The following is an 875,026-nucleotide window of genomic DNA, read 5'->3' as shown; positions in this document are numbered from 1 at the left end:
GACCGGGAGAAGGGCGAGCTGGTGAGCGAGGCGGCCGGCCTCGCCTATCCCGTGCGCGACGGCATCCCCATCATGCTGCCCGACCAGGCCCGCAAGCTGGATTGATGGCGACCTCCGTCACCGAGCTGCGCTACCGCTCGGCGGACAAGACCCTCGACGTCGCTTTCGACGACGGCAGCCGCTTCGCGCTGCCGGCGGAGTACCTGCGTGTGGAAAGCCCCTCGGCCGAGGTGCAGGGGCATGGGCCGGGGCAGAAGAAGCTCGTCACGGGGCGGCGGCACGTGGGCATCATGAAGATCGAGGCTGTCGGGAACTACGCCGTGCGGATCTTCTTCGACGACCTGCACGACACCGGCCTCTACACCTGGGAGACGCTCCACCAGCTGGGCCGCGAGCAGGCCGAACGCTGGGCGGAATACGAGCGGGCGCTCGCCGAGAAGGGACTGACGCGATAGAGGGACGCGGCGTCTGTCGCGTTCGTCACGCCGCCGGATCGAACGGCGAATTTCACGTTTCCCGGCCCCTGATCTTGTGGGAAGCCTCCGCCATCCATGGCACGGCATCATGTCGGCCGTGGCAAGGAAGCGCCTCCATGTCCCAGATCACCCGCCGCACCGTCGCGCTGGCCGCCCTTGCGGCCGGCTGGCTCGGCACCGCCACCGCCCAGACCCCGGCGGTGAAGCTGTTCAAGGTCGTCGGCCCGCGCGACGAGGTCACGATCGGCCTGACCGAGGCCGAGATGGCCGCCCTCGGCTCCGGGCCGGAGGTCGAGCGCATCGCCCGCGCCCTGGTCGCCAACGGCCAGCTCACCGCCTGGCAGTACGTCGTTGGCCGCGCGCCGGACGGCTCCACCCGCTTCGCCACCACGCGGCGGATCGCGGTGATGCGCAACGAGAGCCTGCGGATCGAGCCCTACACGGCCGCGCTGCCGGTGGCGCCGCCGCCGGCGAATTAGGCGAGCGCCTGGACTCCGAGGCGGCCCGTCACGTAGCGGAGCTGCAGCTCCGTCTCGGTCTCGGCGCAGATCATCAGCCCGGTCAGCTGCAGGGTCAGGACCCGCTCCTCGCCCGGCGGCCGCATCGCGCCCGAGGTGTCGATCTCGACGAGCAGGTCGCCCGGCTCGCAGGGCGGGATGACCAGCCGCAGGTGCCGCGCCTCGCCGGCGCCGAGCTCGGCGGCCATCCAGGGATCCGGCCCGGCGCCCGGGCGGATCGAGCGCAGCCGGACCCGGCTGGCGAGGCCGGGCACGCCCGTCACCTCCAGCGTCAGGACCAGCGTGCCGTGCGGCGGCGCGTGCATGGGCAGGCGCAGCCGCGCCGGGCCCGAGGTCGCCCAGATGCCCCAGCGCTCCTGCTCGCCCCAGCCCTCGCCCTCGCAGAGGAGCTGGTGCAGCAGGGCGAAGGGGGCCGGCAGGTCGGGCAGGTCGGGGATCTCCGGCCGCTCGAAGCCGATGCGCTCGCCGATCGGGAAGTAGAGGCGGCCCGACGGGTCGGGCAGCGGATCGGCCGGCGCCAGCAGGGTGGCGACCAGCCCCTCCGCCACCGCACGCCAGCTGCGGAGGGACACCCGGCCGGGAATGGCCTCCTCCAGCGCGCGGCGGCGTGCGGGATCGCGGATGAGGGACCAGGCGGCCTCGACCAGCTCCGGCTCGCTCTGGGGGGTGAAGTAGAGGGCGGCGCTGCCGCCGGCCTCGCGCAGGCTGGTGTGGTCGGGGGCCAGGGCGAGCTTGCCATGTGCCAGCGCCTCGGTGACGGGCAGGCCCCAGCCCTCGTAGAAGCTGTTGAAGACCGTGAAGAGGCAGCGCTCGTAGAGCCGGCCCAGCAGCGCGTCGCCGACGTGGCGCAGATGCGTCACCCGGCGCCGCAGCTCGGGCGCGGCCTCGATGAGGCGCAGGATCGGCGCGGCCTCGAAGCCGGGGCGGCCGACGAGGATCAGGTCCGGGATCACCGCGTCGCCGTGGCGGCGCAGCAGGGTCAGCCAGGCGTGCAGCAGCAGCAGATGGTTCTTTCGCGATTCCAGCGTCGCCACGCAGAGCACGAAGGGGCGGCCCTCACGCAGGACGGCGGGCAGTTCGTCCTCGGCGAGGGCTACGGAATCGGCCAGCGGCGGGAAGCGCGCGTCGAGCGGCATGACGCCGCAGGGGATGTCGAGCTGCGGCAGCAGGCGGCGCTGCCACTCCTGGAAATCATGGGCGGAGCGGGCGCTGATGGCCACCGCGCGGTCGATCTGCAGGCAGGTGGCCAGCAGGTGCTCGGCGAAGCTGCGCGAGAGCAGCGCCTCGCAATGCTCCGGCGCGGCGAGGGGAATGGCGTCGTAGAAGAGGGTGCAGATCACCGCGCCATGGGCGTGGCGCAGCTCGCGGAGGCGTCGGAGCTGCTGCGGGAAGGCGCCGGTGAGGCCCAGCGCGACCACACGGTCGCCGGACTGGAAGGCGAAGGGCGCGGCGGCGATGCGGGCGTCGCGCATCTCCTGGCGCAGGGCGATCCAGTCCTCGGCGTCCGGCGAGCCGCCCTGGCGCCCGCCGCGGATGAGGGCAGCCAGCACCGGCTGCGGGAAGGCGACGAAGGCGCCCTGCTCCATCGAAAAGGTCGCGAGATCGAAGAGCGGCGGGGCGCCGGTCTCGAAGCCCGCCTCCAGCAGCGCCATCTGCACCCGCGCGACGCCCATGGGCGCGCGGTTGCCCTCGAAGAATTCGAGCAGGTCCGTCAGGTCCACCACGATGCGCGGGGATGGCGTCCCGCCCTCAGGCACCGGGGGCGATCTCCCCAGCCACGGTGTCCGGTGATGTCAGGGAACGCGCAACACGAATCCGGCCGCACAGCGGCCGGCGCCGCCCAACCGACCTTCCGGCCCGGCGCTCCAGCCGCGCGGCGAAGCCAAGCCGCCGGAGGCGGCGCCCGGCGTCTGAGGGCATAAAATTAGCTTCTTCCATAGGTATCTTCGATGCGCACGATGTCGTCCTCGCCGAGATAGGAGCCCACCTGAACCTCGATGAGCGCCAGCGGGATCATGCCAGGATTCTCGAGCCGGTGCGTGCAGCCGAGCGGCAGGTAGACGCTTTGGTTCTCGGTCAGCAGGATGCTCTCGGCGTCGCGCCGCACCCGGGCCGTGCCGCTCACCACCACCCAGTGCTCGGCGCGATGGTGGTGCTTCTGCAGCGAGAGCTTGCCGCCGGGCCGCACGACGATCTGCTTCACCTGGAAGCGGTCGCCCAGGATCAGCCCCTCGTAATGGCCCCAAGGGCGGTACATGCGGCGATGCTCGGTGGCGCGCTTGTCGCCCTTGGCGCGCAGCCGCTCGACGATCTTCTTCACGTCCTGCGCCCGGTCGCGCGGCATCGCCAGCACGGCGTCGTCGTTGACGACGAGCACCACGTCCTTCAGGCCCAGCACGGCGGTCAGGATGCCCTCGGAGCGGACCAGGCAGCCCTCGGAATCCAGCGCCTCCACCGGGCCGTGCAGCACGTTGCCGTGGGAATCCTTGGGCGAAGCCTCCCACAGCGCGTCCCAGCTGCCCACGTCGCTCCAGCCGAGGTCGGCCGGGACCACGGCGGCATGGCGCGTGTGCTCCATCACCGCATAGTCGATCGAGACGGAAGGGGCCTTGCGGAACTCCTCCACGCCCAGGCGGATGAAGTCGAGGTCGCGGCCGGAGGCCGCCAGCGCCGCCCGCGCCGCCGTCAGCACCTCCGGCGCATGCTGCGCCAGCTCCTGCAGCAGGGTGGCCGCCGACGCCACGAACATGCCGCTGTTCCAGACGTGCTTTCCGTCGGTGGAGAGGCGCTGCGCGGTCTCGAGGTCCGGCTTCTCCTTGAAGCTGGCCACGATATGGACGCCGGGCACCTCCTCCAGCGTCGGGCCCATCTCGATATAGCCGAAGCCGGTGTGCGGCTGGTTCGGCCGGACGCCGAAGGTCACGATACGGCCGGTCCGCGCCGCCGCGGCGGCCAGCGCCATGGCGGCATGCAGGGCCGGCACGTCCTGGATCGCGGCGTCGGCCGCCATGATCCACATCACCGCATCGGCGTTGGCCTCGGCCACCAGCAGCGCGGCGACGGCGATGGCCGGGGCGGAGTTGCGGCCCTCCGGCTCCAGGACGATCTGGGGGTCGGCGATGCCGGCGTCGCGCAGCTGCTCGGCCACCAGGAAGCGGTGCGCCTCGCCCACCACGGCGATCGGCGGCGCGAAGCCGGGGCCGGAGGCACGGAGCGCCGTCTCCTGCACCATGGTCCGCCCGGTCAGCAGCGGCCAGAACTGCTTGGGATTCGACTCCCGCGACAGCGGCCAGAGCCGGCTGCCCGTTCCGCCCGAAAGGATGACGGGAACGATGTCGGTTGCACTCATGTGACGGAGCATTCCTGTATCTCAGTGCGGGAGGATGTGCCGGCAGATGCGGGTGATTTCATGGCAGCCTTGTCGCCTTGTCGCCGTGAAGGCAAGGTGGGTCCATGCCCGGTGACGCTCCTCGTATCTGGATGGACGGCTTCTCGCTGACCCATTCCCATGGCACCGGCATCTCCACCTATTCGCGGGGGCATGCGGCCACGCTGCGCGGGCTCGGCGCCAACCTCGGCATCCTCTACGGGCGCCCCATGCCGCGGCTCAAGGACGCGACGGAGCGGGAGGTCCGCTTCTTCGACGCGCGCGCCAAGCCCAACCGCTCGCTGCGCCAGCGGCTGATCGACATGGCGAGGGAGCCGCGCGGGCCGCTGGCCCAGCCGGTGCAGATCTCGCGCATGGTGGACAGCAGCGCCACCTCCGCCATCACCTACAAGAGCTTCACCACGGCCAGCCTACCGCCGGTGGACGAGCTGTGGAACGCCAACGACGCCTTCGGCCGCGCCCTGGTGAACTTCACGGTGACCGGCCGGCTGCTGCCCGTCCGGGTGCAGGGCACGCCGCCGGACCTCATGCACTGGACCTACAGCCACGCCATGCGGCTGGTCGGCACGCGCAACATCTACACCATCCACGACCTGATCCCGCTGCGGCTGCCCTGGGCGACGCTCGACATCAAGTCGCGCTGGCTGAACACGCTGCGCATCCTGGTGCGCGACGCCGAGCACATCGTGACGGTGTCGGAGCACGCGCGGCAGGACATCATCGAGCAGTTCGGCATCGCCGAGGACCGGATCACCAACACCTACCAGCCCGTCTTCCCGCCGGCCGAGCCGATGGACGAGACGATGTCCGTCGCGCGCCTGCGGGCGGCGCACGGGCTGGAGCCGCGCGGCTACTTCCTCTTCGTCTCCACCATCGAGCCGCGAAAGAATCTGGCGCGGCTGCTGGACGCCTATCTCGCCTCCGGCATCACGACGCCCTTCGTCATCGTCGGCAACGTGGCCGAGCACGGCAAGGACGAGATGCGCCTGCTGACCGAGGCCAGCGGCACCCGCACGGCCGATGGCCGTATCCGCCATCTCGGCTACGTGCCGCGGCTCGACGTGGACATCCTGCTGCGCCACGCCAAGGCGCTGTGCTTCCCGTCGCTCTACGAGGGCTTCGGCCTGCCGGCGATCGAGGCCATGCAGCTCGGCACGGCGGTGATGACCTCCAACACCTCCAGCCTGCCCGAGGTGGTGGGCGACGCTGCCGTGACCGTGACGCCGACCGACACGCGCGAAATGGCCGAGGCGCTGCGCGCGCTGGACGGTGACGCCGGTCTGCGCGGAAGGCTGGAGGAGGCCGGCCCCCGCCGCGCGGCCGAATTCAGCCCGGAGCGCTATGCCGAGCGGCTGGACGCCCTGTACCGGCGGCTCCGGATCACGCTGCCGAACGGAAAGGCCGCGGGATGATCACCGCGGGCGAGCTGCTGCACGGGTCCGACGCCGATTTCGTGGTGAATGCCTATCTGGCCGCGCTGGGGCGCTGGCCGGACGAGGCGGGGTTCGAGCATCACCTGGCCCTGATCGCCGGCCAGCTGGGGCGCCGGCTGGAAGCGCTGCAGCGCATCTACGGCTCCGAGGAGGGGCGGCTGAAGGCGCTGCCGCTCTCCCTGGACGCGACGCCCGTGCCGCCGGAGCAGGCCCTGGCCGCCCAGCTCCGCCTGCGCACGGATGCGCTGCGGGCCGAGATGGCGGCGTTGCGCGAGACGGCAGCGACCGGCTCCGTCGCCCCGGCCCTGGCGAGCGAGGTCTCGGCCCTGGGCGCGGACCTTGCCGCGCTGCGGACCGAGATGCGCGAGCGGCTGGCGGCCCTGGAGGCGCTGATCGCCGGGAAGCTGCCGGCGGCGCCCAGCCTCTCGCCGGCGATCTCGGTGGACTACGTGAACGACCTGATCGAGGCGGCACAGGCGCAGCTCGGGCACCGTCTGCGGGCGATCGAGAAGAAGCTGCTGGGTTAGGCCCGCTTCCAGGTCAGGACCAGCACGTCCCGGCTGGAGGGCAGCGCGTCGTCGGCCGGCTCCACCGGCGTCACGCCATGCATCACGCGGCGGTCGTCCACGATGACGAGGTCGAGCAGCCCGTCCAGCGTGAAGCGCGCCAGCTCATGGCCCTCATCGTCCGTCACCCGCGTCTCGCCGCCCTTCAGGTTGGTGCGCGCCAGCATGGCGATGAGCACCACGTCCACGCCGTCGTGATGCACGCCCTCGGGCGTCGGATGGCCCGGCGAGTTGGGCTGCGCCTGGACGCGGAACTGGTGCATCTCGACGAACCAGCGCGTGCCGGGGTGCAGCCGGTCCGCCACGTCGCGGCCGAGCTCCAGCAGGCCCTGGCAGAAGGGGTTCGCCACCGTCTCGTCCTCGACGGGCGCGAACCAGCGGTCCACGCCGCCGTTCAGCGTGTTGTGGACGGTGGCCTGGAAATGCGCGCGGTGCAGGCCGCGGCGGTGGCCGGACTCACCCGGGATCGCGGCAAAATTCGCCAGCCGGCGCAGGCGGTAGCGGCCGCCGTCGCGCATGAAGCCGTCCGTCTCCAGCCGCCGCCAGCTCTCGGCGAAATCGCGCAGCTCGGCGTCGGAGCCGCGGACCAGCTCGCGCACCTCGCCGGGCCCGCGGCGGGCAAAGCCGCGATCGGCGACCTCGTCGGCGATGCTGTCGAGGGTCAGGCTCATGGCGCCTCTCCGATCGGCGGGGCCTCGCGCGTCATGTCCGCCAGCACCTCGGCGACGTGTCGCACATGGATGGGGCTGCCCTCGCGGCGCAGGCGGCCGGCCATGTTGAGCAGGCAGCCCATGTCGCCGGCGAGCAGCGTGTCGGCGCCCGTGCCCTCGATGTCCTTCACCTTGTCGGTGACCATGCGGGTGGAGATCTCGGGGTACTTCACGCAGAAGGTGCCGCCGAAGCCGCAGCAGATCTCGGGCTCGGAGAGCTCCGCGACCTCCAGCCCCTCGACCGTATCGAGCAGCCGGCGCGGCTGCGCCTTCACGCCGAGCTCGCGCAGGCCGGCGCAGCTGTCGTGATAGGTGATGGTGCCGTCGTACTGCGCCTTCACCCGGTCCATCTCCATCACGTCGGTGAGGAAGGAGACGAGCTCGTGCGTCCTGGCCGCCATGGCCTCGGCCTTGCCGCGGTAGTGCGGGTCGATGTCGCCGAAGAGGCTGGGGTAGTGGTGCGCCATCATCCCGGCGCAGGAGCCAGAGGGCGCCACCACGTAGTCGTAGGCCGAAAAATTATCGATCACCTGGCGGGCGATCTCCTGGGCCGAGCGCCGGTCGCCGCCGTTGAAGGCGGGCTGGCCGCAGCAGGTCTGCGCCTCGGGGACGATGACCTCGCAGCCGGCCTCCTCGAGGAGCCGGATGGCCGCGAAACCCACCGTGGGCCGGTAGAGGTCCACGAGACAGGTGACGAAGAGGGCGACGCGGGGCTTGGCCATGGGGTGCAAGGCTATCGCCCTTTTGCCGTTCTTAGAAAGGGATATGGCCTTGCATGGTGCGGTCCGCAGGGGTGCAAACCGTGCAGGGGACCGGACCAATTTGGCCGGGGGCAGCAGCCGGATTGGTCCGCGTCCGCACGATGGAGCGCCGTGCGCCGCGCCGCGCCACGAGCTACCATGCCGTCATGCAACCGATCCGTGCGGCACAACAGCCCAGCCGAGCCGCCACGCGCGCGGCCGGTGCCGTGGCGCATGTCCGGCGCGTCGCCCCGCCGTCGGACAGCCGCATCGCGTCTCTCTTCGCGGGAGCCGACCTGCTAGACGCCTATGCGGTCGCGGTGCCGCCCGAGGCCGGTGCCGACGTCGAAGCGCTGGCTCGCGTCGTCCTGGGGCGCCCGACTCCCTGGCTGCGCGCGCTCCTGCGGCTGCGCGACGCCGGCGTGGGGCGCGTCGGCCTGAAGACCTCGCGGGACTTGCGGGCCGAAGTTGCCGCCTCGGAGGGCGAGCACATCGATTTCTTCCGCATCCGCTCGCGCTCGGAGCGGGAGCTGGTTCTGGGCGAGGACGACAGGCACCTCGACTTCCGCATCTCCGTCCTGCTCCAACCCGGCCCGCCGGGGACCGCGCGGGAGCTCGTCGCAACGACGGTGGTGAACTGCCACAACCTCCTGGGCCGGCTTTACCTCGCCGCCATCCGGCCCTTCCATCACGTGGTCGTCCGGTCGAGCCTGCGCCGTGCGGCGCGGGACGGGTGGCCGGCCCCCTAGAGCGTGACGAGTTCGCATCCGCTCACTCATCATGATCTCGTCGTCTGTCTTATCGCGGGGCTCAGACCTCCGGCGCCTCCCGCCTTCGGTCCCGCCGCTCAGCTGTCGTTGCCGTGGAGGCCCGCTCGCGCCCTTGTCGCGGCGAGGTGGCCGCGCATGGCCGCCTCCGCCACGGCACCGTTGCCCTCGGCGAGGGCCCGCAGCACCGCGCGGTGCTCCGCCAGCGCCGACTTGCGATGGCCCGGCCGGCTGGCCACGCGCCGCAGGGCCAGCGCCATCCGGCCCTCCAGCGAGCCCAGCAGCCGCGGCAGCTCGGAATTGCCGGAGGCCTGGGCGACCAGGGCGTGGAACTGCGCGTTGGTCCGGAAGAAGCCGGCCTCGTCGCCGGCCGCGACATGGCGCGCCTGCTCGGCCAGGACAGCCTTCAACGCATCCAGGCCAGACGCATCGATGCGCCCGGCGGCGAGGCGCGCGGCCAGGCCCTCCAGCGGCTCGCGCACCTCATGGATCGCATCGGCATCGCCAGGGCCGAACTCGACGGCAACCACCCCACGGCGGGGCCGCTCCACCGCCAGCCCCTCGGCCGCCAGCGCCAGCACCGCCTCGCGCACCGGCGAGCGCGAGACGCCCAGGCGCGCCGAGAGCGCGGGCACCGAAAGCTGCTCGCCCGGCGCGATCTCGCCCGAAAGAATGGCCTCGCGCAGCGCCGTCGTGGCCTCGTCCACCACCCGGCCGGCGCCCAAGGGGCGCAGCGCAGTCACTGAGGCTGGATGCCGGCGGCGCGCAGCACCTCGCCCCAGCGCGTCTGCTCGGCGGCCAGGAAATCCTGCACCGCGCCGGGGTCCGCGTCGTCCATCGCGGTGTTGCCCATGGCGATGAGCGCGGCCGCGAAAGCCGGATCGGCCTTGGCCTGCCGCACGGCAGCGTTGAGCTGCGCGACGATCGGACCCGGCGTGCCCGAGGGGGCGAGCAGCACGTTCCAGGACGTCATGGCGTAGTTGTCGAGGCCGGGGATGCCGCATTCCCGTACCGTCGGAAGCTCCGGCGCCTGCGGCATGCGCGTGCGCGAGGTGACCGCGAGCGCCTTCAGCCGCCCGCCGCGCGCCTGGGCGAGCCCGGTCGTCGCCGTGTCGCCGACCAGGGAAATGGTGCCCGCCAGCAGGTCGGCGATGGCCGGCGCCACGCCGCGATAGGGCACATGCGTCATGAAGAGCTGCGCCTCGCTCAGGAGCCGCGCCACGGCGAGATGCGCCGCGCTGCCATTGCCGGCACTGCCGTAGTCGAAACGGCCGGGATGGTCGCGCACCTGCACCATGAAGCCCGCGAGGTCGTTGGCCGGCAGATTCGGCGCGCCGAGCAGCACCACCGGGCTCTCGGCCAGGAGCGCCACTGGCGCGAAATCCAGCAGCGGGTCGAAGGCGAGGTGGCGGAAGAAGAAAGGGTTGGTCGCCTGGCTCACATTGTTGAAGAGCAGCGTGTAGCCGTCCTTCGCCGCCTTCGCGACGACGTCCGACCCCACCGTGCTGCCGGCGCCGGAACGGTTCTCAACCACCAGCGTCTGGCCGAGGATCGCCGTCAGCTTGTCGGCGAAAGCCCGCGCCAGCGTGTCCGACGGCCCGCCGGGCGCGAAGGGCACGACGAGCCGGATGGGTCGGCCCGGATAGGCGCCTTGCGCCAGGGCCGGCGTGGCCAGGAACGGCGTGGCGAGCAGCGTGCGTCGGAACATCCCGGATCTCCTCAGACGAAACCATCCAGCGCGGCGTCGAGCCTGCGGGCCTCGCGCAGGGGCGTGGCGCCGGGCTTGGGCGGCAGGCCTACGCGGTTGTGCCAGACGACGCGCATCCCGACGCCGGAAGCCCCCGGCACATCGGCCGCCGAGCCAGCCACGAAGAGCGCCTCCTCCGGCATCACGCCCAGCGCGGCCAGGACGCTGCGGTAGGGCTCGGGCCGCGGCTTGTAGAAACCGGCCTCCTCGCTCGTCACCACCGCGTCGAAGGGCACGCCGCAGCGGCCGGCCGCCTGGCGGCCCAGCGGGATGGAGCAGTTGGTCGCGACACCCAGCTTCAGGCCCTTCGCGCGCAGGCCGGCGAGCACGGCGGGAACCTCCGGCCAGGGCTCCAGCGTGGCCCAGGCCGCGTGCAGACGGCCCGGCGCCTCGGGCGGGAGGCCGGCCTGCTCGGCGGCCTCGGCGACCAGCTCCTCGTAAGAGCGGTAGGCGCCGCAGCCATAGGTCAGCTCCAGGTAGCGGGCGCGCCAGCGGCGGCCGGGCTCCTCGCCATCAGCGGCCTTGTTCCAGACGGTCCAGGAATCGAGGAGGGCGGTGAGGAGATCGAAGACGACGGCTTTCGGCATGGGCAGAAGGAAAGCACGTTACATGTAAATCGCGATAGAGGCCTTTCGGCGTCTCAGCCCTCGATCTCCTCGCGCAGCATTTCCAGTCGCAGCCACTCCTCCTCGGCCGCCTCCAGCGCCGCCTGGCGCTCGGCCAGGGCGGCCGTGCGCTGCTGGAACCCCTTCGGGTCGCGCGAATACAACCCCGGATCGGCCAGCCAGTTCTGCAGCACGCCGATCTCCTTCTGTAGCTTCTCCATCGTCGCCGGCAGGGTCGTCAGCGCATGCTGATCTTTGAAGCTCAGCCGCTTCGCCGCCGAAGGCTGCGCCCGCGGCGCCGCGGCCTCGCGCGCCGGAGCGGCCGGCTTCGCCACAGCCCGCGCCTGCACGCCCTCCCCGCGCTGGGCCAGCATGTCGGAGTAGCCGCCGGCATAATCCTGCCAGCGCCCATTCCCCTCCGACATGATGATCCCGGTGCAGACCCGGTCCAGAAAGTCGCGATCGTGGCTGACCAGCAGCACCGTGCCCGCGTAATCGGCCAGCATCTCCTCCAGCAGGTCGAGCGTCTCCAGGTCGAGGTCGTTGGTCGGCTCGTCCAACACCAGAAGGTTCGAGGGCGCCGCCAGCGCCCTGGCCAGCAGCAGCCGCCCCCGCTCGCCGCCCGAAAGCTTTCCGACCGGCGTCCGCGCCTGCTCCGGAACAAACAAAAAGTCCTGCATGTAGCCGATGACGTGGCGCGGCTTGCCCGCCACCCAGACCTGGTCGCCATTCCCGTCCGTCAGCGTGTCGGCCAGCGTGCGGTTCGGGTCGAGCGTGGCCCGCAGCTGGTCCAGCGCCGCCATGGCGATGTTGGTGCCCAGCTTCACCGTCCCCGCATCCGGCGCCAGCTTGCCGATGAGGATGTTGAGCAGCGTCGTCTTGCCCGCGCCATTGGCGCCGACGATGCCGATCCGGTCGCCCTTGATGATGCGCGTGGAGAAGTTGCGCAGGATGGGCGTCTCGCCCCAGGCCTTCTCCACGCCCTCGGCCGTGATGACCAGCTGGCCCGAGGAGGATGCCTCCGCCGCCTGCATGTTCACCGTGCCGGTCGGCTTGATCCTCTCGCGCCGCGCCGCCCGCAGCGCCTGGAGCTCGCCCACGCGGCGCATGTTGCGCTTCCGCCGGCCGGAGACGCCGTGCCGCAGCCAGTGCTCCTCGCGGACGATCTGCCGGCCGAGCTTGTGGGCCGCCTGCTCCTCCTGCTCGAGCTGCTCCTCCCGCCAGGCCTCGAACTCGGAAAAACCGCGGTCCAGCCGCCGCGTGATCCCCCGATCCAGCCAGAGCGTCGCCCGCGAGAGGCGCGACAGGAAACGCCGGTCATGGCTGATGAGCACCAGCGCCCCGCGCAGCGAGGCCAGCTCGCCCTCCAGCCATTCGATGGCCGGGAGGTCGAGATGGTTGGTCGGCTCGTCCAGCAGCAGGATGTCGGGCTGCGGCGCCAGGGCGCGGGCCAGCGCCGCCCGCCGCGCCTCGCCGCCCGAGAGTCGGGACGGATCCTCCTCGCCGGTCAGGCCCAGGCCTTCGAACAGGGCGCGCGCCCGGTGGGGATCGTCGGAGGGGCCGAGGCCCGCCATCACATAATCCTCGACCGTCTTGTGGCCGGAGAGGTCCGGCTCCTGCGGCAGGTAGCGCAGCGTGGCGCCGGGCTGGAGGAAGCGCGTGCCGCCCTCCGGCTCCAGCTCGCCGGCGGCGATGCGCAGCAGGGTCGACTTGCCGCTGCCATTGCGCCCCACCAGCGCCAGCCTTTCGCCGGGCGAGACGGAGATACCGGCCCCCTGAAGGAGCGGCGTGTTGCCAAGGGTGAAGCGGATGCCGTCGAGCAGCAAAAGGGGAGGCGCGGCCATGCCCGGGGCGATGGCCCGGCCGTCACCGCCCGTCAAGCTCTGGACAATCCGCACCGCGCCGACTTCCATGGCGGGAACGGAGGGGAGGCAAGCGTGTCCGACAGCGACGGCAGTGGTCCCGGCAGCCCGTGGACCAATCCCGGCGGCGACCCGGCCGGCGATTCCGGTGGAACCGACACCTTCACCTCCACCAGCTCTCAATCCTGGTTCTCCCGCATCGGCTCCGCGCTGGTCGGGCTGCTGATCGGGCTGGTCCTGATTCCCGGCTCCGGCTTTCTCCTGTTCTGGAACGAGGGCCGGGCCGTGCAGACCGCGCGCTCGCTCACCGAGGGCGCCGGCGTGGTGCGCGACGTCTCCGCGGACCGGCCGGATGCCGCGAATGAAGGCCGGCTGGTCCATGTCTCCGGCCCGGTCCGCGTCACCCAGGTGCCGCTGGACGCGGAGCTCGACGCCAAGCCGCCCAACGGCACGCTGCGGCTGGTCCGCAACGTCGAGATGTTCCAGTGGCTGGAGGAGAACCGCAGCGAGACGCGCACGCGCCTCGGCGGCGGGACCGAGACGGTCACGACCAGCACCTATCGCCGCGGCTGGCACGAGGGGCGCGTGGATTCCAGCCGCTTCCACCAGCCCGACGGCCACCAGAACCCGCCGCTCCGCTACGCCTCGCGCAGCTTTCTGGCCCAGGGGGTGACACTGGGGGGCTTCCGGCTCTCCGACCAGCAGCTCGGCGGACTGCCGACGGACCAGACCCTCACGCTGCCCGGCTCCGGCGACGGCACGCGCTACATCGGCAGCGACCCGAACAATCCGCGCCTCGGCGACCTGCGCGTGAGCTGGCGCTACGCCCAGCCGGACTCCGTCTCGGTGATCGGCGCGCAGGTCGGCGACGGCTTCGGCCCCTACGCCACCAATGCCGGTGACCGGCTGCTGCTCATCCGCGCCGGCGCGGTTCCCGCCGCGGCGATGTTCCAGCAGGCGCAGGACGACAACAAGGTGCTGACCTGGATCCTGCGCCTCGTGGGCGTGGTGCTGATGTTCATCGGCTGGGCGCTGCTCTTCAATCCGCTGAAGGTGCTGGCCGACGTGATCCCGCCGCTCGGCGCCGTCGTCGGCTTCGGGACGGGCGCGCTCGCCGCGGTGCTGACGGTGCTGGTCGCGCCGGTCATCATCGCCGTCGCCTGGCTCTTCTACCGGCCGCTGGTGGGCATCGCGATCCTCGCCGTCGGCCTCGGCCTCGCCTATGGAATCACGCGGCTGCGAAGGCGCAGGCCGCAAACGGAGAAATTGGCATGAGCTTCGACTTCACCGGCAAGCGCGTCATCGTCTGCGGCGGCAGCAAGGGCATCGGCCGCAGCGTGGCGATCGGCTTCGCCAAGGCCGGCGCTTCCGTCTCGATCTGCGCCCGCGGCGCCGAGGCGCTGGCGGCCACCAAGGCCGAGATGGGCGCCAAGGCCCATGCCGCGAGCTGCGACCTCGCCGACAAGGATTCGGTGAACGGCTATGTCGCCGAGGCGATCGGCGCGCTGGGCGGGCTCGACATCCTCGTCAACAACGCCAGCGGCTTCGGCATGGTCGACACCGAGGAAGGCTGGAACTCCGCGCTGAACGTGGATGTGCTCGCCACCTTCCGCGCCAGCCGCGCGGGGCTGGACGCGCTGAAGGCCAGCAAGGGCAACATCGTCAACGTGTCGTCGATCTCGGGCTTTCGCGCCTCGACGCGCAGCCCCGTCTACAACGCGGTGAAGGCGCTGCTCGTCAACTACACGATGAGCCAGGCCGCGCTCTTCGCGGGCGACGGCATTCGCGTGAACGCCGTGGCGCCCGGCTCCATCGAGTTCCCCGGCGGCAGTTGGGAGAAGCGGCGGACCGAGGCGCCGGACCTCTACAACCGCACCCTGGCCTCGATCCCCTTCGGCCGCATGGGCACGCCGGAGGAGGTGGCCAACGTGGTGCTGTTCCTGGCCTCGCCGCTGGCGAGCTGGGTCACCGGCCACACGGTGGTGGTGGACGGCGGCCAGCTTCTTTAGGGGCTACCGCCGGAGCTCCGGCAGCGGCGGTGCGACCCCTGCGGGCAGGCCGACGCGACCGGCGTTCAGCGTCATCGAGACGGCGACGTAGTAGCCGCTGACGGCGATCAGGTCGACGACGCCCTGCTCGCCGAAGCGCGCCTTCACCGCGTCGAAGTGGGTGTCCGAGACGAAGCGGGTGCGGTGCAGCTCGATGCAGAAGTCATAGATGATGCGCTGGTCGTCGCTCATGCCCTCGGGCCGGCGGCCCTGGGCGAGATCCTCGGCGACAGAAGCCGGAAGCCCGGCCGCGAGCGCCAGCCGGTGATGTGCGAACCATTCGTATTGCGACGACCACTCGCGGGCCACGATGAGGATCGCGAACTCGTTGAGCGCCTGCGGGAGGGAGGTCCGGAAGCGCAGCTCCGACCCCAGCTGCTGCAGCCGGTCGCCCACGCCTGGGCTGCGCAGCCAGACGTTGAAGGGCCCGCCGATGGAGTTGTCGCGGCCCGGCACGGCAGCGCGCGGCCCGCCCTGGATGGCCGCGGCGAGCGCCTGTTGCGCCGGCGTGCGCTGATCGGGCGGGATGAGCGGGAAGCGCGGTTCCTGGGCCAAAGCGGGCATCACGACGGCGGTGCCGAAGACGACCGCCAGCAACAGCTTGCGCATGGGATTTCCTCCTGGGACGTATCGTTGCGGCGCAGACTGCGCTGCGCGGCTCCCTCGGGCAAGCGCGCTCAGATGGCCGCGGCGACCACGAAATACCTGGGCTGCGGCGGCGGCCAGGTGACCTTCATCGCGTTGGGCGTGAGGTCCGGCCGCTCCGTGATCCGCACGAAGCCGGCCTCCCGCAGCATCTCCGCCGCCTCGCCTTTCGTGTGGAAGTGGAACTTCGTCGGGTCCCAGAGGCTGCGCACCGCGGCGTAGATGGTCTTCGCCGCCACCTCGGCCTTGCCGACCGCGCCCTCCGGATCCGGCTCGGCGATCAGCAGCGTGCCGGCACCGCGCAGCCGCTGACGCACGTCGCGCATCAGGCCGACCAGCGGCGCGCGCTCGATGTACATCATCACGCCGAAGAGCATGGCGAGGTCGAAGCCCTCCACGTTCGGGCCGATGCTGGAGACGTAGTCGTACTCCGCGCCCACGCCGCGCTCGGGATTGGCGATGACGACCTGCGTGCCGGGCGGCAGCCCGCCGCGGCTGCGGAAGCCGCGATCCGTCCCGCCGATGTCCAGGACCCGTGCCGGCGGGCGCCGGATGTCGGAGAGGTAGTCGGTGGCGATGCGCGCGACGCAGGTCTCGTAGCTCGACGGCGATGCCCGGTTGAACACAGCGTTCCCACCGAAGCCCACGCCCATTCGCCCACTCCATATACGCGATGGAGAGGCTAGGAAGGACGCGAATCGCACGCAACCCCAAGTTGTATGAAAATCAATCGTTGATCGGGCCGGAGCGCAGCTTCTTGGTGAGCCCGTGCTTCGTCTTGCTGTCCATTCGCCGTGTCTGCGAGCCCTTGGTGGGCTTGGTCTTGCGCCGGACCGGCGGCGGCGGTTTCGCGGCCTCGTCAACCAGCTCCTGGAGCCGCTCCATCGCGTCCTCGCGGTTGCGCTCGCGCGTGCGGTGCTGCTGGGCGGTGAGGACGACCACGCCGTCCTTCGTCATGCGGCGGCCGGCGAGGGTCTTCAGCCGCGCATAGACGCGCTCGCTCAGCCCCGCGCGATAGGCGTGGAAGCGAAGCTGGACGGCGGTCTCCAGCTTGTTGACGTTCTGGCCACCGGGGCCGGAGGAGCGAAGAAAATCCTCCTCCAGGTCGGCGGGATCGATGGTGATGCGCGGCACGCGCGGCTTTTGGCGCAGAACGCCGCGCCGTGGCCAGCGCTAAGATGGATCGCCGAGGCTATTGCCGGCTGATTCCGAGCTCCTGCAGCAGCGCGCGATTGGCCACGCTCTCGGCCACGAAGCGCTCGCGGAAGGTGGCGCCGGGCTGGAAGCTGGGCACGGCGTTCAGCCGCTCGGCGATGGTCTTGAAGCCGTCGCTCGTCACCGCCGTCTGGCAGGCGCGCTCGATGGTCGCGGCGATGGCGTCCGGCAGGTCGGCCGGGGCGAGGAGGCCGCCATAGGTGGTGCCGGCCATGGGATAGCCGAGCTCGGCGGTGCTCGGCACGTTCGGCAGCGCCGCCATCCGCTGCGAGCCGAGGACGGCCAGCACGCCGAGGCCCGTCGAGGCGGGGATCGAGGCGGCCTCGACGAACATCATCACATGGCCGGCGAGCGCGGCCTGCGAGAGCGGTCCAGCGCCGGTGAAGGGCACGTAGAGCCCGTCGACGCCTGCCGCGCGCAGCAGCTGCACGGTGAGGATGTGCTGCGTGCTGCCCACGCCCGGCGCGCCGTAGACCAGCGCCTCACGCCCGCTGCGCGCATGCGCGATCATGCCGGCGAAGTCGGAGAAGGGCGCGTTGCGGCCGAGGATCATGACCTGCGGGTTGTCGTAGACCAGGCAGAGGTAGCGAAAGCCCTCGGCCGTGTAGTTCACGTTCTGCAGGTAGGGCTGCGTGGTGATGGCGTTGTTCGGCGAGATGCCGATGGTGTAGCCGTCGCCGCGCGACCGGAAGAGCTCGGCATTGCCGATGGCGCCCGCCGCGCCGCCGCGGTTCACGCCGACCACCGGCTGGCCCAGCGCCTTGGAGAGCTCGGCCTGCAGCGCGCGGGCCATGAGGTCCGTGTTGCCGCCGGGCGGGAAGGGGATGATGAGCTGGACGGCACGGTTCGGATAGGCCTCCTGGGCGGTGGCGGGCAGGGCCAGCAGAAGGGCGGCCAGCGTCAGGATCCAGCGCATTTTCTTGAGTCTCCTCTTTGTCCGGCCACGCTAGGCAAAGCGTCAGGGAAGCGCCAGCCCGTCCGTCATGTCGTCCTTGAGCGCGACGCCGGTGGCACCGAGCGCCTTCGCGCCGCGCAGCAGCCAGTGGATTTTCTTCGCGGCCTCGCCAGGACTCAAGCCGCCCGGGCGGATGTTGCTGATGCAGTTGCGCTCGGCGTCGGTGCGGCCGCGGCGAGGCTGCCAGGTGAGGTAGACGCCGAGGCTGTCCTGCGCCGAGAGGCCCGGCCGCTCGCCGATGAGGACGACCACGGCCTCGGCGCCCATCGCCTCGCCGACGTCGTCGCCGATGGCGACGCGCGCCTGCTCGACGATGACGATCTGCCAGCGCGCCTCCGGCGCGACCGGCCATTCGGCGCCCAGCGCGCGGATGAGCGGCACGGCCTGGCGCTGCACGCCGCTGGCGCAGAGCCCGTCGGCGATGACGATCACCGTGCCTCCCGTGCGCGGCAGGCTCTCGCGGTCGGCGGCGCGCAGGCGGCGGCCGAGGTCGGGGCGCAGCAGGTAGGACCGGCGGTCCTCGACCTCGCTATGCAGCACGGGGACGGGGCCGAGCTCCGCGCGCAACGCTTCCACGTCGAGCGCGGACCAGACGGCGTCGCGCGCGGCCGCATGCGCCTCCTGGAAGTCGAGATGCGCGGCCGTCGGCACGGCATTGCCGGCGCGACCGATGCCGACGCGGGCCTCGGTGAAGCGGCGCAGGTCGCGCCAGAGTGTGGGTGCGCTCATTCCAGCCCGATCAGCGCGGGCGACATGGCCGCCGGAATCGCCTCGCTCTCGCCGATCCCCATCCGCTCCAGCCATTCGGCGAATTCCGGCGCCGGCGTCTTGCCCAGCGCCGCGCGTGCATAGAGCCCATCGTGGAAGGAGGTGGACTGGTAGGCCAGCATCACGTCATCGGCGCCCGGCACGCCCATGATGTAGGTGACGCCGGCGACCGCGAGGCAGGTCAGCAGCGTGTCCATGTCGTCCTGGTCCGCCTCGGCGTGGTTCGTGTAGCAGATGTCCACGCCCATCGGGATGCCGAGCAGCTTGCCGCAGAAATGATCCTCGAGGCCGGCGCGGATGATCTGCTTGCCGTCGAAGAGGTATTCCGGCCCGATGAAGCCCACCACGGAATTCACCAGCAAGGGCGAGTAAGCCCGCGCCACGCCATAGGCCCGGGCCTCGATGGTCTGCTGGTCCACGCCGCTATGCGCCTCGGCCGACAGCGCGCTGCCCTGGCCGGTCTCGAAATACATCACGTCGTTGCCCACCGTGCCGCGGTCGAGCACCAGCGCCGCCTCTTCCGCCTCGCGCAGCAAGCTCAGCGTGACCCCAAAACTTTCGTTCACGCCCTGCGTGCCGCCGATGGACTGGAAGACCAGGTCCACCGGAGCCCCCCGCTCCATGGCCAGCATCGCCGTGGTGACATGGCAGAGGACGCAGCTCTGCGTCGGGATGTCGAAGCGGGTGCGGACGTTGTCGAGCATGTCGAGCAGGCGCAGCACGGCCTCGATATTGTCCGTCGCCGGATTTATGCCGATCACCGCGTCGCCGGCGCCGAGCAGCAGCCCGTCCAGCACCGAGGCCGCGACGCCGCGCGCATCGTCCGTGGGGTGGTTGGGCTGGAGGCGGATCGAGAGCGTGCCCGGCAGCCCGATCGTGTTGCGGAAGCGCGTCACCACCCGGCATTTTTGGCCCACCGCGATGAGGTCGGAGATGCGCATGATCTTCGACGCCGCCGCGACCATCTCCGGCGTCAGGCCGCGCTTCAGCGGCGCGATCTCTTCCGGCGCGGCGGCCAGCAACCAGTCGCGGAAGCCACCCACGGTGAGGTGCGAGACATCAGCGAAAGCCGCGCGGTCGTGGCTGTCCACGATCAGCCGGGTGACGTCGTCCTCCTCGTAGGGAATCACCGCTTCATCGAGAAAATGCTTCAGCGGCAGGTCGGCCAGCGCCTTCTGGGCGGCCACGCGCTCGGCCGCTGATGTCGCCGCCACGCCCGCCAGCGCGTCGCCCGACCGGAAGGGCGTCGCGCGCGCCAGCAGCGTGCGCAGATCCTCGAACACGTAGGAGGTGCCGCCGATCACATGCCGAAACGCCATCCGTTCCCGATCCCTCCGGAGGCCCGCAGGATCGTCCGCGGCGCCGGAAATCGCAATCAAGTCTTGGGCTGGCCGGCTTGTCAGATCGGCCCCCCGGGCGGAAACTCCTTGGCAACGGAGGGATATCCATGGATCGCAACGTGATCGAGAGCGCGCCGAGTGCGGCGGCCGACTGGCCGGATCGCATCTACGACCTGCTCAAGCAGTATAACGTCCGCCAGGTGGCCCTGGTGCCGGATGCCGGCCATTCGCGCCTCATCAAGCGCTGCCTCGCCGACAACACGCTCCGCGTCGTGACGCTGACCACCGAGGAGGAGGGCGTCGCCCTCATGCAGGGCGCCTGGCTGGGCGGCGACCGCTCGGTGCTGCTCATGCAGTCCTCCGGCGTGGGCAACTGCATCAACATGCTCTCGCTCTCGAGCATCCATCGCACGCCGATGCCGATGATCATTACGATGCGCGGCGATTTCGGCGAGTTCAACCCGGCGCAGATCGCCATGGGCCAGGCGACGCAGACGGTGCTGGAGGCCATGGGCACCCTCGTCCACCGCGCCGACCATGCGTCGGACGTGGCCGAGACCGTCGAGGCCACGCTCAAGCTCGCCTACAACACCTTCCGCCCCACCGCGACGCTGATCGGCCAGCGGGTGCTCGGCGCCAAGACCTTCGGGAAGGACTGACCGCCATGGTGAAGCTCGGAGCCTCCGGCAAGCTGGACCGGCGCGACCTGACGCGCGCCCTCGTCGAGGATCGCGGCGACCTGCTGGTGATCGCCGGCCTCGGCGCGCCCGCCTGGGACATCACGGCCGTCGGCGACAGCCCCCAGAACCTGCCGCTCTGGGGCGGCATGGGCGGGGCGGCGATGATGGGCCTCGGCCTCGCGCTCGCGCAGCCGGACAAGGACGTGCTGGTGCTGACCGGCGACGGCGAGATGCTGATGGGCATCGGCAGCCTCGCCACCATCGCGCACCAGGCGCCGAAGAACCTCTCGATCGTGGTGCAGGACAACGAGCACTACGGCGAGACCGGCATGCAGGAGACGGCGACGCGCCACGGCACGGACCTCGTGAAGATGGCGGAGGGCGCGGGGATCAAGACCACGATGCTCGTCACCGAGCCCGGGCAGGTGCCGGCGCTGAAGGCGGCGATCCACGCGAAGAAGGGGCCGTTCTTCGCGGTGGCGAAGATCGATCCGGCGTCGCTGCCGCTGGTGCTGCCGCCGCGCGAGGGGGCGATCCTGCAGGCCAGGATGCGGGAGCATCTGATGGGGCCGGCGGCGCATCTGGCGTAGTTGCCAGGGGCTCTGCCCCTGGACCCTAAAACTGATCGGAGATGCAAGAACCTGAGGTTCTTGCTGGGGTGTTTGAGGGGCAAAGCCCCTCAACTTCAAAGGAACAACAATGCCTCACGTCGTCCTGCTGCGCTCGCTTCACCCCGATGCCACCGCCGCCCTCGAAGCCGAGCCCGGCTTCACCGTCGAGACCGTCCACGACACCACGCGCGAAAACATGGCGCGCGCCATGGAGAAGGGCGAGGCCATCATCGTCCGCGGCACGCCGATCGACGCCGACTTCATCTCCTATTCGCCGAAGCTGCAGATCGTCGCGCGGCACGGCGTCGGCTACGACGCGGTGAACGTCCCGGAGCTGACGAAGCGCGGCATTCCGCTCACCGTCACGGCCGATGCCAATGCCCTCAGCGTCGCCGAGCACGCGCTGATGCTCATGCTCAACATCGCCCGCGGCACCAAGACCTACGACGCCAACACCCGCGCCCTCAAATGGAGCGCGACCGAGGCGCCGGTGACCTGGGATCTCTCAGGGATGACGGTGCTGGTGGTGGGCTTCGGCCGCATCGGCGGGCGCGTCTCCCGGCTCTGCGCGGCCTTCGGCATGGACGTGCTGGTCTGCGATCCGAACGTGCCGATGAACACGGTGAAGGGCGCCGGCTTCCGCTACGCCAAGACCTTGCAGGAAGGCCTCGCCCAGGCCGACTGGGTGACGGTGCACTGCCCCTCCAACGCCGAGAACCGCGGCATGGTGAATGCGGAATTCCTCGCCGCCATGAAGCCCGGCGCGCGCTTCATCAACACCGCCCGCGGCACGCTGGTGCAGGAGGAGGCGCTGGCCGGCGCGCTGAAGAGCGGCCATGTCGCCGCCGCCGGGGTGGACGTCTTCTGGGACGAGCCCGTGAAGAAGGACAACCCGCTGCTGTCAGCGCCCAACGTGATCATGACGCCGCACTCGGCCGCCGCGACGGAGCAGGGGATGCGCCGCATGGGCCTGTCCTGCGTCGATTCCATCATCCGGCATTTCCGCGGTGACATCGACATGGACATGGTGATCAACAAGGAAGTGATCCGGAGCAACCGATGAACCCTCTCCTCGTCCTGGCGGAGCACGCCGCCTCCTGGCGCCACGCCCCGCTCACGGAGGAGGTGGAGCATCACGCACGCCGGGCGCTGATCGACTGGTTCGCCTCGCTGCTGCCCGGCTGCCACCTGCCGCCGGCGACGCTGATGGCGAAGGCGCTGGTCGATGCGCGCGGTATCGGCCACGCCGTCTCCTATGTGGACGGCGCGCGCACGGCGCTGCGGCACGCGGCGCTGATCAACGGCACGGCGAGCCACACGGTCGAGTTCGACGACATCTGGCGCTGGGGCGTCTATCACCCCGGCTGCCCGACCATCGCGGCGGGGCTGGCCGCCGCGCAGGCGAAGCAGCTCGACATGCAGGCGCTGCTGCGCTCGATGGTCGCAGGCTACGAGGTGTCGTGCCGCATCGCGCAGGCGGTGCAGCCCTCGCATTACGACTTCTGGCACACGACCGGCACGGTCGGTACCTTCGGCGCAGCTGCCGCCGTCGCTGTCATCTACGATTGCGACGCGATGCAGACCGCCCATGCCATCGCGACCTCGGCCACCATGGCCGGCGGCCTCCAGCAGGCCTTCCGGGGCGACGGCATGAGCAAGCCCCTGCATCCGGGCCACGCCGCCGAGGCCGGCGCGCTCGCGGCCATGTCGGCGAAGGAGGGCATGACCGGCGCGCTCGACGTGCTGCACGGCCCGGCCGGCTTCGCCGCCGCGACCAGCGAGGACACCGGCAAGTGGGAGAAGGCCATCGCCGCCATCGGCAAGCCGCTCACCATCACGCAGATGACCGTGAAGAACCACGGCTGCTGCGGCCACATCTTCGCCGCGCTCGACGCCACGCGCGACCTGCAGCGCGAATACGCCTTCGCCGCCGAGGACGTGGCCTCGCTGCATGTCGGAGGCTATGCGGCGACGAAGAACGTCTGCGACCGCCCTTCCATCACGACCGAGCAGGAGGCGCGCTTCTCCACGCAGTTCACCATCGCCTCGCTGATGGAATATGGCGGCGTCCGCCTCGACGCCTTCGCGCCGGAGCGGCTGACCGACCCGAAGATCCGCGCCGTCATGCCGCGCATCAGCGTGAGCCTGGACGAGGATTGCGAGGCCGCCTTCCCCGGCGCCCGCAGCGCCAAGGTCTCCATCACGCTGAACGACGGCCGCGAGCTCTTCCGCTACCAGCCCACGCGCAAGGGCGACCCCGACGCGCCGCTCACCGACACCGACCTCGACGAGAAGTTTCTGGAACTCGTCGGCCCCGTGCTGGGCGTCCAGCCCGCGAAGGATTTCCTCCGGGCCCTCTGGACCGGCAGCGCCCTTCCCGGCGAACTGGACCTGCTCACCCGGCGGTGACGCCCGCTACCTCGTCACCGCGCGGTTGAAGACCAGCGCGCCCAGCTCGGCCGCGTGCTCTTCCGTGCAATCCGCGCGCCCGGCGATCGCCATGATGGCCAGCGCCACCTCCGCCTGCGGATCGCTCGTCTCCCGCGGATGCGCCAGGCACACCGCGCCTTCCGTCGTCCACCCCGCCTCGAAGGCCACGCCCGGGGCCGCCGCGCGGTGCTGGATGCCGATGCGGTCATAGACCTCGACGCGGGCCTCGGCCTCCGTCGAGCGCATCACGTTCACGCAGGCGCGGTGGTAGGGCGCGAGCGCCACGCCGCCGGCCGTCTGCGCCCAGGGCCGGTAGCCGTAGCGGATGCAGGTCCCGATCGCGCCGGCCGAGCAGGTCAGCCGCACCGCGCCGTTCGGGCCGGGGTAGACCATGCCATACGTGGCCCCTTGCGCGCCGGCGTCGCAGGATTCGCTCCATTGCCCATCTGGGCCGCGGACCGAGAGGCGGAAGAGCCAGACGTCGTCGAAGGACACGCCGGGCTTCGCCTCGGGCAGGCCCTCGTCCCGCAGGGCGGCGTCGACCCGGATCTCGGCGCCCTGGAAGGGCAGGACGGAGCCGACCAGCTCGGCGCCACGCAGGACACGGCCGTCGGAGAGCTCGGCGCGGAGGTTGCCGCCCTCGGCCGTGACGCCCAGCAGGCGCGAATGGCTGGCGGGGCCCGCCGCCGAGAGCAGCAGGAGAAACAGGACGGGCAGGACGCGAAGGGAGTTCCGGATCATGACGCCTCGACAGGTCGGAATGCCGCGGGCCGGCCGCGGCGGTGTTCCATTGTCTGGCGTCCCCGATCGCGCGGTTCGGAGCGATCGGGGGTATCCTAGCGGCGCGTCATTCCGTTGAAACACGCCGGGTTGCATCGCCCGGCGAATTGTCCGGAACTGTTGCGGGAATTCCTCGCATTGTCCTGTGTAGGAAAGTTCAAACGGGCTCCAGGCCCTTTTCGGTGTAGAGCTCCGCGACCGAAGGTCCGGAGACCGCGGCCACGAAGTCCCGCGCTTCCTGCGCCCTGGCCGTTCCCGTGAAGAGCGCCGCGGAGAAGATCGTATCCGGCTGAATCTCCGCCGGAATCTTTCCGAGGAGGTCGATGCCCGGCACGGCCATCAACTCGCTCACCTGCTGCACCGCCAGCTCCACCTTGCCGTCCAGCAGCAGCTGGCCCGTGAAGCCGCTCGGGATGATGGTGGCCTTGGCGTTCACCTCGGCGGCGAGCCCCATCCGCTCCAGCAGGCCGGCGAAGAAGATGCCGCTGGCCCCGGCGCGCGAGTAGCCGATGGTCCTGGCCGCCACGAGCGTCCGCCGGAAGGCCTCGACGGTGGAGATGTCCGGTCGCGCCGCGCCCGGCGCCACGGCCATGCCGACATAAGAGCGCGCCAGATCCACCCGGCTGCCGGCGGCCAGCACGCCGGAGGCCATGAGCTCGTCGATCGCGTCCGAGGTCAGGATGGCCAGGTCCGCCCGCTCGCCGGCCTGGATGCGGTCCACCAGCCGCTTCGTCGGCTCGTAGACGGGATCCGCCTTCAGGCCGAGACGGGGCAGCAGCTCGTCCAGCACGCCCACCACGCCGAGGGTCGAGAAGAGTTTGAGATCAGCCACCTGCGCCTCCTGATATGGCGGGGATGTTCCTCCCGCGTCGCCGGCCCGGCAAGGCGTCCCGCCACGCGACACACGCGACAGTTCCGGGATCGTGGCGACACGGATTATAAGGAATGTATCGCCCTAGGTTCGGGGGAACGGCGTGTGATGTGGGACTTTTCCGTGAGCGGGGCGCTCGGCCTCATGGCCCGGACCGCGCCCTTCCTCGTCTTCCGCATGATGGTCTACGCCGGCATCGTCGCGGCCTATATCCTGGCGACGGGCCTGGGCGCAGGGCTCGGCTGGCTGATCGGCGCAGCAGGCGACATGGAGTTCCGCGCCACGGCCACCGGAATCGGTGCCTTCGCCGGCTTCGGGCTGACGGCCGCCGTGCTCTTCCTGATCCGCGAATACATCCTCTACGTCGTGAAGGCCGGCCACATCGCCGTGCTGGTCGAGCTGATGGAGGGCCGCCCCATCCCCATGGGCCGCGCCCAGATCGACCATGCCAGCACCGTGGTGCGCCGCCGCTTCGCCGACGCCAATCTGCTCTTCGCCGTGGACCTGCTCATCAAGGGCGTGCTGCGGGTGACGATGGGGCTGCTGCAGGGGATCGCGGTCTTCCTGCCCATCCCGGGGCTGCAGACCATCCTCGGCCTGATCCGGGCGGTGCTGCGTGTCTCGGTCGGCTTCATGGACGAGGTGATCCTGGCGCACATCTTCCGCACCAACCCGGCGAACAGCTGGGAGGGCGGCCGCCAGGGCCTGGTGCTCTACGCGCAGAACGGCGCGGCGATGCTGCGCAACGCGGCCTTCCTGACCTTCATCATCTACGGGCTGAGCTTCCTGATCTTCCTGGTCATGCTCGCCCCGGCCGCCGCGATCGCCTATGCCATGCCCGGCGGCTGGTCGGCCGGCGGCATCGTCTTCGCGCTGCTCTTCGCCTGGGCGGTGAAGGCGGCGCTGATCGAGCCCTTCGCCATCGCCTGCATGATGCAGGCCTACTTCCGCGTCACCGCGAACCAGACGCCGGACCCCGGCTGGGACGCGCGGCTGGCCTCGGCCTCGGGAAAATTCCAGGAGCTGCGGACCAAGGCGATGGGCTGGGCGCCCCGCCCCGCCGTCTGACGGAGTTGTCGGCGGGCGGCCTCGCCCCTTATCTATCGCAATGGCCGCTCCCGCCCCCGCCGTCTTCGACAGCGCCGACCCCTCCTTCGGCGACCTGCTCGCCGCCCGCCCCGCCCTGGCGATGGACCCCTTCGCCGGGCTGATGGTGGAGGAGGTGCCGCTGGCGCGCATCGCCGCCGCCGTCGGCACGCCCACCTGGGTCTATTCCGCCGGCACGCTGCGCCGCCGCGCCCGGATGCTGAAGGACGCCCTGGCCGAGGCCGGGCTGGACGCCTCGATCCACTACGCAACCAAGGCCAACCCGGCGCTCGCCGTGGTGAACCTGCTGGCCAGCGAGGGCCTGGGCGCCGACGTGGTCAGCGAGGGCGAGCTGCGCGGGGCCCGGGCCGCCGGGGTGCCCCCCTCGGCCATCGTCTTCTCCGGCGTCGGCAAGACCGAGCGCGAGATGCGGCTGGCCATCGCGGAGGACATCCTCCAGCTCAACATCGAATCCGCCGAGGAGGCGGAGATGCTGAGCGGCGTCGCCGCCTCGCTCGGCCGCCGCGCCCGGGTGGCGCTGCGCGTGAACCCGGACGTGGACGCCAAGACCCACGCCAAGATCACCACCGGCCTGACCGAGAACAAGTTCGGCGTGCCCCTCGCCACGGCGCCGGAGCTCTATGCCCGCATGTGCGCGCTGCCGGGCCTCGATCCGGTGGGGCTCACCGTGCATATCGGCAGCCAGATCGCCCAGGGCGTGGGCTCCTACCGCGCGGCCTACCAGCGGTTGGGCCAGCTCGTCCGCGAGCTGCGGGCAGCGGGGCACCCGGTCCAGCGCGTGGATTGCGGCGGCGGCCTCGGCATCCCTTATCGGGACGAGGTCCCGGGCTCGCCCTCCGCCCTGGCCGGCGCCATCAAGGCCGGGCTCGGCGACCTCGGCGTGAAGATCATGCTGGAGCCCGGCCGCTGGATCGTCGGCCCCGCCGGTGTGCTGCTGGCCCGTGTCATCGTCGAGAAGCACGCCACCACCCGCCGCTTCGTGATCGTGGACGCCGCCATGAACGACCTGCTGCGCCCGGCCATGTACGAGGCCTGGCACGGCATCCTCCCGGTCTCGCCGGCGGCCTTCCATGCGCCGCTTTCTCCGGCAGATGTGGTCGGACCTGTCTGCGAAAGCAGCGATACCTTCACCAAGGGGCGCGACCTGCCGGCCCTGCCCCCGGATTCCCTCGTGGCATTCCTGGACGCCGGGGCTTACGGTGCCTCCATGAGCAGCACCTACAATGCCCGGCCACTCGCGGCCGAGGTCATGGTGGAGGGCGCCCGCTTCTCCGTGATCCGGGATCGCCAGTCCTATGATGCCCTGCTGGTGGGCCAGCGCCTGCCGGCCTGGGCCGAGGGACCCGCCGCGGGATGACGGAGCCGAGCCTTCGCCGCAAGCGCGCGCTCGCCCGGGCCGCCCTGTGGTGGGAGGCCGCCTGGCCGTCCGCCTGGCCCGCGCTGGGCGTCCTGGGCCTCTTCGCCGTCTTCGCGCTGCTCGGACTTCCCGCGCTGCTGCCGGCCTGGCTCCACCTCGCGGTGCTGCTGGCCCTGCTCGGGGCGCTCGGCTGGGCCGGCTGGCGCGGCTGGATGCGGTTCCGCCTCCCCGACGCCGCCGCGACCGACCGGCGGCTGGAGCGCGCGACGGGCCTGTCCCACCGGCCCCTGGCGACCCTGCAGGACACGCCCGCCACCACCGATCCAGCGGGCCTCGCCCTCTGGACCGCCCATCAGGCCCGGATGCGGCGGATGATCCGCCGGCTGCGCGTGGGGCGCCCGCGCCCCGGCCTCGCCGCCCTCGATCCCCGGGCGCTGCGCGGCGGGCTTCTCGTCGCGCTCACGGCCGCGCTGGTGATCGCCGGGGCCGATGCGCCGGCCCTGCTGGCCCGTGGCCTGATGCCGAGTTTCGCGGCCTCGATCCCGCCCGCGCCGCTGCGCTACGAGGCCTGGGTCACGCCGCCGAACTACACGGGCGCCCCGCCGATCTTCCTGCCCGCCGGCGGGGGCACCGCCACCGTGCCGACCGGCAGCCGCCTCCAGGTCGCCGTCTCCGGCGGCGGCGGCTCGGCCGTACCGGAGATCTCGGGCGCCCCCGGCCTGGCCTTCGAGGCGCTGGGCGGCGGCAGCCACACGGCCCAGACCACGCTCTCCGCGGGGGCGCGCGTCGCCATCCAGCGCGAGGGCCGCGAGCTGGTGGCCTGGAACCTCGCCGTCCAGGCCGACGCGCCGCCGATCGCCGCCTTCACCGAGGCGCCCGCCCGCTCGCCCCGCGGCCTCGCGCTGCGCGTGCCCTGGCGCACCGAGGACGACTGGGGCGTGGTCGCCCTGCGCGCCGAGTTCCGCCTCGCCGCCCGGCCGGATGCGACGCCCATCACCCTCGACATGACGCTGCCCTCCGCCGCGCCGAAGCAGGCGCGCGGCCTCGCGCAGCCGGACCTCTCCGCGCATCCCTGGGCGGGCCTTCCCGTGCTGCTCCAGCTCGTCGCGCGCGACGGCGCCGGGCAGGAAGGGACCTCGGAAGAGGCGGCGATCACCCTGCCGGAGCGCAGCTTCAACCATCCGGTCGCACGCGCCATGATCGACGTGCGCAAGGGGCTCTCGCTGAACCCCACCGCCCGCAGCCCCGCCATGCGCGAGCTGGAGCGGCTGACCAACGAGCCCGAGGCCTTCGAGCATGATTCCGGCACGCTGCTCGCCCTGCGCACCACGCGCGGCCAGCTCCAGCGTGACCGGCGGCCCGAGGCCATCGCGGAGGTGCAGGAGCTCCTCTGGGAAGCGGCCCTCGCCCTCGAGGAAGGCCGCGACACCCGCACCGCCCGGGCGCTGGCCGAGGCGCAGCGCCAGCTCCGCGAGGCGTTGAACGAAGCCGAGCGCAATCCGCAGGACGAGCAGCAGCGCAGCGAGGTGGAGCGCCGCATCGAGCAGCTCCGCGAGGCCATCCGCCGGCACCTGGAAGCCATGGCCGAGCGCCTCCAGCGCGAGAACGCCGAGGCCCTGCCCTACGACCCGCAGCAGCGCATGCTCGACCAGCGCGACATGGACCGCCGCACCCGCCGGATGGAAGAAGCCGCGCGCCAGAACCGCATGGAGGACGCCCGCCGCGAGCTGGCCGAGCTGGAGGAGATGCTCCGCGCCCTCCAGGAGGGCCGGGTCGCCCGCGGCGAGAGCCCCGAGCGCCAGCGCCAGCGGGAGCGCGGGCAGCAGCAGATGGGCGCCGTGCAGGACATGGTGCGCCGCCAGGGTGAGATGGTGGACCAGGGCCAGCGCCGCGCCGAGCAGTCGGAGCAGCGCGCGCAGCAGCAGCGCCGCCAGCAGCAGCAGACCCCCTGGAACCGCCCGCAGCCCAGCCCCGAGCAGCAGCAGGCCGAGCGCGAGGCCCAGCAGGGCGCGCAATCCGACGCCCGCCGCCAGCGCGCGCTCCGCCGGGCGCTGGGCGAGCTCATGCAGCAGCAGGGCGACCTGACCGGGGAGGTTCCGGAAGCCCTCGGCCGCGCCGACCAGGCAATGCGCGAGGCGCAGGAAGCCCTCGGCAACGGCACCGACGCCCGGCCGCACCAGCAGGAGGCCATGCGCCGCCTCCAGGAGGGGGGCCGCCAGATGGCGCAGCAGATGCAGCGCCAGTTCGGCCAGGGTCAGGGCGAGGGGGAAGGCGAGGGCGACGAGGACGGCCCCGGCGACATGGAGATGGGCGGCGAGGGCCCGGACGGGCAGCAGCAGCTCGGCGAGGGCCGCGATCCGCTCGGCCGCCGCGGCCGCGAGAACACCGGCAATGCGGACAACGGCAGCGACACCCGCGTGCCCGAGGAAGCCGAGCTCCTGCGCACCCGCCGCCTCCAGGAGGAGCTGCGGCGCCGCGGCGCCGAGCGCGAACGGCCGCCGGAGGAGCTGGAATACATCGACCGGCTGCTGCGCCGGTTCTGATGGGCACTTCCCCGTAGCTTCGGAACAAAGCTAGCATCGGCCGCGGCGGATCACCGCCCGGAGGCCTGCATGAGCAACGGACCGATGCTTCCTCCCAGGGGCCGGCGCGCCGCGCTGGCCCTCGGCGCCGCCGCCCTGGCGCGCCCGGCCCTGGCCCAGGGCCTGCCCGATCGCCCGATCCGCCTCGTCGTGCCCTACACGCCCGGCGGCTCCACGGACACGGTCGCGCGGCTGGTGGCGCAGCGCATGTCGGAGGTCCTGCAGCAGCAGGTGGTGGTGGAGAACCGCTCCGGCGCGGGCGGCATCGTCGGCACGAACGAGGTCGTGCGCGCAGCGCCGGACGGCACCACCCTCGCCTACGGCAATTCGAGCACGCTGGTCCTCAACAAGTTCCTCTATCGGCGCATGCCCTATGACCCCGTGCGCGACCTTGCGCCGCTGGCCCATATCTGCCTGGTGCCGAACATGCTCGTCGTGAACCGGGACGTGCCGGTCACGAACCTCCGGGAGCTGATCGCCCACATCAAGGCGAGCCCCGGCCAGTACGGCTTCGGCAGTGCCGGCAACGGCACCTCGATGCATCTCTCCGGCGTGCTGTTCCAGAAGCTCTCCGGCACCGAGATGATCCACGTGCCCTATCGCGGTTCCATCCCGGCCATGCAGGACATCATGGCGGGGCGCCTGCTGATGATGATCGACAACGTGCCGGGGCCGCTGGCGCTGGTGCAGGGCGGCTCGCTGCGGCCGATCGGCGTCAGCTCGCGCGATCGGGTGCCCGTCCTGCCGGAGGTGCCGACGCTGGCCGAGGGCGGGTTGACGGAGTTCGTGAACCAGAGCTGGGCCGGGCTTTGCGTGCATCCCGCGACGCCGGCGCCGATCCGCGCGCGGCTGGAGGCGGCGACGTTGGCGGCCGTGAACCATCCGGAGACGCAGCGCCGCCTGCGCGAGCTGGGCACCATCCCGGCCGCGATGGACGGCGCGGAGTTCGGCCGCTTCTGGCAGAGCGAACTGGCCTATTGGGCGCCGATCGTGGAGTCCACCGGTCTCGTGCTGGACTGACCGCCGCGGCGATCAGGCCAGCGCCGCCCCGTGCCGGTGCTGCCGCGTCAGCAGAAACACCATGATCGCGAGCTGGACCAGGTTGAAGCCGATCCCCACCCACCAGGCCGCCGCGTAGAAGCCTACGCCGTCGTAGATCGCGCCGGCCAGCCAGGCGCCGAAGGCCATGCCGCCGAGGCTCGCGAAGAACATCATGGGCACGCGCCAGCTGGCCTCGGCGGCGGGGAACAGTCCGCGCACCGCCATCACATAGGCCGGCACGATGCCGCCGAAGCCCAGGCCATAGGCCGCCGAGACGAAGAACAGCCCCGCCTCGTCCTGCGTCGCGAGAAAGCCCAGCATTCCCACGACCTGCGCGATCGAGCCGAGGAACACCGTCCACAACCCGCCGATCCGGTCCGACAGCCAGCCCCAGAACTGCCGGGCGAGAAAGGCGCTCAGCAGCAGCACCGACAGCATCGACGCCCCGCGCGCCGCCGAGATCCCGAGGTCGCCGCAGAAGGCCACCAGATGCGCGGCCGGCATCGCCATGGGCACGCAGCAGAGGAAGGAGCAGGCCGCGATCAGGAACATCGCCATGTTGGGGGCCATGCCCAGCACGCGCCCGCCGGCGACGGTGCGGATCGTGCCCGGCCCGACTTGGGGCATGGGCGCCGGCCGCAGCACCAGCGCGGCGACGGTCAGCACGACGCAGGCCGCGAGGATGCCATAGGCCTGCATGGTCCGCTGCCAGCCGAAGGCGGCGATGGCGCGCTCGAAGAGGAAGGGCCAGAGGAAGCCGGCGATGTACTGGCCCGAGGAGACCAGCGCGAGCGCGGTGCCGCGCCGCCGGTCGAACCAGAGCGAGACGTAGGCGAACATCGGCGGAAACAGCGCGCCGTTGCCGAAGATTCCGACGCCGAGCCCGATCCCCGCCAGCAGCGACCAGGAATGCCCCAGCGAGGCCAGGAACAGCCCCGCGCAGATCGCGATTCCGCCCATCATGGCGACGCGACGCTGCCCGATCCGCGCCGCCAGCAGCCCGCAGACCACGCCGCCGATGCCGCTGCCCATATAGGCCACCGAGCTCGCCAGCGACGGCAGAGAGCGGCCGCCGCCCAAGGTCTCGGCGATCGGTACCAGCCCGACCACGACGATGAGCGGTGCGCCCGCGGCCATGGCGAGCATGGTCAGGGCCGCGATGGCGATGATCCAGGATTGGCGCGTCTCGACGCTGGTCGCGGCGGCGACGTCCGGCATGTGATGGTTTCCCCCGTCCCCAGTCTCGGGGGAACGGGCTCAGCCGTCCAGGCCCGCCAGCCAGGCGGCCAGCTGCCCCATGCCCTCGATATGCGGCACGCCGATGCCCGGCACGATGCCGAGCACCCGGCAGCCCGCGGCCATGCCGGCGGCGGCGCCGGTCGCGCTGTCCTCCACCACGAGGCAGTCCTCCGGCGACATGCCGCAGGCCCTCGCCGCGGCCAGGTAGAGGTCGGGCGCGGGCTTCGGCAGCTCCACATCCTCGAAGCTGAAGATCCGGCCGGCGAAATAATGTCCGAAGCCCAGCACGCGCATCTTCACCGCCAGCTCGCCACGCGAGGAGTTGGAGCAGAGCGCCATGGGCAGGCCGGCGGCATGCACCGTGCGCAGCGCCTCCTCGGCGCCGGGAATGGGGAGCAGGCCGGTGGCCAGATCCTCCTGGATGCGGATCGCCAGCCTTTTCGACCAGCCCTCGGGCAGCCGGCCGAGGCGGGCCTCGATCCTCGGCTCCATGTCGGGCAGGGCCATGCCGAGGAACTCGCGCTGGGCCTCATGGGCGTCCATCCGCCAGCCGAGCGCCGTCAGCTCCTCGGCGACGACGCCATTGGCCACGCCCTCGCTGTCGGCCAGCACGCCGTCGCAGTCGAACAGCACGGCCCCGATGGAGGAGATCCTCATGCGGCCTTCGCGAGCAGCGTCTGGACCTTGGCATGCGGGCAGTCCGTGTGCTGCCGCGGGCACTGGCGCGCCCCGGCGAAGCTGCAGAGCGTGCGCGCCGAATGCCGGGTGCGCCGGGTCAGGTCAGCCAGGGCCGCGATGAACCCCGCATCGGCGTTCTGCGCCGGGACCCGGAAATAGCCGGGAATCCCGTGCTTTTCGGCGACATGCCGATATTCCACATCCAGCTCCACCAGCGTCTCGGAATGCTCGGAGACAAAGGCGATGGGGCAGATCAGCACGGCCACCTTCTCCTCCGCCGCCCTGATGATCTCGGCTTCGGTCGGCGGGCCGATCCACTTCTGTGGCGTCGCGCGGGACTGGTAGCAGACGATGTGGTCGAGCCCTGGCATGTCCATGGCCGCGACCACCGCCTCCATGGTCCGCTCCACTTGCCACTGATAGGGATCGCCGGCCTTCACGATGGGCTCCGGCAGCCCGTGCGCGGAGAAGAGCACGCGCAGTCTCACATCCTCGGGCAGCGCCGCCCGCGCCTTGGCATGCGCCTCCTCCACCAGCCGCGCCGTCGCCTGCGCGAAGCCGGCATCCGAATGGAAGCAGCAGAGGGTGGTGGTCGGCAGCGACAGCCCGATCTCCGCGCAGGCTCCGTTCCAGGCCGTGACGGAGCTTCCCGTCGTGGTCGAGGAGAACTGCGGATACAGCGGAATCAGCAGGATTTCATCCGCGCCCCACTGCTTCACCGCACGCGCGGCTTCGTCGGAGAAGGGGTGCCAGTAGCGCATGGCGACGAAGCAGCGGTACTCGGTGCCCGGCTCCTTCGTGTTCAGCACGGCCTCGAGCGCACGTGCCTGTTCGTTCGTCAGCTCAAGCAGCGGGGATTTCCCGCCGAGGATGGCGTAGTTCTCCCGCGCCGCCTTGACCCGTTTCCAGGCGATCAGCCGGCCGAGCCAGGGCCGGACGAAATCCGGCACCCGCAGGATCGCCGGATCGGTGAAGAGGTTGACCAGGAAGGGCCGCACGGACTCGGGGGCGTCGGGCCCGCCGAGGTTGAACAGCACCACCGCCACGCGCCGCGTCATCTGGGATTCCTGACCATGCGGGGGACATACCCGCTCTCGGCGCGCTTTCAAGCCGCCCGCAGAAGCTTCATCAGGGCCGTAACGTGCTCCGGCGGCGTCGGCTGCTCCACGCCATGGCCGAGGTTGAAGATGAAGGGCCGCCCCTTCACGGCCGCCAGGATGCCCTCAGCCTCGCGCCGGAGGGCCTCGCCGCCCGCCAGCAGGGCCTCCGGGTCCAGGTTGCCCTGGAGGGCCGTGGAGGCCGGGATATGGGCCGCCGCCCAGGCCGGGTCCATCGCCGTGTCCATCCCCACCGCCTGCACCCCCGTGGCGGCGGCGTATTCGGCCAGCATGGGGCCGGCCAGCCGGGGGAAGCCGATCACCGGGATGTCCGGCCGCGCCGCCTTCAGCGCCTGGCGCAGCCGCGCCGTGGGCTCGATCACCCATTTGCGGAAGGCGCTCGGCGGGAGCTGGCCGGCCCAGCTGTCGAAGATCATCAGCACCTCGGCGCCCGCCTCGGCCTGGGCCAGCAGATAGGCCAGCGTCGCCGCCTCGAGCTTCGCGATCAGCTCGCCGAAGAAGCCCGGATCCTCGTGGATCAGCCGGCGGGCCTGCTTGAACTCGCCGCCGCCCTTGCCCTCGACCATGTAGCAGGCGACCGTCCACAGCCCGCCGGCGAAGCCGATCAGCGTGGTTCCCGGATGCTCCGCCTCCAGCGCCGCCCGCACCCGCCGCACCGTCCCCATGATCGGCGCCGCCCTGGCCGCGGCCCCCGCGACGTCCAGCGCCTCCAGCCCGGCCCGGTCGCGGATCGGCGGCAGACGCGGGCCTTCCCCTTCCGCGAAGGTCAGGCCCTGACCCATCGCCCAGGGCACGATCAGGATGTCCGAGAACAGGATCGCGGCATCCACGCCGTAGCGCCGCACCGGCTGCAGCGTGACCTCCGCCGCCAGCTCGGGGTTCAGGCTGAGGTCCATGAAGCTGCCGGCCTGGGCCCTGATAGCCCGGTATTCCGGCAGGTGCCGCCCCGCCTGCCGCATGAGCCAGGCCGGTGGTGGCCAGACGCTCTCGCCTGAGAGCACCTGGAGAATGGGCTTGCCTGTCATGGCCGGGACCAAACCAGAGAAAAAGAAAAAGAAGAAGTCTTGTGGTGGTGGTAGGTAGGGCCTGTGGATAACGGGGAGGCAATCCAGCCCGGAATCATCCACAGCCTTTTCCCTGGGATTGACTCGCTCGGCAACCGGCCTGCCGCCTTCCTGTCATCGATCTGTCCCGGAAGCCGGCCACCCCGCCGCGGACTCATACAGGCGGGTGAAACATGTTTCGGTTGTCCCCGCTGACCCCGCGACCATTGCGATGCCGCCCGATCCATCCCCATCATCCCCACAACACCGGCAAAGTGATCCACAGGCTATGGCCACCCGGCACACCAACCTCCACCTCGTCTCCGACAGCACAGGCGAGACGCTGAACAGCATCTCCCGCGCCGTCATCGCCCGCTTCGACAATCCCGGCATCGTGCAGCACCGATGGTTCCTGGTGCGGTCGCGCATGAACCTCGACCGCGTGATCGAGGGCATCGAGCAGGAGCCGGGCCCCGTCATCTTCACCCTGGTGGATCGCAGCCTGCGCCACACGCTGGAGGAGACCTGCTCGCGCCTCGGCATCTCCTGCCTCTCGGTGCTGGACAGCGTCACCGAGCTGCTCCAGGCCGAGGTCGGCACGCGAGCCATGGAGAAGCGCGCCGCCCAGCACGTCATGGACGCCGATTACTTCCGGCGCATCGACGCCATGCACTACGTGCTGAGCCACGACGACGGTCAGGGCACGGCGGGCATCGCCAATGCCGACGTCGTGCTCGTCGGCGTCTCGCGCAGCAGCAAGACGCCGACCTGCTTCTACCTGGCCAACCGCGGCGTGAAGGCGGCGAACATCCCGCTCGTCCCCGGCGCGGCCCTGCCGCCCGAGCTCGAGAACCCGCCCTGCCCCGTCGTGGGCCTGACCATCGATCCGATCGCGCTGCTCGACATTCGCCGCCACCGCCTCCGCATCATCGGCGCCGAGGGCATGCGCATGGGCGAGAGCGAGTATGTGGACCCCGAGGCGGTGAAGAAGGAGATCCTCGCCGCCCGCCGCCTCTGCGCCGCCCGTGGCTGGCCGGTGATCGACGTCACGCGCCGCTCGATCGAGGAGACGGCCGCCACCGTGATGCAGCAGGTCGACCTCTGGCACGCCAAGCACGCGAAGCCGGCCGCCGCGCCGGAGGACCCCGCGGCCACCATCCTGGGGACCAGGGCTTGAAGCTGATCCTCGCCTCCCAGAGTCTGTCCCGCCGCGCCCTGCTCGAAGGCGCCGGGCTGGAATTCGATGCCGTGCCCGCCTCGGTGGACGAGGCCACCATCAAGGAGAGCGCGAAGGCCGAGGGCGTCTCAGCCGCCGATGCCGCGACCCTGCTGGCCGATGCCAAGGCCTCGCGGATCGCCCGGCGCCATCCCGACGCCGTCGTCATCGGCGCCGACCAGCTCCTGGTCTGCGAGGACGAGTGGTTTGACAAGCCGGTCGACGTCGAGGCCGCCCGCGCGCATCTGCACCGGCTGCGCAACCGCCCGCATGAGCTGGTCACGGCGACCGTCGTCTGGCGCAACGGCGAGCGTGCCTGGCATCACGTCGCCACGCCGCGGCTGGCCATGCGGGATTTCTCCGAGGCCTTCCTCGACGAATACCTGGCCAGGGAAGGCGCCTACGTGACCTCCAGCGTCGGCGCCTACCGGCTGGAAGGAATGGGAATCCAACTCATGCGGGAGATCCGGGGGGATCACTCCGCCATCCTCGGGCTGCCGCTGCTGCCACTGTTGGCCTATCTCCGGGACTCGGGCGTCATCCACAAGTAAGCCCGGATCGAGAGTTTCCGCCGATCCTGCGGCATGTGGCGTCCGGCGCCGCCCCTGCGGGCGGCGCCAGCGCTGATCCTCAGGCGCTCTCGTACAGCCGCGTCAGCGAGAATTCCCGGTGGCCCAGCAGTTCCGCCGCCGTCAGTTCGCCATCCGCCGTGCGCAGCATGCAGTCGAGCAGCGCCTCGCCGGCATCGTCCATGTTCATCTTCTTCTGCAGCAGCCCCGTCACGTCCACGTCGATGTGCTCGGACATGGTGCGCTGCGTGCGCGGGTTCGCGGTCAGCTTGATCACTGGCAGGATCGGGTTGCCGATGACGTTGCCCTGCCCCGTCGGGAAGAAGTGCACCGCGTAGCCCGAGGCCGCGCAGAGCGTGACCATCTCTGCCGCCGCCGAGGAGCTGTCCATGAACCACAGGCCCGGATGCGTGGGCGCCTCCGCCTTGTCCAGCACCCCGTCGACCAGGCACTTCTTCCCGATCTTCTGGATGTTGCCGAGCGCCTTCTCCTCGATGGTCGTCAGCCCGCCCTCGATGTTTCCTTTCGTGGGCTGGCTGTCGGAGAGGTCGCTCGTCTTATGGGTCTCGATCACGTCCTGGTAGCGGTCGAACATCGCCTGGAACTGCTGGCGGATCTCCGGCGTCCGGCAGCGCGCGGCCACCAGGTGCTCGCCGCCGGTCAGCTCCGTGGTTTCCCCGAAGACCAGCGTGTGCCCGGCCTCCCAGAGCTTGTCGAAGGCATTGCCCACCGTCGGGCAGGAGGCGAGACCCGAGGTCGTGTCGCTCTCGCCGCACTTGGTGGATACCCAGAGCTCCGCCAGCGGCGCCTTCACCTTCTTCAGCCGCGAGGCGTGCTTCACCATGCGATAGGCCGCGCGCGAGGCCGACGCGATGGTGTTGATGTCGCCGTTCTGCTCGATGGCGAAGCCCTCGACCGGCTTGCCGCTCACCGCGATGCCCTCGACGATCTTGCCCGTCCAGCCCGGCTCGATGCCGATCACGATCACGGCGGCGACGTTGGGGTTGGTCCCCGTGCCGATCAGCGTGCGGAAGTGCAGGTCCAGGTCCGCGCCGAATTGCAGGCGGCCATAGGCGTGCGGGATTGCCATCGCGCCCTTGATGTTGTTCGCCACCGCCTCGGCGGCCGCGTTCGAGAGGTCGTCCACCGGCAGGATGATGACGTGGTTGCGCACGCCCATCCGCCCGTTCTCGCGCCGCCAGCCCTCGAAGGAGCCGGCCTTCAGGTTCATGCCCATGATGCCGTTTCCCCTACCAGCGCTTCGTCTTGACGTTGTGGACATGCAGGTGCTCGCCGGCCGCGATGTCCGCGATCGCCTTCCCGATATCCACGCCGTACTTGATGATGGTGTCGCCGGCCTTGATCGGCTTGATCGCCAGCTTGTGGCCGATCGGGATGTCCGACTTGGCGTCGAACTCGATCATCTTGTCCTGGTCCATGACCCAGCCGTTGATGCGGTTGCTCGCGCTGAGCCCCTCGACCACCACGACACCCACGGAATCCCCCTCGTCGTGCACGACGAAATGGATGGTCATCTCGGGTTCCTCCCCCTGTTATGCGCGGAAGGCTAGTCCGAGCCCGGAGGGCTCACAACAGGCCGCAAGCCGGCCCCCCGCACCAGGCGTTACAAACCGTTACGAGTAGTGTTCCTTCAAGGCGACGGGCTCACATCCTGGCCATGCTTGGAATGCATCGACAGGTGGCTTGCGGAGCGTGGCCTCCTTGGGCGTAACATAATGTCCTGGAAAGTTGGGAGAAACAGAGGTGCTGCACAGGATGCTGCGCCGCTTCGTCCAACGGGGCGCGCTCGTCGTACGTTTTCCTGATGGCCAGGAGGCCACCTTCGGTCCGGGGGGAGATCCCGCCGGCGGACTTCACCTGAAGACCAGCCGCGCGGTGCGCCGCATGGCGATGAACCCGTCCCTCGCGCTCGGCGAACTCTACATGGACGGCGAGATCGAGCCGATTGCCGGCACGCTCCACGACATGTTGGACGTGCTGAGCCTCAACCAGACGCTCAGCGGCGATCCGGGCTTCGCCTGGATGCTGGACTGGGGCCGATGGGCCATCCGCCGCTTCCGGCAGCTCAACCCCGCGGGCCTCGCCCGGCGGCGCATCTCCCACCACTACGACATCGACGAGGCGGTCTACGGACTCTTCCTCGACGAGGACCGGCAATACTCCTGCGCGTATTTCCCCACCGGGAACGAGACGCTGGAGCAGGCCCAGCTCGCCAAGAAGCGGCACATCGCGGCCAAGCTGCGGCTGGACCGGCCGGGGCTCGAGGTGCTGGACATCGGCTGCGGCTGGGGCGGCATGGCGCTGACGCTCGCGCGCGAATACGGCGCGCGGGTGACCGGCATCACCCTCTCGCAGGAGCAGCTGACCATCGCCCGGGCCCGGGCGGAGGCCGCCGGCCTGGCCGGCCAGGTGCGCTTCGAGCTGATGGACTATCGCGCCTGGGACCGGCCGATGGACCGCATCGTCTCGGTCGGCATGGTCGAGCATGTGGGCATCAACCACTACGGCGCCTATTTCGGCGCCATCGCGCGGACGCTGCGCGAGGACGGCGTGGCGCTGGTCCACGGCATCGGCCGATCCACGGGGCCGGGGGCTACCAACCCCTGGATCAACAAGTACATCTTCCCGGGCGGCTACTCGCCGGCTGTTTCGGAAGTTGTGCCGGCGGTGGAGAAGGCCGGGCTCTGGATCACCGACATGGAGATCCTGCGGCTGCACTACGCGCTCACCCTCCGCGAATGGAGCCAACGCTTCGCCGCCCATCGCGAGGAGATCCGCGCCCGCCACACCGAGCGCTTCTGCCGGATGTTCGAGTTCTACCTGGCGGGCTCGGAAAGCGCCTTCCGCCACGGCGGGCACATGAACTGGCAGATCCAGCTCACGCGGACCGTCGACGCCCTGCCTCTCACCCGCGACTACATGCTGCGGGAGGAGCAGGCGCCCCAAGGGAGGGACGAGGGTTCCGCGCCGGTCCCCGCCATGGCAAACACGGCGGCCTGATCCGCGGAGAAAGCCCATGGCTGGCGTGTATTACTACAACGGCGTCTGGTCGGCCGAAGAGCCGAAGCTGCTCGGCCCCATGGACAATGCCTTCTGGCAGGGCTCTGTGATCTTCGACGGCGCGCGGGCCATCACCGGCTGGGCGCCGGACCTCGACCAGCACTGCGCCCGCGCGGTCCGCTCGGCCCTGGTCATGGGCATGAAGCCGCCGAAGACCGCCGGGGAGATCGAGGCCCTGGCGCGCGAGGGCATCCGGCGCATGGGGCCCGAGGCCACGGTCTATGTCCGGCCGATGTTCTTCGTGCGCAACTCCATCGGCTCGTCGCAGCCCGATCCGGACAGCACGGAATTCCTGCTGGCGATCTACGACGCGCCGCTGCCGGGCATTTCCGGCTTCTCGGCGATGATGGCGCCCTATCGCCGGCCCGCGCCGGACATGGCGCCGACCGACGCCAAGGCCTCGTGCCTCTACCCGAACAGCCAGCGCGCCGCCGCCTGGGCGCGGGCGCATGGCGCCGACAATGCCGTGCTCTGCGACATCGCGGGGAACGTGGCGGAATTCGCCACCTCCAACATCTGGTTCGCGAAGGACGGCGTGGTGGTGACGCCGGCGCCGAACCACACCTTCCTCGCCGGGATCACCCGCCGCCGAATCATGGGCTTGCTCCGCGAGGCTGGCGTGACGGTCGAGGAGCGCGCGGTGCGGCCGGACGAGCTCGAGACGGCGGACGAGATTTTTTCCACCGGCAACTACGCCAAGGTGCAGCCGGTGAACCGCTACAACGGCCGCGACCTGCAGCCCGGGCCCTTCGCGAAGAAGGCGCGCGAGCTGTACTTCGCCTGGATGGAAGCCCAGCCGAAGGTGGTCGAAGCCACACCGGCCGCCGCCGAGTGAGATGACGCGCGCCGTCGGTGATCTGCTGCGAGAGTGGCGGCAGAGGCGGCGCATTAGCCAGCTCGACCTCGCGCTGGATGCCGGCGTCTCGGCCCGTCACCTGAGTTTTCTGGAGACGGGCCGCTCCCAGCCCAGCCGCGAGATGGTGGTGCTGCTCGCGGAGCAGCTCGACATTCCGCTGCGCGAGCGCAATGCGCTGCTGCTCGCCGCCGGCTACGCGCCGTTCTATCGCGAGCGTGGGCTGGACGATCCGGATTTTTCCGCGATCCGCGCGGCCGTGCAGCGCATCCTGGCCGGACACGAGCCTTTCCCGGCGATTGCGGTGGACCGTCACTGGAACCTCGTTGCGATGAATGCCGGCGTGGCGCCGCTGCTGGCCGAAGTGGACCCGTCCCTGCTCGCGCCGCCCGTGAACGTGCTGCGGCTCTCGCTGCATCCGACCGGGCTCGCGCCACGCATCGCCAACCTGGCGCAATGGCGCGAGCACTTGCTGTCGCGGCTCGGCCGGCAGATCGCGGAGAGCGGCGATCCCGTGCTCGCTTCCCTGCGCCAGGAGCTCGAGTCCTATCCGCATGAGGGCGACGAAGCGGTTGACGACGGCCTCGCTTCCCTGGCCGTGCCACTTCAACTGAAGACTCAGCAGGGCGTCCTAAGCTTCATCAGCACATCGATGGTCTTCGGCGCGCCGCGCGACATCGGCTTGGCGGAACTGGCCATCGAGGCCTTTCTCCCGGCCGACGACGCGACGGCGGCGGCGCTCAGGTCATGAGCTGGACCACGAGATCCTTGGCTTGGTAGCCCTCCTTCGTGCCCTCGATGAGGAAGGCGGTGGAGTTCGAGTTCCTCGCCCGCAGCGGCAGGATCGCCTGATACGCCGCTGACTCGTACCAGCCCTTGGCCGATTCCATGTCCGGAAACGCGATGACCACGATGTGGCCGGTCCAGCCGGGCTCCACGACCTCCGGCTCGGCGCCATGGATCAGGAAGCGGCCGCCGAAGGGCGACAGCGTCTCGTCGATGCGCAGCAGGTAGTCGGCGATCTCCGGGCCGAGCTGGACGTCGTTCAGCTGCGCGATGGCATAGGCGGGCATGGCGGGCTCCTGTCGTTGGCCAGCCGCTTATGGCGAGGCCCGCCCCGCTTGCGCGATTACCTGCCACGTAATCGCGTACCCGCTTCGACCTCCGCATCTTCCGTGTCGTCCGGAATGGCCGGGCGATCGAGTGAGGAGGTTTTAGTGACCAACGCCAAGGACATCGCTGAAAGCTACATCGCGCTGTGGAACGAGACGGATGCAGGGCGCCGTCAGGCGATGCTGGAACAATCCTGGACGGAGGGCGCGACCTATATCGACCCTGTCATGAAGGGGCAGGGCCATGCCGAGATCGACGCGCTGGTCGGCGCGGTCCAGGCGCGCTTCCCGGGCTTCCGCTTCGACCTGCTGAAGCCCGCCGACGGTTACGGCGACTTCGTGCGCTTCTCCTGGGGCCTCGGGCCAGACCACCCGATCAAGGGCTCGGACGTGCTGGTCGTGGAGGGCGGGAGGATCCGCTCGGTGATCGGCTTCCTCGACCAGACCCCATCCGCCTGACCCCCGGGCTCCCGCTCGGGGGCCGGGGCGTGTAGGACGTCCCTGGACGATCGAGCGGCGGGGAGGCCGCGGCATGATGCCAATCACGACAGCCCGCCGCGCCCTGCTGGCCACCGCGCTCGCCGCGCCTGGCTTGGCGCGGGCCCAGCCCGCCTATCCGGACCGGCCGATCCGGCTGGTCGTCCCCTTCCCGCCCGGCGGCGGCACGGATGCGATCAGCCGCGAGGTGGCCGCGCGCATGCTGGCCGTGGCCGGCTGGACGGTGGTGCCGGAGAACCGGCCCGGCGCCGGCGGCAATATCGGCCTCGATGCCACCGCGAAGGCACCGGCCGACGGCTACACCATCGGCATGGGGCAATGCTCCAACCTCGCCGTGAACCCCTCGCTCTATCGCAACATGCCCTACGACGTGATGCGGGACTTCGCCTTTGTCTCGCAGCTGGCGCTGCAGCCGCTGGTGCTCGTGGTGGCGCGGACCGCGCCCTGGCAGACCATGCAGGAGCTGGCCACGGCGATCCGCACCGCGCGCGAGCCGCTGAAGGCCGGCCACCCCGGCAACGGCACGCTGGCGCACCTGTCCAGCGAGCTCCTGGGACAGCGAATCGGCGCCGACGTGCTGGTGGTGCCCTATCGCGGCGCCGGCGGCGTGACGGCCGACCTGCTGGCGGGGCGGGTGGATTTCTACTTCTCCAGCCCGCCGCCGGTGCGCGGGCTGATCGAATCCGGTGATCTGCGGGCGCTGGCCGTCACCACCGCCGAGCGCTCGCCGGCGCTGCCCCAGGTGCCGACCATGATCGAGGCCGGCTTCGCGGACTTCCTCGTGGTGAACTGGACTGGGCTGGTCATGCCCGCGCGGACGCCGCCGGAGATCGTGGCTCGCTGGAACACGGAGATCCGGCGCGGACTGGAGACGCCGGAGATGCGCGAGCGGCTGGCGCAGGATTTCAGCGTGCCGCAGGGCTCGACGAGCGAGGAGTTTCGCCGATTTGTCGCGGCGGAGATGGCGAAATGGGGCGAGGTCGTGCGCTCGGCGCGTATCGAGCTGGGGTAGCTCAGGCCACGGTGATCCCCAGCTCCAGGATCAGCGCCGTCCAGCGCGCGACGTCGCGCGCCACATATTCCGCGAATTCTGCCGGACTCCTGCTCGGCGTCACCATCAGGGCCTGACGCTCCAGCGAGGAGCGGAGGCCCGGTTCCCGCAGGACCTCGGTCACACGCGCATGCAGCGTCGAGATGATCTCCGGCGCAGTGCCGGCGGGCGCGAACAGGCCGTTCCACAGCGTCGTCACCAGCTCCGGAAAGCCGGCCTCCGCGGTGGTGGGCGTATCGGGCACCTGCGGCAGCCTCGCCGCCGTGACGGAGGCGAGCGGCCGAAGCCGGCCGGCCTGGATCTGCGGCAGGGTGGTGTTGAGAGCGAGCTCCGTGATCTGCGCGTCGCCCCGCAGCATGGTGGGCATGACCTCCCCCGCGCCGCGCAGCGGCAGGTGGACCAGGGTGATGCCGGCGCGCCGGGCCAGCGCCTCCAGGTCGATGTGCTGATACGACCCGATGCCGGCCGAGGCGAAGACCAGCGGAGCGCCCGCTTCCCTCGCGCGCGCGACGAATTCGCCGAGCGTCGCCGCGGGGAAATCCGCGGGCGCCACGAAGACCTGCGGCGCCTCGATCAGGTTGGTGATCGGCGCCAGGTTGCGCGACGGCACCAGCGGCCGATCGCCCGCCAGGGCCGAGTTGATGCCGCCGGTGGAGACGTTGTTCGCGATCAGCGTGTGGCCGTCCGGCCGCTCCCGCATCACGTATTCGTTGGCGATCCAGCCATTGGCGCCGGGACGGTTCTCGACCACCACCGGCTGGCCCAGCAACCGGCCCAGAGGCTCGGAGATGGCCCGGGCGATCACGTCGGTCGTGCCGCCGGGAACCAGCGGGACGATGATGCGCACGGGCCGGTTCGGCCAGGGCTGCGCCGAGGCGGGCCCGACGGCGGGGGCAGCTGCCGCGGCGGCGAGCAGGAGGCGGCGATGAAGGGCCGTCATGATCGTTCTCTCCCTTGGACGGTGACCAGCGCGCAGCCGCGATGCGGAGGTGCCGCCACGCGGCAGGCGATCCTCGAGAGCCCTGCGCGACAGTGGCTCCGCGCGCCGGCCGGACAGGGAGGGGCGCCCCCTTGCCGTCGAAGTCCTCAGTCCACCCGCGCCCCCGAGGCCCGGATCAGCGGCGCGAAGGCCGCCTCGTTCTGCACCCGGAAGGCCGCGAGGTCCTCGGGCGAGGTCCACCAGGTCGTCGCCCCGTTCTCCTCGAAGAGCCGGACCAGGTCCGGCGCCTCCAGCGCCCGCTTCGCCAGCTGGGAGATCCGCTCCACCATCGGCGCCGGCATCCCCGCCGGCCCGATCACCGAGCCCCAGGAGGTGATCTCGAAGCCCGGGATGAACTCCGCCATGGCCGGGATCTCCGGCGCCTGCGGGCTGCGCTGCGCGCCGGTCACCGCCAGCGCGCGCACCTTGCCCTCGCGCGCGGAGGCCAGCGACTGCGGGATGTTGTCGAAGATCATGTGGACCCGCCCCGCCAGCAGGTCGATATGCGCCGGCGCGCCGCCGCGATAGGGCACGTGCAGCATGTCCAGCCCGGCCATGGTCTTGAACATCTCGCCGGAGAGATGGACCGTCGTGCCCGAGCCGGAGGAGGCGAAGGTGTAGCGCCCGGGATTGGCGCGCAGCAGGGCGATCAGCTCCGGGATGGAGTGCGCCGGCACGTCGTTGTTGACCACCAGCAGGTTGGGCAGCTGCCAGAGCCCGGCGATGTAGGTGAAGTCCTTCATCACATCGAAGGGCAGCCGCGGATAGATCGACGGCGCGATCGCCAGCGGCGCGACGCTGCCGAGGCCGATGGTCCGCCCGTCCGGCACCGCGCGGGCGATGGCCTCGGTGCCGACATTGCCGGCGGAGCCCGCGCGGTTCTCGACGACGAACTGCTGCTGCGTCAGCTCCGTCATCTTCTGGCACCAGATGCGCGAGAGGATGTCGGTGCCGCCGCCGGGCGGGAAGACGCCGATGAAGCGCGTCGAGCCCAGCGGCCATGCCGCATTCTGGGCCTGGGCGCCGCCGGCCGCGCAGAGCGCCGCCGCGCCCAGCGCCAACCCCTGGCCGAACGCACGCCGCGACAGCCGGCCATCCGGCCGGTCCTGCTCATCCATCGTGAAGCCTCCCTGTAGCCCGGCTTTGCGCCGGTTTGCCTCGGCATCGCACGGCATCGGGAGGGCGAAAGTCAAGCTCCGCGTGACGCGCCCATCACTTCGGCGGCGTGCGGGCGCCCGGCAGCAGCTCGTAGGCTGGGCGGTAGCCGGGCATGGCCCGGAACCGCCCGATCCAGGCCGAGATGTTCGGGTAGTCAGCCATTTCCAGCGGCCATTCCGACTGCGGATAGTGCAGGTAGCCCTGCAGGGAGATATCCGCGATGCAGGGCGTGTCGCCGGTGAGGAAGTCGCGGCCCTGGAGCTGCGCCTCCACGACCTTGAAGGCGTTCTCCACGCGCGTGCGGAAGAAGGCGACGACCGCTGGGTCCGGCTCCGCCACCCAGCCCAGCAGGAAGCGCCAGGTGGCGAGGTAGGAGGTGAACTTGTGGTTGTCGAAGAGGATCCAGCGCAGCTCCTCCTCGCGGTCATCGGCGGCGAAGCGGCCGGTCTTCTGCGAGAGCCAGGTCAGGATCACGCCGGACTGCGTGCGGCTGCGGCCCTCGTGCTCCAGGACGGGCACCTCGCCCATGACGCTGATCTTTTCGCGCCATTCGGGCGTGCGGGTCTCGCCGACGCCGCGAAAGTAGTCCACCCAGATGCCCTCCCATTCCACGCCGGAAAGGGCGAGCATCAGGGCGACTTTGTAGCAGCCGCCGGACTCGGGGAAGCAGTGCAGACGAAACTCCGCCACGCGGATCCTCCATCACCTGAACGGAATGTCATGCTGCCCGATTGGATGGCGGCCCGCATCCTGCATCAGGACAATGAGGTCCTCATTCTCGACAAGCCAGCCGGGCTCGCGGTGCATCCCGGCCCGCGCGGCGGCGCGAGCCTGTCGGACTGGCTGCCGGCCCTGCAGCAGGGAAAGCGGCACCTGCCGCAGCCGGCGCATCGGCTCGACATGGACACGGCGGGCTGCCTGGCGCTGGGCCGCACCAAGCCGGCGATCGCGGCGCTGAACCGGCTCTTCGCCGAAGGGCGTACCTCGAAGACCTATTGGGCCGTGCTGACCGCGCCGCCGCCCGCCGAGGAGGGGGTGTGCGAGGCACCCCTGCTCAAGCGCAGCTCGAAGGCCGAGGGCTGGCGGATGTTCGTCGACCCCACCGGTCTGCCCGCGCGCACCGAGTGGCGGGTAATGGGCCGCGACGGCGCCCTCTCCGCCGTCGAGCTCACGCCGCGCACCGGGCGGACGCACCAGCTGCGCCTCCACATGTCGCATCTCGGCTGCCCGATCCTGGGCGACGGCTTCTACGGCGGCGGCGCCGGCCGGCTGCAGCTCCTGGCGCGGGCGCTGGTCCTGCCGCTCGACCCCGAGCGCCGCGCCACCGCCCCCATTCCGGACCACATGCGGGAGGCCCTGGCGCGATGCGGCGTGCGTTGATCCTGGTGGCCCTTGCGCCGCTGCTCATGGCCCAGACGCTTCGCCCCGGCGTCGGGGTGGAGGAGGGCGTCCCACGGCAGAGCTGCGGATTCGGCGAGGGGCTCGGCCTGCTCCGCGCCGTCGAGCGCGCGGCCGCCCAGCGCGTGCTGAGCGTCGGCGAAGGCCGCGCCCGGGGCGAGCGCGCCGTCTCCGGGCTGAACTCCGCCGCCTCCACCTTCCGCGGCTGCGGCTGCGTCCGCCTCGCCCAGCTCACCGCGGAGGCCGCGACGGTGGCCGCCAGCGCGCCCTCGGAATCGAGCGTGGCGCGGCTGACGGCGGTCTTCGCGCAGGTGAAGTTCCGGGCGCAGCTCGCCCGCGAGTTCAGCGACGAGCGGGCTTGCCGCTGAGGCAACCCTTGGCCCTCCGCGGATGTTGCCAATCCAACAGTCTTCCGAAGGGGCCGCGGCTTCGCGGTGTTTCAAGTGACTTTCTTATCTGCCGACGCGGCGATCCCGTCGCTCCATGCCGCTGAGCCGCCACGGGCGATGACCGTCGGGTCCGTACCGGTTTCGACCCGCGCCGCCCTGCGCGAAGCCATCGGGCCGCTGCATGCGGCGGTCGAGAGGCAATTCGCCGGCCTGGACCTCGGGAAGGTCGCCGATTACGGCCGCTTCCTGACCATCCATGCCGAGGCGATCCCCGCGATGGAGGCCGCGCTGGACCGGGCCGGCATCGAGATCGCCCTGCCCGACTGGACGCGCCGCCGTCGCACGGAAAGCCTGGCCGCCGACCTGGCCGCCCTAGGCCTTCCGTTCCCGAAGACCCGCGCCGTCGCGATCGCGCCGGGCGACGAGGTCATGGGCGCGGCCTATGTGCTGGAGGGCTCCCGCCTCGGCACCGCCATGCTGCTGAAGGCGATCCCGGCGAAGCTGCCCGTCGCCTTCCTGTCGCACGGCCGGGGGGAGCACCTCTTCCGCAGCTTCCTCCCGCGGCTCGACGCGGTGGAGGACATTCGGGCGGCCATCGCCGGCGCCCGCCGCGCCTTCGGCCTCTTCCTGGCGGAACGCGCCGCATGAGCCTCAATTACGGCGAGGCGATCGACCTCACCAATTGCGATCGCGAGCCCATCCACCGCCTCGGCCATATCCAGCCCTTCGGCTTCCTGCTGGCGGCCGATGCGGATGGGGTGGTGCGCAACGTCTCCAGGAACATCGAGGCCTTCGTGGGCGTGCCCACGCAGGTCTCGCTGGGCCGCAACCTGCGCGACCTCATCGCGCCGGAGACTTTCGCCGCCATCCACGAGCGCACGGACGACCTGACGGAGCTGCCCGTCGCCGAGCGCTTCTTCGGCGTGCCGCTGCAGGAGGGCGGGCCGCTCTTCGACCTGGCCGTCCACATGGCCGACAGCTGGCTGATCGTGGAGGCTGAGCGCAGCATTCCCGCCGGCAATTTCGATCCCACGGCGGATGTGCGCTTCCTCATGGCGCATTTCGACCAGGCGGTGGGGTTCCTGCCCTTCTGCCAGCTCGCTGCGGAACGGCTGCAGGCGCTGCTGGGCTACGATCGCGTGATGGTCTACCGCTTCGACGAGGATGCCTCGGGCGAGGTGATCGCCGAGGCGGCGCGGGAGGGCATCGGCCGCTTCCTCGGGCAGCGCTATCCGGCGGCCGACATCCCGCAGCAGGCGCGCATCCTCTACCTGAAGAACTGGCTGCGCATCATCGCCGACGTGGACGCGAAGCCCGTGCCCATCCAGGGCGACGGCAACGACGCGCAGTCCATCGGGCTCGACCTGTCGCTGAGCACGCTGCGCGCCGTCTCCCCCGTGCATCTCGAATACCTGCGCAACATGGGCGTCAGCGCCTCGCTCTCCATCTCGATCGTCGTGCAGGGGCGGCTCTGGGGCCTCTTCGCCTGCCATCACTATGCGCCGCGCATCGTGGACTTCCGGCGCCGTTCGGCGGCGGAGCTCTTCGGCCGGATGTTTTCCCTGTTGCTCGACAGCCGGGAGCGCCGCGAGGAGGCCGAGCACGAGGCCCATGCGCGCACGGTGCATGACCGCGTCATGGCCCGCATCGCCGGGCGGGAGGACGCGGCCCAGGGCATCCAGGATCTGCTGCCCGAGATCGCCGACACCATCCCCTCCGACGGCGTGGCGCTGGTCATCGCCGGCGAGGTGACGCTCCGCGGCCACACGCCCACGCGCGACGAGCTGGAAGATCTCCTGACGGTGCTGCGGCGGAGCACCGGAACGGCCATGCAGGCCGTGGAGTCCATCGCCGCCTTTCATCCGCCCGCCGTGGCATGGTCGGAGCGCGCGACGGGCATGCTGGTGGTGCCGCTCTCACAGGCGCCGCGCGACTATCTGATCTACTTCCGCCGCGAATATGCCCGCACGGTGATCTGGGGCGGCGAGCCGCAGAAGATCGAGAAGGTGGGCCCGCTGGGTGCGCGCCTCACGCCGCGCGCCAGCTTCGAGGCCTGGAAGGAGGTCGTGCGCGGCCGTTGCGCGCCCTGGACGCCGCTGGAGCGCCGCATCGCCGAGGGCCTCCAGGTCGGCCTGCTCGACGTGATCCTGCGCCTCGCCGAGGCCGCGAACGAGCAGCGGCGCGCGGCCGCCGAGCGCCAGAAGCTGCTGATCGCCGAGCTGAACCACCGTGTCCGCAACATCCTCGCCCTCATCTCGGGGCTGGTGAAGCAGACCGACGGCGCGGCGGGACACCTGACCGCGCAGCTCGAGGGCCGCATCGAATCCCTGGCGCGCGCGCATGACCAGATCACGCGCGACAACTGGGGCCCGGCGCCGCTGCGCGGGCTGCTCCTGGCGGAGACGGAGACCTATGCGCGGCAGCGGCCCGACCGCGTGCGGCTGAGCGGCCCGGAGGCGCTGATCACCCCGCTCGCCTTCTCGACGCTCGCGCTGGTGGTGCACGAGCTCGTGACGAACTCGGCCAAATATGGGGCCTTCAGCGCCGAGAACGGCCGGGTGGAGATCGCCTGGCACCTCGGCCCGTCCGGCGAGCTGGTGATGAACTGGAGCGAGCATGGCGGGCCAGCCGTGCAGGCGCCGCAGCGGCGCGGCTTCGGCAGCAGCTTCATAGAGCAGTCGGTGCCCTTCGACCTGAACGGCGAGGCGAGGATCACCTATGCCGTGGGCGGCCTGCGCGCGCATTTCTCGATTCCCGCGCTTCATGTCCATGCGGGGAGCTCGGTGCCGGAGCCGGCGGTGCCGGCCCCGGCGCCGGAGGAGGAGGCGCCCCGCGAGGTGCACAGCGCGCTGGTGGTGGAGGACAACCTCATCATCGCCATGGACGTCCAGAACATGCTCACGCAGCTCGGCGTGCCCAAGGTCGATATCGCGGGCCGTGCCTCGGATGCGCTGCAGGCGATCGCGGCCGCCCCGCCGGATTTCGCCGTGCTCGACCTCAATCTGGGCCGCGAGAGCAGCATTCCCGTCGCGGAGGAGCTGGAGCGCCGCGGCATCCGCTTCGTCTTCGCCACGGGCTACGGCGAGGATGCCGACATGCTCGGCCGCTTCGCGGGCCGGCCGGTGATGCAGAAGCCCTATACGCGCGAGAGCCTGCGGCCCTTCCTCCTGGGCTCAGCGGACCCGTAGCTCCGTTCCCGCCGCCGCGCCTTCCGCGTCCAGCACCGTGATCCGGTAGAATCCCGGCCCCGGCGGAAGCCAGGCGACCTCGCGCCGCGCCGGATCGGTCGGTAGCGGCGCGCCGTCGACCAGGAAGGTCAGGGGGCGCTGGCCGCCGGCGGCCCGCAGCACCACGCGCCCGGCCTCGGGCAGCACGGCGCGCGGCGGCGGGAAGAGCAGGCGCAGCGCGTCCGTCGTCGGCGCGGAGGCCGCGACAGGGAGCGCGCGCTGCGGTGCCGGCGGGCGGGGCGCCGCGGGCAGCCGCTCGAAGACCTGGGCCAGCAGCGGCAGCGCGAGCCTTGCGCCGGTCGCGCCTGGCATGGGCGTGCCGTCGGGCCGGCCGATCCAGACGCCCACGACATGCTGCCGGTCCATCCCGAAGGACCAGGCGTCGCGGCCGGCCCAGCTCGTCCCGGTCTTCCAGGCGATGCCGGCGGGGCCACCGCCGGGGAAGGGCTGCACGAGGATCGACGCGGCCAGCGCCGCCGCGCGCGGCTCCACCACGGATTGCCCCGCGCCCGCTGCGCGCCCGCCGTCGCCAAGCATGGCATAGAGCCCGACCATCTCGCGCAGCGTCACGCCGACGCCGCCCAGCGCCAGGGGCAGCGAGGGCTCGGCGCCCGTCGGCAGCCGCGGCAGCACGCCGGCGGCCTTCATCGCGCTGGCCAGCCGCAGCGGCCCGAGCTCGTTGAGCAGCGCGACGGCGGGCTGGTTGAGGCTCTGGCGCAGCGCGTCGGCGATGCGCAGACGGCCCTGGAAGGCGCGGTCGAAATTCTCCGGCGCGTAATCGCCGAAGCGGCGCGGCAGGTCCTCCAGCACCGTGTCGGGCGTGACGGTGCCGGCCTCGAAGGCGAGCGCGTAGATCAGCGGCTTCAGCGTCGAGCCCGGCGAGCGGATGGCGCGCGAAAGATCCAGCGCACCGGCCCGTGCGGGGTTCATCCAGTCGCCGCCGACCAGGGCGCGCATCTCGCGCGAGCGCAGGTCGCTGACCTCGATGGCGAGCGAGACGCGCTCCGGCAGCCGTTGCAGCGCCTCGCGCGCCACGGTCTCGACGGCGCGCTGGAGGTCGAGATCGATGGTGGTCGGACCCTCCCGCACCTGCCGGGCCAGATGCGGCGCGAGGCGCGGCAGGTTCCGACGTTGCACCGGCACCTCGCCGGCCAGCGCGATCTCGGCGCTGCTTGCGACATCGGGCGCGCGGGCGTGCAGCACGGCGTCGCGCGCCTGTCGCGCGGCCTCGGGATGGCGGTCGGGCCGCAGCGCCTCGGGCCGTCGCGCCAGTGCTACGAGCAGTGCGCTTTCAGCCGCATCCAGTGCGTTGGGCGCGCGGCCGAACCAGGCGAGCGAGCCCGCGCGCAGCCCCTCCAGGTTGCCGCCCTGCGGCGCGAGGGTCAGCCAGATCTCCAACACGCCGCGCTTGCCGTATCGCCATTCGAGCTGCAGCGCGCGCGTGATCTCGATGGCCTTGCTGCGGAGGTTGCGCGGCCGCGGTTCCAGCAGGCGGGCGGCCTGCATGGAAAGCGTCGATCCGCCGGAGACCACGCGGCCCGCGCGGACCCACTGCACGGCGGCACGGGCCAGCGCGATGGGGTCGACGCCGGGATGGTCGTGGAAGCGCCGGTCCTCGGCGGCGATCAGCAGTGCCAGGAGATGCGGCGGCACGTCCTCGGGCCGGGTGCGGAGGCGCCAGATGCCGCCGGCGGCGGGCAGGACGGAGAGGGTGCGGCCGTCGCGTGCGGTCACCTCGCGGGCGAGGTTCTCGAAGCGGGCCATGGGAGGCGGCAGGGCGCGGTCGAGCGCCCAGGCGCCGCCCAGCAGCGCGAGCACCGCCGAAACCAGGATCGCAGCCCACCGCATGCGGCGCATTCTGGACCTCTTTGGGCGGCTTTGTCGCTACAAGGGGAGCGCATGGAACCGACGTCCGAACCGGAGAAGATCGACGCGACCTTCCGCAACGGCTCGCTCACGGCCGTCGGGATCATCCTCGGCTTTTCCCTGAGCTTCCTGAGCCATTGGGCTTCCAACCCGATGGGCTGGAGCGCCATCGACATCCTGCCGGTGACGCCGCTCGCCACGGGCATCGGCCTGCAGGTGAAGGCCCTGGCCGACCTGCTCCGCCGGGACTCGCTCCTCGCCACGCGCTACGAGCGCGCGATGCGGTTCTTCCTGTTTGGATTGCTGCTGGTGGCGCTGGGCATCGCCCTGGCCCTGGCGAACGACATCCTGGGGTTCAGCCGCCAGAAGATGTTCAGCTGAAGAGGCCGGCCCGCGGGTTCTTCGCGGGCCGGCCATCCCGATCAGGCCTTGGCGATCTTCACGGCTTCCGTCGCCGCCTTCACCATCAGCCCGACCTCGTTGGCGATGGTCACGAGCTTGAAGCCCTTCTTGATCATCTTGTTCGCGTATTCGGGCGTGCCGTTGTGCAGGCCCGCCGCGATGCCGCGCTTCGAGGTCTCGGCCAGCAGCTTGTCGTAGATGCCGAGGATGAACGGGTCCTCCACGTCCAGCTTCGGCTCGAGGCCGTAGGAGAAGGACAGATCCGATGGGCCGACATAGATGCCGTCGATGCCGGGAACGTCGAGGATCGCCTCGATGTTCTCGATCGCCTGCTTCGTCTCGATCATCGGGATCACGAGGATCTCGTCGTTCGCCGTCTTCTGGTAGCCGCCCGAGGAGCCGTAGGCGCCGGCGCGGATCGGGCCGTTCGAGCGCGTGCCCGCCGGCGGATACTTGCTGTACTGCACGAGCGCGCGGGCTTCCTCGACGGTGTTCACCATCGGGCAGATCACGCCATAGGCGCCGGCGTCGAGCACCTTGCCGATGATGCCGGGCTCGTTCCACGGCACGCGCACCATGGGCGTCACGCCGGAGGGCTGCATGCCCTGGAAGCAGGCCACGCAGGAAATGTAGTCCTGCACGCCATGCTGCATGTCGACCGTCACGCTGTCCCAGCCGGCCTTGCTGTACATCTCCGCAGAGAAGGCATTGGGGATGGCGAGCCACCCGTTCACCACGGCCTTGCCGGCCTTCCACGCTTCCTTGACCTTGTTCGCCACCGCATGTTCCTCCTTCGCGATAGGGGGAACGCTAGGAGCGGGGCAGGAAGGCGTCAACGCGCTCCGTCGCGAAATACTGGGCGCTTAGCTTCGCTTAGCGGCTCTCGCTTTGATCCGCGTGGCACGCGTGTTACGCCTCCGCGCGTAAGGACAAGCCATGAACGACATTTCGCCCAATCCGGCCGCTGCCGTCATCGCCGCTGCGCGCGCCCTCCTAGGCGACCGGCTGACGACCAATGATGCGATCCGCCAGCAGCACAGCCGCGGCGAGGACACCACGACGCCGACCATGCCCGATGCGGTGGCCTTCGTGGAGACGACGGCCGAAGTGGTCGAGATCGTGAAGCTCTGCCACCAGCACGGCGTGGCGATCACGCCCTTCGGCGCCGGCACCTCGCTGGAGGGTCATGTGAATCCGGTGCGCGCCGGAATCTCGCTCGACCTCAGCCGCATGACCGCGGTGCTGGAGGTGAATTCCGAGGACATGGACTGCCTGATCGAGCCGGGCGTGACGCGCCAGCAGCTCAATGAATACCTGCGCGACCAGGGGCTGTTCTTCCCCGTCGATCCCGGCTCGGTCTGCACCATCGGCGGCATGTGCGCGACGCGCGCGAGCGGCACCAACGCCGTGCGCTACGGCACCATCCGGGAAAACGTGCTGGGCCTCGAGGTCGTGCTGGCCGACGGCCGCGTGATCCAGACCGGCGGGCGCACGCGCAAGGCGGCGAACGGCTACGACCTCACGCGGCTCTTCATCGGCAGCGAGGGCACGCTCGGCATCATCACCAAGATCCGGCTGCGGCTGCACGGGATTCCCGAGGCGATGACCTCGGCGGTCTGCCAGTTCCCGACGCTGGAGGCCGCGGTGAACAGTGTCATCACCACCATGCAGGCCGGCGTGCCCGTCGCGCGCATCGAGCTGCTGGACGAGGTGCAGATGGCCGCCTGCATCAGCTACTCCAAGCTGGAGGGCTACAAGCCGGTTCCGACGCTCTTCCTGGAGTTCCACGGCACCGAGGCCGGCGTGGTGGAGCAGGCGGAGATGGTCGAGGGCATCACTTCCGAATACGGCGCCGAGGGCTTTGCCTGGGCGCGCGACGCGGAGAGCCGCAACAAGCTCTGGAAGGCCCGGCACGACGCCTACTGGGCCTGCATCGCGGCGCAGCCGGGCTCGCGCGGGATCGCGACCGATGTCTGCGTGCCGATCTCGCGGCTGGCGGACGCACTGCTCGGCTGCAAGCGCGACATCGAGGAATCCGGGCTGATGGCGCCGATCGTCGGCCATGTCGGCGACGGGAATTTCCACACCGTGATCCTCGTCGAGGACGGCAATCCACAGGCGCTGGAGCGCGCCTGGGAGCTGGACAAGAAGATCGTGAAGCGCGCGCTGGACCTCGGCGGGACATGCAGCGGCGAGCACGGCATCGGCCTCGGCAAGCGCGAGTTCCTGGAGGCCGAGCATGGCGCGGAAGCCATGGCCGTCATGCGCTCGCTGAAGGTTGCGATGGACCCCAAGGGCATCCTCAATCCGGGCAAGATCTTCCGGAACTGAATCCGGAGTTCACGCGGCCAGGATTGAATGAACCCAGTGGCGCTGCCGCTGCTCGCGCTCACGCTCGGGCACATGTTCTCCAATGCCGTCCGCACCCTGCCGGCCGTCGCGGGAGATGTGCTGGCGCGGGACCTCGCCATCACGCCCGAGGCGCTGGCCGGCATCACCGGCGCCTTCCCGGCCGCCTTCGCCGCGGCGATGATCCCCGTGGGCGTCGCGCTGGACCGCTGGGGCGTGAAGCCGGTGGCGCTGGCGCTGCTTGCGATCGCGGCGGTGGGCACGGTGATCGCGGCCATGGCGCCCTCGGCGCCGACCATGCTGCTCGCGCAGATCGTCCTCGGGATCGGCTGCTCGGGGATGATGATGTGTCCGATGACCTATGCCGCCCGTGCCGTCCCGCAGGAGCGCTTCTCCGTCTGGGCCGGGCTGGTCCAGAGCGTGGGCAATTCGGGAATGATCCTGTCCGCCTCGCCGCTGGCCTGGCTGGTCGAGGTCTCGGGCTGGCGCGCGGGCTTCCTCGCGTGTCTCGGCATCGTGGCGATCGGCGTGGTCGCGGTCTCGCTGACGGTGAGGCATGACCGGCCGGTGCCGGAGCCCGGCCGCACCGCCTGGGGCGATGCGAAGGAGGTGATGCGCGTCGCCGTCTCGCCGCGCCTGCGCGGGCTGATGGCGCTGGCCTTCGTCTCCTTCGGGGCGGTGCTGGGCGTGCGCGGGCTGTGGGGCGGACCCTGGCTCATGGAGATCAAGGGCATGGGGCGCGTGCCGGCGGGCAACCTGCTGCTGGGCGTGACCTTCGCGCTGGTGGTCGGCCCGGCCTTCGCGGGCTGGGTGGTGAGCCGCGTGGGGCACCTGCGGCTGCTGCTGGTCGGAGGGCACCTGCTGGCGGCGGCGCTGATCGTGGTGCTGGTGGCGGGCGGGCCGCTCGGCTTCCCCGCCTGGGCGGACGGGCTGATCCTGACCGGCTTCGGCCTCGCCATCGCCTTCCAGATCCTGTGCTTCGCCCTGCTGCGCAGCCTGGTGAAGCCGGAGGAGGCGGGGCGGGCGCTCTCGGCCCAGAACATCTTCTTCTTCGGCGGCGCCGCAGTGCTGCAGGGCATCAGCGGCATCTCCGCGGGCTTTGGCGGCGTCGCGGCCGCGCTGCTGACCTTCGCGGCGGCGCTGGTGATCGCCTGCGGGCTGTTCCTGCGCTGGCAGCGCGCCTGATCGCGCGTCAGCGCGCGCAGGTCACCTGGGTATAGTGCGGCACGCCTTCGTCGAGATCGGTCGGGCTCAGGGGATCGCGGCCGCCGGGATCGTCGAGCGTCTGCTGGCCCAGACGGAGGGTCACGGGCTGCCAGGGCGGCAGGAGGGCCACCGTGCCGCCGTTCTGCAGGCTCTGGGCGTCCAGATGGTAGAAGCGGACCCTGTAGAGGATGCCCTCGTTCGTGCGGTTCTGCAGCCGGACATAGAACACCATCGTGATGCGCGACCCGTAGCCGCTTTGCGGCGTGCCGTAATAGGCGCTGGCGACGATGCGGTCGTCGCAATACGTGGCGAGCTGGGCCTGCGCGCCGGTGGCGGCCGTCATCGCGGCGCCGACCAGCGCCCATCGCGTGAAGTTGGACATGCTGGCCTTCCGATCGGGATCTCTGGCGCGGAGATGCCGGAGGATAGCGGGAAGCCCCGCCCTTGCAGAACGGCAAACACCGCTCAGGCGGCGTCGTGCAGGATGATGCCGAGGGTGTGGCGCCGGCCTTCGCGCAGCCGGCTCACGCCGTGGCGCATGTTCACCCGATAGGTGCCGCGCGAGCCCCGCACCGGCCGGTGGTGCACGGCGAAGATCACCGCCTCGCCCTGTCGCAGCGGGACCACGTTCGCGCGCGACTGCATGCGCGGCCGCTGCTCGGTCAGCACGAACTCGCCGCCGGAGAAGTCGCTGATGGGATCGGAGAGGAGGAAGGCGGCCTGGAGCGGGAAGACGTGCTCGCCGTAGAGGTCCTGGTGCAGGCAGTTGTAGTCGCCGGCGACGTAGCGCAGCAGCAGCGGCGTGGGCCGCGCCTGGCCGGCCGCGTGGCAGCGCGCGAGGAATTCGGCGTGCTCTGCCGGGAAGCGCGTGGCGATGCCCATCGTCTCGTTCCAGCGGTTGGCGATGGGCGCCAGCGCGGCATAGAGCGCGCCGCGCAGCCCGGTGACGACAGGCGGCAGCGGGTTGCGGAAATACTGGTACTCGCCGCTGCCGTAGCCGTGCCGGGCCATGATCACCCTGCTGCGGAATAGGCCTTCCTCGTCGTAGAGCGCGGTCAGCCCCGCGCATTCCGCGGCGGAGAGCAGCGGGCCGGTGGTCGCCGCGCCCTCCGCATCCAGCTCCTTTGCGATGCGCGCCCAGTCGAGCGCGGCAACCCTGGTCTCGATCACGCCACGCCCTCGCGGGCCAGCAGTGCCTGCTTCCGCTCGATGCCCCAGCGGTAGCCGGCCAGCGCTCCACCCTTGCGGATGACGCGGTGGCAGGGGATCGCCACCGCGATCTCGTTGCTGGCGCAGGCTGTCGCCACCGCGCGCACGGCGGCAGGGCTGCCGATGCGCTCGGCGAGCTCGCCATAGGTGAGCGTCGTCCCGGCGGGGATGTCGCGCAGCGCCTTCCAGACGCGCTGCTGGAACGCTGTGCCGCTGATGTCGAGCGGCAGGGAGATCGCCTCCGACGGCCGCTCGACGAGACCCACCACGCGCGCCACCAGCTTCTCGAACTCCGCGTCGCCGCCGATGAGCCGGGCCTTGGGGAAACGGTCCTGCAGCGCATCGAGCAGCATCTGGGGGTCGTCGCCGAACTGGATGGCGCAGATGCCCTTCTCGGTTGCCGCCACCAGCACCGCCCCCAGCGAGCATTGCCCGAGGGCGAAGCGGATCTCCGCGTCGCGGCCACCCTGCTTCCAATCGCCCGGCTTCATGCCGAGCAGTGCGCCGGCCTGTTCGTAGAAGCGGCCGTTGGAGCCGAAGCCGGCGCCATGGAAGGCCTCGGTGACGCTCTCGCCGCCGTCCAGCCGCTCCTTCAGCCGTTCGGCGCGGCGGGCGGCGGCGTAGTCGCGCGGCGTCACGCCGGTCGCCTCCTTGAAGACGCGGTGGAAGTGGTAGCGGCTCATGCCCACGGCCTCGGCGAGAGTGTCCAGCGAGGGCATCTCCTCGGCCGCCTCGATGCGCCGGCAGGCCTCGGCGACGGCCGCCGCCTTGCTCTCCGCGCGGCTGGGGCCGTTGGGGCGGCAGCGCTTGCAGGCCCGGTAGCCGGCACGCTCCGCCGCCTCGCAGGTGAGGTGGAAGGAGACGTTCTCCCGCCGCGCCGGACGCGCCGCGCAGGAGGGGCGGCAATACACGCCGGTGGTCAGCACCGAATAGAAAAAGTGGCCGTCCGCGCCGGCGTCGCGGGCCTGCACGGCCTGCCAGCGCTGGGCTTCGGTCTCGTAGGGTGTTCCCGTGTCGAGGGGCATGGCGATGATCCTTCAGCTGTGCGGCCGATGGAGGCCGCGTCCTGGGGCATCAGATGCCACCGGGGGACGCCGGCCACGCTCCGCCGCTTGCTGCGCAATTCGAAATGGGGCTTTCGCCGCCCGCGGTCCAGCATCATCGATTCCGGAGCAACATCCGGAGCGCGGCACGGCCGGGAGCGACGCCACAGACGGGGCATCGCTCCCGGAGAACCCGATATGCCCTCCCCCTTCCCCTCTTTGCTCGGCGGCGCCGCCGGCACCCACGCCGCGGATCAGGTCGCCATGGCCGCCCTGCCGCTGACCGTGGTCATCGGCCTGGGCGCCGGCGCCGAGATGGTCGGCCTGCTGCTGGCCGTGCAGGCCGCCGCCTGGCTGCTCTGCTCCATGCCGGCCGGCGTGCTGGTGGATCGCGCGCCGCGCCGCACGGCGCTGCTGCTGGCGGCCGGGCTGAACGTGGCCGGACTGGGCCTCGCCTTCGCCGGAGCACGGGCGGAGCTGCTGCCGCTGCTCGGCCTGGGCGTCTTCACGGCATCGGCGGGCGTCGTGCTCTATGTGCTGGCGGCCGGCTCGGCCGTGCCGGACCTGGTGGCGCGCGAGGCCATGCCGCGGGCCAATGCCCGGCTCGAGCTCTGCCGCGCCGTGGTGACGCTGCTCGCCGCGCCCGTGGTGGGCGGGCTGGCCGCGATCGGCTGGCTCGACGCCGCCTATGGGCTGGCGACGGTCCTCGCCGCGCTGGGCCTCGCCGCCCTGGCCCGGCTGCCGCGCCAGGCCGCCGCGCCGCGGGCCGACCGGCCGGCCCTCATCGCACAGCTGCGCGAGGGCGCGGGCTTCGTGCTGGCCCAGCCGCTGCTGCGCGGCATCGGCCTCTGCGCGCTCTTCTGGAACATGGGTTTCTTCGCGCTGATGGCGGGTTTCGTGCCCTTCGCGCTGGGCGTCCTGGCGCTGGACCCGGGCCGCGTCGGGCTGGTGCAGGGCGGCTACGGTGCCGGGCTGCTGGCGGGCGCGGCGCTGGCGCCCTGGGCCATGCGGCGGCTCGGGCCGAACGCGGTGCTGGTGATCGGGCCGGGCGTCTCGATGCTGGCACCGGTGCTGCTGGCCCTGGCGCCGGCGCACGGCCTCGCGCTGCCGATGGCGGCGCAGTTCCTGGTCGGCTTCGGGCCGATGATGTGGCTGGTCTGCCAGGTCAGCATCCGCCAGGCAGTCACGCCGCGCGCCATGCTGGGCCGCGTGGGCGCGACCCTGCAGGTGGCGATCTACGGCGTGCGGCCGGTGGGCGCGCTGCTGGGCGGCTGGCTGGCCGGGATGAGCCCGGCCTGGGGCATCGCGCTGGCCGGCGCGCTCTTCCTGGCCTCCACGGCGGCGGTGCTGATGTCGAAGCTGGTGGGCCTCCGGGCGATCCCGGCGGCGTGAGGCCCGAGCCTTTGCTTGTCGCGGGATTCAGACCTCCTGGCGCCTGCGCGCCTTCAGTCATCCTGCTTTCAGTCCGCGTCGGTCTCGCGCGTGATGGCGCCGTAGAGGTCGGGCCGGCGGTCGCGCCGGTTCGGATAGGCGGTGCGCGCCTCCCGGACCGCCGCGCGATCGATCTCCGCGACCAGAAGCGTCTCGTTCTCCGTGTCGGCCGAGGCCAGCAGCCGGCCGTCCGGGCCGGCGATCAGGCTGCCGCCCGGAAACACCCACTCATGCTCGGGCCCGACCTTGTTGGCCGCGATCAGGAAGCAGCCGTTCTCGAAGGCGCGCGTGCGCAGCACCTCCTGGAACATGTTCTGCCGGCTGGTCGCATAGGGCGCGATCAGCAGCTCCGCGCCGTTGGAGGCGAGGCAGCGGGCAGTCTCGGGAAAGCCCATGTCGTAGCAGATGCCGATTCCCAGCCTCCACGCGCCGAAGCGGTAGGTGTCGAAGCGGCTGCCGTGGCGGAAGTAGATCTTCTCCAGGCTCTTCACCGCGGAGGGATGCACCTTGCGGTACTTGTGGTGGATCTCGCCGTCGGCGCCGACATGCATCGCCGTATCGTAGTAGAGCCCTAGCTCGGCTTCCTCGTAGATGGTGGCGACGACCGCGATCCCGTGGCGGACCGCGCTCTCGCGGATCGCCGACATGGTGGGTCCGGAATCGCTCTCGGCGAGGGCGTGGTGGGCGGAATCCCAATGCTGCGCGAAGTAGAAGTTGTTGAAGAACTCGGGCAGGACGACGAGCTCGGCACCGTCAGCGGCCGCCTGGGCCACATAGTCGCAGGCCTTCCTCACATTGGCGGCGACGTCGTCGCCGCTGTTCATCTGGACGGAAGCTACGCGCATCATGGCCTGCCTTGCCTTGGATTTCGTCAATTCAACCGGTTGCGCAGGGCTTCCACGAGGCTGCGGATCCGCGCGGCCTCGTCGCCCCGCGGCTCGATCTCCAGCGCCTTGTCGAGGCTCTGCAAGGCCGCCCCGATCCGTTCCAGCTTGTGCTCGATCATGCCGGCCTCGCGCCACAGGCCGGCATGAACAGGCGCCAGCCGCAGCATGTCGCGCGTGCAGTCCAGCGCGCCCTCCAGGTCCTTCGCCTGGAGCCGCCGCAGCTTGATGTTGTTCTGCAGCCGCAACAGCACGTCGCGCTTAGTCATCGGCGCCAGCGAGCCCGGCCGCAGCTCCGCATGGTCCCCCTCGCTGAGCTTCAGCAGCCGCCGCAGGTCCGGCGCCTGGAGATGCGTGCCGCCGTCGAAGACGTCCAGGATGAGCTGGCCCCGCCCATGCTCCAGCGCCAGCAGGAAATGCCCCGGCGCGTTCACGCCATGCGCGCCCCAGCCGGCCGCCTCCGCCGCGTGCAGCCACAGCACGCCCAGCGCCACCGGCAGCCCGCGCCGCCGCTCCAGCACGTGGATCAGGTTGGCGTTGGCCATGTCGTCATAGGTCTCGGAATCGCCGAGCAGGCCGCATTCCTCGTGCAGCAGCCGCACCAGTACCAGCCGCCGCCGCTCCGGATCGCCGCGGTCCGCCGCCTCGTCGGCCGAGGCCAGGTCCACCGCTCGCCGCGCGATGGCGGTGAGCTGCGCGGCCGTGGCGCGCCAGTCGGCCTCGGGCGCGTCGATGCGCGCGAACTGCAGGGCGACCGCACCGATGTCGAGCTCGTCGTCCGGAAGCTGCCCGGCGGCGTCGAGCGCGGCGCGTGCCTCATCCTGTGGGGTGGAGGTCATGGGATGAGACACTAGCCCGGCGGCACCATCCGGCCCAGCCGCCTTCCGCCGAAGATGTGGACGTGGAAGTGCGGCACCTCCTGCCCCCCGTCGACGCCCATGTTGCTGAGCAGCCGATGGCCGGTGGCGTCGAGCCCGAGATCGCGCGCCACCTTTCCCACGGCCCGCCAGAAGCCGGCGATTCCGGCGTCGGAGGCCGTCGCGTGGAAATCGGCGGCGCTGACGTACTCGCCCTTGGGGATCACCAGCACATGCACGGGCGTGAGCGGGTTGATGTCGTGGAAGGCAAGCGCGAACTCGTCCTCATGGACCCGCTTGCAGGGAATCTCCCCGCGCAGGATGCGCGCGAAGACGTTTTGCGGATCGTAGGGCGGCAGGCCGTTGGTGGACATGGTGTCGTGATCCCCGAAGCTTTCGCCGCAGGATGCCACGCGCCGCGGCGAAGGTCAGCCGGCGCGCCGTTCAGGAACTCGCGAGCTTACCGGGAATCCGGCCGCGACTGCGGCCGGCGCCGCCCAACCGAGCTGCCAACCTGGCGCTCCAGCGGCGCGGCGAAGCCAAGGCCGCGGGCGCCCAGCGCCTGAGAGTGGGAAAAATCCACCAATCAGGGCAGCTTGCTGGTCTGGGCGATGGCCATCAGCGCCTTGGGCCGCGGCCGCGACGCCTTCTCCACGATGCCGGAGATGCCCTCGCGCCGGCGCAGCTCGGCCCAGACCTCGCCGGGCTGGATGCCGGCATCCACCAGCAGCACCATCAGGTGGTAGAGCACGTCGGCGGACTCGGCGATCGTGGCGACGCGGTTGCGGGCCACGGCCTCGATCACCAGCTCGACCGCCTCCTCGCCCAGCTTCTGCGCGACCTTGGGCGTGCCGCGCGCGATCAGCCGGGCGGAATGCGAGTTCTGGGCGTTCGAGGCCCGGCGGGATTCGATCGTGTCCCACAGCCGGTCGAGCACCGCGGCGTCACCGGAATCGGGGAGCTCCAGCGGCTTCAGATGGGCGGTCTCGGCGCGCAGGACGGCCTTGCGGATGCGGGCGTCGGCCACCGGGATATTCGCCGGCACCGGCAGCTTCGTCGCCTTCACCGGCTTGATCGTCTTCGTGGAAACCTTCTTCTTCGTCGCCTTGGCCATTCACGCCATCTCCCGCACGCGGCGGACCGGTAGTCCCGCCGCGGCCAATGCGTCCTTCGCCTGCTGGATGCGAAAGACCCCGTCATGAAACACGCTTGCCGCGAGGAGCCCGGTCGCGCCGGCCTGCGCTCCCTCGACGAAATGCTGCAGCGTGCCGACGCCGCCCGAGGCGACCACCGGCACGCGGACTGCCGATACGACGCGCCGGAGCAGCTCGAGGTCGAATCCCTGCTTGGTGCCGTCGCGGTCCATGGAGGTGAGCAGGATCTCGCCGGCGCCGAGCTCCGCCATGCGGCGCGCCCAGTCCACGGCGTCGATCCCGGTCCCATGGCGGCCGCCATGGGTGAAGACCTCCCACTGCCCCTCGGCGACGCGCTTGGCGTCCACCGCCACCACGATGCACTGGCTGCCGAAGGCCTCGGCGGCGCGGGCGACGAGCTCCGGCTCGGCGACGGCGGCGCTGTTGATGCTGGCCTTGTCGGCGCCAGCGAGGAGCAGCCGGCGGATGTCCTCCACGCTGCGGACCCCGCCGCCGACCGTCAGCGGGATGAAGACCTCGGCCGCGGTGCGGGACACCACGTCATACATGGTGTCGCGGTTCTCGTGCGTCGCGCCGATGTCGAGGAAGGTGACCTCGTCGGCGCCCTGGGCGTCATAGGCGCGGGCCTGCTCGACGGGATCGCCGGCATCGCGGAGGGCGACGAAATTCACGCCCTTGACGACACGGCCATCCTTCACGTCCAGGCAGGGAATGATGCGCAGCGCCAGCATCAGTGGATGAATTCCGAAGAACATCCAGGCGCGCCCATGCGCCTGGGGACCGGCGAATGGGGATTTTTTGTGACGAGGTCAAGGGAAGCTTTCGAGTCGCTTTCGCGAAGATCGAATTGAGACGTTTCCGTGTCAGGTCAGGGTCGGCGAATCTGGAAGAAGGTCTTGCCGCCGCGCTCGAATCCCGCGCCTTCGTAGAAGCGAAGCGTGCCTTCCTGCTTCGAGCCCGTCGCCAGCATCACCTTGTAGCAGCCGGTCGCCCAGGCGTGGTCCAGCGCGGCGGCGAGGACGGCGTGGCCCAGCCCCTTCCGGCGATGGTCGGCATGGGTCACGACATTCTCGATCAGCGCATAGGGCCGGGCGCCGCGCGAGATGTTCGGCACGACCACCAGCGTGCAGGAGGCGGCGAGCTGGCCATCGATCTCGGCCACCAGCACCGTGGTCAGCCCCGAGTTGAGCAGGCTGTCCCAGGCAGGCTCGGCCTTGTCCGGGTCGGCCGGCGGATCCTCGGCGTTGAGGTGGCGGTAGAGCTCCTGGATTCCGGCCAGGTCGTCTGCGCGCGCCGGACGGAGGACCGCCTCGCTCACTCGGCGGCCGCCAGCGCCAGCGCCTCGGCGGGGTCGATCCGCCCGTCATAAAGGGCGCGGCCGAGGATGGAGCCCTCGATGCCATCCTCCCGCGCTGCCTTCAGCGCCACCAGGTCGTCCAGCGAGGCGACGCCGCCCGAGGCGATGACCGGCGTCATCAGCGCCTGCGCCAGCTCGCGCGTCGCCTCGACGTTTACGCCGCCGAGCATGCCGTCGCGGTCGATGTCGGTGTAGATGATGGCGGCCGCGCCGGCATCCTCGAAGCGCAGCGCGAGATCGCGCGCGGGCAGGGTGCTGGTCTCGGCCCAGCCCTCAGTCGCGACCATGCCGCCGCGGGCGTCGATGCCGACGACGATGCGCCCCGGATGCGCGCGGCAGGCCTCGCGCACGAAGACGGGGTCCTTCACGGCGGCGGAGCCGAGGATGACGCGGGTGATGCCGCCCTCCAGCCAGGCCTCGACCGTCGCCATGTTGCGGATGCCGCCGCCGAGCTGCACCGGCAGCGAGGCGGCGGCGAGGATGCGCGCCACGGCCTCGGCATTGGCGGGATGGCCGGCGAAGGCGCCGTCCAGGTCCACCACGTGGAGCCAGCGGAATCCCTGGGCGGCGAAGGCGCGGGCCTGCTCGCCGGGGTCCTCTGCATAGACGGTGGCCTGCGCCATGTCGCCGCGCTTCAGGCGCACGACCTGGCCCTGCTTCAGGTCGATGGCGGGGTAGAGGGTGAAGCCGGCCAAGTCAGTTGCCCCCAAGTCAATTGCCCTTGATCTCGCCGAGCGCCTCGGCGCTGCTGCGGCCGTGCGGGATCTCGATGACGCGGTAATAGTAGTACCCCGCGACCGTCTCGCCGTTCACCCGGGCGTAGACGGGGTGGGTGCCCCAGCGCACGTAGCCCAGCCCCTCGAAGAGCGCGATGGCGGTGGTTTGCGAGGCGCGGACGTCGAGGTTCAGCACGCGGATGCCCAGGCCGGCCGCGCGCTCCTCGATCTTGCGGATGAGCAGCCGCGCCAGGCCGAAGCCGCGCGCATAGGGCGCGATGAAGGCGTGGGTCAGGGTCGCGGAGAAACCCTGCGCCTCGTTGTTGCGCGGCGGGCGGACCATCTGGGCGCTGCCCACCACCTCGCCGTCCAGGCGGGCGATGAAGAGCTCGCGCTCGGGCACCAGCAGGACGCCGCGGAAATGGCGCTCCAGCGCCGTGCGGCTCTGCGCCTCGATCCAGCCGAAGCCGCCGCCCTCCACGATGGCGGCATTGGTCGCCTCGCAGAGGTCCGCGAGGTCGTGCGGGTCGAGCTGGTCCGCCACGCGCTCGATGGCGAGCTGGTGCACCACGGAGGGATCGGTGGTCATGCCGCGTCCACCCCGGGCGTCCAGTACAGGAAGTTACGGACGATCCGCAGACCGACATCGGCGCTCTTCTCGACATGGAACTGCGTGCCGACCACGTTGCCGCGGCCGAGGATGGCCGGGACCGGGCCGCCGTAATCCGTGGTGGCGAGCAGGTCGGACGGCTCGCCGCCGCGCCAGGCGTAGGAATGGACGAAATAGGCGCTGTCGCCGGGGACGAGGCCGTCCAGGATCGGATGCGAGCCCGGGACGAAGTCGAGCGTGTTCCAGCCCATCTGCGGCAGCGGCAGGGCGTGGCCCTCGGCGTCATGCGGGTCCATCTCGGCGACCTCGCCGGGCAGCCAGGCGAGGCCGGGGGTGACGCCGTGCTCCAGCCCGCGCTCGGCCAGCAGCTGCAGGCCCACGCAGATTCCGAGGAAGGGCTTCTTCCGCACCTGCACCTGCTCGTAGAGCGCGGCGACCATGCCCTCCAGCGCGTCGAGGCCGGCGCGGCAGGCGGCGAAGGCGCCCTGGCCGGGGAGGACGATGCGGTCCGCCTCGATCAGCGCCTGGGGCTCGCGGACGATCTCCACGGCGATGGGTCCGTCCGAGGCGCGCTCCAGCGCGCGGCGCACGGAGGCGAGATTGCCCGAGCCGGGGTCAATGAGCGCCACCCGCATCAGCGGCCACTCACCCGCGCGGCGAAGATGCGCAGCAGCACGTGATCGGCCGAGGTGGCGCGGAGCAGGGCGCCGTCCTCGTCGCGGCCGAGCACGATATGGCTCGTCGGCATGTCGCGGCGCTCCAGCGTCCAGCGGCGCAGGTCATGGCCGTGGAAACCGAGGAGCAGCGCCAGCGCGACGGGCAGGGCCACGTCGAAGGGCGCCGGCGCCTGGCTCGCCAGCGCGAAGGCGACGAGCGCGAGCACCCCGGCCAGCCAGCAGCGGTGCCGGAACAGCCAGAGCGGCCCGAAGAGGAAGGCCCAGAAGCTGAAGCCCTCGGGGATCAGCACCGCCGGCTGGCGCTGGATGCCCGGCGGCGGCAGGTGGATGGTCCAGCTCCGCATCAGCCCTCCAGGACGCCCTTGGTCGAGGGAATGGCGCCGGCAGTGCGCGGGTCCATCTCGACCGCCATGCGCAGCGCGCGGGCGAAGCCCTTGAAGCAGGCCTCGGCGATGTGGTGCGCGTTGGTGCCGGCCTTCATGGTGATGTGGCAGGTCAGGCCCGCATTCATCACGAGGGCCCGGAAGAATTCCTCGAAGAGCTCGGTGTCCATCTCGCCGACCTTGTCGCGCGGGAAGGTGACGCTCCAGGCGAGGAAGGGGCGGCCGGAGATGTCGATGGCGCATTCGGCCAGCGCCTCGTCCATGGGCATCAGACACTGGCCGAAGCGGGCGATGCCGCGCTTCTCGCCCAGCGCGGATTTCAGCGCCTGGCCGAGCACGATGCCGCAATCCTCGGCCGTGTGATGGAAGTCGATGTGGAGGTCGCCCTTCGCGCTCAGCTCCAGGTCCAGCAGCGCGTGGCGCGTGAGCGCATGCAGCATGTGGTCGAGGAAGCCGATGCCCGTCGTGATGGCGGCCTTCCCCGTGCCGTCCAGGAGGAGGCGCGCATGGATGTCGGTCTCGGCGGTCCGGCGGGCGATCTCGGCGCGGCGGGGGGGGGCGGCGGTCTCCATGGGCGCTCCTCTAATCCCCCCCGGGGCGGAAGGCCAGCGCTGCCCGTGTCGCGTGCGTGGCGCGGGCGGACATCGCCAATCGGCATGGCAAAAGCTAGGGTCGGCCCGGATGAACGAGACACGGACATGACGGCCCTCCCCTCTCCTTCGGGGCGCCCCTGCGCCTTCCTGGATCGGGACGGCGTGCTGATCGAGGATACGGGCTATCCGCACCGCATCGAGGAGGTGCGCTGGATTCCCGGGATCATGCCGGCGATCCGGCGCCTGAACGCGGCGGGGATGGCGGTGTGCATCGTCACCAACCAGGCCGGCGTGGCGCGTGGAAAATACGACGAGGCGACGGTGGCGCGCATGCATGTCTGGATGGCCGAGCAGGCCCGGACCACCGGCGCCGTCATCGACGGCTTCGCCTATTGCCCCTTCCACGAGAGGGCCGAGGACGAGCGCTACCGCCGGGCCAGTCCCCGCAGGAAGCCGGGACCGGGCATGATCGAGGACTGGCTGGCCAACTTCCCGCTGCGGCGCGAAGGCAGTTTCCTCATCGGTGACCGGGACACGGACATGGCCGCCGCGGCGGCCGCCGGCATCCCGGGCCACCTCTTCCCGGGGGGCGACATGGACGCATTCGTCTCGCGCATCCTGGTGGCCGCATGACGCTGGATTTTCTCGCGCCCGCCTATCTCTGGGTGAAGGCGCTGCACCTGATCGCGGTGATCTCCTGGATGGCCGGGATGCTCTACCTGCCGCGCCTCTTCGTCTACCATTCGGAGATCCCGCAGGGCGGTGGGCTGGAGCATGCGCGCTTCGTCACCATGGAGCGGCGGCTGCTCAAGGCCATCATCAACCCGGCCATGATCGCCACCTGGCTGCTGGGGATCACCCTGGTGCTGACGCCCGGCGTGATCGACTGGACGGCCGGCTGGTGGCACACCAAGCTGCTCTGCGTGATCCTGATGAGCGGCTTCCATGGCTACCTCTCCGCGAACCGCCGGAAATTCGCGGCGGACGAGCGGCCGAGGACCCAGCGCCACTGGCGCATCGCCAACGAGGTGCCGACGCTGCTGATGATCGTCATCGTCGTCATGGTCATCGTGAAGCCCTTCTGATGGCCGCCTGGCGACCGGCGCTGGCGGGCGGCGCGGCCTTCCTCACCTCCATGGTGGTCGAGATCGGCGTCCTGGCCGCGCTGGGGGCCGCGATCGGCGGCGAGGGGCGCTGGCCGGTGATGCCGGTGGTCGTGGCGCCGGTGGCCGAGGAGCTGGCGAAGCGCCTCTTCCTCGGGCCGCTCTCGGCCGGCTGGGCGGCGACCGGGCTGGCCTTCGGCGTGATCGAGGCCCTGCTCAAGACGGCGGAGTGGCATGTCGCCGGCCTCTGGGGCGGGCTGGCCTCGGTGCTGCAGCACTGGGCCTATGGGCGCTGGGCGGTGCGCGGCGGGCTCTGGCTCGCCATGGCGCTGCACATGGGCTTCAACGCGATCGCGCTGGCGGTGGACTACGCCACCGATGCCGGCGCCGGATGGGCTGCCCCGCTGCTCGCCGCCGTACTGCTGGCGGCCTCCTTCCGCCGATTTCGAGAAGGGGGCGTTGACGGGGGGACGCCCGCTCCCTAGGTTCTATGGCGTCGGCTCCCTCGCGGGCCCGATCCCTCCCCTGACCAACGCCGATCCGCCATGGCTCCTCGAGCATGACGCGACATCGGGGCCTCACCACAGTCGCCCCCCTGCGTTTTCCCAAGCTACGCGTTTCCACTTTCTAGTCTCGGATGCTGCATGCACCTCTCAGAACTCAAGGCCAAGACGCCGCCTGACCTCCTCGCCTTCGCGGAGGAGCTCGGCGTCGAGAACGCCTCGATCCTGCGCAAACAGGACATCATGTTCGCCATCCTCAAGACGCTGGCCGACAACGACCAGGCGATCTACGGCGAAGGCACCCTGGAGATCCTCTCCGACGGCTTCGGCTACCTGCGCAGCCCGCAGGCCAACTTCCTCCCCGGCCCCGACGACATCTATGTCAGCCCCGCCCAGGTGCGGCGCTTCGGCCTGCGGACGGGCGACACGGTCGAGGGCCAGATCCGGGCCCCCAAGGACGGCGAGCGCTACTTCGCCATGCTCAAGGTCAACGCGGTCAACTTCGAGCCGCCCGAGGCGCTCCGCCACCGCATCAACTTCGACAACCTCACGCCGCTCTACCCGACGCGCCGCCTCCAGATGGAGAACCCGGACATCGAGAGCGTCGGCAAGGGGCCGACCAAGGACAACACGCACCGGGTCATCGACCTGATCGCGCCGATCGGCATGGGGCAGCGCGCCCTGATCGTGGCGCCGCCGCGCACCGGCAAGACGGTGATGCTGCAGAACATCGCCAAGTCCATCAGCGCGAACCACCCCGAGGTCTTCCTCATGGTGTTGCTCATCGACGAGCGGCCCGAGGAGGTCACCGACATGGCTCGCACCGTGAAGGGCGAGGTCGTGGCCTCCACCTTCGACGAGCCGGCGACGCGCCACGTGCAGGTCACGGAGATGGTGCTCGAGAAGGCCAAGCGCCTGGTCGAGCACAAGCGCGACGTGGTGATCCTGTTGGACTCCATCACCCGCCTCGGCCGCGCCTACAACAGCGTGGTTCCGTCCTCGGGCAAGGTTCTGACGGGCGGCGTGGATGCCAATGCGCTGCAGCGGCCGAAGCGCTTCTTCGGTGCGGCGCGCAACATCGAGGAAGGCGGCTCGCTGACCATCATCGCCACTGCGCTGATCGACACCGGCAGCCGCATGGACGAGGTGATCTTCGAGGAGTTCAAGGGCACGGGTAACTCCGAGATCATCCTGGACCGGAAGCTCTCGGACAAGCGCGTCTTCCCGGCGATCGACATCACCAAGAGCGGCACCCGCAAGGAAGAGCTGCTGGTGGACCGCGGTACGCTCAGCAAGATGTGGGTGCTGCGCCGTATCCTGAACCCGATGGGGACGCAGGACGCGATGGAATTCCTGACGGACAAGCTGAAGTACAGCAAGACGAACCAGGACTTCTTCGACGCGATGAATACTTAGTTTCCTGTCCTTTTTGGCGATCTGTCAGAGGACTCGCTGATCGCTTGCCGCGAGACGTCCCAGGAGGCGTTTCGCGGTCTTGGCGATTCGCGCATTCGGATGGGTCCTCAGGCGATCGAGCGTCGTGCGCGCCCCGTTCGCCAGGCCGGCTTCGATCTGCAGCTCCGCGAGATGGAAGCCATACTCCGCCTTTGCCGGCTCGGCGCGCACTGCCTCCTGCGCGGCCTCTAGGGCGTTCGCGATACGGCCCTCGGCCTTGTCGAGTTGACTGAGGAGGAGGTGCGCGGCCGCGGTGGTCGGTCCCGTCAGCAGGTCCTGGGTCAGGAGGTTGCGGGCCTCCGCGACCTGTCCGCAGCGGCGCAGGATGTCGATCACCCTCAGCTGACCGGCGGGCTTGGTGTCGAGCTCGAGCGCGGCGCGCGCCTGTGTCGCGGCTTCCTCGAACTCGCCCGCATCGGCCAGAAGCTCCGCCAGCCGCAGGATGACCTCGGTCCCGCCCGGGGCGAGGGCAACGGCGCGCCGGAAAGCCGCGATGGCCTCCGGGATCTGCCTCCCCTGTTCCGCGCTGTGACCGAGCTCGATCTGTAAGGCGGCGTCCTGAGGCTGTAATGCGGCTGCGATGCGGGCATGATTCAATGCTGCCGCGCCGTTCCGCGCCTGCTTTTGCAGCCGCGCCAGATGGAGATGCATCCGGACCGAGGAGGGGTCGGTCTCGAGGATGGCTTCGGCGGCTGCGATGGCCCGTGCATGGTCGCCGCTGAACTCCGCGCAGATCACATCGGCTTCCCGACGGTGCGCCGGGTCGATGGTGGAAGACGCCACCGCGACAGCGCGCGCATCCTTGAGGCGCGCAGCCTTGCGCAACGTCGCGAGACCTTCGGGCATCAGCGGCAGTTGCAGCAGGGCCTGATCGGCCGGCTGCAGGGCCACGATGTCGTAGATTTCCGGCGCGGACCCGGTCAGCTCGTGTGTGGCGGTGGTACCGTCTGGCATGAGCAGGTAGAGGGCGGAGCGTCCCGCTTCGGCCACGCGACCGTCGAGGCCCAGAGGCAGCAACCGGCGCAAGCCGAAGGAGGCCGAGACAATGCGAAAGCTGGATCGGCCGACGATGATGGCCTCGGCATCCAGGTGCAGACCTCGCACATATCCCATGAAGGCCGCCTGCGCGCCGAGATAACGACCACCCGACCAGCGCAACAGAAGGCCGGTGATCGATTCCAGGACATAAAGGTCGCTGCCGGTGGAAAAGACGCTGTGCGGGGCTCGCAGGCCGTCGATCATGACCTCGCCTGACAGCAGGTCGCGTACATGGCCCAGACGCGGACCATCCGGCCCCGGCAAGCCCATCATGCAGATGACGGGGCGTCCCCGATGCAGCGTGATCCCGTTGACATGCAGCGTATTGGCTGCCTTGCCGCTGAGGCAGATGTAGACCTCTTCGCGGTCGGTGTCGGGATCGAAGGAGATCACGCGGTCACCGCCGGTGGAGACGACGAGCAACCGCCCGTCCGGCAGGCCGACTATGGAATGAATTTGTTGGACCAGGCGCAGCCGGAAGACACGCGGCGGCCGGCCCGGCTGCAGGATCAGGAGGCAGGGGGGCCGCCCCTGAAGGCCGATGAACAGCGCGTCGCGGAACCGGCAGAGGCCGGTGATCCCGGTGAAGAGCCCATGGGGGTCAATCAGCGGTGCCAGGTCGAAAGTGCCGCGCGCGACGATCTTGCCGCCGTCGAAATGGAAATGCCCTAGCGCGAACCGGCTTTCAAGGTGACCGATGTTACAGAAGCTCACTAGAAAGTCGAAGGGCACGAAGTTCGGCTCCGGTTCGGGACGTTGGCCCAGGCTAGCACCGGAAGATGGCGACGCCCTCCATCTTCCTGCCACGATCCCCTGGAAAATAGCCTGACGGTGAGGGAACGTTCGGCAATGGTCAGGCTTTGCACGCTGGTCATCGGGCTCGTCGGCCTGATGGGGCTGGCGGGATGCAACGAACACTATCGCGGGTATGGCAGCGGCTACCGCCCGACCTATGGCGGGGGCTACAACCGGGGCTACGATCGCAGCTACGACAACCGGAATCGTGACAACCGCAGCCGCGATAACCGCAGCGCCCCGAGCAATTCGGGCAATCGCGGCGGTGGCTGGAATGTCCAGGGCGGTGGTGGTGGCAGCGGTTCGAACCGGGGCAATCCGGTGACCGTCCCGGGCCTGAATCCCGGGGATCCGCCCGCGAACCACCAGGGCAACTGAACTCAAGGAGGTCTTCTTATGCGCAAGCTTCTTCTCCCTCTCGGCCTCGTCGCCGTCCTCGGCACCGCCGGCTGCACCAACCCCTACAGCGAGGGCCAGCGCGCCGCCGGCGGCGCACTGATCGGCGCGGGCTCGGGCGCGGCGCTGGGCGCCATCTTCGGCGGCGGCCAGGGCGCGGCCATCGGCGCCATCACGGGCGGCGCGGTCGGTGCCGCAACCGGCGTGATCACGACGCCGCAGCGCCCCCGCGGCTATTGATCGCGAATGTTCTGGCGGCCGCGAGCTTCGCGGCCGCCGTCCACGCCACGCACCGCCGCAAGGGCGCCTCGCAGGAGCCCTATATCAACCACCCGCTCGAGGTGGCGCAGATCCTGGCCGAGCACGGTGCGCCGGAACCGGCGATCCTCGCCGCCCTGCTGCACGACACGGTCGAAGACAGTTCCGACGACCCCGAGCCCGTGACGCTGGAGGCGCTGTCTGCCCGCTTCGGCGCGGAGGTGGCGTCCATCGTCGCCGAAGTTTCCGACGACAAGAGCCTGCCCAAGGAGATGCGCAAGTCGCTCCAGGTGAAGATGGCGCCGAAGAAGTCGGACGGCGCCAAGCTGGTGAAGCTGGCCGACAAGATCTCCAACCTGCGCGCCATCATGCTGGCGCCGCCGGCCTCCTGGGACCATGCGCGGCGCGTCGAGTATGTCGGCTGGGCCGGGCGCGTGGCCGCTGGCCTGCGTGGGGTGAACCCCTCGCTGGAGGCGCTGTTCGACACGACCTATCGCGAGGCCATGGCGGCCCTGGCGCGCGAGGCCGCGTGATATCGCTGGAACTGGTGCACGCGCTGGAGCGCGCGACCTTCAACGCCGTCCCTGCCCGCCGTGTGGCCTTCGAAGGGCCTTTCGTCGTGCGGGCCTTCCTGGGTGGCACGGGACGCGCCAATGCGGCCTGTTCGCTCGACCCCTCCGAAGATCCGGAGATGGCCGCGCGCGTGGAGCGGATCGCGGCGCGGTACAGACGGCTGGGGCTGAAGCCGCGGATCCGGTCCTCGCCGCTCGATCCGGCGGGATTGGCGGCGCATCTCCGCGTCACCGGCTGGCGCGAGGATGACGAGAGCCTGGTGACCTGCGGGAAGCTGACGGCGCTCGCCGTCCCCGATCCCGATGTGGTGGTCCTGGACGCGCCGGACGCCGCCTGGTTCGAGGTGCTTGGCACCGTCGAATATCAGTCGCCGGCCCGTCGCGCGGAGAAGCAGGAGGCCGTGCCGCTCTTCGCCGTGCCGGCCGCCTGGCTCGTGCTGCGGCTCGACGGTGTGCCGGCGGCCGTGCTTTCCACGACCAGCGACGGAAAATATTGCGGCCTCTTCGACCTCGCCGTCCGGCCGGAATTCCGTAGGCGCGGCCTGATCCGGCGGGCCATCGGCGCCGCGGCGCATTGGGCGGCGGCGCAAGGCGCGGAACACGTCTTCGCCCAGGTCTCCGCCACGAATACGGCGTCGATCGCGCTCCAGGCCGGAATCGGCATGGTGGAACGCTATCGGTACAGTTATTTCACCCGGGAATAGCGCCGATCGCGACAGTTTCGCGGTGCCGGAAGGATTACGGCAGGAAGACGGTGCTGCCGGTGGTCTTCCGGGATTCCAGATCGATATGGGCCTGAGCCGCGTCCTTCAGCGCATAGTGCTGGTTGATCTGCAGCTTCACCTTGCCGGACTTCACCACGTCGAAGAGGTCGGCTGCCACCGCCTCCAGGTCCGAGCGCTTCGTCGTGTAGGAGGCGAGCGTCGGACGCGTCAGGTAGAGCGAGCCCTTGGCGGCGAGGATGCCGATGTCGATCGGCCCGACGGGGCCTGAGGCATTGCCGTAGCTCACCATCATGCCGAGCGGAGCCAGGCAGTCCAGCGAGGGGATGAAGGTGTCGCGGCCCACGCTGTCATAGACCACGGGCAGCATGGCGCCGCCGGTGATCTTCTTTACGGCGGCCGGAAGGTCCTCGCCGGAGAGCACGACGTGGTCGGCCCCGAAGCTCTTCGCGAGCTCGGCCTTGGCCGGAGTGCTGACGGTGCCGATGACGGTGCAGCCGAGCGCCTTGGCCCATTGCACCATGATGAGGCCGACGCCGCCGGCGGCCGCGTGGATGAGGACCGTCTCGCCCGCCTTCACAGGGTAGGTGCGGCGCAGCAGGTATTGCGCCGTCATGCCCTGGAGCATCATCGCGGCGGCCTGCTCGAAATCCACGCCCTCGGGGATTTTGACCAGGCGGTCCGCCTTCATGGCCCGGGCCTCGGCATAGGCGCCGATGGGGCCGGAGGCATAGGCGACGCGGTCGCCCACCGCGACCTCGGTGACGCCCTCGCCGACCGCCTCGACGATGCCGGCCCCCTCCATGCCGATGGAGGTCGGCAGCGCGGGCGCCTTGTAGAGGCCGTTGCGGAAATAGACGTCGATGTAGTTCAGGCCGACGGCCTTGTGGCGCACCAGGGCCTCGCCGGGTTTGGGGTGCGGAAGGGGCACCTCCTCCCACACCATCTTCTCGGGGCCGCCGTACTCGTGGATGCGGATGGCATGGTTCATAGGAGGAATCCTTGGGCCAAGGGCCGGTTGAGAGCGCGTGCTTCGTGCTCGAGCAGGTAGCGCTTGGTGGAGGGGCCATCGCCGCCCGAGAAGCCGCCGAGGGCGCCGTTGGCGGCGATCACCCGGTGGCACGGGATCAGGATGGGGATGGGGTTGGCGCCGTTGGCCTGGCCGACGGCGCGCGGGACGGAGGCGATCTCGCGGGCGATGTCGAGGTAGCTGCGGGTCTCGCCGGCGGGAATCCGTGTCAGCGCGGCCCAGACGCGTTTCTGATAGGGCGTGCCGTGAGGGGCGAGCGGGAGCTGGAAGGTCACCCGCTTGCCGTCGAAATAGTCGTGCAACTGACCCCGCGCCTCGCGCAGCAGGGGCGTGGACTCCTGGTCGGAGCCGCGTCCCCAGTCGAGCGAGACGATCGCGCCGTCCTCCTCGGAGACCGTGATCTCGCCGAGAGGCGTGTGGAGCGAGAGTTGCGGCATGTTTCCCTATGTTGCACGCGCGAGAGGATGCAGCACCCGCCAGCGGCCGGCGTCAAGCGCCCCCCTTTTGGGCGGTAAGCCGGGCGGCTAGAGGGTTATTCTGTAACAGGAGGCTCCATGGCGGATCCGATCTTCGCGCTGGCCAGTGGGGCGGGCCGCGCCGCCGTGGCGGTGATGCGGGTTTCCGGTGCCGGGACGGCTGGGGCGGTCGAGGCGCTGTGTGGGGCCTTGCCGGAGCCGCGGCGGGCGAGCCTGCGGCGATTGAGGCATGAAGGCGCGGTGCTGGACCGGGCGCTGGTGCTCTGGCTGCCGGGGCCGGGCAGCTATACGGGCGAGGACAGCGCGGAGCTGCAGCTGCATGGCGGGCCGGCGGTGGTGGCGGCCGTGGCGGCGGCGCTGGTCTCGCTCGGCGCGCGGCCGGCCGAACCTGGGGAGTTCACCCGGCGGGCCTTTCTGAACGGCAGGCTGGACCTGACGGCGGCCGAGGGCATCGCCGACCTCATCGCGGCCGAGACCGAGGCGCAGCGGCGCCAGGCCCTGCGCCAGGCCGAGGGCGGGCTGGCGGCGCGGCACGCGGAATGGGCGGCACGGCTGATGCGGCTGCTGGCGCGGCAGGAGGCCTTCATCGAGTTCGAGGAGGAGGATCTGCCAACTGATTTGGACGCGCAGGTGGCGTCGGATGCGAGCGATCTGCGGGACGAGATGGTGGCGTTGTTGGCGGATGGCGCGCGGGGCGAGAAGCTGCGGGAGGGGCTCGCCATCGCGATCCTGGGGGCGCCGAATGCTGGAAAATCCTCACTTCTCAACGCTCTGGCTGGGCGCGATGCCGCCATTGTCTCGGTACAGGCGGGAACGACGCGGGATGTGGTGGAGGTCCGGATGGTCCTGGCCGGCGTACCGGTGACGCTGGCCGATACGGCCGGGCTGCGCGAGGCGGCCGACGAGATTGAGGCCGAGGGCGTGCGGCGGGCGCTGGCGCGGGCCGAGGCGGCGGACCTGCGGCTGCTGGTCTTCGCAGCGGATGCGGAACCGGACGCCGCGACACTGGCGCTGCAGGGGCCGGACGCGGTGATCGTTGCGAACAAGGCCGACCTCGGGACTTTGCCTCTGGAGGGCGCGGTCGCCGTGTCGGCACAGACGGGGCAGGGGTTGGAGGCGCTGCGGCGGCGGCTGGAAGCAGCTGCGTCGGCTCGTGCCGGGCTCAGCGAGGATGCTGCGCTCACGCGCCCGCGCCATCGGGCCGCCCTACGCGAGGCGGTGGAATGGCTGGAGCGGCTGCCTGAGGCCGGCCTGCCGGAGCTGCGCGCCGAGGCGCTGCGCAACGCCCTGCGCGCGCTGTCGCGGCTGACAGGGCGCGTGGATGTCGAGCAGGTGCTCGACCTCGTCTTCGGCGAGTTCTGCATCGGCAAATAGCTGCTATACGGCCGCCCATGTGGGATGCGACCTACGATGTGGTGGTGATCGGCGGTGGCCATGCCGGCTGCGAGGCGGCGGCGGCCGCCGCGCGCTGTGGCGCGCGCACGCTGCTGCTGACGCATGATCCCGCGAAGCTCGGAGAGATGTCCTGCAATCCGGCGATCGGCGGGATCGGCAAGGGCCATCTCGTCCGCGAGGTGGATGCGCTGGACGGGCTGATGGGCCGGGCGGCCGACGCGGCGGGCATCCATTTCAAGCTGTTGAACCGCAGCAAGGGGCCGGCCGTGCGGGGGCCGAGGGCGCAGGCCGACCGGAAGATGTACCGGGCGGCGGTGCAGGAGCTGCTGGCGGAGACCGCTGATCTCGCCGTGATGGGCGAGGCGGCGGAGGACCTGGTCATCGAGGGTGGCCGGCTCCAGGGCATCGTCACGGCCTCGGGGCGGCGCATCGCCTGCGGGGCCGCGGTCATCACGACCGGCACCTTCCTCCGCGGCGTCATCCATATGGGCGAGACGCGCATCCCGGCCGGTCGTGTGGGTGAGGCGCCGTCGGTGGGCCTGGCGCTGGCGCTGGAGCGGCTGGGCCTTCCGTTGGCCCGGCTCAAGACGGGCACGCCGCCGCGGCTCGATGGTCGCACGATCGACTGGGCCAGCCTGGAGATGCAGCCGGGCGACGCCGAGCCGGAACCGCTCTCCTGGATGACCGAGCGGATCACCAACCGTCAGGTGGAGTGCGGCGTCACTCACACCACGCCGCGCACCCACGACATCATCCGGGCGAGCCTGCATCTCTCGGCGGTCTATGGCGGGCGGATCGAGGGGGTGGGGCCGCGCTACTGCCCCTCCGTCGAGGACAAGGTGGTCCGCTTCGCCGACCGGCAGCGGCACCAGATCTTCCTCGAGCCCGAGGGGCTGGACGACCCGACCATCTATCCGAATGGCATCTCCACCAGCCTGCCGGAGGAGGTGCAGCGGGCGATGGTGGCGAGCATCCCGGGGCTGGAGCGAGCGGCGATCCTGCGGCCGGGCTACGCCATCGAGTACGACCATGTCGACCCGCGGGCGCTGTGGCCCTCGCTGGAATGCCGTGCCCTCGGCGGCCTGTTCCTCGCCGGGCAGATCAACGGCACCACGGGCTACGAGGAAGCCGCGGCGCAGGGGCTGCTGGCCGGGGTGAATGCGGCGCATGTGGCGGGGGGCGGGATCGCTTCGGCGCTGCTGAACCGGTCCGAGGCCTATCTCGGTGTGCTCGTGGATGACCTGACCCTGCAGGGCGTGACGGAGCCTTACCGCATGCTGACCGCCCGCTCGGAGTTTCGGCTGAGCCTCCGTGCCGACAACGCCGGAATGCGGCTGACAGAGAAGGGCATCGCCTGGGGCTGCGTGGGGGCCGCGAGGGCCGCCGCACATCGCGGCTTCAGCGAGGCGGTCGGCGAGGCGATGGCCCTCGCCCGGACGGATGGCGCGACCCCCGCGGCCTATGCCACTGCCGGGGTTCCGATCAACCAGGACGGCCGCTGGCGCAGCGTGCTGGACGCGCTGGCGCTGCCGGCCATGTCGGCCGAGGCCGCCGAAACCCTCTTCCCCTGGCTGCGCGATCTCGCCCCGCGCGTCCGGGCGCATGTCGAGGCGGAGGCCCTTTACGGCCCCTATCTCGTCCGCCAGCAGGCCGAACGCGCCATCCTGGAGCGCGAGGAGGCGCTGGCCATCCCGGCCGAGGTCGACTTCGCCGAGATCGCCGGCCTCTCCAACGAGATGCGGGACAGGCTGCGCCGCGCTCGGCCGGCAACCCTGGGTGGCGCGGGTCGCCTCCCCGGCATCACCCCCGCTGCCATCGCGGCCCTGGCCGTTCACCTCCGGCGCGGTGTTTCACGTGAAACAGCCTGAGGCCGGGCCGCTCGATGTTCCACGTGAAACAGAGGTGCGGCTTCGGGACTACCTGGCCCTCCTCCGGACCTGGAACGCGCGGATCAACCTCGTCGCCGACGCGCCGGAAGAGCAGCTCTGGCGGCGGCATATCCTGGACTCCTGGCAGCTCCTCCCCCTGCTGCCGGACGGTCCATTGGCCGATCTCGGTTCTGGCGGCGGACTGCCTGGCCTCGTGATCGCGATCGGCCGCGAGCAGGAGACGCATCTCGTGGAGGCCGATCGCCGCAAGTCGGCCTTCCTGATCGAGGCGAGCCGCGCGCTGGATCTCCGCCACGTCTCGGTTCATCCGTCGCGAATCGAGGCGGCAAAGCTTCCGCCGATCCGTGTCGTCACCGCCCGTGCCCTCGCGCCGCTGAAAGTTCTCCTCCCACAAACCGCGCGAATCCTTGGACCTGAAGGTGTCGCGGTCTTTCCGAAGGGCCGCACGGTGGATGCGGAGTTGACGGAGGCCGCGCCGCATTGGTTTATGCAGGTCGAGCGGTTCCAGAGCCGAACCGACGCCCAAGCGACCATCCTCCGCCTCAGCGAGATCCGCCCTGCCGGTGCCTGAACCCGCCACCTATCAAGTCCTTGCCCTCGCCAACCAGAAGGGCGGCGTCGGCAAGACGACGACGGCCGTGAACCTGGCCGCCGCCTTGGCCGCGAAGCATCGCGTGGTGTTGATCGACCTGGACCCGCAGGGCAACGCCTCCACCGGCCTCGGCGTCGCGCGCGCCGCGCGGGGTGCGGGCAGCTACGCCATGCTGGTGGAGGGCCGTCCCCTCGCCGAGGTGCTGCGGCCGACCGTCATTCCTAATCTCTCCCTCGTGCCGGCCGATCCGAACCTCGCCGGCGGCGAGTTGGAGATGGTGGACCTCACCCGCCGCGAGACCCGCCTGCGCGACGCCCTCGCCAACGGCGCGGCAGCCCTCAAGGGCGTCGACTGGATCCTGCTCGACTGCCCGCCCTCGCTCGGCCTCCTCACGCTGAACGGTCTGGTGGCCGCTGATTCCGTGATGATCCCGCTCCAGGCCGAGTTCTATGCGCTGGAGGGCGTCTCGCAGATCATCCAGACGCTCGACCGCGTTCGTGCCGGCTACAACACCGCGCTGCGTCTCGACGGCATCGTGCTGACCATGTTCGACCGCCGCAACAACCTCTCCGAGGCGGTGGAGAACGACGTCCGTGCCTACTTCAAGGCGCAGGTCTACGACACGGTGATCCCTCGCAACGTCCGCGTCTCCGAGGCGCCGTCGCACGGCCTCCCCGTGACCTACTACGACCCGCGCTCCCCCGGCGCCGAGGCTTATGCCCGCCTCGCCGCTGAGTTCCTCCGCCGCCACCGCGCGCGCCTGCGCGAGCTCGCCAAGTCCGAAGGCCGCGACGCATGAGCAAGCCCCCCGCCCTCGGCCGCGGCCTCTCCGCCCTGCTGGGCGACGCAGCCGCTGTCAGCCCCTCGGCGCCGGGCCTGCGCACGCTGTCCGTCGGAGCGCTGGAGCCCGGCCCCTTCCAGCCGCGCGAGGCCATGGACGAGGCGGCGCTGGCCGAGCTTGCCGCCTCCATCCGCGAGCATGGCGTGCTGCAGCCCATCCTGGTCCGCCCGATGAAGGGCCGGCCCGACCGCTTCCAGATCATCGGCGGCGAGCGCCGCTGGCGCGCAGCCCAGACGGCCGGCCTGCACGACGTGCCCGCCCTGGTGCGCGAGTTCTCCGACCGCGAGGCCATGGCCGCAGGCCTGGTGGAGAACCTCCAGCGCCAGGATCTCAACGCGCTGGAAGAGGCGGAGGGCTACGGCCGCCTCACCGAGCAGTTCGGCCTCACCCAGGAGGCACTGGCCCGCGCCATCGGCAAGAGCCGCCCGCACATCGCCAATACGCTGCGCCTGCTGCAGCTTCCCGAGCGCGTGCGCGAGCTGCTACGCGAGGGCGCGCTGACGGCCGGCCATGCCCGTGCGCTGCTCACCGCGAAAGACCCGGTGGCCCTCGCCCTGATGGTGGTGGATCGCGGGCTGAACGTCCGCCAGGCCGAGGCACTGGCCGCCTCGAAGAAGGACGGTCCCGCGCCGCGCCAGCCGAAGACCGACGCCGAGACGCGGGCCCTGGAGCGCCAGATCACAGGCCATCTCGGCCTCAAGGTCACCATCCGCCACGGCGCCCGCGGCGGACAGGTGGTGTTGGCTTACAAGGATCTCGACCAGCTCGACGGGATCGTCAGGCTCCTCACAAAATAAGCCTGACGCCGCTTTGTGTCAGAGAGTTGATCGCCAGAAGATCTACGTGATGGCGGTGTGGGCCAGCGTGGAGATCACATCCATGCGCGGCCCGTGGAACTCGTCGGTCTGCCGCGTGTTGGACAGGAAGGCGAAGGACACGCCGGACTCCGGATCGCCCCAGCAATAGGACGAGCCCACGCCGCCATGGCCGAAGGTCTTCGGATGCGCGATGGCGCCGAGGCCGCGGGCCAGCGCCGTCTCACCCCGCAGATGCGGCCCAAGCCCGCGATGCATCGGGACGCCGTTGTATTCGTCCGGCCGGTCGCCCGTGTAGTTGCGGATCGCATAGGCGACCATGCGCGGGGACAGGATGCGCTGCCCGTTCAGCGCGCCGCCGTTCACCAGCGCCTGGTAAAAGGCGGCCATCGCCCGCGCCGTGCCGTAGCCGCCGCCGCCCGGGATGCCCGCCGCCCGTCCGGCCGGGCTGCCCTCCGGCATGCGCACGGTCCCGTCCACGTCGTGCATGTCGGTCGCCCGGATCTGCTCGTCCGCCGGCAGGCCCACGAACAGCTCCGCGCCGATGCCGAGCGGTGCGATGATCCGCCGGCGGATATAGGCGCGATGATCCTCGCCGGTGACGGCCTTGATAACTGCCGCCGCCACCCAATGCGCCGCTGCGGGATGGTAGCGGACCTTGCTGCCGGTCTCCCACTCCAGCTCGAAACCGCTCACCACCTCGCGCAACTTTGCCGCATCCTCCCAGGCCGCGGCTGGGACCTCGGCGGTCGGGAAGCCGGCCTGGTGCGTCAGCAGCTCGATGAAGGTGATGCCGCCCTTGCCGTTGGCCTCGAAGCCGGGGAGGTGCTGCGCGATCGTGTCGGTCAGGCGGATCAGCCCGTCCTCCGCCATGGCCCAGACCGCCGCGGCCGTGATCACCTTGGTGTTGGAATAGAGCAGCCACAGCGAGTCCGGCCGTGCCGCCACGCCCTTGCGCCCCTCGCCGAAGGTGCGGAACAGCGCGATCCGCCCGTTGCGCGCGACGGCCACCTGCGCGCCGGGATGGTGGCCCGCCGCGATATCGGCCTCGATACGGTCGCACATGCGCTCGAGGCGCGAGGGGTCGAGCCCGAGCTCGGCGGGCGAGGCGTCCTGCATGGGGAAGGGTGCGGTCATTCTGGCGTCTCCTGTGGTCGCGCGCATCACGCCAGAGCCGCCGCGTCTTGCCAACCGGGCCAGCGCAGGGGTTATGCTGATGTCACAATGACAAGGCACGCCGCGCGCAGACGCGGCGGCCAGGGAGATTCCGTCCATGAGCCTGAGTCGCCGCGCGGCGCTGAGCCTGCCGCTTGCCGTCCTTCCCGCTCTGGCGCGGGCACAGGGCGCGGCCTATCCGGATCGCGCCGTCCGCTACATCGTGCCCTTCACCCCCGCCGGCCTCACCGACATCATGGCGCGGCTGGTGGCGCAGCGGCTGGGCGAGATCTGGAACAGGCCGGTGGTCGTCGAGAACCGCGCCGGCGGCAATGCCATGATCGGCGCCGACGCTGCGGCCAAGTCGCCGCCGGATGGCCACACGCTGCTCGCCATCACGCTGGCGCATGCGGTGAATGTCAGCCTCTTTCCCAACGCGCCCTACGACCTGATGCGGGATTTCGCCCCCATCTCCGTGCTCGGCTCCCTGCCGCTCGTCGTCTGCGTGAACCCGTCGAATCCCGCACGGAATCTGCAGGAGTTGATGGCCCAGGCGCGCGGCCGCGTGATGAATGGCGGCTCCTCCGGCAACGGCACGCCGCCGCATCTGGGGCTCGAGCTGTTCCGGCGCGCTTCCGGCGCCGGAGCCAACATCACCCACGTTCCCTATCGCGGCGGCGCGCCCTCGGTGACGGACCTGATGGCCGGCAACCTCCAGCTCCTCGTCTCGAACCTGCCGGAGTGCCTGCCGCAGCTCCAGGCCGGGTCGCTGCGCGGCCTTGCCGTCACGGGCGCCGGGCGCCATCGCCTGGTCCCCGAGATCCCGACCGTCGCCGAGGCCGGCGCGCCCGGGATGCAGATCACGAGCTGGACCGCCATGGTCACCAACGCCGCCGCCCCGACGTCGATCCTCACCGAGATCGGCCGCGCCACCCAGATCGCGCTGCGGGAGGGCGAGGCGCGCCGCCGGGCCGAGGAGGGCGGTTTCGACGTCCTCGCCTGGGACGCCGACCGTTCCAGGACCTTCATCGGCGAGGAGGTCGCCCGCTGGGGCCGCCTGGTGCGCGAGGCCGGCATCCGCGCCGACGCCTGAACTTGCCCCGCCCCCCGATCCGGGCTTGAAGCGCCGCATGAGCGACCTGCCCCTACTGAGCCTCGCCGAGGCGGAAGCCCTCGCCGCGGCCGCCCTCCGCGCCGCCGGCGCCAATCCGGAAATGGCCGCCCTCACCGCCGAGGCCCTGGTCGCCGCCGAGGCCGAGGGCCAGGGCGGCCACGGCCTCTCGCGCGTCGCCATGTATGCCGGCTTCCTGAAGGAGGGCCGCGCCGACGGCACGGCCCTCCCGCGCGTCACGGCCGGGCGCGGCGGCGCGGCCCTGGTCGATGCCGGCAATGGCCTGGCCTACCCCGCGCTGCGTCTCGCCGAGATGGAGGCTGTCAGCCGGGCCAGGGAGCACGGCGTCGCCTTTGTCGCCGTCACCAACAGCCATCACGCCGGCGCCATGGCGCTGCCGGTCCGGCGTCTCGCGCGGCAGGGCCTGGTCGCGCTGGCCTTCACCAACTCGCCCTATGCGATGCCCGTGCCCGGTGGCCGCCGCCCGCTGCTCGGCACCAATCCCGTCGCCGCCGCCTTCCCGCGCCGGGGCGCCGCGCCGATGGTGATCGACCTCGCCCTCTCCGAAGTCGCGCGGGGGAAGATTATGGTCGCCGCCAAGGAGGGACGCCCCATCCCCGAGGGCTGGGCGCTCGATGCCGAAGGCCGCCCGACCACCGACCCCAAGGCCGCGCTGGACGGCGCGATGCTCGCCATGGGCGGGATCAAGGGCGCGGCGCTGGCGCTCGTGGTGGAGGTGCTCTGCGTGGCGCTCGGCGGCGCGGCCTTCGGTTTCGAGGCCGACAGCTTCTTCGCGCCCTCGCCCAATGCCCCGAGGCTGGGCCATGCGATCCTCGCCATCGACCCGGGCGCGCTGGCCGGCACCGACGCTTTCCTGGATCGGATGGACGCCCTGGTCGCCGCCATGCTCGGCGACGAAGGCGTCCGCCTCCCCGGCACGCGCCGCGACAATCTGACCGATATCGCAACGATCCAGGGTATTTCGATATCGAAACAAATACAGGACCAGCTCCGGGCCCTCGCCCATGTCTGACTACGCCCCGTCTGACTTCTCTCCACCCCCGCGCCGGCCGGAGCCGCAGCGCATCTGCGGGGCGAATGCCGTCCGCGCCCTCTTCCTTCGCCGTCCCGAGGCTGTGCAGCGTCTGCATTACCTCGCCGAGCGCCGCCCCGTCGCCGGCCCGCTCTGCCGCTACCTGGCGCGCCACCACAAGGCGTACCGCGAGGTTCTCGCCGACGAGCTCGCCCGCATCGCCGGCACCGAGCATCATGGCGGCATCGTCGCCATCGCCGATCCGCGCCGCGCCCAGCCGATCGGCAGCCCGCCGCAGCCCATCCTCTTCGCGGCACCCGTGCTTCCCGTGCTGGACGGCATCGGCAACCCGCACAACCTCGGCGCCATCGCACGCGGCGCGGCCTTCTTCGGCGCCAAGGCGATGCTGATCTCGGGCGACGCCCGCCAGGCCGACCTCTCCGACGCCGCCTTCCGCACCTCCGAGGGCGCGCTGGAGCATCTCGCCGTCTTCCGCGCCGACGACCTGGCCCAGAACCTCCGCCGCCTCTCCGGCCAGCTCCTCACCGTGGGCGCCGCCGCAGCCGGCGGCCTGCCGCCCGAGGCCCTGCCGCGCAACAAGCCCATCGCCCTGGTCCTTGGCCATGAGGAGGCCGGCCTTTCGCCCGAGGTCCTCGCCGCCTGCGAGCTCCGCGTGACCCTGCCTGGCTCCGGACTGGTCGAAAGCCTCAACGTCGCGGCGGCCGCAGCGGTCCTGTTCCACACTTTGTCACCGTTAGCTCGCCGCCAAGGCCCTTGAACGCCCATACCCCCGGCGTGCATGGTCCGGCTCACATGCCGACCGATACGTTCAGCGCCGAGACCAGGGACGGCCGGCTCCACCTGCACTTCGCGGGCTCGCTGGACCGCGCCGCCGCCGCGGCCCGCTGGGACGAGGCCCACCGCGCCGCCAAGGGCGCCCATGCGGTCACGCTCGACGCCGGCGAGGTCACGACGCTGGACTCCGGCGGCGCCGCCCTCCTGGTCTCGCTCGCGACGCACGAGGCCGAATGGGTCGAGCCCAGGGACGCGGCCGCGCGCGGCGCGCTGGAGCGCTTCCGCAAGGGCCTCGGCACCGCCAAGGCGCCGGCGCCGCGCCATCACAAATTCCGCCCCGTCGCGGCCCTCGGCGCCTACACGCTCGGCCGCTATCAGAGCTTCCTCGAGCGCGCCGCCTTCATGGGCGACACGATCCTCACGGCCGTGGGCCTCCTGCCGCGCCCCTGGCGGCTGCGCTGGGCCGAGGTGCTGCGCCACCTGGACGAGGCCGGCACCCAGGCCTTCCCGCTCTGCATCCTGCTGGGCACGCTGATCGGCGTGATCCTCGCCTTCCAGTCCTCCGTGCCCATGCGGCAGTTCGGCGCCGAGATCTTCATCCCCCAGCTCGTCGGCATCTCGCTGACGCGCGAGCTCGGCCCGCTGCTCGCCGGGGTGATCCTCGCGGGACGCACCGGCTCGGCCTATGCGGCCGAGCTCGGCACCATGCGGGTGAACGAGGAGGTGGACGCGCTGAAGATCATGGGCCTCGATCCCACGGCCTGGCTGGTCGTCCCGCGCATCCTCGCCTCCACTTTGGTCATGCCGGCGTTGAGCATGGTCATGAACGTCACCGGCCTCATCGGCATGGCCATCGTCATGGCGACCCTGGGCTTCCCGCCCGTCGCCGTGCTGAACCAGCTGGAGCAATGGCTCTCGATCGGCGACCTCGCGGGCGGGCTGGGCAAGGGCGCGGTCTTCGGCCTGGCGATCGGCTATGTGGGCTGCCGCTCGGGCCTCTCGGCCGGCCGCGGGCCGCGCGCCGTGGGCGACGCGGCGACCGGCGCCGTGGTGGGCGGCATCGTGGCGCTGGTGCTGCTCGACGGGCTCTTCGCCGTGCTCTTCTTCCGGCTGGGCTGGTGATGGCGGAACCCCCCAAGACGGAAGCCGCGCCGGAGGCCGTCATCAAGGCCCGCAACGTGGCGATGCGCTTCGGCCGCCGCACCGTCTTCAAGGACGTCACCTTCGACGTCCGCCGCGGCGAGATCTTCGTCATCCTGGGCGGCTCCGGCTGCGGCAAGTCCACCCTGCTGAAGCTGCTCATCGGGCTGATGCCGCCCAGCCATGGCGAGATCGAGGTGCTCGACGGGGAATGGTCGAAGCTGGAGGGCGAGGCGCGGCGGGACCTGCTGCGGCGCATCGGCGTCATGTGGCAGTCGGGCGCGCTGCTCGGCTCGCTGACCCTGGCCGAGAACGTGGAGCTGCCGATCGAGGCGCACAGCAAGCTCCCCGAGGCCGCGCGCGCCCTGGTGGCCAGCGCCAAGCTGGGCCTGGTCGGCCTCGGCGACGCCACCGACCGCCTGCCGGCCGAGATCTCCGGCGGCATGCTGAAGCGCGCCGGCATCGCCCGCGCCATGGCGCTGGATCCCGAGATTCTCTTCCTGGACGAGCCCTCGGCCGGTCTCGATCCCATCACCTCGGCCGGGCTCGACCAGCTCATCCTCTCCCTGGCGCGGGAGACCGGCACCACCTTCGTGGTCGTGACCCACGAGCTGCAATCCATCCTCGCCATTGGCGACCGGTGCATCATGCTGGACAAGGACGCCCAGGGCATGATCGCCGAGGGCGATCCGAAGAAACTCCGCGACGAGAGCGAGCATCCCACGGTGCGCGCCTTTTTCCGGCGGGAGGCGATGTAGGTGGCGAGCATACGCAGGATTCAGGTCTCGGTCGGCATCATGGTGCTCGTGGGCATCGGCCTGCTGCTGGGCTTCGTGCTCTTCCTCACCCAGAACCGGCTGGGCGGCAGCGATTCCGTCATGGAGACCTATATCCGCGAGAGCGTGCAGGGGCTCGAGGTGGGCTCGCCGGTGCGGTACCGCGGCGTCTCGGTCGGGCGCGTCACGCAGATCGGGCTGGCCTCGGCCGAGTACCGGAGGCCCGAGGGTGAGCCCTTCGCGGCCTCCTTCCAGCTCGTGGTGGTGCGCTTCGCGGTGAATCTGGGCCGGGTGGGCGACATCCCTTCGCTGGACGATGCGGTGAAGCTCGGCCTGCGGGCCCGGCTGTCGAGCCAGGGCATCACGGGCGTCTCCTACATCGAGCTGGATTTTCTCGACTCGGCCCGCAACGAGCCGCTCCGTACCCTCCCCTGGGAGCCCAAGTACCCCTGGGTTCCGTCGGTGCCCTCCACGGTGGCACAGGTGCAGTCGGCGGCGGAGATGGTCATGCGGCAGCTGCAGGACATCGATTTCGCCACGCTCTTCGGGAACATCAACGGCCTCGCGGCGGAGCTGCGCGACCAGGTGAAGGCGGCGGAGGTCGCCCGCGCGGTGCACGAGGCGACCGAGCTGCTGGCCGACTTCCGCCGCACCCTCGACCACGCGGACATCCCCGGCGTGCTGGGCGAGATCCGCACCACCACCACGACGCTGCGGGAGACGGTGAACTCCCCGGACGTGCGCAGCGCGCTGACCTCGCTGGCCGCCGCCGCGCAGGACCTGCGCCGCACCGCCGCCCGGCTGCCGGGGACGATCACCCAGCTCGACGCCGGCGTCCGCGGCGTGCGCAGCACCACCGGCGACCTGCAGGCCGATCTCGCCCCCGTGCTGCGCGACCTGCGCGCCACCACGTCCAACCTGCGCGAAACGACCGAGGCATTGCGACGCTCGCCGTCGCAGGCCCTCCTGGGCGCCCCACCCCCGACCCCAAGCGGAGCCGGCCGATGAAACGGCGCCTTCTTCTCACGCTGCCGCTGCTGGCGGGGGGCTGCTCCCTCCTGCCGAGCCGGCCCTACCTGGAGACCCGGCGCTATGCGCTGGAGCCGCGGCGGCCGGCCTCGGCGCCGCGGGCGGGCGCGCCGCGCGGCGCGATCCTGCTGCGGACGCTGCGCAGCGGGCCGGGCATGGAGGTGCGCGGGCTGCGGCGCGTGAATCCGGACGGCACGCTGGGCGTCGCCTTCTACGACGAATGGCTGGCGCCGCCGGCCGAGCTGGTGGAATCCGCGCTGCGGGAATGGCTCATCGCCTCGGGTGCCTTCTCCGCCGTGGCGGCGCCGGGCTCGCGGCTCTCCACGCCCTTCATCCTGGAGGCCGAGCTGATCGCGCTGCAGGCCGAGCCGAGCCAGGCCCGCGCCGGCATGACCGCACTGCTGCTGGCCGATGGCGAGGGGCTCAACGACCCGCGCGTCCTCGCCCAGCGGCGGCTGGAGGCGGTGGTGCCCCTGCCGGCAGATGCCACGCCCGGCGCCCAGGCCGCAGGGATGCAGGCGGCCGTGGGGCGGCTCTTCGCGGATCTGGAATCCTGGCTTGTCTCCAGCGTCCCGGAAATGAGACGACGTTAACCCTTCGCTCATAGACCCACCCGGATAATCCCAAAACCGAGACGCGATCTCGGCTGGCGGATTTTTCCCTGTCCTGCGGGGCAGAGGGGGCGAGATGAGCGGGACGACGGCATCCAACTCCTGGGACGAGATCTGGGCGGAATTCGACGCGCGGCAGCCGGCCCGTGTCGTCGCGCCGGCCCGGCCCTCTCGTCCGGCGGCCAAGGTCCGGACGCGCCCCACCCTCGGCTTCGGGCGGCTGCTTGCGCTGATCGGCCTCGGGCTGGTCGCGCTCTACGTCGCCTCGCCCGTGGCCTCGGCCCTGCAGGTGGCGGCCGCGATCCAGCGCGGGGATGCGGAGGCGCTGGCCGGCCAGGTCGATTGGAACGCGCTGCGTCCGGGCCTCACCGCCGCGCTCTCCGCCCGGGCCCGCGACCAGGAACCGCGACCCATGCCCGCCTTCATCGCCGGCATGGCGCGCGACATGGCGGCGCGGCTCTCGGAGCCCGACGCGCTGGCGGGCCTGCTGAGCGCACATCTGGCCCAGGGCGGGCCGGCGCGGGAGATGCTGGGCCGCGTGCGGATCCTCGAGGCCAGGGTCTGGGATATCGAGCTCTCGCCGCCCCGGGCGCCGCAGCGCGCGGTGCGGCTGACGCTGGGGCTCGCCGATCCGTGGCGGCTGCGCTGGGAGGTGCGGGCGATCGCGCTGCCGTCCCAGGCCGGCAGCGGCTTCTAACCCCGCAGCGGCAGTCCCATGGCCTGCCGCGCGAAGCTGCGCTTCAGCAGGGGGATCCGGTTCACGGCCGCGATCCCCAGGCGTCGCGCCAGCCGCACCGGCCCGATATCGTTGCCGAACAGCTTTTCCAGCACATGGGTGGCGCCGATCATCATCAGCGCGTCCGGCCGGCGCCGGGCCTGGTAGCGCGCCAGCAGCGCCGCACTGCCGGCATCCGCGCCCGCCGCATGGGCCTCGGCCACTAGCTCGACCAGCGCCGTCACGTCCCGGAAGCCGATGTTCAGCCCCTGCCCGGCGATCGGGTGCATGCCATGCGCGGCGTCGCCGACCAGCGCCAGCCGCTCGGCCACGTAGCGCGTGGCGTGCATGGCGCTCAGCGGATAGTGCCAGCGCCGGCCGATCGGCTCGATGGCGCCGAGATGCCCGCCGATGCGTCGGCGCAACTCGCGGGCGAAGGCCTCGTCCGGCAGCGCCAGCATCCGCTCGGCCGTGGCGCGCCGCTCGGACCAGACGAAGGACGAGGCGTGCGGGAGCGTGCTGGTCCCGAAGCTGCCGAGGTCGGAGAGCGGCAGCTGCGCGAAGGGGCCGGCGGGGAGAAAAAGCTCCAGCGCGCGGTTGTGGTGCGGCAGCTCGTGGGCGAAGGCGCCGACCATGCCGATCTGCCCGTAATCGTGCCGCGCCGTGCCGATGCCCGCCGCCTGCCGCAGCGGGCTGTTGCGCCCCTCGGCGCCGACCACGAGCTGCGCGTGGATGATGCGCCCGTCGGCCAGGGTCACCGTGACGCCCTCGGCGCCGCGCGTCACCTTGGCGGTCATCGGCGCGAAGGCGTGCAGGTTGGCCATGCCGGGCAGCCGGGCGTTCAGCGCCACGCGCAGCGCACGGGCCTCGACCATCCAGCCGAAGGGCTCGCCGCCGACCTCGGCCGAGTCGAAATCCAGGTCGAGCCGGGAGGGCGCCTCGCCCGCGCGCCCGTCGGCGACCTTGATCCCCTCGATGGGGCAGGGCGTGGTCGGCAGCCGTTCCCAAATGCCGGCCTCGTCCAGCAGCCGGCGCGAGGCCAGGGCGATCGCATAGGCGCGGCCGTCGAAGCCGGCGAGCTCCATGGGCGGCAGCGGCGCAGCGTCGACGACGGCCGTCGGCACGCCGCGCGCCGCGAGGGCCGCGGCCAGCGTCGCGCCCACGGGGCCGGCCCCGATGACGGCGACGGAAACCTCGAGATCGGGGGGGGCGGAAGTGGATGACATGGGCACAGACTATGCCATTTCCGGCGTTGCGCGGAGCACCCTGCATGCTGCATCGCAACCTGACTCAGGGGTAATCTCGCCGAGGGCCGATCTGGCGTCTTCGCGCCTCGGAACCTGCCTCAAATTCGGGCAGGTCCGTGCGCAAGCCACGCTGCATCCTCGATTCTTGGCTGGCACAACTCTTGAATGAAAGCTGAACTGATTGGCGGTTTCCCGTTGGCGGGAAAATTTGGGAGAGAGGCAGGCGGATGAAGCTCGTGATGGCGATCATCAAGCCCTTCAAGCTCGACGAGGTGCGCGACGCGCTCACCCCGCTCGGCGTGCAGGGGCTCACGGTGACGGAGGTGAAGGGATTCGGTCGCCAGAAAGGCCAGACCGAAATCTACCGGGGGGCCGAATACCAGGTGAGCTTCCTGCCCAAGCTCAAGATCGAGGTCGCGGTCGCCTCCGAACTGGCGGACGCGGTGGTCGAGGCCATCGCGGCCTCCGCCCGGACCGGCAAGATCGGCGACGGCAAGATCTTCGTCCTCGACCTGGAGCGCGCGCTGCGCATCCGCACGGGCGAGACCGACGGGGCTGCGCTGTGATGCGGATCAGCCCTCAACAACATGACCGCGCCATCGCGCGCACGAGCCTTGGGAGAATTGTCGACATGAAATCCTGGATGCGCGGCGCCCTCGCGGCCGCCCCGCTGCTGGCCCTTTCGGCGCCGGCCTTCGCGCAGGACGCGAAGGTGGACACGGGCGACACGGCCTGGATGATGGTGTCCACGGCCATCGTGCTGATGATGACCATCCCCGGCCTCGCGCTGTTCTACGGCGGCATGGTCCGCAAGAAGAACGTGCTCTCCACGCTGGCGCAGTCCTTCGCCATCACGGCGCTGGTCTCGGTCGCCTGGATCGTGCTCGGCTACAGCCTCGCCTTCGGCGAGGGCGGCGCCTATATCGGCGACATGTCCAAGTTCCTGCTCGGCGGCATTGCCGAGAACTGGGACAAGCCCTTCACCCTGGGCTCGGGCGACGCCGCGGTGGCCTTCACCATCCCGGAGACCGTCTTCGTCGTCTTCCAGATGACCTTCGCGATCATCACCGCCGCGCTGATCACCGGCGCGCTGGCCGACCGCATCAAGTTCTCGGGGCTCCTGGTCTTCGTGCTGCTGTGGACGCTGCTGGTCTACTCGCCGATCTGCCATTGGGTCTGGCACCCGAACGGCTGGATCTTCGCCCTGGGCGCGCTCGACTTCGCCGGCGGCACGGTGGTGCACATCAATGCCGGTGTCGCCGGCCTGGTGGGCGCGCTGATCCTCGGCAAGCGCACGGGCTACGGGACCGAGAACATGTCCCCCTACAACCTGGCCTTCGCCGTGATCGGCGCCTCGCTGCTGTGGGTGGGCTGGTTCGGCTTCAATGCGGGCTCCGCCGGCGCGGCCGGCGGCCGTGCGGGCATGGCCTTCCTGGTGACCAACACGGCCGCGGCCGCCGCGGCGCTGACCTGGATGATCGCGGAGTGGGCGATCAAGGGTAAGCCTTCGGTGCTCGGCGTGATCTCGGGCGCGGTGGCGGGCCTTGTCGCCATCACCCCGGCGGCGGGCTTCGTGCTGCCGGGCGCGTCGATCATCATCGGTGTGGTGGCGGGCCTGGCCGGCTTCTGGGGCGCGACCGCGCTGAAGCATTGGCTCGGCTACGATGACAGCCTGGACGCCTTCGGCGTGCACGGCATCTGCGGCATCGCCGGCGCGCTGCTGACGGGCATCCTCTCCTACGGCCCGCTCTCGGCCACGACGGCGGCGCCGGAGGGCGTGTCGGGCTCCACCGCGCAGCTGCTCATCCAGCTGGAGGCGGTGGCGGCGGTCTTCGTCTTCACGGCGGTGGCCACGGCCATCCTGCTGAAGATCGTGGACGCGATCGTCGGCCTGCGGGTCAGCGAGGAGGAGGAGCGCGAGGGCCTCGACGTCACGCAGCACGGCGAGCGTCTGGGGTAAGCCCTTCCCTCGTCGGGACTTGGATCGGGCGCCGGGGGGAGACCTCCGGCGCCCTTTTCGTTGGACTTGACCCGGCACGGGCGAACGCCCTTCACTAGGCCCATGCGGGACATCGCGGCCCTCCCGAGGGGCGACGAAGACACGTTGTGGGCCGTGGTGGCGACCGTGGGGCGCGCCAACCGCGTGGCGGAGATTTTTCGAAGTCGGACCGCTGCGTTGGAGGACCGGGCGTGGCGCGCGCAGCAGGTCAAGGCCTATGCAGACTTTTTGGTTCGGTCGGAGCAGCCGGTGCCGCATTACTCGGTGGCGCCGATCCGGCGGTCGGACCTGCCGAGGAAGTGGACGCCGTTGCCGGCGCTGGGGTTCCTGAGGGGGAAGTTCATCTGAAAGGGGGCTCCGCCCTGTTGTCTCCGCTTCGCGGCCAACCCCCCTTCAGGGCTTTATGCCCTGGACCCTTTCACTGATCGAAGATCCAAGAAACTGAGTTTCCTGGTGAGGAGCTCGAGGGGCAAAGCCCCTCGAAACCCTCAATACATATGCTGCCCGCCGTTGATCGACAGCGTCGACCCCGTCACGAAATCCGCATCATCGGCCGTGAGAAACACCACGCCCCGCGCGATATCCTGCGCCGTCCCCAGCCGCCCGCGCGGAATGCGCGCGATGATCTTCTCCAGCACCTCCGGCGGCACCGCGCGCACCATCTCCGTATCCACATAGCCCGGCGCGATCGCGTTCACTGTGATCTGCGCGCGCGCGCCTTCCTGCGCCAGCGCCTTGGTGAAGCCGTGGATGCCGGATTTCGCGGCGGCGTAGTTCACCTGGCCGTACTGCCCTGCCTGCCCGTTGATCGAGCCGATGTTCACGATGCGCCCGAACTTCCGCGCGCTCATCCCGTCCCACACCGCTTTGCAGAGGTTGTAGCAGGAGCCGAGGTTGGTATCGATCACGTCGTCCCACATCTTGCGGTCGAGACGCTTCATCACGCCGTCGCGCGTGATGCCGGCATTGTTGACCAGGATCTCGATGGGCCCGTGCTCGGCCTCGATCTTGCTCACGGCCTCGACGCATTGCTCGTAGTTCGAGACGTCGAACTTGACGCAGGGAATGCCCGTGCGCTCGGTGAAGGCCTTCGCCGCCGCGTCATTGCCGGCGTAGTTGGCGACGACCTTGCGCCCCGCGGCCAGGAGCCCCTCGCTGATCGCCGCGCCGATCCCGCGCTGCCCCCCCGTCACCAATGCCAGACGCGCCATTTCGGGCCTCCCCAAAAGCTGTTTTGCCCAACCACTTCGCCCGCGGCCGCGCTACCGGAAATCGGTGACAAAACCTAGCGAACGCCGAGGTTTGAAACCAGCCACTGGCAGTGCGGTGCAGCGAAACACGGGACGTTGTGTATAGCTTCCGATCCCAGCCGCGCGCTGCGATGGATCAGCCTCGCCGAAGCTGGAACAGCGCCTGCTGCCCGAAGAGATTCGCGAGCCGCACGGAGCGGCGCCACGGCGCCTTCAGCCCCTTCTCGTCCACCGCGAGCCACTGCTCGATGACGTAGCCCTCCATCTCCGCCAGCGCGAAGAAGTCGAGGATGGTGCAGGGGTGGATGTTGGGCGTCTCGTACCAGGGGCGCGTCCAGGTCTCGGTGTCCGGCATGCGGCCGCCGAAGAGCAGCTTCAGCCGCATCTCCCAATGGCCGAAATTGGGAAAGCTCACGATGGCGTGGCGGCCGATGCGCAGCATCTGGCGCAGCACCTCGCGCGGCTTTTCCACCGCCTGCAGCGTGCGGCTCAGCACCACGTAGTCGAAGGCCTGGTCGGGGTAGAAGGCGAGGTCGTTGTCGGCGTCGCCGTGGATGACGGCGAGGCCCTGCGACACGGCCTCGGTGGCGGCCTGCATGTCGATCTCGATGCCGCGCGCGTCCACGCCCTTGGTGGCCAGCTCCGCCATCAGCGCGCCGTCGCCGCAGCCGATGTCGAGCACGCGCACGTTGGGTGGGATCATCCCGGCGATGAGGCTGAGGTCGAGCCGCATGTTCTTGGCGACGTACTGGACGGAGCCGTCGGCGGCGCGGGTGCGGAGGGGCGGCGGATCCGGGGCCCTGGGCGTGGTCGGCGGGACGACAGGCTGCGCAGGTGCCGGCGCGGGGCGTGCCGATGGTGCCGCGGGCGGCGCAGCGGTGGGTTGGGCAGCGGCCGGCGCAGGCACGGTGGCGACGGGCGGGAGTGCTGCCGGGCCGGGTGGAGGCTCCGGCATCGGGTCCGCAGCGGGAAGAGCCGGGACGGCTGCGGCCGTCGGCACGATGTCCGAGGCTTCCGGCGCCAGGGCCACGACATCAGCGGCGGGAACGGGCTCCGGTGCCGGCGGACTCGCCGGCGCTTCCGGCTCGGCCAGCGAAAGCCCGTCCAGCCCTGCCTGATTCCGCAGCGCGCCGATGGGATCGGCCGTGCCGGCCCAGCGCAGGATCAGCGCGCGCTGCGAGTCCACCAGGATCAGGCACAGGCCCGGCCGCAGCCCTGCCGCCTCGCGGTCGAAGATCTCCAGGACCTTCTCCGCGCCGGAAAAGTCGCGGCGCCGGCGGATGACGCGCCAGGAGGAATCCCCCTCCGGCAGCTCGGAATAGCCGCCGAGGGTGAAGAGGAGGCGGCTCACGCCTGGTCCGGCCAGATGTCGCGCTCCGTCCAGCCGAGCTCGGCGAATTCGCCGGCGCGCAGCGGCGCCTCGCCGACGGAGAAGAACTCGTCGAGCTGCGGCGGTTTCACGCCGGTTCCGGAGAGCATGGCGTGGACCTGTCCGCGATGGTGGATGTCGTGCTCGAAGAGGTGCAGCAGCAGCCGGTCGGCGCGCTCGCGCTGGATGCGCGGGCCGCGATGGACCTCGACGATATGGCCGAGATCGTCCAGCGCCTCGCACCAGGCGATGAGGCGGTTGTCCACGGCGGCCTGCTCGCGCCGCAGTTCGGCGACGGTGGCGCAGGGGAGCTTGTTCGCGAAGGCGGCGTGACCGAGCGTGCCGCCTTCCATCGCGTCCACATAGAACCAGTCGATGATGAGGATGTGGTTCAGCGTGGCCTTGATCGAGGGGAAGAAGCTCGTGCGCGTGGCCTCGAACTCCTCCTGCGACAGCCCTTCGCAGGCCTTCAGCAGGCGATGGTTTGCCCAGGCGTTGTTGCGCGCCTGCGCCGCGAGGTAGAGGGCGGCCGGATAGGCGCTCATGCGCCGAGCGTCCGCGCCGCGCCGGCGAGGAATCCGCCGAGGGCGCGGTGGAATTCCGGCTCGTCAAGCAGGAACGCGTCGTGACCCTTGTCGGTGGGCACCTCGATGAAGCTGACCGGCGCCGCCGCCGCGTTCAGCGCGCGGACGAGGGCGCGGCTCTCGCTGGTCGGAAAGAGCCAGTCCGACGAGAAGCTCGCCACGAAGAAGCGCGTCGGCGTCCCCGCGAAGGCCGCGGCCACGCTGCCGTGCTCGTTGGCGAGGTCGAAATAGTCCATCGCGCGGGTGATGGTGAGGTAGGAGTTCGCGTCGAAGCGGCGCACGAAGGTGCTGCCCTGGTGGCGCAGGTAGCTCTCCACCTGGAAGACGTCCTCCAGGAAGGTGACCGCAGAGGCGCCCTGCAGCCGCCGCCCGAACTTTCGGGTGAGCGCGGCCTCCGACAGGTAGGTGATGTGCGCGACCATCCGCGCGACCGAGAGGCCCTGGGCCGGGATGCGCCCGTCCTCCCAGTAGCGGCCGCCGCGCCAGTCGGGGTCGGAATGGATCGCGGCGCGTCCCACCTCGTGGAAGGCGATGTTCTGCGCGGAATGGTGTGAGGCGGTGGCAATCGGCGCCGCGGCGAAGACCGCATCCGGATAGGTGGCGGCCCATTCCAGCACCTGCATCCCGCCCATGGAGCCGCCGATCACCGCCAGCAGCCGCTCGATGCCCAGGTGCTCGACCAGCTTCTTCTGCGCCCGCACCATGTCGCGGATGGTGACGGATGGAAAATCCGTGCCCCAGGGGCGGCCCTGGGGGACGCCGTTCTCGTCCGTCATCTCCTCGCGCGGGCCGGTCGAGCCCATGCAGCCGCCGAGGACATTGGCGCAGATGACGAAGAAGCGGTTCGTGTCGACGGCCTTGCCGGGGCCGATGATCGCGTCCCACCAGCCGCCCTTGCCGGTCAGGGGCTGGCGCTCGGCGACATACTGGTCGCCGGTCAGCGCGTGGCAGACCAGGACGGCGTTGCTGCGTGCGGCGTTCAGCGCGCCGTAGGTGCGGTAGGCCACGGCGAGCGGGCGGATCACGGCGCCGCAGTCGAGCACGAGCCCCTCGGGAAGCACGGCCCGCTGATGCTCGATCACCGGAAAGGGCGCGGTCTGATCCATGCCATCCCAGAGATAAGGCCTGCCCCGACGGCCCGCAACTTGGCGGCGGTTCCGCGCATGCCTTCGCCGCGCATGGCTTTGCTGCGATGGGGCGCCTTGGCGCGGGGCGGCGGCGCGGCTATGCGTCATCCACCCATGCCCGATGCCCCGACCGCCAGCGAGACCGACAGCGCAACCCTGGGCGCCCTGCGCGCCGAGATCGACACGCTCGACGACGCCCTGCAGGACCTGCTGGTCCGCCGCGCCCAGGTGGTGCAGCGGCTGGCCGCCGGCGGCTCCAAGCCGGCCGGCACGGTGCTCCGCCCGGGGCGCGAGGCCGCGATCCTGCGCCGCCTGCTGGGACGCCACGCCGGCCCCCTGCCGCGTGTCGCCCTGGTGCGTCTTTGGCGTGAGCTCTTCGCCACCTCCGTCGCCCAGCAGGGCAATTTCTCCATCGCCCTGCCGCCCGACCCGGCCCTGGCGCGGCTGGCGGCCGAGCATTTCGGCGCGAGCACGGCGCAGCGCCAGCACCCCTCGCTGCACGCGGCCCTGGCCGCGCTCGGCGGGCGGGACGCCAGCATCGCCATCCTCCCCTGGCCGCGGGAAAGCGACGAGGGCGCGGAGGAGTGGTGGGCGCATTTCGACCCGCACCACCTCTCCGTGATCGCACGGCTGCCCTTCTACAGCGACCGCGAGCCGCCGCTGGAGGCCGCCGTCATCGGGCTGCACCCGGCCGATCCCTCGGGCCATGACGCGACGCTGCTGCGGCTCGAGGTCTCGGGCGAGCCGAGCCGCGCCTCGCTGGCGGCCCTCTCCGGCACCGGCCGCGTCGTCGCCATGCGGCGCGAGGAGGGGTTCACCCGCGCGCTGATCGAGACCATGGGCGCTCCGCCGCCCGACGCCGTCATCCTCGGCCGCTACGCCGTGCCGGAGCGTGGAGCGAAGCCATGAATGCCCTGATCCCCCGCCCCTCCATCCTCTCGATCGAGCCCTATGTGGGCGGCGAGTCGAAGATCCCGGGCGTGAACCGGATCGTGAAGCTTTCGAGCAACGAGGGCGCCTTCGGCCCGCCGCCAGCCGCGATGGAGGCCTATGCTTCCATCGCCAAGGAGCTGCACCGCTATCCCGATCCCGGCTCGACGGCGCTGCGCGAGGCCATCGGCGCGCGCTTCGGGCTGGATCCAGCGCGTATCCTCTGCGGCAACGGCTCGGACGAGCTGCTGGCCTATCTGATCCTCGCCTATGGCGGCGAGGGCACGGACCTCGTCATGTCGGCGCACGGCTTCGTGATGTACGACCTGACCGGCCGCTACGCCGGCAGCCAGGTCATCAAGGTGCCGGAGAAGAACCTCACGGCCGATGTGGACGGCATCCTGGCCGCCGTCGGCCCGCGCACGCGCATCGTCTGCCTGGCGAACCCGAACAACCCGACCGGCACGCTGCTGCCGAGCTCGGAGGTGCGGCGCCTGCGCGCGGGGCTGCGCGGCGACATCCTGCTGGTGATCGACGCGGCCTATGCGGAATACGTCACCGACCCGGATTTCGATCCCGGGAACGCGCTGGTGGATGCCAGCGACAACACGGTGATGACGCGCACTTTCAGCAAGATCTTCGGGCTCGGCGGCGTGCGGCTGGGCTGGGCTTATATGCCGGCTCATGTGATGGACATCCTGGGCCGCATCCGCGGGCCCTTCAACGTGAACGCGGCGGCGCAGGCCGCGGGCGCGGCCGCGCTGGCCGAGAAGGGCTGGATCGAGAAGTCCATCGCGCACAACACGGAGTGGCGCGGCAAGCTGGCGGCCGCTCTCGAGGCCATCGGCATCAAGGTCTGGCCGAGCCATGGCAATTTCATCCTCGCGGACTTCGCGACGCCGGAGAAGGCGAAGGCCGCCGACGCGTATCTGCGCGCGCGCGGCCTGATCGTGCGCGCCATGGGCGCCTACGGCCTCGGCCAGTGCCTGCGCATCACCATCGGCACGTCAGAGGAATGCGGCATGGTCGCGGAGGCGCTGACCGCCTTCATGCGCGATGGCGGCTGAGCCCCTTTTCGACCGGCTCTGCCTGATCGGCGCGGGGCTGATCGGCGGCTCCATCGCCCGCCGCGCCCGTGAGACCGGAGAGATCGCCGGTGAGGTCGTGGTCAGCGCCCGCACCGGCAAGACGCTGGACCGCGTGCGCGAGCTCGGCTTCGCCGACCGCGTCGAGGAGGACCCCGCCAGGGCCGTCGAGGGCGCCGACTGCGTCATCCTCTGCGTGCCGGTGGGCGCCTATGCCGAGGTGATGGCGCGGATCGCGCCGCACCTGAAGCCCGGCGCCATCCTCAGCGACGTCGGCTCCACCAAGGGCTCCGTGCTGCGCGACCTGCAGCCGCTGCTGCCGGAAGGCGTGCACCTGGTCCCCGCGCACCCCATGGCCGGCACCGAGTTCTCCGGCCCGGATTCCGGTTTTTCGGCCCTCTTCGAGGGCCGGTACACCATCCTCACGCCAACCGAGGGCACCGATCCGGACGCCGTCGCGACGCTGCGCGGGATGTGGCAGCGGTGCGGCGCGATGATCGAGTGCATGGACGCCGCCACCCACGACAAGGTCGTGGCCATCGTCTCGCACCTGCCGCACCTCATCGCCTTCACGATCTGCGGCACGGCGGACGACCTCTCGGAAGAGACGCGGGAGAGCGTGCTGAAGTTCGCCGCCTCCGGCTTCCGCGACTTCACCCGCATCGCCGGCAGCGACGTGGCCATGTGGCGCGACGTCTTCCTGAACAACCGCCCGGCGGTGCTGGAGATGCTGGCCCGCTTCACCGAGGACGCCCAGGCCTTCGGCCGCGCCATCCGCTGGGGCGACGAGAGCTTCATCGTCGACCGCATCCAGCGCGGCCGGAAGATCCGGAAAGAGCTGATCGAGCACAAGCAGGCCTGAGTCCCTAGGGGATTTTCCCGGGCGATCTCAGGCATCTGCATGACCTGTCCCTCCCCGCGATGCTGGCAATATGCCGGCCGAGCCGGGGGACGAAGAGGATGGCCAAGGACAAGCCGGAGCCGGACCGGAACTATTTCGGTCTCACCTCGCCGGATGCGGCCCAGCCGCTCCTGCGCAGCGTGGCCGCCGAGCGGCCCTCCCGCGCCGAGCGGCTGGCCATGGGCCGGGAGCTGCGGAAGGCCGTGCCGCGCGCCGGCCACGCCGCCTGGTCGGCCCCGCCCGGCCGGGCCGACCCGATCGAGATCATCGAGCGGCAGAACGTCTCGCGCCTCCAGCGGCTCGTCCCCGTCCGCCATGCCCGGATGCTGGCCTCGCCCTTCGCCTTCCTGCGCGGATCGGCGGCGGTCATGGCGGCGGACCTCGCGGCGAGCCCCATCACCGGCGCGAACGTCGCGGCCTGCGGCGACATGCATGTCGCCAATTTCGGCCTCTTCGCCTCGGCCGAGCGCAACCTGATCTTCGCGATCAACGACTTCGACGAGATGCACCCGGGCCCCTGGGAATGGGACCTGAAGCGCCTCGCCGCCAGCGCCGCCGTCGCCACGCGCTTCATGGGGGGCGATCGCCGCGCCGCCGAAGGCGCGGCGCGGGCCGCCGTGCGCAGCTATCGAAAGCGCATCCGCGCCTATGCGACGATGCCGTTTCTGGCCGTCTGGTACGAGCGCATCGACGAGCGGCGCGTCCTTGACGCCGTCTCGGTCCGGCTGCGGCGCAAGGCCGAGCAGCTGGTGGCGAAGGCGCGCGCCAAGGGCCATCTCCGGGCGCTCGACCGCATGACGGAGGAGGTCGGCGGCGAGCACCGCCTGGTCGAGGACGTGCCGCTCATCGTGCGCGAGACGCAGGCCGCCGACGGCACGCCCATCGCCGAGGCCATGGAGATCATGCTCCGGGACTACCTCGCCTCGCTCCCGGACGACCGGAAGCGGTTGCTCTCGCGCTACCGGCTCATCGACGTCGCGCGCAAGACGGTGGGCGTGGGCAGCGTGGGCACGAGCTGCTGGGTGGCCTTCCTACAGGGCCAGGGCGCTGACGACCCGCTCTTCCTCCAGGTGAAGGAGGCCGGGCCCTCGGTCCTCGCGCCGCATGTTACGGCGAAGCTGCAGATCGCCCACCAGGGGCAGCGCGTCGTGGTGGGCCAGCGGCTCACCCAGGGCTCGCCGGACATCTTCCTTGGCTGGGGCCAGGTGAAGGAGCGGCATTTCTACGTGCGCCAGCTCGCCGACATGAAGGGTGGGGCGCGCTTTGACGGTGGCGAGGAGAGCCTCGACGGCTTCGAGACCTATTGTGCCCTCTGCGGCTGGGCGCTGGCCCTGGCCCATGCGAAGTCGGGCGACCCGGCGGTCATCGCCGGCTATTGCGGCAAGAGCGAGGAGCTGGACGAGGCGATCGGCCGCTTCGCCCTCGCCTATATGAAGCAGACCGAGGCGGATCACGACGCGATGGCCCGGGCGGCGAAGGCGGGCCGCATTCCCGTCGCGACAGGCACGTTCTAGTCGCCCGCGGCGGCGCGGACGTATCTTGGCGCGGAACGTTCCGGACACGCCGCATGCCCTACACCCACCTCACCGCCGAGGAGAAGGCGCAGCTCCTCAAGCTGCGCGCGGAGAAGCCGGCCCGCAGCCAGAGGCCGCCCAGCACCGATACCGGCCAGCGGGTGGCGGACATCGTGGCGGCGACCGTCGGCTCCTGGCGCTTCATCATCATCCAGAGCGCCCTGCTCGCGGTCTGGATCGTGCTGAACGTCACGGGCTACGTCCTGCAATGGGACCCGTACCCGTTCATCCTGCTGAACCTCGCGCTGTCCTTCCAGGCGGCCTACACGGCGCCCATCATCATGATGAGCCAGAACCGCCAGTCGGAGATCGACCGGGAGCACGCGGAGTTCGACTATCGCGTGAACGTGAAGGCGGAGCTGGAGATCGAGGCGCTGCACGCCAAGATCGACTCCCTGCGCGAGCAGGAGATCCTGAAGATGATCAACATCATCGAGCGGCTGTCCGACCATCTGGCAGAGCACCGGATGGTCGGGAAGGAAGGCGAGGCGCCGAGTTAGGCGCTGCGCGTCGCCGTCAGCTTCCAGGTCGGGTCCTTCTGGGACACGTCGCGCTGGAAGGTCCAGATGTCGACCACCTCGGTCACCGCATCGGCGCCGGCGACGATCTCCTGGTTCTTCGTCGTGATGTTCACCTGGTCGGAGACGAAGCGGACCGTCACCTCGGCCGTGTTGCCGTTCAGGGCGGCGCCGTCGACGGCGAGCTCCTGCATGGCGCGGATCTCGGTGCGCTGGGTCTCGCCGGCATTCTCGCGCGCCGTCACCGCCTGCTCGAAGCCGGCATAGGTGTCGTCGGAGAGCAGGCTGCGCAGCGTCTGCCGGTCGCCCTGGGCGAAGGCGGCGACGATCATGCGGAAGGCGCCCTCGGCGCCGTCGAGGAAGGCGTTGGGCTCGAAGCTGGGGTCCGCCGCGGCGATGCGCGAGAGGTTCTGGCCGGCCGCGCTGGAGGAGGGCGGCAGGATGCGGCGGGCGCCATCGGCGCGCGGCGGCGCGATGTCCTCCGTCACGGCCTCGATGCGGGCGGAGCGCGCCTCGGGCACGCCCGGCGTCGCCGGCGGCCGCTCATAGCCCTGGCGCTTGCCCAGCACGCTGCGCAGGCGCAGCACCAGGAAGGCCGCGACCATCGCGAACAGGATCAGATCGATGGGAAAACCGCCCGACATTGGGACCTCCAAGGCTCCTCTACTTAGGCAAGGCATGGCCCCGCCGCAATGTCTTGTTCCCGAATCACCCGCTTGCCGCCCTGGAGGCCTCCGGCTACGCCTCGGGACATGATCTTCCTCCGGCACGGACAGAGCGAGTTCAACCTCCACTTCTCGGCGACCCGGGTCGATCCCGGGATCGTCGATCCGAAGCTGACCCCGCTCGGCCACGAGCAGGCGGCGAAGGCGGCCGAGGCGCTGGCGCGGCGGGACATCCGCCGGATCATCGTCTCGCCCTACACCCGCGCGCTCGAGACCGCGACGCCCGTGGCCCGGACGCTCGGCCTGCCGCTGACGGTAACGCCGACGGTGCGGGAACGTTACGCCTTTGTCTGCGACGTCGGCTCGCCGGTCAGCCACCTGCGCGCCAGCTTTCCCGAGGTGGGCTTCCACGCGATGGAGGAGGTCTGGTGGCCCGCCATCGAGGAGCCGCATGACCAGGTGATGGACCGCGCGGCCCTGTTCCGCGCCGAGATGGCGGCGCTGGACGACTGGGCGCACACGGTCGTGGTCTCGCACTGGGGCTTCATCCTGGCCTTCACCGGGAAGTCGGTGACGAATGGCGAGATGATCGAGGCGGACCCGACCGCCGGCCCGCCCCAGGAGTTCGCCTGGCGGCACGGATGAGCGAGCTGCTCGTCACCGGGGGGACCGTCATCACCCTCGATGAGGAGCGCCGCGTCATCCCGGACGGCGCCGTGGCGATGCGGGGCGGCCGGATCCTGGCCGTCGGGACCAGCGCGGAGGTGGCCAAGGCCTTCCCATCGCCGGAGCGCGTGCTGGACGCGCGCGGCAAGGCCGTGCTGCCGGGGCTGGTGGATGCCCACGCCCATGCCGGGCATGGGCTCGTGAAGACCCTGGGCAACGGCGATTTTGCCCGATGGGGCGAGGCTTGCCGGGTCATCTACTCCTCCGCCTCTCCGGCGGCGTTCTGGTACGCCGAGGCCCGGCTGGCGGCGCTGGAGCGGCTGAAGGCGGGCGTCACCACCGGCGTGTCCGTGCTGGGCGGCGGCGACTGCATCATGCGGGTGGACACGCCCGCGGCCGGCGAGGCGCGCGCCCGGGCCATCGACGAGGTCGGCATCCGCGAGGTCATGGCCGTGGGGCCGCGCCGGCCGCCCTTCCCGCACGACTATGTGATGGAGGACGGCAGCGTCAGAGCCGTCTCCTTCGAGGACCAGCTGGAGACCATGGGCCTGCTCTTCGAGCGGCTGCACGGCAAGGGGCGGATGCGCCTCTGCACGATGATGCCGGTCTATCGCGAGAGCACGCACAACGCCGCGCTGGTGGCGGAGATCAAGGCGCAGGGGCGAAAAGTCCGGGAGCTGGGCGCCAGCTTCACGGCGATCTTCCACCAGGACGGGCACCGCACTGGCAGCATCGCCATGGCGGCCGAGATGTTCGGCCTGTTGGGGCCGGACGCCTTCCTCTCCCACTGCACCGACCTGACAGAGGCCGACATCGCGGCACTGGTGAAGTCGGGCGCGCATGTGGTGCACAACCCGACCGCCATCGCGGCCGTCACCGGCTTCTGCCCGGTGGTGAAGCTGCTCGATGCCGGGGTGAACGTCGCCGTCGGCAGCGACGGCACCGCGCCCGACCGCAGCGGCGACCTCTTCCGCCACGCCTTCGAGGCCATGCGCTACGCCCAGCGCGCCGGGCGCGACGCCTCGCTGATCCCGCCCGGCCGGGCGCTGGAGATGATCACCATCGACGCCGCTGATGCCATCGGCATGGGACGCGAGATCGGCAGCCTGGAGGCGGGCAAGCGCGCCGACCTCATCACCGTGGACCTCACCGCGCCGCACATGGTGCCGGCCAACATGCCGGTCTGGCGCGTCGTCTGCTTCGCGACCGGCGCCGATGTCCGCGACGTGGTCATCGGTGGCGAGCTGCTGATGGAGGGGCGGAAGCTCCCCCACCTCGACGAGGCGGAGATCGTGGCCGCCGCCGAGGCCGAGGCGGCCACCATGCTGCGCCGGTCCGGACTCGCATGGCTGGCCGTCGAGGATCCCGGCTGGCGCCGCACACGGCGATAAGTAAGCTCCCTTGATCTAAGGGGTTTTCCGAGTGCCGCTCTGGGTCGCCATCACCCTCTCCGCCGCGCTGTTCCAGTGCTGGCGCACCGCCCTCCAGCAGCGGCTCCGGGGGCAGCTTTCCCTCAACGCGGCGGCGGTGGTCCGCTACCTCTATGGCGTGCCCTTCGGGGCGATGATCCTCACGGTCTACTGGCTGATCTTCGGCGGCAGCTTCGGGCCGGTGAGCTGGTGGTTCATCGCGCTCTGCGCGATGGCCGGCCTCGGGCAGATCTTTGGCACCAACCTGCTCATCTCCTCCTTCGGGCCGCGCGGCTTTGCCGTGGGCACGGCCTATTCCAAGACCGAGGCGGTGCAGGCCTCCTTCCTGTCGATCTTCCTGCTGGGCGACGTCCTGCCCGTCCTCTCCTGGCTCGGGATCGGCGTCAGCGTCTTCGGCGTGATGTACCTGACGCTGGCCGGGCGCGGGCTGGGCGGGCGGGACATCCTGCGCGCAACCTTCCAGCCGGCGGCGCTGTGCGGCATCGGCGCGGGCGCCTTCTTCGCCTTCACCTCGATCTTCGTGCGCAAGGCCAATCTCGAGCTGCCGGGCGAGGACGCCATCCTGAAGGCGCTCTTCTCGGTCGTCGTCACCAACATGATCCAGACGGTGATGCAGGGCGGCTGGCTCGTGCTGCGCGAGCCGAAGCAGTTCGTCGCGGTGTTCCGGACCTGGCGGAGCTCCATGCAGGTGGGCGCGCTCTCGGCCTTCGGGTCGAGCTGCTGGTTCGTGGGCTTCTCGCTGGCGCCGGTCGCGCTGGTGCGCGCGGTGGGGCAGGTGGAGATCATCTTCACCCTGCTCTTCAGCCGCTTCTTCCTGGGCGAAAGGCTGAAGACCAAGGATGTGGTGGGGGCGCTGACGCTGGTGTCCGGGGTCGTCCTGGTGCTGATCGGCGCGCTGCGCTGATGGACTGAGTTTCAGCGAAATACCTGCCACCGAATAGGTCTCTCGCGCGTTCTCCTGGGCGACATCCCCCGCGCCGTCCGGAGACCCAGATGAAGATCGCCCAGATCGCCCCGCTCGCCGAAGCCTGCCCCCCGAAGCTCTATGGCGGCACCGAGCGCATCGTCGCCTATCTCACCGATGATCTGGTCCGGCAGGGACATGAGGTGACGCTCTTCGCCAGCGGCGATTCCCGGACTTCCGCGACCCTGGTGCCCTGCACGGAGATGGCGCTGCGGCTCAACCCGGCGGTCAGGGACTTCATCCCCTACCACGTGCTGATGCTGGAGGAGGTCCGCCGCCGCTTCGACGACTTCGATGTGATCCACTTCCACACCGACATCTTCCACTACCCGCTGATCCGCGACTTCGCCGACCGCACCGTGACCACGCTGCATGGCCGCCTCGATCTGCCGGACCTGCAGCCTTTCTTCCGCACCTTTTCCGAGGTGCCGCTGGTCTCCATCTCCGACGACCAGCGGTCGCCCATGCCGCCGGTGAACTGGGTGGGGACGGTCTACCACGGCCTTCCTGCCGATCTGCTGCCCTACAAGGCGAAGCCCTCGGGCGGCTACCTGGCCTTCCTCGGCCGCATCTCGCCGGAGAAGCGGCCGGACCGCGCCATCGAGATCGCCGCGCGCACGGGCCAGGAACTGCGCATCGCTGCCAAAGTGGACCGTGTGGACCAGGCCTATTGGGACGAGAAGATCGCGCCTCTCGTCGCGGCGCACGACAACGTCCGCTATATCGGCGAGATCAACGAGCAGCAGAAGGCCGAGTTCCTCGGCAATGCCAAGGCCATGCTCTTCCCGATCGACTGGCCGGAGCCCTTCGGCCTGGTGATGATCGAGGCGATGTCCTGCGGCACGCCTGTCATCGCCTTCAACTGCGGCTCGGTGCCGGAGGTGATCGATCACGGCATGTCCGGCTTCATCGTGAACGGCATGGACGAGGCGGTGGAGGCGGTCGGGCAGCTCGGCCACATCAGCCGCAGCCAGGTGCGTGCCTGCTTCGACGAACGCTTTTCCGCGGCGCGCATGGCCTCCGACTACGTGACCATCTACCGCGACCTCTCCGGCGCGCGGCGCGATGCGGCGCGGCTCCGGCGGCAGCGGGGCGACGATGTCGGCCTGCAGGTGGTCGCCTGACCGGGGCCGCCGGCATGGACACGGGCAGCGGCGAGGCCGTCGCGCAAGGCGGCCCGCCGGCCAACTCCACCCCGGTCGCGCAGTTCTTCATCCCGGCCGCCGCCTCCCTCCAGGAGCGGCGGCCGCGGACGTTGAAGCACGGCGACACCTTCGCCCTCTTCGACCACAATGGCGACGCGCATTCCGGACCGGGCAGCCCGGAGGGAGTGTTCCATCGCGACACGCGGCACCTCTCGCACCTCTACCTCACCGTGGACGGCACGCGGCCCATGCTGCTGAGCTCCACGATCCGCGAGGACAACGCCACGCTCACCTGCGACCTCACCAATCCCGATCTTTTCGACAAGGACGGGAAGATGGTGCTGGGGCACGACCTGATGCATCTGCGGCGCTCGCGCTTCCTGTGGAAGGCGACGAGCTTCGAGCGGCTGGTGCTGCGCAACTACGATGAGCAGCCGCGCAAGGTCTCGGTCGAACTGGCCTTCGAGGCCGATTTCGCCGATCTCTTCGAGGTGCGCGGCTCGGTGCGCGAGAAGCGCGGCGTGACGCACAAGCCGGAGGTCAGTGGCAGCCATGTCACGCTGAGCTACACGGGGCTCGACGAGCTGAAGCGAACGACCACGCTCGCCTTCGATCCCGCGCCGACGCGGCTCACCGGACGCAACGCCGTCTTCGAGCTGGAGCTGGCGCCGCGCGCGACGTATTCGCTCTTCCTCGAGGTGAATTGCGGCGCGGAGGGGCTGAAGAACCAGCTCCCTCGGCGCGCCTTCTTCACGGCGCTGCGCGACGCACGGCGGGCGCTGCGCAACTCTTCCTCGCGCGCGGCTTCCATCGCGACCTCCAACGAGATCTTCAACGAGGCGGCGCGGCGCTCGGTCGCCGACCTCTACATGCTCATCACCGACACGGAGGAGGGGCCCTACCCTTATGCCGGCATCCCCTGGTTCAGCACGGTCTTCGGGCGCGACGCGCTGATCACGGCGCTGGAGACCCTGTGGATGGACCCCGCCATCGCGCGCGGCGTGCTCGGCCATCTCGCAGCCAACCAGGCGACGGAGGTGAACGCGCTGGCGGATGCCGAGCCGGGCAAGATCCTGCACGAGGTCCGGCACGGCGAGATGGCGGAGCTCGGCGAGGTGCCCTTCCGCCGCTACTACGGCAGCGTCGATTCCACGCCGCTCTTCGTGATGCTGGCGGGCGCGTACCTACGGCGCACGGCCGATCTCGTCACGATCCGGCGGCTCTGGCCGAACATCCAGGCCGCGCTGTCCTGGATGACCACCTATGGCGACCGCGACGGCGACGGCTTCGTGGAATACGGGCGCCAGACCGAGGACGGGCTCATCAACCAGGGTTGGAAGGACAGCCATGATTCCGTCTTCCACGAGGATGGGACGCTGGCGAAGGGCCCGATCGCGCTGGCGGAGGTGCAGGCCTATGCTTACGGCGCGTGGCAATCGGCCGCGGAGATCGCGCGGAAGCTGGGCTTCGAGGATCTCGCGACGGAGTACGAGGGGCGCGCGAAGGCCCTCCGGAAGACCTTCGACGAACGCTTCTTCGACGAGGCGCTGGGCACCTATGTCCTCGCGCTGGACGGGCGGAAGAAGCCCTGCCGTGTCCGCAGCTCCAATGCCGGGCACGTGCTGCTGACGGGCCTCGCCTTCACCGAGCGCGCGGCGTCGGTGGCGCGAACGCTGATGAGCCCGCCCTCCTTCTGCGGCTGGGGCGTGCGGACTGTGGCGGCGACGGAAGCGCGCTACAACCCGATGAGCTACCACAACGGCTCCATCTGGCCGCACGACAACGCGCTGATCGCGGCCGGGCTGTCGCGCTATGGCTTCAAGCGCGAGGCGGCACGGATCTTCGAGGGGCTCTTCGGCGCCTCGACCTACATCGACCTGCGGCGCCTGCCGGAGCTGTTCTGCGGCTTCCCGCGGCAGCGGACCCAGGGGCCGACCTTCTACCCCGTGGCCTGCGCGCCGCAGGCCTGGGCGGCAGCGGCGCCGCTCTTCATGATCCAGGCCTGCCTGGGGCTGGGCTTCGACCCGGAGCAGTCGCGCATCACCTTCGAGGAGCCTGTCATGCCGGACTTCCTGCACCAGGTGACGCTGCGCAACCTCCAGATGGACGGCCGCTCGGCGGATGTGACGCTCCGCCGCTCCGGCTCGCAGGTCGTGGTGGACGTGCTGGAGCGGCGCGGCGGCGTCCGGGTGCTGGCGACGAGTTAGCTGAACAGCGCCAGGATCTTTTCCGGCAAGACCTCTTCCAAGGTCCTCGGCGTCCAGTTGGGCGCTCCGTCTTTGTCGACGAGCACGCTGCGCACGCCCTCGCGGAAGTCGGGATGGTCGTGCACGACGCTTCGGGTCAGCTTCAGCTCCTCGTCGAGGCAGCGGCGCAGGTCCAGCTTCGCGCCGCGGCGCAGCAGCTCCAGCGAGACGGAAAGGCTGGTGGGCGACATGCGGCGCAGCGTCTTGATCTGGGCGGCGGACCATTCGGTGTCCTCGGCCTCCAGCGCGTCGAGGATGCCGAGCATGCTGTCCATGGAGAAGCAGCGGCCGATGGCTTCCATGTGCGGGGCGAAGCTGGGCTCGGGCGGCGTCTCCGCGAACTGCTCCACGGCCTTGGCGTCGCCCGTCTCGACGAGGGCGGCGCGCAGCGCGGGAAATTTCTCCCGCGGGACGAAATGGGTGGCGAGGCCGGCATGCACCGCATCCGCGCCGTTCAGCCGCGCGCCGGTCAGCGCGAGCCAGGTGCCGATCGAATTGGGCAGCCGCGGCAGCACGTAGCTGGTCCCGACATCGGGGAAGAGCGCGATGGCCGTCTCCGGCATTGCCAGCAGCGCATGCTCGCTCACCACGCGCGGGCCGTTGTGGACGGCCAGCCCGATGCCGCCGCCCATGCAGACGCCGTCGATCAGCGAGACCCAGGGCTTGCCGAAGAGCGCGATGCCCTCGTTCACCCCGTATTCCTCGGTGAAAAAGGCCTCGACGGGCGCGCGGTCGCCGGCGATGGCGGCCTCGCGGACGGCGCGCACGTCGCCGCCGGCGCAGAAGGCGCGGCCGCCGGCGCCCTCGAGGATGACCAGCTGGACGGAAGCGTCGTCCTTCCATTTGGAGATGGCGGCGGCGAAATCCCGGATCATGCCGATATCCAGCGCGTTCAGCGCCTTCGGCCGGTTCATCAGGAGAGTGCCGGCGGGGCCTTCGCGGTTCAGGATCAGGCTGGCTTCGCTCATCTCGGGTCCTCGGACTGTGCAGGGATCGGCGGTAGCGCGGGGGGAGGGGGCTGGCAAGAAGCCCCGGCCCTCGGAGAAATTCACCGTGAATCCATGCGGGATGCGGCTATAGACGTCCCGGGGTGGGACCCAACTCACTGACGTCTCCTGAGGAGGAATGACACATGGCCTTCATTCACCGCCGCGGCCTCATGCTCGGCGCGGCCGGACTTGGGCTCGCGAGCCTGGTGCGCCCCGCCTTCGCGCAGGCTCCGGCCGCGCCCGCGGCCCCGACCGGCCCCTTCATCCTGCCGCCGCTCGGCTACGGCTTCGACAAGAACGAGGCCGCGATCGACGCCCGGACGATGGAGCTCCACTGGCGCTTCCACCACCAGGCCTATGTGACCGGCCTCAACGCCGCCGTCGCCGGGCAGGACGCGCTGGCGCGCATGCCGCTGGACGAGCTGGTGATGCATGTGAACCAGGCGCCGGAAGCCCTGCGCACCCGTCTCCGCAACTTCGGCGGCGGGCATGCGAACCACAGCATGTTCTGGGAGATCATGGGCGGTGCCGGCGGCGAGGCCGCGGGCCCGGTGAAGGCGGCGATCGACCGCGACCTCGGCGGCTTCGGCGAATTCAAGAACCGCTTCAACGCCGCTGCCATGAGCGTCTTCGGCTCGGGCTGGGCCTTCGTGACGGTGACGCGCGAGGGCCGGCTGGCGATCGTGACGAAGCCCAACCAGGACAGCCCGCTGATGGACGGCCACCGCGTCCTGATGGGCAACGACGTCTGGGAGCACGCCTATTATCTGCGCTACCAGAACCGGCGCGCGGAGTATGTCGGCAAGTGGTGGGACGTGCTGGACTGGGCGAAGCTCGGCACGCGCTACCAGGCGGCGACGGCCGGCACGCTGAAGATCTGACCTCGGCCCCAGGCGGCGGAGGCCGGTCTTCCACCTTCGCCGCCCGGATCGGAGCCGGAGCATGGCCAGCACCCGCATCGACCCGGCGACCGACATGCTCGGCATCGTCGATGTGCAGCCCACCTTCATGCCGGGCGGGGAGCTGGCGGTCGCCGATGGTGACGCGGTGGTGCCGGCGATCAACCGGCTGCTGGCCGTTCGCTTCGCCCATGCCTTCGCCACGCAGGACTGGCACCCGGCCGGACACAGCAGCTTCGCGAGCAGCCATCCGGGCCGGCAGCCCTTCGACACGATCGAAATGCCCTACGGCCCGCAGACCCTCTGGCCGGACCACGCCCTCCAGGGCAGCGCGAATGCCGAGCTGCACCCGGATCTCCACCAGGCGCGGATCGAGCTGATCGTCCGCAAGGGCTTTCACCCCACCGTCGACAGCTACTCCACCTTCTTCGAGAACGATCGGGCCACCACCACCGGCCTGCACGGCTGGCTGCAGGCGCGCGGTGTGAAGCGGGTCTTCCTGGCCGGCCTCGCCACCGATTACTGCGTCGCCTATTCGGCCGAGGATGCGGTGCGGCTGGGCTACGACGTCTTCGTCATCGAGGACGCCTGCCGCGGGATCGGCCTGCCGACGGAGGGCGGCACGACGATCGACGCGGCGAAGCGCCGGTTGGCCGCGATGGGCGTGACCTTCCTCGACAGCGGCGATCTGGCCTGACGCCCGGCCGGGACGAACCGGCCGAGCGTTAACCGGTCAGCCCTTCGCCTTCCACTTCGTGAAGTGCGGCGCTTCCTTGGTGATGCGGTTCTCCATCTTCACCAGCATCCCCGCTTTGCCCACGGCGGCCAGGAACTCGCCCCAGGCGGGATCGGCCGCCATGGCCGTGCGGCGCTGCTCGCGGTCGCCCTGGTCCTTGTAGGCCCAGAGATGGACCACGGTGTTCAGCTCGCCCTCCACGGTGGTGTACCAGCCGAGGCAGTTCTCCAGGTACTTGAGCTGCAGCGGCCAGGCCTTCTCCTCGTAGACGTTGACGAACTCCATCATGCGGTTGGGCCAGCAGGTGTAGATGCGGACGTCGACGATCATGGGGCATTTCCTTCCAAGGGACGCCCCATCATCGCCGAGCCGCGCGTCGTGTAAATTCCCCGCCGCTACTGCAGATCGATCGGCACCAGATCCACGAACCACGACTGCGGGCTGACGAAGTTGCGCACACGCCGGGTCATCGCGCGCGGGTTCAGGTCGTGCACGATGTAGAGCCAGGGCGGGTTGTCCACGAGCCGCGCATGCGCCGCCGCATAGGCCGCACTGAACTCCGCCTCGTTCGTCGCGCGCTCGAGCCGCGAGAAGGCAGCCTCGAACTCCGGGTCGTTCCATTGCGGCCAGTTGAAGCCGTTGGGCGGAACGAAGGCCTGGAGGAAGTAGCGCGCCGCCACCGCCGGGTCGCTCGAGGGCGAGGAGACGTTGAGGCCCACCGAGCCCTGCAGGATCGGCGCGCCCGGCGCCGTGCGCGTGGCGTTGAGCAGCGTGTTCCACTCCGTCACCTCGAAGGAGAGGTTCACGCCGCAGGCCTCGCGCAGGTTCTGCTGGAGGAACTCGTTCATCGGCAGCGGCAGCATCTGGCCCGAGCCGGAGGTGGAGATCATCACCTTGAAGGCGAGCGGCCGCTGCGCGTTGTAGCCGGCTTCCGCCAGCAGGCGCCGGCCGCGCGCGGCGTCGAAGGTGTAGCGGTTCTGCGGCGTGCCGAAGTTCGGGTCGGTGGCCTTGAGCCAGCCGACGCTGGGCTCCGCGGTTCCGTTCAGCAGCTCCACCATGCCGGCGCGGTCGACGCAGTAGTTCAGCGCCTGGCGCACGCGCACGTCCCGCAGCGGGCTGTCGCCGCCGGTCTGCAGCAGGTAGGGCCAGACATGCGGATAGGAGCCGGTGGTGATGGTGAAGCCGGCGCTGCGCAGCGAGGCGATGGCATCCGGCGGCGGCACCTCGATCCAGTCCACCTGGCCCGAGCGCAGCGCCGCGAGGCGCGTCGTCGCCTCGGGCATGGGCAGCAGCAGGATGCGGTCCAGCCGCGGCACGCGCGGGCGGTCCCAGTAGTCGGCGTTCTTGCTGAGCTCGACCGAGGTGCGGGGCACGAAGCGCGTGATGCGGAAGGGCCCGGTGCCGGCGGCCGGCAGGGTCGCGACGCGGGCCCAGTCGCGGCCCGCCGCCTCGAAGCTCTGCGGCGAGGTGAAGAGGAGGTAGACCGCCATGTAGGGGAAGTAGCTGGCGACGCGGGTGGTGCGGATGGCGATCGTCCGCTCGTCCACCTTGCGGTAGCTCTCCATGACCGGCACGCGGCCGCGGCTGATGGCGCCTCCGGCGCTGTCGAATTGCGGGCTGGCATTGTTGAAGTAGCGGTCGAGGTTCCAGATCACCGCATCGGCGTTGAAATCCGTGCCGTCATGGAACTTCACGCCCTGGCGCAGGGTGAAGAGCCAGGTCTGAGGATCGGCGGGATCCTGCCGCCAGGATTCGGCGAGGCCGGGGCGCAGCGTCGCCATGCGTTCGGCGGTGGAGAGGTCCCAGAGCACCAGCCCCTCGAAGATCGGGAAGCCGAGGAAGCGCATCCCCTCGAAGCCGTTGTTCGGCATGCCGGTGGTGGTCGGCACGTCGGCGGCGGTCATGGCGATGCGCAAGGTCCGCGGCTGCTGCGCCTGCGCCGCCACCAGCGGCGCGGCCAGCAGCGCGGCGGCGAGGCCGAGCTTGCGGAGGATGGATTTCATGGATGGGCCTCTCCCTGACGAGACAGGGAGATGGAAGGCTCCGGCCAGGGCGCGCACAAGCGAGGAAATCAGGCAGGACCGAGCGATTCCGACCGGCCTGCCCAATCCACGCGCAAGCGCCGCCCGTCAGGCGGGCAGCGAGTAGTCCTTGAACTGCCGCTTCAGCTCCGCCTTCCACAGCTTGCCCGTGGCGGTGAGCGGGAGGGTCTCCACGAACTCCACCCGATCAGGCATCCACCACTTCGCGACCTTGCCCTCCAGCACCGCGAGGATGCTCTCCGGCGTCGGCTCGGTGCCCTGCTTCCGCACGACCAGCAGCAGCGGCCTCTCATCCCATTTCGGGTGACTTACCGGGATCGCCGCGGCCATCGCCACGTCCGGATGCGCCATGGCCAGGTTCTCCAGCGTGATGGAGCTGATCCACTCGCCGCCGGACTTGATGACGTCCTTCGCGCGATCGACGATCTCGATCTGGCCCATCTCGTCCAGCGTCACGACGTCGCCGGTGCGGAACCAGCCGTCCTCCGTGACGGCCGGATCGCTCTCGCGGCGAAAATAGCCGCCGGCGACCCAGGGGCCCTGGACCTCCAGCTCTCCGAAGGCGACGCCGTCCTCGGCGATGGGCTTGCCGTCCCCGTCGAGCACGCGGAAGTCCACGCCGAAGAGCGCGCGGCCCTGCTTGCGGCCGTAGTCGAGGAGGCGATCCTGGTCCCAATCGGCGTTCTCGGGCTTCAGCGCGTTGAGGCTGCCCAGCGGGCTCATCTCCGACATGCCCCAGGCGTGCAGGATCGGCACGCCGTACTCCTTCAGGAAGCCGGAGGTGATGGCGACGGGCAGCGCCGTTCCGCCCACCACCAGCCGCGGCGGCCTGGTGAACTTGCGCGCGGGATCCTCGCGCAGCCATTGCAGCATCAGGGTCCAGATCGTCGGCACGCCGGCGGAGAAGGTGACGCCCTCGGTCTCGAACAGCTTGAACAGGCTCGCCGGATCCAGCTTCGGTCCCGGCAGCACCAGCGAGGCGCCCGCCATCGGCGCGGCATAGGGGATGCCCCAGGCGTTCACGTGGAACATCGGCACGACCGGCATCGCGACGTCCACCGCCGCCAGCGCGAAGGCGTCGGGCTGGATGGCGGCCATGGCGTGCAGCACCGTCGAGCGGTGCGAATAGAGCACGCCCTTCGGCATGCCCGTCGTGCCCGAGGTGTAGCAGAGCGAGGAGGCGGAGCGCTCGTCGAAGACGGGCCAGGCGTAGTCGCCGGTCTCCGCGGCGCAGAGCGCACCCTGCTCCAGCACCTCGACATCGAGGTCCGGCTTCGGCGCGGGGCGCATCAGCACGACGGCGCGCAGGGATTTCGGCAGGCGGTCGGCGACGGCGGCCAGCGCCGGCAGCACCACGGGATCGACGAAGACCAGGACGTCCTGCGCATCCTCGAGGATATAGGCGATCTGGTCGGCGAAGAGGCGCGGGTTCACCGTGTGCAGCACCGCGCCCATGCCCGAGACGGCGTAGTAGAGCTCCAGGTGCTGGCGGGAGTTCCAGCCCAGCGTCGCGACGCGGTCGCCGGGCTGCACGCCGAGCCGGACCAGCGCCTGCGCCAGCTTCGCGGCCCCCTCGGCGATCCCCGGCCAGCTCGTGTGCGTGGCGACGCTTTCAGGGTCGACAGAGACGATCTTCGCGCCGCGGTGGTGCTTCGCCGCGTGGCACAGGATCGAAGAGACGAGGAGCTGGTGCTCCTGCATCAGGCCGCGCATGGGAATCTCCCTGGAAAATCCTTTGTTGGGAGCATCATGGCGGCCTGAAGTTCCGAAAGCTAGCGCCGCGGCGGAAGTTCCCGGTCCAGGATCACCGTGCCGCCAGTGGACATCTGGCCGCGCACGAAGTCCGGCCGGCCGATGGGGATGTCGGGCACGCCGGAGGAGCCGGGCGAGGTGTCGAGCGAGTCGCAGGCGCTGAGCGCCAGGACCAGCATCAGAGGCAGGATTCGCATCATCGCAGTCTACTCCGCACGGATATTGGCGCCGCGGATCAGCTCGCCCCACATCGCCGTCTCGCGGGCGAGCAGGTCGCGCAGATAGGCGGCATCGCCGGTCACGAGGTCTACACCCTGCTCCGCCATCCGGGAACGCAGGGCGGCGTCCTCCGTTGCGGTGTTGATCGCCGTGGTGAGCCTGCGGGCCACGGGCTCGGGCGTGCCGGCGGGCGCGAAGAGGCCCTGCCAGAACACCGCCTCGAAGCCCGGCACCGTGTCGGCGACGGGTGGCAGGTCCGGCACCAGCGCGTTGCGCGCGGCGGAGGAGATGGCGAGGCCGCGCGTGCTGCCCTCGCGCAAGGTCGGGATCGCCTCCAGCAGGGCCTGGAACATGGCGTGGATGCGGCCGGCGCGCAGCTCGATCAGCGCGGGCGTGCCGCCGCGGAAGGGGACATGCACCACGTCGAGCCCGGCGCGCGACGCCAGCAGCGCCTGGGCGAGGTGGTTCACCGCGCCCGTGCCGCTGCTGCCGAAATTCACCTTGCCGGGATTGGCCTTGCAGTAGGCGATGAACTCGGCCGTGTTGCGCACCGGCAGGCCCGGATGGACGTGCAGCGCGAAGGCGGACCGGAACATCATCCCCACCGGCATCAGCTCGCGCATCGGCTCGCGCGGCGTGAGGTTGGGCTGCAGCGCCGGGTTGATGGCGAGCGTCGAGGTGCCGGCCAGCACGGTGTAGCCGTCGGGCCGCGCCTGGGCGACGTAGGTGTTGGCGACGGCGGTGGCCGCGCCGACGCGGTTCTCGACCACCACCGGCTGGCCGAGCTCCCGCGCCATGCGCTCGGCGACGGCGCGGGCGGTCACGTCCGTCACGCCGCCGGGCGCATAGCCCGAGGCCATGGCGACGGCGCGCGTCGGGTAGGCCTCCTGGGCGGAAGCGGGCCGAGGGGAAGCCAGGGGGGCGAGCAGCGCGGGCGCGGCCAGCAGGGCGCGACGTGAATTCATGGCCATCCTCCAAAGTCTTTCTTGGGGAGAAGCGTGTCTGTCATCAGGCCTCCGCGCAACTGTCATCTGGATGAAACACGAGGCGCCTAAGCCGCCGCCCCATGCGACGGGGTTGTCTATGCTCGAAATCGAAGGACTGACGCGGCGCTTCGGCGCCGTGAAGGCCGTGGATGGTGTCAGCCTCCAGGTGCCGGCGGGACAGATGGTCGGCGTCATCGGCCGCTCCGGCGCCGGCAAGTCCACCCTGCTGCGCCTCATCAACCGGCTCGCCGAGCCCAGCGAGGGCCGTATCGTCTTCGAAGGCCGCGACGTCACGCGCCTCAAGGGCCGCGGCCTGCGCGACTGGCGCACCGAATGCGCGATGATCTTCCAGCAGTTCAACCTGGTGCAGCGCCTCGACGTGCTGACCAACGTGCTGATCGGCCGGCTGAACCATCGACAGGGCTTCCTGGCGAAGATCGGCTCGCTGCTCTGCCAGTTCTCGCCGGAGGAGCGCGCCATGGCGCTCGCCGCGCTCGATCGCTTCGACCTGCTGAGCACGGCGCTGCAGCGATCCGACACGCTCTCGGGCGGGCAGCAGCAGCGCGTCGCCATCTGCCGCGCGCTCCTGCAGCAGCCGCGCATCATCCTGGCCGACGAGCCGATCGCGAGCCTCGATCCGCGCAACGCGCGCACGGTGATGGACGCGCTGGCGCAGGTGAACCGCGACGGAATCACGGTGCTGGTGAACCTGCATCACCTCGACACCGCGCGCGAGTACTGCAGCCGCGTCGTCGCCATGCAGCAGGGCCGCATCGTCTTCGACGGCGCGCCCTCCGAGCTCAACTCGGCGCGCATCACGCAGATCTACGGCATCACCGAGGCCGAGTTCCAGGTCGAGGCCGCCGCGGCCGTGAAGGCCTCGCCCGATTTCGACTTGCCGCGCCAGACGGCGATGGCCTGAACCCCGGTCACGGAGAATGAACATGATCAACCGCCGCAGCCTCGGCGCGCTGGCCCCCACGCTGCTCATGGGGGCCTCCGCGCTGGCCCCGTCGCTCGTGCGTGCTCAAACGGCCCCGACCATGCGCCGCTCGGCCGATGCCGGGATCGCCATGCCGGCCGCGGGCAAGAAGGCCTGGGCCGCGCAGGTCCCCACGCTGCGCATCGGCCTGCTCGGCGGCGAGAACGAGGCGGACCGGCTGGGCCGCTTCGGCCCCTATCAGAACCTGCTGCAGGAGACCTTCCAGGTCCCCGTGCGCCTCTTCCCCGCCAGCGACTATGCCGGCGTGCTGCAGGCCTTCTCGGCCAAGCAGATCGAGATGTCCTCGCTCGGCGCCTCGGGCTATGCCGGCGCCTGGCTCGACACCAATGGCGGCATCGAGCCGCTGGTGGTGCCGGAGGAGAATGACGGCTCCATCGCCTACAAGTCCGTGCTGATCGTCCGCACCGACAGCGGCATCATGAACCTCGAGCAGATGCGCGGCAAAAGCCTCGCCTGGGCCGATCCGAACTCCACCAGCGGCTACCTGATCCCGCGCTTCGCGCTGCGCCGCCAGGGCATCGGCGTCGAGAACGGCCAGTACTTCTCCCGCACCGGCTTCGGCGGCGGGCATGAGCAGGCGGTCGTGGCCGTGCTGCAGCGCCAGTACGACGGCGCCGTGACCTGGGTGTCGGGCCAGGGCGACCCGGCGCAGGGCTACAGCCGCGGCAACCTCCGCGCGATGGTCGAGAAGGGCATGCTGAACATGGCCGACATCCGCATCCTGTGGATGTCCGACCCGATCCCGAACGGCCCGCTCGCCGCGCGCACGGACCTGCCGGCCTCCTTCAAGGAGGACATGAAGATGTTCCACCTGGCGCTGCCGAAGACGCATCCGCAGATCTACGAGCAGGTCGAGCGCGGCGGCGGCCTCGGCTACCGCGAGGCGACGCATGATCTCTTCCAGATCATCGTCGACCTGCGCCGCGAAGAGGCCTCCGAGCGCCGTCGCCGGAGCTGAGGGGATTGGTGGGCCTGCCGCAGCCGATGATCGTTCCTTGCTGATGCAGGCCCCCGTCTCGCCCGCCATCCAGGCGCAGGAAGCGGCCTTCCGCGACCTGCGCCGGCAGCGCCGCACGACCACGCTGATCGGCGTGGCCGTGCTCGCCGTGCTGCTCGCCGCCGCCGCCTGGATGAGCGAGTTCTATCCGTCCTCGCTGATCGCCGGTGCCCCACGCATCGGCGAGTACTTCTCCCGAATTCTCCCCTCGCTGGAATGGGCGCATCTGTTCTCCGGCCCACAGACCGAGGGCAGCATCGCCTTCTGGTTCTACCGGCTCGACGCCTGGCTGCTGCTGCTTTTCGAGACGGCGCAGATGGCGGCACTCGCCACGATCATGGGCGCCGCGGTCGCGGTGCTGCTGGCCTTTCCGGCAGCGAAGACCCTGGGCGCGCCGCCCTGGGTCTTCCAGCTCACGCGCCGGCTGCTCGAGGCCACGCGCACGGTCCCTGAGATCGTCTTCGCGCTCATCTTCGTCTGGGCCTTCGGCGTGGGCGCACTGGCCGGCATCCTCGCCATTGCCCTGCACACCACGGGCGCGCTGGGAAAGCTCTTCGCGGATGCGATGGAGAACGTCGAGCTGCGGCCCTGGGACGGCGTACGCGCCTCGGGCGGCACCTGGTTCGAGGCCTGCCGCTTCGCCGTGCTGCCGGCCGCGCTGCCGGATCTGCTGAGCTACGCAATGCTGCGCTTCGAGATCAACCTGCGCTCGGCCAGCGTCATCGGCTTCGTGGGCGCGGGCGGCATCGGCGAGGAGCTCTACAAGGTGATCTCCTTCAACTACTACGAGGAGATCAGCGCCATCATCCTGCTCATCATCTTCGCGGTGATGATCATCGATCTCACCTCCGAGCGGCTGCGCCGGCGTGTCATCGAGGCGGTCGCATGAGCCTCGATGGTCGGAGCGGCGAAGGTCGCGGAAAGCTGAATGCGGGGCTCCGGCCATGAGCGCCTTCCACATGGCTCCGGCCGAGATCGACGCCTGGCGTGAGCGCATGCCGCGCGCCTTCGGGCCGACGGCGCGCGGCCGCGTCCTGCGCGTGCTGGGCGGCGTCGCCTTCCTCGCCTGGCTCGTCGGCACCCTCTGGATGTTCGAGGTCACGCCGCAACGGCTGTGGAACGGGCTTTCCGGGCTGATGGTGATCATCCGCCTGATGATCCCGCCCTCGCCCGGCGAGCTCTGGATGGACATCCTGCGGGGCATCGGCGAGAGCCTCGCGATGGCCTTCCTCGGCACCTGCATCTCCGCGATCATCGCGCTGCCGCTGGGCTTCCTCGGCGCGCGCAACGTGGTGACGAACACGCTGCTCCGCTTCTCGCTGCGCCGCTTCTTCGACGGCATGCGCGGCGTGGATTCCCTCATCTGGGCGCTGGCCTATGTGCGCGCCGTGGGACTCGGCCCGCTGGCCGGCGTGCTTGCGATTGCGACCGCCGACATCGCGGTATTGGCAAAGCTCTTCGCCGAGGCGATCGAGAATGCCGAGAAGAAGCAGGCCGAGGGCATCGCGGCCTCAGGCGGCTCCTCGCTGATGGTGATGCGCTTCGGCCTGCTGCCGCAGGTGGCGCCGATCATGCTCGGCCACGTGCTCTACTTCTTCGAGAGCAACACGCGCAGCGCGACCATCCTGGGCGTCGTCGGCGCGGGCGGCATCGGGTTGCAGATCGCCGAGCGCATCCGCGTCCGCTACTGGGATGAGGTGGCCTTCATCATCATCCTGATGGTGATTACGGTGGCGGCGATCGACTGGATCTCGGGCCGGGTGCGACGAAAGCTGATCGGCGCGCGTTAGGGCTGGCGATCGCCAACGCCGGCATGGTTCATGCGGGCTGACCGGACGCCGCATGCATTCGCCCATCGCCGCGCTGAACGCGCTCAATTTCTTCCTGGCCGACGTGCGGGATGGGCTTGGCCCCTTCCTGGGGATCTTCCTCCAGGGCCAGGGCTGGTCCCCTGGCGAGATCGGGCTGGTCATGACGATCGGCGGCCTCGCCGGCATGGCGGCCGCGACGCCGCTGGGCATGCTGGTGGACCGCTCCCGCCGGCTTCGCCTGCTGCTGGGGCTTGCGGCCATAGCCATCATCCTCTCCTGCGGGGCGAATTTCGTGATGCCGGTGCTGGGCGTCGTGGTGCCGGCGCAGATCGTCTCGAGCATTGCCGCCGCGGTGGTGGCGCCGGCCGTGGCGGGCCTGACCCTCGGTCTGGTCGGCCAGAAGGGCTATCCGCATCAGCTCGGCCGCAACGAAGCCTGGAACCATGCGGGCAATGCCGCGGCGGCCGTCCTGTCGGGCGCGCTGGGCTGGATGTTCGGACTACCGGCCGTCTTCGCGCTGATGGCGGCCATGGCCGGCGGCTCCATCTTCGCGCTTCTTCGCATCCCCGCCGATGCCATCGACCATGCGGCGGCCAGGGGTGCAGGCAATACGGAAGAAGCATCGACCGCCTCCCTGCGCGACGTGCTGGGCAACCGCCCGCTGGGCGTCCTGGCCGCCGCGATGATGCTCTTCCACCTCGCCAATGCCGCGATGCTGCCGCTGCTGGGCCAGTCGATGGTGGCGCGCGGCACGGCGGGCGACGCCAGCGCCTATACGGCCGCGACGGTCCTCGTCGCGCAGGGCACGATGATCCCGATGGCGCTGCTAGCCGCCTGGCTGGCGGAACGGCACGGCTACTGGATCGTCTTCGTGCTGGCGCTGGTCGCGCTGCCGCTGAGGGGGGCGCTGGCGGGCTCCGTCCAGGATCCGATGGTTCTGATCCCCGTCCAGATGCTGGACGGCGTGGGTGCCGGACTGCTGGGCGTGGCCATGCCTGGGCTCATCGCCCGGCTGCTGAACGGGACGGGGCGCGTGAACACCGGTCTTGCCCTGGTGATGACGGCCCAGGGGATCGGCGCGGCGTGCAGCCCGTTGCTGGCGGGGCTGGTGGCGGAATGGCTCGGCTACGGGGCGGCCTTCCTGGTGCTCGGCGTCATCGCCGCAGCCGCGCTGGCGCTCTGGATCGTGGCGGGAGACAGGCCGCGGTGATGACGCGCGGGTTTGGCCCCCCGGCCAAGGCGCCTATATGCGGGCCGTGACCGAGCCCCTCGCCCTCTACATCCACTGGCCCTTCTGCGCCTCCAAATGCCCATACTGCGACTTCAACTCGCACGTGCGCGAGGGCGGCGTGGAGCATGCGCGGCACCGCGAGGCGCTGCGGCGCGAGCTGGCCTTCGAGGCGGAACGGATCGCGGCGGCGGAGCCGGGGCGGAACTCCAAGCGCCCGCTGGCCAGCATCTTCTTCGGCGGCGGCACGCCGAGCCTGATGGAGCCGGAGACTGTCGCCGCGCTCATCGCCGATGCCCGAACATTCTTCGACGCGGCCGACGACATCGAGATCACGCTGGAGGCCAACCCCACCAGCGTCGAGACCGGCAGGCTGCGGGAGTTCGCCGCGGCGGGCGTGAACCGCGCCTCGCTCGGCGTGCAGTCGCTGGATGCGAAGGCGCTGCGCTTCCTGGGCCGGCGCCACGACGCGCCCCAGGCCATCGCCGCGCTGGAGGCCGCCCGCGGCATTTTTCCGCGACTGTCCTTCGACCTGATCTACGCCCGGCCCGGACAGTCGGAAGAATCCTGGCGGGCCGAGCTGCGCCAGGCGTTGGCCCTCGCGGCGGACCATCTCAGCCTCTACCAACTCACCATCGAGCCCGGCACGCGCTTCTTCACCGAGCACGCGCGCGGCGCCTTCGCGCTCCCCCAGGAGGACGACGCCGCCCGCATGTACGAGGCGACGGCCGAGGAGGCCGCGCGCTTCGGCCTCGCGCCCTACGAGGTCAGCAACTACGCCAAGCCCGGAGCCGAAAGCCGCCACAACCTCGCCTACTGGCGCTACGGCGACTACCTCGGCATCGGCGCCGGGGCGCATCAGCGGCTGCTGCTGGATGGCGCGATGATCGCCACGCGCCGGCATCGCGCGCCGGAGGAATGGCTGTCGCGCGTCGAGGCGTCCGGCCATGCGATCGTGGAGGAGGAGACCCTCTCGCCGCGGGACCGCGGGCGCGAGGCCCTGCTCATGGGCCTGCGCCTGGCCGAGGGCGTCGATCCCCGCCGTATCGCGGTGCGCAGCGGATTGAATTTCCGGGAAACCATCGACCCCGCGATGCTGACCGCCTGTCTCGACGAGGGCTATCTCGAATGGCAGGGCCCGCGCCTCGTCGCGACCCCCGAGGGCCGGGTGCGGCTCGACGCGCTGCTGCCGGCCTTGCTTCGCTGAGCGCGAATGCCTAGTATCCGAAGCATGTTCCTGACGAGCACCACGCTGCGAATTACGCGCCCGGCCGGTTGAACCGCGCCGCGATGTCGTGGCGCGTCACCGCGCCGGGCCTCGCCCTCGCAACCGTGTCCCAGGAATTTTCCGACCATGTCCGATACCGTTTCCGTGCTCTTCACGGTCGAGGCCGAGGCTTCGCCGTGCCTGCTCCCCCGATTGCTTCAGCCCTTTGCCAAGCGCGACCTGACGCCCGACCACATGGTCTCGCAGCATCATCGCGGCCGCATGCGCGTCGAGCTCGGCATGGAGCACATGCCGGCAGGGATGGTGCATCTCGTCGCCGGCAATCTCGGCCAAGTGGTGGGCGTGCATCGCATCACCGAGCATCGCGAGACCGGGCTTCGCGCAGCGGCGTAGCGGCCAGCCGGCCGCACGCAGGAAGCGCGTCGGCCCGTCGGGCGCGTGCGTGATTTGGCCGCCCGGCAGGTCCCCCCTCGCCGGCGGCTGGGAATCTTCAGCGATCTGGCCGGTCCATGCCCTCTCGAAGCCCGGCCAGGCGAACATGCGGGTTCACCGGCTTCCGGGATCCCCGGTGAGTTGCCCGCCATCCGGGGCCGCGCTACCCAAAACCAAACCCAGGAACGTCCCAGATGAAGATCACGCGCCGTGCTGCCCTCGGCACCCTCCTCGCCACGCCCGCCCTCGCCCAGGCTTGGCAGCCCACGCGGCCCTTCCGCCTGATCGTCACCTATCCGCCCGGCGGCGTGAACGACATCGTGGCGCGCATCATCGCCGACCCCCTGGGCCGCGAACTCGGCCAGCCTGTCGTCATCGAGAACCGCGCCGGCGCCGGCGGCAATATCGGCACCGTCGCCGCGGCCCAGGCCGAGCCGGACGGCTACACGATCCTCTTCGGCACCACCGCCATGTTCGGCGTGAACCCCATCCTCTACGCCAATTCCGGCGTGGACGCGGTGCGCGACTTCACCAGCCTCGGCACCATCGGCGAGGTCGCCAACATCCTCTCCGTCGTGCCGGACCGTGTGCAGGCCACCAACCTTCAGGACTTCATCAAGGACGCGAAGAGCCGGCCGCTGATCTACGGCTCGGTCGGCAACGGCTCCTCCTCGCACCTCTCCGCCACCGTCTTCCTGCGCATGGCCGGCATTGAGGCGACCCATGTCCCCTATCGCGGCTCCTCGCCGCTGGTGGCCGCCATGCTGGCGAAGGAGGTCGATTTCGGCTTCGACACCACCGCGACCTCCACGGCGCAGATCCGCGCCGGCTCGCTGCGCCCGCTCGCCGTCACCACCACGCGCCGCGCCAGCGCCCTGCCCGACGTGCCGACCATGATCGAGGGCGGCCTGGCGGGCTACGACCTTGGCATCTGGTTCAACCTCGGCGTGGTGAAGCGCACGCCGGAGCCGATAGTCGCCCGGCTCACCGAGGCGCTGGTGAAGTCGCGCGACGAGCAGACCGCGCAGCGCCTGCGCACCGCCTTCGTCGAGCCCTTCATCGTGCCGGCCGCGGAGAACCAGAGCTTCGTCGCGCAGAGCGCGGCGCGCTGGCAGGACATCGCGCGCCAGGCCCGGATCGCAATCGACTGAACCTGCCGAATTTGTCATGATCCCGCCCGCGCGGGCGTGCCGGAATGGTAGACGGAAGGGACTTAAAATCCCTCGGCCGCAAGGCCGTGCGGGTTCGAGCCCCGCCGCCCGTACCAGCGCCCCATCACGTCTTGCATGAAGTCGGCGAATTCCCGTGCCTTCGCGCTCGCGCGGCGCCCGGTCGGGAAGATCGCCCAGGCCTCGAGCTCCGGCAGGGTCCAGTCGCTCAGGGCGGCGCGCACCTCGCCCCGGTCCATCTCGTCCCAGAACATCCATTCCGAGCCGATGGTCAAGCCCAGCCCGGCCAGGACGCCCGCCCGGATGCCTTCGCCAGCCGTGACGCGCAGGCGTCCGCGGACCGGGACCGTCACGGCCTCGTCGCCGCGCCGGAAGGTCACCGTCGGGCCGATGCTCGGCTGCATCATCTGGATGGTCTGGTGCGCCAGCAGCGCTTCCGGCGTCCTGGGCTCGCCGTAGCGGGCGAAATAGCCGGGCGTGCCGAGCACGAGCCGCCGGCACCCGCCGATCCGCCGCGCCGTCAGCCCGGAATCCGGCAGGGTCCCCAGCCGCAGCGCGACGTCGATGCCCTCCTCGATGAGGTCCGTGCTGCGGTCCTCCATCACCAGGTCCATCTCCAGCGCGGGGTGGCGGGCCAGGAATTCCGGAAGATGCGGGATCACCGCCACGCGCCCGAAGGCCACCGGCAGCCCGACGCGCAGCCGGCCCGTCAGGGCAGAGCCCGCGCCGCGCGCGGCGAGGTCGGCCTCGTCCGCCTCCTCGATGGCCCGCTTCGCGCGCTCGTAGAAGTTCTGCCCGGCCTCGGTGGGCGCGAGGCCGCGCGTGGAGCGCAGCACCAGCCGCACGCCCAGCCGGTCCTCCAGCTGGGCGATCAGCTTCGACACCGCGGGCTGCCCGACATGCAGCTGCCGCGCGGCGGCCGAGAAGGAGCCGGTGTCGATGACCCGGACGAAGGCTTCCATCGCGGCCAGGCGGTCCATGCTTATTCCTGTCAGGCATGAATCATATGGGTCTGGCGTTTCTACCGCATTTCCCTGGGAATGGCTTCATGGGCGCCACGGGCAAGCCGCCCGCTTCGACAGGAGTTACCCATGTCCCTCCAAGACAAGCTCGACGCCTTCCGCGCCAACTTCGAGGCGGGAGGCCCGCCCTTCAACGCCCCCGCCTGGATCCACGAGCCCATGCACCGCGCCACCGATGAGCTCATCGCTTCCGACGCAGCCGGTCATGCGCTCAAGGTCGGTGACAAGGCGCCGGCCTTCACGCTCAACGACGCCGACGGCAAGCCGGTCTCGTCGGCCGATCTGCTGGCGCAGGGCCCACTGATCGTGACCTTCTACCGCGGCGTCTGGTGCCCCTATTGCAACATGGACCTCCAGGCGATCCAGGCGGCGCTGCCCGAGCTGGAGCTGCGCGGCGCGAAGCTGGTCGCGGTCTCGCCGCAGACGGCGCCCAATAGCCGTCGCTCGCAGCGCGAGAACAAGCTCTCCTTCCCGATCCTCTCGGATCCGCGCAACGAGGTGGCGGCCGCCTTCGGCCTTCGCTTCGCCCTGCCGGACTACCTGGTCGACCTCTACCGAAACGTCTTCAAGAACGATCTGGCGGTGGTGAACGGCGACGGGAGCTGGACCCTCCCCATGCCGGCGCGTTTCGTCGTCGCGCAGGACGGGACGATCCTCTACGCCGAGGTGAACCCCGACTACACGCGCCGCCCGGATCCCGAGGAGATGATCCCCGTGCTCGACCAGGCGCGGGTCGCGGCCTGATCGGCGTATAAGGCGGGGATGGACCTTTCCTTCTCCGACGAGGCGCAGGCCGGCTGGCAGGCCGGCCTGCTCTCCACCCGGCCGGCGCCGCCGATCGCGCCGCCATTGCCGGCAGGGCTGCAGCATCCGCTCGGCGAGGGCGAAGGCCGCCCGATCCTGGAGGTGCCGGAAGACCTTCCCGACGCCGACATCCCGCTGATCGTGATGTTCCACGGCGCGACGTCCAATCCCGCCCGCGCCCTGGAGCGCCTGGGAGGGGAGCCTGGGCGGCGGAAATGCCTCGTCCTCGCGACCAAGTCGCGCGGCTCCACCTGGGACATCCTGCAGGGCGGCTACGGCTTCGACGTCGCCGTGCTGGACTACGCGCTGACATCCGTCTTCCGCCGCTTCCCGGTCGATGTCAGCCGCATCGCCATCGCCGGCTTCTCCGACGGCGCCTCCTACGCGCTGTCGCTCGGCGTGGCCAATGGCGACCTGTTCACCCATGCGATGGGCTTCTCGCCCGGCTTCGTCGTGCCCGGCCCGCGCCGTGGCCGGCCCGCCATCTTCGTCTCGCATGGCCGCGAGGACGCCATCCTGCCCATCGACCGCTGCGGCCGCGTCGTGGTCGCGCGGCTGCGCGAGGAGGGCTGTGCGGTGCGCTATCTCGAATTCGAGGGCGGCCACATCATGCCGCCGGAGATGGTCGCCGCCGCGCTGGACAATTTCGGGGCAAACGCCCGCGAGACCGGCGCCACCTGACGCCACCCCTGTGATTTGCCGGGATTTGCGGTGGCATTTCGCTTGCGCCCGGAAGTCCCCGGCGGACAGGCTCTCGCGGACCGGGATAAGGACCTCCGCATGCGCCTCGCCGCCATGGCCGCCTTGGCTGCCGCCCTCGCCCTCCCTGCCCCCCTGGCCGCCCAGGCCGCCGACCTCAACCTCGCCGTCGGCGGCGCCTTCACGGCGATGGACCCGCACTACCACGACCTCTCGCCCAACCACGCGCTGACGCAGCACATCTTCGAGCCGCTGGTGCAGACCGACGCGCAGATGCGGCCCTCGCCGGGCCTCGCCGTCTCCTGGGAAGCGCTGAACGACAACCTCTGGGAGGTGAAGCTGCGCCGCGGCGTCACCTGGCACGACGGCACGCCCTTCACGGCCGACGACGTGGTCTTCACCTACTCGCGCATCCCCAATGTCATCAACAGCCCGACCTCGATGGCGCGCTACACCCAGGTCGTCAGCCGCATCGAGGTGATCGACGACCACACGATCCGCCTCCACACGCCGACGCCCGTGCCCCTGATGCCGATGATGATGGGCGCCTTCACCATCATCTCGCGCAAGCACGGCACCGGCGCGCTGACCAGCGACTACAATTCCGGCCGCGCCGCCATCGGCACCGGGCCCTACCGCTTCGTCAGCTACGCCCCCGGCGACCGCGCCGTCTTCGCGCGCAGCCCGGACTGGTGGGGCCCAACCCAGGCCTGGGACCGCGTGAACTACCGCATGATCCCGAACGACAGCGCCCGCGTGGCCGCGCTGCGCGCCGGCGATGTGGACGCGATCGACGCCGTGCCCACGCGCGACGTCGCCTCGCTGCGCCGGGCCGGCAACCTGCGCATCATCGAGAAGCCGGGCCTGCGCCTCATCTACCTCTACGTGGATTCCAACCGGCCGGTGACGCCTTTCGTCACGGACAACAACGGGCGCCCGCTGACGGTGAACCCGCTCGCCGACGTGCGGGTGCGCCGGGCGCTCTCCATGGCGATCAACCGGCCGGGCATGGCGCGCCAGCTCATGGAGGGCTTCGCGGTGCCCACAGGCCAGCTCATGCCTGAGGGCGCGCTGGGCTACGACCCCACCATCCCCGTGCCCGCCTACGACGTCGAGGGCGCGCGCCGGCTGCTGGCCGAGGCCGGTTATCCGCAGGGCTTTCGCATCACCCTGAACGGCCCGAACGACCGCTACGTGAACGACGCCGAGATCGTGCAGGCCATCGCGCAGTTCTGGTCGCGCATCGGCGTGCGCACCGAGGTCGCGACCATGCCGGCCAGCATGTTCTTCAGCCGCGGCCTGCGCGACGAGTATTCGGTGAGCCTGACCGGCTGGTCCTCCTCCACCGGCGAGGCGGACACCTCGCTGACGGTGATGTCCGCGACCCCCGATCCGCCGCGCGGCCGCGGCTCGGCGCTGCGGCCCTCGCACTATACGAACCCGGCGGTGGATGCGCTGATCGACCGGGCACTGGCCACGATCGACACGCAGCAGCGCGAGGCGCTCTACCAGGAAGCGATCCGGGATTCGATCCAGCGCGATCTTGCGGTGATCCCGCTGCACCACCAGGTGAACATCTGGGCGACCAAGCCTGCTCTGACCTATTCGCCGCGGCTGCAGGAGAACACGCGCGCGATGGAGTTCTCGCCGGTCACGGGCAGCGTCGCCGCCGGCAGTCAGGTGCGCAACTGACACGGAACTGACACACCGGAGGATTGCCTCCGCATGCTATGACAGAACCATGAAAAAGGATTTTCGTCCGGGTAGCTCCCGGGCATGTGCCTGACGACGTCCGGCTGGCCTGAGGGCCAGATGCCCCCCAGGGGGCTGCCCCTAGGGGCTTCGGACATCAACCATTTCGTCAGGGTATCATGTTATCGCTCCGGGGCGGCTCGCCCCTCATCTACCGTCGGATCAGCCGGGCTGATCTGGCGGCTGTCGAGCTGCTGGATCTCGATCCAGACCAGGTCGCCCGATATCTCGGCCCGCTGTCGGACATCCTCGATGCCGTGCGCAGGGGCCCCGTCCATTCCCTCATCGGCGTCGAGCTGTCGGGGGAGCTGATCGGCTTCTACGTCGTCCATCCGGACCAACGGGATGCGTCCTGCTGGTGGCTGGGCTGGCTCGCCATCGCGCGGCCGCATCAGGGCTTCGGCTATGGCCGCGCCATCCTGGCCGCCGTGCTGGCCCGGCTGAGCCATATCCCCGGCTGCCGCCGGATCCGCCTGCTCGTGGCCGAGGACAACCACGGCGCCCGCCGCCTCTATGCCCGCCAGTCCTTCCAGGCCGTCGGCATGCTCGCCAGCACCGGCGAGCTCGTCCTGGAATACGGGCTGGAGGATGGACAGCCCTACGAGGTGGTGACGCCGCGCACCCTGGGCCGCGGCTTCCGGCGCGACGATCTCGGGCATCTGCGGCTGAGGCCGCATGTCGGGCCGCATGCGGCGTGGGTCATCGGCGTGGAGCGCGGGCCTCCGGCCTAAAGCATTGTTTTAGAGCGTGATTCAGACCTGCGGCGCCTTCGCGCCTTCGCGCCTTCGGTCATCACGCTTGGCGCGCGGCGAGCATCCTCGCGCGGTAGTCCTTCACGCGCTGCACCAGCCCCGGCCGCGCCAGCGACCGGGCCAGCGCGGCGAGGTCGCCGTCGTCATCGGCGTGCCGCGTGCGCGCATGCAGCATCGCGACCGTCGCCGGATCGAGCCGTTCGGCATCGCGCGCGGCGGCGGCGATGGCCTCCTCCGGCACGCCGATCGCGGTGGCGAGACCGAGCGCCAGCGCGGCCGGCGCATCCACCGGCTCGCCCTTGAGCAGCAGCGCCCGCGCCCGGGAATCCCCGACCAGCGCCGCCAGCCGCGCCGTTCCCAGCACCAGCCCGAAGGCCGGTCCCGGGAAGCTGAACCGCGCCTCCTCCAGCGCCACGCGGTGGTCGCAGGCGGCGAAGAGGTCCGCGCCGGCGCCGAAGATGCGGCCGTTGCCGATGGCCATCGTCGTCACCGCTGCGCCGTGCACCTTCTGCAGCAGCAGCTCGATCCGCAGGATGCGCAGCGCGAGGTCGCCGTCGCTGATGGCATCCAGGTCGCCGAGATCGAGCCCGGTGCAGAAGTGCTTCCCGGAGCCACGCAGCACGATCAGCCGAGCCCCGGTCTCCACGGCCTCGTCGAAGGCCGGGGACAGCGCGTCCACGATCTCCGCGCCCAGCGCATTGCCGCGATCGGCGCGGTCGAGCCACAGGGTCGCGACGGCGCCGTCGCGCTCCACCTTCACGGACATGACGCTACTCCGCGACCCAGCCGGGCTTGAGCTCGATGTCCGGGCGCGCGCAGATGTCGATGTTGCGCGCCTCCTCGGCATTGCCGTTGTCGAAGACGATGCGCAGGTCGGCGCGGCAGCCGCCATCGGTGCCGACCTCGCGGCGCTGGCCGTTCGGCAGCGGCTCGGTCAGCAGGTTGGCGCCCCAGTCGTTGTCGGTGACGTCGGAGAGATAGGCCTCGCGCACCGGCCGCGCGTGGTTCTGCACCAGCGTCACGCGCCGCGCCGTGGAGAAGGTGACGGTCTGCCCGTTGCAGATGTCCACCTCCGGCTGCTCGAGCGCGCGGTTGTCGGCGAAGACGGCGCGCATCCGCACGCGGCATTCCTGGCTGCGCGTGCGAAGCAGAAAGCTCTGCGCCGGGGCGAGCACGGTGGAGCCCAGCCGGTCGGGGCCCCAGGCCCCTGTGCCGGCCACCACATAAAGCTCGCGCATCACGCGGCGGCTGCGGTTCGCGACCGTGACCTCGCGCAGCGGCACCGCGGGATCGCCGAAGGCGATGCTCGGCGTGGTGCAGACGTTCACCGGCTGGCGCATGGCCTCGCGGCTGCCGCGGAAGACGGCGCGCGCCTCGAACTCGCAGCCCGTCTCGCCGCGCAGGCGGATGCGCAGGCTGTCATTGCCCGGCACCGTGGCCGCGCCGAGCCGGTCCGGCCCCGCGGCGTCCGGCCGCGCAAGGTAGAGCTGCATCAGCTCCGCATCGGTGTTGTTGGTGATGTCGACGGGCCGGGTGTTGCTGTCGTCCAGCACCAGCTCGCGCGCCTGGCAGACGTCAACCGGCCGTGCCTCGGCGCTGCCGTCCTCGAAGACCGCGCGCAGCTGCATCTGGCAGCCCACGCGGCCGAGGTTGAGCCGGTAGGTGCGGCCGGCCGCCACCATGTCGGCGCCCAGCCGGTCGGGGCCCTGGGTGCGGGCGCCCGCGGCGCCCTCCCAGAGATAGACCTCGCGCAGCGCGCTCTGCGAGTTGTTGCGCAGCAGGATCTCGCGATTCGCCTGGCTGGGCCGCCCAGGCGTGGGGGCAGGAGCGGAAGGCCCGGGCTTGCCGCCCGGCGGCGGAGGCGCGGGCGCCGGTCCGGTCTTCTGGGCAAGGGCCGGCCCCGCCAGGAGGGTCAGGGCGAGAAGCAGGCGCAGCATGGGCATCCTCACGGAACAGGGAGCAGCACGATCCGCGCGCCCGGCCGGCGGTCCGCCCCGGCGCTGGCGGTGGCGAAGCCGCGGGTGCGCGCCTCGGCGCGGATCCGGTCGCGCTCCACGCCCATCTTGGAGAGTTCCAGCCCCACGGCGCGGGCGCGGCGGGCGGCGAGGCGCGCTGCGGTCTGCGCGCCGCCCTCGCCGGCAGAGGCGTAGCCAAGCACGCAGAAATTGCGCTCCGGCGTGGCGCGGGCGAGCTCGGCCAGCGGCTGCAACACCCCGGCGGCATCGGGTCCCACGCGGTCGGCATTGCGGGCGAAGGTGATGACGGCGACGTCCTCCTGCAGGCGCTCGACGCCGACGCAGGAGAATTCGCGCACCTGTGCCTCGGCGGGAACCCCGGCCAGGACCAGGGGAAGAGCCAGGGCCAGCCGCCTCACGTGGCCACCAGAAGGGCGGCGTCGCGCAGCTTGCCCAGCAGCGCCGGGGCGTCGGCCTGGGGGTGCGCCTTGAGCAGCTCGGCCTCGGTCACGTCCGGCCGGGCCAGCACCCATTGGGCGGCCTCGGCCTCGCCGGGGGTGAGCGCGATGGCGCCGGAGGCGGTCTTGAGCACCCAGTCGGCGCCGCGGCGCACGGGCTTGGCGCCGCCGGCCACCACGCGGAAGGCCCCGGCCTCGCCGGGATCCTCGGCGTCGCCGGCCGAGGGCGGGGCCATGCCGCGCCAAGCCAGCAGGTCGTTGCCGCCCCGGTGGAAGCGGTAGTCGGCCACGAAACGCTCCAGCACTTCCATCACCTTGGGATCCTTGCACAGCTCGGCGAGGCGCGCGCCGAGCTGGCCCGCGCGCTGCGTCAACGCGAAGCGGGCAGCGGCGGTTCCATCCTGCCGCGGCAAAGGCTGGCGGAAGGCGACGTCGTACAGCACCCGCTCGCCCAGGATGGTCATGAGGTCGATGCCGATGGGCGCATGCGCGCCATAGGCCACGTGCACGCTGGCCGGCGCCTCGGCCAGGGCGTCATGGTACCAGCCGCGCGGGAGATAGAGCAGGTCGCCGGCCTTCAGCAGGATCTTGGCCCGCAGCTTGCCCTTGGCCTGCTCGTGATGCTCCTGGGTCTGCGAGCGGAAGACGGGGTGGCTGATCGGCCATTCGGCCCGGCCCTCCCAGATGTTCCAGGTCTTCTCGCCCTCGACCTGCACGGCCCAGACGTCATGCGTGTCGTAATGGGCGTGGAAGGCCTTGTGGCTCTGCCAGGAGATGTAGACGTTCGCCTGCGCCTTCCCGAGCCCCGCATCCTCGATCGCCGAGGAGACCGAGGCCAGCCCTGGCGTCAGGCTGTCCACGTCGTTCAGCACGAGGCTGGCGCCCTTGGCGACCCATTCGCGGACCCGCTCGACCACCGGCTGCATGAGCTGGGCGTTGGTGTCGCGGCCGGGGGCGCGGGTGCAGTACTGCTCGGCCGGGATGGGCTTGCCGTCCAGCACGACCATCATGGACTGGCTGGTCCAGGCATGGGTCATGTCCATCAGGCGGTTGATCTGCCGCCAGGACAGCACGGACGCGAACTTGGCCGCATCGCCCTTCAGGTGAAGGGGCTGCTTGTCGTGATACTCGGCAAAGAACTGCTCCACGCTCATGGGAGCCAGGAGCTGGGCGAGCGTCATCGTCATGGAACCATGGTAGCGCAGGACCTTGGCCCACGCCACGCTTGCACCAACTACCCTGTGAGGCGGAGAGTGCCGCCCAAAGACTAGGAGGACGCCATGCCCGAAGCTCCGCTGCCCACCGACCCGGTGCGGGAGGAGGTGCTCCGCGCCGCCTCCGCGGGCCTGCCGCCTCCGGCCGCCGCCCTGCTGCCCCCCCTCTTCGCCGGCATTCCCGTGGCCGAGCTGGCCGCCCGCTCGCCCGAGGCGCTGGGCGAGGCCGCCGCCTCCCTCGCCGACCTGGCCGCCCAGCGCGCCCCGGGGGAGGTGAAGCTCCGCCTGCTGCCGCCCGCGGCCGGTCGCGGCGCCCATGCCGTCGTCGAGATCGTCACCGACGACATGCCCTTCCTGGTGGACAGCGTGCTGGGCGCTCTGACCCGGCAGGGCCGCGTGGTGAAGGAGTACCTGCATCCCATCCTGGCGATGACCCGCGACGATTCCGGCGCGCTCGTGAAGCTCGGCGAGGGTCCGCTGCACGAGAGCCTGATGCGCGTGACCATCGGTGCCAGCGCCGGCCATCTCCTGCCCGGCATGCATCCGGGAAGCTGGGCGGATGTCGAGGCCGCGCTGCGCAAGGCGCTGGACGACACCCGCGCCGCCACGGGCGATTTCGACGCCATGATCGCGCTGCTCGACCAGGCCGGCAGCGAGATCGCCGACGAGGGCGAATCCCGGGAGTTCCTCGGCTGGATGCGCGGCGAGAACTTCGTGCTGCTCGGCCATCGCCACTTCGTGCTGGAAGGCGAGGGCGCGCGCATCGTCACCGAGGAGAATCTGGGCCTGCTGCGCGACCCCAGGGTCCCGGTCTTCGACGCGCTGGCGAACCTGCCCGCGCTCAACCCGCGCATCCGCGCCGCCCTGGTCGACCAGGCGCCGATCACCGTCGCCAAGGCCAACATGCGCAGCACGGTGCACCGGCCGCAGCATGCCGACGTGATCGCCACGCGCATCATGGGCGCGGACGGCAAGGTGGCGGGCGTGCGGCTCTTCCTCGGCCTCTTCGCGGCCGGCGCCTACAACCGCAACCCCCGCTCCATCCCGCTGCTGCGGGGCAAGGTGGAGCGCATCCTGGCGGAGGCCGGCGTCGCCTCGGATAGCCATGACGGGCGCGCGCTGCGCAACATCATGGACACCTGGCCGCGCGACGAGCTCTTCCAGGCGACCGAGGCGGAAATCCTCGCCGGCGCGCGGCAGGCGCTGGACCTCACCATCCGGCCGCGCCCGGCGCTCTACATCCGCCCCGACCCCTTCGGGCGCTTCGTCTCCGTCATCGCCTGGCTGCCGCGCGAGGCCTTCGACTCCCAGCTTCGCGGGCGCGTCGGCGAGATGCTGGCGCGCGCGCATGGCGCGCGGCTCTCGGCCTTCTACATCGCGCTGGGCGACAGTCCGCTCGCGCGCATCCACTACATCCTCGGCACCGACCCCGCCCGGCCCGTGACGCCGGATCGCGCCGCGCTCGAGGCCGCGGTGACGCAGCTCGCCCGCGGCTTCGGCGAGCGGCTCGGCGAGGTGCTGGCCGAGGAGCGCGGCGAGACCGCTGCCGCGGCCGCGATGGAACAGTGGCTCGACGCCTTCCCCGCCACCTATCGCGAGAGCGAGAGCGTCGCCCAGGCCGCGGGCGATCTCGCGCTGGCCGAGACGGCGCTGGCCAGCGGCCGCACCGAGGCCGCGGTGATCACCCCGCCCGGCGAGGGCCCGCGCCGGCTGGTGCTGCGCCTCGCCGTGCCGGGCGCCGCGCTGGCGCTGGCCGACGCGCTGCCGCTCTTCGACAGCCTGGACCTGCGGGCCATCGAGGAGGTGCCCTACAAGCTGACCCCGCGCGGCGCGGCCGAGGTCTCGCTGCACGCCTTCGCGCTCGACGCCGGCTGCGACATCCTGCCGGAGCGCGAGCCCCGGCTGCTGGACGCGCTGGAGACGCTCATCGCCGGGGACATCGAGGCGGACGGCTTCAACCGCCTCGTGCTGCGGGCGGGGCTCGACTGGCGCGAGTGCTGGCTGATCCGGTCGATGTACCGCTGGCTGAAGCAGGTGGGCTTTCCGTTCTCGCAGGAGAGCGTGGCGGCGGCGCTGGCCGCGACGCCGGAGGCCGCGCGCATCCTGGCGGACCTCTTCCACAGGCGCTTCGATCCGTCCGTCGCCGACCGCAACGAGGCGGCGCTGGACAAGGCCTGGACGGCGATGCTGGACCAGGTGGCCGACCCTGACACCGATCGCATCCTGCAGCGCCTGCGCCGGCTGCTCGATGCGATGCTGCGGACGAACTACTACCAGAAGAAGGCCTACATCGCCTTCAAGCTGGACAGCGCCATCGCCGGCGACATGCCGATGCCGCGCCCCTGGCGCGAGATCTTCGTGCACAACGCGACCATGGAGGGCTGCCATCTGCGCGCCGGCCCGGTCGCGCGTGGCGGCATCCGCTGGTCCGACCGGCGCGAGGATTTCCGGACCGAGATCCTCGGCCTGATGAAGGCGCAGCGGCTGAAGAACGTCGTCATCGTGCCGACGGGCGCGAAGGGCGGCTTCGTGCTCAAGGGCAGCATCCCGACGGAGCGCGAGGCCTTCCAGGCCACCGGCATCGCGGCCTACCGCACGCTGGTGCGCGGCATGCTCGACCTCGCCGACAACCTTGTTGGCACCGAGGTGATCACGGCGCCCGACATCATCCGCCGCGACGGCGACGACCCCTATATCGTCGCGGCCGCCGACAAGGGCACGGCCACCTTCAGCGACATCGCCAACGCCCTCTCGGCCGACTACCACTTCTGGCTGGACGATGCCTTCGCCTCGGGCGGCTCGGCCGGCTACGACCATAAGGCCATGGGCATCACCGCGCGCGGCGCCTGGGTGATGATCGAGCGGCATTTCGTGGAGACGCTGGGCCGCTCCATCCACGACGCGCCCTTCACGGTGGCGGGCGTGGGCGACATGTCCGGCGACGTCTTCGGCAACGGGCTGCTGATCTCGAAGCAGACGAAGCTGCGCGCGGCCTTCGACCACCGCCACATCTTCCTGGACCCCGATCCGGACCCGGCGGCGAGCTACGCCGAGCGTGCCCGGCTCTTCGCCCTGCCTCGCTCCTCCTGGGCGGACTACGACGCGAAGCTGATCAGCAAGGGCGGCGGCGTGTTTGCCCGGAATCTCAAGACGATTCCGCTGAGCCCGGAGGCGAAGGCCATGCTGGGCCTCGCCGCCGATCGCGCCGAGCCCGCCGCCATCCTCCAGGCCATCCTGCGCATGGAGGCCGACCTGCTCTATTTCGGCGGCATCGGCACCTATGTGAAGGCCAGCACGGAAAGCCAGGCCGAGGCCGGCGACCGCGCCAACGACGCCATCCGCATCGACGGTCGCGAGATCCGCGCGAAGGTGGTGGGCGAGGGCGCCAATCTCGGCGTGACCCAGGCGGGCCGCATCGAGGCCGCGCGCAACAGCGTCCGGATCAACACCGACGCGCTGGACAATTCCGCCGGCGTCAGCACCTCGGACCATGAGGTGAACATCAAGATCCTGCTGGCCGACGCCGAGGCCGAAGGAATGATGACCCGCAAGCAGCGCGACGAACTGCTGGTCAGCATGACCGACGAGGTCGCCGCCCTGGTCCTGCGCGACAACGAGCTGCAATCGGTGGTCGTCTCGCTGGAGGTCCGCGCGGGCGCCGCGGCGCTCACCGCGCAGGGCGCGCTGATGGCGCGGCTGGAGCAGGAGGGCCTGCTCGACCGCGCGCTGGCCGGCCTGCCTGACGCGGCGGCGCTCTCGGCGCGCATCGCGCGCAGCGACGGGCTGACCCGGCCCGAGGTCGCGGCCCTGCTGCCCTTCGCCAAGCTCTGGCTGGGCGAGGCGGTGATCGACAGCACCCTGCCTGACGACCCCGCCTTCGCGCCGCTGCTGCTGGACTATTTCCCCACCGCGCTTCGCGAGGAGCGCTTTGCGGCATATGTCGCCCGCCACCGGCTGCGGCGCGACCTGATCGCGACCGCGCTGGCCAACATGGTCGCGAACCGGCTGGGCTGCGCCGGCCTCGCGCGGCTCGTCGCCGAGGCCGAGCCGGCCGAGGTGGTGGGCGCCGTCTGGCTGGCCTCGGAGCTCTTCGGCCTCGAGGCTCGCTTCGAGCAGGCGGAGCAGGCTCCGGCCGAGCCCCGCCTCGCCGCGCAGTCCACGCTGCGCGGGCTGCTGGAGGCCGCGGCGGTGGAGCTGATGGCGCCGGCCAGGGCCGGGCTGCAATCGGCCATCGCCACCCTCGGCGAGGGCATCGCGACCCTCGCCGCCGGCGAGATGGCGGACCAGGCGGATGATGCCTCCGGCCTGCCCGGCGATCTCGGCGGCTTCGTGGCAGCCGCGGGCCGGCTGGCGGCGGCGCCTTCCATCGTGCAGCTCGCGCGCGACAGCGGCGCGGCGCCGCCGGAGGCCGCGCAGGCCTGGATCGAGGTCGGCGCCGCCTTCCACATCGACGCCCTGGCCGAGGCGGCGCGGCGCATGCCGGTCCCGGGTGCGTACGGGGACCGCGCGCGGGCCGCGCTGCTGGCCGACCTGCGCCACACGCAGTCGCGCCTCGCCGCGGCGCGTCTCGCCGGCAGGTTCGAGGACGGGCCGGCGGTGGAGGCCATTCGCAGGCTGGTGCGCGAGGCGGCGGCGGCGGGCGACTTCGCCGCGGTGACGGTGGCGGCGCGCGCCCTGGCGACGGTGGCGCCGGGCTGACGCCTTCGTCAGACCCTCCGGACGCGGGGGTCGAGCCGGGCGAACCGCAGGACCTGCGCGTCGAGCCAGGTCAGCCGCAGCAGCCGCGCGTTGATCTCCGGCGTGACGGGCTCGTCCTCGATGAGCTCCATCATGCCGTTCACCATGTCGCGGCTGTTGAGGTGGGGGACCGGCGTCGCCGGAAGGCCGAAGACCTCGGTGATGCGGTCGTGCACGGCGCCCAGGTTCTCGGTGAAGCCCACGCAGTCGAAGTGGAGGAGCGCGTCGCACGCCCCGGCGACGATTCCGGCCGGCTGGAGCGGGTGGCCGTCCTCGCGGGTGGCGAAGCGCCCGTGGCCCAGCGGCCGGGCGTCCCCCACCAGCTGGCAGGCCAGGGCGTTGTCGATCGATTCGACGACGACGGGCTCCTCGGAGTGGAGGAAGTCCATCAGGCCGCGGGCGCGGGCGATGCGCGGGCCTATGAGGTCATGGATCTCCACGTCCTCCGCGCGGTGCCGGCGCCAGAAGCGGTAGAGCGACAGGATCCGGGCCCGGGGGTCGCGCAGGACCGTGACCAGGAACCGCGGCGGCGGGACATGCGCCAGGTGATCGAACCGGTAGTGGCCCGAGTAGAAGCGGTACTGCGCGAGGCGGGCCGGCGGGATCCGGTCCAGGGTCGAGAAGCGGTCGGGGCAGCGCTGCTCCGGCGGGAACCGGCTCTCGAAGGCCTCGTGCAGGCTGGTGCCGCCGACGCGCGGGACGTGCAGGAAGACAAGGCGCGGCGTCTCGGCGACGGGGTGTGGATGCCCACCCATGAATGGTCCTGTTCCTTCGTTCGGCGGGGCGCTTTCCGCGGCTCCGGAACTCAGTCTAGGGTCGGGCCCATCCAGGGTCGACAGGCCGGAGGGGGAACGGCATGACGCGACGCGAATGGGCCTGGGCCAGCTACGACTGGGCGAATTCCGCCTTTCCGACGGTCGTCTCCACCTTCGTCATCGCGGCCTATTTCACCAAGGGCATCGCGCCGGACCCGGTGACGGGACAGGTGATGTGGGGCTGGATGCAGGCGCTGGTCGGCCTGTCCATCGGGCTGCTCTCGCCGCTGCTCGGCGCCATCGCCGATGCGGGCGGGCGGCGGCGGGCCATGCTGCTGGCCGCCACCCTGCTGACGGCCTTCTTCACCGCCGGCATCTGGTTCGCCGAGCCGCAGCCGGCCTATGCGCTCTGGGCGCTGCTCTGCGTGGCGCTGGGCACTCTGTTCTTCGAGCTCGGCACCGTCTTCTACAACGCTATGCTGCCGGAGGTGACCACGCGCGAGCGCCTGGGCCGGATCTCGGGCATCGGCTGGGCGCTGGGCTATGCCGGCGGCCTGGCCTGCCTGGTGCTGTGCCTCGCGCTGCTGGTGCAGCCCGACCCTGCGCTCTTCGGCCTCGACCGCGCCCGGGCCGAGCACGTGCGCGCGACGGCGCTGGTGGTGGCCGGCTGGCTGCTGCTCTTCGGCTGGCCGGTGCTGGTCTTCGTGAAGGAAGGAATGACGGAACGGCGGCCCTGGGGCCTGGCCGCGATGCACGGCTTCTCCGAGCTGCTGCGGCTGCTGCGCGGCCTGCCGCGGCATCCGGCGATCCTGCGCTTCATGCTCGCGCGGCTCTTCTACACGGACGGGCTGAACGTGCTCTTCGCCTTCGGCGCGGTCTTCGCGGCGGGCGTCTACCACATGGGCTTCGAGGAGATCCTGCTCTTCGGCATCGCGCTCAACGTGAGCGGCGGCATCGGCGCCTTCGCCGGCGGCTGGGTGGAGGAGCGGCTGGGCGCGAAGCGCACCGTGCTCGTGGCGCTCGTCGCGCTGATGGCGCTGGGTGGCGGGATGCTGCTGGTGGAGAGCAAGACCGTCTTCTGGATCCTGGGCGTGCTGCTGGGCCTGTTCTTCGGCCCCTCCCAGGCGGCGAGCCGCAGCCTGATGGCGCATCTGGCGCCGCCGGCGGAGGTGACGGCCTATTTCGGCCTCTTCGCCTTCTCCGGCCGCGCGACGGGCTTCCTGGGGCCGGCGCTGCTGGCGCTGGTCACGGACGCGACCAGCAGCCAGCGCGCGGGGATGACGGTGGTGCTGGTGATGCTGGCGCTGGGCGCGGCGATCCTGGCGAGCGTGCCGCCGCCCTCAGCCACGCGAGAGGAGTAGCATCCAGTCCTCGACGGTCTCGCGCGCCAGGATGGTGGCGCGGTCGACGGGCAGGATGCCGTGCTTCGTGTGAATCCAGGCCAGGGTGAAGCCGTGCCGCTCGATGCTGTCGAGCAGGGCATCCGGATCGGCCAGCCGGTGCTTGTTGAACTCGAGGAACACGATCATCGGCCGGCCCCGTGCGAGCACCTTCTCCATGCCCTGCCAGACGTCCCACTCGGCGCCCTCGACGTCGATCTTGATGGCGTCGAGCGGCCTGTCGCCGACGATCTCGTCCACGGTGCGGACCGGCATGGCCATTGGGCCGGAACCGGAGACGACATGCCCGTTCATCGGCCGCCCATCGGGAACCTGCAGGATTACCTCCGTGCCGGACGCCGCCCCCAGGGGGCTCTGATGGACCGTCACGCGGTCGTCGAAGACGTTCAGTGTCACCGACTGCCGGAGGAGGGTGGCCAGGCGCGGATTGGGTTCCGCCGCGTGCACCAAGCCGGAAGGCCCCACCAGCTGCGCCATCAGCAGGGTAAAGTAGCCGAGATTCGCCCCTGCATCGAAGACCGTCATGCCCGGCCGGAGCTTCGCGACCAGGGCCTCGGTGACGTAGGATTCCCAGGCGCCGTCAAGGATCAGGTAGGGCGAGAGCACGCGGTCCCGCGCATCCGCGAACATCTTGAACCGGCCCAGCACGCGGCAGAGCACCGTGTCGTCGGCATAGGGCACGGCCAGGCAGAGCGCGCGGATTTCGTCGGCGGTGGCGTTGCGGCGATGGGGAACGAGCCGGCTCAGGCGGAAATGCGGGGCGCGGGGCCGCTCCGGCAGGCGGATCAGCCGGCCGTACCAGTCGAGGATCGCTGCGCCCGCGGCGCGGGCGAAGAGCCGGGGCGGCAGGGGAAGTTTCAGGCGGCTCATGCGCACCCCTTGGGACGGGGTCATCCTAAGCATGAGCCGCCCTGGGGCGGAATGGCTGCTCAGAACAGCGCGGCGGGCGCCACCGTGCTGCCGGTGAAGCCCTGCATGCGCAGCGGCTGCATCACGAAGCAGAACTCGCTGCGGCCCGCGGCGACCAGCTCGTCCAGCTTCATGTTCTCCAGCAGGTGCACGCCGTTCACCACCAGCGCGATCTGGTGCACCGGCAGCGAGGCGGCGGGCATGGTCTTGGACGGCGCGCATTCCACCGGCCAGTTGTCGGCGCCCAGCAGCAGCGGGTTGCGCTGGATGAGCCACTCGGCTGCCGCCACGCCGATGCCCGGGCAGCCCGCGACGTAGCGCGCGTTCTCGCGGCCCCAGAGATGGCCCCAGCCGGTGTTGATGATCATCGCATCGCCCTCGCGCAGCTCCACGCGCTGGCGGGCCAGGGCCTGCTGCAGGTCCTCGGGCGTGATCTCGTAGGTGTCGGGCAGGGTCTGCACGCCCTTGAGGCCGGCGACGTCGATCAGCACGCCGCGCGTCATGATGGTGCCGACGGTGTCGACGCCCATCTCGGTGAAGCCGCCCCGCGTCATGATCGAGGGGACGTTCACGCAGTTGTAGGTCTCGTCGCCGATCGTCTGGTGCGGGAAGCAGTCGAACTGCGTGCCGATCTGCGCCATCTCGCCGACCACCAGCTCCTCGTTGGAGCCGCGGCGGTTGGCCTGCGGGTTCATGAAGGTTTGTTTGAGATGAACGTCGAAGCGGCGCGTGCCGAAGAAGGGCATGCTCTGCGCAAGCACGTGGCCGATCTCGATCTTCCGGCCCTCGCGGATCATGGCGGCGGCGTCGCGCATGCGGGCCGGCGTCATCAGGTTCATGCTGCCGCGCCGGTCGTTGGGGCCCCAGCGGCTGGGGCAGCGGGCCGAGGCGGGCGGCGGCGACCAGCTTCCCGGTGCCTGCGCCTGGGCGGGCGTGGCCTGTAATCCGAGATGCGCGGAGCCGCAGGCGACACAGGCGCCGAACAGCGCCCGCCGTGACATTCCCCTCATGGGCGTTCTCCCTTGTCCTTGTTTGGCGGCCCGAAGCCGCCCCGAAAGATTACCGAACGGAAGGAAATCGGCAAGACAAGAGCCCGGATGATCCGGTAGCCCCTTGACCTGGGTTGTCGATTGCGGTCATCCCGAATGCGAGAAAACTCGCATCCGGAGAAACGCTTAATGAACCAGATCACCCGCCGCGGCGCTCTCGGTGCCGGTCTCGGCCTCCTCGCCGGACATGCGGCTTTCGCCCAGACCTCCCAGCAGATCGCCATCGCCACCGGCACGACCGGCGGCGTCTACTACCCGCTCGGCGGCGCGCTCGCGAACTACCTGACCCGCGGCATCCCGGGCGTCTCCGCGACCGCCGAGGTGACGGCCGGCTCCACCGCGAACTTCCAGCTCCTCGGCGCCAGCCGCGCGCAGCTGGTCTTCGGCCAGGTCGACGCCGCCGTGGACAGCATCCGCGGCGCCGGCCCCTTCCGCGGCCGCGTGGTGCCGACGCGCGCCATCGCCGTGCTCTACACCAACCGCATGCAGGTGGTGACGACGGCCGACCGCAACATCCACTCGCTCGCGGACATGAAGGGCAAGCGCATCTCGACCGGCGCGCCGGCCTCGGCCACCGAGCTCTTCGCGCGCCGCCTGATCGCCGCCGCGGGCCTCGACATCGCCAAGGACTTCCGCGGCGTGGAGCGGCTCTCGCCGGCCGAGAGCACCAACGCCATCCGCGACGGCAAGATCGATGCCTACTTCTTCGTCTCCGGCGTGCCGACCAGCGCGATCACCGACCTCGGCGCCACGCCGGGCACGACGCTCGTCATGATCGACCATGCCGACGCGCTGGCGAACATCGTGCGCGAGCATGGGCCGGTCTACTTCGCCGAGACGATCCCGGCCGGCACCTATCCTGGCCAGGACAAGCCGAACCACCAGCTCTCGGTCGCCAACATCCTGGGCATGCGCGAGGATGCCTCGCCGCAGCTGGTGACGCAGATCCTCAACATCCTGTGGGACAACCGCGAGGACTGGGCGCGCGTCCACTCCGCCGCGCGCGACTTCACGCTCGAGCAGCAGAAGACCGCTGCAGCGGGCGTGCCCTGGCACCCGGCTGCCGAGACCTTCTGGAAGGCCAAGGGCGCGACGATGGGCTGAGCGCGTTGCGCTTCGAATTGCTGAGAGGACGATTCACCGCTTCGGCGAAGCCGCCTCAGCGGATCGTGCTCTAGATCACGACTGCCGGCCGGGCCTGTCGCCCGGCCGCTTGCGTTTGGAAGAGACAAGCCGATGTCCAGCACGCTCCCGCCCGATATCGATCCCAGCACGATGGACGCCGAGACCACGAAGCGGGTCTCCGAGCTGATCGAGGCCGAGGAGGGCGCGATGAACCGCCTCCCCGGCCTGCTCGGCCAGGCGGCGGTCGGCATCGCGCTGGTCATGTCGCTGTTCCACCTCTGGGCGGCCTGGAGCATCGTGCCGACGACCACGCTGCGCTTCGCGCATGTCGGCTTCACCCTGGTGCTGGGCTTCATGCTCTTCCCGGGCGCGAAGCGCTTCCGTGACCGTGTCCCGCCCTGGGACTGGGCGCTGGTCGCGGCGGGCATCTACGTCACCTGGTACCTGATCTCCGGTGGCGACGACCTGCAGGACCGCATCATCTTCCCCGAGCCGATGGACATCGTCGTCGGCTGGCTGCTGATCGCGCTGGTGCTGGAGGTGACACGGCGCTGCACGGGCTGGATCATGCCCGTCATCGCGATCTGCTTCCTGCTCTACGCCTATTTCGGCAACCATTTCCCCGAGCCCTGGACCCATCGCGGCTACGATGCCGAGCGGCTGGTGCCGCATATCGCCATCACGCTGGAGGGCATCTACGGCACGGCGGTGGATGTGAGCGCGACGCTCATCATCCTCTTCACCATCTACGGCGCGATCCTTTCGTCCACGGGCGCGGGAAAATACTTCGTCGACTTCTCCTTCGCGGCCACCGGCGCCAAGGCGTCGAGCGCGGGCCGCACGGTGGTGCTGTCGGCCTTCCTGCTGGGCGGCCCCTCGGGCTCGGGCGTGGCGACGACGGTCACCATCGGCACCGTCGCCTGGCCGATGATGAAGCGGGTCGGCTACTCCGCGCATGACGCGGGCGGGCTGCTCGCGGCCGGCGGGCTGGGGGCGATCATCTCGCCGCCCATCATGGGCGCGGCGGCCTTCCTCATCGCCGAATACCTGAAGATCAGCTACCTCGACGTGCTGCTGATGGCCGTCATCCCGACCTGCCTCTTCTACGCCTCGCTGCTCTTCATGGTGGAACTGGACCAGCGCCGCATCCGCCACGCGCGCGGCGGCATCGAGGAGAGCACCATCGACGTCGAGCCGGTGGGCGTGCTGTTCCGCAAGGGCTGGTACCATTTCAGCAGCCTGATCGCGATCGTGTTCTTCATGGCGCTGGGCTACTCGGCGACGCTGTCGGTGCTCTACGCCATGCTGCTGGCGGTGGCCCTCTCCTTCCTCTCGAAGGAGCATGCGCTCTGGCCGATGAAGCTGATCCGCACCCTGGCCGCCGGCTCCGAGCAGGCGCTGAGCATCGCCGCCACCTGCGCCAGCGCCGGTATCATCGTGGGCTGCATCACGCTGACCGGGCTCGGGCTGAAGTTCTCCGACATCGCCATCCAGGCGGCGGGCGGCAGCCTTGTCATCACGGCGATCTACACGGCGCTGATCGTCTGGGTCGTCGGCCTCGCGGTGCCGGTGACGGCCAGCTACATCATCTGCGCGGTCGTGGCCGCGCCGGCGCTGATGAAGCTCGGCGTGCCCGACTACGCGGCGCACATGTTCGTCTTCTACTACGCGGTGCTGTCAGAGGTCTCGCCGCCGACGGCGCTGAGCCCCTTCGCGGCGGCCGCCATCACCCGCGCCGGCCCCTACAAGACGACGCTGATGGCCTGGAAGTACACGCTGCCGGCCTTCCTGCTGCCCTTCGTCTTCGTGACCGACCCCAACGGCGTCGGCCTGCTGCTGAGCCTCAAGCCCGGCATGACCTGGGTGACGGTGGTGTGGCAGACGGTGCTGGCGACGCTCGGCCTCGCCGCGCTCTCCGCCGCCACGCAGGGCTTCGGGATCACGCGGATGAGCCAGCCGGAGCGCTGGGGGATGGCGCTGGCCGGGCTGCTGATGGTCTTCCCGGCCGTCTTCGAGGCGGCCTTCGGCGACGCGATCCCCGTGCCGCATCTCATCGGCATGGCGCTGGGCGTCGCGTTGCTCGTGGTGCAGGTGATGCGCAACAAGAGCAAGCCGGCGCTGGCGTGATGCGGACCGACCCTGCCTTCGCGGCGCCGGGGCGCTTCTGGAAGGGGAATGTCCACACCCATTCCACCCGCTCGGACGGGAAGCGTGGACCCGAGGAGGTCTGCGCCACCTATCGCGAGGCGGGCTACGACTTCCTCGCGCTGACCGACCACTTTCAGGCGAAGTACGGCTTCCCGGTCGTGGACACGCGCGGCTACCGGACCAACGCCTTCACCACGATCCTCGGCGCGGAGGTGCATGCGCCGAAGACCGCGCTGGGCGAGACCTGGCATATCCTCGCCGTCGGCCTGCCGCTCGACTTCGCGCCTACGCCGGAGACGGAGAGCGGCCCGCAGCTCGCGCAACGCTGCCTGGAGGCCGGCGCCTTCGTCGCCATTCCGCATCCCGGCTGGTACGCGCTGACCACGGAGGACGCCGCGACCATCCCAGGTGCGCATGCGGTGGAGATCTACAACCACACCAGCGCCGTCCGCACCGACCGCGGCGACGGCGCCTATCTGATCGACCAGCTCCTCGCCCAGGGCCGCCGGATCAACGTCATCGCCACCGACGACGCGCATTTCGAGAGCCCGGACTGGTTCGGCGGATGGCTGATGGTGAAGGCCGAGGCGAACGAGCCCGACGCGCTGCTGGCGGCGCTGAAGGCCGGGCATTTCTACGCGACGCAGGGGCCCACGATCGAGGGCATCGCCTGGGGCGAGGAGAGCGTGGAGATCGCGTGCTCGCCGGCCTCCAGCATCATGGTGCTGGGCCGCGGCTCCTGCGCGAAGCAGTCGGTGGCGCCGGGCCAGACGCGCGTGACCCTGCCGCTGGAGCCGAAGCTGCGCGCCGGCGGCTTCGGGCGCGTCGTGGTGGTGGATGCGGCGGGCAAGAAGGCTTGGGCGAACCCCTACTGGCTCTGAGCGTCGTCGAGGCCGAGACGCCGGAGCAAGGGCGGCAGCAGCAGCGGCGAGAGGTAGATCGGGAACTGGCACAGGGCGAAGTAGGTCCAGGCCGTTGCCGGCAGCATGCCGGCGGTGGCCGCGAACATCAGCCCCATGTTCCGCTGCGAGGCCATGACGGCGAGTGACAGCGACGGGATGCGTCCGGTGCTGCGGAAGACGAAGGCCGTTGCGGCCAGCAGGATCGCGAAGACCAGGAAGCCCAGCGCCAGCAGGCCGATGAAACCCCAGGGGTCTGCCCAGGCAATGGAGGTCACGTCGCCCAGCACGGCTGAGACGAAGATCAGCAGGATCAATGTGTTGATGCCGTTGATCGCGTCGCCGTGCCGCGCGACGGCGGCCGTTCCCAGGATCCGGCGCAGGACCAGCGCCACCAGGAACGAGCCCGCCAGCATGATGGCCAGCTTCGCGCCCAGCGCGACGGGCGAGATCGCCAGGACATCGGCCAGGAAGAGCTGTGCGAAGCCCGCCGCCACGAAGGGCACTGCGAAGGTGCCGGTGACCAGCGTGATCAGCACGAGCGTGGCGTCGAGCCCCATCAGCGCGGCCAGCGACGGCGCCGCCATCATCGGCGAGGCCAGCCCCTGCAGCATGAGGCCGAGGAATAGGCCCGGCGCCGTCTCGCGGATACCGGCGAGGCTCGCCACGCCCAGGAAGAGGAGCGGCACGGCCAGCGCGGTCCAGGCCGTCGCCGCCAGGATCAGCCCTGGCCGCCGCAGGTGTCCGCGCAGCCGCGCCATGTCCACGCGCAGGAAGGCCAGGACGAGGAGCAAAAAGACCGCCTCGGCGAGGTAGGGCCGCAGCACGCGCCCGAGCGGCGGGAGCGCCACGCCGATCAGCACGATCGCGCCGATGGCGCGCGGCCCCTGGCGGCCGAGCCACGCCAGAAGGCGCATGCACCGCCTACTCCACCCGGATCTCGCGCACCTGGAACTGGTTGTCCGCGCGGTGGCGCACCGTCACGCCCTGCCGGTGCGCCCAGGGGATCATCATGTGGTAGAGCGGCAGGTGGCCGAGCTCGGCATTGTGCAGCCGGTGCGCCTGCACGATCAGCGCCCGCCGAGCGGCCGGGTCTCCCTCGGCGTCGATGCGCGGAATCAGCGCGTCGAACTCCGCGTTGGACCAGCCGCCGAAGTTCCAGGAGGCCGCGCCGCCGATCGAGGGCGAGGCCATGATCGCGCGGATCGTGTAGCTCGCATCGAAGGTCGGCACGCCCCAGGAGAGCGCGTAGAAGGCCGATTCCCGCCGCCGGATCTTCTGGCTGAACAACGCGCTCGGCATCTGGTTGAGCTGCACCCGGATGCCGATCTGGCTCAGCATGGCCGCCACCGCCTGGCAGGCCTCGTCATAGGTGCCGACGGGGCAATCGAGCGGGACGGAAAATCCCTGCGGATAGCCGGCCTCGGCCAGCAGGCGCCGGGCGCGCTCGCGGTCGAAGGGCAGCCGCGCGTCGGTCGACTGGTCCCAGCCGTTCACGAACTGCGTCCACATGCTGCCCGTCGGCACGGCCTGGCCGCGCAGGGTCGTGCGCCGCAGCGTCTCGACATCGATGGCGTGCGCCACGGCCTGCCGCACCCGGAGGTCGCGGAAGGGGTTGCGGCCGCGGAGGTCGCTGCCCGGCAGCTCATCCACGTCCTGGCGGAAGGCGAGCCATACGGTACGGTTCTCCTGTCCTTCCAGCACCCGCAGGCGCGGGTTGGAGCGGATGCGCGCCACGTCCTGCACCGGCAGCACATGCACGAAGTCCACCTCGCCCGAGAGCAGCGCGGCCACGCGGGTCGCGTCGCTGCCGAGCGTGATGTGGTGGTACTCGGTGACGTTGCCCTGCGGCGAGGCGCCGGCCTCGGTGCCCCACCAGGCGGGGTTGCGCACCATGATCGTGCGCTGGTCCACCTCGCGCGAGCGGATCATGAAGGGGCCGGTGCCGTTGGCCATGCGGACGGCGGGCGTCTCCTCGCGCTGGGCGAAGTTCTGCGGCACGGCGCTGCGGTTCGCCTCGCTCCAGCCGCGGTCCATGATGAGGATGCGCGTCATCTTGTCCGGGATGACCGGATCCGGGACGCGGGTGACGATGTCCACGACCAGCCGATCCACCGCCACCACGCTCGCCACCGTGTCCACGTAGATGCCGTAGTTGCTGGTGGGAGCGAGGGCGCGCTGGATGCTGAACACCACGTCATCAGCCTCGAAGCTCTCGCCGCCGGCGAAGCGCACGCCGTCGCGGAGCTGGAAGCGCCAGCGGGTGGGCTCGACCTGCTCCCAGGCGGTGGCGAGGCCCGGATAGACCCGCAGGTCGTCTGCCCGGTAGGTCAGCGGCTCGTAGACCTGGCTGACGACCAGGTAGGTGAAGAGGGCGTTGGTGGCGTGGGGGTCCAGCGTCGCGGCGTCCACGCTGGTCGCCATGCGGAAGATTCGCTGGGGCGCCTGGGCCAAAGCGGGTCCGGAGAGGCCCGCGGCCACCGCCATTGCAGCCAGAACATTACGACACCACATCCGGGCCTCCCGCTGGAAAACCCCGCGAGAGTGACGCCTGAGACAGGGTGTCGCAATCCGTTCACCCTTCCACTATATTGCATCCAAGACAGAATTGCCTCTGGGAGATGCCGATACCATGCGCCGTAGTGCCCGCTTCCTGACCCTCCTGGCCGCCGCCGCCCTGGCGCTGGCGCCGGCCCTCGCCGATGCACGCCCCGGCGGCGGGATTTCCTCTGGCAGCCGGGGCTCGCGCAGCTATTCCGCGCCGCCCTCCACGACGACGGCGCCGAGCGCGCCGCGCCAGTTCGACCGCACGATGCAGCAGCCGACGGCACCGCGGCCTGGCGCACCGGGCGTCGGCGCGCCGAGCCCGGTGCGCCAGGGCGGCTTCTTCTCGCGCAACCCCTTCATGGGCGGCCTGATGGCCGGCCTGCTGGGCGCGGGAATCTTCGGCCTTCTGGCGGGCGGGGGCTTCTTCGGCGGGCTCGGCAGCATGGCCGGCCTCCTCGGCTTCCTGCTGCAGGTGGCGATCATCGCCGGCCTCGTGGCGCTGGTGGTCGGCTTCCTGCGCCGGCGCCAGCAGCAGCCTGCGCCGGCCGGTGTGCCGAACTCCATGATGCGCGAGGGCGCCCCGCCGCAGCCGGCCATGATGGGCGGCGGCGCCGGCCGCGGCCGGCCGGTGGACGAGCTCGGCCTCGGCCCGGCGGACTTCCAGGCCTTCGAGCGGACGCTGGTCGAGGTGAACAATGCCTGGTCGCGCGGGGACGTGAATGCCCTCTCGCGCCTCGCGACGCCGGAGATGGTGCAGTACTTCCGCGACGACTTCGATGCGCTGAGCCAGCGCGGCTGGAAGAACGAGACCCGCGACGTGAAGCTGGAGCAGGGCGACCTGTCGGAGTCCTGGAGCGAGGGGCCGCGCGACTACGCGACCGTGGCGATGCGCTTCAGCCTCGTGGACGTGACGCGCGATATCAAGACGGGCGCCGTGACCGAGGGCGACCCGAACGTGCGGACCATGGCGACGGAGCTGTGGACCTTCGTGCGGGTTCAGGGCGGCCCCTGGACGCTGAGCGCCATCCAGCAGGCCCAGTAAACCGGACCTGGATCGATTTGTCCCGGATCGTGTATAGGCCCCTGATCTAAGTATCAGGGGCCTGCATGGAAGTCGAAGTTGCGGTCAATCCCGGAGACTGGACCCAGAAGGACCGGGAGGAAGGGACCGAGGTCTGGCATCGCGCGCAACTTCACCTGATGCGTCGGGCGGCCAGCGGCTCGCCGGCGGAGGCCCGGCGGATCGCGGAGACGCACTACGCGACCATCGTCCAGCGCGCCGCCTTCTACAACTGGTTCGACCAGGTCAGGCTCCTGCAGGGCCACGAGATCGTCTGGCCGGGAACGGCTTGGCTGGTCGCCTCGCAATTCGCGCGCTTCGACAGGATCGGCAACGCCACCGCCGTCATGAGCTTCACGCTGCCCGCGAAGGTGACGGTCCTCGGCCGGTCGATCACCGTCAGCGACGGCGGGCAATGGACCTTGTACCGCCGCGGCCTCGGCGAGGCCCTGGCGGTGGCCGGAAGCTTCGCCCGCGAGGGCATCGAGGGCTCGCTGGACGAGCCGGGCTGGGATCGCGTCCTGGCGGCCGGCACGACGCTGGATGACCTGGTGGCCTTCGCCAATGCCGGCAACAAGAGGATCTTCGAGGACGTCTACTCGACACATCTGCCCCCGGTCTTCCTGAAGGGGCTGAGCGGCCAGCGGATCATCGGCCAGGCCGCGGAAGCCTGGGACAACGCGATGGTCGAGATGGAGCAGCGCGTGATCGTGGAGCCGGTCTACATGAAGCATGTGGCGCTCGGGAATCCGCGGCTGGGCACCGTTCTCAACGAGCTCATGGCCTGCGAGGAATTCGTGAGCGCGGTCCCCTTCCTCAATCCGGTCAAGTGGGATCGCCAGCTGCATGGCCAGGTCGCCATGTGCCGTTCCGGGCTCGATGTCACGAAGGCCGAGGATCGGGTCACCTACGGCAAGGAAGTGGTCGTGAAATTCTATCGCGAGGCGGCGCGCGACGGCCGGATCACGAAGATGCGGCCGCCGCAGAAATACGCCCTGCAGAAGCCTGTCCCGTAAGGCCGGATCTCGATCGGTCGCGGCCCGAGCTGGACGCCGGGACCGGCATCCCGCAGGCTCGGGCCATGTTCACCCTCCCCGACCTCGAAGCCGCCGAGCAGCTCGTCCGCCGGCATTTCCCGGTCACGCCGCAATTCGCCTGGCCGCTCCTCTCCGCGCGAGCCGGCTGCGAGGTCTGGGTCAAGCACGAGAACCACACGCCCACCGGCGCCTTCAAGGTGCGCGGCGGGCTGACCTTCTTCGACACGCTGCAATCCAAGGGCGTCATCAGCGCCACGCGCGGCAATCACGGCCAGTCGCTGGCCTATGCCGGCTCGCGCGCCGGCATTCCCGTCACCATCGTCATTCCCGAGGGCAACAGCGTCGAAAAGAACGCCTCGATGCGGGCGCTGGGCGCCGAGCTCATCGAGCGCGGCCGCGACTTCGACGTGGCGCGGCAATACGCCATGCAGCTCGCCGCCGAGCGCGGGCTGGACTTCGCGCCCTCCTTCGCGCCCGCGCTGGTGAAGGGCGTCGCGACCTACGCGCTGGAGCTGTTCCGCGGAGCGCCGCCGCTGGATGCGCTCTATGTGCCGGTCGGGCTGGGCTCGGGCATCTGTGGCTGCATCATGGCGCGCGACCTGCTGGGCCTCTCCACCGAGATCGTGGGCGTTCAGAGCACGGGGGCCGATGCCTATGCGCAAAGCTTCGCCGCCGGCCGCGTGATCGAGACGGAAGCCGCCAATACGCTCGCCGACGGCATGGCCACGCGCGTTCCCGACCCGAAGGCGCTGGAGATGATCCTCCAGGGCGCGGCGCGCATCGTCACCGTCACGGATGACGAGGTGCGTGAGGCCATGCGCGCCTATTGGACCGACACGCACAACCTCGCCGAGGGCGCCGGCGCGGCCGGCTTCGCGGCGCTGATGCAGGAACGCGAGAAGATGCGCGGCAAGCGGGCGGCGGTGATCCTCTCCGGCGGCAATATCGACCTGCCGCTCTTCCGCGACTGGGTGATGGCGTGATCCTCGAGCACATCCGCCCCATGGGCGGGGCGCCCATGGACGTGCATGTCGAGGACGGCCGCATCGCGAAGCTCGTGCCCAGCACGCGCGAGGGTGTGGGGCCGATCCTGCTGCCCGGACTGGTCGAAGGCCATTGCCATCTCGACAAGACGCTCTGGGGCCGCCCCTGGTGGCGCAACGAGGTCGGCCCGCTGCTGCGTCACCGCATCGAGAACGAGAAGGCCATCCGGAAATCCCTCGGCATGGACGCGGTGCGCGAGGGGCGGGCGCTGTGCCTCGCGCATCTCGCCGCCGGCACGACGCGGCTGCGCAGCCATGTGGACATCGACGAGGAAAGCCGCCTCGGCCATGTGGAGAAGCTGCTGGAGCTGCGGGAATCCCTGGATGGCGTGATGGAGATCCAGCTCGTCGCCTTCCCGCAATCCGGCCTGCTGCGCACGCCCGGTGCCGAGGAGTGGGCGGACGAGGCGCTGCGCCTGGGCTGCGACGTGGTGGGCGGCCTCGATCCCTCGGTGATCGACCGCGATCCGGTGAAGCACCTCGATATCGTGTTCAAGCTGGCCGAGCGCCACGGAAAGCCCGTCGACATCCACCTGCACGAGCCGCACGAGCTCGGCGCCTTCAGCATGGAGCTGATCGCCGAGCGCACCCGAGCCATCGGCGCGCAGGGGCGCGTCACAATCAGCCACGGCTTCGCATTGGGCGACGTGCCCGCGCCACGGGCCGATGCGCTGCTCGCGATGCTGGCCGAGGCGGGCGTGGCGGTTTGCACCTCCGCGCCGCCCTCGCGCGCCACGCCGCCGCTGCGCCGGGCGCGCGAGTTGGGCGTCACGCTCTTCGCCGGCAACGACAATATCCGCGACACCTGGAACCCGTACAACGCGCCGGACATGCTCGCCCGCGCGGCGATGGTCGGGCTGAAATACGAGCTGCGGCGCGACGAGGAGGTGGAATGGGCGCTCGCCACCGTCACCACCGAGGCGGCCAAGGGCTGCGGCTTTGCGGGCTATGGGCTGGAGATCGGCGCGCAGGCCGATCTCGTCCTGGTGGAAGCGGACAGCGTGGCCGAGGCCGTGGTCACGCGGAAGCCGCCGAAGCTGGTCGTGTCGAGGGGCCGCGAGGTGGCGCGGGATGGCGTGGCGCTGATCTAGCCGCGCCATCGCTTCGGCCATAAGCTTGGCCGCAAAGGGAGGACGCCGCATCAGGAGACGCCCATGTCCCCGTCTTTCAAGAAGTTGTCCCGCAAGCAGTTCCTTCTCGCCCTGCCCGCCCTCGCCGCGGCCCGAGCGGCTAGCGCGCAGTCGCCCTTCATCCGCCCCGTGCGCTTCGTCCTCAGCACCTCGCCCGGCGGTGGCGCGGATGTGACGATGCGGCTCATCTCGCCGCATCTCACCGAGCGCCTCGGCCAGTCCGTCGTGATCGACAGCAAGCCCGGCGGCTCTGGCCTGATCGCCGGCGGGATCGTCGCGCGGGAGGCGCCGGACGGCCACACCTTCCTCGTCGACATCGCGACGCACTCCGTGAACCCGGCCCTGGGCCGCGCCATGCCCTACAAGGTGCTGGAGGACCTGGTTCCCGTCACGCAGATCATCCGCGGCGCCAATGCGCTGGCGCTGCATCCTTCCGTGCCGGCGAACAACCTCGCCGAGTTCATTGCCTATGCGAGGCAGAAGAAGGGTGAGCTCTCCTATGCCTCCTCCGGCAACGGCTCCGCGCAGCACCTGGCCATGGAGATCTTCAAGGAGCGCGCCGGTCTGGAGATGACGCACGTCCCTTATCGCGGCGGCGGCCCTGCCCTGGTGGACCTCATGGCCGGCCATGTGCAGTGCTATTTCGCCTTCATCCCCTCGGCGAGCCAGCACATCCGCGAGGGCCGGCTGAAGGCCGTCGCCACCACCGGCGAGACCCGCGCCCCCGCCTTCCCCGACCTGCCGACCCTCGCGGAATCCGGCTTTCCCGGCTTCTCCAGCTACGACTGGAACGGCATCTTCGCCCCCGCCCGCACGCCGGAACCGATGACCTCGGCCCTCCAGGCGGCGGTCGCGGACACGCTGAAGGTGCCGGAGGTCCGCGCGCGCATCCTCGACATCGGCATCGAGCCCGTGGGCAGCACGGCAGAGGAGTTCCGGGCCTTCGTGCAGCGCGAGATCGACACCTGGTCGGCTGTGGTACAAAGGCTCGGCATCACGGCGGATTGAGACATGAGCGGCGGCTTCACCATCTTCCACAATCCCGGCTGCACCACCTCGCGCAACGTCCTCGCGATGCTGCGCGAGGCCGGCCATGAGCCGGAGGTGGTGCAGTACCTCAAGACGGGCTGGACCAGGCCGCAGCTCAAGTCGCTGCTGAAGGCCATGGGCAAGACGCCGCGCGACATCCTGCGCACCAAGGAGAAGCTGGCCGTGGAGCTCGGCCTGCTCGACGCGCCGGCGGAGAAGATCCTCGATGCGATGGTGGCGCACCCGGTGCTGGTGGAACGCCCGATCGTGGTCGCGCCCAGGGGCACGATCCTGGCGCGCCCGAAGGAAACGGTCGCCGCGATCCTGTAGCGGATCATCGCCTCTTCCTTGGCGCCGACCCCCTCGGCAGAATGGGGCCGGTCAGACTTCGCCGGGGAACGGCGAGCAAGAGAGGAAGTCCCATCGGCATGTCCGCCTCAGCCCCCCCTACCGACCGCCTCGGCACGACCGACAGCTTCGACGCCATCGTCATCGGCGCCGGCATGTCCGGCCTCTACCAGCTGATCCGCCTGCGCGAGCTGGGCCTTCGGACGCGCGTCCTGGAGGCCGGCACGGGCGTGGGCGGCACTTGGTACTGGAACCGCTATCCCGGCTGCCGCTTCGATTCCGAGAGCTATTCCTACGGCTACTCCTTCGACAAGGAGCTGCTGCAGGACTGGAGCTGGACCGAGCACTTCGCGCCCCAGCCCGAGACCGAGCGCTACCTCAACCTCGTCGCTGACAAGTACGACCTGCGCCGGGACATCCAGTTCTCCGCGCGGGTGAAGGCGGCCCGCTGGGACGAGGCGAGCCGGAGCTGGGATGTCGAGCTGGAGGATGGCGGCCGCCACCGCGCGCGCTTCGTGATCACGGCCATCGGCGCGCTCTCCTCGCCCACCATGCCCAGCTTCCCTGGCATGGAGGAGTTTCGCGGCCCCTCCTTCCACACGGGGCTCTGGCCGAAGGAGCCGGTGGACTTCGCCGGCAAGCGCGTGGCCGTCATCGGCACCGGCGCCTCGGGCGTGCAGACGATCCAGGAGGTCGCCAAGACGGCGGCGCAGCTGACGGTCTTCCAGCGCACGCCCAATTGGTGCGCGCCGCTGCACAACGGGAAGATTCCGCCCGAGGAGATGGCGGAGATCCGCACCCGCTACGACGACATCTTCCAGCGCTGCCGCGAGACCTGGGCCTGCTTCCTGCACACGGCGCATCCCAAGAACACCTTCGACGACTCCGCCGAGGAGCGCCGGGCTTTTCTGGAAAAGCTCTATTCCGAGCGCGGCTTCGGCATCTGGGTCGGCAACTACCAGGACCTGCTGACCAACCGGGCCGCGAACGAGGAGATCTCGCGCTTCATCGCCGACAAGATCCGTCAGCGGGTGAAGGATCCTGCGGTCGCGGAGCTGCTGATCCCGAAGAACCACGGCTTCGGCACCCGCCGCGTGCCGCTCGAGACCCACTACTACGAATGCTACAACCAGCCGAACGTGACGCTGGTGGACAGCAAGGCCACGCCGATCGAGCGGATCACGCCGACCGGTATCAAGACGAGCGTGGCCGAGTACGAGTTCGACATCATCGTCTACGCCACGGGCTTCGACGCGCTGCGCGGCGCCTTCGACCGCATCGACTTCCGCGGCGTCGATGGCGTGGCGCTGAAGGACAAGTGGCAGGACGGCGCGACCTCGCTCGTCGGCATGCTGGTGGACGAGTTCCCGAACATGCTCATGCTGCTCGGCCCGCACAACGCGCTCGGCAATATCCCGCGCACCATCGAGTTCAACGTGGAGTGGGTCACCGACTTCCTGCGCCACATGGTCAAGCACGGGTTCACGCGCTTCGAGGCACGGCCCGAAGCGGTGGCGCAGTGGATGGACCACGTGATGGAGATCGCCCAGGGCCTGCTGAGCATGGAGGTGGATTCCTGGATGACCGGCGTGAACATGAACGTCGCCGGCCGCCAGGTCCGCCGCGTCGCGCGCTACACCGGCAGCGCCCCGGCCTACCGCGCCCGGGCGAATGGCATCGCCGAGGGCGGCTATGCCGAGGTGGAGATGCGGTGAGGCGCTACCACCCCACCGCGTAGCTGGGACGGCGCGGATCGGCGCCGCCGGTCAGGATGCCGCTCTCCAGGTCCGCATGGATCGTGCAGACCGCGCCCGCGCGCCAGATCCGGTCCGGCCACCACGACACCTGGTGCCCACGCTTCGCCAGCTCCTCGCCCGTCTCCGGGGCAATGCGCGATTCCAGGCAGAGCCGGCCCGGGTAGTAGTGGTGCGGCTCGAAGCTGTCCGGGTAGCTGTAGGTCGCGACGCGCGGATGCTCGACGGCGTCCTGCGGGTCCATGTCGAAGAGCATGATGTTCATCAGCACCTGCAGCATGGCCTGCGACTGCACGTCGCCGCCCGGCGTGCCGAAGGGCAGCACATACTTGCCCGGTGACACCGCCATCGCCGGATTGGGCGTGAGGCGCGGCCGCTTGCCCGGCGCGACACGGCTCGGATGCCCCTCCGCCATGAAGTTCTGCGAGCCGCGCGAGGAGGGGCAGAGGCCGGTTCCGGGGATTACCGGCGTGTCGAACGAGACGTCGCTCGGCGTGGCGGAGACGGTATTGCCCCAGCGGTCCACGGTGCAGATGTAGGAGGTGTCGCGCGGCGGGCCGGAGGGCACGCCGTCCAGCATGCGCAGGCCTTCCGCTGCACGGGGCGTGGCGTAGGGCTCGCCATGCGGCGGCATCTCCGGCCAGGCGCTGGCAGGGTCGATCATCTTGCGGCGGGCGAGCCCGTATTCGAGGCTCAGCAGCGTGTCGAGCGGCACGTCCACATGATCAGGATCGCCATAGAAGGCCTCGCGGTCGGAGAAGGCGAGCTTGATCGCCTCGACGAGGGTGTGGAGGTAGTCCGGGCTGTTGTGCCCCATCGCCTTGAGCGAGGCGGGATCGAGCAGGTTCAGCGCCTGGCCGAGCACCGGCCCCTGGCACCAGACGCCGCAGGTGTAGACGTCCACGCCGTTGAAGTTGACGGAGACCGGCCGCTCGACCGGCGAGTGGTAGTTGGCGAGGTCGGCCGCCGTCATCCAGCCGCCCTCCTGCTCGTGGTACTTCACGATCGCGCGGGCGATGTCACCCGTGTAGAAGGCCGCGCGCGCGGCCTCGAGCCCGCCTTCGCGATCGGCGCCGCGGCCCAGCGCGGCGGCCTCCTCGTCGGCCATGTAGAGCAGCGAGCGCGCGAGGTCGGACTGGATGAAGAGCTCGCCCACCTTCGGCGCACGGCCCTGGCGCAGGTAGATGGCCGCGCTGGAAGGCCAGCGCGCGTATCTCTCCTCCTTCGCCGCGATCATGTCGGCGAGCAGCGGATAGGTTGGGAAGCCCTCGGCCATGCGGATGGCGTGCTGCGCCACCTCGCCGAACTTCATGGTGCCGAAGCGCTTCAGCGCGGTGATCCAGGCGTCGGGCGCGGCCGGGATCACGCTGCGCAGGATGCCCTCCGGGATGGCGCCGTTGTACTTCCGCACGAAATGCTCGGGGTCCGCTGCGGCCGGCCAGTTGCCGAGGCCGGCGATGGTCCACATCTCGCCGTCGGCCATGCGGATCATGATGGGCGCAACGCCGGCGACGTTCACGATGTCCGGCTGCACGACGCCGAGCGTGATGCCGCCCGCCACCGCCGCATCCACCGCATTGCCGCCGGCCTCCAGGATCGCGAAGGCCGCATGCGCGGCCGCGTAGTGGCCCGCCGAGGCCATGTGGCGCGTGCCGCGCAGGGCGGGCCGCTGGGCGTAGGTTTCGCCTTCACTCATCGTCGCGTTCCTTCCTCATCTCGGCCCCTTCACCTTGGGCGGTAGTTGATCCGGTCCATCATGGCGTTTCCCGAGGTCACAGCCTCGGTCATGACCTTGCGCATGTCGTCGCGCGAGCCGGATTGCGCGTCCACGCCCACGTCGAGCAGCCGCGCCTGCATGGCGGGCTCGGCGAGGATGGCCTGCAACTCCGTGTTCAGCCGCTCCGCGACCGGCGCCGGCAGGCCGGCGGGCGCGACCACGCCGTACCAGGCGGAGGCGTCGTAGCCCGGCAGCGTTTCCGCGATCGAGGGGATGTCGGGTGCCGCGGCGCTGCGCCGCCCGCTGGTGATGCCCAGGGCCCGGAAGCGGTTGGAGCGGATATGCGGCATGGCACCGGCGAGGCTCGGGCAATGCAGGTCCACCTGGCCGCTCATCGCGTCGGTCGTGGCCTGGGCGGTGGAGCTGTAGGGGATCTCTTCCAGTTGGATGCCGGCATGTGCCTTCAGCTCCTCCATCCCCACCCAGGAGCCCGAGCCGGGGCCGGAGGAGGCATAGCTCAGGCGGCCCGGTGCCGCCCGCGCGGCGGCGATGAGGTCCGCGATGGAGGCGATGGGCGATTGCGGCCGCACCACCAGCACATTGGGCGCGAAGCCGATCAGGCAGACCGGCTCGAAATCCTCCAGCGGCTTGAAGGTGACGTCGCGGAAGAGGCGGGGCGCCATGGTCAGCGCGGTGGCGCCCAGCAGCAGCGTGTAGCCGTCGGCCGGCGTGCGGAGCGCCATGCCGGCCGCGATGGTGCCGCCGCCGCCCTCGCGGTTCTCGACGACGACGGAGGTGCCGAGCCGCTCGCTCAGCTTCTGGCCGACGAGGCGGGCGAGGAGGTCGCTGGTGGTGGCGACGCTGTAGCCGACCAGGATGCGGATGGGCCGGTTGGGCTGCCAGGTCTCGGCCGTGGCGGCGCGCGCCGCGAGCAAGGCGGGGAGGGCGAACGTGAAGGCGCGGCGCTGCATGTCCGACTCCTTATAACGTCGCTGGCAATCTTCCCTGTCGCCGGTCGTTTCGCCGGTGGCGCAGCGTCACGCCGGACGGCGCGGCTGGCAAGACCTTGTTGGTGGACCTATGCGGGAAGCTCATACCCCGCCGTGAGCGCCTCTTCCTCCATGGCGAGCATGGCGTCGTAGGAGGCGTCCTCCGGGATCGCGAAGCCGTCCAGCGCCAGCTCCGGCACCGGTCCGACCGCCAGCAGCGCCGCGCGCAGGCGCTGGACGTCCTCGTCCGGGAAGCCGGCGGCGGCGACCAGCAGCGGGATGGGCATGGGCGGCGTGCTGTCCACGGTGCGGATCAGCGCGGCCTGCTCCGGCGCGTGGATCTTCATCAGCTCGTGCACATAGGCGTCGAGCGGACCGATCTCGGCCGCGCCCTCGATCACGGCCTTCACCACCGCCGCCGCGCTGATCAGCGGACCGACGTTCTCTCGGTAGAGGCGCTTGCCCCCGCCGACCTTGAGCAGGTGGTGCCGCGGCGCGTTGCAGCCGGACTGGCTGTGCTGGACGGTCCAGGCCATGCGTTGGCCGAAGCTGTCCTCCAGCGTGCGGATGTCGCTGTCGGCGCGCACGATGAAGTCGGTGCAATAGACCGGGCGGCCCCAGCGCGTCGGCACCGGCGCGGCGATCGGGATGGTCTGGGGAAAATACTTCTTGCGTGGAAAGCCGCACATGAAGACGAGGCCGAGGTCGGGCCGCTCCCACATTTCCTCCAGCGGCTTGGGAGCGGGGTAGTCGAAGGGCTCCAGCGGCACCGCGGCCGCCTTCGCCACGCGGGCCAGCAGCGCAACCCAGGCCGCGCCGGCGGCCGGATTCTGCGAGTACATGCGCGCATTGGAGAGCCAGGCCATCAGAAGAAGCGCAGCCGCTGGCCGATGCCCATGGCCTGCGCCTTCTTCAGCATGGCATGGCCCAGCGCGATGTCGCTCAGCGACAGCCCGCGGTGCCAGAGCAGGATGGTCTCGTCGTCGCGCTCGCGCCCCGGCTTGAGGCCGGCCACGACCTGCCCCAGCTCGCCGTAGAGGGTCGCCTCGGAGAGCTTGCCGGCATCCACATGGGCGCGCAGCGCGCCGAGCTTTCCCGAATGCGCCTGGCCCCAGTCGTCCATCAGCATCTTGTCCATGATATCGGTGAGGCTGAACTCCACCGCGCTCATGGTGCCGTAGGGCATGACCAGCGCGCCCTTCTTGATCCATTCGGTCTTCAGCAGCGGCGTGGGCTCGCTGAGGCGCGAGGCCTCGACCACGATGTCAGCGCCGCGCACCACGCTCTCCCAGTCGGTGCAGCGCGTGATCTTCTTGCCGAGGTCCTGTTCCAGCTTCCGGGCAAAGGCCTCCTGGCTCTCGGGACGGCGCGAATGCACGCGGATCTCGTCGAAGTCGAAGAGCCGGTCCATCAGCCGCACGTTCCAATAGGCCGTGCCGCGCGCGCCGATATGGCCGAGCACCTTGGAGCCCTTCCGCGCCAGGTACTTCGCGCCGATCGCGCTCACCGCGCCCGTGCGCATGTCGGTAATATGCGAGGCGTCCAGGATCGCGACGGGCTTGCCGTTGGTCGGGTTCAGCAGCAGCAGCGTGGCCAGCTCGCTCGGCAGGTTTTGCTGGTAGTTGTCCACGAAGTCGCCGACGACCTTCACGCCGGACAGCCCGATCTCCTCGCCCACATAGCCGCGCAGCACGTTGAAATGGCCATTGGCGATGCCGGGCATGTGGTGCAGCCGCGGATCGACCACCGTGTGCCCGCGGCCCTGCGCCGCGAGGCTCGTCTCGATCGCCGCCAGGATCTCGTCGTCGGTCAGCGCGAGCTTCGCGATGTCGGGCCCGTTCAGGAACTCGACGTAGACTTCCTCATGGGACAAGGCGGCTTACTCCACGCGGATGTTGGCGGCACGCACCACGGCACCGTAGCGCTGCCGCTCCTGCGCGACGAGGGCGGTGAGCTCAGCCGGGCCATAGACATCCGGCGTCAGGCCGAGATTGTCGAGGGCGGTCTTCATCGCCGGATCCCGCTGTCCCGCCGCCACGTCGGCGGCGATCCTCGCGCAGATTTCGGCCGGCGTGCCCTTCGGCGCGAAGAGTGCGAACCAGGGCACGGCCAGCACGTTGGGCAGCCCGGCCTCGGCGGTCGTCGGCACGTCCGGCAGCGCCGTGCTGCGCGTCGCGGAGGTCACCGCCAGCGCGCGCAGCCGCCCGTCGCGGATCAGCGGCAGCGCGCCGGGCTGGTTCTCGAACATCACGTCGATGCGGCCGGCAACGAGATCGGTCAGCGCCGGGGCGCTGCCGCGATAGGGCACGTGCGTCCCCTGCAGCCCGGCCTCACGCATGAAGAGCTCGCCGGAGATGTGGATCAGCGAGCCCGCGCCGGCCGAGCCGAACAGCACCGGCCGCCCCGCCGCCTGCATGGCTGCACGGAACTCCGCAACATTGTGCCAGGGGGAGCTGGCGGGCACGACCATCACGTTGGGCAGCGTGCCGAGCATCGCCACGGCGATCAGGTCGTTCTCGATGGAGAAGCCGAGGTTCGGATAGAGCGAGGGGTTCACGGTGATCAGCCCGGTTGGCGCCACCAGCAGCGTCAGCCCGTCCGGCGCCGCGCGGGCCACCGCCTCGGCGCCGATATTGCCCGCCGCGCCCGTGCGGTTCTCGATGACCACCGGCTGTCCCCAGCGCGGCTCCAGGAAGCGCCCGAAGAGCCGCGCCGTGGCGTCGAGGCTGGCGCCGGCAGCGAAGGGCGCGACGAAGCGCACCGGTCGTTGTGGCCAGCCCTGCGCCAGCACAGGGCTGGCCGCCGCAAAGAGCGGCAAACCCAGGGCGGATCGGCGTGTGATGCGCTGCATTGCACAAGTCTGACGCAACTCGGGGACGATGCAAGCCGGGATGTCCCGGGGCAGGCAGCGAGGCGCGGCCGTGGGATGATGCGGCCGGCCTGGAAAGGAGAATCGATTTGGACCAGGACAGGACATCGCAGCCGAGCTACCGGCTGCCGGCCCTCGACCAGGATTTCCTTCTGGGCGATTCGATGCGGGGCGTGCGCTTCCTGCTCGAATACGCCAAGGCCGAGGAGGCGCTGCGGAACTGGCATGTCGGCTCGACCATCGTGGTGTTCGGATCGGCGCGCGTCAGGGAGAAGGGCCCGGGCCGCCAGCCCTTCTGGTACGGGCAGGCGCGAGCCTTCGGGCGTATCGCCTCCGAGCGCGGCGGCGCGCGCATCGTCGGCGAGGACGGAATCCGCAACAACGTGATCGCGACCGGCGGTGGGCCCGGCCTCATGGAGGCCGCCAATCGCGGCGCCGCCGACGCCGGCGCGCCGAGCATCGGCTTCAACATCAGCCTGCCGCACGAGCAGGAGCCCAACGCCTATTCGACGCCCGAGCTGACCTTCCGCTTCCACTACTTCGCCATGCGGAAGATGCACCTGGCGATGCGGGCGAATGCGCTGGTGGTCTTCCCCGGCGGCTTCGGGACGCTCGACGAGCTGTTCGAGATCCTCAACCTGCGGGTAACGGACAAGGCCCCCCCGGTCAGCATCGTCCTCTTCGACGAGGCCTATTGGCGCTCGGTCATCAACTTTGGCGCGCTGGTCGAGAACGGCATGATCGACACCCGGGACTGCGACCTCTTCCGCTTCGCCGATACCGCGGAGGAGGTCTGGTCCAGGCTCGTGGAATGCGGGCTGCAGGCACATTCCTGAAGGCTGCCTGCGCGCCGCGAGATACATGCGACAGAAATTGTTTTGCCGGCCTTTCCGGTGCGTGCTCGCTTCCACCTGTCGAAGCACAGGAGACGGGCATGGGCTGGTGGGAACGGAATTCCTCGCGATGGGAGGTCTGCGTGGTCGCGCAGATGGGCGGGGCGGCCGTCCTGGGCGGCGGCGCCTTCTTCCTGCAGTTCCGCTCGCCGGACCTGGACAGCGTGAAGCCGGTCTTCCTGGCGCTCGCCGGCGGCGTGGGCGCGGGCGGCAGCATCGGCAGCGCCGTCTCGATTCCCTGGTCCGATCTCGTGCGCTCGCTCATCAACCCGCAGTTCCGGCCGCCCACGGACAGCTATGGGTGGAGCGCGCTGGACGGCACCTTCTCCTGCGCGGACATGCAGCGGGAGAAGTTCGAGATCGCGCAGGCCGGGGCCTCGGCGGTGATCGTCGGCGCGCAGGTGGCCTATCTCACGCTGACCGAGGTGCATCTTTTCTCGCCGAACCGGCAGCTGGCCCACACGCGGATCACCTTCCCGACGAATCTGCCGCAGGTGGGCTCGGCGCTGCTCGACCTCCCGCAGATCCAGGGCGGGCTGGGAGCCGGCGCCTTTGCCTTCGCGGGGACGCTGTTCTACCTGGGCTGAGTCTCGATCCCCAGAAGCTCGCGCGTGCCCGCCACGGCCTGCGCCAGCGTCACGCGCTGCGGCGTCACGCCATCGGGCAGGCCGGCCAGGATGCGCGAGGGGCAGGCGCGGTCGAGCAAAACGAAGACGCCCTTGTCGTCCGCGCGGCGGATCAGGCGGCCGAAGGCCTGGCGCAGCTTGTGGCGGGCGTGGGTGTCATCATAGCCCTGCGGGTCGCCCTCGGAGAGGTGCAGGCGGCGCTCGCGCTGAAGGATGGTGCGGCGCGGCCAGGGCACGCGGTCGAAGACCAGCAGGCGCAGCGCGCGGCCGGGGACGTCCACGCCGTCGCGCATCGCGTCGGTGCCGAGCAGGCAGGAGTTTTCTTCCGCGCGAAAGATGTCGACGAGGGTGGCGTTGTCCATCGCATCCACGTGCTGCGCGTAGAGCGGGATGCCGCGCGCCTCCAGCGCCTGGCCGATGCGCGACTGCACCTCGCGCAGCCGCCGGATCGCGGTGAAGAGCCCGAGACCGCCGCCGCCGGAGGCCAGGAAGAGCTGCTGCATGGCGCTGGCGACGGGACCGGCCTGTCGCGCGTCGACATCCGTCACGACGAAGGTGCGGGTGTTGGCGGCGTAGTCGAAGGGCGAGGGCAGTGCGGCGCGGATGGCGGGCAGCGGCAGGTGGAGCGCGCCGCTGCGCGCCTCGGCCTCGTGCCAGGCGGCTTCGGGATCGTCGCGCTTGGCGGCGTCGGTGAGAGTGGCGGAGGTGATGAGCAGCCCATGCGCGGGAGCGGCCACCGTCTGCGCGAAGGGGATGGTCGGGTCGAGCCAATGGCGGTGCAGGCCGGCATCCACGTCGCGGCCGTCGCGGCGGTCGAGCTGGAGCCAGTCCACCATGGTGGGCCGCGTGCCGGCCTCGCGTGCGGGGACGTCGAGCTGGCCCAGCATGCCGCGCCAGGCCGCGAGGGGCATCAGCGCGCGCCGCTCGATGCCGCGCATGGCGGTCTCGAGCCGGATGCGCTCGCCGACCTCCGGCTCCTCCTCGCCCTCGGGGGTCTCGAGCTTCGCGGCCAGACGGTCGCGCAGGAGGGTCAGCGGCTGTTCCAGCGCGCGCAGGGCGCGGGCGAGTTCGGCGCCCGTCTCGGCGACGGCCTCGGTCACGGGGTGCAGATCGACTTCGAGCGTGTAGATGCCGTCGTCGTCGGGCGCGCGGGCCAGGATCTGCTGGCGGGCGGCGCGGAGGAAGGCTTCGGTGGTCGCGCCCTCGGGTGGCGGGGTGCCCTCCGTCAGTCTGCCATACCAGCCGCCGCCGGGCAGGCAGCGCGCGGCGTGCAGCGCGGCCTCCATGGGCTGGAGCAGCTCCGGGATGTCGCCGGCGAGCTCGCTGATGCGGGCGCGCAGCCCCTTGGCGCGGGAGCGCCCGCCTTCGGCGCCCAGCAGCCAGCGGCGCAGCTCGGCCGCCTCGACGCCGGTGAGGGCCGCGGAGAAGGCGCCGTCCGCCGCGTCGAAGAGATGGTGGCCCTCGTCGAAGACGTAGCGCGTGGGCTTGCCGTCCTCGCCGCCGCCGAGCGCGGCCTGCACCATCACCAGCGCGTGGTTCGCGACCACCAGCCGCGCCGTCCGCGCGCGGCGAATGGAGTGCTCCACGAAGCACTTCTTGTAGTGCTGGCAGGCGGAGCGGATGCATTCGCCGCGGCGGTCGCCTAGTCCATATAAGGTTCCGGGCGGGAACAGCTCGCCGATCCAGCCCGGAAAATCGCCGCCGGTGATGTCGCCGTCGCGCGTGGCGCCGGCCCAGCGCGCGACCAGCGCCAGCGGCAGCGCCATCTGGCGCAGCCCGTATTGGCCCAGCGCCTCGTCCAGGTTCAGCAGGCAGAGGTAGTTTTCCCGACCTTTCCGGACGGCCACGCGCGCGCGGCGCTCCTCCGGGTCGGGGAAGAGCTGCATCAGCTCCTGATCGATCTGCCGTTGCAGGTTGCGCGTGTAGGTGCTGAGCCAGACGGGCGCGCCGTTGCGCTCGGCCCAGAGCGAGGCGGGGGCGATGTAGCCCAGCGTCTTGCCTGTGCCGGTGCCGGCCTCGGCGAGGACCATATGTGGCGCGCCCTCGACGTCGCGCGGTGAAAAGGCGCCGGCGGCGGCGGAGGCGAAATCGGCCTGCTGGGGGCGCTGCTCGGAGCCGGCGCCGAGCATCTCGGCCAGGCGTCGGCGGGCGTCGGCGCCGGTGACGTCGAAGCTTGCGGGCGGCGGCGGGGGCGCGGTCTCCTCCCATTCGGGCAGGCGGCGCCAGGGCTTGAAGGCATCGCGCGAGGGCTTCGCGTCGGGCTGGCCGAGGGCAGCGAGGACGCTCGGCACCCAGGGCCAGTCGGCGGCCTGGGCGAGCTGCGCGGCCATGCCGGCGGCCTCGCGGCCCGAGGGGGAGTTGGCCTCGTCGGCCAGGGCGCGGAGCAGACGCGAGGCGATCTCAGGCAGGAGGGCGGCGGCGGCCTCGTCATCCTCGGGCGGCGGGAGGTCGAGCACCAGGGCCAGGCCGCGCGGCGTGGGCGGGGCGTGGCGGGCGGGGAGCGCGAAGGCGAAGAGCTCCAGCAGGTCCAGCGCATCGAGGAAGCGCGGCAGGTCGAGCCGGCGGGCGGTGGCGGGGGCGTGGACGAGGAGCGGCGGCGGGTGCTCGCCCAGCGCCTCGGCGATGTGCGAGCCGGAGAGGGTCAGGACCTCGCCGTCGGGGGTGAGGAGGGTGGCGCGGCCGTGCGATGCGACCAGCGCGGGCGCCTCGGGCAACAGCAGGCGCGGGCGAATCGGGGCCATCGCCGCCTATTTGGGGGCAAACCGCGAACAAGGCCAGACTTCGCCTGGGCCGGGCGGGTGTGCTATGGGCGAAACCGGTCGTCTCCGTAGCTCAGCCGGATAGAGCACCAGATTCCTAATCTGGGGGCCGTGGGTTCGAATCCCGCCGGGGACACCATGTTTCCACAAGTCCTGAACCGCCCGGGCGGCCACATGAATGCGGCCTGCACCCGGGCTCGACGCTCAGCCGCCCACAGCCGCCAGCGCACTCCCCCGGATTTCCGGCGCGATCTCCTTCATGAACAGCTTCAGCGCGCGCGCCGAAAACTCCGCCGGCATCGGCCCGGTCCGGAACCGGATGCTGACCCCGCCGATGCCGGTTTTCGCGAGACTCGTAAAGTCCTCCATCACGGTGTCGGGCGAGCCGCAGAGAACCGGGGTCGGCTGCGCGTTGATCCTGGCGGCGAGCGCCTCGAAGGCGGAGCTCTGGGCCGCGCGATAGGTCTGCATCTGCCGGAAGTACGGCAGGCCGACCTCCTGCGCCTCCTGGTCGGTCGGTGCGAGGACGACGGTGCGGGACACCCAGCTCTCGGAGATGGCCCAGTCGATCCGGTCGGTGCTGACGCCGGCCTCCTGCGCGGCCTTGCGGTAGACCTCGATGTTGCGCGCCGCGCCCGCGGCGGTCGCCGCCGCCATGATCACGGGGCGGCCCTGGCGCGCCTGGCCCGCGAGCGAGGCCTCGGAGGCGACGGCGCGCAGGATCTGCGGGTAGGGCTTGGTATAGGGCCGCGGCCGCAGCATCGGGATCTCGAAGTTCCAGTACTTGCCCTCGTGCCTGACCTTCTCCTGGGTCCAGCATTGCAGCAGGATCTTCTCGATCTCCTCGAAACGCTCCTGCGCGCTGTCGGGGTCGATCTGGTAGCCGCTGTATTCGTGCAGGTTGACCATGCTGCCGCGCCCGAGGCCCACGATCAGCCGGCCCTTGCTCAGATTGTCGATCAGCGAGATCTGCTCGGCCATACGGATCGGGTGGTAGAGCGAGGACTGCAGGACGGCGAAGCCGATCTTGATGCGGCTGGTCGCCATGGCCAGCGCGGCGGCGAAGGTCGGTGGATCGACATAGACGCAGTTGCCGTCGAAGTGATGCTCGGCGAGGAACACGGCATCCATGCCCTCGTCCTCGGCGAGCTGGGCCTCGCGGACCGCCTCGTCGATGACCCGGGCGTCCGCCGAGGGATCGCGTGATTCGTGAAACAGGAAGACGCCGACTTTCATGCTTTTCTCCTGCGGCCGCTGGCCTGCTTGCAGCAGGTGGCCCGGTTGAACATCCATACGCGGCGGGCTTGCCGGTGACGGCCGGTCGGGAGCGGGATGGGAGACAAGTCTACCTCCGCGGGGGAGGCCGGATCGGCCCCCCTCAATTCCCGCCCTCCTTCAACAGCTCCGCCATCAGCGGCCGCAGCGTCTCCTCCTCCTGCTGCCAGTAGCGCGCGAAGGCGTCCGGCCCCTGGAAGGTGATGGGAATGGCGAGCTGCTGCATCTTCTCGGCATGTTCCGGCGACAGGATCGCCCGCTCAAGCCCCGCCGCCAGCGCCTGCCGGATCGCGGGCGGCAGCCCGGCCGGCGCCACGAAGGCCCGCGTCGAGCCCGCCACGATGTCGTAGCCCTGCGCCGCGGCCGTCGGCACGCCCGGCAGGAAGGGGCTCTCTGCCGGTGAGAGAACGGCCAGCGCCCGCATCTGCCCCTGCCGCACGTTGGAGCTGGCGGTGCCCACGGCGAAGATCCCGGCCTCCGTCTGCCCGCTGAGCAGCGAGATGATGGCCGGTCCGGCCCCCTGGAAATGCACCTGGTTGAACCGCACCCCTGCCAGCCGCTGGAGCTGCACCGAGGCCAGGTGCTCATGCCCGAAGGTGCCGTTGTCCGTCATGCGGAAATCGTCCGGCCGGGCCCGCGCGGCGGCGACCATGTCGGCCAGGCTGCGCAGCGGGCTGTCGGCCCTCACCATGATCGCGCCCGGGTCGGTCACATGGATGCAGAGGGGCGTGAAGCTGGCGCGCGTGAAGGGCGTCTGCCGGCTGGGGTCGAGGTAGAGCGTCGTCGTCTGCGGCCAGAGCCCGTAGCCGATGGTCAGCCCGTCCGGCGCGGCCCGAGCCACCTGCGCCATGCCGAGCTGGCTCGCCGCGCCCGCCCGGTTGAGCACGACGATGGAGGTCCCGAGCTCCCGCTCCAGCAGCGGCGCCAGCGCCCGCGCACCGATGTCGTTCCCCCCGCCCGGCGGGTAGGGCACGATGAGCTGCAGCGTCCGCCCGGACAGGGATTGCGCCTGGGATTGTGCCCCTGGGCGCGACGCGACCAGCAGCGCGGGCGCCGCCAGGATTCTACGGCGATGCATCACTCGACCTCCTTGGAGGGGGGAGCTCCTTCTGCGTGATGCGGCTGGCGTGCCTTGGCGCCGAGCATGAAGCGACGGCGCCACGGGAACAAGGGGAGGTGGACCCCAGGCGCCGAAGCATGAAAGCTATGGTATCCCGAAACCGAGCCCGGATCGTTCCGGGGAGAGGGAGAAGACCCATGAGGATTTCGATCGGTCTGGTCCTGGCCGCGGCCCTGGCCGCCTGCGCCCCCATGTATCCGGAGCCGCCGCCCGGCTTCGAGCCGGGCCTGCCCGCCGCCTGGAAGGACTTCACCGGCACGCGGCGCAGCGACGAGCAGATGGTCCAGGCGCGCGAGGGCTGCATCCTGGAGGGCGACCGCTGGGCGAACGACCGCGCCGCGCGGACGATGACCCCCGCGGCCCAGATGTCCGGCTACGCGCCGGCCATGATGGCCGCCATCGACGAAGGCCGCCGCACCCACATCGTCAACTGCATGCGGACGGCGGGCTGGGAGCCCGCCTGAGTCCCGTCACTGCCGCAGGTTCCCCCGCCGCGCGACCTCGTTCCACATCTCCAGGTCCTCGCGCATCATCGCGCCGAAGGCTTCTGGATCCGGGCTCGGCTCCACGTCCAGCCCGCCGGCCAACAGCCGCGCGGCCGTCTCGGGCTCGGCCAGGGTCGCGTTGAGCGTGGCGTGCAGCAGCGCGATCCGGTCGCGCGGCGTTCCCGCCCGCGCCACCAGCCCGAACCAGCTCGACATGACGATCTGCGGGAAGCCCTCCTCCGCCGTCGTCGGCAGCTCCGGCATGACGGCGCTGCGCTGGCGCCGCGCGATGGCGAGCGCCCGCAGCGCGCCCGACTGGACATGAGGCAGGATGCCCGCCAGCGCTATGGTATAGGCCTGCACCCGCCCCGCCAGCACGTCGGTCATCGCCTGGGAGGTGCCGCGGTAGCGCACCTCCTCGATCTCGATCCCCAGACCCTGCGCGAAGAGATGCGAGGTCAGCCCCACGCTGGGCGAGCCGAAGCGCAGCGGCGTGAGCGAGGCGCGCGCCAGCGCCTGGAACTCGCGAAGGTTGTGCGCGGGGACCGAGGGATGCACGACCAACGCGTTCGCTCCGCTCGCGGCGAGGCCGATCGGCGCCCAGGCCGTCACCGGATCGAAGGGCATGCGCGTGCCGAGCGCGGCGGCCTGGTTGGGGCCGAGCGTGTGCAGCATCAGCGTGTGACCGTCGGCCTCCTGCTGCAGCACGATCCCGGCCGCCGGCACGCCGCCGGCGCCGCCGCGGTTCTCCACGAGAATGGACTGGCCGAGCCGCGCGCCCATCTGCTCCGCCAGCAGCCTGGCGACGATGTCGGTGGAGCCGCCGGGCGCGTAGCCGACGACGAGGCGGATCGGGCGGTCGGGATACTCCGCCCGCGCGGGCAGCGCGAAGGCGAGCAGCAGCAAGGGCCAAAGCCGCAGAGACATGGCACGTTCCCCGCGCCGTGTTTTCTTGTCGTCCGGCGATGGGCCGGCGCCGCCCGGGATCGCTTCGGCATCAGCATGATCCCGAAACGGGGCGGCGCCAAGCGAGGTCCGCTACCCGTCGATGGGCAGGCCCAGCGCCAGCCGGCCCGTCATCTCCAGCTGCGGCACCTCCTGCAGCGGATGGAAGCGCGCGCCCTGCACATCCCGGAAGGCCCGCTCCAGCCCGAGGTCGCGGTAGAAGGACGCGCCGCCCACCAGCTCCATCGCACGCTCCACCGTCTCGATGGCCGCCTGGCCGGTGAGCGAGCGCGCCGTCGCGGCGCGGCCGGTCCGCACCGGCCCGGGCGCCTCCGTCTCCGCGATCGTGATCATCCGATCGAGCGCCATCTCCGCCTTGGCGAAGGCATTTTCCAGCTGGCCCGCCGCAACGCTCAGCCTGGCCGGGTCTCCCTTCAGCCGCGCGATCGTCAGCGCCTTCGCCCGCGCGCCCTCGGCCACGCCGACATAGGCCGAATAGACCATCGGAAAGGCCATCGCGAAGATGTGGTGGAACAGCATGTGCCACTTGCCCGGCTCGCGCCGTGCCGCGATCGCCGCATCGGGCACGAAGACGCCGTCGAGCTCGACATCCTGCGAGCCCGTGCCGCGCATGCCCATCACGTGCCACGTGTCGAGCCGCCGCACGCCCTCCGCCTTGAAGGAGACGGGGAAGTGCAGCACCTCCGGCCCCTTCTCCGGATCCATGTGGATCGCGCTGGTCATCAGCAAGTCGCCCATCGGGCAGCCGCTGGCGAAGATCTTCCGGCCGTGGATGCGATAGCCGCCTTCGACCTTCACCGCCTGGCCCGAGCCCGGCAGCCAGTCGGAGCCGCCGCTGGAGATGAGGATCAGGTCCTCCTGCACCACGCGCTTCAGCAGGCCCTCGACCGGCGCCTTCTCGTTCCGCCAGCGCCAGGCCGGCACGGCGACGAGATGGCAGTGCATGGAGAAAGCGAGCGCCGTCGCGCCGCAATGCCTCGCCAGCTGCCGGATCGCGCCGCACATCTCGCGGTAGTCCGCGCCGGCGCCGCCGAGCTCCACGGGCACCAGCGCCCGGAAGAAGCCGGCGGCGCGCAGCGCGTCGAATCCTTCGCGGACAAAGCTCTCCTCGCGGTCGTGGCGCGAGGCCGCCTCCGCGATGTCCTGGCCGATGCGGTCGGCGAGGCTGATCCAGTCGGCCGTCGGTGTGTTCGTAACGTTCGTATCGGGCATTCTTCTTCCCCATCCCAGTATTTCTGACGGGGCGGACCCTGGATCGCCGGGGCACTTTGCTTCAAGGACAGAAAATGGACTTGATTTCATGTCCTCGCCTGGACGATCTAGCGTCATGCCTGGCTATGGACAGTTCTGCCCCGTGGCGAAGACCTGCGAGCTCTTCGCCGAGCGATGGACGCCGCTCGTCCTGCGCGAGCTCTGCTGCGGGCCCGCGCAGTTCAACGACCTGCGGCGCCGGCTGCCGCTCATGTCGAAGACGCTGCTGGCCCAGCGCCTGCGCGACCTCGAGCAGCACGGCGTGGTCTCGATCACGGAAAAGCCCACGGGGCCCGGCAACATCTATGCGCTGACGGCGGCCGGCGAGGATTTCCGGCCAATCATCCAGGCCCTCAGCCTCTGGGGGCAGCGCTACACGAAGAACATCCTGCAGCCCGAGGATTTCGATCCCGCCTTCCTGCTGATGTCGGTCCGCGGACAGATTCCGCGCTCCGCCCATCCGGCCGGGCGCTTCGTCATCTGCTTCGAGTTCCGCGGCATCCCCGGCGCCAGGGTGGCGTCCCGGCGCTGGTGGTTCGTGATCGCCCATCCCGAGATCGAGCTCTGCATGAAGAACCCGGGCTACGAGGTCGACGTGACGATATCGGCCGCCCTCGAGACCTTCACGCGCGCCTGGATGGGCTATGTCGGCTTGGCGGACGAGGCGGCGCGGCAGATCGCCTTCGAGGGGGCCCCGCAGGCGGTGGAGCGGGCGAAGGCGCTGCTCGGCCTTTACGAGCGGCCGCGCGAGCGACGGCTGGTCTACGGGACCGCTGAGATGGTCGACGCGCAGCTCGCGTGACCTTTGGGCCATAGGCGGGCACCTATTCCCGCGATAGGCGAAACAACATGGCCGACTTCACGCTTTCGACGCAACATCCTCTCGCTGAGCCCATCCCGGGCACAAAACAAAACAGAGAGGAGAGATTTCTATGACCCGCTTCACCCAGATCGCTTCCGCCGTCGTTGCCGCCGCGACCATCGGCTCCTTCGCCAGCTCCGCCTCCGCGCAGACCTTCAACCGCAACTGCGAAGGCAAGGTGACGATCAACTCCGTCTACCGCAACATCGTGAATTCTCCCGCGCCCGGGGAGGCCGTGTATTACGGCCAGTTCCAGAACCAGGACCAGGCGCGCCGGACCGTCACGGTGACGGTGGCGCGGATCGCGCGCATCGGCAATCGCAACGTCATCCGCTTCCGGGAGACGATCGTGCTGGCGCCCTACGAGCAGCAGACGGTCGAGCTCCTGTCGCTGCCCCTGCATGAGCCGAGCGGCAGCAGCACGCCGGATGCGTCCGTGATCCGGGGCCAGCTGGTTCTCTCCTGCCGCTGGGCGACCTCGTAACCCGTCGAAGAGAGGCGCGGCCAGGGATGGCCGCGCTTTCCCTTGGCCGGGAGATGCGGACCCGGCCCTGGCAATTCCGTCCCGGCCGTTCGCGCTCTACTCGCCCAGCGAGAAGGCGTCGCGCGGCGAGGGTGCCTGCCGCGAATACTCGATCGCCGTGTAGCCGCCGCCCTGATAGCGCTCCGTGACAGGGTCGGCGGTGATGTGCTCCACCTCGGAACGGAAGGGCTCGGCGCTGTCCTGCGGCGCCCAGCCGATGCGCGCGCGATGGTCCTCGCCCCAATAGGAGGCGGGGTTGTTCGAGCAGGCCCAGATCACCGAATGACCCGTGCGCTCCGCGCCCACGCAGCGCTCGATGAGCCGCGTCAGATCCGCGTAGGACAGCCAGGTGGAGAGCATCCGCCGGTCGATCGGCTTGGGGAAGCAGGAGCCGATGCGCAGGTTCACGTTCTCGACGCCGTGCTTGTCCCAGTACATGCGGCCCATCAGCTCGGTATAGGCCTTGGACAGCCCGTAATAGCCGTCGGGACGGAAGTCGTCGTCGAAGTCCAGCTTGGCCTGATTTCCCCGAGGTCGCTCGTGGAAGCCGATGGAGTGGTTGGAGCTGGCGAAGACCACCCGCGCGCCCTCGCGCCGCGCCGCCTCGTAGATGTGGTAGGCGCCGCGCAGGTTGGGGCCGAGGATCTCCTCGAAGGGCCGCTCCACCGAGACGCCGCCGAAATGCAGGATGGCGCCGCAGCCCTCCGCCTGGCGCACGATGGCAAGGCTCTCGTTGAGGTCCGCCTTCACGAAGACGGAGCCCGCCGGCAGCGGGTCGGGGAAGGGCGTGATGTCGGTCAGGCGCAGCTTCCAGCCCTGCGCGCCGAGGCTCTTCGCGAGGTGGCGGCCGAGATTGCCGGAGGCGCCCGTCAGCAGGACGGGCTTTTGCGGTGCGGTCATGTCAGCTCCCATAGCCGAGGAAGAGGCGCGGCAAGGTCAGGGACATCGCCGGCCAGTAGGTGGTGAGGGCCAGCGCGATGAGAATGGCGCCCCAGAAGGGCCAGATGGTGCGCATGACCTCCTCGATGCGGATGTTGCCGATGGCGCAGCCGACGAAGAGCACCGCGCCCACCGGCGGCGTGGTGAGGCCGAGGCCCAGATTCATCATCATCACCATGCCGAACTGCACCGGATCCATCCCGATCGCGACGACCACCGGCAGGAAGATGGGCGTGGTGATGAGGATGAGCGCCGCCATGTCCATCACGCAGCCGAGCAGCAGCAGGCAGACGTTGATCATGAGCAGGACGACGACGGGATTGCCGCTGATGGCGAGCATGCCCTCGGTCAGGATCTCCGGCAGGCGGTACATGGCGAGCAGCCAGGCGAAGGCCGTCGCCGTGCCGACCAGCAGGAAGACCACGGCCGTCGTGCGCACGCTGGTCTTCACCGCGACCACGAAGTCCGACCAGGGCAGGGCGCGGTAGATCAGGAAGGTCACCAGCAGCGCCCAGATCGTCCCGAAGGCCGCGGATTCCGTCACGGTGAAGATGCCGGTGAGCACGCCGCCCAGGATGATCACTGCCGTCAGCAGGCCGGGCAGCGCGTCGATGAAGGCCCAGGCGAGATGCCGGAAGCCCTTCCAGCCATCGGCGGGATAGCCGCGCCGGACGGCCATCCAATAGGCGGCGACGGCGAGCGAGAGGCACATCACGATGCCCGGCACGATGCCCGCGATGAACAGCGCGGACACGGAAATGCCGCCGCCCGCCGCCAGCGAGTAGAGGATCATGTTGTGGCTCGGCGGTATCAGGATGCCGGCGATGCTGCTCGTCACGGTCAGCGAGACGGCATAGTCCACGCCGTAGCCCTTGGCCTTCATGGCCGGGATCAGGATGGTGCCGGTCGCCGAGGTGTCCGCCACCGCGCTGCCGGAGATGCCGCCGAAGAGCATGGAGGTGGAGACGTCGACCATGCCGAGCCCGCCGCGCATCCAGCCCACGCTGGCCGAGGCGAGGTTGATCAGCCGCCGCGCGATGCCGCCGTGCAGCATGATCTCGCCGGCGAAGATGAAGAAGGGGATGGCCAGCAGCGAGAAGATGCTCATGCCGCTCGCCATCTGCTGGAAGACGACGGCGGGGTTCAACCCCTCGTAGAGGAAGCCCACCAGGGCGGCGATGCCCAGCGTGAAGGCCACGGGCACGCCGGCCACGATGCCGAGGGCGAAGACGGCGAAGATCAGCAGGAGTCCGATTTCCAAGGCCCGCTACTCCAGGAAGGCGGCGGCGATGCCGCGCTTCTCCGGCGCCTCGGCCGAGAAGATGTCCATCAGCACCTGCTCGACGGCGTAGAGCACCATCAGCGCGCCGCCCACGACCATGGGCGCGTAGGTCCAGCCCTGGCTGATGCCGAGCAGCGGAATCTTGAAGGCGCGCACCGTGTCCACGAGCTCCCAGGACCACCAGGCCATGCCGGCGCCGAAGAAGCCCATCAGCGCGTCGCAGCCCAGCGCCACCCAGCGCTGGCCGGTCTCGGGCAGGGATTCGCGGATGCCGAGCACGGAGAGGTGAAAGCGCTCGCGCACGCCGACGGCCGCGACGGGCATGGCGATGGCGAGGATCATCAGCGTCGCCACGCGCTCGATCCAGGTCGGCGTGTCGTTCAGCACATAGCGGGCGAAGACCAGCCAGCCCATCATCGCGACCAGGGCCACCAGCGCCACGCCCGCCACCGCGATGGTGGCGGCGGAGAGCCAGCCGAGCGCGCGCGTGAAGGCGCGCAGCGCCGGCGGCAGGCCGGCCTCCACGGTATCGGGCGCGCTCACCGCAGCTCGCGGATGCGGCGGACGAGGTCGGCGAGCGCCGGGGTGGAGGCGTATTTCGCGTAGACCGGCTCCATCAGCGAGGACCAGGGCGTGCGGTCGGTGATGTCGATCACCGTCACGCCAGCGGCCACCACGCGCTCGCGGCTCGTGCGCTCGCGCTCGGCCCAGAGGCGGCGCTGGATCCGGGCGGATTCCTGGGCGGCGGCGCGCATGATGGCGCGGTCCGCCTCGGAGAGCCGGCGCCAGCGCTGCAGCGAGACCGCCAGGATCTCCGGCACGTTGGAATGCTCGGTGGTGGTGTAGTAGCGCGCGACCTCGAAGTGGCGGGTCGATTCATAGGAGGGCCAGTTGTTCTCGGCTCCGTCGATCACGCCGGACTGCAGGCTGGTGAAGACCTCGCCGAAGGGCAGCGGCGTCGGGTTGGCGCCAAGCGCGCGCATCAGGTCGATCCAGAGGTCGGAGGTCTGCACGCGGATCTTCATGCCCCGCAGGTCGGCCGGCGTTCGCACGGGGCGCGTGGTGTAGAGGCTGCGCGCGCCGGCGTCGTACCAGGCCAGCGCGACGATGCCGATCGCCTCCAGCTCGCGCGCGATCACCTCGCCCGCCGGGCCGTCGATGGCCGCCTGCATGTGCGCCACGTCGCGGAACAGGAAGGGCAGCGTCACCACGTTGGTCGAGGCGGCGAGGTTGTTGAAGGGCGAGAGGTTGAAGTTCGCGAAGTCGATGGTGCCGAGGCGCATCTGCTGGATGGCCTCGTCCTGCTGTCCCAGCTGCGCCGAATGAAAGGTGCGCATGCGGATGCGGTTGTTCGTCCGCTCGCCGACCATGCGGGTGAAGGCGTCGAGGCCCTGGCCGTTCGGATAGTCGGCGGCATGGATGTTCCAGCCGCGCCATTCCTGCGCGGCGGCGGGCGCCGCCAGCCCGAGGGCGCCAAGCGCGAGGGTGCCGAGCGCCACGGTGGCAAGGGCAGCGAGCAGCCGGCGGCCGCGCCGCATCGGGGTGGCTTTCATGAAGATCTCCTCGAGGCCGGGGGCGGTTGGCTACCCCTCGTTGAACTGCAATAGCAGTTTCGGCAGTCTGACGCGCCGGACGGCCGCGCGTCAATCTCTCCGTCATCCCCGCCGCGGCAGCACGCCGTTGGTGACCAGCGAGCGCAGGACATGGTGCCGCATCCGCTCCTCCGCGAGCGCGGGGTCGCGCCGCTTCAGGGCGGCGACGATGCCCTTGTGCTCGGCCAGGGCCTTAGGAAAGTCGCGCGGCGTGCTGCCCACGGCGCGGTGGCGACCCAGGCTGTCATAGGCGCGCAGCGAGGAGAGCGAGCGCGTCAGGAAGAGGTTGCCCGTGGCGCGGTGGATCAGCGCGTGGAACTCCTCGTTCGCCTGGTCCAGCTCCTCGATGTCGGCGGCGGCCGTGCCGGCCTTCATGCGCGCGAGGATCGCGTCCAGCGCCGCCATCGCCCCGTCGTCCAGCCGCTCCGCCGCCAGCGCAGCGGCGACCCCCTCCAGCGCGGCGCGGATGCGGCCGAGCTCGCCGAGCTGCCCCGGCCCGACTTCGGCGACGACGGTCCCGCTGCGCGGCAGGGTGACGACCATCCCCTCGCGCTCCAGCCGGCGCAGCGCCTCGCGCACGGGCTGCGCCGAGATGCCGAGCTCGGTGGCCAGGCTGCGCTCGGAGACCTTCCGGCCCGCCGGCAGCAGCCCCTGCACGATGGAGGTGCGCAGCTGGCGATAGGCGCGCTCGCCGAGCGAGAGCGTGTCCTCCTCGGGCAGTCGCAGAAGCCTCGATCGGGCGGTCTGTCCGGCGGCCATGACATCTGCCATAGCAGTCCGGACGCTTCGACGGAAGCGAGCCGTGATCGAAGCGAGCCGTGATCCCTGGCGATGGCCGGCCTGCGATCGTTGCGTGCCGGCAATACCAGCCTGCCGACTATAGGAAGCCGCCGACCCGCCTGACCCGGTCCGATCCCGACAGGAACGTCATGACGCCCGAGATCATAACCACCCACGGCCTGCCGGCCGCGCAGCAGCTCGACGCGTGGCGGGGCTGGTTCTCCTCGGTCTTCGAGGTGGAGCAGCCGGAAGAGGCCCAGCAGGGCTTCCTCGCCGAGAGCCGGTACTGGGCGCTGGACGGCTTCGGCATCGGCCAGGTCTCGGCCCCCACCCTCCGCGCCACGCGGACGAGGGCGCTCGTGCGGCGCAACCCGGTGGACCACTGGTGCCTGACCCTCGGCCAGCACGACACCGGCATCAGCACGCCGGACGATTCCGTCGCCGTGCCGGCGCAGACGCCCTTCCTCGTCTCGCTCGGCGTGGACGTGTCGAGCGAGCGCGTCGCCGACGAGCGGCTGCACATCTACCTCCCGCGCGACAGCTTCGCCGAGATCGCCAGCCAGCTCGACGCCGCCAGGGGCATCGTCCTGGAGACGGGCCTCGGCCGGCTGCTCGGCGATTTCCTGCGCAACCTGGCGCGCAGCCTGCCGCGGCTGGCGCAGTCCGACCTGCCGCATGTCACCGCCGCGGTGCGGGCCATGGTCGGCGCCTGCGTCGTCCCCACGCCGGAGCGGATCGTGCTCGCCGCGGGCCAGATCGACGCGACGCGGCTCGACAAGGTCCGCCGGATCGTCCGGCGGAACATCGAATCGCCCGAGCTGGATGCGGGGATGCTCTGCGGCGCGCTCGGCGTCTCTCGCACGCAGCTCTACCGCCTGCTGCAGGGCGAGGGCGGGGTGGCGCACTACATCCGGCGGCTGCGGCTGGAGGCCTGTCACGCCCGGCTGAGCGATCCTTCCGGTACGGGCACGATCGCCGAGATCGCCGCGCGCCTCGGCTTCGACGACGCCTCGCAGTTCAGCCGGGCCTTCCGGCGCGAGTTCGGCGCCACCCCGCGCGAGGTCCGCGTCGCCGCCCTGGCGGGCATGCGGGCCGCCGTGCCGCGGATGGAGGACGCGCTGGGCATCCGGCCGCTGAGCGACCTGCTGCAGGCGCTCTGAGGCTCAGTCCTTGCGCCGCTTGCCGTCGGCGTCCGGCCCGGTGGCGAAGCCCTCCGCGGCGAGCGCCTCCAGCCGCGCCGGCAGGGAATCCCGGATGGCCGCGCGATAGCCCGCCACACGCTTCCAGCTCTTCTTCTCGCGCAGGCTCATCCCGCAGCCGAAGCACCAGCCGCTCTCGTCGTCGTAGCGGCAGACCTTGATGCAGGGGCGATCGTGTTTGGACATCGGGCCAAGGTGGGGAGCCCGGCCCCGTTTGTCACGGAGACGACACGCGCCGCACGATCCAGCCCGAGAAGGTGCCGGCATTGTCGAGGTAGCTGATCGGGTTGGGCGAGAGCGCCGTCACCACCACCTCGCCGTCCGCGGGATCGTTCACGCAGGCGAAGGCGGTGCCGAAGGGGCTGTAGACGTCGTCGATGCAGACGAAATGCGCGCCGCCGGCCTTCCACTTCACATGCACGATGCAGGGCACGCCGGCCTTGGCCTGCGCCTGGATCGCCGCGGCGACGCCCTCCGAGCCGGCCCAGAAGCACTCCCAGTTGCCGAGGCCGAGGCGTTTCAGCACCTCGGGATGCTTCTTCGCGTCCGTATAGGAGGTGCCGTCATACACCGTGCCCACCACGTCGCTGTAGATCTTGTAGACCTGCGGCTCGGTCTTCACGGCCATCTGGATCGCGGCCTGGGAAAGCGTGGCGCCGACATAGCTGGCGCCCGGCACCGGCACGGCCGAGACGGCGCTGCCGGCCGAGAGCCCGGCGAACATCAGGCCCTTCTTGATCTTGAAGTTGACCATGAGGATGCAGGCGATGCCGCAGGAGTTCGCCGCGTCCTGCTTCTTCACGATATGGGCGCTCGCGAAGCGCGTGAGGCTGATGTGCCAGGACATGGGCGTCTCCATGCCGGTCGGCCGCCGGCTGCGCAAGGAAGCCCGAGCCCGGGCCGCGGTCAATATTCCATTGCATGAGTATCGGCGGAACCTGCGCGGGCGGCCATGCTGGAGGAGGGGGCTGGGCTGCGCCGGGGCTTTCCGCCTAGCTTCGCCCCGATGGCCGGCAGCAGGGAGACGACGCGTGTGAGCCAAACCACCCACCCCTCGCTTGTCGGCAAGTATCTGTATTTCGGCAACCTCACCACCGGCGAGCGGCAATACGCCTCCGGCCGCTTCGTGGGCCTCGCCCTGGCCCCGCAGCACAGCCAGGAGATCCGGCACGATGCCCGGCAGCCGCTGCCCGTCGCTGACAATTCCGTGGAGAAGATCCAGTCGCAGGACGTGTTCGAGCATGTGGCCTATGACGACCTGCCGGCGATCTTCGACGACATCCACCGCGCGCTGAAGCCGGGCGGGATCTTCCGCCTGAGCCTGCCGGACTATGGCTCGCCCTTCCTGCTCAAGCGCTGCGTCTTCGACGAACAGGGCAACGTCCTCGCCGACCTGCGGATGGGCGGCCGCGTCTCCTGGGACCGAAAGGGCCGGCAGCGGAAGGTGGAATTCCTGCCCGACGGCAATGCACATCTCTGGTTCCCGACCTGGGAGCTGGTCTGGGGGCTCATCCGCCGGTCGAAGCTGGAACATTGCGCGGCGATCCGGTTCCACCACTATTTCGTGAACCGGGCCGAATACGTGATGGTGGACTATCCCGAGGACGAGATGTTCGTGATGCGGGCGCCGCCGCACGACAAGCGGGCCGGCGGCCTGCCCATCTCGCTGATCGTCGACTTCGTGAAGTGAGGCGGGGGGTGGCCCTCCTGGCGCTGCTGGCCCTCGCCGCCTGCGAGGCGAAGGCGCCCAGCGCCCTGGCCACGCCCGACCGCGCCGCCGCCGTGATCAACCCCCGGCTGGCGCCGGGCCCCTGCCAGGTGCAGCAGGGGCCGGACGGCTCGCGGCTGACCACCTGCCGGATGAATCTGGTCCCGGGCCGGACGCAGCAGATCCAGTCCTTCGCCGGCATGCTCATCCTCGGCTACGACCGCGCGCAGCTCGATGACCCGGCCTTCGCCTCGGCGCTGGTGGATCTGCTGGCCGCGCTCGGCGTCTCGCCGGCCGAGAGCGTGCTGACCATCGCCCGTCAGGCCGACGATCCGCGCGAGCCCGACCCGCGCCTCAACATCCTGGCGGCGGCCGAGTGCATCCACGACCGCAACCTGCCGGAGAACCGCGGCCAGACGGGGCGGCAGCTGCGCCGGCCCGGCGGCGGCCTCTGCAAGCTGCGCCTGTCGCACACGGGCGGGGCCGCCGGGACGCTGGAGCTCGGGCGCTAGGCCAACCAAACGCGCCGCGCGGGCTTAGGCCTGTGTGACGCTCTTCGAGACCCTGGTCGGCCTGCTCCTGGTGGCGGCCCTGCTGCTGCAGGTCTCGCGCTGGCTCTGCCTGCCCTACCCGACCCTGCTGGCCCTGGCCGGCGCCTGCGTCGCCTTCTTCCCCTGGTCGCCGGAGCTGCGGCTGGATCCGCATCTGGCGCTGGTGCTCTTCGTGGCGCCCGCCATCCTGGACGCCGGCTACGACACCTCGCCGCACGAGCTGAAGCGAGACTGGTTTCCGCTCATCGCCCTTGCCCTCTTCGCCGTGCTGCTGACCGCGGCGGCCGTGGCACTGGCCGGATGGGCCTTCGCGGGCCTGCCCGTCGCGGCGGCCATCGCCCTCGGCGCCATCGTGGCCCCGCCGGACGCCGCCGCGGCCAGCGCGACGCTGAGCAACCGCGGCCTGCCGCGCCGGACCCTCTCGCTGCTCCAGGGCGAGAGCCTGCTCAACGATGCCGTGGCGCTGCTGATCTTCACCACCGCGGTCTCCATCGCTTCGGCCGAGACGCTGGAGCCCCTGGCCTTCGCCTCCATGAAGCTGCTCGCCGTGCCGGGCGGGCTGCTGCTGGGCTTCCTCACGGGGCTGCTCTTCGTGCGGATGTGGGCGATCTGGGCGGGCACGCTGAGCTCCACCATCCTGGAGTTCATCGCCACCTTCGCGCTCTGGCTGCTGGCCGAGCGGCTGCACCTCTCGCCGATTCTTGCGATCGTGGCCTATGCGATGGTGCTGGCCCGCCATGCGCCGCTGCGCCAGTCGGCGCGGGACCGCGTGCATTCCTATTCGGTCTGGGCCGCCTCCGTCTTCATCCTCAACGTCTTCGCCTTCCTGCTGATGGGCCTGCAGGCGCGGCAGATCATCCAATCCCTCGCGCGGCGCGAGCTGTGGGACGCGATGAGCTTCGCGGGTCTCGTCTTCCTTATCGTCGTGGCGGTCCGGATCGTCTGGGTGATGAGCTACCGCCATGTCCTGGCGCCCTTCGTGCGCCGCGCCGGCGAGGCGGAGACCGGATCGCGCGCGCTGCGGGTGCTCATCGCCTGGTGCGGCATGCGCGGGATCCTGACGCTGGCGACGGCCTTCTCGCTGCCGTACAATTTTCCGGGCCGCGACGTGATCGTGCTGAGCGCCTTCGCCGTCGTGCTCGGCACGCTGGTCATCCAGGGATCGACGGTGTCGCTTCTGCTGCGCTGGCTCGGGATTCCGAAGGACGGCACGATGGACGACGACATCCGCGCCGGTCGCGCGGTGCTGGCGGAGGCCGGGCTGACGGCGCTCGGCGACCGCGACGGTAAGCCGGTGGCGGCGATGCGCGCGCGGCTGCAATCGGTGATCGCGACGGGTGGGCGCGCGGCGATCGAGCGCAATGTGGAGGACAGCCGGCTGCAGCTGGAGATCATCGCAGCGACGCGCCGCGCGTTGGACGGGCTGCACCGTCGCGGCGAGATCGCGGAGGACGCATTCCTGGCCCTCCAGGAGGAGCTGGACTGGGCGGAGCTTGCGGCGGCGCCAAGGGACGATCGGGAGATTGCGGAGACGTAGCGCCTCCTTACAGATTGCCGCTCTTGAACAGCTTCGGCCGCTTCACCGCCTCGCCGGCCACCATGAATTCCGCGTCGCCGCGGTAATGCACCGTCTTGGGATTCTTCGGCGATTTCGCGACATGCGCCTTCACCACCTCCCAGACGAAGATGCCGTACTTGCGGATGAGCTTCGCGTCGTGAAGGCGGCACTCGAAATTCGCATAGCACTCGCGGATCAGCGGCGCTCCGACCTTCTCCGCGGGATCGGCGGTCAGGCCGAACTCCTCGAACTTGTCGAGGTCGCCACCGGTGCTGTTACCGATGCGGATCACCGTGTCCAGCAGATGGACCTCCGGCACGTTGATCACGCACTCCTTCGAGCGGCGGACCAGCTCGTAGCTGTGGTTGGCGTCCCAGATGTAGCAGCCGAAGAGCGCGGGCGAGAAACCCAGCATCATGTGCCAGCCCATGGTCATGATGTTGGTCTCGCCCTTCCAGGCGGAGCTGACCAGCACGATCGGCCCCGGCTCCAGATGGCGCCGGGTGTTCTCGACGGGGAAGTCCTGCTTGGTGTAGCGCTTCATGACCCAAAAACCTTCCCGTCGCGGATGGGTTTCCTCAGCCGCGCAGCGATTGCAGCATCGCCAGCGCCGCCTCCGGCAGCGGCCCCTTGTTCACCGACGCCACCGCGTGGTCGAGCTCGTCCAGGCCCGAGGTGCCGACCAGCACGGTGCTGATCTCGCGCGGCCCGATGGCGTAGCGCAGCGCCAGCTCCACGAGATCGGCGGCATGGCCGGCCTCCACCAGCGGCTTCAGCTTCAGCGCGGCCTGCACGTCGGCCGCGTAGCTGTCGCCGGAGGCGATAGGCTCCACCTTCGGCGCGCCATAGGCGTGCCGTGCCTCCGTGCCACTGAGCGCGCCGCCGGCCAGGATGCGGATGGCGATCACGCCCACATCCTTCGACGCCGCATGCGCGATCACGCCCCCGAGATCGGGCGTCGCGGAGCCCGCGACCACGCCGCTCGGCTGGAGCAGGTTGTAGGGCATCTGCGCCGTGGCGAAGCCGCCCTCGTCCAACACCTGCCGCAGCGCCGGTGCGTCGCCGAGGCCGGTGATGCCGTAGAAGCGGAATTTTCCTTCCTTTTGGAGCTTTTGCAGCATCGGCACCGCCTCGCCGAGGATCTGCTCCGGCGTGAAGGCCGGCTTCTCGCCGGCTGCGGTGATCGGGTTGTGCAACTGGAAGAGGTCCACGCTTTCCATCCCGAGCCGCTGCAGGCTGCCCTCCAGCGAGGAGGCGATGGTACCGGCGATGTCGCCGCGCTGCGGGTCGTAGATGCGGACCTTCGTGCCCACCACCGGCTTCGCGCCCAGCTTCTTCAGCGCGCGCCCGAGGTTCCGCTCGGACACGCCGTCGCCATAGGCATAGGCCGTGTCGAAATAGGTGATGCCGTGGTCGAGCGCGCGGCCGATGGCGCGGTCCTGCTCGGCCTCGCTGCCCTTGACCATCAACCCGCCGATGGCGCCGCATCCGTAGCCGAGCACCGAGACGGAAATCCCCGTCCGACCCAATCGCCGCTGTTCCATCATCGTCTCTCCCCATCGAGCCCGATCGCTTCAGGCGCTTGCCTGAAGCGTGAAATCGGCCTCGCAGCACTTCGCCCGGATGCTGGTCCAGGTCCTGCATCGCGGCAAGCCGGCTTGTGCGCGCCGCGATCCGGGCGTCATCATACGGAGATGCACCGGCCGGAGACGCCGGGCAGGGAGACATCCGATGAGATCACGCCGACTGCTGCTGCAGGCCACCCTCGCTGCGCCCGCCCTGGCGCTGCTGCCGCGCGCCGCACGGGCCGCCTATCCCGACAAGCCGATCCGCGTGATCGTGCCCTTCGCCGCCGGCGGGAACACCGACATCCTCGGCCGCATCCTCACGCAGCGCATGGGAGAGCGGCTGGGCCAGCCCATGGTCGTCGAGAACCGCACCGGCGCCGGCGGCAGCGTGGGGGCGGAGTTCGTCGCGCGCTCGGCACCGGACGGCTACACGCTGCTCTTCGGCGCGGGCGGGCCGCTGACCGCGAATCCCGTGTTGATGGCGCGCATCCCCTACGACGTCGAGCGCGATTTTCTCCCCGTCGGCATGGTGGGCATCCTGCCGATGGTCTGCCAGGTCAGCACCAAGGTGCCGGTGCGCAACATGACGGAGTTCGTGGCGCTCATGCGCGCGCGTCCCGGCGAGATCACGGTGGCGACGCCGGGCCAGGGCAGCGCGGGGCACCTCGCGCTGGAGCTGATCCTCGCGGCGGCGAACGTCCGCGCGCAGCACGTGCCCTATCGGGGCGGCAGCGCGATGATCCCCGACCTCATCAGCGGCACGGTGGACGCGGCCTTCGTCGAGCTGCCCTCGGCCCTGCCGCTGCACCGTGACCGGCAGGCGCCCATCATCGCCATCGCGACACCCGAACCTTTCCCGCTGCTCCAGGGCGTGCAGACCTTCGACCAGGCCGGCTTCCCAGGTTTCACCGCCGGCAGCTACGGCGGCCTGCTGGCGCCCACGGGCACGCCGGCTGATGTCTTCTCGGCCCTGCAAAGGGGATTCGCCGCAACGATGGCCGAGCCCGCGGTGATCTCGCGCGTCTCGGAGGTCGGCGCCATTCCGGGCAGCGCCACGCAGCAGACGCCCGAAGGCTTCGCCACCTTCCTGCGCGAGGAGCTGGTGAAGGCGCGGCGCGCGGCCCAGCTCGCGGGACTGCAGCCCTCCTGATGCGCCTCGCCATCATCAACGACTATCACGGCCTCGCACGCGAGGCGGCCGACTGGTCGCGCCTGCCGGCCGGCGTGACGCTCAGCCTGCACGGCCGCGTGAGCGATGCCGAGGCGCCCGCCTTGCTCGCCGATTGCGACATGGTCGTGACCTCGCGCGAGGAGACTCGCTTCGATGCCGCGCTGCTGGCCCGGCTTCCGAAACTGAAGCTGCTGGTGACGCATGGCTCCAGCAACGCCGCGCTCGACCTGCCGGCGCTGGCCGCGCGGGGCGTGACGGTCTGCGGGACGACGCTGGGCCTCGAGATGGCGACGGTGGAGCTGGCCTGGGGCCTCATCCTCGGCCTCGTGAAGCACATTCCCGCCGAGGACCGGACGATCCGGAGCGGCGGCTGGGGCGCGGGGCTCGGGCGTGGCCTGACCGGGCGGACGCTCGGCGTGCTCGGGCTGGGCAAGCTTGGCGAAGGTCTCGCGCGGGTGGGGCTGGCCTTCGGCATGGAGGTGATCGCCTGGAGCGAGAACCTGACCGCCGCGCGCTGCGCGGAGGTCGGCGTGCGGCTGGCCACGAAGGGCGAGCTCTTCGCGCGGTCCGACGTGGTCAGCATCCACATGCGGCTGAGCGCGCGCACGCGTGGGCTGGTGGGACGCGACGAGATCGGTGCGATGAAACCCGACGCGCTCCTCATCAACACCTCGCGCGGCCCCATCGTGGACGAGGAGGCGCTGATCCAGGCGCTCCGGCGCGGCATGATCGCTGGCGCGGGCCTCGACGTCTTCGACCGTGAGCCGCTGCCGGCCGACCATGCGCTGCGCAAGCTGCCCAATACGCTTCTGACGGCGCATATCGGCGGCCGCACGCGCGAGAATTTTCTGGCGCGCTACCGCGACGCGCTGGAGGACGTGCTGGCCTTCCTGGCGGGCCAGCCAATCCGAACTCTTTAAGTGCGAGGGTCCAGGGACCTGAGTCCCTGGCGGGAGAGCGCGAGAGGGCGGAGCCCTCTCGCTACGCCTGCACCAGCACGCCGTACCAGCCCAGCCCCTGATAGGTCTCGTATCCCGGCGTCCGGTGAAAGGCGGTGGTGCGCCCCTTCTCGTCCCGATCACAGCCGGAATCGCGCCCGCGCAGCGCCACCGGCAGCACCTCCTCCAGCGCCCCGGCTCCGTCCGAGGCGGCCAGCACGCGTCCTGCGCCGTCCACCAGCAGCACGCGCGTGCGCGCCGCTTCGCCCGGGGTGAGGCGAACGCCCCTGACCACGGCCTGCGCCTGCGGCTCCCAGTCGAAATGGATGCCGAGCACGCCGATCGGCCGGCCCTTGGCCTCGCCGCCCTCGCGCACCGCGGCTGCGTAGGTGGCGACGGGCGCGTTGGACAGGCCGGCGCAGCGCGCGACATCCGCGACGGAAAAATCGTCGCCGCTTGCCGAGGCCAGCGCGTCGCGGAACCAGATCTCGCGCGAGACGTCCACGCCCACCACGCCGGGATAGCGGTCCGGTCGCCCATGCGCGATCACGCGGCCGTCGAGGTCGCAGAGCCAGAGGTCGAGATAGACCGTATAGGCGCCGAGGATGATGCCGAGCCGCCGCGTCGCATGCGCCAGCCGCTCCGGCGCGGGCTCGGCCGCGGCCTCGACCACGGCGGCATCGGTGGCCCACCAGCGCACGTCGCAGGTGCGCTCGTAGAGGTTGCGGTCGATGATCTCGATGGCGTTGAGCGCGAGGTCGACCAGCCGCTGGCCGCGCACCTCCTCGCCCATGCGCAGGCCGACGGCGCGCAGGGCGGCGAAGGCGTCGCGCAACTCGCTCTCCATCTCGGCGGAGAGCCGCGCGACCTCGGCGGCCACGGACTTCACCTCGCCGGCGACGACCGCGAAGCCGCGCCCCGCCTCGCCGGCGCGGGCGGCCTCGATGGTGGCGTTGAGGGCCAGGATGCGCGTCTGCTTGGTGATGTCGTGGATGCCGCGGACCTTGGCGGCCGCGACCGCCGCCGCGCGGTCGGCCAGCGCCAGGACGCGCTCGGGCGTCGCCTCGCTCTCCTGCGGCGCGTCGCCGCGATGTTGGAAGCCGTCCATGTCGATCCCGCCTCTGACCGAGGGAGAATGGCGGGTGATGGGTTGACGGAAGCTTTACGTCTAACGCGCCGCCCGCCAGAGCCGCACGAATTCGTCCAATTCGGCCTGATTCACGTCCGACACCGCCCAGAAGGCCATGTCGCCCTCGCTCCATCGCACGATGTTGTAGCCATTCACCACGCGCGAGGAGGGCTCGCGTCCGCGATGGCTCGCCGCCGGCCAGACGAAAAGGTTGATGGCGTGCCGCGCGCGCCGGTAGACCAGCGCCGAGACCGGCCGCCCATCCACATAGTCGAGCCGTCCGCCCTCCAGCGGGAAGCCCTGCGCGGCGAGGTCGCGCAGCGGCGGCGCGTAGTCGAGCTTGCCGTCGAACCAGGGCTTCACCGTGTGCTGGTCGGAGGAGGCGACGTCCACCAGGTGCGAGGCCTGGAGCGCGCGGATGTGGCTGGCCACCACCTGGTCGCCGATGTCGGGGCCGCGCATCGGCAGCAGCACCAGCGCGAGGCCCGCCGCCATGGCGAAGCCGAGCGCCACGCCCGTCGCGTGCCGTCGCACCGGGTTGATCCGTGCCACCGGCGCCGGCTTCCGGCCGAGCTGTGTCTCGACCAGCGCGCGCAATGCGGGCGGCGCCGTGTGGTAAGGCACCTCCGCCCGTAGCCGGCGAGAGAGCGCGGAAAGCTCCGCGCGGGCGGCGGCACAGTTCGGGCATTCCGCCAGATGCCGCTCGAGCTCGGCCACATGCGCGGCGTCCAGCTCGCCGTCGTGCTCGGCCTGGAGCATCAGGCGATGGCGTTCGCAATCCTCGGTCATGCCTTGATCCTTTCGGCGCGCGCCGACATCAGCGCCCGTCGCGCACGCCACAGCCGCGACATCACCGTGCCGACGGGCACGCCCGTGACACGGGCGATGTCGCGGTAGGAGAGCTCCTCGAATTCCCGCAGGACGAGGCATTCGCGCAGCTCCGTGGGCAGCACGGCCACCATGGCGGCGAGCCCGTCCTGCTCCTGGCGGCCGGCCAGCATGGCCTCCGGGTCGGGCGCGGGGTCGGCCAGCACGTCGAGCGAAGCCGGGTCGGTCTCCTGCCGGTCGCGACGGGCGGCGAGCCAGTCGTGCGCGGTATTGCGCACGATCTGCAGCAGCCAGGCGCGGCCGTCGCCGCCGCGCCAGCTCTCCGCGTAGCGGATGGCGCGCAGCACGGAATCCTGCACCACGTCCTCGGCCGCTGCGGGGTCGCGCAGCAGCCACCGCGCGAGGTTGTGCGCGGCATCGAGATTGGCGAGAAGCGCCTGCTCGAAGCCCGGCGGTGTCATGCGCGCAACGCCTCCCTCACGAATCGCGGCGCAGGCCAGGCCACATGGAGGCGAGCACGCCGTCCCGCCTGACATGGTGATGGTAGAGTGCCGCCGCGATATGCAGGCCGATCAGGACCAGCAGCAGAATCGCCGTTCTTTCGTGCCACTCGATGGCCGCGCGCGCCAGGGACCGGTTGCGGTCGACGAGGGCGGGGAGGTCGAAGAGGCCGAGGAAGCTCACGCGATCACCCTCGGCCTGGCTGTGGATCAGGCCGAGAATGGGCTGAGCGATCAGCACCGCATAAATCGCGGCGACATTGGCCCGCGCGGCGAGGCGCTGGAGCGGATGCAGCCCGGCCGGCAGCGGCGGCGCGCGCAGCAGGAACCGCGCCCCCAGCCGCAGGATCGTCAGTGCGAGCAGCAGCAGTCCCGCCGAGCGATGGACCAGGATGCGCCAGGCATAGGCCGTCTCCGACCCCTCGTCCTCCGGCCACCAGACCGCCAGCAGGATCACCACCAGCAGGACCAGGCTGATCCAGTGCAGCGCCCGCGTGCGCGGATCATGGGTCTCGGCGCTCATTCCACGATCACCACGCCCTGCATATGCGGATGCAGGCCGCAGAAGTAGTTGCGCGTGCCGGGCGTCGCGAAGGTGAGCTCGAAGCGCTCGCCCGTGGCGAGCGCCGGAGAGCGGATGGTCCGGGGCGTCTCCCGGCTCAGGATATTGTGCGGCGAGCTGTCGCGGTTCTCCCAGACCACCGTCGTGCCGGCCGGAACGCGCAGCACGGACGGCGTGAAGGCGAAGTCGTCGATCACGACCGTCGCCGTCGCGGCCCCCGCGCGCTGCGCGAGCGTCGCCATGCCCCCCACCAGGAGCGCCCTCCGATTCCAGACCATGGGTTCAGGCGCCCAGCGGGGTGTCGATGATGGCGAGCGGCGCGGTGCCTTGCACCCGCGTGACCCGCGTCACGCCGAGCACGCCCCGCAGCCGCCCCGCCGGCAGGTCGCGCACCGGCCCTGGCGAGGGCGCGCTGCCCGGCGCCGGTTGCGGGAAGGCGGTGGAGCGCGCCGTGTGAAAGGCGACGTGCCCCTCCACCTTCTGGAGGATCTGGTGGATGTGCCCGTTCAGCACCGTCACCGAGCCGAAGCGCGCCAGCAGCCGCAACGCCTGCTCCGCATCCTCCGTGCCCCAGCCCCAGGGCTGGTAGACCGTCCAGAGCGGGATATGCGCGAAGACGACGATCGGCGTGCTGGAGCTCCTGTCGGCGAGGTCGCGCTCCAGGAAGCGGAGCTGCTCGGCGCCGAGCTGGCCGAGGCCGCCGGCCTGCAGGTTCACGACGTTGTTCAGCCCGATGAAATGGATCCCGCCGGCGTCGAAGCTGGTCCAGCCGTTGGGCCCGGCGCCGCGGCCGAAGCGCTCGTAGAAGGCCTTGCCGTCATCGTCGAGGACGTCGTGCTCGCCGGGGACGTAGCGCGTCTCGAGGCCGGTGCTGCCGAAGATCTGCTGGGCGGCGTCGAACTCGGCGCGGCGGGAGAGATGCGTCAGGTCGCCGGTGTGCAGCAGCAGCGAGGGCGCCGGACCCTCCGACTTCAGCCTGGCGACGGCCTCGGCGGTGGTGGAGGCGACGTCGCTGTAGAGCGGATTGGCGAAGCCGAGATGGCTGTCGCTCACCTGGGCGAAGGTGAAGCCGGTGGCAGTCTGCGCCTCGGCGCTGCCGATCAGGACGGAGCGCGGCACGCCGCCGGCCACGGTCCAGAGCAGGCCGCTGCCGGCCCAGAGCATGCATTCCAGGGCGTGGCGGCGGGATTCGGGGGCGTCGGTCATGGGAGACTCCATGGGTTGCATGGAGGAGACCGGCCCCGAGGCGGATTTATTCCCGGCTCCCGGTCTGGCGGCGCATTTCCGTCCGGCCCTACCATCCATCCCGACCATGGGTGGAAACGACCAGATGAGCTCGACGGGCGCCGCCGTGAGCGCTGGGGCGCGGCCGGTCGCCGGCCAGCCTCGAAGCGCCATCCTGCGGCTGCTGCGCACGCCGGACTACCGGCGCCTCTGGCTGCTCGGCAGCATCGCCAATGCCATGCGCTGGCTGGAGATGCTGGCCGCCTCGCTCTGGACCTTCGAGGCCACCCATTCCGCCCTGGCCGTCGCCGCCGTCGCCATGATGCGCGCCTTGCCCATGCTGCTGTTGGGTGCGCTGGCCGGCGTGCTGGCCGAGCGCTTCGACCGCCGGCGCCTGCTGGTCTTCCTGCAGTCGAGCTCGGCCTTCGGCGCGGGCACCGTGGCCGTCCTGGCCGCCTTCGGCTGGCTCGCGCCCTGGCACCTGATGGGGCAGGGGCTGCTGGCCGGGCTGGCCTGGGCCGGTGAGATGGCGACGCGCCGCCGGATGGTGGCCGATGCCGCGCCGCCGGAGGACCTCGTCCCCGCCGTCGCGCTCGACACCATGACCGGCAGCACCACCCGCGCCATCGGTCCGCTCCTGGGCGGCGCGCTGTTCCAATGGGTGGGCCTGCCCGTTGCGGCCGGCATCGCCTGCGCCTTCCATCTCGTGGCGCTGGTCCTTGTCCTCCGGGTGACGCCGCCGCCGAAGCCGGCGCGCACGGCCGGGCGTGGCACGCTGGCCGGCATCGCCGAGGCCGCGCGGCTCGTGGCGGTGACGCCGCCACTGCGCATGGTGATCCTGGTGACGCTGGTGATGAACGTCTTCGCCTTCTGCTACGGCGCCATCCTGCCGGCCTTCGGCGCCGTCGCCTTCGCCGCCTCGGGCGCGGCGATCGGGCTGCTCGCCGCCGCCGAGCCCTTCGGCGCGCTGGTCGGCGGGCTGTGGATCGCGCTCGGCCGGCGCTCGCCGCCCGGTACGGCGCCGCTGGTGGTGGGGTCGCTGCTCTTCCTGGTGCTGGTCATGGGGGCGGCCTTCAGCCACGCCTACCTCCTGGCCTGGGGGCTGCTGGCGCTGGGTGGGCTCGGCACCGCGCGCTTCGCCGCCATGCAGACCTCGGTGGTGATGACGACCGCGCCGATCGAGATCCGCTCGCGCGTGCTGGGGCTGGTCACCACCTGCATCGGTATGAGCCCCGCCGGCGTGCTGACCATCGGCGCGCTGTCCGACGCCTTCGGTCCGCGCGTGGCCATCCTCGCCATGGCGGGGACGGGCCTCGCCTTGATGCTGCTGATCCTGCTCGCGGAGCGCCGGGCGGCAATGCGGGCTTGACATCGCAGCGCAGCAAACGGGACCATTTCGGAAATTCTCCTTGGGAGGAGAAACGGAATGAAGCGTCTCGCGCTGTCGCTGCTGGCGACGGTCCTCTCGGCTGCGCCCGCCTTCGCGCAATTCCCCGAACGATCGCCCCGCATCGTCGTCGGCCAGGCGGCGGGCGGCTCCTCCGACACGATCGCGCGGATGATCGCCGATGCCATCTCGACCGACCTCGGCCAGCGCGTCGTCATCGAGAACCGGCCGGGGGTGAACGGCGCGATCGGCGCTGAGTTCGTCGCCCGCAGCGCGCCCGACGGCTACACCGCCTTCCAGTGCCCCATGAGCACAATGTCCATCACGGCGCAGCTGCCGGGCCTGGGCCTGGTCGATGCGGGGGTGGAGCTGGTGCCCATCTCCAATGCCGTGCTCTCCTCCTACGGGCTGGTGGTGGCGCCCGGCAGCCCCTACCGCAGCATCGCCGACATCCTCGCCGCCGCCCGCGCGCGACCCGGCGGCGTCAGCTTCGGCAGCCCGGGCGTCGGCTCGGCCCAGCACCTTTCGGGCGAGCTGATGAACCGCATGGCGAACGTGACCATGCAGCACGTGCCCTATCGCGGCGCCGCCCCGGCCCTGGTCGACCTGATCGCGGGGCGCATCGACTTCATGATGACGAACCTGGGCGACATGACCCGCCAGGTGCAGTCCGGCGCCGTGCGGCTGCTGGCCCAGGGCGATCCCTCGCGCTTCCCGGTCTTCCCCGACCTGCCGCGCATCGCCGACACGCTGCCCGGCTTCGAGGTGACGGGCTGGTTCGGCTTCTGCGTCCCGCGCGCCACGCCGGCGGCCGTCATCGCCCGCTGGGACGACGCCATCCGCAAGGCCATGCTGGATGAGGGTTTTCGCCAGCGCCTGACGGAGGTCGGCTTCACGCCCCAGTACGAGGGGCCCGATGTTCTCGCCACGCGCCTCGCCGCCGACCGTGCCAAGTGGCTCGAGGTGATCCGCGCCGCCGACGTGCGGGCGCAATGACATTCGAAGGAGGACCAAGATGTTCACGTACACGCCCCTGACCCCCGTCTTCGGCGCCCGCGTCGAGGGGGCCGACCTGCGCCGCCCGCTCACGCCGGAGCAGGCCCGCGAGGTCGAGGACGCGATGGACAGGTACGCCGTGCTGCTCTTCCCGGCGCAGGACATCAGCGACGAGCAGCAGGCCGCCTTCGGCGAGAATTTCGGGCCCATCGAGGGCACGCGCGCCACGGTCGACGTCCACAAGCAGCGCCTCGCCAACACGGCGATCAACGACATCTCCAACCTGGACGAGAAGGGCGAGATTCTCGCCGCCGACGACCGGCGCCGCTTCTTCTCGCTGGGCAACCGGCTCTGGCACTCGGATTCCAGCTTCAAGGCGACGCCGGCCAAGTACTCCATGCTGCATGCCCGCAGCATCCCGCCCGAGGGAGGCGAGACCGAGTTCGCCGACATGCGCGCCGCCTGGGACGCGCTGCCGGACAGGACGAAGGCCGAGATCCGCAATTATGTCTGCGACCACTCGCTGCTCTACTCGCGCGAGCAGCTCGGCTTCGACAACTACACGGGCGAGGAGCGGAAGATGTGGGCACCGGTGCCGCAGCGGCTGGTGCGGCGCCATGCGGGCTCGGGCCGCGTCAGCGTCTTCCTCTCGGCGCATATCGGACGCATCCACGGGCTGCCGCGGCCCGAGGCGCTGATGCTGATCCGCGATCTCACGGAGTTCGCGACGCAGCCGCGCTTCGTCTACCCGCACAAATGGGCGGTCGGCGACCTGGTGGTCTGGGACAACCGCTGCACCATGCATCGCGGCCGCGCCTATGACGACAAGACCTACAAGCGCGACATGAGGCGGGTGACGCTCTCCGACGTGGCGCCGACCCTGGAGCAGGCGGCGGCCTGATTGCTGATCCAGGCTCATTATTGAGCCGAGGATAAGTGCGATTATCCCGTAGATCGGCCGGCAGTACCTCTCTCGCCATCGCTTCGGGGCATCCCGCCCCGGAGCCGGACGAGAGGGACACTTCCCATGAAGACCTGGTTCATCACCGGCGCCTCCCGCGGCTTCGGCGCGCTGATCGCCGCCCGCGCCCTGGCCGAGGGAGACAACGTCGTCGCCACCGCCCGTGACCCGAAGACCGTCACGGCGCGCCTCGGTGAGCATGAACGCCTGCTGGCCGTGCGGCTCGACGTGACGCGCGAGGACGAGGCGACATCCGCCGTGGAGGCGGCCGTCGCCCGCTTCGGCCGCATCGACGTGCTGGTGAACAATGCCGGCTACGGGCTGCTCGCCGCCGTCGAGGAGGCGACCGGGCCGGAGGTCGAGCGTCTCTTCGCCACCAACGTCTTCGGCCTGCTCGCGGTGACGCGTGCCGTGCTGCCGGTAATGCGCCGCCAGCGCTCGGGCCATGTGATCAGCATGTCCTCGATCGGCGGCTACGCGGCCTATCACGGCTGGGGCGTCTACGGCGCGACCAAGTTCGCCGTGGAGGGGATCAGCGAGGCGCTGAGCCAGGAACTGGCCCCGCTGGGCATCAAGGCGACGGTGGTGGAGCCGGGCTTCTTCCGCACCGACTTCCTCGACGCGCAGTCGCTGGAGGTGTCCCAGCCCATCGCGGACTATGCTGAGACCGTCGGCGACAGGCGCGGCCGCATGGCGGCGGCGAACCACGCCCAGCCCGGCGATCCCGCGAAGCTGGCTGACGCCATGATCGTGCTGGCGAACAGCATGGAGCCGCCGGTCCGGCTGCCGCTCGGCACCGACACGCTGGCGCGCATCGCCGCCAAGAGCCGCTCGGTGGAGGAGGAGGTCGCGCGTTGGCACGATCTCGCCGCCTCGACGAATTTCCCGGCCTGAAAGCGTGGTGATCCACGGCGCGAAGGCGCCGTGGATCTGAATCACGCGCCAGGAGTTCTCATACGGACCGCCTCGCCCTAGGCTCCAGGGCGAGGAGAACGTCCATGCTCGAAAACACGCTCGACATCCCCACGCGCGACGGCGCGATGGAAACCTTCATCGTGAGGCCGGAACGCGATGGGCCTTACCCCGCAGTGCTCATGCTGATGGACGCGCCCGGCATCCGCGAGGAGCTGCACGACATGGCGCGGCGGCTGGCGAGCGTCGGCTACTATGTCCTCCTGCCAAACCTCTATTACCGCGCCGGGCGCGATTCCAAGTTCGGCCCGGGTGTGCTGGTGAAGGGCGACCCGGAGCGCGACCGCATGCGCGCCGTCCGCACCAAGATGACCATCCCGCCTGTCATGCGCGACGTGGCCGACATGCTCGCTTTCCTCGACACCCAGGCCGAAGTGGAGCCCGGCCCCGTCGGCGTGCACGGCTATTGCATGAGCGGGCCCTACGCGCTGGCGGCCGCGGCGCGCTATCCGGGCCGGATCGCGGCGGCCGCCTCCTTCTACGGCACCTGGCTGATCAGCGATGCCGAGGAGAGCCCGCATCTGACGCTGGGCCAGGGCCGGGCCGAGCTCTACATCTCCTGCGCCGAGCATGACGAGCTCGCGCCGCTGCCCATGGTGGCGGAGCTGCAGAAGCTGCTCGAGGACTCCGATGCGGAGGGCGAGCTGGAGATCAGCCCCGAGGTGCATCACGGCTTCGCCTTCCCGCAGCGCTGGTGCTACGACAAGCCCGCCGCCGAGCGGCACTGGGAGCGGCTGATCGCGCTGTATCGGAGACGGTTGGGATGAACGATCTCCAGCGCTTCGTCGACGCGCAGGAGGGGATCTACGCGACGGCGCTGGCCGAGCTGAAGGCCGGCGCCAAGCGCACGCATTGGATGTGGTTCGTCTTCCCGCAGATATCAGGGTTGGGATTTTCCGCGAACGCTCAGTTCTACGGCATCGCCTCGCTGGAGGAGGTGCGCGCCTATCTCGCGCATCCGCTGCTCGGGCCACGGCTGCGCGAATGCACGCAGGCGGTGCTGGAGGTGAAGGGCAAGCCGCTCGACGCCATCCTCGGCGCCGTGGATGCCCAGAAGTTCCGGTCGAGCATGACGCTCTTCCTGCACACCTCGGGCGAGGCCATCTTCCGCGAAGCGCTGGACCGCCATTGCGGCGGCGTCGAGGACGAGAAGACGCTCGCCCTTCTCTAGGCGGTCCAGAAGTACCTGACGATGTGGAAGAAGAGCGGCGCCGCGAAGGTCAGCGAGTCGATGCGGTCCAGCACGCCGCCATGCCCCTCGATCACATAGCCCCAGTCCTTCGCGCCGAGATCGCGCTTGATCGCCGAGAGCACGAAGCCGCCGAAGAAGCCGGCCGTGACGATCACCGCCGAGACGCCGGCCGCCTCCAGCGGCGAAAAGGGCGTGAGCCCGTGCAGCAGCACGCCGATCCCGATCGCCGTCAGCCCGCCGCCGATCAGGCCTTCCAGTGTCTTGGACGGGCTGATGTTCGGCGCGAAGCGGCGCTTGCCGATCAGCTTGCCCCAGACGTACTGGAACACGTCGCTGAGCTGCACCACCACGACCAGATAGACCAGCAGCAGCGCCGAGGGCACGCCCGTGTCGAGCAGCAGCAGCGCCGGCGCGTGGCTCACCGCGTAGACGCAGAGCATCAGCCCCCACTGCACCTTCGCGCTGCGGGCCAGAAAATCCTTCGCGTCGCCGGCCAGCGTGCTGAGCGCGGGCAGGATGAGGAAGGCGTAGACCGGGATGAAGATGGCCATCAGCCCGTACCAGCGATCCAGCAGCAGCGCGTAGTGGATCGGCAGAACGACGAAGAAGGAGAGGAACAGCGCCAGTTGGTCGCCGCGCCGCGCGGGGGTCAGCGTCCAGAACTCGCGCAGCGCCGTGAAGGAGAGCAGCGCGAAGAGCAGGATGGTCGTCGTCGCGCCCGCCCAGATGGCGCCGCCCAGCACCGCCACCATCACCCACCAGGAGCGCGTGCGGGCGTTGAGGTTGCGCACGGTGGCGACGGCTTTCTCGTCCTTCGCGCGGCGCTCCAGCACGAAGCCGGCGATGGAGGCGACGACGAGGATCGTGAGGATCGTCGCCACGACATGCAGCAGCGGGCCGTTCATGCGACGAGGTCCAGGACGCTCTGCCGCGCGCGCCGCAGGAAGGCGCCCTTCTCCTCGCCCACCTCCAGCCGGATCGGCGCGCCGAAGCGCGCGGTGCAGGTGATCGGCACGATCAGCAGGCTCCCCTTGGGCAGGATGCGCTGGAGGTTGTCCAGATGCACCGGGATCAATTCCACCTCGGGGAAGCGTGCGGCGATGCGATGCAGCCCGCCGCGGAAGGGGCCCATCTCCTCGCCGGTGCCGCGCGTGCCCTCGGGGAAGATGAGGATGGAGCGGCCGCGCTCCAGCACCGCGGCGGCGGGGCCGAGCGGGTCCTCGCCGCGCACCGGCTTGCGGTCGATGAGCACGGCCCGCAGCCCGGTCTCCGCGATCCAGCGCAGCACGGCGTTGCGGCCCCAGTAGTCGCGCGCGGCGACGGGATGGGTGAGGCGCCTGACGGGCCAGGGCAGCGCGGCCATGACGGCGACCGTGTCGAGATGGCTGCCGTGGTTGGCGAAGTAGATGCGCTGGGTCGTCGCGGGCGCGCAGCCGCGCCAGTCCGCGCGCGCGCCGACGAGGAAGCGCACCAGCACGATCAGCGCCCGGCGGATCAGTGAGGTCATGCGCGCTCCAGCGCCCGCGCGATGCCCTGGCTGCGGGTGACGCAGGTGACGAGGCTGCCCAGCGCGATCACCCAGCCGCAGAGCAGCAGCGCCCAGCGCGTGCCGAAGAGGGGGAGTTCGATCGCGGCGATCACCAGCGCGGCGGTGAGCGCGGCCATGCGGCGCTGCTTGGCCATGATCCCCGAAAAATCCTGCGGCAGCCCGACCGATCCGCCGAAGACGCGGACATAGGCGGTCAGCGCGGCGAGCAGCGCGCAGGCCCAGCCGAGCCAGGGTGCGCCGGCCGCATAGCCCAGCGGCACGAGGAAGAGCGTGTCGGCGATCCGGTCGGGGAATTCGTTGTAGAGCGCGCCGGTCGGGGTCTTCATGCCGCCCTCGATGGCGACCATGCCGTCCAGCAGGTTGCACACCAGCCGCGCCTGCACGCAGAGCGCCGCGCCGATCCAGGCCAGCGGATGCGGCATCAGCATCAGCGCGCCGCCGATCGCGGCAAAGCCCACCGAGGCCACGGAGATGCTGTTCGGCGTGACGCCCGCCCGCGCCAGCCGGGCGGCGAGCGCGATGGCCCAGCCGGAGGATCGGCTCGCGATCGGCCTTCGCGCTGATTCCGTCAAACTCGTGCCTCCCCAATCGATGCGGAGGCAAGCGTAGCAGCGTCTATCGCCGCACCGCGACTCGGAGCGAATCGAGCACCCCGTCCATCGCCGCCTGGAAGCCCGGGCCGTCCAGGTAGCCGTCCATCGCCCCGGTGCGCTCGAGGAAGGTGTTCCAGGCCGGCGCCTGCATGCCGCGGCGGAAGCGGTCGTGCAGGGAGACATAGATCTCGTCCGGCAGGCCGGCCGGCGCGATCAGGCCCTTCATGTTCTCGACGAGCACGTTCCAGCCGCACTCCTTCAGGGTGGGGACATTGGGGAAGGGCGGCAGGCGCGCCTCGGAGGCGACGGCCAGAGGCACGACCTCGCCGGCACTGGACAGGCCGGCCATCTCCTCCGGCGCCAGCACGGCGAGCTCCACCGTGTTGGACATCAGCGCCGCCAGCGAGGGCGCGCCGCCGGTGAAGGGGATGTGCAGGAACTCCACGCCCGCCGCCTGCTGCAGCAGCACGAAGACGGCGTGGTAGATGGAGCCGATGCCCGAGGAGGCGTGCGGGATCGCGCCCGGATTGGCCTTCGCGGCCTCGACGGCCTGGCGGATGTCGGTGAAGCGGCCGCCGCGCTTGGCCACGATCAGCAGCGGCTGGCGCGTCAGGCGAATCACTGCCCGGAAGGAGCGCTTGGGGTCGTAGGGCACGTCGCGGAAGGCGGGCAGGGACGTGCTCTCGCTGCCACCGCCGACCAGGAGGTTCAGCCCGTCGGGTACCATGCCCGCCACGGCCTGCGCGGCGATCGCGCCGCCGGCGCCGGGCCGGTTCACCACCACGAGCGCGGTCGGGAAGAAGGGCGTCGAGGCCTCGCCGGCTGCACGGGCCGCGAGGTCGGCACCGCCGCCGGGCGCGAAGCCCACGATGATCTGGATCGGCCGCGCCGGCTCCCAGGCAGCCTGCGCCGCGCCAATGGTCGCGAGGCTTGCGCCGCCTGCCAGCAGGCTCCTGCGTCCGAACATCGTTCCCTCCATGGTTAATTGCGCGGGAAGATGGACCGCGCCGCGCGGATGGACAACGGGTTTGCTCCGCGCTTCGCTCCGCGCCCGAGGAGATTCCATGCCGACCACGCCCCGCCTCCCCGTGCCCGCCGGTGCCACGGACTGCCACATGCATATCTACGGGCCCGCGGAGCGCTATCCCGTCGCGCCCAGCAACCCCTCGCCGGTGCCCTTCCAATACGACCTGGAGGCTTACCGGAAGGTGAAGGCGGCGCTCGGCCTCTCGCGCACCGTGATCGTGCAGCCGACAGCCTATGGCGACGACAATGCCTGCACGATGGATGCGGTTGCCGGGCTCGGCCTCGACGCCGCGCGCGCCGTGGTGGTCGTGACGCTCGACACGCCGGAGGCCGAGCTCGCGCGGCTGCACGCGGCCGGCGCCCGCGGCGCGCGCTGCTTCATGCTCAAGGGCGGCATTATCCCCTGGGAGAGGCTGCACGAGATGGGCCGAAAGGTCGGCCCGCTCGGCTGGCACCTGCAGCTCCAGTTCGACGGCGGCGAGATGCCGGAGCGCGAGGCATTGATCCGCGACCTGCCCTGCCCGGTCGTCATCGACCATGTCGGCCGCTTCCACGACCCCGTGCCGCCCGAGGCGCCCCAGGTCCGGGCGCTGAAGCGCCTGCTGGAAGCGGGGCATGTCTGGATGAAGGCGTCCTCGCCCTATGGCGTCTCGCGCTCCGGCCCGCCGGGCTATGCGGATGTCTCGGCCATCGCGCGTGCGCTCATCGCGGCCGCGCCGGAGCGGGTGGTCTGGGGCTCCAACTGGCCACACCCCAACGTCTTCGAGAACAAGCCGGACGAGGCGCCGCTGCTGGACCTCCTCGGCGACTGGGCGCCGGACGAGGCCACGCGCCACGCCATCCTCGTGGAGAACCCGGCCCGGCTCTACGACTTCTGAGGAGGTGGGAGGCTAGCCGTACATCGCGGCCATCCGCGGATCGTCCATGCGGCGGAGGAAATCCAGGAACCACCCGTAGCGCTCGGTGAGGATCCGGATCGTCTCCGGCTGGAGCTCCTGCCGGTGGCGGCCGGGGGCGGTGTCGGCGCCCGGCCAGACCTGCCCGGTCCAGGACTGGTTGTCCGCCAGGTTCTCCACGCGCTCCAGCTCGATCCTGGCGCGCAGATGGGCCGGCAGATCATCGATCCGGACATCGAGGAAGCGGGCCATCCGGTCGACCATCTCGTCGAAGTGCAGGCAGTACATCGCATAGCCGACGAAGATCCGGTCCGGCGGGGCGATCCGCCGGGCCACCTGCAGGAAGCCCCGGAGATAGGGGCCGTTGTCCTGCTGCAGCGCGAAATGGTCGATCCCGGCAGCGGCCACGCGCTCGCGGCGGGCCGCGGTCTGCTCGGGGGATTCGCTGTGCACGGGATGCACGAACTGCCAGTGGTACTGGTTGCAGATGAGGTCGCGCGGATCGCGCGTGTTCAGGATGAAGCGATAGTCCCCGAGCTGCGTCCCGGGATTGAACATGTGCGGAGAGTTGTGCAGGACGATGTGGTCCTCCGTCGGAGGCGAGCTCGTCCGGACCTCCGCAGTGCGGCCTTCCCGGAACAGCTGCGGCACCCATTGCAGGCTCGTGTAGCGACGGCCGGCGATGGCGCTCGCGCAGCGGAACAACGAGCCGGTGGCGCTCGTCGGCGTGGAGTAGACGATCACGGTCCGGGACATCGCGCTCCTGGTCTTATGCCTTGGCAGGAATCCTCTACCGGCGGGCCTGGGCGCGGGCAATGCGACCGATGGACCAAACGTAACAATCCCCGATATTGCGCTGCAGCAACCAAACCGCAGAGTGGCTCCAATGGCCCGTTCGCCGCATGCCGCCCTGATCCTCACCTTCGCGCTGGGCGGCTTCGCCTCGGCCTTCGCGATGCGTCTCACGGACCCGCTGGTGCAGGTCCTCTCCGATCATTTCGGCGAGGACCCGTCGCGCGTGGCGTTGCTCGCCACGGCCTTCGCCCTGCCCTTCGCCCTGGTGCAGCCCATCCTCGGCCCGGTCGCCGACGCGGTGGGCAAACGACGCGTCATCGCCTGCGCGCTGGCGGTCCAGGCGCTGTGCCTGATGGGCTCGGCCTTCGCGCCGACGCTGCTGATCCTGCTGGTGCTCCGCGCCATGACCGGCGCGGCGGGCGGCGGTGTGTTCCCCAGCACCCTGGCCCTCTTCGGCGACCGCGTGCCGATCGCCGAGCGGCAGCTCGCCATCAGCCGCTTCCTGGTCTGTGCAGTCGCGGGGCAGATGATGGGCGGGACGGCGGCCGGGCTGCTGGAGCCCTATCTCGGTTGGCGCGGGCTGATGGCGCTCTGCGCCGTGCTCTCCGGCCTCGGCGCCGTGATCGTGATGCGCGACCGGACGCCGGAGCCCTGGCACCGGCTCGACCTCGGCCAGGCGGTCACGCGCTACCGCTTCCTGCTGACGCACCGGCCGGCGCTGACGCTGTTCTGGGCGGTGGCGACGGAGGGCGTGCTGCTCTTCGCCGGCTTTCCCTATTTCGCGACCTACCTGCATGCCAACGGGATGGGCGGCACGCGCGAGGCAGGGCTGACGGTCGGCGCCTTCGGCGGCGGCGGCTTTCTCTACGCCATGCTCGCGCCCTACCTGCTGAAGCATCTCGGCCAGCGCCGGATGATGCGGCTGGGGGCGAGCCTGGCCGCGCTGGGCCTCTCGACCATCGCGCTGGCGCCATGGGCGGGGCTCTTCATCGCCGCCGGCGGCTGCATGGGGCTGGGCTTCTTCATGCTGCACAACTCGCTGCAGACCCGCGTCACCGAGATCGCGCCGCAGTTCCGTGCCTCGGCGGTCTCGCTACATGCCTTCCACTTCTTTCTGGGCCAGTCGATCGGCCCGGTCCTGCTGGCATTGACCCGCAGCCAGCTCGGTTTTTCCGGAGCGCTTCTGCTCAATGCGGCAGGACTTGTAGTCCTGGGAATGTATATGGGAAGAGCGAAGAACGCTTCGTGAATCAGACGCAAGAATCGGCGATCTGGAATCTTATCGAATCAAGATGATGATCCGATTCGCGCGAACGAATCGCTGACGCTCCTCAGATTCCACTTTAACACAACCCCTTGTGGTCATTGGCTTGTTGCATCGCAACGCCGTTCCCGCTTCGTGCAGGTGCGTGGCTCCGAGTCGCGCCGGGCCGCGAATCGGCGATGGGTCACCGCCCGTCCTGTTCTCCTTCCTGCCGTGAGGTTGTAGGGAAGGGCGCATGACGATCGGGATCGAGATGGGCCAGACGCGCCAGGGCGCGGCAGCGACGCTCGACCTGGAAGAGCTGATCTCCACCCGGTTGCTCGTGCAGGGCAATTCCGGCTCCGGGAAGTCGCACCTGCTGCGCCGGCTGCTGGAGCAGAGCGCGCCCTGGGTGCAGCAGGTGGTGATCGACCCGGAGGGCGACTTCGTCACCCTGGCCGACCGCTTCGGCCACCTGGTCATCGACGCCGCCGACCATTCCGAGGCCACCCTGGTCCGCGCGGCCGACCGGGCCCGGCGGCACCGCGTCTCGGTGGTGCTGAACCTGGACAGCGTGGAGGTGGAGCAGCAGCTGCGCTGCGCGGCCGCCTTCCTGGGCGGGCTCTTCGACGTCGAGCGTGACGCCTGGAGCCCTGTCATGGTGGTGGTGGACGAGGCGCAGCTCTTCGCCCCCGCCATGGCTGGCGAGGCCTCGGACGAGGCCCGGCGGGCCTCGCTCGCCGCCATGACCAACCTGATGTGCCGCGGCCGCAAGCGCGGGCTGGCGGGGGTGATCGCCACCCAGCGGCTGGCCAAGCTGGCGAAGAACGTGGCCGCCGAGGCCTCCAACTTCATGATGGGCCGCACCTTCCTCGACATCGACATGGCCCGCGCGGCCGATCTGCTGGGCATGGAGCGGCGGCAGGCGGAATCCTTCCGCGACCTGGAGCGCGGGCACTTCGTCGCGCTGGGCCCGGCCTTGTCGCGTCGGCCCGTGGCGATCAAGGTCGGCGAGGTGGAGACGGAATCGCGCAGCGCCGGGCCGAAGCTGATGGCGCCGCCCTCGCCATCCTCTGCCGAGGAGGCGCGGGAGCTGATCCTGGAAGGGCCGGAGCCCGAGGCCCGCCCCGCCGCGCCGCGCCGCGCCCCGCGTCCGCCGGCACCGGACATCCTGATGCAGCTGGCCCAGTTCCGTCCGCCGCCAGTGCACCAGGCCGAGGCGCCCGAGCCGCTGACCGCAGAGCAGGTGGAGCTGCGGAAGGCGCGGATCGAGGCGACTCTCCGGCAGGTGCTGGCGGACGAGGAGGCCTCCTTCCGCCCGGCCGGGGTGCTCTACCAGGATTTCCTGGTCCGGCTGCGGATCCAGGAGATCGACGGGCCGCCCGACCTGGCGGCGTTCCGCCGGATGCTGGCGACGGCGCGGGCCGGGATCGCGCCCGAGGCGGCCGAGAGCGAGGACTGGCAGTCGGCCGTGGCCCGGGCCGAGGCGCTGCCGGAGGACGCGCAGGGGGTCTATCTCCTGCTGGCGCGGGCGGCGCTGGAGGGGCTGCCCTGCCCTTCGGACGCGACCATCGCGCGCGCCTACGGCACCCGCTCGGTGGGCCGGGCGCGCCGGCTGCTGGCGTGGATGGAGGAGCGGAAAGCGGTGGTCCTGCGGAGCGAGCGTGGTGGCCGGCGGTCGATCGCGCTGGTCGGACTCGGTTGGGAAACGGCGGCCGGGAATCCGGAGGGAGCGGAGGCCTAGACCTGCGTCGCCAGCACCGCCGCCGCCAGGTCCTCCCCGGCCCATCCCACCGACTTGAACAGCGTGATCTGCTCCGCGCTGGTCCGTCCGGGATGCCGCCCCTTGCACAGCTCGGACAGCTCCGCCGCGATGTCCGCCTCGGTGATGTGTCCCTCCGCGATGGCCTGCACCACGTCGCCCGCCTCCGCGAGCCCGCCTGCCCGCGTATCCACCACGACCAATGCCCGCGCCAGCGCCGCCCCGTCCGTCTCGCGCATGTCGGCCCGGAAGGCGCCCACCAGGTCCACATGCGTCCCGGGCGAGAGCGCGGCACCATGGATCAGCGGCTCGCGCGAGAGGGTCGCCACGCTCACGATGTCGAAGCCGGTCGGATCCGGATCGGCCGTGGCCCGCGCCGGCACGCCATGGGCCGCGAGCCGCGCCGCCAGCGCCTCGGCCTTCTCCATCCGGCGCGACCAGATGGCGACCTCCTCCAGCGGGAAGCTGGCGGCATAGGCCTCCGCCAGCGCCGCCGCGACCTTGCCCGAGCCGAGCACCAGCAGGCGCCTCGCCTCCGGCCGCGCCAGGTAGCGCGCCGCCAGGATCGAGGCCGCCGCCGTCCGCCGGTCGGTGAGCTCGCCGCCGTCCAGCAGCGCGATCAGCACCCCCGTCGCCGCGTCCGAGAGCAGGTAGACCGCGTTCACCGAGGCCTGCCCCCGCGCCGTGTTGCCTGGCGCCACATGGACGATCTTCACCCCCGAATGGGTCGCGCTGACCGCCGGCATCAGCAGCAGGGTGCCGTCGGCCGGGAGCGGATGGCGGTGGCGGAGCGGCGCATGGCACCCCGCCACGAACATGGCCCGCAATGCCTCGACGAGGGCGGGCCAGGGCAGGCGGGCCGCGATTTCTGCCTTATCGAGTTGCAGCATGGGATTCCGGGCGTGAGTCGACGGATCATTGTGCGATTGATCGGCGGCGCTTCCTAGCGCAGCATCGGCAGATCGGCGACATGGGCCACCTTCAGGCCTGATGAGACTTCGGGAGACTTCAAAGACATGAAATCCATGAAAAAAACCCTTCTGGGGGCCCTCACGGCTTTCCTGACCGCGGCGGCCCTGCCTGCCCTGGCCCAGGCGCCCGCCGCACCCGCGCCGGCCGTGACCGGAAGCACCCTCGACGCCATCCGCGCCCGCGGCAGCCTGCTCTGCGGCGTCAGCACCGGCCTCGCCGGCTTCTCCCAGCCGGACAGCCAGGGCGCCTGGCGCGGCTTCGACGTCGACTTCTGCCGCGCCGTGGCCGCCGCCATCTTCGGCGACCCGAGCAAGGTCCGCTTCGTGCCCACCACGGCGCAGGTCCGCTTCACGGCGCTGCAGTCCGGCGAGGTCGACATCCTGAGCCGCAACACGACCTGGACGCTCTCGCGCGACACCTCGCTCGGCCTCGATTTCCCGGCGGTCAACTTCTATGACGGCCAGGGCTTCATGGTGAAGCGCAGCCTGAACGTGACGAGTGCCGCCCAGCTCGACGGCGCGACAGTCTGCGTGCAGCCCGGCACCACCACGGAGCAGAACCTCTCCGATTGGGCCCGCGCCGCCCGCGTGTCGATCCGCCCCGTGGTGATCGAGCGCGTCGAGGACAACGTCTCCGCCTATATCGCCGGCCGCTGCGACGCCTACACCACCGACGTTTCCGGCCTGGCCGCCACGCGCTCGGCGCAGCAGGTCCCGAACGACCACGTCATCCTGCCCGACGTGATCAGCAAGGAGCCGCTCGGCCCGGCGGTGCGCCACGGCGATCAGCGCTTCGCCGATATCGTCCGCTGGACGCATTACGGCATGCTCGTCGCCGAGGAGCTCGGCCTGAACTCGGGCAACGTCCAGGCGGCCGTCGGCACCGAGACCCGCCCCGAGGCGCAGCGCCTGCTGGGCAAGACGGGCGATCTCGGCCGGATGCTCGGGCTGGACAATGCGTGGATGGTCAACGTCATCCGCACCGTCGGCAATTACGGCGAGGTCTTCGAGCGGAACCTGACGCCGATCGGCCTGCAACGGGGCCGAAATGGTTTGTGGACGTCGCCCGGCGGTCTGCAATACGCTCCGCCCTTCCGGTGAGACGCTCAGCCCAGGGCTGTTAAGTGACTTCGGGACCGGGGCGCCAGCCGCGCCGGTCCCTCCCCCAGAAGGCGGAACACCGCCCTGGGCGCAACTGAGACAGGGACACATTCATGTCAGGGGCCTCCACCGACCCGCGCCTGCTGCGCAAGGCGCCGCCGCGACCACTCCGCTTCTCCTGGTCGGACGAGCGGTTCCGCAACATCGTCTACCAGATCCTGGTGGTCGCCGCCGTGGTGACGCTGTTCGGCTGGCTCTGGTCGAACACGCGCTACAACCTCGAGGTCCGGCGCATCGCCACGGGCTGGGGCTTCCTCTCGCGCGAGGCCGGCCTGCCGATCGGCGAGCACCTGATCGACTACGACCCCTCCAACACCTATTTCCGGGCGCTGCTGGTCGGCGTGCTGAACACGCTGAAGGTGGCGATCAGCGGCATCGTGCTGGCGACCATCCTGGGCACCCTGCTCGGCGTGGCGCGGCTTTCCAAGAACTGGATGCTGGCGAAGTTCGCCGGCGCCTATGTGGAGATCGTGCGCGACCTGCCGCTGCTGCTGCAGCTGCTCTTCTGGTACTCGCTGCTCCAGGGCCTGCCCGGACCGCGGCAGGCCTTCAACCCCGTGACGGGCGTCTTCCTCTCGAACCGGGGCCTGAAGATTCCGTATTTCCATTGGGAAGCCGCCCATAGCTGGGCGCTGCTGGCCTTCGTCGCCGGCTTGGTCTTCACCTATTTCTATCGCAAGGCCATTCGCGCGAAGCAGATGCAGGACGGCCAGATCCGGCCCCTGTGGCCCGTCGCGCTCGCGGCGATCATCGGGCTTCCGATCCTGGTCTGGGCCGTGCTGGGCGCGCCCTTCCAGCCGGACGTGCCGGAGCTGCGCGGCTTCAACTTCCGCGGCGGCCTCGACGTCAGCCCCGAATTCTTCGCCCTGCTGCTCGGCCTCACCCTCTACACGGCAGGCTTCATCGCCGAGATCGTGCGCGCCGGCATCCTGGCGGTGAGCCAGGGCCAGTGGGAGGCCGCGCAGGCGCTGGGCCTGCCGCGCGGCCGGGTGATGAACCTCATCGTGCTGCCCCAGGCCATGCGCGTGATCATCCCGCCGATGACCAGCCAGTTCCTCAACATCACCAAGAACTCGTCGCTCGCGGTGGCCATCGGCTACCAGGACATCGTGTCGATCGCGAACACGACGCTGAACCAGACGGGACAGGCGATCGAGGGCATCGCCATCATCATGCTGGTCTACTTGACGATCAGCCTGTCCATCAGCCTCTTCATGAACTGGTACAACAAGCGCATTGCGCTGGTAGAGCGATGAGGGGAGGCCGCACCATGCGCTTGTTGTCACATGCTGGCTTCGCCGGCTCGAGAGCCGGCTATCGCGCGAAGCGTGTTGCGTTGGTAGAGTGGTGAGGAGGCATCCATGAGCGACATCGCCGCTGACGGCACGCCCATTGCCGCCCCGCCCGAGCCCCGCCGCGCGCCGATCACCCTGATCGGCCCTGTGGCCTGGGCGAAGGAGAACCTCTTCGCCAACTGGTGGTCCACCGCGATCACCCTGGCGATGATCTACCTGATCGCGAAATTCGCCATCAGCTTCGTGAGCTGGGCCTTCCTCAACGCCGTCTGGGTGGTGCCGGTGAGCCCGGCGGGCATCGCCAACACCGAGGCCTGCCGCGCCGTGAAGGGCATCGGCGCCTGCTGGGCGGTGATCACCGAGAAGCACCGATTCATCCTCTTCGGCACCTATCCCTATGACGAGCACTGGCGGCCGGCGATCGTCTGCCTGCTCTTCATTGGCCTCTACGTGGTCTCCGCCATGCGGCGCTTCTGGCGCTGGGAGCTGGCGCTGGTCTGGATCGGCGTGCTGACGCTGATCGGCATCCTGATGTGGGGCGGCATCCTCGGCATGCCCTATGTCCCGCAGGAGCGGTGGGGCGGCCTGCCGATCACCCTGATCCTGGCCACCTTCGGCCTCGCCTTCGCCTTCCCGCTGGCCATCCTGGTGGCGCTGGGCCGGCGGTCGAGCCTGCCGGCGATCAAGGCGCTCTGCGTCCTCTATGTCGAGCTGATCCGCGGCGTGCCGCTGATCTCGCTGCTCTTCATGGCGAGCGTGATGTTCCCGCTCTTCCTCCCCGAGGGGCTGAACATCGACAAGCTGCTGCGCGCCCAGGTGGCGATCATCCTCTTCGCCGGCGCCTACTTGGCCGAGGTGGTGCGCGCCGGCCTGCAGACGCTGCCGCGCGGCCAGTACGAGGCGGCCGAGGCGCTCGGCCTCAGCTACTGGCAGAAGACGGGCTTCATCATCCTGCCGCAGGCGCTGCGCCTCGTGATCCCGCCGCTGGTGAACACCTTCATCGGCTTCTTCAAGGACACCTCGCTGGTGCTGATCATCGGCATCTTCGACCTGCTGACCGCGGGCAAGACGGCGATCATCGAGCCCGCCTGGCAGGGCTTCGGCGTCGAGGTCTACATCACCCTCGGCCTCATCTACTTCTGTTTCTGCTTTGCGATGTCGAAGTACAGCGCAGGGCTGGAGGCGGAGTTCAACCGCCACCGCCGCCGATGATCGTGTTTTTTCAACGTATGGGCCGGAAGGCCGGAATGCCTGCCTCGCCGCTTCTTCGGAGACCCGCCATCCATGTCGGCTGCTGAAACCCTCGCCTCCTCCGTCCGCAAGGGCGTGCCCGCCATCGAGCTGAACGGCGTGAACAAATGGTATGGCGCGCTCCATGTGTTGCGCGACGTGAACCTGAACGTCGCCATGGGCGAGCGTGTGGTGGTCTGCGGCCCCTCGGGCTCCGGCAAGTCCACGCTGATCCGCTGCATCAACCGGTTGGAGGAGCACCAGGAAGGCCAGATCATCGTGGACGGCATCGAGCTGTCGAACGACCTGCGCAGCCTGGACGCCATCCGCCGCGAAGTCGGCATGGTGTTCCAGAGCTTCAACCTCTTCCCGCACCTCACCATCCTCGAGAACTGCACCCTCGCCCCCATCTGGGTCCGCAAGATGCCCAAGAAGGAGGCCGAGGAGCTGGCGATGGACTACCTGACCCGGGTGCGCATCCCGGAGCAGGCGAGCAAGTATCCGGGCCAGCTCTCTGGCGGGCAGCAGCAGCGCGTGGCCATTGCCCGGGCGCTCTGCATGAAGCCCAAGATCATGCTCTTCGACGAGCCGACCTCGGCGCTCGACCCCGAGATGATCAAGGAGGTGCTGGACACCATGGTCATGCTCGCCGAGACCGGCATGACCATGATCTGCGTGACCCACGAGATGGGCTTCGCCCGCACCGTGGCCGACCGGGTGGTCTTCATGGACCGCGGCGAGATCGTCGAGCAGGGCGTGCCGGAGGAGCTCTTCGCCAATCCCAAGACGGACCGGCTGAAAATGTTCCTCAGCCAGATCCTCCGGGGGCATTGAGCCCGGCAAAGGGGGGCCGGCTGCCATGCCGGCGCCAAGTCTGGTAAGGAGGGCGTGGACAGACACCGCGCCCCTTCCTCCCAAGGCCCGTCATTGACCTCCCCTTCGCAGACCTCCGACAAGCTCACGGCCGCCTCGCTGCTCGGCGTCCTGGGCGTCGTCTACGGCGATATCGGCACCTCGCCCCTCTATGCGCTCAAGGCCGCGCTGCTGCATTTCGACGATGGCGGCGTCGAGCCCTGGGAGATCCTGGGCATCCTGTCCCTGATCTTCTGGTCGCTGATGCTGACGGTCACGCTGAAATACGTGACCTTCATCATGCGGGCCGACAACAAGGGCGAGGGCGGCATCATGGCCCTGATGGCCCTGGCCCAGCGCTCCGCCACCACCGACCGCGGAAAGTTCATCATCTCCCTGATCGGCATCAGCGGCGCCGCCCTCTTCCTCGGCGACGGGATGATCACCCCGGCGATCTCGGTGCTCTCGGCGGTCGAGGGCCTCAAGGTCATCGAGCCGGTCTTCGAGGATCTCGTGATCCCGCTGACGCTGGGCGTGCTGCTGGCCCTCTTCCTGGTCCAGTACCGGGGCACGGGCAGCATGGGGAAGGTCTTCGGGCCGGTCTGCGCCCTGTGGTTCGGCACGATCGGGCTGCTCGGCCTGATCGAGAGCATCCAGAACCCGTCGGTCTTCGCGGCGCTCTCGCCTTGGCCGGCCATCGAGTTCTGCATCCACTACCATACGGCCGCCTTCATCGCGATGGGTGCCGTCGTGCTGGCCGTGACCGGCGCCGAGGCGCTCTACGCCGACATGGGGCATTTCGGCCGCAAGCCGATCCAGGTCGCGTGGCTCTTCTTCGTGCTGCCGGCGCTGGTGCTGAACTACTTCGGCCAGGGCGCGCTGCTGCTGCAGCAGCCCGAGGCGATCTCCAACCCCTTCTACCTGCTCGCGCCCGACTGGTTCCGCCCCTTCCTGGTCGTGCTGGCCACGGCGGCGACCATCATCGCCAGCCAGGCCATGATCTCGGGTGCCTACTCCATCGCGCGGCAATGCGTGCAGCTCGGCTTCGCGCCGCGCCTCGAGGTGATCCACACCAGTGCGACCGAAGAGGGGCAGATCTACATGCCCCAGGTGAACTTCGCGCTGCTCGTGGGCGTGATGGTCCTGGTGCTGGAGTTCAAGAGCAGCGACAGCCTGGCGGCCGCCTACGGCCTCGCGGTCACCGGCACCTTCCTGTGCACGACCATTCTCGCCCTGCTGGTCTTCCGGCGGCAGTTCGGCTGGAACCTGCTGCTGGTGCTGGTCGTCTTCGTGCCGCTGCTGCTGCTCGACGTCTCCTATTTCATCGCGACCGCGCTGAAGATCCCCGAGGGCGGCTACGTGCCCGTCATCATCGGCATCGTGACCTTCACCATGATGCTGACCTGGTACCGCGGCCGGCAGCTGCTCTTCGCCCGCTTCCGGCAGGACAGCCTGCCGCTGAAGTCTTTCCTGGCCCGCCTGCCGCAGTCGCGCACCACGCGCGTCCCGGGCATCGCCGTCTTCATGACCGGCCAGGCCGACTACCTGCCCGGCGCCCTGCTGCACAACCTCAAGCACAACAAGGTGCTGCATGAGCGCGTGCTCTTCGTGACCGTGCGCAACGAGGACATCCCGATGGTCGGTCCCGACCGCCGGGCCGAGGTGACGGATCTCGGCGGCGACATCCACCGCGTCATCCTCTGCTACGGCTTCCAGGAGAGCCCCAATATCCCGCGCGAGCTGGAGCGGCTGGCGGGCGAGGGCCTCATCACCTTCGAGACGATGCAGGCCAGCTACTTCCTGGGACGCGAGACCATCGTGTCGGCGACCGTGCCGAAGATGGCGCGCTGGCAGCAATGGCTCTTCACGCTGCTGAGCCGCAATTCCGTGCCGGCCACGGAGTTCTTCAAGATCCCCTCCGATCGCGTGGTCGAGCTGGGCGTCCGCGTCGCGATCTGATCCGATGCTTGTCCTGCGATCCCTGTTGTTCAACCTGATCTTCTTCGGCTTCGGAGCAGGCTATCTGATCCTGGGCGTGCCGCTGCTGCTCGGGCCGCGGCGGTTTCAGCGCCGGGCGATGCGGTGGATGGCCCAGGGCCTGGTCTGGCTCATGGGCAAGACGGTCGGCGTCTCCGTCCGCGTCACCGGGCGCGAGCACCTGCCGGTCGAGGGGGCGGCGCTGATCGCCGCCAAGCACCAGTCCGCCTTCGACACGGTGATCTGGTTCACCCTCGTGCCGGACGTCGCCTATGTGATGAAGAAGGAGCTCTTCTCCATCCCCTTCTACGGCTGGTTCGCGCGCCGGGCGCCGATGATCGGCGTGGACCGCGCCGGTGGCGGCAAGGCCATGCGGCAGATGATGCGCGAAGCGCAGGAGGTGGCCCGTCAGGGCCGGCAGATCGTGATCTTCCCGGAAGGCACGCGGACCTCGCCCGGGCAGCGCGTGCCCTACCAGCCCGGCATCGTGGCGCTGGCCTCGACGCTGAAGCTCCCGGTGATCCCGGTGGCCACCAATTCGGGGGAGTTCTGGGGACGCCGGAACTTCCTCAAGCGCCCCGGCGTGCTGGAGGTGCGCGTGCTGCCGCCGCTCCTGCTGCCGCGGGAGGAGCTGTTGGAACGGCTGGAGCAGGTGATCGAGACGGAGCAACTCAAGCTGGGGCGGAACTCTGCCGGCTAAACCATGATGCATTCGCATTCGCTCAGGCATAATGGTTCAGCTTTTTGTTTTGACGCGTGATTCAGATCCTCCGGTGCCTTCGCACCTTCGGTCATCACGCTTAAGGTCCAGGAATTCCTGCGGAAAACGGACACTCCGGCCGCCCGGCGTCCGAGAGCAAAGGATTATGCGTGGGCGCCGGCCGCTTCCCAGCCCGCCTTGCGCTCGTAGTGCTTGTAGTACTTGTCGGTGACCTGGTCGGTCATCACCACGATGGCGACGTCGATGGTGTTGAACTGCGGGTCGAGCACCGCGCCGTCGCCGACGAAGCCGCCGAGGCGCAGGTAGCCCTTGATGAGCGGGGGCAGCGCCAGCAGCGCCGCCTTGGCGTCGTAGCTGCCGCGCGGCAGCCGGTCCATTGCGATGTAGCGGGATTCCAGCGCGCGCGGGCAGAGGTGCGGCGGCGCCTGGTGGTGGTGCGCGAGGTAGGAGAGCTGCTCGGCATTGGCGTCGAGATCGAGACCCTGCAGGCTGGCGCAGCCGAACATCAGCGCGATCTTGTGGTTGAACACATAGGCCGCGATGCCCTGCCACAGCAGCTGCAGCGTGCCGCGCGTGCGGTAGGCGACGTCGGTGCAGGAGCGGCCGAGCTCCAGGATGCCGCCGGGATAGTTGAGGATGTTGGTGATGTCGTACTCGTCGGCCGAGTAGAAATGGCCAATGCGCTCGGCGGCCGGCCGGCGGATGAGCCGGTAGGTGCCGACCACGCTCTCCGGCCCCTCGCCGCGGTCGTGGTCGACGACGAGGAGGTGGTCCGCGACCGCGTCGTAGGCGTCGGCGTCGAGGCGGCTGGCCAGCGTCTCGGCGTCGGGATGGGCGCCCATCTCCTCGTAGAAGACCCGGTAGCGGAGAGCCTGGGCGGCGGTGACCTCCCAGTCCTGGTCCGCCACGCGGACGCCGAGATTGCCGGAGCGAAGCTCCGCGAAGGGCTGCGGCCCGATCATCGTAGCCCCGTCATTTGCGCCGGGCGGCCCGGGCGCTGGCCGGCTCCGCCGGTGGAGGCGCGGCCTTGCGCCCGAAGATCTCGAGGCGCAGCTGCACCAGGTCGAAGCCCAGGCGCGCCGCGATCTTCTGCGCGAGCGCATCGTGCTCCGCATCCTGGAATTCGATCACGCTGCCGGTGTCCACATCGATCAGATGGTGATGGATCCCGCGGTCGGCAGGGTCGAAACGGGCGCGGCCGCCGCCGAAGTCGCGGCGCTCCAGGATGCCCTTCTCCTCCAGGAGGCGGACGGTGCGGTACACCGTCGCCACCGAGACCCGGCTGTCGAGGGCCACGGCCCGACGGTAGAGCTCCTCCACGTCGGGGTGGTCCTCGCTCTCTGACAGGACGCGCGCGATGAGCCGCCGCTGGCCTGTCATCTTCAGGCCGCGCTCGATGCACATGCGCTCGATGCGGGACGCCGCTTCGAGAATGGTCCGGCTCCCTCTGCCTACCGCTTCCGTCACATTGCCGTGACGGAGTTAGCTCTTAGCAGGCTGATCGCTCTTGCGCGACTGGGTACCGAGGCCGATCTGCTTCGCGAGCGAGGAGCGGTGCTTCGCGTAGTTCGGCGCCACCATCGGGTAGTCGGGCGGCAGGGCCCACTTGTCGCGGTACTGGTCGGGCGTCATGCCGTAGGAGGTCTGCAAGTGACGCTTGAGCATCTTCAGCTTCTTGCCGTCCTCGAGACAGATCAGGTAGTCCGGCGTGACCGACTTCTTGACCGGAACGGCAGGGGCCTTCTTCTCGATCTCGATGCGGGCCGGCACCGAGCCGAGCGACGAAAGGGTGCGATGGACCTCGACGATCAGGCCCGAAAGGTCGTTCACGGAAACCGGGTTGTTCGACACATGAGCCGAGACGATTTCCGCGGTCAGCCCCAACAGATCGCCGACGGAAGAAGATTCTGACATAGCGTTTGTTCCTGTCCACTAGAAGATCGGGAAGGTCTACAGGGTTCCGCGACGATTCCGCAAGACAGATCGACATGTATGCCCCGGTAACAAACCATTACGAGAGCGAAAGCGAGAATGATGACGGCAATGCAACTGGTGGATGTCTCTGCTGACACTTGCCCGATGACCTTCGTGCGCGCGCGACTCCGGCTCGACCGCATGCTTGCGGGCGAGATCCTGGAGATCCGTTTCAGGGGCGACGAGCCTCGTCAGAACCTGCATCGGAGCCTGGCCGAGCAGGGACATTCAATCCTGCTCATGGAATTTCAGGAGGATGGGAACGGCAGGCTGCTGGTCAAGAAGGCCGGCTGAAAATTTATTCCAAAACAGCTCGTTTCGATTCGTTTCTATTTACTCAAGCCATGAGCGAGCGACGCATCGCAAGTGCATGTGAACCGGGCGCATAATAGTCGCGGCGCAATCCGATCTTCGTAAAACCTGCCGTGGCATACAGACGAATGGCCGCCTCGTTCGCCTCCGCGACTTCGAGGAACATCGCCTTCGCGCCGGCGGCGCCCACGGCGGCGAGCGCGGTCTTTACCAGCGCCGCGCCGATGCCGGCCCGCCGCGCCGCGGGACGCACCGCGAGCGTCAGGATCTCCGCCTCGTCGAGCGTCTGGCGCGCGAGGATGAAGCCCTCCTCGCCGGCGCGCAGCGCGAAGGTGCCGTCGAGGCCCAGCAGCGTCGCGAGGGTGTCGGCATCCCAGGCCGCGCCGGCCGGGAAGGCGGTGGCATGGATCGCCGCCAGGACCGCGGCATCCTCGGGCCCGGCGGCGACCAGCTTCATGTCGTTGCGGGCGGCTCGATATAGACGGGCTCGACCGGAAGCGGGGCCAGCTCGCCGGAGAGCCGGCGCCGCGCGACCGCGGCGAGGGCGAGCGGCCCGATATGCCTGATGTCGCCCAACGCCACGGGCCAGCCGCGCGCGGCCATGCGCGCCGCCGCGCGGGGCGCGCCGTCGCCGACGATGCGGGTGAGGGCATCGGGCCGGGGCAGCGCCGCTTCCGCCAGGACCTCGGGCGCGCCCAGCGCCGCGCCGTCGGCGCCGAAGCGCTCCAGGAAGAGCTGGCCGCGGCGGTTCTCCGTCGTGGCCCAGACGGGCGTCCTAGGCTCGGCGGTGGCGGCCAGGGCCTCGCCCGTCGTCACCGCGACGAGGGGGATGCCGCGTGCCGCGGCGATGCCCTGAGCCAGGGCGATGGCGCTGCGCAGGCCGGTGAAGCTGCCGGGCCCCACGCCCACGGCGACGGCGTCCAGAGGACCTGCCTCCGCGAAGCCGGCCAGCACGGCCTCGGCCAGCGGCGGCAGGGCGGCCGCCTGGCCATGCGCGCCCTCGGCGATCTGTTCGGCGCGGAGCGCGTCATCCTCCACCAGGGCGGCCAGGCAGCGGGACAGGGCGGCATCGAGGACAAGCAGGCGCATCCTTCCCGCTTCGCACCGAACGCGGAGTCCGGGCAAGGGCAGCCGGCAACGGAGCCTTCGGCGAGGAGGTAAGCCCGACGGGCATCCGGCCACACGGCCGCCGCCGCCCGCCGCTTGAGTGTGCAAAAACTACAATCTCCTCAGCCAGGCGCGGAGCGTGGTCCAGGCCGTGATCCAGCCGATCGCGGCCGCCACGACGGGCAGCGCCGCCAGCGCGGCCCAGGGGAGGTCGGCCGCCGTCGCCTCGCGCGCCAGCACCACCGGGATGGCCTGATCCGCCAGCGCCCAGAGCGCCGGCACCGCCAGCACCGCGCCGCCGGCCGCGCCCAGCGCGCAGAGCCGGGCCAGTCGCCGCGCGAAGCGGCCGGCGATGTCGCCGTCCCGCGCGCCGAGCTCGTGCAGGATGAGGATGGTCTCGCGCCGCGCCGCGATGCCCGCGCGCGTCGCCACCGCCACCAGCGCGGCGCCGACGAGGCCGATCACCGCCAGCATCGCCACCGAGAGGGCCCGCAGCCCCTCGGCCAGGCGCAGCGCCTGCCGCACGGCGGCGCCCTGGGTCTCGAGCTGCGCGCCGGGGATGGCCTCCACGGCTTCCACGAAGGGCGTCTGGTCGGCATCGGGTCGCAGCGTGATCGCGATCATCCGCGGCAGCGGCAGGCCGGGCACCTCGCCGAGCCAGGGCGCCATGAGCTGGCGCAGCCGCTCCTCGGGCACCAGGGCGGCCTCGGCGGTGCCGGGCAGGGCGGACAGCCGCTCGACGATCGTCCCGGCCTCGGCGTCGGCCGGGAGCTGCAGCAGGAGCTGGCCGGCCGCGCCGGCGTGCCAGCGCTCGGCGAGGCGGCCAGCGCCCTGCGCGCCTGCCAGGCCGAGCGCGGCGAGCAGCGCCATGGCGCCGACCAGCGCGGGCAGCAGGCGGTCGGCGAGGGCCCGGCGCAGGCCGAGCGGGTCGCGGCCCTTGAGATGGCGCAGGCGCGGGATCTCGGGGCTCATCCGGGGCGTCCCGCGGCCGAGGTCCCGGCCGGGACCTTCCATGCCCGGCGCGCCCCGGTGCGGAAAAGGCCGCCGGGACCGACCCGCGAGATACCGGACGAGACCTCAGCCATGGCCCACCAGCCGTCCGGCCTCCAGCTGCAGCGCGGGGGCGGGGTACTCCACTGGCAGGACCTCGCTGTGGGTGGCGACGATCACCGTGGTGCCGAGCCGGTGCATCTCGCGCAGCAGGGTGATGACGCGCCGCGCCTGGGCCTCGTCGAGATTGCCGGTGGGCTCGTCGGCCACCAGCAAAGCCGGGCGCGACACCACCGCCCGGGCCAGGGCGAGGCGCTGCTGCTCGCCGCCCGAGAGCGCGGCGGGCGCGGCGTCCGCGCGGTCGAGCAGGCCGACCCAGCGCAGGATCTCGCGGACGTCGGCCGTGAGGCGCGCCTCCGCGACGCCCTGGATGCGCAGCGGCAGCGCGGCGTTCTCGAAGGCGGAGAGGTGCGGCAGCAGGCGGTAGTCCTGGAAGACGACGCCGATTCGCCGGCGCAGCGCCGGGAAGGCCCGACGCGGCAGGCGCGCGATGTCGGCGCCGAGCACCTCGACATCGCCTTCGGTGGCGCGCAGAGAGAGATGCATCAGGCGCAGCAGGCTGGACTTGCCGGCGCCCGAGGGGCCGAGCAGCCAGGTGAAGCTTCCAGGCTCCAGCATGAAGTCGAGTCCGCTGAGCGCCCAGGCGCCGCGACCCTCCGGATAACGCAGCCCGACTCGGGAAAAACGCACCATGGAAGAAGTTTCGCCGCGGCGTTCATCATAAAGCAAACAGGTGGTTGCAGGATGTGCGCCGCCTTGGCACATGCGAAGCCGGAATGGACATAGCCTGCCCCAACTGCGCCGCGACGTATCGGGTGCCGGACGCGCTGATCGACGGCGTGAACGCGGTGCGCTGCGTGGCCTGCGGGCATACCTGGGTGCCGGATCCGCCCGGCCCGGCCCAGGTGCCGGCCGAGGCCGAGGCCCCGCCGCCTGTCCCGGAGCCGCCTCCCCCACCACCGCCGCCGCCACTTCCTCTCCCGGCGCCGCCCGACCCCGTGCCGCCCGCCGCCGAGCCGCCGCCGGCCCCGCCGACGCTATCGGAGACGACCGTCACCCTGACGCCCACCCGGGCGGGCCCGCCCAACCTCGCGCGGCGCCGGCTGCCGGAGGGAAGCCGCCGCCGGAACCCGTCGCGCCGGGCGCTCTCCGCGGCCTGGGCCGTCAGCATCGCCCTGGTGATCGCCTTCGTGCTGGGCCTCGCGATCTACCATGCGCAGATCTCGGAGGCCTGGCCGCCCTTCGCCCGGCTCGCCGGCTGAAAGCTGGCCGCCCGAACCCCCGCCTTGAAACCTCGGCCTTGAAACCCCTGGCCTTGAAACCCCGGGAGCCCGTAATCTGCGGAAGCGTGATGTGAACGGTGCCATGCGCCGAGTCGCGTCAGAGAATCCGCCGCTCCGGGCTTGCCACACGCCGCGCGCCGGCCTAGGTGCGCCCGGACGACACATGCTAATCCGCTCCGGCCGGCGCCGGGGCACCGAGCCGGCCCGCCGGCAGCAGGAGACAGGTAATGAGCGAGACCGCCGACAAGGTGAAGAAGATCGTCGTGGAGCATCTGGGCGTCGAAGAGTCCAAGGTGACGCCCGAGGCCTCGTTCATCGACGACCTCGGCGCGGACAGCCTCGACACGGTCGAGCTGGTCATGGCCTTCGAGGAGGCCTTCGGCGTCGAGATTCCCGATGACGCGGCGGAGAAGATCCAGACCGTGAAGGACGCCATCGAGTTCATCGAGAAGCAGCAGGCCGCGGCCTGAGCCTTCGCCTGGGATAGGGAACGTCACGTGTTCGCGCAGGGCTTCGCGCCGCGCCGAGTCGTGGTCACCGGCATGGGGATCGCGAGCCCGCTCGGGCTCGGGATCGAGAATGTCTGGAACCGGCTGACGAATGGCGAAAGCGGCATCACCTCCATCCAGTCCTTCGACACCAAGGATCTTCCGGCGCGCATAGCCGGCCAGGTGCCCGCCGGCGTGAAGGCCGACGGCAAGCTCGACCTGGCCGAGTGGATCCCCGTCAAGGACCAGAAGAAGATGGACCGCTTCATCCAGCTCGCGCTGGTGGCGGCCGTCGAGGCGGTCGAGGATTCCGGCTGGATGCCGGAGGGCGAGGAAGACCGCTGTGCGACCGGCGTGATGATCGGCTCGGGCATCGGCGGGCTCCAGACCATCCAGGAGACCTCGGTCCTCGTCGTCCAGAACCGGACGCGGCGCATCTCGCCCTTCTTCATCCCCGCCTCGCTGATCAACCTGGCCTCGGGCCACGTCTCGATCCGCTACGGCTTCAAGGGCCCGAACCACTCGGCCGTGACCGCCTGCGCGACCGGCGTGCACGCCATCGGCGACGCGTCGCGGCTCATCGCGCTCGGCGACGCCGACGTGATGGTGGCCGGCGGCGCCGAGGCGGCGGTCTGCGAGCTGGGCATCGGCGGCTTCTGCGCCTCCCGCGCGCTCTCCACCGCCTTCAACGACACGCCGGCCGAGGCCTCGCGCCCCTGGAGCAAGGACCGCGACGGCTTCGTGATGGGCGAGGGCGCGGGCGTCCTGGTCCTCGAGGAGCTGGAGCACGCCAGGGCCCGCGGCGCCAAGATCTACGGCGAGGTGATCGGCTACGGCATGTCCGGCGACGCCTATCACATCACCGCCCCGCCCGAGGACGGCGACGGCGCCTTCCGCGCCATGAAGGCCGCCCTGCGCGACGCCGGCGTGACGCCGGCCGAGATCCAGTACGTGAACGCCCACGGCACCTCGACCTTCGCGGACGATGTCGAGCTCGCCGCCGTGGAGCGCATGTTCGGCGACGCGGCCAAGGGCGTGGCCATGTCCTCCACCAAGTCGGCGATCGGGCACCTGCTCGGCGCGGCGGGCGCGGTGGAGGCGATCTTCTCCATCCTCGCCATCCGCGACGACGTGGCCCCGCCCACGCTGAACCTGGAAGAGCCCTCGCGCGCGAGCCCGATCGACCGGGTGGCCAAGGTGGCGCAGGAGCGGAAGATCGACGTGGCGCTGTCCAACAGCTTCGGCTTCGGCGGCACCAATGCTTCCGTGGTGTTCCGGGGCGCGCCGTAGCGCCTCCGATGATCGCGCCGGTCCCCTCCGCAACTCTCCGGGCCGGCGCGGCTTTAACCTGACATGCTGCGTGTGCTGGGTGTCCTCGGCGCCCTTTTCCTGTTGCTGGCGGCTGGCGCCGGCGTCTGGGGATGGGGCGCCTATTCGCGGCCGGGTCCGCTCGCTTCGACCGTCCAGGTGGTGATCCCGCGTGGCGGAACCGAGGTGATCGCCGCCACGCTGCGGGAGAAGGGGGTCATCGCCGATCCCCGCGTCTTCGCCGCCGCCGCTTGGCTCACGCGCGACGAGGGCCCGCTGCGCGCCGGCGAGTTCGCCTTCGAGCCCCGCATGCCGATGCGCGACGTGCTGGTCATCCTGCGCGAGGGCCGGATGGTGCAGCACCGCCTCACCATCCCCGAGGGGCTGACGGCCCGGCAGATTACGGTCCTGCTGGAGCGCGCGGAGGCGCTGACCGGCGAGGTGCCGCCGCTGCAGGAGGGCACATTGCTGCCCGAGACCTACACCTACACCCGCGGGGAGACGCGCGGCTCGGTCGTGCGTCGCGCGACGGCCGCGATGGACCAGGCGCTGGCCGAGGCCTGGGCGGCCCGCGCGCCGGATCTGCCGCTGGCCAGCCCGCGCGAGGCGCTGGTGCTGGCCTCCATCGTGGAGGAGGAGACGGGTGTGGCCGCCGAGCGGGCCAAGGTGGCCGGCGTCTTCGTGAACCGGCTGAAGCGCGGGATGATGCTGCAGTCCGACCCCACGGTGGCTTATGGCGTGGCGCAGGGCGCGCCGCTGGACCGCGCGCTGACCCGGGCCGACCTCGACTCGGCGCATCCCTACAACACCTACCGCATTCGCGGCCTGCCGCCGGGGCCGATCACCTCGCCGGGCCGGGAGGCGCTGCGCGCGGCGACGCGGCCGGAGGCGACGGAGGACCTGTATTTCGTGGCGGACGGCTCGGGCGGCCACGCCTTCGCGCGCACGCTGGAGGAGCACAACCGCAACGTGGCGCGCTGGCGCGAGATGGGGCGGCCGGCTCGGGCGCCGTAGGATGCTTCCGCCGGCCATTTGTCCGGCGGACGTGACATTGCCGAGGCTTCATGCTGCGCTCTGCCCAATCCGCGGTCAGGGCGGGTCTCGCGCATCCTGATTCCGGTCCGTCCGGCGGTTGTCCGCCCACTGAAAACACGCAGGAATCCGCGTCATGCCGAAGAAGATCGCCCTCGCCACCCTGGTCCAGCCCAATGGCAACCACCTCGCCGCCTGGCTCGCACCCGAGGCGCAGCCGGATGCCGGCACCGACATCGCCTGGTGGCAGCGCATGGCGCAGATCGCCGAGGCCGGGAAATTCGACCTCTTCTTCATCGCGGACACGCCGACCGTCCGCACCGACAACATGAACATCTGGAGCCACGCGCCCACCTTCATGAACCAGCTCGAGCCGCTGACCATGCTGTCCGCCATTGCAGGCGCGACGAGCCGGATCGGGTTGGGCGCCACGGCCTCGACCAGCTTCAACGAGCCCTACAACATCGCGCGGTATTTTTCGTCCCTCGACCACATCTCGCATGGGCGTGCGGCCTGGAACGTCGTGACCTCGGCCAACGACTACGCGGCGAAGAACTACGGCCATGCGAAGCTGGCGCCGCATGCGCAGCGCTACGAGCGCGCGCACGAGTTCGTCGAGGTCGTGAAGAAGCTCTGGGACTGCTGGGAGCCGGACGCCTTCATCTACGACCGCGAGCAGAAGCTCACCTTCGACCCGAAGAAATTCCACCTCGTCGCGCATGAGGGGAAGCACTTTCGCGTCGAGGGCGGCCTCAACATCGCGCCCGCGCCGCAGGGCCATCCGGTGATCATCCAGGCCGGCGCCTCGGACACCGGGCGCGAGCTCGCGGCGGAGACGGCGGAGGTGGTCTTCGGCACCTCGGCGACCATCAAGGGCGCGGTGGAGTTCTACAAGGACCTCAAGGGCCGGATGGCGAAGTTCGGCCGCCATCCGGACGAGCTGAAGATCCTGGGCGGCATCACCGTCATCGTCGGCGACACGCAGGAGGAGGCGGAGGCCCGCAACCTCCAGTACCAGGAGCTGCTGCACCCCGCCGTCGGCGTGATGCGCGTCGGCCAGGACCTGGAGACGGACCTTTCCGACCTGCCGCTGGACGAGCCGGTGCCGGAGCACCGCATCCCCGCCACCAGCAACCACCACCAAGCCTATTTCGCCGAGATCGTGGGCCTGATCCGCGAGGGGCTGACGCTGCGGCAGGTGGCCATGCGCTACAACCGCAGCAAGGCGACCTTCTGCGGCTCGCCGGCGCAGGTGGCGGATGTGATGCAGGAATGGGTCGAGGCCGGCGCCTGCGACGGCTTCATGGTGACCTTCCCCGTCATGCCGACCTGCCTGCAGGACTTCGTGGACAAGGTCGTGCCCGAGCTGCAGCGCCGCGGGATGTTCCGCGAGGATTATTCCGGCCCGACGCTGCGCGAGCACCTCGGCCTGTCCCGTCCCGTCAACCAGCACCTTGCCGCCCGCGCGGCGAAGGCCGAAGCCGCCGAGTAGCGCGGGATGGCTTGGGGCCACCCGGCCGAAAAGCCCGAATCCCGCGAACCATTGCTTGAGGAGACCGCATGACGACGCTCACCCGCCGGGCCGCCCTCGCGGCCACAACCCTTGCGCTGCCCGCGGTCGCCCGTGCGCAGGGCGCCTGGCCCAACCGTCCCGTGCGCATCGTCATCGCCTTCGCGGCTGGTGGATCGCTGGATGCCATCGGCCGCTCCATGGGCCGGTACATGGAGCGCGAGTTCGGCCAGTCCTTCATCGTGGACAACCGCAGCGGTGCGGGCGGGCGCATCGGCACCACCTTCGTCGCCCGCGCGCCGGGCGACGGCTACACGGTCATCATCACCAGCTCCGCGGCGCATGGCGTGGCCCCGAGCCTCTATTCCGACCTGCAGTACCACCCGATGAACGATTTTTCCCACATTGGGCTGGTGTGCAGCGGGCCGATGGTCTTTCTCGCCAACGTCAATGCGCCCTATCGCGACCTCGCGGGCCTCGTCGCCACGGTGAAGGCGCGCGGCACGCCGGCGAGCTTCGGCTCCGGCGGCATCGGCAGCCTCGGGCACCTGACGGGCGAGCTGGCGGGGCGCACGCTGGGCATCCCGGTGCAGCACATCTCCTACCGCGGCTCGGCGCCGGCGCAGACGGACCTGATCGCGGGGCAGCTGGAGCTGATCTCGGACAACATGTCGTCGCACGGCGCGCAGGTCTCGGCGGGCCGGGTGCGCTGCCTGGCCATCGCCTCGCGCGAGCGGCTCGCGGAATTCCCGGACGTGCCGACCTGGGCGGAGCAGGGCTATCCGCAGATGGTGGCGAATGCCTGGTACGGACTCTCGGGCAGCGCGGGCATCCCGGCCGACATCACGGCGAAGCTCAATGCGGGCCTTGCCGGCTGGCTGGCGACGACCGAGGCGAAGGACCTGCTGCGCGGCATGGCGATGACCCCCGAGGGAAAGATGTCGCCCGCCGAGTACACCGCCTTTGTGGACAGCGAGGTCAAGCGCTGGGGCGAGGTGGTGCGCAGCGCCAATATCCGCGTGGAGTCGTAGCGAGGGGAGGCCGGCGCGCCTCCTGCCCGCCAGATTTTTATCGCGATATGAATTTTCGTGGTAGGAAGAAAGCCGCGCAGGAAGATCTCGACATGGCCGGACCCCCACCCCTCTCGCTGGACGACCAGCTCTGCTTCTCGCTCTACGCGACCTCGATCGCCATCAATCGCACCTACAAGCCGATGCTGGACGAGCTCGGGATCACCTATCCGCAATATCTCGTCCTGAGCACGCTGTGGGAGCGCGACGGCCGCGGCATCTCGGAGATCGCGCACCGGCTCTCGCTGGAGCCCAGCACGATCACGCCGCTGGTGAAGCGGCTCGAGCAGGCCGGCTTCGTGGCCCGGCAGCGCGATTCGCAGGACGAGCGGCAGGTGCAGGTCCATCTCACGGAGAAGGGCGTGGGTCTGCAGGCGGAAACGACATGCCTGGCGGAGACGCTGCTCCGCCGGTCCGGGATGAGCGTGGACGACCTCACCACCCTCAACGAACGGATCCGCGCCCTCTGGGCGGCGCTGGCCCAGGGCGGGGCGGATTCCGCCGCGGCCTGAACGGCAACTACGTCGCCGAGGCCAGCTCCAGGCGATCGCGCCCTGTCGCGATGCGGGCTTCCTCGACCTCCCGGCGCTCGCGTGCGGCGAGCAGCAGCACGCCGGAGGGCGCCTCCTCCGTGGGCACCTGGAGCAGGCCGCGCGCCCGCAACCGCGCGCCGAGCCCCACGCTCGCCGTCCAGGCGACGAGCCAGGGCGCCAGCAGCAGGCCCACGAGCACGGGCGCCATCCAGGCCGCGAGCAGGGGGTTGATGAGGAAGGCCAGCACCGCCAGCACCAGGCCCAGCGCGAGATGCGCGCGCGCCAGCCCCAGCGCCGCGCGGAGGGTGATGGCCTCGCCCTCTCGGCGCTGCGTCGTCCAGCCGCCGTCGCGCCCGAGCAAGATGCCGACGACCTGCTGCGCCTGGGTCAGCATGGTCACGGGCGAAAGCAACGAGGAGATGAGGATCTCCAGCAGCCCGCTCGCCAGGATGCGCATCCCGCCCGATCCGCGCCGCGCGACGATGAGTGCGGCCAGCGCCATGAATTTCGGCGCGAGCAGCAACAGGAAGGTCGCGGCAAAGACCCAGAGGGCGCGCTCCGGGTCGACCACCGGCCATTGCGGGAAGAGCGCATGCGACTTCGGGAAATACTCCGGCCGCAGGAAATGCGCCTGGAGCGAGACCGCGAGGCCGAGGATGAGAAAGCCCAGCCAGAAGGGCGCGCTGAGATAGGCGGCGATGCCCGTCGCCATATGCAGCCGGCTCAGCGGATGCAACCCGGCCGTCGATATCACCGCGCTGTGCTGGAGGTTGCCCTGGCACCAGCGCCGGTCGCGCACCGCGAGGTCGGGCAGGGTGGGCGGGCCCTGCTCGTAGCTGCCGCCCAGCAGCGGCGCGAGGTGGATGGCCCAGCCGGCGCGCCGCATCAGCGCCGCCTCGACGAAGTCGTGGCTGAGGATGTCGCCCCCGAAGGGCTTGCGGCCGGGCAGCCGCGGCAGGCCCGCCGCGCTGGCGAAGGCCCGCGTGCGGATCATCGCGTTGTGGCCCCAATAGTTGCTGTCCGCGCCCGACCACCAGGCGAGGCCCTGCGCGATCAGCGGCCCATAGACCTGCCCGGCGAATTGCTGGAGGCGCGCGAAGAGGGTCTCGCCGCCCTGGAGCAACGGCAGCGTCTGGATGAGGCCGACATCGCCGTGCCGCTCCATGGCGGCGGAGAGCGTGACGATGGTGCCGGCCTCCATCAGGCTGTCGGCGTCGAGGATGAGGAATTGCGGATAGGCGCCGCCGAAGCGGCGCACCCATTCCTCGATGTTGCCGGCCTTGCGGCCTGTGTTCTGCAGCCGGTGGCGATAGAAGACCGCGGGCCCGGGAGCCTGGCCGAGCGCCAGCGCCCCCTCGCCCTCGGCGTCGCGTATGGCGGGGTCCGTCGTGTCGCTCAGCACGAAGATGTCGAAATGCTCCGATGCGCCCGCCGCCTCGAAGGAGGCGCGCATCGCCGCGAGCGTGGCGCGCCAGTGCGGCACGCTCTCGTTGTAGACGGGCATGAGCAGCGCGGTGCGCGACCGCAGCCGCGGCACCGGCGCGCGCAGGCCCAGCGGATCGGCGGCGAGGCCCATCGAGACCAGCCCCGCCAACGCGCTGGTGAAGGCCAGCGCGATCCAGACGAAGAGCATCGCGAAGATCGCCGTCATCACCACGCCCATCACGCTCCAGCGCGAGAGGCCGAGCACCAGCGACATCTCCGCCGTCGCGACGCCGGTGAGCGCGAGCGCGCTGCCGATCACCAGCAGCCGCCGCAGCCACATGAAGGAGGGGGCGGAAGGCCGGCGCGTGACGGAAGGCGCGGGCGCGCGGGAAAGGTCCTGCGCCGGCATCGCCATCGGCGACTCCGGCGGCAGGACCTCGAAGCCGGGGAGGGCCCGGCTCAGGCCGTCCATCGGAAGGCCCAGCTCTCGGAGACCGCCACCTGGCCGCGCGTCAGCCTTGCGCGCAATTCCACGACGCGCGCGCTGCCGGGGGTGAGCTCGAAGGCGAGGCGCAGGCCGCCCGTCTCGCGATTGGGCTGCAGCACCACGTTCTGCACCGTGCCCGCGCTGTTCTCCACGGCGACCTCGGGCGCCGCATCCTCAGGCCCGGCCAGCAGCGGCGTGGTGTCCAGCACGAAGAGCCGCGCGCGGCTGTCGCCCAAAGCGCCCATGCGGGTCGTGGTGAAGCGCGCGAGCCGTCCGTCCGACGGTTCCTGCGCGGACCAGTGCAGCCGGTAGCGCAGCTCGAAGGGCGTGTTGGCCTTGAGCGTCGCCGCCGGCGCCCAGAAGGCGGCGATGTTGTCGTGGATCTCGCTCTGCGTCGGGATCTCCACCAGCCGCACCTCGCCCGCGCCCCAATCCTGCAGCGGCTCGGTCCAGAGGCTGGGCCGGCGGTGATAGTCGGCGCCGAGGTCCTGGTAGTCGGCGAAGGCGCGGGCGCGCTGCACGAGGCCGAAGCCGCGCGGCGTCGCATCCTGGAAGCCGCTGACCTGGAGGTCGCGCGGATTGGCGAGCGGGCGCCAGATCTGCTCGCCGCGGCCGCTGCGCATCATCAGCCCGTCGGAATCATGGACGGCCGGGCGGTAGTCGCTCACGCCGTCGCGGTCCTGCGGGCCGAAGAAGAACATGCTGGTGGCGGGCGCCACGCCGATTCCCGCGACGTCCTGGCGCGGGAAGAGCGTGGCCTGCACCTCGGTCGTCGTGGTGTCGCCGGGCGTCACGGTGATGCGGTAGGCGCCGGCGAGGCTCTGGCTCTCCAGCAGCGCGTGGATGACGGCGGCGGCGTCCCCGGGCTTCGGCTTCTCCAGCCAGAAGGCGGTGAAGGCCGGAAACTCCTCGCCCTGCGGATCGGCGGTGCGGATGGCGAGGCCGCGTGCGGAAAGCCCGTACACGTTTCCCCGCCCGAGCGCGCGGAAATAGCTGGCGCCGAGGAAGGAGCAGAGCTCGTCGAAATGGTCAGGCCGGTTCAGCGGCGCGAGCAGGCGGAACCCGGCGAAGCCGATGTCCTCCTCCTCGCCGGGCGCCTGCACGTCCTCGTAGCGGAACTGCGAGGCGCGGAAGCGGATGGGCGTGGCCTGGCCCTCGGCGACCTCGAAGAGGTCCACGCGATCCTTGAACAGGAAGCCGCGATGGTGCGGCTGCATGCGGAAGGGCGAATCCGGATCCGACCACCAGGCCTGTGCCGCATCGAAGCGAATCTTGCGGTAGCCGTCGTAGTCCAGCCGGTCGAGCTGGCGCGGTAGGGCGGCCTGACGTCTGCGGAAGGGCTGGGACGCGATGTTGCGCGCCAGCTCCGGCACCGTGTTCGCGTCAAAGGCGGCCGGCCCGCGCCGATCGGCGGGCAGACCCTGCGTGGTGCCGCCCATGTTCCCGAGAAGGACCGGAGCCCCCGCCACGGCGCCGATGAGAAGACCGCGTCGCTGCATGGGCAGGCGTTCCTCAGGATCGATGAAGGGTGGAGGAATCCGCGTCCGCGAACTCCACGACGGGGTGATGGCGCTCCAGGATGGATTCGGCATTGGAGGCCTGAGTCGCGTCGCCGGCCCGCACGATCACCAGCGTGCCGCCATGGCGCAGGCGCTCGCTGTAGTGGCCCGCCTCCGTCTCGCCGATTCCCTGAGAGGTCAGCGCGCCGATGAGGCCGCCGGTCGCCGCGCCCATGCCGGCGGCGGTGAGCACGGTCGCGAACCATCCCGCGGCGACGACCGGGCCGAAGCCCGGCACGGCGAGCAGCCCCATGCCGGCCAGCAGGCCGGCGCCCGTTCCCAGCATCGCGCCGACCGAGGAGCCGGAGCGGAGGCTGACCGTGCCGGAGGCGGATTCCTGTGCCGCCTCGGCGAGGCTGACCTCGAGGCCGGGCAGGCTGAGCGCGTCCAGCTCCTCGACGGCCTTCACCGCCGTCGCGCGATCCTCGAAAATCTTGGCGACTGTGAGCATCGGAAGCTCCTGAAAAGCGGCCGGCCGGGAATCACGCGAGCCGTTGGGATCGACGCGATACCCGGCCGGGCCGGCGGAATGGATGGACTGGCCCGCCACGAACGCGGCAGGCGGCCTCAGGTTGCCGTCAGACGGGCATCTGGCTGCGATCCACCATGGTGGTGAACCAGCTGCCGTCCTCGCCGCGATACATCACCCACCAGGGCTCGCCCCGGCGCTTCGGCACCATCGCGTATTGCGCGAAGATCGTGCCGTTCGGCGTATGGAGCTTCATCGGTCGCGCGAAAGCCAGCATCTTCGAACCCCCGGAACGTCTGTCGGAGGTTCAACGCGCCCCGTCCGTGCGGGTTGCCGAGGCGGGGAAGTTCACGACCACCCGCGCGCCGCCGCCGGGCGCGTTCTCCAGATGGAATTCGCCGCCGAGGCGCTGGGCGAAGCCTTCCATGATGGTGGTGCCGAGCCGTGGCCTGTCCTGGATCACGCCGGAGAGCCCGTGCCCGTCGTCGCGCACGGTCAGCGCCAGTGCCTTGCCCTGCCGCCGCAGCGAGACCGCGAGCGTGCCGCCCGCGCGGTCCGCGAAGCCGTGCTTCACGCTGTTCATCACCGCCTCAGCGACGATCATCGCGACCAGCGTGGCCGCGTTGTGGTCCAGCGGCGGCGCCTCCACCACCACCTCGACGGCGATGTCGTCGCGGCCCACCGAGCGCAGGAGGTCGAGCGTCAGCGCGTCCAGGGCCTCGGCGAGCCGCTCGCCCGCGAGCTCGGGGTCGTGCAGGCGGCGATGCACGGTGGCCACGCCGTGCAGCCGCTGCACGGCCTCCGCCAGGGCCGCCTCCGCATCCGCCATGTCCGCGATGCGCGCCGACTGGATGGACAGGATGGAGGCGAGCGACTGGATGCTGTTCGCCACGCGGTGCTGCAGCTCGTGATAGAGATGCCGTTCGTGCGCGAGCAGCTTCTCGATCTCCTTCCGCGCCGCCACGATCTGCGCGGCCGCGGCGTGCAGGATCTCGACCAGCACGATTTGCCCGACCCCCACCAGGACGAAGAGCCCGAGCGCGATCGCGCCCCGCGGCCAGAAGAGCGCGAAGGAGCGATACGGCGGCAGGAAGAAGTACCAGGCCGCGGCCACGGAGAGCGCCAGCACCATCAGCGCCGGCCGCCAGCCGGCGAAGACCGCCGTGAAGAAGACCGCGAGGAAGAAGGTGGCGAAGGGCACGCCGTCGATGCCCGCGAGCCAGCGTATCCCGAAGGCCACCGCGAAGGCGGCGAGGCCGAGCGCCAGGCCGCCCGCCAGCCCTTGGCGCTGGCCGGCCAATTTCGCGAGAAGTGGCATGTCGGTGGCGGTGATCTCGGCTTGGCGGTTCACGTAAGGTGGCCCATGCTGGCAAGGCCATCCATAACACAGGATAGGGTCCACGCCGCTGGAGCCCAAGCTGCCCTGCAAGGCCTGCCCGCTGCGGCCGCTGCCGGACTTCAAGCGCATCTCGGCGGAGCAGCTTCGATGGGTGGAGGGCCGCAAGCTCGGCCAGCTCCGCATCGATCCGGGGCAGCTCATCCTCGCCCAGGGCGTCAAGGACGATCGTCTCTACACCGTGTTGGAAGGCTGGGCGATCCGCCACAAGTCGCTGCCCGACGGGCGCCGCCAGATCCTCAACATCCTTCTGCCGGGCGACCTCGTCGGCCTGCAGGGCGAGCTGATGGGGACCGCGCAATACGACGTCGAGGCGCTGACCGCGGTGAATCTCTGCGTCTTCCGCCGCGACACCTTCCTCGCGCTGTCGCAGGCCGACCCGTCGCTGGCGCTCGACGTCGCCTGGCTCTCGGCGCTGAGCGAGCGCTTCTCGGACGACATCCTGCTGAGCGTGGGCCGCCGCACGGCCATGGAGCGTGTGGCGATGCTGCTCGTGCACCTGCACCGCCGCGCCGCTTCGGCAGGGCTGGCCGAGAATGGCATGATCGCCTTCCCACTGACCCAGGCGCATATCGCCGACGCGCTCGGCCTCTCGACGGTGCACATCAACCGGGTGCTGCAGGGGCTGCGGCGCCAGGGGCTGATCCGCCTGGCCGAGGGGCGGCTCGCCATCGGCGACCTGCGCGCGCTGCGCCGCGTCGCCGAGTACTGGGAGCAGCCGGCGCCGCACCGCCCGCTCCTCTGACCCGCCGATCAAGGGGTCACACCCGGGGCCGCAACCATGGCAGGATCGCCGCGTTGCGCCGCCACGCGCCTCCCTGCGCCCTCGGAAGCTCCCCATGCCGCACGTCCACATCGTCCACACGACGGAATACCGCTACGCGAATCCGGTCGGCCTCACGCGGCACCGGCTGATGGTCCGCCCCCAGGACAGCCACGACCTGCGGCTGCACGACGCGACGCTCAGCGTGGAGCCCGCCCCCGCCAGCACCCGCTGGGCACATGACGTCTTCGGCAACTCCATCTGCTTCCTCGAATGGACGGAGAAGACGGAGCTGCTGCGCATCGTCTCCACGCTCGACCTCACGCATTATCCGGCCGGCGCGGCGCTGCCGCAGGCGACGCTGGATCCGGCGGCCGAGCTCTTCCCCTTCTCCTACGCCGCCGACGAGATCCCCGACCTCGCGCGGCTGACCGAGCGCCAGACGCCCGACCCGGACCGGACGGTCGACGCCTGGGCCCGGCGATTCGTCTCAGGCGAGGGCGAGCACCGCACGCTGGCCGTGCTGGAGGCCATGACCCACGCGATCCACGCCGACTTCACCTACGGCGCACGCGAGGAGGAGGGCACCCAGCCGCCCGCCGAGACGCTGGCCAAGGGCACCGGCACCTGCCGCGACTTCGCGCTGCTGATGATGGAGGCGGTGCGCAGCCTCGGCCTCGCGGCCCGCTTCGTTACCGGCTACCTCTACGACAGCGGCGCGAATGCGGTGGTCGGCGGCGGCGCGACCCATGCCTGGTGCAGCATTTACCTCCCCGGCGCGGGCTGGGTGGAGTATGATCCCACCAATGGGCTGGTGGCTGGCACGAACCTCATCCGAATCGGCGTGGTGCGCTCCCCGGAGCAGGCGCTGCCGGTGGCGGGCGGCTTCGTCGGCGATCCCGCCGATCCGCTGGGCCTCACCGTGGACGTGACCGTTCAAGCCGCCCCCGACGGGGCCCTGTCCGAAGCCGCGTGACCGCGCGCCGCGCCAGGAGGGGCGCATCCCGCCTGCCGCTGGCGCTCCGGGCTTTCCTGGGCCTGCTGGTCGCCCTCGTGCCGGCGGGCCTCGTGCAGGTCCTGCTCGAGCGCGAGGCGCGGCAGGAGCGCACGGAGCAGCTCGGCGAGCAGGCCATGCGCCTGGTCCGCCTCCTGGCGCGCGAGCAGGTCGCCACCATCGAATCGGCGCGCCAGCTGCTCAGCGCCATCGCCGCGCACGACGCCATCCGCGCCAACCGGCCGAGCGCGGATTGCGACGCCTTCCTCGCGCGGATCGTCGCGGCCAATCCGCGCTACGTCACCGCGAACCTCTTCAGCCCGCAGGGCGACAACATCTGCTCGGCGCAGCCGTCGATGATCCGCGCGGCCCAGGTCGGCAACCGGCCCTACCTGCGCGCCGTCATCCGCGAGAACGCCTTCCAGATCGGCGACTACGCGGTCGGCCGCGGCACGGGCCAGCCCACGCTGCACATGGCGGCGCCGCTGCGCGACGCGGCGGGCGCGCCGGCGGGCGTGGTCGTGGTGGGGCTCTCGGTCCGCTGGATGACCGAGAACCTGGCCACGGTGGGGCTGCCGCCGGGCGGCGTCTCCATCATCGCCGACCGGAACGGCATCGTGCTCGCGCGCTCGATCGATCCGGAGCGCTATGTCGGCACGCCGCTGGCCGCCTTCTCGCGCGACCTGCCCGCCGCGCCGCGCGCCGGCACCTTCGAGCTCACGGGCCGCGACGGCGTGCGGCGCGTCGCCGCCTACCTGCCGCTGGCCGAGGGGCCGGAGGGCGCGCTCTTCCTCTCCGTCGGGCTGGAGATCGAGAGCGCGATGGCCGCCGCCGCCGCGGCCAACCGGCGCGCCACGCTGATGATCGTGGGCTCGCTGCTGCTGACCTTCCTGCTCGCCATCCTGGGCTTTCACGCCACCATCGAGCGGCCTGTGCAGCGGCTGCTCGCCGCCGCGCAGCGCTGGCGCGAGCAGGACTGGCGCGCGCGCGTCGGCTCGGTCGGTGGCGGGCGCGAGTTCGAGCGGCTCGCCGAAGCCTTCGACGACATGGCGGGCACGGTGGAGGCCCGCATCGCCGAGCGCCAGAACGCCGTGGCGCGCATGCAGGCCGTGCTGCGCGTGGCGCCGCAGGTGGTGCTGACCGCTGATCGCGAGGGGCGCGTCGACTGGGCCAACGAGTTCTGGTGCGGCACCACCGGCCTCACGGAGGAGGACAGCCTGGGCGACGGCTGGCTCGCCGCCGTCCATCCGGAGGACCGCGCCGGCGCCGGCGCCGCCTGGCGCGCCGCCATGGCGGAGGCCGGGCCGGGCGACGGCGCGCCCTTCACGCGCGAGGTGCGGCTGCGCCGCGCCGCCGACGGCGCCTGGCGCTGGTTCCTGCTGCGCGGCGGGCCGATCGAGGACGGGATGGGCGGCATCGCGGCCTGGGCCGTCGTCGGCGTCGACTTCCACGAGCACCGGGAGGCGCAGGGCCGCGTCGCCGCCACCGTCGCCCAGCTCCAGGCCACCTACGAGACCGCGCCGGCCGGCCTCTGCCTGATGGACCGCGAGCTCCGCTTCATCGCGCTGAACGAGAAGCTGGCGCAGTCCAACGGGCAGCCGGTGGCCGCGCATATCGGCCGGCGCTTCGCGGAGATGGCGCCGCATGTGGCGCCCGAGCTGGAGCCGGCGCTGCGGCGCGTGCTGGAGACGGGCCAGCCCGTCGAGGAGTTCGAGCTGCGCGTGCGCATCGGCGGGGAGGAGCGCTTCTGGCTCTGCAGCTCCTACCCGGTGCGCGGCGCGCTGGGCGAGGTGACGGGCGTCAGCGCCGCGGTGATCGACATCACCGCGCGCAAGCGCGTGGAGGCCTCCGAGCGCATGCTCTCGCGCGAGGTGGACCATCGCGCCCAGAACGCGCTGAGCGTGGTGCGCGGCCTCATCCGCCTCTCCGCCGCCGACGCGCCGGACGACGTGCCGGCGCTGGTCGAGGTGCTGGAGGGGCGGATCGGCGCGATGAGCCGCGCGCACAACGTGCTCTCGCGCGAGAAATGGGTGGGCGCGGACCTGCTCGAGATCGCCCGGCAGGAGCTTGCCGCGCATGCCGGGCGGGCGGAGGTGGAGGGGTCCTCGCTCCGCCTCACGCCCGAGGCGGCGCAGCCGCTCACCCTGGTGCTGCACGAGCTGACCACCAATGCCGTGAAGTACGGCGCGCTGTCCCGGCCGGAGGGCTGCGTCGCGCTGCGCTGGGAGCGCGACGGCGGCGGCGTCGCGCTCAGCTGGACCGAGCGCGGCGGCCCTCATGTCGCCGGCCCGCCCGGGCGCACCGGCTTCGGCTCCATGCTCATCGACGCGAACATGCGCGGCCAGCTCGCGGGCAGCATCGAGCGCCGCTGGGAGCCGGAGGGGCTGCGCTGCGCTATGACCATCGGCGCCGAGGCCGTGGCGCGCGGCGGCACGCCGGGCAGCCCGTCCGGCGCAGGCCCGCTCACCGGCCGCCGGGTGCTGGTCGCCGAGGGCGACGCGGTCTCGGCCATCACCCTCGCCGCCGCGCTGCGCGAGGGCGGCTGCGAGGTGGAGGGGCCGGCCGCCACGGTGGAGGAGGCGCTGCTGCTGGTGGAGAAGGCCGGCACGCTCGACGCGGCGGTCCTGGCCGGCACGCTGGCGGGACGCTCGGTGCAGCCGGTCGCGCGGCTGCTGCAGCGCCGGGCGGTGGCGGTGCTCTACCTCTCGCCGCTGGGGATTCCGGCCGAGGGGCTGCTGGATGCGGCCGTGCTGGAGCAGCCCGTCACCGCAGCCGGCCTGCGCAAGGCGCTGGCGGCCGCGCTGGAGCGCGGGCCGGTCAGGTAGTCATCGGCTCCGGCACCGGCGCCGGCACGCCGCCGGACATCGAGGCCTCGACCTCGGCCAGCAGCTCCGCCAGGGTGGTGAGTGGCATCGTCTGCGGGCGCTGGTAGAGCGCCTGCGCCGCCTCGTCCGTCGGCGCGAAGATCAGCAGCCGGCCCGAGATCTGCGCGGCATTCGCCAGCGCGCGGTCCACCCGGCGCGGCGGCGCGTCCGTCGCGGCCACCAGCACGACCAGCGCGGGCTCCGGCGCCTCCGCGGGCACGAGGGTCGCGAGCTGGCCCGCCTCCTGCAGCGCCACCACCACGGCCGAGGCCGCGGCGCGGTCCAGCGCGCCCGCCACGGGCAGCACCAGGATGTCGGCCGGCCCCTCGATGCCCTGGGACACCGCCTCCATCACCCGCGTCAGCGCGCGCGAGGCGCGGATGGCGAGCGCCGGGCCGAAGGCCTCGTTCGGCCGGTCGGTGGAGATCTGCTGGATCGCCGGCATCACCATCTGGTCCAGCGCCGGCTCGACGCCGATCCGCCCGGCCTCGGCGCCGAGCAGCCCCGCCGCGTTCACCGCGTCGTCCGCCAGCAGGCGCTGGTAGAAGCGCGCCCGCGCCGGCAGGGGCGGCGTGTCGCCGAGCAGTACGTCGAGAAAGGCGAGCGTCCGCACGTGCCGGCCGAGGATGACGAGGCAGGCCGTGATCGCCGGCGCCAGGATCAGCCCGAGCGGCCCCCACATCACCGCCCAGAAGGCCGAGGCGAGCAGCAGCGCGAGCGGCGTGATCCCCATGCTGCTGCCATAGAGCCAGGGCTCCAGCACATAGGTCACCGTGACGTCCACGATGGCGAAGAGCGCGATGACCAGCAGCACGGTCGTCCAGCCCTCGGTGGTGGCGAAGGCGACGATCAGCGGGAAGAGCATGGAGAGCGGCGCACCCAGGAACGGCACGAAGCGCAGCCCGAAGCCGAGCGCGCCCCAGAGCGGCGCATTGGGCACGCCGAGCAGCCAGAGGCCGGTGCCCATCGCCAGGCCGAAGATGCCGTTCACCATCGCCTGCATCAGCAGGAAGCGCCCGACGCGCGAGGTGGCCTCGGCCATGGCGCCGGTGGTGCGGTGCATCTCGTGCAGGCCGGCGAGGCGCAGCACGCGGTCCCGCACGTCCTCGCGCTGCACCAGGATGAAGGCCATCAGCAGCAGCGTGATGGCGAAGGTCGCGACCGGCGCGATGATCACCACCGCCAGGCCGAAGAGCGTCGCGAGCGGCCCCTGGCCGGAGGCGGCGACGGCCACGGTCTGCGCGGGCGTCGCCTCGGCCGGCGCCAGCACCTCGCCCAGCCGCTTCACCAGCCGCAGCACGCGCTCGATCGGGCCGGAGCCGTCCTGGCTGATCGCCTGCAGCTTGCCGCGCAGCACGGTCTCGTAGTTGGGCAGCTCGCCCGCCAGCGCCAGCGCCTGGGTCAGCACGACGTAGACGAGCCCGCCGACGACGGCGAGGAACAGCACCATCACGAGCAGCACGGCCGGGACGCGCGGGATTTTCCGGCGCTCCAGCCAGGCGACCGCGGGCATCGCCGCGATGGTGAGCAGCAGCGCGAGCGCCAGCGGCGCGAAGACCTCCCGCCCCAGGTAGAGCGCGGCGACGACGGCGACGAAGACGAGCAGGCGCGCGGGCCAGTCGCGGGACACGGGCGGCGGCGGGCGGAAGGGGGCCATGGGAAGTTCCTGTTGCGCAGATGCAACGCCAGGTGGCACGCCGCGTTGCCGGGTCGATCGAGAAGGGAGGCCTGGCATGCGCATCCTCCGCCGTCCGGCGCTGCGGCGCGGATTGCCCTTGCCACGACTCCGGATACCCTCCCGGACCCGGTTCACTTCCCATTCCCACCGAAAGGACAGGACCATGGCCGAAACCCCCGCCGAAATTCCCCCCTACATGGCCGAGACCCATGCCGAGATCGCCGCGCTGCGCGCGAAGGTCGAGGCGCTGATGAAGGACCGCGTGACGCCGGCCGTCGCCCGCGTCGCCGACAAGGCGGAGGCGGCGGCCCACCAGGCCACCGACAGCATCCGCCACCAGACCGAGCGGCTGAGCGAGGTGGTGCGCGAGAAGCCGCTGACCTCGATCGGCATCGCGGCGCTGGCGGGCTACGTCTTCGCCGTCATGTGCCGCCGCTGATGCGCAGCCTTCGCCTGCTCGGTGTCGCCGCGGAGGCGGAGGCGCTGCGCCTGAAGCGCGAGGCCGGTGCCCTCGCGCGCTCCACGATCCTGCAGGTCGCGGCCGGCCTCTTCGGGCTGGTGGCACTCGGCCTGCTGCACGCCGCGGCCTGGATCTGGCTCGACCGGAGCCAGGGGCCGCTCTGGGCCACGCTGTGGCTCGCGCTCGCCGACCTCGTGGTCATGGGACTCCTGCTGCTGCTGTCGCGCCGGCGCTACGACCCCGTGGCGCACGAGGCGCTGATCCTGCGGCGCCAGGCGATGGCGCAGCTGCGCGCCGTCTCGCCGATGGACGAGGCGCTCGGGCTGCTGCGGTGGCGCTGGGCCGCGGAGATCGGCGGGATGATCGTGGAGCAGCTTCTCAGGCGCCGGCGCTAGAGCCGTTCCGTCGCAAGGCTCACTCTAAAGCCTCTAGCTCATTGTTTCGAGAGCATGATTCACGCTTCCGGTGATTCCACCTGCAGCGATCATGCTCCAGCAACTCGTCCCCGGCTTCGGGGTTCTATCGGCAACCTTCGCCCCCCGAGAAGGATGCCCGAGATGGACCGCCGCTACGAACCCCGGATCCCGCTGCTGTGGATGACCCTGGTCGCCGGCCTGATGGCCGCGCCGCTGCTCGCCTTGGCGCAAGGCCAGCCGGCGCCATCGGCCGTGCCGAGCCCCAGCGCCTCGCCGGCCGTTCCCGATACCGCGCCCGCCCGCAGCCCGACCGGCGTGCCGGCCGAGATCGCCCCGAGTCCCCAGGTGGGAGCGCCCCAAAGCCCCCCGGCCTCGACGGCGCCCGGCGCGGTGCTGACGCCGGGCGCGGCGCTGCTCCAGCAGCCCCGTATCAGCCGAATCCTGGGGAGCCGGGTCTACAACGACCGGAACGAAGTGGTCGGTGACGTGGAGGAGGTGCTGCTCGCGCCGCCCGCCACGGCGGCGACGCCTTCGTCCCTGGGCCCGGTCGCCATCATCCAGGTCGGCGGCTTCCTCGGCCTGGGCGGGCGGCTCGTCTCCGTGCCGCTGGGCGACCTGCGCTGGAACGCCGAGCGCGAGCGCATCACCATGCCGAGCGCCAACAGGGAAGCGTTGCGCGCCCGCCCGGCCTTCGACTACGGGATGCTGCGCAACCCGTGAGCGCGACGCCGCTGACCATCGATTCTCCAAAGAGGGCTCCATCCGCCGACAATCCCGCCGCGGTGAAGGCCATGGACGCCGCCAAGGCGGCGGAGGTCGCGGCCGCGCCGCAGGAGAGCTATTGGGCGCAGGCCTGGTCGGTCGCGACGTCGGACCAGATCTCGCTGGTCGCGGCGGGCTGCGCCTTCTACGCCATGCTGGCACTCTTCCCGGCCATCTCGCTCTGCATCGCCTTCTACGGCGTGTGGTTCAACCTCGACACGATCGAGCCGCAGCTCGCGGTGCTCCAGCGCCTGCTGCCGGAGGACAGCTACGACCTGATCGCCGCGCGCGTGCACCAGCTGGTCTCGGGCCCGGCGCAGGCTCTGGGCTGGGGCGTGGTGATCAGCAGCTCCATCGCGCTCTGGTCGGCCTCCTCGGGTGTGCGCTCACTGCTGGGCGCGCTCAACCTGGCGCATGGGCAGCACGAGCAGCGCCACTGGCTCGCCTTCTACGCGACGGCGATCGTCATCACGCTCTGCGCCATCCTGGCGGTGACGGTGGGGCTGGCCTTCCTGGTGGCGCTGCCGACCATCCTCAACATGCTGAAGTTCCCCTTCCGCGACGCGCTGCTGCTGCGCGCGGCCTCGATGGGGGTGCTGGTCTGCGTGGTCTTCCTGGCGATCGCGACGCTCTACCGCTTCGGCCCGGCGCGGCGCCCCAAGCACTACCGGGTCTTCTCCGTGGGGGCGCTGACCGCGACGCTGCTCTGGCTGGTCGCCTCGGTGGCCTTCTCGCTCTACGTCAGCCATTTCGCGACCTATGACGCGACCTATGGGCCGCTGGGCGCCGCCATCGCGCTGCTCACCTGGCTCTATGTGAGCGTCTATCTGATCCTGCTGGGCGCCGAGCTGGATGCGGCCATCGCCCGCATCCGCGATGGCGATGGCCGGCCGATCAAGGGCTGAAGAAGAAAGGGCCGACTCGGCAAGTCGCGCGGCCCATCCCGTCAGATCACGTTGAACAGATACAGCGTGATGATGATCGGGATTGGAATACCCAGGAACCAAAGCAGCACGCCACGCATGGGATTCTCCTTGTTGTAGGACCGGGAACCTTGCCACAACGTCCAATCTTCCGATCGGTTGCGGCTTTGCAACCCTGCGGCAGTCCGAACGTTGGGGATTCGTCGCCGAGATGATGGCGTAACCCGATCCTTCGGAAGGAAATTTCATGCATATCGCCCGCCTCCTGCCCGCCGGCCTGCTGCTCCTCGGCGTCGCCGCCTGCAACGATCCGGGTGACGGCCGTCGCGGCAACCCGCCCGGCACCGCCAGCGAGCGCGCCGTGGACCGCGCCGCCGGCACGAACACCTCGGGCGCCTATCCGCGCCAGTCCGACGGCATGCCCGGCAACCCGCCCGGCACGGCGGCGGAGCGCGCCCTGGATCGTGCGGCGGGCACCAACACCTCCGGCGCCTATCCGGCGCAGTCGGACGGCACGCCGGCCAATCCCCGCGGCACGGCCGTGGGCCGCGCGGTCGGCACGACCACCCGATGATCCACGGGCGCGCGTGACACCGCGCCTGAGCCCGATGGGCGCGACCGCTTCTCCGGAAGCGGCCGCGCCCTTTCCGCGTCTGGAGGGGCGCTGGGCCGGATCATGAAGGCTGCTCTCGTCGTCAACGGCCGGGCCGGCTCGCTCTCTGGCCTCGCGGCGCCCCGCGCGGCACTGGAAGCGGCCCTGCGCGAGGCCGGCTTCGAGCTTGTCGCCGTGGCGGAGGACGCCGCGCTGGACGAGCAATGGGAGGCCGTCGCGTCCAGCCCGGCGGAGATCGTCTTCGTCGCCGGCGGCGACGGCACGCTGCGCGACGGCGCCGAGCGGTTGATCGGCACGGGCCGCGTCTTCGCGCCCCTGCCCGGAGGCACCATGAACCGGGTCTGCGGACGCCTCGGCCTCTGCGCCGATCCCGTCCGCGCGGCGCGGGCGTATCGTCCCGGCCCCTCGGTCGCGCTGGACGTCGCCACCGCCAACGGACAGGTCTTCCTCTACCAGAGCGTGGTCGGCGCGCCGACGCGGCTCATGCGTGTCCGCGAGATGCAGCGCGGCGGCGGCACGCGCGGCTGGCTGCCGCTGGTCCGCGCGGTGCTGCGTGAGCTGTTCCGCCCGAGCTCGCGCGCCCTCGCGATCCGGCTCGGCCCCGGCCGCCGCGCGCGTGGCCACGCGGCCGTGATCACCCTGCCGGAGCCTGCCAGCGCGGCCGGCCTTGCACTGGCGCTGGCCCGCCCGAGCGGGCTGCGCGGCCGCATCCGCCAGGCCTGGCGATGGTTCCGCGGCCGCCTCGCCGACGATCCGGACGTCGCCACGCGCGAGGGCGATCGCGTCGCCGTGCATGGCCGCCTTCCGTGGCTGCGCCTCAGCCTGGACGGCGAGACGCGCATCTCGACCTCGCCGGTGCGGTTCCGGCTGCATCGCGGCGCGCTCCGCGTCCTCTGCCCGCCGGGCCCGGCCTGATGCCCCGCATCGCCCACCTCTCCGACCTGCATTTCGGCGAGGCGCCGCAGGCCCTGGTGGAGAGCCTCGCGGCCGACGTCATCATGGCGGCGCCGGACGCGGTGGCCGTCAGCGGCGACCTCACCCGCCGGGCCTCGCGCGACGAGTTCGCCCGCGCCTTCGCCTTCCTGGAGATGCTGGGCGCGCCCCTGCTGGTGCTGCCGGGCAATCACGACATCCCGCAGGGCAATATCGTCGGGCGCTTCATGCACCCCAAGCGCCGCTGGCAGCGCGCCCGGCCGGAGGACGCCGCCGAGGAGCTGACGCTGGAAGGGACGCGGCTGATCGGCCTCGACACGGTGAGCCGCGCGCAATGGCACCTCGACTGGTCCGCCGGCGGCATCACGCTGGAGCGCCGCGCCCGGCTGGCGGCCCGGCTGGAGGCGGCGAAGGGCCTCGACATCGTCGTGGTCTGCCACCATCCCCTGCGCCACGGCGGCTGGGCCACCGCGCGCCGCGCGCCCCGCGAGGCCGGCGCGACCATGGAGCTGCTGCACGAGCACGGCGTGAAGGCCGTGCTCTGCGGCCACCTGCATCAGGCGGAGGCGATGCGGCTGGAGCCCGGCGGGCCGCTGCAGGTCATTGCGCCCAGCGCCTTCTCGCCGCGCGGCTCCGGCGCGCCGAACGGCTGGAACCTCGTCACCGTCGAGCGCGGCGAGATCCGCGTCGAGACCCGCGAGCTCCTGCCCGACGGCTGGCGCGGCAGGGAATTGCTCCCGGCCTGAAGCCGCCTCAAAGCGCCGGCTGCGTCCGCTTGAGCGCGCGCCGCTCGGCCCGCGCCTCCTTCGCCGCGCGGGCCATCGCGCGCGGCCATTGCCGCTTCGCCGCACGCCGCTGCGGCCGCGACAGCCGCGCGCCCCCCTCGGCCCGCAGCAGGTCCAGCGATCGCGTGTGGAAGGCGGCCAGGCCCGGGCGGTGGCCGATGGAGATCAGCCCCGCCTCCGGCAGCTCGTCGAGCACGAGCTGCATCATCGCGTCCTGGTTCGCCTCGTCGAGCGCGGCGGTCGCCTCGTCCATGAAGATCCAGCGCGGCTTGTGCAGCAGCAGCCGCGCGAAGGCGAGGCGCTGCTGCTCGCCGAGGCTGAGCACGCGGTCCCAGCGATCCTCCTCGTCGAGCTGCTCCGCCAGCCGCTCCAGCCCCACCTTCTTCAGCGCCTCGGCCACGGCTCCGGATTCGAAGGCATCGGGACCGGCAGGGTAGGCGATGGCGGTGCGCAGCGTGCCGAGCGGCAGGTACGGCCGCTGCGGCATGAACATCATGCTCTTGCGCGGCGGGGTGCGGATCTCGCCCGCACCCCAGGGCCAGAGCCCGCCGATCGCGCGGAACAGCGTGGACTTTCCCGTGCCAGACTCGCCCTTGATGAGCACGCGCTCGCCCGCCTGGATCTCGGCCGAGGCATTGGCGATCACCGTGGTGCCGTTGGAGAAGGCGACCTCCAGGTTGTTCAGCACGAGCTTGTCCTCGTCGGTCTCGTGCACCTCGATGGTGGGCTGGTCCGGATCGTCGATGAGCGTGTCCAGCTCCTCGATGACATCGCGGAAGGTGACGACGCGCTGCACCGCGCTGCGCCACTGCGCGATGAGCCCGAAATTGTCCACGAACCAGTTGAGCGCGCCCTGCACCTGGCCGAAGGCCGCGCCGATCTGCATCAGCCCGCCCAGCGTGATGGCGCCGGCGAAATAGGCCGGCGAGGCCACGATGGTCGGGAAGATCATGGCCAGCGTGCCGTAGGCGCTGGTCAGCCACATGAGGTTCCGCTGGCTGCGCATCAGCCCGCGCCAGGAGCCCTTCACCTGCTCGAACAGCATCGTGAGGCCGCGCCGCTCGTCCGCCTCGCCGCGGATCAGGGCGATGCCCTCGCCGCTCTCGCGGGCGCGGTTGAGGCCGAAGCGGAAATCCGCCTCCGCGGTCGTGCGCTCGACGTTGAGCCGCACCATGGGCCGGCCGACCATCCAGGTGAGAAAAGTGCCGAGCAGCGCGTAGAGCAGCGCGGCCCAGACCATGTAGCCGGGAATCTCCACCTCGCGCCCCGCGAGGGCGAGGTGCAGCGGGCCGGAGACGGTCCAGAGAATGCCGATGAAGGCCGTCAGCATCATCAGCGAGTTGATGATGCCCACGCCGAAGTCGAGCGCGAGGTCGGTCGAGATGCGCACGTCCTCGGAGATGCGCTGGTCGGGATTGTCGGTGCTGCCGGCCATCTCGAGCTGGTAGTGCCGGCCTTCGCGCAGCCAGGCCTCGGTGAGGTGGCGCGTGAGCCATTCGCGCCAGCGGAGCTGGGCGAGCTGCTTCACGTAGAGCTGGTAGACCGCGACGCCCATCGAGAGCGCGGCAAAGCCGAGGAAGACCAGGATCTGCGTGCGGAAGGCGCCTCCGTCGCGGCTCTCCAGGGCGTTGAAGAAGTCACGGTTCCAGAGGTTCAGCCGGATCTGGATCGCCACCTGCGCGACGGTGAGCACCAGTAGGAAGAAGAGCAGCCAGCGCGCGTTGCCGCGATCGGGCGCGCGGAGCCAGACACGGGTGAGCTGGCCGAAGGCGCGGATGGAATGCTCCGCCTGCTGTTCGTGAAGGAGGCGGGCGTCGTCATCCGTCGTGTTGCTCATGGGCGTGGCTCGGGAAGCCCTTCCAGGGAGTTTTCGTTCTTGCCCAGGCGCTGGGCGTCGATGGCGGCAAGCTCGCCGCGCCGCGTGCCGAGGCCCTCGGCCGCGACCGTCTCGCCGACGGCCACCTTGCCGCCGAGCGCCTTGTGCTGCTCCACGCCGAGCCGGATCGTGCCGCCCTCGGCCAGGATCACGCCCATGTTCTCGCCCTGCGGCGTGAGCAGCGGGGCCTGCACGCGGCCGGACAGGACCATGCGCTGCGTTCCCGGGCGCGTGCTGGCGAACCAGGCGGGGCGCTCGACGAAGCTCGCGGGGTCGGAATCCGTCTTCGCCCAGGCGAGCATGGTCACGACCGGCGCGGTGCGCGCGCGGATGCCCCAGACGGCGATCGAGCCGCCGCGCTCGATGGCGCCCATCAGGGCGTCGGCCTCGGAAGGCGGGAAGACGAATTGCGTGCCTTCCCGGAACAGGCCGCGGTCCACCTCGCCGGCGGGGTTGGAGATCCAGCGCTCCAGGCGGCCGGAATAGGAGGGGAGCTGCGTCGGGTCGAACCACAGGCCGCGCGGATCGCGGGCCCTGGCGGGGATCGCCGCGGTGGACGCCCAGGCAAGGGCGGCCCCCGCCAGCATGTGGCGCCGATGGATCATGTCAGAGCGAGAAGCCCTGGCCGGTCAGCAGCGAGACGGCGAAGAGCACGAGGAAGATGAAGAACAGCACCCGGGCGATGCCCGTGGCGGTGGAGGCGATGCCGCCAAACCCGAAGAGGCCGGCGATCAGGGCGACCACGAGGAAGATGATGGTCCAGGTGAGCACGATCCTACTCCTTTCGGGAATGGAACGGAGCCAAGGCGACAGCGCCGCCGGCCCATCTGGAACCGGCGGCGCCCGAAGCCGTCACGAAAGAGCGAAAGCCTTAGTAGCGGCTTTCCCAGGCCTTCACCTGCGCCTCGGCCTCGTCCTTGGCGATGCCGTAGCGCTCCTGGATCTGGCCTACGAGCTGGTCGCGGCGCCCCTCGATGACCGTCATGTCGTCGTCGGTGAGCTTGCCCCACTGCTCCTTCACGGAGCCGGTCATCTGCTTCCAGTTGCCCTTGATGGTATCCCAGTTCATTTGCGTTTCTCCTTCAATCCCGCGCGTTTCGCGGTCTGCCGGATCAACGCCAGACAAGGGGCGGGAGTTGCAGCGCCCCGCCATGCCCCGTCGTCAATGCAGGGGAACACGTCCGGCGGTGATCGCCTGGTAGGTGAAGATGGCGAGCGTCACGGGGTCGAAGGGCTTGCGCATGACGAAGGCGGGTTCCACGCCCTCGGCCGTCAGGAGCTGCTCGGGATAGGCGGTGACGAAGATCACGGGGATGGAGAGCGTCTGCAGGATGCGGCGCACCGCCTGGATGCCGTTGCCGCCGCGGCCGAGGTTGATGTCGGCCAGGATGAGCCCGGCGCCCTTCTCGGTGGCGAGGCGCACGGCCTCGGCCTCGGTGGCCGCGATGCCGACCACGCGATGGCCGCAGCCCTGCACCAGCATGCGAAGGTCCATGGCGATGACCGGCTCGTCCTCGATGATGAGCACATCGGTGGCGGACGCGGCCTTCACGGCGGCCCGGGCCTCGGCCACGCGCTCGGCGGCGTCGGCCTCGTCCAGCCCGGTGATCCGCGCGGCGTCTGCCAGGGAGATCTCCTCCAGCGAGGTCAGCAGCAGAAGGTGCCGCCCGAGCGGGCGGCCAAGGGCGTGATCATGGCCGGCAACCTCCATGTCCTCGGTCAGCCGGGTGATGCGGGCATAGAGCGCGAGCTTGGGCGGCAGGTCGTCGGAGAGCTCGGGGATCGCGCGGGCCACCAGCGCGTCGCCCTCGGCCTGGCTGCCGGTGAGGGCACGGGCGTAGCGGCGCGCATAGGGCAGGACGGCGATCAGCTCAGCGGCGGATGTCATGACTCAAGCTCCTGGACGGCAAGTCTATCAAGGCCTGGCGGCCGGTGGAATGTCGGAAACCGGGTCCCATCGGGCATCCCAGGTTTAGGCCGATGGGGGCAACTATACCCATGGTTGCAAGGCCGCGGCTTCTTTTCGCCGAAGTTGCATGCGGACAGTGGCGCGAGCTACAGTGAGGCAGGAATGTCCGCAGGACGCGAGGAGCACAGGATCGCCATGGGCGCAGACCGCCGGAGCCGCGATGCGGGGGAGGAGACCCTTCCTGCAAGCGCGCACGGGCGCGCTGCACGCCTCCGGGGAGACGCGCGGCTTGGTTCCGCGGCAAGGATGGCTTGCGGCCAGATGGGATCATTGTGATGACAACGCCTTGTTTCGACGATGGTTGCGGTGGTCTGCACAGCGATTTTCCCTGGGACGCCGACTTTTCCGCCGACTTTTCCCATGATTCGCGCATCGGGCGTGCAACCCTTTCTGGTCCGGGGCGTTTCAGGGTCATGAGAAGTCACGAGGAGTACCCCATGCGCCCGAATGTCGCCGTACAGGACGATACTTCCGCGCCCATGCCTTCCTTCCACGAGTTGCTTCTGGCCGCCCTGCCTTCCCTCCGCCAGCAGGCTCTCGCCCTGACCCGCCACCGCGCCGATGCCGAGGATCTCGTCCAGTCGGCCGTGACCAACGCGCTGGCGGCGCAGCATTCCTTCGAGCCGGGCACCAATTTCCGCGCCTGGATGACGCGCATCCTGCGCAACCGCTTCTTCTCCAACTTCCGCCGCCGTCGCGAGACGGTCGACCTGGACGATGCGCCGTCCTCCCTGATGGGCCGCAGCGGCGGGCAGGAGGAAAGCATCGCCTTCAAGGAGCTTCGCGCAAACCTCGCCCGGCTGCCGGCCGACCAGCGGCTCGTCCTCATGATGATCTCGGTGCAGGGTCTCTCCTACGAGGAGGCGTCGGAGCAGCTCGGCGTCGCGGTGGGCACCCTGAAGTGCCGCGTCTTCCGCGCCCGCAAGCAGCTCAAGCTCTGGATGCTGGGCGAGGATGAAGCTCCCGCGGCGGCGCCTTCCAGCGCCAAGCGGGCGACCCGGCAGGCTGCGCCGCGCGCCCGCCGCCGTGCCTCGAACAGTCTTCCGGAGGACGGTCTCCGTCTGTCTTAGGAGCGTTTGTGTCCGACAGTTCCGAGGGCCCGTCCAAGGGGAATGCATCGCCGCAAACTCCGAGGACCATCGGGCGGGGCCGCAAGGCCGCGCCCGATGTCGCATTTGAGCTGTGGCTCGAGCGCGGACTTCACAAGATGTATGATGATATCGCGAACGAGCCGATTCCGCCGGAACTGCTGGAACTGATCGAGCGCGACAGAAAGAAGGGCCCGGCTTCCAAGTAGCTGGCTCTGGTCGCTTCTATAAATTCCAAGGAATGGAACCGCTGTCGCTTCGACATGCGGAAGATTTTTTCGTTTTCTTCGCAACCTTTCATCCCCTGGCGCGTTTCCGTCCTCAAGGGCCGGCGACTCCCGCCGGCACCGCCCGCTGCAGGACGCGATGCCGATGGCCATGGATGGAACGAGTTACCCGACTATCGCCATCTGCAGGCCGCAGCAGTCCCCCATCATCTGCTTTTCCTCCGTCCGCTGGCGCGATGCCGATCGCCTGCGGCAGCTCCTGTCCCGCTTTGCCCGCCAGCGCGACGTGTTCTTTCTGGAGGAGCCGGTCCGCGCCGACGTGGAGAGCCTCCAGATCCGCCCCTGCGCGCTGACGGGCGTCCAGGTGGTCACGCCGATGTTGCCGGCCGACGGCGTCGAGGACCGACGCCTGGTCCTGGACCTGCTGCTGGCCCGCTCCGGCTCCGCCGTCGCCTGGTACACGGCGCCCGAGGCCCGCGCCTTCTCCGATCATGTGCCCTGGCTGGCCACGGTCTATGACTGCGCCGGCGAGCCCTCGGGCGCGGGGCTGCCCTTCGAAGGCCGCCTGATCCAGGTCGCCGACCTGGTCTTCGCGGGCGGCGCCGGGCTCTATGAGGACCGCCGCGACCGCCATCCCAACATCCACTGCCTTCCGGGAGGGATCGATGTCGATCACCTCGCGGCAGCACGCGGGCTGCTGCCGGAGCCGGACGACCAGATCGGCCTCCGCCGTCCGCTGCTCGGCCGCTTCGGCGTGGTGGACGAGCGGCTGGCCCTGGATCTGCTGGCCCGCATCGCGGCCCTGCGCCCGCACTGGCACTTCGCCATGATCGGCCCGATCGAGACGGCGCGGGCGCTGCCGCGGCTGGAGAACATCCACTGGCTGGGCGCCCGGGACGAGTCGGAGCTGCCGGCGTATCTTTCCCACTGGGATGTGGCGATCATGCCGCTGGCGCGGGGGGCGGTGCCGGACGCCGCCGAGGTGCCCCGCTACCTCGCGGGCGGCCGCCGCGTCGTCTCCACGCCGGTCCGCGAGGTCGCGCGGCGCTTCGCGGGGCTGGAGGCGGTGGCGACGGTCGAGAATGCCCAGGCCTTCGTGGACGCCGCCGAGCAGGCCATGCTGCGGGCGGATGTCTCGGATTTCGTCGCGGTGGACGACCTCCTGGCCACGCTCTCCTGGGACGCGGTCCAGCAGCACATGGCCGCGCTGCTCAAGACGGCAGAGCGCAATGCGGCCTTCTCGAGCATGCCGCAGTCGCGCTTCGGCTCGCTGCCGGCCTTCCTCGCGGGCGAGCGGGTGGCGGCCGGATAGCGCCCCTACCGGTCGTGCGGCGACTTGTCCGGGACGGGGCGGGGATCGCTCTTGTCTCCGGGGCCGCGCTTCTGGTTCGCCGGCAGGCCCTTCTCCAGCTGCGCCTCGGTGCGTTCCCGTCCATTGTCGGGATGGCCCTTGGATTCCGTGCCAGAGACGGGGCCGGAGACGGGCGGGTTCTTCGATGTCTGTTGCATTCCCGGAAAACGGGCGGATGGCGTCAGGGTTGCCGCAGCACGCCGCGGACCACCTCGGCGAGGCCCTGGTGGCGCAGGCCCTCGTCCAGTCGGACGGCGCCCTCCGTCAGCTCCAGGATTTCGAGGCCGGGAAATTCCCGTTCCACGATCTCGCGGGTCCAGAGCAGCTCGGGCAGCTTCGGCCCGCCGCTGCGGCGGCCCTGCTGGGCGGGGCTGAATCCCTCCAGCACGAGGAGCCCGCCGGGCTTCAGCGCCTTGCGGCAGCCGGCGGCGGCGAGCGCGCGGTCGGCCGGGGGCAGGTGCAGGTAGATCCAGGCGATCAGGTCGAAGCGCGCCGCGGGCCAGTCCCAGCCGGCGGCGTCGGCGACGACGGTTTCCAGCGGGACGCCCTGGGCGGCGGCGAGCTCGCCGGCCTTGGCCATGCCGACGGCGGACCAGTCGAGCGAGGTGACCGCCAGCCCCTGGCGGGCCAGCCAGACGCCATTGCGGCCCTCGCCGTCGCCTACGGCCAGGGCGGTCATGCCGCGGCGGAGGCGCCGCGACTGGGCGACGAGGTACTCGTTCGGCGCCTCGCCGAACTGGAAGCCGCCGCCGGCATAGCGCTCGTCCCAGGCCAGGGAGGTGCTCATGCTTCGCGGGGCCGATTCAGGCCTCCGCGCCCTGCGGCGCTGCGGCCATCGGGCGCGGGTTCCCAGCCGGGCGGCGCCATCTCGAACCCGGAAAAATCGAAGGCCGGCGAGACGGTGCAGCCGCAGAGGACCCAGCCCTCCAGCGGCGCGGCCGCCTGCCACCAGCCCGGGGGCACCAAGGCGAAGGGCTGCTCGCCGGCGCCGAGGTCGGGGCCGAGGCGGTGCTGCTCCACGGCCTTTCCGTCCGCCGAGAGCCGTAGAGCCAGCGGCCCGCCGGCATACCAATGCCAGGCCTCGGCGGCGTCGACGCGGTGCCAGTGGCTGCGCTCGCCGGGCGCCAGCAGGTAGTAGATGGCCGTTCCGGCGCCGCGCCCGCCGCCTTCCGGCGCGTCGCGCCAGATCTCGCGGTAGTGGCCGCCCTCGGGGTGCGGCTGGAGCCCGAGCGCCGTGATCACGCCGGCGGGGTCCAGCGAGGGGTCGCGCAGGTTCACCCTTGCGGCACCGTCCGGGCGAAGATCGGGTTCTCCGACTGCGCGGCGAAGAAGGCGGCGAGTTCAGGGCGCCGGGCGCGCCAGTCGTCCACGCTGAAGCGGAAGTCGAGATATCCCAGCGCGCAGACCAGGCCGACGGTGCCGATGTTCAGGGCGCCGGGCAGGGGCTCGTTCTCGAGCTGGTCCAGCGTGCGGGCGATGGCCGCCTTCTGGCGGTCCATCATGGCGCCGCGCGCCTCCTCGGCCGGCTGGAGCGAGAGGCCGCGGCGCAACACCGCGGCGGTGAGGATGCCCTCGGCCAGGGCGGCCAGGCGCAGCGCCTCCCAGCGCGGCGCGCCGGCGGCGGGGCAGAGCTTCGCCGCGGTGCCGATGCTGTCGAGGTACTCGCAGATCAGCGGGCTGTCCGGCAGCACCATGCCGTTGTCGAGCACCAGCGTCGGCACCTTGGAGAGCGGGTTGTCCACCAGCAGGTGCGGCGGGCTGACATGCGGGTTGGTGTCGACCCGGTCGAGCTCGATGCCATGATGCAGGGCGACGGCGCTGACCTTGCGGACGAAGGGGCTGGCCGCGGAATAGTGGAGCTTCATGGGTCCCTCCTTTTTGCCTGGGCGGCCCTTCTAGCGGAAATTGTCCTTCCCGGACCGCAGATCCGCGAAATGCGCGACGTCGCGCGCATGCAGAAATGGGTTGATCGCGTGCTCCGTGGCCAGGGTCGTCGGCACGGTCGGCTTGCCTTCGGCGCGCAGCGACTTTGCCTGCTCGGAGAAGGCCTTCAGCGCCGCGTTGTCTGGCTCGACGCTCAACGCGTAGCGGATGTTGGAGAGCGTGTACTCGTGGCCGCAGCAGACCTTCGTCGCCCCCGGCAGCGCCGAGAGTTTTTGGAGCGACGCGAACATCTCCGCCGCGGTGCCTTCCAGCAGCCGACCGCAGCCCGCCGCGAAGAGCGTATCCGCGCAGAGCAGGGCCTCGCCCGACGGGAAGTACCAGGAGATATGGCCGTGCGTGTGGCCGGGCGTGTCGATGATCTGCGCCTCGGACTCGCCGAGGGCGAAGACGTCGCCCGGCTTCACCGCCAGGTCCAGCTTCGGCAGGCGGCTTGCGTCGTTGGCGTTGCCGGCGACCTTCGCGCCGGTCCGCGCCGCGACCTCGGGGATGCCGGCGATGTGGTCGCCGTGATGGTGGGTGATGAGGAGCCAGTCCAGCCGTCCGCCCTCGGCCTGCACGAAGTCCAGGATGGGCTCGACCACGGCGGCGTCCATCACGGCGGTAACGCCGGTGGCCTCGTCTCGCAGGAACCAGGCGTAGTTGTCCTCGAGGATGGCGATGGGCTTCACGGTCAAGGTCATGGGCGAGGCCTCCCTGGGGGCTGTGTCCTCGCCTATATCCCGCGCATGAGCGCAGAGGTCCACGGGCTGACCGAATTCTACGCCGCGCCCCTCGGCCGGGTGGCGGAGCGCATGATCGGCGCGCGCATCGCCTATCTCTGGCCCGACGGCGGGCAGCGCGACCTGCTCGGGCTCGGCTGGGCGGCGCCCTATATGGGGCTCTGGGGTGGGCAAGGCCGGCGGATCATGGTCACGCCGCACGGCGCCGCGCCCGGCACCGCCCTGGCCGAGGACGCCCGCCTGCCCCTGCCCGACACCTGCCTCGACCGCATCCTGCTCGTCCACGCGCTGGAGACCAGCGACGCCGCGCCCGGCCTGCTGCGGGAATGCTGGCGCGTGCTGCGCGACGACGGGCGGCTGCTGGTGGTGGTGCCCAACCGGATCGGCGCCTGGGCGCATTTCGACCACACGCCCTTCGGCCAGGGCCGGCCCTATTCGCGCGGTCAGGTCGCGCGGCTGCTGGAGCAGCGGCTGTTCCGGGTGACGCGGCGCGAGGCGGCGCTCTTCGTGCCGCCCTTCCCCTGGCGGATGCTGCTCGGGGGCGCCGGGCTCTGGGACCGGATGGGGCGCCGGCTGGCCCGGCGGCTGGCGGGGGTGATGCTCATCGAGGCCGAGAAGGACCTGCTGGCGGCGGTGCCGGCCAGCGGCGTCCCGGTGCGCCGGCGGGTGACGGCGCCGCTGCCCTCGAACTATGCGGTGAGCCCTTTCGGCACGGGCCCCTATCGGCCGGCGGCGAGCTCCAGGGCGCGGGCATAGACGCGCTTGCGCGGCAGGCCGGTGGCCTCGGCGACGGTCGCCGCCGCATCGCGGACGGACAGCGTCGCCATGGCTGCCCGCAGGGCCTCGTCCAGGGTCTCGGCGGTGGCCGCGGCGGGCGGCGGCGCCGGGCCGACGCAAAGCACCACCTCGCCCCGGGCCTCGTGGGCCGCGTAATGGGCCGCCAGCTCCGCGAGGCTGCCCCGGCGGACCTCCTCGAAGCGCTTGGTCAGCTCGCGCGCGACGCAGGCCGGGCGGTCGGCGCCGAGCCCTTCCGCCAGGGCGGCCAGCGTCTCGCCGGTCCGGTGCGGCGCTTCGTAGAAGACGAGGGCAGCGGAAAGCCCCGCCGCCTCCAGGACCGCGATCCGCGCGATCTCGGCGGCCCGCGCCGCGGCCTTGGGCGGCAGGAACCCGTGGAACAGGAAGGGATGCGGCGGCAGGCCGGAGAGGGTCAGCGCCATCACGACAGCGCTCGGCCCCGGGACGGCGGTGATCGCCACTCCCGCCGCGATCGCCGCCCGCACCAGCCGGTAGCCCGGGTCGGAGACCAGGGGCGTGCCGGCGTCGCTCACCAGGGCGAAGCGCTCGCCGGCCAGCATGCGGGAAACCAGCCTGGGGGCCTCGCTTTCCTCGTTGTGGTCGTGCAAAGCGAGGAGTGTCGCGGAAATACTATGCCGCGCGAGCAGTCTGGACGTTACTCTCGTGTCCTCGCACAGCACCGCGTCGGCTCCGGCCAGCGCGGCGGCCGCGCGGGCGGAGAGGTCGCCCAGATTGCCGATGGGGGTGGCAACCAGGGTCAATCCCGGGGGTATCTGGCCCAGGGCAATTTGATCCGGTGTCGAAGGGGGTAGGTATGCGTCGTCTGGTTCCATCGGGGGTCGCCCTCGCGTCCCTCCTCCTTCTGCTGATCGGCTGCGCCCCGCAACCCCCGGGAATCGCCGTCCGCCCGCCGTCGGGCATCGCGCCCTGGAACGCCGGGGCCACTGCCGTGGAAGGGCCGCGCGTCCGCGTGGGGCTGCTGCTGCCGCTGACCGGCGGCAACGCGCCGCTCGGCCAGGCCATGCTGAACGCCGCGCAGCTCGCGCTCTTCGACCAGGGCGACCGGCGCGTCGAGGTGCTGCCGCGCGATACCAGGGGCACGCCCTCCGGCGCCGCCGAGGCCGCCCGCGGCGCGCTGGGCGACGGCGCCCTGGCGCTGGCCGGCCCGCTCACCCTCGGCGAGACCGCCGCCGTGGTGAACGTCGCGCGCGGCTCGCAGGCGCCGGTCTTCGCCTTCACCTCGGACGAGGCGCAGGCCGCCGCCCGGGTCTGGGTGCTGGGACTGACGCCGAGCCAGCAGGTCCGCCGCATCGTCGCCGCGGCCTCCGAGGCGGGGGCGCGCCGCTTCGCGCTGATGGCGCCGGACGACGCCTTCGGCCAGCGCCTCGCCGCGGCGCTGCGCGCAGCCTTGCAGCAGATGGGCGGGCCGCCGCCGACCGTGGCGCTCACGTCGCGCGGGAGCGACCTTGCCGCGGCCGCCCAGCAGATCGCCGCCGCGCAGCCGGAGGCGGTGCTGATCGGCAATGGCGGCCCCGGCGCCAGGGCGGCCGGCGCGGCGCTCGCCGCGGCCTTCCCGGGCGGGCTGCCGCGCATCCTCGGCACGAGCCTCTGGGCCGGCGATGCCACGATCGGCAACGAGCCGGCGCTGGTGAACGCCTGGTTCACCGCGCCCGACCCTGAGGCGCGCGGCCGCTTCGACGCGCAGTACAGCGCGGCCTTCGGCGACCGGCCGTCGCGCCTGGCTGGCGTGGCCTATGATGCGCTGGCGCTGGCCGCGCGCTCGGCGCGCGACGGCGGGCCACCGGTCGGCGTGGCCTTCATGGGTGCGGACGGGCCGGTGCGGTTGCTGGAGGGCGGCGTGCTGGCGCGGGGCCTCGCGATCTTCGCCGTGCGCCAGGGCGGCGAGGCGCAGCTCCTCCAGCCGGCCCCGGTGCCGGGCGCGGCCGGAAGCTGATCTGGTTTAAAATCAAACTGATAGGATCCAGGGATTTGTAATCCCTGACGGGGGAGCGCGAGGGGGCAGCGCCCTCTCGCATCCACTTTCCCAGGTTTCTTCAACCTGACGCGTGAATCGCGCGCCCGGCCCCTCTATCAACGCGGGCCTTCGGCGCGAATCGGGCTGCGCCACGCCTGGAAAGGGATGATTCATGGGCGGCCTCCTCGCGACAGCCGCGCTGATCGGCGCCGCGCCGACGCTGACGCTGCTCACCCTGGCGGCGCTGGGCGAGCTGCGCGCCGGCACAGCCCTGCTGGCGCTGCTGCTGTGCCTCGCCTCCGCGCTCGGGCTCGCCTGGTTCTGGCTCGCTGCCATGTCGCGCCTCGCCGCCGTGCTGCGCCGCGCCGCCGACGAGGAGGGGCCCTTCAGCGCGCCGCTGCCCATCCCGCGCCTGCCCGCCATCGGCCATGTGGAGGAGGGGCTGGGCCGGCTGGCCCGCTCGCTGGAGGCACGCGCCGCGCTGGTGAGCCGGCTGCGCGCCTCGGACGAGGCGATCGTCGAGTCGTTGCCGGACCCCTTGCTCATCCTCGGCGCCGACCGGACCCTGCTGCGCGCCAATGCGGCCGCCCGGCGGGTCTTCGGCCTGCAGCGCGACGCGACGGCGCGGGGCGACATGGGCGCCCTGCTGCGGCACCCGCTGATGGCCGCCGCGCTCGACCGCGCTCTGGCGGATGGCGGGCCGCAATCGACCGAGCTCGCGCTGCCCGGCAGCCTGACGCGGGAGCTCTCCGCCCAGGTCCTCGCGCTGAACCCGCCGCTGGCGGATGGCGGCAAGCTGCTCGTCGTGCTGACCGACCGCACGGCCGCGCGGGCCGTGGAGCGGATGCGCGTGGACTTCGTCGCCAATGCCAGCCACGAGCTGCGCACGCCGCTGGCGAGCATCATCGGCTTCATCGAGACCCTGCGCGGCCCCGCCAAGGACGACCCAGTCGCGCAGGAGCGCTTCCTCGGCATCATGGCGGAGCAGTCGGAGCGCATGCGCCGCCTGATCGACGACCTGCTCGGCCTCTCGCGCGTCGAGATGAGCGAGCACCAGGCGCCCGAGGGGAAGGCCGACCTGCTCGCCCTGCTGAACGCCGAGGCCGCGGCGCTGGAGCCGCTCTTCGCCGCCAAGGGCGTGCACCTCACGCTCGCCCTGCCGGAAGGGCCGCTCACCGCGTCGCCAGCTGATGCCGACCAACTGGCCCAGGTCGCGCGCAACCTGCTCGACAACGCGCTGCGCCACGCCGCGCACGAGGTGCGGCTGGAGGCGGGGCACGGCCGCCAGGGGGCGCGCGAGGGCGTGACCTTCACCGTGCGCGACGACGGGCCGGGCATCGCGCGCGAGCACATCCCGCGCCTGACCGAGCGCTTCTACCGCGTGGACAAGGCCCGGGCGCGCGGAGTCGGCAATACCGGGCTCGGCCTCGCCATCGTGAAGCACATCCTGGCGCGGCACCGTGGGCAGCTGACGATCGACAGCGAGATCGGGGTGGGCTCGACCTTCAAGGTCTGGGTGCCGGGGAATTAGCCCATCCCGGGGGGCAGGGCTGCGCATGGGATCACACCTTTTCCCGGAGGTTGGCGGCAGCCTGGGCGACGAGACGCTCGCGCAGCGCGCGGCGGGACGCGCCGGCCGCCTTTGCGCGCTCGAGGATGTGCGGCGGCGCGACGAAGGGCGTCCCTGAGCGGAAGGGCGGCTCCGGGTCATACTCGATCTGCAGCTGGATCTGCTTCGCGACATCCTCGCCCACGAGGTCGGCCGCGACGCGCAGCGCCATGTCGATGCCCGAGGTGACGCCACCGGCCGTGTAGAGATTGCCGTCCACCGTCATGCGGGCGTCGCTGACCGTCGCGCCGAACTCGGAGAGCAGGTCGCGCGCGGACCAATGACCGCTGGCGCGCCTGCCGCGCAGCAACCCAGCCGCGCCGAGCAGCATGCTGCCGGTGCAGATGCCGAAGACGTATTTCGCGGCCAGGGCCTGCCTGCGGACGAACTCCACCGCGACCTCGTCGAGCAGCAGATCGTCCGTGCCGGGGCCGCCGGGGACGACCAGCATGTCGAACTGCGGCGCGCTCGCGAAGTCGAGGCTGGGCAGGATGGTCAGGCCCTTGTCGGTGCGGACCGGATCCATGGTCCGGGCGACGACCTCGGCGCGCCAGCCGGGCAGGCGGGCGAGCACCTCGTAGGGCCCGGTCATGTCGAGCTGGGTGAGGCCGGGGAAGATGAGCAGGCCGGCGACGAGTTCAGGCTGGGGCACGGCGTTTCTCCTTTGTGCGTCCGTCGAGGCTAGGCCGCCTGCCGATTGGCGGAAATGACAGAGGCCAGGAGATTCCTGCCAACCCGGTCGCAGCATGGAGCGCGTGTTGGGAGGCTGGCTGCGGAAGGAACGTTCAGGGAGGACCGTCAGGCGCCGAAGCGGGCGCGCCAGTCGGTGGGGCCCACGCCGAAGCTGCGCGCGAAGGCGTGGCGCATGCGCTCCTCCGAGCCGAAGCCCACCTGCCGCGCGACGGCTCCGTTGGAGAGGCGCGTGGTCTCCATCAGCGCGCAGGCACGATCGAGGCGCAGACGCTCCATGGCCTTGGCCGGCGTGGTGCCGGTGGCTGCGAAGAAATGCCGATGGAAGCTGCGCGGCGCCATGCCGGCGCGCTCGGCCAGCGCCTCCGCGTTGAGCGGCCGGTGCAGGTTCCGCTCGGCCCAGTCCATGAGGGCGGAAAAGCTGTCCGTCACCTGCATCTCGAGCGGCGCGCTGAACTGCGACTGCCCGCCCGAGCGCCGCATGTAGACCACGAGCCGCCGCGCCACCTTCGCCGCCAGCGGCGCGCCCAGATCCTCCTCGATCATCGCCAGCGCGAGGTCGATCCCCGCCGTCACGCCGGCCGAGGTCCAGGTCGTGCCGTCGCGCACCCAGATGCGATCGGGCTCCAGCCGGATGGACGGGAACTCGCGGGCCAGGAGATCGCAGGAGCGCCAGTGCGTGGTGGCCGCGCGGCCCTCCAGCAGACCAGCCTCGGCGAGCAGGAAGGCGCCGGTGCAGACGGAGGAGACACGCCGCGCCGATGCTGCGTGCCGGCGCAGCGCGGCCAGCAGCCTTTTCGAGTTCCGCGCCGCATGCACGCCGGGGCCGCCGGGGACGAGCAGCGTGTCCACCGGGCGGCGCGGGATCGCCGTCGCCAGGATGGGAAGGCCGCCCTGCATCGCGACCGGCCCTGCCGCCTCGGCGGCGACGCGCAGGCGGTATTGCCCGCCGCCCGCCTCCTCGTCGGCCGAGGTGAAGGCCTGGTAGGGGCCGGCCAGGTCGATCGGCTGCATGCCGGGATAGGCGAGGATGAGGATGTCGCGGAGCATTGGCTGAAAATGCCATCGTGCGGAAATTCCTGCCAGCGGGAATCGCGCGGGCAATCCGGCCGCCGGATCGCCCGCGCTTTGGGCAAATGTCTGGCATGGCGTGCATTTCGCCCGCCGAGGGCCCTACCCTCCTGCCCGGCGAGGCCGGATACCGGTCGGAAAGCCCGAGGAGACCTCCGCATGAACGCCACCCGCCGCGCCCTGCTGCTCGCGCCGCTCGCCACGCCGGCCTTGGCGCAGGGCCAATTCCCGGAGCGGGCGATCCGCGTGGTCATCGGTTATCCGCCCGGCGGCGGCGTGGACACGGTGGGGCGGCCCATCATGCAGCGGCTTTCCGAACGCCTCGGTCAGCCTGTCGTGGTCGAGAACCGCGCCGGCGCCAACGGCAACATCGCCATGGAGTACATGGCCCGCGCCGAGCCCGACGGCTACACGCTCTTCCTGGGCGACAACGGCAATCTCGGCATCACCCACGCGCTCTATCCGAACCTCGCCTTCGACACGCAGCGCGATTTTGCCGGCGTCGCGCAGCTCACCGCCGGGCCCTTCGTGCTGGTCGTCCCGGCGAACCTTCCCGCGCGCACGCAGGCGGAATTCGTGGCGATGCTGAAGGCGCGGCCGGGCGTGCTGAACTTCGGCTCGGCCGGCATCGGCTCGGGCCCGCACCTCGCCTACGAATCCTGGCGCCGCGCGGCCGGCGTCGAGATGACGCATGTGCCATATCGCGGCACGGGGCCGGCGTTGCAGGGGATGCTCGCCGGCGACGTGCAGCTGATGATCGGCAATTACGGCGTCTTCCGCGGCGCGGTGGAGGGCGGGCGCGCGCGCGTCCTCGCCATCTCCTCGCCGGCGCGGCAGCCGAGCATCCCCGACGTGCCGACGGTGAAGGAGGCGGGCGTGGATTGGGGCCTGATGGGCTTCAACGGCGTGCTCGCACCGGCGCGCATTCCGCCGGAGCGGCGGCAGATCCTGGAGGACGCCTTCCGCGCCATCATGACGCAGCCCGAGACGGTGGCGCAGATGCTGACGCTCGGCTCCATCGCCGATTTTGGAACGGGCGCGGAGCTCGACGCGCGGATGCGCCGCGAGCGCGCCGACTGGACGCGCCTGGTGCGCGAGGCGAACATCCAGGCGGAATAGGGGAAACGTCATGGCCACGCTGATCACCAACGCCACCATCGTGACCGGCGACGCGGCAGGCACGATCCATCATGGCGGCGCCATCGCGATCGAAGGCCGGCGCATCGCGGCGATGGGCCCGACCACCGAGATCGTCGCGAAATACCCCAGGGCCGAAGTCGTCGACGGCACCGGCCGCGCGATCTTCCCCGGCTTTGCCAACATCCACACCCACTTCGTCATGACCTTGGCGCGCGGCGTCTTCGAGGATCTCTCGCCGCCGCACGAGCCGCCCTTCTGCGGCGGCCTCTCGCCGATCCCGCTGCCCGCGCTCTCGCCGGCCGAGCAGGCGGTGATGTGCCAGCTCGGCGCGCTGGAGGCGATTCGTTCCGGCACCACCGCCGTGCTGGAGGACGCCGCGCAGATCGAGAACTATGCGCAGGAGATGGTCGACACCGGCCTGCGCATGGTGCTCGCCGAGCGGAGCTGGGACCGCATCGGCACCTCCATCGGCGACCCCTCCGAATTCGTGCGCGACGAGAAGGTGGGCCGGGCCGGCGTGGACCGCACCAAGCGCCTCCACGCGAAGTGGGACGGCGCCGGCGAGGGGCGCATCCGCGTCGGCGTCTCGGCCTGGGCGCCGGACATGTGCTCGACCGAGCTGCTGCAGGAACTGCGCGCGCTGCAGCAGTCGCTCGACACCGTCTGCACCATCCATCTCAACCAGATCTGGGGCGAGGTCGCGGCGGTACAGGCGCACCACAACATGCTGCCCAGCGAGTATCTGGAGAGCATCGGCTTCCTCCACGACCGGATGGTCGCGGCGCATTGCCGCTGCATGGCTCCGGTGGAGGAGAAGATCCTCGGCAGGCATCGCGTGAACGTCGCCTTCAACTCGGCCATCGCCGCCCGCCGCGGGCTGTCGCCGCGCGTCTGCGAGATGGAGCAGGCCGGCTGCAATGTCGGCATGGGCACCGACAACATGGCCGAGGACATGGTGGAGGTGATGCGCACCGGCCTCTTCATGGAGCGCATCCGCCGGCAGGACGGCCGCAACCCCACGCCCGAGGAGGCGCTGCGCTGGGCCACGCGCAACGGCTATCAGGCGATGGGCGTGAAGGACGGCGGCTGGCTGGCCGAGGGCAATCTCGCCGACCTCATCATGTTCCGCACCGACCGCGCGCATCTGGTGCCGTTCCTGCGCGCCGTCTCCGTCTTCGTGCACCAGGGCCAGGCGCGCGACGTGGAGGACGTGATGGTCGACGGGAAATGGATCATGCGCGAGGGGAAGATCCTCACCATGGACGAGGCGAGGATCCTGCGCGAGGCGGACGAAGTGTCGAACCGCGCCTGGGCGCGGCTCTTCGCGGAGAAGCCGGAGATCGAAGTGCCGGAGGGCTTCCGGCCGCTTCCGGCCGCCGTCGCCGACGGCACGGCGCGGGTGGACATGCAGCCGGTGGGGCCGAAAGCCTAAGCCGGAAGGGCGGCGGTGATGATGATCTCCACCAGGTCGCCCTCGGGCATCACCGACTGAACGAAGGAGCGGACCGGCCCCTGCCCGTCCGGCATCCAGCTTGCCCAGGCGGCGTCGAATTCCGGCTTCCTGTCATGGTCGGTGACGACGATCTCGGCCTTCACGATCCGCGTCCGGTCCAGCCCCGCCTCCTTCAGGTAGCCGTCCAGGACGTTCAGCGCCCCGATCGTCTGTCCGGCGATGTCGAGGCTCTTGTCCGGCCCCGTCGCCACCGCCCAGAGGAATCCGCCGCCGCCCGGCAGCCGGTAGACGGACACGGCCGATTTGCTCGGAAGCTTGGCGTTCGGGATGCGGTGAAGGTCAGGATTGGGCACGGATTCGCCTTTTCGGATGGTTCCGGCGCCACTATCGCGGGGCGCCGTCCCACCGGCCAGACGCACCCCCCGAAGATGGCAGCTCGCCACAGCCGCCCCGAAATCGCCGCACCCGCCCTCAAACCACCTTGCCGCTGCCCGAGACCTTCCACGGGCCGCCGGCAACCTCCTTCTCACGCGCCGCTCCACTCCGGACCGGCGCGGTTCCCCAAGGAGGAACACAGACATGACGAAGAATTTTCGCCCTGCTCTTCTCGCCACCGCCGTGCTGATCGGCTTCGGCGCCCCCGCCTTCGCGGCCGATCCCGTCCCCGGCAGCGCCGCGTCCAGCACCCAGGCCCCGGCCGCCCGCGCCCAGGTCGTCACCCCCTCCGTCCCCGGCAGCGCGACGACCGCGCCCCGCACGGTCACCGGTTCGGTCCAGGCCCCGTCCCGCCAGGCCGCGACCCCCGCCACCCCGGCCCATCCGACCGGCCAGGTGACGGCGCCCCGCCCCGCGAACGGCCAGGCCCAGGCCCCCGTCCGCCCCGCCGCGCCCGCCGGAACGGCCTCGACCACGCCGGCCCCGAGCGCACCCCGGGCAAACTAATTGCCCGTTCATGCGTTAGACTATCTCTCCCAACCCAACCGGCCCTGACTGGCGGCCGGCACCTTGGCCCCCTCCGGAACCTTCCGGAGGGGTTTTTTTAGGTCCGCTGCGCCCCATGATTGACGGCATCCGATCCGGCATGGCCTTGTCCCTGCCGAAAAAGATCGCCTCGAGGGAGGGACCGCCCATGACCGATGACACGCTCATCGCCATCAAGCCCGAGATCGCCGCCACGGCGCGCGTGAACGCCGAGCGCCGCGCCGCCATGGTCGAGGAGGCCGGGCGCGACCCCGACGGGTTCTGGCGCAAGGAAATGTCGCGGATCGCCTGGATGAAGGCCCCGACGAAGATCAAGAACACGGATTTCACCGGCGACGTCTCGATCAAGTGGTTCGAGGATGGCGAGCTGAACGCCAGCGTCTCCTGCCTCGACCGGCACATCGCGGCAGGGCGCGGCGACCAGGTCGCCATCATCTGGGAGGGGGACGATCCGTCTGCCGACAGCAGGACGAGCTATGCCGAGCTGCACGCCCAGGTCTGCCGCATCGCCAATGCCTTGCGCGCGCTGGGCGTGAAGAAGGGCGATCGCGTCTGCATCTACCTGCCCATGATCGTCGAGGCGGCGGTGGCCATGCTGGCCTGCGCGCGCATCGGCGCCATCCATTCCATTGTTTTCGGCGGATTCTCGCCCGACAGCCTGGCCTCGCGCATCCAGGATTCCGAATGCTCGGTCCTGCTGACGGCCGATGAGGGCCGCCGCGGCGGGCGCAAGGTTCCTCTGAAGGCCAATGCCGACGAGGCGCTGCAGACCTGCCCCTCGATCCAGCACGTCCTGGTCGTCCGCAACACGGGCTCGCCCGTCCCGATGCAGGAAGGCCGCGACCTCTGGTGGCACGAGGCGGCCGCCGCGCAGCCCGCCACCTGCGAGCCGGAGCGGATGAACGCCGAGGACCCGCTCTTCATCCTCTACACCTCGGGCTCCACCGGAAAGCCCAAGGGCGTGCTGCACACCACGGGCGGCTACATGGTCTGGGCCAGCTTCACGCACGAGCTGGTCTTCGACTACCGCCCCGGCGAGATCTACTGGTGCACGGCGGATGTGGGCTGGGTGACCGGCCACACCTACATCGTCTACGGCCCCCTCGCGAACGGGGCGACCACGCTGATGTTCGAGGGCGTGCCCAACTACCCCGATTTCGGCCGCATGTGGCAGGTGGTGGACAAGCACCAGGTCAACATCTTCTACACCGCGCCCACCGCCATCCGCGCCCTGATGCGCGAGGGCGAGGGGCCCGTGAAGAAGGCCTCGCGCAAGACGCTGCGCGTGCTGGGCAGCGTCGGCGAGCCGATCAACCCCGAGGCCTGGCTCTGGTACTACCGCGTCATCGGCGACGAGCGCTGCCCGATCGTGGACACCTGGTGGCAGACCGAGACGGGCGGCATCCTGATCTCGCCGCTGCCCGGCGCCGTGGCCCAGAAGCCGGGTTCCGCGACGCTGCCGCTGCCGGGCGTCTTCCCCGCGCTGGTGGACGGGGACGGAAAGCTCCTGGAGGGGGCGACGGAGGGCAACCTCGTCATCACGGATTCCTGGCCCGGCCAGATGCGCAGCATCTACGGCGACCACGCCCGCTTCGGGCAGACCTACTTCTCCACCTTTCCGGGAAAATACTTCACCGGCGACGGCGCCCGCCGCGACGCGGACGGCTACTGGTGGATCACCGGCCGCGTGGACGACGTGATCAACGTCGCCGGCCACCGCATGGGCACGGCCGAGGTGGAGAGCGCGCTGGTCGCCCATCCCAAGGTGGCCGAGGCCGCCGTGGTCGGCATGCCGCACGACCTCAAGGGCCAGGGCATCTACTGCTATGTCACGCTGAATGCCGGCGTGGAGCCGACCGACGCGCTGAAGAAGGAGCTGGTCGCCTGGGTCCGCAAGGAGATCGGCCCCATCGCGACGCCGGATGTCATCCAATGGGCGCCCGGCCTGCCCAAGACCCGCTCGGGCAAGATCATGCGCCGCATCCTGCGCAAGATCGCCGCCAACGAGACCGACAGCCTGGGCGACACCTCCACCCTGGCGGATCCTGCCGTGGTGACGGAGCTGGTGGAGAATCGCGTGACGGCCTGAACCGGGTCGTTTTCAGGGCCCACCGGCCCCGCTCGCAGACCGTCACGAATCTGCCTGACGCCTGCAACGGAAGCCGTGCCATAGGCTTACCATCCGGACATGTTTTCGACGGAGGGTAAGCCTTGGCCACCGGCCTGATCGCTTTGCTGGACGACGTGGCGGCTATCGCCAAGGTCGCCGCCGCCACGCTCGATGACGTCGCCGGCCAGGCGGCCAAGGCGGGCGCCAAGGCCGCGGGGGTGGTGATCGACGATGCGGCCGTGACGCCGCGCTACGTCACCGGCTTCGCGGCCAATCGCGAGCTGCCGATCGTGCGCAAGATCGCCATCGGCTCGCTGAAGAACAAGCTGCTCTTCCTGCTGCCGGCGGCGCTGGCGCTGAGCGCCCTGGCGCCGTGGGCCATCACGCCGCTGCTCATGATCGGCGGTGCCTTCCTCTGCTACGAGGGCGCCGAGAAGGTCTACGAGGCGATCTGGCCGCATGCCGCCCACGAGCACGAGGCCGCCCTCGGCGAGGCGGCGAAGGACGCGCTCGCGCTGGAGGACGCCAAGGTCAGCGGCGCCATCAAGACCGACTTCATCCTCTCGGCCGAGATCATGGCCATCGCCCTGGCGACGATCCCCGACAGCGCCTTCTGGACCCAGGCGCTGATCCTGGCCGCTGTCGGCATCGGCATCACCGTGGGCGTCTACGGCGTGGTCGCGCTGATCGTGAAGGCGGACGACGCCGGCCTGGCGCTGGCGAGCGGGCGGCTGGGCGGGGGCGCACCGTTCCGGGCGATCGGCCGCGGGCTGGTGACCGGCATGCCGCCCTTCCTGAAGCTGCTGGGCGTGGTGGGCACGGCGGCGATGCTCTGGGTCGGCGGCGGCATCCTGCTGCACGGCTTCGAGGCCTATGGCTTCGGCGCCCTCCCGCACGCCATCCACGACGCCGTCTCGGGCTTCGGCGGCGCTGTCGAGTGGATCGCCACGGCCGCCGCCTCGGGGGTGATCGGCCTTGCGGTGGGCGCGGCGATCATCCCGCTGGTGGAGCGCGTGGCGGTGCCGCTGGCGAGGCGGCTGCGGCGGTCGGCCGCCGCCTGATCCGCACGGCCGCTCAGTCGTAGGTCGAGGCCATGCGCGGATCGTCCATCCGGCGCAGGAAGTCCAGGAACCAGGCGTAGCGCTCCGTCAGCAGGCCGATGGTCTGCGGCTGGAGCTCCCGGCGGTGGCGCCCCGGGGCGAGGTCGGCGCCGGACCAGCTCTGGCCGATCCAGGCGGGGTTCTGGCGGATGTTCGCGACGTTCTCCCGTGCCAGCGCCTCCCGCTGGGCTGCCGGGAGCGCCGCGATCGACGTGCCGAGAAACGCCGCGGAGCGCTGCGTCACCTCGTCGAAATGCAGGCAGTACATCGCATAGCCCACGAAGATGCGGTCGGGCGGCGCGATCCGCCGGGCCACCCTGAGGAAGCCCTTCAGCAGCGGGGTGTAGTCCTGCGCCAGCACCCAGTCGTCGATGCCCACCTCGGCCACGCGCCGGCGGCGCGCAGCCTCGGCCTCCGGCGTCTCGTCCGGAATCGGGTGGTTGAACTGCCACTGGAACTGGTTGCAGAGCAGGTCCCGCGGATCGCGCGAGTTGAGGATGAACCTGTAGTCGCGCAGGCGGGTGGCGGGGTTGAAGCGCTCGGGCGCATTGTGCAGCAGCATATGGTCCTGCGGCGGGGGCGATTCCTGCGACACCCGGTCCATCTGCCCGGCGGCATAGAAATTGGGCACCCAGGCGAGGGGCCGGTAGGACGGGCGCGCGATGGCCGAGAGCGCCCGGAACTGCGACCCGGTGGCGCTGGTGGGCGTCGAGAGGAAGATCACGCTCCGCATGGTGCGAGCCTAGGCCGGATCGGCTCGCGAACCGAGTCCGCGGCCGGACCCTGGGCAGGGTTTACAGGCCGCCGGCCCCAGCCGAGGCTGCGGCCACTGCCGGGAAGGGATCGCATGCTCAGGCTTCTGGGGCGCCGAAACGCTTACAACGTCCGCAAGGTGCTCTGGCTGCTGGACGAGCTCGGCCTCGCCTTCGAGCAGGAGGATTGGGGCCGCGATTTCCGGGCCACGAACGTCCCGGAATTCCTGGCGCTCAACCCCTTCGGCACCGTGCCGGTGCTGGTCGATGGCGAGGCGGCGCTGCGCGAATCCCATGTCATCCTGCGCTACCTGGCCTCGCGCGAGCATGCCTGGTCGCTCTACCCTCGCGCCCTCGTCCAACGCGCCCATGTCGAGGCCTGGATGGACTGGGTGGCCTACGACATGACCGTCGCCATGCGGGGCGCCTATCTCGGCGGCGAGCTGGGTCTGGAGCCCTGGTGCCAGCCGCAGTTCCTCGAGGTGGGGCGCGCGGAATACGCGAAGCGCATGGGCCAGCTCGATGCGGCGCTGGCGGCCGGTGGCCCTTTCCTGATCGGGCACGAGTTCACCCTGGCCGATATCCCCGCGGGCTTCGTGGTGCATCGCTGGTTCTCCATGTCGAAGCTGCCGGAGCGGCCCGAGATGAAGGCGCTCGGCGCTTATTACGAGCGCCTCTCCGAGCGGCCGGCCTTCCGGCGCCACATTCGCAACGGGCTGCCGTGAGCGCGGCGGCCGAGGCCGCCGGCGCGCGCCAGCGCGCCATGCTCGTCGGCACGCTGCTCGACAGCTCGCTGCTGTTCCTCATGCTCGGTGCCGCGACCTGGGGCAATTCGCTCACCCTGCTCGGCGATGCGATCCGTGGCGGCCTGCTGCTCCTGCTGGAGATCTGCCTGCTGGTCCTGATGCGCCAGATCGACCGCGGCCAGCTCGGCGGCTACGACTACGGCACCCGGAAGATCGAGCAGTTCGCCAATGTCCTGGTCGGCGCGGCGCTGATCCTGGCGGCGCTGTCGCTGGCCGCCGCCTCGCTGATGCGCAGCGCCGAGCCGGATCAGGACGCGACGGGCCTCGTCTTCGCCTGGCTGGTCGGGTTGCTGAATTTCGGCATCAACGGCTACGTGCTCTGGCGGCTGTGGCGCGTCGCGCGCGGGGGCGAATCCGTCATCATCAGCGGCCAGGTGGCCTCGCGGCTGATGAAGACGCTGGTCTCGGGCCTCGTGGCGGCGATCGTCGCGGTGAACGTCGTCCTCGTCGGCACGGCCGGGGGCGCGATGGCCGACATGATCGGCACCTTCGTCGTGGTCGTCACCATGATCCTCTTCGGCGGCAAGATCATCGGCGACGCGCTGCCGCATCTGCTCGACCACACGCTGAGCGAGCCGCGGCAGAGCGCCATCAACCGCGCGCTGGCCGATGATTTCGAGATGTTCGAGGCGTTCCACGCCGTCCGCACGCGGACGGAGGGCCGCGACGCCTGGATCGAGATCGAGCTCGGCTTCGATGGCGCGCACAGCTTCGCCGAGGTCAGCGCGGCGGCGGAGCATCTGGCGCGGCAGGTGATGCTGCGCATCCCGCAGGCGCGCGTGATCGTGATCCCGCGGCTGGTCGACATCGCACGACGGAAAGCCTGACGGGCTCCACCGATCGGCCGTTGTCGAATTTTTCCCGAATGGCTTGAATGGATTTGCGGAACAAGGCGATCGGGCTCAGGGTCGCAGGCATATGGACGCGGGAATCAGCGACAAGGCCGTCGACGAGCGGCAGACGGCACGGGCGCGCGAACGCGCCATGCTGGTCGGCTCGGTGCTCGACGTCTCGATCAACCTTACCAAGCTCGTCGCCGCGATCTGGGCGAACTCGCTCACCCTGCTCGGCGACTGGCTGCGCGGCGCGCTGCTGACGGTCCTGGACATCTTCCTGCTCGTCCTGCTGCGGAAGATCCATCGCGGCCGGATCGGCGGCTATGACTACGGCACGCGCAAGCTGGAGCAGTTCCTGAACCTGCTGGTCGGCTCGGCCATGATCCTGGCTGCGCTCTGGCTGGCCGTCGCCACCTACCTGCGCAGCGGGGCGCATCCGGAGCAGAGCGCGGCGGGGCTGCTCTTCGGGCTGGCCGCGTCGGGGGCGAACCTCGTCATCAACGGCTACGTGCTCTGGCGCCTGTGGCGGGTCGCCCGCGACGGCACCTCGGTCATCGTGAGCGGCCAGGCCGCCTCCCGTCTCATGAAGACGCTGGCCTCGATCGGCGTGGCCGTGGCCATCGGCGTGAACGCGGTCTTCCACGACACCCCGACGGGCGCCTGGGCGGATACGCTGGGCTCGCTCCTGGTGATGGTGACCATGGTGTGCTTCGGCGTGAAGATCATCAGCGACGCGCTGCCGCACCTGCTCGACCGGGCGCTGAACGAGTCGCGGCAGGCCCTCATCAACAATGCCCTGGCGAGCCAGTTCGAGGACTACGACGAACTGCGGGCCGTCCGCACCCGCACCGAAGGGCGCGACGCCTGGATCGAGATCGAGGTGGGCTTCGCGCCCGACCGCAGCCTCGGCGAGGTGGAGGCGGCGGCGGAACGGCTGGCGGAACATGTCCGCCGGCGCATTCCGCAGGCGCAGGTCCTGGTGATCCCGCGCGTGTCCCGGCGCTTCAGACGCTGAGCCGGTACACCCGCGCGGCCGTGCCGGAGAACAGGGCGGTCTTCTCGTCGGCACTGGCGCCGGCGGAGAGCCGCTTGAAGGCGTTCCACAGCGCGGCATAGCCGCACATGCCCTTGTCCACCGGGAAGTTGCTCTCGTACATGCAGCGGTCGACGCCGAAGAGCCCGACGAGGGTCTCGATCTGCGGGCGCCAGTCCTCCGCCAGCTCTTCCGAGGTCGGCGGGAGGTCGCGCGTGTGCCATTGCTTGCCGCTGACCTCCATCGCCAGCCCGCCGAGCTTCACCAGCACGTTCGGCAGCGCCGCCAGCGCAGTCATCGCCTTGCGCCAGTCGGCAAAGACCTCGGCCGCCTTTCCCTCATAGGGCCCGACGCCGAGCTGGCCGCCGCAATGGTTGACGATGATGGTCGTGCCCGGCGCGGCACGCGCCACCTCCAGCACCAGGGGAAGCTGCGTGAAATAGGCCCAGACATCGAGCGTCAGCCCCAGCTCGCCGAGCCGCTTCGCGCCCTCCTTGAAAGCGTCCGTGGTCAGCGGCCCCGGCGGCGGGACCTCGAGGTTGCTGCGCACGCGGGGCGAGGGATCCCAGGCGGTGCGGTTGCGCACGCCCTTGAAGCGGGCGCCGGAGACGGCGACATGCTCCTCCAGCAGCGGCTTCACGCGGTCGCCGAGCATCAGGTCCACCAGGCCCACGATGCCGGCGCAGGCGCGGGTCTTTTCACTCTCCGCGGCCTTGGCGACATCGGTCATGAAGCGCGTCTCGCCGAGCGAGCGCCGGGCCGCCTCGGCCGCCTCGTCGTACATCGAGGCGCATTGGATGAAGACCGTGGCGCGGATGTCGTGGCCGGTGCTGGTGTCGGCCAGCAGGTCCGGCAGCAGGTAGGTCTCGCCGTGGCGGTCCCAGATGTGGTGGTGCGGGTCGATGATCGGCAGCTCGGGCTCGAGGATCGACTCATGGTTCTTCGCCAGCCAGGCCTCGTCGATGGCGACGTGGCCGCCCGCGGTCAGCTTCACGCTCATCTCTGCTACTCCAGCCGGATGTTCGCCTCGGGGATGAACTTCGCCCATTTCTCGGTCTGCGCGCGGAAGAAGGCGGCGAACTGCTCCGGCGTGTTGGGGCCGGCCGTCAGGTCGCCGTTGCGCAGCGTCTCCTGGATGGCGGGATCGACGACGATCTCGTTCAGCAGCGCGCTGAGCCGCGCCACGATCTCGGGCGGCGTCCCGACCCGGACGAAGATGCCGTTCCACTCCGCCGTCTCGAAGCCCGGGATCGTATCCGAGATCGGCGGCAGCTCCGGAAAGGCGTTGATCCGCGGCGCGCCGGCGGTATGGGCCAGCGCCCGTAGGCCGCCGCTGCGCACATGCGGGACCGCGCTGTTGACGTTGCCGAAATACATCGGGATCGATCCGGCCAGCAGGTCGGCCAGGGCAGGCCCGCCGCCGCGATAGGGGATGTGCGTGGCCCGGAGCCCGGCGCCGCGCACGAAGAGCTCCATCACCAGGTGCTGCATCGAGCCGTTGCCGGAGGAGCCGATGGGGAAGTTGCCGTTGGCGGCGCGGATCAGCGCGATCGCCTCCGCCACGGAGCGGGCGGGGACGCTGGGATGGACGAGCATGAGCTGCGGCACGCTCATGGTCTGGAACACCGGCAGGAACTCGCGCACCGGCGAGAAGGGCAGGTCCCGCATGAGCGCGGGCGTGATCGAGATCGGCGTGGACTCGTTCATGATCGTGTAGCCGTCCGCCGGCGCCTGGATCACGGCCTGCTCGCCGATCACGCCCGTGGCGCCGCCGCGGTTCTCCACCACGAAGGGCTGGCCGGTCTTCTGCGAGAGGGCGTTGGCGTAGATGCGGCCCGTGAGGTCGGCCGCGCCGCCGGCGGGCCAGGGGACGACCATGCGGACCGGGCGGTTCGGCCACGGCGCCTGGGCAAGGGCCGGCGCGGCGAGGGCGGCGGCGGAGCCGGCGAGGAGCGCGCGGCGTGGAACGGGAAGAAGCGGCTTCGACATGGCGGACATTTCCCTCATGGCCGCCCCTTCCCGGGGGCGGCATTGCGGGCAGCATGTCAGTTGATCGCCCGGCCCGCCAGGGGCCGGCGTCCTTATAAGGCTCAGGCCTCGCCGAGCAGCGGCTTCCGCGCCGCGCAGAAGGCGTCCACCGCCGCCACGTAGCGCGCGCATTCGGCATCGCCGACCGGCAGGCTCATCGCCACCATGCCGCGCCGGGCGATGTAGATGCCGGCTGCCATCAGGTCGAGGAAGAAGAGCTCGCGCAGCCCGTCCTCCGTCGCGCTGGAGGCGTAGGGGCGCAGCACCGGCTCGCTGCGGAAATGCGGCTGGATCATGCTGCCGATCCCGGTGAACTGCATCGGCACCTTGTGCTTCGCGCAGACGGCGTTGAGCGAATCCCGCAGCGCATCGCCGCGCGCGCGCAGCGCCTCAGAGGTCTCCTCGGTGAAGATCTCGCCCATGGCGACGACGCCCGCCGACATGGAGAGCACGTTGTTGTTGAAGGTGCCGCCATGCGGCAGCGCCTTCGGGTTCGCCGGGTCGTACATGCCCATGATATCAGCGCGCCCGCCGAAGGCGCCGAAGGACATGCCGCCCGCGATGTACTTCCCGAGCGTGGTCAGGTCCGGCGTGATGCCGTGCAGCTTCTGCAGGCCGCCCGCGCTGTGGCGGCTGGTCATCACCTCATCGAAGGTGAGCACGATGCCATGCGCCGTCGCTTCCTCGCGCAGCATGGCCAGGAATTCGCGCGACGCGGGGATGCAGCCGCCGCTGCCCATCATGGGCTCGAGGAGGATGGCCGCCAGCTCGTCCTTGTGCTCGCGGATCAGGGCGCGCGTGGCCTCGACGTCGTTGTAGGGCGCGAGCGTCACGGGGAAGGGCGCGTTCACCGCGCTGCCGCCGCCCACGAAGGTCATCATGCCGCCGTGGTAGCCGCCGTTCATCGCGAGCAGCCGCGTCTTCCCCGTGAAGGCCCGCGCGGCGGAGAAGGCGAAGAGATTCGCCTCCGTGCCGCTGTTGGTGAAGCGCACCAGCTCGATCGAGGGGAAGCGCGCGCAGATGATCCCGGCGAAGACGGACTCCCGCTCGCCGGCTGCGGCCAGGTTCAGCCCGCGGCCGATCGCGCCCTCGATCGCCTTGACGATGCGCGCCTCGGAATGGCCGAAGATGCCGGCCGTGTACTCGCCGCAGAGGTCGAGATAGTCGTGCCCGTCGATGTCCCTGAGGTAGCAGCCCTGGCCGCTCTCCATCGCCGTCGGGAAGGGCGAGTAGTACAGCGTCGAGCGCGTGTTGCCGCCGGGCATGACCTGCTTCGCGCGCTCATAGGCGGCGGCGCTCTTCGGGCGGGCGGCGACGTAGCTCTCGCGCGCATCGGCGAGCGCCGTGTCGAGATCGGTGTTGCGCGGGGCGGTGACGGTGTCGAGCGGCGACATGCTGTGTTCCTCGGTTATTGCCAGAGCCAGGAGATGAGCAGCCCGCCCTGCGTCCAGATGCGGTTCGGCCCGCGCTCCATGCCGAGCCCGCCGGAGCCGGCTGTGCGCTCGTAGAGTTCGCCATAGTTGCCGATGGCGCGGACGACGTCATAGGCGAAGCTGGCCGAGATGCCGAAGCCCGTGCCGACATTCTCGACGAGGCCGAGGAAGCGGCGGATCGACGGGTCCGTCGTGGTGCGGCGGATCTCCTCGGCATTGGCGCGGGTGATGCCGAACTCCTCGGCCTGGATCAGCGCGAAGACGGTCCAGCGCGTCAGCGTGGCCCATTCCGGGTCGCCGTTGCGCACGAGGATGCCGTGCATCTCCTTCTGGATCAGGTCCGGCAGCAGGACGAGCGAGCTGGGGTCCGGCGCGGCCAGGCGGTTGGCCGAGAGGTTGATCATGTCGTTGCTGATGGCGTCGCAGCGGTCGGCCAAAAAGGCCTCCAGCACGGCGGGCGGCGTGTCGAAGGAGATCGTCCGGAAGCGGATGTTGTTGGCCCGCGCGAAGTCCTCGAGGTTGCGCTCGATGATGCTGCCCGTGGTGCCGCAGATGGTGCCGCCGTTGAGGTCGGTGGCCTTCGTCGCGCCGGTGCGGCGATGCACGAGGATGCCCTGTCCCGTGAAGAAATGGGCCACGGTCTGCGTCAGGCCCATCGTGCTGTCGCGCGAGATGGAGAGCGCCGTGGTGCGCGTCAGCATGTCCACCTCGCCGGACTGCAGCGCGGTGAAGCGGCTCTGCGCGGTGGTGGGCACGAAGCGGACCTTCTCCGGATCGCCGAAGACGGCGGTGGCGACGGCGCGGCACATCTCGACATCGAAGCCCTGCCAGCGGCCGGCGCTGTCGGGCATCGACATATGCGCGACGCCGGTGGAGACGCCGCAGCGGACATAGCCGTTGCGGCGGACGCCATCGAGCGTGGCGCCGGCGAAGGCGGGCATGGCGGAGAGGAGCAGCGCGGCGGCGGCCGCGACGAGCGGGCGGAGCAGGTCGTGGCGCAAGGGCGGATCTCCTTTTGGGGGTGACAACAGCCGGCGGAGTGTGATCACGATGGCGACAGGAGCGTAATCACGGCATGACGGCCCTGCAATCGGAATCGGATGCGGAAGCGACGGGATCGCTGGAGGAGCGCGCCTATGCGGCGCTGCGCCACGCGCTGATCCAGGGCGCCTTCCCGCCGGGCGAGAAGCTTTCCATCCGGCGGATCGCCTCGGCGCTCGGCGTGAGCCCCATGCCCGCGCGGGCGGCGCTGCGCCGGCTCGCGGCCGAGCGCTGCCTGGACATCGCGCCGGGCGGCGGCGCGATCGTGCCGCTCATCACGCGCGCGGCCTATCGCGAGATCATGCGCGTGCGCGTGCTGCTGGAGCCCGAGGCCGCGGCGGCGGCGGTGCCGAAGCTGGCGCGCAAGGACATCGCCGCCCTGGCCGAGCTGGCCGCCGAGGCGCGCGCCGCCCGCGCCCGGGGCGACGAGGAGACCTATCGCCGCGACGACCGCATGCTGCACCAGCGCTTCTACGAGGCGGCGGGCGAGCCCCTGCTCCTTTCGATGATCGAGCTGCTGTGGCTGCGGCGCAGCCCGGTGATGGCGCTGGCCAAGCCGCTGATGCCGGCGCGCCGCGACGCCGACGACCACGCGGCGCTGCTGGCCGCGGCGCGGGCCAAGGACCCGGCTGCCGCGGCGGAGGCGGTGCGCAGCGAGATTCTCCGCGCGGGGGAGTATGTGCTGTCGCGCGTGCGCTTCCCGGAGGATCCGGCGCCGGCCGCGGAGGGGTGGAACGGGCTTGCCCGGATTCGGTGAAAATTTCCCGAAAAACTTCATCAACTGTGAAAATCGACTTGAGCGCCCGGCCGCTCGGCGATAGCTGAGAAGGGATGATTCTCGCCTCGCTCCCCCGGGCAGCCACGCATCTGCCTTATGAGGCGGGCGACTTCCGCATGTCGCTCGGGCTGACCTCCATCGCCGAGGCGGACTGGATCGACATCGACGAGCACTACCCCGCACATCTCGCCGAGCGCCGGCGGCTGCTGCAGGAGCGCCGGCCGGAAGTCCTGGCGGAAGCCCCGGGCTCCGAGCCCATGCAGGCGGAGCTGCTGGCGATCCTGGCCGGCCATCTCTGCGGTCACCATCCGGACTGGTTCTCCCGCCGCGGCGAGGAGCTGGAGAACCGCCTGCTGGGCGAGACCCTGCGGCTGTCCGGCGCTCCGCTGGAGACCGCAGGCCGCCTCGTCCAGGAGGATTTTTGCCTGTTGCGCGAGGAGGAGGGCGCCACGCTGCGCCTCGTCGCCGCCGTGCTCTGTTTCCCAAGCCGCTGGCGCCTCGCCGAGAAGATCGGCCAGCCGCTCGGCCCCATCCACGGGCCTGTGCCGCTCTACAAGGACCGGCTGGAACGGCCGGTGGACCGCTTCCTCGCCTCGCTGAAGCCCGGGCGCCTGGCCCAGCGGCTCAACTGGTCCGTCATGGACGATGCCGCGCTCTTCCAGCCGACGGGCCACGGCATTGCCGAGGGCGAGAGCCCCATCATGCCTGGGACCGCCGGCGAGCGGCTCGTCCTGCGCGTGGAACGCCAGACCTTCCGGCGCCTGCCGGAGACGGGCGGCATCGCCTTCGGCATCCGCATCCATGTCGCGCCGCTGGCCGCGATCGCCGCGATCCCAGGCGAGGCCGCGCGCCTGCGCGAGGCGGTGCTGGCCCTGCCGCCGGAGATGGCACGCTACAAGAGCATCGCGCCCTTCCGCGCGGCACTTCTGGCCTATCTGGAGCGCTGCGCCTCATCACATCCGTGAAAATCGGGTTGCGCTCTTTCACGGACGGTCCGACACTTTATACAGACTCAGACGGAGCGATGGCATGTCGGTGGATTCAGCCGGAGAGATCTCGACCGAAACCGGCCCCTATTCCGCGCACCGGCCCGTCATCGCCGCGACGCGCCATGTCGTCTCCGCCGGCCACTACCTCGCCGCCGAGGCCGGCTTCCACGTGCTGGAGGCCGGCGGCAATGCCGTCGATGCGGGCGTGGCCGCGGCCATGGTGCTCGGCGTGGTGCACAGCGACCAGGTGAACATCGCGGGCGTCGCGCCCATGATCATCTTCATGGCGGAGACGGAGGAGCTCGTCGTCATCGACGGGCTCGGCCGCTGGCCCGCCGCGGCCAACTGCGACTACTTCCAGCGCGAGCACGGCGGCGAGATTCCGCACGGCATCATGCGCACCATCATCCCCGCCGCGCCCTATGCGCATCTCACCGCGCTCGAGCGCTACGGGCGGATGAGCTTCGGCGAGGTCGCCTCCTTCGCCACGCGCTTCGCGCGCGACGGCTTCATCATGTACCCCTTCCTCAACACGCAGCTGAAGATGGTCGAGGCGCGCAACGCGCGCTGGCCCTCCAATGCGGCTGTGATGCTGCCGAACGGCAAGACGCCCGAGATCGGCGAGCTCTTCGTGCAGTCGGACCTCGGCCGCTCGCTGCAATACATGGCCGACGAGGAGAAGGCCGCGCTGGCCCGCGGCGGCGACCGCAAGGCCGGGCTGCGGGCTGCGCGCGACGCGTTCTACCGCGGCGACATCATGCGCAGCATCACGCGCTACCACGCCGAGAACGGCGGCTGGCTGACCGAGCGCGACATGGCCGACTACAGCGTGCGCATCGAGAAGACGCAGATGGCACAGTATGGCGACCTCGAGATCCACTCCTGCGGCTTCTGGTGCCAGGGCCCGGCGCTGCCGCAGGCCATGGGCATCCTGCGTGGCGTCGACCTCGGCGCGATGGGCCACAACACGCCCGAATACATCCACCACGTGGCCGAGGCGCTGAAGCTCACCTTCGCCGATCGCGAGCGGCACTACGGCGACCCGGACTTTCTGGATGTGCCAGCGGAAATCCTGCTGTCCGAAGAGTATGCCGCGCAGCGCCGCGCCCTCATCGATCCGGCGAAGGCCTGGCCGGAGATGCCGCCCGCGGGCATCATCCGCCCGAACCAGAATCCGTTGGCCGCGCCGACGCCCACCATGGTCGAGCCCGCGATTCCGCCGCTCGACACCTCCTATGCCTGTGCGGTGGACCGCTGGGGCAACGCGATCTCGGTGACGCCGAGCGACGTCTCCAGCGACACGGTGATCATCCCCGGCACGGGCCTCGCACCCTCCTCGCGCGGCTCGCAGTCGCGCGCCGATCCCGAGCATCCGGCGGCGCTGGCGCCCGGCAAGCGGCCGCGGCTCACGCCCAATCCGGCGATGGCGATGCAGCGCGGCAAGCGCGTGATGCCGCTCGGCACGCCCGGCGGCGACAGCCAGGTGCAGGCGATGGTGCAGGTGCTGCTCAACATCGCCGTCTTCGGGATGGACCCGCAGACGGCGATCGAGAAGCCGCGCTTCATCTCCTACAGCCATCCCGATTCCTTCGCGCCGCACCCCTATTATCCGGGCCGTCTCTGCCTGGAGGGCCGCATCCCCGAGGAGACGGGCGAGGCGCTGCAGAAGCTGGGCCACGACATTCGCCGCTGGCCGGACTGGCTCTGGCGGGCGGGTGGCGTCTGCCTCATCGATTCCGACAGCACCAAGGGCATCCACCGCGCCGGAGCCGATCCGCGCCGGGCGGCGGCCTATGCGGTCGGCTGGTAGGGACTGACGCCAACAAGCACGGCGAGCGCCCTTCAGCTTCGGGAAGCCATCGCCCCATGATTTCAATTTCGAGTACACGTCGTGCATTGCTCGGGGGCGCGCTGGCCGCGGCCGCCGGCCCCGCCTTCGCCCAGGAGGCGGGCTTTCCGTCGCGCCCCGTGCGCATCCTCGTGCCCTTCCTGCCGGGCGGCTCGGTGGACCTGCTCTCGCGCCTGCTGGGCGAGAAGCTGCGCGAACGGCTGGGCCAGCCCTTCATCGCGGAGAACCGCGCCGGCGCGAACGGCACCATCGCCATGGACGTGCTCGCGCGCGCCGCGCCCGACGGCTACACGCTCGCCGCCATCACCGTCAGCCAGATGCTGGTGAGCAAGCATTTCTATCCGCACATGACCATCGAGCCCGAGCGCGACATCGTGCCGGTCTCGCTGACCTGGGAGCTGCCGAACGTCGCGGTCATCGCTGCCGACAAGGTGCCGGCGCGCGACATGGCTGGATTCATCGCCTGGGCGAAGGCGCGCCCGAACGGCATCAGCATCGGCCATCCCGGCGTCGGCAGCGGGCCGCACATGGCGGCCGAGATGTTCCCGACGCTGGTGGGCGCGAAGGCGACGACGGTGAGCTATCGCGGCGCGGCGCAGGTGGTGCCGGCGCTGCTCTCCGGCGAGATCGACTTCGCCATCGACAACCTCGCCTCCTACGTGCCGGCGATCCAGCAGGGCCTGCTGATCCCGCTCGCGGTCACGGTGCGCGAGCGCTGGCCGCGCCTGCCGCAGGTGCCGACCATGGTGGAGGTGGGGCTGCCGCAGGTGATGGTGACCTCCTGCGCCATGTTCTCCGCGCCGGCCGGCACGCCCATGGCGATCCGGACGAAGCTCTCCGAGGCGCTGATCGAGATCGCGAAGGATCCGGCCTTGCAGGATCGTTTCCTGGATGCCGGCGCGCAGCTTCTGAGCAGCACGCCCGCCGAGGCGGCGGCGCGCACAACGGGCGACCGCCAGCTGTGGTCGGACCTCGTGCGGATTTCCGGCGCCGGCCCAACTTGACGCAGGGGTCCGGGGAGCCCGTGGCTCCCCGGATTCAGCCGACGCGCGTCCCGTAGAAGATCGGCGTCCCCCGCGGCACGTTGCTGACGCGCTTGCGATAGGCGGTCGGATGCCGCCAGCGTCCGCCCGGGATATAGGGCACGTCCTGCCACATCTGCAGCTGCATGTCCCGGCAGATGGCCTTGCGCGCCGCCTCGTCCGGCGCCGAGAACCAGGCGGTGCGCAGGCTCTCGATCCGCTCGCTCGTCGGCCAGCCGGCCCAGGCGCGCGCGCCGTTGCCGCGGATCGCGAGATGCGCCGCCGGGTCCCACATATCGGTGCCGGGCAGGAAGGTCGCCGTCGCGTTCCAGCCGCCACGGTCGATGGAATCGCGGTTGTTGCGCCGCGTGAGCCAGGCGCCGAAGTCGAGCTGCACGAAGTCGATGTTCATGCCCGCCTGCTTGAGCTGGTCGGAGACGACGACGCAGAGCGTGTTGGTCGCCGTGTTGTTCGCGGCCGTGAGGAAGACCACGCGCTCGCCGTTGTAGCCGGCCGCGGCCAGGTCACGGCGGACCTTCGCGAGGTCGCGCGGCGAGGTGAGGACCTCGATGCCGGCGTTGGAGGCCATGGGCGATTCCGGGCAGAAGGCGCCGACGCCGTCCGTCGTCAGGCTGGCATCGGACCCCGCCACCGCGCCCACCATGTCGGCCTGGCTGATCGCGCCGAGGATGGCCCGGCGGATCGCCGGATTGTCGAAGGGCGGCTGCAGGTGGTTCAGCCGGATGATGCCCATGTAGCCCGTGCGGTCGATGACATCGATGGCGATGTTCGGGTCGCGCCGCAGCGTGGGCAGCATGTCGATCAGCGGCCGCTCCCACCAGTCGATCTCGCCGCGCTGGAGGGCGGCGAAGGCGGTGCCGTCGTCGGGGATCGTGACCCATTCGACGCGGTCGAGATGCGCGATCTTCGGGCCGGCGGTGAAAGAGGGCGCGCCGTCCGGCCGCGGCACGTAGCCGTCGAACTTCGCATAGACGGTCCGCACGCCGTCCACGCGCTCGTTCGCGACGTAGCGGAAGGGCCCGCTGCCGACGACCTCGGTGAGCGGGCGGTTGCCGGCCGTGCCGGCCAGCCGCGCGGGCATGATGACGGGCAGGAAGGCCGTGCTCTTGCCGAGCGCGTCGGGCAGCAGCGGGAAGGGCGCCCTGAGGCGGAAGACGACCTCCTTGTCGGAGGCGGCGGCGATCTCGTCGGTGACGGCCATCAGCGACTGGCCGAAGGCGTCCACGCGGCCCCAGCGCTGGAGGCTTGCCACGACGTCGCTGGCCAGCACCGGCTCGCCGTCATGGAAGCGCAACCCGTCGCGCAGGGTCAGGCGCCAGAGCCTGCCGTCGTTCTCCACGACGTGGCCCGCGACCATCTGCGGCTGCGCCTTGAGGTTCTCGTCCTGGCCGTAGAGCGTGTCGTAGACCATCAGCCCATGCAGCCGCGTGACGAAGGCCGCGGTGTAGACCGGATCGAGGATGGAGAGGTCCGAGTTGGGCACGAATTTGAGCTGGCGCGACGTCTGCGCGCCGGCGGCGAGGGGGGCCGAGAGCGCGCCGATGCCGGCGGCCTTGATGATGTCACGACGACGCATGGCGATCCTCCGGCACGGCGAGGACCCTTCCGGGACTCGCGCCATGCAAAAACTGGCCGTCGGCTTTTCCTCTGTGAAAAATCTTGCGGATTTTTTCTCTGGTGTGAAGCCCGAATCGCATTCGTTACGTGCGGCGCTTGCCTGTCGCGACGAAACCCGGGATGTGCTGTCGCAGCCCCAGATTCGAAGGATTCCCGTGGCGGACAAGCCGGACCCAGCGCAGCCCCTCCAGATCGGCCGGCAGATCCGCGAGCTGCGCAAGGTGAAGGGCCTCACCCTGGCCGAGGTCGCGGGGCGGCTGGGCGTCTCGATCGGCTATCTCAGCCAGATCGAGCGCGACCGCTCGCGCCTGCAGATAGGCACGCTGAAGGCGATCTGCGACGTGCTCGACGTCCACATCAACTGGTTCTTCCAACCCCAGCCGGACCGGCCGCCCGAGGAGGTGGAGTACATCGTCCGCGCCGACAGCCGCCGCCGCATGACCTTCACCGGCCTCGGCATCCGCGAGGAGCTGGCCTCGCCCAACCTCGCGGGGCCGCTGGAGCTGCTGGTGAGCACGATCGAGCCCGGCGCCGACAGCGGCGAATACAGCCATGACGGCGCCGAGGCGGGCTTCGTGCTGAGCGGCCAGCTCACGCTCTGGATCGGCGAGCGCTGCTTCGAGCTGCGCGAGGGCGACAGCTTCTCCTTTCCCAGCACGCTGAGCCATCGCTGCCGCAATCCCGGCTCCGTCGTGACGCGGGTGCTCTGGGTGGTGACGCCGCCCTCCTACTGAGGGGCGGGGCCGATGCGCTCCAGCAGGGCGGCGAAGCGGGGCAGGCCGCGCAGGTGGTCGAAGCGCTGGTCGGTCTTCAGCCAGGCCATCGAGAGCTCGCGCCGGCGCACCGTCTCCTCCAGCGCCTCCAGGCAGCGCGCGTCGTCGCGCAGCGCAGCGGCCAGCGTCGCCCGGGCGAAGCCGGAGGCGCCGCCGTCTCCCGCCGCCAGCAGCCGCGCCCCGCGATCCGGCTCGCCGAGCCAGGCCTCGATCTCCGCGGCGGCGAAGGCCAGGCCCGGCAGGACTTCCGCGCCATCCCCGATCCCGGCGGCGATTGCCCGCGCGCCATCCGGCCGGCCGCCGAAGACATGCGCCAGGGCGACGGCCATCAGCACCTCGCCATGCGTCCGCTCGGCCGCGCGTTCCGCCCGGTCGTCGAGCAGGAGATGGTAGCGGCGCGCCTGGTAGTGGCTGACCGCCTCGGCGATGTCCTGCTGGATGGAGAAGGGCTCGATGGAGCGCGCCGTCCGGAACAGCCGCTCCGCCTCGCCGTGCCGCTCCAGGATGGTGAGGAAGACGGCGTAGAGGCGCGCCGCGCGGGCGTTCTGGTTGAAGCCGAGGGCCTTCTGGAACCCGGCATTGGCCGCCTCGCGGTCCCAGTCGAACCAGGCCGCGATCGTGGCCAGCGCGCATTGCGCCTCCGCCGAGCCCGGATCGATCTCCAGCGCCCGCCGCGCCGCGGGCCGCGCGGCGGCGGAGGCGGCCGCGTGGTCGATCAGACCGAGGCGGAACAGGTCGCAATGGACATCGGCGATGCCGGAATGGCCGCGCGCGTAGTCGGAGGCCAGCCCGTTGACGCGGGAGAAGATCCCGAGCGCCTCCCGCAGCGCGGCCGGCGTCTGCCGGTCGAGGAGCTGCCGGGCCCGGTAGACCAGGGCGCTGGCTTCGATCGCCATGGGCCTGGGCCCCGCCTGGCGCTCCCGCAGGGGCGAGCTGTCGAAGCGGGCCCGGCTGAGGGCCGTCGCCGCGATGCGCTCCTGCAGCCGCATCCGCTCCTGGTCGGGCGCGTCGAAGCGGTCGGACCAGACGGCGAAGCCGTTCGGGTCGGACATCTCCAGGGTGACGCGGATCATGTCGCCGTCGCGCCGCACCGTGCCCTGGAGGACCCCGTCGACGCCCAGCTCATGCGCGAGCTGGGCCAGGGAATAGGCGCGGTCCCTGTACTGGAAGCTGGTGCTGCGCGAGGCGACGCGGATCCCCGCCTCGCGCTCGAAGGCGAAGATGAGCTCGTCGGTCAGGCCGTCGGCGAAGCTCTGGTCCTCCGCGCCACCGGACAGGGCGCGGATGGGCATGATGGCCAGCGCGGCGCCCGATCCCTTCCCGAAGATCGGCTCCTGCGCGGAATCCTTCGGGGCGGAATCCTCCGGGGCGGCGCCGTTGGCCGGACGCTCGGCGCCGCACGGCGCAAAGACGGGAACATAGCCGCCTGTGGGAAGGCTGATCCGGATCGCGTCGGCGCGGCCCTCGCCCTCGTAGTAGTCCTGGAGCTTGCGGCGGAGGCGGCGCGCCTCGACGCGCACGGTCGAATCGATCCGCGGGTCGTAGGGCGGATCGCGCCCATAGACCGCATTGCCGATGGCGGCCTCCCGGAGCGAGCCGGCCTTGCCCTCGAGGGCCTCGTTCACCACGAAGCGCAGCAGCACCACGAGCCGGTCGGAGCCCGCGAAGAGGGCGCTCCGCTCCAGCCGGTCCAGCTGTGCGCGAATCTCGGCGGGGGAGAGGTCCCGGCTCTCGGGCAATCGGCGCGTCCTTCGTCATCCGGTCGGGCCCGAGGCTAGGGCGAATTGCGAGGGGGGTCACGCCGGCACCGGGGTCTCGGCCCCGGCCGGACGGACTCACAGTGAGCCGGCCTCGGCCGCGCGCGGGCTCACATGCGGCGACCGGTCCGGGCGCGTAGCTTGCCGGCAGGCCGAGCCGTGACAGGCCTGCCGGCGCGCCGGCAATATGAACTTCCGAACTCGAGCAGGCTTCGCACATGGCAGGTTTCGCGCCCCTACGCTGGGTCATCGGGGCGGGCGCGCTGGCGGCGCTCGGCACGGTGCTGTGGTTCGCCACGCGGCCCCCGCCGCTGACGGTGCAGGGCGAGGTCTCGGCCGACCGGGTCGACATCAGCCCGCGCGTCTCCGGTCGCATCGCCCGGCTCGGCGCCATGGTCGGCGACACGGTGCAGCAGGGCGCCGTGCTCGCCGAGCTGGAGAGCCCCCAGCTCGTGGCGGCCCTGGCGGCCGCGCAGGCGGCGCTGGGCGTGGCCCGGGCCGACCTGGCCCGCGTCAGCAGCATCCGGCCGGAGACCGTCGCGGCGCGCCGGGCCGAGCTCGAGGCCGCCCATGCCGACGTCGTCCTCTACCAGGAGGCCTACAGCCGGCAGGCGCAGCTCGTCCGCTCCGGCAACACGCCGCAGGCACGCGTGGACGAAGCGACGCGCAACCTCGAGACCGCGATCCGCAAGCAGGAATCGGCCCAGGCCGCGCTGCAGCTGGCGATTGCCGGCGCGAGCGCCGAGGAGCGCGCGCTGGCCGCGGCGCAGGTGGAGCAGGCGCAGGCCGCCCTGCAGCAGCGGCAGGTCGACGTGGCGGAGCTCACCGTGCGCGCGCCCATCGCCGGCCAGGTCACGACGCGCGTCGCCGAGCTCGGCGAGAATTTCTCCCCCGGCGCGCCGCTCTTCTCGCTGGTCGACATCCGCAACGCCTGGTTCACCTTCAACATCCGCGAGGACCTGCTCGCCGGCCTCGCCATCGGCGACAGCTTCGAGGTCACGGTGCCGGCGCTCGGCTCGGCGGTGGTTCCGCTGCGCGTCACGGTGATCAACGCGCAGGGCCAGTTCGCGACCTGGCGCGCCACCCGCGCCACCGGCGACTTCGACCTGCGCACCTTCGAGGTCCGCGCCGTGCCGACGCGGCCCGTGGAAGGGCTGCGCCTGGGCATGAGCGCGATCGCCGCCTGGAACCGGCGGGCGCCGCGCGCAGGCACGCCCCCGGCGGGCAGCCCCTGAAATGACGCCGCGCCGCGCGCTGCGTCCCGGCTTCCGGCTGGTCTTCTGGCGCGAGCTGGGGTGGCTGCGCCGCCGCCCCTTCCTGCTGGTGCTGACGACCGTCTCGCCGCTCGCGCTGATGGCGCTGCTGACGGCGGTCTTCAGCGCGGGCCTCGCGACGCGGCTGCCCATCGCCGTGCTGGACCTCGACGGAACGGAGCTCTCCCGCACCGTCATCCGCACGGTGGACGCCACGCCCGACGTCGCCGTCAGCCAGCGCGTGAGCGACCTGGGCGAGGGCCGCGCGATGATCCTCTCGGGACGCGTCCACGGGCTGCTGCTGCTGCCCGTGAACCTGGAGCGCGACGTCACGGCCGGGCGCCGGCCGGAGGTCGTGTTCTTCTACAACACGCAGCGGCTGACCGCGGGCAACCTTGCGCTGCGCGGGGTCAGCAACGCCGTGCCGACCGTCGCCGCGGGCATCCGGATCTCGCTGCGCACCGCGCAGGGCCAGCCCATGGAGGTGGCGCAGTCGGATCTCACGCCCATCCCGGTGCAGACCCATGCGCTGTTCAACCCGACGCTGAACTACGTGCACTTCCTGCTCGCGGCCCTGCTGCCGAGCGTGCTGCAGGTCGTCGTGGTGACGGCGATGGCCTATTCGGTCGGGCTGGACGTCGAGACGCCCCATCGCCTGCACAGCCTGCGGCGGCTCGGCGGTGGGCTCTGGCCGGCGGTGGCGGGCAAGATCCTGCCCTACACCCTGCTCTTCCTGATGGTCCTCGGCCTGTCCGACGCGGTGCTCTTCGGCGTGCTCGGCATGCCCCTGCGCGGGGATCGCGGGCTGCTGCTGCTGGCGGCGCTGCTCTTCATCCTCGCCTGCCAGCTCCTCGGCACGCTGCTGGCCCTGACCCTGCGGCCGATGGGCAGCGCCGTCAGCATCGCCACCCTGCTGACGGCACCGGCCTTCGGCTTCATGGGCATCGGCTTCCCGCGGATCGGCATGAGCGCCTTCGCCCATGGCTGGGGCGCGATCCTGCCAGGGACCTGGTTCCTCACCGCCCGGATCGACCAGACCATCCGCGGCACGCCGCCGGCCCTCTCCGCGCGGCCGCTGCTGATCCTGCTGGCCATCGCCGTCGGGCTGGCCGCCCTCGTCGCGCTCCGGCTGGAGAGCCTGCGGGCCGCGCGGGTGTCGGGCGAGGCGGCCGCGTGAGCGGCATCCTCGCCACCTTCCGGGGCGAGCTCCACCGCATCTTCGCGCTGAAGCCGGTCTTCGCCACGCTCGTCCTCGCGGTGGCGATCTACGCGGCCTTCTACCCGCAGCCCTATCTCAACGAGGCACTGCGCGACGTCCCCATCGCCGTCGTGGACGCCGACAACACGCTCAGCAGCCGCGAGCTGGCCCGCCGCATCGACGCGACGCCGGACGTGGCCGTCGCACTGGTCCTGCCCGACCTGCCCGGCGCCGAGCGCGCGGTCCAGGCGCGCAGCATCCACGGCATCCTGGTGATCCCGCGCGAATTCGAGCGCGACCTGCTGCACGGCCGCTCCGCGCCGGTCGCGCTCTATGCCGATGCCGGCTATTTCCTCATGTACCAGCGCCTCTCTGGCGGCGTGACGGCGGTGGCCCGGACCTTCGGCGCGGAGATGGAGGCGGCGCGGCTGGTCGCGCTCGGCGTCGACCCCGCTCTGGCACTGGCCGCCGGCGACCCGATGCCGCTGACCGCGGTCGCCCTGTTCAACCCGCAGGGCGGCTACGCGACCTATGTGCTGCCGGCCGCTTTCGTGCTGATCCTGCAGCAGACGCTGCTCATCGGCGTGGGGCTGCTCGGCACCCTGCCTCGCCCCTTGGCCGGCGCCTGGGCAGCCGAAGCCTCGCCGGTCGCCACGGTGCTGGGCAAGCTGCTCGCCTATCTCACGATCGAGACGGTGGCCGTGCTGCTCTACCTGGTCGTCCTGCCCTTCCTCTACGGCATCCCGCGGCTTGGTCCGCTGGGGGCGATCCTCTTCGTCGCGCTGCCCTTCGTCCTGGCGGTGGCCGGCCTCGGCCTGGTGGTCGCGGCGGCCTTCCGCCGGCCGCTCGTCGTGCAGCTGGTCTTCGCCGCCGTGGGGCTGCCCTTCTTCTTCCTCGCCGGCTTCGCCTGGCCGGTCGAGTCCATCCCGGAGGCCATCCGCTGGATCGCGCTGCCGGTGCCCAGCTCGACCGCGATCGACGCCCTCGTGCGGGTGTCCCAGCTCGGCGCCCCGCTCCCGGCCGTGCGGGACCAGATCCTGGTGCTCTGGGGGCTGGCCGCCCTCTACGGCACGCTCGCCGTGCTGCTGGAGGCGCGGCGGGGCGGCACACCCGTTCTCGCGCAGGCCCTGGAATAGCGCTTCACTGCGGCTTCACGCCCCTCACGACGAGCCCTGATGTCCGAAGCCTCCACCTTCCTGGCCATGATCGAGGATCCCATCGTCCAGGTCGGCACGCTCGCGGTCGTCGGCGCGCTGCTCACCCATGTCGTCCTGCGGAAGCATCCCCGCCGCCGGCTCTTCGGCCAGGTCGGATTCTTCGTCGCCCTCACCGCCCTGCTGATGTACCACGGCATCGTCCCCTACGAGGCGACCCCGGACGAGACGGACACGCTGCAGCGCGTCTTCATCGGGCTGGCCAAGGTGGTCTGGTGGATCAACGCCACCCTGTCGCTCGCGGGCTTCGTGCGGGTCTTCCTCATCCTGGAAGGGCAACCGCGCGAGGGCCGGCTGATCCAGGACCTCGTCGTCGGCGTCATCTATGTCGGTGCGACCCTGTCGGTCGTGGCCTATGTCTTCTCCTTTCCGGTCGGCACGCTGATCGCGACCTCCGGCGTCTTCGCCATCATCCTCGGCCTCGCCCTGCAGAGCACGCTGAGCGACGTTTTCTCGGGCATCGCGCTGAACATCGGCCGGTCCTACGCCGTGGGCGACTGGATCGTGCTGAGCGACGGCATCGAGGGACGCGTCCTGGAGACCAACTGGCGCGCGACGCATCTGCTCAGCGGCACGAACAACCTGATCGTCCTGCCGAACAGCAGCATGGCCAAGGCGACGCTGACGAACATGAGCCGTCCCGACCCGAGCTATGGGGTCAAGCTTGCCGTGCGGCTGCTGCCCACGGCGGCACCGGCGGTGATCTCGAACGTCATGCGGAGCGTCCTGCTCAGCAGCAATTCCATCCTGACGACACCGCCGTCGCCAGCCGTTCGCGTGAAGTCACTGGATGCACAGGCCGTGGAGATGGAGCTGTCGTTCCGGGTGGCGGATATCGCGGCCGTCGGCCTCGCGAAGAACGAGGTCTTCGACCTGGTCTATCGGCACACCAAGGCCGCCGGGCTGCGCTTCGCCTCTCCCGTCGGCAGCTCGGACGCGCCGGCCCCGGCCGATGCGACGTTGCCCGTGCCGCGCTCCACGCCGGTGCGGCTGCTCGACGCCGTCCCGCTGTTCGGCTCGCTGACCGAGGCCGAGAAGGAGGCGCTGGCCGGAAAGATGTCGCGCCGCGTCTACCGCAAGGGCGAGGTGCTCGTGGAGCAGGGCACCGTCATGACGGTGCTCACGGTGGTGCGCAGCGGCGTGCTCGACGCCACGCGCCGGGAAGGCCAGGCCGAGATCGAGCTGGGCCGGATGGCGCCGGGCGACTGCTTCGGCGAGGCGGGGCTGCTGACGGGCGCCGGCGAGGCCGGGACCGTCCGCGCGCTCACCTTCGTGGTCGTCTATGAGATCGCGAAGGACGCGTTGGCCCGGCTGATGCACGACCGGCCCGGCATCGCCGACGAGCTCGGCGCGATCCTGGCGCAGCGGGCCGAGAAGGAGCGGCACGTGTCGCCGAAGGACGATAATGTCTCGGCCAGTGGATCGGTGGCCTGGCTCACCGCGCGAATCCAGCAGCTGTTCCAGGTTCCGCGCAGCGAGACCTGATGCTCCCGCCGTTCAGCGGGTCAGGTTGACCTTGGCGAGGTCCACCAGCTGGCTGGCGCGGCCATCCATCACGGCCCGGATCATGAAGAGGCCGAAGTCGTGCACGTTCCCGAAGCTGGTCTTCGGCGGCAGGACGAGCTCCTGCCGCGCGCTCACCACGTCGAGCAGGGCGGGGCCGTCATGGGCGAGGACCTCGGCCAGCGCCGGTTGCAGGTCCTGGGGCCGCTCCACGCGGATCCCCTTGATGCCCATGGCCTGGGCCATGGCGGCGAAGTCGGGATTCTTCAGCTCGCATCCCGTGTCCAGGAAGCCGCCGGCCTTCATCTCGATCTCGACGAAGCCGAGCGTGCCGTTGTTCAGCACGATGACCTTGATGGGCAGCCCCATCTGCGTGAGCGTGATGAAGTCGCCCATCATCATGGTGAAGCCGCCGTCGCCCGAGAGCGAGACGACCTGCCGGCCCGGGAAGGCCGATTGCGCGCCGATGGCCTGCAGCATCGCATTCGCCATGGAGCCGTGGTTGAACGAGCCCAGCAGCCGCCGCCGGCCGTTCATCTTCAGGTAGCGCGCGGCCCAGACCGTGGGCGTGCCGACGTCGCAGGTGAAGACGGCATCCTCGCTCGCGAGCTCGCTGACCAGCCGCGCCAGGTACTGGGGATGGATGATGGTGCTGTTCGGCCCGCTCTCCGCCAGCGCGTCGAGGTCCCGCCGGGATTTCGCGTAGTGCGCGACCGCGCGGTCGAGATGCCCGCGATCGGTCTTGGCGACCAGGTCGGGCATCACGGCGCTCAGCGTCTCGCGGACGTCGCCCAGCACGCCCAGCGCCAGCGGGCAGCGGTTGCCCAGGGCCTCGGGACGGATGTCGATCTGCACGACGCGCGCGTCCTTCGGGTAGAACTGCCGATAGGGAAAGCCCGTGCCCAGCATGACCAGCGTGTCGCACGCCTTCATCGCTGCGTAGCCGGAGGCGAAGCCGATGAGGCCCGTCATGCCCACGTCGTAGGGGTTGTCGTATTCGACGTGTTCCTTGCCGCGCAGCGCATGGACGATCGGCGCCTTCAGCACCTCCGCGAGCGCGAGCACCTCGGCATGGGCGCCGGCGCATCCGGCGCCGCAGAGCAGCGTGACGTCGCGGCCGGCATTGAGGATGGCGGCGAGCTTCCGCAGCTCGTCCGCGGCCGGGCGGACGATCGGCGGGGCGGGCGCGAACCAGGCCGGCGGCACGGTGTCCAGCGGCTTCAGCGCGACGTCGCCGGGAATGACGACCACGGCCACGCCTTTCCGCGCGATCGCCACGCGCATCGCGCGCTGGAGGACCTGCGGCAGGAGCTGCGGGTTGGAGACCAGCTCGACGTAATGGCTGCACTCCTGGAACAGCGTCTCCGGGTGGGTCGCCTGGAAGTAGTCGATGCCGATCTCGCTGCTCGGGATATGCGCGGCGATGGCCAGCACCGGCGCCCCGCTGCGGTGGCAGTCGAAGAGGCCGTTGATGAGGTGGAGGTTCCCCGGCCCGCAGCTTCCCGCGCAGACGGCGAGCCGGCCGGTGAGCTGCGCCTCGGCGCCCGCCGCGAAGGCCGCGGATTCCTCGTTGCGGACATGCACCCAGTCGACCTTCCCGCGCCGCCGCAGGCTGTCGGTGAAGCCGTTCAGGGAATCCCCGACGACGCCGTAGATGCGTTTCACGCCCGCCTGTTCGAGGGTCGCGGCGAGGAAGTCGGCGGCGGTCTCGGTCATGGGCTTCGTCCTTGCATGGAAGATGTCGTTCCGGCGCGCCGGGTTCCGGTCTCGCGCAGGAAGGTCATGAGCAGCAGGGCGAGGGCAACGGACACGAACCAGAAGGACCCCGCCTGCCGGAAGTGTGCCGCCGGATCGCCCTCGCCGGCCAGGGTGCTCGCGAAGAGCGCAGCGAAGACCGGACCGGCCAGGGCTGTCACGCCGAAATTGATGAAATTGATGGCGCCCGTGGCGCTGCCCTTGGCGTGGTCGGGATTGGCTTCCTTGATGATCGTGTAGGGGATCATCGCCGCGCCCGAGGCGGCGCCGATCCCGAAGAGCGTCACCCCGGCGGGCAGCAGGCCCGGGAGGAAGCTCAGCTGCAGGATCGCGGCCAGCATGACCAGCGCGCCGGCGGCCAGGGCCGGCTTGCGCAGCCCGTTGCGGTCGGCGAGCCAGCCCATGAGCGGGCAGCCCACCGCCCAGCCGAGCGGGACGAGGGAGGCGGCGCGCACGGCCTCCCCATAGGCGAAGTTCCGGTCGATCTGGAAGAAGGCGACGCCCCAGGTCATGGCGCCGATCGTGGTGGGCGCGAAGAGCAGCCCCGCGATCAGGCCGCAGAGATAGGATTGCGGGTTGCTCAGCACGATCCGGTAGGGCGCCAGGAGGCTGCCGCGGCCCCCCTCGGCGGAGGATCGCGCCGGCGTGACGAGCAGCAGCGCCGCGGCCACCGCGAGGCTCGCGATCCCGATGGCGAGCCAGACCAGCTTCCAGTCGAAGCCCGCCTGCAGCAGGGGGCCCACGACGAACTGTCCGGCCGATCCGCCCAGCATGCCCAGGCACTGCGTCACGCCGATCGCGGTCGCCAGCGAGGCGGCGGAGAAGCCGCGGGAGGCGAGGTAGACGGCGCCGGTAAAGGCGAAGGCCGATCCCGCGCCCTGCAGCAGCCGGGCCAGGTAGGCGGATTGCGCGCTGTCCAGGACGAAGAGGAGACAGCCGGCGCCCATGATGAGCGAGCCGAGCGGAACCACGTATTTCGCTCCGGCGCGATCCAGCGCCAGGCCGGCGACGAGACTCGTCAGGGCGTAGGTGTGGTAGTAGCTGCCCAGGATGCTGCCGACGCCCACGCTCGAGCGCGCGAAGGCCTGCTCCAGCTGCGGGATCATGACGGCGGGCGCGGATCGCGTCGCATATTCCAGAACGTAGAAGAGCAGGGCCATGCCCCATGCCATCACGTAGGCACGGCTGTCTTTGCTCATGGGTCGGTCATGATCCGGCGAGTGGGGCTGGGGCCGTGCGTCGTCCCCGAGGCGAGGACCAACGCCAACTACCGCCCGGAGCCGGAGGGATGGAGTGAGGGGCCTGGAGCTTACGGTGAGTTGGCGTGAGGCGCCGCCGCGCCTGGGGAGGAAGCCGGCGAAGGGCGGCGGGCGACCTTCGGGCCTGGCCAAAGCCGTGTCAGGCCAGCGGACCGCGCCCAAGGGCAGCGGCCGGACTCTAGAATTCTAAGGAAACCCTGGTGGAGCCAGGCGGAATCGAACCGCCGACCTCTTGAATGCCATTCAAGCGCTCTACCAACTGAGCTATGGCCCCCCGGGGAGGCGGCCGTATAGCCGCGCTCCAGCGCCCCCGCAATCCCCACCTCCGCACTTTCGCGAAGCCCGCGGCGCGGGTAGCTTCCCGGGCACCGATCGAGGGGACGATTTATGCCGAAGAAGGTCTATCCGGATGCCACGGCCGCGCTGGCCGGGCTGCTGAAGGACGGGATGGTCATCCATTCCGGCGGCTTCGGCCTGTGCGGCATCCCCTCCGCCCTGATCGAGGCGGTCAAGGAATCCGGCGTGAAGGACCTCACGGTCGTCTCCAACAATGCCGGCATCGACGATGTGGGCCTCGGCAAGCTGCTCCGCACCCGCCAGATCAGGAAGATGATCGCGAGCTATGTCGGCGAGAACGCCGAGTTCGCCCGCCAGTTCCTGGCTGGCGAGCTCGAGATCGAGTTCAATCCCCAGGGCACGCTGGCCGAGCGCATCCGCGCCGGCGGCGCCGGCATCCCGGCCTTCTTCACCAAGACGGGCGTCGGCACGGCGGTCGCCGAGGGCAAGCCCACCCAGGTCTTCGACGGCGAGACCTTTGTCATGGAGCGTGGCATCGTGGCCGATATCGCGCTCGTCCATGCCTGGAAGGGCGACACCGAGGGCAACCTCGTCTACCGGCGCACGGCGCGGAACTTCAACCCGATGATGGCGACGGCCGCGAAGATGACCGTCGCGCAGGTGGAGCACCTGGTGCCGGTCGGCGAGATCGACCCTGACCACATCATCACCCCCGGCGTCTTCGTGAAGCGCATCGTCGCGCTGCCCGAGGGATACGAGAAGCTCATCGAGAACCGCACCGTGCGGAAAGCGGCGTGATTTTACGCCCTCAAACGCCGGGCGCGGCGCGCCGGCCGCGTTGCGGCCGGACATCCCCTTCCTTCGACCAAGGAATCTGACCCATGCCCTGGAACCGCGACCAGATGGCCGCCCGCGCCGCCCGCGAGCTGGAGGACGGCTTCTACGTCAATCTCGGCATCGGCATTCCGACGCTGGTGGCCAACCACATCCCCGAAGGCATCTCCGTCCAGCTGCAGAGCGAGAACGGCATGCTCGGCATCGGCCCCTTCCCGGTGGAGGGCGAGGAGGATGCGGACGTCATCAACGCCGGCAAGCAGACCGTCTCCATGCTGCCGACGACCAGCATCTTCAGCAGCGCCGACAGCTTCGCCATGATCCGCGGCGGGCATATCGACCTGTCGATCCTCGGCGCGCTCCAGGTGGCCCAGAACGGCGACCTCGCGAACTGGATGATCCCGGGCAAGATGGTGAAGGGCATGGGCGGCGCCATGGACCTCGTGGCCGGCGTGAAGAAGGTCGTGGTGCTGATGGAGCACACGGCCAAGGGCGACGAGCACAAGCTGCTGAAGACATGCGCGCTGCCGCTGACCGGCTCGCGCGTGGTGGACATGGTCGTGACGGAGCTCGCCGTCTTCACCATCGACCGCCGCGGCGACGAGGGCATGGTCCTGATCGAGCTGGCTCCCGAGGTGACGCTGGACGAGGTGAAGGCCAAGACCGGCGCCGAATTCCGGGTCGCGCTCTCCAACGCCTGACGCGACCGGAACCGTCCCGAGGGGTTGTAGTGGCTGAAATGCAACGGAAACCCCTCTAGCATGTTCGCGCCCTCCGGCCTCCGACGGCTGGGCCAGCTCTGGTCCGAGGTGAAGGCGGCGCTCTTCGCCACGGATCTCGATGCCTCCCAGAAGGAGCTCCGGGCCCAGGCCCGCTCCGCCGCGCCGGTCATCTGGCTGATCGGCAAGACCGGGGCGGGGAAGACGGCCATCGTCTCGGCGCTGACCGGCGACCCGCGGGCCGAGATCGGCGAGGGCTACCAGCCCTGCACCCGCCAGGCGGCCTTCTACGACGTGCCGGAGGAGGCGCCCTTCCTCCGCTTCCTCGACACGCGCGGGCTGGAGGAGGCGGGCTACGACCCCGCCGAGGACATCGCCTGGTGCGAGGCGCAGGCGCATCTCCTCCTCGCCGTCATGCAGGTGGACGACCCCGCGCAGGAGCCGGTGATGAAGGTGCTGCGGCAGGCCCGGCGCCGCCATCCGGACTGGCCGCTGGTGGTCGCGCAGACCGGCCTGCACCGCCGCTACCGCCCCGGCACGGGCCATCCCGAGACCTTCGACGAAGCCGCTCTCCCCGAATCCCTGGCCGATGCGCTTGCTTATCAGCGCGGCCTTTGCCGAGGCCTGCCGGGCGAGGATCCGCCGGTCTTCGTCCCCCTCGACTTCACCCAGGCGGGCGACGGCTTCGAGCCCCAGGCCTATCGGCTGGAGGCGCTGGACGCCGCCCTGGAATCCGTTCTGCCCGACGCGCTCGACGCCCTGCACGCCGCCCGCGCCGACGAGGGCAATGACGGCCGCCAGAAGGCCGCCCGCCGCACGGTCTACGCCTATGTCGCCCTGGCCGCCGCGGCCGGGGCCGTGCCCATCCCGCTGGCCGGCATGGCCGGGCTCGCGGCCATGCAGGGCGCCATGCTGAACCGCCTCGCCCGGCGCTACGAGGTGGAGTGGACGCCGAGCCTCTTCGGCGCCTTCGCCGGCAGCCTGGGCGTCGGCACCATCGGCTGGTTCGGCGCCCGCTACCTGGTGGCCGAGGCGGTGAAGCTCGTCCCGGTGCTGGGCACCGCGGCCGGCATGGCGCTCAACGCCGGCACCGCCGCCGCCTTCACCGCCGGCACCGGCGAGGCCGCGCTGGTGTTTCTTCGCGCGACCCGCGCCGGCCAGTCCGTCCCGCCCGAGGAGGTCCGGCAGGCCTATCGCGACGCCTTCCGCGCCTGGCGCGCGCGCCGGACATGACCTGGGCCCGGCGCCACTGGCTGGAGCTGACCCTGGCCGTGCTGCTGGCGCTGCCCTGGCTCTCGCTCTTCGGCCTCGGGCTGCTCTGGCTCTGGCAGAACCACCGCGTGCTGGAATGGGCGGTGGCCGCCGCCGCGCTGGGCCTGATCGGCTGGCCGATCCGCGTGCTGCTGCGCCGCCGGGCCCAGGCCCGCGCCGCCGCGCTGCTGGCCGGCGAGGACCGTCCCGAATCCGGCTGGAACACCGAGGAGGCCGAGGCCTGGGCCAAGGTCGTGAAATTCGCCGAGGAGGCCAAGCCGCTCGACTTCGACGCGCTGGAACGGGCCGAGGAGCTGTCCCGCCAGACCGTCGTGCTCGTGGCCGCCCATTTCCATCCCGGCCGGACGGATCCGATGGCCCGCGTCACCCTGCCCGAGGCCCTGCTGGTGACCGAGCAGGTGGCGCACCGGCTGCGGCAATGGGTGATCCAGCTGCCCGGCTCCTCGCGCATCCGCATCAGCGACGCGCTCTGGTTGCAGCGGCTGGTGGACCGCTACGGCTCGGCGGCGCAGATGGCCTATGACGTGGGCGAGACGCTCTACCGGGTGGCCCGCGCCGCCGCGAATCCGGTCCAGGCTGTCGCCCAGGAGGGCCAGCGGCTGGCCTTCGGCGCCACGGGCGGCTTCCTGGGCAACAACCTCAGGCGCGCCGCCACGGCCAAGCTCATCCACGAGACGGGCCGCGCCGCCATCGACCTCTATTCCGGCCGGCTCCGGCTCTCCTCGATCGAGCTGGCCGAGTTGGCCCGCGCCGATGCAGCCGCTGCCGCGCCCGAGGCGCCGCCGCGCCTGCTCCTCGTCGGGCAGGCGAATGCGGGAAAGACCTCGCTGCTGAACGCCCTGGCGGGCGCCGCCCGCGCCCATGTCGGTGCCCTGCCGAGCGAGGGGCCGGTGCGCGAGCACCTCGTCACGGTCGAGGGCCGGCCAGCGCTGAACATCGCCGACATGCCGCCGCTCGCCGACCCGAAGCGCTTCCTCCGCGAGGCCGAGCGCGCCGACATGATCCTCTGGGTCGCCTCCGCCACCCAGCCGGGGCGCCAGGCCGACGTCGCCGCGCTGGAGGCGCTGCGGAACTGGGCCGGCGAGCAGCGCAGCCGCCGCCCGCCGCCGCTCCTGGCCGCCATGACCCATGCCGACCTGCTGCGCCCCGCCGCCGAATGGTCGCCGCCCTACGACATCGGGAAGCCCGCCGGCCCCAAGGCGCGCAGCATCCAGGCCGCGCGCGATGCCGTGGCCGGCACGCTCCTGCTGCCGGCGGAGGCGGTCATCCCGGTGGCGCTGCCGGAGGGCGCGCCAGCCTGGAACCTCGACCGGCTCTGGGAGCGCGTGGTCGCCGAGCTGGATTCCGCGCGCCGGGCCCGCAACGAGCGACTGCTGGACGAGGGCGCGAGCCCCTCCGCGCTGGTCGAGGCAAACCGGGCCCTGCGCGGCGGATGGAGTCTTCTGAAATCGGCGGTGAAACAGTAGGCTCCGCTTGGTTGCCGTGTCTTCATGCGTGTGATAGAGCCGCCTCGCTTTGCCAGGGAAAGCCCTGGCTGAAACCTTTGAACCGGGACAGCAAGGTGGCCGTCGAGACCATTTCCCCGAACGCGCCCCAGGCTGGCGGCGTCGCCGAGCGTTACGCCCTGGCCCTGCTGGGCCTGGCGGACGACGCGAGGCAGACCGATCCCGGCGCGCTCGACCGCATTGCGACCGATGTCGACGGCCTCGCCACCCTCCATCGCGACGATGCCGCGTTCCGTGCCTTCATCGCCGATCCCCGCCGCGGCTCGGCCGAGCAGCAGAAGATGCTGACGGCCATCCTGCAATCCGTCGGCATCGGCGACGAGGTCCGCAAGCTGGTGGGCGTGCTCATCGCCAACCGCCGGCTGAATATGCTGCCTTCCGTGGCCGCCGCCTTCGGCGCCAAGCTCGCCGAGCGCCGCGGCCAGCAGGTCGCGCACGTGACCACCGCCTTCCCGCTCACCGACACGCAGCGCGCCCAGATCGTCGCGCGGCTGACGGAGAGCGGCATTTCCGGCGTCAAGCTGGTCGAGATGCTGGACCCGACCATCCTGGGCGGGCTGATCGTGCGGATCGGCTCGCGCCTCTACGACAACAGCCTCAAGTCCAAACTGCAGCGCATGCAATTCGCCATGAAGGGAGCCGCCTGAGATGGAAATCCGTCCGGCCGAGATTTCGGAGATCCTGAAGCAGCAGATCGCGGGCTTCGACGCGGATGCCAACGTGGCCGAGGTCGGCACCGTGCTGACGGTCGGTGACGGCATCGCGCGCGTCTACGGCCTGCAGAACGTGATGGCCGGCGAGCTGGTGGACTTCCCCGCTTCCGGCGTGAAGGGCATGGCCCTGAACCTCGAGACCGACAATGTCGGCGTCGTGATCTTCGGCTCGGACCTGAACGTCCGCGAGGGCGACACGGTCAGCCGCACCGGCTCCATCGTGGACGTGCCGGTCGGCAAGGGCCTGCTCGGCCGCGTGGTCGACGGCCTCGGCAACCCGATCGACGGCAAGGGCCCGCTCACCGACGTCGTGCGCATGCGCGCCGAGGTGAAGGCGCCCGGCATCATCCCGCGCAAGTCGGTGCATGAGCCGATGCAGACGGGCATCAAGGCGATCGACGCGCTGATCCCCATCGGCCGCGGCCAGCGCGAGCTGATCATCGGCGACCGCCAGACCGGCAAGACCGCCGTGATCGTGGACACCATCCTCAACCAGAAGACGATCAACTCCGGCGACGACGAGAGCAAGAAGCTCTACTGCATCTACGTCGCCATCGGCCAGAAGCGCTCCACCGTCGCCCAGCTCGTGAAGACTCTGGAAGAGAACGGCGCGCTGGAATACTCGATCATCGTCGCCGCCACGGCCTCCGATCCGGCGCCGATGCAGTTCCTGGCGCCCTACACCGGCTGCGCCATGGGCGAGTTCTTCCGCGACAGCGGCAAGCACGCGGTCATCTTCTACGACGATCTCTCCAAGCAGGCCGTCGCCTACCGCCAGATGTCGCTGCTGCTGCGCCGCCCGCCGGGCCGCGAGGCCTATCCGGGCGACGTGTTCTATCTCCACTCGCGCCTGCTGGAGCGCGCGGCGAAGATGAACGACGATTTCGGCGCGGGCTCGCTGACGGCGCTGCCGGTCATCGAGACGCAGGCCGGCGACGTGTCCGCCTACATCCCGACCAACGTGATCTCGATCACCGACGGCCAGATCTTCCTGGAGACGGAGCTCTTCTTCAAGGGCATCCGCCCCGCCGTGAACGTCGGCCTCTCGGTCTCGCGCGTCGGTTCCGCCGCGCAGATCAAGGCGATGAAGCAGGTGGCCGGCAAGATCAAGCTGGAGCTCGCGCAGTACCGCGAGATGGCGGCCTTCGCGCAGTTCTCCTCGGACCTCGACGCCTCGACCCAGGCGCTGCTCAACCGCGGCGCCCGCCTGACGGAGCTGCTGAAGCAGCCCCAGTTCAAGCCGGTCGCGGTCGAGGACCAGGTGGTGGCGATCTTCGCCGGCACGCGCGGCTACCTCGACAAGCTGCCCCTGAACAAGGTCGGCGAGTTCGAGTCGCGCCTGCTGGGCGAGCTGAAGGCGAGCGCGCCGGACATCGTGGCAAGCATCCGCACCGATCGCGAGATCAAGAAGGATGTCGAGGCCAAGCTGGTCGCCTTCCTCGACAGCTTCGCCAAGTCCTTCGCCTGAACACACTGACAGACCCGGCGGAGACCCACTGAGATGGCGACCCTGAAGAGCCTGCGCCTGCGGATCAACAGCGTGAAGTCCACGCGGAAGATCACGCAGGCCATGAAGATGGTGGCCGCCGCCAAGCTCCGCCGTGCCCAGTCCCAGGCCGAGGCCGCCCGCCCCTATGCGGAGCGGATGGAGCGCATGCTCGCCTCGCTCGGCGCCTCGGTGGTCGGCAGCCCTGACGCGCCGAAGATGCTGGTCGGCACGGGCGGGGACAAGGTCCACCTGCTCATCGTCGTCACGGCCGATCGCGGCCTGGCCGGCGCCTTCAACACCAATGTCGGCCGCTTTGCCCGGACCCGCGTCCGCGCGCTTGAGGCTGAGGGCAAGACGGTCAAGATCCTGACCGTCGGCCGCAAGGGCGCGGCCTATCTGAAGCGCGAGCTGGCAAGCCGGATCATCGGCGAGATCAGCTTCGCCGGGAAGAAGCGCATCGGCTTCGAGGACGCGGCCGAGATCGCCGCGCGGGCCACCGAGATGCTGGAGGAGGGCGCCTTCGACGTCTGCTCCCTCATCTACAACCGCTTCAAGAACGTGATCAGCCAGACGCCGGTCGAGCAGCAGCTCATCCCGGCGCCGATGCCCGAGGTGATCCAGGCTTCGCCGAGCGAAGGCGCGCCGGCCCTCTACGAGTTCGAGCCGACCGAGGAGGAGATCCTCGCGAAGCTGCTGCCGCAGAACCTGGCCATCCAGGTCTATCGCGCGCTGCTCGAATCGGCGGCCGGCGAGCAGGGCAGCCGCATGACGGCCATGGACAACGCCACGCGCAATGCGGGCGAGATGATCAACAAGCTGACGCTGAACTACAACCGTACGCGCCAGGCCAACATCACCCGCGAGCTGATCGAGATCATCTCGGGTGCCGAAGCCCTCTAAGCGCCGCATGACGAAGGAATCCGGGCGATGAAGAACAATGTCGGTCAGGTGACGCAGGTGCTCGGCGCCGTGGTGGACGTGCAGTTCCCCGCCGAGCTGCCCTCCATCATGAACGCGCTGACGCTGCAGATCGGCGAGCAGAAGCTCGTCCTCGAAGTGGCGCAGCACCTGGGCGAGCGCACGGTGCGCTGCATCGCCATGGACACCACGGACGGCTTGGTTCGCGGCACGGAAGTGACCGACACGGGCAAGGGCATCATGGTCCCCGTCGGCCCCGGCACGCTGGGCCGCATCCTGAACGTCATCGGCGAGCCGATCGACGAGCGCGGCCCGGTCACGGCCGCGATGTACTACCCGATCCACCGCGAGGCGCCCTCCTTCGAGGAGCAGGCGACATCGGCGGAGATCCTGGTCACCGGCATCAAGGTCATCGACCTGCTGGCTCCCTACATCAAGGGCGGCAAGATCGGCCTCTTCGGCGGCGCCGGCGTGGGCAAGACCGTGACCATCCAGGAGCTGATCAACAACATCGCCAAGGGCCATGGCGGCGTGTCCGTCTTCGCCGGCGTCGGCGAGCGCACCCGCGAGGGCAACGACCTCTACCACGAGATGGTGGATGCCGGCGTCATCAAGCTGGGCGAGGGCACGACCGACGGCTCCAAGGTGGCGCTGGTCTACGGCCAGATGAACGAGCCGCCGGGCGCCCGCGCGCGCGTGGCGCTGTCGGGCCTGTCGATCGCCGAGTACTTCCGCGACGAGCAGGGCCAGGACGTGCTCTTTTTCATCGACAACATCTTCCGCTTCACCCAGGCGGGCGCGGAAGTGTCCGCGCTGCTGGGCCGCATCCCCTCGGCCGTGGGCTATCAGCCGACGCTGTCGACGGACATGGGCGCCCTGCAGGAGCGCATCACCTCCACGAAGAAGGGCTCGATCACCTCGGTGCAGGCCATCTACGTGCCCGCCGACGACTTGACCGATCCGGCCCCCGCGACCTCCTTCGCGCACCTTGACGCCACGACGACGCTGAACCGCTCGATCGCCGAGCTGGGCATCTTCCCGGCCGTGGATCCGCTCGACTCCACCTCGCGCGCCATGGACCCCCGCGTGGTCGGCAACGACCACTACAACACGGCCCGCGAGGTCCAGAAGATCCTGCAGACCTACAAGTCGCTGCAGGACATCATCGCCATCCTGGGCATGGACGAGCTCTCGGAAGAGGACAAGCTGGTCGTGGCGCGCGCGCGCAAGCTGCAGCGCTTCCTCAGCCAGCCCTTCCACGTGGCTGAGGTCTTCACCGGCACGCCGGGCGTCTTCGTGAAGCTCGAGGACACGATCCGCAGCTTCGCCGCGATCTGCGCCGGCGAGTACGATCACCTTCCCGAGGCCGCCTTCTACATGGTCGGCACCGTGGAAGAGGCTGTTAAGAAGGCGGAGACCTTGAAGCAGGCCGCCTAACAGCCTCTTCCACGGTTTGTTTTTGCGCCCTCAGGCGCCGGGCGCTCGCTCCGCTCGCTAGGCTACGCCGCGCCATTGGTGCGCCAGGCCAGAAGGTGGAGTGGGCGGCGCCGGCCGCATTCGCGGCCGGATGGATGTAAAGTTGGCGATAAGCGGGGACGGTCCCGCTGGTCGCTGGGACTGACGGGGAACTCGCATGGCCACCTTCCAACTCGAACTGGTCTCGCCGGAAAAGCTGCTCCTCTCCCGTCAGGTGGAGATGGTCGTCATCCCCGCCGCCGAGGGCGAGATGGGCGTGCTGCCCGGCCATGCGCCGATGATCGTGGCCCTGCGCGGCGGCGTCATCCGGGTGATCGAAGGCGGCAAGGACGCCGAGCGCCTCTTCGTCGCCGGAGGCTTCGCCGAGGTGACGCCGGAGCGCGTGACCGTCCTCGCCGATGAGGCCACCCCGGTCGCCGAGCTGTCCAAGGCCGAGGCCGAGCGGCGCATCGCCGAGGCCGACGCGGCTTACAATGCGGCAACCCTGGAATCGCCGGAGCGCCGTGATGCGGCGATGGCGAAGCTGCTTGCGATGCGGGCCATGCTCGATTCCGCCGAAGCCGCTTGAAAATCCAATCTTCTTCCCGCATTTCTGCAAAGCGGGATAAGGGATCGTGATCGTCCGGGGCCGAATCGGCCCGGGGCGTGAGTCGCGCTCCCAAAAGTTGGTGGCATGAAGCACTGGACGATCGAGCAGGTGGCCTGGGACCGCTTCGACCCCTCCAAGGTCGATCCCGAGGTCGTACCCCTCGTTAAGGCCGCGGCCATGGTCGAGCGCAACGGCGACGACTACGCCCTCTACCTCAAGAGCGTCTTCCGCGACGATCCGGACTTCGCCCAGGCCGCCGACCACTGGGCCGTCGAGGAGGTCCAGCACGGCGACGCGCTCGGCCGCTGGGCCAGCCTCGCCGATCCCTCCTTCGAATACATGCCCGCCTTCGAGAAGTACCGGACCGGCTACACCATCGACGTGAAGGCCGACGCCTCGATCCGCGGCTCCCGCACCGGCGAGCTCATCGCCCGCTGCATGGTCGAGACCGGCACCTCCAGCTACTACACCGCCCTCGGCGAGGCCTCGGAAGAGCCGGTGCTGAAGGAGATCTGCCGCCTCATCGCGGCCGACGAGTACCGGCATTTCAAGCTCTTCTACGACCACATGAAGCGATATCTGGCGCGGGAGAATCTCTCCGTCGCCAAGCGCCTGCGCGTCGCCATGGGCCGGATCGGGGAGAGCGAGGACGACGAGCTCGCCTTCGCCTTCCACTGCAGCAACGATGGGCCCGGCGTGCCCTATGAGCACGATCGCTGCTCCGCCGGCTATATGGGCCGGGCGATGAGTTATTACCGCTTCCGCCACATCGAGCGGAGCACGAGCATGATCTTCAAGTCGGTCGGGCTCGATCCGCATGGCCGCATGGCCTATGTCGCCGCGCGCTTCGGCTGGCGGCTGCTCTGCTGGAAGCGGGACAAGTTCTTCCGCATGCTGGCTGCCCAGGGCGCGCCCGTCCGGCAAGCCGCCTGAGCATGCGGCGGCGTGCGCTTCTCGGCCTCGCCGGCACGCTCCCGCTCGGTTGCACTGCTGTCGCCCAGAGCCCCTCTCCTGGCCTGCGCGAGCTCGCCCGGGCCCGCGGGATGACCTTCGGCACCGCCGTCCGCAGCCCCTTGCTCGGCACCGATGCGGCTCTCTCCGCGCTGATCGCGCGCGAGGCCGACCTGCTGGTCCCTGAATGGGAAGGCAAGTGGGAGGTGATCCAGCCCGAGCGCGGCCGCTTCGACTTCGAGCCGCTGCGCATCGTCCTGCGCTTCGCCCAGGCCAACAACCAGCGCGTCCGCGGCCATGCGCTGGTCTGGCACGAGGCGATGCCGGCCTGGCTCGCCCCCGCGCTGGCCGAGGGCCGCTCGCAGGCGGAGCAGATCCTCGAGACCCACATCTCCACCATCCTGGCGGAGACCCGGCCGAGCATCCGCGACTGGGATGTCCTGAACGAGGTCATCTCCAACCCGCCCGGCAGCGACAATCCCGACCCGACCGACGGCGACCTGCGCCCGACGCCCTGGCTCCGGGCGCTCGGCCCCGGCTATCTCGAGCGGGCCCTGCGTCTCTCGCGCCAGGCGGACCCCACCCTGCGCCTGACGCTGACCGAATTCGGCGTCTATGCCGACACGCCCTGGGCGGCGGCGAAGCGCGAGCGGCTGCTGCGGGTGGTGCGCGGCCTGCTGGACCGCAACTGCCCGCTGGATGCCGTCGGCCTCCAGGGCCACCTGCAGATGCGCGAGCCCTTCCGGCCCGAGCCCTTCATCGCCTTTCTGTCCACGCTGCGCAGCATGGGCCTGGCCACCCTGGTTGCCGAGCTGGACGTCCGCGAGCCCGACACGCTCGCGCCGACGATCGAGGCGCGCGACGCGGCGGTGGCGGATTACGCGATGGCCTTCCTGCAGGCCGCGCGCGACGGCGGGACCCGCACCTTCCTCACCTGGGGCCTGACGGACCGCGATTCCTGGCTGGTCTCGGATCCCGGCGTGATCAGGCGGGACGGGCAGCTGACCCGCGGCCATCTCTATGATTCCGAGTTGCGCCCCAAGGCGTTGCGGGCGAGGCTGGCGGAGTTCTTCTCGGCCTGAGGCCGCCCGCGAGGCGGGGAAAGGAACCCGCGATGACCACGCCCCTGCTGATCCGCGACGCCGCCTGGGCCGTGCTTTGGGACGACGGCGCGAGCCGGCACGTCTATGGCCGCGACCTCGACATCCTGCTGCGGGACGGGCGCGTGGCCGCCATCGGGCCGCATGATCCCGAGGCGGAGCCGCCGGCGGGGGCCGAGGTCATGGACGGGCGGCGCCTGCTCGTGATGCCCGGCCTTGTGAACATCCACACCCATCCGACCACCGAGCCCGGCTATCGCGGCGTGCGCGAGGACCACGGTGTCCCCGAGCAGGACATGACCGGCCTCTTCGAGCGCTCGCAGGGTTTTCGCCTCGACCAGCAGGGCCAGGCCGCCGCCATGCGGCTGGCCTATGCCGAGCTCATGTCGGCCGGCGTCACCAGCGTGGTGGACCTTTCCGCCCCCTTCCCGGAATGGCTCGGCATCATGGCGGAGAGCGGGCTGCGCTGCTGGGCCGGGCCGGGCTATGCCGCCGCGCGCTGGGGCATGTCGGCCCCGCAGACCGTCACCTGGATGTGGAACCAGGAGAACGCCCGCATCCAGTTCGAGGCGGCCCGGAAGCTGATGGCCGAGGCGGAGGCCGACAATTCCGGCCGCCTCTCCGGCATCGTCTTCCCCGCGCAGATCGACACGGTCGAGGAGGAGATGCTGCGCGAGAGCATCGCCTTTGCCGAGGAGACCGGGCGCCCTTTCACCACCCACATCGCCCAGGCCGTGGTGGAGGTGCGCGAGATGATCCGCCGCCACGGGATCACGCCGATCCAATGGGCGGCCGGGATCGGGCTGCTGACGCCGCGCAGCATCCTCGGTCACGCGATCTTCGTGGACGAGCACGCCTCGATCGGCTGGCACACGGCAATCGACGTGCCGCTGATGGCCGAGCGCGGCGCCACGGTCGCGCATTGCCCCTCGCCCTTCGCGCGCTACGGCGAGCACCTGAAGAATTTCGGGCACTACCGGGCGCGCGGGATCAATATCGGCCTCGGCACGGACTGCGCGCCGCACAACCTGATCGAGGAGATGCGGCTGGCGATCGTCCTCGCCCGCAACGCCGCGCGCGACCTGGCGGCGGGCGACACCAGCAGCGTCTACCATGCGGCAACGGTGGGCGGCGCCAATGCGCTCGGACGGAGCGACCTGGGCCGGCTGGTGGTCGGGGCGACGGCCGATGTGGCGCTGGTGGACCTCGCGCATCCGCTGATGTCGCCGCCGCGCGACCCGCTGCGCTCGCTGGTCTTCCACGCGGCGGATCGCGCGGTGAAGCGCGTGCTGGTGGGCGGCGAGACCATCTGGGCCGACGGGCGGCCGACGAAGCTCGACACGGCCGAGGCCGCGGGAATCCTCGCCGAATCCCAGGCGCGGATGCTGCGCGACGCCATGGGCCGCGACTACCGCGGACGCGATGGCGACCAGATCGCGCCGCTGAGCCTGGCGATGCGCTGAACGGCCGCCATGCATGGCCGGAATGCCGCGATCGGCGGCGCACGGCCATGTTCTGTTAACCCATTCCCGTTATCCTGCGCGCAACGCCTCGAAAATCGCAGGAGTCCAGGAATGACCAACCTCACCCGGCGCGCCGTGCTTGCGCTGCCGCTTGCCTTGCCCGCCATCGCCTCTGCCCGCGCCGAGGGCTGGCGCCCGACCCAGCAGGTCCGGATCATCTGCCCCGCGGCCGCCGGCGGCACGGCCGACATGATGGCGCGCCTTCTCGCGCAGCACCTGACCGCGGCCTGGGGCCAGACGGCCGTGGTGGACAACCGCTCCGGCGCGGGCGGGATCATCGGCACGCAGGAGTTCCTGCGGCAGGCTCCGGACGGGCACACCATCCTCTCGGGCAATATCGGCCCGCAGGGCATCGGCTACTCGCTCTATCGCAACCTGCCCTACCGGCCGGAGAGTGTGATCCCCGTCGCCGGGAGCGTCCGTGGGCCGAACGTGCTGGTGGTGCATCCTTCGGTGCCGGCGCGCACCGTGCCCGAGCTGGTGGCGCATCTGAAGGCCAACCCCGGCAAGCTCTCCTACGGCTCGCCGGGGATCGGGCAGAGCGGGCACCTCACCTCCGTCTGGTTCAGCCAGCTGACGGGCACCGAGGGCATCCACGTGCCCTTCCGCGGCGCCGGCCCGGCCGCGATCGAGCTGGTCGCGGGCAACATCCAGTACATGTGGGACAATCTCTCGAGCGGCATCGAGCAGATCCGCGGGGGCCGCGTGCGCGCCATCGCCGTTTCCAGCGCCGAGCGGAACCCGCAGCTCCCCGACGTGCCGGCCGCGCGTGAGACCATGCCCGAGCTGGCGGATTTCGAGGTGAACACCTGGTTCGGCAAGTTCTACCAGGCCGGCACGCCCGCCCATATCGTGCAGGCACTGAACGAGCAGATGCGCGTCCTCTCCGAGACCGACGCCTTCAAGGCGCGCGTGGCGCAGATCGGCAGCGTCTCGCTCTGGGGCACGCCCGAGCAGTTCGCGAGCTTCGTGAACAACGAGATCGAGAAGTGGCGCGGCGTGATCCGGCGCGAAGGCCTGCAAATGGATGTGTCCTAGGCGCCCAAAACGCGCCATCCTCCCTGCCAACCAAGACAGGGAGAAAACTTGATGCAGGATCTGTCCCGCAGGGCCGCGCTGGCCCTGCCTGCCGCCGCCGCGCTGCCGCTGACCGCACGGGCCGAGGACTGGAAGCCGGCCCAGCAGGTGCGGCTGCTCGTCGCGGCCGCGCCGGGCGGCACCACGGACATCATGGCCCGGCTGCTCTCGCCGCGGCTGCAGGCGCGCTGGGGCGTCTCGGTCGTGGCCGAGAACCGCGCCGGCGCCGGCGGCACCATCTGCACGCTCGAGATGGTGCGCTCGCGGCCTGACGGCACGACCATCATGTCCGGCAATATCGGCCCGCAGGCCATCGCCTATTCGCTGGTCCGCAACCTCCCCTACCGGGCGGAGCAGGTGCTGTGCATTGCCGGCACCATCACCGGGCCCAACGTGCTGGTGGTGAACAACAGCATCCCCGCGAACAGCGTGGCGGAGCTCGTGGCGCTCATCCGTGCGCAGCCCGGCCGGATCAGCTACGCCTCGACCGGCGTGGGGCAGTCCACCCACCTCTCGCCGGTGCTGATGCTGCAGATGCTGAACGCCGACGCCATCCACGTGCCCTTCCGTGGCTCGGGCCCGGCGCAGGTGGACCTGCTGGCCGGCAACGTGAACTTCCTCATCGACAATCTGACGGGCGTGATCGAGCACATCCGGGCGGGCCGCGTGCGCGCGCTGGCCGTCACCAGCCGGGAGCGCAGCACGCAGCTGCCCGACGTGCCGGCGATGTGGGAGACCATGCCGGAGCTCGCCAATTACGAGGTGAACACCTGGTTCGGCATCTTCGGTCCGGCTGGCATGCCGAATGCAATGGTGCAGGCCATCAACGCCGAGGTGAACGCCTGGCTCGACCTGCCGGACACGCAGCGCCGTTTCGCCGATCTGGGCGGCGTGCCGCTGAAGCTGAGCCCCGAGGGCTTCGCCGATTTCGTGGCGGCCGAGACGCGGAAATGGGCCGCGGTCGTGCAGCGCGAGGGCATCCAGATGGATGCGGGCTGAAGCGAGACCGGCTTTGCGGGACGGGTGAGCGAAGGCGCGCCATCCCGGTTCAGGCCCGCGGCTTGAGTGCTTCCCTTGCGACCACGGGCGGCATCACGGCGCAGTGCGAAATCGAAACCCGCCTGACCCGGAGGAAATACCGCCAGCCGGCAACGGGCCTATGGGTGGTGTCGCAGATCAACGTCGCCGGGAATGACCGGCGCGCTGACGGAAACGCTCGAAATCCTCCAGGGGAGACCGGTCATGAGCGATGGCGACACATCCGTGCAAAGCGCCCCCATCCAGCACACGAGCGTCGCCACGGGATTGAGCTACGACGCCCTGGTCCAGGCCTTCGAGCAGGAACTCGGGCACCTCGATCCGGCGACGACACAGCGCCTCGTGGAACGGAAGGCGGCGTGGAGCGAGGTCGAGCGGGAGATCGGGGAGGTCGGGGGCTCGCTGGGCCTGATGATCATCGTGCGCCTCGACCTGGGAAAGGTCGCCTCGCTGTCAGGCCGCGAGAAGCGATGCTCCCTCTACCTCGTGGGCAATCCGGTGATCGCGAATCAGATCATCAGCATCGATATCCGCGGAGGCTTCTACGTGCCGTTCCGCGTAGCGCTCTACGACGACGGGAATGGCCGGGGAGCGGTCATCGGCTACGACCGCCCTTCCTCCTTTCTCGCGACGCTCGGGCGTCCGGAGCTGGCGGAGATCGCGGCTTCCCTGGACCACAAGATCGATACGGTGGCCGCCGCCGTGCGGGCTGCCTGAGGAAGACGAGGATGAGCCCGATCGGCGCGGCGGACTCCGCCCTCACCTGGAATGTCCTCACGGTGAAGCGGCCTGGCCTGAATCCCAATGTGCCTCCCGGCCAGGAGAAATGGGCCTGGGTCGCCAATTCCTCGACCCTCATTTCCGGCCAGCGGGACGCCGTTCTCGTCGACACCTTCCTGACCGCCGATCAATCGCGGATCCTGCTGGACTGGGTGGTCGCGAGCGGCAGGAACCTGACGGCGGTCTACATCACCCATGCGCATGGCGACCACTTCTTCGGCCTGGCGCCGCTTCTGGAGCACTTCCCGCTGGCCAGGGCGGTCGCGGTCGCGGAGGTCGTCCAGGCGATGCAGGCGCAGCTCTCGCCGGAATCGATCGAGTTCTGGCGCAAGCGCCTTCCCGGGCAGATCCCCGATCGCCTGCTGGGGGCCGCGCCGCTGGACCATGACGAGCTCGAGCTGGAGGGCCACCGCCTCGTTGCCGTGAAGACGGGACGGACCGACACGGCGAACTCCACGAGCCTGCACGTCCCATCCGTCGACCTGATCGTGGCGGGGGACGTCGTCTACAACGGGATCCACCCCTACCTGGCCGAGACCACCACGCAGAGCCGGATTCAATGGATGGCGGCCCTCGACAAGCTCGAGGCGCTGAGGCCGAAGGCCGTCATCGCCGGCCACAAGATCCCGGAGAACGACGACGATCCCCGCGATATCGCGGCGACACGGCAATATCTGCGCGACTTCAACCGCCTGGATGCGATGACGTCGAGCGCGCGCGAGCTCTACGACGCAATGCTGGAGCTCCATCCCAACCGCGCCAATCCCGGCTCGCTCTGGGGCGGGGCGCAGGCCGCGAAGAAGGCGGCCTGAGGATCAATCCACCCGGGCGCCGGAATCCCGCACGAGCCCTTCCCACAGTGCGAGCTGCTGCTCCATGAAGGCATCCATCTCGGCGAGCGTCATGGGCGGCACCCGCTCGATGCCGATCTGCGCGAACCGCTCCTGCGTCGCCGGGAGATCCAGCACGGAGCCGACCGCGGCCCGCAGCGCCTCCTTGGTCGCCTCCGGCGTGGCCTTGGGCACCGCGAGGCCCGTCCAGACCAGCACGTCCGAGAAGGGCGGGTAGCCCAGCTCGGCCAGGAGCGGGACGTCCGGCAGGGCGCGGGAGCGCTGGCGCCCGGTGAGGCCGAAGGCCTTCACCCGTCCCTCGCGCAGCATGCCGACGATGGAAGAGAGCGAGGCGAAGCCGAACTCCACCTCGCCGGTCATGACGGCGGTCAGCCCCTCGGCCGGGCCGCGATAGGGAATGTGCTCCATCCGCACGCCCAGGAGCTGGGACAGCAGGACCGCGGAAAGATGCTGCGAGGTGCCGTTGCCCGGCGAGAAGTAGCGCAGCGCCGGCGCCCCGGGCGCCTTGGCGCGCGCGACGAACTCGGCCAGCGAGCTGGACGGGCTGTTGCCCGGCACGACCAGGGCGTTGAAGGAGATGTTGGTCAGCGCGACGAGGCTGAGGTCGCGCACGGGGTCGTAGCCCAGGTTGCGGAAGAGCGCCCGGTTCACCGGCCCCGCGCTGGCCGAGGTCAGCGCCATCGTGTGTCCGTCCGGCTGGCTGCGCGCGACGTAACCCATGCCGATCGTGCCGCCGGCGCCGACGCGGTTCTCCACCACCACCGTCTGGCCGAGCTGCGCCGACAGCGGCGGCGCCAGCACGCGGCCGAGGATGTCGGTGCTGGAGCCCGCGCCATAGGGGACGACGATGCTGATCTGTCGTGACGGAAAGCCCGGGGCCTGCGCCTGCGCAGCCGCCGGGATCGCGGCGGCGGCGAGCATCATCGCGCGGCGCTGAAAAACTGGTGTCGTCATCGCCTCAGCCTCCCCAGATGTCGCGGTACACGCGCAGCAGGTTGCCGCCGTAGATCTTTCCGATCGCTTCCTCGGAATAGCCGCGCTCCAGCAGGCGCCGCGTGAGGTTCAGCATGGTGCGCGGCGTCTCGATGCCCTCAGGGTACCAGTAGGGCGGCGGCGCATAGGTTTCGCGCGACCATTTCCCGGAGGAGATGGCGGCGTCGTACATGGCCTGCGCCTCGGCCAGCGTGGCGACCGGCTCCTGGAAGCGGAAGTAGTCGATGCCGATGCAGACGTGGTCCACGCCCGCCACGCGCACGAGGTAGTCCATGTGGTCGATGTAGCGGTCCAGCGTTGGCCGGACCTCACGCCCGAGGAAATAGGCGTAGCCCACCACGCCGATCACGCCGCCCTTGTCGGCGATCGCGCGGATCTGCACGTCGTCGATGTTGCGCTGGCAGTCGAAGACGCCCTTGGGATTGGCGTGCGAGATGATGACCGGCTTCTGCGAATGCGCGATCGCATCCAGCGTGGTCTGCCGTCCCGTGTGCGAGCAGTCGACCACCACGCCGACCTCGTTGCAGCGCTCCACGAACTTCTGGCCGAAGCGGCTGAGGCCCTCGTCGCGCTCCTCGGTGGCGCCGGTGCCCACGCGGTTCCGCACGTTGTAGCAGAGCTGCATCACGCCCACGCCGAGCGCCTTGTAGGCGTCGACGAGGTTGAGGTCGTTCTCCACGGGATCGGTGTTCTGGAAGTGCAGGATGAGGCCGAGACGGCCCTCGCGCTTCGCGCGCTCGATGTCCGCGGCGGTGCGGACGATCAGCAGCTCCGGATGGCGGCGCACATGGTCGTGCCAGGCGCCGAGCTCCTTGATGGTCTGCCAGGCGTTCTCGTAGATCGCGACGGTGGGCGCCGTCGCGGTAAAGCCGCCCTCGGCGTACCAGTCGAGATACTTCCGGGTCTGCACCAGCGGGCAGACGTCGTCGATGAGGATGGCGCCGCGATGGACGCGCTCGGCATCCTCGAGGGAGACAGACATCGCTTTCTCCGAAACCTTCGCAAGGAGGGTATAAGGATTGGGCCGCGATGCAACGGTGATCTCAGAGCTCGACGGAGAACCCGTCGAAGGCGAGGCTGAGCTTCCCGGAGAAGTCGGCCGCCACCTCGTCCAGCAGGTCCTGCTCCCAGCCGGGAGCGGGGCGTGGCTTGTGGTGCGTCAGGACGAGGTGCTTCACGCCGCAGGACTGCGCGATCTTCCCCACCGTGTCGCCGCAGGCCAGCGTGTATTGGGAAAGCAGCTTCCAGTGTCCCGCGCTCAGCTCCTTCGAGCTGGCGTAGCAGCACATGGCCAGCACATCGGCGCCTTCGGCGAGCCGCCGCAGGCCGGGGCAGTCCACCGTGTCGCCGCTGAAGGCGAAGACCTTTCCGCCGACCTCGAAGCGGTAGCCGTAGCAGATCCAGCGGCGCAGGAAGGCCGGCGGCAGGGTCGGCAGGCCGTTGCCGTGGCTCACCTCCTCCGCGGTCGCGCGCCAACCCTGGCCTTCGACGGCCTCGCCCGGCCCGATCTCGCGCACCTCCACCGGCGCCCAGCCGCCATGCGCGGGTTCACCCAGGCTGCGCCAGGTGAGGTCGCGGTCGTAGACCTGGGTCAGCAGCGCATCGACGATGCCCTTGGTGCCCGGCGGCCCCTCGATGACCAGCTTGTGCTTCCGGCCCTCCAGCCAGGTGTTGAGGATCACGTCGTAGAGGTCGCCGATATGGTCGAAATGGTGGTGCGTCAGCAGCACGCGGCCGAGCTTCGGGATCGCGGCGCCGGCTTTGCCCATGCCGAGCAGGGCGCCACGACCGGAATCGATCAGCACCTCCTCCTCGCCGCTGCGCAGCAGGAGCGCGGTCGCGTTGCGTGTGGGGTCGCGGCGCGGCCCGCCGGTGCCGAGGAAGGTCACGCTCGCCATGGATGTCAGTCCTCCAGCCGGAATCCCGTGCTGCGGATGATCGGTCCCCAGCGCGCGACATCCTCGGCGATGGCAGCGGAGAAGGCCACGGGCCCCAGCGGCCGCGGCGCGAGATCCAGCGCGACCAGGCGCTGCGCGACCTCCGGATCGGCAACGATCGAGAGCACCGCCTCGGCCGTGGCGTTCACCGTCTCGGGCGGTGTCGTGCCAGGGGCGAAGAGGCCGTACCACATCTCCGCCTTGCCCATCTCCGCGAGGTCCAGCCCGGACTCGGAAAAGCTCGGCACGTCCGGCAGCAGGGGCGAACGGGTCGCGCCCGTCACCGCGATGGCACGCAGTGCGCCGCTCTGGAGATGCGGCACCATGCTGGCTGTCGTGGTGAAGCCGCAGGGCAGCTCGCCGCCCAGCAGCGCCACCACCAGCGGGCCGGAGCCGCGATAGGGCACGTGCACCATCTGCGTGCCGGCCGCGCGGTTGAACATCACGCCGAGGAAATGCGCTGGCGTGCCGGCGGAGAGCGAGCCGTAGCTGGCGCGGTCGCCCTGCTCCTTCGCCCAGGCGACGAACTCCTCGAGGTTCCTCGCGGGATGATCGGCGCGGACGGCGAGCGCGAAGGTGAAGCTGGTCACCATGGCGACGGGGGCGATGTCCTTCAGCGGGTCGAAGGGCAGGTTCGCATAGAGGAAGGGGAAGAAGACCGGCACGACGATGGGCGCCATCATGATGGCCGTGCCGTCGCCCGGCAGCCGGGCCAGCGCCTCGGCGGCGATGCGACCGCCACCGCCGGCGCGGTTCTCCACGACGACAGGGCGCCCGCCGAGCTTGCCCGGCAGGCGCTCGGCCACCAGCCGCGCCATCAGGTCGAGGCCGCTGCCTGGCGGGAAGCCGACGAGCATGCGCAGCGGGCGGCGATCCTGCGCCTGGGCGGCGGCGGGCAGGGCGGTGGCGGCGAGCAGGGCTCGCCGCGAAACAGCGGCGGTCATCATAAGGACAGCGTGGCATGCTGCGCCGCAGCACGCCAGCGCCCTGCCGTCAGGCGGCGCCGAGATAGTCCCGCTTGCCGATGGCCACGCCGAGCTGCCGCAGGATCCCGTGCGCCGTGGCGACGTGGAAGTAGAAGTTCGGCAGGGCGAATTGCAGGAGGAACTCTTCCGTCGTGAAGGTGATCTCCTGCCCGCCGAGCTTCATCACGACCTCGGCGCCCGAGCGGGCGTCGATCGTCGCCTCGTCCTGGGCGTCGAGATAGGCGACGGTGCGCGCGATGCGGTCCTGCAGCTCCGCGAAGGTCTTCTCCTCGTCCGGCATGGCGGGCGGCGCGACGCCGAGGATGCGGCCGATGGCGTTCTTGCTGGTGTCGCTGACGCGCTGGATCTGCGCGGAATAGACCAGCATGTCGGGCGCCAGCCGTGCGCCGAGGATCTCCTCCGGCGGGCGGCCGGTCTCGGTGGCGAAGGCCTCGGCCTTGGTCAGGCCGTGCGACAGCGCGGCGAGGCCGCGGCGGAACACCGGAACGGAGAGCCGGTAGGTGGAGACGGGCATGGATCGATCCTGATCAGTTCCGGAATGAACTGGTCACGGATCGCCGGTTTGCGAGGGACGGAAAATGGGCGGGGGCCATGCGGCCCCCTGCACCCCCCGCAACCAACGTCAAAGGCTGACTTCGTCAGCCTTTGACGTCCATGGCCTGCCGCAGCCCGTCGCTCACGAGGTTGAAGCAGATCGACGTCACGAAGATGCACACGCCCGGCAGCACCGCGACCCAGGGCTGCACGTAGATCGCCGTGCGCAGCGTGTTCAGCATCAGCCCCCATTCCGGCTCCGGCGGCCGCGTGCCGAGGCCCAGGAAGCTCAGCCCCGAGGCCAGGATCATGCACACGCTGATCAGCGAGGTCGAATAGACGAAGATCGGCCCCAGCACGTTCCCCAGCACATGCACCCGCACGATGGTGAAGGCCGAGGCGCCCGAGGCCCGCGCCGCATCCACGAAGTCCAGGTTCCGCACGCCCGTCGTCACGGATTCCGCGACCCGGATGATCGGCGGCACGAAGACCAAGGTCAGCGCCAGGATGGCGTTCATGATGCCCGCCCCCAAGGCGCCGGAAATCGCCACCGCCAGCAGCACGGAGGGGAACGCATAAAACACGTCCGTCACGCGCATGATCAGCATGTTCAGCCGCCCGCCCGCGAAGCCCGCCAGCACGCCGAGCGTCGTGCCGACCACGAAGGCCAGCGCCACCGGTACGATCCCCATGAACCAGGAGAGCCGCCCGCCGAAGATCAGCCGCGTCAGCATGTCGCGCCCCAGCTCGTCGGTGCCGAGCGGGTAGTTGGGCGTGCCCATCGGCCGCAGCCGCCGGATCATGCTGCCCTGGTAGGGGTCGTGCGGCGCGATCCAGGGCGCCAGCAGGATCACGCAGAGCATCACCAGCAGCACGCAGCCGCAGCCGATCGCCACGGGATCGCGCCGCAGCCGCTTCCACACCCCGGCCCAATAGCCCTGCGACTTCGCGACGGCCTGCTTGGCCTGGACGGCGAGCTCCGCGCTCGCGGCTGTCGTCGTGCTCATGCTCTTTTGATCCGTCGCGCCGAAGGCGCGCTAGGGAAAAGGCCGCGGATCATGCTCTTTTGATCCGTCGCGCCCGGAGGCGCGCTGGGGAAGGGGCCGCGGATCATGCTCTTTTGATCCGTCGCGCCGAAGGCGCGCTGGGGAAGGGGCCGCGGATCATGCTCTTTTGATCCGCGGATCGAGGGTCGTCTGGATCAGGTCCACCACGAGGTTCAGCCCCACGAAGAACATCGCCAGCACCAGGATCGTCCCCTGGAGCACCGGCAGGTCGCGCTGGAAGATCGCGCTGTTCAGCAGCAGACCCGTCCCCGGCCAGGAGAACACGGTCTCCACCAGGATCGAGCCGCCCATCAGGTAGCCCAGCTGCAGCCCGATCACCGCCAGCGCGTTCGGCGCCGCGTTCTTCACGACGTGCAGAAAGATGTTCCACGACGTCAGGCCCTTGCCGCGCAGCGCCGTCACGAACTCCTGGTTCATGATCTCCGCCACGATGCCGCGCACCGTCCGCGTCACGATGCCCATCGGGATCACCGACAGCGTCACCGCCGGCAGCACCAGGTGCTGGATGTGCTCCCAGTTCCAGGCCCAGTCCGAGCTCCCGCCCGGCCCCGCGCCCATCGCCGGCAGCCAGTTCAGCTGCACCGAGAAGATCACGACCATCACCATGCCGAGCCAGTAATGCGGCACCGACACGCCGGCGACCGCCACCGTCACCGCCGCCCGGTCCAGCAGGCTCCCGCGGAAGGTCCCCGCCAGCCCGCCCAGGATGCAGCCCATGATGAAGCCCAGCATCGAGGCCGCGGCCGCCAGCATCAGCGTGTTGCCGATGGCGGAATGCAGGTCGCTCCACACCGGCCGCCCCGTCGCCAGCGAGCGGCCGAGGTCGCCCTGCACCACCTTGGAGAGCCAGATCCCGAACTGCACCGGCAGCGGCTTGTCGAGCCCGTAGTCACGGCGGACCTGCTCCACCACCTCCTGCGGCGCGTCGGGGGGGACGATGGCGTTGATGGGGTCGCCGGGCGCGATCTGGACGAGCATGAAGCACACGAAGCCCACCGCCAGCGCGATCGGCACCGCGTAGAGCAATCGGCGCAGCAGGTACAACAGCATCGGCCAGTCTCCCCGGGAGACCGTTTGGAAATTCCGGCGGCGGAGGGTTCGCGAGGGATTTTTCGGGCCTGGAAGGCGCCGGACACGGCCGATGCTGGTGGCATCGGCAAGTCCGGCAACGCACCAGGCGCGGAAAAGACCCGCGAAACCGACCCGCCGGAGTTTCCAAACGGTCTCTCAGCTTATCTAGCGCCGCGCCGCCCCCGCCGGGCAAGGCGGAACCGGGCCGGATTCGCCGAATCCCCCTTGCCTTTGCCCAAGCCCGGGGCAGAACTGCCTTCCGATGAAGCTGCTCCTCCTCAACGGCAACACCGATGCCGCGATCACCGAAAAGCTGGCCGTCGCGGCCCGCGCGATGTGCGGCGACGAGATCGTGCCCGCCACCGCCCGCTTCGGCGCGCGCTACATCGCGACACGCGCGGCCTCGGCCATCGCGGCGCATGCGGTGCTCGACCTGCTGGCCGAGCGCATCGGCGTGGACAACCCGGAAGGCTTCGACGCCGCCATCATCGCCTGCTTCGGCGACCCCGGGATCGATGCCGCGCGGGAGATGTTCTCGATCCCCATCCTCGGCCTGGCCGACGCCTCCATCCCGGCCGCCCTCCGCGTGGCGGCGCACCCGCTCGCCGGCCTGCGCGCCCCCGTCGTGGCGCTGCTGACGGGCGGGACGGCCTGGGTGCCCATGCTGCAGGAATTCGCTGTTCTGCGCGGCTATGCCGCCGACCAGGTGCGCGTCGCTGCCGTCACGCCCACCGGCGACATGATCGCCCGCGAGCCGGAGCGCGCGCTGGACCTGCTGGCCGAGGCCGCGGAAGAGCAGGTCGCGGCCGGGGCGGATGTGGTGGTGCTCGGCGGGGCGGGGCTGGTGGGGCTGGCGGACCGGCTGCAATCGCGCGTGAGCGTGCCGGTGCTGGACTGCCTGCGCGTCACGCTCGAAGCCGCGCAGGAGGCACGGCCGGGGACGGTGCCGATGCAGCCGGCACCCAGCGCGGGGCTGAGCGCCGCGCTGGCGCGAGCCCTGGAAGGCTGACAGCCCGTCCGGGGATTCCGCCGGAATTCGCGGATGGATTCTCACGGCCAGGAGACCTTGAGGGCGCGGGGGATGTACCGGCGGCCTGCGACGAGGGTGTGGAGGCTCTTGAGGCCGCGGATGAAGTCGCGCGCGGCCTGCTTGTCGCGACGCCATCCGGACAGTCGCTCCCTGATCGGCAGCTTCGGGATGATTTCGGACAAATCCGGATCGGGGCACATCCAGGGTGGGCCGGGCAGGGCGCGCTTGAGGTTGAGGCGTCGGATCAGGACGATGAGCGCGAGGCCGCGGATGCGGATGGCGCGGCGGGTGGCGCGGCAGATCAGGCCCTGGATGCGGCGGAGCGGGTGGTCCGCCGTGGCGAGGGACAGGCCGATCAGCAGGCGCTCCCAGAGCGCGGCATGGGTGAGGCGTCGGAAGTAGCGGGAGATGGTGTCGGGCTTGCCGTAGGGCTCGGGGAGGTCGCTCCAGGGTCCGTCGGTGGCGGCGACACGGAAGATGGCGTCGAAACGCGCGCGGTGGTCGCAGGGGCGGCCGCGGGCCTCGTCGGAGAGATAGGGGAGAAGGGCGGCCCATTCGGCATCGGAGAGAGGGGCGTGGGGGATGCGGAGGGGAGAGGGCATCCGGTCAGGATAGGAAATTAATCAAGAACAAATCAAGAAGATTCAGGGGAAGAGCGGGGCGCCGCCCCGCACCCCGCCGGGGAGCCACGGGCTCCCCAAACCCCTGCGGAGACCTAATCGCTCTCGGGAGGGATCACGTTGGTCTTCAGGCCGCGCACCAGCACGTCCCGCATCGTCTCCGCACTCTTCAGGCGGATGTCGTCCCAGGCCTCGGGGCTGTGGAAGGCGACGTGCGGCATGATCACCAGACGGCCCATCAGCCAGGACTCCCTGGCGCGATAGGCCTGCATCAGCTTCGGCACGGGATCGACTGGCGGCTCCACCGGGACCACGTCCAGCCCGGCCGCCGCGATGTGGCCGGAGCGCAGGGCGGCCTCCAGCGCATCGATGTCCAGGATCGGGCCGCGCGCGGTGTTGATCACCACCGCGTTCTTGGGCAGCAGCGCCAGCTCCTTCGCGCCGACCAGGCCGCGCGTCTTCCGCGTGAGCGGGCAGTGGATGGAGAGCACGTCGGAGACTTCCATCAGCGCCTCCAGGCTGTCCACGCGCTGCACGCCGATCGCGCGATCGGCGCCGTTGGGCAGCGCGGGGTCGAAGAAGGCGACCTTGAAGCCGAGCGCCTTGGCCCGCAGCGCCGCCGCCGTGCCGATGCGCCCCAGGCCGAGCACGCCGAAGGTCTGCACCTCGAGGCGGCGGACGATGGGGTTCTGGATGACGCCCCAGGCGGCCGGCGGGTCCTGCCGCTGCGCGTCGTGGTGCAGCACCAGCCCGCGGCGCAGCGCGACGGTGAGGGCGATGGCGGTGTCCGCGACCTCCTGCGTGCCGTAGTCGGGGATGTTGCAGACGGTGATGCCGCGGCGCGCGCATTCGGCGCGGTCCACGCGATCGTAGCCCACGCCCATGCGGATCACGACCTTGAGCTTGGGGAACTTTGCCAAGGCCTCGGCGGGGACGGCGAGGCGGAGGGTCATGAGGCCCTCGACCTCGGCGCAGAGCTCGTCGGGGAGCTCCATGAGCGATTTTTTGGCGGTGCCGGTGAGGATGCGGACGCCGTCGCCCATGACGCGCTGTTCGAGCTCGGTGTTGGGGTAGAGGGATTCGGGTTCTAGGACGGTCAACATTCCTACCTCTGAGTACGATAGTTGTTTAGTTGCTTGATGCGACTCGGCGTCGACGAGATATTCTAGCAGCCCGCGATAAGGGTGAATACGGTGCTAAAAAGCCTTCGACTTAAGAATTTTCGCAAATTTCAATCCTTTTATTTGCGGATTGGTGCCGGAAATATCTTAGTTGGCCCGAATAATGCCGGAAAATCGTCGATATTAGATGCTTTGCGTATATTTGACGCTTGTGTAAGATATTCACGCAGTAAAAAACCCACCATCATAGATTTGCCAGGCCAAGGAGTGTTTAGCGGATACGAAGTTCCTGATAGCTATATGCCCGTCTCTTTGGCTAATATAACCTACAATTACTCCGACGCGGATGCCATTATAGAGGTAGAACACGTAAATAACACAAAAAACTTTATATTACTTCATCCAGATAGAGTAACGCGATACTATTTAGATTGCCCGGGGACCTTAACAAAGGAAGGGAAAAAATTTCGGCAGGCCTTTCCGATAAATTTCGTAGTTATACCTACCTTGGCTCCTCTTGAGATGGATGAACCATACGTCCAGGATGAAACAGTTCAGAAAAATTCATCGACTAGACTTGCCAGTAGAGTGCTTCGAAATATTTGGTTTAGGCGCCCATCGGATGAATTCGAATCCTTTAAAGCTGACGTAGAAACCGCATGGTCTGGCATTAAAATTCAGGCTCCTGAAAGGCCTAATCCCCTAAGTCGAATAATTACTATGTTTTATACTGAAGATAAACGAGATCGAGAAGTTCAATGGGCTGGATTTGGATTTCAGGTATGGCTACAAATACTGACCCATCTCCGAAGAGGTGATGATGATTCTGTGTTAATTATTGACGAGCCTGATGTATATTTACATCCAGATTTACAAAGACGCCTTTTGCGTCTAATAAAGCAGAGATTTAGGCAATTTTTTATGGCTACCCACGCTGTCGAAATTATTGAGGAGGCTGAGCGTCAGGAAATTATATCTGTAAGTAAGCAATATCAACAAGGAAAACGAATAAATACAGAAAAAGAATTCGATAGTCTATATAGATATCTTGGCTCTACTAGCAATTCCGATTTTGCAAGAATTGCAAGAGCTCGGCGCATTTTATTTGTTGAAGGATTGGACGGAAATCTTTTACGAAGGTTTGCTAAAAGATTTTCTTTTAACAATTTATCAGACCCGCAAAGCACACCTATTATTCAATTAGGTGGGTTTTCTGAATGGCGGAAGGCTATAAATGCCGCATGGGCTTTAAAGGAAATATTGGATCTGGAGGTCGAAAGTCTCTGCTTATTCGATCGTGATTATCGCCCACAAAAACATATTGAAGAATTTATAAATGAAGTTGAAGAAACAAAAATTCGATGCTATGTTTTGGGGCGAAAAGAAATAGAGAATTATCTACTGGATCCAGCAGCCATGTACAAAGCCTTACAGGGCCGCAGTGTGGATGGTTCGGACATGTCTTTTGATGAGTTTTTGGAAATATTTGATCAGGCTATTGAAAGTACGCGAATTCAAACATTTTCACAAATGGTAGGCAAAGAAATCGAATTTAGAAGAAGGGCTACCCCTGGTATCGACAGTAGTACTGTCACTAAAGAAGTAGCGTCTCGATTCGATAAAATATGGCCGGATCGATCTCAGCGCATTAGGGTTTCACCGGGAAAGGAAGTTTTGAGTAAATTAAATGAATTGCTGCAAACAAGGAAATTTAGGGCCGTTACGAGTGCAATGATTATCGAAAGAATAGAGATGTCGGCCCTTGACGATGATTGGAAAGACCTATTATTTCAACTCGATACCTTTTTTAAGGGAGAATAACAATAAATTTATTCACATCGTTGCTCCCAAAACCCAAGGCGCAAACTCCGCATCTCCGAACCCCAGCCGCTCGCTCTTCGTCGGCTCCCCGCTCGCCGTCGCCAGCATGTGCCCGAAAATCCGAGCCCCGCACTCCTGCACGCTCTCCGTCCCGTCCAGCACCGTCCCGCAATTGATGTCCATGTCCTCCTCCATATGGGAGAACATCGCCGTGTTCGTCGCCAGCTTCAGCGACGGCGCCGGCTTGCAGCCGAACACGCTCCCGCGCCCCGTGGTGAAGCACATCAGGTTCGCGCCCCCGGCCACCTGGCCCGTCGCGCCCACGGGGTCGTAGCCCGGCGTGTCCATGAAGACGAAGCCGCGCCGGCTGATAGCCTCGGCATAGCGCAGCACGTCCACGAGGTTCGTCGTCCCCGCCTTCGCCATCGCGCCCAGCGACTTCTCCAGGATCGTCGTCAGCCCGCCCGCCTTGTTCCCCGGCGAGGGGTTGGCGTTCATCTCCGCCCCCTCGCGCGCCGTGTAGTCCTCCCACCAATGCATCACGTCCACGAGCTTCTGGCCGACCTCCTGCGACACCGCGCGGCGCGTCAGCAGGTGCTCGGCGCCGTAGGTCTCGGGCGATTCGCTGAGGATCACCGTGCCGCCGTGCCGCACCACCAGGTCGCTGGCCGCGCCCAGCGCCGGATTGGCGGTGATGCCCGAATACCCGTCCGAGCCGCCGCATTGCAGCGCCACGACGAGCTCGCTCGCCGGCACCGGCTCGCGACGGGCCTGGTTGGATTCCGCCAGCACCTCGCGCACGAAGTCGATCCCGGCCTCGACCGTCTTCCGCGTGCCGCCGCTCTCCTGGATGTTGAGCGTGCGCAGCCGCCCCGCGAGGCGCTGCTCCTCCAGCAGCCCGCCGAGCTGGTTCACCTCGCAGCCCAGCCCGATCGCGATGACGTGGGAGAAGTTGGGATGCCGCGCGAAGCCGGCGAGCACGCGGCGCAGCACGCGCAGCGGCTCGCCCTCCGTCATGCCGCAGCCGGTCTTGTGGGTGAGCGCGACGACGCCGTCGACCATGGGCGTGCCGGCCAGGGGATCGGGGCCGTCCACGAAGGGGTTCTTGGTGAAGCTGCGCGCGATGAGGTCGGCCACATGCGCCGAGCAGTTCACGGAGGTGATGATGCCGATGTAGTTCCGTGTCGCGACCCGCCCGTCGGCGCGGCGGATGCCCTGGAACTGCGCGGGGACCGGCTCGGTCAGGGTGGGCTTGGCGTCCACGCCCCAGGCGTAGTCGCGCGAAAAATCGCCCATGGCGCAGTTCTGCGTGTGCACCCATTCGCCGGGCGCGATGGGCTGCGTGGCGAAGCCGATGATCTGGCCGTAGCGGCGGATCTCCTGCCCGGGGGCGTGCCCCGTCACGGCGACCTTGTGTCCGGCGGGGATGCGGGCGCGCGCGACGACGTTGGGGGCGACCGGGGTGCCGGGCGGCAGGGTGCGTCGGGCGATGACCACGCCGTCCTCGGCATGCAGACGGATGACGGGTGCTTCCGCGATCGTATCCATGGCTCGTTGTCTCCCTTGGCGTCCGATCGTCGCGGGCTTCTTCGGCCCGCGGCGTGAATCGGCCGCGCCGAGGTTCATCCTGCCGCGCGTTTCCTTGTTGCGGAAGGGCGGCGATTAACCGCAGCATGACGTCCACAAAACCAAAAGTCCCGGGAGACCACGTTCATGATCCGCCGCCGTACGCTGGGGCTCGGCCTCGGTGCCGCTTCCCTGTCCGCGCCCTTCGTCAGCAACCCCGCCGTCGCGCAGGGCACGCGGCTGCGCTGGGCGCATGTCTACGAGGTCAACGAGCCCTACCACACCGAGGCGCAATGGGCGGCGCGCGAGATCGCGCAGCGCACCAACGGCCGCTGGAACATCGAGGTCTTCGCCGCCTCGGCGCTGGGCAACGAGCCGCAGATCAACCAGGGGCTCACCCTCGGCACCGTGGACATCATCTACACGGGCGTGGCCTTCGCGGGGGCGAGCTACCGGCCGATCTCGATCTCGCACGCGCCCTACATGCTGCGCGACTACGACCACTTCCAGAAGTACCGCGCCTCGGACCTGCATCGCGAGCTGGTGGCCGGCTACGACCGGCAGACCAACCACCACGCCCTGGCGCTGACCTATTACGGCGACCGGCACGTGACGGCGAACCGCAGCATCATGCAGCCCTCCGACATGCGCGGGCTGAAGCTGCGCGTGCCGCAGGCGCCCTCCTTCCTGATGTTCACGCGCGCGGTGGGCGCCAACGCGACGCCGCTGGCCTTCGCCGAGGTGTATCTCGCGCTGCAGACCGGCACGGTGGATGCGCAGGAGAACCCGCTGCCCACCATCCAGGCGAAGAAGTTCTACGAGGTGCAGAGCCATATCAGCCTGACCGGCCACATCACGGAGAGCCTGCTGACGATCGTGAGCAACGCGGCCTGGCGGCGGCTCTCGGAGCCGGACCGCGGGGTCTTCCAGGAGGTGCTGAAGCAGGCCGCCGACCGCTCCGGCGCCACCATCCGCAGCCAGGAGCAGGAGCTCGCCGGCTGGTTCCGCGGCCAGGGCAAGACGGTGCAGGAGCCGGACCGCGCGGCCTTCCGCGCCGCCTGCACGCCGCTGCACAACGAGGGCGTGGGCTGGACGCGTGCGCAGTACGACCGGCTTCAGGCTTTGTGAGGTAGGGGCGGGAGCTCCGGCCCTCGCCGCCGTCTGAGCAATTTCCGTTTTATCCGAGGGGGCCGGCTTTAAAGGCCTGCCCTCAAGCCCCATATCGGCAATGTCGTCGAAGATATTCGTCGGCTCGCGCAGCCATGTGAGCCGCCTTGAATCGCTCCTCGCTCAATCTCTCGTGGTTGGCGAGCGCCCCGGACCGGGGCCGACGCCGACCCCCTCAATTCATCGAGTAGCCTTCCGGGCGCTCCGGATTCTTCAGTGCAAAACATCCATCAAAATCGTTTCCCCACCCGGCCGTCGCGGCAGCTGCCGGTCGGGACCATGAACGCCGCCGCATCGAATAGCCCGCCCCCCACCCACGACGCAGGCCCCGCCGAGCTCACGCCCGAGGAGTTGCGTCAGATCGTCGCAGACGTGCTCGGCTGAACCCCGGGCATGGTCGACCGGCTTATGGAGAAGACATGAGCCCCCTCGGCGAACCGGACAAACAAGCGGCCGGCCCGGCCACGGCGCCACGAAGCCGTGGCCTCTCGGAAATCGACGGCCGCCTCAAGGCGGCCGTGGCCGGTTTCCAGAACCCCAGCGCGTCCCGGGCGGTGTGGCAGATGGCCTCGTCGCTGGGCGGCTTTCTCGCGGTCTGCGGGGTCATGTACGCCACCTTCGGGCTGTCCTACTGGCTGACGCTGGGGCTGGCGGTGCTCGCCGCCGGCTTCGTCGTGCGGCTCTTCATCATCCAGCACGATTGCGGCCACGGTTCCTTCCTCGCGTCGCAACGGGCCAATGCGATGCTCGGCCGCTTCTGCGGGATGATCACCTTCACGCCCTATGCCAACTGGCGCCGCCAGCATGCGGGCCATCACGCGGTCTGGAACAACCTCGACCGGCGCGAGAATGCCGATCTCTATTCGAACGCGATGACCCTCCTGGAATACGAGGCGCTCTCGCCCTGGCGCCGCGCCCTCTACCGGCTGACCCATCATCCCGTGGTGACCGGCCTGCTCCTGCCGCCCTTCGTCTTCCTCCTCCTCTACCGCGTGCCTTTCGACACCCCGCGCCGCTGGCGCCGCGAGAGGTGGTCGGTCCATGCCACGAATGCCGGCCTCGCGACCCTGTTCCTGGGGCTCGGGCTCGCCTTCGGCTTCGAGCGGGTGCTGCTGATCCACCTGCCCATCATCATGATGGCCGCCATCGCCGGCGCCTGGCTCTTCGCCGTCCAGCACCGCTTCGAGGAGGCCCTGTGGCAGCGGGATGCGGCGTGGGATCCGCGCGCGGCGGCGCTCCGCGGATCGTCCTATCTGAAGCTGCCGGCGATCCTGCAATGGGCCACCGGCAATATCGGCTTCCACCACATCCATCACCTCAATCCGCGCGTCCCGAACTACCGGCTGCCGCAGTGCCACCGCGCCATTCCCGAATTGCAGGCGGTGCCGACGCTGGGAATCCTGGGCGCCCTGGGCGCGCCCTTCTTCGCCCTCTGGGACGAGGAAGGGGGCCGGATGGTGAGCTTCCGCACCGCTCACCGGCAGCTCAGGCTGAGGGCGGCGGCGATCTAAAGCGTGATGACCGAAGGCGCGAAGGCGCCGGAGGTCTGAATCACACGCCAACAACGGCCTAGTCGATCTTGATTCCGGCCGCCGCGATCACCGGTTCCCACTTCGCGATCTCCGCCGCGAGGAAGGCGGCCGCGCTGTCCGGCGTGCTGCCGCGCACGACCTCCACCGTCATCTCCGTGAGGCGGTTGCGCAGGGCATCCACCTCCAGCGCGCGGTTCGCCGCGGCGTTGATCGCGGTGATGACCGGCGCAGGCGTGCCCGAGGGCACCAGCAGCATGTGCCAGGTGTAGGCCTCGTAGTCCGGCACGCCGCCCTCGATGAAGGTGGGCAGGTCGGGCACCAGCGGGCTGCGCTCGCGCGTGGAGATGGCGAGCGGCCGCAGGTCGCCGCGCTGGATGATGGGGATCGCGCCCGCCGCCACGTCGATGAGCATGGGGATGCGCCCGGCCAGCAGGTCCGGCATGGCCGGCGCGCTGCCGCGGAAGGCGATGTGGTTCATCCGCAGCCCGCCGGCCATGTGCAGGAAGAGCTCGGTGGCGAGATGCACGGCGCCGCCATTGCCGCTGCTGGCATAGTCGTACTTGCCGGGATTGGCGCGGACGAGCGCGATGAACTCCGGCAGCGTGCGCGCGGGGAAATCCTTGTTCACCATCATGATCATCGGCACCTTGCCGACGAGCGCGACCGGCGCGAAATCCGCGATGGGATCGAAGGTCACGCGCGGGAAGAGCGCCTTCACCACGGCGTGGCCGATGGTGGTGTAGAGCACCGTCAGCCCGTCCTTCGGCGCCTTCGCGACGATGTCCGTGCCGACGATGATGCCCGAGCCCGTGCGGTTCTCGACGACGAGGCGGTTGGCCAGCCCGCGCGACATCTCGTCGGCGATGAGCCGCGCGGGGATGTCCGTCGGCCCGCCGGCGGCGAAGGGCACGATGAGGCGGACGGGTTGCGAGGGCCAGTCGGTGGATTGGGCGGAGGCGGCGAAGGGCGCGAGGGCGCCCAAAGCAAGGGCCTGACGGCGTAGCATGGTTGGTTTGCTCCCGGATTTGTTGCCGGGAGCGTGCCGGGATCAGCCGCCCGCTTCAATCCTTTTACCTGATGCACCGTCGAAGACGTGCAGGGATTCGGCCGGCAGGGTGAGCTGCATCGGCCCGTCCTCGTAACGGGCGCCGGGGAGGCGGGCGGTGAGGGGCGTGCCGTCGGCGAGCTTGCCATGCAGCACGCTCTCGCCGCCCAGCGGCTCGACCAGCTCCACCTGCACGTCGAGCCCGCCCTGGCCGAGGCGCAGATGTTCCGGCCGGACGCCGATGGTGAGTTTTTTGCCTGTTGCGCCCCCGCGCGGACCGTCGGCGAAGGGCAGCCGCAGGCCGCCGGCGTCGAGGATCGCGCCGCCGCCACCCTCCTCCAGCGTGGCGTGGAGCAGGTTCATCGAGGGGCTGCCGATGAAGCCCGCGACATAGGTGTCGGCCGGCCGTTCCCAGATCTCCATGGGCGTCGCGATCTGCGCGGCGCGGCCGGCGTTCATCACGACGAGGCGGTCGCCCAGCGTCATGGCCTCCACCTGGTCGTGCGTGACGAAGAGCGAGGTGACGCCGAGGCGACGTTGCAGCCGCCGGATTTCCGCGCGCAGCTCCACCCGCAGCTTGGCGTCGAGGTTCGACAGCGGCTCGTCGAAGAGGAAGAGCTTGGGCTCGCGCACGATGGCGCGGCCCATGGCGACACGCTGGCGCTGGCCGCCCGAGAGCTCGCGCGGCTTGCGCTGGAGCAGGTGGCCGATGCCCAGCAGCGCGGCCGCCTGGTCCACGCGGCGCAGGATCTCGTCCTTCGGCATGCGGCGGATCTTCAGGCCGTAGGCCATGTTCTGGAAGACCGACATGTGCGGGTAGAGCGCATAGTTCTGGAAGACCATCGCGACGTCGCGATCGGCCGGCTCCAGCCCCTTCATGCTCTGCCCGGCGATGAGGACCTCGCCGGAGGTCTCGGTCTCCAGCCCGGCGACGATGCGCAGCAGCGTGGACTTGCCGCAGCCGGACGCGCCGACGATGACGATCATCTCGCCATCCTGAACGTCGAGGTTCACGCCGTGCAGGACGTGGGTCGCGCCGAAGGACTTCTTCACGTCCCGGAGAGTCAAAGTCGCCATTACTTCTCGGTCTCCGTCAGGCCCTTCACGAACCATCGCTGCATGAGCACCACCACGGCCACCGGCGGCAGCAGCGCCAGGACCGCCGTCGCCATGATGACGTTCCACTCGTTCTGCTGATCGCCCGTGCCGATCATCTTCGTCAGGCCGACGACGACCGTCTCCAGGCTGCGGTCGTTCACGATCAGCAGCGGCCAGAGATACTGGTTCCAGCCGTAGATGAAGAGGATCACGAAGAGCGCCGCGATGTTGGTGCGCGACAGTGGCAGCACGACGTCGATGAAGAAGCGGATGGGTCCGGCGCCGTCGATCTTCGCGGCCTCGACATACTCGTCGGGGATGGTGAGGAAGAACTGACGGAACAGCAGCGTCGCCGTGGCGCTGGCGATCAGCGGGATCACGAGGCCGGCCATGGTGTTGGTCAGCGCCAGGTCCACCATCACCTGGAAGGTGGGAATGATGCGCACCTCGACCGGCAGCATCAGCGTGATGAAGATCAGCCAGAAGAAGACCATGCGCAGCGGGAAGCGGAAGAACACCACCGCATAGGCCGAGGTCAGCGAGATCGCGATCTTCCCGACGGCGATGCACAGCGCCATGATCAGGCTGTTGGCGAGCATGAGCCCGGCGCCGCCGCGCATGTAGCGCCCGCCGCCGAGGCCCCAGGCCTGGCTGTAGTTGTTCGCGGCCTCGGCGCCCGGCAGCAGCGGCACGTCGCCGCGGCCGATGGTGTTCACGTCATGCGTGGAGCCGATCAGCGTCAGGTAGATCGGGAAGACGAAGATCAGGATGCCGACGAGCAGGCAGATGTGGGTGACGATCTTCTCGCGCTGCTGCCGGCGGCGGGTGCGCTCGGCCAGCATGCCGGTATCGACCACGTTGCTGCGCGGCCGATTCACGCTCTCGCTGACGCTCGATCGATCGGACGCGGACATCAGTAGTGCACCTTCCGCTCGACATAGCGGAACTGGATCACCGTCAGCGCCACCACCAGCAGCATCAGGATCACGCTCTGCGCCGAGCTGGAGCCGAGGTTCAGGTTGATCACGCCGTCCGTGTAGACGCGGTAGATCAGCGTCTCCGTCGCCTTGCCCGGCCCGCCATGGGTGAGGCTGTGGATCACCCCGAAGGTGTCGAAGAAGGCGTAGACCAGGTTCACCACCAGCAGGAAGAAGGCGGTCGGCGAGAGCAGCGGGAAGATGATCGTCCAGAAGCGCCGGGCAGGCCTGGCGCCGTCGATCGCGGCGGCCTCCAGCACGGATTTCGGGATGCTCTGCAGCCCCGCGAGGAAGAAGATGAAGTTGTAGCTCACCTGCTTCCAGGCGCTGGCGAGGATGACCATCAGCATCGCCTGGCTGCCGTTCAGCCGGTAGTCCCAGGGGATGCCGATGCCGTTCAGCATCCGGCCGAAAAGGCCGATGTTCGGGTGGAACATGAAGAGCCACAGCACCGCCGCGATGGCCGGCGCCACGGCGTAGGGCCAGATCAGCAGCGTCTTGTACACGTCGGCGCCGCGGATGTGCTTGTCGGCCTGCACGGCGAGGAAGAGCGCCGAGCCCAGCGCCAGCACCGCGACGGAGCCGGAGAAGAGGATCGTGCGCCCGGCGGCGTCGAGCCAGGTCTGGTCGTGCAGCACGTCGAGGAAGTTCTCGAAGCCGACGAATTCGGTGGAGAGCCCGAAGGCGTCCTCGCGCAGGAAGGACTGGTAGACGGCCTGCCCGGCGGGCCAGAAGAAGAAGATCGCCGTGATGACGAGCTGCGGCGCCAGCAGCAGGTAGGGCAGCAGCGTGCCCTTGAAAATCACCTTCTTCCGCATCCTACCTCCGAGCGACCCGACCTCGCATGGCATTGCCATGCGAGGCCCTTCCGAGACAACAGTCGGGCCGTCCCGGCAGCGGGATCAGCCCCGGTTCGTGCGCTCGAAGTTGCGGAGCACCACGTTGCCGCGCGTCGTGCCGGCCGCCATGGCCTGCTCCGCCGTCTGCTGGCCCTGCAGCATCTTCTCCATCTCTTCCTGGATGATGTTGCGGATCTCGATGAGCCCGCCGAGGCGCAGTCCGCGCGTGTTGTCGCTCGTCGTGCCGCGGAGCATCTGCTCGATCGGCACGTCGGCGCCGGGGTTCCGCTGGTAGTAGTCGGTCTTCTTCACCGCCTCGAAGGAGGCGCGGGTCAGCGGCAGGTAGCCGGTGTCGGTGTGCCACTTGGCGCCGACCTCGGTGCCGCTGATGTACTTGTAGAAGTCGGCGACGCCCTTGTACTCGGCGGCCGAGCGCGTGTCGCGCGGGCCCTTGTTCATCGCCCAGAAGCTGGCGCCGCCGATGATGCTGTTGCCCGGCGCGCGCGGCGTGCCGTTGTAGTAGGGCAGCATGCCGACGCCCCACTGGAACCGCGCCTCGTTGGTGATGCGCGCGCGCAGGCCGGAGGAGGCCATGGTGATCGCCACCTGGGCCGAGGGGAACAGCGCGTCCGCCGCGTTGTCGCGGCCGCCGTAGCGGTAGAGGCCCTCGCGCGCCCAGGCCTGCAGATTGGTCATGTGCCTGACCTGCAGCGGGTTGTTGATCCGCAGCTCGGTGCCGAGGCCGCCGAAGCCGTTGGCCAGCGAGGCGAAGGGGATGTCGTGGATGGCGCTGAACTGCTCGAGGTTCAGCCAGGTCGGCCAGGAGGTGGTGAGCGGCGTCTCGATGCCCGCCGTCTTCAGGGCGCGCATCGCCTGCTCCACGCCCTCCCAGGTCGTCGGGAACTGGTCGGGGTTCAGGTTGGCGCGGCGGAACATGTCCTTGTTGTAGAAGACGACCGAGGTGCTGCTGTTGAACGGCATCGACATCTGCCGCCCGTCGGCCGCCGCGTAGTAGCCGCGCACGCCGGGGAGGAAGTCGTTGAAGTCGATCTGCACGCCGGTGTCGGCCAGCAGCTCGTAGACCGGCTTCACCGCGCGGCCGGCGGCCATCATGGTGCCGGTGCCGACCTCGAACATCTGCACGATGTTGGGCGCCTGGTTGGCGCGGAAAGCGGCGATCGCGGCCACCATCGTCTCCGGATAGGAGCCGCGGAAGGACGGGGTGATCTTCACGCCCGTCTGGCTGGCGTTGAAGTCGGTGACGATCTTCTCGAGCAGGCCGCCGAGCGGTTGCGGGAGGCCGTGCCAGAACTGGAGCTCGACGGGACCGCCCTGGGCGAGCGCGGGGGCGGCGAGAGGGGCGGCGGCGACAGCGAGGGCTGCCTGGCCGAGGGAACGACGCAGCATGAAAGACACTCCCGGAAGTTTATGGACGCGCGGCGACTAAGCCCCGGTCATTGCGTCCATGTGACACAAATGGGTCAGTTCCGTGAAGGGGATTTGGACGACACCATCAGGTTGTAGAGCTCCGGGTCCGTGGCGCCCTCGGTGCCGAAGATCAGGACCCGGCTGTCCGGTCCCAGGCCGAGCGCTGCGCGGGCGGCGGGATCGCTCCAGGCGCGGTCCAGGGCGATGACGCCGGCGACGGCGCTTTCCCCGGCCGTGATGCTCTGCGCGGCCAGCGCCTGCATGGCGCCGGGCACGGCGGAATCGGGCAGGGCCATGGAGGCGAAGGCGCTGCGCTCCAGCTCCTGCCAGGCGAGCAGCGAGGGCTCGCCGCAGGCCAGCCCGGCCATGACGGTGTCGAGGTCGCCTCCCACGGTGGTGAAGGTTCCGGCCGCGAGGCTTTCGGTCAGGCAGGCGGCGCGCTCCGGCTCGGCGATGACCAGCCGGGGCCCGGTTCCGCACATGGCGCGGAGCTGCACGGCCACGGCGGCCGCGACGCCGCCGACGCCGCCGGGCACGAAGACATGGGTGGGCGGCACGGGCAGGGCGGCCAGCGCCTCCTCGGCCATGAGGCGGTAGCCCTGCATCACGTCGCGCGGCGGCTCGGTGTAGCCGGGATAGGAGGTGTCGCTGATGACGAACCAGCCCTCGGCCTCGGCGGTCTGCTGCGCGGCGCGGACGCTGTCGTCGTAATTGCCGGCGACCTCGCGGATCTCGGCGCCGTAGCGGGCGATGGCGTCGCGGCGCCCCTGGCTGACATGCTGGTGGACGAAGATCACGCAGCGCGCCCCGAAGCGCTGCGCGCCCCAGGCGACGGAGCGGCCATGATTGCCGTCGGTGGCGCAGGTGACGGTGATCCGCTGCGCGGCATCTCGGTATTCGCCCGCCTCCAGCGCCGCGCCGGAGGCGTTGTTGGCCACGCCGCGCTTCGCCAGCTCGGCCTGGATGAGCTTCAGCACGGCATAGGCCCCGCCCAGCGCCTTGAAGCTGCCGAGGCCGAAGCGGCTGCCCTCGTCCTTGTAATGGACCGAGGCCGGGCCGGGAAAATCCAGCCGGTGCAGCGGCGTCGGCGCATAGCCGGGCCAGGACGTGATCTCGGCACGGGCGCGGCGGTAGCCGCCCTCCGGCAGGACGGTGATCCCCGGCGTGCCGGGATTGCGGTTCAGGACGAGACGGACATCAGTCATGGGCCGGGAACTTGGCGGCGGACGCGCCGCGGAGCAATCTGCCGGCATGAAGATCACGATTCTCGGCGGCGGGGGGTTCCTCGGCCGCAAGCTTGCGCAACGTCTGGCGAAGGAGGGCAGCCTCGGCGGCAAGCCTGTCGCCGAGCTGACCCTCTTCGATCTCGCCGAGCCGGCGCCGCTGGAGGCGCCCTTCCCGGTGCGCTGCCTCGCCGGCGACGTGGCCAGCGTGGCCGACGTGTCCAAGGCCATCCCGGAGGGGACGGATGTCGTCGTCCACCTCGCCGCCGTGGTGAGCGCCGCGGCCGAGGCGGATTTCGACCTGGGCATGCGGGTGAACCTGCACGGCACGCTGGCGGTCATCGAGGCCTGCCGGAAGCTCTCGGCCCCGCCGCGCGTCCTCTTCACCTCCAGCGTCGCCAGCTTCGGCGGCGGCCAGTCCGCCCTGCTGCCCGACGACGCCCGCCAGGTCCCCGGCAATTCCTACGGCGCGCAGAAGGCGGCCGCCGAGCTCCTGCTGGCCGACGCCTCGCGCCGCGGGATGATGGACCTGGTCTCCATCCGGCTGCCGACGGTGATCGTGCGGCCGGGACGGCCGAACAAGGCGGCCTCCTCCTTCGTCTCGGCCATCCTCCGCGAGCCGCTGCTCGGGCTGGAGACGCCGCTGCCGGTCCCGGAGGAATTCCGGGTCTGGGTCTGCTCGCCGCGCCGCGCGGTGGACTGGTTCCTCTATGCGGCCACCATGGACACGGCGCCGCTCGGCATCGATCGCGGCGTGAACCCGCCCGGCCTCGCGGTGAGCGTGGGCGAGATGCTGGCCGCGCTGACGCCGGCCGAGCGCGCCCTGGTGAAGTCCGAGCCGGATGCGGTGATCGCCGGCATCGTCGGCGGCTGGCCGGCGGAGTTCGCCGCGACGCGGGCGAAGAAGCTCGGCTTCGCGCCGCAGGAGGGCGTGCCGGCCATCCTCGCCGCCTTCCGCGAGGACGACCTGGCCGCGACCCGGGCCGATCGCGGGATCTGATGTCGCGCGCGACCGCGCGGGGATGAACGCCGTCCGGGAGGATGCCTCCCGGATGGCGGGCGTGCCGACCCCAGCGGATCTCGCCCTATAGGCTGCGCCGATGGATTCCATCGGCCTGCCCCGGCTGGCTGCTTCATCCGCTTCGCGCGATCCTCCCGGCAGAAAGGAAGACACGCGATGACCCGACTGCCCGCCCTCGCCGCCCTGCTGATGCTGGCCGCCGCGCCCGGCCTCGCCGCCGCGCAGACCCAGGACTGCATCGCCAATGGCCTGCTCACCATCGACAGCATCGACACGGGCACCCAGCGCGTGCCGCGCGACCCGCGCAGCGGCCGCGACCTCGTCACCATCAGCGCGGGCATCCGCAGCATCTCGACGCGGCAGTTGACCTTCACGGCCAGCTACTCGGGGCGCATGGCGCAGGACTTCGTCACGGGGCCAAGCTGGACGCTGACGCCGGGACAGCGGACCCATGTCGCGATCGCCAACGTGTTCAAGCCGGCCCCGCCGGACGAGACCGTGCGGGCCTCGCTTCGGCTGTCCTGCAACTAAGCGGGACGACCGGAGGCCCGAAGCCCGCGCCAGGGCAAAGGCCTCAGCCGCCCGTCATCTCCAGCCCGGATCGGATGGCGTCGCGCAGCAGGAGCGCGCTGCCGCGCAGCGCCTCCTTCTCCGCCGCGTCGAGCTCCGGCAGGACCGGGCGCGAGGCGCCCTTCGCCCCCAGCACATGCGGCAGCGAGACGCAGGTCTCCGTCACGCCCAGCAGCTCGTCCATGTAGGTGGAGACGCTGAACAGCACCTGCTCGTCCGAGGTGATGGCGCGCGCCAGCCGCGCGATGCAGCCGCCGATGCCGAAGTTGGAGACGCCCTTGCCCTCCTTGATGCGGTAGGCGGAGGTGCGGACCTCCTGGGCGATCGCCGCGCGCAGCTCCGGCGGCAGCGGCTGGCCGAGCTGCTCGGCGAAGCGGGTGAGCGGCATGCCGCCGACCTGCGCGCCCGACCAGTGCATCACCTCGGAATCGCCGTGCTCGCCCAGCACGTTGGCGTGGACGGAGCCGGGGGAGACGCCGAGATGCTGCGCCAGCCGCACGCGGAAGCGTGCGGAATCCAGCGCGCAGCCGGTGCCGATGGCGCGGCCCGGCGGCACGCCGAAGCGCCGCACCGCGACGGCCGGCATGACGTCCACCGGATTGGTGGCGAAGAGCAGCACCGCCCCGGGCGCCACCTTCAGCACGCGCTCCAGCACGGCGGAGACGACGCGCACATTGGCCACCGCGAGATCGAGCCGGGTCTGGCCGGGCTTGAGGCTGGCGCCGGCGGTGATCACCACCACCTGCGCCCCGGCGAGGTCGGCGTAGTCGCCGGCGCTCACCTGGGCATGGGCGCCGAAGGCCGCGGCATGGGCGATGTCCGCCGCCTCGGAGGCCGCGCGCGCATGGTCGAGATCGACCAGCACGACCTCCTGCACGCCCGGCGCCTGCGCCAGCAGGTAGCCTGCCGCCGCGCCGACGAGCCCTGCGCCGATGATGCCGACCTTATCCGTCATGGGACGCACCTTTCACTGATCGAAGGTGCAGGAAACCGAGTTTCCTGCTGGGGTGCTCGAGGGGCAAAGCCCCTCGACCTACAGCACCCCCATCCAAGGCCACACCGTCGCGGAGAGCAGCACGAGCAGCGCCAGCCCCGCCAGCGTCAGCACCGTGCCCATCTTCGCGAACTGGATCGTGCTGAAGGCCCCGGTGCCGTAGCACAGCATGTTCTGCGGCGCGTTGGTCGGCAGGATGAAGCCGAAGGAGACGACGAAGCTCTGGATCATCACGATGCCGAAGGCGGTCTGCGGCCCGAAGGGCAGGGTCTGGCTGAAGGCGATCATGATCGGGATCAGCGTGCTCGCGAGCCCGGTCGCCGAGGCGAAGCCCAGGTGCAGCACGATGCTGAACAGCGAGAGCGCCCCCACCACCGCCACCACCGGCATGGCGCCGAGGCCGAGCTGCCCCAGCGTCGCATTCGCCAGCCAGGTCGCCGCGCCGGTGCGGGCGAGCAGCAGGCCGAGCGCGATGCCCGCCGCGAAGAGCACCACCGTGCCCCAGGGCACCTGCTTCTCGGCCTGGGCCCAGGTCATCACGCCGAAGCGCGGCATCAGCAGCAGCGCGATGCCGAGCTGCGTCGTGGTGGTGGTGTCGAGCGGATGCAGCCAGCCCTCGGTGGACCAGAGCACCAGCAGCAGCAGCGCCACGATCATCAGCCGCCACTCCGCGGGCGTGACGGGGCCGAGGTTGGCCACCTCCTGCGCCAGCTTCGCGCGGGCCTCCTCGGCGGGCGGCACCTGCGGGCGCAGCATCACCAGCGAGAGCACGAAGAGCACGATGCTCATCGGCAGGGTGAAGGGCAGCGCGGTCACGAACCACTCGCCCCAGGCGACGTTGCGGCCGAAGGCCGACTGCAGGAAGTTCAGGCTGATGAGGTTCTGGGCCGCGCCCGTCTTCACCGCCATGTTGAAGATGGAGCAGGCCTGGGCCGTCACGATCATCAGCGTGGCGCCGAGGCTGCTGGTGATCGGCAGCCCCAGCGCGGCGACGACGCCGGCCATGATCGGGATCACCGCCCCCACGCGGGCCGTGGCCGAGGGGATGAAGAGCGCCAGCACGAAGCCCACGATCATCGCGCCGATGGTGAGCCGCGCCGGCGAGATGCCGACCTTGGACATCACCAGCAGCGCCACCCGCCGGTCGAGTCCGGTGAGCTTCAGCGCCACGGCCAGAAAGAGCGCGCCGGCCACCAGCAGCACGGCGGAGGAGGAGAAGCCCGCCAGCATCACGTTGAGCGCGTCGGCCGAGGACATGGGGCGCGCGCCGGCCGTCAGCGGCTTGCCCATCAATCCCAGCACGGCCATGCCGGTCAGCACGATGGCGCTGGCGGCCGGCGAGACGCATTCGGTGATCCAGAGGATGATGACCAGGACCAGCAGCCCCAGCGCCACCTGGCCCGATTCGGTGAGCCCGGCCGGCGTCGGCAGCATCAGCACGGCGAGATAGGCCAGCAGCGCCACGCCCAGCCAGGCGAGCTTGCGGTTGGAGGTGGGCTCCCCCGGCGACATCAGCAGCATGAGTCTTCCCCGTTTTCTGCAGTGCGGCGTTCCCCGGCGGGAAGCCTATCATCGGGGGATACCGGGACGGCGAGGGGATTTGTCCTGGCCCAGATCAGGCGGGGCGCCGAATCACGAAGCGGCGCTCGCCACCACGAAGTCCAGGAAGGCGCGCAGCTTGGCCGGCACCCGGTGGCGGGAGACGTGGTAGGCGTAGAGCGGATAGCGCTCCTCCGCCCAGTCCGGCAGGATCTGCACCAGCTCGCCGCGCGCGAACATCCCGGCCAGTCCCAGCTCGATGCTCTGCGCGATGCCGAGCCCCGCCGCGCAGGCGGCCAGCTTGGAGGCGAGGTCGTTGGTGACCACGCGGCCGGTCGCGTTCACCTCGACGATCTCGCCGGCGCGGTGGAACTCCCAGTCGAAGGGCCGCCCGGTGACGGGGTCGCGGTAGAGCAGGCACTCATGCGATTCGAGGTCGCGGGGATGCCGGGGCGTGCCGTGCCGCGCGAGGTAGGCGGGCGCGGCGCAGGCCAGGATGCGCGTCTCCAGCAGCTTGCGCGCGACGAGGCCGGACCGCTCGGGCTCGCCGAAGCGGATGGCGGCGTCGAAGCCCTCGGCCACGAGGTCGCCCAGCGTGTCGCGGACGATCAGCTCGACCGAGAGGGCGGGGTGCACGGCGAGGAAGTCCACCAGCCGCGGCGCGAGGATGAGCCGGGCGATCCAGGGATCGACATTGACCCGCAGCCGTCCGCGCACGGTGGCCGAGGCGCCGGCGGCGTCCTGCGCCGCCTCCTCGATGCCGGCGAGGAGCGGCGCCACCTGGGCGTGGAAGCGGCGGCCCTCCTCGGTCAGCGCCACCGCCCGCGGCGAGCGGTCGAAGAGCCGCACGCCGACCCGCGCCTCCAGCCGCGCCACCGCACGGCTGACGCCGGAGGGCGTCAGGCCCAGCGCCTCGCCGGCACGCACGAAGCTGCCGGATTCCACCACCGCCTGCAGCACGCCGATGCCGGCGAGCAACCGTCCGTCGAAACCCATGATGATCTCCTGTCATCATGGCATGGACAAAGCTGCGTTGGCGGCATCGCTGTCAAGGGACGATATGCGCCCCGTCATCTTGAACCGCGGGATTCAGACCTCCGGCGCCTTCGCGCCTCCGGTCACCCCGCTCTTACGGACGGAGCCATTCCATGACCCTACAGGACAAGCGGATCGTCGTGCTGGGCGGCAGCTCGGGCATCGGGCTGGCGGTCGCGCAGGCGGCGGCGGGGCAGGGCGCCTCGGTCGTCATCGCCTCCAGCCGGCAGGCGCGGGTGGACGAAGCCCTGGCCACCCTGCCCGCCGGGGCGGAAGGCCATGCGCTGGACCTCGCCGACGAGGCGGCGGTCGCGGCGCTCTTCGCTGATCTCGGCGGGTTCGACCACCTGGTCTTCACCGCCGGCGAGAGCCTCCAGCTCGGCGCCCTGGCGGCGACCGACCTGGAGACGGCGCGCGGCTTCTTCGGCCTGCGCTACTGGGGCGCGCTGATCGCGGCGAAGCACGGTGCCCCGCACATCCGCCCCGGCGGCTCGATCACCTTCACCTCCGGCCTCGCCGCCGCCCGGCCACACGCCGGCTGGGCGCTGGGCGCCAGCATCTGCGGCGCGATGGAGGGGCTGACCCGCGCATTGGCCGTCGAGCTGGCGCCGCTGCGGGTCAACATCGTCTCGCCCGGCGTGGTGAAGTCGCCGCTCTGGGCCGGGATGGCGGAGGCGGACCGCGAGGCGCTGTACCGGCAGGTGGGCGAGAGCCTGCCCGTCGGTCATGCCGGCGAGCCGGAGGAGGTCGCGGAGGCCTATCTCTATGCGATGCGCCAGACCTACGGCACGGGCCAGGTCATCGCCGTGGATGGCGGGGCGCGGCTGGTCTGAGGCTTCCTCGCCTCGGCGATTCCGCCGCGGGGATCGCGCCGCTCCGCAATGCCTCGCCAAATCTGCGCACAGCGCTGCAAGTTCCCGCCCCGGCGCCGCGCTACGGCTCCTGTGACAGGGCGCTCTTCCAGGGGGAAGGGCCCCCGGCCGAGGAGATGAAACAGTGTCGGATGCCCCGCCAACCCCTCTGGGGCCCGGAACGAAAGCCCCCGATTTCTCGCTGCACGCCACGCCGGACCAGCGCGTCTCCCTGTCCGAGTTCCGCGGATCTCCGGTGATCCTGGCCTTCTACCCGGCGGATTGGAGCCCGGTCTGCGGCGACCAGATGGGCCTGTACAACCAGCTGCTCCCGGAGTTCCACGGCTATGGCGCGCAACTGCTCGGGATCTCGGTGGACGGCGCCTGGTGCCACGCCGCCTTCGCCGGCGACCGGAAGATCCACTTTCCCCTGCTCGCGGATTTCGAGCCCAAGGGGGCCATCGCCCGCGACTACGGCGTCTATCGGCCCGCCGACGGAACGTCGGAGCGCGCGCTCTTCGTGCTCGACGGCGATGGCGTGATCCGCTGGAGCTTCGTCTCGCCCGTCGGGATCAACCCCGGCGCGGACGGCATCCTCGCCGCGCTCGATTCCCTGGCCGCCGCGAAGGAGACGCAGCCATGAGCCGCCTGACCCTCCCCGTCGGCCGCGACGATCACACCGAAGGACCGGACGACGCGCCGGTCACGCTCGTCGAGTACGGGGATTTCGAATGCCCCTATTGCGGGGAGGCCTACCCCGTCCTCAAGGCGGTCCAGCGCGCGATGGGCGCGCGGCTGCGCTTCGTCTTCCGGCATTTCCCGCTCACCCAGGCGCATCCGCATGCCGGGCATGCCGCGGAATTCTCGGAGGCCGCCGCTGGCATCGGCCGCTTCTGGGAGGCGCACGACATGCTGTACGAGAACCAGGCCGCGCTCGAGGACGGCGACCTCGCCGCCTATGGCGACGCGCTGGGGCTGGCGGAGGCCGACGTCTCCGCCGCCTTCGACGGCCGCTTCGACGAGCATATCCGGCGCGATTTCATGGGCGGGGTGCGCAGCGGCGTGAACGGAACGCCTTCGCTCTTCATCAACGGGCATCGTTATGACGGGCCGAACGACGAGCGCAGCCTGGTCGCGGCGCTCTCGGCGGCGGCGGGCCGGAGCTAGAGTGCGATCGGCTGAGGCGGAACCGCCGAGGCCGTGAATCGCCCTCTCAGACCGGCGCGGCGGCCGCCACCTCGGCCGGGAAGACCGCCACCGGCCGCCCGGCCTGCCATTGCAGCAGCACCGGCCGCGCGCGCGTGTTCTGCCCGCGCTCGTCGATCCGGAAGCCCCAGCCGTTGGGCAGGCTGCCCTCGGCGAGGTCGAGCGCGGCGAGGCCCGTGCGCAGCGGCCCGCGCTCCAGATTCGGCTGGGACAGCACGAGCTGCGCGCCGGCAAAGGCGGCCAGCGAGAGGCCCGAGCGCGGCGGCGTGCCCCAGCGCCGCTGATAGGCCTCGGCGAAGGGCCGCGCGCCATGCGCCAGGCGGTCCGACGTCTCGATGGGCGGCACGTCCAGCGCGAAGGCGGAATCCAGCGCCGGCCCGACGGCCCGCGCGAGGTCGGCGAGGCCCCAGGCCAGCCCGGCGCCGATCACCGCGGCCGGCCGCCAGCTCGCCTCCGCCAGCGCGCGGAAGAGCGAGATGGCGTCGCCCTCGCTGGCGGCGTGGATCAGCACGTTCACCCCGGCGGCGCGCAGGCGGTGGACCATGGCCGGCATCTCGGTGGTGCGCGCCCCGTGCGGCAGGCGCTCGGCGACCGTGATGCCCGCCTCGCGCAGCCTGGCCTCCAGGGCGAGGGCGATGCTCTCCGAGGAGGCGCCGTTCTCGTGCAGCAGCGCCACGCGTAGCGCATCGGCCGGCTGGCCGAGATGGGCGGGCAGGAAGCGGGTGAGCGCCTCGACGCCCAGGATGCCGTAGTCGGCGGCGCGCGGCGCGGTGCGGACCAGGTAGCGGGCGCCGCGCTCGGTCAGGTTGTCGGCCGCGGCGGCGAGCTCGATGAAGGTCGTCTCCAGCGACTCGGCGGCCTGGATGGCGGCCTGGCCGATCGGGGTCGAGACGCTGCCGAAGAGCAGGCCGGCGCGCTCCTGCTGGATGAGGCGGCGGGCCTCGGCGAGCGCCTGGGCCGGCTCGGTGACGTCGGCGCGGATCAGGCGGATGGCGCGGCCGCCGGCGGCGTTGCGCTCCTCGACCGCGAGCTCCAGGCCGCGCGCGGCCTCGTCGCCGAGCAGGGCGGCGGCGCCGGAGAGCGGGAAGAGCGCGCCGACGCGCCACTCCGCGGCCTGCTGCTGCGCAAGCGCGGGGGCGGCGAGGAACGGCAGGGCAAGGGCAAGGCGGCGGCGCATCTCTGCCCAGTTTCCGCCGCAATTGCCCGCCGCGCAATGACGGAAACCGTGACCATATCGTTTATAAAACAGCCGTTTGACCCGGAGACGGCGCATTTGACCGGGCGTCCCCTCTCTTGACGGTCCCCGGGCGCACGCAGAACGTGCGCCGGCATCCGGAGGAACCGCCCATGACCATGACCTATATCGCCCATGGCGCGGGCGGCGGCCCCGAGGTGATGACCGTCGCGACCGGCCCGGTGCCGGTGCCGGCGGCCGACGAGGTGCTGATCAAGGTCGAGGCGGTGGGCGTGAACCGGCCCGACGTGGCGCAGCGCTCCGGCAGCTATCCGCCCCCGCCCGGCGCCTCGCCGATCCTGGGGCTGGAATGCGCGGGCGAGGTGGTCGCCGTCGGCGCGGATGTCACCGCCTTCAAGGTCGGCGACAAGGTCTGCGCGCTGACCAATGGCGGCGCCTATGCCGAGTACTGCGCGGCGCCGCAGAGCCAGACGCTGCCCTGGCCCAAGGGCTACGACGCGATCCAGGCTTCCGCCGTTCCCGAGACCTATTTCACCGTCTGGGCGAACCTCTTCGGCACGCCGCACGCGGCCGGCGGGCGGCTGCAGCCCGGCGAGACGGTGCTGATCCACGGCGGCAGCTCGGGCATCGGCCTGACCGCGATCCAGCTCGCCAAGGCTTTCGGCGCGACGGTGATCACCACCGTGGGCTCCGAGGAGAAATGCGAGGCGGTGAAGACGTTCGGCGCCGACCACGCCATCAACTACCGCACGCACGACTTCTACGAGGAGGTGAAGCGCCTCACCGACGGCAAGCTCGTCGACGTGGTGCTGGACATGGTGGGCGGACCCTATTTCACGCGGAACATCCGCTGCCTGAAGCTGGACGGGCGGCTCTCCATCATCGCCTTCCTGAGCGGCTTCATGGTGGAGGAGGTCGACCTGCGCCCCATCATGGTGAAGCGCCTCACCGTGACGGGCAGCACGATGCGGCCGCGCACGACCGCGCAGAAGGCGGAGATCGCCGATGCGCTGCGCGAGAAGGTCTGGCCGCTGCTGGCGCAGGGCAAGGCCGGCCCGCACATCCATGCCGTGTTCCCGCTGGCCGAGGCCGCCAAGGCGCATGCGCTGATGGAGAGCAGCCAGCACATCGGGAAGATCGTCCTCACGGTCTAGGCCCGGCTCTTGACCCAGGCCAAGGCGTTCCAGGCCCTTTTCGTCTCGGTGGTGCTGTTCGGCGGCGTCTGGCCGCTGACGAAATACGCGCTGCAGGACGCGACGCCGCTCTGGTTCGGCTTCACGCGCGCGTCGCTCGCCGCCGTCTCGGCCGCCGCGCTGCTGGGGATGCTGGGCCGCCTGCATATCCCATCGCGGCGGGACGTGCCGGCGCTGCTGGCGGTGGGCCTGCTGCAGATCGGCACCTTCTTCGCGATGGCGCATATCGCCATCTCGCTGATCCCGGCCGGGCGCACCGCGATCCTCGGCAACGTCACCATCTTCTGGCTGGTGCCGCTCTCGGTCTGGCTGCTGGGCGAGCCGGTCTCGCGCCAGCGCTGGCTGGCGGCGGGGATCGGGCTGCTGGGCGTGGGCGTGATGATCGGGCCCTGGGCGATCGACTGGTCGGCGCCGGGCGTGGTGCTCGGCCATGCGCTGCTGCTCGGCGCCTCGCTGTGCTGGGCGCTGGCGATCGTGTCGCTGCGGCTCTGGCCGCCGCGGCTGCCGGTTTTCGAGCTGCTGCCGGGCATCTTCGTGCTGGGCGCGCTGGTGATCCTGCCCTTCGCGCTGTGGCGCGAGCCGTTCTCCGGCGGCGGCGGGATCGGCGCGGGGGCCTGGTGGGCGGCGGCCTTCATCGGCGTGATCGCGGCGCCGATCGGCACCTGGGCGACGGTGGAGGCGGGGCGGCACCTGAATGCGGTGGTGGCCTCGGTGGGATTCCTGCTCGTGCCGCTGCTGGGCGTGTTCCTGGCCATCACCTGGCTGGGCGAGTCGCTGCCCTGGGACATGGCCGTGGGCGGTGCGCTGGTGGTGCTGAGCGTGATCGTCGCCGCCAAGGGATGAGGGTCCAGGGAACGTGTTCCCTGGCGGGGGTCGAGGGGGCAGCGCCCCCTCGCAGTGCCTGCTATGGGGATCGGCCATGAAGCTGAACGTCATCGAGATGGGCGAGGGCAGCCCGGTGCTCCTCCTGCACGGCCTCTTCGGCGCCGCGCGCAACTGGGGCGGCATCCAGAAGCGCCTCGCGCAGCGGCACCGCGTCCTGGCGCCCGACCTGCGCAACCATGGCGAGAGCCCGCGCGGCCCCGGCGGCTATGCCGAGATGGCGGCCGACATCTGCGAGCTGATCGCCGCGCGCGGGCTGCGCGCCCCGGCGGTGCTCGGCCACTCCATGGGCGGCAAGGTCGCGATGGCGCTGGCGCTGCGGCATGGCGGGATGGTGGGCCGGCTGGTCGTGGCGGACATCGCGCCGGTGAAGTACCCGCCGGCGATGCGCAGCTACCTCGCCGCCATGCGCGCCATCCCGCTGACGGAGGGGCTGACGCGCAAGGAGGCTGACGCGGCGCTGGAGCCCTCGGTGCCCGAGGCCGGCATCCGCGCCTTCCTGCTGCAGTCGCTCGACTTCAACGCGCAGCCGCCGGCCTGGAAGCTGGGCCTCGCCGAGCTCGGCGCCGCCATGCCCGAAATCGAGGATTTCGCCGGGTCCGGCCGCTATGAGGGACCCACGCTGGTCATCTCCGGCGCGCAGAGCCGCTACATCCGGCCCGACAACCACGACCTCTTCCGCCGCTTCTTCCCGCAGGCGCGCTTCGCGGTGGTGGAGAAGGCCGGCCACTGGCTGCACGCCGACAACCCGCACGGCTTCCTGGCCGAGGTGGAGCCCTTCCTGGCATGAGCGCCTTCCCGGTCACCACGCTCTACGCGGCGCTTCTGGCCCTTCTGCTGATGCTGCTCTCGGCGCGGACGAGCCTCCTGCGCCGGGCGACGGGCACCGCCTTCGGCTTCGGCGAGGACCGGCGGCTGCTCCGCGCCATCCGCGCCCAGGCCAACTTCGCCGAATACGCGCCGATGGCGCTGCTGCTCCTGCTGCTGCTGGAGGCGCGCGACGTGGCGCCGGGCCTGCTGCACATCCTGGGCGGGGCGGTGCTGGGCGGCCGCCTGCTGCACGCCCTCGGCATCTCGCCGGAGCCGGAGAAGCTCATCCTGCGCCAGCTCGGCATGGTGCTGACCTTCGGCGCGCTGGGCGCCGGCGCCGGACTGCTGCTGTTCAGCCTCTGGGGCTGAACAGCCCTATCCGAGCGTGATCTCGACGATCTCCGGCGGCACGCCGAAGCGCACCGGGATCTTCGAGGTGCCGAGCCCGCCGGAGACGATCAGCCGCCGCGGACCCTCCTCCACCAGCCCATAGGCGTAGCGGTTGCCGTAGCGCGAGGGCACGCGCGGCGAGTAGCCGAGGATGCGCACCTGCCCGCCATGGGTGTGGCCGCAGAGGGTGAGCGCCACGCGGTCCGGCATCAGGGCGAAGATGTCCGGCTCATGCGCCATCAGGATCACCGGCGCGGCGTCGGTGATCTGGGCGAGGGTGCCCGGCAGGTTGTCGATCGGCGGATCGTAGAAGGCGACCTGGCTGTCGAGCCCGGCGATCCAGAAGCCCTGCGGCAGGCGGAGGGCCCGGTTCTGCAGCGTGCGGATGCCGTTGGCCTCCAGCGCCCGCAGCCATTCCGGCTGGCCGCGGCGGCGCAGCATGGCGGCGGAATCCTCCCACCAGTCGTGGTTGCCGGCGACGGCGAAGCGGCCGAGCGGCGCCTGCAGCCGGCCGAGGATCGGGGCGATCTCCGAGGGCCGGTAGGGCGCGCGCACCAGCAGGCTCATCGGCCCGTAGTCGCCGAGCAGCAGGACCATGTCCGGCGCCAGCGCGTTGGTGGCCTCGACGATCTCCGCCACGCGCGCCGCCGTCATCAGCGGCGCGCCGGCATGCAGGTCCGCCAGCACGGCGACGCGCAGCCGCAGCCCCGGCGGCCAGCCCCCGGGCGTCAGCGCATAGCGCGTGACGTCGGGCCCCTCGAAGGGCTGGATGCCGAAGCCGTAGGCCCCGGTGGAGGCGCCCAGGACTCCGGCGGCGATCAGGCTGCGGCGCATCCACATGTCGCAGCGCAATATCACCGCAAACATGTCCGCCTGATGGCGGGGGCTTTGCACCTTGCACCGCGGGCCTCGCCGGGCAACATGTGGCGCCAGGATGTTCGGCAAGACCCCCCTCCTCCCTCATTGGCCCGCGCCCCTGCGCTGGACCATCGGCCTCGGGCTGCTCGGCCTGTGCCTCTGGCTGCCGGCCGCCATCGCGCTCTTCCGCTGATGAGCGTCTGGAAGGAGCAGAAGCGCGCCCTGCGCCGCGAATGGCGCGAGCGGAAGGCGCAGCTGCGGCAGCAGGTCTGGGGCGGCGGGGGCGTCCGGCCGCCCGGCTGGTCGCCCTGGCGCCGCGGCGAGAACGCTCCGCGGTGGGCCGAGGGCGCTCCGCGCCGGGTCTTCGGCTGGCGCGTCTGGATGCTGCCGGCCTTCCTCTGGCCGCTGATGCTCGACATCCCCGCCGAGATCATCATGGGCCGGCCGCACCGGCTGACGGGCTCGCTCGTCGGCCTGGGCCTGGCCTGGATGGCCGCGTACCGCATGTCCCGCGGCACCGAGGGCGACACGCGGCGCGGCGCCGTGCTGATGGGCGTGGCCGCCGGCATCGTGGCGGGCATGTCCGCCGGGCTGCCGCCGCCGATCGCCGTCGCGCTGGGCTTCGGCGCCTGGTTCGGCACGCGGCTGATCACCCAGGACCTCGCGGAGACCGAGATCGAGGCGGTGCCCGAGCCGGTTCCCGAGGTGCCGGCCGAGCCCGCGAAGCCCGATCCGCTCGATGGGCCGCGCGCGCAGCTCGCCCGCATCGCCGGCGCGGCGCCGCGCCTGCCGCTCGGCATGCAGCTGCTGGAGGCGGCGAGCGCCATGCAGGGCGTCGTCGAGGATCTCGAGGCCCGTCCCGCCCGGCTGCACGACGCAAGGCGCTTCCTCAGCGTGCATCTCGACGGGCTCTCGCGCATCGTCGACCGGCTGGAGGCGGGCGCCGAGCCGCCGGAGACGCTGCCGGCCCTGCTGACCGACCTCGCCGAATCCGCGCGCAAGCTGCGCAGCGAGCTCCGCTCGGCCGAGAGCGAGGCGCTCGACATCCAGGTGAAGGTGCTGGCCGAACGGCTGCGCCAGGAGGGAACATGAGCGACAACCCGATCGAACCGGTTCGCGAGGACGAGATCGCGCGCCTCGCCGCGGCCATCGAGCTCAAGGATCCCGGCACGATCCTGCGCTTCGGCGCCGCCGCGCAGTCGCGCGCGCAGGCCGCGGCCGACGCCATGCTGGAGGGCGCGCAGAACCGCGAGACGGGCGAGGCGGGGCAGACGCTCTCGGCCATGCTCTCCGCGCTGCGCGGCTTCGACGTGGGGACGCTCGCGGAGAAGCCCGGCTTCTTCCAGCGCATCTTCACCAAGGCGGGGGCCGACACGACCGCCATCGTCCAGCGCTACGAGGGCGTGCGCGACCAGGTGAGCCTGATCGGCGACAAGCTCGACACCCACCGCACCAAGCTGCTGGAGGATGTGGAGCGGCTGGAGCGGCTCTATGTCGCGACGCTCGACTGGTTCCACGCCCTGGCCGACCACATCGCCGCCGGCGAGCGCGTGCTGAAGCAGACGGATGCGGAGCTCATCCCCGCGCTCGAGGCTGCCGCCGCGAACGAGGGCGATCCGCTCGCCCCGCAGACCCTGCGCGACACGCGCGGCGCCCGCGACGAGCTGGAGCGGCGGGTGCACGACCTGCGCCTCACGCGGCAGGTGGCGATGCAGACCCTGCCGGCGATCCGGCTGATCCAGGAGAACGACAAGGCGCTCTCCGCGAAGATCCAGTCGGTGCTGGCGAACACGGTGCCGCTCTGGAGCCAGCAGCTCGCCCAGGCGCTGGCCATCCACCGCATGCGCGAGGCCGGCCAGGCCGTGAAGGCGGCGACGGACCTGACCAACAAGCTGCTCGTCGCCAATGCGGAGACGCTGCGCACCGGCAATGCCGAGGCGCGCAAGGAGCTGGAGCGCGGCAGCTTCGACATCGAGGCGATCCGGCAGGCGAACGCCGCGCTGGTCGGCACGATCGAGGACAGCCTGCGCATCTCCGAGGAGGCGAAGACGCAGCGCCGCGCGGCGGAAGCGCAGCTGATCGCCTGCGAGCAGGACATCCGGCGGTCGCTCGTCGCGGCGAAGGCGCAAGGCAGCGCGGCGACGGGCAGCGTGCCGGCGACGGGGCGGAGCTAGCCCCGCCGGCCGCTCCGCGCCACGCTCGCCAGCATCGCCGCCGTCCCCGCCATCAGCGCGGCCGCGGCCAGGGCGTTCCCCCAGAAATCCGGGCGCAGCGCGTAGAGCCACGCGCTCGCCACGCCGGCCAGCGACGCCCCGGTCTGGAAGAGCGCGTTCATGATGGAGTTGAGGCTGCCCCGCTCGGTCGGCGGCACCAGTGCCATCGCGCCGACCAGGGTCAGGGCCAGCATCAGGTCCCGCGCGAAGGAGAAGACGAAGTAGGCCACGCCCTGCAGCACCATGCCGCCGCTGAGGGGGATGGCCAGGCTCACCAGCGCCATCACGATCGAGGCCAGGGCGCAGGGCGCCAGCGGATGGGTGAAGGCGCGCGCCACCCGGCCCGCCAGCAGCGCCCCGATCAGCCCGCCGAGCCCCGCCACCAGCAGCATCGCGCCGACCGCGCTCGTGCCGTATCCGGCGAGCGCGACCTGCAGCAGCCAGCTGGGATAGAGCCCCATGAGGGTGAAGAGCGCCATCGACCAGACGAGGTAGGACAGCAGCAGGAGCCGCACCGTCCGGTCCACCGACAGGGAGAGCAGCCGGTCGCGATAGGTCCGCGCCGTGACGCGGCCGATGGCGAGCGCGGCCGTCGGCGTGGGCGGCAGGCGCGAGGCGCCGAAGGCCAGCGCCAGCGCGACCAGCGCGAGGCCGATCACCGGCAGCCGCCACTCGACGAGCCCGCCCAGCAGCACGCCCATCGAGATGGCGGCGAGGAAGGCGACCGGCGCCGCCGACGTGACGTAGCCGGCCACCCGCGCGCGCTGCGGCTCCGGCACGTAGTCGGCCAGCGCCGAGAAGATCGAGGCGCCGACCATCGGCATGAAGAGCCCGGTCGCGACGCGGGCCAGGATGATTGGCCAGGCGCTGGCGGCCGCGGCCGTGAGAAGCAGCGTCGCCGTCGCGCCCAGCGCGCCCATCACCAGGAAGCGCCGGCGCCCGTAGCGGTCGATGAAGGGGCCGATCGCGAGGTTCGTGGCCAGCGCCGCCACCGAGAAGGCGGCCAGCATCAGCCCGGCCTCCATCGGCGTGAGCGCGATCTCCTCCTGGATGAAGGGCAGGAGCGGGATCATCATCGCGATGTTGAAGTTGATGAGAAAGAAGGCGATCCAGAGGACCATCACCACCGGCATGCCGCCCCACCCCCGAATCGCGCGGGGCAGCATCGCCCGAAGCCCGCGGCGCGACAAGAACAAGTCCGGAACGAAGGGGCCGGCCGATTGCGGCGCGGGCCGGCCCGTTGCATAGCCCAGCGCCCATGCCCCCCTATCTGCTCACCCTGCTGATGGCCGTGCCGCTTGCCCTCGTCTCGGCCGCCGCGGTGCGGGCGATGATCGCCTGGCCGATCCTCGACCATCCCGACGCGCGCAAGTCGCACGAGCGGCCGACGCCGAAAGGCGGCGGCGTGGGGCCGGTGCTGGCCTTCATCCTGGGAATGCTGGCCTTCTACCACTTCACCAGCCTCGCCGAGACGCGCTTCACCGCGGTGGTGCTGGCGGCGGTCGCGATCGCGGCGGTCGCGCTGGCGGACGACCTCCGGGACTTCAGCTTCCTCGTGAAGCTCGGCGCGCAGGCGCTGGCGGCGGCGGTGGCGATGGGCACGGGGCTCGCGCTGCGCACCCTGGCGCTGCCGGGGATCGGCGAGGTCGAGCTCGGCGTGGTCGGGATGGCGATCACGCTGTTCTGGATCGTCGGCTGCACCAATGCCGTGAACTTCATGGACGGGCTGGACGGGCTGGTGACCGGCGTCGTGGTGATCGCGAGCGCGGCGCTGGCGGTGATCGCGGCGCTGAACGAGAGCTGGTTCGCCCATGCGGCGGCGATGTTCCTGCTGGCCGGCTTCGCGGGGTTCCTGCCCTTCAACTGGAACCCCGCGCGGATCTTCATGGGCGATGTGGGCAGCCAGTTCGCGGGCTTCATGCTGGCGGTGCTGGGCGTGGCGGCGGCCGGCTTCGAAGCGAGCCAGGTGAGCTTCCTCATCGTGCCGCTGCTGCTCTTCGGGCTGCTCTTCGACGCGGCCTTCACGCTCGCGCGCAGGGCCCTGGCGGGCGAGCGGGTGAGCGCGCCGCACCGCTCGCATCTCTACCAGATGGCGCAGCGCACGGGCGTGCCGGTGCGCGTGGTGGCCGGCGTGCATTGGGGCTTCGCGCTGCTCCACGCCGCGCTGGCCTTCCTGTTCCTGGAGCTGGCGCCGGCGGAGAAGCCGCTGGTGGTGCTGCCGGCGCTGGCGGTGCAGGTTGCCTGGGCGGCCTATGTGCTGCGGCGGATGCGGCGCACCGGCACGCGCTGGTGAGGCCTCAGAACAGCTTCGGCGCGACGAAGCGCTGGAAGCCCGGCCGCTCGCCGATCCTGTCGAACCAGGCGCGCAGCACCGGAAACTCGGGCATGTCCGGCACCTTCACCTCCGGCCCGAACCAGCGCCGCGCGTAGCAGCCGAGGATGATGTCGGCGAGGGTCAGCGTGTCGCCGTCGATATAGGGGCGGCCGTCCCGCAGCCGGTTCTCCAGGATGGCCCAGCACTTCCCGCTGTTCGTGACCGCGTTGCGCACGGCCGCCATGTCGCGCTTCTCCTCCGGCGTGCGGACCATGTTCCAGAACAGGTCGCGCTCGGCCGGCGAGAGGGTGGAGAGCTGCCAGTCCAGCCAGCGGTCCACGCTGGCGCGCCTGCCGGGCTCGGCGGGGTAGAGGCCCTTCGCGTCGCCGCCCGCGAGCAGGCAGAGGTAGCGGCAGATGGAGTTGCTCTCCCACAGCTCCACCTCGCCGTGGCGCAGCGAGGGTACGCGGCCGTTGGGGTTCAGCGCGCGGTATTCGGGCGTGTCCACCACGCCGTGCTCCATGCCGGCGTCGTGGCGCTCATAGGGCAGGCCGAGCTCCTCGAGCACCCAGAGGGGCTTCCACACGTTGCTGCTGTTGGCGCGGCCGAGGATCCGGATCACGTTTCTCTCCGATGATACTTCGGGCAGAACGTCGCGCGGCCGGGACGAAGGTGCAACCGTCCCTCCCTGGCAGCGTTTCCGGAGCACTGAACCCCCGAACGACAGGAGCTTCCCATGCAACGTCGTCAGCTTGCCCGCGCCGCCGCCGCGCTGCCCTTCCTCGCCGCCGCGCCGCTGCTCGCGCCGAAGCGCGCCCAAGCCGCCACGCGCACCGAGATCAACGCCGACGTCACCGCGGCCCTGACCCGCCTGCACCGGATGGACAACGCCGCGCCGCTGTTCCGCACGGCCAAGGCCGTCCTCATCTTCCCGCGCATCGTCAGTGGCGGCTTCATCGTCGGCGGCCAGTACGGCGAGGGCGCGCTGGTGCGCGGAGAGGCCACGACCGGCTACTTCAACATCGCCGGACTCTCCTTCGGCCTGCTGGCCGGGGCGCAGGCGGCCGGCCTCGCGATGTTCTTCATGACGGACGAGTCCCTCCGCGCGCTGATGAACGCCGATGGCTGGGAGATCGGCACGGGCCCGACGGTCGTGGCGCTCGACCAGGGGCTGCAGGCCAATGCGACGTCGACGACGCTGACGGAGCCGGTCTATGCCATCACCTTCAACCAGCAGGGGCTGATGGCGGCGGTCGCGCTGAACGGCACGAAGATCACCCGCATCAATCCGAGTTGATTTTCCAGGCCCTCAAGCTCCGGGCGCGCCACTGTTGCGCGCGATGGAAAAGCTGAGCGGGCGGCGCCGCCCGCTCCGTCAGCTCGCCAGGTTGGACACGGTGCTCACGGCCGAGGCCAGGATCACCGTGTTGAACCAGAAGGCCACCAGCCCGTGCAGCAGCACGATCCGCCGCATGCGCGGCGTGTTCGTCGTGGCGTCGCTGACCTGGAAGGTGCAGCCGACCACGAAGGCGAAGTAGACGAACTCGCCGAACTCGGGCGTTCCGTCGCCGCCCGGGAAGTCCAGCCCGTTGTCGCTGATCCAGAACTCATGCGCATATTCCTGCGCGAAGAGCAGGTGCACGTAGAACCAGGCGGCGATGATCGTGACGATCGAGATGACCTGCTCCGCCACGCCCTGGTTCCCGCCGGCCAGCAGCATGGTGACGATCACCAGCGAGGCCGTCGCCGTCGCCAGCGAGAGCGTGAGCACGGCGACGCGGCCTCCCGCCAGGGCGCGCGCTCGCTCGCGGATCTCCTGGGGATCCGCGTTGCCCAGATGGCAGAAGAGCAGCGTGGCATAGACGGCGACGTTGCCGCACCAGCCCAGCATCCCGGCCTGGCGCCAGGGCAGCACGAAGTACAAGGCGCCGAAGACGAGAATGCCCGCCCCGAGGGACCGGACCAGAAAGCCCTTGCGCAGGATGGGGCCGAGGTTCATCCGCGGATCATGCCGCCATGGCCTGCGCGAACACGCCCGCATCCACGTTGCCGCCGCTGAGGATCAGCCCCGTCACCCTGTCACGCGTGTCGAGCTTGCCCGCGAGGATCGCCGCCAGCGACACGGCGCCGCCTGGCTCCACCACGATCTTGAGATGCGTGAAGGCGAAGCGCATGGCGGCGAAGACCTCGGCCGGCGTGACCATCAGCCCGCCCGTCACGCGCGGCGCGTTGATCGCGAAGGTCAGCACGCCCGGCGCCTTGGAGAGCAGCGAGTCGCAGATTCCGGCGCCCTTTCCGTCGGCGGGGATTCGGTGGCCGGCGCGCAGCGACTGGCCATAATCGTCCCAGCCCTCGGGCTCGACCGCATAGAGCTTCGCCTGGGGTGCCAGCGCCCGGGCTGAGAGCGCCGAGCCCGCGAGCAGCCCGCCGCCGCCCGTGTTGATGGCGAGCTGGTCGGCCTTGAAGCCGGCGGCGCTGATATCCTCCAGCAGCTCCAGGATCGCGGTGCCCTGGCCGGCGATGACGTGCGGATGGTCGAACGGCGGCACGACCGTGGCACCGCGCTTCGCCGCCAGCTCCACGGCGAGCGCGTCGCGGTCCGTGTTGTGGCGGTCGAAGAAGTGGATCTCGGCGCCCCAGGCGCGCGTCGCCTCCACCTTCACCTGCGGCGCGTCCTGCGGCATCGCGATCAGCGCGGGGATGCCGAGGCTGTGGCAGGCGGCCGCCACCGCCTGGCCGTGATTGCCCGAGGAATGCGTGACCACGCCGCCCTTGCGCGCGGAATCCTCCAGCAGCAGCGCCGCATTGGTCGCGCCGCGCAGCTTGAAGCTGCCGGTGATCTGCAGCGGCTCGGGCTTCACCAGCACCACGCCGCCGGCCGCCGCGTCGAGCGCGCGATGGCGCAGCATCGGCGTGCGGCGGATGCGGCCCTTGAGCCGCTCGGCCGCGGCCTGGACGTCGGCAAAGTCGGGAAGCGTCACTTGGCGAACCTCAGCGGATTGGTGGGCGCAACAGCCGGCAGCACGTCGGGATCCGGGGTCTCGCCGCGGATGAGCTGCGCCAGCAGCCGCCCGGCCGCCGGCGAGGTCTGGATGCCGTAGCCGCCCTGGCCGCAGAACCAGTAGAAGCCGGGCTGCTCCGAGGCGCCGATGGCGAGTCCGCGATCCGGCGTGAAGGTGCGCAACCCGGCCCAGCGATGCTCCACACGCGTCACCGGGATGTCGAGGCATTGCTGCATGCGGTCGATGGCGATGGCGACATCGAGCTCGTCGGGCTGCGCGTCCATGGGCTCGCTGTCGGTCTCGTCGGCGGGGCTGACCATGAGCTTGCGCCGCGCCTCGGGCCGCACGTACCAGGAGTGGTTCACGTCCACGACCATCGGCCAGTTCGCCGTGTCGTACTCGCCGGGGTCGATGATGAGGGCGGTGCGCCGCTTGGGCTGGAGGCCGATGGGATTCACCCCCGCAATCTCCGCCACAACGTCGCCCCAGGCGCCGGCGGCGTTCACGATGACCGGCGCCGCATAGATCCCGCCGCCGGCAGTCTCCGCGTGCCAGGCGCCGTTCTCGTGCCAGATGCGGCCGACGCGGTTCCGCAGCGCCAGCACGCCGCCCTGCATGCGGATCTGCTTGAGAAAGCCCTGGTGCAGGGCGGCGATGTCGATGTCGAAGGCATCGTATTCGATGGCAGCGCCGGCGACGGAATCGATCTTCAGCGCGGGCACCAGCGCCTTCGCCGCCTCGAGCGTGAGGGCGGTGCGGCCGTGCTGCAGGGCGTCCTGCAGATCGCCCAGATCTTCCGCCTTTGCCAGGTTAAGCACCGGCCGCGGATGCGCGATCGGCACCTCGGTGAAGCCCGGCGGCGGGTTCTCCAGGAAGCGGCGCGAGGCGCCCGTGAGAATCTGCGCGTCCTCGCTGCCGTAGCTCAGGATCCAGATGGCGGCCGAGCGGCCGGTCGTGTGGTAGCCGGCGCTCTCCTCGGCCTCCAGCAAGGCGACCTTGTGGGTGGGGGAGAGATGCGCGCCGGCGGTCGCGCCGGCGATTCCCGCGCCGATCACCAGCGCGTCGAAGAATTGCGTGTCCATGGGATCATCTTCATGCCGGTAACCCCGTGCAGCAAGCGGTTGCACTGCACCGCACGGCATGCCTAACTTTCGGCAGCGGCAAAGACCGTCACTGAAAACACAGGGAGTTGTTCAAGATGGCAGGGATCGGGATGTCCCGGCGCAATACGTTGCGCTCGGGGGCCGGGGTGATCGCAGCAGGCGTGCTGTCCGCCCCGATGGTTCACGCACAGGGCACCGGCGGCACGCTGCGCTGCGGCTTCTGGGACCATTGGGTGCCCGTGGGCAACGATGTGCTGCGCCGCCTCTGTGCCGAATGGGGTCAGCGCAACCGGGTCGAGGTGCAGCTCGACTTCATCACCTCCGTCGGCAACCAGAACCTGCTCACCATCGCAGCCCAGGCGCAGAGCCGTTCCGGCCACGACATCCTGAGCTTCCCGACCTGGGAGCCCTCCGCCCATGCCCGCCTGCTGGAGCCGATGGACGACGTGGTCGGCCGCCTCGTCGCCAAGTACGGCCCGATCAACCCGATCGGCGAATACCTCGCCAAGCGCGAGGGCGCCTGGCGCGCGATCCCCGCGGTCTCGGGCAGCCAGCACAAGCCCTCGCTCGGCCGGTTCGACCTGCTGAAGCAGCACGCCGGCATCGACGTGCAGGCGATGTATCCGGCCGCCAACCAGGCCGGCCCCGGCGTCGACCAGTGGAACTGGGACAACTTCCTCGTCGCCGCCGAGAAATGCGCGCAGGCCCAGGTGCCCTTCGGCCTGCCGATGGGCAGCTTCACCGACGCGGTCGACTGGGTCGGCGCGCTGTTCCGCAGCTATGGCGCGACCATGATCGACGAGCGCGGCAACGTCACCGTGCGCAGCAACCCCGCGGTGCGGCAGGTGCTGGAGTACGCGGTACGGCTCTGCCGCTTCCTGCCGAACGACGTCTATGCCTGGGACGACGCCTCCAACAACCGCGCGCTCATCTCCGGCCGCTCGGCGCTGATCTTCAACCCGCCCTCGACCTGGGCGGTGGCGAAGCGCGACGCGCCGGCCGTGGCCGAGAAGTGCTGGACCTTCCCGATGCCGGCCGGCCCCGCCGGACGCTTCACGCCCTACCTGCCGTACTTCTGGGGCATCTGGAGCTTCAGCCGCGCCAAGCCCGCGGCGAAGGGGCTGCTGGAATTCCTCTCCGAGCGCGAGCAGGCCGAGGCGCAGACCACGACCAGCTCCGGCTACGACATCCCGCCCTTCGGCACGATGTCCGACTTCAAGATCTGGGAGACGGAGGGCCCGCCGACCGGCGTGGTCTACAACTACCCGCTGAAGCCGCATCACAATGCGCAGCAGAACATCTCCTTCGCGCCGGCGCCGGCGGAGATCGCGGTGCAGGCCTACAACCAGGCGATCAACACCAAGATGATCGCCCGCGTGGCGCAGGGCGGCGAGACCATCGACCAGTCGATGGCCTGGGCCGAGCGCGAGCTGCGCAACTTCGCGCGCGGCTAGGCAGGAACCGGGGCGGGGGAGCGATCCCCCGCCCGATCCGCGATTCACGGCAGGAGACCTTCGCATGTCCGCCGACACCCTCACCGCCGATTCGCGCCTGGCGCCCGCGCCTTCCGGCACCGGCAGCCTGAAGCGCTTCGCGCGACGGCGATCGACCATCGCCTTCCTGATGACCCTGCCGCTGCTGCTGGTGATCGTCTGCCTCGTCGCCTATCCCGCGGGCTACGGCATCTACCTCTCGACGCTGAACCGCACGATGGTGCGCAACATCGGCTTCGGCAATTTCGAGATCCTGTTCGACACCGACACCTTCTGGAACGTGGTCTGGCAGTCCTGCATCTTCGCCATCACGGCGGTGATCGCGAAGGCGCTGATCGGCTTCTGGCTGGCGCACATGCTGCACCACATCCCCGCCAAGGGTCAGCGCAAGTGGCGCGGCATGCTGCTGGTGCCCTGGGTCATCCCGCCGGCGCTCTCCACGCTGGGCTGGTGGTGGATGTACGACCCCTCCTACAGCTCCATCAACTTCCTGATCTCGCTGGTCGGCGCGCCGCCGGTGCCCTGGCTCGGCGAGCCGCTCTGGGCGCGGGCGGCGATCATCATCGTGAACGTCTGGGTGGGGGCGCCCTTCTTCATGATCATGTATCTGGCCGCCATCAAGTCGGTGCCGGAGCAGCTCTACGAGGCCGCCGCGATCGACGGCGCCAACGGCTTCCAGCGGCTGCGCTACGTCACCCTGCCGATGATGGCGAACATCATCTCGATCACGGTGCTGTTCAGCCTGATCGTGACCTTCGCGAACTACGACATCGTGCGCGTGCTCACCAATGGCGGGCCACGCGACCTCACGCATGTCTTCGCGAGCTACGCCTTCCAGGTCGGCATCCTCAGCGGGAACATCCCGCGCGGTGCGGCCGTCTCCCTTTTCATGCTGCCGATCCTCGCGGTCTGCGCCTTCTTCGTGCTGCGCGGCGTGACCCGTCGGAACAAGGAGCAGATGTGATGTCCGCAGTCACCGCCCCCGACGTCGCGAAGGGCCACGGCATCTACAGCAAGGCCGGCAGCCTCTCGCGCGAGCGGCGCTGGGCCCTGTGGTCGGCCTATGCCTCGCTCACTTTGGCCGCGATCATCTTTCTCGCGCCGCCCGTCTACATGTTCATCACGAGCCTGAAGGGCAGCGCCGAGATCGCGAACATGCGGGGCAATCCGTGGCTGATCCGCGATCCGACGCTGGAGAACTACAGCGCGCTGCTCGGCAACGGGATGTTCCTGCGCTTCTTCGTCAACAGCATCGTCATCACCGGCCTCGTCGTCGCGATCACCATGGTGATCTCGGTGCTCGCGGCCTTCGCGCTGGCGCGGATGCGCTTCTTCGGCAGCCAGTTCCTCGCGACGGGCGTGTTCCTCACCTACCTCGTGCCGGACACGCTGCTGTTCATCCCGCTCTACCAGATCGTCGGCGGGCTTGGATTGCTGAACTCCATCTGGGGGCTGGTGCTGGTCTATCCGACGCTGACGGTGCCCTTCTGCACCTGGATCATGATCGGCTACTTCGCCTCCATCCCGAAGGAGCTGGACGAGGCCGCGCTGATCGACGGCGCCAACTGGATGCAGATGCTGACGAAGATCTTCATCCCCGTGGCGCTGCCCGGGATCATCGCGGCGACGATCTTCGCCTTCACCGTGTCCTGGGCGGCCTTCGTCTATCCGACGGCCTTCGTCACCACGCCGGACCAGATGCCGCTGACCATCGGCATCGTCTCGCAGCTGGTGCGCGCGGACACCTTCGCCTGGGGCCAGATCATGGCCGGCGCGCTGCTCGCGGCGCTGCCGCCCGTCGTCATCTACGCCTTCCTGATGGACTACTACATCGCCGGGCTGACCGCCGGCGCAACCAAGGGCTGAAGCCCGTCCGATCGCCGCGCGCCGCAGGCGCGAAGGCGTGAATCGGCCGGGCCAACGAAGGAATCGCTTATGGCACAGGTCTCACTCCGCAAGATCGTCAAGATGTACGAGGGCGACGTCCAGGCCGTGAAGGGCATCGACCTCGAGATCGCCGACCACGAATTCGTCGTGCTGGTCGGCCCCTCCGGCTGCGGCAAGTCCACCACGCTGCGGATGATCGCGGGGCTCGAGGAGATCACCTCCGGCGACATCGCGATCGGCGGCACCATCGTGAACGACATCCCGCCGCGCGACCGCGACATCGCGATGGTCTTCCAGAACTACGCGCTCTATCCGCACATGTCGGTCTTCGACAACATGGCCTTCGGCCTCACGCTGCGCAAATTCCCCAAGGCGGAGATCAAGCGCCGGGTGGACGAGGCGGCGCGCATCCTCGACATCACGCCGCTGCTCGACCGCAAGCCCAAGGCGCTCTCGGGCGGCCAGCGGCAGCGCGTGGCGATGGGCCGCGCCATCGTGCGCGATCCCAAGGTGTTTCTCTTCGACGAGCCGCTCTCGAATCTGGATGCCAAGCTGCGCGTGCAGATGCGCACGGAGATCAAGAAGGTTCATCAGACCGTCCGCACCACCACCGTCTACGTCACGCACGACCAGGTGGAGGCCATGACGCTGGCCGACCGCGTGGTCGTGATGAACCAGGGCATCATCGAGCAGGTCGGCCCGCCGCAGGAGCTCTATCACCATCCCGCGACGCGCTTCGTCGCCGGCTTCATCGGCAGCCCCGCGATGAATTTCCTGCCCGCGCGCGTGGAGAACGGCGCGGTGCATCTCCCGGGCGGCGCGGTGCTGCCCATCCCGGAGGCGCGGCGCGCGCGCTATGCCGGCGCGCCCGGGCTGGACCTGCTCTTCGGCATCCGGCCCGAGCACCTGACCGACCATCGCCCCGGCCTGCCCAACCGCGCCGAGATCACCATCACGCCGGAGGTCATCGAGCCGATGGGCATGGAGACGCTCGCGCATTTCCACCTGGGGGAGGCGCGCGACTGCTGCGCGCGGCTGGAGCCGACCGTCGCGGCGGAGCCGAACGTGCCGCTGGTGCTCACGGCGGACATGAACAACATGCACCTGCTGGACGCGCGCACAGGCCGGGTGCTGTAGCGCCCGATCCGCGGAGGCGGAATCGCCGGGGCGGTGAATCGGCCGCTCGACGCGCCACGAAAGGCGCCGCCTATCGGTGCCATCGCCGGAGGTCGGATGGTTGCATGCCACCCGATCGGCCATCCTGACGACACGCCGGATTGAGGCGGAACAGGAACGTCAGGATAGAACCTTATGCGTCACATCATCGCCGCCACGCTGCTGGCCACTGCCATGAGCGCCGGCGCCGCGCTGCCCGCCGCCGCGCAGTCGACCACCTGGAGCGGCCAGAACCTGGTCTTCACGCCCCTCTCGGGCTCGCCCTGCCGGCTGGCGCTGGATCGCGCCTATCTCCAGGGCAGCGGCTGGAGCGCCTCGATCCATGTCGTGTTCCGCAACCGCGGGACGACGCCGGTCTCCGTCACGGCCGATGTCGAGCTGCAGGGCAATGGCCAGAGGAAGTCCAGCCCGCAGGGTCCCTTCCCCATCGCCGCCAGCACCACCTCCGACCAGGCGATCATGGCCCCCTATGGCGGCTCGCTGGCCGGCTCCACCCTCCGCGTGACCATCACGGCCTGCAGCCGGACGTCCTGAGCCGCAGCGGGTCTGGACGCGCCCCCGGGCCAGGGGCAATTTCCTCCCGAGAAGAGGAACCCGCCATGGCCGAGCCCGACTACGTCTACATCCCCGTGAAGGAGCTGGAGGGCTTCGTCACCCGGATCTTCGCCGCCTCGGGCTGCAGCGCGGAGGAATCGGCGCGCATCTCCAACCATCTCGTCGGCGCCAACCTCGCCGGCCATGACAGCCACGGCGTGGACCGCGTGCCGCGCTACGTGCAGTGGCAGAAGGCGGGCTATGTCGTCGCCGGCCAGAAGATCAGCGTCATCAGCGACGGCGGCGCCTTCGCGCTGCTCGACGGCAATTTCGGCTTCGGCCAGACCGTCGCCAAGCAGGCCACCGAGTTCGGCATCGCCCGGGCGCTGGAGAAGGGCTCCTGCATCGTCGGCCTGCGCAATGCCGGCCATATCGGCCGCACCGGCGACTATGCCGAGATGGCGACAGCCCAGGGCCTCATCTCCATCCACTTCGTGAACGTCGCGGGCTCCGTGCTGGTAGCGCCGTTCGGCGGCAAGGAGCGGCGCTTCTCGACGGCGCCCATGAGCATCGGCGTGCCGCTGCCGGGCGGCCCGATCATCCTCGACTTCGCGACCTCGCTCGTCGCCGAGGGCAAGGTGCTCGTCGCCTCCAACGGCGGGAAGGCGCTGCCGGACAATGCGCTCATCACCGCCGACGGCGAGATGTCGGGCGATCCGCACACGCTCTACGGCCCCTACGAGGCGGTGGGCCCGCGCAACGCGGCCGGCGGCACGGGCGCGATCCGCGCCTTCGGCGACCACAAGGGCTCCGGCCTCGCGCTGATGTGCGAGCTGCTGGCCGGCGCGCTCACGGGCGGCGGCACCTCCGGCCCGATCACCGAGCGCGCCCGCATCGCCAACGGCATGCTGTCCATCTATCTCTCGCCCCAGCATTTCGGCGACGAGGATTCCTTCCACCAGGCCGCATCCGACTATGTCGCCTGGGTGAAGTCCTGCGCCCCTGCCGTCACGGACACGCCGGTCCTCGTTCCCGGCGAGCCCGAGAACAACCGCCGCGCCGCGCGGACGGTCTCCGGCGTGCCGCTCACCCGCGACGCCTGGCAGGGCATCCTGCAGACCGCCGCCGAGCTCGGCATCAACGGCCCATGAGCTTCCACGCGTGAGCACCAGTGCCTACGAGGCCTACCGCGCCATCCGCGAGCGCATCCTGAGCGCCGCCGCGCGCCGCATCCCGCGCGTCTCGGCGGCGTCGCAGGCGCGCGCGCTCGGCTTCGGCTGGAAGGACGACGAGGTGCAGGTCGCCAACGAGGCGCAGTTCCAGCTGGTGCTCGACCTCGGCGTCTTCGGGCCGATGGGCGGGCATTCGCGCGCGCTCGACCGCGAGGCGAAGGCGGGCGGATACGAGGACGGCAGCGAGGAGGCCGCGGTGCTGGCGGCGCTGTCCCGCGCGCATTTCACGCTGTTCCGCGTGGTCGGCGCGCATCCCGAAGGGGGCGTCGAGGCCGACGACCTGCTGCGTGGCACCAAGCTGCGTATCGAGGATCTGATGCTGGCGCGCGAGGGCATGGAGGGCGTCGGCTTCGCCGGCCGCCTCATGCGCCTTGGCGGCTTCGAGATGACCTGCGGCGCTCTGGCGCCGATCACCGACGAAGTGATCGAGACCCTGCTCGGCCGTCCGGTGACGCCCCTGCCGACGCCGCGATTCCTGCCGGCCATCACGCCGCTGATGGATGATGACATCGCGGCGCTGCGAGGCGCCGCCAGCGCGTCGGAGTTCCCGGCGCGGGTCTACCGCGCCGCGCTGGATCACGGGCTCTTCGGCCGGGTGCCGGAATAGCCACGGAGCCGACGCGGAACTGACATCGCCGCGCAATCCGGCTGCGGCATGTCGGGCCGCATGCAAAGACGCACCCTCCTCGCCCTTGCGGGCGCCCTCCTTCCCGCCGCCGCGCTGGCCCTCCCCGAGCGCGGCATCACCCTCATCGTGCCCTTCCCGCCGGCGGGAAGCACGGACATCGCGGCCCGGCTGCTGGCCGACCGCCTGTCGCGCCAGCTCGGCACCCGGGTGGTCGTCGAGAATCGCGCCGGGGCCGGCGGCAGCGTGGGCAGCGAGGCGGCGAAGCGCGCGCTGCCCGACGGGCACACGCTGCTCTTCGCCTCGGCCAGCTCGCATGGCGCGAATCCCGCCGTCTTCCGCGACCTCCCCTATGACGCGGTCGGCGATTTCGACGCCGTCGCGCTGACCGGCGTGACGCCGCTGGCACTGGCCGTCGCGCCCGGCGGCGCCCGCAGCCTGGACGCCTTGCGCGCCGCCCTCGCCGAGGCGCCCGGCACCTACGGCTCGGCCGGTGCGGGCAGCATCACCCATCTGGCGGCGGAGCTGTTTCTCGCCCGCGCGGGGCTGCGCGCCGAGCACATCCCCTACCGCGGCGGCGGCCCGGCCCTGGAGGCGCTGGCGCGCGGCGAGACCTCCTTCGTCTTCGAGACGCTGGCGAGCCTTTCGGGCATCGCGGCGGACGGGCGGGTGCGGCTGCTGGCCCTGGCCGTGCCGCAGCGCGTCCCGACCCTGCCCGGCCTGCCGACGCTGGAGGAGGGCGGCCTCACGCCCTTCGACGTCTCGACCTGGAACGCGATGCTGGCGCCGCGCGGCACGCCGCCGGAGCGGATCGCGATCCTCGCTGCGGCCGTCCAGGCCTGCCTCGCCGAGCCGGCGCTGGCGGAGCGGCTGGCCGGGCTCGGCGTCGCCGTGCCGCCGCCCACGGGGCCGGAGGCGACGGCGCGCTTCATCCGGGCCGAGGTGGAGAAGTTCCGCGCGATCGCCGAGGGCGCGGGGCTGCGGCTCGAACGGCCGTGAGGCGGGAACCGGCCGCGCAATAGGCGGCCAGCCCCGCGACGAGGTGGTCGAAGACCAGCCGCACGCGGCGCAGCGCGCGCTGGTCCTCATGCATCACGATCCAGGTGTCGAGGTCGAGCGAGATCTCGTCCGGCAGGATCGGCACGAGGTCCGGGTCGCGGGCGGCGAGTGCGCACTGGCAGCCGCCGATGCCGAGGCCCGCGCGGATCGCCGCGAGCTGCCCGAGGTCGCTGTCCGTGCGGAAGGCGAGGTCCGAGGAGCGCATCTCCAGCCCCATCAGCGGCATCCAGCGTCGGTTCAGGGCCGGCTGCTCGTAGCCGATCATCGCGTGCCCCTGCAGCGCGGCCGTGGAGATGGGCATCCCGTGCGCCTCCAGGTAGCGCCGGTGCGCGTGCAGGCCGAGCCGCACGGCGCCCACGCGCCGCGCCACCAGCGCCTTCTGGCGCGGCGGCACCATGCGGATGGCGATGTCCGCCTCGCGGCGCAGCAGGTCCTCGTTGCGGTTGCTGAGGCCGAGCTCCAGCCGCAAGCCCGGATGCGCGGTGCGCAGCGCGGCGAGGATGGGCGGCAGCACCTCCACGCCGACGACCTCGCTGGCGGTGATGCGGACGGTGCCGCGCTCGCCCCCCGCCTCGCCCGAGGCGGTGCGCCGGAAGGCCTCGGCGGCGAGCTCCATGGCGCGGGCGGGCTCGGCGAGCTGGCGGGCGAGGGCGGTCGGCTCCAGCCCGATCGGCGAGCGGGTGAAGAGCGGCGCGCCGAGCGCCCGCTCCAGCGCCTCGATGCGATGGCGCACGGTGGGCTGCGCCAGGTTCAGCACGCGCGACGCCCCGGAGAGGCTGCCCTCCGCCAGCACGGCGAGGAAGGCGCGGTGGCAGTCCCAGTCGGCCGCGGCAGGGTTCATCGAAAATTGATGAACCGATCGAAGAAGTTTGACAATTCCTGATGATCCGAGACGCGCGCATCTTCCGCCCATCAGATGGAGGTCGCGATGACGGATACGGGCAGGACGGCGCTGGTTCTCGGCGCCACGGGCGGGATCGGCGGCGAGACGGCGGCGGCCCTCGCGCGCCACGGCTGGCGCATCCGCGCCCTGTTGCGCGATCCCGCCCGCGCGCAGCCGGGCTGGGAGGTGGTGGCCGGCGACGCCATGGACGCGGCCGCCGTGCGCCGCGCCGCCGAGGGCGCGGAGATCATCCTCCATGCCGTGAACCCGCCCGGCTACCGCAACTGGGCCGGGCTCGTGCTGCCGATGATCGACAACACCATCGCCGCCGCCCGGACCGGCGGCGCGCGCATCCTGCTGCCGGGCACGATCTACAATTACGGCCCCGATGCCTTCCCGCTGCTATCAGAGGACTCGCCGCAGAACCCGGCGACCCGGAAAGGCGCCATCCGCTTCGAGCTGGAGCGCCGGCTGGCGACCTCCGGCGTGCGCAGCCTCATCCTCCGCGCCGGCGATTTCTTCGGCCCTCGCCCGGGCAACACCTGGTTCTCGCAGGCGCTGGTGAAGCCCGGCCGGAGGCTGCGCGCCGTGACCTCGCCGGGCCGCCCCGGCATCGGCCACGCCTGGGCCTACCTGCCCGACCTCGCCGAGACCTTTTGCCGCCTCGCCGATCGGGAGCAGGATCTGGAGCCCTTCGCGCGCTTCCACTTCGCCGGCCATTGGGATGCCGACGGGGCCGGAATGGCCGTCGCCATCGCCCGCGCCCTGGGCCGGCCGGGAATGCGGGTGAAGCCCATGCCCTGGTGGCTGCTGCGCCTCGCCGCGCCCTTCCACGAGACGATGCGCGAGCTGACGGAGATGAAGCCCCTCTGGCGCACCCCCGTGCGTCTCGACAATGCTCGCCTCGTGGCCCTGCTCGGCGCCGAGCCGCACACTCCGCTGGATGCGGCGGTGGCCGCCAGCCTGCGGGGCCTCGGCGTGTCGTGAGCGCTGCCGGTCAGTGCGAGGCGGCGGCCGCGATCACCTCGACGTAGCGCGCGATCGCGTTGATGTTGCCGTCGTTGACGACCATCAGCACGCGATCCGGCCGCCAGGCCGCCGTCACGCGCTCCCACAGGATCCGCTGCTCCTCCTGCGACAGGCGCGGGAGGTTGTTCAGGTTGAGCGCGATGATGTCGCTGGCATAGCCGATGAGCGCGTCGGCCGCGCCGGCCAGGAAGCTGTCGCCGAGCAGCAGCATCCGTCCGCCCGCGCCGGGCCGCTCCAGCCGCAGCGCCTCGAGCGGCAGCGCCACCCCGTCGAGCGGCGCGCGATCCGTGCAGCCGGCCTCCGTGCAGCCATGGACTCCGGCGCCCGCCCAATCCGCCAGGCGCACCCGGTTCGACAGCCCGACGCCCGGCACGTAGATGGCGAGGTCGGCCACCTTCACCCGCTCCGCCCAGGCCGGCGACGCCTGCCGCGTCAGATGCAGGTCGCGTTCGGCGAAGCGGCCCAGGAAGGCATGGGTGCCGGCCCCGTCCCAATGGAAGTTGTGCGCGGGCACCAGGGGCGTCGCTTCCGGCAGCGTCGCGGCGATGTCCCGCGGATAGGCAATCCGGCGGCGCAGCTCCTCGGGCAGGCGGTGCAGCAGATCCTCCGCCAGCGGCTCCCGCCCGGCGCAGGCCCGCGCGATCCAGCCCGGCAGGTCCTGAGGATACAGGGCGGGCGAGGTCGGGACGACCAGCACCGAGGCCTCGGGGAGCAAGGCGTGCAGCCGGGCCAGCCCCTGCTCCAGCTCGCGGGCGAATTGCGCGACCTGCGGCTCCGTCCACCAGGCGCCGCAGCCGGACAGGATGCTCCGGAGCGGCACGTCGCCGTCCGACAGGAAGATGCGGCCGTTGCGGCCCCGCAGGATGGTCGGGACCGGGCTCGAATGCAGCACGTCCCAGCGGAAGCCGGCGGCGAGGCTCACCAGCTCCCGGCGCAGCCCGAAATGGTCGTCGAGATAGGCGTCGACCAGGCGCGGCCATTCCACCAGGGCCTCCACCGTCCGGGGAAAGGCCGGCGCGGCCGCCAGCCGCCGGTTGTCCGTCTGCGCTGCCGGGCCCCCCAGGATATTCGCCAGGAGGGGGGCGAGCAGCATCGCCGCCGCGGTGAGCAGGAAGGCGCGTTCGCCGAAGGGATGGGAGCCTGCCGGTCGGGCCATGGCTAGAACCTGTAGTAGATGAAGGGGTTGTACGCGCCGCCGGAGACCTGCAGCAGGCAGAGCGCGAGGATCAGCAGCAGCGCGGCATGGCCGAGCCCGAAGGCGGCACCGCGCGCCGGGCCGCCCGCGAGCGGGTTCCCGGCTGCCGTCAGCATCCGCCAGGCCGGCACCGTCGCCAGCACGGCGCCGGCGCAGAGGGCCAGGGAGACCTCGGTCGTCAGGAAGCGCTCCGCCGGCGCCAGCATGGTGTCGCCGTTGCCGCCGCCGCCGGCCATCGCGCGCAGGTATCGTCCGGCGTAGCGCATGGTGTCGGCGCGGAAGAACACCCAGCCCACCGCGACCACGACCAGCACGTAGAGGTGCCGCAGCGGGCGCCAGGCGGCCGCCAGCCACGCGCCGACGCCCAGGCGCTCGATCACCAGGAACAGCCCGTGGAAGGCGCCCCAGACGAGGAAGTTCCAGGCGGCGCCGTGCCAGAAGCCGCAGAGCAGGAACACGATCATCAGGTTCAGGTAGGTCCGCGGGGCCGAGACGCGGCTGCCGCCCAGCGGGATGTAGAGGTAGTCGCGGAACCAGGAGGACAGCGTCATGTGCCAGCGGCGCCAGAACTCGGTGATGCTCTGGGACGCATAGGGACGGTCGAAGTTGATCGGGTAGCGGAAGCCCATGATCCGCCCCAGCCCGATGGCCATGTTCGAATAGCCCGCGAAGTCGAAGAAGATCTGCAGCGTGTAGCAGGCGATGCCGAGCCAGGCGGTCGCCGTGCCGATGTCCTGGCTGCGCAGCGCGAAGATCTGGTCGGCCGGCACGGCCAGCACATTGGCGATCAGCACCTTCTGGCCGAGGCCGAGGATGAACTGCCGGGTCCCGGCCACGAGGTCGTCCCGCCGCGCCGGCCGGTGGTCGATATCGGCGGCGATGTCGCTGTAGCGGACGATCGGCCCGGCGATCAGCTGCGGGAACATCGCCTTGTACATGGCGAAGTTCAGCAGGCTCCGCTGCGAGGTGACGACGCCCCGGTGCACGTCCACCACGTAGGAGATCCCCTGGAAGGTGATGAAGGAGATGCCGAGGGGAAGGGCGATGTGCATGGCGGGCAGCGGCCCCAGGCCCAGCTTGAGGAAGAGCCGGCCGAGCTCCACCGAGAGGAAATCGGCGTATTTGAACCAGATCAGCAGGCCGAGATTGCCGGCCACGCCGATTCGCATCCAGGCCCGGCCCGCGGCCCCGCCCTGCCCGACGAGCCGGCCGACCGCATAGTTGCCGAGGATATAGACGAGCAGGATCGGCAGGAACCGCGGCTCGCCCCAGGCGTAGAAGGCGAGGCTGAACACCAGGAGCGTGAAGTTCTTGAAGGGGAGTGCGAAATAGATCGCGATGAAAATCGGTAGAAAGTAAAACAGGAATACAACCGAGCTGAATACCATTCGATTTCGCCTCTGGGCCCGGTATTGTGGCCAGGATCAGGCCCTCGTTTCGCCATGTCAACACAGGTGGGACGGCCGCGCGACGGGCCGGCTTGCATCCGGATTTCGGCTGGGGCTTAGTCTGTGCACAAGAAAAGTCGAGGTCCCGTCCATGCTCCGCCATCTGGCGCTTGCCGCGCTTTCGTTGCTCGCGCTCGCGTCGCCTCTCGCCGCGCAGACCTATCCCGAACGCGCCATCACCCTGGTGACCGGCTTCGCGCCGGGCGGCAGCACCGACATCGCGTCGCGGCTGATCTCCGAGCGCTTCGCCGCCAACCTCGCCCCCGGCGGCCGCATGGTGGTCGAGAACCGCGCCGGCGCCTCGGGCGTCGTGGCCTCCGACTGGCTGCGGCGGCAGGCGCCGGACGGCTACACTATCATGCTGATCGAGGTGTCGTCGCATGCCATCGTGCCGGCGGCGCTGGAGGGCGGCACGGCCTATGATCCCATCGCCGACTTCACGCATATCGGCATGGTCGGCACCGCGCCGCTCATCCTCGTCATCAACCCGAACTTCCCGGGCCGCACGCCCTCCGAGGTGGCGCAGCGGCTGCGCGGCTCGCGCCCCGAGGAATTCGCCTATGCCACCTCGGGCGTCGGCTCCATCCCGCACCTCGCCGTCGAGGTGATGGCGCTGGCGCTGGGCGGCGCGAAGTTCACCCATGTCCCCTACCGCAGCGGCGGCCTGATGCTGACGGCGATCCACCAGGGCGAGGGCCAGTTCGGCATCGCCGTGCTGGCCAGCGCCGCGGGCCAGGTGCGCGACGGCCTCGTGCGCGGCCTCGCGGTGACGAGCCGGGAGCGCTTCCCCTCCTTTCCCGACATCCCCACGCTCGGCGAGGCCGCCATCCCCGGCTTCGAGATGACCACCTGGAACATGATCATCGGCCCGCCGGGGATGCCGCCCGCCATCCTGGCGCAGCTCAACCGTGCGCTGGCTGCGACCGTGGCCGAGCCGCCGGTCCGCGAGCGGCTGCTCACCGCCGGCGTCGCCGCCTGGAGCGGCCCGAACACGCCCGAGGTCGCGCGGGACTTCCTGGTCGCCGAGGTCGCCAAGTACCGCGACGTGGTGGCCCGCACCGGCGTCCGGCTGCAGCGCTGACAGGCTGACGTTGAAGACCCCTCGTTGAAGATCGGGGCGTTCCGCCCGATACTGGAAGGAACGCCAAACCTGTGTTTCGCGGGATTCAGGCCTCCGGCGCTTCCGCGCCTTCGGTCTTCCCGCCAAAGGAAAGCCACGAGACGATGGACGGTCACACAGCCCCGGTCGCCGCACGCCCCATGGCGCGCGGGCGCCTCTTCTTCGCCAATCCGGGCCCGACGAACATCCCCGATTCCGTTCTGCTCGCCACCGCGCGCGCCAGCATCGACTTCAACGACCCGGCCTTCATCGCCGTCTACGACGCCTGCTTCGCGGGGCTGAAGAAGGTCATCAAGACCGAGCAGAACCTCTTCATGTACACGGCGTCGGGCCACGGCGCCTGGGAGGCCTCGCTGGTCAACACGCTCTCGCCGGGCGACCTCGTGCTGATCCCCGAGACGGGCCACTTCTCCGATTCCTGGATGAAGATGTGCGGCACGCTGGGCTTCAAGACGAAGCACATCCCCTGCGACTGGCGCCGCGGCGTGGAGATGTCCGCGATCCGCGAGGCCCTCGCCGCCGACACCGGGCACGAGATCAGGGCCGTCTGCTGCGTGCACAACGAGACGGCCGCCGGCATGCGCCTGCCCCTCGACCAGGTGCGCGCCATCCTCGACGAGCTGAAGCACCCGGCCCTGCTGATGGCGGACACGATCAGCTCGCTCGGCTGCTACGACTTCCGCATGGACGAGTGGGGCGTCGACGTCTGCGTCGGCGGCAGTCAGAAAGGGCTGATGCTGCCGACCGGCTTCAGCTTCACCGGCGCCTCCGAGAAGGCCATGGCGGCGCACCGCGCCAGCACGCATCCGCGCCACTACTTCGACTGGACGGAGATGCTGGCCCGCAAGCAGAAGAGCTTCGTCGGCACCGTGCCGGTGACGTTGTTCTATGGCTTGCAGGAGGCGCTGCGCCTCCTCCTGGAGGAGGAGGGGCTGGAGAACGTCTTCAAGCGTCATGCCCGCCTTGCCAAGGCCGTGCGCGCCTGCGTGCAGCATTGGTCCGGCAACAACGGCCCGCAGCTCTTCTGCCAGAACCCCGAGCGCTATTCCGACAGCGTGACGACGGTGCTGATGCCGGAAGGCATCAATGCCGAGGACGTGCGCAAGATCGCGCTGGAGAAGTTCAACGTCTCGACGGGCAGCGGCCTCGCCAAGCTTTCGGGAAAAATCTTCCGGATCGGCCATCTGGGCGACCTCAACGAGCCGATGATCCTCGGCACGCTGGCCTCGCTGGAGATGGCGCTGGGCCTCGCCGGCGTGCCGCATGCCAAGGGCGGCGTGCAGGCGGCGATGGAGAGCCTCACCCAGCCGTAAGCCTTTGTTCCGACAATGGGAGTGATCCGGAGAATGGCCCGATCGTAAGCCGCTCCGGGGCAACCTCCCTGCCCGCGGGGCGTTCCTTCCACAACGGCGCCACTACCGACGCCGGTGTTGAGAAGGAATGCCGATATGAACGCCACTGACATCAAGGAGCACATGCCGGTCGTGGGTTCCTGCGGGAACCCGGTCGGTACGGTCGACCACGTGCAGGGCAACCAGATCAAGCTCACCAAGGACAGCGACCCGCACGGCCAGGGCCATCACCACTTCCTGCCGCTCAGCCAGGTGAAGGGCGTCGAGAACGGGAAGGTCGTGCTGACGGTGAATTCCGGCGAGGCCAAGAAGGCCCTGCAGGCGCAGCCCGCCGCGTAGCGGCTGTTTCCGAAGGAATTCTGAACGGCGTCGGAGCCTCGCTCCGGCGCCGTTTCGCTATCTGCGCTCGAAGATCAGCCCGCGCGCCCGGCCGGCATTGATCATCAGCTTCGTCCCGTCCGCAGAGAGCACCGCATCGGCCCAGGCCGGGTAGAGCGCCGAGGGGATGTGGATGCGCAGGTTGTGCGGCGACAGCGCCTCGACGCGCCAGGCGGAGCTGGACGCCCGGATGGGCCCGTTCGCGCGGATCTCGCCGTGCCGGATGGTCCAGCGGGCCGCCAGCTCCGCGCAGATCCACCTTCCGTCCAGCGCCGGGGTCTCGACCGGCTCCACGCGCCGGAACGCGCGCCGGAAGCCGGCGTCGAACTCTACCACCATCACGCCATCCTTCGGCGGCGCGGCCAGGAAGGGGAAGCTGCCGCGCAACGCCGCGAGCCGGCCGTCGGCCATGGGCGCCAGCGCATAGGCGACGCCGTGCATGCGGGCCACGCCGTCCTTGCCGAAATCCAGCGACAGCCCGTCCTCCTCGCAGAGCCAGGTTCCGACCATCGCCGAATGGTCCACGGCGGGCGGCGCCGGCAGAAGGTCGGGATCCTCCGCCAGCGCCGCGGCCGCCGCCTGGTTGGCCATGAGGCCGGGATCGAGCGTCGCGTTGTTGGCGATGGCCACCACGGTCAGCCCCTTGGAGGGGATCCGCAGATAGGCGGTCTTGTAGCCCGGCCAGAGCCCGCCATGGCTGACGCTGCGCAGCCCGCGCCACACATCCACCTGCAGGCCGCGCGCGTAGCGGCCGGGCTCGCCGTTGGTGAAGGGGACCAGCGTCTCCAGCTCTGCCGCGATGCCGCCCAGCGCGCCGCGGCCCATGGCCTGCGACCAGAGCATCAGATCCCCGACGCAGGAGACCAGCCCGCCCTCGCCGCCCAGGGGAAAGCCGTGCGCGGCCCGGATGAAGCCGGCGCCGTCGGGCAGGTAGCCGGTGGCGAGGCCGGGGATGGGCACGGCGAGGTTCGGCGTGTGCCGCGTCCGCGTCATGCCCATCGGCGCGAAGATGCGCGTCTCGAGGAACTCCGCCAGCGTCCGGCCCGAAAGCCGCTCCACCACCTGGCCCAGGAGTCGGAAGCCACTGTTGGAATAGAGGTAGCGTGAGCCGGGCGGAAAATTCAGCGTGGCCTGCCGGGCGATGGCCGCGTCCAGCTCCGCCTCGGTCAGCGGCGTGCCGAGGTCCACGCCGCCGAGACGGTTGAGCTCCAGCATGTCGCGCAGGCCCGAGGTGTTGCGCATCAGGTGGTCGAGCGTGATGCTGCCCAGGATCGTCGGCAGTTCCGGCAGGTGCTTCCGGACGGGATCGGCGGGATCGAGCTTTCCGTCGCGGGCGAGCAGCAGGATGGCGGCGCAGGTGAACTGCTTGGAAACGGAGGCGATGCGGAAGGTGGTGTCCGGCCCGATCGGCACGCCCAGCTCGATCGAAGCGAGCCCGGCCGAGCGGTGCACCAGCATCCTGCCCTCGCGCGCGATGCCGATGGTGGCGCCGGGCGCGCCGGCCGGCAGGTCGAGCAGGCGCGCCACGCGCCGTTCCAGGCGGAGCAGGTCAAGGTCGGTCATATCGGGAAATTCCCTCTCTTCGAGTAGCCTAGCCGCGATTTGGGCGACCGTGAAATGAGGCACCTAACGCCGTCGGCCGAGGCCGCGAAGGCGGCGCAGCGAAGCCAGGCGACTGTCTTGGGGGATCGGCGCGCCTTCCGAGTGTCCGGCCGCACGGCGGCCAGCGCCGCCCCACCGACTGCGCAGTCTGGTGCTTCCGTGGCGCGGCGAAGCCAAGCCGCCGGGTTGGGGCTGCTTGCCCCGACCGACCGGCGTTTGAGGGCGCAAAATATCACGCCAGCAGGCCGCCGAAGGCGGCTGTTGGCATGAGGGTCCTGATCCTCGGCGCCGGCGGGCACGGGCGCGCCGTCTGCGAGGCGGCGCGGGATGCCGGCTTCGAAGTGGCCGGCTTTCTCGACGGCCGGGCGCCGCTGCCGGCGGTGCTGGGCCTGCCGGTGCTGGGCACCGAGGCGGACCATGACGGCGGGCCGCTGCTGATCGCGCTCGGCGACAACGCGGCCCGGCTGGCGGCCGCCGGGCGGCTGGAGGCGGTGCTGCCGATCCTCCTGCACCCCTCCGTGGTCCGTGCCCGCAGCGCCGAGCTCGCCGAGGGGGCCGTGGTGATGCCCCGGGCCGTGCTGGGCGCCCAGGCGCGGATCGGCCGGCTGGCCCTGGTCAATACCGGCGCCATCGTCGAGCACGACGTGGAGCTGGGCGAGGGCGCCCATGTCGCCCCGGGCGCGGTGCTCTGCGGCGGGGTGCGGATCGGAGCGCGGGCTCTGGTGGGGGCCGGGGCCGTGGTCGCGCCCAATGTCCAGGTGGGCGAGGGGGCGGTGATCGGGGCCGGATCTTCCGTGATTGGGAACGTGGACGCCTTTTCACGCGTCGCCGGCGTCCCGGCCCGAATCCTGTTGTGACAAATGTTTGCAGCTTCTCGGCACCGATCGTTTCGGTGCCTATGTTCCGGGCTGTAGATGAAGGGTTAAGCTTTTCCTGACCCAATGGTGTAGCATGGCGGGATGCGCCGATGGCCAGTCGGCATCCCGCATGGCCCAGCCAGCGGGAAAGGCGTATGGAACCGTAGGAATGAGGCTGCCTGCATGAAGCTCAAGGTCGGGACCACCGCTGCCGTCGCAGGCGCCTTCGCGGCCGGCATCATCATCGGTCCCCAGGTCGCCGCCTGGGCGCAGGCGGATGGCGGGCGCGCGGAGACCTATCGGCTCCTGCAGCTCTTCGGCGACGTCTTCGCCCGCGTCCGCGCCGAATATGTCGAGCCCGTGCAGGACCGCGACCTGGTCGAGAATGCGGTGAACGGCATGCTGACCGGCCTCGACCCGCACAGCGCCTATCTCAACCCGCGCAACTTCCGCGACATGCAGGTGCAGACTCGCGGCGAGTTCGGCGGCCTCGGCATCGAGGTGACGCAGGAGAACGGCTACATCCGCGTGATCTCGCCGATCGACGAGACGCCCGCCGCCCGCGCCGGCGTGAAGCCCGGCGACTTCATCACCATGCTGAACGGCACCAGCACCCAGGGCCTGACCCTGCAGGAGGCCGTGGAGCAGATGCGCGGCGAGCGCGGCACCGCGATCCGCCTCACCATCCGCCGCGAGGGCGAGCAGCGCCCCATCGAGCTCTCCATCACGCGCGACGTCATCCGCCCGCAGGTGGTCCGCTACCGGCTGGAGGGGAACGACGTGGCCTATATCCGCGTCACCTCCTTCAACGAGCAGACCGACACGAACCTGCGCCGCGCCATGACGGCGATGCGCCAGCAGGCCGGCAACAACCTCAAGGGCGTCGTCCTCGACCTGCGCAACAACCCCGGCGGCCTGCTCGACCAGGCGGTCCAGGTGGCCGACGACCTGCTGGAGCAGGGCGAGATCGTCTCCACCCGCGCCCGCCGGCCCGAGGATGCGCAGCGCTGGAACGCCCGCTCCGGCGACATCACCGGCGGCCTGCCGATCGTGGTGCTGGTGAACGGCGGCAGCGCCTCGGCCAGCGAGATCGTGGCCGGCGCCCTGCAGGACCATCGCCGCGCGGTGGTCATCGGCACGCGCAGCTTCGGCAAGGGCTCGGTGCAGACGGTGATGCCGCTGGGCGGCAACAACGGCGCCATCCGGCTGACGACGGCGCGCTACTACACGCCCTCCGGCCGTTCCATCCAGTCCACCGGCATCGAGCCGGACATCGAGGTGCGGCCGACCCGGCAGGATCCGCAGACCGCCGCGGCGACGCCCCCGTCGCGCGAGCGCGAGGCCGACCTGCGCCGCGCGCTGCGGGCCGAGGGGACGGAGGCGCAGAACGGCGCCGTGCCGCTGCCCCCGCTGAACCTGCCGGCCGCCATCACGGAGCGCGTCCAGCGCCAGCCGCCCGAAGGCTTCCCGACGCTCGACCCGACCAAGCCCGAGACGGACTTCCAGCTCCAGCAGGGCGTCGCGCTCATCCGCGCCATGGCCGCGCAGCCGCAGCGCCGGGCGCAGCGCTGACCTCGTGATGCCGTGACCGACGACACTTCGCGCGGAAGTCACGGCTGGCGCTGGCTGGGTCTCTTCTGGGTCCTGGTGATCCTCGTCTTCGCCGGCGGCGCGCTGCGGCTTGCCGCGCTGGGGCCGCCGGAACGTCCGCGGGTCGCTGCGGCCGCCGTCGCCGACGAGCCGCCGGCCCCGGTCGAGGCCGCGCCCGCCATCGCCTGGAGCGCCCTGCAGACGCGGCTGCCCTCCGGACTGCAGCGCTATGTCGACCCGAACCTCATCGAGGGCAGCGCCGCGGGCATCCTGCCGAAGATCGGGCCGGACGGGCTGATGCCGCTGCGCGCCTATGCCCGGGACTTCAACCGCGATGAGACACGGCCGCGCGTGGCGCTGATCCTGGGCGGGATCGGCCTGTCCAGCGCGCTGTCCGAGCAGGCGATCGAGACCCTGCCGCCGACCGTGGCGCTCGCCTTCAGCCCCTATGCCGCGCGGCCGGCGCCGCTGATCGAGCGCGCGCGCGGGCGCGGCTTCGAGACGCTGCTCGCCATCCCCCTGGAGCCCGCGGGCTTCCCGATGAACGATCCCGGCAACCGCGCGCTGCTGACCGGCCTCTCCTGGACGGAGAATGCGCAGCGGCTGGACTGGCTGCTGGCGCTTTATCCGGGCCATGTCGGCGCTGTCGGCGGGATCGGCGCCATGCGCGGCGAGCGCTTCGCGGCGCTGGCCGAGCCCTTCTCGCGCCTGCAGATCGCGCTGGCCGACCGCGGGCTGCTGTATTTCGATCCGCGGCCCGGCGCCGGCGACCCGCAGCGCGCCTGGGGCCGGGGGGTGGACGTGGTGGTGGACGATCCCGCCACGCGCAGCGAGATCGACGCGCGTCTGGCGCAGCTGGAGCGCGTGGCGCGGACGCGGGGCGCGGCGCTCGGCTATCTCGGCGAGGTCACGCCCGTCGCGCTGGAGCGGATCTCGGCCTGGGCCGCGGGGATCGAGATGCGCAGCGTCGTCCTCGCGCCGGTGACGGCGGTGATGCGTCGCCCGCAGGGCGCGGAGGGAACCCGCCCGCAGGGCGCGGAGGGAACTCGCCCGCAGGGCGCGGAGGGGCCTCGCCCGCAGGGCGCGGAGGGAACTCGCCCGCAGGGCGCGGAGGGAATTCGGCCGCAGGATGCTGCACGCGCCGTGAATCGCGCGGAGACCGCCTCTCGATGACACTGCCCTACCGGCCGAATGTCGGCGCCGTCCTCTTCAACGCGGAGGGGCTGATCCTCGTCGCCCGCCGCGCCGACATGCCCAACGCCGAGGGCGCGCCCGGCGGCTGGCAGCTGCCCCAGGGCGGGGTGGATGAAGGCGAGGACCTCCGGGTGGCCGTGCTGCGCGAGATGGAGGAGGAGATCGGCACCGCGAAGGCGGAGATCATCGCCGAGCACCCGGACTGGCTGAACTACGACCTGCCGCCGGAGCTGCTCGGCAAGGCGCTGGGCGGGAAGTATCGCGGGCAGACGCAGAAGTGGTTCGCGCTGCGCTTCACGGGGACGGATGCCGACATCCGGCTGGACCTGGATCCGCACCCGGAATTCGATGCCTGGCGCTGGGCAAGGCTGTCGGAGCTGCCGGAGATGGCGGTGGCGTTCAAGCGCGAGATCTATGAGCGTCTGGCCAAGGATTTCGCGGAGTTTGCCAAGGCTTAGCCGGTCCTAACGGGACAAGGCTCACCCACCGCGAAATCCGGACGCACGGCGGCCGGCGCCGCCCACTCCTCCTCCCGGCCTGGTGCTTCAGTCGCGCGGCGAAGCCAGGCGGCCAGAGGCCGCGCCCGGTGTCTGATGGCAATTAACCGGCGTCTGAGGGCAATTAAAACGCATCGAAGAAGAGCTTGCTCGCCATCCCGAGCCCCAGCAGCGCCAGCCCCATCGAGGCGGCCGGCCACCAGGTCCGCACGCCGTAGCCCACCACCAGCGCATTGGCCGCCAGCGACCCCACGATCGCCACCACCGGCTGCAGCCAGTCCAGCTTCCAGAAGCCGAAGACGATCAGCGCCAGCCACATGCCGAAGGAGAACATCCCGAGGAGCCGGAAGGCACGGTCCGCGGGCGGATATTCCGGCCGCAGACCCGGCGTGCTGCACCGGTTCTCGATCATCCCGGCCACGCCGAGGAACAGCATCGCGAGGAAATAGAGGTTCATCCGGAGGCTTGTGCCCGACCGCGCCGCACTTGCGAAGGCCGCCCGCTCGGGCGAACACTTCCGGGATCGCCCGAAAGGACCCCGCGTGAAGAAATTTGCCAGCACCGAACGCTACATCGCCCCGCGCGAGCTGGAGGTGGCGGTCAACGCCGCCGTGGCGCTGCAGCGCCCGCTGCTGGTGAAGGGCGAGCCCGGCACGGGCAAGACGGTGCTGGCGCAGGAGATCGCCCGCAGCCTCGGCCTGCCGCTCATCGAGTGGCACATCAAGTCCACCACCAAGGCGCAGCAGGGCCTCTACGAATACGACGCGGTGAGCCGCCTGCGCGACGGCCAGCTCGGTGACGAGCGGGTGCGCGATGTCTCCAACTACATCATCCGCGGCAAGCTCTGGGAGGCCTTCACCTCCGAGACGCCGGTGGTGCTGCTGATCGACGAGATCGACAAGGCCGACATCGAGTTCCCGAACGACCTGCTGCTCGAGCTCGACCGCATGCAGTTCCACGTCTACGAGACGCGGGAGACGATCGTCGCGCAGCAGCGCCCGATCGTCATCATCACCTCGAACAACGAGAAGGAACTGCCGGACGCCTTCCTGCGCCGCTGCTTCTTCCACTTCATCCGCTTCCCCGACCGGGAGACGATGGAGCGCATCCTGCAGAGCCATTATCCGGACCTGCGCGCCGACCTGGCGCGCGAGGCGCTGAACGTCTTCTTCCAGATCCGCGAGGTCGGCGAGCTGAAGAAGAAGCCCGCGACCTCGGAGCTGCTGGACTGGCTGAAGCTGCTGATGATCGAGGACCTGCCGGCCGAGGCGCTGCGGACGAACGACGCGAAGGTCGCGATACCCCCGCTCTACGGCGCGCTGCTGAAGAACGAGCAGGACGTGCATCTCTTCGAGCGGCTGGCCTTCCTGAACCGCGCGCGGAGGTAATCCGATGTTCGCGCCTTTCATCCTGGAGCTGCGGCGGGCGGGGCTGCCGGCCTCGATCACCGAATGGCTCATGCTGATGGGCGCGATGAAGGAGGGCGTGGCCGATTACGACCTCGACGACTTCTACTACCTGGCCCGCGCCACGCTGGTGAAGGACGAGCGCCACCTCGACCGCTTCGACCAGGCCTTCGGGCATTTCTTCAAGGGCCTCGAAGCCGAGACGACGGTGACGGGCGAGGTCATCGAGCGCGAGCTGCCTGCGGAATGGCTGAAGAAGCTGGCCGAGCGCCTCTTCACCGAGGAGGAGCGCGCGAAGATCGAGGCGCTGGGCGGCTTCGACAAGCTGATGGAGACGCTGAAGCAGCGCCTCGCCGAGCAGAAGGGCCGCCACCAGGGCGGCAACCGCTGGATCGGCACCAACGGCACCTCGCCCTTCGGCGCGGAGGGGTTCAATCCCGAAGGCGTGCGCATCGGCCAGGAGCGCGGGGGCAATCGCCGCGCCGTGAAGGTCTGGGACAAGCGCGAGTTCCGCGACCTCGACGATGACGCAGCGCTCAGCTCGCGCGCGATGAAGCTGGCGCTGCGCCGCCTGCGCCGCTTCGCGCGGCAGGGCGAGGCGAACGAGCTCGACGTCGCCGGCACGATCGGCGCGACGGCGCGCAATGCCGGCACGCTCGACATCAAGATGCAGGCCGAGCGGCGCAATGCGGTGAAGGTGCTGCTGCTGCTCGACATCGGCGGCAGCATGGACGACCACATCCGCGCCTCGGAGGAGCTGTTCTCCGCCGCGAAGTCGGAGTTCAAGCACCTCGTCCACCTCTACTTCCACAACTGCCCCTATGAGCGCTTCTGGAAGTCCAACCGCCGCCGGCACGAGCAGCAGATCCCGACTTGGGAGGTGCTGCGGACCTATGGCCCCGACTGGCGCGTGGTCTTCGTCGGCGATGCGTCCATGTCGCCCTACGAGGTGGTGGAGCCCGGCGGCAGCGTGGAGCACTGGAACGAGGAGTCCGGGAAGGTCTGGATGAAGCGCATCACCGGCCATTTCCGCCGCGTCGCCTGGCTGAACCCCACGCCGCAGAAGCATTGGGGCTACACGGCGACGATCGGGCTGCTCCAGGACGCGGTCGAGGGCCGGATGTTCCCGATGACGCTGGATGGGCTCGACGGGCTGGCGAAGGCGCTGCGCTGAAGCGTGATGACCGGAGGCGCGAAGGCGCCGCAGGTCTGAATCACGCGCTCAAGCCAGGCTTGCCCGCGCCACGAGGCCACGCAGCGCCGCCACGATCTCGCGGGGCCTCTCCAGCGGAGTCAGGTGCCGCGCGCCTTGCAGCACCTCCAGCGTCGCGCCCGGAATCGCCGCGGCGATGGCCTCGGCCATGGCGGGCGGCGTGGCGCCGTCCTCCTCGCCCACCAGAACCGCTGACGGCGCCGTGATGCCTGAGATCGCCGCGCGCAGGTCGAGCGAGCCGAGCATCCCGCAGGCGGCCGCATAGGGCTCGATGCCCGTGCGGAGAAAAATCGCCTCCTGCGCCGCCTGCACCTCCGGATGCGCCGCGCGGAAGGCGTCGCTCAGCCAGCGCGCGCGTTGGAACTCGAGCAGCGCTGCCATACCGTCCTTCTGCGCCACGCCGGCGCGGCGCGCCCAGTCCGCCGGCGCGGTCGGGCCGTACCAGGCGGTGGTGTCCACCGCGAGGAGGCCGGCGGTGCGCGCGGGGTGCCCGGCCGCGAAGGCCAGCGCCACGCTGCCGCCCATCGAGGCCCCGGCGACCAGGCAGCGGTCCCACCCCGCATGGTCCAGCACGGATGCGAGGTCATCGGCCATCATCGCCGCCGTGAAGGGGCCTGTGCCGCCGGAGGCGCCATGCCCGCGGCAGTCGAGCGCCAGCATCTCGAAGCTGCCTCCCGCCTCCGCCACCACGGGACCCCAGAAGTTGCGGTCGAGGGCGAGCGAATGGATCAGCGCCACGCGCGGTGCGCCTGCCGCGCCCGGCGCGATCGCGTAGGCGATCGGGCAGCCATCCGGTGCCTGGGCGGTCCGGGCCTCGCCGAAGCTTGGCACCGCCATCACTCCACCGCCGCGCCGGAGAGCTGCACCATCTCCCGCCAGCGCGACGCCTCCGTCCGCATGAAGGCGCCCAGCGCCTCGGAGTCGAGCGTCCGGGCTGCGAAGCCCTGCGCGTTCAGCGTCGCGACCACGGCCGGGTCGGTGGCCGTGGCGATCAGGGCTTCGGAGAGCGCCGCCACCAGCGCCGGCGGCGTGCGCGCGGGGGCCAGCACGCCGTACCAGCTGTTCACCGCGAATCCCGGCAGGAGCTCGCCCACGGTCGGCGTGTCGGGGATCTGCGGCATGCGGCGCTCGCCCGCCACGGCCAGCGCCACCAGCTGCCCGCCCTGGATGAAGGGGATGATGGCCGGCAGGGGATTGGAAGCGAGGTCGATCTGCCCGCCCATCAGGTCGGTCAGGGCGGGCGCGCCGCCGCGGTAGGGGATGTGCTGGAACTCCACGCCCGTCATGCGGCCGAGCAGCGCGCCGGCGATATGTCCCGGCGAGCCGTTGCCCGCGGTGCCGAAGGTGTAGCCGCGCCGATCGCGCTTCCCGGCCTCAATGAGCGCCGCGAGGGATGGGCTGCCGGTGCGCGCCGCGATCACGACGGGCGAGTCGGCCACCATGGCAACAGGCAAAAAATCCCGCAGCGGGTCCCAGGGCAGGGTGCGGTACAGCGCCGCATTGCTCAGCACGCCGTCGCCCCAGAGCAGCACGGTGTTGCCGTCCGGGGCGGCGCGCGCCACCGCCTCGGCGCCCAGATTGCCGCCGGCGCCGCCGCGATTCTCGATCACGATGCTGCGCCGCAGCCGCGCGGCGAGCGGCACCTGGATCAGCCGTGCCACGACGTCGTAGCTGCCGCCGGGCGGGAAGGGGACGACGATGCGCAGGGGCGCCTCCTGCGCCTGCAGCGGTCCGGCGGCGAGGCTGGAGGCGAGGCCCGTGAGCAGAAGGCGGCGCTGCATGGCGTGGTTCTCCGATTCAGGCGTTCGGCCGCAGGATCTGCCGCAGCACCGTGCCGTCCGACAGCCGGTCGAAGCCCAGGTTGATCTCGTCCAGCGACACGAAGCCGCTCTTGAGCTTGTCGACGGGCAGCTTCCCGCGCCGGTAGAGCGCCAGCAGCATCGGCAGGTCGCGCTGGGGCACGCAGCTGCCCATGTAGCTGCCGCGGATGCTGCGCTCCTCGCTGACGAGCGCCGCGTGCAGGTAGGAGAACTTGGCGGAGACATTCGGCAGTCCCGCGCTGATGGTGCTGCCGCCGCGCGCCGTGATGGCATAGGCCAGCTCCAGCGCGGGGATGCTGCCGGCGGTCTCGATCACGGTGTCCACGCCACCCGCGGTCGCGTCGCGCACGGCCGCTGCGCAGTCGCTGTTGCCGGCGAGGAAGGTGTCCGTGGCGCCCCACTCTTTCGCGAGCTCCAGCTTCGCCGCGCTGGTGTCCACCGCGACGATGCGCGAGGCGCCGGCGGCGACGGCCGCCATCAGCGCGTTCATCCCGACGCCGCCGAGTCCGACCACGGCGATCTCCTCGCCGGGACGAAGCCGCGCCGTGTTGAGCACGGCGCCCGCGCCGGTCATGACGGCACAGCCGAAGATCGCCGCGTCCTCGAGCGGGATGTCCTTGTCGATCTTCACCAGGCTGTCGCGCATCACCACTGCGAATTGCGCGAAGAGCGACAGCCCGGAATTGTGGTTGATGGCCTCGCCGTTCAGCCGCTTGAGCCGCTTCGCGCCGGACATCAGCGTGCCTTTGGCCCGCGTGTCGAAGGAGGCGGCGCAGATGTTCGGCCGGCCGCGCACGCAGTAGCGGCACTCGCCGCAGCTCGTCACGAAGAGCGCGATGACGTGATCGCCCTCGGCGAGGCCCGTGACGCCCGCGCCGAGCGCGCGGACGATGCCCGCGCCCTCATGGCCGATGATGATGGGCAGCGGGCGCGGCCGCTGGTTCTCGACGGTTGAGAGGTCGGAATGGCAGAGGCCGGCCGCGGCGATCTCGATCAGCACCTCGCCGGGGCCGGGCGCTTCGAGCTCCACCTCCTCGATCTGCATGGGCTTCGTCTCGGCATAGGGGCGCGGCATCCCCTGGGCGTGCAGAACGGCGGCCTTCATGCGCATGCGGTGTGTTCCTCCTGGTCCGCGGGCAGGCTGGACGCGCGGGCGGAGCCTGTCCAGCATGCGGGGCAAGGAGAATGACGATGACCTGGGACCTCTACGCCATCCGCTACGCCACCAATCCGCGGCGCAAGGCGCGCGACAACTTCGTCGCGGCACCGGCCGATCCGCATGACGGGCCGATGCCCATGGACTTCTTCGTGTGGGCGGCGGTGAAGGACGGCCGCGCGGTCCTGATCGACAGCGGCGCCGACAAGGCGCTGTGCGAGGCCCGCGGCAACGATTTTCTCCGGTGCCCGACGGAAGGCCTCAAGGCGATCGGCGTGGAGGCCGCGAACATCGAATCCGTGATCAGCACACACCTGCACTGGGACCATGCCGGCAATTTCGGGAAATTTCCCCGCGCCCGTTTCCACGCCCAGGCCTGCGAGATCGCGCATGCGACCGGCCCCTGCATGTGCAGGCCCTTCCTGAAGCGGACCTACGACGTCGAGCAGGTGGTGGACTTCGTCCGCCTCGTGCATGGCGACCGCGTGACCTTCCACGAAAGCGAGGGCGTGGTGGCCGACGGCATCACGGTACGGCATGTCGGCGGGCACGCGCCGGGGCTGCAGGTGGTGCGGGTGCACACGAAGCGCGGCTGGGTCGTCGTGGCCTCGGACGCGATGCACTACTACGCGAACGGCGAGACCGGGAATCCCTTCTCGGTGATCGTGGACGCGAAGGACTATCTCAACGCCATCGCCCTGCTGCCGAGCCTCGGCGAGAGCAAGGACCATGTCGTCGCGGGGCATGATCCGAAGGTGCGGGCGATGTATCCCGAGGCGGCACCGGACGTGTACCGCCTCGACGTCATGCCGGCGGGCTGAGCCAGCCCGCCGCGAGAAAGCTGATCAGCCCACCGGGTTGGTCAGCTCGCCGATCCCCTCGACGGCGATCTTCACCACGTCGCCGGTCTTGAGCACCTGCGGCGGGGTCATGGCGTAGCCGACGCCCTCGGGCGTGCCGGTCATGATCACGTCGCCGGGCAGGAGGGTGAAGCCCTTCGAGAGGTGGTGGATGATGTCCTTCACGTCGAAGATCATCTTGCTGGTCCGGCTGGACTGCCGCTGCTCGCCATTGATCCAGAGCTGGATGGCGATGTCGGAGGCGTCCAGGTCCTCGGCCGGGATGATCCAGGGGCCGAGCGGGCAGGAGCCGTCCAGCGACTTGCCCTTGAACCACTGGCCGTAGCGGCGCTGCAGGTCGCGGCCGGTGACGTCGTTGGCGATGGTCCAGCCGAAGACATGGCTGAGCGCATCCTCCTTCTCGATGTTCGCGCCGGGCTTGCCGATGATCAGGGTGAGCTCGGCCTCGTAGTCAAGCCACTGGGTCACGCCCGTCGCGCCGTGGTCCGGGATGGTGTCGCCGGGAGCGATGACGCTCTCGGGGGCCTTGGTGAAGAATTGGGGAAACTTCGGCAGCTCGCTGCTGGTGATGCCGCGGGTGCGGTCGCCCTCGGCGACGTGGTCCATGTAGTTGCGGCCGACGCAGAAGATGTTGCGCGCGGGGCGGGGCAGGGGGGCGAGCAGCTTCGTCGAGGCCAGGGCCACCTTCGCGCCGGCCGGCGGATTTGCAACCTTGGCGCGTATTGCGGCCACGGCTGACGACCCTTCGGTGATCACGGCGGCGAGATCGGGGTAGGGAAGGCCGGCCGCCTGGAGATCCAGGATCTCGGAATCTCCGAGCATGGCGCCTGGGCGCGGGCCAGAAGCACTTGAAAATGTTACGAGCTTCAGGGTCATCATAGGTTCCTCCGGATGGGCGGTCCTAAGGGGAGGGCCTGCCCGGGGAAATGACAAGCCCTCCTCCGAACGCAATCAAAATTTGTATATTTGTCGCATTCATGGTACAAGACGCCAATCCGGCTGAAGGGATTCACCCATATGTTGCGCCGCCATGTGACGCTCCTGGCCCTTCCGACCCTCGTTTTGGCGACCTCGGGCGCTCGCGCCCAGTCGGCGGAGGATGTGCAACGGCTCGAATGGGTCGCCTTCCGTGACCGTTTCATGGCGCGCGAGGGCCGCATCGTGGACAGCGGAAACCACAACGTCTCGCACACGGAAGGGCAGGGCTGGGGCATGCTCGCCGCCGTCCGCGCCGACGACCGCGCGAGCTTCGACCGCCTGCGCGGCTGGACGATGCGGGTCCTGAAGCGGCCCGGCGACGAGCTCTTCTCCTGGCGTTTCCAGCCCCGCGCCGCCCGCCCGGTGGAGGATCCCAACAACGCCACCGATGGTGACCTTTTCATTGCCTGGGCGCTGCTCGAGGCGGGCGAGCGCTGGGGCCGGCGCGAATACACGCTGCAGGGCCGGGCGATGGCGCGGGACATCCTGCGGCTGCTGGTGGGCCAGGCGGGGCCCTACACCTTGCTTCTCCCCGGAATTCAGGGCTTCCGGCGGGAGGATCACGTGGTCGTGAACCCCTCCTACTATGCCTTTCCGGCGATCCGCGCGCTGGCGGCCGCGGTGCCCGACCCGGCCTGGCTCAGCGTCGCCGCCGATAGCGTGGCGCTGCTCCGCCAGGGGCGCTTCGGCCGCTGGGGCCTGCCGCCCGACTGGCTGCTGGTCCGCCGCGCCGACGGCCAGCTCGGCCTCCCGGCCGACTGGCCGCCCCGCTTCTCCTACGATGCGGTGCGCGTGCCGCTCTACATGGCCTGGGTGGGCCTCGGGGCCGAGCCCGGCCTGACGGGCCCGGCCGAATTCTGGAGCGATCCGGCGCATCGGCACCTGCCGGCCTGGGCCGACCTCACGACCAACAGCATCTCGCCCTATGCGGCCTCCCCCGGCATCGCGGACGTGGCCCGGCTGGCGGCGGCACATCGCTCCGGAGGCGAAACCGGGCTCGCGCCGCGGGCGGCCTCCGCCATCCCGGACTATTATTCCGCCGCTCTGAGCCTGCTCTCTGTGCTGGCTGCCCGGGACTCGGGCATGGCTTGACGACAACACCCTTTCAGGAAAGCTTCCCACGTCGAAAAAATGGTTTGCGGGAATGCACTTTGTAGGCATTCTCCGGCCCGATCCTGATCGAGGTGCTGGCTGTCGATGGCGAAGGAACCGGACGTGGCGCGTGTCGCTGCGGCGTTTAACGCGCCTGGGCTCAAATATCGCAGCTTCGGCAACATGCCCGTGCGGAACGACGTCCCGCGCAGCGAAGCCGCGTCTCAGGATCCTGAGACCGTTCTCCGCGAGCTCCGTTCCGCTTCCGCCGCCGGCCGGCTGGCCGAGACCGAAGCCGCGGCTGCCCTCCTGCAGGCCGAGCTGACCCCACCCGAGGCCGAGGCGCCGACCGTCACCATCCCTCCGGCCCCCGAGGCGCGGCCGGTGATCGAGTTGACGCCGACCCCTGTCGTCGTCGCGCCGCCTCCGCCCATCGTCGTGCCACCCGCTCCTGTCGTCGTCGCGCCGCCTCCGCCCATCGTCGCGCCGCCCGCCCCCGTTGTCGTGGCGCCGCCGCCGCCGGTCATTGCCCCGCCTCCGCCGCTCCCGATGGCGTCTCCCGCCCCGGCCATCGTGGCTCCGCCGGTCCAGCCGGTGGTGGTCGTCGCGCCTCCGCCGCCGCTTCCCATCGCCATGCCCATCCCCGTGGCGCCTCCGCCTGCCGTTGCTGCGTCTCCGCGGCCGGCTCCGCCCATCCCCGTGCTGCCCGCCGCGCCGCGGGCCGTCGCGCCGCCCCCTCCTCCGCTGCCGACGCCGCCGCGGGCTGCGCCCGCGCCGCTGCCGGTGTCGCGCGCGGCACCCCCGCCGCCTCCCCCGCCGGCGCCGCCCCGTGCTGCCAGGCCGCCTCGCCCCGTGCCTGTTGCGCCCGCCCCCGTGTCGCCCCCGGCGACCCCTTTGGCGGCGATGCCCGCCCCGATGCCGGTGGCGCCGCCTCCCGCGCCTCCCGTCGCGGCCGCGCCGCCCCGCCCGCTTCAGGCCCCGCCGGCCCCTCCGCCGCCGATGGTCGCCGCACCTCCTCCTCCGGCGCCGCCGGTTGCGGTCGCGCCTCCGCCACCTCCGCCTCGGTCGGTTGCCGCCGCCGCGCCGCCGCCCGCCCCTCCGCCGGCGCCTCCGATCGTCGCGGTTGCGCCGCCTCCGCCCCCGCCGGCGGCACCTGTGATGCAGGCGCCCCCGCCTGCCCTGGTGCCCTTGCCGCCGGCCGCGCCCGTGCCGGAGCCGGTGCCGGAGCCCGCGATCGACTGGGCCGCGCTCGCCTCGGCCGCGCGCCCGGCCCCGCCGGTCATCCGCGAGGCCGAGATCGCCGCCTTCGCCATGCCGGAGCCCGCCTCCGCCGCGGAGCCCCCCGCGCCCGATTTCAGCCTGCTGGACTCCATCGGCCTGATCCCGGAGCCGCCCCCCGCGCCGCCGCCGCCCATGCCGGGCGGGACGCTCGCGCGGCTGCGCAGCCAGATCGCCGGTTCCGCCGAGCAGCCCCTGCCCAGCCCAGCCTATCAATCCGGCCCGACAGGGCTGTCTTCCACCCCTCCGCCCGGCGCCTCCGCCGGCGAGGGCATCGTGCCTGCGTCCGCCGTGACAGTTTCCCTAGGTGAGGTTATGCGTCTGATAGCTGCGGGTAACCCGCCCGCAGCGTCCCCCGTCGATACGTTCCGCGCCGCGCTGCGGTCGTCATCGCCCTTCTAGACGCCGGAGGCACCATGCCCCTCATCTGCTTCGCTTCCCCCAAGGGCGGTGTTGGGAAGACCACCCTGGCCGCCAATGTCGCCGATGCGATGCGGCGGCAGGGGCGGCGGGTCATGGTCATGGACTTCGACCCGCAGAACACGCTTCGGCTGCATTTCGGCGTGCCCCTGACGGATGGGTCAGGCTTCATGACCGAACTGCCCAAGCGTCCCGACTGGCGGGAGCTGGTGCGCCAGACCTCCTCCGGCGTGATGCTGCTCCCGCACGGTTCGATCGACATCCGCGGCGCGCTCGGCCTCTTCCACTCGCTCGAGCGCGACCCGGAGCTGCTGGCGGCGCCGATGCGGGCCATCCTCTCCGACCCGAGCCTGCTGGTGATCGCCGACACGCCCCCCGGCGCGTCGCACTCTCTCAATATACTTGCACCCATGTCGGCCATGGTCGTCGCCGTGCTGCTGGCCGACGCGACCAGCGCCGCCCTGGTGCCCGACATCGACAACGGCCGCTTCCTCGGTGCCGGCACCATGGCGGCGCTCTTCGCGGGACGGCTGCGCGTCGTGCTGAACGGCGTCGATCCCAACGCCCGCCTGTCGCGCGCCGCGGCCGAGACCGTCGCGCGCCACCTGGGCCCGCGCCTGCTGGGCGCCATCTGCCGCGAGGAGATCGTGGCGGAGGCACTGGCCGCGCAGCGCCTCGTGCTCGACATCGCACCGAACAGCCAGGCCGCCGAGGACCTCCGCGAGATCTCGCGGGGGATCGAGGCCGCGCTTCCCTCGGTGCCTGAACCGTTCAGTGCGAATTGGGGTGCTAGATGAGCGAAGTTGCTGCCCGGAAGGAGCGCCTCGCGCGTCTCCCGCTCATGCGGAACAAGTGGTTCGGCTGGTTCGTCACGATCGTCGGCCTGATCGCCGCCGCAGCCGTCATCACCGTTCCCATGCAGCCCGAGCGGCAGGTCATCTTTGCGATCGGCGGGTTCATCTTCTTCCTGATCTTCAACCGCTTCGAGGGGCGCACGGTCACGCTGCTGCTCGCCCTGCTCTCCATCGTCATCTCGCTGCGCTACATCTTCTGGCGCATGACGGAGACGCTGGACTTCAGCACCTTCCTGCAGACCTTCCTCGGCACCGGCCTGCTGCTCGCCGAGGTCTACGCCATCATCGCGCTCGTGCTGGCCTATTTCCAGACGCTCTGGCCGCTCGACCGCAAGCCCGCGCCCATGCCCGCCAATTCCGACGAATGGCCGGTGATCGACGTCTTCATCCCCTCCTACAACGAGCCGCTGGACGTGGTGCGGCCGACCGTCTTCGCCGCGCTCGCGCTCGACTGGCCGTCCGACAAGCTGAACGTCTACCTGCTCGACGACGGCCGCCGCGAGGACTTCCGCCGCTTCGCCGCCGAGGCCGGCTGCGGCTACATCATCCGCCCCGACAACCGCGGCGCCAAGGCCGGCAACATCAACCACGCGCTCAGCCAGACGACGGGCGAGTTCGTCGTCGTCTTCGACTGCGACCACGTGACGACGCGCGGCTTCCTGCAGCTCACCGTGGGCTGGATGCTGCGCGACAAGGGCCTGGCGATGGTGCAGACGCCGCACTACTTCTACTCGCCCGATCCCTTCGAGCGGAACCTCGCCGCCGGCCAGCGCGTGCCGAACGAAGGGCTGCTCTTCTACGGCCTGATCCAGCAGGGCAACGACTTCTGGGGCGCCACCTTCTTCTGCGGCTCCTGCGCGGTCATGCGGCGCGCGGCGCTGGAGGCCGTGGGCGGCGTGCCGACGCAGACCGTCACCGAGGACTGCCACTGCTCGCTGCGCATGCAGAAGCTCGGCTGGCGCACCGCCTATCTGCGCGTGCCGCTGGCCGCCGGGCTGGCGACCGAGCGGCTGATGCTGCACATCGGCCAGCGCATGCGATGGGCGCGCGGCATGATCCAGATCATGCGCATCGAGAACCCGCTGACCTCGCACGGCCTGAACCTCGCCCAGCGCCTTTGCTACTTCATGGCGATGTTCCACTTCCTGTTCCCGCTGCCGCGCTTCGTGTTCCTGACCGCGCCGCTGGCCTTCCTCATCTTCGGCGAAAGCATCATCGCGGCCTCGCCGCTGGCCATCGTCGCCTATGCGGGGCCGCACATCGTCCACTCGATCGTGACCAACTCCCGCATCCAGAAGCGCGTGCGCCACTCCTTCTGGTCGGAGATCTACGAGACGGTGCTCACCGTGTACCTGCTGCCGGTGACGCTCGCGACGCTGCTCGATCCCAAGCGCGGCCGCTTCAACGTGACCGACAAGGGCGGCACGCTGGAGGAAGGCTACTTCGACCTTCGCGCCGTGGGCCCGAACATGTTCCTCGCCGGCGCCCTCATCTTCGGCCTGCTGCTGGGCATCTACGGCCTCGCGATCAATCCCCCGGCGAGCCTGGAGTTCCAGGCCTATGCGCTCAACGTCGTCTGGGCGACCTTCTGCCTCATCACCGTGCTGGCCGGCCTCGCCGTCGGCCGTGAGCGCCGCCAGGTGCGCGAGCGCGCGCGCGTCGCGGCCGAGGTGCGCTCGGCGGTGATCCTGGGCGACGGGCGTCGCGTCGAAGGCATCTCCGAGGACCTTTCGCTCGGCGGCGCCGCGCTGCGCATGGAGGCGCCCGAGGATCTCGGCGAGGACCAGCTGGTGATGGTGGAGCTCGATGCCGGATCGCAGCTGGTGACCGTGCCGGCCGAGGTGCTGCGGTGGCAGGGCGGCCGCGTGAACCTGCGCTTCCTGCCGCAGGACATCCACGACGAGGGCAACATCGTGATCGCCACCCTCGGGCGCGCCGACGCCTGGGTCGATTGGGACAACATCCGCGCCGACCGTCCCCTGCGCTCGCTGAAGGAAGTCCTTGTGTCGATTGGTGGCCTTTTCTCCGGTGGCTCGCAGTTCAGCTTCCGCCGCCGTGCGCGGCGGCCCTCCGACCTGCCGGACCTGCCGCCGGCGACGGCGGCGCAGAGCGCGGCCCAGCGCGCGGGCATCGCCCGCAGCGCCGGCGTGCCGGCCGCGGTCGGCGCGGCGCTGCTGCTCTTCCTCACGGGCACCGCCCTGGGCCAGACCCGCATGCCAGGCTCCGCGCTGAACGCCCCGGGCGGCGCGGCCCCGACGGCGCCGATCCTCTCCCCGGCCCCCGGCACGCCCCCGGCCCCGCCGAGCTTCGGCGCCACGCCCACGCAGCTCGCGCCCCCGACGCTCTCGCCGTCGCCGACCCTGCCGCCCATCCTGGCACCTGCCCCGCAGCCGCTCTCGCCCGCGCCGCTCACGCCGGTCCAGGCACCCAACCCGCTCGCCCCGCCGGTGCTCAGCCCCGGGCCGCTGAGTCCTGCGCCCCTGAGCCCTGCACCGGTCGAGGCCAATCCCCTGATGCAGGCGGAAGGGCAGGAGGCGCCGGGCACCCGCACCGAGACGCGCACGCTCCGCCAGCTCGGCCTGCGCGGGCCCATGCAGCTGCGCGGCGTGTCGGACCTCCAGGGCATCCTCTTCGGCGTGCGCGGCGACGAGGTGGTGACCTCGGCCCGGCTGATCCTGCAGGGCGCGACCTCGCCCGCGCTCATCCCCGAGCTGAGCCAGATCGCCTTCACGCTGAACGAGCAGTTCATCGGCACGGTCCAGCCGGACCGCGCGCGGCCGGCCTTCGGCCCGCTGGAATTCCCGATCAACCCCTTCTTCTTCGCCGACGTGAACCGGCTGAACTTCCGCTTCACCGGCCGCTACGCGATCGAGTGCAACGACCCGCTCTCCGGCCTGCTCTGGAGCACGATCTCCGACAACTCGACCATCTCGCTGCGGCTGGAGCGCCTGCCGGTGACGCGCGACCTCGCGCGCCTGCCCGAGCCCTTCTTCGATCCGCGCCTGCTGCGCGAGCCGCTGGTGCTGCCGATCGTCCTGCCGGATACGCCGAGCAACGACGCGCTGCGCTCGGCCGCCATCGTCACCTCCTGGTTCGCGGTGCAGGCCGACTATCGCGGCGCGAGCTTCCCGGTGGCGACCGTGCTGCCGCCGCGCGGCAACGCGATCGTGGTCACGACCGGCGTGGATTCCATCCCCGGCCTCGTCCTGCCGCGGCTGGAGGGGCCGACGCTCGCCGTCGTGCAGAACCCCGCCGACCCGCTTGGCCTGCTGCTCGTCATCGCCGGCCGCAACGGCCCCGAGGCGGTGACCGCCGCGACGGCGCTCGGCGTCGGGCGCGAGGCGCTGACCGGCGAGCTCGCGACCATCACGGAGCAGAGCATCCCCCCGCGCGTGGCCTATGACGCGCCGCGCTGGGTGCGCACCGACCGGCCGCTGCGCTTCGGCGAGATCATGGATCCGTCGGAGCTGCAGGCCTTCGGCTATGTCCCCGGCCCGATCGCCGTCCCCTTCCGCACCGCGCCCGACCTCTACACGGCGCGCGAGCGCGCCATGTCCTCGCTGGTGCGCTTCCGCGCCCCGCCGGGGCCGATCATGGACGTCGCCGTCTCGCGCCTCGATGTCGCGATCAACGACATCTACCTGCGCTCGGTCCCGCTGCGCGCGGCCGACCTGACCTGGCCGCTGAGCTGGGTGCAGCGGCAGTTCGTCTCCTCCGAGGTGGACGAGGCGCAGGTCGCGCTGCCGAGCTACATGCTCTACGGCCAGAACGAGCTGCAGCTGCGCTTCGACATGCGCCCGCTGCACCGCGGCGACTGCATCGCGGTGCCGGGCGACATCCGCGCCTCGGTGGACCCGGACAGCACGATCGATCTGACCGGCGCCTACCGCTTCACCACCCTGCCGAACCTGGCCTTCTTCGTGAGCTCGGGCTTCCCCTATACGAAATTCGCCGACCTCTCGGAGACGGCGGTGGTGCTGCCCGAGCGGCCGAGCCAGCAGGAGCTGGAAGCCTTCTTCACGATGATGGGCCGCATCGCCGCGCTGGTGGGCTACCCGCCGGTGAACATGCGGGTGATCCGGCCCGGCGCGCTGCAGGAGAACGCCGACAAGGACCTGATCGTGATCGGCACGCTCGGCCGCCAGCCCGCGCTGCAGACGCTGCTGCGCGATACGGGCCCGCTGCAGGCCGAGGGCAACCGCCTCACCGTCCGGCTCAACGACGGCATGGGCGACTTCCGCAACCTCTTCGGCGGCGAGCGCCGCGGCGAGATCGAGCGCGTCTCGGCGCTGCTGGCGGCGCCCGGCGAGGCGCTCGGCGCGCTGATCGGTTTCGAGAGTCCGCTGAAGTCGGGCCGCTCGGTCGTGGCGCTGACGGGCTCCAGCCCGGCCGGCCTCGAATCCATGGTCATCGCGCTGCGCGACCCCGAGCAGGTGCCGCGCGTCCAGGGCGACCTTGCGCTGCTCTCGGGCGGCCGCGTCTCGGCCTTCCGCGTGAGCTCGACCTACCAGGTCGGCCAGCTGCCGCCTTGGCTCTGGCCGGAATTCTATCTGGGCAACAACCCCTGGTACCTGCTCGGCATCCTGTTCGTCGTGCTGATCCTGGTGCCGGCGCCGCTCTACTGGATCCTGCGCCGCCGTGCGGCCCAGCGCCTGCGGGAGCGGTCGGCGTGACGAAGCTTCCGATGGCGCTTCGAGGGGCGGAAGGCGCCCTGCATCAAGGAATCCGCTGAAGATGCCCGTGGTTCAGTTCCTCCGTCGCAGCCTGCTCGCGGCACCTGCCCTGTTGGCGACTGGCGCTTCCGCTCGGCGGGTCGGCGCGCAGTCGGGCCTCGTGACGGTCGGCACCCAGGGTTGGCTCTTCCCGGTCTGGGACAAGATCGACGGTCTCGACCAGGGTTCGCTGCGCGACACCGTCCAGGTCCTCACCAACGCCGTCACGGCGCTGCGGGCCGGGCGGATGGACGTGGTCATCTGCCTCATCCCATCGCGCAAGCGGCTGATGCGGCAGCATATGCCGCCTGGCTCGCGCTACTCGCCGGAAGTGGAGCGGCGCTACAACTTCCCGCTCACCGAGATGCGCCGCGCCGGCGCCCTCGTGCCTGATCTGGACGCGCATTTCCGCAGCGTGATGCAGCGCGAGCCGAACCGGCAGCTCTTCTGGAAGACGGACACGCACTGGACGCCGGTGGGGGCTGAGGTCACGGCCATCGAGGTCGCGCGGCAGATGCGCGAGCAGCTCGGCATGCCACAGAGCTCGCGACCCGGCACGCGGCTTGGCGACCTCCGGCCGATGACGCTCGCTGCCGGCGATCTCTCGCGCTACGTGGCTCAGGCGCAGCGCGCGGCCTACGGCGCCGAGGAGTCCTGGATCCGTCAGATTCTTGGCGTCGAGGGCCCGGCTGCGCTGCTCGAGGACGACACGACGGATGTGACCATCGTGGGCACCAGCAACGTGCAGCCGCGCTTCGGCTTCCAGCCGGTGCTGTCCAATCAGATCCTCCGGCCAGTCGGCCTCTTCTGGAAGCCGAACAACCTGGGGCCGTACTTCGCCCTGCTCGAATATCTGAAGAGCGAGGATTTCCGCCGCAACCGGCCGCGTGCCCTCGTCTGGAATCTGCTGGAGCCCGATATGGTGACTTCGACGAACAACTCCGCCTGGGGCCAGGTCGCGATGTCCGCGGCGACCTTCGTCTCCGAGATCCGCCGGCTGGTGGGCGCCTGATGCGCGCGCTCCGCACGGTCCTGGCCGCCACCCTCCTCGCCGCCCCCCTCGCTGCCGCGCCGTTCGCCGTCACGAACGTCCTCGCGCAGAGCCAGGTCTATGATCCCGTGCCGCCGCGCGGCTCGGCTTATGTGCGCATCGTGAACGGCCTGGTGGGCGAGGTTCAGGCGCGTCCGGACTTCCTGCCGCAGCAGCGCCTCGGCACCGCGCCGGCGCAGCGCGTCATGGCCTATACCGCGGTGGAGAACGTGGCGGGTCGCCAGCTCCGGCTCGAGTTCCAGGAAGGCCAGGCCCGCGGCACGGCGACGATCCGCGTCGAGCCCGGCAGCTTCAACACGATCCTGCTGCACCCGACGGCGGGGGGCATCGGCGCCACCGCCGTGGTGGACACGGCGGACTTCAACCAGACCCGCTCGCGCATCGCCTTCTACAACGTCCTGCCGGACTGCCCGGCCGCGGCCCTCGCGCTGCTGCCCTCGGGGCCCGCGGTCTTCGAGGGCGTGCCGGCGCTGGGCACCCGCGCGCGCAGCGTGAACCCGGTCACGGCCCAGGTGCAGGCGAGCTGCGGCACCCGCGCCGCCGCGCCGATCGCGCTGCAGGGCCTGGAGGCGGGCGGCATGTACAGCATCTGGCTCATGGGCTCCGGCAGTAATGTCGCGGGCTTCATCACGCGCGACACGACGGCCCGGTACCAGCGATGACGCGCCCGGCGGACTGCGAATGACACAGGGGAGGGAGACGATGCCGCAGCGGATCTTCCGGCGCGAGCGCCAGGACGCCCTGCGTTCGGCTCCCGCCGTCGCCACGCTTGCGGCGCTGCTCGCCGCCGCGCCGGCCCAGGCGCAACTGCCGGCCGACGTCCGCGTCTCGGGCGGCGCGGCGACCACGAATCTCGTCGACCAGGCGCAGTTCTGGCAGCAGCAGGGCCAGCCCGAGCGGGCCCTGCAGTCCTACGAGCGCCTGCTGGCCGTCGAGCCGAACAATGTCGATGCGCTGGCCGGCGCGGTCGAGACGGCCGCCATCAGCAACCAGACCTCGGCGGCGCAGCGCCACCTGCAGCAGTTCCGCCGGATTGCGCCGCAGGATACGCGCCTGCCCCGCCTGACCGAGCTGGTACGGCTGCTCAACGAGGATGCCGAGACCCTGTCCGCCGCGCGCGGCCTCGCCGCGGCGGGGCGCGGCGCCGAGGCAGTGGCGCGCTACCGTCAGCTCTTCCGGGACGGCAATGTCCCCTCGGCGCTGTCGGCCGAATACTACCAGGTGCTGGCCGCCTCGTCCGAGGCCGGCTATCGCGAGGCGGCGCAGCAGCTCAGCCAGCGTGTGGCAGCGGCGCCGGACGATCTGCGGCTCGCGCTGACCTACGCGCAGATCCTGACCTATCGCGAGGACACGCGCGCCGATGGCGTGGACCGGCTGCAGCAGCTGGCCGGCCGGCCGGGCGTGCGCGAGCCGGCGCGGCTGGCCTGGCGGCAGGGCCTGCTCTGGCTCGGCGACGATGCCGAGACGGCGGCGCGCATCGAGACCTATCTGGCCCAGTTCCCGGGCGACCGTGAGCTCGAGGCGAAGATGCGTTCGGCGCAGCGCGGCCTCGCCCCGGGCCAGGAAGCGCGAATCCTGGGCTGGCAGGACGTTGACCGCCGGGATTACGCCGGCGCTGAGCGCCGGTTCAACTCGGCCATAGCGCTTGACGAGAGCGATGCCGAGGCGGTGCTGGGCCTCGCGGTGCTCCGGAAGATTCAGAACCGGATGCCTGAGGCGCAGCGGCTGCTGGAGCGGGCCATCGCGCTGGCGCCGGACCGTGCGGAGGAGTTCACCCGCGCGGTCGGCGATCTCACGCCCTATCAGAATCTGCGCGGCGGCCGGGGTGGCGGCGGCGGCGGTGGCGGCTACGTGGTCGGTCCGTCCGTGCAGGCCTGGCGCCTGCTCGGGCGCGGCGACCTGGACGGCGCGGACCGTCTGGCGCGCCGGGCGCTGTCGGGCCGCGGCCAGGAGCGTCTGGACGCGGAGATGATCCTCGGCCAGGTGGCGCTGCAGCGCCGGGATTTCGTCACGGCCGAGGCGCGCTTCCGCAATGCGCTGGCGCTGCGGCCGAACCAGCGGGACGCGCAGACCGGTCTCTACTTCGCGCTCGCCGGCCAGAACCGCATCGCCGAGGCGGACGCGTTGCAGCGCGAGGCGGGCATCGCGATCGCCGGCGCCGGCAGCGCACGGGCCATCGCCATCCGCGACCGCGCCGCCCTGCTGGACGATCCGGAGCAGCGCCTGGAGGCGCTGCGCGGCGCGCTGGCCCAGGATCCCGGCAATGCCTGGGTGCGCATGGACCTCGTGCGCCAGCTCAAGGCGCTGGACCGGATGGAGGAGGCGCGGGCGATCCAGGCGCAGATGGAGCAGGACACCAGCGCCGACAATTCCATGGCCGCGGCGCTGCTGGCCATCGAGGACGAGCGCTACGGCGCGGTGGTGGCGCTGCTGGACCGCGTGCCGGTGCGGCTGCGCAACAGCGACACGAACCGGCTGCTGGCCAATGCGCGGCGCGAGTACGAGGTGCGCCAGGTGGAGCACCAGGTGCGCGAGGGCCGACCCGGCGCGCAGGAGGCGCTGCTCGCGCTGGCCAATCGCCGCGACCCGTCCTTCGCCAGCGGCCCGGCGGTGGTGCGCGCCTTCGCGCGGCTGGGCGACAGCCGCGGCGCGGGCCTCGCCGCCCGCGCGGCGCTCTCCGCCAACCCGATGACCACGGCGCAGAACCGCATCGACCTCGCCTCGGCGCTGCTCGACGCCAACCGGATGGAGGATGCGGCGGCGCTGCTCAACCCGCTCGCCGCCGACAGCCGCATCCCCGCCGAGACGCGGCGCGAGCTCGCCCGCGTGATGGAGCAGGGCACCGTCCAGCAGACCGACGCGCTGAACTACCGCCAGGCGCCCGAGGAGGCCTACCAGGCGCTGCGGCCCAACCTCGAGGTGCAGCCCAGCAGCGTGCCGCTGAACATGGCGCTGGTGCGGCTCTACATCAGCGCGAACCGCTTCGACGAGGCGCGCCAGCTCGCCCAGGCAGTGCTGGACCGCGAGCCGCGCAACCTGCTGGCCCGCGTGACGATGATCGACGTGGCGGCGGCGCAGGGCCGCTTCCGCGAGGCCGAGGCGCTGCTCACCGAGACGGCCTTCTTCTACCCGGGCGACAACCAGGTGCTGATGGCCGAGAGCCGCCTGGCGCGCGCCCGCGGCGACTATGTGCGCACGCTGCAGGTGCTGGAGCGGGTGGCCTCGCGGCGGCTGGAGCATCTGCGGCAGAGCGGGCAGATCGTCGAGGCGGAGCAGACGGCGCAGGCCTTCAGCCCGACGCGCCGGGCGACCACCTCGCGGCTGACCGATCCGACGTCGGTGCAGATCGCCCAGGAGCTGGTGCGGGCGCGCGACGAGGCGGCGACCTGGCTGCAGGCGGGCATCCAGATCCAGAACCGCACGGGCGAGGCGGGCCTGTCGCGCGCGCTGACCGTGGTGGCGCCCGTCGAGGTCTCCACACCGGTGCCGGGCATCGGCGGGCGCGTGGTGGTGGGGCTGGACACGGTCTCGATGAACGCCGGGCGGATCGGCAGCAGCGTCGCGGCCGGGCGGCAGTTCGGCACCAACGCGCTGATGGCGCCGGCGGATTTCCGCCGGCCCAACGCGGCGGTGGACGGCTATGCGCTGCGGCTGGCCTACATGCGCAACAACTTCCGGGCCGACTTCGGCTCGACGCCCATGGGCTTCGCCAACCCGACGGTGGTCGGCGGCGTGGAGGTGGTCCCCCGGATCAACGAGCAGTTCCGCGTGCGGCTGACCTTCGAGCGCCGGGCGATGACGGACAGCATCCTGTCCTATGCGGGCCAGCGCGAGCGCAACTGGCCGGTCAACTGGGGCGGCGTGGTGCGGACCGGCGGGCGGGTGCAGCTGGAATACACGCCGGCGGGCCGCTGGGGCGCCTATGCCGGGGTGGGCGGCTACACGATCGACGGGCAGAACGTGCAGTCGAACAAGCGGATCGAGGCCTCGATCGGCGCCTACTACAGCGTGCTGCGCCAGCCGCACCAGAGCCTGACGCTGGCCGCCGGCGCCTTCTACACGGGCTACGACAACAACCTCAGCGGCTTCACCTTCGGGCAGGGCGGCTATTTCAGCCCGCAGCAGAACATCCTGGGCCAGGTGCAGGCGGAATACATCGCCCGCTGGGGCGACTGGTCGTTCCGCACGGTGGGCGGCGCCGGCTACCAGAACTACCGGATGCGCTCCAGCGCGATCTTCCCGACCAATTCGGCGCTGCAGTCGCAGCTCGAGCAGGCCGCGGCCCTGGACAGCTCGCTCGCAACCCGCAATCCGAGCCAGCGCAGCGACGGGCCGACCGGCTCGATCTTTGCCAATCTGGAATACGCCATCAACCCGAACCTGCGCGTCGGTGCCGCCGGCCGCTACGAGCGCGTGGGCAACTGGGAGGAGGGCGTGGGCTTCTTCTACCTCAGGTGGCGCCTCGACCGGCCCCGGTCCGACCTGCTGCCCTTCTACGAGGGCGCGCCCTATCCGACGCTCAACGTCAACGACCCCATCCAGGGGAGCTTCCAGCAGGGGAGGCCGGAATGGGTCCAGCTCCCTCAAGGATCCACCCGCCCGACCTGGTGACATGAGAATGCGGCACGCGCTCCTGACGGCGGCCATGGCGCTCGGTCTGGCCGCCCCGGCCATGGCGTCCTGTCCCGTCCCGCCGCGGGGGCAGCCGCTCCCTGTCGAGGCGGTGGCCGGCCTGCAGCCCTGGCCGCCCTGGCGCGTGGCGGTCGATGCCATGACCGACCGGCTGCGGCGCAGCAACGTCTCGCCCGCGCGGCTGGTCTTCCTCGGCGATTCCATCACGGAAGGCTGGCAGGCGCAGATCTTCCAGCAGTTCTACGGCCACCGCGCGGCCATCAACCTCGGCATCGGCGGCGACGCGACGCAGGGCATGCTGTGGCGGCTGGAGAACGGGCACTGGCCGGCTGGGCTCCGGCCGCAGCTCATCGTGCTGATGATCGGCACGAACAATCTCGGCTACGGCTCGACGGCGGAGAACACGGCCTTCGGCATCGGGGCGATCATCGCGAAGCTGCAGCAGCTCTCGCCGGGCTCGCGCATCCTGCTGCTGGGCATCCTGCCGCGCGGCCCCACGGTGGCGGATCCGGTGAGGCCGCTGGTGGACCGGACCAACCAGCTCATTGCGTCCTGCGCGGACGGGCGGCGGGTGATCTTCGCCAATCCCGGGCCCCTGCTGCTGGATGGGGCGGGCAACCTCGCCGACTACGTGTCCTTCGACGGGCTGCACCTCACCATGGTGGGCTATGCGATCCTCTCGACGGCGATCGAGCCCGTCCTGCGGCAGAACCTGCCATGAGGTGGTAAATTCTCACAATGAGAGACAATTATCTATAAATAATACAATTAAATCACTTCCTGGTTGCAAATTCTGCTGGAATGCAAGCAATCGGTGTCGCAATAATGCTCCGACATTCCCCATCGGAGGCAGTCCAGAATGGCCTATCCCACGAACGAGGACGCCCGGGACCTGACCGAGGCCAGTCCCTTCAAAACACTGCTGCGCGGACTGATCGCGCCCGACCGGAAGCTGCATGACGCCACCTGGCGCCAGCTCGATCGGCTCAACAGCCGTCCGGGCGTGGCGGCCGAGATGCGGCCGCCGCGCTACCGCGCGAAGAACTCCCGCTCCTCGGGCGTGATCGGCTGGCTGATGACCCTCTCCGGAATCTCCCAGATGATCAGCCGCGGCGGGCTCTCGCGGAACGTCGCTCCCGCGAAGTAGTCCGAGGCGGCACCGGAGAAGCCGCCGCCGGCGCGAGCGAGGTTCGTGACCTTCGCGCCCAGCGCCTCCTGCAGGGCGCCGTGGAAATTGGCGTTCACCGAATAGGACGAGCCGATCAGCGCCACCTGCGGCGCGCCGGCATCGTCCAGCAGCCCGCCGCTGGCCTCGGGCTCGCTGGTATGCGCCAGGTGCTGCCGGTCGATCGGCGGGCGCAGCCCGTCGGGCAGGATGTCGAGGCCCATCAGCCGCAGCAGGTCGCCCGGCCCCGGCGTCAGCGCGGCGTCGCGGGTCGTGGTGAAGCCGCCCGGGCGGTCGAGGGCGACGCCCTGCGCGCGCGCGGCGATGGCCTGGGCCGCTGCCGCCGCGCCGTCCTGGTTCCAGTGGGTGTCCGTGCGCCAATAGGCATCCTGCCGCGCGGCCAGGGCCTGGAGCGGCGGCAGCAGCGAGACGGGCGCGAGGTCCTTCGCCGCCAGCGCTGCGAGGAGCCGGTCGTAGCGCGCGGCGGATTGCGCGGAGAGCGGCGCGCCGCAAAGCCGGTCGCCATGCACGCGCGCCTTGTCCGGCACGACAGCCACCACCAGCGCGATGCCTCGCGCGGCCAATCGGTCGCGGATGCGGGCCAGGGCGTCCACGCGCTCGGCCATGACGGCGTCGGCGTCGGGCCAGGGGCGCAGCTCCTCGTTGAGGAAGAGCCAGCCGTCGCAGCCCACCCGCACCTGCGGCCCGCCGGAGCGGAAGAGCCCCCAGCGGAACAACCCGCCGGCGGCGCGTGCCCAGGGGTCGATGGGCAGGTTGTGCGCCATGATGTGGTTGATCGCGCCGGCCGTCCGCCCGGCGAGGAAGGCCTCGCCGTTCAGGGTCGGCTGGAGGCGCTGCTGCGCGGCGGGGAGCGCGATGGCGCGCACGCCCTCGGACAGGCCCCAGGCCAGGATGGCGATGACCAGCACCGCCTGCCAGGTCGCGATCTTTCGAAGCCAGCTTTGCATGGGGGCGGCTCCCTCAGAACTGGAAGTAGAGGAAGGGGACGGCGGCGCGGCTGTAGAGCAGGATCATGCCCAGCACGAAGCCCGCCATGGGCGCCGCCGCCCAGCAATAGCGCCAGAAGGCGCCCATCTCCTCGACCGGCCGCTGGAAGGGCAGCCGGTCGCCGAGCAGCGGCAGGTAGATCAGCACCACCGCGATCGCCATGCACCACCATTGGTCCGGCGTGACCTGCCAGGCCAGCGCATCGGTGATGTGAAGGCTGCTCGGGACAAACATCGCGCCGTACATCGCGATGGCGCCGTGCATGTCGTGCGCCCGGAAGGCGACCCACCCGATGATCACGATGAGCATCAGCAGGATGTTGCCGAGGAAGTAGGGCATGGGGCCATGCCCGGCGCCGCGCCAGGCGCGGTGGATGGCCAGCCAGCCGCCGTGCCAGAAGCCCCAGAAGATGAAGGTCCAGTTGGCGCCGTGCCAGAAGCCGCCGATGACCATGGTCATCAGCAGGTTGACGTAGGTGCGCACGGGGCCTTTCCGGTTGCCGCCGAGCGAGATGTAGAGGTAGTCGCGCAGGAAGCGGCTCAGCGTCATGTGCCAGCGCTGCCAGAATTCCTGGATGTTCCCCGAGAGGTAGGGGTTGTTGAAGTTCTCCGGGAAGCGGAAGGCGCACATCTGCGCCAGGCCGATGGCCATCGCCGAATAGCCCGCGAAGTCGAAGAAGAGCTGCAACGTGTAGCCGATGGCGCCGGCCCAGGCATCGGCCATGCTCGGATTGGGCAGCGCGTAGACCACGTCCACCATGGGCGAGATGGTGTCGGCGATCAGCACCTTCATGCAGAAGCCGATCATGAAGCGCCGCGCGCCGAGGCCGAACTTCTCCAGCGTGTGGACGCGGTGCTTGAGGTCGTCCTCGATCTCGGCGTAGCGCACGATCGGGCCGGCGATGAGCTGGCTGAAGATGGCCTTGTAGGCCGCATAGGCGATGAAGTTCCGGCTCACCGGCACGGTGCCGCGCCACACGTCGACGAGGTAGCTGACCGATTGCAGCACGTAGAAGGAGAGGCCGATCGGCAGGATGATCTCCGACCAGGGCGTGGGCGTGAGGCCGATCGAGCTGATCGCGTCGTTGAAGGTCTGCACGCCGAAATTCGCGTATTTGAAATAGGCGAGCACGCTCAGGATCACGGTGAGGCCGAAGGCCAGCAGCCGGTTCTTCACCGGCCCCGCGGGCGTCCGGTCGATCAGCCGCGCCATGGTGAAGGTGAAGACCGTGACCGCGACGAGCAGGCCGAGGAAGTCCACCCGCCACCAGGCGTAGAAGCCCCAGGAGAGGATCAGGATCGTCCAGTTGCGGTGGCGTGCCGGCGTCAGGAAGTAGAGGGCGAAGAACAGCGGCAGGAAGAGGAAGAGGAATTCGAAGGAGGCAAAGATCATCGGCCGCGATCCTCACTGTGGGGATTCGTCCGGGACAGGGCCGCATCGCGAGAGGCGGCGACGCAATCGAATGCGCAGGCCATTGACTTTCCTCGATTCGCGGGGGGACGCAGCCACGGCCTTAGCATCGACGACTCGGGTTTTGCAATGCCCGCCATGCGTGTTTTCCGGGCGTGTTGCGCGCCTGCCAGGATGACCGGCAAGCGGATTTTCCCCGCCCGGTTTTCTGATTTATGGTCTATGCCATCGCGAAGGATTCGTGGGGCTTGCTCGTGCCGGACCAGATCACCGAACAGAATGCGCTCACCTATTTCGCGCGCCGTGGCGTGGCCGCGCAGTGGCGCATCTTCCTGCGCGCGATGATGGAGACGCTGGAGGGCCATCTCGACGCGCCCGGGCGCGAGGGGATGATGCGGCTGGTCGGCGCCCGCATGGCCGCGCTGATGCCGCTGCCCGCCTGCGCCACGCTTGCCGAGCTCGAGACGCGCATCAACGACGCGCTGGCCGCGGTGGACTGGGGCTATGTGCAGATGAGCCTCGACATGAACAACCGCACCATGGTGCTGCGCCACGTGGCGGCGCCGCTGGTCGGCACGCATGCGGATCTGAACGGCACCTGGATCGGCTCGGTGCTGGAGGGGCTCTATGCGGGGTGGCTCGGCAGCCAGCCCGGCGCGGAGCCGACGGTGCCGGTGCGCAAATGGTCGCCGGACGGCGCGGCGCTGCTGCTGCGCTACGCGAAGATCGCGGCCTGACGCAGCGGGAGCGCTCTCTCGCCAGGGCTTTTGGCCCTGGGCCCTTTTGCGGATCGACGGCGTTTCATGCGGCGTGCGCGCGCAGATGCGCGATGGCGGTGACCTGCAATGTCGCCTCGTGCGTGGCGGCGAGCACGACCTTCGGCGCGAAGCCAGCCCGTCGAGCCTCCTCCCAGCGCGGCGCGCACAGGCACCAGCGGTCGCCGGGCTTCAGCCCCGCGAAGCCGTATTCCGGGCGTGGCGTGGAGAGGTCGTTGCCGGTGGCGCGGGAGAAGGCGAGGAACTCCGCCGTCATCTCCGCGCAGACGGTGTGCAGGCCGACATCGTTCTCGTCGGTGTTGCAGCAGCCGTCGCGGAAGAAGCCCGTGAGCGGCGCCATGCTGCAGGGCAGGAGCACGCCGCCGAGCACATTGTGCGCGACCGGCCGCTCCTCGCGGCGGGGGATGGAACCGTCGGGCATGCGCCCCTCTCATGAAGCGAGACGCGAACAGTAACACCGCGCCTTTGGGGAATCCGGCCGCAACTGCGGCCGGCGCCGCCCAACCAACTTAACAGCCGCGCTCCAGTGGCGCGGCGAAGCCAAGCGCGCGGAGCGCGCGCCCGGCGTTTGAGGGCGAAAAACTACGCCGCGGCCTTGATGGCGGCCGCCAGCACATCCTCGCCGACGGCGCCGGCGAAGGTCTCGAAGTTCTTCTCGAACAGGCCGACCAGCTTCTTCGCCGTGGCGTCGTAGGCCGCCTTGTCCTGCCAGGACTCGCGCGGGTTCAGCACGTCGGCCGGGATGCCCGGGACGGCCTTCGGCATCGCCAGGCCGAAGAAGGGATCCGTCACGTACTCCACCTTGGCCAGCGAGCCGTCGAGCGCCGCGCGCAGCAGGGCGCGCGTGTGCTTGATCGACATGCGATGGCCCGTGCCGTAGGCGCCGCCCGTCCAGCCCGTGTTCACCAGCCAGACCTGTGCGCCGTCGCGGGCGATCAGGCTTTCCAGCATGCGGCCGTAGACTTCCGGGTGGCGCGGCAGGAAGGGCGCGCCGAAGCAGGTGGAGAAGGTCGCCTGCGGCTCCTTGCCGAGGCCCTTCTCCGTGCCGGCGACGCGCGCCGTGTAGCCGGAGAGGAAGTGGTACATCGCCTGGGCCGGCGTCAGCTTGGAGATCGGCGGCAGCACGCCGAAGGCGTCGGCCGTCAGCATCACCACGGTCTTCGGCAGGCCCGCCATGCCGCCGGGCTGCGTGTTCGGGATGAACTCGATCGGGTAGCAGCTGCGCGTGTTCTCGGTGTAGCGGCTGTCGTCGAGGTCGAGGCGGCCGTGCTTGTCGGCGACCACGTTCTCCAGCACGGCGCCGAAGCGGTGCGAGGCGTCCCAGATCTGCGGCTCGGCCTCCTTCGAGAGCTTGATGACCTTGGCGTAGCAGCCGCCCTCGAAGTTGAAGACGCCCGTCTCGGTCCAGCCGTGCTCGTCGTCGCCGATCAGCGCGCGCTCAGGGTCGGAGGAGAGCGTGGTCTTGCCCGTGCCGGAGAGGCCGAAGAACAGCGCCGTGTCGCCGGCCTTGCCGACATTGGCGGAGCAATGCATCGGCAGCACGCCCTCGGCCGGCAGCAGCCAGTTCATGACGGTGAAGATGCTCTTCTTGATCTCGCCGGCGTAGCTGGTGCCGGCGATCGCGATGATGCGCTGCTTGAAGGAAAGGCCGATCAGCGTGGTCGAGCCGGCGCGGCCGCCATCCTCGGCGGGGACCGATTCCAGCTCGGGCGCGTGCAGGATGGTGTAGTCGGGCGTGAAGCCCTCCAGCTCGGCCTCGGCCGGGCGGATGAACATGTTGCGCGCGAACAGGGCGTGCCAGGCATTGGTCGTCACCAGCCGCACGCGGATGCGGTACTTCGGGTCGGCGCCGGCATAGAGGTCCTGCGTGAACAGCTCCTTCTGGCCGCCCAGGTAGCCGCGCACGCGCTTGAGGAAGACCTCGTACTTCGCCGCGTCCAGCTTCTGGTTGACCTTGCCCCACCAGACGTCCTTCGAGGTCTCGGGCTCGTCCACCACGAACTTGTCGGCCACCGAGCGGCCGGTGTGCTGGCCGGTGATGCCGATGAAGGCGCCGTCGGCCGAGAGGCGGCCCTCGCCACGGGACATGGCATGCTGCACCAGCGACGCCGCCGTCAGGTTGGCGTGGACGTTGGCGTTGGTGATTCCGGTGCCGGCGAGGGATTCGGTCATGCGTCGTTCCCAGTGAAGCGAAGAGCCGGAAACGCCCGTGCGCCCGGTCCCCACTGTTTCGAGGAGAGTCACGTCGGAATTAGGGCAGCTAAGCTATGCTGGCAATGACATCGATCCGCATGTTTTCGTGACGTTGCGGCCGGATGCCCCGATGAGCGTCATTATTGCGGTGCAGCATTGGGCAGACGGCCCAATCGCGCCGCACGGATCAGCTCCGCCCGGATGGAATCCGGACCGGTGGCCGGGGCGGTGAAGGGCAGGCGCAGCACCGTCTCCCCGAGGCCGAGGTCCAGCCCATCCACGTCGACGGCCACGAGCTGCCAGGCACCGGCGCGGCCGCCGAGCAGCCCTTGGGCGATGGCGGACACGGCGTCCGGATGATCCTGATTCACATGCTGAATGATCTCCGCCTCGGCCGCGGCGATGGCCGCCACGGACCTCGGCTCAGGCAGCAGCTCCGCGATCCGCAGCCGGGTCGCACGGGCGAAACCACCCACCAGCAGGGCCCCTCCGGGCTTTATTCGCCAAAGCGCGAAATCACCGAAATCTGCATACAAACCGGCATAGGGATGGCGCACGAGCCAGCGCGACTTCAGCGCCGGATCCTCGATCCGCTCGGCGAGGCCGGTGAGCGTGACGCGCGGCGCCGTCTGCGGATTGGCCTCCGTGGCCGTGCCGGCGAAGAGCAGCGCGCAGCGCGGCTCGCGCATCAGCTGGCGCGTGTGCTCGGACAGCGTGGAGAGCCAGAGCAGCGGCGCGAGGTCGGGCGCGCAGGCGGGGGTGACGAGGCTCGCGAAGGGCTGCCCGTCGAGCTGCGTGGCGAGCGTGGCGGCGCGCGCCGCGCGGATGATCTTCCGGGCTTCGAAGCCCGCGTCCTCGGTCATGCCAACGGCCCTTCAACTTCGCAAGCGCGATCAATCGGGCTTGCGGCATACACCCGCCATGCCGATCAGGACCACGACCCTCACCGACCACGCCGCGCGCATCAGCCGCGCCGTCCGGCATCTCTCCGAACGGCTGGAGCGCACGCCCAGCCTGGAGGAGCTGGCCGGCGTCGCGGCCTTCTCGCCCTATCACTTCCACCGCGTCTATCGCGCGATGATGGGCGAGACGCCGGCCGAGACGCTGACGCGCCTGCGTCTTTCCAGCGCCGCCGCGGCTCTGATCCGCACCGAGCAGCCCATGGCCCGCATCGCCCGCGAGGCCGGCTACGGCTCGACCGCCGCCTTCACCCGCGCCTTCCGCGAGGCCCATGGCCTCCCGCCCGGCGCCTATCGCCACCGCGCCGGGATCGGCGCCGTCCAGGAGCACGAGATGACCGAAGTGACCTTCATCGAGCTGCCCGCCATGCACCTCGCCACGCTGCGCCATCGCGGCGCCTATACCGAGATCGGCGGGACCTTCGAGCGGCTCTCCGCCTGGGCCGGCGGAAGCGCGCTGGTCGGGCCGCAGACGCGGTTCTACGGCCTCTACTGGGACGACCCGCACACGGTGCCGGTGGACCAGCTCCGCTCCCGCGCGGCCATGACCGTGCCGGAGGGGACGAAGCTGGGTGACGGGGTCGAGGCCCTGTCCCTGCCGGCGCTGCGCTGCGCCCGGCTGCGCTTCCAGGGCCCCTACAGCGAGCTGGAGGGCGCCTACGACCGGCTCTACGGCGAATGGCTGCCGGCGAGCGGTGAGGAACCGGCCGACCAGCCGGCCCTGGAGCACTACCTCAACGACTGCCGGACCCTGCCGCCCAGCGAGTGGCTGACCGACATTCTGCTGCCGCTCAAGGCAAGGTAGTGGCGAATCGGCCACGGAGCGGTCTGTTTTGTGCCGGAATCGGCGCCTATACAGGGCGTCAAGGAGGCACCCATGCCGCAAACCATCGCCCTCGTGGACGACGACCGCAACATTCTGACCTCGGTCTCCATGACCCTGGAGCAGGAGGGCTACCAGGTCCGCACCTACACGGACGGCGAGAGCGCGCTGCAGGGCCTGATGGGCAAGCCGGCCGACCTCGCCGTGCTTGACATCAAGATGCCGCGCATGGACGGCATGGAGCTGCTGCAGCGCCTGCGCGCCCGCAGCGCCATGCCGGTGATCTTCCTCACCTCCAAGGACGAGGAGGTGGACGAGCTGATGGGCCTGCGCCTCGGCGCCGACGACTACATCACCAAGCCCTTCTCACAGCGCCTGCTGCTGGAGCGTATCCGCGCGCTGCTGCGCCGGAACGAGGCGATGAAGCAGGAGAGCAGCGGCGTCGTCGCCGGCGGGCTGCTGGTGCGCGGCGACCTCACGCTCGACGAGACGAAGCACACCTGCGTCTGGAAGGGGAAGCCGATCCAGCTCACCGTCACCGAGTTCCTCCTCGTGAAGGCGCTGGCGCTGCGGCCCGGGCTGGTGAAGAACCGCGACCAGCTCATCGACGCGGCCTATGGCGAAAACATCTACGTGGATGACCGGACCATCGACAGTCACGTGAAGCGCGTGCGGAAAAAGTTCCGCGCGCAGGACGACGAGTTCGCGCAGATCGAGACGCTCTACGGCATCGGCTACCGCTACAAGGAGCAGTAGGAGTCGTTTCGCGCCCTCAGACGCCGGGCGCGGCCTCCGGCCGCTAGGCTTCGCCGCGCGACTGGAGCGCCGGGCCGGGAAGTGGGGTGCGCGGCGCCGGCCGCGTTGCGGCCGGATTCTCCATTGATGCGCAGCTATCTGACAGGCGCGCTGAAGCAACTGCAAAGCTGCGGCAGCGACGTGATGCGGGTCACACCGCTCACCCGCACGTCATGCACCTCGCCCCAGAGGCCCCGCGGGATGAAGACGGGATGCAGACCCGCCGTGCGCGCCGGCTCCACATCGTTGTCGAGGCGGTCGCCCACATAGGCGATCTGCGCGGGCGCCGCGCCCGTGGCCTTCAGCACCTCCGCAAAAAAGCCCGGCTCAGGCTTGGACACGCCCCATTGCGCGGAGGTCGCGATGAAATCCGCGTCCAGCCCCAGCGCCTCCAGCGCCTCGGCCACGCCGGGCGGCTGGTTGCCGGCGATGCCGATGCGGAAGCCCGCCTGGCGCAGCGAGGCCAGCCCCGCGCGCACATCCGGGTAGAGGTCGGCCTCGCCCGGGATCTCCAGCCCGTTCAGCCGCGCGCGATGCGCCTTGATGTCCACATGCGGCGCCAGCTCGCGGATGGTGCCGCCGATGCCCTTCTCGGCGGCGATGCCCTCGCGCAGCTTCTGGGTGAAGGCTTCCTCGGTCAGATCCAGCACGTCGGCCCAGCCGCGGATCAGCCGCGCCTCGTCCACCAGCACCCCGCCGACGTCGAAGACGACCCAGGAGATCACCAGGTGAGCTCCATGACGCCGATACGGTTCTCCGCCAGGGGCAGGATCCGCCCGTTCAGCTTCTCCTCGTTGTAGTTGGCCCAGGTGGCCTCGCCGATGCGCGAGGCGGGGAAGGTCATGCTGGCCGAGGCGATGCTCGCCACGCCGTCGCGCTTCTCCGCGATCTCCCTGTCGTCGAGCAGCACGACGTCGCGCGGCCAGGAGAAATAGCCGCGCGGCCGCGTCATGCGCATGACGCTGGCGGCGCCGCGCTCGGCCTCGGTCAGCGGCGCGGGCGGGCGCAGGTTCAGCACCGCCGTCGAGCGCGTGAAGTAGGAGCGGAAGTGGTGCGCGATCGGATGGCCGGGCGCGCTCAGCACGATCTCGACCGGCATGAAGCGCCAGGCCGGCATGGTCACCGAGCCCCAGGACCCGTCCGTGCCGGTCGTCGCGCGGTGCACCGCATCGCCGGTGCGCTGCCCGTGCCAATCGATCAGATAGACCTCGACCGTGGCGCCGGCGACGGGGCGGTTGGTGGGCACGCCGTTGGAGAGGCCGGTGACGATGCCGCTCAGCACCGGCCGCTCCTCCGGCTGCACGGTCAGGAAATGCGGCTCGCGGCCGGCGATGTGCTTGAACTGCTCGCGGAAGGAACGCCAGTGATAGGCGGTCTCGCGATGGTCGATGCCCGTCAGCAGGATGTTGTTGGCGCCGCGCAGCGCCGGCCCGTCCTGCGTGACGCCGGTGGGCGTGCCGGGCCGGCCGACATAGCGGCCGTCGGGCTGCGCGTAGAGGTCGTTGTCGGAGCGGATGGTCAGGAAGCTCGTGCCCTCGACCACCTCCGTCGCGCCGCCGTTCAGCCGGCGCAGGAAGGGCGCGCGCGCGTTGAACTCGCTGCCCGGGTTGAACTCCCAGTTGTAGACGCCGTGGTTGGGCGTGCCGCAGGTGACGACATGGCTCACCTGGGCGGCGCCGGCCGGCTGCGAGACGAAGTCGCGGATCGGATAGCCGCCGCGCGAATTGCCGACGAGCGCCACGCGCGCCGCCCCGGTCTTCGCGCGCAGCTCGGCGACGGCCGCGGCGAGGCGCTGGGTCTGCTCGGCGGTGGAGCTGCGGTCCGGCTGGGCCACCGCATCGTCCGCGCGGGCGACCGGGTCGGGCAGGCTGATCGCCATCATGCGGTCGCGCGGCCAGAAGTTGGTCTCGAAGCGCCAGAGCGTGGTCATCCACAGCGCGGCATGGTCGCCGTTGCCGTGCACGAAGAGGATCGGCGTCGCCGCGTCCTGCGCCTGTGCGGCGCGGAGGAAGGGCAGGGCGAGCGCGGAGCCCAGCAGCGCGCGGCGGGGGAGCGTCATGTTCAGCTGTCCAGCTTGATGCCGAGCTCGCGAATCAGCGGTCGCCAAAGTGCGTTCTCGGACGCCACGAAGGCATCGAACTGGGCCGGCGTCCAGGGCTGATAGTCGATCCCGAGCCCACGCATGCGCGAGGTGATGTCCGGCGACTGGATGGCCGCGATCATCTCGGCGGAAAGGCGGGCGATGATCGGCGCCGGCGTCGCCTTCGGCACGCTCATCCCCTGCCATCCATAGGCGACCGTGTTGGGATAGCCGAGCTCGGCCATGGTCGGCACGTCCGGCGCATCGGGCGTGCGGGCGTCGGTGAGCGCGGCGAGCGCGCGCACGCGGCGGTCGCGGATGAAGGGCAGGCCGGTCGCAGTGTCGATCACCACGCAATCCACCTGGCCGGCCAGCAGGTCCTGCATGGCCGCCGGGCCGCCGCGATAGGGCACATGCGTCACGTCGATGTTCGTGCGCCGCCGCACCAGCTCCATGGCGAGGTGATGCGGCGAGGCGACGGCCGGCGTGCCGTAGGTCACCGAGCGCTGCCGCGAGCCGGCGAGCAGCCCGGCGAAGTCGGTCGGCGCGTTCTCCGGCCGCACGACGATGTAGAGCGGGAAGCGGCCGATGAAGCCGACGCCCGTGAGGTCCGTGTCGGGATTGTAGGGCAGCCGCGTGTAGAGCGCGGGGTTGTAGGTCAGGATGCCGTTGTCGACATGCAGCCAGGTGTAGCCGTCGGGCGCCGAGCGCGAGACCGTGTCGCTCGCCAGGACGGCGCCGCCGCCGGGCCGGTTCTCCACCACCACGTTCTGCCCGAGCCGCGCGGACATCGCCGCGCCGATCAGCCGCGCGAAGGTGTCCGAGGCGCCGCCAGGCGGATAGCCGACGACCCAGCGCACGGGATGGTCGGGAAAGCTCTGCGCGCGCGCCGCCAGGGGCGCCGCGGCGGCCATGGCTGCGCCCGAGCGGAGCAGGTTGCGGCGTGGCAGCATGGGGCGATGTCTCCGGGATGTCCGGCGCATCATGAAGCGACGGCGCCGGCCTTCCAAGACGTCATCCCCAAACGGCGCCCGCCTTCGGCATGGGCGGGTCGGTGCAGACGCGGTTGCGCCCGCCGCGCTTGGCCTCGTAGAGCGCGGCATCCGCGCGCTCGATCAGCTGCGCCGCCGCCTCGCCCGCGCCCGCCACCGCGAGGCCCAGCGAGACGGTCACGCCCAGCCGCTGCCCCGTCTGCCGGATGAGCAGCGACGCGCCGCCGACGCGCGCGCGGATCGCCTCGGCCGTCCGGGCCGCCTCCTGCAGGCCGGCGCCGCGCAGGATCACGCAGAACTCCTCGCCGCCGAAGCGCGCGGGCAGCGCGTCCTTGCCCACGGCCTGGGGAAGCGTCGCGGCCAGAAGGCGCAGCACGTCGTCGCCGACGTGGTGGCCATGCGTGTCGTTCACCGCCTTGAAGTGGTCCACATCCACCATGACGAGGGCAAGCGGCACGGTCGCCGCCTCCTCCAGCCCCGCCCGCAGCGCATCGTCGAATCCGCGCCGGTTGGTGAGGCCGGTGAGCGGATCGGTCGTGGCCTGGCGCCGCGCCTCGGCCAGCTCGGCCTGGAGCTCCTGCGTCTTGCGCGCGGTCTCGGTCAGGCGGCGGGCGGCGGCGTCGCTGCGGCGCGTGACCTCGCGCGTCTCGGCGACCAGCCGCTGCAGCACGGCGCCCAGCGCCTCCGGCCCGTCCGCCAACCCGTCCGAGGCCTCGCGCAGCGAGCCGCCGTAGCGCGACGCGGCCTCGCGTGCGCCGTCCATCAGGCCGACCGCTTCGGACACCGCGCCCTCCAGCCGGCGGGACATCTCGTGCAGCGAGAGCGCCTCGCGGCCCGCATCGAAGAACTGCGCGTGCAGCTCGTCCATGCGGGGCTGGGGGAGCCGTTCGCCCTCCTCCAGCGCCGCATCCAGCGCGTGGCGCAGGCCCGGCTCCGTGCCGCCATGGTAGCTGAACCAGACGAGGTAGTTCGCCGGCGTCGGCGAGAGCCCATGGCGCAGCATCGAGGCCATGGCCGCGTGCGCGAGGACGAGGCTCGGATCCTTGCGGCCAGGGGACGGCGGCACGGCGGCCGGCGGCTCCGCGATCGCGGCGGTGGAGGAGGGCATGCTCGGCTCGGTCCCGTTCGTTCCACGCCGAGGAATATCGCGACAAGGTGAACAGGAGGTTTCCGCGCGCCCCGATTCAGCCGAGCCCGGTGATCGCCTTCACCGCGATCATCCACAGCGGCAGCGTGACGACGGACAAGAAATGCTCCGAGGAGGTGATGGCCGCCATCAGCGGCGCGTCGCCGCCCATGGCGCGCGCCATGACATAGGAGGTCGCGGCCGTCGGCAGCGCCATGAAGAGCACGGCGATCATGGTGGCCAGCGGCGCGAGGCCCAGCCAGAGGCAGACCGCCAGCGTGAGCGCCGGCACGATCAGCAGCTTCACGAAGGCCGTGGCGAGCTGCAGCTTCACGCGGTCCGCCAGCGCCTCGACCGAAAGCGCCGCGCCCACCGCCAGCAGGCCCAGCGCCACCGAGGCCCGGCCGAGCGAATCCAGCAGCGGCCTCACCCCCGGCGGCAGCCCGCCCGCCCAGGCCACGAGGAAGCCCACCACGCAGGCGAGCATGAGCGGGTTGCGGAGGATCTGCCGCAGGATCGGCCAAGGCCGAAATCCCTTCTCCGAGGCGAAGGCCGCGTTGCTCACGAACTGCACGAAGGGCACGATCAGCCCCGAGGAGACGGCGCCCAGCGCGATCCCCGGCAGGCCGAACATGGCGCCCGCCACCGCGAAGCCGATGAGGTTGTTGAAGCGGATGCCGCCCATCACGACGCTCGTCATCGCCGCGTGGCTCTGGCGGTAGTGCCGCGAGATCAGCAGCGACAGCACGGTGCCGACGCCGAGCGCGATCCAGATCGCCACCAGCATGCCGAGGATCGGCACCTCGCCCAGCCGCACCGAGCCGATGGCGGCGACCAGCAGCGAGGGCAGCAGCACCCAGAAGATCAGCCGCTCGATGCCCGCCCAGATGGCGTCGTCGCGCAGCAGCCGCCGCTTCAGCACCGCGCCGAGCGCCAGCATCCCGAAGCACGGCACGAAGGCATCGATATAGGGGAGCATGGGCGCCCTATGCGCCGAGTTCGATCGGCAGCGTCTCGTTCGCGGGCGCCTGGTGCGACGCTCCGGCCGCTGCCCCCTGGGCGGCGAGGTCGCGCAGGCAGGAGGCCTCGGTCCGCTGCGCCAGCCCGCCGGCGCGGGCCTGCACATGCGCCACGCGCGGCCCGGCCTCGGAGGGGTACATCACGATGTCGAGCTGGCAGCCGCCGCCGGCATAGAGCCAGACCTCGGCCGGCCCCTCCTCGCGGCGGAGGATGGGCTCGCCCAGCGCGGCGCGCACGGCCGCCGGCGAGGCGCCGAGCAAGGCCGAAGCCACGCGCGGCGCCGGCACGGGGCGTGGCGCCGTGGCGGCGGGCCCGGCCATGCGCCCCGGGACGCGGTGGGGAACCGGAGAGGGCGGCGCCGCGGAAGGCGGCACGCCCAGGGCCTCCAGGCTCGCGCGATGGGATGCGAGTGCCGCCTGGGCCGCCTCGACCTCGCGATCCGGCCCCCCGGCGCAGGCCGGGAGAAGAAGGGGCAGGAGGAGGACCCAGCGCGGCATCGCGCGAATATCCCGGAAGAGGGTTAAGCCCGCGTGAAGATCGCGGGCTGGAAAGTCAGCCGCCCTCGCCCTGCAGCATCTCCATGCTGCCGACGATCTGGCCGCCCTCCTCGACGGAGAGCTTCTTGTACCGCGCCATGCCCTTCACCTTGCCGGTGGAGCGGATGACGAGGTTGCCGCGCGCCGTCAGCGTGCCGTCGAAGAGGCCGCCGATCTCGGCGTCCTCGACCTGGACCTCGCCGCGGAAGACGCCGGTCTGCGTCACCGAGAGCTCGGCGGCCTGGATCATCTGGCTCTCGACCGTGCCCTCGACCACGAGGCGCTCGGCATCCGTCACCGTGCCCTGGAGGCTGATGCCGCGGCCGACGATGAGCGTGCGGCGCTCCGTCTGGCCCTCGACGCGGGGCGTGCGGGCGGGCGAGGCAGGGACGGCGGGCATGCCCGGACGGGCCGGCGCGGCGCCCGGCTTCGGCGGCATGCCCATCGGCGCGCTGTTCGCGGCCGGCGCACGATAGGTCGGCATCGTCAGCTCGGCGTCGCGCGAGGTCGGAACGCTCACCGACTCCTGCGGCCCCTGGGCCTCAGAACCGTCATCCTTCTTGCGGCCGAAGATCGACATGCTGGCAATCCTTCAAGTTCCAGGCGTTGAGACAGGTTTATAACGCGGCACCTCCCCGGGGCAACGGCAGGTTGCAAATTATCCCCGGCTTATCCCTTGGGGCCTTTGCAATCCGCCGGTTTGGCGGCTACCCCTCCCGCTGCGACGCAACAGGATCCGGCCCAGCATGACCCCTCCCACGCTCGACATTCTCGGCATCGGCAACGCCATCGTGGACGTTCTTGCGCCCACGGATGAGGCCTTCATCGCCGATCGCGGCCTGCCGAAGGGCGGCATGCGGCTGATCGACACCACCGAGGCCGAGGCGCTCTACGCCGCCATGCCGGCGGGAGTCGAGAGCTCGGGCGGATCGGCGGGCAACACCTGCGCGGTGGCCGCGGCGCTGGGCGCCAGGGTGGGCTTCCTGGGCAAGGTCGCCGCCGACCAGCTCGGCGAGGTCTTTGCCCATGATATCAAGGCCGTGGGCGTGCATTTTCCCACCCCGCCGCTCTCTGGCGGCGCCCCCACGGCGCGCTGCCTGATCCTGGTCACGCCCGACGGGCAGCGGACCATGAACACCTTCCTCGGCGCCTGCGTCACCTTCGGCGAGAAGGACGTGGACGCCGCCGAGGTGTCCCGCGCCAAGGTCGTCTACCTGGAGGGCTACCTCTTCGACCCGCCGGAGGCCCAGGCCGCCTTCCGGGCCGCCGCCCGCGCCGCCCATGCCGCCGGCCGGAAGGTGGCCCTGACCCTCTCCGACCCCTTCTGCGTCGGCCGCCACCGCGACGCCTTCCGCGCCTTCGTGAAGGAGGAGGCCGACATCCTCTTCGCCAACGAGGCCGAGATCCTGGCCCTCTACGAGACCGACGACTTCGAGGCCGCCGCCGCCCAGGCCGCGCAGGAGGTCGAGATCGCGGCCCTGACGCGCAGCGAGCACGGCTCGGTCATCCTTTCCGGCGGCGAGCGGCACCTGGTCGCCGCGCAGCCCACCAAGGTCGTCGACACGACCGGCGCCGGCGACGCCTATGCGGCCGGCTTCCTGGCCGCCTGGGCCAAGGGGCTCTCCTTGCCCGAGGCCGGTCGCTGGGGCAGCATCGCCGCGGCCGAGGTCATCAGCCATTACGGCGCGCGGCCGCAGGTGGACCTGAAGGAACTCGTGGCATGATCCGCATTCTCGTCCTGGCGGCGGTGCTGGCTCCGACCCTGGCCTCCGCCCACCGCGGCGACCGCTTCGAGACCACGACCCAGCTCGCCCAGGCCGATTCCATCCGGGAGCTGCAGCGCTCCCAGGCCAATCCGGACCAGCCGCCCGGCGTGGCCGCCCAGCGGCGCGACGCGGCCGAGGTGGATGCGGCGAGCCTGGACGACGCGGCGGGCCAGCTCCAGGGCGCGCTGACGGCGCTGCGGGCGGGCCGCCCCGGGCCGGCGAACGAGTTCCTCGAGCGCGCCGAGACCCGCCTGCTCACCCGCGACACCTCCCCCACGCGCGCCGGAGAGGCGGTAACCGGCGGCCCGATCGGCCGTATCGCCGCCGCCCGCGCCGCCCTGCTGCGCAACGACCGCGCCGGCGCCCAGCGGGAGATCGAGGCTGCGCTGGTGGCGCTCGACCGTCCCTCCCGCCGCCCCCGCTGAGGCCCCGATGACCCCTGACCTTCCCGACGCGCCGCCCGCCATCCGCGACGCGATCCTCGACTGGCTCGACCGCTTCTCCGCCACGGTGCGCGAGGTGGACTACCGCAGCGCCTATCCCTTCTGGCACCCGCGCATCATTGCCTTCGGCACGGTGCAGGCGCTGGTCGAGGGGCTGGAGCCCTGGCGCGACCAGCAATGGGAGAGCGTCTGGCCGAAGACCAGCGACTTCCGCTTCCCCCGGGACGCCTCGCGCGTGCTGGCCAGCCCGGACGGGAAGATGGCGGTGGCGATCGCGCCCTTCACCTCGACCGGCTATGCGCCCGATGGCGCGCCCTTCGACCGCCCCGGCCGCGCGACGCTGATCCTGGTGCCCGGCGGCGCCGAGGGCTGGCTCGGCGTGCACAGCCACATGTCGCTGAAGCGCGGGGTTCCCGCGGACAGCCACGGGAGCCGGCCCGTAAAGGCGCGCTGAGGGAAGCCCGGAGCCCCCGGCCGGCCGCGCGCTACCGGCAGATCAGCCGGGTGTTCTCCGTGATGCGGGTTCCGTCGACGACGGAGGGGCCGTTGGCCAGGACGTATTCGCGGAAGGTCCGGCTGTTCAGGGTCTGGGTGGCGTAGATTTCGCGGTTGGGCTGCGCGTTGACCATCTGGAACCGGACGTCGAACCGGATCGGCTGCATGGACGAGTTCGCGATCCGCGCCACGTAGTTCCAGGTTCCGCCCGACCCGGGCCGCGTCTGCGCGAACTGCACCGCGAGCCGGTCCGGCCCCAGGCAGGACTGCTGCGCCTGTGCCGTCGACACGAGGCCGAGCGCCATCATCACGACAAGTATATGCTTTAGCATGATGTTTGTCCCCCAACGCGGCGCGGATATGCCTGGGTGACATGACAACTGCAACGCGAGATTTTGTCACGTCCGTCGCATTTTCCGTGATCCGGCATGCGACGATGAGACGCGCGCATGGGAGGCCCGCATGACGTGACGTCGCATTGTCGCTGGCAATTTTGTTGCGGGCCCCCTATGTGTGCGCCGCAGCAACACCATCACGACCGATCAACGCCGCCCGGGCACCTTCGCGCGCGGGCCATAACCACGCCCGGAAGCCCGACCCCATGTCCATGCGTAACCTCGCGATCATCGCGCACGTCGACCACGGCAAGACCACGCTCGTCGACCAGCTCCTCCGTCAGTCCGGCACCTTCCGCGAGAACCAGCAGGTCGCGGAACGGGCCATGGACAGCAATGCCCTGGAGCGCGAGCGCGGCATCACCATCCTCGCCAAGTGCACCGCGGTGGACTGGCACGGCGTGAAGCTCAACATCGTCGACACCCCCGGCCACGCCGATTTCGGCGGCGAGGTGGAGCGCATCCTCTCGATGGTGGACGGCGCCGTCCTCCTGGTCGATGCGGCCGAGGGCGTGCTGCCGCAGACCAAGTTCGTGCTCGGCAAGGCGCTGGCCCGCGGCATCCGCCCCATCGTCGTGGTGAACAAGGTGGACCGCCAGGACGCCCGCCCGCACGAGGTGCATGACGAGGTGTTCGACCTCTTCGCCAATCTCGGTGCCACCGACGACCAGCTCGACTTCCCCATGCTCTTCGCCTCCGGCCGCCAGGGCTGGGCCGACGAGGTCATGGACGGCCCGCGCCAGAACCTCGATGCGATGTTCGACCTCATCGTCCGCCACGTGCCGGAGCCGACGGTCGACCAGGACGCGCCCTTCGCGATGAACGCGTCGATCCTGGAATACGACAACTTCCTGGGCCGCATCCTGACGGGCCGCATCGAGCAGGGCACCGCCCGCCTCAACATGCCGGTCAAGGTGCTGCGCGCCGACGGCACGACGGTCGAGACCGGCCGCCTCACCAAGCTCCTCACCTTCCGCGGGCTGGAGCGGGTGCCGGTGGACGAGGTCCACGCGGGCGACATCATCGCCATCGCCGGCCTCTCCGACACGACCATCCCGGACACGATCTGCGCGCCCGAGCAGCCGATCCCGCTGCCGGCCATCCCGGTCGATCCGCCGACGCTCGCCATGACCTTCCGCGTCAATGACGGCCCGCTCGGCGGCCGCGAGGGCAAGAAGGTCACCTCGCGCCAGATCCGCGACCGCCTGATGCGGGAGACCGAGGGCAACGTCGCCATCCGTGTCCGCGAGAGCGAGGAGAGCGACGCCTTCGAGGTCGCCGGCCGCGGCGAGCTCCAGCTCGGCGTGCTCATCGAGACCATGCGCCGCGAGGGCTTCGAGCTCACCATCGGCCGCCCCCGCGTGCTGATGCGAGAGAACCCCGAGACCGGCGCCCGCGAGGAGCCCTTCGAGGAGGTGCTGGTGGACGTGGACGATGCCTATACCGGCGTCGTCGTCGAGAAGATGTCCATCCGCAAGGCGCAGATGCAGGACATGCGGCCTTCGGGCGGCGGCAAGACGCGCATCACCTTCATCATGCCGTCGCGCGGCCTGATCGGCTACCACTCCGAGTTCCTGACGGACACGCGCGGCACCGGCATCATGAACCGCCTGTTCCACGGCTACGCGGCCTATGCGGGCACGATCGAGGGCCGCCGCAACGGCTCGCTGATCTCCAACGTGGACGGCGAGACGACGCAGTACGCGCTCTTCGCGCTGCAGGAGCGCGGCACGCTCTTCGTGGATCCGGGCGCGAAGGTCTATGAGGGCCTGATCATCGGCGAGAACTCCCGTGGCGACGACATGGAAGTGAACCCGGTGAAGGAGAAGAAGCTCACCAACATCCGCGCCGCCGGCAAGGATGACGCGCTGCTGCTGATCCCGCCGCGGCGCATGAGCCTCGAGCAGGCGATCGCCTATATCGAGGACGACGAGCTGGTGGAGGTGACGCCGGGCGCGGTGCGCCTGCGCAAGCGCCACCTGGACCCGCATGAGCGGAAGCGCGCGAGCCGCAAGGCGGACGGGCTGCCGGTCAAGGGCGAGGCGGCTTAGGCCACGCAGGGGGCTCTGCCCCCTGACCCCCGCCAGGGCTTTTGGCCCTGGACCCCGCTGACTGCGAGCGGCAACGCCGCTCGGTGCGATGCACAAAGTTACAAACTGCCCTGTTTCCGCGGCAATCCAGCCCGGAACCCGCCCTGACCCGGGCCCAACCTCCCCTCGATCGCAAATTCCTGCGCGGGAGGTTCCAAATGTCGAAATTCTTCATCGCCGCTGCTCTGGGTCTGGGCCTGCTCTCTGCGGGCACCGCGGCCCACGCCGCCACCGCGCTTCGCGTCGACACCCATGCGGGCGTCACGCCGGTGCACTACCAGGGCGGCTACCGGCCACACTACGCGCCGCCGCCGCGCCATTATGGCTGGCATGCGCCGCAGCACCGGCCGTATCGCCGGTACGGCTGGCGCTGATATCGTTCGATCGTATTTGCCGGGGTGAAAGCTTCCTCCGGCGGAGGGCCACTGGACACGCCGAAAGGCCCCCCGATGAGAGGGCTGGCCGGCTTTACAGCCCTCTTGAGCGGCGAAGGTCCATTCATGCCACTGTATAAAATAAACGGAGAGAATGCGTAAAATTACAGGATGAGTTTAAAAGTCGTAGCGGCTCGCTATCCAGCCGATCTAGTTTGCCTCGGATTGGTGGACTGGGAGGCAAAATGAGTGTCGCCGTTTTTGTGCCGGTAACGAATGAGGCATCGGAAGAACGACCTCTCGTTCAATTAGCAGACCGTCATACTGATGAGCTCGTTATAGCCTTTGTCGGCCCTGTCGGATCCGGCGTGACTAAGGCTGCACAAATAATATGCGAAATAATGGAGATAGAATACAAATATTCAATTAATTTTATTAAAATTAGCGACATAATTCGAGAAGCAGGAGAAGTTGCTAAATTAATAATCCCAATGCAAGGGGCGGAATTGCATGAGCGTATTTCAGGATTACAAAAAGCCGGAAATGATCTTCGGCGAACTTTTTCAAATACGTATTTGGCGGATAAGGCCGTAGAACGTATTGCTGTGGATCGTAAAATTAACGAAGGATATGTTTCTGTTGGAGAAAATGAGCAATCATTACCAATAAATCGACGTCGGATACATGTTATTGATTCTCTTAAGCATCCGGATGAGGTCAGTTTGTTGCGCGAGGTTTATGGAGATACATTTTGGCTCATCGGAGTTTTTGCTCCACAAAGTATACGTGAGGCTAGATTGAGGAGGCAGGGGCACTCTATTGGCTTTTTAAGTAAAACTATCGAGGATGATGAATGGGATGGTTTAGATCACGGTCAAAAAGTCCGAGACACAGCGCATCAAGCCGATTTTTTGTGAGAAATGATAGAGATAATGATGTTGGGTTAAGGTCGACATTAAGTAGATTTTTAAATGTTTTATTTGATATAGGCGTTAACACCCCTTTGCGCGACGAAGCTGCTATGGATAAGGCCTATACGCAGGCGGCAACCTCTGGCTGCATGTCTCGCCAAGTCGGGGCAGCGATATATAACAAAGACGGAGAATTAATCGGAATTGGCTCTAACGATGTTCCGAAAAATGCAGGCGGCTTATATCACAGTGATGATGGTGTTAATGATCATCGATGCTTTAAATGGTTGAATGGTGTTTGTCATAATGACGATCGAAAGAAAAAATTATATATCGCAATATTTAAGGAATTGGAATCAGCCAATCTTTTAAAAGAAAAAACAACGCAACAAAAGGTCGAATCGGCGATAAAAAGAACTGATGTAAAGAATCTTATCGAATACTCTAGAGCCGTGCATGCCGAAATGGAAGCAATTCTGTCGGTAGCTCGTAGTGGCAAGTCTGGAATTGTTGGATCGACATTATATTCAACCACATTTCCATGTCATGGGTGCGCTAGGCATGCCGTGGCCAGTGGTATCGAAAGAGTCGTATATATAGAGCCATACGCCAAAAGTTTAGCCCTAGATTTACATGGAGATTCAGTGTCAGTTGTAGAGGCGGATCAAGGAAATAAGGTTATTTTCCTTCAATATGAGGGGGTGGCACCAAAGAACATCATCAGACTATTCAAACACGGCCGAAATCGCAAGATTGATGGCAAAGTGATCACATCGCCCAAAGATAGAGCAATTCCAGTTTTTCCTGCCCCGCTGGATGGCTTCAGCGTCCGCGAGAAACTCATTCTCGACAAGGTCAAGACGAACGAGCAAAAGGTGCAATCGAGTTCAAGGGCTGGAGGTTGAGATGTCGAAACGCGAACAACGGGTTCGTCAGCCGTCCTTCCTACTCCCCATGGCAGGCAGCCTAGCGCCAAATTCACCGTCTGCGAGCATCGCTCGGCCCGGCCAGGGCCTTGCCTATCAATCCAGCGGTGGACAAGCTGGAAAGGCCTGCTTCCAGGAAGCCCGGGATGCGCTGATCGAGGAACTCGCTCGATCGGGCATCCATAGCGCCTTGCGAAAAACCACATAGCTTTCCGCGCGTGCTGAAACTACGGCACCACGCCCATCGCCTGGTTCACCCGCGACCGCGCACGGCTCGCCTCGATACCCGCGCGTCCTTCGTCGTTCGCCGCCTCCAGCCGGAGCTGCCGCACGCGGTAGAGATCGAAGGTCCCCGTCTCGCCGCTGCGGAAGGCGCGCAGCGCGATCCCCTCCTGCTCGTTGGCCACCGCCAGCCGCTGCCGCGCGAGCCGCAGCGCCTGCTCCGACGCCGCCAGCTGCGCGCGCGCCCGCGCCACCTCCGCCTCCACCAGCCGCCGCGACTGCGCCAGCAGCGCCACCGCCCGCGTGACTTCGCTCTGCGCCTCGGCACGGCGCGGCGCGTTGCGTGCCTCGGTCGCCAGGGGCAGGCGGAAGCGCAGGCCGATGCTCGTCGAATCCGTGGTGCCGAGCCCGTTCTCCTGCCGCAGGAAGGTGCCGAGCTCGGGATTGTCGCGCGGCGTCGCGGCCACCAGGCGCTGGCGCGATTCCGCGTGCGCGACGGCCGCCTCGGCGGCGCGCAGCGCAGGGTGCGATCCACGCGCGCGGATCGTCTCCACCGGCAGGTTCGGCTCCAGCCCGCCGGTCATCACGCGATAGGCCTCCACGGCCAGGGACGCGGCCGATTCCGCCTGGGCGAGGCTCAGCTCCGCGCCCAGCGTCTCGTTGCGCGCCAGCAGCGCCTCGGTGGGCGGGATGTCGCCGAGCTCGGCGCGGCGCGTGACGTCGCGCGCGATCTCGCGCGCGGTGCCGAGCCGGTCGCGCGCGAGCTGCACGGCGCGCCGCGCCTCGGCGGCGTCCCACCAGGCCTCGCGCAGCAGCCCCGCGACCTCCAGACGGCGCAGCAGGATGCGCTGGTCGAACTCGGCGACCGCATGCTCCACCGTGCCGCGCAGAGCGCCGCGCTGGCCGGGCAGCCACATGGGCGCGGAAAAATCCATCTCCATTTCGCGCTGCTCGCGCGGGCCGCGCGTGTCGGACCGGAAGGAGCCGCTGATCGAGGGCGGACCCGCGATCACCGACTGCGCGGTGATGCCCCGCGCGCCGGCGGCCATCCGCTGCGCTTCCAGCGCTCGCATGCTGGCGTCGATCGCCAGCGCGGCCTCCAGGTGCCGCGAAAGGGAGCCGTTCTGCGCCGCGACGGCTGGCGCACGGCTCCGCGGCGCGGCGTTCTGGGCAGAGGCGCAGACCGGCAGCAGCAAGGCTGCGCCCAGCATCAGGATCTTCATCGGTGTCACTCCGCCGGGGCGTGCTGGATTTCGGGCGTCTTGGCCGGTTTCGGCCTGGGCAGGGCGAAGCGTTCGTAGAGGATCGGCAGCAGCACCAGCGTCAGCACCGTCGCCGTCACCAGCCCGCCGATGACGACGATGGCGAGCGGCTTCTGGATCTCGCTGCCCGGCCCCGTCGCGAAGAGGAAGGGCACCAGCGCCAGCGCCGCGATCGAGGCCGTCAGCGTCACCGGCGTCATGCGCCGCCGCGCGCCCTCGCGCACGGCGTCGTGCAGGCTCAGCCCCTCCTCCGCGACGAGACGGTTGATGTAGCTGATGAGCACCACGCCGTTCAGCACGGCGATGCCGATGAGCGTGAGGAAGCCCACCGAGGCCGGCACCGAGACGAACTCGCCCGAGGCCCAGAGCGCGATCATCCCGCCGATCAGCGCGAAGGGCACGTTGCAGAAGACCAGCGTCGCCTGCCGCACCGAGCCGAAGGTGAGGAACAAAAGCAGGAAGATCGCCGCCAGCGCGATCGGCACCACGATGGAGAGCGTCGCCATCGCGCGCTGCTGGTTCTCGAACTGCCCGCCCCAGACGAGGCGGTAGCCCGGCGGCATCTGCACGCGCTGCTGCACCGCGGCCTGGGCCTCGGCGACGAAGCCGCCGATGTCGCGGCCGCGCACGTTGGTCAGCACGGTGGCGAAGCGCTCCGCCTGCTCGCGGATCACCTGCACGGGGCCCGCTTCCTCGCGGATGTCGGCCACCTGGCTCAGCAGCACGGTGCCGCCGCCCGGCAGCGCGATCTGCACGCGCGAGAGGCCGCTGGCCGAGGCGCGCAGCCCGTCCTCGCCGCGCAGCAGCACGGGGATGCGGCGATCGCCCTCCAGCACCACGCCGACGTTGCGTCCGTCCACCCAGACGCGCAGCGCGTCCTGCACGTCGCTGGCGTTGAGGCCGACGCGGCCGGCCGCGAGGCGGTCGATCTCGACGGTCAGGTAGGCCATGCCGCCGTTGCGCAGCGCGAAGACGTCGGAGCTGCCGCGGATCTCGCGCACGGCGGCCGCGATGTCGCGACCGATGCGGTTCAGCTCCTCGAGGTCCGGGCCGATGACCTTGATCACCACGTCGCCGCGCGAGCCGATGATCATCTCCTGCACACGCATGTCGATCGGCTGGTTGAAGGCGAAGCTGATGCCGGGGACGTTCTCCATCACCTGGCGGATCGCATCCATGACGGCCGGCATGCCGCCTTCCTGCATCTCCGGCCGCCATTCCTCCACCGGCGCGAAGGTGAGGTACATGTCGCTCTCGTTGAGGCCGACGGGGTCGATGCCCAGCTCGTCCGCGCCGGCGCGGCCCATGATGCCGCGGACCTCCGGCACCGCGGCCATGATCTCGCGCTGCATGCGCAGGTCCATGTCGGCCGCTGCCTCGATGCCGATGGTCGGGTGCTTGCGCAGCGTGATGACCGGCGTGCCCTCGTCCATGACGGGGATGAAGATGCTGCCCACCTGCGAGAAGGCGAGGAGCGCCAGCACAAGACCGGTGACCGCGGAGCCGCCGATGAGGAAGGGCCGCCGCATCGCCCATTCCAGGAAGGGATCGTAGAAGGCGTGCATCCTGCGCACGAGCCAGGGCTCGCGCGCATGGCCGCTGCGCAGCAGGAAGACGCACAGGACCGGCACGATGGTCAGCGACAGCACCAGCGCCGCCAGCAGTGCGAAGGTGATGGTCAGCGCCACCGGCCCGAAGAGCCGCCCTTCCAGCCCCTGCAGCGAGAGCAGCGGCACGAAGACGGCGACGATGATGACGACGCCCGAGACCAGCGGAATCATCACCTCGCGCGTGGATTCGCCGACGAGGTTGAGGCGCTGCTTCAGCGTGAGCTCGCCATGCTGCTCGCCCATGCGATGCGCCGTGTTCTCCACGACGACGACCGCGCAGTCGACCAGCAGGCCGATGGCGATGGCCAGCCCGCCCAGCGACATGATATTCGCGGAGAGCCCGTAGGCCGACATGATGCCGAAGGTCGCCAGCACCGCGAGCGGCAGGCTCAGCGAGACCACCAGCGCGGCGCGCCAGTTGCCGAGGAAGAGCAGCAGCAGCACGACCACCAGCGCGATCGCCTCCAGCAGCACCTTCTGCACGGTCCAGACGGCCTTTCCGATGAGGTCCGCACGGTCGTAGAAGACGACGAGGCGCACGCCCTCGGGCAATTGCCGCTCGATGTCCGGGAAGCGCGCGCGGGCACCCTCCACCACGTCGCGCGCGTTCACGCCGCGCAGGCCGAGCAGGATGCCCCAGACCGCCTCGCCCTCGCCGTCGCGCGTCACCACGCCGTTGCGGGGCAGGGCGCCGAAGCGCACGTCGGCGACGTCGGCGACGCGCACCACGCCGGTCGGGCGTGCCGCGAGCACGATGGCACGCACGTCTTCCAGGCTGCGGATGCGGCCCTCGGCGCGGACCAGCAGCGCCTCCTCGCCGTCGCGCACGCGACCGGCGCCGTCGTTGCGGTTGTTGCGCTCCAGCGCCTCGCGCAGCATGGCGGTGGTGATGCCGCGCGAGGCCATGGCGGACGGGCTCGGCACGACCTCGTAGGTGCGCACGAAGCCGCCCAGCACGTTCACGTCGGCGACGCCCGGCACGGAGCGCAGGATGGGGCGCACCACCCAGTCCATCAGCGTGCGCGCATCGGTGGGCGTGATGTTGTCGCCCTCGATGGTGAACATCAGCATTTCCGCGAGCGGCGTGACGATGGGCGCCAGGCCGCCCGACACGCCATCCGGCAGGTCGTCCATCGCCTGCTGCAGGCGTTCGTTCACCTGCGCGCGGGCCCAGAAGATGTCGGTGCCCTGGGCGAATTCGAAGGTCATCAACGTGACCGAGAATCGCGTGGTGGAGCGCATGAAGACGAGGTTGGGGATGCCCCGCATCATCTGCTCGATGGGGTTGGTGACGCGCTGCTCCAGCTCCTCGGGCGCGAGGCCCGGCGCGCGCAGCGAGACCAGCACCTGCGTCGGCGAGACGTCGGGGAAGGCATCGATGGGCAGCTGCTGGTAGGAGCGAAAGCCCCAGACGGCCAGGCCCACGGCGAAGATCATCACCAGCAGCCGCTGCCGCAGCGCCGTTCCGACGAGACGTGCCAGCATGCCCTTAGCTCTCGTCGCCGTCGGAGAGCTCGCCGAGCAGGGCCAGGATTCCCCGCGTCGCGATCTGATCGGTCGCGGCGAGCTCGCCGCGAAGGGAGGTGAACTGCGCGGTCTCGTTCAACACCGTGACCGGGCGCGCGCGGAAGCCGTCGGGAATCCGGATGAAGACCCAGCTCCGCTCGCGATGCCGCACCACGCTGCCGGCCGGCACGCGGAACTGCCCGCCGCCGTTCCGGCGCAGCGTCATCGCCACCGTGACCGCCTGGCCCGGGCGCAGCATGTCGGTGCCCTGGGTCATCTCGGCCACCGCCACAACGCTCTGCGTGCCCGCATCGACCGAGCGGCCGATGCGCAGCACCGTGCCCTCGGCACCTTGGGCGGGCACGAGCACGCGGGATCCCGGCTCCATCGCCGGCACGCGCGAGATCGGCACCTGCGCATTGATCCAGAGCACGCTCAGGTCGCCGATGGTGATCAGCGGCGCGGCCTGCGCCACGCGCTCGCCGGCCGTCGCGCCGCGCGTGAGCACGACGCCGTCCACCGGGCTCCGCACGGACAGCGAGGGCTGGATGCGGCGGGTGTGGCGCAGCTCGACCACCTCCTCGTCGCTGAGGCCGAAGAGGGTGAGGAGCTGCACGCGCTCGTCCAGCGCCGCGGCGGCGGCGACGGCCTCGGCGCGCGTGGTGATGAGGCGCCGCTCGGCGATCACGCGCTCGCGGTGCAGCTGCTCGTCGCGGCGCAGCTTCTCCGCGGCGAGGTCATGCGCCGTCACGGCCTGGAGGAAGAGGCGCTGCGCCTCCACCAGCTCGGTGCTGCGGAGCTGCGCGATCACCTGGCCGTGCCGCACGAACTCGTCGGGCGAGACGGTGAGCGTCTCCAGCAGCCCCGCTGCCGGCGCGGCGATGACGCGGAGCTGCTGGGGCGGAACCACCACCACGCCCGGCAGCGCGATCTCGGCGGGGCCGCTCTCCGGCTCGGGGTTGCCCAGCTCGAAGGCGCCGCTGCGCAGCTGCCGCTCGTCCAGCCGGATGAGCACGTCGGATGTGCCGGGCTGCGCGAAGGCAGGCATCGCCAGGGCAAGCAACAGGGGCGCGCAGAAACGGCGCGCGATGGCCAACGGCATCACGATCTCCAAAGCTGACTGTCCCTGTCTCCCCCCGGCGAGCCACGGCCCGGCGCCTGTGGCGCTCTATGCCGATGAACATTAACTATAGGTAATCTATCGGACATTTCAAGCCACCGACTGAATTGGCATAGGTGGGGGAGGCTTTACCCGCGCTGAATGGTAGCTTGCGCGAAACTGAATGGAGCGCGTTCTGCATGATCATCCTCGTCACGGGTGCAACGGCGGGATTCGGCCGCACGATCGCGAAGCGTTTCGCGGCAGACGGGGCGAGGATCATCGCCGCAGGACGGCGGGAGGAGCGGCTCGCGGAGCTGCGCGCGGAGCTCGGCGAATCGGTGTTGCCGCTGGCGCTCGACGTGCGGGACCGCGAGGCGGTGACGAAAGCGATCGAAGCGCTTCCCGCCGGATGGTCGGAAATTGACGTCTGCGTGAACAATGCGGGACTCGCGCTCGGTCTCGCCGGCGCGCAGGAGGCGAGCCTCGACGACTGGGACCGCATGGTCGACACCAACATCAAGGGGCTGATGTACGTCACCCGCGCGGTGCTGCCCGGCATGGTCGCGCGCAACCGCGGCCATGTGATCAACATCGGCTCGACGGCCGGCGAGTTCCCCTATCCCGGCGGCAATGTCTACGGCGCGAGCAAGGCCTTCGTCCGCCATTTCAGCCTGAACCTGCGCGCCGACCTCTGGGGCACGAAGGTGCGCGTGACGGACATCGAGCCCGGCCTCGTCGGCGGCACGGAGTTCAGCAACGTGCGCTTCGGCGACGACGCCAAGGCCGCCGGCGTCTATGCCGGCGCCGACCCGCTGCTGCCCGACGACATCGCCGAGGCGGTGCACTGGGTCGCGACGCTGCCGGCGCGCGTGAACATCAACACGCTGCAGATGATGCCCGTCGGGCAAGCCTTCGGCCCGCTGCGGGTGCACAAGGAATGATGGACCACGCCCCCTACACGCCGCCGCATCCGCAACGCTTCCAGGGCCGCCTTCCGATCACCGAGCTGCTGGCGCGCGCGCGCCGCAGCCTGCTGGAGATCTGGAGCGAGGGCTCCTACCGCACTGAGGTCATCAACACGAAGATCCTCACGCAGCGGCTGATCCTCTTCAACATGCCGGACGCGATCCAGCAGGTCTTCGTCAATTCGGGCACGGTCTTCGAGCGCAAGTCGCCGCAGATGAAGCACGCGCTGGAGGCGCTGCTGGGCGACGGGCTCTTCATCTCCGACGGGCTCGTCTGGAAGGAGCGGCGGCGCGTGGTGCAGCCGGTCACGCATCCCTCGCGCATGTCCGAGCTCACGCCCGTCATGACCGAGGTCGCACAGGAATGGCGCGCGCACTGGGAGGAACGGCCCGACGGCACGCGCTTCGACCTGCTGGCGGAGATGGGGCATTTCACCGCCGAGGTCATCTGCCGCACCATCTTCGGCAGCGCGCTCGGGCGCGACGGCGCGATGCAGGTCGTGCGCTCCTTCGCGAACTACCAGTCGAAGATCGGCAACATGGACCTGGTCTCGCTCTTCGGCCTGCCGGACTTCATCCCCCGCCTGCCCTTCTTCCGCGTCGGCAGCGAGGTGAAGACGATCCACTCCGTGGTGGACGGGCTGATCGCCGACATCCTCGCCGGCCGCGCGGGGCAGAGCTCGCTCATCGCCAGCATGGCGCAGGGCTCGGGCATGAACGCGCGCGCCTTCCGCAACGAGGCCATCACGCTCTTCATGGCGGGGCACGAGACGACGGCGAACACGCTCTCTTGGGCTTGGTTCCTGCTCTCCGAGGCGGATTGGGCGGAGGCGCGCTTCCACGCCGAGATCGATTCCGTGCTCGGCGGCCGCGCGCCCGGCTTCGACGACCTGCCGAACCTGCCCTACACGCGCGCCGTGGTGGAGGAGACGCTGCGCCTCTACCCGCCTGTGCCCATGCTGGTGCGCCGCGCTTCCGAGGATGCTGTCGTGGAGGGCATCGAGGTGCCGAAGGGCGCGGTGGTCGGCGCCTCGCCCTGGCTCGTGCATCGCCACGAGCGGCATTGGGAGGCGCCCAACGAGTTCCGGCCGGAGCGCTTCCTGCCCGGCGCGCCGCCGCCGGCGAAGTACACCTACCTGCCCTTCAGCCTGGGGCCGCGCGTCTGCACGGGGCAGCATTTCGGGCTCTACGAGGCGATGCTGTGCCTGGCCACGCTGGGCCAGCGCTTCCGGCTGCGCGGCATGCCGGGGCAGCGCGCCTATCCCGTCTGCCGGCTGACGCTGCGGCCGGGCGACACGCTGCCGATGGTGCTGGAGCGGCGTGGGTGAAGAAGCGTCTGATCGACGCCTTCGACCGCTTCTCCATCGGCTGGATGCGCCGCGCGCCATGGCCGCTCGCCGAGGCCTATGCGGGGCTGGTGGCGCGCCGGGTGGCGCCGAAGCTCTACACGGCGGCGACGCAGCGCGCGCGCGTGAACTTCGCCCGGCTGCGGCCGGACCTCGAGGTCGAGGCCGCGCTCGCCGAGATGTGGGACAACACGGCGCGCAGCTTTCTCGAGGTGCCGCGCGCGATCCGGCTCTTCGATCAGGGCCGCGTGGAGGTCCTGGGCGCGGAGCACCTGGCGTCGCGCCCGCTGATCGTGGCCGCGCTGCATCTCGGCAACTGGGAGATGGTGGGCCTCGCCATGGTGCGCGCCGGCGCGCCGCCCGTCGCCTTCTACCAGCCGCCGAGCAGCGACTTGCGCACGCGCACCGTGGTGGCCGAGCGCATCAAGGGCGGCGGCCGGCTGCTGCCGCTCGGGCGCGACGCGGCGCGGCCGGCGATGAACGCGCTGCTGCGCGACCGCGACGTGCTGCTGGTCTTCCCCGACGAGCACCAGCATGGCCGCGTCGCGGCGCCGAGCCTGGGCCGCGGGCCGCGCCAGGGCGGCAACATCGAATACGCGGCGCGGCTGGCGCGGGCGACGGGCGCGCCCATCGTGCTGGGCTGGTGCCGGCGCCTGCCAGGCACGCGCTTCCGCGTGGAGTTTCTCCCGCCGCTGGAAGTGCCGCGCACGGCGGACCGCGAGGCCGACGTGCGCGCGGGGACGGCGGCGCTGGACGCGCTCATCGAGCCCATCATCCTCGCCAACCTGCCGCAATGGTTGATGCTGCCGGACTGGAAGCCGGAGGGATAGCACTGCCCGTGGCGGTCATCCCGTCCATTCGACGTTCTGGCCGCGCGTGTCGATATGGAGGAAGCGCCGCGACATATAGGTTCCGATTCCCCCGCGGAATTTGGGATCCGACGCCCGGACCTGCTGCGCCACGCGCCGCCAGATTTCCGGCGTCCCCGCGGCGCAGGTGAAGTCGATGGCGTTGAAGAACAGGTGCCGGCTGTCGTCCTCGCCGTTGATGCAGCTGTTGTAGGCCGGGGACCGGTAGGCCGAGAGGATGCGGATCGGGGCGCCGAGCCGGAGGCGAATCTCGGAGATCATCTGCGCGGTGGCCGCGAGATGGGGCCAGAGCTCCTCCGGCGGCAGCGTGTTGCGGCCCGCGCAGGCGCCGGCCTCGTTCGAGGAGCCGAGCTCCAGGAATTCGTCCGGCTCGAAATGGCTCAGGCCCAGGCCCCGGATGAAGTTCGCGAATTTGGCATGATAGTCGGCATTGCCGGCAGGCGCGGGCGCCAGCGTCAGCACGCCCGGCTCGCCGGACAGGAAGGCTTCCGAGAAGGGCTTCGCCGGGATGGCCACGAACTCGCGCAGATCCGCGGCCGGGACGGCGCCCACCGTGGCCGGCGCGACGTCAAGCTTGAGGAAGCTGGTCTCGGACAGCCCGGCCCCGGCGGCCGCCACGCCGATGGCGTCCTCCAGCTCGGCGGGATTGGCGACAGGCTGGACGGCGCGGCCCGCGAGATAGTCCACGACGCCTTTCGCCAGCGCCTGGCCGATCGCGTCCAGGTAGGCCGTGTCGGCCAGGCGTGCCTCCTCGTCGGCGCGGTCGAGGAAGCTGACCTCCGCAAGGCACCCGGCGGTCGTCGCCAGATGCCGTGAAGGCTTGAGGACGCCCAGCGACTGGGGCTTGAGGCGGGTGGGCGAAAAGGCCTTGTTGCGGTCCTTCAGCCCCGTCGCGGCAAGGACCGCGTCCTGGACGGCCAGGCTCAATCGGCCGGAGGCCACGGAGTGGTTGGTGTGGACGAGCGTTTCGGTGCCCTGGGCGTTGTGCATCTCGGACCCGTTGAAATGCACCGACAGGAAGACCTCGGCTGCCGCGCGCTTCGCGACATCGGCCCTCTCGGCGAGGCCGAGGTTCACATCGGTGTCCCTCGTCAGCGCCACCTTGTGGCCCATGGCGCGCAGACGCCCGGCGGCACGCTGCGAAACCTGGAGGGTCAGCGTCTTTTCCAGCGTTCCGCCCGGCCCGACGGCGTTGTTCCAGCTGGAGTCGCCGGTGTTCTTCGATCCGCCGTGTCCCGGATCGATCACGATCGATGCCATGTTCCGCTCCTCCTTATCCAGATAGTTGGTTTTATATTATTTACAGTATTCAATATAATTAATATATAAATTTACTGCGGGCAATATCAATATCGATATATCCGATGTTTCGGGCGCCGGGATGGATCGATGTGTTGATGTACGCTGCGTTGTCGGCGTTGCGGCTCGCCTCTCGCTGCTTTGTGAAAACCATGATTTGATCGGGTATCCAGCGTCCCGGGGAGGGGATCATGCGTGGCCATGGCGGGCGCCTGCCGGATGCCCTTCGTCATCGTCTGGAGCGCAGCTTCGGCGCCGACCTGTCGGACGTGCGCTTGCATCGCTGCGGCACGGCGCGTCGCGTCGCGGAGGATCTCCGCACGACGGCCTGTGCCGTGGACGGCGCGATCCTGCTGGGCGCGGAAGTCTCCGACGAGATCCTGGCGCATGAGGTCGTGCACCTCCTCCAGGCGCGCCTGTCAGGGACCGCGACGGTCGCCGCCGCGGAGGCCGAGGCGCAGCGTCTCGCCGCCCGCGCGCTCGCCGGCCTGCCCTGCCATGTCGCCGTCCCGGCCGATGGCGCGCTTCCGCTCTGCTGGGAGGAGGCCGGCCACTACTACACGATCTACTACACCGCGCTGGCCTGCGGCCTGCCGAACGACGACGCCATGCGCATCGCCTTCTGGGCGCAGTTCCCCGACGAGGTCTCCGAGCTCGACGCCGTGAAGGCGGGCTTCGACATCCCCCGCGCCGCCGCCGGCCAGGTGGGCGCCTGGGCCTATGAGGACACCGGCATCCGCGACAAGGTCGAGCAGTTCTTCACCGGCCTGAACAACGACATCGTCGGCACCATGGGCCTGCCCATCGGCCACGTCACCTACGTCAAGGCCGAGCCCTACAAGGACCTGCAGGTCAATCTCGACGTGCAGCGGGGGCTCCACTGCCTCACCGGCGCCGACTGGACGCAGGAGACCACGCGCCGGGAATGGGCGAGCGGCAGGGCCGACCTCACCGACGGCTATTTCGAGTTCGGCGTCTCGCTGCACTGCTTCGGCGACAGCTTCGCCCATCGCAACCATGATTCCGGCCGGATGTACCCGACGGTCATCGGCCACGGCATCGAGACGAAGTTCACGCAGATCGCCGGGGACGAGGTGTCGAAGCTCATCCACGCCCATCACACGGACGCGCTGACGCCGGCCCGCCTGCGCGAGTTCAAGGAATACGTGCTGCGGCTCTACGCGCTGATCGCCGCCCGCTTTCCGCAATACCGGGCGCGCTCCGATGCGGGCATGACGGCCTTCACGCTCATCGGCGTCCTCACGGAGCAGCCGGACGCGAATGTCCAGATCGGGCGGATCCGCGCCTCCGCCTCGACCCAGCTGAAGGTCGACATGCATGTCTACCAGCCGGAGACCCAGGAGGACGTCTACTACCTGGAGTTCGGCAACCAGCCCAAGCCGGTGGCGGCCACCTGGCACCATGTGGACCGCGGGCTGAAGCTGGCCCGGCTGTGGAATCCCTGATCGCTCCGGACTGCCGAGAGGGCGATTCGCGGCTTCGGCGATACCGCCTCAGCCGATCGCACTCCGGGATCCGGAGCGATCCGGCGGCTACCGGTTGCCGCCGGTCAGTGTCTGCTGCGCCAGGTGCTCGGAAAGCTTGGCGACGGCCGTGTGATCCTCGCCCTTGCCGAGCATGGAGGCCGCGCTGGCCCACATCTCGCGGCAGAGCGCGGCGAAGGGCGTCGGCACCGCCGCCTCCTTGCCGACCTCCAGCGCGATGGAGAGGTCCTTCACCATCAGGTCGAGCCCGAAGCCGGAATCGAAGCGGCGCGAGAGCACGAACTGCTTGAACTTCTTCTGCGAGGAGTTGGTCATCCCCGTGGAGGCGTTCAGCACGTCCACCATCAGCCCGGGCTCGAGGCCGAACTTCTGGCCGATCAGCAGCGCCTCGATGCCGAGGAGGAAGCCGCCCGCGCTCACCAGGTTGTTCAGCGCCTTCATCGCCTGCCCCGCGCCGATCGGCCCGCAGCGGTGGATGGAGGTGCCCATGGCCTTGAGGTAGGGATCGGCCGCGTCGAGATCGGCATCCGTGCCGCCGGCCATGATGGCGAGCTCGCCCGTCTTCGCGCGCGGCACGCCGCCCGAGACGGGGCAGTCCACCATGCGGATCTTTCGCCCCGACAGCTTCTCCGCGATCTCGCGCGTGCGGGTCGGATTGCCCGAGGTCATGTCGATGAAGAGCGCGCCCTCCGGCAGCGAAGCGGCTACCGCCTCGGCGACGATCGCCACCTCCTTGCTGGTGGGCAGGATGCAGACGAAGGCATCCACGCCCTTCACGGCCTCGGCCGCCGAGGCCGCGGCGTGCCCGCCGACCTCGGACGCGAACTGCGCCGTGCGCTCGGCGGAGATGTCGGTGACCACGACATCGAAGCCGGCCTTGACCAGGTTGGCCGCCATCGGCCAGCCCATGTTGCCGATGCCGGCGAAGGCGACGCGTGCCATGGGGATTACTTCTTCGCCTTCTTCTTCTTCGGCGTCGGCTCGGCCGCGGCGTCCTTGGGCTTCAGCGCGCCCTCGGCCAGCAGCACCTCATGCGCCGCCTTGAAGGCGTCGAGCCCGGCGGGGATGCCGCAATAGGCGGTGGCGTGCAGCAGGGTCGCCTTGATCTCGTCGACCGTGATGCCGTTGTTCAGCGCGCCCTTCACATGCAGCTTGATCTCGGGCGTCTTGCCGAGGGCCGTCAGCATGGCGAGGTTCAGCAGGCTGCGCGTCTTGCGCGGCAGGGTCGGATCGCCCCAGGCCCAGCCCCAGGCGATGGTCGTCGTGGCCCGCTGGAAGGACATCATGAAGTCGTCGGCCTTCGCCATGCTGGCATCGACGTATTCGGCGCCGAGCACGGCGCGGCGGATGGGAAGGCCCTTCTTGAACAGGGCGTCGTCGTCTGCGGGCATCTCTCTCTCCTTATGTCCTTTGCGGATTCGCGCACGCTCGCGCAGGGGCCACGGCCGGTCAATGGGCAGCGGACGGGAAGGGCGCTAGCCTTGCCGGAAATCGACCGGGAGCGGCGCATGTTCTTCGAAGGTTTCACGCTGGAGACGCGGAAAATTGCCGGCCATGCCGTCCGCTTCCGCAAGGGCGGCAGCGGGCCGCCGCTGCTGCTGCTGCACGGCAATCCGCAGACCCATGCCATGTGGCACAGGGTGGCGCCGGAGCTGGCGAAGCGCTTCACCGTGGTCGCCGCCGACATCCGCGGCTACGGCTATTCGGAGAAGCCGCCGGCCACCGCGGACCACATGCCCTACTCGAAGCGCGAGATGGCGAAGGACGTGGTCGGGCTCATGCACGAGCTCGGTTTTCCCCGATTCCAGGTGGTGAGCCACGACCGCGGCGCGCGCCTCGCGCATCGCCTGACGCTGGACCACGCCGAGAGCGTCGAGCGTCTCTGCACCATGGACATCGTGCCGACGCTGCATCACTTCGAGCATGTCGATATGGCCTTCGGGCTCGGCTACTACCATTGGTTCTGGCTGGCGCAGCCGCATCCCGGCCCGGAGACAATCATCGAGCAGGACACGGAGGTCTGGTTCGACATCCACACCTCGCGCGAGCCGAAGGATAAAAGCTTCTTCCATCCCGAGGCGCGGGCGGACTACCTCGCGGCGCTGAAGCTGCCCGGCACGGTGCGCGCCATCTGCGAGGATTATCGGGCTGCCACCAGCATCGACCTGGAGCACGACCGCGCGAGCCGCGCGGCGGGCGAGAAGATCACCTGCCCGCTGCTCGCGCTCTGGGGCGCGAAGGGCAAGATCGGGCAGTGGTACAAGCCGCTGGAGGTCTGGGGGCAGTATGCGAGCGGCCCGGTCAGCGGCCACTCGGTGAACAGCGGCCACTACCTTGCCGAGGAAGCGCCGGGCGAAGTGCTGGCGGCGCTGGAGAAGTTCCTGGGCTGAAACGTGATTCCGCGTTGATTTGTATTTACATTTTTGTAAATATGAGAGGCGGTGATCATTGCCCAGCTTCGCGTGGGATTCGGAGAAGGCCAGGAGCCATCTGAACAAGCATGGCGTGGCGTTCGAGGACGCCGTGCTGGTCTGGTCGGATCCGCTTCACCTGCTTCGCTTCGATCGCATCGAGGGTGATGAGGAGCGATGGCACGCACCCGGGGTGGCTGCGGGCATCGTGCTGCTGCTGGTGGCTCACACCTATCCCGGCGACGATGACGACGCGATCCGGATCGTCAGCGCGCGACACTCTACCAAGGCGGAGCGGAGGGCATATGAAGCTGGCAATTTCTAAGGCTCAACGGGAGCGCCTGGAGCGCCTTGCGGCGATGCCGGACAGCACCATCGACACGACGGACATCCCGGAGGTCCAGGATTGGGCCGGGGCCATCCGTGGCGGCCTCTACAGGCCACGCAAGGAGATCATCACGATCCGGTTGGACGCGGACGTGCTGGCCTATTTCAAGAGCCACGCCGAAGGCGGCAAGGGGTACCAGAGCGAGATCAACCGCGTGCTGCGCCAGCATGTGCAGCGTGCCGCGAAACAGCAAAAGCGAGCCTGAACGCAGCCAGGGCGGAGCATCAACGCACGACCGGATCGCGCGGCTTCTTTCCGTAGGCGCCCAGCACCTCCTCGCACCAGGCGGCGATGCGCAGCAGCGCCGCCTCGCCGCGGGGGCGGCCGAGGATCTGCAGCCCCACCGGCATCCCCGATTCCGTGAAGCCGCAGGGGATGGCGACGATGGGGCAGGCGGTCAGCGTCAGCGTGAAGGTGATCGCGATCCAGTCGATGTAGGAGTCGAAGGCGTGGTTGCCGAGCTGCTCCACGCGGCGCCACTCGGCCGGGAAGGGCGTCGTGATCGCCGATGGGCAGATCAGCGCATCATGCGTCGCGAGGAAATCGATCAGCCGGTGGAACATGCCGACGCGGCCGAGCTCGCCCTTCGCGTATTCGGTCATGGGGAGCGCGGCGGCGCGCTCCACGCTGGAGTGGATCTCCGGGATCACGCGGTCGCCATGCTGCGCGGCCATCGCGCCGAAGCCGGCGAGGTGGTTCACGCCGCGGATTGCGTGAAACACGTCGCGGCCCATGGAGAGGTCGGGCGTGTCGGTGTCGATGCCCGCGCCCGCCATGGCCAGCTTGTCGATCGCCGCCCGCACGACGGCGGCCACCGCCGGGTCCACCGGCGTCACGCCGAGATCCATCGAGAAGCCGACGCGCTCCGGCCTCTTCGGCGTCGCGGCCGCATCGCCGAAGGTGCCCGGCGGGGCGGAGGGCAGGCTGAGCGGATCGGTCCAGACCTCGCCGCTCATCGCGTCCAGCAGCATCCCGCAATCGCCGACGGTGCGGGCGATCGGCCCCAGCACCGGCAGCATCGAGAAGGCCATGCCGCGCCGCGCCCGCGGCACGCGTCCGGGCGAGGGCCGGATGCCGACCACGGAGCAGAAGGCCGAGGGCAGCCGGATCGAGCCGCCGAGGTCGGAGCCCAGCGCGCCCCAGGCCTCGCCTGTCGCGACCGAGGCCGCCGCGCCACCGGAGGAGCCGCCCACCGTCAGCCGCGTGTCGAAGGGATTCCGGGTCGGGCCGAAGAGCGCGTTGATGGTGCTCGCGTTGAAGCCGAATTCCGGCGAGTTGGATTTTCCCAGAGGGATGCCGTCATTGCCCTCGAGCAGCTCCACGACGGGCGCGGAGGTCTCGGAGACATAGTTTTCGAAGAGCAGCGAGCCGCCATTGGTGTGGCGCACGCCCGCGACCTCGTCGAGATCCTTGATCGTGATGGGCAGGCCGGCGAGCCAGTTCGGATCGCCTGCCCGCGCGCCCGTTCCGGCGATGGCCTTCGCTTGTTCCTGCGCACGGTCCAGGCAGAGGATGGGCAGCGCATTCACCGCAGGCTCTACCTCGGCGATGCGGCCGGCCGCGGCCTCCACCAGCTCGGCGGGTGAAACCTTTTTCGCACGCAGCAGCGCCACGGCTTCGCGCGCGGTGAGGTCGATGAGGGAACGATCGTAAGCCATGATTTCAGCCTGCCTTCATCCTTACGCGCCGCCCTGCCACGCCTTCACGCTCTCCAGCGGCCAGAGCAGCATCAGCACGTTGAGGGTGAGGTTGTCGCGGATCACCCAGCCCACGCCGATCTCGAAGACCAGCACCATCGCCACCGTTGCCCAGACCGGCAGCCTTGAGGCGAGGAGGAAGCCGAGCCACATCGCCAGGATGTCGCTCACCGAATTGATCACGCTGTCGCCGAAATAATCCAGCGCGATGGTCGCCTCGCGGTAGCGGTTGATCACCATGTTGGTGTTCTCGGTGATCTCCCACGCCGCCTCGACCAGCGTGGCCATCGCCAACCGTGGCAGCAGCCCCACGCGCGGAAACATCAGATGCAGCGCCCCATAGAAGAGCACGCCGTGGATGATGTGCGAGGGCGTGTACCAATCGGTGAGGTGCTGCGAGTTCTCGGAGCTGTTCACCACCCCGTGCCACAGCTTCACGCTGCCGCAGGTGCAGATGGGCACGCGGCCCATCCAGAGCAGGATGGCCGCCGTGACGGCGACCATCCCTATCAGGATCGCGACCCAGAGGCCTTTGGGAAGGCGATTCAGCGCTTCGGCCAAGATGGCCTCCGCGGATCGCGTTCCGGCGAGATCCTCAGATCAGGAACTCGATCAGGAAGGGCGCATCCTGCGCGAGGCTCTGCGACACGAGGTCCGCCAGCTCCTCCAGCGTCGACGCCGTCGCGGCGCCCACGCCCATGCCGTTCGCCAGCTGCACCCAGTTGATATCGGGGTTGCCGAGGTCGAGCATCTGCATGGCCGTCGGGCCCGGATTGGCGCCGACATTCTGGTACTCGCCGATCAGGATCTGGTACTTGCGGTTGGACAGCACGATCGTGGTGATCGGCAGCTTCTCCCGCGCCTGCGTCCACAGCGCCTGCACCGTGTACATGCCCGAGCCGTCCGCCTGCAGCGAGATCACGCGCCGCCCGCCGCCGCCGATGGCGGCACCTGTCGCGACCGGGAAGCCGTAGCCGATGGCGCCGCCGCGGTTCTGCAGCCAGTCGTGCTTCGGCGCGCAATGCGTCAGCGGCGAGAGGCCGCGGCCGTAGGTGACGGACTCGTCGACGATGATCGACTCCTCCGGCATCAGCGCCGCGATCACCCGCGCCAGGCCCTCGGGCGAGGGCGCGCCGCGCGGCAGCTCGGGCTTCGGGCCGTTGCCCGGCATCTCGACCTTCGGCGCGCCGAGCTCCTCGGCCAGCGCGGTGAGCGCGACCACGGCGTCCTGTTCCTGCCGCGTCAGCACGGTGATCTCGGCCTTCGGCGGATAGTGGATCGACGGGTAGTTCGGATAGCCGAAGAAGCCGACCGGCGCCTTGGAGCCGACCAGGATCAGCTGCTCGTAGTCCTTCAGCCGCGCGATCGCGGCATCCGGCGGATAGGGCACGCGATCGAGCTGCATGCGGCCCTGGCCACGTGCGATCTTGGCGTTGGAGGTCTCGGCCAGGATATGCGCGCCGGTGTGCGCGATGATGCGCTGCGCCTGGAGCTGCGCCGCCTCGGTCAGCGCCGTCGGGCCGCCGAGCAGGATCAGCACGTTCTTCTTCTCGCGCAGCACCTTCGCGGCGTTGCGGATGGCATGCGCCTCGGCCTGCGGCACGGCGGGCACGGGCAGCGCCTCGGCGACCACGCCGTCGTCGTCCCAGCAGGTGTCGGACGGGCAGATCAGCGTCGCCACCTGGCCCGGCGAGGTCTTCGCGGCCTGCACGGCGACGGCCACGTCCTGACCCACCTCGCTCGCCTTGGCCGCGGTGCGCACCCAGGCCGAGACGCCGCGCGCGAAGCCCTCGGTGTCGGCCGTCAGCGGCGCGTCGAGCGGGCGGTGATAGGTCGCCTGGTCGCCCACGCAGTTCACGATGCCCGAATGCGCGCGCCGTGCATCGTGCAGCCCGGCGAGACCGTTGGCGAGGCCCGGGCCGCAATGCAACAGCGTCACGGCGGGCTTGCCCTTGATGCGCCAGTAGCCGTCGGCGGCGCCGGTCACGACGTTCTCCTGCAGGCCGAGCACGCAGCGCATCCCGGGCACGCGGTCGAGCGCTGCGACGAAGTGCATCTCGCTGGTGCCGGGATTCGCGAAGCAGACATCGACGCCGCTCTTCAGCAGGCTATGCACCAGACTTTCCGCACCGTTCACGCGTAACACTCCCTGCTGGGCGGGGGCTTGCGGCCCTCCGTGATTGTCCTATGGACGCCGCGCGCAGCCTGGGCCGAAGATGCCGAATCGGCAAGACGGGGGAAAGCCATGGCGCAGTCGCTGCAGCGCAAGATAGTGCTCTACGGCTTCATCGCCGGCGTGCTCGGCATGGCGGCCTTCCACCAGGGCACGCTGCACATCATGCACCACCACGCCGCGAAGATTCCCGTCACGCTCGACATCTTCGGAACCTTCCCCAGCGCCTACAACTTCGCGCGGACCGGCCCCTTCGGCATGCCCTGGCTCGCCTTCCTGCTGATCCAGGGCGGGCTCTGGGGCATCGTGATCGGCGCGCTGCTGCGCGCGACCGACTTCCCCGACCTGCCCTTCGGCTTCGTCTTCGGCGCGGTGGCGATCACGGCGGTCGAGCTGCTCGTGATCCCGGCGCTGCTGGGCCGCCCGCCGATCACGAGCCCCAACACCCAGCTTCTGGCACGCATGGCCCTGCTGAACGGTGCGCTGGGCTACGGGACGGTGTTCTTCCTGCGGCCCTTCGCCGTGCGCGGGTGAGCCCGCCGCCGACCTTCGGTGTCATCCTGGCCGGAGGGATGTCGCGGCGCATGGGCGGCGGCGACAAGCCGCTGCGCAGGCTCGGCGGGCGGCCGATGCTGGAGCACGTCATCGCGCGCCTCGCGCCGCAATGCGCGGGGCTCGCGATCAACGCGAATGGCGATCCCGCGCGCTTCGCGTCCTTCGGCCTGCCGGTCTGGCCGGACACGGTGCCGGGAAGCCCCGGGCCGCTGGCGGGCATCCTCGCCGCGATGGAATCCTCGCCGCTGCCCTGGGTGGTGACGGTCACGGGCGACGCGCCCTTCCTCCCGCCCGACCTCGTGGAGCGGCTGCATGGCGCGGGGGCGTCGCTGGCCTGCGCGGCCTCGGGCGGGCGGGCGCATCCGCCGGTCGGGCTCTGGCCGCGGCGGCTGGCGGGCGAGCTGCGCGAGGCGATCCTGGACGGCGAGCGGCGGGTCGGCGCCTGGGCTGCGAGGCACGAGGTCGCGACGGTGGAGTGGGAGGGCGATCCCTTCTTCAACGTGAACACGCCGGAGGAGCTGGAGGAGGCCGAGATGATCCTGCGGCGTGGAGGATCGGCGCATGCGTAGGGCGTCCCGGATCTGCCTCGTCCTCGCCGTGCTGCTCGCGGGCTTCGCGTGGTGGGGCCTCCACACGCCGGGCGGCAGCCGGACCTTCGACGAGATGGACGGGATGATCCCCTTCGCGGCCGGGGTGCTGGGCGCGCTCCTGGCCATCTGCGGGATCATCACCTGGGGATTTTCACGCCGCCGCTAGACCAGGGCGCATGATTCAGACCTGCGGCACCTTCGTGCCTTCGGCCATCACGCTTTACGGCAATCCATCCAGGCTCTGCTGCACGGCCGCGCGCCAGGGCGCATCTGCCGGCGCCTCGTCGAGCAGCGCGCGCCAGGTGGCACGCGCCTCCTCTGGCCGCCCCGCCCGCGCCAGCGTGAGGCCCCTGAGGAAGCGCAGCCGCGGATCGGGCTGCGCCGCGATCCCGCGATCGATCCAGGCCAGGGCGCTCTCCGTCTCGCCGCGCTCGATCTCCAGCTCCACGAAGCGGATCGCGAGGCCGAGGTCGAAGCGGGCGTCCAGCGCGCGGCGATAGGCGGCGGAGGCCTCGGCGAGCCGCCCGCGCGTGCGCTCCGCATTGCCGAGCAGGATGAAGCCCTGCCGCCCGGTTTCCGTCGAAGGGTCGGCGTTGCGCAGGCGCTCGCGGAGCTGGGTGATGATGGCGTCGTCGGCCGCGTCCGCCTGGCGGCGCTCGGTCAGCGTGGCCGAGGGCATGCCGGGAAAGCCGCGATCGAGATAGAGGATCACGCCGGCCACGGGGATCAGCATCAGCGCGGCCAGCAGCAGCGGCGAGGCGGCGGCCGCGGAGGCCGGCGCGTCGGCGGTGGGCGCGGCGAGCAGGCGGCGCTGCACCTCCAGCGTCGCCGCCCTGTGCGACGCTTCGTCGAGCCGTCCTTCCGCGCGCTGCGCATCGAGCTCGGCGAGCTGCGCGTGGAACAGCGCGAGGTCGGCCTCGCTGCGGCTGCGCGCGCGCGGCGGGCGCAGCGCGGCCCAGGCGAGCGGCGAGAGAATGAGCGCGGCCGCGAGGCCCAGGACGAGCCAGGTCACGCGCGCGGTTCGCCCGTGGGCTGGGCGTCCGATCGCTTCGGCGGAAGGGCGCCGAGGCGATCGGACGCCAGGCGCTCGGCGAGGCGCGCGCGCTCGGCCTCGGTGAGCTCGGCGGCCGGCGCGGGCTGCCGCCGGCGCAGCCGCCAGACGGCGACGAGCCCGCCGAGCAGCGCCAGCGCGGGCGTGGCCCAGAGCAGCAGCGTGGCGAGCCGGACGGGCGGGCGCAGCAGCACGAAGTCGCCGTAGCGGTCGTGCACGAAGCGGATCACCTCGTCATCCGAGGCGCCGCGCGCGACCTGCTCGCGCACGATGCGGCGGAGGTCGCGCGCGAGGTCGGCCTCGCTGTCCTCGATGGACTGGCTCTGGCAGACGAGGCAGCGCAGCTCGCGCCCGATGTCGCGCGCGCGGGCCTCGGCGGCCGGGTCGGGCAGGCGGTCCACGGGCTGCGCCATGGCGGGCAGCGCCGCCGCCAGCAGCAGCGCGGCGAGAACGGACGCCCGCGCCATCAGGCGCTCTCGAGCGAGCGCAGCAGCGGCAGGATGCTTTCCGTCATCACCTCGGGCGTGACGGGGCCGGCCCAGCGCCAGCGGATGACGCCGTGGCGGTCGAGGATATAGCTCTCGGGCACGCCGTAGACGCCCCAGTCGATGGCGATGCGGCCGGGCGCATCCACGCCGAGCCGCGCGAAGGGATTGCCATGGCGCGTCAGGAAGGTGCGCGCATCGGCCTCGCGGTCCTTGTAGTTGATGCCGAGGATGGGCACGCCCCGGCGCTGCAGCGCCATGAGCTGGGGATGCTCGACGATGCAGGGCACGCACCAGCTGGCCCAGAAGTTCACGATGACGGGCTTGCGGAAGAGCCGCAGGTCCGGCGAGGAGAGCGGCGGCAGGTCCACGCCGTCGAGGCCGGGGAGCGAGAATTCCGGCGGGTTCCTGCCGATGAGCGCGGAGGGCACGCCGCGCGGGTTGAAGCTGCCGTCGCCGAGGCCGCGCAGCATGGCCCAGAAGCCCAAGCCGGCCACGCCGGCCACGGCGAGCGGCGCATAGAGCATCAGCTTCCGGCGCGAGGAACTCTTGCGCGCCTGATTCGGACCTCCAGGCCCTTCGGCCTTCCGGTCATCAGGCGCGGGCGCCACTTCGCTCATGCCGTCACCTCCGCCTCGCGGCGCTTCGCCGCCGGCGCGGCGATGCGCACGCGCCGGTCGCTCAGCGAGAGCGCGCCGCCCAGCGCCATGACGAAGGCGCCGAGCCAGATCCAGGGCGCGAGCGGGTTGTCGTGCAGGCGCAGCACGGCCTGGCCGTCATGCTCCTCGCCGAGCACGGCGTAGAGGTCGCGGGCGAGGTTGGTGTGGATGGCGGCCTCGGTGGTGGTGGTGCGGCCCTGCGGGAAGAAGCGGCGCGAGGGCTCCATGACGCGCACCTCGCGCCCGTCGCGCAGCAGCGTGACGGTGGCGCGGCGCGCGGTGAAGTTCGGGCCGGTCACGTCGCGCACGCCGTCGAGCCGCCACTCGTAGCCGGCGAAGGAGGTGGTGCCGCCGGGCGGGAGCGCGGCGAGATGCTCGGTCGAGAGACCCATGCCGGAAATGCCCAGCAGCGTGACGCCCATGCCCGCATGCGCGATGGCGGCGCCCCAGGCCGAGCGCGGCAATCCGCGCGCGCGGTGCAGCACGTTGGCGAGGCGCGTGCGGCCGAGGCCGGCGCGGTCCGCGATATCCGCTGCCGCGCCGCCGATCAGCCAGAAGGCGCAGGCGAAGCCGAAGGCCGGCAGCACGTGCCATCCCACGAAGGCCAGCGTCAGCAGGAAGGCCGCCAGCGCGAGGCAGGCCGCCCACCAGAGCCGCTGCAGCACGGGCCAGAGCGACGCGCGCTTCCACGGCATCATCGGCCCGATCGCCATGCCCGCGATCAGCGGGAGCGCCAGCGGCGCTACCGCCGTGTTGAAGAACGGCGGACCTACGGAAATCATCTGCCCCGTCAGCAGGTCGAGGAAGAGCGGGTACAGCGTCCCCACCAGCACCACCGCGCAGATCGAGCAGAGCAGGAGGTTGTTCAGCACCAGCGCCCCCTCGCGCGAGACCGGCGCGAAGATCCCTGTCGGCGCCATGGCCGGCGCACGCCACGCGAACAGAAGAAAGGCGCCGGCGATGTAGATGGCCAGCAGGCACAGGATGAACACGCCGCGCGTCGGGTCCGAGGCGAAGGAGTGCACGCTGTTCAGGATGCCCGAGCGCACCAGGAAGGTGCCGAGCAGGGACAGCGCGAAGGCCAGGAGCGCCAGCAGCACGGTCCAGATCTTCAGCGCCTCGCGCTTCTCCACGACGATCGCCGAATGCACCAGCGCCGTGCCGGCGAGCCAGGGCAGCAGCGAGGCGTTCTCCACCGGATCCCAGAACCAGTAGCCGCCCCAGCCGAGCTCGTAATAGGCCCACCAGGAGCCGAGCGCGATGCCGCAGGTGAGGAAGCTCCAGGCCGCCAGCGCCCAGGGCCGCACCCAGCGGCCCCAGGCCGCGTCCACGCGCCCCTCGATGAGCGCGGCGATCGCGAAGGCGAAGGTGACGGCGAAGCCGACATAGCCCGTGTAGAGCAGCGGCGGATGCACCGCGAGGCCGAAGTCCTGCAGCAGCGGGTTGAGCCCGTTGCCGTCCGCCGGCGGCGGCCAGACGCGCTCGAAGGGATTCGACGTGAACAGGATGAAGGCGAGGAAGCCGAGCGAGATCGTCCCCAGCACGGCGATGACGCGCGCCTGCAAGGCCGACGGCAGCCCGCGCCCGAAGCCCGCGACGGCGGCCGAGCAGATGGCCAGCACCAGCACCCAGAGCACCATCGAGCCCTCGTGGTTCCCCCAGGTGCCGCTGATCTTGTAGATCATCGGCTTGGCGGAATGGCTGTTGGCGACGACGTTGGCGACGGTGGTGTCGTTGGTCGCGTAGCTCCAGATCAGCGCGCCGAAGCCCAGCGCGACGGCCAGGAATCCCGCCAGCGCCAGCGGCGCCGCCGATCCCATGAGCCTGGCGTCGCCGCGCTGCGCGCCGACCAGCGGCAGCACCGACTGCGCGATGGCGAGCATCGCCGCCAGGATCAGCGCGAAATGACCGAGCTCAGGGATCACGAGCCGCTCCGCCGCTCCGGCGTCAGCGTGTTCCAGGTGGCGGCCGGCGGAGGCGCGCCCTGCGAGGGGTTCCAGTGGCCCGAGCGCTTCAGCGCATCGGCGACCTCGGGCGGCATATAGGTCTCGTCGTGCCGCGCCAGCACCTCGCGCGCGGCGAAGGAGCCGTCGGGACGCATCATGCCCTGGGCGACCACGCCCTGGCCTTCGCGGAAGAGGTCGGGCAGGACGCCGCTATAGGTCACGGCGATCGTGCTGGCGCCGTCCGTCACGCGGAAGCGCACGGTCGCCCCGCTCCGCTCCACGCTGCCGGCTTCGACGAGGCCGCCGAGGCGGAAGGCGCGGCCGGGCGGCGGCGCCTCGCGGGCGATGTCGCTGGGCGAGCGGAAGAAGACGAGGTTGTCCTGGAAGGCGGTGAGCGTCAGCGCCGTCGCTGAGCCGAGGCCGATCGCGCAGAGCAGCAGGATGTAGAGGCGCCGCTTCTTGCGCGTCATCGCCTTGTCTCCAGCCGCGCGAGCTGGCGCTTCGCCGTGCGGTAACGGGTCACGGACATCGCGGTCAACGCGGCAAAGACGAGCCCCGCAAGTCCCCAGGCGATGCTGACATAGGCCCAATGCGTGGTCACGCCGGCACCTCGGCCCGCCGTGCGGCGGCCATCTGCAAGGCGCGCACGCGGCGCTCCATCACGGCCGCCCGCGTCGCCGCCAGCACCAGCGCCGCGAAGGCCAGGGTGAAGCCCACCGCGCAGACCAGCAGCGGGTAGAGGATGTCCACATGCAGCCCCGGCGCGTTGATCCGGGTGATGCTCGCGGGCTGGTGCAGCGTGTTCCACCAGTCCACGGAGAACTTCACGATGGGCAGGTTCACCACGCCGATCAGTGCCAGGATCGCGCCCATCCGTGCCCCGCGCTCCGGGTCGTCGAAGGCACGCACCAGCGCGGCATGGCCGAGCCAGAGGAAGAACAGCACCAGCACCGAGGTCAGCCGCGCGTCCCAGACCCACCAGGTGCCCCACATCGGCCGGCCCCAGAGGCTGCCGGTGACCAGGCACAGCGCCGTCACGGCGGCGCCGATGGGCGAGAGCTCGCGCGCCGTCAGGTCGGCCAGCGGGTGGCGCCAGATCAGCGACATCACCGACAGCGCGGCGAGGCCGGCATAGCCGCCCATCGCCAGCCAGGCCATCGGGACATGGACGAACATGATCCGCACCGTCTCGCCCTGCTGCCAGTCGGGCGGGGCGTAGGCCAGCCCCCAGGCGGCGCCCCAGCCCAGCACCAGCACGGCCGCGACGGCGAGCACGGGCAGCCAGCTCTCCGTCAGCCGCAGGAAGCGGCCCGGATTGGCGAAGCGGTGCAGCGACCCGCCAGGACGGGGCAGGCTGGCCGAAGGAGAGGTGGCGTCCACGCGCCGCAACATAAGCCCTGACGTCCCCTGTTCAAAGCCGTGGCCGCGGCATGCCGGCCCGGCTGGTCATCCCGATGCCGGCCTGCCGGCCATCCAGGCCCCGGGGCTACCCGGCCGCGGCCCGCCTTCCCCTGATGTGGATCACGGGCCGGCCATTTGCCCGGGTGGGCGATCCGTAAGCCGCTGGCGGCATGCGGGAAACCTGCCTAGGCTGCGGCGCCCGCCCGCAGGATTCCGTCATGGCCGCCCGATCCAAGAAGCTCCCCATCCACCTCGTGAAGTCCGAGCCGGACGCCTTCTCCTGGGACCAGCAGGTCGCCAACGGCGTCGAGCCCTGGAATGGCGTGCGGAACTTCCAGGCCACCAGCTTCCTCAAGGCCATGAAGAAGGGCGACCGCGTCTTCTTCTACCATTCCAACATCGGCAAGGAGATCGTCGGCATCGTCGAGGTCGTCCGCGAGGCCTATCCGGACCCGAACGACGAGACCGGCCGCTGGGTCTGCGTGGACATGAAGGCGATCGAGCCGCTGAAGCACCCCGTCACGCTGGCCGCCATCAAGGCCGAGCCGCGGCTGGAGGGGATCGCGCTGGTCCGGCAGTCGCGCCTCTCCGTGATGCCCATCTCGCCCGAGCATTCCGCCGTGATCCTGGAGATGGCCCAGAAGGGATGAGGGCCTCCACCCTCCGCGAGCTGCTGCGCGACCATTGGCTGATGGGCGCGGTGGCTGGCGCGCCGCTGCTGCTCGCGCTGGCGCCGCTGCTGGATTTTCCCGCCTGGCTCTTCTGGGTCTTCCTGCAGCAGCCGATCTACATGATCCACCAGCTCGAGGAGCATGTCGGCGACCGCTTCCGCCGCTTCGTCAACGAGCGCCTGGCCGGCGGGAAGGAGGCGCTGACCCCGGCGGCCGTGGCCGTGATCAACATCGGCGGCGTCTGGGCGGTGAACGCGGCCTCGCTGCTGCTGGCGGGGCTGTCGCATCCGGGCTGGGGGCTGGTCGCCGCCTATCTGACGGTGGTGAACGCCGTCACGCACATCGCCGCCGGCGTGAAGTTCCGGGCCTATAATCCCGGCCTCGTCACCTCGGTCGTGCTCTTCCTGCCGGCCGGGATCGCCACGCTGGTCCTGGTCTCGCGCGAGCCGGGCGTGGGCGTGGCGGCGCATCTCGGCGCGCTGGCGCTGATCCTCGCCCTGCACGCCGCCATCGTGATCCATGTGAAGCGCCGCGCATGAACGAGTGGCGCACGCTCTGCCGCATCGAGGACCTGCCCGAGGGCGAGTCCCGCGGCTTCGACGCCCCGCCCGGCGGCTTCACCGGCCTCTTCGCCATCCGCCGCGGCGAGCGTGTGCTGGTCTATGTGAACTCCTGCCCGCATGTCGGCCTGCCGCTGGAGCTGGTCCCGCACCGCTTCCTCGACCGCAAGGGCGAGCGGATCGTCTGCGCCGCGCATGGCGCGCGGTTCCGCATCGAGGACGGCGAGTGCGTCTCCGGCCCCTGCATCGGCGACGTGCTGGAATCCGTGCCAGTGCGGATCGAAGACGGGGAAGTCCGCGTGCCGGTCAATGCCGGGCAATAGGCCTGCTCAATCCGGGTTGACCGTTCGTTAACCCGACGGCATCACTATCGCCACGAGGAATGCGCCGGTCCCGAACAACAGGGACGTTCCAATGACTGCCTTCACCCGTCGCGCGCTGCTCGGAACCGGTGCCGCCGCAACCCTCGCCACCCCCGCGCTGGCCTATCCCGACCGGACCATCCGCATCATCTCGGGCTTTCCGCCCGGTGGCCTCAACGACATTGTCTGCCGCGGCATGTCGCAGGTGCTGACGCCGATCCTGGGCGTGACCGTCGTGGTCGAGAACCGCGCCGGCGCCGGCGGCGGGGTGGGCGCCACGGCCGCGGCGCGCGCCGCCCCGGACGGCCACACGCTGTGGATGGGCATCGTCGACACCCAGGCGATCAACATGACCGCCTATCGCAGCCTGCAATACGACGCCGAGCGCGATTTCGCGCCGATCAGCTTCGTCGCCAACGTGCCCTTCGCCTATGTGGTCGGGCCGTCCAAGCCGAACATCCGCGACTTCCGCGGGCTGATGGACGCGGCGAAGGCGGATCCCGGCGGCGTCACCTTTGCGAGCTGGGGGATCGCCTCCACCTCGCACCTCGCGATGGAGCGCGTGATCCGCGAGCAGCATGTCGAGATGCTGCACGTCCCCTTCACCGGCCAGGCGCCGGGCATGCAGGCCATCATGGCGAGCCAGGTGGACTGCATGTCGCTCCCCGCCGGCGGCGCCGAGAGCATGACGCGCGATGCCGGCACGCGCGCGGTGGCGGTGGCGGCGAAGCAGCGCATCGCGCTCTTCCCGAACACGCCGACCATCCTGGAGCTCGGCGGCACGCTGGACAGCGGGCTGTGGAAGGCGATCTACGCGCCGGCCCGCACGCCGCGGCCGATCATCGACCGGCTCAACCAGGCGGTGCGCGAGGCGATGCGGCAGCCTTCCTTCATCGAGGTGCTGCGGACCCAGGGCGCGGTGCCCGAGCCTTCGACGCCGGAGGAGCTGGCGACGATGCAGGCGCGCGAGCGGGCTGCCTGGGCGGAGGTGGTGCGGGCCACGGGCGCGTATATTCAATAACGCCATGTACAGGCTGATCAGCGCGACGCCCTCGCCCTATGCCCGCAAGGTGCGGATCGCGCTGATCGAGAAGGGCATTCCCTTCGAGCTGCAGACCGAGGTGCCGTGGCACGAGGCCACGGCGACGCCGGCCTACAATCCGCTGGAGAAGCTGCCGGTCCTGGTCCTGCCCGACGGCACCGGCATCTACGAGAGCCGCTTCATCCTGGAATGGCTGGAGGTGAAGCATCCCGCTCCGCGCCTGCTGCCCGACACGCCGGAGGAGATCCTCGCCGCGCGGCAGGTTGAGGTGATCGCGGACGGCATCTGCGACGCGGTGGTGCTGCTCTTCTTCGAGCGCCAGCGCGAGGCGCCGAGCGAGCCCTGGATCGCGCGGCAGCGCCGGAAGGTGGAGGGCGGCGTGCGGGCGCTGGCGGAACGCGCGGGGGAGGGGTTCCTGGTCGGCGGGCGATTCGGGCTGGCCGACATCGCGGCCGGCACGGCGCTGCGCTACCTCGCCGTGCGCTTCCAGGAGTTCGACTGGGCGGCGACGTACCCCGCGCTCGCCGCGATGAGCGCTCGGCTGGAGGCGCGCCCCTCCTTCGCGGCCACGACGCCGGTCCCGCAGACCATCACGGAAAAGGTGGTCTGAGCTGTCGCCGAGAGAGCGATTCACAGCTTCGGCGCTTCCGCCTCCGCTGATCGCACTCTACCGCTCGGCCCGCGCCAGCGCGCGCGCCACCGCGGGCGCGCTGCCGAAGAGGGCGAGGACGAACGCCAGCGGCAGCGTCGCGGCATAGCCGACCAGGGCGAAGCCGAAGGCGCCCGTGACGCCGCCGAGGAAGAAGGCGGCCAGCAGCCAGGACAGCAGCCGCAGCTTCGCGCGGTCGGCCAGCACGGCCCGGCCCGGCAGCGTGGGATCGCGGTTCCAGTAGAAGAGCTTGCCGAGCTCGATGCCGATATCGGTCACGATGCCCGTGACATGGGTGGTCCGCATGCGCGCGCCCGAGACCTTGGTGATGGTCGCGTTCTGCAGCCCCATGATGAAGCAGAGCAGCGGCACGGCCGCGACGGCGAAGCCGTGCCAGCCGTGCAGCGCCAGTCCGGCCAGCCCGAAGCCCGCCAGCAATGCGGCCTCCAGCAGCAGGGGCAGCGCGTATTGCTCGCCGCCGCGGTGCCGCCGCGCCCAGTTGATGAGCCAGGCCGAGGTCGCGGCGCCGGCGGTGAAGGCGAGCAGCGCGCCGAGCCCGCCGCCCACCAGCAGCCAGCCCCCCAGCGCCAGGTTGTCGGCCAGGGCCGAGACGATGCCCGACATGTGCGAGGTGTATTGCCCCACCGCGACCAGCGCGCCCGCGTTCACGGCGCCGGCGACGAAGGCCAGCACGAGGGCGAGCAGCCGGTCGGTCGCCTCGCTGCGCTCGGGCGCGACGGCCTCGTGCAGCGGACCCACGGCCTGGATCAGGATGCGGTGATGGAAGGCCGACACGGCTCGTCGTCGATTCCGATGGTTGGATGTGAGCCGTGGAGCGGGCGATGGGAATCGAACCCACGACATTCAGCTTGGGAAGCTGACGTTCTACCTCTGAACTACGCCCGCAAATCAAGACGTTATCGGGCTTTCCGGGAGCCTTCCGGCTCCCTTTCGGCCCTGGGTGCGGAAGTTAGCCCCTGGCCCCGGGCCGTGCAAGGAGACCGGGCGCGGCCGCGATCAGTCGGGCCTGATGTTGGCGCCGCGGATGACCCGGCCGAAGCGCTCGAGCTCGTCGGAGATGACCTGCGCATAGGCCGCTGAGCCCTGGCCATTGGGCACGTAGCCCATGGAGGCGAGCCTCTCGGCGAGCTCGGGCGCGCGCACCGCCTCGCCGAATGCGCCGGCCAGGCGGGCGATGATCGGCGCCGGCGTGCCGGCGCGCGCGGCCACGCCCCAATGCGTGTAGATGTCCACGTTGAAGCCGAGCTCGCGGAAGGTGGGCACATCAGGGAAGGCGGCCGCCCGTTCGGGGCCGGTGACCGCCAGCGCCCGCACGCGGCCTTCGCGGATATGCGGGCCGGCGGCGCTGAGGCCGTTCATCGCCAGGGGCACGTGCCCCGCCACCACGTCGTTCATGGCGGGCCCGCTGCCGCGGTACGGCAGGTGGATCAGGTCGATATGGGCGGCGAGCTTCAGCATCTCGCCGGCCAGATGCACCGTGGAGCCGTTCCCGCCCGAGGCGTAGCTCAGCGTGCCCGGCCGGGCACGCGCGAGTGCCACGACCTCCTGCAGCGTCCGGGCCGGGAAGGCGGCGTTGACGACCAGCACGATCGGCGCGTTGGCCAGGATCTGCACCGGCGTGAAGTCGTGCAGCGTGTCGTAGGGGAGGTTCGGGAAGAGGCTCGGATTGATGACGAAGGTCTGCTCGTTCGCCAGCAGCGTGTAGCCATCGGGCTCCGAGCGCGCGACCATCTCGGTGCCGATGATGCCGCCGCCGCCTGGGCGGTTCTCGATGACGAGCCGTCGCCCGAGCGAGCGGCTCACCACGGGCTCGATGACGCGGATCAGGTTGTCGGTGCCGCCGCCCGGCCCGAAGGGAATGATCACGCGCACGGGCTGCGACGGGAAATCCGACTGGGCGCGCGCCGCCGACAGCGAGAGGCCCAGCGCGGGCATAGCGAGAAGGGGCCTTCGTGTCAGCCATGCCATGGATCGGCCTCGCCTGCGGTTCGCAGCCGCAGCGTATCGCCCGTCATCGCGGGAGGGCAAACAATATAATCAGTGAGGCGCGGCGCTGACTGTGCGTCAGCCGCTGCGCGCCATCAGCCCGCCATCGACCAGCAGCTCCGTGCCCGTGATGTAGCGCGCCTCGTCCGATGCGAGGAACAAGCCGGCATGCGCCACGTCCCAGGCGTCGCCGCGGCGGCCCAGCGGCACGCGCGTCTTCGCCTCCTCCAGCAGCTCCGGCAGGCTCTTGCGCCCCTTCTGCTGGCTGACGCGCACCGCCAGCAGCGGCGTGTCCATCAGCCCCGGGATGATCGTGTTGCAGCGGATGCCGCGCGCGCCGTACTTCACCGCGATCTGCCGCGTGAACTGCACCAGCCCGGCCTTGGAGGCGGAATAGCCGACATGGTCGTGCCCGAGATGCGCGAGGCCTCCGACCGAGCCCACCGTGGTGATCACGCCCGAGCCCTGCCGCACCATGACCGGCAGCACGACCTTCGCGGCCAGGAAGGCGCTGGAGAGGTTCAGGTCGAGCTGGGCCCGGAAATCCTCCAGGCTCATCTCCTCCGGCCCGCCGGGGATCGATCCGCCCACATTGTGGTGGAGGATGTCGATGCGCCCGAAGGTCTCCTCGCAGCGCGCGGCCATGGCGCGCATGTCGGCCTCGCTCGTCACGTCGGCGGCGATGCTGATGCTGGAGCCGCCTTCGCCGGCGATGATGCGGGCCGTCTCCTCGAGCGCGGCCGCGTCGCGGTCCACCAGCGCCACGCGCGCCCCTTCCCGCGCGAAGAGCACCGCCGTCGCGCGCCCGTTGCCCCAGCCCGGCCCGACCGCCCCCGCGCCCGTGACCACCGCCGTCCTGCCTTCGAGCCGCTGCGTCATTCCTGTATCCGATCCTGCTGGGTTGACTGTCCGATCACGGGAAGGAGACGGCCGGCCCGGAAGGCGATGCCTCGCACCCTGGGCGGGCCGGATCCGGGCCCGTGAGAGGCTGCTGCATGATCCGGCCTCAACCTCCTCGCGCGCCGGTCGCGACCAGGATCGGCACCCAGCGTGCCGTCTCCGCCGCCAGGAATCCGGCCAGCGCCTGCGGCCCGCCCGGCATCCCCTGCAGCCCGGCATCCGCGAGCCGCCGCTGCGTCGCCGGCTGGGCCAGCGCCGTGGCGCAGCCCTCCGCCAGCCGCACGATCACCGGAAGCGGCGTCCCCGCCGGCGCGTAGAGCGCCTGCCAGGAGGAGCACGAAAAGCCCGGCACCACGTCGGCGATAACAGGCAGGTCCGGCAGCATCGCCGAGTGTTCGGGCGTCGTCACCGCGATGGGCACCACCTGCCTGTCGCGCGCCAGCGGCGCCAGCAGCGTCTGGCTGTCGATCATGAAGTCCACGCGCCCGGCCGTGAGGTCCGCCACGGCCTGGGGGGTGCCGCGATAGGGCACCACGGTGAAGTCCACCCCCGCCAGCTTCTTCAGCAGCTCGCCCGCGAGATGCGAGGCCGCGCCCACGCCCGAGGTCCCGAAGGTGGCCTTGTCGCCGCGCTCGCGCAGCCAGGCGAGGAAGGACGGCAGGTCGCGCGCCGGGACCGAGGGGTGCACCGTCAGCAGGAAGGGCTGCTGCGAGATCAGCGTGACCGGCGCGAAGTCGCGCGCGGGATCGGGCGCATCGGCATAGAGCGCCCTCATCACCGCATGCGCGGCGCCGTTCACCAGCAGCGTCTGCCCGTCGGCCGGGGCGCGCGCGACGGTCCGCGCACCGATGGTGGAGCCTGCGCCGGGCTGGCTCTCGATCACGATCGTCTGGGTGAGCGCCACGGCCAGCGGCTCGGCCAGGATGCGCGCGGCGACATCGATGATGCCGCCGGCCGCGAAGGGCACGATGATCCGGATGGTCCTCGATTGCGCCAGGGCGGGCGTGGCGAGGAGAGGGGCGACGAGGAGGGCGCGTCGGTGCATGGAAGGGCTCCCGCGGAAAGCTTCGCCCGCATCGTGCCGGAGGCGGCCGCGCGGGGCTAGGGCATGCTCCCCGCCTCAACGCCTCGAAGCCCTGAAAGTGAGCGGAGGCGATCAGGCCAGCGCGATGATCCGCCCTGGCCCGCCCGTTCCACCCAGGATCTTCGGAGCCCCTGCCACGATGGTCGCCCCGGTCACCGGCAGCGCACCGAGATTCGCGACGGCCTCGGCCCCCCAGCGCCCGGCGCCGAGCCAGCCGGTGTGGAAGGCGAAGTCGCGCGAGCCGCCGTGGTCGAGCGAGAGCGTGTCCACCGCCACGCCGGCCACGCCGCGCTCCAGCAGCAGCGGGACGAGGTCCGGCCGGAAGCCGGGGAAGCGCATGTCATTGCGGAAGCGCGGCGTCGCGACATGCGCGTCCCAGCCCGAGTTGAGCGCCAGGCAGGAGCCCTGCGGCAGCCGGCCATGTGCGGCCTCCAGTGCCGCGAGGTCCCCGGGCGTCACCTGGTAGTCCGGCTCGGCCGCGGCCTTGGCGCGGATGTCGAGCACCACCAGCGGGCAGACCAGCGCCTCGACGGCGATGCGGTCCACCGTGGGTCCGTCGGAGAAGTGGAAGGGCGCGTCGAAATGCGTGCCCACATGCTCGTAATAGGCGAGGCGGTTGACGTTGTAGCCGTCCTTCGCACGGGTGAGCGTGAGCTGGATCTCGATGGCCGGCGAGCCGTCGAAGGTCGGGAAATCCGGCCGAAGCGTGTGCGTCAGGTCCACCACGCGGCTGACGGGCGCGCTGCGCAGCGCCTGCGCCCCCGCGGGATGGGCGGAAAGGCCGAGTGTGAGGGCGGCCGCGGCCGTCGCAGCCAGTACGCCGCGCCGGCCCAGCCGGCGCGCCACGCCCTCCATCACGCAAGCATCGCACATGGCGGGATCTCCCTGGTTGCCATGCGGTCAGGTTGCCGGAGCGGCGCCTCCGGCGTCATGCGTTTTCAGCGATACCATTTCGTTGGTAACCACATCACGAGTTCCGGGATGTAGGTGCAGAGCAGCAGCACGCCGATCAGCGGCACCATGAAGGGCAGCACGCCGCGCGCCGCATCCTCGAAGCTGATATTGGCCACCCGCGCCAGGATGAAGAGCACGATCCCCACGGGCGGCGTCAGCAGCCCGATGCAGAGGTTCAGCACCATGATCAGCCCGAAATGCACGGGGTCCACGCCGATATGCTCCATGACCGGCAGCATGATCGGCGTCAGGATCAGGATCGCCGGCAAGGGCTCGATCGCAAGTCCCACCAGCAGGAGAAAGATGTTGGCGATGAGCAGGATCGCCCATTTCTGCTCGGTGATGGCGAGCACGAATCCGACCACCTGCTCGGAGACGCGCGTCGTCGTCAGCAGCCAGCCGAAGATCTCCGAGGCCGCCACGATGAGCAGGATGGTCGCCGTCACCTCCACCGTCTCGAAGCTCACCTTGGCCAGCGCGCGCAGGCCGAGCGTGCGGTAGACGAGGCAGCCCAGGAACAGCGCGTAGACCACGGCGCAGATGGCGCCCTCGGTCGGCGTGAAGGCGCCGGCGCGCATCCCGCCGATGATGATGACGGGCGTGAGCAGCGGCAGGATTCCGCGCGCCAGCGTGCGCCCCAGCTCGTAGAGCCGGAACTTCGCATCCGCGCCGTAGCCGTAGCGGCGGGCATACCAGTAGACCATCAGCATCAGGCACGCCGCGACCAGCAGCCCCGGCACGATCCCCGCCGCGAAGAGCTGCCCGATGCTCGCATTGGCCGAGACGCCATAGACCACCAGGGGCAGCGAGGGCGGCAGCAGCGGCCCGAGCATGGAGCTCGCCGCCGTGATGCCCACCGCGAATTTCGGGTCGTAGCCATGCGCCCGCATGGCGCGGACCTCGATGGTGCCGAGGCCGGCCGCGTCGCCCACCGCGGTGCCGCTCATGCCCGCGAAGACCACGCTGCCCACCACGTTCACCTGGCCGAGCCCGCCGCGCATCCAGCCCACGGCGGCGACGGCGAAGTCGTAGATGCGCTCGGTGATGCCGCCCGTGTTCATCAGCATGCCGGCCATCACGAAGAAGGGCACGCAGAGCAGCGGGAAGCTGTCCACGCCGCCGACCATGCGGTGCACGATCGCGACCAGCGGCACCGAGCCGTCGATGAGCGCGAAGAGAATGGAGGCGCCCGCCAGCGCGATGGCGACGGGCAGGCCGAGCGCCAGCAGCGCGAAGAAGCCAAAGAGCAGGATCGCCGCGGTCACGCGATCACATCCTGCGACTGCGGCGCGTCATGAAAGATCCAGCGCCGGCGGATCCACAGCGCCTCGCGCAGCGCCATCGTCGCGAAGCCGAAGGCCACGGGCCAGTAGACCCAGGCCAGCGTGGCATCGAGGCTGTCCATCGGCATCGTGCCCATGAGCACCGCGACGTCCACGCCGATCCAGGCGCCGAAGATCCAGAAGCCGAGCCGCAGCGCGTCCTGGATCGCCCAGAGCACCTTCCGGGGGCCCATCGGCAGCGCCAACTCCAGCGCCTCCACGCGGATATGCGTGCCGCGGCGCACCGCGCCGGCCGAGCCGATGAAGGTCAGCACGATGAGCAGGTAGCGCGCGGCCTCCTCGGTCCAGGCGACGCTGTCGTTCAGCGCGTAGCGCGAGAAGAACTGCGTGAAGACGAGGATGCCGAGGATCCAGAGCAGGACCAGGCCGATCCAGTCCTCCGGCCCGTAGCTGCGATAGGAGAAGTCGCGCAGGTCGTCCGCGTAGCCGGCCTCACGGCTCTCGGCCACGCCCTCGAAAGGCTTTTCCGACACTCGTCCCCCCAACCCTGAAGATTCTTCGTTGGGCGACACTGTAATGAAGCGGGCAGGGAGTGCGAGCAAATCCTGCGACATCCAGGCATCTGGACAGCGGCCACGCCCCGGCGCATGTCATCCGTGTCACCTGGGTGAGCGCCTATCCGCCCGATCAACCTTGCCCGTCCGCCGAAAGACGGCGGCCGAGCGTTGAGCGGGATCGGGCGCTGAGAGGCGGGACGTCATCCCGCGAGCCCTGGAACCTGATCCGGTTCGGACCGGCGAAGGGAGCGGTGCGCATCCTCGATGCATTCCCATCCCTGCGTCCCCGCGCCGCATGGAGGAAATGGATGGACCGTCGTTCCCTGCTGATGGCGCCGGCGCTGCTTGCCGCGCCGGCCCATGCCCAGACGTCCCGCGCGCGCACGCTGCGCTTCATGCCGCAGGCCGGGCTCGCGGTGCTGGACCCGATCTTCAACCCGACCACCATCGTGACCACGCACGGCTACTGCGTCTTCGACACGCTCTACGGCGCCGACCGGGCGCTGCGCCCGCATCCGCAGATGGCCGCCGGCCACGAGGTCTCCGCCGACGCCCTCACCTGGCGTATCACCCTGCGCGAGGGCCTGCGCTTCCACGACGGCGAGCCCGTCCGCGCGCGCGATTGCGTGGCGAGCATCCGCCGCTGGGCGATCCGCGACGGCTTCGGCCAGGCCCTCATGCAGGCGACCGCCGAGCTCTCCGCCGCCGACGACAGGACCATCGTCTTCCGCCTCGCCCGGCCCTTCCCGGCGCTGCTCGACGCGCTGGCCAAGCCCGGCTCCTCGCCCTGCTTCATGATGCCCGAGCGGCTCGCGGCGCAGCCCGCCGACCGCCCCATCACCGAGGCGGTCGGCAGCGGCCCCTGGAAGTTCCTGGCCGGCGAGTTCGTCCAGGGCGCCCGCGCCGCCTATGTGCGCAACGAGGCCTATATCCCCCGCGACGAGCCCGCCGAGGCGGCCGCCGGCGGCAAGCGCGTGCATTTCGACCGGCTGGAGCTCATCTGGATTCCCGATGGGGGCACGGCCGCCGCCGCGCTGCGCACCGGCGAGATCGACTGGGTCGAGTACCCGCTGCCGGACCTCGTCCCCGTGTTCGAGCGCGACCGCAACACCAGGACGCAGATCTACGATCCCAACGGCTTTCTCGGGTTTCTGCGCTTCAACTGCCTGCACCCGCCCTTCAGCGACGTCCGCGTCCGCCGCGCCATCCGCGACGTGATCGTGCAGCAGGACTTCATGTCCGCCGTCGCCCTGCCGCAGGACTGGCAGGAATGCCACGCCATGTTCCCCTGCGGCCTGCCCAACGTCGTCGAATCCACGCCCGCGACCCGCGGCGAGGCCGCCATGGACCGCGCCCGCGCCGCCCTTCGCGACGCCGGCTATCGTTTGGACGGAGGGGGCGAGCCCATCATCCACATCAACCCCAGCGACTTTCCCGCGGTGACCCAGCAGGGCCGCCTGACGGTGGACCTGATGCGGCGGCTCGGCGTGAACATCCAGGCGGTGGAGAGCGACTGGGCCACCATCATCGCCCGCCGCGCCAACCGGGCGCCGCCCGCGCAGGGCGGCTGGAACCTGCACAACACCAACGGCCCGGCGGCGACCATCGCCAATCCCGCGGTGAGCTGGACCATCCGCATGAACGGCGCCGCGGCCTGGCCCGGCTGGCCGGACGACGCGGCGGTGGAGGAGCAGGTCGCGGCCTGGGTCCAGGCGCCGGACGTGGCGGCGCAGGAGGCGGCGATGAAGAAGCTGCAGGAATTGCTGTGGGAGGCGGTGCCGATCGCGCCGACCGGGCTGTTCCGGCTGAGGACGGCGTTCCGGGCGGATCTCACGGGCGTGCTGCAGGCGCCCAACCCGATGCTGTGGAACCTGCGGCGTATTTAAGAAAAGCGGCTTCGCCTGAATAGCGCCTGGCCTTGTTAAGGCCTGCTTGAATTGGCGCTCGGCTTGAGAGAGGCGCCGCCTCTCTCAAATGCTGTCTCCGCTCGCGACCAGCCCTGGCAGGGAACCCGTTCCCCGCACCCTGAAACCAGCCGAGGCCCGCAGGCCTCAGCCCTTGTGCACGAGGCTCTTCACCTCTTCCAGCGCTTCGCCGAAGCGCCGGTTCAGCACGCCCACGGCCTCGCCGTTGGACTTCTGGATGAGCTCCGCGATCTCCTGCATGTTCGCGACCGCGCGCTCATAGGCCGACTTCATCATCTCGGCCTGCTTGGTCGCCTTGTCCTGCGGCGAGCCGTCGGTGGCCGCCAGGCTCTGCACCGCCTGGCTCATCTCGCTCATCGCCTGCTGCACGATTTCCATGTTGCGCTTGGCCACGGCCTGCGCGCCCTCCATGGCCAGCTTGTTCGCCGTCGTCAGCGCGTCGAGGTTGCGCTTCTGCGCCTCGGCGAGTGCCTGGAAGTCGGGCATGCTCGGCATCTTCATCGAACCGAACATCTTCATGATCTCGTCTGCATTGAAGCCGCTGCCCATGGTGCTCTCCTGACTTGACCTGGTTTCGGAAGCTTCCCTTCCTCAACCTTGCCGTTTCGGTTCAGTTTCGCTGCGAATGTGTGAAAAGGTACCCACCTTCGCAAGGTTCGGCCGCCAGGGTGCCAGCGTCAAACAGGATCGGCCGTCGCGCCGCTTTCGTCGAGCGTCTCGGCCATCGAGGTATCGGCGGCCGGCGCCGGTGCCTCCGGTTCCTTCGGGGCGAAGCCGAACATCCGCGCCAGCCGGTCCGCCCGGTCGAGCGCGCGGTCCAGCGCGGCCATGGTCGCCGAAAGATCGGCGCTCTCGTCCTTCTCCCAGGCGCGCAGCGTCGCCAGCCAGACCGTGCCCAGCCCCTTCGCCCGCAGCAGCCCGGACGGGCCGGTCGCGTCGAGCCCCGCCGCCTCCAGCATCCAGGCCATGGAGGGCAGCATCTTCGTCGAGAGCCAGAGCGCCAGCAGCGGCGCCGTCGGCAGGTCGTGCATCAGCCGGACCACGCCGGCGCGATCCGGCTGCAGCGCGTCGAGCCGGCGCATCAGCACGTCGAAGAGCCGGTCGCGCGCGCTGGCGCCGGGGTCGTCCACCGTGCCTTCCAGCACCATGGCGTCCACCGCGCGCCCATGCGCCTCCAGGATTCCCTGCGGGCAGTCGAAGGCCCGCCGCAGCTCCGCGAGCGGAATGCCCGCTTCGGCGGCAATGCCGCTGAAGGTGACGCCACGCCAGCCGCGATCGGCCAGGACGCGCCAGAAGGCGGGGATGATCGCATCGGGGGAGGTCGAGCCGCTCATGGCAGCAAGATCGGGCCTCGACTCCCCGGGCGCAAGCTAATCCGCCACGATATTCCCGGCGCGGATCACCTCCCGCCAGCGGTCGAGCTCGCCGCGGATCAGGGCCGTGTACTCCGCGGGCCCCATGTTCCCGGGCACCACGCCGATCGCGGCGAAGCGCTCGATCACGTTCGGGTCGGCCAGCGCCGTGCCGATCTCGGTGTTCCAGCGCGCGACGATCTCAGCCGGCACCCCGGCCGGCGCCGAGAAGCCGAACCAGTTGGTCGCGACGACTCCGGGGAAACCCGCCTCGATGAAGGTCGGCACCTCCGCCAGCGAGGCGGGCCGGGTGGCCTCGCTCGTCGCCAGCGGCCGTAGGCGCCCGCCGCGCAGATGCGGCAGCGCGATGGGCAGGCTCTCCATGATGGCCGGGATCTGCCCGCTGATCGTGTCCGTCAGCGCCGCCGCCGAGCCGCGATAGGGCACGTGGGTGAGGTCGATCCCTGCCTCGCGGGCGAGCACCTGACCGATCAGGTGGTTCAGCGTGCCGTTGCCGCCGGAGCCGTAGGTGATCTGGCCCGGCCGCGCCTTCACCTGCGCCACGAACTCCGCGACCGTCCGCGCCGGGAAGTCCAGGTTCACCGCCAGCACGCTGGGGAAGGTGCCGACCAGCCGGATGTGCGTGAAATCGCGCAGCGCGTCATAGGGCGTGTTGCGGTAGAGCACCGGCCCGATGCCATGCGAGGCCGCGCTCGACATCATCACCAGGTGCCGGTCGCCCGGCGCCTTGGCCAGGATGTCCGCCCCCAGCGCGCCGCCTGCCCCGGGACGGTTCTCCACGACGACCGGCTGCCCGAATTTGTTGCCGATGCTCGCCGCGAGGATGCGCGAGAGCGTGTCCGCCGCGCCGCCCGGCGGGAAGTTGATGATCCAGCGGATCGGCCGGTCGGGCCAGCCGGTCTGGGCAAGTGCGGGCGTGGCCAGAGCGCAAGTCGCGCCAAGCAGTATCGCACGGCGGTACAGTGGAGAAGGAAACATCGAAGCCTCGGGAGCGTGGGTTTTCATCATCGCCGGAATCGAGCAAACCTCGTGCCATTAGACCCGGAGTTGTCCTCATATGGAATTCGACCTGCTGCTGCGCCGCGCGCGCCTTGCCGATGCTGCACCCAATGGGCTGGTGGATATCGGCGTGAAGGGCGGCAACATCGCCGCCATCGCGCCCGATCTCGGGCAGGATGCCAAGGAAGTGCTCGATGTCGCCGGCAGCTTCGTCTCCCCCGGCTTCGTCGAGACGCATATCCACCTCGACAAGAGCTGCATCATCGACCGCTGCGGCTGCGCGCCCGGCCGCAACCCGCACCGCGCCATGGAGCGCGTCGCCGCCGTGAAGAGCACCTTCACCGTCGAGGACGTGAACGCCCGCGCGCGGGGCACGCTGGAGCGCGCGATCAGCCACGGCACCACCGTCATGCGCACGCATTGCGAGGTGGATCCCGGCGTCGGCCTGCGCGGCTTCCATGGCGTGAAGGCGCTGGTCGATGCCTACAAATGGGCCATCGACCTCGAGATCTGCGTGATGCCGCAGGAGGGTCTGCTCGACAGCCCCGGCACCGAGGAGCTGATGGTCGAGGCGCTGAAGACCGGCGCCACCGTGATCGGCGCCGCGCCCAATTACGACCGCGACCGCCACGGCCAGATCCGCCGCATCTTCGAGCTCGCGCAGGAGTTCGACGTCGACATCGACATGCATCTCGACAGCGGCACCGATCCGAACGACCTCGACGCGCTGCTGGTCTGCGATCTGACGGAGAAGATCGGCTGGCAGGGCCGCGTCGCCTTCGGCCACGGCACCAAGATCGCCAGCGCCACGCCCGCGCACCAGGACCGCATCGGCAAGCGCATGGCGGATGCCGGCGTCTCGCTCGCCGTGCTGCCGGCGACCGACCTCTTCCTGATGGGCCGCGACCAGGACCACAACATCCGCCGCGGCGTGGTGGATGCGCACCGGATGATGGCGCAGGGCGCGCTCTGCAACATCTCCACGAACAACGTGCAGAATCCCTTCACGCCCTTCGGCGACGCGCAGCTGATCCGCATGGCGAATCTCTACTGCAACGTGATCCAGCGCGGCGACGCGCACGAGCTGCGGCAGGCCTGGGACATGTTCACCACCAACTCCGCGAAGGTGCTGCGCCGGAAGGACTACGGCATCGCCGTGGGCAATCCGGCCGATCTCGTGGTGGTGGACGCGCCGACGCCGGTGGACGCGATCCGCTCCGTCTCGCCGGTGCTGGCCGGCTTCAAGCGCGGGCGGCGGAGCTTCACGCGGCAGCGGGCGGAGCTGCATCCGCCGGCCTGAGGACATCTGGCGGGAACGGCGCATGAGCCTCGCAAGCCTATATGCGCTGCGCGACGGGAAGCTGGCCGGTGCTCGCGAGCTCCGGCTGGCCGGCTGCGGCCTGGCCGAGTTCCCGCGCGAGATCTTCGGGCTGTCCGAGACCCTGGAGGTGCTGGATCTCGGCTTCAACGCCCTGTCCGCCCTGCCCGACGATCTGGGCCGCCTGCGACGCCTGCGGGTCCTGTTCTGCTCCGGCAATCGCTTCGAGCGCCTGCCGTCGGCGCTCGGTGATTGCGCGGCGCTGAGCCAGGTCGGCTTCCGGGGCGCCGGCATCCACGAGGTTCCCGCGGAGGCCCTGCCACCGCGGCTGCGCTGGCTCACCCTGACGGACAACCGGATCGAGACGCTGCCGGCGGCGCTCGGCCAGCGGCCGGCCCTGCGCAAGCTCCTTCTGTCCGGCAATCGGCTGCGGCACCTGCCGGAAAGCCTGGTCGAGGCGACCGACCTCGAATTGCTGCGCATCGCGGCCAACCGCTTCGAGGCGCTGCCGCGATGGATGGGCGCGCACCCGGCATTGGCCTGGATGGGCTGGGCGGGGAATCCCTTCGACCGGATCGCAATTCCCCCGGCGGGCCTCGCGAACTGGCAGGAGCTGGAACTTGGTCCTTTGCTCGGCGAGGGCGCATCGGGACGGGTGTACCGGGTGCTCCGGAAGGCGGAGCGCGAGGGAGTTCCACAGCCCGGCGCGCTCAAGCTCTTCAAGGGCGCGATGACCAGCGACGGCCTGCCCCGGCAGGAGATGGCAGCCTGCCTCGCCGCCGGCGGTCATCCCCAGCTGGTCGGCGCGCTCGGGCGGCTGAGCGGCCATCCCGACGGCCTGGAAGGCCTGCTGATGCCCCTGATCCCGGAGCATTGGCGCGTCCTGGCCGGGCCGCCCAGCCTCGAGAGCTGCACGCGGGATGCGTATGATCCGGGCCTGCGGATGGACGCGCCGGCAGCGCTCCGCATCGCGCGCCGGATGGCTGCTGCCGTTGCTCATCTGCACGGCCGCGGGCTGCTGCATGGCGACCTCTACGCCCACAACATCCTGTGGGACGGATCGACGGGCGAGGCGGTGCTGAGCGACTTCGGGGCCGCGAGCTTCCTGCCGCCCGACGCGGACGAGGTCCTTCAGCGCGTCGAGGTGCGGGCGTTCGGGCTGCTGCTCGAGGAGCTCCTGGCATGTGTCCGGGACGGCGCCGAGGACCTGCCGGTCCTCCATGACCTCCGGACGTGGTGCCTGCAGCCCCTGCCGGCGCAGCGGCCCTCCATGGCCGAGGTCGTCCGGGCCCTGGCCCCGGCATAGACCCCCTCGTTCACTGCGCCGCCAGCACCTCGTCGAAGGCCTCGAGGAAGGCGTCGGCGTGCTCCTGGCGGAACACCAGCGGCGGGCGGAACTTCAGCACGTTGCGGAAGATGCCGGCATTGCTGGTGAGGAAGCCCTTGTCCTTCAGCGCATCGACGATCGCGACGGTCCGCTCCGTGTCCGGCGTCTTCGCGCCATCGTCCCTGACGATCTCGACGCCGAGGAAAAGCCCGGTGCCGCGCACGTCGCCGATGAAGCCGTGGCCCGGCTTCCGCGCGGTCAGCGCCGCCTTCAGGCTGGCCCCGACCTCGGCGACATTCGCGGCGAGATCTTCCCGCTCGATATACTCGATCACCGCCAGCCCCACCGCCGCCTGCAGGGGGCTGGAGGCGAAGGTGTTGAAGTACCGCGTGCGCGCCCGGAACTCGTCCACCAGCGCCTTGCTCGCCGCGGTCGCGGCCAGCGGCAGCCCGTTGCCCATCGGCTTGCCGGTGACCACGATGTCCGGCGTGTAGCCGGTGGTCGTGTAGCCCCACCACGTGCCGGTGCGGCAATAGCCGGCCTGGACCTCGTCGGCGATCACGAGGCCGCCCGCCGCGCGGGCCATCTCGGCCGCCCGCGCCATGAAGCCGGCAGGGATGTCCGGCAGGCCCTCATTGGCCAGGATCGAGCACAGGATCAGCCCGGCGAAGCCTTCGGGGCTGGCCTGGAGGCTGCGGATCGCCTCCTCCAGCCGCGCCAGGTAGGCCTCGCACAGCTCCGCCTCATCAGCGCCCTCGACGATCGGCCGGTAGGTCTCGGGGAAGGGAAAGGAGCGCACCTCCGGGCTGGCATTCTGCCCGAGAGCCAGCCGCGTGAGCTTGCCCACGGCCTCGCTGTTGCCGTGATAGGTGGCGTTGGTGCAGACGATGCCCTGCCGGCCTGTGGCGAACCTTGCCATCCGCAGCGCGACCTCCACCGCCTCGGTCCCCGAGCAGCTGACGATCACGCTCTCGACATGCGGCCCATGCAGCCCGGCGAGACGCTCGCAAAAATCCAGGATGCCCTCGTGGAGATAACGGCTGTGCACGTTCAGCGTGCCCTGCTGCCGCGCCATCGCCTCCACGACATAAGGGTTGCCGTGCCCGATGCAGGGGACGTTGTTGTACATGTCCACGTAGCGGCGGCCGTCGGGGTCGTAGAGATACACGCCCTCGCCGCGCACCAGATGCAGCGGCGTCGTGTAGAACAGGGGCGCGCCGGTCCCGAGGACCTTGTCGCGCCGGACCAGAAGATCGGCAGTCATCGGCAGAAGCTCCTCGATCGCATCAGGCGGGATCGCCGCAGGCATCGCGCAGGGCCCGGACCGTGTCCGGCGCCCGCAGCTCCTGGATCAGGGCCACGCGGCGCCGAAGCAGGTCCGGGGTCATCGTGTAGTGGTCGTTGTCCGGCTGCGCGTGGCGATGATAGCAGGCGAGGGTGGCGCTCATGGCGGCGCGGGTGGCCAGCAGCAGCGGCATGATCGCGATCTCTTCCGGCAGCAGCGGGCTGATCGCGTGGTAGCGGCGCAGCACGTGGCCGGCGGCCTCGGCGATGGGCATGTCGTCGCCATGCTGGCAATAGGCGGCGATCGCGGCGTCGAAGACGATCGCCGTCTCCGCCATGTCGCCGAAATCGATCACGCCGGCGATCGCCGCGTGATCGTCGGGATCGACCAGGATATTGGCCTGGTTGAAGTCGTTGTGGACGACCTGCCGGCGCAGGCGCGGCTGGATCGGCGTCACCCGCGCCTCGAACTCGTCCAGGATCGGCAGCAGGGCCTCGCGCAGCTCGGCGGGGAGCACGCCCGCCACCTCGCGCAGCGCGAGCGCATGCGCGAGGTCCCACACGATGGGCACCGACGTCGCTTCATGCGCGAAGCCGACCAGCGCCGCCTGCAGCCGGGCCAGGAACTCGCCAGCGGCGGCGCGCTGGGCGGCGCTGCGGCGGGACATCCCGACCGGCAGGCCGTCGATCCAGGACAGCAGCCGCACCTGGTAGGCCTTGCCGGAGGCGTCGGCGACGCGCGCCTCCGCGGCCCCGTCCGGCAGGCGCACCACGCGCGGGACGGCCAGATCCGGCGCGGTGCGCGCGATATGATCAAGCGCCCCGAGCTGCATGTCCCGGAAGCGGGCATCCTCGGCCGGATTGGCGAATTTCAGGACGAATTGCCGGCCGTCCCCGGTGCGCAGCCGGAAGTTCGCGTCCCGCTCGCCCCGGAGAGGGCGGGGCTCCGCGCGCAGCCCCCACAGCGACCAGGCCACGTCGCGCGCGGTCTCGAGCCCGATGGCCGGAGGGCGGATCGTCATCACGTCGAAGATCGCGGACGGCACCGTCATCCTTCAGCCTCGTCATCGGCATGTCCGACGGCGAAGCGTCCGGATCGCCTTCAATCGAGCATGCAGGGCCCTGCGGTTCAAGGCGCCGCACGGGCCGTCCGGCCGCCGCCGTCAGGCGATTCCGCTGGGCCGGAAGATGTCCAGACTCCGCGCGGGCGCGGTCGTGACGGCGGGCCCGGCATCCGGCCGCGGCAGCAGCGAGAAGTCGGCGAGGCCTGCCTCCAGCCGGTCCGCCGTGGCCTTCACCGCCGCCGCGACGCCCCCGGCCGAGTAGAAGCCGCCCCGCACATGCAGGTGGTGCCCGATCCCGCGCAGGAAGGCGTCGGTCAGCGCCGCGTCCGGCACCCGGGCCTCATGCCAGAAGCTGTCCAGCCCGTCCTCATGCGTCATCCCCGGCACCCGGTACAGCGCGTCGCCCAGCGCGATGACCGGCTTGCCGAACTGCAGCGCGCGGATGCCGGCGGTGCTGTTCACCGTCGCCACGCCCGTCGCGCGGCGGATGAGCGGGTCGAGCGGGATCGCGTCCACCAGGTGCACCCGGTCCTCGACGCCGACCCGCCGCGCCATGCGCGCGAGCCGCGCCGTCCAGTGCTTCATGCCGGGATCGAGCGGGTGCACCTTCACGGCGAGATGCGCGTCCGGGGGGGCGTGGCGGGCGAAGCTGCGCACCGCCTCGCGCAGCGCCGTGTCCATGTCCGGATAGGGCGAATAGGCCCGGATGGAGTAGTCGTTCTCCATCTGCATCGCGAAGAGGAAGAAGGGCGCGTCCTCCGGCAGGTCCGCGATCAGCGCCTCCGCCCGCCGCCGGGTCCGCCCGCGCAGGACCAGCCGCCAGGCCGTGCCCAGATAGGCCGGGATGATCGGATGGAGCTGGAAGCTCTGGAAATGCGGGAAGGGCCAGAAGGCCAGGTTGGCGAGGTGGAACAGCACGTCCCACCGCGCCTGGGACGGGAAGTGGTCGGCGAAGTACCGCACCTCGTCGATCGGCGGCAGCCCCTCGGCCAAGGCGAGGATGGAGGCCGGGTCGCGCGGGAAGTGCGAGAGGGCGTTGTGGCCGTCGCGCTCGACGATGATCCAGTCGGGCCGGATGTAGCCGAAGTCGGTCGCCGTCACGGCGACGCCGCGCGCCTTGGCGGCCGCGATGGCGATGCGATGGTAGGGCCGCTGCTCGCCCAGCAGGAGGAGATCGGTGACGGCGTGGTCGTCGAGCACGCGCTCGACATGGGCGCGCCATTCGCCGAGACGGCCCTGGAAGTCCTCGACGGAGATGCCCGTCGCCTGGAAGTCCTGCCATTCCCGCTCCGGCCAGAAGAGGCCCTTCCAGAGGAGGCGGTCGCCGAGGCACACGTTGATGCGGTGCACGGCATGCCCGCGCGTCCTGAGCGTCGCGGCGAGGGCCGGGAAGAAGGGGCTGATCGGACCCTGCAGGAAGAGGAAGCTGCGGGGAGGGGTCATTGCGACGCCCTCGGGCGCGTCGCGCCGCAGGCGCGCTGTTCACACGATATGCCGCAGGCGCGCTGTTCACACGATATGCCGCAGGCGCGCTGTTCACACGATATGCCGCAGGCGCGCTGTCCGCACGATATGCCGCAGGCGCGCCGTCCGCACGACGCGCGCGCTCGGCTTCGCCGCGCTGCCGGGGCAACTCCGCCTGTGAAGGCGAGCACGACGCGGCCGGATGCTCCAGGGGCCGGCTCCGTCCGGGCGGGGCGGTCCTCGCCCCTCACCTCCGCCACCCGCCGGCCGGGGCGCGCCAGGCTGCCGTCACGTCGCCGCGGCCCAGCAGCCGGACACCCGCACGCCGGCGCTCGGCCGCGCCGGGCCAGCCGCGATAGGGCAGCGGCTCGGGCGGGGCGGGCGCTTCCTTGCCGGCCTCGATGCGCTCCAGCACCTCCTCGAGCAGCGGCAGCGCCGCGAGGTGCAGCGCCCGTGCCGCCGCGAGGGCCGAGCTCCCCGCCGGCACCGCGACCGCGCGCTGGGCCCAGATGCCGCCGGCGTCGATGCGCGGCACCAGCGCGTGGACGGAGACTCCCGTCGCCCCCTCGGCCAGTCCGAAAAAACCCGGGATCGGCCCGCGATGGCGCGGCAGCAGCGAGGGATGCACGTTGATCCCGCCCCGCACCGGCACGGCCAGCACCGCCGGGCCGAGGATCCGGTCCAGATGGAAGCTCACCAGCAGGTCGGCCCCCGTCTCGCGCAGCGCGGCCTGCATGTCGGCCTCAGCGGCCAGCCGCAGCGTCCGGATGCCGCGCTCGGCGCAGAGGCCCGAGAGCCGCCGCGGCTGCCGCAGCGACGAGCCGAGCGGCGGCAGCAGGTGGTTCACCGCCAGATAGGGCAGGATTCCCGGGCCGGCGCCGCGCAGGGCCCGCCAGGTGGCCCGATGCGCGGCCAGCGGCGGCGAGTGGCCCACCAGCACAAGCCGGTCCGCCTGCCGTTCCGCGAACCGCAGCACCGCCTCGGCGCTTCCCGCGCTCTCCATCGTGAACAGGGCAATCCGCAAACGCTAAGCCGCCTCGCGCGCCACCCGTGACAGGGCCTGTACCGTTTCGTCAATCTCGGCGTCACTGTGCTCGGCACTGAGGAAGAAGCGCAAGCGTGCCTGGCCTTCCGGCACCACGGGGAAGACGATGGGCTGCACGTTGATCCGCAGCTCCAGCAGCCGCTCGGCCGCGCGGGCGGTCGCCACGCTCTCGCCGAGGATGACCGGCACGATGGCCTGGCCCACCGAGCCGCCCGTGTCGAAGCCCGCCGCCCGGGCCTGGTCGCGGAAGCGCCGGGCGACCGCATGCAGCCGCGTCACGCGCCAGGGCTCGGCCTGCATGATCCCCAGCGCGCATTCGGCGGCGGCGGCCAGCGGCGGCGCCATGCCCACGGAATAGACGAAGCCCGGCGCCGTGTGGCGCAGCAGGTCCACCAGCGCATGGCTGCCCGCGATGTAGCCGCCGCAGGAGGAGAGCGTCTTGGACAGCGTCCCCATCCAGATGTCCACCAGGCCCGGATCCACCCCCTGCGCCTCGAAGATGCCGCGCCCCGTCGGGCCCAGCACGCCCAGCGAATGCGCCTCGTCCACCATGAGCCAGGCGTCGTGCTTCCGGGCGACCTCGCTGAAGCGCGCCAGCTCGGGCACCGTGCCGTCCATCGAGTAGTGGCCCTCGATCAGCACCAGCGCCCGGCCGTGGCGGTGCCGCTCGGCGGCGAGCAGGGCCGCCGCCGCCTCCCAGTCGTTGTTGGGGAAGGCCAGCCGCCGCGCGCGGGAGAGGCGCACGCCCTCGGTGGCGCTGTTGTGCACCAGCGCGTCGTGGACCACGAGGTCCTCGGGCCCCAGCAGGTGGCCGATGACGGAGACGTTGGTCGCATGGCCTGAGACCATGACGATCGCCTCCTCGGCCGCATAGTTGGCGGCGAGCGCGGCCTCCAGCGAGCCGTGCACCGGCCGCTCGCCCGAGACGAAGCGCGAGGCGGAGGCCGAGACGCCATGCCGCGCGATGGCCTGCCGCGCGGCTTCCGCGACGCGCGGATCGCCGTTCAGCCCGAGGTAGTTGTAGGAGGAAAAATTCACGTATTCGGCATTGCCGATGACCGTGCGCGCGCCGGCGATGCCCTCATGCGGGCGGAAGAAGGGGTTGGACAGCCCCATCTGCCGGCCCAGCGCGCGGGTCGCCGCCACCTCGCGCGCCGCCGGCAGGGTCGAGAAGTCGCGGGCCGAGGCGGGCGCCACCTGCGCCGCGGCCGGCGCGGACCGCCCGGAGAGGCGGCGCAGCAGCGCAGACCGGTCGGCCTCGGACAGCCCCCGGCCAGCGGTCATTCCGCGGCCTCGCGCGCCGTGGGCACCTGGGCGAGGATGGCGCGGGCGAGCGCGTTCACCGTCAGCTCCTCCGTGACGGCCTGGAGCGGGATCGAGACCGAGAAGCGGCGCTCCAGCCCCGTGCGCAGCTCGATGCTGCCCAGGCTGTCCAGCCCGAGGCGCGGCAGCGGCGTGTCGGCCGGCACGGCGCCGGGCGGCAGCCGCAGGATGCGCGCGACCTCGCGCGCCACCAGCCGGCGCGCGATCTCCAGCCCGGCCTCGGGCCCGGCCTCGGCGATGGCGCGCAGCGGGTCCTCCTCGCCGGCATCGGCGGCGAAGGCGCCGGTGAGCGGGGCGAAGGCGGGCTCGGCCAGCAGGCGCAGGCTGCGATGCGCCGCCTCCCAGTCCACCCGGGCGAGGCCGATGACGGGCAGGCCGCTGGCCAGCAGCGCGGGCAGCGCGCCCAGCGCCTCGGCGGAGCTCAGCGCCGTCGCGCCCAGGCGCTGCGAGAGGGCGGCGGCGTTGGGCGAATCCCCGGCCAGCACGCCGGCATCGGCGATCGGGCCCCACTGCACGGCCAGCGCCGGCCAGCCGGCGGCGTGCCGGCGCCGGGCCAGCGCGTCGAGGGCGGCGTTGGCCGCCACGTAGGCCGCCTGACCCGGGCTGCCGATCGGCACCGTCGCCGAGGAGAAGAGCAGGAAGAGCCGCAGCGCGTCGTCCCGGGTCAGCCGGTCGAGATTCTCCGCGACCGTCGCCTTCGCGGCCCAGACCGCGGCGACCGCGGCCGGATCGAGCCGGGCCGCGACGCCGTCGGCGAAGACCGCGGCGGCGTGGACCACGCCCTCGATCGGCGGCATGCCGGCGCGGATGCCGTCCAGCGCGGCGGCCAGCGCCTCGGGATCGGCCGCGTCGGCGGCGATCATGCGCGCATCGGCGCCGAGCAGCCGGAGCCGCGTCAGCGCCGCCGCGGCGCCCGGCGTGGCGGGACCGCGCCGTGAGACGAGCGCGAGATAGCGGATGCCCTGAGCCGCCAGCCAGCAGGCCGCCTCCAGCCCGAAGCCCGCGGCGCCGCCGACCACGACCACGGTGCCCTTGGGCCGCCAGTCATGGGCCGCGGCCTCGGCGAGCTCGGCCGGCGGGGTGATGACGAGCTTGCCGATATGCCCGCCCGCCTGGAGCTGGCGGAAGGCCTCCTCCGCCTGGCCGGATTCGTAGACGCGGGTGGGCAGCGGCCGGATCGCGCCGTCCTCCAGCCGCGTCGCCAGCGAGGCGAGCATGCGCGAGGCGAGCGCCGGCCGGTGCCGCGCCACCTCGTCGAGGTCCACCGCGAACCAGGCGACGTTGCGCCGCATGGGGCGGAGCGTGACGCGCCGGGCCTCAGCGAAGTCGCGCTTGCCGAGCTCCAGGAAGCGGCCGAAGGGCGCCATCAGTCCCAGGCTGCGCTCCATCGCCTCGCCAGAGAGCGAGTTCAGGCAGACGTCGACGCAGCCCTCGCCCGGCGGGGCGGGCCAGACGGTCCGCAGCCGCTCGGCGAAGCTGCCGTCGCGGCTGTTGAGCGCGACCTCGGCCCCGGCCGCGCGGAGGAAGGCGCGGCGCGCCTCGGTGCCGGCGGTGACGGCGACCCGCGCGCCCGCGGCCAGCGCCACCTGCAGCGCGGCGAGGCCGACTGCGCCCGCGCCGCCATGGATCAGCACGCGCTCGCCGGGCTGGATGCGCGCCAGCCCCTCCAGCGCGTGGATGGCGGTGAGGAAGGCGACCGGCAGGCTGGCCGCCTCCTCCATGCCGAGGCCGCGCGGCAGCGGCGCCAGCGCGGCGGCCTGGGTGATGGCGCGGCTGGCCAGGGCGCGCGGGGCGAAGCCGAACACCGCCTGGCCCGGCCGCAGCGCGACGCCCGCGCCCACCGCCTCGACCACGCCGGCCGCCTCCATGCCGAGGCCGGGGCCCGCGAAGCCGGGCTGCAGGGCCTCCTCGGGCAGCAGGCCCTGGGCCCACATCACGTCGCGGAAGTTGAGGCCGGCGGCGGCGACGCGCAGCAGCACCTCGCCCGGCCCCGGGGCCGCGCGCAGCTCCGGCGCCGCCTCCCAGGCGAGGCTGCCGAGCTGGCCCGGCGCCGCGACCTCCAGCCGGCGCGGGCCGGCGGGCGGCGGGCCCGGCGGCAGGGCGGCGGCCAGGCGGGGCACCAGCCGGCCCGAGGCGGTAAGGCGCTGCTCCGCCTCCGCATCGGCCGGGTTGAGCAGGGCGGCCGCGAGTCGGCTCGCCGCCTCGGCCGGCGACAGCTCGGGCGCGACGTCGTGCCGCTGCGGCCTGAGGCCGGGCATCTCGTTGGCCAGCACGCGGGCCAGCGCCATCTGGCCGGCGGCGGCCAGCCCGCGCTCGCCGCCGCGCGCGACGACGTGGAACTGCGCCGCGACCCCGTCCGCGACGGCGGCGAGATGCGCGAGCGGGACGAGGCTTTCCGCCTCGGGCGCCGGCAGGGCGATGACCGCGGCGCCGCGCAGCAGGCGGGGCGCCGGATCGGCCGGCAGATGCGCGACATGCGCGCCGGCGGCCGCCAGTGCCTCGGCCAGCGCCTCGCCCAGCAGCCGCTGCGTGCCGCTCGCCCAGAGGACGAAGCGCCGCGCCGGCGCGGCGTGCAGGAGCTGGCCGCCGGCGGGCTTGGCGGCGGCGATCAGCGCCGCGTCCCAGGGCAGGGCGGGCAGCGGGATCTGGCGCGGACGGGGCCAGCCGCCGGCGGTCATCACCGCCGTCCAGCCGGCGGCGTCGCGCAGCCGGGGCGCCGACCACCAGCCGGGCGCGAGGCCCTCCGTGAGATCCCAGAAGAGGCCCGGCATGGGCTCGGCCAGCAGCACGGCACCGCCCGGGGCGGTGGCGGCGCGCAGCGCCTCGGCCAGGAGATGCGTGGCGGGCCGGCGCAGCGAGAGGGCGAGGCCGAGCACGAGGTCCGCCGCGGCCGGCGGCGTCGCGTCGACGCCGGGATCCCAGGCGGCGAACTCGGCCTCGGTCCCGGGCGGCAGGGCGGGCGGGCGGGCGCCGGGCAGGTGGGTGACGGTGAGGCGCAGCGCCGCGCCGAGCGGCGCGAGGGCCTGGCGCAGCGCGGGCAGCAGCGGCCCGTCCTCGGCGCCGACGACGAGCACGCGGCAGGGCCGGCCCCGGGGCCAGTCGCGCAGCAGGGCGGCGGCGCTCTCCGCCAGCGCGGCGGCGAGGCGGCGCAGGCTCTCGGCGCCGGTGGGAAGCGTGGCGGGCGCGGTGGGGCGGCCGGCCAGGGCGCCGGGCAGCGCCTCCGCGGCCTCGGCCAGCACCGCCAGCTCCTGCGCCAGGATGGGCTGCTCGAAGAGCACCTGCTGCCAGATGGCGCCGGGCGAGGGCAGCGCGCCGGCATCCGGCCCCAGCGCCCGGGCGCGGGCGCGCAGCGCCTCGGCGAGCGGGCCTTCGGCGGTCTCCGCCCCGGCCGCGAGGCTGGCCGCGACCCCGTGCGCGGCGAGCAGCAGCGCCGCGTCGTCCAGCATCGGCAGGGGCGTGCGGGGCGGCTGCAGCGCGCCGGGGTCGAACGGCGGCGGCGGCTCGGGCCAGGCGGCGGGCAGCGGCGCGGGGCGCCACTCGGTGTGGAAGGCGGGCGCCTCGCCGGCCTGGGCGGGGCGGGGCAGGCGCTGGAAGAGCGCGCCGGTCACCACCGCCAGCGCCGTGCCGGTCGCGTCGCGCAGCACGAGGCCGGCGGTCGCGCCGCGGCGCCCGGCATGCTCCAGCGCGAGGTCGGCCGAGACCGCCAGCGCCGCGCCGCGCCGGGCGGCCACGCGGCCGAAGCGCACCGGCACGAAGCCGGTGCCCTCGGCGTCGCCCTCGCCGCCGAGCAGGCCCAGGAAGCCCTGCATGGCGCCGTCCAGCCGCACGGGATGCAGGTGGAAGCCGGCATCGCCGGGCGCGGCCTCCGGCAGTTCGAGCCGGACCTCGCCGCGGCCCGTGGCGGCATCGGCGCGCCAGCCGGCGACCGGCCGGAAGGCGGGACCGTAGGACAGCCCCTCGCGCGCGGCGCGCGCGGTGAGCGCCGCGGAGTCGCGCCAGGCGCCCCGGGCCTCGCGGATCGGGATCTCGGGCAGGACGGCGAGCGGCGTCACGCGGCCCGTGGCGTGCAGCGTCCAGCCCTCGTCGGAGAGCCGGCGCCGCGCCTCCAGCGTGAAGCCGCCCTCGGCATCCAGCCGGACGCGCGTCTCGCGCGTGACGTCGTCGGCGAGCGGCAGGGCGCGCAGGATGGCGAAGTCCGCGACCTCCAGCGCCGCGGCGGCGCGATGGCGCAGGAAGCCGGCCTCCAGCGCCATCTCCAGCATGGCGGCCGCCGGCAGCACCGGATGGCCGCCCAGCGCATGGTCGGCGAGCCAGGGCTCCTCCAGCGTGTCGATCGTGCGGCGCCACTCCTCGCCCGATTCGGCGCCGACATGGCGGAAGCCGATCAGCCGCCCCTCGGGCACCGCCTCCACCATGCCCTGACTCTCGACGCTGCGGGCGAACCAGTGCGGGCGGAGGGCGAAGGGCGAGGCCGGCAGGTCGCGCGTGGCGGGGCCGGCGAAGCCGGGGGCGCCGCGCGGGTCGGCGCCTTGCGCGGCCGCCTGATCGGCGATGGCGGGGAAGGGATCGGCCGCCTCGGCCATTCCCTCGGCGAGCTGGCTGCGCCGCAGGCTGGGCAGGATCGCCGCCTCCTGCCCGGCCGCGCGCAGGGTGGAGCGCAGATAGCCCTGCAGCACCGCATTGGCGCCGATTTCCAGGAAGACCGCCGGACGCAGCGCCGCCGCGGCGCGCACCGCCGCCTCGAAGCGCACCGGCTCGCGCAGGTTGCGCCACCAATAGGCGGCCGTGCAGGCCTCGCGCGCCAGCGCCTCGCCGCTGACGCTGGAGATCATCGGCACCCGGCTGTCGCCGGCGCGCAGCCCGCGCAGCCCCTGCACCAGCACGTCGCGCACGGGATCCATGGCGGCGGAGTGGAAGGCGTAGTCGAGGTCGAGCGGGATCCAGGTCAGCCGGCGGGCCTCGGCGGCCTCGCCCAGCCGCGCCAGCGCGGCCTCGGGCCCGGCGAGGGTGAGCGAGCCCGGCGCGTTGAGCGCGGCGATCTCCAGCAGTGCCTCCCCGGGGCGGTGGCAGGCTGCGATCAGCGCCTCGGCCTCGGCCACCGTGGTGCCCAGCGCCGCCATGCGGCCGTTCCCGCGCGTGGCCGCCTGCGCCCGGCTGCGCGCGACGATGAGCCGCGCGGCCTGGGCGAGGCTCAGCAGCCCGGCGGCCTGCGCCGCCGCGACCTCGCCGACGGAATGGCCGAGGCAGATGGCGGGCGCGATCCCCTCGGCCGCCAGCGCGGCCACGATGCCGTACTGGATGGCGAAGAGCAGCGGCTGCGCGACCTCGGTGGCGGCCAGCGCCTCCGCTGAGGCCTCCTCGCGCAGGACGGTGGTCACGGACCAGCCGAGATGCGGCCGGAGCGCGGCATCGGCCCGGGCGATCGCCTCGCGGAAGGGCTTGCTGCCGCGCATCTCGGCTGCGGCCATGCCGGACCATTGCGCCCCGTTGCCGGAGAAGACGAAGGCGACGCCGCGCCCGGGGCCTGCGGCGCCGGGGGTGACGCCAGCCGGCGTCTCGCCGCGCCGGTGGGCGGCCAGGAGCTCCGCCCAGCCTTCGCCGTCGCGCGCGCCGCGCAGCACGAGCCGGTGCGGCAGAAGGTCGCGATGGCGGGCCTGGCCGCGGATCATCGCCAGCGCGCGCGGCGCGGGGAGGCCGCGCAGGCGCCCTTCCCAGGCCTCGGCGAGCGTGTCGAGCTGCGCGGCGCTGTGGGCGGAGAGCAGCAGCGGGGGCGGCGCCCCGCGCGGGCCGGATCGGGCGGGCTTCGGTGCCCCGTCCTCGCGGATATCCTCGGCGCGCCCCAGCGCGACGCAGGCATTCGTCCCGCCGAAGCCGAAGCTGTTCACCGCGACGGCGCGGCCGCGGAAGGGCATGGGCGCCGTGGCCGGGACGAGCCCGTGCCGGTCGAAGGGGATCGCCGGATTGGGGATCTCGGCATGCAGCGTGGCGGGGATGCGCCCGCTCTCCAGCACATGCAGGCCCTTGAGCAGGCCGACCAGGCCGGAGGCCGCCTCGGTATGGCCGATGTTGCTCTTCGCCGAGCCGATGGGCAGCGGCGCGCTGCGCCCCGCCGTCGCGGCGCGGGCGATGGCGGCGGCCTCGATCGGATCGCCCGCCGGCGTGCCGGTGCCATGCGCCTCGAAATAGCCGAGCGCCTCCGGCGCCAGCCCCGCGCGGGCCAGCACCTCGGTGATGAGCGCCGACTGCGCCTCGCCATTGGGCAGCGAGATGCCGGTGGTGCGGCCGGCCGCGTTCACGCCGCTCGCCAGGATCACGCCGCGGATGCGGTCGCCGTCGCGCCGCGCGTCGGCGAGCGGCTTGAGCAGCAGCACCACGCCGCCCTCGGCCCGCACATAGCCGTCCGCGCCCGCGCCGAAGGCCTGGCAGCGGCCGCGCTTCGACAGCATCCCCGCCCGCCAGAAGCCCACGAAGGGATAGGGCGAGAGCATGAGGTTCACGCCGCCCACCACCGCCGCGGTGGCGTGCCCGGCCCGCAGCGCCTCGCAGGCGGCGTCGAGCGCGACGAGGCCGGAGGAGCAGGCGGTGTCCAGCGTCATGGCCGGGCCGCGCAGGTCGAAGACATGGCCGAGCCGGTTGGCGGCGATGGAGAGCGCGCCGCCCGTCATGATGTAGCGGTCGGCGCTGCCATTGTCCTGCTGGCGGATGTCCGCGTAGTCGGTGGTGGAGGCGCCGACCCAGACGCCGATCTTCCGGCCGGCGGCCTCGCCCTCGGGCCAGCCGGCATCCTCGAAGGCGCGGCGGGCGAGCATCAGCAGCAGGCGCTGCTGGGGGTCCATCTCGTCGGCCTCGCGCGGGGAGAGGCCGAAGCCGATCGCGTCGAAGCCCGCCACGTCGCCGATGGTGCCGGCGCGGAAATGCAGCGCGCGGCCGACCTCGCCGGGGCGGGGATGCAGGAACCGGGACTGGGTGAATCGGTCGGCGGGGAGCTCGGTGACGGCGTCTCGGCCCTCGTCGAGGAGCTGCGCGAAAGCCGGGAGATCCGGCGCGCCCGGCAGGCGGCAAGCGGCGCCGATGACGGCGATGGGCGCCGAACCATCGTTCCCCCGCCCTCCCGTCAAGCGCGTGCTCATGCCCATCCCGATCCGTCCGCCAAACCCGTCCAGGCTCTCACCTATATGTGTTGCGATGCAATATGATGTGACATCGGATTAACGTATTGCAACCACGAAGAGTATTCCCAGCTATTTATCGCATTTGTCAGGTTTCCGGACAATTTGAACGAAACACCTCGTCGAAGACGTCAGTTTCGCGCCTCCCTTGTCATCAAGGTCTGTCACATGTTTCGGTATCCGGCGACCTGTCCTTCTGGCAAGGCCGTCAGGCGTGCCGGAACAGCGAGGCGGCGGGCACCTCGGATCCGGCCAGGTGTTGCAGGAAATGCTCGACGGCCGAGAAGTGGCGGCCCCAGCTCGGCGCCGTCCATTGCGCCAGGCGGCCAAGCTGCGCCGCCCGGCGGGCGCTGTGCGGCTCGGCCATCTCCAGGATCGTGCGGCGCCAGGCGAGGAAGTCCAGCGGATGCAGGTACTCCGGCACGCCGCCGCCGACCTCGCGCGCCGCCGGGATGTCGGAGGCGATGACCGGCGTGCCCAGCGCCATCGCCTCGGCCAGCGGCAGGCCGAAGCCCTCGACGAAGCTCGGGCAGAGCAGGGCGGTCGCGCCCTGGACGAGATGCGCGACCTCCTGGTCCGGCAGGCGGCCGCATTCCTCGACGAGGCCGCCGAAATTCCCGCGGTCCAGCAGGCGGAACACCTGCTCGTTCTCCCAGCCGCGGCGGCCGATGATCAGCAGGCGCGGCGCGTCCGCCAGGCCCTGGATGGCGAAGTCCCGCCAGATCTGCAGCGCGAGGAGGTGGTTCTTGCGCGGCTCGATGGTGCCCAGCATCACGAAATACGGGTGCGGCGAGGGCGGGCCGCGCCGCGGCGCCGGCAGGTCGAGCCCGAGGCCCATCACGCCCATGGGCGGCAGCGGCTGCTGCCCGCGGATCAGGTGCGACCGCACGCTCTCCGCCACGGTCTCGGTCGTCACCATCACGCCGGCGGCGCGGCGGGCGACCATGTCGAGCTTGGCCACGTGCTGGCGGGTCGCGAGGGGGCGGGTGTATTCCGGATGGGTCAGCGGGATCAGGTCGTGCAGCAGGGGCACGAATCGGGCGCCCAGCGAGATCATGCCGCCGGTCGCGCGCTCGTGGTGCAGGGCGCGGTGGGAGACGATGAGGAAGAGGCTGTCGCCGCGCGCCGCGATCCGCCGCGCGAGCTCGCCGCGGCCCATGCCCCAGAACTTGAAGGAGAGCGCCGCGGCCGCCATGGCGCGGAAGCGCGTGAGCATCCCTTCCTTGCCGGGGAAGACGGCGCGGTCGGCCTCCTGCAGCAGGGCGTGCGCCAGGCTGTCCGGCAGGGCGGCGAACCAGCCCCAGGGCGATTGCGCGACGAAGGTGACGTCCTTGGCGGGAAGCCCGCGCCAATGCCGGGCATGGGCGAACTCGACGCGATCGATCCCGCTGGGCTGACCGGCCCAGGCCAGGCCAAGAAGGCGGGAGATGTCGAGCACGATATGCACGCCGTCACGCTCCTGGGCCGATGGCCGGTTGCGGGTACGCCGGCCGCAAGGCAGGGACACCCGGAAGGTCTTCGTCGCATCCGGCGCCTAGGTTACGCAGCCGGATAATTTGTCTCGGCGACCCTCCTGGGCCGCTCCGCTCCACCGCGCTGCCTTCCGTCCCAGTCAAGGGCGATCTTCCGGCACGGTGGCCCGCCGGGCAAGCCTCAAGACCAGCCCGTCGCCCTCCATTGACACCCACCACCGTTAATTCACGGTTAATGGAGCACCGAGGCGAGAAAAAGGCGAGCGCATGAGCATTTGGCGTCAACCCACCACGCCGGAGGAGATCCAGGCCCGAAGGGGCGACAGCGTGAACACCCTGCTCGACATCGTGATCACCGAGATCGGGCCGGACTTCATCAAGGGCGAGATGCCGGTGGACGGCCGCCACGTGCAGCCCTTCGGCATCATCCATGGCGGTGTCTCGGTGGTCCTGGCCGAGACGCTGGGCAGCCTGGCCTCGCTGATGGCCTGCGAGCCGGGCTTCCACGCCGTCGGCCTCGAGGTGAATGCCAACCACCTCCGGCCCCTCCCCAAGGGGGACCGCGCCTACGGGCTCTGCACGCCGGTCCGGATCGGCCGCAGCGTGCATGTCTGGAACATCGAGCTGCGCCGCGGCGACGGCGAGCTCACCTGCGTCTCCCGCCTGACCACCGCGATCCTCGAGAGGAAGAAATCCGCATGACCACCCGCCCGAAGATCGCCGTCATCGGCACCGGAGGCACGATCAGCTCCATGGGCCGCGGCCCCTTCGACATCGCGGACTACGCGACGCTCGGAAAGGTCATGACCTCGGCGCAGCTCCTGGAGTTCTGGCCGCAGGTGCAGGAGGTCGCGGAGGCTTTCGCCGTGCCGTACAAGGCGGTGGCCTCCACCGCGCTCGGCCCGGCGGAATGGCTGGAGCTGGTGCGCCTCTGCGACGAGACGGTGGCGAAGCACCCGGACATCGACGGCATCGTCATCACCCACGGCACCGCGACGCTGGAGGAGACGGCCTACTTTCTCTCCCTGACGGTGAAGGTCGAGGTCCCGGTCGTGGTGGTCGGCGCGCAGCGGCCTTCGACGGGCCTCTCCTCCGATGCCGGCATGAACCTCGCGAACGCCTGCCGCGTCGCCGGCGACCCGCGCGCCCGCGGCCTCGGCGCGCTGGTGCTGCTGAACGACGAGATCCACGCCGCGCGCGAAGTCACCAAGACCAGCACCAGCCGGCTGCAGACCTTCCGCACCCCGGATTTCGGCGCCCTCGGCCATGCCGATGCCGACGGGATCGCCTGGTACCGCCGGCCGCTGCGCAAGCTGGGCCGGGAGACGGAGTTCGACGTCCGCCAGCGGGCAAGCCTGCCGCGGGTGGACATCGTCTACTCCTATGCGGGCGCGGATGGTGCTGCGGTGCAGGCCTTCGTGGCGGCGGGCGCGCAGGGGCTGGTCTCGGCCGGCTTCGCGCCGAGCTTCGTCACCCCGGCGCTGGGCGAGGCGATGATCGCGGCGATCAAGGCGGGCACGCCCATCGCGGCCAGCACCCGGGCCGGCTCGGGGCGCATGTTCTACACGACGCGGATGCGCGAGGCCGGCTTCGTGAATGCCGACAACCTGAACCCGCAGAAGGCGCGGATCCTGCTCATGCTGGGGCTCACGGTGACGAAGGAGCTGGCGGAGCTGAACCGCATCTTTTCCGAGTACTGACGGCTACGGCTGCGCCACGTCCTCCGGCGCGGCGCCGGCCTGGCCGGCCAGCTGGACGGCCGGGTCCGGCACCTGCGGCGAATCCGCCATGGGCTCCGGCACGGCCCATGGCAGGACAAATCCGACCTCGGCGACCTGCTGCCCGTCCCCGGCGTGGCGGCCGAAGGCCCAGGGCAGGACCAGCGCCAGCACCATGGCCAGGGTGGCGGCCAGGAAGGGCAGGTCGGTCAGGCGCGGGCGGGACGTCATGGCGAGGCTCCAGGGCCGGGTCCGGGGGCTGGAACGCCGGACACCGCGAAGGGGTTTCAACGCCCTCTGCCGTGAGGTGTCCGTGAATCCGGCGTGAGGCACCTCGGACCCCGTCCCGGAAGGATAGCGGGCCGGTTCCGGCGGTCTTGTCCGGATGTGCTCTCAGGATCCGGCGGAAGCCAGCCGCTCCGCCGCGGCCCGCCAGGCGTCCAGCATCGGCGCCGGCCGCCGCGTCGCGCGGTCCATGAAGACGATCACGCTTTCGGCGGCCGCGAAGCGCAGCTCGCCGAGGAAGAGCTCCTGCCGGATGGTGATCGAGCTGTTTCCGACGCGCGAGATGACGCTGCCGATGCGCACCCGGCCGGGGTAGTGAATCTCGGCCAGGTAGTCGATCGTCACGCGCCGCAGCGCGGTGGCCAGCGGGCGCGAGCGCGGCTCGCCCGCCAGTGCGGAGATGATCTCGCCGCGGCCCGCCTCGCAGAGGCTCGCGATCGCGGCGTTGTTCACGTGGCCGTTGAGGTCCGTGTCCTGGATGCGGAGCTTCTCCTCCGTCCAGAAGGGGAACTCCGTCATGGCGTCATTGCGCGCTGAGGCCCCGGTTCGTGACGGTGATCCGGCTCGCGACGCAGACGTTGATCTGCCGGATCTCGGAGGCGCGGCCGTTGTTCCAGACCACGCGGAAATCGTAGTTGCCGGGGTTGTTCAGGCGGTAGCTCACGGAGCGCCCCGGATAGAGGACGTTGGCGCCCAGCTGGTCGGCGCCCCAGCTGCCCAGCGAGGAGTGGCTGAAGTAGAGCTGCTGCACGACGTAGTTGGATTCGTTCACCACGCGGATGCTGGTGTCGCAGACCCGCGTCGGGGCGACGACCACCGGCTGCACGTAAGGCTGCGGCGGCACGCAGGCGCCGAGCAGCGTGGCGCTGGCCAGGGCCGCGATCGCGGTCATTCTCTTCATGCGTATCCCCCTCGTATTCATGCGATGAATCCAGGGTAATGAATCCCGGTCGCCGGGCAAGCAACCGGAGGGCGAATCAGCGGGCCTCGATGCCGAAATTCGTGATGACGATCTGCGTGTTGGTGCAGATGTTCGCGCGCCGCAGCTCCGAGGTGGACCGGTCCGGCCGGACGATGCGGAAATCGTGCGGGCCCGGGCTGTCGGCCCGGAAGTCGCGCCACTGGCCGGGACCGAGGATGTCGTTGCCCAGCCGGTCGCGGCCGAAGGAGGAGAGGGCCGAATCGGCGAAGAAGACCTGGTGCACCGCCCGCGTGCTGCCGTTGGTCACGCGCAGCGTGCCGTCGCAGGCCGGGCGGCGCGCGGCAGCGCCGCCCGCGGGACGGTCGTCCGGCGGTTCGGAGGAGGAGCAGGCGGCCAGCGCGGCGGCGCCGGCCAGGGCCAGGAACCACTTGGTCATCGGATGCTCCTCCCTGGAGATGGGCCTAAGCGCGCCCGGCAGCCTTATCGGCTTCGTACTTGGCCTTGTTCTCGGCATTCGCGGGGTAGAGGCCGGGCAGGGCGACGCCGGCCTCGACCTGGACCATGATCCAGGCCTCCAGCCGCTCCTGCTCCACGCTCTCCTCCGTCACGGCCTCGACGAGATCCTTCGGGATGAGCACGCAGCCATCCGCGTCGGCGACGATCACGTCGCCCGGGAAGACGGCCACGCCGCCGCAGCCGATCGGCTCCTGCCAGCTCACGAAGGTGAGGCCCGCGACCGAGGGCGGGGCCGCGCCGCCGGCGCACCACACCGGCAGGCCCGTGCCGTTCACCCCGGCCACGTCGCGCACCGCGCCGTCGGTCACCAGCGCCGTCACGCCGCGCTTCTTGAGGCGGGCGCAGAGGATGTCGCCGAAGATGCCCGCATCGGTGATGCCCATGGCGTCGGCGACGGCGATGACGCCCTCGGGCATCGCCTCGATGGCGGCGCGGGTGCTGATCGGGCTCGACCAGCTGGCCGGGGTGGCGAGGTCCTCGCGGGCGGGGACGAAGCGCAGCGTGAAGGCCTCGCCCACCAAGCGCACGCCCTGCGCGGCCGGCGAGAAGGGCGCGGCGCCGCGCATCCAGACGTTGCGGAGGCCCTTCTTCAGCAGCACCGTCGTCAGCGTGGCGGTGGTGATCTTTTCGAGCTTGGCCTTGGTGGCGGCGGACAGGGACATGGTCTTCTCCGGGAACGTCCCTTGCCTGTTATGCCGCGGCCCGCGCGGGGTCAACGCGGGGCAACCCGGGCCGGCGCCTGCGGTTCTCCCCGGATGACACCGGGGAAAGACGCCATGCACCGCCGCCGCCTCGCCACCGGGATCGCCGGGGCCGCCCTGCTGCCGGTCCTCGCCGCCGCGCAGCCGGCGCCGAACGTCACCATCCCGGGCGCGCCGGCGGCCGGCGGCCGTCCCGAGCCCTGGCGCGAGGCGCTGTCCACCGGGATCCTGGCGATGGTCACGAGCCAGCTCGCCGCCACCAAGGCGCAGAACGAGCTGCTGAAGAACTTCGCCGGATTCGAGGTGGCCGAGCAGCGCTCGGTGATCCAGGCCATGCAGCTCGCGGGCCTGCCCGTGCCCTCGCAGCTGCGCGTGGAGGGCGAGGATGCGCGGGTGATGCAGCAGCTCGAAGCCGCGTCGGGCGCCGAGTTCGACCGGCTCTACCTGCGCGCCCAGATCGCCGGCCACCAGGAGCTGCTGCGGCTGCACAACGGCATGAAGGCCAGCGGCACGCGGGAGCAGAAGATCATCTCGACGCTGGCCGCGGTGACGGCGGACCAGCACCTGCGCATCCTGCAGGCGATGCAGAACCGTCAGACCTGAAGTCGCGCCGCCGCCTCGGCAGCGACGGCTCCGGGCGCCGCGGCGATGTCGAGGATCAGCGCCTCCTCGTCGGCGCCGGGCGGCTCCAGCGTGGCGAACTGGCTGGCCATCAGGCTCGGCGGCATGAAGTGCCCCTCGCGGGCGCCCTGCCGCGCGGCGATCAGCTCCGGCGCGCCCGCCAGATGCACCACCGAAAGCCCCGGCACCCAGCCGCGCAGCCGGTCGCGATAGGCGCGCCTCAGCGCCGAGCAGGCGATGACGCCGCCCCTCTCCTCCGCCGCCAGCCAGGCGCCCAGCGCGTCCAGCCAGGGCCAGCGATCAGCGTCCGTCAGCGGAATCCCGGCCGACATTTTCCGCACGTTCTCGGGCGGGTGGAAGGCGTCGGCGTCGGCAAAGGGGAGGCCCAGCGCCTCGGCCAGCATGGCGCCGATGGTCGACTTGCCACAGCCGGAGACCCCCATCACCAGGATGTGCTTTTCCAGAATCGGGCGGCTCATTCCTTCCTGGGCTCCAGATGCCCCCCGAAGCCCTTGCGCATGGCGCTGAGCGCCTTGTCGGCGAAGCTCGCCTCCTGGCGCGAGCGGAAGCGCGCGAAGAGCGCGGCAGCCAGCACGGGCACCGGCACCGCCTGCTCGACGGCCGTGTCCACGGTCCAGCGGCCCTCGCCGCTGTCGCTGACATGGCCGCTGTATTCCGCGAGGTCGGGGTCGTAGGCCAGCGCCTGGGCGGTGAGGTCCAGCAGCCAGGAGGAGACCACCGAGCCGCGGCGCCAGGCCTCGGTGATGTCCGGCAGGTCGAGCTCGAAGGGCGCGGCGCGCATGAGGTCGAGACCCTCGGCCATGGCCTGCATCATCCCGTACTCGATGCCGTTATGGACCATCTTGGCGTAGTGGCCGGCGCCGTTCGGGCCGCAATGCACGTAGCCCTTCGACGGCCGCGGATCGCGGGCTTCGCGGCCCTCGGTGGGCAAGGCCGTGCCCTCGCCGGGGACCAGCGCGGCCAGGATGGGGTCGAGCCTGTGCACCACCTGCGCCTCGCCGCCGATCATCAGGCAATAGCCGCGCTTGAGGCCCCAGACGCCGCCGGAGGTGCCGATGTCGAGGTAGTGGATGCCGCGCGCGGCCGCCTCGGCGCCGCGGCGGGCGGAATCCTTCCAGAAGGAGTTGCCGCCCTCGATGAGGATGTCGCCCTCGTGCAGCAGGCCGTGCAGCTCGCGGAGCGTGGCCTCGGTGGCCTCGCCGGCAGGGAGCATGACCCAGACCGCCCGGGGCGAGCTCAGGCTGGCGACGAGGTCGGCGAGGGAGGAGGCGCCCCGGGCGCCCTCGGCGACCAGCGCTGCGACGGCGGATTCGTCGCGGTCATAGGCGACGCCGACATGCCCCGCCTTCATCACGCGGCGAAGGATATTGGCGCCCATCCGGCCCAGGCCGACCATGCCCAGCTGCATCAGTTTCACTCCCCGATTCGCGAATGCTACACGGCAAGCGGCGGGATGCGAGAGGCTTCCGCGCGCCGGGGGAAACGGGATGCTGGAGCTGGTCACGATCCGCGCGCGCCCGGACCTGCGGGGGCAGATCTTCGCCGAGCCGTTCCGCGGCCTCTGGCCGGAGTTCATGCTGCATGACCCGGTGGCGGACCTCTATTTCGGGAATCCGCATTTCGAGCGCTACCTCGACACCGCCTTCGCCGTCATCGACACGGCCGATCCCAGCCGGGCGGTGGGGCGGGCCTTCGCGGCGCCTTTCGTTTTCGGCGAAGACGGCCGGGACGAGCTGCCGGACACGGGCTGGGACGGCGTGATCCGCTGGGCGCATGAGGACCAGGCGCTGGGCCGCCGGCCCAATGCGCTGAGCGCGCTGGAGATCACGCTGCTGCCGGAATGTCGCGGGCAGGGCGCGTCGCGGGTGGTGCTGGACGCGATGCGGCGGCATGCGGGGGCGCTGGGCTACCGCCAGCTCTTCGCGCCGGTGCGGCCGACGGCGAAGCATCTGGAGCCCTTCGCGCCGATGGCCGGATACGTGGCCCGCCGCACGGCGGAGGGGTTGCCTGCCGATCCCTGGCTGCGCGTGCATGCCCGCGCGGGCGGCGAGGTGGTGAAGATCGCGCCGCTGAGCATGGTGATGGCCGGCACGCTGGCGGAGTGGCGGCGCTGGAGCGGGATGCCGCTGGCGGAGTCGGGCGAGGTGGCGGTTCCCGGTGCGCTGACGCCCCTGAGGGTGTCGGTCGAGCAGGATCACGCGGTGTATGTCGAGCCGAACGTCTGGGTGCGGCACACCCCGCTGTAGCGGGCCCTGGACATGGTGAGTTCCCATCCGCTCACCGCATCCTGGTCCAGCTTCCTGCTTTGGCGCGGAATTCAGACCTTCGGCACCTTCAGTCGGCCGGGACGATGCCGGTGGAGCTGTAGGACTGCAGGCAGGCGGCCACGGTTTCCACGCCTGGCCCGGCGCCGTTGCCGCGCTCGCGGCAGACGACGAAGGCCCGGCGGTCACGCTCCTGCCGCGTCTCCGCTGCGGGCTCCTGAGGCGGGGAGGTGACGGAGGCCTGCTCCGGCTGGCGCGGCGGGGCGTCGGCCGGAACATCCTCCTGCCGGCGGGGGGCCGCGTTGGTGGGAACGGTGCTCCTCGCGCGCACGACGGGGCGCCGCCGGTTCTGGATGCTGACGCGCTCGGGCGGCGTCGGTGGGGGCGGAGGCGGCGGCGGCTCCGCCGCGCATGCCGCGAGACCCAGTGCCATCAGCACAGTCATCCACCTCATCCCATGCCCCTTCAACGCACAACGCGTGCCCATGGCCCTCACGCCGCTCCGCCCTCCGGCTTCCCACGATGGGGAAGGATTAGAGCAGCGGGCGGCCGGACGCCACCGCCGCCGGCGGCCCGCCGTCAGGCCTTGGCGAGACGCTCCGCCACCCAATCCGCTCCCTTGAACACGAAGGGATTGATGGCGATCGTCAGGATCGCCGTGGCCAGGATCAGGTCCTGCCCCTCCTCCGGCAGGATCTTCTCCGTCACCGCGAGGCCCGCGAGGATGAAGCTGAACTCCCCCACCTGGGCCAGCGCCGCGCCGATGCTTAGCGCCGCCCGCGGTCCCAGCCCGCGCGATCGCGCGATGGCATAGGCCGCCACGGTCTTGCCGATCAGCACGACCAGGACGGTCGCCGCCAGCGCCAAGGGCTGGTCGCGGATGATGGTGGGATCGAAGAGCATGCCCACCGCCACGAAGAACAGGACGGCGAAGGCGTCGCGCAGGGGCAGGGTCTGCTCGGCGGCGTTCTGCGACAGCGGCGACTGGCCCAGCACCAGCCCGGCGAGAAAGGCGCCCAGCGCGAAGGACACGCCGAAGAGCACATAGGCCAGGTAGGCCACGCCCACCGCCGAGACCAGCGCCGCCAGCGAGAAGAGCTCGTGCGAGCGCTGCCGCCGGACCCAGGCGAGCGCGCGGGGCAGCAGGCGGGCGCCCACCACCAGCATCAGCGTGACGAAGATCGCGACCTTTCCGAGGGTGAGCAGCACGGTCAGCGCCACGCTCTCCGCCTCGCCGAGGCCGGTGACGAGCCCGGCCGGCGTGCGGTCCTGCGTCACGGCGGCCAGCACGGGCACGAGGACGAGCGCGACGACCATCGCCATGTCCTCGACCACCAGCCAGCCGATGGCGATGCGGCCCTGGACGGAGGTCAGCTCGCCGCGCTCGCTCATCGCGCGCAGCATCACCACGGTCGAGGCGACGGAGAGCGAGAAGCCGAAGACGAGGCCAGCGGCGTCGGTCCAGCCCATCAGCCGGGCCAGCCCCCAGCCGAGCGAGGTCGCGCAGAGCATCTGCAGCAGAGCGCCGGGCAGGGCCACGCCGCGGGCATCGGCCAGCTCGCGCGGCGAGAAGTGCAGGCCCACGCCGAACATCAGCAGGATGACGCCCACCTCGGCGAGCTGCTGCGCCAGCGCGATGTCGCCCTCGACGCCGGGCGTGAAGGGCCCGATGGCCACGCCCGCGGCGAGGTAGCCCACGATGGCCGGCAGCTTCGCCGCGCGTGCCGCGATTCCCAGGAAGAGCGCAAAGGTGAGGCCGAGCGCGATGGTGCCGATCAGGCCGGTCTCATGGGGCATCGCGATTCGGCTCTCCTGCTGCCCCTTCGCGCATAAGGGCTCGGCGAGCCCGCGTCACCCTTCGATGAGGTAGCGCGCGGTCAAATGCTCCTGGAAATCCATGGGGTCGAGCGGTTTTCCCGTCGCGGCGCGCAGCAGGTCCTGAAAGCCGAGGCGCGACCCCTGCCCATGCACGTTCTTTCGCAGCCAGGTCAGCAGCGGCGCCATCTCGCCCTCGGCCAGCGCGGCGTCGAGGCCGGGCGTCGCGGCGCGCGCGGCCTTCATGAGCTGCGCGGCCGCCATGGCGCCCAGCGTGTAGGACGGGAAATAGCCGAAGCCGCCGTCGTGCCAGTGGATGTCCTGCAGGCAGCCGCGTGCATCGTCCGGCGGGGTGATGCCGAGGAGGGAATTCAGCCCCTCGGCCCAGGCGCTGGGGAGGTCGGCAATGGCGAGCTTGCCCTCGATCATCGCGCGCTCCAACCGGAAGCGCAGGATGACATGGGCGGGATAGGTCAGCTCGTCGGCGTCCACGCGGATGAAGCCGCGCGAGACGTGGCGCCAGAGGCCGGCGAGGTTCCTCGCGGTGTAGGCCGCCGGATCGCCGCCATAGAGCGCCTGGAGCTGCGGGCCGAGAAAGGAGAGAAAGGCGTCGGAGCGCGAGGCCTGCATCTCCACGATCAGGCTCTGGGATTCATGCGCCGCCATGCCGGCCGCCTCGCCGACGGGCTGGCGGGCGTAGTCCTCGGGCAGGCCGCGCTCGTAGAGGGCATGGCCGGTCTCGTGCAGCACGCCGAGCAGCGCCTTGGCCGGGTCGGACTCGCTGTAGAAGGTGGTGATGCGGACGTCGCTGGGCGTGCCGCCGCAGAAGGGATGCACGCTCTCGTCGAGGCGCGAGTGGTCCGCCTCCAGCCCGATCCGCAGCGAGAGGCGGCGGCACAGCTCGCGCTGCTTCTCCACCGGGAAGGGGCCGGGCAGCGGGAGGGGCGTGCCGCGGCGCGCCTGGATCTCCTCCGCGCGCGGGAGGGCGTCGCGCAGAAAGGCCTCGTAGGCGTCGAAGACGGGCTCGACCTCGGCGGCGGTGACGCCGCGCTGGTAGCCCTCCATCAGCGAATCGTAAGCGGACAGGCCGGTGACGGCCGACAGCGCCTGCGCCGTATCGCGCTGCAGGCGCAGCACCTCCTCCAGATAGGGGCGGACCATGGCGAAATCGGACTTCGCCTTGGCCTCGCGCCAGACCTTCTCGCAGGCGGAGTTGGCGCGGGCGCTGGCCTCGACGAGCGAGGTCGGCAGCGCGGCCGAGCGCAGGTGGCTGTGGCGGATCAGCTCCAGGTTGGCTTCCTGCCACTCGCCCTCGGCGCTTGCCTCGGCGAGGTCGGCCGCCATCTCCGGTGCCGTGAAGAGCTCGTGCGACAGCCCGGCCAGGGCCGCGAGCTGCTCGCCGCGCGCCGCCCCGCCGCCGCGCGGCATCATGGTGCTCGCGTCCCAGTGCAGGACGGCGGCGGCCTCGCCGAGGGCACCGAGTCGCGCCATGCGCTGGGTGAGGCGTTGGTAGGCGGCCAAGCTCATGTCTTGTTACTCATGTCTCGCTCAATCGCTTCCGGGACCAGAGGGCAAAGATCACCACCCAGGCGGCCGCGAGGCCGAACCAGGTGATCGCATATCCCAGATGGGGATTGTTCGGCTCGGGAAACCCCGTGGCCGGATCGGGCAGCGGCCCGCGCGATGGCGCCGGCGTGGAGCCGAGGCCGGAGGGCGCGGCCGTCCCCGCGCGGGGAACGACGACGGCCAGGGCATAGGGCAGCGCGTCCGGAGCCCCGAGCGCGGCGGCGATGGCGCGTGCGTCGAAGGTGTAGAAGCGGCGATGCGCGGGATCGTCGGTGGCGGCGAAGGGGTTTCTTTCTGTCGGGCGGGCATAGCCGCTCACGGTGACCTCGCCCTCGGGCCGCGCGACGTTGCCGCCCTCCATGGGCGCCCAGCCGCGATCGACGAGGAGCGGCGGCGCGCCGGGGCGGTCCAGCACGGCGATCAGGTCGGCGCCGAGGGTGGTGCCGCGCACCTCCAGCCCGAGCATGGCCTCGGCGCCGGGGCGGAAGCGGCCGGTGGCGGCGATGCGGGTGAAGGGCAGCGTGTCGGCGGCGGGTTCGGCGGGCGGCCGCGCCGCGGCGGCCTCCAGCTCGGCGAGGATCCCGAGCTTCCAGTGCAGCCGCTGGATCTGCCAGGAGCCGAGGCCGAGCAGCACGGCCAGGATGGGAAGGGCGATGAAGCTCGGCAGGATGATGCGCTGCCAGGGGATAGGGCGGCTCAAGGAAGGGTGCCCTCTGCCAGGGCGCTGGCGCCCTTGGAAAATCCGGCCGGAAGCGGGACCGGCGCCGCCCGGAGGCGGAAAAAATTCGGGCCGGCAGAGCCGGCCCGAACCATCAATGCTGCGCGATCTCGCCCGCGCCCCACCAGTAGATGGACACGAAGAGGAAGAGCCACACCACGTCGACGAAGTGCCAGTACCAGGCCGCCGCCTCGAGGCCGAAATGCCGCTCCGGCGTGAAGCCGCCGCCCATCGCGCGGAACAGGCAGACCGCGAGGAAGATCGTCCCCACGATCACGTGGAAGCCGTGGAAGCCGGTCGCCAGGAAGAAGGTCGAGGGGTACACGCCCCCGCCGTGGAAGGCGAACGGGGCCTCGGCATATTCCCAGGCCTGGAAGCCCGTGAAGGAGAGGCCCAGCAGCACCGTCAGGGCGAGGCCCTGCACCAGGCCCTTGCGGTCGCCCTCGAGCAGCGCGTGGTGCGCCCAGGTCACCGTGCAGCCCGAGAGCAGCAGGATCATGGTGTTCAGGAAGGGCAGGCTGAAGGGATCGAAGGTGTGGATGCCCGGCGGCGGCCAGATGTTGGCCGTCGAGTTCAGCACGTGCTGCGGGAAGAGGGCGAAGTGGAAGTAGGCCCAGAAGAAGGCCACGAAGAACATCACCTCGGAGGCGATGAAGAGCAGCATGCCGTAGCGCAGGCCGAGGCGCACCACGGAGGTGTGGTAGAAGGGGTTCTTGCTCTCCTTCAGCACGTCCCGCCACCACAGGAACATGCAGCTCAGCACGCCGAGGATGCCGAGGCCGAGGACCCAGTGCACGTTGTTGTGCGCGAAGAGCACGATGCCGAAGAGCATGGTCCCCGCCGCAAAGGCGGTGATCAGCGGCCAGGGCGAAGGATCCACCAGATGGTAGGGGTGCTTGTAGGGGGCGTGCCCCTCGACGTTGCTGGCCATGCTCGATCCTGCGCAGTGTCCTTCCGGCGCGCGTCAGCACCGGCCGATTGCGTCGCACCATCCATGGAAACGCGCGGGGAATCAAGGTGCGCGGGGGTGGATATGCGGTCAGGAACAGGCGGAAAGCCAGCCGGGACGGCGCGTCAGATCAGGGCCGGCACCATCCCTCAAGAATTCGGCCGCACGACGCCCACTCCACCCGACAGCCGGTGCGCCGGTAGCGCGCCGAAGCCAAGGCCGCGGCCGCGGCCGCCCGGCGCTGGAGGGCACAAAAATCAACGTTGGAGGCGCAAGCCTCCAACGTGTTCGCCCGCATTGGCCAGCGCGCCCGCCCGCTCCGCGTCACCCAGGCTGCGGAAGAAGGTGTAGTTGATGGTGATCGTGCGGATGTCGCGCGTCTGCGGATCCTCGGCGATCTTCGGGTCCACCCAGAAGGCGATCGGCATGTCGACCTGCTGGTGCGGCTCCAGCACCTGCTCCTCGAAGCAGAAGCAGGCCGTCTTGTGGAAGTACCGGCCCACGATCTCGGGCGTGACGTTGTAGGTCGAGACGCCGCCGACGGTCTGCCCGGTCAGGTTCCGCGCCTCGTAGAAGGCCATCCCCTCCTCGCCGAGCCGGAGCTGCATCGAGCCCTGCTGCGGGGCGAAGTGCCAGGGCAAAGCGGGGTTCGTGTTGGCGTTGAAGCGGATGGTGACGGACCGCGCCTCGGCCGTGGCGCCGGGGGCGGCCTGGCCCAGCATCGGCGTGCCGCCGTAGCCGGTGAGCTGGCAGAACATGGTGTAGAGCGGCACGGCGGCGAAGGAGACGCCGACCATGAAGACCACGAAGCCCGCCGCGGCGAGGCCGACCCGCTTGTTGCGCTTCGCGACGACGGCCGGATCGGGACGGGGGATCATCGCAGCAGCCTTACCATGGAGATGAGGTAGAACAGCGCCGCGAGCCCCGTGAGCGCGGCCAGGATGGCCCAGTTCCGCCCGCGCCGCCGACGCTCGAAGAGCGTCTTCTCTTCCGGCGTCATGTGAGGATCAGCCGGTCTGCCGCCAGCGCCCCGAACAGAAGGAAGAGATAGAAGATGCTGTACTTGAAGCACTTCTTCGCCGGCGCGTCCCCGGTCAGCGAGACACCCGAGGCGTCCTGCTCGTCGCGCCAGACCAGCCAGGCGTGGCGCAGGAAATTCGCGCCGAGCAGCGCGGCCACGGCGCCGTAGACCGCGGTGTTGAAGCCCATCAGCCAGGGGGCGAGGGTCAGCGGCACCAGCAGGATCGTGTAGATCACCACCTGGCGCCGCGTCTCGCGGGCGCCGGAGATCACGGGGAGCATGGGCACGCCGGCGCGCTGGTAGTCCTGGTGCGCCCAGAGCGAGAGCGCCCAGAAATGCGGCGGCGTCCACATGAAGATCATGGCGAAGAGGACGAGCGGCACGGCGTCCACATGGCCCGTCACCGCGACCCAGCCGATGAGCGGCGGGAAGGCGCCGGCCGCGCCGCCGATGACGATGTTCTGGGGCGTCCGGCGCTTCAGCCACATGGTGTAGATGAAGACGTAGAAGCCGATCGAGCCGGCCAGCACGGCGGCGGCGAGCCAGTTGGTCGCCAGCCCCATCAGCACCACCGAGCCCACCGCCAGCATCACGCCATAGGCCAGCGCCGCATCCGCGCCGATCCGCCCCGTCGGGATGGGCCGGTTCTGCGTGCGCCGCATCACCGCGTCGATGTCGCGGTCGTACCACATGTTGATGGCGCCCGCGGCGCCGGCGGCGATGGTGATGCAGAGGATGGCCGTCGCGGCCAGGATCGGGTGCAGATGCCCCGGCGCCACCGCCAGCCCGATGATCCCCGTGAAGACGACAAGGCTCAGCACGCGCGGCTTGAGCAGCGTGAACCAGTCCCGCACCTCGGAGGCGCCGAGTTGGGCGGAAGCGTCAAAGGGGGCTTGCGCCCCCCCTCCACCGGTTGCCGTCATGTCACTCATATCGGTTTCCGCCAAGCGTCCCGCAATCCGGCGCCCTGCAATCCCGGGCGCGATCGGCCGGCACCCTAAAACAGAACGCCCCCGGCGGGAACCGCCGGGGGCGTTAAGCTGCCCTGATGTAAGCTTCAGGACGGGAAGGCTACCGGATGCGCGGCAGCTCGTCGAAGGTGTGGAAGGGCGGCGGGCTGCTGACCTGCCACTCCAGCGTCGTGGCGCCCTCGCCCCAGTAGTTGGCGCCGGCGGGCACCTTCCGGCGGAAGGTGTCGAACATGACGTAGAAGAAGAACAGGAAGCCCGCCACCGAGACGTAGGCGCCCAGCGACGCGACCAGGTTCCAGCCCCAGAAGGCGTCCGGATAGTCCGGGTAGCGCCGCGGCATGCCCTGGTTGCCCAGGAAGTGCATGGGGAAGAAGGTCAGGTTCACGCCGACGAAGGTCAGCCAGAAGTGGATGCGGCCGAGCTTCTCCGAGTACTGGTACCCGGTCATCTTGCCGATCCAGTAGTAGATGCCGGCATAGATGCCGAACACGGCGCCGAGGCTCAGCACGTAGTGGAAGTGCGCCACCACGTAGTAGGTGTTGTGCAGGATCTGCGTCACGCCGGCATTGGCCAGCACCACGCCCGTCACGCCGCCCACCGTGAAGAGGAAGATGAAGCCGACGGCGAAGAGCATCGGCGTCTCCATGCGGATGGAGCCGCCCCACATGGTCGCGATCCAGGAGAAGATCTTCACGCCCGTCGGCACGGCGATGACCATCGTCGCCGCCATGAAGTAGGCGCGCGTGTCGACGTCGATGCCCGACTGGTACATGTGGTGGGCCCACACGACGAAGCCGACCACGCCGATGGCGACCATCGCGTAGGCCATGCCGAGATAGCCGAAGACCGGCTTCTTCGAGAAGGTCGAGATCACGTGGCTGATGATGCCGAAGGCCGGCAGGATCATGATGTACACTTCGGGGTGGCCGAAGAACCAGAAGAGGTGCTGGAACAGCACGGGGTCGCCGCCGCCCTCGGGCTTGAAGAAGGAGGTGCCGAAGTTGCGGTCGGTGATCAGCATGGTGATCGCGCCGCCGAGGACGGGCACCGCGAGCAGCAGCAGGAAGGCCGTCACCAGCATCGACCAGACGAAGAGCGGCATCTTGTGCAGCGTCATGCCCGGGGCGCGCATGTTGAAGATGGTCGTGATGAAGTTGGCCGCGCCGAGGATCGAGGAGGCACCGGCGAGGTGCAGCGCGAAGAGCGCCATGTCCATCGACATGCCCGGCTGGTACTGGTCGTCCGAGAGCGGCGTGTAGATCGTCCAGCCCGCGCCCGCGCCCTGGCCCACGAACATCGAGCTGCCGAGCAGCAGGAAGGCCGGGACCAGCAGCCAGAAGCTGATGTTGTTGAGGCGGGGGAAGGCCATGTCCGGCGCGCCGATCATGATCGGCACGAACCAGTTGCCGAAGCCGCCGATCAGCGCAGGCATGATCACGAAGAACACCATGATCAGGCCGTGGGCCGAGACGAAGGCGTTCCACATCTGCCCGTCGGAGAAGATCTGCATGCCCGGCTGCTGCAGCTCGAGCCGCATCAGGAAGGACAGGCCGATGCCGATGATCGCCGCGAAGAGCGAGAAGATGATGTAGAGGGTGCCGATGTCCTTGTGGTTCGTGCTGAAGAACCAGCGGCTCACAAAGCCCGGCGTGTGGTGTTCGTGATCGTCATGCCCATGCGCATCGGCAGAATATGCCATGTCCGGGATCGCCTTTCCTGTTCAGTATCCCGTCCGCGGACGGGTGAAGCTGATCTGTGTCTGAACCTTGGGACCGCGCGTCACTGACGCGCGGCGAGCTGAACCGTGTCGGCCCCAGGGGCGGAAGCGGGGGCGGCGGCCATGGGAGCCGGGGCGGACGCCGCGCCGGTCGAGTCGGCGAAGCGCGTGCGGGCGCTCGCCACCCAGGCGTCGAACTCGGCCTGCGGGACGGCACGGACCACGATCGGCATGTAGGCGTGGTTGTTGCCGCAGATCTGGTTGCACTGGCCGTAGAAGGTGCCGGTGTGGTCGGCGCGCATCCAGGTCTCGATCGTCCGGCCCGGGATGGCGTAGCGCTGCACGCCGAGCGAGGGCACGAAGAAGCTGTGGATCACGTCCTGGCCGTGCGTGATGACGCGCACCGTGCTGTTCACCGGGATCACCAGCGGCTCGTCCACATCGAGGTTGCGCAGCTGGCCGGGCTTCAGGTCGGCCTCGGCGAGCATGCGGCTGTCGAAGTTGAAGTTGCCGTTGTCCGGGAAGGCGTAGTTCCAGTACCACTGGCGGCCGGTCACGTTGATGGTGAGGTCGGCGTCGCGGGCGCGGTCCTCGTAGTAGATCAGCCGGAAGGACGGGATCGCGATCACCAGCAGGATCAGCACCGGGATGACCGTCCAGGCGATCTCCAGCACGGTATTATGGCTGTTCTGCGAGGGGACCGGGTTGGCCTTGGCGTTGTACTTCCAGATGCACCAGGCCAGCAGCGCCGCCACGAAGATCGTGATGATGACGATGATCCAGAGCAGCAGGTCGTTGAAGTCGTGGATGCGCTCCTTGATGGGGCCGGCCGCGGCCTGCAGGCCGATGCCCCAGTTGTGGGGCGCGCCCACCATGTCCTGGGCCTGAGCCGAGAGACTTGCCGCAGAAACGCTCGCTGCCGCGAGCATCGCCAATCCGAGATTCCGTCCGATACGCCCGATCACGCCGTCGCACCCTGCCTTCAACTGGAGGCGACGCCCGGGAGGGGGCCGCCCGGCAACCCCATCGGCCGCCAATTTCGAGCGTATCGCGTCCGTTCGCCCCAAGGGAACCCGGGAGGGAGGCCCAAGGGGAGCCAGTGGGGCAAATGGCGCCGCGCCGCGCCCGGACCATAGAAGCTGGAAAAAGCCGCCACAAGCCTCGCTGCACCGCGGGAACATTGAATTTCCGCGAATTCAGCCGGCTTCAATCAGCTCGCTCTCGCCGCCCTCGGCGACGTGGTCGACCATGTCGGTCAGCATGGAGCGGATGTGGGGATCGCCGACCATGTAGAAGACCTGCCGGCCGCGCCGGTCGGCCTGGAGCAGGCGCGCGGCGCGCAGCAGCCGCAGGTGATGCGAGACCAGGCTGGGCGAGATGGACAGCATCTCCGCCGTGGCGCCGACGGAGACGGGCTGATCCAGGCAGGCGAGGATGATCTTCAGGCGTGTGGGATCGCTCATCAGGCGGAACATCTCCGCGAGCTCCACCACCTCGTCCTCGTCGATGCGCACGCCTGTCGCCATGGCAACACCTTCGTCCGTGACGCGGCGCAATACAAGCCTCAACGTAACAAAGGCTTGATTCCATTGGAGAGATGAAGAGATGAACAGGTATTCACGGGTCGATGGAGGCGGTTTTTCCTTTGCCTTCACCGCCCGCGAAAGATTTCGGGCTCCTAGTGATGGCCGCCGAGCATGCCCGAAAGCCGCCGGCGCAGCTCGTTGAACTCCGGCGAGGTCGGGTCGCGCGGCCGCGGCAGCTTCACCCGCTCGTCCGAGACGATGCGCCCCGGGCCGGGCGACATCACCACGATGCGGTCGGCCAGCAGGATCGCCTCCTCGATCGCATGCGTCACGAAGAGGACGGTGAGCTGGGTCTCCTCCCAGATCTGCAGCAGGTCGGCCTGCAGCTTCTCGCGGGTCATGGCGTCGAGCGCACCGAAGGGCTCGTCCATCAGCACGACCTCGGCGTCGTTGGCCAGCACGCGGGCGATGGCCACGCGCTGCTTCATCCCGCCCGAGAGCTGGTGCGGATAGGCGTCGCGGAAGCGGTCGAGGCCGACCAGGCTGGTGAAGCGCGCCGCGGTCTTCGCCACCTCGTCCCGCCCGGCGCCGCGCGCGGCAGGGCCGAAGGCGATGTTCTGCGAGACGGTGAGCCAGGGGAACAGCCCATAGTCCTGAAAGACCATGCCCCGCTCCGGCCCGGGGCCGGCCACCGGCGCGTCCCACATGGCGAGGCGGCCGGCGCTCGGCTCCTCGAAGCCCGCGATCATCCGCAGCAGGGTGGACTTGCCGCAGCCGGAGGGGCCGATGAGGCAGATGAACTCGCCCTTGTGGATGGTGAGCTCGGCGGAGGCCAGCGCGGTCACCGTGCTGCCCTGGAAGGCGAAGTTCTTGGTCACGCCTTCGACGGCAAGGATGGGAAGCTCAGCCATGTTGCGGACTCCAGCGCAGCAGCCGCTGCCCGATGCGTTGCACGATATGGTCGGAGAGGAAGCCGAGCACGCCGATCACGGCCATGCCGGCGATCACGATGTCGGTCCGGGAGAGCTGCCGCGCCTCCATGATGATGGCGCCGAGGCCCGTCTGCACGCCGGTCATCTCGCCCACCACGATCACCACCCAGGCGAAGCCCAGCCCCAGCCGCAGGCCCGTGAAGATCGAGGGCAGCGAGGCCGGCAGCACCACCTTCCAGAACAGCGCGCGGCGCGAGACGCCCAGCATCTCCGCCGCCTCGAAGAGCCGCGGCTCCACGTTGCGCACGCCGAAGACGGTGTTCAGCAGCACCGGGAAGAAGGCGCCCAAAAAGACCAGGAAGAAGGCCGAGCGCGGCCCCAGCCCGAAGACGATCATGGAGAGCGGCAGCCAGGCCGTGACCGGGATGGGTCGCAGAATCTGCAGGAAGGGGTCCAGCAGGTTGCGCACCAGCACCACGCGCCCGATCAGCATCCCCAGCGGCAGCGCGACCAGCGCAGCCAGGGCGAAGCCGCCATAGACGCGGGTCAGGCTCGCCAGGATGTGCGTGAGCAGCGTCGCGCTGAAGGCGTCCTCCCAGACCCCGCCGAAGGCGAGGTCCCAGAGCTGCACCGCCACCGTCTCCGGCGCGGGGATGAGGCTGTAGGGCCGGCCCAGGGTCGCGAGGTACCACAGGGCCAGGCCCGCCGCCGGCACCGCGATCGCCTGTGCCGCGCGGCGCAGGCCCTCGCCGCCGCGCGAGGGCGGGGCGGACAGGGTGGCGGCGCTCATGAGCCCGCCCTCGCCAGCTCGTCGGAGAAGCGCGTGTCGAAGAACGTCGCGAAATCAGGCAGTTGCCGGATCTGCCGCAGCGAGAGCATGTGCTCCGCATAGGTGTGCGAGGCCTGCACCATCGCCGGCGTCATCTGCCAGTTGTACTCGACGTTGCGGATGCTGACCTCGAGCGCGTCGCGCCGCATGCCGAGCTTCTGCACCGCCGTCTGGATGGCCTCGGCCGGATTGGCCATGGCGAAGTCGCTGGCGCGGCGGTGGACCCGCAGCATGGTCCGCACCAGCTCCGGGTTGCGCTGGGCCGTCTCGTAATGGGTCGCGAAGACCATGTTCAGCGCGCCCATGGCCGTGGAATAGGGGAATTCCACCAGCGTGCCGGCGCCGCTCGCGATGCTGAGGCCCGGGCCGGGCTCGGCGCCGACATAGGCGTCGATGTCGCCGCGGGCGAGCATGATCGGCATCTCGCTGAAGGAGACGCGGATCGACTGCACGTCGCGGATGGTCATGCCCTCCATCCGCAGCCGCTCCAGGAAGAAGACCTCCTGCGTCGAGCCCGGCCAGACGCCGACCCGCTTGCCGCGGAGCTGGGCCAGGCGGGTGATGTTCTGGGCGGTCTGGCCGATGACGGCCATGCCCTTGTCGCAGCAGGAGCCGACCACCGTCACCGGCTCGCGCGCCGCAGCGCCGAGGATGCCGGCGGCGACGCCGAAGGCGCCGAAATCCACGGATTTCGTGACGACGGCGTTCTTGCCCTCGGTCGGGCTCTCGAAGGGGATGACCTCGACGCGCATCCCCGCGGGCATGAAGCGCTCGTAGAAATGCGGGGCGATGGAGTGGATGAGCTTCAGCGAGCCCATCTTCACCACCGTCCCCTGGGCGCGGACCAGGGCGGGGGCGGCCATGAGGCCGCCGCCGAGACCGGCCAGCAGGGTGCGTCGTTGCGTCGTCATTCGGGAGTCCTCCTCTGGGAAAGCGGCCGGTTCGGCCCGAGGGGGATCACTCGCCGAGGCGAGGTGTGCATTCCAGTGCCGATTTTCGATCATGCTGTTGCCGAGATCGCAACGATAGGCGGACCGGAGTCGATCCTTGGCCGTTGCAGTCGGTGCTTGATTTCGATCGGCCTGTTGCAATGATGGCAACGCCCGGCCGGACGCAGCCATGAAGCATCTGAAGACCCTGGAATTCATCCGCGACGTGGGCGTGAGCGGCTCCATCCGCGGCACGGCCGAGCGCATGAACATCACCCCCTCCGCGCTGACCCGGAAGATCCAGGACTTCGAGCAGGAGCTGGGCGTGCCGGTCTTCGAGCGGCTGCCGCACGGCATGCGCCTCAACGCCGCCGGCGAGCTCCTGATCCAGCACATCCGCGCCCAGGCCGCCGATTTCGAGCGGCTGCGCTCACAGATCGCCGATCTCTCCGGCGCCCGGCGCGGTCATGTGACGCTCGCCTGCAGCCAGGCCTTCGTGGACCACGTGCTGCCGGGCGAGATCGAGGCCTACCGTGCGCAATTCCCCGCCGTGACCTTCCTGGCCCTGGCCCGCGACCATGCCCGCGGCGTGCAGTCGCTGCTGGAGTTCGAGGCCGACCTGGCGCTGCTCGCCCATCCGCCACCCTCCGCCGAGATGAAGATCCTGCACCAGGGCCGCCAGCCGCTCTGCGCCCTCATGCATGCCGACCACCCCCTGGCCGGCGACACGCCGGTGCGGCTGCGCGAGTGCTTCCGGCACGCGGTCGCCATGCCGGACCACTCGCTGGCGATCCGCCACATCCTGGACGCGGCGCGGGGGCGGTTGTCGCAGTCGATGGATCTGCGGGTGGAATCCGGCTCGCTGGAATTCCTGCGCAACTACGTGCTGCGCGAGCGGCTGGTCTCCTTCCAGGTCTCGATCGGCATTCCCTCCGAGACGCCGAACCTGCACTGGCGCCCGATCGACGAGCGGGACATCGCGCCGGTGGAGATCGTGCTGGGGCAGCTGCGCGGGCGGACGCTCTCGGTGGCGGCGGCGAAATTCGTGGACCAGCTCTCGCGGAATCCGCTCTGGGGCTAGCGCTTCGGCAGTTCCTGGATACGGACCAGGCCGCGCCGGATGGCCACCGTGTCGGCCAAGAAGCTGGCCGCGGCGATGAACAGGGCGCCTCCCGAGAAGGCGAGGAACCGCCAGGGCGTGTCGTCGCCGAGGAAGAAGAAGCCGGCGATGCCGAGGGGGATGCACAGGATCCGGAGGATCCGGTTGATGGCGACCATCCACCTGAAGGGGCGGGTCTTGCCGATCAGCCTCTCGCGTCGGCGCGGGCCGGTGCCACTGGGCCATTCCGTGAAGAGGCGGGCGACGTCCAGGATTTCGTCGATCATCGAAACGTAACGGGCAAAATCCCGTGACGTTTCGGCAAGGCCCTGGATCAGCCGGGGTTTTTCACCTGAACGAGGGTGAAGAGCGACAGCGGCGGGCAGGATTCCATCCGCTCGATCTTCGCCTCGGCGCGATCCAGCAGATCGCTCAGCATGAAGTCCGGATGCCAGCCCAGGATGCGCGCGAGCGGCGCCGTGCTGCGCTCCAGCCACCAGCGGAAGCCGGAATCCGCGGCGAAGTGGTTCACGAAGAGCAGGTGCCCGCCCGGCCGCACCACGCGCGACATCTCGGCGAAGAGCTTCTTCGCGTCGGGCACGACGGAGGCGGTGAACATGGCCACCGCGATGTCGAAGCTGTCGTCGGCGAAGGCGGTGCTTTCCGCGTCCATCTCCAGCAGCCCGTGGACGGCCGAAAGACGCTCCTGCTTCACGCGCTCCTGCGCCTTCAGCAACATGTCCCGCGAGAGGTCGATGCCCACCACGTCGAGGTCACGGCGGTAATGCGGCAGCGCGAGGCCCGTGCCGACGCCCACCTCGAGCACGCGGCGGCCCGCGGTCTGCGAGAGCCGGTTGACCGCGGCCACGGCGCTGCGCCGCCCGAAGGCGGAAACGCCGCCGAAAACAACGTCGTAGACGCCCGCCCAGCGGCGGTACGCATCGCGCACGGACGCGGCGTCCAGCGATGCGCGAGGGTGGGCCCGTTCACCCTCCGAAAGGCCGATGATGGAAATGTGACTCGTCCCTCTGGTCCTCGGGTGCAACCGGGTTACTCCTCGCCCCCAGGACACGCAACCGCTTTGTGTTCATCAAGTTTCCATCTTGTTGCTGCTGCGTTGCGGTATCGCGGTGAGCACGCCGCCCGCGGCGATGATCGCGGCACCCAGCAGGGTCACGGCATCCGGCCAGTCGGCGAAGACCAGCACGCCGGCCACGCTTGCCCAGATCAGCTGCGTGTAGGAGAGCGGCGCCAGCAGGCTGGCCGGCGCGCGGGCATAGGCCAGCACGAGCAGCCCGTGGCTGATTCCGCCCAGCACGCCAACCGCGATCAGCGCCACCCATTCCCCGGCGTCGGGCGTGATGAAGACGAAGGGCTGCGCCAGCGAGGTCGCGAGGCTGGCCGCGACGCCAGTGTGCAGGATGGTGACGCGGCTGTCGTCCAGCGCGGCCAGTTTGCGGGTCAGGATCTGGTAGAAGCCGAACATGGTCGCCGTGCCGAGGGGCAGCAGATAGGCCCAGTGCAGCGGCGCGCCCGTCAGGAAGGGCGGCCGCAGGGCGACCATCACGCCGACGAAGCCGAGCCCCACGCCGCACCAGCGCCGCGTCGAGACGGGCTCGCGCAGGATGAGCGCGGCGAGCGCCACGGTGATGAGGGGCGAGGCGAATCCCACGGCCGTGGCGTCCACCAGGGGGATATACGACAGCGCCGCGGTGAAGATGAGGCTGCAGCCCATCAGCATCAGGGAGCGCAGCGCCTGGAGGCCGGGTGCGCGCGAGCGCCAGGGCAGCCGGCCGGAAGTGATCCGGATCACGAGCGCGACGGTGAGGAAAGCGAAGAGGAACCGTGCCCAGATGATCTGCACGACCGAGAAGTGGGCGGTCATGAGCTTCAGCGTGGTGTCCATCACCACGAAGATCATCAATGCGCAAAGCTGCAGAATCAAGCCCTTGAGGGTCATGGATGACTTTTCGGGCGCAGGCCGCCGCCTTCGACTGGATGGAACGACGGTAACAAGTTCGAAGGGAAGCGCGAAGACGCCTTCCCATCAGGTACGACAGCGTCGGATTGGGCGCGCGCTCCGAGCATCCGGCCGCAGCGGCCGGCGCCGCCCACTCAACCGCGCAGCTGGCGCGCCAGTGGTGCGGCGAAAGACAAGCGAGCGGAGCGAGCGCCCGCCGCTTGAGGGCGTAAAATCACGCCGCGTCTTCGCGGCGATCCTTCACGCGGACATAGGCCAGCGCGGCGTGCTCGGTGCAGTAGGGCTTGCCCGGCATCGCGCCGGCGCAGCAGAAGTGGAAGCCCTCGGTGCCCGGCTCGCCCAGCGGCCAGCAGCAGGTCTTGGTGCTGACGCGCGGGAAGGCGCGCACCACCGCGACCGGCTTCGGCGCCGGGGCCACCGCCACAGGCGCCGCCGTGATGACCATCCGCGGCTCCTCGCGGCGGGGCATCGACGGCATGGCCGCGCGCAGCGGCGGCAGCGTGGGCCGCCGCCCGGTCGCGACGGGCCTCGGTGCCGCCGGGTCGCGCCGGATCGGGCTCGGCCGCGCCGGCAGCTGCAGCCGGTGCGCCTTGCCCACCACCGCGTTCTTCGAGACGCCCATCCGGCGCCCGATCTCGGCCGTCGAATGCCCCTCGGCCCAGAGCGCCCGGAGGCGATCGATCGATTCCGTCGTCCAGTCCATGGCTTGATCCCCCTCGCCTGACACCACATACAGTAGCGAAACTGGGGCTTGACACACAAGCCCTGGATTATCCCGAGTCGCCAGAAACTTGTGGAAAAGCCTTGGCACCGCGCTTCCGGGTCAGCGCCAAGGGATTTGTTGCTGCTTATGAATCACTTATCGGCCGGCGCCAGTCTTGACGGGCCTATCGACCGCCCCTCAGCAGGACGTAGTTCACCGTCAGGTCGATGGTGACATTGGGGTCGGAACCGGGCGGAAAGGTGGGCAGCCGCGCTCCGTTGAAGGGATAGGTCGTCCCGAAGTTCAGCGAGGGCGAGGTGGATGGCCCCACCAGCTGCACGTTGCGCACCGTCCCGTCCGCGGCGGCCGTGATCCGCACCCGCACCGTGCCGTCCTCGCCCCGCACGATCGCCTGCTGCGGATAGTGGATGTTCTGGTCCAGCCAGCGGCGGAAGGCCGCGCGCCAGTCGGCGCCCACCTGCGCGCCGGTCACCCGCACCGAGGGATCGCGCGAGGCCTGGCCCTCCATCATCCGCGGGTCCACCCGGAGGTCGAGCCCGCGCGCCTGCGGGCGGCCCGCGGGCGGCGTCTGCGGCCGGCCGAGCTGCACGCCGCCCGGCGCCCAGATACCCGGGAGGTTGGGCCGGGGCGGCTGGGCCTGCTGCGCGGGCGGCGTCGGGCGCTGCTGAGTCTGCGGCGGGGCCGGCGGCGGGGGTGGAGGCGGCGGCGGCAGGCTCTCGGACAGACGGTCCGGCAGGCGGATGTCGGTCTGCGGCGCGAAGAGCTCCACCGTCCCCTGCATCTGCGGCATGGGGGCGGGCTCCATCGGCGGCAGCACCGCGGGCGGCAGGGGCAGGGCCTGCTGGATGGGCGGCACGGGCGGCGGCACCGGGGGCGGCGGGAGCGGCAAGGCCTGCTGCACCGGCGGCACCGGGACGGGCGGGGCCGGGATTGGGCTCGGCGGCGGGGGCGCGGGCGGCTGCGGCAGCGCCTGCTGCGGGGGAGGCGGCGGCGGCAGGCCGGGCTGCGGCGGCGCGTCGGGGGGCGGCGGGATGTCGGCCGTCGAGGGCGGCTCGGGCGGCTGGGGCTCGGTCGGCATGCCCTCGACCGGCTCGGCCTCGGGCTGCTGCGGCTGACCGCCCTCGAAGACGATGTCGAAGGTGGGCGGCGGCAGCTGGTCCTGCGGCTTGCGGGGGTCGGGCCAGAAATAGAGCGCCAGCGCCAGCAGCACATGCGCGAGCAGCGAGCCCAGGAACCAGGCGGGGAAGCCGAGCGGGCTGCGCTCGGGCGGAGCGGCGCGCCAGCGCGGCCTGGCGGCGGCCGGGCGCCACGCGGGCGGCAGGGGCTCCCGCCGCGCCGCCGCGCGCCGCCGCGCGCCGAAGCGCGTGCGAGGCCGGAGGCGGGGAGGGCTGAGGTTCGGGCGCGTCACGCCGCGGGGCCACACATCGCACCCGCAATATCGCAAATCCGCCCCGCTGCGAATCGGTGTCAGGTGACGAAGTGTTCCCATGTCGCTTGTGTCACCGGGAGACCGCACCATGCCCCTGCGCCGCCGAAGCCTGCTCGCCGCGATGGCCGCCCCCTTGGCCATGCCCGCCGTTGCGCAGGCGCAAGAATTCGAGACCGTCCCATCCGGGCGCGGCGCCTTCCGCCTCCGGACCTTCGCGACAGGGCTGGAGAACCCCTGGGGCGGCGGCTTCCTGCCCGACGGCCGCCTGCTGGTCAGCGAGCGTCCGGGCCGCGCGCGGCTGATCACGCCGGACGGACAGGTCTCGCCACCGCTGGGCGGCCTGCCCGCGGTGGAGAACGCCGGGCAGGGCGGGCTGCTGGACATGCGGCCCGCACCGGATTTCGCGACGACCTCCGAGGTCTTCTTCTCGGCCGCGACGCTGGTGCAGGGCGGCGCGGTGACGCGGCTCTACCGCGCGCGGCTCGGGCCGGGCCGCTTCACGGACGCTCGCATCGTGGTGGATGCGGCGCCGGCCCAGGCGCTCGGGCGCAACCATTTCGGCGGCCGCATCGCCTTCAGCCCGGACGGCGCGCATGTCTTCCTGACCTGCGGCGACCGCTATTACGAGCGCGAGCGCGCGCAGAGGCTCGATGACCTCGCCGGGAAGATCCTGCGCCTCACCCGCGACGGCCGCATCCCGCGCGACAATCCCTTCTTCGGGCAGCCGGGTCGTCGCGGCGAGATCTGGACCTATGGCCACCGCAACCCGCAGGGCATCTCGTTCAATCCGGCGACCGGCAGCCTCTTCGCTGCCGAGTTCGGCCCTCTCGGCGGCGACGAGCTGAATCTGCTGCGGCCCGGCGAGCAGTACGGCTGGCCGGAGGTCTCCTACGGCCGCGAATATTCCGGCCGGCTGATTGCGAACGGCCGCACCTCCGGCCCAGGCATCATCGAGCCGGTGAAGTTCTGGGTGCCCGCCGTCAGCCCGTCCGGCCTCGTCTTCGCGCCCCCCGAGGCGCAGCCGATCTGGCGCGGCAGTCTCTTCATGGCCTGCCTCAATGCGCCCGGCCTGCTGCGGATGGAGATGGAGGGCGACCGCGTGGTGTCCGAGGAGCGTCTGCTCTGGGGCCGCGCGCGGATGCGGCAGGTGATCTTCGCGCCCGACGGCGCGCTGCTCGTGCTGACGGACGAGGCGCGCGGCCGGATCCTGCGGCTGGAGGCGGCGTGACTCAGCGCGCGCCGAGGGCCTGGTTCAGGACCTGCGCAAGCCTGAGGCCGCCCTTGGCGAGCTGGGCCCGCAGAAGCTCGAAGGTCGTGTCCGCATAAGCGGTGCCGAGCGCGAAAGGGGTCTCCCGGGTGTTGCGCCGCGGCGCGTCCGGACCCAGCGCCGCATAGGCGTCGATCCCGGCGCGGTGGCAGTCGTTGGTCCAGTCGACGAGGGAGCCGGACTGGACGGCAGCGGCATCCAGCGCGGGAATGGTCGAGGTCTCCAGGCGCGTCACCAGCGTGCCCCAGTCGTAGATGCGTTCCTGGATCAGGACGCTGTCCCACAAGGCATGGAAGCTGATGACGTCCGGCGAGCGCTCCTTGCGGCCGTTGAAGGTCACGAAGAAGCCGTTTCCGCCGCCATCGCCGCGGCCTTCCGCGAAACGCTCCGCGCAGTGCAGAGGCTGGGTGAGGTCGCCGAGAAGATGGACGGTGAACATGAGGGCCTGCCGGCGGTCCTGCGTCGGGAGCGCGGGGTTGGCCAGGATCCTCAGGAACCGGTCCAGCGCCGCCGTGATGCAGTCGCCCTCGTCCGTCGCGTGGCAGTCGCGCGCGGGATCATAGGCCGCATGCTCCGCGTCGATGTCGACGAAGTGCCAGCGCTTCGTCTCGTTCTGTCCGCTGGCGCGCAGGTCGTCGGCCCAACTCGCGATGGAGGCAAGCGAAACGCCCGGGCCCAGAAGTTCGCCCACGGCGGCGCGGGCCGAAGGAGTCAGGCGGCGCTGGGCCAGCTCGGCGACGATGGCGTGCCCTTCGGAGCCCCAGGCCTTGCACGTGCTGGCCGCGGCGCTTCCGAGAAGGGAGCAGGCCAGGGCAAACAGGAATACGCGCATGACGGCCTCCGTTTCTTCATTTATTTGAAATATAAGAAGAAATATAGATCATCCGGATCGGGAAGCGCATCATATTTGTCGGAGTATTCGGGAGATTCCGGCAAAGTGACCTGATCCTGCCCGGAAGCCCTTGAGGCGCTGCAGGGCTCCGACGGCACAGGTCGGCGAATTTCCGCCCGCCAGGGCGGGCCGGGCTTCTTCCCCTTCGTCCGCGGCCGGGTGAGTGTGGCGAAACGTCACGCTCAGGAGCCCCCATGCCGACCGACACCCATTTCTACGACCCGCGCCAGGGCCACGGCCTGCCGCACGACCCCTTCAAGGCCATCGTCGCGCCGCGCCCGATCGGCTGGATCACCAGCATGGACAAGCAGGGCCGGGTGAACCTCGCGCCCTACAGCTTCTTCAACGCCATGGGCGGCCGCCCGCCGATCGTCGCCTTCTCGAGCGAGAGCTACAAGGACAGCGTGCGCAACATCGACGAGACGGGCGAGTTCGTCTGCAGCTTCGTCTCGCGCGAATTGGCCGAGGCGATGAACGAGACCTGCCGCGGCGTGCCCTACGGCGTGAACGAGATGGAGCTGGCCGCGCTCGACGCGGCGCCCTCGACCCAGGTGAAGCCGCCCCGCGTGGCCGCTGCGCCGGCAGCGCTGGAATGCCGGCTGCTGGAGACCATCCGCCTGAAGGATCTCGAGGGCCGGCTGCTCGACACCTACATGACCCTAGGCCAGGTCGTCGGCGTGCACATCCGCCGCGAGTTCCTCCGGGACGGCATCTTCGACACGGCCGCGGCCAACCCCATCGCCCGCTGCGGCTACCGGGGCGACTACACCGAGGTGAGCAGCGTCTTCGAGATGATCCGGCCGGCCGACTGACCCTCCGGCTCAGGCGGCCGGCGTCGCCGCCGCCGTCGCATCCGCCAGGGCCGCGCGCAGCTCCGCCTCCTTCGTCTCGTCGAAGGAGCTGCGCAGGATGGTGCCGCCGCTGCCGCGCAGCTCGGCGACCACCTTGTCCGTCGTCATCTTGCGGATCAGCAGGAAGAGCGCGGCATTGCCCGAATGCAGGGCCTTGGCCGCCTCCTTCATGAAGTCGTCGTCGATGCCGAAGTCGGTGAGCTTGCCGCCCAGCGCGCCGGAGGCGGCGCCGAGCGCGGCGCCCGCCAGCGGCATCAGGAAGATCAGCCCGATCAGCGAGCCCCAGAGCGCGCCCGAAGCAGCGCCCGCCGCCACCGGGCTGAAGAGCTGGTTCAGCTTCACGCTGCCGTCCGCCTGCTTCACGGCGACCACGGCGTCGCCGAGCTCGATCAGGTATTCCTTCTGCATTCCCAGCAGCTTCTGGCGGACTTCCTCCGCCTGCGCCTCGGTGGGGAATTCGATGACGAGAAGATCGGCCATGGGGCACCCGTTTGCTGGTTTGGAGCCCCTGCCTTAGCACCGTCGGCGTGACAGTGCTTTGAAGAATCAGCGTGCCGTGGCCGCCAGCCAGCCGCCGCCCGTCACCAGCACGAGAGCGGCCGCCACGTTCCAGCTCAGCGCGCCGTTGCCGGCCGCGATCAGCAGCAGCGTGGAGGCCACCGGCACCGCATAGGCCAGCGTGCCCAGCAGGCGCGGATCGCCGCGCTTCATGCCGAAATCCCAGAGGAAGAAGGCCGTGCCGACCGGCCCCAGGCCGAGGACCAGCGCGGCGAGGAGCTGCCGCGCGTCCGGCACCACGCTCGGCTCGAAGGCGAGGTGCGCCGCCGTCGCCAGCACCGCCGAGGCCGCGCAGAAGCCGGCCACCGCCTCGGTCGGCACGGCGGCGAGCCGCTTCGCCGTCACCGAATAGGTGGACCAGGTGAGTGCGCATCCGGCCGCGGCCAGGAAGCCGAACCAGGATTCCGCCGGAAAACGCGCGCCGCCGCCCAGCAGGACGATGCTGCCGAGGAAGCCGAGCGCCACGCCCGAAAGGCGCCGCGGCCCCAGCCGCAGCCCGAGAATCGGCGCCGAGAGCAGCACGATCAGCAGCGGCCAGGTGTAGTTCAGCAGATTGGCCTCGACGGCCGGCGCATAGGCCAGCGCGGCGAAGTAGAGCGCGTGGTAGCCGAACAGCCCGCCCACCCCGTGCAGCCAGACGATCGGCGGCTGCCGCAGCGCCCCGAGCTGCCCGCGGGCGGCCAGCGCCGCAAGGCCGAAGAGGCCCGCGACGGCAAAGCTCATGGCGGTGAGCTGCAGCGGCGGGATGCCCGCCGCCAGCCGGGACAGCAAAGCGAGGAAGGCCCAGAGGATCAGTGCGCCGACGCCGGCGAGCGTGGCGCTCAAGAACCTACTCCGGCCGCGGCAGCGGCTTGTAGGGCAGCGGCGCGAAGCGCGTGGTGAAGAACCGCATCTTCTGCCACACGCCTTCCTTCACATAAGGATCCTCGGCCCAGAAGGCGCGGGCCTCCTCCTCGGTCGGGTGCTTCGTGATGGCGATGGAGCCCACCATCTCGCCCTTCGCATTCAGCAGCGCGCCGCCCAGGGTCAGCGTGCCGTCCTTCGCGAAGTTCGAGACGCGATCGAAATGCGCGCCGCGCACGGCCAGCCGCTTCGCCAGCACGTTCTCGCCGTCCTCGGCGATGACGACGGTGTGGGTCGGCTGGCTCGGCGTCGGGCCGCTGGGCAGCGGCTCATACTCCAGCGGCGCGATGCGGAACGGCCGGGCCTCGTAGCTCTGCCACACGCTCTCGCGCGCGAAGGGCTCCTCGGAGAGGTATTCCTTCGCGCCCACCTCGTCCTCGTCGAGGAACATGATGGAGCCGGCGACCGAGCCGTCCGCGCGGAAGGTGGGGAAGCCGAGCTGCAGCCGCCCCTCCTTCGCCCAGCGCGTGATGACCTCGAGGTGACGGTCGCGCACGGCCATGCGCCGATCCAGCGCGTCCTTGTCGGTGCCGTCCCAGGCGATGATGACGTAGGCCATGTTTTTCCGCCCTATCTTTTTGCCGCCCTCAGGCGCCGGGCGCGCGCTCCGCGCGCTTGGCTTCGCGCCTCGTCAGGCCGCGCCCGCTTCGATGTTGGTCGCGGCGCGCCGGCCGCTGTGCGGCCGGATTCTCCACGCTTCCGGTGTTCCTGCAATGGGCCGCCGCATGGCGAGGAGGGGGGCCGCTCGCGCTACTTCCGCAGCTCCATCTGGATCGGCCCCTCGCGCTCGCCGCGGGCGAACTGGTCCACCATGGCGTTGCCCGTCTCTCCCAGCTCGTTCGCCGGCCCGGTCCAGACGATCCGGCCCTTGTGGATCATGGCCGCGTCGTCGCCGATGCGCCGTGCGCTCTGCATGTCGTGCGTGATGGAGAGCGCCGTCGCGCCCAGCTTCTTCACGCAGTCCACGATCAGCCCGTCGATCACCGCGCCCATGATGGGGTCGAGGCCCGTGGTCGGCTCGTCGAAGAAGATGATGTCGGGCTGTGCGGCGATCGCGCGGGCCAGCGCCACGCGCTTCTGCATGCCGCCCGAGAGCTCGGCGGGCGAGAGGTCGCCCACGCTGGCCGCGAGCCCCACCTGCTCCAGCACCTCGGCCGCCTTCCCGCGCGCCGCGGCCCGCGTGATGCGCCGCTGCGCCAGCAGCTTGAAGCAGACATTCTCCCAGACCGGCAGGCTGTCGAAGAGCGCGCCGTTCTGGAACAGCATCCCCGTGCGGTCGAGGATCGCCGCGCGCTCCTCGCGCGACATCTTCGATACGTCCTTGCCGTCGATCTCGATCAGCCCGGAATCCGGCTCGATGATGCCGAGGATGCACTTGATCGTCACCGACTTGCCGGAGCCCGAGCCGCCCAGGATCACCATGGAATGGCCCGCGCGCACGTCGAGATCGACGCCGTCCAGCACGACCTTGTCGCCGAAGCTCTTGCGCAGCCCGCGAAGGCGGATCTTCGGCGTGTCCTTGCCCTGCTGATTCACGCTCCGCTCCGCTTCGCGATCAGAAGGGGTCATCGGCTGAAGAACGCCTCGGTGATCACGTAGTCCAGCGCCAGGATCAGGATCGACGAGGCCACCACCGCCCGCGTCGTCGCCTGACCCACGCCCTGCGCGCCGCCCTTGCTGTTGTAGCCGCACCAGCTGCCCATCAGCGCGATGAGGAAGCCGAAGACCGCCGCCTTCACCAGCCCGCTCACCACGTCCATGGTCTGCAGCACGTCGAAAGTCCGCGTGAGGTAGAGCTGCGGGATGAAGCCCAGCTTCACCGTGCCGATCAGGAACCCGCCCGCGACGCCGAGGATGTCCGCCACGACAACCAGCAGCGGCATGGCCAGCGTCGCCGCCAGCAGCCGCGGCGCGACCAGGTACTTCATCGGATCGGTGCTGAGCGTGGTCAGCGCGTCGATCTGGTCGGTCACGCGCATGGTGCCGATCTCGGCCGCCATGGCCGCGCCGATGCGCCCCGCGACCATCAGCCCCGCCAGCACCGGCCCGAGCTCGCGCGTCACCGAGAGCGCCACCACGGAGGGGATCGCGCTCTCCGCGCTGAAGCGGGAGAAGCCGGTGAAGCTCTGCAGCGCCAGCACCATGCCGGTGAAGAGCGCCGTCAGCGCCACCACCGCCAGCGAGAAATAGCCGATCTCGACGAAGTGCCGCCAGAACTGCCGGAAGGGGAAGCGCGGCCGCACGACATGCGAGGCGCCCTCGAGCGCAAAGAGGCCGACGGCCCCCAGCGTGCGACAGGCGGAGATGAGGGCGCGCCCGATCAGCGCGAGGAAGTCCAGGAACCTGGTCATGCCGGAAGGTACCGGCGCTCGTAGCGGTTGCCCAGCGAGGTCAGGATCTCGTAGCCGATGGTGCCGCAGATCCGGGACAAGGCGTCGGCATCCTGCAGGGGGCCGATGAGCTCGACCATGTCGCCCACGGCCGCCTCGGGCACGTCCGTCGCGTCGAAGGTGATGAGGTCCATCGAGACGCGGCCCACCATCGGCACCGGCCGGCCGCGGATCACGCCGCGCGCCTTGCCGTCGATGGAGCGCGGCAGCCCGTCGGCATAGCCGGCCGGGATGGTGGCGATGCGGCTCGGCCGCGCGGCCATCCAGGTCCCGCCATAGCCCACCGTCTGCCCCGCCGCGATCGTGCGGAGCTGCAGCACCGGCACCTCCAGCCGCACGACCGGCTCCATGGGATTGGGCTTCGCCGGGGTCGGGTTGATGCCGTAGAGCGCGCAGCCCGGCCGCGCGAGGTCGCTGGCATAGCGGCCGCCGAGGAAGATGCCCGAGGAGTTCGCGAAGCTGCGGCGCGCCCGCGGCAGCTTCAGGCAGGTCTCGGCGAAGCGATCCGCCTGCACCGCGTTCAGCGGATGGCCGGGCTCGTCGGCGCAGGCGAGGTGCGTCATGACGTAGAGCAGCTCCACGCCCTCGAAGGGCGAGGGGTCGCGTGCCAGCGACTCCACCTCCGAGAGGTCCAGGCCGAGGCGCGACATGCCGGTGTCGACCTGCAGGATCGCCGGGCCGCGATGCGCCCGGATCTCGTCCAGCGTGTTCAGCACCGGCGTCAGGCGGTACTTCTCCAGGCCCGCGGTCCCGCCGCCCAGCACCGCGATCATCGGCCCCTGGCCCAGATGCTTGCGGAGCCGGACCCCCTCGAGCGGCTGCGCCACGAAGAAGTGCCGGCACCCGGCCTCGAGGAGCGCCGGCCCGACATGGCCGGCGCCGAGCCCATAGGCGTTGGCCTTCACCACCCCCGCCACCGCCCCGGTGGAGTGGATCGCGCAGAGCTTCCGCCAGTTGCGCACGATCGCGCCGAGATCGATGGTCAGCAGTCCCTGCGACATTCAGTCGCCATAGCTTTGCGCATGCTCGGTGTCGAGGTCGCCGAAGCGGGTGAACTCCGCCTCGAAGAAGAGCGGGATGGTGCCGGTGGGGCCGTGGCGCTGCTTGGCGATGATCAGGTCGGCCTTGTTGTGGGCGCGCTCCATGTCCTGCTGCCAGCGCGTCATCGCATCCTGGAACTTGGAGTCATCCGGGAAGTTCATGATCTTCGGTTCGCGTTGCTTGAGATAGTACTCGTCACGGTAGACGAACATCACGCTGTCGGCGTCCTGCTCGATCGAGCCGGATTCACGCAGATCGGCGAGCTGCGGCCGCTTGTCCTCGCGCTGCTCGACGGCTCGCGAGAGCTGCGAGAGCGCGATCACCGGCAGCGACAGCTCCTTGGCGATCGCCTTCAGGCCCTGAGTGATCATGCTGATCTCCAGCACGCGCGATTCCGGCCGCGTCCCGGCGGCCGGCCGCATGAGCTGAAGGTAGTCAACCACCACCAACCGCAGCCCGCGTGTGCGCTGGATGCGGCGGCAGCGCGTGCGCAGCGCCGAGAGCGTGATGGCCGGCGTATCGTCGATCAGCAGGGGAAGCTGCGACAGCTCGCGGCTCACACCCACGAAATGGTCGAATTCGCGCTGGCTGATCTCGCCGCGGCGGATGCGGTCGCCCTGGATGCGGCTGGCCTCGGAGAGAAGGCGGTTGGCGAGCTGGTCGGCGCTCATCTCCAGGGAGAAGATCGCGACCTGGCCTGGCCGCCCCCCGGTCTCCTGCGCCTCGCGCAGAAGCGCCTTGGCGGCGCCGAAGGCGATCTTGGTGGCCAACGCGGTCTTGCCCATGGCGGGTCGGCCCGCGAGGATCATGAGGTCCGAGTCGTGCAGGCCGCCCATCTTCGCGTCGAAGTCGCGCAGGCCGGAGGCGAGGCCCGAGACCCCGCCGCCGCTCTCCTTGGCCTTGGCCGCGATCTCGACCGCACGGGTCAGCGCGCGTTCGAAGGTGATGGCGCCGCCCTCGCTGGCCTTCTGGGTCGCGAGGTCGAAGAGGAGCTGCTCGGCCGACTCGATCTGGTCCTTGCCGTCCAGTTCCGGCTCGGCGCCGAAGGCGCGGTTCACCACGGTCTCGCCGAGGTCGATGAGCTGGCGGCGGATGTAGCAGTCGTGGATGAGGCGGCCGTACTCGCCGGCGTTCACGATGCCGACCATGGCCGAGAGCAGCTGCGCCAGATAGGCGGGGCCGCCGACCTCCTCGAGCTCGCCTGTGTGCTCGAACTCGCGGCGCAGGGTCACGGCGTCGGCGAGCTGACCGTTTTCCACGCGGCGGCGGATGGCGGTGTAGATGCGGCCGTGGATGGCGTCGGCGAAGTGCTCGGCCTCGAGGAACTCGCTGACGCGCTCATAGGCCTTGTTGTTGGCCAGGAGTGCGCCCAGCAGCGCCTGCTCGGCCTCGAGGCTGGCCGGGGGCAGGCGCGTGCCGAGGCCGAAGAGGCCCTGGCCCTCCGAGGGGGGGATGCTGTTCATGTGGGGGCCATCCTACCCGGGATGGGGAGGCCTCCGCCATGGCCGGCTGCCTGTGGATAGCGGGGAGGATTCGGTCGGCCTCCCGGCCGGGCCGCGGGAATCAGCCCGCCACGATATGGGCTTCCTCGATCACCTTGCGCCAGCGTTCCGTCTCGCTCGCGATGGCCGCCGCCATCTCCGCCCGGCTGCTGGCGACGATGGTGAAGCCCAGGTCCTGGAGCCGCGTGCGGGTCGTGGGGGCCGCCAGCGACTCGGCGGTCAGCGCGTGCAGGCGCTCCAGGATGGGTTCCGGCGTGCCGTGCGGCGCCACCAGCCCCTGCCAGCTGTGCGCCAGGAAGCCGGGATAGGTCTCGGCCACGGCCGGCACCTCCGGCAGCGCCGGATCCCGCTCGGCCGAGGAGACGGCCAGCGGCCGCAGCCTCCCCCCGCGAATCTGCGCGAGGGTGGCGCCGAGGCCGAGGAAGCCGGCTTTCACCGTGCCGCTCAGGAGGTCCGTCACGGCGGGCGCCGCGCCCGGATAGGGCACATGCGTCAGCTCCGCCCCGGCGCGCTGGCCCAGCATGGCCATGGTCAGGTGCTCCGAGGCGCCGATGCCGGGCGTGCTGTAGGTGATGGCTCCCGGCTCCGCCCGCGCGGCCGCGACGAAGCCGGCCAGCGAGGTGATGGGCGAGGCCGTGGGCACCACCAGCACGTTGGGCGCGCGGATGCCGAGGGTGATGGGCGCGAAGTCCGCGATCGGATCATAGGGCAGGTCGGGCTTCAGCAGCGGGCTGATCGTCATGATGCCGCCGGCCGTCACCATCAGCGTCAGACCGTCCGGCGCGGCGCGCGCCACGAAGCCCGCGGCGATGGCGCCGCCCGCGCCCGCCCGGTTCTCCACCACGCCCGGTTGGCCGAGCTTCGGCTGCATCGCCACCGCAATGGCGCGGCCGAAGATGTCGGAAGGGCCGCCGGCTGAGAAGGGAACGATGACGGTGATGGGCCGCGAGGGCCAGGCCTGAGCGCGGGCCGCAGCGGGCGCGAGGACGGAAAAGGCGAGCAGGGCGCGTCTGCGCATGGGGCACTCCTGACGAATGTGGATGGTCTCGGTGCGCCGGCGTTTGTCTGGAGGCTAGGACATTTCCGCGGGCCGCGGAATGGCCGGGCGGAGCCCCAGCGCCAGGACCATTCCCAGCGCGCAGAGCCCCGTCATGGCGAGGAAGGCGTGGCCGCCCGTTGCGGCATAGAGAAAGCCGCTCCCCCACATCAGCCCGCCCGAAGTGGCGCTCACCGCCGAGGCCACCAGTGTCTGCGCCCGCGCGCTCACATGCGAGGGCAGGCCGAGCAGCGCCTGCATGGTGGCGAGGTGCATCGCCCCGAAGGTCGCGCCGTGCAGGATCTGCGCCGGCAGCAGCAGCGCGGGCTCGGTGGTGACGGCGAAGACGCTCCAGCGCAGCAGGCCGGCGCCGGCGGCCAGCAGCGCCAGCCCGCGCACGCCGAGCCGCAGCACGAAGGGCCGCCCATAGACGAAGAGCAGCACCTCAGAGACGACGCCGAAGCCCCAGAGCGCGCCGATGAACCCGGTGCTCAGCCCCGCCGCCTGCCAGTGCAGCGTCGAGAAGGCGTAGTAGACCGCGTGGCTCCCCTGGATCAGCGCCGCGATGGAAAGAATCCGCACGAAGCCCGGCTCACGCAGCGGGGCCCAGAGCGAGCCCTGTGCCACCACGCCGGGCCGCCGCGCATCCGGCAGGCGCAGCGCCAGGATCGCGGTGGCGACCAGCGCGGCCGCCAGGATCCAGGCCGCCATGCGCGGCCCCGCCAGCTGCACCGCCTGGCCGGCCAGCACCGCGCCCAGGATATAGGTCACGGAGCCCGAGGCCCGGACCCGCGCATAGTCGAAGCCGTGCTTACGCACCGCGCCGATGGCCAATGCATCCGTCAGCGGAATGACCGGCGCCATGGCGATGCTGTAGGCGATCTGCACCGCCACCAGCAGCGCCAGTCCCGCCACCAGCCCGAAGCCCACCGCCCCCGCCGCCGCGACGATCGCCGTCGCCGCCAGGATGACCCGCGCGTCGCCCGCGCCATCGGCGATCCGTCCGCCCAGCGGGGCCGCCAGCAGGCGCATGATGGAACCCGCCGCCATGACGCCGCCGACCTGTCCGGAGGTCAGCCCGCCCTCGGCCAGGATGGCCGGCAGGAAGGGCATCATGGCGCCGATGCCCAGGAACTGGGCGCCGTAGATCAGGGCAAAGCTGCGGGGAGGAGACACCGGCGGCAATCTCTCCCCGGACCCGCCAAGTTGCAATCACCCGCGCTTGGTCCATAAGGCTCCCGACTTTTGCTGGAATACGGTCATGTTCGACGCCCGCGTGAAGGCCATTCTCGGCCCGACCAACACCGGAAAGACCCATCTCGCGATGGAGCGCATGCTCGCGCATTCCTCGGGGATCATCGGTTTCCCGCTGCGCCTGCTGGCGCGCGAGAACTATGACCGCATGGTAGCCCAGAAGGGCGAGGCCAACGTCGCGCTCATCACCGGCGAGGAGAAGATCATCCCGCCGGAGGCGAAATGGTTCGCCTGCACGGTCGAGGCCATGCCCTTGGACCGCAAGGCGGAATTCCTGGCCGTCGACGAGATCCAGCTCTGCGCCGACCCAGACCGCGGGCATATCTTCACCGACCGGCTGCTGCATGCGCGCGGCCTGGTCGAGACCATGTTCATGGGCGCCGAGACCATCCGGCCGCTGCTGCAGCGCCTGGTGCCGCAGGTCGAGATCGAGACCCGGCCGCGCCTCTCCAAGCTGGAATATGCCGGCCCGGCCAAGCTCACGCGGCTGCCCGCGCGCAGCGCTGTGGTCGCCTTCTCCGCGCAGGAGGTCTACGCGATCGCCGAAGCCATCCGGCGGCGCCGCGGCGGCTGTGCCGTGGTCATGGGTCGTCTGTCCCCGCGCACGCGCAACGCGCAGGTGAAGATGTACCAGGACCGCGAGGTCGATTTCCTGGTCGCCACCGACGCCATCGGCATGGGCCTCAACATGGACGTCGACCATGTGGCCTTCGCGAGCCTGCAGAAGTTCGACGGCCATTCCCCCCGCGCCCTGACCGCGCAGGAGGCCGCGCAGATCGCCGGCCGCGCCGGCCGCGGCATGCGCGACGGCACCTTCGGCGTCACCGCCGAATGCCCGCCGCTGTCCGACGAGATGGTCGAGAAGATCGAGGGCCATCACTTCGAGCCGCTGCAGGCGCTGGCCTGGCGCAACAGCGACCTGGACTTCTCCAACGTCGAGGCGCTGCTCGACAGCCTGGGCGCCCCCGCGCCGCAGCCCGGCCTGACCAAGGGCAACGACGCGACCGACCACATCACGCTGAGCCTGCTCGCCCGCGAGGAGGCCATCCGCAAGCTCGCCTCCTCCCGTGGCCGCGTGGCCGAGCTGTGGGAAGCCTGTCAGATCCCCGACTTCCGCAAGCTGGCGGACGACACCCACACCCGCCTGGTCGCGCGCATCTTCACGCATCTGGCCGAGGACGGCGCGCTGCCCTCCGACTGGATCGCCTCGCAGATCGCCTCCTGCACCAGCACCGAGGGCGACCTCGACACGCTGATGGCGCGCCTCTCCGCCATCCGCGTCTGGGCCTATATCGCCGCCCGCGCCGACTGGGTGCGCGATGCCAGCACACAGCAGGAGGCCGCCCGCGCCGCCGAGGACGCCGTCTCCGACGCGCTGCACGAGCGCCTCACGGCCCGCTTCGTGGACCGCCGCGCCGCGCACCTCATCCGCAGCCTCGACAACACGCAGGACGAGCTGCTCTCCGCCGTCACGCGCCAGGGCGAGGTGGTGGTCGAGGGCCACAAGGTCGGCCAGGTCGTCGGCTTCGAGTTCGTGCCCGAGCTGGGCGAGGGCGGCGACGAGGAGAAGAAGCTCATCCTCCGCGCCGCACGCCGCGCGCTCGTGCAGGAGATCCCGCGCCGGCTGGCCGCGCTGGACATCGCCAAGGTCGAAAGCCTGGCGCTGACCTCCGAGCACCGCATCACCTGGGACGGCGCCGAGATCGCCCGCCTCAAGATGGGCAGTGAGCCCGGCAAGCCGCAGATCGAGGTCAACGCGTCCGAGTTCCTGGACGGCCCGCAACGGGAGCGCGTGCGCTTGCGGCTGGCCGGCTGGATCGAGGGCGTGCTCTCCAAGGATCTGGCCGCCATCGGCGCCATCGAGGCCAAGGCCGCCGAGGACAACACGCTGCGCGGCCCGGCCTTCCAGCTGCGCGAGACGCTCGGCCTCAAGCCCGGCGACACCCGCAACAACATCGGCCATGAGCTGCGCGCCAAGCTCAAGGCGATCGGCATCCGGGCCGGCCGCTTCGCGCTCTACGTGCCCGAGGCGCTGAAGCCCCGCCCCATGGCGCTGCGCGCGCAGCTCTGGGCGCTGAGCTACGACCTGCCGACGCCGACGCTGCCGGCGCCGGGCCTGGTCTCCATCCCCTCCGACGGCGTGATGGCGCTCTCCTGGCCCGAGGGCTTCGCCCCCATCATGGGCTGGGTGCCCGCCGGCCCGGTGCTGCTGCGCCTCGATGTCGCCGAGCGCGTGGCGGCCGAGCTCGGCTACCTCACCCGCCGCGCGCCCGCCGCGCTGCCGCCCGAGATCCTGGGCCGCTTCGGCATCAAGGGCGACATGCTGGAGCCGGTGCTGTCGGCGCTCGGCTTCCGCCTGATCCCCTCCGAGCCGCTGCCGGAGGACATGCAGGGCCCCGTGCTGCCGGCGATGGTGGCCTGGGCGCGCCCCGCCGCCCCGCCGCGCCGCCAGCACCAGCCGAGCCGCGGCCGCGGGCCGCATCCGAACCAGCGCCGCGAGCAGGCGCCGGTCGAGGGGGCACCCGTCGCCGCCGAGGGCGAGGCGCCGGCCGAGGGCGCCGAGGCACCGCGCCGCCATGACGGCCCGCGCCGTGACCGCAACCGCGGCCCCTTCCCCGGCAAGGGCGCCCCGCGCCACGGCCAGGGCGCGCCGCGCGAGGCCCGCCCCGAGGGCCCGGCGGGCGAGGCCCCTCGCCCCGAGAATGGCCGCCCCGAGGGCGCCCGGAACGACAACGGTCCGCGCCGCGACGGCAACCGCGGCAACTTCCCCAACAAGGGCGGCCCCCGCCGCGACGACCGGCGCGGCCCGCCGCGCGACCGCGATCGCGACCGCTCGGGCGGTCCCGAGACGCGCACCTTCCACGAGGACCGGCCCTCCACCAGCGTCGAGGACAGCCCCTTCGCCGCGCTGATGAAGCTCAAGCTCAAATAGCGCATGGAGAGGGGTGGGGACTTCCTGCGCCTCGATGCCTGGCTCTGGCACGCACGCCTGGCCAGGTCCAAGCCGCTCTGCGGCGCGCTGATCGAGGCGGGCGGCTTCCGCCTCAACCGCCAGCCCGTCACCAAGGCCCATGCCCGCATCCGCGTGGGCGACGTGCTCACCTTCGTGTCGGCGGGCGAGGTCCGCGTCTGGCGCGTCCTGGCCCTCGGCGAGCGCCGCGGCCCGCCCGAAGAGGCCCGCGCGCTCTACGAGGAAGTCCCGGAGGGATGAGCCTGGGGGCAGGCATGAGCGACCGGCGCTTGTCAACGTGGCGCCGCGGCGTCATTTCTACCGCGACTGCGAAGATCGGGAGCTGCCTTCGTGACTTATGTCGTCACCGAAAACTGCATCAAGTGTAAGTTCATGGATTGCGTCGAGGTCTGTCCGGTCGACTGCTTCTACGTGGGCGAGAACTTTCTGGTCATCCATCCGGACGAGTGCATCGACTGCGGCGTCTGCGAGCCGGAATGCCCTGCCGAGGCGATCCTGCCGGACAGCGACGACAAGGCGACGCCCTGGCTCGAGATCAACCGCAGCTATGCGCAGTCCTGGCCGAACATCACCCGCAAGGGCGAGCCGCCGGCCGATGCGGAGGAGTGGAAGGGCAAGCCCGGCAAGGCCGAGCTGCTGAGCCCGGAGCCCGGAACGCCCTGAGGGGCTGACGCGAGGGGGGCTTCCGAGGGAGGCAGAATGCCTCTCTGTGCGTGACATGGCGCCTTTTTTGTGCTACATGATCGCGACGGAAGCGCAATCTCCACGGCCAGAAGGCAAGAGGTGCCAAGGGGTTCAGCGCATTCGGCTCCCTCCTCCCTGGGTTGCAGGAGTCTCGTCGCACATGGCCACGTCGCCTCGGAGTAAATCCTCGTCCGCGCGCGCCAGAAAGGCCCCGTCCCCCGTCAAGAAACCGGCCGCCAAGGCCAAGCCTGCGAAGGCTGCCGCCAAGGCCGCGCCACGGCCGGCCCCCAAGCGGGCGGCGCCCAAGCCCGCGGCGCGAAAGCCGGCCCCCAAGCCCGCGGCAAAGCCGGCCGCGCGCAAGGCGGCCCCGGCGCCCAAGCCCGTCAAGGCGACGGCCCGCAAGCCGGCGGCCAAGCCGGCCGCCAAGCCCACCCCCAGAGCGGCCGCGAAGCCGGCTCCGAAGTCGAAACCGGCGGCCAAGACGGCCGCCAAGCCCAAAGCCACTCTCACCAAGGCAGCAACCCGACCAGTGACCAGCAGCAAGGCCTCCCCGGCCAAGTCCCCTCCCAAAGCTCCCGCCGCGAAGGCGCCCGCTCCCGCCAGGCCCGTTCCCGCCGCCGCGAAGCCGGCTCCCGTCGAGGCGCCCACGCCGGCCGTGGCCGAGGCGCCGGCCCCGGCTCCCGCCGCCGCTCCGGTTGCGCCGGCCGCCCCCCGCCCCAACATCATCGTTGCTGCACCGCCGAACATGCCGATGCGCAGCGGCGGCAACCCGATGTCTCCGCGTCCGCCCATGGGAAGGCCCAACATGCCGCCATCCTTTGCCGTCCGTAGCCCCGGTCGCCCCGGCTTCGCCGAGCAGCAGGCCGGTCCGCCGCGTCCGCCGGCCGCCAAGATCGAGCTCAAGGCCGGCGATCATGTCGTCTATCCCACCCATGGCGTCGGCACCGTGCAGGGCATCGAGGTCATCGAGGCCGCGGGCATGGAACTGCAGATGATCGTCGTCACCTTCGACGAGAACCGCATGACCCTACGCGTGCCCGTGAACAAGGTGCCCACGGCCGGCCTGCGGAAGCTCTTCACCCAGAAGGAGTTCGAGGCCGCGATCGACACGCTGAAGGGCCGCGCGCGCATCAAGCGCACCATGTGGTCGCGCCGCGCGCAGGAATACGAGGCGAAGATCAACAGCGGCGACCCGATCCAGATTGCCGAGGTCGTGCGCGACCTGCAGCGCAACGCCGGCCAGCCCGACCAGTCCTTCAGCGAGCGCCAAATCTACGAGCAGGCGCTGGAGCGGCTGGCGGCGGAATACGCGGCCATCGAGAAGATCGACAAGCTGACCGCGAGCGACCAGCTCGTCGCCTTCGCCAAGGCCAGCTGAGCGGATCATGCCCGTCGCAGCGCCCTCCTCCACCATCGAGGAGGTGATCGCCGATCTCGAGGAGGGGTTTTCCCTCTTCGACGATTGGGAGGACCGCTACCGGTATCTGATGGACATGGGCCGGGAGCTTCCCGTGCTCACGCCGGAGGAGAAGGTGGAGGCGAACCTCGTCCCCGGCTGCCAGTCGCGCGTGTGGTTCGTCCCCCGCCGCGAGGGCGAGCGCCTGTATTTCCGCATCAACAGCGACGCCGCGATCGTGCAGGGGCTGATGGCGCTGGTGCTGCGCGTCTTCAACGGCCGCACGGTGGAGGAGATCCGCGAGGCGGATCCGAATTTCCTCACACGCCTCGGCCTCGGCGAGCATATCAGCCTCTCGCGCCGGAATGGCGTGGCCTCGGTGCTGGCCCGCATCCAGGCGGCGGCGCGGGCCTGAGCCGCATGAACGTCCTGATCTTCGGCGCCACCGGCATGGTCGGGCAGGGCGTGCTGCGCGAATGCCTGCTGGCGCCGGACGTCGCGCAGGTGCGCGCCATCGGCCGGAGCCGCACCGGCATGGCGCATGCGAAGCTGAACGAGCTGATCCATGCGGACCTCTTCGACTACTCCGCCATCCAGGAGGAGCTGACGGGCTTCAACGCCTGCTTCTTCTGCCTCGGCGTCTCCTCGGTCGGCATGGACGAGGCCGCCTACCGGCACGTGACCTACGACCTGACGATGGCCGCCGCGCGGGCGCTGGCGCCGCTCAATCCGGGCATGACCTTCGTCTATGTCACCGGCGCCGGCACGGACAGCACGGAGAAGGGCCGCAGCATGTGGGCGCGGGTGAAGGGCGAGACGGAGAACGCGTTGCAGCGGCTGCCCTTCAAGGCCGTGTACCTGTTCCGGCCGGGCGCCATCCAGCCGCTGCACGGGGCGCGGCCGAAGGTGGGATGGATCTACGCGACCTATCTGCTGATGAGTCCCGTCTTCAGCCTGGCGCGCCGGCTTGCGCCGCGCTGGGTGCTGACAACCGAGGTGATCGGCCAGGCCATGCTTGGCGTCGCACGGCACGGCGCGCCGAAGGCGATCCTGGAGCCGCCGGACATCGACGCCGCAGCGAGGGAAGCCGGATGACCGAGCCGCATCGCTGCCGCTGGTGCGAGAGCGACCCGCTGCTGCGCGCGTATCACGACACGGAATGGGGCGTGCCGGAGCGAGATTCCCGCGCGCTGTGGGAACTGCTGAATCTCGAGGGCGCGCAGGCCGGGCTCGCCTGGATCACGGTGCTGCGCAAGCGCGAGGGGTATCGCCGTGCTTTCGCTGGCTTCGATCCGGAGAAGGTCGCGGCCTTTGGCGCGGCGGATGTCGAGCGGCTGATGGGTGATGCCGGCATCATCCGTGCGCGGGCGAAGATCGAGGCGACCATCGGCAATGCGCGCGCCTACCTCGCGATGCAGGCGGCCGGCGAGGATTTTTCCGAATTTGCCTGGGCGATGGTGGGCGGCAAGCCGATTCAGGGCGACGGCGTGACGATCCATGCGAAGACGGAGCTTTCGGAGGCGATGTCCAAGGCGCTGAAGAAGAAGGGCTTCAAGTTCGTGGGCCCGGTGATCGTCCACTCCTGGATGCAGGCGGCGGGCATGGTGAACGACCACGCGAAGGATTGTTTCCGGCGCTTTCCGAAAGGCGGCTAGCGGATCGGGGTCTAGGGCCTTTCGGCCCCAGCGGGTGCAGGGTGGAGCCCTGCCTCTACCTGCCCCATACCGTCTTCGACACCATCACCACGCAGCACACCGCCGCATAGGCGACGAAGGAGCACGCGACGATCGCCGCCAGCGTCGCGATATCGGCGCCGAACACGCTCACCGCCACCCAGCCCAGCCCCGCCGCGACCACCAGCCGTCCCGTGACGCCGAGGAACGGCCACAGCATGTGCCCCGCCCCCTGGCCGGCGAAGGAGATCACGAAGCCCAGCCCGAAGAGCCCATAGGCCGGCGCGACGATGCTGAGATAGGTCGACGCCGGGGCCAGCACGTCCGCCTCGTCGGTGAACAGGTTCAGCCAGAGGCCCGGGTGCAGCGCCACCACCAGCCCCACCACGCCGGTGAAGCCCGCGCCCACGAGCCCGCCCGTCCAGGCGATCTCGCGCGCCCGCGGCCGCCGGCCGGCACCGATGTTCACGCCCACCATGGTCAGCACCGCCGAGGACAGCCCGAACAGCACCGGGATCAGCAGGTAGTCGAGCCGCGAGGCGATGCCGTAGCCGGCCAGCGCATGCGTGCCGAAGAGCCCGACCGCGCCCGTCACCAGGATCACGGTGAGGTTGGTCTGGATGGTGCTCAGCGCCGTCGGCAGGCCGACCTTCAGGATGTCGGCGAAGAGCCGTCCTTGCAGCGGCGCCCAGCGCAGCGCGATCCCCGAGCGGCCGGAGGCCATGTAGCGCAGCAGCACGAGCGAGGCGCCGCCGAAATACAACGCGAAGGCCAGCCCGCCGCCGGCGATGCCCAGCCGCGGGATGGGCCCGAAGCCGAAGATCAGCGCCGGCGAGGCCGGGATCATCACCAGCGCGCCGCCCAGCGTCACCAGCGCCGGCACCTTCACATTGCCCGAGCCGCGCAGCGCCGCGGAGAGCAGATTCACCAGCCAGATCGCGATGGAGCCCGCGAAGATCCAGTTGGAATAGGTCAGCGCCGCCTCCAGCGCCCCGTCGCGCCCGCCCAGCGAGCGGTAGAGCCAGGGCCCGCCCTGGATCGTGCCCCAGGTGAAGAGCGCGCCGACGACCAGCGCCAGCACGATCGCGTGCAGCACCAGCGCATCGGCGTCGCGCTGGCGGCCGGCGCCGATCGCGCGCGCCACGGCCGAGGCCACGCCGCTGCCCAACCCCCCGCCCGACATCATCATCATGAGCATGTAGACCGGGAAGACGAGGGCCACGCCCGCCAGCGCGTCGGTGCCGAGCAGGCCGACATAATAGCCCTCGGCCACGTTCACCGCCGTCTGGGCGATGAGCACCGAGATGGTGGGCAGCGCCAGGCGCAGCAGCGTGGCGAGGATGGGCCCCTCCAGCATGGCCGCGCGGGCGGCGGCCTTGCGGTCCGCCGGCTTCGCGGCGGCAGCGGGCGAGGGGAGGGCGGCGGCCTGGCTCATGGCGCTCAGGCTGCGGCGCGGTAGATCGGCGCGCCGGAGGGAGCGCCGGTGTGGCCGCCGTCCACGACGATCTCGGCCGCGGTGACGTGCCTCGCGTCGTCCGAGGCGAGGTAGAGCACGGCCTTCGCGATGTCCTCCGCCTCGCCCATCTTCCCGAGCGGGATGGCGCGGGAGAGCTGGGCATCCAGGGCGTCCATCGCCGCCTCGGTCGGCGCGGCGGCGGACCAGATCGGCGTGCGCGTGCCGCCGGGAACCACGAGGTTCACGCGGATGCCCTTGGGCGCGAGCTCGGAGGCCAGCACGCGTGACATGGCGCGCAGCCCGGCCTTGGCCGCCGCATAGGCCGACCAGCCCGCCACGCCGAGCACCGCATGCACGGAGCCGTTGAGGATCACCGAGGCGCCCCGGCTCAGATGCGGCAGCGCCGCCTGGACGGTGAGGAAGCTGCTGTCGAGGTTGTTGCGGACGATGTGGGAGAAGGCCTCGGCCGTGGTGCCGCCCAGCGGCGTCCCGCCGCCGATGCCGGCATTGGCGAAGACGATGTCGATCTTGCCGAAGCGCGCGATGCCCTCGGCCACCGCGCGCTCGGCCGCGCCCTCCTCGGTGGCGTCGGCCTGCACGGCGAGCGCCCTGTCGCCGAGCTCGCGCTGCGTGGCGTCGAGCGTCTGCCGGTTGCGCCCGGTGACGATCACCTCGGCCCCCTCGGCGAGGAAAAGCCTCGCGGTGGCGAGGCCGATGCCGCTGGTGCCGCCCGTGATGAGCGCCGTCTTGCCTTGGAGACGCATGGGGAAAGTCCTTGTCCGGAAAGGCCGAATGAGCTTGAAGCCCGGGCCGCAGGTTGTTAGATTACGATCATAATGATTGATTACGATCGTAATGCAATGGCGCCCGCCAAAGATGGACGGGATGTCATCCGGAGCAGATCATGAGGTACGCGAAAGGCCACAAGGACGGGACGCGGCAGCACATCGTCGAGGTCGCGGCCCGAAAATTCCGGGAGGAGGGCGTGGCGGCCGCCGGCATCGCCGGGCTCATGGCCGAGGCTGGGCTGACCAACGGCGCCTTCTACAACCACTTCGACTCCAAGGAGCACCTGGTCCGCGAGGCGATGGCGCATGCGCTCGGCAAGCAGGCGGCGCTGCGGGAGGCCAGCCCCGGCACCGGCACGGACTGGATCCGCAGCTATCTCAGCCCCAGCCATCGCGACGGGCCGGGCCAGGGCTGCTTCACCGCAGCCCTGGCGGCCGAGATCGCCCGGCACCCGGAGCCGACGCGCGAGGCCTTTACGGGCGCCGTTGCCGGGACCATAGGCCGGATCGCGGCCGAGATTCCCGAGGGCACGCCGGAAGAGCGCGAAAGCAAGGCGATGGCGGTCTACGGGATGATGGTCGGCACGCTGCAGCTCGCGCGCGCCGTGACCGATCGCGCGCTGTCCGACCGCATCCTGGCCGGCGGGCTGAAGGCGGCGCTGGCGATGATCGGAAGGCCCGTCAGCGATCCAGGCTGAAGCTGCGCGTCACGCTGCCGTTGGGGCCGCTCATCGTGCCGGTGCCGGAGATGTCGCCCGGCGCCGCGCGGGTCACGCTGCCCTGCCGCGACCAGGTCTGGCCGTAAGGACCGGTCACGCTCCGGCTGCGCGAGCAGGTGCCGTTCGCGCAGCCGCGCGAGGCCGACCCGCTCCAGGTGCCCCGCCAGGTGGTGACGCTGCCGGAGCGCGAGCGCGCCTCGGCAAGGTCCGGCGCCAGGCCGGCCAGCAGGGCGAGGCCGGCCGCGGCGAGGAGGGGCGCGCGCATCAGCGCCCCGCCTGGGCGAGCGCGTCGCGGCATGGCGCCGAGAGCCGCTCGCCGTTCTGCCGCAGGCAGGCGAGGATCCGCCCGTCGCCGCGCGGCACGCTGCTGCAATAGGCCTGGTAGTCGGCGCGGCAGGCCTGGGCCAGCGCGCGCCCCGGCCGTTGCTGCTGCGCGCAGGCCGGCAGGGCGGCGAGCGCGAGCAGGGCGGTCAGTGCAAATCGATGCATGGGGCGAACTCCCTCCGTTGGGTCGCGCCTGATACGCGCCGAGGGGACAAGAATCGTCGCGCGGCCTACCAGTAATGGGGCCGCCGCAGGACGACGACCGGCCGCCGCACCACCACCGGCGGCGCGACCACGACGGGCGGCGGCACCACGATCGCGGGCCGCCAGGCTGGGACGATCACCACGCGCGGGGGCGCATAGACCGGCACCGGCTCGACGATCACCATGCGGGCCTGGGACACCCCTGGCGCGGCGACGGCCAGGGCCACGGCGAGCGGCCGGATTGCGGACAGCATCATGCGATTTCTCCTCTCGGGAACGGATCGGGCTGCCCGCTGGAAGGCGCGGGCGGGGCAGGGCAGGCGGCCGGTGGCCGGAAGGGCCTCCGGCCGCCGAGGCTGGGCTGACGGCCATCCGCATCCGGCGCCGTGCATTCCGCGCCGCTCCGCACGCAGCGGGACAGCAGCAGGATCAGGAAGCAGGATCGGGACAGCTTCGGCATGGCCCTGATACGTGCCGGCGGCCGCCAGTCGTCGCGGGCGATGCTCGCCCCATGATCCCCGCGATTTTCGCGACGACTTTCCCGGCCGGGGCCGTATCAGCTCCCGTGACGGGCCGGGCTGGGCGTGATGGACGTGGCGGCTGAGTGGATGGAACAGGAGGCGCCGGCTTCCGATGCGGCGCTCATGCGCCGCGTCGTGGGCGGCGACGAGCGCGCCTTCCGCTGGCTCGCCGATCGCCACGCGCCGCGCCTCCTCCGCTTCGCCGACCGTCTCCTCGGCGGCGCCGCCGAGGCCGAGGAGGTCACCCAGGAGGTGCTGCTGCGCCTCTGGCGCGAGGCCGCCCGCTGGGAGCCGGAGCGCGGCGCCCTCGGCACCTGGCTGCACGCCATCGCCTACCGGCTCTGCCTGGACCGCCTGCGCCGCCGCCGCGGCACCCTGCCGCTGGAGGCCGTGCTGGAGGCGCCCGATGACGCCCCGTCCCCCTTCGACGCCACGGCGCGACAGGCCGAGCTCGCCCGGCTCGACGCGAGCCTGGCCCGCCTGCCCGACCGCCAGCGCGCCGCCCTCGCCCTCTTCTACCAGCAGGAGATGGACGGCGCGCAGGCCGCCGTCGCGATGCGGCTGGAGCTGCGCGCCTTCTGGTCGCTGCTGCGCCGCGGCCGCCAGGCCCTCCGCGAGATGATGGACCCCTGACCATGCGCCCCGCCGATTTTTCCGACCTGCTCGACACCTGCGGCGCCGACCCGGACCGCTGGCCGCCGGGATTGCGCGAGGCGGCCCTGGCCCATCGCGACGCGGACCCGATGGCCCGTGCCGCCTGGGAGCGGGCCGCCGCCCTGGACGCGCTGCTCGTCGCGCCGCGCGTGGAGGACCCGGCGCGCAGCGCCGCCGTGGTCGAGGCCGCGCTGCGCCGCCTGCGCGCCGAGCGCGACCGCCCCGGCCGCTGGTCCGCCTTCTGGCAGGATTGGCGCTGGATCCTGGCCCGGCCGCTGGGCGCCGGCCTTGCCGCCATGATGGTCGCCGGCTGGCTGGTGGGCCACCAGCCGCCGGTCGCCCGCGGCGCCCCGGCCATCGACCTGCTGCTGACCGACCCATCGCTCTTCGAGGAACTCGCCCCATGACGAACCTGTCGCGGCTCCGCCTGGTGCTGGCCGTGTCGTTGGCGCTGAACCTCTTCGGCGGAGGCTACCTCGCCGCGCGCCACTGGGGCGGCAGCGGAGTTTCCTTCGCCGACCCGATGCTGGGGGTGGAGGATTCGGACCGCCCGCTCCGCCGCCTCCTCGCCGCCCTGCCGCCGGCCGATGCCGAGACCCTGCGCCAGGCCTTCGCCGCCGGACGGCCCGCCTTGCGCACGCATTTCCTCGCGCTGCGCCAGGCCACGGAGGAGGTCCGCGCCGAGCTGGCCCGCGATCCCGTCGATCCCGAGCGGCTGCGGAACGCCCTCATGGCCGTCCAGTCGCGCCGCGGCCGGCTGGCCGAGACCGTCGGCATGCTCGTGCTCGAGGCGGCGCCGCGGCTCTCGCTGACCGGGCGCCAGGTGCTGGCGGGATTCCGGCTGATGCGCTGACGCGGGCGGAGTGTCCTGGGAAGGCTTCCAAGGCATAGTATGTCCCAAAGGAGGGACCGCCCCATGGCCACGCTGCTGCCCGCCGAGCTCGCCTGGTACGCCACCGGCCGCTTCTACGAGACCGGCAAGGGCGAGCTGGCCGACTACGGCTACTTCCTGCACCTGCCCTTCCCCGGCGTGCCGCTCTTCGCCGGCCCGCCGGGCGAGACGGCCGCGCATTTCACCTTCGCCGCCACGCCCTTCCAGGCGCCGGAGATCGGGAACGGCGCGCTGAAGCTGGGGCTCGATCCGGTCGGCGAGTTCTCGATCCACCTGCAGCGCCGGCCGGCCGGGACCTTCGACGACCCGGCCTCCTTCGCGCTGGGCGAGCGCATCGCCACCTTCCGCCGCACCAGCCTGGTGGCGGGCACGACCGTCGAGACCGGCGCCGGCAGGAGCCTGATCGGCACCAACGTCTTCTCGGCGCGGCTGCTCTCCAGCGTGGCCTTCGACTTCGGCGGCGGCCGGCACGATCTCGCGGAGCACATCGGCCGGGGCGTCACCCAGTTCGGAACCTCCGCGGCCGCGCCCATCTCGCCGATGCCGAAGGGGTACACGATGGTGCTGCCGTTCACGGGATCGGCCGTGGCGCTGGGGTAGTTGGGAGGGGCCCTGTCCTCAGGCCAGCCCCACTTCCTCCTGCCGCCGCTTGTCGATCTCCTCGCCGTAGCGGCGCAGCACGTGGCTCGCCGTCAGCGAGCCGATGACCTTGCGGCTCTCCGCGCCGTCCAGCACGGCCAGCGCCTCGACCTCCACGCTGTCGAAGACCGCCATGGCCTCCTTCGCGTTCATCGCCGGCAGCAGCGCCACGTCCTTCAGCTTCAGCAGCGGGGCGATGGTCTCGGCGGTCGTCTCCGGCGCATGCGCCTCGACGACCAGCACCACGCCGGCGTAGCGGCCGGCCTCGTCCAGCGCGATCACGCGCTCGGTCGAGCCCAGCGGAAAGTCGCGCCGGAAGGAGGAGAGCTTGGTGTCGAACCGCACCGTCCGCACGTCGCGCCGCATGAGCTTGCCGACGGTCAGGTCGCGCAGCCAGCCTACGTCATGCGCGGAGCGGATGGTCTCGCCGCGCAGGTGGAAGCGCCAGGTGGCGAAGGAGTAGCCGAAGGTCCGCCGCGTCACGAGGCCGGAGACCGCCACCGCCGTCAGCACCGCGCCGGCCACCGCGAAGTTGCCGGTGCTCTCCAGCGCGAGGAAGGTCATGGCCAGCGGCGCGCCGATCACCGCCGTGCCGAAGGCGCTCATCCCCACGACGGCGAGGAAGAGCGGGTCCACCGGATGCAGCCCGATCTCGGGCGGCAGCGCGGCGAAGATCTTGCCCAGCAGCGCGCCCATCAGCAGCGAGGCGAAGAAGAGGCCGCCGCGGAAGCCCGCGCCCAGCGAGAGCGCCGAGGCCGCCGCCTTCACCACGAGCAGCAGCAGAGCGGCCTTCAGCGGCCCTTCCGTGCTGAAGGCGTAGTGGAGCGCCCCATGCCCCGCCGAGAGCGCGCCGGGAGACAGCAGCGCCAGCACGCCCACGCCGAGCCCGCCGACGGCCGGCCGCAGGGGCGCCCAGGGCACGCCGGTCTTGAAGGCGTTCTCGATCATGCTCACGCCGCGCATCAGCGCCACCGCCGCCAGCGCGCAGAGCACGCCGAGCGCCAGCGCCAGCAGGTAGCCGTCCCAGGCCGGCGAGGGCACGCCGCCGGGCTGCACCAGGTAGGTCTGCCCGCTCAGCAGCCGCGTCGTCAGGATCGCCGCGACCGCGGAGGCCACCACGGGCGCCAGCGAGGCGATGGCATAGGTGCCGATCACCAGCTCGAAGGCATAGAAGGCGCCGGTCAGCGGCGCGTCGAAGGCCGCCGCGATGGCGCCCGCCGCGCCGCAGCCCACCAGCACGCGCAAATCGCCGCGCCGCAGGCCGAGCCGCCGCCCCAGCCGCGAGGCGACGCCGCCGCCGACCTGAGTGTAGCCCGCCTCCAGCCCCACCGAGGCGCCGAAGCCGTTGGAGATGATGTTCTGCACGGCCACGACGACGCCGTCCCAGAGCGACATCCGCCCGCCGAACAGCGCATTGGCCTCGATGGGATCCACCGGCTGGCGCGGCCGCCAGCGCGCGATCCCGATGTTCACGACGCCCAGCACGACGCCGCCCAGCGCCGGGACCAGCAGGAGCTGGAGCGGGGACACCCCGCGCGCGAGGCTCACCCCATGCGCCACGCCCTCGCCGAAGAGCAGCAGGTGCAGGCCCTGCGCCGCGCCGCTCATCGCGGTGGCGAGCAGGCCGGCGGCGATGCCGGCGATCACCGCGAGGAAGACGAGCCCCAGCTCCCCGCCGCGGACCCAGGCGCGGAACGCGCTCATCCGGCCGACCGGCGCGGCGGACGCCTCGGAGAGGGGATTGGGATCGGCCGGGACGGCGGCAGGAGGAGTCACGGGCAGGCTGACCAGAAGATGCACGCATCCTAGAACCCGTAATCCGGCGAATCAGCGGCAGCCGGCGCATCGCTGCAATGCCCTCAGCGGCGCCCGATCTCCCCGAGGTCGAAGGGCGTCGTCTGGTAGAGCTGATTGATCCAGTTGCCGAAGAGCAGGTGCGCGTGGCTGCGCCAGTGGTTCAGCGGTGGCCGCCGGGGATCGTCGTCCGGGAAGTAGTTCCGCGGCGGCGCGATGGGCTTTCCGGCGGCGACGTCCCGAAAGTACTCCTCGCTCAGCGAGTTCGAATCATACTCGATGTGGTTGAACATGAAGAGCGCGCGGCGCGCCGGATCCTCCAGCAGGCAGAGGCCCGCCTCCTCGGATTCCATCAGCACGCGCAGCCCGCCTTCCGCCGGGATGTCCTCCCGCCGCACTTCGGTCCAGCGGGAGACCGGGATGCCGAAGTCGTCCGAGAAGCCACGCAGGAAGGGCGAGGCCGGCGCGAGGTTCTGGTGCCGGTGCACGCCGAAGGCCTTTTCCGCCAGCGGGTATTTCGGCATGCCGTGGAAGTGGTGCACCGCGGCCTGCGCACCCCAGCAGACATGGAAGCTGTGGTGCACATGGGTCTGCGTCCAGTCGAAGACGCGGCGCAGCTCGTCCCAGTAGGTCACCTGCTCGAAGGGCAGCGTCTCCACCGGCGCGCCGGTGACGATGAAGCCGTCGAAGCGCTCGGCGCGGATGTCCTCCCAGTCGCGATAGAAGGAGAGGATGTGCTCGCCCGGCGTGTTGCGCGCGACGTGGTTGGTCATCTTCACCAGCGTCAGCTCGACCTGCAGCGGCGTGGCGCCCAGCAGCCGCGCGAACTGCGTCTCGGTGCGGACCTTGTCGGGCATCAGGTTGAGCAGCCCGATGCGCATGGGGCGGATGTCCTGGCGCATGGCGTCGGCCTCGCGCATCACCATGACGCCCTCGGCCTCCAGCGTGGCGCGGGCGGGCAGGTCGTCGGGAATCCTTATCGGCATCGGCGGAAAACCTCGGGCATGTCCATCCTCCGTGGTTCGGAGCGGAACGGACGCCGTGGCTGGAACCCGTTTGGTTGCCGGTTCGGCCACATCCTCCCTTGCGGGAGCGCCACCTTGCCCGGGGAGGCAGGTTGGCGTTGGGCGCCGGCCCAACTCCTGATGTGCCGCAATGCCTAATCGGCGCTTCGCCGATTGGCAACACCCCGCCGAAGGTCCCGAATCACGCGTGAAGGCTAACCCAGGCCCAGCGCCCGCAGCTCGGAGATGGCGGCGCGGACGGGGGTGAAGCCCGCCACCGCGTCCAGCGCGGCGAGGCGCATGCTCCGCCGCTCGCCCTCGGAGAGCGAGAGCAGCCGCCGCAGCGCGGCGTCCACCGCCGCCTCGTCGGTGGTGTCGGCGAGGAAGCCGTTCACCCCGTCCTCGATGAAGTCGGCCGAGCCGCCGAGCCGGGGCGCCAGCGCCAGGCAGCCGCAGGCCATGGCCTCGGCCGAGGTGCGGCCGAAGGCCTGGTAGTCCGAGAGGTCGAGGAAGGCATCGGCCTCGCGCAGCAGCTCCGCGACGCCGGCCTGGCTCAGCCGGCCGATCAGGGTCACGCCCTCCGGGCACTCCAGCCCGAGCGCGGTCAGGTCCTCGGCCGAGGCGCCGAAGCCGGTCGCCTCCACCGGCCCGAACTCGCCGGCGGCGAGGCGGCCGAGCAGGCGCAGCGTGCGCTGCGGCGCGCGGCGCGGCGTGCTCGGCCGCACCATGGCGACGACGCGCAGCGCCGTGGCTTCCGCGCGGCGGGACGGGCGATAGAGACCGTGGTCGATGCTCGGCACCACCATCTCGGAGGCATGGCCGTGCGAGGCCTGCACCATCTCCGCGATCCAGCGCGACTTGGCGAAGTAGGAGCAGTTGCGCAGGAGGGAGAAGCTGGCGATGGCCATGCTGTGCTCCATGCTGCCCTCGGCATAGAAGAGCGGCTCGTAGTCCTGCACGTAGTAGCCGGTGCGGAAGGCGGGCCCGCGGACGGTCTTCGCGGCCTCGGCGATGCTGTGCGCCGAGGTGTTGGTGGTCGCGACCACCACGTCGTCGCCGGCGATGAGCCGCCCCAGCTCCTGCGGCCCCTCGAAGACCGCGACGCCACCGTCCAGCACCCAGTCGAAGCGCCCGTAATTCTCCCGGAAGCCCGCGGCATTGGCGGCGTTCACCAGGATGCGCGCCTCGACGCCGAGGTCGCGCATCGCCGCCACCTCCTGCACGACGGAATGCGCGCCGCCGGCGCCGCCGCGCACCGGCAGGACGAAGGAGAGGCGCGTCATGCTGGCTCCCCCTTGGCTGGCTCCCCCTTGGCCGGCTCTCCCTGGGCCAGGAGCTCCGCGATGCCGGCGAGGCGGCCGCGCAGCCGGCCGAGCACGGCGCTCTCCTGCATCATCCGCTCCAGCGCGGGGATCACGATTCCGGGGTGCTTGTTGGTCATCTCGAGTCCGCCGGCGCGTGTCAGGCCGGTGCGCGCGACGCCGAAGGACACGCTCTTGTGGTGGAAGACGAAGCAGTCGTCCGCGACGACCAGCCGGAAGCCCGCGGCGCGCGCGCGCAGGCAGAGGTCGGTCTCCTCGCCGTAGCCCATGGGGAAGGCCTCCTCGTCGTAGAGGCCCACGCGATCGAAGACCTCGCGGGAGATCAGCGTGCAGAAGCCGTTGAGCAGCGGAAAGTCGGGATAGGCGCGCTCGGTGGCGCCGTCGAGCAGGGCCTGCACCCGGTCCAGGTGCTCCGGCCGGATGGCGTCGTTGGTGGACCAGCTGCCGTCCGGCCGCTTCACCGCGGGCAGGCTCTGCCAGCTCGCGGCGTTGGAGAGGGGGCCGACCATGCCGGCGCCGGGCCGCGCCCGCGCCGCCGCGTGCAGCCGGTCCAGCCAGCCCTTCGGCACCACCGTGTCCGAGTTCAGCACCACCACCCAGTCGGCCCCGGTGAGCGTCACGCCCTCGTTGATGGACTTGGTGTAGCCGCGGTTCACCTCGCGCCGGTGCAGGACCAGCCGCGGGTCGCGCGCCACCTCCTCGCGCAGCATGCCGGCGGTGAGGCCGCCGCTTCCGTCGTCCACCACGACGACCTGCATGGGCCCCGTGGCGGCGGCGCAGAGCGCGCGCAGGCAGGCGCGCACCTCGGCGCCGCCATTGTGGACGGGCACGATCACCTGGGTGAAGGGATGCGCGCCGCCGGCCGTGCGGGGAGACGCGCGCAGCGGCGCCGGCTCCGGAGCGGCGCCATGGACGCGGGCGAAGGCCCCGGCGCGCGCGAGGGTTCCTTCCAGCCGCCCGTCCTCGAAGCGCTGCGACGTGGGAGCCTCCGGCGCGGGGCGGGGCACCAGCGCGGCGAGGCCCTTGGCGGCCACGGCCTCGACGGCGAGCCAGGCGCCGGCCTCCTCCGCCGCGGGGTAGAACTCGACGGGGATCTGCACCGGGCGGCGGAAGGCGCGCGCCCGGCGCAGCATGCGCAGCCGGCGGAAGCTGCCGCCCTCCCGCGTCTGCAGGGAGACCTCCAGCACGGCATGCATGTGCGGCTCGGTCGCCTCGGGCAGCCAGGCGGTGACGAGCAGCGGGCCCGGCGGCACCTCGTCCATGCGGAAGAACAGCGAGACGCGCGGCGAGGGCGCGTCGAGCACCAGCCGCACGCCGGGGCCCGGCAGCATCTCGAAGCGCTGGGTGACGGCGGGGGGCAGGGCGCCGCCGTGCAGCCCCTCGGCCAGCTCCGCCATCGCCGCCGGGATCACGCTGGCCAGGCCGGCGGGCCAGAGGGTCAGCAGGCCGGCGGCGGCTTCCGGCGGCGCGGCGGGCGCGTCCTCCGATGCGTCGTCGCCGGCGCCGTCCCCTGGCGCGGCCTCGAGGCGCAGCGGCGAGCCGGAGAGCTCCCGGCCGGTGACGAGGTGGAAGGCGCGGGCCTCGCGCGCGATGCCGTCGCGCAGGGCGGCCGGCAGCGGCCAGTCGATGACGAAGCCGCCGGCGCCGTCCCCGCGCGCCGTCAGCACGCGCGTGCCGAGGCCCTCGATGTCGAGGCCGATCTCGGGCGCTTCGCCGGAGTGGGAATCGGGGTGGAGGGGGGTGGAACGGGCCCAGCCGCGCAGTGACGGCGGATCGGGGTGGAAGCGCAAGGCGCCGTCGCCGACCTCCTGTCCCGTCTCGGTGCTGCCATCCATGCGGTCGCTAATACCTTCCACGGCCTGTATCCGCATAGCATCGGGCCAGGGGTCGAGGAAAGCCAAGCTTGAGCGGCGGCGGAACGGGGGATAGAGGTAGAGCCTTGTTCCGCCGATCGAAAGGCCCCTTCGCTGGACCTCGACGCGCTTTCCCGGCCCCGGATCCTGGTGGTCGCCGCCGGCCATCCGGGCCTCGGCGGCTTGGCGGACCTGACCGCCTCGCGGGCTGCCTTCCGGCGCTTCCGGCTGATGGAAGCCGTGACGGAGGCCTGGTTCCTGGCCGGCGCGGGCGATCGGCCGCCGCCGCCGGGCGTGCGGATCTTCCAGCCCTTCGGCCCGGCCGAGTTCCTGGCGGAAGCCGGGGCGGGCTTCGACGCCGGGGACTTCACCCAGCATGACCTGAACCTGCTCGACCGGCTCGCCGATCTGCTCGGCCGGCTGGCGCCGCAGGTGGTGCATCTCCACGACCTCGCGCCCTTCGGCGTGGAGCTGCCGTCGCTGATCCGGCGCGCGTGCCCGGCGGCGCGGATCGTGGTGACCCTGGGCCCCGGGCTCGCGCGGCGGGTGGGGATCACGGGCGCTCCGGAGGGGGAGCCGGTTCCGCGCTTCCTGCGCGCCGCGCTGCTCCGCCACGCCCTGCGCGGCGCGACGGTGCTGCTGCCCTCGGAGGCGCTGCGGCGGGCCTGCGTGGATTTCGGCCTCGATCCGGCGCGGCTCGCCGTGCAGGCGGAACTGGCGCCGGCGGCAGAGCCGCGCGATCCGCCGCCCTCGCGGCATTTCCTCGTCGCCGCCGCCTTTTCGGGCCCGGACGAGGCCGGGCTGCTCGCGGCGGCGGCCGAGCTGCTGGCCGCGCTGCCGCCTCCGGAGGGGCGAAGGCTGCGGCTGGAGGTCCATGACGGCGAAGAGGCGCGGCCCGACCTCATGGCCGCGGCGCATCTCGTGCTGGTGCCGCGCGGCGACGATCCGCAGGGGATCGCCGCGGCGGCCCGGGCACTGGGGCGGCCGGTGCTGGACTACGACAGCGCGGCCGGGCTGGCGGAAGGGCTCTTCGCCCTGCTGGAAGCGCCGGCGGAGCTGGCCGCCCTGCAGGCCATGCTCGTCCCGCCGCCGGGCGAGGCGCAGATCGCCGAAGACCTGCTGGCCTTCTATCGCGGACTGCCGGCATGAGCGCCTTCCTCCGCCCGCCCTTCGCGCAGAGCCTGGCCTTCGCGGCGCGCGCGGTGGCGCAGTCGCAGAGCGCCAACTACCACCAGGGCGAGGACATCCGCCTGCACCTCGTGATCCGCGGCGTGAACGGCGAGCCCCACCTCATCGCCAACGACTTTCTCGCGGGACAATGGGGCGAGGAGCTGCGGCTGCCCATCTCCCATGCCGATGCGCTGGCGCCGACCGTCGCCGTGGCCTTTACGCCCGGCGGCATCCTCGTCACCCCGCCCGGCAGCGAGGCGGCCGCCTTCCGGCCGGGGCGGCCCGTGCCGGACTCGCTGGTGCTGCGGCGCGGGCCGGACATCGGGGTCGGCGAGGGGGCGGCGCCTGCCGTCGCGCCGCCAGCCACTGCCGCCCCCGCCGCGCTGGAGGGCGACGGCGCGATCGACGCCGCCGGCCCGTTGCCGGGGACGGGCCACCGCCTGCTGATCCTGCGCCTCGCCGACGCGACGCTGGAGGCTGCGCTGACCACCACGCCCGTGCCGCTGCGCCTGGGCGATTCCGGCGCGGTCGCGGTGCCCCTGTTGGGCTTCGACGCGGGCGAGGGCCAGCTCGGCCTGCTCGCCGCGCTGCCGGAGTCGGACGCCGAGGCGAGCGGCGTGGAGCTGCTGCCGACCGGCCTGCCGCCGCTGCGCCTTGCACCGCCGGCCGGACAGCGCCTCGCGCCGCGTCCGCTGCCGGAGGAGCTGCTGGCGCGGCTGCGCCGCCATCTCGCCGTCGCGCGCGGCCCTGCAAAGCCCGAATTCGAGCGCCTGCTGCAGCGCGCCTTCACCGGCCGCGACACCGTCGCCTGGCTCTCCAGCCCGGTCCGGATGAGCGTGGCGCGCGTGGTGCCGACGGAGGCCGGCACGCTGCTGCAGGGCCGCTTCTTCGACCCGAACAAGGCCGTCACCGCCATCCGCCTGCGCCGCGGCGAGGAGCGCTTCGACCTCGCCTGGCTCGACACCGCGCCGCCCGAGGGCGAGGGCCGCGCCTTCACCGCGCGCGCGGCGATCACGGGGCCGCTCGGCGAGGCCTGGATCGAGGTGACGCTGCAGCCCGGCGAGACCGGGACTCTGCCGCTGCCCGCCGCCTCCTCCGGCGTGCCGGCGCTGCGTGCGCTGCTGGAGGGGATTGGCGCGACCCCGCCGGAGAAGCTGGACCACGCCTTCGACGCGGTCCTCGGCGCGCCGCTGGTGGCGCTGCATCGCGCGCGGCTGGCACAGCCGATGGCGGTGGAGGAACGCGTCTTCGGCACGCCACCCGAATCACCGCGCGCCAGCCTCGTCATCCCGCTGCACGGACGGCTCGACCTGCTGACCGCGCAGGCGGCGCTGCTCTCGGGCCTCACGGCCGACGAGGTGATCCTGGTCCTGGACGATCCACCGCGGCGCGAGGCGGCGGTGGCACTGGCGGAGTCGCTGTCGCGCCGCTTCGGCCTGCCGCTGCGCCTCCTCCTGCCCGCCGAATCGCGCGGCTTCGGCCCGGCGAGCAACCTCGGGCTGGAGCGTGCGCGGGGGCGCGCCGTCGTCTTTCTCAACGCCGACGCCTTCCCGGAATCGCCGGGCTGGCTGGATGCGCTCGCCGCCGCGCTGGAGGACCCCACGGTCGGCGCGGCGGGCGCGCGGCTGCTCTATCCGGATGGCAGCCTCCAGCACGGTGGCATGGTCCCCGAGCCCGCCGCCGACCGCGCGAACTGGGTCTTTCCCGAGCATCCCGGCAAGGGCCTGCGCCCGCCGCCGGCCTCGGCGGCGCCGCGCGACGTGCCCGCGCTGACCGGCGCCTGCCTGGCGCTGCGGCGCGAGGTCGCGCAGCGCCATGGCGGCTTCGATCCTGACTATGTGATCGGCGATTTCGAGGATGCCGACCTCTGCCGGAAGCTGGCGCGCGACGGGCTGCGCTGCGTGGTGGTGGACACGGCCGAGGTCACCCATCTGGAGCGCCAGTCGCAGGGCAGCGTGGCCGCCGCGCAGGGCCGCTGGAACCTGACGCTGCTCAACGCCTGGACCTACAATCGCCGCTGGCATGGCGGTTGAGGCTGACATCGCCGCGCTGGATGCGCTCCAGCACGGAACCGGCTTCCTGAGCATCGGCGGCTGGGTCGCGGTGCCGCCCGGCCGCGATTGGCCCGTGGTGACGCTGGAGCTGGGCGGGACCACGCACCGCATCGAGCACTTTTTCGCCCGCGGCGACCTGCCCGATGCGGAGAGTTTTCGTGCATTCCGCGACGACATTCCGTGGTCCGGCCCGACACCGGATTTTGCCGTCACGCTGTCCGCCGACAACGTGCCGCTCGTCACGGCCGAGCCCGCGCGCTGGGCACCCTTCGTGCCGCAGGGCGCGATCGAGTGGTTCTCGCAGGCGCAGCTGTCCGGCTGGGTGCACGACCCCGCGCAATGGCTCGGCACGCCCGATCTGGCGCTGCATGCGGACGGGCAGAAAGCCTGCGACATCCCGCTGAACGCGGTGCGTACCGACCTGCTGCTCGGCGCGCGATTTCGGGGCGAGCGGCTGGGCTTCTTCCTGCCCGCCGCCGTTCTGGGCCCGCTGCTCGACGGCATCCGCCCCTTCGGCGACGGCGTGGTCCGGCGCTGGTCGCTCGTCGCCGGTGGCCACGAGATCACGGCGCGCGAGGAGGCGCTGCGGTCACTGGTCCGCGGCGCGCTCGATCCGTGGGAGGGCGGCGCGCTGCGAGGCCGCGCGGAGCTGGAGCCCGAGCGTCCGCCGGTGGTGATGCTCGCTCTGGACGGGCGCGAGTTTCCGCAGATCCGTGCCGATGGCGGCCGCTTCGCGCTGCCGCTGCCGCATTCGCCGACGGGGCGCACGACGCTCACGGTCTCCGCGCGCATCGCGGGCGAGGCGCTGATGCTGCCGGGCTCGCCCGTCACGCTGCGGCACCTGCCGCTGGCGCCCGGCTTCGGCGCGGGGGCTTTTTCCGCCCTCTCGCGTGGCCGCCCGCGTGTCTCCGTCGTGATCCCGATCCACAACGCCGCGGCCGACCTTGCGCGCTGCCTCGCCAGCGTGATCGCGTACACGGCCGCTCCCGGGCGGCTGATCCTCATCGACGACGCCAGCACCGATCCGGCCGTCGCGGATGTGCTCGACGGATGGCGCGGCCGCGACGGCATCGAGATCCTGCATAACCCCGAGAATCTGGGCTTCACCGCCACCTGCAACCGCGGCATCGCAGCCGCCGGGCGCGACGACGTGATCCTGCTCAACTCCGACACCGAGGTGCCGGCGCGCTGGATCGAGACCCTCATGGCGGCAGCCCATTCGACGCCGGAGACGGCCTCGGCCACGCCCTTCTCCGACCACGCCGGCGCCTTCTCCGCGCCGCCGGTGCCGGTGGGCATGCCCACGACGGATCTATCGCGCCTCTGCGCGCAGTCCTCGCTCGCCACGCCGCCCGAGGCGCCGACGGGCCACGGCTTCTGCCTGTACCTCCGTCGCGACGCGATCGACCGGGTGGGCCTCTTCGACGAGGAATCCTTCCCGCGCGGCTACGGCGAGGAGAACGAGTGGTCGATGCGCGCGCTGCGCGCCGGGCTGCGCCATGTGGTGGACGACCGGACCCTCGTCCGCCACCGCCAGGCGGCCAGCTTCGGCGCGGAGCGCGCCACGCTGATGCAGGCCGGACGCGACGCGGTGGATGCGCGCTTCCCCGAATATCCCGCCCTGGTCCACGCCTTCCTCGCCGAACCGCAGATGGCCGCCGCGCGCTGGCGCATGGCGGGCGCCTTCGCGCGTCCGGCGCCTCGTCCCCGCATCCTCTTCGTGCTCGGGCTGGAGGCGGGCGGCACGCCACTCACCAATCTCGACCTCATGCGTGCGCTCGCGGATCGCTACGAGCCCTTCCTGCTCGGCAGCGACGGCACCGTGCTCACGCTGAAGCGCCTCGAATCCGGCGCGCTGCACGAGGTGGAGCAGCTCGCGCTCAACCGCCCCATCCGCCTCGCCGAGCACGCCAGCGCGGAATACGACCGCGCGCTGGCCGGGCTGCTGGTCCGCCACGCGATCGAGCTCGTGCATGTCAGGCATTTCGCTTGGCACGGGCTTGGCCTGCCGCTCGTGGCCCGCGCGCTCGGTATTCCCGTCGTGGTCTCGCTGCACGACTTCTACGCGCTCTGCGCCAGCCTCAAGCTGCTGGACGCGGAGGGCGAACCCTGTCCCGGCTGCTGCACCGACGCGCCCGGCGAATGCCGCGCCGAGCTCTGGCCGGAGGCCGAGGTCCCGCGCCTGCGTGGCGCCTGGGCCCGGCGCTGGCGCGAGCAGACCGGTGCGGCGCTGGCCGCGGCCGATGCGCTGGTCACCACCTCGCCGCAGGCGCGCGCGCGCCATGTGGAGGCCTTCCCGGCCCTTGCGCGGGCCGATTTCCGCGTGATCCCGCACGGCCGCGATTTTCCCGAAATGTCCGCCGCACGCACGGCCAGCCTTGCCAGCCGGCCGCTCCGCGTGCTGCTGCCCGGCCATCTCGACATCGCCAAGGGTCTCGGCCTGATCCGCGCCATGGCCGCGCTGGATCGGGGCAGCAGCGTGGAGTTCCACATCCTCGGCACGGCGGAGGGCGTGACCTCCACGTCCGGCCTTGCCATCCACGGCCCCTATCCCCGTGACGCCTTCGCCGAACGTGCACGTGCCGTCGCGCCCGACATCGGCGCCGTCCTCTCGCGCTGGCCGGAGACGCATTCGCACACGCTGACCGAGCTATGGGCTGCCGGCCTGCCGGTGCTTGCCCTCGATCTCGGCGCCGTCGGCGAGCGAATCCGTACCCATGGCGGCGGCTGGCTGATGCCGCCGGACTCCGCGCCCGAGGCGGTGCTGGAGCGCCTGGCCGTCCTCGCGCGCGATCCTGCCGGCCTCAGCCGCAGGCGCCTGGAGGTTCGCGCCTGGCAGCAGGGCGAGGGCGCCGCGCGCGACGCCGCCGCCATGGCCGCCGATTACGACCGCCTCTATCGCGAGCTGCGCGACCGCCGCCTCGCCTTCGCGACGCCCGCGCCGGCCCCCATCTGGCTCCGGCTGGACCTGCGCGATGCCCCGCGCGCCGAAGGCTGCGCGAACAGTGTGGAGGCGGCGGTGATCTATCGTCCCGTGACGGAATCCCGTCTCGCGGCGGCGCTCGCCGGCGAGGTGGCGGGGGTCGCCATCCTCTGCGACAGCCTGTCCAGCCCGGTCCTCACGCGCGTGCTGCCGCGCCTGCGCGACCGCCGCTGCGCGATCCATCCGGAGGTCAGGGCGGGAGCGGTCGACCTGGCTCCAGGCTGGACGGTCGAGGCGCCCGCCACTCCAGCGTGATCCCCGGCGCGCTCGCCGTGCCTGCCGCCGCGGCCTCGCGATGCAGCGTCGAGAGCCATCCCGGCCCGCCCTCGGGCGGGGCCTTCACCTGCGCGACCCAGCCCTCCGCGGGCGCTGCGCCCTCCGGCAGGATGCGGATGCGCGGATCGGCGACCTCCGCCGCTCCCTCCGCCAGCACGCATTCGAAGGGCGCCGTGGCGTCGAGCACGGCGCGCAGCGTTTCCGCCGTCGCTTCCGGCGGCACCGCGATCTCGATGGTCGTGAAGGGCAGCCCGATCTCGGCCAGGCGCTCCGAGCGCGTCGCGCGGCGCGGCGGCGGGACCAGCCGCCCGGCCAGCTCCGGCGCCTCGAAGCCCCGCGCCGTCGCCCTGACCGCGTCGAGCCGGGAGAGCGGCCGCGGCGGACGCACCACCAGCGCGCCCGGCCCTTCCACCCACAGCACCAGCGCGCCTTCCCGGACCGGCGGAAGGTCGAAGCGCAGCAGCCGGGGCCGCCGACCGGCGCGGGACTCCAGCAGCAGTCGGTCCGGCTCGCCGTCGCGGCGCAGCAGCAGCGTCACCGCCATCTCCCCCTCGCCTTCCAGCTCGAGCCCCATGCGCAGGCCCGGTCGGGTCCCCGGGGGCGCGGGCTCCAGCGCGAATTCCGCCTCCGCCCCGCCGGCTTCCACCTCCAGCCGCAGCCCGTAGCCCGGCAGCTCGCCCGGCCGGCGCTCGCGCGGCGCCGTCGCCGCGAAGCGCAGCGCGGCCCCGCGCAGGACCAGCCCTGTCGCGACCAGGGCCTCGCCCTCCACGACGCCCATGACCGGCCCCAGCCATGTCCGCAGCGAAGGGTTCACGAGCGGCGAGGGCAGCGCCTCCGCCCCGGCGTCGGCCAGCCGGCGATCGAGCGAGGCGAGCCGCACGGCCGCCGCCTGATCGCCCGGCGCCAGCTCGACCACGCGCCGCAGATGGGCGCGCGCGGCCGCTTCGGCGCCCAGCGCCGCGGCCGCTTCGGCGAGGCCCTTGGCGAGGGCGGGATCCTCCGGCCGGTGTTGCGCCGCGAGCGCCAGCTCCGCCAGGGCCTCGGCCGCGCGGCCGAGCGCGGCGAGGTGCTGCGGCCGGCGCGCCAGCCGCTCGCGCCAGGCGCTGTCCTGGGCGCCGATCCGGCTCCAATGCCCGGCGGCCTCCGCATGGCGCTCCAGCGTGCCGGCCAGGCGCGCCAGCAGGACGGTCGGCCCGGGATGGTCGGGCCGCAGCGCCAGGGCCTGACGGGCGGCGGCCTCGGCCGCCTCCCATTGCTGGAGCGCGAGCTGCACGCGCGCGCGGAGCACCAGCAGGTCGAAATCCTCCGGATGCAGCCGCAGCCCGTGCTCCAGGATGCGCGCGGCCGCCGCCGGATCCTGCCGGGCCTCCGCCTGCCGGGCCTCGTCGCGAAAGTGGCGCGCCGGCAGCGGGCCGGTGGGCGCCGCCGCCTCGGGCATCACGACGCGCCCGAGCGACCAGTCGCCGAATTCCGGGGCGCAGCGCAGCTCCAGCTCCGCCCCCTCGGGCGCAAGGCCGGCGAGGGGGAGCTCGAAGCCATGCGCGCCGCCGCCGATCCCGCCATGCGCCAGCTCCGCGCGGTAGCGGTCCGCCGGGAGGCGCGCCAGCACCTGGCCGCCGTGCCAGAGCTCGAGCGCGACGGCCGCCGCGGGCCGCGCCTGGTCCCAGGCCCAGCCGCGCAGCCGCCCGTGGGCGATCCCCTCCAGCCTACCGCGCAGCATGTGCAGCCGGCGCGGGATGCGCGGCGTGGCCACGTCGAGCCGGACGAGGTTATCGTACCACCAGGTCTCGAGCGCGATCTCGTGCGTCGCGCCGTCCTGTAAGCGCAGCGGCAGGGCGAATTCCAGCCCGTGGCGGCCGTCGCCCATGCCGGCCTGCTCCAGGTCGGCGCGCGGCAGCGCGGCGGTGAGGGGGGCGACGAGCTCGCCATCGACCATGAGGCTCAGCGTCAGGCGATGGCTGGGCCGGGTCGGATCCCAGGCCCAGCCCCGCAGCACGCCTTCGAAGACACCGTCGATCCGGCCGCGCAATTCGGGTCCCCCTCGCGGAAGGGATTCCGCGCTGCGTTCGAGATTAGTCCACACACCCGGGCACGGCGAGCCGCGCCGGGTCTGGCGCGGCGATCCTGCCATCCCGGTTCATGCGAAGGAAGGCATAAAGCTGCGGTGCAGCAAGTTCGGCGGTCAGCCCCGGATCGTGACGAGCTGGTCGCGGAAGCTGGCCGCGCAGGCGGGCCAGGAGAAGTGCTCCGCCTGGGCGCGGGCCTGGGGCCGCGGCACCTCCAGCGCGGCGAGGCAGGCCCTCTGCAGGTTCTCGTCCAGCACGCCGCCGGGGCCCACCACATCGCGGGGGCCCATCACCGGATAGGCCGCGACGGGCGTGCCGCAGGCCATGGCCTCCAGCAGCACGAGGCCGAAGGTGTCGGTGCGCGAGGGGAAGACCATCACGTCGGCGCCGCGATAGGCCGCGGCCAGCTCCTCGCCGTGCCGCCAGCCCGCGAAATGGGCGGCCGGATAGCGCGACTGGAGCGCCGCGCGCTGCGGCCCATCGCCCACGACGACCTTGGTGCCCGGCAGGTCCAGCTCCAGGAAGGCGGCGATGTTCTTCTCGACGGCCACGCGGCCGGCATAGAGGAAGATCGGGCCCGGCAGCCCGTTCCAGGCGTCGCGCGCGCCCTCCTGGAAGAGGGCCAGGTCCACGCCGCGGGTCCAGGGCAGCACGTGGCGGAAGCCGCGCCGCGCCAGCTCGTCCTGCAGGGTCTGCGTCGCGGCGAAGGTGCCGGCGCCGGCATTGTGGAAGCGGCGCAGCAGGGCCCAGGCGAAGCGCGGCGGGATGCCGGTGCGCGCCGTGATGTATTCGGCGAAGCGGGTGTGGAAGCTCGTGGTGAAGCGCCAGCCGCGCTCGGCGCAGATGGCGCGCGTGGCGAGGCCGAGCGGCCCCTCGGTCGCGATGTGGAGCGCGTCGGGCTGGGCCGCGTCCAGCATCTCGCGCAGCGGCGCGCGCGGCCGGAAGGCGAGGCGGATGTCGGAATAGCCCGGCATGGCGAAGTTGCGGAACCGGTCGGGGCCGATGACGTCCACGGCGTCGCCCAGCGCCATCAGCTCCCCGGCGACGCGCTCCAGCGTGCGCACCACGCCATTGACCTGGGGGCGCCAGGCATCCGAGACGATGGTGAGATGCATCAGGCGGGGAGGACCTCGCGCATGCGCTGGGGCGCGCGCTGCATGGCGGCCCAGTCCAGCAGTTCGAAGCGGCCGTCGTCGTGCTCGACGAGGGCCGTGCAGCTCTCCACCCAGTCGCCGTCGTTCATGTACATGACGCCGCTCACGACGCGCATCTCGGCATGGTGGATATGGCCGCAGATCACGCCGTCCAGGCCGCGGCGGCGCGCCTCGCCGGCCAGGGCGACCTCGAAGCGGTCGATCGCCTTCACGGCCTCCTTCACTTGGCGCTTCAGCCATTGCGAGAGCGACCAGTAGGGATAGCCGAACTTTCTCCGGGCGAGGTTGAACCACCTGTTGAGGACGAGCGCCGTGTCGTAGGCCCAGTCGCCCAGGTAGGCCAGGAACTTGGCATAGCGGATGACGCCGTCGAACTCGTCGCCGTGGATGACCAGGAAGCGGCGACCGTCGGCGCCGTCATGCACCGCCTCGCGCATCAGCTTCACGCCGGCGATCTCGAGGCCGAGCCATTCGCGGAACATCTCGTCGTGGTTGCCGGGGATGTAGGTGACCTTGGTGCCGTTCTGCGCGAGGCCGAGTACCATGCGCATCACCTGGTCGAACTCGTCGTGCCAGTACCAGGACTTGCGGAGCCGCCAGCCGTCGATCACGTCTCCCACGAGGTAAAGATGCTCGCACTCCACCCGTGCCAGGAAGTCGAGCAGCATATCCGAGCGCGAGCCGCGCGTGCCGAGGTGGATGTCGGAGATGAAGATGCTGCGCACCCGCATCGTTCCGTCTTCCGCTCCGACAAGGTCACGTGGCGCCATCACCCAGCTCCGTCTGTGAATAACTTTGGAAATGCGTGTGCTTACCTGGGTTTGCACGTGAATCTTCCATGACCCCCGCGCGGGCCGCATGTCTCGTTGCCGACCCGGAAGATTCGCCGAATCGTCATGGTCCGAGTGGTAAGCGACGCGCTTCATGCTTGTGATCTTCAATCCGGCGGCGGGATCGCGCCGCCGGCGCCGACTCGCACGCGCGATGCGCGTGCTGGGCGGGGGCGTTGCGCTGGCGGAGACCGCCGGACCGGGCGATGCGCGGCGCCTCGCGGCCGAGGCGGCGCAGGCCGGCCATGACTGCGTGGTGGCGGCCGGCGGCGACGGCACCATCGCCGAGGTTGCGGCCGGGCTTGTGGGGACGGGGGCCGCGCTCGGCATCCTGCCCTTCGGCACGGCGAACGTGCTGGCGCTGGAGCTGGGCCTGCCGCTCGGACCGGAGGCGGCCGCCCAGGTCGTCGCCGCGGGCCGCGAGGCGGCGATCCGGCCGGGGATCGCTCGCAATGCCGCGGGCGAGCGGCTCTTCGTGCAGATGCTGGGGGCGGGGCTCGACGCGGCCGTGGTACACGCCCTGCCGCCCGGGCTGAAGCGCGTGCTCGGCAAGGGCGCCTATGTCTGGCAGACGCTGCGCGAGCTGGCGCGGCACGGCTTTCCGCCGCTGCGCTTCTCCGCCGATGGCGGGGAATGGGAGGAGGCGTCGAGCCTCGTCGTCACCAAGGGGCGGCTCTATGCGGGGCGGCACCTGGTGGCGCCCTGCGCCTCGCCGCTGGAGCCGGGCTTCTCGCTCCTGGTGCAGTCGCGGGGCGGGCGCGGGCGCGCGCTGCTCGCCGGCGCTGCGCTGCCGCTGAACGCGCTGCACCGGCTGCCCTTCATCGCGCTGCGCCGCTGCGCGACGGTGGAGATCGAGGGCGCGGGCGTGCTGACGCAATGCGACGGGGATTGCGGGCCGGCGCTGCCGCTGCGGATCGAGGACGCGCCGGGGGCGCTGCGGATCAGGATGCCCTGAGTCCCGCGCAGCGGGCCGCCGTGGCCGCGCCGAAGAAGAAGCCATGCGCCGGCCTCGGCGCCTGGAAGCGCGGCGCCCGCGCCCGGCGCGACGCCAGCGCCAGCATTGCCGGACCGACGCCGAGCGCCAGCATCAGCAGTGCCAGGGCGGCCGTTCCCTCATCGATCGCACCGAACATCCCAAATCTCCTATCCGCCGGTCCTCGGCGTGGGGTGTTCTTGCGCCGGGCGCGATGAACCGGCGGTGACCTTCCCGTTCATCCCCGGTTTAGCCGGAAAGCTCTAAGGGCCATGGGTATGAAGCGGCGTGACCTGATCGAGAATGGCCTCCTCCTTGCTGCGCTCGGGCTCGTGCTGACCGGCGGGCCGGCGTCGGCAGGCGACGACGACGACGATGATGATGACGACGACGATGACAGCCGGCGCAGGGCCGCGCGCCTCGCCCGCGAGTCCGGCGAGATCATGGGCCTCGCCGAGCTGATGGCGCGGGTGGAGCGGCGCTATGTCGGCCGGATCGTCAAGGTGGAGCTCGATCGCGAGGACGGCCGCTGGGTCTACGAGTTCCGCCTCCTGCCGCCGGACGGCCGGATGTTCAAGGTCGAGCTCTTCGCCGCGGACGGCACGCTCCGCCGCACCGAGGGGCGCGTGCAGGAGAGGCCGAACTGATGCGCGTGCTGCTGGTGGAGGACAACGACGCCCTGGCCGCGAAGCTCCGCGCCGCGCTGGTCGAGGCGCGCTTCGCCGTGGACCACGCCGCCGACGGCGAGGAAGCCCTCTTCCTCGGCGAGACCGAGCCCTACGACGTGGTCGTGCTGGACCTCGGCCTGCCCCGGCTGGACGGGCTGAGCGTGCTGCGCCGCTGGCGCGCCGCGGGCCGTTCCATGCCGGTACTCGTGCTGACCGCGCGCGGCGCCTGGACCGAGAAGGTCGAGGGGCTCAACGCCGGCGCCGACGACTACATGGCCAAGCCCTTCGCGGTCGGCGAGCTGGTGGCGCGCCTCAACGCGCTGATCCGCCGCGCCAACGGCGTCGCCCGGCCCGAGATCAGCCTCGGCCCGGGCGGCGAGGTGACGCTCGACACCGTGGCCGCGACCGTGAGCCTCGACGGCGCGCCGGTGCGGCTCACGGGGCTGGAGTACCGGCTGCTGGCCTATATGGCGCAGTGCGGGGCGCGGCCCGTCTCCCGGACGGAGCTGACCGAGCACCTCTACGACCAGGATTTCGACCGGGATTCCAACACCATCGAGGTCGTGATCGGCCGCATCCGCCGCAAGCTCGGCGCCGGGCTCATCGAGACGGAGCGTGGCCTCGGCTACCGCATCGCCCTGCCCGCGGGGAAGGCCGGCGGCGTGCCGGCCTGAACGCCATGCGCTCGCTCACGCTGCGGCTCGCGCTCATCTCGGCCATCTGGGTGGGCGGCGGGCTCTCGCTGGCCTGGTGGCTCGCCTCCGCCGTGCTGACGCGGCAGGTCGAGGCGGCCTTCGACAGCCGCCTCGCCGCCCAGCTCGACGCGCTGGTCGCGGCCCTTTCCGTCACGGCCGACGGCCGGCCGCGCGTCGCCTCGCGCACCCTGTCGGACCCGGAGTTCCAGCGGCCGCTCTCCGGCGTCTACTGGCAGGTGACGGCCGGCGACGGGCGCCTCGTCACCTCGCCCTCGCTCTGGGACGCGCGGCTGGCGCCGCCGCCCGCCGTCGCGCCGGGCGGGGTCCAGGCCTATTCCGCGACCGGCCCGCGCGAGGAGCCGATGCGGGTGCTGGCGCGCTTGGTAACGCCGAGCGAGGAGACGCGCTCCTCCCTGGCCGGGACGAGCCCCATGCTGGTGCAGGTCGCCTCCTCGACCGCGGAGGTGCGGAGCGACATCGCGGCCACCAGCCGCATCCTCACCACGGTCTTCACCGTCCTCGGCCTCGGCCTGGTGGCCGGGGCCACGGGCCAGGTGCTCTGGGCGCTGATGCCGCTGCGGCGGGTGCGGCGGGCGCTGGCCGCGGTGCGCGACGGCTCGCGCGAGACGCTGCAGCCGCTGCAGGCTCCCTCCGAGGTGGCGCCGCTGGTCGTGGAGATCGACGAGCTGGTGGCGCAGAACCGCGCCACCATCGACCGCGCGCGCACCCATGTCGGCAATCTCGCCCATGCGCTGAAGACGCCGATCGCCGTGCTGCGCGTCTCGCTGCAGCAGGACCGGCCGGACGTGGAGGGCGCGCTGCAGGAGGCCGGCGCGATGGAGCGCCTCGTGGACCATCATCTTGCGCGGGCGCGGATCGGCGCGCTCGCGGGCGCGGCGGCGGTGGACACGCCCGCGCTGGCGGTGGCGGAGGAGATCGCCTCGGCCATGTCGCGCCTGCCGGCCGCGGCGCATCTCGACCTGCAGGCGGCGGGCGATGCCGGGGCGACCGCGCGGGTGGACCGGCAGGACCTCGCGGAGATGATCGGCAACCTCGTGGAGAATGCCTGCAAATGGGCGCGCTCGCGCGTGCGGATCACGGTCTCGGCCGCGCGCGAGCCGCAGGCCGGCGGCGAGGCGCGCCGGATCCTGGCGATCTCCGTGGAGGACGACGGCGCCGGCATGGATGCCGAGCAGCGCGAGGCGGCGATCGACCGCGGCACCAAGCTCGACGAGACGGTGCAGGGCTCGGGCCTCGGCCTCTCCATCGTCGCGGACCTGGCGGAGCTGGTGGGCGGGCGGTTGTCGCTCGGCGTCAGCGCGCTGGGTGGGCTGGCGGCGCGGCTGGAGCTGCCGGCGCGGTCGGGAGGGCAGGCGCCGGAGCGGCGGGAGGGCTGATTTCCGCGCGGCGCGGTCTTCCCGATTCGGGCGCCGCATGGTGGCATGCTGCCAACTCCTGGAGGATTCCTGAATGACTGTCGGCTTCCGCATCCGCCCCGTCACCGAGCGGGTGGACCCGTCCCTCGTCGCCCGCGCGCAAAAGCTGCCTGTCGCGAATATCGGCGACGTGATGAACCGGCTGCAGGCGCTCTCCGGCACCTTTCATTCCTTCGGCGGGAAGAAGCGGCTCTGCGGCCCGGCCTTCCCGGTGAAGGCGCGCTCGGGCGACAACCTGATGCTGCACCGCGCGGTGGACATGGCCCTGCCCGGCGACATCATCGTCGCCGACGGCAATGGCGACCTCACGGTGGGGCTGATGGGCGACCTGATGCTCGGCCATGCGACGAAGCGTAAGATCGGCGGCGTGATCGTGGACGGCGCGGTGCGCGACATTCCGCAGCTCGCGAAGATGGACCTCGGCGTCTGGGCGCGCGGCCACACGCCGGCGGGGCCCTTCAAGGACGGTCCGGGCGAGATCGGCTACGCGGTCTCCTGCGGCGGGCAGGTGGTGATGCCGGGCGACCTCATCTGCTGCGACGAGGACGGCGTGGTGGTGGTGCCGCTGGCCGACGCCGCGCAGGTGATCGCCGATGCGGAGAAGCACCAGGCCAAGGAGATCCAGGCCGAGAAGGACATCCAGGCCGGCACCTGGCCGCGCGACTGGGTGCTGGCGAGCCTGAAGGAGAAGGGCTGCGAGGGGGCTTGAGCGCGATGACCGAAGGCGCGAAGGCGCCGAAGGTCTGAATCGCGCGCCTCATGACCTCAGCCCTACCCGCGCCAGGACAGGTCGTTTCGGGGCAGCCGTCCGGAGGGATCGTGGACCGTCACCTTGTGCGGCGGTTCCGGCCCCCAGCGCCACAGCACGAGGTTGGCCGCATCGGGCCGCGCGCCGTTCGCGAAGGACGGCACGAGGATTCCCGAGGCGCCGGCGGCGGTCAGCCGCTGCGCGATCGCCCATGAGGCGGGCTTGCGGCCCTCGGCGCGGTCCAGCGCCCAGGGGCAGGCCATGTCCGCCAGCGCGACGCCGGCCGCTTCGCGCGTCTCCTCGCTGCGGAGGTCGGTGATCCCGTCCATATCGACCTCGTAGGCGCAGACGGTCAGCGGATCGAGGCGACGGGCGAAGCCGTGGCCCATCTCCACCAACATGCCCTCGATGCTCAGCGCCAGATACAGCGTCGGCACGCCGACCGGATTGAAGCGCCCGCCCTTGAGCGCCGCGCCCTCACCCGAGAGCGGCGCCCAGGACCATCGCGGATGATGCGCGCGCCAGGCCGTTCCGCTCCATCTCAAGCGAACCCGCCGGTGGCGATGTGGTCCAGGTAGTCGCGGACGGCGGCGGCCTTGCCGTCCTTTACCAGCGCCTCGGCGGTGCGGCCGCCGAAGGCAGGGAGCGGCTCGGCGCGGTACCAGGCCATGGCCTGCTTCTCGCCGCCGGCCCATTCGGTGATGCGGTAGAGGATCTCCAGCACCTCGCGGGCGCGGGCCTGGGTCTTCGGCGCGTGGAGGCGCGAGGTGCGGTGCACGGCCTCGGGCGTGAGGCCGGCGGTCTCGGCGAATTGCGCGCCGGAGACGCCGAAGGCCTCGGCCAGAGCCGGAATGGCGACATGGCCCATCGGGTCGAGATAGCGGGCCGGGCCAGCCGGCTCGAAGGCGCTCTGCGCTTCGGAAAAGCCCCTCGCCATGAGGTGATGCTCCAATGACAGTTCAAATGACGTATTGATACGCGTTTTGATATGGCAAATCTGGCGGCTTGGTCAAGCAAAAGGCCTCCCCCGGGGATCCGGGAGAGGCCTTTCCGAAGTCCGGCGACGGGAGGCGGTGCCTCCCCGCGCCTCAGACCTTGAGGTTGACGGCCGCGGTCTTGCCGCGCTCCTCGGTGAGGTCGAAGCTCACCGTCTGCCCGTCCTTGAGGCCTTGAAGCCCCGCGGCCTGCACGGCGGTGATGTGGACGAACACGTCCTTGCCGCCGCCGGCCGGCGTGATGAAGCCGTAACCCTTGGTGGCGTTGAACCATTTCACGGTGCCAGTGGCCATCCGCTGTCTCCTGATCGATGCGTGCGGAGAGTTCCGACGCGAAACGCCTCCTCCGGCCGGACAAACAGGTGGCGTCCAGCGGGTCTTAGGAGAGCGTCTGGGGTCGGCACGGCAAGGAAGGCGGGAGCTAAAAGCGCAGAACGTCGCCGCGGAGTCAAACACCTATGTTAATCGGCAATCCGGATCGCGCGCGACGCACGGATTTCCGCGCAAAAAGAAAGGCGGCCCGCGAGGGCCGCCTTCCGATCTGGTACAGGCTTTGGAGACTTGGACTTAGAAGTCCATGTCGCCCATGCCGCCCATGCCGCCGCCGCCCGGGCCACCGGCCGGAGCAGCCTTGGCCGGACGCTCGGCGACCATCGCCTCGGTGGTGATCAGCAGCGCCGCGACCGAGGCCGCGTCCTGCAGCGCCGTGCGCACGACCTTGGTCGGGTCGATGATGCCGGCGGCCACCAGGTCCTTGTACTCGTCGAGCTGCGCATCGTAGCCGAACACCCAGTCGCTGCTGCGGAGCACTTCGCCCGCGATCACGGCGCCGTCCTTGCCGGCGTTCTGGGCGATCTGCTTCAGCGGGGCCTGGATCGCCTTGCGGACGATCTCGACGCCGACCTGCTCGTCGCTGTTCAGGCCCTTGAGGGTCGCCAGGTTGACCGAGGCGCGCAGCAGCGCCGTGCCACCACCGGGAACGATGCCTTCCTGAACGGCGGCGCGCGTCGCGTGCAGCGCGTCGTCCACGCGGTCCTTGCGCTCCTTCACCTCGACCTCGGTGCTGCCACCGACGCGGATGACGGCCACGCCACCGGCGAGCTTCGCCAGGCGCTCCTGCAGCTTCTCACGGTCGTAGTCCGAGGTGGTCTCCTCGATCTGCGCCTTGATCTGCTCGCAGCGGCCCTGGATCTCTTCCTTCTCGCCGGCGCCGTCGACGATCGTGGTGTTCTCCTTCTCGATGCGGATGGTCTTGGCCTTGCCAAGCATCTGCAGCGTGACGGTCTCGAGCTTGATGCCGAGGTCCTCGGAGATCAGCTGACCGCCGGTCAGGATCGCGATGTCCTCGAGCATCGCCTTGCGGCGATCGCCGAAGCCCGGAGCCTTCACGGCCGCGATCTTCAGGCCGCCGCGCAGCTTGTTGACCACGAGCGTCGCCAGGGCCTCGCCCTCCACGTCCTCGGCGATGATGACGAGCGGACGGCCGCTCTGCACCACGGCCTCGAGCAGCGGCAGCATCGGCTGGAGCTGGGAGAGCTTCTTCTCGAAGATCAGGATGTAGGGCTGATCCATCTCCGCGACCATCTTCTCCGCATTCGTGATGAAGTACGGGGAGACGTAGCCACGGTCGAACTGCATGCCCTCGACGACGTCGAGCTCGGTCTGGATGGACTTGGCTTCCTCGACGGTGATGACACCCTCGTTGCCGACCTTCTCCATGGCGCGCGCGATCATCTCGCCGATCTCGGTCTCGCCGTTGGCCGACAGCGTGCCGACCTGGGCGACCTCGGCGGAGGTCGTGATCTTCTTGGTCTTCGCCTCGAGCTCGGTGACGACCACGGCCACGGCCTTGTCGATGCCGCGCTTGAGGTCCATCGGGTTCATGCCGGCGGCCACGGCCTTGGCGCCCTCGCGGATGATGGCCTGGGCCAGCACGGTCGCGGTGGTGGTGCCGTCACCGGCGGTGTCGTTGGTCTTCGAGGCCACTTCGCGCACCATCTGGGCGCCCATGTTCTCGAACTTGTCGGCCAGCTCGATTTCCTTGGCGACCGTCACGCCGTCCTTCGTGATGCGCGGGGCACCGAAGGACTTGTCGAGCACCACGTTGCGGCCCTTGGGGCCCAGCGTCACCTTCACGGCGTCGGCCAGGATGTCCACGCCGCGAATCATACGCTCGCGCGCCGAAGCGCCGAACTTCACGTCCTTAGCAGCCATTTGTCACCTCAATATGTTTGTGGGAGCGAGTACCTGGAAGGGCCTGGATCAGGCCGCCTTCTTGGCCTCGGCCGTCGTCTCGATGATGCCCATGACATCGGATTCCTTCATGATCAGCAGCTCTTCGCCGTCGATCTTGACCTCCGTGCCGGACCACTTGCCGAACAGGATGCGGTCGCCGGCCTTCACGTCGAGCGGGCGGACGGTGCCCTCCTCGCTGACGTTGCCGCTGCCGACGGCGAGCACTTCGCCTTCCTGCGGCTTCTCCTTGGCGGTGTCGGGGATGATGATGCCGCCCGCGGTCTTCTCTTCGGCCGTGATGCGGCGGACGAGGACGCGGTCGTGCAAGGGACGGAACTTCATGGGGCTCTTTCCTCCTGAAATGGATCAGGCGATGGGAAGCTCCCCGGGCGGCGCCGACTGGCACTCACCGGCAGGGAGTGCCAGCGATCTAGGCCGCACTCCCGCGTGAGTCAAGACGAATGGCAGCACTCTCTGGGGTAGAGTGCCAATCGGCTGGAATAAAACGAAATTTCTGGCGACGCGCAACGAAGCCGTGTCACGCTGCCTTCACAGACAGGCCCGTCCAGGGCCGGCAGTGGAGGTAGAGCCGGCCCCGCGGGGAGATCATCTTCCGAGGAGACCAGCGCGTATGCTCGACGTTTTGGTACCCATGGTCCGTCAACCCGACTGGCGGCTGATGACCGCCGAGATTCTCTACCACATGCCCGACCATCCGGCCGTGCTGCAGACCTTCATCTGGCAGAAGCACGACCTCGCCCCGGAATTTCCGGAGCTGACCCGCTTCCTCGACTTCTGGCGCCGCGAGATCGACGGTCCGCTGCACTCCGTCCGCGTCGCCAGCGAGGCGCTGATCAAGCCGGCCGAGCTGCGCTACTCGAACGGGGTCTTCCGGCTGCACTGACGGCCCGGCTCAGGCGGCCGAGAAGGCGGGCAAGATCCCCTCCCGCAGCAGGGCGTGCCGCGTCAGAACCTGGCCCGGCACGCGCGGCACGTCGGCGTCGGAGGTCATCACCACGGTGAGGCCGAGCCTTGGCAGCAGGTAGACCATCTGGCCCCCATAGCCCCAGGCGAAGGTCACCGGCTCGTCTTCCGGCTCGCCGATCCACCAGCCGAGGCCGTAGAGCTGGCCGCTGAAGGCCGAGCGCACCGCAGGGCGCCAGGCTTCGGCCAGGAAGGCCCCGGGGATGACCTGCCGGCCCATGTGCCGGCCGCCGTTCCGGCAGCATTCGCCGAAAGCCAGGAGCGCCTCGGGCGTCAGCGCCATGTCGTTGCCGCCGAAATGGAAGCCCTGCGGGTCACGCCGCCAGTCGGGCACGGCGAAGCCGAGGGGCGTCCCCAGCCAGGCCTGCGCCAGCTCGCGCAGCGAGCGGCCCGTGGCCCGCGCGAGCACGGCGCCGAGGAGGTGGCTGGAGCCGGTCGAATAGACCATCCGGCCGCCGGGCTCGTCGACGAAGGGACGCGTGAGGACGAAGCTCAGCCAGTTCGCGCTGGAGACCCAGCGGCCGTAGAGGGCGCCGGAGGTGCTCTCCAGCCCCGCGCGCATGCCGGCCAGATGCCGGATGGTGATGTGGCCGACGCGCGGATCAGCCTCCGGCGGCACCAGCCGGCCGAGGATCGGGGCGATCGGATCGTCGAGCGCGAAGACGCCCCGCGCCACGGCGATGCCCGCCAGGGTGGCGACGATCGTCTTGGCCGCCGACTTGATGTTCGTGGGCCGCGCCACGCTCGCGCCGTGCCAGGCGCGCTCGAGCACGGGCACGCCCTGCCGGGCGACGATCAGCGTGCGCAGATGCGGCGTGGCCTCGGCCATGGCGAGGCCGCGGGCGAGCAGCGCCGGGTCGGGCTCGGCCGCCCGGGCGGGCGCCGCGGCGGGCAGGAGCAGGGAGGCGAGGGCGGCGCGGCGGCTGGGCATGGGCGACGAGATGGTCACGCCCGCCCTCGGCGCCAGGCTACTCCGCCGCCATCTTCGCCGGGGCCGCGTCGCGCCGGCGCTTCAGCTCCGGAATCACCTGCTCGGCCAGCGCCGTGATGGTCTTCACGACCTTCCAGTGCGGCATGTCGGCCCGGTGGACCTGGAAGATGATGCGGCTGGTGCCGGCCTCCTCCGCCCAGGCCTCGACCTTGTCGGCGACCGTCTTCGCGCTGCCGGCGACGACGCGGAACTGCGTCAGGATCTGGTCCCAGTCGAACTTGCCGTGGGTGTCGGGCAGCATCTTGCCGTTGCGCGCGACGAACTGCTCCTCCGAGAGATAGCCCGGCGCGTCGATGAAGCGGCCGGCGCGGGTCAGCGTGTTGAAGAAGAACTTCACGTGCGGAAGCATCTCCTCCATCGCCTGCTCGTCGGTCTCGGCGACATAGGCCATGCAGACCATCGGCACCTGGTCGGGCCGGATGGTGTGGCCGTATTCCTTGGCCCGCTCGCGCAGCCGCGCCTGGGCGGCGAGCTGGCTCTTGATCGGGCTGAAGGTCGAGGAATAGCCGAAGCCCCGCTGGGCCGCGAGCTCGATGGTCTCCGGGCTGCCGGACCCCACCAGGTAGACCGGCGGATGCGGCTGCTGGAACGGCCGCGGCCAGACGTTCAGGAAGCGGTAGGTGTAGAACTGCCCCTCGTGCCGCAGCGGGCCGGGCTCGGTCCAGGCGCGGATGATGAGGTCGAGCGCCTCCTGCTGGCGCTCGCGCGCCGTCACGGGACTTACCGCGCCGGCCCAGTATTCCATGGGCGTGCCGAGCGGGAAGGCGACCTCCAGCCGCCCGCCCGACATCACGTCGAGCATGGCGTAGGAGGCGGCGAGCCGGTGCGGGTAGTCGAGGCCGGGCGGCGTGCCCATCACGCAGATCTTGGCGCGCGTCGTCTGCGGGATCAGCGCGGCGGCGATCACCGAGGGCACGGGCATCAGGCTGTAGGGGGTGGCGTGGTGTTCGTTCACGCAAAGCCCGTCGAAGCCCAGCTTCTCCGCCAGCACCAGCTCGGAGATGTAGCGCTGGTAGAGCCGGTGGCCTTCCTCCGGATCGAAATGGGAGTTCGAAAAGTCCACCCAGAGCGAGCCGTGCTGGTCGATGTCCTCGGGCAGCTTCGTGTAGGGCATGAAGTGCCAGGCGAAGAATTCGGTGTTCGGCAGGATGGGCATGGATCTGCTCCTCTCGCGCTGGCGCGCCGGACGTCTTAGCCTCGAAGCTATCGGTAAACGCCACTTGTGGGGAGATCGGCGTGCAGACAGCGCTCGAACGCGGCAGGGCGACGCTCGAAGGCTTCGAGCGGATCGAGCTCGAGCTCAACGGCATCCGCACCGTGGTGCATGCGCGCGGCACCGGCGAGCCGGTCATCTTCCTGCACGGCAGCGGCACCTTCACGGGCTTCGACTACCTGCGGGACTGGACGCGGACGCACCGCGTGATCGTTCCCTACCATCCCGGCTTCGGCGAATCCGCGGACGATCCGCGCATCGATTCCATGCAGGACTACGTGCTGCACTATCTCGACCTCTTCGATGCGCTGAACCTCGGGCGGATCTCGCTCGTCGGCTATTCCTTCGGCGGCTGGATGGCGGCGGAGATCGCGCTGGTCCAGCAGGAGCGGCTGCGGAAGCTGGCCCTGGTGGCGCCCTCCGGCCTCGTGGTGCGCGACCCGCCCTCCACCGACCTGCTCGCGCTGCACCCATCGCAGGTGATGGCCCACCTCACCGCGCGCCCCGAGCGGCTGAAGCCCTACCTGCCCGAGGGGCATGACCTGCCCTTCCTCACGCTGCGCTACCGCGAGACCAAGGCCACCGCCCGCATCACCTGGGACCGCCCCTCCGGCAATCCCAAGCTGGAGCGCTGGCTGCACCGCATCCGCACGCCGACGCTGCTCGTCTGGGGTAGCTCGGACCGCGTCCGGCCGCTGGCGCATGGCGAGGCCTGGGCGCGGCTGCTGCCGGATGCGCGGCTTTCCGCCTACGAGGGCGCCGGCCATCTCGTGCTGGAGGAGGAGCCGGCCGCCTCCGCCGAGATCGGCGCCTTTCTTGCCGCCTGAAGCCTCCGACAGGACAGGACCGATGCAGCGACGCCACCTCCTCACCGCCACCGCCGCCGCGATCGCGGCGCCCCGGCTCGGCCACGCGCAGCGCGCCCGGCCGCTGCGCTTCGTGCCCTTCGCGGACCTCGCGGTGCTCGATCCTTTCGCCACGACGTCGCTGGTCACGCGCGGCCATGCCTACATGGCCTACGACACGCTCTACGGCCTGGACGCGCAGCTCCGCCCGCAGCCGCAGATGGTGGAGGGGGCGGTCACGGAAGACGACGGCAAGCTCTGGCGCCTGACGCTGCGCGAGGGGCTGCGCTTCCACGACGGCGAGCCCGTGCGCGCGCGGGATTGCGTCGCCTCGCTGGCCCGATGGGGCCGCATCGACGCCTATGGCCAGGCCCTCTACGCCGCGGTGGACGAGGTGTCGGCGCCGGACGACCGGACCATCCAGTTCCGCCTGAAGCGCCCCTTTCCGCGCCTGCCCGACGCGCTGGCCAAGGTGGTCGGCTTCGTGCCCGTCATCATGCCCGAGCGGCTGCTCCAGGGCGCGCCGGGCCAGCCGATCCGCGAGGTCGTGGGCTCCGGCCCGCTCCGCTACCTGCCCGCCGAAAGCCTCTCCGGATCGCACTACGCCTACGAGAAATTCGCCGGATATGCGCCGCGTCCCTCTGGCGCGCCGAGCTTCACCGCGGGGCCGAAGCGCGTCTCGCTGGAGCGCGTGGAGATCCGCATCATCCCGGACGCCAGCACCGCGGCCAATGCGCTCGCGACCGGCGAGGTCGACTGGTACGACCAGATCCAGCCCGACCTGATCGCGCCGCTCCGCCGCAACCGGAACCTGGTGGTCGAGCCCTGCGAGAGCACGGGCTATGTCGGCTTCCTGCAGTTCAACCATCGCCTGCCGCCCTTCGACAATCCGGCCGTCCGCCGCGCCGTGCTCGGCGCCGTGGACCAGACGGATTTCTGCATCGCCGTGATGGGGCAGGACCCGTCGCTCTGGCGCACGGGCCTCGGATTCTTCTGCCCCGGCACGCCGCTCGCCAGCGACGCGGGCCTTGCCGCGCTCGTCGGCCCTGCTGACCTGGAGAAGGCGAAGCGCGACCTCCAGGCCGCCGGCTATGCCGGCGAGAAGGTCACGCTGATCAACGCCAGTGACATCGGCTTCGTCTCGGCCATGAACTCCGTCGCGGCGGACCTGCTGCGCCGCCTCGGCATGAACGTGGACGCGCTCGACAGCGACGCCGCCACCATGTTCCAGCGCCGCATGCGGCAGGACGGCTGGAACGTCTACGCCGTCGGCGCCGTCGGGCTGCAGACGCTGGACCCCGCGGTGAACGGCTACCTCCGCGGCCATCGCGGCCCCTTCGGCTGGGCGGACCTGCCGCAGGTCGAGGCGCTGCGGAGCGCCTGGCTCGACGCGCCGGACCTCCCGGCACAGCAGGAGCAGGCGCGGCGGCTGCAGCTCCAGGCCCTGCAGGACGTGCCCTATGCGCCGATCGGCCAGTATCTCGTGCAGACGGCCTACCGGAACGACATCCGCCGCGGCGTGAAGGAGATGTCGGTCTTCTGGGACCTGGAGCGCCGATAGGGACACGCCGGTGAAGGATCCGCGCGCGCCGGCGGGCTCGCTGTTCTGCGCCCTGCCGGACATGACCCTGGACAGCGGCGCCCTGCTGCCCGCGCCGGTGCTGGCCTATGAGACCTGGGGCCGCCTCGCGCCGGACGGAAGGAACGCCATCCTCGTCACCCACGGCTTCACCTCCAGCGCCCATGCCGCCGCCGGCGAGGCGGGCGAGGGCTGGTGGGACGGGCTGATCGGCTCCGGCCGGGCGATCGACACCGACCGCTACTTCGTGGTCGCCTCCAACATGCTCGGCTCCTGCTGGGGCTCGACGGGGCCGACCTCCATCGACCCACGGACCGGCCGCCCCTATGGCCCCGACTTCCCGCTGGTCTCCACGCGCGACATGGTCCGCGCCCAGCGCGCGCTGCTGGACTCCCTCGGCGTGACGCGGCTGGTGGCGGTGGCCGGCCCTTCCTTCGGCGGCATCCTGGCCTTCCAATGGGCCGTGGAGTTCCCGGACTTCATGGCCGGCATCATCCCCGTCGTCGGCGCGCCGCGCACGCCGGCCAGCGCCCTGGAGCAGGTCGGCGGCTCCGTCCTGCGCTTCTGGGCCGATCCGAACTGGCATGGCGGCCGCTACGCCGAGCATGGCGGGATGGACGCGACCATGGTGTCGCTCTGGGCCGACACGCTGCGGCTCTACGGGCTGAAGGAGGTGCTGGAGGCCCGCATCCCCGACCCCGCCGCCCGGGAGCCCGCGCTGCTCGCCGCCGCCGAGGCCGGCCGCCACTTCGACGCGAACGCCTTCATCCGGCTGGGCCTCGCCGCCGCGCATTTCGACGTGGAGCCGCTCTTCCCGCGCATCCAAGCCAAGGTGCTCTACAGCCTCTGCCCAAGCGACCGGGTCTTCCCGGCGTCGCTGGCCCCGTCGGTGATGGCGAAGCTGGAGGCGGCCGGCGTGGAGGCCCGCCACTTCGAGCTGGAGAGCGAATTCGGCCACATCGCCTTCCGCGAGGATGCGGCGAAGCTGGCCGGCCCGGTGGCGGAGTTCCTGCGCGCCCTGGATTAGCTCACGGAGATGCCGGCGCGTTCGGCCAGCCGCCGCCATTTCGTCAGCTCCGCCACCACGAAGCGCCCGAAGGTGGGGCCGTCCTGCACCACGGGATCGGAGCCGGCGGCGGTGACGCGCACCGCCATCGCCGGCTCCTGCATGAGCGGGACGATGGCCGCGGACAGCTCCGCCACGATCTCCGGCGGCGTGGCGGCGGGCGCGAAGACGCCCATCCAGCCCGTCGATTCGTAGCCCGGCACGGCCTCGGCCACCGCCGGCACCTCCGGCAGCTGGCCGGCCCGCCGCGCGCCGCAGGTTGCGAGCGGCACGGCCTTGCCGTCCTGGATCGTCCGCAGCACGGCTGAGAGGCTGTCCACCATCACCGGGATCCGCCCGGCGATCAGGTCCGCCTGGGCCAGCCCGCCGCCGCGGTAGGGCACGTGGCTCAGCCGCAGCCCGGCTTGCGCCGCCAGCAGCGCGCCGGAGAGATGCTGCGTGGAGCCGATGTCCCCGCCGGCATAGTCGAGCGGCTCGCCGGGTGCCCGGCCGCGCGCCAGCAGGTCGGCCAGGCTGCGCAGCCCCGAGTTCAGCGAGGCCAGCAAGACGAGGGGGAAGTCCGCGACGCGCGCGATCGGCGCGAGGTCGCGCAGCGGATCGTAGGAAAGGCGGCCATGGACCGCCGGGAGGATGGCGATCGGGCCGCTGCTCCCGAGCAGCAGGGTGTTGCCGTCGGCCGGCGCGCGCACCGCCGCCTCCACGCCGATGGCCCCGCCGGCGCCCGGCCGGTTCTCCACGATGACCGGCACGCCCCAGGCCGGGGCCGCACGCTCGGCCAGCAGCCGCGCCAGGATGTCCGGCACGCTGCCGGCCGGCACCGGCACGAGGATGCGGACAGGACGCTGGGGGAGGGCGAGGGCCGGACAGGCAAGGGCGGCAGCGGCGAAGCCAAGCGCGGCGTGGCGGCGGGGAATCATGCCGCGATTACGGCACGTCCATTCGTAGGAGGAAAGTGATAAAACTGCCTACGTCTCACGGATCCCGATCAGGGCCCCTTGAAGCTGGCCTGGTCGCCCACCGCGCGCCCCGCCCGGTGGCGCCGCATGAGCCAGACGCCGAGCCCGATGCTTCCCGCCAGCAGCAGGACCGACAGCGCGAGCTGCCAGGCCCCGTCCACCCGCACCCCCTTGCCGAGCAGGGCGAAGACGACGGTCTGCGGCACGTAGCCGAGCAGCGACGCCCCCAGGAACGCCCCGGCCGGGATGCCCGACATCCCCGCGAGCAGGTTCAGCGCCAGGTTGTTCCCCACCGGGAAGAGCCGCAGCGCCAGCGTCGCCCCGAACGGGTTTTCCCGCAGCAGTGCCACGATCGGCCGCAGCTGCGGGCCGAAGCGCCCGGCCAGCCGACGCTCGGCCCAGCCCCGCCCCACGGCGCCGGCCCAGAAGAAGGCGATCGCGCAGCCGAGGATCTGCGCCACGAGCGCCAGCCCGACGCCCACCACCGTTCCGAAGGCATAGCCGCCCAGGAAGGCCACCGCCTGCCGCGGCACGCCGGCGGCCAGCGCGGCCGCACCGATGAGGAGGTAGAGGCTCTCGCCCAGCACCCCCTGGTCGCGGATGTAGAGGTCCACCCATTCCGTGCCCGGCGCCGCGCCCAGCACCCGCAGCAGCAGCCCGCCCAGGGCTAGGCCCGCCGCCATCAGCAGGAAGCGGCCGATGGCGCTCCAGCTCACGGCACCGCCCTCACGGCTCTCGCCGCTCGATCTCTGGGCGCCGCCCCCGCCGCTGCAGCCAGGCGACGCCGATCAGGTCGAGCAGGCTCACCGCCAGACGGTCGAAGGTGCCGTAGTTGGAGACGCCGCGCACGCGCGGGCGGTGGTTCACCGGCTCGCTGACCACGCGCGCCCCGGCGCGCAGCGCCAGCGCGGGCAGGAAGCGGTGCATGTGGTCGAAATGCGGAAGGCCCAGGAACAGCGCGCGGGGAAACAGCTTCAGCCCGCAGCCGGTGTCCGGCGTCGCGTCGCGCAGCAGGCGGGCACGGACCCCGTTCGCGATCCGCGAGGAGCGCCGCTTCACCCAGGAATCCTTGCGGTTCACCCGGTGCCCCGCGACCATGATGTCGCCGGCGCCCTCGCGCTCGGCGCGCGCCAGCAGCTTCGGGATGTCGGCCGGGTCGTTCTGGCCGTCGCCGTCCAGCGTCGCGATCCAGGTGCCTTCGGCGGCCTTCACGCCCGTGACGATGGCGGCCGACTGCCCGCAGCTCGCGCGATGTCTCAGCCAGCGGAGCGGCGCCCCGCCGGCCGCGATCTCCGCCAGCGCAAGCGACGTGCCGTCCGTGGAGCCGTCGTCCACATAGACGATCTCGTGCGGCACGCCCGCGAGCGCGGCCTCGATCTCGGCGACGAGCGGAGCGATGTTCGGGGCCTCGTTCCGCACGGGAATGACGACCGAAACCAGCGGTGCGGCGGACATCGGCGCGCGTTACCAGCGCGGCGCGGGCGCCACAAGCCCGCCGGATACGGGCGGGCGGCGCATTTCCCTTGGGCTGCCAAGCGGAATGATCGCTATTATATGTGGACCATGCCTTTTGATGCTCGCAGTCAGCCCGCCCTGCCGCCCGCCGCCCGGGGCGAGGGGACCCATCAACGTGCCGTGGCGTACTGGCTGCTCGCGGTCGCCGCGGCGATCTGGGTGATGATCGGCCTCGGCGGCGCCACGCGGCTCACCGGCTCGGGCCTCTCGATCATGGAATGGGCGCCCTTCCGCGGCATGCTGCCGCCGCTCTCCGAGGCCGAGTGGCACCGTCTCTACGACCTGTACCGCACCATTCCGCAATACGAGCTGGTGAATGCCGGCTTCGGCATCGAGGGCTTCAAGCGCATCTTCTGGCTGGAGTGGACGCACCGCTTCTGGGGCCGGATGATCGGCCTGGCCTACCTGTTGCCCTTCCTGTGGTTCTGGTGGCGCGGCGCGATTCCGCGCGGGCTGATGCCGCGGCTCGGGCTGCTCTTCGTGCTCGGCGGCATGCAGGGCGCGATCGGCTGGTTCATGGTGGCCTCGGGCTTCGAGGCGGACCGCACGGCGGTCTCGCCCTACCGGCTCGTCGTCCATCTCGTGATGGCGCTGATCCTCTTCGCCGCGATCCTCTGGACGGCGCTCGACCTGCTGCGTGGCCGGCCCGCCGCTTCCGTCCCCGGCACCGGAAAGGTCCGGCGCCAGGTGCTCGCGGCCTTCTGGCTCGCGGCCCTGACCATGCTGGCGGGCGGCTTCGTGGCCGGCATCAAGGCCGGCTTCACCTACAACACCTTCCCGCTGATGGACGGGCGGCTGGTGCCCGAGGGCTACCTCCAGCTCGATCCCGTCTGGCGCAACCTCACGGCCAATATCGGGGCGGTGCAGTTCAACCACCGCCTGCTGGCGACGCTGACGGGGCTCGCGATGGTCGGCGCGGCCATTGCCGCCTGGCGCCGGCTGCCCGACGGCTTCGCGCGCCGGGCCGTGCTGGTCATGGCCGGCTCCGTGGCCGCGCAATACGCGCTCGGCATCGTCACGCTGCTGCATGTCGTGCCGCCCGCGCTCGGCACCGCGCACCAGGCGCTGGCGGCCGGCGTGCTCGCGGCCGGGCTCTGCGCCTGGCACGCCCTGCGGGAGCCGGCGCTGCCCGGGCCCGCCGCCCGATGAGCGCGGGCGAGATCGAGGCCCCCGCCGCCGAGGTGCTGGGCGCCCTGCCCATCGCGCTCATGGGCTTCTCCGAGGAGGGCCGGCTCTTCGTCGTCAATGCCGAGATGCTGGCGCTGCTGCGCATGGACGCGGCGAACCTGCCGGTCGGCGCGGAGGAGCACGACGTGCTGCGCCGGCTGGCCTTCCACGGCACGCTCGGCGCCGGCGACCCGGAGCAGCGGCTGCAGGAGGTGCTGGCGCTCGATCCGGAGCGGGCGCATCGCCGTCTGCTGCGCGACGTGGCGGGCCGCGCGCTGGAGCTGCGGCTCGCGCCGCTGCCCGGCGGCGGCCGCGCGCTGACCATCGCCGACATCACCGACCACGTGCAGGCGCGCGAGACGGCGGAGACCCTGGCGCGCACCGCCTCCGAGGTGCTGTCGCGGCTGGGCACCGGCATCGCGCAATACGACGCCGACCACCGGCTGGTCCTGAACAACCCGGCCTATGCCCGGCTGGTCGGCCTCGATCCGCGCGTGCTGCACGAGGGCATCAGCGTGCCCGAGATCGTCCAGCGCCAGCACGAGGCCGGCGAGTTCGACGCCGAGACGGCGAAGGGCGTGATCGCGCGCATGTCGGCCTATCCCAGGGGCCTCACCTGGCGGATGGAGCGCACGCGGCCCAACGGCCGCACGCTGCGCTTCGACAACCAGCTCATGCCGGACGGCGGCTGGCTCGCCGAGATCACCGACATCAGCGAGAAGCACGCGACCGAGCAGGACGCCCGCCGCCGCATCGCGCTGCACGACGCGCTGATGCAGGCGCTGCCCGTGGGCGTCGCCGTCTACGCGGCCGACCGCACCTGCACCATGGTGAACCCGGCCTACAACCGGATCATGGCGCACAGCCCCATCGCGGTGGGCGAGAACCTGCGCGACATCCTGCTGCGCCGCGCGATCGAGGGCGAGTTCGGCCCGATCGCGGATCCCGAGGAGGAGGTGCGCCGCCGCCTCACCCTCGTCGCCGCGCCCTACAGCTTCGAGCAGCGCGTCTCCGGCGTCTCCACCGTGCATCGCAGCGTGCCGCTGCCCGATGGCGGCCACGCCATGGTGGTGGCCGACGTCACCGAGCTGCAGGCCGCCCAGGCCGAGCTGCGCGAGCGCGCCGAGCTGTTCTCGACCATGATCGAGAGCACGCGCCACGGCATCGCGATGTTCGACCCGACGGGCCGCGTCGTCGTCGCCAACCGGCTGGCCGCGCGGCTTTGCGGCGTGCCGCCGGAGAAGTTCGCCCCCGGCATCACGCTCGAGCAGCTGCGCGAGCTGCAGATCGCCTACGGCGTCCATGGCGGCCGCGAGGCCACCGCGAGCTTCCTCGCGGGACGGCGCGGCCGCGAGCTGCACGGCCCCGACCGCTACCGCCGCCGCAGCAACGAGGGCGCGACGATCGAGGTCGTCACCGACCAGCTCCCCGACGGGGGCTTTGTCCGCAGCTACACCGACGTCACCGCGCAGGTCGCGGCCGAGGCGGAGGCCACGAGGCGCGCCGCCACGCTGCAGACCGTGCTCGACAACATGCGCCACGGCATCGTCCTCTACGACAATGACGGCCGCCTGCTCATCTCCAACGAGCTGACCGCCCAGCTCACCGGCCTGCCGCTGGAGCACCTGGTTCCCGGCACCCATGTCGACGAGTTCCTGAACCTGCAGGCCGAGCGGGGCGAATTCGGCACCGCGGAGGATGCGGAGGCCTTCCGGCAGTCGCGGGGGCCGGATCCCTGGAGGACCGCCGGCCACTACACGCGCCGCCGGCCGGACGGCACCATCGTGGAGATCCGGACCGATCCTGTCCCGGGCGGCGCCTGGATCCGCAGCTTCACCGACATCACCGCGCTCACCCAGGCGCAGGAGGAGGCCGCCGCCCGCGCCGCCATGATGCAGGCGATGCTGGACAACATGCGCCACGGCATCGCGCTGTTCGACGCGGAGCACCGGCTGCTGGCGGCCAACGCGCTCTGCGGCGAGCTGATGGGCATCGGCGCCGCGCTGCGGCCGGGGATGCTGCACGTCGACATCATGACCACGCAGGCCGCGACGGGCGAGTTCGGCACCGCGGAGGAGGCGGGGCGCTACATCCGCGACTCCGTGAACGCGGACTGGGAGCGGATGCGGCACGTGCGCCGCCGCCGCCCCGACGGCACCGAGCTGGAGGTGGTGACGAGCCCGGTGCCCGGCGGCGGCTTCGTCCTGACGCTCACCGACATCACCGCCCGCGTCGTCGCCGAGCGCGAGGTGGAGCGCCGTGCCGAGGTGCTGGCCACCACGCTGAACGCGGCGCACCAGGGCATCACGCTCTACGACGCGCAGGCCCGCGTCGTCGCCGCCAACGACATCGCAGCGCAGATGGCGGGCTTCCCCGACGGTGTCTCCATGGTCGGCCGGACGCATGCCGAGGTCGTGGCCGGGCAGCGCGGCCTCGAAGGCATCACGCCGGAGCAGGACGCGGCGCGCAGCGAGCTCTTCCGGACGATGGACCGCAGCCGGCGGCAACGCTACCAGCGCCGCCGCGGGGACGGCACGGTGCTGGACGTCACCTCCGACCCGACGGCCGACGGCGGCTATGTCGTCTCCGCCTCCGACGTGACCGAGCTCGTGCTGGCCCGCGAGCGGGCGCAGGCCCAGGCGGCCGCGCTGAGCGCCACGCTCGACGCCTCGCGTCACACCATCATCCTCTATGGCCCCGACCGACGGGTCGTCGCCACCAACCGCATCAACCTGGAGCTCACGGGCTTCGCCACCGTCGAGGAGATGGTCGGCAAGACCTACGAGGAGGTCATCACCAGCCAGGCGCGCAAGGACTTCGGCGACAACTACCAATGGTTCGTGCGCGAGATGCTGGCCATCGACCGCAGCAAGCCGATCCGCTACCAGCGCCGCCTGGCCGACGGCCGCGTGCGCGACATCGCCTCCGACCCCACGCCCGACGGCGGCTTCGTGATCTCCGTCTCCGACGTGACGGAGCTGGTGGACGCGCAGGAGACGGCGCAGGCGCAGGCGGTAGCCCTGGCCGCCACGCTGAATGCCGCGCGCCACGCGATCGCGCTCTACGGGCCGGACAACCGGGTCATCGCCGCCAACCGCATCACCGCCGCCGCCTGCGGCTTCGCCACCGCGGAGGAGATGGTCGGCAAGACCTACGAGGAGGTGCTGCGCGGCCGCGCCTTCCTCGAGGCCCCCGACGATCCGCAATGGCGGGAGGACTATGTCCGGGGGGGCCTCGCACGCGATCGCAGCAAGCCAAGCCGCTCCCAGCGCCGCCGGGCCGACGGCCGGGTGCTCGACGTGGCCATCGATCCCATGCCCGACGGCGGCTTCGTCGTCACCATCTCCGACGTGACGGAGCTGGTGGACGCGCGCGAGGAGGCGCAGCGGCGCGCGGGCATCCAGCAGGCCATGCTGGAGAACAGCCGGCAGGGCATCGTGCTCTACGACCGCGAGCAGCGGATGGTCGCCGCCAATGCGCTGGCCGGCGAGCTGATGGGCGTGCCGGAGGTCCTGGTCCCCGGCGCCACGCAGCGGGAGATCCTGGCGGCGCAGCGCGCCCGCGGCATGTTCGCCGCGCCGGGCGACGACGGGGCGGACTGGGAGCGGTTCTTCGTCGGCATGGACCGCAGCCTGCCGCACCGCACCCAGCGCAACCTGCCGGACGGCCGCCGCTTCGACATCTCGTCCGACCCGACGCCGGATGGCGGCCACGTCGTCTCCATCGCCGACATCACGCCGCTGGTCCGCGCCGAGGAGGCGGCCGAGCATCGCGCCGGCGTGCTCAAGACCATGCTCGAGAACAACACCTCGGGCATCATGCTCTACGGCGCGGACCGGCGGCTGGTGGCCTTCAACGCGCTGGCCGCCGAGCTGACCCAGCTCCCCCTGGAGGCCTGCATCGGCGGCACGCTGGACGAGAACCTCGCCCTCCAGGTGAAGACCGGCAATCTCGGCGCCGGCGAGGAGGGCCAGCGCAACATGCGGCGCATGGCCGCGCTGGACCGGCGGCTCTCGCACCGCAACCAGCGCGTGGCGGAGGACGGCCGCGTCCTCATCGTCAACACCGACCCGACGCCGGACGGCGGCTTCGTCATCTCGCTGACCGACGTCACGGCGGTGGTGCGCGCCGAGGCGGAGGCCGCGCGCCGCGCCGAGATCCTCGGCGTCATGCTGGGCAACATCCGCCACGGCATCGTGCTGTTCGACGCGGCCGGCACCGTCGTCGCCTCCAATGCCAAGCTGCACGAGATGCTGGACCTGCCGGAAAGCCTGCTCATGCCCGGCACGAGCCACGATGCGATGGTCGACACGCTCCATCAGCGCGGCGAGTACGGCACGGACGAGGGGGCGCTGGCGCGCACCGAGCGGATCAAGCGGCAGGACCGGGCCGTCTCGGTGCAGACGATCCGCACGCGGCCCAACGGCGCGGTCCTGGAGGTCGTCTCCGACCCCACGCCGGACGGCGGCTGGGTCGTCACCTACACCGACGTCACCGAGGACCGCCGCGTGCGCGCGGAGCTGGAGGCGGCGCGCGTGCAGGCCGAGGCGGCGAACCGCGCCAAGTCGCGCTTCCTCGCCACCATGAGCCACGAGCTGCGCACGCCGCTGAACGCCGTCATCGGCTTCTCGGAGGTGCTGCACGGCCGCACCACGCCCGAGCAGGTGGAGGAGTTCGCCGCCGCCATCCAGGAGGCGGGCCGGCACCTGCTCTCGCTGATCGACGACATCCTGGACATCACTCGCGCCGAGAGCGGCAGCCTGCCGGTGGTGATCGAGACCGTCTCCCTGATCCCGCTGCTGGAGGGTGCCGCGCGGATGATCGGCGCGGCCGCGGTGAGCGGGAAGCTGCTGCTGGCCACCGACCTGCCGGCCGCGCTGCCGCGGCTGCGCGCCGACGAGCGGCGGCTGCGCCAGGTGCTGCTGAACCTGCTCAGCAACGCCACCAAGTTCACGCCGGCCGGTGGCGAGATCACGCTGCGCGCCCGGGCCGACGCGGCGGGCCTCGTCATCGAGGTGCGCGACACCGGCATCGGCATCGAGGCCAAGGACCTGGAGCGGGTCTTCGAGCCCTTCACCCAGATCGACAGCGCGCTGGCGCGCCGCTTCCCGGGCTCCGGCCTCGGCCTGCACCTGTGCCGCGCGCTGACCGAGGCGCAGGGCGGCACGCTGGAGCTGGAGAGCAAGCCCGGCCTCGGCACCACCGCGCGCATCGCCTTCCCGGCCGACAAGATCGTCGAGGCCGATCGCATGGGGCTGGAACAGCCCCTGGCGTGAATCGGCCCCGCAGAGGGCGTCCGATCGCAGGGGGCCGGCGCGACCCCTTGCGTGACGGGACCGCGCTCAACACCTATCCTGGCTGAGGCGCGCCTGCGACCCATGCCCCCTGCGCCGCGTGATCGGAACTTCCATGCCGCTCGACACTCCCCTCGCCGTCACCGACCGTCTCTTCTACGCGGAGCTCGACCCTGAGGCCGCGCGCCGTCGTCTGCGCGACGCCACCCAGGGCGCCGAGGACGGCGAGCTCTTCTTCGAATACCGCGAGAGCGAGGCGATCAGCCTGGAGGACGGCCGCATCCGCTCCGCCAGCTACGACACCGCGCGCGGCTTCGGCCTGCGCGCCGTGCAGGGCGAGGCGGCGGGCTACGCGCATTCGGGCGAGATCACCGAGGCGGCGATGGCGCGCGCGGCCTCGACCGTCGGCGCCGTGCGACAGGGGCGCAGCGGCACGCTCGACGTGGGGCCGCGGGCGACCAACACGCAGCTCTACGAGGCGGCGAACCCGCTGAACGCCATGGGCTTCGCGGAGAAGACCGCGCTGCTGCTGGAGCTCGACGCCTATGCCCGCGCGCTGGATCCGCGGGTGACGCAGGTGATGGCCTCGCTGATGGGCGAGTGGCAGGCGGTGCAGATCGTCCGCCCCGACGGGCTGCGCGTGGCCGACCTGCGCCCGCTGATCCGCTTCAACGTCAGCGTCGTGGTCGAGCAGGACGGGCGGCGCGAGACCGGCAGCCACGGCACCGGCGGCCGCTTCGCCTACTCCCGCGTGCTGGACGACGGCGGCTGGCAGCGCGGCGTGCAGGAGGCGCTGCGCCAGGCGCTGGTGAACCTCGAGGCCGTGCCGACGCCGGCCGGCGAGACCGAGGTGGTGCTCGGACCGGGCTGGCCGGGCATCCTGCTGCACGAGGCGATCGGCCACGGGCTGGAGGGCGACTTCAACCGCAAGAAGACCTCGGCCTTCGCGGGCCTGCTGGGCCGGCGGATCGCGGCGCCGGGCGTGACGGTGGTGGATGACGGCACCATCGCCGACCGCCGCGGCAGCCTCACCGTGGACGACGAGGGCACGCCCTCGGGGCGCACGGTGATGATCGAGGACGGCATCCTGCGCGGCTTCATCCAGGACCGGCAGAACGCGCGGCTGATGGGCGTGCAGCCGACGGGCAACGGACGGCGGCAGAGCTACGCGCACAGCCCGATGCCGCGGATGACGAACACGATCATGCTGGGCGGCGACGCCTCGCCGGAGGAGATCATCGGCAGCGTGAAGAAGGGCATCTACGCCGTGAACTTCGGCGGCGGGCAGGTGGACATCACCTCCGGGAAGTTCGTGTTCTCGATGAGCGAGGCCTACATCATCGAGGACGGGAAGATCGGCGCGCCGGTGAAGGGCGCGACGCTGATCGGCAACGGGCCGGACGCCATGACCAAGGTCTCGATGATCGGCAACGACAGTGCGATGGACCCGGGAATCGGCACCTGCGGGAAGAACGGGCAGGGCGTGCCGGTGGGCGTGGGGCAGCCGACGCTGAAGATGACCGGGCTGACGGTGGGCGGGACGCGGATCTAGCGCGGTCGGGCGCGCCTATCCCATCGCCACGGCGATCAGCGCCCAGCCGAATCCCACCACCGTCATGACGGTTCCGATCCACATCGCGGTGGGCTGGTAGGGCATGATTTCCATTCCTTCCGATCGGCGGTCCTATCCCGCACCGCAACATCGCATCAGGCCGCCTAACCCTGGCGGGTAGGCTGCGTCTCGCCAGGAATTGTCGAGAAATGTCGAAGGTGTGTGGAGGCGGGAGGGGTCGCTCTGTTTCCGCGGCCGATCCACCCTCGTAACGTCCCGCACTTGCATCCCGCGCCCCGCCGTGCGACCGCGCTCACCGAACATGCCTGACATTTCCGCATGCTGCGCCGGCTGACGCGCCATCCCGCCTTCCAGGCCTGCGCCGCGCATCTGCTGGGGCTCTATCTCGCCCTGGTCTACCGCACGACGCGCTGGAGCCTGCTCGGCGGCGAGCACATCGATGCCGCCTTCGCCGCGCATGGCACCGTCATCGCCGGCTTCTGGCACGAGAACCTCCCCGTCATGCCGAAGCTCTGGAAGCTCGGCCAGAAGCGCGCGGGGCTGGGCACCGGCCATGTCCTGGTCTCCCGCCACCGCGACGGCCGCTTCATCGGCGCCGTGGTGAACCGCTTCGACCTCGTCATGGTCCACGCCTCCACCTCCAGGGGCGGCGCGGCCGGGCTGCTCGCGCTGATGCGCCTGCTGCGCGGCGGTGCCTTTGTCGGCATCACGCCCGACGGCCCGCGCGGCCCGCGCCGGCAGGCCGCCCCCGGCGTGGCCCAGCTCGCGGCGATGAGCGGCAAGCCGGTCCTCCCCGTCGCCGGCCGTGTGTCCCGCGGCATCGGGCTGCGCAGCTGGGACCGCATGGTGATCCCGCTGCCCTTCGGCCGCGGCGTGCTGGTGGTGGGGCCCGCCATCCTCGTCCCGCGCGACGGCGCCGAGGCCGGGCTGCCGGCCATCACGGCCGGCCTCGACGCCGCCTGCGACGCCGCCGACGCCGCCATCGGGCTGCCGCGCCCATGAGGGGAGGGGCATGAGCCGGATCTGGCGCCTCGCCGCGACGCTCGCGGTCCCGGCGATCCGCTGGAACCTCCGGCGCCGCCTGCGCCAGGGCAAGGAGGAGGCCGCGCGCCTGCCGGAGCGCGAGGGCCGCGGCGCTGCCCGGCCGGAGGGGCGCCTGCTCTGGCTGCATGCCGCCAGCGTCGGCGAGACGCTGGCCATCCTGCCGCTGCTCGACGCCCTGGCGGCCCGCGACCCGGCGCTGCACCTGCTCGTCACCACCGGTACCGTGACCTCCGCGCGGCTGCTGCCGCAGCGCCTGTCGGGGGAGCTCGCCGCGCGGGTGATCCACCGCTACGCCCCGCTCGACGTGCCGGCCTGGGTCGCCCGCTTCCTCGACACCTGGCGCCCCGATGCGGCCGGATTCGTGGAGAGCGAGCTCTGGCCCAACCTGCTCGACGCCTGCGCCATCAGGGGCATCCCGACGGCGCTGCTCAACGCCCGCATCTCCGCGCGCTCCTTCCGGCGCTGGCGGAATTTCGGGCCTGGGCTGATTCGCCGGCTGCTGGGCCGCTTCGCGCTCATCGTGCCGCGCTCGACCGAGGATGCGGCGCGGCTGACCACCCTCGGCGCCCTGCGCCTCGCGCCGACGGGCGACCTCAAGCTCGCCGCCGCCCCCCTGCCGGCGGACCCCGCGAAGCTGGCCGAGCTGCGTGCCGCCATCGGGGGCCGCCCCGTCCTGCTGGCCGCGAGCACCCATCCCGGCGAGGAGGCGCCGGTCCTCGCCGCCGCGCGCGAGCTGGCGCCCCGCTTCCCCGACCTGCTGACCATCATCGTTCCCCGCCATCCCGAGCGCGGCCCGGAGGTCGCGGCCCTGGCCGGCGGCGCGCCAAGGCGCAGCGAGGGCGCCCTGCCCGGGCCGGGACCGGCTTACATCGCCGACACCATCGGGGAGCTCGGGCTCTCCTACCGCGTGGCCTCCGTGGCCCTCATCGGCGGCAGCCTGATCCGCCACGGCGGCCAGAATCCGCTGGAGGCGGCGCGCCTCGGCTGCCCCCTGATCCTCGGCCCGCACATGGAGAATTTTTCGGACGCGACGGCCGCGCTCCTCGCCGATGGGGGAGCCCGTCAGCTCCCCGATGCGGCCGCGCTGGCACCGGTCGTTGCGGATATGCTATCCCACCCGGAGAGGGTTGCCGGCCTGGTGGCCGCCGCGACCCGCGTTGTTTCCGCCGCCTCCGACCTGCCGGGCCGGTTGGCGGGGGCGCTCCTGGACCTGCTGTCGGGGAAGGCGGCGGGAAAGGCTTAGAGAAGAGGACGTCAGCATCAGCATCAAAGCGCCCGATTTCTGGGGACGCCGCGGGGGAATCATGCCCCTGCTGCTCTCGCCTCTCGCCGCGATCTATGCCGGCGCGACCGCGCGGCGCATGGCGCGCCCCGGCTGGCACGCCCCGATTCCGGTGATCTGCTGCGGCGCGGTGACCGCGGGCGGCGCGGGCAAGACGACGCTGACCATCGACCTCGGCCGCCGCCTCGCCGCGCGCGGCGTGGTCAGCCACTTCCTGCTGCGCGGCTACGGCGGCAGCGTGAAGGGCCCGGTCCGCGTCGAGCCTGCGAAGCACGGCAGCGAGGCGGTGGGCGACGAGGCGCTGCTGCTCGCCGCCCTGGCGCCGACCTGGGTGAGCGCCGACCGCGCCGAGGGCGCGAAATGCGCCGTGGAAGCGGGCGCCGACGCCATCGTGATGGATGACGGGCTGCAGAACCCCACCCTTGAGAAGACCCTCTCGCTGCTGACCATCGACGGCACCGCCGGCTTCGGCAACGGCCGCGTGATCCCCTCCGGCCCGTTGCGCGAGAGCGTCGCCGCGGCCGCCGCGCGCTGCGGCGCCGCCGTGCTCATCGGCCAGGACGACACCGGCGCGCTCTCCCTGCTGCCGCCGGAGATGCCGGTGCTGCGCGCCGACCTGGTCTCCGGCCCCGAGATGGCGGAGCTCGCCGGACAGAACGTCTTCGCCTTCTGCGGCATCGCGAATCCGCGGAAATTCTTCACGACGCTGCGGCTGGGCGGCGCGGTGGTGGCGGGCAGCGAGGCCTTCGCCGACCACTACCCCTACGACGCCGGCGACATGCGCGCGCTGATGGCCCAGGCCGAGCGGCTGGGCGCCATTCCCGTGACCACGCGCAAGGACTGGGTGCGCATCCCGCCCGAGTTCCAGACGAAGGTCCGCGTGGTGAGCGTCACCCTGCAATGGGAGGACCCGGCGCAGATCGACGCGCTGCTGGACCAGGCGCTGGCCGCCGAGGCCGTGGACGCCTGATCGCCCGGCGGAAGGGCCGACCTAACGCGCCAGCCGCTGCGCCGCCATCGGCAGCACCACATTGCCCTCGGTGCAGGCGTTCACCCGCCGGCGCTCCTCGGCGACGCCGCCCTGATAGACCACGCGGATATCGTACATGCAGTCGCCCGGCGGGAGCTGGAACTCGCGGTTGCCGCCGGCCTGGATGACCTCGTTCGCGCCCAGCCGGTCGTTGCCCCAGCTGTTCTGCGAGGTCAGCGAGGCATAGACGTTGTTCACGATGTTGGAGGTGCTGTTCTCCAGCCGGATGACCGGGCTGCCGCCCGGCGCCGGGCCCGGCTGGCCGGGCGCGCCCTTCTGGGCAAAGGCCGGCGCCGTCGCGGCGAGGGCAAGGCAGAGGGCGAGCGTCGTGCGGCGAAACATCTGGATCTCCTCGCGAAATATTTTCCCTAGCATACAGAAAGCGCTCGCCCGCGGGAAGTTGCGATCCTGTGAGGGTCAGACCGGCATGCGGAAGGTGAAGACGGTCTCCTCCGGCGTCGAGCGCAGGTCGATCACGCCGTCATGCGCGCGGGCGATCTCCGAGGCGATGTAGAGGCCGAGGCCCAGCCCGCCCGCCGTCGCGCTGTCGCGGAAGAAGGGCTGGAACAGCCGCGCCCGCTTCTCCTCCGGGATGGGCGTGCCGGCATTGGCCACCGAGAGCTCCAGCCGGCCGCCGGCGACGCGCGCCCGGGCACGGACCGGCGTCTCCTCCGCGCCATGGGTCAGCGCATTGCCCAGCAGGTTGGAGAAGAGCTGCGCGATGCGCCGCGCATCGCCGTGGAGCCGCCCGGGCAGGTCGATCTCCGCCTCGATGACGCGGTCGGGATTGGCGGCGCGCATCTCCGCGAGGACCTGCTCCAGCAGCGGGGCCAGCGGCTCGTCCGTGCGCCGCGTGAGGGCAATGCCGCCGCCGAGCCGGCCGCGCGCGAAATCCAGCACGTTCTCGATCAGCCCCGTCATCCGCGTGACGCTGGCCTGCATCATGCCGATGATCTGCACCGAGAATTCGTCCGGCTCGCGGCTCAGCAGCAGCCGCGTGCCGGAGGAGATCGCGGCCAGCGGGTTGCGCAGGTCGTGCCCGAGGACCGCGATGAACTGGTCGCGCAGCTTGGCGGTCTCGCGCTCGCCCACCAGGGCGGCGTCGCTCTCGGCCATGCGGCGATGCGCGTCGAGATGGAAGGCGATGAGCTCGGCGAAGAGGCGGAACATGCCCGTGACCTCCGGTGTGCGGAGGCGGGCGGGACGGGGGTCGATGGCGCAGAGCGTGCCGAAGAACCGCCCGTCGGGCAGCACGATCGGCATCGAGATGTAGCTCTGGAATCCGTACCGGATCGGCGTGTGGTGGACCCTGTAGTCCGGATCCTCCGCGACGTGCTCGATGATGACCGGCTCGAGGCTGGCGCGGATCTCGTTGCAGATCGTGCTCTCGACCTCCAGCTCGCCGCGCGGCTGCAGGCCGAAGGCGATGTCGTCGCGGATCGCGCAGGCGATCCAGCGGTTCTCCGTCACGCGGGCGATGGCCGCGAAGCCCATGCCCGTCGTCCGGCAGACCACCTCGAGGATGGTGGGAACCGTGGGGATCGCTTCGACAGCGGCGATGTCCCGCTCGAAATCATGGGCCATGCCTCCAGGGATTAGGCGCGGGCGCGGCGGGTGTCACTGTCTTGTGATAGCCCTGGTGGGAAAGTTCTGAACCGTCCGGCCGGTACAGTTTCCGTTGACAAACCGTCCGGACGGTATAGTAACGCCCGTCATGCCCGACACCACCCCGCCCGTCGCCATCGATGCCCGCACCCGCATCCTCGACGCCGCCGAGCGCATCGTGCAGGCCAAGGGCGTCGCCGGCCTCACGCTGGATGCCGCCGCGCGCGAGGCCGGGGTCTCCAAGGGCGGGCTGCTCTACCACTTCGCCTCCAAGGAGGCCCTGCTGATCGGGCTGCTGACGCGGCTGGCCGCCTATATCGAGGCGGATTTCGAGGGCGTGCTGGCGCTGCAGAAGCCGGGCCGCGGGCGCACCGCGCGGGCCATGCTGGCCTGGACCTTCGACCATCCGGACTCCGTCTGCGAGCAGCACGAGCGCGCCGCCGGCGTCTTCCTCGCCGCCTTCCACCAGGACCCCGCGCTGCTGGACCCGATCCGCCGGGTCTTCGACCGCGTCCGCACGCGCCTGCGCGAGGACGGGCTGCCGCCGGGCCATGCGATGGCTGTCATGGCGGCCTGCGACGGGCTGTTCATGTCGCGGGTCTTCGAGATGTACGAACTGTCCGACGGGGAGCAGCGCGCGCTGCGCGAGGCGCTCGCGACCCTGATCGGAGACGGCACGTGAAACGCTGGCTCCTGGGCGCCGCGGCGCTCGCCGTGGCCGGCGCCGGCGGGTGGTACGTGCTCGGCGCGCAGACCCCGCCGCCCACACCGGTCGCCACCGCGCCCGCGCCGCCGCCGGGCGTGGGCGCGCTGGGCCGGGTGGAACCGGCGTCACGCGTGAGAAAGCTCAACCAGCCCGGCGGCATGGCCGTGACGCGGCTCGAGCGGCTGCTGGTCGAGGAGGGCGACGACGTCCGCGCCGGCCAGGTGATCGCCGAATTCGCCGATGCCGCGCTGAAGGACGCGACCGTCGCGCAGAACCGCGCCTCGGTCGCCGAGCAGCGCACCGCGCTGCAGCGCACGCGCGAGGCCGGCCGGGCCAGCGAGATCGACGCCCAGCGCGCCCGCATCGCGAGCCTCGCCGCGCAGGAGGAGATCGCGCGGCGCGACGCCACCCGCACCGACCGTCTCGTGCCCTCGGGCGCGGGCTCCGAGGCGATGGCCGAGCGCAACCGCTTCGCAGTCACCCGCCTCGCCGCCGACCGTGCGCAGGCGGAGGCGGACCTCGTCACCCTCTCCACCGCGCGCGCGGAGGACGTGCAGCTCGCCGAGGCGCGCGTCGCCGCCGCCGAGGCCACGCTGGCCAAGGCCGAGGCGGATGCGCGGCTCTCGCGCGTCGCGGCGCCGATGGACGGCACCATCCTGCGCATCTTCGCCCGGCCGGGCGATCAGGTGGGCAGCGACGGGCTGATGGAGATGGCCGACCTCACGCGGCTGGACGTGGTGGCCGACGTCTTCGAGACCGACCTGCCGCGCGTGCGCGTGGGCGCGCCGGCCGAGGTCGTCATCCCCGGCGAGAACCGCCGCGTCGGCGCCACGGTGCGCGAGATCGGCTGGCAGGTCCGGCGCACGACGCAGGCCGGCACCGATCCCATCGCGGCCGTGGATTCGCGCACGGTGGAGGTGCGGCTGACCCTTTCCGACGAGGGAATCGCGCTGCTGCGCCGGAGGACCAACATGCAGGTGCAGGTCGCGATCCGAGCCAGGGACGTGCCGGTGGCCGCCCGATGAACGAGATCGCCGCCGCCCCCAAGCTGCTGCCCTGGGCACCCGAGCGCAACGGCGAGGCCCTGCCGGAGCCGCCCGCCGCGCCGAAGCCCTCGCCGTCGTTGTCTGACCTGATCCTGCTCCCGCTGCGCCTGGCCTGGCGTCAGCTGCGCGCGGAAAAATCGCGGCTCTTCGCGGCGATGGCGGGGGTGATGTTCGCCTGCGTGCTGGTCTTCATGCAGCTCGGCTTCCGCGGTGCGCTGTTCGACAGCGCGACCAACCTGCTCGGCGCCATGCGGGCCGACCTCTTCCTCGTGCATCCCATGACGGATGCCAGCTTCCGGCCCGAGCCGCTGCCGCGCGCCCGCGCCTTCCAGACGCTCGCCGATCCCGACGTGCAGCTCGCCGTGCCCATCTACCTCGCGCAGAGCACCTGGCGGAACCCGGAGACGGGGCGGCGCCGCGCGGTGCAGCTCATCGGCCTCGATGCCGGCGCGGGGGCGGTGGAGTTTCCCGGCCTCGCCGGCATCGTGGAGGCGCTGAAGCGGCCGGACACGGTGGCCTTCGACAGCCGCTCGCGGCCGGAATTCGGCCCGGTCGGCCGGCTCTTCGCCGAGCGCGGGAACTTCGACGTGCAGCTCGGCAACCGGCGGATGGAGCTGGTCGGCGTGGTCGAGATCGGACCGAGCTTCGGCGCCGACGGCAATGTCGTGATGAGCGAGACGAATTTTCGCCGTGTCGTGGAGCGGCGCGTCTCCAACACGGACCTCGTGGCGCTGAAGCTGCGAGACGGCGCCGACCGCGTCGCGGTGCAGGCGCGGCTGCGTGCGCTGCTGCCCGGCGACGTGATGGTCATGACGCATGAGGAGCTCGTGGCTCACGAGCGCGAGTACTGGGAGAACGGCACGCCGATCGGCTTCATCTTCGTCTTCGGCAGCCTGATGGGCCTCGTGGTCGGGATGGTGATCGTCTACCAGATCCTCTTCTCCGACATCGCGAGCCACATCGCCGAATACGCCACGCTGAAGGCGATGGGGTACTCCAACGGCTATCTCTCGCGCGTGGTGATGGGCTCCGCGCTGATCCTGGCGATCATCGGCTTCATCCCCGGCTTCGGGCTGTCCTGGTTCCTCTACGACCTGGTGGGTCAGGCGACCTTCCTGCCGCTCTTCATGCGTCCCGAGCGCGCGGCGGTGGTGTTCCTGATGATCTTCGGCATGTGCGCGATCGCGGGCATCCTCGCGGTGCGCAAGCTGCGCGACGCCAATCCCGCGGACATGTTCTGATGGCCGGGATGCCGGTCGAGCTCAGGGACATCACCTTCGCCTACGGCACGGGCGAGCTGCGGCGCAACGTGCTGCGCGAGGTGGATCTTTCCATCGCGCCCGGCGAGATCGTGCTGCTCACCGGACCCTCCGGCTCGGGGAAGACGACGCTGCTCACGCTCGTCGGCGCGCTGCGGTCGATGCAGCTCGGCACGGCGCGGGTGCTGGGGCAGGAGCTGACGGGCGCTTCCGAAAGCGAGCGCGTGCGGCTGCGCCGGCGCATCGGCTTCATCTTCCAGAACCACAACCTGCTCGGCTTCCTCACGGCGCGCCAGAACGTCGCGATGGCGATGGAGCTGGACGGCTCGCTGACGGAAGCGCAGCGCATGAAGCGGGCCGGCGAGATGTTGGAGGCGGTGGGCCTCGGCAGCCACGCGGAGAAGCCGCCCGCGCAGCTCTCGGGCGGGCAGCGGCAGCGCGTGGCCGTGGCGCGGGCGCTGGCGGGCGATCCCGGCCTGATCCTGGCGGACGAGCCGACCGCGGCCCTCGACAAGGTGAGCGGGCAGGAGGTGGTGCATCTCCTGCGCGACCTCGCGAAGGGCAGGGGCGTGCCGATCCTGCTGGTGACGCACGACCCGCGCATCCTCGACATCGCCGACCGGATCGTCGCGATGGAGGACGGGCGGATCGTGAGCCCGGCGGAGGAGAAGGCCGCGGTCAGCTAGCTGGCGTAGCTGCGCAGGTACTTCATCCCGGTGTCGCACATCGCCGTGACGATGGTGGCGCCGGGGCCGAGTTCCCCGGCGAGCCGCAGCGCGGCGATCACGTTGGAACCGGTGGAGGTGCCGGCGAAGATCCCCTCCTCGCGGGCAAGGCGCAGCGCCATGGCCTTCGCGGCTTCGGTGGAGACGCGCTCGATGCGATCGGCGAGGGTGGATTCCCAGAGCGGCACGACGAAGCCGGCGCCGATACCGTCGATCCCGTGCGCGCCGGGCGGGCCACCGGAGAGGACGGCGGATTCCTCGGGCTCCACCGCGACGATCCGCACGCCGCGCGGGCGCAGGCCCTCGCCGATGCCGCGCAGCGAGGCGGCGGTGCCGACGCTCTGCACGAAGCCGTCGATGCGGCCTCCCGTCCCCTCCAGGATTTCCGCCGCCATGGCGTGATAGGCCGCGAGCTGGTCGCGGTTCCTCATCTGGTCGGTCCAGAAGGCGCCGGTGCGCTCGGCGACGATGCCGGCCGCGGCGATCATGTCGCGCGTCAGCTTCTCCGTCATGCGGCCGCCCTCGCTCGGGATCACGTCGAGCTCCGCGCCGAGGATGCGCATGTGGTCCAGCTTCTCGCGCGCGAAGGCATCGGAGGTGACGATGTGGAGAGGATGGCCCTTCACGGCGCAGACCAGCGCCAGCGAGACGCCGGTGCTGCCGCCCGTGTACTCGACGACGGCGTCGCCGGGCCTCAAGCGGCCGTCGGCTTCCGCGGCCTCGATCATGGCCAGCGCCATGCGGTCCTTCATGCTGCCGCTGGGGTTCTCGCTCTCCAGCTTGAGCAGGATTCGCGCGCCGTTCGCCGGCACGATACGGCGGAGGGCGAGGAGGGAGGTGCGGCCGATGCGATTCAGGATGCTCATGGCGCTTTCCATGTAGCTACAAACTTTGTAGATACATAGAATGAGGCAGCCGCCGAGTCCACCGCGCAAGACCCTCCGCGCCGATGCGGCCGCGCTGGTGGCGGCGTGTCCGGGGGTGAATGCCCGGCTGGCGGCGCGGCGGATCAGCCAGTTCCTGGACCGCGAGCTGGCGGAGACGGGGCTGACGGGGGCTCAGCTCGGGCTGATGGCGCAGATCGCGACGATCCCGGACGACAGCCTGGGCGCCCTGGCGCGCCGGACGGGGCTGGAGCAATCCACGCTGTCGCGCAACCTGCGCACGCTGGAGGGGGAGGGGCTGGTGGAGATCGCCACGGTCCATGTGGATCTGCGGCGGCGCGCGGTGTGGCTGACGGAGATGGGCGCGCGCCGGCTGGAGGCGGCCCTGCCGGTATGGCAACGGGCGCAGTGGAAGCTGTCGAACCGTGTGTCTTCGGCTTCAGCGACACGCCTGGCGGAAGAGAGCGAAACTCTGGTGATCGGAGATGCAAGAGCCTGAGGTTCTTGCCGGAACCCCTGGTCCTACTTCTTCCAGCCCTGCCCCCGCGCCAGCAGCGCCTCGGCTTCCTCCGTGATGTCCCTGAGGATTTCCCCGGCCGGCTTCACGTCGTGGATCATCGACACGGCCTCGCCCGCGATCAGCGCCGCGATGTCGAAGTCGTTCGCCTCGCGCGCGGCGGCGTAGCGCGGACCTTCCTCGGCCATGTGACGGGTGAGCTCCAGCTCGCGGCCCATCCAGCGCTTCGCGTGCTCGTTGACGACGCAGCGGCCGGTGAAGGGCGCCGGCCAGATGTTCTGGCGCGAGATGTCGAAGATGAGGCTGCGGATCGTGTCGTCGCCGGAGGCCTTCGTCAGCCGCTGCTTCGCGGCGTCGGGTGCGGCCGCCTCGACGCTGGCATAGAAGCGCGAGCCGAGGACGACGCCCTCCGCGCCGAGCATCAGCGCTGCCGCCAGCCCGCGCCCGTCCGCCACGCCGCCGGAGGCGACGACGACGGCCTTGTCGCCCACCGCATCCACGACGGCCGGCACCAGCGCGAAGGTGCCGCGCGAGGCGCCATGGCCACCGGCCTCGGCGCCCTGGGCGACGACGATGTCCGCGCCCTTGGCCACGGCGTCGCGCGCCATCTCCACGCTCTGCACCTGGCAGATCACGTGGGAGCCCGCAGCCCGCGCGCGCTCCGCGAAGGGCGCGGGGTCGCCGAAGGAGAGCCACACGGCGTCGGGCTTCGCGGCGAGGGTGATGTCCATCAGGCGCGGCTGCTTCGCCATGCTCCAGGTGATGAAGCCGATGCCGAACTTTTGGCCAGTCCGCTCGCGCATCGCGACGAGCTTCGCTGACTCAACCTCCAGCCATTCCGCGTCGCCGTAGCCGCCGCCGAGGAGGCCGAGCCCGCCGCCGGCCGAGACCGCCTCGGTCAGCCGCGCATCGGCGAGCTTGTCCATGGCGGCGAGGAGGACGGGCCGCTCGATGCCCAGCAGTTCGGTGAGGCGGGTGCGCATGGCGGGATTCCTGGTGAGAGGAGGAAAGAATGGACCGGACGGCCGTTCCGTGAAATTGAATTGTTCAGAAGGGATCGATCTGGATCGGAGAACGACACGATGGACATGACCGGCCTCACCACCTTCGCCGCCGTGGCCCGGGCGGGCGGCATCACCGCCGCGGCGCGCGACATCTTCACCGTCCCCTCCAACGTCACGGCGCGGATCAAGGAGCTGGAGCAGGAGCTCGGCCTGCCGCTCTTCGAGCGCCACAGCCGAGGCATGTCGCTGACGCCCTCGGGCGAGCGGCTGCTGCCCTATGCCGAGCGCATCCTCTCGCTGATGGGCGAGGCGAAGCAGGCGGCGCAGGACGAGGGCACGCCCAGCGGTACGCTGCGCATCGGCTCGATGGAGACCACCGCGGCGGTGCGCCTGCCGCGCCTGCTGGCCGGCTTCCATCGGGAATGCCCCAGGGTCCGCCTGATCCTGCGCACCGGCCCCACGGCACGGCTGGTCGAGGCGGTGCTGGCGCGCGAGATCGAGGGCGCCTTCGTGGCCGCGCCCATCGACCATGCGGAGCTGGAATCGCAGCCTGCCTTCGAGGAGGAGCTGGTGCTGGTCTCCTCGCCCGCCATCCGCAACCTCGCCGCGCTGCGCAGGGCGGAGCTGGCGGCGCTCACCTTCCAGGCGGGCTGCTCCTACCGCCAGCGGCTGGAGCAGGTGCTGACGCGGCTTGGCCTCCCGGCCTTCACGCGGCTGGAGTTCGGCACGCTCGAAGGGATCCTCGGCTGCGTCGCCGCCGGCATGGGCGTGACCATGCTGCCGCGCGCGGTGGTCGAGGCCTCGGGCCTGCGCCGCGACCTTCGCTGCCACCGCATCGCCGGCGAGGAGGGGCGCACCACGACCCTCTTCATCCGGCGGCGCGACGGCTATCGCGGCCGTGCGCTCGCGGCGTTCCTGGGGATGGTCTGAGCGCGCCAGCGCACCACCAGCACCGCCGTCCCCTCGATCGCAACCAGCGCCGCCAGCAGCGCCAGCCCCGCCTCCGCCGCGCTCCAGCCGTAGAGCCGCAGCACGTGGCCGGCGCTGGCCAGCGGCACGATCCAGCCCAGCGAGCCGATCGCCGTCGCGACGAGAAAGGGCCGCAGCGGCAGCCGCAGCACGCCGGCCGGAAGCGCCTGGAAGATCCGCACCGTGGGCACGAGCTGCCCCATCAGCGTGATCGCGAAGGGCCGGCGCCGATACGCGCCCGACATCCGCTCGTAGAGCGCAGGCGAGAGCAGCACCCAGCGCCCGTGCCGCTCCACCAGCCGCCGCACCCGCCCGGCGCCGATGCCGGCCCCCAGCAGGTACCAGCCCAGCGCCCCGCCCAGCGATCCCACCGCTGCCACCAGGCAGCGCAGCAGCAGGTCGCCCACACCATGCGCTCCCATCCCTATCGCCGGGAAGAGCACGTAGGAGGGCAGCACCGGGATGAATTTTTCGACCGTCGCGGCGAGGAACACGTCCTGCAGCGTCGCCGCGTCGAGCAGCGCCTCGAGCTCGGCGATCAAGCGCGCAGGCCCTGCAGCCGCCCCGCCAGCCGGTAGCTCCACACCCGCGCCGGCCAGAGGTTCCGCCACACCATCGGCGAGCCCTCCGCGCGCAGCCCCGGCCGCGGCGCCGGCACGGGCGAGCGGACGAAGTAGGTGAACTGCACGAAGGGCGCTCCGGGAGCCGCGTGCCGCAGGCAGCCCAGCACGAGCCGCAGCCGCTCGCCCGGCGGCCGCACCAGCAGCGGCAGCCCCGCCACGACAGCCGAGGGCGGTATCTCCATCCGCCGCATCAGGATCGGCGCGGCATAGGCGTCCATCTGCACCACGCGCGCGCGGGGCCAGCGGTCGCGCAGCAGCTCGCAGAAGACCGGATCGGCCTCCACCAGCACGAGGCGCGAGGGCGCGATGCCCCGTTCCACCAAGGCCGCGGTCACCGCTCCCGTCCCCGGCCCGAGCTCGACGACCGGCCCCGGCGCCGAAGGATCGACGCGCGCGGCCATGGCCCGCGCCAAGTCCTGTCCGCTCGGCACGAAGGCACCGGCGCGCAGCGGGCTTTCCATCCAGGAGCGGAAGAACAGCGCGAGGTCGGACCGGCGGCGGCGGGGCATCTGCGGCTCCTCCAGGTCGTCCGGCAGATCCGGCGGCAGCGGCGCGTCGTTTCGTGCAAGGCTTCGGGCGAGTGACATCCATCATCCTCTCGGTGGGTCGATGGCGCCGAACCAAGCCGGCGATTGTGTCCCCTGGATTTCCGCCCAAAATTCTCCACAGCATTTCAGCGCGCACAAAAACGCGACATCCGTCAGAAACAAACGCATGCTGCGCTGCGCCGGTTTTTCCAGCGGGGATCACGAATGGGCGACCCGAAGAGCATTCTTGTCGTGGACGACGACCCCGGCATCCGCGACGTGATCGCGGAGAGCCTCGGCGCGCACGGCTTTCGCGTATTTCCGGCGCAGGACGCGCGCGCCATGGACCGCGCGATGGCCGAGCGCCGCTTCGACCTCGTGATCCTCGACGTGCTGATGCCTGGCGAGAACGGCCTCTCCGCCTGCCGCCGGCTCGACGTCACGCCCCGCCCGCCGGTCATCATGCTGAGCGCCATGGACCGCGCCACCGATCGCGTGAGCGGCCTCGACAGCGGCGCCGACTACTACCTCGCCAAGCCCTGCCATCCGCGCGAGCTGCTCGCCGTCGTGCGCGCCACGCTGCGCCGCGCCGCCGCCGGCGAGGCGCGCGAGCCCCGCGCCCCCTGCATCGCCTTCCTCGACTGGACCGTCGATTTCGCGACGCGCGAGGTGAAGAGTGCCGACGGCGTGCTGGTCCACCTCACCGAGGGCGAGTTCGTCCTGCTCCGCGCCTTCGTCGAGCGCCCGCGCCGCATCCTCACGCGCGAGCAACTGCTCGCCGTCGCCCGCGGCCCCGACTGCGAGTCCTTCGACCGCGCGATCGACGTCACGGTGAGCCGCCTGCGCCGCAAGCTGAAGGCGCCGGCCGATGGGCTGATCCGCACCATCCGCAACGAGGGCTACATGTTCGTCCCCGCCACCCGGAAGATCCGGGGAGACCGCTGATGCGCCTCGCCCGCCTGCCGCTCTACCTGCGCATCTTCCTGCTGCTGGTGGTGACGGTGCTGTTCATCCAGCTGCCGAACCTGGCGATGGTGCTGATCTGCCCGCCCACGTACGAGGCCAGCTTCTCCCTCGGCCAGCTGCGCGACGCGCTGGACGGCCGGCCGGTGGACCGGCTCGGCGTCCGCGTCATGGACGGCGCTGCGCTGCGCCCGCAGGAGGAGGCGCTGGAGCCCGCGCGCCGGCGCGTCGCCGAAGAGCTCGGCTTGCCGCCGGAGACGGTACGCCTGGAATTCGCCCGCCCTCCCTCCCGGCACGCGGAGCGCCTGGACAAGGGCATCTTCGACGCGGCGCGCCTCTTCCCCCGCGAGGTGCCGCGGGAAGGCGCGCTCGACCTGGACGGGCTGGTCTTCAGCGGCGACTTCCGGCTCGCGCGGCAGCTCGGCGACGGCACCTGGCGGGTGGCGAGCCCGCGGGATTCGGTGATGCAGGTCTGGCGCATCCGGGCGCTCACCTGGCTCATCGGCACGGTGCTCTTCGCCTTCCCGGCGGCCTGGGTGCTGGCCTGCTGGCTCTCGCGCCCCATCCGGCAGTTCGGCGACGCGGCCGAGCGGCTGGGGCGCAACCCGCGCGCCACGCCGCTCAGCCTCGACGGCCCCGCCGAGATCCGCGGGGCGGCCCAGGCCTTCAACGAGATGACCGAGCGCATCTCCCGCTACGTGGACGACCGTGTGGCGATGATGGCGGCCATCGCGCACGACCTGCGCACGCCGCTCACGCGCCTCTCCTTCCGCCTCGAGCGCGCGCCGGACGACATCCGCTGCAAGGGCGAGGCCGACATCGCGGAGATGATGGGCATGCTCGCCGCCGTGCTCGCCTTCGTGCAGAGCACGCAGGCCGGCCGCCCGCGCCGGCACCAGGAGCTGCGCTCGCTGCTCACCAGCATCGCCGACGACCAGGCCGACATGGGCCGCGACGTCACGGTCGAGGAAGGGCCCGACATCGTGCTGGTCGGCGACGATCAGGGGTTGCGCAGCCTCTTCACCAACCTCGTCGAAAACGCGGTGGCTTATGGCGGCAGCGCCAGCATCCGCCTGCGCCGGCAGGGCGGCGAGGCGATCGTCGAGGTGGAGGACGAAGGCCCCGGCCTGCCGGCCGACGAGCTGGAGCGCGTCTTCGAGCCCTTCTACCGCGCCGAGCCCTCACGCAACCGCGCGACCGGCGGCATCGGGCTGGGGCTGGCGCTGGTGCGCTCGGTGGCGGTGGCGCATGGCGGCTACGCGCTGCTGGAGAACCGCCTCGGCCGCGGGCTGCGCGCCAGGATCGCGCTGCCGATCTGAGGTCTTGAGGAGGGCTCTGCCCTCCTCAAGCTCCTCCCGCCAGGGCTTTTGGCCCTGGACCCTGGAACTTGAAGTCGGTCCCTTACTGATCGACGATGAACCCGTCGAAATGCGGCCGCATGCTGATCGGCTTCACCACCGGCGGCCGGATTCTCTGGGCATCCGGCAGCAGCGCCATGCCGAGGCCCGGCCGCGAGGGGATGTCCACGAAGCCGTTCACCGGCACGGGAACCTCGTCCACCACGTCGTGGCCCAGATGCTTCATGGTCGACTGGAACTTCCCGGATTCGAATCCCGTCGCGTATTCCTGGATCGCGAAGTTCGGGATCGCCGCGGCCAGCTGAAGGCAGGCCGCCAGCCCGATCGGCGAGAGCGGATTGTGCGGCACCACCATCACCTGGTGCGCCTCGGCGATCGCCGCGACCTTCTTGCCGCCCGTGATGCCGCCGCAGAGGCAGAGGTCCACGCGCGCATATTCCACGCCGCCGCGCGCCATCAGCGCCTGGAACTCGTAGATGGTCGAGAAGCGCTCGCCGGTCGCGATCGGCACATGCGTCTTCTCCGCGACGCGCGCCATGGCGTCCGGCCCTTCGGGGCGGATCGGATCCTCGATGAACATCGGGTGGAACTCCTCGATGCCACGGGAGAAGACGATGGCCTCGGCCACCGTCAGCCGGCGGTGCACCTCGATGAGCAGGTCCACGCGGTCGCCGACGACCTCGCGCATGCGGCGCGTGTTGTCGATCGCGTCGCGCATCTTCTTCACATGGGTCTTGAAGTAGACCTGGTCGTGGCCCTCGTCGAGGAAGGGGTTGAGGTGGCCGAAGGCGTTGAAGCCCGCCTCCATCTTGCGATGGCACTCCTCCAGCATATCCTCGATGTTCTTCTCGTAGATATGCCCGTAGATGCGCGCCTTCCTGCGCGCCGCGCCGCCGAGCAGCTCGTAGATCGGCGCGCCCAGCGCCTGGCCCTTGATATCCCAGAGCGCGATGTCGATGGCCGAGATCGCCGCGTTGATCGCCAGCCCCTGGAAGTAGCTGAAGCGGTGCATGACGTTCCAGTGATGCTCGATGTCCTCGGCCCGCTTGCCGACGAGGTACTCGCCGAAGCGGCTGATCGCGGTCGCGGCCGCCTGGATGTGGCCCCAGATGCCGGCCTCGCCGACGCCGGTGATGCCCGCATCCGTCTCGACCTGCACATACATGAACTGACCGACGTGCAGCGGCCCGACCCTGGTGATCTTCATGGCGTCCTCCTGATTTGCCCCTATTGCTGGAGCAGATCGGGCGCCCTGGCGAGTCCGTGCGGGGTCCAGCGCGTGATGCGGTGGATGGAGGCCGGCGGCGTGTTCTCCCCCACCGTGTCCAGCCGCTCCACATCCAGGCCCAGCCGCTCGAGGATGTCGCTGCGGATCGGCAGGCGCGGGCCGAAGCCGATCTGGTAGAAGGCGCCGTCCGGCCGCAGATGGGCGAAGGCCCCGGTCAGGATGGCGGTGACCTGCCGGCCCGGCAGCGCGTGCATCGGCAGGCTGCAGACCACTGCGCCGGCCTTCTCGCCGCGGAAGAGCGGCGCGTGGCCCAGCGCGGCGGCGCCGAGGACCGTGGCTTCCGGATAGGTCAGCCGCAGGAACTCCAGGAATTCCGAGCCCAGCTCGACCAGGGCGAGCCGGTGCTGCGGCATGCCGCGCCGAAGCAGCTCCTGCGCGAAGGCGCCGGTGCCCGCGCCGAGCTCGATCAGCGGCGCGTCGCTGGGCAGGACCAGCTCGGCGACGCGCCGCGTCAGCGCCCCGCCCGTGGCGGCACCCCCGCCGATCCGGCCGGGGTCGTTGATCCAGTCGCAGAAGAACTTCCAGCTTTCGGCGATGCCCATGCCTTCGATTCCCAGATATGGCGGGGACGGTCTGGCACGGGTGTGTTGCAGAAGAATGTCGAGCATTCTTGTCGGGGATGACCGCGATCCATTTCGGCGCTTGATCGGAATCGGGCGGCGGCGCAGCTTCCCGGACCTGGGACGAGCCGGCTGGGCCGGCGCTCCCGGGAATTAAATCTGGGCAATTGGGAGACGAATCGACATGCTGAAATCCTGGCTGCGCGCCCCGCTTGCGGCGCTCGCCCTGAGCGTCGCCTCGGCGGGCGCCATGGCGCAGTCCACGCCGCCTTCGCCCACCCTGAACCAGATCCGCTCCCGCGGCACGCTGGTCTGCGGCGTGAACGCGAACACCCCCGGCTTCACCACGATCGACAGCCGCGGCGAGTATCGCGGCATGGTGGCCGACCTCTGCCGCGGCCTCGCCGCCGCCATCTTCGCCGACGCGACCAAGGTGCGCTTCGTGCCGCTCTCCTTCGCGACGCGCTTCACCGCGCTCAGCGCCGGCGAGGTGGACCTGCTCTTCCTCACCAGCACCATGACCGTGATGCGGGACACCACGCTCGGCCTGCGCTTCGTCGAGGCCTATTTCTACGACGGCCACGGCTTCATGGCCCGCCGCGACGCCAATGTGCAGAACGCCCGCGGCCTCGCCGGCGCCACCATCTGCCTGAACCCCGGCACGACCAACGAGCAGATCACGGCGGAATACTTCCGCAGCCAGAACCTCCAGTTCACGCCCGTGCTGCTGGAGCAGAACGAGCAGGTGCTGGCCGCGCTCTCCGCCGGCCGCTGCGACGCCTTCGGCTTCGACGCCTCGGGCCTCGCCGCCATGCGCTCGGCCCTGCCCAACCCGAACGACTGGGTGATCCTGCCGGAGCGGTTCAGCAAGGAGCCCTACACGGCGGTGATCCGCCGCGGCGACGAGAGCTGGTTCGAGATCACGCGCTGGTTCACCTATGCGATCATCGAGGCGGAGGAGCAGGGCATCACGGCCGCCAATGCCGAGCAGATGCGCCGCACCTCGCAGGACGCCAACGTCCGCCGCCTGCTGGGCGCCGTGCCCGAGGTGGGCCAGGCGCTGCGGCTGGATCCGGCCTGGGCCTACAACGCGATCCGCGCGATCGGCAATTACGGCGAGCTGTACAACCGCAGCCTCGGGCCGAACACGCCGCTCGCCATGCCGCGCGCGCAGAACGAGATCTGGACGCGCGGCGGGCTGCTCTACGCGCCGCCCTTCCGGTGAGGCGCCGGGCCTGATCGCATCGGGCTTCTTCTGCCCGATGCGTGAATCAGTCCCGCAGCGAAGCCGATCGCTTCAGGCCTCTTTAGCCTGAAGCGTGGATCAGCCTGGCGACGTTTGCCCAATTTCGCGGCGCGCGGCCCGGGCCGCGCGCAGAAAATTGCCGCGGCCCGCAAGGGCCGCGGTTTTCGCCGAGATGACGCCGAATCCATTCGTTGACTCGCCAAGGGCCGCCAAACCACGATCCCGGCCATCAAACACAGGGATTGGGGTCTGAAATATGAAGTGGGATAAGCCCATTCGCGCTGCGCTGGCCGCGGCGTGCGTGACCATGTTCGGCGCGGCCGCCCAGGCCGGCCCGACGCTCGACCAGATCCGCGCGCGCGGCACGCTGAACTGCGGCGTCGGCACCGGCGTCGCCGGCTTCGCGCTGCCCGACACCCGCGGCGTCTGGCAGGGCCTCGACGCCGATCTCTGCCGCGGCCTTGCCGCCGCCATCTTCAACGATCCGGCGAAGGTGCGCTTCTTCCCGCTTTCCTCCTCCACGCGCTTCACCGCGCTGGGCTCGGGCGAGGTGGACGTGCTCTTCCGCACCAGCACGCAGACGATGCTGCGCGACACCACGCTCGGCCTGCGCCATGCGACGACCTACTTCTACGACGGCCATGGCTTCATCGTGCGCAACACCCTCGGCGTCAGCCAGGTGCGCGAGATGAGCGGCGCGACGATCTGCCTGATCCAGGGCACGACCAACGAGCAGGTCACGGCGGACTACTTCCGCAGCATCAACGTGCCCTTCCGCCCCGTCGTTTTCGAGCGCACGGACCAGGCGCAGGCTGCGCTGCAGGCCGGCCGCTGCGACAGCTTCGGCACCGACGCCTCGCAGCTCGCCGCCGTGCGCTCCACGATGCAGACGCCGGGCGACTGGACCATCCTGCCGGAGCGTTTCAGCAAGGAGCCCTACGGCGCCTATATCCGCCGCGGCGACGACGAGTGGTTCGACCTGGTGCGCTGGTACACCACCGCGCTGATCGAGGCCGAGGAGCAGGGCGTGACCCAGGCCAATGCCGAGGAGATGCGGCGCACCAGCACCAACGCCAACACGCGCCGCCTGCTGGGCGCGACGCCGGAGCTGGGGCAGTCGCTGAAGCTGGATGCCGCCTGGGCCTACAACGCGATCCGCGCGATCGGGAACTACGGCGAGCTCTATGAGCGGACCATGGGCGAGCGCACGCCGGTCGCGCTGCCGCGCGGCCCGAACAACCTCTGGACCAATGGCGGGCTGATGTACGCCCTGCCGATGCGGTGAAGCATCGCCCCCTCGGCGCCGCGCCGAGGGGGTTTTCCTGACGTCCCGTCTTCGCGCTGCAACACAGCCGTGTGTTGACTTCGCCCAGTCGCGCGCGGACGATCCGGCCCACTGACACAGGGACCAGGATCGCCAGTCATGACATGGAACATCCCCTTCCGGGCCGCGCTCGTCGCGGCCCTTTCGGCCGTGCTCGGCGCCACGGCGCAGGCCGGCCCCACGCTCGACCAGGTGCGCCAGCGCGGCACGCTCGCCTGCGGCGTCCACACCGGCAATGCCGGCATGTCGCTGCCCGACAGCCGCGGCGTCTACCAGGGCTTGGAGGTCGACCTGTGCCGCGGCCTCGCGGTCGCCATCTTCAACGATATCACCAAGGTGCGCTTCATCCCGCTGACGGCCTCCACGCGCTTCACCGCGCTGGGCTCGGGCGAGATCGACGTGCTCATCCGCGGCAGCACGCAGACCATGCTGCGCGACACCACGCTCGGCCTGCGCCACGCCGTCACCTACTTCTATGACGGCCACGGCTTCATGGTGCGCAAGAGCCTCGGCGTCACCCAGGTGCGCGAGCTGAACGGCGCGACGATCTGCCTGATCCAGGGCACGACCAACGAGCAGGTCACGGCGGACTACTTCCGCAGCATCAACGTGCCCTTCCGCCCGGTGGTCTTCGAGCGCACGGACCAGGCGGCGGCCGCGCTGCAGGCCGGCCGCTGCGACGCCTTCGGCACCGACGCCTCGCAGCTCGCGGCCACGCGCTCGACCATGTCGAACCCCTCGGACTGGACGGTGCTGCCGGAGCGGTTCAGCAAGGAGCCCTATGCGGCCTATATCCGCCGCGGCGACGATGAGTGGTTCGACCTCGTGCGCTGGTACACCTATGCGCTGATCGAGGCCGAGGAACTGGGCGTGACCTCGCAGAACGCCGAGCAGATGCGGGCCAGCAGCACCAACGCCAATGTCCGCCGCCTGCTGGGCGCGACGCCTGAGCTCGGCCAGTCGCTGAAGCTGGATCCGGCCTGGGCCTACAACGCGATCCGCGCGATCGGCAACTACGGCGAGCTCTACGAGCGGACCATGGGCGAGCGGACCCCCGTGGGCCTGCCGCGGGCGCAGAACAACCTCTGGACCAACGGCGGGCTGATGTACGCGCTGCCGATGCGGTGATGCACGGGGAGGCCGTCTCCCGGCTTCCCAGAGGCTGACAACGAGCCCTCCGGCAGCGCGCTGCCGGAGGGCTTTTTGCTGCTTGCTGTGGCCCGGTATGGCGGGGCCAGGGGCCCGATGTCACCGGGCGTGCGGGTCGCCATCTCGCGGCGGCACATGCGTTCCGGACGGCTCGCGGCGAGATGGGCTTTTCTCGCGACCGCATCGACGGAAGGCACGGATGTGATGAGCGACGGGACCGAAGCGGGGAGGCGGGGATGAACGCTTCCCTCACGACGCTGTGGGTCGCGCTGGGCGGCGCGTTCGGCAGCGCGGCGCGCTACTGGGTCGGGCTCTGGATGGCGCCGCTCGGCCGCGGGCTGCCCTGGGGCACCATCGCGATCAACATCCTGGGCTCGCTGATCATCGGCTTCTTCGGCGCGCTGCTGGCGGCCGGCCGGCATCCGCTGCCGGAAACGGCGCGGCTCTTCGTGATGGTGGGCGTCTGCGGCGGCTTCACGACCTTCTCGTCCTTCAGCCTGCAGACGCTCGACCTGCTGCGGATGGGCGCCACGACGCGGGCGCTGCTCAACGTCGCGCTGTCGGTGCTGCTGTGCCTCGTGGCGGTGGCGGCCGGGCACGCCATGGCCCTGCGGGTGAACGAGGGCGTGCCTGCCGTCGCCCAGGCCATGGCAGTGGGAAAGCCGGGCTGAACGGTCGGCGCCGTTCAACCGACTTTACCGCCGGCGTTCCGATGGGGCCGCGCTGAGGGCGTTAGAACAACAATCCCTTCTTCAGCAGCCCGTGCACGCCCTTTTCTCCGTTCACCGTCTGTGTCACGTGGAAGTCCACCGCCAGCGAGCAGAACTGGTAGGCATCCGCCGGGCTGAGATTCGTCCGGCTGGTGATGAAGCCGATCATCTCGCGCAGCGACTTCTTCATCGCCTCGTCGAGGTCCTCGTGCATGCCCATGGTGATGAAGTGCGTCTTCGTCTCCGCGCGCGGATAGGCGAGCTTCACGCCCTTCTCCAGCGTGAAGCGGAAGTGCCCGGTGAGGCACATCTCCAGCGCGTTGATGCAGACCTCGCCGTCGCCCTGCACGCCATGCCCGTCGCCGGCGGAGAAGTTGCCGCCCGGCACGTGGACGGGCAGGAAGAGCGTCGCGCCCTCGCCGATCTCCTTGTTGTCCATGTTGCCGCCATGCGCGCGCGGCTCCTTGGTCGAGATCGCGCCCCATTCCGCCGGCGGCGCCACGCCCATCACGCCGAAGAAGGGCGAGAGCGGCAGGGTGATGCCCGGTCCGATCGGCACGTGGCCGGTACGCTTCTCATGGTCCACCGGAATGTGGAGCATCTTCCGATACGGAAAATCCTCCGGCAGCGTGCCGCCGAGCGGGCGGAAGCCGCAGTAGCCCCATTCGGCGCCGAGATCGATCTTCTCGATGTCCACGCGCAGCGTGTCGCCGGGCATGGCGCCCTTCACCGCGACCGGCCCGGTGAGCATGTGCGGCCCGAGGCGCGGCGGCTTGCTGGCGTGGTAGGCGATGAGCTCGGGGCGGATGTTCAGGCCCAGCTCCTTCGCCTCGGCGAGGACGTCGGGCGGGCCGGAGATGCACTGCATCACCACGAGGTCGCCGCTCTCCACTTCGAGCACGGGCTTGAAGCTGGCGTCGAAGGTGCCCCAGTGCATGGTTTCGGGCGTTGCGGCGACGTGATGGGTGGCGGCCATGAGCTTCTCCTGCGGAAGAGGGGATGAAGCCGTTGGGATGGCGGCAGGTCAAGGCGGGTCCGGGGTCCGCCACGGACACCCGCTATCGCCGCGTGATGTGGTGAGCGGCCTCGTCCGGCCCCTGCCAGCCTCTGCGTTCGAGTTCCGGCGTGTCGTCCTCGCCATCCGGATATCCGATGCAGAGATAGGCGACGAGGCTCCACCCTTCCGGCGCCTCCAGGATTTCAGCGACGCGCTCCGCCCGCAGGATCGACACCCATCCCACGCCGATCCCGCGCGCCCGTGCCGCGAGCCACAGCGCGAAGACGGCGCCCATGGCCGAGGCGCGCAGCGTCTCCGGCATGGTGGCGCGGCCGAGCCCGTGGCCGGCTTCCGTCGCCTCGTCGCAGAAGACCGCGAGATGCACCGGCGCCTCGACGAGCCCCGCGAGCTTCAGCGACGCATAGGCCCCTGCGCGCTCTTCCGGCTGGGCGGCGAGGGCTTCGGCATTGCAGGCCTCGAACTCCGCGCGGATGGCGTTGCGGCGTTCGGGCGATTCCACCGCGACGAAGCGCCAGGGCTGCGAATTTCCGACAGAAGGCGCGAGGCAGGCGCGCTCGACCAACTCTTTCAGCATGCCCTCGGGCAGGGGGGCCGACCGAAAGTGGCGCACGTCGCGCCGCCAGCGCAGCAGCAGATCGAGCTGCGCCTGGAACTCCGCGGAAAAGCTTACAACCATCCCTTGCGCTTGAAGTACCAGACCGGCACCACCGCGGTCGCGATCATCAGCAGGAGCGCGAGCGGATAGCCCAGGCTCCATTCCAGCTCGGGCATGTGTTGAAAATTCATGCCGTAGATGCTGGCGATCAGCGTGGGCGGCATCAGCGCGACGCTCACCACGGTGAAGGTCTTGATGATGTTGGTCTGCTCGACGTTGATGATGCCGAGCACCGCATCCAGCAGGAAGGTCGCCTTGTTGTTGAGGAAGTTCGCGTGCTCCACCAGCGAGCGCACGTCCCGCACCAGCGTCTTGATCGCGCCCTGGTTCTCCTTGCGGATCGCGATCGCCTTCTCCGCGCCGACGAAGGTGAGGATGCGGTTGAGGCCGAGCAGCGTCTCCGAGGCGCGCGTCGTCACCTCGCCGACCTGGCCCAACGTCAGCAGCGCCTCCTTCAGGTCGTTCTGGCCGAGCGTCACGGCGCCGGGCTTGCCGCGGCGGAAGGCGCCCTGGCTCGCGCGCTCCATGTCCGCGCCGATGCGCTCGAGGATGTCGGCGAGCCGGTCCACGATCTGCTCGAAGAGGTGCAGCATGACGGCGTCGCCGCTGGTCATCAGCGAGGGCGTCTTCTGGCAGCGCGCGGCGAAGACCGGGAAGGCCTTGGGCGTCGCGTAGCGCACCGTGACCAGCGAGTTGCCCGCCAGCACGAAGGAGATCGGCGTGGAGCTGAACTCGCCCGTGTCGACGCCGTAGAGGAAGTTGGCCGTGAGGACGAGCGTGTCCTCCTCGCGGTAGAGGCGCGAGGAGCTTTCGATCTCCTGCATCTCCTCGCGCGTCGGGACCTCGATGTGCAGCGCGTCCTGCACCGCATGCTCCTCCTCGCGGGAGGGCTGCATGAGGTCGATCCAGACGGCGGCACGCAGCGCCTCGGGCTGGCTCACGCCCTCGCGCATCGCGAGATGACCGTTCTCGACGGTATAGGTCGTCAGCATGTGCGGCTGCTCTCCGCGGTGGCGGTGATTTCGGTTCTAGCTGCGCAACAAGGCCCTGTCACTCCGACAGCAGCGATGTCACATCCTGGAAATCGGCGGCCTCGGGATGGCGTCCCGAGGCCTTGGTCCCGTCCTCGGCGCGGACGAGCTGGCAGGTGGCGAGTCCGGCCTCGCGGGCCGCGTCCAGCTCCTCCGCGACGTCGGAGAGGAACAGGATCCGCCCCGGCTCGACGCCCCAGGCGCGGGCGATGTTCGCATAGCTCGCGGCCTCGCGCTTCATGCCCATGCGCGTGTCGAAGAAGCCCTCGAAGAGCGGCTCCAGGTCGCCCGCCTCGGAGTGGCGGACCAGCAGGCGCTGCGCCTCCTCGCTGCCCGAGGAGTAGATGGCCAGGTGCAGCCCGCGCGCGTGCCAGTCGCGCAGCGCGGCGGCCACGTCGGGCCAGAGATGGCCCTTCAGCTCGCCGGCCTTGTAGCCCTCGCGCCAGATCAGGCCCTGCAGCGCCTTGAGCGGCGTGACCTTGGCATCCGCGGCCATCCAGGCACGGATCTGCGCGGGCTTGTCCTCGCCCGGGACCACGGCGAGCACCGCGGCCACCTCGGCCTCGCCGCCGTGCCGCGCCAGGAAGCCGTCCAGCGCGGAGGCCGCGTAGGGAAAGAGCGACCGGTGCACGAAGGCGATGGCGGTGGTGGTCCCCTCGATGTCCGTCAGGACATGCGTGATGCCACCCGCCACGCTAACCGACGACGACCGGGAATTTCGCGGCGATGTCCGTGCCGGTGTAGTGCGGCGTCCAGCCCGTGGTGTCGGTGAAGATGCGCAACGCGGTCACGTGCGGGATCTCGCCGGCGTCGAACCAGTGCTTCGTGTTGGCGGGCACCGAGATCAGGTCGCCCTTCGTGCAATGCGCGTCGTAGACCTTCCCGTCCACGTGCATGACGAAGTTGCCCGCGCCCTCGTGGAAGAAGCGGATCTCGTCCTCCGTGTGGATGTGCTCCGACAGGAACTTCTGGCGGATCGCATCCTTCTGCGGATTGTCCGCGGTCAGGCGGATGACGTCGGCGGTGCCGGCCTTGGTCTCCTTCAGGAGATCGTCGAGATGCGGCTTGTAGGCCGCCAGCACCACGTCGGCCTCGGCGCCCTCGGGCAGCGGCGCCACGGGCCATTGCTCGAAGCGCACGCCAATCGGCTTGAGCGCCTCGGCGATCTCTGCAGGCTTTTCCGTCCGGAGAAGTTCCTTCTGCGTGGCGGCATCCCAGATGGTCAGGCGGCTCATGGGCGCAGTCTCCGTGTCTCCAGCTCGCAGGCGAGCATGAATTCCAACGCCTCCAGGCGCATCAGCGCGCCCGGCATGTCATCGGCCCAGACATATAGTCCATGGCCGCGGATGAGGTAGCCCGGCGGTGCATCGGGGGCGGCATCCCAGGCCTGCGTCACGCGCGCCTGAAGCCGGCCGATATCCTGGTCGTTGTCGAGAACGGGCAGCCGGATCGCCGCCTCATGGGTCGGCAGGCCGGGAAATGCCTTCAACAATTCATATCCGGCGAGGGGGATCGAATCCCCGGCCAGCCGCGACAGCACCGTTGCCGGCACGGAATGCCCGTGCAGCGCGGCGCCGGCCTTGGGGAAGCGGCGGTAGATGCCGCAATGCAGCCCGGTCTCGGCGGAGGGACGCAGGTTGCTGTCCTCCGCGCGCCCGTCGAGATCCACGGCCATCACCCCGTCCTGCGGGATGAAGCCTTTGTGGAAGCCGGAGCGCGTGATGGCAACGCGATCGCCCGGAAGGCGGACGGAGATGTTGCCGGCAGTGGCCGGCACCCAGCCGAGCGCATCCATCCGCCGGCCGGCGGCGCGGATCGCGTCGGTCGCGGTCTCGGGGATGGAAGCCATGGTCAAACCGCCGGGGTCAAGCCGCCGCCGGGCGCGAACCGGCGGCTGTCGCTCAGGCCGCGGGGCGGCCGGTGGTCGTCGTGGAGGCGGTCGGATGTGCCGTCGTGGCGGCGGGGCCGGGAAGGGTGCCGGCGGGCGGCGCGCTCTCGGCGGTCATGGAGGCGTCACCCTCCTTCTCGTCGTCCTTGATGTTCGCCTTGAAGGACTTGATGCCCTTGGCGACGTCGCCCATGAGGCCGCTGATCTTGCCGCTTCCGAAGAGCAGCAGAACAACCGCCAACACGATCATCCAATGCCAGATGCTGAAGGAACCCATCGTCGCGCCTCGATCCCGTGGTGCTTATGAATGGCGGGACCCTACCGCATCCCGGCTCTGAACAGAAGCCGCCATACCTTTCGGGTCCCGGCCGGAACGATCCGCCCCCATGCGGAGACGTTTGCGGAGCCGTTCCGTGAGGAGCGCATCCGCCAGGGCGGATGGCTTCCGCCACGGGAGTCATGTGGGGAGCGCGAGGGTCAGGCGCAATGCCGGATATCCCGGCGCCGCGTCCTCCTGCGTCAGCGGCAGACGCGCTGCGTCACCGTGCGGAACCGCACCCGGCCCCAGCGGTCGCGGTAGCGGACGTTGCGGGTCTCGTTCCAGCAACGGGGGCCGCGGCGGTAGCGGCCGGAGCCGTAGTACTGGGCAAGCTGCACGCCGGCCTCGGGGGCCTCAGCCTCGGCCGCCTGGCGCGACGCGAAGGCCTCCGCCTCGGCGCTCGGCGTGGGGCCGCGGGAAAGGCCGGTCGTGTCGCCCAGGATGCCGGCCTGCGCGGTGGCGGCGAGGCCGAGCGTGGCGGTCAGCGCGCTTGCGAGGCCCATGAACATCAAACGACGGCGTTCCATTTCTACCTCCTGTGAAGTCGATGACCGCAATAAACCGTGGGATTCGGGCACCGGGAGGTCCGATCCATGGCAACCGCGCCTTGAGTGCTACGCTGCGCAACCGAACGTGCCGAAGTGATCCGGGTTTCCTTTCGGTCCGGACAGGGTTCGGTCGTGCGGCGGTGCAACTTCCTCCCTCGAGGCGGCGTTCAGTTGGGCATCCTTCACATCAAAGGAACCCTGATATGAATCGCTATCTCGTCATGATTCCCATGCTCGCACTGAGCCTCGGCCTGGCCGCCTGCGACGATCCGCCAGGCCCCGCGGAGCAGGCCGGCCGGCAGCTCGACCGCGCCGGCGAGCGCATCCGCGACGCGGTGGATCCGCCGCGCGGGCCGGTCGAGCGCGCGGGCCGCGCGATCGACCGGGCGGTGGACTGACCTAGGGGAAGGGCCGCCCCACCCGCAAGTGATTGATACTGATAATCATTTGCAGTACATGTTGGATGGGAGGTTCCGGATGGCCTGGACCTCCCGACGTGACGTCCCTGCGGCAAAAATCCCACAGTTAGCAATCGATGAATCTCCCCGACTTAAATGCGAATGATTCCTAATTGCAAATAATATAAGCGAACCGTAATGCCCCCGACAGCTTCACAGCCCAGGGGGACACTTTGCCCAACGCCCGACCCCGCCGGCCCCGTGCCCGCGGACCGCTGCTTCTCTCCGCCGCCATGCTGATCGCGGCCCCCGCCGCCGCCCAATCGCCAGTCCCCCCATCGACGGCCGCCGATCCCGGCCTCCACCTCCCCGAGGTCAACGTCTCCGCCGGCCTGCCGCGCGCCTACGCGCCCGTCCGCGGCTTCGTCGCCGAGACCGCCGCCACCGCCACCAAGACCGACACGCCCCTCCTCGAGACGCCGCAATCCATCTCGGTCGTCACCCGCGACCAGATCGAGGCTCAGGCGGCGCAGACCCTGAACTCCATCATGCGCTACACGCCCGGCGTCGCGGTGGAGACGCGCGGCACGGTGGGGCGCCTCGACCAGTTCACCATTCGCGGCTTCTCCGCGCCGACCTTCCTCGACGGCCTCCGCACCTTCGGCGGCCGCGACGCCAATCCGACCACGGATCCCTACCGGCTGGAGCGCGTGGACATCCTGCGCGGCCCGGCCTCGGTGATGTTTGGCCAGTCGGGCCCCGGCGGCCTGGTGAACCTCGTCAGCAAGCGGCCGACCGAGCAGCCCTATCGCGAGCTCATGCTGCAGGGCGGGACCTTCGGCAGCTTCCGCGCCGGCGCCGACCTCAGCGGCGCGCTGAACGAGAACCGCACGGTGCTGGGCCGCATCGTGACCTCCTACTCGCGCTCCGACACCCAGATCGACCATGCCCGGGAGGAGCGCTACTTCTTCGCGCCCTCCGTCACCTTCCGGCCGACGACGGACACGACGATCACCGTCCTCGGCCTCTACCAGCGCGACCCCTGGGGCGGCACCTATGGCGGCGTTCCCGCCTATGGCTCGGCGCTGCCCAATCCGCGCGGGCGCATCTCGACGAGCCTCTGGGACGGCGACCCGAACTTCGACCGGCTGGACCGCACCCAGTACCAGATCGGCTACCTCGCCGAGCACCGTTTCAACGAGGCGCTGACCGCGCGGCAGAACTTCCGCTACTCGCGCTCCGAGGCCACCTACCGGCAGGCCAACGGCTCGACCCTGCTGCCGGACTACCGCACCTACACCCGCGGCATCAGCTCCACCGACGTGACCTTCGATTCGATCACGCTGGACAACCAGCTCGAGGGCCGCTTCCAGATCGGACCGACGCGCCACACGCTGCTGGCGGGCGTCGACTACTACAACGTGAACAGCGACACCTATTCCGGCACCTTCACCCAGGTGGGCGTGCCGTCGATCGACATCTTCGCGCCCGTCTACGGCGTCCGCATGCCGAACCTGGCCTATTCGACGCGCGCGCGGCAGGAGCAGAACGGCACCGGCGTCTATGCGCAGGACCAGATCCGCATCGGTCCCCTTGCGATCCAGCTGGGCGGGCGGCAGGACTGGTACGATTCGACCACCCGCAACACGACCCTCGCGACCGGCGTCACGACGCGCACGCCCTTCGACACCAGCGCCTTCACCGGCCGCGCGGGCATCGTCTACCTGACGAGCATCGGCGTGGCGCCCTACTACTCCTACACCGAGAGCTTCGAGCCGCAGACCGGCACCTTCTCGCCGGCGCGCGGCGGCGGCCCCTTCGAGCCCACGACGGGCCAGCAGCACGAACTCGGCATCCGCTACCAGCCGCAGGGCGTGAATGCGCTCTTCTCCGCCGCGCTCTTCGACCTGCGCCGCCAGAACGTGACGACGCAGGATCCGCAGGACATCCGCTACTCCATCCAGACCGGTGAGGTCCGCTCGCGCGGCCTGGAGCTGGAGGCCAAGGCGAGCCTGGCCCTCGGCCTCGACGTCGTGGCCTCCTACACCTACCTCGACAGCGAGGTGACGAGCAGCAACTCGACCGTCACGGTGGATCGCGGCCTCGGCACGCGCACCTCCACGCGGCCGCAGCGCGGGACGGAGCCCACGGCGGTCCCGAACCACATGGCCTCGGTCTGGGCCAACTACACCTTCCAGGAGGGCTCGCGCGCGGCGGGCCTCGGGTTCGGCGGCGGCGTCCGCTATGTCGGCCAGACCTGGGGCGACCCGGCGAACACGCTGCGCGTGGGCGACTACATGCTGGTGGACCTCATGGCCCGCTACGACCTCGGCCGCCTGAGCCCGAACCTGCAGGGCGCCTCGCTGCAGGTGAACGTCAACAACCTGTTCGACAAGGAGTACGTCTCGTCCTGCGCCACCTACCAGTGGTGCTGGTACGGCTACCGGCGCACGGTGCTGGCGACGGTGCGGCACCGCTTTTGAAGTCCTCAGACGCTGGGCGGCGGCTCCGCCGACTTGGCTTCGCCACGCCAATGGAGCGCCAGGCCGGAAGATGGAGTTGGCGGCGCCGGCCGCCGTGCGGCCGGGCCTCCATGACGCGCTGCCGGACGACGAGGCATCCAGACGGCGACAATCGGCGGGCTATCGAAGCTCGTCCAGGCCTTCTGTAAACAGCACGGCGCCGATGTTCCGCGAGCCGTGCAGCACCCGCACGACCTGAACGCCATCGGGGGTCTCCCGGTAGAGGATCAGGTAGGGGTAGGCGACGAGCACGCGGGCCTCGGGGGTGGCCAGCGACCAGGCGCTTCCGGCCTTCGGCCAACTTGCCAGGATCTGCAGGCGGTCCTGGATACGGTCGAACACCCGATCGGCCGCCGCCGGGTTATCCGCCGCGATGTGCTCCCAGATCTCGAGGAGGTCGGCGCGGGCGCGCCGGGTGCTGCGGATCGTTCCCACGCTATGTCGTGCGGGCGGCCAGTCTCGCGCGGGCGTCCCGCTTCAGCTCGTTGAAGTCGAGCGGGCCGGCGTCGCCGCTTTCGCTTCCCTCTGCCCAGGCGAGCTGGAGGCGCTCCAGCGTCTCGCGATGGCGCTCCCGCTCCTCCATGAGCCGCAACGCGTCGCGCAGCACCTCGCTGGCGCTGCTGTAGCGACCGCTCGCAAGCTGCTTCTGCACGAAGGCTTCGAAATGGCTGCCGATGGTGTAGCTGCTGGGCATGCGGTCTTATATCATAAAGTGATATCGCCGCCGCAAGCCTCAGCTCTCCGGCCGGATCCCCAGCCGCTGCACGATCGGCCCCCAATGGGCCACCTCGTCGCGGATGAGCGTCGCCAGCGCGGCCGGTGGCGTCCCGAGCGGCTCGAAGCCCGCCGCATCCAGGGCCCGGCCGGTCTCCGGATTGGACAGCGCGCGCCCGGCCTCCGCGCCGATCCGCGCCACGCGCTCCGGCGGCGTGCCCGGCGGGGCGAAGAGCCCGATCCAGGCGAAGACGCCCCCGGCCGGCTCACCCTGCTCCACCAGCGTCGGCACGTCGGGGAGCTGCGTCATCCGCGCCTCGCCGGAGACGCCGAGCGCCCGCACCTGGCCGGCCCGCACCTGGCCCAGCACGGAACCCGCCGCGGCCGCCATCAGCTGGATGCGCCCGGCCACGATCTCCGTCACGGATTGCGGCACCGAGCGGAAGGGGATGTGCGTCATCTCCATCCCGTGCCGCGCTGCCATCTCGGCCACCACCAGGTGCCCCGTGCTGCCGGCGCCGACCGAGCCATAGTTCAGCTTGCCCTGGTTCGCCTTCGCATAGGCCACGAGCTCGGCGACGTTGTTCACCGGCACACTCGGGTTCACCGCCAGCACGAAGGGCATGCGTGCGAGCAGAGAGACGGGCACGAGATCCGTCACCGGATCGTAGGGCAGCTGTGGGTTGAGGATCTTCGCGATCGAGCCCGGCCCGCCGATGGTCACGCCCAGCGTGTGCCCGTCCGTCGCCTTGGCGGTCGCGTCGGCGCCGATCGTGCCGCCGCCGCCGGCGCGGTTGTCGATGACGAAGGGCTGGCCGAAGACCTGTGTGAAGTGGTTGCTCACCGCACGCGCCGCGATGTCCGGCGTGGAGCCGCCGGGGAAGCTCACGATCACGCGCACCGGCCGGTCGGGCCAAGCGTGCTGGGCCAGGGCCGGAGTAACAAGGGCGGGAAGCGCGAGCAGGGCGCGGCGGGTGGCGGGCATGTCGGATCCTCCGTCGTTGCCGGAGCTTATGCCCCTAACGCCCGGCGAGATCGAGACGGGGCGTGATGAAGCCATGCGCGGCGAAGACCGTGTTGCCGTAGTCGCCGATGCGGGGGAACCAGACGCGCACCTGGCTCCAGTCGTTGCGCGGCGAGACGTCGAGCATCGGCTGGTCGCGCGCCACGCGCCCGCGGCCGGAGCCGCTGGCCCAATTGGCGTGGTCCACGCGGATCTCGCGGGAGGAGACCACGCGCGCCACGACGGCCACATGGCCGGAGGGCAGCCGCGAGGTGCGGGCGAGGACGATCACGCTGCCGGGCGCGGGCCGGCTGCCGCGGATGTAGCGGCCCTCGGCGGCGCTCCACCATTGCCAGGCGTCGCCGCGCAGCTCGATGCCCGAGCGGGCGCGGGCATAGGGCACGCAGGACAAGTCCATCGAGGCGCCGGGGTTGGGCACGCCGGCGATGGTCGGCGCGCGCGTGTGCGTGCTGCCGCAGCCGGCGAGCGCCGACAGCAGGACGAGAAGGAGCACGCCCCGCCGCAACGGGATGCACGCGATCGCCACTGGAAAAGAACCCCCAACGCGCTTCCCCCGAAGCGCGACTTTGAAATGCTAGCCGAAGCCTGCGCCGCTTGCGAGCGCTTCCTCGACGCAGTCTCGCCCTCTCCTCGGCTGGAGACCCGACTGATCCGGTCTGGAACTCGGACAAGGGTGGGGGCATGCCAACATGGGCCGCGGCCTGTCGGGGAGCTCGGCACGATGCAGTCGGCTCTCGTCTCCGAGATGTCGCGCAGGTCCTGGGCGGATGGCCCTTTCGGCCGCGAAGGCGGCGACCAGTGCGCTTAGGTGAACTGGCCTTTCTGCGACGCGGCCTGCCGGAGCAGCCCTTCATGGTAGTCCTGAAGGGTGGAAAGGCGGGCTTCCTCGATCGCCTGTGCGAGGACCTCGGTGGTCCGAGGGAATTCCTGGTCTCTGGCGTCCTCGATGAGGTCCTGGAGGCGGCGGATGAGGCTGCGCCGCCGGGTCTGCAGCCGGAATTCGGCGTCGGTGATGAAGGGTGTGGGCGCGGGGGCCGGATTGCGGGGACGGACGGGGAATTTCTTTCCAGACAAGGCCCTTTTCCTTCCAACGGCATTCGATGATCGGAATATATAGGGAAGTTTTCCCCTACAGCAGTTGTATAACAAGGCTTTCAGCAACCTACAATAGGGGTGCTCTGAAAAAGACTAACCTAAAAATTTGGAAACTGTCTCATAAATAGTATTTTCTTCGTTTGTTCTCTAAGTTTTCCAGGCTATCATCATGATTTACCCATAAATCTGGGAAGAAAGTCCCGGAAGGTAGATTGTTTCCTCAGAATGCATTTCGTTGCCCTTGTCGGAGAATGATCAGTGGAATATACAGTAGTAATAAGAGTTGGATTTTCATATGTCAGATCTGCTGATCTGGGTCGGCGCCGGGTTTCTGACCGCGGCCGTCGCTGTCGCGGGCTTCGTCACCCTGGCTGTCCGAGCCGGGGAAAAGATGATCCGCGAGGATCCCTATTGGGACATGTAGCCGTCGGCCGACCCCTCAGGCTGCCTGGAGCAGGGAGGCGGCAGCGCACAGGGCCGCCGCCGACAGGGTGGGGGTCGCGCCGATCTGCTGGCCACGCATCGTCGTGGCGACGAAGCCCTTCCCGTGCCTGACGATGTGGACCGCCTCGTTGCCCAGGACCATCGACCAGTAGACCGTTCCGTCCTCCGCGCTGTGCTTCTGCAGATCAGCGCCCGCGGCCAGCAGATATGCTTGCCATTGAATATATTTCATAGTCATTTCATTCCGGGGACATTCCGCGACCAGCAGGGCCACGGGGCGCTCTGCGGCGTTCTCCCCAGTTTCGCGACAAAACCTTGAGGTTGTGTTAACCTGATCGTCAGCCGTGATCGGACAGGGCGCGCAGCCCCGCTTCCGCCGGGCTTCTGCCGGCGCCAAGCCGCCGGCCAAGCAGGTCCATGGCGACGTAGCGGCCGTTCTCCGCCAGGATGTGAAGCGCTAGGTTTCCGAGCAGGAGCGACCAGTAGATGGTCCCGTCCTCTGCCTGATGGCGCTGCAGATCGAGCTCCGGCGGCCCGGGCGGGCCTTCGCTCGCTATCTCAATCATGGCCGCCTCGCGGGAAGGGGGGCGGGCCGCCGGACGTTTCAGTTCTTGGTAAGGACGCGGTTGTGCTCCCGTCGCAGCTCCTGCTCGAATTCCGGCGGGCCGAAGAGCGCAGCCCAGGCCCAGGGATTCGACCATCGCAACTGCCATTTAACAAACTCAACATAGTCAATACCCAGCGCTGCCGCGTATTCACGGTAGCGCTCCGGTGGGACATAGGCGCGCCCCAGCTCGAGCTGCGAGACCATGGTGAAATAGGCGAAGCCCACCTTCTCGGCGAGCTGCTGCTGCGTGAGGCCGGCGGCGATGCGCCAGTTGCGCAACTGCTGGCCGGAGCGTGTCCGCATCTCTTGCGACCACTCGCCGCGTCCTTGATTCGGCCGACTCGCCATTTCGAACCGTCCTTTCCCGTTCGCAGCCCTCTCGCGCCGGCGGGCGCCGGGAAGAAAAGCCACGTCGGGTTGATAATCGAAAACGGTATATAGTCCAATGCATTCGGCGGTATGGTATGAATTTCCCAGACGGAGACGCCAGCTCGCCGCGCTGCGCGCGGCGACGAATCCCCCGGGGCAGGATCCTTTGCCGGATGATCCTGCCCGCCGTTCGGGCGTTGCTGTGCTGATGCGTGAATCATAGCCATCCGATTCCACGTGGCGCGCCAAGCCGAGGGATCGTCCTCCCGTCCCGCCATGACGAAACGGAATGGAAGTTGCGGCAGGCGGCGGTTGCAGGGTCCTATCCGATAAGAGACTCGGAGCCTGACCTCGCATTACACTTCTCTGCATACTGCTGTATAGAGAGGAACAACGTATTAGGTTTCCTATATCGGAGGCGCGGCTTCGGGACCGGATCAAACGGCGGTCTGCCGCTAGAGCAGATCCCGATCAGACTGCTTCGTCCGATCGGGTGAAGACGCTCGAAAAACAAAAGGCTAGAGGTTTTGGAGTGAGCCTAAGCGACGGGAAAAGCTCTAGGATCCCGGTTCGAAATCCAGGCTGAGCGGCCCCATCCCAGGCCCCACCCACTGCTCCGCGAAACCCACCTGGCCGGTCTCGGCGCTCGCCCAGAACCGGTTCGTGACGGAGGAAAATCCTCGCACGCGGCAGCTCTCCTCCACCAGGATCATCCCCTCCTCGGTCCGTGCCGCGCGCAGGCGGCAGTCGAAGGCGATGCCGAAGCGCATCGTCGCCGGATCGCGCGAGGCGCCGGAGATGTCCACCAGCCGCCGCACCTCGGCGCTGCGCTCCAGCAGGGCGCGCGGGTCGTCGAGCGGGTCAGGCCCGTCGAAGCGCGTGGCCATGACGATCTGCCGCAGGCCGGCCGTCGCCACCACGCGCGGCCCGTCGGTTGCGACCACCACGCCGCCCGGCGCGCGCCACATGCGGCGGTTGCCCTGCTGCTGGATGAGCACGGCATTGGCGGCGCGGCGGCCCAGCGCGAAGCGGACCTGCGGGCCGTCGCCGTCCTCCTCGCTCTCGGCCTCGGCGATGGCGAGGCGGTCGGGCTCGCGCCCGTTGTCGTCGAAGAGCCGGGTGATCTCGGACAGGGGCGAGTTCCGGCCGCAGGCCGAGAGCGAGACCAGAAGGAGGAGGAGCAGGACGCGCATCCTGCCAGACTAGGAAGGCGAATGGCATGTAACGAGGGGGTGTCTTGCCCCGGGCGGCCAAAACCCTCACAGACGCGCCGCCATGTCACCGCTCGCCCCCATTTCTCTCACCCAGGCCAGACGCATCGTCGTCAAGATCGGTTCCGCCCTCCTGGTGGAGAAGGCGGAGCCGCGCTTGGCCTGGCTCGCTTCCGTGGCGGCCGACATCGCGGCGCTGCGGGCGCGCGGCGTCGAGGTCGTGGTGGTCTCCTCGGGCGCGGTGGCGCTGGCGCGCGGCACGCTCGGGCTGACGCGCAAGGTGCTGAAGCTGGAGGAGAAGCAGGCCGCCGCCGCGGTGGGGCAGATCCGGCTGGCCGGCGCCTGGGACCACGCGCTCTCGGCCCACGGCCTGCGGGCCGCGCAACTCCTGCTCACGCTGGAGGACAGCGAGGACCGGCGCCGCTACCTCAACGCCCGCGCCACGCTGGCGACGCTGGCCGAGCTCGGCTGCGTGCCTGTCATCAACGAGAACGACACGGTCGCCACGGCGGAAATCCGCTTCGGCGACAACGACCGGCTGGCCGCCCGCGTCGCCGAGATGATCGCGGCCGACGCGCTGATCCTGCTCTCCGACATCGACGGGCTCTACACCGCCGATCCGCGCAAGGACCCGGCCGCGACGCACCTGCCGGTGGTCGAGCGCCTCACCGACGAGATCATGGCCATGGGCGGCGACCCGCCCCCCGGCTACTCCTCCGGCGGCATGCGCACCAAGCTGATCGCGGCGCGCATCGCGACGGGCGCGGGCTGCGCCATGGCGATCGCGCTGGGCCATGCGCCGCACCCGCTGGCGCGCCTCGAATCCGGCGAGCGCTGCACCTGGTTCCTGGCCTCGCCCGAGGGCCGCACGGCGCGCAAGCGCTGGATCGGCGGTTCGCTGCAGCCGCATGGCGCGCTCATCGTCGATGCCGGCGCCGCCCGGGCGCTGCTGCGCGGCGGCTCGCTGCTGCCGGCCGGGGTGCGCGCGGTGGAGGGCGACTTCTCCCGTGGCGACGCCTTGAGCGTCCGCGACGAGGCGGGGCGCGAGCTGGCGCGCGGCCTCTCCGCCTATGACGCGGCGGACGCCGTGCGCATCGCGGGCCATCGCAGCGCCGAGATCGAGGCGCTGCTCGGCTGGCGCGGCCGCGACGAGCTCATCCACCGCGACGATCTCGTTCTCGCGTCCGATCGGTCCGGCGAAGCCGGCCGTGAATCGGCCGCGCACAAAGCGGAAGGGTAGGACATGTTCGACGCTTTCCTGATGGGCCTGATCGAAGGGCTCACCGAGTTCCTGCCGATCTCCTCCACGGGCCACCTGATCCTGCTGGGCGAGCTGCTCGGCTTCCAGGGCCCGCCCGGGAAGGTCTTCGAGATCTCCATCCAGCTCGGCGCCATCCTCGCCGTGGTCGTGGTCTTCTGGCCGAAGCTGCTCGACGTGCTGATGCACATGTGGCGGCCGCGCACGCCGCAGCGCTACTTCGCGGTGAACATCCTCCTCGCCTTCCTGCCGGCGATGGTGATCGGCGCGACGCTGCACGGCACCATCACGGCTCTGCTCTTCAACCCCTATGTGGTCTGCGTGGCGCTGATCCTGGGCGGCATCGCCATCATCGCGATCGAGCGGAAGATGCCCCATCCCAGCATCCATTCCGTGCCCGAGATCGGCCCGCTCGCCGCCCTGCTGATCGGCTTCGGCCAGGCGCTGGCGATGATCCCGGGCACCTCGCGCTCCGGCGCCACCATCATCACCGCGCTGCTCTGCGGCGTGGACCGGAAGACGGCGGCCGAGTTCAGCTTCATCCTGGCCATCCCGACCATGCTCGCGGCCACGGCCTATTCGCTGCTGAAGGCGCGGCACGAGCTCTCCTTCGACGGCATGTCGCTGATCGCGGTCGGCTTCGTCACCGCCTTCGTCGTGGCGCTGGTGACGGTGAAGGCGGTGCTGGCGGTGATCGGGCGGATCGGCTTCACGCCCTTCGGCTGGTACCGGATCGCGCTCGGCGTGGTGATGCTGGCGGTGCTGCTGCTGGGCTAAGGCGTCGCTCCCTCGAAGGGGTTGAGCAGCCGCGCGCCCAGTCCCGCGACCTCCGCCGTGTTGCGCGTGACGAAGACGAGGCCGCGCGCCTGCGCGGTGGCGGCCAGCAGCGCGCCGACGACCGCTACCGAGCGCGGGGCCGTACCGCCTGCGCCATGCCTCTGACCAGCGGCCCCGCAACCCGCCCCGCCCCCGGACGTTCATGGCGCATCCGCTCCATCGGGCGGAGGGCGCGTCCTTCGAGGCGGGCCCATGGCTGGTCGCGAACCGGCTCCCCCACCCGGGCAAGGCGACGCGCCCGGGTCACCGACGTCCCACGAGGAGACCCACCACATGCGCACAAGCACCTGGCTCACCGCCGCCTTCGGCACGGTCCTGCTGGCCACCCCCGCCCTGGCGCAGATGCAGCAATATGCGGCTCCCGGCCGCAGCGACTCCCTGACCGAGATGGAGCGCGAGCGCCGCAATCCCGGCCCGCCCTCCGTGCCCCTGCAGAACCGCGACGGCGCCGTCGCCGACGATGTGGACGCGCGCAACGTGCAGGACTGGCTGATGCAGGCGAAGGCCGCCATCGGCCGCGGCCAGCTCGGCCAGGCCAACGAGTTCCTGGAACGCGCCGAGACCCGCCTGCTGAGCCGCAGCACGGAACCGTCCCGTGCCGGCGTGCCGGCGTCCGGGCCCCGGCTGACCTCGATCTCCGGTGCCCGCGAGGCGCTGCGCAACCGTGACCGCAACGGCGCGATGCAGCAGATCGACATGGCGCTTCGCGGCGCCTGACACCGGGCGGGCCCCTGTCCGCGAACGGCCGGGGAGGGCGATGCCCTCCCCGGCTTTTTGCGTCTCGCCCCGGCCACGATCGGTGTTGTAGAAGGGACGACAGGAGAAACGCCTGATGGAAACGGTACGGGCGCCCGGTCCGCTACCCGACGTGTATATCACGGAGGAGCTGGAGCGCCGCCCATCGAAGCGCTCCGACGCCTTGCGGGAGAAGCGCGCGATCCTGGAGCTCGCAGGCCTGATGGCCGATCACCCGGAGCGGGTGCTGCCGCGCTTCGTGGACCTGGCCATGGAGATGACGCAGGGCGTCTCGGCCGGGCTCAGCCTGTTCCAGGCGACGCCCGCCCCCGGACTCTTCCACTGGCGCCACCTGCGCGGCCTGCTCGCGCCCTTCGAGGACTCGACCACGCCGCGCGACCGCAGCCCCTCCGGCGTCACGCTGGACCGCGGCACGCCGGTCCTCGCTCGGCATCCGGAGCGGCTCTACGGCTGGATCGCCGAAGGGGGAATCGAGCTGCCGGAGATCCTGCTCGTGCCGCTGAACCTCGGCGGCGACACGCCGCTCGGCACGCTCTGGATCGTTTCCGCCGCCGAGGGGCATTTCGACGGCGGCGACGCCCGCGCGATGTTGGAGCTCGCCGGCTTCGCCGGCATCGCCATGCGGATGGTGCGTACCGAGGGGCGGCTGCAGCGGGCGTTGGCCGACCAGGAGACGCTGGCGCGCGAGATGAGCCACCGGCTGAAGAACATCTTCTCCATCGCCGACGGCATGATCCGGCTCAGCGTGCGCACGGCCGGGACGAAGGAGGAGCTGGCCGAGAAGCTCTCCGGCCGGATGCAGGCCCTGGCGCTGGCGCATGCGCTGGTCCGCCGCGGCTCCCGCGACACCGCCAGCCCCGCCTCGGACCTGCGGGTGCTGGTCGAGCAGATCGTGCGGCCGCACGAGGACACGACGCCGGGCGCGCCGCATCGCTTCACCTGGTCCGGGCCGCCGGTGCGCTGCGGCGAGCAGGCGGTGGGCGGCCTCGCGCTCGTGCTGCACGAGCTCGCGACCAATGCCGCGAAGTACGGCGCCCTGGCGGTCGAGGGGGGCCATGTGGAGGTCTCCTGGCGCTTCCTGGGCGGCCGCCTTGCGCTGCGCTGGGCCGAGCGGGACGGACCGCCGGTCGCGGCGCCGCCGCAGACGCGGGGCTTCGGTGCCGTGCTGATCGAGGAGACGGTGATCCAGCGGCTCATGGGCGAGCTGGACTACGACTGGCGGTCGCCCGGACTGACCGTGACGATGACGCTGCCGCTGGCGAACCTGGCGATCTGAAGGCCGGCCGTCGCAAAAAAGATTCGCGATCCGTCGCGGCATTAGCCGGGCGTTAACCGGCCTGGGTCCAACTCTGTGGGCACACAGGATCGGACCCGCAGGATGCAGGACACCTCACTGGCTGCCCCATGGGCCGCGAAAAGCGCCCGCCCCGGCGGACCGGAACCCCGGACACTCAGGCCATGCCTGCGCCCTCCTTCGGCGCCGGCCTTCCCGCGCGCGTCCTGATCCCACGACCCACCCCAACCGCGCCGCTCCGCCGGCATCGACAGACGAGGAAAAACACCCATGTCGCTCAACTCCGTGAACACCAACCTGGGCGCGATGGTCGCGCTGCAGTCGCTCAACAAGACGGGCGCCGAGATGGAGGCGACCCAGAAGCGCATCTCCACCGGCTTCCGCGTCTCCGATGCGCGGGACGACGGCGCCGCCTATGCGGTGGCCGAGCGCATCCGCGGCGACCTCGCCTCCACCACCTCGGCCAACCAGCAGCTCGGCGGCATCAAGGGCCTGCTCGACACGACGCGGACGGGGCTCGAGAACATCTCGACCGTGCTGAAGGACGTGAAGTCCACCGTTGTCGCGCTGTCGGACGCGAACATCACGCCGGCCCAGCGCAGCCAGTACATCGCCGCGCTGAAGGAGAAGTTCAGCCAGATCTCGAACTTCGTGACGGACACGACCTACAACGGCCAGTCCATGCTCAACACGTCGGCGACGGTGGGCGACACCGGCACGACGCTCGGCGAGATCAAGACCGTCCGCAACGGCGAGGGCGCGACCTATTCCTTCGCGCGCATCGCCACCCAGGGCGTCAACGGTCAGGCTGGCTTCACGACGCTGACCAACCTCGGCATGACGACGTCAGGCGTGGCCGCGGGCACCACGCTGGCGAACGCCATCAGCAGCTTCGCCGGCGCGCTGACCACGGGCGGGGCGGTGAACGTCGCGATCAACAACACGCTGACGGCGCTGAACAACCTCGGCAGCTACAGCCGCTACGTCGACACGCAGATCAACTTCAACAAGGCGAAGATGGACGCGCAGGAGGCGGGCATGGGCGCGCTGATCGACGCGGACCTGGCGAAGGAATCGGCGCGGCTGCAGTCGCTGCAGATCCGCCAGCAGCTGGGCAGCCAGGCGCTGGGGATCGCGAACCAAGCGCCGCAGATGCTGCTGTCGCTGTTCAGGGGGTGATGTGGCCGCCTGACCGGCAATGCCGCGCGGCCGACGCTCAGACCCGCGAGCCGATCTCGCGCCGCAGATCGTCGGCGAGCTTCAGGCCGAAGAAGACCATGCAGGCGCCGGCGATCCGGCTCAGCGCGCCGCTCAGCCGGGCGTAGTGCCGGCGGCTGAAGGGCGTGGAGAGCACCGCCGCCACGAGGCCGTACCAGGCGAAGGACTGGCAGGCGATCACGGCCAGCACCGCCCCAAGGAACCAGATGGGCGGCTGGGCGGGCACCACCAGCGCGAAGACGCTCGTCCAGAAGACGGCGGATTTCGGGTTGCTCAGGGTGGTCAGGAAGCCGGCAAGGAAGGGCGAGCGATAGGCCGGCGCCGCGGGCGCACCGTCGCGGCGCGCGGGCCGCAGCATCCGGATGCCGACATAGATGAGATAGGCCGCGCCGATCAGCCGGACGAGGCGGTAGAGCTCGCCCGCCTGGAGCAGCAGCAAGCCCACGCCCGCGAGGCTCAGGGAGGCCCAGATCAGCGAGGCGAGCGCGATGCCCACGGCGGCGGTGAGCCCGGCACGGCGGGAGATGCCGGCCGAGCAGTAGCTGACCGCGACCGTGTTCGGCCCCGGCACCATGGCCATGAGGAGATGGATGGCCGAGAGGTGCAGGAGAGTTGGCAGCAGGTCCATGGATCTGGTCGGCCTTTTCGGAAAGGGCCGGCCAGGATGTCAGCGGCGGTGGGGCGCCTCAAGTGCCAGCGGGGCTGGCTTCAGTCCCGCTCCACGCACATGGCCACGCCCATCCCGCCGCCGATGCACAGCGTGGCGAGGCCCTTCTTCGCGCCGCGGCGCTGCATCTCGTAGAGCAGCGTCGTCAGCACGCGCGCGCCGCTGGCGCCGATCGGATGGCCGAGCGCGATCGCGCCGCCGTTCACGTTCACCTTCGACGTGTCCCAGCCCAGGTCCTTGTTCACCGCGCAGGCCTGCGCCGCGAAGGCCTCGTTGGCCTCGATCAGGTCGAGGTCGCCGACGGTCCAGCCCGCCTTCTCCAGCGCCTTGCGGCTCGCCGGGATCGGGCCGGTGCCCATGATCGCGGGGTCCACGCCCGCCGTCGCCCAGGAGACGATCCGCGCCAGCGGCGTGATGCCGCGCTTCTTCGCCTCGTCCGCCGACATCACCACCAGCGCGGCCGCGCCGTCATTGATGCCCGAGGCGTTGCCGGCGGTGACCGTGCCGTCCTTGGCGAAGGCCGGGCGCAGCTTGGCCAGCACCTCGACGGTGGTCTCGGGCCGCGGATACTCGTCGGCCTCCACGACGGTGTCGCCCTTGCGGCCCTTCACCGTCACCGGCGTGATCTCGTCCTTGAAGCGGCCGGCGGCCTGCGCCTCGCCCGCCTTGCGCTGGGAGTTCGCCGCGAACTCGTCCTGCTCGCCGCGGGTGAGCTGGTACTTCTGCGCCACGTTCTCGGCCGTGTTGCCCATGTGGTAGCCGTGGAAGGCGTCCCACAGCCCGTCCTTGAGCATGGTGTCGGTGAATTCGAGGGCCCCCATCTTCTGGCCGTTGCGCAGGTTCTGGGCATGCGGCGCCTGGCTCATGCTCTCCTGCCCGCCGGCCACGACGATCGTCGCGTCGCCCGTCGCGATCTGCTGCGCGGCCAGCGCCACCGCCCGCAGGCCCGAGCCGCAGAGCTGGTTGATGCCGAAGGCGGTCCGCTCGACCGGGATGCCGGCGTTCACCGCCGCCTGGCGGGCCGGGTTCTGCCCGGCATTGGCCGTGAGGATCTGGCCGAGGATCACCTCGTCCACCTCCTCGGGGGCCACGCCCGCGCGGCTCAGCGCCGCCGTGATGGCGATCTTGCCGAGCTCATGCGCGGGGAGGGAGGCGAGCGCGCCGTTGAAGCTGCCGACGGGCGTGCGGGCAGCCGAGGCGATGACGATGTCCATGGGTCTCTCCCAAGTGTTTCGCGGCGTGTTTGGTGGCCACTCTGCATCTGGGGACGGGAGGCGTCCAGTTGCAGGGGCCGGACGCGGCGCGACAGATGCGACAGGAATCGGGTGGTTGGATAATACTTCCTACGCATAAATTTCCTTCGCAGGAGAAGGAGGCTCGGACATGGCTTCGATGGTCATCCACGACAGGCGCCTGACCGGCCAGACGCCGGCCTACTACAACTTCGTCATGCAGGTGAACCAGCAGACGCATATCCGCCACATCGTGGAGGTGACGGCGCGCCGGGCGCGGCAGGTGCGCAAGCTCAACCGGCTGCACATCCTCTGCCACGGCTTCGAGAGCAACTGGGACCTGGGCGGGCGGATGAGCCTGCCGGCGGCCCATGGCGGCTTCGGCCTCCAGCTCGGCACCGAGGGGCTGAACCTCTTCAACTACGGGCTGAGCTACGCCTGGAAGGGGCTGGTGGACGAGATCGTCATCTTCGCCTGCGCCCCGGCCGACACCTATCACGGCAATGTCGGCACCTGGGGCGACGGCCGCCGCTTCTGCGGCTACCTCGCGCTGACCACCGGTGCCCGGGTGATCGCCGCTCGCGACACGCAATACTATCACGACGACAACGGCCCGATCGACTTCCGCGACTGGGAGGGGCCGGTCTACGAGTTCTCCGACGCCAGTCCGGAGGGCACGACCATCCTCGATCCCTCGCCCTACCGCGTGCAGCGGGACCGCGCCTCGGCGGCCTGAGAAAGGCAAGAAATCCGGCCGCACGGCGGCCGGCGCCGCCCACTCCACCTTCCGGCTGGGCGCACCCGGCGTCTGAGGGCGGCTATAAAGCTTCCAGCCAATCCCCGAGCGGCCGCCACAGCGCGGCCTCGGCGCCCTGGCCGGCGACCATGCCGATGTGTCCGGCCTGGGCGATGTGGACCACGGCCCCCGGGATCGCGGCGGCCAGCGGCAGGGCCGAGCCCGGCGGCACGATGCGGTCGCGCGCCGGCACGGCGACGAAGGCGGGGCCGCGCCACTCGCCCGGGAGCACCGGCAGTCCGGCCACCACCCATTCGCCGCGGCCCGGCGTGTTCTGGCCGTACCAGCCGCCGATCGTCTCGCGCGCCACGGGGGCGGCGAGGGGGATGCCGTCGTTCAGCCAGTCCTCCAGCGCGACGAAGCGCCGCGCGCGGTCGCTCGCGGGGTCGAGCCGGGCGAAGGCTCGGAACTTCTCCGGGATGCCGTAGGGGTCGAGCATGGCGAAGAGGCTCTGCAGCATGTCCACGCCCAGCGCACCCGCGGGCTCCATCAGCGGCTCCAGCCCGGGCAGCAGGCGCGAGACGCCGCGGGACTGCGGATCGGCCGAGAAATCCCAGGGCGTGGCGAGCAGCGCCAGCGCGGCCACGCGGTCGGGCCGGCGCAGCGCGGCGGCCAGCGCCAGCAGCCCGCCCATGCAGTAGCCGGCCAGCACCAGACCGGCCGGCGCGGCCATGAGCGCGCGCTCCAGCCGTCCCGCGATGTGGTCGGTGAGGGTGAAGCGCCGCTCGATCGGGCCGGGCCAGCCCCAGTCGAGCAGCAGCGGACGGAAGCCGCGCCCGGCGAGGTGCCGCATGAGCGAGGCGCCCTCGTCGAGATCGAGCACATAGTGCCGGTTCACCAGCGAGGGCACGAAGAGCACCGGGCGGCCGGTGCCGCCGTAATCCAGCAGCCGCGCCGAGCCCTCGCTCCACAGCACCGGCGGATCGGGCAGGGCGCGGGCATGCGGGTGGCGGCGATAGGCGGCGAGGCCCTTCAGCAGCGCGGCGTCCTCGCGCCAGAGCCGCCGCAGCACGGCGGCCCGGAAGGCCTCAGGGCTTCGGCTTGCGGGGTCGAGTCCGGCGAGGGCCCGGGCGATCCGTTCCGCCTCCGCCTGTCCCGCCTTCGAGCGCGGCCAGCCGCTGCTCCAGCTCGGCCAGCCGGGCGCGAAGGGCTGCGGATTCCCGGGCAGTGGCATCATCAGGGCTGCCATGCCCCGGGCCCCGCCCAGCATCAGGTGCAGCGGCAGGGGGCGCGGGCCGCGGCGGCTCCGAAGCGGCGGGCTCATGCGGCGGCCGCCACTTCATCGCGGCCGCCATCTGCGCCGATTGCGCGCGCCAGAAGGCCGACATCAGCGCGACCGACGCCGCCCAGGCTTCCGCCAGCTCCGCATCCTGGCCGAGCGCCGTCAGCTCGCTCTCCCAGAGGGCGATCCAGTCGGCAGCCAGTCGGTCGAGATCTTCGGGTCGGTCCATCCATGCCCGTGACTAAGCTTGATGAAGGGTGGGCACGCGAAGGTTGCTCGCATCCCTCGGGCACGTGCTACGCTCGCGCGACAACAAACGCCAGACCACAACGCCTGACTTGGGGGAACGCCGCATGCCCGATCAACCGGCAGACATGAAACCCGCGACGCCTCCTGTCGTCGTGAAGAAATATGCCAACCGCCGGCTCTACAACACGGAAAGCAGCAGCTACGTCACGCTCGAGGACCTCGCGCAGATGGTGCGGCTGGGCCGCGATTTCGTCGTCTACGACGCCAAGTCGGGCGACGACATCACGCGTTCCGTGCTGACCCAGATCATCGTCGAGGAGGAATCGAAGGGCAGCCACCTGCTGCCCGAGAGCTTTTTGCGGCAATTGATCGGCTTCTACGGCGACAGCCTGCAGGGCGTGCTGCCGCGGTATCTCGAAGCGACGATGTCGGGCTTCGCGCGCCAGCAGGAGGAGATCCGGCGCGGCATGGAGCAAGCGCTGAAGCCCTTCTCCATCGAGGAGATCAGCCAGCGCAACATGGCGATGCTGGAGCGCGCCATGAGCCTCTTCACCCCTTTCCAGGCCGGCGGCGCCCGCAGCGAAGTCGACACGCTGAAGGCGGAGAACGCGGCGCTGAAGGCCGAGCTCGCGGCCGCCAGGAAGGGCTAGCGGCCCTTCACGCCGAGCGGCGCGAGGGTTCCCCGGCCTCGGCGAGGCGCGACAGCTCGCGCCAGGCCGCGTCGTAGCCGGCATCGGCGACCAGCGCGCGCGGCAGGGCGCGCCGGCGCCAGGAGGCCTCGAAGGCCTCCGCCTCCGCCCAGCATTCCGCGGCTGCGGCGCAGGTCGGCGACACGGCCATGTGCGCGGCGAAGCGTGCCTCCAGCGCGTCGCGCTCCGGCCCGAGCTCGGCCAGCACGGCGGCGAAGTCCCCGAGGACAGCGCCGCGATGCAGCGTCTCATGCCGCCACCAGGGCGTCGCTTCGTCGCGCCGGTCGGTCGGGCGCGGACCCTGCGGCGGCAGGGCGAGATTGGAGGTGACGGGACGGAAGACCGAGAGGCAGGGCGCCGAGGTGCCGGTGACCCAGTGCAGCGCGCGGCCATCCGCCTGCAGCTCCGACACCAGCGAGGCCGTGCTCTGCCCGCGCCGGTCGGGGCCGGCGGCGTGCATGCAGATGGTGCGGCCGGCGGCGCGCGCCGGATGCCAGGCGGGATCGCCCTCCGCCGCGGCGCCGTGGTCGCGCAGGATCGCCATCATGTCGGCGGGCGTGAGGCTTCCGTCCCTGCGCGCCATCAGCTCGGTGGAGCGGGCGCAGCGGGCGCGGCCCTGGCTGGCGGCGTCGCGCTCGGGGTCGAGATAGGCTTCGGCGAAGTCGAGATCGGCCTCCGAGCTGCACCAGCCGCGCGCCGTCGCATCCGCGACCAGCGCCGGGCTGGCGCGCCAGATGGCGCCGCGTCCGATGGAGAGCGCGTTGGAGATGGCGCGCCTGCGCGCCACCCGCTCGGCGACCCAGAAGCGGCCGACCGTCTCCAGCACGAAGGCGCCGTTCCCGTCGGCGATCAGGAAGGAGTTGTCGTAGAAATGCTCGTTGAGATGGCCGCAGTCGCCGCCCTGGCCATGCCGCTCCAGCAGGCCGATGATGACCTCCACCGCCGCCTCGGCCGTCGCGGCGCGCTCCAGCGCCAGGCGCACGAGGTCCATGCCGATCAGCGCCGGCTCGCGGCTGGGCGGGATGCGGGCGAAGACGGCCTCGTTGCCGATCACCACGCCGGCCGCGTTCGCGCCGATCTCGGCGCCCCAGCACCAGAAGGGCCGGCTCAGCAGCACCGCCTGCGTCTCCGCGGCCTGGGGGATCTCGATATAGCTGCAGCGGACCGCGCTGCCGGGCGCGTGGCGCGCTGCGGGGCGATGCTCGAGGAACTGCGCTTCGTTCCGCTCGCGGTCGCTGTTCTTGGCGAAGAGCACGCCGCCGGCCGCGGTGGCGGGCGGCAGGGCCACCATGGTGTCGCACATCGTCTCGGCTCTCCTCGGTGCCGCGGAAATCATGGCGTTTCCGTCGCCGGGCGAATAGCCACCCCGCGGCGGGCATGCCACGCTTCCTTCCGCAGAGCGGAACAGGAGAGACCGAATGATCATGACGCGCCTCGGGCCGATGCTGGCCTCCGCCGCCATCGCGCTGACGCTGATGGCCTCCCCGCGCCCGGCCGATGCGGCCCCGCTGGTGGCCATGCTGGAGGCCGAGGTCGCGACGCTCGATCCGCACTACACCACCGCCTACATCACCCGCGCCTTCGGCTACACGGTCTACGACACGCTCTTCGGGCTGGCGGCCAATGGCGAGATCCGGCCGCAGATGGTGCAGGACACCGCCATCTCCGACGACCGGCTCACCTACACCTTCACCCTGCGCGAGGGCCTGCTCTGGCATGACGGCACGCCCGTCACGGCGGCGGACTGCGTGGCCTCGCTGCGCCGCTGGATGCCGCGCGCGGGCCTCGGCCGGCTGCTGGCGGCGTCCACGGATTCGCTGGAGGCGACCGGTCCCCGGACCTTCGTGCTCAAGCTGAAGCAGCCCTTCGGCCTCGTGCTGGAGGCGCTCGGCCGGCCCAACACGCCGGTGCCTTTCATGATGCCCGCGCGTGTGGTGCAGGCCGCCGGCGACGGGCGCGTGACGGAAATCATCGGCTCCGGCCCCTTCGTCTTCCGGCAGGACCTCTATCGCCCCGGCGACCGCATCATGCTCGACCGCAACGCGCGCTACGTGCCGCGCGCCGAGCCGGCGGATTTCCTGGCCGGCGGCAAGCGCGTGAACATCGAGGGGCTGGAGATCCGCGTCATCCCCGACGGCTCCACGGCCGCCTCCGCGCTGCAGGCGGGCCAGATCGACTACATCCAGAGCCCGAGCTTCGACCTGCTGCCGATCCTGGAGCGCAACCGCGGGATCAGCGTCGGCGGCCCGGCCGGCATGAACAGCTACCAGGGCTACTTCCGCCTCAACCACGCGTCGCCGCCCTTCAACGATCCGGCGATCCGCCAGGTGCTGTGGAAGCTCTTCGACCAGTCCACGGTGCTGACCGCCCTCGGCCTGCCCGAGCGGCTGACCCAGCCGGGCTGCCTCTCCTGGTTCATGTGCGGCACGCCTCTGGAGAACACGGAAGGCTCGGCGGTCGCGGCCAACCCGTCCGTCGCCGCCGCGCGCGAGGCGCTGCGCCGCACGCGCTACAACGGCGAGCCGGTGGTGGTGCTGCAGGCGACGGATATCGAGACGCTGCGCGTCTCCTCCGCCGTCGCCGCGGACCTGCTGAAGCAGGCGGGCTTCAACGTCGACCTCCAGGCGATGGACTGGGGCACGCTGCTCAACCGCCGCGGCCGGCGCGACGGCTGGAGCATCTTCGGCGTGACGGCCTCGGGCTTCGACCTCGCCTCGCCGCCCACGCATTTCTACCTGTCGGGCAATTGCGTGGATTACGCCGGCTGGAGCTGCGACGAGCGGATGGTGCCGCTCTTCGCCGCCTTCCCGCGGGCGCAGACCGACGCCGAGCGCCAGCAGATCGCGCGCGGGATCTCCGCCATCGCCTTCGAGAACACGCCGGCGGTGATGTGGGGCCAGTTCGTGACGCCGGCGGCCTGGCGCAGCAGCCTGCGCAACCTCATCCCGTCGAGCATCCCGCTCTTCTGGAGCGTGGAGAAGTAGCTTTCTGCCCTCGGACGCCGGGCGCCGCCTCTGGCGGCTTGGCTTCGCCGCCTCAGGGCTGGCGCGCCAACCCTGAGGTGGAGCGGCGGCGCCGGCCGCCTCGCGGCCGGATTCTCGCAGGGCAGCGCCTGATCCGCGCGGGTGTTGCTCGGTCCTCAGGCGCCGGGAGACCTCACCCGTCCCGGGATTCGCGGCACTCCTCGATCGGCTTGCCCAGCGCCGCCACGCGGTCCCCGTCGCGCAGGCAACCGGCCTTCCAGTTGCCGCGGAACCAGCCTTCCTCGACGCTGTAGAACTCGCCGGGCCCCTCGGGCAGGCCGTCGCGGAACTCGCCGCGGAAGAGGTTCCCGTTGATCCAGAACATCACGCCCCTTCCGTGGCGCAGGCCCTGCCGCCACTCGCCGTCGTAGCGGCCCGTGGGGAAGACGCGCAGGCCGCGGCCCTGCTCGCGGCCGTCCTGGAACTCGCCCTGGTAGATCTCGCCGGTCGATTCCAGATAGGTGCCGATGCCGTGCATCCGGCCGCGCGCCATGGTGCCGACATAGCGCTCGCCGCCCTGCTCGCCGTCGCGCTTGTAGGTCCAGCCGAGGACGCCCTCGCCCTGGGCCGGTCCCTCGGGGCAGGGGCCGGTCCAGCGGACGGTCTCCTCCTGCTGCGGGTTCGGGTTCCAGACCCAGCAGCCGTTCTCCGCATCGACGGTCCAGCCGGGATGGTCGATCGAGGCGATCGAATCCGCGGCGGGCGGGGCCGGGCGCGGCTGCGCCGGCTCGGTCGTCTGGGCGGCGGCAGCCGCCGTCAGGGCCAGGTAAAGAAGACACCAACGCATCGTCCGACTCCTCGTCACGCGCCCCGTCGGAGCGCGGCTATACTGAGCGCCATTCCGCCCCCGAGCGCTACTAACGCCAGCGTAACGGGCAAGCCCCAGCCCGGCGCCGATTCCAGCAGCAGCCCGCCCAGCGGCGCGCCGATGGCGCCACCCAGCATGTAGGCCGTGTTCAGCCCCGCCATGCCCAACGCGCGAGCGGGCCCCGCGAAGCGCTGCACCGCGCGCACCATGCCGAGCGTGTAGATCGAGCCCGCCGCGCCGCCCCAGACGGCCAGCACCGGCCAGATTCCCCAGCCCGGCGCCAGCACGGGCCAGAGCAGCGAGCCGGCCGCCACCACCACCGCGCAGCCGAGCAGCGCGCGATGCGTGCCGAACCGGTCGGCCACCATGCCCACGGGATACTGCGCCAGCATGTTGCCGAAGCCCGTCGCCACCACGATCGAGGCCGCGGCCGCCGCGGCCATGCCGAGCGCCAGCCCCTGCACCGGGAAGACCGCGCCCGCCGAGCCCTCCAGCGCGCCGCAGAGCGTCGCTGCACCCAGGGGTGCGATCATCATCAGCGCCACCGGCTTCAGCCGGAAGACCGAGAGCTTCATGCGGCGCGGCACGGCGCCCGGCGGCTCGCGCAGGGCGAGCGTCAGCACGAGGCCGACGCCCATGATGAGCGCCGCGCCGTAGAAGGCCTCGGACCGCACGCCGAAGAGCCAGAGCGCCGCCGGCCCGCCGCCGATCGCGGCCGAGACGAAGGTCTGGTAGATGCCGAGGAACTGCCCCTCGCGCCCCGCGGGCGCCATGGCGCCCGCGATGGCGTCGGCGCTGGTCCAGGCCAGGCAGGAGGCCACGCCCAGCACCGGCCCCAGAAGGAACCAGACGGGAATGGCGGGGTCGGTGCCGAGGCCGGCGAGCGCCACCATCTCGAGCGCGACGGCCAGCTGGTGCAGACGCAGCGCGCCGCCGACGCGGCCCGCGAGCCAGGGCGAGATCGGCGCGGCCAGCAGGGCGGCGATCCAGACGGCGGCGGCATAGAGTCCGACGAGCGCCGGCGAGGCGCCGCGCTCGGTCAGCAGCACGGAGGCGAGCGGAACGCTCATCCAGCCGCCGGCGAAGGCGCAGGTGGCGGCCGCCACGAAGATGGGGAACTGGCTGCCGCGCGGGATCGGCGCGGCCCCGGCGACAGACACGGGGGTCATGGACATGGTGTGATCGGCGCCCTCGGGCGCCTCCTCGATCATGGGTTGCGGGTGGGGAATCGCGGCGTCAGCCGCGTTTCGGCCCGCAAGGATCGGGATCCAGCAGCGTCGCCCGCCACGCGGCGAGGCCCGCGCGCGAAAGGGGGCGAGAGGAGTGCATGGCCAGGGTTTGCCCTGGCGCGCACGCGAAAGTCAAACGCGGCAAGCCTGCCACCCGCGCCGCGCATGGCGCCCCTTGCGGGCCATCAGCCACGGCAGCACCTTCCGCTGCATGATCGGCTCGATCCTGCTCGCTCTCGACGATACGCCCGGCGCCACGGCCGCGCGCGACCTGGCCTTCGCGCTGGCGCGGCGGACCGGGGCAGCGGTGACGGCCGTGCTGGTGCTCGACCGGCCGCACACGACGGGCACGCACGAGGCCATGCCGATCGGCGCCGGCGCTTTTGCCGCCCGCCGCAACGAGAAGCTCGCGGCGGCGGTGGAGGCGGAGGCCGAGGCGGTGCTCGCCGCCGCGCGCGAGGCCGCCGGAGACCTCGCCTTCGATGTCGTCCGCCGCGAGGAAGCACCGGAGTCCGCCCTGCTCGCCGAGGGCGCCGCGCACGACCTCATCGTGATCGGCCGGGATTGCACTCTCGGCCGCGAGCAGGCCGAGGACGGGCTCAGTCCCACCGTCGAGGCGCTGATCCGCGACGGCGCGCGCCCTCTGCTGGCCGTCCCGCCGGGCGCCATCCCGGCGGGCCCCGTGCTCATCGGCTATGACGGCTCGCTGCCGGCGATGCGCACGCTGCAGCTCTTCGCCGTGCTGGGCCTCGCGGGCGACGCGCCGGTGAAGCTGCTCGACTTCTCGGGGGCAGGTCCTGCCGCGCCGCTGCGCTACCTGGGACGCCACGGCATCGCCGCCGAGGGCGTCGCGGCGGAGGGCGATGCGCACGACATCCTGCTCGCCGAGGCCCGCAGCCTGCCGGCCCGGCTTCTTGTGCTCGGCGCCGACGACGAGGGCGGCGTGGCGCGGCTGATCTTCGGCAGCGCGACCGCGCGGCTGCTGCGCGCGGCGCCCTGCCCCGTCTTCATCCACGGCTGACAAGCGACTGGTGGATGAGCCACCCGTGGAGCATCCGGCCGCACCGCGCCCGGCGCCTGAGGGCGCTAAATCAATCTATGCCAGGGCGCGACGAAGCCGGTCAGCGCCTCGTCCGGCGTCTCCGGCAGCAGCGCCGCGTAGAGGCCGCGGGCACGCCCCGCCGTCGGATGGTCGCGATGGAAGATGCGGTCGAAGCCCAGCTCCCGCAGCATGTGCTTCACGGCCTCGGGATTGGGCGCCCAGCCCGCCACCGCGGCGCCATAGGCCGTGGGCAGGGTGTGCGCCATCATCACCGGGCGGTTCTCCTCCATCCCGTCCTGGATCGTCTCGATCAGCAGCAGGCGCGAGGTGATGGCGCGCAGCCCCTTCAGCCCGGAGATCGGGTTGAACAGCTGCGAGAAGTACTCGGTCGCCACCACGACGTGGAACTGGCCGAAAGACTTGCCGAAGGCGCGCGGGTCCATGACCTGGGTCTCGATCGCGAGCCCCGTCTCCCGCGCGGCCAGCTCGGTCGCGGCCTTGGCGGTGGAGCCGGGCAGGGTCCAGGCCAGATGGTCGGTCGCCAGCACCCGGGCCGCGCCGCGGCGCTTCGCGGCCAGGCTGAAGGCGCCGTTCCAGGCGCCAACCTCGATCACGTCGGCACCGGTAAGGTTGATCGGCCCGAACAGCGCCTGCTCCATCCTTGCGAGGTCCGCCTCGCCCTGGACGCCCGGCGTCACGAGGTCCGGGCGGAGGCGGATGCTCTGCAGCCAGCGATGGGAGGCCACGGCGGCGGCCAGCTCGGCATCGGGAAGGGCCACGGCGCTCAACCCCGCACCTCGGCCGCGAGGGTGGGAATCACCCCCGGCGCATCCAGCTCCCGCCATCCGGTCCCGAGGCTGGCGATGAGCGTGGGATCGGCCTCCGGCGTCACGCAGGCATAGATGCCGCGGTTCAGCGGCGTGTTCGGGGCGTTGGGGTAGTGGCGGTACAGGATCCGGCCGAAGCCGAGCTGGCGCAGCAGGTGCAGCATCAGCGCCGGATTCGGTCCCCACCAGTTGGTGGGATCGTTGTTCAGGACGGCGCCGGGGTAGAAGACCATGCCCGGCTGGGTGCGGTCCGCCAGATCCTGGTGGGTCTCGAGGAGCAGGAGCTGGCCGGTGACGGAACGCACGCGCTGCAGCACGTCGATCGGGTCGAAGAGGTGGTAGAAGACGCCGAGGAACAGCACGATGTCGAAGCGGCCGAGCTCGGGCGTGATCTCCGGCGGGTCGATCAGTTGCATCTCGATGTCGAGGCCGAGCTCCTCGCGCGCCAACTCGAAGGTCTCTTGGCCGCGGAACTTGGGATGGGTCCAAGTGAAGCTGTCGGTCGCGAGGACCCGGGCCGCGCCGCGGCGCTTGGCGGCGAAGCTGTAGAACCCGTTCCAGGCGCCGATGTCGAGGACCGTGCGGCCCTGGAAGTCGACGCCGCCCATGATCGCCTGCTCCTCGGCGGCCAGGATCTCCTCGGTCTTCGCGCCGTAGGTCGTGATGCCCGGACGCAGGGGGATCGAGTGGAACCAGAAGTACTGCTTGATGCGGTTGAGCAGGGCGCTGTTGCTCAGGGGGGTCTTGGGCAGGTCCATGCGCGTTCCCGGGTTCGTTCCTGCTGCGTAGCACAAGAGGCCCCGCGCGGCCATTGACCCTGCTGCAGGTGCGAAGCAGAGATGGCGGATGCGCGTCCTCATCCTCGGCGCCGGCGTCACCGGCCTGGCCACCGCCTATCTCCTCGCGCGCGAGGGCCATGCGGTGACCGTGCTGGACGCCGAGCCCGGGGTCGGGCGCGGCACGAGCCATGCCAATGGCGGCCAGCTCTCCTACAGCTACGTGGCGCCCTTCGCGGGGCCGGGCGTGATCGGCAAGGTGCCGGGCTGGCTGCTGGATCCGGACGGGCCGCTGCGCTTCCGCCCGCGGATGGATCCCGGGCAATGGAAGTGGCTGCTCGGCTTCCTCCGCGCCTGCAACGCCGCCACCTCGGAGGCCACCACGCGCCGGCTGCTGCGGCTCGCCTATCTCTCGCGTGACCTGACGCGCGAGGTGGCGGCGCGGCGGGAATTCGCCTTCGACTTCGCGCCGGCCGGCAAGCTCGTGCTGCTGCCGGACGCTGCGGCGGTGCAGGGCGCGCACCGCCAGGTGGCGCTGCAGGCGGCCTGGGGCAGCGAGCAGCGCGTGCTCGGCCGCGACGAGTGCCTGGCGCTGGAGCCGGCGCTGGCCGGTATCGCGCACCGCATCGCGGGCGGCGTCCACACGGTCAGCGAGGATGCGGGCGACTGCCGGATGTTCTGCGAGGGAATCGCGGCCACGCTGGCCTCCTCCAACCACGCGGTGGGCTTCCGGCTCGGCACGCGCGTCACCCAGCTCATCCGCGCCGAGGGGCGCGTCCGCGGCGCGCAGACGAGCGCCGGTGTGATCGAGGCCGACGCCGTCGTGGTGGCGCTCGGCACGGGCGCACGGGCGCTGCTGCGGCCGCTGGGGATCGACCTGCCCATCACCCCGCTCAAGGGCTACTCGCTGACCCTGCCCATCGTCAGCGACGCGGCGGCGCCGCGGATCAGCGTGACCGACAGCGCGGCCAAGGTCGTCTATGCGCGCCTCGGCGACCGCCTGCGCGTCGCGGGGATGGCCGATCTCGTCGGCGATTCGCGCGACTTCGACGAGAAGCGGCTGTCCACCCTCGTGCGGCAGGCGCGGGCCGCCTTTCCGGAGGCCGCGGACTGGACGGAGCTCAACCCCTGGACGGGCCTCCGGCCGGTGACGCCGACCGGCCTGCCCATCCTGGGCCGCGTTCCCGGCACGGCGGGGCTCTTCCTCAACCTCGGCCAGGGCGGGCTCGGCTTCACCCTGGCGATGGGCAGCGCGGCGGTCCTGGCGGCGGCCATCGAGGGCCGGCCGGCACCGATTCCCCTCGACGGATTCGGATTATGACGCACCGCAGCACGGATTGACGGCATTCCATGCCGCTGCCAAACATCCCAGGCCCGCATGCCGTGGGCCAGCCTGACCGGGGTGTCCGGTCGCCCAGGGGCTGATTCCCAAAAAAATCATCCTCCACCAGCGACAAGAGGCCGAACCAAGCCATGCGCGATACGGGCGAGTATCTGTTTACCTCGGAGAGCGTCTCCGAAGGTCACCCCGACAAGGTCGCGGATCGCATCAGCGATACCGTGCTCGACACCTTCCTCGAACAGGATCCGTATGCCCGCGTGGCCTGCGAGACGCTGGTCACCACCAACCGAATCGTCATCGCCGGCGAGACCCGCGGCCCCGGCACGATCACGCCCGAGCTGCTGATGCACCGGGCGCGGCTCGCCGTGCACGACATCGGCTACGAGCAGGAAGGCTTCCATTGGGCCAACGCCCATGTGGAGTGCCACCTGCACGCCCAGTCCGCGCATATCGCGCAGGGCGTGGACGCCGCGGGCAACAAGGACGAGGGTGCCGGCGACCAGGGCATCATGTTCGGCTACGCCTGCACCGAGACGCCTGATCTCATGCCGGCGCCGCTCTACTACGCGCACCTGATCCTGCGCCGCATCAGCGAGATGCGCCGCAACGGCGACGTGGCCGTGAAGGGCCTGCTGCCCGACGCCAAGAGCCAGGTCACGCTGAAATACGTGAACGGCAAGCCGGTCGGCGCCACCTCGATCGTGCTCTCGACGCAGCACGAGGAGGGCCTCGACTCCGCGCAGATCAAGGCGATGGTGAAGCCCATCATCGAGACGAGCATGCCGAGTGGCTGGATGTGCCCCGAGGCCGAGCTCTACGTGAACCCGACCGGCACCTTCGTGATCGGCGGTCCCGACGGCGACTGCGGCCTCACCGGCCGCAAGATCATCGTGGACACCTACGGCGGCGCGGCCCCGCATGGCGGCGGCGCCTTCTCCGGCAAGGATCCGACGAAGGTCGACCGTTCGGCCGCCTATGCCGCGCGCTATGTGGCGAAGAACGTCGTGGCCGCCGGCCTCGCCGACAAGTGCACCATCCAGGTCAGCTACGCGATCGGCGTGGCGAAGCCGCTCTCCGTCTATTTCGACCTGGCCGGCACCGGCAAGGACGTGGACGAGGAGAAGCTGGCCAAGGTCGTGCAGGAGCTGGTGAACCTCTCGCCGCGCGGCATCCGCGAGCACCTGCACCTGAACCGTGCCATCTACGTCCCGACCTCCAGCTACGGCCATTTCGGCCGCACGCCGGACGAGGAGAAGGGCACCTTCACCTGGGAGAAGACCGATCTCGTGCCGGAGCTGAAGCGCGCCTTCGGCCGGTAAGGTCTTTTTGCGAGTTCGAAGGGGCGGCGCCGGTCTCGGCGCCGCCCTTTTTCGTCTAAGGGTGGCGAATGCCTGAAGATTCCCCCGCGGATTGGCCCGAGGGCGTCCCGCACCGCCTCTACGGCCGCCGCCGTGGCCACAAGCTGCGGCCGCGGCAGGAGCGGCTGCTGGCCGATTCCGTGCCGCGCCTCCGCTTCACCGATCCGGGCTTCGCGGCGGGCGCCTCCGCGCTCTGGCTGGAGGTCGGCTTCGGCGGCGGCGAGCACACGCTGGCCCTGCTCCGCGAGCACCCGACCACCGCGATCATCGCCAGCGAGGTCTACGAGCACGGGCTCTGCTCCCTGCTGACCGAGATCGTCGCGGACGGCGAGGAGGCCACCTTCCCGCTGCCCGGGCGCCTGCGGCTCTGGCCGGCCGATGCGCGCGAGCTGCTGCTGGGGCTGCCGGAAGCGAGCCTGGACCGGCTCTACCTCATGTTCCCCGACCCCTGGCCCAAGGCGCGGCACGCGAAGCGGCGCTTCGTGCATCCGGAGATGCTGCCCATCGTGGCCCGCGCGCTGAAGCCCGGCGCGCAATGGCGCATCGCCTCGGACGACCCGACCTACCAGACCTGGGTGGAGGAGGTGCTGCGGCCGAGCCTCCTCTTCGCCGGCGGCCCGCCGGCGGAGGAGCGGCCGGAAGGCTGGCCGCCGACGCGCTACGAGGCGAAGGCGATCGCGGCGGGGCGGAAGCCGCTCTACTGGGTCTGGACGCGAGCCTGAGCCGTCGCGAGCTTACTGCTCGCAGTCGAACAGGGGCCGCCCCACCGCCGCGAATCGGGGCGGCTCGCGGTAGCAGCCGTCGCGCCAGTTGCCGCGATACCAGCCGGCCTGGATGGAATAATACTCGCCATAGCCCTGGGCGCGGTCCTGGTGCCAGTCGCCCTCGTAGCGGCTGCCGTTGGCGAAGGTCTGGATGCCGTAGCCCTGCTGCTTCCCCGCCACGAAGTCGCCGGTGTAGCGGTCGCCATTGGCCCAGACATAGGTGCCGCGGCCCTGGATCAGCCCGTTCTGGAACTGCCCCTCGTAGCGGTCGCCATTGGCCATGGCGAGCACGCCGCGCCCGTGCGGGCGGCCGTTGCGGCGATGCCCCTCATAGCGGTCGCCCGTGGCCTCGGCGCCGCCGCGTGGCCGGGGAGGCGCGTTCTGCGCGCCCAGGGGCAGGGTCCAGCCCAGCACGGCCAGCAGGATCAGGAACCGGCGCATCGGCTTTCGCTCCCGTCATGTTTTCTCCACGCGGAGAAAACACCCGGCGGGCGGCCCTGCCAAGGGCGCTGAGAATCCGGCCGCAAAGCGGCCGGCGCCACCCAACTGGCCTGTCGGCCTGGCCCACCGGCGGCGCGGCGAAGCCAAGGCCGCGGACGCGGCCGCCCGGCATCTGAGGGCACAAAATATCCCAACGGGCCGCTGAAAGCGGCCGTTGGGGATCAGTGCGTCCTGGCCGGCTCTTCCTTGGCGCCGAGGCCGAGCTTGCCCTTGATCCATTCGCGCGTGCTCTGGAAGACCACGTAGAGCATCGGGATCATGAAGATGCCGAAGATCGAGGCCGCGAGCATGCCGCCGAAGACCGGCAGGCCTACCGCCTGGCGCGACAGCGCGGCGGCGCCCTGCGCCACGACCAGCGGAACGAGGCCGAGGATGAAGGCGAAGCTCGTCATCATGACGGCGCGGAACCGCATGCGGCTGCCGAGCACGGCGGCCTCGCGCACGGGCAGCCCGGCCTCGCGCTGCTCCTTCGCGAACTCGATGATCAGGATGCCGTTCTTCGCCGCCAGCGCGATCAGCACCACGAGGCCGATCTGCGCATAGACGTCGAGCGGCTTGCCCGCGATGTACAGCGCGATGAACGAGCCAAGCACGCCCACCGCGACCGACATCAGCACCGGCACCGGGATGGTCCAGCTCTCGTAGAGCGCCACCAGGAAGAGGTAGGCGAAGAGCAGCGCCAGGGCGATCAGGATGCCCGTCTGCCCCGAGGCCTGCTTCTCCTGGAAAGCGGTGCCCGTCCAGTCGAAGCTGTAGCCGGAGGGCAGCACGCGGGCCGAGATCTCCTCCATCGCCTTCAGCGCGTCGCCCGAGGAGACGCCGGGGCGACCCTGGCCGTTCAGCGTCAGGCTGCGCGTGTTGTTGTAGCGCTGGATGGTCTGCGGGCCGAGCACGATGCGCACGTCGGCGAAGGCGCGCAGCGGCACCATCTGCCCGCGCGAATTGCGGACCTGCAGGCGCCAGATGTCCGGGATGTCGTCGCGGTCCGTGGCGACGGCCTGGATGTTCACCTGCCAGGTCCGGCCGAAGAGGTTGAAGTCGTTCACGTAGAAGCCGCCCAGCGAGGCCTGCAGCGTCGTGAAGATGTCGCTGATGCGCACGCCGAGCGACTGCGCCTTGTCACGGTCGACGTCGAGGAAGAGCGAGGGCGTCGTGGGCGAGAAGGTGGAGAAGACGCCGACCAGCCGCGGATCCGCATTGGCCGCGCCCATCATGGCGAGCATGACGCCGCCGAGCTCGACCGGGTCGCGCCCCTCGTAGTCCTGCAGCTGGTACTCGAAGCCGCCGCCGGTGCCGAGGCCGATGATCGGCGGGATGTTGAAGGCGAAGACGTTGGCCGTGCGGATGCCCTGCGCGCCGCCGAAGACGCGGCCGATGCCGGCGAAGACGCTGTCGCCGACCGTCGTGCGGTCCTCGAAGGGCTTCATCCGGGCCACGAGGAAGGCCGAGTTGGACTGTGCGCCGCCGTCGATCAGCGAGAAGCCGACGATGGCCAGGATGTTCTCGATGGCGGGGTTGCTGCGCAGCAGGTTCTCCACCAGCACCGTCGCGTCGCGCGTGCGGGCGACCGAGGAGCCCTGCGGCAGCTGCAGCTGCACGAAGAAGGCGCCCTGGTCCTCGGAGGGAAGGAAGCCCTGCGGCGTGCGGCCGCCGACCCAGCCGATCGCCACGGCGATGACGGCGGTCAGCACCAGCGAGAGCACGGCGAGCCGGACGATCCGGCCCACGATCCAGGCATAGCCGTCGCGCACCTTGTCGATGGCGCGCAGCACGTACTTGATCGGGCCGCGCTTGGCTCCCTCGTGGCGCAGGAACAGCGCGCAGAGCGCGGGCGAGAGCGTCAGCGCGTTGATCGCCGAGATCAGCATGGCGACCGAGATGGTCACCGCGAACTGCTTGAAGAGCTGGCCCGCCACGCCCGAGATCAGGCCGATCGGCACGAAGACCGATAGCAGCACCAGGGTGATGGCGATGATCGGGCCGGTGATCTCGCCCATGGCCTTGATGGTGGCGTCGGCCGGCGTGAGCTCCGGATGCTCCTCCAGCACGCGCTCGACGTTCTCCACCACCACGATGGCGTCGTCCACCACGATGCCGATGGCCAGCACGAGGGCCAGCAGCGAGATGGTGTTGGCCGTGTAGCCGATGGCGAAGAGCACGGCGAAGGTGCCGATGAGGCTGACCGGCACGGCCACCACGGGGATGATCGTGGCGCGCAGCGACCCCAGGAAGAGATAGACGACGATGACGACGAGGATGAAGGCCTCGATCAGCGTCTTGATCACCTCGTGCATGGTGTCGAGCACGAAGGTCGAGGTGTCGTAGACCACCAGGGTGGACATGCCCGGCGGGAAGCGCTCCCGGAGGCGGGACAGCGTCTGGCGCACCGTCTCGGCCACCTGCACCGCATTGGCGCCGGGCGAGAGGTAGATGCCCATGGTCACCGCCGGCTTGGCGTTCAGCCGTGCCTCGACATCCATGCTGGCGGCGCCGAGCTCCACCGAAGCCACGTCGCGCACGCGCAGCACCGAGCCGTCCGGATTGGCCCGGATGACGATGTTGCCGAACTCCTCGGGCGTGATGAGGCGCCCCTGGGTCTGGATGTTGAACTGGAACTGCTGGTCGTCACCGATGGGGCGCGCGCCGATGCGCCCGGCCGCCGCCTGGATGTTCTGGTTCTGGATCGCGGTGATGATCTCGGTGGTCGAGATGTTCAGGTTGTTGAGCCGGTCCACCTGGAACCAGACGCGCATGGAGTAGTCGAGCGCGCCGAAGAGCTGCACGTCGCCCACGCCGGGCAGGCGGCGCAGCGTGTCGAGCATGTTGATCGTGACGTAGTTGGAGAGGAAGAGCGGGTCCTGCGCGCCGGAATCCGAGGTGACCGCGACGAACTGCAGCACGGCCGAGGACTGCTTGCGGACCGTCACGCCGCTGCGCTGCACCTCCTGCGGCAATCGCGCCAGGATGCCCTGCACGCGGTTGTTCACGTTCACCGTGTTGATGTCGGGATTGGTGCCGAGCGCGAAGGTGACGGACAGGGCGTAGGTGCCGTCATTGGCGCTGTTCGACCGCATGTAGAGCATGCGGTCGGCGCCGTTCACCGCTGATTCGATGAGCTGGCCGATGGTGGATTCGACCACGGCGGCCGAGGCGCCGGGATAGCGCGCCGTCACCTGCACGACGGGCGGCACGATGTCCGGGAACTGCGCGACGGGGATGGAGGTGAGGGAGAGAAGGCCCGCCAGCGTCATCACGATGGAGATGACGATGGCGAAGCGCGGACGCCGGACGAAGATCGCGGAAAACATGCTGGCGTCAGCCCGGCCGGCCGGCGGCGGCGCCCGGTCTCGGCGCCCCAGGGGCGACGCTGGCGGGGGCCGGGTTCACCACCTGGCCGGGCCGGACGCGCTGGATGCCTTCGGTGATCACCTTGTCGCCGACCTCGAGGCCGCTCTCGATCGTGGCGTTCTCGGCCGTGCTCGTGCCGAGGCGGATGTTGCGGCGCTGGGCCTTGTTCTCGCCGTCCACGACGTAGACGAAGAAGCCCTGCTGGTCCTGCGCCACGGCGGAGCGCGGGATGACGATGGCCTGCACGGGCTCGGCGCCCTCCAGCAGCACGGTGACGAACTGGCCGTCGATGAGCCCGCGCGACCCCGCGGTGCCGGGCTGGGCGCCCGCACGGACGGGGTTCGGGATGCTGGCGCGGATCAGCAGCGAGTCGGTGTCGCGGCTGATCGAGGTGTCGATGAAGTCGATATGGCCGGGGTGCTCGTAGACGGTGCCGTCCACGCGGCGGATGCGCACCACCACGGCGGAGGTGCCGCCGCGGTTCTCGTAGCGGTTGCGCAGCTCCAGCGCGGTCCGCTGCGGGATGGTGAAGGCCACGCGCATCGGGTCCTGGCTGACGATGGTGGCGAGCGCCTGGCTGGAGGGCGAGACGACGTTGCCAGGCGTGTAGGTGGTGGAGCCGATGGCGCCGGCGATGGGCGAGGTGATGTCGGTATAGGCGAGGTTGATCTCGGCGATCCGCACCGCGGCCTGCGCGCCCAGCAGCTGGGCCGCGCCGGTGCGCTCCTGCGCGGTGGCGTTGTCGAGCGCGACCTGCGTCCCGGTGCCGGAGGTGCGCAGGTCGCGGGCGCGGACCAGGGCGACGCGGGCATTGGCGAGGTTGGCCTCGGCCGAGGCGACGTTGGCGCGCGCCTGGTCCAGCTGGGCCTGGTAGGGCGGTTGCTCGATGCGGAAGAGTGGCGCGCCCTCGGCGACCTCGCTGCCCTCGGTGAAGAGGCGCTGCTCGAGGAAGCCGGTGATGCGGGCGCGGATCTCGACGCGGTTGATGGCCTCGACCCGCCCGATGAACTCCGTGCTCTCGGTGACGGGCCGGCGGGCGGCCTCGACGATGCCGACGGCGGGGGGCGGCCCCCCCGGCATCTGCGCTTTGGCGGCGAGGGCGAGGAACGCCATGCCCAGGATGAGGGGAGCAACCGGAAGGCGCATGCGAGTCCTAACCTCAAGCCGAAGTCGGCATCTATGTGCACTGTAAACTTGCGGCAAGGTCAAGCTTCTTGCCGCAACGCAGCGAGCCGGTGCCTCTGGTCCCGGATGGGCGCAGGCTGGGGCGCCGGGATGCCAGGAGATCCGCCGGATGTCGAGACCCGCGGCCGCGACGTTCCGGCCCGGCATCGGAGCGGCGGGTTTCTCCGAACCGCCACAGCCGCGGCGTCATTCGAGGCTTGAAGTTTCCGCCGCCATGGCCGAGTTCCAGAAGGCCCCATGGAAGGATCCTCCACGTGTCCGACGAGTTGATGCTTTTGGAGCAGCGCATCCGGGAGGTGGCCTACCGTCTCTGGGACGAGGCCGGCCGGCCCGAAGGGATGGAGCGCCATTTCTGGTTCCAGGCCGAGGCGGCGATCCGCGAACAGGAGGCCAAGCTGGACGAGGCGCTCGCCGAGAGCTTTCCCGCCAGCGATCCGCCCTCCTCCACGGTGACGACGGGGACTTCGTAGAAGCGCCTCGCAATCGGTTGACAAGGAAACTTTCCCCTTATAGTTTCCTTGTCAACCATGAGCCCCGTCAGCCCCCTCGAAGCGCATCTCGGCTACTGGCTGCGCTTCGTCTCCAACCAGGTCTCGCATGCCTTCGGCCTCAAGCTGGCCGATCGCGGCGTGACCGTCGCCGAATGGGTCGTGCTGCGCGAGCTGCACGGGGTGGAGGCCCTCGCGCCCAGCGCGCTGGCGGAGCGGCTCGGCCTCACGCGCGGGGCCATCTCGAAGCTGGCGGACCGGCTGGTGGCGAAGGCGCTGATCACGCGCGCCGCGGGGGAGGGGGATGGGCGCTTCCAATCGCTCGCCCTCACGCCCGCCGGCCGCGCGCTGGTGCCGGAGCTTTCGGCGCTGGCGGACCGCAACGACGCGGAATTCTTCGGCCACCTGACCCCCGGGGAGCGGGCGCAGGTCGAGGCCGTGATGCGGGAGATCGTGCGCCGGCATGGCCTCAGATCCGTCCCTCTGGAATGAAGAGGAGATTTGAGTTGGACAAGCACGTGAAGGACGTCATGGAGGAATGCACCCGCATCTCCGACGAGGAGCGCGTCACCTTCGGCGAGGTGGTCGGCAAGCTCATGGCGGCCGGCATCGAGCGCTACCACGCCGACCTGCTGCGCGCCGACAAGATCTACTACATGCCCGACGGCGAATCGCACCGCACGCCGAACCACGCCTTGGCGGCGCCCCCGGCCGTCGGCTTCTCGGCCGAGGGCGTGGAGGCGGCTGTGCGCGCCATCCAGCAGGGGCGCATCCGGTACCGGGAGTTCTGCGCACGCATCGCCGGTGCGGGGTGCGTGGGCTACATCGTCTCGCTGACCGGGCGGCGCGCCGTCTATTACGGGCGTACGGGAGATTCCCATGTCGAGCCCTTCCCGATGGCGCGCTAATCACTTCTGGTGACGCGGCGGCCCCCGGCGGCGGCTAGAGGGCGCCGCAGTCGCGGAGCCGAGGTCCGACCCATGAACATCCTGCTGGCCTTCCTCCCCTTCCTGGTCTTCGCCGTCGTCGACCGCACGATCGGCGTGACGGAGGGGCTCGTCGCCGGAGCGGCCACCTCCCTGGTCATGCTGCTGCGCGACCTGTTGGAGCTCCGCCGCACCCCCAAGATCCTGGAGATCGGCACGATCCTGCTCTTCGGCGGGCTCGCGACCTATGCGCTGCTGGGCGATCCCGGCTGGTCGCTGATGGAGGTGCGGCTGCGCGTGGACCTGGGGCTGCTGGCGATCGTGCTGGCCTCGCTCGCGATCCGGCAGCCCTTCACCCTGCAATATGCGCGCGAGAGCGTGCCGTCGGAGCATTGGGACAGCCCCGAATTCCTGCGCACCAACGACGTGATCTCGGCCGTCTGGGCGCTGGCCTTCCTGGTGATGGTGCTGGCCGACCTCGTGCTGATCTACCGGCCCGACATCCGCCCCGGCCTCGGCATCCTCGCGACGGTGGCGGCGCTCTGGGGGGCGGTGAAGTTCACCGGCTGGTATCCGGACCGGGCCCGGAAGGGAGCCGCCGCATGATCGCCGGGTTCATCCGCTTCCTGCTCTCGGACTATGTGCTGACCTTCCTGGTCCTCGGCCTCCTCTTCTCCGCGGTCGCGATCTGGCGCGCGCCGGCGCCGCGGAGCACGGCGCTGGTGGTGGAGAAGCTGATCGCCTGGCACGTCTTCTTCGCCATCGGCGTCTGCTTCGCCTGGAACTTCGTCATGCACGTCTTCTTCGGCGAGATGGCGGCGCGCTTCATCGGCTGGGAGGACAGCCCCTTCCAGGTCGAGGTGGGCACGGCGAGCCTGGGCTTCGCCCTGGTCGGCTTCATCGCCGCCTTCCGCAGCTACGACCTGCGGCTGGCGGCGATCCTCGGGCCGAGCATCTTCGCCCTCGGCGCGGGGGTGGGACACATCCGGCAGATGGTGGTCGCGCAGAACTTCGCGCCGGGCAATGCGGGCGTGATCTTCTGGATGGACTTCCTGGTCCCGCTCTTCGGCTACTGGCTGCTCTGGATGCAGAAGCGGCACGGCCGCCCGGAATGACCTTTTCGTCCTGGCATTCGCGGGAGGAGCCGGCGATCCGGATCCCGGCGATCGGGCTCGAGCTGCGCGTGCGGCTGCCGCCCTCGGCGTCGGGGGCGGCCATGACGATCATCGACACCGTGAACGCGCCCGGCTTCGGCCCCCCGCTGCACCGCCATGCCGAGACCGAGATCTTTCGGGTGCTGGAGGGCCGCTACCTCTACGAGGTGGACGGCGTGCGCTCCCACGCGGAGGCCGGCGACGTGGTCTGCGTGCCCGGCGGCGCGGCGCATGCCTTCCGCAACGTGACGGAGGCGCCGGCGCGGCAGATGGTGATGATCCTGCCCGGGATGGACGCGGCCGCCTTCTTCGAAGGGCTGGGCGAGGTGATGCGCGACGGCATCCCCGACCGCGCGAGGCTCAACGCCTTTGGCGCAGGTTGGGGCGTGGATTTCCTCGGGCCGCCGCTGCAGCCCTAGCCATCGATCCACGAGCGCCACGCGGGCCAGCGGATGAAGGCCTCGGCGACGAGCGCGTAACCGCCTTCGTTCGGATGCGCGCCGTCGCCGGTCGCGACCTCGCGTGCCCAGACCTCGGAGGACGAGGCGATATCAATGACCGGCAAGAACGGTATGCCCATTCGGGCACAGAGCGCGGAAAAACGCGCCGACAATTCCGCCACCCTGATATCGACGACGGGGTCGCGGATGGGGAAGGGACCGACCATCAGGGTGGGCCGCCAGGCCATCGCCGCGGCGAGGATCGCCTCCGCATTCGCGAGCGCGCGATCGGGCGCCACGCGCACATTCCCGTCCGCGGCGGGGCATGCGTCATTGGCGCCGAAGGAGAAGACCAGCCGCCCGTCATGTTCGGGCGGAAGCCGGGCTTTCGCCTCGCTTTCCCAGCGCGTCAGCACGTCCTCGCTGGTGTCGCGGCGGATGCCGAGATTGTAGCTGGTGACGTCGCGCCCGCCGCGTCGCGCGGCGGCGCAGGCGCGCCCCACCCAGCCCAGGCAGGCATCGTCGCCGGTGCCGTTCACCATGCTGTCGCCGAAGAAGCAGATGCGGAGAGGTGCCTTCGTCATGCGGCGATCTCAGCACGCGAAGAAGACTTCCGCCCCCCTTTTCCTTTGGTCCATCATGGTCAGATGATGGACCTGTGGCGCATCATCTGACGATGATGCGGGCGACAAGGTGAGGGAATTCCCATGGCGAAATTCGGGCTGAGCCAGTCGGTGCGGCGCATCGAGGATCCGCGGCTGCTGAAGGGCAACGGTCTCTACACCGGCGACATTCAGGTGCCGGGCGAGACCCACGCCTATGTGCTGCGCAGCCCGCACGCCCATGCGAGGATCCTCTCGATCGATACCTCGGCCGCGAAGGCGATGCCGGGCGTGATCGGCGTCTTCACCCATGCCGACATGGTCGCCGACGGCGTGGGCGAGGTGCCCTGCGTGATCCCGATGAAGAACATCGACGGGACCAGCCGCACCAGCACGCCGCACTTTCCGCTCGCCAAGGACACGGTCCGTCATGTGGGCGACGGCGTGGCGCTGGTGATCGGCGAGACGCCCGAGGCCGCGCGCGACGCCGCCGAGGCCGTGATGGTCGACTTCGACATCCTGCCCTCCGTCACCGATCTCGCCACCGCCACCGATCCCGGCCAGCCGCTCGTCTGGCCCGAGGCGAAGGACAATGTCTGCTTCGACTGGGCGGTGGGGGACAAGGCCAAGGTGGACGGGCTCTTCGCCCAGGCCGCGCATGTCACGAGCCTCACCGTGGTGAACAACCGCGTGGTGGTGGCGAGCATGGAAGCGCGCGCCGCGCTGGCCGAGTACAAGCCCGAGACCGAAAGCTGGGTGCTGCACACCAACACGCAGGGCGCCTGGCAGGTGAAGGGCATGCTCGCCGGCGTCTTCGGGGTGAAGGAGGAAAAATTCCGCGTCGTGACGACGGATGTGGGCGGCGGCTTCGGCATGAAGCTCTTCCTCTATGCCGAGCACGTGCTGACCTGCTTCGCCGCCCGCAAGACCGGCCGCCCCGTGAAGTGGGTCTCCGAGCGCACCGAGGCCTTCATGTCCGACAGCCACGGGCGCGACAACGTGACGCTCGGCGAGCTCGCGCTGGATGCCGGCGGAAAGTTCCTCGCCATGCGCACGCGCAACCTCGCGGGCATGGGCGCCTATCTCTCCAACTACGCGCCCTTCATCCCGACTGGCGCGGGCACCAAGGTGCTGGCGAGCGTCTACGGCTTCCAGGCCATCTACGCGCATGTCATCGGCGTGCTGACCAACACCGTGCCGGTGGACGCCTATCGCGGCGCAGGCCGGCCGGAATCCAACTACCTTGTGGAACGCCTGATCGACACGGCGGCGCGCGAGATCGGCGTCGACCGCATCGAGCTGCGCCGGCGCAACATGGTCCCCTCCAGCGCCATGCCCTACACCTCGGCGATGGGCCAGCGCTACGACAGCGGCGAGTTCGCCATGCTGATGGAGGAGGCGCTGAAGAAGCTCGACTGGGCCGGCTTCCCCGCGCGCAAGGCGGCCGCCGCTGCCAAGGGCAAGAAGCGCGGCATCGGCATCGCCTACTACCTTGAGGCCACCGGCGGCTCGGCCACGGAGAACGCCTCGGTGAAGTTCGCCGAGGACGGCTTCGTCGACGTCTATGTCGGCACGCAGAGCACCGGCCAGGGCCACGAGACCGCCTATGCCATGCTGACCTCGCACGAGCTCGGCGTGCCCATGGAGAAGATCCGCATCCGCCAGGGTGACAGCGACACGCTGCCCTCCGGCGGCGGCACGGGCGGCGCGCGCAGCCTCTACTCCGAGGGGCAGGCGATCCTGGTGACGACCGCCTCGGTGATCGAGAAGGGGCGGCAGGCCGCGTCGGAAATCCTGGAAGCGGCGCTGATCGACATCGAGTTCGAGAAGGGCGTCGGCTTCCGCGTCGTCGGCACGGACCGCCAGATCGATATCCTGGACCTCGCAGCGAAGCAGCGCGCGCGCATCGCGGCGGGCGAGGACACCATCCTGCTCGATGCGCTGGAGATCGCGAACATCGACAACCACACCTTCCCGAACGGCTGCCACGGTGCCGAGGTGGAGGTGGACCCCGACACGGGCCTGATCCGCTTCGAGAAGTACGTCGTGGTGGACGACGTGGGCCACGCGCTGAACCCGCTGATCGTGCGGGGGCAGGTGCATGGCGGCGTGGCGCAGGGCATCGGCCAGGCCTTCATGGAGCGGACCTCCTACGACCCTGAAAGCGGCCAGCTCCTCTCCGCGAGCTTCATGGACTACGCCCTTCCGCGCGCGGAAGACCTGCCGGCCATCGAGGTGGAGCTGATGTCGGTGCCCTGCGAGACCAACCCGCTCGGGGTGAAGGGCGCGGGCGAGGCGGGCGCGGTAGGCTCGCCGCCGGCCGTGGTGAACGCGCTGCTCGACGCGCTGGGCGTCAAGGCCATCGACATGCCGGCGACGCCCGAGGTCGTGTGGAAGGCGCTGCAGGCGGCGTGACGCGCTTCGGCCGGGCATGGTCGTCGAAGGCGCAGCCGGAGACGTGAATCATGCCCGCAAACGGGACATGCGCCGCATCCGATGGGTGCTGGCGCTGATCCTGGCCGCGGCGCTCTTCACCGCCCTCACGCCGCAGGGCTGAGCCAGCCGCGCAGCAGGCCGAAGCGGGAGAGCGGGCCGAGACTCGGTATCTCCCGGGCTTTCAGCAGCGGCGAGATGGCGCGCGCCATGGCGGCGGCGTCGGCGAAGCGCGCCTCCGGCGATTTGGCGAGGGCACGGGCCAGGACGCCGTCCCAGCCGGGGTCCAGCCCGCGCGTGATCCGCGAGGGCGGCGGCGGCTCCGTCTCCAGGATCGCGTTCAGCACGGCCGGCATCCGGCCCTCGAAGGGGCGGCGGCCGGTCAGCGCCTCGTACAGCACCACCCCCGCTGCCCAGAGGTCCGTTCGGTGGTCGAGCGGCTCTCCACGCACCTGCTCCGGTGCCATCCAGGCCGGCGTGCCGTAGAGCGCGCCCGCCTCGTCCGGATCGCCATGGCCGAGCTGGGCCAGGCCGAAATCGCCCAGCCGGACCTCGCCGAGGCTTTCGCCGGAATCGAGGGCGAGCAGGATGTTCGCGGGCTTCACGTCGCGATGGATCACGCCGCGGTTGTGGGCGTGGCCGAGCGCGTCGAGGAGCTGCAGCGCGAGGCGGCCGGCCTCGCCGGGCATCAACCGGCCCTCGCGCGCGAGCAGGGCGGAGAGTGGTTCGCCGATCACGAGGTCCATGGCGATCCAGGCGAAGTCCGGCCCGTCGCCGGCGTCATGGATGGCAACGATGTTCGGGTGGATCAGCCGCGCGGCCGCGCGGGCCTCCGCGGCGATGCGCGCGGGGTCGATGCCGCCGCGCCGGATCAGCTTCAGCGCCACCAGCCGGCGGAGGCGCAGGTCCATTGCCTCCAGCACCGTGCCGCAGGCGCCCTGTCCCAGCAGGTCGCGCGGGGCGAAGCGGCCGGCGATGAGGGTCTTTTCCATGCGATGCGTCCCGGAAATTTTCGCTGGGACGCAGGCTATGGGACGAAGGTGAACGAACCGTTTACGCGGGGCGGTCTTCCAGCGGGATGCCCTCCGGCGCGTGGCTGCCGGAACGGTACCGATGCGTGGAGGCGCCGAAGGCCACCAGCGTCCCCGCCTCGTCCTTCACCTCGCCGCGCGCGAAGAAGATGTTGCGGCCGGCGGTGACGACACGGCCCTCCGCGATCAACGTCGTGCCCACCTTCGCCTGGCCGGTGAAGCGCGTGTCGAGGTCGAGCGTGACGGCCAGCCGCGTCCGCCCCGGAAAGGGGCAGTAGAGTCCGGCGAAGGCATTGCACTGGTCGAGCAGCGCCAGCATCACGCCGCCATGCACGATGCCCGAGCGGTTCGCGTGCATCGGCCCCGGGGTGCAGACGAGCCGCGCGACGCCATCCTCCCAGGAGAGCATCGAGACCCCCATGAGCTGATGGAAGGGCGACGCCGTCTGGGCGCGGATGTGATCGGGCAGGTCCATGCGCAAGGCGTCGGGCAGGACGAGGCCGGCGTCAAGTGATGGCCCGCCCCTCGAACATCCGGCCGCACGGCGGCCGGCGCCGCCCAACCGACCTACTTGTTGGCGCCGCCGTGGTGCGGCGAAGCCAAGCGGCCGGAGGCCGCGCCCGGCGTTTGAGGGCATTAGGTGATGGTCAGCTCCTGCAGCGCCGCCTCCATCTCCTGGAAGCTCGGCATCAGGCCCGAGGGTGCCACCTTCCGCCCCGTCTCGACCGAGACCTGCGGCGCGTTGCCGTGCAGATGCGCCACGATGACGGCGCGGATGACTTCGTAATAGGGCGCCTCCTCCTCGACGATGCCCTTCAGCCGCGCGGCGAAGGGGCCCATCATCCCATAGGCCAGCAGCACGCCCAGGAAGGTGCCGACCAGCGCGCCGCCGATCATCCCGCCCAGCACCGCGGGCGGCTGGTCGATCGCCGCCATGGTCTTGATGACGCCCAGCACCGCCGCGACGATGCCGAGCGCGGGCAGCGCATCCGCCATGTTCTGCATGGCGTGCGAGGGATGCAGCTCCTCGTCGCGGATCTTCTTGAGCTCCCGCGCCATCGTGTCCTCGATCTGGTGCGGGTCGTCGGCGTTCATGCCGACCATGCGCAGGTAATCGCAGATCAGCACCGTCGCGTGGTGGTCGTCCCGGATCTTCGGAAACTTCGCGAAGGCCGCGCTCTCCTCGGGCTTCTCGATATGCGGTTCCAGCGCCATGGCGCCCTTGGTCTGCGCGAGCCGCACGAAGTAGTAGAGCAGCGAGAGAAGCGAGGTGTAGTCCTCCTTCCGGAAGCGCGGCCCCTTTACGATCTTTCCGAAGCCCGCGAGCGTGTGTTTCACCTCGTGCATCGAGTTGGCCATCAGGAAGGCGCCGATGGCCGCGCCGCCGATCATCATCAGCTCATAGGGCAGCGAGTGCAGGATGATGCCGAACTTGCCGCCGGCGATGGTGTAGCCGCCGAAGACCATCACCAGCATGAAGAGGAAACCCGCGATGGTGATCATCGCGGCGCCTCCTGCCGCAGCAGCGTGATCGCGACGCGGCGGTTGCCGGCCGCCTGCGGCTGCGCGGGCAGCAGCAGGTCGCGGTCGGCCATGCCGGTGACGCCGCGGATGCGCGCCTCGGCGACGCCGGCCTCGATGAGCAGCCGGCGCGTGGCATTGGCGCGCTCGGCCGAAAGGTCCCAGTTGCTGCGCGCGCCGCCACCCCGGAAGGGCGCGCCGTCGGTGTGGCCCGTCACCTGGATCGCGTTCGGCAGCCGCGCCGCCGCCTGCGCGACGGTGCGGATCATCAGGCGCGCGCGCTCGGTCGGCGCCGCGCCGCCGCTGGCGAACATGGGCTGCCCGTCGGCCTCGAGGAGCTGGATGCGCAGCCCTTCCGGCGCGATCTCCACCAGCACCTGCCGCGCCAGCTCGGCGAGGACGGGATCGGCGAGGAAGGTCTCGCGCAGTGCGTCCACCATGCCTTCGAGCGATTGCTGCTCGCGCTCGGCCGCGGCGCGCCGGGCCTCGCGCTCGCGCGGCGATTCGACGGGCGTGTCGGCCTCGCCGCCGCCGGAGCTGCGCTGACCCCCGGCGGGCCCGGTGTCGCCGTCGGCGACGCGGCGGGACGTGCGTCCGCCTCGCCCGGCGGGCCGTCGAGGCGCGCGACCGGTTCGGCGGTCCGCTCGCTGTCGTCCTCCTCCTCGATGTTGGTGGGGCGGGGCCCACGCTCGATCCGGATCGCGCCGGTATCGGCCGCCATCTCGCCCACGCTGTGCGGCGTGCGGCCGCCGAAGGGCAGGCCGACCCCCGAAGCCGACGAAGAGATGGCGGTGGAGGGGTTGAAGTAGTCGGCAAGGCCGCGGCGCTGCTCCTCCGTCGTGGCGTTCAGCAGCCACATCAGCAGGAAGAAGGCCATCATCGCGGTCACGAAATCGGCATAGGCGACCTTCCAGGCGCCGCCATGATGTCCATGGCCGCCCTCCTCGATCCGCTTGATGACGATGGTCCCGCCACCGTTGCCCCGCCTGGCCAATGCCGCATCCCGTCTGTCGCGCGGGGTCAATGTGGCGGGGAGGGATTGAGGGAGGGTTAACGCAAAAGGCCGGGCGCCCCCTTTGGAGCGCCCGGCCGTTGGGAGGCTGCCAGGATCAGGCCGTCTGTACCGCGGCGCGGCGGCCGATCAGCCGGCTCAGGTCCAGCGCGTAGGCGCCGGCGCCGAGGCCCGCCTGCACCACCAGCGTCACCGCCAGGAAGGCGGGGAACTCCCAGCCGCCGCCGGGAACGCTGAACACCCAGCCGTTCGCGGCATGCACGGCCGTGGCGCCCAGCGCGATGGGCAGCACCGCCAGCGAGGCGGTGCGCACCAGCACGCCCGAGATCAGCGCGAGGCCCGCGGCCGTCTCGCCGAAGGCGACCAGCGCGCCGAGCAGCGGCGGCAGGCCGATGGAGCCGAAGTAGCCCATCGTGCCGGCGAGGCCGAAGGTCCCGAGCTTCATGACGGCGCCGTGCGAGAACAGCATCACGCCGAGCGAGAGGCGGAGGAGAAGGGCCGAATAGGCGATGCGGTTGGTCATTGGGGTGGCTCCTTGGAGGCCGGTTTCGATGGGCAGGAACCTGATCCATCGCGCTCCAGCCTTCCAATGAGGGTTCGGAACGGGGATCATCACCGGCGTGAATGACGGACTCGCCCCATGACCGAGCTCTCCCAGCTCGACCTCAACCTGCTGCGCGTCTTCGACGCCGTGGCGCGCGAGCGGCACGTGACCCGCGCGGCCGAACGGCTGAACCTGTCGCAACCGGCGGTCTCCAACGCGCTGGCGCGGCTGCGCGTGGCGCTGGGCGACGAGCTCTTCCTCCGCCGTCCCGGCGGCGTGGAGCTGACCGCGCTGGCCACTGCGCTAGCGGGCCCCATTGCGGAGGCGCTGGACCGGCTGGCGGAAACCCTCTCCGTCCGCGCGCCCTTCGATCCCACCACCGCGCGCCGCGTCTTCACGGTCGCCATGTCGGAATACGCCGAGGCCGCGCTGGTGCCCCGCGTGCTGGAGCGCATGCAGGCCGACGCGCCGCACTGCCTGCTCGCGGTCAGCCACGCCGACCGCACCAATGCCGAGGCCCTGCTGGAGCGGGGCGACGCGCAGCTCGCCATCGCGGTGCTGCCGGAGCCGAGCGCGCTCTACACCCGTGTCCGCATGCTGCCCGAAGCCTTCATGACGCTGATGCGCGCCGACCATCCGCTCGCCGAAGGCGAGCTGACGCTGGAGCGTTTCATCTCCGTCCCGCACCTGCTGCACTCGCCCAACGGCTCGCGCGACGGCGCGCTAGACCGGGTGCTGGCGGAGTCGGGCGTGGCGCGCCGGCTGGGCGCGGTGGTGGCGCATCTCGCCGCCGTGCCGCAGATCCTGGCGCGGACGGACATGATCATTACCCTCTCCGCGCGGCTTGCGGCGCAGATGGCGGAGGGCCATCGGCTCGTCGTCCGCGCGCCGCCGATCGACGTGAAGCACACGCGGCTCTCGATGGTCTTCCACCGGCGCTTCGAGGCTGATCCCGGCCATGCCTGGCTGCGGCGGATGCTGATCGCGGAAGCGCGCGAGGCTTAGGACCGTCGCAGCAGCACTGCCCCCTTCCCGGACTGGCCCAATTGGTCGGCCGGGTTCCGCAGCGGGCATTCCTGCAGCGAGAGGCAACCGCAGCCGATGCAGCTTTCGAGCTGGTCGCGCAGTTGGACCAGGTCCGCGATCCGGCTCTCCAGCATGGCCTTCCACCGGCTCGACAGCCGGTGCCAGTCCTCCAGCGTCGGCGTGCGCCCGGCGGGAACCTCGCCCAGCGCCTCCTGGATCGCGGCGAGCGGGATGCCGGCGCGCTGTGCGACCTTGATGATCGCGACGCGGCGCAGGATCTCGCGGGGATAGCGGCGCTGGTTGCCGGCGTTGCGCTCGCCGGCGACGAGGCCCTTCGCTTCGTAGAAATGGATCGTGGAGACCGCGACGCCGCTGCGCCGCGCGACCTCGCCCACCGAGAGCTGCCGCTTCACGTCGGGGCGCGTCGCCATGGAAGTGCTTGACCTCAACTTAGGTTGAGGTTTTATGGAGCCTGCCGGCTTGCCCCTGCAAGCCTCCGGTTGCAGCCGGACGCACCCAGCAGGCCGGCCCATCCTCATGAACGAGCCAGAATCCGGAAGGGGCGCACAGCCCGCGTCACTCCGCGGGAAGCATGGTCCGGAAGAAGATCTCCGCGCCCTCGCGCAGCACCTCGCCGGCGCGCTTGCCGCCGAGATAAGGCAGGCTCGACCAGGCGCCGTCGAACATCATGGCGAGCAGCTCGCCCAGCAGCTGCGGGTTCTCCGCGCCGGCCTCGCGCGAGAGCTCGACCAGGTTGTTGCACACGCGCGCCTTGAAGGCGGCCACGATGCGGTGGGTCGGGTGGTCCGGGTCAGGGAACTCGGCCTGGGCGAGGAGCATCGGGCAGCCGCGGTAGTCCGGCGTCTCCAGCTTCCGGGCGATGGCGTCGAAGAGCGCGCGGAGCTTGGCCATGGGGGTCTTCGCGTCGGCCGTGACCTCGGCGAACCAGGCGTCGTACTCCTCGGCGTCCTCCTGGAGGATGGCGGCGATCAGCGCATCCTTGCTGGGATAGGCGCGGTAGAGGCTCATCTTCGTCGCTTCCGCGACGCGACAGACCTCTTCCACGCCGGTGGCGCGAATGCCCTGACGATAGAACAGGTCCTTGGCGGCGCTCTGGATGCGCTGCGCGGCTTTCGGCTTGCTGGCCGTGGCCTCGGACATGATGACCAAACTCCTTTCCTAGAATGCCTGCCCCTTGAAAATTCTGCGGTGCAGCAAACATTCCCCCTTGATGAGACTGACCGGTCACTTCTATATGGGGACGAACCGGTCGGTCACATCCGTCCTCGGAGAATGGCTATGTCGATCCAGCAAATCAAGTCCCCTGAGGCTCAGCAGAGCGTGAATATGAACGAAACCCCTTGGTTCTCCTGGCTTTCGCGGACGCTCGCGACAGGGACGGGACGTGCTGCACAGGGTGTCGCGGCCCTGGCCATCGCGGCCAATCTGACGGCCACGCAGCCGGCCCTGGCGCAGGGCGCGCCGGCCGCCCCGCCCGTCACGGTCGCCAATCCCGTCTCCCGCTCCATCCAGCAATGGGACGAGCACACCGCCCGCATCGAGCCGCTGGCCCGGGTCGAGATCCGGCCGCGCGTCTCCGGCCAGGTGATGGAGGTCCACTTCCAGGACGGCGCCACCGTCAAGGCCGGCGACCTCCTCTTCACCCTCGACCAGCGGCCCTTCCAGATCGCCGTCGCCAGCGCCCGCGCCGAGGTGGCCCGCAACGAGGCGCGCGTGACCGTCGCCGAGCAGCAGGTGAACCGCTACGCGCCCCTGGTCGCGCAGCGCTTCTCCTCGCAGGCGGACATGGATGAGCGGCGCAGCACGCTGCGCGAGGCCCAGGCCGGCCTCGCCGCCGCCCGCGCCACGCTGAGCCAGGCCGAGCTGGACCTGGAGTTCTCCCAGGTCCGCGCCCCGCGCGCCGGCCGCATCAGCGACCGCCGCGTGGATGCCGGCAACCTCGTCCAGCAGAACCAGACGCTGATGACCACGCTGGTCGCCCTCGACCAGGTCTATGCGGTCTTCGACGCGAGCGAGGCGCAGTACCTGCGCTATGCCCGCGCCGCCCGCGGCGGCATGCGCCCCGACGGCACGCAGCAGGCCACGCCCGTGCAACTGCGCCTGCTGGACGAGACGGAGTTCAACCATGCGGGCCAGCTCGACTTCGTGGACAGCGTCTTCGACGCGCGCAGCGGCACCATCCGCGGCCGCGCCGTGGTGGCCAATCCCGACTTCCTGCTGACGCCCGGCAGCTTCGCCCGCCTGCGGCTCTTCGTCGGCGATAGCGACGCCGTGATGATCCCCGATTCGGCGATCCTCGCCGACCAGGGCGGCCGCATGGTGCTGACGGTGACGCCGGAGAACACGGTGGCGCCGAAGCCGGTGCAGCTGGGACAGCTGGTGGACGGGCTGCGGGTGATCCGCTCCGGCCTGACGGCGCAGGACCGCGTGATCATCGGCGGCCTGCACCGCGCCCGCCCCGGCGCGGCGGTGACCGCGCAGCAGGGGCGCATCGGGCCGAGCCCGCTCGCCTCGGCCGACTGACGACAGCCTCCCGGGGGCCGGCCTGAACGGGCCGGCCCTTCTGCCCCGCCATTCCGCGCCCGGACCGGCGCGAACCGCCGAGCGCGTGCCCGGCACCTGAGAAAGAACACGAAGATGCGCTTAGCCCGTTTCTTCATCGACCGGCCCGTCTTCGCGGCGGTCCTGTCCATCGCGATCACGCTGATCGGCGCGATCGCGGCCACCCGCCTGCCCATCGGCGAGTTTCCCGAGATCGCGCCCCCCACCGTGCAGGTCACCGCGCTCTATCCCGGCGCCTCGGCGGAGACCATCGCCTCCACCGTCGCCGGCCCGATCGAGCAGGAGATCAACGGCGTCGACGGGATGCTCTATGTCTCCTCGCAATCGACGGGCGACGGTCGCCTCAACATCAGCGTCGTCTTCCGCCAGGGCGTGAACGCCGACCAGGCGCAGGTGCTGGTGCAGAACCGCGTCGCCATCGCCGAGCCGCGGCTCCCCGAGGACGTGCGGCGCCTGGGCGTGACCGTGAAGAAGGCCTCGCCGGACTTCCTCATGGTCGTGCACATGCTCTCGCCCGACGGCAGCCGCAGCCCGGAATACGTCTCCAACTACGCGACGCTGACCATCAAGGACCGTCTCGCGCGGCTTGAGGGCGTCGGTGACGCGCAGGTCTTCGGCGCCCGCGACTACGCCATGCGCGTCTGGCTGGATCCCGACCGCGTCGCAGCCCGCGGCATGTCGGCCGGCGACGTCGTCGCCGCCCTGCAGCGTGCCAACGTGCAGGTCGCGGCCGGCGCCATCGGCCAGGCCCCGCGCGCCAATGCCGCCGGCGCCTTCGAGATCGCGCTGCAGGCGCAGGGCCGTCTGGCCTCGCCCGAGCAGTTCGACGAGCAGGTGATCGGCACCGGCGCGGGCGGCGCGCCCATCCGGCTGCGCGACGTGGCGCATACCGAGATCGGCGCGAACGACTACACCATCAACGCGCTGCTCGATAACCGCGTGGCGGTTGGCATCGGCGTCTTCCAGCGGCCGGGCAGCAACGCGCTCGCCACCGCGGCCGCCATCCGCGCCACGATGGAGGAGGCCGCGCGCAGCTTCCCGAGCGGCATCGCCTACGACATCGTCTACGACCCGACGCGCTTCATCGCCCAGAGCATGGACGCGGTGCTGCACACCTTCATCGAGGCGATCGTCCTGGTCGTCCTGGTGGTGGTCCTCTTCCTGCAGAACTGGCGCGCGGCGGTCATCCCGCTGCTGGCCATCCCGGTCTCGATCATCGGCACCTTCGCCATCCTTCTGGCGATGGGCTTCACGCTGAACTCGCTCACCATGTTCGGCCTGATCCTGGCCATCGGCATCGTCGTCGACGACGCGATCGTCGTGGTGGAGAACGCCGAGCGCCACATGGCCCTCGGGCTCTCGCCGCTGGAGGCCGCGCGCAAGACCATGGACGAGGTGGGCTTCGCGCTCATCGCCATCGCCATGGTGCTGGTCGCGGTCTTCGTGCCGACGGCCTTCATCAGCGGCATCTCGGGCGCCTTCTACAAGCAGTTCGCGGTGACCATCTCGGTCGCCACGGTGCTGTCCGCGATCGTCTCGCTGACGCTCTCGCCGGCGCTGGCCGCGCTGCTGCTGAAGCCGCACGGGCATGGCAAGCCGAACCGGCTGTTCCTGCCGATCACGCTGTTCTTCCGCGGCTTCAACTGGTTCTTCGACAAGCTCTCCTTCGGCTATGGCGGGCTGACACGGAAGCTGGTGCGGCTGCCGGTGATCCTGCTGATCCTCTATGCCGGCCTGCTGGGCGCCACGGCGCGCCAGGTGCTGGTGACGCCGACCGGCCTGATCCCGCCGCTGGATCGCGGCTACCTCATCGCCGCCTTCCAGCTGCCGCCCGGCTCCAGCCTCAGCCGCACGGACGAGGTGATCCGCCGCGCCTCGGACGCCATCGCGCAGGTGCCGGGCGTCGCCAACTCCATCGCCTTCGTGGGTCTGGACGGCGCGACCTTCACCAACGCCCCGAACACGGGCGTGGTCTTCGCCGGCCTGAAGTCCTTCGAGGAGCGCACGCATCTCGGCGTCACGGCCAACTCGATCCTGGCCGAGATCCAGCGGCGCGTGGCGGGCGAGGACGCGGCGATGGTGCTGGTGATCCCGCCTCCGCCGGTGCCGGGCATCGGCACCGGCGGCGGCTTCAAGCTCATGATCCAGGACCGCGCCGGCCGCGGTCCGCAGGAGCTCGAGCGCGTCACCCAGCAGGTGGTCGGCGCGGCCTTCCGCACGCCGGGCATCGCCTTCGCCTTCAGCCTGTTCAACACCTCCACCCCGCAGATCCGGGCGGATATCGACCGTCCCCGCGCGGAGATGATCGGCCTGCCCATCTCGCGTATCCATGAGGCGATGAGCATCTACATGGGCTCGGCTTTCGTGAACGACTTCAACCTGCTGGGCCGCACCTGGCGCGTCACGGCGCAGGCCGACCAGCAGCACCGCATGTCCGTGGACGACATCGCGGCGCTGCGGGCGCGGACCGACAGCGGCGCCATGGTGCCGCTGGGCAGCGTCGCGACCTTCCACGAGACGGCCGGCCCCTATCGCGTGCCGCGCTACAACCTCTTTCCCGCGGCTGAGGTGCAGGGCGTGGCCATCCCCGGATACTCCACCGGCCAGGCGATCGCGGCCATGGAGAAGGTGATGCGCGAGAACCTGCCGGAGGGCTTCGGCTACGAGTGGACCGAGATCGCGCTGCAGGAGACGACGCAGGGCAACACGGCGCCGATCGCCTTCGGCCTCGCGGTGGTCTTCGTCTTCCTCGTGCTGGCGGCGATGTACGAGAGCTGGCTGCTGCCGCTGGCGGTGGTGCTGATCGCGCCGATGTCGGTGCTGGCGGCGCTGCTGGGCGTGCACCACGCCGGTCTCGACAACAACGTGCTGGTGCAGGTGGGCCTGGTGGTGCTCGTCGGCCTCGCGGCGAAGAACGCGATCCTGATCGTGGAGTTCGCCCGGGCGGCCGAGCATGAGGGCATGACGCGATGGGAGGCCGCCGCGGCTGCCGCCCGGACGCGCCTGCGCCCCATCCTGATGACGTCGCTGGCCTTCATCCTGGGCGTGCTGCCGCTCACGGTGGCGACGGGCGCCGGCGCGGAGATGCGCCAGAGCCTGGGCACCGCGGTGTTCTACGGCATGCTGGGCGTGACGCTCTTCGGCCTGCTCTTCACGCCAGTCTTCTATGTGGTCGCGCAGAAGCTGGCGGGGAGCGGGAAGAAGAAGGCGGCCGCGGCGATCGAGCATACCGCCGAGGCGTGACGCCACGGCTCGGCCGCCGTCCTCGGGCGGCGGCCGAGCGGCCTACATGTCGATGACGAAATCGACGACGGCGCGCGGGGCGAAGCCTCCCGAGTGGATCTCCTTGGAGAACTCCTTCGGTTCGGGCGAGCCGGCCTCGATGCGCTTGCCGGTGGCTTTGATCGTATAGGTCTTCTCGGTGCTCACGGTCCGCCCGCCATAGTTCGGGTAGCGCATGGCGTCGGCGGTGAAGGCTTCCACCAGTTTTTCCCACAAGGTCTTCTCGCCCAGGGTGCCGGCGAGGACGGGCCCTGTCGGGGCGGCCGCATCCTCCTCGATCTTGATATCCACCGGGCCGATGGCCTGGACGCGCCGCACCCGGACCGAGAACCAGGCCTGCTTCTCGCTCAGCGGGGGCGGAGCCGGCTCGGCCTGCACGGGGTTGCGGATGCCGAGGCGCACCAGGATCGTGTTCACGCCGGAACTGCCGCCCGCGATGATCAGCGCGGAGAGGAAGGGCGAGATCCAGGCGCTCGTGCCGGGGCTGACGATGAGCCTTACCGCCCGCTCGAACGGGTCGTAGCCGGAGCTCCACACGACGATCAGCCCCACGCCGATCATGACCAGCGTCTTCACCGCCCGGTTGTTGAAGAGCATGCGGTAGACGCGCCACTGGAAGATCGTGTTCAGCGCGGATTCCACGAGCAGCACCACGATCGCCAGCGCGCCAAGCTCCTTGGTCAGCTGATCCATCTGAGGGGACGGATTGGCGGGAGGCGCCGGCTGCGCCCAGGCGGCCCCCGCGCCGAGTATCAGTGCCGCAAGCATCAGGGCGGACGCGACGACCCGGTATTTCATTCGATCTCTCCGTGAAGACACGAAATTGGCGGAGTTTTTCTGAAACTACATGAAGTAACGAATATCGACCGGAGAAAGGCAAGAAGAAATCCACCGCTTCCGCCGCGACAGGGATGACGCGCCGTTCGGGAGGCGCCTGGGCAGGCGCTTCCAGTCTGCTAGGCTCCGCCGAACGAGGTCGGGAGGACCGCCATGAACGTCACGCCGGAGATCGTCGCCCAGCTCGCGCCCAAGGGGGTGCTGCGCGCGGCCATCAACATGTCCAACTTCCTGCTGGTGAACGGCCGCAGCCCCGATGGCGGGCCGACCGGCGTCTCCCCCAGCATGGCCAAGGCCATCGCCGACCGGCTCGGCGTGCCGGTACAGTACGTGACCTACGCCAATCCGGGCCTGGCCGGCGACGCCGCCGGCACCGACGCCTGGGACATCGTCAACATCGGCGCCGAGCCGCAGCGCGCCGAGAAGATCGCCTTCACCAACGCCTATGCCGAGATCGAGTGCACCTACCTGGTGCCCGCCGGCTCACCCATCACCGCGATCGACCAGGTGGACCGGCCCGGCATCCGCATCGCCGTCTCGGCCCGCGCGGCCTACGACCTCTGGCTGGAGCGCAACATCAAGCAGGCGACGCTGGTCCGCGGCCAGGGCCTCGACGCCACCGTGCAGCTGTTCGCCGAGCAGAAGCTGGAGGTCCTCGCCGGCCTGCGCCCGCGCCTGCTCACCGACGCCGAGTTCTTCCCGGGATCGCGCATCCTGGACGGCAACTTCATGGCGGTGCAGCAGGCCGTCGGCACGCTGCGCGGCAAGCCCGCCGCCGAGGCCTTCCTCCGCGACTTCGTGGAGGAGGCGAAGCGGTCCGGCCTCGTCGCCCGCTTCATCCAGGAGCACCAGGTGAGGGGGCTTTCTGTCGCGCCTGTCGCGTGACACCTGAATTGCCGTAGCGTCACCTCCCGGAAAATGCTGGACTTGGCATGTATCCGGCCTGTGGACATTCAGGCCCGGGATGCGGTCGGCCAGGGACTTTTCCTGCCTGCGAGCCCAAGGCGGCAGGCGCGGAAAGCGCCGCCGAACGCGCCCGCAGCCTGAATGCCCGCAGGCCGCCAGGGAGGGAACATGACGAATTATCTCGCCACGCTGCCGGCCTTCCTGACGTGGTTTCCGGTCTGCGCGATCCTGCTGGCCGGCTTTGCCGCGATCTACATCCGGGTGACGCCCTGGGCCGAGCTCCGGCTGATCCGCGCCGGCAACATCGCCGCGGCGGTGAGCTTCTCCGGCGCCCTCCTCGGCTACTCGCTCGTCGTGGCCTCGGTGATGCTGCACGCGGTGAGCCGGGTGGACCTCCTCGTCTGGGGGATCGTCGGCCTCGTCGTGCAGGTCGCCGCCTTCTATGTCGCGCGGTTGCTGCTGGGCGAGGACCTGCCCCACCGGATGGAGGAGGGGCAGCTCTCCTCCGGCATCATGCTGGCTTCGACCTCGGTCTCGGCCGGTACGCTCAACGCCGCCACCATGGCCTTCTGAGGGAGGTTCACATGCGCCGTTCCACCGTCGTCACGCTCACCATCCTCGCCGCCGCCTCGGGTGCCGCAGTCGCAGTCTATGCCTTCAGCGGCGGCGACGACCTCGACTCCACCGACTACGTCGTCACCGACGAGGCCTCCTGCACCGCCCGCTACGGCTCCGACGCCCAGGCGGATTGCCAGCAGACCTTCCGGCAGGCGCGGCAGCAGCACCTCGCCTCGGCGCCGCGCTACGCGACGGTCGAGGAATGCCGCGAGGCCACCGGCAACGATTGCGAAACCACGCCGGCCAGCCGCCCCGCCGACAAGACCCTGCTGACCGCGGGCGCCGTCGGCGCGGCGGTCGCGATCCCGGTGCTCGCCGGCGTGCTGGTGGGGCGGATGATGGACAACGGCCAGGGCCGCGTGACCTCGCCGCTCTATGCCGGCCGCCCGCCCGGCGAATGCCAGCCGGGCATGCCGTCGCAGCCCGGTGCCCCCGCCTGCGCGCCCCGCAGTTCGTCCTCGTCGTCGTCGGGCAGCAGCGGCGGCCGCTTCTACTACAGCGGCACCAGCTATGCCGGCACCACGAGCAACACCGTCTCGCGCGGCGGCTCCGCGGCCTTCACGGCCTCGCCCGACATGGCGCGGACCATCTCCACCGGCTCCGGCAGCTCGGCGATGGGGCGGGCGAGCACGGCGGCGATCTCGCGCGGCGGCTTCGGCGCCTCGGCGCGCGGCTTCAGCAGCAGCAGCTGATGGAGCGCTTCGAGACCGCGCCGCGGACGGGCTGGCAGGCCAGGCTGGAGGAGGTGGGCCTGACCTACCACTCCAACGGCGCGGAGCCGCAGCCCGGCACGGATGGCGGGCTGTGGTGGCACGAGGCGTCGCACTGGCGGCTCACCTCCGCCGAGGTGGACCTGCTGGACGACGCGACCTCGGAGCTGCACGCCCGCTGCCTCGACGCGGTGGACTTCCTGGTGAACCGCGAGCCCGGGCAGCTGCAGGAGCTCTTCGGCCTGCCGGACTGGATGGCCGACTACCTCCGCCGCTCCTGGATGCGCGGCGACCCCACGCTGATGGGCCGCTTCGACCTCGCCTTCGACGACCGCGCCGGCGTGGTGAAGATGCTGGAGTACAACGCCGACACGCCGACCCTCGCCATCGAGACGGCCGTCGCGCAGTGGTTCTGGCTGCAGGACACGCATCCCGATTCCGACCAGTTCAACTCGCTGCACGAGAAGCTGCTGGCCGCCTTCCGCGAGCTTGCCCCGCGCGTGCAGGGAAAGCCCGTCCACTTCGCCGCCTTCGAGGACAGCGCGGAGGAATGGGCGCATGCGACCTACTACCGCGACCTCGCGGAGCAGGCCGGCATCCGCACCGTGGCGATCGACATCCACCGCATCGGCTGGAACGGCGTGCAGTTCATGGACGAGGCCGACCAGCGCATCCACTTCCTGCACAAGCTCTACCCGTGGGAGTGGGTGGAGCGCGACGCCTTCGGGCCGAACCTGGCCTCGGATTCCTGCGGCGTGTTGGAGCCGCCCTGGAAGGCGGTGCTGTCCGACAAGATGATCATGGCCGTGCTCTGGCGGCTCTTCCCGGGCCATCCGAACCTGCTGGAGACGGTGCCGGGCCGCGTGGCGCTGGACGGCGCCTATGTGCAGAAGCCTTGCCTCGGGCGCGAGGGCGCGAACATCACAATGCGGCAGGGCGGGCTGACCGTGGCCTCGACCGAGGGCCCCTATGGCGGCGACACCGTGCGCTTCGTGACGCAGGCCATGGCCACGCTGCCTCAGCGCGACGGGTGGAAGGCGCTGATCGGCTCCTGGATCGTCGGGGCGGAATCGGCGGGGATCATCATCCGCGAGAGCCGGCAGGCCATCATGCGGGACACGAGCCGGGTGGTGCCGCATTATTTCTGATGCCCATGTGCTGGGCATGCACTCGCCTTCGGTTCATGTGCTGGCCAATGCCCTCTGGCTCTGCTCCTCCTTCACGGCGGCGATCTCCCCCATCATGCGGGAAAACGCATCGAGGGCCTTCGCCGCCTCATCGTCCTTTCTGAGCTGACCGTCGAAGGTCTTCAGCACTATGGCCAGCGCGTCCTCGATACGGCCGAGCTGCTTGCCGTAGCTGGCCACCTTCGTCAGGACGGCCGCTTCGACCCTCGGCTCCGAGGAGGCGCCCATGTTGATGGTGTAGTTCACCAACCCGAGCTGGCTGCCTATCGGATTGAAAAGGAATGTCCACGGCAGGATCGACTGCTGAACGTCTCCTGACAGGGGCAGTCTGAAGTCGGCCATCACATGCTCCCTTAATATCTGCGATGAAGGACGTTATCGCAGATATGACCGGTGAGCGGGCGTTGTGTCGTCCGGGGGGCCGCTACTGCGCGGGCACGGCCGCCATCTCCGCGTGGATCTCCGACAGGATCGTGAAGGACCGCTTGCGCGCCTCCGGATCGTGGATCTGCGCGGTCACCATCAGCTCGTCGGCGCCGGTCCGCTCGATGAACTCGGCGAGCTGCCGCCGCACCGTCTCCCGCGCGCCCACGAAGGAGCAGGAGAGCGTGCTGCGCAGCACCCGCTGCGCATAGGGATCGAGCGATTCCTCGAAGCCCTCCAAGGGCCGTGGCAGCTTGCCCGGCTGTCCTGTGCGCAGGTTGTAGAAGGCCTGCTGCTGCGAGGAGAACAGCAGTTTCGCCTCCGCATCCGTCTCCGCCGCGAAGACGCCGCAGCCGAGCATCAGGTACGGCTTTTCCAGCTTCCCGACAGGCTTGAAGCGCTCGCGATAGATCGCCGCGGCCTCCATTATCTGCTGTGGCGCGAAATGCGAGGCGAAGGCATAGGGCAGCCCCAGCATCGCCGCGAGCTGCGCGCCATAGGTGCTGGAGCCCAGGATCCAGAACTCCATCTCCAGCCCCGCGCCCGGCACCGCCTGAATGGCCTGCCCCGGCACCGCGGGTTTGAAATATTCCATCAGCTCCACGACATCCCGGGGAAACTCGTCCGGCCCGGTGCCGAGGTTGCGCCGCAGCGCGCGCATGGTGTTCTGGTCCGTGCCGGGCGCCCGTCCGAGCCCGAGGTCGATCCGCCCCGGATGCAGCGCCGCCAGCGTGCCGAACTGCTCGGCGATGATCAGCGGCGCATGGTTCGGCAGCATGATGCCGCCGGCGCCGAGCCGGATGGTCGAGGTGTGGGTCGCCACATGGGCCAGCGCCACCGCCGTCGCGGCGCTGGCGATGCCGGGCATGTTGTGGTGCTCGGCCATCCAGTAGCGGCGATAGCCCAGCGCCTCCACGTGATGCGCCAGGTCGGCCGAGTTGCGCAGCGCGTCGCCGGCGCTGCTGCCATCGGGGACGGGGGAGAGGTCGAGGACGGAGAGCGCGGTCATGCCTGCGATATAGGAGCCGATCGTCCGGGTGGAAGGCGCGGCCTCCCGCAATGGGCATGTTCAGGAAACCCTGCCGCCCTTGCATCGTTCGCATGAAGCCTGCCCCCTGGGGTAAACGATCGGAGGAAGCGACCCATTTCACGGACCGATGGTTCGCCATACGGATTGCTGATGCCCGAACCACAAGCCGAGGCCCGCGTGGAAGAGGTGGCGCGCACCGCGCCGCCGCCGCCCGAGGGCTCGCACCCCGCCCATGCGGTGAGCCGCGTGGCGCTGCTCGCCGACGGCGACGCGGCCTTCGCCGCGCGGGTGGCCTCGGCGCGCTCGGCGGCCCGCACGCTCGACCTGCAATACTACCTCTGGCACGGCGACGTGACCGGCCGGCTGATGGCGCGCGAGGCCCTGATGGCGGCCGATCGCGGCGTGCGCGTGCGCATCCTCATCGACGACCTCTACGGCATAGGGCGCGAGCGGGACATCGCCTCCCTGAGCGGCCATCCCCGCATCTCGCTGCGCTGGTTCAACACCTCGCACTGGGGCCATTGGGGGTGGCTCGGGCTGCTGCTGGAATTTGCCTTCGGCAGCTGGCACCTCAACCGGCGCATGCACAACAAGGCCTGGATCGCCGATAGCGAGACCGTGATCTGCGGCGGCCGCAACATCGGCGACCGCTATTTCGACGCCCCGGCCGACTTCAATTTCCGTGATCTCGACGTCTCGGTGCAGGGTCCGGCGGCCGAGGAGGCGACGGCGCTCTTCGAATCCTACTGGCGCAGCCCGCTGGCCCGGCCTCTGCGCCGGCTGCCGCGCATGCGCACGCGGAAATCGGCGCTGAAGAAGCTGCGCCGCAAGCTGGAGGCCGCCGCCGCCTCGCCCGAGGCGCTGGAGGTGCTGGAGGCCGCGCGGAACGTCGCCGCGCCCGTCGGGATCGAGATCGCCAACGACGCCATCCGTATCCTCGCCGATCCGCCGGAGAAGGTGCGGGGACGCGAGCCCAGCGTCATCGCCCCGGTCGTGCACGACCTGCTGGCCTCCGCGAAGCGCGAGGCGCTGCTCATCTCGCCCTATTTCGTGCCGGGCGAGGCGGGCACGGAGGAGCTGATCGCGCTGCGGCGGCGCGGCGTGCGCGTCTCGGTCGTCACCAACTCGCTGGCGGCGACCGACGTGGTCGCGGTCCATGGCGGCTACGTGCGCTACCGCGAGCGGCTGCTGGCCGAGGGCGTGGAGATCCACGAGCTCAAGGCCATCGGCGAGCCCAGGGCCGGCGTCTTCGGCTCGCGCGGTGCGAGCCTGCACACCAAGGCGGTGCTGGTGGATGACGGGCCGGTGCTGGTCGGCTCCTTCAACCTCGACCCGCGCTCGATCGCGCTGAACACCGAGATGGGCGTGCTGGTGCACCACGCCGCGCTGGCCCGGATGGTGCGGCGGCAATTCCGCCGGCTGGCCGCGCCGGTGCGGAGCTGGAAGCTCGCGCTGGTGAAGGGGCGGCTGGTCTGGGAGGGCTGCAACGGCTCCGAGCCCGACTCGACCTTCCGGCGGCGCTGCCTCGCCTGGCTGGTGCGCTGGCTGCCCGTGGAATCCCAGCTCTGACGGAGCTCAGGCCTTCTCGATCGACCCGCCGGCGTCGACCCAGCCCTTGAAGCCGCCGAGGTTGCGGACATTGTCGTAGCCCATGTCCTTGAGCGTCTTCAGCACCAACGCCGAACGCCCGCCCGACGCGCAATAGGCCACCACGGTCTTCGCCCGGTCGAAATTCGCATCGTGCAGGGGCGAGGCCGGATCGGCACGGAACTCGACCAGTCCACGGGGGATGGTCAGCGCGCCCGGCACCTTGCCTGAGACCGCGACCTCGTTCGGCTCCCGCACATCGAGGAAGACGACATCCGGCCGGCCCACCAGGCCCTTGGCTTCGTCGGGAGAGATCCGGGGCACGGCGGCCTCGGCTTCGGCGAGCATCTGCTGGACGCTCAGGACCATGGGTCTTCCTCCGTGGGTTATGCCAGGGAGGCTAGGGCAAGGCGCGGGGCTAGTCGATCAGCTCGACCCGCCCCGTGGCGAGGTCGTAGACCCCGCCCACCACGCGCAGCTCGCCGCGCTCGACCATCCCGGCCAGGATCGGCTGCGCGGTGCGCAGCATCTCCACATGGTACTTCACATTGGCGAGCATCGCGCGGTGGTTCAGGTCCTCGCCGGGCTCCGCGAGCACGGGGCGGATTCCGGGCGCCATGGCGTCCACCAGATGGCCGATATGGCCCGGATAGGTCTCGCCGGTCTGCAGGGACCGCACCGTGGCCTCCACCGCGCCACAGCTGGTGTGGCCCAGCACCATGATGAGCTTCACGCCCAGCATGGCGGCGCTGAACTCGAGGCTCCCGAGCCCCTTCTCCGTCACGAAATTCCCGGCGACGCGCACGATGAAGAGGTCGCCCGGCCCCCGGTCGAAGACCATCTCGGCCAGGACGCGCGAATCCGAGCAGCCGATGATGGAGGCGAAGGGCGCCTGGCCCAACGCGCGGCTGGGGCGGCCGGCGGAGTAGTCGCGCTCCATGGGCTCGTTCGCGACGTAGCGGGCATTGCCCTCCATCAGGAGGCGCAGCGCGTCGTCGGGCGTGCCGGCGGCCGAGCGCGGGGGCTCGGCCACGGCCTCGGCCGGGGGAATGGCCGGCCCGCGCCCCTCGTCATGGGGCGCGGCCGCCGCGCGGCGCCATCGCCCCGCCTTCGCGCAGATCGCACACATCCTGCAACTCCTCGGAATCGTCAGTTCGTTCCGAACGCATTCCAACCTGGGGACGTGTGACAGCGCGTTGGGATGTTGGCGTCAATCCTCGACCCCAGCCTCGCGAGGCGGCAGGGGATCGCGCAACCCCTATTTCCGGACGGGTGCCGGCTGGCCTTCGCAATTGGCTAAATTCGAATCCACATGGCCCCAGCGCGGCGCCGAGGCGGTCCAGATGAAGCCCTCGGGCCGGCCGAGCTCGGGATCGTCCAGCGCACCCACGCGGACGACCATGACATCCGGCCGGGTCGCGGCCTCGCTGAAGAGGGGGGTGCCACATCTGGGGCAGAAGCTGCGGCGCATGGGCGTGCCGCTGTCGGCCAGGCTCTCATAGGCGGTGACCTCGCCCGTGCAGGCAAAGCCGGCCTTGCGGAAGATCACGTTGACCGTGGAATTGCCGGCGGCGAGGTACTGGCAGTCGCGGCACCAGCAGGCCCGGCGCACCATGGGCTCCTGGGCGAAGCTGAACTGCACGGCACCGCAGAGGCAGCGGCCGGTAACCGGTTCGCCCACGTCTCAGTCCTCCGTCTGGCGCCGCGCCAGGATCTCGCGCTTGCCGACGTGGTTGGCGGGGCTGACGATCCCCTCCTTCTCCATCTGCTCGATGAGCTTGGCCGCGCGGTTGTAGCCGATGTTCAGGTGCCGCTGGATGAAGCTGGTGCTGGCTTTTCCCTCGCGCGTCACGACATCGACGGCCTGGTCGAAGAGCGACTTGTCGGCATCCGAGGCGGCGGCGATGCCGGACAGGCCCGATTCGCCCTCCTCGTCCACCTCGGTGACCTCCTCGACATAGTCGGGCTCGCCCTGCTCGCGCAGCCAGTTGGTGATCTCCTCGACCTCGCTGTCCTTCACGAAGGGGCCGTGCACGCGGGTCATGCGGCCGCCGCCGGGCAGGAAGAGCATGTCGCCCTGGCCCAGCAGCTGCTCCGCGCCCTGCTCGCCGAGGATGGTGCGGCTGTCGATCTTGCTCGTGACCTGGAAGGAGATGCGCGTCGGGAAGTTCGCCTTGATGGTGCCGGTGATGACGTCCACGGACGGCCGCTGCGTCGCCATGATGACGTGGATGCCCGCCGCGCGCGCCATCTGCGCGAGGCGCTGCACCGCGGCCTCGATCTCCTTGCCGGCGACGATCATCAGGTCCGCCATCTCGTCGATGACGACGACGATCATCGGCAGCTTCTGCAGCGAGAGCGCCTGATCCTCGAAGACGGGCTTGTTGGTCTCCGGGTCGAAGCCGGTCTGCACGCGGCGCGTCAGCAGCTCGCCGCGGGCGAGTGCCGCCGAGACCTTCTCGTTGTAGCCGGCGATGTTGCGCACGCCGATCTGGCTCATCGCGCGGTAGCGGCGCTCCATCTCGCGCACGGTCCACTTCAGCGCGCCGATGGCCTTGGGCGGCTCGGTCACGACGGGCGCCAGCAGGTGCGGGATGCGGTCGTAGACCGACAGCTCCAGCATCTTCGGGTCGATCATGATGAAGCGGCATTCCGAGGGGCTGTGCTTGTAGAGCAGCGAGAGGATCATCGTGTTGATCCCCACCGACTTGCCCGAGCCCGTGGTGCCCGCGATCAGCAGGTGCGGCATGCGCGCGAGGTCGGCGATGATCGGCGCCCCGCCGATGTCCTTGCCGAGGATGAGCGGCAGCGCGCTCGTGTTCCGCTGGTACTCGTCCGAGGCCAGCATCTCCCGCAGGTAGACCGTCTCGCGCTTCACGTTGGGCATCTCGATGCCCATCACGCTGCGGCCCGGCACGGTGGCGATGCGCACGGCCACCACGCTCATGCTGCGCGCGATGTCGTCGGCGAGGCCGATGACGCGCGAGGACTTGGTGCCCGGCGCCGGCTCCAGCTCGTAGAGCGTGACCACGGGGCCGGGCCGGATCTCGGTGATCGCGCCGTTCACGCCGTAGTCGTTCAGCACCTGCTCCAGCATGCGGGCATTGGCCTGCAGCGCCTCGGCGGAGGGGCCGCCGGGCGGGCGGGGCGGGGTGGGGGCCAGCAGGTCGAGCGAGGGGGTGCGCCAGCCCTCGATGGGGAGGTCCAGCGAGGCCTGCTCGGGCACCGGCGCCTTGGCCTTGGCCGGCGTGGCCACGCGCGGCTGGCTGCGCGGCGCGGGGCGAACCTCCGGCTCTCGCTTCAGCGGCGGGCGCACCGGCTCGGCGGCGACGCGGTCCGCCTCCTGCAGCACGTCCATGAGGTCGGCCGCGGGCTCGATCCGGCGGCGGGCCATGAGGTTCTTCGTGCCGCGGCCCATCCAGAGGAAGGGGCGGAGCAGGTGGTGCCGCTTGCGCACGCCGAACTCGGCCGCGCTGCCCATGCCGCGCGAGGCGGCGACGGCCGAGACGCGCGCGGCGCGGCGCCACTCGCCCGGCGAGAAGCCGAAGGCGATGTAGACCAGCACCGCGGTCAGGCCGCCGGTGATGAGCTGGGTCGTGAGGCGGCCGAGCGGGCCGAAGGCGCCCTCCAGCCCGTTCAGCAGCGCCTCGGCGACCAGCGGCCCGGCCGCGCCGCCGTCGGCGCCGGGCAGGAGCGCGAGCAGCGCGGCGAAGAGCGGCGTCGCCAGCAGCAGCGCCGCGATGCGCGCCGGCAGCAGGCTCACGCCGCGATGTGTCGCCATGCGCAGCGCCCAGCCCAGCAGCACCACGCCCGGCAGATAGGCGGCCCAGCCGCAGGCCTGCCAGAGGATGTCCGAGACAACGGCGCCCACGGGCCCGGCGAGGTTGGTCGGGCGCAGGCTGGTCGCAGTGGAGAGCGAAGGGTCGGCCGGGTTGTAGGTGCCGATGGCGACGAGCAGTGCCAGCCCGAGGAAGCCGAGCAGCAGCCCGCCCAGCTCGTTCGCACGGCGCCGGATCGCGGCCTTGACCGCGGGCGAGGCAAGACGCCCCAGCCCGGCGGCGGGGTCGGAAGGCTCGGCAAGTTCACGCGCCATTGCGGCCAGACCTCAGGGGGGAGGGGAACAGCCGGGGGGATTCGCAGGATAACAGGCGCAAAGGGTGTTCGCTACAGACCTTCGAAGAGATCGGTCGAGAGATAGCGTTCCGCAAAGGAGGCGGCGATGCCGACGATCAGCTTCCCCTCCATGCCCGGCTGCCGCGCGATCCGCATCATCGCGGCCAGCACCGCGCCCGTGGAGATGCCGACGGGCACGCCATCCAGCTTCGCCACGGCGCGCGCCGCGGCGAAGGCGTCGCGCTCGGCGACCCGCTCCACGCCGTCGAGGCTCTCGAGGTCCAGCACGCCGGGCCGGAAGCCGGCACCGATGCCCTGGATCAGGTGCGGCCCCGGCTCGTCGCCGTTCAGCACCGCCGATTCGGCCGGCTCCACGCCGATGACCCGCAGCCCTGCCTTGCGCGGCTTCAGCGCGCGGGCGACGCCGGTCAGCGTGCCGCCCGTGCCGATGCCACCGACCACCGCGTCGACCTCGCCCGCGGTGTCGCGCCAGATCTCCTCGGCGGTGGTGCGGGCGTGGATGTCGGGGTTGGCGGGGTTGTCGAACTGGCGCGCGATCCAGGCGCCGGGGGTGGTGGCCAGGATCTCCTCGGCGCGGGCGATGGCGGCCGCCATGCCCTTCCGGCCGGGTGTGAGCTCCAGCTCCGCGCCCAGCAGCTTCAGCATCTTGCGCCGCTCGATGGAGGCGGCGTCGGGCATCACCACGATCAGCCGGTAGCCCTTGGCCGCGGCGACCAGCGCCAGCGCGATGCCGGTGTTGCCCGAGGTCGGCTCGATGATGGTGGAGCGGCCGGGGGCGATGATGCCGGCGGCCTCGGCCGCCTCGACCATGGAGAGCCCGATGCGGTCCTTCACCGAGCCGCCGGGATTGAAGAACTCCAGCTTCAGCGCGAGGCGCGCCGGCAACTTCTCCTCGGCCATGAGGCGCGGGAGCAGCACCGTCGGCGTGTTGCCGATGGTCGAGAGGATGCTGGCATGCAGGCCCTGGCCAGCCTGGGGTGATTCGGCGTCCATCTTTTTCCGGTAGCACGAAAATCGTCGCGCGTTGCGAGAGGCGGGTTGGAATTTCGCGCCGAACCCGCCAAATTCTACGCGAATCAACGGGAGATTCTCGAATCATGCTGCTCCGGCGGGACCGCGCGCTGCTCGCGCTCGACATCGCGCTCGACATCGCCTTCCACGCGGGGCGGGGCGGCGAGGTCACGGGCGCGGCCGAGATCGCCGAGCGGCTGAACGCCGCGCGCCGCGGAATCGAGCCGCTGCTGCAGGCGCTGGTGCGCTCCGGCCTGCTGGACAGCGTGCGCGGCCCGCGGGGCGGCTATCGCATGGCCCGGGCGCCGCGTGAGGTGAAGCTGGCCGAGATCATCGCCGCCGTGACCGAGGACGAGACGGCCGATCCGCCGCCCGGCAAGCTCGCGACGCTGGTGACGGCGCCGCTCTGGAACGAGCTCGACGCGGGGGTGGAGAAGAAGCTGCAGTCCATCACGCTCGAGGAGCTGCTGAAGCGCGCCGCCGCCGCCGGGCTGCGCCGGCCGGTGTCGGAGCCGCTGCACTTCGTGATCTGATGACCGCCTGGCCATGCAGGATGCGAGAGGGGCTTCGCCCCCCTCGCGCTCCCCCCACCAGGGCTTTAGGCCCTGGACCCCTTCACTTATCGGAGATGCAAGAACCTGAGGTTCTTGCTGGGGGTGCTCGAGGGGGTAAAGCCCCCTCGATCCTTCTCTGATGCCGAAGATCACCGAATCCTCCCTGCACAACGCGGCCCTCGCGCATCTCGCGCGCTTCGCGGCGACGGAGGCCGGGCTGCGGCGCGTCCTGGGCAACCGCATCCGCCGCTGGGCGCGCGAGGCCGAGGCGGCCGGCCAGGACACAGAGGCGGTGGCCGCCGAGGTCGCCGCCGCGAACGCGCGCGCGGCGGCCATCGCGGCGCGCCTCGTGCAGGCCGGCGCGGTGGACGATGCCGGCTTCGCGAACGCTCGGGCGCGGCGGCTGCTGGGCAGTGGGCGCTCGGCGCGGGCCACGCTGGCGCATCTCGCGGCCAAGGGCGTCGCCGGCGAGACGGCCCGCGCGGCGCTCGGCCAGGAGGACGTGCCGGACGAGCTGACCTCGGCGGTGATTCTCTGCCGGAAGCGCCGGATGGGCGCCTTCGCGGCCGAGCCCGATCCGGCAACTCGGCAAAAGTGGCTGGCGAGCCTGGCGCGGGCGGGCTTCGGCGGCGAGGTCGCGCGCCGCGCCCTGCGGCTCACGCGCGCGGAGGCCGAGGAACTCCTGGCGGCGCGGCGGTGAGCGGCTCGCGGGTCGTCTTCACCCGGAAGGGCGTGATGAGGGGCGTGCGCATCTCGCTGCCCATGATTCCGGCGGTGCTGCCCTTCGGCCTCATCATCGGCGTGATGTCCGACGCGCAGGGCCTTTCCTTCCTGGAGACGGTCCTCATGTCGGCCGCGGTCTTCGCCGGCACGAGCCAGCTCGTGGCGCTGCAGATCTGGGCCGATCCCGCGCCCATCTTCGCCGCGACCCTGGCCTGCACCGTGATCAACCTGCGCCTCGCGCCGATGGGCGCGGCACTGGCGCCCTGGCTCGACCGTCTCAGGGGATGGAAGCTCTGGGGCACGCTGGCGACGCTGGTGGACAACAGCTTCGCCATCGCCATCGCCGACCAGCGCGCCGGCGGGCGCGACGCGGGGCTGCTGCTGGGCGTCGGGCTGACCTTCTGGGGCTTCTGGGTCTTCTTCTGCGGCGTCGGCTACGCCTTCGCGGGGGCGATCTCGCTGCCGCCGGGCCATCCGATCTTCTTCGCGAGCCTGGCCACCCTCATCGCGCTGATGGTGCCGCTCTGCCGCGGCAGGACGGACATCCTTCCCTGGTGCGTGGCCGCGGCGGCGGCGCTGGCGGTATCCCAGGGGCTCGGGTTTGGTCAGCCCTGGCCGGTGCTGGCGGGGGCGATCCTGGGCGGCGCGGCGGGTGCCTGGCGGGACATGCGGCGGGGATAGGCCGATCCTTCGGCCGCGGAACGCAGGAGCGGCCGGCGGAGTGATCCGCCGGCCGCTTGGGAGCAGTTTCAGGCCAAGCTCAGCTGTGGCTTTTCACCGGAATCTGCCAGTCCTGGTCGACGCCATAGGGGTAGGCATCCTGGTCCGGCGGGGTCTGCGTGCGGAAAACCTGCCGCGTGTGATACTCCTGCTCATGCGGCGAACCGGTGACGACCGCATTGGCGCCACCCACGATGGATTGCCAGGACGGGGTGGACTGAGCGGCCGGCGCCTGCGGCGGGTTGGTCTGTGCAAGAGCCGCCGCGGAAAACAGACCGGTCATGACTGTGGCGAAAAGGACGTTACGGAGCATCGTGATATCCCAAACGATCCGGGGCGGTCGGGATTGGCCGTCTCGTACAGGGGGACATGGCGCCCTGCCGGGTTTCAACCACCGCGCGAAACGGGGATCGGACATTCGCCTCGGCGATGGCCGGGCGCGTAACCTTTCGCCGGAGAGCCCTCTGGGCGCACGAAAAAGGCCGGTGGATCGCTCCACCGGCCCTTCCCGACATCGAGGTGGCGCCCAGCTCAGTTGCTGCTGTCGACCACGATCTGCGACGGGTTCCGCGCGAGGGAAGGCGCCTGCGTGCGGAAGACGCGCTGCGTCTCGTACTGGGCCTGGCCGGGCGCGCCGCTGACGGTCGCGTTGGCCGAGCCGACGATGTTCGCCGACGGCGCGTCGTAGACGATGGTGGGGCTGTTGGCCTCGTCGACCAGGGTCGGGCCGGCGGCGAAGGCGCTGGCGGCGGTGAGGCCCATGAAGGCGGCGGCGAGGAGGGTGTTGCGGATCATGACGATTGTTCCCGTCTGAAATCGGGGCGGTCGGGAGTGGCCGTCTCGTGTAGATACACATAGGCGTCTCGATGACATTCCGCTAATGCCGCGAACGGATATCCGCCATTCGCCCCGGTGATGGCGCCTAGGCTTGCGGAAGTTCGATCGATAGCCACCCGCCCGCATCCATCCGCGCGATGTCGCCGGGCAGCAGCAGCACGGTGGTGGTCGCGGATTCGATGATGGCCGGGCCCTTGATCTCCTGCCCCGCCGCCAGCTCGTCGAAGGCGAGGACGGGGAGCTCCGCCCATCCGCCTTCCAGCAGCGCGCGCCGCGCGCCGAGCGGGTCGGCCGGACGCGCCGCGCCGGCGGGCATGACGGGCAGGGCCGGCAGCAGGCCGGAGGCGGCGGCGCGGGCGGTGACGAGGACCACCTCCTCCTCCGGCAGGTCGTAGGTGAAGAGGGCGCGGTGGCGCGCGTGGAAGGCCTCGCGCAGGCCGGCGCGGTCGGGGACCACGCCGTCGAGGTTCACGGTGATCTCGAAGACCTGCTCGCCGTAGCGGAGATCGGCGGCGCGGTGCGCTGCCACTTCGCCCTGGAACCATTGCGCGAGCTGGCTGCGGGCCTCGCTCTCCAGACCGTCGAAGAGGGCGGCCAGCGCGGCGTCTGACGGCATGGCCTCGGCGCTGACGACGCTGCGCGCGATCTCGTGGCGCAGCTCGGTCTGCAGCATGCCCCAGGCGGAAAGCCCGGCGGCGAAGAGCGGCACAGCGATGCGGGACATGCCGAGGTCGCGCGCGACGGCGCTGGCATGCAGGCCGGCGGCGCCGCCGAAGGCGAGCAGCGTGGCGCCGCGCGGATCGACGCCGCGGCGGACGGTGGCCACGCGCACGCCATCGGCCATGCGGGCGTTGACCAGGCGGTAGATGCCGAGCGCGGTGGCCTCGGGCGTGATGCCCAGCTTTGCCGCGAGGGTCGCGATGGCGCGCTCGGTGGCGGCGACATCGAGCAGCCGCGTGCCGCCGAGGAAGCGCGTGGCATCGAGATAGCCGAGGGCCAGGTTCGCGTCGGTCACGGTCGGCTCGGTGCCGCCATTGCCATAGCAGGCGGGGCCGGGCCGCGCGCCGGCGGACTGCGGGCCCACTTCCAGCGTGCCGCCGCTGCCCAGATGCGCGATGGAGCCGCCGCCGGCGCCCAGCGTGATGATGTCGAGGCTGTCCAGCGCGATGCGCTCGCCGCCGACTTCGCGCCCGCGACCGAGGGTCGCCGCACCGTCCTGGATGAGTGCGATATCGGTCGAGGTGCCGCCCATGTCGAGCGTCACGAGCTGCTGCCCCATGCCCCGACGCGAGAGCGCCAGCGCTGCCGAGACGCCGCCGGCCGGGCCGGAGAGCGCGGTGCCCACGGCGAGACGCGCCGCCTCGCCGATCGGCGCCATGCCGCCATGCGAGAGGATGACGAAGACCGGCTGCGTGTAGCCCGCCTCCCGCAGGCGCGATTCGAGTCGCGTCAGGTAGCGCGAGACGACGGGGCCGACATAGGCATTCACCGCGGTCGTCGAGAAGCGCTCGAATTCCTTGATCTGCGGCAGCACGTCGGCCGAGCAGGTGACGAAGACGCCCGGCAACGCCGCGCGCACCGCCTCGGCGGCGGCATGCTCGTGCTTCGGCGCGGCCCAGGAGTGGAGAAAGCAGATGGCCACCGATTCCACCTGCTGCGCGCGCAGCGTCTCGATGGCGGCATCGAGGCTCGCGGCATCCAGCGGGACCTGCACGCTGCCGTCGGGACGCAGGCGCTCGCGGACCGGCAGTCGGAGCTGTCGCGGCACCAGCGCGGGCGGCTGCGGCAGGCGCAGGTCGTAGCGCGCGGGCTTCAACCCCTCGCGCATGGCGGTGACGTCGCGATGGCCCTCGGTGGTGAGCATCGCCGTCTTCGCGCCGCGCCGCTCCAGCAGCGCGTTGGTGGCGACGGTGGTGCCGTGGACGATGCGGGTCGTCGTCTCCAGCAGCTCGGAGAGCGTCAGGCCGATGGCGGCCGCCAGATTGGCGAGGCCGTCCAGCACGCCTTCGCTCTGGTCGTGCGGGGTGCTGGCGGCCTTGGCCAGGAACTCGCGGCCCTCGTCGTCCACGCCGACCACGTCGGTGAAGGTGCCGCCGACATCGACGCCGATGGTGTAGCGCATCAGGCCAGACCTTCTTCGATGTCGCGGGCAATCAGGGCAGGGTCGCGCTTCGCCGGATCGCCCCATCCGCCGCCGCCAGCCGAGCGGACATGGATCACCTCGCCCGGTTGGATCTCGATACCCACTTCCTTGGTGCGCAGCACGCGCACGGAACCGTCGGCATGTCGCAGTGCATAGCGGTGCGGCGTGGAGTCTTTCCCGCCCGCGATGCCGGCGCTGCCATGGAAGGCGCCGTCGCCGGCCGTGTTGCCGCGCGAAGGGCCGTCGCTCTCCACGACGAGCTCGAGCTCCGCGCCATGCCCGCCGCGATACTGGCCGGCACCCGCCGTGCCGCCCAGGAACTCGTGCTTCCGGAAGTGCAGCGGGAAGCGCGCCTCGGCCATCTCCACGCTGCCGAACTTCAGACCGCCAGCCGAGTGCCATTCGCCCGCGGTGGACCAGCCGTCGCCCTTCGCATGCCCGCCGCCGCCGGGGCGCGCATGGAACAGGTGCCAGACGAATTTTCTATCCGGCCGCCGCGCATCCTTGCCGGTGATGGCGATGCGGAAGCGCCGGCCCCAGCCGCCCATCGTGCGCTCCGGGCAGCACTTCTCCATGGCGCGCATGATGGCTTCGACGATCTCGTTGCTGCAGTGGCTGGTGCAGAGCGTCACGGCCGCGCCCTCGCGTGCCCAGGTGATGCTGCCCTCGCGCGCGATCACATCAAGCGCGCGGAAGGCGCCCTCGTTCTTCGCCACCTCGGGGTCGAGGAGATAGGCGAAGGCCATGCAGACCGCGGAGAACATGTTGGGATAGGAGGAGTTCACGATGCCCAGCACCTGGTCGTCGCTCTCCGAGAGATCGACGGTCAGCGTGCCGCCCTGCTTGGTGCAGGTCGCGCGGATGGCGATGTTCTCCTGCCCGTGGCCGTCGTCGTCCAGGATGGCCTCGCCGCGCCATTTGCCGTCGGGCCAGCTCTCCACGATGCGCTTCGTGTGCGCATGGGCGAGGTCGAGGATGGCGTCCACCGCGGCCATCAGGCTCGTGCTGCCATGCTGCTCCAGCAGCGCGGAGAGCCGGTTCGCGCCGAGCTTCGCGGAACCCAGCATGGCCGCGAGATCCCCGCGAAAGTCGCGGTTGATGCGGGTGTTGAGCGCCAGCATGGAGACAAGGTCCGGCCGCATCTCGAAATTCTCGCCGAGGCGGATGGGCGGGATGCGCAGCCCCTCCTGCCAGATCTCGGAGGCGCCGGGGTTGTAGCCGCCATGGGTGTTGCCGCCGATGTCCGACTGGTGCGCGCGGACCACGGAGTAGAAGCGCACGACACCCTCGCTGAACACGGGCAGCACGATCGTCAGGTCCGGCAGGTGGCTGCCGCCGTGATAGGGGTCGTTGAGAAGAAAGACGTCGCCGGGCTTCATGTCCTCGCCGAAGGCCTCGACCACGGCCTTGGCCGCGAAGGGCATGGCGCCGACATGGACGGGGATATGATCCGCCTGCGCCACCAGCCGGCAGGCGCCGTCGGTCACGGCGATGGAGAAGTCGCGGCTGGAGTTCAGGATCTGGCTGTAGGCGGTGCGGAGCAGGCCCTCGCCCATCTCCTCCACGATGGCGGTGAATCGCGCGGAGAGCACGGCGAGCGTCACGGGATCCATCGGCACAACCGTCTCCATCTTGGCGGGACGGGGAGCGTGGCGCATCCTCGCGGCAACGGACAAGGGAGGGTGCGCCGATATGAGCCTGAAAATTCTTGCGGAAGGGCTGAGATTCCCGGAAGGGCCGGTCGCGCTGCCAGACGGCTCCATCGCGATGGTGGAGATCGAGAAGCAGGTCGTCTCCCGCATCGCGCCGGACGGGACCTACAGCATCATCTGCAAGACCGGCGGCGGGCCGAACGGGCTGGCAGCCGGGCCGGACAACACGCTGATCCTCTGCAACAACGGCGGCTTCAACTGGGTCGACGAGCCGGGCGTGCTGCGGCCGCACGGCCAGTCGGACGACTACACCCATGGCCGCATCGAGGTGATCGACATCGCGACGGGCCAGCTTCGCCAGCTCTATGACCGCTGCGGCGACGTGATGCTGAAGGGCCCGAACGACCTGCAGCTCGACGGCAAGGGCGGCTTCTGGTTCAGCGACCTCGGCAAGTCGCGCGCGCGGGACCGCGACCATGGCGGCGCCTACTGGGCCGCGCTGGACGGCAGCAAGATCGTCGAGGCGGCCTTCCCCTTCTTCGGGGGCGCGAACGGCATCGGCATCAGCCCGGACGGCGAGAAGCTCTATGTCGCGGAGACCGAGACGGGGCGGCTCTGGGGCTTCGACATCATCGGGCCGGGGCAGGTGCGGAAATGCCCCTGGCCGAGCAGCAGCGGCGGCGAGCTGATCTGCCAGCTCCCGGGCTACCGCCGGCTGGACAGCCTGGCGATCACGGCGGCGGGGAACATCGTCATCGGCACGCTGGTGGAGGGCGAGATCACGACCGTCACGCCGGCGGGCAAGATCATCGACGTGGTGAAGATGCCCGAGCGGATGCCGACCAACATCTGCTTCGGCGGGCCGGACCTGCGGACCGCCTACATCACGCTCTCGACCAGCGGGAAGCTCGCCAGCATGCGCTGGCGGGAGGCGGGGCTCAGGCTGCCGTTCTGCTGATCCGTTCAAGGGCCAGGGCCAGGAGCCCTGCCGCGAGACCAACCAGGAGGAAGCGCGAATGACGCCACGTCAGATGCATCTCGTCGGATTTCTGCAGGCGCAGAACTGCACCATCTTCGCGAGCTCGTGGCGTCATCCGGACAGCCGGTCGGATTTTCTGACCGCCGATTATTTCCAGGAGATCGGGCGCATCCTCGAGCGCGGCAAGTTCGACCTCGGCTTCTTCGACGACCGGCTCTCCATGCCGGACCGGTACGGCGCCGACCACGTCCATGCCATCGAGCACGGCATCCGCTGCGTGAAGATGGACCCGGTGGTGACGCTCACCATGATGGCGGCGGTGACGAGCCGGCTCGGGTTGGGCTCGACCGCCTCCACCACCTATTACGAGCCCTTCCACGTCGCCCGCGTCTTCCAGACGCTGGACCTGATGAGCAACGGCCGCGCGGCCTGGAACGTGGTGACCTCGCTCAACGACGGCGAGGCCGCGAACATGGGCCATGCCGAGACTATGGCGCACGATGCCCGCTACGACCGCGCCGACGAGTTCGCGGAGGTGGTGCTCTCCCACTGGGATGCCTGGGAGGACGACGCTGTCATCGTCGACAAGGCGACCGGCCGCTTCGGCGACGGCCACAAGGTGCACCGGCTCGACTTCAAGGGACGATACCTGCAGAGCCACGGGGCCTTCACCGTGCCGCGCAGCCCGCAGGGACGGCCGGTGCTGATCCAGGCCGGCAGCAGCGGCCGCGGCAAGGCTTTCTCCGCCCGCTGGGCCGAGCTGGTCTTCGTCGCCTATCACGACCTGGCGGGCGGGCAGCGGGAATACAGGGAATTCAAGGCCGCCATCGCCGCCGCGGGACGCAACCCCGACCATGTGAAAGTGGCGACGCTCTGCAACCCGATCTGCGCGGCCACGAAGGCTGAGGCGGAGGACAAGGCGGCGCTGATCGCGAAGCTGCCGCTGGAAATCGACGCGCTGTCGCTGCTCTCGGAAGCGCTCAACTTCGACTTCGCCTCCAAGGGCATGGACGAGCCCTTCAGCGACGAGGAGATGGCCGGCATCCAGGGCCTGCAGGCGATCCGCAACCGGGTGGTGGAGCGGACCGGCAAGAAGAACCCGACGGTGCGCGACTTCATCGTGGGCAGCGGCCGGGGCCGGCCGCGCATGGACATGGTGGGCGGCCCCAAGGAAATCGCCGACAAGATGGAGGAGTGGTTCACGGGCAGGGCCTGCGACGGCTTCGTCATCTCCGCGGCGGTGATCCCGGGCGGCTACACCGATTTCGTGGAGCACGTCGTGCCCGAGCTGCAGCGGCGCGGGCTGTTCCGGAAGGACTACGCGGGCTCGACGCTGCGCGACCATCTCGGCCTGCCCCGCGCCGTCCGCGGGGACTGGCAGCCCGCGGCGGCGGCGGAATAACGAACAAGAGAGGAAACACGATGCCCAAGATCCCAGCCGAGCGCCTGCGCGAGATCGGCAAGGCGCTTCTGATGGCCAACAAGGTGCCGGAGGAGGAGGCCGCGACCGTTGCCCGCCACGTGGTCAACGCCAACCTCGCCGGCCATGACAGCCACGGCGTCATCATGCTGCCGAACTACATCGAGCGCGTGCGCGCCGGCCAGATCGTCCCTGGCGCGCCCTTCACCATCGTGCAGGAGAGCCCGACCACGACCGTCGTCGATGGCAACTGGGGCTTCGGCTACGTCATCAACGAGAAGGCGATGCAGCTCACCATCGAGAAGGCGGAGCAGAGCAACATCGCCGCCTGCACGGTCTTCCGGCAGGGTCATGTCGGGCGTCTCGCGAGCTACCCCCTGATGGCGGCGCAGGCCGGCATGATCGGCATGGCCTGGGCCGATTCCGGGCGCTCGCCCAAGGGGGTGGCCCCCTTCGGCGGCCGCGAGGCGCGGCTCGGCACCAACCCCTGGGCGATGGCCGTGCCTTCCGATCTCGACGGGCCCTTCTGCATGGACATGGCCACCTCGGCCGTGGCGATGGGCAAGATCAAGCTGGCCGAGGCCCGTGGGCAGGAGGTCCCGCTCGGCTGGATCGTCGACAAGGACGGCGAGCTCTCGACCGATCCGAAGAAGATCGCCGGCGGCGCGCTGCTGCCGCTGGGCGGGCCGGGCGAGGGCTACAAGGGCACCGCGCTCGCCGCGATGGGCGAGGTGTTCTGCGGCCTCCTGACCGGCCTGGGCTTCGGCGTGGAGCCCAGCGGGCGGCACAATGACGGCTGCTTCCTGATCGCCATCAAGGTGGATGCCTTCCGCCCGCTCCTCACCTTCCGCAAGGACGTCGCGGATTTCGCGCAGTACCTGAAGGACACGCCGCCGGCCAAGGGCAGCAGCGGCGTGCTCTACCCCGGCGAGGTCGAGCACATGCAGGAGCGGAAGCGCGGCGCCGAGGGCATCGAGATCGAGGACGCCACCTGGAAGAAGCTCGGTGCGCTGGCCCAGGAAGGCGGCATCGCCGGGACGCTCGGCTTCGGGTGAGTTAACGCTCCAGCGCGGCCACGCCCGGCAGCGTCTTGCCCTCGAGCCATTCGAGGAAGGCGCCGCCGGCGGAGCTGACATAGCTCATGCGGTCGGCCACGCCGGCATGGCGCAGCGCGGAGACCGTGTCGCCGCCGCCGCCCACGGAACGGAGCTTCCCGGCCTCGGTGAGGCGCGCGACCTCCTTGGCCACGGCGACCGTCGCGGTGTCGAAGGGCGCGATCTCGAAGGCACCGAAGGGGCCGTTCCAGACCAGCGTCTTCGCGGAGGCGAGGCGCTTGTTCACGTCGGCGACGGTGGCGGGGCCGACGTCGAGCGCCATCTGGTCGGCCGGCACGCCGTCGAGGCCCACGACCATGTTCGGCGCATTCGCCGCGAAGGCGCCGGCGACGACGAGGTCGAGCGGCAGGACGATCTCGCAGCCGTTCTTCTTGGCCGCGGCGAGGATCTCCCGCGCGGTGTCGTGCATGTCGGCTTCCTGCAGCGACTTGCCGAGGGCATGGCCTTGCGCCGCGAGGAAGGTGTTGGCCATGGCGCCGCCGATGACCAGCACGTTCACCTTGGAGGAGAGGTTGCCCAGCAGGTCGAGCTTGGTGGAGACCTTGGCGCCGCCGACAATGGCGACCACGGGCCGCTGCGGGTTGCCGAGTGCGGCATCCAGCGCCTCCAGCTCCTGCTGCATCAGGCGGCCGGCGTAGCTCGGCAGCAGCTTCGCGACGCCCTCGGTGGAGGCGTGGGCGCGATGCGCGGCGGAGAAGGCGTCGTTGACGAAGACATCGGCGAGCTTGGCCAGGCCGGCGGCCAGGGCCGGGTCGTTCTTCTCCTCGCCAGCGTGGAAGCGGGTGTTCTCGAGGAGGAGGACCTCGCCGTCCTTCAGGGCTGACGCGGCGGCCTCGGCCTCGGGGCCGACGCAGTCGTCGGCGAAGGCGACGGGCTTGCCGAGGGTCTTGGCGAGCGCCTCCTGCATGGGCTTCAGCGACATCTCGGGGACGCGCTTGCCCTTGGGGCGGTCGAAGTGGGAGCAGACGATGACGCGCGCGCCCTTGCCGGCGAGTTCGGCGATGGTGGGGCAGAGGCGCTCGATGCGCGTCATGTCGGTGATCTTGCCGTCCTTCACCGGGAGGTTCAGGTCGGCGCGCAGCAGGACGCGCTTTCCGCTGGGATCGAGGTCATCGAGGGTGCGGAAAGCGGGCATATTTCGTCCGTCTATCTGATGGCAGGGGTCCGGGGAGACACTGTCTCCCCGGCGGTGTGTGGGGCAGAGCCCCACGTTTTGCTCAGAGCTTGCCGTAGTAGGCAGCGGTATCCGACATGCGGTTCGAAAAGCCCCACTCGTTGTCGTACCAGGACATCACGCGGACCAGCCCGCCGTCGACGACCTGCGTCTGCGTCGCGTCGAAGGTGGAGCTGTGCGGGTCGTGGTTGAAGTCGATGGAGACGAGCGGCGCGGTGTTGTAGCCGAGGATGCCCTTGAGCGGGCCGCTCTCGGAGGCCGCCTTCATCACGGCGTTGATCGCTTCCTTGGTCAGGCCTTCGGTCTTCGCGGGCACGAAGTCGAGCGAGACGAGGGAGACGTTCGGCGTCGGGATGCGGATGGCGGTGCCGTCCAGCTTGCCCTTCAGCTCCGGCAGCACGAGGCCGACGGCCTTGGCGGCGCCGGTTGAGGTCGGGATGGCGGAGACGGCGGCGGCGCGGGCGCGGTGCAGGTCCTTGTGCAGCGTGTCGACCGTGTTCTGGTCGCCGGTGTAGGCGTGGATGGTGACCATGTAGCCGCGCAGGATGCCGTAGGTGTCGTGCAGCACCTTGGCGATCGGCGCCAGGCAGTTGGTGGTGCAGGAGGCGTTGGAGACGATCTTGTCCTCGGCCGTCAGCGTCTCGTGGTTCACGCCGAAGACGATGGTCTTGTCGGAGTTCTCGCCGGGGGCGGAGATCAGCACCTTCTTCGCGCCGGTGCCCAGCAGCAGCGAGGCCTTGTCGCGCGCGGTGAAGATGCCCGTGCACTCGGCGGCGACGTCCACGCCGTCCCACTTGAGCTTGGCGGGATCGCGCTCGGCCGAGACCTTGATCGGGCCCCAGGTCTTGCCCTTCGCCTTGATGGTGATGCTGTCGCCCTCGACGATCACCTCGCCGGGAAAGCGGCCATGCACGCTGTCGTAGCGGAACAGGTGCGCATTGGCTTCGACGGAGCCGAGGTCGTTGATCGCGACGAACTCGACGTCGTCGCGGCCGCTCTCGCAGGCGGCGCGGAGAACCAGGCGACCGATGCGCCCGAAGCCGTTGATCGCGACCTTAACCGTCATTTGCTTCCATCCTTTGCGAGAAGTTTGGTGGTCGCCGCGACGATCGCGGCCGGGGTGATGCCGAAATGCTCGAAGAGGTGATCGGCGGGGGCGGAGGCGCCGAAGCCGGTCATGCCGATGAAGGCGCCGTTCGGGCCGAGCCAGCGCTCCCAGCCGAAGCCGAGCGCGGCCTCGATGCCGATGCGCGGCGCGTCGCCGAGGGTGGCGGCGCGATAGGCCTCGTCCTGCTGGGCGAAGAGCTCCCAGGAGGGGAGGGAGACGACGGCGGCGTTGATGCCCTGGGCAGCCAGCGCCTGACGGGCGTTGACGGCGAGATGCACCTCGCTGCCGGTGGCGATGAGGGTGACGTCGCGCGCGGCCTCGGCTTCGGCGAGGACATAGCCGCCGCGGGCGCAGCGGTTCTCGCCGGCGTCGTCGCGGAGCGCGGGCAGGCCCTGGCGGGACAGGGCGAGCACACTCGGCCCCTCGGTGCGGCGCAGGGCCAGCTCCCAGCACTCGGCCGTCTCCATCGCGTCGGCGGGACGGAAGACGGCGAGGTTGGGGATGATCCGCAGCGAGGCGAGGGTCTCGACCGGCTGGTGCGTCGGGCCGTCCTCGCCGAGGCCGATGCTGTCATGCGTCAGCACGTGGATGACGCGCTGGTGCATGAGGGCGGCGAGGCGGAGGGAGGGCCGCATGTAGTCGGCGAAGACGAGGAAGGTGCCCGAATACGGGATGATGCCGCCATGCAGCGCCATGCCGTTCATGGCCGCCGCCATGCCGTGCTCGCGGATGCCGTAATGGATGTAGCGGCCGGCGTAGTTGCCCGGGACGATCGAGGCGATGCCCTTCACATCCGTGTTGTTCGAGCCGGTGAGGTCGGCGCTGCCGCCGATCATCTCGGGCACGGCGGGGACCAGGGCGCCGAGGGCGCGCTGGCTGGCGATGCGGCTGCCGATCTTGGGCTTTTCGGTCGCGAAGGTGGCGCGCAGGGCGTTCAGCGGCTCGGCCCAGTTCTCGGGGAGCTTTCCCGCGATCGCGCGCTCGAAATCGACGCGCATGGGGTGCTTGGCCAGCCGCTTCAGCCAGGAGCGGCGCGTGCCGGCGGAGCGGCGGCCGGCCTCCTCCCAGCGGGCCTTCAGGCCCTCGGGAACGGAGAAGGGCTCGGCGTTCCAGCCCAGCGCCGATTTGGCGGCCGCGATCTCGTCGGCGCCGAGCGGCGCGCCGTGGCTGCCCGCGGTGCCGGCCTTCTTCGGCGCGGAGAAGCCGATGATGGTGCGGCAGGCGATGATGGTCGGCTTGCGGCTGCGCTGCGCGACGGCCATCGCCGCGGCGATCTGCGCGGGGTCGTGCCCGTCGATGCGCTTGGTGGCCCAGCCATAGGCCTGGAAGCGCTTCAGCACGTCCTCGGAGAAGGAGAGGGCGGTGTCGCCATCGATGGAGATGTGGTTGTCGTCCCACAGCACCGTCAGCTTCTCGAGCTGGAGATGGCCGGCCAGCGAGGCGGCCTCGTGCGACACGCCCTCCTGCAGGTCGCCGTCCGAGCAGATGACCCAGGTGCGGTGGTCCACCAGCGACTTGCCGAAACGCGCGGCCAGGTGCCGCTCGGCCAGCGCCATGCCGACCGCGGTGGAGATGCCCTGGCCGAGCGGGCCGGTGGTGGTCTCGATGGCCGGGTGCTCGCCGTATTCCGGATGGCCGGCGGCGGGGGAGTGGAGCTGGCGGAAGCGCTGCAGCTCCTCGATGCCCATGCCGGCATGGCCGGTCAGGTGCAGCAGCGAGTAGAGCAGCATGGAGCCGTGTCCGGCCGAGAGCACGAAGCGGTCGCGGTCCGGCCAGCGGGGGTCTGCGGCGTCGTATTTCAGGAACTTGGTGAAGAGGGCGGTGGCGACGTCGGCCATGCCCATGGGCATGCCGGGATGGCCGGACTTGGCTTTCTCGACGGCATCCATGGCGAGGGCGCGGATCGCATCGGCCATGCGGCGCTCTTCGGAGGCTGGGCGCTCAAGGATGGCGGCCTGGGCCAGGAGGGCAGGATTGGGGGCGTTCGGATCGACGATGCTGGCCAAGATGGATACGCCTCTCAAACTCGGCTTTGGGCTATAAAGGGAGGCCTTAGGCGGGGCAAGTTTGGGCCGGCATGCGCGATGGGCATGGGCGGTGCCCTTGTCCGTGTGAGCGCTCCACCCGCCGCCAGGACTTCCCGCTTGCCACCCGCGCGCCCGGGCCCCTAACCTGGCGACGTTCCGCCATCGAGCCGCACAGGAGGGCTGGGATGCACGACCACACTCAGCGCCACACAAGAGGTCCTGTTTCCGCCCTGCGATAGGTCTTTCGCAGGGCAGGGCCGCCTGAAGCCGCATCGCTTCCGTTCCGGACTGCCTTCGTTGCATCCGCCTGCCTCATCGGCCGGCGTCCGAACGGATTTTTTGCCGCCATGGCTCTCATCACCCTACGCGACCTCGGCATGGTCACGCCCCGCCCCCTGTTCCAGAACCTCACCCTCGGCATCGGCCCCGGCGACCGCATCGGCCTCGTCGCCGCCAATGGCGCGGGCAAGTCCACCTTGCTGCGCTGCGTCGCCGGCCAGACGGAACCGGATGCGGGCAGCGTCACGCTCTCCCGCCGCGCCCGGCTGGGCTTCGTCGAGCAGGACGTGCCGCCGGGATGGCTGGGCCTGACATTGACGGAAGCCCTGCGCCGCGCCCTGCCGCCCGCCGGGCGCGAGCACGAGGCTTGGCGCGTCGGCGCCGTGCTGGACGAGTTCGCCACGCCCGAGGCGCTGCGCGAGCTTCCCCTCGCGGCCCTCAGCGGCGGGTGGCAGCGCCTGGCGCTGCTCGCGCGTGTCTGGATCACCCAACCGGACATCCTGCTCCTGGACGAGCCGACCAACCATCTCGATCTGGAAAAGATCGCGCTGCTGGAAAGCTGGATCGCCGGCCCGGCGGCGCGCACGCCCATGCTGATCGCCAGCCACGACCGCAGCTTCCTCGACGCCTGCACCACCCGCACCCTGTTCCTGCGCCCCGGCCTGAGCCGCCTCTACGCCCACCCCTACGCCACCGCCCGCGCTCTGCTCGCGGAGGATGACGTGACCCAGGAGCGAAAGCAGGCCAAGGATTCGAAGGAGGTCACCCGCTTGCGCCGCAACGCCGGCGAGCTGCGCAACATCGGCGTCAACAGCGGCAGCGACCTGCTGCAGAAGAAGTCCATGCAGCTGCGCGACCGCGCCAACCGGCTCGAAGCCACGCTGCGTCCCCTCCATGCGGAACGGCCCGGCGAGATCCGCCTCGTCAGCCGCAACACCCATGCGAAGGTGCTGGCCGCGATCCGCGACCTGACCGTCGCCACGCCGGATGGACAGCTTCTGTTCCGGATCGCGAAGCTGGATCTCCGCCAGGGGGATCGCCTCGTGCTGCTGGGCCGCAACGGCGTGGGCAAGACGCAGCTGATCCGTCTCCTGCGCCGGGCGACCACCGGGCCGGTGCCTGGCGTGCAGGTCAGCCCCAGCCTGGTCCTCGGCTATGCCGACCAAGGGATGGCGCATCTCCCGGACGGCCGGACGCCGCATGGCTTCATCGCGGCGCAGCCGGGCATCAGCGACGGCCGGGCCACCAGCCTGCTCGCCGGTGCAGGGCTTTCCACCGAGGCGCAGTCACACCCGATCGGTCGGCTCTCGCCCGGGCAGAAGGCGCGGCTCGGCCTGCTGGCGCTGCGCCTGGCGGAACCGAATTTTTACCTGTTGGACGAGCCCACCAACCACGTCGACATCCCCGGCCAGGAGCAGCTCGAGGCGGAGCTGCTGGCGCAGGGCGCCACCTGCGTCCTGGTCTCGCACGACCGCAGCTTCGTCGAGGCCGTCGGCACGCGCTTCCTCCTGATCGAGCAGGGCCAGGCGCGGGAGGTGGATGGCGCCGGCTAGAGAAAGCCCACGGGATCGACGTCCACCTGCACCCGCACGTCGCGCGGCACCTGCGCCCGGGCCAGCCAGTCTTCCAGGATCGGCTGCACGCGGATTCCCCGCTCGGCCTTGAGCAGCAGGCGGTGCCGGTGGCGCCCGCGCAGCAGGGACAGCGGCGCGGGCGCGGGGCCGAGGACCTGGATCCCCTGGCCCGTGGGCGCGGCGAGGCCCAGGTCGCGCGCGGCGCGCTCGGCCGACCGGGCATCCTCGCTGCTGACGATCAGCGCCGCGAGCCGGCCGAAGGGCGGCCAGTGGCCGGGCGCGCGCTGGGTGGCCTCGGCCTTGAGGAAGCCCGCCATGTCGTCGGCGATCAGCGCCATCATCACCGGATGCTCGGGCGCGAAGGTCTGCAGCAGCACCGTGCCGGGCGTGGAGCCCTCGCGCCCGGCGCGGCCGGCGACCTGGTGCAGCAGCTGCATCGTCCGCTCGCCCGCGCGCAGGTCGCCGCCGGCGAGGCCGAGATCCGCATCCACCACCCCCACGAGCGTCAGATGCGGAAAATGCCAGCCCTTGGCGACGATCTGCGTGCCGATGATGAGGTCCACCTCCCGCTCCTCGATGCGCCGCGCCGCCTCGGCGGCGGCGGCGGGGCCGGGGATGGTGTCGCTGGCCATGATGAGGCGGCGCGCCTCGGGGAAGAGTTCGGAAACCTCCTCCTGGATGCGCTCCACCCCCGGGCCGATGGGCACCAGCGAGTGCTCGGTCCCGCATTCCACGCAGGCGAGCGGCGTGGGCTCGGTGTGGCCGCAATGATGGCATTGCAGCCGGCGCTGCGCCCGATGCTCGACCAGCCAGGCCGTGCAGTTCGGGCATTGCATGCGATGCCCGCAGGTGCGGCAGAGCGTCAGCGGCGCGTAACCGCGGCGGTTGAGGAAGAGCATGGCCTGCTCGCCCCGCGCCAGGGTCTCCGTCACGGCCTGGATCAAGGGCGGTGAGAGGAAGCGCCCCCGCTCCGGCGGATGCTGGCGGAGGTCGACGGCCTCGATCTTCGGCAGGGCGGCGCCGTGGTGGCGGTTCGGCAGGGTGACGTGCGCGTAGCGGCCGTCCTTGGCGTTGGTGACGGTCTCCAGGCTCGGCGTGGCGCTGACCAGCACGCAGGCGGCGGATTCCAGCCGCGCGCGGACCACGGCCATGTCGCGCGCGTGGTAGATGACGCCGTCCTCCTGCTTGAAGGCGGTCTCGTGCTCCTCGTCCACGATGATGAGGCCGAGGTCGGGGAAGGGCAGGAACAATGCCGATCGCGCGCCGACCAGCACCGGCGCGTCGCCCTCGGCCACGGCGCGCCAGGTGACGCGGCGGGTCCGCGACGACAGCTCGGAGTGCCAGAGCGCCGGTGGCGCCCCGAAGCGGCGCTCGAATCGCGAAAGCCATTGGGTGGACAGGGCAATTTCCGGCAGCAGGACCAGCGCCTGCCGCCCCTCCCGCAGGCATTGGGCGACGGCGTCGAGATAGACCTCCGTCTTGCCCGAGCCGGTGACGCCCTCCAGCAGGGTCACGCCGTAGTGCCGCGAGATCACCGCCTCGCGCAGGGCATTGGCGGCGAGCTGCTGCTCGTCCCGCAGGTCCGGTGGCGCGAAATCGGGGATGGGGCGCGGGAAGGCGGCGGCGCGGGGCATCAGCGCCGGCTCGATCAGCCCGACCGAGGCCATGCCGCGCACCACCCCCATCGAGACCCCGGCCGCGCGGGCGATCTCGGTCCCCGGCAGGATGTGGCTTCCCAATATGTCCAGGGCCTTGGCGCGATCCGGCGTGATCCGCCCCTCCGCCCCCTCCACCCGGCGCCAGCCGGAGATGGCGGTCGGCTCCTCCAGCGCCGAGGGCGAGGACATGGCCATCCGCAGCACCGCCCCCGGCGGCGACAGCGTATAGGCCGCGACCCAATCCACCAGCCGCCGCAGGTTCGCATGCATGGCCGGCGCAGGCTTCACCGCGATGACTTCGCGCAACCGCGCTTCGGCAATGGATTCAGGGTTCTCCAGATCGTCCCAGACCACGCCCAGGCTCACCCGCCCGCCGAGCGGCACTTCCACGAAGCTGCCCGGCCCGGCCGCCAGTTCCGGCGGCAGGCGGTAGTCGTAGGCGCCCTCGAGCGGCAGTGGCAGCAGGACACGGATGCGCCGCCCGGCCTTTCGGATTGGTGTCGCCATGGGCTATCCACTTCGCGACGCAGCAGGCGCGGGTCAATCCCGCCCCCCGAATCGCCCTGTTATGAAGGATGATGCCCCCATGAAGTTCTTCGTGGACACCGCCGACGTCGCCGAGCTCCGTTCCCTCGCGGGCACGGGCCTGATGGACGGCGTGACGACCAACCCCAGCCTGATCGCCAAGTCCGGCCGCAAGATGAGCGAGGTGATCGCCGAGATCTGCTCGATCACCGACGGCCCCGTCTCCGCCGAGGTCACCGCTACCGACCACGAGACCATGCTGAAGGAGGGCCGCTACCTCCGCGGCATCGCCAGCAACGTCGCCGTGAAGGTGCCGCTGACCGAGGCCGGCCTGCGCACCTGCAAGGTGCTGAGCGACGAGGGCACGCCCGTCAACGTGACGCTGTGCTTCTCGGCCAACCAGGCGCTGCTGGCGGCCAAGGCCGGCGCGGCCTTCATCTCGCCCTTCGTGGGACGGCTGGACGACATCGGCTACGACGGCCTGGAGCTGATCGCCGACATCGTGCAGATCTACGAGAACTATCAGTTCAAGACCGAGGTGCTGGTCGCTTCCATCCGCCACCCCGTGCACGTGCTGCAGGCCGCCAAGCTCGGCGCGCATGTCGGCACCATGCCGCCGGCGGTGATCAAGGCGCTGATCAAGCATCCGCTGACCGACAAGGGCCTCGAGGCCTTCCTCGCCGACTGGGCCAAGACGGGCCAGAGCATATTGTGACGCCCTCAGACGCCGGGCGGCCGCTCCGCGGCCTTGGCTTCGCCGCGCTGCCAGAGCGCCGGACCGGAAGCTCGGTTGGGCGGCGCCGGCCGCAGTCGCGGCCGGATGCTGCCGACTGGCTGCAAGGATGGGTAACGGCATGAACCCGGCCCGGCGCGACGAGGACGAGGCTGCCGCGGTGGAGGCCTTCCTCCACGCCCATCCCGGCTTCCTCGCCGCGCGGCCGCAGCTCTACGCCGTGCTCACGCCGCCCCGCCGCGTCCATGGCGAGCCGCTGGCCGACCACATGACCGCGATGGTCGAGGCCGGGCGCGAGATGTGGCGTGACGTGCTCGAAGCCGGCCGCACGCGGCGGAACTTTTCCGCGAAAGTCGCCGAGGCCGTGCTGGCACTCATCGCGGCGGCCGATCCCTTCGACTGCGTGCGCGACGAATGGCCCGCGCGGCTCGGCGTGGAATCCTGCCGGCTCATCGCGGCCGTCTCCGGCACCGCCGCGATGGCGCGCGACGTCGTCTCGGCAAGCCCGGCGCTGCATGGCGAGGCCGCGCCGCTGGTGACCCGCGAGGCGCTGCTGCGCGTCGGCGACCACACGCTGGTGCTGGGCGCGCGCGAGGCCGCGGACCTGCCGAACGAGCCGGAAGTCCTGGCCTTCCTCGCGCGGGCCCTGGCCGCCGTCTTGGCACGCCCCCGGCCGTGATGACCGGGATCGAGGCCCGCGAGAAATTCCTGGCCTGGCTCGCGGCCGAGCGGCGGGCGAGCCCGCACACCATCGAGGCCTATGGGCGCGATGTCGGCGACCTGCTGGGCTTCCTGACGATGCATCTGGGCGCTGAGCCGGACCTCGCGGCGCTCGCCGCGCTGCGCCCGGCCGATCTGCGCGGCTTTCTTGCCATGCGCGCCAAGGCGGGCGCGAACAACGCCACGCGCGCGCGCCAGCTCGCGGCCATCCGCAGCTTTCTGCGCTTCCTCGCCCGGCGGCACGGCATCGCGCCGCTCGCCATTGCCGGCATGCGCGGGCCCAAGCGCGTGCAGCCCGTGCCACGCGCGCTGAGCAAGGCCGATGCCCGCGCCGTCGGCGTCGAGATCGGCATGGCGCACCAGTCCGATCGCGCCGAGCGGCCCGAATACCAGTCCGCGCGCGACACGGCGCTCTTCACGCTCCTCTACGGCTGCGGGCTGCGCATCAGCGAGGCGCTGGGCCTCTCCGTCGGCGAGGCGCCGCTGCCGGGCGGCGACGCGGCGCTGCGCATCACCGGCAAGGGCGGCAAGCAGCGCGTGGTGCCCGTGCTGCCGGTGGTGCGGCAGGCCATCGCCGAATGGCTGAGGCATCGCGGCGCGGCCGAGCCGGACGAGCCGCTCTTCCTCGGCGCGCGCGGCAAGCGGCTCGACGCTGCCGTGGCGCAGAAGTCGCTGCGCGACTACCGCCGCCTCGCCGGCCTGCCGGAGCACGCGACGCCGCACGCGCTGCGTCACTCCTTCGCGACGCACCTCCTGGCCGGCGGCGCGGACCTGCGCGCGATCCAGGAGCTGCTGGGGCACGCCAGCCTCTCGACGACGCAGCGCTACACGGCGGTGGACGCGGAAGGGCTGCTGGCCACCTGGCGTCTGGCGCATCCGCGCGCGGATTGACGGAAGCGATCAGGCGTCCTGCGTGAGCGGGCAGGCCGAAGGTCGGGACGCCGATCCAGCCGTGTCAGGTCGCACCGAAGCCGTTGGTGATTTGCCTTAATAGAACTCACGCTGGTATCGGCAATGTTCACAACCTCCCCGAACCCGTCCAACTGTTGACCCTGGAGAAATCTTGTACTCATTGGCCGTTTACCCTCGTGCCCCAATGAAGCCGGGATACCAGCGATCTGATGCTGCCGTCATCCAGATGTGCCAGCGCCGCGGGTAGTATCCGCCGTGGTATCTGTCTGGCCGCGCCGCCAGAGGATGAGGCGGGTGCGGTACCCGAAGCCCGTCGATAATGGCATTCACCAACGTGGCGACGGCCTCAGTGCCAGCGGCATCCTCCTTCGTCAGCATCGCCCTCGCCCTCAACAACTGCGCACTTGTCCTCATCGGGTTCGTGCCCTCACCTACGCCTCGCGGCAGTCGAGGAGTAGATGGCGAAGGGGTTGATGCCGGCGCCTGACAGTTTTAATTGAACTTCATAATATTATTATATATGTTTGTGACATGGCCAAGCATCACGCCGATAGATTATCGTGCGTGTCTTGATTGTTGATTTAGGGGTACTAACATTTTGATGCCGAGAAATCGTATCGCAACCTTCATCGCTCAGGACAGAGGATTTTTGCGCCAATATCTTTCGGGAGGCACATATGGATTGGACTAGCATTGATAAAATCCTAACCGCGATTATTGCAAGTGCAGGAATCGGTGCGTTCATCGATTTTTACATCGGAAAAAGTGGACAGAAAGCGGTCAAGTCTAAATTGGAATCATGGTGGATAGCATTAAGTTATGTAAAAATGACAACATTTGGTCGCGAAGAAGCTATTTTTGCAGGAAATATTTTGCGTAATTTATTTGGAAATACAATTCTGGGAGCAAAAAGATTAACTGTTATTTTTGGAATATTTTCTTTAATTTCCATATATTTAATAATAATTGGATCTCAATGGATAAATAATTATGCAATAGAAGACGAACAATGGGATCCATTGATTGGCAGTAGAATCATATATTTTGGCACTCTTCCAATATTATTGGCATTTTCCATATCTATTTCAATAACAATTTGGATTTGCGATTATACTAGTGGATATATTACGGGAAATTTTCTTATAAATTTTTGTTATATAATTTTATTTCTCATTTTTCAATATGTGTTAATTGTGTATATTACACCATTCATAACATTATTAATTTTGAATGTGTCAAGAATGATTTATGTTACTATAATATCTAGAAATTTTAGCTCATATTCCGAACTTCTAAGTAAATCTTTAAGGGATTTCGGCTTTGAAATAGGGATTCTTAAATTTTCAAATACGATTGATACCCTTTTATATCGCACAGATTCTGAAAGATTGTTTAATTTATATTTTGGAAATTGGTATGTAAATGCAATTTATATTATTTTGGAGAAAATTCCGAACATAGTTCGTGTATTTATATTGATTATTTTCCTATTATCCTATGTTTTTTTGCCAGTATATACTATATTGCTAAATATTTGGGCTCGCATTATAGAAAGTGATAAGCCTATATTTACTATTACCTTTGGAGGGCTCGCGGCATTTGCTAAATTTACTCAATATTTGGTCGCATAGGTTTAATTTCTACTTCTAACTAACAGTCCGACACTTAGTTCCTACGATGGCGCGGGTGCGGCCGGAGCGATCCTCAAGGGTCCCCACACGTAGGCAAAATGCCCACCCACGTATCGCAGGTGCTTCCGGGACGCCTCAGCGGTGAGCCTCATCGGCGCCAAATCGGACTGTCAGACCCCCGACAGCTCGCCGATCATCCGCCCCAGCGCCACCAGGTCGTCCTTCCCGGCGCCCTGGTTGCAGACCAGCTCCAGCATTGGCGCGGCCATCGCCGTCGCCGGGCCGAACACGCCGTGGTCGCGGATCGCCTGGGCGGCGAGGCGGATGTCCTTGCGCATCAGTTCCGCGCGGAAGCCGGGGGTGAACTTCCCTTCCAGCAGGCGCTTGGCGTGGTTGCGCAGCACGAAGCTGTCGGCCGAGCCGCCGGTGAGCGCGCCGCGCATCGCCTCGGGATCCAGCCCCGCCTTCTTCCCCAGCGCGATCGCCTCGCTCACCGCCAGCAGCGTCGCGCAGATGATGAGCTGGTTGGCCGACTTGCAGACCTGCCCCGAGCCCGCCGGCCCGAGATGCGTCACGGTGCGTCCCACCGCGCCGAAGAAGGCGGCCGCTGCCTCGAAGGCCCCGCGGTCGCCGCCGACCATGCAGGTCAGGATGCCGTCGATCGCGCCCTGCGGGCCGCCGGAAACCGGGCTGTCAAGCAGCAGCGCGCCGCGCTCCTGCAGCAGCCGCGCGGCGAAATCGGCCGTCGCTTTGGCAGAGATGGTGGAGAAGTCGATGACAACGGCGCCCTTCGCCACGCCCTCGGCGATGCCGCCCGGGCCGAAGATCGCGGCCTCGACATCGGGCGTGTCGGGCACGCAGAGGCCGATGATGGCGCTGCCCTTCGCGGCCTCGGCGCCGGTCTCGCACCAGGTGGCGCCGGCGGCCTCGAGCGCCGCCGCCTTGCCGCGGCTGCGCGAGTGGATCGCGAGCTCGAAGCCGGCGCGGCGGAGGTTGGCCGCCATGGCCGCACCCATGACGCCGAGGCCGACGAAGGCGACGCGCGCAGGTGGGGTGATCTCGGTCATGACGTGCTCCCTCTGGATTCGGCGGGAGCATAGCCGGAGGGCCGCAGGCGCCTAGAGGCCGGTCCTGGACGCGAGGATTCCATCGGATGGGACGGTCACGGAATCTTTACCGGTTACCGGCCATAAGGGCGGGCGGAGGAGCAGTTTCGCACGCGGAATTGCCCCGCCAACGTCCGATCAACCAGCAAAAAGCGGATCATGAACATGGCCGAGCCGGGCATCGACGGGTGCGATCGTGAAACGCGCATCCGCTTCCTGCGGATCACCGCGGCGACGGGCGTCGCGCTGCGCGAGTTCTGGCCGTCGGTGGAGGCGGCGCTGCCGCGCGTCCTCGACGGCTTCTACCGGCACCTCGTCCGCGAGCCCCATCTGGCGAGGCTGCTGGGCCAGCAGACGGAGCGCCTCAAGACCGCGCAGGGGACGCATTGGGCGCGGCTCTTCAACGGCCGCTTCGACGAGGCCTATATCCAGGGCGTCCGCGGGATCGGCCTCGTGCACCACAGGATCGGCCTGGAGCCGCGCTGGTACATCGGCGGCTACGCCTTCGTCCTGTCCCAGCTGACCGACCTTGCCGTCGACACCTACCGCTGGCGGGCCCATCGGTTGCGGGAGGTGGTCACGGCGCTGAACACCGCTGTCATGATCGACATGGACTTCGCCATTTCCGTCTACCAGGAGGCGATGCTGGAGGAGCGCGCCCAGCGCCAGCGGACCGTCGAGGGCCTGATCCACGGCTTCGAGCGGGAGGTGACCGTGGCGCTCGACGCGCTGTCCTCCTCGTCGTCCCATCTCGACGCCATGGCGTCCAGCATGGCGGACACGGCGGAGACCACCACGCGGCAGGCCGGCGTCGTCACGGCGGCGTCGAGGGAGGCGTCGGTCAACATGCAGACGGTGGCCGCGGCGACCGAGGAGATGTCCGCGGCGGTGGCGGAGATCGGGCGTCAGGTCGCCCAGTCCAACGGCATCGCCGAGCAGGCCGTGTCGGAGGGGAACGCCACGACGGCCGAGATCCGCAGCCTCGCCGAGATGGCGCGGAAGGTCGACAACGTGGTGAAGATCATCAACGACATCGCCGCGCAGACCAATCTCCTGGCGCTGAACGCCACGATCGAGGCCGCCAGGGCCGGAGACGTCGGCAAGGGCTTCGCGGTCGTCGCCTCCGAGGTGAAGTCCCTGGCCACCGCGACGGCGAAGGCGACCGAGGAGATCGCCGAGCAGATCGGCGCCATGCAGTCGGCGACCCTGAACTCGGTCGGCCGCATCGAGGCGATCGGCGGCACCGTCGCCGAGATGTCGCGGATCACCACGGCCATCGCGGCCGCGATGGAAGAGCAGAGCGCCTCGACCCTGGAGATCGTGCGCAGCGTGCAGCAGGCGGCCCAGGGAACCGAGGAGGTGTCGTCCGGCATCGCCGGCGTGAGCCAGGCCGCGAACGAGACCGGGGAGTCGGCGGCGCAGGTGCAGACGGCGTCGACCGAGGTCGCGCGGCAGGGCGGGAAGCTGAGGACCGACATCGAGCGTTTCCTCGACGGGATTCGCGCCGCTTAGGGGCAGCCTAGCGCGGGCCGCCGTCGTCTTCCGGCGGGGCGTGGCGCTCGATCCAGCCGGAGAGCGCGCGCAGCACCGAATGCGAGAAGAAGACCGAGGCGGCCAGCCCCAGGGCCAGATGGTGGTGCCGCGCGCCCGCCGCCGCGCCGATCGCCGCCACGGCCCAGAAGGTCGCCGCGGTGGAGAGGCCGCGCACGCCGGTCTCGCGGTGCAGGATCACGCCGGCGCCGAGGAAGCCCACGCCCGTGACCAGCGCGCCCAGCCCCGCCGAGAGGTTGTTGCCGCCCACCTCGATCATCAGCCGCATGTAGCCGGCCGAGGCGGCCGCCACGATCGCGCAGGAGCGCAGCCCGCCCGGATGCCGCCGCCATTCCCGCTCGGCGCCGATGACCGCGCCCAGGACGAAGGCGATCAGGATGTCGAGGATTTCCTGGAGCATGGGTTCCATGGCGCGGGACGCAGCTTGGCAGAGCTTGGCGCGCGGCGCCACGCGGCCTTGATGCGGGCAAGGGTTGGTTAACCTTTCGGGCGGAGGATCGGGCCCGGAAGAGAGTCCCATGCCGCAATATCAGCGCCTGAGCCTGTCGATGATCCTGCTGGGAGCGATCCTGACGGCGGCGGCGATGTTCGTGGCGGCGTCGCTGGGCGCGCCCTTCTGGCACGGGCTCGCGGTGCTGCCGATGGCCGGATTCGCCTGGTGGCAGGCCGGGCTCTGGCAGGAGCTGCGGCTGCGCCGCGCGGTGATGGAGGCGACCCCCTACCGCACCGCGATCTACGGGCGGGACCAGCGGCTGGTCTGGCACAATGGGCGGGCCGGGCGCGTGCTGTCCGAGGCGCTGGCGTCGCTGCCGCCGCGGCCGTGGCTGGATCAGGTCCTGAAGGCCGCGCTCTGGCACCTTCCGCCGGCGGAGCGGGAGGCGGAGATCACGCGGCGGCTCGCCCTGCACGAGGACGCCGACGGCGAGGCGGCCGAGCTGCGGGACGCGGCGGGGGGCTGGACGCGCCAGCACAAGCGGCGGCTGCCCGGCGGCCAGGTGGCCAGCTTCACCCTCGACATCTCGCAGGTGAAGCAGGGCGAGGCGGCGCTGGCGGAATCCGAGGCGCGGCTGCGCTCGCTGCTGGAGGTGGCGCCGGTCGGCATCTGGCAGCTCGACGCCGAGGGGCGCACGGTCTTCGCCAATGGCCATCTCGCGCACCTCTTCGGCGGCGTGGCGCCGCCCTCCCTCTCCGCCTCGGGCCTCACCCTGGCGACGGCGGGCGATGCCGAGGGACCTTTCGGCTTCCCGAGCTCCGGCGAAAGAGAGGCGGTGCTGACCCTGCCCGGCCGGCCGACGCTGCAGCTGCTGGTCGCGGCCTCGCCCTGGATCCGCTCGCAGGACGGCGCCCAGGGCTGCGTGCTCTCGCTGCTCGACATGACGCCGCTGAAGGCCGCGCAGGAGCGGATGGAGCACCTGGCCGAACACGACCCGCTCACCGGCCTCGCCAACCGCGCGAGCTTCCATGCCGGGCTGGAGGCGCTGGTGCTGGGCCCGAAGGGCGGCATCCTGATGCTCATCGACCTGGACCACTTCAAATCGGCCAACGACCGCTACGGCCATGGCGTCGGCGACGCGCTGCTGGTCGAGGCGGCGCGGCGGCTGCGCGAGGTGGTGCGGCCCTCCGACATCGTGAGCCGCCTGGGCGGCGACGAATTCGCCATTCTCGCCTTCGGCGCGCTGCCGGAGGCGGCGGCGGAGCTTGCCGGCCGCGTCCGCCAGGCGCTGCGCCCGCGGCTGGTGATCGAGGGCGCCGAACTGCCGGTGACCGCCAGCATCGGCATCGCCTGCGCGCCGGAGCACGGCAGCGCGGCCGAGGCGCTGCTGCGCGCCGCCGACCTCGCGCTCTACGAGGCCAAGGCGCAGGGCCGCAACACGGTCTTCCTCTTCGAGCCGGGCTTGCGTGAGCGGAGTGAACAGCGCGCCGAGCTGCGCGAGGCCTTCGCCGAGGCGCTGGAGGCCGGCGAGCTGGAGCTGCACCTGCAGCCGCAGCAGGACACCGAGCGTCAGGAGATGGTCGGCGCGGAGGCCCTGATCCGCTGGAACAGCCGCCGCCTGGGCCGCTGGATCAGCCCGGACGAGCTGATTCCCGCTGCGAACGAGGCCGGGCTGATGCCCGCGCTGGACCGCTTCGTGCTGCGCGAGGCGGTCCGGATGATCGCCGGCTGGGGCGACCGGCCCGACGCGCCGCGCGTGCTGGGCATCAACATCTCCGTGACCACGCTGCACGAGCCCGCCTTCGCGGAGGAGGTGGCCGAGGCGCTGGCGCTCGCCGGCGTGGCGCCGCACCGGCTGGAGATCGAGATTCCCGAGGACCTCGCCATCCGCGACCTGCCGGGCGTCGCGCGCACCCTGGCGGCGCTGCGCGTGGTGGGCGTGCCGCTGGCGCTCGACGATTTCGGCGGTGGGCATTCCGGCCTGCCGCATGTGGTGCGCCTGCCGGTGCAGCGGCTGAAGCTGGACCGCTCGATCGTCGCGGGCCTGCCGGACGACCCGAAATCCTATGCCGTGCTGCGCGCGACGGTGGCGCTGGCGCGCAGCATGGGGATCGAGGTGATCGGCGAGGGGGTGGAGACGCAGGGCCAGGCCTTCGCGCTGCGCCGCGCGGGCTGCAACATCATCCAGGGCTACCTGGTGGCGAAGCCCATGCCGGTGGAGGAGCTGGTGCCGCCCCTGCCGGATTACGGCGCGGAAAGGCTGCGCGCGAGTGCCTGAAACTTAATCCTTCGGGCCGGGCTCCAGCTTCGCCTTGTCGAGCAGGGCGCGGCGCTGCGATTCCTCGGCCTCGTCCCGCTGCTTCTGCGTCCTGGTGCGGCCGAAGGCGGCGCGGTTGGCGGCGGCCTGCGCGGCCTCCTCCTCCTTCGCCTTCGCACGGCGCCACTTTCGCAGGTTCACGACATCGCCCATGCTCCCAATCAACCACCCTGGGAGGCTGAAGCCAATGGACACCACGATCATCGCCGCCGACGGACATCGGTTCTCGGCCTATCATGCCGGGTCGGTGGATGCAGACCGTTCCCTGGTCATCGTCCAGGAGATCTTCGGCGTGAACCACCACATGCGCCACGTCGCCGACGCCTTCGCGCGGGAGGGCTACTATGTGGTCGTGCCGGCGCTGTTCGACCGGGCGGAGCGCGACGTCGAGCTCGGCTACACCCCCGACGACATCGACCGCGGCCTCAAGCTGCGCAGCCAGATCACCGGGGACAAGGTGCTGCTCGACATCCTGGCGGCGGCCGGCCAGCTGCCCGCGGACGTGCCGCGGGGCATCATCGGCTATTGCTGGGGCGGCACGGTCGCCTGGCAGGGTGCCACGCAGAGCACCGCCTTCCAGGCCGCGGTGGGCTGGTACGGCGGCGGCATCGCGGCCGCGAAGTCCGAGGTGCCGCGCTGCCCGACGCAGCTGCATTTCGGCGAGAAGGACGGCTCCATCCCGCTGTCGGATGTCGAGGCCATCAAGGCCGCGCGGCCGGAGGTGGAGGTCTTCGTCTATCCGGGCGCCGGCCATGGCTTCGGCTGCGAGGAGCGCGGCAGCTACGTGCCGACGGACGCCGCGCTCGCGCAGAAGCGCACGCTGGAGTTCTTCGCGAAGCACCTCTGACGAGGATGCTGCGGCTCGCCCCCTGGCTGGTCCTGGCGGGCGGAGCCGTGGTGATGTTCCTCGGCTTCGCCATGGACCCGCTCTGGCCGGCGCAGGATGCGACGCCGGAGATGCGGGGACGATATGCCGAGGAGATCCTGGCTGCCGACTTCGTCTACGGGCTCGGCAGCGCCATCCTGGCTCTCGGCGTGGTGTGGCTCGGCCTAGGCTGGGCCTGGCGCCGAGCCCGGCGGTAGGCCGCCTCAGTCGTCCGGTGTCTCCACCTTCACCCGCGCCAGCTTCGCCTCGACCACCGCCGCGAGCACGCCGGCGCCGTAGGGGATCGCCGCGTCGTTGAAGTCGAAGCTCGGATTGTGCACCTCGGCCGTGTCGCCGTTGCCGGTGACGATATAGGCGCCCGGGCACTTCTCCAGCATGTACGCGAAATCCTCGCCGCCCATCACGGCGGGGAATTCGCGCTTCACGCCGGCCTCGCCGACCAGCTCGGCGGCGGCATCGCCGAGCGAGGCGGCCTCCATCGCGTCGTTCACCAGCGACGTGGTGATCACGCGGAAGTCGAGCACCGCCGTGCCGCCGAGGCCGGCCGCGACGCCCTCGCTGATCGCCCGCATCCGGTCCTCGACGAGCTTCATGATCTCGTTGCTGAAGGCGCGGACCGTGCCGCCGAGGCGGACCTCGTTCGGGATCACGTTGTAGGCGTTGCCCGCATCGAAGCGCGTGATGCTGAGCACGGCGCGCTCGGCCGCCGGCACGTTGCGCGCCACGACGGATTGCAGCGCCTGCACGACGGCCGCGCCCATCACCACGGGGTCGAAGGTCGTCTCGGGCCGCGCGCCGTGGCCGCCCTTGCCGGTGATGAAGATGTCGTAGAAGGCCACGCCCGCCATCATCGGCCCGGGCCGCAGCCCGTACTCGCCGACCGGCAGGCCGGGACGGTTGTGCAGGCCGAAGACGGCGTCGCAGGGGAAGCGCTCGAAGAGCCCGTCCTCCAGCATGGCCAGCGCGCCGCCCGCGCCCTCCTCGCCCGGCTGGAAGATCAGGTGGACGGTGCCGTCGAAGTTCCTCGTCTCGGCGAGGTACTTCGCCGCCGCGAGCAGCATGGTCGTGTGCCCGTCATGGCCGCAGGCGTGCATCTTGCCGGGGGTGGTGCTGGCATGGCCGAAGGCATTGGCCTCGGTCATGGCGAGCGCGTCCATGTCGGCGCGCAGGCCGATGCGGCCCTGGCCGTTGCCGTTGCGGATCACGCCGACCACGCCCGTCTTGCCCACGCCGCTGTGCACCTCGATGCCCATCTCGGCGAGCTTCTGCGCGACGAGCGCCGCGGTCCGGTGCTCCTCGAGGCCGAGCTCGGGATGGGCGTGGATGTCGCGGCGGATGGCGGTGAACTCGGCCTGCCACTGGCCGATCGTCTCGACGGGGTTGGTCACGTGGGTCCTCGATGCGGTGGTCGGCCAGTTTCGCGCCGACGGGGGCGGGGCGCAACGCCGGCGGGCTCAGTCGAAGGCGCCGAGGAACCCCAGCGCCAGGACGGCCAGGATGAGGGCGGTGCCGAAGACGATGATCACGAGGTCGAAGCCGGACATGCGCCAGTTGCCCCTGGACGCCCATCGGGGCGCCCATCGGGGCGCATAGGCGTATTCGGGGTTGGCGCCCTTCCGGCGCTCGGCCAGGTCGCGGAAGCGGCCATTCTCCGCGCGGCTGCGCGCATCGCCGAGATCCTCCGCCATGGCCGCCCTCCTGGCCGACTGGCCCCAGGATACCGTGTTGCCAAGACCATGTCGGCTGAATTCCAGGACAGGTCAGGGCGGCGGCGCGACCACCTGCTCGATGGCGCCGAAGAGGCTCTGGCCGGCGCCATCCAGCATCTCGATCCGGATGGTGTCGCCGTGCCGCATGAAGGGCGTCACCGGCGCACCCGTCTCGATGGTCTCGTACATGCGCAGCTCGGCGATGCAGGCATAGCCGACGCCGCCGTTCGCGACCGTCGAGCCGTGCAGCGAGCCCTGCTTGTTGGAGACGGTGCCCGAGCCGACGATGGTCCCCGCGCCCAGCGCCCGTGTCCTCGCCGCATGGGCAATGAGGGTGGGAAAGTCGAAGGTCATGTCGGTGCCGGCATCGGGCCGGCCGAAGGGCGCGCCGTTCAGGGTGCAGCGGAGGGCGCCGGAGAGCCGCGCGCCGTCCCAGGCGGCGCCGAGCTCATCGGGCGTGACGCAGACGGGCGAGAAGGCTGAGGCCGGCTTGCCGTGGAAGAACCCGAAGCCCTTGGCCAGCTCGCCGGGGATGAGGTTGCGCAGCGAGACGTCGTTGGTGAGCATCAGCAGGCGGATGGCCGCCGCCGCCCGCTCGCGGGATGCGCCATAGGGCACGTCGCCGGTGATGACGCAGATCTCGCCCTCGAAGTCGCAGCCCCAGGCCTCGTCGCCGAGCGGGATCGGGTCGCGCGGGCCGAGAAAGCCGTCGCTGCCGCCCTGGTACATCAGCGGGTCGGTCCAGAAGCTGGGCGGCATCTCCACGCCGCGGGCGCGGCGGACCAGCTCGACATGGTTCACATAGGCGGAGCCGTCGGCCCATTGGTAGGCGCGGGGCAGGGGGCTCGCGCATTCCGCGGGGTCGAAGGGCGCGGCGCCGAAGGCGGAGCCGGCGTCCAGCGCCTCCCATTCGGCGCGGAGCGTGGGGAGCAGCCAGTCCCAGCCGTCGAGCGCGGCCTGCAGGGTCTTCGCAGCGGTGGCGGGAAGGCAGCGCGTGAGATCGCGCGAGACGAGGAGCAGGCGCCCGTCGCGCCCGTCCTTCAGCGAGGCGAGCTTCATTCGGCGGCCTTCGCCTCGGGCTTCACGCGCCAGGAATAGGCGTAGTCCTCCCACTCCACGCGCCGGGCGCCATCGCCCATCTCCAGCGCATCGCGGCTGTCGAGCATGACGGCGTATTCGTCGGTCGCGGGCTTCTTTGGCGTGAAGGCGTTGCCGAGCGCCTTGGGATGCGGGCCGTGGGTGAAGCCGCAGGGGTGCAGCGTCATCATGCCGGCGTGGATGTTGTCGCGGCTGAAGAAGTCGCCGGCGTGGTAGAAGAGCACCTCGTCGTAGTCGTCGTTGTTGTGGAAGAAGGGCACCTTCAGCGCGCCCGGATCGGTCTCGAAGGGCCGCGGGGCGAAGGTGCAGACCACGAAGCGCTCGGCCACGAAGGTCGTGTGCGCGCTGGGCGGCAGGTGATAGCGATGGCTCATCACCGGGCGGATGTCCTCGACGTTGAGGCGCACCGGCGCGAGGTCGCCGTGCCAGCCCACGGCGTCCAGCGGGTTGAACGGATAGGTCACTGTGGAGAGCGCGTCGCGGCGCTTGATGCGCACCAGCGTCTCGCGCTCGTGCTGCTGCGCGCGGAAGGCGTCGTCGATGGCGGGCGTCTCCAGCACCGCCGGGTCGAACTGCGCATGCTTGCCGAGGATGCCGCGGTCCGGAAGCTGGTAGCTGCTGCCCGTGGCCTCGATCAGCAGCGCCGCGACGGGCTCGTCGCATTCGATGCGCCACATGGTGCTGCGCGGCAGCAGGATGTAGTCGCCGGCGCGGAAAGGCAGGTGGCCGTAGTCGCAGAAGAGGCGGCCGGCGCCGGTGTGGATGAAGATCAGCTCGTCGCCGTCGGCGTTGCGGGCGAGGTGGTCCATGGCCCGCGGCGCGCGCCAGAAGCGCAGGCGGCAATGGGCGTTGTGCAGGATGTCGGCGGCGTCCCAAGGGCTCGCCTGCTCTTCGTTGATCCGGGCGAGGTCGAAGGCGCGGGGGCGGAGCGGGCCCTCCCAATGCGTCCAGCCCGTGGGCGGATGGGCGTGGTGCATGTGGGTGGCGGGGCCGAAGAAGCCCTCCTTGCCGAGCTCGCGCTCGAAGGTGCCCTGCGGCAGGTCCGCATGCGCCTGGCGCGAGGTGATGCCTGCGCTGCGCGGAAAGGCGATGTACTGCTTGGCCATGGGGATTCCTCCACCTTGCGGTGCGGGGCAAAAATAGTTTCATATGAAACCGATGTCAAAGCCCGGCTTCCTGCTGGAGGATTTTCTGCCGTACCGGCTCTCGGTGGCGGCGAACCGTGTCTCGCGGCTCTTCGCGGACCGGTATGGCGCGGAATTCGGGCTCTCCATCCCGGAATGGCGCGTGATGGCGGTGCTGGGACGCTTCGGCCGATTGCCGGCGCGCGAGATCGCGGCGCGGACGGCGATGGACAAGGTGAAGGTCAGCCGCGCGGTGGCGCTGCTCATGGCGCGCAGGCTGGTATTGCGGCGCACGGACCGTGCCGACGCCCGGCTGCAATGGCTGGAGCTCTCGGCGGCCGGCGCCCGCATGCATGCGGCGATCGTGCCGATGGCGCGCGCGCTGGAGGAGGAGCTGCTGGTCGGCCTGGGCGCGGAGGAGGTGGCGGTGTTGCGGCGCATGCTGGCCACGATCGGCGACCGCCTGGCGGGAGAAGGCCCGGACTAGGGAGCAATCCGCAGCCGTCGCACCATCATCGCATCGTCGTGATACCGCCCGTCGATCTTCAGCGCCCGCGGCTCGATCGCGAAGCGCGTGAAGCCGAGGCGGGTGTAGAGCCGGATGGCGGCCTCGTTGGTCGTCATCACCGAAAGGCGCACCTCCTCGACCTGCGGCGGCGCCCCGGCCAGCACGGCCTCGACCAGCGCGGCGGCGAGGCCGGTGCCGCGGGCGGCGGGACGGACGAACATGCCCCAAAGGGTCGCCTTGTGGCGCTGCTTGGCGGCCTCGGTGGTGGCGAGGCCGGCCGTGCCGGCGAGCGTGCCGTCGGGCAGGAAGCCGCCCAGGACGAGGTTGGCGTCGAGGCGGTCGGCGAACCAGGCGGCGGGCTGTGCGGCCTCGTCCTCCCAGGCGGCGCCGAAGGAGGCGGGATGGGTGCGCAGGGCCTCCAGGCGCAGGTCGCGATGAAAGGGGGCGTCGGCGCCGGTGAGGCGGCGGAGGGAGAAGGGCACGGTCACGGGAGCGGAGGGTAGAGGGGGCGTCGCGGCCCGGCCATCCACGCATCGGATCGCCGCCACACCTAAAGGCGCCAGACCTAAAGGCGCCAGACCGGCGCCCGCTTCAGGTCAGCCGGAAGCGCGCCGAGGCCAGCGCGTCGGCGGCCAGGGCCTGCCGCACCTCCGCGCCCATGCACCCGTCGTCGAGCACCAGCACCCGGTCGAACCACGGGACCGTCCCGCGCACCCGGGCCTGGAACAGCCGGTCCAGCGCCTGGGCCGCCTCGCCGCGCCCCTGGCAGCAGGCGCAGGCCACCGCATGCGGCGAGGCGCCGGCGGCGAAGCGCTCCGAGGCCACGCCATATGCCTCCCCCTCCGGGCTGCCCAGCACGGCGGCGGGCTTGCCGGCGGCGAGCGCATCGGCCAGGGCGCCCGCATCGGGCACCAGCGAAACCGGGATTCTTGCGTCGAGGGACCACGTCATAGTCTGGACATAAGGATATCTTTATGCCATTTAAAGCCCATGGACGACCTCCTCTCCCAACTCCGCGCCGCGGCCGAGCCCACAAGGCTCCGGCTGCTGGCGCTCTGCGCGCGCGGGGCCTTCTGCGTGACGGAGCTTTGCGCGGTGCTGGGCCAGTCGCAACCGCGCCTCTCGCGGCACCTCAAGCTGCTGACCGAGGCGGGGCTGCTGGAGCGGATACCTGAGGGTCCCAACGCCTATTTTCAGGTCCCGGCCTCGGCCGACCTCGTGCGCGTGGTGCTGGCGCGGCTGCCGGAGGAGGAGCCGGTCCTTCAGTCCGACCGCCGCCAGGCCGCCCGCATCGCCGCCGAGCGTGCCCGCGCCGCCTCCGAGACGTTTCGGCGCGACGGCATGGACTGGGACGAGCTGCGCGCCCTGGACCTCGACGCCAGTGCCATCGAGGCGGCGCTTCTGGCTGCCCTGCCGGAGCGGATCGATACCCTGCTCGACATCGGCACAGGCACCGGCGCCCTGCTGGAGCTGCTGGCCGACCGCACGCAGCGCGCCCTCGGCGTGGATGCCAGCCGCGAGATGCTGGCCCTTGCGCGGGCCCGGCTCTCCGAGCGCGGCCTCGCCGACCGCTGCACCGTGCGCCAGGCCGACATGTACCGGCTCCCGCTGGCCGACCGCTCCTTCGACGCGGTGACGCTCCAGATGGTGCTGCACTATGCCGAGGAGCCCGCCGCCGCCCTGGCCGAGGCTGCCCGGGTGCTGCGCCCGGGCGGGGTCCTGCTGGTGGCCGACCTCGCGCCGCATGGCGAGGCCTCCGTGCTCACCCGTTTCGCCCATCGCTGGCCCGGCTTCGACGATGCCGCGCTGGCCGGATGGCTCGGCGAGGCCGGCTGCGCCATCGCCTCGACGGCCGAGATCGGCGGACCCATGAAGGTCCGCATCTGGCGCGCGGAAAAGCTTCCCGTGCACGCCCTCGCTGCAACGGCTTCCCGATGACGGGAAGCCGTTGCGGCCGCATTGTCCGAGCATCTTCACCCGCATGGCCGAAGTGGGCCATGCGGGATCTGCTCTAACGCCTGAGACAGAAGAGCACCCCCATGTCCTCACGTCCGCATCTCCTCGACGCCTTGCGCGACCGCGTGCTGCTTTGTGACGGCGGCATGGGCAGCCGCGTGCAGGCGCTGACGCTCGATATCATCGAGGACTTCTGGGACAAGGAGAACTGCACCGAGGTGCTGAGCCTCTCCCGGCCGGAGCTGATCCGCGAGATCCATCGCGGCTACTACGAGGCCGGCGCGGACATGGTGCTGACCAACACCTTCGGCGGCAGCCCGATCACGCTGGAGGAATTCGAGCTCGGCAGCCGCGCCTTCGAGATCAACAAGCTCGGCGTGGAGCTGGCGCGCGAGGCGGCGGAGAGCTTCGCGGACGGCCGCCACCGCTGGGTGATCGGCGATATCGGCCCGGGCACCAAGCTGCCCAGCCTCGGCCACATCACCTATGACGCGCTGGAGGCCGGCCTGACCGAGCAGTGCCTCGGCCTCATCGCCGGCGGCGCCGACGCGCTGCTGACCGAGACCAACCAGGACACGCTCTTCATCAAGGCGGCCGTGAACGCCGCCAAGATCGCCAAGGCGAAGACGAACAGCGACATCCCCATCTTCGTGCAGGTGACGGTGGAGACCACGGGCACGCTGCTCGTCGGCCCCGACATCGCCGCCGCCGCCGCCGTGATCCACTCGCTCGACGTGCCGCTGGTCGGCCTCAACTGCGCGACGGGCCCGCAGGAGATGGCGGAGCATGTCCGCTGGCTCAGCCAGAACTGGCCCGGCCTGCTCAGCGTGCAGCCCAATGCCGGCCTGCCCGAGCTCGTGGACGGCAAGACGCACTACCCGCTGGGCGCCGAGGAGATGGCGACCTGGATGGAGCGCTTCGTGATCGAGGACGGGTTCAACCTGATCGGCGGCTGCTGCGGCACCTCCATCCCGCATATCGCGGGGCTGGACGCCATGCTGCGCAAGCTGGGCGGCGCGAGCCATCGGCCGGCGCCGGTGAAGCGCAAGTACCATTGGGTGCCGAGCGTGGCGTCGCTCTATTCCGCGACGTCGCTGCGGCAGGAGAATTCCTACTTCTCCATCGGCGAGCGCTGCAACGCGAACGGCTCCAAGGCCTGGCGCGTGGCGCAGGAAGCGAACGACTGGGACAGCTGCCTCGCCATCGGTCGCGAGCAGGTGGCCGAGGGCTCCAACAGCCTCGACATCTGCACCGCCTTCGTCGGCCGCAACGAGCTCTTCGAGATGAGCGAGGTGATGACGCGCTTCACCTCCAGCGTGAACAGCCCGCTCGTCATCGACAGCACCGAGACCCCGATCATCGAGGCCGCGCTGAAGCTGCATGGCGGCAAGCCCGTCATCAACTCGATCAACTTCGAGGAGGGCGAGGGCGCGGCGCATGACCGCATGAAGCTCGCCAGGAAGTTCGGCGCCGCCGTCATCGCCCTGACCATCGACGAGGTGGGCATGGCGAAGACCGCCGAGGACAAGCTGCGCATCGCCGAGCGTCTCGTGGACTTCGCCTGCAACAAGTACGGCCTGCCGCAATCCGATCTGATGATCGATCCGCTGACCTTCACCATCGCCACCGGCAACGAGGACGACCGCAAGCTCGGCGTCTGGACGCTCGACGGCATCCGGATGATCCGCGAGAAGTTCCCGGACATCCAGATCATGCTGGGCCTGTCCAACATCTCCTTCGGCCTCAACCCGGCCGCGCGGCACGTGCTGAATTCCGTCTTCCTGGATCATGCCGTGAAGGCGGGGATGACGGGCGCCATCGTGCACGTCTCCAAGATCAAGCCGCTGCACTCCATCCCGCCGGAGGAGGTGAAGGTCATGGAGGACCTGATCTACGACCGCCGGACGGAAGGCTACGATCCGCTCCAGAAGCTGCTGGAGATGTTCTCGGGCCGGAAGGCCGCGGACAACGTCGCCAAGGTCAAGGCGGACACCGTCCAGGGCCGCCTGAAGGACCGCATCGTCGACGGCGACCGCAAGGGCCTCGACGACGAGCTGGCCGCCGCGATGGCCGAGGGCATGGAGCCGCTCGCGATCATCAACGACGTGCTGCTGGACGGCATGAAGGTGGTGGGCGAGCTCTTCGGCGCCGGCAAGATGCAGCTGCCCTTCGTGCTGCAGTCCGCCGAGACGATGAAGGCCGCCGTGGCCTATCTCGAGCCGCACATGGTCCGCGTCGAGGGGCAGGAGAAGGGCATCATCGTGCTCGGCACCGTGCGCGGCGACGTGCACGACATCGGCAAGAACCTGGTCGACATCATCCTCACCAACAACGGCTACAAGGTCGTGAACCTCGGCATCAAGGTGCCGCTGAACCAGATCGTCGACGCCGCGCGCGAGCACAAGGCCAATGCGATCGGCATGTCCGGCCTGCTGGTGAAGTCCACCGTGGTCATGCGCGAGAACCTGGAGGAGATGAGCCGCCAGGGCATCGACATCCCGGTGCTGCTCGGCGGCGCGGCACTGACTCGCAACTACGTCGAGGACGATTGCGTGAAGGCCTATGCCTCCGGCCGCGTGGTCTACGCCCGCGACGCCTTCGACGGCCTGCACCTGATGGACAAGGTGATGGGCAACGACTTCGAGGGGTACCTCGGCGCCATCCAGTCCAAGCGCGCGGGAAAATCGAAGAACGAGAAGCGGGTGCTCGGCCAGGCCGATCCGCGCGGCTTCGCGCCGGTGGACGTGGCCTATGCGCAGGCGCGCCGCCGCAAGCAGACGGCCGGGCTGCCCGTACCGGTGCCGCCCTTCTGGGGCGCCAAGGTCATCGAGACCGATCCGAAGGCGCTGGTGCCCTTCGTCAACGAGCGCAGCCTCTACCAGTTCCAATGGGGATTTCGTAAGGCCGGCCGCTCGCTGGAGGATTTCCTCGGCTGGGCCAAGCAGGAACTGCGTCCCGTCCTGAAGCGCATGCTGGCCATCGCGGACGAGCAAAAAATCCTCAAGCCGCAGGCCTCCTACGGCTACTGGAAATGCGCGGGGCAGGGCAACGACCTGATCCTCTTCGAGCCCGACGGCACGACCGAGGTCGCGCGCTTCAACCTGCCGCGCCAGCCCAAGGAGGACGGCGAGTGCATCGCCGACTTCGTGCGCGACATCGACGATGCCGAGCGCGACGTGATCGGCCTGCAGGTCGTCACCATGGGCCAGAAGACCAGCGACGTGGCGCGCGAGTGGTTCGAGGAGAACCGCTACCAGGACTACCTCTACCTGCACGGCCTCGGCGTGGAGATGGCGGAGGCCCTGGCGGAGGTCACGCACAAGCGCATCCGCGCCGAGCTCGGCTTCGCCGCCGAGGACGAGCGCGACATCGAGAAGATGCTCAGCCAGGGCTATCGCGGCGGCCGCTACAGCTTCGGCTACCCCGCCTGCCCGAAGCTGGAGGACCAGGCGCCGCTGCTGAAGCTGCTGGATGCGGCGCGGATCGGTGTGGATATCTCCGACGAATGGCAGCTTCATCCCGAGCAGAGCACCAGTGCCATCGTGCTGCATCACCCGCGCGCCAAGTACTTCTCGGTCTGACATGCGTCTCGCCGCGCTCTGCTGCGTCGCCCTGCTGACGGGCTGCGCCGGAGGCGCGGCGCGCGACGACGCGGAGATCGCGGACAATTTCTGCGCGACGCGCATCGAGCGCGCCATGCGGCCATTGCCGCAGCCCGCGCCGGGCCAGCCCGATAGGCTGATGGCGGCCGGCATCTCCGCGGAATCCGTGGACACGGCGGAGGCGATCGGCGCGCTTGACGTGCTGGACCAGCTGATCGCTTCCGAGCGGCGGCCGGAAGACGGTCTGCAGCTGGTGCTGGCGCGGCAGATGGTGACCCAGCGCGTGCTGCTCGGCACGCTCGACGTGCAGACCTCGCTGGCCACCCTCGACTGCGAGGAGGAGCGCGGCGACCGCCTGCGGGGCCAGCTCCAGCGGGTGGAGGACCGGCGCACCCGCAACATCAACGTAGCCAGCCTGCTGATCGGCGCCGTGACGGCGGCGATGACGGGCGGGCTCTCCCTGGGCGGCTCGTCGAACGCGGGCGACATCGTCGGCATCATCGGCGGCACCGCGGGGGCGGCGACCGGCGCCATGCTGCTCTTCCCCTCGAGCTCGGGCACGCTGCGCAGCGGGACGAACATCCTGAACGAGATCCGCCGGCAGCCGGAGCGGTCCGAGCAGTTCCCGGCCTCGGTCTGGCGCTACCTGACGCGGCACGACGCGCCCGGCGTGCCGAGCATCGCCGACGAGATCGTGGAGGAGTGGCGGCGCACCGGGCTGATGACGGAGGACGACGCGGAGTCGGACCCCGTCTTCGCCTTCGACGCACGCCTCGGCGTCGGCGGCGTGGAGCGGCGCGACGCCATGCTCCACCTGCTGCAGGCGCGGGTCACGCTGATGACCCGCGACCTCCGCCTCCTGCTGGAGGAGATCGTCGCGCGGCCGGTGCCGCAGCTTCAGTCGAGACGCGTGAGGGCGCCGTAGGCTTCGGGGATGCTGCCGATGTCGTGCAGCACCAGATGCTCCATCGCGTGCAGCCGCGCCTCGTGGCGGCCGTCCTCGTGGAATGCGTGCTCGACCCAGCCGAGCAGCTTGTGGCCGACCGGCTTCTGGAAGGCGTCGCCCACGATGAAGCCCACGGCCGGCGCCCAGATTTGGCGGATGCCGTCGGCCACGCGGTCGCGCTGCTGGTGGACATGGCCGCTGGCGACGAGGGCGGGCATTCCGCCGTCGAACATGGCGAGCAGCTCAGCACGGGAGCCCGGGAGCAGGGGCCAGTAGTTCACCGCGGTGTCGGCCAGCGCCTCCTCGGTGATGGGCTTGTGCTGGAAGAGCGCGACGCGCCGCCCTTCGGCGCCACGGATCGCCTTCGCGACGAAGGCGCGATGCGCGGGGTTCGCGGAGAAGCCCTGGGTGTCGAGGCCGATGATCCGCCAGCCTGGGATGTCGCGGCAGAAGCCGAGCGGGCTGACGCAGCGCGCCCAGCGCGCCAGGCGCTCGGGCGTGACGGGCTGCCTGCCCTTGAGAACGGCGTCGTCGCCGACATCGTGGTTGCCGGGCACGGCCACCCAATCGAGGCCGAGCGAGTTCATCGCCTCGACGCCATGGATCAGGTCGTCATCGGAATCCGCGCCGTCCAGCGCGAGGTCGCCGGTGTGGATCACGAGGTCGGGCTGCGCCGCGCGCAACGCCTCGGCGAGCGGCGGGAAATTGCCGTCGAAGAGCGGGCGCGAGCGGGAGAGGTGCGTGTCGCTGATTTGCGCGATGCGGAAGGTCATGCGGAGATTCCACCAGACTGAGGACGGTCGCTCAACGAAAAATCCGGCCGCCGAAGCGACCGGATCTCGGATACTCGTGGGGGTATAGGGCGCGGGGGCCTTATCCCCTGGGTCGAGGCAGCAGGCGCCGGACTTCCGAGGCCATGTCCGCCAGCGCCACCTCCGGCGTCGCGCGCTGCTCGACGATGCGGCCCGAATTGTTCACCACGCTCTGCGTCACGCGCACCGAGTTCGCGCCCGGGAAGGCGTACCAGGGGATGCTGATCGCCATCTGCCGCGTCGCCGGCACGTAGAGCGGATTCTGGCGATAGAACTCGCCGAGATACTTGTCGTCGTCGATGGCGAGCTGGTTGGTCGGCACGTAGCCGGTGTTGCGCGCCATGAGCGCCGTGCCCTCGGGGCTCGTCGAGAAGCGGAGGAACTTCCAGGCCGCCTCCCGCTTCGGGCCGTCGCGGGTGATGAGCATGCCGGCGGCGCCGCCCGTCGGCAGGCGGCCCTTCACGGGATCGATGATCGGCATGCCCGTCGTGCGGAGCTGGAAGTTGCGGCCGACCTGTTGGACCGAGCCGCGGATCATCGCGGTGGTCCAGAAGAACAGGCCCATCTTGCCCGCCGCGAAGGCCTGCGCCGCCGCGTCGCGCGAGAGGTTGGCCATGCCGCCCTCCTTCACCATGCGGTCCAGCAGAACCAGCGAGGCGAGTCCTTCGGGGCCGGCGAAGGCGATGTCGCGCTCGTCCTCGGTCAGCATGCGGCCGCCATGGCCGAAGAGCAGGGCCGAGAACATCCAGTCGTCGCTCGACCAGGCGTAGTGCATGCCCTCGGTGCCGTCGCCGAGCGCCTTGATCTTCGCCGAGAGGGCGAGGATGCCGTTCCAGTCGGTCGGCAGCGCGTCGGGGTTCCCGCCGGCGCGGCGCACTAGGTCGGGGTTGTAGAAGCAGATCGGGTTGGAGGCGGCGAAGGCCAGCCCCGACTGGAAGCCGCCGAAATGGCCGAGCGCCAGCATCTGCGGCGAGTAGCCATGGGCGGCCGGGTCGCCCTCGCGCGCCAGCAGCGGCGTCACGTCCTGCGCGATGCCGCGCTCGGCGAAGAGGCGGAGGCGGTTGAAGCCCTGGTAGGAGAGGTCCGGCAGGCCGCCCGCCGCCGCCTGGCGGAGGATGAGCTGCATGCCCTCCTCGTAGTTCACGGTGGTGACGTAGTTGATGCGGATGTTCGGCTCGCGGCGGGCGAACTCGGCCGTGATGGCGTCGTAGGCCTCCTTGTAGATGACCGGCTGTGCGTAGTGCACGGTGATCTCGGTGACGGGCTGCGCGCGCAGCACGCGCGGCGCGAAGAGCGCGGCGGAGGTGGCGGCAAGCGCGAGTGTGCGGCGGTCGATCATGTCGAACTCCTTGGGGTTCATGGCCTCAACCCTTGAGGCCGGTGGTCGCGATGCCTTCCACGAAGCGCCGCTGCGCGAAGAGGAAGGCGAGGATGAGAGGGGCGGTCATGATCGCGGAGGCGGCCATGAGGGCGGCGAAGTCGTCGCCCGCCTCGTCCGTGCGGAAATGCAGGACGCCGAGCGCGGGGGTGGCGTGCGCCTGGCCGGTGACGGCGATGAGCGGCCAGAACAGGTCGTTCCAATGCGCGACGACGGAGAAGATCGCGAAGGCCGTGGCGGCGGGCCAGGCATTGGGCAGCGCCACGCGCCAGACGATGGCGCCCTCGCTCATGCCGTCGAGGCGGGCGGCGTGGATCAGGTCGTCGGGCAGCGAGCGGAAGAACTGCCGGAAGAGGAAGATGGCGAAGACGGAGATGGTCGAGGGCACGATCAGCGCGGCATAGGTGTCGAGCATGCCGATCACGGAGAGGCCGACATAGAGCGGCAGCGCCTGGACATGCGGCGGCACCAGCAGGCCGAACATGACCGCGCCGAAGACCCATTCCTTCCCGGCGAAGCGCAGCTTGGCCAGCGCGTAGCCGGCGGGGATGGCGAAGAGCAGCTGGAAGAAGAGGATCCCGCCGCAGACGATGACGCCGTTCATCAGGTAGCGCGCGACGGGCACCTGGGCGAAGACGCGGCCGTAGTTTTCCCAGGCCGCCCAGCGCTCGGGGATCAGGGCAAGATTCGCGCGGAAGATCTCGTCGGTCGGCTTCAGGGATGCGGAGAGCATCCAGATGTAGGGCGCCAGCATCAGCAGGCCGAGCACGCTCAGCAGCGCGAGGCGCGGGATGTCGCGAAGGAGGGGCGTGCGGCCGTTGCCGGCCGATTCACGCCTGCGAGCCTGACGGCCCTGCGGCGATCGGACGGGGTCAGCCATAATGCACCCGCTTGTCGAGCACGCGCGTCTGCAGCAGCATCAGCAGGAGCACGATCGCGAGAAAGACCAGCGTGATCGCGGCGGAATAGCCGAGGCGGAGGAAGGTGAAGCCCTCCGTGTACATGGTGTAGAGCAGCACCTCCGAGGCGCGGTTCGGCCCGCCGCGCGTGAGCACCGCGACCGTGTCGAAGACGCGGATGCTGCGGATCAGCGTGATGGTCACCACGAAGAGCGTGGTCGGCCCGAGCAGCGGCCAGGTCACCAGCCGGAAGCGCGACCAGGCGCTGCGCGCGCCATCCACCGAGGCGGCCTCGCGCAGCTCGCGCGGGATGGCGGTGAGCCCGGCCATGAAGAGCACCATGTTGAAGCCCGCATTCTCCCAGACGCCGATCGCGGCGAGCGAGATCAGCACCGTGTCGGAGGAGGAGAGCCAGGCCGGGCCGGTGATGCCGATGCTGCGCAGCAGGGTGTTCAGCGGGCCGATGGTCGGGTGCAGCAGGTATTGCCAGGCCGAGGCCATCGCCACCGTCAGCGAGACCACCGGCAGGAAGAAGACGGCACGGAAGAAAGCGCGTCCGCGGGTGCCGACCTCGATCAGCAGCGCGAACGCGAGGCCGAGGCCGACGGAAGCCGGCGCCACCAGCCCGACATAGATCACCGTGTTGGTGAAGGATTGCCGGAAGCCGCGATCGCCCAGCAGGTCCCGGAAGTTTTCGAGCCCGATCCAGTTGGGCGGCCAGACGCCGAGCTCAAAGTCGGAAAAGGCCATGGCGACCGCGGCCAGCGTCGGCAGCAGCAGCAGGATCACGAAGGAGACCGCGGCCGGCAGCGTCAGCAGCCAGGCGCCCAGCGCCTCGCCGCGACGGCGCTTCAGCGGCGCCAGCTCGACCTGGGGCACGATGCCGGTGTCAGGCACGCGCGGGCTCGCGGATCTCGGCGGGGACGCGGCGGCCGTCGGCGCCGAAGAGCAGGGCGCGCTCCGGCGCGAAGGCGAGGTGCAGGGTCTCGCCCACCGTCACGCGCAGCCCGGCCTCGGCGCGCAGGATGACGGGCGCCTCGGCGATGCGGAGATGCACCAGCGTGTGGTCGCCGAGGAACTCCGCGTGCTCGACGCGGGCGGGGAGGCCATCCGAAGCCAGCGCCCAGTCCTCGGGGCGGATGGCGAGGGTGAGCGGGCCGCGGGCCGAAGTGCGCAGCGGAGTCGGCCGGCCGGCGGCGCGGACCTCGCCCGACTCGCCGGCCACGGCCTCCAGCAGGTTGATGCGCGGGCTGCCGATGAAGCTCGCCACGCGCAGGTCCACGGGGTCGCGGTAGATGACCTCGGGCGTGGCGATCTGCAGGATCTCGCCGGCCTGCATCACCGCGATCCGGTCCGCCATGGTCAGCGCCTCGGACTGGTCGTGGGTGACGTAGAGCGTCGCTGCACCCACGCGCCGATGCACCTCCACGATCTCGCGCCGCGTGGTGACGCGCAGCGCGGCGTCGAGGTTGGAGAGCGGCTCGTCCATCAGGAAGGCGCCGGGCGCGCGGATCACGGCACGGGCCAGCGCCACGCGCTGTCGCTGCCCGCCCGAAAGCTGCCCCGGCTTGCGGTCCAGCAGGTGGGAGAGGCCGAGCGGCCCGGCCGTGCGGGTCACATCCGCCTGGATCGCCGCGCGCGCGGCCTGGCTGCCGGGCATCAACCCGCCCAGCACCGGCATGCGCTGCCAGCCATTGAGCCGCGTCATGGTCAGCGGCACGGCGATGTTCTGCGCTACCGTCAGATGCGGATAGAGCGCGTAGGATTGGAAGACCATGGCCACGTTGCGCTCGGCCGGATGGGCCGCCGTCACGTCGCGCCCGCCGATCCTGACACGGCCGGAATCGGCCGACTGGATGCCGGCGATCACCCGCATCAGCGTGGTCTTGCCGCAGCCGGAGGGGCCGAGCAGGGCGACGAACTCGCCCTCGGCCACATGCAGCGAGACGTCGCGCAGGATCGGCTGGCCGCCGAGCGCCAGCTGCGCCCGCTCGACCGAGAGACCGCCGGAATCGGGGCCAAGGGAGAGGGCTGAGTTCATAGGGCGCGGCGTAGGCCGCCGCTGTTGCGGTGATGCGCCAGTTTCGTGAAGCTTCCATGTCACCGGGAATGCTTCGCGGGCGGCCCGGAATGGGCTAGACGGGCGCCGTCCGCGGAAGGTTTTGGAACGAGATTTGACCCGTGCCGTGACCCTCGCGGCAGGCAGCGTCGCTGTCGCCCTCGCCGTCCTGGCGCTGAAGCTCGTCGCCTGGTGGCTGACGGGCAGTGTCGCCCTGTTCGCCGATGCTCTCGAGAGTGTGGTGAACGTGGCGGCCGCCGGCGCCGCGCTGGTGGCCATCCGCTTCTCCGCCATGCCGGCCGACGCGAACCACCCCTATGGCCACGACAAGGCGGAGTATTTCTCCGCCGTCCTGGAGGGCGCGCTGATCCTGGTCGCGGCCTTCGTGATCCTGAACGAGGTCTGGTCGGCCTGGAGCCATGCGCGCCAGCCGGACCTGACGCCGCTGGGCATCCTGATCTCCGTCGTCGCGACGGCGCTGAACGCGGTCTGGTGCTCCATCCTGTTCCGCCATGGCCGGCGCCTTCGCTCGCCGGCACTTCTGGCCGATGCCCGGCATCTGCTGGCGGACGTGGTGACCTCCACGGGCGTGCTGGCGGGCATCTCGCTGGCCCTGGCGACGGGGTATTTCTGGCTCGACCCGCTGCTGGCGGCGCTGACGGCGGTGAACATTCTCTTCAGCGGCGTGCGGCTGGTGCGCGAATCCGTGGGCGGGCTGATGGACGAGGCCGTGCCGCCCGACCAGCTCGCGCGCATTCGCAGCACCGTCTCGGCGGCGGCCGAGGGCGCCATCGAGGCGCACGACATCCGCTCCCGCCAGTCCGGCCGCTGGACCTTCATCGAGTTCCACCTGGTGGTGCCGGGCGACATGCGAGTCGTCGAGGCGCACGAGATCTGCGACCGGGTGGAGGCCGCCCTCAAGGCCGAGCTCGGCGATGCCGTCATCACCATCCACGTGGAACCCGAGGGCAAGGCGAAGCACAGCGGGGTCCTGGTGCTGTGAACCTTCCTTGACCCCTGGCCGGCGCCGACGGGCGCCCGATCGTTTCGCGATCGCCGCGGCGGCCTCGGCGCTGATCCATGCGGCGGCGCTGGCGGCCGCGCTGCTCTGGTTCGGCCGCGACCTCACGCCGCCCCCGACGCCGGAGCATGGGGTCGAGATCGTCTGGGACGAGGCCTCCGGCGAGGCGGTCGGCGAGGCCGCGGAACCCGACCAGCCCGGCGCTCCCCCCAGCCCGCCCGCGCCCGAGGCCGTCCAGGCGCCGGAGGCGCCCGGCGCCGTGGAGGTGCCGCCCTTGCCCGAAGCCGCGGAGCAGCCCCGGCCATTGCTTCCCCCACCTCCGCCCCTGCCGCCGCCGGCGCCGATGCTGGCCGAGGCGCTCCCCGCCCCGGCGCCCGCGCTCGACCTGCCGCCAAACGAGGTGCCTGCGCCGGACCTTTCCACGATCCCGCTGGCGCCGCCCACGCCGGAGATGCCGCCCTCGGGCGAGCCGGAGGCGCCACCGGCCCCGCCGCCCGCGCCCCCTCCCGCGCCGCCGCCGCCCCAGCCGGCGCGCTCGCGGATGGCGCGGCAGCCGCCCTCCGAGGCGACTCGGCCGGGCAGCCAGGCCGCCGCCCCCAGCGCCGCCGGCGTGGGCCGGGCGAGCGGCGCCGTGGTGGCGCCGGGCCTCGATTCCAACTTTCGCAACGCCGCCCCCGCCTATCCCGAGGCCTCGCGGCTGCGCGGCGAGCAGGGGGCGGTGGGGCTGGACCTCTCGATCAACGCGCAGGGTCGCGTCGTCAGCGTGGTGGTGGCACGATCCTCCGGTTCGCCGGCCCTGGACGAGGCGGCGCGGCGGGCGGTGGCGGAATGGCGCTTCCGGCCGGCGACGGTGGACGGTCAGCCGGTGCCGGGCGCCATCCGGACGACGGTGCATTTCCGGCTGCAGTAGAGTCCGATCGTTTCAGGCCATTTTGGCCTGAAACGTGAATCGGCCTCGCAGAAAAGGAGGCTGCGCGATGGTGAAGCTCGATGTGATCACCACGCGCGGCGGCGACGGCGGCGAGACCTCGCTCGGCGACGGCACGCGGCTGCGCAAGGACGCGCTGCGCATCCAGGCCATCGGCGAGGTGGACGAGCTGAACGCGGTGCTCGGGCTGCTGCGGCTGCATGCGGATCCGGAGGCGGATGCGATGCTGGCGCGCATGCAGAACGACCTCTTCGATCTGGGCGCGGACCTCTGCATGCCTGGGACGGAGGACGGGCTGCGGATGACCGCGGGACAGTGCCTGCGGTTGGAGCAGGAGGTCGGGGCGATGAATGCGTCGATCCCGCCTTTGCGCAGCTTCGTGTTGCCGGGCGGCACGCCGGCCGCGGCGCATGCGCATCTGGCGCGGACGGTGGCGCGGCGGGCGGAGCGGAGCGTCGTGACGCTGGCGGCGGCAGAGCCGGTGAACGCCGAGGCGGTGCGCTGGCTGAACCGTGCCTCGGACCATCTCTTCGTGCTGTCGCGGCGGTTCAACGGGAACGGCGCGGGCGACGTGCTCTGGGTGCCGGGGGGCAGCCGTTAGGCCGCGGCCATCAGCCGGGCACGGTGGGCGATCGCCGCCATCGCGGAATCCACGAGGCGGTCGGGAAAGCCGCGCGGCAGAGTCGCCACCACCTCGGCCGCCTGCCGCTCGGCCTGCGCGGCCAGCCCGCCAAAGATCGCCCGCGCGACCGAGGCGCCCACGCCCGACATCTCCGCAGTCTGCACGAAGTGGCGGGGTGCGATCTCCTCGACCGCATAGTGCCGGTTCTTCCCGACCGACATGGCGAGCCGGAAGGCCTTGCGCTGGATGCGCCCCGTATCCAGGCTCGGCTGCGCGGTCATCACGTCATAGAGCGGCGTCAGGCGGTAGCGGCCGCCGGGGTTCAGGAACAGGCTGAAGTTCTTCGCGTGGCCGTCGGTCGCGCCCAGCATCCAGAAGACGATGTTGGCGCGCAGGAAGGTGGCGATGTCGGCCTCGGGCGTGTCGCTGCCCTTCAGCAGGCCGATGATATCGCGCATCCCCGGGCCGCCGTCGGTCTGGTACTTGCGCGTCGGCGGGACGGAGAGCGCCTGGCAGGCATCCTCCTGCGGCAGGCGCAGCAGGCGGCCGTCGCGCGTCCAGCGCCGGTCGAAGCGCTCGACGACCAAAGTGGGCCGGCCGCCGAATTCAGCGATCTCGGCCTTGGCGGCAGGGAGGCCGAAGCCCGCCAGCAGCCTCAGGCAGAGATATTCGTTCTCGACGCTGTCCGAGAGATCGATGCCGTTCGGCAGCTGGCCGATCCGCGGCTTGAGGATATGCGTCGTCGCCGTGGTGCCGGTGGGCTTGAACCAGCGCCCGTCCTGGCGGAGCAGCGCGGTCTTCTCCTGCGCGCCGGCGATGGAGATGCGGAAGGCCTCGTCCGCGCCGACGCCCAGCGGCGCCGAGGCGAGGTTGGCGAGGATCTCGGCGATCGCGGCCTCATCGAGGGGCGTTCCGGCGACCTGACCGGCCGGGCCGGGATCGGCGCCCTCCGGCAGGAACTGCAGCGCGCCCACGCAGTCATGGCCGAGCGCCGTCAGCAGGCTGAAGGCGTCCGCGCCCTCGGCGCCGACCCGCTCGGCGATGCGCCGGCGAATGGGGTCGCTGTCGGGCAGCAGGTTGTCGAAGACGTTCAGGACGGGCTGGCCGACGAAGCGGTCCTCGCGCAGCGGGAGCGACAGCGAGACGGGAAAGGCCTCGCTCCAGCCGAGCCAGCCGGGCGCGTAGCGGAAGTCGATCGCCCCCGTGGGCTCGCGCCGCAGCACGCCCACGTGGCGGCCGTTCAGGAAGACGTCGAGCGGGGCGCGGGCGCGCCGCCGCGCCATTAAAAGAGGTCCTCGATCTCGGCGGCGCTGCCCTGGCTGCGCGGGCGAATCACCAGCTCCAGATCGAGTGCGGAGATGACCTCCATCAGCGTGCGGAGCTGGACGGCGGGCTCACCGGCCTCGAGCCGCGAGATGGTGCCCTGGCGCAGATGAATCTTCTCGCCCAGCCCGTCCTGCGACAGGCCGGCCTGCTTGCGCGTTCGGCGCAGGATGGCGCCGAGCTGCTGTCCGGTTCGGGCGATCTGCTCGGTCATGGCTCACCTCACGGCGAGCGATATACGCATTCGCGTATGGGATGTCGATATACGCGAATGCGTATAAATTCAAATTATACGCATTCGCGTATAAAGTCAGAATATACGCGTTCGCGTATGAACGACCCTACCGCGTCGGCGCCGGCGGGTCCTGGCTGTAGTCGTAGAACCCCTTGCCGGTCTTACGCCCGTGCCAGCCGGCCTCGACATACTTCACCAGCAGCGGGCAGGGCCGGTACTTGCTGTCGGACAGCCCGTCATACAGCACCTGCATCACCGACAGGCAGGTATCCAACCCGATGAAATCCGCCAGCTCCAGCGGCCCCATCGGGTGGTTGGCGCCCAGCTTCATCGCCGTGTCGATGCTGCGGATGTCGCCCACGCCCTCGTAGAGGGCATAGACGGACTCGTTGATCATCGGGATCAGGATGCGGTTCACGATGAAGGCGGGAAAATCCTGCGCCGTCGCCGTCATCTTGCCGAGCTTGCGCGCCAGCGCCTCCACGGCCCGGTAGGTCGGCTCGTCCGTGGCGATGCCGCGGATGACCTCGACCAGCTTCATGACCGGCACCGGGTTCATGAAGTGCATGCCGATGAAGCGCCCCGGCCGGTCCGTCGTCGCGCCGAGCCGCGTGATGGAGATCGAGCTCGTGTTGGAGGCGATCATCGCCTCCGGCTTCAGATGCGGGCAGAGCGCCTTGAAGATGTCGCGCTTGATCGCCTCCTTCTCCGTCGCCGCCTCGATGACGAAGTCGGTCTCGCCGAAATGCCCGTAGTCGGTGCTGGTGGTGATGCGCTCCAGCGCCTCGTCGCGCTGCTCGGGCGTGATCAGCTTGCGGCCGATCTGGCGCTCCATGTTGCGGGCGATGGTCTGCATCGCCTTGTCGAGCGCGTCCTTGCTGATGTCCACCATCGCCACGGGCAGGCCGGCGAGCGCGCTGACATGCGCGATGCCGTTGCCCATCTGGCCGGCGCCGATGATGCCGATGTTGCGGATCTCCGGAACGTCCACCGGGGCGTCCGGCATGTCGGCGCGGCTGGCGAGGTGGATGGACATCAGGCGGGCTTGCCCAGCTCGGCCTCGAGCTCGGGGAGGACCTTGAAGAGGTCACCCACCAGCCCGTAGTCGGCCACCTGGAAGATCGGCGCCTCCTCGTCCTTGTTGATGGCGACGATGACCTTGCTGTCCTTCATGCCGGCCAGGTGCTGGATGGCACCCGAGATGCCGACGGCGATGTAGAGGTCGGGGGCCACGATCTTGCCGGTCTGGCCGACCTGATGGTCGTTGGGCGCGTAGCCGGCATCGACCGCCGCGCGGGACGCGCCCACCGCGGCACCGAGCTTGTCGGCGACCGCCTCGATGAGATGAAAGTTCTCGGCGGAGCCCATGGCGCGGCCGCCCGAGACGACGATCTTCGCCGCCGTCAGCTCGGGCCGCTCGCTCTTACTCACCTCGGCGCCGACGAAGCTCGACGTGCCGGGATCGGTCGCGGCGGCCACGGCCTCGATCGGCGCGGAGCCGCCGGTGGCCGGCGCGGGATCGAAGCTTGCGGCGCGGACGGTCAGCACCTTCTTGGCGTCGCTGCTCTTCACCGTCGCCATCGCGTTGCCGGCATAGATCGGACGCACGAAGGTGTCGGCGTCGATCACGCCCGAGATGTCGCTGATCGGCTGCACGTCCAGGAAAGCGGCGACGCGCGGCATCACATTCTTGCCGGCGGCCGAGGCCGGGGCCAGCAGGTGCGTGTAGCCCGGCGCGAGGCTCACCAGCAGCGCCGAAACCGGCTCCGCGAGGCGGTTGGCGAGCGAGGCGTCCTCGGCGAGGAGAACCTTGGTCACACCCGGCACGGCCGCGGCGGAAGCGGCGGCGGCCGCCGCGCCCTCGCCCAGCACCAGCACATGGACTTCACCCAGCTTGGCGCCGGCGGCGATGGCGCTGCGGGTCGGCTGCGAGACGATCGCGCCGTCGTGATCGGCGAGGAGGAGGACGGTCATCAGATCACCTTCGCTTCGTTGCGCAGCTTGGCCACCAGCTCCTGCACGGAGCCGACCTTCGCGCCAGCCTGCCGCTTCGCCGGCTCCTCGACCTTGATCACGGTCAGCCGCGGCGTGACGTCCACGCCGAGATCGGCGGGCTTCACATTGTCGATGGTCTTCTTGCGCGCCTTCATGATGTTGGGCAGCGAGGCGTAGCGCGGCTCGTTGAGGCGCAGGTCGGCGCTGACCACGGCCGGCAGCTTCACCTTCACCGTCTCGAGGCCGCCATCGACCTCGCGGGTGACGGTGGCGAAGCCGTCGGCGATCTCGATCTTGCTGGCGAAGGTCGCCTGCGGCCAGCCGAGCAGGGCGGCGAGCATCTGGCCCGTGGCGCTCATGTCGTCGTCGATGGCCTGCTTGCCGAGGATCACCAGCTCCGGCGATTCCTTCTCGACCAGGGCCTTGAGCAGCTTGGCGACGGCGATGGGCTCCAGCACGCCGTCATGCTCGACCAGGATGCCGCGATCGGCGCCCATGGCGAGCGCGGTGCGGATCTGCTCGGCCGCAGCGGCCGGGCCGGCGGAGACGGCGATGATCTCGGTGGCGACACCCTTCTCCTTGAGGCGCACCGCCTCCTCGACCGCGATCTCGTCGAAGGGGTTCATCGACATCTTGACGTTGGCGGTCTCGACGCCTGTCCCGTCCGATTTCACGCGGACCTTGACGTTGTAATCGACCACCCGCTTGACCGGGACGAGAAGCTTCATTGCCCGTTGCGCCTTCTTTGCTGCACTGCCGTGAAAACTGCCCCGGACCCTACCTATCGGTCGGGTGGAGGGCAAGTCACGGGGCGGCGAAAGGCCTATTCAGGGGGCGTTTCGAGCAGCGCCAGGAGCTCCGCCACCCGGGATTCCGGCAGGTCCCGGATGCGGCGGGCGAGGCGGTTGGCGAGCTCGGTGGCCTGAGGGCTGAGGCCGGAGGTGTCCACCACGACGCGCGGATGCGAGAGGCGGGCGAGGCGGACCAGCTCCTCGCCATCGTCCCAGATGAGCCCGAAATGCTCGTTCACCTGGTGGATCAGCCCGGCCGAGGGGCGGCCGCGCTTGCCGTGCTCCAGCGCCGAGAGATAGGCCGGCGAAACATGCAGGGCATGCGCCAGCTCGGTCAGGGAGATGCCATGCTGGTCGCGCAGCGCCCTGAGCCTCTCGCCGAAGGGTGTCATTGTTTTGTGCCCTCAGACGCCGGGCCCCGCCCTCCGGGCGGCTTGGCTTCGCCGCGCGACGGGCGCACCGAGCCGGTGAGTTGAGTGGGCGGCGCCGGCCGCCGTGCGGCCGGATTCCGGGAAGAGGTGGCCTTTCCCCTCATCTCGGCCGGCGCAGCAGCAGGTGCACCGCGCCGGCATTGGACCGGTGGGGATGCGCGGCGCCCAGGATGATCGGCCGCAGGGCCGGCGCGTTCAGCCAGTGCGGCAGCTCCCGGCGGAGCACGCCGCCCTCCGCGCTGCTGCCCTTGCCGGTGACGATGCAGACCACGCGCAGCCCCTCCGCCTGGGCGGATCGAAGAAAGCGCTCGACCTCCAGATGGGCCCGGGCCGCGGTCATGCCGTGCAGGTCCAGCTTGCGCTCGGGGCGCATGGTGCCGCGGCGCAGGTCGCGCCAGCGCTTCGCGTCGAGGCCGGAGGGCTGGTCGCCCACGGCGATCTCGGGCGGCGGCAGGCGGCGCTTCGCGACCGGGGCGGGTGGCGGCGCATCGGCCGGGCGCGGTGGGGGCGTGACGGTGACGGAGGGCGGCGCCTCCGGCATCTCGCGGCCGGGCAGGGGGCGGATGCTGCGCGCCACCGCGGCCCAGAGGGCCTTGTCCTCCGCCGTGAGGCCGCGCCGCCTCACGATCCGGCTGATGCGGCGGGGTCGTCATCCACGAGGAGGACATGCAGCATGCGCGGGCCATGCGCGCCCAACTCGAGCGTCTGCTCGATGTCGGCGCTGCGTGAAGGGCCCGTCACCAGCATGACGTTGCGCGGCATGAAGCCGCCGGTGAGGGGATCCTTGCGCTCGGCCCGCAGCAGGTCCCAGGCCTCCTCGTAGGCGCCCACGACTCGCGAGGCACGCACCAGCACCATCGCGACATCCGGCAGCAGGTTCAGCGTGGTCGGCCGGATCGCGTCCGAGGGGAGCATCAGCGTGCCGGTCTCGGCCACGGCCGCGAAGGCGCTCTGCAGGCTGACCACGTCGTCGGCCTGGCCCTTGCGCGCTTCGAACTGCAGCATCGGGCGGCTGGACCAGTCGATGCCCTGCAGCTCGGGATTGGGCGCCATGGCGAAGCGGGGTGGCTGGTTCTGCGCCGCCAGGTAGTCGGCCACGGCGGCGGGCACGGCGGCGAGGTCCGGGACGCGCTCGACGCTGCCGAACTCTTTCTCGACGTTCGCGATGAAGAGCGCGATCTGCTCCGGCCGCGAGACTCGCGATCGCGCCGGGATCAGGTGGCGCGGCGGCGCGGCCATGCGGGCGCGCAGCATGGCCTTCTGGTCCTCCGGCAGCTCGCCGCGCCGCAGCCCGCGCCGGATGGCGCCGAGGATGGCCTCCTTGCTCATGCGGGGATTCCCGTCAGGACGCGCGATCGCAGCGCTGCGTATTGCTTGGGCGAGGTGTCGGTCAGGGCGTCCGCGCGGTCGCTGGGCGTGTCGTCATAGGTGATGGGCAGGGCGAACTGGCTTTCCGTGAAATCTCGGCGAAGGCCGTCGAGGAGATTATAGAAGTGCCAGTCGGCACCGATGCGGGTCTTGAGGATATCGCCGCCGAGCAGCTCCTGCACGAGGATCGCCGTCACGCTGCATTGGCCCGCCGCCGGGTTCTCCGTGCGCCATTTGCTGCTGCTGGCCAGCGACCAGCACTCCGGCAGCATCCGGGCGAGGGCATCGGGCGTCATCGCCGGCGGCCCTCCTCGCGCTGGCGCCTGGCGTATTGCGCCATGAAGGTGCCGCCCTGCGGGACGGGGAGGTCGCGCCCCTCGGTCCAGCCGCCGGCGAAGGGCAGCGACTTGAAGGCCCCCCTTCCGCGGCCGAGCAGGCCGAGCGTTCCCATCGCCATGCGCGTGGCCATCCGGTAGATCCCCGGCCGCTTCGCGAACCAGGCCCAGATGTCGAGGTTCTTCCGCAGCGCGCCCGGCCGCAGGTGCCGCTCGAACTCGCGCTCGCGCCAGTGGCGCATGAGATTCGGTAGCGGGATCTTCACCGGGCAGACGCTCTCGCAGCGGCCGCAGAAGGTGCTGGCATTGGGCAGATGCCCGGCCTTGTCCACGCCGATCAGCGATGGCGTCAGCACCGCGCCCATCGGGCCCGGATAGACCCAGCCATAGGCATGCCCGCCCGTGACGCCATAGACCGGGCAGTGGTTCATGCAGGCGGCGCAGCGGATGCAGCGCAGCATGTCCTGGAACTCCGTGCCGATCATGTCGGAGCGGCCGCCGTCGATCAGCACGACGTGGTATTCCTGCGGCCCATCGAGGTCGCCCTCGCGCCGCACGCCCGTGCTGAAGGTGGTGTAGACCGAAAAATCCTGGCCCGTCGCCGAGCGCGCCAGCAGCCGCAGCAGCGAGGTCGCGTCCTCCAGCGTGGGCACGCATTTCTCGATGCTGGCCAGCGCGATGTGCACGCGCGGCAGGGTTTGCGTCAGGTCGCCATTGCCCTCGTTGGTGACGATGACCGACGAGCCGGTCTCGGCGATGAGGAAATTGGCGCCGGTGATGCCGACATCGGCCGCCAGGAATTTTCCGCGCAGGCGTGCGCGCGCCTCGGTCAGCAGGTCGCGCCGCTCGTGGAAGACGCGGTCCTTCGGCAGGTCCGTATGCGCCGCGCGAAAGCTCTCCTCCCAATCCTCGACGTTGAGGTGGAAGGCCGGCGCAATGATGTGCGACGGCGTCTCCTTGCGCAGCTGGATGATGTACTCGCCAAGATCGGTCTCGATCGGCGCGATGCCGTGCCGCTCCAGATGGTCGTTGATCCCGAGCTCCTCGGAGATCATGGACTTGCCCTTGGTGACGGTCCTCGCACCGGCGTCCTGGCAGATCTTCAGCACCGCCGCCCGCGCCTCGTCCGGCGTGCTGCACCAATGGACCTTGCCGCCGGCGCGCTCGACGTTCGCGGCATAGGTCTCGAGATAGAAGTCGAGGTTCGCGATGGCGTGGTTCTTGATGTCCCGCCCGATGTCGCGCAGCTGCTCGAACTCCGGCAGGCGGGCCACGGCGGCGGCGCGGCGCTGGAGGAAGGCTCCCTTGGCGGTGGTCAGCGCCTTCTGCAGGCCGGGATCGGCCATCGCCCGGCGGGCGTTCTCCTTGAACTGGGGCGAGGTGGCGAGCAAGGGCCGGGATGTCCTGACGATGCGGTTGTGACCATTGTAACCCGGCATTCCCCTGGGCAAAGGGGGAAGCGCGGTCTTGGACCGGCCGGCTTTGCGGGTCTAAGCTCCGGCCGACACGATCAGGACCCCGCCCGATGAACGAGATCTCGCGTCCGAACAACATGGACGCCTACTTCATGCCCTTCTCGGACAACAAGTACTTCAAGAGCCATCCGCGCCTGCTCGCGCGGGCCGAGGGCATGCTCTACTACACCCCCGAGGGCCGCGAGATCCTGGACGGCACGGCCGGCCTCTGGTGCAGCAACGCCGGCCATGGCCGCCGCGAGATCACCGAGGCGATCCAGAAGCAGGCCGCCATCCTCGACTTCGCGCCGACCTTCCAGCTCGGCCACCCGCTGGCCTTCGAGGCCGCGGCCCGCGTGGCCGACCTGACGCCGGACGGGCTGGACCGCGTCTTCTTCACCAATTCCGGCTCCGAGAGCGCCGACACGGCCCTCAAGATCGCCCTGGCCTACCAGCGCGCCCGCGGCCAGGCGCAGCGCGTCCGCCTCGTGGGCCGCGAGCGCGGCTATCACGGCGTGGGCTTCGGCGGCATGTCGGTCGGCGGCATCGGCGGCAACCGCAAGCAGTTCGGCGCCATGCTCCCCTATGTGGACCACCTGCCGAGCACGCACCTCCCGGGCGAGAACGACTTCTCCAAGGGCCAGCCGGCCAAGGGCGCCTACCTCGCCAACGAGCTGGAGCGGCTGGTGAACCTGCATGGCGATACCATCGCCGCCGTGATGGTGGAGCCGGTGGCGGGCTCGACGGGCGTGCTGGTGCCGCCGGTCGGCTATCTCGAGCGCCTGCGCGAGCTCTGCACCAAGCACGGCATCCTGCTGATCTACGACGAGGTCATCACCGGCTTCGGCCGCATCGGCACCCCCTTCGGCGCCGAGCGCCTGGGCGTGATGCCGGATATCATGACCATGGCGAAGGGCCTGACCAACGCCGCGGTGCCGATGGGCGCGGTCGCGGTCAACGACCACATCTACGACACCATCGTGAACGGCACGGCGGCCGGCATCGAGTTCTTCCACGGCTACACCTATTCGGGCCATCCGCTGGCCGCTGCCGCGGCGATCGCGGCCATCGACATCCATGTCCGCGAGGACCTCGCTGGCCGCGTGAAGTCGATCGAGCCCTATTGGGAAGAGGCGTCGCACTCCATGAAGAGCGCGCCGAACGTGATCGACATCCGCAACTACGGCCTGATCGCGGGCATCGAGCTGAAGTCCCGCGAGGGCAAGCCGGGCGACCGCGCCACGCAGGTCTTCCGCCGCTGCTTCGACGACGGGCTGCTGGTGCGCGTGACCGGCGACATCATCGCGCTGAGCCCGCCGCTCATCATCGAGAAGTCGCATGTGGACCGCATCTTCACCACGCTGGCGGATGCGATCCACAAGGAAGCCGCCTGATCCCTTATCGGGCGGTCTGATCCTTCATCGCGCCGGCGGCCTCGCCGGCGCGATGGGATTTTTCGGCCGGCTTCTCGCTGGCTTTCTGGGCATGGGACTTCACCTCGTCGGCCTGCTTGCCGTTGGCGTCGGTGCTGCGCAGGTCGATGTCGCCCTTCTTCGCGCTGCCGGGATTGGGCTTTCCGGTGGTCATGGCGGCCTCCTCTGGGTTGAGCCCCTTCAACCCGCGACGCGGGCAATCGTTGAATCTGGCCAAATTCTGACCTAAATTCTGGTCATGACCGACACCACCTCCCTGGCCGATGCCAAGGCGCATCTCTCTGCCTTGGTCTCGCAGGTCGAGAAGGGCGCCGAGATCACCATCACCCGCCACGGCAAGCCCGTGGCGAAGCTGGTGCCCGTGACGCCTGAGAAGGTGGTACGGAAGGGCGGTGAGCTGGCTGGCGATCCCCGTTGGGAAAATTTCTCGCGCGACTACGCTACCATCTTCGCGCCGCTCAACACCGACGAGGAGCTGCGGGCCGAAGGCTGGGACGTTTGACCGCCTATCTCGCGGGTGCCTGCGCCCTGGTCGAGTTCCACGCGCCAAGCCCCCGGACCATGAGTACCGAAGTCCTGGAGATCATGGGCACCGACGCCATCCATGTGGCTGGCGTGGCGGTTTGGGAAATCCTCCGGAAGGTCGGGATCGGCAAGCTGCCTTTGCCGGCGCCGCCCGGCTACGCAGCGCGGTACCCGGACTGGCTGCGCGAGAAGGGTTACAAGCTTCTTCCGATCGACTGGGAGGACGCCGCCCTGGCCGCCACGCTCCCCGAGCACCACAAGGACCCGATGGACCGCTTCCTGATCGCCGCCGCCCTCCGCCGCGGCTGGCCGGTCATCACCGTCGACGCCATCTTCCGCGCCTACGGCGTCCGCACCCTCTGGTGATCAGCGGTCCTGCCGGAAATACGGCTTGTCCTTGACCTTCAGCAGCACGACCGGCCAGGCCATCAGCGCCGCCCCGATCGCCCCCGACAGCGCCACCCCACCCCAGCCCACCTCCGCCACCGCGTAGCAGCCGATTGCCAGCGGGTAGAACAGCAGCACCGCCGAGATCGCCCCCGGCGAGAACCGCCCGCCGAAGCGGATCACCGGCAGCACGTGGAAGCCGGCAGCACGTGGAAGAAGGTCGCGTTGATCAGCATCAGCGCCGGAAAGCCCAGCGCCACCGCCGGCAGGTTCGGCGCCACCATCGCCGCCGTCACCCCCAGCACGGCCACGACGGCGTTCACCACGTAGAAGCTCGGCCATTCCACCGGCAAGCCCAGCACGTTGCGCGCCCAGTCCCGCCAGTCGAGGACGAACTCCTCGATCACATGCGCCGCATAGGCCGCGGTGCAGAGCCAGAGAAGGTCCGGGAGGGTCATGCCCCGCAGGCTATGCGCCCGCCGCAGCCCTGGCCAAGCGGCACTTTGCCCTTTCGCAACGCTATACCATATTGCGGCCGAAGCCTTTTCCCCGGAGTTCCCCTCAGATGAGCGACACCGCCGCGCCCGTCCCCGTCACCGTCCTTACCGGCTATCTCGGCGCCGGCAAGACCACGCTGCTCAACCGCATCCTCACCGAGAACCACGGCAAGAAATTCGCCGTCGTGATCAACGAGTTCGGCGAGCTCGGCGTGGACAACGATCTCGTCGTCGATGCCGACGAGGAGGTCTTCGAGATGAACAACGGCTGCATCTGCTGCACCGTGCGCGGGGACCTGATCCGCATCCTCTCCGGCCTCATGAAGCGCCGGGAGAAGTTCGACGGCATCATCGTCGAGACCACCGGCCTCGCCGATCCCGCCCCCGTCGCCCAGACCTTCTTCGTCGACGAGGACGTGAAGAAGGCGACGAAGCTGGATGCGATCGTCACGGTCGTGGACGCCAAGCACCTGCTGGCCCGCCTGGACGACACCAAGGAGGCCGAGGAGCAGATCGCCTTCGCCGACCTCATCCTGCTCAACAAGATGGACCTGGTCAGCGAGGCCGAGGCCGTCGAGGTCGAGCGCCGCATCCGCGCCATCAACCCGACCGTCGAGCTGATCCGCAGCACCAATTCCGACGCGCCGATCGCCAGCGTCATCGGCCGCGACGCCTTCAACCTCGAGCGCATCCTGGCCCGCGAGCCCGATTTCCTGTCCGGCGAGGACGACCACGAGCACGACAGCGAGATCAACTCGGTGTCCTTCGAGGTGTCGAAGCCCATCGACCCCGAGAAATTCAACTCCTGGATGACCGACCTGCTGGCCGCCAAGGGGCAGGACCTGCTGCGCACCAAGGGCATCCTGGCCTATCCCGGCGAGGACCGCCGCTTCGCCTTCCAGGCCGTGCACATGATCGCCGACGGCGACTATATCGGCCCCTGGAAGGAGGGCGATCCGCGCAAGTCGAAGATCGTCTTCATCGGCCGCGACCTGAACCGTCCGCAGCTCCGCCGCGGCTTCGAGGGCTGCCAGGCCTGATGTCGGACACTGCGATCGAATACCTGCTGGCCGAGCGCGGCCTCTCCCGCCAGCTCGGCGCCTGGGTGATCGGCATGGCCTTCGGGCGCGAGGGCCGCACGCTGCACATCGGCCTCGGCGACGGGGCGGTGCATGTGGTGAATCTCGCCGCGAAGCAGGACGAATGGACTGTCGTCGAGGCCCATAAGGGCGCCGTCCTCTCGCTCTGCGCCGACAGCAAGGACGGCGCGCTCACCGGCGGCGACGACGGCCGCGTGATGCGCATCGCGCCCGATGGCACGGCGACCGAGCTCCAGAAGTTCGGCAGCAAATGGATCGAGCATGTCGCCGCCCATGAGAGCGGCATCCGCGCCGCCTCCGTCTCCAAGGCCGTGCACGTCCTCGACACGAAGGGCGAGGTCCAGAAATCGCTGGCGCATCCCTCCACCGTCGGCGGCATCGCCTTCGACGCCAAGGGAAAGCGCATCGCGGCAAGCCACTACAACGGCGCCTCGCTCTGGTTCGTGAACGCCAAGGAGGACAAGCCGCGCCTGCTCGACTGGAAGGGCAGCCACGCCGCCATCGCCATTCATCCGGACGGCACGCATGTCGTCACCGCGATGCAGGAGATGGCGCTGCACGGCTGGCGCCTGGCTGACGGCCAGCACATGCGCATGTCCGGCTACCCCTCCAAGACCCACAGCCTCTCCTTCACCTCGAAGGGAAAATGGCTGGCGACGAGCGGTGCCGAATCCGTGGTGCTCTGGCCCTTCTTCGGCGGCGGCCCCATGGGCAAGGCGCCGACCGAGCTCGCCGGCGGCGACGGCGTGATGTGCACCCGTGTCGCCTGCCACCCCCAGCACGAGATGGTGGCGGCGGGCTTCGAGGACGGGCTGGTCCTGCTCTCGGACATCAACAACGGCCGCATCCTGCCGGTCGCCCCGCCGGGCGAGGGCGGCATCTCCGCGCTCGCCTGGAACGCCAACGGCACGCTGCTGGCCTTCGGCACCGAGAAGGGATTCTGCGGATTGTTGGACCTAGCCGCCCGTTAATGTCGCAGGTTAAGGAATTGTTTCCTTATCTGCAACGCATCAACGCGTGAACGAAGCGATGGCAGTTCGGGCAGAGCAGTTCAAATTGATCCGCGTTTGAGAGTCGTTCGCCCTCTGCGAGAGGAATTTTATGATGTACATCGAGAAAGGCGCGCGGCGGCAATCCTGTTCGCTCAGCATATGCGTGCGGATCGAGGCCGCACCTCTCGCATTGCATCCTTCCTTCGGCCGCACGCATCGTGCAGAACTGCTCGGCCAGTCCCGTTGCGCGCACGCGAAGTGAGATGAACTGCTCGACAGTCATGCCTTCTCGGTGCAGTTCAACGATATCATTGCCGATATCTCGCAGCGTGCCGATATCAGACGGCATCGGTGCCGTATCGCGCGCTCTGTCGCGCCCATATTCGGTTAGCGTATAGTGCTTATTGCTGCCCTGATGGATGCGCTCGCGTGTCCACTTGGCTGTCATCCAATCGACGTGATTCGAAAACGCTTGCACGCCATTCTTTAGTTGTAAGGTCAATAGCTTAGAGCTCAGCGCGAACCGCTGGGCGAGCATTTCCTTCATTCTATCGGTATTGTGGAAGGATTGCTTAGCCGCCCATGGCAGCGCCTCATTCTCCATGTCTTCGAGAGAAGGAAAGCCGGGGTTAAGGCGGGGGACTTTCATTCCCGCAGGTTAAGCGCCATGCGCCGCCCATGCCAGTTCATCGAGGGATGAAATCTGAAATCATCCTCTAGTCGTGACCCGAGGGAGTTGACCCAATCTTTGTATCGGCCTGCTCTTCCCCCGACACAGCGAGAGAGCGGCCCACGGATGACTGTTCCGATTCTCACCACCAAGCACCTGGCCATGCCGGCCCTCGGCCTCGGCACCTGGCCGATGAAGGGCGCCGATTGCGAGGAGGCGGTCGGCACCGCCCTCGACATGGGCTACCGCCACATCGACACGGCGGAGATGTACGGCAACGAGGAGGCCGTGGGCGCCGCCCTGGCCGCCACCTCCGTCCCCCGCGGCGAGATCTTCCTCACCACCAAGGTCTGGTGGGACAAGCCGAAGGGCCCGGCCTTCCGCGCCGCCTTCGAGCAATGCCTGACCCGGCTGAAGCAGCCCTATGTCAACCTGCTGCTCATCCACTGGCCCTCGCCCGAGCTGGACCTGCCCTCCGTCCTCACCGCCATGGCGAGGATCCGCGAGGAGGGGCTGGCGCGCGCCGTCGGCGTCGCGAACTTCCCGTCCGCCCTGCTGAAGCAGGCGCTGGCGCTGGACATCGCCCCCATCGCCTGCAACCAGGTCGAGCAGCATGTGATGCTCGACCAGCGGAAGCTGCTCGACATCACCCAGCCCGCGGGCATCGTGCTGACCAGCTACACGCCCGTCGGCAAGGGCGAGGTGCTGGCGCATCCGGTCATCCAGCGGATCGCCGGGGAGCACGGCGCGACGCCAGGCCAGGTGGCCCTGGCCTGGCTGCTCTCGAAGGAGCTGGTGGCCGCGATTCCCAAGGCGCGCGGCGTCGAGCGGCAGGCGGAGAACCTCGCCGCGGCGAAGCTGAAGCTCAGCGAGGCGGATCTCGAGGCGATCGGCGCGCTGCCGAAGAACAGGCGCTTCGTGAACCCGGCTTTCGCCCCCGCCTGGGACAGCTGATCGGGCTTGCGGCGGCCCGCCGTCCCGGACCAAACTCCGCCCGCTGGACCGGACGCAGAAATCCGGCCGCGGGTGTCTTGCGCCGCGCAACGACCCCCGGCATTCCGCGTTTGCGCGAGGTGCCGTGGGCCCCTGCCGAGACGAGGAAAGGCGAAGATATGGCGGAACCGGATGATGAGGGCGAAGAGGTCGATCTCGGCATCAGCCTGGAGGTCGTCGCCACGGTCGTGGACCTCGCCAATGCCGTGCAGGAGGCCGAGGAGGCCGAGATCGGCGATGACGACGACGACGAGCCGCTCGACGACGACGAAGAGGACGAGATCTCCGAGGAGATGCTCACCGATTACATCGATGAGCTGAACGAGGAGCAGCAGGTGGCGCTGATCGCGCTCGCCTGGGTCGGCCGCGGCGACTACGAGCCCGAGGAGTGGGCGGAGGCGGTGAAGCTCGCCACCGAACGCAACGTGAAGGGCGACGCCAGCACCTACCTCGCCGGTCTGGAAGGGCTGGGCGACCTGCTCTCCGAGGGCGTCGGCGCCTTCGGCTTGGCGATCGAAGAGATCGACAGGTAGTTTTTTGCGCCCTCAAACGCCGGGTGGGTTGGGGCTGCTTGCCCCAACCGTCGCCTTGGCTTCGCCGCGCGGCTGAAACACCCGGCCGTTAGGTCAATTTGGCGGCGCCGGCCGCAGTCGCGGCCGAAATCTCCGTAGGCGCTCCGTTTCTGCCTATCTGCTCCACTCGGGCTATCTGCTCCACTCGGGCAGGGCGCTCTGCGCGCGCGAAAAATCCTCGGGCGTGCCGATGTCGATGAAGCGCCCGTCCACCTGGAAGCCGCGGATGTCCAGCCCCTCCGGGCGCTCCAGGATCTCCTTCTCGAAGGAGAAGGCGCCCGCGATGGACCGCTTCGAAAGAAGCTCCCGCCGGATCAGGTAGATGCCGGAATTCACCAGCCCCGGCCCGTGCTCGCCCTTCTCGCGCAGCCCGACGAGGCGCCGGTCCTCCAGCACCACGCTGCCGTAGCGCGCCCGGTCCTCGACCGGCCGCACCGCGAAGACGAGGTCCGCCTCCGGCGCCGCCTGCGCCATCGCGGCATAGTCCGCCGCCTGCCAGGTGTCGCCGTTCAGCGCGAAGACGCGCTCGCCCGATGTCGCCGCCATCGCCGCCCAGAGCGAGCCGCCGGTGCCGAGGGGTGCCTCCTCGCGCACATAACCGATCTCCATCGCCCCATGCCGATCGCCGATCGCCGCCTCCACCATCTCGCCGAGATAGCCTGTCGCCAGCACCACGCGCCGCAGCCCGCCGCGCTCCAACGCGTCGAGCAGCCAGGCCAGGAAGGGCCGGCCGGCCACGGGTGCGAGCGGCTTGGGCACGTCGCTCACCACGCTGCGCAGCCGCGTGCCGAAGCCGCCGGCCAGGACGATGGCCTCCGTGGGGAGCATCAGGCGTTCTTCGGGAAGATTGCTTCCTCGATCATCGCGCAGATGGCATGGCCCAGCACCTCGTGCCCCTCCTGGATGGAGGGCGTCGAGGGCGAGGGGACCATCACCGTCACGTCGCACTGCTCCGCCAGCACCGCCGCGCCGGGCCCGTTGCCGGTGAAGCCCACGCAGGTGATCCCGCGCTCCTTCGCCGCCTTCATCGCCGCCAGGATGTTCGGCGAGCGGCCCGAGGTGGTGAGGCCGAAGAGCACGTCGCCCTCCACGCCCAGCGCCTCCACCTGGCGCGAGAAGACGCGCTCGTAGCCGTAGTCGTTGCCGATGGCCGTGAGGATCGAGCTGTCGGTGGTGAGCGCGATCGCCGGCAGGCCCGGCCGGTCGTAGTAGAAGCGGCTGACCAGCTCGCCGGCCCAGTGCTGCGCGTCGGCGGCGCTGCCGCCATTGCCGCAGATCATCACCTTGCGGCCGCCGCGCAGCGCCGCGATGCAGAGCTCGGCGGCCTGCGTCGCCGCATCGATCATGGCCTGGTCCTCGGCCATGCGCCCCATCAGCGCGGCCGTCGCCTGCACCGCGCCCAGGATCGTCCTCTTCTCGGCCATGCCGCGCACCCTTCGCAAAATCCGGAGGCTCTATCGCCCCGTTCCCCGCGAAAGGCCAGGGGTCCTCGGGCCGGCATCCCACCGCGGGCCGCCGCGCCCGTCCGGTTCTCCGCCCACTCCGCCTGCCGGCTTGGAGCATCAGCGGCGTGGCGAAGCCAGGCGCGCGCCTGGGTCTGGGGGCACTAAATAGTCCGGTAGCGCTCCAGCCAGTCGAGATCCGCGCACAGCAGGAGCTCGTCCCGACGGTCCGCCCGCATCAGCGCGCGGCGCAGGGCGGCATCGATGGCGACGTCGTCGAGCAGCACCCGCGGCTCGTGCGCCGCGTCGAAGCCCACGACATGCGGGAAGGCCGCGACGCAGGCGGCCAGCAGCGCGCGCGGCCCCTCCGGGTCCACGACCAGCTCCCCGAGGTCGAAGCTGATGACCGTGAGCGTGCCGCGCTCCAGCAGCCAGGGCGCCATCTGGGCTGCCAGCCGCGCCGCGCCGGGCTCGCCGAGGCGCAGCAGGTCGAGCCGCTCCAGCCCCTCGCGGGCCAGCACCGCCGGGATCTCGCCGAGCGGGACGGCGCGCGCGGCCGCCCGCGTCAGCCCGTTGCCCACCAGGTTCTCCGCCAGCGAGGCCGCCTTGCGCAGCGAGGCCTCGTGCGCGACCAGCGCCGCATGGGCCGGTGCGCCGGTGGCCAGCCCGAGCGTGGCGACGCCGATCCCCGCGCCGCCCTCGACGATCACGCGTCCCTCGCCCATGTCGGACCAGGCCGCGCGCAGCAGCGCGGCCCAGCGCGGCGCGAAGCCGGGGGCGGCCAGGAGCTCCGGCTCGCGGCTGTCGCCCGCCAGCACCACCTCGCCGCCCGGCAGCCGCAGGGCCCGGCTGCGCGGCCCCTCGGGCTGCGGCAGGCGGTGCTCGATGGAGGGGCTGGTCAGCAAGGTCCGGCGCAGGACGCGCAGGCTCGGCGAGCGCAGCCGCAGTTCCTCCACGGCCTCGGAGGCGGGGGAGGCGCCGTCGCGCAGCGTCAGCGCAGCCTTCGCCGCCTCGTCCGTCACCTGGCTCTCGATCCAGGTGCCGCGCTCCGGAAAGCCCGCGAGCGCGAGGCCGGCAATCTCCGGGCTGGTCAGGATGCCATCCATCAGCCCCGCGACGCTGCCCGTGCCGCACCAGGCGTCGAGCACCGTCTCGCTCTCAGGGTCGCGGCCCAGCAGGAAGCGATAGGCCCAGCGGACCGTCGCCGGTTCCAGCGCTTCGCTCATGCCCATCGCTCCAGCCAGCCGAGATCATGGCACAGCACGAGGTCGTCCACGCCGCGCCGCTCGGTCAGCACGCCGTGGAGCCACCAGAGCAGCGCTTCCCGGCCCTGCACGGGAAACGGCCGGTCGTCCTCGCCGAAGACGACGAGGGCCGGGAAGGCCGCATGCCATTCCTCGATCACTTCCAGGGGATTGCGCGCGGCCACGGCCATCTGGGTCCAGATGTTGAATTCGGCGAAGACGAGCGGGCGGTCGCGCCGGATCGCCTGGGCGGCGCCGGCCATGACGGCGCTCTCGGAGCCCTCGACGTCGATCTTCAGCAGGTCCATCCGCTCCAGCCCCTGCTCGGCGAGCACCGTGTCGAGCCGCCGGAGGGGAAGCGCGGCCCGCCGGGCGCTGCCCTCGGGCGCGTAGCTCCGCTCGCCCACGACGTAGTTGACGGCGGGGTTGTCGTCCGCGAGCCGCATCGTCGCGATACCGTCCTCGGCGCCGAGCGCCACCTCGACGACCCGCGCCCGGTCGAGCCCGTTCGCCGCGAGATTGACCCGCAGCAGGCGCGTGCAGCGCGGGTCCGGCTCCGCGCAGAGCAGGACGGCGTGATCGGGCGCCCCGCCGGCCAAGGCGAGGCTGGTCAGGCCGATATTGGCCCCCCCGTCGACCAGGACGCGCCCGGCCCCGCCATCGGGGAAGGCCGCCCGGGCGACGCGGGCCAGCCGCTCCGCGCCCGGATCGAGGCCGCCCGCCGTCAGCGCCTCCCAGTAGCCGTCGCCAGGCTCGCCCTGCAGGGTGAATTCCCGGCCGAGGAAGTCGAAACGGCGCGGCCCGGTCTGCGGCTCGGCGATCGCCGCGTCGCCGTAGAGCCGCTTCAGGAAGCCCGCCCGGAAGCCGGCCAGGCTCTGGTGCCCTTCGAGCGCGGAAGCCACCTCCGGCTCCGACGGCGCGGAGCCGTGCAGGAGCCGGTGCGCCGCCACGGCGACGTCGCGGGACAGCGGCTGCTGAAGCCAGGTGCCCCTGGCCGGGAAGCCGGCCGCGCAATAGGCCTCCGCCTCGGGCGAGGCGGCCATGGAGGTCAGGATGTCCCGCGGATTCAGGGCGCTCCAGCCCTCGATCACGGCGCGGTTCTCGGGCTCGCGGCCCAGCACCAGCCGATAGGCCCAGCGCACGGTCTCCGCGTCCCCGGCAGCGGCGGGCGGGTTCATGCGCCTAGTTTCCGCGCGGCCGCCAGAACGTCAAGCAAACGGGCGTCAGGCAAACGGACCTCAGGCAAGGCGGCGGGCGGCGCCGCGGCCCGGCCGTCCGCTCATGCCCAGCGCTCCACCCAGCCGAGATCGTGGCACAGAACCACGTCGTCCACCCCGCCGCGCCGGGTCAGCACGGCATGGAGCAGCCAGGGCAGCCCGTCCGTGGTGGGGAAGGGCAGTGGCAGGCCCTCGTCGTCGAAGCCGACGAGATGGGGGAAGGCGGCGTGCCATTCCTCCAGCACCGCCAGCGGGTTCTCGCGGGAGACGGTCATCAGCGTCCAGAGGTTGAACTCGGCGAGGACCATCGGCCGGTCGCGGCGGATGGCGCCGGCGGCGCCCAGCATGGCGGCGGTCTCGTGGCCCTCCGCGGCGAGGCGCAGCAGGTCCAGCCGCTCCAGATCCAGCTCGGCCAGCAGGCCGTCGAGCCGGCGATGGGAGAGCTCCGCATCGTCCTCGGCGCCCAGGGCGGCCTCGGCGAAGCGGGTCTCGTTCAGCCCGTTGGCGGCGAGGTTGTGGCGCAGCAGGGCGGCCGCCTCGGCCTCCGGCTCGATGCCGACGAGCCAGGCGTGGTAGGGCAGGGCCGTGCCCAGCGCGACGGCGGCGAGGCCGCTGCCCGCATGGGCGTCGACCAGCACCCGGCCTGTGCCGCCATCGGGGAAGGCCGCGGCCGCGACCCGGGCGAGGCGCTCGATCCGCGGATCCTGCCGCCCCTGCGAGAGGTAGTGCCAGGACGTCTCCCGCCCGGTTGCGCGCAGCGTACGGTGCTGGCCGAGCAGGCGGAATTGCGCCTCCCGAGTCTCCGCCGGGTTGCCGACGTCCTCGGCATCCACGGTCACAGTAGGGGCCTGATCCATGCGGATGTTTTCCGCGCTGGCGCCGCCGGCGTCAATCCATGGATTTCTATGGATAAGCGGGGCCTCACGGCTTCGGCGATTTCGCCCCAACCCATCGCACCCTGTGTGGACAGGAGAGCGATTCACGATTCCGGCGCTTCGCCCCAACCGATCGCACCCTATGCGATCTCGCGGATCAGCTTCCGGCGGACCGCGGTGCCGAAGGCCTCGAAATCCTCGGCCACGATCATGAAGGCGCCGTCGCCGCCGATGACGTTCTGCTGGAAGTACTGGTCGAGCGGGATGGAGGGCATGCGGCCGAAGGTCGGCCGGTCGTTCACGATGGGCAGGCCGTTGATGACGATGCCCTCGGCCACCGCCTCGTCGCGCGCCGATTCGGCGGGACGGCCGGAATTGTTCACGCCGTCGCCCGAGACGTCGATGACCTTGCGCGTGGCCTCGTAGGGCGCCTCGGCCAGCGTCCGGCGGGCGAAGTCGATGCCGCCGGAGATCGAGGTCCAGGAGAGCGAATTGCGCGGCGCCTCGGCCAGGGCGGAGGACCAGGCGTCGGCGTCGCCCTGGTTGGCGATCCGCGTCCAGGGCAGGACAAGGCGCTGGTACTCGAAGCCGGCCCATTCGACATAGGCCAGCCCGATGGCGCCGATCATGCCCCGGCGGACCACCTCGACCACGCGCGGATCGCTCACTGCGTTGCGGTAGCCCTCGCGCTGGAGGCGCGCCTCGTCCTCGTCGATCGAGCGGCTGACGTCCACCGCCAGGACCAGCAGCACATCCACCGGCTCGGGCTCCGCCCGAGCGGGGCGCGCCGTCCAGAGGGCGGGCGCGGCGGCGGAGGCAGCGAGGAGAGAGCGACGACGCATGCGGCGAAACTCCACGGGGGAGTCGCCATGGAACCGCTCATGACGGAGTCAATGCAATCTTTAGTTGCGGTGCAGCTACAATTCGCGGACGACGGCCGCGCAGACCCGGTCCACCTCGGCCTCGGTGAGGTAGGGGTGCATGGGCAGCGACATCACCTGGTGGCAGAGCGCCTCGCTGACCGTGAGCGCCGGCGCCGCAGCAAGGCCGGCGGCATGCGCGGCCCGGTAGGCCGGCTGATGATGCAGCGGCTTGGGGTAGTAGACGCCGAAGGGGATGCCCTCCGACTTCAGCGAGGCCTGCACGCGGGCGCGCTGGTCGGCGTCGGTGCAGCGGATGGTGTAGAGGCCCCAGGCGCTCTGATATGCGTTCGAGGGGGCCTCGCTGGAGGCGCGCTGCAGCGCGACCTTCCCGGTCAGCCGCGCCGCGTACCAGGAGGCGACCTTGGCGCGATCCTTCAGCTCCTGCGCGAAAAGATCCATCTTGCACAGCAGGATGGCGGCCTGGAGCGTGTCGAGGCGCCCGTTCATGCCGGTGCGCAGCACCTCGTAGCGGCCGCCGCCCTCGCCGTGGGTGCGGAGGCTCCGGTACAGCTCGGCGCGCTCGGCGCTCTGGGTCAGCAGCGCGCCGCCGTCGCCGTAGCAGCCGAGCGTCTTGGTCGGATAGAAGCTGAGCGTTGTCGCATCCGCGTGGCAGCCGAGCGACTTGCCGTGCAGGAAGGCGCCGAAGGCCTGGGCCGCGTCGTCCAGCGTGAACATCCCGTGCTTCTGCGCGATGGCGTTCAGCGCCGGCCAGTCGGCGGGCAGGCCGAAGAGGTCCACGCCCACGATGGCGCGGGGCTTCAGCTTGCCTTCCTTCACCACGAGCCCGATGCGGCGCTCGAGGTCGGCGAGGTCGATGTTGAAGGTCTCCGGGTCCACATCCACGAAGACCGGCGTAGCGCCCAGCACCAGCGGCACCTCGGCTGTGGCGGTGTAGGTGAAGGCGGGGAGGAAGACCGCATCGCCGCGGCCGATGCCCTCGGCCATCATGGCGATCTGCAGCGCGTCCGTGCCGGAAGAGACGCCGACGGCATGGCCGCAGCCGGCGAAATCGGCGAGCCGCTTCTCCAGCTCGGCGACCTCGGGCCCGTTGATGAAGCGGCCGGAGGAGAGGACATGGGCGATGCGCCGGTCCAGCTCGGGCCGGATCAGCGCCTGCTGGGCCTGCATGTCGAAGAGCGCGATGGGACGGGTCTGGTCGTTCATGGGCGCCTTGGTGCGCTGCAGCGCGGGATGGATCAACCCCCGCCGGATTCAACCTGTGTGACGAATCACTACCGGCCGGGAAGGCATGGCCCTCCCGGATCGGCAGCCTTTCCCTCAGAACGAATAGCGCAGCCGGACCGTGCCCGAGATCTCGCGCACCCGGCTCGAGAGCTCGCTGTCCAGCCGGGCGCCGAGCGTCCAGCGCGGCGCGACCTCCGTCTCCAGCCCCACCGCCAGCAGCGCCGAATCCGTGTCCGGCCGCGCGCCCTGCGTGGTGAAGCCGCTGCCGGGAAAGGCGATGAAGCTGGTCGCCGAGCTCTGCTCGCGCATCACGTAATGCGCCCAGGCCAGCCGCGCGAAGCCGCGCACCGGCCGGCCCGCCACCACCCGGGTGCCCTCGGCCTGACCGCCGAGCTCCGTCCGCACCGTGCTGTTGGTGGAGGCCGCGACCTGCACGCCCGTCGGCGTGCCCGGCGCGCTGCTCCGTTCCGTGAAGCCGTCGCTGTCCGTCACCTGGGCCTGCACGGCCAGGAAGGGCTGCAGCCGGATTCCGGCCCGCGCCACGCCGTCGTGCCGCGCCTCGACGCGGAAGGACCAGACCCGGGCGTCATAATCCGCCCGCTGCTGCGCGCCCCCCAGGAAGTCCTGCGTGCGCTTGCTCTCCACGTCGAGGAGGGACAGCGCCGCCGCGCCTTCCAGCGTGAGGCCGCCGAGCGGAGTGCCGATCCGGGTCCGGCCATAGGCGCCGAGCTGTCCCGTCCAGCTGCGCGCGCTGCCGAGCCCGCCGGAGAGCGAGGCATGGGTCTCGCCGGCCGCCGCCGAGACGCCGGCGAGGCTCTCCGCGCCCAGCGCGATGTCGAGGCCCATGGCGAAGCCGTAGCCCTGCGCGGAGCGCGTGGCCGAGCCCGCGCCGCTCTCGCCGGCCACGCGGGAATAGGCGCCCATGGCCTGGCCCCACATGGCAAGGCGCGGCCGCGGCGCCGGCGTTGCATCGTCGCCATCGGCTGAGCCGATGGAGGCGATGCGGCTGCCGATCGACGACCCCTGCCCCTGGCCGAAGACGTTCAGCATCGAGGAGAGGAACTGCTGGCCCGCGACCACGCCCATGCCGGTGCTGGTGGTGGAGACCTCGCCCGAGAGCTGGTTCACGGCGTTGCCGATGCGATTCGCCGGCGCGTTGTACACGCCGAAGAAGGGCTGCAGGTTCCCGCCGGCGTTGCGCGCCGCGTCCAGCGCGCCGCCCGCGCCGCGCAGGTTCGCGGGCAGGAAGCCGCCCAGGCCCGGCGCCGTCGCCGTGGTCGTGACGCCGGAGGGCGTGGCCGTCGTCACGGTGGTGCCCGATTCGGGGGTGGGGATCAGCGCGGCCGGGGCGAGGGTGAGCCGCACCCGGCTGGCGCTCACGTCGAGTGCCGCGGTGACGCCCGCGCCGAAGCTGCCTTGGGTCATGACGGCGGGCGAGCCGGTGATGCCGCCGGCCGTGATCAGCGTGTAGGGCGCGTTGAAGGTGGCGCCGATCGGGATCAGGCGGATGGTGCCCTGCAGGCTCGCCGTGCCCGTCACGTCCAGCCGGTCGGCCGAGGCGGCGCCGACCTCGAAGGCGGCCGTGGCGCCCGCGGCCAAGGTGAGGTTGCCGTTGACCGTCAGCGTGCCGATCGAGTTGCCCGGCGCGATCGTGCCGCCCGAGGCGATGGTCGTGACGGGCAGCGTGCCCGTGCCGCCCACCGTGCCGCCGGCATTCACCGTCAGTCCCGATGAGCTGGCGATCGAGCCGTTCACCGAGAGCGTGCCCGCATGCACCGTGGTCGCGCCCGTGTAGGTGTTTGCGCCGCCCAGGATCAGATTGCCCGTGCCGATCTGCGTCACGGCGCCCGCGCCCGAGATCACGCCCGACTGCGTCAGCGTGTCGGAGCGGTTGAAGACGAGCGTGCCGGAATTGGCCACGCCGCCGCTGCCGAGCGAGCCGGTGGTCCCGCCGTCGCCCACCTGCAGCGTCCCCGACAGAATGGTCGTGCCTCCGGAATAGGTGTTGACCCCGGTCAGGATCGTGGTGCCGCTCGCCGTCTGGTACAGCGCGCCCGAGCCGCCGATCGCATTGGCGACGGTGTGGCTGTCGGTGCGGGCGAAGACGAGGATCCCGTCATTGGCCACGGCGCCGGGGCCGAGATTGCCGGTCGTGTTGGAGTCGCCGACCCGGATGCCGCCGCCGACGCCGATGACGGTCCCGCCGGAGTAGGTGTTCGCCCCTGTGAGGATGATGCCGCCATTGGGCGCCGCCTCCAGCACGCCGGAGCCGCTGATCACGCCGGAGATGGTCAATGGCGCGGTGCTGGTGGGCTTGTCGACGACCAGCCGGCCGTTGTTCGCCACGTTGCCGGAACCAAGGGCGCCGGTGCTGCCGCCATTGCCGACCTGTAGCGTCCGGCCCGCATCGATGGTCGTGCCGCCGCCATAGGTGTTGTTGGCGGTCAGCACCAGCGTGCCCGTGCCCGACTGCGCCAGCGAGCCTGGGCCGCTGATCAGACCGCCGAAGACCAGCGTGTTCGACCGGTTGAAGACCAGCGACGTGCCGCTCCCAAGGCTCACATTGCCGGCGATGGACCCTGTCGTCCCGGCATTGCCGATCTGCAGCGTGCCCGCGCTGACCGTGGTGCCGCCCGCATAGGTGTTGGCCCCCGTCAGGATCAGGGTCCCCGAGCCGGTCTTCCCGAGCGAGCCGTTGCCCGCGATCACGTTGCCGAGCGTCGAGCCCGCGACCTCGGGCGCGATGGCGAGCGAGCCGGCGACGGCGATGTCGCCGACCAGCCCCCAGCCCGCGCCGAGCGTGAGGGCATTGGACCCCCCGGTGAAGTTCAGGGCGTTCGCCCGGGCCCCGCCGCCGGAGAGGCCGCCTGAGACCGACGCGTTCAGCGTCAGGTCGAGGCCGGAGCCGACGATGCCCTCGCCGCCCGCGCCGGCGGGCCCAGCCGTGGTGGCGATACCGCCGGCCCCGCCGTTGCCGCCCGTCACCGCGGCCCCGATGATGGCCGTCACGCCGGTGGTGTCGGTGAAGACCAGGCCGTGACCGCCGCTTCCGCCCGCCGCGCCCGTGCCGGTGCCGGACCCGCCGGCGCCGCCATTGCCGCCGGTCACGGTGGAACTCAGGGTGCCGAGGCTTCCGCTGCCGGTCACCACGGCGCCCCAGCCGCCAGCGCCGCCACCCCCGCCGCCCATCGAGGTGCTGTTGCCGCCATAGCCGCCATAGCCGCCCCACACCGAACTGGCGGGCAGCCCCGCGTCCACGAGGCCATGCGCGCCGCCGCCGCCACCGCCCGCACCGAAGGTTGACGAGTCCGCGCCGTCCGAGCCGGTTCCGCCACCCGCGGTGCCGCCGTTGCCATGGAGGCTTCCGCCGCCATCGCCGCCATTGCCGCCGGTGACGCCTGCGCCGCCGCCGCCGCCGCCGGGGATCTGGCTGGACGGGTAAGGGAAGCCTCCGCCATCGCCGCCCGGGCTGGTGGCGCTGTCGCCGCCGCCCGCGCCGCCGCTGCGCCCGCCGGCTCCGCCATCGGCGAAGGCCGGCTGGACCGGTGTGGAGGCGAGCAGTGCGGCCCCTCCGAGGATGAGGCCGATCCCGACCAGCGCGGTGGAGCCGCTCAGGCCGGGGCGACGCCGCGGAAAGGAGGAACCGGGAGTTTGCAGCACGGAAGGCACACCTTCGATTGTTGGTGTGCAGGGAATGGCACGCGGGGTGTTAACGCCCCGCTACCGGCGCGGGCGTTTCCCCTGGGATTTTCGGTGCTTTCAATGGCATGGATAGGTCCCGCAGCGCTGTGCGCGCGCCGCGGGATGCTTTCCCGCAGGCGTCAATGCCCGCCGCCCCCACCCCCCGGCTTCGGCCGCTGCAGCAGCAGCACCAGCGGGATCGCCGCGGCGAAGAGCAGGCTCATCGCCACCAGCACGTCGTTGTAGGCCAGCACCAGCGCCTGCTGCTCCACCATCTGCGCCAGCCGCCGCAGCGCCGCGCCCTGGGCCTGCGCCTCGCCCATCCGCGGCGTCATCGCGGTGACGAGATTGTCGTACCACTGCGTCGCGGCGATCCGGCCCGAGCTCACCTGCTCGGCCATGTGCAGCCGGTGCGCCGCGCCGCGGTCGGTCACCATGGTGTTGATGAGCGCGAGCCCCACCGCGCCGCCGAGGTTGCGCATCAGGTTGTACAGCCCCGAGGCGTTCTTCAGCCGCGCCGGCGGCAGGGTGCCGAGCGCGATCTGGTTCACCGGCACCATCACCATCATGGTCCCCACGCCGCGCAGGCCGAGCGCCAGCCACATCTCGTTGAAGCCGGACAGCGTGGTGAGGTCCGAGGTCAGCCACAGCGCGTAGCTCATGATGGCGAGGCCGAGCGCCAGCACGACGCGGACGTCCATCCGCTGCGCCATCTGCCCCACGATGGGCGCGGCCGCGAACATGGCGAGGCCGGTGACGAACATGGTCTCGCCGATCTGCAGGCTGTTGAAGCCGCGCACGCGCCCGAGGAAGAGCGGGATCAGGTAGACCGAGCCGTAGAGCCCGATGCCCAGCAGGAAGGCCAGCACGCTGCCCACCGCGAAGTTGCGGTTGGCATAGGCGCGCAGGTCCACGATCGGCTCCTGCCGGGTGAAGGCGCGGGCGAAGAACAGCGCGCCCGACACCACGGCCACCACGGCGAAGGCGGCGATGGTCTCGTCCTCGAGCCATTCCCAGCGCGGGCCTTCCTCCATCACGTATTCGAGGCTGCCGAGGAAGGCCGCCATGAAGGCCAGGCCCCACCAGTCGAAATAGGCCAGCAGCTTCGGATTGCCCTCGTCGATCCGCATGGTGGCCCAGACCACCGAAGCGACGAGGATGCCGACGGGCACGTTGATCAGGAACAGCCAGTGCCAGGAAAAGGTCTCGGTCAGGACGCCGCCCAGCGTCGGGCCGATGGTCGGCGCCAGCGTCGCGGTCAGGCCGATCAGCACCGAGATGCGCGTGCGCTGCTTGCCGGGGAAGAGGCTGAAGGCCGTCGCGAAGACCGTCGGGATCATCGCGCCGCCCAGAAAGCCCTGCGCGGCGCGGAAGGCGATCATCAGCGGCAGCGAATCCGCCATGGCGCAGGCCAGCGAGAAGACGGTGAAGCCCACCGCCGATGCCGTGAACAACACCCGCGTCGAGAGCAGCCGCGACAGGAAGCCCGAGAGCGGGATCATGACGATCTCCGCGATCAGGTACGAGGTCTGGATCCAGGAGGCCTCGTCCGGGCTGGCGGCGAGGCCGGCCTGGATGTCGGCGATGCTGGCGGAGACGATCTGGATGTCCAGGATCGCCATGAACATCCCCAGCACCATCACCATGAAGCCGAGGAATTTTTCGCGCGAGACCGCCGGCGTGGCGGGCGCGGGCAGGGCGCCGATCGTGGTCGCGGACATGGCGCCCTCCCTCCGTCAGACGTTCAGCGCAGGTGGAGCGTCGCGGCCGCGGCGCCGAAGACGCTGCGCGGCGCGCCGGGATCGGGGCGCAGGTCCACCCTGGCCTCCACGGACAGGCCCGGCCGCAGCAGCGCCGCATCCTGGCCCGCGTCGAGCGCGATGCGCACCGGCACGCGCTGCACGATCTTGGTGAAGTTGCCGGTGGCGTTCTCCGGCGGCAGCAGGCTGAACAGCGCGCCGGTGGCGGGCGCGAGGCTCTCGACGCGGCCATGCAGCTCGTGGCCGGCGTCGACGGAGAGCGTCACGGGCTGGCCCGGGCGCATGCCGCGCAGCTGCGTCTCCTTGAAGTTCGCCGTCACCCATTGCCGCTCCGGCGGCGGCGCCACGGCGATGAGGTTCTGCCCCGGCCGCACATGCGCGCCGAGCTGCGCCGTGCGGTTGCCGACGATGCCGGCGAAGGGGGCGCGGATCACGGTATAGGCGAGGTTGCTCTCGGCCAGCGCAAGCTGCGCCGCGGCCTCGGCGCGGCGGCCCTCGGCGGTGGCGAGCTGGCCCTCCAGCACCGGCACGGCGGCGCGGGCCGCTGATGTCGCGGCCTGGGCGGAGGCCAGCGTGGCCTCGGCCTTGCGGCGGTCGGCCAGCGTGCGGTCGGCGTTCTCGCGGCTGCCGAAGCCCGACTGTGCCAGCGAGCCGTAGCGCCCGGCATCGGCGGTGGCGCGGACGCGCTCGGCCTCGGCCTGGGCGATCTGCGCCTCGGTGGCGGTGATCTGGGCGCGCTGCTGCTCGATCTGCGCGCGGATGGTGGTGATGCCGGCCTCGGCCTGGGTCAGCGCGGCGGCCGCGGCGTCGCGGCGGGCGCGCCAGTCGCGGTCCTCCAGCTGGATGAGGGGCTGGCCCTCCTCCACCCGCTGGTTGTCGGTCACCAGGATCGCGCCGATGTCGCCCTCGATGCGGGCGCCGAGCAGGACGATGTCGCCCTGCACATAGGCGTTGTCGGTGGCTTCCATGTGGCGGCCCACGCGGAACCACCAGTTGCCGCCCAGCCCGGCGCCGACCAGCGCGGCCAGCAGCAGGACGGGGCGCAGCCGCCGGGCGAGGGAAGGCTTCTTCCCGGCCGTCACGGATTGGAGGGCCGGATCGGCGGAGAGAGGGGTCTGGGCGTTCATCGGACTAAACCGTTCAGTTCAACGCCGCGGAACATGGCGAAGGGCCGCGGCGGCGTCAAGAGTAAACTGAACCGTTCAGTTCAATCTTGAAATCGGGTGTGCTTCATGACCATAAGAGCGTCCATGAGCGCACAACTCGACACCGCCGACGCCTCGCCGAAGCGCCGCCAGATCCTGGACGCCGCGGGAAAGCTCTTCCTGGCCGAGGGCTATGCCGCGATCTCCATGGACGCGATCGCGCGCGTGGCCGGCGTCTCCAAGGCGACGCTCTACGCCTATTTCCCGGGGAAGGACGCGCTGTTCGGCGCCATGGTGGCCGAGCGCTGCGCCGGCATGCTGGCCCAGAACCGCTTTGTCGGCGACCACGATGCGCCGCTGCCCGAGGCCCTGCGCCGGCTGGTTGATTTCTGGCTGCGCTTCCTCATCAACCCCGAGGTGGTCGCGACCTACCGCACCGTCCTCGCCGAGGGTGCCCGCTTCCCCGACCTCGCCCGCGCCTTCTTCGAGGCGGGCCCGAAGATCGGCCTCGCCTGGATCGGCGAATGGATCGCGGAGGAGCAGCGGCGCGGTCGCCTGCGCGCGGATCTGGACCCCCGCACCACGGGCGCGCAGATCGTCGCCCTGCTGCGCAGCGAGCTCTACATCAAGATCGCGCTCGGCCTGGTGAAGGTCCCCTCCGAGGAGGCGATCACCGCCGAGGTGGACGCCGCCACCGACCTGCTGCTGCGCGCCCTCGCCGCCTCGCCTTGACCGCTCCCGGAGCGGTCCTAGGCTCCGTCGGATTCTCGGAAAGGCGGTTCGGCATGACCCTGGCGATGTCTTGGGACGAATGGGCGCGGCATGACGCGACGGCGCTGGCCGAGCGCGTCCGGACGGGCGAGGTCACGCCGGCCGAGCTGGCCGCCCAGGCCGCGGCCGGCGTCGCGAAGGTCGATCCCGCCGTCAGCGCCGTAGTCGAGCTCTTCGAGGACGTGGTCGCCGATCCCCTGAAGGACGGCATGGACCCCACGGGCGTCTTCGCGGGCGTGCCCTATTTCATGAAGGATCTCGGGCCGACGCTGAAGGGGCGCCTGCAGGAGATGGGCTCCAGGCTCATGCAGGGGAACCGCGCGGCTTCGGACAGCTTTCTCGCGTCGCGCATCCGCAAGGCCGGGCTCAACATCATCGGCCGCAGCACCACGCCGGAATTCGGCACCTGCTCCTCGGCCGAGAACCCCGAGGTTTATGTCACGCGCAACCCGTGGAACACGGGCTACACCACGGGCGGCTCCTCGGCCGGCACGAGCGCGCTGGTGGCCGCCGGGGTGACGCCGATCTCGCACGCCACCGACGGCGGCGGCTCCATCCGCATCCCCGCGGGGTGGAACGGCAATATCGGCCTGAAGCCCTCGCGTGGCGTCTTCTCCATCGCGCCCTACGGCTCGGACCTCGCGAGCGTGGTCTCCATCCAGGGCTGCCATACCCGCACGGTGCGCGACACCGCCGCCTTCGTGGACGCCTGCCGCGGCGGCGCGCCGGGCGAGTTCATGCCCTACTGGACGGTGCCGGAGCCTTATACCGAGATGATCCGCCGGGACCCGGGAAAGCTCCGCATCGCCCTCTCCCACGAATGGGGCGACTACCGCGCGGCGCCCGAGCTGGTGGCGGAGCTGCAGCAGGCGGGCCGGCTGCTGGAAGGGCTCGGCCATTGCGTGGAATGGGTGGTGCCGCGCATCGACTTCCGCGCGGCCTATGCGGCGCAGACCACCTGCTACATCACCAACTTCGCGCAGACCATCGCGGCGCTGCTGCGCTCGAAGGGGCTGGAGAAGCCGCCGGCCGATCTGGTGGAGCGCATGAACATCCGCATCTGGGAAGCGGGGATCGGCGCCTCCTATTCCGAGCGAACGGCGATGCAGGCGGCGTTCAACGCGACCTCGCGCGAGTTCGGCGCCTTCTTCGAGGAATGGGACGTCATCCTGACGCCGATCACCGCGAAACCCACGCCCGCGGTCGGCACCACGGAGTACCTGACGATCGCCGACAACCCCTCGGTGCTGGACTGGTTCGAGAACCTCTGGGGCATCTTCGCCTATACGCCGCTGTGCAATCTCGCCGGCATCCCCGGAATCTCGATGCCGATGGGCGAGCAGGCGCATGGGCTGCCCTTCGGCATCCAGGCGATATCAGCGCAGGGGCAAGACGGGCTGCTGCTGCAACTCGCGGCGCAGATCGAGCGCGCGCTGGACGGCAAGTGGAACGGCGGACGCCGGCCGCAGGTGCACGTGGCGGCCTGAGAATTTCAGCCGCGCCGCAACCCGCCTGCGAGATGACGGAAGGCCTCGACCGCCTTGCCCAGCACGGCGGGCGGGTCCTCCGAGGCAGCCACCCATAGCGAGGCGCTGAGCGCCGCGCCGTTGAGCAGCCGCGCCGCCGCCTCGGCATCCATCGGCCTGACGGTCCCGTCGTCGATGAGCGCCTGGATCGCCTGCGTCATGGTGCGCAGGCAGGCCGTCTGGTTCGGCCATTGCGACGGGTCGCCCAGCACGGCCGGCCCGTCCAGCAGCATGATGCGCTGAATCTCCGGCTCCAGGGCCATTTCGATATAGGCAATGCTCTCGTCGACAAGGGCGAGCCAGGGAGTCTCCGCGCGGTCCCGCACGGCGCGCAGCCGCGCCAGCATCTCGGCGTCGATCTGGTCGATCACCGCCTGGAGCAGGCCCTTCTTGTCGCTGAAATTGTGGTAGAGCGCCCCACGTGTGAGCCCGGCCCCGGCGGTCAGCTCGTCCATCGACGCCGATGCATAGCCCTTTTCCGCAAAGGCCTTGCGGGCCGCCCGGATCAGCTTCGCCCGGGTCTCCTCCATCATCTGCGCGCGCCGTCCCGTGGCCACGGAAATCTCCTGCTCAACGACATACGCCTCGTATGCGGGTTGACATACGAGACGTATGTCCCAATCTGCTCGCATACGGGGCGTATATCAAGGGTCCGGCCCCGGCCCGTTTCGAAAAGGATCGGCATCATGGCCAAGCGCGACGCGATCTTCCCGCCGGGACGGCAGGCTCTCTACGACATCCATAAATATTCCGCGGCGATCCGCTCGGGCGACCTGCTCTTCGTCTCGGGCCAGGTCGGCAGCCGCGAGGACGGGTCACCCGAGCCCGACTTCGAGAAGCAGGTCCAGCTGGCCTTCGACAATCTCAAGGCCGTGCTGAAGGCCGCCGGCGCCGGCTTCGACGACGTCGTGGACGTGACCTCCTTTCACACCGACCCGGCCGCGCAATGGGAAACGGTCACCAAGGTCCGGCTGAAGGAGATCGGCGAGGCGCCTTATCCGAACTGGACCGCCGTGGGCGTGACCTGGCTCGCGGGCTTCGATTTCGAGATCAAGGTCATCGCCCGCCTGCCCCAGGCGGGTCAGGCATCGGCCTGACCGAGCGGCGGCGCCCTCAGGCGCCGCCCTTACGCCCCGCCCTTCTGCGCCACCGTCGCCGCGTCCTGGTGGTCGAACTCCGGCACCAGCCGCGACAGCTGCGCCAGCGCGAGCCTTCCATGCCCGCCGCGCGCCGCGCTGGCGATCTCGTCCAGCGCCCGCGCGACCAGCGCGGCATCCGCCGTCCTTGGCGTCGCCACCAGCAGGCCCGGGAACTGCGTGGGCCTGGGCGGCTCCTGCCCGTGAAACATCTCCTCGAACAGCTTTTCCCCCGGGCGCAGGCCGGTGAAGCGGATCTCCACATCCTCGTCCGGCCGCAGCCCCGCCAGCCGGATCATCCGCCGCGCGAGGTCCACGATCTTCACCGGGCTGCCCATGTCGAGCACGAAGATGCCGCCCTCGCGCAGCTCCGGCGGCGCATCGGCCCGGTCCACCGCGCCGACCACGGCGGCCTGGAGCACCAGCCCCACCGCCTCGCGCACCGTCATGAAATAGCGGCGCATGTCCGGATGCGTGACGGTCAGCGGCCCGCCGCGCTCCAGCTGGCGCCGGAACAGCGGCACGACGGAGCCGGTGGAGCCGAGCACGTTGCCGAAGCGCACGGTGATGCAGCGCATCCCCTGGCCGCTCTGCCGCGCCTCGCGATCGAGCGCCTGGCAGTACATCTCCGCGAGCCGCTTGGAGGCGCCCATCACGCTGGTCGGGTTCACCGCCTTGTCGGTGGAGATGAAGACCATCAGCCCGCAGCCCGCCGCGCGCGCGGTATCCGCCACGATGCGCGTGCCGTGCGCGTTGGTGAGCAGCCCCTCCAGCGGGTCGTTCTCCACCATCGGCACGTGCTTCAGCGCGGCGGCGTGGAAGACGAGCTCCGGCCGGAACTCCTCCATCAGCCGGCGCATGCGCGCCTCGTCGCGCACATCCGCCAGCACCGAGCGCCTGACGACGTTGGGATGCCGCTCCGACAGCTCCAGGTCGATCTCGTAGAGCACGTATTCGCCGTGATCGAGCAAGGTCAGCACCGAGGGCCCCAGCGCCGCCACCTGCCGCGCCAGCTCGCCGCCGATGGTGCCGCCGGCGCCGGTCACCAGCACGCGGCGGCCCTGCACCAGCCGCGCCATGCCCTCGCGGTCGAGCGGCACCTGCGGCCGGTCCAGCAGCTCCTCGATGGAGACGGGGCGGAGGCTGATCTTCGTCGTGTCCTGCGGCCGCGCCGCCTGGCCGAGCATGGTCGGCTGCGGCGCGCGGCGGATGGGCACGCCGTGATGGTCGGCGGCGTCCAGCAGCGCTTCCAGCATGGGGCCGTTGAGGTCGGAGGAGGCCAGCACCAGCAGGGACGGCAGACGCCCCTCGTTGCGAAGTCCCTCCAGCACCGCATCCGTCTCCTCGATGGTGCCGAGGATGGGATGGCCCTGGATGCGCCGCGCCACCTGCCGCGAGCGCCGGGCCAGGATGCCCTGCACGCGATAGGCCGGCTTCCGCTCCTGCTCGAGCGCGCGGATGAAGAGGTCCGCCTGGTCCACGCCGCCGACCACGAGGACCGGCTGGGTGTCTCCTTCCTCGGCGATGCGGCGGATGGCGCGCACCCGGCCGTTGAGGCGCGGGATGCCGAGCAGCCCGGTCAGCGCCATGGCGTGCAGGGCCGGGAAGGCGTGGTTGGGCGAGTGCCAGGCGCCGAGCAGCCAGAGCACCGCGGTGAACAGCGCCGCGGCGCCGACCGAGGCGCCGAGCACCTGCAGCAGGTCGCGCACGCCCGAATAGCGCCAGTATTGCTGCGGCAGCCCCAGCGCCCAGGCCGGCGCGAGCATGGACAGCGCCGCCAGCGGGATGCCGAGCCCCCACCAGCCCTGGCCCGGCCAGCTCCCAGGCCCGGCCAGCAGCAGCGCGACCGGGAGCGCGACGACGGCGAGCGCCGCGTCGAGCGAGAGGTTCAGCAGGATGCGCGAGGGGGCCTTAGCCATTCGGCGCCTTATAGGTCCTCCCCGCTTCGCCCTCAAACATTCGGTGCCGGCTGGATTTCCGCGGCCCCGCCAGGAGGCCGCGATACAGATCCACCAGCCGTGCGGCCTCGGCCTCCCAGCCCCATTCGCCCCGCGCCGCGCGCCAGCCCGCATCGCCCAGCCGGACGCGCGCCGCCCGGTCGGTCAGGGCGGCGATGCCGGCGGCGATGCAGGCCGGGTTGGTCACATCCACCAGCACGCCGCAGCCGGCGTCGCGCACGATGCCGGCGACGCCGGTCGCGAAGGCGGGGGCGATGACCGGCAGGCCGATCGCCATCCCGTCGAAGAGCTTGTGCGGCAGGGCGAGGCGATGATTCTCCTCGCCCGGCTGGAAGAGGACGAGGTTCACGTCCGCCTCGGCCGCCGCGCGGGCGAGGGCGGCCTCGGCCGGCATCCAGCCGGCGACCTCGATGCGGCCGGCCAGCCCTGCGCGCGCTGCGGCCTCCCGGAATTCCGTCTCGCTGCCGTCGGTGAAGCGGCCGATGACCAGCAGGCGCGTGTCGGCCGGCGCGAGCGCCATCGCGGCCAGGAGCTGCGGCCAGCCGCGCTTCACGCCGATGGCGCCCAGATGCAGCAGCGTGATCGGCCCCTCGCGATGCTCGCGGCGCGGCAGGCCGGGTGGGATCAGCGCATGGTTGCGCACGGCTACGAGCGGCGTGCGGGCGGAAAAGTCCCCGGCCAGCCCGTCCTTGGCGAGGACCACCGCGTCGGCCACACGCCCCATCGCCCGCAGGGCGAGCCGCAGGGCCCCACGCGCCAGAGGCCGCAGCGCCGCCGGCAGGCGGGTGTCGAGGCGCGAGGGGTAGTGCTCGTGGACGTCCAGCACCACGCGCGCGCCGCATCGCGCGCCGGCCGCCAGCGCCACGGCCCAGGAATCCGGCTCGGAGGCGTGGATCACGGCGGGCCGCAGCGCCACCGCGCGGCGATACAGCGCCGGCAGCCGCCTCAGCCGCGATGCGCCGAAGACGGTCTCGATCGCCACGCCGGCCACCGGCGCCCGAGGACCGCCAGGCCCAGGGCACAGATGCGTCACCGGCCAGCCGGCGGCGGCCAGCGCGGCCCCCTCCTTCCGGACCACGCGCATGTCGTCGGCGGGATGGGCGGCGGAGAGCAGCAGGATCACGCGCCGGCCCAGCCCGGTTCCGGGGCGGAGCGCGGGGTCATCGCGCCCTCGGCGGCGGCCACGAAGCGCGCGGCCAGCAGCCGCCGGTCGAAGCGGCGGACCGCGAGCTCCCGCGCCGCCCGGCCCATTGCCTCGCGCCGCGTGGTATCGCCGGCGAGGCGGGACAGCGCGGCGGCCATCCCGGCGGCATCCGCGCAGGTCTCGCCGGCGCCGCCGGACAGGAGGCGCTCGGCCTCGCCCGGGACGTTGGAGAGCACGGGCAGGCCGGCGGCAAGGTAGTCCATCAGCTTGTTCGGCGCTGTCCACTCCGCGAATTCCGGCACGGGCGCGAGGCACAGCAGCCCAGCCTGGCTGCCCGCGAGCAGCCGCGCCAGCTCGCGCTTGGGCATGGCGTCGAGGAAGGTGATGTTGCGCAGCCCGCGCGCCGCCGCGTCGGCCATGAGTGCCGGCTTCTCGCCACCCTCGCCGACCAGGACCAGCCGCACGCGCCGCTCGCCCGCCACGCGCAGGCGGGCCGCCACGTCCAGCAGCCGGTCCAACCCGTTCGCGCGGCCATGCGCCCCGGCATAGACGGCCAGGATCTCCTGGCTGCCCGCCTCGTCCGGCCGCCAGGGCGCGACCTGCGGCCCGAAGAGGTCGAGGTCGCAGCCCTGGCCGATCACGTGCAGCCGATCCGCCGGCGTGCCGCGGGCCAGCGCCGTGGCGCCCATCCCCTCGGTGAGCGCGACCACGGCGGCAGCGTTGCGGCAGGCCGCGCCGGCCAGGCGCTCCATGGCGGACAGCACGCCCGGCGCCCGCAGCCCGAGCGCCGCCGGCAGCTCCGGCCAGGGATCGCGGATCTCGAAGAGGAAGGGCGTGCCGCGCAGCCGCCGCGCGGCCAGGGCGGGCAGGGCGACGGTCAGCGGCGTGGAGCTGGCGATCACCAGGTCCCATTCGCCGCGCGCGGCCATCCATCCGGTGCTGATGGCATAGCGCAGGAAGGCGCCGGTCCGGGCGGCGAGGCCCATCGCATTGCCGCAGGGGATCGAGAACTCCACCAGCTCGAAGCCCGAGACGCGGCCGGAGCGCCGCCCGCGGCGGAACGGCCCGGACAGGCCGGTGACCGCGCCGGAAAACTGTCCGCAGGCCAGCGTCACCGCATGGCCGCGCTGGGCCAGGGCGCGGGCCATCGCATGGCTGCGCGTGCCTGTGGTCCCCTCCGGCGTGGAGAAGTGCTGGTGCAAATAAAGGATGCGCATCTAGAGGCGCCGTCGAGGGCGCCAACCCCCCATCAGTTCGAGGGTCCAGGGCCAAAAGCCCTGGCGGGGAGAGCGCGAGAGGGGCGGAGCCCTCTCGCATCGACAGCGCAGCGTCTACCGATGCAGCGCACGGATCGCCGAGATCGCCCGGAACTGCTGCGGCACCGTCATCGCGCTTCCCGAGGGCAGGCACAGCCCCTGCTCGAACAGCGCCGCCGCCACTTCGCCGCCCACCGAAGGCGCCCCCCGGAAGGCGGGCTGCAGGTGCAGCGGCTTCCAGACCGGCCGGCTCTCGATCCCCTGCTCGGCCAGGGCGAGGCGGACGGCCTCGCGGTCCATGCCGAAGCGCCGCGGATCCACCAGCATCGCGCTCAGCCAGCGCGTGGCGCGCGACCAGCCCGGCTCCGGCATGAAGGAGAGGCCGGGCATGGCGCCCAGCGCGTCGACGTAGCGCCCGAAGATGGCGCGGCGGGTCTCGACGCGCTCCTCCAGGCTCGGCAGCTGCGCGAGGCCGACGGCCGCCAGCACGGAGCTCATGGCGTAGTTGAAGCCCGTCGTCTCGTGCTGGTAATGCGCCGCCGGCTCCTTCGCCTGGGTGGCGAGGTGGCGGGCCCGGCCGATCAGCGAGCCGTCCGCCGAGAGCAGCGCCCCGCCGCCGCCGGCCGTGACGATCTTGTTGCCGTTGAAGCTCACCGCCACGAGGTCGGCGCCATGGCCGGCCGACTTGCCGTGCTGCCGCCCGCCCAGCGCGCAGGCGCTGTCGGAGAGCACGGGCACCCCCCAGCGCGCGCAGGCGGCGCGGATCGCCGCCATGTCGGAGGGCTGGCCGTAGAGGTCCGCCGGCACCACCACGCGCGGCAGCCGGCCCCGGCGCGCGGCGGCCGAAAGCTCCTCGCGCAGCAGATGCGGATCGAGCGTCCAGCTGGTCGGGTCGACGTCGAGGAAGCGCGGCGTCGCGCCCATCTGAACGGCGGGGGCGACGGTGGCGACGAAGGTGAGGGTGCTGGTCCAGATCTCGTCGCCCGGCTCGACGCCGAGCAGCCGGTAGCCGAGATGCAGCGCGGCCGTGCCGGAGCTGAGGGCCAGCGCATGAGGCTGCTGCATCACGCCCGTCAGCACGGTCTCGAAGCGGGCGAGGGTGGGGCCCGCCGGGGCGAGCCAGCCGGATTCCAGCGTCTCGCGCAGGGCGTCCAGCTCGGTGCCGGCCAGATGGGGCGGCGAAAGATGCAGCGGCGGCTGCGGCGCCGGCCGATCGCGCCGGAACGGGAGGATGGGAGCAGAGGAAAGCGCAACGGATGGTTGCACAGGCGCCATGCTGGCTTACTCTCGGTTAACGAATGACCGCCAGCAAACCGTTGATTGTTAAAGGTTGCAAGTTATACGTGCATCGCCCTCTAAAGAATCAACCGCCTTCCTGGGGATAGATGCATACACAACATATCGCCAGGCGAGACTCGTCAGAACCGCAAGGGATTGTGTTTTCGACCTCAAGCAGTGCCTGAGGTCTGACCGCGGCGATTTTGCCACAGTTGAACAAAATCGATCGGGTTGAGCATCACCGGCGGGAAGCCGCCGCTGCTCGTCACATCCGCCAGGATGTTGCGCGCAAAGGGAAAAAGCAGTCGGGGGCATTCGACCAGCAGCACCGGCTCCAGATGCTCCTGCGGGACATTGATGGTGAAGATCCCGCAATAGGTGAGCTCGGCGATGAAGCACTGCGTGCCGTCCGAGGCCTTCGCGTCGGCGCGGATGATCAGCGAGATCTCGAAGACGTTCTCCCCCTCCTGGATCGGCCGGGCCTGGACGTCGAGCGCCAGGTCCACCCGGGGCTGCTCGCGCAGCGTCGCGAAGATGCCGGGGGCGCCGGGCACCTCGAAGGAAAGATCCTTGGTGAACTGGATGTTGAGGGTCAGCGGCAGCGGGGGCTCGCCATTGGGCGGGTTGGGAAGCTGGATCGGCTGGTCGGACATGTGCGGCCCCTCGGGAGGAGTTTGCAGAAGGAATTTGCGGGAGGCGGCTACCACGGGGCCGGCCGGGCCGCCAGAGCGGGCGGGATCGCAGGGCAGCAATTCGCGCTGCGGGTTTGCCGGCGTCTTTGCGCAGTGCGGCATAAGGCCTATCTTATGCTGCGATGCCGTTGTCCTCCCCCTCGCCCCGGAAGCTCTCGCATCTGCGCGACATCTCGCTGCGCGGCTATGCGCGCGAGGACGGGCAGGTCGACATCGAGGCGCACCTCACCGACACCAAGACCTACGGCTTCCCCTCCGAGCACCGCGGCGACGTCCTGCCGGGCGACCCGATCCACGGCATGTGGGTCCGCATGACGGTGAACATGGACATGAAGATCACGGCCTGCGAGGCCGTGTCGGACCACACCCCCTTCGCGGTCTGCCCGGGCGCCACGCCGAACTTCGCGAACCTCGCCGGCCTCACCATCGGCGGCGGCTTCAACCGCGCGGTGAACGAGCGGGTTGGCGGCGTGCTCGGCTGCACCCATCTGCGGGAGGTCATCGCCCAGATGGCGACGGTGGCCTTCCAGACCGTCTGGCCGATGCGCAAGGCGAAGCAGGACGCGCAGCGCGAGGCCGAGGCGGCCGGCGCGCCGCCGGAACGCCCGCATCTGCTCGGCACCTGCCACGCCTATGCGCCGAACAGCCCGGTCGTCCGGCAGAGGTGGCCGGAGTGGAGCGACCTCGCCGAGAAGGCCGAGAGTCCCTAACTGACTTCCGAGGGGGCGCGCAGCGTCAGCGCCAGCGCGTGCAGCCCGCCGGAGAATTCGTCTTCCAGTGCCGCATGCACCGCCCGCGATCGCGCCACGCGGTTCATGCCCGTAAAGGCTTCGCTCACCAGCAGCACGCTGTAATGCGTCTGTCCGCCAGGTCGCGCACCGGCATGACCCGCATGCTTTGCGCTGTCGTCCACCACCTCGATCCGTGCCGGCGCGAAGCGCGCCGCCAGCACGGACCGGATCCGATCGGCCCGATTGTCCATGACCCCAGCTTTCGCCCGCGAACGCGACGTTGCCAACCCCGTCCCGTCCACTCATAAAGTCCGGATGGCGCGCCGCGCGAGCTTCCAGCCCCAGACCGACCCCAAGGCGCCGCCCCGCGGCTGCGCCTCCCCCGGCTGCGAGAAGCACGGCGAGTTCCGCGCCCCCAAGGACCGCGCGCTGCGCGAGTACCTCTGGTTCTGCCTGGACCATGTGCGCCAGTACAATGCCGGCTGGGATTTCTACCGCGGCATGGGCGAGGCCGACATCGAGACCGCCATCCGCTCCGACACCGGCTGGCAGCGGCCGACCTGGCCCCTGGGCCGGCTCGGCGGCGGCACGCGCATCGACCCTGACGTGATCGCCGATCCCCTGGGAATCCTGCGCGACACGGCGCTGCACGAGAAGCGCCGCCAGCCGCCCCGGCACGAGGCCCCGCCCGAGCTGCGCGCCGCGCTCGGCCTGCTCGACCTGGAATGGCCGCTCGATCCTGCGGTCCTGAAGACGCGCTACAAGGAGCTCGCCAAGCGCTACCACCCGGACGCGAACGGCGGCGACCGCAGCACCGAAGAGAAATTGAAGGATATCAACCGCGCTTATTCGCTGCTGCGCCAGCGGGTAGGGCGTGCGATGGACGCCGCGCAACCTGCCCACGCAGGATAGGTCAGCGGCGTGGACCATGCCGGGTAGCCGTGGGACGCAGGCTGCCCTAACATCCCCGGACACCCAAATGCAACGAAGCGGAAGCGTGATGACGAAGCTGGCCCAACTTGGCGATGTGAGCCCGACCTCGGCGATCAATGTGCCGGATATCACCGTGAATGCCCGCGAGGTCTTCGGCGTGGACATCGACATGCAGGTGCCGGCCTTCTCGATGCGCACGGAGCACGTGCCGGAGCTCGACACCTCCTACCGCTTCGACAAGGAGACGACGCTGGCGATCCTCGCCGGCTTCGCCTTCAACCGGCGCGTGATGGTCCAGGGCTACCACGGCACCGGCAAGTCCACCCACATCGAGCAGGTGGCGGCGCGCCTCAACTGGCCCTGCATCCGCGTGAACCTGGACAGCCACATCTCGCGCATCGACCTGATCGGCAAGGACGCCATCGTCCTCAAGGACGGCAAGCAGATCACGGAGTTCCGCGAGGGCATCCTGCCCTGGGCGCTCCAGCATCCCTGCGCGCTGGTCTTCGACGAGTACGACGCCGGCCGCCCGGACGTGATGTTCGTGATCCAGCGCGTGCTCGAGGTCGAGGGCAAGCTGACCCTGCTCGACCAGAACCGCGTGATCCGCCCGCACCCGATGTTCCGCCTCTTCTCCACCGCGAACACGGTCGGCCTCGGCGACACGACGGGCCTCTATCACGGCACGCAGCAGATCAACCAGGGCCAGATGGACCGCTGGAACATCGTCGCGACCCTGAACTACCTGCCGCATGCGCAGGAGACGGAGATCGTGCTGGCGAAGCTCGGCGTGACCAATGATCCGAAGATGAAGAAGCAGGTGGAGGCCATGGTGGCGCTCGCCGACCTGACGCGCGCGGGCTTCATCGCCGGCGACATCTCGACCGTCATGTCGCCGCGCACGGTCATCACCTGGGCCGACAACACGCGCATCTTCGGCGATGTCGGCTTCGCCTTCCGGCTGACCTTCCTGAACAAGTGCGACGAGGCCGAGCGCTCGACGGTGGCGGAGTACTACCAGCGCTGCTTCAACGCCGAGATCTCGACGGGGCTGTACAAGAAGGCGAGCTAGACGACGGGATCGGGGCAGGCCGCAAGGTCCTGCCTCCCCCAAGTGCCTGACGTGGTGCGGCGCCTTCGCCGCCTCGATCGAACGAGCTGAACATGTCGAAGCAGGACCTCACGCGGCAGGAAGAGTTCAAGCGCGCGACCGCCGGCGCCGTCCGCGCCATCGCCCAGCAGCAGGAGGTGCAGGTCGCCTTCCAGCCCGGGCCGGCCGGCGTCTCCGGCAAGCGCGCGCGCCTGCCGCTGCCCACGCGATCCCTCCCGCCCGCCGAGATGGCGAAGCTGCGCGGCGCCGCCGATGCCGTCGCGCTGAAGCTGCGCCACCATGACGAGGCGGCCCATGCCGCCCGCGCGCCCTCCCGCAAGGAGGCGCGTGAGGTCTTCGACGCGCTGGAGGATGTGCGCGTCCAGGCCGTCGGCAGCCGCCACATGGCCGGCGTCGCCGCCAACCTCCGCGCCCGCCTGGTCGAAGAGGCCGAGGCCGAGGGTTACGACCGCATGACGCGGAAGGACCAGCTGCCGATGCATGCGGCGCTGGCCCTGCTGGCGCGCGAGCGCATCTCCGGCGAGGCCGTGCCGCCGGCCGCCGCCCGCGTGCTCGAGATGTGGCGCGAGACGCTGGACGAGAAGGCCAGCGCCGCCATGGACGAGCTCGCCCACACGGCGACGAACGACCAGGACGCCTATGCCCGCGCGGCGAGAAAACTGCTGACCGCGCTCGATCTCGCCGAGGCCGAGGTCGACAGCGAGGCCGACCAGGACGAGGAAGGCGACGAGGGCGGCGACCAGTCCTCCCAGCAGGATCAGTCCAGCGCCGGCGAGGCCCAGTCCCAGGAGCAGGAATCCATGCAGGGCGCCGAGCCCGAGAGCATGGAGGGCGAGGCGGCCGACGAGGAGGCCGAGGAGAGCGAGGAAGAGGGCGCCGCTGCCGAGGGCGACGAGAAGCCCGGCGGCCCGCAGGCCCGCAAGGAAGTCCCGCAGACCGACGACAGCTCGCGGTACAAGCCCTTCGCCACCCAGTTCGACGAGGTGGTCGAGGCCGAGGACCTCTGCGATCCCGAGGAGCTGACCCGCCTGCGCCAGCAGCTCGACCAGCAGCTGCAGCACCTGCAGGGCGTGGTCTCCAAGCTCGCCAACCGGCTGCAGCGCCGGCTCATGGCGCAGCAGCAGCGCGCCTGGGAGTTCGACCTGGAGGAAGGCCTGCTCGACGTCGCGCGGCTCGCGCGCGTGGTGGCCAACCCCACGCTGTCGCTCTCGTACAAGCGCGAGCGCGACGCGGATTTCCGCGACACGGTCGTGACCCTGTTGATCGACAATTCCGGCTCGATGCGCGGGCGTCCCATCACCGTCGCCGCCATGTGCGCCGATATCCTGGCCCGCACGCTGGAGCGCTGCGCGGTGAAGACCGAGATCCTCGGCTTCACCACCCGCGCCTGGAAGGGCGGCCAGTCGCGCGAGAAGTGGGTGCAGGAGGGCAAGCCGCGCAACCCCGGCCGCCTGAACGACCTGCGGCACATCGTCTACAAGGCGGCCGACGCGCCCTGGCGGCGCTCGCGCCGGGCCATCGGGCTGATGCTGCGCGAAGGGCTCCTCAAGGAGAACATCGACGGCGAGGCGCTGAACTGGGCCTATCGCCGGCTCCTCACCCGCTCCGAGCATCGCCGGATTCTGATGGTCATCAGCGACGGCGCGCCGGTGGACGACAGCACGCTCTCCGTGAACCCGGGCAACTACCTGGAGCGGCACCTGCGCGAGGTCATCAAGGAGATCGAGGGCCGCAGCGCGGTGGAGCTCATCGCCATCGGCATCGGCCACGACGTCACGCGCTACTACCGCCGCGCGGTGACGATCGTCGACGCCGAGGAGCTGGGCGGCACGATGATGAAGAAGCTGGCCGAGCTGTTCGACGAGGACGCCGCCGAGGCCTGGCATCGCGCCGCCGCGGAGCGCGCGCCGCTGGTGGCGTAAAGCAACGGATATGGGTGCAGGGAACGCTGTTCCCTGCTGGGGGGTTGGCCGCGAAGCGGAGACAACCGAGGGGGCAAAGCCCCCTCCTTTCGCCTTGATTGCCAGGCACACGCCGCCGCGCACCTCCGGATGACCCTGGCTTGATCCGTCGCCGCCATCTTTTCGCGGGCCTGTCCCTGCTGTCCATCGGCTCGGCCGGAGCGACCGGCCCGGTCGCGACGCCGCTGGAGCTCGCCGCGCCCCGCAGCAGGAAGCTCCTGCCGCTGGGCGGACTGGAGCTGAACACCTCCGCCTGGGGCTTCGGCGGGCTCTCGGCGCTGAACCTGGCGCCGGACCTCACCCTCACCGCCCTCAGCGACCGCGGCCGCTGGTGGCGCGCGCCGCTGCGGCTGAGCGGCGGGCGGCTCTCCGGCATCGGCGCTGCGACCTTCGGCCCGCTGCGCGATGCCGCCGGCGCGCCTCTGGGCCAGTCGGCCAATGCCGATTCGGAGAGCCTTGCGCGGCTCCCCAATGGCGACTGGCTGGTCGGGCTTGAGCGCTGGCACCGCATCCTGCGCTACCGCGACCTCGCCGGCCCCTCCCAGCCCTTCGAGGCGCCGCCCGGGCTGGAAGCCGCACCCCGCAATGGCGGGCTGGAGGCGCTGACCCTACTCGCCGATGGCCGCCTTCTCGCCATCGCGGAGGACCTGCCCGGCGGCGAGCCCGAGACCCGTGCCGCCTGGATCGGCACTTTCCAGGGTCCGCGCATCTCGTGGCGCCGCACGGAATACCGACCGGCACCCGGTCTCGTGCCGACCGATGCCGCAGCGCTCCTGGAAGGCGGCGCTCTGGTCCTCGAGCGGCGCTTCACCCTCTTCGGCGGCTTCTCCGCACGGCTTGCGCACCTGCCCGCCGCCGCGCTGCGCGGCACGGCCCCGCTCTCCGCCGAGACCTGGCTCGACCTGCCGCCCGATGCGCCCGCCGAGAACTGGGAGGGCGTCGCCACCGCGCGGCATGAGGGGCGCACCCTGGTGGCCCTGGTCTCCGACGACAACCAGAGCCCGTTCCAGCGGACCCTGCTGCTGCTCTACGCCATCGCCTGATCCAGCGCCGCCACGCGCTCCGGCGGCAGGGACAGGAAGGCGCGGGCGCCGATGCCCGGAGCCGCCTCGATCACCAGCTCCCCGCCATGCGCCCGCAGCAGCGAGCGCGCCAGCGACAGGCCGAAGCCCAGCCCCCGCGTGCGTTCCGGCGCGCCGTCATGCAGGGCGGGCGCGAGGTCCTCGATGGCCACGCCCACCCCCTCGTCCTCCACGATGATGGAGACGGCGTGCGGCCGCAGGTCGGCGCGGATGTCGATGAAGTCGCCCTCCAGGGTCGCGCGGGCGGCGCGGCCCAGCACCTGCACCACCGCCCCGCGCAGCGCGCGCCGGTCGGCGGTGAGGGCCAGCCCCTCCAGGCTGGGCGTGATGCGCCAATGGCGGGTTCCCGGTCCGAGCTGCGCGCCGGCGATCGCCACCGCCTCCTGCAGGACGGGGACGAGCGCGAAGCGCTCCTCCACGAGGTTGCGCGCCGGCGCGGCCCCGGCGCCCTCCTCGGCGGCCGCATCGGCGAGGGCGAGGAGCTGGCGCGCATCGCCCTCGAAGGCGCGGCCCGCCCCGGTGTCCAGATGCTGGGCGCGGCCGAGCATGGCGAGCCCGATGCTGTTCATGTCGCGCGCGAGGAGGGCGAAGCTCCGGGCCCGGCCCTCGGCCAGGGCGCGCTGCGTGGCGACCCCGGCGACGAGCCGGGCGGAGCGTGAGGAGGCGGCGATGGCGGCGAGGATGCCGCCCAGCGCCAGGACGATCAGGAAGGCGTGCAGGATGTCGAGGGTCATGCCCCGACCATGCCCGGGGGCAGGTTAACGCCCTGCTAAAACGGGCCCGATTCGCTGGGAATCGGGCCCGTTCCGGGAGGTCGTCGTGTCAGGTCCGGACGGTCCCGCGGCGGATCAGGCGGCCGCGGAGGCGGCCTTCTTCGCCTGGGCGCGCACGATGCGGCGCTTCAGGACCAGCGCCTCGGGCGGCAGGTTGCGCGCCGGCGTGGTGAGGAGGAAGGAGTCCAGCCCGCCATTGTGCTCGATCGTGCGGATGCCGTTCGTCGTCAGGCGCAGCTGGATCGACGTCGCCAGCACGTCCGAGAAGAACGAGGTCTCCTGCAGGTTGGGCAGGAAGCGCCGGCGAGTCTTGTTGTTGGCGTGGCTGACGTTGTTGCCGGACTGAACGCCCTTGCCAGTGATGCCGCAGCGGCGAGCCATGATTGAGATCCTGCAGTCAGGCCGCGCGCTGGTCTCCGCGGCCGGTGGAAAACGGAGCCGGGCGTATGCGGCAGCCCGGCCGGTGAGTCAATACCAGAGCCATCCGGCAAGCCTGGCGGGTCAGTCCCGGCCGTCCTTTTCGCGCCGGGTGCGTCGGAAGCTTGGCCCGACGTTCCCGTATCGGGCCAAGCTTCCGACGCCCGACACGAAAAATCCTGGCCGGGCCTTCAGCCGCCAGGCTCGCCGGACGACTCTCAGCGCTTCGGAAGGCTCGGCAGCTGCCGCAGCTCGCCGGCCTCGACGCTGGCCAGGGCCTGGCGGAGCACGCCGGCGATGGCGCGGTCGTCCATGCTGCGCGAGAGCAGGCCCAGCGCGCCGCCCAGCAGCGCAGAGGCGGCCGAGACGGGGGCGATCTGCTGCTCCAGCATGTATTCGATGGCCTTGTCCACGACCGAGCCGGCGTGGCTCAGATCCTCGGGCGCTTCATCATCCATAGTGTAATCTCCAGTCACGCTCGGAAATGGGACGGAAACATCCGCGAGGAAAGCCCCGCGGGAGGCGGCCCCGTCCGGATTACGCCTTTGTCATCTCTTCGGCCGCCCGCGCGCTGATGCCGCTGCCGAACTCGGCCTGGGCCTGGGCGAGCGCCGCCGCCTCGGCGGCCGCCACGGCCTCCGACTGCCGGCGCCACATCTCCGCATAGAGCCCATCCTGGGCGATCAGCCCGCCATGCGTCCCGCGCTCGGCGATGCGGCCGTCCTCCAGCACGATGATCTCGTCCGCCTCCACCACGGTGGAGAGCCGGTGCGCGATCACCAGCGTCGTGCGCCCCGTGGAGATGCGCGTCAGCGCCGCCTGGATCTCCTGCTCGGTGCGGGTGTCCAGCGCGCTGGTGGCCTCGTCCAGGATCAGCACGCTCGGGTCCTTGAGGATCGTCCGCGCGATGGCCACGCGCTGCTTCTCGCCGCCCGAGAGCTTCAGCCCGCGCTCGCCGACCCTGGTGTCGTAGCCCTCCGGCAGGCGCATGACGAAGTCGTGCACCTGGGCCAGCCGGGCGGCGGCCTCGATCATCTCGGGCTCGGCATCGGGCAGGCCGTAGGCGATGTTGTAGCGGATGGTGTCGTTGAACAGCACGGTGTCCTGCGGCACCACGCCGATGGCGCGGCGCAGGCTGTCCTGCGTGACGTCGCGCACGTCCTGCCCGTCGATCAGCACCTGGCCGCCGGTGACGTCGTAGAAGCGGAAGAGCAGGCGGGAGATGGTGGATTTTCCGGCGCCGGTCGGGCCCACGATCGCCAGCATCTTGCCCGGCGGCACCTCGAAGCTGACGCCCTTCAGGATCTCGCGGTCCGGCCGGTAGGCGAAGCGCACGTCGCGGAACTCGATCGCGCCGGCGGTCACGGCCAGCGGCCTCGCGTCCGGTGCATCCGCGATCTCCTGCGGCACGTCGAGGAGGTGGAACATCGCCTCCATGTCCGTCAGCCCCTGCTTGATCTCGCGATAGGCGAAGCCGAGGAAGTTGAGCGGCAGGTAGAGCTGGATCAGGTAGGAATTGACCATGACGAAGTCGCCGACCGTCATGTTGCCGTGGACGATGCCGCGCCCGGCCAGCAGCATCACCACCGTGAGGCCGAGCGACATGATCAGCGCCTGGCCGGCGTTCAGCGCGTTGAGCGAGATCTCCGAGCGGGCATAGGCGGTCTCGTAGCGGCGAAGGCTCTCGTCGTAGCGGCGCGCCTCGTGCGCCTCGTTGTTGAAGTACTTCACCGTCTCGTAGTTCAGCAGGCTGTCCACCGCCTTGGTGTTGGCCTCCTGGTCGGTCTCGTTCATGGCGCGGCGGAAGGCCAGCCGCCAGTTGGTGAAGAGCAGCGTGAAGGCGACATAGCCGCCGATCGTCACCAGGATCGTCACCGCGAAGGAGACGCCGAACATCCACCACAGGATCACGGCGACCAGGATGATCTCGAAGATCGTCGGCAGGATGTTGAAGAGAAGAAAGTTCAGCGCCGTGGCGATGCCGCGCGTGCCGCGCTCGATCACGCGGGAAAGCCCGCCGGTGGAGCGGTCCATGTGGAAGCGCATGGACAGCGCGTGCAGGTGCCGGAACACCTCCAGCGCCACGCGGCGCCCGGCGCGGGCCTGGACCTTGGCGAAGACGGCGTTGCGCAGCTCGTTCAGCGCAGCGGCGGTGAGGCGCAGCAGCCCGTAGCCGAGCACGAGCGCGATCGGCAGCGCGACGACGAGGCCCATGCCCTCCTTGGGCGTCAGCGCGTCCACGGCGCGGGCATAGGCGATCGGCACCAGCACGTTGGCCGCCTTGGCTGCCACCAGGCTGGCCACCGCGAGCACGACCCGCACCTTCAGCTCGAGCTCTCCGCGGGGCCAGAGATAGGGCAGGATGGCCAGCAAGGCCCGGCCGTGATTGTCGTTCTTCGCGCTCATGGGCTCCATGTGGCCCGCACGTTCTGTTTTGGAAACCTGTGCCCTTTCCTTCGGCCCCCCGCGGCGGCACATGACAGGCATGACCTCCCCCCTGTTCCGCCACATCGAAGCCTGCAACAACACGCCCTCGCCGAACCACCTGCTGCCGTTTTATTTCGGCGCGGAGCAGGTGGGCTGGGTCTCGACGGAGCTCGCCCGTGCCCTGACCTTCTTCCCGCGCGATTTCCACTTCGAGGGCCGCGGCGTCTCCATGGCCGGGCGGCTGCGCACGCCGGGGATGCGCAGCGACGCGCTGGCGGCGACGGCGCGCGAGCTGGCCAGGCAGGGCTTCGGCCGGATCCGCGGCGAGCTCTTCGACATCCGCGCCGAGGCGAACGGGCCGGCGCTCGGCACGCTCGACCGGGGGATGATCCCGCAATTCGGCATCATCGGGCAGGGGGCGCACCTGAACGGGCTGGTGCGGCGGGCGGACGGGCTGCATGTCTGGGTCGGCATCCGCGCGAAGGACAAGGCGGTGGCGCCGGGGCAGGTGGACAACCTCGTCGCCGGCGGCATCCCGGCCGGCATGACGCCCGAGGAGACGCTGCTGAAGGAGGCCGGCGAGGAGGCCTCGCTGCCGCCCGAGCTGGCGGTGACGGCCCGGCGGGTGGGGCGGCTCTCCTACATCCTCACGAACAACGAGGGGCTGCGGCGCGACGTGCTGCACGTCTTCGACCTGGAACTGCCGGAGAGCTTCGTCCCCACGCCGAACGACGACGAGGTGGAGCGCTTCGAGCTCTGGCCCGTCGCGCGGCTGCTGGAGGTGGTGCGGGACACGGAGGACGTGAAGTTCAACGTGAACCTCGTGCTGATCGACCTCTTTCTTCGCGAAGGGCTGGTGGATCCGGCGAGCGCGGAGGGCCAGGCGCTGCGGGCGGGGCTGGACCAGGGGCCGTGAGGCTCGGCATGATTTTTTCATACCGGACCGGGAGCTCAGGATGGCATCGGTCGAGAAACGCACGGTGAGCCCGCCGGCCGAGCAGGCCAGCTACATCGACCTCGTCGCCTCGGGCACCTATGCCACGACGAGCGAGGTGGTCCGCGCCGGGCTGTGCGAGCTGCAGGAGCGCGACGCGGCCGTGGAGCGCTGGCTGCGGGAGGAGGTGGCGGCGGGGCGCGCCGAATACCTCGCCGATCCATCGAAGGGCGTTCCGGCGGAGCAGATCCTGGACCGCATCAAGGCACGCCGCGCGGCCGCCCGAAGCCGCTGAAGTTCTGACGGAAGTGGCGGGCGAGGCGAGGGCGGAGGGCTCGATCTCCTTCCCAGGCGAGGCGTGCGGCGCGACGATATCATCCCGGAGCTGCGGATCATCGGGTTCGAGCGACGCTTCGCGATCGCCTTCGTCGCGACTGAAGACCTCGTGCTGATCGAAGGCATCTTTCACAGCGGACAGGATCGCGAGGCAGCCTATCGCGAGCGCGACGCAGGATAGTCCGCGCAACTGCCGCCACCGCTGGGACGTTCAATCCCGTATCATGCCCCCCATGTCCCTCCTGCTCGCCCTGACGCTGCTCCTCGCCACGCCCGTCCTGGCCATGGCCCAGGTCCAGACGGACCGCTTCGGCACCACGACCGGGCGCATCGGCAACGCGCCCGTGCAGAGCCTGACGCGCAACGGCATGACCACCGGCCGCATCGGCGAGCAGAGCTTCCAGACGCAGACCGACCGCTCCGGCAACACCACCGGCCGGATCGGTAATGCGCCGATGATCGGGCAGACGGATGCGATGGGGAACACGCGCGGCACCGTCGGCGGGCGGCCCTTCACCTGCACGTCCAACGGCATGGGCGGCCAGACCTGCCGCTAGCTCCGTAGGATCGCCGCCAGGCGGCACGCTTCTTGCTGTTATATGACATATTTATGACAGCAAGGACCGCCCCCATGACCGACCATCCGACAGGGCCGCTCGCCACACGCCGCGGCATCGCCGCGGCGAGCCTGGCCGCCGCGCCGCTCGCCGGCGCCCAGGCCCAATCCCGCGAGACCGTGCTGCGCGTGGGCATGACGGCCTCCGACATCCCCGCCGTCACCGGCCAGCCCGACCAGGGCAGCGAGGGTTGGCGCTTCACCGGCATCACGCTCTACGACTCGCTGGTGAACTGGGACCTCTCGCGCGCCGACCGGCCGAGCGGGATCATCCCGGGCCTCGCCACCTCCTGGCAGGTGGACGCGAACGACAAGCGGCGCTGGGTGTTCCAGCTCCGCCAGGGCGTGAAGTTCCATGACGGCTCGCCCTGGAACGCCGAAGCGGCGGTGTGGAACCTGGTGAAGCTGACCGACCAGTCGGCGCCGCAATACGACCGGCGCCAGGTGGCGCAGACCTACGGGCGCATGGGGCTCATCGCGAGCTTCGAGAAGCTGGGCGAGCACGCCATCAGCATCACCACGCGCGAGCCCGACGCGCTGGTGCCCTACTATTTCGGACGCATCTTCTTCTCGAGCCCCGCGCAGTGGGAAAAGGTCGGCCGCAGCTGGGAGGCCTTCGCCCGCGCCCCCTCCGGCACCGGCCCCTGGAAGTTCGGCGCGATCGTGCCGCGCCAGCGGCTCGAGCTCGTGAAGAACCCGGACTACTGGGATGCCGACCGCGTGCCCAAGACCGACCGGCTCGTGCTGCTGCCCATCCCGGATGCCAGCACGCGCGTGGCCGCGCTGCTCTCGGGCCAGGTCGACTGGATCGAGGCGCCGCCGCCGGATGCGGTGGGCCGGCTGCGCTCGCAGAACATGCAGATCGTCACCAACGGCTACCAGCACACCTGGCCCTGGGTGCTGAACATGAACGAGGGCTCGCCCTTCCACGACATCCGCGTGCGTAAGGCGATCAACCTCGGCATCGACCGCGAGGGCATCTCGGCGATGCTGGGCGGCTTCGGCGCGCCGGCGGTGGGGCAGGTGCCGCCGGGCCATCCCTGGTTCGGCAGCCCGAGCTTCCGCATCCGCCACGATCCGGCGGAGGCGCGGAAGCTTCTGGCCGAGGCGGGCTACGGGCCGCAGAATCCGGTGCGCGCGAAGATCATCATCAGCGCCTCCGGCTCAGGCCAGATGCAGCCGGTGATGATGAATGAGGCAATCCAGGAGATGCTGAAGCCGCTCGGCGTCGAGATCAGCTTCGAGCTGGTGGACTGGGCGGCGATGGTGCAGGCGCGTCTGCGCGGCTCGCGCGACGCCTCGGCACGCGGGCTGCACGGGCTGAACTACTCCTGGGTCTGGGTGGACCCGGATTTCGGCTTCATCACCGCGCTCGACAGCCGCCGCACGGCGCCGCGCGGCAACAACTGGGGCAATGTGGAGCAGCCGGAGTTCGACGCGCTGTCCGACCGCATCCGCGCCGAGTTCGACCCGGCGAAGCAGGACGCGGTGGTCGCCGAGATGCACACGCGCATGGTGGACGAGGCGGTGTGGCTCTGGGTGGTGCACGACATGAACCCGCGCGCCATGTCGCCGCGCGTGAAGGGCTTCATGCAGGCGCAGAACTGGGTGCAGGACCTGACGCCGGTGCGGATGGAGTAGGGCCAGGGGCGCGGTCGCCTGGCGGGGAGGAGGGGCAGAGCGCCTCGCCTCTTCCTAGGCGTCGAAATACCGCATCGCCTCGAGATCGGCGATCAGCCCGGGGCCCGTCGGGCGCCATCCGAGCCGCTCGCGCGTCAACGCGCTGGAGGCCGGCATGTCCAGGCCGGCGAACATCGCGAGCCAGCCGAAATGCCCGGCGGCCTCCTCCGGAGACATGGCGACGACCGGCACCTTCAGGCCCCGGCCGATGACCTCCGCGATGTCGCGCACCGGCAGCCCTTCCTCCGCGACCGCATGATACCGGGCGCCGGCCGCCCGCTTCTCCAGGGCCAGCCGGTAGAGATGGGCGACGTCGAGGACATGCGCTGCCGGCCAGCGGTTGAGTCCGTTCCCCACATAGGCGGACACGCCGGTCCTGCGGGCCAGGTCGATCGCAGGGCTGATCAGGCCCTGCTTGACCGGATCATGCACCTGCGGGAGGCGCACCACCGAGACGTTGACGCCCGTCGCCAGCGCTGCGGCGCCCGCCAGCTCCGAAGCGACGCGAGGGTTCGGGTGGTGGACGTTGACGACGTCTTCCGTCGCGGGCTGGCCTGGCCCGGCACTCCCCATCCCGGTTCCGGAGGTGATGACCAGGGGCCGATCCGATCCGGCGAGACCGGCGCCGAGCGCCTCGATGGCGCGGCGATCCTTCTCGCAATTCGCGACGAAGTTGGAGAAGTCATGGTCGAAGGCGGTGTGGATCACGCCGTCCGATGCGGCCGCCCCTCGGCGCAGGCTCTCCGGGTCTTCGAGATCGCCGCGATGGACCTCGGCGCCGGCGGCGAGGAGCGACCGGGCGCCCGCCTCCGATCGCGTCAGCCCGAGCACCTGATGGCCGGCCCTGAGAAGCTCCGGGACGATGGCGGAGCCGATGAAGCCGGTGGCGCCAGTAACGAAGATGCGCATGGGGAAGTCTCCTGGGGTGTCCTGGAGACCGTATCGGTCCGACCTGCATCCTGTTAAAGTCGTGAAGATATCATGGTATAAGAACCAACAGGCTCCGCATGCCCTCCGAGACCGGCCATCTGCTGGGAACCTACCTCCGGGATCGCCGCGCCCGGCTCGATCCGGCCGCCTTCGGCTTCCCGGTGGGGCGCCGGCGGACGCCGGGCCTCCGTCGCGAGGAAGTCGCCCAGCGCTCCGACATCAGCCCCACCTGGTACACCTGGCTGGAGCAGGGGCGCGGCGGCGCGCCCTCGGCGGAGGTGCTGAACCGGATCGCCGGCGCGCTGATGCTGACCGAGGTCGAGCGCGAGCACCTCTTCCTGCTCGGGCTCGGGCGCCCGCCCGAGGTCCGCTACAAGCCCGCCGAGGGCGTCACGCCCCGCCTGCAGCGCGTGCTCGACGCCTTCGAGGCCAGCCCCGCCTTGATCAAGACCGCCACCTGGGATGTCGTCGCCTGGAATCGCGCCTTCGCCACGGTGCTGACCGATTACGGCGCGATCCCTCCAGGCCAGCGCAACATCCTGCGCCTCATCTTCTGCGACCCCCGTGTCCGGGCCGCGCAATATGACTGGGACAGCGTGGCCCGCTTCGTGGTCGGCGCATTCCGGGCGGATGCGGCGCGTGCCGGCGCGGCGGCCGAGGTCGGCGAGCTCGTGGCCGAGCTGTGCCGGCTCAGCCCCGAATTCGAGGCGCTCTGGCGTGACAACGACGTCCATGCGCATGGCGAAGGGGTCAAGCGCCTCCGCCATCCGATCCTCGGCCCGATCGAGCTGGAATATTCGGCCTTTGCCGTCGACGGCCGGCCCGACCTCGGCATGATCGTCTACAATCCCGCCGCGTCGGCGGATGCCGACCGGATTCGGTCGCTCGTGAACGCGGCCTAATCCGCGAAGTCGGGCTGCTCCTTCATGAGCTGCCGCTTGATGCTCTCCAGGTGCAGGACGGCGCTCTCGCGATCGCCCTCGCGCATCTGCGCGTAGGTGGCCTTCGCGACCGCCTCCGGCACTGGCTTCAGCACCCGCCCCGTCGCCATGGCGAGCCGCTGCACCTCGGCCGCGCGCTCCAGGTAGTAGAGGTCGTCCCAGGCCTCGGCGACGCTGGGGCCCACCACCATCACGCCGTGGTTCTTCATGAAGACGATGTCTGCATCGCCGAGCGAATCCGCGATCCGGTCGCCCTCCCGCTCGTCGAGCGCGAGGCCGTTGTAGTCCTCGTCCACCAGGGTGCGGCCGTAGAATTTCAGCGCCGTCTGCCCGGCCCAGACCAGCGGCGGCCCCTCCAGCATCGAGAGCGCCGTCGCGTTCGGCATGTGCGTGTGGAAGGCGGCCTTGGCGCGCGCATGCTTCATGTGGACGCGGGCATGGATGTAGAAGGCCGTCGCCTCCGGCACGCCGTTGCCCGCCACCACGCGGCCCTGGAAATCGCAGATCACGAGGTTGGAGGCCGTGACCTCGGCGAAGGCGTAGCCGTAGGGGTTCACCAGCATCAGGTCGTCATGCCCGGGGACGACGAGGCTGAAGTGGTTGCAGATGCCCTCCTGCAGCCCGAGCTTCGCGGCCATGCGGAAGCAGGCTGCGAGGTCGATGCGCGCCTGGCGGATCGCCGGCGTGTCGAGCTCGGAGTTGCGGAGAAGGGCGGGGGCGGCGGTGTCGAGGGCGTGGGCCATTCCCCTAGCATGCAGGCCCGCGCGCCCGGGGCAAGGCCGGTCCTGCCGGGATGATCATGAAAGCGCATTCAACGCGGATGGGTATATGGACCGCCGGCCTTTGACGCCGCCGTGGCGCGCCTTAAGGTGCGCCGCAAGAACGTTCAGCGGGAGAAACATCCAATGCTCAGCACTCGTAGGGGCGCGCTGCTGGCCGGCGCCGGCTTCGCCATCCTTGGCCGCGCGCATGCGCAGGCGCGGACCGTGCTGCGCGTCGGCTGGACCACCAGCGACGGCGCGCAGGACCCCTATGCCATCGCCGCCCGCGCCTTCAAGGAGGAGGCCGAAAAGCTCTCCAACAACCGGCTCGACGTGCAGCTCTTCCCCAACCGCGCGCTGGGCGACGAGCGGCCGATGCTCGACGGCCTGCGCCTCGGCACGGTGGACCTCGCGGTCATCACCAATGCCGTGATCGCGCAGATCGAGCCGTCCTTCCAGATCAACGACATGCCCTTCCTCTTCCCCGACGAGGCAACGGCGCAGCGCGGCCTCGACGGCGAGATGGGCCGCAGCCTGGCCACGCGCCTCGAGACCCGCGGCGTGGTGAACCTCGGCTACATGGAGGGCGGCTTCCGGCAGATGATCAACAACGTCCGCCCGATCGTGCATCCGGCCGACGTCCGCGGCGTGAAGTTCCGCGTGCTGCAGAGCCCCATCTACGTCGGCATGTACAACGCGCTCGGCGGCACCGCGGTCCCCATGGCCTGGGGCGAGACCTTCACCGCCGTGCAGCAGGGCGCCATCGACGGTCTGGAGATCCCGCTCGCCGTCATAGACGCCAACCGGTACAATGAGGTGACCAAGTACCTCTCCCTGACCAACCACATCTACTCGATGATCGCGCTGCTCATGGCCAAGCGGAATCTCGAGCGCCTGCCGGCCGACCTGCGCGACGTGGTGCGCGCCGCTGGCGTGGCGGCCACGGCGAAGCAGCGCGCGGCCTCGATCGCCAATGCCCGGCAGATCACGGAATCCCTGCGCGGCAAGGGCATGACGGTGAATGCGGTGGCCGACCCGGCCGAGTTCCGCCACGCGGTCCTCCCCATGTACGAAAGCTTCCGCGGCGCCATCGGCGCCGACATCGTGCAACAGGCTCTCGCGGCGTCTCGCTGATGCGGCCTGTCGCGGCGGGACTCGCCGGCCTCGCCGCGCTGCTGCGCTGGAGCCTGATCCTGGCCACCGCTTCCATGCTCGGGCTCATCTTCCTCCAGGTGGTGATGCGCTACGTCTTCTCGCAGGCCCCGCCCTGGTCGGAGGAGCTGGCGCTGCTCGCCTTCTCCTGGGCGACCATGGGCGGCCTCGCGCTCGGCGTGCGCGAGGGCTTCCATGTCCGCCTGACCCTGCTGACCGACCAGCTTCCCGCGCGCGTCGCCGCCGGCTGGGAAGTGGCGGTGAACCTGCTGACGGCCGGGCTCGGCGCCTATGTCGTCTGGTCCGGGATGCGCTTCCTGGAGTTCACCGAGGGCAGCACCTCGGCCGCCATGGAATACCCGATCGAGATCCTGAACGGCATGGCGCCCGTCTCCGGCGCGCTCGTCTGCCTCTTCGCGCTGGGCCGCATCCTCCTGCCCCCGCCGCCCCCGGTGGAGACGGCCCCCGCATGAGCATCGCCTTCCTGCTGACCGGCGGCTTCGCCGGGCTGGTGGTCTGCGCCGTGCCCTTCGCCATCGCCATCGCGCTGGTGACCCTCGGCTCGCTGGTGACGGCCGACATCGAGCCCGCCTTCCTCGCCCAGCAGCTCATCGCCGGCTCGCAGTCCTTCAGCCTGCTGGCCATCCCGCTCTTTATGCTGGCGGGCGAGATCATGTCCGCCGGCGGGCTCTCCCAGCGGCTGGTGGAGGTGGCCTCCACCCTGGTGCGCCACCGCACGGGCGGGCTTGCCATCGTGACGGTGCTGGCGGCGCTGGTCTTCTCCGCCATCTCCGGCTCCGCGCCGGCGACCACGGCCGCCATCGGCGCCATCATGATCCCGGCCATGGTGAAGGCCGGCTACGACAAGGCCTTCGCCGCCTCCATCGCGGTCTCGGCTGGCGTGCTGGGGCCATTGATCCCGCCCTCCATCGCCTTCGTCATCTGGGGCATCGTCGCCGAGCAATCCATCGGCCGCCTCTTCCTCTCCGGCGTCATCCCCGGCTTCGCCATCGCGACCGGGCTGATCGTGATCTGCTGGTTCCACGCCCGCCGCCACAAGGTGCCCAAGGAGCCGCCGGCGAGCTGGGCCGAGGTCGGCCAGGCCATGGTCCTCGGCAAATGGGCGCTCTTCTCGCCGATCTTCGTGCTCGGCGGCATCTACGGCGGCGTCTTCACGCCGACCGAGGCGGCCGCCATGTCCTGCGTCTATGCGCTGATCGTCGGCCTCGCCGGCCGCACGCTGACCCTGCGCGCCCTGCCGGAGCTCTTCCTCCGCTCCGCCCGCACCAGCGCCATGGTGACCTCCATCATCGCCGTCTCCGTGGGCTTCGGCGTGCTGGTGGCGCAGGAGCGGATCGCCGTGGATTTCGCGAGCTGGATGGCCGACAGCCTCGGCACCAAGTGGCTCGCTTTGGCCTCGCTGAACCTGGCCTTCTTCCTGCTGGCCGCCGTCATGGACGAGATCGCCATCATGGTGGTCCTGGGCCCCATGCTCATCGCCATCGCCAACCGCTTCGGCGTGGACCCCGTGCATTTCGGCGCCATCATCGTGACCAACGTCTCCATCGGCATGGCGGCCCCGCCGATCGGCTACTGCCTCTTCGTGGGCATGGCGATCAGCGGCCTCTCCCTGGCGCGGATCGCGCGGGCCATCTGGCCGCAGATCATCGTGATGCTGATCGTGCTGATGCTGACCACCTACATCCCCGGCTTCGCCCTGCTGCTGCAGCCACGATAGGTCAGCAGGGAGGGCCAAGGCGGCTTGCCGGCCCTCCCGCAGGGGCCCATCTGCTCCGGCAGCCATGGCCGCGACCTTCGGCCCTCAGGGATTCGTGAATGCCTTCCATCCTCTCCGTCTCCGGCGTCGAGAAGCACTACCGTTCAGGCCTGACCGCATTGGGAGGGATCGATCTGGAGGTCGAGCGCGGCGAGATCTTCGCCCTCCTCGGCCCCAACGGCGCCGGCAAGACGACGCTCATCAGCATCATCTGCGGCACCGTCACCATGTCCTCCGGCACCGTCTCCGTCGCCGGCCACGACATCGTCCGGGACTTCCGCAGGACGCGCGCCACCATCGGCCTCGTCCCGCAGGAGATCGCGATCGACATCTTCGCCACCGTCTGGGACACGGCTCGCTTCAGCCGCGGCCTCTTCGGCCTCCCGCCCGACCCCGTCTACATCGAGCAGCTCCTGCGCGACCTCTCGCTCTGGGACAAGCGCGACAGCCGCATCATCGAGCTTTCCGGCGGCATGAAGCGCCGCGTGATGATCGCCAAGGCCCTGAGCCACGAGCCCGAGCTGCTCTTCCTCGACGAGCCCACCGCCGGCGTCGACGTCAACCTGCGCCGCGACATGTGGGCGCTGGTCCGCAAGCTGCGCGACAAGGGCGTCACCATCCTCCTGACCACGCATTATATCGAGGAGGCCGAGGAGATGGCCGACCGCGTCGGGGTCATCGACAAGGGCCGCATCCTCTTGGTCGAGGACACCGCCGCGCTGATGCGGAAGTTCGGCAAGCGCCGGCTGAAGCTGGCCCTGCAGAAGCCCATGACCTCCATCCCCGCCGAGCTGGCCGACTGGCCGCTCGAGCTCCAGGCCGAGGGCCACCAGCTCCTCTACACCTTTGACGCCAATGCCGAGGGCACCGGCATCCCGGGGCTGCTGCGGCGCCTCGGCGAGCTGGGCATCGACTTCAAGGACCTGGACACCGAGCGTAGTTCCCTCGAGGACATCTTCATTCGCCTGGTGGAGCGCGCCTGATGCCCCCAATTCGTTATAATGGGTTCAACCGTCACGGCATCTGGGCGATCTACCGCACCGAGATGGCGCGCACCCTGCGGACCGTCTGGCAGAGCATCGCCACGCCCGTCATCACGACCGCGCTGTACTTCGTCGTCTTCGGCGGGGCGATCGGCTCGCACATGCAGCAGATCGGCGGCGTCGACTACGGCGCCTTCATCGTCCCGGGCCTGATCATGCTGACGCTCCTCACGCAGAGCATCTCCAACGCCTCGATCGCGATCTACTTCCCGAAGTTCACCGGCACCATCTTCGAGATCCTGTCCGCGCCGCTCTCGGCCTTCGAGGCGGTGTTCGCCTATGTGGGCGCGGCCGCGACCAAGTCGGTCGGCATCGGGCTGATCATCCTGGTGACCGCGACCTTCTTCGTGAAGGTCCAGATCGACCATCCCTTCTGGATGGTCGCCTTCCTGCTGATGACCTCGATCACCTTCAGCCTCTTCGGCTTCATCATCGGGATCTGGGCGCGGAACTTCGAGCAGCTCGCGGTCATCCCCTCACTGGTGGTGACGCCGCTGACCTTCCTGGGCGGGGCCTTCTACTCGATCGACATGCTGCCGCAGCCGTGGCGGACGATCAGCCTGTTCAATCCCGTGGTGTACCTGGTGAGCGGGTTCCGGTGGAGCTTCCACGGGGTGGGGGATGTGAGCGTGGGGGCGAGCCTGGGGTTCACGGCGGGATTCATGGTGCTGTGTCTGGGGGTGCTGTGGTGGATGTTCCGGACGGGGTATCGGTTGAAGGCGTAGCTTTCATCGGGAACTGAAGCCCCTCCCGTTGGCAGGCTACGATTCAGCGGGTCGTCTGGCGGCCATACGCAATAAGCGATGAGTCATCGCCTGGGCGCTTACTCCGTAGGCGTCGGCGAGCGCTTTAATTGCTCTCCCATCCTCGACATCCATCTCCGCCGCCCGAGGGTCGCCACGGAGGAATCGGTCGGGCATCAGTAGAGAAGCTGCAAAGAAATTGGCTTCGATCTCCTCGATATTTGTGCCTTCGGAGGAAAGACCCGATCTAAGACTGATTCTATAGTCCTTGTCGTAGTGGACGGCTTCGCCTTCGTGTAGCAAAAAATGGCCCAACTCGTGCGCAACGGTGAATCGTTGGCGCTGAGGGGAATGCCTAGAATTCACGCCGATCACCACCCCATCGGCTGACCGGAACAGAACTCCCGAGATTTCTTTAATATCGTACTTAACGACCCGACATCCCTTCAGCCTTGCGAGCCGATCTACGGGTACAGGAGCCTTCGAGATACTTCCTTCGTCAAGTAGGCCTTCGGCCAGCCGCTGGATGTAGGCAAAGCGTGGTCTACGGTCAGTCATCGCCTTGCGCCCGTCGCGCGCTCAAGGAACGCTACCACGGCCTTGGGCAGATCGCGCGCAGTGGCGGTCGGCTTCGTCGAAAGGCGCGCCTCGGCTGCCGACAGCACATCGGCGGCGGTTGTCCCGAGCGCTTCCGCGATCTCGACTAGGTGATGGATGGGCAGCGCCTGCCGACCCGCCTCCGCGTTGGCTATGGAGGAACGGGACAGGGAAACAGCCTCGGCCAGTTCGCCCTGCTGCATCTTGGCCTCCCGTCTTTTCTCCTTCAGTTCCCTGCCTACCGCCACATAGAGCATGCCAGCTCTGCCGCTGCGCGCGATCGCCATGCCGAAATCTCCCTGTGCGCCACTAACAGTGCCGGAAGGGTTCGGTTGCGTCAACCAGGGAAACATAAACTTAGATTTATGTCGTTGTGTGTTTATATTAGAAACAGTTTAACTGTTCTTGCATAAAGTCGCCCTGCGTGAGATGGTTCCGCTGCGACTCCACAATCAGGAGGTGGTTTTGACCTACATTGGCACTTTCCGGCCCAGCCTTATTGACGTCTTGCTGGCCGATGTGGCCCGCAAGGTGCAGCTCTCACCGACGGACCATCGGTTGGCCGTTGAGAGGTACAGGACCATCAACGAATGGCTCGACCGCGATGGCAGCCCCATGCGCGGGAAGGTCATGCTGATGTATCCGCAGGGATCTATGGCGACGGGTACCACGATTTCCTCTCGCCTGGAGAACGACGAGTTCGACATCGACCTCATGGCCGAATTGGACGCGGAGTTCGCCTATCGGCACCCCCGGGATGTTCTCGACCTACTGTTCTTCGCGATCAACGGCGACCCAGGTTCGCGCTACTACGGCATGGTGGAGCGAATGACGCGGTGTGTGCAGGTGCAATATGCAGGCATGCACCTCGACGTGACGCCGGCGACGCTTATCGCGGGCCGCGCGGCGCGGGTCAGCAACATCTGCCACAGCAAGCGAGAGAGGCCGAGGGAGGAGGACCGCCGGATCCCCGCCAACCCGTGGGGCTTTGCTGAATGGTTCAAGCAGCAAATGCCACTGGCCATCGGTGATGGCGTGGGGATGTCGACTCTGGCGAAGGCATCCGAGGCGGTGCCTGTGGAGGATCAGCTCGAACTCCACGAACGGAGCCTGCCAGTCATCGCGATGCAACTCATCAAGCGCTGGCGCAACAAAAAGTATGACAAGCGCGAGGGGCGCTGCCCGCCCTCTGTCCTAATCGCATGCCTCGTCGGAGAGCGATCCGGGTCTCTCATCAATGCAGGCACGGTCCAGCGTTCTCTGCACGCGACGCTGCTCGACCTTGTGACCTATATCCTCATCCAGTTCGAGGCGGCCGAGAGGCTTGGACAGCTCATCTACCGTGCAAATCCGGCATGCCGTTTGGATGAGGTGCTGACGGACCGGTGGCCCGCCGGAGTCGCAGATCAGCGTCAGTTCATCGCTGACCTAAGGGACTTCGTTGCCAAGCTGGAGATGTTGGGCAGGGGCGACCTCTCCGTGCCGCAGTATAACGAGCTACTGTCCGACATGTTCGGTGAGCGTGCCGCGGCCCAGGCGATCGAGGAGATGCGAAAAAGGCACGACGAGCGGGCCAGGGCTGGGCAGGTGCTCCACCGCCTCGGCACGGGCGCAGTGCTGGCTGCACCGGCTATCCCCTCCAACGGAATCGGAAGCCCCTCTCCGGCCGGTGTGCGCCAGGCCCCCCGGAGCACGTCTTACGGCGCGGACGAGGACTAAGCAGGGCTGTGGCTTCCATCAGCGCCCAGGTCGCCGCGATGCGGGTAGCTTTCCCGGCGATGCGCCTCACAGTGGAAGGGCGATGGGGCTGCATCTGGGAGGGGCCATTAGTTGGGTTGGGCCGTCCCTATCTTGTGAGGGTGACCTACATGGCCTCCCTGATTTTCGGCGGATGCGATCTAGGCTGGAGGTTTCAACTCCCCAGGACGCAGGTGCTGGCGCCCGACCTCGTGGCCGAATGCGGTGGCCGCCCGCCTCACGTGTACGGAACCGTCCCTTATCCCGACCTCTGCGTCTTCGATCCTCACGCGCCGGAGCGCGAGTGGCGCAGGGGAATGTTGGTTGCGGACAGCTACATCCTCTGGGTAGCGCGGTGGCTGGCGTCCTACGAACTTTGGCTGGTCACCCGGAAGTGGAGCGGGCCTGAGCGCCACCCCACCCCGGAGGACACGGCGGAGGCTCGGTCTTCCCAGATCGCGACGGAGCCGCCCTCCGCTTCGCCCGCCGCCGTGAGGCGGGTGGCAACGGAGGAGCGTACGGAGGGCAGCGGGCCCGTCCTGCGCGCCGCTGCCGAGCGACGCCTGCCATCGCTGCTACTCGACTGGTGAAGGGGCGAGAGCAATGCCGAGTTCCGCCAACTGGGCGAACGATCTTCGCAGGTTCCTGGCCTTGGCCGTCGAATGGGCCTTCCGGAAGCGCTCCACGGGCTTGCGGATCATGCGCTGCGGAGCGTCGATTGTAGGCGTGTCGATCGGCGGCTTCGCCTTCAGCATCAGGCGCGGCGACGCGATCCTGACGGTGGGGAGCGATGCCTGGTTGCCTCTCTCCGTCGCAGGCCTGGTGATTGGAACCGGATTGCTACTATTCGGCGGCCGCCTCGTTTTCCAAGATGCAACGGACGAGCGGGCGATCCGGCAGCGGAAGCGGATCCTGGTGGTCGAGCAGCGTGGGTTGCTGAAGAAGTTCGCCACGCCGTTGAAGGACGCGCTGCCCCGAGGGCTGGTTGGTCTGCCGCTTTCGAAGGTGATCGACACTAGTCCCTACTTTCGGGATGGCGCGCTGGTTGAGTTCGGTGCGGCCTTCATGGAGGTCAGAGAGGCGAGGGGCACCCTTCGGCAAGGATTGGGAGACGTCGAACCGTCGGACGTGACAGTGGTCTATGGCGGGGTGGCTCCCGTTCCGCTCACCTTCCTGACCGGCACCTACTTTGACGACCTGAGCGCCGTAGACATCATGGATTGGGACCGGGCGGCGAACGCATGGCGTGGCCTAGACGGGGACGATGACGGAGACGATCTGTCGGAACCTGACCTATCTCGCGTGCCACCAGGCACCGAGGAGGTGGCGTTGGCGATCTCGGTCTCCTACGAGGTGGAGGAGGCTGCTATACGACGGATCAGCAATGGGTGGCCGTTGCTGCACATGCGTATGGGCCAGGTAGAGATCGGGAACCATTGGTCCGAGGCCAAGCAGCGGCGGATGGCTGAGACCTTTGTTCGGGTCATGGCGAAGCTAGCCGACCGGGGCGTTCTGCAGGTGCATCTCTTTCTGGCAGCCCCCAACAGCGTGGTGTTCCGCCTTGGTCGCCATCTCGACCGCAATTGGTCTGCGCTCCAAGTTTATCAACGCGAGCCCGGGGACGCCATTCGCTTCCCCTGGAGCATCCGCATGCCGTCTCCCAGCACGCCCGAGCCGCAATTGTGCCCGACACTGGCACCAGCCGTGGTCGCTCCTGACGCCTTCGACGGGTGAATTAGCGGATCTCCCCGGGACTGTGTCTCGGCGTAAAAGGCGGGCTCCGGCGATATCTCGCGGGTCACTTTGGTTGGTCTTAAGGCGTCGAGGTCCTGGCAGGGCTGACTGCTTTCAGCAAGGGACCGATGCAGACCGCAATGGGTCTAAAGCGGCTGCCCCCAATTCCACCCCCACCCATCCTCCCCTAAAACCCACCCCATGAGCACGAGCACCACCAACCAGCGCATCAACGCCCCCCGCCTCTGGTCCACCCTCATGGCCATGGCCGAGATCGGCGCCACGCCCAAGGGCGGCGTGAAGCGCCTCACCCTCACGGAGGTCGACAAGGCCGGCCGCCGCCGCTTCACCGAATGGTGCGAGGCGATCGGCCTCACCGTCCGCGTCGACGCCATCGGCAACATGTTCTGCCGGCGCGAGGGCCGCGACCCCACGCGCAAGCCGGTCCTCCTCGGCAGCCATCTCGACAGCCAGCCCACCGGCGGCAAATTCGACGGCGCGCTGGGCGTGATCGCCGGCCTCGAGGTCATGCGCACCCTCAACGACCTCGGCATAACCACCGAGGCCCCGATCGAGCTGGTGAACTGGACCGACGAGGAGGGCAGCCGCTTCGGCCATTCCCTCATGGGCAGCGGCGTCTGGGCCGGCGTCTATGACCAGGACAAGGTCTATGCCCTGACCGACACCGAGGGCGTCACCGTCGGCGAGGCGCTTGATACCATCGGCTACCGCGGCCCGAACCCCGCCAGGCCCTTCCCGGCCGACGCCTATTTCGAGCTGCACATCGAGCAGGGCCCCTTCCTGGAGCGCGAGGGCAAGCAGATCGGCATCGTCACCGGCGCCCAGGCGCAGGTCTGGTACGACGCCGTCATCACCGGCCAGGACGCCCATGCCGGCACCACGCCGCCCTCCACCCGCAAGGACGCGCTGGTCGCGGCCGCGCGCGTGGTGTCCCGCGTGGACGAGATCATGCGCGCCCGCGGCGAGGACGGCCGCGGCACGGTCGGCCGCCTCCAGGTCATCCCCAACAGCCCCAACGTGGTGCCCGGCGAGGTGCGCTTCAGCATCGAGTTCCGCCACCCCGACGGCGCCGAGATCGACGCCATCGCCAAGTCCTTCCCCGCCGAGGCCCAGGCGCTGGTGGCGCAGAACGGCTGCCGGCTGGAGCTGAAGGAGCTCTTCGTCATCCCCGCCCAGCCCTTCGACAAGGATTGCGTGGACCTCGTGCGGCAGGCGGCGGCGCGGCTCGGCTATCCCGCGCGCGAGATCATCTCCGGCGCGGGGCACGACGCGGTCTATGTGGCGCGGCTGATCCCCACGGCGATGATCTTCACCCCCTGCAAGGACGGCCTCAGCCACAACGAAGCGGAAAGCATCCTGCCCGAGGAGGCGGAGGCCGGCTGCCAGGTGCTGTTCGAGGCGGTGGTGGCACGGGCGAACCGGTAGTTGCGAGGGGCTCTGCCCCTCGCGCTCCCCGCCAGGGCTTTTGGCCCTGGACCCTTTAACGGAACGAAGGTGCAGGAAACTGAGTTTCCTGCTGGGGGAGTTTGAGGGGGCAAAGCCCCCTCAAGACCTCAAAGCGCGGCGAGCACCGTCTCAGCCTTGCTGACCTCGAAGGCGCCCGGCGCCTCCACGGCCACATGCGTCACCACGCCGTTCTTCGCCACGAGCGCGAAGCGCTGGCTGCGCACGCCGAGGCCGCGCGCCGTCAGGTCGAACTCCAGGCCCAGCGCCTTGGTGAAGGCGGCGCTGCCGTCGGCCAGCATCACGACCTCGTCGCCGATCGACTGATCCTTGCGCCAGGCGCCCATCACGAACACGTCGTTGACGGAGATGCAGGCCACCACGTCCACGCCCTTCGCCTTGAACTCGGCGGCGTGGGTGACGAAGCCCGGCAGGTGCTTGGCCGAGCAGGTCGGCGTGAAGGCGCCGGGGACGCCGAAGAGCACGACGGTCTTGCCGGCGAAGAGGTCGTCCGTGGAGACCTCCGTCGGTCCGTCGGCCGTGGCCTGCATGAGCTTCGCCGAGGGGATCTTGTCGCCGACCTTGATCGTCATCCGGGGTTCCTCCGAGGGGATGGTGACGAAGGTGTAGGCTCTCCCGAAAATCCTGTCACGCTTGCGGAGGGGGCGCGGCATCCTCACATTTGCGTCCATGGCAAGACACGACTGGAAATCGGCCTTCGGGGCCGCCAACCCCTTCGAGGACGGAACGCAGCTCGCGGGGCAGCTGCTGGTCGCCATGCCGAACCTGCGCGACCCGAACTTCGCGGGCAGCGTGATCGTCCTCTGCGCGCATTCCGCCGGCGGCGCGATGGGGCTGATCCTCAACCAGCCCATCCCCAAGCTCTCCTTCGAGGAGCTCCTGAAGCAGGTCGGCGTGGAGCCCCTGCCGCCGCAGCGGAGCATCCGCCTCGTCAACGGCGGCCCCGTCGAGGAAAGCCGCGGCTTCGTGCTGCACAGCGGCGAATGGAAGGCCGAGGGCTCGCTCCCCGTGAAGGGCGGCTATGCGCTCACGGCCAGCCTCGACATCCTGAAGGCCATCGCCTCCGGCGGCGGCCCGCGGCAGGGGCTGCTCGCGCTGGGCTATGCCGGCTGGGGCGCGGGCCAGCTCGAGAACGAGATTGCCCGCAACGACTGGCTCTGCGTCCCCGCCGACGAGGACCTGCTCTTCGGCGGCGACGACCGCACGCGCTGGCGCCGCGCGCTGGCGAAGCTGAACATCGACCCGACGCTGCTCTCCGGCGAGGCGGGGCACGCCTAGCTGGACCAGCGGAAGCAGGAAGATCCGGCCGCGACTGCGGCCGGCGCCTGAGGTCAAAATTAGGTCCGCCGCACGTTCCAGAAGGCGACGATCCCCTCCAGCACGCCCGTGATGTTCCGCCGATGCGCGGTCTTGGAGAAGTATTGCCCCGTCGGCAGGTAGGTCGCCTGCTGCAGGATCTCGCGCTGGAATTCCGCCGCGATCCGCTTCTGGCTGTCGAGGTCCGGCGCGTCGATCCAGCCCATCCGCAGCTCCTCGGCCTTCGGCGCGCTGGGCCAGCCGAACCAGGCATCCGCCCCATTGGCGCGCAGCACCTGGTAGCTGAGCGGGTTCAGCGAATCGAGCCCCGTCCAGGTCGTGTGGAACATGCTCCACCCGCCCCGCTCGACCGGCTCCTTGCTGGCGCGCCGCTGCACCACCGTGCCCCAGTCGGACACCTGGAAGTCCACGTTCATGCCGAGCTTCTTCAGCAGGTCGTGCCCGACCTCGCTGAGCGCGGTCAGCGCCGGCTGGTCGGTCGTGCCCATGAGCACGACGCGCTCGCCGTTGTAGCCCGCCTCGCGCAACTCCCGCTTCGACCGCTCCAGGTCGCGCGGACGGGTGATGATCTCCATCCCCGCATCGCTCGCCAGCGGCGTGCCGAAGGTGAAGATGCCGACGTTCTCCCGCCAGATCCCCGGCTCGGTCCCCGCCGCCGCCGTCATGAAGTCCGCCTGCGACATGGCGCCCATCACCGCCCGCCGCACCGCCGGCTTGTCGAAGGGCGGCTGCAGGCAGTTGAAGATGCCGCTCCCCACCGTCCCCAGCGGATTGGCATTGGCCGTCACCACCTCGCGCGAGCGGCGCAGCAGGGGCACGAGGTCGTTGGGCGGGTTCTCCCACCAGTCCATCTCGCCATTCCCGAGCGCCGCCGCCTTGGTCGCGGCGTCCGGCATCACGGTCCACTCCACGCGGTCGAAATGCGCCACCTTCGGCCCGCCCGACCAGGCGATCTGCCCGGATTCGCGCGGCCTGTAGTCCGCGAAGCGCTCATAGACGACGCGCGCGCCCACCACCCGCTCGTCCGGCTTCCACTTGAAGGGCCCGGACCCCACGATCTCCCGGATCGAGGTGAAGGGATCGGAGCCGCTGGCGATCCGCTCCGGCATGATGAACAGCGCCGAGGGCCCGATCTTCGCCAGCGTGTCCAGCATCGGCCCATAGGGCCGGTTGAGGCGGATGACGAAGCTCCGGTCGTCCGGCGCCGTCATCTCCGCCAGCCGCGCCATCATGGCCTGGCCCAGCGAATCCCTGACAGCCCAGCGCCGGATGGAGGCGATGCAGTCCACCCCGCGCACCGGCGTGCCGTCATGGAACTTCAGCCCCTCGCGGAGTCGGAACGTCCAGCGCTTGCCGTCGTCCTCGACGGTCTGGCCCTCGACCATCTGCGGCGTGGGGGTGAGGTTCTCGTCGTAGCCGTAGAGCTGGTCGTAGATCAGCAGCGCGTGGTTGCGCGTGACATAGGCCGTGGTGACCACCGGATCGATGACGGTGAGGTCGGCCTGCGGAATGAATTTCAGCACCCGGCTCCCGGCGGGTTGCGACAGCGCAGGCGACGCCATCGCGGCGGCGCCGGCGGCGAACAGGCTTCGTCGGTACATCTCTCAACTCCCAGCCATAAGGTGACGACGGCCGGGACTGGCGCGGAGCCTGCACGCTCCTTACGCCGCCATGAGACAGGATGAGCCCCCGCCAAAGCAACGACGACGTGACGCCAGGGAGAGGATTCCGCCGCTCATCCGCCGGCCCCGTCGAATTCGCTTTTTGTTCTTGACGCTGGAGAGGCCTTTCGGCACCTTCCCCTCAGGAACAAGAAGAGAACACGGTCATGCCGGACGGTGCTCATTATCCTCTCGCCCCCAACGGGTATCAGAAGGGCCGCGGCGCGGTCTCCAACCCGCACGTGCGCTTCGAGACCCAGGTCGCCGAAGCCTTCGACGACGGCTGGGGATCGCTGGTCGAGGACATCACGCCGCTGCGCACCACGCTGACGCGCGAGGCGGCGAAGTCGGCGCTCACCTACAACGACAGCCCGGACATCGGCTTCGACCGTTCGCTGAATCCCTACCGGGGCTGCGAGCACGGCTGCGTCTACTGCTTCGCCCGGCCGAGCCACGCCTATGTGGGCCTCTCGCCCGGCCTGGATTTCGAGACGAAGATCCTCTTCAAGCCGGACATGCCGGAGATCCTGGCGCGCGAGCTCTCCAGGCCCGGCTACAAGCCGAAGCCGGTGACCTTGGGCGCCAACACCGACCCCTATCAGCCGCTGGAGCGCCACCAGGGCCTGACGCGCCGCATCCTCGAGGTGCTGGAGCGCTTCAACCACCCGCTGAGCATCGTGACCAAGGGCGCCGGCGTGATCCGCGACATCGACATCCTGGCGCGGATGGCGAAGAAGAACCTGGTGCGCGTCTGCGTCTCGATCACCACGCTGGACGCGCGGCTGGCCCGGGTGATGGAGCCGCGTGCGGCGAGCCCGGTCCGGCGGCTGGAGGCGGTGCGCCAGCTTTCGGCGGCCGGCATCCCGGTGGCGGTGCTGGCGGCGCCGATGATCCCCGGCATCAACGATGCCGAGCTGGAGCGGATCGTGGAGGCGGCGGCCAAGGCCGGGGCGGACAGCGCCGGCTACGTGCTGCTGCGCCTGCCGCTGGAGCTGAAGCAGATCTTCGAGGACTGGCTGAACCAGCATTTCCCGGACCGCGCGGCGAAGGTGCTGGCGCTGATCCGGCAGACGCGGGGCGGGAAGCTGTACGACTCCACCTTCGGGCAGCGGCAGAGCGGGAACGGGGTCTATGCCGGGGTGCTGGGGCAGCGCTTCGCACTGGCGGTGAAGCGGGCCGGGATCGGCGAGCGGATGTGGGCGAAGGCGCTGGATTGCTCGCAGTTCAATGGGCGGGCGGATGATCGGCAGTTGGCGCTGTTGTGAGCAGCTTAATTGATAATAATGTAAGCATTTATATAATATTGGCAAAAAATAAAGCTTCTGTTGTGCGGCCCCGTTTATTAGCTAGTCCAGACAAGATGCTTGTGCGATGTAATTGCTTATATTTTCCCGCATCCCGATATAATATCCGAACACTTTCATGATCTGCGTTCGTTACGACTACAGCAGCTCCTCGGCGTATGGCCGCTTTTACAGCAGCGCAAAGGCGCACTTGATCTGACCAGGTAAATATACGTTCATTATATTTGAGGAAACCATTAAGGTTATGCTTGACGGTATAAGGCGGGTCTACGAATACGTAATCGCCCTCCCCGGCTTGGGATAAAGTTTCCTCAAAATCTACACATAATATACGGGCGCCCAAAAGAATTTTGCTAAAATTGCGGAAATCCTCACCTTCAAATACGACTCGTGATTTTGTGCCGATAGGCACGTTGAATTCACCTCTTAAATTCACCCTGTATAAACCATTCCAACAGGTTCGATTAAGATAAAGCGTGCGTGCCGCTTTTTCAATTTGATTTTCTGGAATATTTTTTCTCATTAAATAGTAATAATTTGAGTTATGCAAACTCTGATGAATATTCATCTTGACGCTGAGTTCATCAGGAAAATCTCGAATAACCTCATATAAATCTATTAATTCTCGATTGATGTCTGAAATTATGGCAGTCTTCGGCATCAATCTAAAGAAAATCGCACCGCTACCTAAAAAGGGCTCAATATATCGCGCATAAGAACTCGGGATAGGCAGTTCTCCTGAGTTGGCTAACCATCGCTTTCCACCTGCCCATTTCAAAAACGGATCAAACATTTTCTAAAAATCCGATATCTATAATTTTTCTTCACCCAGTAAAACTCTATATAGTCGAGCTTCTCCGGATGTTCCCGGAGGGAAATTATCGGTATTAAATTGAGCATCATCGATCGAAATCTTATCAAAAATTAAGTTATAGAATTTTGTATCAAGCACAACATCGCCCGGAGCAGCAATCTTCGAGTAGGCATATCTGAAAAAACGCATTAAAGCGCGAAAGCCATTGGTACGGTTGAGGACGAATCCTCGCCCCCTCTCTTCCCAGGCAGAAGGCCATTTTCTTCGAACCGCCAAAAAGTAGTTGTTTATAATTTTTGCGATATCAATATCATTTTCGGAAACAAAAAGATTTCTCAAGGGCGTCTTTTGCAAATCAATGCCATAGGATAGAGGAATTTTACTATTTCGCAGAAGTTTATCTCGGTCAATTTTAGGGTTAATGCTTATATATATCATCAACGATTCAACAAAAGTTGCTTGGGTTATCGGTTCAAATACCCGGCCCTCGGTAGCTATGCCAAGTCGTTTAATGCGCTTATAAAGAGCAGAATTTTTATCTCCGTCCAGTGCAACAGCTATATTGTGGCAAGTCTTTTGAGGGCTTCTCGAATTTGCAAGATCATATAAATCATATACGAGGCTCTTATTGACCTTTGTCTGTTCTAAATTTACAGTTGCAAATATTTGTGCCTGATCAGCAATATCAGCTCCGACAAATAGCGTTACGGACAAGTCAAATTCGTCGCTGGCACCGTTAAAGGTCTCTAGTCCAGCTATACGGTGTTGGCCGTCCAGAACTCGAGCTATTTGGCCTAAATTAATCGTCGGCTTAATTTCGTCTGAGCGGCAATTAGATATTGTCATGCGGTGATTTTTTTCGTCAAATTGAACATAGCCTTCTGTCAGAGCTAGAATAATAGAGGTGGGGAAAGATGCATCTTTAAAATTGACATAAGTGTTGAGCTTTGATACGCGCTTTTCATCAAGCGGACGCTGTATTCCTAGGTATCTTTCGAAATCACGCTCATCGCGGAGAACTCGCCTCACGTCGAAAAATGTCATAGATTGAAGGCGTTTATGTGGAATAGCCCCGACAAAGATATCGCCAATGGGCTGCCTTGCGCGAATGCAGGGAAAATCGAAACTGATTGGATCAGGATCTGGTGGAAGGTCTGCAGTCATTTCTGTTCCTCCCAGAGGCGGATAAATTCTTTTTCTTGTGAGGGCATTATCCGAGGAATATTCTCTAAGCCATTCCGATAGGCAGTTGCGCAAAAAAACACACCCGTAGATACCGCAAAAGTTATCCATGAAATAAGTATGACGCCATCGTAATTTATTATTCCGGCAAGATCTCCACTTTTAAACAATGGATTACGCAGAACATAAAAGGCAAAACTTGAAAGCACACATATGCCTATACTAATAAGAATAAAGCCGGCACCATATGGAAATTTAATCGTATATATGTGCAATAGAGATTTGCTTTCCTCTTCTGGGCGGCGTTCACCATAATTTTTAGTGATAATATATACTAAAGGTCCAACTAGTGCGGCCGAAAACAGGAAAAATTCGCCAGTCCGGACGGATTCGTGCCCCGAAACAGGCGTCATAAAAATAAAGGGACTCAAAAGAGGTAAAAGCCACAAAGGCATTGTTGAGAATGCCGTCGCAACGGATACCTCACTGGCTGCGCTTTTTAGATCGCTTTTCGAGCATTCTAATAAACGACCAATTAACGGGACGGCGCGAAACCATAAGCGGATCTTCCGCATCAACCCAGTAGAAATTTGATGCCACGTCACGGGTTAACCCTCTGTTTGCATCCGATTTTTATCGGGCTTGACGCATAATCTCCGTACACTGAAATCATCGATTTGAAACGTCAAGCGCCGTGGGAATGGTCTCTGCTCATCGATTAGTCCTTGCAAAAGTGTGGATTAATTTCCTATAAATCGCTATGCCCTCTCCCCTCCGCATCCCCCACAACCCCCTCTCCGATGCGGAATGGCAGGCCCTCCTTCCCCACGTCCTCCGGCGCTTCCGCGGCCGCCCTTGCGACCACCGCGCCCGCTTCGACGCCATCTTCCGCGTCGCCGCCACCGACGGCCCCTGGGCCGACCTCCCCGAGCCATACGGCAAGCCCGACACCGTCTCCCGCTACTTCCGCCGCCTCACCCATGAAGGCTTCTGGGAGCATCTGCTGCTCGCCCTCGCCGCCGCGCCCGAGGGCCACACCCTGCGCAACCTCCTCGGCCCCATCTGCCGTGCCGCCCGCCGCGCCATCCGCCTTCGCGGCCTGCGCATCATCCTCCTCGCTCGACGCCTCAACCTGAAGCGCGCCCTGCCGGCCCCGCCCTGGATGTGTCCCGATCCGGATTTGTCCGAAAAGATCTTCGCCCTGCCATTGCCGCAGCGGATTCCGCCGACGCGGCGGCTCCGGTTGGCTGCCATCGACTATCTCCGCACCATCCGAAAGCTGCTCACCGTCGTCGCCGGCCGCCGCTACATCCCCCGCGCGCTCAAGGCCAACTGGCCATGAGCCTCAAACGAAAGAGGGTCCAGGGAACGGTGAACCTACAGGTTCGCCCCGTGTCGGGACGGTTTGAAGGGGCGGAGCCCCTTCAAGTCTCACCCCGTCCCAGGAATATATCCCGGCCAATAGGGCCCGGTCCCCGCCGGCCTTGCCCCGAAGATCGACTGCCCGACCCGCACGATGGTCGCGCCCTCCTCGATGGCCGCCTCGTAGTCGCCGGACATCCCCATGGAGAGGTGTTCCAGCCCGGTCTCCTCCCTGAGACGCCGCAGGATGCGGAAGCACGCCCGCACCTTGTCCATGTCCTGGCTGAAGATCGCCAGCGTCATCAGCCCCCGCGGCTTCAGCCGCGGGAAATCCCCCAGCCGCGCCACGAACTCCGCCACCGCCCCCGGTTCCAGCCCGAACTTGCTCGCTTCGCCCGAGGTATTGGCCTGCACGAAGACGTCGAGGTCGCGCCCCTCCGCCTCCATCCGCTTGTTCAGCTCGGCCGCGAGCTTGAGGCTGTCCAGCGCGTGGAACTCGACGGCGAAGCGGGCGAGATACTTCGCCTTGTTGCTCTGCAGATGCCCCACGATGCTCCAGCGGATCGGCAGGTCGCCCATGAGCTCGACCTTGCCCATGGCCTCCTGGATCTTGTTCTCGCCCATGCTGTCCATCCCCGCCGCGAAGGCGTGGCGCAGCACATGGGCCGGGACGGTCTTGGTGATGGGCAGCAGCCGGACCTCGGCGGGGTCGCGCCCGGCGCGCGCGCAGGCGGCGGCGATCCGGCGCCGCACATCGGCGAGGTTCGCGGCGAAGGTGGCGGTCGGGTCGTCGCCGAAGCGCTCCCGCTCGGCGGCGGTCAGCGCGCCGGGCTCCAGGGCGGCGTCCATACCCTAGATGCGCGTCGTCGGATCGGCGGCGGGCCGGGGCCCGATGAGCCGCCGCACCGCCTCCATCATGTCCGGCCTGTCCCAGGCCGCATCCCCTTCCAGCCGCGCCCGTTCCTGACCCGTCCGGTCCACGATGACCGTCGTCGGCAGCCCGCGCGCGCCCAGCGCCCGCGCCGCGGCCCCGCGCGGGTCCAGCCAGACGCCCAGCCCGCTCAGCCCCACGCGCTGGTAAAACCCCTCCACGGCGGACTTGCCGCCCCGGTCGGAGGAAAGCGGCAGCACCGCGATCCGCTCCCCGGCGAACGCGGCCGCCATCTTCGCCAGCGCAGGCATCTCCGCCACGCAGGGCGCGCACCAGGTGGCCCAGAGGTTCAGCACCAGCCCCTGTCCCGCGAAATCGGCGGCGGTCTTCTCCTGCCCCTCGGCATCCAGGAAGGTGAAGGCGGGCAGGGGGCGCGTGTCCTCGCGCAGCCGCTCCGGCCCCGCGGCGGCGAGCGCGGCTTGCGTGGCGGTCAGGCCGGGCGCTACGAGCATGCCAGCCTGGATCAGGCGGCGGCGCGACATCAGCACGGAAGCGGTACTCCCTTGTCCATCCCCAACGACACCAACACGAACCAGCAATGGGGCGGCCGTTTCGCCGAGGGCCCCTGGGCCATCATGCAGGCCATCAATGCCTCGATCGGCTTCGATGCCAAGATGTGGCGGCAGGACATCCGCGGCAGCCTCGCCCATGCGGCGATGCTGGCGCATGTGGGGATCATCTCCGCCGATGACGAGGCCGCGATCCAGCGGGGCCTCGCGGAGATCGGCAAGGAGATCGAGGCCGGCGGCTTCCAGTGGTCCGAGGCGCTGGAGGATGTCCACATGAACATCGAGGCCCGCCTGACGGAGCGCATCGGCGAGGCCGGCAAGCGCCTGCACACCGCCCGCAGCCGCAACGACCAGGTCGCCACCGATTTTCGCCTCTGGACCCGCGACGCCATGGACGGCCTCGCCGCCCAGATGCTCGATTGCGTGCGCGCCTTCGTCGCCCGCGCCGAGGAGCATGCCGGCACCATCATGCCCGGCTACACCCACCTCCAGCCCGCGCAGCCCACCACCTTCGGCCACCACATGCTGGCCTATGCGGAGATGCTCTGGCGCGACCGCGGCCGCATGCTCGACGCCCGCGCGCGGCTGAACGAGTGCCCGCTGGGCTCGGCCGCGATGTGCGGCACCGGCTTCCCGACCGACCGGCACATGACGGCGCAGGCGCTGGGCTTCGACCGTCCCACGCGCAACAGCCTCGACGGCGTCGGCAGCCGCGACTTCGCCCTGGAGTTCCTGGCCGCCTGCGCGATCTGCGCCACACATCTCTCGCGGCTGGCCGAGGAGATCGTGATCTGGACCAACCCCTCCTTCGGCTTCGTGAAGCTGAGCGACGGGCTGACCACCGGCAGCTCCATCATGCCCCAGAAGCGCAATCCCGACGCGGCCGAGCTGGTCCGCGGCAAGACGGGCCGCATGAACGGCAACCTCGTGGGCCTGCTGACCGTGGTGAAGGGCCTGGCCCTGACCTATGCGAAGGACCTGCAGGAGGACAAGGAAGGCGTCTTCGACTCCGCGGAGAACCTGACCCTCTGCCTCGCCGCCACGGCCGCGATGGTGCGCGACATGCAGCCGAACATCGCCCGCATGGCCAAGGCGGCCGGCGAGGGCTTCTCGACCGCCACCGACCTCGCGGACTGGCTGGTCCGCGAGCTGAAGCTGCCCTTCCGCGACGCCCACCACGTCACGGGCAAGCTGGTGGCCAAGGCCGAGGGGCTGGGCGTGGACCTCTCCGGCCTCACCATCCTGGAGATGCGCGAGGTCGAGCCCCGGATCGACGACAGCGTCTTCGGCGTGCTGACCCCGGCGGCCTCGGTGGCCTCGCGGCGGTCCTACGGCGGCACCGCGCCGGAGAACGTCCGCGCCATGGTCGCGGAATGGAAGGAGCGGCTGGCATGAGGGCTCTTCTGATCATCCTGGCCGCCTCCGTGCCCCTGGCCGCCTGCGGCCGCGTCGGCCCGCCGCGCCCCCCGGGCCCCGCCGACCAGATCACCTATCCCCGCGCCTACCCCGCGCCGACCGCCGAGGACCGCGAGGTCGCCCGGACCCGGGCGCTCGGCATCCCGCCCGGCGTGGCGCCGCCGCGGTAGGGCATGACCGTCGAGGCATCCGCGCCGGAGACGAAAACCAGCCCACCGGACCAGCAGCCTCAATGGTCCGATTCGATCGCCCGCGCGGCGGCTTCCACCGCCGCGTCCTGGTCCAGCCCGCTCTCGCGCACCAGGCTCCGCCAGGCGAAGAAGCCGAGCATGAGGTGCAGCACCGCGCGCGGCCGCGCCTCCAGGCCGGCGCCCAGGACCTCGTGGCAGGCGCGCATCGGCGGCCCGAGCCGGAGCTCGATCATCTCCCGTGTCAGCGCGTGGTGCTCCGCGTCGCGCAGGATGCAGGCGGCCAGCCCGGCATTGCGCGCGTACCAGTCGTAGAGGGCGCGCAGCCCCGTCCGCAGCCGCTCGCCCCGGTCGGCGATGGCCGTCCAGGGCGCAGCGTCCGGCAGCGGGTCGCGCTCGGCGACCAGGCCGGAGCAGGCGAGGAGCAGGCTCCGCTCGTCCGGGAAGTGGGCATAGAGCGTGTGCCGCTGCACGCCGGCCCGCTCGGCGACCATGCTGAAGGTGGTAAGGGCCGGGCCCACGCTGCCATGGAGGTCGACGGCGGCCTCGACGATGCGGAGCCGCGTTTCGGCCTGCTGCGCGGCGCGGCGGGTCTGGGTGTAGGTGCGGGTCATCTCAATTTCGCTACACTGGTATGTGCATTCGATATTGGCAAGGCCGGCAAATTTGAAAGAACGTTCACGTGCAATCAAATGTGGCCCGCATCCCGCGGGCTCTTGGAGGCACCCATGGACGCAAGGATCGACGAGATCGCGGACGGCATCTTCCGGCTTTCCCTCTTCGTGCCGGAGATCGCGCCGCCTGCCGGCTTCACCTTCAACCACTTCCTGGTCCGCGGGGAGGAGCCTCTGCTCTTCCACACCGGCCTGCGGAAGATGTTCCCGGCTCTCCACGCCGCGGTCGGCCGCCTGATCCGCCCCGAGCAGCTGCGCTGGGTCGCCTTCGGCCATTACGAGGCCGACGAGTGCGGCGCCATGAACGAATGGCTGTCCGTGGCGCCGCAGGCCCAGGTGGCGCATGGCCAGACGGCCTGCCTCGTCTCGCTGAACGACATGGCCGATCGCGCGCCGCGCATCCTTCAGGACGGCGAGGCGATCGAGCTCGGCCACGGAAAGCGCGTCCGCTACCTCGACACGCCGCACATCCCCCATGGCTGGGAGGCGGGTGTCCTCTACGAGGAGGCGAGCGGGACGCTGCTCTGCGGCGACCTCTTCACCCAGCTCGGCGACGGCGCCGCGCTGACGGAGGGCGATATCGTGGGCCCGGCCGTGGCCGCCGAGGACCTGTTCCGCTATTCCAGCCTGAACCCGGCGATGGGGGCCACGATCCGCCGGCTGGCCGGACTCGCGCCGCGGACGCTGGCGCTGATGCATGGCCCGTCCTATCGGGGCGACGGGGCCGCGGCGCTGCGCGACCTGGCCGGGGACTACGACCGGCGGATCGCCGCCTCCGTGCCGCTCGCCGCGTGACCGCGGTTGACTCCGCCGGCCCGGCCGACTATTTCGCTGCCTCCTCGGGGCCGACGCCGTTGGCCCCGCAACCCTTTTCGCGTTTTGTGAGTCCGCGCCATGAAGATCCGCAACAGCCTGAAGTCCGCCAAGGCGCGCGACAAGAACTGCGTGGTGGTCCGCCGCCGCGGCCGCCTCTACGTGCTCAACAAGAAGAACCCCCGCTTCAAGGCGCGCCAGGGCTAAATCCGGCACAGCCGGATTTAGCGGGTTCCGGGGGGCTTCCGCCCCCCGTTTCTGTTTCTGCGCCTACCGCGGCAGCCAGGTCTCGGTCCCGAGCCCGCCCTCCCGCCCCGCGGTCCAGCGGCCCACGAGCCGCCCATCCGGCTGCTGCTCGTAGGCGGCGACGCCCGCCTCGCCGTTCAGCACGTAGCCGACCACCAGAATATTCCGCACCATCATGCCGACGCCGCGCGACGTCTCGCCGCCGATGCGCCAGGTGACGCGCCAGGTCTGCGGCCCGGTCGGCGCCAGGTTCACCGCGCCGGCATAGGTCGAGCCGTCGGCGCCGCGGCCCTCCACGGCATAGGCCCCGGCGCGCTGGGCGGCGGCGGGCAGGGCAGGGAGGGCGAGGCACAGGGCCGTCAGGGCGATGCGCAGCATGGGTGTCTCCTCGTTCTTGCTTCTTGCGGAGGCATGTTCACCGCCGAAGGCCGCGCAGGCAAGCGCTCCCGCTTGCAGCCGGGCGGGGTGAGCGACATCTTCTCTCCCCAAGACGTCCGGACACCGCTGCCATGATCTCCCTCCCGGCCCCCAAGCCCGACATCCTCGCCCGGCGCGACACCATCCTCGCCGACCTGGCCCGGCTGGTCCCCGCGGACGCCGTTATCGGCGAGGCCGTCCGCCTGCGCCCCTACGAGACCGACGGCCTCGCCGCCTACCGCCAGATCCCGCTCGCCGTGGTCCTGCCGCGCACGACCGAGGAGGTCGCCGCCGTCCTGCGCTACTGCAACGCCAACGGCATCCGCGTCGTCCCGCGCGGCGCCGGCACCTCGCTCTCCGGCGGGGCGCTGCCCCTGGCCGATGCGGTGGTGATCGCCCTTATGCGCATGAACGTGATCCGCGAGATCAACTTCGAGGACCGCTACGCCGTCGTCGGCGCCGGCGTCACCAACATCGGCATCACCAACGCCGTGGCCGGCGACGGCTTCTTCTACGCGCCCGACCCATCGAGCCAGCTCGCCTGCATGATCGGCGGCAACGTGATGATGAACTCCGGCGGCGCGCATTGCCTGAAATACGGCGTGACCGCGAACAACCTGCTGGGCCTGACCTTCGTCACCATCGAGGGCGAGGTCATCGAGATCGGCGGCAAGCACCTGGACGCCGCGGGCTACGACTGGCTCGGCCTCATCACCGGCAGCGAGGGCCAGCTCGGCATGGTGACCGAGGTCACCGTCCGCATCCTGCGCGGCCCCGAGGGCGCGCGCGCCATGCTGGCCGCCTTCTCGAGCGTGGAGATCGCGGGCGCCGCGGTGGATGCCATCATCGGCTCGGGCATCATCCCCGTGGCGCTGGAGTTCATGGACCGTCCCTGCATCCACGCCTGCGAGGCCTTCGCCCATGCCGGCTATCCGCTGGACGCCGAGGCCATGCTCATCATCGAGGTCGAGGGCAGCATCGCCGAGCAGGACATGCTGCTGGACCGCATCCGCGGCATCTGCGCGCGGTTCGAGCCCATCAGCATGAAGGTGGCCGAGAGCGCCGAGCAGTCGGCCGCCATCTGGAAGGGCCGCAAGGGTGCCTTCGGCGCGGTGGGCCGCATCAGCCCCGACTACCTCTGCATGGACGGCACCATCCCGACCGGCGAACTGCCGCGCGTGCTGGGCCGCATCACCGAGCTCTCGCAGCAGTATGGTCTCCAGGTGGCGAACGTCTTCCACGCCGGCGACGGCAACCTGCACCCGCTCATCATGTTCGACGCCAACGACGCCGACAGCTTCCGTCGCGCCGAGGCCTTCGGCGCCGACATCCTGAAGCTCTGCGTGGAGGTCGGCGGCTGCCTCACCGGCGAGCATGGCGTGGGCGTGGAGAAGCGCGACCTCATGACCACGCAGTTCACCCGTGCTGAGCTCACGCTCCAGCGCCAGGTGAAGTCGGCCTTCGATCCGGAATGGCTGCTGAACACCGCGAAGGTCTTCCCGCTCGAAGACAACCCGAAGATCGCCGCGTGAGCACCATCAGCCCGGACACCGAGGAGGCCCTGGCCGGCGAGGTCGCGCGCGCTCATGCGGCGCGCGAGCCGCTTGCCATCGAAGGGCACGGCACCAAGCGCGCCATGCTGCGCCCGGTGCAGGCCGCGCACACGCTCTCCACGCGCAACCTCACGGGCATCACGCTCTACCGCCCGACCGAGCTGATGATCCGTGCCCGCGCCGGCACATCCATCCCCGAGATCGAGGCCGCGCTGGCCGAGCACAACCAGCAGCTCATCGCCGAGCCGCCCGACCTGCGCGCGCTCTTCGGCACCGACGAGCCGGCGACCTTAGGCGGCGTGGTCTCCACCAACCTCTCCGGCCCGCGCCGGATCATGTGGGGCGCGATGCGCGACCATGTGCTCGGCATTCGCGCCGTCGCCGGCGATGGCGAGATTTTTCGCTCCGGCGGGCGCGTGCTGAAGAACGTGACGGGCCTCGACCTCTGCAAGCTGCTGAGCGGCGCGCATGGGACGCTCGGTGTCCTGACCGAGGTGGCGTTGAAGGTGCTCCCCGCCGCCGAGGCCACGGGCACGCTCTCCATCCGCGTGAAGGATGTGGCCTCCGGCGTGGCCGCGCTGAGCGCCGCGCTGGGCTCGCCCTATGGCGTGAGCGGCGCGGCGCTGCTGATGGCGCCGGACGGGATCACCGCCCTCGCGCGCATCGAGGATTTTGCCGAGAGCGTGACCTACCGCCTCGGCCGCCTGCGCGAGGACCTGGCCATGCATGGCGACGTCACCGTGGTCGAGAATCCACGCCCCCTCTGGCGCGCCATCCGCGATGCGGAGCCGCTGGGTGCAGAGCCCGAGGACGCCGTCTGGCGCCTCTCCGTCGCGCCGTCGCAGGCCGCGCAGGCGGTGGCGTCGCTGCAGGACGCCTTCGCCGCCAAGCTGCTGCTCGACTGGGGCGGCGGGCTGATCTGGGTGGCCGGCCCGGCCACCGCCCAGGCGCATGGCGCGGTGATGCAGGCGGCCGCAGCGGCCGGCGGCACCTTCACCCTCTTCCGCGCCCCGGCGACCCTTGCCGCCAGCGTCCCCGTCCTGCCGGAGGAGCCGCTGCCGCTTGCCGCCATCGCCCGCCGTGTGAAGGCCGTGCTGGACCCGGCCGGCGTGCTCAATCCGGGGCGGATGCGGGCCTAGGCCTATGGACCGTTGGTCTGCGGGCGCGTTCGGCGGTGCTTTTCCGTGCCTGCCGCGTTGGGCCTGCTTGGCGATGCGAAGACATCGCCCGCGCAAGCCCGCCTTGCAGGCACGGAAAATCCCTCGCCGACCGCATCCCGATCCCAGCGGTCCACAGGCCTAGCGCTGCCGTCGCGCAGGGGTAACATCGCCACCTCCCTTGGAGACGCGCCCGATGCCCTCTCTCCGCCGCCGTGTCCTGCTGGGGACCACCCTCGCGACGCCCGCCCTGGCGCAGGTCCCGGCCTGGCCCACCCGCCCGGTGCGCGTCGTGGTGCCTTTCGCCGGCGGCGGCTCCAGCGACCTCACGGCCCGGCTGCTGACGGCGAAACTCACCACGCTGCTCGGCCAGCCCTTCGTCGTGGAGAACCGCGCCGGCGGCGGCAGCACGACAGGCACGGACTATGTCGCGAAATCCCCGCCCAACGGCGAGACCTTCCTGCAGGGCGGGCTGACGCCCATGGCGCTGGCGCTCGGCCTCTTCCGCAACCTGCCCTATGACCCCCTGAGGGATTTTGTCGGCATCGCTCCGACCGCCTTCGTGCCGCTCGCCATCGCGATCAACGCGCAGCTTCCCGCGCGCAACGCGCAGGAGTTCATCGCCCTGCTGCGCGCCAACCCGAACCGCTACTTTTTCGGCAGCGCGGGAATCGGCAGCTCGGGACACATCTCCTCGTCCAACTTCCTGACTCAGATCGGCGCGCGGGCCGAGCACGTGCCCTTCCGCGGCGGTGCCGAGCTCTACCTCGCGCTGCAGAAGGGCGAGGTCTCCTTCGCCACGGATGCGCCGCTGGTCTTCAAGCCCATGCAGGATGCCGGCCAGGTCCGCATCATCTTCGTGGCGACCGAGAGCCGCGTGCCCTCGCTGCCCGAGGTGCCGACTGCGCGCGAGATCGGGCTGGCGAATTTCCGCGGCCATTCCTGGTACGGCGTCTACGCTCCGGCCGGCACGGCGCAGCCCATCATCGACCGCTTCGCCGCCGCCATCGACGAGGCGCTGGGTGACCCGAACATCCAGGCGCGCTTCGAGGAGATGGGCACGCCCGTCATGCGCGGCTGGACGCCGGCGCGCTTCACCGATTACCTCAGGGACGAGATCGCCTTCTGGGTGCCGCTCGTCCACGCCTCCGGCGCGCAAGTGAACTAAAAGTCCTCTTGGGGAAACGCATGCAGACCACCTTCACCGCCGAGCAGCTGCGCGACCCGGACACGGCGGAGAGCAACCGCATCCTGCGCACCTGCGTGCATTGCGGCATGTGCACCGCGACCTGCCCGACCTTCCTCCTCCTGGGCGACGAGCTGGATTCCCCGCGCGGCCGCATCTACCTCATCAAGGACATGCTGGAGGCGGGCCGCCCCGCCTCGGAGCTGGAGGTGCGGCATGTGGACCGCTGCCTCTCCTGCCTCTCCTGCATGACGACCTGCCCTTCGGGCGTGAACTACATGCACCTGGTCGACCACGCCCGGACCTATATCGAGGAGACCTACACCCGCCCCTGGCCGGAACGGCTGCTGCGCGCCGTGCTGGCCCGCGTGCTGCCGAACCCGAAGCTGTTCCGGCTGTCGCTGAAGGCAGCGGCGCTCGCGCGCCCGCTGGAGGGGCTGATCCCGGGCCAGTCGATGCTGGCGCAGCGCCTGCGCGGCATGCTCACGCTGGCGCCCAAGTCGCTGCCCGCCGACAGCCCCGTGCAGAGGCCGCAGGTCCATCGCGCCGAGGGCGAGCGCCGCGGCCGCGTCGGCCTGCTCACCGGCTGCGCCCAGAAGGTGCTCAATCCCGAGATCAACGCCGCCACCATCCGCCTGCTGACGCGCATGGGCATCGAGGTGGTGATCACGCCCGGCCAGGGCTGCTGCGGCGCGCTGACGCACCACATGGGCCATCACGAGCGGGCGATGGCCGCCGCCCGCGCCAACATCCATGCCTGGAGCGCCGAGGTCGCCGGAGAGGGGCTGGACGCGATCGTGGTGAACGCCTCGGGCTGCGGCACGACGCTGAAGGACTACGGCTTCATGTTCCGCGAGGAGCCGGATGCCGCGGACGCCGCGCGCGTGGCTGCGCTCGCCATGGACATCACCGAGGTGCTGGAGAAATTCGCCTATGCGCCGACGCGGGAGAAGCCGGCGCTGACCGTCGCCTACCATTCCGCCTGCTCGCTGCAGCACGGGCAAAAAATCACGGCGCTGCCGAAGCAGCTTCTGGCCCGCGCCGGCTTCCGGGTGAGGGAGCCCGCCGAGAGCCATATCTGCTGCGGCAGCGCGGGCACCTACAACATCCTGCAGCCGGTCATCGCCGGGCAGCTCCGTACGCGCAAGCTGGAAAACATCCGCCGCACCGAGGCGGATGTCATCGCCGCCGGGAATATCGGCTGCATGACGCAGCTGGCCGGCGACGTGATGCCGGTCGTGCACACCGTGCAGCTGCTGGACTGGATGGCGGGCGGGCCGAAGCCCGCTTCCCTCGACGGTCCCGCCTGATCGTTCTATCTCCCGAACAACGCCTTCCGGGAGTGAACGATATGCTTCGCCGAACCCTGCTCGCCGCGCCCGCGCTGCTCGCCCTGCCGGCGCGGGCGCAATCGACCTTTCCCGATCGCCCCATCAACGTCGTCGTCGGCTTCCTCGCCGGCGGCTCCACCGACATCGCCGCGCGGCTGCTCATCGACCGGATGGCGCCGCATCTGGCCCCGAACGCGCGGATGATCATCGACAACCGGGCCGGCGCCGGCGGCTCGATCGGCGCGGAATTCGTCACGCGGCAGGCGCCCGACGGCTACACGCTGGCCGTGCAGTCCGCCTCCAGCCAGGGGACCAACCCCGCGGCGCTGCCCGACACCGTGCGCTACGATGCGGTGGAAGACTTCACCCACATCGCCGTCCTCGGCGGCGGGCCGATGCTGATCATCGTGCCGGGCTCCAGCCCGCACCATACCCTCGCCGACCTCGTGAACGCGGCCAAGGCCGGCTCGGCGCCGCCGCTCTGGGCCAGCTCCGGCACGGGCGGCATCGGCCACCTGACCGGCTCGCTCTTCGCCCACCGCGCCGGCTTCCGCGCGGAATACGTGCCCTATCGCGGCGGCTCGGCCGTGCTGGAGGCCATGCGCAAGGCGGAGATCGACTTCTCGGCGGAGGTGCTGGCCTCGGCCTATCCGCATGTGCGCGACGGGGCCTCGCGCCCGCTCGCCGTCACGTCGCTGGTCCGCCACCCGCTGCTGCCGAACGTGCCGACCATGCAGGAGTGTGGCTTCAACGGCTTCGAGATCGTGACCTGGAACCTCGTGCAGGGGCCCAAGGGCATTCCCGAGCCCATCGTCACGCGCCTCAACAAGGCGGCCATGGACGCGCTGGCCGAGCCCACCCTGCGCCGCCGGCTGGCCGATGCCGGCGTCGATCCCGCCGATCCCTCGACGCCGGCCAGCACGCGCGCCTTCGCGGCCTCGGAGTTGGAGAAGTTCAGGTCGATCGTGCGGGAGACCGGGCTGCGGATGGGGCGGAACTAGCGGGGCACCGCCGCGACTTCGCTTGCTTCCCGGGGCGCGCGGGCGGAAAATCGGGCATGCGCCGCATCCTGCTCGCCTTCCTCCTCCTCGCCCCCGCCGCCTTCGCCCAGCCCGCCGCCCCAAGCCAGGCGCAGGCGCAGCGCGATCTCGACCGCGCCTTCGAAGCCCTGCGCGACGCCACCGACGACCGCGGCGCCCAGATGGCCGAGGCGGCCATCCGGCAGATCTGGGGGCGCCAGGCCACCGCCGCGGTGGGCCTGCTGCTCAACCGCGGCGTCCGCAACCTCCGCGCCAACCAGCCCGACGACGCGCTGGAGGATTTCGACGCCGCCATCACCCTGGCGCCGGCGCTGGCCGATGCCTGGCACTGGCGCGCCCAGGCCTATGCCATGGCCGGCGACCGTGTGGCCGCCGCGGCCGACCTGCGCGAGTGCCTCCGCCTCGACCCGCGCCACTTCCCCGCGCTGATCAGCCTCTCGCGCCTTCAGGAGGAGGCCGGCGACTTCCGCGGCGCCCTGCTGAGCCACGAGACGGTGCTGGCCATGCATCCGCGCCTCGCCGGCGGCAACGAGCGCCTGCGCGAGCTGCTGCGCAAGGCCGAAGGCGAAGAGATGTAAGGCGTGCCCTCTCCCTGAATCCGCGCGCATGGGCCAACCTGCGCGCCGACACGGAGGAGCCGTCATGAAGAAGCTGGTCAACGATCCGCGCCACGTCGTGCGCGAGATGCTCGAGGGCATCTGCGACCTCCACCCCGGCCTGGCCCTGCTGCCCGACGAGGACGTCATCGTCCGCGCCGGCCTGCCCGTCCCGGCGGACCGCCCCGTGGCGCTCCTCTCCGGCGGCGGCTCGGGCCATGAGCCGGCCCATGCGGGCTATGTCGGCCCCGGCCTGCTGACGGCGGCCATCGCCGGCGACGTCTTCACCTCGCCCAGCGTGGATGCGGTGCTGGCCGCCATCCGCGCCGCCGCCGGCCCGGCCGGCGCGGTGCTGATCGTGAAGAACTACACCGGCGACCGGCTGAACTTCGGCCTCGCCGCCGAGCTGGCCCGCGCCGAGGGCATCCCCGTCGAGGTGGTGGTCGTCGCCGACGACGTGGCCCTGCGCGCCACCGTGCCCCCGGACCGCCGCCGCGGCATTGCCGGCACGGTGCTGATCCACAAGGTGGCCGGCGCGGCGGCCGCGGCGGGCAAGCCGCTGGCCGAGGTCGCGGCCCTGGCCCGCGCGGCCGCCGAGAACCTGGGGACGATGGGCGTGGCGCTCGGCGCCTGCACCGTCCCCGCCGCCGGCCGCCCCGGCTTCGAGATCGGCGAGACGGAGATCGAGCTCGGCCTCGGCATCCATGGCGAGCAGGGCGTGGAGCGCGGCCCGCTCCAGCCGGCCGATGCGCTGGTGGACCGCATCCTCGCCACCATCGTCGAGGATCGCCACCTGCGCTCGGGCGAGCATGTGGTGCTGATGGTCAACGGCCTCGGCGGCACGCCTCCGATGGAGCTGGCGATTGTCGCGCGCCGGGCGCTGGCGGTGCTGCGCGGGAAGGGGGTCATCGTCGATCGCGCCTGGGCCGGCATCTTCCTCTCGGCGCTGGAGATGCCGGGCGTGTCGCTCTCGGTGCTGCGGGTGGACGGGCCGCGGCTGGCGCTGCTGGACGCGAAGGGGGAGGCGCCCGCCTGGCCCGGCCCCGGACGCATCGAGCCCTCGCGCCACATGCTCGCCGGCGCGCCCGCGCCGTTGCCCGAGCCGCCCACGCCGCCCGGTCCGCTGGCGACGGCGCTGAAGCAGGGCGCGCTGGCGGTCGCCGCGGCGCTGGAGGCGGCCGAGGCGCATCTGACCGACCTCGACAGCCGCGCCGGTGACGGCGACCTCGGCATCAGCATGCAGCGCGGCGCCCAGGCGTTGCGCGCCCTGCCCGAGGGCGCCTGGGCCGATCCGCCGACGGCCTTCGAGGCCATGGCCGGCACGCTGCGCCGGGCGCTGGCCGGCAGCTCCGGCCCCTTCTACGCGACGGCGCTGCTGCGCGCCGCCCGCGCGCTGCCCGCCTCGCCGGGGCCGGCCGACTGGGCCGAGGCCTTCTCCCAGGCCGTCGCCTCGGTGGGCGAGCTGGGCGGCGCCAAGCCCGGCGACCGCACCATGCTCGACGCGCTGCATCCGGCCGTGGAGGCCTTCGCCGCCGCGCTGCCGGTCGGCCTGTCCGCCGCCGTGAAGGCCGCCGCTGATGCGGCCGAGCAGGGGGCCGAGGCCACCACCTCCATGGTCCCGCGCCTGGGCCGCGCGAGCTACCTCGGCGCCCGGGCCGTCGGCGCGCCGGATGGCGGCGCAGCGGCGGTCGCGATCTGGCTGCGGGCGCTCGCCGGCGCCTGAGCCCTGGCCAACGCGAGGGCGTTTCGGTTAGGGAACGTCCTCACGCGGCAGAACGAGGCGCAAGATGATCCGGGCCCTGATGGCGCTCCTGCTGCTGGCCGCCTGCGCCGGCCCGCTAGCCGCCGACGAGACGGCGATGACCCCCGGCGTCCCGGCCCAGCGCATCACGGTCCCGGGCGCCGAGGGCGCGCAGCTCCGCGCGCTGCTCTTCGTGCCGGAGAACCCCACGAGCGAGCCGGTGATCGCGCTGCATTCCTGCTCCGGCCTCGGCACGGCGGACCGGCCGATCCGCCTGCCGCCGCACCAGCAGGACTGGGCGGCGCGGCTGGTCGCGATGGGACATCCGGTGCTCTTTCCCGACAGCTTCGGCAGCCGCGGCCTCGGCCCGGCCTGCGGCGTGCCCGGCTTCCCCGCCGGGCCTTCGGGCGTGCGCCGCTGGGACGCGCTGGAAGCCGGCAAATGGGCCCGCGAGCAGCCCTGGGCGCGGCGGCAGGGCGTGATCCTCATCGGCTGGTCGCATGGCGGCTCGACCACGCTGACGGCCTGGAATTCCGCGCCCCCCGGCCTCGTCCATGCCGCCATCGCCCTGTATCCGGGCTGCGGCCGGGCGCAGGGCGTGCCGATCGGGCAGGTCTCCGGCACGGCGCCGCTGCTGATGCTGCTCGGCGCCGAGGACAACTGGACGCCGCCGCAGCCCTGCCAGCAGATCGCCGCCGGCGCGCCGAGCCTGATCGAGGCCGAGCTCTACCCCGGCGCGCATCATTCCTTCGACCAGCTCTCGGGCGGCATCCGGACGCTGTTCCTGCCCAACAACCGCACCGTCACGCTGGGGCCGAATGCCGAGGCGCGCACTGCTGCGCGCCAGCGCGTCGCCGCCTTCCTGGAGGCCCACGCCGGGCGGCCATGACGAGATCGCGATGCGGCGGTCGCGGCGGCCGTGCTATGCGGCCCGCATCATGATCATCGCCATCGGATCCGACCATGCGGGCCTGCCTCTGAAGCGGGTCCTTCTCGCCGCGCTCGAGGCCGGCGGCCACACCCTGCTCGACGCCGGCACCCACGACGAAACGAGCGTGGACTATCCCGACTTTGCCCATGAGGTCTGCGTCAAGGTGACCGCCGGCGAGGCTGTTTTCGGCGTGCTGGTCTGCGGCTCCGGCATCGGCATGTCCATCGCGGCCAACCGGCATCCGGCGATCCGCGCGGTGAATCTGCACAACACCACCGAGGCCCGGCTGACCCGCCAGCACAACGACGCGAATGTCGCCTGCTTCGGGTCGCGCACCCTCGGCGCCGAGGTGGCGCTGGATTCGCTGGCGACCTTCCTCGCCACGGAGTTCGAGGGCGGCCGGCACCAGCGCCGCATCGACAAGCTCAGCCCCGAGACCGCCATCGCCTGATCGGCCCGATGGGGAAGCTGTCATGCCGGTGAAACCGGCCTGACCTGCCGCAGCCTCAGGTATCCGGGCGCGCGCCGGTTGTGTTATGCCGCGGGCGACCCGACGAAGGATCGTCCGCGATGAACGAATCTGCCGCCCGCTTCCTCCCCGCCCGCTTCTTCCAGGCCGGAATCGCCGAAGCCGATCCCGAGATCGCCGACGCCATCGGCAAGGAGCTGCTCCGCCAGCAGGACGGCATTGAGCTCATCGCCTCGGAGAACATTGTCAGCCGCGCCGTGCTGGAGGCGCAGGGCTCCGTCCTCACCAACAAATATGCCGAGGGCTATCCCGGCCGCCGCTACTACGGCGGCTGCGAGTTCGTGGACATCGCCGAGACGCTGGCCATCGAGCGCGTGAAGACGCTCTTCGGCGCCGGCTTCGCCAACGTCCAGCCGCACAGCGGCGCGCAGGCGAACCAGGCCGTGTTCTTCGCGCTGATGCAGCCGGGTGACACCTTCATGGGCCTCGACCTCGCGGCCGGCGGGCACCTGACGCATGGCTCGCCGGCGAACCAGTCGGGCAAGTGGTTCAAGGTGGCGCCCTACACGGTGCGCCGCGAGGACCAGCTCATCGACATGGACGAGGTGGCGCGCATCGCCCGCGAGTCGAAGCCGAAGGTCATCGTCGCCGGCGGCTCGGCCTATGCGCGGCATTGGGACTTCGCCCGGTTCCGCGAGATCGCCGATGAGGTCGGTGCCTATTTCATGGTGGATATGGCGCACTTTGCCGGCCTGGTGGCCGGCGGCGCGCATCCCTCGCCGGTGCCGCATGCGCATGTCACGACCAGCACCACGCACAAAACGCTGCGCGGCCCGCGCGGCGGGCTGATCCTCACCAATGACGAGGCTCTCGCGAAGAAGATCAACTCGGCCGTCTTCCCGGGCCTCCAGGGCGGGCCGCTGATGCATGTGATCGCCGGCAAGGCCGTGGCCTTCGGCGAGGCGCTGCGCCCGGACTTCCGCGCCTATGCGAAGCAGACCGTCACCAACGCGGCGGTGCTCGCCGACAGCCTGAAGGAACAGGGCTTCGGCATCGTCACCGGCGGCACGGACAACCACCTGATGCTGGTGGACCTGCGGCCGAAGAACCTCACCGGCAAGGATGCCGAGGCGGCGCTGAACCGCGCGCACCTCACCTGCAACAAGAACGCGATCCCCTTCGATCCGGCCAAGCCCATGGTGACCTCGGGCGTGCGGCTGGGCTCGCCCGCGGCGACCTCGCGCGGCTTCGGCGAGGCCGAGTTCCGTCAGGTGGCGGCGCTGATCGGCCGCGTGCTCGACGGGCTGGCCTCGGCCAACTCGGCCGAGGGCAATGCGGCCGTCGAGAAGGCGGTGGGCGAGGAAGTGAAGGCGCTCTGTGCCAAGTTCCCCATTTATTGATGCGCTGAGCCGCCTTGGCTTCGCGCCGCAAGAGGGGCACATGTAGGCTGTCCGGGCCTGCCAACCGCTAGATGCGGTGGATCTGGCCCGGGCGCCGAACGTCCTGTCTGGCCCGGAGATCGCGCTTGCGCTGCCCCTACTGCAGTAACGATGAGACCCAGGTGAAGGACAGCCGTCCCTCCGACGATGGCTCCTCGATCCGGCGGCGGCGCTTCTGCCCGGCCTGCGGCAACCGATTCACCACCTTCGAGCGCGTGCAGCTGCGCGAGCTGACCGTCCTCAAGACCGACGGCCGCCGCGTGCCCTTCGACCGCGACAAGCTCGGCCGCTCCATCCGCGTCGCCTGCCGCAAGCGGCCCATCGACGAGGACCGGATCGAGCGCCTGCTCAACGGCATCCAGCGCCGTCTTGAGATGGAGACCGAAGCCGAGATCCCCTCGCGCCGCATCGGCGAGATGGTGATGGAGACGCTGAAGGGCGTGGATCAGGTGGCCTATGTCCGCTTCGCCTCGGTCTACCAGAACTTCTCCGAAGCCAAGGATTTTCAAGCTTTCCTCGGCGGCCTGGATGCTCCGTGAAGACGGGCCCTGATGACTGACGGGGCCCATATGCGGGCCGCGCTCCAGGTTGCGGCGCGGGGCCTCGGCAACACCTGGCCCAACCCCTCGGTGGGCTGCGTTCTCGTGAAGAACGGCGTGGTCATCGCGCGTGGCTGGACCCAGCCCGGCGGCCGTCCGCATGCCGAGGTCGAGGCGCTCACCCGGGCCGGTGAGGCGGCACGGGGCGCTACCGCCTATGTCACGCTGGAGCCCTGCTCGCATTTCGGCCGCACCCCGCCCTGCTGCGACGCGCTGATCCGCGCCGGTGTCGCGCGCGTCGTGGTGGCGCTGCGCGACCCGGACAGCCGGGTGGACGGGCGCGGCTTCGCCCGGCTCCGCGCGGCCGGCATCGCCGTCGAGGAAGGGCTCATGGGGGCTGAGGCCGCGGCGCTGAATGCCGGCTTCATCCGCCGTGTCACCCAGGGCCTGCCCATCGTCACCCTCAAGCTCGCCTCCACGCTGGACGGGCGCATCGCCACGGCCTCGGGCGAGAGCCGCTGGATCACGGGCGAGGGCGCCCGCCGGGCCGTCCATGCCCTGCGCGCGAAGCACGATGCCGTGATGGTCGGCAGCGGCACGGCCATCGCCGACGACCCGGAGCTCAACTGCCGCATCCCCGGCATGGATCCGGTCCCCATGCTGCGCGTGGTGGCCGATGCCCGCCTGCGCCTGCCGCTGACGGCGAAGCTGGTCACCCAGGCGGCGACCCACCCGACCTGGCTGCTGACGGGCGCCGGCCATCGGCCGGCCCAGCTCACCCCCTATATCGCCGCCGGCGTCGAGGTGGTGACCATCCGCCGGACCTCCGGCGGCGGACTCCAGCCGCGTGCCATGCTCCAGGCGCTGGGCGCCCGCGGCGTGACCCGCGTGATGGTGGAGGGCGGGGCGAATCTCGCGGCCTCGCTGGTCAAGGCGGGGCTGGTGGACCGGCTGGTCTGGTTCCACGCCCCGGCCACCATGGGCGCGGAGGGGCTGGAAAGCCTCGGCGGCCTCGGCATCGGGCCGCTTTCGGCCATGCCGCGCTTCCGCCTGCTGGACTCGCGGCGTGTCGGGGACGACATCATGAGCGATTACGTGAAGGAATAGCGCATGTTCACCGGGATCATCACCGCCCTCGGCACGCTGCGCGAGGTCCTGCCCAATGGCGGCGGCCACGACATGCGCCTGCTCATCGGCGTGGCGCCAGAGTTTCTCACGGGCGCCGAGCTCGGCTGCTCCATCGCCTGCTCCGGCATCTGCCTGACCGCCGTGGAGCTGAACGGCGACAGCTTCGCCGTGGACGCCAGCGCCGAAACCCTCTCCCGCACCACCATGGGGACCTGGAAGGCCGGCGGCCGGATCAACCTGGAGCGCAGCCTGAAGCTGGGCGACGAGCTGGGCGGCCACCTGGTCTCCGGCCATGTGGACGGTGTGGGCACGGTCCTCTCCGCCATGCCGGAGAACGCCTCCGTCCGCTGGCGCTTCAAGGTCCCGTGCGACCTTGCGAAGCTCATCGCCGTGAAGGGCAGCATTGCCGTGGACGGGGTCTCGCTGACGGTCAACGAGGTTGACGAGGAGAGCTTCGGGGTCAACATCATCCCCCACACCACCGCCGTGACCAGCTTCGGCACGCTGCAGCCGGGCGACGGGGTCAACATCGAGATCGACACCCTGGCGCGCTATGTCGCCCGGCTCCTGGAGTTCCGTGCGTGAACGTCGCCACCCGTACCACCACCTTCCATGACTTCATCACGCCGACCGAGGAGCTTCTCGAGGAGGCGCGCCGCGGCAAGATGTTCATCCTCGTCGACGACGAGGACCGCGAGAACGAGGGCGACCTTGTCATCCCCGCGCAATTCGCCACACCCGACGCGATCAACTTCATGGCCCGTTTCGCGCGTGGCCTGATCTGCCTCGCCATGACGCGCCACCGGGTCGAGCAACTCGGCCTGCCGCTGATGGCGCAGAGCAACGGCACCCGCCACCAGACGGCCTTCACCGTCTCCATCGAGGCGCGGGACGGCGTCACCACCGGCATCAGCGCGGCCGACCGCGCGCGCACGGTCGCCGTCGCCATCAACCCGGAGATCTCGCGCGAGCACATCGTGACGCCGGGCCACGTCTTCCCGCTGGTGGCGCGCGAGGGCGGCACGCTGGTCCGCGCCGGCCATACCGAGGCGGCGGTGGACTTCGCCCGCCTGGCCGGGCTGAACCCGGCCGGCGTGATCTGCGAGATCATGAACGACGACGGCACCATGGCCCGCCTGCCGGACCTGGTGCAGTTCGCGCAGCTGCATGGCCTCAAGCTCGGCACCATCGCCGACCTCATCGGCTACCGCCGCCGCACCGAGCGGCTGGTGCGCCGCGTCGAGGAGGGCGAGGTGACCCATGCCGTGGGCGGCGACTGGCGCATCATCGTCTATGCCGGGGCGCTGGAGGGCGGCGAGCACATCGCGCTCGTCAAGGGCGACATCACCGGGCCGGAGCCGGTGCTGACGCGCATGCACGCGGCCAGCATCCTCAACGACATGGTGGGCGGCCGCGGCATCCGCGAGCTGCACGGCGCCATGGAGGCGATCGCGGCCGAGGGGCGCGGCGTGGTGGTCATGCTGCGCGACTGGCGGCTCGACGGCATCAGCCAGCAGATCCGCAGCCGGCGCGACGGCAAGCCCCAGCCGCAGCTGCGCGACTACGGCATCGGCGCGCATATCCTGGCCGATCTGGGGCTGAAGGACATCATCCGGCTCTCCAACAACCCGCGGCCCGTGGTCGGGCTGGAGGGCTGGGGGCTGCGCGTGATCGAGACGCGGCCCGTGATCGGAGAGAGCGCGTGAGCACCGTCGACGGCCCGAAGCGCGACACCGTCCGGATCGAGGGCGAGCCGCCCCGCATCCTGCTGATCCAGGCGCCCTATTACGAGGAGATCGTGGGCGGCATGCGCCGCGGCGTCGAGCGCGTGGTCGCCGAGGCCGGCGGCGTGCTGGAGGTCGTGGACGTGGCGGGCGCCTTCGAGCTGCCGGCCGCGCTGCGCATGGCGCTGGACGCCATGGAGCATCCGGAGGAGCCGCCCTATTGGGACGGCTTCGTGCTGCTCGGCTGCGTGGTGAAGGGCGAGACCGACCATTACGACCACATCTGCCGCGAGGCCTGCTCGGGCGTGATGAGCGTGTCCGTGCAATCGGGCGCGGCCATCGGCTTCGGGCTGCTGACCGTGCACACGCTCCAGCAGGCCATCGAGCGCTCCAGCGACGACGGGCACAACAAGGGCGCCGAGGCGGCGCAGGCCGCGCTGCTGCAGGTCGGCCTGCGGCGCCAATGGCGGCTGGCGTGAAACCCGCCACCAAGGCGCCGAAGCCGCATCCGGGACGCCCGCGCACCGGCGCGCGCGTCGCCGCGGTGCAGGCGCTGTTCCAGGCGGAGCAGTCGGGCGACGCCATCGAGACGGTGCTGGACCAGTTCGTCCGCCACCGGCTGGGCGCTGCGCCCGGCCAGCAGGGCTTCGAGGACGGGCGGGTGGAGGAGGCGGACGTGCCGCTCTTCGCGCGCATCCTGCGCGGCGCGGCGACCGGCACCGAGGACCTGGACCAGGTGATCTCGTCGCACCTGGCGTCGGGCTGGGCGATGACGCGGCTTGACCCGGTGCTGCGCGCCATCCTGCGCGCTGCCGGCGGCGAGATGCGCGACATGGGCGGCCCGCCGGCGCGCGTGGTCATCAAGGAGTACATGGACATCGCCCATGGCTTCTTCGGGGGCGAGGAGCCGCGCTTCTGCAACGGCGTGCTGGACGCGATGGCACGCGCGCTCAGGGCCGAGGAGTTCAACGGGGGGTGAGCCTGCCCCCCGAATTCTCCCTCATCGCGCGGCACTTTCTGCCGCTGGCGGGGGAGGGTGCGCTGGCGCTCTCCGACGATGCGGCCGTGCTCGACGCACCGGCCGGCCAGCTCGTGCTGGCGGCGGATGCGATGGTGGCCGGGGTTCATTTCCTGCCGGACGATCCACCGGAGACCATCGGCCGCAAGCTGCTGCGGGTGAACCTGAGCGACCTCGCGGCCATGGGCGCGGCGCCGCTCGGCTATCTGATGACGGTGGCGCTGCCCAAGAGCACGACGCCGGAATGGCTCGACGCCTTCGCGGCCGGCCTGGCGCAGGACCAGGCGGAGTTCGGCCTCGCCGTGCTCGGCGGCGACACGGTGTCCACGCCGGGTCCGGTGACGCTCTCGCTCACCATCCTCGGGACGGTGCCGCCGGGGCAGGCGCTGCTGCGGAAGGGGGCGCGGCCGGGCGACGAGCTCTGGGTCTCCGGGACCATCGGCGACGGCGCGCTCGGGCTGCGCGCGGTGCGCGGCACGCTGGCGGATGACGGGTCTCTCGCCGGCCGATACCGCCTGCCGCAGCCGCGCCTCAAGCTGGGCCAGGCGCTGCGGGGCGTGGCGCGAGCGGCGATGGATGTCTCCGACGGGCTCGTCCAGGATTGCGGGCATCTCTGCCGTCTCGCCGGATGCGGCGCGGGGGTCGAGGCCGGTGCGGTGCCGCTATCGGAGGGCGCCCGCTCCGCGCTGGCGGCCGATCCGGCGCTATGGCCCCTCATCCTCACAGGCGGAGACGACTACGAGCTCCTCTTCGCCGCGGCCCCCGAGGACGCCCCCCGCGTGGCCGAGGCCGGCCGCGTGGCGCGCACCCCCGTCACGCGTGTCGGGCGCTTCACGGCAGGCGCGCCGGATGTGAGGGTGCTCGGCCCGAACGGCAGCGAAATGAGCCTGCCGCGGGGGGGATGGAGCCACTTCTGAATGTCCAGCGAGAGTCCGTCCGGGGACCGCGCCATGCGGGCCACCGTCTGGCGGCTGTTCTTCTGCCAGGCGCTGATGAACCTGACGATGATCGGGCAGGCGACCATGGGCGCCCTGATCGGCCGCAGCCTCTCCTCCGACATCGCGCTGGCGACGCTGCCCATGGCCATCCAGATGGCCGGCACCATGACGGCCTCCATCCCCGCCTCCTATGTCTTCACGCGTTGGGGCCGGCGGGCGGGCTTTCTGGCCGGCGCCTTCGTCTCGATCCTCGCCTCCGTGACTTTCGGGCTCGGCGTCTACCTGCAGGATTTCTGGGTCTATTGCCTGGGCTCGGTGCTGGCCGGGCTGAGCTGGGGTGTCGCGCAGCACTACCGTTTCGCCGCGGCGGAGGCCGCGACGCCGGCCTATCGTCCACGCGCGATCGCGCTGGTGATGGCGGGGCCGGTGCTTTCCGCAGTTCTCGGCCCCGAGATCGTGAAGCACACGTACCAGGCCTTCCTGCCCTACGTCTTCCTCGGCACCTACATGGTGCTGGCACTGGTCCCGCTGGTGAACCTCGTGCTGCTGAGCGGGCTGAAGCTGCCGCCGCTCCCGGTGAGGGCGAAGGTCGGCACGCCGCTCGGCGAGATCATCCGGCGTCCGGCCTTCGTCACCGCCGTCGTGGCCGGCATGGTGGCCTATGGTACGATGAACCTCGCCATGACGGCCACGCCGCTGGAGATGCTGCTCTGCGGCTTCACGATCAGCGATTCCTCGACGGTGATCCAGGCGCATGCGCTGGCGATGTTCGCGCCCGGCTTCTTCACAGGGCACCTCATCGCGCGCTTCGGCGTGCGGACGATCATCGTGACGGGCGCGCTGCTGACGGCGGTCTGCGTGGGGATCCTGCTGACCGGCGAGAGTTTCTCCCACTTCGCCGTCGCGCTGGCGGTGCTCGGGCTCGGCTGGAACTTCATGTTCGTGGGCGCGACCTCGCTGCAGGCGACGAGCTACGCGCCGCAGGAGCGGGTGAAGGCGCAGGCCGCCAACGACTTCATCGTCTTCGGGACGGTGGCCTGCACGGCCTTCCTGTCCGGCTACGTGCATGCGCGCCTCGGCTGGGGCGTGCTGAACCTGACGCTGATCCCACCGCTGGTGGCGGCGCTGGCGCTGCTGGCCTGGCAGAAGGCGCGGGGGACGAACCGCGTGACGGCGGTGGCGCGGTGAGGGCCTTGCAGGTACTTAAATTGGTGCCTAAATAGGTCTACTCTAAGGAGTAGACCTATGCCTATGCCCCTTCTTGCCGATGTCGGCGTCACGATCTCCGAGCTGAAGCGTTCGCCCTCAGCGGCGCTCGATGCAGGTCATGGCCGGCCGGTCGCCATCCTCAACCATAACACGCCGACTCACTACGCGGTGACGGCGGCGGTGTGGGAGCGCATCGTCGACCTGCTCGACGATGCAACTTTGAATCGTATCTGCGACGAACGGGCCGGCGAAGAGCGAATCGCCGTCTCGCTCGATGACTTATAGGCTGGAGTTCGTCAGGAGCGCTCTCAAGGAATGGGAGAAGCTCGACGGCTCCATCAAGACCCAATTCAAGAAGAAGCTGGCCGAGCGCCTCGCAAATCCGCGCGTTCCGAGCGCGGCGCTGCATGGCGCGAGGGATCGCTATAAGATCAAGCTCCGTGATGTCGGCTATCGGCTCGTCTACGAGGTGCAGGACCGAACGATCACCGTCGCGGTAATCGCCATAGGTCAGCGCGACGATGTCTACGAGATCGCCGCGAAGCGATAATCCACAAAAAAGCGCCGGAGGTTCCCCCCGGCGCCATTCGAGCAACTCGGAAAAGGCCTACTCTGCCGGGCGGTATTTCGCCGAGCTGGCCGTGCCGTCCTCGTTGGTGGCGAAGAGGTCGCGGTCCTTCGTCTCCGGCACGAAGATCAGGCCGATGATGACCGTCGCGACCGCGAAGATGATCGGGTACCAGAGACCGAAGTAGATATCGCCCGTGGCCGCGATCAGCGCGAAGGTCGTGGCCGGCAGCAGCCCGCCGAACCAGCCGTTGCCGATATGGTAGGGCAGCGACATGCCGGTGTAGCGGATCCGCGTCGGGAAGAGCTCCACCAGCGCGGCCGCGATCGGCCCGTACACCATGGTCACGTAGACGACCAGGATGAACAGGATGCCGATGATGACGGCCGGCTGCTCGCGGAAGATGTCGAAGGGATGCGACATCTTCACGACCGAGGGGTTCGCCGCCGGCGGGAAGCCCGCCGCCGTCAGCGCCGTGCTCAGCTCGCGGGCGAAGGTCGCCCGCGCGGCGGGCGCGCCGGCACCGGCCTGCGTGGCGTTGAAGGACGTGACGGCGGAGTTGCCCACATGCACCACCGCCAGCGAGCCGGCAGGGCCGGTCTCGGTCGTGTAGGGAATGGACAGGCCCGCCAGCACCTGCTTCGCGATGTCGCAGGAGGTGGTGAAGGTCACCGTGCCGGTCGGGTTGAACTGGAAGTTGCAGTCGCCCGGCGCTGCGACCACCCGCACGGGGATGTTCTGCTGCGCCGCGTAAAGGGCCGGGTTGGCCTCCTTCGTCATCATCTTGAAGAGCGGGAAGTAGGTCAGCGCGGCGAGCGCGCAGCCCAGCAGGATGATCGGCTTGCGGCCCACCTTGTCCGACAGCCAGCCGAAGAAGATGAAGCCGCCGGTGCCCAGGATCAGCGACCAGGCGATCAGCAGGTTCGCCGTGTAGCCGTCGACCTTCAGGATGCTCTGCAGGAAGAACAGCGCGTAGAACTGGCCCGTGTACCAGACGACGCCCTGGCCCATGGTCAGGCCGAAGAGGGCGATGAGCGCGATCTTGGCGTTCCTCCACTGGCCGAAGGCCTCGGAGAGCGGGGCCTTGGAGCCGGTGCCCTCCTCCTTCATCTTCTGGAAGGCCGGGCTTTCCTGCAGCTGCAGCCGGATCCAGACGGAGATGCCGAGCAGCACGATCGAGAGCAGGAAGGGAATGCGCCAGCCCCAGTCGGCGAAGGCCGCCTCGCCCATGATCGTGCGGGTGAAGAGGATCACCAGCAGCGAGAGGAAGAGGCCGAGCGTCGCCGTGGTCTGGATCCAGCTGGTGTAGAAGCCGCGCCGGCCCTGCGGCGAGTGCTCGGCCACGTAGGTCGCCGCGCCGCCGTACTCGCCGCCGAGCGCCAGGCCCTGGAGCAGGCGCAGGATGATGAGGATGACCGCGGCCGTGATGCCGATCTGGTCCGAGGTGGGCAGGATGCCGACGATGAAGGTCGAGCTGCCCATGATCACGATGGTGACGAGGAAGGTGTATTTCCGTCCCACCAGGTCGCCGAGGCGGCCGAAGACCAGCGCGCCGAAGGGGCGGACCAGGAAGCCGGCGGCGAAGGCCAGCAGCGCGAAGATGTTGCGCGTGTTCGGATCGAACTGGCTGAAGAACTTCGCGCCGATGATCACGGCGAGGCTGCCGTAGAGGTAGAAGTCGTACCACTCGAAGACGGTGCCGAGCGAGGAGGCGAAGATCACCTTCTTCTCGCCCGCCGTCATAGGCCTCGGGGCCGCTGCCCCCATTGCGTGTCCGGACATTCCCAACCCTTTCTTGATGGCCTTTTCGGGCCATGAATCGCGCCTTGACGTGCCTGAGGCGCTTCAGGTCGCTCTTTCCCTTCTGCCCGGCCGGGCCGGGCCGGATCAACTTAACGATTAATGACTTTTTAGTAATCTATTCCGAATATGGATAGTACCTATATCGGAATAAATGCCGCAGAAACCAAGAAAAACGGCCATATTCGCGGTTTCCTGGGAAAATGGCCGTGCCAGATTGATTGCCGTTACGCCACGTGGCGGCGTCATCTTTCCTTCTTTGGCAATCCAAGCGCGGCGGTTCCCGCTGTTGCCGGATGGCCCTCTCAGAGGCACCCTGCCGACCGCGCGCGGGCGCGCACCAGCGCCAGCACCACCCGGCAGGTGGGGGCGGGGAGTCCGGTCAACTCCGCGAACTCCACGATGACGCCGAGCAGCGCCTCGATCTCCATGGGCCGTCCGCGCTCCAGGTCCTGCAGCATGGAGGTCCGGTGCGCGCCCACCTCGGCGGCGCCGGCGATGCGCTTGTCCACGTCGATGGCGAAGCGCACGCCCAGCGCCTCGCCGATCGCCTGGGCCTCCAGCATCATGTTGCGGGCGACCTCCCGCTGGCCGGGATCGCCGGTCAGCTCCTCCAGGGTGGCTGACGTCAGCGCGCTGATCGGGTTGAAGGCCAGGTTGCCCCAGAGCTTCACCCAGATCTCGTCGCGGATTCGGGGGCGGATGGGCGCCTTGAAGCCGCCGGCGATCAGCGCGGCGGCCACGGCCTCGATGCGCGGGGTGCGTTGGCCGTTCGGCTCGCCCAGGGTGAAGCGGTCGCCGTAGGTGTGCTCGATCACGCCGGGCTCCACGACCTCGGCGGCGGGATAGACGATGCAGCCGATGGCGCGCTCGGGCGGCAGCAGGCGCGAGACCTCGCCGCCGGGATCGACGCTTTCGACGCGCCGGCCCTCATGGGCGCTGCCGATCCCGTGAAAGTACCACCAGGGGATGCCGTTCACGGCCGAGACGATGGACGTCTCCGGCCCCAGCAGCGGCTGCATCTGCACCGCGGCCGGGGGCAGGGAATGCGCCTTCAGCGTGACGATCACCGCATCCTGGGGCCCGGCTTCGGACGCTGTCGCGACGCAGCGCGGATGCACCACGGTCTCGGCGCCGCCGCTGATCAGCTTGAGGCCGCGCTCCTGCATCGCGGCCAGATGCGGCCCGCGCGCGATGATGGTGACCTCGGCCGATTGCGCCGCGGCGAGGCGGGCCGCCATGAGCCCGCCGATGGCGCCGGCCCCGAAGACGCAGATGCGCATGAATCCTCCCTAGTTCCTTGGCGCGCCGAAATAGAGCGTGTGGCCCTGATCGTCCCGGACCACGAATTCGCGCGTTCCCCAGTCGGTGTCGTGCAGGTCGTGCAGCAGGTTCACGCCCCGGCCGCGCAGCGCCTCGGCGCAGGCCATGGCGTTCTCGACCGCGAAATACAGGTGGAAGTGCCCGCCATCGGCGACCTCCGCGATGCCGGGATCGGGCTGGTCCACCAGCTTCAGATGGTACTCCTGCTGGCCCGCGCGGATGCCCGCGTAGAAATCGCCGTAGCGGAAGGCCAGCGCGAAGCCGAGCCGCTCGACATGGAAGGCGATGGATCCCTCCAGATCCGTCGTGCGGAGCTGAGGGATGACCGCGCGCACGTTCATCTAGAGCGTCAGCCCAAGCTTCTCGGCCAGGCCGATGCGCATCAGCTTGCCGGTCGCGCCCTTCGGGATCTCCGCGAGAAAGACCACCTTGCGCGGCACCTTGAAGTCCGCGAGGTGCTGCGCCGCGAAGTCGCGCAGCTCGCGCTCGGTGAGGGCGGTGCCCTCGCGCAGCACCACCGCGGCGCCGACCTCCTCGCCGAGCTTGGTGTGCGGGATGGCGAAGCACAGCGCCTGGGCGACGCAGGCATGGGCGGAGAGCACGCCGTCCACCTCCAGCGGGCTCACCTTCTCGCCGCCGCGATTGATGATCTCCTTGAGCCGGCCGGTGAGCTGCAGATAGCCCTCGGCGTCGAGCATCCCCTGGTCGCCGGTGCGGAACCAGCCGGCGGTGAAGGCCTTGGCATTGGCTTCAGGATTGGCCTCGTAGCCGGCGGTGACGTTGGGGCCGCGGATGACCACCTCGCCGATCTCGCCGCGCGGCAGGAGGGTGCCGTCGTCGTCCATGATGCCGACCTCCGGCCCCGCGGCGAGGCCCACGGCGCCCGGCTTGCGCGCGCCGCGCAGCGGGTTGGAGGCCATCTGGTGGGCGGCCTCGGTCATGCCGTAGCTCTCGACCAGCGGGCAGCCGAAGACGGCCTCCATCTGCTGCATCACCGGCCCGGGCAGAGAGGCCGAGGAGGAGCGGATGAAGCGCAGCGGCACCCGCGCGATGGTCTCCGCGTTGCGCTCGGCGCGGCCGAGGATGGCCTGGTGCATGGTGGGCACGGCCGTGTACCAGCTCGGCCGCTCCTCCTCGAGGAGGCGGTAGAAGCGCAGCGCGTCGAAGCCCGGGGTGCAGCAGACCGCGCCGCCGGCCGCGACGCTCGACAGCACGGCCGCGATCAGACCGTGGATGTGGAAGAGCGGCATGATGTTGAGGCAGGCGTCGGCGGCCGAGAGCTCCAGCGTCGCGCCGATATGCGCGGCGGAGGCGGCGATGTTGCGCTGGCTGAGCGGCACGATCTTGGGCCGTGCCGTGGTGCCGGAGGTGTGCAGCACCAGCGCCTCGTCCTCCTCCTGCGCCATGCCGGGGCGCGCGGCGGCGCCGGTGCCCGTGCCGCCGCCCTCCAGGGTGAAGCTGCCCGCTGATACGCCGGGGACCAGCTCCAGGACGGGGATGCCCAGGGCCTCGGCCGCCGCTCGCGCGGGCGTTTCCACGCCGCGCTGGAGGATGATGGCCTTGGCCTTCAGGTCTTCGAGATAGAAGGAGAATTCCTCGCCGCGATAGGCGGGGTTGAGCGGTGCGGTCGAGGCGCCGGCGGCGATGCACAGGAAGGCCGCCGCCATCTCGGGACCGTTGGGCAGCACGATCGCCACCCGGTCCCCGCGGCCGATGCCCCGGCCGTTCAACGCCGCGACCGTGTCCCGCGCGAGGGCGCGCAGGGCGCCATGGGTGAGGGGTGGGCGCCCGGGGGCGCGGATGGCGGGCGCATCGTCGGCGCCGCGTTGCAGCAGGGTTTCCATGGTGCGTGTCGCACTCATTCTGGGCGTCTCCCGATCGTCCTGGCGCCGATGGTGCGCCGAACGGCGGGCGACGGGAAGCGGTCGTTTCGGGGCCGCGAATCGCGCTATCCTGACGCCGGGTGCAGGATGCCCGAAGCCGTACCAGGAGGGGGCAGCCCATGGATCCGATGCGATGGGGCATCCTGCTGGTGCAGTGGTTCCGCCGCCCGCCCTCGCGGCAGCGGCTGATCCTCATGGGCGTGGTGATCGCCCTGTGCCTGATCGTCTTCCTCTACGAGCGGATCTATGGCTGGCCGTCCTGGGCGACGGTGAACGGGCGCATGCCGCGCGTCCCGCGGCATCTGTGAGGCGTCAGCGCAGCCCCAGCACGTCGCCCATGGAGTAGAGCCCCGGCGCGCGGCCGTGCAGCCAGAGGGCGGCGCGCACCGCACCCGTCGCATAGGCGCGACGGTCGAAGCTGCGATGGGTGAGCGCGATGTGCTCGGAGCCGGCGGCGAAGAGCAGCGTGTGCTCGCCCACCACCTGGCCGCCGCGCAGCGCCGCGAAGCCGATCGTGCCGGTCCTGCGCGCGCCGGTGTGGCCGTCGCGCCCGCTCTCGCGCCCGGCCTCCTCCAGCGTGGTGCCGCGGCCCTTCGCCACGGCGCGGCCCATGGCGACCGCGGTGCCGGAGGGCGCATCCACCTTCTGGCGGTGGTGCATCTCGACGATCTCGGCGTCGTACTGCTCGGCGGGCAGCGCGGCGGCGAGCTTTTCGGCCATGGCGAGCACGAGGTTCACGCCGGTCGCGAAATTCGCGGCATAGACGATGGGGGCGCGCGCCGCGGCCTCGGCCACCGCCTTCTCCTCTTCCGCCGAAAGCCCCGAGGAGCCCAGCACGAGGCCCTTGCCGAGTTCCGCCGCGAGGGCGGCATGCCCGGGCGCGGCATGCGCGTGGGTGAAGTCGATCACCACGTCGCTGGCGGCGAAGAGCGCGCGCGGATCGTCGCCGCGCCTGGTGCCGCCGGCCAGCGTGGCGCCCGCGGCCGCGACCTCTTCGGACAGCAGCTTTCCCATGCGGCCGGCGATGCCGGCGATGCCGATGCGGAGGCTCATGACGTTCCCTTTCTCGATGAAAACGTCATGGAACGAGGCGGGCCGCGAAGGCAACCCCATCCCCCCGGCGGACGTTCTTCCGGCAAGACAACCAGAAGGGAACTTCGCCATGGTGGACACCATTCATCAGCCGACCACCGCCGATCTCACCGAGGATACCGACGGCTACCTGGTCGCCGCCGGCAAGGTGAACGGGGTCTCGGTCTACGGCGCCGATCGCGAGCGCATCGGCCATATCGAGGACCTGATGATCGACAAGCGCGCCGGCACCGTCGAATACGGCGTGCTGCATTTCGGCGGCTTCCTCGGCCTCGGCTCCAAGCACTACGCCGTGCCCTGGCGCATGCTGCGCTACGACAGCGAGCTCGAAGGCTTCGTCGTGGACAACATCACCAAGGAGCGGCTGGACAACGCGCCGGTCTACGAGCCGGTCGGCGTCCGCGACTGGACCATGGTCGACAACTACTGGGGCCTGTAAGGCCCGACTTCTCCGGACGAGCAAGGCGGCCGGTTCCCGCGGGAGCCGGCCGTTTTCGCGTCAGCGCGCCAGCCCGTCCCAGAACTCCTTCACCTTGGCGAAGAAGCCCTCGTTCTCGGGCGAGTGCTTGCCGCCGTTCTCCGCCTCGGCCTCGAAGGCCTCCAGCAGCTCGCGCTGCTTCGGCGAGAGGTGAAGCGGCGTCTCCACCACGACCTGCACATACATGTCGCCGCGCGCCGCGCTGCGGAGTACGGAAAATCCCTTGCCACGCAGCCGGAAGTTGTCGCCCGTCTGGGTGCCGGCCGGGATCTTCACCGCCGAGCGGCCGCCATCGATCGACGGCACCTCCACGCTGGCGCCGAGCGCGGCCTGCGTCATGCGCAGCGGCACGCGGACCATGATGTTGGGTCCCTCGCGCTGGAAGATCGGATGCGGCTTCACGCCGATATCGACGTAGAGGTCGCCCGCCGGCGCGCCGCGCAGCCCCGCCTCGCCCTCGCCGGTGAGGCGGATGCGCGTGCCGTCCTCCACCCCCGCGGGGATCGAGACGTTCAGCGTGCGGTCCCGCTGCACGCGGCCCGCGCCATGGCAGACCTTGCAGGGGTTCTTGATGATCTTCCCGGAGCCCGAACAGGTCGGGCAGGTCCGCTCGATGAGAAAAAAGCCCTGCTGCGCGCGCACCTTGCCGGAGCCACGGCAGGTGCCGCAGGTCTGCACGCTGGCGCTGCCGCCCTCGGCGCCGGAGCCGCTGCACGCCTCGCACTGCACGGAGGAGGGCACGCGGATGGTCTTCTTCGCGCCGGCGAAGGCCTCCTCCAGCGTGATCTGCACCTCCTGGCGCAGGTCCGCGCCGCGGCCGGTGCTCTGCCGTCCGCCGCCGCGCCCGCCGAAGCGGCCAAACATCTCCTCGAAGATGTCCTCGAAACCGCCGGTCCCGAAGGGACTGCCGCCGCCACCGCCGCCATTCTCGAAGGCGGCGTGGCCGTAGCGGTCATAGGCCGCCCGCTTCTCGCCGTCCTTCAGGATCTCGTAGGCCTCGCTGACCTCCTTGAACCGCGCCTCGGCCTTGTCGTCGCCGTGGTTGCGGTCGGGGTGATACTGCATCGCGAGCTTGCGATACGCCTTCTTGAGATCGTCCTCGGTCGCGTCGCGGCCGACGCCGAGCACCTCGTAACAGTCACGCTTGGCCATGCTCTCGCCCTACCCGAAACGAAGCGACGCCCGGGCCATCGCTGGCCCGGGCGCGAACAGTTGAAGGATGCTGCCGTGCAACCTCAGCTCTTCTTCTTCTTCGGATCGACCTCTTCGAACTCGGCGTCCACCACCTTGTCGTCCGGCTTGGCCTGGCCCGTGGGCCCGGCCTCCGGCTGCGGCGACGCCTGCTCGGCCTTGTACATGGCCTCGCCGATCTTCATCGACGCCTGGCCGAGCTTCTCGGTCGCGGCGTTGATGGCGTCGAGGTCGCCGCCCTCCATGGCCGCGCGGGCCTCGGAGATGGCGGCCTCGGCGGCGACCCGCTCATCGGCCGGCACCTTGTCGCCGTTCTCGCGGATGGTCTTCTCGGTCGAGTGCACCAGCGCGTCGAGCTGGTTGCGGGCCTCGACCGACTCGCGGCGCTTCTTGTCGGCCTCGGCATTGGCCTCGGCGTCGCGCACCATCTTCTCGATGTCGGCGTCCGACAGGCCGGACTTGGCCTGGATCTTGATCTGCGTCTCCTTGCCGGTGGCCTTGTCCTTCGCCGAGACGCTCACGATGCCGTTCGCGTCGATGTCGAAGGTCACCTCCACCTGCGGCACGCCGCGGGGGGCCGGCGGAATGCCCTGCAGGTCGAAGTTGCCCAGCAGCTTGTTGTCCGCCGCCATCTCGCGCTCGCCCTGGTAGACCTTGATGGTGACAGCCGTCTGGTTGTCGTCCGCGGTCGAGAAGGTCTGCGACTTCTTGGTGGGGATGGTCGTGTTGCGGTCGATCAGGCGCGTGAACACGCCGCCCAGCGTCTCGATGCCGAGCGAGAGCGGGGTCACGTCGAGCAGCAGCACGTCCTTGACGTCGCCCTTGAGCACCCCGCCCTGGATCGCCGCGCCGATGGCCACGACCTCGTCGGGGTTCACGTTGCGCGCGGGGTCCTTGCCGAAGAGGTTCTTCACGGCCTCGATGACCTTGGGCATGCGCGTCATGCCGCCGACCAGGATGACCTCGTCCACCTCACCGGCGGTCAGGCCGGCATCGGCCAGGGCCTTCTTCACCGGCTCCAGCGTGCGCTGGACCAGATCGTCCACCAGCGCCTCGAGCTTGGCGCGGGTGAGCTGCATCACGAGGTGCTTCGGGCCCGAGGCATCGGCCGTGATGAAGGGCAGGTTGATCTCGGTCTGCTTGCTGGAAGACAGCTCGATCTTGGCCTTCTCGCCGGCTTCCTTCAGGCGCTGCAGGGCGAGCTTGTCGCTCCGCAGGTCGATGCCGTTCTCCTTCTTGAACTCGTCCGCGAGGTAGTCGATCACCCGCTGGTCGAAGTCCTCGCCGCCGAGGAAGGTGTCGCCGTTGGTGGACTTCACCTCGAAGACGCCGTCGCCGATCTCCAGGATCGAGACGTCGAAGGTGCCGCCGCCGAGGTCGTAGACCGCGATCGTGCCGGCCGTCTTCTTGTCCATGCCGTAGGCCAGCGCGGCGGCCGTCGGCTCGTTGATGATGCGCAGCACCTCGAGGCCCGCGATGGCGCCGGCCTCCTTGGTGGCCTGCCGCTGGGCGTCGTTGAAGTAGGCGGGGACGGTGATGACGGCCTGCGTCACCTTCTCGCCGAGATAGGCCTCGGCGGTGTCCTTCATCTTGGTGAGGATATTGGCGCTGATCTGCTGCGGCGCGTATTTCTTGCCGTCGACCTCGACCCAGGCGTCGCCGTTGTCGGCCTTGACGATGCTGTAGGGAGCGAGGCCCTTCTCCTTCTGCACCATCGGGTCGTCGAACTTGCGGCCGATCAGGCGCTTGACGGCGTACAGCGTGTTGTGCGGGTTGGTGACGGCCTGGCGCTTGGCGCTCTGGCCGACGAGACGCTCGCCGTTCTTGGCGAAGGCGACCATGGAGGGGGTCGTGCGCGCGCCCTCCGCATTCTCCAGAACCTTGACCTCGCCGCCTTCCATGATGGCGACGCAGGAATTGGTCGTACCCAGGTCGATACCGATGACTTTGCTCATACACCTGCTCCTATGCGGCGGCTTTTTCCGGCCCTGACAGGCACCGGCCAAAGCCCCTTGGCAGTCCGCGCCCCATGCGCGGCCCCTCGTTACGTGCCCATGTATTGAGCACGAGGGCGTGGGACAAGATGGGACGGGCGAGTTTCGCGCGAATGCGTGGCGGCGCTGGCCCGGCGGCCACGGCGCTTTGCGGGCGCGGCTTGTGGTGGGATAGAATACTACCATATCGGATCGCCGATCCTGGAGGTCATCCCATGCCGCGCGTGGAAAAGCTCAGCATCACCCTGCCCATGGAGATGGTGGCGGACATCCGTGCCGGGGTGGAGGAGGGCGCCTATGCCTCCAACAGCGAAGTGATCCGCGAGGCCATGCGGGACTGGCAGGCGAAGCGGCGGCAGCGGGCCGAAGGCATTGCCAGGGTGCGGGCGAAGATCGCCGAAGCGGATGCCGACCCGCGTCCGTCGCTGACGGATGAGGAGGTTGGCCAGCATCTCGAGCGGCGCCGGGCCCGGAACGCGCGCGGGGACTGATGCTGCGCCTGATCTACCGCCCACTGGCGCTGGGCGACCTGGAGGCGATCCAGGACTTCATCGCCGCCGACAATCCGAGCCGGGCGGCGAGCTTCGTCGAGGACATCCGCGCCCATTGCCGGGTGCTGTGCGAGCATCCGGAGCTCGGTCCTGCGCGCGAGGATCTCGGCACAGGCATCCGGATCCTCGCGATGCGCCGCCGCGTCGTCGTGGCCTACCGCATCCGGCCGGATGCCATCGAGATCACCCGCATCTTCTATGGCGGCCAGGACTATGAAGCGCTGACCCTCTGACCAATGGGGCCAGGGACTTCCAGTCCCTGGCGGGGGGCGAGGGGGAGCCCGTCGCTCTTCCTATCGTGCGCTCGCCGCCTCCAGGACCACCCGCGCCACCGCGTCCGCATGGGTGAGCATCGGCACATGGTCGCTCTCCAGCCGCGTGACGCGCGCGCCGATGCGGGCGGCCATCGCCTCCTGCATCTCCGGCACGATCATCCGGTCCTGCCGGGCGACCACGAACCAGCTGGGCCGGTTGCGCCAGGCGGCGGCGGTGACCTTCTCGCCGAAATTGGCGACGCGGACCGGCCCCTGCGTGGCGCGCATCAGGGCGTGGTCCGCGGCCTGGGCCTGCGGCGCGAAGAACTGCGCGATGCCGGTCGTGCTCAGCCGGGCGAAGCCGTCCGCCACCTGGAGATGGTCGAGGCCCGGCGCGTGGGGGAAGGGGGCGCTGGCCTCGGCGGCGCCCTGGCCGGGATCGTTGGCGAAGGCGGCGACATGGACGAGCGAGCGGACGCGGTCGGCGGCGCCGGCCTCGGTGATCACCGTGCCGCCCCAGCTGTGTCCGACCAGCGTGACCGGCCCGGCCGCCCGCGCGATGGCGCGGCGCGTGGCGGCCACGTCGCCGGCGAGGGAGGTGAGCGGCAGCTGGACGGCGATCACCTCATGGCCGAGGGCCTGCAGCCGGGGGACGACGCGGCTCCAGGCGGAGCCGTCGCCGAAGGCGCCGTGGACCAGCACGATGCCGGCGGGTTGCGCGCGGGCGGGCTGGGCGGAGGCGAGCGCCGGCAGGGCGCAGCCGAGGACGGCCGCAGCGAGCGCGCGACGGAAGATGCGCATCATGGTGTGTGGCCCTTCGGGTGTGGAGGTTCAGGCGCCGTCGAAGCCGGCCAGCACGAGCTTGCCGATGGAGCTGTGGCTCTCCAGCAGCGCGTGCGCCGCCTTGAGGTTCGCCGCGTTGATCGGGCCGCCCTGCTTCGCCAGCGTGGTCCGCAGCGTGCCGGCATCGACCAGCCGGGCCACTTCGGCCAGGAGCCGGCCCTGCTCCGCCATGTCGGCCGTCTGGTACAGGGAGCGGGTGAACATCAGCTCCCAGTGGATGGAGACGCTCTTCCGCTTGAAGGGCACCACGTCCAGCGCTTCGGGGTCGTCGATGAGGGCGAAGCGGCCCTGGGGCGCAATCATTTCCGCGACGGCGGCCAGGTGCTGGTCCGTGTGGGTCGTCGAGAAGACGAAGGCGGGCGCGCCGATCCCGAGCGCCACCACCTGCTCCGCCATGGGCTTCGCATGGTCGATGACATGGTGCGCGCCGAGCTCCCGCGCCCAAGCCGCGGTCTCAGGCCGCGAGGCGGTGGCGATGACCGTCACATCCGTCAGTTGGCGCGCCATCTGGATCGCGATCGAGCCGACGCCGCCGGCCCCGCCGACGATCAGGATGGCATGGGCCGCGCCAGGCACCGGGCGACGGATGTCGAGCCGGTCGAACAGCGTCTCCCAGGCGGTGATGGCGGTGAGCGGCAGGGCGGCGGCCTCGCTCCAGCCGAGGCTTTTCGGCTTGCGCGCGGCGATCCGGGCGTCGACCAGATGGAGCTCGGAATTGGCGCCGGGGCGGGAGAGATCGCCGGCGTAGAAGACCTCGTCGCCCGGGGAGAAGCCCTGCACCTCGGCACCCAGGCCCTGGACCACGCCGGCCGCGTCCCAGCCCAGGATGCGGAAGCCGTCCACGGGGCCGCGGCCGCCCATGCGGACCTTGGTGTCCGCCGGGTTCACCGAGATGGCACGGACCTCGACGAGCAGGTCGTGTGGGCCCGGGACGGGGGCGGGGATGTCGAGGTCGATCAGGGAATCCGGCGCGAAGATGGGACCGGGATGGCGGAAACCGACGGCTTTCATGGGATCAGGCTCCAGAGGTTGATGGAGCCGAATTGAGGCCTATAGGATATGTTCGCAAGAACGCACATATATCGCTCATAGTGTCGAAAAGGATACCGCATGCCGAACATCCGGCACCGGCGGCTGGACTGCAGCCCGGGCTGCGCCGTCGAGGCGGCGCTGGCCCATATCGACGGCAAGTGGAAGGGCGTGGTGCTCTGGCACCTCTTCCAGGAGGGGACGCTGCGGTTCAACGAGATCCGCCGGAAGCTGCCCAACGTCACGCCGCGCATGCTGACCAGCCAGCTCCGCGAACTGGAGGCGGAGGGCTTCCTGATCCGCACCGTCTATCCGGAGGTGCCGCCCAAGGTGGAGTACAGCCTCTCGCCGCATGGGCGGACGCTGGAGCCAGTGATCATGGCGCTGAAGGCCTGGGGCGACGCCCATGGCGAGGTGTCGTCGGCGAAGGCTGCCTGATTTGCGGCATTACGCAATTTTTTCGTTCACAAATGTTAGAGGGCCGTATATGATCCGGTCATGGACGAGATAGACCGGAAGATCGCCATCGCCGTCCAGCAGGATGGCGCCGCGGGCCTCTCCGACCTCGCCAAGGTCTCGGGACTCTCCGTCTCCGCGACGGCCGAGCGGGTGAAGCGGCTGGAGGAGCGCGGCGTGATCCGCGGCTGGCATGCCGCGCTGGACCCCGTCGAGGTGGGGTGTCCGCTGCTCGCCTTCCTGCGCGTCGCCATCCGGCCGGGGAAGGAGGAGATCGCCTTCCGCCGGGCCATCCGCAAGCTGGAGGCGGTGCTGGAGTGCCACCAGCTGACCGGCGAGTGGTCCTACCTGGTGAAGCTGCGCGTGGGCGATATCGCAGCGCTGGACGCGCTCCTCTCCGAGGAGATCCGGCCGCTGGCGGGCATCGAGCGCGTGGCGGTCGAGGTCGCGATGGCCACCGTGAAGGAGACGGCGCTGCTGCCCGTCGCGCATCAGCCGGAGGAGGAGACTTAGTCCTCCGCTGCGCCTAGGCTTCCCGCCAAAAGGTGGGGAGGCTGTCATGTCACGTCCATTCTCGCGTCGCGTGGTGCTGGCGGGTTTCGGGGTCGCAGGCGCCGCGAAGGCTCAGGCGCCGTTGCGGATGACGCTTGCGACCGCCACGCCGGGCGGCGGCTTCCCGGCCTATGGCGCGGCCTTCGTCGCCGCCATCGCGGCAGCCGATCCGACCATCGCCATCGAGCCGCGCAACACGGCCGGCAGTCTCGAGAACGTGCGCCTGCTGCGCGAGGGTACGGTCGACCTCGCGCTGGTGGCCGGCGAGACCGCGACCGAGGCGCTGGCCGCCGGCAACGGCACGACCCTGCTGGCCGCGATGTATGCACAGCCCGGCTTGTTCGGGCTGCGGGGCGATTCGCCCATCCGCTCCATCGGCGAGCTGCGCGGCAAGCCCATCGCCTGGGGGGCGCGGGGCTCGGGCCTCGTGGTGCTGGCGCGGCAGGTGATGGCCGGGCTCGGCCTCGACATCGAGAGTGACTTTTCCGCCGTCTTGCTCGATCGCGCCGGCGATGGGCCGGCCATGGTGATGGATGGACGTGTCGCGGCTCTCTGGGGCGGCGGCGCCGGATGGCCGGGCTTCGTCACCCTGGCCGGGCAGGGCGGCCGCTTCCTCGCGCCGGACGAGGCGGAGCGGGCGCGCATCCTCGCTGCCGACCCGCGGTTGCGGCCGATGTCGCTGCCGGCCGGGAGCTATCCGGGGCAGACGGCACCCATCGCCTCGGTCGGCACCTGGAGCCTCGTCCTGGCGCGGCCAGGGCTGGACGAGGAGGCCGGCTTCCGCGTCGCCCGCGTGCTGCATGCCGCCCGCGCGGACATCGCGGCCCGGCTGGTCCAGGCCTCCGAGACCACGGCGGAGAACACGGCGGCCGCCGTCGCCGACCCGGCGCTCATCCACCCCGGCGTGCGCCGCTTCCTGCGTGGCCAGGGCCTGCTACGGTGACCGGAAAGATGGAGGGACGGTCATGAAGATCACACGAAGGGCGCTGGCGATCGCCGTGCTCGCCACGCCGGCTATTGCAACCCAGGCATGGGCCCAGGGCTTTCCCGCGCGCAACGTCACCCTGATCGTCGGCGCGCCGCCGGGCGGCACGGCCGATGCGCTCGGCCGCCTCGTGGCGCGCGGGTTGGCCGAGGAATGGGGCGGGGCCACCGTCGTGGTCGAGAACCGCGGCACCGCCGGCGGCCAGCTCGCCGCCGAGAACCTGGCCCGCGCCACGCCCGACGGCCACACGCTGCTGCTCGCCAACACGAACGTGCTGGCGATCAACCACGCGATCCAGTCGCGGCAGCCCTACGACGTGCTGCGCGACTTCGGCTTCGTGGGGCAGGTGGCCAACTGGCCGCTGGTGCTGGCGGTTCGGCCGGAGCTCGGCGTGACGAGCGTGCAGGAGCTGATCGAGCGGGCGAAGGCAAATCCCGGCAAGCTCAACGCCGCCTCGGCGGGCAACGGCACGGCGATGCACATGGCGCTGGCGCTGTTCAACCGTCTTGCGGGGACGGAGATCATCCACGTGCCCTATCGCGGCAGCGGGCCGGCGATGAACGACATGCTGGCGGGGCAGGGCGTGCAGATGATCTTCGAGCCGACGGCGACGCTGCTCGGGCCGATCCAGGCGGGGAACCTGCGCGGGCTCGCGGTGGCCAGCGCTCGCCGTGCGACGGCGCTGCCGGACCTGCCGACGCTCTCGGAGGCGGGGCTGAACGGCTACCTGGTGACGCAGTACCACGGCATCGTCGTGCCGGCCGCGACGCCGGCGCCGGTGGTGGCGCAGCTCAACGCGGCGCTGAACCGCGGCATGGCGCGGCCGGAGATCCGCGAGCGGCTGACGTCGCTCGGCGCGGAGCCGGCGCCGACGACGCCAGCGGAGTTTTCCGGCTTCGTGCGCGAGGAGATTCCGCGCTGGCAGGAACTGGTCAGGCTCTCGGGGGCGCAGGTAGAGTAGTTCGAGGGGCTTTGCCCCTCGAGCACCCCAGCAAGAACCTCAGGTTCTTGCATCTCCGATCAGTTTTGGGGTCCAGGGCCAAAAGCCCTGGTGAGGGGAGCGCGAGGGGGGCAAAGCCCCTCTCGCATCATAAGGAACGCCCATGGAAATCCGCGACTGCCCCGGCCCCGATCCCCATCCGCGCAAGCCTGACATGGCCATGCCCGACGGCGCCTGCGACACCCATTTCCACGTCTTCGACGCCGCCCGCTACCCCTACCAGGCCACGCGCGGCTACACGCCGCCCGACAACGACATCGACGTCGCGCTGGCCCTGCACGACACGCTCGGTCTGTCGCGCGGCGTCGCCATCCAGGCGAGCGTCCACGGCACCGACAACCGGGCCGTGCTGGACGCGGCGGCCGCGCATCCGGACCGCCTGCGTGCCATCGTCGCGGTCTCGGAAGGCGTGACCGAGGCCGAGATCGCCGCCATGCACGCCCAGGGCGCGCGCGGCATCCGCGTGAATCTGGTGGACCGCGGCGGCATGCCTTTCCGCTCGCTCGATGCGCTCGCCGATGTGGCCGAGGTGCTGCGGCCTTTCGGCTGGCATGTCGAGCTGCTGGTGCATGTCGAGGAGATGGCGGCGGAGCTGCGCCAACTCGCCGAGGCCATGCGGCTGCCGGTCTCGGTCGGGCATATCGGCTATACCAAGGTGGCGAAGGGCGGAATCGGCCATCCGGGCTACCGCGAGTTCCTGGCCATGCTGCGCGACGGGCTGCTCTGGGTGAAGCTGACGGGCCTCTACCGCATCTCCGCCGAGCCGGCCTTTCCTTATACGGACACGGCGGTGATGGCCCGCGCGGTCATCGAGGCCGCGCCGGACCGCATCCTCTGGGGCAGTGACTGGCCGCATGTGAGCCACTTCCACGGCGTGATGCCCAATGACGGCGACGTGCTGGGGTTGCTGGCGCAATGGGCGCCGGAGGAGGCGCTGCGCGCCAAGATCCTGCGCGACAATCCAGCGAAGCTCTACGGATTCTAACGCACGCAGCGCAGCTGCACGTGGCCGCGCAGCTCCTCGTCGGTGATCAGCGTCCCTCGGGGCAGCGTGCCGACGAGATAGGTGCCGTGTGCCTGCGCGTCCAGCGTGCGCCAATGGTTCACGGCGGGCATCGTCACGTTGGGCGCGGTGAAGTTCAGGACGAAGGCCGCCGAGCGCTGCGTGCGGTTCCGCAACGTCACGGTGATCGACAGCCGCCCGCTGTCATTGGCTCCCGTCAGCTCCCGGCTGATGCCGACGAAGGCCAGGATGCCGGCGCCGATGCACTCCACCTCGGCGGGCGGGGGCTGCGGCTGTGCCTGCGCCGAGGCCGCGCCGATGGTCAGGACGGCCAGGATAGCAAGGCGGCGCATGAATCATGTTCTCCCCGGAATGGATAAGCTGTTCGAAGCATGACGCTTCGTCCAGTCCAACCTGTTGAGGGAAAAACACGGATGGCGTGATTCCGCCGCGGAGGACCGCCCATGATCCGCATCTCCGCCAAACGGCGACGTTCTAGAAACAGGTGAGTGTGACGTACTGACGCACCTGGTCGTCCGTGATGGCGTTGCCGCCGGACAGCGTGGCCACCCATTCGGAGGAGCGCTGGTAGGGCCTCCGGGTGAGCTCCTGGTTGGTCACCTTGTTCCGCGCGGGGCCGGTGTAGGTGAGGGTGAAGCGCTGCGTCGTGTTCTGTGGGTTGAAGATCAGCACGCTGATCGCGAGCCCGCCGCCCTCGCCGCCGGTCATTTGGTTGCGCCCGATATGGGTGATCTCCAGCCTGCCGGCGGTGACGCAGTTCAGCGGCTGCGCCTGGGTCGTGGCATGGAGGCCGGTGCCGGCAATCAGCAGCGCGGTGGCAAGAGCGGTGCGAAGCATGAGGTTTTCTTCCCTTCCGATGAAGGGAAGCTATCCGCCCATTCGCGCAGCCGCCAATCCGTGCCGCCGATGCGGCCGATGGGCGCTGCCTATCCGCGCAGGCTGGCCCCCACCGCCTTGGCCGCGGCCGCCACGATCTTCGCGGAGACCGCCTCGATCTCCGCATCGGTGAGCGTCCTCTCGCGCGGCTGCAGCGTCACCTGGAGGGCGAGGCTAACCTTGCCCTCCGGCAGGCGGTCGCCGGCGTAGCGGTCGAACAGCACGACATCGGTGATCAGCGCGCGCTCGGCGGCCGAGACGGCGCGCAGCAGCTTGTCCGCGGGCACGCCAGCGTCGACGAGGAAGGCGAAGTCGCGGCGCACGGGCTGGAAGGCGGGGAATTCCGGCGCGGATTTCTTGCGGCGCTTGGGCTCGGGGATGGCGTCGAGGAAGATCTCGAATCCGACAGCGCCGGCCGGCACGTCGAGCTCGGCGCAGAGGCGCGGATGCAGCTGGCCGAACTGCGCCAGCACCACCTTCGGCCCCTGGCGCAGCACGCCCGAGCGGCCAGGATGGTAGTGGCCGGGCGCATCGGAGGTGACCTGGAGCGAGGCCATCGGTACGCCCAGCGCCTCCAGCACGGCGAGCACGTCGCCCTTGGCGTCGAGCGCGTCCACGGGCCGCGCGGGCGAAGCCCAGCTGGCCGGCGAGGTGCCGGTGCGCAGCCCGCAGGCCATGGCGAGCTGCCCCGCCGGCGTGGTGTCGCGATAGCCGCCGCCGACCTCGGCGAGCGACAAGTCGGCGAAGCCGCGTGCGGCATTCTGGGCCGACGCCAGGGCCAGCGAGGCGAGCGGCGTGGGGCGCATCTGGTCGAGATCGGAGGCGATCGGGTTTTCCAGATGCAGGGCGTCAGGGATGTCTCCGAACATCGCCGCGATGCGCTGCTCCATGAAGCCGTAGGTCACGGAATCCTGCAGGCCGCGCGAAGCCAGGACACGCCGGGCCAGCACGCTGCGCACCTGCTTCGCGTCCAGCGAGGGCAGCGGCACGGGCGAGGAGACGGGCAGCGAGACCGACGGCACTGCATCCAGCCCGCCGAGGCGCAGCACCTCCTCCACCAGGTCGCACTCGGCCTCGACGGCGGCGCAGCCCTCGGCCGCGATGCGCGCGCGCTCGGGGTCGAGCTTCGGATCCTGGTCCAGCACGATGTGTGCGGCGATGTCGTTGCGCCAGGGCGGCACGGCGACGGTGATGCGGTCGTTGCCGCGGGCGGTGACGGTGAAGCCCAGCCGCTCCAGGCGGCCTTCCGCCTCATGTGGCGTGAGCATCAGCCCGCCGAGCCCGGCCAGGCGCTCGAAGCGCAGCGTGGCCTCGCGGCGCCAGAGCGGCTCAGAACCGGCTTCGGAGACGGTGGAGGGCTCGCCGCCACAGAGTTCGATGATCATGGCCGTGGCGGCGTCCAGCGCCTCGGGCAGCAACGCCTGGTCGATCCCGCGCTCGTTGCGCGCGCGGGCATCGGTGAAGACGTTATGGCGCCGGCCGCTGAGCGCGATGCGCACGGGGTCGAAGAGCGCGCATTCGATGAAGACCTCGGTGGTGGTCTCGTCGCAGCCGGAGGGCTCGCCGCCGAGGATGCCGCCCAGCGCTTCGGGGCCCGCCTCGTCGGCGATGATGCCGTCCTCGTCGGTCAGCGCGTAGGTCTTGCCGTTGAGGCCGTGCAATTCCTCGCCGGAGCGCGCCATGCGCATGGAGAGCGTGGCGCCCTTCACCTTCGCGACGTCGAAAACGTGCAGCGGGCGGCCGAGCGCGAAGGTGAACCAGTTGGTCACGTCCACCAGCGCGGAGATGGGGCGCAGCCCGATGCCGGTCAGCCGGTCCTGCAGCCATTGCGGCGAGGGGCCGTTCTTGACCTTGCGGATCGCGCGGCCGAGCACCCAGGTGCAGGCGCGCGGGTCCTCGATGCGCCAGCGCAGCGGCGTCTCGTAGACCGAGGCAACCTTGGGCGCGGACCAGGGCTTCAGCGTGCCGATGCCGGCCGCCGCGAGGTCTCGCGCCACGCCGCGGATGGAGAGCGCGTCGCCGCGGTTGGGCGTGACCTTGATCTCGATGATGGGATCGTCGAGGCCGGCATAATCCACGTAGCGCGCACCGACGGGGGCGTCCTCGGGCAGTTCCACGATGCCGGAATGGTCGTCGCCGAGGCCCATCTCCCGCTTGGAGAGCATCATGGCCTCGCTCTTTACGCCGCGGATCTCGCCGACCTTCAGGACGACGTCGGTGCCCGGGATATAGGCGCCGGGCATGGCGACGACGCCGACCAGGCCCGTCCGCGCATTGGGCGCACCGCAGACCACGGAGTATTCGCGCCCGTCGCCGGCATCGACGCGCAGGGCGCGCAGGCGGTCGGCGTTCGGGTGCTGCACGGCCTCGACCACGCGGGCGATGCGGAAGCTGGAGAGGATGGCCGCGGGGTTCTCGATGCCCTCGACCTCGATGCCGATGGCGTTGAGCGTGGTCGCGATCTCGTCCACCGAGGCGTCGGTGTCGAGGTATTCGCGCAGCCAGGAGAGCTGGAACTTCATGTCACACGCCCTCGTGCAGCGTGGCGGGGGCCAGCGGGCTGGTGCCGTAATGGCTCAGCCAGCGGGTGTCGGCCTCGAAGAAGGGGCGCAGGTCGGCCATGCCGTGCTTCAGCATGGTGATGCGCTCGATGCCCATGCCGAAGGCGAAGCCCTGCCACTCGCGCGCGTCCAGCCCGCAATTGGCGAGCACGCGCGGATGCACCATGCCGCTGCCCAGGATCTCCAGCCAGTCGGTGCCGGCGCCGAGCTCGCCCGTCTTCCGGTTCCAGCCGATATCGACCTCCATGGAGGGCTCGGTGAAGGGGAAGTAGCTGGAGCGGAAGCGCACCGGCAGGGTCGCGATGCCGAAGAAGGCACGCAGGAAGTCGGTGAGACAGCCCTTGAGGTGGCCGAGGGTGATGCCGCGGTCGATCACCAGCCCCTCCACCTGGTGGAACATGGGCGAATGGGTCGCGTCGTGGTCCGAGCGGTAGGTGCGGCCGGGCGCGATGATGCGGATCGGCGGCTCCTGCCCGATCATGGTGCGGATCTGCAGCGGCGAGGTCTGGGTGCGCAGGACGGTGCGGCGGCCCTCCACGAGGCCGGGCAGGTAGAAGGTGTCCTGGTCCTGCCGGGCGGGGTGGTGGTCGGGGATGTTGAGCGCGGCGAAGTTGTACCAGTCGCCCTCGATGTCCGGGCCCTCGACGACCTTGAAGCCCATCGAGCCGAAGATGGCCGTCAGCTCCTCGATGGTGCGGTTGATGGGATGGATGCCGCCCGTCCCGCCCGGTGCCGCGGGGCGCGGCGGCAGGGTCATGTCCAGCTTTTCCGCAACGAGCCGGGCGTCCAGTGCGGTCGCTTCCAGCACCTCGCGCCGGGCCTCGATGGCGGCCTCCAGCTGGTTCTTCAGCGCGTTGACGGCCGCGCCGCGCTCCTTGCGCTGATCGGCCGGGATGGCGCCGAGGCCCTTGAGCAGCGCGGTCAGCGCACCCGATTTTCCCAGTATGCCCACCCGCACCGCATCCAGCGCGCGCAGGTCGGCGGCGGCGGCGAGCTCTGCCTCGGTGCTGGCCGCCAGAGCGGCGAGATCATCCGTCATCGGTCTCTTCCAACATGAAAAAGGGCCGCCAACGCTTGCGCGCCGCGGCCCTTTGAAAACGATGCCTTAGCCCAGCGAAATCAGGCGGCCGGGGCGAGCGCTTCCTTGGCCTTCTCGACGACGGCCGCAAACGCCGCGGGCTCGTCATAGGCCAGGGCGGCCAGGACCTTGCGGTCCATCTCGATGCCGGCGGCCTTGATGCCGGCGATGAACTGGGAATAGGTCATCCCCTGCTCACGGCAGGCCGCGTTGATGCGCTGGATCCACAGGCCGCGGAAGTCGCGCTTCTTGTTGCGCCGGTCGCGATAGGCGTATTGCAGCGCCTTCTCGACGCGCTGCAGGGCCGCGCGGTAGGTGGTGGAGCTCCGGCCCACATAGCCCTTGGCGAGATCCAGGACCTTCTTGTGGCGGGCATGGGCGGTGACGCCCCGCTTGACACGTGCCATTTCTTCTCTCCTTCCCTGGGCTTAGCGCGACAGGCCGTAGGGCAGCCAGTTCATCACCGTCTTGGCATCCTGCGGTTCGAGAACCTGGGAGCCGCGGTTCTGGCGCTTGGCCTTCTGGCTGCGGTTGGAGAGCATGTGCCGCTTGCGGCCCGGGCCGGCCATGACCTTGCCGGTTCCGGTGATCTTGAAGCGCTTCTTCGCGCTCGAGGTCGTCTTCATCTTGGACATTCGGGCCCTCCTGTCGGTGGGTTGGGGCCGCCCCTGACGATCGCACCATGCGACGGAGGCGAGCTTCCCCGACCGGGCTGTCCAACGGCCTCGGTGCGGGAGGCGGGCGTATAGCCGCGCTCTCCCCGCGAGTCCAGGGGACCGGCGCGGCGATGTCACGCCGCATGGCAGGCATTCGCTAGCGGGCTGCCGGTCCGGCGATCGGGGCGAGGGTCTCGGCGGGCACCGAGGGCGGGGGCGCGGCGAGAGGGGTGGGGTCGGCCATGGCCGCGATAGGCGCCGCCGGCGGCGCGGCAGCCGGGGCAGGCGCCGGGCTGGCGGGCGCGGGCGTGGCGACGGCCGGCGTCGCGCCGATCGGCGCCGGGCTGGCCGGGGCCGGGCCGGGTGCCGGAGCGGCCGCGGCGGGCGGGGCCGCGGAGGCGGATGGGCCGGCGATGGGCGTCAGGCCGGCCGAAGGCGGGGGCGAGGCGGCCGGATCGGCCGGTACTGCCGAGGCGGGCGCTTCCGCCGCCGGGCTCGCGGGGGCCGGGGTGAGGTCGGGCAGCGTCTCCGACTGCGGCGCGTCCGGCAGCGGCGCCGTGCCTTCGATGGGAGCCGCCGCCGGCTCGGCGGGGGCGGGCGCCGGCCGCGGGGCCGCCGGGCGGCGCCCGCCCGCGACGGGCGGGGAGGCGTCGGTCTGGGTGTCCGTGTAGTCGGGCACGATGCGCGCCTGGTTGCCGGTGATCACCAGCACGCGGGTGCCGAGCGGGATCACCTCGGTGTCGCGCTGCGTCACCGAGATCAGCTCGCCATTCGTCTTGCGGACGATGTACTCGATGGCGTTGGTGTTGGCCGAGGCTCGCTCGGCGGTGGTGCCGACCAGTCCGCCGACCAGCGCGCCGCCGACGGCGCCGAGCGCGGTGCTCACAGAATTGCCGGCCGCCGCGGCCCCGCCGATGGCGCCGCCCGCCGCAGCGCCCGCGGCCGCGCCGGTCGAGCCGTCCGCCGCGACGGCCACTCGCCGCGAGCCGGCGATGACGCCCTGCTGCACGGGATTGGCCTGCTGCACGGCACGCGAGGCGTACTCGTCGGCGGAATAGGTGGGTGCGCAGCCCGCAAGGACCGCGACCAGGAGGAGGGGAGCTGCGCGTGTCATGCGCCGGAGTTAGGTCGGTTGTCCCGCCGCCTCAACCCCGTATATGCGCGGGGCGCGATCCAGCCCCTCGCCCAGGAGCGGATTCCCGGGCCGCCGGCGTTTCCGCTTCGGCGGATCGTGCCCTATATGCGGCGCATGAGGCTTCCGTTCCGCAAGATGCATGGGCTGGGCAACGACTTTGTCGTGCTGGATGCACGCGCGGAGCCGATCGACCTCGACCCGGACGTGATCCGGCTGGCGGGCGACCGGCACCGGGGCGTGGGCTTCGACCAGCTCGTGACGCTGGAGCCGGCCGAGGATGCCGATCTCTTCATCCGCTTCCACAATTCCGATGGTTCCGAGGCCGGCGCCTGCGGCAACGGGACGCGTTGCGCGGCTTCGCTGGTCTTGGCCGAGACGGGGCGGACCCACATCGCCATCCGCACCGCGGCGGGGATGCTGGCGGCGGATTTGCTGCCCGACGGCACCGTCCGCGTGGACATGGGCGTGCCGCGCCTCGGCTGGCGCGACGTCCCGCTGGCCCGCGAGATGGACACGCTGCATGTGCCGCTCGCGGCCGAGGGCGTGTCGGACGCGGCCTGCTGCTCCATGGGCAATCCGCACGCGACCTTCTTCGTCGACGACCTGGACGCGCTGGACATCCCGCGCATCGGCCCGGCGCTGGAGCACGACCCGTTGCTGCCCGAGCGCGGCAATATCGGCTTCGCGCAGGTGGTCTCGCGGACGCATCTGCGGCTCGTGGTCTGGGAGCGTGGGGCCGGGCTGACGCTGGCCTGCGGCTCGGGCGCCTGCGCGGCGCTGGTGAATGCCCTCCGGCGTGGGCTGGTCGAGGCGTGCTGCGCCGTCACGGTCCCGGGCGGCGGCGACCTCGTGATCGAGCAGCGCGAGGACGGGCATGTGCTGATGAGCGGGCCCGTGGCGACCTCCTTCACGGGTGAGCTGGATCTTTGACCCCGTCCGGTCGCCAGCCGTCCAACCCCTCGGGCGCCGGAGGCGCGGCGGCGTGAAGCGGCCGGGCAGCCCTTCTGCCGAGGCGCTGACGTTCGGCTGCCGGCTCAACATCGCCGAGAGCGAGACCATGCGCGCGCTCGCCGCGAGGGCCGGATTCGCTGGCGCGCTGATCGTCAACACCTGTGCCGTGACCGGCGAGGCCGAGGCCCAGGCCCGCCAGGCCATCCGCCGTGCGGCCCGCGAGCAGCCGGGCCGGCCCATCCTGGTCACCGGCTGTGCCGCGCAGATCGCGCCGGGCAAATGGGCCGAGCTGCCGGGCGTGGTCCGCGTCATCGGCAATGGCCAAAAACTCGATCCGGCGGCCTGGGCCGCGCCCGTGGCGCCCATCCTGCGCGAGACGCCGATGGGCATCGCGGCCGGCGGCGGGACGCGCGCCTTCCTCGCGGTCCAGCAGGGCTGCGACCATGCCTGCACCTTCTGCATCATCCCGCAGGGGCGCGGGCCGGCGCGGGCGATGCCGGTCGCCGAGGCCGTCGCCGCCGTGCGCGATCTCGCCACGCGCCATGCCGAGGTGGTGCTGACCGGCGTGGACCTCGCCAGCCATCCGGAGCTCGCCGCTGTCATCCGCGCCATCCTGCGCGAGGTCCCGGAGCTGCCCCGGCTCCGCTTGTCGTCCCTGGACCCGGCCGCGATGGATGAAGAATTCTGGGCCGTCTTCGCCGAGGAGGAGCGGCTGATGCCCCATCTCCACCTCTCGGCCCAGCATGGCCACGACCTGATCCTCAAGCGCATGCGCCGGCGCCACTCCCGCGCCGACCTCGTGCAACTCTCTGCCCGTGCTCGCGCGTTACGTCCGGACGTGGCGCTGGGGGCCGACCTCATCGCCGGTTTCCCGACCGAGACGGAGGAGCAGCTGTGCGCGATGACCGATCTGGTGGCGGAGGCGCAATTCGCCTTCCTCCACGTCTTTCCCTATTCCGCCCGGGCCGGCACGCCCGCCGCCCGCATGCCGCAGCTGCCGATGCCGCTCCGCCGCGAGCGGGCCGCGCGGCTGCGCCAGGCCGGCGAGCGGGAGCGCGCGCGCTTCCTGGCCTCCCGCGTCGGGCAGGTCGAGGAGGTGCTGATGGAGGCCGACGGCATGGGCCACACGCGGCATTTCGCGCCGATCCGGCTGGCCGCCGCCCGGGGGGCTGCCAAGGGCTCGCTGGTCCGCGCGCGCGCGGTGTCCACCGACGGCCGCATGCTGGTTGGAGAGGAGCGCTCCGCGCTCGTGGCCGGGGAGGCCGCCTGATGGCGCTGCGCGATCTCTGGGGAAAGCTCACCGGCAAGGCAGGCGAGGGCAAGGCGAGCGACATTCCGCCGCCCTCCACGCCCGAGATCGTCCCTCCGGCGCCCGAGCCGCCCGCCGAGCCGCCCTCGCCCCCCGAGACACCGCCGCCGGCTCCCGAGCCGGTGCGCGAGCCGCCCACGCCGGAAATCCCGCCCGAGCCCATCCGCGAGCCGGAGATCCCCAATCCGGCGCGCGCGGAGGAGGAGCCCCAGCGGGGCTTCTTCGCCCGCCTCAAGGCCGGGCTGTCGCGCTCCACCGCCAAGCTCACCGACGCCATCGGCAGCGTCTTCCTCAAGCGCAAGCTGGACGACGCGGCGCTGGAGGAGCTGGAGGAGATGCTGATCGGCGCCGACCTCGGCGTCGCCGCCGCCGGCCGCATCGTGGAGAGCTTCCGCCGGACCCGCTTCGGCCGTGAGGTCACGGACACGGAGGTGAAGACGGCGCTGGCGGACGAGATCGCCGCCATCCTCGCCCCCGTCGCCCGGCCCCTGGTCATCGAGCCCACCCATGCGCCGCATGTCGTGCTGGTCGTCGGCGTGAACGGCACCGGCAAGACCACCACCATCGCCAAGCTGGCCGAGCAGTACCGCGCGCAAGGCCTCAAGGTCTGGATGGTCGCGGGCGACACCTTCCGGGCCGCCGCGGTCGAGCAGCTGCAGATCTGGGGCGAGCGCACCGGCGCGCATGTGGTTGCGCCGGCCAAGATGGGCGCGGACGCCGCCGGCCTTGCCTTCGACGGGCTGAAGGGCGCGAAGGAGGCCGGCATCGACGTCCTCCTCGTCGACACCGCCGGGCGCCTGCACAACAAGACCGCGCTGATGGAGGAGCTGCGCAAGGTCGTGCGCGTGCTCAAGCGCGGCGACGACGCCGTGCCGCATTCCACGCTCCTCGTGCTGGACGCCACCACCGGCCAGAACGCCGTCAGCCAGGTGCGGGTCTTCAAGGAGATGGTGGACATCACCGGCCTCGTGGTGACCAAGCTCGACGGCTCGGCCAAGGGCGGCGTCGTGGTGGCGCTGGCGCAGGAATTCGGCCTGCCGGTCCACGCCGTGGGCGTGGGCGAGAAGGCCGCCGACCTGCGGCCTTTCGAGGCGCGCGACTTTGCGCGTAGCCTCGTCGGGCTGGAGGATTAGGCTCCGACCGCTTCGGGCCGCGCCGGCCTGACGCCCGGATCAGCCCCCCGCCGAGGCTGATCCGGAAGGGACGCGGTGCCGAACCTGTCGAACTTCGAGATCGTCATCGCGATCGTCGCGCTGGCCGTCCCGGTGCTCCTGATCCCCGCGGTGCCGAGGCGCTGGCTGGGGCGCGCCATCCTCCTCTGGGTGGTGTCGCCGGTGATCGGCTACGTCGCCGTCCTGACCTGGGAGGCCATCACCCGTCCCGGCGGCGACACCACGCTCCATACGGCGTTGTATGGCTTCATGCTGATCAGCCCGCTGCTGGCGCCGGCCTGGGCGGTGCTCTGCCTGATCGGCATAGGGGTCGGCCTGCTGTTGCGCCGGATATTCCGCTGGAGCCTTCCCCCCGCCGCGATGCCTTCCCCCGTGCCGCCCGCGCCGCCGCCCGCGGCGCGGACGCCGCCCCAACCGCCACCCCTCGCCCTGGCCGGCTGGCGCAGCGTCCATGTCGGCTTCGCGAAGGACGGGCTGCGCCTCGGCGGCCGCGATGTCTGGGCCGAGGGCTGGCGCGCCACCGCCGAGCCGCCGGTCCACCTGCCGCACCCCGCCCACCCGGCCGAGATTCACCGCTACGAGGTCCAGGAGATCGGAAACGGTCCGGCCATCGTCCGCTTCGCCGCCGCCGAGCTCTCCAACGGCGTCTGGGGCTTCTACGTGCCCACGCCCGACACGGAGATGGCCCGTGGCTCCTCCGCCAATGGCGCCATCCGCTACGAGTACAGCCTCGGCGAGATGGTCGGCGGCCGCTACGACTGTATCGCTGCCTGGGCCCTGGTCCTCGACGGCGCGACGGGCGCGGTGCTCGCCGACGGCTCGGCCTGGTTCCGCAGCCGCGTGGACCCGCAGCCGGATGGCAGCCTCTTCCTGCATCTCTCGCTGAACGGCCGCGACAGCCTCTTCCGCCTCGACCCGGAGACGCGGACCTTCCGCGACCAGGACAAGAGAGGGCCGGACCGGCCGCTGGCGGAGCTGGCCGGGGCGGTGGAGGCGGCGCGCCTCGCCGCGCTCGTGCCGCGGCCGCACATGCTGCGCCTCGCGCCGGACGGCCTGATCCGCGTGGAGGTCGAGGCCGTGGAATGGGGCAACACGTTGTGGGTCCACTCCCCGCGCGTGATCGACGTCCCGACCGGGCGCGTGGTGCTGGATCTCTGGCACACCGATTGGGACGCGGATATCTCCTTCCCTGCGCCGCGCCGGGTCCGGCTGGCCTTCCGGCGCTATCACGAGGGCGGGGCGCTCTCGGCCGTGCTCGACCTGGAGCGCGGGACCTACCAGGTCGTCTCCGAATACGGGCATGAGGGCCCGCGGCCGGAGGCGCCGCTGGCCGGGATCGTCGCCGGGCTGGAGGAAGCCGCGGCCCGGACCGTCACGGCGAGCGGCTGGACCGCGCAGAAGCCGTTCATCCAGCCCAACCCCTGGGCGGCCTGGCGCACGGCCCTGGTGATCTTCGTGGCCGCCTTCGCCGTCATCGGCGCCGGCGCCTATCTGACGGAACGCTACAAGGCCGCGCATCGGAAGCCGTTCGTGCCGGACCCGATGCCTCGCTTCGAGCCCCCGCCGCCCCATCGCTGAGGGCTGGTCCTTCCCGGCCGCGCGCGGCAATCTCGGTGAAACGCATCCGGGAAGGAACGACATGCTCGAGATCGAGACGCCTGCCGATATGGCCAACTGGGTCGGCCGAAAACTCGGCACCAGCGACTGGTTCACCGTCGACCAGAAGACCATCGACCTCTTCGCCGAGGCCACCGGCGACCACCAGTGGATCCACATCGACGTGGAGCGTGCGAAGAAGGAGATGCCGGGCGGGAAGACCATCGCCCATGGCTTCCTGACGCTCTCGCTGCTGCCGCGGCTGGGGCCGACCATTTATTCGGTGAAGAAGAAGTCGCGCGGCATCAACTACGGCACCAACAAGGTGCGTTTCACGGCCATGGTGCCGGCCGGCTCGCGGGTCCGCCTGCACTCCACGCTGAAGGCCTGCGACCCGTTTCCGGGCGGCGTGCGCCTGACGGTGGAGAACGAGATGGAGCTCGAGGGCAGCCCCCGCCCCTGCCTCGTCGCCGAGACGCTCAGCCAGGTCTACGACTGAGCGCCCGGGAAGAGGTCAGTACCGGCCGGGGCTGCTGAAGAAGCCCGTCGGCGGCGTGTTTGGATTGGCCGTGGGCGTCGCGGCCGGGATCGGGCGGACCGGGCTTGCGATCGGCGTCAGGGCGGAGCTGGCGGTCGGCAGCGCCTGCGGGCTCGGCACCGAGGCGCCGTAGCTGGTCGCCGGCGCGGCGGCGACGGTGCCCGAAGGACTGCTCACGGCGGCCGGCGGGAGCTGGATGGGCGGCAGCGCGTCGCTGGTGGCGGCGCGCGGCGCCGCGGCGGGTTGCACGACCGCAGCAGGCTGCACCATCGCGGCCGGCTGGACGGCGGCCGCCGCAGCCGGCTGCTCGATGGGCGTGAAGGGCCCGCTATCCGCGGGGATGCGGCGCACGGGCGTGGCCACCGGCGCGGGGAAGCTGGCGCCGCGCGGGTTGAAGAGCGGCGTGGTCGAGACGGGGGGCAGGGCCGGCGGCTCCTGCGGCGCCGGCTCGGGCCGGGCGAAGCGGGCGGCGAGCGTCGCCTGCGGAATGGGCTGGAGCGCCGAGCTGTCGGCGGGTGGCACATAGGCGGCATCGGCCGGCCGCGCGCGGCGGGCGCGGCGCACCGGGCGCGGCGTCGCCACAGGCTCGGCGGCAGGCGTCACATAGGCGGGATCGGTCGCGGCGACGATGCTGGCGCGGCGCGCGCGGCGGCGCGGCGGCGCGTCCGTGACGGCGGGCACGACCGGCGTCGCGGCCGCGGCGAGCAGCGGATCGACGCCGCCGGCCCGCGCCGTGCCGAAGGGCGCCACGCAGCGGAACTGGAGCTGGTAGGAGCCGGATCCGATCCGGCTGTCCTGCACGATGAGCTGCCGGCCATTGGCCACGCAGAAGTCGCGCGCATCGGCCAGCCCGCGCTCGACGGCGCGCGACCCGCTCAGGCTGTTCGTTTCCAGCAGGAAGACGTCGCCGCCTTCGGACCGGATGCCGCTGGAGGCGCAGGCGCCCAGCAGGGCGGCCGCTGCGGTCAGGACTGCCAGGCGGGTTGCGCGCATCTCGTCTCTCATCTGCTCACACGGCATGAAGCTTAACCGGTGCGCCAGCTTTCCGCCATGCACCATCGGTGGCAGGCGCTGGGCTTTCCGCAACCTTTCCGTCAGGGTGTCCGGGACAGCACAGGGGTGCGCATGCTCACGGGAAGCTGCCTCTGCGGCGCCGTCGCCTATGAGGTCGACGCGCCGCCCGATCCTCCATTGGGGCCCATCATCCACTGCCACTGCGAGACCTGCCGCAAGGCGCATGGCGCGGCCTTCTCCAGCGTGATGGGCGTGCCGCGCGAGGCGTTCCGCTGGGTGCGGGGCGAGGAGAATCTCGGGGAGTACGAATCCTCGCCAGGAAATTTCCGCCGCTTCTGCCGGACCTGCGGCTCGCAGATCTTCGCCGAGCGGCCGGCCCGGGACCACGTGCTGCTGCGCCTGGGATGCCTGGACACGCCGATCACCGCCCGGCCGGCGGGTCACATCTGGCGGTCCGATGCGGCGAGTTGGTATAATCCGCGCGACATCCTGCCGGAAGCGCCCGAGGGCGACCTCCGGCAGCTTGCCTGAAGAAACTGAGGAACCGAATCCATGAAGCGCCGCGCCCTGCTGGCCGCCCCGGCCCTGCTTGCCCCCTTCGCCGCCTCCGCCCAGGATTCCTGGCCGAGCCGCCCCGTCACCATGATCGTTCCCTGGGCGCCCGGCGGCTCGAACGACGTGGTGGCGCGGCTGCTCTCCCCCGGCCTCGAGGGCCGCACCGGCCAGCCCTTCCTGATCGAGAACCGGCCGGGCGGCGGCGGCTCCGTCGGCATGGGGCAGGCGATGCGGGCGCGGCCGGACGGGCAGGTCCTCTTCGTCTCCTCCGCCTCCAACCACATCTTCTTCCCGCTGATCTCGGGCGAACTGGGTTACGACGTGCGCGAGGTGTTCCACGGCATGGCCATGTGGGTGGACGTGCCCAACGTCATCGCGGTGCATCCGTCGCTGCCGGTGCACAACGTGCAGGAGCTGATCGCGCATATCCGTGCGACGCGGGGCGGGATGAGCTTCGGCTCCTCGGGCGTCGGCTCCTCCAACCACCTGGCGGGCGAGCTGTTCCGGCTGCGCACGGGGCTCGACATGACGCATGTGCCCTACCGCGGCGGCGGGCCGGTGCTGGCGGATCTGATCGGCGGCACCATCCAGCTCGGCTTCATGAACCTGCCCACGGTGATCCCGCCGGCCGAGGCGGGGCGCGTGCGCATCATCGCCGTCTGCACCGGCCAGCGCGTGGGTCTGCGGCCGGACCTGCCCACCGTCGCCGAAGGCGGCGTGCCGGATTACGCGGTGCGCTCCTGGACAGGCCTCTTCGCGCCGAAGAACACGCCGGACGCGATCATCCAGAGGATGTCGACCCTCTCGAAGGAGGGGCTGGAGACGCCGCAGATGCGCGCGCGGCTGGCCGATCTCGGCAGCGAGCCGATCTGGATGGACGCCGCGGCGACCGACCGCTTCGTGCGCGAGGAGTACGAGCGCTGGACGCCGGTCGTGCGCGCCGCGGGTGTGAAGATTGAGTAGCCCGGCTTGATGGGGCGGGCGGCGCGGGCCAGCATCCGCGCCATGAAGCTCCCCGCCCATCACCGCTACGCGCACAGCGCGATCCCCTCCCGCCCGACCTATGAGTGGCCGGGGGGCAAGCGCCTCGCGCTGCTCGTGGTCAACAACATCGAGCACTTCGCCTATCGGGCGGGGATGGGCTCGGACAGCACGGGGCTCAGCCCCGTGCAGAACCAGCGCAGCTACGCCTGGCGCGACTACGGCAACCGCGTGGGCCTGTGGAACCTGCTCGACACGCTGGACGAGCTCGGGATCCCCTCGGCGCACAACATCAACAGCGCGGCCCTGGAGGCCTGCCCAGAGATCGGCCCCGCGCTGCGCGCCCGGGGCGACGAGTTCATCGGCCATGGCCGTAGCAATTCCGAACGGCAGGATATTTTGTGGGAGGAGGACGAGCGCCGGCTGATCGTGGAGAGCCGCGACGTCCTGGCGCACCATGCCGGCGTGCCGCCGCTGGGCTGGCTCGGTCCTTATATTGCCCAGAGTTCCGTGACGCTGGACCTGCTGCGCGAATCGGGCTTCGCCTATGTGCTGGACTGGCCGGCGGACGACCAGCCCTTCTGGATGAGCACCCGCGCCGGCCCGATCCTTTCCGTGCCCTATTCGGTCGAGATCAACGACAGCCCGGCGCTGATCGCCCGCCAGCACAGCGCGCGCGAATTCGCCGAGATGATCATCGACCAGTTCGACGAGCTGCTGCGCCAGTCGGAGAAGCGGCCGCTGGTGTGCAGCGTGGTGCTGCATCCCTTCATCCTGGGCCAGCCGCATCGGCTGAAGCCCTTCCGGCAGGCGCTGCGGCACATCATGGCCCACAAGGACCAGCTCTGGGTCACGCGGCCCGGCGAGCTGGCGGAATACGTCGCGGGACTGCCGCGCGGCGTCGTGCCTGGGTCGGAGGTATGACCCACACCCGCGACTTCGAGGGCTATGGCCGCAACCCGCCAGATCCGCGCTGGCCGGGCGGCACCAAGGTGGCGCTCAACTTCGTCATCAACCACGAGGAGGGCGGCGAGGAGAGCGTGCCGGACGGTGATCCGCGCACGGAGAACGCGCTGACGGAAGGCAGCACCGCCGCCGTGAAGGGCCGCGATCTCGGCGCCGAGAGCATGTTCCAGTACGGCAGCCGCGTGGGCTTCTGGCGGCTGCACCGGCTCTTCACCGAGCGGGGCCTGCCCTGCACCGTCTTCGCCGTTGCCCGCTCGCTGGAGCGCACGCCCCAGGCCGTCGCCGCCATCCGCGAGGCCGGCTGGGACGTCTGCGGCCATGGCTGGAAGTGGGAGATGCATATCGGCATGGAGGAGGCCGTCGAGCGCCAGCGCATCGCCGAGGCCACCGCCATCATCACGCGCGAGGTCGGGACGCCGCCGCTCGGCTGGTACACGCGCTACGCGCCGTCGGAGAACACGCGGCGGCTGCTGGCCGAGGCGGGCTACCTCTACGACAGCGACGCCTATGACGACGAGCTGCCCTATTGGCGCGACCTCGACGGGAAGCCTCGGCTGGTCGTGCCCTACACGCTGACCCACAACGACGTGCGCTTCCAGCGATCGGCGCTGACCACGGGCGACGAGTTCTTCCAGTACATCAAGGGCGCCGTCGAGCTGATGCTGACCGAGCCGGGCGGGCGGATGCTCAGTGTCGGTCTGCACAACCGCATCATCGGCCATGCCGGCCGTGCGGCAGGCCTCGCGAAGCTGCTCGACTGGCTGAAGACGCAGAAGCAGGTCTGGGTCTGCCGGCGCGAGGACATCGCGCGGCACTGGATCGCGCACCACCAGCCCTGAATCCGGGAGCCACGCCGATGACCCTTCGCCTCGCCCGCATCGAGACCTTCCTCTACCGCGCGGAGGTGAAGGAGCCGGTGAAGATGGCCTTCGGCAGCATCGCACGCCGCAGCGGCCTGCTGCTGCGCGTGGAGGATGCCGAAGGCGCCCATGGCTGGGGCGAGGTCTGGTGCAATTTTCCCCCGTATGGCGCCGACAACAAGCAGCGCCTCATCGAGACGGTGATCGCGCCGCTGGCGCTGGCCGGCAGCTACGCCGGCCCTTCCGACGCCTGGCAGAGCCTGACCGCTCGCACCATCCGCTGGGTCAACCAGGTCGGCGAGCCGGGGCCCTTCGCCGCCTGCATCGCCGGGCTGGACCTGGCTCTCTGGGACCTCGCCGCGCGCCGTGCCGGCAAGCCGCTGCGCGCGCTGCTCGCTGGCGACGGCGTCCGGAACGAGGTGCCCGCCTATGCCAGCGGCCTCAACCCAGGCAGCACGCCGGAGACGCTGGAGCGCCACCGGCAGGCGGGCTTCCGCGCCTTCAAGCTCAAGGTCGGCTTCGGGCTCGAGGCCGACGACGCCAATGTCTCCAACCTCGTGCGCAGCCTCGGCCCGGGAGAGCGGCTGATGGTGGACGCCAACCAGGGCTGGGATCTGCCCGAGGCCCGTCGCGCCGTGCCGCGGCTCGGCGCCTATGGCCTGGGCTGGATCGAGGAGCCGATCCCGGCCGACCGCCCCGCCGCCGAATGGGCGGAGCTGGCGATGCTGTCGCCGGTTCCGCTGGCGGGCGGTGAGAACGTGATGGGCTTCGAGGGCTTCGCCGCGCTGATCGGCAATGGAAACCACGGCGTGGTGCAGCCTGACACGCTGAAATGGGGTGGCGTGACAGGGGCCTTCGCCGTGGGGCGCCGAGCGATCGCGGCCGGGCGCTCCTATTGCCCGCACTGGCTCGGCAGCGGGATCGGCCTGCTCGCCGCGGCGCAGGTGCTGGCGGCGGCCGGCGGTCCTGGCATGCTGGAGCACGACGTGATGGAGAACCCGCTGCGCGAGGCGCTGGCGCAGCCTTTCCCGCGCGTGCGCGACGGCATCTTCCCGTTACCCGCCGGGCCCGGCCTGGGCGTGGAACCGGACCTGGACGCGGCGGCACCCTGGCTGCTCACGCATATGGAGCATCGCGCGGCGGGGGCCTGAAACCAGGCCGCGTCGAGCCGGTCCTCAGTTCGGGACGGGATTGGCCACCTGGACCAGCGATCCGCGATAGCTTCCGCCCGGTGCATCATCCAGCGCGGTGGCGAGGATGAGCCGGCCGTCTGGCGACAAGGCGAGGCTCGTATGATGCTCCGACGGCAGATCGATCTGCGTCAGAAGCCGGCCCTCCGGCGACAGCACGGCGATGCCGCCGCCGCGATACAGGCTGACGAAAAGGTTACCATGCCGATCCCTCCGAAGCCCATCCGGGCTGAAGTTTCGGTGTGCTCCGTCCGCCAGGACGTCCGACAGGGTCACGAGCACGCGCTGGGACCCCAGTGACCCATCGGCCCCGATCGGGAAGGTGAGCAGGCGGCCGCGCCGGCTCTCCACGACGATGAGCTGCCCGCCATCGGGCGACACGACGAGGCCGTTCGCGAAGCTGATCCCGCTCGCGACCTCCCTGACCCCGCCGTTCGGGCCCATGAGGAAGATCTTGCCGGGTGTTCCGCCCTCGGCACCGGATGCGCTGAAGTAGACCCCGTGGCCGGGATCCGCGGCAAAATCGTTGGGCGCTACCAAGGGGCGCCCTCGGACATCCCTGTCGATCGTGGCCAGCGACCGGCCCTCGATCGAGACCCGCTCCACGGTGCCGCCGTCGAAGCAGGCGACCAGGAGACCCTCGGGAACCTGCAGCAACCCATTGGCTCCGCATCCCGGCTTCTGCCACACGGTCTCGACCCTGCCGTCGACCAGTCGCAGGACGCTCGAGGTGGAGTAGTCGACGAAATACGGCGTGGTTCCCACGAAGATGACTCCCTCTGCGAATTGGAGGTTCCGGGCGACGACCTCCACCGGAGCGGCCTGCGCGCAGCCGGCGCCGAGCATCATGGACATGGCCAGCATCGCGGATCGTAGAAGGCCGGCGCTCGTGCCGTGTTCTGCTCGGAGGAAACGGTGACGGGTTCTGTTCATTTGAAGCGGTATCCATCTGTTCGTTACGACAATTTCCACGGAGCGCGCGGAATTTGCGCCGCCATTCCTGCGCCGCCGGCCGAAGTATCCGTCAGATCGAGATGTCCAGGCTGGCGTCGATCATGCCGGTCGCCATGCTCCACCGACGGGCCGATGGCTTGAAGCGCCGTGTCGCGGCGGCTGTGCTGTCACCGGCCAGGCCCTCCGATGCGCCCCCCCCGATGCGCTGTGGCCGCGAAATAACCGCCCGCCGTCTGGCGCCAATTCGTCCAGACGTTACAGTCCTGCGCCATGAGCTCCATCGCCCAACGCGCCCTCTGCCTCGACGATTTCGAGGAACTGTCCCGCCGCCGTCTCCCGCGCCCCATCTTCGGCTACATCGCGGGCGCCACCGAGCGGAATGCTGCCCTCGAGGACAGTGCGAAGGCCTATTCCGAGTTCCACTTCCTGCCGCGCGTTCTCCGCGACGTCTCGCCGCGCAGCACCAAGCGTACCGTCTTCAACCGCGAATGGGACGCGCCCTTCGGCATCGCGCCGATGGGCATGGCGGCGCTGGTCGCCTATCGCGGGGACATCGCGCTGGCGCAGGCCGCCAAGGCCGCGAACATTCCTTATATCCTTTCCGGCTCCTCGCTGATCCCGATGGAGGAGGTGATCGCGGCCAATCCCGATGCCTGGTTCCAGGCCTATCTTCCCGGCAATTCCACCCGGGTCGAGGCGCTGGTGGACCGCGTCGCCGCGGCCGGCTTCGGCACACTACTGCTGACCGTGGACACCGCCGTCCTGCCGAGCCGCGAGAACAATGTCCGCAACGGCTTCTCCACGCCGCTCAAGCCCTCGCTGCGGCTGGCCTGGGACGGGATGCTGCATCCGCGCTGGACCTTCGGCTCCTTCCTCTACACCTGGGCGAAGCACGGCATGCCGCACTTCGAAAACAGCTTCGCCGAGCGCGGCGCGCCGATCCTCGCCCGCAACGTGCTGCGCGACTTCACCGCCCGCGACCACCTGAACTGGGAGCACCTGGCGCTGATCCGCCGCCGCTGGCCGGGCTGGCTCGTCGTGAAGGGCGTGATGCATCCCGACGACGCCCGTCGCGCGGAGGCCGAGGGCGCCGACGGCATCGTCGTCAGCAACCATGGCGGGCGGCAGCTCGACGGGACCGCGGGCACGCTGCGCGTGCTGCCGGAGATCGCCGCGGCCTCGGGCAACATGACAGTGCTCTTCGACGGCGGGCTGCGGCGCGGCACGGATGTGCTGAAGGCGCTCTCGCTGGGCGCGCATTTCTGCTTCGTCGGCCGTCCCATGCTCTACGCAGCCTCAGTCGCCGAGGAGGCGGGCGTCAGCCACGCCATCAACCTCATGAAGGGCGAGCTGGACCGCGACATGGCGCTGCTCGGCGTGAACACGCTGGAGGAACTCGGCCCCCAGGTGCTGCTGCGGACGAGCGGCGTCGGCTAAGCCTCGCCGCTTAGGAGGAAGCGAGCGCCGCTCTCGGCGCAGACCTGGCGCACCTCCTCCACCAGCGTCGCCACCATCGGGATTCCCTCGCGCCGGCGGCGGGCGATCGAATCATGCTCGGGGTCGCCGGGGATGAGGACGGGAGCCGCCGGATCGACGGGCGCGACGCCGCGCATGCGGCCCAGCAGCTCCGCGAGATCCTCCTGGAAATCTGCGCGATCGCGGAAGGCGCCGGGATCCAGGGCCAGGAAGAAATGGCCGGTGGCGAGGTCGCGGGGGCGGGCGCCGGTCAGGGTGGCGCAGAGAATCTCGACCATCAGCGCCAGGCCGTAGCCCTTGTGGGCCCCGAGCTCGCGCGTGCCGCCGAGGGGCGCGAGGCGGCGGGAGTCGAAGGCCTTGTGGCTGTCGGTCTCCGGGCCGCCCTGCTCGTCGATGGCCCAGCCGGCAGGGAGCGGCTTGTCGGCGCGGCGGGCGATGTTGACCTTGCCGTAGGCGACGGTGGTCGTGGCCATGTCCAGCAGGACGGGGCGCTCGGGATCCGTCGTGGGGACGGCGAAGGCGATGGGGTTGGTGCCGAGCCCGCGCTCGGTGCCACGGACCGGGACCAGGAAGGGGGTGACGACACTGGTCAGCGATATCGCCACCAGGCCCTCCGCCGTGGCCATGCGGGCGTACCAGCCGGCGGGGCCGTAGTGGTTGGAGCCGGTGACGCCGGCCACGCCGATGCCGTGCGCCTTCGCCTTGTCCATCGCGGCGCGCATGGCCTGGTGCGAGGCGACGTGACCGATCCCCCTGTTGGCGTCGATGAGGACGGCCGGGCCGTTGTCGCGGACGATGGTGGGGACCGCCTTCGGGTCGAGGCGGCCCTCGGCGAAGTGCCGCTGGTAGGTGGGGAGCATGCCGATTCCGTGGGAATCGACGCCGGAGAGGTCGGTCTCCACCATCACGGTGGCCGCGGTGGCGGCGTGCTCCAGGGGCATGCCCCAGCTGGCGAAGACCTCCGTGATCTGGCGATGGAGGAGCTCGGCGGAGACCAGGATGAATTCGGGCATGGCGTCAGTTCATCGCGGAGTCCGCGGGGCGTCCATCCCCCGGCCGTTCATTCCCGCCAGGGATGCTGGTCCCAGAGCGACTGGTAGTTCCGCTGCAGCCCGCGCAGCTCGGCCAGGTATTCCGCTGGGCCGAGGAAGCGCAGCGGCAGGTTCTGCTGCTCCGCGCTGGCCTTGAACTCCGGGTCGTCCACGGTGCGGCGGACGGAGAGCGAGAGCCGCGCCAGGATTTCGGGCGGCAGGCCGGCGGGAGCCGCCATGCCGCGCATCGAGCCCTCCACCACGTCGAAGCCCAGCTCCTTCAAGGTCGGCACGTCGCCGAGCGGCGCCCAGCGCGTGGCGCCCATCTGCGCGAGCGGCCGCAGCACGCCCTGGCGCGCGTCGTTCACGCCCTCCGCCACGTTCATCACGGCGAGCGGAATGGCGCGGGAGATGAGGTTCTGCTTCACCTGGGCGCTGCCGCCGAAGGGCACGTGCAGGAAGCGCGTGTTCGAGGCGCGCTCCAGCGCCAGCATGGCGAGGTGGTCGTCCGAGCCGACGCCGGTGGTGCCGTAGCCGATCGTTTCCGGCCGGGCGCGCGCGGCGGCGAGGAGCCCGGGGAGGTCACGGATTTCGGAGTCGGCGCGGACCCAGAGGCCGCCGGGATCGTCCACGATATTGCCGATGAGCGAGAAATCCTCCAGCCGGAAGCGGGTTCGGCGCTCGATCGGCAGGGTGACGATGTGCGGCGTGTTGATGAAGCCGATGGTCAGCCCGTCCGGTCGGGCGCGGGCCAGCTCGGCGAAGCCGATCTCGCCGCCGGCGCCGGGGCGGTTGAGCACCACCACGGACTGGCCGAGATCCTTCTCCATGAAGCGCGCGATGGTGCGGGCCGCGGCATCCGTGCCGCCGCCGGCCGCGAAGGCGACGATCATGGTGAGGGACTTGTCCGGGCGCCATTCCGCTTGCGCGAGGGCGGGCGCGGCCAGGAGACTCGGCGCTGAGAGCAGCGTGCGGCGGGCGATCATAACGTTTCCTTGAATTTTACACGTATGATAGGTCGTTGTTGTGCACGGGTGAAGGACCCGTGTAAATTGCACTCATGAACATCGTCACCCACGATGCGACCGCCCCGCGCCGCACGGTCAGCGTCACCATCAACAGCGATCTCATGGCCAAGGCGAAGGCGGCGAAGATCAATGTCTCGGCCGTGGCGGAGGCGGCCGTGGCCGCCGAGCTGGCGCAGCGGGCCCGGGCGGCGCTGCTCGAGGAGCTGCGGCAGGAAGCGAAGGACTACGAGCGCTTCATCGCGGAGAACGGTTCCTTCTCCGATGCTGTGGACGCCTGGCTCGAAGAGAACCCGTGATCCGGTCACCCGGGCATCTCGCCCTGCACCGGCATCGGGTGCCGGCGCTGCGGGCCTTTCCCTTCGTCTGCATCCTGGAGTCCGCCGCGGTCGAGGGGCCGGAACGGATCGCCTGCCCTTTGACGCCCGCCCCTTTGCGAGGACCCACGGCGCCGACGATCGAGTTGATGGGCCAGACCTACGCCATTGTTCTCCGCCAGATGCGGCCCATGCCCCTGCGCATCCTCGGAGAAGCCGTCGGGACGGCCGAGCCCATGCGGGCGGATATCGCCCGCGGGATCGATCTCCTCTTCTTCGGAATCTGACCTACCCGCCCAGCGTGTTCTTATGGATGCGGCCGTCCTTCATGATGATCCGCAGGTTCCGGCCGGGCTCCGCGATGAGGGAAATGTCCTCCAGCGGATTGCCCTCCACCAGCAGCAGGTCGGCGAAGGCGCCGTCCTCCACCACGCCCAGCTTCCCGGGATAGGGATTGCGCGAGCCGGACAGCGCCATCAGCTCGCCATTCGTCGCCGTGGCCATGCGCAGCGCCTCGGCCGGCGTGTGCCAGCGGGTCAGATGGGTGAGCATCAGGCTCTGCCGCGGCGCCAGCGCCGCCGAGAAGAGCAGGTCCGTGCCGAAGGCGGTCTTCAGGCCGAGGCGCTTCGCGAGCGCGTAGGTCCGGTCGGTGCCCGCGAACACCCTGACCATGTCGATCTGGCCCTGGCCCGTGAGAGGGATCGAATCGCCCTCGCTGAAGGGCTGGGTGCTCAGCCAGACGCCCTTTTCGGCGATGCGGGCGGCGGTCGCCTCGTCCATGAGATGGCCGTGCTCGATGCAGCGGACGCCGGCGTCGAGGGCGCGGGCGACCGAGGCGGGCGTATAGGCGTGGACCAGCACATAGGTGCCCCAGTCCGTCGCGGCCTCCACCGCCGCGCGGATCTCGGCTTCGGTGAGGGTGAGGGCGTCGAGCGGGCTGCGCGGCGTGGAGACGCCGCCGCTCCCCGTCAGCTTGATCTGGGAGGCGCCCTGCAGGAGCTGCTCGCGCACGCGGCGCCGCATTTCGTCCGGGCCGTCGGCGATGCCGAGGGCGCCCGTCCGCTCCACGGCAGTCCTCCCGCCACCGGGGCTGGGGAAGTCTGAGACGGGCCGGAAGTCGCCATGGCCGCCGCTGGCGGTGATCATCGCGCCCGAGGGATAGATGCGCGGTCCCACGACCAGCCCCTCGTCGATCGCCTGCTTCAGCGCGAAGGCCGGGCCGCCGGCGTCGCGGATCGTGGTGAAGCCGCGCATCAGCGTGCGCTCGGCCTCGGCCGCGGCGGCGAGCTGGATGTAGCCGGCATCGGCGTTCAGCAGCACGGGGAAGGGCAGGGCGGCGAAGATGCTGTGCCAGTGCGCGTCGATCAGCCCGGGCATGAGGGTGCGGCCGCCGCAGTCGATCACCTGGGCGCCCTCGGGCGGGGCGGGATTGCCGGCGGCGAGCGAGCGGATCCGGTTGCCTTCGACGAGAAGGCTCAGCCCGTCGCGCAGGGCTGGCGATGTGCCGTCGAAGAGCCGGAAGTTGGTGAAGAGGATCGGCCGCGGGGCGGCTGGCTGCGCCAGGGCGGGCGCTGCGGCCGAGGCCAGCGCGGCCGCGACGAAGCCGCGGCGCGTCATGTCGCGTTCAAGCCGCCGCGTCAGCGACCGGATCTCCGGCCGGTGGCACAGGCAGCCGGCATGCACGGCCGGGGCCGTCTCCTCCGGGGCACAGTTCAGCATGGCTCACCTCCCGCAGGCTGATCGCGGCAGACTGCATCCGCTGGCAGGCATCGGCCTGGGCCCAGTGTCCCACGGCCGTGCCGAGCGCGCAAAAAAGCCGGCCGCGGCATGCTGCCGGGCCGGCTGATCAGTCGGTGAAAAGGCCTCAGTCGGCGGCGAGCGACATCCGGCTGCGGTTCAGCACGGAGAGGACGTGGTCCTCCGCCATGTCGCTGATCGTCTCGACCTGGCTCGGCGTGTAGACGTGGCCGGCCTGCGGGATCGTGCGGAAGTCGATGGTGACGCCCTTCTGGGTGTTCAGCTTGTCCACCAGCTTCTGCACGCTGTTCAGCGGAACGAGCTCGTCGTCCTCGCCATGCAGGATCATGCCCGAGCAGGGGCAGGGGGCGAGGAAGCCGAAGTCGTAGTGGCTCGCCGGCGCGGAGATCGAGACGAAGCCGCCCATCTCCGGGCGCCGCATCAGGAGCTGCATGCCGACATAGGAGCCGAAGGAATAGCCCGCGACCCAGAGCATCGCCGCATTCGGGTTCACCGCCTGCAGAAAGTCGAGCGCCGCCGCGGCGTCGCTGATCTCGCCGATCCCGCCGTCGTAGCGGCCCTGGCTCTTGCCCACGCCGCGGAAGTTGAAGCGCAGCACCGAGAAGCCCATCGACTGGAACTTGCCGTAGAGGCTGTGCACCACCCGGTTGTTCATGGTCCCGCCATGCAGCGGATGCGGATGCAGCAGGAGCGCCACGGGGGCGTTCGGGCGCTTCGCATGATGGTAACGGCCTTCGAGGCGGCCGTCGGGGCCGGCAAACATGACTTCAGGCATCGGTGTCCTTTGTCCGTTTCTTCGGTTGGGCCGCACGGGGCCGACCGGTGGACCGGTTGACCCCATGCAGCCGAAATTGGCGGTCGCTCCGCATCTGGCGCGGCCCCGCGACTTCGGTTCCCTCCTGGCGGAAGGATCGGGGCAGGGCGGCCCGCGTGAGCTTTTCCCGAACCGATGGATCGCAGGGGCGTGCCATTGACGCGCCGCCTGGCTGCCTCCAGACTTCCATTCCGCAGAAACGACCCATCGGGCCCGCGGAAAGCTGGGCGGCACCGTCCCGAACATCAAAACCGGCACGGAAAACAATCGCTTCGAGAGCCTCGCTCGGTTCCCCGTGCGCGGCGAGGCACATCATACGCAGCCCGGTCGTGTTTTCATAATGGATTCATCCAGAGGCCTGCATGGCTGGGTCCGGGTAAATGCATGGCGCTCCAGGCAAATTTGAATCCAAGGCTTTTTGCGGCGATCCTGAGAGATCGGGTCCGGAACGATGCGCGCAAATTTCCTATACTCCGTGAAATCTTGAATTGACCTGCAGGTGACGCGTGGCGACATCCGCGCCATGACCGCGCTCGATCTCGACGCCAATGCCACGGAAGCCCTCCGCCCTGCCGCGCGCGAGGCGCTTCTGGCCGCGCTGGAGGTGGGTGGGAATCCCTCCTCGATCCATGGCGGCGGCCGGGCGGCGCGCCGGATCGTGGAGCAGGCGCGCGGGCGGATCGCGGCGCGCTTCGCCGTGGCGCCGGGCGATGTCGTCCTGACCTCCGGCGGCACCGAGGCGAATGCGCTGGCGATCCATGGGCTGGCACCCGGCCGGCGGGTGCTGGTCGGCGCCACGGAGCACGCGGCCGTCCGTGCGGCGGCGTCGGAAGCCATCGTGATCCCCGTTCGTCCGAACGGGATGGTGGAGCTCGATGCCCTGGCGGCCCTGCTCGCCAAAGGGCCGCCAGCCCTGGTCTGCCTGATGGCCGCCAACAACGAATCCGGCGTGCTGCATCCGCTGGCCGAGGCGGCAGCGCTCTGCCGCGCGTACGGCGCTCTCCTGCATGTGGACGCCGTGCAGTCCGCCGGACGCATCGGGATCGAGGCAGTCGGCGCCACCAGCATCGCCATCTCGGCCCACAAGCTCGGCGGCGTGCCGGGGGCGGGGGCGCTGATCCTGGCACCGGGCCTGCACCTGCCGGCCCTCATCGCCGGCGGCGGGCAGGAGCGCGGGCGGCGCGGCGGGACCGAGCCGCTGCCGGCCATCGCCGCCTTCGGCGCGGCCGTGGCCGAGGCCTATGACGCCGCGCGCATCGCCGGGCTGCGCGATGCCATCGAGGCCGGGCTGCGCCGCATCGCGCCCGACATCGTCATCGCCGGCGGCACGGCGCCGCGGCTGCCCAACACGAGCCTCGCCGTACTGCCCGGCATTCCGGCCGAGACCCAGGTGATCGCGCTGGACCTGGTGGGCATCCGCGTCTCGGCCGGCGCCGCCTGCTCCTCGGGCAAGGTCGCGGCCTCGCACGTGCTGGAGGCCATGGGCTTCGGCGCCGATGCCGGATGCGGCATCCGCATCTCGCTCCCCTGGAACGCTGAGGACGACGCGCCGGAGCGTTTCCTCACGGCCTACGCCGCCATGCACGCGCGCCTCTCGTCACGCCGGGCCACCGCCTCCACATAGTCAGCCATGCGCCCGAACCGCCCCATCTACCTCGACCACCACGCGACGACGCCGATGGACCCGCGCGTCCTTGCCGCCATGCGCCCCTGGTGGGAGGAGAATTTCGCCAATCCGCATTCCGTCGAGCATGCGCTCGGCCGGGCGGCGGAGGAGGCGGTGGAGACGGCGCGCGGCCATGTCGCCGATCTCATCGGCGCCGAGCCGCGCGAGGTGGTCTTCACCTCCGGCGCCACGGAATCCAACAACATCGCCATCAAGGGTGCTGCGCGCTTCGCCGGCACGGAGGGACCGAAGCGCGTCGTCACCCTCGCGACCGAGCACAAATGCGTGCTCGAATCCGTCCGCGACCTCGGCGCCGAGGGCTTCGAGCCCGTCATCCTCCCCGTGCGCCCCGACGGCCTCCTCGACCTCGACGTGCTGCGCGAGGCGCTGGAAACCCCCACCCTTCTCGTCTCCGTCATGGCCGTGAACAACGAGACCGGCGTCATCCAGGACCTCGCCGCCATCGGCGCCCTGGTGAAGGAGGCCGGCGCCCTCTTCCACACCGATGCCGCCCAGGCCTCCGGCCGCATCCCCCTGGACGTGGCGGAGATCCATGCTGACCTGATGTCCGTCACCGCCCACAAGATCTACGGGCCCAAGGGCATCGGCGCCCTTTACGTCCGCCGGCGGCCTCGCGTGCGGCTGGCGCCGCTCTTCTCCGGCGGCGGGCAGGAGCGCGGGCTGCGCAGCGGCACCCTCCCGGCGCCGCTCGTCGTGGGCTTCGGCGAGGCCGCGCGCATCGCGAAGGCCGAGGGCATGCTCGATTCCGGCCGCATCGCCGGCCAGAGGCAGATCCTGCTCGACGGGCTGAAGGCCGCCATCCCCGGCCTGCGCGTCAACGGCACGATGGAGGCCCGCGTCGCCGGAAACCTCAACCTCACCTTCCCCGGCGGCGTGGACGCCCAGGCGCTGCTCGCGGCCCTGCCGGAGCTCTGCCTCTCCACCGGCTCGGCCTGCTCCTCGGCCGAGATCGCGCCCTCCTACGTGCTCGGCGCCATGGGGATTCCGGAGGCCGAGGCCCGTGCCACCTTGCGCGTGGGGCTGGGGCGCTTTACCTCGCCCGCCGAGGCGGGGCAGGCTGCCGCCCTCATCGGGACGGCGTGGAAGGGCCTCGTCGCCCAGCCTCACGCCGCGGAGTAGACCAGAACCATGCCGAAGATGACCTTCATCGAGCGCGACGGCAGCCGTCGCGAAGTGGAAGCTCCGCTGGGGCTGTCCGTGCTCGAGATCGCGCATCGCAACGGCGTGGACATCGAGGGCGCCTGCGAGGGCAGCCTGGCCTGCGCCACCTGCCACGTGATCGTGGACGCGGAGTGGTTCGGAAAGCTCGTCGACCCGACCGAGGACGAGGAGGACATGCTCGACCTCGCCTTCGACCTGCAGGAGACGAGCCGGCTGGGCTGCCAGCTCATCATCACCGACGAGCTGGACGGCCTCGTCGTCAAGCTGCCGTCGGCGGCGCGGTGATGCGGTGCGCGGGATCGAGGATTTCGGGGCCGTAAACGGCCTGTTCCGCAAGCTCCGCGGCGCCTCCGGCGCGGACTGGACGGGCTACACCTGGCACCCCTTCGTGCAGCGGCTGTCCGACGGCACGCTCCCGCTGCCCGCCTTCCGGCACTACCTGATCCAGGACTACCTGTTCCTGATCCACTTCGCGCGGGCCAAGGCGCTCGCGGTCGTGAAGGGCGAAAGCCTCGCGGCCATGCGTGGCAAGGCCGCCGCCGTCCTCGCCATCCTCGACGAGACGCTGCTGCACCTGAAGTACTGCGCGGAATGGGGCCTCTCCGAGGAGCAGGTCACCCTCATCCCCGAGACGATGGAGACCATCAGCTACACCCGCTGGGTCATGGACCGCGGCATGCACGGCGACATCATGGACCTCGAGATCGCGCTGGTCCCCTGCACCGTGGGCTATGGCGAGGTGGCGCGGCGCATCCTGGCCGACCCGAAGCGGATGGTGGAGGGCAACCCCTACCAGTCGTGGATCGAGACCTATTCCAGCGACGGCTACCAGGCCTTAGCCGAGGCGGCCGCCCACCGCATCGACGCGCTGGGCGAGAGCCATGGCGGCACAGCCCGCTTCGAGAGCCTGCTGCGCGACTTCTCCATGGCGGCGCGGCTGGAACAGCGCTTCTGGCAGCAGGGCCTGGATGTCGTGACATGAAAATCCTCGTCGCCATGTCGGGGGGCGTCGACTCCTCCGTCGTCGCGGCGCTGCTGCACGAGCAGGGGCACGAAGTCGTCGGCGCCACGCTGCAGCTCTACGACCACGGCGCCGCCATCCAGAAGAAGGGCGCCTGCTGCGCGGGCCAGGACATCCATGACGCGCGCAACGTGGCGGAAAACCTGGGCATCCCGCACTACGTGCTGGACCGCGAGCAGCGTTTCCGCGAGGCCGTGATCCGGGACTTCGCTGACAGCTACGCGCGCGGCGAGACACCCATCCCCTGCATCCGCTGCAACCAGACGGTGAAGTTCCACGACCTGACGGAGCTGGCCGCCGACCTCGGCTGCGAGGCGCTGGCGACGGGCCATTACGCGCGCCGCATCAACGGGCCCGAGGGGCCGGAGCTGCACCAGGCGGCGGACCCGGTGCGCGACCAGTCCTACTTCCTCGCGCAGACCACGCGGGCGCAGCTGGCGAAGACGCTGTTTCCGCTCGGAGGCTACGCCACCAAGGCGGAGGTGCGGGCGCAGGCCGTGCGGCTCGGCGTGGCGGTGGCGGAGAAGCCGGACAGCCAGGACATCTGCTTCGTGCCGACCGGAAGCTATGCCGATGTGGTGGCGAAATTCCGTCCCGAGGCCCTGGAGGCGGGGGAGATCGTGGACACGGACGGCAACGTGCTGGGCACGCATCGCGGGCTGGCGCGCTACACGGTGGGGCAGGGGCGCGGGCTGGGGATCGCGCGGCGCGAGGACGAGGCGCCGTTGTTCGTGTCGCAGCTGGACGCGCCGCGGCGGCGCGTGGTGGTGGCGCATCGCGAGAAGCTGGCGCAGACGCGCATCCGGGTGGGGGATGTGAACTGGCTGATCGATCCGCCTCGCGGGGCCTTCCGGTGCGAGGCGAAGCTGCGCGGGCGCGAGCGGCCGGCGGGGATGATGGCGGAGTGGGATGGTGCGGAGCTTGTGCTGACGCCGTATGTGCCGGGGATCGCGGCGCCAGGGCAGGCGGCGGTGGTTTATTGGGATGGGCGGGTGATCGCGGGCGGGAATATCAGGGGTTCAAGTTGATAAGGGCTAAATATAATGATCTCCTAAGATAGGCAGACCCGATTGCTGCATCAGCGCAAAATTCGCCATATTCATCCCATTTCACTGATATTTTTAGGATATCAACATTTATCACTGGCAAATCAATTTCAGTATTTCTGGATCTGAAAACTTCCACATTTGTTGTAGTCGATAAACCGCCGGAAATAAATTCGAAAACAACAGTCATTCTTTTAGAGAAGGCGCAGCCTTGTTGATTAAAGAGGCCAGCTAGAGCCGTAAATCTTTCGAATCGACTGTTCAGAATATAAGTAACATGTTGATCTTCGTTTCGGAGGCGAGGCGAGAATAAAACTCCAGTCGGAACAGTTACATTTCCTATATTAAAAGGGGTTGAGGATGCGCGCGTCAGGTCACCACGGCTAATGTAAGGCACATTTACTATATCGATCTTTTCAGAGAAAGATGAAAAAATAAGTCCTATAAATGATAAAAATACTCCAAATATTAGAGAAAAAGAGATGAATCTAAACCGTGTTGATTTTGATCGTCCAGGCTCTAGAATTTTCTCTCTTTTTCTATATAGAGAAAATATATAATATATAAAAATGAAAATACCAAGTATAACTAAGAATAAACCACTTGTTATATGGGCGTAAAGTCCTTCCATCGTCACAACGAACCGACCTGAAGTAATCCACGTTCTTACCGTTTGTAGAAAGCCTTGCATTTCATTCTCTTTGGTTTATCTTGAAAATCAAATGTGAAGGATGTGCAAAGGAAGTCAATATATAGAAAATTATGCAAATCCCTGATGGCGAACCGAAGCTTCAATATGAGGATAATCGATCCTGCTCCTAGATGAATCCATTATATGGCATGTTTCCGCAATATCCGGTCGCCGATAGGGAACTTCGATTCGATGCGTTCACATCGAACGCACCCTCACTATGGGATCAAGCTTTGTGATGGGATTGTTGCACTGGCAGAGGGCTTATATTGCCGTCCATCGCACATTGCCGTCGCGCGAACCGCTATGCATGTCGTTACCGGACATGCGATTGATTTAGTCGTAGGCAGGAGGCTCCCGCTATATGCCCAACCGCCCCTCATGCACCACCTTCCCCCCCACCATCGTCAGTTCTGACGCTACATCCTTCAGCGCCGGCAGCTCCACCGTCAGCGGATCTGCCGTCAGCACCGCGAGGTCCGCCAGCTTCCCCACCTCGATCGCGCCCGCATCCTTCTCCGTCATCGTCAGATAGGCCCCCGCATTCGTCGCCGCGCGAATGGCGCTCTCCCGGCTGATCGCCTGCCGCTCGCCCACCATTCGCTGCGTGTACATGCTCATCCGCGAGACGGCCTGCCACATCGGGTAGAAGAGCGAGACGGGCACGTTGTCCGTCGCCAGCGCATAGGTCACGCCCGCCTCCTCCAGCCAGCGCAGCGGCGAGATGCTGTCCTCGTCGGGCAGCCCGTTCCGCTCCTGCAGCAGGTGGCCTTCCTTGTAGATGTAGCGGTTGGTGTGCGTGGTCAGCACCAGGCCGAGGTCGCGGATCCGGCTCACCTGCTCGCGGCTCAGCACCGCGATATGGCCCAGCACCCAGCGCAGGTCGCGGATCGGCACCACCTCGTTCACCTCGGCATAGAGGTCGAGCATGTTGGGCCAGATGCCGATGGCGCGGATGCCGTTTCGGGCACAGGCGATCAGCATCTCCTTCGCGCGCTCGCGCTCCAGCCCCATGTCGTAGTTGAAGCCGGCCCAGCCGGTATAGGGCGCGGCCTGCGCGCGCACGGCGTTGTCCGGCGTGCGGCCGATCTCGGTGATGATGCCCGAGAGGCGCAGCATGTCGTCGCCCATGCCGGCGCCGGCGAGCTGATGCGCCCAGCCGCCGATGAGCCGCTCCATCGAGACCCCCTCCATCCCGCGCCAGTCCGGGCTGAGGGCGAGGTGCGAGCGCATGGTGAGCTTGCCCGCCGCATGCACCTGGCGGTAGGCGGCCAGGAGCTCCGCCGCGACGCCGTGCTCCTCGTAGACCGAGGTGGTGCCGAAGGCGTGGTAATAGGCCGTCGAGCGCGGCAGGGCGGCGACGCGCTGCGCGATGGTGAAGCCGGGCGCCATGTGGAAGAGCGACAGCTCCACCAGCGGCACGAAGCCCTTCTCGACGAAGACGCCGGTGGGCTCGCCGGCGGCGTCCTTCTCGATGGTAACGGAGGCGTGCGGTGGCGCCGTCTCGCGGTTCACCCCGGCGAGCTTGAGCGCCGATGTGTTGGCGATGGAGACGAGCGGCAGGCTGTGCCGCCAATAGCCCCAGATGGAGCGGATATAGACGGGGTTGTTCGGAGCCGCGTCGTCCAGCTCCTGCCGCGTGGGCCAGCGGCCCTCGGCGAGGGAGTCCGGCAGGTCGAAGTAGAAGGGCGGCTCGCCGATGGGCATGGTGACGATCCACTCGCCCGGCGCCTTTTGCCGCGCCAGTTCGGCGATCCGCGCTTGAATTTCAGGGATGGAGCGGCAGCCGGCGAGGGACGGAAAAACCGACTTCAGCCCCTCGCGGTCCATATGCGCGTGGCCGTCGATGAGGCCCGGCATCACGGCGCGGCCGTTCAGCGCGATGGTCCGGGTGTGCGGGGCGCGGTGGCGCTCGACCTCGGCGGCCTCGCCGACGGCGATGAAGCGGCCGGCGCGGATGGCGACGGATTCGGCGATGCGGAATTGCGCGTCGGCGGTGATGATCTTGCCGCCGCTCAGGATCAGATCGGCCGGTTCGTGCTCACTCACGCTTACTCTCCCTTTGCAGCCGCCCTTGCTGCACCATGGCGGCCCAGCGGTCCACATCCTCGCCGAAGTAGCGTGTGAAGCCGGCGCGGTCGGCCGGGATGGGCTGCGAGGCGGACAGGCGCAGGCGCTCCTGCACCGAGGGCGCCTGCTGGGCGCGGAGCAGGGCGGCTTCCAGGATGCGCAGCGATTCCTCCGGCGCGCCGGCGCGGACGAAGAGGCCGGTCCAGGTCTCGAAGAAATAGCCGGGCACGGTCTCCGCCACGGTTGGGACGTCCGGCACCACCTCCGAGCGCTGGCGCGAGGTGATGGCCAGCGCCCGCACCGCGCCGCCCTGCACCTGACCGATGGCCGAGGCCATGATGTCCAGCAGCGTGTCGATGCGCTGGGCCATCAGGTCCGGATAGACGGCGCCCGAGCCGCGATAGGGCGCGTGCAGCAGCTCGACATTGGTGGAGGCGGCCAGCAGCACGCCGGCAAGGTGACTGCCGGTGTAGGGGCCGGAGGAGCCGTAGCTGATCTGCCCCGGCCGGGCGCGGGCGGCGGCGATCAGCTCGGCGAGGCTGCGATAGGGCGACTGGTTCGAGACCACCACCAGCGAGGGGATCGCGCCCATGCCGAGGAGCGGCACGAGGTCCGTGCGCGGGTCGAAGTTCAGGTTGGCGAGGGAGACGCTGCTCGCCAGCCCGCCGCCGGTGAAGAGGATCGTGTGCCCGTCGGGCCGGGACTGGGTGGCGACATAGGCCGCGCCGACATTGCCGCCGGCGCCGGGCCGGGTCTCGATGACGACGGGCTGGCCGATCGCGTCGGAGAGCGCTGGCGCCAGCACGCGGGCCAGCACGTCGATCGGGCCGCCGGGCGCGTAGGGGACGACCATGGTGAGCGGCCGGTCCGGATAGGCGAGGGCCGGGCCGGCCGCTGCGACGGCGAGCAGAAGGGCGAGGGTCAGGCGGCGCATGCGCGGGCTCCAGGCGGATTTCCTTATAATGTCTCCCGGAGATTCCGGCCTGTCGCCACGGTCGTCGCGGGAAATGCGGCGCTACGCGCCGAAATTGCTCACGGACGCGGCGCGAGGGTGAGCCGCATGCCCGTCTGAGGACGCAGCGTGAGCCGGGCGCCGGGAACCGGGATCATCGCAGGGGCGGCCGTCACGTCGAGCCGCTGCAGCAGGACGGAGAGAAACACCATCATTTCAGCCATGGCGAAGGAAGCGCCCACGCAGACCCGTGGGCCCAGGCTGAAGGGCAGGTAGCCGAAGCGCGGCGGCTTGCGTGGCGCGTCGGGCAGGAAGCGCTCCGGGCGGAAGGCGTGCGGGGCCTCCCAGAGCTGCGCCTGGCGGTGCAGCAGCCAGGTGATGGCCAGCACCGTGTCGCCCTTCGCCACCGCCACATGGCCGATCCGGTCCGGCGCGGCCGCCTGGCGCGAGAGATAGGGCACGGGCGGGAAGAGCCGCATGCCCTCCTGGATCACCGCCTTGGTGAAGCTGAGGACGGGCAGGTCCGCCACCTCGGGCGCGCGGCCGCCGAGGACGCGCGCATGCTCCTCGCGCAGCCGGGCCAGGGTCGGCGGGTGCTTCGCCACGAGGTAGAGCAGCCAGGTCAGGACATTGGCGCCGGTCTCGCTGCCGGCCAGCAGCAGGAAGGCGACCTCGCTGACGAGCTGTTCCGCGTCGAGCAGGGGCGCGCCGTCGGGGCCACGGGCGGCCAGCATCTCCGCGAAAAGCCCCTGCGGGTTGGTGCCGGCGGCGGCGATGCGCTCGGCGCAGACGGCGCGCACCTCCCGCGCGGCGCGTTTTGCGCCACGCAGCTGCCAGCCGGTCCAGCGCTTCGGCAGGCCCAGCACATGGGCGAAGTCCACGGCCAGCACGGAGCTCTCATAGGCGCCGAAGCTGGCGGCGAGGGCTTCGGCCGCCTCCCAGGGCTCGTCCGGCCCGAGCAGCGCGCGCATCACGGCCAGCGCCGTGGCCGTGGCGAAGCCCTTCGCGACATCCACCTCGCCGGACCAGCGGGCCGCCAGCTCCTCGGCGCCGCGGACGAAGATCGGGTGGAAGCCCGGCGTGCGCGAGGGGTGCAGCATGCGCACCATCACCTCGCGGCGGCTGGACCAGACCGCGCCGCTGTTGAGGAACATGCTGTCGCCGATCAGGGGGGCGAGGGCATGCTGGAAGTGCTGGCTCTTGGCCTCGTAATTGGCGTGTCCGGTGATGAAGACGCGGCGGAGGGTCTCGGGCTCGTTCACCACCAGCACGCGGCGCGCCATGGTCCGGAAGGGCATGAGATGGCGGTTGAAGCCGGATTCGGGAAACAGGCTCAGCAGGTCGCGGACGGAGGCGCGCAGGATGCGCATCGGGCCCGGAAAGCCGCGGGCGAGCGGCGGGCGGGGCGGGATGAAGTCGGCGGCGGTCATGCGGCGCGCAGGGCGAGGAGCTCGTCCGCCACGGGTCCCTCGAGCGCCCGCTCCAGCCCGCGCAGGGCGTCGGCGCCGTCGGCGCCGTCCATGACGCGGTGGTCGAAGGACAGGGTGACGTCCACCTCGCCTTCCGGCGAGATCGGGCCGTAGGACAGGAAGATCGGCAGGATGCTGACGCTGTCGAGGATGGTGACGCCCCGTTCGCCCAGCGCCGAGATGGCGAAGGTTCCGCCGTAGAGGACCACCGGCCCGCCGGTCGCTAGCGCGAGCCGCATCAGCAGCCGCCGCAGCGGCCAGGGCAGCCGGGCGAAGCGGCGGAACTGCCGGAAGCTCCGGGTCTCGCCGGCCGGAGCGGATTTGGCGTGGTGCAGGCGCTCCGCAACCTCCGGCAGCGGGATCGCATGGCAGCAGGGGAGGCGGGCGATGGAGAGGGTCGGCTCGCCCTCGTGCTCCCGCTCCAGCACGACGCAGCCGACGGCGTGGTCCAGCTCCAGCAGGCGCGGCCAGGGGAGCGAGGCATAGCAGCGGCGCAGCGCCGGGTGGGGCTCGGCCGCCAGGCCGAATCCCTTGAGGAAAAGTGTCGTCCAGGGGGGACGAGGCGCTGCCAGGGCCGATCGCGCGGCCAGGACCCGAGGGAGGCGCAGCCGCGCCGTCATGACGCAACGGGGGATTCGGAGCGAGGCCCAGGAGAGATCCGCCATCATCTGGCGCCCAAGGGTCGGCTTCACCCAGCGCCAGCTCATGCGGCGGGGTGAGCCAGAAGGGGGGAGGCGACTCGCCGGCGACGCATGGGCCATATTCGCCTCGCCGGGCGGCGGCGGGAAGGGAGGCCTCTTCCATTGACAGCGGGAGGGGTGCCGATTACCTCCCCGCCTCACTGGATGGCGGCGTAGCTCAGCTGGTTAGAGCACGGCACTCATAATGCCGGGGTCAGCGGTTCAAGTCCGCTCGCCGCTACCAGGATAAATCTCTGATAAAGATGCATTTACCTCCTTGATGACAGGGAGGCGGCCTCCTCGCCCTGCGGACGTGGGAGCGGATATCCCTGCACAGCATCTCCGTTGTGAGGACGGAGTGACAGGGGGCTGAGCGAATTGCTCCTCCGGAATAGGGCGGCATGACCCCGTCACGGTGCCGACTTCCTGTCTTCCCGGAGCCTTGGCGGAGAAGCCCTGACCGCGGTGATCTGGGAGGCCGCGTCCAGAACCGTCCGGATGGACGCGCGATCCTGTGAGGGTATTTAACTTTATATATTAGTGAATATAGTAATGAACGTTGACGGCCGGAAATGCGCCGCTATGCCTGCACCTATCCCATCCATCTGACGGGACCATTGCGGGAGCAGCAGCCCATGATGCCCAGTGCCAGGAGCCATCTCGCCCGCCGTCACGTCCTGAAGCTGGGCGCCGCGGCCGGTTACGCTGGACTGCTGGCCGGCGAGGCCAGGGGCGCGGATGCCTTCCCCAATCGTCCCGTGGTGCTGGTGGCGCCATTTCCACCCGGCGGCGGCGTGGACGCCATGGCGCGGGCGCTGGCGGAGCGGCTATCGCCCCTGCTCGGCGTGCCGGTGCTGGTGGACAACCGCGCCGGCGGCTCGACCTCCGTCGCCTCCGCCCATGTGGCGCGCGCCGCCGCGGACGGGCATGTGCTCCTTCTCGGCACACCGGCGCTCTCGATCAATCCTGTGCTGCAGCCCAACCTGCCGCCGGGCGATCCGCGCACGGCGCTGGCGCCGATCGTGCGACTGGCGGCGCTGCCCTATGTGCTGGTCGGCGCGCCGACGCTTCCCGCGCGGAACCTCGGCGAGCTGGTCACATGGGCCAGGGCCAATCCCGGCGCGCTGACGATCGCCAATTCCGGCGCCGTCACCGCGCCCCGCCTGGCCACCGAGCTCTTCGCCTGGCGCGCCGGGGTTCAGGTGACGCATGTCCCTTATCGCGGCGGCGGCCCCGCCGCTCCGGACATCCTGGCCGGCCGCGTCATGGGCAGTGTCTCCCAGTCCATCGAGGCCCTGCCGCTGCTGGCGCGAGGCGCCCGTGCCCTGGCCGTCACAACACGCGAGCGCTCGCCGATCCTGCCGGACGTGCCGGCCATGGCGGAGCTGTTCCCCGGCTTCGACGTGCCGAGCTGGAACGGCTTCTTCGCCCCGGCCGGCACGCCGGAGCCGGTGCTCGATCGGCTGAACGCGGCCTTCAACACCGCCATCCGGGATGAAGGCCTGCGGGCCCAATTCCGCGCGCAAGGCGTCGAGTTCGTCGGCGGTGCACGCCAGGAGCTGGCGGCTCTGCTGGATCGCGAGATCGGCGGCTGGACGGAGCTTCGCAGCACTCTCGGCATCACCGCGGAATAACCCTGCGCGGCGACGTCAGCGCGGCCTGCTTGAGAGAGTGGCGGGTGCGCTGGACGAGGCGGCCGGGCTGAGACGCCGCCTTCGGCGATCGCGTCCGATTCCACATATTTTATCTGATAATATTGTAAAATACCATAATTCACGATATGAATGGCAGAACATCGACCCTGGGTCTCATCTGCCTGCGACGCACTCCGCCGTCGTCATCCCACCGCCCCTACCTGGAAGTGATCGCCATGATTCGCTCTCCGCTGCCGCGCCGCGCTCTGCTGGGCAGCGCGCTCGCCTTGCCCGCCATCGCCGCCCAGGCCCAGCCCGTGCCGCGGCTTCTCCGGCTGATCGTCCCCTTTCCCGGGGGAGGCACCATGGATGCCCAGGCGCGGCTCTTCGCGCCGAAGGTCGCCGCTCGGCTGCAGACCCAGATCATCATCGACAACAAGCCCGGGGCCGGCACCGTCATCGGCACGCAGGAGGCGGCCCGGGCAACCGACGGCGCCACGATCCTGATGGCGTCCAACAGCTTCACCATCAACCCGACGCTGCACGGCAACCTGCCCTACGACATCTTCCGTGACTTCGCGCCGCTATCGCAGACCAGCGTCATCCCGCATGCGCTCGTGGTGCATCCGGACGTGCCGGCGCGGAACCTCGCCGAATTCGCCGAGGCCGCGCGCAGCCGGCCGGGCGGGCTCAGCTACGCCAGCTACGGCACGGGCACCTCCAACCACCTCAACACCGAGCTGCTCGCCCGCCGGCTCGGCGTGGAGCTGACGCATGTGCCCTATCGGGGCCTGGCGCAGTGGTTCCCCGACCTGACGCAGAACCGCGTGCAGTTCGTGATCGCCAACCTGCCCGAGGTCGTGCCGGCGGTGCGCGAGGGCAAGCTGCGCGCCATCGCGGTCGCGCATCCGACGCGCGTCCCCTCGCTGCCCGACACGCCGACCCTGGCGGAGGAGGGCGTGCCGGATCTCACCTCGAACTCCTGGTTCGGCATCGTCGCGCCCGTGCCTTCGACGCCGGAGGTCCTGCGCGCGAGGCTGGAGGACGCCCTGCGCGACAGCCTCGCGCAGGCCGACCTGCGCGCGCGCCTGGCGGAGCTCTGGATCGATCCGCTCGGCACCTCGTCCGAGGCATTCGGCGCCCTGCTGCGCGCCGAGTTCCGCAACTATGCCGAGGCGATCCGGCTCTCCGGCGCGCGGCCCGCCTGATCATTCACGGTAGAAAACTTTTGCCCTCCCTCCCTGGAGCCTCTTCGATGACCTCGCCTTCGCTTCCCGTCCTGGACCTCTCGCGACTCAACGGGCCGGACCATGCCGCCTTCCTCGCGGAACTGCGCGACGCCGCGCGCAACGTCGGCTTCTTCTACCTCGTCGGCCACGGCGTGCCGGCGCAGCTGGAGGCCGAGCTCTGGCGCGAGGCGCGTGCCTTCTTCGCCCTGCCGGAGGCGGAAAAGCTCGCCGTCGAGATGATCCATTCCCCTCATTTCCGCGGCTATACGCGGGCGGGGCGCGAGATCACGCGCGGCGCGCCGGACTGGCGCGAGCAGTTCGACATCCACGCCGAGCGCGAGGCGCTGCCGCAAGCACCGGGCTCCGCGCCCTGGACGCGCCTGCAGGGGCCGAACCAGTGGCCGGCCGAGCACCGCGCGCTCCGGCCGGTGCTGCTGGCCTGGCAGGCGGCGCTGACCCAGGTGGCCATCCGGCTGCTCTCCGCCTTCGCGGAAGCGCTGGAGCAGCCGAAGGACGCCTTCGAGACGATCACGCGCGACCTGCCGAACCAGGCGATGAAGATCATCCGCTACCCCGGCCGCGTCACCGAGGAGAGCGAGCAGGGCGTCGGCGCGCACAAGGACAGCGGGTTGCTCACGTTGCTGGTGCAGGACACGGCCGGCGGGCTCCAGGTGCAGGGCGAGAACGGCTGGATCGACGCGACGCCCATCCCCGGCAGCTTCGTGGTGAATATCGGCGAGCTGCTGGAGCTGGTCTCCAACGGCTATCTCAAGGCCACGGTGCATCGCGTGGTGAGCCCGCCGGCGGGGCGCGACCGGCTGTCGGTCGCCTTCTTCCTCGGCGCGCGGCTGGACGCGACGGTGCCGCTGCTGGACCTGCCGCCGCATCTCGCGGCCGAGGCCACGGGCCCGACGGCCGATCCGCTGAATCCGCTCTTCCGCAACGTCGGCGAGAATTACCTCAAGGGCCGGCTGCGCTCGCATCCCGACGTGGCCGAGCGGCACTATGCGGACCTGCTCGCCGGGGCGCCGGCATGACGCCCCGGTTCATCGGGCTGCGCTTTCAGTCGCCGTGGGCCACGACGCCGTGCGTGCGCAAGGCCTTGAGCGCCGGCGCCTGCAAACCTCCTCGTCCAGCACCGGGTGTTCGAGCACGGCGAGCTGAGGCGGCTGTCTCCAACGATGCCGAAGCCGCCCAAGGTGTGGTTCCAAGTCTTCTGGTCCGTGCAGCCAATGCGGGGTTGGCTCAATCCGGATAATTTACGATCTATATTAGTATAAAATGACGGTTAGGCTTTTCCACGCCGCCGCCATGACCGATGACCGCCGGATTTCGCAGGAGGAGTCTGGCCAAGGCCGCTCCGCGGCAAGCCGCGATCCCTCTGAGCTTATGGAAATCGACGCAGGACGATGCAGCGAAGAACAGCATCGACGCAAAGCTGCGAAACGACAGGTCCCGCCCGTCGATGCCGATCAAAGGCTGTCCGGAGACCGGCGCCTGTCGCGGCGACTGCTCGGCGCGTCCCTGGCGGCCGAAGCAGGCCCTTTCGAGGCCGCTTCGAGCAGGAAGTCGCGCAGCTTCGTCACATGCGGATCTCGGCGAACCTCGGGATTCACCCGGAGCGTGAAGGCCAGGGCGCAAGGCAGGGCCTTCGGCGCGAACAGGCGCACGAGTCGCCCCGCGGAGAGCTCCGCATCCACCAGCGGCGACCGGCCGAGCGCAATGCCGGCCCCGGCGACGGCGGCGCCGACCACTTGGTTGAAGCTGCTGAAGCGGACGATGCGGGCCTTGGCCGTGGGTTGCCCAAGCAGGGCCAGCCAGTTCCTCCAGCCCTTTTCCGGACTGGACTCGCGATGCTCTTCCTCCAGCAGATTGTGGCCCAGCAGCGTCTCCGGTTTCCCGTCGAAGCGGAGATCGGGGCTGCACACGGGGAACACGGTTTCCTCGAACAGCAGCCGGTCGGGCAGGGCAATTTCCGCAGGACGTGCCCTGAGGATGGCGAGATGAAGATCCAGCTCCGCCATATCCGGCGCCTCCGCTTCCATGGCGCGCATGTGCCAGGAGACCGAGGGATGCAGCGCCGCGAAGGCCGCCAGCCGCGGCGCCAGCCACAGCGAGGCGAAGGAGCCATTGGCCGAGACCACCAGGCTGGACCGCCGTCGCGCGGCCTGTTCGCGGATCGAGCCGCAGGCCTTGGCGAGGCGGGCGAGGGTATCCTCCACCGCGCGCAGCAGTTCCTCGCCGGCGGCGGTGGGCGCGGTGCGGCTGTGGCCGGAGCCGTTGCGGGCGCGGACCAGCAGCGGCGTGCCCAGCTGCTCCTCCAGCTGGCGGATCTGATGGCTGATGGCGCTGGTGGTGACATTCAGCTGCGAGGCCGCGCGCACGAAGCTGCTTTCGCGCGCCACGGTGGCGAAGGCGCGGAGGGCCGGCAGGGATGGAAGGACGATCATCGCCGTTCGATATAGCTCAAGTGCCGGTGAAAATCTTGCGTTTGCCGCGCCACTTCGCCGGCGCGATCCTCCGCAGGCCGGAGATGCCCCGGCGAGTCCCGGAGCTCCCCGAATGTATTTCGATCTTCGCCTTTGGCGCCTCACCGAAGGCCTGCGTCTGGAGATGCTCACGGGCGTGCTGCTCGGCCTGGCGGCGCTGGCGGCGGGGATCGCCCGCTTCGCCTTCCTGGGCATCGCTCTGGCCCGGGTCTTCGAAGGCGAGGGGCTGGCCGGGGCGGCCTGGCCGCTGGCGGGCGCCGTCGCGGCGGTGCTGCTGCGCGGGCTTCTCGACCGGGCGCGGCTGGGCATGGCCCACCAGACCGCGGCGGCGGTGCAGACCAGGCTGCGCGCGGCGCTCTTCGACCGGATCACGGCACTGGGCCCGGCCTGGTTCGCCGGCGAGCGCACCGGCGGCGTCATGCTGTCCATGGTCGACGGCGTCGAGCAGCTGCAGACCTTCTTCGGCCAGTACCTGCCGCAGCTGGCGATCGCCGCGGTGGCGCCGGTGGCCATCTTCCTCTTCATCGGCTGGTGGGACGTGCCGGTGGCGCTCGTGCTGCTCGTCGCCGCGCTGCTGACGCTGGTGCTGCCCGTCCTGGTGCATGGCTGGGACAAGCGGGCGGCCATCGCCCGGCAGCGCGAGTTCAAGGCCTTCGGCTCGGAATTCCTCGATGCCGTCCAGGGCCTGCCGACCCTGCAGGCCTTCGGCCAGAGCCGCTCCTACGGCGAGAAGCTCGCGGCCAAGGCGCGTTCCCTGTACCGCACCACCTTCAAGGTGCTGGGCCTGTCGGTCATGACGCGCGGCATCACCGACACCGGCATGGCGCTCGGCGCGGCGATCGCGCTGATCCTGGGCGCGCACCGGGTCGGCGCCGGCGAGATGAGCCTCGAGGCACTGCTGGTCGTGCTGATGGCCGGCACCGAGATCTTCCGGCCATTGCGCGACCTCCGCTCCGTGCTCCACCAGGGCATGATCGGGCAGTCCGCGGCCTCCGGCGTGCACGCCCTGCTGGAGGCAAGGCCGGAGGTGGCGCCGGGCGGCGCGGCGCTCGTCCTCGCGGGCCAGGCGCCCTCGATCGAGTTCGACGAGATCCGCTTCGCCTATCCGGGCGGCCGGCAGCCGGCGCATGACGGCCTGTCCTTCGGCATCGCCGGGGGCGAGCGCATCGGCATCGTCGGGCCGAGCGGGGCCGGCAAGTCCTCGATCCTGCGGCTGCTGCTGCGGCAGCACGACGCGCAGGCCGGCACCATCCGCATCGCCGGCCAGGACCTCCGCGACATCGACCCGGCCGGCATCGCGGCGCATGTCGCGATCGTCGCCCAGGACGCCACGCTCTTTCATGGAACCATTGCGGAGAACCTCCGGCTGGGCCGGCCGGAGGCGACGCAGGACGAGCTCGAGGCCGCCTGCCGTGCCGCCTACGCCCATGATTTCATCCGGGCCCTGCCCGGGGGCTACGAGGCGATGATCGGCGAGCGCGGCGCAAGGCTGTCGGGCGGGCAGCGCCAGCGGCTGGCCATTGCCCGCGCGCTGCTCCGCGATGCGCCGATCCTCATCCTGGACGAGGCGCTCTCGGCGGTGGATGCGGAGAACGAGGCGCTCATCCAGCAGGCGCTGGACCGGCTGATGCAGGGCCGCACCACGCTGATCCTGGCGCATCGGCTGTCCAGCGTGATCGGCGCGGACCGGATCCTGGTGCTGGATCACGGCCGGGTGGCGGAATCCGGCAGCCATGCGGAGCTGATGCAGCAGGACGGGATCTATCGCCGGTTGATGGGCGCCCAGGATGCCGAGCGCGGCACGGTCGCCCGGCATCCCGCCGCCCTGGCCGCCGATCGGCTGGAGGCCGTGACGGAGGAGGAGGCCGGCGGGCCCGCGCCGATCGAGCTGGCCGCCGAGGCCGCCGCCATCGGCTGGCGTGAGACGCTGTCCAGCCTGGTTCGCTACATCCTGCCCTGGCGTCGGATGCTGGCGGCGGTGGTGGCCTTCGGCATCGGCCGCGTCGCCGCCTTCATCGGCGTGGGCGTGCTCGGCGCGCTGCTGATCGCGGCGCTGCGGGAGGGCCAGCCCACGATGGGCCTCGCCATCGCCCTGCTGGTCGTCGCCCCGGTCGCCGGCGGGCTGCACTGGCTGGAATCCTGGCTGGCGCACGACATGGCCTATCGCCTCCTTGCGGAGATGCGCATCGACCTCTTCAAGCGGCTCGACCGGCTCGGCCCGGCCTATCTCCTGCGGCGGCGCGCGGGGGACCTCGTCTCGCTGGCCACCACGGACGTCGAGACGGTCGAATATTTCTACGCTCATACGGTGGCGCCCGCCGTGGTCGCCCTGCTCGTGCCGGCGACGGTGCTGGCCGTGCTGGCCCTCGCCGCATGGCCCCTGGCCCTCGCCCTGCTGCCCTTCTTGCTCTTCGCGGGCCTGTCGCCCCTGCGCGGCCGCGCCCGCATCGACCGGCTGGGCGCCGAGGCCCGCGGCGCGCTGGGCGAGATCGGCGCCCATGTCGCCGAGACCATCCAGGGCCTGAGCGACCTGCTGGCCTTCCAGGCCGTGGACCGACGCCGTGAGGCCTTCCTGGCGCGGATCGCGGCCTATCAGCAACGCCGGCTCGCCCTGCAGCACGACCAGAGCCGCGCCACCGCCGCGCTCGAGGTCGCGACCGGCCTGGGCGGGCTGGCAGTGGCCGCCGTCGGCGCCGTCCTGGTGGCGCAGGGAAGCCTGGCCGCGGGCCTGCTGCCGATGCTGATCCTGCTGGCCATCGCCGCCTTCCTGCCTGTCTCGGAGATCGCCCAGGTCGGCCGGCAGCTGGCGGACACCATCGCCTCGACGCGCCGCCTGCGGGTGGTCGAGCGCGAGCGGCCCGGCACCACGGACGGCCGGCTGGAGCCCGAGGCGCCGACGGGCGGCTCCACCGTCGTCTTCGAGGGCGTCGACTTCACCTATCCCGGCCGCTACCGCCCGGCGTTGGCGGGGCTGGATCTGACCATTCCCGCCGGCCGCACCGCGGCGCTTGTCGGCCCCTCCGGCGCCGGCAAGTCGACGGTGGCCAATCTCCTGCTGCGGTTCTGGGATCCCAGGGCCGGCCGCATCCTGCTGGACGGCATCGACCTGCGCGAGCTGACGCTGGACGGGCTGCGCCGGCACGTCGCCCTGGTCGCCCAGGACACCTATCTGTTCAACGACACGCTGGAGGCGAACATCCGCCTGGCCCGGCCGGAAGCCACTGCGGCCGAGCTGGAGCAGGCGATCGGCCGCGCGGCCCTGCGCGACTTCGTCGATGCCCTGCCGCAGGGCATCGCGACGCCGGTGGGCGAGCGGGGCGTCCAGCTGTCCGGCGGCCAACGCCAGCGGATCGCCATCGCCCGCGCCTTCCTCAAGGATGCGCCGGTGCTGGTCCTGGACGAGGCGACCTCACACCTCGACGCCATCAGCGAAGCCCAGGTCCGCTCCGCCCTGGAGACGCTCATGCGCGATCGCACGGTGCTGGTCATCGCCCATCGCCTGTCGACCATCCGCAATGCGGACGTCATCCTGGTGATGCAGGGCGGGCGTCTGGTGGAGGTCGGGAACCACAGCGAGCTGCTGTCTCGCGAGGCGGCCTATGCCCAGCTCGTGTCCCGGCAGATGGGGAATGCGGGGTAGGCGGCGCTCCGCATGCGCACCGTCCGGCCGCCTTGGTCCTCTCCGCGTGCTCCCGGAAACAATTCCCCCAGAATCGGTCGATCGGACCTGTTCCCCATGGAACAGCCACAGCCCATCCCCGCCCCTAGCTTCCGCCTCGCCCCGTCACGAGGGCTTGCAGGAAGGAGGGTCCGATGGCCGAACCAGGCGACTACTTCACCAATCCCAACGAGAAGCTTCTCGCGACCACCGTCTGGGAGATCGCCGGCAAGCCCGCCAACGACCCGGCCTGGAAGAACCTCCATCCCCTGCACACCGCCTTCGCCTTCGTGAGCAACGCCGTGCCGGTCACCACCCGGCGCGTGCTCCTCGCGCGCGACTGGATCACCAACGCCCGCGAGCAGCTCGACTGGCAGACCGACAAGGACGACGGCGGCGTCCGCTTCATCAACGACTTCTTCAAGGACCGCTTCAGGCGCGACACGGACTTCACGGCGAAGCAGATCGCCAATGTGGAGCATTTCTATGTGTCCGCGCTCCATGGCGACATCTTCGGCCCGCTCGTCGGCATTCCCGTCGCCGCGACGGCCGTCTGGGAGTTCGGCGTCGGCCCCATTCGCATCCATCTCCAGGAATCCGAGCGCGAGGAGAAGGGCCAGCCCTATCGCAGCCGTGTGGTCATCCAGAACATCCGGGACAATGCGCGCCAGTTCAAAGGCCCGGACATGGCGGGGATCAATTTCGGCCTGAGCAAGGGCGCCCAGAACACCTCGACCGGCGATCTGGACCGCATCGTGGCCGCTGAGCTGGACAGCCGCGTCGGCGCGCCGCCGACCCATCCCAACCCCATGGGCGTCACCATCACCTACCGGCGCAAGGTCAGGAAGGGCGACACGCTCTCGCAGCTGGCGAAGAGGATCTACAAGGATCCGATGAAATGGCCGCTGATCTGGATGCAGAACCGCGGCAAGGCGCTCTCCAGCAACTACAACGTGCTGCCCGTGGGCATCTGGATCGAGATTCCCCTGCCGGCCTCGATCACCCCGGCGCAGCTCGACGAGAGCCGGCGCGTCGCGGCGGGCTGGCGGCCGGGCCTGACCTGGCGCTGAGCGGGTTCCCGGCCCATCGCCCGCATTCCATGCGGTGACAAGAGGGCTGCGCGGCGCTAAGGGCCGGGTGCGATGAGCTATGCCGTCAAGGAGATCTTCTACACGCTGCAGGGCGAGGGCCGTCAGGCCGGCCGCCCCGCCGTGTTCTGCCGCTTCGCGGGCTGCAACCTGTGGTCCGGGCGGGAGGAGGACCGCGCCACCTCCGTCTGCACCTTCTGCGACACGGATTTCGTCGGCCTGGACGGCCCGGGCGGCGGGCGATTCGCCGATGCCGCGGCCCTGTCAGCGGCCATCACGGGGGCCTGGACGGGGGCGACCCGGGCCGAGCGCTTCGTCGTGCTGACCGGCGGCGAGCCGCTGCTCCAGGTGGATGCCGCCCTGATCGAGGCCCTGCATGCCGAGGGTTTCTGCATCGCCGTCGAGACCAACGGCACCATCGCCCCGCCCGAGGGTCTGGACTGGGTCTGCGTCAGCCCGAAATCCGGCGCGCCGCTGGCCGTCACGGCCGGGGACGAGCTCAAGCTGATCTTCCCGCAGCCCGCCGTGGACCCCACCCGCTTCGAGGCGCTGGACTTCGCCGACTTCCTCCTGCAGCCCATGGACGGCCCCGCCCAGGCGCAGAACACCGCGGCCGCCGTCGCCTACTGCCTGGCGCATCCGCAATGGCGCCTCAGCCTGCAGACGCACAAGCTGCTGGGAATCCCCTGATGTTCGAGCTCAGCAAGCAGTTCCGCTTCGAGGCGGCGCACACGCTCCACCGCACCGTCGACGCCGAGCCCAGCCGCCGCATCCACGGCCATTCCTACCGCGCCGAGGTCACGCTCCGCGGCCCGCGCGATCCCGAGACCGGCATGGTGATGGACCTCGGCCTGTTCCGCCGCGCGCTGGAGGGGGTGCGCGACGGGCTGGACCACCGCTTCCTGGACGACGTGCCGGATCTCGGCCCTCCCACGCTGGAAAGCCTCTCCGCCTGGATCTGGCAAAAGCTGGAGACGGATTGCCCCAACCTTGCCAAGGTCACCGTGTATCGGGACTCCGAAGGCGATACCTGCTCCTATTTCGGCCCATCCGCTGCCTGACAGAAAAGGAACCTACATGTCGGTGACCACCAAGCTGAAGCCGGGCGTCGTCACCGGCGATGACTATCTCGAGCTCCTCGAAGCCTGCCGCGAGGGCGGCTACGCGCTGCCGGCCGTGAACGTGGTCGGCACCAACAGCATCAACGCGGTGCTGGAGGCGGCAGCCAAGAACAAGTCCGATGTGATCATCCAGCTCTCCAACGGCGGCGCGCGCTTCTTCGCCGGCGAGGGCTGCCCCGACGCCAATGCGGCCCGCCTGCTCGGCGCCGTCTCGGCCGCCCAGCATGTCCACACGGTGGCCGCGGCCTACGGCATCTGCGTCGTGCTGCACACCGACCACGCCGACCGCTCGCTGCTCCCCTGGGTCGACGCGATGATCGACGCCGGCGAGGACCACAAGGCGCGTGCCGGCAAGCCGCTCTTCTCGTCCCACATGATCGACCTCTCGGCCGAGCCGCTGGACACCAACATCGCCGAGTGCGCCCGCGTGCTGAAGCGCATGGCCAAGCTCGGCATGAGCCTGGAGATCGAGCTCGGCGTGACCGGCGGCGAGGAGGACGGCATCGGCCACGACGTCGAGGAATCGGCCGAGAACGCCCACCTCTACACCCAGCCCGAGGACGTGCTGAAGGCCTGGGAAGTCCTGTCCCCGCTCGGCCACGTGACCATGGCGGCCTCCTTCGGCAACGTCCACGGCGTCTACGCGCCGGGCAACGTGAAGCTGCGGCCGGAGATCCTGAAGGCCTCGCAGGAGGCCGTCTCGCAGAAGTTCGGCGGCGGCTCCAAGCCGATGAGCCTGGTCTTCCACGGCGGTTCGGGCTCCGAGAAGGACAAGATCGCCGAGGCCGTCTCCTACGGCGTGTTCAAGATGAACATCGACACCGACACGCAGTTCGCCTTCGCCGAGCCGGTGGGCGCCTATGTCCAGGCCAATCCGGTGGCTTTCACCCACCAGATCGACCCCTCCAACGGCAAGCCGACCAAGAAGCTCTACGACCCCCGCAAGTGGCTGCGCGCGGGCGAGAAGGGCGTGGTGGCGCGGTTGAACGAGGCCTTCGCCGACCTGGGCTCGGCCGGGCGCAGCCTGGCCGGCTGATCTGGTATTCCGGGGCCGGGGGCAGGTTGCCCTCGACCCCGGGCGGCCGGCATGCCATCTGCCTGTGCAAATGGACACTTTGCCCCATACTCCCGCCGGCTCGGATGCGGCGCACGAGGCCGCGCGCCGCCGCAGCTTCGCGATCATCGCGCATCCGGACGCCGGCAAGACCACGCTGACGGAAAAGCTGCTGCTCAAGGGCGGCGCCATCCAGCTCGCCGGTGCCGTGCGCGCCAAGGGCAACCGCCGCTCGACGCGCTCGGACTGGATGAGCATCGAGCAGGACCGCGGCATCTCGGTCGCCACCTCGGTGATGACCTTCGAGCGCGACAACCTGATCTTCAACCTGCTCGACACGCCCGGCCACGAGGACTTCTCCGAGGACACCTACCGGACGCTGACCGCCGTAGACGCGGCGGTGATGGTGCTCGACGCGGCCAAGGGCATCGAGGCGCAGACGCTCAAGCTCTTCGAGGTCTGCCGCCTGCGCGACATCCCCATCATCACCTTCATCAACAAGATGGACCGCGATGGGCGCGACCCGCTGGAGCTGCTCGACGAGATTGAGAAGACCTTGGCGCTCGACGTCTCGCCCGCCGCCTGGCCGATCGGGCAGGGGCGCGACCTGCTCGGCGTCTACGACCTCCTGAGCCCCGCCGTGCGCCTGCTGGACACGCAGGACGGCAGCCACATCCCCGTGGAGGGGCTGGCGGATCCGGCGCTCGACAGGATGATCCCCGCCGACCGCCTCGCCGAGCTGCGCGAGCAGGCGGATCTCGTCACCGGCGGCTATCCCGAATTCGACGAGGAGGCCTTCCTCCAGGGCACCATGACGCCCGTCTTCTTCGGCAGCGCGCTGCGCGACTTCGGCGTCGGCCACCTGCTGGACGGGCTGGGCCGCCTCGCCCCGCCGCCGCGGCCGCGCCGGGCCGATGCGCGCGTGGTCGATCCGGGCGAGCCGAAGCTGACCGGCTTCGTCTTCAAGGTGCAAGCCAACATGGACCCGCAGCACCGCGACCGCGTGGCCTTCCTGCGCATCTGCTCGGGACGGCTGGAGAAGGGCGCTCGCCTGTTGCAGGTCCGCACGGGCAAGCAGGTGCCGGTGAACGCGCCGCTCTTCTTCTTCGCGAAGGACCGCCAGGTGGCGGAGGAGGCCTGGCCGGGCGACGTGGTGGGCATCGCCAACCACGGCATCCTGCGCATCGGCGACACGCTGACCGAGGGCGAGCCCATCAACTTCCGGGGTGTCCCGTCCTTCGCGCCCGAGCACCTGCGCCGGGTGCGGCTGGACGACCCCATGCTGGCGAAGAAGCTCAACAAGGCGCTGGAGCAGCTGGCCGACGAGGGGGTGGTGCAGATTTTCCGCCCGCTGGACGGCTCGCCGCCGGTGATCGGCGTGGTCGGCCTGCTGCAGGTCGACGTGCTGCAGAGCCGGCTCAAGGTGGAATACGGCGTGCCCGCGGGCTTCGAGCAGACCCAGTGGGAATACCTGCGCTGGGTCAGCACGACGGACCAGCCCTCGCTGGAGAAGTTCAAGCAGTTCAATCGCCACGAGCTGGCCGAGGACCATGACGGCGAGCTGGTGGCGCTCTTCACCTCCGACTGGCGGCGCAAGCGGGCCGAGGACGAGTGGAAGACGCTGAGCTTTCACGCCCTGCGCGAGCAGCACAGCCTTTCGGAGCGCTGATTCCGTTTCCGGCCCGGTTCCCCCCGGGGGGGCAGCGGCTGCGCATCGTTGGTCTTTACTTCATTTTACCAAGCTTGACCGGCTGGGCCCGGCGTTTGCGCGTAGGGGATGGTGCGCAAGGAGAAAGCCATGACTCAGCACGTCCTCTTCATCGTCACCAACGCATCCGTGATCGGCCCGCACAATCGCAAGACCGGCTTCTTCTTCGCCGAGGTCGCCCATCCCTTCGAGGTCCTCGACAAGGCGGGCATCGCGGTGGAATTCGCCTCCCCCGCCGGCGGATGGACGCCCTACGACGCCTATGACGAGAAAGATCCTGCCCAGAAGGAGTTTCTCGAGAGTAAGGCCTTTCGTCGACTGAATCACAGCCGCAAGCTGTCCGAAGTGGACGCCGCGGACTACGACGCCATCCTGGTGCCGGGCGGCCTCGGACCCATGGTCGACATCCAGCGCAATGCCGATGTTCAGAAGGCCGTCGTGCGCGCCTGGACCACGGGCAAGCTCGTGACCGCGGTCTGTCACGGTCCATGCTCGCTGCTCGGCGTGGATCTCGGTGACGGCACGCCCTTCGTGCGCGGCAAGAAGCTCACCTCCTTCTCGAAGAAGGAGGAGTACGACTACGCCCGCGAGGACGTGCCCTACGAGCTCGAGGACGCCTTGAGGGCGGAAGGTGCCGAGTACTCGTCCACGGCCAACTGGCAACCGCACGTCATCGTCGATGGCCGCCTCATCACCGGCCAGAATCCCGCCTCGGCAGGACCGCTGGCGAAGGAGCTGCTGGCCGCCTTGAAAAGGCTGGCGTGAATCGATGAACAGGGCCGCCGCGGTCGCGGCGGCCGCCTGGGGCCAGGCTTCAGGCGAACATCTCAATGGTGCCGTTCAGTGCCATCAGCCCGCCCTCGGCGCGCATTGCCGGCTGGCGGCGGGCGAGCTCCGCCTTGAATTCAGCATAGACGCGGCGGTGCAGGGTCGTCTCCGCCTCGGGCGTCGCGATCGACGCCTCGCCATAGGCGATGGCCGCCGCGCCGCAGTCGCGATGGCTGACGGCGATGACGCGCGTGATCCGGTGCAGCTGGATCGAGGCGCCGAGATTGTCCCAGAAGGCTGTGTGCCAGGTGGCGAAGGCCGGCGCCACGACGCCGACCGGCGCGCCGGCGATGGCGAACTGGCTAAACTTCCCGGTGAGGCCGCGCGTACCCATCCAGGCATTCACCGGCGTGACGAAGCGCGGGTCGATGCAGGTGAGCAGCAGGGAGTCATAGGCCGTGCCGTCCTCCGCGCGCGCCATCGGGGCGAGGAGCGCGCTGGCGGCGAGGCCCAGCACGCCGCGGCGGCCCAGACTCGGCATGCAGCAGGCGCAGCCGCGCCGTGAGGTGGAGCGGCCGGCGGTGCGGAGCGTCGTCATGGGGGGATCTTCCTGCGAGCGGGCCGCAGGCTAGGCAGGTGGCTCATGCCGCCGCAAGCACGACCACCCTCCGGCCGGCCTTTTGGAACGCCGGGAATAGGCGCGGGCCGCTGGGACCGCTAGCCTCGGGCAAAAGGCAGGGAGCCGCGCATGCCCAAGGACATCATCTGCGCCTTCAGTGTGCATTGCGACGCGGTGGCGGGCTGGCTCGGCAGCTACGGGGGCGAGGACAGCCCGGGCGACATCAGCCGCGGCGTCTTCGCGGCCGAGGTGGGCATGCCGCGCATCCTCAAGCTCTTCGAGCGCTTCGGGATCAAGCAGTCCTGGTTCATCCCCGGCCACACCATCGAGAGCTTCCCGGAAGCCACCGACATGGTGGCCAAGGCCGGCCACGAGGTCGGCCTGCACGGCTACAGCCACGAGAACCCGCTGGCCCTCAGCCGCATGCAGGAGGAGGCGATCTTTCATAAATGCATCGGCCTCATCGAGAAGCACTGGGGCCGCAAGCCCGTGGGCTACGTCGCGCCCTGGTGGGAGGTGAGCGCCACCAGCATCGAGATCCTGATCGAGCGCGGAATCCAGTACGACCACTCGCTCATGCACCACGACGCGCTGCCCTACTATGTCCGCCTTGGCGACGCCTGGACGCCGATCGACTATTCCCAGCCGGCTGAGAGCTGGATGAAGCCCTTCACCAAGGGGCATGTCACGACGCTCGTGGAGATCCCCGCCTCCTGGTACCTCGACGACCTGCCGCCGATGATGTTCGTGAAGAAGTTCCCGAACAGCCACGGCTATGTGAGCCCGCACGCGCTGGAGCAGATCTGGCGCGACCATTTCGACTTCATCTACCGCGAGTACGACTACGCGGTGGTGCCGATGACCATCCATCCGGACGTCTCCGGCCGGCCGCAGGTGCTGCTCATGCTGGAGCGGCTGATCGGGCACATGATGCGCCAGCCTGGCGTGCGCTTCCTGCCGCTGGAAGAGGTCGTGAGGGATTTCAGGAGGCGGTTTCCCGCCCCCTGATCGCGATCACCGCTCGCTGTCAAGTGTGGCCATGCCGTGCTCGTTGTATCGCTCGCCGGCGGCGGCGCCCCTGGGCACGGCGGCCTCGATTTCCGCGAGGTCGGCCGGCGTTAGCGCGACGACCAGCGAGCCGAGGGCCTCGGCGAGGCGGTCCCGCTTCCGCGCGCCGACCAGCGGCACGATGTCGGTCCCCTGCGCCGCCACCCAGGCAATGGCGAGCTGCGCGACGGTCACGCCCTTGCGCTGGGCGATCTCACGCAGCTTCTCCACCAGTGCCAGGTTGGCGTCGAGGTTCTCGCCCTGGAAGCGCGGGCTCATGGCACGGAAGTCCGGCGCCGCATCGCGCGCCTTGCTCCAGTGGCCGCTGATCAGGCCGCGCGAAAGCACGCCATAGGCGGTCATGCCGATGCCGAGCTCCCGCAGCGTGGGCAGGATCTCGCGCTCCAGGTTGCGGGAAATGAGCGAGTATTCGATCTGCAGGTCGGTGATCGGATGCACCGCATGGGCGCGGCGGATGGTCTCCGCGCCGACCTCGGACAGCCCGATGTGGCGGATGTAGCCGGCCTTCACCATCTCGGCCATCGCGCCGACGGTCTCCTCGATCGGGACATTCGGATCGAGCCGGGCGGGGCGGTAGATGTCGATATGGTCCGTGCCGAGCCGGGTCAGGCTGTGCGCCAGCGCATTCTTCATGGCGCGCGGGCTGGCGTCGTAGCCGGTCCAGCCGCCGGCGGGGTCGCGCAGCGCGCCGAACTTCACGCTGATCACCACCTTGTCGCGCGGTTGGCCGAGGAGCGCCTCGCGGATCAGCAGCTCGTTATGGCCGATGCCGTAGAAATCGCCGGTGTCGATGAGGGTGATGCCGGCCGCCATCGCGGCGTGGATCGTGGCGATGCTCTCGCCGCGGTCGGCGGGGCCGTAGAAGTCGGACATGCCCATGGCACCGAGGCCGAGGGCGGAGACGGTGGGGCCGGTGGTTCCAAGTTGCCGGGTGATCATGGCGCGCATCCTTTCGGGTCAGGCGGGAGCGGAACCTAGGCGCGGCGATTATCCGGGTTAACCCGAATGGATTCGAATGAGCCATTCGGCTATGCCTGACAATCATGGCACAAGACCTGAATCGCCTCGGCCTCTTCTCCGTTGTCGCCCGGCATCTGAACTTTCGCCGGGCGGCCGCCGAGCTGGGGCTCTCGGCCGCCAGCGTCAGCGAGAGCATCCGCGAGCTGGAGGAGCAGCTGGGCGTGCGGCTCTTCAACCGCACCACCCGCAGCGTGGCGCTGACCGAGGCGGGTGCGAGCCTGCTGGAGCGGGTGACGCCCGCGCTGGCCACCATCGGCGAGGCGGTGGCGAATATCGGCAGCTTCAGCCGCGAGCCCGTCGGTACGCTGCGCATCAATGGTCCTCGCCCGGCCATCGAGTTCCGGCTGATGCCCTGGGTGCTGCGCTTCATGGCGGCCTTTCCCGGCATGCGCGTCGAGGTCGTGTCGGAGGAGGCCTTCATCGACATCGTGGCGGCCGGCTTCGACGCCGGCGTGCGCTACGACGAGAGCCTGGACCAGGACATGATCGCGGTGTCGCTGGGCGGGCCGCAGCGCTTCCAGGTCGTGGGATCGCCGGCCTATTTCGCGCGTCACGGCCGGCCTAAGTACCCCGAGGAGCTGGTCGCGCATCGCTGCTTCTCTCACATCTTCCCGCGTGGCAATCAGCCGGACTGGGTCTTCGAACAGGGCGGGCGCGAGCTGCGCGTGGCGCCGCGGGGCCCCTTCGCCAGCACGGATTCCTCCATGGCCCTGCAGGCCGCGCGGGAGGGGTTCGGTCTGGCCGCCCTCTTCTCGGAATATGCGGAGGCGGACCTTGCCGCCGGCACGCTGGAATCGGTGCTCGACGACTGGTGCGAGCCCTTTCCCGGGCCGGTCCTCTACTACCCCAGCCGGCGCCTGATGCCGGCCGGGCTACGGGCCTTCGTGGACCTGATCCGGGCGGGCTAAAGCGTGATGGCTGAAGGCGTGAAGGCGCCGCAGGTCTGAATCACGCGCCAAAACAACAGCCTGGACCATGATGCCTGAGCGAATGCGAACGCATCATGGTTCAGGCGGCCCGCTTCATGAAATCGGCGCAGCGCTCGCCGATCATGATGCAGCCGGCATTGGTGTTCCCGCTCACCACCGTCGGCATGATGCTGCCGTCGGCCACGCGCAGGTTGCCGACGCCGTTCACGCGCAGCTGCGTGTCCACGACGGCGGCGTCATCCTCGCCCATGCGGCAGGTGCCCGTCGGGTGGTAGATCGTGCCGCTCGTCTTGCGCACGAAGTCGAGCCAGGCCGCGTCGGTGTCCGGCGTGCCCTCCGGCGGCGAGTAGCGGTCCGCGATGAAGCGGCCGAGCGACTGCGTGTCGGCGAGGCGCTTGGCCAGCTTCACGCCCTCCACCATGCACTGCTTGTCCGTCTCGCTGGTGAGGTAGCGCGCGTGAATCCTCGGCTTGGCCAGCGGGTCCGTGCTGGCCAGCTTGATCTCGCCCCGGCTCTCCGGCCGGAGCTGGCAGACGCTCACCGTGAAGCCCGGGAACTTGTGCAGCCCTTCCTTCACGGAATCTGCGCTCCAGGGGATGAAGTGGAACTGCACGTCCGGCGTCGCGCTTTGCGGCAGGACGCGCGCGAAGAGGCCGGAAGTGGCCGCCGCGAAGCTCAGCGGGCCGCGGCGCGTCAGGGCGAATTGCGCGCCCATCCGGGCCATGCCGAAGAAGCCCATGCGCTCGTTGACCGTGACGCGCTGGCTCGCGCGGTAGATGAGCCGCGCTTGCAGATGGTCCTGCAGGTTCTGGCCGATGCCGGGGATGTCGCGCTTTACCTCGATGCCCATCTCGGCCAGGTGCGCCGCGGGCCCGAGGCCCGAGAGCATCATGAGATGCGGGCTGCCGATGGCGCCGGAGCTCAGCACCACCTCGCGCTTTGCCGTCAGCGTCCGGGTCTCGTTGCCGACGCGGTAGACCACGCCCGTCGCGCGGCCGTCCTCGATCACGATGCGCTCCACATGCGCGTCGGTGATCACCCGCAGGTTTGGCCGCTTCATCGCGGGCTTGAGATAAGCGGTGGCCGCCGAGCAGCGGAAGCCGTCGCGCACCGTCACCTGGTACCAGCCGGCGCCCTCCTGCACGGGGCCGTTGAAGTCGGGGTTCTCCGGGAATCCCAGCTCCTTGGCGGCGTCGATGAAGGCGCGCTCCAGCACGCCCTTCTCGCGCAGGTCGGTCACCGAAAGCGGTCCGTCCGCGCCGTGCAGCGCGTCGGGGCCGCGCTCCTGCCGCTCGGCCTTCTTGAAATAGGGCAGGCAGTCGTCGAAGCCCCAGCCCGTGCAGCCGAGCTGGCGCCAGTGGTCGTAATCCTCCGCCTGGCCGCGGATGTAGATGAGCCCGTTGATCGCCGAGGACCCGCCCAGCACGCGCCCGCGCGGCCAGGGGACGGAGCGTCCGGCCAGCTCGCCCTCTGCCTCGGTGGCGAAATTCCAGCTGATGGTGGGGTGGTACATGGTCTTGGCGTAGCCGATCGGCACGTGCAGCCAGGGATTCCGGTCGCGGCTGCCGGCCTCGAGCACCGTCACGCGGATCTTCGGATCCTCGCTGAGCCGACCCGCCAGGGCGCTCCCGGCCGAGCCGCTGCCCACCACCACCACATCGGTCTCGTCCACGGCGCTGCCTCCCCGGTTGATTTTGGCGATGGTCCTCGCCGCGCCATCAAGGGTCAACCCGTCGCACCGTGGCTTGACGCGGGGCCGGCCCGGGTTTGCCATGCGGGCATGTCCCCGCTCGATGTCCTCACCCAAGCGCTCGGTCCTGCCGGCTGCGTTCGCGATGAATCCGAGGTCGCGCCCTATGCCGTGGACTGGCGCGGCGTCTACCGCGGCACGCCGGTCGCGGTTCTGAAGCCCTCCGACACGGCGCAGGTGAGCGCCGCCCTGCGCGCCTGCGCCGAGCTCGGCCTGGCCGTGGTGCCCGCCGGCGGTCGCACCTCGCTCTGCGGCGCCGCGGTGCCGATGGCGCAGGGGCCGGCCAGCGTCGTGCTGAGTCTGGAGCGCATGAACCGCTTCCGCTCCGTGGACCCGCTGGACAATTCGCTCGTCGCCGAGGCCGGCTGCACCATCGAGGCGGTCCAGAACGCCGCGACCGAGGCCGGCCGCCTCTTTCCGCTGCATTTCGGTGCACAGGGCAGCGCCATGGTGGGCGGCGCGCTCTCCACCAACACGGGCGGCATCAGCACCATCCGCTACGGCAATGCGCGCGACCTCGTGCTGGGCGTCGAGGTGGTGCTGCCCGACGGCCGCGTGCTGGACGACCTGCGCCGCGTCCGGAAGGACAATTCCGGCTATGCGCTGAAGCACCTCTTCATCGGCGCGGAGGGGACGCTGGGCGTCATCACCGCGGCCTCGCTGCGGCTCTTCCCGAAGCTGGCGAAGCGCGAGACGGCGCTGGCCGCGGTGCGCTCGCCGCAGGAGGCGCTGCGCCTCTATGCCCGTTGCCAGGAGAGCGGCGCGGAGCTCGTCGCCTTCGAGTTGATCCAGCGCAACTGCATCGAGATCACGCTGAAATACGGCACCAATGTCCGCGAGCCGATGCCGCTGAGCACCGAGTGGTTCGTCCTGATCGAGGCCGCCAGCACACATCCCGCCATCCCCGTGCGCGAGGCGCTGGAGGCGGCGCTGATGGCGGGGATCGAGGCCGGCGAGGCCGAGGATGTGGTGATCTGCGAGAGCGAGGCGCAGCGCCAGAACCTCTGGAACATCCGCGAGACCTTCCCGGAGGCCTCGCGCATCGAGGCGCCGGGCCTGCCGACGGATACCTGCGTGCCGGTCTCGGCCGTGCCGGAATTCCTGGAGCGCTGCGCCGCCCTGATCGCGACGCGCTGGCCGGAGGGGCGGATGGTGGCGCTGGGCCATCTGGGCGACGGCAACATCCACCTCTCGATGAAGGCACCGATCGGCATGGGATTCGCCGAGTTCCAGGCCCGGGCCCCGGAATTCGAGACCCGGGTGAGCGAGATCGCGGTGGAGCTGGGCGGCAGCTTTTCCGCGGAGCATGGCATCGGCCAGTCGAAGCGGCCCAGCATGGCGCTGCTGAAGTCGCCGGTGGCGGTGGATCTGATGCGGACCATCAAGGCCGCGCTGGATCCGGAGGGACGGATGAACCCGGGCAAGGTGCTGCCGCCGGCCTGATGCCGCTTGCTGCGTTGGGAGCCTGCCCCTAAACAGCCGGGCGACGGGGCGTAGCACAGCCTGGTAGTGCGCCTGCTTTGGGAGCAGGAGGTCGGAGGTTCGAATCCTCTCGCCCCGATGCGTTTTACCAAGATTTCCGCGGGTTTCCGGCCAACCGATCAGTTCCGCTGAATTCCTGGAGTTCGCGATAGGTTCCCTCCTTTTCCGTTTTTGTGATAGCCCGGTGAGTGCCCTGAGCCGCCGGACCCCTGCTTATGCGAATCACGAAACAGACCCTGAAGGACATGCAGCGCAACAGGCCGGCGACCCGCGCCGTCCACGGTGACGATGAACTGCCTGGCTTCGGAGTGCGCCACACCCCTGACGGCACGATCTCGTACTTCCTCCGGTACCGGGTCAAAGGCGAGGCCCGGCAGCGGTTCCTGACACTGGGCGAGTATCCGACCGTCCTGCCCGACCAGGCGCGGGAGGAGGCGCGCCGCGTGAAGGCCGCCGCGGGCTTCCGTCAGGATCTGCTGGGCCAACGGGCAGAAGAGGTCGCAGCCGCCGCGCAGCGCGCCCAGGAGGCCCTGAGGCAGGCGGAGGAGGCCCGACGCCGCGCACTGCCGATCGGCGAGCTCCTGGACGCCTGGAGGGCCGCCACGGAAGCCAGTATCGCGGCCGATGCGGCGGCCGGCGAGAGCACCCGGCACGAGAAGGAGATTCTCCGCTACGAGGTCAAGGTGCTGCGCCCGGCGCTGGCCACGGACACGGTCGGAGATTTCGACCCCGGCAAGTTGCAGGCCCTGATCTTCCGGTCGCCGTCGGTCTACCAGGCGCACAATCTCCGGAAGGCGACCGCGCGCTTCGCGAAGTTCGCCAACGCCGAGATGGCGTTGCGCGGGCTGCCCATCCGCTGGCCGACAAAGTTCGAGGTAGAGGGGAAGACCATCAACCGCGATGGTCACTACACGCTCGAGGAGGCGGCGAAGATCTGGATCGCATGCACGCAGCTCGGCCGCCGCGGCGCGATGGTGTGCCTGATCCTGCTGACCGGCGCGCGGCTGACGGAAGCGCGGAAGATGGCATGGTCGGACCTGCGGCTGGACGACGTTACCCTCGGCCCGCATTGGGTCCAGCCGCGGAAGCACGCCAAGAACAACCACCGCCACCTCGTGCCGCTGCCGTCGCCGCTGGTGGCAATGCTGCGGTGGCTGCCGCCTCGAAGGGTGCTCCGAACGCGGATGTCGCCGCTGGTGTTCTCGGGCCGCGGCGGGAAGCCGCTCTCGGGCATCACGCCTATCCGTGAGGCGATGCGCACCAAGGCTGCTCTGGACGGCGGCACGCTGCACGATATGCGGCGCACCATCGTGACGGCGCTCGGCAATCACGGCTTCGACCCGCATGTCGCCGACACGCTGCTCAACCACGTCGCCGCCGCGACGCTGCCGGGTGTGATGGGCAGCTATCAGCGATCCGAGTTCTGGATGAAGAAGCGCGAGGCGATCACGCTGTTCGCTGAACTTGTCATGGCGGAGGTGGAGCGGCTGCAGGGCAAGCCGCTGGACCGCACGACCTGGGGCTTCGATCAGCCGTTCCATGACGTGGAGATCCCGACGACGAAAAAGGAGCCGGCAAGAGCTCGCCGCACCGCCGCGAAAAGCGGAGCTACCACACGCCCAGGCCACTCTTAAGCGTCTGCACCGGGCGTATCGGGTGAGATTCGCTGGCGGTATTCATCGACCTTGAGAAAGGCGCGATGAACGGCCTCGGCGGGGATGGCGTCTCGTACAACCAGTGTATTGAAGGTGATGAACATCATCAGTTCGCACTCTGCCTGTGTCTTCTCCAGCTTGTCGCCGAAGTCGCCGCGCGTGACGCCGATCCAGTACCGGCGTGTATCGCCACGATCGAGAAGGGCAGGAAGTTGGTGCTTCTCCACGACATGGACTTCATCCGTCCGAGGCACCCAGACGGCATAGGCGTCGATCAATCGCATCTAGGTCTCCATCGAGGTGAGCATAGCTACGGTCGCAGTGTGACCGCTACGCAGCTTTGCCAGGTCCGCATCCCACCGGCTCCTTCATCTCCGCCTTGAGCCACGCCTCGAGATCCTCAGGCAGGTAGTAGGCGTGTTTGCCCAGGCGCTTGTAGGCCGGTCCGGCACCCCGCCACGCCAGCTTGGCCAACGCCGACACGGTCAGGTGTGTTAGCCCCTTCCTGGCGAACCAGACGGCGGCCTGTGCGCGGGAGAGCCATTCTGGATCCGAAGCCGGCGTGTTCATCCGTTCACAATCCGCACTTTGACGTATCGCTTCTGTTGCTGGAGCCTGAGGGTCTGGAGACGGCGAGCCCGGGCGGCCGCCGCGCGTTCAACGCGTCGAACACGTACTGCTGGGAGAGGCTGCGCCGCTCGGCCCGGGCCATCTGGCCGCCGACGGTGGGTGCGGGCCTCGCGCATGACGCGGTGGAAGTCGGCCGAGTCCAGGGCGAAGCCAAAGGGCATTTTATCCAGACTTGAGCTGGCTGTGCTCACGACGATCCCCGAGACACCTTCCAAGTAGAGGCGTGTACTCCGTTTCGCTTGTGCCATACTGGCAGCACACAAAGGAGCGCACCAAAAATGTGGTGTATAGAATCGCAAGAATCTCCGAAGGCTGGATTGGGCTATTGCCAGGGATGGGATTGCATCGTGCAGGCGCTCTCCCATCAAAATGCCCCAGGCTGGGCACAAATGTTGGTGGCAATGATAGCGATTGGCGCGGCAGCGTGGTACGCTCGCAAGCAGGTCAAGCAATTCGGCAGCGCTTGGTATCATGATCGTCTGGAAAGAATTAGTTATGCCGGAGAGATGTGCTCCGATATATACGATAATTGCATTCGAGTGCGAAATCTTTTGAATCAGGAAAAGATTAGAATCACGGTAGATACCCCAGACCCAGAGATATTCGGTCATGGGTTTGAATTTTTGTGCAAATTTGACAGTACAGTCGTACCATCCGCACAAATGATCTTGAAAGCTCGAAATGTATTGGATTATCTCCCGAACATAAAGTCTATCATGATCAAATTTGACGATGATATTTGGGATAACGATCCCATTTTGCGCGCTAGTCATCGTCAGCAGTGCTTTTCGGAACTCAATCTCGCGATTACGCAGCTCGATCTCCGAATCATCGAACTGCAGCGGAAGGGGAGATACCTCCCAGCCCACTTGCTGATCCCGGATCTTCTGGACGATCATGCCGGCGCTCCCACCTGATCGCAGGGCAGCCTCGGCGCCGTCGTGGTCGCCCAGCCGGGCGAGGACCTTCGCGAGGTGGGGCGAATGTCAGCAGTCACGGTGCTTTCCGCTCTGGCATGGTTTCCGCGCTTCTGCCGAGCTTCTCGATGCGGGCGGCCGCTGCGCCCATGCGGCGCCTCGGCAGCGGCTTGCCAGCCATCTCCAGGATGTCGCGAACCAGGGCGCGGGCCAGCGGGATCTCCGGATCTTCGCAGACCGCCTCGCCCGGAAGCGGGTTCATCCAGGTGCCGCCGTTAGCCGCCGCCAGCTGCTCCGCCCGCGCGATCAGCCCGGCCATGGTGGCGGCGCGCAGCTTGATGGAGGCCTTGGCGGCGCGGTCCAGCCGGCGATGGGCTCGACCAAGCGGCAGCTGCTGCTTCGGCGTGGGCGGGCCATTATCCGGCAGCGCCGCGTACATGGCCTCGATCTCGCCAGACAGCGCGGAATGTTCCGCGCACGTCTGGATCAGATCGGCATCGGCCGCCGCTGGCGTGCCGAAAAGCCGGCGCAGATCGTTGCAGATTTCCCATGCCCAGCGGCCGGCGGGGCAGTGCGCGAGATGATCGACATCTTCGCCGCGGTCCTCGACGGGGACACTGTCAGCGTGCGGGGAGCGCACCTCCAGCTTGGCGGCCCGCAGCTTTGCGAGCATGTCCTGGATGGAGTTGCAGGGGGCATCGTGGATCGCGTCGCAGGCGCGCTCGTAGCGGATCCAATAGGGATCATCCTCGCAACGGACGGTGTTGCCGCCGTGGGCCTGATAGGCGGCCATCGCCTCGGCGTGCTCCTGTACGAGCTCGGCCATGCTGCGCGCCGGCGTCGCGTTGGTGGAGAGCGCCGTGGATGCGGCCAGGGCGGGGCGGGTGGCGTCGTTCATGGGATCGAACCTTGTTGCGATAGGTTGAGGGTCAGGCGGCGATGTTGGCGGGCAGGCCCGCCATGGTGCGGGCCTCGTGTTCCAGCGCGTCCAGCGCTTGGGCCGCGACGACATCGCCGATGTCGTCGCTGCGAAGGCGACCGAAGAGGTATGCGGACTTGACGCCATACTCCTCGGCGTTCTTTGGCTCGCGCTCGATGATGCGGCCCGTGAGCTCGTCATCGAAGCTGGCGAGGACATTCATCTCCTCGTCCATCCGCTCCGCCGTCTCGTCGGTGTAGCCGGGGCGGGAGTTGATCGCGGCCCAGAAGAGCCGGCCCAACAAGACCAGATCGGCCATGGAGGCCGCGTCGAAGACCGCGGCTGCGCGGGGGCGCGCCATCGTCTCGGTCGGCGAGAAATCCGCGACGAGCGGATGCGTGGCTTCGTTCATGGTGATGTCTCCTCAGTTGCTGTTCGGAAGGGGAAAGCCAGCGGCCGCGAGGGGCGCCGGATAGAAGAAGAGGCTGGCCCCCAGGGGCCGCGGATCGGTGCCATCGATCTTCGCGAGCGAGAGGGTGGCGCGCTCCAGCACCTCGGCCAGATTGCAGACGCGCTCCTTCATCTCCTCGGCGGGATCGCCGCTCTCCGCCGCAAGCCGGAAGCGGTTCACCAGCACAACGAGCTGCGCGAGGCAGTCTTCGGTGGTTGTCGCCGGCATCGTGAGCAGCAGGTCGAAGGTCTGCTCCGCAACCTTGGCCGCTCGATCCACCAGTGCGGCCTGGACGGGGTCAGCAGGCGTCAGCTCATTGACGGAGGGCTGATCCATTTCCGTGGCCCAGCGCGCGAGCGAGGCCGGCGCCATGGCCATCTCCCGGCCGAAGGGCAGTGCCAGCACGAACGCAGCGGGCTTGGTTATTGCGTTCATCCCTCGGTCCTCCGCTGGGCCGCCATGAGGAGCGGGCGGTAGGCGGCAGGTGCGCACCCAGTCTGGAAGGTCTGCATGGATTGTCTCCCGTCACGGCAGCGTCGCCGTGGGGGAGATGATGCCGTAATGGTATCAGACGGTCAATACCAAAATGGCATTATGGTATCGCCCTTGCGTTAGGTGCGAGGCGCCTGAAGGCTTGGTCGGCGGGCAGACGATCAGGCCTGCAGGTCAGCACGAGGTCCCCATGCCGCGTCAAAGATCCGCCGAGACGACCCGCGAGCGGAAGGTCAGCCTGCACCCGATGGGTCCACACGCCAGGTTCCATGAGGCCTACGCCAGCATGATCTTGGCGCTCACGAAGGCTGGGAAAGCCGCGGCGGATCTTGGGCGCTGCCAGGAGCGCGTCTACTGGGGCGTCCGCGAGCCCTATCACGAGTACGCCATCAGCGATCTGCACAACTGGTGGAGCTACGACCAGCCGAAGCTGCTGAATCGAAGCCGGAGGGCCGGCGGCGCCAAGCCCCGGATCGTGCTGAGCGCCTTCCTCACGAGGCCCGGCAATCTGTCCCTCGAATGGACGCCGGACACTATGGGCGGCAGCGATTGGACCGACTTCCATCGGATGTCCGGCTATGGGCCCTACCGGCCTTCGAACGAGCTGATGTTCATCAGGGAGGTGCGAAAGCTCAACCCGAACCCAGCGCCAGAGGACGGGTTCGGATCGCTCCATGACCCTCTTGTCGACGCCCATCTGCTGGCGTGCGTGGGTGCTGCTCTAGACGATCTGGAAAGACGGCTGGAGAAATCGTTTGTGGTGCGGTGGGAGACGAAGTTCGTGCTCGATTGGGCGCCCGAGAAGAAGAACGCCTGGACCCCGCACCGTAAGCGCGGCGACGAGGCCCTTATGGCTCGTGCGTGACGGTCAGCCGTTGTCGCTGGCGGCCCAGCACCACGGCAT

The 875,026-nt window shown here is 70.5% G+C and carries 881 protein-coding genes, 6 tRNA genes, 1 pseudogene and 1 riboswitch (1 of these 889 cut by a window edge); of the genes and pseudogenes, 451 read left to right on the top strand and 437 right to left on the bottom strand.

All coding sequences use genetic code 11. The annotated features are described in order from the left end of the window. The 3 genes from AC1ROY_RS04440 to AC1ROY_RS04430 all read left to right on the top strand — a co-directional run. On the top strand, nt 1-105 hold the 3' portion of the coding sequence (locus tag AC1ROY_RS04440; protein WP_493147368.1) for a Trm112 family protein. It extends 90 nt beyond the left edge of the window; only the last 105 of its 195 coding nucleotides appear in the window; its start codon lies beyond the left edge, outside the window; its stop codon occupies nt 103-105. Beyond that, nucleotides 105-455, top strand: a complete 351-nt coding sequence (locus AC1ROY_RS04435) for a gamma-butyrobetaine hydroxylase family protein (protein WP_493147367.1) — start codon at nt 105-107, stop codon at nt 453-455. The genes AC1ROY_RS04440 and AC1ROY_RS04435 overlap by 1 nt, the downstream gene beginning before the upstream one ends. A 137-nt stretch (nt 456-592) precedes the next feature. Beyond that, nucleotides 593-955 (top strand): hypothetical protein, encoded by a 363-nt coding sequence (locus tag AC1ROY_RS04430; RefSeq protein ID WP_493147366.1) that lies wholly within the window; start codon nt 593-595, stop codon nt 953-955. Here the strand turns inward: AC1ROY_RS04430 and AC1ROY_RS04425 are convergent. Next, nucleotides 952-2,751 carry a glycosyltransferase gene (locus AC1ROY_RS04425; protein ID WP_493147365.1) on the bottom strand — a complete coding sequence of 600 codons (1,800 nt, stop codon included), beginning with the start codon at nt 2,749-2,751 and terminating at the stop codon, nt 952-954. The genes AC1ROY_RS04430 and AC1ROY_RS04425 overlap by 4 nt on opposite strands. 167 nt (nt 2,752-2,918) lie before the next feature. Further along, the gene (locus AC1ROY_RS04420; protein ID WP_493147364.1) at nt 2,919-4,343 is read right to left on the bottom strand and encodes a mannose-1-phosphate guanylyltransferase/mannose-6-phosphate isomerase; all 1,425 of its coding nucleotides are present in this window, start codon (nt 4,341-4,343) and stop codon (nt 2,919-2,921) included. Between the two features lie 104 nt (nt 4,344-4,447). Here AC1ROY_RS04420 and AC1ROY_RS04415 point away from each other — a divergent pair, with 104 nt between their 5' ends. Further along, a complete protein-coding gene (locus AC1ROY_RS04415) occupies nt 4,448-5,794 on the top strand; it encodes a glycosyltransferase family 4 protein (RefSeq protein WP_493147363.1) in 1,347 nt (448 codons plus the stop codon). Next, nucleotides 5,791-6,342: a DUF4214 domain-containing protein gene (locus tag AC1ROY_RS04410; protein WP_493147362.1), complete on the top strand. Its 552-nt coding sequence runs from the start codon at nt 5,791-5,793 to the stop codon at nt 6,340-6,342. The genes AC1ROY_RS04415 and AC1ROY_RS04410 overlap by 4 nt, the downstream gene beginning before the upstream one ends. Here AC1ROY_RS04410 and AC1ROY_RS04405 read toward each other — a convergent pair. Together AC1ROY_RS04405 and AC1ROY_RS04400 are read right to left on the bottom strand one after the other, a co-directional pair. Beyond that, nucleotides 6,339-7,052, bottom strand: coding sequence for a 2OG-Fe dioxygenase family protein (locus tag AC1ROY_RS04405; RefSeq protein ID WP_493147361.1), 714 nt, complete (start codon nt 7,050-7,052; stop codon nt 6,339-6,341). The genes AC1ROY_RS04410 and AC1ROY_RS04405 overlap by 4 nt on opposite strands. Continuing rightward, on the bottom strand, nt 7,049-7,813 hold the full coding sequence (locus tag AC1ROY_RS04400) for a (Fe-S)-binding protein (protein WP_493147360.1): 765 nt from the start codon (nt 7,811-7,813) through the stop codon (nt 7,049-7,051). Before AC1ROY_RS04400 ends, AC1ROY_RS04405 begins: the two co-directional genes overlap by 4 nt. A gap of 122 nt (nt 7,814-7,935) precedes the next feature. Here AC1ROY_RS04400 and AC1ROY_RS04395 point away from each other — a divergent pair, with 122 nt between their 5' ends. Continuing rightward, the gene (locus AC1ROY_RS04395; protein WP_493147359.1) at nt 7,936-8,580 is read left to right on the top strand and encodes a DUF2867 domain-containing protein; all 645 of its coding nucleotides are present in this window, start codon (nt 7,936-7,938) and stop codon (nt 8,578-8,580) included. 98 nt (nt 8,581-8,678) lie between these two features. Here AC1ROY_RS04395 and AC1ROY_RS04390 read toward each other — a convergent pair whose 3' ends face one another. From AC1ROY_RS04390 to AC1ROY_RS04375, 4 genes are read right to left on the bottom strand one after another with little or no spacing between them, the layout of a single operon-like run. Next, on the bottom strand, nt 8,679-9,341 hold the full coding sequence (locus AC1ROY_RS04390) for a GntR family transcriptional regulator (RefSeq protein ID WP_493147358.1): 663 nt from the start codon (nt 9,339-9,341) through the stop codon (nt 8,679-8,681). Further along, on the bottom strand, nt 9,338-10,306 hold the full coding sequence (locus tag AC1ROY_RS04385; protein ID WP_493147357.1) for a Bug family tripartite tricarboxylate transporter substrate binding protein: 969 nt from the start codon (nt 10,304-10,306) through the stop codon (nt 9,338-9,340). Before AC1ROY_RS04385 ends, AC1ROY_RS04390 begins: the two co-directional genes overlap by 4 nt. Before the next feature lie 11 nt (nt 10,307-10,317). Beyond that, nucleotides 10,318-10,932, bottom strand: a complete 615-nt coding sequence (locus tag AC1ROY_RS04380; RefSeq protein WP_493147356.1) for an HAD family hydrolase — start codon at nt 10,930-10,932, stop codon at nt 10,318-10,320. A gap of 53 nt (nt 10,933-10,985) precedes the next feature. Beyond that, the gene (locus AC1ROY_RS04375; protein WP_493147446.1) at nt 10,986-12,794 is read right to left on the bottom strand and encodes an ABC-F family ATP-binding cassette domain-containing protein; all 1,809 of its coding nucleotides are present in this window, start codon (nt 12,792-12,794) and stop codon (nt 10,986-10,988) included. Nucleotides 12,795-12,887: 93 nt separating this feature from the next. On the opposite strand from AC1ROY_RS04375, the gene AC1ROY_RS04370 reads away from it, so the two are divergent. Together AC1ROY_RS04370 and AC1ROY_RS04365 are read left to right on the top strand one after the other, a co-directional pair. After that, nucleotides 12,888-14,087, top strand: a complete 1,200-nt coding sequence (locus tag AC1ROY_RS04370) for a TMEM43 family protein (RefSeq protein ID WP_493147355.1) — start codon at nt 12,888-12,890, stop codon at nt 14,085-14,087. After that, complete coding sequence (locus AC1ROY_RS04365) at nt 14,084-14,821, top strand: SDR family NAD(P)-dependent oxidoreductase (protein ID WP_493147354.1); 738 nt, start codon at nt 14,084-14,086, stop codon at nt 14,819-14,821. The genes AC1ROY_RS04370 and AC1ROY_RS04365 overlap by 4 nt, the downstream gene beginning before the upstream one ends. Nucleotides 14,822-14,824: 3 nt before the next feature. On the opposite strand, the gene AC1ROY_RS04360 is transcribed toward AC1ROY_RS04365, so the two are convergent. The 6 genes from AC1ROY_RS04360 to AC1ROY_RS04335 all read right to left on the bottom strand — a co-directional run bounded on the left by AC1ROY_RS04360 (nt 14,825) and on the right by AC1ROY_RS04335 (nt 19,762). Continuing rightward, nucleotides 14,825-15,469: a carboxymuconolactone decarboxylase family protein gene (locus tag AC1ROY_RS04360; RefSeq protein WP_493147353.1), complete on the bottom strand. Its 645-nt coding sequence runs from the start codon at nt 15,467-15,469 to the stop codon at nt 14,825-14,827. A 68-nt stretch (nt 15,470-15,537) separates the two neighbouring features. Then, on the bottom strand, nt 15,538-16,158 hold the full coding sequence (locus AC1ROY_RS04355) for a class I SAM-dependent methyltransferase (RefSeq protein ID WP_493147352.1): 621 nt from the start codon (nt 16,156-16,158) through the stop codon (nt 15,538-15,540). A 73-nt stretch (nt 16,159-16,231) separates the two neighbouring features. Beyond that, nucleotides 16,232-16,639 carry an alternative ribosome rescue aminoacyl-tRNA hydrolase ArfB gene (gene arfB, locus AC1ROY_RS04350; protein ID WP_493147351.1) on the bottom strand — a complete coding sequence of 136 codons (408 nt, stop codon included), beginning with the start codon at nt 16,637-16,639 and terminating at the stop codon, nt 16,232-16,234. Nucleotides 16,640-16,697: 58 nt separating this feature from the next. Further along, complete coding sequence (locus AC1ROY_RS04345; protein WP_493147350.1) at nt 16,698-17,636, bottom strand: tripartite tricarboxylate transporter substrate binding protein; 939 nt, start codon at nt 17,634-17,636, stop codon at nt 16,698-16,700. A gap of 42 nt (nt 17,637-17,678) precedes the next feature. Beyond that, nucleotides 17,679-18,404, bottom strand: coding sequence for an ethanolamine ammonia-lyase subunit EutC (gene eutC, locus AC1ROY_RS04340; protein WP_493147349.1), 726 nt, complete (start codon nt 18,402-18,404; stop codon nt 17,679-17,681). After that, nucleotides 18,401-19,762: an ethanolamine ammonia-lyase subunit EutB gene (locus AC1ROY_RS04335; protein ID WP_493147348.1), complete on the bottom strand. Its 1,362-nt coding sequence runs from the start codon at nt 19,760-19,762 to the stop codon at nt 18,401-18,403. The genes eutC and AC1ROY_RS04335 overlap by 4 nt, the downstream gene beginning before the upstream one ends. 128 nt (nt 19,763-19,890) lie before the next feature. Here AC1ROY_RS04335 and AC1ROY_RS04330 point away from each other — a divergent pair, with 128 nt between their 5' ends. From AC1ROY_RS04330 to AC1ROY_RS04315, 4 genes are all read left to right on the top strand, one after another. Beyond that, the gene (locus AC1ROY_RS04330) at nt 19,891-20,442 is read left to right on the top strand and encodes a phosphonopyruvate decarboxylase (protein WP_493147347.1); all 552 of its coding nucleotides are present in this window, start codon (nt 19,891-19,893) and stop codon (nt 20,440-20,442) included. 5 nt (nt 20,443-20,447) lie between these two features. Then, nucleotides 20,448-21,053, top strand: coding sequence for a thiamine pyrophosphate-dependent enzyme (locus AC1ROY_RS04325; protein ID WP_493147346.1), 606 nt, complete (start codon nt 20,448-20,450; stop codon nt 21,051-21,053). Nucleotides 21,054-21,162: 109 nt separating this feature from the next. Continuing rightward, complete coding sequence (locus AC1ROY_RS04320; RefSeq protein WP_493147345.1) at nt 21,163-22,137, top strand: NAD(P)-dependent oxidoreductase; 975 nt, start codon at nt 21,163-21,165, stop codon at nt 22,135-22,137. After that, nucleotides 22,134-23,483, top strand: coding sequence for an MmgE/PrpD family protein (locus tag AC1ROY_RS04315; protein WP_493147344.1), 1,350 nt, complete (start codon nt 22,134-22,136; stop codon nt 23,481-23,483). The genes AC1ROY_RS04320 and AC1ROY_RS04315 overlap by 4 nt, the downstream gene beginning before the upstream one ends. 6 nt (nt 23,484-23,489) lie before the next feature. On the opposite strand, the gene AC1ROY_RS04310 is transcribed toward AC1ROY_RS04315, so the two are convergent. Then, a complete protein-coding gene (locus AC1ROY_RS04310) occupies nt 23,490-24,245 on the bottom strand; it encodes an ADYC domain-containing protein (RefSeq protein ID WP_493147343.1) in 756 nt (251 codons plus the stop codon). Between the two features lie 196 nt (nt 24,246-24,441). Next, complete coding sequence (locus tag AC1ROY_RS04305; RefSeq protein ID WP_493147342.1) at nt 24,442-25,116, bottom strand: substrate-binding domain-containing protein; 675 nt, start codon at nt 25,114-25,116, stop codon at nt 24,442-24,444. Nucleotides 25,117-25,263: 147 nt separating this feature from the next. Between AC1ROY_RS04305 and AC1ROY_RS04300 the strand changes: the two genes are divergently transcribed. The 4 genes from AC1ROY_RS04300 to AC1ROY_RS04285 all read left to right on the top strand — a co-directional run bounded on the left by AC1ROY_RS04300 (nt 25,264) and on the right by AC1ROY_RS04285 (nt 31,221). Then, a complete protein-coding gene (locus AC1ROY_RS04300; protein WP_493147341.1) occupies nt 25,264-26,223 on the top strand; it encodes a hypothetical protein in 960 nt (319 codons plus the stop codon). 40 nt (nt 26,224-26,263) lie between these two features. Beyond that, the gene (gene lysA / locus AC1ROY_RS04295; protein ID WP_493147340.1) at nt 26,264-27,619 is read left to right on the top strand and encodes a diaminopimelate decarboxylase; all 1,356 of its coding nucleotides are present in this window, start codon (nt 26,264-26,266) and stop codon (nt 27,617-27,619) included. Next, nucleotides 27,616-30,162, top strand: coding sequence for a TIGR02302 family protein (locus AC1ROY_RS04290; protein ID WP_493147339.1), 2,547 nt, complete (start codon nt 27,616-27,618; stop codon nt 30,160-30,162). Before lysA ends, AC1ROY_RS04290 begins: the two co-directional genes overlap by 4 nt. Before the next feature lie 69 nt (nt 30,163-30,231). Then, complete coding sequence (locus AC1ROY_RS04285; RefSeq protein ID WP_493147338.1) at nt 30,232-31,221, top strand: Bug family tripartite tricarboxylate transporter substrate binding protein; 990 nt, start codon at nt 30,232-30,234, stop codon at nt 31,219-31,221. A 12-nt stretch (nt 31,222-31,233) separates the two neighbouring features. Here AC1ROY_RS04285 and AC1ROY_RS04280 read toward each other — a convergent pair whose 3' ends face one another. Genes AC1ROY_RS04280 through hemE form a run of 4 tightly spaced genes read right to left on the bottom strand, consistent with a single transcriptional unit; the run spans nt 31,234 to nt 35,302 of the window. After that, nucleotides 31,234-32,460, bottom strand: a complete 1,227-nt coding sequence (locus AC1ROY_RS04280) for an MFS transporter (RefSeq protein ID WP_493147337.1) — start codon at nt 32,458-32,460, stop codon at nt 31,234-31,236. A gap of 39 nt (nt 32,461-32,499) precedes the next feature. Continuing rightward, nucleotides 32,500-33,138, bottom strand: a complete 639-nt coding sequence (locus AC1ROY_RS04275; protein WP_493147336.1) for an HAD family hydrolase — start codon at nt 33,136-33,138, stop codon at nt 32,500-32,502. Further along, on the bottom strand, nt 33,135-34,217 hold the full coding sequence (gene hemH / locus AC1ROY_RS04270; protein WP_493147335.1) for a ferrochelatase: 1,083 nt from the start codon (nt 34,215-34,217) through the stop codon (nt 33,135-33,137). Before hemH ends, AC1ROY_RS04275 begins: the two co-directional genes overlap by 4 nt. Before the next feature lie 47 nt (nt 34,218-34,264). After that, a complete protein-coding gene (hemE, locus tag AC1ROY_RS04265; protein WP_493147334.1) occupies nt 34,265-35,302 on the bottom strand; it encodes a uroporphyrinogen decarboxylase in 1,038 nt (345 codons plus the stop codon). 307 nt (nt 35,303-35,609) lie between these two features. On the opposite strand from hemE, the gene AC1ROY_RS04260 reads away from it, so the two are divergent. Next, nucleotides 35,610-36,497, top strand: coding sequence for a pyruvate, water dikinase regulatory protein (locus AC1ROY_RS04260; protein WP_493147333.1), 888 nt, complete (start codon nt 35,610-35,612; stop codon nt 36,495-36,497). After that, nucleotides 36,494-37,087 carry a Maf family protein gene (locus AC1ROY_RS04255; protein WP_493147332.1) on the top strand — a complete coding sequence of 198 codons (594 nt, stop codon included), beginning with the start codon at nt 36,494-36,496 and terminating at the stop codon, nt 37,085-37,087. Before AC1ROY_RS04260 ends, AC1ROY_RS04255 begins: the two co-directional genes overlap by 4 nt. A 79-nt stretch (nt 37,088-37,166) precedes the next feature. Here AC1ROY_RS04255 and AC1ROY_RS04250 read toward each other — a convergent pair whose 3' ends face one another. Further along, a complete protein-coding gene (locus tag AC1ROY_RS04250) occupies nt 37,167-38,342 on the bottom strand; it encodes a UxaA family hydrolase (RefSeq protein WP_493147331.1) in 1,176 nt (391 codons plus the stop codon). A gap of 13 nt (nt 38,343-38,355) precedes the next feature. Further along, the gene (locus AC1ROY_RS04245) at nt 38,356-38,640 is read right to left on the bottom strand and encodes a UxaA family hydrolase (protein WP_493147330.1); all 285 of its coding nucleotides are present in this window, start codon (nt 38,638-38,640) and stop codon (nt 38,356-38,358) included. Between the two features lie 241 nt (nt 38,641-38,881). Between AC1ROY_RS04245 and AC1ROY_RS04240 the strand changes: the two genes are divergently transcribed. Genes AC1ROY_RS04240 through AC1ROY_RS04230 form a run of 3 tightly spaced genes read left to right on the top strand, consistent with a single transcriptional unit; the run spans nt 38,882 to nt 41,790 of the window. Then, a complete protein-coding gene (locus AC1ROY_RS04240) occupies nt 38,882-40,126 on the top strand; it encodes a class I SAM-dependent methyltransferase (protein WP_493147445.1) in 1,245 nt (414 codons plus the stop codon). A 16-nt stretch (nt 40,127-40,142) separates the two neighbouring features. Continuing rightward, nucleotides 40,143-41,021, top strand: coding sequence for a branched-chain amino acid aminotransferase (locus tag AC1ROY_RS04235; protein ID WP_493147329.1), 879 nt, complete (start codon nt 40,143-40,145; stop codon nt 41,019-41,021). 1 nt (nt 41,022) lies between these two features. After that, nucleotides 41,023-41,790: a helix-turn-helix domain-containing protein gene (locus AC1ROY_RS04230; protein ID WP_493147328.1), complete on the top strand. Its 768-nt coding sequence runs from the start codon at nt 41,023-41,025 to the stop codon at nt 41,788-41,790. Here AC1ROY_RS04230 and AC1ROY_RS04225 read toward each other — a convergent pair. After that, nucleotides 41,780-42,112 (bottom strand): DUF1330 domain-containing protein, encoded by a 333-nt coding sequence (locus AC1ROY_RS04225; RefSeq protein ID WP_493147327.1) that lies wholly within the window; start codon nt 42,110-42,112, stop codon nt 41,780-41,782. The genes AC1ROY_RS04230 and AC1ROY_RS04225 overlap by 11 nt on opposite strands. Before the next feature lie 144 nt (nt 42,113-42,256). Between AC1ROY_RS04225 and AC1ROY_RS04220 the strand changes: the two genes are divergently transcribed. Both AC1ROY_RS04220 and AC1ROY_RS04215 read left to right on the top strand, forming a co-directional pair. Continuing rightward, the gene (locus tag AC1ROY_RS04220) at nt 42,257-42,610 is read left to right on the top strand and encodes a nuclear transport factor 2 family protein (RefSeq protein ID WP_493147326.1); all 354 of its coding nucleotides are present in this window, start codon (nt 42,257-42,259) and stop codon (nt 42,608-42,610) included. 73 nt (nt 42,611-42,683) lie between these two features. Then, on the top strand, nt 42,684-43,661 hold the full coding sequence (locus AC1ROY_RS04215; RefSeq protein ID WP_493147325.1) for a Bug family tripartite tricarboxylate transporter substrate binding protein: 978 nt from the start codon (nt 42,684-42,686) through the stop codon (nt 43,659-43,661). 1 nt (nt 43,662) lies between these two features. Here the strand turns inward: AC1ROY_RS04215 and AC1ROY_RS04210 are convergent, their stop codons facing one another. The 3 genes from AC1ROY_RS04210 to AC1ROY_RS04200 form a co-directional block, all read right to left on the bottom strand. After that, a complete protein-coding gene (locus tag AC1ROY_RS04210; protein ID WP_493147324.1) occupies nt 43,663-44,640 on the bottom strand; it encodes a Bug family tripartite tricarboxylate transporter substrate binding protein in 978 nt (325 codons plus the stop codon). 146 nt (nt 44,641-44,786) lie between these two features. Next, entirely contained in the window at nt 44,787-45,797 is a 1,011-nt protein-coding gene (locus AC1ROY_RS04205; protein WP_493147323.1) for a Bug family tripartite tricarboxylate transporter substrate binding protein, read from the bottom strand. A gap of 94 nt (nt 45,798-45,891) precedes the next feature. Further along, entirely contained in the window at nt 45,892-46,527 is a 636-nt protein-coding gene (locus AC1ROY_RS04200; protein WP_493147322.1) for a glutathione S-transferase family protein, read from the bottom strand. Between the two features lie 30 nt (nt 46,528-46,557). Between AC1ROY_RS04200 and AC1ROY_RS04195 the strand changes: the two genes are divergently transcribed. The 4 genes from AC1ROY_RS04195 (at nt 46,558) to AC1ROY_RS04180 (ending at nt 50,812) form a co-directional block, all read left to right on the top strand. Continuing rightward, nucleotides 46,558-47,217: an RluA family pseudouridine synthase gene (locus AC1ROY_RS04195; RefSeq protein WP_493147321.1), complete on the top strand. Its 660-nt coding sequence runs from the start codon at nt 46,558-46,560 to the stop codon at nt 47,215-47,217. Further along, nucleotides 47,202-47,603 carry a hypothetical protein gene (locus AC1ROY_RS04190; RefSeq protein ID WP_493147320.1) on the top strand — a complete coding sequence of 134 codons (402 nt, stop codon included), beginning with the start codon at nt 47,202-47,204 and terminating at the stop codon, nt 47,601-47,603. The genes AC1ROY_RS04195 and AC1ROY_RS04190 overlap by 16 nt, the downstream gene beginning before the upstream one ends. A 138-nt stretch (nt 47,604-47,741) precedes the next feature. Next, a complete protein-coding gene (locus tag AC1ROY_RS04185; RefSeq protein WP_493147319.1) occupies nt 47,742-48,272 on the top strand; it encodes a biliverdin-producing heme oxygenase in 531 nt (176 codons plus the stop codon). Further along, nucleotides 48,269-50,812, top strand: a complete 2,544-nt coding sequence (locus tag AC1ROY_RS04180; RefSeq protein ID WP_493147318.1) for an HWE histidine kinase domain-containing protein — start codon at nt 48,269-48,271, stop codon at nt 50,810-50,812. Before AC1ROY_RS04185 ends, AC1ROY_RS04180 begins: the two co-directional genes overlap by 4 nt. Here the strand turns inward: AC1ROY_RS04180 and pbpC are convergent. Then, nucleotides 50,798-52,708, bottom strand: coding sequence for a penicillin-binding protein 1C (pbpC, locus tag AC1ROY_RS04175; RefSeq protein ID WP_493147317.1), 1,911 nt, complete (start codon nt 52,706-52,708; stop codon nt 50,798-50,800). The genes AC1ROY_RS04180 and pbpC overlap by 15 nt on opposite strands. Nucleotides 52,709-52,750: 42 nt before the next feature. On the opposite strand from pbpC, the gene AC1ROY_RS04170 reads away from it, so the two are divergent. After that, nucleotides 52,751-53,098, top strand: a complete 348-nt coding sequence (locus AC1ROY_RS04170; RefSeq protein WP_493147316.1) for a hypothetical protein — start codon at nt 52,751-52,753, stop codon at nt 53,096-53,098. A gap of 41 nt (nt 53,099-53,139) precedes the next feature. On the opposite strand, the gene AC1ROY_RS04165 is transcribed toward AC1ROY_RS04170, so the two are convergent. Then, entirely contained in the window at nt 53,140-53,898 is a 759-nt protein-coding gene (locus AC1ROY_RS04165; protein WP_493147315.1) for an HpcH/HpaI aldolase family protein, read from the bottom strand. A 157-nt stretch (nt 53,899-54,055) separates the two neighbouring features. On the opposite strand from AC1ROY_RS04165, the gene AC1ROY_RS04160 reads away from it, so the two are divergent. Both AC1ROY_RS04160 and AC1ROY_RS04155 read left to right on the top strand, forming a co-directional pair. Continuing rightward, the gene (locus tag AC1ROY_RS04160) at nt 54,056-55,450 is read left to right on the top strand and encodes an FAD-binding oxidoreductase (protein ID WP_493147314.1); all 1,395 of its coding nucleotides are present in this window, start codon (nt 54,056-54,058) and stop codon (nt 55,448-55,450) included. A 27-nt stretch (nt 55,451-55,477) separates the two neighbouring features. After that, on the top strand, nt 55,478-56,653 hold the full coding sequence (locus tag AC1ROY_RS04155; RefSeq protein WP_493147313.1) for an MFS transporter: 1,176 nt from the start codon (nt 55,478-55,480) through the stop codon (nt 56,651-56,653). Nucleotides 56,654-56,660: 7 nt separating this feature from the next. Here AC1ROY_RS04155 and AC1ROY_RS04150 read toward each other — a convergent pair whose 3' ends face one another. From AC1ROY_RS04150 to ada, 3 genes are all read right to left on the bottom strand, one after another. After that, nucleotides 56,661-57,056, bottom strand: a complete 396-nt coding sequence (locus tag AC1ROY_RS04150; protein WP_493147312.1) for a hypothetical protein — start codon at nt 57,054-57,056, stop codon at nt 56,661-56,663. 83 nt (nt 57,057-57,139) lie between these two features. Further along, entirely contained in the window at nt 57,140-57,844 is a 705-nt protein-coding gene (locus AC1ROY_RS04145; RefSeq protein ID WP_493147311.1) for a 2OG-Fe(II) oxygenase, read from the bottom strand. Beyond that, a complete protein-coding gene (gene ada / locus AC1ROY_RS04140; RefSeq protein WP_493147310.1) occupies nt 57,841-58,908 on the bottom strand; it encodes a bifunctional DNA-binding transcriptional regulator/O6-methylguanine-DNA methyltransferase Ada in 1,068 nt (355 codons plus the stop codon). The genes AC1ROY_RS04145 and ada overlap by 4 nt, the downstream gene beginning before the upstream one ends. 216 nt (nt 58,909-59,124) lie before the next feature. Here ada and AC1ROY_RS04135 point away from each other — a divergent pair, with 216 nt between their 5' ends. Further along, nucleotides 59,125-60,318, top strand: coding sequence for an MFS transporter (locus AC1ROY_RS04135; protein WP_493147309.1), 1,194 nt, complete (start codon nt 59,125-59,127; stop codon nt 60,316-60,318). Between the two features lie 68 nt (nt 60,319-60,386). Here the strand turns inward: AC1ROY_RS04135 and AC1ROY_RS04130 are convergent, their stop codons facing one another. The 11 genes from AC1ROY_RS04130 to hisB all read right to left on the bottom strand — a co-directional run bounded on the left by AC1ROY_RS04130 (nt 60,387) and on the right by hisB (nt 67,567). Next, complete coding sequence (locus AC1ROY_RS04130; RefSeq protein ID WP_493147308.1) at nt 60,387-61,205, bottom strand: carbon-nitrogen hydrolase family protein; 819 nt, start codon at nt 61,203-61,205, stop codon at nt 60,387-60,389. Between the two features lie 23 nt (nt 61,206-61,228). Continuing rightward, nucleotides 61,229-62,080, bottom strand: a complete 852-nt coding sequence (locus tag AC1ROY_RS04125; protein ID WP_493147307.1) for a SirB1 family protein — start codon at nt 62,078-62,080, stop codon at nt 61,229-61,231. 11 nt (nt 62,081-62,091) lie between these two features. After that, nucleotides 62,092-62,472 carry a histidine triad nucleotide-binding protein gene (locus tag AC1ROY_RS04120; RefSeq protein ID WP_493147306.1) on the bottom strand — a complete coding sequence of 127 codons (381 nt, stop codon included), beginning with the start codon at nt 62,470-62,472 and terminating at the stop codon, nt 62,092-62,094. A 212-nt stretch (nt 62,473-62,684) separates the two neighbouring features. Then, the gene (locus AC1ROY_RS04115; protein ID WP_493147305.1) at nt 62,685-63,212 is read right to left on the bottom strand and encodes a phosphoribosyl-ATP diphosphatase; all 528 of its coding nucleotides are present in this window, start codon (nt 63,210-63,212) and stop codon (nt 62,685-62,687) included. Next, nucleotides 63,213-63,983, bottom strand: a complete 771-nt coding sequence (gene hisF, locus AC1ROY_RS04110) for an imidazole glycerol phosphate synthase subunit HisF (protein ID WP_493147304.1) — start codon at nt 63,981-63,983, stop codon at nt 63,213-63,215. A 137-nt stretch (nt 63,984-64,120) separates the two neighbouring features. Further along, nucleotides 64,121-64,570 carry a GNAT family N-acetyltransferase gene (locus AC1ROY_RS04105; RefSeq protein WP_493147303.1) on the bottom strand — a complete coding sequence of 150 codons (450 nt, stop codon included), beginning with the start codon at nt 64,568-64,570 and terminating at the stop codon, nt 64,121-64,123. Continuing rightward, a complete protein-coding gene (hisA, locus tag AC1ROY_RS04100) occupies nt 64,567-65,304 on the bottom strand; it encodes a 1-(5-phosphoribosyl)-5-[(5-phosphoribosylamino)methylideneamino]imidazole-4-carboxamide isomerase (protein ID WP_493147302.1) in 738 nt (245 codons plus the stop codon). The genes AC1ROY_RS04105 and hisA overlap by 4 nt, the downstream gene beginning before the upstream one ends. A gap of 16 nt (nt 65,305-65,320) precedes the next feature. Further along, a complete protein-coding gene (locus AC1ROY_RS04095; RefSeq protein ID WP_493147301.1) occupies nt 65,321-65,914 on the bottom strand; it encodes a GNAT family N-acetyltransferase in 594 nt (197 codons plus the stop codon). Beyond that, nucleotides 65,911-66,570 carry an imidazole glycerol phosphate synthase subunit HisH gene (hisH, locus tag AC1ROY_RS04090; protein ID WP_493147300.1) on the bottom strand — a complete coding sequence of 220 codons (660 nt, stop codon included), beginning with the start codon at nt 66,568-66,570 and terminating at the stop codon, nt 65,911-65,913. Before hisH ends, AC1ROY_RS04095 begins: the two co-directional genes overlap by 4 nt. After that, nucleotides 66,570-66,956, bottom strand: coding sequence for a DUF2628 domain-containing protein (locus AC1ROY_RS04085; RefSeq protein WP_493147299.1), 387 nt, complete (start codon nt 66,954-66,956; stop codon nt 66,570-66,572). The genes hisH and AC1ROY_RS04085 overlap by 1 nt, the downstream gene beginning before the upstream one ends. Continuing rightward, nucleotides 66,956-67,567, bottom strand: a complete 612-nt coding sequence (gene hisB, locus AC1ROY_RS04080) for an imidazoleglycerol-phosphate dehydratase HisB (RefSeq protein ID WP_493147298.1) — start codon at nt 67,565-67,567, stop codon at nt 66,956-66,958. Before hisB ends, AC1ROY_RS04085 begins: the two co-directional genes overlap by 1 nt. Before the next feature lie 126 nt (nt 67,568-67,693). Between hisB and AC1ROY_RS04075 the strand changes: the two genes are divergently transcribed. From AC1ROY_RS04075 to rho, 4 genes are all read left to right on the top strand, one after another. Then, the gene (locus AC1ROY_RS04075; protein WP_493147297.1) at nt 67,694-68,221 is read left to right on the top strand and encodes a D-glycero-alpha-D-manno-heptose-1,7-bisphosphate 7-phosphatase; all 528 of its coding nucleotides are present in this window, start codon (nt 67,694-67,696) and stop codon (nt 68,219-68,221) included. Then, nucleotides 68,218-68,673 (top strand): protoporphyrinogen oxidase HemJ, encoded by a 456-nt coding sequence (gene hemJ / locus AC1ROY_RS04070; RefSeq protein WP_493147296.1) that lies wholly within the window; start codon nt 68,218-68,220, stop codon nt 68,671-68,673. The genes AC1ROY_RS04075 and hemJ overlap by 4 nt, the downstream gene beginning before the upstream one ends. Further along, nucleotides 68,673-69,176 (top strand): CPBP family glutamic-type intramembrane protease, encoded by a 504-nt coding sequence (locus AC1ROY_RS04065; protein WP_493147295.1) that lies wholly within the window; start codon nt 68,673-68,675, stop codon nt 69,174-69,176. The genes hemJ and AC1ROY_RS04065 overlap by 1 nt, the downstream gene beginning before the upstream one ends. 159 nt (nt 69,177-69,335) lie before the next feature. Next, complete coding sequence (gene rho / locus AC1ROY_RS04060; RefSeq protein ID WP_493147294.1) at nt 69,336-70,610, top strand: transcription termination factor Rho; 1,275 nt, start codon at nt 69,336-69,338, stop codon at nt 70,608-70,610. Between the two features lie 24 nt (nt 70,611-70,634). Here the strand turns inward: rho and AC1ROY_RS04055 are convergent, their stop codons facing one another. After that, complete coding sequence (locus AC1ROY_RS04055; RefSeq protein ID WP_493147293.1) at nt 70,635-72,419, bottom strand: tetratricopeptide repeat protein; 1,785 nt, start codon at nt 72,417-72,419, stop codon at nt 70,635-70,637. Between the two features lie 117 nt (nt 72,420-72,536). Between AC1ROY_RS04055 and AC1ROY_RS04050 the strand changes: the two genes are divergently transcribed. From AC1ROY_RS04050 to AC1ROY_RS04035, 4 genes are read left to right on the top strand one after another with little or no spacing between them, the layout of a single operon-like run. Further along, on the top strand, nt 72,537-72,860 hold the full coding sequence (locus AC1ROY_RS04050) for a hypothetical protein (RefSeq protein WP_493147292.1): 324 nt from the start codon (nt 72,537-72,539) through the stop codon (nt 72,858-72,860). A gap of 18 nt (nt 72,861-72,878) precedes the next feature. Then, a complete protein-coding gene (locus AC1ROY_RS04045; RefSeq protein WP_493147291.1) occupies nt 72,879-73,118 on the top strand; it encodes a YMGG-like glycine zipper-containing protein in 240 nt (79 codons plus the stop codon). Continuing rightward, nucleotides 73,115-73,669 (top strand): HD domain-containing protein, encoded by a 555-nt coding sequence (locus AC1ROY_RS04040; RefSeq protein WP_493147290.1) that lies wholly within the window; start codon nt 73,115-73,117, stop codon nt 73,667-73,669. The genes AC1ROY_RS04045 and AC1ROY_RS04040 overlap by 4 nt, the downstream gene beginning before the upstream one ends. After that, the gene (locus AC1ROY_RS04035; protein ID WP_493147289.1) at nt 73,666-74,412 is read left to right on the top strand and encodes a GNAT family N-acetyltransferase; all 747 of its coding nucleotides are present in this window, start codon (nt 73,666-73,668) and stop codon (nt 74,410-74,412) included. Before AC1ROY_RS04040 ends, AC1ROY_RS04035 begins: the two co-directional genes overlap by 4 nt. 34 nt (nt 74,413-74,446) lie before the next feature. Here AC1ROY_RS04035 and AC1ROY_RS04030 read toward each other — a convergent pair whose 3' ends face one another. Both AC1ROY_RS04030 and AC1ROY_RS04025 read right to left on the bottom strand, forming a co-directional pair. After that, the gene (locus tag AC1ROY_RS04030; protein ID WP_493147288.1) at nt 74,447-75,421 is read right to left on the bottom strand and encodes a quinone oxidoreductase family protein; all 975 of its coding nucleotides are present in this window, start codon (nt 75,419-75,421) and stop codon (nt 74,447-74,449) included. Next, on the bottom strand, nt 75,418-75,897 hold the full coding sequence (locus tag AC1ROY_RS04025; protein WP_493147287.1) for a methylated-DNA--[protein]-cysteine S-methyltransferase: 480 nt from the start codon (nt 75,895-75,897) through the stop codon (nt 75,418-75,420). The genes AC1ROY_RS04030 and AC1ROY_RS04025 overlap by 4 nt, the downstream gene beginning before the upstream one ends. Nucleotides 75,898-76,014: 117 nt before the next feature. Between AC1ROY_RS04025 and mnmE the strand changes: the two genes are divergently transcribed. Genes mnmE through AC1ROY_RS04000 form a run of 5 tightly spaced genes read left to right on the top strand, consistent with a single transcriptional unit; the run spans nt 76,015 to nt 81,450 of the window. Next, nucleotides 76,015-77,310, top strand: a complete 1,296-nt coding sequence (gene mnmE, locus AC1ROY_RS04020; RefSeq protein ID WP_493147286.1) for a tRNA uridine-5-carboxymethylaminomethyl(34) synthesis GTPase MnmE — start codon at nt 76,015-76,017, stop codon at nt 77,308-77,310. A 17-nt stretch (nt 77,311-77,327) separates the two neighbouring features. Continuing rightward, nucleotides 77,328-79,199 carry a tRNA uridine-5-carboxymethylaminomethyl(34) synthesis enzyme MnmG gene (mnmG, locus tag AC1ROY_RS04015; protein ID WP_493147285.1) on the top strand — a complete coding sequence of 624 codons (1,872 nt, stop codon included), beginning with the start codon at nt 77,328-77,330 and terminating at the stop codon, nt 79,197-79,199. Continuing rightward, nucleotides 79,108-79,791 (top strand): 16S rRNA (guanine(527)-N(7))-methyltransferase RsmG, encoded by a 684-nt coding sequence (gene rsmG / locus AC1ROY_RS04010; protein WP_493147284.1) that lies wholly within the window; start codon nt 79,108-79,110, stop codon nt 79,789-79,791. The genes mnmG and rsmG overlap by 92 nt, the downstream gene beginning before the upstream one ends. Next, on the top strand, nt 79,778-80,611 hold the full coding sequence (locus AC1ROY_RS04005) for a ParA family protein (RefSeq protein WP_493147444.1): 834 nt from the start codon (nt 79,778-79,780) through the stop codon (nt 80,609-80,611). The genes rsmG and AC1ROY_RS04005 overlap by 14 nt, the downstream gene beginning before the upstream one ends. Further along, nucleotides 80,608-81,450, top strand: coding sequence for a ParB/RepB/Spo0J family partition protein (locus AC1ROY_RS04000; RefSeq protein ID WP_493147283.1), 843 nt, complete (start codon nt 80,608-80,610; stop codon nt 81,448-81,450). Before AC1ROY_RS04005 ends, AC1ROY_RS04000 begins: the two co-directional genes overlap by 4 nt. 42 nt (nt 81,451-81,492) lie before the next feature. On the opposite strand, the gene AC1ROY_RS03995 is transcribed toward AC1ROY_RS04000, so the two are convergent. Continuing rightward, nucleotides 81,493-82,605 carry a serine hydrolase domain-containing protein gene (locus tag AC1ROY_RS03995; protein WP_493147282.1) on the bottom strand — a complete coding sequence of 371 codons (1,113 nt, stop codon included), beginning with the start codon at nt 82,603-82,605 and terminating at the stop codon, nt 81,493-81,495. A 136-nt stretch (nt 82,606-82,741) separates the two neighbouring features. Here AC1ROY_RS03995 and AC1ROY_RS03990 point away from each other — a divergent pair, with 136 nt between their 5' ends. The 8 genes from AC1ROY_RS03990 (at nt 82,742) to AC1ROY_RS03955 (ending at nt 89,815) form a co-directional block, all read left to right on the top strand. Beyond that, the gene (locus AC1ROY_RS03990; RefSeq protein WP_493147281.1) at nt 82,742-83,716 is read left to right on the top strand and encodes a tripartite tricarboxylate transporter substrate-binding protein; all 975 of its coding nucleotides are present in this window, start codon (nt 82,742-82,744) and stop codon (nt 83,714-83,716) included. A gap of 37 nt (nt 83,717-83,753) precedes the next feature. Next, a complete protein-coding gene (locus AC1ROY_RS03985) occupies nt 83,754-84,767 on the top strand; it encodes an Ldh family oxidoreductase (RefSeq protein ID WP_493147280.1) in 1,014 nt (337 codons plus the stop codon). Continuing rightward, the gene (locus AC1ROY_RS03980; protein ID WP_493147279.1) at nt 84,760-85,545 is read left to right on the top strand and encodes a TrmH family RNA methyltransferase; all 786 of its coding nucleotides are present in this window, start codon (nt 84,760-84,762) and stop codon (nt 85,543-85,545) included. The genes AC1ROY_RS03985 and AC1ROY_RS03980 overlap by 8 nt, the downstream gene beginning before the upstream one ends. Nucleotides 85,546-85,580: 35 nt before the next feature. After that, the gene (locus tag AC1ROY_RS03975; protein ID WP_493147278.1) at nt 85,581-86,684 is read left to right on the top strand and encodes an ABC transporter permease; all 1,104 of its coding nucleotides are present in this window, start codon (nt 85,581-85,583) and stop codon (nt 86,682-86,684) included. After that, complete coding sequence (locus AC1ROY_RS03970; protein WP_493147277.1) at nt 86,684-87,460, top strand: ABC transporter ATP-binding protein; 777 nt, start codon at nt 86,684-86,686, stop codon at nt 87,458-87,460. The genes AC1ROY_RS03975 and AC1ROY_RS03970 overlap by 1 nt, the downstream gene beginning before the upstream one ends. Further along, nucleotides 87,461-88,486, top strand: a complete 1,026-nt coding sequence (locus AC1ROY_RS03965) for an MlaD family protein (protein WP_493147276.1) — start codon at nt 87,461-87,463, stop codon at nt 88,484-88,486. After that, nucleotides 88,483-89,100, top strand: coding sequence for an ABC-type transport auxiliary lipoprotein family protein (locus AC1ROY_RS03960; RefSeq protein WP_493147275.1), 618 nt, complete (start codon nt 88,483-88,485; stop codon nt 89,098-89,100). The genes AC1ROY_RS03965 and AC1ROY_RS03960 overlap by 4 nt, the downstream gene beginning before the upstream one ends. Nucleotides 89,101-89,194: 94 nt before the next feature. Beyond that, a complete protein-coding gene (locus AC1ROY_RS03955) occupies nt 89,195-89,815 on the top strand; it encodes a DUF2939 domain-containing protein (protein ID WP_493147274.1) in 621 nt (206 codons plus the stop codon). On the opposite strand, the gene AC1ROY_RS03950 is transcribed toward AC1ROY_RS03955, so the two are convergent. Further along, nucleotides 89,812-91,059 carry a UbiH/UbiF/VisC/COQ6 family ubiquinone biosynthesis hydroxylase gene (locus AC1ROY_RS03950; RefSeq protein WP_493147273.1) on the bottom strand — a complete coding sequence of 416 codons (1,248 nt, stop codon included), beginning with the start codon at nt 91,057-91,059 and terminating at the stop codon, nt 89,812-89,814. The genes AC1ROY_RS03955 and AC1ROY_RS03950 overlap by 4 nt on opposite strands. A gap of 248 nt (nt 91,060-91,307) precedes the next feature. On the opposite strand from AC1ROY_RS03950, the gene AC1ROY_RS03945 reads away from it, so the two are divergent. From AC1ROY_RS03945 to AC1ROY_RS03935, 3 genes are all read left to right on the top strand, one after another. Beyond that, nucleotides 91,308-91,646 carry a P-II family nitrogen regulator gene (locus AC1ROY_RS03945; protein WP_493147272.1) on the top strand — a complete coding sequence of 113 codons (339 nt, stop codon included), beginning with the start codon at nt 91,308-91,310 and terminating at the stop codon, nt 91,644-91,646. Nucleotides 91,647-91,711: 65 nt separating this feature from the next. Then, entirely contained in the window at nt 91,712-93,040 is a 1,329-nt protein-coding gene (locus AC1ROY_RS03940) for an ammonium transporter (RefSeq protein ID WP_493147271.1), read from the top strand. Between the two features lie 102 nt (nt 93,041-93,142). Continuing rightward, nucleotides 93,143-93,427 carry a hypothetical protein gene (locus AC1ROY_RS03935; protein WP_493147270.1) on the top strand — a complete coding sequence of 95 codons (285 nt, stop codon included), beginning with the start codon at nt 93,143-93,145 and terminating at the stop codon, nt 93,425-93,427. A gap of 140 nt (nt 93,428-93,567) precedes the next feature. Here AC1ROY_RS03935 and phbB read toward each other — a convergent pair whose 3' ends face one another. The 4 genes from phbB to metX all read right to left on the bottom strand — a co-directional run bounded on the left by phbB (nt 93,568) and on the right by metX (nt 97,388). Next, nucleotides 93,568-94,290, bottom strand: a complete 723-nt coding sequence (gene phbB / locus AC1ROY_RS03930; protein WP_493147269.1) for an acetoacetyl-CoA reductase — start codon at nt 94,288-94,290, stop codon at nt 93,568-93,570. Between the two features lie 175 nt (nt 94,291-94,465). Further along, nucleotides 94,466-95,062, bottom strand: coding sequence for a methionine biosynthesis protein MetW (gene metW, locus AC1ROY_RS03925; RefSeq protein WP_493147443.1), 597 nt, complete (start codon nt 95,060-95,062; stop codon nt 94,466-94,468). 614 nt (nt 95,063-95,676) lie between these two features. After that, nucleotides 95,677-96,243, bottom strand: a complete 567-nt coding sequence (locus tag AC1ROY_RS03920; protein ID WP_493147268.1) for a DinB family protein — start codon at nt 96,241-96,243, stop codon at nt 95,677-95,679. Beyond that, entirely contained in the window at nt 96,240-97,388 is a 1,149-nt protein-coding gene (gene metX / locus AC1ROY_RS03915; RefSeq protein WP_493147267.1) for a homoserine O-acetyltransferase MetX, read from the bottom strand. The genes AC1ROY_RS03920 and metX overlap by 4 nt, the downstream gene beginning before the upstream one ends. Nucleotides 97,389-97,523: 135 nt before the next feature. Between metX and AC1ROY_RS03910 the strand changes: the two genes are divergently transcribed. The 5 genes from AC1ROY_RS03910 to AC1ROY_RS03890 all read left to right on the top strand — a co-directional run bounded on the left by AC1ROY_RS03910 (nt 97,524) and on the right by AC1ROY_RS03890 (nt 102,399). Then, nucleotides 97,524-98,318 (top strand): chorismate mutase, encoded by a 795-nt coding sequence (locus AC1ROY_RS03910; RefSeq protein WP_493147266.1) that lies wholly within the window; start codon nt 97,524-97,526, stop codon nt 98,316-98,318. Then, the gene (gene hisC / locus AC1ROY_RS03905; RefSeq protein WP_493147265.1) at nt 98,315-99,406 is read left to right on the top strand and encodes a histidinol-phosphate transaminase; all 1,092 of its coding nucleotides are present in this window, start codon (nt 98,315-98,317) and stop codon (nt 99,404-99,406) included. Before AC1ROY_RS03910 ends, hisC begins: the two co-directional genes overlap by 4 nt. Then, on the top strand, nt 99,396-100,286 hold the full coding sequence (locus AC1ROY_RS03900; protein WP_493147264.1) for a prephenate/arogenate dehydrogenase family protein: 891 nt from the start codon (nt 99,396-99,398) through the stop codon (nt 100,284-100,286). The genes hisC and AC1ROY_RS03900 overlap by 11 nt, the downstream gene beginning before the upstream one ends. Nucleotides 100,287-100,384: 98 nt before the next feature. Then, nucleotides 100,385-101,839: a DUF2252 domain-containing protein gene (locus AC1ROY_RS03895; RefSeq protein WP_493147263.1), complete on the top strand. Its 1,455-nt coding sequence runs from the start codon at nt 100,385-100,387 to the stop codon at nt 101,837-101,839. 53 nt (nt 101,840-101,892) lie between these two features. After that, nucleotides 101,893-102,399, top strand: a complete 507-nt coding sequence (locus AC1ROY_RS03890) for a DUF1003 domain-containing protein (RefSeq protein ID WP_493147262.1) — start codon at nt 101,893-101,895, stop codon at nt 102,397-102,399. Here AC1ROY_RS03890 and AC1ROY_RS03885 read toward each other — a convergent pair. Next, nucleotides 102,396-103,061 carry a Tim44/TimA family putative adaptor protein gene (locus AC1ROY_RS03885; RefSeq protein ID WP_493147261.1) on the bottom strand — a complete coding sequence of 222 codons (666 nt, stop codon included), beginning with the start codon at nt 103,059-103,061 and terminating at the stop codon, nt 102,396-102,398. The genes AC1ROY_RS03890 and AC1ROY_RS03885 overlap by 4 nt on opposite strands. 108 nt (nt 103,062-103,169) lie before the next feature. On the opposite strand from AC1ROY_RS03885, the gene AC1ROY_RS03880 reads away from it, so the two are divergent. From AC1ROY_RS03880 to AC1ROY_RS03860, 5 genes are all read left to right on the top strand, one after another. Then, nucleotides 103,170-103,727 carry a histidine phosphatase family protein gene (locus AC1ROY_RS03880; RefSeq protein ID WP_493147260.1) on the top strand — a complete coding sequence of 186 codons (558 nt, stop codon included), beginning with the start codon at nt 103,170-103,172 and terminating at the stop codon, nt 103,725-103,727. Beyond that, nucleotides 103,724-105,139, top strand: a complete 1,416-nt coding sequence (locus AC1ROY_RS03875) for an amidohydrolase family protein (RefSeq protein WP_493147259.1) — start codon at nt 103,724-103,726, stop codon at nt 105,137-105,139. The genes AC1ROY_RS03880 and AC1ROY_RS03875 overlap by 4 nt, the downstream gene beginning before the upstream one ends. Before the next feature lie 31 nt (nt 105,140-105,170). Then, a complete protein-coding gene (locus AC1ROY_RS03870; RefSeq protein ID WP_493147258.1) occupies nt 105,171-106,082 on the top strand; it encodes an EamA family transporter in 912 nt (303 codons plus the stop codon). A gap of 89 nt (nt 106,083-106,171) precedes the next feature. Further along, complete coding sequence (locus AC1ROY_RS03865) at nt 106,172-107,266, top strand: glycosyltransferase family 4 protein (RefSeq protein WP_493147257.1); 1,095 nt, start codon at nt 106,172-106,174, stop codon at nt 107,264-107,266. Nucleotides 107,267-107,280: 14 nt separating this feature from the next. After that, a complete protein-coding gene (locus tag AC1ROY_RS03860; protein WP_493147256.1) occupies nt 107,281-109,494 on the top strand; it encodes an amylo-alpha-1,6-glucosidase in 2,214 nt (737 codons plus the stop codon). On the opposite strand, the gene AC1ROY_RS03855 is transcribed toward AC1ROY_RS03860, so the two are convergent. Then, nucleotides 109,491-110,501, bottom strand: coding sequence for an enoyl-CoA hydratase/isomerase family protein (locus tag AC1ROY_RS03855; RefSeq protein ID WP_493147254.1), 1,011 nt, complete (start codon nt 110,499-110,501; stop codon nt 109,491-109,493). The genes AC1ROY_RS03860 and AC1ROY_RS03855 overlap by 4 nt on opposite strands. Nucleotides 110,502-110,665: 164 nt before the next feature. Between AC1ROY_RS03855 and AC1ROY_RS03850 the strand changes: the two genes are divergently transcribed. Further along, nucleotides 110,666-111,403 carry a superoxide dismutase gene (locus AC1ROY_RS03850; protein ID WP_493147252.1) on the top strand — a complete coding sequence of 246 codons (738 nt, stop codon included), beginning with the start codon at nt 110,666-110,668 and terminating at the stop codon, nt 111,401-111,403. 61 nt (nt 111,404-111,464) lie between these two features. Beyond that, nucleotides 111,465-112,118 carry a bifunctional nicotinamidase/pyrazinamidase gene (gene pncA / locus AC1ROY_RS03845; protein ID WP_493147250.1) on the top strand — a complete coding sequence of 218 codons (654 nt, stop codon included), beginning with the start codon at nt 111,465-111,467 and terminating at the stop codon, nt 112,116-112,118. A gap of 36 nt (nt 112,119-112,154) precedes the next feature. Here pncA and AC1ROY_RS03840 read toward each other — a convergent pair whose 3' ends face one another. The 5 genes from AC1ROY_RS03840 to AC1ROY_RS03820 all read right to left on the bottom strand — a co-directional run bounded on the left by AC1ROY_RS03840 (nt 112,155) and on the right by AC1ROY_RS03820 (nt 117,135). Further along, the gene (locus AC1ROY_RS03840; protein WP_493147248.1) at nt 112,155-112,487 is read right to left on the bottom strand and encodes an NIPSNAP family protein; all 333 of its coding nucleotides are present in this window, start codon (nt 112,485-112,487) and stop codon (nt 112,155-112,157) included. A gap of 65 nt (nt 112,488-112,552) precedes the next feature. Beyond that, complete coding sequence (locus tag AC1ROY_RS03835) at nt 112,553-114,160, bottom strand: ABC transporter substrate-binding protein (protein ID WP_493147247.1); 1,608 nt, start codon at nt 114,158-114,160, stop codon at nt 112,553-112,555. Between the two features lie 126 nt (nt 114,161-114,286). Then, a complete protein-coding gene (locus AC1ROY_RS03830; RefSeq protein ID WP_493147246.1) occupies nt 114,287-115,912 on the bottom strand; it encodes a long-chain-fatty-acid--CoA ligase in 1,626 nt (541 codons plus the stop codon). A 59-nt stretch (nt 115,913-115,971) separates the two neighbouring features. Further along, nucleotides 115,972-116,151 carry a hypothetical protein gene (locus AC1ROY_RS03825; RefSeq protein ID WP_493147244.1) on the bottom strand — a complete coding sequence of 60 codons (180 nt, stop codon included), beginning with the start codon at nt 116,149-116,151 and terminating at the stop codon, nt 115,972-115,974. A gap of 6 nt (nt 116,152-116,157) precedes the next feature. After that, nucleotides 116,158-117,135: a Bug family tripartite tricarboxylate transporter substrate binding protein gene (locus tag AC1ROY_RS03820; protein WP_493147243.1), complete on the bottom strand. Its 978-nt coding sequence runs from the start codon at nt 117,133-117,135 to the stop codon at nt 116,158-116,160. A 118-nt stretch (nt 117,136-117,253) separates the two neighbouring features. Between AC1ROY_RS03820 and phnC the strand changes: the two genes are divergently transcribed. The 9 genes from phnC (at nt 117,254) to AC1ROY_RS03775 (ending at nt 125,122) form a co-directional block, all read left to right on the top strand. Next, the gene (phnC, locus tag AC1ROY_RS03815; RefSeq protein WP_493147241.1) at nt 117,254-118,078 is read left to right on the top strand and encodes a phosphonate ABC transporter ATP-binding protein; all 825 of its coding nucleotides are present in this window, start codon (nt 117,254-117,256) and stop codon (nt 118,076-118,078) included. 22 nt (nt 118,079-118,100) lie between these two features. Beyond that, nucleotides 118,101-119,117, top strand: coding sequence for a phosphate/phosphite/phosphonate ABC transporter substrate-binding protein (phnD, locus tag AC1ROY_RS03810; protein WP_493147239.1), 1,017 nt, complete (start codon nt 118,101-118,103; stop codon nt 119,115-119,117). A gap of 43 nt (nt 119,118-119,160) precedes the next feature. Beyond that, a complete protein-coding gene (gene phnE / locus AC1ROY_RS03805) occupies nt 119,161-120,045 on the top strand; it encodes a phosphonate ABC transporter, permease protein PhnE (RefSeq protein ID WP_493147442.1) in 885 nt (294 codons plus the stop codon). 55 nt (nt 120,046-120,100) lie between these two features. After that, entirely contained in the window at nt 120,101-120,946 is an 846-nt protein-coding gene (phnE, locus tag AC1ROY_RS03800; protein WP_493147237.1) for a phosphonate ABC transporter, permease protein PhnE, read from the top strand. Between the two features lie 52 nt (nt 120,947-120,998). Further along, complete coding sequence (locus AC1ROY_RS03795; protein WP_493147235.1) at nt 120,999-122,177, top strand: MFS transporter; 1,179 nt, start codon at nt 120,999-121,001, stop codon at nt 122,175-122,177. A 46-nt stretch (nt 122,178-122,223) separates the two neighbouring features. Then, complete coding sequence (gene hemW / locus AC1ROY_RS03790; RefSeq protein WP_493147233.1) at nt 122,224-123,402, top strand: radical SAM family heme chaperone HemW; 1,179 nt, start codon at nt 122,224-122,226, stop codon at nt 123,400-123,402. Between the two features lie 147 nt (nt 123,403-123,549). After that, nucleotides 123,550-123,816, top strand: coding sequence for an ACT-like domain-containing protein (locus AC1ROY_RS03785; RefSeq protein ID WP_493147231.1), 267 nt, complete (start codon nt 123,550-123,552; stop codon nt 123,814-123,816). Nucleotides 123,817-124,049: 233 nt separating this feature from the next. Next, nucleotides 124,050-125,006, top strand: coding sequence for a Bug family tripartite tricarboxylate transporter substrate binding protein (locus tag AC1ROY_RS03780; RefSeq protein ID WP_493147228.1), 957 nt, complete (start codon nt 124,050-124,052; stop codon nt 125,004-125,006). Nucleotides 125,007-125,036: 30 nt separating this feature from the next. Then, nucleotides 125,037-125,122 (top strand) — tRNA-Leu (locus AC1ROY_RS03775). 66 nt (nt 125,123-125,188) lie between these two features. On the opposite strand, the pseudogene AC1ROY_RS03770 reads toward AC1ROY_RS03775, so the two are convergent. Further along, nucleotides 125,189-125,986, bottom strand: a pseudogene (locus tag AC1ROY_RS03770) (LysR family transcriptional regulator); the annotation flags it as partial. Between the two features lie 129 nt (nt 125,987-126,115). On the opposite strand from AC1ROY_RS03770, the gene AC1ROY_RS03765 reads away from it, so the two are divergent. The 4 genes from AC1ROY_RS03765 to AC1ROY_RS03750 all read left to right on the top strand — a co-directional run bounded on the left by AC1ROY_RS03765 (nt 126,116) and on the right by AC1ROY_RS03750 (nt 130,032). Continuing rightward, the gene (locus AC1ROY_RS03765; protein WP_493147226.1) at nt 126,116-126,790 is read left to right on the top strand and encodes a peroxiredoxin-like family protein; all 675 of its coding nucleotides are present in this window, start codon (nt 126,116-126,118) and stop codon (nt 126,788-126,790) included. Between the two features lie 18 nt (nt 126,791-126,808). Further along, entirely contained in the window at nt 126,809-127,531 is a 723-nt protein-coding gene (locus AC1ROY_RS03760) for an alpha/beta hydrolase (protein ID WP_493147225.1), read from the top strand. Between the two features lie 99 nt (nt 127,532-127,630). After that, nucleotides 127,631-129,241 (top strand): ABC transporter substrate-binding protein, encoded by a 1,611-nt coding sequence (locus AC1ROY_RS03755; protein ID WP_493147224.1) that lies wholly within the window; start codon nt 127,631-127,633, stop codon nt 129,239-129,241. 179 nt (nt 129,242-129,420) lie between these two features. Beyond that, nucleotides 129,421-130,032: a GNAT family N-acetyltransferase gene (locus tag AC1ROY_RS03750; RefSeq protein WP_493147223.1), complete on the top strand. Its 612-nt coding sequence runs from the start codon at nt 129,421-129,423 to the stop codon at nt 130,030-130,032. A gap of 61 nt (nt 130,033-130,093) precedes the next feature. Here the strand turns inward: AC1ROY_RS03750 and AC1ROY_RS03745 are convergent, their stop codons facing one another. Genes AC1ROY_RS03745 through AC1ROY_RS03730 form a run of 4 tightly spaced genes read right to left on the bottom strand, consistent with a single transcriptional unit; the run spans nt 130,094 to nt 133,653 of the window. Next, nucleotides 130,094-130,819 (bottom strand): enoyl-CoA hydratase/isomerase family protein, encoded by a 726-nt coding sequence (locus tag AC1ROY_RS03745; RefSeq protein ID WP_493147222.1) that lies wholly within the window; start codon nt 130,817-130,819, stop codon nt 130,094-130,096. Nucleotides 130,820-130,823: 4 nt separating this feature from the next. Then, the gene (locus AC1ROY_RS03740; RefSeq protein ID WP_493147221.1) at nt 130,824-131,990 is read right to left on the bottom strand and encodes a hypothetical protein; all 1,167 of its coding nucleotides are present in this window, start codon (nt 131,988-131,990) and stop codon (nt 130,824-130,826) included. A gap of 8 nt (nt 131,991-131,998) precedes the next feature. Continuing rightward, complete coding sequence (locus AC1ROY_RS03735; protein ID WP_493147220.1) at nt 131,999-132,427, bottom strand: OmpA family protein; 429 nt, start codon at nt 132,425-132,427, stop codon at nt 131,999-132,001. Continuing rightward, on the bottom strand, nt 132,424-133,653 hold the full coding sequence (locus AC1ROY_RS03730) for a cupin domain-containing protein (protein ID WP_493147219.1): 1,230 nt from the start codon (nt 133,651-133,653) through the stop codon (nt 132,424-132,426). Before AC1ROY_RS03730 ends, AC1ROY_RS03735 begins: the two co-directional genes overlap by 4 nt. A 93-nt stretch (nt 133,654-133,746) precedes the next feature. Here AC1ROY_RS03730 and AC1ROY_RS03725 point away from each other — a divergent pair, with 93 nt between their 5' ends. Then, nucleotides 133,747-138,378: an NAD-glutamate dehydrogenase gene (locus tag AC1ROY_RS03725; RefSeq protein ID WP_493147217.1), complete on the top strand. Its 4,632-nt coding sequence runs from the start codon at nt 133,747-133,749 to the stop codon at nt 138,376-138,378. 8 nt (nt 138,379-138,386) lie between these two features. Here the strand turns inward: AC1ROY_RS03725 and AC1ROY_RS03720 are convergent, their stop codons facing one another. Further along, the gene (locus AC1ROY_RS03720; protein WP_493147216.1) at nt 138,387-139,172 is read right to left on the bottom strand and encodes a sulfotransferase family protein; all 786 of its coding nucleotides are present in this window, start codon (nt 139,170-139,172) and stop codon (nt 138,387-138,389) included. Nucleotides 139,173-139,273: 101 nt separating this feature from the next. On the opposite strand from AC1ROY_RS03720, the gene AC1ROY_RS03715 reads away from it, so the two are divergent. Further along, the gene (locus AC1ROY_RS03715; RefSeq protein ID WP_493147214.1) at nt 139,274-140,533 is read left to right on the top strand and encodes an MFS transporter; all 1,260 of its coding nucleotides are present in this window, start codon (nt 139,274-139,276) and stop codon (nt 140,531-140,533) included. Here AC1ROY_RS03715 and AC1ROY_RS03710 read toward each other — a convergent pair. Next, entirely contained in the window at nt 140,513-141,442 is a 930-nt protein-coding gene (locus tag AC1ROY_RS03710; RefSeq protein ID WP_493147212.1) for an FkbM family methyltransferase, read from the bottom strand. The genes AC1ROY_RS03715 and AC1ROY_RS03710 overlap by 21 nt on opposite strands. A gap of 59 nt (nt 141,443-141,501) precedes the next feature. Beyond that, on the bottom strand, nt 141,502-142,491 hold the full coding sequence (locus AC1ROY_RS03705; protein ID WP_493147211.1) for a cyclase family protein: 990 nt from the start codon (nt 142,489-142,491) through the stop codon (nt 141,502-141,504). Between the two features lie 168 nt (nt 142,492-142,659). Here AC1ROY_RS03705 and AC1ROY_RS03700 point away from each other — a divergent pair, with 168 nt between their 5' ends. From AC1ROY_RS03700 to AC1ROY_RS03690, 3 genes are all read left to right on the top strand, one after another. Further along, nucleotides 142,660-143,634, top strand: coding sequence for a TAXI family TRAP transporter solute-binding subunit (locus tag AC1ROY_RS03700; RefSeq protein ID WP_493147209.1), 975 nt, complete (start codon nt 142,660-142,662; stop codon nt 143,632-143,634). 132 nt (nt 143,635-143,766) lie between these two features. Continuing rightward, the gene (locus AC1ROY_RS03695) at nt 143,767-145,782 is read left to right on the top strand and encodes a TRAP transporter permease (protein WP_493147207.1); all 2,016 of its coding nucleotides are present in this window, start codon (nt 143,767-143,769) and stop codon (nt 145,780-145,782) included. Next, nucleotides 145,782-146,684, top strand: a complete 903-nt coding sequence (locus AC1ROY_RS03690; RefSeq protein WP_493147206.1) for a PHP domain-containing protein — start codon at nt 145,782-145,784, stop codon at nt 146,682-146,684. The genes AC1ROY_RS03695 and AC1ROY_RS03690 overlap by 1 nt, the downstream gene beginning before the upstream one ends. Here AC1ROY_RS03690 and AC1ROY_RS03685 read toward each other — a convergent pair. Continuing rightward, the gene (locus tag AC1ROY_RS03685) at nt 146,672-147,619 is read right to left on the bottom strand and encodes a hypothetical protein (protein ID WP_493147204.1); all 948 of its coding nucleotides are present in this window, start codon (nt 147,617-147,619) and stop codon (nt 146,672-146,674) included. The genes AC1ROY_RS03690 and AC1ROY_RS03685 overlap by 13 nt on opposite strands. Before the next feature lie 7 nt (nt 147,620-147,626). Next, on the bottom strand, nt 147,627-149,126 hold the full coding sequence (locus tag AC1ROY_RS03680) for an ABC transporter substrate-binding protein (protein ID WP_493147203.1): 1,500 nt from the start codon (nt 149,124-149,126) through the stop codon (nt 147,627-147,629). Nucleotides 149,127-149,334: 208 nt separating this feature from the next. Between AC1ROY_RS03680 and AC1ROY_RS03675 the strand changes: the two genes are divergently transcribed. From AC1ROY_RS03675 to AC1ROY_RS03645, 7 genes are all read left to right on the top strand, one after another. Continuing rightward, nucleotides 149,335-150,291, top strand: coding sequence for a TIM44-like domain-containing protein (locus AC1ROY_RS03675; RefSeq protein ID WP_493147201.1), 957 nt, complete (start codon nt 149,335-149,337; stop codon nt 150,289-150,291). Between the two features lie 65 nt (nt 150,292-150,356). Continuing rightward, nucleotides 150,357-151,325, top strand: a complete 969-nt coding sequence (locus AC1ROY_RS03670) for a hypothetical protein (protein ID WP_493147200.1) — start codon at nt 150,357-150,359, stop codon at nt 151,323-151,325. A gap of 65 nt (nt 151,326-151,390) precedes the next feature. Continuing rightward, nucleotides 151,391-152,329 carry a threonine dehydratase gene (locus tag AC1ROY_RS03665; protein WP_493147198.1) on the top strand — a complete coding sequence of 313 codons (939 nt, stop codon included), beginning with the start codon at nt 151,391-151,393 and terminating at the stop codon, nt 152,327-152,329. After that, nucleotides 152,326-153,480: an amidohydrolase family protein gene (locus tag AC1ROY_RS03660; protein ID WP_493147197.1), complete on the top strand. Its 1,155-nt coding sequence runs from the start codon at nt 152,326-152,328 to the stop codon at nt 153,478-153,480. The genes AC1ROY_RS03665 and AC1ROY_RS03660 overlap by 4 nt, the downstream gene beginning before the upstream one ends. Before the next feature lie 63 nt (nt 153,481-153,543). Then, nucleotides 153,544-154,527, top strand: coding sequence for a tripartite tricarboxylate transporter substrate binding protein (locus AC1ROY_RS03655; RefSeq protein WP_493147196.1), 984 nt, complete (start codon nt 153,544-153,546; stop codon nt 154,525-154,527). A 3-nt stretch (nt 154,528-154,530) separates the two neighbouring features. Next, nucleotides 154,531-154,878, top strand: coding sequence for an arsenate reductase (glutaredoxin) (gene arsC, locus AC1ROY_RS03650; RefSeq protein WP_493147195.1), 348 nt, complete (start codon nt 154,531-154,533; stop codon nt 154,876-154,878). 98 nt (nt 154,879-154,976) lie between these two features. Then, the gene (locus tag AC1ROY_RS03645) at nt 154,977-156,611 is read left to right on the top strand and encodes a flavin-containing monooxygenase (RefSeq protein WP_493147193.1); all 1,635 of its coding nucleotides are present in this window, start codon (nt 154,977-154,979) and stop codon (nt 156,609-156,611) included. A gap of 4 nt (nt 156,612-156,615) precedes the next feature. Here AC1ROY_RS03645 and AC1ROY_RS03640 read toward each other — a convergent pair whose 3' ends face one another. The 5 genes from AC1ROY_RS03640 to AC1ROY_RS03620 all read right to left on the bottom strand — a co-directional run bounded on the left by AC1ROY_RS03640 (nt 156,616) and on the right by AC1ROY_RS03620 (nt 162,207). Continuing rightward, the gene (locus AC1ROY_RS03640; RefSeq protein WP_493147191.1) at nt 156,616-158,346 is read right to left on the bottom strand and encodes a gamma-glutamyltransferase family protein; all 1,731 of its coding nucleotides are present in this window, start codon (nt 158,344-158,346) and stop codon (nt 156,616-156,618) included. Nucleotides 158,347-158,375: 29 nt separating this feature from the next. Continuing rightward, the gene (locus tag AC1ROY_RS03635) at nt 158,376-159,338 is read right to left on the bottom strand and encodes a tripartite tricarboxylate transporter substrate-binding protein (RefSeq protein ID WP_493147189.1); all 963 of its coding nucleotides are present in this window, start codon (nt 159,336-159,338) and stop codon (nt 158,376-158,378) included. Between the two features lie 107 nt (nt 159,339-159,445). Further along, nucleotides 159,446-160,222: a phosphate/phosphite/phosphonate ABC transporter substrate-binding protein gene (locus tag AC1ROY_RS03630; RefSeq protein ID WP_493147187.1), complete on the bottom strand. Its 777-nt coding sequence runs from the start codon at nt 160,220-160,222 to the stop codon at nt 159,446-159,448. Continuing rightward, complete coding sequence (locus AC1ROY_RS03625) at nt 160,222-161,229, bottom strand: ornithine cyclodeaminase family protein (RefSeq protein ID WP_493147185.1); 1,008 nt, start codon at nt 161,227-161,229, stop codon at nt 160,222-160,224. Before AC1ROY_RS03625 ends, AC1ROY_RS03630 begins: the two co-directional genes overlap by 1 nt. A 6-nt stretch (nt 161,230-161,235) precedes the next feature. Next, nucleotides 161,236-162,207: a Bug family tripartite tricarboxylate transporter substrate binding protein gene (locus tag AC1ROY_RS03620; protein ID WP_493147183.1), complete on the bottom strand. Its 972-nt coding sequence runs from the start codon at nt 162,205-162,207 to the stop codon at nt 161,236-161,238. A 107-nt stretch (nt 162,208-162,314) separates the two neighbouring features. Between AC1ROY_RS03620 and AC1ROY_RS03615 the strand changes: the two genes are divergently transcribed. Both AC1ROY_RS03615 and AC1ROY_RS03610 read left to right on the top strand, forming a co-directional pair. Then, nucleotides 162,315-163,061, top strand: coding sequence for an LOG family protein (locus AC1ROY_RS03615; RefSeq protein WP_493147181.1), 747 nt, complete (start codon nt 162,315-162,317; stop codon nt 163,059-163,061). Between the two features lie 98 nt (nt 163,062-163,159). Then, nucleotides 163,160-163,705, top strand: coding sequence for a hypothetical protein (locus AC1ROY_RS03610; RefSeq protein ID WP_493147179.1), 546 nt, complete (start codon nt 163,160-163,162; stop codon nt 163,703-163,705). On the opposite strand, the gene AC1ROY_RS03605 is transcribed toward AC1ROY_RS03610, so the two are convergent. Then, nucleotides 163,693-166,485 (bottom strand): ATP-dependent DNA helicase, encoded by a 2,793-nt coding sequence (locus AC1ROY_RS03605; RefSeq protein ID WP_493147177.1) that lies wholly within the window; start codon nt 166,483-166,485, stop codon nt 163,693-163,695. The genes AC1ROY_RS03610 and AC1ROY_RS03605 overlap by 13 nt on opposite strands. 80 nt (nt 166,486-166,565) lie before the next feature. Between AC1ROY_RS03605 and AC1ROY_RS03600 the strand changes: the two genes are divergently transcribed. Next, a tRNA-Arg gene (locus tag AC1ROY_RS03600) sits at nt 166,566-166,642 on the top strand. Nucleotides 166,643-166,707: 65 nt separating this feature from the next. On the opposite strand, the gene AC1ROY_RS03595 is transcribed toward AC1ROY_RS03600, so the two are convergent. Continuing rightward, nucleotides 166,708-167,739 (bottom strand): LLM class flavin-dependent oxidoreductase, encoded by a 1,032-nt coding sequence (locus tag AC1ROY_RS03595; RefSeq protein WP_493147175.1) that lies wholly within the window; start codon nt 167,737-167,739, stop codon nt 166,708-166,710. Nucleotides 167,740-167,881: 142 nt separating this feature from the next. Further along, nucleotides 167,882-168,856 (bottom strand): Bug family tripartite tricarboxylate transporter substrate binding protein, encoded by a 975-nt coding sequence (locus AC1ROY_RS03590; protein ID WP_493147174.1) that lies wholly within the window; start codon nt 168,854-168,856, stop codon nt 167,882-167,884. A gap of 179 nt (nt 168,857-169,035) precedes the next feature. Here AC1ROY_RS03590 and AC1ROY_RS03585 point away from each other — a divergent pair, with 179 nt between their 5' ends. Beyond that, nucleotides 169,036-169,362 carry a hypothetical protein gene (locus AC1ROY_RS03585; RefSeq protein ID WP_493147172.1) on the top strand — a complete coding sequence of 109 codons (327 nt, stop codon included), beginning with the start codon at nt 169,036-169,038 and terminating at the stop codon, nt 169,360-169,362. Nucleotides 169,363-169,368: 6 nt separating this feature from the next. Here the strand turns inward: AC1ROY_RS03585 and AC1ROY_RS03580 are convergent, their stop codons facing one another. Then, nucleotides 169,369-170,310: a tripartite tricarboxylate transporter substrate-binding protein gene (locus AC1ROY_RS03580; protein ID WP_493147170.1), complete on the bottom strand. Its 942-nt coding sequence runs from the start codon at nt 170,308-170,310 to the stop codon at nt 169,369-169,371. 111 nt (nt 170,311-170,421) lie between these two features. Further along, nucleotides 170,422-171,561: an acyl-CoA dehydrogenase family protein gene (locus AC1ROY_RS03575; protein ID WP_493147168.1), complete on the bottom strand. Its 1,140-nt coding sequence runs from the start codon at nt 171,559-171,561 to the stop codon at nt 170,422-170,424. Nucleotides 171,562-171,676: 115 nt separating this feature from the next. On the opposite strand from AC1ROY_RS03575, the gene AC1ROY_RS03570 reads away from it, so the two are divergent. Continuing rightward, nucleotides 171,677-172,402, top strand: a complete 726-nt coding sequence (locus AC1ROY_RS03570; protein ID WP_493147166.1) for a winged helix-turn-helix transcriptional regulator — start codon at nt 171,677-171,679, stop codon at nt 172,400-172,402. A 130-nt stretch (nt 172,403-172,532) separates the two neighbouring features. Beyond that, nucleotides 172,533-172,946 (top strand): hypothetical protein, encoded by a 414-nt coding sequence (locus AC1ROY_RS03565; RefSeq protein WP_493147164.1) that lies wholly within the window; start codon nt 172,533-172,535, stop codon nt 172,944-172,946. A 96-nt stretch (nt 172,947-173,042) separates the two neighbouring features. Here the strand turns inward: AC1ROY_RS03565 and AC1ROY_RS03560 are convergent, their stop codons facing one another. The 5 genes from AC1ROY_RS03560 to AC1ROY_RS03540 all read right to left on the bottom strand — a co-directional run bounded on the left by AC1ROY_RS03560 (nt 173,043) and on the right by AC1ROY_RS03540 (nt 177,557). Beyond that, the gene (locus AC1ROY_RS03560; RefSeq protein ID WP_493147162.1) at nt 173,043-173,885 is read right to left on the bottom strand and encodes an NAD-dependent epimerase/dehydratase family protein; all 843 of its coding nucleotides are present in this window, start codon (nt 173,883-173,885) and stop codon (nt 173,043-173,045) included. A 1-nt stretch (nt 173,886) separates the two neighbouring features. Then, a complete protein-coding gene (locus AC1ROY_RS03555; RefSeq protein ID WP_493147160.1) occupies nt 173,887-175,185 on the bottom strand; it encodes a TRAP transporter large permease in 1,299 nt (432 codons plus the stop codon). A 6-nt stretch (nt 175,186-175,191) separates the two neighbouring features. Continuing rightward, complete coding sequence (locus tag AC1ROY_RS03550) at nt 175,192-175,749, bottom strand: TRAP transporter small permease (protein WP_493147159.1); 558 nt, start codon at nt 175,747-175,749, stop codon at nt 175,192-175,194. Next, nucleotides 175,746-176,759, bottom strand: coding sequence for a TRAP transporter substrate-binding protein (locus AC1ROY_RS03545; protein WP_493147158.1), 1,014 nt, complete (start codon nt 176,757-176,759; stop codon nt 175,746-175,748). Before AC1ROY_RS03545 ends, AC1ROY_RS03550 begins: the two co-directional genes overlap by 4 nt. A 102-nt stretch (nt 176,760-176,861) precedes the next feature. Then, nucleotides 176,862-177,557 (bottom strand): GntR family transcriptional regulator, encoded by a 696-nt coding sequence (locus AC1ROY_RS03540; protein WP_493147156.1) that lies wholly within the window; start codon nt 177,555-177,557, stop codon nt 176,862-176,864. A gap of 170 nt (nt 177,558-177,727) precedes the next feature. Here AC1ROY_RS03540 and AC1ROY_RS03535 point away from each other — a divergent pair, with 170 nt between their 5' ends. Then, nucleotides 177,728-178,738 (top strand): helix-turn-helix transcriptional regulator, encoded by a 1,011-nt coding sequence (locus tag AC1ROY_RS03535; RefSeq protein WP_493147154.1) that lies wholly within the window; start codon nt 177,728-177,730, stop codon nt 178,736-178,738. A 3-nt stretch (nt 178,739-178,741) separates the two neighbouring features. On the opposite strand, the gene AC1ROY_RS03530 is transcribed toward AC1ROY_RS03535, so the two are convergent. Together AC1ROY_RS03530 and AC1ROY_RS03525 are read right to left on the bottom strand one after the other, a co-directional pair. Then, nucleotides 178,742-178,963 (bottom strand): DUF1289 domain-containing protein, encoded by a 222-nt coding sequence (locus tag AC1ROY_RS03530; protein ID WP_493147152.1) that lies wholly within the window; start codon nt 178,961-178,963, stop codon nt 178,742-178,744. A 31-nt stretch (nt 178,964-178,994) separates the two neighbouring features. Then, nucleotides 178,995-179,624: a hypothetical protein gene (locus AC1ROY_RS03525; RefSeq protein ID WP_493147150.1), complete on the bottom strand. Its 630-nt coding sequence runs from the start codon at nt 179,622-179,624 to the stop codon at nt 178,995-178,997. A 186-nt stretch (nt 179,625-179,810) separates the two neighbouring features. Here AC1ROY_RS03525 and AC1ROY_RS03520 point away from each other — a divergent pair, with 186 nt between their 5' ends. Genes AC1ROY_RS03520 through AC1ROY_RS03510 form a run of 3 tightly spaced genes read left to right on the top strand, consistent with a single transcriptional unit; the run spans nt 179,811 to nt 182,573 of the window. Then, the gene (locus AC1ROY_RS03520) at nt 179,811-180,467 is read left to right on the top strand and encodes a methyltransferase domain-containing protein (protein ID WP_493147149.1); all 657 of its coding nucleotides are present in this window, start codon (nt 179,811-179,813) and stop codon (nt 180,465-180,467) included. 8 nt (nt 180,468-180,475) lie between these two features. Beyond that, entirely contained in the window at nt 180,476-180,997 is a 522-nt protein-coding gene (locus AC1ROY_RS03515; protein WP_493147147.1) for a hypothetical protein, read from the top strand. A gap of 34 nt (nt 180,998-181,031) precedes the next feature. After that, nucleotides 181,032-182,573: a cation:proton antiporter gene (locus AC1ROY_RS03510; RefSeq protein ID WP_493147146.1), complete on the top strand. Its 1,542-nt coding sequence runs from the start codon at nt 181,032-181,034 to the stop codon at nt 182,571-182,573. A gap of 7 nt (nt 182,574-182,580) precedes the next feature. Here AC1ROY_RS03510 and AC1ROY_RS03505 read toward each other — a convergent pair whose 3' ends face one another. Then, entirely contained in the window at nt 182,581-183,138 is a 558-nt protein-coding gene (locus tag AC1ROY_RS03505; RefSeq protein WP_493147144.1) for a flavin reductase family protein, read from the bottom strand. Between the two features lie 34 nt (nt 183,139-183,172). Beyond that, the gene (locus tag AC1ROY_RS03500) at nt 183,173-184,123 is read right to left on the bottom strand and encodes an aldo/keto reductase (protein WP_493147143.1); all 951 of its coding nucleotides are present in this window, start codon (nt 184,121-184,123) and stop codon (nt 183,173-183,175) included. Between the two features lie 202 nt (nt 184,124-184,325). On the opposite strand from AC1ROY_RS03500, the gene AC1ROY_RS03495 reads away from it, so the two are divergent. Continuing rightward, the gene (locus AC1ROY_RS03495) at nt 184,326-185,312 is read left to right on the top strand and encodes a Bug family tripartite tricarboxylate transporter substrate binding protein (protein WP_493147142.1); all 987 of its coding nucleotides are present in this window, start codon (nt 184,326-184,328) and stop codon (nt 185,310-185,312) included. Beyond that, a complete protein-coding gene (locus AC1ROY_RS03490) occupies nt 185,312-186,253 on the top strand; it encodes a D-2-hydroxyacid dehydrogenase family protein (protein WP_493147140.1) in 942 nt (313 codons plus the stop codon). The genes AC1ROY_RS03495 and AC1ROY_RS03490 overlap by 1 nt, the downstream gene beginning before the upstream one ends. Before the next feature lie 61 nt (nt 186,254-186,314). On the opposite strand, the gene AC1ROY_RS03485 is transcribed toward AC1ROY_RS03490, so the two are convergent. From AC1ROY_RS03485 to AC1ROY_RS03460, 6 genes are read right to left on the bottom strand one after another with little or no spacing between them, the layout of a single operon-like run. Then, nucleotides 186,315-187,379: a cache domain-containing protein gene (locus tag AC1ROY_RS03485; RefSeq protein WP_493147139.1), complete on the bottom strand. Its 1,065-nt coding sequence runs from the start codon at nt 187,377-187,379 to the stop codon at nt 186,315-186,317. Nucleotides 187,380-187,439: 60 nt separating this feature from the next. Continuing rightward, on the bottom strand, nt 187,440-188,189 hold the full coding sequence (locus AC1ROY_RS03480) for an anti-sigma factor family protein (RefSeq protein ID WP_493147138.1): 750 nt from the start codon (nt 188,187-188,189) through the stop codon (nt 187,440-187,442). Continuing rightward, entirely contained in the window at nt 188,186-188,689 is a 504-nt protein-coding gene (locus AC1ROY_RS03475) for a sigma-70 family RNA polymerase sigma factor (protein ID WP_493147136.1), read from the bottom strand. The genes AC1ROY_RS03480 and AC1ROY_RS03475 overlap by 4 nt, the downstream gene beginning before the upstream one ends. Before the next feature lie 16 nt (nt 188,690-188,705). After that, nucleotides 188,706-189,251 carry a cytochrome b gene (locus tag AC1ROY_RS03470; protein ID WP_493147135.1) on the bottom strand — a complete coding sequence of 182 codons (546 nt, stop codon included), beginning with the start codon at nt 189,249-189,251 and terminating at the stop codon, nt 188,706-188,708. Continuing rightward, nucleotides 189,248-189,532: a cupredoxin domain-containing protein gene (locus tag AC1ROY_RS03465; RefSeq protein WP_493147133.1), complete on the bottom strand. Its 285-nt coding sequence runs from the start codon at nt 189,530-189,532 to the stop codon at nt 189,248-189,250. The genes AC1ROY_RS03470 and AC1ROY_RS03465 overlap by 4 nt, the downstream gene beginning before the upstream one ends. Before the next feature lie 40 nt (nt 189,533-189,572). Continuing rightward, the gene (locus AC1ROY_RS03460) at nt 189,573-190,496 is read right to left on the bottom strand and encodes a metallophosphoesterase family protein (protein ID WP_493147131.1); all 924 of its coding nucleotides are present in this window, start codon (nt 190,494-190,496) and stop codon (nt 189,573-189,575) included. A gap of 124 nt (nt 190,497-190,620) precedes the next feature. Here AC1ROY_RS03460 and AC1ROY_RS03455 point away from each other — a divergent pair, with 124 nt between their 5' ends. The 6 genes from AC1ROY_RS03455 (at nt 190,621) to AC1ROY_RS03430 (ending at nt 196,001) form a co-directional block, all read left to right on the top strand. Then, nucleotides 190,621-191,883, top strand: coding sequence for an MFS transporter (locus tag AC1ROY_RS03455; protein WP_493147129.1), 1,263 nt, complete (start codon nt 190,621-190,623; stop codon nt 191,881-191,883). Nucleotides 191,884-191,940: 57 nt separating this feature from the next. After that, nucleotides 191,941-192,897, top strand: a complete 957-nt coding sequence (locus AC1ROY_RS03450; RefSeq protein ID WP_493147127.1) for a Bug family tripartite tricarboxylate transporter substrate binding protein — start codon at nt 191,941-191,943, stop codon at nt 192,895-192,897. Between the two features lie 19 nt (nt 192,898-192,916). Further along, nucleotides 192,917-193,798 (top strand): TauD/TfdA dioxygenase family protein, encoded by an 882-nt coding sequence (locus AC1ROY_RS03445; protein WP_493147126.1) that lies wholly within the window; start codon nt 192,917-192,919, stop codon nt 193,796-193,798. Nucleotides 193,799-193,924: 126 nt separating this feature from the next. Further along, nucleotides 193,925-194,752: an oxidoreductase gene (locus AC1ROY_RS03440; RefSeq protein WP_493147125.1), complete on the top strand. Its 828-nt coding sequence runs from the start codon at nt 193,925-193,927 to the stop codon at nt 194,750-194,752. 104 nt (nt 194,753-194,856) lie between these two features. Beyond that, complete coding sequence (locus AC1ROY_RS03435; RefSeq protein WP_493147123.1) at nt 194,857-195,597, top strand: dienelactone hydrolase family protein; 741 nt, start codon at nt 194,857-194,859, stop codon at nt 195,595-195,597. Continuing rightward, entirely contained in the window at nt 195,594-196,001 is a 408-nt protein-coding gene (locus AC1ROY_RS03430; RefSeq protein ID WP_493147121.1) for a DUF1810 domain-containing protein, read from the top strand. Before AC1ROY_RS03435 ends, AC1ROY_RS03430 begins: the two co-directional genes overlap by 4 nt. Here the strand turns inward: AC1ROY_RS03430 and AC1ROY_RS03425 are convergent. Genes AC1ROY_RS03425 through AC1ROY_RS03410 form a run of 4 tightly spaced genes read right to left on the bottom strand, consistent with a single transcriptional unit; the run spans nt 195,998 to nt 199,131 of the window. Next, nucleotides 195,998-196,927 (bottom strand): phosphatidate cytidylyltransferase, encoded by a 930-nt coding sequence (locus tag AC1ROY_RS03425; RefSeq protein ID WP_493147120.1) that lies wholly within the window; start codon nt 196,925-196,927, stop codon nt 195,998-196,000. The two genes, AC1ROY_RS03430 and AC1ROY_RS03425, sit on opposite strands and share 4 nt — an antisense overlap. Next, nucleotides 196,924-197,529 carry a lysophospholipid acyltransferase family protein gene (locus AC1ROY_RS03420; RefSeq protein ID WP_493147118.1) on the bottom strand — a complete coding sequence of 202 codons (606 nt, stop codon included), beginning with the start codon at nt 197,527-197,529 and terminating at the stop codon, nt 196,924-196,926. Before AC1ROY_RS03420 ends, AC1ROY_RS03425 begins: the two co-directional genes overlap by 4 nt. Continuing rightward, nucleotides 197,526-198,143, bottom strand: coding sequence for a CDP-alcohol phosphatidyltransferase family protein (locus AC1ROY_RS03415; protein WP_493147116.1), 618 nt, complete (start codon nt 198,141-198,143; stop codon nt 197,526-197,528). Before AC1ROY_RS03415 ends, AC1ROY_RS03420 begins: the two co-directional genes overlap by 4 nt. Nucleotides 198,144-198,186: 43 nt before the next feature. Then, nucleotides 198,187-199,131: a Bug family tripartite tricarboxylate transporter substrate binding protein gene (locus tag AC1ROY_RS03410; RefSeq protein ID WP_493147115.1), complete on the bottom strand. Its 945-nt coding sequence runs from the start codon at nt 199,129-199,131 to the stop codon at nt 198,187-198,189. Between the two features lie 97 nt (nt 199,132-199,228). On the opposite strand from AC1ROY_RS03410, the gene AC1ROY_RS03405 reads away from it, so the two are divergent. Then, nucleotides 199,229-200,068: an amidohydrolase family protein gene (locus tag AC1ROY_RS03405; RefSeq protein WP_493147113.1), complete on the top strand. Its 840-nt coding sequence runs from the start codon at nt 199,229-199,231 to the stop codon at nt 200,066-200,068. A gap of 12 nt (nt 200,069-200,080) precedes the next feature. Here AC1ROY_RS03405 and AC1ROY_RS03400 read toward each other — a convergent pair whose 3' ends face one another. After that, nucleotides 200,081-200,842, bottom strand: coding sequence for a hypothetical protein (locus AC1ROY_RS03400; protein WP_493147111.1), 762 nt, complete (start codon nt 200,840-200,842; stop codon nt 200,081-200,083). Nucleotides 200,843-200,972: 130 nt separating this feature from the next. Between AC1ROY_RS03400 and AC1ROY_RS03395 the strand changes: the two genes are divergently transcribed. Both AC1ROY_RS03395 and AC1ROY_RS03390 read left to right on the top strand, forming a co-directional pair. Further along, nucleotides 200,973-202,130 (top strand): MFS transporter, encoded by a 1,158-nt coding sequence (locus AC1ROY_RS03395; RefSeq protein ID WP_493147109.1) that lies wholly within the window; start codon nt 200,973-200,975, stop codon nt 202,128-202,130. Between the two features lie 250 nt (nt 202,131-202,380). Further along, the gene (locus AC1ROY_RS03390; protein ID WP_493147107.1) at nt 202,381-203,868 is read left to right on the top strand and encodes a helicase HerA domain-containing protein; all 1,488 of its coding nucleotides are present in this window, start codon (nt 202,381-202,383) and stop codon (nt 203,866-203,868) included. Here the strand turns inward: AC1ROY_RS03390 and lhpI are convergent. Then, entirely contained in the window at nt 203,865-204,776 is a 912-nt protein-coding gene (gene lhpI, locus AC1ROY_RS03385) for a bifunctional Delta(1)-pyrroline-2-carboxylate/Delta(1)-piperideine-2-carboxylate reductase (RefSeq protein WP_493147105.1), read from the bottom strand. The genes AC1ROY_RS03390 and lhpI overlap by 4 nt on opposite strands. A 135-nt stretch (nt 204,777-204,911) precedes the next feature. Here lhpI and AC1ROY_RS03380 point away from each other — a divergent pair, with 135 nt between their 5' ends. The 6 genes from AC1ROY_RS03380 (at nt 204,912) to AC1ROY_RS03355 (ending at nt 212,072) form a co-directional block, all read left to right on the top strand. Next, nucleotides 204,912-205,958 (top strand): amino acid ABC transporter substrate-binding protein, encoded by a 1,047-nt coding sequence (locus AC1ROY_RS03380; RefSeq protein WP_493147104.1) that lies wholly within the window; start codon nt 204,912-204,914, stop codon nt 205,956-205,958. Between the two features lie 113 nt (nt 205,959-206,071). Beyond that, entirely contained in the window at nt 206,072-207,274 is a 1,203-nt protein-coding gene (locus AC1ROY_RS03375; RefSeq protein WP_493147101.1) for an amino acid ABC transporter permease, read from the top strand. Nucleotides 207,275-207,379: 105 nt separating this feature from the next. After that, the gene (locus tag AC1ROY_RS03370; protein WP_493147099.1) at nt 207,380-208,525 is read left to right on the top strand and encodes an amino acid ABC transporter permease; all 1,146 of its coding nucleotides are present in this window, start codon (nt 207,380-207,382) and stop codon (nt 208,523-208,525) included. A gap of 72 nt (nt 208,526-208,597) precedes the next feature. Continuing rightward, on the top strand, nt 208,598-209,377 hold the full coding sequence (locus AC1ROY_RS03365; protein ID WP_493147097.1) for an amino acid ABC transporter ATP-binding protein: 780 nt from the start codon (nt 208,598-208,600) through the stop codon (nt 209,375-209,377). A gap of 93 nt (nt 209,378-209,470) precedes the next feature. Then, nucleotides 209,471-211,354, top strand: coding sequence for a potassium transporter Kup (locus AC1ROY_RS03360; protein WP_493147096.1), 1,884 nt, complete (start codon nt 209,471-209,473; stop codon nt 211,352-211,354). 4 nt (nt 211,355-211,358) lie between these two features. Then, nucleotides 211,359-212,072 (top strand): lysophospholipid acyltransferase family protein, encoded by a 714-nt coding sequence (locus AC1ROY_RS03355; protein ID WP_493147094.1) that lies wholly within the window; start codon nt 211,359-211,361, stop codon nt 212,070-212,072. 164 nt (nt 212,073-212,236) lie between these two features. Here the strand turns inward: AC1ROY_RS03355 and AC1ROY_RS03350 are convergent, their stop codons facing one another. The 3 genes from AC1ROY_RS03350 to AC1ROY_RS03340 all read right to left on the bottom strand — a co-directional run bounded on the left by AC1ROY_RS03350 (nt 212,237) and on the right by AC1ROY_RS03340 (nt 214,007). After that, nucleotides 212,237-213,055, bottom strand: coding sequence for a GNAT family N-acetyltransferase (locus tag AC1ROY_RS03350; RefSeq protein WP_493147092.1), 819 nt, complete (start codon nt 213,053-213,055; stop codon nt 212,237-212,239). 10 nt (nt 213,056-213,065) lie between these two features. Further along, entirely contained in the window at nt 213,066-213,497 is a 432-nt protein-coding gene (locus AC1ROY_RS03345) for a Fur family transcriptional regulator (RefSeq protein ID WP_493147089.1), read from the bottom strand. 78 nt (nt 213,498-213,575) lie between these two features. Further along, nucleotides 213,576-214,007, bottom strand: a complete 432-nt coding sequence (locus AC1ROY_RS03340) for a Ros/MucR family transcriptional regulator (RefSeq protein ID WP_493147087.1) — start codon at nt 214,005-214,007, stop codon at nt 213,576-213,578. A gap of 129 nt (nt 214,008-214,136) precedes the next feature. Between AC1ROY_RS03340 and AC1ROY_RS03335 the strand changes: the two genes are divergently transcribed. Next, nucleotides 214,137-214,361: a sulfurtransferase TusA family protein gene (locus AC1ROY_RS03335; RefSeq protein WP_493147085.1), complete on the top strand. Its 225-nt coding sequence runs from the start codon at nt 214,137-214,139 to the stop codon at nt 214,359-214,361. Nucleotides 214,362-214,404: 43 nt separating this feature from the next. Here the strand turns inward: AC1ROY_RS03335 and AC1ROY_RS03330 are convergent, their stop codons facing one another. The 4 genes from AC1ROY_RS03330 to AC1ROY_RS03315 form a co-directional block, all read right to left on the bottom strand. Further along, nucleotides 214,405-214,836 carry a GNAT family N-acetyltransferase gene (locus AC1ROY_RS03330; protein ID WP_493147083.1) on the bottom strand — a complete coding sequence of 144 codons (432 nt, stop codon included), beginning with the start codon at nt 214,834-214,836 and terminating at the stop codon, nt 214,405-214,407. Continuing rightward, complete coding sequence (gene tsaB / locus AC1ROY_RS03325; protein ID WP_493147081.1) at nt 214,833-215,468, bottom strand: tRNA (adenosine(37)-N6)-threonylcarbamoyltransferase complex dimerization subunit type 1 TsaB; 636 nt, start codon at nt 215,466-215,468, stop codon at nt 214,833-214,835. Before tsaB ends, AC1ROY_RS03330 begins: the two co-directional genes overlap by 4 nt. A gap of 129 nt (nt 215,469-215,597) precedes the next feature. Continuing rightward, nucleotides 215,598-216,458, bottom strand: a complete 861-nt coding sequence (locus tag AC1ROY_RS03320; protein WP_493147080.1) for a cell division protein FtsX — start codon at nt 216,456-216,458, stop codon at nt 215,598-215,600. A 105-nt stretch (nt 216,459-216,563) separates the two neighbouring features. After that, complete coding sequence (locus tag AC1ROY_RS03315) at nt 216,564-217,229, bottom strand: cell division ATP-binding protein FtsE (protein WP_493147079.1); 666 nt, start codon at nt 217,227-217,229, stop codon at nt 216,564-216,566. 83 nt (nt 217,230-217,312) lie between these two features. Between AC1ROY_RS03315 and AC1ROY_RS03310 the strand changes: the two genes are divergently transcribed. From AC1ROY_RS03310 to AC1ROY_RS03280, 7 genes are all read left to right on the top strand, one after another. Next, nucleotides 217,313-217,798, top strand: coding sequence for a zinc-ribbon domain-containing protein (locus tag AC1ROY_RS03310; protein WP_493147077.1), 486 nt, complete (start codon nt 217,313-217,315; stop codon nt 217,796-217,798). Between the two features lie 248 nt (nt 217,799-218,046). After that, nucleotides 218,047-218,289, top strand: coding sequence for an acyl carrier protein (locus AC1ROY_RS03305; RefSeq protein ID WP_131550772.1), 243 nt, complete (start codon nt 218,047-218,049; stop codon nt 218,287-218,289). A gap of 27 nt (nt 218,290-218,316) precedes the next feature. Next, on the top strand, nt 218,317-219,597 hold the full coding sequence (fabF, locus tag AC1ROY_RS03300) for a beta-ketoacyl-ACP synthase II (RefSeq protein ID WP_493147076.1): 1,281 nt from the start codon (nt 218,317-218,319) through the stop codon (nt 219,595-219,597). 63 nt (nt 219,598-219,660) lie between these two features. Then, nucleotides 219,661-220,629: an endolytic transglycosylase MltG gene (mltG, locus tag AC1ROY_RS03295; RefSeq protein WP_493147074.1), complete on the top strand. Its 969-nt coding sequence runs from the start codon at nt 219,661-219,663 to the stop codon at nt 220,627-220,629. 154 nt (nt 220,630-220,783) lie between these two features. Next, complete coding sequence (locus AC1ROY_RS03290) at nt 220,784-222,139, top strand: LLM class flavin-dependent oxidoreductase (RefSeq protein WP_493147073.1); 1,356 nt, start codon at nt 220,784-220,786, stop codon at nt 222,137-222,139. Between the two features lie 68 nt (nt 222,140-222,207). Continuing rightward, entirely contained in the window at nt 222,208-223,188 is a 981-nt protein-coding gene (locus AC1ROY_RS03285; RefSeq protein ID WP_493147071.1) for a Bug family tripartite tricarboxylate transporter substrate binding protein, read from the top strand. Nucleotides 223,189-223,280: 92 nt separating this feature from the next. After that, nucleotides 223,281-223,739 (top strand): MarR family winged helix-turn-helix transcriptional regulator, encoded by a 459-nt coding sequence (locus AC1ROY_RS03280; RefSeq protein WP_493147070.1) that lies wholly within the window; start codon nt 223,281-223,283, stop codon nt 223,737-223,739. A gap of 7 nt (nt 223,740-223,746) precedes the next feature. Here AC1ROY_RS03280 and mdoH read toward each other — a convergent pair whose 3' ends face one another. From mdoH to AC1ROY_RS03255, 5 genes are all read right to left on the bottom strand, one after another. Continuing rightward, nucleotides 223,747-225,657, bottom strand: a complete 1,911-nt coding sequence (gene mdoH / locus AC1ROY_RS03275; protein ID WP_493147069.1) for a glucans biosynthesis glucosyltransferase MdoH — start codon at nt 225,655-225,657, stop codon at nt 223,747-223,749. Then, complete coding sequence (locus AC1ROY_RS03270; protein ID WP_493147067.1) at nt 225,645-227,171, bottom strand: OpgD/OpgG family glucan biosynthesis protein; 1,527 nt, start codon at nt 227,169-227,171, stop codon at nt 225,645-225,647. The genes mdoH and AC1ROY_RS03270 overlap by 13 nt, the downstream gene beginning before the upstream one ends. A 13-nt stretch (nt 227,172-227,184) precedes the next feature. Further along, complete coding sequence (locus AC1ROY_RS03265; protein ID WP_493147065.1) at nt 227,185-227,682, bottom strand: hypothetical protein; 498 nt, start codon at nt 227,680-227,682, stop codon at nt 227,185-227,187. Between the two features lie 127 nt (nt 227,683-227,809). Beyond that, nucleotides 227,810-227,956 (bottom strand): hypothetical protein, encoded by a 147-nt coding sequence (locus AC1ROY_RS03260; RefSeq protein WP_493147064.1) that lies wholly within the window; start codon nt 227,954-227,956, stop codon nt 227,810-227,812. A gap of 51 nt (nt 227,957-228,007) precedes the next feature. Beyond that, entirely contained in the window at nt 228,008-229,051 is a 1,044-nt protein-coding gene (locus AC1ROY_RS03255) for a sensor histidine kinase (protein ID WP_493147063.1), read from the bottom strand. Between the two features lie 139 nt (nt 229,052-229,190). Between AC1ROY_RS03255 and AC1ROY_RS03250 the strand changes: the two genes are divergently transcribed. From AC1ROY_RS03250 to AC1ROY_RS03240, 3 genes are all read left to right on the top strand, one after another. Continuing rightward, the gene (locus AC1ROY_RS03250) at nt 229,191-229,841 is read left to right on the top strand and encodes a Crp/Fnr family transcriptional regulator (RefSeq protein ID WP_493147061.1); all 651 of its coding nucleotides are present in this window, start codon (nt 229,191-229,193) and stop codon (nt 229,839-229,841) included. Between the two features lie 94 nt (nt 229,842-229,935). After that, nucleotides 229,936-230,835 (top strand): transglutaminase family protein, encoded by a 900-nt coding sequence (locus AC1ROY_RS03245; protein WP_493147059.1) that lies wholly within the window; start codon nt 229,936-229,938, stop codon nt 230,833-230,835. After that, entirely contained in the window at nt 230,832-233,678 is a 2,847-nt protein-coding gene (locus AC1ROY_RS03240) for a PAS domain-containing protein (protein ID WP_493147057.1), read from the top strand. Before AC1ROY_RS03245 ends, AC1ROY_RS03240 begins: the two co-directional genes overlap by 4 nt. Here the strand turns inward: AC1ROY_RS03240 and AC1ROY_RS03235 are convergent. Continuing rightward, nucleotides 233,671-235,374 carry an AI-2E family transporter gene (locus AC1ROY_RS03235; protein WP_493147055.1) on the bottom strand — a complete coding sequence of 568 codons (1,704 nt, stop codon included), beginning with the start codon at nt 235,372-235,374 and terminating at the stop codon, nt 233,671-233,673. The two genes, AC1ROY_RS03240 and AC1ROY_RS03235, sit on opposite strands and share 8 nt — an antisense overlap. 184 nt (nt 235,375-235,558) lie before the next feature. Between AC1ROY_RS03235 and AC1ROY_RS03230 the strand changes: the two genes are divergently transcribed. The 7 genes from AC1ROY_RS03230 (at nt 235,559) to AC1ROY_RS03200 (ending at nt 240,248) form a co-directional block, all read left to right on the top strand. After that, on the top strand, nt 235,559-235,834 hold the full coding sequence (locus AC1ROY_RS03230) for a hypothetical protein (protein WP_493147053.1): 276 nt from the start codon (nt 235,559-235,561) through the stop codon (nt 235,832-235,834). Beyond that, nucleotides 235,834-236,250, top strand: coding sequence for a hypothetical protein (locus AC1ROY_RS03225; RefSeq protein ID WP_493147052.1), 417 nt, complete (start codon nt 235,834-235,836; stop codon nt 236,248-236,250). The genes AC1ROY_RS03230 and AC1ROY_RS03225 overlap by 1 nt, the downstream gene beginning before the upstream one ends. A 162-nt stretch (nt 236,251-236,412) precedes the next feature. Continuing rightward, a complete protein-coding gene (locus AC1ROY_RS03220; protein WP_493147051.1) occupies nt 236,413-236,991 on the top strand; it encodes a hypothetical protein in 579 nt (192 codons plus the stop codon). 71 nt (nt 236,992-237,062) lie between these two features. Further along, nucleotides 237,063-237,938, top strand: coding sequence for a YihY/virulence factor BrkB family protein (locus AC1ROY_RS03215; protein WP_493147049.1), 876 nt, complete (start codon nt 237,063-237,065; stop codon nt 237,936-237,938). Nucleotides 237,939-238,203: 265 nt separating this feature from the next. Then, nucleotides 238,204-238,530, top strand: coding sequence for a hypothetical protein (locus AC1ROY_RS03210; protein ID WP_493147047.1), 327 nt, complete (start codon nt 238,204-238,206; stop codon nt 238,528-238,530). Nucleotides 238,531-238,632: 102 nt separating this feature from the next. After that, nucleotides 238,633-239,484, top strand: a complete 852-nt coding sequence (locus tag AC1ROY_RS03205; protein ID WP_493147046.1) for a diacylglycerol/lipid kinase family protein — start codon at nt 238,633-238,635, stop codon at nt 239,482-239,484. After that, entirely contained in the window at nt 239,484-240,248 is a 765-nt protein-coding gene (locus AC1ROY_RS03200; protein WP_493147044.1) for a metallophosphoesterase family protein, read from the top strand. The genes AC1ROY_RS03205 and AC1ROY_RS03200 overlap by 1 nt, the downstream gene beginning before the upstream one ends. Before the next feature lie 7 nt (nt 240,249-240,255). Here the strand turns inward: AC1ROY_RS03200 and AC1ROY_RS03195 are convergent, their stop codons facing one another. From AC1ROY_RS03195 to AC1ROY_RS03175, 5 genes are all read right to left on the bottom strand, one after another. Further along, nucleotides 240,256-242,124: an ABC transporter ATP-binding protein/permease gene (locus AC1ROY_RS03195; protein WP_493147043.1), complete on the bottom strand. Its 1,869-nt coding sequence runs from the start codon at nt 242,122-242,124 to the stop codon at nt 240,256-240,258. Beyond that, nucleotides 242,121-242,768, bottom strand: a complete 648-nt coding sequence (locus AC1ROY_RS03190) for a hypothetical protein (RefSeq protein ID WP_493147042.1) — start codon at nt 242,766-242,768, stop codon at nt 242,121-242,123. Before AC1ROY_RS03190 ends, AC1ROY_RS03195 begins: the two co-directional genes overlap by 4 nt. A gap of 1 nt (nt 242,769) precedes the next feature. After that, nucleotides 242,770-242,934 (bottom strand): DUF1328 domain-containing protein, encoded by a 165-nt coding sequence (locus tag AC1ROY_RS03185; protein ID WP_493147041.1) that lies wholly within the window; start codon nt 242,932-242,934, stop codon nt 242,770-242,772. Between the two features lie 100 nt (nt 242,935-243,034). Continuing rightward, on the bottom strand, nt 243,035-243,232 hold the full coding sequence (locus AC1ROY_RS03180; RefSeq protein ID WP_493147039.1) for a CsbD family protein: 198 nt from the start codon (nt 243,230-243,232) through the stop codon (nt 243,035-243,037). Between the two features lie 93 nt (nt 243,233-243,325). Continuing rightward, a complete protein-coding gene (locus AC1ROY_RS03175) occupies nt 243,326-244,051 on the bottom strand; it encodes a PhyR family response regulator anti-anti-sigma factor (RefSeq protein ID WP_493147038.1) in 726 nt (241 codons plus the stop codon). Nucleotides 244,052-244,569: 518 nt separating this feature from the next. On the opposite strand from AC1ROY_RS03175, the gene AC1ROY_RS03170 reads away from it, so the two are divergent. The 3 genes from AC1ROY_RS03170 to AC1ROY_RS03160 all read left to right on the top strand — a co-directional run bounded on the left by AC1ROY_RS03170 (nt 244,570) and on the right by AC1ROY_RS03160 (nt 246,759). Further along, a complete protein-coding gene (locus AC1ROY_RS03170) occupies nt 244,570-245,202 on the top strand; it encodes a sigma-70 family RNA polymerase sigma factor (RefSeq protein WP_493147037.1) in 633 nt (210 codons plus the stop codon). Nucleotides 245,203-245,270: 68 nt separating this feature from the next. Continuing rightward, the gene (locus AC1ROY_RS03165) at nt 245,271-245,429 is read left to right on the top strand and encodes a NepR family anti-sigma factor (RefSeq protein ID WP_493147441.1); all 159 of its coding nucleotides are present in this window, start codon (nt 245,271-245,273) and stop codon (nt 245,427-245,429) included. Nucleotides 245,430-245,592: 163 nt separating this feature from the next. Then, nucleotides 245,593-246,759: a glycosyltransferase gene (locus AC1ROY_RS03160; RefSeq protein ID WP_493147035.1), complete on the top strand. Its 1,167-nt coding sequence runs from the start codon at nt 245,593-245,595 to the stop codon at nt 246,757-246,759. A gap of 5 nt (nt 246,760-246,764) precedes the next feature. Here the strand turns inward: AC1ROY_RS03160 and AC1ROY_RS03155 are convergent, their stop codons facing one another. Genes AC1ROY_RS03155 through gloB form a run of 5 tightly spaced genes read right to left on the bottom strand, consistent with a single transcriptional unit; the run spans nt 246,765 to nt 249,422 of the window. Next, nucleotides 246,765-246,956, bottom strand: a complete 192-nt coding sequence (locus AC1ROY_RS03155) for a hypothetical protein (RefSeq protein WP_493147033.1) — start codon at nt 246,954-246,956, stop codon at nt 246,765-246,767. A gap of 23 nt (nt 246,957-246,979) precedes the next feature. Then, nucleotides 246,980-247,585, bottom strand: a complete 606-nt coding sequence (locus tag AC1ROY_RS03150) for a class I SAM-dependent methyltransferase (protein ID WP_493147031.1) — start codon at nt 247,583-247,585, stop codon at nt 246,980-246,982. Continuing rightward, on the bottom strand, nt 247,582-248,076 hold the full coding sequence (locus tag AC1ROY_RS03145) for a cupin domain-containing protein (protein WP_493147029.1): 495 nt from the start codon (nt 248,074-248,076) through the stop codon (nt 247,582-247,584). Before AC1ROY_RS03145 ends, AC1ROY_RS03150 begins: the two co-directional genes overlap by 4 nt. Beyond that, nucleotides 248,073-248,663: a glutathione S-transferase N-terminal domain-containing protein gene (locus tag AC1ROY_RS03140; RefSeq protein WP_493147027.1), complete on the bottom strand. Its 591-nt coding sequence runs from the start codon at nt 248,661-248,663 to the stop codon at nt 248,073-248,075. The genes AC1ROY_RS03145 and AC1ROY_RS03140 overlap by 4 nt, the downstream gene beginning before the upstream one ends. Before the next feature lie 30 nt (nt 248,664-248,693). Beyond that, nucleotides 248,694-249,422, bottom strand: a complete 729-nt coding sequence (gene gloB, locus AC1ROY_RS03135) for a hydroxyacylglutathione hydrolase (RefSeq protein ID WP_493147026.1) — start codon at nt 249,420-249,422, stop codon at nt 248,694-248,696. A 45-nt stretch (nt 249,423-249,467) separates the two neighbouring features. Here gloB and AC1ROY_RS03130 point away from each other — a divergent pair, with 45 nt between their 5' ends. Next, nucleotides 249,468-250,217, top strand: coding sequence for a methyltransferase domain-containing protein (locus tag AC1ROY_RS03130; RefSeq protein ID WP_493147024.1), 750 nt, complete (start codon nt 249,468-249,470; stop codon nt 250,215-250,217). Here AC1ROY_RS03130 and rsmI read toward each other — a convergent pair. Next, complete coding sequence (gene rsmI, locus AC1ROY_RS03125; RefSeq protein WP_493147023.1) at nt 250,181-251,089, bottom strand: 16S rRNA (cytidine(1402)-2'-O)-methyltransferase; 909 nt, start codon at nt 251,087-251,089, stop codon at nt 250,181-250,183. The genes AC1ROY_RS03130 and rsmI overlap by 37 nt on opposite strands. Between rsmI and AC1ROY_RS03120 the strand changes: the two genes are divergently transcribed. Together AC1ROY_RS03120 and AC1ROY_RS03115 are read left to right on the top strand one after the other, a co-directional pair. Continuing rightward, entirely contained in the window at nt 251,071-252,210 is a 1,140-nt protein-coding gene (locus AC1ROY_RS03120; protein WP_493147022.1) for a penicillin-binding protein activator, read from the top strand. The two genes, rsmI and AC1ROY_RS03120, sit on opposite strands and share 19 nt — an antisense overlap. Before the next feature lie 193 nt (nt 252,211-252,403). Then, entirely contained in the window at nt 252,404-253,762 is a 1,359-nt protein-coding gene (locus tag AC1ROY_RS03115; RefSeq protein WP_493147020.1) for an ATP-binding protein, read from the top strand. A gap of 31 nt (nt 253,763-253,793) precedes the next feature. Here AC1ROY_RS03115 and AC1ROY_RS03110 read toward each other — a convergent pair whose 3' ends face one another. After that, entirely contained in the window at nt 253,794-254,492 is a 699-nt protein-coding gene (locus tag AC1ROY_RS03110) for a DJ-1/PfpI family protein (protein WP_493147019.1), read from the bottom strand. Nucleotides 254,493-254,638: 146 nt separating this feature from the next. Then, the gene (locus tag AC1ROY_RS03105; protein WP_493147017.1) at nt 254,639-255,580 is read right to left on the bottom strand and encodes a GlxA family transcriptional regulator; all 942 of its coding nucleotides are present in this window, start codon (nt 255,578-255,580) and stop codon (nt 254,639-254,641) included. Between the two features lie 180 nt (nt 255,581-255,760). Here AC1ROY_RS03105 and AC1ROY_RS03100 point away from each other — a divergent pair, with 180 nt between their 5' ends. Together AC1ROY_RS03100 and AC1ROY_RS03095 are read left to right on the top strand one after the other, a co-directional pair. Continuing rightward, nucleotides 255,761-256,720, top strand: a complete 960-nt coding sequence (locus tag AC1ROY_RS03100) for a Bug family tripartite tricarboxylate transporter substrate binding protein (RefSeq protein WP_493147015.1) — start codon at nt 255,761-255,763, stop codon at nt 256,718-256,720. Between the two features lie 10 nt (nt 256,721-256,730). Then, nucleotides 256,731-258,173 (top strand): amidohydrolase family protein, encoded by a 1,443-nt coding sequence (locus AC1ROY_RS03095; protein WP_493147013.1) that lies wholly within the window; start codon nt 256,731-256,733, stop codon nt 258,171-258,173. Here AC1ROY_RS03095 and AC1ROY_RS03090 read toward each other — a convergent pair. Further along, complete coding sequence (locus tag AC1ROY_RS03090; RefSeq protein ID WP_493147011.1) at nt 258,170-258,547, bottom strand: RidA family protein; 378 nt, start codon at nt 258,545-258,547, stop codon at nt 258,170-258,172. The two genes, AC1ROY_RS03095 and AC1ROY_RS03090, sit on opposite strands and share 4 nt — an antisense overlap. A 226-nt stretch (nt 258,548-258,773) precedes the next feature. Between AC1ROY_RS03090 and AC1ROY_RS03085 the strand changes: the two genes are divergently transcribed. The 3 genes from AC1ROY_RS03085 (at nt 258,774) to AC1ROY_RS03075 (ending at nt 262,346) form a co-directional block, all read left to right on the top strand. Beyond that, the gene (locus tag AC1ROY_RS03085) at nt 258,774-259,136 is read left to right on the top strand and encodes a hypothetical protein (protein ID WP_493147009.1); all 363 of its coding nucleotides are present in this window, start codon (nt 258,774-258,776) and stop codon (nt 259,134-259,136) included. Between the two features lie 187 nt (nt 259,137-259,323). After that, on the top strand, nt 259,324-261,264 hold the full coding sequence (gene acs / locus AC1ROY_RS03080) for an acetate--CoA ligase (RefSeq protein WP_493147007.1): 1,941 nt from the start codon (nt 259,324-259,326) through the stop codon (nt 261,262-261,264). Between the two features lie 122 nt (nt 261,265-261,386). Further along, nucleotides 261,387-262,346, top strand: a complete 960-nt coding sequence (locus tag AC1ROY_RS03075; RefSeq protein WP_493147005.1) for a DUF808 domain-containing protein — start codon at nt 261,387-261,389, stop codon at nt 262,344-262,346. 13 nt (nt 262,347-262,359) lie between these two features. On the opposite strand, the gene AC1ROY_RS03070 is transcribed toward AC1ROY_RS03075, so the two are convergent. After that, the gene (locus AC1ROY_RS03070) at nt 262,360-263,118 is read right to left on the bottom strand and encodes a hypothetical protein (RefSeq protein ID WP_493147003.1); all 759 of its coding nucleotides are present in this window, start codon (nt 263,116-263,118) and stop codon (nt 262,360-262,362) included. 114 nt (nt 263,119-263,232) lie between these two features. Between AC1ROY_RS03070 and AC1ROY_RS03065 the strand changes: the two genes are divergently transcribed. From AC1ROY_RS03065 to AC1ROY_RS03055, 3 genes are all read left to right on the top strand, one after another. Continuing rightward, nucleotides 263,233-263,862, top strand: coding sequence for a glutathione S-transferase family protein (locus tag AC1ROY_RS03065; RefSeq protein WP_493147002.1), 630 nt, complete (start codon nt 263,233-263,235; stop codon nt 263,860-263,862). After that, a complete protein-coding gene (locus tag AC1ROY_RS03060; RefSeq protein ID WP_493147001.1) occupies nt 263,859-264,770 on the top strand; it encodes a cation efflux transmembrane domain-containing protein in 912 nt (303 codons plus the stop codon). Before AC1ROY_RS03065 ends, AC1ROY_RS03060 begins: the two co-directional genes overlap by 4 nt. 91 nt (nt 264,771-264,861) lie before the next feature. After that, a complete protein-coding gene (locus AC1ROY_RS03055) occupies nt 264,862-265,794 on the top strand; it encodes a cation diffusion facilitator family transporter (protein WP_493147000.1) in 933 nt (310 codons plus the stop codon). Here the strand turns inward: AC1ROY_RS03055 and AC1ROY_RS03050 are convergent. The 4 genes from AC1ROY_RS03050 to AC1ROY_RS03035 form a co-directional block, all read right to left on the bottom strand. Next, nucleotides 265,784-266,812, bottom strand: a complete 1,029-nt coding sequence (locus tag AC1ROY_RS03050; protein WP_493146998.1) for an amidohydrolase family protein — start codon at nt 266,810-266,812, stop codon at nt 265,784-265,786. The genes AC1ROY_RS03055 and AC1ROY_RS03050 overlap by 11 nt on opposite strands. Nucleotides 266,813-266,817: 5 nt before the next feature. Next, a complete protein-coding gene (locus AC1ROY_RS03045; protein ID WP_493146997.1) occupies nt 266,818-267,801 on the bottom strand; it encodes a Bug family tripartite tricarboxylate transporter substrate binding protein in 984 nt (327 codons plus the stop codon). Between the two features lie 101 nt (nt 267,802-267,902). Continuing rightward, nucleotides 267,903-269,234 (bottom strand): aspartate aminotransferase family protein, encoded by a 1,332-nt coding sequence (locus tag AC1ROY_RS03040; protein WP_493146995.1) that lies wholly within the window; start codon nt 269,232-269,234, stop codon nt 267,903-267,905. Nucleotides 269,235-269,248: 14 nt separating this feature from the next. Continuing rightward, a complete protein-coding gene (locus AC1ROY_RS03035) occupies nt 269,249-270,274 on the bottom strand; it encodes an amino acid ABC transporter substrate-binding protein (protein ID WP_493146994.1) in 1,026 nt (341 codons plus the stop codon). Nucleotides 270,275-270,348: 74 nt separating this feature from the next. On the opposite strand from AC1ROY_RS03035, the gene AC1ROY_RS03030 reads away from it, so the two are divergent. The 4 genes from AC1ROY_RS03030 to AC1ROY_RS03015 all read left to right on the top strand — a co-directional run bounded on the left by AC1ROY_RS03030 (nt 270,349) and on the right by AC1ROY_RS03015 (nt 274,934). Further along, nucleotides 270,349-271,071: a GntR family transcriptional regulator gene (locus tag AC1ROY_RS03030; RefSeq protein ID WP_493146993.1), complete on the top strand. Its 723-nt coding sequence runs from the start codon at nt 270,349-270,351 to the stop codon at nt 271,069-271,071. A gap of 74 nt (nt 271,072-271,145) precedes the next feature. Continuing rightward, nucleotides 271,146-272,057: a heme-dependent oxidative N-demethylase family protein gene (locus tag AC1ROY_RS03025; RefSeq protein WP_493146992.1), complete on the top strand. Its 912-nt coding sequence runs from the start codon at nt 271,146-271,148 to the stop codon at nt 272,055-272,057. A gap of 64 nt (nt 272,058-272,121) precedes the next feature. Continuing rightward, nucleotides 272,122-273,891 (top strand): gamma-glutamyltransferase family protein, encoded by a 1,770-nt coding sequence (locus AC1ROY_RS03020; RefSeq protein ID WP_493146989.1) that lies wholly within the window; start codon nt 272,122-272,124, stop codon nt 273,889-273,891. Nucleotides 273,892-273,947: 56 nt separating this feature from the next. Next, entirely contained in the window at nt 273,948-274,934 is a 987-nt protein-coding gene (locus AC1ROY_RS03015) for a Bug family tripartite tricarboxylate transporter substrate binding protein (protein ID WP_493146988.1), read from the top strand. A gap of 34 nt (nt 274,935-274,968) precedes the next feature. Here the strand turns inward: AC1ROY_RS03015 and AC1ROY_RS03010 are convergent, their stop codons facing one another. Next, nucleotides 274,969-276,549 carry an ABC transporter substrate-binding protein gene (locus AC1ROY_RS03010; RefSeq protein WP_493146986.1) on the bottom strand — a complete coding sequence of 527 codons (1,581 nt, stop codon included), beginning with the start codon at nt 276,547-276,549 and terminating at the stop codon, nt 274,969-274,971. A gap of 196 nt (nt 276,550-276,745) precedes the next feature. Between AC1ROY_RS03010 and AC1ROY_RS03005 the strand changes: the two genes are divergently transcribed. Continuing rightward, a complete protein-coding gene (locus AC1ROY_RS03005) occupies nt 276,746-277,324 on the top strand; it encodes a helix-turn-helix domain-containing protein (RefSeq protein ID WP_493146984.1) in 579 nt (192 codons plus the stop codon). Here the strand turns inward: AC1ROY_RS03005 and AC1ROY_RS03000 are convergent. Beyond that, nucleotides 277,318-279,102 (bottom strand): hypothetical protein, encoded by a 1,785-nt coding sequence (locus tag AC1ROY_RS03000; protein ID WP_493146982.1) that lies wholly within the window; start codon nt 279,100-279,102, stop codon nt 277,318-277,320. The two genes, AC1ROY_RS03005 and AC1ROY_RS03000, sit on opposite strands and share 7 nt — an antisense overlap. A 236-nt stretch (nt 279,103-279,338) precedes the next feature. Here AC1ROY_RS03000 and AC1ROY_RS02995 point away from each other — a divergent pair, with 236 nt between their 5' ends. The 4 genes from AC1ROY_RS02995 to AC1ROY_RS02980 are packed head-to-tail and all read left to right on the top strand — an operon-like array spanning nt 279,339 to nt 284,270. Continuing rightward, nucleotides 279,339-280,355, top strand: a complete 1,017-nt coding sequence (locus AC1ROY_RS02995; RefSeq protein ID WP_493146980.1) for an HlyD family secretion protein — start codon at nt 279,339-279,341, stop codon at nt 280,353-280,355. 1 nt (nt 280,356) lies between these two features. After that, nucleotides 280,357-281,550: an ABC transporter permease gene (locus tag AC1ROY_RS02990; RefSeq protein ID WP_493146978.1), complete on the top strand. Its 1,194-nt coding sequence runs from the start codon at nt 280,357-280,359 to the stop codon at nt 281,548-281,550. Next, nucleotides 281,547-282,707: an ABC transporter permease gene (locus AC1ROY_RS02985; protein ID WP_493146976.1), complete on the top strand. Its 1,161-nt coding sequence runs from the start codon at nt 281,547-281,549 to the stop codon at nt 282,705-282,707. The genes AC1ROY_RS02990 and AC1ROY_RS02985 overlap by 4 nt, the downstream gene beginning before the upstream one ends. Nucleotides 282,708-282,746: 39 nt before the next feature. Further along, complete coding sequence (locus AC1ROY_RS02980) at nt 282,747-284,270, top strand: mechanosensitive ion channel family protein (RefSeq protein ID WP_493146974.1); 1,524 nt, start codon at nt 282,747-282,749, stop codon at nt 284,268-284,270. 12 nt (nt 284,271-284,282) lie between these two features. On the opposite strand, the gene poxB is transcribed toward AC1ROY_RS02980, so the two are convergent. The 3 genes from poxB to AC1ROY_RS02965 all read right to left on the bottom strand — a co-directional run bounded on the left by poxB (nt 284,283) and on the right by AC1ROY_RS02965 (nt 287,576). Further along, on the bottom strand, nt 284,283-286,004 hold the full coding sequence (gene poxB / locus AC1ROY_RS02975; RefSeq protein WP_493146972.1) for a ubiquinone-dependent pyruvate dehydrogenase: 1,722 nt from the start codon (nt 286,002-286,004) through the stop codon (nt 284,283-284,285). Further along, on the bottom strand, nt 286,001-287,242 hold the full coding sequence (locus tag AC1ROY_RS02970; RefSeq protein ID WP_493146971.1) for an MFS transporter: 1,242 nt from the start codon (nt 287,240-287,242) through the stop codon (nt 286,001-286,003). The genes poxB and AC1ROY_RS02970 overlap by 4 nt, the downstream gene beginning before the upstream one ends. A gap of 258 nt (nt 287,243-287,500) precedes the next feature. Then, nucleotides 287,501-287,576, bottom strand: a tRNA-Ala gene (locus AC1ROY_RS02965). A gap of 113 nt (nt 287,577-287,689) precedes the next feature. Between AC1ROY_RS02965 and AC1ROY_RS02960 the strand changes: the two genes are divergently transcribed. The 16 genes from AC1ROY_RS02960 (at nt 287,690) to AC1ROY_RS02885 (ending at nt 304,395) form a co-directional block, all read left to right on the top strand. Beyond that, nucleotides 287,690-288,397 (top strand): CoA transferase subunit A, encoded by a 708-nt coding sequence (locus tag AC1ROY_RS02960; protein WP_493146970.1) that lies wholly within the window; start codon nt 287,690-287,692, stop codon nt 288,395-288,397. 83 nt (nt 288,398-288,480) lie between these two features. After that, nucleotides 288,481-289,134 carry a CoA transferase subunit B gene (locus tag AC1ROY_RS02955; protein WP_493146969.1) on the top strand — a complete coding sequence of 218 codons (654 nt, stop codon included), beginning with the start codon at nt 288,481-288,483 and terminating at the stop codon, nt 289,132-289,134. A gap of 60 nt (nt 289,135-289,194) precedes the next feature. After that, entirely contained in the window at nt 289,195-290,385 is a 1,191-nt protein-coding gene (locus tag AC1ROY_RS02950) for a GTPase family protein (protein WP_493146967.1), read from the top strand. Beyond that, nucleotides 290,382-291,890, top strand: coding sequence for a GTPase family protein (locus AC1ROY_RS02945; RefSeq protein WP_493146966.1), 1,509 nt, complete (start codon nt 290,382-290,384; stop codon nt 291,888-291,890). The genes AC1ROY_RS02950 and AC1ROY_RS02945 overlap by 4 nt, the downstream gene beginning before the upstream one ends. 95 nt (nt 291,891-291,985) lie before the next feature. Next, entirely contained in the window at nt 291,986-292,576 is a 591-nt protein-coding gene (gene atpH, locus AC1ROY_RS02940) for an ATP synthase F1 subunit delta (protein ID WP_493146965.1), read from the top strand. 1 nt (nt 292,577) lies between these two features. Beyond that, nucleotides 292,578-294,110: a F0F1 ATP synthase subunit alpha gene (gene atpA, locus AC1ROY_RS02935; protein ID WP_493146964.1), complete on the top strand. Its 1,533-nt coding sequence runs from the start codon at nt 292,578-292,580 to the stop codon at nt 294,108-294,110. Between the two features lie 33 nt (nt 294,111-294,143). After that, nucleotides 294,144-295,031, top strand: a complete 888-nt coding sequence (locus AC1ROY_RS02930; protein WP_493146963.1) for a F0F1 ATP synthase subunit gamma — start codon at nt 294,144-294,146, stop codon at nt 295,029-295,031. A 27-nt stretch (nt 295,032-295,058) separates the two neighbouring features. Further along, entirely contained in the window at nt 295,059-296,486 is a 1,428-nt protein-coding gene (gene atpD / locus AC1ROY_RS02925; RefSeq protein WP_493146961.1) for a F0F1 ATP synthase subunit beta, read from the top strand. 196 nt (nt 296,487-296,682) lie between these two features. Further along, nucleotides 296,683-297,093: a F0F1 ATP synthase subunit epsilon gene (locus AC1ROY_RS02920; protein ID WP_493146960.1), complete on the top strand. Its 411-nt coding sequence runs from the start codon at nt 296,683-296,685 to the stop codon at nt 297,091-297,093. A 105-nt stretch (nt 297,094-297,198) separates the two neighbouring features. Beyond that, nucleotides 297,199-298,047, top strand: a complete 849-nt coding sequence (locus tag AC1ROY_RS02915) for an acyl-ACP desaturase (protein WP_493146959.1) — start codon at nt 297,199-297,201, stop codon at nt 298,045-298,047. Nucleotides 298,048-298,049: 2 nt separating this feature from the next. Next, nucleotides 298,050-299,147, top strand: a complete 1,098-nt coding sequence (locus tag AC1ROY_RS02910; RefSeq protein WP_493146958.1) for an endo-1,4-beta-xylanase — start codon at nt 298,050-298,052, stop codon at nt 299,145-299,147. Between the two features lie 32 nt (nt 299,148-299,179). Further along, a complete protein-coding gene (locus AC1ROY_RS02905) occupies nt 299,180-300,628 on the top strand; it encodes an amidohydrolase family protein (protein ID WP_493146957.1) in 1,449 nt (482 codons plus the stop codon). Between the two features lie 111 nt (nt 300,629-300,739). Then, on the top strand, nt 300,740-301,726 hold the full coding sequence (locus AC1ROY_RS02900) for a Bug family tripartite tricarboxylate transporter substrate binding protein (RefSeq protein WP_493146956.1): 987 nt from the start codon (nt 300,740-300,742) through the stop codon (nt 301,724-301,726). Nucleotides 301,727-301,777: 51 nt separating this feature from the next. Beyond that, nucleotides 301,778-302,764 carry a Bug family tripartite tricarboxylate transporter substrate binding protein gene (locus AC1ROY_RS02895; RefSeq protein WP_493146955.1) on the top strand — a complete coding sequence of 329 codons (987 nt, stop codon included), beginning with the start codon at nt 301,778-301,780 and terminating at the stop codon, nt 302,762-302,764. Nucleotides 302,765-302,956: 192 nt separating this feature from the next. Then, nucleotides 302,957-303,520, top strand: coding sequence for a DUF302 domain-containing protein (locus AC1ROY_RS02890; protein WP_493146954.1), 564 nt, complete (start codon nt 302,957-302,959; stop codon nt 303,518-303,520). An 11-nt stretch (nt 303,521-303,531) separates the two neighbouring features. Next, nucleotides 303,532-304,395, top strand: coding sequence for an MBL fold metallo-hydrolase (locus AC1ROY_RS02885; protein ID WP_493146952.1), 864 nt, complete (start codon nt 303,532-303,534; stop codon nt 304,393-304,395). A gap of 3 nt (nt 304,396-304,398) precedes the next feature. On the opposite strand, the gene AC1ROY_RS02880 is transcribed toward AC1ROY_RS02885, so the two are convergent. The 7 genes from AC1ROY_RS02880 to AC1ROY_RS02850 all read right to left on the bottom strand — a co-directional run bounded on the left by AC1ROY_RS02880 (nt 304,399) and on the right by AC1ROY_RS02850 (nt 311,001). After that, nucleotides 304,399-305,388: a Bug family tripartite tricarboxylate transporter substrate binding protein gene (locus AC1ROY_RS02880; protein ID WP_493146950.1), complete on the bottom strand. Its 990-nt coding sequence runs from the start codon at nt 305,386-305,388 to the stop codon at nt 304,399-304,401. Nucleotides 305,389-305,392: 4 nt separating this feature from the next. Further along, on the bottom strand, nt 305,393-306,409 hold the full coding sequence (locus tag AC1ROY_RS02875) for a dipeptidase (protein WP_493146949.1): 1,017 nt from the start codon (nt 306,407-306,409) through the stop codon (nt 305,393-305,395). Between the two features lie 61 nt (nt 306,410-306,470). Further along, nucleotides 306,471-307,325 carry an MBL fold metallo-hydrolase gene (locus AC1ROY_RS02870; RefSeq protein ID WP_493146947.1) on the bottom strand — a complete coding sequence of 285 codons (855 nt, stop codon included), beginning with the start codon at nt 307,323-307,325 and terminating at the stop codon, nt 306,471-306,473. Between the two features lie 5 nt (nt 307,326-307,330). Further along, a complete protein-coding gene (locus AC1ROY_RS02865; protein WP_493146946.1) occupies nt 307,331-308,308 on the bottom strand; it encodes a Bug family tripartite tricarboxylate transporter substrate binding protein in 978 nt (325 codons plus the stop codon). Between the two features lie 49 nt (nt 308,309-308,357). Next, nucleotides 308,358-308,864, bottom strand: a complete 507-nt coding sequence (locus AC1ROY_RS02860; protein WP_493146944.1) for a DUF1993 domain-containing protein — start codon at nt 308,862-308,864, stop codon at nt 308,358-308,360. Nucleotides 308,865-308,988: 124 nt separating this feature from the next. After that, nucleotides 308,989-309,891, bottom strand: a complete 903-nt coding sequence (locus tag AC1ROY_RS02855; protein WP_493146942.1) for an ABC transporter permease — start codon at nt 309,889-309,891, stop codon at nt 308,989-308,991. A 156-nt stretch (nt 309,892-310,047) separates the two neighbouring features. Then, complete coding sequence (locus tag AC1ROY_RS02850; protein WP_493146941.1) at nt 310,048-311,001, bottom strand: ABC transporter permease; 954 nt, start codon at nt 310,999-311,001, stop codon at nt 310,048-310,050. A gap of 283 nt (nt 311,002-311,284) precedes the next feature. Between AC1ROY_RS02850 and AC1ROY_RS02845 the strand changes: the two genes are divergently transcribed. Continuing rightward, nucleotides 311,285-312,031 (top strand): aspartate/glutamate racemase family protein, encoded by a 747-nt coding sequence (locus AC1ROY_RS02845; protein ID WP_493146940.1) that lies wholly within the window; start codon nt 311,285-311,287, stop codon nt 312,029-312,031. A 41-nt stretch (nt 312,032-312,072) separates the two neighbouring features. Here the strand turns inward: AC1ROY_RS02845 and AC1ROY_RS02840 are convergent, their stop codons facing one another. Together AC1ROY_RS02840 and AC1ROY_RS02835 are read right to left on the bottom strand one after the other, a co-directional pair. Continuing rightward, complete coding sequence (locus AC1ROY_RS02840) at nt 312,073-312,654, bottom strand: transposase (protein WP_493146939.1); 582 nt, start codon at nt 312,652-312,654, stop codon at nt 312,073-312,075. A 113-nt stretch (nt 312,655-312,767) separates the two neighbouring features. Beyond that, the gene (locus tag AC1ROY_RS02835) at nt 312,768-313,775 is read right to left on the bottom strand and encodes a C-terminal binding protein (protein WP_493146937.1); all 1,008 of its coding nucleotides are present in this window, start codon (nt 313,773-313,775) and stop codon (nt 312,768-312,770) included. A gap of 90 nt (nt 313,776-313,865) precedes the next feature. On the opposite strand from AC1ROY_RS02835, the gene AC1ROY_RS02830 reads away from it, so the two are divergent. Then, nucleotides 313,866-315,614, top strand: coding sequence for an ATP-dependent nuclease (locus tag AC1ROY_RS02830; protein ID WP_493146936.1), 1,749 nt, complete (start codon nt 313,866-313,868; stop codon nt 315,612-315,614). A gap of 12 nt (nt 315,615-315,626) precedes the next feature. Here AC1ROY_RS02830 and AC1ROY_RS02825 read toward each other — a convergent pair whose 3' ends face one another. Continuing rightward, complete coding sequence (locus AC1ROY_RS02825; protein ID WP_493146935.1) at nt 315,627-317,162, bottom strand: UxaA family hydrolase; 1,536 nt, start codon at nt 317,160-317,162, stop codon at nt 315,627-315,629. Between the two features lie 165 nt (nt 317,163-317,327). Between AC1ROY_RS02825 and AC1ROY_RS02820 the strand changes: the two genes are divergently transcribed. Together AC1ROY_RS02820 and AC1ROY_RS02815 are read left to right on the top strand one after the other, a co-directional pair. Continuing rightward, nucleotides 317,328-318,308, top strand: a complete 981-nt coding sequence (locus AC1ROY_RS02820) for a sialic acid TRAP transporter substrate-binding protein SiaP (protein WP_493146933.1) — start codon at nt 317,328-317,330, stop codon at nt 318,306-318,308. Between the two features lie 458 nt (nt 318,309-318,766). After that, on the top strand, nt 318,767-319,858 hold the full coding sequence (locus tag AC1ROY_RS02815) for a fatty acid desaturase family protein (protein ID WP_493146932.1): 1,092 nt from the start codon (nt 318,767-318,769) through the stop codon (nt 319,856-319,858). Between the two features lie 58 nt (nt 319,859-319,916). Here AC1ROY_RS02815 and AC1ROY_RS02810 read toward each other — a convergent pair whose 3' ends face one another. The 6 genes from AC1ROY_RS02810 to AC1ROY_RS02785 all read right to left on the bottom strand — a co-directional run bounded on the left by AC1ROY_RS02810 (nt 319,917) and on the right by AC1ROY_RS02785 (nt 326,471). After that, on the bottom strand, nt 319,917-320,885 hold the full coding sequence (locus AC1ROY_RS02810) for a Bug family tripartite tricarboxylate transporter substrate binding protein (protein ID WP_493146930.1): 969 nt from the start codon (nt 320,883-320,885) through the stop codon (nt 319,917-319,919). Between the two features lie 42 nt (nt 320,886-320,927). Continuing rightward, nucleotides 320,928-322,001 carry a sn-glycerol-3-phosphate ABC transporter ATP-binding protein UgpC gene (gene ugpC, locus AC1ROY_RS02805; RefSeq protein ID WP_493146928.1) on the bottom strand — a complete coding sequence of 358 codons (1,074 nt, stop codon included), beginning with the start codon at nt 321,999-322,001 and terminating at the stop codon, nt 320,928-320,930. Continuing rightward, nucleotides 322,001-322,936, bottom strand: coding sequence for a sn-glycerol-3-phosphate ABC transporter permease UgpE (gene ugpE, locus AC1ROY_RS02800; RefSeq protein WP_493146926.1), 936 nt, complete (start codon nt 322,934-322,936; stop codon nt 322,001-322,003). Before ugpE ends, ugpC begins: the two co-directional genes overlap by 1 nt. Further along, complete coding sequence (ugpA, locus tag AC1ROY_RS02795; RefSeq protein ID WP_493146925.1) at nt 322,936-323,817, bottom strand: sn-glycerol-3-phosphate ABC transporter permease UgpA; 882 nt, start codon at nt 323,815-323,817, stop codon at nt 322,936-322,938. Before ugpA ends, ugpE begins: the two co-directional genes overlap by 1 nt. A gap of 84 nt (nt 323,818-323,901) precedes the next feature. Next, nucleotides 323,902-325,245, bottom strand: coding sequence for a sn-glycerol-3-phosphate ABC transporter substrate-binding protein UgpB (gene ugpB, locus AC1ROY_RS02790; RefSeq protein ID WP_493146922.1), 1,344 nt, complete (start codon nt 325,243-325,245; stop codon nt 323,902-323,904). Nucleotides 325,246-325,319: 74 nt separating this feature from the next. Beyond that, nucleotides 325,320-326,471 carry a diaminopropionate ammonia-lyase gene (locus AC1ROY_RS02785; protein ID WP_493146921.1) on the bottom strand — a complete coding sequence of 384 codons (1,152 nt, stop codon included), beginning with the start codon at nt 326,469-326,471 and terminating at the stop codon, nt 325,320-325,322. A 46-nt stretch (nt 326,472-326,517) separates the two neighbouring features. Here AC1ROY_RS02785 and denD point away from each other — a divergent pair, with 46 nt between their 5' ends. Together denD and AC1ROY_RS02775 are read left to right on the top strand one after the other, a co-directional pair. After that, complete coding sequence (denD, locus tag AC1ROY_RS02780; protein ID WP_493146919.1) at nt 326,518-327,489, top strand: D-erythronate dehydrogenase; 972 nt, start codon at nt 326,518-326,520, stop codon at nt 327,487-327,489. 177 nt (nt 327,490-327,666) lie between these two features. Beyond that, entirely contained in the window at nt 327,667-328,041 is a 375-nt protein-coding gene (locus tag AC1ROY_RS02775; RefSeq protein ID WP_493146918.1) for a hypothetical protein, read from the top strand. A gap of 43 nt (nt 328,042-328,084) precedes the next feature. On the opposite strand, the gene AC1ROY_RS02770 is transcribed toward AC1ROY_RS02775, so the two are convergent. From AC1ROY_RS02770 to AC1ROY_RS02760, 3 genes are all read right to left on the bottom strand, one after another. Then, nucleotides 328,085-329,035 (bottom strand): lactate/malate family dehydrogenase, encoded by a 951-nt coding sequence (locus tag AC1ROY_RS02770; protein ID WP_493146916.1) that lies wholly within the window; start codon nt 329,033-329,035, stop codon nt 328,085-328,087. Between the two features lie 78 nt (nt 329,036-329,113). Next, the gene (locus tag AC1ROY_RS02765; RefSeq protein WP_493146915.1) at nt 329,114-330,595 is read right to left on the bottom strand and encodes a DASS family sodium-coupled anion symporter; all 1,482 of its coding nucleotides are present in this window, start codon (nt 330,593-330,595) and stop codon (nt 329,114-329,116) included. A gap of 111 nt (nt 330,596-330,706) precedes the next feature. Further along, entirely contained in the window at nt 330,707-331,609 is a 903-nt protein-coding gene (locus tag AC1ROY_RS02760; protein WP_493146913.1) for a LysR family transcriptional regulator, read from the bottom strand. A 152-nt stretch (nt 331,610-331,761) separates the two neighbouring features. On the opposite strand from AC1ROY_RS02760, the gene AC1ROY_RS02755 reads away from it, so the two are divergent. The 3 genes from AC1ROY_RS02755 (at nt 331,762) to AC1ROY_RS02745 (ending at nt 333,666) form a co-directional block, all read left to right on the top strand. Next, nucleotides 331,762-332,481 (top strand): SDR family oxidoreductase, encoded by a 720-nt coding sequence (locus AC1ROY_RS02755; RefSeq protein ID WP_493146911.1) that lies wholly within the window; start codon nt 331,762-331,764, stop codon nt 332,479-332,481. 163 nt (nt 332,482-332,644) lie between these two features. Next, the gene (locus tag AC1ROY_RS02750; RefSeq protein ID WP_493146910.1) at nt 332,645-333,142 is read left to right on the top strand and encodes a redoxin domain-containing protein; all 498 of its coding nucleotides are present in this window, start codon (nt 332,645-332,647) and stop codon (nt 333,140-333,142) included. Next, nucleotides 333,139-333,666, top strand: coding sequence for a DsbA family protein (locus AC1ROY_RS02745; protein WP_493146908.1), 528 nt, complete (start codon nt 333,139-333,141; stop codon nt 333,664-333,666). Before AC1ROY_RS02750 ends, AC1ROY_RS02745 begins: the two co-directional genes overlap by 4 nt. Nucleotides 333,667-333,712: 46 nt before the next feature. Here AC1ROY_RS02745 and AC1ROY_RS02740 read toward each other — a convergent pair whose 3' ends face one another. Beyond that, nucleotides 333,713-334,882: an ABC transporter substrate-binding protein gene (locus tag AC1ROY_RS02740; protein WP_493146905.1), complete on the bottom strand. Its 1,170-nt coding sequence runs from the start codon at nt 334,880-334,882 to the stop codon at nt 333,713-333,715. A gap of 176 nt (nt 334,883-335,058) precedes the next feature. Here AC1ROY_RS02740 and AC1ROY_RS02735 point away from each other — a divergent pair, with 176 nt between their 5' ends. The 4 genes from AC1ROY_RS02735 to AC1ROY_RS02720 all read left to right on the top strand — a co-directional run bounded on the left by AC1ROY_RS02735 (nt 335,059) and on the right by AC1ROY_RS02720 (nt 338,154). Continuing rightward, on the top strand, nt 335,059-336,054 hold the full coding sequence (locus AC1ROY_RS02735; RefSeq protein ID WP_493147440.1) for an NAD(P)H-quinone oxidoreductase: 996 nt from the start codon (nt 335,059-335,061) through the stop codon (nt 336,052-336,054). A 9-nt stretch (nt 336,055-336,063) separates the two neighbouring features. Then, nucleotides 336,064-336,936 (top strand): DMT family transporter, encoded by an 873-nt coding sequence (locus AC1ROY_RS02730; protein WP_493146904.1) that lies wholly within the window; start codon nt 336,064-336,066, stop codon nt 336,934-336,936. A gap of 76 nt (nt 336,937-337,012) precedes the next feature. Then, the gene (locus AC1ROY_RS02725; protein ID WP_493146902.1) at nt 337,013-337,765 is read left to right on the top strand and encodes an alpha/beta fold hydrolase; all 753 of its coding nucleotides are present in this window, start codon (nt 337,013-337,015) and stop codon (nt 337,763-337,765) included. Beyond that, the gene (locus AC1ROY_RS02720; RefSeq protein ID WP_493146901.1) at nt 337,762-338,154 is read left to right on the top strand and encodes an MAPEG family protein; all 393 of its coding nucleotides are present in this window, start codon (nt 337,762-337,764) and stop codon (nt 338,152-338,154) included. The genes AC1ROY_RS02725 and AC1ROY_RS02720 overlap by 4 nt, the downstream gene beginning before the upstream one ends. 6 nt (nt 338,155-338,160) lie before the next feature. Here AC1ROY_RS02720 and AC1ROY_RS02715 read toward each other — a convergent pair whose 3' ends face one another. Further along, nucleotides 338,161-339,009, bottom strand: a complete 849-nt coding sequence (locus tag AC1ROY_RS02715; protein WP_493146900.1) for a metallophosphoesterase — start codon at nt 339,007-339,009, stop codon at nt 338,161-338,163. 216 nt (nt 339,010-339,225) lie between these two features. On the opposite strand from AC1ROY_RS02715, the gene AC1ROY_RS02710 reads away from it, so the two are divergent. Together AC1ROY_RS02710 and AC1ROY_RS02705 are read left to right on the top strand one after the other, a co-directional pair. Next, nucleotides 339,226-340,125 carry a hypothetical protein gene (locus AC1ROY_RS02710; protein ID WP_493146898.1) on the top strand — a complete coding sequence of 300 codons (900 nt, stop codon included), beginning with the start codon at nt 339,226-339,228 and terminating at the stop codon, nt 340,123-340,125. Then, on the top strand, nt 340,122-341,207 hold the full coding sequence (locus AC1ROY_RS02705) for a toxic anion resistance protein (protein WP_493146896.1): 1,086 nt from the start codon (nt 340,122-340,124) through the stop codon (nt 341,205-341,207). The genes AC1ROY_RS02710 and AC1ROY_RS02705 overlap by 4 nt, the downstream gene beginning before the upstream one ends. On the opposite strand, the gene AC1ROY_RS02700 is transcribed toward AC1ROY_RS02705, so the two are convergent. Next, entirely contained in the window at nt 341,204-342,412 is a 1,209-nt protein-coding gene (locus tag AC1ROY_RS02700; protein ID WP_493146895.1) for an MFS transporter, read from the bottom strand. The two genes, AC1ROY_RS02705 and AC1ROY_RS02700, sit on opposite strands and share 4 nt — an antisense overlap. Before the next feature lie 92 nt (nt 342,413-342,504). Between AC1ROY_RS02700 and AC1ROY_RS02695 the strand changes: the two genes are divergently transcribed. Beyond that, nucleotides 342,505-343,539, top strand: coding sequence for a glycosyltransferase family 4 protein (locus AC1ROY_RS02695; RefSeq protein ID WP_493146893.1), 1,035 nt, complete (start codon nt 342,505-342,507; stop codon nt 343,537-343,539). 4 nt (nt 343,540-343,543) lie between these two features. Here AC1ROY_RS02695 and AC1ROY_RS02690 read toward each other — a convergent pair whose 3' ends face one another. After that, nucleotides 343,544-344,182, bottom strand: a complete 639-nt coding sequence (locus tag AC1ROY_RS02690) for a glutathione S-transferase family protein (protein ID WP_493146892.1) — start codon at nt 344,180-344,182, stop codon at nt 343,544-343,546. A gap of 114 nt (nt 344,183-344,296) precedes the next feature. Here AC1ROY_RS02690 and AC1ROY_RS02685 point away from each other — a divergent pair, with 114 nt between their 5' ends. Next, on the top strand, nt 344,297-344,857 hold the full coding sequence (locus tag AC1ROY_RS02685) for a lipid-binding SYLF domain-containing protein (protein ID WP_493146891.1): 561 nt from the start codon (nt 344,297-344,299) through the stop codon (nt 344,855-344,857). 78 nt (nt 344,858-344,935) lie between these two features. Here AC1ROY_RS02685 and AC1ROY_RS02680 read toward each other — a convergent pair whose 3' ends face one another. From AC1ROY_RS02680 to AC1ROY_RS02670, 3 genes are read right to left on the bottom strand one after another with little or no spacing between them, the layout of a single operon-like run. Beyond that, entirely contained in the window at nt 344,936-345,559 is a 624-nt protein-coding gene (locus AC1ROY_RS02680; protein WP_493146889.1) for a DUF1345 domain-containing protein, read from the bottom strand. Nucleotides 345,560-345,566: 7 nt separating this feature from the next. Further along, nucleotides 345,567-346,541, bottom strand: coding sequence for a threonine ammonia-lyase (locus AC1ROY_RS02675; RefSeq protein WP_493146887.1), 975 nt, complete (start codon nt 346,539-346,541; stop codon nt 345,567-345,569). Next, nucleotides 346,538-347,644: an NAD(P)/FAD-dependent oxidoreductase gene (locus AC1ROY_RS02670; protein ID WP_493146886.1), complete on the bottom strand. Its 1,107-nt coding sequence runs from the start codon at nt 347,642-347,644 to the stop codon at nt 346,538-346,540. The genes AC1ROY_RS02675 and AC1ROY_RS02670 overlap by 4 nt, the downstream gene beginning before the upstream one ends. A gap of 197 nt (nt 347,645-347,841) precedes the next feature. Between AC1ROY_RS02670 and AC1ROY_RS02665 the strand changes: the two genes are divergently transcribed. The 8 genes from AC1ROY_RS02665 (at nt 347,842) to AC1ROY_RS02630 (ending at nt 355,611) form a co-directional block, all read left to right on the top strand. Continuing rightward, complete coding sequence (locus tag AC1ROY_RS02665; protein ID WP_493146884.1) at nt 347,842-349,119, top strand: ABC transporter substrate-binding protein; 1,278 nt, start codon at nt 347,842-347,844, stop codon at nt 349,117-349,119. A gap of 64 nt (nt 349,120-349,183) precedes the next feature. Beyond that, nucleotides 349,184-350,122: a carbohydrate ABC transporter permease gene (locus tag AC1ROY_RS02660; protein WP_493146883.1), complete on the top strand. Its 939-nt coding sequence runs from the start codon at nt 349,184-349,186 to the stop codon at nt 350,120-350,122. Then, nucleotides 350,122-351,024, top strand: a complete 903-nt coding sequence (locus AC1ROY_RS02655) for a carbohydrate ABC transporter permease (protein ID WP_493146882.1) — start codon at nt 350,122-350,124, stop codon at nt 351,022-351,024. The genes AC1ROY_RS02660 and AC1ROY_RS02655 overlap by 1 nt, the downstream gene beginning before the upstream one ends. Before the next feature lie 69 nt (nt 351,025-351,093). Beyond that, entirely contained in the window at nt 351,094-352,182 is a 1,089-nt protein-coding gene (locus tag AC1ROY_RS02650; protein WP_493146880.1) for an ABC transporter ATP-binding protein, read from the top strand. Nucleotides 352,183-352,356: 174 nt separating this feature from the next. Continuing rightward, nucleotides 352,357-352,755 (top strand): hypothetical protein, encoded by a 399-nt coding sequence (locus AC1ROY_RS02645; RefSeq protein ID WP_493146879.1) that lies wholly within the window; start codon nt 352,357-352,359, stop codon nt 352,753-352,755. Between the two features lie 65 nt (nt 352,756-352,820). Continuing rightward, nucleotides 352,821-353,906 carry a malate/lactate/ureidoglycolate dehydrogenase gene (locus AC1ROY_RS02640; protein WP_493146877.1) on the top strand — a complete coding sequence of 362 codons (1,086 nt, stop codon included), beginning with the start codon at nt 352,821-352,823 and terminating at the stop codon, nt 353,904-353,906. 10 nt (nt 353,907-353,916) lie between these two features. Then, nucleotides 353,917-354,594, top strand: a complete 678-nt coding sequence (locus AC1ROY_RS02635; RefSeq protein ID WP_493146876.1) for a DUF7986 domain-containing protein — start codon at nt 353,917-353,919, stop codon at nt 354,592-354,594. Nucleotides 354,595-354,654: 60 nt separating this feature from the next. Then, nucleotides 354,655-355,611, top strand: coding sequence for a Bug family tripartite tricarboxylate transporter substrate binding protein (locus tag AC1ROY_RS02630; protein ID WP_493146874.1), 957 nt, complete (start codon nt 354,655-354,657; stop codon nt 355,609-355,611). Here AC1ROY_RS02630 and AC1ROY_RS02625 read toward each other — a convergent pair. Next, a complete protein-coding gene (locus AC1ROY_RS02625; protein ID WP_493146873.1) occupies nt 355,541-356,512 on the bottom strand; it encodes a LysR family transcriptional regulator in 972 nt (323 codons plus the stop codon). The genes AC1ROY_RS02630 and AC1ROY_RS02625 overlap by 71 nt on opposite strands. An 87-nt stretch (nt 356,513-356,599) precedes the next feature. On the opposite strand from AC1ROY_RS02625, the gene AC1ROY_RS02620 reads away from it, so the two are divergent. Further along, the gene (locus AC1ROY_RS02620) at nt 356,600-357,541 is read left to right on the top strand and encodes an NAD(P)H-binding protein (RefSeq protein ID WP_493146872.1); all 942 of its coding nucleotides are present in this window, start codon (nt 356,600-356,602) and stop codon (nt 357,539-357,541) included. A gap of 10 nt (nt 357,542-357,551) precedes the next feature. On the opposite strand, the gene AC1ROY_RS02615 is transcribed toward AC1ROY_RS02620, so the two are convergent. Together AC1ROY_RS02615 and AC1ROY_RS02610 are read right to left on the bottom strand one after the other, a co-directional pair. Then, on the bottom strand, nt 357,552-358,739 hold the full coding sequence (locus tag AC1ROY_RS02615; protein WP_493146870.1) for an alginate O-acetyltransferase AlgX-related protein: 1,188 nt from the start codon (nt 358,737-358,739) through the stop codon (nt 357,552-357,554). Nucleotides 358,740-358,741: 2 nt separating this feature from the next. Next, nucleotides 358,742-360,073, bottom strand: a complete 1,332-nt coding sequence (locus AC1ROY_RS02610; RefSeq protein ID WP_493146869.1) for an MBOAT family O-acyltransferase — start codon at nt 360,071-360,073, stop codon at nt 358,742-358,744. A gap of 244 nt (nt 360,074-360,317) precedes the next feature. Here AC1ROY_RS02610 and AC1ROY_RS02605 point away from each other — a divergent pair, with 244 nt between their 5' ends. The 3 genes from AC1ROY_RS02605 to AC1ROY_RS02595 all read left to right on the top strand — a co-directional run bounded on the left by AC1ROY_RS02605 (nt 360,318) and on the right by AC1ROY_RS02595 (nt 363,037). After that, nucleotides 360,318-361,307, top strand: coding sequence for a Bug family tripartite tricarboxylate transporter substrate binding protein (locus tag AC1ROY_RS02605; protein WP_493146867.1), 990 nt, complete (start codon nt 360,318-360,320; stop codon nt 361,305-361,307). 143 nt (nt 361,308-361,450) lie between these two features. Next, nucleotides 361,451-362,659 (top strand): pyridoxal-phosphate-dependent aminotransferase family protein, encoded by a 1,209-nt coding sequence (locus AC1ROY_RS02600; protein ID WP_493146866.1) that lies wholly within the window; start codon nt 361,451-361,453, stop codon nt 362,657-362,659. Nucleotides 362,660-362,794: 135 nt separating this feature from the next. After that, entirely contained in the window at nt 362,795-363,037 is a 243-nt protein-coding gene (locus AC1ROY_RS02595; RefSeq protein WP_493146864.1) for a DUF2171 domain-containing protein, read from the top strand. A gap of 57 nt (nt 363,038-363,094) precedes the next feature. Here AC1ROY_RS02595 and AC1ROY_RS02590 read toward each other — a convergent pair whose 3' ends face one another. After that, nucleotides 363,095-364,639: a serine hydrolase domain-containing protein gene (locus AC1ROY_RS02590; RefSeq protein WP_493146863.1), complete on the bottom strand. Its 1,545-nt coding sequence runs from the start codon at nt 364,637-364,639 to the stop codon at nt 363,095-363,097. Nucleotides 364,640-364,944: 305 nt separating this feature from the next. Between AC1ROY_RS02590 and AC1ROY_RS02585 the strand changes: the two genes are divergently transcribed. The 4 genes from AC1ROY_RS02585 to AC1ROY_RS02570 all read left to right on the top strand — a co-directional run bounded on the left by AC1ROY_RS02585 (nt 364,945) and on the right by AC1ROY_RS02570 (nt 368,777). After that, on the top strand, nt 364,945-365,535 hold the full coding sequence (locus AC1ROY_RS02585) for a NeuD/PglB/VioB family sugar acetyltransferase (RefSeq protein ID WP_493146862.1): 591 nt from the start codon (nt 364,945-364,947) through the stop codon (nt 365,533-365,535). A gap of 183 nt (nt 365,536-365,718) precedes the next feature. Next, on the top strand, nt 365,719-367,107 hold the full coding sequence (locus AC1ROY_RS02580; protein ID WP_493146860.1) for a S41 family peptidase: 1,389 nt from the start codon (nt 365,719-365,721) through the stop codon (nt 367,105-367,107). Between the two features lie 12 nt (nt 367,108-367,119). Continuing rightward, nucleotides 367,120-368,298 carry a divergent polysaccharide deacetylase family protein gene (locus AC1ROY_RS02575; protein ID WP_493146858.1) on the top strand — a complete coding sequence of 393 codons (1,179 nt, stop codon included), beginning with the start codon at nt 367,120-367,122 and terminating at the stop codon, nt 368,296-368,298. After that, nucleotides 368,295-368,777: an RNA pyrophosphohydrolase gene (locus AC1ROY_RS02570; protein WP_493146856.1), complete on the top strand. Its 483-nt coding sequence runs from the start codon at nt 368,295-368,297 to the stop codon at nt 368,775-368,777. The genes AC1ROY_RS02575 and AC1ROY_RS02570 overlap by 4 nt, the downstream gene beginning before the upstream one ends. Before the next feature lie 163 nt (nt 368,778-368,940). Here the strand turns inward: AC1ROY_RS02570 and AC1ROY_RS02565 are convergent, their stop codons facing one another. Continuing rightward, nucleotides 368,941-369,273, bottom strand: a complete 333-nt coding sequence (locus AC1ROY_RS02565) for a hypothetical protein (protein ID WP_493146854.1) — start codon at nt 369,271-369,273, stop codon at nt 368,941-368,943. A gap of 85 nt (nt 369,274-369,358) precedes the next feature. Between AC1ROY_RS02565 and AC1ROY_RS02560 the strand changes: the two genes are divergently transcribed. Continuing rightward, a complete protein-coding gene (locus tag AC1ROY_RS02560; protein ID WP_493146850.1) occupies nt 369,359-370,204 on the top strand; it encodes an AAA family ATPase in 846 nt (281 codons plus the stop codon). 4 nt (nt 370,205-370,208) lie between these two features. After that, nucleotides 370,209-371,396, top strand: coding sequence for a vWA domain-containing protein (locus AC1ROY_RS02555; RefSeq protein ID WP_493146848.1), 1,188 nt, complete (start codon nt 370,209-370,211; stop codon nt 371,394-371,396). Between the two features lie 48 nt (nt 371,397-371,444). Here the strand turns inward: AC1ROY_RS02555 and AC1ROY_RS02550 are convergent, their stop codons facing one another. Genes AC1ROY_RS02550 through AC1ROY_RS02540 form a run of 3 tightly spaced genes read right to left on the bottom strand, consistent with a single transcriptional unit; the run spans nt 371,445 to nt 374,366 of the window. Further along, nucleotides 371,445-372,272: an alpha/beta fold hydrolase gene (locus tag AC1ROY_RS02550; RefSeq protein WP_493146847.1), complete on the bottom strand. Its 828-nt coding sequence runs from the start codon at nt 372,270-372,272 to the stop codon at nt 371,445-371,447. Further along, nucleotides 372,272-373,216 carry a Bug family tripartite tricarboxylate transporter substrate binding protein gene (locus AC1ROY_RS02545; RefSeq protein ID WP_493146845.1) on the bottom strand — a complete coding sequence of 315 codons (945 nt, stop codon included), beginning with the start codon at nt 373,214-373,216 and terminating at the stop codon, nt 372,272-372,274. The genes AC1ROY_RS02550 and AC1ROY_RS02545 overlap by 1 nt, the downstream gene beginning before the upstream one ends. Before the next feature lie 16 nt (nt 373,217-373,232). Beyond that, nucleotides 373,233-374,366, bottom strand: coding sequence for a zinc-dependent alcohol dehydrogenase family protein (locus AC1ROY_RS02540; RefSeq protein WP_493146841.1), 1,134 nt, complete (start codon nt 374,364-374,366; stop codon nt 373,233-373,235). Nucleotides 374,367-374,446: 80 nt separating this feature from the next. On the opposite strand from AC1ROY_RS02540, the gene AC1ROY_RS02535 reads away from it, so the two are divergent. Continuing rightward, the gene (locus AC1ROY_RS02535; RefSeq protein ID WP_493146839.1) at nt 374,447-375,232 is read left to right on the top strand and encodes an N-acyl homoserine lactonase family protein; all 786 of its coding nucleotides are present in this window, start codon (nt 374,447-374,449) and stop codon (nt 375,230-375,232) included. 24 nt (nt 375,233-375,256) lie between these two features. Here the strand turns inward: AC1ROY_RS02535 and AC1ROY_RS02530 are convergent, their stop codons facing one another. After that, nucleotides 375,257-376,093 (bottom strand): fumarylacetoacetate hydrolase family protein, encoded by an 837-nt coding sequence (locus AC1ROY_RS02530; protein WP_493146837.1) that lies wholly within the window; start codon nt 376,091-376,093, stop codon nt 375,257-375,259. 195 nt (nt 376,094-376,288) lie between these two features. Here AC1ROY_RS02530 and AC1ROY_RS02525 point away from each other — a divergent pair, with 195 nt between their 5' ends. The 8 genes from AC1ROY_RS02525 (at nt 376,289) to AC1ROY_RS02490 (ending at nt 391,009) form a co-directional block, all read left to right on the top strand. Beyond that, entirely contained in the window at nt 376,289-377,341 is a 1,053-nt protein-coding gene (locus tag AC1ROY_RS02525; protein WP_493146835.1) for a family 8 glycosyl hydrolase, read from the top strand. 1,158 nt (nt 377,342-378,499) lie between these two features. Continuing rightward, nucleotides 378,500-379,021 (top strand): hypothetical protein, encoded by a 522-nt coding sequence (locus AC1ROY_RS02520; protein ID WP_493146833.1) that lies wholly within the window; start codon nt 378,500-378,502, stop codon nt 379,019-379,021. A 14-nt stretch (nt 379,022-379,035) separates the two neighbouring features. Then, nucleotides 379,036-379,836: a cellulose synthase operon protein YhjQ/BcsQ gene (locus tag AC1ROY_RS02515; protein ID WP_493146832.1), complete on the top strand. Its 801-nt coding sequence runs from the start codon at nt 379,036-379,038 to the stop codon at nt 379,834-379,836. Next, a complete protein-coding gene (gene bcsA / locus AC1ROY_RS02510; protein ID WP_493146830.1) occupies nt 379,833-384,566 on the top strand; it encodes a UDP-forming cellulose synthase catalytic subunit in 4,734 nt (1,577 codons plus the stop codon). The genes AC1ROY_RS02515 and bcsA overlap by 4 nt, the downstream gene beginning before the upstream one ends. A gap of 61 nt (nt 384,567-384,627) precedes the next feature. Continuing rightward, nucleotides 384,628-385,617 carry an alginate O-acetyltransferase AlgX-related protein gene (locus AC1ROY_RS02505; RefSeq protein ID WP_493146828.1) on the top strand — a complete coding sequence of 330 codons (990 nt, stop codon included), beginning with the start codon at nt 384,628-384,630 and terminating at the stop codon, nt 385,615-385,617. Then, complete coding sequence (locus AC1ROY_RS02500) at nt 385,617-386,318, top strand: ABC transporter permease (protein ID WP_493146825.1); 702 nt, start codon at nt 385,617-385,619, stop codon at nt 386,316-386,318. Before AC1ROY_RS02505 ends, AC1ROY_RS02500 begins: the two co-directional genes overlap by 1 nt. Nucleotides 386,319-386,358: 40 nt before the next feature. Beyond that, nucleotides 386,359-390,267, top strand: coding sequence for a cellulose biosynthesis protein BcsC (locus AC1ROY_RS02495; protein ID WP_493146822.1), 3,909 nt, complete (start codon nt 386,359-386,361; stop codon nt 390,265-390,267). A 7-nt stretch (nt 390,268-390,274) separates the two neighbouring features. After that, nucleotides 390,275-391,009, top strand: coding sequence for a GDSL-type esterase/lipase family protein (locus AC1ROY_RS02490; protein WP_493146820.1), 735 nt, complete (start codon nt 390,275-390,277; stop codon nt 391,007-391,009). 308 nt (nt 391,010-391,317) lie between these two features. Here the strand turns inward: AC1ROY_RS02490 and AC1ROY_RS02485 are convergent, their stop codons facing one another. Both AC1ROY_RS02485 and AC1ROY_RS02480 read right to left on the bottom strand, forming a co-directional pair. Then, a complete protein-coding gene (locus AC1ROY_RS02485; protein ID WP_493146816.1) occupies nt 391,318-392,421 on the bottom strand; it encodes an alginate O-acetyltransferase AlgX-related protein in 1,104 nt (367 codons plus the stop codon). Nucleotides 392,422-392,434: 13 nt separating this feature from the next. Next, a complete protein-coding gene (locus AC1ROY_RS02480; protein ID WP_493146813.1) occupies nt 392,435-393,853 on the bottom strand; it encodes an MBOAT family O-acyltransferase in 1,419 nt (472 codons plus the stop codon). 272 nt (nt 393,854-394,125) lie between these two features. Between AC1ROY_RS02480 and bcsD the strand changes: the two genes are divergently transcribed. Next, nucleotides 394,126-394,608, top strand: coding sequence for a cellulose biosynthesis protein BcsD (bcsD, locus tag AC1ROY_RS02475; RefSeq protein WP_493147439.1), 483 nt, complete (start codon nt 394,126-394,128; stop codon nt 394,606-394,608). A 64-nt stretch (nt 394,609-394,672) separates the two neighbouring features. Here bcsD and AC1ROY_RS02470 read toward each other — a convergent pair whose 3' ends face one another. From AC1ROY_RS02470 to AC1ROY_RS02460, 3 genes are all read right to left on the bottom strand, one after another. Further along, the gene (locus AC1ROY_RS02470; RefSeq protein WP_493146810.1) at nt 394,673-395,068 is read right to left on the bottom strand and encodes a DUF2237 family protein; all 396 of its coding nucleotides are present in this window, start codon (nt 395,066-395,068) and stop codon (nt 394,673-394,675) included. A 161-nt stretch (nt 395,069-395,229) separates the two neighbouring features. Next, nucleotides 395,230-396,819 (bottom strand): phosphoenolpyruvate carboxykinase (ATP), encoded by a 1,590-nt coding sequence (gene pckA / locus AC1ROY_RS02465; protein ID WP_493146808.1) that lies wholly within the window; start codon nt 396,817-396,819, stop codon nt 395,230-395,232. A gap of 161 nt (nt 396,820-396,980) precedes the next feature. Continuing rightward, complete coding sequence (locus tag AC1ROY_RS02460) at nt 396,981-397,703, bottom strand: HugZ family pyridoxamine 5'-phosphate oxidase (RefSeq protein WP_493146805.1); 723 nt, start codon at nt 397,701-397,703, stop codon at nt 396,981-396,983. A 58-nt stretch (nt 397,704-397,761) separates the two neighbouring features. On the opposite strand from AC1ROY_RS02460, the gene AC1ROY_RS02455 reads away from it, so the two are divergent. Both AC1ROY_RS02455 and AC1ROY_RS02450 read left to right on the top strand, forming a co-directional pair. Continuing rightward, a complete protein-coding gene (locus AC1ROY_RS02455) occupies nt 397,762-398,604 on the top strand; it encodes an AraC family transcriptional regulator (protein WP_493146803.1) in 843 nt (280 codons plus the stop codon). Between the two features lie 72 nt (nt 398,605-398,676). Further along, the gene (locus tag AC1ROY_RS02450) at nt 398,677-399,378 is read left to right on the top strand and encodes a response regulator transcription factor (protein WP_493146801.1); all 702 of its coding nucleotides are present in this window, start codon (nt 398,677-398,679) and stop codon (nt 399,376-399,378) included. 134 nt (nt 399,379-399,512) lie between these two features. Here the strand turns inward: AC1ROY_RS02450 and AC1ROY_RS02445 are convergent, their stop codons facing one another. The 7 genes from AC1ROY_RS02445 to AC1ROY_RS02415 all read right to left on the bottom strand — a co-directional run bounded on the left by AC1ROY_RS02445 (nt 399,513) and on the right by AC1ROY_RS02415 (nt 405,751). Continuing rightward, entirely contained in the window at nt 399,513-400,142 is a 630-nt protein-coding gene (locus AC1ROY_RS02445) for an HAD family hydrolase (RefSeq protein ID WP_493146798.1), read from the bottom strand. Then, the gene (locus AC1ROY_RS02440; RefSeq protein WP_493146796.1) at nt 400,139-401,476 is read right to left on the bottom strand and encodes a hydrolase; all 1,338 of its coding nucleotides are present in this window, start codon (nt 401,474-401,476) and stop codon (nt 400,139-400,141) included. The genes AC1ROY_RS02445 and AC1ROY_RS02440 overlap by 4 nt, the downstream gene beginning before the upstream one ends. 2 nt (nt 401,477-401,478) lie before the next feature. After that, nucleotides 401,479-402,450, bottom strand: a complete 972-nt coding sequence (locus AC1ROY_RS02435; protein WP_493146794.1) for a Bug family tripartite tricarboxylate transporter substrate binding protein — start codon at nt 402,448-402,450, stop codon at nt 401,479-401,481. Between the two features lie 61 nt (nt 402,451-402,511). Beyond that, entirely contained in the window at nt 402,512-403,597 is a 1,086-nt protein-coding gene (locus AC1ROY_RS02430; RefSeq protein ID WP_493146792.1) for a GGDEF domain-containing protein, read from the bottom strand. A gap of 76 nt (nt 403,598-403,673) precedes the next feature. Continuing rightward, nucleotides 403,674-404,594 (bottom strand): AEC family transporter, encoded by a 921-nt coding sequence (locus AC1ROY_RS02425; RefSeq protein WP_493146790.1) that lies wholly within the window; start codon nt 404,592-404,594, stop codon nt 403,674-403,676. Nucleotides 404,595-404,601: 7 nt separating this feature from the next. After that, the gene (locus tag AC1ROY_RS02420) at nt 404,602-405,132 is read right to left on the bottom strand and encodes a hypothetical protein (RefSeq protein ID WP_493146788.1); all 531 of its coding nucleotides are present in this window, start codon (nt 405,130-405,132) and stop codon (nt 404,602-404,604) included. Between the two features lie 55 nt (nt 405,133-405,187). Continuing rightward, a complete protein-coding gene (locus AC1ROY_RS02415) occupies nt 405,188-405,751 on the bottom strand; it encodes a bactofilin family protein (protein WP_493146786.1) in 564 nt (187 codons plus the stop codon). Nucleotides 405,752-405,917: 166 nt separating this feature from the next. Here AC1ROY_RS02415 and AC1ROY_RS02410 point away from each other — a divergent pair, with 166 nt between their 5' ends. The 3 genes from AC1ROY_RS02410 to AC1ROY_RS02400 are packed head-to-tail and all read left to right on the top strand — an operon-like array spanning nt 405,918 to nt 407,834. Next, the gene (locus tag AC1ROY_RS02410; protein WP_493146784.1) at nt 405,918-406,895 is read left to right on the top strand and encodes an adenosine kinase; all 978 of its coding nucleotides are present in this window, start codon (nt 405,918-405,920) and stop codon (nt 406,893-406,895) included. Next, nucleotides 406,892-407,362, top strand: a complete 471-nt coding sequence (locus AC1ROY_RS02405) for a hypothetical protein (RefSeq protein WP_493146782.1) — start codon at nt 406,892-406,894, stop codon at nt 407,360-407,362. The genes AC1ROY_RS02410 and AC1ROY_RS02405 overlap by 4 nt, the downstream gene beginning before the upstream one ends. Before the next feature lie 7 nt (nt 407,363-407,369). Next, nucleotides 407,370-407,834 carry a YybH family protein gene (locus AC1ROY_RS02400; protein WP_493146780.1) on the top strand — a complete coding sequence of 155 codons (465 nt, stop codon included), beginning with the start codon at nt 407,370-407,372 and terminating at the stop codon, nt 407,832-407,834. Between the two features lie 31 nt (nt 407,835-407,865). On the opposite strand, the gene AC1ROY_RS02395 is transcribed toward AC1ROY_RS02400, so the two are convergent. Continuing rightward, on the bottom strand, nt 407,866-408,207 hold the full coding sequence (locus AC1ROY_RS02395) for a hypothetical protein (RefSeq protein WP_493146778.1): 342 nt from the start codon (nt 408,205-408,207) through the stop codon (nt 407,866-407,868). 269 nt (nt 408,208-408,476) lie between these two features. Here AC1ROY_RS02395 and typA point away from each other — a divergent pair, with 269 nt between their 5' ends. The 4 genes from typA to AC1ROY_RS02375 all read left to right on the top strand — a co-directional run bounded on the left by typA (nt 408,477) and on the right by AC1ROY_RS02375 (nt 412,550). Further along, nucleotides 408,477-410,321: a translational GTPase TypA gene (gene typA, locus AC1ROY_RS02390; RefSeq protein ID WP_493146776.1), complete on the top strand. Its 1,845-nt coding sequence runs from the start codon at nt 408,477-408,479 to the stop codon at nt 410,319-410,321. Between the two features lie 197 nt (nt 410,322-410,518). After that, entirely contained in the window at nt 410,519-410,734 is a 216-nt protein-coding gene (locus AC1ROY_RS02385; protein WP_493146775.1) for a hypothetical protein, read from the top strand. Nucleotides 410,735-410,979: 245 nt separating this feature from the next. Further along, nucleotides 410,980-411,651, top strand: a complete 672-nt coding sequence (locus tag AC1ROY_RS02380) for a nucleoside/nucleotide kinase family protein (protein ID WP_493146772.1) — start codon at nt 410,980-410,982, stop codon at nt 411,649-411,651. A gap of 104 nt (nt 411,652-411,755) precedes the next feature. Continuing rightward, nucleotides 411,756-412,550: a deaminase gene (locus AC1ROY_RS02375; RefSeq protein ID WP_493146770.1), complete on the top strand. Its 795-nt coding sequence runs from the start codon at nt 411,756-411,758 to the stop codon at nt 412,548-412,550. A gap of 248 nt (nt 412,551-412,798) precedes the next feature. On the opposite strand, the gene AC1ROY_RS02370 is transcribed toward AC1ROY_RS02375, so the two are convergent. The 3 genes from AC1ROY_RS02370 to AC1ROY_RS02360 are packed head-to-tail and all read right to left on the bottom strand — an operon-like array spanning nt 412,799 to nt 418,273. Continuing rightward, nucleotides 412,799-414,016: a TolC family protein gene (locus AC1ROY_RS02370; RefSeq protein ID WP_493146768.1), complete on the bottom strand. Its 1,218-nt coding sequence runs from the start codon at nt 414,014-414,016 to the stop codon at nt 412,799-412,801. Nucleotides 414,017-414,021: 5 nt separating this feature from the next. Further along, nucleotides 414,022-417,150 (bottom strand): efflux RND transporter permease subunit, encoded by a 3,129-nt coding sequence (locus AC1ROY_RS02365; protein WP_493146766.1) that lies wholly within the window; start codon nt 417,148-417,150, stop codon nt 414,022-414,024. Between the two features lie 4 nt (nt 417,151-417,154). Beyond that, nucleotides 417,155-418,273: an efflux RND transporter periplasmic adaptor subunit gene (locus tag AC1ROY_RS02360; RefSeq protein ID WP_493146764.1), complete on the bottom strand. Its 1,119-nt coding sequence runs from the start codon at nt 418,271-418,273 to the stop codon at nt 417,155-417,157. A 197-nt stretch (nt 418,274-418,470) separates the two neighbouring features. Here AC1ROY_RS02360 and AC1ROY_RS02355 point away from each other — a divergent pair, with 197 nt between their 5' ends. From AC1ROY_RS02355 to AC1ROY_RS02345, 3 genes are read left to right on the top strand one after another with little or no spacing between them, the layout of a single operon-like run. Continuing rightward, nucleotides 418,471-419,214 (top strand): SDR family NAD(P)-dependent oxidoreductase, encoded by a 744-nt coding sequence (locus AC1ROY_RS02355; protein ID WP_493146762.1) that lies wholly within the window; start codon nt 418,471-418,473, stop codon nt 419,212-419,214. Next, complete coding sequence (locus AC1ROY_RS02350; protein ID WP_493146760.1) at nt 419,211-420,566, top strand: cytochrome P450; 1,356 nt, start codon at nt 419,211-419,213, stop codon at nt 420,564-420,566. Before AC1ROY_RS02355 ends, AC1ROY_RS02350 begins: the two co-directional genes overlap by 4 nt. Then, a complete protein-coding gene (locus AC1ROY_RS02345) occupies nt 420,563-421,414 on the top strand; it encodes a lysophospholipid acyltransferase family protein (protein ID WP_493146758.1) in 852 nt (283 codons plus the stop codon). The genes AC1ROY_RS02350 and AC1ROY_RS02345 overlap by 4 nt, the downstream gene beginning before the upstream one ends. A gap of 15 nt (nt 421,415-421,429) precedes the next feature. On the opposite strand, the gene AC1ROY_RS02340 is transcribed toward AC1ROY_RS02345, so the two are convergent. Then, the gene (locus AC1ROY_RS02340) at nt 421,430-422,713 is read right to left on the bottom strand and encodes an N-acetylmuramoyl-L-alanine amidase (protein ID WP_493146757.1); all 1,284 of its coding nucleotides are present in this window, start codon (nt 422,711-422,713) and stop codon (nt 421,430-421,432) included. 230 nt (nt 422,714-422,943) lie between these two features. Between AC1ROY_RS02340 and AC1ROY_RS02335 the strand changes: the two genes are divergently transcribed. Next, the gene (locus AC1ROY_RS02335; RefSeq protein WP_493146755.1) at nt 422,944-424,218 is read left to right on the top strand and encodes a DUF6765 family protein; all 1,275 of its coding nucleotides are present in this window, start codon (nt 422,944-422,946) and stop codon (nt 424,216-424,218) included. A gap of 87 nt (nt 424,219-424,305) precedes the next feature. Here the strand turns inward: AC1ROY_RS02335 and AC1ROY_RS02330 are convergent, their stop codons facing one another. Together AC1ROY_RS02330 and AC1ROY_RS02325 are read right to left on the bottom strand one after the other, a co-directional pair. Next, a complete protein-coding gene (locus tag AC1ROY_RS02330; RefSeq protein ID WP_493147438.1) occupies nt 424,306-425,205 on the bottom strand; it encodes an NAD(P)-dependent oxidoreductase in 900 nt (299 codons plus the stop codon). After that, a complete protein-coding gene (locus AC1ROY_RS02325) occupies nt 425,205-425,648 on the bottom strand; it encodes a carboxymuconolactone decarboxylase family protein (RefSeq protein WP_493146753.1) in 444 nt (147 codons plus the stop codon). Before AC1ROY_RS02325 ends, AC1ROY_RS02330 begins: the two co-directional genes overlap by 1 nt. Before the next feature lie 117 nt (nt 425,649-425,765). Between AC1ROY_RS02325 and AC1ROY_RS02320 the strand changes: the two genes are divergently transcribed. From AC1ROY_RS02320 to AC1ROY_RS02310, 3 genes are read left to right on the top strand one after another with little or no spacing between them, the layout of a single operon-like run. Next, nucleotides 425,766-426,647 carry an alpha/beta fold hydrolase gene (locus AC1ROY_RS02320; RefSeq protein WP_493146751.1) on the top strand — a complete coding sequence of 294 codons (882 nt, stop codon included), beginning with the start codon at nt 425,766-425,768 and terminating at the stop codon, nt 426,645-426,647. A 58-nt stretch (nt 426,648-426,705) separates the two neighbouring features. Continuing rightward, nucleotides 426,706-426,993, top strand: a complete 288-nt coding sequence (locus tag AC1ROY_RS02315; RefSeq protein ID WP_493146749.1) for a BrnT family toxin — start codon at nt 426,706-426,708, stop codon at nt 426,991-426,993. Next, nucleotides 426,974-427,261: a BrnA antitoxin family protein gene (locus AC1ROY_RS02310; RefSeq protein ID WP_493146747.1), complete on the top strand. Its 288-nt coding sequence runs from the start codon at nt 426,974-426,976 to the stop codon at nt 427,259-427,261. The genes AC1ROY_RS02315 and AC1ROY_RS02310 overlap by 20 nt, the downstream gene beginning before the upstream one ends. Nucleotides 427,262-427,280: 19 nt before the next feature. Here AC1ROY_RS02310 and AC1ROY_RS02305 read toward each other — a convergent pair whose 3' ends face one another. The 3 genes from AC1ROY_RS02305 to AC1ROY_RS02295 are packed head-to-tail and all read right to left on the bottom strand — an operon-like array spanning nt 427,281 to nt 430,890. Beyond that, on the bottom strand, nt 427,281-428,714 hold the full coding sequence (locus AC1ROY_RS02305) for an amidase (protein WP_493146746.1): 1,434 nt from the start codon (nt 428,712-428,714) through the stop codon (nt 427,281-427,283). Between the two features lie 21 nt (nt 428,715-428,735). Beyond that, on the bottom strand, nt 428,736-429,314 hold the full coding sequence (locus AC1ROY_RS02300; protein ID WP_493146744.1) for a DUF2585 domain-containing protein: 579 nt from the start codon (nt 429,312-429,314) through the stop codon (nt 428,736-428,738). Nucleotides 429,315-429,348: 34 nt separating this feature from the next. After that, a complete protein-coding gene (locus AC1ROY_RS02295; RefSeq protein WP_493146742.1) occupies nt 429,349-430,890 on the bottom strand; it encodes an acetolactate synthase large subunit in 1,542 nt (513 codons plus the stop codon). Nucleotides 430,891-430,998: 108 nt separating this feature from the next. On the opposite strand from AC1ROY_RS02295, the gene AC1ROY_RS02290 reads away from it, so the two are divergent. The 3 genes from AC1ROY_RS02290 to AC1ROY_RS02280 are packed head-to-tail and all read left to right on the top strand — an operon-like array spanning nt 430,999 to nt 432,237. Further along, nucleotides 430,999-431,460 carry a hypothetical protein gene (locus AC1ROY_RS02290; protein ID WP_493146741.1) on the top strand — a complete coding sequence of 154 codons (462 nt, stop codon included), beginning with the start codon at nt 430,999-431,001 and terminating at the stop codon, nt 431,458-431,460. Next, the gene (mobA, locus tag AC1ROY_RS02285) at nt 431,457-432,050 is read left to right on the top strand and encodes a molybdenum cofactor guanylyltransferase MobA (RefSeq protein ID WP_493146740.1); all 594 of its coding nucleotides are present in this window, start codon (nt 431,457-431,459) and stop codon (nt 432,048-432,050) included. Before AC1ROY_RS02290 ends, mobA begins: the two co-directional genes overlap by 4 nt. Then, nucleotides 432,043-432,237 (top strand): hypothetical protein, encoded by a 195-nt coding sequence (locus AC1ROY_RS02280; RefSeq protein WP_493146738.1) that lies wholly within the window; start codon nt 432,043-432,045, stop codon nt 432,235-432,237. The genes mobA and AC1ROY_RS02280 overlap by 8 nt, the downstream gene beginning before the upstream one ends. Before the next feature lie 54 nt (nt 432,238-432,291). On the opposite strand, the gene ccmI is transcribed toward AC1ROY_RS02280, so the two are convergent. The 7 genes from ccmI to AC1ROY_RS02245 all read right to left on the bottom strand — a co-directional run bounded on the left by ccmI (nt 432,292) and on the right by AC1ROY_RS02245 (nt 437,604). Next, nucleotides 432,292-433,083: a c-type cytochrome biogenesis protein CcmI gene (gene ccmI, locus AC1ROY_RS02275; RefSeq protein ID WP_493146736.1), complete on the bottom strand. Its 792-nt coding sequence runs from the start codon at nt 433,081-433,083 to the stop codon at nt 432,292-432,294. Beyond that, nucleotides 433,080-433,589, bottom strand: a complete 510-nt coding sequence (locus tag AC1ROY_RS02270) for a cytochrome c-type biogenesis protein (RefSeq protein WP_493146735.1) — start codon at nt 433,587-433,589, stop codon at nt 433,080-433,082. The genes ccmI and AC1ROY_RS02270 overlap by 4 nt, the downstream gene beginning before the upstream one ends. Continuing rightward, the gene (locus AC1ROY_RS02265) at nt 433,589-434,134 is read right to left on the bottom strand and encodes a DsbE family thiol:disulfide interchange protein (RefSeq protein WP_493146733.1); all 546 of its coding nucleotides are present in this window, start codon (nt 434,132-434,134) and stop codon (nt 433,589-433,591) included. The genes AC1ROY_RS02270 and AC1ROY_RS02265 overlap by 1 nt, the downstream gene beginning before the upstream one ends. An 89-nt stretch (nt 434,135-434,223) precedes the next feature. Further along, entirely contained in the window at nt 434,224-436,191 is a 1,968-nt protein-coding gene (locus AC1ROY_RS02260) for a heme lyase CcmF/NrfE family subunit (protein ID WP_493146731.1), read from the bottom strand. Then, nucleotides 436,188-436,682 carry a cytochrome c maturation protein CcmE gene (gene ccmE, locus AC1ROY_RS02255; RefSeq protein ID WP_493146729.1) on the bottom strand — a complete coding sequence of 165 codons (495 nt, stop codon included), beginning with the start codon at nt 436,680-436,682 and terminating at the stop codon, nt 436,188-436,190. The genes AC1ROY_RS02260 and ccmE overlap by 4 nt, the downstream gene beginning before the upstream one ends. Continuing rightward, nucleotides 436,679-436,813, bottom strand: a complete 135-nt coding sequence (gene ccmD / locus AC1ROY_RS02250) for a heme exporter protein CcmD (RefSeq protein WP_493146727.1) — start codon at nt 436,811-436,813, stop codon at nt 436,679-436,681. Before ccmD ends, ccmE begins: the two co-directional genes overlap by 4 nt. After that, on the bottom strand, nt 436,810-437,604 hold the full coding sequence (locus AC1ROY_RS02245; RefSeq protein WP_493146725.1) for a heme ABC transporter permease: 795 nt from the start codon (nt 437,602-437,604) through the stop codon (nt 436,810-436,812). Before AC1ROY_RS02245 ends, ccmD begins: the two co-directional genes overlap by 4 nt. Before the next feature lie 227 nt (nt 437,605-437,831). Between AC1ROY_RS02245 and AC1ROY_RS02240 the strand changes: the two genes are divergently transcribed. The 5 genes from AC1ROY_RS02240 (at nt 437,832) to AC1ROY_RS02220 (ending at nt 440,858) form a co-directional block, all read left to right on the top strand. Continuing rightward, nucleotides 437,832-438,263 (top strand): EVE domain-containing protein, encoded by a 432-nt coding sequence (locus AC1ROY_RS02240; RefSeq protein ID WP_493146723.1) that lies wholly within the window; start codon nt 437,832-437,834, stop codon nt 438,261-438,263. Further along, a complete protein-coding gene (locus tag AC1ROY_RS02235) occupies nt 438,260-438,823 on the top strand; it encodes an HXXEE domain-containing protein (RefSeq protein WP_493146722.1) in 564 nt (187 codons plus the stop codon). The genes AC1ROY_RS02240 and AC1ROY_RS02235 overlap by 4 nt, the downstream gene beginning before the upstream one ends. After that, complete coding sequence (locus AC1ROY_RS02230) at nt 438,820-439,167, top strand: Rieske (2Fe-2S) protein (RefSeq protein ID WP_493146721.1); 348 nt, start codon at nt 438,820-438,822, stop codon at nt 439,165-439,167. The genes AC1ROY_RS02235 and AC1ROY_RS02230 overlap by 4 nt, the downstream gene beginning before the upstream one ends. A gap of 91 nt (nt 439,168-439,258) precedes the next feature. Continuing rightward, nucleotides 439,259-440,227 carry a Bug family tripartite tricarboxylate transporter substrate binding protein gene (locus AC1ROY_RS02225; protein ID WP_493146719.1) on the top strand — a complete coding sequence of 323 codons (969 nt, stop codon included), beginning with the start codon at nt 439,259-439,261 and terminating at the stop codon, nt 440,225-440,227. A 4-nt stretch (nt 440,228-440,231) separates the two neighbouring features. After that, complete coding sequence (locus tag AC1ROY_RS02220; protein WP_493146717.1) at nt 440,232-440,858, top strand: glutathione S-transferase N-terminal domain-containing protein; 627 nt, start codon at nt 440,232-440,234, stop codon at nt 440,856-440,858. A gap of 57 nt (nt 440,859-440,915) precedes the next feature. On the opposite strand, the gene AC1ROY_RS02215 is transcribed toward AC1ROY_RS02220, so the two are convergent. The 8 genes from AC1ROY_RS02215 to AC1ROY_RS02180 form a co-directional block, all read right to left on the bottom strand. Next, nucleotides 440,916-441,692 (bottom strand): YoaK family protein, encoded by a 777-nt coding sequence (locus AC1ROY_RS02215; protein ID WP_493146716.1) that lies wholly within the window; start codon nt 441,690-441,692, stop codon nt 440,916-440,918. A 36-nt stretch (nt 441,693-441,728) separates the two neighbouring features. After that, nucleotides 441,729-441,803: transfer RNA gene (locus AC1ROY_RS02210), tRNA-Gly, on the bottom strand. A 111-nt stretch (nt 441,804-441,914) separates the two neighbouring features. Beyond that, nucleotides 441,915-442,853 carry a Bug family tripartite tricarboxylate transporter substrate binding protein gene (locus AC1ROY_RS02205; RefSeq protein ID WP_493146714.1) on the bottom strand — a complete coding sequence of 313 codons (939 nt, stop codon included), beginning with the start codon at nt 442,851-442,853 and terminating at the stop codon, nt 441,915-441,917. A 129-nt stretch (nt 442,854-442,982) separates the two neighbouring features. After that, nucleotides 442,983-443,783, bottom strand: coding sequence for an SDR family NAD(P)-dependent oxidoreductase (locus AC1ROY_RS02200; RefSeq protein ID WP_493146711.1), 801 nt, complete (start codon nt 443,781-443,783; stop codon nt 442,983-442,985). Between the two features lie 127 nt (nt 443,784-443,910). Further along, nucleotides 443,911-444,849: a Bug family tripartite tricarboxylate transporter substrate binding protein gene (locus AC1ROY_RS02195; RefSeq protein WP_493146709.1), complete on the bottom strand. Its 939-nt coding sequence runs from the start codon at nt 444,847-444,849 to the stop codon at nt 443,911-443,913. 111 nt (nt 444,850-444,960) lie between these two features. Beyond that, nucleotides 444,961-445,761, bottom strand: coding sequence for a cyclase family protein (locus AC1ROY_RS02190; protein WP_493146708.1), 801 nt, complete (start codon nt 445,759-445,761; stop codon nt 444,961-444,963). 65 nt (nt 445,762-445,826) lie between these two features. Then, nucleotides 445,827-447,107 (bottom strand): TRAP transporter large permease, encoded by a 1,281-nt coding sequence (locus AC1ROY_RS02185; protein WP_493146706.1) that lies wholly within the window; start codon nt 447,105-447,107, stop codon nt 445,827-445,829. After that, complete coding sequence (locus tag AC1ROY_RS02180; protein ID WP_493146704.1) at nt 447,104-447,658, bottom strand: TRAP transporter small permease; 555 nt, start codon at nt 447,656-447,658, stop codon at nt 447,104-447,106. Before AC1ROY_RS02180 ends, AC1ROY_RS02185 begins: the two co-directional genes overlap by 4 nt. 332 nt (nt 447,659-447,990) lie before the next feature. Between AC1ROY_RS02180 and AC1ROY_RS02175 the strand changes: the two genes are divergently transcribed. Then, complete coding sequence (locus AC1ROY_RS02175) at nt 447,991-449,568, top strand: ABC transporter substrate-binding protein (protein ID WP_493146701.1); 1,578 nt, start codon at nt 447,991-447,993, stop codon at nt 449,566-449,568. Nucleotides 449,569-449,733: 165 nt separating this feature from the next. On the opposite strand, the gene AC1ROY_RS02170 is transcribed toward AC1ROY_RS02175, so the two are convergent. The 3 genes from AC1ROY_RS02170 to AC1ROY_RS02160 form a co-directional block, all read right to left on the bottom strand. Further along, entirely contained in the window at nt 449,734-450,156 is a 423-nt protein-coding gene (locus AC1ROY_RS02170; RefSeq protein WP_493146699.1) for a phasin family protein, read from the bottom strand. 128 nt (nt 450,157-450,284) lie between these two features. Next, entirely contained in the window at nt 450,285-450,941 is a 657-nt protein-coding gene (locus tag AC1ROY_RS02165) for a TetR family transcriptional regulator (RefSeq protein ID WP_493146697.1), read from the bottom strand. Nucleotides 450,942-450,977: 36 nt separating this feature from the next. Then, on the bottom strand, nt 450,978-451,958 hold the full coding sequence (locus tag AC1ROY_RS02160; RefSeq protein ID WP_493146695.1) for a Bug family tripartite tricarboxylate transporter substrate binding protein: 981 nt from the start codon (nt 451,956-451,958) through the stop codon (nt 450,978-450,980). Nucleotides 451,959-452,037: 79 nt separating this feature from the next. Between AC1ROY_RS02160 and AC1ROY_RS02155 the strand changes: the two genes are divergently transcribed. Next, nucleotides 452,038-453,279: an amidohydrolase family protein gene (locus AC1ROY_RS02155; protein WP_493146692.1), complete on the top strand. Its 1,242-nt coding sequence runs from the start codon at nt 452,038-452,040 to the stop codon at nt 453,277-453,279. Between the two features lie 22 nt (nt 453,280-453,301). Beyond that, nucleotides 453,302-454,603, top strand: a complete 1,302-nt coding sequence (locus tag AC1ROY_RS02150; protein WP_493146690.1) for a leucine-rich repeat-containing protein kinase family protein — start codon at nt 453,302-453,304, stop codon at nt 454,601-454,603. A gap of 10 nt (nt 454,604-454,613) precedes the next feature. Here the strand turns inward: AC1ROY_RS02150 and AC1ROY_RS02145 are convergent, their stop codons facing one another. The 7 genes from AC1ROY_RS02145 to AC1ROY_RS02115 all read right to left on the bottom strand — a co-directional run bounded on the left by AC1ROY_RS02145 (nt 454,614) and on the right by AC1ROY_RS02115 (nt 469,420). Beyond that, nucleotides 454,614-455,888, bottom strand: a complete 1,275-nt coding sequence (locus tag AC1ROY_RS02145) for an aspartate aminotransferase family protein (protein ID WP_493146688.1) — start codon at nt 455,886-455,888, stop codon at nt 454,614-454,616. Nucleotides 455,889-455,910: 22 nt separating this feature from the next. Continuing rightward, complete coding sequence (locus AC1ROY_RS02140; protein WP_493146687.1) at nt 455,911-456,960, bottom strand: phosphotransferase; 1,050 nt, start codon at nt 456,958-456,960, stop codon at nt 455,911-455,913. Nucleotides 456,961-457,071: 111 nt separating this feature from the next. Then, nucleotides 457,072-458,415 (bottom strand): capsule polysaccharide biogenesis protein, encoded by a 1,344-nt coding sequence (locus tag AC1ROY_RS02135; protein ID WP_493146685.1) that lies wholly within the window; start codon nt 458,413-458,415, stop codon nt 457,072-457,074. Between the two features lie 268 nt (nt 458,416-458,683). Beyond that, complete coding sequence (locus AC1ROY_RS02130) at nt 458,684-459,439, bottom strand: formyltransferase family protein (protein ID WP_493146684.1); 756 nt, start codon at nt 459,437-459,439, stop codon at nt 458,684-458,686. 24 nt (nt 459,440-459,463) lie between these two features. Continuing rightward, nucleotides 459,464-460,765, bottom strand: a complete 1,302-nt coding sequence (locus AC1ROY_RS02125; RefSeq protein WP_493146682.1) for an aminotransferase class I/II-fold pyridoxal phosphate-dependent enzyme — start codon at nt 460,763-460,765, stop codon at nt 459,464-459,466. After that, the gene (locus AC1ROY_RS02120; protein WP_493146680.1) at nt 460,762-467,934 is read right to left on the bottom strand and encodes an SDR family NAD(P)-dependent oxidoreductase; all 7,173 of its coding nucleotides are present in this window, start codon (nt 467,932-467,934) and stop codon (nt 460,762-460,764) included. Before AC1ROY_RS02120 ends, AC1ROY_RS02125 begins: the two co-directional genes overlap by 4 nt. Nucleotides 467,935-468,181: 247 nt before the next feature. Continuing rightward, nucleotides 468,182-469,420 (bottom strand): glycosyltransferase family 4 protein, encoded by a 1,239-nt coding sequence (locus AC1ROY_RS02115; RefSeq protein ID WP_493146679.1) that lies wholly within the window; start codon nt 469,418-469,420, stop codon nt 468,182-468,184. A 292-nt stretch (nt 469,421-469,712) separates the two neighbouring features. On the opposite strand from AC1ROY_RS02115, the gene AC1ROY_RS02110 reads away from it, so the two are divergent. Continuing rightward, nucleotides 469,713-470,147 (top strand): PaaI family thioesterase, encoded by a 435-nt coding sequence (locus AC1ROY_RS02110; RefSeq protein ID WP_493146678.1) that lies wholly within the window; start codon nt 469,713-469,715, stop codon nt 470,145-470,147. Continuing rightward, nucleotides 470,144-471,145, top strand: coding sequence for an asparaginase (locus AC1ROY_RS02105; RefSeq protein ID WP_493146675.1), 1,002 nt, complete (start codon nt 470,144-470,146; stop codon nt 471,143-471,145). Before AC1ROY_RS02110 ends, AC1ROY_RS02105 begins: the two co-directional genes overlap by 4 nt. A gap of 3 nt (nt 471,146-471,148) precedes the next feature. On the opposite strand, the gene AC1ROY_RS02100 is transcribed toward AC1ROY_RS02105, so the two are convergent. The 5 genes from AC1ROY_RS02100 to AC1ROY_RS02080 all read right to left on the bottom strand — a co-directional run bounded on the left by AC1ROY_RS02100 (nt 471,149) and on the right by AC1ROY_RS02080 (nt 473,548). Continuing rightward, entirely contained in the window at nt 471,149-471,394 is a 246-nt protein-coding gene (locus AC1ROY_RS02100; protein ID WP_493146673.1) for a hypothetical protein, read from the bottom strand. Between the two features lie 162 nt (nt 471,395-471,556). Beyond that, complete coding sequence (locus AC1ROY_RS02095) at nt 471,557-471,967, bottom strand: acyl-CoA thioesterase (protein WP_493146671.1); 411 nt, start codon at nt 471,965-471,967, stop codon at nt 471,557-471,559. 4 nt (nt 471,968-471,971) lie between these two features. After that, nucleotides 471,972-472,349 carry a hypothetical protein gene (locus AC1ROY_RS02090; protein ID WP_493146669.1) on the bottom strand — a complete coding sequence of 126 codons (378 nt, stop codon included), beginning with the start codon at nt 472,347-472,349 and terminating at the stop codon, nt 471,972-471,974. 76 nt (nt 472,350-472,425) lie between these two features. Continuing rightward, on the bottom strand, nt 472,426-472,806 hold the full coding sequence (locus tag AC1ROY_RS02085) for a hypothetical protein (protein WP_493146667.1): 381 nt from the start codon (nt 472,804-472,806) through the stop codon (nt 472,426-472,428). A 25-nt stretch (nt 472,807-472,831) separates the two neighbouring features. After that, on the bottom strand, nt 472,832-473,548 hold the full coding sequence (locus AC1ROY_RS02080; protein ID WP_493146665.1) for a ribonuclease activity regulator RraA: 717 nt from the start codon (nt 473,546-473,548) through the stop codon (nt 472,832-472,834). Between the two features lie 114 nt (nt 473,549-473,662). Here AC1ROY_RS02080 and AC1ROY_RS02075 point away from each other — a divergent pair, with 114 nt between their 5' ends. Continuing rightward, nucleotides 473,663-474,190, top strand: coding sequence for a DUF4142 domain-containing protein (locus AC1ROY_RS02075; RefSeq protein WP_493146663.1), 528 nt, complete (start codon nt 473,663-473,665; stop codon nt 474,188-474,190). Here AC1ROY_RS02075 and AC1ROY_RS02070 read toward each other — a convergent pair. Together AC1ROY_RS02070 and gnd are read right to left on the bottom strand one after the other, a co-directional pair. Beyond that, on the bottom strand, nt 474,181-474,687 hold the full coding sequence (locus tag AC1ROY_RS02070; protein ID WP_493146661.1) for a gluconokinase: 507 nt from the start codon (nt 474,685-474,687) through the stop codon (nt 474,181-474,183). The two genes, AC1ROY_RS02075 and AC1ROY_RS02070, sit on opposite strands and share 10 nt — an antisense overlap. Next, complete coding sequence (gene gnd, locus AC1ROY_RS02065; protein WP_493146659.1) at nt 474,684-475,637, bottom strand: phosphogluconate dehydrogenase (NAD(+)-dependent, decarboxylating); 954 nt, start codon at nt 475,635-475,637, stop codon at nt 474,684-474,686. Before gnd ends, AC1ROY_RS02070 begins: the two co-directional genes overlap by 4 nt. Before the next feature lie 79 nt (nt 475,638-475,716). Here gnd and AC1ROY_RS02060 point away from each other — a divergent pair, with 79 nt between their 5' ends. Further along, a complete protein-coding gene (locus AC1ROY_RS02060; protein WP_493146657.1) occupies nt 475,717-476,475 on the top strand; it encodes a hypothetical protein in 759 nt (252 codons plus the stop codon). A gap of 88 nt (nt 476,476-476,563) precedes the next feature. Here the strand turns inward: AC1ROY_RS02060 and AC1ROY_RS02055 are convergent, their stop codons facing one another. From AC1ROY_RS02055 to AC1ROY_RS01990, 14 genes are all read right to left on the bottom strand, one after another. Continuing rightward, nucleotides 476,564-476,947: a hypothetical protein gene (locus tag AC1ROY_RS02055; RefSeq protein WP_493146655.1), complete on the bottom strand. Its 384-nt coding sequence runs from the start codon at nt 476,945-476,947 to the stop codon at nt 476,564-476,566. 125 nt (nt 476,948-477,072) lie between these two features. Continuing rightward, nucleotides 477,073-478,290: a cation:proton antiporter gene (locus AC1ROY_RS02050; RefSeq protein ID WP_493146653.1), complete on the bottom strand. Its 1,218-nt coding sequence runs from the start codon at nt 478,288-478,290 to the stop codon at nt 477,073-477,075. A 54-nt stretch (nt 478,291-478,344) separates the two neighbouring features. After that, the gene (locus AC1ROY_RS02045) at nt 478,345-479,835 is read right to left on the bottom strand and encodes a carboxypeptidase M32 (protein WP_493146652.1); all 1,491 of its coding nucleotides are present in this window, start codon (nt 479,833-479,835) and stop codon (nt 478,345-478,347) included. A 10-nt stretch (nt 479,836-479,845) separates the two neighbouring features. Then, nucleotides 479,846-480,574, bottom strand: coding sequence for an SURF1 family protein (locus AC1ROY_RS02040; protein WP_493146650.1), 729 nt, complete (start codon nt 480,572-480,574; stop codon nt 479,846-479,848). Between the two features lie 112 nt (nt 480,575-480,686). Further along, nucleotides 480,687-481,523, bottom strand: a complete 837-nt coding sequence (locus tag AC1ROY_RS02035) for a cytochrome c oxidase subunit 3 (RefSeq protein ID WP_493146648.1) — start codon at nt 481,521-481,523, stop codon at nt 480,687-480,689. 275 nt (nt 481,524-481,798) lie between these two features. Continuing rightward, nucleotides 481,799-482,419: a cytochrome c oxidase assembly protein gene (locus tag AC1ROY_RS02030; RefSeq protein ID WP_493146646.1), complete on the bottom strand. Its 621-nt coding sequence runs from the start codon at nt 482,417-482,419 to the stop codon at nt 481,799-481,801. After that, the gene (locus AC1ROY_RS02025; RefSeq protein WP_493146645.1) at nt 482,416-482,541 is read right to left on the bottom strand and encodes a cytochrome c oxidase system small membrane protein; all 126 of its coding nucleotides are present in this window, start codon (nt 482,539-482,541) and stop codon (nt 482,416-482,418) included. The genes AC1ROY_RS02030 and AC1ROY_RS02025 overlap by 4 nt, the downstream gene beginning before the upstream one ends. Then, nucleotides 482,538-483,485, bottom strand: a complete 948-nt coding sequence (locus AC1ROY_RS02020) for a heme o synthase (protein WP_493147437.1) — start codon at nt 483,483-483,485, stop codon at nt 482,538-482,540. Before AC1ROY_RS02020 ends, AC1ROY_RS02025 begins: the two co-directional genes overlap by 4 nt. A gap of 148 nt (nt 483,486-483,633) precedes the next feature. Then, nucleotides 483,634-485,232 carry a cytochrome c oxidase subunit I gene (gene ctaD / locus AC1ROY_RS02015; RefSeq protein WP_493146644.1) on the bottom strand — a complete coding sequence of 533 codons (1,599 nt, stop codon included), beginning with the start codon at nt 485,230-485,232 and terminating at the stop codon, nt 483,634-483,636. An 80-nt stretch (nt 485,233-485,312) separates the two neighbouring features. Further along, nucleotides 485,313-486,125, bottom strand: coding sequence for a cytochrome c oxidase subunit II (gene coxB, locus AC1ROY_RS02010; RefSeq protein ID WP_493146642.1), 813 nt, complete (start codon nt 486,123-486,125; stop codon nt 485,313-485,315). A gap of 321 nt (nt 486,126-486,446) precedes the next feature. Further along, nucleotides 486,447-486,776, bottom strand: a complete 330-nt coding sequence (locus AC1ROY_RS02005) for an ArsR/SmtB family transcription factor (protein ID WP_131550496.1) — start codon at nt 486,774-486,776, stop codon at nt 486,447-486,449. Nucleotides 486,777-486,928: 152 nt separating this feature from the next. Beyond that, complete coding sequence (locus AC1ROY_RS02000) at nt 486,929-487,687, bottom strand: ABC transporter ATP-binding protein (protein WP_493146641.1); 759 nt, start codon at nt 487,685-487,687, stop codon at nt 486,929-486,931. Beyond that, nucleotides 487,680-488,498 (bottom strand): ABC transporter permease, encoded by an 819-nt coding sequence (locus AC1ROY_RS01995; RefSeq protein ID WP_493146640.1) that lies wholly within the window; start codon nt 488,496-488,498, stop codon nt 487,680-487,682. Before AC1ROY_RS01995 ends, AC1ROY_RS02000 begins: the two co-directional genes overlap by 8 nt. Beyond that, nucleotides 488,495-489,448 carry an ABC transporter substrate-binding protein gene (locus AC1ROY_RS01990; RefSeq protein ID WP_493146639.1) on the bottom strand — a complete coding sequence of 318 codons (954 nt, stop codon included), beginning with the start codon at nt 489,446-489,448 and terminating at the stop codon, nt 488,495-488,497. Before AC1ROY_RS01990 ends, AC1ROY_RS01995 begins: the two co-directional genes overlap by 4 nt. Nucleotides 489,449-489,656: 208 nt before the next feature. Here AC1ROY_RS01990 and AC1ROY_RS01985 point away from each other — a divergent pair, with 208 nt between their 5' ends. Continuing rightward, nucleotides 489,657-490,547: a LysR family transcriptional regulator gene (locus AC1ROY_RS01985; protein ID WP_493146637.1), complete on the top strand. Its 891-nt coding sequence runs from the start codon at nt 489,657-489,659 to the stop codon at nt 490,545-490,547. Here the strand turns inward: AC1ROY_RS01985 and AC1ROY_RS01980 are convergent. The 5 genes from AC1ROY_RS01980 to AC1ROY_RS01960 all read right to left on the bottom strand — a co-directional run bounded on the left by AC1ROY_RS01980 (nt 490,544) and on the right by AC1ROY_RS01960 (nt 494,678). Further along, the gene (locus AC1ROY_RS01980) at nt 490,544-490,852 is read right to left on the bottom strand and encodes a hypothetical protein (protein ID WP_493146636.1); all 309 of its coding nucleotides are present in this window, start codon (nt 490,850-490,852) and stop codon (nt 490,544-490,546) included. The two genes, AC1ROY_RS01985 and AC1ROY_RS01980, sit on opposite strands and share 4 nt — an antisense overlap. 47 nt (nt 490,853-490,899) lie before the next feature. Beyond that, entirely contained in the window at nt 490,900-491,514 is a 615-nt protein-coding gene (locus AC1ROY_RS01975) for a class I SAM-dependent methyltransferase (RefSeq protein WP_493146634.1), read from the bottom strand. A 141-nt stretch (nt 491,515-491,655) separates the two neighbouring features. Continuing rightward, on the bottom strand, nt 491,656-492,525 hold the full coding sequence (locus tag AC1ROY_RS01970) for a DMT family transporter (RefSeq protein ID WP_493146633.1): 870 nt from the start codon (nt 492,523-492,525) through the stop codon (nt 491,656-491,658). Between the two features lie 235 nt (nt 492,526-492,760). After that, nucleotides 492,761-493,249 carry a GcrA family cell cycle regulator gene (locus AC1ROY_RS01965; protein WP_493146631.1) on the bottom strand — a complete coding sequence of 163 codons (489 nt, stop codon included), beginning with the start codon at nt 493,247-493,249 and terminating at the stop codon, nt 492,761-492,763. A gap of 184 nt (nt 493,250-493,433) precedes the next feature. Further along, the gene (locus AC1ROY_RS01960) at nt 493,434-494,678 is read right to left on the bottom strand and encodes a TonB family protein (RefSeq protein ID WP_493146629.1); all 1,245 of its coding nucleotides are present in this window, start codon (nt 494,676-494,678) and stop codon (nt 493,434-493,436) included. Nucleotides 494,679-494,787: 109 nt separating this feature from the next. Between AC1ROY_RS01960 and AC1ROY_RS01955 the strand changes: the two genes are divergently transcribed. Then, entirely contained in the window at nt 494,788-495,927 is a 1,140-nt protein-coding gene (locus AC1ROY_RS01955) for a PQQ-dependent sugar dehydrogenase (RefSeq protein ID WP_493146627.1), read from the top strand. Nucleotide 495,928: 1 nt separating this feature from the next. Here AC1ROY_RS01955 and AC1ROY_RS01950 read toward each other — a convergent pair whose 3' ends face one another. Continuing rightward, entirely contained in the window at nt 495,929-496,798 is an 870-nt protein-coding gene (locus AC1ROY_RS01950) for a S1/P1 nuclease (RefSeq protein WP_493146626.1), read from the bottom strand. A 254-nt stretch (nt 496,799-497,052) separates the two neighbouring features. Between AC1ROY_RS01950 and AC1ROY_RS01945 the strand changes: the two genes are divergently transcribed. Further along, entirely contained in the window at nt 497,053-497,670 is a 618-nt protein-coding gene (locus AC1ROY_RS01945) for a flavin reductase family protein (RefSeq protein ID WP_493146625.1), read from the top strand. Between the two features lie 9 nt (nt 497,671-497,679). Here AC1ROY_RS01945 and AC1ROY_RS01940 read toward each other — a convergent pair whose 3' ends face one another. The 9 genes from AC1ROY_RS01940 to AC1ROY_RS01900 form a co-directional block, all read right to left on the bottom strand. Next, nucleotides 497,680-498,189, bottom strand: coding sequence for a DUF1269 domain-containing protein (locus AC1ROY_RS01940; RefSeq protein WP_493146623.1), 510 nt, complete (start codon nt 498,187-498,189; stop codon nt 497,680-497,682). Nucleotides 498,190-498,255: 66 nt separating this feature from the next. Then, nucleotides 498,256-499,092 (bottom strand): aromatic amino acid exporter YddG, encoded by an 837-nt coding sequence (yddG, locus tag AC1ROY_RS01935; RefSeq protein ID WP_493146621.1) that lies wholly within the window; start codon nt 499,090-499,092, stop codon nt 498,256-498,258. A 4-nt stretch (nt 499,093-499,096) separates the two neighbouring features. Beyond that, a complete protein-coding gene (locus AC1ROY_RS01930; protein ID WP_493146619.1) occupies nt 499,097-499,729 on the bottom strand; it encodes a YciI family protein in 633 nt (210 codons plus the stop codon). A 191-nt stretch (nt 499,730-499,920) separates the two neighbouring features. After that, the gene (locus AC1ROY_RS01925) at nt 499,921-500,739 is read right to left on the bottom strand and encodes an ABC transporter ATP-binding protein (protein ID WP_493146618.1); all 819 of its coding nucleotides are present in this window, start codon (nt 500,737-500,739) and stop codon (nt 499,921-499,923) included. Further along, nucleotides 500,736-501,521, bottom strand: coding sequence for an MlaE family ABC transporter permease (locus AC1ROY_RS01920; protein WP_493146616.1), 786 nt, complete (start codon nt 501,519-501,521; stop codon nt 500,736-500,738). Before AC1ROY_RS01920 ends, AC1ROY_RS01925 begins: the two co-directional genes overlap by 4 nt. Further along, entirely contained in the window at nt 501,518-502,561 is a 1,044-nt protein-coding gene (alr, locus tag AC1ROY_RS01915; protein ID WP_493146615.1) for an alanine racemase, read from the bottom strand. Before alr ends, AC1ROY_RS01920 begins: the two co-directional genes overlap by 4 nt. Continuing rightward, nucleotides 502,562-504,064 (bottom strand): replicative DNA helicase, encoded by a 1,503-nt coding sequence (locus AC1ROY_RS01910; RefSeq protein WP_493146614.1) that lies wholly within the window; start codon nt 504,062-504,064, stop codon nt 502,562-502,564. 100 nt (nt 504,065-504,164) lie between these two features. Next, the gene (locus AC1ROY_RS01905; RefSeq protein WP_493146613.1) at nt 504,165-505,121 is read right to left on the bottom strand and encodes a Bug family tripartite tricarboxylate transporter substrate binding protein; all 957 of its coding nucleotides are present in this window, start codon (nt 505,119-505,121) and stop codon (nt 504,165-504,167) included. 54 nt (nt 505,122-505,175) lie between these two features. Beyond that, nucleotides 505,176-506,315 (bottom strand): MFS transporter, encoded by a 1,140-nt coding sequence (locus AC1ROY_RS01900; protein ID WP_493146612.1) that lies wholly within the window; start codon nt 506,313-506,315, stop codon nt 505,176-505,178. 85 nt (nt 506,316-506,400) lie between these two features. Here AC1ROY_RS01900 and AC1ROY_RS01895 point away from each other — a divergent pair, with 85 nt between their 5' ends. The 3 genes from AC1ROY_RS01895 to fdxA all read left to right on the top strand — a co-directional run bounded on the left by AC1ROY_RS01895 (nt 506,401) and on the right by fdxA (nt 510,027). Then, nucleotides 506,401-509,325: a helicase-related protein gene (locus tag AC1ROY_RS01895; RefSeq protein ID WP_493146611.1), complete on the top strand. Its 2,925-nt coding sequence runs from the start codon at nt 506,401-506,403 to the stop codon at nt 509,323-509,325. A gap of 3 nt (nt 509,326-509,328) precedes the next feature. Further along, nucleotides 509,329-509,604 carry an RNA-binding S4 domain-containing protein gene (locus AC1ROY_RS01890; RefSeq protein ID WP_493146610.1) on the top strand — a complete coding sequence of 92 codons (276 nt, stop codon included), beginning with the start codon at nt 509,329-509,331 and terminating at the stop codon, nt 509,602-509,604. Nucleotides 509,605-509,694: 90 nt separating this feature from the next. After that, on the top strand, nt 509,695-510,027 hold the full coding sequence (gene fdxA, locus AC1ROY_RS01885) for a ferredoxin FdxA (RefSeq protein WP_493146609.1): 333 nt from the start codon (nt 509,695-509,697) through the stop codon (nt 510,025-510,027). 132 nt (nt 510,028-510,159) lie between these two features. On the opposite strand, the gene AC1ROY_RS01880 is transcribed toward fdxA, so the two are convergent. Continuing rightward, nucleotides 510,160-510,855 carry a hypothetical protein gene (locus AC1ROY_RS01880; RefSeq protein ID WP_493146608.1) on the bottom strand — a complete coding sequence of 232 codons (696 nt, stop codon included), beginning with the start codon at nt 510,853-510,855 and terminating at the stop codon, nt 510,160-510,162. Here AC1ROY_RS01880 and AC1ROY_RS01875 point away from each other — a divergent pair. Genes AC1ROY_RS01875 through AC1ROY_RS01860 form a run of 4 tightly spaced genes read left to right on the top strand, consistent with a single transcriptional unit; the run spans nt 510,854 to nt 513,099 of the window. Next, nucleotides 510,854-511,426, top strand: a complete 573-nt coding sequence (locus AC1ROY_RS01875) for a CarD family transcriptional regulator (RefSeq protein ID WP_493146606.1) — start codon at nt 510,854-510,856, stop codon at nt 511,424-511,426. The two genes, AC1ROY_RS01880 and AC1ROY_RS01875, sit on opposite strands and share 2 nt — an antisense overlap. 7 nt (nt 511,427-511,433) lie before the next feature. Next, nucleotides 511,434-511,859 (top strand): SufE family protein, encoded by a 426-nt coding sequence (locus AC1ROY_RS01870; protein WP_493146605.1) that lies wholly within the window; start codon nt 511,434-511,436, stop codon nt 511,857-511,859. A 5-nt stretch (nt 511,860-511,864) separates the two neighbouring features. Next, a complete protein-coding gene (locus tag AC1ROY_RS01865) occupies nt 511,865-512,539 on the top strand; it encodes an NAD-dependent epimerase/dehydratase family protein (RefSeq protein WP_493146604.1) in 675 nt (224 codons plus the stop codon). Then, complete coding sequence (locus AC1ROY_RS01860; protein ID WP_493146603.1) at nt 512,536-513,099, top strand: DNA-3-methyladenine glycosylase I; 564 nt, start codon at nt 512,536-512,538, stop codon at nt 513,097-513,099. The genes AC1ROY_RS01865 and AC1ROY_RS01860 overlap by 4 nt, the downstream gene beginning before the upstream one ends. A gap of 55 nt (nt 513,100-513,154) precedes the next feature. Here AC1ROY_RS01860 and AC1ROY_RS01855 read toward each other — a convergent pair whose 3' ends face one another. Together AC1ROY_RS01855 and AC1ROY_RS01850 are read right to left on the bottom strand one after the other, a co-directional pair. Continuing rightward, nucleotides 513,155-514,552 carry an MATE family efflux transporter gene (locus AC1ROY_RS01855; protein WP_493146601.1) on the bottom strand — a complete coding sequence of 466 codons (1,398 nt, stop codon included), beginning with the start codon at nt 514,550-514,552 and terminating at the stop codon, nt 513,155-513,157. Nucleotides 514,553-514,557: 5 nt separating this feature from the next. Next, on the bottom strand, nt 514,558-515,337 hold the full coding sequence (locus tag AC1ROY_RS01850) for an SDR family oxidoreductase (RefSeq protein ID WP_493146600.1): 780 nt from the start codon (nt 515,335-515,337) through the stop codon (nt 514,558-514,560). A 140-nt stretch (nt 515,338-515,477) separates the two neighbouring features. Between AC1ROY_RS01850 and AC1ROY_RS01845 the strand changes: the two genes are divergently transcribed. Then, a complete protein-coding gene (locus AC1ROY_RS01845; protein WP_493146599.1) occupies nt 515,478-516,059 on the top strand; it encodes a TetR/AcrR family transcriptional regulator in 582 nt (193 codons plus the stop codon). Here the strand turns inward: AC1ROY_RS01845 and AC1ROY_RS01840 are convergent. The 3 genes from AC1ROY_RS01840 to AC1ROY_RS01830 form a co-directional block, all read right to left on the bottom strand. Next, a complete protein-coding gene (locus tag AC1ROY_RS01840) occupies nt 516,043-516,345 on the bottom strand; it encodes a hypothetical protein (RefSeq protein WP_493146598.1) in 303 nt (100 codons plus the stop codon). The two genes, AC1ROY_RS01845 and AC1ROY_RS01840, sit on opposite strands and share 17 nt — an antisense overlap. Beyond that, the gene (locus tag AC1ROY_RS01835; protein ID WP_493146597.1) at nt 516,345-516,569 is read right to left on the bottom strand and encodes a cysteine rich repeat-containing protein; all 225 of its coding nucleotides are present in this window, start codon (nt 516,567-516,569) and stop codon (nt 516,345-516,347) included. The genes AC1ROY_RS01840 and AC1ROY_RS01835 overlap by 1 nt, the downstream gene beginning before the upstream one ends. A gap of 65 nt (nt 516,570-516,634) precedes the next feature. After that, nucleotides 516,635-516,865 carry a hypothetical protein gene (locus AC1ROY_RS01830; RefSeq protein WP_493146596.1) on the bottom strand — a complete coding sequence of 77 codons (231 nt, stop codon included), beginning with the start codon at nt 516,863-516,865 and terminating at the stop codon, nt 516,635-516,637. A 330-nt stretch (nt 516,866-517,195) separates the two neighbouring features. Between AC1ROY_RS01830 and AC1ROY_RS01825 the strand changes: the two genes are divergently transcribed. The 4 genes from AC1ROY_RS01825 to AC1ROY_RS01810 all read left to right on the top strand — a co-directional run bounded on the left by AC1ROY_RS01825 (nt 517,196) and on the right by AC1ROY_RS01810 (nt 519,275). Next, entirely contained in the window at nt 517,196-517,762 is a 567-nt protein-coding gene (locus AC1ROY_RS01825; protein WP_493146594.1) for a sigma-70 family RNA polymerase sigma factor, read from the top strand. A gap of 2 nt (nt 517,763-517,764) precedes the next feature. Continuing rightward, a complete protein-coding gene (locus tag AC1ROY_RS01820) occupies nt 517,765-518,190 on the top strand; it encodes a hypothetical protein (protein WP_493146592.1) in 426 nt (141 codons plus the stop codon). Beyond that, the gene (locus AC1ROY_RS01815) at nt 518,187-518,636 is read left to right on the top strand and encodes a periplasmic heavy metal sensor (protein WP_493146591.1); all 450 of its coding nucleotides are present in this window, start codon (nt 518,187-518,189) and stop codon (nt 518,634-518,636) included. The genes AC1ROY_RS01820 and AC1ROY_RS01815 overlap by 4 nt, the downstream gene beginning before the upstream one ends. A gap of 63 nt (nt 518,637-518,699) precedes the next feature. Further along, nucleotides 518,700-519,275: a hypothetical protein gene (locus AC1ROY_RS01810; RefSeq protein WP_493146590.1), complete on the top strand. Its 576-nt coding sequence runs from the start codon at nt 518,700-518,702 to the stop codon at nt 519,273-519,275. An 18-nt stretch (nt 519,276-519,293) separates the two neighbouring features. On the opposite strand, the gene AC1ROY_RS01805 is transcribed toward AC1ROY_RS01810, so the two are convergent. The 4 genes from AC1ROY_RS01805 to AC1ROY_RS01790 form a co-directional block, all read right to left on the bottom strand. Next, nucleotides 519,294-521,114 (bottom strand): chloride channel protein, encoded by a 1,821-nt coding sequence (locus AC1ROY_RS01805; RefSeq protein ID WP_493146589.1) that lies wholly within the window; start codon nt 521,112-521,114, stop codon nt 519,294-519,296. A 59-nt stretch (nt 521,115-521,173) separates the two neighbouring features. Continuing rightward, nucleotides 521,174-522,094, bottom strand: a complete 921-nt coding sequence (locus AC1ROY_RS01800; protein ID WP_493146588.1) for a homoserine O-succinyltransferase — start codon at nt 522,092-522,094, stop codon at nt 521,174-521,176. A gap of 60 nt (nt 522,095-522,154) precedes the next feature. Then, nucleotides 522,155-522,262, bottom strand: a riboswitch (SAM-I-IV-variant riboswitch). A gap of 65 nt (nt 522,263-522,327) precedes the next feature. After that, nucleotides 522,328-523,395 (bottom strand): glycosyltransferase family 4 protein, encoded by a 1,068-nt coding sequence (locus AC1ROY_RS01795; protein ID WP_493146587.1) that lies wholly within the window; start codon nt 523,393-523,395, stop codon nt 522,328-522,330. Further along, nucleotides 523,392-525,269, bottom strand: a complete 1,878-nt coding sequence (locus AC1ROY_RS01790; RefSeq protein ID WP_493146586.1) for a glycosyltransferase family 2 protein — start codon at nt 525,267-525,269, stop codon at nt 523,392-523,394. The genes AC1ROY_RS01795 and AC1ROY_RS01790 overlap by 4 nt, the downstream gene beginning before the upstream one ends. Nucleotides 525,270-525,437: 168 nt before the next feature. Between AC1ROY_RS01790 and AC1ROY_RS01785 the strand changes: the two genes are divergently transcribed. Genes AC1ROY_RS01785 through AC1ROY_RS01775 form a run of 3 tightly spaced genes read left to right on the top strand, consistent with a single transcriptional unit; the run spans nt 525,438 to nt 531,749 of the window. Next, a complete protein-coding gene (locus AC1ROY_RS01785; protein ID WP_493146584.1) occupies nt 525,438-526,436 on the top strand; it encodes a glycosyltransferase family protein in 999 nt (332 codons plus the stop codon). Then, nucleotides 526,433-528,490: a glycosyltransferase family 2 protein gene (locus tag AC1ROY_RS01780; RefSeq protein ID WP_493146583.1), complete on the top strand. Its 2,058-nt coding sequence runs from the start codon at nt 526,433-526,435 to the stop codon at nt 528,488-528,490. The genes AC1ROY_RS01785 and AC1ROY_RS01780 overlap by 4 nt, the downstream gene beginning before the upstream one ends. Further along, a complete protein-coding gene (locus AC1ROY_RS01775) occupies nt 528,480-531,749 on the top strand; it encodes a glycosyltransferase (RefSeq protein WP_493146582.1) in 3,270 nt (1,089 codons plus the stop codon). The genes AC1ROY_RS01780 and AC1ROY_RS01775 overlap by 11 nt, the downstream gene beginning before the upstream one ends. On the opposite strand, the gene AC1ROY_RS01770 is transcribed toward AC1ROY_RS01775, so the two are convergent. The 3 genes from AC1ROY_RS01770 to AC1ROY_RS01760 form a co-directional block, all read right to left on the bottom strand. Next, the gene (locus tag AC1ROY_RS01770; RefSeq protein ID WP_493146581.1) at nt 531,685-533,799 is read right to left on the bottom strand and encodes a tetratricopeptide repeat protein; all 2,115 of its coding nucleotides are present in this window, start codon (nt 533,797-533,799) and stop codon (nt 531,685-531,687) included. The two genes, AC1ROY_RS01775 and AC1ROY_RS01770, sit on opposite strands and share 65 nt — an antisense overlap. 153 nt (nt 533,800-533,952) lie before the next feature. After that, nucleotides 533,953-534,951 carry a glycosyltransferase family 4 protein gene (locus AC1ROY_RS01765; protein WP_493146580.1) on the bottom strand — a complete coding sequence of 333 codons (999 nt, stop codon included), beginning with the start codon at nt 534,949-534,951 and terminating at the stop codon, nt 533,953-533,955. After that, a complete protein-coding gene (locus AC1ROY_RS01760; RefSeq protein ID WP_493146578.1) occupies nt 534,951-535,760 on the bottom strand; it encodes a UDP-2,3-diacylglucosamine diphosphatase in 810 nt (269 codons plus the stop codon). The genes AC1ROY_RS01765 and AC1ROY_RS01760 overlap by 1 nt, the downstream gene beginning before the upstream one ends. A 154-nt stretch (nt 535,761-535,914) precedes the next feature. Here AC1ROY_RS01760 and AC1ROY_RS01755 point away from each other — a divergent pair, with 154 nt between their 5' ends. After that, a complete protein-coding gene (locus tag AC1ROY_RS01755) occupies nt 535,915-536,775 on the top strand; it encodes a diacylglycerol/lipid kinase family protein (RefSeq protein ID WP_493146577.1) in 861 nt (286 codons plus the stop codon). On the opposite strand, the gene AC1ROY_RS01750 is transcribed toward AC1ROY_RS01755, so the two are convergent. Continuing rightward, complete coding sequence (locus AC1ROY_RS01750; RefSeq protein ID WP_493146576.1) at nt 536,762-536,953, bottom strand: hypothetical protein; 192 nt, start codon at nt 536,951-536,953, stop codon at nt 536,762-536,764. The genes AC1ROY_RS01755 and AC1ROY_RS01750 overlap by 14 nt on opposite strands. A 118-nt stretch (nt 536,954-537,071) precedes the next feature. On the opposite strand from AC1ROY_RS01750, the gene AC1ROY_RS01745 reads away from it, so the two are divergent. The 4 genes from AC1ROY_RS01745 to AC1ROY_RS01730 all read left to right on the top strand — a co-directional run bounded on the left by AC1ROY_RS01745 (nt 537,072) and on the right by AC1ROY_RS01730 (nt 540,301). After that, the gene (locus AC1ROY_RS01745; protein WP_493146575.1) at nt 537,072-537,440 is read left to right on the top strand and encodes a PepSY domain-containing protein; all 369 of its coding nucleotides are present in this window, start codon (nt 537,072-537,074) and stop codon (nt 537,438-537,440) included. Next, nucleotides 537,440-538,135, top strand: coding sequence for a response regulator transcription factor (locus AC1ROY_RS01740; RefSeq protein WP_493146573.1), 696 nt, complete (start codon nt 537,440-537,442; stop codon nt 538,133-538,135). The genes AC1ROY_RS01745 and AC1ROY_RS01740 overlap by 1 nt, the downstream gene beginning before the upstream one ends. Before the next feature lie 5 nt (nt 538,136-538,140). Then, nucleotides 538,141-539,553 (top strand): sensor histidine kinase, encoded by a 1,413-nt coding sequence (locus tag AC1ROY_RS01735; RefSeq protein WP_493146572.1) that lies wholly within the window; start codon nt 538,141-538,143, stop codon nt 539,551-539,553. Nucleotides 539,554-539,626: 73 nt separating this feature from the next. After that, nucleotides 539,627-540,301, top strand: coding sequence for an RraA family protein (locus AC1ROY_RS01730; protein ID WP_493146570.1), 675 nt, complete (start codon nt 539,627-539,629; stop codon nt 540,299-540,301). A gap of 62 nt (nt 540,302-540,363) precedes the next feature. On the opposite strand, the gene AC1ROY_RS01725 is transcribed toward AC1ROY_RS01730, so the two are convergent. The 5 genes from AC1ROY_RS01725 to groES form a co-directional block, all read right to left on the bottom strand. Next, entirely contained in the window at nt 540,364-540,885 is a 522-nt protein-coding gene (locus AC1ROY_RS01725) for an RES family NAD+ phosphorylase (protein ID WP_493146568.1), read from the bottom strand. Further along, a complete protein-coding gene (locus AC1ROY_RS01720) occupies nt 540,882-541,277 on the bottom strand; it encodes an MbcA/ParS/Xre antitoxin family protein (protein ID WP_493146567.1) in 396 nt (131 codons plus the stop codon). Before AC1ROY_RS01720 ends, AC1ROY_RS01725 begins: the two co-directional genes overlap by 4 nt. A 151-nt stretch (nt 541,278-541,428) precedes the next feature. Further along, the gene (locus tag AC1ROY_RS01715; protein WP_493146565.1) at nt 541,429-541,629 is read right to left on the bottom strand and encodes a cold-shock protein; all 201 of its coding nucleotides are present in this window, start codon (nt 541,627-541,629) and stop codon (nt 541,429-541,431) included. A gap of 273 nt (nt 541,630-541,902) precedes the next feature. Beyond that, a complete protein-coding gene (groL, locus tag AC1ROY_RS01710; RefSeq protein WP_493146564.1) occupies nt 541,903-543,549 on the bottom strand; it encodes a chaperonin GroEL in 1,647 nt (548 codons plus the stop codon). Between the two features lie 48 nt (nt 543,550-543,597). After that, the gene (gene groES / locus AC1ROY_RS01705; RefSeq protein WP_493146563.1) at nt 543,598-543,912 is read right to left on the bottom strand and encodes a co-chaperone GroES; all 315 of its coding nucleotides are present in this window, start codon (nt 543,910-543,912) and stop codon (nt 543,598-543,600) included. A gap of 310 nt (nt 543,913-544,222) precedes the next feature. Between groES and AC1ROY_RS01700 the strand changes: the two genes are divergently transcribed. Then, entirely contained in the window at nt 544,223-544,474 is a 252-nt protein-coding gene (locus AC1ROY_RS01700; protein WP_493146562.1) for an usg protein, read from the top strand. Nucleotides 544,475-544,483: 9 nt separating this feature from the next. Here AC1ROY_RS01700 and AC1ROY_RS01695 read toward each other — a convergent pair whose 3' ends face one another. Both AC1ROY_RS01695 and AC1ROY_RS01690 read right to left on the bottom strand, forming a co-directional pair. Next, nucleotides 544,484-545,503 carry a serine hydrolase domain-containing protein gene (locus AC1ROY_RS01695; protein WP_493146560.1) on the bottom strand — a complete coding sequence of 340 codons (1,020 nt, stop codon included), beginning with the start codon at nt 545,501-545,503 and terminating at the stop codon, nt 544,484-544,486. 19 nt (nt 545,504-545,522) lie between these two features. Continuing rightward, nucleotides 545,523-546,701 carry an LLM class flavin-dependent oxidoreductase gene (locus AC1ROY_RS01690; RefSeq protein WP_493146559.1) on the bottom strand — a complete coding sequence of 393 codons (1,179 nt, stop codon included), beginning with the start codon at nt 546,699-546,701 and terminating at the stop codon, nt 545,523-545,525. An 80-nt stretch (nt 546,702-546,781) separates the two neighbouring features. On the opposite strand from AC1ROY_RS01690, the gene AC1ROY_RS01685 reads away from it, so the two are divergent. The 3 genes from AC1ROY_RS01685 to AC1ROY_RS01675 are packed head-to-tail and all read left to right on the top strand — an operon-like array spanning nt 546,782 to nt 550,209. Further along, the gene (locus AC1ROY_RS01685) at nt 546,782-547,585 is read left to right on the top strand and encodes an alpha/beta fold hydrolase (RefSeq protein WP_493146558.1); all 804 of its coding nucleotides are present in this window, start codon (nt 546,782-546,784) and stop codon (nt 547,583-547,585) included. A 22-nt stretch (nt 547,586-547,607) separates the two neighbouring features. Beyond that, nucleotides 547,608-549,164: an ABC transporter substrate-binding protein gene (locus AC1ROY_RS01680; RefSeq protein WP_493146557.1), complete on the top strand. Its 1,557-nt coding sequence runs from the start codon at nt 547,608-547,610 to the stop codon at nt 549,162-549,164. A 10-nt stretch (nt 549,165-549,174) separates the two neighbouring features. Beyond that, nucleotides 549,175-550,209, top strand: coding sequence for an alpha/beta fold hydrolase (locus AC1ROY_RS01675; protein ID WP_493146556.1), 1,035 nt, complete (start codon nt 549,175-549,177; stop codon nt 550,207-550,209). On the opposite strand, the gene AC1ROY_RS01670 is transcribed toward AC1ROY_RS01675, so the two are convergent. From AC1ROY_RS01670 to AC1ROY_RS01660, 3 genes are all read right to left on the bottom strand, one after another. Continuing rightward, a complete protein-coding gene (locus tag AC1ROY_RS01670; RefSeq protein ID WP_493146555.1) occupies nt 550,206-551,165 on the bottom strand; it encodes a Bug family tripartite tricarboxylate transporter substrate binding protein in 960 nt (319 codons plus the stop codon). The genes AC1ROY_RS01675 and AC1ROY_RS01670 overlap by 4 nt on opposite strands. A gap of 68 nt (nt 551,166-551,233) precedes the next feature. Continuing rightward, nucleotides 551,234-551,920 carry a TVP38/TMEM64 family protein gene (locus tag AC1ROY_RS01665; RefSeq protein WP_493146554.1) on the bottom strand — a complete coding sequence of 229 codons (687 nt, stop codon included), beginning with the start codon at nt 551,918-551,920 and terminating at the stop codon, nt 551,234-551,236. Between the two features lie 10 nt (nt 551,921-551,930). Continuing rightward, entirely contained in the window at nt 551,931-552,659 is a 729-nt protein-coding gene (locus AC1ROY_RS01660) for a glycosyltransferase family 2 protein (RefSeq protein ID WP_493146552.1), read from the bottom strand. A gap of 108 nt (nt 552,660-552,767) precedes the next feature. On the opposite strand from AC1ROY_RS01660, the gene AC1ROY_RS01655 reads away from it, so the two are divergent. From AC1ROY_RS01655 to lpxK, 6 genes are all read left to right on the top strand, one after another. Then, entirely contained in the window at nt 552,768-553,868 is a 1,101-nt protein-coding gene (locus AC1ROY_RS01655; RefSeq protein WP_493146550.1) for a COX15/CtaA family protein, read from the top strand. Continuing rightward, nucleotides 553,865-559,162 carry a PAS-domain containing protein gene (locus AC1ROY_RS01650; RefSeq protein WP_493146549.1) on the top strand — a complete coding sequence of 1,766 codons (5,298 nt, stop codon included), beginning with the start codon at nt 553,865-553,867 and terminating at the stop codon, nt 559,160-559,162. The genes AC1ROY_RS01655 and AC1ROY_RS01650 overlap by 4 nt, the downstream gene beginning before the upstream one ends. A 133-nt stretch (nt 559,163-559,295) precedes the next feature. Then, nucleotides 559,296-560,732, top strand: a complete 1,437-nt coding sequence (gene tldD / locus AC1ROY_RS01645; RefSeq protein ID WP_493146547.1) for a metalloprotease TldD — start codon at nt 559,296-559,298, stop codon at nt 560,730-560,732. A 339-nt stretch (nt 560,733-561,071) separates the two neighbouring features. Further along, the gene (locus tag AC1ROY_RS01640; RefSeq protein WP_493146545.1) at nt 561,072-561,755 is read left to right on the top strand and encodes a lysophospholipid acyltransferase family protein; all 684 of its coding nucleotides are present in this window, start codon (nt 561,072-561,074) and stop codon (nt 561,753-561,755) included. 10 nt (nt 561,756-561,765) lie between these two features. After that, nucleotides 561,766-563,040, top strand: coding sequence for a 3-deoxy-D-manno-octulosonic acid transferase (locus tag AC1ROY_RS01635; RefSeq protein WP_493146544.1), 1,275 nt, complete (start codon nt 561,766-561,768; stop codon nt 563,038-563,040). Nucleotides 563,041-563,101: 61 nt separating this feature from the next. Then, nucleotides 563,102-564,049: a tetraacyldisaccharide 4'-kinase gene (gene lpxK / locus AC1ROY_RS01630; protein WP_493146543.1), complete on the top strand. Its 948-nt coding sequence runs from the start codon at nt 563,102-563,104 to the stop codon at nt 564,047-564,049. 21 nt (nt 564,050-564,070) lie between these two features. On the opposite strand, the gene AC1ROY_RS01625 is transcribed toward lpxK, so the two are convergent. Together AC1ROY_RS01625 and AC1ROY_RS01620 are read right to left on the bottom strand one after the other, a co-directional pair. Further along, nucleotides 564,071-564,451: a hypothetical protein gene (locus AC1ROY_RS01625; protein ID WP_493146542.1), complete on the bottom strand. Its 381-nt coding sequence runs from the start codon at nt 564,449-564,451 to the stop codon at nt 564,071-564,073. A 75-nt stretch (nt 564,452-564,526) separates the two neighbouring features. Next, complete coding sequence (locus tag AC1ROY_RS01620; RefSeq protein ID WP_493146540.1) at nt 564,527-565,693, bottom strand: GAF domain-containing sensor histidine kinase; 1,167 nt, start codon at nt 565,691-565,693, stop codon at nt 564,527-564,529. A 130-nt stretch (nt 565,694-565,823) separates the two neighbouring features. On the opposite strand from AC1ROY_RS01620, the gene AC1ROY_RS01615 reads away from it, so the two are divergent. The 4 genes from AC1ROY_RS01615 to AC1ROY_RS01600 are packed head-to-tail and all read left to right on the top strand — an operon-like array spanning nt 565,824 to nt 569,411. Beyond that, nucleotides 565,824-566,396 (top strand): TetR/AcrR family transcriptional regulator, encoded by a 573-nt coding sequence (locus AC1ROY_RS01615; protein WP_493146539.1) that lies wholly within the window; start codon nt 565,824-565,826, stop codon nt 566,394-566,396. Beyond that, a complete protein-coding gene (locus tag AC1ROY_RS01610) occupies nt 566,393-567,445 on the top strand; it encodes a hypothetical protein (protein WP_493146538.1) in 1,053 nt (350 codons plus the stop codon). The genes AC1ROY_RS01615 and AC1ROY_RS01610 overlap by 4 nt, the downstream gene beginning before the upstream one ends. Further along, nucleotides 567,442-568,707 carry an ABC transporter permease DevC gene (gene devC, locus AC1ROY_RS01605; protein WP_493146536.1) on the top strand — a complete coding sequence of 422 codons (1,266 nt, stop codon included), beginning with the start codon at nt 567,442-567,444 and terminating at the stop codon, nt 568,705-568,707. The genes AC1ROY_RS01610 and devC overlap by 4 nt, the downstream gene beginning before the upstream one ends. Next, nucleotides 568,707-569,411 (top strand): ATP-binding cassette domain-containing protein, encoded by a 705-nt coding sequence (locus AC1ROY_RS01600; RefSeq protein ID WP_493146535.1) that lies wholly within the window; start codon nt 568,707-568,709, stop codon nt 569,409-569,411. Before devC ends, AC1ROY_RS01600 begins: the two co-directional genes overlap by 1 nt. Here the strand turns inward: AC1ROY_RS01600 and AC1ROY_RS01595 are convergent. Beyond that, nucleotides 569,408-570,316 carry a PLP-dependent cysteine synthase family protein gene (locus AC1ROY_RS01595; RefSeq protein ID WP_493146533.1) on the bottom strand — a complete coding sequence of 303 codons (909 nt, stop codon included), beginning with the start codon at nt 570,314-570,316 and terminating at the stop codon, nt 569,408-569,410. The two genes, AC1ROY_RS01600 and AC1ROY_RS01595, sit on opposite strands and share 4 nt — an antisense overlap. A gap of 40 nt (nt 570,317-570,356) precedes the next feature. On the opposite strand from AC1ROY_RS01595, the gene AC1ROY_RS01590 reads away from it, so the two are divergent. Further along, complete coding sequence (locus AC1ROY_RS01590) at nt 570,357-570,833, top strand: MarR family winged helix-turn-helix transcriptional regulator (protein ID WP_493146532.1); 477 nt, start codon at nt 570,357-570,359, stop codon at nt 570,831-570,833. Nucleotides 570,834-570,856: 23 nt separating this feature from the next. Here the strand turns inward: AC1ROY_RS01590 and AC1ROY_RS01585 are convergent, their stop codons facing one another. After that, on the bottom strand, nt 570,857-571,834 hold the full coding sequence (locus AC1ROY_RS01585; RefSeq protein ID WP_493146530.1) for an NAD(P)H-dependent flavin oxidoreductase: 978 nt from the start codon (nt 571,832-571,834) through the stop codon (nt 570,857-570,859). A gap of 99 nt (nt 571,835-571,933) precedes the next feature. Here AC1ROY_RS01585 and AC1ROY_RS01580 point away from each other — a divergent pair, with 99 nt between their 5' ends. Further along, nucleotides 571,934-572,785 carry a LysR family transcriptional regulator gene (locus tag AC1ROY_RS01580; RefSeq protein WP_493146528.1) on the top strand — a complete coding sequence of 284 codons (852 nt, stop codon included), beginning with the start codon at nt 571,934-571,936 and terminating at the stop codon, nt 572,783-572,785. Here the strand turns inward: AC1ROY_RS01580 and AC1ROY_RS01575 are convergent. Together AC1ROY_RS01575 and AC1ROY_RS01570 are read right to left on the bottom strand one after the other, a co-directional pair. Then, a complete protein-coding gene (locus AC1ROY_RS01575) occupies nt 572,743-573,366 on the bottom strand; it encodes a DedA family protein (protein WP_493146527.1) in 624 nt (207 codons plus the stop codon). The genes AC1ROY_RS01580 and AC1ROY_RS01575 overlap by 43 nt on opposite strands. Continuing rightward, nucleotides 573,363-574,034, bottom strand: coding sequence for a class I SAM-dependent methyltransferase (locus AC1ROY_RS01570; RefSeq protein ID WP_493146525.1), 672 nt, complete (start codon nt 574,032-574,034; stop codon nt 573,363-573,365). Before AC1ROY_RS01570 ends, AC1ROY_RS01575 begins: the two co-directional genes overlap by 4 nt. A gap of 165 nt (nt 574,035-574,199) precedes the next feature. Here AC1ROY_RS01570 and AC1ROY_RS01565 point away from each other — a divergent pair, with 165 nt between their 5' ends. Both AC1ROY_RS01565 and AC1ROY_RS01560 read left to right on the top strand, forming a co-directional pair. Next, nucleotides 574,200-574,919, top strand: coding sequence for a response regulator (locus AC1ROY_RS01565; protein ID WP_493146523.1), 720 nt, complete (start codon nt 574,200-574,202; stop codon nt 574,917-574,919). Beyond that, nucleotides 574,919-576,256 carry a sensor histidine kinase gene (locus AC1ROY_RS01560; protein WP_493146521.1) on the top strand — a complete coding sequence of 446 codons (1,338 nt, stop codon included), beginning with the start codon at nt 574,919-574,921 and terminating at the stop codon, nt 576,254-576,256. The genes AC1ROY_RS01565 and AC1ROY_RS01560 overlap by 1 nt, the downstream gene beginning before the upstream one ends. 82 nt (nt 576,257-576,338) lie before the next feature. Here AC1ROY_RS01560 and AC1ROY_RS01555 read toward each other — a convergent pair whose 3' ends face one another. Both AC1ROY_RS01555 and AC1ROY_RS01550 read right to left on the bottom strand, forming a co-directional pair. Continuing rightward, nucleotides 576,339-577,502, bottom strand: coding sequence for a mandelate racemase/muconate lactonizing enzyme family protein (locus AC1ROY_RS01555; protein WP_493146520.1), 1,164 nt, complete (start codon nt 577,500-577,502; stop codon nt 576,339-576,341). A gap of 20 nt (nt 577,503-577,522) precedes the next feature. Further along, the gene (locus AC1ROY_RS01550; RefSeq protein ID WP_493146519.1) at nt 577,523-578,125 is read right to left on the bottom strand and encodes a class I SAM-dependent methyltransferase; all 603 of its coding nucleotides are present in this window, start codon (nt 578,123-578,125) and stop codon (nt 577,523-577,525) included. A gap of 202 nt (nt 578,126-578,327) precedes the next feature. On the opposite strand from AC1ROY_RS01550, the gene AC1ROY_RS01545 reads away from it, so the two are divergent. The 4 genes from AC1ROY_RS01545 (at nt 578,328) to crcB (ending at nt 582,533) form a co-directional block, all read left to right on the top strand. Then, nucleotides 578,328-579,368 carry an amino acid ABC transporter substrate-binding protein gene (locus AC1ROY_RS01545; protein ID WP_493146518.1) on the top strand — a complete coding sequence of 347 codons (1,041 nt, stop codon included), beginning with the start codon at nt 578,328-578,330 and terminating at the stop codon, nt 579,366-579,368. 277 nt (nt 579,369-579,645) lie between these two features. Next, a complete protein-coding gene (locus tag AC1ROY_RS01540) occupies nt 579,646-580,674 on the top strand; it encodes an amino acid ABC transporter substrate-binding protein (RefSeq protein ID WP_493146516.1) in 1,029 nt (342 codons plus the stop codon). Nucleotides 580,675-580,812: 138 nt separating this feature from the next. Further along, a complete protein-coding gene (locus AC1ROY_RS01535; protein ID WP_493146514.1) occupies nt 580,813-581,841 on the top strand; it encodes an amino acid ABC transporter substrate-binding protein in 1,029 nt (342 codons plus the stop codon). A gap of 257 nt (nt 581,842-582,098) precedes the next feature. Then, a complete protein-coding gene (crcB, locus tag AC1ROY_RS01530) occupies nt 582,099-582,533 on the top strand; it encodes a fluoride efflux transporter CrcB (protein WP_493146512.1) in 435 nt (144 codons plus the stop codon). Between the two features lie 61 nt (nt 582,534-582,594). On the opposite strand, the gene AC1ROY_RS01525 is transcribed toward crcB, so the two are convergent. From AC1ROY_RS01525 to AC1ROY_RS01490, 8 genes are all read right to left on the bottom strand, one after another. Beyond that, nucleotides 582,595-583,548, bottom strand: coding sequence for an acetamidase/formamidase family protein (locus AC1ROY_RS01525; protein WP_493146511.1), 954 nt, complete (start codon nt 583,546-583,548; stop codon nt 582,595-582,597). A gap of 82 nt (nt 583,549-583,630) precedes the next feature. Next, nucleotides 583,631-584,266: a 5,6-dimethylbenzimidazole synthase gene (bluB, locus tag AC1ROY_RS01520; RefSeq protein ID WP_493146510.1), complete on the bottom strand. Its 636-nt coding sequence runs from the start codon at nt 584,264-584,266 to the stop codon at nt 583,631-583,633. Then, on the bottom strand, nt 584,257-585,237 hold the full coding sequence (corA, locus tag AC1ROY_RS01515) for a magnesium/cobalt transporter CorA (protein WP_493146508.1): 981 nt from the start codon (nt 585,235-585,237) through the stop codon (nt 584,257-584,259). Before corA ends, bluB begins: the two co-directional genes overlap by 10 nt. Nucleotides 585,238-585,295: 58 nt before the next feature. Next, complete coding sequence (mtnC, locus tag AC1ROY_RS01510) at nt 585,296-585,970, bottom strand: acireductone synthase (RefSeq protein ID WP_493146507.1); 675 nt, start codon at nt 585,968-585,970, stop codon at nt 585,296-585,298. A gap of 1 nt (nt 585,971) precedes the next feature. Beyond that, nucleotides 585,972-586,511, bottom strand: coding sequence for a 1,2-dihydroxy-3-keto-5-methylthiopentene dioxygenase (locus AC1ROY_RS01505; RefSeq protein WP_493146506.1), 540 nt, complete (start codon nt 586,509-586,511; stop codon nt 585,972-585,974). Then, nucleotides 586,508-587,125, bottom strand: coding sequence for a methylthioribulose 1-phosphate dehydratase (locus AC1ROY_RS01500; protein WP_493146505.1), 618 nt, complete (start codon nt 587,123-587,125; stop codon nt 586,508-586,510). Before AC1ROY_RS01500 ends, AC1ROY_RS01505 begins: the two co-directional genes overlap by 4 nt. A 52-nt stretch (nt 587,126-587,177) precedes the next feature. After that, nucleotides 587,178-587,441 (bottom strand): twin-arginine translocase TatA/TatE family subunit, encoded by a 264-nt coding sequence (locus tag AC1ROY_RS01495; RefSeq protein ID WP_493146503.1) that lies wholly within the window; start codon nt 587,439-587,441, stop codon nt 587,178-587,180. A 242-nt stretch (nt 587,442-587,683) separates the two neighbouring features. Further along, a complete protein-coding gene (locus AC1ROY_RS01490; RefSeq protein WP_493146502.1) occupies nt 587,684-588,010 on the bottom strand; it encodes a hypothetical protein in 327 nt (108 codons plus the stop codon). A 224-nt stretch (nt 588,011-588,234) separates the two neighbouring features. Here AC1ROY_RS01490 and AC1ROY_RS01485 point away from each other — a divergent pair, with 224 nt between their 5' ends. Together AC1ROY_RS01485 and AC1ROY_RS01480 are read left to right on the top strand one after the other, a co-directional pair. After that, nucleotides 588,235-588,429: a hypothetical protein gene (locus AC1ROY_RS01485; protein WP_493146501.1), complete on the top strand. Its 195-nt coding sequence runs from the start codon at nt 588,235-588,237 to the stop codon at nt 588,427-588,429. Nucleotides 588,430-588,662: 233 nt separating this feature from the next. Continuing rightward, entirely contained in the window at nt 588,663-590,912 is a 2,250-nt protein-coding gene (locus AC1ROY_RS01480; RefSeq protein WP_493146499.1) for a TonB-dependent siderophore receptor, read from the top strand. Between the two features lie 159 nt (nt 590,913-591,071). Here the strand turns inward: AC1ROY_RS01480 and AC1ROY_RS01475 are convergent, their stop codons facing one another. From AC1ROY_RS01475 to AC1ROY_RS01455, 5 genes are all read right to left on the bottom strand, one after another. After that, on the bottom strand, nt 591,072-591,386 hold the full coding sequence (locus tag AC1ROY_RS01475; protein WP_493146498.1) for a type II toxin-antitoxin system RelE/ParE family toxin: 315 nt from the start codon (nt 591,384-591,386) through the stop codon (nt 591,072-591,074). 1 nt (nt 591,387) lies between these two features. Then, nucleotides 591,388-591,645, bottom strand: coding sequence for a type II toxin-antitoxin system ParD family antitoxin (locus AC1ROY_RS01470; RefSeq protein WP_493146495.1), 258 nt, complete (start codon nt 591,643-591,645; stop codon nt 591,388-591,390). A gap of 39 nt (nt 591,646-591,684) precedes the next feature. Beyond that, the gene (locus AC1ROY_RS01465; protein WP_493146494.1) at nt 591,685-592,650 is read right to left on the bottom strand and encodes a Bug family tripartite tricarboxylate transporter substrate binding protein; all 966 of its coding nucleotides are present in this window, start codon (nt 592,648-592,650) and stop codon (nt 591,685-591,687) included. A 34-nt stretch (nt 592,651-592,684) separates the two neighbouring features. Next, on the bottom strand, nt 592,685-593,182 hold the full coding sequence (locus AC1ROY_RS01460; protein WP_493146492.1) for a CHAP domain-containing protein: 498 nt from the start codon (nt 593,180-593,182) through the stop codon (nt 592,685-592,687). Nucleotides 593,183-593,493: 311 nt separating this feature from the next. Then, entirely contained in the window at nt 593,494-593,763 is a 270-nt protein-coding gene (locus AC1ROY_RS01455) for a hypothetical protein (RefSeq protein WP_493146490.1), read from the bottom strand. Nucleotides 593,764-594,079: 316 nt separating this feature from the next. Here AC1ROY_RS01455 and AC1ROY_RS01450 point away from each other — a divergent pair, with 316 nt between their 5' ends. Continuing rightward, a complete protein-coding gene (locus tag AC1ROY_RS01450) occupies nt 594,080-594,208 on the top strand; it encodes a hypothetical protein (RefSeq protein WP_493146488.1) in 129 nt (42 codons plus the stop codon). 15 nt (nt 594,209-594,223) lie between these two features. Here the strand turns inward: AC1ROY_RS01450 and AC1ROY_RS01445 are convergent, their stop codons facing one another. From AC1ROY_RS01445 to AC1ROY_RS01430, 4 genes are all read right to left on the bottom strand, one after another. Further along, nucleotides 594,224-594,502 (bottom strand): hypothetical protein, encoded by a 279-nt coding sequence (locus tag AC1ROY_RS01445; RefSeq protein WP_493146486.1) that lies wholly within the window; start codon nt 594,500-594,502, stop codon nt 594,224-594,226. A 64-nt stretch (nt 594,503-594,566) separates the two neighbouring features. Further along, entirely contained in the window at nt 594,567-594,794 is a 228-nt protein-coding gene (locus tag AC1ROY_RS01440) for a hypothetical protein (protein WP_493146484.1), read from the bottom strand. Between the two features lie 38 nt (nt 594,795-594,832). Beyond that, complete coding sequence (locus AC1ROY_RS01435; protein ID WP_493146482.1) at nt 594,833-595,138, bottom strand: helix-turn-helix domain-containing protein; 306 nt, start codon at nt 595,136-595,138, stop codon at nt 594,833-594,835. 623 nt (nt 595,139-595,761) lie between these two features. Then, a complete protein-coding gene (locus AC1ROY_RS01430) occupies nt 595,762-596,397 on the bottom strand; it encodes a YjbF family lipoprotein (RefSeq protein ID WP_493146480.1) in 636 nt (211 codons plus the stop codon). 82 nt (nt 596,398-596,479) lie between these two features. Between AC1ROY_RS01430 and proB the strand changes: the two genes are divergently transcribed. The 5 genes from proB to AC1ROY_RS01405 all read left to right on the top strand — a co-directional run bounded on the left by proB (nt 596,480) and on the right by AC1ROY_RS01405 (nt 601,739). Next, nucleotides 596,480-597,655: a glutamate 5-kinase gene (proB, locus tag AC1ROY_RS01425; protein WP_493146478.1), complete on the top strand. Its 1,176-nt coding sequence runs from the start codon at nt 596,480-596,482 to the stop codon at nt 597,653-597,655. A 3-nt stretch (nt 597,656-597,658) separates the two neighbouring features. Then, on the top strand, nt 597,659-598,450 hold the full coding sequence (locus AC1ROY_RS01420; RefSeq protein ID WP_493146475.1) for an undecaprenyl-diphosphate phosphatase: 792 nt from the start codon (nt 597,659-597,661) through the stop codon (nt 598,448-598,450). A 333-nt stretch (nt 598,451-598,783) separates the two neighbouring features. Further along, a complete protein-coding gene (locus AC1ROY_RS01415; protein ID WP_493146473.1) occupies nt 598,784-599,227 on the top strand; it encodes a hypothetical protein in 444 nt (147 codons plus the stop codon). A gap of 115 nt (nt 599,228-599,342) precedes the next feature. Continuing rightward, the gene (locus tag AC1ROY_RS01410; RefSeq protein WP_493146472.1) at nt 599,343-600,542 is read left to right on the top strand and encodes a sensor histidine kinase; all 1,200 of its coding nucleotides are present in this window, start codon (nt 599,343-599,345) and stop codon (nt 600,540-600,542) included. A gap of 288 nt (nt 600,543-600,830) precedes the next feature. Beyond that, a complete protein-coding gene (locus AC1ROY_RS01405; RefSeq protein ID WP_493146471.1) occupies nt 600,831-601,739 on the top strand; it encodes a flagellin N-terminal helical domain-containing protein in 909 nt (302 codons plus the stop codon). Nucleotides 601,740-601,776: 37 nt separating this feature from the next. Here AC1ROY_RS01405 and AC1ROY_RS01400 read toward each other — a convergent pair whose 3' ends face one another. Further along, the gene (locus AC1ROY_RS01400; RefSeq protein ID WP_493146469.1) at nt 601,777-602,406 is read right to left on the bottom strand and encodes a LysE family translocator; all 630 of its coding nucleotides are present in this window, start codon (nt 602,404-602,406) and stop codon (nt 601,777-601,779) included. 80 nt (nt 602,407-602,486) lie between these two features. Then, entirely contained in the window at nt 602,487-603,659 is a 1,173-nt protein-coding gene (locus AC1ROY_RS01395) for an acetyl-CoA C-acetyltransferase (RefSeq protein ID WP_493146467.1), read from the bottom strand. A 169-nt stretch (nt 603,660-603,828) separates the two neighbouring features. Between AC1ROY_RS01395 and AC1ROY_RS01390 the strand changes: the two genes are divergently transcribed. Then, nucleotides 603,829-604,413 carry a hypothetical protein gene (locus AC1ROY_RS01390; protein WP_493146465.1) on the top strand — a complete coding sequence of 195 codons (585 nt, stop codon included), beginning with the start codon at nt 603,829-603,831 and terminating at the stop codon, nt 604,411-604,413. A gap of 82 nt (nt 604,414-604,495) precedes the next feature. Here the strand turns inward: AC1ROY_RS01390 and AC1ROY_RS01385 are convergent, their stop codons facing one another. After that, nucleotides 604,496-605,737 (bottom strand): alpha/beta fold hydrolase, encoded by a 1,242-nt coding sequence (locus AC1ROY_RS01385; protein ID WP_493146463.1) that lies wholly within the window; start codon nt 605,735-605,737, stop codon nt 604,496-604,498. Nucleotides 605,738-606,048: 311 nt separating this feature from the next. Here AC1ROY_RS01385 and phaR point away from each other — a divergent pair, with 311 nt between their 5' ends. Next, the gene (gene phaR, locus AC1ROY_RS01380) at nt 606,049-606,594 is read left to right on the top strand and encodes a polyhydroxyalkanoate synthesis repressor PhaR (RefSeq protein WP_493146461.1); all 546 of its coding nucleotides are present in this window, start codon (nt 606,049-606,051) and stop codon (nt 606,592-606,594) included. Between the two features lie 7 nt (nt 606,595-606,601). Here the strand turns inward: phaR and AC1ROY_RS01375 are convergent, their stop codons facing one another. Continuing rightward, nucleotides 606,602-607,936 (bottom strand): peptidase C69 family protein, encoded by a 1,335-nt coding sequence (locus AC1ROY_RS01375; protein ID WP_493146459.1) that lies wholly within the window; start codon nt 607,934-607,936, stop codon nt 606,602-606,604. Between the two features lie 115 nt (nt 607,937-608,051). Between AC1ROY_RS01375 and AC1ROY_RS01370 the strand changes: the two genes are divergently transcribed. Beyond that, the gene (locus AC1ROY_RS01370) at nt 608,052-609,617 is read left to right on the top strand and encodes an ABC transporter substrate-binding protein (RefSeq protein ID WP_493146457.1); all 1,566 of its coding nucleotides are present in this window, start codon (nt 608,052-608,054) and stop codon (nt 609,615-609,617) included. Nucleotides 609,618-609,789: 172 nt separating this feature from the next. On the opposite strand, the gene AC1ROY_RS01365 is transcribed toward AC1ROY_RS01370, so the two are convergent. Both AC1ROY_RS01365 and AC1ROY_RS01360 read right to left on the bottom strand, forming a co-directional pair. Continuing rightward, complete coding sequence (locus tag AC1ROY_RS01365; RefSeq protein WP_493146456.1) at nt 609,790-610,443, bottom strand: MORN repeat-containing protein; 654 nt, start codon at nt 610,441-610,443, stop codon at nt 609,790-609,792. 14 nt (nt 610,444-610,457) lie between these two features. After that, entirely contained in the window at nt 610,458-611,639 is a 1,182-nt protein-coding gene (locus AC1ROY_RS01360) for an MFS transporter (RefSeq protein ID WP_493146454.1), read from the bottom strand. Between the two features lie 229 nt (nt 611,640-611,868). Between AC1ROY_RS01360 and AC1ROY_RS01355 the strand changes: the two genes are divergently transcribed. Next, a complete protein-coding gene (locus tag AC1ROY_RS01355; protein ID WP_493146453.1) occupies nt 611,869-612,714 on the top strand; it encodes a universal stress protein in 846 nt (281 codons plus the stop codon). A 65-nt stretch (nt 612,715-612,779) separates the two neighbouring features. Here AC1ROY_RS01355 and AC1ROY_RS01350 read toward each other — a convergent pair whose 3' ends face one another. Continuing rightward, on the bottom strand, nt 612,780-613,514 hold the full coding sequence (locus AC1ROY_RS01350) for a class I SAM-dependent methyltransferase (protein ID WP_493146452.1): 735 nt from the start codon (nt 613,512-613,514) through the stop codon (nt 612,780-612,782). A 5-nt stretch (nt 613,515-613,519) separates the two neighbouring features. After that, nucleotides 613,520-614,320 carry a class I SAM-dependent methyltransferase gene (locus AC1ROY_RS01345; protein ID WP_493146451.1) on the bottom strand — a complete coding sequence of 267 codons (801 nt, stop codon included), beginning with the start codon at nt 614,318-614,320 and terminating at the stop codon, nt 613,520-613,522. An 88-nt stretch (nt 614,321-614,408) separates the two neighbouring features. Here AC1ROY_RS01345 and AC1ROY_RS01340 point away from each other — a divergent pair, with 88 nt between their 5' ends. The 3 genes from AC1ROY_RS01340 (at nt 614,409) to trmB (ending at nt 617,760) form a co-directional block, all read left to right on the top strand. After that, nucleotides 614,409-615,659, top strand: a complete 1,251-nt coding sequence (locus tag AC1ROY_RS01340) for a D-amino acid dehydrogenase (protein WP_493146449.1) — start codon at nt 614,409-614,411, stop codon at nt 615,657-615,659. Nucleotides 615,660-615,811: 152 nt separating this feature from the next. Beyond that, nucleotides 615,812-616,999, top strand: coding sequence for a methionine adenosyltransferase (metK, locus tag AC1ROY_RS01335; RefSeq protein WP_493146447.1), 1,188 nt, complete (start codon nt 615,812-615,814; stop codon nt 616,997-616,999). Between the two features lie 68 nt (nt 617,000-617,067). Then, nucleotides 617,068-617,760, top strand: a complete 693-nt coding sequence (gene trmB / locus AC1ROY_RS01330) for a tRNA (guanine(46)-N(7))-methyltransferase TrmB (protein WP_493146445.1) — start codon at nt 617,068-617,070, stop codon at nt 617,758-617,760. Nucleotides 617,761-617,772: 12 nt separating this feature from the next. Here trmB and AC1ROY_RS01325 read toward each other — a convergent pair whose 3' ends face one another. From AC1ROY_RS01325 to AC1ROY_RS01315, 3 genes are all read right to left on the bottom strand, one after another. After that, nucleotides 617,773-618,243, bottom strand: coding sequence for an MORN repeat-containing protein (locus tag AC1ROY_RS01325; RefSeq protein WP_493146443.1), 471 nt, complete (start codon nt 618,241-618,243; stop codon nt 617,773-617,775). A 221-nt stretch (nt 618,244-618,464) separates the two neighbouring features. Next, the gene (locus AC1ROY_RS01320; protein ID WP_493146441.1) at nt 618,465-621,611 is read right to left on the bottom strand and encodes an efflux RND transporter permease subunit; all 3,147 of its coding nucleotides are present in this window, start codon (nt 621,609-621,611) and stop codon (nt 618,465-618,467) included. Between the two features lie 7 nt (nt 621,612-621,618). Then, nucleotides 621,619-622,797: an efflux RND transporter periplasmic adaptor subunit gene (locus AC1ROY_RS01315; protein WP_493146439.1), complete on the bottom strand. Its 1,179-nt coding sequence runs from the start codon at nt 622,795-622,797 to the stop codon at nt 621,619-621,621. 293 nt (nt 622,798-623,090) lie between these two features. Between AC1ROY_RS01315 and AC1ROY_RS01310 the strand changes: the two genes are divergently transcribed. The 6 genes from AC1ROY_RS01310 (at nt 623,091) to AC1ROY_RS01285 (ending at nt 625,823) form a co-directional block, all read left to right on the top strand. Next, nucleotides 623,091-623,306 carry a DUF2934 domain-containing protein gene (locus AC1ROY_RS01310; RefSeq protein ID WP_493146437.1) on the top strand — a complete coding sequence of 72 codons (216 nt, stop codon included), beginning with the start codon at nt 623,091-623,093 and terminating at the stop codon, nt 623,304-623,306. 57 nt (nt 623,307-623,363) lie between these two features. Continuing rightward, the gene (locus AC1ROY_RS01305) at nt 623,364-623,816 is read left to right on the top strand and encodes a MarR family winged helix-turn-helix transcriptional regulator (RefSeq protein ID WP_493146435.1); all 453 of its coding nucleotides are present in this window, start codon (nt 623,364-623,366) and stop codon (nt 623,814-623,816) included. Nucleotides 623,817-623,830: 14 nt separating this feature from the next. Then, nucleotides 623,831-624,232, top strand: coding sequence for a DUF1398 domain-containing protein (locus AC1ROY_RS01300; protein ID WP_493146433.1), 402 nt, complete (start codon nt 623,831-623,833; stop codon nt 624,230-624,232). A gap of 72 nt (nt 624,233-624,304) precedes the next feature. After that, nucleotides 624,305-624,856: a hypothetical protein gene (locus AC1ROY_RS01295; RefSeq protein ID WP_493146432.1), complete on the top strand. Its 552-nt coding sequence runs from the start codon at nt 624,305-624,307 to the stop codon at nt 624,854-624,856. Further along, nucleotides 624,853-625,365, top strand: coding sequence for a DUF6790 family protein (locus AC1ROY_RS01290; protein ID WP_493146429.1), 513 nt, complete (start codon nt 624,853-624,855; stop codon nt 625,363-625,365). The genes AC1ROY_RS01295 and AC1ROY_RS01290 overlap by 4 nt, the downstream gene beginning before the upstream one ends. Beyond that, a complete protein-coding gene (locus AC1ROY_RS01285; RefSeq protein ID WP_493146428.1) occupies nt 625,362-625,823 on the top strand; it encodes a cupin domain-containing protein in 462 nt (153 codons plus the stop codon). The genes AC1ROY_RS01290 and AC1ROY_RS01285 overlap by 4 nt, the downstream gene beginning before the upstream one ends. Here the strand turns inward: AC1ROY_RS01285 and AC1ROY_RS01280 are convergent. Next, nucleotides 625,820-626,428, bottom strand: coding sequence for a GDSL-type esterase/lipase family protein (locus AC1ROY_RS01280; protein WP_493146426.1), 609 nt, complete (start codon nt 626,426-626,428; stop codon nt 625,820-625,822). The genes AC1ROY_RS01285 and AC1ROY_RS01280 overlap by 4 nt on opposite strands. A gap of 123 nt (nt 626,429-626,551) precedes the next feature. Here AC1ROY_RS01280 and AC1ROY_RS01275 point away from each other — a divergent pair, with 123 nt between their 5' ends. Continuing rightward, on the top strand, nt 626,552-628,861 hold the full coding sequence (locus AC1ROY_RS01275) for a xanthine dehydrogenase family protein molybdopterin-binding subunit (protein ID WP_493146425.1): 2,310 nt from the start codon (nt 626,552-626,554) through the stop codon (nt 628,859-628,861). 125 nt (nt 628,862-628,986) lie between these two features. Here AC1ROY_RS01275 and AC1ROY_RS01270 read toward each other — a convergent pair whose 3' ends face one another. The 4 genes from AC1ROY_RS01270 to AC1ROY_RS01255 form a co-directional block, all read right to left on the bottom strand. Further along, nucleotides 628,987-629,871 carry a serine/threonine-protein kinase gene (locus tag AC1ROY_RS01270; RefSeq protein ID WP_493146424.1) on the bottom strand — a complete coding sequence of 295 codons (885 nt, stop codon included), beginning with the start codon at nt 629,869-629,871 and terminating at the stop codon, nt 628,987-628,989. Nucleotides 629,872-629,932: 61 nt separating this feature from the next. Then, nucleotides 629,933-630,385: a PaaI family thioesterase gene (locus AC1ROY_RS01265; protein WP_493146423.1), complete on the bottom strand. Its 453-nt coding sequence runs from the start codon at nt 630,383-630,385 to the stop codon at nt 629,933-629,935. Between the two features lie 161 nt (nt 630,386-630,546). Then, the gene (gene motA, locus AC1ROY_RS01260; protein WP_493146421.1) at nt 630,547-631,413 is read right to left on the bottom strand and encodes a flagellar motor stator protein MotA; all 867 of its coding nucleotides are present in this window, start codon (nt 631,411-631,413) and stop codon (nt 630,547-630,549) included. Next, complete coding sequence (locus AC1ROY_RS01255) at nt 631,410-631,871, bottom strand: OmpA/MotB family protein (RefSeq protein WP_493146420.1); 462 nt, start codon at nt 631,869-631,871, stop codon at nt 631,410-631,412. Before AC1ROY_RS01255 ends, motA begins: the two co-directional genes overlap by 4 nt. Nucleotides 631,872-631,883: 12 nt before the next feature. Here AC1ROY_RS01255 and AC1ROY_RS01250 point away from each other — a divergent pair, with 12 nt between their 5' ends. After that, nucleotides 631,884-632,240 carry a hypothetical protein gene (locus AC1ROY_RS01250; RefSeq protein ID WP_493147448.1) on the top strand — a complete coding sequence of 119 codons (357 nt, stop codon included), beginning with the start codon at nt 631,884-631,886 and terminating at the stop codon, nt 632,238-632,240. Between the two features lie 300 nt (nt 632,241-632,540). Here the strand turns inward: AC1ROY_RS01250 and AC1ROY_RS01245 are convergent, their stop codons facing one another. Then, nucleotides 632,541-632,966 (bottom strand): DoxX family protein, encoded by a 426-nt coding sequence (locus AC1ROY_RS01245; protein WP_493146419.1) that lies wholly within the window; start codon nt 632,964-632,966, stop codon nt 632,541-632,543. Between the two features lie 117 nt (nt 632,967-633,083). On the opposite strand from AC1ROY_RS01245, the gene AC1ROY_RS01240 reads away from it, so the two are divergent. Further along, nucleotides 633,084-633,992, top strand: a complete 909-nt coding sequence (locus AC1ROY_RS01240) for a LysR family transcriptional regulator (RefSeq protein ID WP_493146418.1) — start codon at nt 633,084-633,086, stop codon at nt 633,990-633,992. Here AC1ROY_RS01240 and soxR read toward each other — a convergent pair. Further along, entirely contained in the window at nt 633,989-634,444 is a 456-nt protein-coding gene (soxR, locus tag AC1ROY_RS01235; protein WP_493146416.1) for a redox-sensitive transcriptional activator SoxR, read from the bottom strand. The genes AC1ROY_RS01240 and soxR overlap by 4 nt on opposite strands. Nucleotides 634,445-634,589: 145 nt before the next feature. Then, complete coding sequence (locus AC1ROY_RS01230) at nt 634,590-635,174, bottom strand: TetR/AcrR family transcriptional regulator (protein WP_493146414.1); 585 nt, start codon at nt 635,172-635,174, stop codon at nt 634,590-634,592. 186 nt (nt 635,175-635,360) lie between these two features. Between AC1ROY_RS01230 and AC1ROY_RS01225 the strand changes: the two genes are divergently transcribed. Together AC1ROY_RS01225 and AC1ROY_RS01220 are read left to right on the top strand one after the other, a co-directional pair. Then, the gene (locus AC1ROY_RS01225; RefSeq protein WP_493146412.1) at nt 635,361-636,557 is read left to right on the top strand and encodes an efflux RND transporter periplasmic adaptor subunit; all 1,197 of its coding nucleotides are present in this window, start codon (nt 635,361-635,363) and stop codon (nt 636,555-636,557) included. A gap of 114 nt (nt 636,558-636,671) precedes the next feature. Next, nucleotides 636,672-639,839 (top strand): efflux RND transporter permease subunit, encoded by a 3,168-nt coding sequence (locus AC1ROY_RS01220; RefSeq protein ID WP_493146411.1) that lies wholly within the window; start codon nt 636,672-636,674, stop codon nt 639,837-639,839. A 42-nt stretch (nt 639,840-639,881) separates the two neighbouring features. Here the strand turns inward: AC1ROY_RS01220 and AC1ROY_RS01215 are convergent, their stop codons facing one another. Next, nucleotides 639,882-640,676: a hypothetical protein gene (locus AC1ROY_RS01215; RefSeq protein WP_493146409.1), complete on the bottom strand. Its 795-nt coding sequence runs from the start codon at nt 640,674-640,676 to the stop codon at nt 639,882-639,884. Nucleotides 640,677-640,868: 192 nt separating this feature from the next. Here AC1ROY_RS01215 and AC1ROY_RS01210 point away from each other — a divergent pair, with 192 nt between their 5' ends. The 4 genes from AC1ROY_RS01210 (at nt 640,869) to AC1ROY_RS01195 (ending at nt 644,097) form a co-directional block, all read left to right on the top strand. Beyond that, entirely contained in the window at nt 640,869-641,600 is a 732-nt protein-coding gene (locus AC1ROY_RS01210) for a transporter substrate-binding domain-containing protein (protein WP_493146408.1), read from the top strand. Between the two features lie 189 nt (nt 641,601-641,789). Then, nucleotides 641,790-642,194 carry a DUF350 domain-containing protein gene (locus tag AC1ROY_RS01205; RefSeq protein ID WP_493146407.1) on the top strand — a complete coding sequence of 135 codons (405 nt, stop codon included), beginning with the start codon at nt 641,790-641,792 and terminating at the stop codon, nt 642,192-642,194. 11 nt (nt 642,195-642,205) lie between these two features. After that, entirely contained in the window at nt 642,206-642,931 is a 726-nt protein-coding gene (locus AC1ROY_RS01200; protein ID WP_493146405.1) for a DUF1190 domain-containing protein, read from the top strand. Further along, nucleotides 642,931-644,097: a glutathionylspermidine synthase family protein gene (locus tag AC1ROY_RS01195; RefSeq protein WP_493146404.1), complete on the top strand. Its 1,167-nt coding sequence runs from the start codon at nt 642,931-642,933 to the stop codon at nt 644,095-644,097. Before AC1ROY_RS01200 ends, AC1ROY_RS01195 begins: the two co-directional genes overlap by 1 nt. Nucleotides 644,098-644,130: 33 nt before the next feature. Here AC1ROY_RS01195 and AC1ROY_RS01190 read toward each other — a convergent pair whose 3' ends face one another. Together AC1ROY_RS01190 and AC1ROY_RS01185 are read right to left on the bottom strand one after the other, a co-directional pair. Then, complete coding sequence (locus AC1ROY_RS01190; protein WP_493146403.1) at nt 644,131-644,478, bottom strand: hypothetical protein; 348 nt, start codon at nt 644,476-644,478, stop codon at nt 644,131-644,133. Between the two features lie 82 nt (nt 644,479-644,560). Next, nucleotides 644,561-645,568: an LLM class flavin-dependent oxidoreductase gene (locus AC1ROY_RS01185; RefSeq protein ID WP_493146401.1), complete on the bottom strand. Its 1,008-nt coding sequence runs from the start codon at nt 645,566-645,568 to the stop codon at nt 644,561-644,563. 171 nt (nt 645,569-645,739) lie between these two features. Between AC1ROY_RS01185 and AC1ROY_RS01180 the strand changes: the two genes are divergently transcribed. After that, entirely contained in the window at nt 645,740-647,158 is a 1,419-nt protein-coding gene (locus tag AC1ROY_RS01180) for a phospholipase D family protein (protein WP_493146400.1), read from the top strand. 6 nt (nt 647,159-647,164) lie between these two features. On the opposite strand, the gene AC1ROY_RS01175 is transcribed toward AC1ROY_RS01180, so the two are convergent. The 5 genes from AC1ROY_RS01175 to cysK all read right to left on the bottom strand — a co-directional run bounded on the left by AC1ROY_RS01175 (nt 647,165) and on the right by cysK (nt 652,303). Then, on the bottom strand, nt 647,165-647,545 hold the full coding sequence (locus AC1ROY_RS01175; protein ID WP_493146399.1) for a rhodanese-like domain-containing protein: 381 nt from the start codon (nt 647,543-647,545) through the stop codon (nt 647,165-647,167). 49 nt (nt 647,546-647,594) lie between these two features. After that, nucleotides 647,595-648,305: a carbonic anhydrase gene (locus AC1ROY_RS01170; protein WP_493146397.1), complete on the bottom strand. Its 711-nt coding sequence runs from the start codon at nt 648,303-648,305 to the stop codon at nt 647,595-647,597. Between the two features lie 129 nt (nt 648,306-648,434). After that, on the bottom strand, nt 648,435-648,857 hold the full coding sequence (locus tag AC1ROY_RS01165) for a GFA family protein (protein ID WP_493146396.1): 423 nt from the start codon (nt 648,855-648,857) through the stop codon (nt 648,435-648,437). Between the two features lie 3 nt (nt 648,858-648,860). Further along, nucleotides 648,861-651,269: an FtsK/SpoIIIE family DNA translocase gene (locus AC1ROY_RS01160; protein ID WP_493146394.1), complete on the bottom strand. Its 2,409-nt coding sequence runs from the start codon at nt 651,267-651,269 to the stop codon at nt 648,861-648,863. Nucleotides 651,270-651,340: 71 nt separating this feature from the next. Then, on the bottom strand, nt 651,341-652,303 hold the full coding sequence (gene cysK, locus AC1ROY_RS01155; RefSeq protein WP_493146393.1) for a cysteine synthase A: 963 nt from the start codon (nt 652,301-652,303) through the stop codon (nt 651,341-651,343). A 104-nt stretch (nt 652,304-652,407) separates the two neighbouring features. Between cysK and AC1ROY_RS01150 the strand changes: the two genes are divergently transcribed. The 3 genes from AC1ROY_RS01150 to AC1ROY_RS01140 all read left to right on the top strand — a co-directional run bounded on the left by AC1ROY_RS01150 (nt 652,408) and on the right by AC1ROY_RS01140 (nt 654,279). Next, complete coding sequence (locus AC1ROY_RS01150; RefSeq protein ID WP_493146392.1) at nt 652,408-652,854, top strand: RrF2 family transcriptional regulator; 447 nt, start codon at nt 652,408-652,410, stop codon at nt 652,852-652,854. A 160-nt stretch (nt 652,855-653,014) separates the two neighbouring features. Continuing rightward, complete coding sequence (locus tag AC1ROY_RS01145) at nt 653,015-653,575, top strand: regulatory protein RecX (protein WP_493146391.1); 561 nt, start codon at nt 653,015-653,017, stop codon at nt 653,573-653,575. After that, on the top strand, nt 653,572-654,279 hold the full coding sequence (locus AC1ROY_RS01140) for an AzlC family ABC transporter permease (protein ID WP_493146390.1): 708 nt from the start codon (nt 653,572-653,574) through the stop codon (nt 654,277-654,279). The genes AC1ROY_RS01145 and AC1ROY_RS01140 overlap by 4 nt, the downstream gene beginning before the upstream one ends. A gap of 79 nt (nt 654,280-654,358) precedes the next feature. Here AC1ROY_RS01140 and AC1ROY_RS01135 read toward each other — a convergent pair whose 3' ends face one another. The 4 genes from AC1ROY_RS01135 to AC1ROY_RS01120 all read right to left on the bottom strand — a co-directional run bounded on the left by AC1ROY_RS01135 (nt 654,359) and on the right by AC1ROY_RS01120 (nt 658,911). Further along, complete coding sequence (locus AC1ROY_RS01135; protein WP_493146388.1) at nt 654,359-654,631, bottom strand: hypothetical protein; 273 nt, start codon at nt 654,629-654,631, stop codon at nt 654,359-654,361. A 218-nt stretch (nt 654,632-654,849) separates the two neighbouring features. Next, a complete protein-coding gene (locus AC1ROY_RS01130) occupies nt 654,850-655,113 on the bottom strand; it encodes a hypothetical protein (RefSeq protein WP_493146386.1) in 264 nt (87 codons plus the stop codon). 127 nt (nt 655,114-655,240) lie between these two features. After that, nucleotides 655,241-657,277 (bottom strand): hydantoinase/oxoprolinase family protein, encoded by a 2,037-nt coding sequence (locus AC1ROY_RS01125; RefSeq protein ID WP_493146385.1) that lies wholly within the window; start codon nt 657,275-657,277, stop codon nt 655,241-655,243. Beyond that, nucleotides 657,277-658,911, bottom strand: coding sequence for a hydantoinase B/oxoprolinase family protein (locus tag AC1ROY_RS01120; RefSeq protein WP_493146383.1), 1,635 nt, complete (start codon nt 658,909-658,911; stop codon nt 657,277-657,279). The genes AC1ROY_RS01125 and AC1ROY_RS01120 overlap by 1 nt, the downstream gene beginning before the upstream one ends. Before the next feature lie 79 nt (nt 658,912-658,990). Between AC1ROY_RS01120 and AC1ROY_RS01115 the strand changes: the two genes are divergently transcribed. Genes AC1ROY_RS01115 through AC1ROY_RS01105 form a run of 3 tightly spaced genes read left to right on the top strand, consistent with a single transcriptional unit; the run spans nt 658,991 to nt 662,404 of the window. Further along, nucleotides 658,991-659,908, top strand: coding sequence for an SMP-30/gluconolactonase/LRE family protein (locus AC1ROY_RS01115; protein WP_493146381.1), 918 nt, complete (start codon nt 658,991-658,993; stop codon nt 659,906-659,908). Between the two features lie 58 nt (nt 659,909-659,966). Further along, nucleotides 659,967-661,331, top strand: coding sequence for an LLM class flavin-dependent oxidoreductase (locus tag AC1ROY_RS01110; RefSeq protein ID WP_493146380.1), 1,365 nt, complete (start codon nt 659,967-659,969; stop codon nt 661,329-661,331). Between the two features lie 20 nt (nt 661,332-661,351). Further along, nucleotides 661,352-662,404 (top strand): Ldh family oxidoreductase, encoded by a 1,053-nt coding sequence (locus AC1ROY_RS01105; protein ID WP_493146379.1) that lies wholly within the window; start codon nt 661,352-661,354, stop codon nt 662,402-662,404. A gap of 1 nt (nt 662,405) precedes the next feature. Here the strand turns inward: AC1ROY_RS01105 and AC1ROY_RS01100 are convergent, their stop codons facing one another. The 3 genes from AC1ROY_RS01100 to tkt all read right to left on the bottom strand — a co-directional run bounded on the left by AC1ROY_RS01100 (nt 662,406) and on the right by tkt (nt 666,752). Continuing rightward, nucleotides 662,406-663,599, bottom strand: coding sequence for a phosphoglycerate kinase (locus AC1ROY_RS01100; RefSeq protein ID WP_493146377.1), 1,194 nt, complete (start codon nt 663,597-663,599; stop codon nt 662,406-662,408). An 82-nt stretch (nt 663,600-663,681) separates the two neighbouring features. Continuing rightward, on the bottom strand, nt 663,682-664,704 hold the full coding sequence (gap, locus tag AC1ROY_RS01095) for a type I glyceraldehyde-3-phosphate dehydrogenase (protein WP_493146375.1): 1,023 nt from the start codon (nt 664,702-664,704) through the stop codon (nt 663,682-663,684). Then, nucleotides 664,701-666,752, bottom strand: coding sequence for a transketolase (gene tkt, locus AC1ROY_RS01090; protein ID WP_493146373.1), 2,052 nt, complete (start codon nt 666,750-666,752; stop codon nt 664,701-664,703). Before tkt ends, gap begins: the two co-directional genes overlap by 4 nt. Nucleotides 666,753-667,120: 368 nt before the next feature. On the opposite strand from tkt, the gene AC1ROY_RS01085 reads away from it, so the two are divergent. Continuing rightward, a complete protein-coding gene (locus AC1ROY_RS01085) occupies nt 667,121-668,605 on the top strand; it encodes an ABC-F family ATP-binding cassette domain-containing protein (protein WP_493146371.1) in 1,485 nt (494 codons plus the stop codon). Here the strand turns inward: AC1ROY_RS01085 and AC1ROY_RS01080 are convergent. Further along, nucleotides 668,602-670,791, bottom strand: a complete 2,190-nt coding sequence (locus AC1ROY_RS01080; RefSeq protein ID WP_493146369.1) for a primosomal protein N' — start codon at nt 670,789-670,791, stop codon at nt 668,602-668,604. The two genes, AC1ROY_RS01085 and AC1ROY_RS01080, sit on opposite strands and share 4 nt — an antisense overlap. Nucleotides 670,792-670,870: 79 nt before the next feature. Between AC1ROY_RS01080 and fsa the strand changes: the two genes are divergently transcribed. The 4 genes from fsa to AC1ROY_RS01060 all read left to right on the top strand — a co-directional run bounded on the left by fsa (nt 670,871) and on the right by AC1ROY_RS01060 (nt 674,805). Continuing rightward, complete coding sequence (gene fsa, locus AC1ROY_RS01075) at nt 670,871-671,524, top strand: fructose-6-phosphate aldolase (RefSeq protein ID WP_493146367.1); 654 nt, start codon at nt 670,871-670,873, stop codon at nt 671,522-671,524. A gap of 139 nt (nt 671,525-671,663) precedes the next feature. Then, the gene (locus AC1ROY_RS01070; RefSeq protein WP_493146365.1) at nt 671,664-672,221 is read left to right on the top strand and encodes a hypothetical protein; all 558 of its coding nucleotides are present in this window, start codon (nt 671,664-671,666) and stop codon (nt 672,219-672,221) included. Continuing rightward, nucleotides 672,221-673,153: a tyrosine recombinase XerC gene (locus AC1ROY_RS01065; protein WP_493146363.1), complete on the top strand. Its 933-nt coding sequence runs from the start codon at nt 672,221-672,223 to the stop codon at nt 673,151-673,153. Before AC1ROY_RS01070 ends, AC1ROY_RS01065 begins: the two co-directional genes overlap by 1 nt. A gap of 698 nt (nt 673,154-673,851) precedes the next feature. Continuing rightward, nucleotides 673,852-674,805 (top strand): hypothetical protein, encoded by a 954-nt coding sequence (locus tag AC1ROY_RS01060; protein ID WP_493146362.1) that lies wholly within the window; start codon nt 673,852-673,854, stop codon nt 674,803-674,805. 170 nt (nt 674,806-674,975) lie between these two features. Here the strand turns inward: AC1ROY_RS01060 and AC1ROY_RS01055 are convergent, their stop codons facing one another. Continuing rightward, nucleotides 674,976-675,872 (bottom strand): NAD(P)-dependent oxidoreductase, encoded by an 897-nt coding sequence (locus tag AC1ROY_RS01055; RefSeq protein ID WP_493146361.1) that lies wholly within the window; start codon nt 675,870-675,872, stop codon nt 674,976-674,978. A 198-nt stretch (nt 675,873-676,070) separates the two neighbouring features. Between AC1ROY_RS01055 and AC1ROY_RS01050 the strand changes: the two genes are divergently transcribed. Then, nucleotides 676,071-677,423: a protoglobin domain-containing protein gene (locus tag AC1ROY_RS01050; RefSeq protein WP_493146360.1), complete on the top strand. Its 1,353-nt coding sequence runs from the start codon at nt 676,071-676,073 to the stop codon at nt 677,421-677,423. Between the two features lie 7 nt (nt 677,424-677,430). Here AC1ROY_RS01050 and AC1ROY_RS01045 read toward each other — a convergent pair whose 3' ends face one another. Further along, entirely contained in the window at nt 677,431-677,862 is a 432-nt protein-coding gene (locus AC1ROY_RS01045) for an MgtC/SapB family protein (protein WP_493146359.1), read from the bottom strand. 118 nt (nt 677,863-677,980) lie between these two features. Here AC1ROY_RS01045 and AC1ROY_RS01040 point away from each other — a divergent pair, with 118 nt between their 5' ends. Beyond that, a complete protein-coding gene (locus AC1ROY_RS01040) occupies nt 677,981-680,173 on the top strand; it encodes a putative bifunctional diguanylate cyclase/phosphodiesterase (protein ID WP_493146358.1) in 2,193 nt (730 codons plus the stop codon). 3 nt (nt 680,174-680,176) lie between these two features. Here AC1ROY_RS01040 and AC1ROY_RS01035 read toward each other — a convergent pair whose 3' ends face one another. After that, complete coding sequence (locus tag AC1ROY_RS01035) at nt 680,177-680,365, bottom strand: DUF4169 family protein (protein ID WP_493146357.1); 189 nt, start codon at nt 680,363-680,365, stop codon at nt 680,177-680,179. A 34-nt stretch (nt 680,366-680,399) separates the two neighbouring features. Here AC1ROY_RS01035 and AC1ROY_RS01030 point away from each other — a divergent pair, with 34 nt between their 5' ends. Both AC1ROY_RS01030 and AC1ROY_RS01025 read left to right on the top strand, forming a co-directional pair. Beyond that, nucleotides 680,400-681,059 (top strand): dienelactone hydrolase family protein, encoded by a 660-nt coding sequence (locus AC1ROY_RS01030; RefSeq protein WP_493146355.1) that lies wholly within the window; start codon nt 680,400-680,402, stop codon nt 681,057-681,059. Between the two features lie 5 nt (nt 681,060-681,064). Next, the gene (locus AC1ROY_RS01025; RefSeq protein WP_493146354.1) at nt 681,065-681,295 is read left to right on the top strand and encodes a hypothetical protein; all 231 of its coding nucleotides are present in this window, start codon (nt 681,065-681,067) and stop codon (nt 681,293-681,295) included. Between the two features lie 6 nt (nt 681,296-681,301). On the opposite strand, the gene AC1ROY_RS01020 is transcribed toward AC1ROY_RS01025, so the two are convergent. From AC1ROY_RS01020 to AC1ROY_RS01005, 4 genes are all read right to left on the bottom strand, one after another. Continuing rightward, a complete protein-coding gene (locus tag AC1ROY_RS01020; RefSeq protein WP_493146353.1) occupies nt 681,302-682,486 on the bottom strand; it encodes a M20 aminoacylase family protein in 1,185 nt (394 codons plus the stop codon). 66 nt (nt 682,487-682,552) lie between these two features. Beyond that, nucleotides 682,553-682,786 carry a hypothetical protein gene (locus AC1ROY_RS01015; RefSeq protein ID WP_493146351.1) on the bottom strand — a complete coding sequence of 78 codons (234 nt, stop codon included), beginning with the start codon at nt 682,784-682,786 and terminating at the stop codon, nt 682,553-682,555. Nucleotides 682,787-682,858: 72 nt separating this feature from the next. Next, nucleotides 682,859-683,866 carry a fumarylacetoacetate hydrolase family protein gene (locus AC1ROY_RS01010; protein ID WP_493146349.1) on the bottom strand — a complete coding sequence of 336 codons (1,008 nt, stop codon included), beginning with the start codon at nt 683,864-683,866 and terminating at the stop codon, nt 682,859-682,861. Further along, the gene (locus tag AC1ROY_RS01005; protein ID WP_493146347.1) at nt 683,863-685,011 is read right to left on the bottom strand and encodes a homogentisate 1,2-dioxygenase; all 1,149 of its coding nucleotides are present in this window, start codon (nt 685,009-685,011) and stop codon (nt 683,863-683,865) included. The genes AC1ROY_RS01010 and AC1ROY_RS01005 overlap by 4 nt, the downstream gene beginning before the upstream one ends. 43 nt (nt 685,012-685,054) lie before the next feature. On the opposite strand from AC1ROY_RS01005, the gene AC1ROY_RS01000 reads away from it, so the two are divergent. Next, a complete protein-coding gene (locus tag AC1ROY_RS01000) occupies nt 685,055-685,516 on the top strand; it encodes a MarR family winged helix-turn-helix transcriptional regulator (RefSeq protein ID WP_493146346.1) in 462 nt (153 codons plus the stop codon). Here the strand turns inward: AC1ROY_RS01000 and AC1ROY_RS00995 are convergent. Then, nucleotides 685,513-686,019 (bottom strand): GNAT family N-acetyltransferase, encoded by a 507-nt coding sequence (locus AC1ROY_RS00995; RefSeq protein ID WP_493146344.1) that lies wholly within the window; start codon nt 686,017-686,019, stop codon nt 685,513-685,515. The two genes, AC1ROY_RS01000 and AC1ROY_RS00995, sit on opposite strands and share 4 nt — an antisense overlap. Before the next feature lie 109 nt (nt 686,020-686,128). Continuing rightward, complete coding sequence (locus tag AC1ROY_RS00990; protein ID WP_493146342.1) at nt 686,129-686,449, bottom strand: hypothetical protein; 321 nt, start codon at nt 686,447-686,449, stop codon at nt 686,129-686,131. A gap of 78 nt (nt 686,450-686,527) precedes the next feature. Between AC1ROY_RS00990 and AC1ROY_RS00985 the strand changes: the two genes are divergently transcribed. The 3 genes from AC1ROY_RS00985 (at nt 686,528) to AC1ROY_RS00975 (ending at nt 692,020) form a co-directional block, all read left to right on the top strand. Beyond that, a complete protein-coding gene (locus AC1ROY_RS00985; protein WP_493146341.1) occupies nt 686,528-687,475 on the top strand; it encodes an ArsR/SmtB family transcription factor in 948 nt (315 codons plus the stop codon). A gap of 101 nt (nt 687,476-687,576) precedes the next feature. After that, nucleotides 687,577-691,074, top strand: coding sequence for a methionine synthase (gene metH / locus AC1ROY_RS00980; protein WP_493146340.1), 3,498 nt, complete (start codon nt 687,577-687,579; stop codon nt 691,072-691,074). Between the two features lies 1 nt (nt 691,075). Then, nucleotides 691,076-692,020, top strand: coding sequence for a hypothetical protein (locus AC1ROY_RS00975; protein WP_493146339.1), 945 nt, complete (start codon nt 691,076-691,078; stop codon nt 692,018-692,020). On the opposite strand, the gene AC1ROY_RS00970 is transcribed toward AC1ROY_RS00975, so the two are convergent. The 5 genes from AC1ROY_RS00970 to AC1ROY_RS00950 form a co-directional block, all read right to left on the bottom strand. Continuing rightward, complete coding sequence (locus AC1ROY_RS00970) at nt 691,993-692,814, bottom strand: metallophosphoesterase family protein (protein WP_493146338.1); 822 nt, start codon at nt 692,812-692,814, stop codon at nt 691,993-691,995. The genes AC1ROY_RS00975 and AC1ROY_RS00970 overlap by 28 nt on opposite strands. Nucleotides 692,815-692,914: 100 nt before the next feature. After that, nucleotides 692,915-694,192, bottom strand: coding sequence for an ABC transporter substrate-binding protein (locus AC1ROY_RS00965; RefSeq protein ID WP_493146337.1), 1,278 nt, complete (start codon nt 694,190-694,192; stop codon nt 692,915-692,917). Between the two features lie 25 nt (nt 694,193-694,217). After that, nucleotides 694,218-695,111 (bottom strand): carbohydrate ABC transporter permease, encoded by an 894-nt coding sequence (locus AC1ROY_RS00960; RefSeq protein ID WP_493146336.1) that lies wholly within the window; start codon nt 695,109-695,111, stop codon nt 694,218-694,220. Beyond that, nucleotides 695,104-696,027 carry a carbohydrate ABC transporter permease gene (locus tag AC1ROY_RS00955; RefSeq protein WP_493146334.1) on the bottom strand — a complete coding sequence of 308 codons (924 nt, stop codon included), beginning with the start codon at nt 696,025-696,027 and terminating at the stop codon, nt 695,104-695,106. The genes AC1ROY_RS00960 and AC1ROY_RS00955 overlap by 8 nt, the downstream gene beginning before the upstream one ends. Next, nucleotides 696,020-697,171, bottom strand: coding sequence for an ABC transporter ATP-binding protein (locus AC1ROY_RS00950; protein ID WP_493146333.1), 1,152 nt, complete (start codon nt 697,169-697,171; stop codon nt 696,020-696,022). Before AC1ROY_RS00950 ends, AC1ROY_RS00955 begins: the two co-directional genes overlap by 8 nt. Nucleotides 697,172-697,304: 133 nt before the next feature. On the opposite strand from AC1ROY_RS00950, the gene AC1ROY_RS00945 reads away from it, so the two are divergent. The 3 genes from AC1ROY_RS00945 (at nt 697,305) to AC1ROY_RS00935 (ending at nt 699,739) form a co-directional block, all read left to right on the top strand. Beyond that, nucleotides 697,305-698,192, top strand: coding sequence for a cation diffusion facilitator family transporter (locus AC1ROY_RS00945; protein ID WP_493146332.1), 888 nt, complete (start codon nt 697,305-697,307; stop codon nt 698,190-698,192). A 7-nt stretch (nt 698,193-698,199) separates the two neighbouring features. Then, nucleotides 698,200-699,120 (top strand): energy transducer TonB, encoded by a 921-nt coding sequence (locus AC1ROY_RS00940; RefSeq protein WP_493146331.1) that lies wholly within the window; start codon nt 698,200-698,202, stop codon nt 699,118-699,120. Between the two features lie 67 nt (nt 699,121-699,187). After that, on the top strand, nt 699,188-699,739 hold the full coding sequence (locus tag AC1ROY_RS00935; protein WP_493146330.1) for a cob(I)yrinic acid a,c-diamide adenosyltransferase: 552 nt from the start codon (nt 699,188-699,190) through the stop codon (nt 699,737-699,739). Here AC1ROY_RS00935 and AC1ROY_RS00930 read toward each other — a convergent pair. The 10 genes from AC1ROY_RS00930 to AC1ROY_RS00885 all read right to left on the bottom strand — a co-directional run bounded on the left by AC1ROY_RS00930 (nt 699,736) and on the right by AC1ROY_RS00885 (nt 707,629). Then, nucleotides 699,736-701,043 (bottom strand): type II toxin-antitoxin system HipA family toxin, encoded by a 1,308-nt coding sequence (locus AC1ROY_RS00930; protein WP_493146329.1) that lies wholly within the window; start codon nt 701,041-701,043, stop codon nt 699,736-699,738. The genes AC1ROY_RS00935 and AC1ROY_RS00930 overlap by 4 nt on opposite strands. Beyond that, nucleotides 701,043-701,297 carry a helix-turn-helix domain-containing protein gene (locus AC1ROY_RS00925; protein WP_493146328.1) on the bottom strand — a complete coding sequence of 85 codons (255 nt, stop codon included), beginning with the start codon at nt 701,295-701,297 and terminating at the stop codon, nt 701,043-701,045. The genes AC1ROY_RS00930 and AC1ROY_RS00925 overlap by 1 nt, the downstream gene beginning before the upstream one ends. A 127-nt stretch (nt 701,298-701,424) precedes the next feature. Beyond that, a complete protein-coding gene (locus tag AC1ROY_RS00920) occupies nt 701,425-702,354 on the bottom strand; it encodes a 3-hydroxybutyryl-CoA dehydrogenase (RefSeq protein WP_493146326.1) in 930 nt (309 codons plus the stop codon). Continuing rightward, nucleotides 702,354-703,292 (bottom strand): electron transfer flavoprotein subunit alpha/FixB family protein, encoded by a 939-nt coding sequence (locus AC1ROY_RS00915; RefSeq protein ID WP_493146323.1) that lies wholly within the window; start codon nt 703,290-703,292, stop codon nt 702,354-702,356. Before AC1ROY_RS00915 ends, AC1ROY_RS00920 begins: the two co-directional genes overlap by 1 nt. Further along, nucleotides 703,292-704,041, bottom strand: coding sequence for an electron transfer flavoprotein subunit beta/FixA family protein (locus AC1ROY_RS00910; RefSeq protein WP_493146320.1), 750 nt, complete (start codon nt 704,039-704,041; stop codon nt 703,292-703,294). Before AC1ROY_RS00910 ends, AC1ROY_RS00915 begins: the two co-directional genes overlap by 1 nt. Before the next feature lie 95 nt (nt 704,042-704,136). Continuing rightward, on the bottom strand, nt 704,137-704,496 hold the full coding sequence (locus AC1ROY_RS00905) for a helix-turn-helix domain-containing protein (protein WP_493146317.1): 360 nt from the start codon (nt 704,494-704,496) through the stop codon (nt 704,137-704,139). 139 nt (nt 704,497-704,635) lie between these two features. After that, nucleotides 704,636-705,160: a Smr/MutS family protein gene (locus AC1ROY_RS00900; protein ID WP_493146315.1), complete on the bottom strand. Its 525-nt coding sequence runs from the start codon at nt 705,158-705,160 to the stop codon at nt 704,636-704,638. Beyond that, nucleotides 705,157-705,864, bottom strand: coding sequence for a LutC/YkgG family protein (locus AC1ROY_RS00895; RefSeq protein ID WP_493146312.1), 708 nt, complete (start codon nt 705,862-705,864; stop codon nt 705,157-705,159). Before AC1ROY_RS00895 ends, AC1ROY_RS00900 begins: the two co-directional genes overlap by 4 nt. After that, on the bottom strand, nt 705,861-706,199 hold the full coding sequence (locus AC1ROY_RS00890) for a YunG family protein (protein ID WP_493146310.1): 339 nt from the start codon (nt 706,197-706,199) through the stop codon (nt 705,861-705,863). Before AC1ROY_RS00890 ends, AC1ROY_RS00895 begins: the two co-directional genes overlap by 4 nt. Then, nucleotides 706,196-707,629 (bottom strand): lactate utilization protein B, encoded by a 1,434-nt coding sequence (locus AC1ROY_RS00885; protein ID WP_493146308.1) that lies wholly within the window; start codon nt 707,627-707,629, stop codon nt 706,196-706,198. Before AC1ROY_RS00885 ends, AC1ROY_RS00890 begins: the two co-directional genes overlap by 4 nt. Nucleotides 707,630-707,763: 134 nt before the next feature. On the opposite strand from AC1ROY_RS00885, the gene aptA reads away from it, so the two are divergent. Then, nucleotides 707,764-709,086 carry an omega-aminotransferase AptA gene (aptA, locus tag AC1ROY_RS00880; protein ID WP_493146306.1) on the top strand — a complete coding sequence of 441 codons (1,323 nt, stop codon included), beginning with the start codon at nt 707,764-707,766 and terminating at the stop codon, nt 709,084-709,086. 4 nt (nt 709,087-709,090) lie between these two features. On the opposite strand, the gene AC1ROY_RS00875 is transcribed toward aptA, so the two are convergent. Then, nucleotides 709,091-709,279, bottom strand: coding sequence for a hypothetical protein (locus AC1ROY_RS00875; RefSeq protein WP_493146304.1), 189 nt, complete (start codon nt 709,277-709,279; stop codon nt 709,091-709,093). A gap of 84 nt (nt 709,280-709,363) precedes the next feature. Here AC1ROY_RS00875 and AC1ROY_RS00870 point away from each other — a divergent pair, with 84 nt between their 5' ends. Further along, nucleotides 709,364-709,627 carry a type II toxin-antitoxin system Phd/YefM family antitoxin gene (locus tag AC1ROY_RS00870; RefSeq protein WP_493146303.1) on the top strand — a complete coding sequence of 88 codons (264 nt, stop codon included), beginning with the start codon at nt 709,364-709,366 and terminating at the stop codon, nt 709,625-709,627. Continuing rightward, a complete protein-coding gene (locus tag AC1ROY_RS00865) occupies nt 709,624-710,016 on the top strand; it encodes a type II toxin-antitoxin system VapC family toxin (RefSeq protein WP_493146301.1) in 393 nt (130 codons plus the stop codon). The genes AC1ROY_RS00870 and AC1ROY_RS00865 overlap by 4 nt, the downstream gene beginning before the upstream one ends. Here the strand turns inward: AC1ROY_RS00865 and AC1ROY_RS00860 are convergent, their stop codons facing one another. Then, entirely contained in the window at nt 710,017-710,229 is a 213-nt protein-coding gene (locus AC1ROY_RS00860; protein ID WP_493146299.1) for a hypothetical protein, read from the bottom strand. Further along, nucleotides 710,217-710,495, bottom strand: a complete 279-nt coding sequence (locus AC1ROY_RS00855; RefSeq protein ID WP_493146297.1) for a hypothetical protein — start codon at nt 710,493-710,495, stop codon at nt 710,217-710,219. The genes AC1ROY_RS00860 and AC1ROY_RS00855 overlap by 13 nt, the downstream gene beginning before the upstream one ends. Before the next feature lie 107 nt (nt 710,496-710,602). Between AC1ROY_RS00855 and AC1ROY_RS00850 the strand changes: the two genes are divergently transcribed. Both AC1ROY_RS00850 and AC1ROY_RS00845 read left to right on the top strand, forming a co-directional pair. After that, nucleotides 710,603-711,574 (top strand): CobW family GTP-binding protein, encoded by a 972-nt coding sequence (locus tag AC1ROY_RS00850; RefSeq protein WP_493146295.1) that lies wholly within the window; start codon nt 710,603-710,605, stop codon nt 711,572-711,574. Next, complete coding sequence (locus AC1ROY_RS00845) at nt 711,574-712,605, top strand: WD40 repeat domain-containing protein (RefSeq protein ID WP_493146293.1); 1,032 nt, start codon at nt 711,574-711,576, stop codon at nt 712,603-712,605. The genes AC1ROY_RS00850 and AC1ROY_RS00845 overlap by 1 nt, the downstream gene beginning before the upstream one ends. 25 nt (nt 712,606-712,630) lie before the next feature. On the opposite strand, the gene AC1ROY_RS00840 is transcribed toward AC1ROY_RS00845, so the two are convergent. Continuing rightward, nucleotides 712,631-713,275 carry an HNH endonuclease gene (locus AC1ROY_RS00840; protein WP_493146291.1) on the bottom strand — a complete coding sequence of 215 codons (645 nt, stop codon included), beginning with the start codon at nt 713,273-713,275 and terminating at the stop codon, nt 712,631-712,633. Nucleotides 713,276-713,422: 147 nt separating this feature from the next. Here AC1ROY_RS00840 and AC1ROY_RS00835 point away from each other — a divergent pair, with 147 nt between their 5' ends. Beyond that, complete coding sequence (locus tag AC1ROY_RS00835; protein WP_493146290.1) at nt 713,423-714,250, top strand: aldo/keto reductase; 828 nt, start codon at nt 713,423-713,425, stop codon at nt 714,248-714,250. Between the two features lie 158 nt (nt 714,251-714,408). Further along, nucleotides 714,409-714,822 (top strand): DUF3775 domain-containing protein, encoded by a 414-nt coding sequence (locus tag AC1ROY_RS00830; protein WP_493146288.1) that lies wholly within the window; start codon nt 714,409-714,411, stop codon nt 714,820-714,822. A gap of 171 nt (nt 714,823-714,993) precedes the next feature. Here the strand turns inward: AC1ROY_RS00830 and AC1ROY_RS00825 are convergent, their stop codons facing one another. The 10 genes from AC1ROY_RS00825 to AC1ROY_RS00780 form a co-directional block, all read right to left on the bottom strand. Continuing rightward, nucleotides 714,994-715,689, bottom strand: coding sequence for a nucleotidyltransferase family protein (locus AC1ROY_RS00825; RefSeq protein WP_493146287.1), 696 nt, complete (start codon nt 715,687-715,689; stop codon nt 714,994-714,996). After that, on the bottom strand, nt 715,689-716,285 hold the full coding sequence (locus tag AC1ROY_RS00820; protein ID WP_493146285.1) for a D-sedoheptulose 7-phosphate isomerase: 597 nt from the start codon (nt 716,283-716,285) through the stop codon (nt 715,689-715,691). The genes AC1ROY_RS00825 and AC1ROY_RS00820 overlap by 1 nt, the downstream gene beginning before the upstream one ends. 182 nt (nt 716,286-716,467) lie before the next feature. After that, nucleotides 716,468-717,529 carry a hypothetical protein gene (locus AC1ROY_RS00815; protein ID WP_493146283.1) on the bottom strand — a complete coding sequence of 354 codons (1,062 nt, stop codon included), beginning with the start codon at nt 717,527-717,529 and terminating at the stop codon, nt 716,468-716,470. Beyond that, a complete protein-coding gene (locus AC1ROY_RS00810; RefSeq protein ID WP_493146281.1) occupies nt 717,526-718,725 on the bottom strand; it encodes an FkbM family methyltransferase in 1,200 nt (399 codons plus the stop codon). The genes AC1ROY_RS00815 and AC1ROY_RS00810 overlap by 4 nt, the downstream gene beginning before the upstream one ends. Nucleotides 718,726-718,826: 101 nt before the next feature. Further along, nucleotides 718,827-719,621, bottom strand: a complete 795-nt coding sequence (locus AC1ROY_RS00805; protein ID WP_493146279.1) for a hypothetical protein — start codon at nt 719,619-719,621, stop codon at nt 718,827-718,829. Between the two features lie 158 nt (nt 719,622-719,779). Next, nucleotides 719,780-720,481, bottom strand: a complete 702-nt coding sequence (locus AC1ROY_RS00800) for a DUF1194 domain-containing protein (RefSeq protein WP_493146278.1) — start codon at nt 720,479-720,481, stop codon at nt 719,780-719,782. Between the two features lie 75 nt (nt 720,482-720,556). Continuing rightward, a complete protein-coding gene (locus tag AC1ROY_RS00795; RefSeq protein WP_493146275.1) occupies nt 720,557-721,726 on the bottom strand; it encodes a DegT/DnrJ/EryC1/StrS family aminotransferase in 1,170 nt (389 codons plus the stop codon). Between the two features lie 114 nt (nt 721,727-721,840). After that, nucleotides 721,841-725,407 (bottom strand): autotransporter domain-containing protein, encoded by a 3,567-nt coding sequence (locus AC1ROY_RS00790; RefSeq protein ID WP_493146274.1) that lies wholly within the window; start codon nt 725,405-725,407, stop codon nt 721,841-721,843. A gap of 161 nt (nt 725,408-725,568) precedes the next feature. Continuing rightward, the gene (locus tag AC1ROY_RS00785; protein ID WP_493146273.1) at nt 725,569-727,149 is read right to left on the bottom strand and encodes a DHA2 family efflux MFS transporter permease subunit; all 1,581 of its coding nucleotides are present in this window, start codon (nt 727,147-727,149) and stop codon (nt 725,569-725,571) included. Between the two features lie 23 nt (nt 727,150-727,172). Further along, on the bottom strand, nt 727,173-728,315 hold the full coding sequence (locus AC1ROY_RS00780) for an HlyD family secretion protein (protein WP_493146271.1): 1,143 nt from the start codon (nt 728,313-728,315) through the stop codon (nt 727,173-727,175). A gap of 123 nt (nt 728,316-728,438) precedes the next feature. Here AC1ROY_RS00780 and AC1ROY_RS00775 point away from each other — a divergent pair, with 123 nt between their 5' ends. Continuing rightward, on the top strand, nt 728,439-729,065 hold the full coding sequence (locus tag AC1ROY_RS00775; RefSeq protein WP_493146269.1) for a TetR/AcrR family transcriptional regulator: 627 nt from the start codon (nt 728,439-728,441) through the stop codon (nt 729,063-729,065). A 53-nt stretch (nt 729,066-729,118) separates the two neighbouring features. Continuing rightward, complete coding sequence (locus AC1ROY_RS00770) at nt 729,119-730,591, top strand: amidase (RefSeq protein ID WP_493146268.1); 1,473 nt, start codon at nt 729,119-729,121, stop codon at nt 730,589-730,591. Between the two features lie 5 nt (nt 730,592-730,596). On the opposite strand, the gene AC1ROY_RS00765 is transcribed toward AC1ROY_RS00770, so the two are convergent. Beyond that, nucleotides 730,597-731,187 carry a TetR/AcrR family transcriptional regulator gene (locus tag AC1ROY_RS00765; protein ID WP_493146265.1) on the bottom strand — a complete coding sequence of 197 codons (591 nt, stop codon included), beginning with the start codon at nt 731,185-731,187 and terminating at the stop codon, nt 730,597-730,599. A 129-nt stretch (nt 731,188-731,316) separates the two neighbouring features. Here AC1ROY_RS00765 and AC1ROY_RS00760 point away from each other — a divergent pair, with 129 nt between their 5' ends. Then, nucleotides 731,317-731,727 carry a RidA family protein gene (locus tag AC1ROY_RS00760; protein ID WP_493146263.1) on the top strand — a complete coding sequence of 137 codons (411 nt, stop codon included), beginning with the start codon at nt 731,317-731,319 and terminating at the stop codon, nt 731,725-731,727. 29 nt (nt 731,728-731,756) lie between these two features. Here AC1ROY_RS00760 and AC1ROY_RS00755 read toward each other — a convergent pair whose 3' ends face one another. The 5 genes from AC1ROY_RS00755 to secB all read right to left on the bottom strand — a co-directional run bounded on the left by AC1ROY_RS00755 (nt 731,757) and on the right by secB (nt 738,055). Then, nucleotides 731,757-733,685, bottom strand: a complete 1,929-nt coding sequence (locus tag AC1ROY_RS00755; protein WP_493146260.1) for a polysaccharide biosynthesis protein — start codon at nt 733,683-733,685, stop codon at nt 731,757-731,759. Beyond that, complete coding sequence (locus AC1ROY_RS00750; RefSeq protein WP_493146258.1) at nt 733,678-734,847, bottom strand: glycosyltransferase; 1,170 nt, start codon at nt 734,845-734,847, stop codon at nt 733,678-733,680. The genes AC1ROY_RS00755 and AC1ROY_RS00750 overlap by 8 nt, the downstream gene beginning before the upstream one ends. Further along, nucleotides 734,844-736,085: a glycosyltransferase family 4 protein gene (locus AC1ROY_RS00745; protein ID WP_493146256.1), complete on the bottom strand. Its 1,242-nt coding sequence runs from the start codon at nt 736,083-736,085 to the stop codon at nt 734,844-734,846. The genes AC1ROY_RS00750 and AC1ROY_RS00745 overlap by 4 nt, the downstream gene beginning before the upstream one ends. Before the next feature lie 114 nt (nt 736,086-736,199). Then, a complete protein-coding gene (locus AC1ROY_RS00740) occupies nt 736,200-737,390 on the bottom strand; it encodes a DegT/DnrJ/EryC1/StrS family aminotransferase (RefSeq protein ID WP_493146255.1) in 1,191 nt (396 codons plus the stop codon). 182 nt (nt 737,391-737,572) lie between these two features. Next, nucleotides 737,573-738,055 carry a protein-export chaperone SecB gene (secB, locus tag AC1ROY_RS00735; protein ID WP_493146254.1) on the bottom strand — a complete coding sequence of 161 codons (483 nt, stop codon included), beginning with the start codon at nt 738,053-738,055 and terminating at the stop codon, nt 737,573-737,575. Between the two features lie 161 nt (nt 738,056-738,216). On the opposite strand from secB, the gene AC1ROY_RS00730 reads away from it, so the two are divergent. Continuing rightward, the gene (locus AC1ROY_RS00730) at nt 738,217-738,804 is read left to right on the top strand and encodes a DUF2889 domain-containing protein (protein ID WP_493146252.1); all 588 of its coding nucleotides are present in this window, start codon (nt 738,217-738,219) and stop codon (nt 738,802-738,804) included. Here the strand turns inward: AC1ROY_RS00730 and AC1ROY_RS00725 are convergent. After that, nucleotides 738,801-739,076 carry a BolA family protein gene (locus AC1ROY_RS00725; RefSeq protein ID WP_493146250.1) on the bottom strand — a complete coding sequence of 92 codons (276 nt, stop codon included), beginning with the start codon at nt 739,074-739,076 and terminating at the stop codon, nt 738,801-738,803. The two genes, AC1ROY_RS00730 and AC1ROY_RS00725, sit on opposite strands and share 4 nt — an antisense overlap. Nucleotides 739,077-739,140: 64 nt before the next feature. Here AC1ROY_RS00725 and AC1ROY_RS00720 point away from each other — a divergent pair, with 64 nt between their 5' ends. From AC1ROY_RS00720 to AC1ROY_RS00705, 4 genes are all read left to right on the top strand, one after another. Beyond that, entirely contained in the window at nt 739,141-739,737 is a 597-nt protein-coding gene (locus AC1ROY_RS00720) for a J domain-containing protein (protein WP_493146248.1), read from the top strand. 88 nt (nt 739,738-739,825) lie between these two features. Then, nucleotides 739,826-740,830, top strand: coding sequence for a cobaltochelatase subunit CobS (cobS, locus tag AC1ROY_RS00715; protein WP_493146246.1), 1,005 nt, complete (start codon nt 739,826-739,828; stop codon nt 740,828-740,830). Nucleotides 740,831-740,922: 92 nt separating this feature from the next. Further along, on the top strand, nt 740,923-742,791 hold the full coding sequence (gene cobT, locus AC1ROY_RS00710; RefSeq protein ID WP_493146244.1) for a cobaltochelatase subunit CobT: 1,869 nt from the start codon (nt 740,923-740,925) through the stop codon (nt 742,789-742,791). Nucleotides 742,792-742,931: 140 nt separating this feature from the next. After that, a complete protein-coding gene (locus tag AC1ROY_RS00705; protein WP_493146243.1) occupies nt 742,932-743,873 on the top strand; it encodes an esterase-like activity of phytase family protein in 942 nt (313 codons plus the stop codon). On the opposite strand, the gene AC1ROY_RS00700 is transcribed toward AC1ROY_RS00705, so the two are convergent. The 4 genes from AC1ROY_RS00700 to AC1ROY_RS00685 form a co-directional block, all read right to left on the bottom strand. Next, complete coding sequence (locus tag AC1ROY_RS00700; RefSeq protein ID WP_493146242.1) at nt 743,858-744,646, bottom strand: sensor histidine kinase; 789 nt, start codon at nt 744,644-744,646, stop codon at nt 743,858-743,860. The two genes, AC1ROY_RS00705 and AC1ROY_RS00700, sit on opposite strands and share 16 nt — an antisense overlap. 114 nt (nt 744,647-744,760) lie before the next feature. Beyond that, entirely contained in the window at nt 744,761-745,066 is a 306-nt protein-coding gene (rpmB, locus tag AC1ROY_RS00695; RefSeq protein ID WP_493146241.1) for a 50S ribosomal protein L28, read from the bottom strand. Between the two features lie 254 nt (nt 745,067-745,320). After that, nucleotides 745,321-745,560, bottom strand: coding sequence for a hypothetical protein (locus AC1ROY_RS00690; RefSeq protein WP_493146240.1), 240 nt, complete (start codon nt 745,558-745,560; stop codon nt 745,321-745,323). Nucleotides 745,561-745,639: 79 nt separating this feature from the next. Continuing rightward, nucleotides 745,640-747,517, bottom strand: coding sequence for an ABCB family ABC transporter ATP-binding protein/permease (locus AC1ROY_RS00685; RefSeq protein ID WP_493146238.1), 1,878 nt, complete (start codon nt 747,515-747,517; stop codon nt 745,640-745,642). Nucleotides 747,518-747,587: 70 nt separating this feature from the next. Between AC1ROY_RS00685 and AC1ROY_RS00680 the strand changes: the two genes are divergently transcribed. The 5 genes from AC1ROY_RS00680 to AC1ROY_RS00660 all read left to right on the top strand — a co-directional run bounded on the left by AC1ROY_RS00680 (nt 747,588) and on the right by AC1ROY_RS00660 (nt 751,056). Beyond that, entirely contained in the window at nt 747,588-748,445 is an 858-nt protein-coding gene (locus AC1ROY_RS00680) for an NUDIX hydrolase (RefSeq protein WP_493146236.1), read from the top strand. A 40-nt stretch (nt 748,446-748,485) separates the two neighbouring features. Next, complete coding sequence (locus tag AC1ROY_RS00675) at nt 748,486-748,758, top strand: ribbon-helix-helix domain-containing protein (RefSeq protein WP_493146234.1); 273 nt, start codon at nt 748,486-748,488, stop codon at nt 748,756-748,758. 63 nt (nt 748,759-748,821) lie between these two features. Continuing rightward, nucleotides 748,822-748,980 carry a hypothetical protein gene (locus AC1ROY_RS00670; protein ID WP_493146232.1) on the top strand — a complete coding sequence of 53 codons (159 nt, stop codon included), beginning with the start codon at nt 748,822-748,824 and terminating at the stop codon, nt 748,978-748,980. A 52-nt stretch (nt 748,981-749,032) separates the two neighbouring features. Then, nucleotides 749,033-749,356 carry a hypothetical protein gene (locus tag AC1ROY_RS00665; RefSeq protein WP_493146231.1) on the top strand — a complete coding sequence of 108 codons (324 nt, stop codon included), beginning with the start codon at nt 749,033-749,035 and terminating at the stop codon, nt 749,354-749,356. A 74-nt stretch (nt 749,357-749,430) separates the two neighbouring features. Continuing rightward, the gene (locus AC1ROY_RS00660; RefSeq protein ID WP_493146230.1) at nt 749,431-751,056 is read left to right on the top strand and encodes an ABC transporter substrate-binding protein; all 1,626 of its coding nucleotides are present in this window, start codon (nt 749,431-749,433) and stop codon (nt 751,054-751,056) included. 54 nt (nt 751,057-751,110) lie between these two features. On the opposite strand, the gene AC1ROY_RS00655 is transcribed toward AC1ROY_RS00660, so the two are convergent. Beyond that, nucleotides 751,111-752,004: an SDR family oxidoreductase gene (locus tag AC1ROY_RS00655; RefSeq protein ID WP_493146229.1), complete on the bottom strand. Its 894-nt coding sequence runs from the start codon at nt 752,002-752,004 to the stop codon at nt 751,111-751,113. Nucleotides 752,005-752,102: 98 nt separating this feature from the next. Between AC1ROY_RS00655 and AC1ROY_RS00650 the strand changes: the two genes are divergently transcribed. Continuing rightward, entirely contained in the window at nt 752,103-752,927 is an 825-nt protein-coding gene (locus AC1ROY_RS00650) for a helix-turn-helix transcriptional regulator (RefSeq protein ID WP_493146228.1), read from the top strand. On the opposite strand, the gene AC1ROY_RS00645 is transcribed toward AC1ROY_RS00650, so the two are convergent. Further along, the gene (locus tag AC1ROY_RS00645) at nt 752,924-753,709 is read right to left on the bottom strand and encodes an aldolase (RefSeq protein WP_493146226.1); all 786 of its coding nucleotides are present in this window, start codon (nt 753,707-753,709) and stop codon (nt 752,924-752,926) included. The two genes, AC1ROY_RS00650 and AC1ROY_RS00645, sit on opposite strands and share 4 nt — an antisense overlap. A 162-nt stretch (nt 753,710-753,871) precedes the next feature. On the opposite strand from AC1ROY_RS00645, the gene AC1ROY_RS00640 reads away from it, so the two are divergent. The 5 genes from AC1ROY_RS00640 (at nt 753,872) to AC1ROY_RS00620 (ending at nt 758,424) form a co-directional block, all read left to right on the top strand. After that, complete coding sequence (locus AC1ROY_RS00640) at nt 753,872-754,861, top strand: TRAP transporter substrate-binding protein (RefSeq protein WP_493146225.1); 990 nt, start codon at nt 753,872-753,874, stop codon at nt 754,859-754,861. Next, a complete protein-coding gene (locus AC1ROY_RS00635; RefSeq protein ID WP_493146224.1) occupies nt 754,861-755,352 on the top strand; it encodes a TRAP transporter small permease in 492 nt (163 codons plus the stop codon). The genes AC1ROY_RS00640 and AC1ROY_RS00635 overlap by 1 nt, the downstream gene beginning before the upstream one ends. Further along, nucleotides 755,349-756,617: a TRAP transporter large permease gene (locus tag AC1ROY_RS00630; RefSeq protein ID WP_493146222.1), complete on the top strand. Its 1,269-nt coding sequence runs from the start codon at nt 755,349-755,351 to the stop codon at nt 756,615-756,617. The genes AC1ROY_RS00635 and AC1ROY_RS00630 overlap by 4 nt, the downstream gene beginning before the upstream one ends. Nucleotides 756,618-756,715: 98 nt before the next feature. Beyond that, nucleotides 756,716-757,639: an ABC transporter ATP-binding protein gene (locus AC1ROY_RS00625; RefSeq protein ID WP_493146220.1), complete on the top strand. Its 924-nt coding sequence runs from the start codon at nt 756,716-756,718 to the stop codon at nt 757,637-757,639. Next, complete coding sequence (locus tag AC1ROY_RS00620; protein WP_493146218.1) at nt 757,639-758,424, top strand: ABC transporter permease; 786 nt, start codon at nt 757,639-757,641, stop codon at nt 758,422-758,424. Before AC1ROY_RS00625 ends, AC1ROY_RS00620 begins: the two co-directional genes overlap by 1 nt. A gap of 36 nt (nt 758,425-758,460) precedes the next feature. Here the strand turns inward: AC1ROY_RS00620 and AC1ROY_RS00615 are convergent, their stop codons facing one another. Together AC1ROY_RS00615 and AC1ROY_RS00610 are read right to left on the bottom strand one after the other, a co-directional pair. Further along, the gene (locus tag AC1ROY_RS00615; RefSeq protein WP_493146217.1) at nt 758,461-759,000 is read right to left on the bottom strand and encodes an ImmA/IrrE family metallo-endopeptidase; all 540 of its coding nucleotides are present in this window, start codon (nt 758,998-759,000) and stop codon (nt 758,461-758,463) included. After that, nucleotides 758,997-759,326 carry a helix-turn-helix domain-containing protein gene (locus AC1ROY_RS00610; RefSeq protein WP_493146215.1) on the bottom strand — a complete coding sequence of 110 codons (330 nt, stop codon included), beginning with the start codon at nt 759,324-759,326 and terminating at the stop codon, nt 758,997-758,999. The genes AC1ROY_RS00615 and AC1ROY_RS00610 overlap by 4 nt, the downstream gene beginning before the upstream one ends. A gap of 178 nt (nt 759,327-759,504) precedes the next feature. On the opposite strand from AC1ROY_RS00610, the gene AC1ROY_RS00605 reads away from it, so the two are divergent. From AC1ROY_RS00605 to AC1ROY_RS00590, 4 genes are all read left to right on the top strand, one after another. Next, nucleotides 759,505-760,758: a nucleotidyltransferase domain-containing protein gene (locus AC1ROY_RS00605; protein ID WP_493146213.1), complete on the top strand. Its 1,254-nt coding sequence runs from the start codon at nt 759,505-759,507 to the stop codon at nt 760,756-760,758. Nucleotides 760,759-760,796: 38 nt separating this feature from the next. Beyond that, nucleotides 760,797-761,366, top strand: coding sequence for a type II CBASS E2 protein (locus AC1ROY_RS00600; protein ID WP_493147436.1), 570 nt, complete (start codon nt 760,797-760,799; stop codon nt 761,364-761,366). Between the two features lie 13 nt (nt 761,367-761,379). After that, complete coding sequence (locus AC1ROY_RS00595) at nt 761,380-762,510, top strand: SAVED domain-containing protein (protein WP_493146211.1); 1,131 nt, start codon at nt 761,380-761,382, stop codon at nt 762,508-762,510. Nucleotides 762,511-762,711: 201 nt separating this feature from the next. Further along, entirely contained in the window at nt 762,712-763,956 is a 1,245-nt protein-coding gene (locus AC1ROY_RS00590; protein ID WP_493146209.1) for a Zn-dependent hydrolase, read from the top strand. Nucleotides 763,957-764,084: 128 nt separating this feature from the next. On the opposite strand, the gene AC1ROY_RS00585 is transcribed toward AC1ROY_RS00590, so the two are convergent. Then, nucleotides 764,085-764,567 (bottom strand): peroxiredoxin, encoded by a 483-nt coding sequence (locus AC1ROY_RS00585; RefSeq protein ID WP_493146208.1) that lies wholly within the window; start codon nt 764,565-764,567, stop codon nt 764,085-764,087. Between the two features lie 97 nt (nt 764,568-764,664). On the opposite strand from AC1ROY_RS00585, the gene AC1ROY_RS00580 reads away from it, so the two are divergent. Beyond that, a complete protein-coding gene (locus tag AC1ROY_RS00580; protein ID WP_493146206.1) occupies nt 764,665-765,273 on the top strand; it encodes a YqgE/AlgH family protein in 609 nt (202 codons plus the stop codon). Between the two features lie 59 nt (nt 765,274-765,332). On the opposite strand, the gene AC1ROY_RS00575 is transcribed toward AC1ROY_RS00580, so the two are convergent. Further along, entirely contained in the window at nt 765,333-766,913 is a 1,581-nt protein-coding gene (locus AC1ROY_RS00575; RefSeq protein ID WP_493146204.1) for an ABC transporter substrate-binding protein, read from the bottom strand. Between the two features lie 227 nt (nt 766,914-767,140). On the opposite strand from AC1ROY_RS00575, the gene AC1ROY_RS00570 reads away from it, so the two are divergent. Next, complete coding sequence (locus tag AC1ROY_RS00570) at nt 767,141-768,238, top strand: PA0069 family radical SAM protein (RefSeq protein ID WP_493146203.1); 1,098 nt, start codon at nt 767,141-767,143, stop codon at nt 768,236-768,238. 28 nt (nt 768,239-768,266) lie between these two features. On the opposite strand, the gene AC1ROY_RS00565 is transcribed toward AC1ROY_RS00570, so the two are convergent. The 3 genes from AC1ROY_RS00565 to AC1ROY_RS00555 are packed head-to-tail and all read right to left on the bottom strand — an operon-like array spanning nt 768,267 to nt 770,878. Further along, nucleotides 768,267-769,070, bottom strand: coding sequence for a DNA adenine methylase (locus AC1ROY_RS00565; protein ID WP_493146202.1), 804 nt, complete (start codon nt 769,068-769,070; stop codon nt 768,267-768,269). A gap of 18 nt (nt 769,071-769,088) precedes the next feature. Next, nucleotides 769,089-770,255: a DGQHR domain-containing protein gene (locus AC1ROY_RS00560; protein ID WP_493146201.1), complete on the bottom strand. Its 1,167-nt coding sequence runs from the start codon at nt 770,253-770,255 to the stop codon at nt 769,089-769,091. Then, entirely contained in the window at nt 770,252-770,878 is a 627-nt protein-coding gene (locus AC1ROY_RS00555; protein WP_493146200.1) for a hypothetical protein, read from the bottom strand. Before AC1ROY_RS00555 ends, AC1ROY_RS00560 begins: the two co-directional genes overlap by 4 nt. 155 nt (nt 770,879-771,033) lie before the next feature. Between AC1ROY_RS00555 and AC1ROY_RS00550 the strand changes: the two genes are divergently transcribed. Further along, on the top strand, nt 771,034-771,615 hold the full coding sequence (locus tag AC1ROY_RS00550) for a transposase (RefSeq protein ID WP_493146198.1): 582 nt from the start codon (nt 771,034-771,036) through the stop codon (nt 771,613-771,615). A gap of 89 nt (nt 771,616-771,704) precedes the next feature. Here the strand turns inward: AC1ROY_RS00550 and AC1ROY_RS00545 are convergent, their stop codons facing one another. Both AC1ROY_RS00545 and AC1ROY_RS00540 read right to left on the bottom strand, forming a co-directional pair. Beyond that, nucleotides 771,705-772,484: a YggS family pyridoxal phosphate-dependent enzyme gene (locus tag AC1ROY_RS00545; protein ID WP_493146197.1), complete on the bottom strand. Its 780-nt coding sequence runs from the start codon at nt 772,482-772,484 to the stop codon at nt 771,705-771,707. A 3-nt stretch (nt 772,485-772,487) separates the two neighbouring features. Further along, the gene (locus AC1ROY_RS00540) at nt 772,488-773,048 is read right to left on the bottom strand and encodes a TlpA family protein disulfide reductase (RefSeq protein ID WP_493147435.1); all 561 of its coding nucleotides are present in this window, start codon (nt 773,046-773,048) and stop codon (nt 772,488-772,490) included. A 93-nt stretch (nt 773,049-773,141) separates the two neighbouring features. Between AC1ROY_RS00540 and argH the strand changes: the two genes are divergently transcribed. Further along, a complete protein-coding gene (gene argH / locus AC1ROY_RS00535) occupies nt 773,142-774,470 on the top strand; it encodes an argininosuccinate lyase (protein ID WP_493147434.1) in 1,329 nt (442 codons plus the stop codon). Then, complete coding sequence (locus AC1ROY_RS00530; RefSeq protein WP_493146195.1) at nt 774,467-774,661, top strand: hypothetical protein; 195 nt, start codon at nt 774,467-774,469, stop codon at nt 774,659-774,661. The genes argH and AC1ROY_RS00530 overlap by 4 nt, the downstream gene beginning before the upstream one ends. A gap of 59 nt (nt 774,662-774,720) precedes the next feature. Here AC1ROY_RS00530 and AC1ROY_RS00525 read toward each other — a convergent pair whose 3' ends face one another. After that, complete coding sequence (locus AC1ROY_RS00525; RefSeq protein ID WP_493146193.1) at nt 774,721-775,293, bottom strand: TetR/AcrR family transcriptional regulator; 573 nt, start codon at nt 775,291-775,293, stop codon at nt 774,721-774,723. Between the two features lie 114 nt (nt 775,294-775,407). Between AC1ROY_RS00525 and AC1ROY_RS00520 the strand changes: the two genes are divergently transcribed. Together AC1ROY_RS00520 and ykgO are read left to right on the top strand one after the other, a co-directional pair. Beyond that, a complete protein-coding gene (locus AC1ROY_RS00520) occupies nt 775,408-776,148 on the top strand; it encodes an oxygen-binding di-iron domain-containing protein (RefSeq protein ID WP_493146192.1) in 741 nt (246 codons plus the stop codon). A 99-nt stretch (nt 776,149-776,247) separates the two neighbouring features. Next, a complete protein-coding gene (gene ykgO, locus AC1ROY_RS00515) occupies nt 776,248-776,373 on the top strand; it encodes a type B 50S ribosomal protein L36 (protein ID WP_424811059.1) in 126 nt (41 codons plus the stop codon). 63 nt (nt 776,374-776,436) lie between these two features. Here the strand turns inward: ykgO and AC1ROY_RS00510 are convergent, their stop codons facing one another. After that, a complete protein-coding gene (locus AC1ROY_RS00510) occupies nt 776,437-776,790 on the bottom strand; it encodes a hypothetical protein (protein ID WP_493146190.1) in 354 nt (117 codons plus the stop codon). Nucleotides 776,791-776,921: 131 nt separating this feature from the next. Here AC1ROY_RS00510 and AC1ROY_RS00505 point away from each other — a divergent pair, with 131 nt between their 5' ends. The 20 genes from AC1ROY_RS00505 (at nt 776,922) to AC1ROY_RS00410 (ending at nt 795,378) form a co-directional block, all read left to right on the top strand. Next, a complete protein-coding gene (locus AC1ROY_RS00505; RefSeq protein ID WP_493146188.1) occupies nt 776,922-778,361 on the top strand; it encodes an FAD-linked oxidase C-terminal domain-containing protein in 1,440 nt (479 codons plus the stop codon). Beyond that, nucleotides 778,358-779,521, top strand: coding sequence for an FAD-binding protein (locus tag AC1ROY_RS00500; RefSeq protein WP_493146186.1), 1,164 nt, complete (start codon nt 778,358-778,360; stop codon nt 779,519-779,521). Before AC1ROY_RS00505 ends, AC1ROY_RS00500 begins: the two co-directional genes overlap by 4 nt. Nucleotides 779,522-779,735: 214 nt before the next feature. Further along, a complete protein-coding gene (locus AC1ROY_RS00495; protein WP_493146184.1) occupies nt 779,736-780,707 on the top strand; it encodes a Bug family tripartite tricarboxylate transporter substrate binding protein in 972 nt (323 codons plus the stop codon). Between the two features lie 20 nt (nt 780,708-780,727). Beyond that, nucleotides 780,728-782,035 (top strand): glycolate oxidase subunit GlcF, encoded by a 1,308-nt coding sequence (gene glcF, locus AC1ROY_RS00490; RefSeq protein ID WP_493146182.1) that lies wholly within the window; start codon nt 780,728-780,730, stop codon nt 782,033-782,035. 41 nt (nt 782,036-782,076) lie between these two features. Next, nucleotides 782,077-783,057 (top strand): Bug family tripartite tricarboxylate transporter substrate binding protein, encoded by a 981-nt coding sequence (locus AC1ROY_RS00485; RefSeq protein ID WP_493146180.1) that lies wholly within the window; start codon nt 782,077-782,079, stop codon nt 783,055-783,057. 56 nt (nt 783,058-783,113) lie between these two features. Continuing rightward, nucleotides 783,114-783,674 (top strand): tetratricopeptide repeat protein, encoded by a 561-nt coding sequence (locus AC1ROY_RS00480; protein ID WP_493146178.1) that lies wholly within the window; start codon nt 783,114-783,116, stop codon nt 783,672-783,674. 64 nt (nt 783,675-783,738) lie between these two features. Continuing rightward, nucleotides 783,739-785,415: a dihydroxyacetone kinase family protein gene (locus tag AC1ROY_RS00475; protein WP_493146176.1), complete on the top strand. Its 1,677-nt coding sequence runs from the start codon at nt 783,739-783,741 to the stop codon at nt 785,413-785,415. 64 nt (nt 785,416-785,479) lie between these two features. Next, complete coding sequence (locus tag AC1ROY_RS00470; protein WP_493146174.1) at nt 785,480-786,322, top strand: dienelactone hydrolase family protein; 843 nt, start codon at nt 785,480-785,482, stop codon at nt 786,320-786,322. Between the two features lie 49 nt (nt 786,323-786,371). Beyond that, a complete protein-coding gene (rpiB, locus tag AC1ROY_RS00465; protein ID WP_493146172.1) occupies nt 786,372-786,815 on the top strand; it encodes a ribose 5-phosphate isomerase B in 444 nt (147 codons plus the stop codon). Nucleotides 786,816-786,934: 119 nt separating this feature from the next. Further along, on the top strand, nt 786,935-788,233 hold the full coding sequence (glyA, locus tag AC1ROY_RS00460; protein ID WP_493146170.1) for a serine hydroxymethyltransferase: 1,299 nt from the start codon (nt 786,935-786,937) through the stop codon (nt 788,231-788,233). A gap of 125 nt (nt 788,234-788,358) precedes the next feature. Beyond that, complete coding sequence (gene nrdR / locus AC1ROY_RS00455) at nt 788,359-788,811, top strand: transcriptional regulator NrdR (RefSeq protein WP_493146168.1); 453 nt, start codon at nt 788,359-788,361, stop codon at nt 788,809-788,811. A gap of 12 nt (nt 788,812-788,823) precedes the next feature. Then, nucleotides 788,824-789,918 (top strand): bifunctional diaminohydroxyphosphoribosylaminopyrimidine deaminase/5-amino-6-(5-phosphoribosylamino)uracil reductase RibD, encoded by a 1,095-nt coding sequence (ribD, locus tag AC1ROY_RS00450; protein ID WP_493146166.1) that lies wholly within the window; start codon nt 788,824-788,826, stop codon nt 789,916-789,918. 3 nt (nt 789,919-789,921) lie between these two features. Next, entirely contained in the window at nt 789,922-790,524 is a 603-nt protein-coding gene (locus tag AC1ROY_RS00445) for a riboflavin synthase (protein ID WP_493146164.1), read from the top strand. Further along, nucleotides 790,521-791,645 carry a 3,4-dihydroxy-2-butanone-4-phosphate synthase gene (gene ribB / locus AC1ROY_RS00440; protein WP_493146162.1) on the top strand — a complete coding sequence of 375 codons (1,125 nt, stop codon included), beginning with the start codon at nt 790,521-790,523 and terminating at the stop codon, nt 791,643-791,645. The genes AC1ROY_RS00445 and ribB overlap by 4 nt, the downstream gene beginning before the upstream one ends. Next, nucleotides 791,642-792,142: a 6,7-dimethyl-8-ribityllumazine synthase gene (gene ribH, locus AC1ROY_RS00435; RefSeq protein ID WP_493146160.1), complete on the top strand. Its 501-nt coding sequence runs from the start codon at nt 791,642-791,644 to the stop codon at nt 792,140-792,142. The genes ribB and ribH overlap by 4 nt, the downstream gene beginning before the upstream one ends. Next, complete coding sequence (gene nusB, locus AC1ROY_RS00430; RefSeq protein WP_493146159.1) at nt 792,139-792,642, top strand: transcription antitermination factor NusB; 504 nt, start codon at nt 792,139-792,141, stop codon at nt 792,640-792,642. The genes ribH and nusB overlap by 4 nt, the downstream gene beginning before the upstream one ends. Further along, nucleotides 792,639-793,598, top strand: a complete 960-nt coding sequence (gene thiL, locus AC1ROY_RS00425; RefSeq protein ID WP_493146158.1) for a thiamine-phosphate kinase — start codon at nt 792,639-792,641, stop codon at nt 793,596-793,598. The genes nusB and thiL overlap by 4 nt, the downstream gene beginning before the upstream one ends. A 33-nt stretch (nt 793,599-793,631) precedes the next feature. After that, nucleotides 793,632-794,807: an MFS transporter gene (locus AC1ROY_RS00420; protein WP_493146156.1), complete on the top strand. Its 1,176-nt coding sequence runs from the start codon at nt 793,632-793,634 to the stop codon at nt 794,805-794,807. Nucleotides 794,808-794,870: 63 nt separating this feature from the next. Then, nucleotides 794,871-795,113, top strand: a complete 243-nt coding sequence (locus AC1ROY_RS00415) for a type II toxin-antitoxin system Phd/YefM family antitoxin (RefSeq protein WP_493146154.1) — start codon at nt 794,871-794,873, stop codon at nt 795,111-795,113. After that, nucleotides 795,103-795,378, top strand: coding sequence for a type II toxin-antitoxin system RelE family toxin (locus AC1ROY_RS00410; protein WP_493146152.1), 276 nt, complete (start codon nt 795,103-795,105; stop codon nt 795,376-795,378). The genes AC1ROY_RS00415 and AC1ROY_RS00410 overlap by 11 nt, the downstream gene beginning before the upstream one ends. A gap of 57 nt (nt 795,379-795,435) precedes the next feature. On the opposite strand, the gene AC1ROY_RS00405 is transcribed toward AC1ROY_RS00410, so the two are convergent. The 4 genes from AC1ROY_RS00405 to AC1ROY_RS00390 all read right to left on the bottom strand — a co-directional run bounded on the left by AC1ROY_RS00405 (nt 795,436) and on the right by AC1ROY_RS00390 (nt 800,381). Next, nucleotides 795,436-797,178 carry an MFS transporter gene (locus AC1ROY_RS00405; RefSeq protein WP_493146150.1) on the bottom strand — a complete coding sequence of 581 codons (1,743 nt, stop codon included), beginning with the start codon at nt 797,176-797,178 and terminating at the stop codon, nt 795,436-795,438. 323 nt (nt 797,179-797,501) lie between these two features. Continuing rightward, nucleotides 797,502-798,479, bottom strand: a complete 978-nt coding sequence (locus AC1ROY_RS00400) for a 2-dehydropantoate 2-reductase (RefSeq protein ID WP_493146149.1) — start codon at nt 798,477-798,479, stop codon at nt 797,502-797,504. Between the two features lie 9 nt (nt 798,480-798,488). After that, nucleotides 798,489-798,860, bottom strand: a complete 372-nt coding sequence (locus tag AC1ROY_RS00395; protein WP_493146147.1) for a VOC family protein — start codon at nt 798,858-798,860, stop codon at nt 798,489-798,491. After that, complete coding sequence (locus AC1ROY_RS00390; RefSeq protein ID WP_493146146.1) at nt 798,861-800,381, bottom strand: acyl--CoA ligase; 1,521 nt, start codon at nt 800,379-800,381, stop codon at nt 798,861-798,863. Between the two features lie 140 nt (nt 800,382-800,521). Between AC1ROY_RS00390 and AC1ROY_RS00385 the strand changes: the two genes are divergently transcribed. Further along, a complete protein-coding gene (locus AC1ROY_RS00385; RefSeq protein WP_493146145.1) occupies nt 800,522-800,710 on the top strand; it encodes a hypothetical protein in 189 nt (62 codons plus the stop codon). A 4-nt stretch (nt 800,711-800,714) separates the two neighbouring features. Here AC1ROY_RS00385 and dapB read toward each other — a convergent pair whose 3' ends face one another. Beyond that, nucleotides 800,715-801,455 carry a 4-hydroxy-tetrahydrodipicolinate reductase gene (gene dapB / locus AC1ROY_RS00380; protein WP_493146143.1) on the bottom strand — a complete coding sequence of 247 codons (741 nt, stop codon included), beginning with the start codon at nt 801,453-801,455 and terminating at the stop codon, nt 800,715-800,717. A 109-nt stretch (nt 801,456-801,564) separates the two neighbouring features. Between dapB and AC1ROY_RS00375 the strand changes: the two genes are divergently transcribed. Beyond that, nucleotides 801,565-801,933, top strand: coding sequence for a PRC-barrel domain-containing protein (locus AC1ROY_RS00375; RefSeq protein ID WP_493146141.1), 369 nt, complete (start codon nt 801,565-801,567; stop codon nt 801,931-801,933). A 60-nt stretch (nt 801,934-801,993) separates the two neighbouring features. Here the strand turns inward: AC1ROY_RS00375 and dnaJ are convergent, their stop codons facing one another. Beyond that, a complete protein-coding gene (dnaJ, locus tag AC1ROY_RS00370) occupies nt 801,994-803,124 on the bottom strand; it encodes a molecular chaperone DnaJ (RefSeq protein WP_493146140.1) in 1,131 nt (376 codons plus the stop codon). A gap of 83 nt (nt 803,125-803,207) precedes the next feature. Next, nucleotides 803,208-805,118, bottom strand: a complete 1,911-nt coding sequence (gene dnaK / locus AC1ROY_RS00365; RefSeq protein WP_493146139.1) for a molecular chaperone DnaK — start codon at nt 805,116-805,118, stop codon at nt 803,208-803,210. Between the two features lie 254 nt (nt 805,119-805,372). Between dnaK and AC1ROY_RS00360 the strand changes: the two genes are divergently transcribed. After that, complete coding sequence (locus tag AC1ROY_RS00360; protein ID WP_493146137.1) at nt 805,373-805,648, top strand: ribbon-helix-helix domain-containing protein; 276 nt, start codon at nt 805,373-805,375, stop codon at nt 805,646-805,648. Then, nucleotides 805,648-805,941 (top strand): type II toxin-antitoxin system RelE/ParE family toxin, encoded by a 294-nt coding sequence (locus AC1ROY_RS00355; protein ID WP_493146136.1) that lies wholly within the window; start codon nt 805,648-805,650, stop codon nt 805,939-805,941. The genes AC1ROY_RS00360 and AC1ROY_RS00355 overlap by 1 nt, the downstream gene beginning before the upstream one ends. Before the next feature lie 60 nt (nt 805,942-806,001). Here the strand turns inward: AC1ROY_RS00355 and AC1ROY_RS00350 are convergent, their stop codons facing one another. Then, a complete protein-coding gene (locus tag AC1ROY_RS00350; protein ID WP_493146134.1) occupies nt 806,002-806,766 on the bottom strand; it encodes an alpha/beta fold hydrolase in 765 nt (254 codons plus the stop codon). 27 nt (nt 806,767-806,793) lie between these two features. Then, a complete protein-coding gene (locus AC1ROY_RS00345; protein ID WP_493146133.1) occupies nt 806,794-807,816 on the bottom strand; it encodes a zinc-binding alcohol dehydrogenase family protein in 1,023 nt (340 codons plus the stop codon). 99 nt (nt 807,817-807,915) lie between these two features. On the opposite strand from AC1ROY_RS00345, the gene AC1ROY_RS00340 reads away from it, so the two are divergent. The 5 genes from AC1ROY_RS00340 to AC1ROY_RS00320 all read left to right on the top strand — a co-directional run bounded on the left by AC1ROY_RS00340 (nt 807,916) and on the right by AC1ROY_RS00320 (nt 811,812). Next, a complete protein-coding gene (locus AC1ROY_RS00340) occupies nt 807,916-808,272 on the top strand; it encodes a winged helix-turn-helix transcriptional regulator (RefSeq protein WP_493146131.1) in 357 nt (118 codons plus the stop codon). A 60-nt stretch (nt 808,273-808,332) separates the two neighbouring features. Next, entirely contained in the window at nt 808,333-808,803 is a 471-nt protein-coding gene (locus AC1ROY_RS00335; protein WP_493146129.1) for an Lrp/AsnC family transcriptional regulator, read from the top strand. Nucleotides 808,804-808,849: 46 nt separating this feature from the next. Beyond that, nucleotides 808,850-809,785 carry a TAXI family TRAP transporter solute-binding subunit gene (locus tag AC1ROY_RS00330; protein ID WP_493146128.1) on the top strand — a complete coding sequence of 312 codons (936 nt, stop codon included), beginning with the start codon at nt 808,850-808,852 and terminating at the stop codon, nt 809,783-809,785. A 22-nt stretch (nt 809,786-809,807) separates the two neighbouring features. After that, entirely contained in the window at nt 809,808-810,788 is a 981-nt protein-coding gene (locus tag AC1ROY_RS00325) for a Bug family tripartite tricarboxylate transporter substrate binding protein (protein WP_493146126.1), read from the top strand. A 142-nt stretch (nt 810,789-810,930) separates the two neighbouring features. Next, the gene (locus AC1ROY_RS00320; RefSeq protein WP_493146124.1) at nt 810,931-811,812 is read left to right on the top strand and encodes an amidohydrolase family protein; all 882 of its coding nucleotides are present in this window, start codon (nt 810,931-810,933) and stop codon (nt 811,810-811,812) included. Here AC1ROY_RS00320 and AC1ROY_RS00315 read toward each other — a convergent pair. From AC1ROY_RS00315 to AC1ROY_RS00285, 7 genes are all read right to left on the bottom strand, one after another. After that, the gene (locus tag AC1ROY_RS00315; RefSeq protein ID WP_493146122.1) at nt 811,809-812,183 is read right to left on the bottom strand and encodes a hypothetical protein; all 375 of its coding nucleotides are present in this window, start codon (nt 812,181-812,183) and stop codon (nt 811,809-811,811) included. The genes AC1ROY_RS00320 and AC1ROY_RS00315 overlap by 4 nt on opposite strands. A gap of 142 nt (nt 812,184-812,325) precedes the next feature. Further along, the gene (locus AC1ROY_RS00310) at nt 812,326-812,688 is read right to left on the bottom strand and encodes a hypothetical protein (RefSeq protein ID WP_493146120.1); all 363 of its coding nucleotides are present in this window, start codon (nt 812,686-812,688) and stop codon (nt 812,326-812,328) included. 89 nt (nt 812,689-812,777) lie between these two features. Next, nucleotides 812,778-815,249, bottom strand: a complete 2,472-nt coding sequence (gene pheT, locus AC1ROY_RS00305; RefSeq protein WP_493146118.1) for a phenylalanine--tRNA ligase subunit beta — start codon at nt 815,247-815,249, stop codon at nt 812,778-812,780. A gap of 1 nt (nt 815,250) precedes the next feature. Next, on the bottom strand, nt 815,251-816,327 hold the full coding sequence (gene pheS, locus AC1ROY_RS00300) for a phenylalanine--tRNA ligase subunit alpha (protein WP_493146117.1): 1,077 nt from the start codon (nt 816,325-816,327) through the stop codon (nt 815,251-815,253). A gap of 80 nt (nt 816,328-816,407) precedes the next feature. Next, nucleotides 816,408-816,773 carry a 50S ribosomal protein L20 gene (rplT, locus tag AC1ROY_RS00295; RefSeq protein WP_493146115.1) on the bottom strand — a complete coding sequence of 122 codons (366 nt, stop codon included), beginning with the start codon at nt 816,771-816,773 and terminating at the stop codon, nt 816,408-816,410. A gap of 21 nt (nt 816,774-816,794) precedes the next feature. Continuing rightward, nucleotides 816,795-817,001, bottom strand: a complete 207-nt coding sequence (rpmI, locus tag AC1ROY_RS00290; protein ID WP_213669449.1) for a 50S ribosomal protein L35 — start codon at nt 816,999-817,001, stop codon at nt 816,795-816,797. Between the two features lie 178 nt (nt 817,002-817,179). Continuing rightward, nucleotides 817,180-818,136, bottom strand: coding sequence for a hypothetical protein (locus AC1ROY_RS00285; protein WP_493146113.1), 957 nt, complete (start codon nt 818,134-818,136; stop codon nt 817,180-817,182). A gap of 135 nt (nt 818,137-818,271) precedes the next feature. Between AC1ROY_RS00285 and dapF the strand changes: the two genes are divergently transcribed. From dapF to AC1ROY_RS00260, 5 genes are all read left to right on the top strand, one after another. Then, nucleotides 818,272-819,087, top strand: a complete 816-nt coding sequence (gene dapF, locus AC1ROY_RS00280; RefSeq protein ID WP_493146112.1) for a diaminopimelate epimerase — start codon at nt 818,272-818,274, stop codon at nt 819,085-819,087. Between the two features lie 52 nt (nt 819,088-819,139). Next, a complete protein-coding gene (locus tag AC1ROY_RS00275) occupies nt 819,140-820,378 on the top strand; it encodes a MiaB/RimO family radical SAM methylthiotransferase (RefSeq protein WP_493146110.1) in 1,239 nt (412 codons plus the stop codon). A gap of 215 nt (nt 820,379-820,593) precedes the next feature. Beyond that, the gene (gene ftsY, locus AC1ROY_RS00270) at nt 820,594-821,550 is read left to right on the top strand and encodes a signal recognition particle-docking protein FtsY (protein ID WP_493147433.1); all 957 of its coding nucleotides are present in this window, start codon (nt 820,594-820,596) and stop codon (nt 821,548-821,550) included. A gap of 75 nt (nt 821,551-821,625) precedes the next feature. Further along, nucleotides 821,626-823,167, top strand: a complete 1,542-nt coding sequence (locus AC1ROY_RS00265) for a hypothetical protein (RefSeq protein ID WP_493146108.1) — start codon at nt 821,626-821,628, stop codon at nt 823,165-823,167. Between the two features lie 61 nt (nt 823,168-823,228). Then, a complete protein-coding gene (locus AC1ROY_RS00260; RefSeq protein WP_493146106.1) occupies nt 823,229-823,684 on the top strand; it encodes a MaoC family dehydratase in 456 nt (151 codons plus the stop codon). 15 nt (nt 823,685-823,699) lie between these two features. Here the strand turns inward: AC1ROY_RS00260 and AC1ROY_RS00255 are convergent, their stop codons facing one another. Continuing rightward, nucleotides 823,700-824,716, bottom strand: coding sequence for a hypothetical protein (locus AC1ROY_RS00255; RefSeq protein ID WP_493146105.1), 1,017 nt, complete (start codon nt 824,714-824,716; stop codon nt 823,700-823,702). Between the two features lie 132 nt (nt 824,717-824,848). Here AC1ROY_RS00255 and AC1ROY_RS00250 point away from each other — a divergent pair, with 132 nt between their 5' ends. Genes AC1ROY_RS00250 through AC1ROY_RS00230 form a run of 5 tightly spaced genes read left to right on the top strand, consistent with a single transcriptional unit; the run spans nt 824,849 to nt 829,250 of the window. Next, nucleotides 824,849-825,268 carry a GFA family protein gene (locus AC1ROY_RS00250; RefSeq protein ID WP_493146103.1) on the top strand — a complete coding sequence of 140 codons (420 nt, stop codon included), beginning with the start codon at nt 824,849-824,851 and terminating at the stop codon, nt 825,266-825,268. Between the two features lie 21 nt (nt 825,269-825,289). Continuing rightward, on the top strand, nt 825,290-826,255 hold the full coding sequence (locus AC1ROY_RS00245; RefSeq protein ID WP_493146101.1) for a Bug family tripartite tricarboxylate transporter substrate binding protein: 966 nt from the start codon (nt 825,290-825,292) through the stop codon (nt 826,253-826,255). A gap of 42 nt (nt 826,256-826,297) precedes the next feature. Then, on the top strand, nt 826,298-827,197 hold the full coding sequence (locus tag AC1ROY_RS00240) for a polysaccharide deacetylase family protein (protein ID WP_493146100.1): 900 nt from the start codon (nt 826,298-826,300) through the stop codon (nt 827,195-827,197). Continuing rightward, the gene (locus tag AC1ROY_RS00235; protein ID WP_493146099.1) at nt 827,194-828,078 is read left to right on the top strand and encodes a polysaccharide deacetylase family protein; all 885 of its coding nucleotides are present in this window, start codon (nt 827,194-827,196) and stop codon (nt 828,076-828,078) included. Before AC1ROY_RS00240 ends, AC1ROY_RS00235 begins: the two co-directional genes overlap by 4 nt. A 17-nt stretch (nt 828,079-828,095) precedes the next feature. Next, on the top strand, nt 828,096-829,250 hold the full coding sequence (locus AC1ROY_RS00230; RefSeq protein ID WP_493146097.1) for a mandelate racemase/muconate lactonizing enzyme family protein: 1,155 nt from the start codon (nt 828,096-828,098) through the stop codon (nt 829,248-829,250). Between the two features lie 24 nt (nt 829,251-829,274). Here AC1ROY_RS00230 and AC1ROY_RS00225 read toward each other — a convergent pair whose 3' ends face one another. Then, on the bottom strand, nt 829,275-830,144 hold the full coding sequence (locus AC1ROY_RS00225; RefSeq protein WP_493146095.1) for an SMP-30/gluconolactonase/LRE family protein: 870 nt from the start codon (nt 830,142-830,144) through the stop codon (nt 829,275-829,277). Between the two features lie 369 nt (nt 830,145-830,513). On the opposite strand from AC1ROY_RS00225, the gene AC1ROY_RS00220 reads away from it, so the two are divergent. Next, nucleotides 830,514-831,680 carry an alpha-hydroxy acid oxidase gene (locus AC1ROY_RS00220; RefSeq protein ID WP_493146093.1) on the top strand — a complete coding sequence of 389 codons (1,167 nt, stop codon included), beginning with the start codon at nt 830,514-830,516 and terminating at the stop codon, nt 831,678-831,680. On the opposite strand, the gene AC1ROY_RS00215 is transcribed toward AC1ROY_RS00220, so the two are convergent. Next, complete coding sequence (locus AC1ROY_RS00215) at nt 831,677-832,732, bottom strand: Ldh family oxidoreductase (protein WP_493146092.1); 1,056 nt, start codon at nt 832,730-832,732, stop codon at nt 831,677-831,679. The two genes, AC1ROY_RS00220 and AC1ROY_RS00215, sit on opposite strands and share 4 nt — an antisense overlap. Nucleotides 832,733-832,779: 47 nt before the next feature. Further along, the gene (locus AC1ROY_RS00210; RefSeq protein ID WP_493146090.1) at nt 832,780-833,736 is read right to left on the bottom strand and encodes a tripartite tricarboxylate transporter substrate binding protein; all 957 of its coding nucleotides are present in this window, start codon (nt 833,734-833,736) and stop codon (nt 832,780-832,782) included. A 74-nt stretch (nt 833,737-833,810) separates the two neighbouring features. Between AC1ROY_RS00210 and AC1ROY_RS00205 the strand changes: the two genes are divergently transcribed. Continuing rightward, nucleotides 833,811-834,074, top strand: coding sequence for a type II toxin-antitoxin system CcdA family antitoxin (locus AC1ROY_RS00205; protein ID WP_493146088.1), 264 nt, complete (start codon nt 833,811-833,813; stop codon nt 834,072-834,074). Beyond that, nucleotides 834,071-834,379, top strand: coding sequence for a putative type II toxin-antitoxin system PemK/MazF family toxin (locus AC1ROY_RS00200; protein ID WP_493146086.1), 309 nt, complete (start codon nt 834,071-834,073; stop codon nt 834,377-834,379). The genes AC1ROY_RS00205 and AC1ROY_RS00200 overlap by 4 nt, the downstream gene beginning before the upstream one ends. Nucleotide 834,380: 1 nt before the next feature. Here the strand turns inward: AC1ROY_RS00200 and AC1ROY_RS00195 are convergent, their stop codons facing one another. Together AC1ROY_RS00195 and AC1ROY_RS00190 are read right to left on the bottom strand one after the other, a co-directional pair. After that, nucleotides 834,381-835,811, bottom strand: coding sequence for a metal-dependent hydrolase family protein (locus tag AC1ROY_RS00195; protein WP_493146084.1), 1,431 nt, complete (start codon nt 835,809-835,811; stop codon nt 834,381-834,383). Nucleotides 835,812-835,956: 145 nt separating this feature from the next. After that, nucleotides 835,957-836,625, bottom strand: a complete 669-nt coding sequence (locus AC1ROY_RS00190; protein ID WP_493146082.1) for an alpha/beta hydrolase — start codon at nt 836,623-836,625, stop codon at nt 835,957-835,959. Nucleotides 836,626-837,187: 562 nt separating this feature from the next. Here AC1ROY_RS00190 and AC1ROY_RS00185 point away from each other — a divergent pair. The 5 genes from AC1ROY_RS00185 to mnmA are packed head-to-tail and all read left to right on the top strand — an operon-like array spanning nt 837,188 to nt 841,561. Further along, entirely contained in the window at nt 837,188-838,288 is a 1,101-nt protein-coding gene (locus AC1ROY_RS00185; protein WP_493147432.1) for a cysteine desulfurase family protein, read from the top strand. A gap of 6 nt (nt 838,289-838,294) precedes the next feature. Continuing rightward, nucleotides 838,295-839,470, top strand: coding sequence for a cysteine desulfurase family protein (locus AC1ROY_RS00180; protein WP_493146080.1), 1,176 nt, complete (start codon nt 838,295-838,297; stop codon nt 839,468-839,470). A gap of 9 nt (nt 839,471-839,479) precedes the next feature. Further along, nucleotides 839,480-839,797, top strand: coding sequence for a ferredoxin family 2Fe-2S iron-sulfur cluster binding protein (locus tag AC1ROY_RS00175; protein WP_493146079.1), 318 nt, complete (start codon nt 839,480-839,482; stop codon nt 839,795-839,797). A gap of 4 nt (nt 839,798-839,801) precedes the next feature. Further along, nucleotides 839,802-840,494 carry a TenA family protein gene (locus tag AC1ROY_RS00170; protein WP_493146077.1) on the top strand — a complete coding sequence of 231 codons (693 nt, stop codon included), beginning with the start codon at nt 839,802-839,804 and terminating at the stop codon, nt 840,492-840,494. Beyond that, nucleotides 840,491-841,561, top strand: a complete 1,071-nt coding sequence (gene mnmA, locus AC1ROY_RS00165) for a tRNA 2-thiouridine(34) synthase MnmA (RefSeq protein ID WP_493146075.1) — start codon at nt 840,491-840,493, stop codon at nt 841,559-841,561. The genes AC1ROY_RS00170 and mnmA overlap by 4 nt, the downstream gene beginning before the upstream one ends. Here mnmA and AC1ROY_RS00160 read toward each other — a convergent pair. The 5 genes from AC1ROY_RS00160 to AC1ROY_RS00140 all read right to left on the bottom strand — a co-directional run bounded on the left by AC1ROY_RS00160 (nt 841,545) and on the right by AC1ROY_RS00140 (nt 847,453). Continuing rightward, nucleotides 841,545-842,270: a hypothetical protein gene (locus AC1ROY_RS00160; RefSeq protein ID WP_493146073.1), complete on the bottom strand. Its 726-nt coding sequence runs from the start codon at nt 842,268-842,270 to the stop codon at nt 841,545-841,547. The two genes, mnmA and AC1ROY_RS00160, sit on opposite strands and share 17 nt — an antisense overlap. 360 nt (nt 842,271-842,630) lie before the next feature. Continuing rightward, nucleotides 842,631-844,319 (bottom strand): amidohydrolase, encoded by a 1,689-nt coding sequence (locus AC1ROY_RS00155; RefSeq protein ID WP_493146071.1) that lies wholly within the window; start codon nt 844,317-844,319, stop codon nt 842,631-842,633. Continuing rightward, the gene (locus tag AC1ROY_RS00150; protein WP_493146069.1) at nt 844,312-845,274 is read right to left on the bottom strand and encodes a tripartite tricarboxylate transporter substrate binding protein; all 963 of its coding nucleotides are present in this window, start codon (nt 845,272-845,274) and stop codon (nt 844,312-844,314) included. The genes AC1ROY_RS00155 and AC1ROY_RS00150 overlap by 8 nt, the downstream gene beginning before the upstream one ends. Before the next feature lie 98 nt (nt 845,275-845,372). Next, nucleotides 845,373-846,722 carry a cytochrome P450 gene (locus AC1ROY_RS00145; RefSeq protein ID WP_493146068.1) on the bottom strand — a complete coding sequence of 450 codons (1,350 nt, stop codon included), beginning with the start codon at nt 846,720-846,722 and terminating at the stop codon, nt 845,373-845,375. Continuing rightward, nucleotides 846,719-847,453, bottom strand: coding sequence for a 2-oxo acid dehydrogenase subunit E2 (locus AC1ROY_RS00140; protein WP_493146066.1), 735 nt, complete (start codon nt 847,451-847,453; stop codon nt 846,719-846,721). The genes AC1ROY_RS00145 and AC1ROY_RS00140 overlap by 4 nt, the downstream gene beginning before the upstream one ends. Nucleotides 847,454-847,608: 155 nt before the next feature. On the opposite strand from AC1ROY_RS00140, the gene AC1ROY_RS00135 reads away from it, so the two are divergent. The 4 genes from AC1ROY_RS00135 (at nt 847,609) to AC1ROY_RS00120 (ending at nt 851,341) form a co-directional block, all read left to right on the top strand. Continuing rightward, nucleotides 847,609-847,685, top strand: a tRNA-Met gene (locus tag AC1ROY_RS00135). 391 nt (nt 847,686-848,076) lie between these two features. After that, on the top strand, nt 848,077-849,075 hold the full coding sequence (locus tag AC1ROY_RS00130) for a tripartite tricarboxylate transporter substrate-binding protein (protein WP_493146064.1): 999 nt from the start codon (nt 848,077-848,079) through the stop codon (nt 849,073-849,075). Between the two features lie 236 nt (nt 849,076-849,311). Further along, nucleotides 849,312-850,283: a Bug family tripartite tricarboxylate transporter substrate binding protein gene (locus tag AC1ROY_RS00125; RefSeq protein ID WP_493146062.1), complete on the top strand. Its 972-nt coding sequence runs from the start codon at nt 849,312-849,314 to the stop codon at nt 850,281-850,283. Between the two features lie 47 nt (nt 850,284-850,330). Then, nucleotides 850,331-851,341 carry an isopenicillin N synthase family dioxygenase gene (locus tag AC1ROY_RS00120; protein ID WP_493146060.1) on the top strand — a complete coding sequence of 337 codons (1,011 nt, stop codon included), beginning with the start codon at nt 850,331-850,333 and terminating at the stop codon, nt 851,339-851,341. A gap of 435 nt (nt 851,342-851,776) precedes the next feature. On the opposite strand, the gene AC1ROY_RS00115 is transcribed toward AC1ROY_RS00120, so the two are convergent. Further along, nucleotides 851,777-852,754, bottom strand: a complete 978-nt coding sequence (locus AC1ROY_RS00115) for a LysR substrate-binding domain-containing protein (protein ID WP_493146058.1) — start codon at nt 852,752-852,754, stop codon at nt 851,777-851,779. A gap of 112 nt (nt 852,755-852,866) precedes the next feature. Here AC1ROY_RS00115 and AC1ROY_RS00110 point away from each other — a divergent pair, with 112 nt between their 5' ends. The 7 genes from AC1ROY_RS00110 to AC1ROY_RS00080 all read left to right on the top strand — a co-directional run bounded on the left by AC1ROY_RS00110 (nt 852,867) and on the right by AC1ROY_RS00080 (nt 862,187). Continuing rightward, a complete protein-coding gene (locus AC1ROY_RS00110) occupies nt 852,867-856,433 on the top strand; it encodes an ABC transporter ATP-binding protein (protein ID WP_493146056.1) in 3,567 nt (1,188 codons plus the stop codon). Nucleotides 856,434-856,606: 173 nt separating this feature from the next. Further along, nucleotides 856,607-857,521, top strand: a complete 915-nt coding sequence (locus tag AC1ROY_RS00105; protein ID WP_493146054.1) for a LysM peptidoglycan-binding domain-containing protein — start codon at nt 856,607-856,609, stop codon at nt 857,519-857,521. A gap of 72 nt (nt 857,522-857,593) precedes the next feature. Then, nucleotides 857,594-858,229 (top strand): 7-carboxy-7-deazaguanine synthase, encoded by a 636-nt coding sequence (queE, locus tag AC1ROY_RS00100; RefSeq protein ID WP_493146052.1) that lies wholly within the window; start codon nt 857,594-857,596, stop codon nt 858,227-858,229. Next, entirely contained in the window at nt 858,229-858,600 is a 372-nt protein-coding gene (locus AC1ROY_RS00095) for a 6-pyruvoyl trahydropterin synthase family protein (RefSeq protein WP_493146050.1), read from the top strand. The genes queE and AC1ROY_RS00095 overlap by 1 nt, the downstream gene beginning before the upstream one ends. A 16-nt stretch (nt 858,601-858,616) precedes the next feature. Beyond that, entirely contained in the window at nt 858,617-859,696 is a 1,080-nt protein-coding gene (fbaA, locus tag AC1ROY_RS00090; protein ID WP_493146048.1) for a class II fructose-bisphosphate aldolase, read from the top strand. Nucleotides 859,697-859,766: 70 nt separating this feature from the next. Further along, the gene (locus tag AC1ROY_RS00085; protein ID WP_493146046.1) at nt 859,767-861,383 is read left to right on the top strand and encodes a peptide chain release factor 3; all 1,617 of its coding nucleotides are present in this window, start codon (nt 859,767-859,769) and stop codon (nt 861,381-861,383) included. Between the two features lie 129 nt (nt 861,384-861,512). Continuing rightward, entirely contained in the window at nt 861,513-862,187 is a 675-nt protein-coding gene (locus tag AC1ROY_RS00080; protein ID WP_493146044.1) for a type 1 glutamine amidotransferase domain-containing protein, read from the top strand. Between the two features lie 49 nt (nt 862,188-862,236). Here the strand turns inward: AC1ROY_RS00080 and AC1ROY_RS00075 are convergent, their stop codons facing one another. Next, on the bottom strand, nt 862,237-862,788 hold the full coding sequence (locus tag AC1ROY_RS00075; protein WP_493146042.1) for a hypothetical protein: 552 nt from the start codon (nt 862,786-862,788) through the stop codon (nt 862,237-862,239). A 150-nt stretch (nt 862,789-862,938) separates the two neighbouring features. On the opposite strand from AC1ROY_RS00075, the gene AC1ROY_RS00070 reads away from it, so the two are divergent. Then, nucleotides 862,939-863,817 (top strand): polysaccharide deacetylase family protein, encoded by an 879-nt coding sequence (locus tag AC1ROY_RS00070; RefSeq protein WP_493146040.1) that lies wholly within the window; start codon nt 862,939-862,941, stop codon nt 863,815-863,817. 6 nt (nt 863,818-863,823) lie between these two features. Here AC1ROY_RS00070 and AC1ROY_RS00065 read toward each other — a convergent pair whose 3' ends face one another. Then, the gene (locus AC1ROY_RS00065) at nt 863,824-864,816 is read right to left on the bottom strand and encodes an aldo/keto reductase (RefSeq protein WP_493146038.1); all 993 of its coding nucleotides are present in this window, start codon (nt 864,814-864,816) and stop codon (nt 863,824-863,826) included. Between the two features lie 104 nt (nt 864,817-864,920). Here AC1ROY_RS00065 and AC1ROY_RS00060 point away from each other — a divergent pair, with 104 nt between their 5' ends. After that, nucleotides 864,921-865,805 (top strand): LysR family transcriptional regulator, encoded by an 885-nt coding sequence (locus tag AC1ROY_RS00060; protein WP_493146036.1) that lies wholly within the window; start codon nt 864,921-864,923, stop codon nt 865,803-865,805. A 100-nt stretch (nt 865,806-865,905) separates the two neighbouring features. On the opposite strand, the gene AC1ROY_RS00055 is transcribed toward AC1ROY_RS00060, so the two are convergent. Continuing rightward, on the bottom strand, nt 865,906-867,498 hold the full coding sequence (locus tag AC1ROY_RS00055) for a GMC family oxidoreductase (protein WP_493146034.1): 1,593 nt from the start codon (nt 867,496-867,498) through the stop codon (nt 865,906-865,908). Between the two features lie 108 nt (nt 867,499-867,606). Here AC1ROY_RS00055 and AC1ROY_RS00050 point away from each other — a divergent pair, with 108 nt between their 5' ends. The 3 genes from AC1ROY_RS00050 to AC1ROY_RS00040 all read left to right on the top strand — a co-directional run bounded on the left by AC1ROY_RS00050 (nt 867,607) and on the right by AC1ROY_RS00040 (nt 870,692). After that, nucleotides 867,607-869,019, top strand: a complete 1,413-nt coding sequence (locus AC1ROY_RS00050; protein WP_493146032.1) for an FAD-binding oxidoreductase — start codon at nt 867,607-867,609, stop codon at nt 869,017-869,019. Between the two features lie 44 nt (nt 869,020-869,063). Continuing rightward, nucleotides 869,064-869,137 (top strand) — tRNA-Pro (locus AC1ROY_RS00045). A gap of 136 nt (nt 869,138-869,273) precedes the next feature. Next, nucleotides 869,274-870,692, top strand: a complete 1,419-nt coding sequence (locus AC1ROY_RS00040; RefSeq protein WP_493146030.1) for a site-specific integrase — start codon at nt 869,274-869,276, stop codon at nt 870,690-870,692. Here AC1ROY_RS00040 and AC1ROY_RS00035 read toward each other — a convergent pair. The 6 genes from AC1ROY_RS00035 to AC1ROY_RS00010 form a co-directional block, all read right to left on the bottom strand. Beyond that, entirely contained in the window at nt 870,689-870,997 is a 309-nt protein-coding gene (locus AC1ROY_RS00035) for a hypothetical protein (protein ID WP_493146028.1), read from the bottom strand. The two genes, AC1ROY_RS00040 and AC1ROY_RS00035, sit on opposite strands and share 4 nt — an antisense overlap. 46 nt (nt 870,998-871,043) lie before the next feature. Continuing rightward, nucleotides 871,044-871,283, bottom strand: coding sequence for a hypothetical protein (locus AC1ROY_RS00030; RefSeq protein WP_493146026.1), 240 nt, complete (start codon nt 871,281-871,283; stop codon nt 871,044-871,046). Beyond that, the gene (locus tag AC1ROY_RS00025; RefSeq protein ID WP_493146025.1) at nt 871,280-872,242 is read right to left on the bottom strand and encodes a hypothetical protein; all 963 of its coding nucleotides are present in this window, start codon (nt 872,240-872,242) and stop codon (nt 871,280-871,282) included. The genes AC1ROY_RS00030 and AC1ROY_RS00025 overlap by 4 nt, the downstream gene beginning before the upstream one ends. Nucleotides 872,243-872,336: 94 nt before the next feature. Beyond that, entirely contained in the window at nt 872,337-873,158 is an 822-nt protein-coding gene (locus tag AC1ROY_RS00020; protein WP_493146023.1) for a hypothetical protein, read from the bottom strand. Nucleotides 873,159-873,189: 31 nt separating this feature from the next. Continuing rightward, nucleotides 873,190-873,591 carry a hypothetical protein gene (locus tag AC1ROY_RS00015; protein WP_493146021.1) on the bottom strand — a complete coding sequence of 134 codons (402 nt, stop codon included), beginning with the start codon at nt 873,589-873,591 and terminating at the stop codon, nt 873,190-873,192. A 12-nt stretch (nt 873,592-873,603) separates the two neighbouring features. Beyond that, nucleotides 873,604-874,065: a hypothetical protein gene (locus tag AC1ROY_RS00010; protein ID WP_493146019.1), complete on the bottom strand. Its 462-nt coding sequence runs from the start codon at nt 874,063-874,065 to the stop codon at nt 873,604-873,606. Between the two features lie 343 nt (nt 874,066-874,408). Between AC1ROY_RS00010 and AC1ROY_RS00005 the strand changes: the two genes are divergently transcribed. Then, nucleotides 874,409-874,987, top strand: coding sequence for a hypothetical protein (locus AC1ROY_RS00005; RefSeq protein ID WP_493146018.1), 579 nt, complete (start codon nt 874,409-874,411; stop codon nt 874,985-874,987). Nucleotides 874,988-875,026 lie beyond the last annotated feature (39 nt).

The organism is Roseococcus sp. GW821-FHT12F05 (assembly GCF_058806835.1).
Note: the sequence above shows the minus strand (reverse complement) of the source record. Positions and strands in the feature narration are given on the sequence as shown.

Excerpts from the sequence above, each read along its gene's own strand:
- AC1ROY_RS04435 (WP_493147367.1), top strand. The coding sequence starts at position 105 with ATGGCGACCTCCGTCACCGAGCTGCGCTACCGCTCGGCGGACAAGACC.
- AC1ROY_RS04430 (WP_493147366.1), top strand. The coding sequence starts at position 593 with ATGTCCCAGATCACCCGCCGCACCGTCGCGCTGGCCGCCCTTGCGGCC.
- AC1ROY_RS04420 (WP_493147364.1), bottom strand. The coding sequence starts at position 4,343 with ATGAGTGCAACCGACATCGTTCCCGTCATCCTTTCGGGCGGAACGGGC.
- AC1ROY_RS04415 (WP_493147363.1), top strand. The coding sequence starts at position 4,448 with ATGCCCGGTGACGCTCCTCGTATCTGGATGGACGGCTTCTCGCTGACC.
- AC1ROY_RS04410 (WP_493147362.1), top strand. The coding sequence starts at position 5,791 with ATGATCACCGCGGGCGAGCTGCTGCACGGGTCCGACGCCGATTTCGTG.
- AC1ROY_RS04405 (WP_493147361.1), bottom strand. The coding sequence starts at position 7,052 with ATGAGCCTGACCCTCGACAGCATCGCCGACGAGGTCGCCGATCGCGGC.
- AC1ROY_RS04400 (WP_493147360.1), bottom strand. The coding sequence starts at position 7,813 with ATGGCCAAGCCCCGCGTCGCCCTCTTCGTCACCTGTCTCGTGGACCTC.
- AC1ROY_RS04385 (WP_493147357.1), bottom strand. The coding sequence starts at position 10,306 with ATGTTCCGACGCACGCTGCTCGCCACGCCGTTCCTGGCCACGCCGGCC.
- AC1ROY_RS04380 (WP_493147356.1), bottom strand. The coding sequence starts at position 10,932 with ATGCCGAAAGCCGTCGTCTTCGATCTCCTCACCGCCCTCCTCGATTCC.
- AC1ROY_RS04375 (WP_493147446.1), bottom strand. The coding sequence starts at position 12,794 with ATGGCCGCGCCTCCCCTTTTGCTGCTCGACGGCATCCGCTTCACCCTT.
- AC1ROY_RS04365 (WP_493147354.1), top strand. The coding sequence starts at position 14,084 with ATGAGCTTCGACTTCACCGGCAAGCGCGTCATCGTCTGCGGCGGCAGC.
- AC1ROY_RS04360 (WP_493147353.1), bottom strand. The coding sequence starts at position 15,469 with ATGCGCAAGCTGTTGCTGGCGGTCGTCTTCGGCACCGCCGTCGTGATG.
- AC1ROY_RS04355 (WP_493147352.1), bottom strand. The coding sequence starts at position 16,158 with ATGGGCGTGGGCTTCGGTGGGAACGCTGTGTTCAACCGGGCATCGCCG.
- AC1ROY_RS04345 (WP_493147350.1), bottom strand. The coding sequence starts at position 17,636 with ATGCGCTGGATCCTGACGCTGGCCGCCCTTCTGCTGGCCCTGCCCGCC.
- eutC (WP_493147349.1), bottom strand. The coding sequence starts at position 18,404 with ATGAGCGCACCCACACTCTGGCGCGACCTGCGCCGCTTCACCGAGGCC.
- AC1ROY_RS04335 (WP_493147348.1), bottom strand. The coding sequence starts at position 19,762 with ATGGCGTTTCGGCATGTGATCGGCGGCACCTCCTACGTGTTCGAGGAT.
- AC1ROY_RS04330 (WP_493147347.1), top strand. The coding sequence starts at position 19,891 with ATGGATCGCAACGTGATCGAGAGCGCGCCGAGTGCGGCGGCCGACTGG.
- AC1ROY_RS04325 (WP_493147346.1), top strand. The coding sequence starts at position 20,448 with ATGGTGAAGCTCGGAGCCTCCGGCAAGCTGGACCGGCGCGACCTGACG.
- AC1ROY_RS04320 (WP_493147345.1), top strand. The coding sequence starts at position 21,163 with ATGCCTCACGTCGTCCTGCTGCGCTCGCTTCACCCCGATGCCACCGCC.
- AC1ROY_RS04315 (WP_493147344.1), top strand. The coding sequence starts at position 22,134 with ATGAACCCTCTCCTCGTCCTGGCGGAGCACGCCGCCTCCTGGCGCCAC.
- AC1ROY_RS04310 (WP_493147343.1), bottom strand. The coding sequence starts at position 24,245 with ATGATCCGGAACTCCCTTCGCGTCCTGCCCGTCCTGTTTCTCCTGCTG.
- AC1ROY_RS04300 (WP_493147341.1), top strand. The coding sequence starts at position 25,264 with ATGTGGGACTTTTCCGTGAGCGGGGCGCTCGGCCTCATGGCCCGGACC.
- lysA (WP_493147340.1), top strand. The coding sequence starts at position 26,264 with ATGGCCGCTCCCGCCCCCGCCGTCTTCGACAGCGCCGACCCCTCCTTC.
- AC1ROY_RS04290 (WP_493147339.1), top strand. The coding sequence starts at position 27,616 with ATGACGGAGCCGAGCCTTCGCCGCAAGCGCGCGCTCGCCCGGGCCGCC.
- AC1ROY_RS04285 (WP_493147338.1), top strand. The coding sequence starts at position 30,232 with ATGAGCAACGGACCGATGCTTCCTCCCAGGGGCCGGCGCGCCGCGCTG.
- AC1ROY_RS04280 (WP_493147337.1), bottom strand. The coding sequence starts at position 32,460 with ATGCCGGACGTCGCCGCCGCGACCAGCGTCGAGACGCGCCAATCCTGG.
- AC1ROY_RS04275 (WP_493147336.1), bottom strand. The coding sequence starts at position 33,138 with ATGAGGATCTCCTCCATCGGGGCCGTGCTGTTCGACTGCGACGGCGTG.
- hemH (WP_493147335.1), bottom strand. The coding sequence starts at position 34,217 with ATGACGCGGCGCGTGGCGGTGGTGCTGTTCAACCTCGGCGGGCCCGAC.
- hemE (WP_493147334.1), bottom strand. The coding sequence starts at position 35,302 with ATGACAGGCAAGCCCATTCTCCAGGTGCTCTCAGGCGAGAGCGTCTGG.
- AC1ROY_RS04260 (WP_493147333.1), top strand. The coding sequence starts at position 35,610 with ATGGCCACCCGGCACACCAACCTCCACCTCGTCTCCGACAGCACAGGC.
- AC1ROY_RS04250 (WP_493147331.1), bottom strand. The coding sequence starts at position 38,342 with ATGGGCATGAACCTGAAGGCCGGCTCCTTCGAGGGCTGGCGGCGCGAG.
- AC1ROY_RS04245 (WP_493147330.1), bottom strand. The coding sequence starts at position 38,640 with ATGACCATCCATTTCGTCGTGCACGACGAGGGGGATTCCGTGGGTGTC.
- AC1ROY_RS04240 (WP_493147445.1), top strand. The coding sequence starts at position 38,882 with ATGCTGCGCCGCTTCGTCCAACGGGGCGCGCTCGTCGTACGTTTTCCT.
- AC1ROY_RS04235 (WP_493147329.1), top strand. The coding sequence starts at position 40,143 with ATGGCTGGCGTGTATTACTACAACGGCGTCTGGTCGGCCGAAGAGCCG.
- AC1ROY_RS04230 (WP_493147328.1), top strand. The coding sequence starts at position 41,023 with ATGACGCGCGCCGTCGGTGATCTGCTGCGAGAGTGGCGGCAGAGGCGG.
- AC1ROY_RS04225 (WP_493147327.1), bottom strand. The coding sequence starts at position 42,112 with ATGCCCGCCTATGCCATCGCGCAGCTGAACGACGTCCAGCTCGGCCCG.
- AC1ROY_RS04215 (WP_493147325.1), top strand. The coding sequence starts at position 42,684 with ATGATGCCAATCACGACAGCCCGCCGCGCCCTGCTGGCCACCGCGCTC.
- AC1ROY_RS04210 (WP_493147324.1), bottom strand. The coding sequence starts at position 44,640 with ATGACGGCCCTTCATCGCCGCCTCCTGCTCGCCGCCGCGGCAGCTGCC.
- AC1ROY_RS04205 (WP_493147323.1), bottom strand. The coding sequence starts at position 45,797 with ATGGATGAGCAGGACCGGCCGGATGGCCGGCTGTCGCGGCGTGCGTTC.
- AC1ROY_RS04195 (WP_493147321.1), top strand. The coding sequence starts at position 46,558 with ATGCTGCCCGATTGGATGGCGGCCCGCATCCTGCATCAGGACAATGAG.
- AC1ROY_RS04190 (WP_493147320.1), top strand. The coding sequence starts at position 47,202 with ATGCGGCGTGCGTTGATCCTGGTGGCCCTTGCGCCGCTGCTCATGGCC.
- AC1ROY_RS04185 (WP_493147319.1), top strand. The coding sequence starts at position 47,742 with ATGACCGTCGGGTCCGTACCGGTTTCGACCCGCGCCGCCCTGCGCGAA.
- AC1ROY_RS04180 (WP_493147318.1), top strand. The coding sequence starts at position 48,269 with ATGAGCCTCAATTACGGCGAGGCGATCGACCTCACCAATTGCGATCGC.
- pbpC (WP_493147317.1), bottom strand. The coding sequence starts at position 52,708 with ATGCGCCGCATGCGGTGGGCTGCGATCCTGGTTTCGGCGGTGCTCGCG.
- AC1ROY_RS04170 (WP_493147316.1), top strand. The coding sequence starts at position 52,751 with ATGGAACCGACGTCCGAACCGGAGAAGATCGACGCGACCTTCCGCAAC.
- AC1ROY_RS04160 (WP_493147314.1), top strand. The coding sequence starts at position 54,056 with ATGAACGACATTTCGCCCAATCCGGCCGCTGCCGTCATCGCCGCTGCG.
- AC1ROY_RS04155 (WP_493147313.1), top strand. The coding sequence starts at position 55,478 with ATGAACCCAGTGGCGCTGCCGCTGCTCGCGCTCACGCTCGGGCACATG.
- AC1ROY_RS04150 (WP_493147312.1), bottom strand. The coding sequence starts at position 57,056 with ATGTCCAACTTCACGCGATGGGCGCTGGTCGGCGCCGCGATGACGGCC.
- ada (WP_493147310.1), bottom strand. The coding sequence starts at position 58,908 with ATGCCCCTCGACACGGGAACACCCTACGAGACCGAAGCCCAGCGCTGG.
- AC1ROY_RS04135 (WP_493147309.1), top strand. The coding sequence starts at position 59,125 with ATGCCCTCCCCCTTCCCCTCTTTGCTCGGCGGCGCCGCCGGCACCCAC.
- AC1ROY_RS04130 (WP_493147308.1), bottom strand. The coding sequence starts at position 61,205 with ATGATGCGCGTAGCTTCCGTCCAGATGAACAGCGGCGACGACGTCGCC.
- AC1ROY_RS04125 (WP_493147307.1), bottom strand. The coding sequence starts at position 62,080 with ATGACCTCCACCCCACAGGATGAGGCACGCGCCGCGCTCGACGCCGCC.
- AC1ROY_RS04120 (WP_493147306.1), bottom strand. The coding sequence starts at position 62,472 with ATGTCCACCAACGGCCTGCCGCCCTACGATCCGCAAAACGTCTTCGCG.
- AC1ROY_RS04115 (WP_493147305.1), bottom strand. The coding sequence starts at position 63,212 with ATGGCCAAGGCGACGAAGAAGAAGGTTTCCACGAAGACGATCAAGCCG.
- hisF (WP_493147304.1), bottom strand. The coding sequence starts at position 63,983 with ATGCTGGCGCTGCGCATCATTCCCTGCCTGGACGTGAAGGATGGCCGT.
- AC1ROY_RS04095 (WP_493147301.1), bottom strand. The coding sequence starts at position 65,914 with ATGACCACCGATCCCTCCGTGGTGCACCAGCTCGCCATCGAGCGCGTG.
- hisH (WP_493147300.1), bottom strand. The coding sequence starts at position 66,570 with ATGCGGGTGGCGCTCATTGACCCCGGCTCGGGCAATCTCGCCTCCGTG.
- AC1ROY_RS04085 (WP_493147299.1), bottom strand. The coding sequence starts at position 66,956 with ATGCGGAGCTGGACCATCCACCTGCCGCCGCCGGGCATCCAGCGCCAG.
- hisB (WP_493147298.1), bottom strand. The coding sequence starts at position 67,567 with ATGGAGACCGCCGCCCCCCCCCGCCGCGCCGAGATCGCCCGCCGGACC.
- AC1ROY_RS04075 (WP_493147297.1), top strand. The coding sequence starts at position 67,694 with ATGACGGCCCTCCCCTCTCCTTCGGGGCGCCCCTGCGCCTTCCTGGAT.
- hemJ (WP_493147296.1), top strand. The coding sequence starts at position 68,218 with ATGACGCTGGATTTTCTCGCGCCCGCCTATCTCTGGGTGAAGGCGCTG.
- AC1ROY_RS04065 (WP_493147295.1), top strand. The coding sequence starts at position 68,673 with ATGGCCGCCTGGCGACCGGCGCTGGCGGGCGGCGCGGCCTTCCTCACC.
- rho (WP_493147294.1), top strand. The coding sequence starts at position 69,336 with ATGCACCTCTCAGAACTCAAGGCCAAGACGCCGCCTGACCTCCTCGCC.
- AC1ROY_RS04050 (WP_493147292.1), top strand. The coding sequence starts at position 72,537 with ATGGTCAGGCTTTGCACGCTGGTCATCGGGCTCGTCGGCCTGATGGGG.
- AC1ROY_RS04045 (WP_493147291.1), top strand. The coding sequence starts at position 72,879 with ATGCGCAAGCTTCTTCTCCCTCTCGGCCTCGTCGCCGTCCTCGGCACC.
- AC1ROY_RS04030 (WP_493147288.1), bottom strand. The coding sequence starts at position 75,421 with ATGAACCATGCCATCCGCATCCACGAGTACGGCGGCCCCGAGAAGATG.
- AC1ROY_RS04025 (WP_493147287.1), bottom strand. The coding sequence starts at position 75,897 with ATGCCGCAACTCTCGCTCCACACGCCTCTCGGCGAGATCACGGTCTCC.
- mnmE (WP_493147286.1), top strand. The coding sequence starts at position 76,015 with ATGGCGGATCCGATCTTCGCGCTGGCCAGTGGGGCGGGCCGCGCCGCC.
- mnmG (WP_493147285.1), top strand. The coding sequence starts at position 77,328 with ATGTGGGATGCGACCTACGATGTGGTGGTGATCGGCGGTGGCCATGCC.
- AC1ROY_RS04000 (WP_493147283.1), top strand. The coding sequence starts at position 80,608 with ATGAGCAAGCCCCCCGCCCTCGGCCGCGGCCTCTCCGCCCTGCTGGGC.
- AC1ROY_RS03995 (WP_493147282.1), bottom strand. The coding sequence starts at position 82,605 with ATGACCGCACCCTTCCCCATGCAGGACGCCTCGCCCGCCGAGCTCGGG.
- AC1ROY_RS03990 (WP_493147281.1), top strand. The coding sequence starts at position 82,742 with ATGAGCCTGAGTCGCCGCGCGGCGCTGAGCCTGCCGCTTGCCGTCCTT.
- AC1ROY_RS03985 (WP_493147280.1), top strand. The coding sequence starts at position 83,754 with ATGAGCGACCTGCCCCTACTGAGCCTCGCCGAGGCGGAAGCCCTCGCC.
- AC1ROY_RS03980 (WP_493147279.1), top strand. The coding sequence starts at position 84,760 with ATGTCTGACTACGCCCCGTCTGACTTCTCTCCACCCCCGCGCCGGCCG.
- AC1ROY_RS03975 (WP_493147278.1), top strand. The coding sequence starts at position 85,581 with ATGCCGACCGATACGTTCAGCGCCGAGACCAGGGACGGCCGGCTCCAC.
- AC1ROY_RS03970 (WP_493147277.1), top strand. The coding sequence starts at position 86,684 with ATGGCGGAACCCCCCAAGACGGAAGCCGCGCCGGAGGCCGTCATCAAG.
- AC1ROY_RS03960 (WP_493147275.1), top strand. The coding sequence starts at position 88,483 with ATGAAACGGCGCCTTCTTCTCACGCTGCCGCTGCTGGCGGGGGGCTGC.
- AC1ROY_RS03955 (WP_493147274.1), top strand. The coding sequence starts at position 89,195 with ATGAGCGGGACGACGGCATCCAACTCCTGGGACGAGATCTGGGCGGAA.
- AC1ROY_RS03950 (WP_493147273.1), bottom strand. The coding sequence starts at position 91,059 with ATGTCATCCACTTCCGCCCCCCCCGATCTCGAGGTTTCCGTCGCCGTC.
- AC1ROY_RS03945 (WP_493147272.1), top strand. The coding sequence starts at position 91,308 with ATGAAGCTCGTGATGGCGATCATCAAGCCCTTCAAGCTCGACGAGGTG.
- AC1ROY_RS03940 (WP_493147271.1), top strand. The coding sequence starts at position 91,712 with ATGAAATCCTGGATGCGCGGCGCCCTCGCGGCCGCCCCGCTGCTGGCC.
- AC1ROY_RS03935 (WP_493147270.1), top strand. The coding sequence starts at position 93,143 with ATGCGGGACATCGCGGCCCTCCCGAGGGGCGACGAAGACACGTTGTGG.
- phbB (WP_493147269.1), bottom strand. The coding sequence starts at position 94,290 with ATGGCGCGTCTGGCATTGGTGACGGGGGGGCAGCGCGGGATCGGCGCG.
- metW (WP_493147443.1), bottom strand. The coding sequence starts at position 95,062 with ATGCGGCTCGACCTCAGCCTCATCGCCGGGATGATCCCACCCAACGTG.
- AC1ROY_RS03920 (WP_493147268.1), bottom strand. The coding sequence starts at position 96,243 with ATGAGCGCCTATCCGGCCGCCCTCTACCTCGCGGCGCAGGCGCGCAAC.
- metX (WP_493147267.1), bottom strand. The coding sequence starts at position 97,388 with ATGGATCAGACCGCGCCCTTTCCGGTGATCGAGCATCAGCGGGCCGTG.
- AC1ROY_RS03910 (WP_493147266.1), top strand. The coding sequence starts at position 97,524 with ATGCCCGATGCCCCGACCGCCAGCGAGACCGACAGCGCAACCCTGGGC.
- hisC (WP_493147265.1), top strand. The coding sequence starts at position 98,315 with ATGAATGCCCTGATCCCCCGCCCCTCCATCCTCTCGATCGAGCCCTAT.
- AC1ROY_RS03900 (WP_493147264.1), top strand. The coding sequence starts at position 99,396 with ATGGCGGCTGAGCCCCTTTTCGACCGGCTCTGCCTGATCGGCGCGGGG.
- AC1ROY_RS03895 (WP_493147263.1), top strand. The coding sequence starts at position 100,385 with ATGGCCAAGGACAAGCCGGAGCCGGACCGGAACTATTTCGGTCTCACC.
- AC1ROY_RS03890 (WP_493147262.1), top strand. The coding sequence starts at position 101,893 with ATGCCCTACACCCACCTCACCGCCGAGGAGAAGGCGCAGCTCCTCAAG.
- AC1ROY_RS03885 (WP_493147261.1), bottom strand. The coding sequence starts at position 103,061 with ATGTCGGGCGGTTTTCCCATCGATCTGATCCTGTTCGCGATGGTCGCG.
- AC1ROY_RS03880 (WP_493147260.1), top strand. The coding sequence starts at position 103,170 with ATGATCTTCCTCCGGCACGGACAGAGCGAGTTCAACCTCCACTTCTCG.
- AC1ROY_RS03875 (WP_493147259.1), top strand. The coding sequence starts at position 103,724 with ATGAGCGAGCTGCTCGTCACCGGGGGGACCGTCATCACCCTCGATGAG.
- AC1ROY_RS03865 (WP_493147257.1), top strand. The coding sequence starts at position 106,172 with ATGAAGATCGCCCAGATCGCCCCGCTCGCCGAAGCCTGCCCCCCGAAG.
- AC1ROY_RS03860 (WP_493147256.1), top strand. The coding sequence starts at position 107,281 with ATGGACACGGGCAGCGGCGAGGCCGTCGCGCAAGGCGGCCCGCCGGCC.
- AC1ROY_RS03855 (WP_493147254.1), bottom strand. The coding sequence starts at position 110,501 with ATGAGCGAAGCCAGCCTGATCCTGAACCGCGAAGGCCCCGCCGGCACT.
- AC1ROY_RS03850 (WP_493147252.1), top strand. The coding sequence starts at position 110,666 with ATGGCCTTCATTCACCGCCGCGGCCTCATGCTCGGCGCGGCCGGACTT.
- pncA (WP_493147250.1), top strand. The coding sequence starts at position 111,465 with ATGGCCAGCACCCGCATCGACCCGGCGACCGACATGCTCGGCATCGTC.
- AC1ROY_RS03840 (WP_493147248.1), bottom strand. The coding sequence starts at position 112,487 with ATGATCGTCGACGTCCGCATCTACACCTGCTGGCCCAACCGCATGATG.
- AC1ROY_RS03835 (WP_493147247.1), bottom strand. The coding sequence starts at position 114,160 with ATGAAATCCATCCTCCGCAAGCTCGGCCTCGCCGCCGCGCTGCTGGCC.
- AC1ROY_RS03830 (WP_493147246.1), bottom strand. The coding sequence starts at position 115,912 with ATGCGCGGCCTGATGCAGGAGCACCAGCTCCTCGTCTCTTCGATCCTG.
- AC1ROY_RS03825 (WP_493147244.1), bottom strand. The coding sequence starts at position 116,151 with ATGATGCGAATCCTGCCTCTGATGCTGGTCCTGGCGCTCAGCGCCTGC.
- AC1ROY_RS03820 (WP_493147243.1), bottom strand. The coding sequence starts at position 117,135 with ATGAATTCACGTCGCGCCCTGCTGGCCGCGCCCGCGCTGCTCGCCCCC.
- phnC (WP_493147241.1), top strand. The coding sequence starts at position 117,254 with ATGCTCGAAATCGAAGGACTGACGCGGCGCTTCGGCGCCGTGAAGGCC.
- phnD (WP_493147239.1), top strand. The coding sequence starts at position 118,101 with ATGATCAACCGCCGCAGCCTCGGCGCGCTGGCCCCCACGCTGCTCATG.
- phnE (WP_493147442.1), top strand. The coding sequence starts at position 119,161 with ATGCAGGCCCCCGTCTCGCCCGCCATCCAGGCGCAGGAAGCGGCCTTC.
- phnE (WP_493147237.1), top strand. The coding sequence starts at position 120,101 with ATGAGCGCCTTCCACATGGCTCCGGCCGAGATCGACGCCTGGCGTGAG.
- AC1ROY_RS03795 (WP_493147235.1), top strand. The coding sequence starts at position 120,999 with ATGCATTCGCCCATCGCCGCGCTGAACGCGCTCAATTTCTTCCTGGCC.
- AC1ROY_RS03785 (WP_493147231.1), top strand. The coding sequence starts at position 123,550 with ATGTCCGATACCGTTTCCGTGCTCTTCACGGTCGAGGCCGAGGCTTCG.
- AC1ROY_RS03780 (WP_493147228.1), top strand. The coding sequence starts at position 124,050 with ATGAAGATCACGCGCCGTGCTGCCCTCGGCACCCTCCTCGCCACGCCC.
- AC1ROY_RS03765 (WP_493147226.1), top strand. The coding sequence starts at position 126,116 with ATGTCCCTCCAAGACAAGCTCGACGCCTTCCGCGCCAACTTCGAGGCG.
- AC1ROY_RS03760 (WP_493147225.1), top strand. The coding sequence starts at position 126,809 with ATGGACCTTTCCTTCTCCGACGAGGCGCAGGCCGGCTGGCAGGCCGGC.
- AC1ROY_RS03755 (WP_493147224.1), top strand. The coding sequence starts at position 127,631 with ATGCGCCTCGCCGCCATGGCCGCCTTGGCTGCCGCCCTCGCCCTCCCT.
- AC1ROY_RS03750 (WP_493147223.1), top strand. The coding sequence starts at position 129,421 with ATGTTATCGCTCCGGGGCGGCTCGCCCCTCATCTACCGTCGGATCAGC.
- AC1ROY_RS03745 (WP_493147222.1), bottom strand. The coding sequence starts at position 130,819 with ATGTCCGTGAAGGTGGAGCGCGACGGCGCCGTCGCGACCCTGTGGCTC.
- AC1ROY_RS03740 (WP_493147221.1), bottom strand. The coding sequence starts at position 131,990 with ATGCTGCGCCTGCTTCTCGCCCTGACCCTCCTGGCGGGGCCGGCCCTT.
- AC1ROY_RS03730 (WP_493147219.1), bottom strand. The coding sequence starts at position 133,653 with ATGACGATGACGCTCGCCCAGCTCCTGGCTCCCATGAGCGTGGAGCAG.
- AC1ROY_RS03725 (WP_493147217.1), top strand. The coding sequence starts at position 133,747 with ATGCCCGAAGCTCCGCTGCCCACCGACCCGGTGCGGGAGGAGGTGCTC.
- AC1ROY_RS03720 (WP_493147216.1), bottom strand. The coding sequence starts at position 139,172 with ATGGGTGGGCATCCACACCCCGTCGCCGAGACGCCGCGCCTTGTCTTC.
- AC1ROY_RS03715 (WP_493147214.1), top strand. The coding sequence starts at position 139,274 with ATGACGCGACGCGAATGGGCCTGGGCCAGCTACGACTGGGCGAATTCC.
- AC1ROY_RS03710 (WP_493147212.1), bottom strand. The coding sequence starts at position 141,442 with ATGAGCCGCCTGAAACTTCCCCTGCCGCCCCGGCTCTTCGCCCGCGCC.
- AC1ROY_RS03705 (WP_493147211.1), bottom strand. The coding sequence starts at position 142,491 with ATGAGGGGAATGTCACGGCGGGCGCTGTTCGGCGCCTGTGTCGCCTGC.
- AC1ROY_RS03700 (WP_493147209.1), top strand. The coding sequence starts at position 142,660 with ATGAACCAGATCACCCGCCGCGGCGCTCTCGGTGCCGGTCTCGGCCTC.
- AC1ROY_RS03695 (WP_493147207.1), top strand. The coding sequence starts at position 143,767 with ATGTCCAGCACGCTCCCGCCCGATATCGATCCCAGCACGATGGACGCC.
- AC1ROY_RS03690 (WP_493147206.1), top strand. The coding sequence starts at position 145,782 with ATGCGGACCGACCCTGCCTTCGCGGCGCCGGGGCGCTTCTGGAAGGGG.
- AC1ROY_RS03685 (WP_493147204.1), bottom strand. The coding sequence starts at position 147,619 with ATGCGCCTTCTGGCGTGGCTCGGCCGCCAGGGGCCGCGCGCCATCGGC.
- AC1ROY_RS03680 (WP_493147203.1), bottom strand. The coding sequence starts at position 149,126 with ATGGCGACCAGCGTGGACGCCGCGACGCTGGACCCCCACGCCACCAAC.
- AC1ROY_RS03675 (WP_493147201.1), top strand. The coding sequence starts at position 149,335 with ATGCGCCGTAGTGCCCGCTTCCTGACCCTCCTGGCCGCCGCCGCCCTG.
- AC1ROY_RS03670 (WP_493147200.1), top strand. The coding sequence starts at position 150,357 with ATGGAAGTCGAAGTTGCGGTCAATCCCGGAGACTGGACCCAGAAGGAC.
- AC1ROY_RS03665 (WP_493147198.1), top strand. The coding sequence starts at position 151,391 with ATGTTCACCCTCCCCGACCTCGAAGCCGCCGAGCAGCTCGTCCGCCGG.
- AC1ROY_RS03655 (WP_493147196.1), top strand. The coding sequence starts at position 153,544 with ATGTCCCCGTCTTTCAAGAAGTTGTCCCGCAAGCAGTTCCTTCTCGCC.
- arsC (WP_493147195.1), top strand. The coding sequence starts at position 154,531 with ATGAGCGGCGGCTTCACCATCTTCCACAATCCCGGCTGCACCACCTCG.
- AC1ROY_RS03645 (WP_493147193.1), top strand. The coding sequence starts at position 154,977 with ATGTCCGCCTCAGCCCCCCCTACCGACCGCCTCGGCACGACCGACAGC.
- AC1ROY_RS03640 (WP_493147191.1), bottom strand. The coding sequence starts at position 158,346 with ATGAGTGAAGGCGAAACCTACGCCCAGCGGCCCGCCCTGCGCGGCACG.
- AC1ROY_RS03635 (WP_493147189.1), bottom strand. The coding sequence starts at position 159,338 with ATGCAGCGCCGCGCCTTCACGTTCGCCCTCCCCGCCTTGCTCGCGGCG.
- AC1ROY_RS03630 (WP_493147187.1), bottom strand. The coding sequence starts at position 160,222 with ATGGCCTGGCTCTCCAATGCGCGCATGTACTCGCAGAATCCGGCCGCC.
- AC1ROY_RS03620 (WP_493147183.1), bottom strand. The coding sequence starts at position 162,207 with ATGCAGCGCATCACACGCCGATCCGCCCTGGGTTTGCCGCTCTTTGCG.
- AC1ROY_RS03610 (WP_493147179.1), top strand. The coding sequence starts at position 163,160 with ATGGGCTGGTGGGAACGGAATTCCTCGCGATGGGAGGTCTGCGTGGTC.
- AC1ROY_RS03605 (WP_493147177.1), bottom strand. The coding sequence starts at position 166,485 with ATGGCCCCGATTCGCCCGCGCCTGCTGTTGCCCGAGGCGCCCGCGCTG.
- AC1ROY_RS03595 (WP_493147175.1), bottom strand. The coding sequence starts at position 167,739 with ATGAAAGTCGGCGTCTTCCTGTTTCACGAATCACGCGATCCCTCGGCG.
- AC1ROY_RS03590 (WP_493147174.1), bottom strand. The coding sequence starts at position 168,856 with ATGCATCGCCGTAGAATCCTGGCGGCGCCCGCGCTGCTGGTCGCGTCG.
- AC1ROY_RS03585 (WP_493147172.1), top strand. The coding sequence starts at position 169,036 with ATGAGGATTTCGATCGGTCTGGTCCTGGCCGCGGCCCTGGCCGCCTGC.
- AC1ROY_RS03580 (WP_493147170.1), bottom strand. The coding sequence starts at position 170,310 with ATGTCTCTGCGGCTTTGGCCCTTGCTGCTGCTCGCCTTCGCGCTGCCC.
- AC1ROY_RS03575 (WP_493147168.1), bottom strand. The coding sequence starts at position 171,561 with ATGCCCGATACGAACGTTACGAACACACCGACGGCCGACTGGATCAGC.
- AC1ROY_RS03570 (WP_493147166.1), top strand. The coding sequence starts at position 171,677 with ATGCCTGGCTATGGACAGTTCTGCCCCGTGGCGAAGACCTGCGAGCTC.
- AC1ROY_RS03565 (WP_493147164.1), top strand. The coding sequence starts at position 172,533 with ATGACCCGCTTCACCCAGATCGCTTCCGCCGTCGTTGCCGCCGCGACC.
- AC1ROY_RS03560 (WP_493147162.1), bottom strand. The coding sequence starts at position 173,885 with ATGACCGCACCGCAAAAGCCCGTCCTGCTGACGGGCGCCTCCGGCAAT.
- AC1ROY_RS03545 (WP_493147158.1), bottom strand. The coding sequence starts at position 176,759 with ATGAAAGCCACCCCGATGCGGCGCGGCCGCCGGCTGCTCGCTGCCCTT.
- AC1ROY_RS03540 (WP_493147156.1), bottom strand. The coding sequence starts at position 177,557 with ATGGCCGCCGGACAGACCGCCCGATCGAGGCTTCTGCGACTGCCCGAG.
- AC1ROY_RS03535 (WP_493147154.1), top strand. The coding sequence starts at position 177,728 with ATGACGCCCGAGATCATAACCACCCACGGCCTGCCGGCCGCGCAGCAG.
- AC1ROY_RS03530 (WP_493147152.1), bottom strand. The coding sequence starts at position 178,963 with ATGTCCAAACACGATCGCCCCTGCATCAAGGTCTGCCGCTACGACGAC.
- AC1ROY_RS03525 (WP_493147150.1), bottom strand. The coding sequence starts at position 179,624 with ATGTCCTGGCACATCAGCCTCACGCGCTTCGCGAGCGCCCATATCGTG.
- AC1ROY_RS03505 (WP_493147144.1), bottom strand. The coding sequence starts at position 183,138 with ATGAAGCGCTACACCAAGCAGGACTTCCCCGTCGAGAACACCCGGCGC.
- AC1ROY_RS03495 (WP_493147142.1), top strand. The coding sequence starts at position 184,326 with ATGAGATCACGCCGACTGCTGCTGCAGGCCACCCTCGCTGCGCCCGCC.
- AC1ROY_RS03490 (WP_493147140.1), top strand. The coding sequence starts at position 185,312 with ATGCGCCTCGCCATCATCAACGACTATCACGGCCTCGCACGCGAGGCG.
- AC1ROY_RS03485 (WP_493147139.1), bottom strand. The coding sequence starts at position 187,379 with ATGGACGGCTTCCAACATCGCGGCGACGCGCCGCAGGAGAGCGAGGCG.
- AC1ROY_RS03480 (WP_493147138.1), bottom strand. The coding sequence starts at position 188,189 with ATGACCGAGGATTGCGAACGCCATCGCCTGATGCTCCAGGCCGAGCAC.
- AC1ROY_RS03475 (WP_493147136.1), bottom strand. The coding sequence starts at position 188,689 with ATGACACCGCCGGGCTTCGAGCAGGCGCTTCTCGCCAATCTCGATGCC.
- AC1ROY_RS03470 (WP_493147135.1), bottom strand. The coding sequence starts at position 189,251 with ATGAGCGCCGAGACCCATGATCCGCGCACGCGGGCGCTGCACTGGATC.
- AC1ROY_RS03465 (WP_493147133.1), bottom strand. The coding sequence starts at position 189,532 with ATGGCGACGCTCGCGCAGCGCGCGGGGGCCGCGACGGCGACGGTCGTG.
- AC1ROY_RS03460 (WP_493147131.1), bottom strand. The coding sequence starts at position 190,496 with ATGACCGACGCCCCCGAATCCCGCCGCCACGCCCTGGAATGCATGCTC.
- AC1ROY_RS03455 (WP_493147129.1), top strand. The coding sequence starts at position 190,621 with ATGAGCTCGACGGGCGCCGCCGTGAGCGCTGGGGCGCGGCCGGTCGCC.
- AC1ROY_RS03450 (WP_493147127.1), top strand. The coding sequence starts at position 191,941 with ATGAAGCGTCTCGCGCTGTCGCTGCTGGCGACGGTCCTCTCGGCTGCG.
- AC1ROY_RS03445 (WP_493147126.1), top strand. The coding sequence starts at position 192,917 with ATGTTCACGTACACGCCCCTGACCCCCGTCTTCGGCGCCCGCGTCGAG.
- AC1ROY_RS03440 (WP_493147125.1), top strand. The coding sequence starts at position 193,925 with ATGAAGACCTGGTTCATCACCGGCGCCTCCCGCGGCTTCGGCGCGCTG.
- AC1ROY_RS03435 (WP_493147123.1), top strand. The coding sequence starts at position 194,857 with ATGCTCGAAAACACGCTCGACATCCCCACGCGCGACGGCGCGATGGAA.
- AC1ROY_RS03430 (WP_493147121.1), top strand. The coding sequence starts at position 195,594 with ATGAACGATCTCCAGCGCTTCGTCGACGCGCAGGAGGGGATCTACGCG.
- AC1ROY_RS03425 (WP_493147120.1), bottom strand. The coding sequence starts at position 196,927 with ATGAACGGCCCGCTGCTGCATGTCGTGGCGACGATCCTCACGATCCTC.
- AC1ROY_RS03420 (WP_493147118.1), bottom strand. The coding sequence starts at position 197,529 with ATGACCTCACTGATCCGCCGGGCGCTGATCGTGCTGGTGCGCTTCCTC.
- AC1ROY_RS03410 (WP_493147115.1), bottom strand. The coding sequence starts at position 199,131 with ATGTTCGGACGCAGGAGCCTGCTGGCAGGCGGCGCAAGCCTCGCGACC.
- AC1ROY_RS03405 (WP_493147113.1), top strand. The coding sequence starts at position 199,229 with ATGCCGACCACGCCCCGCCTCCCCGTGCCCGCCGGTGCCACGGACTGC.
- AC1ROY_RS03400 (WP_493147111.1), bottom strand. The coding sequence starts at position 200,842 with ATGTCCCGGACCGTGATCGTCTACTCCACGCCGACGAGCGCCACCGGC.
- AC1ROY_RS03395 (WP_493147109.1), top strand. The coding sequence starts at position 200,973 with ATGGCCCGTTCGCCGCATGCCGCCCTGATCCTCACCTTCGCGCTGGGC.
- AC1ROY_RS03390 (WP_493147107.1), top strand. The coding sequence starts at position 202,381 with ATGACGATCGGGATCGAGATGGGCCAGACGCGCCAGGGCGCGGCAGCG.
- lhpI (WP_493147105.1), bottom strand. The coding sequence starts at position 204,776 with ATGCTGCAACTCGATAAGGCAGAAATCGCGGCCCGCCTGCCCTGGCCC.
- AC1ROY_RS03380 (WP_493147104.1), top strand. The coding sequence starts at position 204,912 with ATGAAAAAAACCCTTCTGGGGGCCCTCACGGCTTTCCTGACCGCGGCG.
- AC1ROY_RS03375 (WP_493147101.1), top strand. The coding sequence starts at position 206,072 with ATGTCAGGGGCCTCCACCGACCCGCGCCTGCTGCGCAAGGCGCCGCCG.
- AC1ROY_RS03370 (WP_493147099.1), top strand. The coding sequence starts at position 207,380 with ATGAGCGACATCGCCGCTGACGGCACGCCCATTGCCGCCCCGCCCGAG.
- AC1ROY_RS03365 (WP_493147097.1), top strand. The coding sequence starts at position 208,598 with ATGTCGGCTGCTGAAACCCTCGCCTCCTCCGTCCGCAAGGGCGTGCCC.
- AC1ROY_RS03355 (WP_493147094.1), top strand. The coding sequence starts at position 211,359 with ATGCTTGTCCTGCGATCCCTGTTGTTCAACCTGATCTTCTTCGGCTTC.
- AC1ROY_RS03350 (WP_493147092.1), bottom strand. The coding sequence starts at position 213,055 with ATGATCGGGCCGCAGCCCTTCGCGGAGCTTCGCTCCGGCAATCTCGGC.
- AC1ROY_RS03345 (WP_493147089.1), bottom strand. The coding sequence starts at position 213,497 with ATGTGCATCGAGCGCGGCCTGAAGATGACAGGCCAGCGGCGGCTCATC.
- AC1ROY_RS03340 (WP_493147087.1), bottom strand. The coding sequence starts at position 214,007 with ATGTCAGAATCTTCTTCCGTCGGCGATCTGTTGGGGCTGACCGCGGAA.
- AC1ROY_RS03335 (WP_493147085.1), top strand. The coding sequence starts at position 214,137 with ATGCAACTGGTGGATGTCTCTGCTGACACTTGCCCGATGACCTTCGTG.
- AC1ROY_RS03330 (WP_493147083.1), bottom strand. The coding sequence starts at position 214,836 with ATGAAGCTGGTCGCCGCCGGGCCCGAGGATGCCGCGGTCCTGGCGGCG.
- tsaB (WP_493147081.1), bottom strand. The coding sequence starts at position 215,468 with ATGCGCCTGCTTGTCCTCGATGCCGCCCTGTCCCGCTGCCTGGCCGCC.
- AC1ROY_RS03320 (WP_493147080.1), bottom strand. The coding sequence starts at position 216,458 with ATGAGCCCCGAGATCCCGCGCCTGCGCCATCTCAAGGGCCGCGACCCG.
- AC1ROY_RS03315 (WP_493147079.1), bottom strand. The coding sequence starts at position 217,229 with ATGGTGCGTTTTTCCCGAGTCGGGCTGCGTTATCCGGAGGGTCGCGGC.
- AC1ROY_RS03310 (WP_493147077.1), top strand. The coding sequence starts at position 217,313 with ATGGACATAGCCTGCCCCAACTGCGCCGCGACGTATCGGGTGCCGGAC.
- AC1ROY_RS03305 (WP_131550772.1), top strand. The coding sequence starts at position 218,047 with ATGAGCGAGACCGCCGACAAGGTGAAGAAGATCGTCGTGGAGCATCTG.
- mltG (WP_493147074.1), top strand. The coding sequence starts at position 219,661 with ATGCTGCGTGTGCTGGGTGTCCTCGGCGCCCTTTTCCTGTTGCTGGCG.
- AC1ROY_RS03290 (WP_493147073.1), top strand. The coding sequence starts at position 220,784 with ATGCCGAAGAAGATCGCCCTCGCCACCCTGGTCCAGCCCAATGGCAAC.
- AC1ROY_RS03285 (WP_493147071.1), top strand. The coding sequence starts at position 222,208 with ATGACGACGCTCACCCGCCGGGCCGCCCTCGCGGCCACAACCCTTGCG.
- AC1ROY_RS03280 (WP_493147070.1), top strand. The coding sequence starts at position 223,281 with ATGGCCGGACCCCCACCCCTCTCGCTGGACGACCAGCTCTGCTTCTCG.
- mdoH (WP_493147069.1), bottom strand. The coding sequence starts at position 225,657 with ATGGACGGCCTGAGCCGGGCCCTCCCCGGCTTCGAGGTCCTGCCGCCG.
- AC1ROY_RS03270 (WP_493147067.1), bottom strand. The coding sequence starts at position 227,171 with ATGCAGCGACGCGGTCTTCTCATCGGCGCCGTGGCGGGGGCTCCGGTC.
- AC1ROY_RS03265 (WP_493147065.1), bottom strand. The coding sequence starts at position 227,682 with ATGCTCACAGTCGCCAAGATTTTCGAGGATCGCGCGACGGCGGTGAAG.
- AC1ROY_RS03260 (WP_493147064.1), bottom strand. The coding sequence starts at position 227,956 with ATGAAGCTCCATACGCCGAACGGCACGATCTTCGCGCAATACGCGATG.
- AC1ROY_RS03245 (WP_493147059.1), top strand. The coding sequence starts at position 229,936 with ATGCCGCACGTCCACATCGTCCACACGACGGAATACCGCTACGCGAAT.
- AC1ROY_RS03235 (WP_493147055.1), bottom strand. The coding sequence starts at position 235,374 with ATGGCCCCCTTCCGCCCGCCGCCGCCCGTGTCCCGCGACTGGCCCGCG.
- AC1ROY_RS03230 (WP_493147053.1), top strand. The coding sequence starts at position 235,559 with ATGGCCGAAACCCCCGCCGAAATTCCCCCCTACATGGCCGAGACCCAT.
- AC1ROY_RS03225 (WP_493147052.1), top strand. The coding sequence starts at position 235,834 with ATGCGCAGCCTTCGCCTGCTCGGTGTCGCCGCGGAGGCGGAGGCGCTG.
- AC1ROY_RS03220 (WP_493147051.1), top strand. The coding sequence starts at position 236,413 with ATGGACCGCCGCTACGAACCCCGGATCCCGCTGCTGTGGATGACCCTG.
- AC1ROY_RS03215 (WP_493147049.1), top strand. The coding sequence starts at position 237,063 with ATGGACGCCGCCAAGGCGGCGGAGGTCGCGGCCGCGCCGCAGGAGAGC.
- AC1ROY_RS03210 (WP_493147047.1), top strand. The coding sequence starts at position 238,204 with ATGCATATCGCCCGCCTCCTGCCCGCCGGCCTGCTGCTCCTCGGCGTC.
- AC1ROY_RS03205 (WP_493147046.1), top strand. The coding sequence starts at position 238,633 with ATGAAGGCTGCTCTCGTCGTCAACGGCCGGGCCGGCTCGCTCTCTGGC.
- AC1ROY_RS03200 (WP_493147044.1), top strand. The coding sequence starts at position 239,484 with ATGCCCCGCATCGCCCACCTCTCCGACCTGCATTTCGGCGAGGCGCCG.
- AC1ROY_RS03195 (WP_493147043.1), bottom strand. The coding sequence starts at position 242,124 with ATGAGCAACACGACGGATGACGACGCCCGCCTCCTTCACGAACAGCAG.
- AC1ROY_RS03190 (WP_493147042.1), bottom strand. The coding sequence starts at position 242,768 with ATGATCCATCGGCGCCACATGCTGGCGGGGGCCGCCCTTGCCTGGGCG.
- AC1ROY_RS03180 (WP_493147039.1), bottom strand. The coding sequence starts at position 243,232 with ATGAACTGGGATACCATCAAGGGCAACTGGAAGCAGATGACCGGCTCC.
- AC1ROY_RS03175 (WP_493147038.1), bottom strand. The coding sequence starts at position 244,051 with ATGACATCCGCCGCTGAGCTGATCGCCGTCCTGCCCTATGCGCGCCGC.
- AC1ROY_RS03170 (WP_493147037.1), top strand. The coding sequence starts at position 244,570 with ATGCGCCCGAATGTCGCCGTACAGGACGATACTTCCGCGCCCATGCCT.
- AC1ROY_RS03160 (WP_493147035.1), top strand. The coding sequence starts at position 245,593 with ATGGCCATGGATGGAACGAGTTACCCGACTATCGCCATCTGCAGGCCG.
- AC1ROY_RS03155 (WP_493147033.1), bottom strand. The coding sequence starts at position 246,956 with ATGCAACAGACATCGAAGAACCCGCCCGTCTCCGGCCCCGTCTCTGGC.
- AC1ROY_RS03150 (WP_493147031.1), bottom strand. The coding sequence starts at position 247,585 with ATGAGCACCTCCCTGGCCTGGGACGAGCGCTATGCCGGCGGCGGCTTC.
- AC1ROY_RS03140 (WP_493147027.1), bottom strand. The coding sequence starts at position 248,663 with ATGAAGCTCCACTATTCCGCGGCCAGCCCCTTCGTCCGCAAGGTCAGC.
- gloB (WP_493147026.1), bottom strand. The coding sequence starts at position 249,422 with ATGACCTTGACCGTGAAGCCCATCGCCATCCTCGAGGACAACTACGCC.
- AC1ROY_RS03130 (WP_493147024.1), top strand. The coding sequence starts at position 249,468 with ATGAGCGCAGAGGTCCACGGGCTGACCGAATTCTACGCCGCGCCCCTC.
- AC1ROY_RS03120 (WP_493147022.1), top strand. The coding sequence starts at position 251,071 with ATGCGTCGTCTGGTTCCATCGGGGGTCGCCCTCGCGTCCCTCCTCCTT.
- rsmI (WP_493147023.1), bottom strand. The coding sequence starts at position 251,089 with ATGGAACCAGACGACGCATACCTACCCCCTTCGACACCGGATCAAATT.
- AC1ROY_RS03115 (WP_493147020.1), top strand. The coding sequence starts at position 252,404 with ATGGGCGGCCTCCTCGCGACAGCCGCGCTGATCGGCGCCGCGCCGACG.
- AC1ROY_RS03105 (WP_493147017.1), bottom strand. The coding sequence starts at position 255,580 with ATGCTCCGCGACATCCTCATCCTCGCCTATCCCGGCATGCAGCCGATC.
- AC1ROY_RS03100 (WP_493147015.1), top strand. The coding sequence starts at position 255,761 with ATGAACGCCACCCGCCGCGCCCTGCTGCTCGCGCCGCTCGCCACGCCG.
- AC1ROY_RS03095 (WP_493147013.1), top strand. The coding sequence starts at position 256,731 with ATGGCCACGCTGATCACCAACGCCACCATCGTGACCGGCGACGCGGCA.
- AC1ROY_RS03085 (WP_493147009.1), top strand. The coding sequence starts at position 258,774 with ATGACGAAGAATTTTCGCCCTGCTCTTCTCGCCACCGCCGTGCTGATC.
- acs (WP_493147007.1), top strand. The coding sequence starts at position 259,324 with ATGACCGATGACACGCTCATCGCCATCAAGCCCGAGATCGCCGCCACG.
- AC1ROY_RS03070 (WP_493147003.1), bottom strand. The coding sequence starts at position 263,118 with ATGCGGAGCGTGATCTTCCTCTCGACGCCCACCAGCGCCACCGGGTCG.
- AC1ROY_RS03065 (WP_493147002.1), top strand. The coding sequence starts at position 263,233 with ATGCTCAGGCTTCTGGGGCGCCGAAACGCTTACAACGTCCGCAAGGTG.
- AC1ROY_RS03055 (WP_493147000.1), top strand. The coding sequence starts at position 264,862 with ATGGACGCGGGAATCAGCGACAAGGCCGTCGACGAGCGGCAGACGGCA.
- AC1ROY_RS03050 (WP_493146998.1), bottom strand. The coding sequence starts at position 266,812 with ATGAGCGTGAAGCTGACCGCGGGCGGCCACGTCGCCATCGACGAGGCC.
- AC1ROY_RS03045 (WP_493146997.1), bottom strand. The coding sequence starts at position 267,801 with ATGTCGAAGCCGCTTCTTCCCGTTCCACGCCGCGCGCTCCTCGCCGGC.
- AC1ROY_RS03040 (WP_493146995.1), bottom strand. The coding sequence starts at position 269,234 with ATGTCGCCGCTCGACACCGTCACCGCCCCGCGCAACACCGATCTCGAC.
- AC1ROY_RS03030 (WP_493146993.1), top strand. The coding sequence starts at position 270,349 with ATGACGGCCCTGCAATCGGAATCGGATGCGGAAGCGACGGGATCGCTG.
- AC1ROY_RS03025 (WP_493146992.1), top strand. The coding sequence starts at position 271,146 with ATGATTCTCGCCTCGCTCCCCCGGGCAGCCACGCATCTGCCTTATGAG.
- AC1ROY_RS03020 (WP_493146989.1), top strand. The coding sequence starts at position 272,122 with ATGTCGGTGGATTCAGCCGGAGAGATCTCGACCGAAACCGGCCCCTAT.
- AC1ROY_RS03015 (WP_493146988.1), top strand. The coding sequence starts at position 273,948 with ATGATTTCAATTTCGAGTACACGTCGTGCATTGCTCGGGGGCGCGCTG.
- AC1ROY_RS03010 (WP_493146986.1), bottom strand. The coding sequence starts at position 276,549 with ATGCGTCGTCGTGACATCATCAAGGCCGCCGGCATCGGCGCGCTCTCG.
- AC1ROY_RS02995 (WP_493146980.1), top strand. The coding sequence starts at position 279,339 with ATGGCAGGTTTCGCGCCCCTACGCTGGGTCATCGGGGCGGGCGCGCTG.
- AC1ROY_RS02990 (WP_493146978.1), top strand. The coding sequence starts at position 280,357 with ATGACGCCGCGCCGCGCGCTGCGTCCCGGCTTCCGGCTGGTCTTCTGG.
- AC1ROY_RS02980 (WP_493146974.1), top strand. The coding sequence starts at position 282,747 with ATGTCCGAAGCCTCCACCTTCCTGGCCATGATCGAGGATCCCATCGTC.
- poxB (WP_493146972.1), bottom strand. The coding sequence starts at position 286,004 with ATGACCGAGACCGCCGCCGACTTCCTCGCCGCGACCCTCGAACAGGCG.
- AC1ROY_RS02970 (WP_493146971.1), bottom strand. The coding sequence starts at position 287,242 with ATGAGCAAAGACAGCCGTGCCTACGTGATGGCATGGGGCATGGCCCTG.
- AC1ROY_RS02960 (WP_493146970.1), top strand. The coding sequence starts at position 287,690 with ATGCCGAAGAAGGTCTATCCGGATGCCACGGCCGCGCTGGCCGGGCTG.
- AC1ROY_RS02955 (WP_493146969.1), top strand. The coding sequence starts at position 288,481 with ATGCCCTGGAACCGCGACCAGATGGCCGCCCGCGCCGCCCGCGAGCTG.
- AC1ROY_RS02950 (WP_493146967.1), top strand. The coding sequence starts at position 289,195 with ATGTTCGCGCCCTCCGGCCTCCGACGGCTGGGCCAGCTCTGGTCCGAG.
- AC1ROY_RS02945 (WP_493146966.1), top strand. The coding sequence starts at position 290,382 with ATGACCTGGGCCCGGCGCCACTGGCTGGAGCTGACCCTGGCCGTGCTG.
- atpA (WP_493146964.1), top strand. The coding sequence starts at position 292,578 with ATGGAAATCCGTCCGGCCGAGATTTCGGAGATCCTGAAGCAGCAGATC.
- AC1ROY_RS02930 (WP_493146963.1), top strand. The coding sequence starts at position 294,144 with ATGGCGACCCTGAAGAGCCTGCGCCTGCGGATCAACAGCGTGAAGTCC.
- atpD (WP_493146961.1), top strand. The coding sequence starts at position 295,059 with ATGAAGAACAATGTCGGTCAGGTGACGCAGGTGCTCGGCGCCGTGGTG.
- AC1ROY_RS02920 (WP_493146960.1), top strand. The coding sequence starts at position 296,683 with ATGGCCACCTTCCAACTCGAACTGGTCTCGCCGGAAAAGCTGCTCCTC.
- AC1ROY_RS02915 (WP_493146959.1), top strand. The coding sequence starts at position 297,199 with ATGAAGCACTGGACGATCGAGCAGGTGGCCTGGGACCGCTTCGACCCC.
- AC1ROY_RS02910 (WP_493146958.1), top strand. The coding sequence starts at position 298,050 with ATGCGGCGGCGTGCGCTTCTCGGCCTCGCCGGCACGCTCCCGCTCGGT.
- AC1ROY_RS02905 (WP_493146957.1), top strand. The coding sequence starts at position 299,180 with ATGACCACGCCCCTGCTGATCCGCGACGCCGCCTGGGCCGTGCTTTGG.
- AC1ROY_RS02900 (WP_493146956.1), top strand. The coding sequence starts at position 300,740 with ATGACCAACCTCACCCGGCGCGCCGTGCTTGCGCTGCCGCTTGCCTTG.
- AC1ROY_RS02895 (WP_493146955.1), top strand. The coding sequence starts at position 301,778 with ATGCAGGATCTGTCCCGCAGGGCCGCGCTGGCCCTGCCTGCCGCCGCC.
- AC1ROY_RS02890 (WP_493146954.1), top strand. The coding sequence starts at position 302,957 with ATGACCGGCGCGCTGACGGAAACGCTCGAAATCCTCCAGGGGAGACCG.
- AC1ROY_RS02885 (WP_493146952.1), top strand. The coding sequence starts at position 303,532 with ATGAGCCCGATCGGCGCGGCGGACTCCGCCCTCACCTGGAATGTCCTC.
- AC1ROY_RS02880 (WP_493146950.1), bottom strand. The coding sequence starts at position 305,388 with ATGACGACACCAGTTTTTCAGCGCCGCGCGATGATGCTCGCCGCCGCC.
- AC1ROY_RS02875 (WP_493146949.1), bottom strand. The coding sequence starts at position 306,409 with ATGTCTGTCTCCCTCGAGGATGCCGAGCGCGTCCATCGCGGCGCCATC.
- AC1ROY_RS02870 (WP_493146947.1), bottom strand. The coding sequence starts at position 307,325 with ATGGCGAGCGTGACCTTCCTCGGCACCGGCGGGCCGCGCCGCGACCCC.
- AC1ROY_RS02865 (WP_493146946.1), bottom strand. The coding sequence starts at position 308,308 with ATGACCGCCGCTGTTTCGCGGCGAGCCCTGCTCGCCGCCACCGCCCTG.
- AC1ROY_RS02860 (WP_493146944.1), bottom strand. The coding sequence starts at position 308,864 with ATGCCCGTCTCCACCTACCGGCTCTCCGTTCCGGTGTTCCGCCGCGGC.
- AC1ROY_RS02855 (WP_493146942.1), bottom strand. The coding sequence starts at position 309,891 with ATGAGCACGACGACAGCCGCGAGCGCGGAGCTCGCCGTCCAGGCCAAG.
- AC1ROY_RS02850 (WP_493146941.1), bottom strand. The coding sequence starts at position 311,001 with ATGCTGTTGTACCTGCTGCGCCGATTGCTCTACGCGGTGCCGATCGCG.
- AC1ROY_RS02845 (WP_493146940.1), top strand. The coding sequence starts at position 311,285 with ATGAAGCTGCTCCTCCTCAACGGCAACACCGATGCCGCGATCACCGAA.
- AC1ROY_RS02840 (WP_493146939.1), bottom strand. The coding sequence starts at position 312,654 with ATGCCCTCTCCCCTCCGCATCCCCCACGCCCCTCTCTCCGATGCCGAA.
- AC1ROY_RS02835 (WP_493146937.1), bottom strand. The coding sequence starts at position 313,775 with ATGTTGACCGTCCTAGAACCCGAATCCCTCTACCCCAACACCGAGCTC.
- AC1ROY_RS02825 (WP_493146935.1), bottom strand. The coding sequence starts at position 317,162 with ATGGATACGATCGCGGAAGCACCCGTCATCCGTCTGCATGCCGAGGAC.
- AC1ROY_RS02820 (WP_493146933.1), top strand. The coding sequence starts at position 317,328 with ATGATCCGCCGCCGTACGCTGGGGCTCGGCCTCGGTGCCGCTTCCCTG.
- AC1ROY_RS02815 (WP_493146932.1), top strand. The coding sequence starts at position 318,767 with ATGAGCCCCCTCGGCGAACCGGACAAACAAGCGGCCGGCCCGGCCACG.
- AC1ROY_RS02810 (WP_493146930.1), bottom strand. The coding sequence starts at position 320,885 with ATGCTACGCCGTCAGGCCCTTGCTTTGGGCGCCCTCGCGCCCTTCGCC.
- ugpC (WP_493146928.1), bottom strand. The coding sequence starts at position 322,001 with ATGGCGACTTTGACTCTCCGGGACGTGAAGAAGTCCTTCGGCGCGACC.
- ugpE (WP_493146926.1), bottom strand. The coding sequence starts at position 322,936 with ATGTCCGCGTCCGATCGATCGAGCGTCAGCGAGAGCGTGAATCGGCCG.
- ugpA (WP_493146925.1), bottom strand. The coding sequence starts at position 323,817 with ATGCGGAAGAAGGTGATTTTCAAGGGCACGCTGCTGCCCTACCTGCTG.
- ugpB (WP_493146922.1), bottom strand. The coding sequence starts at position 325,245 with ATGCTGCGTCGTTCCCTCGGCCAGGCAGCCCTCGCTGTCGCCGCCGCC.
- AC1ROY_RS02785 (WP_493146921.1), bottom strand. The coding sequence starts at position 326,471 with ATGACTGATGTCCGTCTCGTCCTGAACCGCAATCCCGGCACGCCGGGG.
- denD (WP_493146919.1), top strand. The coding sequence starts at position 326,518 with ATGAAGATCACGATTCTCGGCGGCGGGGGGTTCCTCGGCCGCAAGCTT.
- AC1ROY_RS02775 (WP_493146918.1), top strand. The coding sequence starts at position 327,667 with ATGACCCGACTGCCCGCCCTCGCCGCCCTGCTGATGCTGGCCGCCGCG.
- AC1ROY_RS02770 (WP_493146916.1), bottom strand. The coding sequence starts at position 329,035 with ATGACGGATAAGGTCGGCATCATCGGCGCAGGGCTCGTCGGCGCGGCG.
- AC1ROY_RS02765 (WP_493146915.1), bottom strand. The coding sequence starts at position 330,595 with ATGCTGCTGATGTCGCCGGGGGAGCCCACCTCCAACCGCAAGCTCGCC.
- AC1ROY_RS02760 (WP_493146913.1), bottom strand. The coding sequence starts at position 331,609 with ATGGGTTTCGACGGACGGTTGCTCGCCGGCATCGGCGTGCTGCAGGCG.
- AC1ROY_RS02755 (WP_493146911.1), top strand. The coding sequence starts at position 331,762 with ATGACCCTACAGGACAAGCGGATCGTCGTGCTGGGCGGCAGCTCGGGC.
- AC1ROY_RS02745 (WP_493146908.1), top strand. The coding sequence starts at position 333,139 with ATGAGCCGCCTGACCCTCCCCGTCGGCCGCGACGATCACACCGAAGGA.
- AC1ROY_RS02740 (WP_493146905.1), bottom strand. The coding sequence starts at position 334,882 with ATGCGCCGCCGCCTTGCCCTTGCCCTGCCGTTCCTCGCCGCCCCCGCG.
- AC1ROY_RS02735 (WP_493147440.1), top strand. The coding sequence starts at position 335,059 with ATGACCTATATCGCCCATGGCGCGGGCGGCGGCCCCGAGGTGATGACC.
- AC1ROY_RS02725 (WP_493146902.1), top strand. The coding sequence starts at position 337,013 with ATGAAGCTGAACGTCATCGAGATGGGCGAGGGCAGCCCGGTGCTCCTC.
- AC1ROY_RS02720 (WP_493146901.1), top strand. The coding sequence starts at position 337,762 with ATGAGCGCCTTCCCGGTCACCACGCTCTACGCGGCGCTTCTGGCCCTT.
- AC1ROY_RS02715 (WP_493146900.1), bottom strand. The coding sequence starts at position 339,009 with ATGCGCCGCAGCCTGATCGCCGCCGGAGTCCTGGGCGCCTCCACCGGG.
- AC1ROY_RS02710 (WP_493146898.1), top strand. The coding sequence starts at position 339,226 with ATGAGCGTCTGGAAGGAGCAGAAGCGCGCCCTGCGCCGCGAATGGCGC.
- AC1ROY_RS02705 (WP_493146896.1), top strand. The coding sequence starts at position 340,122 with ATGAGCGACAACCCGATCGAACCGGTTCGCGAGGACGAGATCGCGCGC.
- AC1ROY_RS02700 (WP_493146895.1), bottom strand. The coding sequence starts at position 342,412 with ATGCTGCCCCGCGCGATTCGGGGGTGGGGCGGCATGCCGGTGGTGATG.
- AC1ROY_RS02695 (WP_493146893.1), top strand. The coding sequence starts at position 342,505 with ATGCCCCCCTATCTGCTCACCCTGCTGATGGCCGTGCCGCTTGCCCTC.
- AC1ROY_RS02685 (WP_493146891.1), top strand. The coding sequence starts at position 344,297 with ATGCAACGTCGTCAGCTTGCCCGCGCCGCCGCCGCGCTGCCCTTCCTC.
- AC1ROY_RS02680 (WP_493146889.1), bottom strand. The coding sequence starts at position 345,559 with ATGAACCTCGGCCCCATCCTGCGCAAGGGCTTTCTGGTCCGGTCCCTC.
- AC1ROY_RS02670 (WP_493146886.1), bottom strand. The coding sequence starts at position 347,644 with ATGGACACGCAATTCTTCGACGCGCTGGTGATCGGCGCGGGAATCGCC.
- AC1ROY_RS02665 (WP_493146884.1), top strand. The coding sequence starts at position 347,842 with ATGGTTCACGCACAGGGCACCGGCGGCACGCTGCGCTGCGGCTTCTGG.
- AC1ROY_RS02660 (WP_493146883.1), top strand. The coding sequence starts at position 349,184 with ATGTCCGCCGACACCCTCACCGCCGATTCGCGCCTGGCGCCCGCGCCT.
- AC1ROY_RS02655 (WP_493146882.1), top strand. The coding sequence starts at position 350,122 with ATGTCCGCAGTCACCGCCCCCGACGTCGCGAAGGGCCACGGCATCTAC.
- AC1ROY_RS02650 (WP_493146880.1), top strand. The coding sequence starts at position 351,094 with ATGGCACAGGTCTCACTCCGCAAGATCGTCAAGATGTACGAGGGCGAC.
- AC1ROY_RS02645 (WP_493146879.1), top strand. The coding sequence starts at position 352,357 with ATGCGTCACATCATCGCCGCCACGCTGCTGGCCACTGCCATGAGCGCC.
- AC1ROY_RS02640 (WP_493146877.1), top strand. The coding sequence starts at position 352,821 with ATGGCCGAGCCCGACTACGTCTACATCCCCGTGAAGGAGCTGGAGGGC.
- AC1ROY_RS02630 (WP_493146874.1), top strand. The coding sequence starts at position 354,655 with ATGCAAAGACGCACCCTCCTCGCCCTTGCGGGCGCCCTCCTTCCCGCC.
- AC1ROY_RS02625 (WP_493146873.1), bottom strand. The coding sequence starts at position 356,512 with ATGAACCCTGCCGCGGCCGACTGGGACTGCCACCGCGCCTTCCTCGCC.
- AC1ROY_RS02620 (WP_493146872.1), top strand. The coding sequence starts at position 356,600 with ATGACGGATACGGGCAGGACGGCGCTGGTTCTCGGCGCCACGGGCGGG.
- AC1ROY_RS02615 (WP_493146870.1), bottom strand. The coding sequence starts at position 358,739 with ATGGCCCGACCGGCAGGCTCCCATCCCTTCGGCGAACGCGCCTTCCTG.
- AC1ROY_RS02605 (WP_493146867.1), top strand. The coding sequence starts at position 360,318 with ATGCTCCGCCATCTGGCGCTTGCCGCGCTTTCGTTGCTCGCGCTCGCG.
- AC1ROY_RS02600 (WP_493146866.1), top strand. The coding sequence starts at position 361,451 with ATGGACGGTCACACAGCCCCGGTCGCCGCACGCCCCATGGCGCGCGGG.
- AC1ROY_RS02595 (WP_493146864.1), top strand. The coding sequence starts at position 362,795 with ATGAACGCCACTGACATCAAGGAGCACATGCCGGTCGTGGGTTCCTGC.
- AC1ROY_RS02590 (WP_493146863.1), bottom strand. The coding sequence starts at position 364,639 with ATGACCGACCTTGACCTGCTCCGCCTGGAACGGCGCGTGGCGCGCCTG.
- AC1ROY_RS02585 (WP_493146862.1), top strand. The coding sequence starts at position 364,945 with ATGAGGGTCCTGATCCTCGGCGCCGGCGGGCACGGGCGCGCCGTCTGC.
- AC1ROY_RS02580 (WP_493146860.1), top strand. The coding sequence starts at position 365,719 with ATGAAGCTCAAGGTCGGGACCACCGCTGCCGTCGCAGGCGCCTTCGCG.
- AC1ROY_RS02570 (WP_493146856.1), top strand. The coding sequence starts at position 368,295 with ATGACACTGCCCTACCGGCCGAATGTCGGCGCCGTCCTCTTCAACGCG.
- AC1ROY_RS02565 (WP_493146854.1), bottom strand. The coding sequence starts at position 369,273 with ATGAACCTCTATTTCCTCGCGATGCTGTTCCTCGGCGTGGCCGGGATG.
- AC1ROY_RS02555 (WP_493146848.1), top strand. The coding sequence starts at position 370,209 with ATGTTCGCGCCTTTCATCCTGGAGCTGCGGCGGGCGGGGCTGCCGGCC.
- AC1ROY_RS02550 (WP_493146847.1), bottom strand. The coding sequence starts at position 372,272 with ATGGCGGTGCCAAGCTTCGGCGAGGCCCGGACCGCCCAGGCACCGGAT.
- AC1ROY_RS02545 (WP_493146845.1), bottom strand. The coding sequence starts at position 373,216 with ATGCAGCGCCGCCTTCTGCTCACGGGCCTCGCCTCCAGCCTCGCCGCC.
- AC1ROY_RS02540 (WP_493146841.1), bottom strand. The coding sequence starts at position 374,366 with ATGCGCATGAAGGCCGCCGTTCTGCACGCCCAGGGGATGCCGCGCCCC.
- AC1ROY_RS02535 (WP_493146839.1), top strand. The coding sequence starts at position 374,447 with ATGACCTGGGACCTCTACGCCATCCGCTACGCCACCAATCCGCGGCGC.
- AC1ROY_RS02530 (WP_493146837.1), bottom strand. The coding sequence starts at position 376,093 with ATGCTCGGAGATTCCGAGATCCTGGATCTCCAGGCGGCCGGCCTTCCC.
- AC1ROY_RS02525 (WP_493146835.1), top strand. The coding sequence starts at position 376,289 with ATGTTGCGCCGCCATGTGACGCTCCTGGCCCTTCCGACCCTCGTTTTG.
- AC1ROY_RS02520 (WP_493146833.1), top strand. The coding sequence starts at position 378,500 with ATGCAGGCGCCCCCGCCTGCCCTGGTGCCCTTGCCGCCGGCCGCGCCC.
- AC1ROY_RS02515 (WP_493146832.1), top strand. The coding sequence starts at position 379,036 with ATGCCCCTCATCTGCTTCGCTTCCCCCAAGGGCGGTGTTGGGAAGACC.
- bcsA (WP_493146830.1), top strand. The coding sequence starts at position 379,833 with ATGAGCGAAGTTGCTGCCCGGAAGGAGCGCCTCGCGCGTCTCCCGCTC.
- AC1ROY_RS02505 (WP_493146828.1), top strand. The coding sequence starts at position 384,628 with ATGCCCGTGGTTCAGTTCCTCCGTCGCAGCCTGCTCGCGGCACCTGCC.
- AC1ROY_RS02500 (WP_493146825.1), top strand. The coding sequence starts at position 385,617 with ATGCGCGCGCTCCGCACGGTCCTGGCCGCCACCCTCCTCGCCGCCCCC.
- AC1ROY_RS02495 (WP_493146822.1), top strand. The coding sequence starts at position 386,359 with ATGCCGCAGCGGATCTTCCGGCGCGAGCGCCAGGACGCCCTGCGTTCG.
- AC1ROY_RS02490 (WP_493146820.1), top strand. The coding sequence starts at position 390,275 with ATGCGGCACGCGCTCCTGACGGCGGCCATGGCGCTCGGTCTGGCCGCC.
- AC1ROY_RS02485 (WP_493146816.1), bottom strand. The coding sequence starts at position 392,421 with ATGCAAAGCTGGCTTCGAAAGATCGCGACCTGGCAGGCGGTGCTGGTC.
- AC1ROY_RS02480 (WP_493146813.1), bottom strand. The coding sequence starts at position 393,853 with ATGATCTTTGCCTCCTTCGAATTCCTCTTCCTCTTCCTGCCGCTGTTC.
- AC1ROY_RS02470 (WP_493146810.1), bottom strand. The coding sequence starts at position 395,068 with ATGCCCGACGGTTCCATCCCCCGCCGCGAGGAGCGGCCGGTCGCGCAC.
- pckA (WP_493146808.1), bottom strand. The coding sequence starts at position 396,819 with ATGACCGAATCCCTCGCCGGCACCGGAATCACCAACGCCAACGTCCAC.
- AC1ROY_RS02460 (WP_493146805.1), bottom strand. The coding sequence starts at position 397,703 with ATGACCGAGGACGCGGGCTTCGAAGCCCGGAAGATCATCCGCGCGGCG.
- AC1ROY_RS02455 (WP_493146803.1), top strand. The coding sequence starts at position 397,762 with ATGCCGATCAGGACCACGACCCTCACCGACCACGCCGCGCGCATCAGC.
- AC1ROY_RS02450 (WP_493146801.1), top strand. The coding sequence starts at position 398,677 with ATGCCGCAAACCATCGCCCTCGTGGACGACGACCGCAACATTCTGACC.
- AC1ROY_RS02440 (WP_493146796.1), bottom strand. The coding sequence starts at position 401,476 with ATGACGCTCCCCCGCCGCGCGCTGCTGGGCTCCGCGCTCGCCCTGCCC.
- AC1ROY_RS02435 (WP_493146794.1), bottom strand. The coding sequence starts at position 402,450 with ATGCTGCCACGCCGCAACCTGCTCCGCTCGGGCGCAGCCATGGCCGCC.
- AC1ROY_RS02430 (WP_493146792.1), bottom strand. The coding sequence starts at position 403,597 with ATGCCCTCCTCCACCGCCGCGATCGCGGAGCCGCCGGCCGCCGTGCCG.
- AC1ROY_RS02425 (WP_493146790.1), bottom strand. The coding sequence starts at position 404,594 with ATGCTCCCCTATATCGATGCCTTCGTGCCGTGCTTCGGGATGCTGGCG.
- AC1ROY_RS02420 (WP_493146788.1), bottom strand. The coding sequence starts at position 405,132 with ATGCCGCGCTGGGTCCTCCTCCTGCCCCTTCTTCTCCCGGCCTGCGCC.
- AC1ROY_RS02415 (WP_493146786.1), bottom strand. The coding sequence starts at position 405,751 with ATGTCGATCTTCGGCCGCAAGAAGGATGACGGTTCTGAGGCCCAGGGG.
- AC1ROY_RS02410 (WP_493146784.1), top strand. The coding sequence starts at position 405,918 with ATGACCCCTCCCACGCTCGACATTCTCGGCATCGGCAACGCCATCGTG.
- AC1ROY_RS02405 (WP_493146782.1), top strand. The coding sequence starts at position 406,892 with ATGATCCGCATTCTCGTCCTGGCGGCGGTGCTGGCTCCGACCCTGGCC.
- AC1ROY_RS02400 (WP_493146780.1), top strand. The coding sequence starts at position 407,370 with ATGACCCCTGACCTTCCCGACGCGCCGCCCGCCATCCGCGACGCGATC.
- AC1ROY_RS02395 (WP_493146778.1), bottom strand. The coding sequence starts at position 408,207 with ATGCTAAAGCATATACTTGTCGTGATGATGGCGCTCGGCCTCGTGTCG.
- typA (WP_493146776.1), top strand. The coding sequence starts at position 408,477 with ATGTCCATGCGTAACCTCGCGATCATCGCGCACGTCGACCACGGCAAG.
- AC1ROY_RS02385 (WP_493146775.1), top strand. The coding sequence starts at position 410,519 with ATGTCGAAATTCTTCATCGCCGCTGCTCTGGGTCTGGGCCTGCTCTCT.
- AC1ROY_RS02380 (WP_493146772.1), top strand. The coding sequence starts at position 410,980 with ATGAGTGTCGCCGTTTTTGTGCCGGTAACGAATGAGGCATCGGAAGAA.
- AC1ROY_RS02375 (WP_493146770.1), top strand. The coding sequence starts at position 411,756 with ATGGATAAGGCCTATACGCAGGCGGCAACCTCTGGCTGCATGTCTCGC.
- AC1ROY_RS02370 (WP_493146768.1), bottom strand. The coding sequence starts at position 414,016 with ATGAAGATCCTGATGCTGGGCGCAGCCTTGCTGCTGCCGGTCTGCGCC.
- AC1ROY_RS02365 (WP_493146766.1), bottom strand. The coding sequence starts at position 417,150 with ATGCTGGCACGTCTCGTCGGAACGGCGCTGCGGCAGCGGCTGCTGGTG.
- AC1ROY_RS02360 (WP_493146764.1), bottom strand. The coding sequence starts at position 418,273 with ATGCCGTTGGCCATCGCGCGCCGTTTCTGCGCGCCCCTGTTGCTTGCC.
- AC1ROY_RS02355 (WP_493146762.1), top strand. The coding sequence starts at position 418,471 with ATGATCATCCTCGTCACGGGTGCAACGGCGGGATTCGGCCGCACGATC.
- AC1ROY_RS02350 (WP_493146760.1), top strand. The coding sequence starts at position 419,211 with ATGATGGACCACGCCCCCTACACGCCGCCGCATCCGCAACGCTTCCAG.
- AC1ROY_RS02340 (WP_493146757.1), bottom strand. The coding sequence starts at position 422,713 with ATGGCATCGATCGTGATCGATCCGGGACACGGCGGATCGAAGAACACC.
- AC1ROY_RS02335 (WP_493146755.1), top strand. The coding sequence starts at position 422,944 with ATGCGTGGCCATGGCGGGCGCCTGCCGGATGCCCTTCGTCATCGTCTG.
- AC1ROY_RS02325 (WP_493146753.1), bottom strand. The coding sequence starts at position 425,648 with ATGCCCGCAGACGACGACGCCCTGTTCAAGAAGGGCCTTCCCATCCGC.
- AC1ROY_RS02320 (WP_493146751.1), top strand. The coding sequence starts at position 425,766 with ATGTTCTTCGAAGGTTTCACGCTGGAGACGCGGAAAATTGCCGGCCAT.
- AC1ROY_RS02310 (WP_493146747.1), top strand. The coding sequence starts at position 426,974 with ATGAAGCTGGCAATTTCTAAGGCTCAACGGGAGCGCCTGGAGCGCCTT.
- AC1ROY_RS02305 (WP_493146746.1), bottom strand. The coding sequence starts at position 428,714 with ATGGCTTACGATCGTTCCCTCATCGACCTCACCGCGCGCGAAGCCGTG.
- AC1ROY_RS02290 (WP_493146741.1), top strand. The coding sequence starts at position 430,999 with ATGGCGCAGTCGCTGCAGCGCAAGATAGTGCTCTACGGCTTCATCGCC.
- AC1ROY_RS02280 (WP_493146738.1), top strand. The coding sequence starts at position 432,043 with ATGCGTAGGGCGTCCCGGATCTGCCTCGTCCTCGCCGTGCTGCTCGCG.
- AC1ROY_RS02270 (WP_493146735.1), bottom strand. The coding sequence starts at position 433,589 with ATGGCGCGGGCGTCCGTTCTCGCCGCGCTGCTGCTGGCGGCGGCGCTG.
- AC1ROY_RS02265 (WP_493146733.1), bottom strand. The coding sequence starts at position 434,134 with ATGCTCTATGCGCCGCTCGCCGTGGCCGGCGTGGCCGGCTTGGGCTTC.
- ccmE (WP_493146729.1), bottom strand. The coding sequence starts at position 436,682 with ATGACGCGCAAGAAGCGGCGCCTCTACATCCTGCTGCTCTGCGCGATC.
- AC1ROY_RS02245 (WP_493146725.1), bottom strand. The coding sequence starts at position 437,604 with ATGTTGCGGCGCGTGGACGCCACCTCTCCTTCGGCCAGCCTGCCCCGT.
- AC1ROY_RS02240 (WP_493146723.1), top strand. The coding sequence starts at position 437,832 with ATGGCCGCCCGATCCAAGAAGCTCCCCATCCACCTCGTGAAGTCCGAG.
- AC1ROY_RS02235 (WP_493146722.1), top strand. The coding sequence starts at position 438,260 with ATGAGGGCCTCCACCCTCCGCGAGCTGCTGCGCGACCATTGGCTGATG.
- AC1ROY_RS02230 (WP_493146721.1), top strand. The coding sequence starts at position 438,820 with ATGAACGAGTGGCGCACGCTCTGCCGCATCGAGGACCTGCCCGAGGGC.
- AC1ROY_RS02225 (WP_493146719.1), top strand. The coding sequence starts at position 439,259 with ATGACTGCCTTCACCCGTCGCGCGCTGCTCGGAACCGGTGCCGCCGCA.
- AC1ROY_RS02220 (WP_493146717.1), top strand. The coding sequence starts at position 440,232 with ATGTACAGGCTGATCAGCGCGACGCCCTCGCCCTATGCCCGCAAGGTG.
- AC1ROY_RS02205 (WP_493146714.1), bottom strand. The coding sequence starts at position 442,853 with ATGCCCGCGCTGGGCCTCTCGCTGTCGGCGGCGCGCGCCCAGTCGGAT.
- AC1ROY_RS02200 (WP_493146711.1), bottom strand. The coding sequence starts at position 443,783 with ATGACGCAGCGGCTCGAAGGCAGGACGGCGGTGGTCACGGGCGCGGGG.
- AC1ROY_RS02195 (WP_493146709.1), bottom strand. The coding sequence starts at position 444,849 with ATGCACCGACGCGCCCTCCTCGTCGCCCCTCTCCTCGCCACGCCCGCC.
- AC1ROY_RS02190 (WP_493146708.1), bottom strand. The coding sequence starts at position 445,761 with ATGTGCGATGCTTGCGTGATGGAGGGCGTGGCGCGCCGGCTGGGCCGG.
- AC1ROY_RS02175 (WP_493146701.1), top strand. The coding sequence starts at position 447,991 with ATGGACCGTCGTTCCCTGCTGATGGCGCCGGCGCTGCTTGCCGCGCCG.
- AC1ROY_RS02170 (WP_493146699.1), bottom strand. The coding sequence starts at position 450,156 with ATGGGCAGCGGCTTCAATGCAGACGAGATCATGAAGATGTTCGGTTCG.
- AC1ROY_RS02165 (WP_493146697.1), bottom strand. The coding sequence starts at position 450,941 with ATGAGCGGCTCGACCTCCCCCGATGCGATCATCCCCGCCTTCTGGCGC.
- AC1ROY_RS02160 (WP_493146695.1), bottom strand. The coding sequence starts at position 451,958 with ATGTTTCCTTCTCCACTGTACCGCCGTGCGATACTGCTTGGCGCGACT.
- AC1ROY_RS02155 (WP_493146692.1), top strand. The coding sequence starts at position 452,038 with ATGGAATTCGACCTGCTGCTGCGCCGCGCGCGCCTTGCCGATGCTGCA.
- AC1ROY_RS02150 (WP_493146690.1), top strand. The coding sequence starts at position 453,302 with ATGAGCCTCGCAAGCCTATATGCGCTGCGCGACGGGAAGCTGGCCGGT.
- AC1ROY_RS02145 (WP_493146688.1), bottom strand. The coding sequence starts at position 455,888 with ATGACTGCCGATCTTCTGGTCCGGCGCGACAAGGTCCTCGGGACCGGC.
- AC1ROY_RS02140 (WP_493146687.1), bottom strand. The coding sequence starts at position 456,960 with ATGACGGTGCCGTCCGCGATCTTCGACGTGATGACGATCCGCCCTCCG.
- AC1ROY_RS02135 (WP_493146685.1), bottom strand. The coding sequence starts at position 458,415 with ATGACCCCTCCCCGCAGCTTCCTCTTCCTGCAGGGTCCGATCAGCCCC.
- AC1ROY_RS02130 (WP_493146684.1), bottom strand. The coding sequence starts at position 459,439 with ATGGAGAGCGCGGGAAGCGCCGAGGCGGTGCTGCGGTTCGCGGAACGG.
- AC1ROY_RS02125 (WP_493146682.1), bottom strand. The coding sequence starts at position 460,765 with ATGACCGCTGGCCGGGGGCTGTCCGAGGCCGACCGGTCTGCGCTGCTG.
- AC1ROY_RS02120 (WP_493146680.1), bottom strand. The coding sequence starts at position 467,934 with ATGAGCACGCGCTTGACGGGAGGGCGGGGGAACGATGGTTCGGCGCCC.
- AC1ROY_RS02110 (WP_493146678.1), top strand. The coding sequence starts at position 469,713 with ATGAGCATTTGGCGTCAACCCACCACGCCGGAGGAGATCCAGGCCCGA.
- AC1ROY_RS02105 (WP_493146675.1), top strand. The coding sequence starts at position 470,144 with ATGACCACCCGCCCGAAGATCGCCGTCATCGGCACCGGAGGCACGATC.
- AC1ROY_RS02100 (WP_493146673.1), bottom strand. The coding sequence starts at position 471,394 with ATGACGTCCCGCCCGCGCCTGACCGACCTGCCCTTCCTGGCCGCCACC.
- AC1ROY_RS02095 (WP_493146671.1), bottom strand. The coding sequence starts at position 471,967 with ATGACGGAGTTCCCCTTCTGGACGGAGGAGAAGCTCCGCATCCAGGAC.
- AC1ROY_RS02090 (WP_493146669.1), bottom strand. The coding sequence starts at position 472,349 with ATGAAGAGAATGACCGCGATCGCGGCCCTGGCCAGCGCCACGCTGCTC.
- AC1ROY_RS02085 (WP_493146667.1), bottom strand. The coding sequence starts at position 472,806 with ATGACCAAGTGGTTCCTGGCCCTGGCCGGCGCCGCCGCGCTGGCCGCC.
- AC1ROY_RS02080 (WP_493146665.1), bottom strand. The coding sequence starts at position 473,548 with ATGTCCCTGTCCGCCGCCACCAAGGCCAAGCTCGAAAAGATCACCACC.
- AC1ROY_RS02075 (WP_493146663.1), top strand. The coding sequence starts at position 473,663 with ATGCACCGCCGCCGCCTCGCCACCGGGATCGCCGGGGCCGCCCTGCTG.
- AC1ROY_RS02070 (WP_493146661.1), bottom strand. The coding sequence starts at position 474,687 with ATGAGCCGCCCGATTCTGGAAAAGCACATCCTGGTGATGGGGGTCTCC.
- gnd (WP_493146659.1), bottom strand. The coding sequence starts at position 475,637 with ATGCAGCTGGGCATGGTCGGCCTGGGCCGGATGGGCGCCAATATCCTT.
- AC1ROY_RS02060 (WP_493146657.1), top strand. The coding sequence starts at position 475,717 with ATGCTGGAGCTGGTCACGATCCGCGCGCGCCCGGACCTGCGGGGGCAG.
- AC1ROY_RS02055 (WP_493146655.1), bottom strand. The coding sequence starts at position 476,947 with ATGAGGTGGATGACTGTGCTGATGGCACTGGGTCTCGCGGCATGCGCG.
- AC1ROY_RS02050 (WP_493146653.1), bottom strand. The coding sequence starts at position 478,290 with ATGCCCCATGAGACCGGCCTGATCGGCACCATCGCGCTCGGCCTCACC.
- AC1ROY_RS02045 (WP_493146652.1), bottom strand. The coding sequence starts at position 479,835 with ATGAGCTTGGCCGCCTACCAACGCCTCACCCAGCGCATGGCGCGACTC.
- AC1ROY_RS02035 (WP_493146648.1), bottom strand. The coding sequence starts at position 481,523 with ATGGCCAGCAACGTCGAGGGGCACGCCCCCTACAAGCACCCCTACCAT.
- AC1ROY_RS02030 (WP_493146646.1), bottom strand. The coding sequence starts at position 482,419 with ATGATCCCCCGTCCCGATCCGGCCGTCGTCGCGAAGCGCAACAAGCGG.
- AC1ROY_RS02025 (WP_493146645.1), bottom strand. The coding sequence starts at position 482,541 with ATGACGCCGGAAGAGAAGACGCTCTTCGAGCGTCGGCGGCGCGGGCGG.
- AC1ROY_RS02020 (WP_493147437.1), bottom strand. The coding sequence starts at position 483,485 with ATGACGGCAACCGGTGGAGGGGGGGCGCAAGCCCCCTTTGACGCTTCC.
- ctaD (WP_493146644.1), bottom strand. The coding sequence starts at position 485,232 with ATGGCATATTCTGCCGATGCGCATGGGCATGACGATCACGAACACCAC.
- coxB (WP_493146642.1), bottom strand. The coding sequence starts at position 486,125 with ATGGTGGGCGCGCCCCACAACTGGGGCATCGGCCTGCAGGCCGCGGCC.
- AC1ROY_RS02005 (WP_131550496.1), bottom strand. The coding sequence starts at position 486,776 with ATGGCGACAGGCGTGCGCATCGACGAGGACGAGGTGGTGGAGCTCGCG.
- AC1ROY_RS02000 (WP_493146641.1), bottom strand. The coding sequence starts at position 487,687 with ATGGCTGAGCTTCCCATCCTTGCCGTCGAAGGCGTGACCAAGAACTTC.
- AC1ROY_RS01995 (WP_493146640.1), bottom strand. The coding sequence starts at position 488,498 with ATGAGCGCCGCCACCCTGTCCGCCCCGCCCTCGCGCGGCGGCGAGGGC.
- AC1ROY_RS01990 (WP_493146639.1), bottom strand. The coding sequence starts at position 489,448 with ATGACGACGCAACGACGCACCCTGCTGGCCGGTCTCGGCGGCGGCCTC.
- AC1ROY_RS01985 (WP_493146637.1), top strand. The coding sequence starts at position 489,657 with ATGAAGCATCTGAAGACCCTGGAATTCATCCGCGACGTGGGCGTGAGC.
- AC1ROY_RS01980 (WP_493146636.1), bottom strand. The coding sequence starts at position 490,852 with ATGATCGACGAAATCCTGGACGTCGCCCGCCTCTTCACGGAATGGCCC.
- AC1ROY_RS01970 (WP_493146633.1), bottom strand. The coding sequence starts at position 492,525 with ATGACCCTCAAGGGCTTGATTCTGCAGCTTTGCGCATTGATGATCTTC.
- AC1ROY_RS01965 (WP_493146631.1), bottom strand. The coding sequence starts at position 493,249 with ATGGACTGGACGACGGAATCGATCGATCGCCTCCGGGCGCTCTGGGCC.
- AC1ROY_RS01955 (WP_493146627.1), top strand. The coding sequence starts at position 494,788 with ATGCCCCTGCGCCGCCGAAGCCTGCTCGCCGCGATGGCCGCCCCCTTG.
- AC1ROY_RS01950 (WP_493146626.1), bottom strand. The coding sequence starts at position 496,798 with ATGCGCGTATTCCTGTTTGCCCTGGCCTGCTCCCTTCTCGGAAGCGCC.
- AC1ROY_RS01945 (WP_493146625.1), top strand. The coding sequence starts at position 497,053 with ATGCCGACCGACACCCATTTCTACGACCCGCGCCAGGGCCACGGCCTG.
- AC1ROY_RS01940 (WP_493146623.1), bottom strand. The coding sequence starts at position 498,189 with ATGGCCGATCTTCTCGTCATCGAATTCCCCACCGAGGCGCAGGCGGAG.
- AC1ROY_RS01930 (WP_493146619.1), bottom strand. The coding sequence starts at position 499,729 with ATGGCCTACGTCATCATCGCCTGGGACGGCACCGACAAGGACGCGCTG.
- AC1ROY_RS01925 (WP_493146618.1), bottom strand. The coding sequence starts at position 500,739 with ATGACCCCTTCTGATCGCGAAGCGGAGCGGAGCGTGAATCAGCAGGGC.
- AC1ROY_RS01920 (WP_493146616.1), bottom strand. The coding sequence starts at position 501,521 with ATGACCAGGTTCCTGGACTTCCTCGCGCTGATCGGGCGCGCCCTCATC.
- alr (WP_493146615.1), bottom strand. The coding sequence starts at position 502,561 with ATGTCGCAGGGACTGCTGACCATCGATCTCGGCGCGATCGTGCGCAAC.
- AC1ROY_RS01910 (WP_493146614.1), bottom strand. The coding sequence starts at position 504,064 with ATGAACAGCATCCCCCCCTCGGAGGGCCAGGGCCTCTTCGGCCTCGGC.
- AC1ROY_RS01905 (WP_493146613.1), bottom strand. The coding sequence starts at position 505,121 with ATGCGCAGACGCGCCCTGCTCGCCTTTTCCGTCCTCGCGCCCGCTGCG.
- AC1ROY_RS01895 (WP_493146611.1), top strand. The coding sequence starts at position 506,401 with ATGTTCGACGCCCGCGTGAAGGCCATTCTCGGCCCGACCAACACCGGA.
- AC1ROY_RS01890 (WP_493146610.1), top strand. The coding sequence starts at position 509,329 with ATGGAGAGGGGTGGGGACTTCCTGCGCCTCGATGCCTGGCTCTGGCAC.
- AC1ROY_RS01875 (WP_493146606.1), top strand. The coding sequence starts at position 510,854 with ATGCCGCCATCCTTTGCCGTCCGTAGCCCCGGTCGCCCCGGCTTCGCC.
- AC1ROY_RS01880 (WP_493146608.1), bottom strand. The coding sequence starts at position 510,855 with ATGTTGGGCCTTCCCATGGGCGGACGCGGAGACATCGGGTTGCCGCCG.
- AC1ROY_RS01870 (WP_493146605.1), top strand. The coding sequence starts at position 511,434 with ATGCCCGTCGCAGCGCCCTCCTCCACCATCGAGGAGGTGATCGCCGAT.
- AC1ROY_RS01865 (WP_493146604.1), top strand. The coding sequence starts at position 511,865 with ATGAACGTCCTGATCTTCGGCGCCACCGGCATGGTCGGGCAGGGCGTG.
- AC1ROY_RS01860 (WP_493146603.1), top strand. The coding sequence starts at position 512,536 with ATGACCGAGCCGCATCGCTGCCGCTGGTGCGAGAGCGACCCGCTGCTG.
- AC1ROY_RS01855 (WP_493146601.1), bottom strand. The coding sequence starts at position 514,552 with ATGAGCCAGGCCGCCGCCCTCCCCTCGCCCGCTGCCGCCGCGAAGCCG.
- AC1ROY_RS01850 (WP_493146600.1), bottom strand. The coding sequence starts at position 515,337 with ATGCGTCTCCAAGGCAAGACGGCGCTCATCACGGGCGGCACCAGCGGC.
- AC1ROY_RS01845 (WP_493146599.1), top strand. The coding sequence starts at position 515,478 with ATGAGGTACGCGAAAGGCCACAAGGACGGGACGCGGCAGCACATCGTC.
- AC1ROY_RS01840 (WP_493146598.1), bottom strand. The coding sequence starts at position 516,345 with ATGCGCGCGCCCCTCCTCGCCGCGGCCGGCCTCGCCCTGCTGGCCGGC.
- AC1ROY_RS01835 (WP_493146597.1), bottom strand. The coding sequence starts at position 516,569 with ATGCATCGATTTGCACTGACCGCCCTGCTCGCGCTCGCCGCCCTGCCG.
- AC1ROY_RS01830 (WP_493146596.1), bottom strand. The coding sequence starts at position 516,865 with ATGATGCTGTCCGCAATCCGGCCGCTCGCCGTGGCCCTGGCCGTCGCC.
- AC1ROY_RS01825 (WP_493146594.1), top strand. The coding sequence starts at position 517,196 with ATGGACGTGGCGGCTGAGTGGATGGAACAGGAGGCGCCGGCTTCCGAT.
- AC1ROY_RS01820 (WP_493146592.1), top strand. The coding sequence starts at position 517,765 with ATGCGCCCCGCCGATTTTTCCGACCTGCTCGACACCTGCGGCGCCGAC.
- AC1ROY_RS01815 (WP_493146591.1), top strand. The coding sequence starts at position 518,187 with ATGACGAACCTGTCGCGGCTCCGCCTGGTGCTGGCCGTGTCGTTGGCG.
- AC1ROY_RS01810 (WP_493146590.1), top strand. The coding sequence starts at position 518,700 with ATGGCCACGCTGCTGCCCGCCGAGCTCGCCTGGTACGCCACCGGCCGC.
- AC1ROY_RS01800 (WP_493146588.1), bottom strand. The coding sequence starts at position 522,094 with ATGCCGATAAGGATTCCCGACGACCTGCCCGCCCGCGCCACGCTGGAG.
- AC1ROY_RS01795 (WP_493146587.1), bottom strand. The coding sequence starts at position 523,395 with ATGACGCGCCTCTCCTTCGTCCTGCCGGTGCGCGGCGGCGCCGGCGGC.
- AC1ROY_RS01790 (WP_493146586.1), bottom strand. The coding sequence starts at position 525,269 with ATGGATGGCAGCACCGAGACGGGACAGGAGGTCGGCGACGGCGCCTTG.
- AC1ROY_RS01780 (WP_493146583.1), top strand. The coding sequence starts at position 526,433 with ATGAGCGCCTTCCTCCGCCCGCCCTTCGCGCAGAGCCTGGCCTTCGCG.
- AC1ROY_RS01775 (WP_493146582.1), top strand. The coding sequence starts at position 528,480 with ATGGCGGTTGAGGCTGACATCGCCGCGCTGGATGCGCTCCAGCACGGA.
- AC1ROY_RS01765 (WP_493146580.1), bottom strand. The coding sequence starts at position 534,951 with ATGCATCTCACCATCGTCTCGGATGCCTGGCGCCCCCAGGTCAATGGC.
- AC1ROY_RS01760 (WP_493146578.1), bottom strand. The coding sequence starts at position 535,760 with ATGGCGCCACGTGACCTTGTCGGAGCGGAAGACGGAACGATGCGGGTG.
- AC1ROY_RS01755 (WP_493146577.1), top strand. The coding sequence starts at position 535,915 with ATGCTTGTGATCTTCAATCCGGCGGCGGGATCGCGCCGCCGGCGCCGA.
- AC1ROY_RS01750 (WP_493146576.1), bottom strand. The coding sequence starts at position 536,953 with ATGTTCGGTGCGATCGATGAGGGAACGGCCGCCCTGGCACTGCTGATG.
- AC1ROY_RS01745 (WP_493146575.1), top strand. The coding sequence starts at position 537,072 with ATGAAGCGGCGTGACCTGATCGAGAATGGCCTCCTCCTTGCTGCGCTC.
- AC1ROY_RS01740 (WP_493146573.1), top strand. The coding sequence starts at position 537,440 with ATGCGCGTGCTGCTGGTGGAGGACAACGACGCCCTGGCCGCGAAGCTC.
- AC1ROY_RS01735 (WP_493146572.1), top strand. The coding sequence starts at position 538,141 with ATGCGCTCGCTCACGCTGCGGCTCGCGCTCATCTCGGCCATCTGGGTG.
- AC1ROY_RS01730 (WP_493146570.1), top strand. The coding sequence starts at position 539,627 with ATGACTGTCGGCTTCCGCATCCGCCCCGTCACCGAGCGGGTGGACCCG.
- AC1ROY_RS01720 (WP_493146567.1), bottom strand. The coding sequence starts at position 541,277 with ATGGCGAGGGGCTTTTCCGAAGCGCAGAGCGCCTTCGAGCCGGCTGGC.
- AC1ROY_RS01715 (WP_493146565.1), bottom strand. The coding sequence starts at position 541,629 with ATGGCCACTGGCACCGTGAAATGGTTCAACGCCACCAAGGGTTACGGC.
- groL (WP_493146564.1), bottom strand. The coding sequence starts at position 543,549 with ATGGCTGCTAAGGACGTGAAGTTCGGCGCTTCGGCGCGCGAGCGTATG.
- groES (WP_493146563.1), bottom strand. The coding sequence starts at position 543,912 with ATGAAGTTCCGTCCCTTGCACGACCGCGTCCTCGTCCGCCGCATCACG.
- AC1ROY_RS01700 (WP_493146562.1), top strand. The coding sequence starts at position 544,223 with ATGGTCCGTCAACCCGACTGGCGGCTGATGACCGCCGAGATTCTCTAC.
- AC1ROY_RS01690 (WP_493146559.1), bottom strand. The coding sequence starts at position 546,701 with ATGCCCATCCTGCCGAACACCGAATTCTTCGCCTGGCACTTCATGCCC.
- AC1ROY_RS01680 (WP_493146557.1), top strand. The coding sequence starts at position 547,608 with ATGCAGCGACGCCACCTCCTCACCGCCACCGCCGCCGCGATCGCGGCG.
- AC1ROY_RS01670 (WP_493146555.1), bottom strand. The coding sequence starts at position 551,165 with ATGATTCCCCGCCGCCACGCCGCGCTTGGCTTCGCCGCTGCCGCCCTT.
- AC1ROY_RS01660 (WP_493146552.1), bottom strand. The coding sequence starts at position 552,659 with ATGTCCGCCGCACCGCTGGTTTCGGTCGTCATTCCCGTGCGGAACGAG.
- AC1ROY_RS01655 (WP_493146550.1), top strand. The coding sequence starts at position 552,768 with ATGCCTTTTGATGCTCGCAGTCAGCCCGCCCTGCCGCCCGCCGCCCGG.
- AC1ROY_RS01650 (WP_493146549.1), top strand. The coding sequence starts at position 553,865 with ATGAGCGCGGGCGAGATCGAGGCCCCCGCCGCCGAGGTGCTGGGCGCC.
- tldD (WP_493146547.1), top strand. The coding sequence starts at position 559,296 with ATGCCGCTCGACACTCCCCTCGCCGTCACCGACCGTCTCTTCTACGCG.
- AC1ROY_RS01640 (WP_493146545.1), top strand. The coding sequence starts at position 561,072 with ATGCTGCGCCGGCTGACGCGCCATCCCGCCTTCCAGGCCTGCGCCGCG.
- AC1ROY_RS01635 (WP_493146544.1), top strand. The coding sequence starts at position 561,766 with ATGAGCCGGATCTGGCGCCTCGCCGCGACGCTCGCGGTCCCGGCGATC.
- lpxK (WP_493146543.1), top strand. The coding sequence starts at position 563,102 with ATGCCCCTGCTGCTCTCGCCTCTCGCCGCGATCTATGCCGGCGCGACC.
- AC1ROY_RS01625 (WP_493146542.1), bottom strand. The coding sequence starts at position 564,451 with ATGTTTCGCCGCACGACGCTCGCCCTCTGCCTTGCCCTCGCCGCGACG.
- AC1ROY_RS01620 (WP_493146540.1), bottom strand. The coding sequence starts at position 565,693 with ATGGCCCATGATTTCGAGCGGGACATCGCCGCTGTCGAAGCGATCCCC.
- AC1ROY_RS01615 (WP_493146539.1), top strand. The coding sequence starts at position 565,824 with ATGCCCGACACCACCCCGCCCGTCGCCATCGATGCCCGCACCCGCATC.
- devC (WP_493146536.1), top strand. The coding sequence starts at position 567,442 with ATGAACGAGATCGCCGCCGCCCCCAAGCTGCTGCCCTGGGCACCCGAG.
- AC1ROY_RS01600 (WP_493146535.1), top strand. The coding sequence starts at position 568,707 with ATGGCCGGGATGCCGGTCGAGCTCAGGGACATCACCTTCGCCTACGGC.
- AC1ROY_RS01595 (WP_493146533.1), bottom strand. The coding sequence starts at position 570,316 with ATGAGCATCCTGAATCGCATCGGCCGCACCTCCCTCCTCGCCCTCCGC.
- AC1ROY_RS01590 (WP_493146532.1), top strand. The coding sequence starts at position 570,357 with ATGAGGCAGCCGCCGAGTCCACCGCGCAAGACCCTCCGCGCCGATGCG.
- AC1ROY_RS01585 (WP_493146530.1), bottom strand. The coding sequence starts at position 571,834 with ATGCGCACCCGCCTCACCGAACTGCTGGGCATCGAGCGGCCCGTCCTC.
- AC1ROY_RS01580 (WP_493146528.1), top strand. The coding sequence starts at position 571,934 with ATGGACATGACCGGCCTCACCACCTTCGCCGCCGTGGCCCGGGCGGGC.
- AC1ROY_RS01570 (WP_493146525.1), bottom strand. The coding sequence starts at position 574,034 with ATGTCACTCGCCCGAAGCCTTGCACGAAACGACGCGCCGCTGCCGCCG.
- AC1ROY_RS01565 (WP_493146523.1), top strand. The coding sequence starts at position 574,200 with ATGGGCGACCCGAAGAGCATTCTTGTCGTGGACGACGACCCCGGCATC.
- AC1ROY_RS01560 (WP_493146521.1), top strand. The coding sequence starts at position 574,919 with ATGCGCCTCGCCCGCCTGCCGCTCTACCTGCGCATCTTCCTGCTGCTG.
- AC1ROY_RS01555 (WP_493146520.1), bottom strand. The coding sequence starts at position 577,502 with ATGAAGATCACCAGGGTCGGGCCGCTGCACGTCGGTCAGTTCATGTAT.
- AC1ROY_RS01550 (WP_493146519.1), bottom strand. The coding sequence starts at position 578,125 with ATGGGCATCGCCGAAAGCTGGAAGTTCTTCTGCGACTGGATCAACGAC.
- AC1ROY_RS01545 (WP_493146518.1), top strand. The coding sequence starts at position 578,328 with ATGCTGAAATCCTGGCTGCGCGCCCCGCTTGCGGCGCTCGCCCTGAGC.
- AC1ROY_RS01540 (WP_493146516.1), top strand. The coding sequence starts at position 579,646 with ATGAAGTGGGATAAGCCCATTCGCGCTGCGCTGGCCGCGGCGTGCGTG.
- AC1ROY_RS01535 (WP_493146514.1), top strand. The coding sequence starts at position 580,813 with ATGACATGGAACATCCCCTTCCGGGCCGCGCTCGTCGCGGCCCTTTCG.
- crcB (WP_493146512.1), top strand. The coding sequence starts at position 582,099 with ATGAACGCTTCCCTCACGACGCTGTGGGTCGCGCTGGGCGGCGCGTTC.
- AC1ROY_RS01525 (WP_493146511.1), bottom strand. The coding sequence starts at position 583,548 with ATGGCCGCCACCCATCACGTCGCCGCAACGCCCGAAACCATGCACTGG.
- bluB (WP_493146510.1), bottom strand. The coding sequence starts at position 584,266 with ATGGTTGTAAGCTTTTCCGCGGAGTTCCAGGCGCAGCTCGATCTGCTG.
- corA (WP_493146508.1), bottom strand. The coding sequence starts at position 585,237 with ATGCTGACGACCTATACCGTCGAGAACGGTCATCTCGCGATGCGCGAG.
- AC1ROY_RS01505 (WP_493146506.1), bottom strand. The coding sequence starts at position 586,511 with ATGAGCCGCCTGACCATCTGGGATGCCGCCACGCAGAAGGAACTTCTC.
- AC1ROY_RS01500 (WP_493146505.1), bottom strand. The coding sequence starts at position 587,125 with ATGGCTTCCATCCCCGAGACCGCGACCGACGCGATCCGCGCCGCCGGC.
- AC1ROY_RS01495 (WP_493146503.1), bottom strand. The coding sequence starts at position 587,441 with ATGGGTTCCTTCAGCATCTGGCATTGGATGATCGTGTTGGCGGTTGTT.
- AC1ROY_RS01490 (WP_493146502.1), bottom strand. The coding sequence starts at position 588,010 with ATGGAACGCCGTCGTTTGATGTTCATGGGCCTCGCAAGCGCGCTGACC.
- AC1ROY_RS01485 (WP_493146501.1), top strand. The coding sequence starts at position 588,235 with ATGAATCGCTATCTCGTCATGATTCCCATGCTCGCACTGAGCCTCGGC.
- AC1ROY_RS01470 (WP_493146495.1), bottom strand. The coding sequence starts at position 591,645 with ATGCCCAGCAGCTACACCATCGGCAGCCATTTCGAAGCCTTCGTGCAG.
- AC1ROY_RS01465 (WP_493146494.1), bottom strand. The coding sequence starts at position 592,650 with ATGCCCGCCACCCGCCGCGCCCTGCTCGCGCTTCCCGCCCTTGTTACT.
- AC1ROY_RS01450 (WP_493146488.1), top strand. The coding sequence starts at position 594,080 with ATGTCAGATCTGCTGATCTGGGTCGGCGCCGGGTTTCTGACCGCGGCC.
- AC1ROY_RS01440 (WP_493146484.1), bottom strand. The coding sequence starts at position 594,794 with ATGATTGAGATAGCGAGCGAAGGCCCGCCCGGGCCGCCGGAGCTCGAT.
- AC1ROY_RS01435 (WP_493146482.1), bottom strand. The coding sequence starts at position 595,138 with ATGCGGACACGCTCCGGCCAGCAGTTGCGCAACTGGCGCATCGCCGCC.
- AC1ROY_RS01430 (WP_493146480.1), bottom strand. The coding sequence starts at position 596,397 with ATGCGCGTCCTGCTCCTCCTCCTTCTGGTCTCGCTCTCGGCCTGCGGC.
- proB (WP_493146478.1), top strand. The coding sequence starts at position 596,480 with ATGTCACCGCTCGCCCCCATTTCTCTCACCCAGGCCAGACGCATCGTC.
- AC1ROY_RS01420 (WP_493146475.1), top strand. The coding sequence starts at position 597,659 with ATGTTCGACGCTTTCCTGATGGGCCTGATCGAAGGGCTCACCGAGTTC.
- AC1ROY_RS01415 (WP_493146473.1), top strand. The coding sequence starts at position 598,784 with ATGCGCACAAGCACCTGGCTCACCGCCGCCTTCGGCACGGTCCTGCTG.
- AC1ROY_RS01410 (WP_493146472.1), top strand. The coding sequence starts at position 599,343 with ATGGAAACGGTACGGGCGCCCGGTCCGCTACCCGACGTGTATATCACG.
- AC1ROY_RS01405 (WP_493146471.1), top strand. The coding sequence starts at position 600,831 with ATGTCGCTCAACTCCGTGAACACCAACCTGGGCGCGATGGTCGCGCTG.
- AC1ROY_RS01400 (WP_493146469.1), bottom strand. The coding sequence starts at position 602,406 with ATGGACCTGCTGCCAACTCTCCTGCACCTCTCGGCCATCCATCTCCTC.
- AC1ROY_RS01395 (WP_493146467.1), bottom strand. The coding sequence starts at position 603,659 with ATGGACATCGTCATCGCCTCGGCTGCCCGCACGCCCGTCGGCAGCTTC.
- AC1ROY_RS01390 (WP_493146465.1), top strand. The coding sequence starts at position 603,829 with ATGGCTTCGATGGTCATCCACGACAGGCGCCTGACCGGCCAGACGCCG.
- AC1ROY_RS01385 (WP_493146463.1), bottom strand. The coding sequence starts at position 605,737 with ATGAGCCCGCCGCTTCGGAGCCGCCGCGGCCCGCGCCCCCTGCCGCTG.
- phaR (WP_493146461.1), top strand. The coding sequence starts at position 606,049 with ATGCCCGATCAACCGGCAGACATGAAACCCGCGACGCCTCCTGTCGTC.
- AC1ROY_RS01375 (WP_493146459.1), bottom strand. The coding sequence starts at position 607,936 with ATGTGCGACACCATGGTGGCCCTGCCGCCCGCCACCGCGGCCGGCGGC.
- AC1ROY_RS01370 (WP_493146457.1), top strand. The coding sequence starts at position 608,052 with ATGATCATGACGCGCCTCGGGCCGATGCTGGCCTCCGCCGCCATCGCG.
- AC1ROY_RS01365 (WP_493146456.1), bottom strand. The coding sequence starts at position 610,443 with ATGCGTTGGTGTCTTCTTTACCTGGCCCTGACGGCGGCTGCCGCCGCC.
- AC1ROY_RS01360 (WP_493146454.1), bottom strand. The coding sequence starts at position 611,639 with ATGTCCATGACCCCCGTGTCTGTCGCCGGGGCCGCGCCGATCCCGCGC.
- AC1ROY_RS01345 (WP_493146451.1), bottom strand. The coding sequence starts at position 614,320 with ATGGACCTGCCCAAGACCCCCCTGAGCAACAGCGCCCTGCTCAACCGC.
- AC1ROY_RS01340 (WP_493146449.1), top strand. The coding sequence starts at position 614,409 with ATGCGCGTCCTCATCCTCGGCGCCGGCGTCACCGGCCTGGCCACCGCC.
- metK (WP_493146447.1), top strand. The coding sequence starts at position 615,812 with ATGCGCGATACGGGCGAGTATCTGTTTACCTCGGAGAGCGTCTCCGAA.
- trmB (WP_493146445.1), top strand. The coding sequence starts at position 617,068 with ATGCCTGAAGATTCCCCCGCGGATTGGCCCGAGGGCGTCCCGCACCGC.
- AC1ROY_RS01325 (WP_493146443.1), bottom strand. The coding sequence starts at position 618,243 with ATGCGCCGGTTCCTGATCCTGCTGGCCGTGCTGGGCTGGACCCTGCCC.
- AC1ROY_RS01320 (WP_493146441.1), bottom strand. The coding sequence starts at position 621,611 with ATGTTTTCCGCGATCTTCGTCCGGCGTCCGCGCTTCGCCATCGTCATC.
- AC1ROY_RS01315 (WP_493146439.1), bottom strand. The coding sequence starts at position 622,797 with ATGCGCCTTCCGGTTGCTCCCCTCATCCTGGGCATGGCGTTCCTCGCC.
- AC1ROY_RS01305 (WP_493146435.1), top strand. The coding sequence starts at position 623,364 with ATGAGCCCCGTCAGCCCCCTCGAAGCGCATCTCGGCTACTGGCTGCGC.
- AC1ROY_RS01295 (WP_493146432.1), top strand. The coding sequence starts at position 624,305 with ATGAACATCCTGCTGGCCTTCCTCCCCTTCCTGGTCTTCGCCGTCGTC.
- AC1ROY_RS01290 (WP_493146429.1), top strand. The coding sequence starts at position 624,853 with ATGATCGCCGGGTTCATCCGCTTCCTGCTCTCGGACTATGTGCTGACC.
- AC1ROY_RS01285 (WP_493146428.1), top strand. The coding sequence starts at position 625,362 with ATGACCTTTTCGTCCTGGCATTCGCGGGAGGAGCCGGCGATCCGGATC.
- AC1ROY_RS01280 (WP_493146426.1), bottom strand. The coding sequence starts at position 626,428 with ATGACGAAGGCACCTCTCCGCATCTGCTTCTTCGGCGACAGCATGGTG.
- AC1ROY_RS01275 (WP_493146425.1), top strand. The coding sequence starts at position 626,552 with ATGGCGAAATTCGGGCTGAGCCAGTCGGTGCGGCGCATCGAGGATCCG.
- AC1ROY_RS01270 (WP_493146424.1), bottom strand. The coding sequence starts at position 629,871 with ATGGAAAAGACCCTCATCGCCGGCCGCTTCGCCCCGCGCGACCTGCTG.
- AC1ROY_RS01265 (WP_493146423.1), bottom strand. The coding sequence starts at position 630,385 with ATGGACCTGCCCGATCACATCCGCGCCCAGACGGCGTCGCCCTTCCAT.
- motA (WP_493146421.1), bottom strand. The coding sequence starts at position 631,413 with ATGATCACCATCGCGGGTTTCCTCTTCATGCTGGTGATGGTCTTCGGC.
- AC1ROY_RS01255 (WP_493146420.1), bottom strand. The coding sequence starts at position 631,871 with ATGGTGGACGCACTGCGCGAGACCTTCCTCGCCGATCCCGTCCTCGCC.
- AC1ROY_RS01245 (WP_493146419.1), bottom strand. The coding sequence starts at position 632,966 with ATGACCAACCGCATCGCCTATTCGGCCCTTCTCCTCCGCCTCTCGCTC.
- AC1ROY_RS01240 (WP_493146418.1), top strand. The coding sequence starts at position 633,084 with ATGACCGAGCTCTCCCAGCTCGACCTCAACCTGCTGCGCGTCTTCGAC.
- soxR (WP_493146416.1), bottom strand. The coding sequence starts at position 634,444 with ATGGCGACGCGCCCCGACGTGAAGCGGCAGCTCTCGGTGGGCGAGGTC.
- AC1ROY_RS01230 (WP_493146414.1), bottom strand. The coding sequence starts at position 635,174 with ATGTCCGAGGCCACGGCCAGCAAGCCGAAAGCCGCGCAGCGCATCCAG.
- AC1ROY_RS01225 (WP_493146412.1), top strand. The coding sequence starts at position 635,361 with ATGAACGAAACCCCTTGGTTCTCCTGGCTTTCGCGGACGCTCGCGACA.
- AC1ROY_RS01220 (WP_493146411.1), top strand. The coding sequence starts at position 636,672 with ATGCGCTTAGCCCGTTTCTTCATCGACCGGCCCGTCTTCGCGGCGGTC.
- AC1ROY_RS01215 (WP_493146409.1), bottom strand. The coding sequence starts at position 640,676 with ATGAAATACCGGGTCGTCGCGTCCGCCCTGATGCTTGCGGCACTGATA.
- AC1ROY_RS01210 (WP_493146408.1), top strand. The coding sequence starts at position 640,869 with ATGAACGTCACGCCGGAGATCGTCGCCCAGCTCGCGCCCAAGGGGGTG.
- AC1ROY_RS01205 (WP_493146407.1), top strand. The coding sequence starts at position 641,790 with ATGACGAATTATCTCGCCACGCTGCCGGCCTTCCTGACGTGGTTTCCG.
- AC1ROY_RS01200 (WP_493146405.1), top strand. The coding sequence starts at position 642,206 with ATGCGCCGTTCCACCGTCGTCACGCTCACCATCCTCGCCGCCGCCTCG.
- AC1ROY_RS01195 (WP_493146404.1), top strand. The coding sequence starts at position 642,931 with ATGGAGCGCTTCGAGACCGCGCCGCGGACGGGCTGGCAGGCCAGGCTG.
- AC1ROY_RS01190 (WP_493146403.1), bottom strand. The coding sequence starts at position 644,478 with ATGGCCGACTTCAGACTGCCCCTGTCAGGAGACGTTCAGCAGTCGATC.
- AC1ROY_RS01185 (WP_493146401.1), bottom strand. The coding sequence starts at position 645,568 with ATGACCGCGCTCTCCGTCCTCGACCTCTCCCCCGTCCCCGATGGCAGC.
- AC1ROY_RS01180 (WP_493146400.1), top strand. The coding sequence starts at position 645,740 with ATGCCCGAACCACAAGCCGAGGCCCGCGTGGAAGAGGTGGCGCGCACC.
- AC1ROY_RS01175 (WP_493146399.1), bottom strand. The coding sequence starts at position 647,545 with ATGGTCCTGAGCGTCCAGCAGATGCTCGCCGAAGCCGAGGCCGCCGTG.
- AC1ROY_RS01170 (WP_493146397.1), bottom strand. The coding sequence starts at position 648,305 with ATGTGTGCGATCTGCGCGAAGGCGGGGCGATGGCGCCGCGCGGCGGCC.
- AC1ROY_RS01160 (WP_493146394.1), bottom strand. The coding sequence starts at position 651,269 with ATGGCGCGTGAACTTGCCGAGCCTTCCGACCCCGCCGCCGGGCTGGGG.
- cysK (WP_493146393.1), bottom strand. The coding sequence starts at position 652,303 with ATGGACGCCGAATCACCCCAGGCTGGCCAGGGCCTGCATGCCAGCATC.
- AC1ROY_RS01150 (WP_493146392.1), top strand. The coding sequence starts at position 652,408 with ATGCTGCTCCGGCGGGACCGCGCGCTGCTCGCGCTCGACATCGCGCTC.
- AC1ROY_RS01145 (WP_493146391.1), top strand. The coding sequence starts at position 653,015 with ATGCCGAAGATCACCGAATCCTCCCTGCACAACGCGGCCCTCGCGCAT.
- AC1ROY_RS01135 (WP_493146388.1), bottom strand. The coding sequence starts at position 654,631 with ATGCTCCGTAACGTCCTTTTCGCCACAGTCATGACCGGTCTGTTTTCC.
- AC1ROY_RS01130 (WP_493146386.1), bottom strand. The coding sequence starts at position 655,113 with ATGATCCGCAACACCCTCCTCGCCGCCGCCTTCATGGGCCTCACCGCC.
- AC1ROY_RS01125 (WP_493146385.1), bottom strand. The coding sequence starts at position 657,277 with ATGCGCTACACCATCGGCGTCGATGTCGGCGGCACCTTCACCGACGTG.
- AC1ROY_RS01120 (WP_493146383.1), bottom strand. The coding sequence starts at position 658,911 with ATGGATCCCGTGACGCTCGCCGTGCTCTCCGCGCGATTCACCGCCATC.
- AC1ROY_RS01115 (WP_493146381.1), top strand. The coding sequence starts at position 658,991 with ATGAGCCTGAAAATTCTTGCGGAAGGGCTGAGATTCCCGGAAGGGCCG.
- AC1ROY_RS01110 (WP_493146380.1), top strand. The coding sequence starts at position 659,967 with ATGACGCCACGTCAGATGCATCTCGTCGGATTTCTGCAGGCGCAGAAC.
- AC1ROY_RS01105 (WP_493146379.1), top strand. The coding sequence starts at position 661,352 with ATGCCCAAGATCCCAGCCGAGCGCCTGCGCGAGATCGGCAAGGCGCTT.
- AC1ROY_RS01100 (WP_493146377.1), bottom strand. The coding sequence starts at position 663,599 with ATGCCCGCTTTCCGCACCCTCGATGACCTCGATCCCAGCGGAAAGCGC.
- gap (WP_493146375.1), bottom strand. The coding sequence starts at position 664,704 with ATGACGGTTAAGGTCGCGATCAACGGCTTCGGGCGCATCGGTCGCCTG.
- AC1ROY_RS01085 (WP_493146371.1), top strand. The coding sequence starts at position 667,121 with ATGGCTCTCATCACCCTACGCGACCTCGGCATGGTCACGCCCCGCCCC.
- AC1ROY_RS01080 (WP_493146369.1), bottom strand. The coding sequence starts at position 670,791 with ATGGCGACACCAATCCGAAAGGCCGGGCGGCGCATCCGTGTCCTGCTG.
- fsa (WP_493146367.1), top strand. The coding sequence starts at position 670,871 with ATGAAGTTCTTCGTGGACACCGCCGACGTCGCCGAGCTCCGTTCCCTC.
- AC1ROY_RS01070 (WP_493146365.1), top strand. The coding sequence starts at position 671,664 with ATGAACCCGGCCCGGCGCGACGAGGACGAGGCTGCCGCGGTGGAGGCC.
- AC1ROY_RS01065 (WP_493146363.1), top strand. The coding sequence starts at position 672,221 with ATGACCGGGATCGAGGCCCGCGAGAAATTCCTGGCCTGGCTCGCGGCC.
- AC1ROY_RS01060 (WP_493146362.1), top strand. The coding sequence starts at position 673,852 with ATGGATTGGACTAGCATTGATAAAATCCTAACCGCGATTATTGCAAGT.
- AC1ROY_RS01055 (WP_493146361.1), bottom strand. The coding sequence starts at position 675,872 with ATGACCGAGATCACCCCACCTGCGCGCGTCGCCTTCGTCGGCCTCGGC.
- AC1ROY_RS01050 (WP_493146360.1), top strand. The coding sequence starts at position 676,071 with ATGAACATGGCCGAGCCGGGCATCGACGGGTGCGATCGTGAAACGCGC.
- AC1ROY_RS01045 (WP_493146359.1), bottom strand. The coding sequence starts at position 677,862 with ATGCTCCAGGAAATCCTCGACATCCTGATCGCCTTCGTCCTGGGCGCG.
- AC1ROY_RS01040 (WP_493146358.1), top strand. The coding sequence starts at position 677,981 with ATGCCGCAATATCAGCGCCTGAGCCTGTCGATGATCCTGCTGGGAGCG.
- AC1ROY_RS01035 (WP_493146357.1), bottom strand. The coding sequence starts at position 680,365 with ATGGGCGATGTCGTGAACCTGCGAAAGTGGCGCCGTGCGAAGGCGAAG.
- AC1ROY_RS01030 (WP_493146355.1), top strand. The coding sequence starts at position 680,400 with ATGGACACCACGATCATCGCCGCCGACGGACATCGGTTCTCGGCCTAT.
- AC1ROY_RS01025 (WP_493146354.1), top strand. The coding sequence starts at position 681,065 with ATGCTGCGGCTCGCCCCCTGGCTGGTCCTGGCGGGCGGAGCCGTGGTG.
- AC1ROY_RS01015 (WP_493146351.1), bottom strand. The coding sequence starts at position 682,786 with ATGGCGGAGGATCTCGGCGATGCGCGCAGCCGCGCGGAGAATGGCCGC.
- AC1ROY_RS01010 (WP_493146349.1), bottom strand. The coding sequence starts at position 683,866 with ATGAAGCTCGCCTCGCTGAAGGACGGGCGCGACGGGCGCCTGCTCCTC.
- AC1ROY_RS01005 (WP_493146347.1), bottom strand. The coding sequence starts at position 685,011 with ATGGCCAAGCAGTACATCGCCTTTCCGCGCAGCGCAGGCATCACCTCG.
- AC1ROY_RS01000 (WP_493146346.1), top strand. The coding sequence starts at position 685,055 with ATGAAACCGATGTCAAAGCCCGGCTTCCTGCTGGAGGATTTTCTGCCG.
- AC1ROY_RS00985 (WP_493146341.1), top strand. The coding sequence starts at position 686,528 with ATGGACGACCTCCTCTCCCAACTCCGCGCCGCGGCCGAGCCCACAAGG.
- metH (WP_493146340.1), top strand. The coding sequence starts at position 687,577 with ATGTCCTCACGTCCGCATCTCCTCGACGCCTTGCGCGACCGCGTGCTG.
- AC1ROY_RS00975 (WP_493146339.1), top strand. The coding sequence starts at position 691,076 with ATGCGTCTCGCCGCGCTCTGCTGCGTCGCCCTGCTGACGGGCTGCGCC.
- AC1ROY_RS00970 (WP_493146338.1), bottom strand. The coding sequence starts at position 692,814 with ATGACCTTCCGCATCGCGCAAATCAGCGACACGCACCTCTCCCGCTCG.
- AC1ROY_RS00965 (WP_493146337.1), bottom strand. The coding sequence starts at position 694,192 with ATGATCGACCGCCGCACACTCGCGCTTGCCGCCACCTCCGCCGCGCTC.
- AC1ROY_RS00960 (WP_493146336.1), bottom strand. The coding sequence starts at position 695,111 with ATGGCTGACCCCGTCCGATCGCCGCAGGGCCGTCAGGCTCGCAGGCGT.
- AC1ROY_RS00950 (WP_493146333.1), bottom strand. The coding sequence starts at position 697,171 with ATGAACTCAGCCCTCTCCCTTGGCCCCGATTCCGGCGGTCTCTCGGTC.
- AC1ROY_RS00935 (WP_493146330.1), top strand. The coding sequence starts at position 699,188 with ATGGTGAAGCTCGATGTGATCACCACGCGCGGCGGCGACGGCGGCGAG.
- AC1ROY_RS00930 (WP_493146329.1), bottom strand. The coding sequence starts at position 701,043 with ATGGCGCGGCGGCGCGCCCGCGCCCCGCTCGACGTCTTCCTGAACGGC.
- AC1ROY_RS00925 (WP_493146328.1), bottom strand. The coding sequence starts at position 701,297 with ATGACCGAGCAGATCGCCCGAACCGGACAGCAGCTCGGCGCCATCCTG.
- AC1ROY_RS00920 (WP_493146326.1), bottom strand. The coding sequence starts at position 702,354 with ATGTCCATCCACCTCGCCAGCCGCGCCGACATGCCGGACGCCCCGGTG.
- AC1ROY_RS00915 (WP_493146323.1), bottom strand. The coding sequence starts at position 703,292 with ATGACCGTCCTCCTCCTCGCCGATCACGACGGCGCGATCGTCTCGCAG.
- AC1ROY_RS00910 (WP_493146320.1), bottom strand. The coding sequence starts at position 704,041 with ATGAAGCTTCTCGTCCCGGTCAAGCGGGTGGTCGATTACAACGTCAAG.
- AC1ROY_RS00905 (WP_493146317.1), bottom strand. The coding sequence starts at position 704,496 with ATGACACCCTTCGGCGAGAGGCTCAGGGCGCTGCGCGACCAGCATGGC.
- AC1ROY_RS00895 (WP_493146312.1), bottom strand. The coding sequence starts at position 705,864 with ATGAGCAAGGAGGCCATCCTCGGCGCCATCCGGCGCGGGCTGCGGCGC.
- AC1ROY_RS00890 (WP_493146310.1), bottom strand. The coding sequence starts at position 706,199 with ATGACGCCCGATGCCCTCGCCCGGATGCTGCCGGAGTGCTGGTCGCTG.
- aptA (WP_493146306.1), top strand. The coding sequence starts at position 707,764 with ATGAACGAGATCTCGCGTCCGAACAACATGGACGCCTACTTCATGCCC.
- AC1ROY_RS00875 (WP_493146304.1), bottom strand. The coding sequence starts at position 709,279 with ATGACCACCGGAAAGCCCAATCCCGGCAGCGCGAAGAAGGGCGACATC.
- AC1ROY_RS00870 (WP_493146303.1), top strand. The coding sequence starts at position 709,364 with ATGACCGACACCACCTCCCTGGCCGATGCCAAGGCGCATCTCTCTGCC.
- AC1ROY_RS00855 (WP_493146297.1), bottom strand. The coding sequence starts at position 710,495 with ATGACCCTCCCGGACCTTCTCTGGCTCTGCACCGCGGCCTATGCGGCG.
- AC1ROY_RS00850 (WP_493146295.1), top strand. The coding sequence starts at position 710,603 with ATGAGCGACACCGCCGCGCCCGTCCCCGTCACCGTCCTTACCGGCTAT.
- AC1ROY_RS00845 (WP_493146293.1), top strand. The coding sequence starts at position 711,574 with ATGTCGGACACTGCGATCGAATACCTGCTGGCCGAGCGCGGCCTCTCC.
- AC1ROY_RS00840 (WP_493146291.1), bottom strand. The coding sequence starts at position 713,275 with ATGAAAGTCCCCCGCCTTAACCCCGGCTTTCCTTCTCTCGAAGACATG.
- AC1ROY_RS00835 (WP_493146290.1), top strand. The coding sequence starts at position 713,423 with ATGACTGTTCCGATTCTCACCACCAAGCACCTGGCCATGCCGGCCCTC.
- AC1ROY_RS00830 (WP_493146288.1), top strand. The coding sequence starts at position 714,409 with ATGGCGGAACCGGATGATGAGGGCGAAGAGGTCGATCTCGGCATCAGC.
- AC1ROY_RS00825 (WP_493146287.1), bottom strand. The coding sequence starts at position 715,689 with ATGCTCCCCACGGAGGCCATCGTCCTGGCCGGCGGCTTCGGCACGCGG.
- AC1ROY_RS00820 (WP_493146285.1), bottom strand. The coding sequence starts at position 716,285 with ATGGCCGAGAAGAGGACGATCCTGGGCGCGGTGCAGGCGACGGCCGCG.
- AC1ROY_RS00815 (WP_493146283.1), bottom strand. The coding sequence starts at position 717,529 with ATGAGCGAAGCGCTGGAACCGGCGACGGTCCGCTGGGCCTATCGCTTC.
- AC1ROY_RS00810 (WP_493146281.1), bottom strand. The coding sequence starts at position 718,725 with ATGAACCCGCCCGCCGCTGCCGGGGACGCGGAGACCGTGCGCTGGGCC.
- AC1ROY_RS00805 (WP_493146279.1), bottom strand. The coding sequence starts at position 719,621 with ATGGATCAGGCCCCTACTGTGACCGTGGATGCCGAGGACGTCGGCAAC.
- AC1ROY_RS00800 (WP_493146278.1), bottom strand. The coding sequence starts at position 720,481 with ATGCGTCGTCGCTCTCTCCTCGCTGCCTCCGCCGCCGCGCCCGCCCTC.
- AC1ROY_RS00795 (WP_493146275.1), bottom strand. The coding sequence starts at position 721,726 with ATGAACGACCAGACCCGTCCCATCGCGCTCTTCGACATGCAGGCCCAG.
- AC1ROY_RS00785 (WP_493146273.1), bottom strand. The coding sequence starts at position 727,149 with ATGTCCGCGACCACGATCGGCGCCCTGCCCGCGCCCGCCACGCCGGCG.
- AC1ROY_RS00780 (WP_493146271.1), bottom strand. The coding sequence starts at position 728,315 with ATGAACGCCCAGACCCCTCTCTCCGCCGATCCGGCCCTCCAATCCGTG.
- AC1ROY_RS00775 (WP_493146269.1), top strand. The coding sequence starts at position 728,439 with ATGAGCGCACAACTCGACACCGCCGACGCCTCGCCGAAGCGCCGCCAG.
- AC1ROY_RS00770 (WP_493146268.1), top strand. The coding sequence starts at position 729,119 with ATGACCCTGGCGATGTCTTGGGACGAATGGGCGCGGCATGACGCGACG.
- AC1ROY_RS00760 (WP_493146263.1), top strand. The coding sequence starts at position 731,317 with ATGGCCAAGCGCGACGCGATCTTCCCGCCGGGACGGCAGGCTCTCTAC.
- AC1ROY_RS00755 (WP_493146260.1), bottom strand. The coding sequence starts at position 733,685 with ATGGCTAAGGCCCCCTCGCGCATCCTGCTGAACCTCTCGCTCGACGCG.
- AC1ROY_RS00745 (WP_493146256.1), bottom strand. The coding sequence starts at position 736,085 with ATGCGCATCCTTTATTTGCACCAGCACTTCTCCACGCCGGAGGGGACC.
- secB (WP_493146254.1), bottom strand. The coding sequence starts at position 738,055 with ATGTCCGACCAGCCGATCCAGCTTCCCAACCCGCCCAATGGCGAGCCC.
- AC1ROY_RS00730 (WP_493146252.1), top strand. The coding sequence starts at position 738,217 with ATGCCGTTGTCCTCCCCCTCGCCCCGGAAGCTCTCGCATCTGCGCGAC.
- AC1ROY_RS00725 (WP_493146250.1), bottom strand. The coding sequence starts at position 739,076 with ATGGACAATCGGGCCGATCGGATCCGGTCCGTGCTGGCGGCGCGCTTC.
- AC1ROY_RS00720 (WP_493146248.1), top strand. The coding sequence starts at position 739,141 with ATGGCGCGCCGCGCGAGCTTCCAGCCCCAGACCGACCCCAAGGCGCCG.
- cobS (WP_493146246.1), top strand. The coding sequence starts at position 739,826 with ATGACGAAGCTGGCCCAACTTGGCGATGTGAGCCCGACCTCGGCGATC.
- cobT (WP_493146244.1), top strand. The coding sequence starts at position 740,923 with ATGTCGAAGCAGGACCTCACGCGGCAGGAAGAGTTCAAGCGCGCGACC.
- AC1ROY_RS00700 (WP_493146242.1), bottom strand. The coding sequence starts at position 744,646 with ATGACCCTCGACATCCTGCACGCCTTCCTGATCGTCCTGGCGCTGGGC.
- rpmB (WP_493146241.1), bottom strand. The coding sequence starts at position 745,066 with ATGGCTCGCCGCTGCGGCATCACTGGCAAGGGCGTTCAGTCCGGCAAC.
- AC1ROY_RS00690 (WP_493146240.1), bottom strand. The coding sequence starts at position 745,560 with ATGGATGATGAAGCGCCCGAGGATCTGAGCCACGCCGGCTCGGTCGTG.
- AC1ROY_RS00685 (WP_493146238.1), bottom strand. The coding sequence starts at position 747,517 with ATGGAGCCCATGAGCGCGAAGAACGACAATCACGGCCGGGCCTTGCTG.
- AC1ROY_RS00680 (WP_493146236.1), top strand. The coding sequence starts at position 747,588 with ATGACCTCCCCCCTGTTCCGCCACATCGAAGCCTGCAACAACACGCCC.
- AC1ROY_RS00675 (WP_493146234.1), top strand. The coding sequence starts at position 748,486 with ATGGCATCGGTCGAGAAACGCACGGTGAGCCCGCCGGCCGAGCAGGCC.
- AC1ROY_RS00665 (WP_493146231.1), top strand. The coding sequence starts at position 749,033 with ATGTCCCTCCTGCTCGCCCTGACGCTGCTCCTCGCCACGCCCGTCCTG.
- AC1ROY_RS00660 (WP_493146230.1), top strand. The coding sequence starts at position 749,431 with ATGACCGACCATCCGACAGGGCCGCTCGCCACACGCCGCGGCATCGCC.
- AC1ROY_RS00655 (WP_493146229.1), bottom strand. The coding sequence starts at position 752,004 with ATGCGCATCTTCGTTACTGGCGCCACCGGCTTCATCGGCTCCGCCATC.
- AC1ROY_RS00650 (WP_493146228.1), top strand. The coding sequence starts at position 752,103 with ATGCCCTCCGAGACCGGCCATCTGCTGGGAACCTACCTCCGGGATCGC.
- AC1ROY_RS00645 (WP_493146226.1), bottom strand. The coding sequence starts at position 753,709 with ATGGCCCACGCCCTCGACACCGCCGCCCCCGCCCTTCTCCGCAACTCC.
- AC1ROY_RS00640 (WP_493146225.1), top strand. The coding sequence starts at position 753,872 with ATGCTCAGCACTCGTAGGGGCGCGCTGCTGGCCGGCGCCGGCTTCGCC.
- AC1ROY_RS00635 (WP_493146224.1), top strand. The coding sequence starts at position 754,861 with ATGCGGCCTGTCGCGGCGGGACTCGCCGGCCTCGCCGCGCTGCTGCGC.
- AC1ROY_RS00630 (WP_493146222.1), top strand. The coding sequence starts at position 755,349 with ATGAGCATCGCCTTCCTGCTGACCGGCGGCTTCGCCGGGCTGGTGGTC.
- AC1ROY_RS00625 (WP_493146220.1), top strand. The coding sequence starts at position 756,716 with ATGCCTTCCATCCTCTCCGTCTCCGGCGTCGAGAAGCACTACCGTTCA.
- AC1ROY_RS00620 (WP_493146218.1), top strand. The coding sequence starts at position 757,639 with ATGCCCCCAATTCGTTATAATGGGTTCAACCGTCACGGCATCTGGGCG.
- AC1ROY_RS00615 (WP_493146217.1), bottom strand. The coding sequence starts at position 759,000 with ATGACTGACCGTAGACCACGCTTTGCCTACATCCAGCGGCTGGCCGAA.
- AC1ROY_RS00610 (WP_493146215.1), bottom strand. The coding sequence starts at position 759,326 with ATGGCGATCGCGCGCAGCGGCAGAGCTGGCATGCTCTATGTGGCGGTA.
- AC1ROY_RS00600 (WP_493147436.1), top strand. The coding sequence starts at position 760,797 with ATGCGGGTAGCTTTCCCGGCGATGCGCCTCACAGTGGAAGGGCGATGG.
- AC1ROY_RS00595 (WP_493146211.1), top strand. The coding sequence starts at position 761,380 with ATGCCGAGTTCCGCCAACTGGGCGAACGATCTTCGCAGGTTCCTGGCC.
- AC1ROY_RS00590 (WP_493146209.1), top strand. The coding sequence starts at position 762,712 with ATGAGCACGAGCACCACCAACCAGCGCATCAACGCCCCCCGCCTCTGG.
- AC1ROY_RS00585 (WP_493146208.1), bottom strand. The coding sequence starts at position 764,567 with ATGACGATCAAGGTCGGCGACAAGATCCCCTCGGCGAAGCTCATGCAG.
- AC1ROY_RS00580 (WP_493146206.1), top strand. The coding sequence starts at position 764,665 with ATGGCAAGACACGACTGGAAATCGGCCTTCGGGGCCGCCAACCCCTTC.
- AC1ROY_RS00575 (WP_493146204.1), bottom strand. The coding sequence starts at position 766,913 with ATGTACCGACGAAGCCTGTTCGCCGCCGGCGCCGCCGCGATGGCGTCG.
- AC1ROY_RS00570 (WP_493146203.1), top strand. The coding sequence starts at position 767,141 with ATGCCGGACGGTGCTCATTATCCTCTCGCCCCCAACGGGTATCAGAAG.
- AC1ROY_RS00565 (WP_493146202.1), bottom strand. The coding sequence starts at position 769,070 with ATGTTTGATCCGTTTTTGAAATGGGCAGGTGGAAAGCGATGGTTAGCC.
- AC1ROY_RS00560 (WP_493146201.1), bottom strand. The coding sequence starts at position 770,255 with ATGACTGCAGACCTTCCACCAGATCCTGATCCAATCAGTTTCGATTTT.
- AC1ROY_RS00550 (WP_493146198.1), top strand. The coding sequence starts at position 771,034 with ATGCCCTCTCCCCTCCGCATCCCCCACAACCCCCTCTCCGATGCGGAA.
- AC1ROY_RS00545 (WP_493146197.1), bottom strand. The coding sequence starts at position 772,484 with ATGGACGCCGCCCTGGAGCCCGGCGCGCTGACCGCCGCCGAGCGGGAG.
- AC1ROY_RS00540 (WP_493147435.1), bottom strand. The coding sequence starts at position 773,048 with ATGTCGCGCCGCCGCCTGATCCAGGCTGGCATGCTCGTAGCGCCCGGC.
- argH (WP_493147434.1), top strand. The coding sequence starts at position 773,142 with ATGCAGGCCATCAATGCCTCGATCGGCTTCGATGCCAAGATGTGGCGG.
- AC1ROY_RS00530 (WP_493146195.1), top strand. The coding sequence starts at position 774,467 with ATGAGGGCTCTTCTGATCATCCTGGCCGCCTCCGTGCCCCTGGCCGCC.
- AC1ROY_RS00525 (WP_493146193.1), bottom strand. The coding sequence starts at position 775,293 with ATGACCCGCACCTACACCCAGACCCGCCGCGCCGCGCAGCAGGCCGAA.
- AC1ROY_RS00520 (WP_493146192.1), top strand. The coding sequence starts at position 775,408 with ATGGACGCAAGGATCGACGAGATCGCGGACGGCATCTTCCGGCTTTCC.
- ykgO (WP_424811059.1), top strand. The coding sequence starts at position 776,248 with ATGAAGATCCGCAACAGCCTGAAGTCCGCCAAGGCGCGCGACAAGAAC.
- AC1ROY_RS00510 (WP_493146190.1), bottom strand. The coding sequence starts at position 776,790 with ATGCTGCGCATCGCCCTGACGGCCCTGTGCCTCGCCCTCCCTGCCCTG.
- AC1ROY_RS00505 (WP_493146188.1), top strand. The coding sequence starts at position 776,922 with ATGATCTCCCTCCCGGCCCCCAAGCCCGACATCCTCGCCCGGCGCGAC.
- AC1ROY_RS00495 (WP_493146184.1), top strand. The coding sequence starts at position 779,736 with ATGCCCTCTCTCCGCCGCCGTGTCCTGCTGGGGACCACCCTCGCGACG.
- glcF (WP_493146182.1), top strand. The coding sequence starts at position 780,728 with ATGCAGACCACCTTCACCGCCGAGCAGCTGCGCGACCCGGACACGGCG.
- AC1ROY_RS00485 (WP_493146180.1), top strand. The coding sequence starts at position 782,077 with ATGCTTCGCCGAACCCTGCTCGCCGCGCCCGCGCTGCTCGCCCTGCCG.
- AC1ROY_RS00480 (WP_493146178.1), top strand. The coding sequence starts at position 783,114 with ATGCGCCGCATCCTGCTCGCCTTCCTCCTCCTCGCCCCCGCCGCCTTC.
- AC1ROY_RS00475 (WP_493146176.1), top strand. The coding sequence starts at position 783,739 with ATGAAGAAGCTGGTCAACGATCCGCGCCACGTCGTGCGCGAGATGCTC.
- AC1ROY_RS00470 (WP_493146174.1), top strand. The coding sequence starts at position 785,480 with ATGATCCGGGCCCTGATGGCGCTCCTGCTGCTGGCCGCCTGCGCCGGC.
- rpiB (WP_493146172.1), top strand. The coding sequence starts at position 786,372 with ATGATCATCGCCATCGGATCCGACCATGCGGGCCTGCCTCTGAAGCGG.
- glyA (WP_493146170.1), top strand. The coding sequence starts at position 786,935 with ATGAACGAATCTGCCGCCCGCTTCCTCCCCGCCCGCTTCTTCCAGGCC.
- ribD (WP_493146166.1), top strand. The coding sequence starts at position 788,824 with ATGACTGACGGGGCCCATATGCGGGCCGCGCTCCAGGTTGCGGCGCGG.
- AC1ROY_RS00445 (WP_493146164.1), top strand. The coding sequence starts at position 789,922 with ATGTTCACCGGGATCATCACCGCCCTCGGCACGCTGCGCGAGGTCCTG.
- AC1ROY_RS00420 (WP_493146156.1), top strand. The coding sequence starts at position 793,632 with ATGCGGGCCACCGTCTGGCGGCTGTTCTTCTGCCAGGCGCTGATGAAC.
- AC1ROY_RS00415 (WP_493146154.1), top strand. The coding sequence starts at position 794,871 with ATGCCCCTTCTTGCCGATGTCGGCGTCACGATCTCCGAGCTGAAGCGT.
- AC1ROY_RS00410 (WP_493146152.1), top strand. The coding sequence starts at position 795,103 with ATGACTTATAGGCTGGAGTTCGTCAGGAGCGCTCTCAAGGAATGGGAG.
- AC1ROY_RS00405 (WP_493146150.1), bottom strand. The coding sequence starts at position 797,178 with ATGTCCGGACACGCAATGGGGGCAGCGGCCCCGAGGCCTATGACGGCG.
- AC1ROY_RS00400 (WP_493146149.1), bottom strand. The coding sequence starts at position 798,479 with ATGCGCATCTGCGTCTTCGGGGCCGGCGCCATCGGCGGGCTCATGGCG.
- AC1ROY_RS00395 (WP_493146147.1), bottom strand. The coding sequence starts at position 798,860 with ATGAACGTGCGCGCGGTCATCCCTCAGCTCCGCACGACGGATCTGGAG.
- AC1ROY_RS00390 (WP_493146146.1), bottom strand. The coding sequence starts at position 800,381 with ATGAGTGCGACACGCACCATGGAAACCCTGCTGCAACGCGGCGCCGAC.
- AC1ROY_RS00385 (WP_493146145.1), top strand. The coding sequence starts at position 800,522 with ATGGATCCGATGCGATGGGGCATCCTGCTGGTGCAGTGGTTCCGCCGC.
- dapB (WP_493146143.1), bottom strand. The coding sequence starts at position 801,455 with ATGAGCCTCCGCATCGGCATCGCCGGCATCGCCGGCCGCATGGGAAAG.
- AC1ROY_RS00375 (WP_493146141.1), top strand. The coding sequence starts at position 801,565 with ATGGTGGACACCATTCATCAGCCGACCACCGCCGATCTCACCGAGGAT.
- dnaJ (WP_493146140.1), bottom strand. The coding sequence starts at position 803,124 with ATGGCCAAGCGTGACTGTTACGAGGTGCTCGGCGTCGGCCGCGACGCG.
- dnaK (WP_493146139.1), bottom strand. The coding sequence starts at position 805,118 with ATGAGCAAAGTCATCGGTATCGACCTGGGTACGACCAATTCCTGCGTC.
- AC1ROY_RS00360 (WP_493146137.1), top strand. The coding sequence starts at position 805,373 with ATGCCGCGCGTGGAAAAGCTCAGCATCACCCTGCCCATGGAGATGGTG.
- AC1ROY_RS00355 (WP_493146136.1), top strand. The coding sequence starts at position 805,648 with ATGCTGCGCCTGATCTACCGCCCACTGGCGCTGGGCGACCTGGAGGCG.
- AC1ROY_RS00350 (WP_493146134.1), bottom strand. The coding sequence starts at position 806,766 with ATGATGCGCATCTTCCGTCGCGCGCTCGCTGCGGCCGTCCTCGGCTGC.
- AC1ROY_RS00345 (WP_493146133.1), bottom strand. The coding sequence starts at position 807,816 with ATGAAAGCCGTCGGTTTCCGCCATCCCGGTCCCATCTTCGCGCCGGAT.
- AC1ROY_RS00340 (WP_493146131.1), top strand. The coding sequence starts at position 807,916 with ATGCCGAACATCCGGCACCGGCGGCTGGACTGCAGCCCGGGCTGCGCC.
- AC1ROY_RS00335 (WP_493146129.1), top strand. The coding sequence starts at position 808,333 with ATGGACGAGATAGACCGGAAGATCGCCATCGCCGTCCAGCAGGATGGC.
- AC1ROY_RS00330 (WP_493146128.1), top strand. The coding sequence starts at position 808,850 with ATGTCACGTCCATTCTCGCGTCGCGTGGTGCTGGCGGGTTTCGGGGTC.
- AC1ROY_RS00325 (WP_493146126.1), top strand. The coding sequence starts at position 809,808 with ATGAAGATCACACGAAGGGCGCTGGCGATCGCCGTGCTCGCCACGCCG.
- AC1ROY_RS00320 (WP_493146124.1), top strand. The coding sequence starts at position 810,931 with ATGGAAATCCGCGACTGCCCCGGCCCCGATCCCCATCCGCGCAAGCCT.
- AC1ROY_RS00315 (WP_493146122.1), bottom strand. The coding sequence starts at position 812,183 with ATGCGCCGCCTTGCTATCCTGGCCGTCCTGACCATCGGCGCGGCCTCG.
- AC1ROY_RS00310 (WP_493146120.1), bottom strand. The coding sequence starts at position 812,688 with ATGCTTCGCACCGCTCTTGCCACCGCGCTGCTGATTGCCGGCACCGGC.
- pheT (WP_493146118.1), bottom strand. The coding sequence starts at position 815,249 with ATGAAGTTCCAGCTCTCCTGGCTGCGCGAATACCTCGACACCGACGCC.
- pheS (WP_493146117.1), bottom strand. The coding sequence starts at position 816,327 with ATGACGGATGATCTCGCCGCTCTGGCGGCCAGCACCGAGGCAGAGCTC.
- rplT (WP_493146115.1), bottom strand. The coding sequence starts at position 816,773 with ATGGCACGTGTCAAGCGGGGCGTCACCGCCCATGCCCGCCACAAGAAG.
- rpmI (WP_213669449.1), bottom strand. The coding sequence starts at position 817,001 with ATGTCCAAGATGAAGACGACCTCGAGCGCGAAGAAGCGCTTCAAGATC.
- AC1ROY_RS00285 (WP_493146113.1), bottom strand. The coding sequence starts at position 818,136 with ATGACACGCGCAGCTCCCCTCCTCCTGGTCGCGGTCCTTGCGGGCTGC.
- dapF (WP_493146112.1), top strand. The coding sequence starts at position 818,272 with ATGAGGCTTCCGTTCCGCAAGATGCATGGGCTGGGCAACGACTTTGTC.
- AC1ROY_RS00260 (WP_493146106.1), top strand. The coding sequence starts at position 823,229 with ATGCTCGAGATCGAGACGCCTGCCGATATGGCCAACTGGGTCGGCCGA.
- AC1ROY_RS00255 (WP_493146105.1), bottom strand. The coding sequence starts at position 824,716 with ATGCGCGCAACCCGCCTGGCAGTCCTGACCGCAGCGGCCGCCCTGCTG.
- AC1ROY_RS00250 (WP_493146103.1), top strand. The coding sequence starts at position 824,849 with ATGCTCACGGGAAGCTGCCTCTGCGGCGCCGTCGCCTATGAGGTCGAC.
- AC1ROY_RS00245 (WP_493146101.1), top strand. The coding sequence starts at position 825,290 with ATGAAGCGCCGCGCCCTGCTGGCCGCCCCGGCCCTGCTTGCCCCCTTC.
- AC1ROY_RS00240 (WP_493146100.1), top strand. The coding sequence starts at position 826,298 with ATGAAGCTCCCCGCCCATCACCGCTACGCGCACAGCGCGATCCCCTCC.
- AC1ROY_RS00235 (WP_493146099.1), top strand. The coding sequence starts at position 827,194 with ATGACCCACACCCGCGACTTCGAGGGCTATGGCCGCAACCCGCCAGAT.
- AC1ROY_RS00230 (WP_493146097.1), top strand. The coding sequence starts at position 828,096 with ATGACCCTTCGCCTCGCCCGCATCGAGACCTTCCTCTACCGCGCGGAG.
- AC1ROY_RS00225 (WP_493146095.1), bottom strand. The coding sequence starts at position 830,144 with ATGTCCATGATGCTCGGCGCCGGCTGCGCGCAGGCCGCTCCGGTGGAG.
- AC1ROY_RS00220 (WP_493146093.1), top strand. The coding sequence starts at position 830,514 with ATGAGCTCCATCGCCCAACGCGCCCTCTGCCTCGACGATTTCGAGGAA.
- AC1ROY_RS00215 (WP_493146092.1), bottom strand. The coding sequence starts at position 832,732 with ATGCCCGAATTCATCCTGGTCTCCGCCGAGCTCCTCCATCGCCAGATC.
- AC1ROY_RS00210 (WP_493146090.1), bottom strand. The coding sequence starts at position 833,736 with ATGATCGCCCGCCGCACGCTGCTCTCAGCGCCGAGTCTCCTGGCCGCG.
- AC1ROY_RS00205 (WP_493146088.1), top strand. The coding sequence starts at position 833,811 with ATGAACATCGTCACCCACGATGCGACCGCCCCGCGCCGCACGGTCAGC.
- AC1ROY_RS00195 (WP_493146084.1), bottom strand. The coding sequence starts at position 835,811 with ATGCTGAACTGTGCCCCGGAGGAGACGGCCCCGGCCGTGCATGCCGGC.
- AC1ROY_RS00190 (WP_493146082.1), bottom strand. The coding sequence starts at position 836,625 with ATGCCTGAAGTCATGTTTGCCGGCCCCGACGGCCGCCTCGAAGGCCGT.
- AC1ROY_RS00185 (WP_493147432.1), top strand. The coding sequence starts at position 837,188 with ATGACCGCGCTCGATCTCGACGCCAATGCCACGGAAGCCCTCCGCCCT.
- AC1ROY_RS00180 (WP_493146080.1), top strand. The coding sequence starts at position 838,295 with ATGCGCCCGAACCGCCCCATCTACCTCGACCACCACGCGACGACGCCG.
- AC1ROY_RS00175 (WP_493146079.1), top strand. The coding sequence starts at position 839,480 with ATGCCGAAGATGACCTTCATCGAGCGCGACGGCAGCCGTCGCGAAGTG.
- mnmA (WP_493146075.1), top strand. The coding sequence starts at position 840,491 with ATGAAAATCCTCGTCGCCATGTCGGGGGGCGTCGACTCCTCCGTCGTC.
- AC1ROY_RS00160 (WP_493146073.1), bottom strand. The coding sequence starts at position 842,270 with ATGCAAGGCTTTCTACAAACGGTAAGAACGTGGATTACTTCAGGTCGG.
- AC1ROY_RS00150 (WP_493146069.1), bottom strand. The coding sequence starts at position 845,274 with ATGCGCCGCCTGACCCTCGCCCTTCTGCTCGCCGTCGCAGCGGCCGGC.
- AC1ROY_RS00145 (WP_493146068.1), bottom strand. The coding sequence starts at position 846,722 with ATGACCGCCGCCGACTTCATCCCGCCCCGCCCGCCGCTCGCCCGCGGC.
- AC1ROY_RS00130 (WP_493146064.1), top strand. The coding sequence starts at position 848,077 with ATGATGCCCAGTGCCAGGAGCCATCTCGCCCGCCGTCACGTCCTGAAG.
- AC1ROY_RS00125 (WP_493146062.1), top strand. The coding sequence starts at position 849,312 with ATGATTCGCTCTCCGCTGCCGCGCCGCGCTCTGCTGGGCAGCGCGCTC.
- AC1ROY_RS00120 (WP_493146060.1), top strand. The coding sequence starts at position 850,331 with ATGACCTCGCCTTCGCTTCCCGTCCTGGACCTCTCGCGACTCAACGGG.
- AC1ROY_RS00115 (WP_493146058.1), bottom strand. The coding sequence starts at position 852,754 with ATGATCGTCCTTCCATCCCTGCCGGCCCTCCGCGCCTTCGCCACCGTG.
- AC1ROY_RS00110 (WP_493146056.1), top strand. The coding sequence starts at position 852,867 with ATGTATTTCGATCTTCGCCTTTGGCGCCTCACCGAAGGCCTGCGTCTG.
- AC1ROY_RS00105 (WP_493146054.1), top strand. The coding sequence starts at position 856,607 with ATGGCCGAACCAGGCGACTACTTCACCAATCCCAACGAGAAGCTTCTC.
- queE (WP_493146052.1), top strand. The coding sequence starts at position 857,594 with ATGAGCTATGCCGTCAAGGAGATCTTCTACACGCTGCAGGGCGAGGGC.
- AC1ROY_RS00095 (WP_493146050.1), top strand. The coding sequence starts at position 858,229 with ATGTTCGAGCTCAGCAAGCAGTTCCGCTTCGAGGCGGCGCACACGCTC.
- fbaA (WP_493146048.1), top strand. The coding sequence starts at position 858,617 with ATGTCGGTGACCACCAAGCTGAAGCCGGGCGTCGTCACCGGCGATGAC.
- AC1ROY_RS00085 (WP_493146046.1), top strand. The coding sequence starts at position 859,767 with ATGGACACTTTGCCCCATACTCCCGCCGGCTCGGATGCGGCGCACGAG.
- AC1ROY_RS00080 (WP_493146044.1), top strand. The coding sequence starts at position 861,513 with ATGACTCAGCACGTCCTCTTCATCGTCACCAACGCATCCGTGATCGGC.
- AC1ROY_RS00075 (WP_493146042.1), bottom strand. The coding sequence starts at position 862,788 with ATGACGACGCTCCGCACCGCCGGCCGCTCCACCTCACGGCGCGGCTGC.
- AC1ROY_RS00070 (WP_493146040.1), top strand. The coding sequence starts at position 862,939 with ATGCCCAAGGACATCATCTGCGCCTTCAGTGTGCATTGCGACGCGGTG.
- AC1ROY_RS00065 (WP_493146038.1), bottom strand. The coding sequence starts at position 864,816 with ATGATCACCCGGCAACTTGGAACCACCGGCCCCACCGTCTCCGCCCTC.
- AC1ROY_RS00060 (WP_493146036.1), top strand. The coding sequence starts at position 864,921 with ATGGCACAAGACCTGAATCGCCTCGGCCTCTTCTCCGTTGTCGCCCGG.
- AC1ROY_RS00050 (WP_493146032.1), top strand. The coding sequence starts at position 867,607 with ATGTCCCCGCTCGATGTCCTCACCCAAGCGCTCGGTCCTGCCGGCTGC.
- AC1ROY_RS00040 (WP_493146030.1), top strand. The coding sequence starts at position 869,274 with ATGCGAATCACGAAACAGACCCTGAAGGACATGCAGCGCAACAGGCCG.
- AC1ROY_RS00035 (WP_493146028.1), bottom strand. The coding sequence starts at position 870,997 with ATGCGATTGATCGACGCCTATGCCGTCTGGGTGCCTCGGACGGATGAA.
- AC1ROY_RS00030 (WP_493146026.1), bottom strand. The coding sequence starts at position 871,283 with ATGAACACGCCGGCTTCGGATCCAGAATGGCTCTCCCGCGCACAGGCC.
- AC1ROY_RS00025 (WP_493146025.1), bottom strand. The coding sequence starts at position 872,242 with ATGATCGTCCAGAAGATCCGGGATCAGCAAGTGGGCTGGGAGGTATCT.
- AC1ROY_RS00020 (WP_493146023.1), bottom strand. The coding sequence starts at position 873,158 with ATGAACGACGCCACCCGCCCCGCCCTGGCCGCATCCACGGCGCTCTCC.
- AC1ROY_RS00015 (WP_493146021.1), bottom strand. The coding sequence starts at position 873,591 with ATGAACGAAGCCACGCATCCGCTCGTCGCGGATTTCTCGCCGACCGAG.
- AC1ROY_RS00010 (WP_493146019.1), bottom strand. The coding sequence starts at position 874,065 with ATGAACGCAATAACCAAGCCCGCTGCGTTCGTGCTGGCACTGCCCTTC.
- AC1ROY_RS00005 (WP_493146018.1), top strand. The coding sequence starts at position 874,409 with ATGATCTTGGCGCTCACGAAGGCTGGGAAAGCCGCGGCGGATCTTGGG.